887 protein-coding genes, 6 tRNA genes, 4 pseudogenes, 2 riboswitches and 1 other annotated feature (2 of these 900 running past the window's edge) are annotated in these 907938 nt (G+C 65.1%); of the genes and pseudogenes, 452 read left to right on the forward strand and 445 right to left on the reverse strand.

From position 1 onward, the window contains the following. The 4 genes from radA to BUB39_RS00815 all read left to right on the forward strand — a co-directional run. On the forward strand, positions 1-948 hold the 3' portion of the coding sequence (radA, locus tag BUB39_RS00800) for a DNA repair protein RadA (RefSeq protein ID WP_073051079.1). It extends 507 nt beyond the left edge of the window; the window shows 948 of its 1455 coding nt (coding positions 508-1455); its start codon lies beyond the left edge, outside the window; the stop codon is at positions 946-948. Positions 949-1004: 56 nt separating this feature from the next. Continuing rightward, entirely contained in the window at positions 1005-1736 is a 732-nt protein-coding gene (locus tag BUB39_RS00805; protein WP_073051081.1) for a CvpA family protein, read from the forward strand. Positions 1737-1775: 39 nt separating this feature from the next. Beyond that, positions 1776-3242: an amidophosphoribosyltransferase gene (gene purF / locus BUB39_RS00810; protein WP_084527070.1), complete on the forward strand. Its 1467-nt coding sequence runs from the start codon at positions 1776-1778 to the stop codon at positions 3240-3242. A gap of 223 nt (positions 3243-3465) precedes the next feature. Then, positions 3466-4203: an SDR family NAD(P)-dependent oxidoreductase gene (locus tag BUB39_RS00815; protein ID WP_073052648.1), complete on the forward strand. Its 738-nt coding sequence runs from the start codon at positions 3466-3468 to the stop codon at positions 4201-4203. 78 nt (positions 4204-4281) lie between these two features. Here BUB39_RS00815 and BUB39_RS00820 read toward each other — a convergent pair whose 3' ends face one another. After that, on the reverse strand, positions 4282-5847 hold the full coding sequence (locus BUB39_RS00820) for an arylsulfatase (RefSeq protein ID WP_073051086.1): 1566 nt from the start codon (positions 5845-5847) through the stop codon (positions 4282-4284). A gap of 157 nt (positions 5848-6004) precedes the next feature. On the opposite strand from BUB39_RS00820, the gene BUB39_RS00825 reads away from it, so the two are divergent. Further along, positions 6005-6703 (forward strand): Crp/Fnr family transcriptional regulator, encoded by a 699-nt coding sequence (locus BUB39_RS00825; protein ID WP_073051088.1) that lies wholly within the window; start codon positions 6005-6007, stop codon positions 6701-6703. Between the two features lie 12 nt (positions 6704-6715). Here BUB39_RS00825 and der read toward each other — a convergent pair whose 3' ends face one another. From der to panB, 3 genes are all read right to left on the reverse strand, one after another. Beyond that, complete coding sequence (gene der, locus BUB39_RS00830) at positions 6716-8119, reverse strand: ribosome biogenesis GTPase Der (RefSeq protein WP_073052649.1); 1404 nt, start codon at positions 8117-8119, stop codon at positions 6716-6718. Between the two features lie 122 nt (positions 8120-8241). Then, positions 8242-8919 carry a tetratricopeptide repeat protein gene (locus tag BUB39_RS00835; RefSeq protein ID WP_073051090.1) on the reverse strand — a complete coding sequence of 226 codons (678 nt, stop codon included), beginning with the start codon at positions 8917-8919 and terminating at the stop codon, positions 8242-8244. Between the two features lie 96 nt (positions 8920-9015). After that, complete coding sequence (gene panB, locus BUB39_RS00840; protein WP_073051092.1) at positions 9016-9834, reverse strand: 3-methyl-2-oxobutanoate hydroxymethyltransferase; 819 nt, start codon at positions 9832-9834, stop codon at positions 9016-9018. Between the two features lie 216 nt (positions 9835-10050). Between panB and BUB39_RS00845 the strand changes: the two genes are divergently transcribed. Then, complete coding sequence (locus BUB39_RS00845; protein WP_139251295.1) at positions 10051-10494, forward strand: L,D-transpeptidase; 444 nt, start codon at positions 10051-10053, stop codon at positions 10492-10494. A gap of 140 nt (positions 10495-10634) precedes the next feature. Continuing rightward, positions 10635-11105 (forward strand): L,D-transpeptidase, encoded by a 471-nt coding sequence (locus BUB39_RS00850; RefSeq protein WP_073052651.1) that lies wholly within the window; start codon positions 10635-10637, stop codon positions 11103-11105. 5 nt (positions 11106-11110) lie between these two features. Here the strand turns inward: BUB39_RS00850 and BUB39_RS00855 are convergent, their stop codons facing one another. Both BUB39_RS00855 and BUB39_RS00860 read right to left on the reverse strand, forming a co-directional pair. Further along, a complete protein-coding gene (locus BUB39_RS00855) occupies positions 11111-12220 on the reverse strand; it encodes a DUF5666 domain-containing protein (RefSeq protein ID WP_084526817.1) in 1110 nt (369 codons plus the stop codon). Then, positions 12217-13080, reverse strand: coding sequence for a DUF6502 family protein (locus BUB39_RS00860; protein ID WP_073051094.1), 864 nt, complete (start codon positions 13078-13080; stop codon positions 12217-12219). Before BUB39_RS00860 ends, BUB39_RS00855 begins: the two co-directional genes overlap by 4 nt. A gap of 247 nt (positions 13081-13327) precedes the next feature. Between BUB39_RS00860 and BUB39_RS00865 the strand changes: the two genes are divergently transcribed. Continuing rightward, positions 13328-14845 carry a glycosyltransferase family 4 protein gene (locus BUB39_RS00865; RefSeq protein WP_073051106.1) on the forward strand — a complete coding sequence of 506 codons (1518 nt, stop codon included), beginning with the start codon at positions 13328-13330 and terminating at the stop codon, positions 14843-14845. A 15-nt stretch (positions 14846-14860) separates the two neighbouring features. Here BUB39_RS00865 and BUB39_RS00870 read toward each other — a convergent pair whose 3' ends face one another. The 19 genes from BUB39_RS00870 to BUB39_RS00960 form a co-directional block, all read right to left on the reverse strand. Continuing rightward, positions 14861-15118 (reverse strand): DUF1467 family protein, encoded by a 258-nt coding sequence (locus BUB39_RS00870; RefSeq protein ID WP_073051108.1) that lies wholly within the window; start codon positions 15116-15118, stop codon positions 14861-14863. A 4-nt stretch (positions 15119-15122) separates the two neighbouring features. Further along, complete coding sequence (gene mce / locus BUB39_RS00875) at positions 15123-15527, reverse strand: methylmalonyl-CoA epimerase (protein ID WP_073051110.1); 405 nt, start codon at positions 15525-15527, stop codon at positions 15123-15125. Between the two features lie 48 nt (positions 15528-15575). Then, a complete protein-coding gene (locus tag BUB39_RS00880) occupies positions 15576-17255 on the reverse strand; it encodes a ribonuclease J (protein ID WP_073051112.1) in 1680 nt (559 codons plus the stop codon). Beyond that, the gene (locus tag BUB39_RS00885; protein WP_073051114.1) at positions 17252-18088 is read right to left on the reverse strand and encodes a biotin--[acetyl-CoA-carboxylase] ligase; all 837 of its coding nucleotides are present in this window, start codon (positions 18086-18088) and stop codon (positions 17252-17254) included. The genes BUB39_RS00880 and BUB39_RS00885 overlap by 4 nt, the downstream gene beginning before the upstream one ends. Position 18089: 1 nt before the next feature. Then, positions 18090-19526, reverse strand: coding sequence for an NADH-quinone oxidoreductase subunit NuoN (nuoN, locus tag BUB39_RS00890; RefSeq protein WP_073052653.1), 1437 nt, complete (start codon positions 19524-19526; stop codon positions 18090-18092). A gap of 61 nt (positions 19527-19587) precedes the next feature. After that, positions 19588-21099, reverse strand: coding sequence for an NADH-quinone oxidoreductase subunit M (locus BUB39_RS00895; protein WP_073051116.1), 1512 nt, complete (start codon positions 21097-21099; stop codon positions 19588-19590). Between the two features lie 12 nt (positions 21100-21111). After that, the gene (gene nuoL / locus BUB39_RS00900; RefSeq protein ID WP_073051127.1) at positions 21112-23208 is read right to left on the reverse strand and encodes an NADH-quinone oxidoreductase subunit L; all 2097 of its coding nucleotides are present in this window, start codon (positions 23206-23208) and stop codon (positions 21112-21114) included. A gap of 7 nt (positions 23209-23215) precedes the next feature. Further along, complete coding sequence (gene nuoK, locus BUB39_RS00905; RefSeq protein ID WP_073051129.1) at positions 23216-23524, reverse strand: NADH-quinone oxidoreductase subunit NuoK; 309 nt, start codon at positions 23522-23524, stop codon at positions 23216-23218. Positions 23525-23544: 20 nt separating this feature from the next. Beyond that, positions 23545-24153 carry an NADH-quinone oxidoreductase subunit J gene (locus BUB39_RS00910; protein WP_073051132.1) on the reverse strand — a complete coding sequence of 203 codons (609 nt, stop codon included), beginning with the start codon at positions 24151-24153 and terminating at the stop codon, positions 23545-23547. A 6-nt stretch (positions 24154-24159) separates the two neighbouring features. Then, complete coding sequence (nuoI, locus tag BUB39_RS00915; protein WP_073051134.1) at positions 24160-24648, reverse strand: NADH-quinone oxidoreductase subunit NuoI; 489 nt, start codon at positions 24646-24648, stop codon at positions 24160-24162. Next, on the reverse strand, positions 24648-25694 hold the full coding sequence (gene nuoH / locus BUB39_RS00920; protein WP_073051137.1) for an NADH-quinone oxidoreductase subunit NuoH: 1047 nt from the start codon (positions 25692-25694) through the stop codon (positions 24648-24650). Before nuoH ends, nuoI begins: the two co-directional genes overlap by 1 nt. Positions 25695-25701: 7 nt before the next feature. Beyond that, the gene (gene nuoG, locus BUB39_RS00925; protein WP_073051139.1) at positions 25702-27795 is read right to left on the reverse strand and encodes an NADH-quinone oxidoreductase subunit NuoG; all 2094 of its coding nucleotides are present in this window, start codon (positions 27793-27795) and stop codon (positions 25702-25704) included. Continuing rightward, positions 27795-28130, reverse strand: coding sequence for a pentapeptide repeat-containing protein (locus BUB39_RS00930; RefSeq protein WP_073051142.1), 336 nt, complete (start codon positions 28128-28130; stop codon positions 27795-27797). Before BUB39_RS00930 ends, nuoG begins: the two co-directional genes overlap by 1 nt. Before the next feature lie 4 nt (positions 28131-28134). Continuing rightward, complete coding sequence (gene nuoF, locus BUB39_RS00935) at positions 28135-29442, reverse strand: NADH-quinone oxidoreductase subunit NuoF (RefSeq protein WP_073051144.1); 1308 nt, start codon at positions 29440-29442, stop codon at positions 28135-28137. Positions 29443-29451: 9 nt separating this feature from the next. Continuing rightward, a complete protein-coding gene (nuoE, locus tag BUB39_RS00940) occupies positions 29452-30369 on the reverse strand; it encodes an NADH-quinone oxidoreductase subunit NuoE (RefSeq protein ID WP_073051146.1) in 918 nt (305 codons plus the stop codon). Then, on the reverse strand, positions 30369-31559 hold the full coding sequence (locus BUB39_RS00945) for an NADH-quinone oxidoreductase subunit D (RefSeq protein ID WP_073051148.1): 1191 nt from the start codon (positions 31557-31559) through the stop codon (positions 30369-30371). The genes nuoE and BUB39_RS00945 overlap by 1 nt, the downstream gene beginning before the upstream one ends. Positions 31560-31567: 8 nt before the next feature. Further along, positions 31568-32197, reverse strand: a complete 630-nt coding sequence (locus tag BUB39_RS00950; protein ID WP_073051150.1) for an NADH-quinone oxidoreductase subunit C — start codon at positions 32195-32197, stop codon at positions 31568-31570. 8 nt (positions 32198-32205) lie between these two features. Then, positions 32206-32802 (reverse strand): NuoB/complex I 20 kDa subunit family protein, encoded by a 597-nt coding sequence (locus BUB39_RS00955; protein WP_073051152.1) that lies wholly within the window; start codon positions 32800-32802, stop codon positions 32206-32208. After that, on the reverse strand, positions 32793-33158 hold the full coding sequence (locus tag BUB39_RS00960) for an NADH-quinone oxidoreductase subunit A (RefSeq protein ID WP_073051154.1): 366 nt from the start codon (positions 33156-33158) through the stop codon (positions 32793-32795). The genes BUB39_RS00955 and BUB39_RS00960 overlap by 10 nt, the downstream gene beginning before the upstream one ends. A 422-nt stretch (positions 33159-33580) precedes the next feature. Between BUB39_RS00960 and BUB39_RS00965 the strand changes: the two genes are divergently transcribed. After that, positions 33581-34651: an FUSC family protein gene (locus BUB39_RS00965; protein WP_175561675.1), complete on the forward strand. Its 1071-nt coding sequence runs from the start codon at positions 33581-33583 to the stop codon at positions 34649-34651. 292 nt (positions 34652-34943) lie between these two features. On the opposite strand, the gene BUB39_RS00970 is transcribed toward BUB39_RS00965, so the two are convergent. After that, positions 34944-35020: transfer RNA gene (locus BUB39_RS00970), tRNA-Asp, on the reverse strand. Between the two features lie 273 nt (positions 35021-35293). Next, the gene (locus BUB39_RS00980) at positions 35294-35908 is read right to left on the reverse strand and encodes a TetR/AcrR family transcriptional regulator (RefSeq protein ID WP_073051160.1); all 615 of its coding nucleotides are present in this window, start codon (positions 35906-35908) and stop codon (positions 35294-35296) included. Between the two features lie 48 nt (positions 35909-35956). Here BUB39_RS00980 and BUB39_RS00985 point away from each other — a divergent pair, with 48 nt between their 5' ends. Next, positions 35957-36805, forward strand: a complete 849-nt coding sequence (locus tag BUB39_RS00985; protein WP_073051162.1) for an oxidoreductase — start codon at positions 35957-35959, stop codon at positions 36803-36805. Between the two features lie 65 nt (positions 36806-36870). Here the strand turns inward: BUB39_RS00985 and BUB39_RS00990 are convergent. From BUB39_RS00990 to lon, 3 genes are all read right to left on the reverse strand, one after another. Beyond that, positions 36871-36946: transfer RNA gene (locus BUB39_RS00990), tRNA-Val, on the reverse strand. Between the two features lie 162 nt (positions 36947-37108). After that, positions 37109-37381 (reverse strand): HU family DNA-binding protein, encoded by a 273-nt coding sequence (locus BUB39_RS00995; RefSeq protein ID WP_073051164.1) that lies wholly within the window; start codon positions 37379-37381, stop codon positions 37109-37111. Positions 37382-37574: 193 nt separating this feature from the next. Then, positions 37575-40007 (reverse strand): endopeptidase La, encoded by a 2433-nt coding sequence (lon, locus tag BUB39_RS01000; RefSeq protein WP_073051166.1) that lies wholly within the window; start codon positions 40005-40007, stop codon positions 37575-37577. A 339-nt stretch (positions 40008-40346) separates the two neighbouring features. On the opposite strand from lon, the gene BUB39_RS01005 reads away from it, so the two are divergent. Then, entirely contained in the window at positions 40347-41438 is a 1092-nt protein-coding gene (locus BUB39_RS01005; protein WP_073052654.1) for a linear amide C-N hydrolase, read from the forward strand. 240 nt (positions 41439-41678) lie between these two features. On the opposite strand, the gene clpX is transcribed toward BUB39_RS01005, so the two are convergent. From clpX to BUB39_RS01030, 5 genes are all read right to left on the reverse strand, one after another. Continuing rightward, complete coding sequence (clpX, locus tag BUB39_RS01010; protein WP_073051168.1) at positions 41679-42950, reverse strand: ATP-dependent Clp protease ATP-binding subunit ClpX; 1272 nt, start codon at positions 42948-42950, stop codon at positions 41679-41681. A 248-nt stretch (positions 42951-43198) separates the two neighbouring features. Next, positions 43199-43834: an ATP-dependent Clp protease proteolytic subunit gene (locus BUB39_RS01015; RefSeq protein WP_073051169.1), complete on the reverse strand. Its 636-nt coding sequence runs from the start codon at positions 43832-43834 to the stop codon at positions 43199-43201. A gap of 225 nt (positions 43835-44059) precedes the next feature. Beyond that, complete coding sequence (gene tig, locus BUB39_RS01020) at positions 44060-45415, reverse strand: trigger factor (protein WP_073051171.1); 1356 nt, start codon at positions 45413-45415, stop codon at positions 44060-44062. A 73-nt stretch (positions 45416-45488) separates the two neighbouring features. Then, positions 45489-45573: transfer RNA gene (locus tag BUB39_RS01025), tRNA-Leu, on the reverse strand. Positions 45574-45630: 57 nt separating this feature from the next. Beyond that, entirely contained in the window at positions 45631-47103 is a 1473-nt protein-coding gene (locus BUB39_RS01030) for a bifunctional ADP-dependent NAD(P)H-hydrate dehydratase/NAD(P)H-hydrate epimerase (protein ID WP_073051174.1), read from the reverse strand. A 278-nt stretch (positions 47104-47381) separates the two neighbouring features. On the opposite strand from BUB39_RS01030, the gene BUB39_RS01035 reads away from it, so the two are divergent. Further along, complete coding sequence (locus BUB39_RS01035; RefSeq protein ID WP_073051175.1) at positions 47382-47720, forward strand: P-II family nitrogen regulator; 339 nt, start codon at positions 47382-47384, stop codon at positions 47718-47720. A gap of 114 nt (positions 47721-47834) precedes the next feature. Continuing rightward, entirely contained in the window at positions 47835-49244 is a 1410-nt protein-coding gene (glnA, locus tag BUB39_RS01040) for a type I glutamate--ammonia ligase (RefSeq protein ID WP_073051177.1), read from the forward strand. Positions 49245-49407: 163 nt separating this feature from the next. Here glnA and BUB39_RS01045 read toward each other — a convergent pair whose 3' ends face one another. Beyond that, the gene (locus BUB39_RS01045; RefSeq protein ID WP_073051179.1) at positions 49408-51615 is read right to left on the reverse strand and encodes an ice-binding family protein; all 2208 of its coding nucleotides are present in this window, start codon (positions 51613-51615) and stop codon (positions 49408-49410) included. A gap of 128 nt (positions 51616-51743) precedes the next feature. Here BUB39_RS01045 and BUB39_RS01050 point away from each other — a divergent pair, with 128 nt between their 5' ends. Continuing rightward, on the forward strand, positions 51744-52496 hold the full coding sequence (locus tag BUB39_RS01050) for a Crp/Fnr family transcriptional regulator (protein ID WP_084526820.1): 753 nt from the start codon (positions 51744-51746) through the stop codon (positions 52494-52496). Here the strand turns inward: BUB39_RS01050 and BUB39_RS01055 are convergent. Next, the gene (locus BUB39_RS01055; RefSeq protein ID WP_244540113.1) at positions 52480-53070 is read right to left on the reverse strand and encodes a L,D-transpeptidase; all 591 of its coding nucleotides are present in this window, start codon (positions 53068-53070) and stop codon (positions 52480-52482) included. The genes BUB39_RS01050 and BUB39_RS01055 overlap by 17 nt on opposite strands. 113 nt (positions 53071-53183) lie before the next feature. Here BUB39_RS01055 and BUB39_RS01060 point away from each other — a divergent pair, with 113 nt between their 5' ends. Beyond that, positions 53184-54230 (forward strand): Gfo/Idh/MocA family protein, encoded by a 1047-nt coding sequence (locus BUB39_RS01060; protein WP_073051185.1) that lies wholly within the window; start codon positions 53184-53186, stop codon positions 54228-54230. 138 nt (positions 54231-54368) lie between these two features. On the opposite strand, the gene BUB39_RS25090 is transcribed toward BUB39_RS01060, so the two are convergent. Further along, positions 54369-54572: a DUF2735 domain-containing protein gene (locus BUB39_RS25090; RefSeq protein ID WP_244540114.1), complete on the reverse strand. Its 204-nt coding sequence runs from the start codon at positions 54570-54572 to the stop codon at positions 54369-54371. Between the two features lie 490 nt (positions 54573-55062). Here BUB39_RS25090 and BUB39_RS01070 point away from each other — a divergent pair, with 490 nt between their 5' ends. Then, positions 55063-56103 carry a glutamine synthetase beta-grasp domain-containing protein gene (locus BUB39_RS01070; RefSeq protein ID WP_073051189.1) on the forward strand — a complete coding sequence of 347 codons (1041 nt, stop codon included), beginning with the start codon at positions 55063-55065 and terminating at the stop codon, positions 56101-56103. Between the two features lie 68 nt (positions 56104-56171). Here BUB39_RS01070 and BUB39_RS01075 read toward each other — a convergent pair whose 3' ends face one another. The 3 genes from BUB39_RS01075 to BUB39_RS01085 all read right to left on the reverse strand — a co-directional run bounded on the left by BUB39_RS01075 (position 56172) and on the right by BUB39_RS01085 (position 58297). Continuing rightward, positions 56172-56573, reverse strand: coding sequence for a VOC family protein (locus BUB39_RS01075; RefSeq protein ID WP_073052655.1), 402 nt, complete (start codon positions 56571-56573; stop codon positions 56172-56174). A gap of 90 nt (positions 56574-56663) precedes the next feature. Beyond that, on the reverse strand, positions 56664-57929 hold the full coding sequence (locus BUB39_RS01080) for an RNA polymerase sigma factor (protein ID WP_073051190.1): 1266 nt from the start codon (positions 57927-57929) through the stop codon (positions 56664-56666). Beyond that, the gene (locus tag BUB39_RS01085; RefSeq protein ID WP_073051193.1) at positions 57926-58297 is read right to left on the reverse strand and encodes a YciI family protein; all 372 of its coding nucleotides are present in this window, start codon (positions 58295-58297) and stop codon (positions 57926-57928) included. The genes BUB39_RS01080 and BUB39_RS01085 overlap by 4 nt, the downstream gene beginning before the upstream one ends. Positions 58298-58472: 175 nt before the next feature. On the opposite strand from BUB39_RS01085, the gene BUB39_RS01090 reads away from it, so the two are divergent. After that, the gene (locus BUB39_RS01090) at positions 58473-58943 is read left to right on the forward strand and encodes an SRPBCC family protein (protein ID WP_139251298.1); all 471 of its coding nucleotides are present in this window, start codon (positions 58473-58475) and stop codon (positions 58941-58943) included. 39 nt (positions 58944-58982) lie between these two features. Here BUB39_RS01090 and BUB39_RS01095 read toward each other — a convergent pair whose 3' ends face one another. Continuing rightward, positions 58983-59387 carry a hypothetical protein gene (locus BUB39_RS01095; protein WP_073051194.1) on the reverse strand — a complete coding sequence of 135 codons (405 nt, stop codon included), beginning with the start codon at positions 59385-59387 and terminating at the stop codon, positions 58983-58985. Between the two features lie 234 nt (positions 59388-59621). Between BUB39_RS01095 and BUB39_RS01100 the strand changes: the two genes are divergently transcribed. Further along, positions 59622-59978, forward strand: coding sequence for an acyl-CoA thioesterase (locus BUB39_RS01100; RefSeq protein ID WP_084527076.1), 357 nt, complete (start codon positions 59622-59624; stop codon positions 59976-59978). 51 nt (positions 59979-60029) lie between these two features. Here BUB39_RS01100 and BUB39_RS01105 read toward each other — a convergent pair whose 3' ends face one another. Together BUB39_RS01105 and BUB39_RS01110 are read right to left on the reverse strand one after the other, a co-directional pair. Beyond that, a complete protein-coding gene (locus tag BUB39_RS01105) occupies positions 60030-60662 on the reverse strand; it encodes a hypothetical protein (RefSeq protein ID WP_139251299.1) in 633 nt (210 codons plus the stop codon). Between the two features lie 88 nt (positions 60663-60750). After that, positions 60751-61449 (reverse strand): DUF1045 domain-containing protein, encoded by a 699-nt coding sequence (locus BUB39_RS01110; protein ID WP_073051198.1) that lies wholly within the window; start codon positions 61447-61449, stop codon positions 60751-60753. A 209-nt stretch (positions 61450-61658) separates the two neighbouring features. Here BUB39_RS01110 and BUB39_RS01115 point away from each other — a divergent pair, with 209 nt between their 5' ends. After that, positions 61659-61964: a hypothetical protein gene (locus BUB39_RS01115; RefSeq protein WP_139251300.1), complete on the forward strand. Its 306-nt coding sequence runs from the start codon at positions 61659-61661 to the stop codon at positions 61962-61964. 203 nt (positions 61965-62167) lie between these two features. Then, on the forward strand, positions 62168-62527 hold the full coding sequence (locus BUB39_RS01120) for a hypothetical protein (protein ID WP_073051202.1): 360 nt from the start codon (positions 62168-62170) through the stop codon (positions 62525-62527). Positions 62528-62529: 2 nt separating this feature from the next. Here BUB39_RS01120 and recO read toward each other — a convergent pair whose 3' ends face one another. Further along, positions 62530-63306 (reverse strand): DNA repair protein RecO, encoded by a 777-nt coding sequence (recO, locus tag BUB39_RS01125; protein WP_073051204.1) that lies wholly within the window; start codon positions 63304-63306, stop codon positions 62530-62532. Between the two features lie 479 nt (positions 63307-63785). Continuing rightward, entirely contained in the window at positions 63786-65066 is a 1281-nt protein-coding gene (locus BUB39_RS01130; protein ID WP_073051206.1) for a porin, read from the reverse strand. A 400-nt stretch (positions 65067-65466) separates the two neighbouring features. On the opposite strand from BUB39_RS01130, the gene BUB39_RS01140 reads away from it, so the two are divergent. Next, positions 65467-66600: an Mrp/NBP35 family ATP-binding protein gene (locus tag BUB39_RS01140; RefSeq protein WP_073052658.1), complete on the forward strand. Its 1134-nt coding sequence runs from the start codon at positions 65467-65469 to the stop codon at positions 66598-66600. Between the two features lie 3 nt (positions 66601-66603). Here the strand turns inward: BUB39_RS01140 and BUB39_RS01145 are convergent, their stop codons facing one another. Then, a complete protein-coding gene (locus tag BUB39_RS01145) occupies positions 66604-67494 on the reverse strand; it encodes an NAD(P)H-binding protein (RefSeq protein ID WP_073052659.1) in 891 nt (296 codons plus the stop codon). Between the two features lie 164 nt (positions 67495-67658). On the opposite strand from BUB39_RS01145, the gene BUB39_RS01150 reads away from it, so the two are divergent. Beyond that, positions 67659-68108, forward strand: coding sequence for a winged helix-turn-helix transcriptional regulator (locus tag BUB39_RS01150; RefSeq protein ID WP_084526822.1), 450 nt, complete (start codon positions 67659-67661; stop codon positions 68106-68108). Between the two features lie 36 nt (positions 68109-68144). Here BUB39_RS01150 and BUB39_RS01155 read toward each other — a convergent pair whose 3' ends face one another. Both BUB39_RS01155 and BUB39_RS01160 read right to left on the reverse strand, forming a co-directional pair. Next, positions 68145-68534, reverse strand: a complete 390-nt coding sequence (locus BUB39_RS01155) for a hypothetical protein (RefSeq protein ID WP_073051210.1) — start codon at positions 68532-68534, stop codon at positions 68145-68147. A gap of 120 nt (positions 68535-68654) precedes the next feature. Beyond that, positions 68655-69245 (reverse strand): NUDIX domain-containing protein, encoded by a 591-nt coding sequence (locus BUB39_RS01160; protein ID WP_073052661.1) that lies wholly within the window; start codon positions 69243-69245, stop codon positions 68655-68657. Between the two features lie 214 nt (positions 69246-69459). Here BUB39_RS01160 and BUB39_RS01165 point away from each other — a divergent pair, with 214 nt between their 5' ends. Continuing rightward, positions 69460-69849, forward strand: a complete 390-nt coding sequence (locus BUB39_RS01165) for a YciI family protein (RefSeq protein ID WP_073051212.1) — start codon at positions 69460-69462, stop codon at positions 69847-69849. Positions 69850-69935: 86 nt separating this feature from the next. Here the strand turns inward: BUB39_RS01165 and BUB39_RS01170 are convergent, their stop codons facing one another. Next, positions 69936-70835 carry a LysR substrate-binding domain-containing protein gene (locus tag BUB39_RS01170; RefSeq protein WP_073051214.1) on the reverse strand — a complete coding sequence of 300 codons (900 nt, stop codon included), beginning with the start codon at positions 70833-70835 and terminating at the stop codon, positions 69936-69938. Between the two features lie 92 nt (positions 70836-70927). Between BUB39_RS01170 and BUB39_RS01175 the strand changes: the two genes are divergently transcribed. Next, on the forward strand, positions 70928-71110 hold the full coding sequence (locus BUB39_RS01175; RefSeq protein WP_073051216.1) for a hypothetical protein: 183 nt from the start codon (positions 70928-70930) through the stop codon (positions 71108-71110). A 28-nt stretch (positions 71111-71138) separates the two neighbouring features. Continuing rightward, positions 71139-71312: a hypothetical protein gene (locus tag BUB39_RS25360; RefSeq protein ID WP_175561677.1), complete on the forward strand. Its 174-nt coding sequence runs from the start codon at positions 71139-71141 to the stop codon at positions 71310-71312. A gap of 80 nt (positions 71313-71392) precedes the next feature. Here BUB39_RS25360 and BUB39_RS01180 read toward each other — a convergent pair whose 3' ends face one another. The 6 genes from BUB39_RS01180 to BUB39_RS01205 all read right to left on the reverse strand — a co-directional run bounded on the left by BUB39_RS01180 (position 71393) and on the right by BUB39_RS01205 (position 78619). Beyond that, positions 71393-73402 carry an aldo/keto reductase gene (locus BUB39_RS01180; protein WP_073051219.1) on the reverse strand — a complete coding sequence of 670 codons (2010 nt, stop codon included), beginning with the start codon at positions 73400-73402 and terminating at the stop codon, positions 71393-71395. Between the two features lie 40 nt (positions 73403-73442). Beyond that, entirely contained in the window at positions 73443-74522 is a 1080-nt protein-coding gene (locus tag BUB39_RS01185) for an ABC transporter ATP-binding protein (protein ID WP_073051220.1), read from the reverse strand. A gap of 10 nt (positions 74523-74532) precedes the next feature. Continuing rightward, entirely contained in the window at positions 74533-75345 is an 813-nt protein-coding gene (locus tag BUB39_RS01190) for a carbohydrate ABC transporter permease (protein WP_073051222.1), read from the reverse strand. After that, a complete protein-coding gene (locus tag BUB39_RS01195; RefSeq protein WP_073051224.1) occupies positions 75342-76232 on the reverse strand; it encodes a carbohydrate ABC transporter permease in 891 nt (296 codons plus the stop codon). The genes BUB39_RS01190 and BUB39_RS01195 overlap by 4 nt, the downstream gene beginning before the upstream one ends. Positions 76233-76347: 115 nt before the next feature. Continuing rightward, on the reverse strand, positions 76348-77649 hold the full coding sequence (locus BUB39_RS01200; protein WP_073051226.1) for an ABC transporter substrate-binding protein: 1302 nt from the start codon (positions 77647-77649) through the stop codon (positions 76348-76350). 391 nt (positions 77650-78040) lie between these two features. Further along, positions 78041-78619 (reverse strand): nitroreductase family protein, encoded by a 579-nt coding sequence (locus BUB39_RS01205; protein WP_073051228.1) that lies wholly within the window; start codon positions 78617-78619, stop codon positions 78041-78043. Positions 78620-78837: 218 nt separating this feature from the next. Between BUB39_RS01205 and BUB39_RS01210 the strand changes: the two genes are divergently transcribed. Next, entirely contained in the window at positions 78838-79482 is a 645-nt protein-coding gene (locus BUB39_RS01210) for an SGNH/GDSL hydrolase family protein (RefSeq protein ID WP_073051235.1), read from the forward strand. Between the two features lie 11 nt (positions 79483-79493). Here the strand turns inward: BUB39_RS01210 and BUB39_RS01215 are convergent, their stop codons facing one another. From BUB39_RS01215 to BUB39_RS01225, 3 genes are all read right to left on the reverse strand, one after another. Further along, complete coding sequence (locus BUB39_RS01215; protein ID WP_175561679.1) at positions 79494-81632, reverse strand: putative bifunctional diguanylate cyclase/phosphodiesterase; 2139 nt, start codon at positions 81630-81632, stop codon at positions 79494-79496. 130 nt (positions 81633-81762) lie between these two features. Then, positions 81763-82992: a winged helix-turn-helix domain-containing protein gene (locus BUB39_RS01220; protein WP_073051236.1), complete on the reverse strand. Its 1230-nt coding sequence runs from the start codon at positions 82990-82992 to the stop codon at positions 81763-81765. Positions 82993-83064: 72 nt separating this feature from the next. Next, a complete protein-coding gene (locus tag BUB39_RS01225) occupies positions 83065-85260 on the reverse strand; it encodes a bifunctional diguanylate cyclase/phosphodiesterase (RefSeq protein WP_073051237.1) in 2196 nt (731 codons plus the stop codon). A gap of 454 nt (positions 85261-85714) precedes the next feature. Between BUB39_RS01225 and BUB39_RS01230 the strand changes: the two genes are divergently transcribed. After that, a complete protein-coding gene (locus BUB39_RS01230) occupies positions 85715-86506 on the forward strand; it encodes a hypothetical protein (protein WP_139251301.1) in 792 nt (263 codons plus the stop codon). Between the two features lie 52 nt (positions 86507-86558). Next, complete coding sequence (locus BUB39_RS01235; RefSeq protein ID WP_175561681.1) at positions 86559-87722, forward strand: MFS transporter; 1164 nt, start codon at positions 86559-86561, stop codon at positions 87720-87722. A 12-nt stretch (positions 87723-87734) separates the two neighbouring features. Here BUB39_RS01235 and BUB39_RS01240 read toward each other — a convergent pair whose 3' ends face one another. Next, positions 87735-89687, reverse strand: coding sequence for a potassium transporter Kup (locus BUB39_RS01240; protein WP_073051240.1), 1953 nt, complete (start codon positions 89685-89687; stop codon positions 87735-87737). 279 nt (positions 89688-89966) lie between these two features. Here BUB39_RS01240 and BUB39_RS01245 point away from each other — a divergent pair, with 279 nt between their 5' ends. Then, positions 89967-90488: a pilus assembly protein TadG-related protein gene (locus tag BUB39_RS01245; RefSeq protein ID WP_073051241.1), complete on the forward strand. Its 522-nt coding sequence runs from the start codon at positions 89967-89969 to the stop codon at positions 90486-90488. A 94-nt stretch (positions 90489-90582) separates the two neighbouring features. On the opposite strand, the gene BUB39_RS01250 is transcribed toward BUB39_RS01245, so the two are convergent. The 3 genes from BUB39_RS01250 to BUB39_RS01260 form a co-directional block, all read right to left on the reverse strand. Then, positions 90583-91755: a Gfo/Idh/MocA family protein gene (locus BUB39_RS01250; protein ID WP_073051242.1), complete on the reverse strand. Its 1173-nt coding sequence runs from the start codon at positions 91753-91755 to the stop codon at positions 90583-90585. 114 nt (positions 91756-91869) lie between these two features. Beyond that, positions 91870-92925, reverse strand: coding sequence for a sugar phosphate isomerase/epimerase family protein (locus tag BUB39_RS01255; protein WP_073052663.1), 1056 nt, complete (start codon positions 92923-92925; stop codon positions 91870-91872). 60 nt (positions 92926-92985) lie between these two features. After that, on the reverse strand, positions 92986-94041 hold the full coding sequence (locus tag BUB39_RS01260; protein WP_073051243.1) for a LacI family DNA-binding transcriptional regulator: 1056 nt from the start codon (positions 94039-94041) through the stop codon (positions 92986-92988). Positions 94042-94281: 240 nt separating this feature from the next. Here BUB39_RS01260 and pepN point away from each other — a divergent pair, with 240 nt between their 5' ends. Both pepN and BUB39_RS01270 read left to right on the forward strand, forming a co-directional pair. Continuing rightward, complete coding sequence (pepN, locus tag BUB39_RS01265) at positions 94282-96915, forward strand: aminopeptidase N (RefSeq protein WP_073051244.1); 2634 nt, start codon at positions 94282-94284, stop codon at positions 96913-96915. 306 nt (positions 96916-97221) lie between these two features. Continuing rightward, positions 97222-99525: a sensor histidine kinase gene (locus tag BUB39_RS01270; RefSeq protein WP_244540115.1), complete on the forward strand. Its 2304-nt coding sequence runs from the start codon at positions 97222-97224 to the stop codon at positions 99523-99525. On the opposite strand, the gene BUB39_RS01275 is transcribed toward BUB39_RS01270, so the two are convergent. The 13 genes from BUB39_RS01275 to BUB39_RS25660 all read right to left on the reverse strand — a co-directional run bounded on the left by BUB39_RS01275 (position 99491) and on the right by BUB39_RS25660 (position 113853). Further along, a complete protein-coding gene (locus BUB39_RS01275; RefSeq protein ID WP_073051245.1) occupies positions 99491-102466 on the reverse strand; it encodes a bifunctional [glutamine synthetase] adenylyltransferase/[glutamine synthetase]-adenylyl-L-tyrosine phosphorylase in 2976 nt (991 codons plus the stop codon). The genes BUB39_RS01270 and BUB39_RS01275 overlap by 35 nt on opposite strands. Before the next feature lie 21 nt (positions 102467-102487). Next, positions 102488-103882, reverse strand: coding sequence for a sensor histidine kinase (locus BUB39_RS01280; RefSeq protein ID WP_073051246.1), 1395 nt, complete (start codon positions 103880-103882; stop codon positions 102488-102490). Further along, positions 103866-104546, reverse strand: coding sequence for a response regulator transcription factor (locus BUB39_RS01285; RefSeq protein ID WP_073051247.1), 681 nt, complete (start codon positions 104544-104546; stop codon positions 103866-103868). Before BUB39_RS01285 ends, BUB39_RS01280 begins: the two co-directional genes overlap by 17 nt. Before the next feature lie 178 nt (positions 104547-104724). After that, on the reverse strand, positions 104725-106257 hold the full coding sequence (locus tag BUB39_RS01290; RefSeq protein ID WP_073051248.1) for a Do family serine endopeptidase: 1533 nt from the start codon (positions 106255-106257) through the stop codon (positions 104725-104727). A gap of 137 nt (positions 106258-106394) precedes the next feature. Next, a complete protein-coding gene (locus tag BUB39_RS01295; protein ID WP_073051249.1) occupies positions 106395-106850 on the reverse strand; it encodes a cytochrome c-type biogenesis protein in 456 nt (151 codons plus the stop codon). Between the two features lie 5 nt (positions 106851-106855). After that, positions 106856-108835, reverse strand: coding sequence for a heme lyase CcmF/NrfE family subunit (locus BUB39_RS01300; protein ID WP_073051250.1), 1980 nt, complete (start codon positions 108833-108835; stop codon positions 106856-106858). Beyond that, complete coding sequence (gene ccmE, locus BUB39_RS01305; RefSeq protein WP_073051251.1) at positions 108832-109302, reverse strand: cytochrome c maturation protein CcmE; 471 nt, start codon at positions 109300-109302, stop codon at positions 108832-108834. Before ccmE ends, BUB39_RS01300 begins: the two co-directional genes overlap by 4 nt. 27 nt (positions 109303-109329) lie before the next feature. Then, positions 109330-110430 (reverse strand): c-type cytochrome biogenesis protein CcmI, encoded by a 1101-nt coding sequence (gene ccmI / locus BUB39_RS01310; protein ID WP_073052665.1) that lies wholly within the window; start codon positions 110428-110430, stop codon positions 109330-109332. A gap of 68 nt (positions 110431-110498) precedes the next feature. After that, positions 110499-110960, reverse strand: a complete 462-nt coding sequence (locus tag BUB39_RS01315; protein WP_073051252.1) for a glycine zipper 2TM domain-containing protein — start codon at positions 110958-110960, stop codon at positions 110499-110501. Positions 110961-111061: 101 nt separating this feature from the next. After that, a complete protein-coding gene (locus tag BUB39_RS01320; RefSeq protein WP_073051253.1) occupies positions 111062-112423 on the reverse strand; it encodes an ATP-binding protein in 1362 nt (453 codons plus the stop codon). Continuing rightward, positions 112420-113088, reverse strand: a complete 669-nt coding sequence (locus BUB39_RS01325) for a response regulator transcription factor (RefSeq protein WP_073051254.1) — start codon at positions 113086-113088, stop codon at positions 112420-112422. Before BUB39_RS01325 ends, BUB39_RS01320 begins: the two co-directional genes overlap by 4 nt. Before the next feature lie 16 nt (positions 113089-113104). Then, complete coding sequence (locus BUB39_RS01330) at positions 113105-113398, reverse strand: PepSY domain-containing protein (RefSeq protein ID WP_073051255.1); 294 nt, start codon at positions 113396-113398, stop codon at positions 113105-113107. A gap of 71 nt (positions 113399-113469) precedes the next feature. Continuing rightward, a complete protein-coding gene (locus BUB39_RS25660; RefSeq protein ID WP_084526827.1) occupies positions 113470-113853 on the reverse strand; it encodes a hypothetical protein in 384 nt (127 codons plus the stop codon). Between the two features lie 100 nt (positions 113854-113953). Here BUB39_RS25660 and BUB39_RS01340 point away from each other — a divergent pair, with 100 nt between their 5' ends. The 3 genes from BUB39_RS01340 (at position 113954) to BUB39_RS01350 (ending at position 115651) form a co-directional block, all read left to right on the forward strand. Further along, the gene (locus tag BUB39_RS01340) at positions 113954-114178 is read left to right on the forward strand and encodes a hypothetical protein (protein WP_073051256.1); all 225 of its coding nucleotides are present in this window, start codon (positions 113954-113956) and stop codon (positions 114176-114178) included. Between the two features lie 259 nt (positions 114179-114437). Continuing rightward, positions 114438-115208, forward strand: coding sequence for a DUF2092 domain-containing protein (locus BUB39_RS01345; protein WP_175561682.1), 771 nt, complete (start codon positions 114438-114440; stop codon positions 115206-115208). A 29-nt stretch (positions 115209-115237) separates the two neighbouring features. Beyond that, positions 115238-115651, forward strand: a complete 414-nt coding sequence (locus tag BUB39_RS01350; protein ID WP_073051258.1) for a hypothetical protein — start codon at positions 115238-115240, stop codon at positions 115649-115651. Positions 115652-115669: 18 nt separating this feature from the next. On the opposite strand, the gene BUB39_RS01355 is transcribed toward BUB39_RS01350, so the two are convergent. Genes BUB39_RS01355 through BUB39_RS01395 form a run of 9 tightly spaced genes read right to left on the reverse strand, consistent with a single transcriptional unit; the run spans position 115670 to position 123424 of the window. Next, a complete protein-coding gene (locus BUB39_RS01355) occupies positions 115670-116014 on the reverse strand; it encodes a DUF2793 domain-containing protein (RefSeq protein WP_073051259.1) in 345 nt (114 codons plus the stop codon). Next, complete coding sequence (locus BUB39_RS01360; RefSeq protein ID WP_073051260.1) at positions 116007-119882, reverse strand: baseplate multidomain protein megatron; 3876 nt, start codon at positions 119880-119882, stop codon at positions 116007-116009. Before BUB39_RS01360 ends, BUB39_RS01355 begins: the two co-directional genes overlap by 8 nt. Then, positions 119882-120322 (reverse strand): NlpC/P60 family protein, encoded by a 441-nt coding sequence (locus BUB39_RS01365; RefSeq protein ID WP_073051261.1) that lies wholly within the window; start codon positions 120320-120322, stop codon positions 119882-119884. Before BUB39_RS01365 ends, BUB39_RS01360 begins: the two co-directional genes overlap by 1 nt. A gap of 20 nt (positions 120323-120342) precedes the next feature. Beyond that, entirely contained in the window at positions 120343-121233 is an 891-nt protein-coding gene (locus tag BUB39_RS01370) for a DUF2163 domain-containing protein (RefSeq protein ID WP_073051262.1), read from the reverse strand. Beyond that, the gene (locus tag BUB39_RS01375) at positions 121230-121877 is read right to left on the reverse strand and encodes a DUF2460 domain-containing protein (protein ID WP_073051263.1); all 648 of its coding nucleotides are present in this window, start codon (positions 121875-121877) and stop codon (positions 121230-121232) included. The genes BUB39_RS01370 and BUB39_RS01375 overlap by 4 nt, the downstream gene beginning before the upstream one ends. Positions 121878-121886: 9 nt before the next feature. Further along, a complete protein-coding gene (locus tag BUB39_RS01380) occupies positions 121887-122456 on the reverse strand; it encodes a phage tail tape measure protein (RefSeq protein WP_073051264.1) in 570 nt (189 codons plus the stop codon). A 3-nt stretch (positions 122457-122459) separates the two neighbouring features. Continuing rightward, a complete protein-coding gene (locus BUB39_RS01385) occupies positions 122460-122666 on the reverse strand; it encodes a rcc01693 family protein (protein ID WP_280174636.1) in 207 nt (68 codons plus the stop codon). Further along, positions 122663-123007, reverse strand: coding sequence for a gene transfer agent family protein (locus BUB39_RS01390; RefSeq protein WP_175561684.1), 345 nt, complete (start codon positions 123005-123007; stop codon positions 122663-122665). Before BUB39_RS01390 ends, BUB39_RS01385 begins: the two co-directional genes overlap by 4 nt. A 3-nt stretch (positions 123008-123010) precedes the next feature. After that, positions 123011-123424, reverse strand: a complete 414-nt coding sequence (locus BUB39_RS01395) for a phage major tail protein, TP901-1 family (protein ID WP_073051265.1) — start codon at positions 123422-123424, stop codon at positions 123011-123013. Between the two features lie 83 nt (positions 123425-123507). Between BUB39_RS01395 and BUB39_RS01400 the strand changes: the two genes are divergently transcribed. Beyond that, positions 123508-124020 carry a GNAT family N-acetyltransferase gene (locus tag BUB39_RS01400; RefSeq protein ID WP_139251302.1) on the forward strand — a complete coding sequence of 171 codons (513 nt, stop codon included), beginning with the start codon at positions 123508-123510 and terminating at the stop codon, positions 124018-124020. 22 nt (positions 124021-124042) lie between these two features. On the opposite strand, the gene BUB39_RS01405 is transcribed toward BUB39_RS01400, so the two are convergent. The 11 genes from BUB39_RS01405 to BUB39_RS01455 all read right to left on the reverse strand — a co-directional run bounded on the left by BUB39_RS01405 (position 124043) and on the right by BUB39_RS01455 (position 134074). Next, entirely contained in the window at positions 124043-124447 is a 405-nt protein-coding gene (locus tag BUB39_RS01405; RefSeq protein ID WP_073051266.1) for a DUF3168 domain-containing protein, read from the reverse strand. Continuing rightward, positions 124444-124725, reverse strand: coding sequence for a hypothetical protein (locus BUB39_RS01410; RefSeq protein WP_073051267.1), 282 nt, complete (start codon positions 124723-124725; stop codon positions 124444-124446). The genes BUB39_RS01405 and BUB39_RS01410 overlap by 4 nt, the downstream gene beginning before the upstream one ends. After that, on the reverse strand, positions 124722-125054 hold the full coding sequence (locus BUB39_RS01415) for a phage head closure protein (RefSeq protein ID WP_073051268.1): 333 nt from the start codon (positions 125052-125054) through the stop codon (positions 124722-124724). The genes BUB39_RS01410 and BUB39_RS01415 overlap by 4 nt, the downstream gene beginning before the upstream one ends. After that, on the reverse strand, positions 125051-125620 hold the full coding sequence (locus BUB39_RS01420) for a head-tail connector protein (RefSeq protein ID WP_073051269.1): 570 nt from the start codon (positions 125618-125620) through the stop codon (positions 125051-125053). Before BUB39_RS01420 ends, BUB39_RS01415 begins: the two co-directional genes overlap by 4 nt. 456 nt (positions 125621-126076) lie before the next feature. Continuing rightward, positions 126077-127369: a phage major capsid protein gene (locus BUB39_RS01425; protein ID WP_244540116.1), complete on the reverse strand. Its 1293-nt coding sequence runs from the start codon at positions 127367-127369 to the stop codon at positions 126077-126079. Then, positions 127366-127938, reverse strand: a complete 573-nt coding sequence (locus tag BUB39_RS01430; RefSeq protein WP_073051270.1) for an HK97 family phage prohead protease — start codon at positions 127936-127938, stop codon at positions 127366-127368. The genes BUB39_RS01425 and BUB39_RS01430 overlap by 4 nt, the downstream gene beginning before the upstream one ends. A 192-nt stretch (positions 127939-128130) precedes the next feature. After that, complete coding sequence (locus BUB39_RS01435; protein WP_073051271.1) at positions 128131-128319, reverse strand: hypothetical protein; 189 nt, start codon at positions 128317-128319, stop codon at positions 128131-128133. Next, positions 128307-129524 carry a phage portal protein gene (locus BUB39_RS01440; protein WP_073051272.1) on the reverse strand — a complete coding sequence of 406 codons (1218 nt, stop codon included), beginning with the start codon at positions 129522-129524 and terminating at the stop codon, positions 128307-128309. Before BUB39_RS01440 ends, BUB39_RS01435 begins: the two co-directional genes overlap by 13 nt. A 27-nt stretch (positions 129525-129551) precedes the next feature. Then, positions 129552-130817 carry a DNA-packaging protein gene (locus tag BUB39_RS01445; RefSeq protein WP_073051273.1) on the reverse strand — a complete coding sequence of 422 codons (1266 nt, stop codon included), beginning with the start codon at positions 130815-130817 and terminating at the stop codon, positions 129552-129554. Continuing rightward, entirely contained in the window at positions 130774-131277 is a 504-nt protein-coding gene (locus BUB39_RS01450) for a hypothetical protein (RefSeq protein ID WP_139251303.1), read from the reverse strand. The genes BUB39_RS01445 and BUB39_RS01450 overlap by 44 nt, the downstream gene beginning before the upstream one ends. A 703-nt stretch (positions 131278-131980) precedes the next feature. Next, a complete protein-coding gene (locus BUB39_RS01455; RefSeq protein ID WP_139251304.1) occupies positions 131981-134074 on the reverse strand; it encodes an AAA family ATPase in 2094 nt (697 codons plus the stop codon). Positions 134075-134255: 181 nt separating this feature from the next. Here BUB39_RS01455 and BUB39_RS01460 point away from each other — a divergent pair, with 181 nt between their 5' ends. Then, the gene (locus BUB39_RS01460; RefSeq protein WP_073051276.1) at positions 134256-135215 is read left to right on the forward strand and encodes a cation diffusion facilitator family transporter; all 960 of its coding nucleotides are present in this window, start codon (positions 134256-134258) and stop codon (positions 135213-135215) included. A gap of 155 nt (positions 135216-135370) precedes the next feature. Here the strand turns inward: BUB39_RS01460 and BUB39_RS01465 are convergent, their stop codons facing one another. The 3 genes from BUB39_RS01465 to BUB39_RS01475 all read right to left on the reverse strand — a co-directional run bounded on the left by BUB39_RS01465 (position 135371) and on the right by BUB39_RS01475 (position 137640). After that, on the reverse strand, positions 135371-135955 hold the full coding sequence (locus BUB39_RS01465) for an NAD(P)H-dependent oxidoreductase (RefSeq protein WP_073052671.1): 585 nt from the start codon (positions 135953-135955) through the stop codon (positions 135371-135373). Positions 135956-136052: 97 nt separating this feature from the next. Beyond that, positions 136053-137033: an aldo/keto reductase gene (locus BUB39_RS01470; protein WP_073051277.1), complete on the reverse strand. Its 981-nt coding sequence runs from the start codon at positions 137031-137033 to the stop codon at positions 136053-136055. A 121-nt stretch (positions 137034-137154) separates the two neighbouring features. Beyond that, entirely contained in the window at positions 137155-137640 is a 486-nt protein-coding gene (locus tag BUB39_RS01475) for a YcgN family cysteine cluster protein (protein ID WP_073051278.1), read from the reverse strand. Positions 137641-137753: 113 nt separating this feature from the next. Here BUB39_RS01475 and BUB39_RS01480 point away from each other — a divergent pair, with 113 nt between their 5' ends. From BUB39_RS01480 to BUB39_RS01495, 4 genes are all read left to right on the forward strand, one after another. Then, positions 137754-140048, forward strand: a complete 2295-nt coding sequence (locus tag BUB39_RS01480) for a transglycosylase domain-containing protein (protein WP_244540117.1) — start codon at positions 137754-137756, stop codon at positions 140046-140048. A gap of 69 nt (positions 140049-140117) precedes the next feature. Beyond that, positions 140118-141248 carry a serine hydrolase domain-containing protein gene (locus BUB39_RS01485; protein WP_175561686.1) on the forward strand — a complete coding sequence of 377 codons (1131 nt, stop codon included), beginning with the start codon at positions 140118-140120 and terminating at the stop codon, positions 141246-141248. Between the two features lie 93 nt (positions 141249-141341). Then, positions 141342-141914 (forward strand): DUF1214 domain-containing protein, encoded by a 573-nt coding sequence (locus BUB39_RS01490; protein ID WP_073051280.1) that lies wholly within the window; start codon positions 141342-141344, stop codon positions 141912-141914. Positions 141915-141972: 58 nt separating this feature from the next. Beyond that, complete coding sequence (locus BUB39_RS01495; protein WP_139251305.1) at positions 141973-142557, forward strand: DUF1254 domain-containing protein; 585 nt, start codon at positions 141973-141975, stop codon at positions 142555-142557. Positions 142558-142638: 81 nt separating this feature from the next. On the opposite strand, the gene BUB39_RS25365 is transcribed toward BUB39_RS01495, so the two are convergent. Beyond that, positions 142639-142806, reverse strand: a complete 168-nt coding sequence (locus tag BUB39_RS25365; RefSeq protein WP_175561688.1) for a hypothetical protein — start codon at positions 142804-142806, stop codon at positions 142639-142641. Between the two features lie 189 nt (positions 142807-142995). On the opposite strand from BUB39_RS25365, the gene BUB39_RS01505 reads away from it, so the two are divergent. Next, a complete protein-coding gene (locus BUB39_RS01505; protein ID WP_175561689.1) occupies positions 142996-144378 on the forward strand; it encodes a DUF2336 domain-containing protein in 1383 nt (460 codons plus the stop codon). Here BUB39_RS01505 and BUB39_RS01510 read toward each other — a convergent pair whose 3' ends face one another. From BUB39_RS01510 to BUB39_RS01520, 3 genes are all read right to left on the reverse strand, one after another. Then, positions 144379-144717, reverse strand: coding sequence for a DUF1491 family protein (locus BUB39_RS01510; RefSeq protein WP_073051284.1), 339 nt, complete (start codon positions 144715-144717; stop codon positions 144379-144381). Between the two features lie 115 nt (positions 144718-144832). Next, complete coding sequence (locus BUB39_RS01515) at positions 144833-145702, reverse strand: peptidoglycan-binding domain-containing protein (RefSeq protein ID WP_139251306.1); 870 nt, start codon at positions 145700-145702, stop codon at positions 144833-144835. Then, on the reverse strand, positions 145695-147464 hold the full coding sequence (locus BUB39_RS01520) for a PAS domain-containing sensor histidine kinase (protein WP_084526829.1): 1770 nt from the start codon (positions 147462-147464) through the stop codon (positions 145695-145697). The genes BUB39_RS01515 and BUB39_RS01520 overlap by 8 nt, the downstream gene beginning before the upstream one ends. A 282-nt stretch (positions 147465-147746) precedes the next feature. Between BUB39_RS01520 and BUB39_RS01525 the strand changes: the two genes are divergently transcribed. Both BUB39_RS01525 and BUB39_RS01530 read left to right on the forward strand, forming a co-directional pair. After that, the gene (locus tag BUB39_RS01525) at positions 147747-148142 is read left to right on the forward strand and encodes a DUF5330 domain-containing protein (RefSeq protein WP_073051287.1); all 396 of its coding nucleotides are present in this window, start codon (positions 147747-147749) and stop codon (positions 148140-148142) included. Between the two features lie 120 nt (positions 148143-148262). Continuing rightward, a complete protein-coding gene (locus BUB39_RS01530; RefSeq protein ID WP_073052673.1) occupies positions 148263-148703 on the forward strand; it encodes a SufE family protein in 441 nt (146 codons plus the stop codon). Between the two features lie 4 nt (positions 148704-148707). Here BUB39_RS01530 and BUB39_RS01535 read toward each other — a convergent pair whose 3' ends face one another. The 13 genes from BUB39_RS01535 to BUB39_RS01590 form a co-directional block, all read right to left on the reverse strand. After that, complete coding sequence (locus tag BUB39_RS01535) at positions 148708-149484, reverse strand: DUF6456 domain-containing protein (RefSeq protein ID WP_073051288.1); 777 nt, start codon at positions 149482-149484, stop codon at positions 148708-148710. Then, on the reverse strand, positions 149481-149849 hold the full coding sequence (locus BUB39_RS01540) for a helix-turn-helix domain-containing protein (protein ID WP_084526831.1): 369 nt from the start codon (positions 149847-149849) through the stop codon (positions 149481-149483). The genes BUB39_RS01535 and BUB39_RS01540 overlap by 4 nt, the downstream gene beginning before the upstream one ends. 175 nt (positions 149850-150024) lie before the next feature. After that, complete coding sequence (locus BUB39_RS01545; protein ID WP_073052675.1) at positions 150025-150438, reverse strand: Ros/MucR family transcriptional regulator; 414 nt, start codon at positions 150436-150438, stop codon at positions 150025-150027. A gap of 272 nt (positions 150439-150710) precedes the next feature. Beyond that, positions 150711-152387 carry a proton-conducting transporter transmembrane domain-containing protein gene (locus tag BUB39_RS01550; RefSeq protein WP_073051289.1) on the reverse strand — a complete coding sequence of 559 codons (1677 nt, stop codon included), beginning with the start codon at positions 152385-152387 and terminating at the stop codon, positions 150711-150713. Then, complete coding sequence (locus BUB39_RS25100; RefSeq protein ID WP_139251307.1) at positions 152380-152610, reverse strand: hypothetical protein; 231 nt, start codon at positions 152608-152610, stop codon at positions 152380-152382. The genes BUB39_RS01550 and BUB39_RS25100 overlap by 8 nt, the downstream gene beginning before the upstream one ends. Before the next feature lie 37 nt (positions 152611-152647). After that, on the reverse strand, positions 152648-154108 hold the full coding sequence (locus BUB39_RS01555; RefSeq protein ID WP_073051290.1) for a proton-conducting transporter transmembrane domain-containing protein: 1461 nt from the start codon (positions 154106-154108) through the stop codon (positions 152648-152650). Beyond that, positions 154105-155601, reverse strand: coding sequence for a monovalent cation/H+ antiporter subunit D family protein (locus tag BUB39_RS01560; protein ID WP_073051291.1), 1497 nt, complete (start codon positions 155599-155601; stop codon positions 154105-154107). The genes BUB39_RS01555 and BUB39_RS01560 overlap by 4 nt, the downstream gene beginning before the upstream one ends. Then, the gene (locus BUB39_RS01565; RefSeq protein WP_084526832.1) at positions 155598-155999 is read right to left on the reverse strand and encodes a cation:proton antiporter subunit C; all 402 of its coding nucleotides are present in this window, start codon (positions 155997-155999) and stop codon (positions 155598-155600) included. Before BUB39_RS01565 ends, BUB39_RS01560 begins: the two co-directional genes overlap by 4 nt. Beyond that, positions 155996-156415, reverse strand: coding sequence for a Na(+)/H(+) antiporter subunit B (locus BUB39_RS01570; protein WP_073051292.1), 420 nt, complete (start codon positions 156413-156415; stop codon positions 155996-155998). Before BUB39_RS01570 ends, BUB39_RS01565 begins: the two co-directional genes overlap by 4 nt. A 2-nt stretch (positions 156416-156417) precedes the next feature. Further along, positions 156418-156975, reverse strand: coding sequence for a DUF4040 domain-containing protein (locus tag BUB39_RS01575; RefSeq protein WP_073051293.1), 558 nt, complete (start codon positions 156973-156975; stop codon positions 156418-156420). Further along, positions 156972-157391 carry a monovalent cation/H(+) antiporter subunit G gene (gene mnhG / locus BUB39_RS01580; RefSeq protein ID WP_073051294.1) on the reverse strand — a complete coding sequence of 140 codons (420 nt, stop codon included), beginning with the start codon at positions 157389-157391 and terminating at the stop codon, positions 156972-156974. Before mnhG ends, BUB39_RS01575 begins: the two co-directional genes overlap by 4 nt. Continuing rightward, on the reverse strand, positions 157388-157669 hold the full coding sequence (locus tag BUB39_RS01585) for an MrpF/PhaF family protein (RefSeq protein ID WP_244540118.1): 282 nt from the start codon (positions 157667-157669) through the stop codon (positions 157388-157390). The genes mnhG and BUB39_RS01585 overlap by 4 nt, the downstream gene beginning before the upstream one ends. After that, positions 157666-158154 carry a Na+/H+ antiporter subunit E gene (locus BUB39_RS01590; protein WP_073051295.1) on the reverse strand — a complete coding sequence of 163 codons (489 nt, stop codon included), beginning with the start codon at positions 158152-158154 and terminating at the stop codon, positions 157666-157668. Before BUB39_RS01590 ends, BUB39_RS01585 begins: the two co-directional genes overlap by 4 nt. Before the next feature lie 187 nt (positions 158155-158341). Between BUB39_RS01590 and BUB39_RS01595 the strand changes: the two genes are divergently transcribed. Both BUB39_RS01595 and BUB39_RS01600 read left to right on the forward strand, forming a co-directional pair. Continuing rightward, the gene (locus BUB39_RS01595; protein WP_073051296.1) at positions 158342-160414 is read left to right on the forward strand and encodes a S9 family peptidase; all 2073 of its coding nucleotides are present in this window, start codon (positions 158342-158344) and stop codon (positions 160412-160414) included. Between the two features lie 79 nt (positions 160415-160493). Beyond that, positions 160494-160853, forward strand: coding sequence for a hypothetical protein (locus BUB39_RS01600; protein ID WP_073051297.1), 360 nt, complete (start codon positions 160494-160496; stop codon positions 160851-160853). Between the two features lie 88 nt (positions 160854-160941). Here the strand turns inward: BUB39_RS01600 and BUB39_RS01605 are convergent, their stop codons facing one another. Both BUB39_RS01605 and BUB39_RS01610 read right to left on the reverse strand, forming a co-directional pair. Continuing rightward, the gene (locus BUB39_RS01605; RefSeq protein ID WP_073051298.1) at positions 160942-161379 is read right to left on the reverse strand and encodes a VOC family protein; all 438 of its coding nucleotides are present in this window, start codon (positions 161377-161379) and stop codon (positions 160942-160944) included. 116 nt (positions 161380-161495) lie between these two features. Further along, the gene (locus BUB39_RS01610) at positions 161496-162092 is read right to left on the reverse strand and encodes a superoxide dismutase (RefSeq protein WP_073051299.1); all 597 of its coding nucleotides are present in this window, start codon (positions 162090-162092) and stop codon (positions 161496-161498) included. A 296-nt stretch (positions 162093-162388) separates the two neighbouring features. Here BUB39_RS01610 and BUB39_RS01615 point away from each other — a divergent pair, with 296 nt between their 5' ends. From BUB39_RS01615 to BUB39_RS01630, 4 genes are all read left to right on the forward strand, one after another. Continuing rightward, positions 162389-162829, forward strand: coding sequence for a c-type cytochrome (locus BUB39_RS01615; protein WP_073051300.1), 441 nt, complete (start codon positions 162389-162391; stop codon positions 162827-162829). 6 nt (positions 162830-162835) lie between these two features. Next, positions 162836-163774 (forward strand): c-type cytochrome, encoded by a 939-nt coding sequence (locus BUB39_RS01620; protein ID WP_073051301.1) that lies wholly within the window; start codon positions 162836-162838, stop codon positions 163772-163774. Positions 163775-163890: 116 nt separating this feature from the next. Next, the gene (locus BUB39_RS01625; RefSeq protein WP_073052678.1) at positions 163891-164244 is read left to right on the forward strand and encodes a YciI family protein; all 354 of its coding nucleotides are present in this window, start codon (positions 163891-163893) and stop codon (positions 164242-164244) included. Between the two features lie 86 nt (positions 164245-164330). Then, on the forward strand, positions 164331-165521 hold the full coding sequence (locus BUB39_RS01630; protein WP_073051302.1) for an RNA polymerase sigma factor: 1191 nt from the start codon (positions 164331-164333) through the stop codon (positions 165519-165521). A gap of 3 nt (positions 165522-165524) precedes the next feature. Here BUB39_RS01630 and BUB39_RS01635 read toward each other — a convergent pair whose 3' ends face one another. The 4 genes from BUB39_RS01635 to BUB39_RS01650 form a co-directional block, all read right to left on the reverse strand. Beyond that, positions 165525-166103 (reverse strand): LOG family protein, encoded by a 579-nt coding sequence (locus BUB39_RS01635; protein WP_073051303.1) that lies wholly within the window; start codon positions 166101-166103, stop codon positions 165525-165527. Further along, on the reverse strand, positions 166100-167497 hold the full coding sequence (locus BUB39_RS01640) for a M20/M25/M40 family metallo-hydrolase (protein WP_073051304.1): 1398 nt from the start codon (positions 167495-167497) through the stop codon (positions 166100-166102). The genes BUB39_RS01635 and BUB39_RS01640 overlap by 4 nt, the downstream gene beginning before the upstream one ends. A 74-nt stretch (positions 167498-167571) precedes the next feature. Continuing rightward, complete coding sequence (locus tag BUB39_RS01645) at positions 167572-168300, reverse strand: DUF1194 domain-containing protein (protein ID WP_073051305.1); 729 nt, start codon at positions 168298-168300, stop codon at positions 167572-167574. A 104-nt stretch (positions 168301-168404) separates the two neighbouring features. After that, positions 168405-169997, reverse strand: a complete 1593-nt coding sequence (locus BUB39_RS01650; protein WP_073051306.1) for a helicase HerA-like domain-containing protein — start codon at positions 169995-169997, stop codon at positions 168405-168407. A gap of 160 nt (positions 169998-170157) precedes the next feature. On the opposite strand from BUB39_RS01650, the gene BUB39_RS01655 reads away from it, so the two are divergent. The 3 genes from BUB39_RS01655 (at position 170158) to scpA (ending at position 174205) form a co-directional block, all read left to right on the forward strand. Further along, on the forward strand, positions 170158-170565 hold the full coding sequence (locus BUB39_RS01655; RefSeq protein ID WP_073051307.1) for a DUF4332 domain-containing protein: 408 nt from the start codon (positions 170158-170160) through the stop codon (positions 170563-170565). Between the two features lie 104 nt (positions 170566-170669). After that, entirely contained in the window at positions 170670-172049 is a 1380-nt protein-coding gene (locus BUB39_RS01660) for a methylmalonyl-CoA mutase family protein (RefSeq protein ID WP_073051308.1), read from the forward strand. Then, positions 172046-174205, forward strand: a complete 2160-nt coding sequence (gene scpA / locus BUB39_RS01665) for a methylmalonyl-CoA mutase (RefSeq protein WP_073051309.1) — start codon at positions 172046-172048, stop codon at positions 174203-174205. The genes BUB39_RS01660 and scpA overlap by 4 nt, the downstream gene beginning before the upstream one ends. A gap of 83 nt (positions 174206-174288) precedes the next feature. Here the strand turns inward: scpA and BUB39_RS01670 are convergent, their stop codons facing one another. Then, positions 174289-174861, reverse strand: a complete 573-nt coding sequence (locus BUB39_RS01670) for a fasciclin domain-containing protein (protein ID WP_139251308.1) — start codon at positions 174859-174861, stop codon at positions 174289-174291. A 352-nt stretch (positions 174862-175213) separates the two neighbouring features. Here BUB39_RS01670 and BUB39_RS01675 point away from each other — a divergent pair, with 352 nt between their 5' ends. Beyond that, entirely contained in the window at positions 175214-176392 is a 1179-nt protein-coding gene (locus BUB39_RS01675) for an aminotransferase (protein ID WP_073051311.1), read from the forward strand. A 4-nt stretch (positions 176393-176396) separates the two neighbouring features. On the opposite strand, the gene BUB39_RS01680 is transcribed toward BUB39_RS01675, so the two are convergent. From BUB39_RS01680 to BUB39_RS01690, 3 genes are all read right to left on the reverse strand, one after another. After that, positions 176397-177905, reverse strand: coding sequence for a PAS domain-containing sensor histidine kinase (locus BUB39_RS01680; protein WP_210187012.1), 1509 nt, complete (start codon positions 177903-177905; stop codon positions 176397-176399). A 107-nt stretch (positions 177906-178012) separates the two neighbouring features. Beyond that, positions 178013-178729 carry an anti-sigma factor gene (locus tag BUB39_RS01685; protein ID WP_073051313.1) on the reverse strand — a complete coding sequence of 239 codons (717 nt, stop codon included), beginning with the start codon at positions 178727-178729 and terminating at the stop codon, positions 178013-178015. Next, positions 178719-179285: a sigma-70 family RNA polymerase sigma factor gene (locus BUB39_RS01690; protein ID WP_244540119.1), complete on the reverse strand. Its 567-nt coding sequence runs from the start codon at positions 179283-179285 to the stop codon at positions 178719-178721. Before BUB39_RS01690 ends, BUB39_RS01685 begins: the two co-directional genes overlap by 11 nt. A gap of 132 nt (positions 179286-179417) precedes the next feature. Between BUB39_RS01690 and BUB39_RS01695 the strand changes: the two genes are divergently transcribed. Beyond that, positions 179418-181229: an ABC-F family ATP-binding cassette domain-containing protein gene (locus tag BUB39_RS01695; protein ID WP_073051314.1), complete on the forward strand. Its 1812-nt coding sequence runs from the start codon at positions 179418-179420 to the stop codon at positions 181227-181229. A gap of 9 nt (positions 181230-181238) precedes the next feature. On the opposite strand, the gene BUB39_RS01700 is transcribed toward BUB39_RS01695, so the two are convergent. Further along, positions 181239-182285 carry a LacI family DNA-binding transcriptional regulator gene (locus tag BUB39_RS01700; RefSeq protein WP_073051315.1) on the reverse strand — a complete coding sequence of 349 codons (1047 nt, stop codon included), beginning with the start codon at positions 182283-182285 and terminating at the stop codon, positions 181239-181241. A gap of 200 nt (positions 182286-182485) precedes the next feature. Here BUB39_RS01700 and BUB39_RS01705 point away from each other — a divergent pair, with 200 nt between their 5' ends. The 6 genes from BUB39_RS01705 (at position 182486) to BUB39_RS01730 (ending at position 188656) form a co-directional block, all read left to right on the forward strand. Then, positions 182486-183727 (forward strand): ABC transporter substrate-binding protein, encoded by a 1242-nt coding sequence (locus BUB39_RS01705; protein ID WP_073051316.1) that lies wholly within the window; start codon positions 182486-182488, stop codon positions 183725-183727. A 100-nt stretch (positions 183728-183827) separates the two neighbouring features. Continuing rightward, positions 183828-184715: a carbohydrate ABC transporter permease gene (locus tag BUB39_RS01710; protein WP_073051317.1), complete on the forward strand. Its 888-nt coding sequence runs from the start codon at positions 183828-183830 to the stop codon at positions 184713-184715. Next, positions 184712-185605, forward strand: a complete 894-nt coding sequence (locus BUB39_RS01715; RefSeq protein ID WP_425292884.1) for a carbohydrate ABC transporter permease — start codon at positions 184712-184714, stop codon at positions 185603-185605. The genes BUB39_RS01710 and BUB39_RS01715 overlap by 4 nt, the downstream gene beginning before the upstream one ends. A 3-nt stretch (positions 185606-185608) precedes the next feature. After that, entirely contained in the window at positions 185609-186697 is a 1089-nt protein-coding gene (locus BUB39_RS01720; RefSeq protein ID WP_073051319.1) for an ABC transporter ATP-binding protein, read from the forward strand. Between the two features lie 61 nt (positions 186698-186758). Next, positions 186759-187514 carry a sugar phosphate isomerase/epimerase family protein gene (locus tag BUB39_RS01725; RefSeq protein ID WP_073051320.1) on the forward strand — a complete coding sequence of 252 codons (756 nt, stop codon included), beginning with the start codon at positions 186759-186761 and terminating at the stop codon, positions 187512-187514. An 8-nt stretch (positions 187515-187522) separates the two neighbouring features. After that, the gene (locus BUB39_RS01730) at positions 187523-188656 is read left to right on the forward strand and encodes a Gfo/Idh/MocA family protein (protein WP_073051321.1); all 1134 of its coding nucleotides are present in this window, start codon (positions 187523-187525) and stop codon (positions 188654-188656) included. A 96-nt stretch (positions 188657-188752) separates the two neighbouring features. Here the strand turns inward: BUB39_RS01730 and BUB39_RS01735 are convergent, their stop codons facing one another. From BUB39_RS01735 to BUB39_RS01760, 6 genes are all read right to left on the reverse strand, one after another. Further along, positions 188753-189208, reverse strand: coding sequence for a periplasmic heavy metal sensor (locus BUB39_RS01735; RefSeq protein WP_073051322.1), 456 nt, complete (start codon positions 189206-189208; stop codon positions 188753-188755). Then, positions 189208-189666: a hypothetical protein gene (locus BUB39_RS01740; protein ID WP_139251309.1), complete on the reverse strand. Its 459-nt coding sequence runs from the start codon at positions 189664-189666 to the stop codon at positions 189208-189210. The genes BUB39_RS01735 and BUB39_RS01740 overlap by 1 nt, the downstream gene beginning before the upstream one ends. Further along, positions 189663-190397: an RNA polymerase sigma factor gene (locus BUB39_RS01745; RefSeq protein ID WP_244540120.1), complete on the reverse strand. Its 735-nt coding sequence runs from the start codon at positions 190395-190397 to the stop codon at positions 189663-189665. The genes BUB39_RS01740 and BUB39_RS01745 overlap by 4 nt, the downstream gene beginning before the upstream one ends. Before the next feature lie 6 nt (positions 190398-190403). After that, entirely contained in the window at positions 190404-193652 is a 3249-nt protein-coding gene (locus BUB39_RS01750; RefSeq protein WP_073051324.1) for an efflux RND transporter permease subunit, read from the reverse strand. 3 nt (positions 193653-193655) lie between these two features. Continuing rightward, positions 193656-194834, reverse strand: a complete 1179-nt coding sequence (locus BUB39_RS01755) for an efflux RND transporter periplasmic adaptor subunit (RefSeq protein WP_073051325.1) — start codon at positions 194832-194834, stop codon at positions 193656-193658. A gap of 108 nt (positions 194835-194942) precedes the next feature. After that, positions 194943-195839, reverse strand: coding sequence for a helix-turn-helix domain-containing protein (locus BUB39_RS01760; protein ID WP_084526835.1), 897 nt, complete (start codon positions 195837-195839; stop codon positions 194943-194945). A 219-nt stretch (positions 195840-196058) separates the two neighbouring features. On the opposite strand from BUB39_RS01760, the gene BUB39_RS01765 reads away from it, so the two are divergent. The 3 genes from BUB39_RS01765 (at position 196059) to BUB39_RS01775 (ending at position 198372) form a co-directional block, all read left to right on the forward strand. Next, entirely contained in the window at positions 196059-197150 is a 1092-nt protein-coding gene (locus tag BUB39_RS01765) for an ABC transporter ATP-binding protein (protein ID WP_073051326.1), read from the forward strand. 181 nt (positions 197151-197331) lie between these two features. Then, the gene (gene rirA / locus BUB39_RS01770) at positions 197332-197817 is read left to right on the forward strand and encodes an iron-responsive transcriptional regulator RirA (RefSeq protein ID WP_073051327.1); all 486 of its coding nucleotides are present in this window, start codon (positions 197332-197334) and stop codon (positions 197815-197817) included. 48 nt (positions 197818-197865) lie between these two features. Then, positions 197866-198372 (forward strand): Crp/Fnr family transcriptional regulator, encoded by a 507-nt coding sequence (locus BUB39_RS01775; RefSeq protein ID WP_073051328.1) that lies wholly within the window; start codon positions 197866-197868, stop codon positions 198370-198372. Here BUB39_RS01775 and BUB39_RS01780 read toward each other — a convergent pair. The 6 genes from BUB39_RS01780 to BUB39_RS01805 all read right to left on the reverse strand — a co-directional run bounded on the left by BUB39_RS01780 (position 198362) and on the right by BUB39_RS01805 (position 203604). Further along, on the reverse strand, positions 198362-198751 hold the full coding sequence (locus BUB39_RS01780) for a DUF3307 domain-containing protein (RefSeq protein ID WP_073051329.1): 390 nt from the start codon (positions 198749-198751) through the stop codon (positions 198362-198364). The two genes, BUB39_RS01775 and BUB39_RS01780, sit on opposite strands and share 11 nt — an antisense overlap. 96 nt (positions 198752-198847) lie before the next feature. After that, a complete protein-coding gene (locus BUB39_RS01785) occupies positions 198848-199219 on the reverse strand; it encodes a VOC family protein (protein WP_084526836.1) in 372 nt (123 codons plus the stop codon). Positions 199220-199246: 27 nt separating this feature from the next. Then, positions 199247-200026, reverse strand: a complete 780-nt coding sequence (locus BUB39_RS01790) for an ATP-binding cassette domain-containing protein (protein ID WP_073051330.1) — start codon at positions 200024-200026, stop codon at positions 199247-199249. Continuing rightward, positions 200023-201141 carry an ABC transporter permease gene (locus BUB39_RS01795; RefSeq protein ID WP_073051331.1) on the reverse strand — a complete coding sequence of 373 codons (1119 nt, stop codon included), beginning with the start codon at positions 201139-201141 and terminating at the stop codon, positions 200023-200025. Before BUB39_RS01795 ends, BUB39_RS01790 begins: the two co-directional genes overlap by 4 nt. A 95-nt stretch (positions 201142-201236) precedes the next feature. Then, complete coding sequence (locus BUB39_RS01800) at positions 201237-202235, reverse strand: sugar ABC transporter substrate-binding protein (protein ID WP_073052683.1); 999 nt, start codon at positions 202233-202235, stop codon at positions 201237-201239. A 115-nt stretch (positions 202236-202350) separates the two neighbouring features. Beyond that, positions 202351-203604 (reverse strand): ROK family transcriptional regulator, encoded by a 1254-nt coding sequence (locus BUB39_RS01805; RefSeq protein WP_073051332.1) that lies wholly within the window; start codon positions 203602-203604, stop codon positions 202351-202353. Between the two features lie 633 nt (positions 203605-204237). On the opposite strand from BUB39_RS01805, the gene BUB39_RS01810 reads away from it, so the two are divergent. The 7 genes from BUB39_RS01810 (at position 204238) to tolA (ending at position 212238) form a co-directional block, all read left to right on the forward strand. Continuing rightward, complete coding sequence (locus BUB39_RS01810; protein ID WP_073051333.1) at positions 204238-204444, forward strand: hypothetical protein; 207 nt, start codon at positions 204238-204240, stop codon at positions 204442-204444. A 95-nt stretch (positions 204445-204539) separates the two neighbouring features. Continuing rightward, positions 204540-205916: an aspartate aminotransferase family protein gene (locus BUB39_RS01815; RefSeq protein WP_073051334.1), complete on the forward strand. Its 1377-nt coding sequence runs from the start codon at positions 204540-204542 to the stop codon at positions 205914-205916. Next, positions 205913-207274 (forward strand): glutamine synthetase family protein, encoded by a 1362-nt coding sequence (locus BUB39_RS01820; RefSeq protein ID WP_073051335.1) that lies wholly within the window; start codon positions 205913-205915, stop codon positions 207272-207274. The genes BUB39_RS01815 and BUB39_RS01820 overlap by 4 nt, the downstream gene beginning before the upstream one ends. 67 nt (positions 207275-207341) lie before the next feature. Further along, positions 207342-209648, forward strand: a complete 2307-nt coding sequence (locus BUB39_RS01825) for a putative bifunctional diguanylate cyclase/phosphodiesterase (protein ID WP_073051336.1) — start codon at positions 207342-207344, stop codon at positions 209646-209648. A 203-nt stretch (positions 209649-209851) separates the two neighbouring features. Next, positions 209852-210715: a tonB-system energizer ExbB gene (gene exbB / locus BUB39_RS01830; protein WP_073051337.1), complete on the forward strand. Its 864-nt coding sequence runs from the start codon at positions 209852-209854 to the stop codon at positions 210713-210715. Positions 210716-210718: 3 nt separating this feature from the next. Continuing rightward, positions 210719-211165 carry a TonB system transport protein ExbD gene (gene exbD, locus BUB39_RS01835; protein WP_073051338.1) on the forward strand — a complete coding sequence of 149 codons (447 nt, stop codon included), beginning with the start codon at positions 210719-210721 and terminating at the stop codon, positions 211163-211165. A gap of 26 nt (positions 211166-211191) precedes the next feature. Next, positions 211192-212238 carry a cell envelope integrity protein TolA gene (gene tolA, locus BUB39_RS01840; RefSeq protein ID WP_073051339.1) on the forward strand — a complete coding sequence of 349 codons (1047 nt, stop codon included), beginning with the start codon at positions 211192-211194 and terminating at the stop codon, positions 212236-212238. 3 nt (positions 212239-212241) lie between these two features. Here tolA and BUB39_RS01845 read toward each other — a convergent pair whose 3' ends face one another. From BUB39_RS01845 to BUB39_RS01905, 12 genes are all read right to left on the reverse strand, one after another. Then, entirely contained in the window at positions 212242-213228 is a 987-nt protein-coding gene (locus BUB39_RS01845) for an NAD-dependent epimerase/dehydratase family protein (protein WP_073051340.1), read from the reverse strand. A gap of 552 nt (positions 213229-213780) precedes the next feature. Continuing rightward, positions 213781-214689, reverse strand: coding sequence for a DUF2950 family protein (locus BUB39_RS01850; protein WP_073051341.1), 909 nt, complete (start codon positions 214687-214689; stop codon positions 213781-213783). 13 nt (positions 214690-214702) lie between these two features. Continuing rightward, the gene (locus BUB39_RS01855; RefSeq protein ID WP_084526838.1) at positions 214703-216166 is read right to left on the reverse strand and encodes a DUF3300 domain-containing protein; all 1464 of its coding nucleotides are present in this window, start codon (positions 216164-216166) and stop codon (positions 214703-214705) included. A gap of 303 nt (positions 216167-216469) precedes the next feature. Further along, a complete protein-coding gene (locus BUB39_RS01860; RefSeq protein WP_244540121.1) occupies positions 216470-217399 on the reverse strand; it encodes a tyrosine-type recombinase/integrase in 930 nt (309 codons plus the stop codon). A gap of 465 nt (positions 217400-217864) precedes the next feature. Beyond that, entirely contained in the window at positions 217865-218056 is a 192-nt protein-coding gene (locus tag BUB39_RS01870; RefSeq protein WP_073051345.1) for a hypothetical protein, read from the reverse strand. Then, positions 218053-218376 carry a hypothetical protein gene (locus BUB39_RS01875; RefSeq protein WP_073051346.1) on the reverse strand — a complete coding sequence of 108 codons (324 nt, stop codon included), beginning with the start codon at positions 218374-218376 and terminating at the stop codon, positions 218053-218055. Before BUB39_RS01875 ends, BUB39_RS01870 begins: the two co-directional genes overlap by 4 nt. Further along, positions 218369-218584 (reverse strand): hypothetical protein, encoded by a 216-nt coding sequence (locus tag BUB39_RS01880; protein WP_073051347.1) that lies wholly within the window; start codon positions 218582-218584, stop codon positions 218369-218371. The genes BUB39_RS01875 and BUB39_RS01880 overlap by 8 nt, the downstream gene beginning before the upstream one ends. Further along, the gene (locus tag BUB39_RS01885) at positions 218584-218943 is read right to left on the reverse strand and encodes a hypothetical protein (RefSeq protein WP_073051348.1); all 360 of its coding nucleotides are present in this window, start codon (positions 218941-218943) and stop codon (positions 218584-218586) included. The genes BUB39_RS01880 and BUB39_RS01885 overlap by 1 nt, the downstream gene beginning before the upstream one ends. Continuing rightward, complete coding sequence (locus BUB39_RS01890) at positions 218940-219119, reverse strand: hypothetical protein (RefSeq protein ID WP_073051349.1); 180 nt, start codon at positions 219117-219119, stop codon at positions 218940-218942. The genes BUB39_RS01885 and BUB39_RS01890 overlap by 4 nt, the downstream gene beginning before the upstream one ends. 237 nt (positions 219120-219356) lie before the next feature. Continuing rightward, a complete protein-coding gene (locus tag BUB39_RS01895; protein WP_073051350.1) occupies positions 219357-219554 on the reverse strand; it encodes a hypothetical protein in 198 nt (65 codons plus the stop codon). Positions 219555-219620: 66 nt separating this feature from the next. Further along, complete coding sequence (locus tag BUB39_RS01900; protein ID WP_073051351.1) at positions 219621-219890, reverse strand: hypothetical protein; 270 nt, start codon at positions 219888-219890, stop codon at positions 219621-219623. A gap of 82 nt (positions 219891-219972) precedes the next feature. Beyond that, complete coding sequence (locus BUB39_RS01905) at positions 219973-220239, reverse strand: hypothetical protein (protein WP_073051352.1); 267 nt, start codon at positions 220237-220239, stop codon at positions 219973-219975. A gap of 231 nt (positions 220240-220470) precedes the next feature. Between BUB39_RS01905 and BUB39_RS01910 the strand changes: the two genes are divergently transcribed. Next, on the forward strand, positions 220471-220845 hold the full coding sequence (locus BUB39_RS01910; protein ID WP_073052684.1) for a hypothetical protein: 375 nt from the start codon (positions 220471-220473) through the stop codon (positions 220843-220845). Between the two features lie 23 nt (positions 220846-220868). Here BUB39_RS01910 and BUB39_RS01915 read toward each other — a convergent pair whose 3' ends face one another. Then, positions 220869-221732 carry a helix-turn-helix domain-containing protein gene (locus tag BUB39_RS01915; protein WP_084526841.1) on the reverse strand — a complete coding sequence of 288 codons (864 nt, stop codon included), beginning with the start codon at positions 221730-221732 and terminating at the stop codon, positions 220869-220871. Here BUB39_RS01915 and BUB39_RS01920 point away from each other — a divergent pair. From BUB39_RS01920 to BUB39_RS02155, 50 genes are all read left to right on the forward strand, one after another. Beyond that, entirely contained in the window at positions 221731-221934 is a 204-nt protein-coding gene (locus BUB39_RS01920) for a helix-turn-helix domain-containing protein (protein WP_073051353.1), read from the forward strand. The two genes, BUB39_RS01915 and BUB39_RS01920, sit on opposite strands and share 2 nt — an antisense overlap. A gap of 312 nt (positions 221935-222246) precedes the next feature. Beyond that, entirely contained in the window at positions 222247-222735 is a 489-nt protein-coding gene (locus tag BUB39_RS01925; protein ID WP_073051354.1) for a hypothetical protein, read from the forward strand. After that, on the forward strand, positions 222732-222905 hold the full coding sequence (locus BUB39_RS25370; protein WP_175561700.1) for a hypothetical protein: 174 nt from the start codon (positions 222732-222734) through the stop codon (positions 222903-222905). Before BUB39_RS01925 ends, BUB39_RS25370 begins: the two co-directional genes overlap by 4 nt. Next, on the forward strand, positions 222902-223102 hold the full coding sequence (locus BUB39_RS01930; protein ID WP_073051355.1) for a hypothetical protein: 201 nt from the start codon (positions 222902-222904) through the stop codon (positions 223100-223102). The genes BUB39_RS25370 and BUB39_RS01930 overlap by 4 nt, the downstream gene beginning before the upstream one ends. Continuing rightward, positions 223102-223761, forward strand: a complete 660-nt coding sequence (locus tag BUB39_RS01935) for a hypothetical protein (RefSeq protein WP_073051356.1) — start codon at positions 223102-223104, stop codon at positions 223759-223761. Before BUB39_RS01930 ends, BUB39_RS01935 begins: the two co-directional genes overlap by 1 nt. After that, entirely contained in the window at positions 223758-224141 is a 384-nt protein-coding gene (locus BUB39_RS01940; RefSeq protein ID WP_073051357.1) for a VVA0879 family protein, read from the forward strand. The genes BUB39_RS01935 and BUB39_RS01940 overlap by 4 nt, the downstream gene beginning before the upstream one ends. Then, on the forward strand, positions 224138-225235 hold the full coding sequence (locus BUB39_RS01945; RefSeq protein WP_073051358.1) for a phage Gp37/Gp68 family protein: 1098 nt from the start codon (positions 224138-224140) through the stop codon (positions 225233-225235). The genes BUB39_RS01940 and BUB39_RS01945 overlap by 4 nt, the downstream gene beginning before the upstream one ends. After that, positions 225232-225474, forward strand: coding sequence for a hypothetical protein (locus BUB39_RS01950; protein ID WP_073051359.1), 243 nt, complete (start codon positions 225232-225234; stop codon positions 225472-225474). Before BUB39_RS01945 ends, BUB39_RS01950 begins: the two co-directional genes overlap by 4 nt. 1 nt (position 225475) lies before the next feature. Beyond that, positions 225476-226219: a hypothetical protein gene (locus BUB39_RS01955; protein WP_073051360.1), complete on the forward strand. Its 744-nt coding sequence runs from the start codon at positions 225476-225478 to the stop codon at positions 226217-226219. Continuing rightward, on the forward strand, positions 226216-227529 hold the full coding sequence (locus BUB39_RS25105) for an MT-A70 family methyltransferase (protein ID WP_073051361.1): 1314 nt from the start codon (positions 226216-226218) through the stop codon (positions 227527-227529). The genes BUB39_RS01955 and BUB39_RS25105 overlap by 4 nt, the downstream gene beginning before the upstream one ends. Then, a complete protein-coding gene (locus BUB39_RS01965) occupies positions 227529-228602 on the forward strand; it encodes a phosphoadenosine phosphosulfate reductase domain-containing protein (RefSeq protein WP_084526842.1) in 1074 nt (357 codons plus the stop codon). The genes BUB39_RS25105 and BUB39_RS01965 overlap by 1 nt, the downstream gene beginning before the upstream one ends. After that, the gene (locus BUB39_RS01970; protein ID WP_073051362.1) at positions 228599-228958 is read left to right on the forward strand and encodes a hypothetical protein; all 360 of its coding nucleotides are present in this window, start codon (positions 228599-228601) and stop codon (positions 228956-228958) included. Before BUB39_RS01965 ends, BUB39_RS01970 begins: the two co-directional genes overlap by 4 nt. Beyond that, complete coding sequence (locus BUB39_RS01975) at positions 228949-230712, forward strand: SNF2-related protein (protein WP_073051363.1); 1764 nt, start codon at positions 228949-228951, stop codon at positions 230710-230712. Before BUB39_RS01970 ends, BUB39_RS01975 begins: the two co-directional genes overlap by 10 nt. After that, positions 230709-231059 (forward strand): hypothetical protein, encoded by a 351-nt coding sequence (locus BUB39_RS01980; RefSeq protein ID WP_073051364.1) that lies wholly within the window; start codon positions 230709-230711, stop codon positions 231057-231059. Before BUB39_RS01975 ends, BUB39_RS01980 begins: the two co-directional genes overlap by 4 nt. Further along, the gene (locus tag BUB39_RS01985; RefSeq protein WP_073051365.1) at positions 231056-232231 is read left to right on the forward strand and encodes a helix-turn-helix domain-containing protein; all 1176 of its coding nucleotides are present in this window, start codon (positions 231056-231058) and stop codon (positions 232229-232231) included. The genes BUB39_RS01980 and BUB39_RS01985 overlap by 4 nt, the downstream gene beginning before the upstream one ends. 20 nt (positions 232232-232251) lie before the next feature. After that, entirely contained in the window at positions 232252-232920 is a 669-nt protein-coding gene (gene nusG, locus BUB39_RS01990; protein ID WP_073051366.1) for a transcription termination/antitermination protein NusG, read from the forward strand. Between the two features lie 191 nt (positions 232921-233111). Next, a complete protein-coding gene (locus BUB39_RS01995; protein WP_073051367.1) occupies positions 233112-233846 on the forward strand; it encodes a hypothetical protein in 735 nt (244 codons plus the stop codon). Between the two features lie 150 nt (positions 233847-233996). Further along, the gene (locus tag BUB39_RS02000; RefSeq protein ID WP_073051368.1) at positions 233997-234623 is read left to right on the forward strand and encodes a winged helix-turn-helix domain-containing protein; all 627 of its coding nucleotides are present in this window, start codon (positions 233997-233999) and stop codon (positions 234621-234623) included. After that, a complete protein-coding gene (locus BUB39_RS02005) occupies positions 234623-236617 on the forward strand; it encodes a phage terminase large subunit family protein (protein WP_073051369.1) in 1995 nt (664 codons plus the stop codon). The genes BUB39_RS02000 and BUB39_RS02005 overlap by 1 nt, the downstream gene beginning before the upstream one ends. Continuing rightward, the gene (locus tag BUB39_RS02010) at positions 236617-236832 is read left to right on the forward strand and encodes a DUF6148 family protein (protein WP_073051370.1); all 216 of its coding nucleotides are present in this window, start codon (positions 236617-236619) and stop codon (positions 236830-236832) included. The genes BUB39_RS02005 and BUB39_RS02010 overlap by 1 nt, the downstream gene beginning before the upstream one ends. Further along, positions 236829-238397 carry a phage portal protein gene (locus BUB39_RS02015; RefSeq protein WP_073051371.1) on the forward strand — a complete coding sequence of 523 codons (1569 nt, stop codon included), beginning with the start codon at positions 236829-236831 and terminating at the stop codon, positions 238395-238397. Before BUB39_RS02010 ends, BUB39_RS02015 begins: the two co-directional genes overlap by 4 nt. Before the next feature lie 3 nt (positions 238398-238400). Further along, positions 238401-239627: a head maturation protease, ClpP-related gene (locus tag BUB39_RS02020; protein WP_073051372.1), complete on the forward strand. Its 1227-nt coding sequence runs from the start codon at positions 238401-238403 to the stop codon at positions 239625-239627. A 61-nt stretch (positions 239628-239688) separates the two neighbouring features. Further along, a complete protein-coding gene (locus tag BUB39_RS02025; RefSeq protein WP_073051373.1) occupies positions 239689-240114 on the forward strand; it encodes a cytoplasmic protein in 426 nt (141 codons plus the stop codon). A gap of 75 nt (positions 240115-240189) precedes the next feature. Further along, positions 240190-241113: a Mu-like prophage major head subunit gpT family protein gene (locus BUB39_RS02030; RefSeq protein WP_073051374.1), complete on the forward strand. Its 924-nt coding sequence runs from the start codon at positions 240190-240192 to the stop codon at positions 241111-241113. A gap of 66 nt (positions 241114-241179) precedes the next feature. After that, complete coding sequence (locus BUB39_RS02035; RefSeq protein ID WP_073051375.1) at positions 241180-241497, forward strand: hypothetical protein; 318 nt, start codon at positions 241180-241182, stop codon at positions 241495-241497. Next, complete coding sequence (locus tag BUB39_RS02040; protein WP_073051376.1) at positions 241497-241814, forward strand: head-tail joining protein; 318 nt, start codon at positions 241497-241499, stop codon at positions 241812-241814. Before BUB39_RS02035 ends, BUB39_RS02040 begins: the two co-directional genes overlap by 1 nt. Next, a complete protein-coding gene (locus BUB39_RS02045) occupies positions 241811-242254 on the forward strand; it encodes a hypothetical protein (protein ID WP_139251312.1) in 444 nt (147 codons plus the stop codon). Before BUB39_RS02040 ends, BUB39_RS02045 begins: the two co-directional genes overlap by 4 nt. Positions 242255-242264: 10 nt before the next feature. Next, the gene (locus BUB39_RS02050) at positions 242265-242663 is read left to right on the forward strand and encodes a hypothetical protein (RefSeq protein WP_073051378.1); all 399 of its coding nucleotides are present in this window, start codon (positions 242265-242267) and stop codon (positions 242661-242663) included. A gap of 38 nt (positions 242664-242701) precedes the next feature. Next, the gene (locus BUB39_RS02055; protein WP_073051379.1) at positions 242702-243037 is read left to right on the forward strand and encodes a hypothetical protein; all 336 of its coding nucleotides are present in this window, start codon (positions 242702-242704) and stop codon (positions 243035-243037) included. Then, on the forward strand, positions 243037-243180 hold the full coding sequence (locus tag BUB39_RS25375) for a hypothetical protein (protein WP_175561702.1): 144 nt from the start codon (positions 243037-243039) through the stop codon (positions 243178-243180). The genes BUB39_RS02055 and BUB39_RS25375 overlap by 1 nt, the downstream gene beginning before the upstream one ends. Positions 243181-243183: 3 nt before the next feature. Continuing rightward, positions 243184-245250 (forward strand): hypothetical protein, encoded by a 2067-nt coding sequence (locus BUB39_RS02060; protein ID WP_073051380.1) that lies wholly within the window; start codon positions 243184-243186, stop codon positions 245248-245250. A 137-nt stretch (positions 245251-245387) separates the two neighbouring features. Continuing rightward, a complete protein-coding gene (locus BUB39_RS02065) occupies positions 245388-245945 on the forward strand; it encodes a hypothetical protein (protein WP_139251313.1) in 558 nt (185 codons plus the stop codon). A gap of 1 nt (position 245946) precedes the next feature. Next, positions 245947-246513 (forward strand): hypothetical protein, encoded by a 567-nt coding sequence (locus tag BUB39_RS02070; protein ID WP_073051382.1) that lies wholly within the window; start codon positions 245947-245949, stop codon positions 246511-246513. Next, a complete protein-coding gene (locus BUB39_RS02075) occupies positions 246498-246908 on the forward strand; it encodes a DUF6950 family protein (RefSeq protein ID WP_073051383.1) in 411 nt (136 codons plus the stop codon). The genes BUB39_RS02070 and BUB39_RS02075 overlap by 16 nt, the downstream gene beginning before the upstream one ends. Next, positions 246908-248947: a phage tail protein gene (locus BUB39_RS02080; protein ID WP_073052687.1), complete on the forward strand. Its 2040-nt coding sequence runs from the start codon at positions 246908-246910 to the stop codon at positions 248945-248947. The genes BUB39_RS02075 and BUB39_RS02080 overlap by 1 nt, the downstream gene beginning before the upstream one ends. A gap of 38 nt (positions 248948-248985) precedes the next feature. Then, on the forward strand, positions 248986-250410 hold the full coding sequence (locus BUB39_RS02085) for a hypothetical protein (protein ID WP_073051384.1): 1425 nt from the start codon (positions 248986-248988) through the stop codon (positions 250408-250410). 26 nt (positions 250411-250436) lie between these two features. Continuing rightward, the gene (locus BUB39_RS02090; RefSeq protein WP_139251314.1) at positions 250437-250670 is read left to right on the forward strand and encodes a hypothetical protein; all 234 of its coding nucleotides are present in this window, start codon (positions 250437-250439) and stop codon (positions 250668-250670) included. After that, the gene (locus tag BUB39_RS02095; protein WP_073051386.1) at positions 250667-251086 is read left to right on the forward strand and encodes a hypothetical protein; all 420 of its coding nucleotides are present in this window, start codon (positions 250667-250669) and stop codon (positions 251084-251086) included. The genes BUB39_RS02090 and BUB39_RS02095 overlap by 4 nt, the downstream gene beginning before the upstream one ends. Positions 251087-251091: 5 nt before the next feature. After that, on the forward strand, positions 251092-251571 hold the full coding sequence (locus BUB39_RS02100) for a hypothetical protein (protein WP_073051387.1): 480 nt from the start codon (positions 251092-251094) through the stop codon (positions 251569-251571). Position 251572: 1 nt separating this feature from the next. Further along, complete coding sequence (locus BUB39_RS02105; protein ID WP_073051388.1) at positions 251573-251932, forward strand: hypothetical protein; 360 nt, start codon at positions 251573-251575, stop codon at positions 251930-251932. Positions 251933-251934: 2 nt separating this feature from the next. Further along, positions 251935-253812 carry a fibronectin type III domain-containing protein gene (locus tag BUB39_RS02110; RefSeq protein ID WP_073051389.1) on the forward strand — a complete coding sequence of 626 codons (1878 nt, stop codon included), beginning with the start codon at positions 251935-251937 and terminating at the stop codon, positions 253810-253812. A 54-nt stretch (positions 253813-253866) separates the two neighbouring features. After that, the gene (locus BUB39_RS02115) at positions 253867-254094 is read left to right on the forward strand and encodes a DUF7940 domain-containing protein (RefSeq protein WP_073051390.1); all 228 of its coding nucleotides are present in this window, start codon (positions 253867-253869) and stop codon (positions 254092-254094) included. Then, positions 254081-254608 carry a lysozyme gene (locus BUB39_RS02120; protein ID WP_073051391.1) on the forward strand — a complete coding sequence of 176 codons (528 nt, stop codon included), beginning with the start codon at positions 254081-254083 and terminating at the stop codon, positions 254606-254608. The genes BUB39_RS02115 and BUB39_RS02120 overlap by 14 nt, the downstream gene beginning before the upstream one ends. Beyond that, positions 254608-254892 carry a ubiquitination-like system serine protease family protein gene (locus tag BUB39_RS25665; RefSeq protein ID WP_073051392.1) on the forward strand — a complete coding sequence of 95 codons (285 nt, stop codon included), beginning with the start codon at positions 254608-254610 and terminating at the stop codon, positions 254890-254892. Before BUB39_RS02120 ends, BUB39_RS25665 begins: the two co-directional genes overlap by 1 nt. Next, positions 254889-255230 (forward strand): hypothetical protein, encoded by a 342-nt coding sequence (locus BUB39_RS02130; RefSeq protein ID WP_073051393.1) that lies wholly within the window; start codon positions 254889-254891, stop codon positions 255228-255230. The genes BUB39_RS25665 and BUB39_RS02130 overlap by 4 nt, the downstream gene beginning before the upstream one ends. Next, complete coding sequence (locus BUB39_RS02135; protein ID WP_073051394.1) at positions 255193-255486, forward strand: hypothetical protein; 294 nt, start codon at positions 255193-255195, stop codon at positions 255484-255486. The genes BUB39_RS02130 and BUB39_RS02135 overlap by 38 nt, the downstream gene beginning before the upstream one ends. Further along, the gene (locus BUB39_RS02140) at positions 255483-255728 is read left to right on the forward strand and encodes a hypothetical protein (protein ID WP_073051395.1); all 246 of its coding nucleotides are present in this window, start codon (positions 255483-255485) and stop codon (positions 255726-255728) included. The genes BUB39_RS02135 and BUB39_RS02140 overlap by 4 nt, the downstream gene beginning before the upstream one ends. Then, positions 255725-255937, forward strand: a complete 213-nt coding sequence (locus BUB39_RS02145) for a hypothetical protein (protein ID WP_073051396.1) — start codon at positions 255725-255727, stop codon at positions 255935-255937. Before BUB39_RS02140 ends, BUB39_RS02145 begins: the two co-directional genes overlap by 4 nt. Continuing rightward, entirely contained in the window at positions 255924-256442 is a 519-nt protein-coding gene (locus tag BUB39_RS02150; protein WP_073051397.1) for a hypothetical protein, read from the forward strand. The genes BUB39_RS02145 and BUB39_RS02150 overlap by 14 nt, the downstream gene beginning before the upstream one ends. A gap of 55 nt (positions 256443-256497) precedes the next feature. Continuing rightward, positions 256498-256743: a DUF982 domain-containing protein gene (locus BUB39_RS02155; protein ID WP_073051398.1), complete on the forward strand. Its 246-nt coding sequence runs from the start codon at positions 256498-256500 to the stop codon at positions 256741-256743. Positions 256744-256746: 3 nt separating this feature from the next. On the opposite strand, the gene BUB39_RS02160 is transcribed toward BUB39_RS02155, so the two are convergent. The 5 genes from BUB39_RS02160 to BUB39_RS02185 form a co-directional block, all read right to left on the reverse strand. After that, on the reverse strand, positions 256747-257022 hold the full coding sequence (locus BUB39_RS02160; RefSeq protein WP_073051399.1) for a hypothetical protein: 276 nt from the start codon (positions 257020-257022) through the stop codon (positions 256747-256749). Beyond that, positions 257019-257294 (reverse strand): DUF2283 domain-containing protein, encoded by a 276-nt coding sequence (locus BUB39_RS02165; protein ID WP_073051400.1) that lies wholly within the window; start codon positions 257292-257294, stop codon positions 257019-257021. The genes BUB39_RS02160 and BUB39_RS02165 overlap by 4 nt, the downstream gene beginning before the upstream one ends. A gap of 334 nt (positions 257295-257628) precedes the next feature. Further along, a complete protein-coding gene (locus BUB39_RS02175) occupies positions 257629-257970 on the reverse strand; it encodes a hypothetical protein (RefSeq protein ID WP_073051402.1) in 342 nt (113 codons plus the stop codon). 227 nt (positions 257971-258197) lie between these two features. Next, a tRNA-Pro gene (locus BUB39_RS02180) sits at positions 258198-258274 on the reverse strand. A 241-nt stretch (positions 258275-258515) separates the two neighbouring features. Further along, a complete protein-coding gene (locus BUB39_RS02185; RefSeq protein ID WP_073051403.1) occupies positions 258516-258728 on the reverse strand; it encodes a DUF4287 domain-containing protein in 213 nt (70 codons plus the stop codon). Positions 258729-259000: 272 nt separating this feature from the next. Between BUB39_RS02185 and BUB39_RS02190 the strand changes: the two genes are divergently transcribed. Together BUB39_RS02190 and BUB39_RS25380 are read left to right on the forward strand one after the other, a co-directional pair. Beyond that, positions 259001-259075 (forward strand) — tRNA-Gln (locus tag BUB39_RS02190). A 242-nt stretch (positions 259076-259317) separates the two neighbouring features. Beyond that, a complete protein-coding gene (locus tag BUB39_RS25380) occupies positions 259318-259473 on the forward strand; it encodes a hypothetical protein (RefSeq protein WP_175561704.1) in 156 nt (51 codons plus the stop codon). A gap of 153 nt (positions 259474-259626) precedes the next feature. Here BUB39_RS25380 and BUB39_RS02200 read toward each other — a convergent pair whose 3' ends face one another. The 4 genes from BUB39_RS02200 to BUB39_RS02215 form a co-directional block, all read right to left on the reverse strand. Then, entirely contained in the window at positions 259627-260565 is a 939-nt protein-coding gene (locus BUB39_RS02200) for a sialate O-acetylesterase (RefSeq protein ID WP_073051405.1), read from the reverse strand. 505 nt (positions 260566-261070) lie between these two features. Next, positions 261071-261319 carry a BrnA antitoxin family protein gene (locus BUB39_RS02205; RefSeq protein ID WP_073051406.1) on the reverse strand — a complete coding sequence of 83 codons (249 nt, stop codon included), beginning with the start codon at positions 261317-261319 and terminating at the stop codon, positions 261071-261073. A gap of 149 nt (positions 261320-261468) precedes the next feature. Beyond that, the gene (locus BUB39_RS02210; protein WP_073051407.1) at positions 261469-262500 is read right to left on the reverse strand and encodes an aldo/keto reductase; all 1032 of its coding nucleotides are present in this window, start codon (positions 262498-262500) and stop codon (positions 261469-261471) included. Between the two features lie 93 nt (positions 262501-262593). Further along, on the reverse strand, positions 262594-263706 hold the full coding sequence (locus BUB39_RS02215; protein ID WP_073052688.1) for an iron-containing alcohol dehydrogenase: 1113 nt from the start codon (positions 263704-263706) through the stop codon (positions 262594-262596). Positions 263707-263878: 172 nt separating this feature from the next. Here BUB39_RS02215 and BUB39_RS02220 point away from each other — a divergent pair, with 172 nt between their 5' ends. From BUB39_RS02220 to BUB39_RS02235, 4 genes are all read left to right on the forward strand, one after another. Continuing rightward, entirely contained in the window at positions 263879-264592 is a 714-nt protein-coding gene (locus BUB39_RS02220; protein WP_073051408.1) for a GntR family transcriptional regulator, read from the forward strand. Between the two features lie 79 nt (positions 264593-264671). Next, on the forward strand, positions 264672-266234 hold the full coding sequence (locus BUB39_RS02225; RefSeq protein ID WP_073051409.1) for a GMC family oxidoreductase: 1563 nt from the start codon (positions 264672-264674) through the stop codon (positions 266232-266234). 44 nt (positions 266235-266278) lie between these two features. Then, positions 266279-267073, forward strand: coding sequence for an SDR family NAD(P)-dependent oxidoreductase (locus tag BUB39_RS02230; protein WP_073051410.1), 795 nt, complete (start codon positions 266279-266281; stop codon positions 267071-267073). A gap of 202 nt (positions 267074-267275) precedes the next feature. Beyond that, positions 267276-267488 (forward strand): hypothetical protein, encoded by a 213-nt coding sequence (locus BUB39_RS02235; protein WP_073051411.1) that lies wholly within the window; start codon positions 267276-267278, stop codon positions 267486-267488. A gap of 8 nt (positions 267489-267496) precedes the next feature. Here the strand turns inward: BUB39_RS02235 and BUB39_RS02240 are convergent, their stop codons facing one another. From BUB39_RS02240 to BUB39_RS02250, 4 genes are all read right to left on the reverse strand, one after another. Continuing rightward, positions 267497-267745 (reverse strand): DUF2934 domain-containing protein, encoded by a 249-nt coding sequence (locus tag BUB39_RS02240; protein WP_244540123.1) that lies wholly within the window; start codon positions 267743-267745, stop codon positions 267497-267499. Between the two features lie 62 nt (positions 267746-267807). Continuing rightward, positions 267808-268575 carry an invasion associated locus B family protein gene (locus BUB39_RS02245; protein ID WP_073051413.1) on the reverse strand — a complete coding sequence of 256 codons (768 nt, stop codon included), beginning with the start codon at positions 268573-268575 and terminating at the stop codon, positions 267808-267810. Positions 268576-268606: 31 nt separating this feature from the next. Beyond that, positions 268607-268735, reverse strand: coding sequence for a hypothetical protein (locus tag BUB39_RS25865; RefSeq protein ID WP_280174637.1), 129 nt, complete (start codon positions 268733-268735; stop codon positions 268607-268609). Between the two features lie 83 nt (positions 268736-268818). After that, the gene (locus BUB39_RS02250) at positions 268819-271110 is read right to left on the reverse strand and encodes a heavy metal translocating P-type ATPase (RefSeq protein ID WP_073051414.1); all 2292 of its coding nucleotides are present in this window, start codon (positions 271108-271110) and stop codon (positions 268819-268821) included. 80 nt (positions 271111-271190) lie between these two features. On the opposite strand from BUB39_RS02250, the gene BUB39_RS02255 reads away from it, so the two are divergent. Continuing rightward, entirely contained in the window at positions 271191-271613 is a 423-nt protein-coding gene (locus BUB39_RS02255) for a MerR family transcriptional regulator (RefSeq protein ID WP_073051415.1), read from the forward strand. Between the two features lie 59 nt (positions 271614-271672). On the opposite strand, the gene BUB39_RS02260 is transcribed toward BUB39_RS02255, so the two are convergent. After that, positions 271673-272596: an SMP-30/gluconolactonase/LRE family protein gene (locus BUB39_RS02260; protein ID WP_073051416.1), complete on the reverse strand. Its 924-nt coding sequence runs from the start codon at positions 272594-272596 to the stop codon at positions 271673-271675. Between the two features lie 193 nt (positions 272597-272789). On the opposite strand from BUB39_RS02260, the gene wrbA reads away from it, so the two are divergent. Together wrbA and BUB39_RS02270 are read left to right on the forward strand one after the other, a co-directional pair. Next, positions 272790-273389, forward strand: a complete 600-nt coding sequence (wrbA, locus tag BUB39_RS02265; RefSeq protein ID WP_073051417.1) for an NAD(P)H:quinone oxidoreductase type IV — start codon at positions 272790-272792, stop codon at positions 273387-273389. 147 nt (positions 273390-273536) lie between these two features. Continuing rightward, complete coding sequence (locus tag BUB39_RS02270; RefSeq protein ID WP_073051418.1) at positions 273537-274454, forward strand: MBL fold metallo-hydrolase; 918 nt, start codon at positions 273537-273539, stop codon at positions 274452-274454. Here BUB39_RS02270 and BUB39_RS02275 read toward each other — a convergent pair. Further along, positions 274441-275292, reverse strand: coding sequence for a DUF1499 domain-containing protein (locus tag BUB39_RS02275; RefSeq protein WP_073051419.1), 852 nt, complete (start codon positions 275290-275292; stop codon positions 274441-274443). The two genes, BUB39_RS02270 and BUB39_RS02275, sit on opposite strands and share 14 nt — an antisense overlap. 235 nt (positions 275293-275527) lie before the next feature. On the opposite strand from BUB39_RS02275, the gene BUB39_RS25385 reads away from it, so the two are divergent. Continuing rightward, entirely contained in the window at positions 275528-275731 is a 204-nt protein-coding gene (locus tag BUB39_RS25385) for a hypothetical protein (RefSeq protein WP_073051420.1), read from the forward strand. Between the two features lie 223 nt (positions 275732-275954). Here BUB39_RS25385 and BUB39_RS02285 read toward each other — a convergent pair whose 3' ends face one another. Both BUB39_RS02285 and BUB39_RS02290 read right to left on the reverse strand, forming a co-directional pair. Next, a complete protein-coding gene (locus BUB39_RS02285) occupies positions 275955-276581 on the reverse strand; it encodes a LysE/ArgO family amino acid transporter (RefSeq protein ID WP_073052689.1) in 627 nt (208 codons plus the stop codon). 35 nt (positions 276582-276616) lie between these two features. After that, positions 276617-277384 carry an SOS response-associated peptidase gene (locus tag BUB39_RS02290; protein WP_073052690.1) on the reverse strand — a complete coding sequence of 256 codons (768 nt, stop codon included), beginning with the start codon at positions 277382-277384 and terminating at the stop codon, positions 276617-276619. Between the two features lie 52 nt (positions 277385-277436). Between BUB39_RS02290 and BUB39_RS02295 the strand changes: the two genes are divergently transcribed. The 5 genes from BUB39_RS02295 to BUB39_RS02315 all read left to right on the forward strand — a co-directional run bounded on the left by BUB39_RS02295 (position 277437) and on the right by BUB39_RS02315 (position 280171). Then, positions 277437-277958 carry an NUDIX hydrolase gene (locus BUB39_RS02295; RefSeq protein WP_210187014.1) on the forward strand — a complete coding sequence of 174 codons (522 nt, stop codon included), beginning with the start codon at positions 277437-277439 and terminating at the stop codon, positions 277956-277958. 84 nt (positions 277959-278042) lie between these two features. Then, the gene (locus tag BUB39_RS02300; protein ID WP_073051421.1) at positions 278043-278465 is read left to right on the forward strand and encodes a TIGR02301 family protein; all 423 of its coding nucleotides are present in this window, start codon (positions 278043-278045) and stop codon (positions 278463-278465) included. 149 nt (positions 278466-278614) lie between these two features. After that, positions 278615-278863 (forward strand): hypothetical protein, encoded by a 249-nt coding sequence (locus BUB39_RS02305; protein WP_073051422.1) that lies wholly within the window; start codon positions 278615-278617, stop codon positions 278861-278863. Between the two features lie 145 nt (positions 278864-279008). Continuing rightward, on the forward strand, positions 279009-279704 hold the full coding sequence (locus BUB39_RS02310) for a hypothetical protein (RefSeq protein ID WP_073051423.1): 696 nt from the start codon (positions 279009-279011) through the stop codon (positions 279702-279704). Positions 279705-279763: 59 nt separating this feature from the next. Next, the gene (locus tag BUB39_RS02315) at positions 279764-280171 is read left to right on the forward strand and encodes a VOC family protein (RefSeq protein WP_073051424.1); all 408 of its coding nucleotides are present in this window, start codon (positions 279764-279766) and stop codon (positions 280169-280171) included. A gap of 13 nt (positions 280172-280184) precedes the next feature. Here BUB39_RS02315 and BUB39_RS02320 read toward each other — a convergent pair whose 3' ends face one another. Beyond that, positions 280185-281519 carry a dihydroorotase gene (locus BUB39_RS02320; RefSeq protein WP_073051425.1) on the reverse strand — a complete coding sequence of 445 codons (1335 nt, stop codon included), beginning with the start codon at positions 281517-281519 and terminating at the stop codon, positions 280185-280187. Positions 281520-281635: 116 nt separating this feature from the next. Between BUB39_RS02320 and ygfZ the strand changes: the two genes are divergently transcribed. The 6 genes from ygfZ (at position 281636) to BUB39_RS02350 (ending at position 288275) form a co-directional block, all read left to right on the forward strand. Continuing rightward, positions 281636-282520 carry a CAF17-like 4Fe-4S cluster assembly/insertion protein YgfZ gene (gene ygfZ, locus BUB39_RS02325; RefSeq protein ID WP_073052692.1) on the forward strand — a complete coding sequence of 295 codons (885 nt, stop codon included), beginning with the start codon at positions 281636-281638 and terminating at the stop codon, positions 282518-282520. Positions 282521-282534: 14 nt separating this feature from the next. Continuing rightward, complete coding sequence (locus BUB39_RS02330; RefSeq protein WP_073052693.1) at positions 282535-283140, forward strand: HD domain-containing protein; 606 nt, start codon at positions 282535-282537, stop codon at positions 283138-283140. An 83-nt stretch (positions 283141-283223) separates the two neighbouring features. Further along, positions 283224-283739, forward strand: a complete 516-nt coding sequence (locus BUB39_RS02335) for a tyrosine phosphatase family protein (RefSeq protein ID WP_073051426.1) — start codon at positions 283224-283226, stop codon at positions 283737-283739. Positions 283740-283752: 13 nt separating this feature from the next. After that, positions 283753-284112, forward strand: a complete 360-nt coding sequence (locus BUB39_RS02340; protein ID WP_280174638.1) for a YbaN family protein — start codon at positions 283753-283755, stop codon at positions 284110-284112. Positions 284113-284197: 85 nt separating this feature from the next. Continuing rightward, on the forward strand, positions 284198-286906 hold the full coding sequence (gene ppdK / locus BUB39_RS02345) for a pyruvate, phosphate dikinase (RefSeq protein ID WP_073051427.1): 2709 nt from the start codon (positions 284198-284200) through the stop codon (positions 286904-286906). A gap of 139 nt (positions 286907-287045) precedes the next feature. Further along, complete coding sequence (locus tag BUB39_RS02350; RefSeq protein ID WP_073051428.1) at positions 287046-288275, forward strand: cell wall hydrolase; 1230 nt, start codon at positions 287046-287048, stop codon at positions 288273-288275. Between the two features lie 56 nt (positions 288276-288331). Here the strand turns inward: BUB39_RS02350 and acuI are convergent, their stop codons facing one another. Next, positions 288332-289321 (reverse strand): acrylyl-CoA reductase (NADPH), encoded by a 990-nt coding sequence (gene acuI / locus BUB39_RS02355; RefSeq protein WP_073051429.1) that lies wholly within the window; start codon positions 289319-289321, stop codon positions 288332-288334. A 208-nt stretch (positions 289322-289529) separates the two neighbouring features. Between acuI and BUB39_RS02360 the strand changes: the two genes are divergently transcribed. Continuing rightward, entirely contained in the window at positions 289530-290450 is a 921-nt protein-coding gene (locus BUB39_RS02360; RefSeq protein ID WP_073052695.1) for a glycine--tRNA ligase subunit alpha, read from the forward strand. Between the two features lie 73 nt (positions 290451-290523). Continuing rightward, on the forward strand, positions 290524-292620 hold the full coding sequence (glyS, locus tag BUB39_RS02365) for a glycine--tRNA ligase subunit beta (protein ID WP_073051430.1): 2097 nt from the start codon (positions 290524-290526) through the stop codon (positions 292618-292620). A gap of 25 nt (positions 292621-292645) precedes the next feature. Here glyS and BUB39_RS02370 read toward each other — a convergent pair whose 3' ends face one another. The 4 genes from BUB39_RS02370 to BUB39_RS02385 all read right to left on the reverse strand — a co-directional run bounded on the left by BUB39_RS02370 (position 292646) and on the right by BUB39_RS02385 (position 294895). Then, positions 292646-292837, reverse strand: coding sequence for a hypothetical protein (locus BUB39_RS02370; protein ID WP_073051431.1), 192 nt, complete (start codon positions 292835-292837; stop codon positions 292646-292648). 112 nt (positions 292838-292949) lie between these two features. Further along, positions 292950-293828 carry a S49 family peptidase gene (locus BUB39_RS02375; RefSeq protein ID WP_073051432.1) on the reverse strand — a complete coding sequence of 293 codons (879 nt, stop codon included), beginning with the start codon at positions 293826-293828 and terminating at the stop codon, positions 292950-292952. A 33-nt stretch (positions 293829-293861) separates the two neighbouring features. After that, entirely contained in the window at positions 293862-294662 is an 801-nt protein-coding gene (locus BUB39_RS02380; protein WP_073051433.1) for a tRNA1(Val) (adenine(37)-N6)-methyltransferase, read from the reverse strand. Continuing rightward, entirely contained in the window at positions 294662-294895 is a 234-nt protein-coding gene (locus BUB39_RS02385) for a putative signal transducing protein (protein ID WP_073051434.1), read from the reverse strand. Before BUB39_RS02385 ends, BUB39_RS02380 begins: the two co-directional genes overlap by 1 nt. A gap of 190 nt (positions 294896-295085) precedes the next feature. Between BUB39_RS02385 and BUB39_RS02390 the strand changes: the two genes are divergently transcribed. The 4 genes from BUB39_RS02390 (at position 295086) to moaB (ending at position 299759) form a co-directional block, all read left to right on the forward strand. Further along, positions 295086-296105 (forward strand): polyprenyl synthetase family protein, encoded by a 1020-nt coding sequence (locus BUB39_RS02390; protein ID WP_073051435.1) that lies wholly within the window; start codon positions 295086-295088, stop codon positions 296103-296105. 96 nt (positions 296106-296201) lie between these two features. Continuing rightward, positions 296202-298157 (forward strand): tetratricopeptide repeat protein, encoded by a 1956-nt coding sequence (locus BUB39_RS02395; RefSeq protein WP_073051436.1) that lies wholly within the window; start codon positions 296202-296204, stop codon positions 298155-298157. Between the two features lie 83 nt (positions 298158-298240). Further along, positions 298241-299182: a 4-(cytidine 5'-diphospho)-2-C-methyl-D-erythritol kinase gene (locus BUB39_RS02400; protein ID WP_175561705.1), complete on the forward strand. Its 942-nt coding sequence runs from the start codon at positions 298241-298243 to the stop codon at positions 299180-299182. 22 nt (positions 299183-299204) lie between these two features. Continuing rightward, positions 299205-299759: a molybdenum cofactor biosynthesis protein B gene (gene moaB, locus BUB39_RS02405; protein ID WP_073052697.1), complete on the forward strand. Its 555-nt coding sequence runs from the start codon at positions 299205-299207 to the stop codon at positions 299757-299759. 11 nt (positions 299760-299770) lie between these two features. Here moaB and BUB39_RS02410 read toward each other — a convergent pair whose 3' ends face one another. Continuing rightward, the gene (locus BUB39_RS02410) at positions 299771-300454 is read right to left on the reverse strand and encodes a glycosyltransferase (RefSeq protein ID WP_073051437.1); all 684 of its coding nucleotides are present in this window, start codon (positions 300452-300454) and stop codon (positions 299771-299773) included. A gap of 110 nt (positions 300455-300564) precedes the next feature. Here BUB39_RS02410 and BUB39_RS02415 point away from each other — a divergent pair, with 110 nt between their 5' ends. After that, on the forward strand, positions 300565-301695 hold the full coding sequence (locus BUB39_RS02415; protein ID WP_073051438.1) for a PA0069 family radical SAM protein: 1131 nt from the start codon (positions 300565-300567) through the stop codon (positions 301693-301695). 84 nt (positions 301696-301779) lie between these two features. After that, positions 301780-302490: a ribonuclease HII gene (locus BUB39_RS02420; protein ID WP_073051439.1), complete on the forward strand. Its 711-nt coding sequence runs from the start codon at positions 301780-301782 to the stop codon at positions 302488-302490. Positions 302491-302613: 123 nt separating this feature from the next. On the opposite strand, the gene atpF is transcribed toward BUB39_RS02420, so the two are convergent. The 5 genes from atpF to BUB39_RS02445 form a co-directional block, all read right to left on the reverse strand. Further along, positions 302614-303099 carry a F0F1 ATP synthase subunit B gene (gene atpF / locus BUB39_RS02425; RefSeq protein WP_073051440.1) on the reverse strand — a complete coding sequence of 162 codons (486 nt, stop codon included), beginning with the start codon at positions 303097-303099 and terminating at the stop codon, positions 302614-302616. A 10-nt stretch (positions 303100-303109) separates the two neighbouring features. Next, a complete protein-coding gene (locus BUB39_RS02430) occupies positions 303110-303772 on the reverse strand; it encodes a F0F1 ATP synthase subunit B (RefSeq protein ID WP_073052698.1) in 663 nt (220 codons plus the stop codon). A gap of 94 nt (positions 303773-303866) precedes the next feature. Further along, positions 303867-304094 (reverse strand): F0F1 ATP synthase subunit C, encoded by a 228-nt coding sequence (locus BUB39_RS02435; protein ID WP_073051441.1) that lies wholly within the window; start codon positions 304092-304094, stop codon positions 303867-303869. Between the two features lie 56 nt (positions 304095-304150). Beyond that, positions 304151-304903: a F0F1 ATP synthase subunit A gene (locus BUB39_RS02440; RefSeq protein ID WP_073051442.1), complete on the reverse strand. Its 753-nt coding sequence runs from the start codon at positions 304901-304903 to the stop codon at positions 304151-304153. 108 nt (positions 304904-305011) lie between these two features. Further along, complete coding sequence (locus BUB39_RS02445; protein ID WP_073051443.1) at positions 305012-305398, reverse strand: AtpZ/AtpI family protein; 387 nt, start codon at positions 305396-305398, stop codon at positions 305012-305014. 234 nt (positions 305399-305632) lie between these two features. On the opposite strand from BUB39_RS02445, the gene BUB39_RS02450 reads away from it, so the two are divergent. The 3 genes from BUB39_RS02450 (at position 305633) to smc (ending at position 310406) form a co-directional block, all read left to right on the forward strand. Next, on the forward strand, positions 305633-306148 hold the full coding sequence (locus tag BUB39_RS02450; protein ID WP_073051444.1) for a DUF721 domain-containing protein: 516 nt from the start codon (positions 305633-305635) through the stop codon (positions 306146-306148). Between the two features lie 76 nt (positions 306149-306224). After that, entirely contained in the window at positions 306225-306890 is a 666-nt protein-coding gene (locus BUB39_RS02455; RefSeq protein WP_084526844.1) for a DsbA family protein, read from the forward strand. 54 nt (positions 306891-306944) lie between these two features. Beyond that, on the forward strand, positions 306945-310406 hold the full coding sequence (gene smc / locus BUB39_RS02460) for a chromosome segregation protein SMC (protein WP_073051445.1): 3462 nt from the start codon (positions 306945-306947) through the stop codon (positions 310404-310406). On the opposite strand, the gene BUB39_RS02465 is transcribed toward smc, so the two are convergent. Beyond that, the gene (locus BUB39_RS02465) at positions 310348-310947 is read right to left on the reverse strand and encodes a GNAT family N-acetyltransferase (RefSeq protein WP_073051446.1); all 600 of its coding nucleotides are present in this window, start codon (positions 310945-310947) and stop codon (positions 310348-310350) included. The genes smc and BUB39_RS02465 overlap by 59 nt on opposite strands. Before the next feature lie 233 nt (positions 310948-311180). Continuing rightward, positions 311181-312653 (reverse strand): pyruvate kinase, encoded by a 1473-nt coding sequence (locus BUB39_RS02470; RefSeq protein WP_073051447.1) that lies wholly within the window; start codon positions 312651-312653, stop codon positions 311181-311183. Positions 312654-312780: 127 nt separating this feature from the next. Between BUB39_RS02470 and mutY the strand changes: the two genes are divergently transcribed. The 4 genes from mutY to BUB39_RS02490 all read left to right on the forward strand — a co-directional run bounded on the left by mutY (position 312781) and on the right by BUB39_RS02490 (position 315982). Beyond that, positions 312781-313884: an A/G-specific adenine glycosylase gene (gene mutY, locus BUB39_RS02475; RefSeq protein ID WP_073051448.1), complete on the forward strand. Its 1104-nt coding sequence runs from the start codon at positions 312781-312783 to the stop codon at positions 313882-313884. A 67-nt stretch (positions 313885-313951) separates the two neighbouring features. Beyond that, a complete protein-coding gene (locus tag BUB39_RS02480; RefSeq protein WP_073051449.1) occupies positions 313952-314581 on the forward strand; it encodes an HAD family hydrolase in 630 nt (209 codons plus the stop codon). A 43-nt stretch (positions 314582-314624) separates the two neighbouring features. Then, positions 314625-315155 carry a DUF1993 family protein gene (locus tag BUB39_RS02485; RefSeq protein ID WP_073051450.1) on the forward strand — a complete coding sequence of 177 codons (531 nt, stop codon included), beginning with the start codon at positions 314625-314627 and terminating at the stop codon, positions 315153-315155. A gap of 17 nt (positions 315156-315172) precedes the next feature. Continuing rightward, positions 315173-315982 carry an endo alpha-1,4 polygalactosaminidase gene (locus BUB39_RS02490; protein WP_210187015.1) on the forward strand — a complete coding sequence of 270 codons (810 nt, stop codon included), beginning with the start codon at positions 315173-315175 and terminating at the stop codon, positions 315980-315982. 7 nt (positions 315983-315989) lie between these two features. Here the strand turns inward: BUB39_RS02490 and BUB39_RS02495 are convergent, their stop codons facing one another. Then, entirely contained in the window at positions 315990-317114 is a 1125-nt protein-coding gene (locus BUB39_RS02495; RefSeq protein WP_073051452.1) for a site-specific DNA-methyltransferase, read from the reverse strand. A 250-nt stretch (positions 317115-317364) separates the two neighbouring features. On the opposite strand from BUB39_RS02495, the gene BUB39_RS02500 reads away from it, so the two are divergent. The 3 genes from BUB39_RS02500 (at position 317365) to BUB39_RS02510 (ending at position 320013) form a co-directional block, all read left to right on the forward strand. Next, complete coding sequence (locus BUB39_RS02500) at positions 317365-318798, forward strand: vWA domain-containing protein (RefSeq protein WP_175561707.1); 1434 nt, start codon at positions 317365-317367, stop codon at positions 318796-318798. 86 nt (positions 318799-318884) lie between these two features. Further along, on the forward strand, positions 318885-319565 hold the full coding sequence (locus tag BUB39_RS02505; protein ID WP_139251317.1) for an HAD family hydrolase: 681 nt from the start codon (positions 318885-318887) through the stop codon (positions 319563-319565). Between the two features lie 19 nt (positions 319566-319584). After that, positions 319585-320013, forward strand: coding sequence for a DUF1284 domain-containing protein (locus BUB39_RS02510; protein ID WP_073051455.1), 429 nt, complete (start codon positions 319585-319587; stop codon positions 320011-320013). Positions 320014-320066: 53 nt separating this feature from the next. Here BUB39_RS02510 and gcvPB read toward each other — a convergent pair whose 3' ends face one another. From gcvPB to BUB39_RS02535, 5 genes are all read right to left on the reverse strand, one after another. After that, positions 320067-321638 (reverse strand): aminomethyl-transferring glycine dehydrogenase subunit GcvPB, encoded by a 1572-nt coding sequence (gene gcvPB / locus BUB39_RS02515; RefSeq protein ID WP_073051456.1) that lies wholly within the window; start codon positions 321636-321638, stop codon positions 320067-320069. Further along, positions 321635-322978: an aminomethyl-transferring glycine dehydrogenase subunit GcvPA gene (gene gcvPA, locus BUB39_RS02520; RefSeq protein WP_073051457.1), complete on the reverse strand. Its 1344-nt coding sequence runs from the start codon at positions 322976-322978 to the stop codon at positions 321635-321637. Before gcvPA ends, gcvPB begins: the two co-directional genes overlap by 4 nt. A gap of 74 nt (positions 322979-323052) precedes the next feature. Continuing rightward, positions 323053-323424 carry a glycine cleavage system protein GcvH gene (gene gcvH / locus BUB39_RS02525; protein ID WP_073051458.1) on the reverse strand — a complete coding sequence of 124 codons (372 nt, stop codon included), beginning with the start codon at positions 323422-323424 and terminating at the stop codon, positions 323053-323055. A 24-nt stretch (positions 323425-323448) separates the two neighbouring features. Then, on the reverse strand, positions 323449-324612 hold the full coding sequence (gcvT, locus tag BUB39_RS02530) for a glycine cleavage system aminomethyltransferase GcvT (RefSeq protein WP_073051459.1): 1164 nt from the start codon (positions 324610-324612) through the stop codon (positions 323449-323451). Between the two features lie 55 nt (positions 324613-324667). Continuing rightward, positions 324668-324781: riboswitch (glycine riboswitch) on the reverse strand. Positions 324782-325006: 225 nt separating this feature from the next. Next, positions 325007-325702, reverse strand: a complete 696-nt coding sequence (locus tag BUB39_RS02535) for a hypothetical protein (protein ID WP_073051460.1) — start codon at positions 325700-325702, stop codon at positions 325007-325009. A gap of 187 nt (positions 325703-325889) precedes the next feature. Between BUB39_RS02535 and thrC the strand changes: the two genes are divergently transcribed. The 7 genes from thrC (at position 325890) to rnhA (ending at position 334703) form a co-directional block, all read left to right on the forward strand. Beyond that, positions 325890-327302: a threonine synthase gene (gene thrC / locus BUB39_RS02540; protein WP_073052700.1), complete on the forward strand. Its 1413-nt coding sequence runs from the start codon at positions 325890-325892 to the stop codon at positions 327300-327302. A gap of 25 nt (positions 327303-327327) precedes the next feature. Continuing rightward, entirely contained in the window at positions 327328-328602 is a 1275-nt protein-coding gene (locus BUB39_RS02545) for a M16 family metallopeptidase (RefSeq protein WP_073051461.1), read from the forward strand. 14 nt (positions 328603-328616) lie between these two features. Continuing rightward, positions 328617-329204, forward strand: a complete 588-nt coding sequence (locus BUB39_RS02550) for a GNAT family N-acetyltransferase (RefSeq protein WP_073051462.1) — start codon at positions 328617-328619, stop codon at positions 329202-329204. Between the two features lie 102 nt (positions 329205-329306). Beyond that, positions 329307-332195, forward strand: coding sequence for an EAL domain-containing protein (locus BUB39_RS02555; protein ID WP_073051463.1), 2889 nt, complete (start codon positions 329307-329309; stop codon positions 332193-332195). Between the two features lie 105 nt (positions 332196-332300). After that, a complete protein-coding gene (gene ispH / locus BUB39_RS02560) occupies positions 332301-333266 on the forward strand; it encodes a 4-hydroxy-3-methylbut-2-enyl diphosphate reductase (RefSeq protein ID WP_073052701.1) in 966 nt (321 codons plus the stop codon). A 7-nt stretch (positions 333267-333273) separates the two neighbouring features. Continuing rightward, a complete protein-coding gene (locus tag BUB39_RS02565; protein ID WP_073051464.1) occupies positions 333274-334239 on the forward strand; it encodes a homoserine kinase in 966 nt (321 codons plus the stop codon). Next, complete coding sequence (gene rnhA / locus BUB39_RS02570) at positions 334236-334703, forward strand: ribonuclease HI (protein ID WP_073051465.1); 468 nt, start codon at positions 334236-334238, stop codon at positions 334701-334703. Before BUB39_RS02565 ends, rnhA begins: the two co-directional genes overlap by 4 nt. An 89-nt stretch (positions 334704-334792) precedes the next feature. Here rnhA and BUB39_RS02575 read toward each other — a convergent pair whose 3' ends face one another. Continuing rightward, positions 334793-335275: a peroxiredoxin gene (locus BUB39_RS02575; RefSeq protein WP_073051466.1), complete on the reverse strand. Its 483-nt coding sequence runs from the start codon at positions 335273-335275 to the stop codon at positions 334793-334795. A gap of 74 nt (positions 335276-335349) precedes the next feature. Next, a complete protein-coding gene (locus tag BUB39_RS02580) occupies positions 335350-336204 on the reverse strand; it encodes a protein-disulfide reductase DsbD domain-containing protein (protein ID WP_139251318.1) in 855 nt (284 codons plus the stop codon). A 180-nt stretch (positions 336205-336384) separates the two neighbouring features. Between BUB39_RS02580 and BUB39_RS02585 the strand changes: the two genes are divergently transcribed. Next, positions 336385-336981 (forward strand): YqgE/AlgH family protein, encoded by a 597-nt coding sequence (locus BUB39_RS02585; protein ID WP_084527092.1) that lies wholly within the window; start codon positions 336385-336387, stop codon positions 336979-336981. 6 nt (positions 336982-336987) lie between these two features. Here BUB39_RS02585 and BUB39_RS02590 read toward each other — a convergent pair whose 3' ends face one another. The 8 genes from BUB39_RS02590 to coxB form a co-directional block, all read right to left on the reverse strand. After that, on the reverse strand, positions 336988-337698 hold the full coding sequence (locus BUB39_RS02590) for an SURF1 family protein (protein ID WP_244540124.1): 711 nt from the start codon (positions 337696-337698) through the stop codon (positions 336988-336990). A gap of 123 nt (positions 337699-337821) precedes the next feature. After that, positions 337822-338229: a DUF983 domain-containing protein gene (locus BUB39_RS02595; RefSeq protein ID WP_073051470.1), complete on the reverse strand. Its 408-nt coding sequence runs from the start codon at positions 338227-338229 to the stop codon at positions 337822-337824. Positions 338230-338285: 56 nt separating this feature from the next. Next, entirely contained in the window at positions 338286-339125 is an 840-nt protein-coding gene (locus tag BUB39_RS02600) for a cytochrome c oxidase subunit 3 (protein WP_073051471.1), read from the reverse strand. Positions 339126-339143: 18 nt separating this feature from the next. Then, entirely contained in the window at positions 339144-339764 is a 621-nt protein-coding gene (locus BUB39_RS02605; protein ID WP_073051472.1) for a cytochrome c oxidase assembly protein, read from the reverse strand. Between the two features lie 3 nt (positions 339765-339767). Then, the gene (locus BUB39_RS02610) at positions 339768-339968 is read right to left on the reverse strand and encodes a hypothetical protein (protein WP_073051473.1); all 201 of its coding nucleotides are present in this window, start codon (positions 339966-339968) and stop codon (positions 339768-339770) included. Then, positions 339962-340888, reverse strand: a complete 927-nt coding sequence (locus BUB39_RS02615; RefSeq protein ID WP_073051474.1) for a heme o synthase — start codon at positions 340886-340888, stop codon at positions 339962-339964. The genes BUB39_RS02610 and BUB39_RS02615 overlap by 7 nt, the downstream gene beginning before the upstream one ends. Before the next feature lie 60 nt (positions 340889-340948). Continuing rightward, positions 340949-342568 (reverse strand): cytochrome c oxidase subunit I, encoded by a 1620-nt coding sequence (ctaD, locus tag BUB39_RS02620; RefSeq protein ID WP_073051475.1) that lies wholly within the window; start codon positions 342566-342568, stop codon positions 340949-340951. A gap of 84 nt (positions 342569-342652) precedes the next feature. Next, complete coding sequence (gene coxB, locus BUB39_RS02625; protein WP_244540125.1) at positions 342653-343600, reverse strand: cytochrome c oxidase subunit II; 948 nt, start codon at positions 343598-343600, stop codon at positions 342653-342655. 332 nt (positions 343601-343932) lie between these two features. On the opposite strand from coxB, the gene BUB39_RS02630 reads away from it, so the two are divergent. The 3 genes from BUB39_RS02630 to tldD all read left to right on the forward strand — a co-directional run bounded on the left by BUB39_RS02630 (position 343933) and on the right by tldD (position 346658). Further along, positions 343933-344442, forward strand: a complete 510-nt coding sequence (locus BUB39_RS02630; protein ID WP_073052703.1) for an invasion associated locus B family protein — start codon at positions 343933-343935, stop codon at positions 344440-344442. A 16-nt stretch (positions 344443-344458) separates the two neighbouring features. Beyond that, complete coding sequence (locus BUB39_RS02635) at positions 344459-345070, forward strand: pyridoxamine 5'-phosphate oxidase family protein (protein WP_073051476.1); 612 nt, start codon at positions 344459-344461, stop codon at positions 345068-345070. Between the two features lie 163 nt (positions 345071-345233). Further along, the gene (tldD, locus tag BUB39_RS02640) at positions 345234-346658 is read left to right on the forward strand and encodes a metalloprotease TldD (protein WP_073051477.1); all 1425 of its coding nucleotides are present in this window, start codon (positions 345234-345236) and stop codon (positions 346656-346658) included. A 12-nt stretch (positions 346659-346670) separates the two neighbouring features. Here tldD and BUB39_RS02645 read toward each other — a convergent pair whose 3' ends face one another. Continuing rightward, entirely contained in the window at positions 346671-347570 is a 900-nt protein-coding gene (locus BUB39_RS02645; protein WP_073051478.1) for a helix-turn-helix transcriptional regulator, read from the reverse strand. Between the two features lie 160 nt (positions 347571-347730). On the opposite strand from BUB39_RS02645, the gene BUB39_RS02650 reads away from it, so the two are divergent. After that, positions 347731-348312 (forward strand): DUF308 domain-containing protein, encoded by a 582-nt coding sequence (locus tag BUB39_RS02650; RefSeq protein WP_073051479.1) that lies wholly within the window; start codon positions 347731-347733, stop codon positions 348310-348312. A gap of 17 nt (positions 348313-348329) precedes the next feature. Here BUB39_RS02650 and pdxH read toward each other — a convergent pair whose 3' ends face one another. Next, a complete protein-coding gene (gene pdxH / locus BUB39_RS02655) occupies positions 348330-348932 on the reverse strand; it encodes a pyridoxamine 5'-phosphate oxidase (protein ID WP_073051480.1) in 603 nt (200 codons plus the stop codon). A gap of 129 nt (positions 348933-349061) precedes the next feature. On the opposite strand from pdxH, the gene BUB39_RS02660 reads away from it, so the two are divergent. Both BUB39_RS02660 and BUB39_RS02665 read left to right on the forward strand, forming a co-directional pair. Further along, the gene (locus BUB39_RS02660) at positions 349062-349517 is read left to right on the forward strand and encodes an RT0821/Lpp0805 family surface protein (protein WP_073051481.1); all 456 of its coding nucleotides are present in this window, start codon (positions 349062-349064) and stop codon (positions 349515-349517) included. A gap of 125 nt (positions 349518-349642) precedes the next feature. Beyond that, the gene (locus tag BUB39_RS02665; RefSeq protein ID WP_073051482.1) at positions 349643-350614 is read left to right on the forward strand and encodes a DnaJ C-terminal domain-containing protein; all 972 of its coding nucleotides are present in this window, start codon (positions 349643-349645) and stop codon (positions 350612-350614) included. A 3-nt stretch (positions 350615-350617) separates the two neighbouring features. Here the strand turns inward: BUB39_RS02665 and BUB39_RS02670 are convergent, their stop codons facing one another. Further along, positions 350618-351589 carry an L-threonylcarbamoyladenylate synthase gene (locus tag BUB39_RS02670; protein ID WP_073051483.1) on the reverse strand — a complete coding sequence of 324 codons (972 nt, stop codon included), beginning with the start codon at positions 351587-351589 and terminating at the stop codon, positions 350618-350620. A 220-nt stretch (positions 351590-351809) separates the two neighbouring features. Here BUB39_RS02670 and BUB39_RS02675 point away from each other — a divergent pair, with 220 nt between their 5' ends. Continuing rightward, complete coding sequence (locus BUB39_RS02675) at positions 351810-352739, forward strand: histone deacetylase family protein (protein WP_073051484.1); 930 nt, start codon at positions 351810-351812, stop codon at positions 352737-352739. Here the strand turns inward: BUB39_RS02675 and BUB39_RS02680 are convergent. Then, the gene (locus BUB39_RS02680; protein WP_073051485.1) at positions 352736-353371 is read right to left on the reverse strand and encodes a MarC family protein; all 636 of its coding nucleotides are present in this window, start codon (positions 353369-353371) and stop codon (positions 352736-352738) included. The two genes, BUB39_RS02675 and BUB39_RS02680, sit on opposite strands and share 4 nt — an antisense overlap. A 131-nt stretch (positions 353372-353502) precedes the next feature. On the opposite strand from BUB39_RS02680, the gene BUB39_RS02685 reads away from it, so the two are divergent. Continuing rightward, entirely contained in the window at positions 353503-353754 is a 252-nt protein-coding gene (locus BUB39_RS02685) for an exodeoxyribonuclease VII small subunit (RefSeq protein WP_073051486.1), read from the forward strand. A gap of 99 nt (positions 353755-353853) precedes the next feature. Continuing rightward, positions 353854-354777, forward strand: coding sequence for a pirin family protein (locus BUB39_RS02690; protein WP_073051487.1), 924 nt, complete (start codon positions 353854-353856; stop codon positions 354775-354777). 26 nt (positions 354778-354803) lie between these two features. On the opposite strand, the gene BUB39_RS02695 is transcribed toward BUB39_RS02690, so the two are convergent. After that, on the reverse strand, positions 354804-355094 hold the full coding sequence (locus BUB39_RS02695) for a Dabb family protein (RefSeq protein WP_073051488.1): 291 nt from the start codon (positions 355092-355094) through the stop codon (positions 354804-354806). A gap of 83 nt (positions 355095-355177) precedes the next feature. Further along, positions 355178-356398 (reverse strand): alpha/beta hydrolase family protein, encoded by a 1221-nt coding sequence (locus tag BUB39_RS02700; RefSeq protein WP_073052704.1) that lies wholly within the window; start codon positions 356396-356398, stop codon positions 355178-355180. A gap of 352 nt (positions 356399-356750) precedes the next feature. Here BUB39_RS02700 and dxs point away from each other — a divergent pair, with 352 nt between their 5' ends. Together dxs and BUB39_RS02710 are read left to right on the forward strand one after the other, a co-directional pair. Further along, complete coding sequence (gene dxs, locus BUB39_RS02705) at positions 356751-358673, forward strand: 1-deoxy-D-xylulose-5-phosphate synthase (protein WP_073051489.1); 1923 nt, start codon at positions 356751-356753, stop codon at positions 358671-358673. Between the two features lie 42 nt (positions 358674-358715). Beyond that, positions 358716-359357: an SCO family protein gene (locus BUB39_RS02710; protein ID WP_244540127.1), complete on the forward strand. Its 642-nt coding sequence runs from the start codon at positions 358716-358718 to the stop codon at positions 359355-359357. 28 nt (positions 359358-359385) lie between these two features. Here the strand turns inward: BUB39_RS02710 and BUB39_RS02715 are convergent, their stop codons facing one another. After that, positions 359386-360225, reverse strand: a complete 840-nt coding sequence (locus BUB39_RS02715) for an SDR family oxidoreductase (RefSeq protein ID WP_073051490.1) — start codon at positions 360223-360225, stop codon at positions 359386-359388. A gap of 95 nt (positions 360226-360320) precedes the next feature. Between BUB39_RS02715 and BUB39_RS02720 the strand changes: the two genes are divergently transcribed. Then, complete coding sequence (locus BUB39_RS02720; protein ID WP_073051491.1) at positions 360321-361238, forward strand: LysR family transcriptional regulator; 918 nt, start codon at positions 360321-360323, stop codon at positions 361236-361238. Here the strand turns inward: BUB39_RS02720 and BUB39_RS02725 are convergent. Together BUB39_RS02725 and BUB39_RS02730 are read right to left on the reverse strand one after the other, a co-directional pair. Continuing rightward, entirely contained in the window at positions 361235-361699 is a 465-nt protein-coding gene (locus BUB39_RS02725) for a YybH family protein (RefSeq protein ID WP_139251320.1), read from the reverse strand. The genes BUB39_RS02720 and BUB39_RS02725 overlap by 4 nt on opposite strands. 15 nt (positions 361700-361714) lie before the next feature. Further along, positions 361715-362617: a c-type cytochrome gene (locus BUB39_RS02730; protein WP_073051493.1), complete on the reverse strand. Its 903-nt coding sequence runs from the start codon at positions 362615-362617 to the stop codon at positions 361715-361717. Between the two features lie 70 nt (positions 362618-362687). Between BUB39_RS02730 and BUB39_RS25390 the strand changes: the two genes are divergently transcribed. From BUB39_RS25390 to BUB39_RS02745, 4 genes are read left to right on the forward strand one after another with little or no spacing between them, the layout of a single operon-like run. Next, on the forward strand, positions 362688-362831 hold the full coding sequence (locus tag BUB39_RS25390) for a hypothetical protein (protein WP_175561709.1): 144 nt from the start codon (positions 362688-362690) through the stop codon (positions 362829-362831). 35 nt (positions 362832-362866) lie between these two features. Beyond that, a complete protein-coding gene (locus BUB39_RS02735; RefSeq protein ID WP_084526846.1) occupies positions 362867-363568 on the forward strand; it encodes a YoaK family protein in 702 nt (233 codons plus the stop codon). A 52-nt stretch (positions 363569-363620) separates the two neighbouring features. Next, positions 363621-364385 carry a TlyA family RNA methyltransferase gene (locus BUB39_RS02740; protein ID WP_073051495.1) on the forward strand — a complete coding sequence of 255 codons (765 nt, stop codon included), beginning with the start codon at positions 363621-363623 and terminating at the stop codon, positions 364383-364385. Next, positions 364385-365614 carry a class I SAM-dependent RNA methyltransferase gene (locus tag BUB39_RS02745; protein ID WP_073051496.1) on the forward strand — a complete coding sequence of 410 codons (1230 nt, stop codon included), beginning with the start codon at positions 364385-364387 and terminating at the stop codon, positions 365612-365614. The genes BUB39_RS02740 and BUB39_RS02745 overlap by 1 nt, the downstream gene beginning before the upstream one ends. On the opposite strand, the gene BUB39_RS02750 is transcribed toward BUB39_RS02745, so the two are convergent. Both BUB39_RS02750 and aroC read right to left on the reverse strand, forming a co-directional pair. After that, on the reverse strand, positions 365615-366709 hold the full coding sequence (locus BUB39_RS02750; protein WP_073051497.1) for a DUF1176 domain-containing protein: 1095 nt from the start codon (positions 366707-366709) through the stop codon (positions 365615-365617). A gap of 71 nt (positions 366710-366780) precedes the next feature. Then, complete coding sequence (gene aroC / locus BUB39_RS02755; RefSeq protein ID WP_073051498.1) at positions 366781-367866, reverse strand: chorismate synthase; 1086 nt, start codon at positions 367864-367866, stop codon at positions 366781-366783. A gap of 433 nt (positions 367867-368299) precedes the next feature. On the opposite strand from aroC, the gene BUB39_RS02760 reads away from it, so the two are divergent. Further along, entirely contained in the window at positions 368300-368557 is a 258-nt protein-coding gene (locus BUB39_RS02760; protein WP_073051499.1) for a DUF1344 domain-containing protein, read from the forward strand. A gap of 360 nt (positions 368558-368917) precedes the next feature. Here BUB39_RS02760 and BUB39_RS02765 read toward each other — a convergent pair whose 3' ends face one another. The 3 genes from BUB39_RS02765 to fabI are packed head-to-tail and all read right to left on the reverse strand — an operon-like array spanning position 368918 to position 371106. Further along, the gene (locus BUB39_RS02765; RefSeq protein ID WP_073051500.1) at positions 368918-369637 is read right to left on the reverse strand and encodes a class I SAM-dependent DNA methyltransferase; all 720 of its coding nucleotides are present in this window, start codon (positions 369635-369637) and stop codon (positions 368918-368920) included. A 34-nt stretch (positions 369638-369671) separates the two neighbouring features. Beyond that, a complete protein-coding gene (locus tag BUB39_RS02770; RefSeq protein ID WP_084526847.1) occupies positions 369672-370250 on the reverse strand; it encodes a histidine phosphatase family protein in 579 nt (192 codons plus the stop codon). A 37-nt stretch (positions 370251-370287) separates the two neighbouring features. Continuing rightward, complete coding sequence (gene fabI, locus BUB39_RS02775; RefSeq protein WP_073051501.1) at positions 370288-371106, reverse strand: enoyl-ACP reductase FabI; 819 nt, start codon at positions 371104-371106, stop codon at positions 370288-370290. A gap of 173 nt (positions 371107-371279) precedes the next feature. Between fabI and BUB39_RS02780 the strand changes: the two genes are divergently transcribed. The 3 genes from BUB39_RS02780 to BUB39_RS02790 all read left to right on the forward strand — a co-directional run bounded on the left by BUB39_RS02780 (position 371280) and on the right by BUB39_RS02790 (position 374322). Beyond that, the gene (locus BUB39_RS02780) at positions 371280-372716 is read left to right on the forward strand and encodes an FAD-binding oxidoreductase (protein WP_073051502.1); all 1437 of its coding nucleotides are present in this window, start codon (positions 371280-371282) and stop codon (positions 372714-372716) included. 270 nt (positions 372717-372986) lie between these two features. Then, a complete protein-coding gene (locus BUB39_RS02785; protein ID WP_175561713.1) occupies positions 372987-373547 on the forward strand; it encodes a DUF2569 family protein in 561 nt (186 codons plus the stop codon). Positions 373548-373749: 202 nt separating this feature from the next. Then, the gene (locus BUB39_RS02790) at positions 373750-374322 is read left to right on the forward strand and encodes a DUF6101 family protein (RefSeq protein WP_073051504.1); all 573 of its coding nucleotides are present in this window, start codon (positions 373750-373752) and stop codon (positions 374320-374322) included. 6 nt (positions 374323-374328) lie between these two features. Here the strand turns inward: BUB39_RS02790 and ubiA are convergent, their stop codons facing one another. Both ubiA and BUB39_RS02800 read right to left on the reverse strand, forming a co-directional pair. After that, positions 374329-375276: a 4-hydroxybenzoate octaprenyltransferase gene (ubiA, locus tag BUB39_RS02795; protein WP_073051505.1), complete on the reverse strand. Its 948-nt coding sequence runs from the start codon at positions 375274-375276 to the stop codon at positions 374329-374331. A 34-nt stretch (positions 375277-375310) separates the two neighbouring features. Next, complete coding sequence (locus BUB39_RS02800; protein WP_073051506.1) at positions 375311-376150, reverse strand: GNAT family N-acetyltransferase; 840 nt, start codon at positions 376148-376150, stop codon at positions 375311-375313. 176 nt (positions 376151-376326) lie between these two features. Between BUB39_RS02800 and BUB39_RS02805 the strand changes: the two genes are divergently transcribed. Continuing rightward, positions 376327-377028, forward strand: coding sequence for a DUF899 family protein (locus tag BUB39_RS02805; RefSeq protein ID WP_073052707.1), 702 nt, complete (start codon positions 376327-376329; stop codon positions 377026-377028). 67 nt (positions 377029-377095) lie between these two features. On the opposite strand, the gene BUB39_RS02810 is transcribed toward BUB39_RS02805, so the two are convergent. Beyond that, positions 377096-377794, reverse strand: coding sequence for an ArsR/SmtB family transcription factor (locus tag BUB39_RS02810; RefSeq protein WP_073051507.1), 699 nt, complete (start codon positions 377792-377794; stop codon positions 377096-377098). A 119-nt stretch (positions 377795-377913) separates the two neighbouring features. Here BUB39_RS02810 and BUB39_RS02815 point away from each other — a divergent pair, with 119 nt between their 5' ends. Beyond that, positions 377914-379182, forward strand: a complete 1269-nt coding sequence (locus tag BUB39_RS02815; RefSeq protein WP_073051508.1) for an MFS transporter — start codon at positions 377914-377916, stop codon at positions 379180-379182. Positions 379183-379187: 5 nt separating this feature from the next. After that, positions 379188-379418 carry a DUF899 family protein gene (locus BUB39_RS25670; RefSeq protein WP_425292893.1) on the forward strand — a complete coding sequence of 77 codons (231 nt, stop codon included), beginning with the start codon at positions 379188-379190 and terminating at the stop codon, positions 379416-379418. 7 nt (positions 379419-379425) lie between these two features. Here the strand turns inward: BUB39_RS25670 and BUB39_RS02825 are convergent, their stop codons facing one another. After that, entirely contained in the window at positions 379426-379860 is a 435-nt protein-coding gene (locus BUB39_RS02825) for a GNAT family N-acetyltransferase (RefSeq protein ID WP_073051509.1), read from the reverse strand. Positions 379861-380138: 278 nt separating this feature from the next. Beyond that, positions 380139-381050, reverse strand: a complete 912-nt coding sequence (locus BUB39_RS02830; RefSeq protein ID WP_073051510.1) for a LysR family transcriptional regulator — start codon at positions 381048-381050, stop codon at positions 380139-380141. Positions 381051-381146: 96 nt separating this feature from the next. Here BUB39_RS02830 and BUB39_RS02835 point away from each other — a divergent pair, with 96 nt between their 5' ends. The 3 genes from BUB39_RS02835 to purD all read left to right on the forward strand — a co-directional run bounded on the left by BUB39_RS02835 (position 381147) and on the right by purD (position 383978). Then, complete coding sequence (locus tag BUB39_RS02835; RefSeq protein ID WP_073051511.1) at positions 381147-381476, forward strand: nuclear transport factor 2 family protein; 330 nt, start codon at positions 381147-381149, stop codon at positions 381474-381476. Then, complete coding sequence (locus BUB39_RS02840; RefSeq protein WP_073051512.1) at positions 381473-382261, forward strand: SDR family oxidoreductase; 789 nt, start codon at positions 381473-381475, stop codon at positions 382259-382261. Before BUB39_RS02835 ends, BUB39_RS02840 begins: the two co-directional genes overlap by 4 nt. A gap of 436 nt (positions 382262-382697) precedes the next feature. Next, positions 382698-383978, forward strand: coding sequence for a phosphoribosylamine--glycine ligase (gene purD / locus BUB39_RS02845; RefSeq protein ID WP_073051513.1), 1281 nt, complete (start codon positions 382698-382700; stop codon positions 383976-383978). A gap of 22 nt (positions 383979-384000) precedes the next feature. On the opposite strand, the gene BUB39_RS02850 is transcribed toward purD, so the two are convergent. Beyond that, on the reverse strand, positions 384001-384450 hold the full coding sequence (locus BUB39_RS02850) for a hypothetical protein (RefSeq protein WP_139251321.1): 450 nt from the start codon (positions 384448-384450) through the stop codon (positions 384001-384003). Between the two features lie 204 nt (positions 384451-384654). On the opposite strand from BUB39_RS02850, the gene mutL reads away from it, so the two are divergent. The 3 genes from mutL to BUB39_RS25395 all read left to right on the forward strand — a co-directional run bounded on the left by mutL (position 384655) and on the right by BUB39_RS25395 (position 387106). Next, on the forward strand, positions 384655-386460 hold the full coding sequence (gene mutL, locus BUB39_RS02855) for a DNA mismatch repair endonuclease MutL (protein WP_073051515.1): 1806 nt from the start codon (positions 384655-384657) through the stop codon (positions 386458-386460). A 46-nt stretch (positions 386461-386506) separates the two neighbouring features. Further along, the gene (locus BUB39_RS02860; protein WP_073051516.1) at positions 386507-386725 is read left to right on the forward strand and encodes a DUF2093 domain-containing protein; all 219 of its coding nucleotides are present in this window, start codon (positions 386507-386509) and stop codon (positions 386723-386725) included. Positions 386726-386929: 204 nt separating this feature from the next. After that, complete coding sequence (locus BUB39_RS25395) at positions 386930-387106, forward strand: hypothetical protein (RefSeq protein WP_175561715.1); 177 nt, start codon at positions 386930-386932, stop codon at positions 387104-387106. A gap of 39 nt (positions 387107-387145) precedes the next feature. On the opposite strand, the gene lpxK is transcribed toward BUB39_RS25395, so the two are convergent. The 6 genes from lpxK to BUB39_RS02890 all read right to left on the reverse strand — a co-directional run bounded on the left by lpxK (position 387146) and on the right by BUB39_RS02890 (position 392825). Next, on the reverse strand, positions 387146-388171 hold the full coding sequence (gene lpxK, locus BUB39_RS02865) for a tetraacyldisaccharide 4'-kinase (RefSeq protein WP_073051517.1): 1026 nt from the start codon (positions 388169-388171) through the stop codon (positions 387146-387148). Continuing rightward, positions 388168-389553, reverse strand: a complete 1386-nt coding sequence (locus tag BUB39_RS02870) for a 3-deoxy-D-manno-octulosonic acid transferase (protein WP_073051518.1) — start codon at positions 389551-389553, stop codon at positions 388168-388170. The genes lpxK and BUB39_RS02870 overlap by 4 nt, the downstream gene beginning before the upstream one ends. Further along, a complete protein-coding gene (locus tag BUB39_RS02875; protein ID WP_244540128.1) occupies positions 389546-390325 on the reverse strand; it encodes a lysophospholipid acyltransferase family protein in 780 nt (259 codons plus the stop codon). The genes BUB39_RS02870 and BUB39_RS02875 overlap by 8 nt, the downstream gene beginning before the upstream one ends. 64 nt (positions 390326-390389) lie before the next feature. Next, on the reverse strand, positions 390390-390626 hold the full coding sequence (locus tag BUB39_RS02880) for a DUF4170 domain-containing protein (RefSeq protein ID WP_073051519.1): 237 nt from the start codon (positions 390624-390626) through the stop codon (positions 390390-390392). Between the two features lie 50 nt (positions 390627-390676). Beyond that, positions 390677-391501 carry a 3'(2'),5'-bisphosphate nucleotidase CysQ gene (locus tag BUB39_RS02885; protein WP_073051520.1) on the reverse strand — a complete coding sequence of 275 codons (825 nt, stop codon included), beginning with the start codon at positions 391499-391501 and terminating at the stop codon, positions 390677-390679. Then, positions 391488-392825: a TldD/PmbA family protein gene (locus BUB39_RS02890; protein ID WP_073051521.1), complete on the reverse strand. Its 1338-nt coding sequence runs from the start codon at positions 392823-392825 to the stop codon at positions 391488-391490. Before BUB39_RS02890 ends, BUB39_RS02885 begins: the two co-directional genes overlap by 14 nt. Positions 392826-393015: 190 nt before the next feature. Here BUB39_RS02890 and BUB39_RS02895 point away from each other — a divergent pair, with 190 nt between their 5' ends. After that, positions 393016-394830: a monovalent cation:proton antiporter-2 (CPA2) family protein gene (locus BUB39_RS02895; RefSeq protein ID WP_073051522.1), complete on the forward strand. Its 1815-nt coding sequence runs from the start codon at positions 393016-393018 to the stop codon at positions 394828-394830. Between the two features lie 31 nt (positions 394831-394861). Here the strand turns inward: BUB39_RS02895 and BUB39_RS02900 are convergent, their stop codons facing one another. The 4 genes from BUB39_RS02900 to BUB39_RS02915 all read right to left on the reverse strand — a co-directional run bounded on the left by BUB39_RS02900 (position 394862) and on the right by BUB39_RS02915 (position 400001). Continuing rightward, positions 394862-396205 (reverse strand): M16 family metallopeptidase, encoded by a 1344-nt coding sequence (locus BUB39_RS02900; RefSeq protein WP_073051523.1) that lies wholly within the window; start codon positions 396203-396205, stop codon positions 394862-394864. 21 nt (positions 396206-396226) lie between these two features. Continuing rightward, complete coding sequence (locus BUB39_RS02905; RefSeq protein WP_342168767.1) at positions 396227-397624, reverse strand: M16 family metallopeptidase; 1398 nt, start codon at positions 397622-397624, stop codon at positions 396227-396229. Between the two features lie 90 nt (positions 397625-397714). Further along, positions 397715-398278 (reverse strand): 16S rRNA (guanine(966)-N(2))-methyltransferase RsmD, encoded by a 564-nt coding sequence (gene rsmD, locus BUB39_RS02910; protein WP_073051525.1) that lies wholly within the window; start codon positions 398276-398278, stop codon positions 397715-397717. Then, positions 398259-400001, reverse strand: a complete 1743-nt coding sequence (locus BUB39_RS02915) for a pseudouridine synthase (protein WP_244540129.1) — start codon at positions 399999-400001, stop codon at positions 398259-398261. The genes rsmD and BUB39_RS02915 overlap by 20 nt, the downstream gene beginning before the upstream one ends. Positions 400002-400056: 55 nt before the next feature. On the opposite strand from BUB39_RS02915, the gene BUB39_RS02920 reads away from it, so the two are divergent. Next, the gene (locus tag BUB39_RS02920; RefSeq protein ID WP_210187016.1) at positions 400057-400533 is read left to right on the forward strand and encodes a nucleoside deaminase; all 477 of its coding nucleotides are present in this window, start codon (positions 400057-400059) and stop codon (positions 400531-400533) included. Between the two features lie 30 nt (positions 400534-400563). Here BUB39_RS02920 and BUB39_RS02925 read toward each other — a convergent pair whose 3' ends face one another. After that, the gene (locus BUB39_RS02925) at positions 400564-400932 is read right to left on the reverse strand and encodes a DUF4406 domain-containing protein (protein WP_073051526.1); all 369 of its coding nucleotides are present in this window, start codon (positions 400930-400932) and stop codon (positions 400564-400566) included. A 98-nt stretch (positions 400933-401030) separates the two neighbouring features. Here BUB39_RS02925 and BUB39_RS02930 point away from each other — a divergent pair, with 98 nt between their 5' ends. After that, positions 401031-401813: a DeoR/GlpR family DNA-binding transcription regulator gene (locus tag BUB39_RS02930; RefSeq protein ID WP_244540130.1), complete on the forward strand. Its 783-nt coding sequence runs from the start codon at positions 401031-401033 to the stop codon at positions 401811-401813. A gap of 69 nt (positions 401814-401882) precedes the next feature. On the opposite strand, the gene groL is transcribed toward BUB39_RS02930, so the two are convergent. The 7 genes from groL to BUB39_RS02965 all read right to left on the reverse strand — a co-directional run bounded on the left by groL (position 401883) and on the right by BUB39_RS02965 (position 408556). Then, positions 401883-403523, reverse strand: coding sequence for a chaperonin GroEL (gene groL / locus BUB39_RS02935; RefSeq protein ID WP_073051527.1), 1641 nt, complete (start codon positions 403521-403523; stop codon positions 401883-401885). 59 nt (positions 403524-403582) lie between these two features. Beyond that, positions 403583-403897 carry a co-chaperone GroES gene (gene groES, locus BUB39_RS02940; RefSeq protein ID WP_073051528.1) on the reverse strand — a complete coding sequence of 105 codons (315 nt, stop codon included), beginning with the start codon at positions 403895-403897 and terminating at the stop codon, positions 403583-403585. Between the two features lie 168 nt (positions 403898-404065). Next, positions 404066-404713, reverse strand: coding sequence for a lysophospholipid acyltransferase family protein (locus BUB39_RS02945; RefSeq protein ID WP_073051529.1), 648 nt, complete (start codon positions 404711-404713; stop codon positions 404066-404068). Positions 404714-404721: 8 nt separating this feature from the next. Next, positions 404722-405708, reverse strand: a complete 987-nt coding sequence (locus BUB39_RS02950) for a phosphatidate cytidylyltransferase (RefSeq protein WP_244540131.1) — start codon at positions 405706-405708, stop codon at positions 404722-404724. Continuing rightward, positions 405705-406319, reverse strand: a complete 615-nt coding sequence (locus tag BUB39_RS02955; protein ID WP_073051530.1) for a CDP-alcohol phosphatidyltransferase family protein — start codon at positions 406317-406319, stop codon at positions 405705-405707. Before BUB39_RS02955 ends, BUB39_RS02950 begins: the two co-directional genes overlap by 4 nt. Positions 406320-406419: 100 nt before the next feature. Beyond that, the gene (locus tag BUB39_RS02960) at positions 406420-406968 is read right to left on the reverse strand and encodes a hypothetical protein (protein WP_073051531.1); all 549 of its coding nucleotides are present in this window, start codon (positions 406966-406968) and stop codon (positions 406420-406422) included. A gap of 160 nt (positions 406969-407128) precedes the next feature. Beyond that, on the reverse strand, positions 407129-408556 hold the full coding sequence (locus tag BUB39_RS02965) for a sigma-54-dependent transcriptional regulator (RefSeq protein ID WP_073051532.1): 1428 nt from the start codon (positions 408554-408556) through the stop codon (positions 407129-407131). A gap of 182 nt (positions 408557-408738) precedes the next feature. Here BUB39_RS02965 and BUB39_RS02970 point away from each other — a divergent pair, with 182 nt between their 5' ends. From BUB39_RS02970 to hisG, 8 genes are all read left to right on the forward strand, one after another. After that, positions 408739-409611, forward strand: a complete 873-nt coding sequence (locus BUB39_RS02970) for a TIGR01459 family HAD-type hydrolase (protein WP_073051533.1) — start codon at positions 408739-408741, stop codon at positions 409609-409611. Between the two features lie 121 nt (positions 409612-409732). Further along, complete coding sequence (locus tag BUB39_RS02975) at positions 409733-410743, forward strand: bifunctional riboflavin kinase/FAD synthetase (RefSeq protein WP_073051534.1); 1011 nt, start codon at positions 409733-409735, stop codon at positions 410741-410743. A gap of 102 nt (positions 410744-410845) precedes the next feature. Further along, on the forward strand, positions 410846-411478 hold the full coding sequence (locus BUB39_RS02980) for a hypothetical protein (RefSeq protein ID WP_073051535.1): 633 nt from the start codon (positions 410846-410848) through the stop codon (positions 411476-411478). A 405-nt stretch (positions 411479-411883) separates the two neighbouring features. Then, positions 411884-413641 (forward strand): ABC transporter ATP-binding protein/permease, encoded by a 1758-nt coding sequence (locus tag BUB39_RS02985; protein WP_084526849.1) that lies wholly within the window; start codon positions 411884-411886, stop codon positions 413639-413641. A gap of 145 nt (positions 413642-413786) precedes the next feature. Beyond that, positions 413787-414254 carry a DoxX family protein gene (locus BUB39_RS02990; protein ID WP_084527098.1) on the forward strand — a complete coding sequence of 156 codons (468 nt, stop codon included), beginning with the start codon at positions 413787-413789 and terminating at the stop codon, positions 414252-414254. Between the two features lie 142 nt (positions 414255-414396). Continuing rightward, positions 414397-415857: a histidine--tRNA ligase gene (gene hisS, locus BUB39_RS02995; RefSeq protein ID WP_073052715.1), complete on the forward strand. Its 1461-nt coding sequence runs from the start codon at positions 414397-414399 to the stop codon at positions 415855-415857. After that, entirely contained in the window at positions 415854-416966 is a 1113-nt protein-coding gene (locus BUB39_RS03000; RefSeq protein ID WP_073051536.1) for an ATP phosphoribosyltransferase regulatory subunit, read from the forward strand. The genes hisS and BUB39_RS03000 overlap by 4 nt, the downstream gene beginning before the upstream one ends. After that, positions 416963-417946 carry an ATP phosphoribosyltransferase gene (gene hisG, locus BUB39_RS03005; RefSeq protein ID WP_073051537.1) on the forward strand — a complete coding sequence of 328 codons (984 nt, stop codon included), beginning with the start codon at positions 416963-416965 and terminating at the stop codon, positions 417944-417946. Before BUB39_RS03000 ends, hisG begins: the two co-directional genes overlap by 4 nt. A gap of 16 nt (positions 417947-417962) precedes the next feature. Here hisG and BUB39_RS03010 read toward each other — a convergent pair whose 3' ends face one another. Next, positions 417963-418610: a DNA-3-methyladenine glycosylase I gene (locus BUB39_RS03010; RefSeq protein ID WP_073051538.1), complete on the reverse strand. Its 648-nt coding sequence runs from the start codon at positions 418608-418610 to the stop codon at positions 417963-417965. 243 nt (positions 418611-418853) lie between these two features. On the opposite strand from BUB39_RS03010, the gene BUB39_RS03015 reads away from it, so the two are divergent. Both BUB39_RS03015 and BUB39_RS03020 read left to right on the forward strand, forming a co-directional pair. Further along, complete coding sequence (locus tag BUB39_RS03015) at positions 418854-419567, forward strand: L,D-transpeptidase (protein WP_073051539.1); 714 nt, start codon at positions 418854-418856, stop codon at positions 419565-419567. A 97-nt stretch (positions 419568-419664) separates the two neighbouring features. Then, positions 419665-420282, forward strand: coding sequence for a L,D-transpeptidase (locus BUB39_RS03020; protein ID WP_244540132.1), 618 nt, complete (start codon positions 419665-419667; stop codon positions 420280-420282). A 45-nt stretch (positions 420283-420327) separates the two neighbouring features. On the opposite strand, the gene BUB39_RS03025 is transcribed toward BUB39_RS03020, so the two are convergent. Beyond that, a complete protein-coding gene (locus BUB39_RS03025) occupies positions 420328-420984 on the reverse strand; it encodes a TetR/AcrR family transcriptional regulator (RefSeq protein WP_175561717.1) in 657 nt (218 codons plus the stop codon). Positions 420985-421228: 244 nt separating this feature from the next. Between BUB39_RS03025 and BUB39_RS03030 the strand changes: the two genes are divergently transcribed. The 3 genes from BUB39_RS03030 (at position 421229) to BUB39_RS03040 (ending at position 425817) form a co-directional block, all read left to right on the forward strand. Continuing rightward, positions 421229-422461: an HlyD family secretion protein gene (locus BUB39_RS03030; RefSeq protein WP_073051541.1), complete on the forward strand. Its 1233-nt coding sequence runs from the start codon at positions 421229-421231 to the stop codon at positions 422459-422461. A 150-nt stretch (positions 422462-422611) separates the two neighbouring features. Continuing rightward, on the forward strand, positions 422612-424177 hold the full coding sequence (locus BUB39_RS03035; protein WP_073051542.1) for a DHA2 family efflux MFS transporter permease subunit: 1566 nt from the start codon (positions 422612-422614) through the stop codon (positions 424175-424177). Positions 424178-424332: 155 nt separating this feature from the next. Next, positions 424333-425817 carry an MDR family MFS transporter gene (locus tag BUB39_RS03040; RefSeq protein WP_073051543.1) on the forward strand — a complete coding sequence of 495 codons (1485 nt, stop codon included), beginning with the start codon at positions 424333-424335 and terminating at the stop codon, positions 425815-425817. Positions 425818-425838: 21 nt separating this feature from the next. Here BUB39_RS03040 and BUB39_RS03045 read toward each other — a convergent pair whose 3' ends face one another. Next, a complete protein-coding gene (locus tag BUB39_RS03045) occupies positions 425839-426867 on the reverse strand; it encodes a KpsF/GutQ family sugar-phosphate isomerase (RefSeq protein WP_073051544.1) in 1029 nt (342 codons plus the stop codon). Positions 426868-427051: 184 nt separating this feature from the next. Here BUB39_RS03045 and BUB39_RS03050 point away from each other — a divergent pair, with 184 nt between their 5' ends. The 5 genes from BUB39_RS03050 (at position 427052) to dmeF (ending at position 431874) form a co-directional block, all read left to right on the forward strand. Beyond that, complete coding sequence (locus tag BUB39_RS03050) at positions 427052-428521, forward strand: outer membrane beta-barrel protein (protein WP_073051545.1); 1470 nt, start codon at positions 427052-427054, stop codon at positions 428519-428521. A 63-nt stretch (positions 428522-428584) separates the two neighbouring features. Further along, complete coding sequence (locus BUB39_RS03055; RefSeq protein ID WP_073051546.1) at positions 428585-429088, forward strand: MarR family winged helix-turn-helix transcriptional regulator; 504 nt, start codon at positions 428585-428587, stop codon at positions 429086-429088. 122 nt (positions 429089-429210) lie between these two features. Continuing rightward, the gene (locus BUB39_RS03060; protein ID WP_084526850.1) at positions 429211-430422 is read left to right on the forward strand and encodes an MFS transporter; all 1212 of its coding nucleotides are present in this window, start codon (positions 429211-429213) and stop codon (positions 430420-430422) included. Positions 430423-430544: 122 nt separating this feature from the next. Further along, positions 430545-430820 carry a metal/formaldehyde-sensitive transcriptional repressor gene (locus BUB39_RS03065; protein WP_073051547.1) on the forward strand — a complete coding sequence of 92 codons (276 nt, stop codon included), beginning with the start codon at positions 430545-430547 and terminating at the stop codon, positions 430818-430820. Positions 430821-430845: 25 nt separating this feature from the next. After that, on the forward strand, positions 430846-431874 hold the full coding sequence (gene dmeF, locus BUB39_RS03070; RefSeq protein WP_073051548.1) for a CDF family Co(II)/Ni(II) efflux transporter DmeF: 1029 nt from the start codon (positions 430846-430848) through the stop codon (positions 431872-431874). A 4-nt stretch (positions 431875-431878) separates the two neighbouring features. On the opposite strand, the gene aceB is transcribed toward dmeF, so the two are convergent. The 3 genes from aceB to thiM all read right to left on the reverse strand — a co-directional run bounded on the left by aceB (position 431879) and on the right by thiM (position 435050). Beyond that, a complete protein-coding gene (aceB, locus tag BUB39_RS03075) occupies positions 431879-433471 on the reverse strand; it encodes a malate synthase A (protein ID WP_073051549.1) in 1593 nt (530 codons plus the stop codon). A 113-nt stretch (positions 433472-433584) separates the two neighbouring features. Beyond that, the gene (thiE, locus tag BUB39_RS03080; RefSeq protein WP_073051550.1) at positions 433585-434226 is read right to left on the reverse strand and encodes a thiamine phosphate synthase; all 642 of its coding nucleotides are present in this window, start codon (positions 434224-434226) and stop codon (positions 433585-433587) included. After that, complete coding sequence (gene thiM / locus BUB39_RS03085; RefSeq protein ID WP_244540133.1) at positions 434226-435050, reverse strand: hydroxyethylthiazole kinase; 825 nt, start codon at positions 435048-435050, stop codon at positions 434226-434228. Before thiM ends, thiE begins: the two co-directional genes overlap by 1 nt. A 73-nt stretch (positions 435051-435123) precedes the next feature. Then, positions 435124-435237, reverse strand: a riboswitch (TPP riboswitch). Positions 435238-435562: 325 nt separating this feature from the next. On the opposite strand from thiM, the gene BUB39_RS03090 reads away from it, so the two are divergent. The 5 genes from BUB39_RS03090 to budA all read left to right on the forward strand — a co-directional run bounded on the left by BUB39_RS03090 (position 435563) and on the right by budA (position 439073). Continuing rightward, positions 435563-436381: a transglutaminase-like domain-containing protein gene (locus BUB39_RS03090; protein ID WP_073051551.1), complete on the forward strand. Its 819-nt coding sequence runs from the start codon at positions 435563-435565 to the stop codon at positions 436379-436381. 169 nt (positions 436382-436550) lie between these two features. Then, positions 436551-436889 carry a DUF2946 family protein gene (locus BUB39_RS03095; protein ID WP_073051552.1) on the forward strand — a complete coding sequence of 113 codons (339 nt, stop codon included), beginning with the start codon at positions 436551-436553 and terminating at the stop codon, positions 436887-436889. A 79-nt stretch (positions 436890-436968) separates the two neighbouring features. Beyond that, a complete protein-coding gene (locus BUB39_RS03100) occupies positions 436969-437541 on the forward strand; it encodes a copper chaperone PCu(A)C (protein ID WP_073051553.1) in 573 nt (190 codons plus the stop codon). A 1-nt stretch (position 437542) separates the two neighbouring features. Continuing rightward, positions 437543-438142 (forward strand): SCO family protein, encoded by a 600-nt coding sequence (locus tag BUB39_RS03105; RefSeq protein WP_073051554.1) that lies wholly within the window; start codon positions 437543-437545, stop codon positions 438140-438142. A gap of 94 nt (positions 438143-438236) precedes the next feature. Then, the gene (gene budA, locus BUB39_RS03110; protein WP_210187017.1) at positions 438237-439073 is read left to right on the forward strand and encodes an acetolactate decarboxylase; all 837 of its coding nucleotides are present in this window, start codon (positions 438237-438239) and stop codon (positions 439071-439073) included. Here the strand turns inward: budA and BUB39_RS03115 are convergent, their stop codons facing one another. After that, positions 439074-439628 carry a DUF1697 domain-containing protein gene (locus BUB39_RS03115; RefSeq protein ID WP_073051556.1) on the reverse strand — a complete coding sequence of 185 codons (555 nt, stop codon included), beginning with the start codon at positions 439626-439628 and terminating at the stop codon, positions 439074-439076. Between the two features lie 113 nt (positions 439629-439741). Here BUB39_RS03115 and BUB39_RS03120 point away from each other — a divergent pair, with 113 nt between their 5' ends. Further along, positions 439742-441124 carry an ADP-ribosylglycohydrolase family protein gene (locus tag BUB39_RS03120; RefSeq protein WP_073051557.1) on the forward strand — a complete coding sequence of 461 codons (1383 nt, stop codon included), beginning with the start codon at positions 439742-439744 and terminating at the stop codon, positions 441122-441124. Positions 441125-441152: 28 nt separating this feature from the next. Here the strand turns inward: BUB39_RS03120 and BUB39_RS03125 are convergent, their stop codons facing one another. After that, entirely contained in the window at positions 441153-441635 is a 483-nt protein-coding gene (locus BUB39_RS03125) for a cupin domain-containing protein (RefSeq protein ID WP_073051558.1), read from the reverse strand. A 72-nt stretch (positions 441636-441707) separates the two neighbouring features. On the opposite strand from BUB39_RS03125, the gene BUB39_RS03130 reads away from it, so the two are divergent. The 3 genes from BUB39_RS03130 (at position 441708) to BUB39_RS03140 (ending at position 444138) form a co-directional block, all read left to right on the forward strand. Then, positions 441708-442331, forward strand: coding sequence for a TetR family transcriptional regulator (locus BUB39_RS03130; protein ID WP_073051559.1), 624 nt, complete (start codon positions 441708-441710; stop codon positions 442329-442331). An 84-nt stretch (positions 442332-442415) separates the two neighbouring features. Further along, complete coding sequence (locus BUB39_RS03135; protein WP_139251322.1) at positions 442416-443003, forward strand: hypothetical protein; 588 nt, start codon at positions 442416-442418, stop codon at positions 443001-443003. Positions 443004-443115: 112 nt separating this feature from the next. Further along, positions 443116-444138 (forward strand): LLM class flavin-dependent oxidoreductase, encoded by a 1023-nt coding sequence (locus tag BUB39_RS03140; RefSeq protein WP_073051561.1) that lies wholly within the window; start codon positions 443116-443118, stop codon positions 444136-444138. 82 nt (positions 444139-444220) lie between these two features. On the opposite strand, the gene glcF is transcribed toward BUB39_RS03140, so the two are convergent. Genes glcF through BUB39_RS03155 form a run of 3 tightly spaced genes read right to left on the reverse strand, consistent with a single transcriptional unit; the run spans position 444221 to position 448121 of the window. Then, positions 444221-445522, reverse strand: a complete 1302-nt coding sequence (gene glcF / locus BUB39_RS03145; protein ID WP_073051562.1) for a glycolate oxidase subunit GlcF — start codon at positions 445520-445522, stop codon at positions 444221-444223. 2 nt (positions 445523-445524) lie between these two features. Beyond that, complete coding sequence (locus tag BUB39_RS03150; RefSeq protein WP_073051563.1) at positions 445525-446691, reverse strand: FAD-binding protein; 1167 nt, start codon at positions 446689-446691, stop codon at positions 445525-445527. After that, a complete protein-coding gene (locus BUB39_RS03155; protein ID WP_073051564.1) occupies positions 446688-448121 on the reverse strand; it encodes an FAD-linked oxidase C-terminal domain-containing protein in 1434 nt (477 codons plus the stop codon). The genes BUB39_RS03150 and BUB39_RS03155 overlap by 4 nt, the downstream gene beginning before the upstream one ends. A gap of 132 nt (positions 448122-448253) precedes the next feature. Between BUB39_RS03155 and BUB39_RS03160 the strand changes: the two genes are divergently transcribed. Further along, positions 448254-449174: a LysR family transcriptional regulator gene (locus tag BUB39_RS03160; RefSeq protein ID WP_073052719.1), complete on the forward strand. Its 921-nt coding sequence runs from the start codon at positions 448254-448256 to the stop codon at positions 449172-449174. Between the two features lie 15 nt (positions 449175-449189). Here BUB39_RS03160 and BUB39_RS03165 read toward each other — a convergent pair whose 3' ends face one another. From BUB39_RS03165 to BUB39_RS03180, 4 genes are all read right to left on the reverse strand, one after another. Further along, positions 449190-449627, reverse strand: a complete 438-nt coding sequence (locus BUB39_RS03165) for a P-loop nucleotide/nucleoside kinase family protein (protein ID WP_210187018.1) — start codon at positions 449625-449627, stop codon at positions 449190-449192. Positions 449628-449702: 75 nt separating this feature from the next. Next, a complete protein-coding gene (locus BUB39_RS03170; RefSeq protein ID WP_244540135.1) occupies positions 449703-451007 on the reverse strand; it encodes a DUF3422 family protein in 1305 nt (434 codons plus the stop codon). 48 nt (positions 451008-451055) lie between these two features. Then, positions 451056-452561 carry an argininosuccinate lyase gene (locus tag BUB39_RS03175; protein WP_073051566.1) on the reverse strand — a complete coding sequence of 502 codons (1506 nt, stop codon included), beginning with the start codon at positions 452559-452561 and terminating at the stop codon, positions 451056-451058. Between the two features lie 64 nt (positions 452562-452625). Next, the gene (locus tag BUB39_RS03180) at positions 452626-453765 is read right to left on the reverse strand and encodes an alpha-hydroxy acid oxidase (protein WP_139251410.1); all 1140 of its coding nucleotides are present in this window, start codon (positions 453763-453765) and stop codon (positions 452626-452628) included. Between the two features lie 107 nt (positions 453766-453872). Here BUB39_RS03180 and BUB39_RS03185 point away from each other — a divergent pair, with 107 nt between their 5' ends. Continuing rightward, positions 453873-454718, forward strand: coding sequence for a FadR/GntR family transcriptional regulator (locus tag BUB39_RS03185; RefSeq protein WP_073052721.1), 846 nt, complete (start codon positions 453873-453875; stop codon positions 454716-454718). Here BUB39_RS03185 and BUB39_RS03190 read toward each other — a convergent pair. Continuing rightward, entirely contained in the window at positions 454715-455092 is a 378-nt protein-coding gene (locus BUB39_RS03190) for a hypothetical protein (protein WP_073051568.1), read from the reverse strand. The two genes, BUB39_RS03185 and BUB39_RS03190, sit on opposite strands and share 4 nt — an antisense overlap. Before the next feature lie 95 nt (positions 455093-455187). Beyond that, positions 455188-455934 carry an SDR family NAD(P)-dependent oxidoreductase gene (locus BUB39_RS03195; protein WP_073051569.1) on the reverse strand — a complete coding sequence of 249 codons (747 nt, stop codon included), beginning with the start codon at positions 455932-455934 and terminating at the stop codon, positions 455188-455190. 139 nt (positions 455935-456073) lie between these two features. Here BUB39_RS03195 and BUB39_RS03200 point away from each other — a divergent pair, with 139 nt between their 5' ends. The 3 genes from BUB39_RS03200 (at position 456074) to BUB39_RS03210 (ending at position 459113) form a co-directional block, all read left to right on the forward strand. Then, positions 456074-457444, forward strand: coding sequence for a glutamate--cysteine ligase (locus BUB39_RS03200; protein WP_073051570.1), 1371 nt, complete (start codon positions 456074-456076; stop codon positions 457442-457444). Positions 457445-457486: 42 nt separating this feature from the next. Further along, a complete protein-coding gene (locus tag BUB39_RS03205; RefSeq protein WP_073051571.1) occupies positions 457487-458314 on the forward strand; it encodes a universal stress protein in 828 nt (275 codons plus the stop codon). A 103-nt stretch (positions 458315-458417) separates the two neighbouring features. Then, positions 458418-459113, forward strand: a complete 696-nt coding sequence (locus BUB39_RS03210) for a DUF937 domain-containing protein (RefSeq protein ID WP_073051572.1) — start codon at positions 458418-458420, stop codon at positions 459111-459113. Positions 459114-459262: 149 nt separating this feature from the next. On the opposite strand, the gene BUB39_RS25400 is transcribed toward BUB39_RS03210, so the two are convergent. Next, positions 459263-459613: a DUF1127 domain-containing protein gene (locus BUB39_RS25400; protein WP_073051573.1), complete on the reverse strand. Its 351-nt coding sequence runs from the start codon at positions 459611-459613 to the stop codon at positions 459263-459265. 270 nt (positions 459614-459883) lie between these two features. On the opposite strand from BUB39_RS25400, the gene BUB39_RS03220 reads away from it, so the two are divergent. After that, positions 459884-460765: a LysR substrate-binding domain-containing protein gene (locus BUB39_RS03220; protein WP_084526854.1), complete on the forward strand. Its 882-nt coding sequence runs from the start codon at positions 459884-459886 to the stop codon at positions 460763-460765. Next, positions 460762-461403: a chloramphenicol phosphotransferase CPT family protein gene (locus BUB39_RS03225; RefSeq protein ID WP_073051574.1), complete on the forward strand. Its 642-nt coding sequence runs from the start codon at positions 460762-460764 to the stop codon at positions 461401-461403. Before BUB39_RS03220 ends, BUB39_RS03225 begins: the two co-directional genes overlap by 4 nt. A gap of 6 nt (positions 461404-461409) precedes the next feature. Here BUB39_RS03225 and BUB39_RS03230 read toward each other — a convergent pair whose 3' ends face one another. Both BUB39_RS03230 and BUB39_RS03235 read right to left on the reverse strand, forming a co-directional pair. Next, positions 461410-462339 carry a glutaminase gene (locus BUB39_RS03230; RefSeq protein ID WP_073051575.1) on the reverse strand — a complete coding sequence of 310 codons (930 nt, stop codon included), beginning with the start codon at positions 462337-462339 and terminating at the stop codon, positions 461410-461412. A 71-nt stretch (positions 462340-462410) separates the two neighbouring features. Next, on the reverse strand, positions 462411-465485 hold the full coding sequence (locus tag BUB39_RS03235) for an ATP-binding protein (RefSeq protein ID WP_073051576.1): 3075 nt from the start codon (positions 465483-465485) through the stop codon (positions 462411-462413). Between the two features lie 210 nt (positions 465486-465695). Here BUB39_RS03235 and BUB39_RS03240 point away from each other — a divergent pair, with 210 nt between their 5' ends. The 4 genes from BUB39_RS03240 (at position 465696) to BUB39_RS03255 (ending at position 469853) form a co-directional block, all read left to right on the forward strand. After that, on the forward strand, positions 465696-466076 hold the full coding sequence (locus tag BUB39_RS03240) for a phasin family protein (protein ID WP_073051577.1): 381 nt from the start codon (positions 465696-465698) through the stop codon (positions 466074-466076). Positions 466077-466346: 270 nt separating this feature from the next. Then, on the forward strand, positions 466347-466847 hold the full coding sequence (locus tag BUB39_RS03245) for a phasin (protein ID WP_073051578.1): 501 nt from the start codon (positions 466347-466349) through the stop codon (positions 466845-466847). A gap of 177 nt (positions 466848-467024) precedes the next feature. Beyond that, positions 467025-467101: transfer RNA gene (locus BUB39_RS03250), tRNA-His, on the forward strand. Between the two features lie 1717 nt (positions 467102-468818). After that, complete coding sequence (locus BUB39_RS03255) at positions 468819-469853, forward strand: hypothetical protein (RefSeq protein ID WP_139251324.1); 1035 nt, start codon at positions 468819-468821, stop codon at positions 469851-469853. Positions 469854-470009: 156 nt separating this feature from the next. On the opposite strand, the gene BUB39_RS03260 is transcribed toward BUB39_RS03255, so the two are convergent. Further along, on the reverse strand, positions 470010-471080 hold the full coding sequence (locus BUB39_RS03260; protein ID WP_210187019.1) for a class I SAM-dependent methyltransferase: 1071 nt from the start codon (positions 471078-471080) through the stop codon (positions 470010-470012). A gap of 192 nt (positions 471081-471272) precedes the next feature. After that, positions 471273-472445, reverse strand: a complete 1173-nt coding sequence (locus tag BUB39_RS03265) for a helix-turn-helix transcriptional regulator (RefSeq protein WP_073051581.1) — start codon at positions 472443-472445, stop codon at positions 471273-471275. A gap of 288 nt (positions 472446-472733) precedes the next feature. Here BUB39_RS03265 and BUB39_RS03270 point away from each other — a divergent pair, with 288 nt between their 5' ends. From BUB39_RS03270 to BUB39_RS03355, 17 genes are all read left to right on the forward strand, one after another. Continuing rightward, on the forward strand, positions 472734-473216 hold the full coding sequence (locus BUB39_RS03270) for a cupin domain-containing protein (RefSeq protein WP_073051582.1): 483 nt from the start codon (positions 472734-472736) through the stop codon (positions 473214-473216). A gap of 279 nt (positions 473217-473495) precedes the next feature. Further along, positions 473496-475082 (forward strand): benzoylformate decarboxylase, encoded by a 1587-nt coding sequence (gene mdlC / locus BUB39_RS03275; RefSeq protein ID WP_073052723.1) that lies wholly within the window; start codon positions 473496-473498, stop codon positions 475080-475082. 153 nt (positions 475083-475235) lie between these two features. Continuing rightward, positions 475236-475574, forward strand: a complete 339-nt coding sequence (locus tag BUB39_RS03280) for a GCG_CRPN prefix-to-repeats domain-containing protein (RefSeq protein ID WP_244540136.1) — start codon at positions 475236-475238, stop codon at positions 475572-475574. A gap of 42 nt (positions 475575-475616) precedes the next feature. Continuing rightward, complete coding sequence (locus BUB39_RS03285; protein WP_073051583.1) at positions 475617-476114, forward strand: Spy/CpxP family protein refolding chaperone; 498 nt, start codon at positions 475617-475619, stop codon at positions 476112-476114. Between the two features lie 138 nt (positions 476115-476252). Continuing rightward, complete coding sequence (locus BUB39_RS03290; RefSeq protein WP_073051584.1) at positions 476253-477725, forward strand: FAD-dependent monooxygenase; 1473 nt, start codon at positions 476253-476255, stop codon at positions 477723-477725. 64 nt (positions 477726-477789) lie between these two features. After that, entirely contained in the window at positions 477790-478134 is a 345-nt protein-coding gene (locus BUB39_RS03295) for a hypothetical protein (protein ID WP_073051585.1), read from the forward strand. Beyond that, a complete protein-coding gene (locus BUB39_RS03300; RefSeq protein ID WP_073051586.1) occupies positions 478121-478483 on the forward strand; it encodes a hypothetical protein in 363 nt (120 codons plus the stop codon). The genes BUB39_RS03295 and BUB39_RS03300 overlap by 14 nt, the downstream gene beginning before the upstream one ends. A 78-nt stretch (positions 478484-478561) precedes the next feature. After that, positions 478562-480514, forward strand: a complete 1953-nt coding sequence (locus BUB39_RS03305; protein WP_084526855.1) for a CocE/NonD family hydrolase — start codon at positions 478562-478564, stop codon at positions 480512-480514. A 178-nt stretch (positions 480515-480692) separates the two neighbouring features. Further along, a complete protein-coding gene (locus tag BUB39_RS03310) occupies positions 480693-481211 on the forward strand; it encodes a hypothetical protein (protein ID WP_139251325.1) in 519 nt (172 codons plus the stop codon). 454 nt (positions 481212-481665) lie between these two features. Then, a complete protein-coding gene (locus BUB39_RS03320) occupies positions 481666-482001 on the forward strand; it encodes a hypothetical protein (protein ID WP_073051589.1) in 336 nt (111 codons plus the stop codon). 262 nt (positions 482002-482263) lie between these two features. After that, positions 482264-483127, forward strand: a complete 864-nt coding sequence (locus tag BUB39_RS03325) for a MurR/RpiR family transcriptional regulator (protein ID WP_073051590.1) — start codon at positions 482264-482266, stop codon at positions 483125-483127. A 41-nt stretch (positions 483128-483168) separates the two neighbouring features. Continuing rightward, positions 483169-484317: an ABC transporter ATP-binding protein gene (locus BUB39_RS03330; protein WP_073051591.1), complete on the forward strand. Its 1149-nt coding sequence runs from the start codon at positions 483169-483171 to the stop codon at positions 484315-484317. A gap of 1 nt (position 484318) precedes the next feature. Beyond that, complete coding sequence (locus BUB39_RS03335) at positions 484319-485269, forward strand: carbohydrate ABC transporter permease (protein ID WP_073051592.1); 951 nt, start codon at positions 484319-484321, stop codon at positions 485267-485269. Beyond that, the gene (locus tag BUB39_RS03340; protein WP_073052725.1) at positions 485269-486102 is read left to right on the forward strand and encodes a carbohydrate ABC transporter permease; all 834 of its coding nucleotides are present in this window, start codon (positions 485269-485271) and stop codon (positions 486100-486102) included. Before BUB39_RS03335 ends, BUB39_RS03340 begins: the two co-directional genes overlap by 1 nt. A 36-nt stretch (positions 486103-486138) precedes the next feature. After that, the gene (locus BUB39_RS03345) at positions 486139-487395 is read left to right on the forward strand and encodes an ABC transporter substrate-binding protein (protein ID WP_073051593.1); all 1257 of its coding nucleotides are present in this window, start codon (positions 486139-486141) and stop codon (positions 487393-487395) included. Between the two features lie 62 nt (positions 487396-487457). Then, the gene (locus BUB39_RS03350; RefSeq protein ID WP_073051594.1) at positions 487458-488246 is read left to right on the forward strand and encodes a phosphodiesterase; all 789 of its coding nucleotides are present in this window, start codon (positions 487458-487460) and stop codon (positions 488244-488246) included. Then, positions 488231-488914, forward strand: coding sequence for an HAD family hydrolase (locus BUB39_RS03355; protein WP_073051595.1), 684 nt, complete (start codon positions 488231-488233; stop codon positions 488912-488914). Before BUB39_RS03350 ends, BUB39_RS03355 begins: the two co-directional genes overlap by 16 nt. Before the next feature lie 660 nt (positions 488915-489574). Here BUB39_RS03355 and nadA read toward each other — a convergent pair. Together nadA and BUB39_RS03370 are read right to left on the reverse strand one after the other, a co-directional pair. Further along, positions 489575-489813: pseudogene (nadA, locus tag BUB39_RS03365) on the reverse strand (quinolinate synthase NadA); the annotation flags it as partial. Between the two features lie 45 nt (positions 489814-489858). Next, positions 489859-490449: a TetR/AcrR family transcriptional regulator gene (locus tag BUB39_RS03370; RefSeq protein ID WP_073051598.1), complete on the reverse strand. Its 591-nt coding sequence runs from the start codon at positions 490447-490449 to the stop codon at positions 489859-489861. Positions 490450-490702: 253 nt separating this feature from the next. Here BUB39_RS03370 and BUB39_RS03375 point away from each other — a divergent pair, with 253 nt between their 5' ends. From BUB39_RS03375 to BUB39_RS03385, 3 genes are read left to right on the forward strand one after another with little or no spacing between them, the layout of a single operon-like run. After that, a complete protein-coding gene (locus BUB39_RS03375) occupies positions 490703-490945 on the forward strand; it encodes a hypothetical protein (protein WP_073051599.1) in 243 nt (80 codons plus the stop codon). Further along, a complete protein-coding gene (locus BUB39_RS03380; protein ID WP_073051600.1) occupies positions 490939-494103 on the forward strand; it encodes an efflux RND transporter permease subunit in 3165 nt (1054 codons plus the stop codon). Before BUB39_RS03375 ends, BUB39_RS03380 begins: the two co-directional genes overlap by 7 nt. Positions 494104-494120: 17 nt before the next feature. Further along, on the forward strand, positions 494121-495275 hold the full coding sequence (locus tag BUB39_RS03385; RefSeq protein ID WP_073051601.1) for an efflux RND transporter periplasmic adaptor subunit: 1155 nt from the start codon (positions 494121-494123) through the stop codon (positions 495273-495275). Positions 495276-495941: 666 nt separating this feature from the next. On the opposite strand, the gene BUB39_RS03390 is transcribed toward BUB39_RS03385, so the two are convergent. Together BUB39_RS03390 and BUB39_RS03395 are read right to left on the reverse strand one after the other, a co-directional pair. After that, the gene (locus BUB39_RS03390; protein WP_073051602.1) at positions 495942-497111 is read right to left on the reverse strand and encodes an MFS transporter; all 1170 of its coding nucleotides are present in this window, start codon (positions 497109-497111) and stop codon (positions 495942-495944) included. An 18-nt stretch (positions 497112-497129) separates the two neighbouring features. After that, positions 497130-498164 carry an aldo/keto reductase gene (locus tag BUB39_RS03395; RefSeq protein ID WP_073051603.1) on the reverse strand — a complete coding sequence of 345 codons (1035 nt, stop codon included), beginning with the start codon at positions 498162-498164 and terminating at the stop codon, positions 497130-497132. A gap of 106 nt (positions 498165-498270) precedes the next feature. Here BUB39_RS03395 and BUB39_RS03400 point away from each other — a divergent pair, with 106 nt between their 5' ends. Further along, positions 498271-499167, forward strand: a complete 897-nt coding sequence (locus tag BUB39_RS03400; protein WP_073051604.1) for a LysR family transcriptional regulator — start codon at positions 498271-498273, stop codon at positions 499165-499167. A 316-nt stretch (positions 499168-499483) separates the two neighbouring features. Here the strand turns inward: BUB39_RS03400 and BUB39_RS25675 are convergent. Further along, a pseudogene (locus BUB39_RS25675) lies at positions 499484-499751 on the reverse strand (NADP oxidoreductase coenzyme); the annotation flags it as partial. A 504-nt stretch (positions 499752-500255) separates the two neighbouring features. On the opposite strand from BUB39_RS25675, the gene BUB39_RS25615 reads away from it, so the two are divergent. From BUB39_RS25615 to BUB39_RS03415, 3 genes are read left to right on the forward strand one after another with little or no spacing between them, the layout of a single operon-like run. Then, positions 500256-500462, forward strand: a complete 207-nt coding sequence (locus tag BUB39_RS25615) for a hypothetical protein (RefSeq protein ID WP_139251326.1) — start codon at positions 500256-500258, stop codon at positions 500460-500462. Positions 500463-500519: 57 nt separating this feature from the next. Then, a complete protein-coding gene (locus tag BUB39_RS03410) occupies positions 500520-501563 on the forward strand; it encodes an isopenicillin N synthase family dioxygenase (RefSeq protein ID WP_073051606.1) in 1044 nt (347 codons plus the stop codon). A gap of 28 nt (positions 501564-501591) precedes the next feature. Next, positions 501592-502902, forward strand: coding sequence for an O-acetylhomoserine aminocarboxypropyltransferase/cysteine synthase family protein (locus BUB39_RS03415; RefSeq protein ID WP_073051607.1), 1311 nt, complete (start codon positions 501592-501594; stop codon positions 502900-502902). A 98-nt stretch (positions 502903-503000) separates the two neighbouring features. On the opposite strand, the gene BUB39_RS03420 is transcribed toward BUB39_RS03415, so the two are convergent. From BUB39_RS03420 to BUB39_RS03460, 9 genes are all read right to left on the reverse strand, one after another. Then, positions 503001-503300 carry a hypothetical protein gene (locus BUB39_RS03420; protein ID WP_073051608.1) on the reverse strand — a complete coding sequence of 100 codons (300 nt, stop codon included), beginning with the start codon at positions 503298-503300 and terminating at the stop codon, positions 503001-503003. Then, positions 503301-504086, reverse strand: coding sequence for an ABC transporter ATP-binding protein (locus tag BUB39_RS03425; RefSeq protein WP_210187020.1), 786 nt, complete (start codon positions 504084-504086; stop codon positions 503301-503303). It lies immediately after the preceding gene. Continuing rightward, the gene (locus BUB39_RS03430; protein WP_073051609.1) at positions 504086-505084 is read right to left on the reverse strand and encodes an ABC transporter permease; all 999 of its coding nucleotides are present in this window, start codon (positions 505082-505084) and stop codon (positions 504086-504088) included. Before BUB39_RS03430 ends, BUB39_RS03425 begins: the two co-directional genes overlap by 1 nt. A gap of 11 nt (positions 505085-505095) precedes the next feature. Then, positions 505096-506160, reverse strand: coding sequence for an ABC transporter substrate-binding protein (locus BUB39_RS03435; RefSeq protein ID WP_073051610.1), 1065 nt, complete (start codon positions 506158-506160; stop codon positions 505096-505098). 260 nt (positions 506161-506420) lie between these two features. Continuing rightward, positions 506421-508067 carry a dipeptide ABC transporter ATP-binding protein gene (locus tag BUB39_RS03440; protein ID WP_073051611.1) on the reverse strand — a complete coding sequence of 549 codons (1647 nt, stop codon included), beginning with the start codon at positions 508065-508067 and terminating at the stop codon, positions 506421-506423. Next, positions 508064-508939 (reverse strand): ABC transporter permease, encoded by an 876-nt coding sequence (locus BUB39_RS03445; RefSeq protein WP_210187021.1) that lies wholly within the window; start codon positions 508937-508939, stop codon positions 508064-508066. The genes BUB39_RS03440 and BUB39_RS03445 overlap by 4 nt, the downstream gene beginning before the upstream one ends. Beyond that, entirely contained in the window at positions 508936-509937 is a 1002-nt protein-coding gene (locus BUB39_RS03450) for an ABC transporter permease (RefSeq protein WP_210187022.1), read from the reverse strand. The genes BUB39_RS03445 and BUB39_RS03450 overlap by 4 nt, the downstream gene beginning before the upstream one ends. Then, positions 509934-511583, reverse strand: a complete 1650-nt coding sequence (locus BUB39_RS03455) for an ABC transporter substrate-binding protein (RefSeq protein ID WP_139251327.1) — start codon at positions 511581-511583, stop codon at positions 509934-509936. The genes BUB39_RS03450 and BUB39_RS03455 overlap by 4 nt, the downstream gene beginning before the upstream one ends. Before the next feature lie 51 nt (positions 511584-511634). Further along, positions 511635-513050, reverse strand: a complete 1416-nt coding sequence (locus tag BUB39_RS03460; RefSeq protein ID WP_073051612.1) for an LLM class flavin-dependent oxidoreductase — start codon at positions 513048-513050, stop codon at positions 511635-511637. Between the two features lie 269 nt (positions 513051-513319). Between BUB39_RS03460 and BUB39_RS03465 the strand changes: the two genes are divergently transcribed. From BUB39_RS03465 to BUB39_RS25115, 6 genes are all read left to right on the forward strand, one after another. Beyond that, positions 513320-514546: an acyl-CoA dehydrogenase family protein gene (locus BUB39_RS03465; RefSeq protein WP_073051613.1), complete on the forward strand. Its 1227-nt coding sequence runs from the start codon at positions 513320-513322 to the stop codon at positions 514544-514546. A 20-nt stretch (positions 514547-514566) separates the two neighbouring features. Beyond that, positions 514567-515979: an LLM class flavin-dependent oxidoreductase gene (locus BUB39_RS03470; protein WP_073051614.1), complete on the forward strand. Its 1413-nt coding sequence runs from the start codon at positions 514567-514569 to the stop codon at positions 515977-515979. Between the two features lie 58 nt (positions 515980-516037). Then, entirely contained in the window at positions 516038-517213 is a 1176-nt protein-coding gene (gene ssuD, locus BUB39_RS03475) for an FMNH2-dependent alkanesulfonate monooxygenase (protein ID WP_073051615.1), read from the forward strand. Then, the gene (locus tag BUB39_RS03480; RefSeq protein WP_073051616.1) at positions 517210-518610 is read left to right on the forward strand and encodes an FAD/NAD(P)-binding protein; all 1401 of its coding nucleotides are present in this window, start codon (positions 517210-517212) and stop codon (positions 518608-518610) included. Before ssuD ends, BUB39_RS03480 begins: the two co-directional genes overlap by 4 nt. A 209-nt stretch (positions 518611-518819) precedes the next feature. After that, positions 518820-519401 (forward strand): carbonic anhydrase, encoded by a 582-nt coding sequence (locus tag BUB39_RS03485; protein ID WP_073051617.1) that lies wholly within the window; start codon positions 518820-518822, stop codon positions 519399-519401. Positions 519402-519481: 80 nt separating this feature from the next. Next, positions 519482-519625 carry a hypothetical protein gene (locus tag BUB39_RS25115; protein ID WP_244540208.1) on the forward strand — a complete coding sequence of 48 codons (144 nt, stop codon included), beginning with the start codon at positions 519482-519484 and terminating at the stop codon, positions 519623-519625. A gap of 21 nt (positions 519626-519646) precedes the next feature. On the opposite strand, the gene BUB39_RS03490 is transcribed toward BUB39_RS25115, so the two are convergent. From BUB39_RS03490 to BUB39_RS03515, 6 genes are read right to left on the reverse strand one after another with little or no spacing between them, the layout of a single operon-like run. Next, entirely contained in the window at positions 519647-520156 is a 510-nt protein-coding gene (locus BUB39_RS03490; RefSeq protein ID WP_073051618.1) for a cupin domain-containing protein, read from the reverse strand. 23 nt (positions 520157-520179) lie between these two features. Further along, on the reverse strand, positions 520180-520833 hold the full coding sequence (locus BUB39_RS03495) for a glutathione S-transferase (RefSeq protein WP_342168769.1): 654 nt from the start codon (positions 520831-520833) through the stop codon (positions 520180-520182). After that, a complete protein-coding gene (locus BUB39_RS03500) occupies positions 520827-522305 on the reverse strand; it encodes an FAD/NAD(P)-binding protein (protein WP_073051619.1) in 1479 nt (492 codons plus the stop codon). Before BUB39_RS03500 ends, BUB39_RS03495 begins: the two co-directional genes overlap by 7 nt. Continuing rightward, positions 522295-522588 (reverse strand): Dabb family protein, encoded by a 294-nt coding sequence (locus tag BUB39_RS03505; RefSeq protein WP_073051620.1) that lies wholly within the window; start codon positions 522586-522588, stop codon positions 522295-522297. Before BUB39_RS03505 ends, BUB39_RS03500 begins: the two co-directional genes overlap by 11 nt. After that, the gene (locus BUB39_RS03510) at positions 522585-522944 is read right to left on the reverse strand and encodes a cupin domain-containing protein (RefSeq protein ID WP_073051621.1); all 360 of its coding nucleotides are present in this window, start codon (positions 522942-522944) and stop codon (positions 522585-522587) included. Before BUB39_RS03510 ends, BUB39_RS03505 begins: the two co-directional genes overlap by 4 nt. Continuing rightward, entirely contained in the window at positions 522922-524178 is a 1257-nt protein-coding gene (locus tag BUB39_RS03515) for a Tm-1-like ATP-binding domain-containing protein (RefSeq protein ID WP_073051622.1), read from the reverse strand. Before BUB39_RS03515 ends, BUB39_RS03510 begins: the two co-directional genes overlap by 23 nt. A 12-nt stretch (positions 524179-524190) precedes the next feature. Here BUB39_RS03515 and BUB39_RS03520 point away from each other — a divergent pair, with 12 nt between their 5' ends. The 10 genes and pseudogenes from BUB39_RS03520 to BUB39_RS03560 all read left to right on the forward strand — a co-directional run bounded on the left by BUB39_RS03520 (position 524191) and on the right by BUB39_RS03560 (position 532783). Beyond that, positions 524191-524709, forward strand: a complete 519-nt coding sequence (locus BUB39_RS03520; protein WP_342168819.1) for an ABC transporter permease subunit — start codon at positions 524191-524193, stop codon at positions 524707-524709. Beyond that, positions 524706-525128, forward strand: a pseudogene (locus BUB39_RS25950) (ABC transporter permease); the annotation flags it as partial. The gene BUB39_RS03520 and the pseudogene BUB39_RS25950, both read left to right, overlap by 4 nt. Positions 525129-525301: 173 nt before the next feature. After that, complete coding sequence (locus tag BUB39_RS25955; RefSeq protein WP_425292894.1) at positions 525302-525688, forward strand: ABC transporter permease; 387 nt, start codon at positions 525302-525304, stop codon at positions 525686-525688. A 268-nt stretch (positions 525689-525956) separates the two neighbouring features. After that, positions 525957-526802, forward strand: coding sequence for a class I SAM-dependent methyltransferase (locus tag BUB39_RS03530; RefSeq protein WP_244540137.1), 846 nt, complete (start codon positions 525957-525959; stop codon positions 526800-526802). A gap of 183 nt (positions 526803-526985) precedes the next feature. After that, the gene (locus tag BUB39_RS03535) at positions 526986-528485 is read left to right on the forward strand and encodes an ABC transporter substrate-binding protein (protein ID WP_175561723.1); all 1500 of its coding nucleotides are present in this window, start codon (positions 526986-526988) and stop codon (positions 528483-528485) included. A gap of 123 nt (positions 528486-528608) precedes the next feature. Continuing rightward, a complete protein-coding gene (locus BUB39_RS03540; protein WP_084527111.1) occupies positions 528609-529568 on the forward strand; it encodes an ABC transporter permease in 960 nt (319 codons plus the stop codon). Continuing rightward, positions 529565-530410 (forward strand): ABC transporter permease, encoded by an 846-nt coding sequence (locus BUB39_RS03545; protein WP_073051625.1) that lies wholly within the window; start codon positions 529565-529567, stop codon positions 530408-530410. The genes BUB39_RS03540 and BUB39_RS03545 overlap by 4 nt, the downstream gene beginning before the upstream one ends. Then, positions 530407-531210 (forward strand): ATP-binding cassette domain-containing protein, encoded by an 804-nt coding sequence (locus BUB39_RS03550; RefSeq protein WP_073051626.1) that lies wholly within the window; start codon positions 530407-530409, stop codon positions 531208-531210. The genes BUB39_RS03545 and BUB39_RS03550 overlap by 4 nt, the downstream gene beginning before the upstream one ends. After that, positions 531207-531980, forward strand: coding sequence for an ABC transporter ATP-binding protein (locus tag BUB39_RS03555; protein WP_073051627.1), 774 nt, complete (start codon positions 531207-531209; stop codon positions 531978-531980). The genes BUB39_RS03550 and BUB39_RS03555 overlap by 4 nt, the downstream gene beginning before the upstream one ends. Continuing rightward, positions 531977-532783: a DUF1684 domain-containing protein gene (locus tag BUB39_RS03560; RefSeq protein WP_073051628.1), complete on the forward strand. Its 807-nt coding sequence runs from the start codon at positions 531977-531979 to the stop codon at positions 532781-532783. The genes BUB39_RS03555 and BUB39_RS03560 overlap by 4 nt, the downstream gene beginning before the upstream one ends. 408 nt (positions 532784-533191) lie before the next feature. Here BUB39_RS03560 and BUB39_RS03565 read toward each other — a convergent pair whose 3' ends face one another. Next, entirely contained in the window at positions 533192-533635 is a 444-nt protein-coding gene (locus tag BUB39_RS03565; protein ID WP_073051629.1) for a M24 family metallopeptidase, read from the reverse strand. A 133-nt stretch (positions 533636-533768) separates the two neighbouring features. On the opposite strand from BUB39_RS03565, the gene BUB39_RS25620 reads away from it, so the two are divergent. Both BUB39_RS25620 and BUB39_RS03570 read left to right on the forward strand, forming a co-directional pair. Continuing rightward, positions 533769-533921: a hypothetical protein gene (locus BUB39_RS25620; protein ID WP_210187026.1), complete on the forward strand. Its 153-nt coding sequence runs from the start codon at positions 533769-533771 to the stop codon at positions 533919-533921. Between the two features lie 412 nt (positions 533922-534333). Continuing rightward, on the forward strand, positions 534334-535035 hold the full coding sequence (locus BUB39_RS03570) for a glutathione S-transferase (protein WP_073051630.1): 702 nt from the start codon (positions 534334-534336) through the stop codon (positions 535033-535035). 519 nt (positions 535036-535554) lie between these two features. Here BUB39_RS03570 and BUB39_RS03575 read toward each other — a convergent pair. The 4 genes from BUB39_RS03575 to BUB39_RS03590 form a co-directional block, all read right to left on the reverse strand. After that, a complete protein-coding gene (locus tag BUB39_RS03575) occupies positions 535555-536394 on the reverse strand; it encodes an N-acyl homoserine lactonase family protein (protein ID WP_073051631.1) in 840 nt (279 codons plus the stop codon). Between the two features lie 10 nt (positions 536395-536404). Continuing rightward, positions 536405-537400, reverse strand: coding sequence for an ABC transporter permease (locus BUB39_RS03580; RefSeq protein WP_073051632.1), 996 nt, complete (start codon positions 537398-537400; stop codon positions 536405-536407). Continuing rightward, positions 537397-538911 (reverse strand): sugar ABC transporter ATP-binding protein, encoded by a 1515-nt coding sequence (locus BUB39_RS03585; protein ID WP_244540138.1) that lies wholly within the window; start codon positions 538909-538911, stop codon positions 537397-537399. Before BUB39_RS03585 ends, BUB39_RS03580 begins: the two co-directional genes overlap by 4 nt. A 66-nt stretch (positions 538912-538977) precedes the next feature. Further along, on the reverse strand, positions 538978-539925 hold the full coding sequence (locus BUB39_RS03590) for a sugar ABC transporter substrate-binding protein (protein WP_084526858.1): 948 nt from the start codon (positions 539923-539925) through the stop codon (positions 538978-538980). Between the two features lie 176 nt (positions 539926-540101). On the opposite strand from BUB39_RS03590, the gene BUB39_RS03595 reads away from it, so the two are divergent. Continuing rightward, a complete protein-coding gene (locus BUB39_RS03595; RefSeq protein ID WP_073051635.1) occupies positions 540102-541115 on the forward strand; it encodes a LacI family DNA-binding transcriptional regulator in 1014 nt (337 codons plus the stop codon). Between the two features lie 222 nt (positions 541116-541337). On the opposite strand, the gene BUB39_RS03600 is transcribed toward BUB39_RS03595, so the two are convergent. Next, positions 541338-542249 carry a LysR family transcriptional regulator gene (locus BUB39_RS03600; RefSeq protein WP_073051636.1) on the reverse strand — a complete coding sequence of 304 codons (912 nt, stop codon included), beginning with the start codon at positions 542247-542249 and terminating at the stop codon, positions 541338-541340. A 286-nt stretch (positions 542250-542535) separates the two neighbouring features. On the opposite strand from BUB39_RS03600, the gene BUB39_RS03605 reads away from it, so the two are divergent. Both BUB39_RS03605 and BUB39_RS25915 read left to right on the forward strand, forming a co-directional pair. Continuing rightward, entirely contained in the window at positions 542536-543417 is an 882-nt protein-coding gene (locus BUB39_RS03605; RefSeq protein ID WP_073051637.1) for an NmrA family NAD(P)-binding protein, read from the forward strand. 300 nt (positions 543418-543717) lie between these two features. Beyond that, complete coding sequence (locus tag BUB39_RS25915) at positions 543718-543993, forward strand: hypothetical protein (RefSeq protein WP_342168770.1); 276 nt, start codon at positions 543718-543720, stop codon at positions 543991-543993. Between the two features lie 160 nt (positions 543994-544153). Here the strand turns inward: BUB39_RS25915 and BUB39_RS03615 are convergent, their stop codons facing one another. The 7 genes from BUB39_RS03615 to BUB39_RS03645 all read right to left on the reverse strand — a co-directional run bounded on the left by BUB39_RS03615 (position 544154) and on the right by BUB39_RS03645 (position 550819). Continuing rightward, positions 544154-544882 carry a FadR/GntR family transcriptional regulator gene (locus tag BUB39_RS03615; protein WP_084526859.1) on the reverse strand — a complete coding sequence of 243 codons (729 nt, stop codon included), beginning with the start codon at positions 544880-544882 and terminating at the stop codon, positions 544154-544156. A gap of 34 nt (positions 544883-544916) precedes the next feature. Continuing rightward, positions 544917-545915 carry a Gfo/Idh/MocA family protein gene (locus BUB39_RS03620; RefSeq protein ID WP_073051638.1) on the reverse strand — a complete coding sequence of 333 codons (999 nt, stop codon included), beginning with the start codon at positions 545913-545915 and terminating at the stop codon, positions 544917-544919. 20 nt (positions 545916-545935) lie between these two features. Continuing rightward, positions 545936-546766 carry a sugar phosphate isomerase/epimerase family protein gene (locus tag BUB39_RS03625; protein WP_073051639.1) on the reverse strand — a complete coding sequence of 277 codons (831 nt, stop codon included), beginning with the start codon at positions 546764-546766 and terminating at the stop codon, positions 545936-545938. 93 nt (positions 546767-546859) lie between these two features. Next, entirely contained in the window at positions 546860-547612 is a 753-nt protein-coding gene (locus BUB39_RS03630) for an SDR family NAD(P)-dependent oxidoreductase (RefSeq protein WP_139251329.1), read from the reverse strand. Positions 547613-547657: 45 nt separating this feature from the next. After that, a complete protein-coding gene (locus tag BUB39_RS03635; protein ID WP_073051641.1) occupies positions 547658-548539 on the reverse strand; it encodes a carbohydrate ABC transporter permease in 882 nt (293 codons plus the stop codon). Beyond that, a complete protein-coding gene (locus BUB39_RS03640; protein WP_084526861.1) occupies positions 548532-549467 on the reverse strand; it encodes a carbohydrate ABC transporter permease in 936 nt (311 codons plus the stop codon). The genes BUB39_RS03635 and BUB39_RS03640 overlap by 8 nt, the downstream gene beginning before the upstream one ends. Positions 549468-549517: 50 nt before the next feature. Next, complete coding sequence (locus BUB39_RS03645) at positions 549518-550819, reverse strand: extracellular solute-binding protein (RefSeq protein WP_073051642.1); 1302 nt, start codon at positions 550817-550819, stop codon at positions 549518-549520. A gap of 26 nt (positions 550820-550845) precedes the next feature. Here BUB39_RS03645 and BUB39_RS03650 point away from each other — a divergent pair, with 26 nt between their 5' ends. From BUB39_RS03650 to BUB39_RS03670, 5 genes are all read left to right on the forward strand, one after another. Then, entirely contained in the window at positions 550846-551439 is a 594-nt protein-coding gene (locus BUB39_RS03650; protein WP_084526862.1) for an HIT family protein, read from the forward strand. 698 nt (positions 551440-552137) lie between these two features. Beyond that, a complete protein-coding gene (locus BUB39_RS03655; protein ID WP_073051644.1) occupies positions 552138-552515 on the forward strand; it encodes a VOC family protein in 378 nt (125 codons plus the stop codon). Positions 552516-552576: 61 nt separating this feature from the next. Then, positions 552577-552783, forward strand: a complete 207-nt coding sequence (locus BUB39_RS03660) for a hypothetical protein (RefSeq protein WP_073051645.1) — start codon at positions 552577-552579, stop codon at positions 552781-552783. Between the two features lie 322 nt (positions 552784-553105). After that, positions 553106-554020 (forward strand): phosphotriesterase family protein, encoded by a 915-nt coding sequence (locus BUB39_RS03665; RefSeq protein ID WP_073051646.1) that lies wholly within the window; start codon positions 553106-553108, stop codon positions 554018-554020. Positions 554021-554125: 105 nt separating this feature from the next. Further along, positions 554126-554965: an SDR family NAD(P)-dependent oxidoreductase gene (locus tag BUB39_RS03670; protein WP_073051647.1), complete on the forward strand. Its 840-nt coding sequence runs from the start codon at positions 554126-554128 to the stop codon at positions 554963-554965. Positions 554966-555027: 62 nt separating this feature from the next. Here the strand turns inward: BUB39_RS03670 and BUB39_RS03675 are convergent, their stop codons facing one another. From BUB39_RS03675 to BUB39_RS03695, 5 genes are all read right to left on the reverse strand, one after another. Then, entirely contained in the window at positions 555028-555957 is a 930-nt protein-coding gene (locus BUB39_RS03675) for an aldo/keto reductase (RefSeq protein WP_073051648.1), read from the reverse strand. A gap of 82 nt (positions 555958-556039) precedes the next feature. Further along, positions 556040-556858, reverse strand: a complete 819-nt coding sequence (locus tag BUB39_RS03680; RefSeq protein WP_073051649.1) for an alpha/beta hydrolase — start codon at positions 556856-556858, stop codon at positions 556040-556042. 13 nt (positions 556859-556871) lie between these two features. Beyond that, complete coding sequence (locus BUB39_RS03685; protein WP_073051650.1) at positions 556872-558362, reverse strand: NAD-dependent succinate-semialdehyde dehydrogenase; 1491 nt, start codon at positions 558360-558362, stop codon at positions 556872-556874. Between the two features lie 20 nt (positions 558363-558382). Beyond that, complete coding sequence (locus tag BUB39_RS03690; protein WP_073051651.1) at positions 558383-559609, reverse strand: iron-containing alcohol dehydrogenase; 1227 nt, start codon at positions 559607-559609, stop codon at positions 558383-558385. Next, positions 559606-560637 (reverse strand): Ldh family oxidoreductase, encoded by a 1032-nt coding sequence (locus BUB39_RS03695; protein ID WP_073051652.1) that lies wholly within the window; start codon positions 560635-560637, stop codon positions 559606-559608. The genes BUB39_RS03690 and BUB39_RS03695 overlap by 4 nt, the downstream gene beginning before the upstream one ends. Positions 560638-560733: 96 nt before the next feature. Between BUB39_RS03695 and BUB39_RS03700 the strand changes: the two genes are divergently transcribed. From BUB39_RS03700 to BUB39_RS03720, 5 genes are all read left to right on the forward strand, one after another. Further along, positions 560734-561426: a GntR family transcriptional regulator gene (locus BUB39_RS03700; RefSeq protein ID WP_073051653.1), complete on the forward strand. Its 693-nt coding sequence runs from the start codon at positions 560734-560736 to the stop codon at positions 561424-561426. A 38-nt stretch (positions 561427-561464) separates the two neighbouring features. Continuing rightward, on the forward strand, positions 561465-563021 hold the full coding sequence (locus tag BUB39_RS03705) for a sugar ABC transporter ATP-binding protein (RefSeq protein ID WP_073051654.1): 1557 nt from the start codon (positions 561465-561467) through the stop codon (positions 563019-563021). After that, entirely contained in the window at positions 563018-564016 is a 999-nt protein-coding gene (locus BUB39_RS03710; protein WP_073051655.1) for an ABC transporter permease, read from the forward strand. Before BUB39_RS03705 ends, BUB39_RS03710 begins: the two co-directional genes overlap by 4 nt. A gap of 61 nt (positions 564017-564077) precedes the next feature. Next, the gene (locus BUB39_RS03715) at positions 564078-565028 is read left to right on the forward strand and encodes a substrate-binding domain-containing protein (RefSeq protein ID WP_073051656.1); all 951 of its coding nucleotides are present in this window, start codon (positions 564078-564080) and stop codon (positions 565026-565028) included. Between the two features lie 61 nt (positions 565029-565089). Beyond that, complete coding sequence (locus tag BUB39_RS03720; RefSeq protein ID WP_073051657.1) at positions 565090-565683, forward strand: DJ-1/PfpI family protein; 594 nt, start codon at positions 565090-565092, stop codon at positions 565681-565683. Between the two features lie 76 nt (positions 565684-565759). Here the strand turns inward: BUB39_RS03720 and BUB39_RS03725 are convergent, their stop codons facing one another. Beyond that, the gene (locus BUB39_RS03725) at positions 565760-566725 is read right to left on the reverse strand and encodes an acetylxylan esterase (protein WP_073051658.1); all 966 of its coding nucleotides are present in this window, start codon (positions 566723-566725) and stop codon (positions 565760-565762) included. A 110-nt stretch (positions 566726-566835) separates the two neighbouring features. Continuing rightward, positions 566836-568491 (reverse strand): electron transfer flavoprotein-ubiquinone oxidoreductase, encoded by a 1656-nt coding sequence (locus BUB39_RS03730; protein WP_073052735.1) that lies wholly within the window; start codon positions 568489-568491, stop codon positions 566836-566838. A gap of 226 nt (positions 568492-568717) precedes the next feature. Between BUB39_RS03730 and nanR the strand changes: the two genes are divergently transcribed. The 6 genes from nanR (at position 568718) to BUB39_RS03760 (ending at position 576035) form a co-directional block, all read left to right on the forward strand. Continuing rightward, complete coding sequence (nanR, locus tag BUB39_RS03735; RefSeq protein ID WP_073051659.1) at positions 568718-569449, forward strand: transcriptional regulator NanR; 732 nt, start codon at positions 568718-568720, stop codon at positions 569447-569449. A 138-nt stretch (positions 569450-569587) separates the two neighbouring features. Then, on the forward strand, positions 569588-571501 hold the full coding sequence (locus BUB39_RS03740) for a D-apionate lactonase family protein (protein ID WP_139251330.1): 1914 nt from the start codon (positions 569588-569590) through the stop codon (positions 571499-571501). Then, the gene (locus BUB39_RS03745; RefSeq protein ID WP_073051661.1) at positions 571498-572544 is read left to right on the forward strand and encodes a Gfo/Idh/MocA family protein; all 1047 of its coding nucleotides are present in this window, start codon (positions 571498-571500) and stop codon (positions 572542-572544) included. The genes BUB39_RS03740 and BUB39_RS03745 overlap by 4 nt, the downstream gene beginning before the upstream one ends. Then, complete coding sequence (locus tag BUB39_RS03750) at positions 572537-573805, forward strand: ribulose-bisphosphate carboxylase large subunit family protein (protein ID WP_073051662.1); 1269 nt, start codon at positions 572537-572539, stop codon at positions 573803-573805. The genes BUB39_RS03745 and BUB39_RS03750 overlap by 8 nt, the downstream gene beginning before the upstream one ends. Continuing rightward, positions 573802-575190: a four-carbon acid sugar kinase family protein gene (locus BUB39_RS03755; protein ID WP_073051663.1), complete on the forward strand. Its 1389-nt coding sequence runs from the start codon at positions 573802-573804 to the stop codon at positions 575188-575190. Before BUB39_RS03750 ends, BUB39_RS03755 begins: the two co-directional genes overlap by 4 nt. Continuing rightward, positions 575187-576035, forward strand: coding sequence for a phosphogluconate dehydrogenase C-terminal domain-containing protein (locus BUB39_RS03760; RefSeq protein ID WP_073051664.1), 849 nt, complete (start codon positions 575187-575189; stop codon positions 576033-576035). Before BUB39_RS03755 ends, BUB39_RS03760 begins: the two co-directional genes overlap by 4 nt. A gap of 76 nt (positions 576036-576111) precedes the next feature. Here the strand turns inward: BUB39_RS03760 and BUB39_RS03765 are convergent, their stop codons facing one another. The 5 genes from BUB39_RS03765 to BUB39_RS03785 all read right to left on the reverse strand — a co-directional run bounded on the left by BUB39_RS03765 (position 576112) and on the right by BUB39_RS03785 (position 581832). After that, complete coding sequence (locus BUB39_RS03765) at positions 576112-577014, reverse strand: nucleoside hydrolase (protein WP_073051665.1); 903 nt, start codon at positions 577012-577014, stop codon at positions 576112-576114. An 81-nt stretch (positions 577015-577095) separates the two neighbouring features. Further along, positions 577096-578679: a glycoside hydrolase family 140 protein gene (locus BUB39_RS03770; protein WP_073051666.1), complete on the reverse strand. Its 1584-nt coding sequence runs from the start codon at positions 578677-578679 to the stop codon at positions 577096-577098. Between the two features lie 35 nt (positions 578680-578714). Next, complete coding sequence (locus BUB39_RS03775) at positions 578715-579560, reverse strand: carbohydrate ABC transporter permease (RefSeq protein ID WP_084526863.1); 846 nt, start codon at positions 579558-579560, stop codon at positions 578715-578717. An 11-nt stretch (positions 579561-579571) separates the two neighbouring features. Next, positions 579572-580495, reverse strand: coding sequence for a carbohydrate ABC transporter permease (locus BUB39_RS03780; protein WP_084526864.1), 924 nt, complete (start codon positions 580493-580495; stop codon positions 579572-579574). A gap of 77 nt (positions 580496-580572) precedes the next feature. Further along, complete coding sequence (locus tag BUB39_RS03785; protein WP_084526865.1) at positions 580573-581832, reverse strand: ABC transporter substrate-binding protein; 1260 nt, start codon at positions 581830-581832, stop codon at positions 580573-580575. 310 nt (positions 581833-582142) lie between these two features. On the opposite strand from BUB39_RS03785, the pseudogene BUB39_RS03790 reads away from it, so the two are divergent. Then, a pseudogene (locus BUB39_RS03790) lies at positions 582143-583177 on the forward strand (linear amide C-N hydrolase). 38 nt (positions 583178-583215) lie between these two features. On the opposite strand, the gene BUB39_RS03795 reads toward BUB39_RS03790, so the two are convergent. Genes BUB39_RS03795 through BUB39_RS03815 form a run of 5 tightly spaced genes read right to left on the reverse strand, consistent with a single transcriptional unit; the run spans position 583216 to position 587854 of the window. Then, complete coding sequence (locus tag BUB39_RS03795; RefSeq protein ID WP_210187027.1) at positions 583216-584031, reverse strand: ABC transporter permease; 816 nt, start codon at positions 584029-584031, stop codon at positions 583216-583218. Next, the gene (locus BUB39_RS03800; RefSeq protein ID WP_073051669.1) at positions 584024-584809 is read right to left on the reverse strand and encodes an ABC transporter ATP-binding protein; all 786 of its coding nucleotides are present in this window, start codon (positions 584807-584809) and stop codon (positions 584024-584026) included. The genes BUB39_RS03795 and BUB39_RS03800 overlap by 8 nt, the downstream gene beginning before the upstream one ends. Before the next feature lie 13 nt (positions 584810-584822). Beyond that, complete coding sequence (locus tag BUB39_RS03805) at positions 584823-585539, reverse strand: M24 family metallopeptidase (protein WP_073051670.1); 717 nt, start codon at positions 585537-585539, stop codon at positions 584823-584825. 37 nt (positions 585540-585576) lie between these two features. Then, positions 585577-586572 carry an ABC transporter substrate-binding protein gene (locus BUB39_RS03810; protein WP_084526866.1) on the reverse strand — a complete coding sequence of 332 codons (996 nt, stop codon included), beginning with the start codon at positions 586570-586572 and terminating at the stop codon, positions 585577-585579. A gap of 22 nt (positions 586573-586594) precedes the next feature. Next, positions 586595-587854 (reverse strand): M20 family metallo-hydrolase, encoded by a 1260-nt coding sequence (locus tag BUB39_RS03815; RefSeq protein ID WP_073051671.1) that lies wholly within the window; start codon positions 587852-587854, stop codon positions 586595-586597. 224 nt (positions 587855-588078) lie between these two features. On the opposite strand from BUB39_RS03815, the gene BUB39_RS03820 reads away from it, so the two are divergent. The 10 genes from BUB39_RS03820 (at position 588079) to BUB39_RS03865 (ending at position 598166) form a co-directional block, all read left to right on the forward strand. Continuing rightward, the gene (locus tag BUB39_RS03820) at positions 588079-588681 is read left to right on the forward strand and encodes a cupin domain-containing protein (protein WP_073051672.1); all 603 of its coding nucleotides are present in this window, start codon (positions 588079-588081) and stop codon (positions 588679-588681) included. A 74-nt stretch (positions 588682-588755) separates the two neighbouring features. Beyond that, entirely contained in the window at positions 588756-589526 is a 771-nt protein-coding gene (locus BUB39_RS03825) for a glutamine amidotransferase (protein WP_073051673.1), read from the forward strand. A gap of 29 nt (positions 589527-589555) precedes the next feature. Beyond that, positions 589556-590437 (forward strand): nitrilase family protein, encoded by an 882-nt coding sequence (locus tag BUB39_RS03830; protein ID WP_073051674.1) that lies wholly within the window; start codon positions 589556-589558, stop codon positions 590435-590437. A gap of 122 nt (positions 590438-590559) precedes the next feature. Beyond that, positions 590560-591501 (forward strand): sugar-binding transcriptional regulator, encoded by a 942-nt coding sequence (locus BUB39_RS03835; RefSeq protein WP_073051675.1) that lies wholly within the window; start codon positions 590560-590562, stop codon positions 591499-591501. Between the two features lie 122 nt (positions 591502-591623). Further along, complete coding sequence (locus BUB39_RS03840) at positions 591624-592943, forward strand: ABC transporter substrate-binding protein (protein ID WP_073051676.1); 1320 nt, start codon at positions 591624-591626, stop codon at positions 592941-592943. Between the two features lie 165 nt (positions 592944-593108). Beyond that, a complete protein-coding gene (locus tag BUB39_RS03845) occupies positions 593109-593984 on the forward strand; it encodes a carbohydrate ABC transporter permease (RefSeq protein WP_073051677.1) in 876 nt (291 codons plus the stop codon). Positions 593985-593996: 12 nt separating this feature from the next. Continuing rightward, positions 593997-594827 (forward strand): carbohydrate ABC transporter permease, encoded by an 831-nt coding sequence (locus BUB39_RS03850; RefSeq protein WP_073051678.1) that lies wholly within the window; start codon positions 593997-593999, stop codon positions 594825-594827. Positions 594828-594846: 19 nt separating this feature from the next. Then, a complete protein-coding gene (locus tag BUB39_RS03855; RefSeq protein WP_073051679.1) occupies positions 594847-595851 on the forward strand; it encodes an ABC transporter ATP-binding protein in 1005 nt (334 codons plus the stop codon). Positions 595852-595964: 113 nt separating this feature from the next. Further along, a complete protein-coding gene (locus tag BUB39_RS03860; protein WP_073051680.1) occupies positions 595965-597437 on the forward strand; it encodes a mannitol dehydrogenase family protein in 1473 nt (490 codons plus the stop codon). Between the two features lie 15 nt (positions 597438-597452). Beyond that, entirely contained in the window at positions 597453-598166 is a 714-nt protein-coding gene (locus BUB39_RS03865; protein WP_073051681.1) for an HAD family hydrolase, read from the forward strand. On the opposite strand, the gene BUB39_RS03870 is transcribed toward BUB39_RS03865, so the two are convergent. The 4 genes from BUB39_RS03870 to BUB39_RS03885 all read right to left on the reverse strand — a co-directional run bounded on the left by BUB39_RS03870 (position 598139) and on the right by BUB39_RS03885 (position 602397). Then, positions 598139-598801, reverse strand: coding sequence for a class II aldolase/adducin family protein (locus tag BUB39_RS03870; protein WP_073051682.1), 663 nt, complete (start codon positions 598799-598801; stop codon positions 598139-598141). The genes BUB39_RS03865 and BUB39_RS03870 overlap by 28 nt on opposite strands. 180 nt (positions 598802-598981) lie before the next feature. Beyond that, complete coding sequence (locus BUB39_RS03875; RefSeq protein WP_425292885.1) at positions 598982-599761, reverse strand: SDR family NAD(P)-dependent oxidoreductase; 780 nt, start codon at positions 599759-599761, stop codon at positions 598982-598984. A 27-nt stretch (positions 599762-599788) separates the two neighbouring features. Further along, positions 599789-600598 carry an SAM-dependent methyltransferase gene (locus BUB39_RS03880; RefSeq protein WP_073051683.1) on the reverse strand — a complete coding sequence of 270 codons (810 nt, stop codon included), beginning with the start codon at positions 600596-600598 and terminating at the stop codon, positions 599789-599791. A gap of 41 nt (positions 600599-600639) precedes the next feature. Further along, positions 600640-602397: a uracil-xanthine permease family protein gene (locus BUB39_RS03885; RefSeq protein WP_084526867.1), complete on the reverse strand. Its 1758-nt coding sequence runs from the start codon at positions 602395-602397 to the stop codon at positions 600640-600642. A 191-nt stretch (positions 602398-602588) separates the two neighbouring features. Between BUB39_RS03885 and BUB39_RS03890 the strand changes: the two genes are divergently transcribed. Next, positions 602589-602927 (forward strand): STAS domain-containing protein, encoded by a 339-nt coding sequence (locus tag BUB39_RS03890; protein WP_073051685.1) that lies wholly within the window; start codon positions 602589-602591, stop codon positions 602925-602927. A gap of 3 nt (positions 602928-602930) precedes the next feature. Here BUB39_RS03890 and BUB39_RS03895 read toward each other — a convergent pair whose 3' ends face one another. The 4 genes from BUB39_RS03895 to BUB39_RS03910 are packed head-to-tail and all read right to left on the reverse strand — an operon-like array spanning position 602931 to position 608123. Next, the gene (locus tag BUB39_RS03895) at positions 602931-603443 is read right to left on the reverse strand and encodes a GFA family protein (protein WP_073051686.1); all 513 of its coding nucleotides are present in this window, start codon (positions 603441-603443) and stop codon (positions 602931-602933) included. A 20-nt stretch (positions 603444-603463) separates the two neighbouring features. Continuing rightward, positions 603464-605386, reverse strand: a complete 1923-nt coding sequence (locus BUB39_RS03900) for a PP2C family protein-serine/threonine phosphatase (RefSeq protein ID WP_073051687.1) — start codon at positions 605384-605386, stop codon at positions 603464-603466. Next, a complete protein-coding gene (locus BUB39_RS25680; protein WP_073051688.1) occupies positions 605383-606537 on the reverse strand; it encodes an ATP-binding protein in 1155 nt (384 codons plus the stop codon). The genes BUB39_RS03900 and BUB39_RS25680 overlap by 4 nt, the downstream gene beginning before the upstream one ends. After that, positions 606534-608123: an ABC transporter permease subunit gene (locus BUB39_RS03910; protein WP_073051689.1), complete on the reverse strand. Its 1590-nt coding sequence runs from the start codon at positions 608121-608123 to the stop codon at positions 606534-606536. Before BUB39_RS03910 ends, BUB39_RS25680 begins: the two co-directional genes overlap by 4 nt. A 102-nt stretch (positions 608124-608225) precedes the next feature. Here BUB39_RS03910 and BUB39_RS03915 point away from each other — a divergent pair, with 102 nt between their 5' ends. Continuing rightward, entirely contained in the window at positions 608226-609107 is an 882-nt protein-coding gene (locus tag BUB39_RS03915; RefSeq protein WP_073051690.1) for an amino acid ABC transporter substrate-binding protein, read from the forward strand. A gap of 3 nt (positions 609108-609110) precedes the next feature. After that, the gene (locus tag BUB39_RS03920) at positions 609111-609998 is read left to right on the forward strand and encodes a phosphotransferase family protein (RefSeq protein ID WP_073051691.1); all 888 of its coding nucleotides are present in this window, start codon (positions 609111-609113) and stop codon (positions 609996-609998) included. Between the two features lies 1 nt (position 609999). On the opposite strand, the gene BUB39_RS03925 is transcribed toward BUB39_RS03920, so the two are convergent. The 5 genes from BUB39_RS03925 to BUB39_RS03945 form a co-directional block, all read right to left on the reverse strand. Next, positions 610000-611136 (reverse strand): ABC transporter ATP-binding protein, encoded by a 1137-nt coding sequence (locus tag BUB39_RS03925; protein WP_073051692.1) that lies wholly within the window; start codon positions 611134-611136, stop codon positions 610000-610002. A 10-nt stretch (positions 611137-611146) separates the two neighbouring features. Continuing rightward, positions 611147-613783 (reverse strand): GH116 family glycosyl-hydrolase, encoded by a 2637-nt coding sequence (locus tag BUB39_RS03930; protein ID WP_084526868.1) that lies wholly within the window; start codon positions 613781-613783, stop codon positions 611147-611149. 48 nt (positions 613784-613831) lie between these two features. After that, entirely contained in the window at positions 613832-614671 is an 840-nt protein-coding gene (locus BUB39_RS03935) for a carbohydrate ABC transporter permease (RefSeq protein ID WP_073051693.1), read from the reverse strand. Positions 614672-614682: 11 nt separating this feature from the next. After that, positions 614683-615603 carry a carbohydrate ABC transporter permease gene (locus BUB39_RS03940; protein WP_073051694.1) on the reverse strand — a complete coding sequence of 307 codons (921 nt, stop codon included), beginning with the start codon at positions 615601-615603 and terminating at the stop codon, positions 614683-614685. Positions 615604-615744: 141 nt separating this feature from the next. Beyond that, positions 615745-617013, reverse strand: coding sequence for an ABC transporter substrate-binding protein (locus tag BUB39_RS03945; protein ID WP_244540139.1), 1269 nt, complete (start codon positions 617011-617013; stop codon positions 615745-615747). Between the two features lie 195 nt (positions 617014-617208). Here BUB39_RS03945 and BUB39_RS03950 point away from each other — a divergent pair, with 195 nt between their 5' ends. Continuing rightward, positions 617209-618258 (forward strand): LacI family DNA-binding transcriptional regulator, encoded by a 1050-nt coding sequence (locus tag BUB39_RS03950; RefSeq protein ID WP_073051696.1) that lies wholly within the window; start codon positions 617209-617211, stop codon positions 618256-618258. A 91-nt stretch (positions 618259-618349) separates the two neighbouring features. Here the strand turns inward: BUB39_RS03950 and BUB39_RS03955 are convergent, their stop codons facing one another. Further along, on the reverse strand, positions 618350-618790 hold the full coding sequence (locus BUB39_RS03955) for a DUF983 domain-containing protein (RefSeq protein WP_244540140.1): 441 nt from the start codon (positions 618788-618790) through the stop codon (positions 618350-618352). An 81-nt stretch (positions 618791-618871) separates the two neighbouring features. Next, a complete protein-coding gene (locus tag BUB39_RS03960; protein ID WP_073051697.1) occupies positions 618872-620239 on the reverse strand; it encodes an aminotransferase-like domain-containing protein in 1368 nt (455 codons plus the stop codon). A gap of 215 nt (positions 620240-620454) precedes the next feature. Between BUB39_RS03960 and BUB39_RS03965 the strand changes: the two genes are divergently transcribed. Both BUB39_RS03965 and BUB39_RS03970 read left to right on the forward strand, forming a co-directional pair. Next, positions 620455-621435 (forward strand): HlyD family secretion protein, encoded by a 981-nt coding sequence (locus BUB39_RS03965; RefSeq protein ID WP_073051698.1) that lies wholly within the window; start codon positions 620455-620457, stop codon positions 621433-621435. 3 nt (positions 621436-621438) lie between these two features. Beyond that, entirely contained in the window at positions 621439-622455 is a 1017-nt protein-coding gene (locus BUB39_RS03970; RefSeq protein ID WP_073051699.1) for an FUSC family protein, read from the forward strand. 4 nt (positions 622456-622459) lie between these two features. On the opposite strand, the gene BUB39_RS03975 is transcribed toward BUB39_RS03970, so the two are convergent. After that, positions 622460-624298 carry a putative bifunctional diguanylate cyclase/phosphodiesterase gene (locus BUB39_RS03975; protein ID WP_084526869.1) on the reverse strand — a complete coding sequence of 613 codons (1839 nt, stop codon included), beginning with the start codon at positions 624296-624298 and terminating at the stop codon, positions 622460-622462. 258 nt (positions 624299-624556) lie between these two features. On the opposite strand from BUB39_RS03975, the gene BUB39_RS03980 reads away from it, so the two are divergent. After that, positions 624557-624772, forward strand: a complete 216-nt coding sequence (locus BUB39_RS03980; protein WP_073051700.1) for a hypothetical protein — start codon at positions 624557-624559, stop codon at positions 624770-624772. Between the two features lie 3 nt (positions 624773-624775). On the opposite strand, the gene BUB39_RS03985 is transcribed toward BUB39_RS03980, so the two are convergent. Both BUB39_RS03985 and BUB39_RS03990 read right to left on the reverse strand, forming a co-directional pair. Beyond that, positions 624776-625750, reverse strand: coding sequence for an alpha/beta hydrolase (locus BUB39_RS03985; RefSeq protein ID WP_073051701.1), 975 nt, complete (start codon positions 625748-625750; stop codon positions 624776-624778). A 159-nt stretch (positions 625751-625909) separates the two neighbouring features. Then, positions 625910-626332: an OsmC family protein gene (locus tag BUB39_RS03990; protein ID WP_073051702.1), complete on the reverse strand. Its 423-nt coding sequence runs from the start codon at positions 626330-626332 to the stop codon at positions 625910-625912. A gap of 149 nt (positions 626333-626481) precedes the next feature. On the opposite strand from BUB39_RS03990, the gene BUB39_RS03995 reads away from it, so the two are divergent. Further along, complete coding sequence (locus BUB39_RS03995; protein ID WP_073051703.1) at positions 626482-628578, forward strand: acyltransferase family protein; 2097 nt, start codon at positions 626482-626484, stop codon at positions 628576-628578. 119 nt (positions 628579-628697) lie between these two features. Then, positions 628698-631586, forward strand: a complete 2889-nt coding sequence (locus BUB39_RS04000; RefSeq protein WP_073051704.1) for an autotransporter outer membrane beta-barrel domain-containing protein — start codon at positions 628698-628700, stop codon at positions 631584-631586. Positions 631587-631744: 158 nt separating this feature from the next. Here BUB39_RS04000 and BUB39_RS04005 read toward each other — a convergent pair whose 3' ends face one another. After that, positions 631745-632836, reverse strand: coding sequence for an Ldh family oxidoreductase (locus BUB39_RS04005; RefSeq protein ID WP_073051705.1), 1092 nt, complete (start codon positions 632834-632836; stop codon positions 631745-631747). A gap of 142 nt (positions 632837-632978) precedes the next feature. Here BUB39_RS04005 and BUB39_RS04010 point away from each other — a divergent pair, with 142 nt between their 5' ends. Together BUB39_RS04010 and BUB39_RS04015 are read left to right on the forward strand one after the other, a co-directional pair. After that, complete coding sequence (locus BUB39_RS04010) at positions 632979-635423, forward strand: transketolase (RefSeq protein WP_073052743.1); 2445 nt, start codon at positions 632979-632981, stop codon at positions 635421-635423. 1 nt (position 635424) lies between these two features. Then, positions 635425-635943 carry an L-2-amino-thiazoline-4-carboxylic acid hydrolase gene (locus tag BUB39_RS04015; RefSeq protein WP_073051706.1) on the forward strand — a complete coding sequence of 173 codons (519 nt, stop codon included), beginning with the start codon at positions 635425-635427 and terminating at the stop codon, positions 635941-635943. Positions 635944-635949: 6 nt separating this feature from the next. Here BUB39_RS04015 and BUB39_RS04020 read toward each other — a convergent pair whose 3' ends face one another. After that, complete coding sequence (locus BUB39_RS04020) at positions 635950-636756, reverse strand: phosphate/phosphite/phosphonate ABC transporter substrate-binding protein (RefSeq protein ID WP_073051707.1); 807 nt, start codon at positions 636754-636756, stop codon at positions 635950-635952. Continuing rightward, a complete protein-coding gene (locus tag BUB39_RS04025; RefSeq protein WP_073051708.1) occupies positions 636753-637709 on the reverse strand; it encodes a fatty acid desaturase in 957 nt (318 codons plus the stop codon). Before BUB39_RS04025 ends, BUB39_RS04020 begins: the two co-directional genes overlap by 4 nt. Positions 637710-638064: 355 nt before the next feature. Between BUB39_RS04025 and BUB39_RS04030 the strand changes: the two genes are divergently transcribed. From BUB39_RS04030 to BUB39_RS04050, 5 genes are read left to right on the forward strand one after another with little or no spacing between them, the layout of a single operon-like run. Continuing rightward, a complete protein-coding gene (locus BUB39_RS04030) occupies positions 638065-639672 on the forward strand; it encodes an ABC transporter substrate-binding protein (RefSeq protein ID WP_073051709.1) in 1608 nt (535 codons plus the stop codon). Then, positions 639669-640739: an ABC transporter permease gene (locus BUB39_RS04035; protein WP_425292886.1), complete on the forward strand. Its 1071-nt coding sequence runs from the start codon at positions 639669-639671 to the stop codon at positions 640737-640739. Before BUB39_RS04030 ends, BUB39_RS04035 begins: the two co-directional genes overlap by 4 nt. Further along, a complete protein-coding gene (locus tag BUB39_RS04040) occupies positions 640739-641656 on the forward strand; it encodes an ABC transporter permease (protein ID WP_073051710.1) in 918 nt (305 codons plus the stop codon). Before BUB39_RS04035 ends, BUB39_RS04040 begins: the two co-directional genes overlap by 1 nt. Further along, positions 641653-642486 carry an ABC transporter ATP-binding protein gene (locus BUB39_RS04045; protein ID WP_073051711.1) on the forward strand — a complete coding sequence of 278 codons (834 nt, stop codon included), beginning with the start codon at positions 641653-641655 and terminating at the stop codon, positions 642484-642486. Before BUB39_RS04040 ends, BUB39_RS04045 begins: the two co-directional genes overlap by 4 nt. Before the next feature lie 2 nt (positions 642487-642488). Further along, a complete protein-coding gene (locus BUB39_RS04050; protein WP_073051712.1) occupies positions 642489-643289 on the forward strand; it encodes an ABC transporter ATP-binding protein in 801 nt (266 codons plus the stop codon). On the opposite strand, the gene BUB39_RS04055 is transcribed toward BUB39_RS04050, so the two are convergent. From BUB39_RS04055 to BUB39_RS04080, 6 genes are read right to left on the reverse strand one after another with little or no spacing between them, the layout of a single operon-like run. Continuing rightward, positions 643264-644544: a transporter substrate-binding domain-containing protein gene (locus tag BUB39_RS04055; RefSeq protein WP_084526872.1), complete on the reverse strand. Its 1281-nt coding sequence runs from the start codon at positions 644542-644544 to the stop codon at positions 643264-643266. The genes BUB39_RS04050 and BUB39_RS04055 overlap by 26 nt on opposite strands. Positions 644545-644590: 46 nt before the next feature. Further along, on the reverse strand, positions 644591-645640 hold the full coding sequence (locus BUB39_RS04060) for a dipeptidase (protein ID WP_139251332.1): 1050 nt from the start codon (positions 645638-645640) through the stop codon (positions 644591-644593). Positions 645641-645651: 11 nt separating this feature from the next. Then, complete coding sequence (locus tag BUB39_RS04065; RefSeq protein WP_073051714.1) at positions 645652-646641, reverse strand: branched-chain amino acid ABC transporter permease; 990 nt, start codon at positions 646639-646641, stop codon at positions 645652-645654. Next, positions 646638-647546, reverse strand: coding sequence for a branched-chain amino acid ABC transporter permease (locus tag BUB39_RS04070; RefSeq protein WP_073051715.1), 909 nt, complete (start codon positions 647544-647546; stop codon positions 646638-646640). The genes BUB39_RS04065 and BUB39_RS04070 overlap by 4 nt, the downstream gene beginning before the upstream one ends. After that, positions 647543-648301, reverse strand: coding sequence for an ABC transporter ATP-binding protein (locus BUB39_RS04075; RefSeq protein ID WP_073051716.1), 759 nt, complete (start codon positions 648299-648301; stop codon positions 647543-647545). The genes BUB39_RS04070 and BUB39_RS04075 overlap by 4 nt, the downstream gene beginning before the upstream one ends. Next, positions 648298-649056: an ABC transporter ATP-binding protein gene (locus BUB39_RS04080; protein ID WP_073051717.1), complete on the reverse strand. Its 759-nt coding sequence runs from the start codon at positions 649054-649056 to the stop codon at positions 648298-648300. Before BUB39_RS04080 ends, BUB39_RS04075 begins: the two co-directional genes overlap by 4 nt. 138 nt (positions 649057-649194) lie before the next feature. On the opposite strand from BUB39_RS04080, the gene BUB39_RS04085 reads away from it, so the two are divergent. From BUB39_RS04085 to BUB39_RS04130, 11 genes are all read left to right on the forward strand, one after another. After that, positions 649195-649548 carry a TIGR04076 family protein gene (locus tag BUB39_RS04085; RefSeq protein WP_073051718.1) on the forward strand — a complete coding sequence of 118 codons (354 nt, stop codon included), beginning with the start codon at positions 649195-649197 and terminating at the stop codon, positions 649546-649548. An 11-nt stretch (positions 649549-649559) separates the two neighbouring features. Further along, positions 649560-650603, forward strand: a complete 1044-nt coding sequence (locus tag BUB39_RS04090; protein WP_073052746.1) for an aldo/keto reductase — start codon at positions 649560-649562, stop codon at positions 650601-650603. Then, complete coding sequence (locus BUB39_RS04095; RefSeq protein WP_073051719.1) at positions 650600-651019, forward strand: hypothetical protein; 420 nt, start codon at positions 650600-650602, stop codon at positions 651017-651019. The genes BUB39_RS04090 and BUB39_RS04095 overlap by 4 nt, the downstream gene beginning before the upstream one ends. A gap of 53 nt (positions 651020-651072) precedes the next feature. Beyond that, entirely contained in the window at positions 651073-652356 is a 1284-nt protein-coding gene (locus tag BUB39_RS04100) for an ABC transporter substrate-binding protein (RefSeq protein ID WP_139251333.1), read from the forward strand. A 70-nt stretch (positions 652357-652426) separates the two neighbouring features. Next, positions 652427-653905, forward strand: coding sequence for an aldo/keto reductase (locus BUB39_RS04105; RefSeq protein WP_342168771.1), 1479 nt, complete (start codon positions 652427-652429; stop codon positions 653903-653905). Between the two features lie 11 nt (positions 653906-653916). Continuing rightward, positions 653917-657195 (forward strand): cellobiose phosphorylase, encoded by a 3279-nt coding sequence (locus BUB39_RS04110; RefSeq protein WP_073051720.1) that lies wholly within the window; start codon positions 653917-653919, stop codon positions 657193-657195. Positions 657196-657317: 122 nt separating this feature from the next. Further along, on the forward strand, positions 657318-657488 hold the full coding sequence (locus BUB39_RS25405; protein ID WP_175561725.1) for a hypothetical protein: 171 nt from the start codon (positions 657318-657320) through the stop codon (positions 657486-657488). Positions 657489-657520: 32 nt separating this feature from the next. Next, on the forward strand, positions 657521-657832 hold the full coding sequence (locus tag BUB39_RS04115; RefSeq protein WP_073051721.1) for an MliC family protein: 312 nt from the start codon (positions 657521-657523) through the stop codon (positions 657830-657832). A 101-nt stretch (positions 657833-657933) separates the two neighbouring features. Then, positions 657934-658335 (forward strand): thioredoxin family protein, encoded by a 402-nt coding sequence (locus BUB39_RS04120; RefSeq protein WP_073051722.1) that lies wholly within the window; start codon positions 657934-657936, stop codon positions 658333-658335. Next, positions 658335-659051 (forward strand): cytochrome c biogenesis CcdA family protein, encoded by a 717-nt coding sequence (locus BUB39_RS04125; RefSeq protein ID WP_073051723.1) that lies wholly within the window; start codon positions 658335-658337, stop codon positions 659049-659051. Before BUB39_RS04120 ends, BUB39_RS04125 begins: the two co-directional genes overlap by 1 nt. 65 nt (positions 659052-659116) lie before the next feature. After that, positions 659117-659494, forward strand: coding sequence for a lysozyme inhibitor LprI family protein (locus BUB39_RS04130; RefSeq protein ID WP_073051724.1), 378 nt, complete (start codon positions 659117-659119; stop codon positions 659492-659494). A gap of 10 nt (positions 659495-659504) precedes the next feature. Here BUB39_RS04130 and BUB39_RS04135 read toward each other — a convergent pair whose 3' ends face one another. Further along, positions 659505-660839 (reverse strand): L,D-transpeptidase family protein, encoded by a 1335-nt coding sequence (locus BUB39_RS04135; protein WP_073051725.1) that lies wholly within the window; start codon positions 660837-660839, stop codon positions 659505-659507. A gap of 190 nt (positions 660840-661029) precedes the next feature. On the opposite strand from BUB39_RS04135, the gene guaD reads away from it, so the two are divergent. Then, a complete protein-coding gene (gene guaD / locus BUB39_RS04140; protein WP_244540141.1) occupies positions 661030-662415 on the forward strand; it encodes a guanine deaminase in 1386 nt (461 codons plus the stop codon). A 16-nt stretch (positions 662416-662431) separates the two neighbouring features. On the opposite strand, the gene BUB39_RS04145 is transcribed toward guaD, so the two are convergent. Together BUB39_RS04145 and BUB39_RS04150 are read right to left on the reverse strand one after the other, a co-directional pair. Continuing rightward, positions 662432-663727 (reverse strand): ATP-binding protein, encoded by a 1296-nt coding sequence (locus BUB39_RS04145; RefSeq protein WP_073051727.1) that lies wholly within the window; start codon positions 663725-663727, stop codon positions 662432-662434. Beyond that, positions 663724-664446, reverse strand: coding sequence for a response regulator (locus tag BUB39_RS04150; RefSeq protein WP_073051728.1), 723 nt, complete (start codon positions 664444-664446; stop codon positions 663724-663726). Before BUB39_RS04150 ends, BUB39_RS04145 begins: the two co-directional genes overlap by 4 nt. A 418-nt stretch (positions 664447-664864) precedes the next feature. Between BUB39_RS04150 and BUB39_RS04155 the strand changes: the two genes are divergently transcribed. Next, on the forward strand, positions 664865-665473 hold the full coding sequence (locus tag BUB39_RS04155) for a hypothetical protein (protein ID WP_073051729.1): 609 nt from the start codon (positions 664865-664867) through the stop codon (positions 665471-665473). Positions 665474-665596: 123 nt separating this feature from the next. Here BUB39_RS04155 and BUB39_RS04160 read toward each other — a convergent pair whose 3' ends face one another. After that, on the reverse strand, positions 665597-666100 hold the full coding sequence (locus tag BUB39_RS04160) for a DUF1993 domain-containing protein (protein ID WP_073051730.1): 504 nt from the start codon (positions 666098-666100) through the stop codon (positions 665597-665599). Between the two features lie 168 nt (positions 666101-666268). On the opposite strand from BUB39_RS04160, the gene BUB39_RS04165 reads away from it, so the two are divergent. Genes BUB39_RS04165 through gltS form a run of 3 tightly spaced genes read left to right on the forward strand, consistent with a single transcriptional unit; the run spans position 666269 to position 669412 of the window. After that, positions 666269-667171 carry a transglutaminase family protein gene (locus tag BUB39_RS04165; protein ID WP_073051731.1) on the forward strand — a complete coding sequence of 301 codons (903 nt, stop codon included), beginning with the start codon at positions 666269-666271 and terminating at the stop codon, positions 667169-667171. Continuing rightward, positions 667168-668163 carry a glutaminase A gene (glsA, locus tag BUB39_RS04170; RefSeq protein ID WP_073051732.1) on the forward strand — a complete coding sequence of 332 codons (996 nt, stop codon included), beginning with the start codon at positions 667168-667170 and terminating at the stop codon, positions 668161-668163. The genes BUB39_RS04165 and glsA overlap by 4 nt, the downstream gene beginning before the upstream one ends. Positions 668164-668206: 43 nt before the next feature. Further along, positions 668207-669412, forward strand: coding sequence for a sodium/glutamate symporter (gene gltS / locus BUB39_RS04175; RefSeq protein ID WP_073051733.1), 1206 nt, complete (start codon positions 668207-668209; stop codon positions 669410-669412). A gap of 27 nt (positions 669413-669439) precedes the next feature. Here the strand turns inward: gltS and BUB39_RS04180 are convergent, their stop codons facing one another. Next, entirely contained in the window at positions 669440-673744 is a 4305-nt protein-coding gene (locus BUB39_RS04180; protein ID WP_084526874.1) for a translocation/assembly module TamB domain-containing protein, read from the reverse strand. After that, the gene (locus BUB39_RS04185; protein WP_073051734.1) at positions 673744-675663 is read right to left on the reverse strand and encodes an autotransporter assembly complex protein TamA; all 1920 of its coding nucleotides are present in this window, start codon (positions 675661-675663) and stop codon (positions 673744-673746) included. The genes BUB39_RS04180 and BUB39_RS04185 overlap by 1 nt, the downstream gene beginning before the upstream one ends. Positions 675664-676069: 406 nt before the next feature. Next, positions 676070-676125 (forward strand) — a sequence feature (sul1 is cis-regulatory element that is thought to sense ions involved in sulfur or methionine metabolism; They are found in Alphaproteobacteria). A 62-nt stretch (positions 676126-676187) separates the two neighbouring features. On the opposite strand from BUB39_RS04185, the gene BUB39_RS04190 reads away from it, so the two are divergent. Continuing rightward, on the forward strand, positions 676188-677672 hold the full coding sequence (locus tag BUB39_RS04190) for a SulP family inorganic anion transporter (RefSeq protein WP_073051735.1): 1485 nt from the start codon (positions 676188-676190) through the stop codon (positions 677670-677672). Here BUB39_RS04190 and BUB39_RS04195 read toward each other — a convergent pair. Further along, a complete protein-coding gene (locus tag BUB39_RS04195) occupies positions 677666-678187 on the reverse strand; it encodes a DUF6790 family protein (RefSeq protein ID WP_073051736.1) in 522 nt (173 codons plus the stop codon). The two genes, BUB39_RS04190 and BUB39_RS04195, sit on opposite strands and share 7 nt — an antisense overlap. Before the next feature lie 56 nt (positions 678188-678243). Further along, positions 678244-679038 carry a CDP-diacylglycerol diphosphatase gene (locus tag BUB39_RS04200; protein ID WP_175561727.1) on the reverse strand — a complete coding sequence of 265 codons (795 nt, stop codon included), beginning with the start codon at positions 679036-679038 and terminating at the stop codon, positions 678244-678246. Between the two features lie 300 nt (positions 679039-679338). Between BUB39_RS04200 and sthA the strand changes: the two genes are divergently transcribed. Continuing rightward, complete coding sequence (gene sthA / locus BUB39_RS04205; protein WP_073051738.1) at positions 679339-680742, forward strand: Si-specific NAD(P)(+) transhydrogenase; 1404 nt, start codon at positions 679339-679341, stop codon at positions 680740-680742. A gap of 3 nt (positions 680743-680745) precedes the next feature. On the opposite strand, the gene BUB39_RS04210 is transcribed toward sthA, so the two are convergent. Together BUB39_RS04210 and adh are read right to left on the reverse strand one after the other, a co-directional pair. Then, positions 680746-681150, reverse strand: a complete 405-nt coding sequence (locus tag BUB39_RS04210) for a DUF779 domain-containing protein (RefSeq protein WP_073051739.1) — start codon at positions 681148-681150, stop codon at positions 680746-680748. 113 nt (positions 681151-681263) lie between these two features. Then, on the reverse strand, positions 681264-682784 hold the full coding sequence (gene adh, locus BUB39_RS04215) for an aldehyde dehydrogenase (protein WP_073051740.1): 1521 nt from the start codon (positions 682782-682784) through the stop codon (positions 681264-681266). Between the two features lie 245 nt (positions 682785-683029). Between adh and BUB39_RS04220 the strand changes: the two genes are divergently transcribed. After that, entirely contained in the window at positions 683030-684934 is a 1905-nt protein-coding gene (locus tag BUB39_RS04220) for a sigma-54-dependent Fis family transcriptional regulator (protein ID WP_073051741.1), read from the forward strand. 10 nt (positions 684935-684944) lie between these two features. On the opposite strand, the gene BUB39_RS04225 is transcribed toward BUB39_RS04220, so the two are convergent. Beyond that, positions 684945-685304, reverse strand: a complete 360-nt coding sequence (locus BUB39_RS04225; RefSeq protein WP_073051742.1) for a DUF805 domain-containing protein — start codon at positions 685302-685304, stop codon at positions 684945-684947. A 325-nt stretch (positions 685305-685629) separates the two neighbouring features. Between BUB39_RS04225 and BUB39_RS04230 the strand changes: the two genes are divergently transcribed. Next, the gene (locus tag BUB39_RS04230; RefSeq protein ID WP_073052750.1) at positions 685630-688173 is read left to right on the forward strand and encodes a DNA translocase FtsK; all 2544 of its coding nucleotides are present in this window, start codon (positions 685630-685632) and stop codon (positions 688171-688173) included. Positions 688174-688649: 476 nt separating this feature from the next. Next, entirely contained in the window at positions 688650-690353 is a 1704-nt protein-coding gene (locus BUB39_RS04235) for an MFS transporter (RefSeq protein WP_073051743.1), read from the forward strand. A 35-nt stretch (positions 690354-690388) separates the two neighbouring features. Here BUB39_RS04235 and BUB39_RS04240 read toward each other — a convergent pair whose 3' ends face one another. Beyond that, a complete protein-coding gene (locus tag BUB39_RS04240; protein ID WP_073052751.1) occupies positions 690389-691441 on the reverse strand; it encodes a LacI family DNA-binding transcriptional regulator in 1053 nt (350 codons plus the stop codon). 133 nt (positions 691442-691574) lie between these two features. Here BUB39_RS04240 and BUB39_RS04245 point away from each other — a divergent pair, with 133 nt between their 5' ends. The 5 genes from BUB39_RS04245 (at position 691575) to BUB39_RS04265 (ending at position 696709) form a co-directional block, all read left to right on the forward strand. Next, the gene (locus BUB39_RS04245; protein ID WP_073051744.1) at positions 691575-692672 is read left to right on the forward strand and encodes a fatty acid desaturase family protein; all 1098 of its coding nucleotides are present in this window, start codon (positions 691575-691577) and stop codon (positions 692670-692672) included. Positions 692673-692689: 17 nt separating this feature from the next. Next, positions 692690-693019: a MocE family 2Fe-2S type ferredoxin gene (locus tag BUB39_RS04250; protein ID WP_425292887.1), complete on the forward strand. Its 330-nt coding sequence runs from the start codon at positions 692690-692692 to the stop codon at positions 693017-693019. A gap of 7 nt (positions 693020-693026) precedes the next feature. After that, positions 693027-694259 carry an NAD(P)/FAD-dependent oxidoreductase gene (locus tag BUB39_RS04255; RefSeq protein WP_073051745.1) on the forward strand — a complete coding sequence of 411 codons (1233 nt, stop codon included), beginning with the start codon at positions 693027-693029 and terminating at the stop codon, positions 694257-694259. A gap of 72 nt (positions 694260-694331) precedes the next feature. Then, positions 694332-695555 (forward strand): acyl-CoA dehydrogenase, encoded by a 1224-nt coding sequence (locus tag BUB39_RS04260; RefSeq protein WP_073051746.1) that lies wholly within the window; start codon positions 694332-694334, stop codon positions 695553-695555. Between the two features lie 5 nt (positions 695556-695560). Next, positions 695561-696709 (forward strand): CaiB/BaiF CoA transferase family protein, encoded by a 1149-nt coding sequence (locus tag BUB39_RS04265; RefSeq protein ID WP_073051747.1) that lies wholly within the window; start codon positions 695561-695563, stop codon positions 696707-696709. Positions 696710-696717: 8 nt separating this feature from the next. Here BUB39_RS04265 and BUB39_RS04270 read toward each other — a convergent pair whose 3' ends face one another. The 6 genes from BUB39_RS04270 to BUB39_RS04295 form a co-directional block, all read right to left on the reverse strand. Then, positions 696718-698208 carry a xylulokinase gene (locus BUB39_RS04270; RefSeq protein WP_073051748.1) on the reverse strand — a complete coding sequence of 497 codons (1491 nt, stop codon included), beginning with the start codon at positions 698206-698208 and terminating at the stop codon, positions 696718-696720. A 61-nt stretch (positions 698209-698269) separates the two neighbouring features. Then, a complete protein-coding gene (locus BUB39_RS04275; RefSeq protein WP_073051749.1) occupies positions 698270-699097 on the reverse strand; it encodes a carbohydrate ABC transporter permease in 828 nt (275 codons plus the stop codon). Next, complete coding sequence (locus BUB39_RS04280; RefSeq protein ID WP_073051750.1) at positions 699094-699996, reverse strand: carbohydrate ABC transporter permease; 903 nt, start codon at positions 699994-699996, stop codon at positions 699094-699096. The genes BUB39_RS04275 and BUB39_RS04280 overlap by 4 nt, the downstream gene beginning before the upstream one ends. 78 nt (positions 699997-700074) lie before the next feature. After that, the gene (locus BUB39_RS04285; RefSeq protein ID WP_073051751.1) at positions 700075-701358 is read right to left on the reverse strand and encodes an ABC transporter substrate-binding protein; all 1284 of its coding nucleotides are present in this window, start codon (positions 701356-701358) and stop codon (positions 700075-700077) included. Between the two features lie 27 nt (positions 701359-701385). Continuing rightward, positions 701386-702111: a sugar isomerase domain-containing protein gene (locus BUB39_RS04290; RefSeq protein ID WP_073051752.1), complete on the reverse strand. Its 726-nt coding sequence runs from the start codon at positions 702109-702111 to the stop codon at positions 701386-701388. An 8-nt stretch (positions 702112-702119) separates the two neighbouring features. After that, positions 702120-702854, reverse strand: a complete 735-nt coding sequence (locus BUB39_RS04295) for a GntR family transcriptional regulator (protein WP_084526876.1) — start codon at positions 702852-702854, stop codon at positions 702120-702122. A gap of 185 nt (positions 702855-703039) precedes the next feature. Here BUB39_RS04295 and BUB39_RS04300 point away from each other — a divergent pair, with 185 nt between their 5' ends. Next, the gene (locus tag BUB39_RS04300; RefSeq protein ID WP_073052753.1) at positions 703040-703546 is read left to right on the forward strand and encodes a YciE/YciF ferroxidase family protein; all 507 of its coding nucleotides are present in this window, start codon (positions 703040-703042) and stop codon (positions 703544-703546) included. A gap of 28 nt (positions 703547-703574) precedes the next feature. Further along, positions 703575-703895, forward strand: a complete 321-nt coding sequence (locus tag BUB39_RS04305) for a plasmid stabilization protein (RefSeq protein ID WP_073051754.1) — start codon at positions 703575-703577, stop codon at positions 703893-703895. On the opposite strand, the gene BUB39_RS04310 is transcribed toward BUB39_RS04305, so the two are convergent. Next, entirely contained in the window at positions 703892-704818 is a 927-nt protein-coding gene (locus tag BUB39_RS04310; protein WP_175561731.1) for a hypothetical protein, read from the reverse strand. The genes BUB39_RS04305 and BUB39_RS04310 overlap by 4 nt on opposite strands. A 117-nt stretch (positions 704819-704935) precedes the next feature. On the opposite strand from BUB39_RS04310, the gene BUB39_RS04315 reads away from it, so the two are divergent. The 3 genes from BUB39_RS04315 (at position 704936) to BUB39_RS04325 (ending at position 706296) form a co-directional block, all read left to right on the forward strand. Further along, entirely contained in the window at positions 704936-705244 is a 309-nt protein-coding gene (locus tag BUB39_RS04315) for a hypothetical protein (protein WP_073051756.1), read from the forward strand. A gap of 37 nt (positions 705245-705281) precedes the next feature. After that, positions 705282-705539 (forward strand): hypothetical protein, encoded by a 258-nt coding sequence (locus tag BUB39_RS04320; RefSeq protein WP_139251335.1) that lies wholly within the window; start codon positions 705282-705284, stop codon positions 705537-705539. A gap of 223 nt (positions 705540-705762) precedes the next feature. Further along, entirely contained in the window at positions 705763-706296 is a 534-nt protein-coding gene (locus BUB39_RS04325; RefSeq protein WP_073051758.1) for a flavin reductase family protein, read from the forward strand. Positions 706297-706309: 13 nt separating this feature from the next. Here the strand turns inward: BUB39_RS04325 and BUB39_RS04330 are convergent, their stop codons facing one another. From BUB39_RS04330 to BUB39_RS04355, 6 genes are read right to left on the reverse strand one after another with little or no spacing between them, the layout of a single operon-like run. Then, positions 706310-707191, reverse strand: coding sequence for an aldose 1-epimerase family protein (locus tag BUB39_RS04330; protein WP_073052754.1), 882 nt, complete (start codon positions 707189-707191; stop codon positions 706310-706312). 44 nt (positions 707192-707235) lie between these two features. Next, positions 707236-707457, reverse strand: a complete 222-nt coding sequence (locus BUB39_RS04335) for a formate dehydrogenase subunit delta (RefSeq protein WP_073051759.1) — start codon at positions 707455-707457, stop codon at positions 707236-707238. Beyond that, the gene (fdhD, locus tag BUB39_RS04340) at positions 707447-708277 is read right to left on the reverse strand and encodes a formate dehydrogenase accessory sulfurtransferase FdhD (protein ID WP_084526877.1); all 831 of its coding nucleotides are present in this window, start codon (positions 708275-708277) and stop codon (positions 707447-707449) included. The genes BUB39_RS04335 and fdhD overlap by 11 nt, the downstream gene beginning before the upstream one ends. Positions 708278-708281: 4 nt before the next feature. Continuing rightward, positions 708282-711164 (reverse strand): formate dehydrogenase subunit alpha, encoded by a 2883-nt coding sequence (gene fdhF / locus BUB39_RS04345; RefSeq protein ID WP_073051760.1) that lies wholly within the window; start codon positions 711162-711164, stop codon positions 708282-708284. Then, positions 711155-712732 (reverse strand): NADH-ubiquinone oxidoreductase-F iron-sulfur binding region domain-containing protein, encoded by a 1578-nt coding sequence (locus tag BUB39_RS04350; protein ID WP_073051761.1) that lies wholly within the window; start codon positions 712730-712732, stop codon positions 711155-711157. Before BUB39_RS04350 ends, fdhF begins: the two co-directional genes overlap by 10 nt. After that, a complete protein-coding gene (locus tag BUB39_RS04355; protein WP_073051762.1) occupies positions 712729-713190 on the reverse strand; it encodes a formate dehydrogenase subunit gamma in 462 nt (153 codons plus the stop codon). Before BUB39_RS04355 ends, BUB39_RS04350 begins: the two co-directional genes overlap by 4 nt. A 158-nt stretch (positions 713191-713348) precedes the next feature. Between BUB39_RS04355 and uxaC the strand changes: the two genes are divergently transcribed. The 6 genes from uxaC to BUB39_RS04385 all read left to right on the forward strand — a co-directional run bounded on the left by uxaC (position 713349) and on the right by BUB39_RS04385 (position 719137). Next, positions 713349-714752, forward strand: coding sequence for a glucuronate isomerase (gene uxaC, locus BUB39_RS04360; protein ID WP_073052756.1), 1404 nt, complete (start codon positions 713349-713351; stop codon positions 714750-714752). Between the two features lie 14 nt (positions 714753-714766). Then, positions 714767-715594, forward strand: a complete 828-nt coding sequence (locus BUB39_RS04365; protein ID WP_073051763.1) for an acyl-CoA thioester hydrolase/BAAT C-terminal domain-containing protein — start codon at positions 714767-714769, stop codon at positions 715592-715594. A 79-nt stretch (positions 715595-715673) separates the two neighbouring features. Next, positions 715674-717035 (forward strand): hypothetical protein, encoded by a 1362-nt coding sequence (locus BUB39_RS04370; RefSeq protein WP_073051764.1) that lies wholly within the window; start codon positions 715674-715676, stop codon positions 717033-717035. Beyond that, on the forward strand, positions 716989-717642 hold the full coding sequence (locus tag BUB39_RS04375; protein WP_073051765.1) for a precorrin-8X methylmutase: 654 nt from the start codon (positions 716989-716991) through the stop codon (positions 717640-717642). Before BUB39_RS04370 ends, BUB39_RS04375 begins: the two co-directional genes overlap by 47 nt. Next, entirely contained in the window at positions 717639-718382 is a 744-nt protein-coding gene (locus tag BUB39_RS04380; protein ID WP_073051766.1) for a precorrin-2 C(20)-methyltransferase, read from the forward strand. Before BUB39_RS04375 ends, BUB39_RS04380 begins: the two co-directional genes overlap by 4 nt. Beyond that, the gene (locus BUB39_RS04385) at positions 718379-719137 is read left to right on the forward strand and encodes a precorrin-3B C(17)-methyltransferase (protein ID WP_073051767.1); all 759 of its coding nucleotides are present in this window, start codon (positions 718379-718381) and stop codon (positions 719135-719137) included. Before BUB39_RS04380 ends, BUB39_RS04385 begins: the two co-directional genes overlap by 4 nt. Here BUB39_RS04385 and BUB39_RS04390 read toward each other — a convergent pair. Beyond that, positions 719107-719871: a cobalt-precorrin-6A reductase gene (locus BUB39_RS04390; protein ID WP_073051768.1), complete on the reverse strand. Its 765-nt coding sequence runs from the start codon at positions 719869-719871 to the stop codon at positions 719107-719109. The genes BUB39_RS04385 and BUB39_RS04390 overlap by 31 nt on opposite strands. Before the next feature lie 23 nt (positions 719872-719894). Here BUB39_RS04390 and cbiE point away from each other — a divergent pair, with 23 nt between their 5' ends. Genes cbiE through cobM form a run of 3 tightly spaced genes read left to right on the forward strand, consistent with a single transcriptional unit; the run spans position 719895 to position 722274 of the window. Next, entirely contained in the window at positions 719895-721118 is a 1224-nt protein-coding gene (gene cbiE / locus BUB39_RS04395; protein ID WP_073051769.1) for a precorrin-6y C5,15-methyltransferase (decarboxylating) subunit CbiE, read from the forward strand. Beyond that, positions 721097-721513 (forward strand): cobalamin biosynthesis protein, encoded by a 417-nt coding sequence (locus tag BUB39_RS04400; protein WP_244540143.1) that lies wholly within the window; start codon positions 721097-721099, stop codon positions 721511-721513. Before cbiE ends, BUB39_RS04400 begins: the two co-directional genes overlap by 22 nt. Continuing rightward, complete coding sequence (gene cobM / locus BUB39_RS04405) at positions 721510-722274, forward strand: precorrin-4 C(11)-methyltransferase (RefSeq protein WP_073051770.1); 765 nt, start codon at positions 721510-721512, stop codon at positions 722272-722274. Before BUB39_RS04400 ends, cobM begins: the two co-directional genes overlap by 4 nt. 10 nt (positions 722275-722284) lie before the next feature. Here cobM and BUB39_RS04410 read toward each other — a convergent pair whose 3' ends face one another. After that, positions 722285-723397, reverse strand: a complete 1113-nt coding sequence (locus BUB39_RS04410) for a cobalt-precorrin-5B (C(1))-methyltransferase (protein ID WP_244540144.1) — start codon at positions 723395-723397, stop codon at positions 722285-722287. 92 nt (positions 723398-723489) lie between these two features. Between BUB39_RS04410 and BUB39_RS04415 the strand changes: the two genes are divergently transcribed. The 3 genes from BUB39_RS04415 to clpA all read left to right on the forward strand — a co-directional run bounded on the left by BUB39_RS04415 (position 723490) and on the right by clpA (position 727760). Continuing rightward, complete coding sequence (locus BUB39_RS04415; protein WP_073051771.1) at positions 723490-724806, forward strand: cobyrinic acid a,c-diamide synthase CobB; 1317 nt, start codon at positions 723490-723492, stop codon at positions 724804-724806. Between the two features lie 170 nt (positions 724807-724976). Then, positions 724977-725306, forward strand: a complete 330-nt coding sequence (gene clpS / locus BUB39_RS04420; protein WP_073051772.1) for an ATP-dependent Clp protease adapter ClpS — start codon at positions 724977-724979, stop codon at positions 725304-725306. A 9-nt stretch (positions 725307-725315) separates the two neighbouring features. Further along, positions 725316-727760: an ATP-dependent Clp protease ATP-binding subunit ClpA gene (clpA, locus tag BUB39_RS04425; protein WP_073051773.1), complete on the forward strand. Its 2445-nt coding sequence runs from the start codon at positions 725316-725318 to the stop codon at positions 727758-727760. 90 nt (positions 727761-727850) lie between these two features. Here clpA and BUB39_RS04430 read toward each other — a convergent pair whose 3' ends face one another. The 4 genes from BUB39_RS04430 to BUB39_RS04445 all read right to left on the reverse strand — a co-directional run bounded on the left by BUB39_RS04430 (position 727851) and on the right by BUB39_RS04445 (position 731440). Beyond that, complete coding sequence (locus tag BUB39_RS04430) at positions 727851-728885, reverse strand: AI-2E family transporter (protein ID WP_073051774.1); 1035 nt, start codon at positions 728883-728885, stop codon at positions 727851-727853. A 76-nt stretch (positions 728886-728961) separates the two neighbouring features. Beyond that, positions 728962-729906 carry a sigma-70 family RNA polymerase sigma factor gene (locus BUB39_RS04435; RefSeq protein WP_073051775.1) on the reverse strand — a complete coding sequence of 315 codons (945 nt, stop codon included), beginning with the start codon at positions 729904-729906 and terminating at the stop codon, positions 728962-728964. A 16-nt stretch (positions 729907-729922) separates the two neighbouring features. Further along, entirely contained in the window at positions 729923-730393 is a 471-nt protein-coding gene (locus BUB39_RS04440; RefSeq protein WP_073052759.1) for a carboxymuconolactone decarboxylase family protein, read from the reverse strand. 87 nt (positions 730394-730480) lie between these two features. Then, positions 730481-731440: a class I SAM-dependent methyltransferase gene (locus BUB39_RS04445; protein ID WP_244540145.1), complete on the reverse strand. Its 960-nt coding sequence runs from the start codon at positions 731438-731440 to the stop codon at positions 730481-730483. Between the two features lie 321 nt (positions 731441-731761). Here BUB39_RS04445 and gndA point away from each other — a divergent pair, with 321 nt between their 5' ends. After that, positions 731762-733195: an NADP-dependent phosphogluconate dehydrogenase gene (gene gndA, locus BUB39_RS04450; RefSeq protein WP_280174639.1), complete on the forward strand. Its 1434-nt coding sequence runs from the start codon at positions 731762-731764 to the stop codon at positions 733193-733195. Between the two features lie 47 nt (positions 733196-733242). Here the strand turns inward: gndA and BUB39_RS04455 are convergent, their stop codons facing one another. From BUB39_RS04455 to BUB39_RS04485, 7 genes are read right to left on the reverse strand one after another with little or no spacing between them, the layout of a single operon-like run. Then, positions 733243-733959: an MgtC/SapB family protein gene (locus BUB39_RS04455; RefSeq protein ID WP_073051778.1), complete on the reverse strand. Its 717-nt coding sequence runs from the start codon at positions 733957-733959 to the stop codon at positions 733243-733245. Positions 733960-734008: 49 nt separating this feature from the next. Continuing rightward, positions 734009-734434 carry a cupin domain-containing protein gene (locus BUB39_RS04460; protein ID WP_073051779.1) on the reverse strand — a complete coding sequence of 142 codons (426 nt, stop codon included), beginning with the start codon at positions 734432-734434 and terminating at the stop codon, positions 734009-734011. Between the two features lie 59 nt (positions 734435-734493). Continuing rightward, entirely contained in the window at positions 734494-735450 is a 957-nt protein-coding gene (locus tag BUB39_RS04465) for a nucleoside hydrolase (RefSeq protein WP_073051780.1), read from the reverse strand. 11 nt (positions 735451-735461) lie between these two features. Then, positions 735462-736382, reverse strand: coding sequence for an ABC transporter permease (locus tag BUB39_RS04470; RefSeq protein WP_073051781.1), 921 nt, complete (start codon positions 736380-736382; stop codon positions 735462-735464). Continuing rightward, positions 736382-737416, reverse strand: a complete 1035-nt coding sequence (locus tag BUB39_RS04475; protein WP_073051782.1) for an ABC transporter permease — start codon at positions 737414-737416, stop codon at positions 736382-736384. The genes BUB39_RS04470 and BUB39_RS04475 overlap by 1 nt, the downstream gene beginning before the upstream one ends. Before the next feature lie 27 nt (positions 737417-737443). Continuing rightward, complete coding sequence (locus tag BUB39_RS04480) at positions 737444-738985, reverse strand: ABC transporter ATP-binding protein (protein WP_073051783.1); 1542 nt, start codon at positions 738983-738985, stop codon at positions 737444-737446. A 40-nt stretch (positions 738986-739025) separates the two neighbouring features. Continuing rightward, complete coding sequence (locus BUB39_RS04485) at positions 739026-740051, reverse strand: BMP family ABC transporter substrate-binding protein (protein ID WP_073051784.1); 1026 nt, start codon at positions 740049-740051, stop codon at positions 739026-739028. 126 nt (positions 740052-740177) lie between these two features. Between BUB39_RS04485 and BUB39_RS04490 the strand changes: the two genes are divergently transcribed. After that, entirely contained in the window at positions 740178-741017 is an 840-nt protein-coding gene (locus BUB39_RS04490; protein ID WP_084526878.1) for an SDR family NAD(P)-dependent oxidoreductase, read from the forward strand. Here the strand turns inward: BUB39_RS04490 and BUB39_RS04495 are convergent. After that, a complete protein-coding gene (locus tag BUB39_RS04495) occupies positions 741011-741415 on the reverse strand; it encodes a response regulator (RefSeq protein ID WP_073051785.1) in 405 nt (134 codons plus the stop codon). The genes BUB39_RS04490 and BUB39_RS04495 overlap by 7 nt on opposite strands. Before the next feature lie 162 nt (positions 741416-741577). Here BUB39_RS04495 and BUB39_RS04500 point away from each other — a divergent pair, with 162 nt between their 5' ends. The 6 genes from BUB39_RS04500 (at position 741578) to BUB39_RS04525 (ending at position 751015) form a co-directional block, all read left to right on the forward strand. Beyond that, a complete protein-coding gene (locus tag BUB39_RS04500) occupies positions 741578-743146 on the forward strand; it encodes an aldehyde dehydrogenase (NADP(+)) (protein WP_073051786.1) in 1569 nt (522 codons plus the stop codon). A 267-nt stretch (positions 743147-743413) separates the two neighbouring features. After that, entirely contained in the window at positions 743414-744712 is a 1299-nt protein-coding gene (locus tag BUB39_RS04505; protein ID WP_073051787.1) for an extracellular solute-binding protein, read from the forward strand. Positions 744713-744809: 97 nt separating this feature from the next. Further along, a complete protein-coding gene (locus tag BUB39_RS04510) occupies positions 744810-745745 on the forward strand; it encodes a carbohydrate ABC transporter permease (protein WP_073052761.1) in 936 nt (311 codons plus the stop codon). Further along, positions 745742-746584, forward strand: a complete 843-nt coding sequence (locus tag BUB39_RS04515) for a carbohydrate ABC transporter permease (RefSeq protein WP_073051788.1) — start codon at positions 745742-745744, stop codon at positions 746582-746584. Before BUB39_RS04510 ends, BUB39_RS04515 begins: the two co-directional genes overlap by 4 nt. Before the next feature lie 40 nt (positions 746585-746624). Continuing rightward, on the forward strand, positions 746625-749642 hold the full coding sequence (locus BUB39_RS04520; protein WP_073051789.1) for an alpha-mannosidase: 3018 nt from the start codon (positions 746625-746627) through the stop codon (positions 749640-749642). Between the two features lie 149 nt (positions 749643-749791). Next, positions 749792-751015, forward strand: coding sequence for an ROK family transcriptional regulator (locus BUB39_RS04525; protein ID WP_244540147.1), 1224 nt, complete (start codon positions 749792-749794; stop codon positions 751013-751015). Between the two features lie 9 nt (positions 751016-751024). On the opposite strand, the gene BUB39_RS04530 is transcribed toward BUB39_RS04525, so the two are convergent. Together BUB39_RS04530 and BUB39_RS04535 are read right to left on the reverse strand one after the other, a co-directional pair. After that, positions 751025-752206 (reverse strand): ROK family protein, encoded by a 1182-nt coding sequence (locus tag BUB39_RS04530; RefSeq protein WP_073051791.1) that lies wholly within the window; start codon positions 752204-752206, stop codon positions 751025-751027. A gap of 206 nt (positions 752207-752412) precedes the next feature. Further along, positions 752413-752631: a CsbD family protein gene (locus BUB39_RS04535; protein WP_073051792.1), complete on the reverse strand. Its 219-nt coding sequence runs from the start codon at positions 752629-752631 to the stop codon at positions 752413-752415. A 160-nt stretch (positions 752632-752791) separates the two neighbouring features. On the opposite strand from BUB39_RS04535, the gene BUB39_RS04540 reads away from it, so the two are divergent. Both BUB39_RS04540 and BUB39_RS04545 read left to right on the forward strand, forming a co-directional pair. After that, on the forward strand, positions 752792-753907 hold the full coding sequence (locus tag BUB39_RS04540) for a hypothetical protein (RefSeq protein ID WP_073051793.1): 1116 nt from the start codon (positions 752792-752794) through the stop codon (positions 753905-753907). A gap of 104 nt (positions 753908-754011) precedes the next feature. Beyond that, positions 754012-754359, forward strand: a complete 348-nt coding sequence (locus tag BUB39_RS04545; protein WP_073051794.1) for a RidA family protein — start codon at positions 754012-754014, stop codon at positions 754357-754359. Positions 754360-754402: 43 nt separating this feature from the next. Here the strand turns inward: BUB39_RS04545 and BUB39_RS04550 are convergent, their stop codons facing one another. Beyond that, positions 754403-755101 carry a VIT1/CCC1 transporter family protein gene (locus BUB39_RS04550; protein ID WP_073051795.1) on the reverse strand — a complete coding sequence of 233 codons (699 nt, stop codon included), beginning with the start codon at positions 755099-755101 and terminating at the stop codon, positions 754403-754405. 207 nt (positions 755102-755308) lie between these two features. Between BUB39_RS04550 and BUB39_RS04555 the strand changes: the two genes are divergently transcribed. From BUB39_RS04555 to BUB39_RS04565, 3 genes are all read left to right on the forward strand, one after another. Further along, complete coding sequence (locus BUB39_RS04555) at positions 755309-756790, forward strand: NAD(P)-binding domain-containing protein (RefSeq protein WP_073051796.1); 1482 nt, start codon at positions 755309-755311, stop codon at positions 756788-756790. A 129-nt stretch (positions 756791-756919) separates the two neighbouring features. Further along, complete coding sequence (locus BUB39_RS04560; RefSeq protein ID WP_073051797.1) at positions 756920-757504, forward strand: amino acid synthesis family protein; 585 nt, start codon at positions 756920-756922, stop codon at positions 757502-757504. Further along, complete coding sequence (locus BUB39_RS04565) at positions 757501-758085, forward strand: amino acid synthesis family protein (RefSeq protein WP_073051798.1); 585 nt, start codon at positions 757501-757503, stop codon at positions 758083-758085. Before BUB39_RS04560 ends, BUB39_RS04565 begins: the two co-directional genes overlap by 4 nt. 9 nt (positions 758086-758094) lie before the next feature. Here the strand turns inward: BUB39_RS04565 and BUB39_RS04570 are convergent, their stop codons facing one another. The 10 genes from BUB39_RS04570 to BUB39_RS04615 form a co-directional block, all read right to left on the reverse strand. After that, positions 758095-759018, reverse strand: coding sequence for a ketopantoate reductase family protein (locus tag BUB39_RS04570; protein WP_073051799.1), 924 nt, complete (start codon positions 759016-759018; stop codon positions 758095-758097). A 74-nt stretch (positions 759019-759092) separates the two neighbouring features. Continuing rightward, positions 759093-760289, reverse strand: a complete 1197-nt coding sequence (locus BUB39_RS04575) for an amidohydrolase family protein (RefSeq protein ID WP_073051800.1) — start codon at positions 760287-760289, stop codon at positions 759093-759095. Between the two features lie 81 nt (positions 760290-760370). Further along, the gene (locus BUB39_RS04580) at positions 760371-760916 is read right to left on the reverse strand and encodes a MarR family winged helix-turn-helix transcriptional regulator (protein WP_073051801.1); all 546 of its coding nucleotides are present in this window, start codon (positions 760914-760916) and stop codon (positions 760371-760373) included. Positions 760917-760948: 32 nt separating this feature from the next. Then, positions 760949-761593, reverse strand: a complete 645-nt coding sequence (locus BUB39_RS04585) for a cysteine hydrolase family protein (RefSeq protein WP_073051802.1) — start codon at positions 761591-761593, stop codon at positions 760949-760951. A gap of 26 nt (positions 761594-761619) precedes the next feature. Continuing rightward, positions 761620-762567, reverse strand: a complete 948-nt coding sequence (locus BUB39_RS04590) for a nucleoside hydrolase (RefSeq protein ID WP_073052762.1) — start codon at positions 762565-762567, stop codon at positions 761620-761622. 16 nt (positions 762568-762583) lie between these two features. Then, a complete protein-coding gene (locus BUB39_RS04595; RefSeq protein WP_073051803.1) occupies positions 762584-763591 on the reverse strand; it encodes a nucleoside hydrolase in 1008 nt (335 codons plus the stop codon). Further along, positions 763591-764583, reverse strand: a complete 993-nt coding sequence (locus BUB39_RS04600) for an ABC transporter permease (RefSeq protein ID WP_073051804.1) — start codon at positions 764581-764583, stop codon at positions 763591-763593. Before BUB39_RS04600 ends, BUB39_RS04595 begins: the two co-directional genes overlap by 1 nt. Next, positions 764571-765569 carry an ABC transporter permease gene (locus tag BUB39_RS04605; RefSeq protein ID WP_073052763.1) on the reverse strand — a complete coding sequence of 333 codons (999 nt, stop codon included), beginning with the start codon at positions 765567-765569 and terminating at the stop codon, positions 764571-764573. The genes BUB39_RS04600 and BUB39_RS04605 overlap by 13 nt, the downstream gene beginning before the upstream one ends. A 41-nt stretch (positions 765570-765610) precedes the next feature. After that, positions 765611-767152, reverse strand: coding sequence for an ABC transporter ATP-binding protein (locus BUB39_RS04610; RefSeq protein ID WP_073051805.1), 1542 nt, complete (start codon positions 767150-767152; stop codon positions 765611-765613). 188 nt (positions 767153-767340) lie between these two features. Further along, a complete protein-coding gene (locus BUB39_RS04615) occupies positions 767341-768351 on the reverse strand; it encodes a BMP family lipoprotein (protein WP_073051806.1) in 1011 nt (336 codons plus the stop codon). Positions 768352-768852: 501 nt separating this feature from the next. Between BUB39_RS04615 and BUB39_RS04620 the strand changes: the two genes are divergently transcribed. The 8 genes from BUB39_RS04620 (at position 768853) to BUB39_RS04655 (ending at position 776863) form a co-directional block, all read left to right on the forward strand. Beyond that, a complete protein-coding gene (locus BUB39_RS04620; protein ID WP_073051807.1) occupies positions 768853-770199 on the forward strand; it encodes an ABC transporter substrate-binding protein in 1347 nt (448 codons plus the stop codon). A gap of 114 nt (positions 770200-770313) precedes the next feature. After that, a complete protein-coding gene (locus BUB39_RS04625; RefSeq protein ID WP_073051808.1) occupies positions 770314-771249 on the forward strand; it encodes a sugar phosphate isomerase/epimerase family protein in 936 nt (311 codons plus the stop codon). Continuing rightward, complete coding sequence (locus BUB39_RS04630; protein ID WP_084526881.1) at positions 771246-772208, forward strand: carbohydrate ABC transporter permease; 963 nt, start codon at positions 771246-771248, stop codon at positions 772206-772208. The genes BUB39_RS04625 and BUB39_RS04630 overlap by 4 nt, the downstream gene beginning before the upstream one ends. Next, on the forward strand, positions 772205-773113 hold the full coding sequence (locus tag BUB39_RS04635) for a carbohydrate ABC transporter permease (RefSeq protein WP_084526882.1): 909 nt from the start codon (positions 772205-772207) through the stop codon (positions 773111-773113). Before BUB39_RS04630 ends, BUB39_RS04635 begins: the two co-directional genes overlap by 4 nt. A 1-nt stretch (position 773114) precedes the next feature. Then, entirely contained in the window at positions 773115-774188 is a 1074-nt protein-coding gene (locus tag BUB39_RS04640) for a Gfo/Idh/MocA family oxidoreductase (protein WP_073051809.1), read from the forward strand. Between the two features lie 25 nt (positions 774189-774213). After that, the gene (locus BUB39_RS04645) at positions 774214-775185 is read left to right on the forward strand and encodes a nucleoside hydrolase (RefSeq protein WP_073051810.1); all 972 of its coding nucleotides are present in this window, start codon (positions 774214-774216) and stop codon (positions 775183-775185) included. Positions 775186-775196: 11 nt separating this feature from the next. Then, on the forward strand, positions 775197-776030 hold the full coding sequence (locus tag BUB39_RS04650) for an NAD-dependent epimerase/dehydratase family protein (protein WP_073051811.1): 834 nt from the start codon (positions 775197-775199) through the stop codon (positions 776028-776030). 11 nt (positions 776031-776041) lie between these two features. Beyond that, complete coding sequence (locus tag BUB39_RS04655) at positions 776042-776863, forward strand: SDR family NAD(P)-dependent oxidoreductase (protein ID WP_073051812.1); 822 nt, start codon at positions 776042-776044, stop codon at positions 776861-776863. Between the two features lie 9 nt (positions 776864-776872). Here the strand turns inward: BUB39_RS04655 and BUB39_RS04660 are convergent, their stop codons facing one another. Continuing rightward, a complete protein-coding gene (locus BUB39_RS04660; RefSeq protein WP_073052765.1) occupies positions 776873-777862 on the reverse strand; it encodes an aldo/keto reductase in 990 nt (329 codons plus the stop codon). 289 nt (positions 777863-778151) lie between these two features. Here BUB39_RS04660 and BUB39_RS04665 point away from each other — a divergent pair, with 289 nt between their 5' ends. From BUB39_RS04665 to BUB39_RS04685, 5 genes are all read left to right on the forward strand, one after another. After that, on the forward strand, positions 778152-779192 hold the full coding sequence (locus tag BUB39_RS04665) for a substrate-binding domain-containing protein (protein WP_073051813.1): 1041 nt from the start codon (positions 778152-778154) through the stop codon (positions 779190-779192). A gap of 138 nt (positions 779193-779330) precedes the next feature. Then, the gene (locus BUB39_RS04670; protein WP_073051814.1) at positions 779331-780584 is read left to right on the forward strand and encodes an LVIVD repeat-containing protein; all 1254 of its coding nucleotides are present in this window, start codon (positions 779331-779333) and stop codon (positions 780582-780584) included. A 142-nt stretch (positions 780585-780726) separates the two neighbouring features. Then, positions 780727-782265 carry a sugar ABC transporter ATP-binding protein gene (locus BUB39_RS04675; protein WP_073051815.1) on the forward strand — a complete coding sequence of 513 codons (1539 nt, stop codon included), beginning with the start codon at positions 780727-780729 and terminating at the stop codon, positions 782263-782265. A gap of 22 nt (positions 782266-782287) precedes the next feature. Further along, positions 782288-783295 (forward strand): ABC transporter permease, encoded by a 1008-nt coding sequence (locus BUB39_RS04680; RefSeq protein ID WP_244540148.1) that lies wholly within the window; start codon positions 782288-782290, stop codon positions 783293-783295. A gap of 75 nt (positions 783296-783370) precedes the next feature. Beyond that, entirely contained in the window at positions 783371-784555 is a 1185-nt protein-coding gene (locus BUB39_RS04685) for a low temperature requirement protein A (protein ID WP_073051817.1), read from the forward strand. A 16-nt stretch (positions 784556-784571) separates the two neighbouring features. Here BUB39_RS04685 and mtnK read toward each other — a convergent pair whose 3' ends face one another. The 3 genes from mtnK to BUB39_RS04700 all read right to left on the reverse strand — a co-directional run bounded on the left by mtnK (position 784572) and on the right by BUB39_RS04700 (position 787850). Then, entirely contained in the window at positions 784572-785834 is a 1263-nt protein-coding gene (gene mtnK / locus BUB39_RS04690; RefSeq protein ID WP_073051818.1) for an S-methyl-5-thioribose kinase, read from the reverse strand. Positions 785835-785915: 81 nt separating this feature from the next. Continuing rightward, positions 785916-786725, reverse strand: coding sequence for a hypothetical protein (locus tag BUB39_RS04695; RefSeq protein ID WP_244540149.1), 810 nt, complete (start codon positions 786723-786725; stop codon positions 785916-785918). 78 nt (positions 786726-786803) lie between these two features. Next, entirely contained in the window at positions 786804-787850 is a 1047-nt protein-coding gene (locus BUB39_RS04700) for a substrate-binding domain-containing protein (RefSeq protein ID WP_073051819.1), read from the reverse strand. 255 nt (positions 787851-788105) lie between these two features. Here BUB39_RS04700 and mtnB point away from each other — a divergent pair, with 255 nt between their 5' ends. The 4 genes from mtnB (at position 788106) to BUB39_RS04720 (ending at position 791734) form a co-directional block, all read left to right on the forward strand. Beyond that, the gene (mtnB, locus tag BUB39_RS04705) at positions 788106-788753 is read left to right on the forward strand and encodes a methylthioribulose 1-phosphate dehydratase (RefSeq protein WP_244540150.1); all 648 of its coding nucleotides are present in this window, start codon (positions 788106-788108) and stop codon (positions 788751-788753) included. Next, positions 788750-789307: a 1,2-dihydroxy-3-keto-5-methylthiopentene dioxygenase gene (locus tag BUB39_RS04710; protein WP_073051820.1), complete on the forward strand. Its 558-nt coding sequence runs from the start codon at positions 788750-788752 to the stop codon at positions 789305-789307. The genes mtnB and BUB39_RS04710 overlap by 4 nt, the downstream gene beginning before the upstream one ends. A 133-nt stretch (positions 789308-789440) precedes the next feature. Continuing rightward, positions 789441-790784 carry an amidohydrolase family protein gene (locus tag BUB39_RS04715; protein ID WP_073051821.1) on the forward strand — a complete coding sequence of 448 codons (1344 nt, stop codon included), beginning with the start codon at positions 789441-789443 and terminating at the stop codon, positions 790782-790784. Further along, a complete protein-coding gene (locus BUB39_RS04720; RefSeq protein ID WP_073051822.1) occupies positions 790781-791734 on the forward strand; it encodes a nucleoside hydrolase in 954 nt (317 codons plus the stop codon). The genes BUB39_RS04715 and BUB39_RS04720 overlap by 4 nt, the downstream gene beginning before the upstream one ends. Positions 791735-791817: 83 nt before the next feature. Here BUB39_RS04720 and BUB39_RS25960 read toward each other — a convergent pair whose 3' ends face one another. Together BUB39_RS25960 and BUB39_RS25965 are read right to left on the reverse strand one after the other, a co-directional pair. Then, on the reverse strand, positions 791818-792069 hold the full coding sequence (locus BUB39_RS25960; protein ID WP_139251337.1) for a HupE/UreJ family protein: 252 nt from the start codon (positions 792067-792069) through the stop codon (positions 791818-791820). Beyond that, on the reverse strand, positions 792017-792199 hold the full coding sequence (locus tag BUB39_RS25965) for a HupE/UreJ family protein (protein ID WP_139251338.1): 183 nt from the start codon (positions 792197-792199) through the stop codon (positions 792017-792019). The genes BUB39_RS25960 and BUB39_RS25965 overlap by 53 nt, the downstream gene beginning before the upstream one ends. A 483-nt stretch (positions 792200-792682) precedes the next feature. Here BUB39_RS25965 and BUB39_RS04730 point away from each other — a divergent pair, with 483 nt between their 5' ends. From BUB39_RS04730 to BUB39_RS04745, 4 genes are all read left to right on the forward strand, one after another. Further along, positions 792683-793741 (forward strand): BMP family lipoprotein, encoded by a 1059-nt coding sequence (locus BUB39_RS04730; protein WP_210187028.1) that lies wholly within the window; start codon positions 792683-792685, stop codon positions 793739-793741. 105 nt (positions 793742-793846) lie between these two features. Next, positions 793847-795397, forward strand: coding sequence for an ABC transporter ATP-binding protein (locus tag BUB39_RS04735; protein ID WP_073051823.1), 1551 nt, complete (start codon positions 793847-793849; stop codon positions 795395-795397). Continuing rightward, positions 795394-796467: an ABC transporter permease gene (locus BUB39_RS04740; protein ID WP_073051824.1), complete on the forward strand. Its 1074-nt coding sequence runs from the start codon at positions 795394-795396 to the stop codon at positions 796465-796467. The genes BUB39_RS04735 and BUB39_RS04740 overlap by 4 nt, the downstream gene beginning before the upstream one ends. Further along, positions 796464-797387: an ABC transporter permease gene (locus BUB39_RS04745; RefSeq protein ID WP_073051825.1), complete on the forward strand. Its 924-nt coding sequence runs from the start codon at positions 796464-796466 to the stop codon at positions 797385-797387. Before BUB39_RS04740 ends, BUB39_RS04745 begins: the two co-directional genes overlap by 4 nt. A 112-nt stretch (positions 797388-797499) precedes the next feature. On the opposite strand, the gene BUB39_RS04750 is transcribed toward BUB39_RS04745, so the two are convergent. The 4 genes from BUB39_RS04750 to BUB39_RS04765 form a co-directional block, all read right to left on the reverse strand. Next, on the reverse strand, positions 797500-798333 hold the full coding sequence (locus BUB39_RS04750; RefSeq protein WP_073051826.1) for a carbohydrate ABC transporter permease: 834 nt from the start codon (positions 798331-798333) through the stop codon (positions 797500-797502). Positions 798334-798343: 10 nt separating this feature from the next. Then, positions 798344-799246: a carbohydrate ABC transporter permease gene (locus BUB39_RS04755; protein ID WP_073051827.1), complete on the reverse strand. Its 903-nt coding sequence runs from the start codon at positions 799244-799246 to the stop codon at positions 798344-798346. A 134-nt stretch (positions 799247-799380) separates the two neighbouring features. Then, complete coding sequence (locus BUB39_RS04760; protein WP_084526885.1) at positions 799381-800646, reverse strand: ABC transporter substrate-binding protein; 1266 nt, start codon at positions 800644-800646, stop codon at positions 799381-799383. Positions 800647-800708: 62 nt separating this feature from the next. Continuing rightward, the gene (locus BUB39_RS04765) at positions 800709-801845 is read right to left on the reverse strand and encodes a mandelate racemase/muconate lactonizing enzyme family protein (protein WP_073052770.1); all 1137 of its coding nucleotides are present in this window, start codon (positions 801843-801845) and stop codon (positions 800709-800711) included. Positions 801846-801883: 38 nt separating this feature from the next. Here BUB39_RS04765 and BUB39_RS04770 point away from each other — a divergent pair, with 38 nt between their 5' ends. Together BUB39_RS04770 and BUB39_RS04775 are read left to right on the forward strand one after the other, a co-directional pair. Then, the gene (locus BUB39_RS04770; protein WP_175561733.1) at positions 801884-802624 is read left to right on the forward strand and encodes a GntR family transcriptional regulator; all 741 of its coding nucleotides are present in this window, start codon (positions 801884-801886) and stop codon (positions 802622-802624) included. Between the two features lie 20 nt (positions 802625-802644). After that, entirely contained in the window at positions 802645-802974 is a 330-nt protein-coding gene (locus BUB39_RS04775; protein WP_073051828.1) for an L-rhamnose mutarotase, read from the forward strand. 71 nt (positions 802975-803045) lie between these two features. Here the strand turns inward: BUB39_RS04775 and BUB39_RS04780 are convergent, their stop codons facing one another. From BUB39_RS04780 to BUB39_RS04810, 7 genes are all read right to left on the reverse strand, one after another. Further along, positions 803046-804152: an ABC transporter ATP-binding protein gene (locus BUB39_RS04780; RefSeq protein WP_073051829.1), complete on the reverse strand. Its 1107-nt coding sequence runs from the start codon at positions 804150-804152 to the stop codon at positions 803046-803048. Between the two features lie 2 nt (positions 804153-804154). Beyond that, entirely contained in the window at positions 804155-805270 is a 1116-nt protein-coding gene (locus BUB39_RS04785) for an ABC transporter ATP-binding protein (RefSeq protein WP_073051830.1), read from the reverse strand. A gap of 3 nt (positions 805271-805273) precedes the next feature. After that, positions 805274-805471 (reverse strand): hypothetical protein, encoded by a 198-nt coding sequence (locus BUB39_RS04790; RefSeq protein WP_073051831.1) that lies wholly within the window; start codon positions 805469-805471, stop codon positions 805274-805276. Between the two features lie 15 nt (positions 805472-805486). Continuing rightward, positions 805487-806443 carry a carbohydrate ABC transporter permease gene (locus tag BUB39_RS04795; RefSeq protein ID WP_073051832.1) on the reverse strand — a complete coding sequence of 319 codons (957 nt, stop codon included), beginning with the start codon at positions 806441-806443 and terminating at the stop codon, positions 805487-805489. A gap of 1 nt (position 806444) precedes the next feature. Then, the gene (locus BUB39_RS04800; RefSeq protein ID WP_073051833.1) at positions 806445-807329 is read right to left on the reverse strand and encodes a carbohydrate ABC transporter permease; all 885 of its coding nucleotides are present in this window, start codon (positions 807327-807329) and stop codon (positions 806445-806447) included. A 93-nt stretch (positions 807330-807422) separates the two neighbouring features. Continuing rightward, entirely contained in the window at positions 807423-808736 is a 1314-nt protein-coding gene (locus BUB39_RS04805; protein WP_073051834.1) for an extracellular solute-binding protein, read from the reverse strand. Positions 808737-808807: 71 nt separating this feature from the next. Further along, complete coding sequence (locus BUB39_RS04810) at positions 808808-809512, reverse strand: TetR/AcrR family transcriptional regulator (RefSeq protein WP_073051835.1); 705 nt, start codon at positions 809510-809512, stop codon at positions 808808-808810. Positions 809513-809704: 192 nt separating this feature from the next. On the opposite strand from BUB39_RS04810, the gene BUB39_RS04815 reads away from it, so the two are divergent. The 8 genes from BUB39_RS04815 to BUB39_RS04850 all read left to right on the forward strand — a co-directional run bounded on the left by BUB39_RS04815 (position 809705) and on the right by BUB39_RS04850 (position 816980). Further along, complete coding sequence (locus BUB39_RS04815) at positions 809705-810898, forward strand: Tm-1-like ATP-binding domain-containing protein (RefSeq protein WP_073052772.1); 1194 nt, start codon at positions 809705-809707, stop codon at positions 810896-810898. Between the two features lie 16 nt (positions 810899-810914). Beyond that, complete coding sequence (locus BUB39_RS04820; protein WP_073051836.1) at positions 810915-811745, forward strand: phosphoenolpyruvate hydrolase family protein; 831 nt, start codon at positions 810915-810917, stop codon at positions 811743-811745. A 32-nt stretch (positions 811746-811777) separates the two neighbouring features. Then, complete coding sequence (locus BUB39_RS04825; protein WP_073051837.1) at positions 811778-812182, forward strand: cupin domain-containing protein; 405 nt, start codon at positions 811778-811780, stop codon at positions 812180-812182. A gap of 191 nt (positions 812183-812373) precedes the next feature. Next, complete coding sequence (locus tag BUB39_RS04830) at positions 812374-813417, forward strand: sugar phosphate isomerase/epimerase family protein (protein ID WP_073052773.1); 1044 nt, start codon at positions 812374-812376, stop codon at positions 813415-813417. A gap of 32 nt (positions 813418-813449) precedes the next feature. Then, positions 813450-814601, forward strand: a complete 1152-nt coding sequence (locus BUB39_RS04835; RefSeq protein WP_073051838.1) for a Gfo/Idh/MocA family protein — start codon at positions 813450-813452, stop codon at positions 814599-814601. Continuing rightward, positions 814598-815443 carry a sugar phosphate isomerase/epimerase family protein gene (locus BUB39_RS04840; RefSeq protein WP_073051839.1) on the forward strand — a complete coding sequence of 282 codons (846 nt, stop codon included), beginning with the start codon at positions 814598-814600 and terminating at the stop codon, positions 815441-815443. Before BUB39_RS04835 ends, BUB39_RS04840 begins: the two co-directional genes overlap by 4 nt. A gap of 74 nt (positions 815444-815517) precedes the next feature. Continuing rightward, entirely contained in the window at positions 815518-816267 is a 750-nt protein-coding gene (locus tag BUB39_RS04845; protein WP_073051840.1) for an SDR family oxidoreductase, read from the forward strand. Between the two features lie 74 nt (positions 816268-816341). Beyond that, a complete protein-coding gene (locus BUB39_RS04850) occupies positions 816342-816980 on the forward strand; it encodes a GNAT family N-acetyltransferase (RefSeq protein ID WP_073051841.1) in 639 nt (212 codons plus the stop codon). Here BUB39_RS04850 and phnN read toward each other — a convergent pair. The 9 genes from phnN to phnG form a co-directional block, all read right to left on the reverse strand. Next, positions 816958-817536 (reverse strand): phosphonate metabolism protein/1,5-bisphosphokinase (PRPP-forming) PhnN, encoded by a 579-nt coding sequence (phnN, locus tag BUB39_RS04855; RefSeq protein ID WP_073051842.1) that lies wholly within the window; start codon positions 817534-817536, stop codon positions 816958-816960. The two genes, BUB39_RS04850 and phnN, sit on opposite strands and share 23 nt — an antisense overlap. A 7-nt stretch (positions 817537-817543) precedes the next feature. After that, positions 817544-818695 (reverse strand): alpha-D-ribose 1-methylphosphonate 5-triphosphate diphosphatase, encoded by a 1152-nt coding sequence (locus tag BUB39_RS04860; protein ID WP_073051843.1) that lies wholly within the window; start codon positions 818693-818695, stop codon positions 817544-817546. Between the two features lie 72 nt (positions 818696-818767). Continuing rightward, positions 818768-819490, reverse strand: a complete 723-nt coding sequence (phnL, locus tag BUB39_RS04865) for a phosphonate C-P lyase system protein PhnL (RefSeq protein WP_073051844.1) — start codon at positions 819488-819490, stop codon at positions 818768-818770. Continuing rightward, complete coding sequence (phnK, locus tag BUB39_RS04870) at positions 819487-820263, reverse strand: phosphonate C-P lyase system protein PhnK (RefSeq protein WP_073051845.1); 777 nt, start codon at positions 820261-820263, stop codon at positions 819487-819489. The genes phnL and phnK overlap by 4 nt, the downstream gene beginning before the upstream one ends. Then, on the reverse strand, positions 820260-820736 hold the full coding sequence (locus tag BUB39_RS04875) for a GNAT family N-acetyltransferase (protein ID WP_073051846.1): 477 nt from the start codon (positions 820734-820736) through the stop codon (positions 820260-820262). The genes phnK and BUB39_RS04875 overlap by 4 nt, the downstream gene beginning before the upstream one ends. Next, positions 820733-821629 (reverse strand): alpha-D-ribose 1-methylphosphonate 5-phosphate C-P-lyase PhnJ, encoded by an 897-nt coding sequence (locus BUB39_RS04880; RefSeq protein WP_073051847.1) that lies wholly within the window; start codon positions 821627-821629, stop codon positions 820733-820735. Before BUB39_RS04880 ends, BUB39_RS04875 begins: the two co-directional genes overlap by 4 nt. Then, positions 821626-822720 (reverse strand): carbon-phosphorus lyase complex subunit, encoded by a 1095-nt coding sequence (locus BUB39_RS04885; RefSeq protein WP_073051848.1) that lies wholly within the window; start codon positions 822718-822720, stop codon positions 821626-821628. Before BUB39_RS04885 ends, BUB39_RS04880 begins: the two co-directional genes overlap by 4 nt. A gap of 3 nt (positions 822721-822723) precedes the next feature. Further along, positions 822724-823320, reverse strand: coding sequence for a phosphonate C-P lyase system protein PhnH (phnH, locus tag BUB39_RS04890; protein WP_073051849.1), 597 nt, complete (start codon positions 823318-823320; stop codon positions 822724-822726). Positions 823321-823322: 2 nt separating this feature from the next. Continuing rightward, positions 823323-823787: a phosphonate C-P lyase system protein PhnG gene (phnG, locus tag BUB39_RS04895; protein WP_073052774.1), complete on the reverse strand. Its 465-nt coding sequence runs from the start codon at positions 823785-823787 to the stop codon at positions 823323-823325. Between the two features lie 101 nt (positions 823788-823888). Between phnG and phnF the strand changes: the two genes are divergently transcribed. Next, on the forward strand, positions 823889-824674 hold the full coding sequence (gene phnF, locus BUB39_RS04900) for a phosphonate metabolism transcriptional regulator PhnF (RefSeq protein ID WP_084526886.1): 786 nt from the start codon (positions 823889-823891) through the stop codon (positions 824672-824674). Here the strand turns inward: phnF and phnE (BUB39_RS04905) are convergent. From phnE (BUB39_RS04905) to phnC, 4 genes are all read right to left on the reverse strand, one after another. Next, positions 824671-825567 carry a phosphonate ABC transporter, permease protein PhnE gene (gene phnE, locus BUB39_RS04905; RefSeq protein ID WP_084526887.1) on the reverse strand — a complete coding sequence of 299 codons (897 nt, stop codon included), beginning with the start codon at positions 825565-825567 and terminating at the stop codon, positions 824671-824673. The genes phnF and phnE (BUB39_RS04905) overlap by 4 nt on opposite strands. Further along, a complete protein-coding gene (gene phnE, locus BUB39_RS04910) occupies positions 825564-826448 on the reverse strand; it encodes a phosphonate ABC transporter, permease protein PhnE (protein ID WP_073051850.1) in 885 nt (294 codons plus the stop codon). The genes phnE (BUB39_RS04905) and phnE (BUB39_RS04910) overlap by 4 nt, the downstream gene beginning before the upstream one ends. 79 nt (positions 826449-826527) lie before the next feature. Next, positions 826528-827460 (reverse strand): phosphonate ABC transporter substrate-binding protein, encoded by a 933-nt coding sequence (gene phnD, locus BUB39_RS04915; protein WP_073051851.1) that lies wholly within the window; start codon positions 827458-827460, stop codon positions 826528-826530. A 57-nt stretch (positions 827461-827517) separates the two neighbouring features. Then, a complete protein-coding gene (phnC, locus tag BUB39_RS04920) occupies positions 827518-828327 on the reverse strand; it encodes a phosphonate ABC transporter ATP-binding protein (protein ID WP_073051852.1) in 810 nt (269 codons plus the stop codon). Between the two features lie 183 nt (positions 828328-828510). Between phnC and BUB39_RS04925 the strand changes: the two genes are divergently transcribed. After that, complete coding sequence (locus tag BUB39_RS04925; RefSeq protein WP_073051853.1) at positions 828511-829122, forward strand: DapH/DapD/GlmU-related protein; 612 nt, start codon at positions 828511-828513, stop codon at positions 829120-829122. Between the two features lie 106 nt (positions 829123-829228). After that, entirely contained in the window at positions 829229-830371 is a 1143-nt protein-coding gene (locus BUB39_RS04930) for an acyltransferase family protein (protein ID WP_073051854.1), read from the forward strand. Here the strand turns inward: BUB39_RS04930 and BUB39_RS04935 are convergent. Beyond that, the gene (locus BUB39_RS04935) at positions 830301-831620 is read right to left on the reverse strand and encodes a hypothetical protein (protein WP_073051855.1); all 1320 of its coding nucleotides are present in this window, start codon (positions 831618-831620) and stop codon (positions 830301-830303) included. The two genes, BUB39_RS04930 and BUB39_RS04935, sit on opposite strands and share 71 nt — an antisense overlap. Before the next feature lie 10 nt (positions 831621-831630). Beyond that, positions 831631-833673, reverse strand: coding sequence for a GumC family protein (locus BUB39_RS04940; protein WP_073051856.1), 2043 nt, complete (start codon positions 833671-833673; stop codon positions 831631-831633). A gap of 348 nt (positions 833674-834021) precedes the next feature. On the opposite strand from BUB39_RS04940, the gene BUB39_RS04945 reads away from it, so the two are divergent. From BUB39_RS04945 to BUB39_RS05000, 12 genes are all read left to right on the forward strand, one after another. Beyond that, positions 834022-834807 (forward strand): WecB/TagA/CpsF family glycosyltransferase, encoded by a 786-nt coding sequence (locus BUB39_RS04945; protein WP_073051857.1) that lies wholly within the window; start codon positions 834022-834024, stop codon positions 834805-834807. A gap of 37 nt (positions 834808-834844) precedes the next feature. After that, complete coding sequence (locus tag BUB39_RS04950; RefSeq protein ID WP_073051858.1) at positions 834845-836071, forward strand: glycosyltransferase family 4 protein; 1227 nt, start codon at positions 834845-834847, stop codon at positions 836069-836071. Beyond that, a complete protein-coding gene (locus BUB39_RS04955; RefSeq protein ID WP_073051859.1) occupies positions 836068-837477 on the forward strand; it encodes a lipopolysaccharide biosynthesis protein in 1410 nt (469 codons plus the stop codon). The genes BUB39_RS04950 and BUB39_RS04955 overlap by 4 nt, the downstream gene beginning before the upstream one ends. Further along, entirely contained in the window at positions 837474-839315 is a 1842-nt protein-coding gene (locus BUB39_RS04960; RefSeq protein WP_084526890.1) for an alpha/beta fold hydrolase, read from the forward strand. The genes BUB39_RS04955 and BUB39_RS04960 overlap by 4 nt, the downstream gene beginning before the upstream one ends. Further along, positions 839312-840349, forward strand: a complete 1038-nt coding sequence (locus BUB39_RS04965) for a glycoside hydrolase family 5 protein (RefSeq protein WP_139251339.1) — start codon at positions 839312-839314, stop codon at positions 840347-840349. The genes BUB39_RS04960 and BUB39_RS04965 overlap by 4 nt, the downstream gene beginning before the upstream one ends. Positions 840350-840351: 2 nt before the next feature. Beyond that, a complete protein-coding gene (locus BUB39_RS04970) occupies positions 840352-841569 on the forward strand; it encodes a glycosyltransferase family 4 protein (protein WP_073051860.1) in 1218 nt (405 codons plus the stop codon). Positions 841570-841664: 95 nt separating this feature from the next. After that, the gene (locus tag BUB39_RS04975) at positions 841665-841910 is read left to right on the forward strand and encodes an acyl carrier protein (RefSeq protein ID WP_073051861.1); all 246 of its coding nucleotides are present in this window, start codon (positions 841665-841667) and stop codon (positions 841908-841910) included. Positions 841911-841915: 5 nt separating this feature from the next. Beyond that, positions 841916-843103 carry an acyl-CoA dehydrogenase family protein gene (locus BUB39_RS04980; protein WP_073051862.1) on the forward strand — a complete coding sequence of 396 codons (1188 nt, stop codon included), beginning with the start codon at positions 841916-841918 and terminating at the stop codon, positions 843101-843103. A 1-nt stretch (position 843104) separates the two neighbouring features. Further along, positions 843105-844046, forward strand: a complete 942-nt coding sequence (locus tag BUB39_RS04985) for an amino acid--[acyl-carrier-protein] ligase (protein ID WP_073051863.1) — start codon at positions 843105-843107, stop codon at positions 844044-844046. 4 nt (positions 844047-844050) lie between these two features. Beyond that, complete coding sequence (locus BUB39_RS04990; RefSeq protein ID WP_073051864.1) at positions 844051-845052, forward strand: DUF1839 family protein; 1002 nt, start codon at positions 844051-844053, stop codon at positions 845050-845052. 7 nt (positions 845053-845059) lie between these two features. Beyond that, on the forward strand, positions 845060-847513 hold the full coding sequence (locus BUB39_RS04995; protein ID WP_073052779.1) for a glycoside hydrolase family 2 protein: 2454 nt from the start codon (positions 845060-845062) through the stop codon (positions 847511-847513). A 128-nt stretch (positions 847514-847641) separates the two neighbouring features. Next, a complete protein-coding gene (locus BUB39_RS05000; protein WP_073052780.1) occupies positions 847642-848076 on the forward strand; it encodes a PACE efflux transporter in 435 nt (144 codons plus the stop codon). Between the two features lie 34 nt (positions 848077-848110). On the opposite strand, the gene glgX (BUB39_RS05005) is transcribed toward BUB39_RS05000, so the two are convergent. From glgX (BUB39_RS05005) to BUB39_RS05025, 5 genes are read right to left on the reverse strand one after another with little or no spacing between them, the layout of a single operon-like run. Then, positions 848111-850189: a glycogen debranching protein GlgX gene (gene glgX / locus BUB39_RS05005; protein ID WP_073051865.1), complete on the reverse strand. Its 2079-nt coding sequence runs from the start codon at positions 850187-850189 to the stop codon at positions 848111-848113. A 5-nt stretch (positions 850190-850194) separates the two neighbouring features. Further along, on the reverse strand, positions 850195-851649 hold the full coding sequence (glgA, locus tag BUB39_RS05010) for a glycogen synthase GlgA (RefSeq protein WP_073051866.1): 1455 nt from the start codon (positions 851647-851649) through the stop codon (positions 850195-850197). Further along, a complete protein-coding gene (gene glgC, locus BUB39_RS05015) occupies positions 851646-852908 on the reverse strand; it encodes a glucose-1-phosphate adenylyltransferase (protein WP_073051867.1) in 1263 nt (420 codons plus the stop codon). Before glgC ends, glgA (BUB39_RS05010) begins: the two co-directional genes overlap by 4 nt. A gap of 53 nt (positions 852909-852961) precedes the next feature. Further along, positions 852962-855157, reverse strand: a complete 2196-nt coding sequence (glgB, locus tag BUB39_RS05020) for a 1,4-alpha-glucan branching protein GlgB (RefSeq protein ID WP_073051868.1) — start codon at positions 855155-855157, stop codon at positions 852962-852964. A 21-nt stretch (positions 855158-855178) separates the two neighbouring features. Then, positions 855179-857656: a glycogen/starch/alpha-glucan phosphorylase gene (locus BUB39_RS05025; protein ID WP_073052781.1), complete on the reverse strand. Its 2478-nt coding sequence runs from the start codon at positions 857654-857656 to the stop codon at positions 855179-855181. A gap of 155 nt (positions 857657-857811) precedes the next feature. Between BUB39_RS05025 and glgA (BUB39_RS05030) the strand changes: the two genes are divergently transcribed. Next, positions 857812-859464: a glycogen synthase GlgA gene (glgA, locus tag BUB39_RS05030; protein WP_084526891.1), complete on the forward strand. Its 1653-nt coding sequence runs from the start codon at positions 857812-857814 to the stop codon at positions 859462-859464. Next, positions 859461-861539 (forward strand): glycogen debranching protein GlgX, encoded by a 2079-nt coding sequence (gene glgX / locus BUB39_RS05035; protein WP_073051870.1) that lies wholly within the window; start codon positions 859461-859463, stop codon positions 861537-861539. Before glgA (BUB39_RS05030) ends, glgX (BUB39_RS05035) begins: the two co-directional genes overlap by 4 nt. A 48-nt stretch (positions 861540-861587) precedes the next feature. Here glgX (BUB39_RS05035) and BUB39_RS05040 read toward each other — a convergent pair whose 3' ends face one another. Both BUB39_RS05040 and BUB39_RS05045 read right to left on the reverse strand, forming a co-directional pair. Beyond that, complete coding sequence (locus BUB39_RS05040; RefSeq protein WP_073051871.1) at positions 861588-863084, reverse strand: EAL domain-containing protein; 1497 nt, start codon at positions 863082-863084, stop codon at positions 861588-861590. A 385-nt stretch (positions 863085-863469) separates the two neighbouring features. Then, positions 863470-864249 (reverse strand): IclR family transcriptional regulator, encoded by a 780-nt coding sequence (locus BUB39_RS05045; RefSeq protein WP_073051872.1) that lies wholly within the window; start codon positions 864247-864249, stop codon positions 863470-863472. Between the two features lie 265 nt (positions 864250-864514). Between BUB39_RS05045 and BUB39_RS05050 the strand changes: the two genes are divergently transcribed. Further along, positions 864515-865249 carry an SDR family oxidoreductase gene (locus BUB39_RS05050; RefSeq protein WP_073051873.1) on the forward strand — a complete coding sequence of 245 codons (735 nt, stop codon included), beginning with the start codon at positions 864515-864517 and terminating at the stop codon, positions 865247-865249. 60 nt (positions 865250-865309) lie between these two features. Here BUB39_RS05050 and BUB39_RS05055 read toward each other — a convergent pair whose 3' ends face one another. Both BUB39_RS05055 and BUB39_RS05060 read right to left on the reverse strand, forming a co-directional pair. Next, the gene (locus BUB39_RS05055; protein ID WP_073051874.1) at positions 865310-866008 is read right to left on the reverse strand and encodes a DUF899 domain-containing protein; all 699 of its coding nucleotides are present in this window, start codon (positions 866006-866008) and stop codon (positions 865310-865312) included. 21 nt (positions 866009-866029) lie between these two features. Continuing rightward, on the reverse strand, positions 866030-866281 hold the full coding sequence (locus tag BUB39_RS05060; RefSeq protein ID WP_073051875.1) for a hypothetical protein: 252 nt from the start codon (positions 866279-866281) through the stop codon (positions 866030-866032). A 105-nt stretch (positions 866282-866386) separates the two neighbouring features. Here BUB39_RS05060 and BUB39_RS05065 point away from each other — a divergent pair, with 105 nt between their 5' ends. The 3 genes from BUB39_RS05065 to BUB39_RS05075 all read left to right on the forward strand — a co-directional run bounded on the left by BUB39_RS05065 (position 866387) and on the right by BUB39_RS05075 (position 868764). After that, positions 866387-867610, forward strand: a complete 1224-nt coding sequence (locus BUB39_RS05065) for a helix-turn-helix domain-containing protein (RefSeq protein WP_073051876.1) — start codon at positions 866387-866389, stop codon at positions 867608-867610. A gap of 55 nt (positions 867611-867665) precedes the next feature. Further along, complete coding sequence (locus BUB39_RS05070; RefSeq protein ID WP_073052782.1) at positions 867666-868304, forward strand: Vgb family protein; 639 nt, start codon at positions 867666-867668, stop codon at positions 868302-868304. 64 nt (positions 868305-868368) lie between these two features. Next, positions 868369-868764 (forward strand): PRC-barrel domain-containing protein, encoded by a 396-nt coding sequence (locus BUB39_RS05075; RefSeq protein WP_073051877.1) that lies wholly within the window; start codon positions 868369-868371, stop codon positions 868762-868764. A gap of 60 nt (positions 868765-868824) precedes the next feature. On the opposite strand, the gene BUB39_RS05080 is transcribed toward BUB39_RS05075, so the two are convergent. Further along, positions 868825-871278 carry a beta-mannosidase gene (locus BUB39_RS05080; protein ID WP_073052783.1) on the reverse strand — a complete coding sequence of 818 codons (2454 nt, stop codon included), beginning with the start codon at positions 871276-871278 and terminating at the stop codon, positions 868825-868827. 214 nt (positions 871279-871492) lie between these two features. Here BUB39_RS05080 and tal point away from each other — a divergent pair, with 214 nt between their 5' ends. The 4 genes from tal (at position 871493) to BUB39_RS05100 (ending at position 875816) form a co-directional block, all read left to right on the forward strand. Continuing rightward, positions 871493-872464, forward strand: coding sequence for a transaldolase (gene tal, locus BUB39_RS05085; RefSeq protein WP_073051878.1), 972 nt, complete (start codon positions 871493-871495; stop codon positions 872462-872464). A gap of 145 nt (positions 872465-872609) precedes the next feature. After that, positions 872610-873539, forward strand: coding sequence for a dihydrodipicolinate synthase family protein (locus BUB39_RS05090; RefSeq protein ID WP_073052784.1), 930 nt, complete (start codon positions 872610-872612; stop codon positions 873537-873539). A gap of 13 nt (positions 873540-873552) precedes the next feature. After that, the gene (locus BUB39_RS05095; RefSeq protein ID WP_073051879.1) at positions 873553-874797 is read left to right on the forward strand and encodes an NAD(P)/FAD-dependent oxidoreductase; all 1245 of its coding nucleotides are present in this window, start codon (positions 873553-873555) and stop codon (positions 874795-874797) included. A gap of 2 nt (positions 874798-874799) precedes the next feature. After that, complete coding sequence (locus tag BUB39_RS05100; RefSeq protein WP_073051880.1) at positions 874800-875816, forward strand: 4-hydroxyproline epimerase; 1017 nt, start codon at positions 874800-874802, stop codon at positions 875814-875816. A 118-nt stretch (positions 875817-875934) separates the two neighbouring features. Here the strand turns inward: BUB39_RS05100 and BUB39_RS25870 are convergent, their stop codons facing one another. Together BUB39_RS25870 and BUB39_RS05110 are read right to left on the reverse strand one after the other, a co-directional pair. After that, positions 875935-876276 (reverse strand): YXWGXW repeat-containing protein, encoded by a 342-nt coding sequence (locus BUB39_RS25870; RefSeq protein ID WP_073051881.1) that lies wholly within the window; start codon positions 876274-876276, stop codon positions 875935-875937. A gap of 65 nt (positions 876277-876341) precedes the next feature. Continuing rightward, entirely contained in the window at positions 876342-877253 is a 912-nt protein-coding gene (locus tag BUB39_RS05110; protein ID WP_073051882.1) for a hypothetical protein, read from the reverse strand. A gap of 151 nt (positions 877254-877404) precedes the next feature. Between BUB39_RS05110 and BUB39_RS05115 the strand changes: the two genes are divergently transcribed. After that, on the forward strand, positions 877405-879078 hold the full coding sequence (locus BUB39_RS05115; RefSeq protein WP_244540152.1) for a thiamine pyrophosphate-binding protein: 1674 nt from the start codon (positions 877405-877407) through the stop codon (positions 879076-879078). A gap of 17 nt (positions 879079-879095) precedes the next feature. On the opposite strand, the gene pcaF is transcribed toward BUB39_RS05115, so the two are convergent. Genes pcaF through BUB39_RS05130 form a run of 3 tightly spaced genes read right to left on the reverse strand, consistent with a single transcriptional unit; the run spans position 879096 to position 881702 of the window. Next, a complete protein-coding gene (pcaF, locus tag BUB39_RS05120; RefSeq protein ID WP_073051883.1) occupies positions 879096-880298 on the reverse strand; it encodes a 3-oxoadipyl-CoA thiolase in 1203 nt (400 codons plus the stop codon). A 1-nt stretch (position 880299) separates the two neighbouring features. Beyond that, positions 880300-880971 carry a CoA transferase subunit B gene (locus BUB39_RS05125; RefSeq protein WP_073051884.1) on the reverse strand — a complete coding sequence of 224 codons (672 nt, stop codon included), beginning with the start codon at positions 880969-880971 and terminating at the stop codon, positions 880300-880302. Beyond that, positions 880968-881702 carry a 3-oxoacid CoA-transferase subunit A gene (locus BUB39_RS05130; protein WP_073051885.1) on the reverse strand — a complete coding sequence of 245 codons (735 nt, stop codon included), beginning with the start codon at positions 881700-881702 and terminating at the stop codon, positions 880968-880970. Before BUB39_RS05130 ends, BUB39_RS05125 begins: the two co-directional genes overlap by 4 nt. Before the next feature lie 133 nt (positions 881703-881835). Between BUB39_RS05130 and BUB39_RS05135 the strand changes: the two genes are divergently transcribed. Beyond that, the gene (locus BUB39_RS05135) at positions 881836-882597 is read left to right on the forward strand and encodes an IclR family transcriptional regulator domain-containing protein (RefSeq protein WP_073051886.1); all 762 of its coding nucleotides are present in this window, start codon (positions 881836-881838) and stop codon (positions 882595-882597) included. Between the two features lie 25 nt (positions 882598-882622). Here BUB39_RS05135 and xseA read toward each other — a convergent pair whose 3' ends face one another. After that, positions 882623-884185, reverse strand: coding sequence for an exodeoxyribonuclease VII large subunit (gene xseA / locus BUB39_RS05140; protein WP_073052786.1), 1563 nt, complete (start codon positions 884183-884185; stop codon positions 882623-882625). Between the two features lie 74 nt (positions 884186-884259). On the opposite strand from xseA, the gene BUB39_RS05145 reads away from it, so the two are divergent. The 3 genes from BUB39_RS05145 (at position 884260) to BUB39_RS05155 (ending at position 888014) form a co-directional block, all read left to right on the forward strand. Further along, on the forward strand, positions 884260-885012 hold the full coding sequence (locus tag BUB39_RS05145; RefSeq protein ID WP_073051887.1) for a 16S rRNA (uracil(1498)-N(3))-methyltransferase: 753 nt from the start codon (positions 884260-884262) through the stop codon (positions 885010-885012). 252 nt (positions 885013-885264) lie between these two features. Then, positions 885265-886299 (forward strand): Fe(3+) ABC transporter substrate-binding protein, encoded by a 1035-nt coding sequence (locus BUB39_RS05150; RefSeq protein ID WP_073051888.1) that lies wholly within the window; start codon positions 885265-885267, stop codon positions 886297-886299. A gap of 23 nt (positions 886300-886322) precedes the next feature. Beyond that, on the forward strand, positions 886323-888014 hold the full coding sequence (locus tag BUB39_RS05155; RefSeq protein ID WP_139251340.1) for an ABC transporter permease: 1692 nt from the start codon (positions 886323-886325) through the stop codon (positions 888012-888014). 3 nt (positions 888015-888017) lie between these two features. On the opposite strand, the gene BUB39_RS05160 is transcribed toward BUB39_RS05155, so the two are convergent. Together BUB39_RS05160 and BUB39_RS05165 are read right to left on the reverse strand one after the other, a co-directional pair. Next, entirely contained in the window at positions 888018-889472 is a 1455-nt protein-coding gene (locus tag BUB39_RS05160; protein WP_073051889.1) for a pilus assembly protein, read from the reverse strand. 179 nt (positions 889473-889651) lie between these two features. Then, on the reverse strand, positions 889652-891628 hold the full coding sequence (locus BUB39_RS05165) for an acetoacetate--CoA ligase (protein ID WP_073052788.1): 1977 nt from the start codon (positions 891626-891628) through the stop codon (positions 889652-889654). 175 nt (positions 891629-891803) lie between these two features. Between BUB39_RS05165 and BUB39_RS05170 the strand changes: the two genes are divergently transcribed. From BUB39_RS05170 to BUB39_RS05190, 5 genes are all read left to right on the forward strand, one after another. Beyond that, a complete protein-coding gene (locus BUB39_RS05170; protein ID WP_073051890.1) occupies positions 891804-893567 on the forward strand; it encodes an AsmA family protein in 1764 nt (587 codons plus the stop codon). Between the two features lie 108 nt (positions 893568-893675). Next, positions 893676-894344, forward strand: coding sequence for an EF-hand domain-containing protein (locus tag BUB39_RS05175; RefSeq protein ID WP_073051891.1), 669 nt, complete (start codon positions 893676-893678; stop codon positions 894342-894344). 207 nt (positions 894345-894551) lie between these two features. Further along, positions 894552-895130: an RNA polymerase sigma factor gene (locus BUB39_RS05180; RefSeq protein ID WP_210187029.1), complete on the forward strand. Its 579-nt coding sequence runs from the start codon at positions 894552-894554 to the stop codon at positions 895128-895130. Further along, positions 895127-895534, forward strand: a complete 408-nt coding sequence (locus tag BUB39_RS05185) for a hypothetical protein (protein WP_073051892.1) — start codon at positions 895127-895129, stop codon at positions 895532-895534. Before BUB39_RS05180 ends, BUB39_RS05185 begins: the two co-directional genes overlap by 4 nt. Next, positions 895531-896037, forward strand: coding sequence for a periplasmic heavy metal sensor (locus tag BUB39_RS05190; RefSeq protein ID WP_073051893.1), 507 nt, complete (start codon positions 895531-895533; stop codon positions 896035-896037). The genes BUB39_RS05185 and BUB39_RS05190 overlap by 4 nt, the downstream gene beginning before the upstream one ends. Here BUB39_RS05190 and BUB39_RS05195 read toward each other — a convergent pair whose 3' ends face one another. The 6 genes from BUB39_RS05195 to BUB39_RS05220 form a co-directional block, all read right to left on the reverse strand. Continuing rightward, positions 896038-897405, reverse strand: coding sequence for an MATE family efflux transporter (locus BUB39_RS05195; RefSeq protein WP_073051894.1), 1368 nt, complete (start codon positions 897403-897405; stop codon positions 896038-896040). A gap of 15 nt (positions 897406-897420) precedes the next feature. After that, positions 897421-898053: a DUF2239 family protein gene (locus BUB39_RS05200; RefSeq protein WP_084526897.1), complete on the reverse strand. Its 633-nt coding sequence runs from the start codon at positions 898051-898053 to the stop codon at positions 897421-897423. An 80-nt stretch (positions 898054-898133) separates the two neighbouring features. Beyond that, the gene (locus BUB39_RS05205; protein WP_073051895.1) at positions 898134-898952 is read right to left on the reverse strand and encodes an ABC transporter permease; all 819 of its coding nucleotides are present in this window, start codon (positions 898950-898952) and stop codon (positions 898134-898136) included. Next, on the reverse strand, positions 898949-899866 hold the full coding sequence (locus BUB39_RS05210) for an ABC transporter permease (protein WP_244540153.1): 918 nt from the start codon (positions 899864-899866) through the stop codon (positions 898949-898951). The genes BUB39_RS05205 and BUB39_RS05210 overlap by 4 nt, the downstream gene beginning before the upstream one ends. 73 nt (positions 899867-899939) lie before the next feature. After that, positions 899940-901091: an ABC transporter ATP-binding protein gene (locus BUB39_RS05215; protein ID WP_073051896.1), complete on the reverse strand. Its 1152-nt coding sequence runs from the start codon at positions 901089-901091 to the stop codon at positions 899940-899942. A gap of 127 nt (positions 901092-901218) precedes the next feature. Further along, entirely contained in the window at positions 901219-902310 is a 1092-nt protein-coding gene (locus tag BUB39_RS05220) for a polyamine ABC transporter substrate-binding protein (RefSeq protein ID WP_425292888.1), read from the reverse strand. A 199-nt stretch (positions 902311-902509) separates the two neighbouring features. Between BUB39_RS05220 and BUB39_RS05225 the strand changes: the two genes are divergently transcribed. The 4 genes from BUB39_RS05225 (at position 902510) to BUB39_RS05240 (ending at position 907179) form a co-directional block, all read left to right on the forward strand. Then, complete coding sequence (locus tag BUB39_RS05225) at positions 902510-903910, forward strand: glutamine synthetase family protein (protein WP_073052792.1); 1401 nt, start codon at positions 902510-902512, stop codon at positions 903908-903910. Between the two features lie 97 nt (positions 903911-904007). Beyond that, positions 904008-905435: an aspartate aminotransferase family protein gene (locus BUB39_RS05230; protein ID WP_175561738.1), complete on the forward strand. Its 1428-nt coding sequence runs from the start codon at positions 904008-904010 to the stop codon at positions 905433-905435. Continuing rightward, entirely contained in the window at positions 905432-905905 is a 474-nt protein-coding gene (locus BUB39_RS05235) for a GNAT family N-acetyltransferase (protein ID WP_073051898.1), read from the forward strand. The genes BUB39_RS05230 and BUB39_RS05235 overlap by 4 nt, the downstream gene beginning before the upstream one ends. Then, entirely contained in the window at positions 905902-907179 is a 1278-nt protein-coding gene (locus tag BUB39_RS05240; protein ID WP_073051899.1) for an NAD(P)/FAD-dependent oxidoreductase, read from the forward strand. The genes BUB39_RS05235 and BUB39_RS05240 overlap by 4 nt, the downstream gene beginning before the upstream one ends. 9 nt (positions 907180-907188) lie before the next feature. Here BUB39_RS05240 and BUB39_RS05245 read toward each other — a convergent pair whose 3' ends face one another. Continuing rightward, a protein-coding gene (locus tag BUB39_RS05245) for an FAD-containing oxidoreductase (RefSeq protein WP_073051900.1) crosses the window boundary here: on the reverse strand, positions 907189-907938 show its 3' portion. Its footprint extends 630 nt past the window's final position; the window shows 750 of its 1380 coding nt (coding positions 631-1380); the start codon falls outside the window, past its right edge — the gene reads right to left on this strand; its stop codon occupies positions 907189-907191.

The following is a 907938-nucleotide window of genomic DNA, read 5'->3' on the forward strand; positions in this document are numbered from 1 at the left end:
GTCATTCTCGATTCCGTGCAGACGCTGTGGACGTCGACCGTCGAGTCCGCACCGGGCACGGTGACGCAGGTGCGCGCCTCGGCGCAGGCGATGATCCGCTACGCCAAGCAATCGGGCGCCACCATCATCCTGGTCGGTCATGTCACCAAGGACGGGCAGATCGCCGGTCCACGCGTCGTCGAGCACATGGTCGATGCCGTGCTCTATTTCGAAGGCGAAGGCGGCCATCACTTCCGCATCCTGCGTGCGGTGAAGAACCGTTTCGGCGCCACGGACGAGATCGGCGTGTTCGAGATGACCGGCGGCGGCCTCAGCCAAGTGCCGAACCCGTCTGAGCTTTTTCTAGGGGAACGCAACGCGGCCTCGCCCGGCGCGGCGGTCTTCGCCGGCATGGAGGGCACCCGTCCCGTTCTCGTCGAAATCCAGGCGCTCGTCGCGCCCTCGCCGCTCGGCACGCCCCGCCGCGCCGTCGTCGGCTGGGATGGCGGAAGGCTCGCCATGGTGCTGGCCGTGCTCGAATCCCATTGCGGGGTGAAGCTCGGGCCGCATGACGTCTATCTAGCGGTCGCCGGCGGCCTCAGGATCAATGAGCCGGCGGCGGATCTCGCGGTCGCGGCGGCGCTCGTCTCCTCGCTCTCCGGTATTGCTCTCCCCGCCGATTGCGTCTATTTCGGCGAGGTCAGCCTTTCCGGTGCCGTAAGGCCCGTCGTTCATGCCGCGCAGCGCCTGAAAGAGGCGCAGAAGCTGGGTTTCGCCAAAGCCGTGCTGCCAGTTCAGTCGATCGACAAGGAACAGGGCGAGACGCCGGGTCTTGTCGGGATAGACCAGCTTGCCGGCCTCGTTGCCTCGATCGCGGCCTCCGGCCCGCCCGTGGCGCGGGAACTGATGCGCGAAGCGGTCGACAGGCGGCCGACGGCGCGACGGACTGGGACGACAGGGTCGGACTAGCGAAACTTGGTCTTTGATGCCTCCGGCGTGGGGCGGTTCTGGGGGTCAGCGGGACGATGTCGGTCACCATCCTTGATGGCGTTGTCGTAGTCGTAGTGCTCATCTCGGCGCTGCTCGCCATGGTGCGCGGCTTCGTCCGCGAGGTGCTGTCCGTCGCCTCCTGGGTGCTGGCGGCCGTCGCGGCGTTCTATTTCTACAAGCCGCTGCTGCCTTATGTTGAGCCCTATATCGCCAACAAGAACATCGCCATCATCGCGACGGCAGCCGCGATCTTCTTCATCGCGCTCATCATCGTCAGCTATCTCGCGATGCGGATCTCCGATTTCGTCGTCGACAGCCGCGTCGGCCTGCTCGACCGGACGCTCGGCTTCGTGTTCGGCGCGGCGCGTGGCGTGCTGCTCGTCGTCATCGCCTTCGCCTTCCTCAACTGGATCCTTTCAGACCGGCAGCCGGATTGGGTGGCGAATGCGCAGACAGCCCCCATATTGAAGAGGTTGGGCGATCGCCTCGTGGCGGCGCTTCCCGAAGACATCGAAAAGACGATCCAGGAACGGCTGCACGGAACGACGCCTGAAGAGGCGACGCCGCCAGTCGACGCTCCGGCGGATTCGCCTGACGCTGCGACAACGCCGCCGGCCGCGATCCCGCAGGGGACCACGGACCAGCAGGCGCCTGCCTATGGCGGCAAGGAGCGGCAAGGGCTTGATTCGCTGATCGACAATGGCGACGCGCCGGCGGAAGAACCGGCCGCACCGAACGGGACCACCGGGGGACAGGCGAAACCGTGAGAGACGCGCGGCCGGACAGTCGGCGCGGATGAGGATATGATGGACGACTTCTCTTTGTTGCCCGCCCCGTCCGACGACGACGCGTTCCACGAGGAATGCGGCGTCTTCGGCGTTTTCGGCCATCCCGATGCCGCCGCGCTGACGGCGCTCGGCCTGCATGCCCTGCAGCATCGCGGCCAGGAAGCCGCTGGCATCGCAGCCCATGACGGCCGCCAATTCTCGATCGAGCGCCATGTCGGCCTCGTCGGCGACAATTTCACGCGCAAGGCGGTCATCGATCGCCTACCTGGCGTCCGCGCCATCGGCCATAACCGCTATTCGACCACCGGCGGCGCCGGGCTGCGGAACGTCCAGCCTATGTTCGCAGAGTTCGCCGGCGGCGGCTTCGCGGTCGCGCATAACGGCAATCTCACCAATGCGATGGCGCTGAAGCGCGAATTGCAGCGGCGCGGCTCGCTGTTTCAATCGACCTCCGACACCGAGACGATCATCCACCTGATCGCGACCAGCAATCATGGCCGCCTGCTCGACCGCTTCATCGACGCGATCAGGCGCATCGAGGGCGCCTATTCGCTGGTGGCTCTCTCCGAAAAGAAGATGCTCGGCTGCCGCGACCCGCTCGGCGTCAGGCCGCTGGTGCTCGGCAAGCTTGAGGATGCCTATATCCTCGCCTCCGAGACCTGCGCGCTCGACATCATCGGCGCCAGCTATGTCCGCGACATCAATGCTGGCGAAGTCGTCATCATTACCGACGAAGGCATCGAGAGCCTGTATCCGTTCGAGCGCCAGCCCTCTCGCTTCTGCATCTTCGAATATGTCTATTTCGCCCGGCCGGATTCGGCCGTAGATGGACGCGGCGTCTATGCAGTGCGCAAGCGGATCGGCCAGGAACTCGCCCGCGAGAGCGGCATCGATGCCGACATCGTCGTGCCGGTGCCGGATTCCGGCGTGCCAGCGGCCATCGGCTATGCAGAGGAAGCCGGCATCCCGTTCGATCTCGGCATCATCCGCAATCACTATGTCGGCCGGACGTTCATCGAGCCGACCGACGCCATCCGGCACATGGGCGTCAAGCTAAAGCACAATGCCAACCGCGCGATCCTCGCCGGCAAGCGTGTGATCCTCGTCGACGATTCGATCGTGCGCGGAACGACCTCGATGAAGATCGTCCAGATGGTGCGCGAAGCGGGTGCGAGCGAGGTGCATATGCGCATCGCCAGCCCGCCGACCACGGACAGTTGCTTCTATGGCGTCGACACGCCCGAGAAGTCCAAACTGATCGCCGCGCAGATGACGGTCGACGAGATCGCGCGCTACATCAAAGCCGACAGCCTCGCTTTCATCTCGATCGACGGGCTCTATCGCGCCGTCGGTGAGGCGAAGCGCAATGGCGAGGCGCCGCAGTTCTGCGATGCCTGTTTCACCGGCGAATATCCGACCCGCCTCGCCGATTACGAGGATCGCGGCAAGGTCCAGGCGCTGCCCCGCCTCGCCGAAGCAAGCTGAAGGTTCTCGCCGCGACCTTCTCCCGCCAGCGGGAGAAGGAGTTCCACCGAACGCCGGCGCGCCTTCACCATCAATCACTGCCATCGCGACCCCTGCGCCCCTCTGACGCCTGAGGGAGAGGGCTCGGGTTAGGGCCTCGCGCGCTATGTCCCGAGGCTGGGCAGGCTGCGCCGCAGCGTGCTAGTGGATGCCGCAGAAGAGCCCTTCCGAAGCGAGCATCGCCATGACCTCTCCCGATCTTTCCGGCCGCATCGTCGTTGTAACGGGCGCTTCGCGCGGCATTGGCTGGAACGCTGCGATCGCGCTCGGCGCGGCCGGCGCCCATGTAATCGCCATCGCCAAGACGGTGGGCGCACTGGAAGAGCTCGACGATGCGATCCAGGCCAAGGGTGGCAGCGCGACGCTGGTGCCGCTCGACCTCCGCGATCTCGACGCCATCGACCGGCTGGGGCTCTCGATCTATGAGCGCTGGGGCAAGCTCGACGGATTTTTCGGCAATGCGGCGCTGCTCGGCGTCATCACGCCGGTGACGCATCTCGACCAGAAGGACTGGAACGACGTCATGACGGTCAACGTCACGGCGAATTACCGGCTGATCCGCTCGCTCGATCCGCTGCTGCGCCTTTCCGATGCCGGCCGTGCGCTGTTCATGACCTCCAGCGTCGCGACGAATCTGCGACCATTCTGGGGGGCATATGCCACGTCCAAGGCCGCGCTCGAGGCGCTGGTGCGAACCTATGCCGCCGAGGTCGCGACGACGCCGATCCGCGTCAACCTGTTCGATCCCGGCCGGCTCAGGACGCAGATGCGCGCCAAGGCCGCGCCTGGCGAGGATCCGGCCACGATCCAGCACCCGAGCGTCGTCGCTCCGGACATCGTGCGCATGCTGGCGCCCGACTTCGCCGACCACGGCACGCGGTTCGAATTCCCGACGCGCAGCATCACGCGCCTCCTCGACTGATCGGATCCAGACAGCGAAACGGCGGCCCCGTTCCTGAGGCCGCCGTTCCGTCTTGATATGAGAAGCCTGTGCTGCCGGCTACTGGTTGCCCTGCGAGCCGGCTGATACCGCTTCCATAACGCGGTCCAGATTGAAGCTGCCGGGCTTCTGGCGCGGCGGGAAGTCGCGAAAGCTCTGCAGCCAGCTCGCGACATAGGCGCCTGCCGGCGCGATCGCGAACATGCGATCCATGTACCAACGCTGATAGCCCATCGCGTTCTCTTCCTCGGCCCGCTCGAACGGATCCATCCGAAGATTGGTGAGGAGCGGCGCGCGCAGCTCCGTGAACGGATTCTGCCAGACGCGCAGGCCCAAAGCGTCCTGCTCCAGGAAGGTCACTTTCCAGTTGTCATAGCGGAGCGCCGCGACGCTGCCGTCGTCGGTCCAGTAAATGAACTCATGCCGGGGCCAGGCCGCCTCGCCTTTCAGCGCCGGGCCGAGGTCGTAACCGTCGAGATGGACCTTGTAGTCGCGGCCGTCGATCGTCCGGCCCTTAAGGAGTTCCTCCTTGGCATCCGGATCTCCGGCCGCGCCGACCAGCGTCGTCAGCATGTCCTCATGCGCGGCAATGTCGTTGACGACCGTGCCTGGCTTGATGACGCCCGGCCAGCGGATCACCGAGGGCACGCGATAGCCGCCTTCCCAGTTGGTGTTCTTCTCGCCGCGGAACATCGTCGTGCCGCCATCCGGCCAAGTGAAGGTCTCGGCGCCGTTGTCGGTCGAGTACATGACGATCGTGTCGTCCTCGATGCCGAGCTTCTTCAACTCATCAAGCAGCTGACCGACCATCGCATCATGCTCGACCATGCCGTCTGCATAGATGCCGAGGCCGGTCTTGCCTTCCGAGGACGGCTTCAAATGCGTGAAAACATGCATCCTTGTCGAATTCCACCAGACGAAGAACGGCTTGCCGTCCTGGTGCGCCTTGTCCATGAAGTCGATCGCCGACTTCGTGACCTCTTCGTCGACAGTCTCCATGCGCTTGCGCGTCAGCGGCCCGGTGTCGATGATCTTCTGGCCGCCGTCCGGCAGCGCCCAGGAATGAATGACCCCGCGAGGCCCGAAGCGTTTCTTGAACTCCGGCGAGGCCGGATAGTCCGGGTTCTCAGGCTCTTCCTCGGCATTGAGATGGTAGAGATTGCCGAAGAACTCATCGAAGCCATGCACGGTCGGCAACATCTCGTCGCGGTCGCCGAGATGGTTCTTGCCAAACTGGCCTGTCGCGTAGCCCAGCGGCTTGAGCAGCGTCGCGATCGTCGGATCCGCGGCCTGCATGCCCTCGGGCGAGCCTGGCAGACCAACCTTTGTCAGCCCAGTGCGGATCGGCGACTGGCCGGTGATGAAGGCCGCACGGCCGGCCGTGCAGCTCTGCTGGCCATACCAATCGGTGAAAAGCGCGCCTTGATGCGCGATCGAATCGATATTGGGCGTGCGGTAACCCATCATTCCATTGTTGTAGGCGCTGATATTGAAGCCGCCGATGTCGTCGCCCCAGATCACCAGGATGTTGGGCTTCTTGTCGGCCGCACCGGCATCGGGCGCCACCAGCGCCGCAGCTGCGGCGAGGCAGGCAGCCAGCCAGCCGCCTCGAAACGATCGTCTCATGATGATCCCCCACAGTCATGTGGGGCAGACGCCTCCCACACGGCCGCACTCCCCGCATCGCGATCGTGCCAACGGGCCCCCGACGTCCGCCCTCGCCGTTGCCTAACATGGCCGTCGGTGGAAGATTGTCCGCCGGCGGACAATGGGGGGAAATTCCATGACGTCGATCGAGAGGGCGCGCGAGATCGCGATAAGCGATACTTGGCTGCGCGAGGCCCCGGAGAGCTTTCGCCGGGCCGTGATCGAACGCTGCATGCTGCAGCGCTTCGAGCCGTCCCAGGTCATCTATTCGCCCGGCGATGGCGACGGCGGCATCTATTGCCTGATTTCGGGCAGCGTCCGCGTCAGCGTGGCCTCAGCCGACGATGGTCCGTTCTTCGCCCATATCATGCAGCCGGGCATCTGGATCGGCGAAGGTCCACTGATTTCGCGCGCGCCGCGCGTGGTCGGCCTCTCGGCCGGGCGGCAGAGCGAGGTCCTGCTGCTGCCCCTGCCGGCAATCCAGTCTATCCTGGAGAGCCAGCCGATCGGCTGGAAGGCAGTCGCGCGCCTGACCTTCGACCATCTTCAGACCGCGATGACTGCGCTCAATGATCTGATGATCCGCGACGACCGCCGCCGCATGATCGCGACGCTGCTGCGTCTCGGCGGCTGCCGCTTGGCGCCCGGTCCAGACCCTGTGCCGACGCCGATCGACCTCAGCCACGAGGATCTCGCCGTGATGGCCAATCTCGCCCGCAGCACCGCGGCTACCATCCTGCACGGCCTTGCCCAGGCGGACCTTGTCGAGCTCGCCTATCGCCGCGTCATCCTGCGCGAGCCCGACCGGCTGCGCGCGCTGCTCGCGCATGACTGAACGAGAACCCGCTCAGCGGCGCTTATCCTTGTCGTCATAGGGATTCTCGCCCTTGCGCATGATGAGGCGCAGCGGCACGGCCGTCAGGTCGAAGGCCTCGCGGAGACCGTTGACCAGATAGCGCGTATACGCCTCGGGCAGCGCTTCGGGGCGCGAACAGAAGGCGACGAAGGTCGGCGGGCGCGCCTTGTGCTGCGTCATGTAGCGCAGCTTGATACGACGGCCGGAAACGGCTGGCGGCGGATGATGCTCGAGCACGCCGGCGAGCCATTTGTTGAGCGCGGCGGTCGGGACGCGGCGATTCCACGTCGCATAGACCTTCATCAGCTCGGTCATCAGCTTGTCGATGCCGGAGCCCGTTAGACCCGACAGCGGGACCAGCGGCACGCCGCGCACCTGCGGCAGCAGCCGCTCGGCCATCTCCCGCAGATCCGCCATCGCCTTCTGGCGGTCCTCGATCAGGTCCCATTTGTTGAGCGCGATGACCAGCGCCCTGCCCTCCCGGGCGACGAGATCGGCGATCTGCAGGTCCTGCTTCTCGAAAGGCATGGTCGCGTCGAGCATCAGCACGACGACTTCGGCGAAGCGAATCGAGCGCAGTGCGTCGCCGACAGAGAGCTTTTCGAGCTTCTGTTCGACGCGGGCCTTCTTGCGCATGCCGGCAGTGTCGAAGAGATTGATCCGACGATCACGCCAGACCCAGTCGACAGAAATCGAATCGCGCGTGATGCCGGCCTCGGGACCAGTCAGCAGCCGCTCCTCGCCGAGCATGGTGTTGATCAGCGTCGACTTGCCAGCATTCGGGCGGCCGACGATGGCAACCTTAATCGGCTTCGCCGGGTCGATCTCGGGGAATATCTCTTCGCCATCCGGGCCGATGAGAACCTCGTCCTCGCCCTCTTCCTCGTCCGTCTCTTCAGCGCGGATTTCGAAAGGCAGCAGCGCGTTGAACAGGTCCGCCATGCCCTGGCCGTGCTCGGCCGAGATCGCCACCGGCTCGCCAAAGCCGAGGCTGTAGGCCTCCATCACGCCCTCTTCGCCAACCTTGCCTTCGGCCTTGTTGGCGATCAGCACCACAGGCTTGCCGACGCGGCGCAGCAGATCGGCGAAATGCTCATCGACCGGGGTCACGCCGACGCGCGCATCGATCAGGAACAGCGAGACGTCTGCTTCGGCGATCGCCGCCTCGGTCTGGGCGCGCATGCGGCCTTCGAGGCTGGCCGGATCGGCCTCCTCAAGGCCGGCAGTGTCGATGATCGTGAAATAGAGATCACCGATCCTCGCCTCGCCAGGTCGGCGGTCGCGCGTCACGCCCGGCGTATCGTCGACAAGGGCGATCTTCGCGCCGACGAGGCGGTTGAAGAGCGTCGACTTGCCGACATTGGGGCGGCCGATGATGGCTGCGGTGAAGGACATGATGTCGTGCTTCCGGTTGGACCGGGCGTTCCCGATCATCATAGCCGGCCGCTGCGTCGCCGGCCATGCCGACGACGCCGACCCCGCCAGATGCGAAGCCGCGCCGGATCGTCGTGCGTCGATCAGGTCTTGGCGGGCGCCTTGGCGTCGCCGACCTTGGAGCGGATCAGCTCCAGCATCAGATTGGCACGCGCCTTGGTCGATTGCGGCGCCGTCGGATCATCGAAGATTTCCGTGAAATAGCCCCGCGCCGCCTCGACATCGCCAACCCGCCAGGCCGTGAGGCCGAGCAGTTCGCGCGCCGAATTGCGCCAGGGTCCACCGGTCGCGGCGAGATCGTCGAGGCGCGTCTTCATCGCCGCGAGATCAAGCGTATCGACCAGCAGCATGGCCGAACGGAGGCGCGCCATAGCCTTCAGCAGCGGCGGCGTCGAGCCGCTCGATGCGATCGCATCGAAGGCCTTCACGGCATCGTCGGTCTTGCCGGCGCCGGCCAGCTCGGCCGCGGCGCGGAACTGCGCCAGGACGGGATAGCCGCCGGTGCCGCTCTGCGAGAGATCCTGCAGTGCCTTGAGGGCCTCGTCCTTCTTGCCGTCCTCGGCAAGCTGCAGCGCGGCAACGAAGCGATCGCCGGTCGCGGCGGCCTGCTGCTCGCGCCAATAGATCCAGCCACGCCAGCCGGCCGTACCGACGACGATCAGGACCGCGACGACGAGGACATAGGGCCCGAAGCGGCGCCAGAGGCGTTTCGCCTGCTCCCTGCGTAGATCCTCTTCGACTTCATGAAAGATATCGGTCATCGTTCCCCGTCCGGTCGCCGGTCAGCGCGCGGCACCATATAGAAGCGCCTACCGGCTGGCAAATGGCCGGATTCCGCGATGAATCCGGCGGCTTTCTCAACGCTTCGGCTGATACACATTGTCTTCGCCGGGGAAGGAACGCGCGCGCACCTCCTCAGCATAGGCGGCCACCGATTCTTCGATCAGCGCCCCGAGCGCTCCATAGCGCTTGACGAATTTCGGCACGCGCGGCGACAGGCCGAGCATGTCCTCGAGCACGAGAATCTGGCCGTCGCAAGCCGAGGAAGCGCCGATACCGATCGTCGGGATCGGCACGCGCGCCGTGATCTCGCGCGCCAGAGGCTCGACGACGCCCTCGACGACCATCGAGAAGGCGCCGGCCGCCGCGATTGCGTCGGCATCGGCGAGGACAGCTGCAGCGCTTTCCTCGCTGCGGCCCTGCACCTTGAAGCCGCCCATCGTGTTGATCGACTGCGGCGTCAGCCCGACATGGCCCATGACCGGCACGCCTCGCTCCACGAGGAAGCGAACGGTCTCGGCCATGTGGCGGCCACCCTCCATCTTCACCGCGCCGCAGCCCGTTTCCTTCATGATGCGCGCCGCCGAGCGGAAGGCCGCCGCCGGACTCTCCTCATAGGAGCCGAAGGGCAGGTCGACGACGACAAGCGCCCGCTTCGAACCGCGCATCACCGCCTGGCCCTGCAGGATCATCATGTCGAGCGTCACCGGAACGGTGGTCTCAAGGCCATGCATGACCATGCCGAGCGAATCGCCGACGAGCATGAAATCGACGAAGCGATCGATGATCGATGCCGTATGAGCGTGATAGGCCGTGAGCGAGACGATCGGCTCGCCACCCTTGCGACCCCGAATATCGATCGCCGTCAGGCGGCGGGTAGTAACCTCGACGGACATTGGCGTTCTCCCGGTGCGGCAGCGCCGCGATCTGGTTGCGCCTTAAGTAGGGTCAAAGGCGGCCAAGCCGAAGCATTTTCTTGTCGATTCTGCCATGCCATGCGCGCGGGCGCCCGCCCGCCGCACGCAGCACACGCCGAGACTTCCTTACGAGTTGTTCAGCATTTCCATGCAACATTTGCGATCATTGCATATGTAGATAGAGCTTCTACTTCCATGCGCATGTCATTCTGGCGTTCAACTCTTCCCGCCATTGCCGCACTCGCCCTCGCCTCGACCATATTGCCTTCGACGGCGCGGTCCGAGGTGGTGGCGCAAGTCAGCCTCGCCTCACAGGCCATGGTGGTCTATGTCGACGGCATTCCGCGTTACGACTGGGCCGTCTCGACGGCACGCCCAGGCTACAGGACGCCGACGGGCTCGTTCCGGCCGACGCGCATGCATCGGATGTGGTATTCCAAGAAGTACGACAACGCGCCGATGCCGAGTTCGATCTTCTTCCTCGGCGGCTATGCCGTGCACGGCACATCGCATCTGAAGGCCCTCGGCCGGCCGGCCTCGCATGGCTGCATCCGGCTTCATCCCGACAATGCCCGCACCCTCTACAGCCTCGTGTCCGACCAGGGCATGGGCAATGTGCGCATTGTGATCACACGTTAGCAGAAATCGACGCGCAGCGGCGGGATTGGTGACGAATGTCACTGACTATGCCCGGACGCTTCGCCTAGAAGTTGTTCCAACAGGCCCCGCTCGGGCGCGGCCTCCTCATCTCAACCTCTCAGCCGGCACACAGCATCGCCATGACCGTCCGCTTCTCATTTGCAGCCTTCACCGCCTCTGCCGTCGTGCTCGCGGCCCTCGCCGCGCCGGCCTCGGCCAATGTGCTCTTTCCGGGCCCGGCGAGTGTCTATGCCAAGGTCTCGATCGCCGACCAGCGGATGGAGGTCGTGATCAAGCGCGGCGATGGCAAGAAGGAGACCTATAGCTGGAAGGTCTCTACCGGCCGCAAGGGCTTCGAGACGCCGCCCGGCCAGTTCCGGCCCGACTATATCGACGAGCTCCACCACTCGACGAAGTATGAAAACGCGCCGATGCCCTATTCGGTGTTCTTCAACGACGGCATCGCCGTGCATGGCACGACCGAGCTGAAGCGGCTTGGAAGCCCGGCTTCGCATGGCTGCGTCCGGCTCGACCCGCAAAATGCCCAGGTCTTCTTCCGCGCCGTTGCCGATATCGGCATGCAGCGCACAGCGATCATCGTCGAGAAATAGCCCAGCTACGGCCTGCCGAGCCCGCCAGGGCCGCCCGGACCGCCCGGACCACCGAAGCCGCCATTCCCCGGGCCACCGCCGAGGGCGCCCGGTGCAAGACCGAGCATGCCTCGACTGAAGCCCGAGCCGGATGGCGGCGCCTGGAATTGCTGCGGCGGCATCTGCGGCGTCGTCACCACCGGCCCCGGACGCAGCGTGAGGCCGGGACCGCCGTTCCCCGCGCCGGGGATGCCAAGGCCGCCTCCCCCAGCGTTCGAAAGGTTGATGTTGAGGATTGCCGGCTGGCCGGGATCGGCCGCGTCGACGCTTCCGTCCTCGTCACTGAGCACGATGCCGGAGCCGGTTCTCACCTCGCTGCCATTTCGCGAGACATAAGCTTCAATGGACAGCGTCTTGACGCCTGGCCCATCCGGCAGGCTGTCCAGCCCGATGCTTGTCACTATCAGCCCACGTCTCCTCCGATGCCCACGAACCACGATGCGGCGACCGTCATAGCGCGCATCGGGACCGAAGAGTTGCAGCGCACCGATATGCAGGGTCCAGCCACGAAATATGCCGGTTCCTACGACCTGGTCCTGGCGGTCCCCGGCAGGTTCGACCAGCCGCGCGACGATGGTGCCATCCGGGAGGCGCAGGCCGCTCACCGCCACCCGCTGTCCGAGCACGAAGCTGCTGCTTCCAGTCGTGCCGAGCGAAACACTTTGGCCGAGCACGATCATGCTCTCGCCCTCCAGCGCCTCAACCGGGCCGACGACCTCACTCAGGATATCGATATTGTTTGTGGCGAGCTTTCCGTCCTGCTGGTGCGCGACCGCCTTGACGACTTGTCCGATGCGCATATCCGATGGCCGGCGGCGGCGGCCGTCAATCGTCACGGTGACGTCAGCCGGATAGGTGATGCGGTCGCCATTCACAAAAATGCTGCCGAAGCGCTGGATCGAGCCGATAAAGCCGATGGTATGACCGGCATCGGGCATGCCCGAAATACCGGTCCCTCCGATTCCGCGGTCGGATGGCGGCTTTTCATCGGCAAGACCCGGAAGGGCGCGCATGCCGATGAGGCCGGCCAGTCCAAGCAAGAGGTTGCGCCGCGAGGGGGCGAACGATTTCTTCACGTCGTGCCCTCCCGGTCATTTCGGTCTGCGGTCTCATCGTTATCTCCGCCGACGCGCTCGGAATAGACATAGACGCCGAAATTCCAGCGCCATCCACCGTCCGAAATGCCTTCCGTCGCCGTATGCGCTTCACGATTGGCCGTCGTGAGCGCCTCCATGGCGATTTCGCGCGAACGCTTCTCGAGCATCTCAGCAATGGGTTGCGTCAGGCCGTCATAATGGACAGCACGTTCCAGAAAGCGGGGGCGGTCACCTTCGACATTGGCGACAGCCGCGGCGATGTGATCATGCAGGTTGCGACCAAGGTAATAGAGTTGCTGGTCACTGCCGCTCTTGGGAATGAAGGCCTGCTCGGCAAGGACGATGCGGTCATCGGCATCGCGGGTAACGAGGCCGCGATCGAGCCATTCATCGAGCACCACACGCGGCCGCACATCCCGCGTCACAGATTCGACAAGCCTGTCGAAGGTTGGCTCGAGATCGCTGCCGGTTCGTGGCAGAGGCCGCGGCCGACCAGCTCCGTCTGAGAAATCGCTGTCGGCAAGCCATCGGGCCAGGATGCGGCTGGTCCGCGAGATCGAGACCGGTACGACATTCACCGGCGCCCCGGCGCCGCGCAGGCGGCTGACTTCCTTGCGGTGAATGCCGGTCAGCAAGCTGACCCGGCTGTCCGTCTGACTCTTTGATGTCAGCGCGAAGTCATTCTCGGCAACATTCACGTAAAGCTCGCGCAGAAGGTCGACCAAAGCGGGGAACGTCAACCCGCTGCGGATGGCCAGGCGGACGAGCGGGCGCAACAAGCGCGCCAGCGGCGCTTGCAGCCGCCCAGCGTCCAAACCTGTCCCATCCTTTTCGGTCATCCGTTCATTCCTATCGAGCCGCGACGGAGAGGCAATATCTCTTTCGATGATTGCTCGCGGCATCGGCCACATCCCGCTCGCTGTCTACGGGCGACACGGCGGCGCACCACGGCTCTCTATAGACTGTGTGATAAATTCCCACAATCCTCCAGTACACTATTGACGTGGGAAATTTTCCCACGTATCGATCTGACGTCAGCTGACGAATGGGACTGGCGCCGAGCTAGACGAGAACACCTTCGGAGTGATGGCTTTGGACAAGCTCTATATCGATGCGACTGTACCCTTGCGTTGGGGGCCCCATCCTCCGGTGGGCATTCCGCGCGTCGAAACAGCGATCGTGCGACAGGCCATGCGCCGCAGCCGTGCCAATGAAGCCCGCTTCGGCAAGCAGGACGCGGTTCGCTTCTTCATGATCAATCGCAATGGCGAGGCTCGTTTCCTGGATCGCCGCGAACTCGCCTATCTTGGCGACCTGGTCGAAGGACGCGTTTCGGCCATCGCCTCAGGCGATGGAGAAACGCTTTCGAAGCGGGTCGAGATGGTCGTGAAGGCGATCCGATCCGGCGCGATGAATTCCGGCAAGGAATTCGACCGGGTATCGGCCTCCTATATCTCGGGACGCAACGACCGCCGCGGCCTGCGTTATCAGGCGGCGAAGACGTTCATTCGCGCCGCCAAGCTCATCGCCGGCCGCCCGCCGAAGCGTGATCCGGAACCCGATCCGCTCACCGATGCCCGCGCCGCCTGCTTCATTTCAACCGCGGGCCTCCACAGCCTGGCCGGCAGCGGACGGCACGATGACATAGCGGCGAGCCTCGCGACGGTTCTCCACGATCTGATCCCGCTCGATCATCCGGATCTGGTCGATCGCAGCCACGCGCGGAATTTCGAAAATGACGTCGCCTGGATGTTCGCGCATTGCGACCGCATCATTACCGTTTCGGCCCACACCGCCGAGACTGCGCGGCGATATGCGGCTGAACATGGAATGGATCAGCCCCCGTCCGTCGCCGTTTCCCGGCTCGGCTCCTTCCTCAAGGAGGGTCTTTCGCAGAAGCCACTCGAGCCCGTCGCGGCGCTCGCCGGCCAGCGCTTTGCCCTCTATTGCTCGACAATCGAGATCCGCAAGAACCACATCATGTTGCTGAAGACGTGGGCGCGGCTGATCCCACTCCTGGGCGAGAAGCTGCCGAAGCTCGTCTTCTGCGGTCGCTGGGGCTGGATGAACCAGGAGGTCGAAGCCTACCTCGCTGCGCACCCGGAATTGAAGAGCCATCTGGTGCTGCTTTCGGACATGAGCGACGCGGAGCTCGGCTGGCTTTATGCCCATGCCGATTTCGGGCTCTATCCCTCGCTCGCCGAAGGCTGGGGGCTCGGTGCCGTCGAATGCCTCGACTTCGGCCTGCCCGTCCTCATCTCCGACACGCCTTCGCTGGCTGAAGCGACACAGGGCCTGATGCCGATTATCGAGAGCGACGACGCCGCCGGCTGGGCCGCAGCGGTCACCCGCGCCGTCGAGGAGCCGGCATGGCTGCAAGAGCTCACGACCCGCATCATGATGGGATATCTGCCAATTTCGGAAACCCGCTTCAGCAGCCGCGTGCTGTCGCTGGTGGCCGATGAGGAAAGCGAGCGCGGCAGCGCCGATAGCTTCAAAGCCGAACCCACCGGCCTGAAGCCAACGCTGCCGCGTCTCGCGCCTTGGCGGGTGCCGTCGCAGAACCGCGACAGTGCAAGGCTCGGAAGGCTTGCCGGCATCTGACGCGCGTGAGCGCGCTCAGAACATCGTGCTGAGCCGCTCCGGCGTCCAGCCGAGAACAGTATAAGCGTAAGCGAGGCCGGCCAGCAGGATCGCGCTGATGATCGAGGTGATGATCGCCTTGCGGATCAGCATCGGCCTCCAGGGGGCGCTTGGCGTGGTGCCGAGCGTCACTTCGCCTTCCTCTTCCTGCGTGCGAATGCCGAAAGGCAGGATCGTGAAGATCACCAGCCACCAGATGATGAAGTAGATCGCGATCAGGCTGTAGATGCGCACCGGTTCAGGCCTCCTCGAGTTCGACAAGGGTGCCGACGAAATCCTTGGGATGCAGGAACAGCACCGGCTTGCCATGCGCCCCAATCCGCGGCCGGCCGTCCCCGAGAATGCGCGCGCCTGTCGCGGTCAGCCGCGCCGCCGCAGCCGCGATGTCGTTGACCTCGAAACAGAGGTGATGCACGCCGCCCTCCGGGACACGCTGCAGAAACGCCGCGATCGGCGATCCGTCTCCGAGCGGCGCAAGAAGCTCGATCTTGGTGTTCGGGAGTTCGACGAAGACGGTCGTGACTCCATGTTCCGGCAGGTCCTGCGGCGCGGAGACGCGTGCGCCGAGCGTGTCGCGATAGATCAACACCGCGGCTTCGAGATCGGGAACCGCGATCGCCACATGATTGAGCCGGCCGATCATGGCTCGCTCCCTGTCGCGGCCGCCGTTGCGGCGACCGTCAGCAGAGCCTCATACGGCCGCGACGAAGATCGTGCAAATGGGCTTTTTGCCCCAGATGTCGCGCACGGCCGCGCGCACCGCCCGGCGAAGTGCATCGCGCACCAGTTCGGTATCGCGCCGGCGGGCACGCGGAATGCTCTCGATGGTACCGAGCACCGCACTCATCACCGTGGCCTCGAACGGCTCTCCGGTCGGGCCGATGAGCGGCAATCCGACGAGCCCGACCTCCGGTTCGCTGGCGAGGCCGCCCTTGCCGTCGAGCACGACCGACACCGCCACATGGCCCGCAAAAGCGAGCTTCTTGCGATCCGGCACGCCGACGCCGTCGAGATCGGCGATGATGCTGCCATCCTTGTAGAGCCGGCCAACCGCGACATCGTCGATCGCGCCGGCAGGCCCGGGAGCGAGGCGGACCAGCACGCCATCCTCGATCTCGATGACGCGCGGCACGCCCTGGGCCTTGGCAAAGTGGGCGTGGGCGGCGAGGTGCATCGGTTCGCCGTGGACGGGTATGGCAATTGCCGGACGCGTCCAGCGATACATCTCGGCCAGCTCATCGCGGCGCGGATGACCGGAGACATGCACAAGGCGGTCGCGATCGGTCACGACGATGATGTCGTCGGAGGCGAGCTGGTTGATGATGCCGTTGATCGCCTTCTCGTTGCCGGGAATGGGGCGCGCGGAGAAGACGACGGTATCGCCCGGAGAGAGGCCGATGAATTTGTGATCGTCGGCGGCGATGCGCGCCAGCGCGGCGCGCGGTTCGCCCTGGCTGCCGGTCACGATCGCCACGACCTTCGAACGCGGCAGATAGCCATACGATTCTTCGTCGAGGAACGGCGGCAAACCCTCGAGATAGCCGAGTTCATGCGCCACCTGGCAGGCGCGATGCAGCGCCCGGCCGACAAGGACCACCTGACGTTCAGCGGCCAGCGCAGCGAGCGCGATCGACCGGATTCGGGCGATGTTCGAGGCGAAGGTCGTGAAGAAGACCCTTCCCTCCGCCTCGGCGACGAGCTTGGTCAGTTCGCGCGCGACTTCCGTCTCGCTCGGGCTACGCCCCTCGCGGAGGGCATTGGTCGAGTCGCAGACCAGCGCGAGGACACCCTCGTCGCCGATCGCGGAAAGACGCGCCGCATCTGTGACCGGTCCGATGACGGGTTCGGGATCGAGCTTCCAGTCGCCCGTATGGATCACCGTACCGAGCGGCGTGCGGATCGCCAGCGCCATCGGCTCGAGGATCGAATGTGCGACCGCGATGAATTCGACGTCGAACGGACCGATGTTCAGCCGCTCGCCGGGTCGCACGATGGTGACGGGGATCTCCGGCGCGCCGGGATGGCCCGCGCGCTTCGCCGCCAGCAGGCCCGCGGTGAACGGGCTTGCATAAACGGGGACGCGGAGGCGCGGCCACAGATCGAGCAGCGCGCCGAAATGATCCTCATGCGCATGCGTGATCACAATGCCGGCGAGATTCGTCCGTTCTTCCTCGAGATAGGCAATATCCGGAAAAATAAGGTCGACACCGGGCAGATCCGGACCCGCAAAGGCGACGCCGAAATCGACCGCCAGCCATTGCCGTTCATCCGACGGCCCGAGGCCGTAGACGGCGAGATTCATGCCGATCTCGCCGACGCCGCCGAGCGGCAGGAAGACGAATTCGTCGGACTTCGAGCGCGCGGCCTTCATGCGCGCACCGTGGCGACAGCGCCGAAATGAACCTCGCCTGCGGCAATCGTTCGCGAAAGCCCGCTTGCCGACCGCACCACGAGCCGCCCCTGTTCGTCGATCGTCTCGAAGGCGCCTGAGAAGACATCCTCACCGACCCGCACCGCCACCGGCTCGCCGAGACCAGCCGCCCGTTCGAGCCACAGCTTCCGGATGACAGGGAAGCCACGTCCGCCGTCCCAGATGCGGATGAGCCCGGCAAAGGCATTCGACAGGGCGATGAAGACCGCCGGCGCCTCGATCCGAAGCCCGAGCATCGCCAGCGACGTTGCTGGATAGGGCAAGCCCTCCGGCGCGGCGACGACATTGACTCCGATGCCGATCGCGACGGCGAGCCGGCCGCCGTCGAGGCTCTCGGCCTCAAGGCCAATACCTGCAAGTTTGCCGCCGTCCAGCAAAACGTCGTTCGGCCATTTCAGCCGCAGCCGGTCGGCCCGTCCGGGCGCGCCCACGCCATCGAAGGCGTCAAGCCCGATATGGACGGCAAGGTCGGGCGCTACGGCGCGCAGCGCCTCGTCGAGCGCAAGACCCGCTACGAAGCCGAGCGTAGCGGCGGTCGCTGGATCATGCGGCGTGACAATCAGCAGCGTCGCAGCGAGATTGCCAACGGGCGCGACCCAGGCGCGGCCACGGCGGCCACGCCCTGCCGTCTGATCAGTGGTCACGAACCAATGCGCGCCGGGATCTTCCGAACGCGCGGCGAGGATCGCCTCCTGATTGGTGGAGCCGATCCGGGGATAGGCGGTAAGCCGATAACCGGCCGACAGTGCCGTGGGTCCGAGTGCGAATTCCACGTCAGAAGAAGGTCTTGGCAGCGGCGGCTGCCGCCTGGCCGAGCGGACCGGCGAAGACGACGTAGAGGATGACGAAGGCGCCGGAAATCCCCAGAACCAGACGGAGGGCGCCCGACATCGGCTCGAACGCGCCCGCCGGCTCATCGAAATACATGATCTTGACGAGGCGGAGATAGTAGAAGGCGCCGACGACGCTGGAGAGCACGCCGACGATCGAGAGCATGTAGAGATGCGCCTCAATCGCCGCCAGGAACACATAGAACTTGGCGAAGAAGCCGGCGAGCGGCGGGATGCCGGCAAGCGAGAACATCAGCATCGCGAAGATGAATGCGATCACCGGATGCGTCCGCGAGAGGCCAGCGAGATCGCCGATCTCCTCAACCGCGCGGCCCTGGCGGCGCATGAAGAGGATGACGGCGAAGACGCCGAGCGTCATGGCGACATAGATCGACATGTAGACAATGACGCCCTGGACACCCGCCTGCGTCCCTGCAGCAAGGCCGACCAGCGCGAAGCCCATATGGCCGATCGAGGAATAGGCCATCAGGCGCTTGATGTCGCGCTGACCGATCGCCGCGAAGGCACCGAGCAGCATCGAGGCGAGCGCCACGAAGGTGATGACCTGCTGCCAGTCAGCTACGGCCGGACCGAATGCGCCGGCAAGGGCGCGCACGAACATCGCCATCGCCGCCGCCTTGGGCGCCGCGGCGAGAAAGGCGGTGACCGGGGTCGGCGCGCCTTCATAGACGTCGGGCGTCCACATGTGGAACGGGACCGCCGAAACCTTGAACGCGATGCCTGCGATGACAAAGACGATGCCGAACACCAGCCCAACCGAGGCCGGGCCACCCGAAAGGGCCGCGGCGATGCCAGCGAAATCCGTATGGCCGGTGAAGCCGTAAACCAGCGACGCGCCATAGAGCAGGATGCCGGAGGAGAGCGCACCGAGGACGAAATATTTGAGGCCCGCTTCCGACGACTTCTCGGAATCCCGGTTGATCGCGGTGACGACATAGAGCGCCAGCGACTGCAGCTCGAGACCGAGATAAAGCGAGATGAGGTCGCTCGCCGAGATCATCAGCATCATGCCGAGCGTCGCGATGACGATCAGCACCGGATATTCGAACCGGTCGAAGCTCTCGCGCCGGGCAAAGTCTGCCGACATCAAGACCGCGAAGCCGGAGCCAATCAGCGACAGCACCTTCATGAATCGCGCGAAGGGATCGAGCACGAACGCGCCCGAGAACGTGACTCCGTCCGGCGTCATGAAGATAAGCGCCAAACCTGCAATGACGATCACGACCACCGACAGGGAGGTCACGAGTGGCGTCGCGCGCTCTCCCTTGAAGACGCCGATCATCAGGAGCGCGAGCGCGCCGACCGCCAGGATGAGTTCCGGCAGCACGGGCGAGAGGACGGGCAGAGGCGCGAGTTCCATCATAGTGCGTCCTGGTTCGTCACTCGGTTCGTCATGGAGGCGGTCTGGTCTGTCATCAGAGTCACTTGGCCGCGACGGCGAGCTTGCCGGCAGCCGAAAGAGCCGCCTGATAGTTGGTGATGAGATTGTCGACCGAAGCCGACGTCACATGGAAGACGGGCGTCGGATAGACACCGAAGAAAAGGGTCAGCAGAACCAGCGGCACGAGGATCGTCAGTTCGCGACGCGAGAGGTCGAACATCGACATCAGCGCAGGCTTGTCTAGCGGCCCGAGCATCACGCGACGGTAGAGCCAGAGCCCGTAAGCCGCCGAGAAGATAACGCCGGTTGTTGCGAAGAAGGCGACCCAGGTGTTGGCGCGGAAGGCCCCCAGCATGGTGAGGAACTCGCCGACAAAGGCCGACGTGCCCGGCAGACCGATATTGGCCATCGTGAAGAACAGGAAGATGGCCGCATAGAACGGCATCCGGTTGACCAGTCCGCCATAGGCCGCGATCTCGCGGGTGTGCATCCGGTCGTAGACGACGCCGACGCAAAGGAACAGCGCGCTCGCCACAAGCCCGTGTGACAGCATCAGGAAGACAGCGCCTTCGACGCCCTGCTGATTGCCGGCGAAGATACCCATCGTCACGAAGCCCATATGGGCGACCGACGAATAGGCGATCAGCTTCTTCATATCCTCCTGCATCAGCGCCACCAGCGAGGTGTAGATGATGGCGACGACCGAGAGCGTGTAGATGAAGGGCGCAAAATCAGCCGAGGCGAGCGGGAACATCGGCAGCGAGAAGCGCAGGAAGCCGTAGCCGCCCATCTTCAGCAGCACACCCGCCAGGATCACCGAACCGGCGGTCGGGGCTTCCACATGCGCGTCTGGCAGCCAGGTGTGGACTGGCCACATCGGCATCTTGACCGCGAACGACGCGAAGAAGGCAAGCCATAGCCAAGTCTGCATCGAGGCCGGGAACTGGTGGTTGAGCAGCGTCGGGATATCCGTCGTGCCGGCCTGCCAGTACATCGCCATGATGGCTAGCAGCATGAGCACCGAGCCGAGCAACGTATAAAGGAAGAACTTGAACGCGGCATAGACGCGACGCGGTCCGCCCCAGATGCCGATGATCAGGAACATCGGAATCAGGCCGGCTTCGAAGAAGACGTAGAACAGGACAAGATCGGTCGCGCAGAAAACGCCGATCATCAGCGTCTCGAGCAGCAGGAACGCGATCATATATTCGCGGAAGCGCTTCTGGACCGAGAACTTCGACGCGATGATACAGGCGGGCATCAGGAAGGTCGTCAGGATGACGAACAGCATCGAAATGCCGTCCACACCCATCGAATAGCCGATGCGACCGCCGAGCCAGCCCGCCTGCTCGACAAACTGGAAGCCGGCATTGGCGTTGTCGAAATCCTTCCAGATCAGCAGCGAGATCAGGAAGTTGACGATGGTCGTCCAGAGGGCGATCCAATAGATGTTCCGCCGCGCGGCCGCGTCATCGCCGCGGATCGTCAGCAGCAACAGCGCGCCGACCGTCGGCAGGAAGGTTACGGTCGAAAGGATCGGCCAGTCGGTCATTAGGTCAAATCCTCAGCGCGCGAACATCATCCATGTGACCAGCGCCGAGACGCCGATCAGCATGGCAAAGGCATAGTGGTAGACGTACCCCGTCTCGAGGCGGACGACGCGCTTGGTGACGTCCACGACACGGGCGGAGATACCGTCCGGGCCGAACCCGTCGATCAGCCAGCCATCGCCCTTCTTCCAGAGGAAGCGGCCGAGCCATTTAACCGGGCGGACGAACAGGAAGTCGTAGAGCTCGTCGAAATACCACTTGTTGAGCAGGAAACGGTAGAGCAGCGGCTGCTCCTCGGCGAGGCGCTTCGGCACCTCGGGCGAGCGGATATAGAACCAGTAGGTGAGCAGGAAGCCGATCACCATCATGACCGTCGGCGCGAGCTTAACCAGCTCAGACATCTCATGCATGTTGTGCAGGACATGATTGTCCGGATTGGTGAACAGCGCGCTCTTCCAGAACTCGGCATAGGCCTCGCCGATGAAGCGGTTCTCGAAGATCATGCCGGCGAAGAGCGCACCGAGCGACAGCACGATCAGCGGGATCGTCATCGGCTTCGGCGATTCATGCACATGCGCCATGACCTCGGCCGAGGCGCGCGGCTTGCCATGGAAGGTCATGAAGATCAGGCGCCAAGAATAGAACGAGGTCAGCAGCGCCGCCGCCACCGTCATGAACCAGGCATAGCCGGCCAGCGGGTTCTCAGCCACATAGGCCGCCTCGATGATGGCGTCCTTCGAGAAATAGCCGGCCGTGAACGGGAAGCCGGTGATGGCCAGCGTGCCGGCGATCATCGCCCAATAGGTGATCGGGAGGTGCTTGCGAAGACCGCCCATCTTGCGCATGTCCTGCTCGCCGCTGACCGCATGGATCACCGAGCCGGCGCAGAGGAACAGCAACGCCTTGAAGAAGCCGTGCGTCAGGAGGTGGAAGATGCCGGTCGCGAATGCGCCCGTGCCGAGGCCAACGAACATGTAGCCGAGCTGCGAGCAGGTCGAATACGCGATCACGCGCTTGATGTCGTTCTGCACAAGGCCGATCGTCGCCGCGAAGAAGCAGGTCGTCGCGCCGAAGAACGTAACCATGGTCAGCGCCGTCTCGGACAGGCCGAATAGCGGCGACATCCGCGCCACCATGAACACACCAGCCGTCACCATCGTCGCCGCATGGATGAGGGCCGAGACCGGGGTCGGGCCCTCCATCGCGTCCGGCAGCCAGGTATGCAGCAGGAACTGCGCCGACTTGCCCATGGCGCCGACGAACAGCAGCAGGCAAACGGTGGTCAGCGCGTCGAAATCCCAGGACAGGAAGTGCATCTTCGTGCCGACGGCACCGCCGGCATTGGCGAAGATCGTCTGGAAGTCGACGGAGTTGAACAGAACGAACACGCCGAAAATGCCGACCGCGAAGCCGAAATCGCCGACGCGATTGACGACGAAGGCCTTGATGGCCGCGGCGTTCGCCGACGGGCGCTGGTACCAGAAGCCGATCAGCAGATAGGAGGCAAGGCCGACGCCTTCCCAGCCGAAGAACATCTGCACGAGGTTGTCTGACGTCACCAGCATCAGCATGGCGAAGGTGAACAGCGACAGATAGCCGAAGAAGCGCGGCCGGTGCTCATCATGGGCCATGTAGCCCCATGAGTAGAGGTGGACGAGCGAGGAAACGGTCGTCACCAGGATGAGCATCACCGACGTCAGCGTGTCGATGCGGAAGGACCAGTTGAAGGACAGCGTGCCCGAGGTCACCCAAGGCAGCACGTTGACGAAGACAGGCTCGCCGGTGGGGGCCGTGATCGTCAGGAAGGCGATCCACGACAGGATCGCGGAGACGAACAGGAAGCCCGTCGTGATGATCTCGGCCGGACGCGACCCTGGCGCCGCGGGTGCATGATCGTCATGCCCGTGCCCGTGATCGTCATGCGCATGGGCGCCGTGGCCGTGGTCATCATGCGCGTGGCTTACATGTGCATGGTCGCCATGATCATGATGGCCGGCGTCGCTGCCCTCGGCCGGCGCACCGACCATGGCGGCGCGGTAGCTGCCCGAAAGCGCGATCACGCCGGCGATGATGGCGCCGATGAGCGGGAGGAAGACGATCGCGGAATACATCGGAGCCTCAGCCCTTCATCAGATTGATGTCTTCGACCGCGATCGAACCACGATTGCGGAAGTAGACCACGAGGATGGCGAGGCCGATCGCCGCTTCAGCCGCCGCGACCGTCAGCACGAACAGCGCGAAGATCTGGCCGACGAGATCGCCGAGGAAGGAGGAGAAGGCCACGAAATTGATGTTCACGGCGAGCAGGATGAGCTCGATCGACATCAGGATGACGATGACGTTCTTCCGGTTGATGAAGATGCCGAATACGCCGATCGTGAACAGGATCGCCGCGACCGCCAGATAGTGAGGGAGACCGATCTCCATGATTGTGATCCGTTCCCTCTCTAGACGCCCTGGCCGGGCTTGACGGCGTGCATGTCGACCTTCTGCGACCGCGACACCTGGTCGGCGATCACCTGGCGCTTGACCTTCGGCTTGTGGCGCAGCGTCAGCACAATCGCGCCGATCATCGCGACGAGCAGCACGAAGCCCGCGACCTGGAAGAAGAAGATGTAATGCGTATACAGCAGACGCCCGATCGCCGCGGTGTTGGAAATCTCCGCGGGATTGGGGATCGGCGACGTCGCCGTCGCGATCGCCTCAGGCGCGAAGGTCCAGCCCGACAGGCCGATGAGCAACTCGGCGAGCAGCACGACGCCGACCAACGCGCCAACCGGCAGATACTGCAGGAAGCCTTGGCGCAGCTCGACGAAATCGACGTCCAGCATCATCACGACGAAGAGGAACAGCACCGCCACCGCGCCGACATAGACGACGACCAGCAGCATCGCGAGGAATTCGGCGCCGAGCAGGACGAACAGGCCCGCAGCGTTGAAGAAGGCCAGGATCAGGAACAGTACCGAATGCACGGGGTTCCGGGCCGAGATGACCATCAGGCCCGAAGCGAGGGTGATCGCCGAAAACAGATAGAAGAAGAGGGTGTGAATGATCATGACCGCTCACCGATACGGCGCGTCGATGCTGATGTTCTGGGCGATTTCCCGTTCCCAGCGGTCGCCATTCGCAAGCAGCTTCTCCTTGTCATAGTAAAGCTCCTCGCGCGTCTCGGTCGCGAACTCAAAGTTCGGACCTTCGACGATGGCGTCGACCGGGCAGGCTTCCTGGCAGAAGCCGCAATAGATGCACTTCACCATGTCGATGTCGTAACGGGTGGTGCGGCGCGTACCGTCATTGCGGCGCGGGCCGGCTTCGATCGTGATCGCCTGCGCCGGGCAGATGGCCTCGCACAGCTTGCACGCGATGCAGCGCTCTTCGCCGTTCGGATAGCGGCGCAGCGCATGTTCGCCGCGGAAGCGCGGGCTGATCGCGCCCTTCTCGTAGGGATAGTTCAGCGTCTTCTTCGGCGCGAAGAAATAGCGCATCGCAAGGAAGAACGCCGAGACGAACTCGGTCAGGAAGAGCGACTTCGCAGTCTGGTCGAGGCGCATTAGGGAGCCCATCCCATGATCTGGAGAACGGCGGCGACCACGACGACCATGCCCAGCGAGATCGGCAGGAACACCTTCCAGCCGAGACGCATCAGCTGGTCGTAGCGATAGCGCGGGACGAAGGCCTTGACCATCGCGAACATGAAGAAGCAGAGCAGCAGCTTCAGGGCGAACCAGACGATCCCCGGCACCCAGGTGAAGGGCGCGAAGTTGAACGGCGGCAGCCAGCCCCCGAGGAACAGGATCGTCGTCATCGCGCACATCAGGCAGATCGACGCGTATTCGCCGAGCATGAACATCATGTACGGCGTCGAGCCATATTCCGACATGAAGCCGGCGACGAGTTCCGACTCGGCCTCGACGAGATCGAAGGGCGGCCGGTTCGTCTCGGCCAGCGCCGAGATGAAGAAGATGATGAACAGCGGGAACAGCGGCACGAAGTGCCAGTCGAGGAAGCTCCCCGGAAGGCCGATCTTGGTGCCGAGGCCGGTCTGTTGCGACAGCACGACATCGGAGATGTTCAGCGAACCGACGCAGAGCAGCACGCCGACCAGCACGAAGCCGATCGAAACCTCGTAGGACACCATCTGCGCGGCGGCGCGCAGCGACGACAGGAACGGATATTTCGAGTTCGACGCCCAGCCGCCCATGATGATGCCATAGACGCCGAGCGAGGAGATCGCGAGCAGGTAGAGGATACCGACATTGATGTTGGCGATCACCCAACCTGCATTGAACGGGATCACCGCCCAGCCGGCGAGCGCCAGCGTCACGGTCACGAGCGGCGCCAGGAGGAAGATGCCCTTGTTGGCGCCGGACGGTATCACCGGCTCCTTGAACACGAACTTCAAGAGATCCGCGAAGGACTGCAGCAGGCCGAAGGGGCCGACCACATTCGGTCCGCGGCGCATCTGCACCGCCGCCCAGATCTTGCGATCGGCCAGCAGAATGAAAGCGATCGATACCAGCAGCAGCACCAGAACCAGAAGGCTCTGCGCGATAAGAATGACGCCCGGAATCAGGTAGCCGTCGACGAAACCGTTCATGCGCCCCTCACTCCGCTGCCGCCGCGACCAGGCCGGCCGCCAGCGCGGAACACTCCGCCATCACGGCGGATGCGCGAGCAATCGGATTGGTCAGGTAGAAATCGGCGATCGGGTTCCTGAACGCCGTGCTCGCGAGGCCGCCGGCCGAACTGGCCAGCGCCGCGACATCGCCGAGCCCTGCCGGCTCGACATGATCAATCATCTGAAGATGCGGATAGGCCGCATAGAGCGCACGGCGCAATTCGCCGAGCGAGTCATAGGGCAGGCGGTGACCGACGACATCCGACAAGGCCCGCAGGATCGCCCAATCCTCGCGCGCATCCCCTGGGGGGAACGAGGCACGGTTGGAAAGCTGGACCCGGCCCTCCGTGTTCACATAGGTGCCGGACTTCTCGGTATAGGCCGCTGCCGGCAGGATGACGTCGGCGCGGTGCGCGCCGTTGTCGCCATGGGTGCCGATATAGACGACGAAGGCGGCGCCGAGCGCTTCGGTATCGATTTCGTCGGCGCCGAGCAGGAAGAGAAGATCCAGCTCCCCCGCCCCGGCCGCCTTGACCATACCGGCCGCATCGAGACCGCCGGCAGCCGGCACGAAGCCGACATCAAGTCCCCCGACGCGTGAAGCCGCCATATGAAGAACCGCAAGGCCGTTCCAGCCCTCGTCACGGCCCTCGGCCGTGGCGATTGCCGCAGCGGTTGCGAGCACGCCAGCGCCGGCCGCGCCTGCCAGTGCGCCCTGCCCAACGATGACGATCGGCCGCTTGGCCTTGGCCAGCGCCTCGCCAAAAGCGAGGCGGCCAGCCGCGATTTCGCCGAGCGTGTCGCTGCCCGCGCCGAGATATTCATAGGGGTAGGTCAGATCGGCCTGTTCGCCGATGACGCCGATCCGGACGCCGCCGGCGCGCCAGCGCTTGCGGATGCGTGCATTCAGCACCGAAGCCTCGCGGCGGGGATTGGAACCGACGATGAGGATCAGGTCGGCCTGTTCAATGCCGGCGATGGTCGGGTTGAACACATAGCTCGCGCGGCCCTTCGATGGGTCGAGCGCTGCACCATCCTGGCGGATGTCGAAATTGCCGGAACCGAGCGAAACCAGCAGCTGCTTCAACGCGAAGAGATCCTCAACCGAGGCGAGATCGCCGCCGATGGCGCCGATGCGTGCACCGGTCGTCGCCTTGACCTTGCCGGCGATCGCCGCAAAGGCTTCGCCCCACGAGGCCGGGCGCAGCTTGCCGCCGACTCGCAGGTAAGGCCGGTCGAGGCGCTGCGTGCGCAGACCATCCCAGACGAAGCGCGACTTGTCGGAAATCCACTCCTCGTTCACGGCCTCGTTAAGACGCGGCAGGATGCGCATCACTTCGCGGCCGCGCACGTCGACGCGGATATTCGAGCCGACCGCGTCCATGACGTCGATCGCCTCGGTTTTGACCAGCTCCCACGGGCGGGCGTGGAAGGCATAGGGCTTCGAGGTCAGCGCGCCGACCGGGCAAAGGTCGATGACGTTCCCCTGCAACTCGGATGACAGCGCCTTTTCGAGATAGGTCGTGATCTCGGCATCCTCGCCGCGGCCGATCAGGCCCATCTCGGAAATGCCGGCAACCTCGGTCGTGAAACGGACGCAGCGCGTGCAATGGATGCAGCGATTCATCGACGTCTTCACGAGCGGACCGATATATTTATCTTCGACGGCGCGCTTGTTCTCGGCGAAGCGGTTCTTGTCCACGCCATAGGCCATGGCCTGGTCCTGCAGATCACACTCGCCGCCCTGATCGCAGATCGGGCAATCGAGCGGATGGTTGATCAGCAGGAACTCCATCACGCCTTCACGCGCCTTCTTCACCATCGGCGACTTGGTGAACATGACCGGCGGTTCGCCGTTCGGTCCCGGGCGGAGATCGCGGACGCTCATCGCGCAGGAAGCCTGCGGCTTCGGCGGGCCGCCCTTCACCTCGACGAGGCACATGCGGCAATTGCCGGCGATCGACAGACGCTCATGGAAGCAGAAGCGTGGCACTTCCGCGCCAGCGGCTTCCGCCGCCTGCAGCAGCGTGTAGTCCGGGGGGACGTCCACTTCGATGCCGTCAACGATGATCTTGGCCATTACTTCGCCTCTTGCGCCGCACGATAGGCGGCCTGCAATTCGGATAGGAGGACACCGTCGACCCTGGCGCCTTCGACAAGGCAGCCTTCGATCGAGACGCCCATCAGGTTGACCTTCGAGAGCCGAGCGCCCGACAGATTCACGTCGGTGATGCGCGCTCCCGAAATATTCGCGTCCTCGACGGAGAGGCCCGCCAGATTGACGTTCTTCGCCGTCCAGCCCGACATGTTCACATCGTCGAAGCAGGCGCCCGAAAGATTGACGTCAACAAAATTCGAACCCGCGAGGGTCGACCTGTTGACCTCCAATTTCTCAATGACGCCTTCCAGCTTCATCGCCCTACTCCGCCGCTTCCATCATCTCGCGCTCGATCGGCTTCGGATTGGCCGAATAGAGGTCGATCCGCTCCTCGATGAGCGGACGGAAATGACGGATGAGGCCCTGCACCGGCCAAGCCGCCGCATCGCCCAGCGCGCAGATCGTGTGACCCTCGATCTGGGTCGTGACCTGCAGCAGCATGTCGATCTCGCGCTTCTCGGCTTCGCCGCGCGCCATACGGTCCAGCACGCGCCACATCCAGCCCGTGCCTTCGCGGCACGGCGTGCACTGGCCGCAGCTCTCATGCTTGAAAAAGGCCGAGATGCGCGCGATGGCGCGGATCACGTCGGTCGACTTGTCCATGACGAGGACGCCGGCCGTGCCGAAGCTCGACTTCACCGCGCGGGTGCCGTCGAAATCCATAATCAGCTCTTCGCAATCCTTGGCCGGGATGATCGGGCAGGACGCGCCGCCGGGGATGATGGCCAGGAGATTGTCCCAGCCGCCACGGACGCCGCCGCCATGCTTCTCGATCAGCTCGCGGAACGGAATGCCCATCGCCTCTTCGACGATGCAGGGTGTGTTCACGTGGCCGGAGATGCCGAACAGCTTGGTGCCAACATTGTTCGGCCGGCCGATCGAGGAAAACCACGCCGCGCCGCGCCGAAGAATGGTCGGGGCGACCGCGATGCTCTCGACATTATTGACCGTCGTCGGGCAGCCATAAAGGCCGACATTCGCCGGGAACGGCGGCTTCAGGCGCGGCTGGCCCTTCTTGCCCTCGAGGCTCTCGAGCAGCGCGGTTTCCTCGCCGCAGATATAGGCGCCGGCGCCATGGGCGACATAGATATCCATGTCCCAGCCATGGACATTGTTCTTGCCGATGAGGCGGGCCTCATAGGCCTGGTCGATCGCCGCCTGCAGATGCTCGCGCTCGCGGATGAACTCGCCACGCACATAGATATAGGCGACATGCGCGCCCATCGCGAAGGACGCGATCAGGGCACCCTCTACGAGATGATGCGGATCATGGCGCAGGATCTCGCGATCCTTGCAGGTGCCCGGCTCCGACTCGTCCGCATTGATGACGAGATAATGCGGCCGGCCGTCGTTGACCTTGGGCATGAACGACCATTTGAGGCCGGTCGAGAAGCCGGCGCCGCCACGGCCGCGCAGGCCCGAGGCCTTCATCTGGTCGACGATCCAGTCGCGACCGGCTTCCAGGATGGTCTTTGTGCCATCCCAGGAGCCGCGCTTCAGCGCGCCCTGCAGGCCCCAGTCCTTGGCGCCGTAGATATTGGTGAAGATGCGGTCCTTGTCAGCCAGCATGGTCCGCCCTCAATCCTTCTTGCCCGACTGGGGAATTTCCGCCGTGCCCGCGTCCGGCCGCACCGACGGATCGGACGCCGGCTTCGACTGGTCGACCTGGTTCGGAACCTTATCCTTGTCCGCCTCGGCCTGTACCTTGACGGCCGGGGCAACCGGATCCTTGGCCGGAGCCGGATCGACCTTGGTCTCCACGGCAGGCTTGGCGGCCTCGGCAGCCTTCGCCTCTTCGGCAGCCTTGGCTTCTTCAGCAGCCTTGGCGCGCGCGGCGATCGCTTCTTTGGCGGCAGCAAGGCCCGCGCCCTGGCCAATCATCGAGCCATCATAGAGCTCGGCGCTGACCAGGACACGCTGACCGCCAAGCGGCGTCGACGTGAAGCGATCGACCTGCGGGCCGGGCTTCAGCGCACGGCCTGCCTCGATATCGTCGATGAGCGTATTGAAGCTCTCGGCGGTGAGGTCTTCATAGGTATCCGGGACAATCTGGACCATCGGCGCGTTAACGCAGGCGCCGAGGCACTCGACCTCTTCCCAAGAGAGATCACCATTCGCAGAGATGTGGAATGGCTCAGCGTGGATACGGCTGCGGCAGACCTTGAGCAACTCGCCGGCGCCCCGCAATGCGCAGGGCGTCGTTCCGCAGACCTGGATATGCGCCTTCCTGCCCACCGGGGCGAGCAGGAACATCGTATAGAACGTCGCGATCTCGAGCACGCGGATGAACGGCATGTCGAGCAGTTCGCCAACGAAGCGAATGGACGGCTCGGAAACCCAGCCCTCCTGCTCCTGAACGCGCCAGAGGATCGGGATCACCGCCGAAGCCTGACGGCCGGCAGGGAACTTCTGGGTCTGCTTCTCGGCCCAAGCGAGATTCTCGGGCGTGAACGCGAAGCTCGCGGGCTGTTCGGATGCGAGACGACGAACGGACATCAGCGGTCAACCTCTCCGAACACGATGTCGATCGAACCCAGCACCGCCGAAACGTCGGCCAGCATGTGACCGCGGCAGAGGAAGTCCATCGACTGGAGATGCGCGAAGCCCGGCGCGCGGATCTTGCAGCGATAAGGCTTGTTAGTGCCGTCCGAGACGAGATAGACGCCGAATTCGCCCTTCGGCGCTTCGACGGCGGCGTAAACCTCGCCGGCCGGGACGTGGTAGCCCTCGGTATAGAGCTTGAAGTGATGGATGAGCGCTTCCATCGAGCGCTTCATCTCGCCGCGCTTCGGCGGAACGATCTTGTTGTCGGTGTAGGACACCGGACCGCTGCGCTCGGTGCCAAGAAGGCGGGCGACGCACTGCTTCATAATGCGGATCGACTGGCGCATCTCTTCCATGCGGACGAGATAGCGGTCGTAGCAATCACCATGCGAGCCGGTCGGGATGTCGAAATCGAGCTCGGAATAACACTCATAGGGCTGCGAACGGCGCAGGTCCCATGGCGCACCGCAGCTGCGAACCATCACGCCGGAATAGGCCCAGCGCCAGGCTTCCTCAAGCGTCACGACGCCGATATCGACATTGCGCTGCTTGAAGATGCGGTTTCCGGTCACCAGACGGTCGAGATCGTCGAGACGCTTCAGATAGGGATCGCAGAAATCGCCGATGTCGCGGACGAGCGCCTCGGGCAGATCCTGGTGGACGCCGCCCGGACGGAAATAAGCCGCATGCATGCGCGAGCCGGACGCGCGCTCATAGAAGATCATGAGCTTCTCGCGTTCTTCGAAGCCCCAGAGCGGCGGCGTCAGCGCACCGCAGTCCATGGCCCAGGTCGTCACGTTCAGCACATGCGAAAGGAGGCGCCCCATCTCGCTATAGAGGACGCGGATAAGCTGGCCGCGCTTCGGCACCTCGATGCCGAGCAGTTTCTCGACCGCGAGCGCGTAGGCATGCTCCTGGTTCATCGGCGCGACATAGTCGAGCCGATCGAAATAGGGCACCGCCTGTAGATAGGTCTTGGCTTCGATCAGCTTCTCGGTGCCACGATGCAGCAGACCGATATGCGGATCGACGCGATCGACGATCTCGCCGTCGAGCTCCAGCACAAGACGCAGCACGCCGTGCGCCGAGGGGTGCTCGGGGCCGAAATTGATGTTGAAGGTGCGAACCTGGGCTTCAGACATTCAGGGCCTCAGCTCGGCTTCGTTGCAGGCGGGGCGCTTTCCTTGGCCTTCTCATCGCCGGGCATGACGTAGTCAGTGCCCTCCCACGGCGAGAGAAAGTCGAAATCGCGAAATTCCTGGGTGAGACGGACCGGCTCATAGACGACGCGCTTCTGCTCGTCGTCGTAGCGGACCTCGACATAGCCGGTCAGCGGGAAATCCTTGCGCAAGGGATGACCGTCAAACCCGTAGTCAGTCAGGATGCGGCGAAGGTCCGGATGACCGACGAAGAGGATGCCATAGAGATCATAGGCCTCGCGCTCGAACCAGCCGGCACCCGGAAGGATCGGCGTGATCGAAGGAACCGGCGTGACCTCGTCGGTCTCGACCTTCAGGCGAATGCGCAGGTTCCGCTTCGGGCTCGTCAGGTGATAGACGACATCGAAGCGGTTCTCGCGTTCGGGGTAATCGACGCCGCAGACGTCGACGATATTCACGAAGCCGCCCTTCGGGTCATCCATCAACCAGGCGACGACGTCGACGATTGCCTCGCGAGCGACAATGACCGTCAGCTCGCCATAGGCAATCGAATGGCCGAGGATCGCCTCGCCCTTGGTCGCCGCGATATAGTCGCCGAGCTCGTTGAGCGTTTCGTCCATCTCAGTCCTCAGCGCTCGATCGTGCCGGTGCGGCGGATTTTCTTCTGCAGCAGCAGGACGCCATAAAGCAGTGCCTCGGCAGTCGGTGGACAGCCGGGGACATAGATGTCGACCGGCACCACGCGGTCGCAGCCCCGCACGACGGCATAGGAATAGTGATAATAGCCGCCGCCATTGGCGCAGGAGCCCATCGAGATGACGTAGCGCGGCTCCGGCATCTGGTCGTAGACCTTGCGCAGCGCAGGGGCCATCTTGTTGGTCAGGGTGCCCGCGACGATCATGACGTCGGACTGGCGCGGCGAGGCGCGCGGCGCGAAGCCGAACCGCTCCACGTCATAGCGCGGCATCGAGACCTGCATCATTTCGACGGCGCAGCAGGCGAGCCCGAACTGCATCCACATCAACGAGCCGGTGCGGGCCCAGGTGATGAGGTCCGAGGCGGTAGCGACGAAGAAGCCCTTGTCGGCAAGTTCGCCATTCACTTCCATGAAGAAGCGATCGTCCTGGCCGATCGGTCGCCCTGCGGCGTCAACGAGGCCACGCGGACGCTCGGCGACGAGCGGCCCTTTCGCGGGAGCCGGTGCGGGGGTCGGGGTCAATCCCATTCGAGCGCTCCCTTCTTCCATTCGTAGACAAAGCCGATTGTGAGAACGCCGAGGAAGATCATCATCGACCAGAAACCGAACCAGCCGAGGCTGCCGAATGTGACGGCCCACGGGAACAGGAAGGCGACTTCCAGATCGAAAATGATGAACAGGATGGCGACGAGATAGAAGCGCACGTCGAACTTCATGCGCGCATCATCGAAGGCGTTGAAGCCGCATTCGAACGCCGAAAGCTTTTCCGGATCGGGATTGCGATAGGCGACGAGGAAGGGCGAAACCAGCAGCGCGAGGCCGATGACGAGCGCAATGCCGAAGAACACGACGATCGGAAGATATTCGCGCAACAAGACGTCCATGATCCGGCTCCGATGCTCCACCGGCCGGGCGGCCGGTGCTGCGGCGCAAAACGCCGCCAAGCGCTTCACTCTGTTATCATATCGGACGGCAACGAGGCCACCTGACCCGCACGCGCGCCGGTCGAAAACATTACGCGAGCCTTAGCGGAGGCGCTCCGACGTGGCAAGCCCCGTGCCATTGCCGCGGCAAGGTGTTGCCGCCTGCGCGCCGCAGCTTCTTGGCGGAATTGCGCCCATCCTGGAATTGGAACAACGAAAACAAATCTCCGCGCGGCGAAATGTCCCGTCGCCGCGGGCTCCAGCGGAGCCCGCCACTTCCGGCGACGACTCAACAAGTCGGGCTTCCCCGCCGCCCGGCGGCATGGTCTTTTCGGACAGTTCACCATTTCGGACGGTGGCGACCCATGACGAGGGAGGCGCGCTTGTCGGCCAGAGAAACGATCAGATCGGCCCTCGGCGGTGCCATGCGGCTCGGCTTCGATCGCGAGACGATGGAGCGCTCGATCCGCTTCACGCTGACCGTAATGGCTCCGATCGTCGTCACGCTCGTGACCGGGCCGGAGAACTGGCTCGTCTACGCGATGGTCTCGGCCATCGTCGCCTTCGCAGGCGATGCGGGCGGCCCTCCCCTCGCCCGGTTCGGCTGGATGGCCATCGGTCCGCTGGCCCTTTCAGCCGGGCTGGCGCTCGGTGCGCTGGCCGCCGGCCATCTTGGCTTCGTCTTCGCCCTCTCCATGGGCGCGGGCCTCGCCTATGGCCTCGTCGAGACAGCGCATCCCCACTTGCTGCTGGCGACGCGCTTCTTCGCGTTCGGCGTCGTGCTGGCCGGACTCGTGAGCGCGCCTGTGCCGGTTGATTATCTCGCGGTCCTCGTGATGCTGGTCATCTCCTGGCTGATCTCGCTCGCGGGCGACCTGCACGATGGGCAGTGGCACCCGCTCTCCGTCCCGCCTGCCGCCTCGATCGGGCTCAGCCTCAAGGGGCCAGCGGGACCACGCATCGCCTTTGCCATCGCCGTGATGCTGTCGATCGGCGCCGCGCTTCTCGCGGCGCAGTTGCTCGGCTCCCTGCGGCCCTCCTGGACATGCCTCACCGTGCTCCTTGTCATGCGCTCGGAGGTCGTCAGCAGCCTGAGACTTGCGGTCGAGCGGGTCATCGGGACGCTCGGCGGCGTCGTCGTGGCAGTGTTGATCGCCGATCTCGGCAATCACCGGCTGACATTGTTCGCGATGGCACTGGCAGCGTTCGTGCGCTGGCCGGCCCAGCAGTTCCACAATGCCCTCGGCGTATTCTGCTTGACGCTGTTCGTCCTGCTGATGGTCGAGATCGTCTCACCCGACCGGCAGACCACGGCGCTGCTCCTGCATGAGCGCCTCACAGATACAGTCATCGGCGCGATCGCCGCCGGCCTCGGCCTGCTGGCTTTCAACCGCCTGCAACGCTGGATCGGACCGATAGCTCAGAGATCGCGGCCGCCACGGCAGGAAGCCTGAGCCGCCTGTCGTAAAAAGGTAATTTTCTGGTCGCACTGGGCAATTTGTGCTTTGCACCTCGGACGGTGCGTAGCACAATAAGCGAGATGAGGCGGCACTCCCCCCGACGTGTCGGAGCCTCCTGCGTTTGACGCGAGACTCGCCTTAACCGGCCCTCATCGCCTTTTTCCCTGACGCCCCCGCCACGGTGAAATGCCAGGAACGGCCCGACAGGCAGCAATACCCTCGGAACGGCGACCATGAGGACGACCTGATCAGTCGTGCCGAATTCTTGATGTCATTCTGGAAAAAATGGCGGGAGTGACGGGGCTCGAACCCGCGACCTCCGGCGTGACAGGCCGGCGCTCTAACCAACTGAGCTACACCCCCGCTGGGGTCCCTCATCGAGGGCCGAAGCGGCGTCGCCGCGTCGTGTGGGCGTCTGGTACGGCACCCCTTGGGACAAGTCAAGCGTGGCGGTGGCCGCCTTGTGGATAAGCCGGCGGCGCTTCCGGAACGGTCGTGGCGGCTGGGCCGAGAACGGACTGATCGCGGGCCAGCCTGCGCTCAACCCTTCGTTCTCAACCTGGCGGGAGACGGGTCTGCTGGAGGTTTACGACTTACGAACGTGGTTGTTTGTGATCCGGCCGCTCCGAGCCCAGATCACCTGATAACTTGCCCTTCCGTGAAGCCAAGCAACAAGGTGCTGGCGAGCTCTCGCGCATTCTGTGCAAGCGCCTCATCGGGCAGTTCGCCCGCAGTCCAGAACGACAGCACCCCACGAAAAGCGAAGGCGAGTTGTCCCGGCAAGCAACGTAGCGCCTGATCCCGCCGCGCCGCGACGAGGCCGTCACCCGCGCCCAGCGCCAGCGTCCAGAGTGCCGTCGAGCGCGCCCAAACCTGTCCGGGCGAAGAACTGGCGGTGCCAAGCCAGCCCATGACCGCGCGGTTGACCTCCGGCTCCTCCAGCATCACGGCAGCTGCCGTATCGATAGCCAGCAGGACGCGCTCGGCGGCGTCCGTCAGCAGCGGCGCGGCGACAAAGCGACTCTGCATCGTATCGATCCGACGTGCGGAGAGCGTTTGCATGATCGTCGCCTTGCTTCCGAACTGGTTGAATGGCGTCGCAAAGCTGACGCCGGCCTCGGCAGCCAGGTCGCGCATCGAGAAATCGGCTTTGCCGTCGCGAAGCAGACGTTCTGCAGCGTCGATGACGCGCTGACGAAGCGGCTCGCCCCTGACGCCGGCGGCCGAGGTTGTGATCTTGCCATGTGTCATGCGGATATCTATATCATGATATATTAAATTCTCAACACGGAGCTATCCATGGCGATCGTCGCTTCGAAGGTTTTCCTTATCACAGGTGTCAGCTCGGGCTTGGGCCGCGCGTTTGCCGAAGGCGCGCTGCACGCGGGCCACCGGGTGATCGGCGCGGTCAGGCAGACCGTTGACGCCGAAGCCTTTGCCGCACGCGCTCCTGGCCGCGCTCACCCACTGTTGCTCGACGTGACTGATTTCGACGCCATACCGGCGGCTGTGACGGATGCCGAGCGGCAAGTCGGCGTCATCGACGTGCTGGTGAACAATGCCGGTTACGGTCATGAGGGCGTGCTGGAAGAATCCTCCATGGATGCACTCGAGCGTCAATTCGCGGCCAACGTCTTTGGTCCGGTCGCGATGATCAAGGCGGTGCTACCGGGGATGCGCGAACGGCGCCGCGGCCATATCGTTAACGTCACCTCCATGGGCGGCTTCATCACCATGCCGGGCATCACCTTCTACTGCGGCAGCAAGTTTGCTCTGGAAGGCATTTCGGAAGCGCTTGGCAAGGAACTCGCGGGCTTCGGGATACGGGTGACGGCGCTCGCGCCGGGCCAGTTCCGCACCGATTGGGCAGGCCGATCCATGGACCGCACGCCGCGCACTATTTCCGACTATGACTCAGTCATGGATCCGATCCGAGCCGCCCGGCAGGCCAAGAGCGGCAACCAGCCCGGCGACCCGGCAAAGGCCGCGCAGGCACTGCTGGCGCTTGTCGAAGCCGAGAATCCTCCAGCCCGCCTGTTCCTGGGCGATGACGCGCTGGCACTCGTCAAACAGAAGCTCGAGACAATGAAGATCGAACTCGATGCTTGGGATGCGCTTTCGCGTTCGACCAGCTTCGAGTCTGATTGACCGGCAGCCTGCTGGCTTATCAGCATGCACGGCAGCGGCGACGAACGCCGCGCGGATCGAAACGATGGTGGGCGGTGAGAGACTCGAACTCCCGACATCCTCGGTGTAAACGAGGCGCTCTACCAACTGAGCTAACCGCCCGCATCATGGAGGCCTGGAGCCTCGGGGCCGCTTGTGGCCCGTCGCATGGGTCTAGGCCAACAAGGGCTCCGCTTTCAAGCCGATCCCGCCGTCGTCCCATAATAAAACCAGAGGCGGCCCCGCGCCCATTGCGCAGGGCCGCCCCCGACAATAGCGCTCGACTTAGTTGACGGCGTCCTTGAGGCCCTTACCGGCCTTGAACTTCGGCGTCTTCGAGGCAGCGATGGCGATCGTCTCACCGGTGCGGGGATTGCGGCCCTCGCTCGCGGCGCGGGCCGCGACGCTGAAATTGCCGAAACCGATGATCTTGACTTCGTCACCGGACTTCAGGGCAGCGGTGATCGCGTCGAACGTTGCATCGACAGCCTCCGCGGCAGCGGCCTTCGAAGAGTTGGTACGCTCGGCAACGGCTGCGATGAGATCGTTCTTGTTCATGATGATCCTTTCCCTGGTCTCGAGGTCGGTCCGCCTGAGTCGGACCTGACCTTGGCGCGACATCTCACCGAATTGAGCGGCGCTGGCAAGGGAAAATGGCTGTTTTCCGCGGGTTTTGGGCATAATTCGGTGAATTTCGAGACGAAAACGCCCGCCGGAGGGCGGGCGTCGTCGTTTTTCAGGCTCAGTTTGCCTAATGAGCCGTCAAGGCTAAACTTGCATCATCCTCGGCCGCGACCGGCTTTTGTGCCGCTGCCTTGGCCTCGTCCCACACAATCGGGATCGGCTTCCTGGTCAGCGCGTGGGCGAGAACGTCGTCCATGCGCGCGACCGGAATGATCTCAAGCCCGTTCTTAACGTTGTCCGGGATCTCGGCGAGATCCTTCGCATTGTCCTCGGGGATCATGACCGTCTTGATCCCGGCACGCAGCGCCGCGAGCAGCTTTTCCTTCAGGCCGCCGATCGGCAGCACGCGTCCGCGCAGCGTGATCTCGCCGGTCATGGCGACATCCTTGCGGACCGGGATGCCGGTCATGGTCGAGACGATCGCCGTCACCATTGCGATACCAGCCGACGGCCCGTCCTTCGGGGTTGCCCCCTCGGGAACATGGACGTGGATGTCGCGACGGTCGAACAGCGGAGGCTCGATGCCGAAATCGACGGCACGGCTGCGGACATAGGACGCCGCCGCCGAGATCGATTCCTTCATCACGTCACGCAGGTTACCCGTGACGGTCATGCGGCCCTTGCCGGGCATCATGACACCCTCGATCGTCAGGATTTCGCCGCCGACTTCCGTCCAGGCGAGACCCGTGACGACGCCGACCTGGTCCTCGAGTTCCGCCTCGCCATAGCGATAGCGGGGGACGCCGAGATAGTCCTCGACGACCTGCTCATCGACCGCGATCGACTTCTTCTTCGACAGCAGCAGCTCCTTGACCGCCTTGCGGGCAAGCGTCGCGATCTCACGCTCGAGACTGCGGACGCCGGCCTCGCGCGAGTAGCGACGGATGACGAACCGCAGCGCCTCGTCCGAGACCGAGAACTCCTTCGCGTCGAGGCCATGATTTTTCATGACCTTCGGCAGCAGGTGCTTGTGCGCGATCTCGAGCTTCTCATCCTCGGTGTAGCCGGCGATCCGGATGATCTCCATGCGGTCCATCAGCGGGCCGGGGATGTTCAGCGTGTTCGCCGTCGTCACGAACATCACGTTCGACAGGTCGTAGTCGACCTCGAGGTAATGGTCGTTGAACGAGGAGTTCTGCTCCGGATCCAGCACCTCCAAGAGGGCCGACGAGGGATCGCCACGGAAGTCCTGGCCCATCTTGTCGATCTCGTCGAGCAGGAAGAGCGGGTTGGACTTCTTGGCCTTCTTCATCGACTGGATGACCTTGCCGGGCATCGAGCCGATATAGGTCCGCCGATGGCCGCGGATTTCGGCCTCGTCGCGCACGCCGCCAAGCGACATGCGGACATATTCACGGCCGGTCGCCTTGGCGATTGAACGGGCGAGCGAAGTCTTGCCGACGCCGGGCGGACCGACGAGGCACAGGATCGGCCCCTTCAGCGTGTTGGAACGGCTCTGGACGGCCAGATACTCGATGATACGGTCCTTGACCTTGTCGAGGCTGTAGTGGTCGGCATCAAGGACCTCCTGCGCATAGCGCAGGTCGTTCTTGACCTTCGACTTCTTGCCCCACGGAATCCCGAGCAGCCAATCCAGATAGTTGCGCACGACGGTGGCTTCGGCCGACATCGGCGACATCTGGCGCAGCTTCTTCAGCTCGCCCTGTGCCTTTTCGCGCGCCTCCTTCGAGAGCTTGGTCTTGGAGATCCGCTCCTCGAGTTCGGCCAGTTCGTCCTTGCCGTCCTCCTGGTCGCCGAGCTCCTTCTGGATCGCCTTCATCTGCTCGTTCAGGTAGTATTCGCGCTGCGTCTTCTCCATCTGCCGCTTGACGCGGGAGCGGATGCGCTTCTCCACCTGAAGGACAGAGATTTCGCTTTCCATCAGTCCGAGCACGCGCTCCAGCCGCTCGCCGACCGTGCGAAGGGCGAGGATTTGCTGCTTCTCCGGGATCTTGATGGCGAGATGCGAAGCGACGGTATCGGCAAGCTTCGAGTAGTCCTCGATCTGCGTGACCGCTCCGACGACCTCGGGCGAGACCTTCTTGTTCAGCTTCACATAGTTTTCGAATTCGGACACGACCGAGCGTGCCATCGCCTCGACCTCGACCTTGTCGCCTTCGGCGTCGGGCAGAGGATGGGCATAGGCCTCATAATAGGGCTCATGGTCAGTGTAGTTGCGGACTTCGGCGCGCGCGATGCCCTCGACCAGCACCTTGACGGTGCCGTCTGGCAGCTTCAGCAGCTGCAGCACGCTCGCCAGCGTTCCGATCGGATAGATGGCGTCAGGCGCAGGATCGTCGTCGCCGGGATTCTGCTGCGTCGCCAACAGGATCTGCTTGTCGGCCCGCATCACCTCCTCAAGCGCGCGGATCGACTTCTCGCGGCCGACGAACAGCGGCACGATCATATGCGGGAAGACGACGATGTCGCGCAGAGGCAGGACGGGGTAGAGTTCGTCGCCAGGAGGTAGGCCGATCGAACGCTTTGTCTCGGATGTCATGCTCGTTCCTTTCGCGACCGGCACGGCCCTTGATAGGCACCATGCGGCTCATGGACGGGTCTTAAGGGGTGGGGAAGCGATCCCGTTCGACTCGTCATCGCTGCGTCTTGCGACGCGGTTGTCCCATTAGGTGGCGTTGCAGCATGGGGGTGTCAAGCGCCGCTGTATCCCCCCTGCATCGATACCAAGGCAGGCCGGACTCCAGTCACCGGCGACCGGCCTGCCGCCCGAAATGGGTCGATGTCGATCGAAGTCGTCAAGCCTTTCAAAACGCGTTGCTGCGATGATTGCTGGCGCGCCCTGCCTCTCACCACTTGGGCGCGGAAATCGGGGAAGATCATGAAGTTCTGTGTTTCGAAGCTCGTTGGCAGCGTCGCAGCCATTGCGATAGCCACAGCGAGTATCCAGTCGGCCGCCGCCTGCACGCGCGCGCTCTATGTTGGCGATGACGGCCTTGTCATCACCGGGCGGTCGATGGACTGGGCGGAGGACATGCACACCAATCTCTGGGCGATGCCGCGCGGTATCGCGCGCGACGGGGCCGGCGGAGTTGGGACGCCGAAATGGGTATCGAAGTATGGCAGCGTCATCGCCACCGGCTACGATGTCGGCACGGCCGACGGAATGAATGAACAGGGCCTCGTCGCCAATCTGCTTTACCTCGCCGAATCGGAATACGGGCAGCCAGATGGCAAGCCGGTTCTCTCGATCAGCCTATGGGCTCAGTACGCCCTCGACAATTTCGCCACTGTTTCCGAGGCCGTCGAAGCCCTGTCGAAGGAGCCGTTCCGGATCGTGGCGCCCAAGCTTCCGAACGGCCAGGGCGCGCAGCTTCATCTCGCCATTTCCGACGCGACCGGCGACAGCGCCATCTTCGAATATATCGGCGGCAAGCTGGTGGTTCATCACGGCAAGCAGTTCAACGTGATGACCAATTCGCCGAGCTTCGACCAGCAATTGGCGCTGAATGCGTATTGGCAGGGCATTGGTGGGCTGACCTTCCTACCTGGCACAAATCGCGCTGCAGACCGTTTCGCCCGGGCCTCGTTCCTTGTCGAGGCGATCCCCAAAAAGGCCGATCCGGCCTATATCACGGCGGTGCCGGAGCAGAAATTCGCCTTTCAGGCGGCCGCTAGCGTGCTTGGCGTAATGCGCAGCGTCAGTGTGCCGCTCGGAATCACGACGCCCGGCCAGCCGAACATCTCGTCGACGCTTTGGCGCACGGTGTCGGATCAGACGGACAAGATCTACTATTTCGACAGCGCAACCAGCCCGAATGGCTTCTGGGTGCCGCTTGCCGATCTCGACCTGAAGGAAGGCGCGCCGGTAAAGAAACTCACCGTCGCGGGCGGCAAGGTTTACTCCGGCAACGCAGCCGACAAATTCGTCGCGACGCCCGCCTTCACGTTCCTGCCGTCGACAGGCATGTAGCCCCGGCCCGGGAGGCTGGATTCTGCAATTCAGCCTCCCCTTCAGTCTCCGACATCAGGATGCGGCTGCGACCAAGCATACCGTGTCGTGGCCGTCAGCGCGGCGGGAAGGCTCCGGCAAATCTTTCCACGCAGAATCCGATGCCTGCGACCCTTCCGGTCCTCGGGCGCCTTGGTTCAGCACGAAAAAGCCCGGCGGATCGCTCCGCCGGGCTTTTTCAATTCTGTCACAATGGAATCCTCAGCCCGCCGTCGCGGTCGCCGTCTCTTCCTGCCGCTCCGCATAGATATAGAGCGGACGCGCCTTGCCCTCGACGACCTCCGCCGAGATCACGACTTCCTGCACGCCATCGAGGCCCGGCAGGTCGAACATGGTCTCGAGCAGGATCTGCTCCATGATGGAACGCAGGCCACGCGCGCCGGTCTTGCGCTCAATGGCGCGCTTGGCGATCGCGGTCAGCGCATCGGGATGGAAGGTCAGGTCGACATTCTCCATCTCGAACAGGCGCTGGTACTGCTTGACGAGCGCATTCTTCGGCTCGGTCAGGATGGTGATCAGCGCCGCCTCATCGAGATCCTCGAGCGTCGCCAGTACCGGCAAGCGGCCGACGAATTCGGGAATCAGGCCGAACTTGAGCAGATCCTCGGGTTCGACATGACGGAACAGCTCACCCGTGCGGCGGTCTTCCGGTCCCGCGACACGAGCCCCGAAGCCTATCGAGGTCGAACGGCCGCGATCGGATATGATCCGCTCGAGCCCGGCAAAGGCGCCGCCGCAGATGAAGAGGATGTTCGTCGTGTCGACCTGCAGGAATTCCTGCTGGGGATGCTTGCGCCCGCCCTGCGGCGGCACGGAGGCGACGGTGCCTTCCATGATCTTCAGCAGCGCCTGTTGCACGCCCTCGCCCGAGACATCACGCGTGATGGACGGGTTGTCGGACTTGCGGCTGATCTTGTCGACCTCGTCGATATAGACGATGCCGCGCTGGGCCCGCTCGACATTGTAGTCGGCAGACTGCAGCAGCTTCAGGATGATGTTCTCGACGTCCTCGCCGACATAGCCGGCCTCGGTCAGCGTCGTCGCATCGGCCATCGTGAACGGCACGTCGAGGATGCGGGCCAGCGTCTGCGCGAGCAGGGTCTTGCCGCAACCGGTCGGGCCGATCAGCAGGATATTGGACTTCGCCAGCTCGACGTCGTTGTTCTTCGTCGCGTGGTTGAGGCGCTTGTAATGATTGTGCACAGCGACGGAGAGCACGCGCTTGGCGTGACGCTGGCCGATGACATAGTCATCGAGCACCGCACAGATCTCCTGCGGCGTCGGAACGCCGTCGCGTGACTTCACCAGCGAGGACTTCGATTCCTCGCGGATGATATCCATGCAGAGCTCGACGCATTCATCGCAGATGAAGACCGTCGGCCCCGCAATCAGCTTGCGCACCTCATGCTGGCTCTTGCCGCAAAACGAGCAGTAGAGCGTGTTCTTGGTGTCGCTGCCGCTGACTTTGCTCATCCGTCTACCTCGCTGTCGTCGGGCCCGGGGAAGCGGGACGACTCATCTCACATGTCAGTCGGTTCGATCCTTCCGACCTGGTGACCGGAATCCGGCCGTCTAAAGCCCCTAGCCGACGGACGCAATCGGCTGATTGCGATCCAACCATGCTAGTCGGGACTTGATCAAGACATACTTAACGTCGCGGCCGGCCAAATCGAGACCTTGCGATGGCCGGACCGCAACGAGAACCTGCCGGAACGGCCGGATCAGTCCTTCTTCACCTGGTCGAGCGCGTCGCGATTGCTCAGCACCTGGTCGATCAGGCCGAATTCCACAGCGGCGTCCGCGACGAGGAAATTGTCGCGCTCAAGCGCGTTCTCGATCGTCTGATAATCATTGCCGGTGTGATGAACATAGATCTCGTTCAGGCGCCGCTTGAGGCTCTCGACCTCGCGGGCATGAATAAGAATGTCCGTCACCTGGCCCTGATAACCGCCTGAAGGCTGGTGCACCATGATGCGGGCGTTCGGCAGCGCAAAGCGCAGGCCCTTTTCACCGGCGGTCAGGAGCAGCGAGCCCATCGATGCGGCCTGGCCAATGCACAGCGTCGAAACAGCCGGCTTGATGAACTGCATCGTGTCATAGATCGCGAGGCCCGATGTCACCACGCCGCCTGGCGAGTTGATATACATCGCGATTTCTTTCTTCGGGTTTTCGGCCTCGAGAAAGAGAAGCTGCGCGGTGATGAGGGTCGACATGTAATCCTCGACCGGGCCGGTGACGAAAATCACCCGCTCCTTGAGCAGCCGGGAATAGATGTCATAGGCACGCTCGCCACGGTTCGTCTGTTCGACGACCATCGGCACAAGCGTGTTCATATAGAGGTCGATGGGGTCTCTCATGATCTTCCTTCGGCGTCTCGAATTGCCACAGGTTCCGTCAGTTCGCCCCGGCCGACCTCACTCGGTTCGACCGAATCCCGGGGCGCTGGAGGACCATACATATGGTAGCCGGTACCGCTTCGGAAGAGGCGCCCTTGATGACGCCGCCGCGACAGTCCCGCGGCTGGATGAAAGGCGCCGCGACGATGAGGCCGCGGCGCCAAAAGTCGATCAGTCAGGACGCGTTCAGGCCTTCGCCTCGGCGTCCTCATCTTCCTTGAGGAGTTCCTCGCGGGAGACGGTGCGATCCGTGATGTCGGCAAGCGTCAGCACGTGGTCGACGACCTTCTCCTCGAAGATCGGCGCACGCAGGCTGGACAGGGCTTCAGGGTTCGACTTGTAGAAGTCGTAAACCTGCTTCTCCTGTCCGGGGAACTGCCGGATCCGGTCGACGAGGGCGCGCTGCACCTCTTCGTCGGTGACCTGGACATTCGCCTTCTCACCGATCTCGGAGAGGACCAGGCCCAGGCGGACGCGGCGCTCGGCGATCTTGCGATAGTCGGCCTTGGCGTCGTCTTCGGTCGTGCCCTCGTCCGCGAAGGTGCGGCCCGAGCGCTCGAGATCCTGCGTCACCTGGCCCCAGACGTTCTGGAACTCCTGCTCGACCATAGTCGGCGGCAGTTCGAACGCATGCAGCTCGTCGAGCTTGTCGAGCAGCTGGCGCTTGATCTTGGTGCGCGTGACAGAACCGAGCTGGCCCTGCATCTGCTCGCGCATCGTCTCGCGCAGCTTCTCAAGCGATTCGAGGCCGAACTTCTTGGCCCATTCATCGTCGAGCGTCGCCTCGACAGGCGCGGACACTTCCTTGACGACGACGTCGAAGGTCGCGGCCTTGCCGGCGAGATGGGCGGCGCCGTATTCCTCGGGGAAGCTGACATTGAGGACGCGTTCCTCGCCGACCTTCGCGCCGACGAGCTGTTCCTCGAAGCCGGGGATGAAGCGGCCCGAGCCGATCGTAACCTGGCCGTTTTCGTCGGCGCCGCCTTCGAAGGGCTCGCCGTCGATCTTGCCGACATAGGAGATCGTCACGCGGTCGCCATCGGCGGCCTCGCCGTCCTTCGGCTGGAAGTCGGCCGAATCGCGCGCCAGCTTGGCGACTTCCGCGTCAACCTCGGCGTCCGAAATCTCGGCAACGGGGCGGTCGATCTTGATACCCGCGAAGTCGCCCAGTTCGAAGCTCGGCAGCACTTCATACGTCATCGTGTAGGCAAGGTCCTTCTTGCCTTCCAAGACCTCGCCTGCCTCGGACTCGTCCTCGGGCAACACGAAATTTGGCTGCATGGCAGCGCGCTCGCCGCGCTCCTCGATGGTCTTGCGGGCCGTCTCGTTCAGAATGTTCTGGACGATCTCGGCCATCGCCGACTTGCCGTAGAGCCGGCGCAGATGCGCGGTCGGCACCTTGCCGGGGCGGAAGCCGTTCAGCTTGACCTGGCCCTTGAGCTCTTCGAGACGCGCCGAAAGGCGGCTGTCGAGTTCAGTCGCGGGGACCACGATCTTGATTTCACGTTTCAGGCCCTCTGCGAGGGTCTCGGTCACCTGCATGTTCAGCGCTTTCCGTGTCGTCGATTGTTGAATTGGCGTCTCGCCGCCGTTTTTTGTCATCTTCGCGGCGCTTTGGTGCGGGCGGAGGGACTTGAACCCCCACGGCGCAAGCCACTGGAACCTAAATCCAGCGTGTCTACCAATTCCACCACGCCCGCAGCTGCCGTTTCTGGTCCGGCCAAGGCGCCGCCTCTATAGCATCCGCAAGGGTCGGGTCAATCAAAAAGCCTCTGGAACACGCGCGGCAGCGCTTCGGGGAGATCCTCGGCGATCAGGCCGCGCCCCAGAACGACCGCCGCATCGCCATGAAGATAGGTTGCCGCGCTCGCTGCCTCGAAGGCCGGCATGCGCTGCGCCAGCAGCCCGCCGATCATGCCGGCCAGCACGTCGCCAGACCCGGCCGTGGCCAGGAAGGGCGGCGCGTTGTCGGCGATCGAGGCGCGCCCGTCCGGTGCCGCGACCACCGTGTCCGGACCCTTCAGCAGCACGACAGCGCCGGAGCGGCCGGCGGCGGCGCGCGCCCGGTCGAGCTTGCCGAGTTCCTGCGCGAGATCGGGGAAGAGGCGTGCAAACTCGCCATCATGCGGCGTCAGGGTCACCGGAGCCGCGCGCCGCGCAATCGCGGCAAACAGCCGCTCCGGCGCGTCGCGGAACGCGGAAATGCCGTCAGCGTCGAGCACAACGGCCGCAGCCGAGGCGAGCGCTGCCTCGACCAGGGCGCGCGTCTCGTCGCCGCCGCCAAGGCCCGGCCCGAGCACGACAACGTTGAGCCGCTCGTCAGCGAGGATGCTGGCGAGCCCCGCAGCCCCTTCCATCGGGCGCAGCATGATCGCCGTCAGATGAGCCGCATTCTCGGGCAGAGCGTCCAGGGGCGAGGCAAGCGTCGCAAGGCCGGCACCGATGCGCAAGCCTGACCGCGCTGCCATTCGCGCGGCGCCGGTGTGCCAGGCAGGCCCGGAGACGACTACGAGATGACCCTTGTCATATTTGTGCCCGTCGATGCGCGGCACCGGAAAATGCGGCAGCCAGAGACCCTTGCGATTCTGGAAGGCGCGCGGCGCGATCGCGGCCAGCACATCCGCGCTGATGCCGATATCGGCCACCGACAGACGGCCGCAGCGGAGCCGCCCGGGCAGCAGCATGTGGCCGGGCTTGGGCCGGAAGAAGGTCACCGTCTCGTCGGCCTCGACCGCCTCGCCCATGACCGCCCCGGTCGCGCCATTGATGCCACTTGGGAGATCGACGGCGATGATCGGCGCGGCGGCCGCATTCATGCGGCGGACCGCTTCGGCCGCATCGCCCGCCAGCGGACGATCGAGGCCGGCGCCGAACAGGGCATCGATGATGAGGTCGGCCTTCTCAAACTCGAGCGCAGCGAGCGAGGCGACTTCGCCCTTCCATCGCGCCGCGGCCAGCGCCGCATCGCCCTTCAGCGCAGCGACTGAGCCGATGAGGCCGAGGCTGACACGGTAGCCGCGCTCAACGAGGATCTGCGCTGCCACAAACCCGTCGCCGCCATTATTGCCCGGGCCGCAGGCGACGGCGATTCGCGTGCCGAGCGGACGGCGGGCAGCGACATCGGCCACTGCGCGGGCGGCCGCCATCATCAGCTTGAAGCCGGGCGTACCGGCGGCGATGGTCGCGGCATCGGCGGCGGCCATCTCGGTCGGCGTCAGCAATTCACTCATTGGAACTCCTCGAAGCCGCTCTGCGACGATGGCTTCTTGTAGCTCCGCCGCGCGGGTGCGACGATGGAAAAGCCATCTGTTGCACACAGTTTGTTCATTTGCCTATTGATGCACCGATGAAGCCGGGCTTCATTGCCTCTGTGCGCCGATGGTGAAGTCTGGAAGCCCGATTTTTCGGCGTTTCCTGAACGGCGCAGAGATGGCACGGAGCCTGCAAGCGTTGGGATATGGGCCGGTCATACGGCCGGGGCCAGGTCAGCATCGGAGATGCGGAGGCAATGAAAAAGATCGAAGCGATCATCAAGCCGTTCAAGCTCGATGAAGTGAAGGAAGCGCTGCAGGAAGTTGGTCTCCAGGGCATCACGGTGACGGAAGCCAAGGGCTTCGGGCGCCAGAAGGGCCATACGGAGCTCTATCGCGGCGCCGAATATGTCGTGGATTTCTTGCCGAAGGTGAAGGTCGAGATCGTCCTTGGCGACGACCTGGTCGAGCGCGCGGTCGACGCCATCCGCAAGGCAGCCCAGACCGGACGCATCGGCGACGGCAAAATCTTCGTCTCGAACATTGAGGAAGCCGTCCGCATCCGCACCGGGGAAAGTGGCCTGGACGCAATCTGACGTTCCCCACTGGCAAGCTCCGCCAGCCCTGATAATCTCTTGGACCGTATCCGCTGGGAGCCGGCAGTGCCTTTGGCCGTGCCGGCCCCTTGAGTCTGAGAGAGGACACACGTCATGACGACCGCCAAGGACATCCTGAAACTGATCAAGGATCAGGATGTGAAATATGTGGACTTCCGCTTCACTGACCCGCGCGGCAAGTGGCAGCACGTCACCTTCGACATCGACCTGATCGACGAGGAGATTTTCGCGGAAGGCACCGCCTTCGACGGTTCGTCCATCGCCGGCTGGAAGGCGATCAACGAATCCGACATGACCCTTGTGCCGGATCCCGACACCGCCTTCATCGATCCGTTCTTCGCCCAGACGACGCTCGTCATCGTCGGCGACATCATCGATCCGATCTCGGGCGAGAGCTACAACCGTGATCCGCGTTCGATCGCGAAGAAGGCCGAGGCCTATCTCAAGCAGACCGGTATTGGCGATACCGTCTATTTCGGCCCCGAGGCCGAGTTCTTCATCTTCTCCGACGTCAAGTACAAGGTCGATCCGTACAACACCGGTTTCAAGCTCGACGACCAGGAGCTGCCGATCAACACGGACACCGATTACGAGGGCGGCAATCTCGGCCACCACGTCAAGAAGAAGGGCGGCTATTTCCCGGTACCGCCGATCGACGCCTACCAGGACCTGCGCGGCGAGATGCTGGCTCAGATGAAGGCGATGGGCGTCTCGGTCGAGAAGCACCATCACGAGGTCGCCTCCGCACAGCATGAACTCGGCATCAAGTTCGCGCCGCTGACGCGGATCGCCGATCACCTGCAGATCTACAAATACGCTATCCACCAGGTCGCCCAGGCCTATGGCAAGACGGCGACCTTCATGCCGAAGCCGGTGTTCGGCGACAACGGCTCGGGCATGCATGTGCACCAGTCGATCTGGAAGGACGGCAAGCCGGTCTTCGCCGGCAACCAGTATGCCGATCTCTCGGAGACCTGCCTCTATTATATCGGCGGCATCCTGAAGCATGCGAAGGCCCTCAACGCCTTCACCAACCCGTCGACCAATTCCTACAAGCGTCTCGTTCCCGGCTATGAAGCCCCGGTGCTGCTCGCCTACTCGGCGCGCAATCGCTCCGCATCGGTGCGCATTCCCTACACGACATCGCCCAAGGCCAAGCGTCTTGAGGTTCGCTTCCCCGATCCGACCGCCAATCCGTATCTCGCCTTCTCGGCGCTGCTGATGGCCGGTCTCGATGGCATCAAGAACAAGATCCATCCCGGCGAGGCGATGGACAAGAACCTCTACGATCTGCCGCCGAAGGAACTGAAGAAGATCCCGACGGTCTGCGGATCGCTCCGCGAAGCCCTCGACAGCCTGCGCAAGGACAACGCGTTCCTGCTCGCTGGCGACGTCTTCACCCGCGACTTCATCGAGAGCTATATCGAGCTGAAGTGGGAAGAGCTGATGGCCTATGAGATGACGCCGCATCCGATCGAATTCGAGATGTATTTCTCGGTCTGATCGCAGAACGGATGGCGAAGTTTGCGGTCCGCCGCTCGACTTCGCCGCCCTTCCCCGCCGAGGCCGTATGGACGGACATCCGGCACGGCGACGCTGGAGCAGACAAGAAGAAGGGCAGGCAGCGCTTGCGCTCCCTGCCCTTCATTACGTGCGCTAGACGCGGCTACCAGGAATAGGTCAGGCGGCCGGTCCCGGCATAGGTCTGCGATGAATCGGCTAGTTGGCTGTCGAAATAGGCGCCGACCGAGAGGCCCTGCGCGAGATTGACCTCCGCGCCGGCCGAGGCCAGCAGAGCATTGGATGCGATATTGGCGCCGCTCACCGTGAAGCCCGATCCCGGCAGGGTCTGGAAGGTAGCGTCGACGAGGGTGTTGCCACCTTCGTTATGCGCCCATGCAAGGCGCATCCGCAGCGCCAGCGTCGAGCCCTCGTCGATGACGAAGCTGCGCCCGAGGCGGACGCCCAATTCCGTATGCGTGGTCATGGTCGTGTCCGAGCCGTAGTCGAGCGCGAAGGGCGAGGCGCCGCTATAGCTGGTCTCGCTATAGGCTGGGGTGAAGAAAGCCTGCAATTGCAGCGCTGCATAGGGGGTGATCCAGCCAGCGCCCGGAACACCCACCATAGCCGGAAGATCGAAGCGGTACCCGCCTTCGATCTGGCCGGCAACGTCGTAGGCCGAGAAGTCGGCGGTGAAGCGGTCGTAGCCGGCGCTATAGATGCTGCGATCGGTGGAAACGTCGTTCCAAGCGGTCGCCAGGGCGGCCGAGACATAGGCCTGGCCGATATCGGTGCGTCCATAGACGGCAGCCTGGTAGATGTCGGAACTGCCGCCGCCGAGATCGTCCGAAAGAGCGAAATCGGCCCTCCCCGCGCCGACGGCCAGGCCGATCCGCGTGTTCGGGGTGACGAGAGAATCAAAGCCGCCGGCAAAGCCGATCGTGCTGATCGACCGGTCATGCGACCCGTCATAGGCATCGCCATCGGTATAGCTCTGGTCGCCATAGCCGGCCAGCCAGGCGCTCATCGGCCGCGGATCGACATAGGCGGCGGCCGGCAGTTTCTCCACGGCCGAGATATCGGCCGCTGCCTGCTGGACCCGTGGATCCTCGGTGACATAGCCGAGCACCTTGACCGTCACGGGCTGATTGCTCTGAAGCGGACCCGGCTGATTGCTGCCGAAGGTGCCGTGCTGGTCGCTGAGGCGGCTGAATATCTCGGTCAGGAAGGCATTCATCGCCTGGTTGCCGGCCGGCGCGACGGCCGTGCTCGTCTCGCCGGCGATCTCGGCGAATGTTTCCTTCAACTGGTCGGCTGCCAGCAGATTGAGCACCAGCGGCGCCGTGTTGCCGGCTGCGACAAAGCTATCGAGCGCATCGGCGACTTTCACGACATTGGTTCCGACCGGCGGTGTCGTGGGATTGGCGGTGACCGTGGTGCCTCCGGTGGCAGGCGTCCCGCCACCCGCCGTTGTGCCGGTTGTCGGGGTGCCGCCCGTGGTCGTTGTCCCGCCCGTCGTCGGAGTACCGCCCGCCGTGGGCGTGCCACCCGTTGGTGTCGTTCCGCCAGTCGTAGGCGTGCCGCCCGTGGTGGGCGTGCCGCCAGTCGTCGGAGTACCGCCCGTCGTGGGCGTGCCGGTATCCGTCGGAGTCGTGACGACGGCGCCGAAGGTCGCCTTGCTCACCGTGCAAACCGAAATCCGGTTCGTATCGAGCGTGACGGCACCGTTGCGCGCCAGGACGGCGCCGCACAGCACGTTGGCGCTGGTGTTCAGCGTGATGCTGGTCAGCGCTAGGATCTGTCCGGCGAAGGACGTCGCGGTGCCGAGCGTCGCCGAACTTCCGACGACGAAATAGACATTGCTCGCCTGCGCGCCATTGATCAGCGCCACACTGGATCCACTGGCGGTGGTCAGCGTGCTGCCCACATTGATGATGAAGACGGCATTCGGATTGTTCTTGGCGTCTACCGTCACCGTGCCGGTCAGTTGCGCCGCGTTCTGAAACGAATAGACGCCCGGCGCGAGCACGAGGCCGGCAAGGTCCTTTCCGGTCAGGTCGGCGGTTGCCGGGCGATTGCCCAGATTGTTGTAGGCGGCCACGAGGTCGATCTTCGCCTGAACGGCCACGCCGTCATTGAGATGGATCGCCGAAGGCGCGACCACGACGCCGGGCGGGAAACCGGTCAGGGCCGTACCGGGGCTTAGTCCGATATTGCCGTTGATGACGCTCGTTCCGGTATTGGTGATCGTCGAGCCGGCAAGGATCGCGAAACTCGACAAATCTTCGGCATGAGCGACGGTCGACTCTACAAACGTCGCGCCGGCCAGCGCCAATACGGTCCGGGCCAGATTTCGCGCCTGAAGATTCTTCATCGATATTTCCCCCCGAGACCATTTATATTTGGAACCTACCGGGAGTCATAAAGTTGTTATGAGCAATAAAGCTCACAATTTGCTCGATACCCAACAAAATTTCGAATATCGCCTATAGGGATATATTTGTGACACAAAAAGAGCGCCCAGAGATCGCCAGCGCGCATTTCCTAGATTCTGCTGGGCTGGGAGGCGCTCTTTCAAACTATCCGCGAGGCGCGGTGATCTTTTCGCAAGATTCCCTTGCAGACTCGGTCTTTTACATCCGGGACGGAAAGATCAAGCTCACCGTCACGTCTTCGGGCGGGAAAGAGGCCGTCATCGCCTTGCTTGGGCGCGGGGAATTCTTTGGCCAGGCTTGCCTTGCTGGAGAAGTCCGGCGCATGGCGACGGCCATCGGCCTGACCGATTGCTCTTTGACCCGGATCGACAAGGAGTCAATCGCGACGCTCTTGAAAAACGATCCTGGCTTTTCGGGCTTCTTTCTTCAGCGGATGCTCAAGCGGTCGATCCGCGCCGATGAGGATCTGGTTGATCAACTGTTCAACTCGAGCGAAAAGCGCCTTGCACGGGCGCTGCTTCTCTTGGCTAATTACAGCAGCGACACGCCGATAGAGCTGTCGATACCCAAGATCAGCCAGGAGACTCTGGCAGAAATGATTGGCACAACCCGCTCGCGCGTCAGCTTTTTCATGAATAAATTTAGGCGATTGGGATATATTAACTATAAGGTGCAGATCGAGGTTCGCCCCTCGTTGCTGAATATCCTTGTCGATGAGCCGGCCGTTTCCGTACGAGGCGCGACTTCGGGGACTGAGGCGCTCCCTGCCCTATCTCCGCCGTCCCCAAAAGCCGGGCCGCCCCTCAGGGCACGACGATGACTGTCGTTCCAACATTCACGCGGCTGAAGACGTCGAGGATATCCTCGTTAAACATCCGGATGCAGCCATAGGACACGAATTTGCCGATCGATTCCGGCTTGTTCGTTCCGTGAATGGCATAGAGGCCCCCGGCGATCGTCATGGCCGCGGCACCCATTGGGTTCTGCGGTGATCCCGAGGGAATGATTTCCGGCAGTTGCGGGCTGTCTCGACGAACGTCGCTGGGCGGCTCCCAGTTCGGCTTCAGATATTTGCCGCTGATGGTCGAGGTGCCCTGCCACTGCCGCCCGGCTCGGCCGACGCCGACGGCATAGCGCACCGCAACCCCCCGCGAGACAACAAGATAGAGCCGGCGTTCTTCGGTGTGGACGATGATTGTCCCGGGGGCGGCACCCGCACTGTCAAACGTCATCACCTCGCCAGCCCATGCGTGCGAGCCGGCGGTGACGCTCAGCAACGCCGCAGCAAGATGAACGCGCCAGTCTGTCCTGCGGCGGGCCGCTTTTTGTCTTGAAATGGCTTTTCGAACTCTTCTCCTGGCACTGCTCGCCAGGATGTCGATCTCGGCTATCATCACTTGGAAGCTACGCGTTTCCTGGCCGACTGGATACAGCCGACATCAGATCGGCCTGGACCATCCATTCGCCTCGCGCGTCGTGCACGAATGCGACACCTGGGGGAGAGACCATGCCACGTCCAGAAAGATTGAAGATCGCCGTCGTCGGTGTTGGCAACTGGGGCCTCCAGCATGCCCGCGTCTTGGCCGCCCGCGACGATGTCGATTTCTGCGCGGTCGTGGGGCGCAACCACGAGCGGGTCGACCGACGGGCCGCAGCCTTCGGCGTGCGCGGCTATGCCAGCATCGGCGCGATGATCGCGGCGGAGCAGCCGGATCTCGTCTCAGTCTCGCTGCCAAACGAGCAGCATTTTGCGCCAACGCTGGAACTCATCGAGGCGGGCGTGCCGCTCTTTGTCGAAAAGCCGCTGGTGTTCGATAGCGGAGAGGCCGACCGGCTGATTGCGGCCGCGGCGGAACGCGGCCTGTTCTTCGCCATCAATTTCAACCATCGCTTTGCACGTCCTGTCGCGATGGCGCGCCGCGCCATCGTCGATGGGCGGCTCGGTGACATCGTGTTTGCCAGTTGGCGCTTCGGCGGAGAAGGCGGCACCAGCCATCCCTTCAACAATCTCATCGAAACGCAATGCCACGGCTTCGACATGCTGGAGTTCCTTGTCGGGCCCATCGCCTCGATCATGGCCGAGATGACCGACATGACAGAGGCGGGCGCCTTCCGAACCATGGCTTTGTCGCTGCGGTTCGCAAACGGCGCCGTCGGGAGCCTGATCGGTTCCTACGACACGTCCTACGCCTACCCCGAGACGCATAGGGTCGAGATCAGCGGCACTGGCGGCCGTTTGATGATCGAGGACACTGTACGGAGGTTCACGTTCAATGCTGCGGGCAGCGAAACAGCGGAGATATGGCAGGCGGGCTATTTCAACGACCGCGACCGCAGCTTCTATCTGACCTTCGATGCCCATATGGACGCCGTGATCGCCGCTCTGCAAGCCGGCGGGCCGCCACCCGTGCATGCCCGTGCCGGGCGACGGGCTCTGATGCTGGCCGAGGCGGCCATCCGTTCGTTCAGGACCGGAACACGGATCACCGTCGAGATCGACAGTCACGAGCCGGCCCCACCGCCATTGCCCAGACCGGCGCCAGCCAATCCCTGAGGGAGCGGCGCATTCTTTCTCTCGATCAGCCCAATCCTAAAACGGAAAAGGGCCAGTGCAACTCGTGCATCGGCCCTTTGAATAGCTTGTCCGCAGAAACGGATGGTCGCTCAGCCTCGCCTGCCTCCGATGCGAGCATCAGTGGTGGCCGGCCGTCTCGTCTTCGGCGATGGCCACATCGTGATACCAGCTGTCGCCATAGACCGTATTCGGCAGCGAGGCCATTTCGCGCTCAATATTGGTCAATTCGAGATGAGCCTCAAGACCACGAACGCGCGCGGTGCGTCCACCAGCCGGAAATTCATAGATCTTTGCGGTTTGTCTTTGAACACTTGCAGTCACGTCAATCACTCCATTGTTGCGCGGCCATCCGCTGGTCACTGCATGTAGTGATTCATAGCATGGATTGCACACGTCTTGCGCTATCAAGATCAAAAATATGCAGTGATTGACTATAATATGATCACCCCAGATCACTGGCGGCCCAATCGGCAGCGTTCCCGGACCCGTCGGTCCGCGCTCCGCATCACCCCGCCCGCCCCATGGGCGTTTTGACGCGCCTGCCTGCCTCACAATGCGCCATGCCGCTTTTTGGCGCTCAAGAACAGTGCGTTCTGCGGTCTCTCGCAGGGTCTATGCGCCGCCAGGCCTACGGTGAAGAATGCGCCATGCCTGACGATTCATCCGTCGCCAAGGTGGTCGCGACGCCGTGCCGCGTAGAATGGCATGCAAAATGCTTCATCATGGACGGCGCTAGCGATCCGATCAGGCGGCGGGGCTGGCAGCGAGAGGTTCTGGGGCGCTTTGCGTCATCACCTAACGAGAGACCTAAATGACAAAGTTTAAACTGGAGTACATTTGGCTCGACGGGTACACGCCCGTGCCGAGTCTGCGTGGCAAGACGCAGATCAAGGAGTTCGACGTATTCCCGACCCTTGAAGAGCTTCCGCTATGGGGCTTCGATGGCTCTTCGACCATGCAGGCCGAGGGTCGCAGCTCGGATTGCGTTCTGAAGCCGGTCGCTATCTACCCTGATCCCGCCCGCAAGAACGGCGCCCTCGTCATGTGCGAGGTCATGATGCCCGATGGTGTCACGCCGCACTCTTCAAACAAGCGCGCCACCATCCTCGACGATGCCGGCGCTTGGTTCGGTTTCGAGCAGGAATACTTCTTCTACAAGGACGGCCGTCCGCTCGGCTTCCCGGAGAGCGGCTATCCCGCCCCGCAGGGCCCGTATTACACCGGTGTCGGCTTCAAGAATGTCGGCAACGTCGCACGCGAGATCGTCGAGGAGCATCTCGAGCTTTGCCTCGCCGCCGGCATCAATCACGAGGGCATCAACGCCGAAGTGGCGAAGGGCCAGTGGGAATTCCAGATTTTCGGCAAGGGCTCCAAGAAGGCGGCCGACGAGGTCTGGATGGCGCGCTACCTGCTGCTGCGCCTCACCGAGAAGTACGGTGTCGACATCGAGTTCCACTGCAAGCCGCTTGGCGACACGGATTGGAACGGCTCGGGCATGCATGCCAACTTCTCGACCCAGTATATGCGTGAAACCGGCGGTAAGGCCTATTTCGAGCAGCTGATGGCGGCATTCGAAAAGAACCTGCACGACCATATCGCTGTATACGGCCCGGACAACGACAAGCGACTGACCGGCAAACATGAGACCGCGCCGTGGAACAAGTTCAGCTATGGCGTGGCTGATCGCGGCGCTTCGATCCGCGTCCCGCATTCGTTCGTCAAGAACGACTACAAGGGCTATCTCGAGGATCGCCGCCCGAATTCCCAGGGCGACCCCTACCAGATCGCTTCGCAGATCCTGAAGACGATCTCGGAAGTGGCGATCGAAGGCGCGGCATCCGCCGCCGCCTGATCGGGCATGAATGAATGACGCGGCGGTGCGGAGCGATCCGCGCCGCCGTTTTCTTTAGTTTTCGTTGCTCAGGTGCCGCCGATCGACCAGAGGACGCCAAAGGGGTCCTTGAGCTGGCCGTAGCGATCACCCCAGAACATTTTCTGCAGCGGGGTCACGATTTCGAGGCCCGCCGCCTCGGCGCGATTCCACCAGACATCCGGATCCGGGACCTGCAGATGCATGGTGAATGCCTGTGGCCTCACCGCCGGATAACCATGCTCAGGGTAAAAGTCACACAGCATCACCGATCCGCCATGGATGGTCAGATGAATGTGCATGGTGCGGCCTTGGTCATCGACCGGATGGCGGGCGATTTCCTCGGCGCCGAATGCCCGTGCGTAGAGCTCGGCCGCCTTCACCGCGCCATCGACGCTGAGATAGGGAACTACGCCGACGATCGTGTTGGATGAAGCCGTCGTCTCGGTCATCTTCGTCTCCTTCTTGTCGAGCCGCACCACCTTCGGGCGGGCTTCGCTGCAAGGACGGTTGATAAAAGCCGAAGCCGACAAGCGAACCAATCAGCCGCTGGACGCCGGCATGTTTATCGGCGTCGCATCCAGACGGTCGAGATGCATACGGATATGCGCCGCTTCCGCTGCCGTTCGCGCCAGCGCGATTGCCCGGTCATACGCATCGCGGGCTTCGTCAACGCGTCCAAGCTGGCTCAGCAATGCGCCCCGCAAGCCAAAATAATGAAAATAGCCGCCGAGCGGTTCCGCCAAAGGCGCGATCATCGTCAGCGCCGCCTCCGGCCCCGCGACCTTGGAAACTGCGACGGCCCGGTTCAGCGTCACCACCGGTGAGGGCTGGATATGTTCGAGCGTTGCATAGAGAAGGTCGATCTGCGGCCAGTCGGTGTCCTCCGGCCGCGCGGCTCTCGCATGCAGGGCCGCGATCGCCGCCTGGATGAGATACGGCCCGGGACGGCGATGGCGCATGGCCTTGTCGATGAGCGCGAGGCCCTCCGCGATCATCGCGCCGTTCCAGAGGCCGCGGTCCTGATCGTCGAGCAGGACCACCGCGCCATCAGCATCGAAGCGCGCCGCGAGGCGCGCATGCTGGAGCAGCATCATCGCCGTGAGGCCCATGATCTCAGGCTCGGCCGGAAAGAGGCGCAACAACAGGCGCGCCAGCCGGATCGCCTCGTCGCAGAGCCGGGCGCGAGCAAGGTCTCCGGATGCGGCGGAATACCCCTCGTTGAAGACGAGATAGATCATGGTGGCGACCGCCGCGAGACGCTCGGCCCGCTCGACGGGCCCCGGCGTCTCGAATGGCACGCCGGCCTTTGCCACGCGGCTCTTGGCGCGGGTGATGCGCTGCTCCATCGCGCTTTCGCTTACGAGAAAGGCGCGCGCGATCTGCGGAACCGTAAGGCCGGAGACGATGCGCAGCGCAAGCGCGATCTGCTGCGTTGTCGCGATGTCAGGGTGGCAACAGATGAAGAGCAGCCGCAGGATGTCGTCGCGATAATGGGCGTCATCGAGCCGATCGGCCAGCGAACTCTCCGCATCGCCAAGGTCTGAGAGCACCGATTCCTCTGGAAGCTCGGCCTCGCGACTGCGCCTGCGAACGACATCAATGGCGGCATTGCGGCCGACGAAAATCAGCCAGGCGCAAGGATCGCGCGGCGGCCCGTTCTGGGGCCAGAGATTGAGCGCCTTCAGACACGCTTCCTGGAACGCCTCCTCGGCGATGTCGAGATCGCGGAAATAGCGAAGCAGCGCGCTGATCGCCTTCGGCCGCGCCGCGGAAACCGCCGTCTCGATCCAGCCGATATCGGTCATGGTCGGAGTGCCCCGGGAAAGAAGGCGCCGACGGGCCGCACTTCATAGGCACCACCGGGGTTGGCGGCTGCGAGTTCGCGTGTCGTGTCCAGGACATCTTCAAGCGAGCCGCCCTCCACAAGATAGAAGCCGAGCAGTTGCTCCTTGGTCTCGGCATAGGGACCATCGAGCACCAATGGCGGATCCTGATCCTTGCGCAGCGTCGTCGCCGCTGTCGTCGGCAGAAGCCGAGCCACAGGCCCGAGCCTGCCCTCGCGGGCCAGCTTGTCCTGGACGACCGCAAGCTTCGCCATGACGGCCGCGTCTTCCTCCTTGGTCCAGGAACCGACGACGTCTTCGGAATGATAGCAAAGGATGGCGTAGAGCATGGGATTCCCTTCCACATCGCAGCTAGGACGATTGGCACCCTACGCCTGCCGACAGGCGATGCGAGAATGGGTGACGATTGCCGATGCGAGCCCAACTTATCTCTGCGATCAAGGGGATTGTCGGATCCTGGGGACCGCAAGCGTCCTTGTCACGGAGCCACGAGGAGAGACATTGATGAGCATCACCGAACCTGGCGATCGCGAGTTGATCATCACGCGCCTGATCGATGCGCCGCGCGCCAGCCTTTATCGCTGCTGGACAGAGCCTGAGCTGATCAAGAAGTGGTTTGCGCCCGCGCCGTGGACGACGCCCTCGGCCGAACTCGACCTTCGCATCGGTGGCACGAGCCGCATCGTGATGCGCAGTCCGGCTGGCGAGGATTTCGCCAATCCGGGCGTCTTCCTCGAGGTCGTGCCGAATGAGAAGCTCGTATTTACCGACGCCTTCACCGAGGCCTGGCTGCCATCGCAGAAGGCTTTCATGGTCGGAACGGTCACCTTTGCCGACGAGGACGGCAAGACGCGCTACACCGCCCGCGTCCAGCACTGGTCTGCGGAAGATCGGGCGGCACACGAGCAAATGGGATTCCATCAGGGATGGAACCAATGCACGGACCAATTGGCAGCGCTGGCCCGAACGCTCTGAACAGGCGGCCGGCCCATCGGGCCGGCCGCCCTGATCGTCTCAGGGACAGACGTCCCAGAACCCGGTCGTCTTCTGCGGGTTCGTATAATACCAGCAATAGCCCGGCTTCGGCGCTGCGCCCGCCACCGAGACGGCGGCGGCGCCCGCGATGAAGCCGATCGCCGCGCCGGCCGCGACGGCGCCACCTGGCGGCCAATAGCGGCGCGGGTTGACCACGACCACGCCCGGCGGCCGATAGACCGGATGGCGATAGACAGGCGCGGGCCGGTAAGCCGGCCGCCGGGTTGCACCGGCCGCGCAGCCATAACGTCCGCAGCCTGCTGCGGCGCAGCCGCGTGGTCCGCAGGCAGCGCGCGCCTCGGCCGGCGGCGCCGAAAGCATCGGCAGCGCCACCGTTGCCAGGACGCCGAACGTCAACACCAGAATTCTGAACAGCTTCTGCATCAAAAACTCCCCCGCAAAGCGATTCCTACCCTAGCACTGTTCCAAACGCCGGGGGAGCAAGCTGATCCGGGGTGCTCAAGCTCGCCGCGATCGCCTACACTTCGCTGCGACAACCAGCTGGAGTCCGCGTTGAGCCACGACCCGAAAGCGACCAAGGCCCTCCCCGCCCATGTCGAGTCTTCACTCGACGCCACGCCAGACCACACCACGATCCCGGTGATCCGCACGATCGCCATGCCGCGCGACACCAATCCGGCAGGCGATATCTTCGGCGGCTGGCTGATGTCGCAGATGGATCTTGGCGCCAGCACGATCGCGACACGGCGGGCGCGCGGCCGGACGGTTACCGCGGCGGTCGAAGGCATGTCGTTCCTGAGCCCCGTGCAGGTCGGCGACGAGGTGACGATCTATGGGCGCATCGTTTCGACGGGCCGCAGTTCGATGCGGGTTTTCGTCGAGGCCTGGCGTCGCAACCGCGAAAGCGACGACATCACCAAAGTGACGCACGCCACCTTCACATTCGTCGCGATCGACGCCGCCCGGAAGCCGCGTCCGTTGCCGGAGCCCGATGGCGAGGTCAAAGACAGATGAAGGGCCGGATCAGCGCCTCCGCGTCAGAGACGGCTCCGACGCACCGCTTTTTCAGGGAACCGTGGCCTGGCTCGCCGCGAAGCCGATGATGATGTCGTTGTTCAGAAGATAGTTAAGGCTCTGGAAGGTCGTTGCCCCGCCCTGAACCGCCGCGCTCTGGTTGAGATAGGCCACCATATTGTTGCGCGCAGCAACCGTTCCGAAGGTCGTTTCAAGGTCGGAAATGCTCCCGCCGAGGCCGGGTGCCTGCATCGTCAAGCCAGCAAGCGACGAGGGTGCGGCATCGCAGCCGGCCTTAGGCGCGGCATAGTTGGCGCCGACGAGCGTGACCTTGTGCTCTGAACCGCCGGCCTGGCCGTCGGAGACGAACCAGATCAACTGCTGCTGGTCGCCCGACCCCGCTGCATAGCAGAGCCAGTCAGCCGATACGCTGCCATCCGCCGCGTGCTGCAACGTGCCGCCAAAGGCATCCTGCAGATCCCCCAGGAGCGTTTCCCCGAGCACGATCGTCGCGGGACCCGCAGTGATCGTCGGGGCAGGCATGTTCGGAACTTCGTGCTGCGTGCCCTCGGCCGCATCGCCTGAGAGCAACGCAGATGGCAGGCCGGTCAATCGCGCGCCATCGGCAAGGGCCGGACCAGCAAGAAGCATGAGCAACAGCGTGGCGGTGGTCAAAGGTCTCATGATGGAAATCCCGAGGCCGCAATACGGCGGCGCAAGCCGAGCCTAAGCCAAGGCTGGGAAACAGCCAAGCTCAAGAAAAGGCTTAGCTTCAGATTGGCCGATCGCCGCCCAGCTGCGCAACATGACGGATGCCGAAGGGCGCGCCCCGCTCCGGCTCGACGAAGACCGCGAGGCGATCGATGACGAAGGGCTTGCCTTCAAACGCTGCAAAGTGGCTGCGCAACGCCGTATCGACAGCCTCCATGTCCTCTCGCGGAACGCGCCCGGTCAGCGACATATGGAATCGAAAGGCGTCGAAGACATAGGGATAGCCCCAGCGCAGCAGATTGGCTTCCTCGTCCAGCGTCAGGCCCGATTTGCGCCGCCGCTCGATATCCGCGTCCGAGAGCGGCGCGCGAAATGCGTCGAAATCGCTGACCACGCGGCCGGCCCAGGCGTCAAGCGCCGCAACCGGCTCATTCGGGACGAGCGCAAAGAAGCGACCGAGCCGGCGGACGACCAGTTCAGGGATCGTGATGCGAGCCGATTGAGCCGCGAAGCGATCGACGGCCGCAAGAAGTCCCGCTTCATCGGCGTCGGAGGCCAAGGAAAACGGCGCCTTCAGCGTTCCGTGGAAGCCATAGCGGGCCGGGTCGGCGAGATAGGCTTCCAGAGTGCCGGCCGCGAGCCCTTCGACCTCCGGCAGCGGACCTTCCAGTCCTCCGAATGCATCTCGTCCGAGCCACGCGACAGCAGCGAGGCAGAGAGGGTCATCGGCGGCGGGCGTGGCATAGAGAGCGTAGCGCAAGGAGGGCCTCGGACATCATCAGGGCTGTGGCGGCAAAGCCGACGAATCATCTCATTATCGCCGAAGTGCAGACATTCGCATGACGCGCAGTAGCTTTTCCTGTTCGGAACGAACCCCGAGGCCCGCGCCGCGTTATGGAAGCAGTCATGCTGATCGGGCATGATGGCTCGATGCACGCCTGTTGAAGGACGATACCAGGGATGTCCGCCATGATCCGCTCAGCTTCGATGCTCATCGCCGCCGCTTTTGTCTCGGCCCTTGCGCTCACGACGCTCTCATCTGGTCACGCCCACGCCTTCAGCTATTACGACGGCCACACAGCGCCCGTCCCAGACTGGGAGGTGTTCGGCTTCGACCTCACCAGCGTGCCCGGCGACGTCGCATCCCTGATGGCGTTCAAGGCTTCCCTCGATCCAAGACTGCAGCTCGCAATCAACAACCGCTGCAAGCAGGATATCGTCGCGATGCCCTGGCGCTACTCCCCGAAAGTGAGAATGTTCTGCTGGGGGCACTGAGCGCCCGCCGCCCCTTCATGTCCAGTGTCGCCTGGCGGATGGTGCCCGGCGCTTTCACCGGAACAAATCATCACCCTGATCGTTTAGATCTCGTGACGGATAGTTGACCGTCGATCTATCGAGGTTGCGGCGACGTCTTCGCCGAAATCAAAATTTGCAACACGTCGCTTTACTGCAACGTTGCATAATCAGGGAGATCGCCAATGATCGTTTCCAAGTATAGCAAGGCTCTCACGGCCGGTATTGTTTTCGCGACGCTGTCGATGACCCCGGCATTTGCGCAGGACGCGAACAATCCGGCCGTTCAGACGCCGCCCGCGGTTTCGAACCCGACGCCGGCCCAGTCCGACAACGGCCAGTCGACCGAGTCCTCGAGCGAGGCTGACAAGCCAGGCGGCCCGATCGCAGACACGGATGTCTTCGGCTTTGACATCAGCATGGGTACAGCGAATCTGACAGCCGAACAGATGACGGCAGCGAAGAATACGTGTCGCGACAACGTCACGATCGACCCGGTGCGCTATTCCTCGGCGGTCAAGAGCTTCTGTGACCAGCTGAAATAAGACTAACCGCCGTTAAGACCCGGCCGCGGCTCGCTTCCGGCGAGTTCGCGGCCGATCCATGTCAAGAGCTCGCGTCGAGCCGATGGTTCGGCTAAGGCACGCGGCTGGTAGATATGCCGATCGAGAAAGTGGCCAGTGAGGCGGAACGCCTCGTCAATCGCGCGCCGATCGTCATTCGCGCCGTGTTGGCCGAATAGCAGCCTGGGCAGCGGCAGCAACCGATCCTCATAGCCAGCAGCAGCCGGCCCACTCACCGCGCGGCCGGTTCGCGGCGAGACGAAGACGAGACCCTCCGTCGTGCCCGTCACGGCGCAGCGCGAGAGATCGAGCCCGAAGCCGCTTTCATTCAAGAACGCGAGTTCAAAGCGCGCGACGAAGCCGGCGATAGCCAAGGCGCTCGGACCGGGGCTCTCGGCGAAGCTGTCGAGCGCTGAATCCACCGCGCCATGCAGTTCCGGATGACTTTCCCGCTCCGCAAGCAGCCCCAGATGGCCGGCGAGAACCTGCAGCGCAAAAAGCGACAGCGGACGTTCGATCAGCTTGGCGGCACGCATGGTCAGCGGCTCGATTGTGAACAAGCCCAACTGCTCGTCCAGCCGGGCGCGCCAAGTAGCTTCGACGCGGTTGCCGGGCTGCAGCATCGGCGCCAGGCGGCGCGAGCGCGCACCGCGCACGACACCGAGATGGCGGCCGCGCTTTGCCGTCATCAATTCCAGCACCGCACTCGAATCACCGAGCCGCCGCATGCCGAGCACGATGGCCTGATCGGTCCATTGCATTCAGAAACCCGCCTCGACGCGCAATGACCGCGCCGTAACACCATCAACGGAGGGTCTCATCATAATCCTGACCTCGCGACTAGCCGGTCAAAAATGTCGCCGGACATCGATGTCGCTTAAATCCGGGTGGGGACCTGCGGCCGCCAAACTTCGGCGTGAGGACTGGTGACGCGCCTAGCTATCCGCCCGCCGTCTGATGTTGGCGTCACGTGACACCACGGCGTGTGATCCTGGCTCTAATCCCAAATAGGGCCGAAGTTTGATCCGGCAACATTTGCATCCGTTCTGACACCACCATGCGCAGATAAGCATGGCGCTGATGACCTCACAGCCAAGGTCGAGGGCCTCGTCGCTGCGCGCATCGGATTGGCCGGCTGCCAGATGAACTTGCTTCTCCCAAGATGGCTGCTCGGCAGAGCACAAACGAAAAGGCCCGGCGGAATGATCCGCCGGGCCTCTTTATCTCCGAGGAGAAGAGCTTACCAGGAGCGCTTCATCCAGAGGTTGACGGTCCAAGCGTCGCCGTCGTCATCGTTGTTGACGCCCGCAACGCGGCCGTCGGTGATGTCAACATGCGAGTACTGGCCATCGAGCATCAGATCGAGACCGGTGACCGGGGTCCAGCCCGTCGAGAACACACCGCGATACGCATCGACGGTGAAGTTGTCGAAGTAGCCATCGCCATCATACGAAGCATAACCGCCCGAAACAGCCGACCAGACGGTCGGGGTCCAGACATGCTTGTACGAAGCGAGTGCCGACCAGCTGGAACCAGGAGCCGCCGACGCGATGAACGAGCCATCGTAGGTCGAGGTCAGGTTAGCAACCGACGTACCGCCGGCGATGCCGGTGTACGAGTTGGCGTTGTCGCCATACGAACCCGTGACGAAGAACTTGTCGCCGGGCGAGAAGCTGTCGAGAGCGAACTCGACGCTGCCGCCGATGGCCCAGCCAGTCTTCGCATTGATGTCATACGGGTCGGCAATCGTGCCCGAGCCGCCATTGACGTCAACCGCGTTGTTGACATAGGCCGCAGCAATCTTCGTCGAGAAGATGCCCGAAGCGTAGGTCACAGCACCGACGATGTCGGGGATGTTGTTCTCGCCGCCCTGATAGTAGCTCGAACCGCTGAGCACCGGATCGCCGGTGTTGCCAGCAGCGCCACGGTCACGCTGGTCTTCGACCGAGATCGCAAGACCGAAGCCGTTGACGGCATAGGTCAGCTGGATGTGATCGGTGGTGGTGTCCGAACCGAACGCGCCGGTGTCGGTGTAGCCACGGCCGAAGTCGTACAGCGAGGTGAAGCGACCAGCCTTGACCGGACCAAGCGACAGCCAGGCGCTGTCGACATAGGCGGAGTTGGTGGCGGCGTTGACCGTCTGCGTCGCCGACTGCGTGAACGAGCCGGTGTTGCCGGACTGAGCACGGAAGTCGAGGAAGCCGGTGAGGTTACCGAATTCGGTGACCGACGAAGCCGTCAGCTGGACCGAGGCTTCCGTGTAGAAGTTCGACCACTGGCTGTTCGGGTAGATCGAGTTGTACGTGCCGAAATCGGTATCACCGAAAGCGGTACCGAACTTCACGTAGCCACCGACCTTGATGCAGGTGTCGGTGCCGGGAGAATAGAAGAAGCCAGCGCCAAAAGCGTCGCAGACCTTCACGTAGTCGACCGGCTCGGCGACCGTGAGATCCGCCGCCTGAGCGCCACCAGCCACGATCATCGCAGCGGCAGAGCCGAGGAGAAGGGTCTTGAAGTTCATATCCTGACCTCCAAAAGGTTAAACCAGGAGACTGTTTCTTTCTTCTCGTCGCCCCCGAGACAATCTTTCGATTATCCCAGTCAGTCGGCTCGCTCGAAGTCCGTCAAATCCCCGTTCAGCTGCATCTGCCCGAGTTGTCCCCCACCCCTGGGTGACAGGCAAAGCAACCGGAACCGCTTTCGATTCCGTAAAGTGATCATAGCGAAAGGCGTCAGGGGCGCTATGACGGAAATGCAACACTGCAAGGGATCGTCATGCTTTGACATGTAAGGTTTCGGTAACACCTGTTAACACGCTGGCAACAATCAGCTTTTGAACCGTGCGCCAGGGCGTCGCCTTGTGCGAAAGACGTCATCGACGCATGGTTGCCAGCGAAAACCAACGCAAGGATTCCAAGGACATGGCCTCTATCGACCGCGAAGCGATTCTGGCGCGACTCGCCGCCGTTCCCGGGCCCGACGGAAACGGCGACCTCGTTTCGCTTGGGCTCATCTCCGACATCGTCATCCATGGCGGCAAGGTCATGTTCTCGATCACCGTGGATGCCGCTCGCGCCGACGCGCTCGAGCCGCTCCGCGAGCAGGCCGCGGCAGCCGTGAAGGCGCTGCCGGGTGTCGAGAGCACGCTTGTTATCCTAACAGCCGAGCGCAAAGGCGGCGCGGGCGCCCCCCCTCCGCCCCGCCCTGCCCGGCCCGCCGCATCCGCCCCCCCGACTTCGGCCAGCGGCAAACCGGGCATTCCGGGCGTTGGAGCAATCATCGCCGTCGCCTCGGGCAAGGGCGGCGTCGGCAAATCCACCACAGCTGTCAACATCGCGCTCGGCCTTGCGGCCAACGGGCTGAAAGTCGGCCTGCTCGACGCCGATATCTATGGTCCGTCCGTCCCGCGGCTGCTGGGCCTCTCTGGCAAGCCAGAGACCCAGGACGGGCGCACTCTGAAGCCGATGGAGGCTTTCGGCATCAAGGCCATGTCGATGGGATTCCTCGTCGAGGAAGAGACGCCCATGATCTGGCGTGGCCCGATGGTGATGTCGGCGCTGACGCAGATGCTGCGCGAGGTGGCTTGGGCACCGCTCGACGTTCTGGTTGTGGACATGCCGCCGGGGACCGGTGATGCGCAACTCACCATGGCCCAGCAGGTGCCGCTCGCCGGCGCGGTCATCGTCTCGACGCCGCAGGACCTCGCCCTCATCGATGCGCGCAAGGGCCTCGCGATGTTCCGCAAGGTCGATGTGCCGGTGCTCGGCATCGTCGAGAACATGAGCTATTTCCTCTGCCCGCATTGCGGCGGACGCTCGGACATCTTCAGCCATGGCGGGGCGCGGCACGAGGCGGAGCGGCTTGGGGTGCCGTTCCTCGGCGAGGTGCCGCTCGACCTCGTCATCCGCGAGACGTCGGACGCCGGCAGGCCGATCGTGGCCAGCGCGCCAGATGGCCCGCATGCGGCTGTCTACCGGGACATTGCAACGCGGATCAGCATGGCGATCGCTGGCGGCGCCGGGGCAAAGCCGGCGCCGCGCATCATCATCGAATAGCGATTAGCCCTTCGGCGCGAGCGCCGCGCGGTTCTCGAGCAGGAAGTCGCGGACGCTCTGCGGCTCCTGTCCCGTCCAATCCTTCACGACGGTCGTGGTGATCGCGTGAAAGCCCTCCGCCGCCGCGACGTCGAAGGCCACCAGACCTTCGACGAGGCCGGCGGGCAGCCCTGCAGCCGTCAATCCCTGACGAAGCCCCTCGGCCGGGACCGCGACATGCTTCACCGGCCTGCCAGAAATCTCGCTGGCGAGTGCTGCGACCTCATCCTGCGTCAACGGTGCGGGCCCGGTGACATCGAGGGCGGATTTTCCGGTTGCCTTGGCCAGCGCTGCGGCCGCCGTGCGCGCGCAATCTTCCCGCGTGACGTAGGAGCGGCCTCCCGTTCCGGTTGCCGTATAGAGCGTGCCGGTCTCGATCGCGTGCGGCAGCGAATAGACGAGCAAGTCCGTATAGAGATGGTCGCGCAGGAATGTGAAGTCGACGCCGCTGGCGGCGATCGCCTGCTCGGTCCAGTAGTGATCGCCAATGAGGCTCGGCTCGGGCGTCGGATAAGGCGCTGGCGCCGACAGATAGACGATGTGATTCACCCCGGCGGCCACCGCCGCCTGTATCGCTGCGCGGTGCTGCGCCAAGCGCCTGCCATCCGTCCCGAGGGCATCGGTCGAAATCAGCAGCATCCGGTCGGCGCCCACAAAGGCGTTGGCCAGCGTCCCCGGCTCGTCAAAATCGGCGTGGCGGATTTCGGCGCCCTTGGCCGCGAGGTCGGCGAGCTTTGCCGGATCGCGCGTCGTGCCGATGACCTTGCCGGCCCCGGCAGCCAGCAGCGCCTCGATAACCTGGCGGCCGAGATGCCCGCTGGCACCCGTGACGAGAAGTGTGGAGTCGCTGGTCATGTCCATTCCTTTGTCGACAGCAGACGAACGCGGCACCGCATGGATTGGCGCGCTCGGTTCCATCTAGTAACTAAGCGCTTGACATGCATCCGTGAAAAACGCATCTGTCTGTCCCTTGGGCACACCGGCGGAACTGCGTCTGCGTGGCAGCAGAGGAATGGGTGATGATCGATACAGCGACGGCCCGCATCGAAACCGAGTGGGATGAGGCTCACTCCCACACCCCGGCGCTCGGCGAACTGATCGGCGGTTTTGGAAACGCCGCTCGATCGGCCGAGGAATGTCCGGTTCGCGATGTGCTCGACCGACTTGGCGATGCCTGGAGTTTTCTGGTGGTCCTGCGCCTCGCCGACGGTGCGCTGCGGTTCAATGAACTGAAGCGGCAGGTCGGGGGCGTTTCGCAGCGGATGCTGACGGTGACTCTGCGCAGCCTCGAGCGCGATGGCCTCGTCGGCCGCACCGTTTTTCCAACCACGCCGCCGCGCGTGGAATACCGACTGACGGCGCTCGGCAATTCGCTGGTCGAACCCATGACCGCCCTCACCCGCTGGGCGGTCACCAATCATGACAGCGTTCGCGCGGCGCGCGCCCGCTATGATACGCCGCAGCCCTGAGCACGCGGCGGAGGCGATCAGTTTACTAGGGCTGCATCACTTTCCGCACTTGATGTTGTAGGTGCCGGCGACCGCGACGCCCTTGGCGCCCATGCCGCTGCGCTTCAGGCGCATTGTGACGATCGACCCCTGAACGAGTTCGGCGGCGCCAGAATTCAGGACCACCTCACCCTTGGTGCCGACGGTGCTCTTGTACTCGATGATCAGCATCGCATCGGCCGGAACGCCGCCGACGCCCACGCGCCAGACGTGATTTTCCGGCGATTCGGCGATCACCGCCTGACCCTCGCTCATGCCCTGCGGCACGGATAGCGTCCATTTGGTCGGCCGGCAGGCCGGGTCCTTGGCAGCGGCCTCGGCAGTGCCCGCGCCGGCGAGACAGGCGATCGAGACGGCGGCGGCAAGAAGGGGCGCTAGTCTGGTCATGACGGGTGTCCGTTGCTGGCGAGCCGTCTCGAGGCGACGGCATCAAAATACGTGGGCGGAGAATACATCAATGGATACGGGCGCCAAGGTCTCGCCCGGACGTGCCGCGGAAGCTGTTTATCAGCGGGCGAGAAGGCCCTTCAGCGCCGCATAGTGAAGCAACATGATGGTCTTGGCATCGCAGATGCGGCCATCGAAACTCATGGCCATCGCCTCCTCGAAAGGAAGCTCCAGCACCTCGATATCCTCGCCTTCGGAGACATGGCCGCCGCCGGCGCCACGGCGATCGCCCGGGCGATAGCGGGCAACGAAGAGATGCAGTTTCTCGACGACGCTGCCTGGCGACATGAAGGCCGCGATCGCAAGTTCAGGCTCGTCGATGGCAACGCCCATCTCCTCCTCGGCCTCCTTCTTGATGCAGGTGACCGGATCGTCGGCATCGAGAAGGCCGGCACAAACTTCGATCAACGGTTCATGATGGCCGCGCTTCCAAGCGGGAAAGCGGAACTGGCGGATCAGGAGGACCGTGCCACGATCGGGGTCGTAAGCGAGAACGGCCGCGCCATCACCGCGATCATAGGTTTCGCGCGTCTGGCGCTGCCACGATCCGTCGGAGCGCTGATAATCGAAGACGTTCCGGTCGAGCTTGCCCCAGTTGCGGGAAAGTTCAACTGTCTCGACGAGACGGATGCGGTCGTTCCAGTCGGTCATGGGAATCCCCTTGTCGCGCTTTGGCATGCATAGCCGATCGGGCGCGCGAGGGAACCGGTCTTCAGGCGACTTTGCGCTGCGACACAGAGCGCAGGCAGAGGGCAGAGCGGCGCCTCTTGAAAAAGTTCGACGCAAATGTCGTCCCGGCTGCCCCGCCGTTCGTCATCACACTGAGCGCAACCGGCGCGACTGGCGATATCAAGGGAGAACGATGATGCGTGTGATGGTTCTGGTGAAGGCAACGACCGATTCGGAAGCCGGACTGCTGCCGACGACCGAATTGTTCGACGCAATGGGGCGGTTCAACGATGAGCTCGCCGCCGCGGGCATCCTGCTGGCCGCCGATGGCCTCAAGCCCTCCTCCAACGGCAAGCGCGTCGCCTTTGACGGCGCGAGCCGGATGGTCATCGACGGACCCTTCGCGGAAACGAAGGAGGTTGTGGCTGGCTTCTGGCTTTGGCAGGTCAAGGACATGGACGAGGCCGTGGCATGGGTGAAGCGCTGCCCGAACCCGATGCCCGGCCCGAGCGAGATTGAAATCCGGCCGCTTTTTGAAATGTCCGATTTCGCCGATGTGGTGACGCCTGATCGCGGCGCTGCGTGAGAAGAATCGCCGCAAGGGCGCGGACAGCGGGGGACACACGACGGGATCCGGACGGTCAGCACCACCGGATGCCGTGTGCCGCGTGATCAGAAGGCCGATGGCCGGCCTTGCGTCAGGGCGATCTCGCGTTTCAGCCAATCGCGGAAGAGGCGCACCTTGCGGCTGCGCGATGACGCCTCGGTGGTGACGAACCAATAGGCGAACCGGCTCTCGACCTCGGCGTCGAACGGCCGCACCAAGCGGCCGAGCGCCAGTGCATCGGCGACGACCATGTCCCATGCGAGCATCACGCCCTGCCCGGCCATGGCCGCCTCGAGCCCGAGGATGGGGTCGGAAAAGCGGGGGCCGGCAAGGTCCGGCATTGGCTGGCCGGCCGCAGCGAACCACTCCCGCCAGTCGACCATCGTGCCCTCGTCGTGGATGACCGGCACATGGGCGAGATCGGCCGGTGTCTTCAGCTTCGCCAACCATTCTGGCGTCGCCACGGGGAAGAATGGCTGAGGCAGCAGGCATTCCGATTGAAGATCGGGCCAATTGCCTCGGCCGAGGCGGATCGCGCAGTCGATATCGCTGTGATTGAGATCGACCAGTGCAACGGTCGCCGAGAAGCGGATCTCGATCTCCGGGTTTTCGCGCGAGAACCGGCCAAGCCGCTGCACCAGCCAGCGCGCCGCGAAGGCTGGCGCGGCGGACAGCGTCAGCGTGCCGCTGTGGCTCTGCTCAATGGCCGCGACGCCGTCTGCAAGCGCCTGGAAGCCGCGATGCAAATGTGGCAGCGCGACGTCGAGCGCCGGCGTTGGCCGCAATCCAGTGCGATCCCTCTCGAAAAGGACATATCCGAGCCGCTCTTCGGCCCTGCGGATATGTTGACTAACGGCTCCTGGCGTTACGCCGAGTTCGTCCGCCGCCGTCGACAGCGTGCCGCCGCGGCCGACAATTTCTATCGCCCGAAGAGCATTGAGCGGCACCTTGAAAGGGTTTGCCATAGAGATTTTCTACAGTGTGACGGAGATCATGTCGATGGGATCGCCGTAGGGCTATCTCCATATTCGGTGGTGTCAGCCACAGGAGACCAACCATGATCCTCTCCAGCCTCTATCGCACCATCACCGACTGGGCCTCTCGTCCCGTGCTTACGCATGACAACGAGAATGCCCTCTGGCGCATGAGCGCCCATGACCTGTCCGATCTGCCGATCGGGCCCGAACCCGAAGACGAAGGCGCCGCCTTTGAGGCGGACCGACGAGACCGCTGCGCCTGACGCAGCGGTACCCAAAGAGGAGAAAACCATGTCGCTTCATATCGCCGACCAGACCGCCCGCCGCGAGGATGCGGGGGAGCATCGGCTGCTGGACCACTACAAGTCGCTGGGGCCGCATCTGCGCGCAGCAGTTCTGCATGCCCGCCAGCCGGAACGGCGCGAACGTCCCGAGCCATGCGGCGGCGATTCAGACATGGACTGATGCGCCGGCGCCAAAGGCGCCGGGCACTCTTGTAAAGCCACGGCCGGACATGCCGGCCATGGCTTTGTCTTGACCGAGCCTCAGCCCTTATCGAGCCAGGCGACCTGCTCCGCCGTCAGGCGGATATCGAGCGCCGAGAGGCTGTCTTCAAGCTCGGCAAGCGTGCGCGGGCCGATCAGCGGGACGACCGGGAACGGCTGGGCGAGCACATAGGCGAGCGCGATATGGATCGGGTTGCGGCCGAGCTTGCCGGCCAGTTCGATTGCCCGGTCACGGCGCTCGAAGTTCTTCTCCGAGTACCAGCAGCGCACGATCTCCTCGTCGTCCATCTTGCCACGGCCGGCGCGCTCGGTGAAAAAGCCGCGACCCTGGCTCGACCAGGCGAAGTTCGGGATCTGATGGGCGTTCAGCCAAGATTTCCACGCGTCGTCCGAGGCATGGACGCAGCCGGCCCAGATCGGATCGACCATCTCGGCGAGCGAGAAGTTGTTGGAGAGCGCGCCGGGCTTGGTCTTGCCGTTCTTCTCGGCATAGGCGATCGCCGCGTCGAGACGCTCGCGCGTCCAGTTGGAGCCGCCGAAAGGCCCCCGAATGCGGCCGGCCTTGACCTCGGCATCCATCGCGTCGACGAACTCGCCAACCGGGACGTCCGGATTGTCGCGATGCATGAAATAGACGTCGACGTGATCGGTCTTGAGCCGATCGAGGGTCTGCGTCAGCTGCTTGGCGATGATATCGGGATAGACGAGCGGCGAGTGCGCACCCTTGCCGATCACGACGAAATCGTCCCGCGCAATGCCCCGTGAGCTCTGCCACTCGCCGAACAGCGCTTCGGTCTTGCCACCGCCATAGATATAGGCCGTGTCGAACAAGTTTCCGCCAGCCTCATAGAACGCGTCGAGCAGGATCGAGGCGCCCGAGAAGTTCGGGAAGAACTCGAAACCGAGCGCGACGAGCGAGGTGTCGCGGCTGACGCCCGGCAGGGAGCGCTTCGGAATACCGGCGCCCTTGCGCGCCAACACGCGGCCCGACGCCGTGCGCGGCCGGTTGGCCGGGCGCTCGATATCATATTCGAGACCGATATCAGCGCGCCACTTGTCGAGAACCGCGAGATTGCCGAGCGTGTCGGCCCAGGTCATGCCTGGCGGTGACAGTTCCAGCTTGCCGGCGCGGATGGCTGCGCCCGCCGCATCGACCTCGAAGGAATAGAGCCAGCCCTCTTCCGGCACGGTGACCGTTTCGACCGAGCCATCCGGGCGATAGATCGTGATCACGCCCGAGCCGCCCTCGCGGCCACCGGCAAACCAGAAGTCCTTGACCTCGATCCGGCCTGTGGTGCCGAGAATGCGCAGCACATTATCCTGCGCCAGCGACACCGAGCAGGAAACCTCCGCGAGGATCTCGTTCGGGAACTTCAGCAGCGCCGAGGCCCATTCGTCGACACCGGACTTGCCGAGATGGCCGACGCCAACCACTTTCTCGGGCTCCAGGAACGGCTTGCCCGCCGCTGCACCCGCGATGAGCCGCGCCATCGAAACCGGATAGCAACCGACATCGAGGATGCCGCCGCCGGCGAGTTCGTTGGCGTAGAGGCGGTGCGAGGCGTCGAAGCGCGGCATGGCGAAGCCGAAGCTCGACTTGATCGCGCGGACCTCGCCGATGGTGCCGGCCTTGACCAGATCGACCAGCTTGGCCGTCTGCGGATGGACGCGGTACATGAAGGCTTCGGCCGCGAAGGTGCCGGCCTTCTTGGCGGCGTGGAACACCGCCCCCGCCTCGAACGCCGTCAGCGCGAGCGGCTTTTCGACCAGCACATGCTTGCCGGCTTCTGCGGCCTTGATCGCCCATTCGGCGTGGCCGGGATGCGGTGTCGCGATATAGATCGCCTCGACCTCGGGATCTGCGAGCAGCGCATCATAGCCGTCGAGAATACGCGCGCCGGGGAAACCGTCGCTGAGGCCGGGACGCGCGGGGTCGCGCGTCGCAATCGCAACCAGCTTGCCGGTCTTCGAATGAGCGACGCCGCCCGCAAAGGTCTTGGCGATGCTGCCGGGGCCGAGAATGCCCCAGCGCACAGGTTCGGAAGTCACTTGGTGGTACTCCTCAGTCGATAGGATCAAAGGCTTGAAATCAGCGCAGCCGCTTGCCGGCGCTGTCGAAGAGCAAGGCAGCCTCAGGGGGGATGGAGACTGCTATGGCATCGGTGTCGCCCATATGGCGTTCTTCGCGCTGGATGATCAGCCGCTCGCCACCGCCATGGGCATAGACATAGGTGGTCGAGCCGAGATGCTCGGCGACATCGACGGCGAGAGCTATATCGGTGCCCTGCCCCGCCACACCGAAATGTTCAGGGCGGATGCCGATCGTCACCATCTCGCCCTTTTGCAGCAACTGGCCGCCGAGCGGTTTGGTGAGGCGGACGCCGCCATGATTGACCAGCGCGATCGTCGCGGCGCCAGCGCCTGTGTCGACGACCTCGCCGGACAGGAAGTTCATCTTCGGCGAGCCGATGAAGCCGGCGACGAACAGGTTGTCCGGGTCGTCGTAAAGCTGCAGCGGCGTGCCAACCTGCGAGACCTCGCCCTCGCGCAGCACGACGATCTTGTCGGCCAGCGTCATCGCTTCGACCTGGTCGTGCGTGACGTAGATAATCGTCGCCTGCAATTCGCGATGCAGGCGCGCCAGTTCGATGCGCATATGAACGCGGAGCTCGGCATCGAGGTTGGAAAGCGGCTCGTCGAACAGGAACACGTCGGGATGGCGCACGATGGCCCGGCCGATGGCGACGCGCTGCCGCTGGCCGCCCGAAAGCTGCGCCGGCAGGCGATCGAGCAGCGGCCCGAGTTCCAGGATGCGTGCGGCCTCGTTGACCTGGCGGGCGATCTCGTCCTTGGGCTTGCCGGCGAAACGGAGCGCAAAGCCCATATTGTCGCGCACGCTCATATGCGGATAGAGCGCATAGGACTGGAAGACCATCGCGATGCCGCGCTTCGACGGGTCGACATCGTTCATGCGTTTGCCGCCGATCTCGAGATCGCCAGCGGTGATCGATTCAAGGCCTGCGATCATGCGCAGCAAGGTCGACTTACCGCAGCCGGACGGCCCGACGAACACGACGAACTCGCGTGAATCGACAGTGAGATCGACTCCCTTGATGACGGGAAGCTGCCCATAGGACTTGCGGATGCCCTTGAGGCTGAGGCTGGTCATGATGCGTTCCTCATTTGACCGCTCCCAGCATCCCCTGCACGAATTGCCGCTGCAGAACGAAGAAGATGACGAGCGTCGGAGCCGTGGCGAGCACGGTGGCGAGCAGGATGACGCCGTAGTCCGGCGTATAGGCTGCGGTGAGTGTCGAGATCACGAGCGTGATCGTCTTGTTTTCCGGCGTCTGCAGCACGATCAGCGGCCAGAGGTAATTGTTCCAGGCGTTCATGAAAACGATGATCGTCGCCGCTGCATAGGTCGACCGCATGGTCGGCAGATAGACGAAGAGGAAGATCTGCCATTCCTTCAGACCGTCGACGCGGGCCGCATCGCGCAATTCGCGCGGGAACGCCTTCGTGGCCTGGCGGAAATAGAAGACGATGAAGATCGACGCGATCCCCGGCAGGACAACGGCCGTGAAGGTGTTGTTCAGCTGGGCGCGCGAGATCATGACGAACAGCGGCACCATCAGAGCGGCAAACGGGATCGACAGCAGCAGGAGCAGCAGCTGGAATATCCGCTCCCGGATGCGCGAGCGGAACATTTCGAAGCCGTAGCCGGCGAACGACGAGACGGCGAGCGTCAGAAATGTCGAGATGACGGCAATCAAAAACGAATTGCCGAAGACCCGCGGCAGGTCGACCTGGGTCATAAGATGCTGGAAATTGACCAGCAGATTCTCGCCCACCCCCAGCTTGCCGCGCACAATGTCGGGCGACTGGTTGGTCGAGCCGACCGCCATCCAGTAGAACGGAAAGACTGACAGGAACGCGGCGACCGAGAGAAACGCGTAGACGGCGCCGCGGCGCAGGAGCGCGACGCTCATGTCGCCCTCCTGCGATCACGGGCGATCATGAACTGGACGAAGCTCAGGACCGCGACGATCAGAACGATGACCCAGGAGACGGTGGCCGAATAGCCGAAGCTGGGCATCATGCGGAAGGTCAGATTGTAGATGTACATCGAGAGCGTCAGCGTGGCGTTGCCTGGGCCGCCCTGCGTGATGTTGTTGACCTCGTCGAAGAGCTGCAGCGTTCCGATGGTCGACAGGATCGTGGTGAAGAGGATCACCGGCTTCAGCATCGGGATTGTGATGCGCGTGAAGCGGGCCCATGCCGGGACGCCATCGATCCTCGCGACCTCGTAGATCGACTTGTCCACATTCTGCAATGCGGCCAGATAGAAGATCATGTTGTAGCCGGTCCAGCGCCAGGTGATGGCGGTGATGATGACGACCCGCGCCCAGAAGGGATCGGATAGCCACGGGATCGGCGTGCCAATCACATGCAGCGTCAAAAGGGCCTGGTTGATGATGCCGTCGGCGGAGAACATCGACTTGAACAGGCTCGAATAGGCGATGAGCGACGTGACGCAGGGCAGGAACAGCGCGGTCCTGAACAGTCCCCGGAACTTCAGCGTCGGATCGTTGAGGGCGACTGCGAAAAGCAGCGCCAGAACGATCATGATCGGCACCTGGATGAAGAAGAAGATGCAGGTGTTGGTCAGCGCCTTGATCAGCAGCGCGTCATTGGCGAGCCGCTGGATATTGGCCAGGCCGCCAAAGGAGAAATTGGCGCCGCGACCAACTTGGAAGCTCATCCAGAGCGACCAGATGATCGGGTAGATCATGAAGATGCCGAGCAGGACCAGCGCAGGCATGACGAATGCCCAGCCATTGATTTGCTCGCTACGGTCTAAACGCGTCTGCGCCATGCGCCCTTCCGATCATGAATGCCGCACCTCACGATGCGGCTTGGGCGCCGCACCAGGAAGAGACTGCTGGATCGGGGCGGGCCTGAGGCCCGCCCACATGGGAAAGGAGACGCGATTACTGCATCTGCTGGCGCAGCTGCGCGTCGATCGCCTTCAGCGCTTCGTCGATATTGCCGCCATTGGCAATGTTCGGGATCTGCGCGCGGACGGCCATGCGGGCCTCCGGCGTGAAGGTGCCGTAGTCGACGGTCGGCACCTTGGCCAGCCAGTCGGAGAAGTTCTGCCAGACCGGCTCGCCGTTGAAGAACGGATCGCTGGCCTTGTAGGCAGCGCCTTCACGAGCGGCGAGGAGCGAGCCCACGGCGCCCTGGTTGATCAGGATACCCTGATAGAAGTCGACATCGCCGCCCCAAACGGTCTTGAGGAAATCGACGGCCTCATCCTGATGCTTGGACGAGGCAAGCACATACCAGCTCGAGCCACCATTGCTGGAGAAGTGGGTCGCCCCTTCAACACCCTCAAGGATCGGCATCGGCGCCACGCGCCACTTGCCCGACTGCTCCGGGACCGACTTGATTGTGCCGGTGATCCACACGCCCTGCGGCACAGCGGCAACCTGGCCTGAAGTGAACGAGCCGGTGTAATCAGTCCAGCCCGAGACGGACTTGATGATGCCGGCCTTCGCCATGGTCTGGAAGGTCTCGAGCGCCGTCTTGAGCGCGGGATTGTCGAGAATGTTCGGCTCTTTGCCGTTCTTCAGATACCACTGGCCAGTCGACTGCATCATCAGGACGATGAGGTCGTCGCCGTTATAGTCCATGCTGATCAGCGGGTGGCCGGTCTTGGCGAGAACGTCCTTGCCGATCTCGATCAGCTTGGCCCAGGAGATGTTCTGCAGATCCTCGGGCTTGTAGCCAGCCTGTTCCAGATAGTCGGTGCGGTAGAAGAGGCCCGCGACACCGGAATCGAAAGGCAGCGAGTAGGACTTGCCGTCAAAGGTCGCCGCGGCGACCTTGTAGTCGGCGAACTTCTTCATGTCGATGGAATCGGACAGCGGCACGAAGGAGCCGGGGAACGACTGCAAGAAGCGCTGGATGTTGTCGTCCTGAATCAGGACGATGTCCGGCAGGCCATCGGTGACGCCCGCGAGGAACTGCGTCTGAAGCTTCTGGTTGATTTCATCCTGGGTGATGTTGGCAACGTTGAAGGTCGTATCGGGATGCGCCTTCGTGTAGCGCTCGCTCGCGTCCTTCATGGCCGGAATGTTGAAATTCGGGTCCCAGCACCAGACCGTCAGCTCTGACGCCGAGGCGGCGCCGACGAAGGCAGCGCTTGCAAGCATCGCTGCGCCGGCCAAAGCAGCCGCGAAGCGGCCACCCGCCCGCGCTCCAAATCCCAGTCGATTCATCTTTCTCATCAGGTCCTCCCGCTATGTCCGGATCCCACCCGATGCGTCGGTCGGAATGGCCATCGCCATCTCCTCCCGCACGACACGCCGAGCGCGTTCATCCGCCTCAATTCCGGGATCATTAGGAGTGTCGGGGCGCTTATTGTCAAGCCGCTGCGCCATCTTGTGGACCGCGTTTCTCAAGGACGCGTAATAAAGCAGGAATGATCAACATATTGTATAACATGGTGTATTTGCCACAATATCTTGACATGCTGCGCTGCACGCTGGTTGGCTTGGCCCGCCATCGACATTACTATTCCGGAATTGCAACAAATGATCCCGGAACGTTTGTACTGACCCGAGCGAACGCACCGGGCCAACGGGCTGGACCCTGCCAGCGATATCGCCGTCCCGAACGCTATAGCGGCCAGCGACCATGGAACGCGAAGTCTGCCACAGCCCGCCGCTGACGCGGCTCCATCTCTCGTGCCGCGCCCTCGCCGAGCAGCGCCGGATCCCCCGGATAGCCGATCGCGATGCCGGCCACTGGCTCGAAATCGCCCGTGATCCCGGCCGCCGCAATGACCTTGTCGCTGTCGAAGCCGCCGAAGGGATGCACGGCGAAGCCGTTCGCCGTGGCCTGCAGCAACAGATAGCCGAGCGCCATGCCCGTATCGTGCCGATTGTGCCAGAGGGCGCGGCCGCTGTCGGAGTGAAGCCGCGCAACCGAATAGGCGAGTACCGAGGCGCGTTTCACCCAGGCCTGGTTGCCGGGCACGGCGGCGTCAAGAAGCGCCCCGAAGGCCGGCTCGCCACGAAGCGCATAGACGAAGCGCCAGGGCTGCGAATTGCTCGATGATGGCGCCCATCGCGCCGCCTCGAAAAGGGGAGCAAGGTCGGCCTCGCTCATCGTCCGTTCAGGATCGAAGGCGCGAGGACTCCAGCGCTCAGCGATGACGTCAAGGATGGGCACGGCGGCATCGGCGGGCTTCCGCATCGGGGCATTCCTGTTCGAGGGACCGGCCGGCGCCGGCTTTCAGGAGCTTAAGACGGCCAGCGGTTCCTTGTCACCGCGACGGCGCTGTGCCGCGACGCTTTGGAAAGCAACTTCACGGCCTTTACGGAAGATAGCAGCGGGCGACTTGTCCGCTCTTCATCGCTCTGGCACGTTCGCCGCAGCCATCTGAGAACGGTAATATCCGGGGAGGAAAAACCATGAAGACGGTGCTCGCCTTTGGCGACTCCAACACCTTTGGCGAGGCGACGATTGCGCGGCCGAACAGCCGCTATTCCTTCGAGGAGCGTTGGCCCGGCGTTATGCAGGCCGCCCTTGGCGGCGCTTGGCGGGTCATCGAGGAAGGGCTGCCGGGGCGGACCACCGTCCATGACGACCCGATCGAGGGCGCGCATATGAATGGCAAGGCCTATCTGCTGCCCTGCCTCAGGAGCCATCGACCGCTCGATGTCGTCGCGATCATGCTCGGCAGCAACGACCTGAAGGCGCGTTTCGCCCTCCCCGCGGCGGATATCGCCGCCGGCGCCGCCGAACTCATCAAGGTCGCGAAGCTCGCGGAAGCCGGGCCGAATGGCAGCGTGCCCAAGATTCTTCTGATCGCTCCTCCGCCCATGCTCAACCATTGCGGCGAGGCGGTCCATATCGAGCGAATGTTTGTCGGCGGCTATGAAAAGTCGCTGCAGCTCGGCGCGCTTTACGCGGAGGTCGCCGCGACACACGGCGTCGCCTTCCTCGACGCCGGTACGGTGATCCGGTCAAGCGCCTTCGACGGGCTGCATTTCGATCCCGACGCGCATGACGCGCTCGGCAAGGCGGCGGCCTCGGTCGTATCAAGCCTCGGCTGAGGTTTTGTGGCTCAGCCCGTCCAGGGCAATGCGACGGCGGTCGGAACCGTGGAGAGCAGAAAGCTCCCGACGGCTTCCGCCGTCATCGGCCGGGCGAAGGCATAACCCTGAAGATAGTCGCAGCCAGCCTGCCGCAGCAGTACCGCTTCACCCTCCGTTTCGACACCCTCCGCTGTCACGCGGAGATCAAGCGCACGCGCCAGCGCGATCGTCGCCTCGCAGAGCTCGCGCGCCGCCTCGTCCGAGGTAATGCCCACCACGAGCGACCGGTCGAGCTTCAGCTTGTCGAAAGCGAACCGGCGCAGGTAGCCGATGGACGAATAGCCGGTTCCGAAATCGTCCAGCGCGATGGTGACACCACGCGCGCGCAAATTGGCGATGATTGCCTGGGCGCGCTCGGGATTGGCGACGAGATGGGTCTCCGTCATCTCGATCTCGAGGCGCTCGGTCGGAAAGCCGATCTCGCCGAGCATGTTGGCGAGCACGACGTCGAACTTCGGATTGCGGAACTGAACGGCCGAGACATTGACGGACAGCCTGACGCCCGGCCATTCCAGGGCGTCGCGGCAGGCGCGCCCGATCACGAAGGCGCCGATCTGATCTATGAGGCCGCTTTCTTCCGCAATCGGCACGAAAATGTCCGGCGGCACGAGACCTACCTCCGGGTGGAGCCAGCGCACCAGCGCCTCGACGCCGGTCGGGCGCATCGAGCCCGCCTCGAAGATCGGCTGATAGACGACCGCAAGCTGATCAGCCTTGATCGCCTCGCGCAGCTTGTCGGCGAGCGTCGTGCGCTCTGACCGGGCGGCGTCGATGGAGGGATCGTAGAAGGCGACGCGGTTGCGGCCGAATTCCTTGGCCAGATACATCGCGACATCCGAGCGGCGCAGCAGTTCCTCCGCCGACAGAGCTTCCTGCGCCATCACCGCGACGCCGATGCTGGTGCCGATCGAGATCATTCGGCCATTGATCGCCGCCGGATGGTCGAAGAAGCGTATGAGTTGCTCGCAGAGGATCTCGGCCCGCTGGACCGTCTCTGGTCGATCGAGTAACAGCGCGAATTCATCCCCGCCAACACGGGCAAGCGTCCCTGCCCCCTGGCAAATTGCCCCGAACCCCGACGCAACATATTTCAAAAGGAAGTCGCCCGACTCGTGGCCATAGGCGTCGTTGACCTCTTTGAAGCCGTCGAGATCCATGTAGATCAGCGCAACGGGCGTGCACTCAGGTCTGTAGTGCGACGTGGCTTTCTCAAGCGACCGGCCGAAGGCCGCGCGATTGGGCAGGCCCGTGAGTTCATCGTGATTGGCGGCAAACACGGCCTGCCGCTCTCGCTTGCTGAGCTCCACCAGATTGGCGTAGCCGATTGCCATCAGGAACAGCGTGGTCAGGCAAACAAGGCCCGCAGCCAGAAAGGCCGTCGGCAATACGCGATGAAACGCTTCATTGCCTTGCGCCGAGGGCGCCCAGGTCAGAAGCGCAATCTGCGTTCCGGAGGGATCATTGATCCGCACGCCGGGCTTGTCTGGACCGGACGACGCGGCAAATGCCAGCCCGTCCAGCACGAATTCCTCGCTCATCCGCTGCAGCGCAGCTCCATTGAGCGCGCGTCCGATCAACAGGAGCCGGGCCTGACCAAGCGGTTTTTCGACCGCATCGCTCGACGGCGTCACGGAACCTATAGCGACCGCATAAAGAGCGCCTTCCCGGTCACGCAGGAACCCGGTCTGGGAATCAAAGGACTTCGACTGTGCGCGAACTTTGGTCACGAGCAAGTCGAGCACGGCGCCGAATTCGTCCCTCGCAGAACGCATTGCGGCGCTGCCATTCTGATAGCCGAAGATCGACTGGTCGTCCTCGCCGAGGAGATAAACGGTGTCGAAGAGAATGGCCTGGCGTGTCGAATCGATCAGATTGCTCTGCACGAAGTCGGGGTCGACCTTGCCGTAGAGCTTGCGAACCGCATCGTCCCACACGGCATAGTCGCCGTTGGTTTCGCGCAGACGTGTCAGCAACGAACTCAGTGCTGCATTGACCGAGCGCTCGACGTTGCGCGATTCGCTGCGATCGACCTGCTCGGCCATATCGTTGAGAATAAGATGCCCGGCGAAAATGGCTGCCGCGATGATCAACAGCGCCGGAAGCGCCACTTGAACTGCGAACTTCGCCGTAGGGCGTCGGAAAATTCTCATCACGTCCAAGCCAGCCACGATCAAGCCATTAAAAAGCATCCGAGCTTTAAGGACAGATGAAATGTTCGGGCAAAACTACGCGCGCGTTTCAGAGCAGTGCGGACAGTGCGAGAGCCGTCTTGTCCTCGCCGGTGATCGCGATCTCGCCGAGTTCCAGCCAGCCCGCGAGGTGAACAAGCTCTGCGGCAAGCGTTGCGACAACAGGTTCGGGCCGCTTGACCTTCGGTTCGAGAAAAACGCCGGGTACGCGCAGGACGCCGGCGGCGCGATCGGCCTTCAGATCGACGCGGCCGACAAGCGCGCCGCGATAGAGCAGCGGCATCACGAAATAGCCGAACACGCGCTTCGGCCCCGGCGTGTAGAACTCGAGCCGGTAGTGAAAATCGAAAATGCGCTCTGTGCGCGGCCGATGCCAGACCAAAGGGTCGAACGGCGACAGCAGCGCCGATGCGCCGATCTTTCCGGGCGCCTGCGCATCCGCGGCGAAAAAAGCCGGCTGGCGCCAGCCTTCGACCGCGGCGGGCAACAAAACGCCGTCTTCGACAAGCGCCGCGATGGCTTGGCGCGTTTCGGCCACCGGGAGGCGAAAATAGTCGCGGAGATCGGCTTCGGTCGCGACGCCTAGCGCTGAGGCCGAGCGGGCGACGAGAAGACGGATCGCCTCGGCCTCGCGTGGCTCCTCTGCGGAAAGAATTTCGGCGGGAAGCACACGCTCCGGCAGGTCATAGACACGTTCAAAGCCGCGCCGGAAGGCGGTTGTGACCTCGCCGGTCCAGAACAGATATTCGAGCGCCGTCTTGCCTTTGTGCCAGCCCCACCATGGCCCGCTGCGCTCGCCGGGGTCATCAAGCTCGGACGCTGCCAGCGCGCCCCGCCGGACGATTTCCGCCCGAACTGCAGCGACATAGTCGGCATTCTCGCTGGCGAAGCGATGGACGCCGCCATAAATGCCGCTGCCTGCCGCCGCACGGCGCATCCGCCATTTCATCAGCGGATAGAGGTCGAGTGGCAGCAGCGAGGCCTCATGCGCCCAGAACTCGAAAAAAGCGCGGCGCTTGCCCTTCTCGAAGGCGCGGGCATCGAGCGCGGCACGCGGATAAGCGCCGATCCGACTGAAGACCGGCAGATAGTGGGAGCGCACCAGCACATTGACGGAATCGATCTGCAGCAGACCCATCCGCGCCACCGCCGCGTCGATCTGCGGCCAGCGCGAGGCTGCGGCCGTGCGGCGGCCGCCGAAACCCTGCGCTGACAGAAAGAGGTGACGCGCGTCGGCGGCCGAGAGGCTGACGCCGGCTGATCCAGGGAAAGCGGGCATGCCGGGGCCTCGTGCTGGTCGCCGCGAAGAGCGGCTAGCCGTCGATCGGGGCGCCCCGTTTCGCGGATGCGATCAGCTGGTGCGCTCCGCTGCATAACCCGAGTCGGAGGGGCCGGAAAACATCCGCCTTCCCTCACCGAGCCGCGCGAGCAACGCGGTGATGTCAGCAGCCGCCATCGGCTTTGCCAGATGGTAGCCTTGGACGAACTCACATTGCAGCAGCCTCAGCAGCTTGAGCTGCTCGGCTGTCTCGATCCCCTCCGCTACCACCGCGATGTCCATGGCGTCGCCGAGTGCGATCATCGACTGGATCAGCGCATTGGCCGTCGGATTGGTGCCGAGCTCGGAGATGAACGACTTGTCGATCTTGAGCCAGTCAAACGGGAACTGGCGAAGATAGCCGATCGACGAGAATCCAGTGCCAAAGTCATCGAGCGAAAGCCCAAAGCCCATGGATTTCAGCCGGGCCAGCTTACGCTTGGCGATGGTCGGATTTCGGACCAGCAACCCTTCGGTCAGTTCGAGCTTGAAGCGGTTTGGGACGACGCCGTTGCGACGGGCAATCGCTGCAAGGTCGTTGGCGAAGTTCGGGTCGCGAAGCTGCGCCGGTGAGACATTGACCGAGATCTTGAGCCCCGGCCAGTTGGCCATGTCCTCGCAGGCCTGCTGGAATACGAAGCGGCCGATATCGTGGATGAAGCCGGTTTCCTCGGCCACTGGGATGAAATCGGCCGGCGAAACCGGGCCGAATTCCTTGGAATTCCAGCGCACCAGCGCCTCCAGGGAGACGACTGCGAGATCGCTGGCACGGACGATCGGCTGATAGACGACGGAAAGCGACTTTTCGTCGATCGCCGTGCGCAGGGCAAAGCCGAGCCGCTTCTTGTGCAGCGCTCCGGTTTCGAGCCCGGAATGATAGGGAACAGCCTCGCGCTCGGCGGAGTTCTTGGCCTGGTACATCGCGAGATCGGCCCGGCGCAACAGTTCCGATGGCGTCATGTCATCGCTGTCGGCCACGGCATAGCCGACGGCAGCCGTCACCTGAAACTGGAATCCGCCAACCGTGAAGGACTGATCGAGCGCATGCACCATCGCCGATGCGACGCCGGCAACGGCCTGCGGCGCGGCGCGCCCGACAAGCGCAAGCGCGAACTCGTCGCCGCCGACACGCGCAAAACTTGCATCCGGCGGCATGATCATTGAGAGACGCTCGGCGAGCCGCCGCACCAGTTCATCGCCGCCCTGATGTCCAATCGAATCGTTCACAGCCTTGAAACCGTTGACGTCGAGATAGACGATCGCCGCCTCGCCGCGGCGGCAGGCCTCGGCAAATGCCGGACCCTCGCTCATCTCGCTGAACCCGAAGCGGTTGGTCAGGCCTGTCAGACTGTCGGTGCGAGCGGCGCTGACCGCCTGCTTCTCACTCTGCGCCTGCAGCAATGCGAGACGACGGGCGCGGAGTACCGTCCACATCGCAATGAGGCAGAAAACGAAAAGGCCGCCAGCGATCGGCGCGACGACATTCTTCAGGACCGCGAAGCCAGGCGTCGGCGGCGTCCATATAAATGCGCCGATTAGGTTGCCGTCAAAATCTCGGATGGGAGGGTAGTCGTTGTCGAGTTCATCCTGACTCGGCTTGAACTTGATCGTCAGGTCCTCGATCAGGAACTGCTTGCCAAGTTCGTGCAGCCGCTTCTCGTCGAGATAGATGCCCTGAACCAGGAAGGGCAGCGTGGCCGGGTCCACCTCCGTGGCACGCGAGACGGGTGCGATCCGGGCAACTGCGATGAGCAGGATGCTGTCGCCAACGCGGAAATAGGCGACCCGCGCGGCCTCGTTCTCGACCGGCATGCCGATTGCGAGCTTTGCAATCTTGGCGCGGATCTCGGGCGAAAAGATCTGGCGCGGCTCGCCATGATCGTTATCGATGGCCCAAGCGTACGGAATATCTCCCTCCGGTGAAATGATCACCAGAATGTCGGAGATCTGCGTGTCCTTGATGCCGGAACCGAAATTTGCATCGACCCAGGCCGTGTCGTGGGCCATGTAGGCGTTGTAGCCCGCCTCCCACCACGCATAGTCGTTGGCGAACGCCTTGACGTTGTCCTCCATGGCCACGATGCCACCGGTGACCATCGTGCCCGTGTTGAGCTGAGCCTGCTTGTTCTGCTCCTCGGCCATCCACGACACGGCTGCCGTGACCGTGACGATGGTGACGAAAATCGCCGCGACGAGATTCATCGTGATCCGGCCGGCAACGTGCGACATCGGCAACAGGCTCCGTTCTACGCCGCATAATCCGCCATGAAATTTGAAATAGGCTTAAGAACCGCGCGCCGTCGCGCCCATTTTCAGAGCCCCCTCCACCACTGCCAGCGTGGAGCTTCCTGAGGGCGGCTCCGTCGACGCAACACTGGAAAATTAGCACAAGAGCGCGAGGCGTTCTTGAACTCGATCGCGGGCTCAACTAAGGTTAATGAAGCGTTGATGTTCTTGCATAGGTTGTCGCCACGCAACTGATCAAGTCTTGTTGTTCTGCGTAAAGAGGCATGCAATGCGTCGGGGACAAGTGGATGAGGAGCCGGGTTCGGCTCCGTCCGGGATAGGCCGCTGCCCTATCTCGTCGACAGTGGGCGCTGTTTCAAAATCCGATTTCGAGCGATGGCGCGACAATGATGTCCGCTGCTCCGCGGGCAAGCGCGAATTCCAGCTCGGACGCTATATGGTCGAGCACGTTCGCAACGGCTATCAATTCCTGACGGCGCTGGAGTGCTTCCGGAGCGAAGTCGAGGCGCATCGGAAGACCGGGTTTCTGGCCATCGTCCCGAGTACCGAGACCGACTATGCCGATTCGCTGGGCGAGTTGCGCCGGCTCGGCGAAATCATGACCGATGCAGGGTTTGCCGACAGCCCCGGCGCCCTCATCAACGCGCAGACCATCGCCATTCCCTTCGAGATCGAATGTCCGGTCACGGGGCTGCCGGCTACCTACGAGTTTTTTCCGGTCGCCTTCTGCCGCCATGCGGCGACGATTGCCGATCCACTTTACGACCCTTCGCTGAGCGCCCCCTTCCTTGCGATCAACACGACTTCAGATGCGTTTGCGCTCGGCATGCTGGTCAAGGATCTGTCCAAGCGGCATTTCCACTGCGAGCCGCATCAGATCGAGAAGCGAGCCGATTTCGAGCGGCTTCTGCATCGCTGTGCGACCGCGTGGCAGAATATGTCCGAGAATACGATCTCCATGTACAACCGGATCTCGGCCATTCCGCAGCGCGCCGTCGCTCTCTCCGAAGATCACCGCTCCTGGACGGCTCCCCACAACGATCCGGTTTTCGCCGAGACGGCGAAGGAAACCCATAGCCACGAGATGCCGGTCGTCTACGCGGAGAGGCTCTGCCGAAAGTGGATAGCCGCCCGCTTCGAGGGTGCTGCGTTCGTGGCGGGGCGTGACGGGCAGTCCGGTGGTATGTACGTGCCCGTGCAGGATATCGTCTCGGAGCTCCATTTCTGAGCGGAACGCAGCCGTCCGGTTCCGGCCGCAACCTCCAGGGAGCTTGCCGATCGTGCGGTCATGGCGTGTCGCTGGCATATTGTGCCTGATTGGAACCGAGGCGCTGCTGTATGGCTATAGCTATCCCTTCTTCTCCCTGGCGCTGGAGAAGCGGGATTTGGCGAGTTGGCTGATCGGCCTCAACGCTTCGCTGGCCGGCGTCGGCATCCTCTTCGTCGGCCCGTTCCTGCCCGCGACGATCGAACGGCTCGGCATCGGCCGCCTGGTCGCCCTGCTCTTCGCGGTGCCCTTCCTGTCCTTCGGCGCCATCCTGCTTCTTCCGCATGTCGCCGTCTGGTTCGCGGCACGCTTCGTCATGGGCACATGCTTCTCGGCCCTTTGGACGACGACGGAAATCTGGCTGAACGGCGAACTCGATGATAGGCGGCGCGGCCGCATCATCGCCGCGTCAGGCACTCTCTACGCGATCTGCCAGTTCCTCGGGCCGCTGGCACTTGGTGCAACCGGCGTCACCGGATCATGGCCGCTCATCGCCGCCATGATCCCGCTCGCCGCCGGCGCCCTCCTCTCGGCCGTACTGTCGAATCGCGGTTCATCCGGGGTCGAAACCGAGCACGATGCCGCCCCGGAGGGCATCAGCCAGTGGCGCCTCGCTCTAAGTCTCGGCGGGCCGATCCTGCTCGTTGCCTTCATGTCCGGCATTGGCGAGACGGCCATGCAGAGCCTGCTGCCGCTCTATGGCCTGGCGCACGGACTGTCGGATGCGGCTGCCTCCCGCCTTGTGGCGACGTTCGCGCTTGGTGAGGCAGTGCTCGTCGTCGCGCTCGGCTGGCTCGCGGACAGGCATGGCAGGCGGATCGTCCTCGTCGGCGCGACGCTGATCGCGGCTGTCGCGACGGCGTTGCTCCCTTTCGTCATGGGCGAGGGAATCGCGCTGCAGCCGGTCCTGTTCATGGCCGGCGGCACCATCGCCGGCGTCTATACGCTCGGCATCGTGCTGATCGGACAGGATTTCCGCGGCCAGCGGCTGGCCATCGTCTCGACGGGGTTCGGCATGGCCTATTCGGCAGGATCCGTCATCGGCGCGACGCCTATCGGCTACCTCATCGACCTCTTCGGCGCGGAAGCACTGCCGGTGTCGGTCGCGGCCGGCTTTCTGGCGCTGATGGCCTTCCTGGCCAAGCCGTCGCGTCGGCCCAGCAACGAGGACGTCTGAGCGGATGCCCGCTCAGATCGTCATCTGCGTGCCGATCTCGACCACGCGGCCCGTGGGGATGTGGAAATATTCCGTCGCGTCGCTCGCATTGATCGCCAGCTTGATGAACAACTTGTCCTGCAGGCGCGAGAATATGCGGTCCTTGGCAGGCTTGATCGAGCGGCGCGACAGGAAGAAGGACGTCGACATAATGTCGTATTTCCAGCCCTGCTTGCGGCAGAGGCCAAGCGCCTTCGGCACGTTCGGCGTTTCCATATAGCCGAAGGTCATGAACACGCGGGTGAAGCTGTCATTGACCGGCTCGATGCGGATGCGGTCGGCATCGTCGATATGCGGCACATTCGACGAAATCACCGTCAGCAGCACATTCTTCTGATGCAGCACCCGGTAGTGCTTGAGGCTGTGCAGCAGCGAGGACGGCGCCGTCTCCGGATCGCTGGTCAGGAACACCGCCGTACCGGGTACCCGCACAACGCTGCTCTTTTCGAGGTTCTTAACCAGCTCGTTGAGCGGCACGTCGTTGCGGCGGCTCTTGTCGAACAGGATCTTCGTGCCGCGCACCCAGGAGCGCATGATCACCATGATCGAGAAGGCGAACAGCAGTGGCACCCAGCCGCCCTCGGTGATCTTGATCAGATTGGCGCCAAGGAAGACGAGATCGATGACCAGGAACGGCGCGATGAGCAGCGCCGAGACCCAGACCGGCCAGCGCCAGAAGCGCCAGACGACGATGAAGGCAAGGCACGCGGTGATGACCATCTCGCCGGTCACCGAGATGCCATAGGCGGTCGCGAGACGGCTCGACGATCCGAACAGCACCACCAGCAGCAGCACCGCGATCATCAAGAGCGTATTGACCTGCGGCATGTAGATCTGGCCGGCATGCTGCTCCGAGGTATGCTCGATATCCATGCGCGGCAGCAGCTTCAGCTGGATCGCCTGGCGCGTCATCGAGAAGGCGCCGGTGATCACGGCCTGCGCCGCGATCACCGTCGCCATGGTGGCGAGGATCACGACGGGCAGCACCGCCCATTCCGGGAACAGCAGGAAGAACGGGTTGGAAATCGCCTCGGGATGGGCAAGCACCAGCGCGCCCTGGCCAAGATAGTTGGCGGCAAGCGCCGGGAACACGAAGCCAAGCCAGGCGGCCTGGATCGGCTTGCGGCCGAAATGGCCGAGATCGGCATAAAGCGCCTCGGCACCGGTTACGGACAGGAACACGGCGCCGATAACGATCAGACCGGTATGGCCGTTGACCCAGATATAGCGGACCGCGTGATAGGGATTGAGCGCCGCGAAGATACCGGGATCATCGGCGATATGAATGAAGCCGCCGATGGTCATGACGATGAACCAGACGGCCGTGATCGGTCCGAAAAGCGAGGCGACGCGCGCGGTTCCGTAGCGCTGGACCAAGAACAGTGCAGTGATGATGGCAATCGTGATCGGCACGACGAAATCGTCGAGCGCTGGCGTCACCAGCTTGATGCCCTCTACGGCCGACAGGACGGAAATGGCGGGTGTAATCACAGCGTCGCCATAAAACAGCGCCGCGCCGGCGACGCCGAGCACGAAGACGATCGGCGCGGATTTGCCCATCGTGCGCGTGGCGAGCGCCATCAGCGAAAGCGTGCCGCCTTCGCCATTGTTGTCGGCGCGGAGCAGAATGACGACATATTTCAGCGTGACGATGATGGTCAGCGTCCAGAGGATCAGCGAGATGATGCTGACCACGTCTTCCCGGATGACCTCGCCATGAGCGCTGCGGGCCGCATGCAGGGCCTCACGGAACGCATAGATGACGCTCGTGCCGATGTCGCCATAGACGACGCCAACCGAGCCGAGGGCCAGCGTCCAGAAGCCAGCATGCACGGTTCCATGACCGGCATGCTCACCGGCCGGAACACCTGCGGCGGCTGGCGCGGCCTGCGTGGCCTCGCCTCCGCCTTGCACATTCAGAGACATTGACGGGTCATCTCTTTCACCGCGCACACCGGCGGCCGGGCGTGCTTATAACAGATGGCGTGCACCGCACAACGATAGCGAAACGCAGGATCGAGACAAGCACGCTGCTGGAACACATCAAACCGGCTGCAATCCGCAGAAACCGGGCTCCTGAGCCCGCGTTAACGAATGTTGACGCTTTTTCGCGCTTCTCCGCAAACAATGATTAATTCGCATCTGCTTCAAGTTTTAACGAACTGAAGCCCGGATCGATCGCGGCGCTTCCCGAGGATCGAGCCCGTGCCACCCGCCGAATGCCCCAGTCAGACCGACGACGCAGCGATCTCGCGCCGTTACATGGTGCATGACCGTCCGCTCGGCAACACCGCAGCCCTGTTCGGCTTCCTTGCCATCGCACTCGTCACGATCACCGGCGCCACGATCGATCTCTCCCGTGTTATCTTCGCGCGCGAGGATCTGAAGGAGAGGCTGGATGCGGCACTGATCGCCGGAGCCCGGGAAGCCGGCGGTAAAAGGCGCGTCATCGCAGAAAACGTCTTCGACGCCACGCCGACCGGATCGATCGCGCGGACAACGGGTCGGCAGTTCGATGTCGACATTTCGGGGGTGTCGGGCACGGTCTCAGCGGCCGTCCCCACCACACTTGCCAGCGTGCTCGGCATCCGTTCGATCCGTGTGACCGCGAATGGCCGGGCCGCTGTCCTGGCTCGGGCATGCGGGGACAGAGCCGCACGTGAAAAGAACGCTACCCGCTGCGCCGTGACCGTCACCAGCAGCACACACAGCCTGCCACTTCCCTGACCTTGGCGCGGCATAAGACAGAATGGGGCGCCCGAAGGCGCCCCATATATCGCTGATCGCGAAGCGTCCGGCTCGCGAACGTCTCGCTGTGCGCTCAGACCTTGGTCCAGACGTTGCCGGCCTGCGAAGACTTCACGGCCGCATCGATGAACTTCATGCCGATCAGACCGTCCTCAACGGACGGATAGATCACGTCGGCATCGACGGCCTTGCCTTCGCGGGCGGCACGAATAGCACGTGCAGCTTCAGCATAGATGGTCGCGAAACCCTCGAGGTATCCCTCGGGATGGCCCGACGGCACGCGGGTGACGCGCGCTGCCTCCGGCCATGCCCCGGCGCCGCCACGGGTGAGCAACTGCTTCGGCTGGCCGAACTTCGTGAACCAGAGATAGTTCGGATCAGCCTGCGTCCATTCGAGGCCGCCCTTGGTGCCATAGACGCGCAGCTTCAGCCCATTCTCATGGCCAACGGCCACCTGGCTCGCCCAGAGCATGCCGCGGGCACCCCCCTTCCAGCGCAGCAGGATCTCGACGTCGTCGTCGAGCAAGCGCCCCTCGACGAAGGTCGAAAGCTGTGCCAGCAGTTCGTCCAGTTCGAGGCCGGTGACGAAACAGGCGAGGTTATAGGCATGCGTGCCGATATCGCCGATGCAGCCGCCGGCGCCGGAACGCTTCGGATCGGTGCGCCATTCAGCCTGCTTCGATCCGGTGGCCTCGGCCTTCTCGGTCAGCCAATCCTGCGGATATTCAGCCTGGACGAGGCGGATGGTGCCGAGTTCGCCGGCCGCAACCATCGCCCGCGCCTGACGGATCATCGGATAGCCGGTGTAGTTATGCGTGACGGCGAAGACTTTGCCCGACTTCTTGGCAAGTGCGACCAGTTCCTCGGCCTCTGCGACCGTCGTCGTCAGCGGCTTGTCGCAGATGACGTGGATGCCCGCATCGAGAAAGGCCTTCGCGGCCGGGGCATGCATGTGATTGGGCGTCACGATCGCGACGGCCTCGATGCCGTCGGGGCGCGCCGCTTCCGCCTTCGCCATTTCGGCGAAGGAGCCATAGGCGCGATCGTCGGCGATGCCGAGATCCTTGGCCGAGGCCTTCGCGCGCGCCGGCTCCGAGGACAGCGCGCCGGCGACGAGCTCATACTGATCGTCGATACGCGATGCGATGCGATGCACCGCGCCGATGAAGGCGCCCTGTCCGCCGCCCACCATGCCGAGGCGAATGCGACCGCTCGCGGCTTCTTCCTTGCTGCCTTCAATGGCCATGTCGTGTTCCTTCACTGAAGCGTTGCCGGGGCACCTCATCGGGCCGCCGACGACGCAGGATAAGCGGACGTGAAGCGGCTTCGCGGATCATCCGACCCACGAAGCCGCGCGCGATCAGGCGATACCGAGAATACGGCGGTTGGCCGCCTCGTCAGTGCCGGCGCCAGCGAAATCGTCGAAAGCGTGCTCGGTGACGCGGATGATGTGGTGCTTGATGAACTCCGCGCCCTCGCGCGCGCCGTCCTCGGGATGCTTCAGAGCGCATTCCCATTCCAGAACCGCCCAGCTGCCATAGTCATAGGCTGTGAGCTTCGAGAAGATGGCGCCGAAATCGACCTGCCCATCGCCGAGCGACCGGAAGCGGCCAGCGCGGTTGACCCAGCTCTGGAAGCCGCCATAGACACCCTGCCGACCCGTCGGATTGAACTCGGCGTCCTTCACATGAAACGCCTTGATGCGCTCATGATAGATGTCGATGTAGTCGAGATAATCGAGCTGCTGCAGCACGAAGTGTGACGGATCATAGAGCAGGTTGGCGCGCGGATGATCCTTCACCTCGGCCAGGAACATCTCGAACGTGATGCCATCATGCAGATCCTCGCTCGGATGGATCTCATAGGCGACGTCAACACCGTTTTCGTCGAAGACGTCGAGGATCGGCGTCCAGCGGCGGCCGAGCTCGGCGAAAGCCTCCTCGACCAGGCCGGCGGGGCGCTGCGGGAACGGATAGAGGAACGGCCAGGCGAGCGCGCCCGAGAAGGTCGGGTGAGCGGTGAGGCCGAGATTCTTCGAGGCGCGCGCGCAGCGCTTCAGGTGGTCGACGGCCCACTCCTGGCGTGCCTTGGGATTGCCCCGCACCGCGGGAACAGCGAAGCCATCCATCAGTTCGTCGTAGACGGGATGGACGGCGACGAGCTGGCCGATGATGTGCGACGAGAGTTCGGTGATCGCGAGGCCATGCTTGGCGGCAGTCCCGGCGAGCTCGTCGCAGTAATCCTTCGAGTCCGAGGCCTTGTTGAGGTCGATGAGGCGGCTGTCCCAGGTCGGGATCTGGACACCCTTGTAACCGAGCGATGCGGCCCAACCGCAGATCGCGTCGAACGAATTGAATGGGGCGGCGTCGCCGGCGAACTGGGCGAGAAAAATCGCCGGACCCTTGATCGTCTTCATGAGCATCCTCCTTGCTGAACTATTGTCTCCGGGCACGGCATCAGCCGCGCCGATCCGGGATCAGGGCACATTGTCCCTGACAAATATGTCGATCCGAATCCGCTCCTGACCGGGCACGATCGGCACACCCTCGCGCGCCGCCAGCAGGATGCGCGCCGCGCTGCGGGCCATGTGGCCGGCGTCCTGGTTGATCAGGGCATCGATGGTTCCGCGGATCAACTGGCGGCGATTGGGCGGCGTCAACTCATGCGCGATGAACACAACCTCGCGCGCGCGGCCAGAACGATCGAGCGCGGCGACGATGCCGGCTGTTCCGGCACCGACATTATAGATACCGACGAGATCGGTGTGATCGGCGAGCAGCGCTTCGGCGACGCGCTCGACGCGGTCGTCATCGTCGCGGCCCTCGCGGATCGGCAGCACTTCGAGATCGGGATATTCGCGCTGGACGACCTGTTCGAAGCCGTATTGGCGCTCGATGTGATCACGCAGTGACAGCGAGCCGGCGATGAGGCCGACCTTGCCGCTGCGGTGGCCAAGGAACCGGCCGAGCAAAGTGGCGGCGGTCCGGCCGGCGGCATAGTTATCGATGCCGACGAAATGTGCACGGCGGGTGCCCGGCAAGTCAGAAACCAACGTCACGACGGTCACGCCGCGATCGGTCAGCATATTGACCGCTTCGGCAACAGCGGGGTGATCCAGCGCAACCATCGCGACGCCGTCGAGATCGGCGGGCAGGCGCTCGAGCGCCGTCGCCAGGGCTTCGCCGTCGAAGACATCGACATGGGTGAAGGTGATGCGGACCCGCTCATGCATATAACGTTCGGCGGTGTCACGGAATTCCTGCTCGAGCAGGCGCATGAAGTCGTTCGCTCCAGTCGGCAGGACGACCTCGAAGTGGTAGTCTCTTCCCCGGGCAAGGCGTGAGGCGAGACGGTCGGGCTTGTAGTTCAGCCGATCGATCGCCGATTGGACGCGCTCGACGGTCCGCGCATGCACGCCGGCGCGGCCGTTCAGCACGCGATCGACCGTCGCAAGGCTGACGCCAGCTTCCCGCGCGACATCCTGGAGCGTGGTCTTGGCCAAGCGCTGTCCTCCTGCCTGATGAGTTACCATCAGAAACTGAGGTAGGCAACTCAATCGGGGCGCAAAGCACAGGAGGCATTTTGCGGTGGGGAGCCCCGCGTTTCGGCCGCAATCTTCGGTTGATCGTTTGCGCGTGGGCGGAAGTTATGGAAGGCTCGACCCAAGGCATCGGCCTCGCATGGGGAAGTGGCTCAGGCGGCGCCGCCTGCGAGACACCTGCAAGAGATATGTGAACCGTCAACTCAAGGCGGCACCGTTCGGGAGGACAAAATGAAGGCAGCCGAAGCGCCGTTCAGACTGGACGACTATACGCCGCCGTCATTTCGTATCGACACGGTCAATCTCGATGTCCGGCTCGACAAGTCGGCGACGCGGGTCGCGGCGCGACTTGCTGTCCGCCCCGAACCCGGCGCGCCGAGCACTCTGGAGCTTATCGGCGATGAACTCCAATTTTCGGGCCTTAAGCTCGACGGCGTCGTGTTGCCCCCGAACCGCTTCACGGTCACGCCATCTCTGCTGACGGTCATCGACGTGCCGACCGGCCCGTTCACGCTGGAGATCGAAACCACCATCGATCCCTCCGCGAACACGAAACTCATGGGGCTCTACCGGAGCAGCGGCACCTATTGCACGCAATGCGAGGCGGAGGGATTTCGGCGCATCACTTACTTCCTGGACCGGCCCGACATCCTCGCGGTCTATACGACGCGCATCGAGGCCAGCAAGGACGAGGCGCCGATCCTGCTGGGCAATGGAAATCCCGCGGGCCAAGGCTTCATTCCCGGCACGAACAGGCATTATGCCATTTGGCACGACCCGTTCCCGAAGCCGTCCTATCTGTTTGCGCTGGTCGCGGGCGACCTCGGCTCGATCCACGACAACTTCACGACCCAATCCGGCCGTACCGTCGATCTCAGGATCTATTGCGAGCACGGCAAGGAAGCGCGATGTCTCTACGCCATGGATGCCCTCAAGCGCTCAATGCGCTGGGACGAGACGGCGTTCGGCCTCGAATATGACCTCAATGTCTTCAACATCGTCGCCGTTTCCGATTTCAACATGGGGGCGATGGAGAACAAGGGGCTCAATGTCTTCAACGACAAATATGTCCTCGCCGACCCCAACACCGCGACCGACATCGACTATGCCAATGTCGAAGGTGTCATCGCGCACGAATATTTCCACAACTGGACCGGCAACCGCATCACGTGCCGCGACTGGTTCCAGCTCTGCCTGAAGGAGGGCCTGACGGTCTTCCGCGATCAGGAATTCTCGTCCGACATGCGCTCGCGGCCGGTCAAGCGGATCGCCGATGTGCGCACGCTGCAAGCACGGCAGTTTCCCGAGGACGGCGGGCCCCTCGCCCACCCTGTCAGGCCCGAAATCTATCACGAGATCAGCAATTTCTATACGCCGACGGTGTATGAGAAGGGCGCGGAGGTCGTGCGGATGCTGAAGACGATCCTCGGCGAGGACGCGTTCCGGCAGGGTCTCGATCTCTATTTCACGCGCCATGACGGCGACGCCGCTACGATCGAGGACTTTCTCGCCTGTTTCCAGGACGCAGCTGGCGCCGATCTTCGCCAGTTCAAGCTGTGGTATTCGCAGGCCGGCACGCCGCAGGTGACCGCCAAGGGCCAATACGATGCCGCCAACCAGCGCTATCGCCTGACCTTGGCGCAAAGTCTCTCGCCGACGCCCGGGCAGCCGGTGAAGCGGCCGATGCACATTCCGATCCGCTTCGGGCTCATCGGCCCGAACGGCGGCGATATCGGCTATGCGTCCGCCAGCGGATCGCGCGTCGCCGGCGACGTCATCCACCTCACCGAAGCCAGCCAGACCGTGGTTTTTGACGGCGTCACATCACGGCCGGTGCCGTCGCTGCTGCGCGGCTTTTCCGCGCCGGCCCGGCTTGCCATCGACATCAGCGCCGAAGATCTGCTCTTTCAGGTTCGCGCCGACAGCGACCCCTTCAATCGCTGGCAGGCGGCGCAGACGCTCGCGATGCGCAACCTCGTCGCGGGATCAGCGGCCCGCGGCCCTAGAGCAGCGCCGGCAGATCCCGCCCTCGTCGATGCGCTCGGTGGCGTTCTCGACGACGATCGGCTGGAACCCGCTTTTCGCGCGCAGGTTCTGCAACTGCCGAGCGAAGCCGACGTCGCTCGGGAAATCGGCGAGAATGTCGATCCCGACGCGATCGCGACATCGCGTCGGCAGCTGCGTCAGGCGATCGTCGCCAGCCTCGGCCCGAAGCTCCTGGCGATTCATTCAGCGCTGGCGGCCGAAGGCGGGTTCACCCCGGACGCCGCAAACGCCGGCAGGCGCTCGCTCCGCAACACGATCCTCGACCTGATGGTCGCCTCAGGCAGCCGGGCGGCGATCGGCGCGGCAGTGTGGCAGTTCGAGACCGCGGACAACATGACCGATCGCCTCGGAGCGCTTGCCGCGCTCTGTCATGCGGCCTTACCGGAGCGCAAGGCGGCACTGGATATGTTCCACGACGCCTACCGGCACGATCCGCTGGTGCTCGACAAGTGGCTGACGCTGGAAGCGAGCGTTCCCTCGCCGGAGACGCTCGACCGCGTCAAGGCGCTGCTGGCACATCCCTCATTCGCCGTCTCCAACCCCAATCGAGTCCGCGCGCTGATCGGCAGTTTCTCGAGCGCCAACCAGACGCAATTCAACCGCCTCGACGGCGCCGGCTACGACTTCCTCGCCCATTTCGTCCTCGACCTCGATCAGCGCAATCCGCAAACCGCCGCCCGGCTGCTCGTCGCCTTCCGGTCGTGGCGCTCGCTTGAGCCGGGCCGTCGCTTCAAGGCGGAACAGGCGCTGCAGCGCATTGCGGCAACGTCCCGCCTCTCGCCGGACACACGCGACATCGTCACGCGCACGCTCGCCTGAGGACAACCGGCTCAGTCCCCACGGAATCGCCCGGTTCGTATGTCGGCATCGGTCCTGCGCAGGCCGAAGTCGAGGGTTTCCGCGTGGTTAACGAATATGATTAACGAAAGCCTAATTCAGCCTAGACAACCTGATTCGGGTCGATTCAAATGGACCTGATTCGGGGTGTGGGCGTCGCCCGATGACAGCATAAATCAGGGGGCTGGCATGGCGCGGGCAGAAACAGCCGGTGCGTCTCAGAGCGAACATTTGCCGATTTCCAAGACCATGTTCGCAAGGAAACAAGCTGTGCGCGGTCACGCTCGAATGCTCGCACAGCCCACCTACGAGAAGCTCCTGGCGGCCGAACCGATCCTGCGCCGTTGCATCCCCGTCATCATTATCATCTTCCTGCTGTTCGTTGCCTTCTCGCGCATCGTTCATCTTTACGACCTGCGTCTTGAACGCGAGGCCGAAGCGCGCGACATGCTGAGCCTTGTGGCGACCGTCGTCTCTGAACGGCTCGCCCGCCAGGAGCCGACATTGCCGGCCGAAGGCTATGCAATGGCGCTCCAGACGATGCTGGACGCGGCGCTGCCGCCGGCCGCCACCGAGACCGGCCGGCGCTTCTATGTAACCGATCCCACCGGCCGCATCCTGGCGACCGCGCCGCGCTCGGCGACCGAAGAAGGGCTCGACTTCGACAATGTCGTGCACGACGCCCAGCCGATGGTCATCTTCGGCGAGCGAGCCGGCGTTCTGCCGGTGGAGATCGAAGGCGACGGGCCCGGCCTCGGAACGTTGCGCCAACTCTCCGGCGGGCTCGGCTATGTCGCGGTGACGACGCCCCTCGCCGCCGTCTATCGCGGATGGCGCGACGACGTCTCCATCAATGTGACGGTCTTTGTCGGCACCAGCGCGATTTTGCTGGTCATTCTCTATGGCTACTTCGCCCAATCGGCACGCGCACAGCAGGCGGATCGCATCTATCACGAGACTTATGCGCGCTTCGATACAGCGCTCCGCCGAGGCCGATGCGGCCTCTGGGACTGGGATGTCGCCCGCGGACGCCTGTTCTGGTCGAAATCGATGTTCGAACTGGTGGGCATGACGCCACGCGATACGCTTCTCGGCTTCGGCGAGGTCAATGCGCTCGTCCATCCCGAGGACGGCGATCTCATGGACCTCGTCGAGGCGCTCTATGAGACGGGCGAGACAACCGTCGACCGCATGTTCCGCATGCGCAAGGCCGCCGGCGGTTTCGTTTGGCTGCGCATCCGCGTCGAGCTCGTCGATGCCGACGAGGCGGAGCCGCATCTAATCGGCATCGCCGTCGACGTCACCGAGCAGATGCGCCTCGCCGAGAGTTCGCGCACCGCCGATATCCGGCTGCGCGACGCGATCGAGACCATCTCGGAGGCTTTCGTGCTCTGGGATACCGAGAACCGGCTGGTGATGTGCAACTCCAAGTACCAGCAGTTGCATGGGATTCCCGATTCAGTGCTGCAGGTCGGCACACCCTATGCCGAGGTGGTCGCCGCCGGCCGGCAGCCGATCGTGCGGACGCAGATTCCGACCGACGAGCGCCACGAGGCGGGCGGCCGCTCCTTCGAAGCGCAGCTCAATGACGGGCGTTGGCTGCAGATCAACGAGCGGCGCACCAAGGATGGCGGCTTCGTCTCGGTCGGCACCGACATCACGACGATCAAGCGGCACGAGGAAAAGCTGATCGACGGCGAGCGGCGGCTGATGGCAACGATTGCCGATCTGCGGCAGTCGCGACAGAAAATGGAGCAGCAGGCGCGAGACATGGTGGAACTGGCCGAGAAATATTCCGAGGAGAAGGACCGCGCCAATGCGGCCAACCAGACCAAGTCGGAGTTCCTCGCCAATATCAGCCATGAACTGCGCACGCCGCTCAACGCCATCATCGGCTTCTCGGAAATCATGCGCTCCGGCCTGTTCGGGCCGCTCGGATCGCCGCGCTATCTCGAATATTGCGAGGACATCCACGCGAGCGGCAATTTCCTGCTGAATGTCATCAACGACGTGCTCGACATGGCCCGCATCGAGGCCGGCCGCATGGCACTCGACATGGAGCCGTTGTCGCTTGATGAGATCGTCGACGAGGCGTCGCGCGTCGTCGGTGCCGAGGCGGAACTGCGGCATGTCTCGGTCGAGGCGGATGTCGAGCCGCATCTGCAACTTGTCGCCGACAGGCGCGCCGTTAAGCAGATGGTACTCAACCTGCTCTCCAACGCCGTGAAGTTCACGCCAGAGGGCGGCCGCGTCAGCGTGCGCGCCCGGCGCATCGGCACCGCCGTGACGCTGTCGATCGAGGACACAGGCATCGGCATTCCGAAAGACGCGCTGAAGAAGCTCGGCCGGCCATTCGAGCAGGTGCAGAACCAGTTCACCAAGAGCCACAAGGGCTCTGGCCTCGGGCTCGCCATCACGCGCTCGCTGGCGGAACTGCATGGCGGCGCAATGCGCATCCGCAGCCACGAGGGCAAGGGCACGATCGTCTCAATCCGCCTTCCGACGGGCCAAAGCTTGGGTACGCCGACACCTACTGGCGCTTCGGCAGGCGCCGCGCTCAGGCTCGGGGCTTCGGCGGAACCTTCCCGATAATCCGCACGAAGGCGGCACGGACGTCTGCCTCGGTGGCGCGGAGATGCGCGTCGAGCGTAGCGAAATCGGGAAGCTCGGACGCGCGGGCCAGCAGCGTCAGCAATCCCTTCGGAACCTCGTCCGCGCTGAAGGCGCCGCCAACGCTGAGACGCAGGATCTGCGTCAGCCGCTGAAGGAGCCTGAGCGCGGGCAGAAGCACCTCCGCCTCAGCCGGCGGCAGTACACCAGCCCGAGACGCTGCTGCCAGCACCGTCTCGGTCTCGGTATCCAGGATCGCCGGATGCGCGGCGCCATGCGCCAGTTGCAGATATTGCGCGATGAACTCGATGTCGATCAGACCGCCGGGTGCCTGTTTCAGGTCCCATGGCCCTTCGGCCGGCTTCTCGGCTTCCAGCAAAGCGCGCATGTCGAGAACGTCGGCGGCGATCTTCTTCGCCACGCGCGGCCCGGCGAGAACGTCGGCGACTACAGCCGATGCCTCGGCCATCAGCGACGCGTCGCCGGCGATCGGCCTGGCCCGCGTCAGCGCCATATGCTCCCAGGTCCAGGCGGACTTCGCCTGATAATCGGTGAAGGCCTTGATATGCGTTGCGAGGGGGCCGGCATTGCCGGACGGGCGAAGGCGGAAATCGACCTCATAGAGCGCGCCCTCGGCCGTCGGCGCTGAAATCGCCGCGATCAGCCGCTGCGTGAGGCGGGCGAAATACTGGGTGCCCATTAACGGTTTCTCACCGGATGAAGCCGGTTCGCTCTCGTCGAAATCATAAAGCAGCATGAGATCGAGGTCGGATGCCGCCGTCATCTCGCGGCCGCCGAGCTTCCCCATCGCGACGAGCGCGATCCGGCCTTTCTTCATACGACCATGCACGCTCTCGAAAGCCGCACGTACGTGCTCCAGCAGGCGTGCGAGCAGCAATTCGGCAAGGTCGGCATAAGCAAAGCCGGCAGCACGCGCACCGACCGTACCGGCGATGACCCGGATGCCAATCAGGAAGGCCTGCTCCTTGCCGAAGATGCGGACGCGATCGAGTACCTCTTCCAGCGCGGTCGCGCCGACCAGCATGGCGTCGAGCCGGGTTTCGATGGTCGCTCGGTCTGGCAGCCGGCCGAAAAACGCCGGATCGAGCAGCGCGTCGAGCACATGCGGGCGCGCCGTCACGATGTCGGCGAGGCGCGGCGCCGTTCCCATCACGAGGGCGATGAGATTGAGCAGACCCGGATTGGAGCCGAGCAGCGCGAAAAGCTGTACGCCGGCCGGAAGACGCGCCAGCAGCCGGTCGAAGGCGTTGAAGGCCGCATCGGCGTTGTCGGATGTCGCGAGCGCTTCGAGAAGGGCCGGCGTGATCTCCGTCAGACGCTCCCGGGCGGCTGACGACCGCATCGCGGGATAGCGGCCGAAATGCCAGCCGCGCACGGTGCGGCTCACCTCGCGCGGATTGGCATAGCCGAGCTCGGCGAGGGTCGCCACCGTCTCGGGATCCTCATCGTCCCCCGTGAAGACCAGGCTACCGATGCTGGCGGAGAGCGGCGGTGCCGTTTCGAACAGGCGGATATAATGGTCGCGTACAGTCTCCATCGCCGCGCGCAACGCGGCCGAAAACGCTTTGACGGTGCGGAAGCCGGAGAGCCGCGCGACGGTGTCGAGCGCGTCATCGTCGTCGGGCAGCGTATGCGTCTGCTCGTCGGCGATCATCTGCAGCCGGTGCTCGACCTGCCGCAGCAGGCGGTAGCAGCGGGCGAGTTCCGTGGCGGCCTGCGGCTCTATCCAGCCCTTGGCGGCGAGCACATTCAGCATGTCGATGGTGCGGCGGCCGCGGAGGTCTGGGTCGCGGCCCCCCGCGATCAATTGCTGCGTCTGGACGAAGAACTCGATCTCGCGGATGCCGCCACGGCCAAGCTTGATGTTATGACCGGCAATCGCCACGCTTTCATGGCCGCGATGATCGTGGATTTGCCGCTTGATCGAGTGAATATCGGCGATGGCGGCGAAATCGAGATATTTGCGCCAGACAAACGGCGTCAGTTCACTCAGGAAAGCCGCGCCAGCAACGGCGTCGCCGCCGACCGGCCACGCCTTGATCATTGCGGCGCGTTCCCAGTTCTGGCCGCTCGATTCATAATATTGAAAGGCAGCCGGCGTGGAAATCGCGAGCGGCGTCGAGCCTGGATCGGGACGAAGGCGAAGGTCCGTGCGGAACACATAGCCATCGCCGGTCCGCTCCTGCAGCAGCTTGACCAACCGGCGCGTCAGGCGGACGAAGAACGTGCCCATCTCGTCGCGGTCGGCGACTCGCGCGCGGTCGGGGTCGAACAGCACAATCAGGTCGATGTCGCTGGAATAATTGAGTTCCGCCGCGCCGAGCTTGCCCATACCGATGATGATCCATCCGCTGTCGCGACAGGGAATATCCGGATCGGCCAGCGTGATGGCGCCCGAAGCAGCCGCGTCGGCCAGGAGGAAATTGGCGGCAGCACTCACGGCTGCGTCGGCGAAGTCCGTCAGCCGACGCGTCACGTCCTCGACCGACCAGACGCCGCCGAGATCCGCGAGCCCGACCAGCAGGGCGACTTCGGCACGCGCCTTTCGCAGGCCAGCGGCGACAACGGCCTCCTCGCCGCTCCGCCAGAGTTCGGACACCCGGGCGCGGATACTGTTGAAGTGCGCGGCTGGCGGCCCCGCGAGGATGTCGAGCCAGCGCCGGACGTCGCGGAACGCTGTGTCCTTGAGAAAGGGCGACGCCGCGAAGACCGAGGCCATGAAGGGCGCGAGATCGTCATGAATTTCGGTGAGTGCCGACCACGTTTCGCCGCAGTCGGCGTTCTTCACCGCCTCGGCGATGTCGCGGAGAGCCGCCTTGCGCACCGCGGCCTGCGGCGGCGCAACCAGCGGGCGGATCAGAGCTGCGAGTGACGCTGTTCGGGCGCGATCCGAATCATTCATGGCCGACGGACGCCTCCCGCGTCAGCTGGCGGCCGGAAAACGAAGCGTCACCACGAGCCCCGGACCAGCGTCACCGAGCGACAGACTACCATGATGGAGCTTCGCAACGGCATCGACGAGGCTGAGCCCGAGCCCGCTGCCGGGCTGGGAGCGGCTCTTCTCAAGCCGGACAAAGCGTTCCAGCACGCGCTCGCGCTCGGAGGCGGGAATGCCGGGCCCATTATCGGCAACGTGGACGACGATGTCACTTCCTTCGCGCCGCGCCGTCACCTGGACGCGCGCCGGGCTCGGCTTGGCGTCGCCGCTTTTCACATATTTGATCGCGTTGTCGACGAGATTGCCGAGCGCCTGGCTGATCAGTTCGCGACTGCCCAACATCGGCAGCGGCTCTTCCAGCGACAGCGCCAGATAGACCTCCGCTTCCTCGGCCACCGGCTCATAGAATTCGGCGACGTCGGCGACGATCGGCGCGAGATCGAGCGGCGCCATCGCGCCGTCCGGCGAGCCGGCCTCGATGCGGGCGATCATCAGAAGGGCATTAAACGTCCGAATGAGCTGATCTGAATCCTCGATCGTCGCCTCGAGCGCCGCCCGATATTCATCCGTCCGTTCCGGACCAGCGAGCGCCGCCTCGACGCGTGTGCGAAGGCGGGTCAAAGGCGTTTTCAGGTCGTGGGCGATGTTGTCGGACACATCCTTAAGGCCTGAAAGCAACGCCTCGATCCGGTCGAGCATCGCGTTGAGGCTCGCAGCCAGGCGGTCGAACTCGTCGCCGGTGCCGGTGACTTCAAGGCGTCCCGAGAGATCGCCGTCCATGATCCGCCGGCTCGTCGCCGAGACCTGGTCGATGCGCTTCAGGACGCGACGGCTGACGAAGAACCATGAGAGGAGCGCCAGCGCGATGAGCAAGCCGACGCCGATCATCATCGCCTTCGCGACGACGACGCGAATGCGCTCGATATCGCTGACATCGCGGCCAACGAGCATGCGGAGCCCGTTCGGCAGCGGCAGGACGCGAACCATCGCGAGGTGACGCGTGCTGTCGCCTTCGAGCCGCTTGTAGGGGATCGTGACGGGATCGATGCCGCTCCGCTGCAGCAGCGCCGGCGGCACTTCGGTCACGTTGCCGGCCACGACATTGCCGCTCGCATCGGCGATAACATACAGGCTGGCGCCGGGAACGCGGCTGCGCTGCTCGATCGCGGCGACGATTCCGGTGAGACCCTTGGAGAGCCCTTCGTCGGCCAGAACGCCGATCTCGGCCTCGATCGAATCCTGCACCTGCTGGGTCAGGATGCGATCGGTCTCGCGCGAGATCCAGCCGACAAAGACGACGGCGAACACGGTGAAGACGACAAAGTAAGTCGCCGCCAGTTTGAACGCCGTCGTGCGGACAACCTTAGCGATGGCTGTCACGGATCATGTATCCGGCGCCGCGCACGGTGTGCACGAGGGTTTCGCTGAAGCCTTTGTCCACCTTGGAGCGCAGGCGCGAGATATGTACGTCGATGACGTTGGTCTGCGGATCGAAGTGATAGTCCCAGACATTCTCGAGCAGCATGGTCCGAGTCACGACCTGACCGGCATGCTTCATCAGATATTCGAGCAGGCGGAATTCGCGCGGCTGCAACGGGATGGACGTCTGGGCGCGGCGCACGGTGTGGCTGAGGCGATCGAGCTCGAGATCACCGACACGCAGCAGCGTCTCGGCTTCGCCAGGTTTGCGGCGGCGGGCGAGTACCTCGACGCGGGCGAGCAGTTCGGAAAAGGCATAGGGCTTGGCGAGATAGTCGTCGCCGCCGGCGCGAAGTCCCGTCACGCGGTCATCGACCTGGCCGAGCGCGGAGAGGATGAGAACAGGCGTGTCATTTCCCTTGGCGCGCGCCTCGGAAACGAGCGTCAGCCCGTCCTTCTTCGGCAGCATGCGGTCGACCACCATCACGTCGTATCGGTTGGCCTCGGCCAGGAAGGCCCCCTCCTCGCCATCTGCGGCGTGGTCGGGCACATGGCCGGCCTCTTTCAGGGCCTTGACGAGATAAGCGGCGGTTTCTCGGTCGTCTTCGACAAGCAGGATGCGCATTTCGAAACGTTAGCCGATTCAGGAGAGGACGGCAGCCGCCGCGGGAAATGGTACGCAAAAGAAAACGGCAGGCGGGGGGCGCCGCCTGCCGATCTTGCGGTGGCTCGCAGTAAAAACACACCGCGAGCGAACCGCGAAGCGGGTGGCCTATCGACAGAGCGACCGGGCCGGCCTCAGGTCAGGCCTTGCCGAACGGCAGGGCCACGAAGCGGGTGTGGTCGCCCGACTTGATGCGGACGAGAACCGCCTTCATGCCCGCCTTCTTGGCATCGACGACCTCACGCTCGACGTCGCCCGGGCGGGAGACTTCGCTGCCACCGACAGCGAGGATCACGTCGCCGGGCTGAATGCCCTGCTCGGCCGCAGCGCCATCCGGATCGACTTCCGAGACGACCACGCCCTTGTCATCGGGCGAAGCAGTCAGCGCCAGGCCGAGATCGGCCACCGAGGCGGGCTTCGCCGGCTGGTCGGCGCTTGCCATCTTGTCCTCGCTGGGCAGCTTGCCGAGCTTGACCTCGATCGTCTGGGCCTTGCCGCTACGCACGATGCCGAGCTTGACCGTCGTACCCGGCGCATAGCCGGCGATGATCTGCGAGAGGTTGCGCGCATCCTCGACGGTCTTGCCGTCGACATTGACGATGGCGTCGCCCGACTTGATGCCGGCGAGAGTGGCAGGGCTACCTTCCTGCGGCTCCGCGACCAGCGCACCCTTGGCGTCTGCGAGGTTGAGGCTGTCGGCGATATCGCGGGTGATCGGCTGGATCTGCACGCCGAGCCAGCCGCGTACGACCTCGCCGTGATCCTTCAGGTCGCCGATGACGCGCTGCGCCGTGGCGGCCGGAATGTCGAAGGCGATGCCGACGCTGCCGCCCGAGGGCGAGTAGATGGCGGTGTTGATGCCGATGACCTGGCCGTTCATGTTGAAGGTCGGGCCGCCGGAATTGCCCTTGTTCACCGAGGCGTCGATCTGGATGAAGTCGTCATAGGTGCCGGCGCCGATGTCGCGGCCAAGGGCCGAGACGATACCAGCCGTCACCGTACCGCCGAGGCCGAACGGATTGCCGACCGCGACGACCCATTCGCCAACGCGGACGTCGCCGGGGGCGAATTCGACATAGGTGAACTTCTGCGAGTTGTCGTCGACCTTGAGCAGCGCGAGATCGGTCTTCGGATCGGTGCCGATCAGGCGGGCCGTGTATTCCTTGCCCTTCGAATCGGTGACCGTGAAGTCGCTCGAACCGTCAACGACGTGGTTGTTGGTGACGACATAGCCGTCTTCAGAGATGAAGAAGCCGGAGCCAAGGCCGACAGCCTTGTGCATCTGCGGGCGCTTGTTGCCGCCCATGCCGTTCTGCTGGTCCTGGAACTGCTTGAAGAAGCGCTCCATCGGCGAGCCGGGTGGGAACTGGCCCGGATTCGGCATGCTGAAGCCGTTGCTGCCGCCATTGCCGCTATCGTCATCCGACGCGTCGGCGACTTCCGACTTGACGCGCACGCTGACGACGGCCGGCTTCACCTTGTCGACGAGATCGGCGAAGTTCGGCAGCTGCGGGGCGGCCGACTGGACGCGGACGGCGTCGGCATAGGCCGGCGAACGGCTGCCGAGAACGGCCTCGCCAGCGAAACCGCCGACGACCAGCGCGGCTGCGGCGGTGCCGAGCACCAGGCGGGTGCGGAGGCGGCTGCCAACCTTCGGGTTCTGTTCGGACATCTGGATTTCTCTCCACGGTAGACGCATCGGGTGAGCTGTTGGTCCGGGGGGAACCGAAGCTCTCGAGGGAGAGAATGCCGTCCGGCACCTTACGGACGGCTGTCACACGCATGAATGTTTCGTAATGTAGCGCCGCTTCAATCGTCGCGAGCGAGCAGCGCCTCGACGCGGCGTTCTTCCTCAGCCGTCAAGGCCGCCGGCTCGGCGATCCGACGGCGGCGGAAGAGCCCGAAGGAGAGCACAACGCCGATGAGCAGGACGAGTGGGGCCGCGGCCCAGAGCAGCAGCGTATGCCAAGCGAAAGTCGGGCGCAGCAGTACATATTCGCCGTAGCGATCGACGAGGAACGCCTTCACTTCCGCGTCACTGTCGCCGGCTTTCAGCCGTTCGCGGATCAGAATGCGGAGATCCCGCGCGATCGTCGCATCGGAATCATCGATCGACTGGCTCTGGCAGATGAGACAGCGCAGTTCGGTAGACAGCGACCGGGCGCGTGCTTCGAGAGCCGGATCCGGCAACACCTCGTCCGGCTGGACCGCCAGCGCCGGCAGCAGCGACAGCATAAGCAGCAACGCGGCGAGAAGGCGTCGCATGGGCCCTACTCTGCCGCCACGGCGGCACCGGCTCTGGCCGGCTTCGGCGCACCGACGCGCAGGCGCCGGTCCGAAAGTGAAAGAGCCCCGCCGAGCGCCATCACGATCGCACCGAGCCAGATCAGCAGGATCATGACCTTAAAGTAGATGCGCACGACCGTGGTGCCGTCTGCCTTCACGTCGCCGAGCGAGATATAGAGCTGCGACAGGCCGAAGCTGTGGATCGCCGACTCGGTCGTGGGCATGTTCTGGACCTGGTAGAGCCGCTTCTCCGGTGCCAGCGTCGCAACGGTCGTGCCGCCCTCGCGAACCGTGAACCGCGCGGCCGTGCCGGAATAAGTGCCACCCGACACGGGCAGGAAGCCATCAAGCGTCACGATTCGGCTACCGATCGTCACGCTCTCGCCCGGCTTCATCGTGGTGATCGTTTCGGTGTTCCACGTCGTCGACGCGATGATGCCGAGCACAGTGAGCCCAAGGCCGCCATGCGCGAGCGTCATGCCGAACGCGGCGCGCGGCAATCCGCGGGCGCGGCGGAAACTCTCGCCAAGCGGCGCGCGGAAGAGCTTGATACGAAACGCGAACTCCGAGAGTGAGCCGACGAGCAGCCAGACAGCGAGCGCGATGCCGAAGAACGTGAGCGCCTTCGAAGGGCCGGCAAAGACAAGCCCGACGCCGATCGTCAGCAACACCGCAGCAAAGGCCGCGAACAGGCGCTGGCAGGCGGCGAGCAGATCGCCCCGCTTCCAGGCAAGGAACGGCCCGAACGGCACGGCGATCAGAAGCGGCACCATCAAGGGGCCGAAGGTCATGTCGAAGAAGGGCGCGCCGACCGAGATCTTCTCACCCGTCAGCGCTTCGAGCGCCAACGGGTAGAGCGTTCCGACGAGGACCGTAGCGCAGGCAGCAGTGAGCAGCAGGTTGTTGAGGACGAGCGATCCCTCACGGCTGATCGGCGCGAAGAGGCCCCCCTGTGCGAGCGTTCCGGCTCGCAGCGCGAACAGCGAGAAACTGCCTCCAATGAACAGGCAGAGAATGATCAGGATGAAGATGCCGCGCGTCGGATCGGTGGCGAAGGCATGCACCGAGGTCAGGACACCGGAGCGGACGAGGAACGTGCCGAGCAACGACAGCGAGAAGGTCAGGATGGCGAGGAGGATCGTCCAGACCTTGAGCGCGTCGCGTTTCTCCATCACGACCGCCGAATGCAGCAACGCCGTCGCCGCGAGCCATGGCATGAAGCTCGCATTCTCGACCGGATCCCAGAACCACCAGCCGCCCCAGCCGAGCTCGTAATAGGCCCAGTAAGAGCCCATGGCGATGCCGAGGGTCAGGAAAATCCAGGCAGTCAGCGTCCACGGCCGCACCCAGCGCGCCCAGGCGGCGTCGATACGGCCGTCGATCAATGCCGCGATGGCGAAGGCGAATGAGATCGAGCATCCGACATAGCCGAGATAGAGGAGCGGCGGATGGATCGCGAGGCCGATATCCTGCAGCACAGGATTGAGGTCATTGCCCTCGACCGGCGCCGGGACGAGCCGCAGGAACGGGTTCGAGGTCGTCAGGATGAACAGGAGGAAAGCCGTGCCGATCATCGACTGCACGGCCAGGACCAGTGCCTTGAGTCGCATCGGCAGATTGTTGCCGAAGGCGGCCACTAGCGCGCCGAACAGCGCGAGAATGAGCACCCAGAGCAGCATCGAGCCTTCGTGATTGCCCCAGACGCCACTGATCTTGAAGATCAACGGCTTCATCGAATGCGAGTTCTCGACGACATTGCGGACCGAGAAATCGGAAACGAGATAGGCATGCGTCAGTGCCGCGAAGCTGGCTGCGACGAAGGCAAACAGCGCGATTGAAACCGGCGAGGCAATCGCCATCAGCCGCCGGTCGCCCACAAGCGCGCCACAGAGCGGCAAAGCCGCGCCGGCGATCGAAAGCGCCAGTGCCAGGACGAGCGCGTAATGGCCGAGTTCGACGATCACCGCGTCACCGACTTTGGTTCGGGGCCGGTCGCTTCGGCTTCGGGCCGCCACTCGCCACTCTTCTTCAGCGCCTCAACAACTTCCTTCGGCATATAGGTCTCGTCATGCTTGGCAAGGATTGTATCGGCCTGGAAATTGCCCGCCGCATCGACCTTGCCTTCCGCGACAACCCCCTGCCCTTCGCGGAAGAGATCGGGCAGCATCCCGGTGTAGCGCACCGGAACAGCCGCCTTGCCATCAGTGACAGCGAAACTGATCTTCGGCCCGTCCTTGACGACGCTCCCCGTCTCGACAAGACCGCCCAGCCTCAGGCGGCGATCTGGCGCCGGCGGATTGGCGGCGATCTCGGATGGGGTTGCGAAAAAGGCAATGCCATCCGAGAGCGCAAACAGGATCAGCCCGACCGCGCTCGCGAGCACGATGCCGGCCAGTCCGATCAATGTGAGACGTCGCTGCTTCCGCGTCATTCCAGTCCCGGCCTCACACGCCCGACCTCAAGGTTTCGGCGCCCCGACGCCGTTATCCGCCGCGGCCTTCTCGACTTGGGCGAGAAGATCGGGCTTGCCGGCCAGCGCTGTCCGCGCCCGCGCCAGCGCGGCCGTCGCCTCGTCCGGCTTGCCGAGCACCATATAGGCCCGGAAGAGCCGCGCCCATCCATCCACATCTTCGGGAGCACCGTCGAGCCGCGCTGCGAGGCCCGAGACCATGCCTTCGATCATCGCCTGCTGCTCGCCGGCCGATTGGCCCGCCGCAGCCGCCATATCGGCTGCGTTTGGGCCTGGAGCCGGGTTCTCGACGCGCCGCAGTTCCGCCTGCGCAACCGGCAGCCAGGGCGCATCGGCCGGCGCGCCCGCGATCAGCGTCTTCCACGCCGCGATGGCCGCGTCCTTATCGCCGGTCTGCCCGACGGCAACGGCCTCATAGAAAGCCGCGCGGTCATTCTTCGAGTCGAGCCGCAGCGCGCGATCGAAAGCCGCCTTGGCATCAGAGGTCACGAGACCGCCGGCCTGGCTGGTCAGTGCCTCGCCAAGCAGGGCCTCGCGATCTGCCGTAGAGCCCAGGATACGGATGGCGTTGCCATAAGCCCGCACGGCATCGTCGAAGCGGCCAAGCTTCAGATAGACAGGGCCGAGCAGTTCCCAGCCGGCGCCGGCGCCGGGATCATCGCGCAGATGCTGCTCGACCTTGCCAATGAGCGTCGCGATATCCGCATCGGCGGACACCGTGCTGCGGCTTGCGAGCGGTTGATCCGGCGTCGCGGGCGAGCCAAGCGACAGATAGGTGCCGAGCGCGATGGCCGGCAGAAGAATGGCCGCAACGATGAAGCCGGCGATGACCGCCCGCCGCCCCCCGCCTTCGGCTGTCGAGCGCGTGGCGTCGGGCCGGAGCAGGCGGCGAGAGAGTTCGATGCGCGCCGCCTCGGCCTCGCGCTCGCCGATCAGCCCGCGCTCGCGCTCAAGCTCGAGTTCGTTCAACTGGTCGCGATAGATCGAGCGCGCGGATCCTTCGGCGTCGGCCGGGCGGCGGCCAAGCGGCACCAGCACGGCCAGCGAAGCGACGGCCGTCATCGCGGCCATGAGGATCCATTGCAGCATCGGTTCCATCCCGGCCCACTCAATAGCGGGCCGGGCAGCGATCCGCATCCCGCAATCTGTCGCGGGGCCTAGTTCACCGGGCGCCAGGTCCCGTCAGGCTGGCGGCAGGCCGTACCGCGGGCGGTCTGGGGCTGCCCGTCGATCCAGATCTGGTGCGTGTAGTCGCGGCACTCGTAAGAGTTCACGCGGTAGCGCGGCCCTGGAATGACTTCGCCGCGTGCCCCGCCCTGCTGCCAGTCGACAGGCGCCCCAGGACGTCCGGTCTCGAGCGCCTCGAATTGCGCGTCGGCTGCGCGCTGCTGCTGCTGCGCATCGAGGCTGACGCCGATCGCATTGCCGATGAAGGCGCCAACGAGGCCGCCGGCGATCGTCGCCGCGACCTTGCCACTGCCCGACCCGAACTGGTTGCCGACCAGGCCGCCAAGCGCGGCGCCACTGACGATCCCGACCTGCTGATTGGTCGGGCCGCCCTGACATGCTGCCAGTGCCAGGCTCGTGACTCCGATGACGACGAATGGTGCGATCCGCATGCTGCCTCTCATCCTTGCGACGCTTCGGCGTCGTTTCTACTGGGCGCCCTTCCTACATCAGCATGGCGGAAGTTTGGTTACCGGAAGATGATCTTCAGTCGTCAGGCGACCACTGCCGGCAGTCGAAGCTCGGCTCTGAGACCGCCGAGCGGCGCGCGGCTCATGCGGAAGTCGCCGCCATAAAGCGCAGCAAGATCAGTGACGATCGAAAGCCCCAGGCCCGAGCCGGGCTTGCTTTCGTCGAGCCGCCGCCCGCGCCGCGTCGCCTCGCTCATCTCCGCTTCGGTGAGGCCTTGCCCATCATCGTCGATGCGGATCACCAGCGCCTGATCGGCGTCGCCCTCCTCCAGCATGGCCGTCACCACCACGCGGCTCGCCGCCCATTTGCAGGCATTGTCGACGAGATTGCCGACCATCTCCTCGAGATCCTGCTGCTCGCCGCGAAAGCGCAACGTCTCCGCCACGTCGAGTTCGAGGTCGCGGTCGCCATGGATGCGGCTCATCGCCCGCACCAGCCGTTCCAGCGCCGGCTCCACCTCGGTGATCGCGCCAATGACCTTGGAGCGTGCGGCGATACGGGCGCGATCGAGATGGTGGTTGATCTGCGTGCGCATGATCTCGGCCTGTTCGCCGACCTTCGCGGCGAGCGGACCCTGCCCCGACCGCGCCTCGTTGGTGATGACGCTGAGCGGTGTTTTGAGCGCATGGGCAAGATTGCCGACATGGGTCCGCGCGCGCTCGATGATCTCCTGGTTCGAGGCGATCAGCGCGTTGAGCTCCTTGGCGAGCGGTTCGATCTCGGCGGGAAACGGGCCCTCAAAGCGCTGTTCGCGGCCGCTGCGCATTTCGGACAGTCCGTGCCGGACCCGGTCCAGCGGCTGCAGGCCCCAGCGGATCTGCACGCCGACAGCAACGATGAGGCCGATGCCGAACACCGCCAGCGTGAGCGCGACGCTGGTCTGGAAGTTGCGGATCTCGGCTTCGAGCTGGCTGGCATTGCCGGCGATGAGAACGTCGTAGCGATGATCGGCATCGAAGATGATGGTTCGGCTGAGGACGCGCAGCTCCTGATTGTCAGGACCGGTCAAGACGGCCGATTCGACGCCGTCGACCGTGCCGACATTGGTCGCCTTGGCGATGTCGAGCGTATCGGTCGCGAGCGAGCGCGAGGCGAGCACGACCGGGCCGCCCGACTTTCGGACCTGCCAGTACCAGCCGGAATAAATCAGCTCGAAGCGCTGTTCGCCGAGATTGCCGGGATCGCCGAGCTGACCAGGCGACTGCATTGCGAGATTGCCGACCAGCGTCTTCAGATAGACGCCGAGCCGTTCGTCGAAGCCGCGCTCCACCGTCTCGCGGTAGAGCGATGTCAGGATGAAGGCGGCGGCGATCAGCGCCACCGCGGCCCAGACCGAGGCGCCCGCGACGAGGCGGAAGGCGAGCGAATCGAAGCGCGGCTTCATGAGGCCTTCGGCGTGATGATCCGGTAGCCGAGGCCGCGAACCGTATCGATGAGATCGGGCGCCACCTTCTTGCGCAGCCGACCGACGAAAACCTCGATCGTGTTCGAGTCGCGATCGAAATCCTGATCGTAAAGATGCTCGATCAATTCGGTGCGCGAGACGACGCGGTCGCGGTGATGCATCAGATATTCGAGCACCTTGTATTCATGCGCGGTCAGCTTGACGGGGTTGCCGTCAACCGTGACGCGGCCGGCCTTGGTGTCGATGCGCACCGGACCGCATTCGATCTCGTTGGTGGCGTGGCCGGCGGCGCGGCGCACGAGCGCGCGGATGCGGGCCAGCACCTCCTCGATATGAAAGGGCTTCGCGACATAGTCGTCGGCACCGGCATCGATGCCCTGCACCTTGTCGCTCCAGCGGTCGCGGGCCGTGAGAATGAGAACAGGCATGTTGCGGCCCGCGCGGCGCCAGGCCTCGAGCACGCTGATGCCGTCCATGCGCGGCAGGCCGATATCGAGAACCACCGCGTCATAAGGCTCGGTCTCGCCGAGGAAATGGCCCTCCTCGCCGTCGCGGGCGCTGTCGACCGTGTAGCCGGCGGTCTTCAGGGCGTCGGCCAGCTGGCGATTGAGATCGGGATCGTCCTCGACGACGAGAATGCGCATGAATTCCGCTCCGCTGTCAGCGACCGGCGATCGCGCCGCTGCGGGCGTCGATCTGCAGCCGCTCAACCTTGCCGCCCGCCCCGAGCACATTGACGACATAGACCAGCCCGCCGCCGCCATGGCAGAGTTGGGCCGAGACGACATCGCCCGGCAGATTGCCACGCACCTGGCTGAGCGAGATGGCCTCGCCATTCTGCACCGCCTGCCGCGCCTCGCCAGGCGAGAGGCAGCCCTGCGCGAGAGCGGTACCCGTGCCCGAAAGGGCAAGGGCAGTCGCGAAAAGCACGGCACTGATGCGGAGCGTGACCATGGGGCCGTTGTATCAGGGGCGGATGAACACCGCCTGAATGGGTAGCGCGGAACCGCAGGCGGAACAACGCGTCAACGGCTTCCGAGCGGCACCTTTGCGACCCAGCGTCCGTGCAGCGCGATCAGGGCTCCGGCAATGCTGCCACCGGCCATCGCGATGTCGACCAGCGCCGAGCGCTCGTCCGCACCGAGTTCATGTCCCGCGAGAAGGGCGATCAGCGGCGCCAGCGCGGCGATGATCGCGCCCCAGGTGACCCGCGAGCGATACCAGGGCTCGACGTTGGCGACATGGTTCAGCGCCGGATCGCTCGCGATGGCATCGGCAACTGCGGCGCCGAGCGCCGGCAGATCGGCGCTAGGCACGATCGCGCCGCCACGCGCTGCGGCAGCCGCGATCGCCGGGGTCAGCGATCCCGCCAGGCGAGCGGCGATGTTCGAGGGCTCCATTTCCTGCATCGGATATCTCCTTGCGACATGGCGCGGCCGGCGAAATGCCATGCCTTTGCCAGAATTCGGTCCGAAAGCTTCAGCGCTGCGGGGGCAGCGGAGTTCTCGAATGCTGAAAGCGATCGTCGTTTCGGCCCTCGGCGGCATCCTGTCCGGTCACTTCGTGCGGAACGGCTGGGCGGCGTTGTTCCTCGTCGTCGCGCTTATCGGTGCGGAATCGACCTACGAAGCCATCCACCATCACTGGTCCGGCGAGCGCGATGTCGGTGTCTTCGGACTGCTCGATACGATCGGCTCCGGGGCAGTCCTCGTCGGCGAAGCCCTGTCGATCTGAATTTTTTCAGCTGTTGCCGGAACCACAGCGGCAGCGCGCGATTGTCTGAGCGGATCGCGCGAGCGGTCCACCAGCCGGTCCCACACCGGTGAGCCCGCCGATCCCCCGACGGCGGGCTCGTCTGTGTTGCGCGGAACCGCCCGTTTCTTGCGATGGCGCAAGCTTCATCATTCTGAAACCAATTATGACTCTGCTCGACCTGGGAATCCGCACGCATCGGGCGATGCAGGATTCGCCGTTCGCCGGAGGGGGCCGAATCATGCTCAAGCAGACGTCGTGGCGCGCCGCAGTCCTATGCGGTTTTCTCGGATTGGCGCCGTTCGCGGCGCCTGCACTCGCAGCCGACGAGGCGCCGAAGCCGATCATCGAGCAGGGCGCGCTCGACCAGCTCAAGAAGATGAGCGACACGCTGAAGGCAGCCAATGCCATCGAATTGTCGATCACCGATTTCCGCGAGGTCCCGTCCTCGCAGGGCCAGATGATCACGCTGACGACCAGCGCCGACATCACGGCCGAGCGGCCGAACAAATTCCGCGCCGAAGCCGTCGTGAACGGCGCCGAGACCAGCTTCGTCTATGACGGCAAGACCTTCACGGCGCTCGACAAGGCGAAGAACCTCTATGTGTCGGCCGAGATCGGCGCGGACAAGATGGACGCCTTCTTCCAGAAGCTCGCGGAAGCGCGCGGCATCGAGTTCTCTGTCGCCGATTTCCTGTCGAGCGATCCCTACGCCATTTTCTCGAAGGGGCTGACCAACGCTTATGACGTCGGCACCGCCACCATTGATGGCGTGGTTACCGAGCACCTCGTCTTCTCGGCGCCAGGGATTGAATGGCAGCTCTGGATCGATCCGACGACGAGCCTGCCGCGTCTCTTCACGGTCATCTACAATGACGTACCACGCGAGCCGCGCTTCCTCGTCAACTTCCGCTCGTGGAACCTGAAGGCAGCCCCGGCCGCCGACACCTTTACCTTCACCCCGCCCAAGGACGCCACGGCGATCAGCTTCCTGCCCGCCGGCACACCCTGATCCGAACCCGCGACGCTGAAGGAAACATCATGTCGAAGAACCTCGTTTCGAAAGCCGTTCTTTCCCTTCTCGCGGCCGGTGCCTTGGCCGCCTCCGCAATGCCCGCCTCCGCATGGGTGGCCGCGCATGGCGCCGGCGCCTGGCGCGGACCGGCCGGCGGCGTTCATGCCTATAGCGGCGGCTTCGTCGCCGGCGGCGGCCCGCGTTATGGCTATGCCCCCCGTTATGGCTATGGCTGGGGCGCGCCCGCCGGCGCAGTCGCAGGTGCCGCGGTTGCCGGCGCGGCTGTCGGCCTCGCCGTCGGCGCCACCGTGGCCTCGCTGCCGCACACCTGCACCACGATCGCCGGTCCGACGGTCATCTATGGCTGCGGCGGCGTCTACTACAGCCCCTATTACGGCCCCTCGGGCGTCGTCTACCAGGTCGTTCCCGCTCCGTACTGAGCGCAAGGCTGGGCGGCGCTACAGCGCCGTCCAGCCCGCGGCCTTGCGGATGAGCACATTGTCCGCCGCCTTGTCATAGGCGATCCAGCCGATCTCTGGCGCCACGAACAGCCAGGCACCATCGACAAACATCGCGAGAGCCCCGCCCTGGCCCGACCAGGCTCCGGTCGGCGAGGCCGCAAGCAGATAGCGCGCGCCTTCGGCAGGACTGCCGGGCGGCGTGACAGCGCCTGATCCTTCGACGGCAAGTTGCACGATGCCGTCGAGCAGCCGCAGCGCTTCGTTGTGCGTAACGTGCTTCTGCGCCTGCGCGGCCGCAATATAGGGCAGCGCAAGATGCGGCGTCGCAAGCGGGTCAGACATTGATCATGATCTCCGTGGCAAGGCCCGCACCGGCCGTGGGGCTCAACTGGCTGACGCGTGCGGTGAAGACCGCGTCCGGGACTGATAGAACGGCGGCGAGCTCGCCGGCCGTGAATAGGGTGCCGGGACTCGCCACCACACGGCTCGCCTTGAGCACCCCGGCCTCGATCAGGTCGACCCGATAGGCCTCGCTCTCCTCGCCGAGCGGCACCTCGACCTGGTCCCAGCGATCACCCCCCTGCCGGGTCTGGCGGATCCATGAGAGGGTGACGTCGCCGCCGGCATCACGCTTTCCGTTGAGATGCACAGGCGCCAGCGGCAGCAGTCCGCGCCCCGCGACCATGAAGGCGCGGTCGGTGAAATGATCGGCATCATAGGGGGTGCCGAGCGGCCCGGCGCGAAGGCGCTTCGAAAGCCCGATCTCGCCAGCCTCAAGCGCAAAGAGCGGCGTCGCGGCGTTGAGCCGGACGAAGCGCGCGCCGGCGGCGTGACCGCGAGCGGCGACGTCCGTCGTCCCGCCCTGACCGCGCAGCAGGCCCGAAAGTCGCCAAAGTCCGGCGCCGACGAGTTCCGCGTCGCGAAACTGGATCAGTTCGAAGCCGTCCGCCTCGCTGCCGATAGCGGCGAGATTGCCGCCATTCAGCACCGCCGCAAGCGGTAGGGCAGACAGCGCCCCGGCGGCGAGCGCGACATCGATCACGGTTGCCTCGTCGAAGCGCGCCACCGGTCCCGCCGGAACGGCAGCGTCGATCGTGCCGATCACTGCGCGCTGATCGACGCGCTGGCGGGCGAGATAGCCCGCATCGGCGCTGCCGATCGCGACCGACACCGGGCCGGACCAGGGATCGGCAAAGACAGCGAGCCGTGGTGCCGCCCCCGTCTCGGCCCCGGTGAGCGACGGCAGATCGAGCACCACGACATCCGGCGGGCCCGCCTCGGCGCGCCAGGTCGGCGGCGCGCTCGCGCCGCTGCCGACCGGCTGCGCCGAGGCGGTCGGATCGAGGGCGCGCGCCTCGATGTGTCGGGCAGCCCCAGCCTCGATCCGTGTCACCTGCAGGAGGCGCGTGATGCCCTCCTGCTCGAAGGAAACGATATCGGCGGCCTCCAGCGACAGCGCCAAGGGCGCCAACGCGAAGGACAGCGTCTCGCGTCCATCCCACATGTCCTGCAGCCGGGCATCGGCCAGCGCCGTCGCGACGCCGTCGTCCGTGACCATCGAGGCGCTCAGCGAGGATTGCCGTCGGCTGGCCGTCTCAATCCGCCGCGAGGCGACCGTCCGGCTGCGATAGTCCGAAAGCCCATCATAAAAGGCGACCGACAGCTCAGCCGGCAACTCGGTCTCCTGCGCCCGGCGGATGGTCACGAGGGGCGTGCTGTCGTCCTCGACGAGATCATCCGCGCCGATCGAAAGCCGCGGCAGTCCGCGCCGCACGAAGCGAACGCCGGCGCCGGATTCGGCTACGGAGAAGGCGAACATGTCGGCGAGCGGCTTCAGCGCGTCGCGCGCCGATCCGATGCTTTCGACGACATAACCATCGAGCATGCCGTCGAGATCGCCAACCTCACCCCCTTCTATGCCGTAGTCGTAGAGAATACGGCCGACGAGCCGGCTGATCGGCAGCGCGCCGAGGCGGCCGTTCAGCCAGTGGCCCGTTTCCCAGTTGCCGCCATCCGACCAGACTTCGTCCAGTAGCGGAAAGGCCGGATAAGGCCGCGCGTCCCAAGCCCAGACATGGCTCCAGCCGATATCGACCATCCGGCCGCCATAGACAGGCGAGATCGGATTGCGCGCCGTCACGAAACCGGTCGACGCGGGATCGCGAAAGGCGAGCAGCGCCGACAGCGCCCGCTCCTGCATCAGCGCATCGCGGCCGCCATGCGAGAAATGCGGCAGCCTGATACCGCCGACTTTCGGGTCTGGAAAGACATTCGGTTCGTTGGCGCCCTTGTCGACGGCGGGGCAGCCAAGCTCGGTGAACCAGATCGGCTTCATGCCGCCGACCCAGGCGGTCGGCGCGCTGGCCTCGACGCCGCCCGGCCGGTCGAAATGCCGGTTCGCCCACCAGTCGGCGATGGCCTTCGATCGATAGATCCAGGGCTTGCCATAGGCGCCGTCGGTGATCGGCGAACGGATCTGCGCGGCACGATCAGCCGTGCTGCCATAGTACCAGTCGAAGTTCTCGCCGCCTTCGATATTCGCCTGAAGATAGGCGATGTCGTGTCCGCTCTCCGCCACCGCGGCATCTTGATGCGTGCTGCCGTCGCGCCAGTCCGCGAGCGGCACATAGAGGTCGATGCCGACGGCATCGATATTGGCGTCGGCCCAGAGCGGATCGAGGTGAAAGTGCGCATCGCCGCTGCCGTCGCCCGGTTGATGGCCAAAATACTCGCTCCAGTCGGCGGCGTAGCTGATGCGCGTCGCGGGTCCAAGCACGGCCCGGACATCAGCCGCCAGCGCGCGCAGCGCCGCGACGAAAGGATAGGTTGAGGGCCCGGAGCGGAGCGTCGTCAGCCCAACGAGCTCCGAGCCGATCAGGAAGGCATCGACGCCGCCGGCCGCGACGCAGAGATGCGCCGCATGCAGGACCATGCGGCGATAGCTCCATTCGGCGGGTCCGGAATAGACGACACCGCCGCCGACGATCGAGAACTCCGCCGGCATGGCGCTGCCCATGAAGGCCGCGATCTCGGCCGTCATCGCGGTGGTCTTGTCGGGCGTGCCGGATCGGCCTGGCGCAATCGACGCCGTGATGCGGCCGCGCCAGGGATACGCCGACTGCTCGCCATAGCCATAAGGGTCGGTCAGGCCGCTCGAAGCGGGGACGTCCATCATCAGGAAGGGATAGAAGGTGACGCCGAGGCCGCGTGCCTTGATGTCGGCGATCGCCCTGACGACACTGCCGTCGGAGGGCGTGCCGCCAAAGGCCGGCCGCCCGTCGATCTGGCTGACGAGGCGAGCCGTCGCGCGATCAAGCCCCGCGACGCTCCAGACGGGCGACGTCGTGCCTGCCGCCGTCTCGACGCGCGGGGCGACCGTGCAGCGGTCGGCACGAAGATCATCGCCGAACCAGCTGACGGCGAGCGCCGCGCGTTCGAGGTGCGGGCAGATCGCCTGCAATTCGTCGAGCGAGGCGCGCCAGTCGGTCTTGGCGCCGTCGATATGGCGGTTCAGCGTTTCGCGGCTGCCCGCCGTGCCGGTGCGATAGACAGGCTCGGGGTCATAGGCGAATTCGGACGCGGCCGGGATGATCACGACCGCGCGGATCGCGTCCTCGACACCGCTGATCGGACGGAATACCTCGAACGCGAGTTGCGGCAGGCGGTTGCCATAGTCCGCGACGGGCAGCCGTTCGAACACCACCACGGCCGTGCCGCGATAGGCCGGCGTGCCGGACGCGCCCTGCTTCGCCTCGATCAGGCTGTCGGCGGGCTGCCCCTCGTAGCCAGCCAGGAGACGCCATGCGACGGTCGAGAGGTCGAGTTCCTCGCCATCGGCCCAGCAGCGGCCGATCCGCGCCACCGGCCCCTCGCAAAGGCCGATGGCGAAATTGGCGTAATAGGCGTAGTTCGTCACCGACGAGCCGCCGCCCTTGCCGCCCTCTTCGCTCGTGACTTCCTCGAAGCGCGTCGCCCAGATCACCTGGCCCGAAAGCCGGGCGCGGCCATAAAGACGCGGGATGGGCGCGCCCTCCTCCGAACGCTGCACGTCGAGATCCGAAAGCCGCGTGCCCTCGGTCGAGGAGCCGAACAGCGACTGGTCGATGACGCTTCCGGCGAGCGCGCCGACGGCCGCGCCGAGCGTCGCGCCGAGCGGACCGAATATCCCACCGATCGCCGCGCCGGCCGCCTGGAGGACGATGGTCGCCATCAGAAGGTCACTCCCGGAAAGGAAAAGGCGAAGGCGAGCCGCCGCGCCCACCAGGGCGTCAGCGAAGCCATCGCGACGGCGGCGCCGTCATGGGCGTGGATGAAGCGGCCGGGAACAGCGAGGATCGCGGCATGCTTCGCCGGCAGGCCCTCGCGCCAGCGAAAAAGCAGCAGATCACCGGGCAACGCCGCGACGGGATCGACGGACGTCATGTGGCGGGCGGCGGCGTCACGCAGGCTCTCGTTGCCGCGCGCCTCGGCCCAATCCGGCGTATAGGCCGGCATCGGCTCCGGCTCGTCGCCATAGACCTCGCGCCAGACGCCGCGCACGAGACCGAGGCAATCGGCACCGACGCCCTTCAGCGAAGCCTGATGGCGATAGGGCGTGCCGAGCCAGCCGAGCGCGGCATCGACCAGCGCGTCGCGTGTGATGACGGCCATGGGACCTGCTCCGATCCAGTTCAGGAGACGACCGGGCTGCCGTCATTGTGGCTGCCCGAGCGCGCATAGCCGAGGCTGAAATCATTGCCCGGCATATGCGGAAAGCCGCGGAAATTGAGCGTATTGGCGAACTTGTCGCGACAGGTGGCGAAGCGCTTGTCGCAGCCGGCGGTGAGCGCGATGGCATCTCCGGCCGCGATCGCGAATGGCGCCGCGGTCCATAGCTCGATCGTCATGACACCCTCGATCACCCTCTGCGTCTTCACGGCGCTCGAGAAGCCGGCATTGGCGCCGCTCGCGAAGACGGCGCGGCCACGCTCGAACCAGCCGCCCGCGAAGCCGTCGATGCCACTGACGGCGATGAGCCGCGCGTCACTCGCCGAAACCACGGTCGCGCTCGCCGCGAACGCTGCCGCGGTCAGGTCGACCCCGCACCTGATATCGCCGAGATCCGCGTCGCAGGCGGCGCGGAAGCTTCGCCCGCGCGGCTCGTCGAGCGCCGCGAGCGGCCCGCGGATCTCGGCCCGGAATGCGCCGTCCTCGCGCACGACCTCGCCGATATGGCCCGCGCTGACGAGGACCCGTTCGGCCGGCTCTTGCCAATTGACGGCGAACACTTCCACGCGGGCATGATCGAAGCGGCCCTTGGCGATATCCGTCTCGCTGACGCGGTCGGACGAGAGCGCGCCGGCAACCTCAAGCCCGCCGGTCGAGAAGCCCTCGGCGGCCGTCGCCTCGCTCGCCGAAAGCCCGCTCGCCGCCTCGAACAGCGTGCCCTCGAAGCTGAGGTCGCGGTCATGGTCGGTGAAGCCGAGCACGGTTCCATCGGCAAGCGTCACGCGCCAGCATTGGCAAAGCGTCGTCGCTTCGCCGGCGACATGCGCGGCCAGCCCCTCGGGGAGCGTCTTCACGGCCGGATCTCCACCAATGGGATCGACGGGATCTCGCCGGCCTCGAAGGCGGCAAGATTGATCGTGAGCGTGTCGGTGTCGAAACGCACGGGCACGTCGAAACGAAAACCCGCAGTCACCTGCGCACCAACTGGCGGAACATGGCCGGCAGCGAAGGTGACTTGTCCGGTCGCCGGATCAATCGCGACATGGGCCGGCTCGACGGCGACCGAGGCGACGGCCAGCATGACGCTGCCAGCGACCGGCTTGGCGATGACGCGGTCATAGGCCGCGAAGTCGCCGCCATAGCGCTTCACGAGCTGGAACGCGGCGGTCGCCCCGTCACCCGTGCCGATCGGCTGGTCAAAGGGCGTCGGCTCGGTTCCCGGCGCAGAAGACGCATCATCGGTGCGGTCGCGCCAGCGGAAACCGAACAGCCGCCCGCGCCGCTCCTCGAAAAAGGCGATCACCGCATGGATATCGGCGAGCGAGCGCACGCCATAGCCAGCGTCGTAGCGGCGGCGCGAATCCGCCCAGCGCTGGTTGCGCTTTTCGCGGCCGGAGCCGAGCGCCACGATCTCGGTCTTGCGCTCCGGCCCGCCGCTTGAGCGGAAGGCGATTCCTGTCGGAAAGCGGACATCGTGGAAACTCTCGATAAGCGGCATGGACGTCTCCTAGAGGCCGCGCCGGCCGCGGCCGACGGCGCGGGCCAGCGAGGCGGTCACCTGCGCCTCGGACTTGCGGAAGCTCGCCGCGTCCTGGGTCTGGATGGCGACATTGACGGTGACATTGCCGGAGCCGCCGCCCGCGCCGACCCCGAGCCGGCCATCGGCGCCGCGCTGCAGGGGCAGGATCGCCTCCGAGCCCGCCTCGCCGGCGAGGCCGAGGCCGCGCCCCAATGGGAAATAGCTCGGCTGCGAGACAACGCCGCCATCGGCAAACGGCACGACACCGCCCTTGGCGAAAGCGGTCGTTCCCGTCTGGCCGAGCAACCCGGACAAGAGGCTGCCGACCCCACTCTCGATCGGCTTCAGCGCCGAGCTTAGCGCCATCGACGAGAGCTTGAGCGCGAGCGACTTCAACACATCCTCGAAACTCTTCCCGCCCGTGACCGCGCCGGTGAAGGCCTTGGCGATGGCGCCGGAAAAGCTGTCGGCGCGCTTCGCGAGCTCATCAAGCGCGGTACGGAAGCCGGTGGTATCGGCGCTGACCTTGACGGAAAGCTCGTCGACGACGGTCGGCATGGTTCAACCTCCTGCTGTGATATCGGGATAGCGCCGCGCCAGCGCTTCGAACGTGGCGCGGTCGAGCGGCTGTGCGACGCCGCCCCCAAGGCCCTCGATCGCGGCAGCGAGTTCGCGCGGCGTCATCGCCCAGAAATCGCGGCTCGAAAGCCTGAGCACGCCGAAGCCGATCGCCATGGCATCGCGCCAGGGAAACGGCTTTGCGCTCACGCCGCCGCCTCGCCGCCGAAGGTGGCGGTCAGGAGATCGGCCGCGATCCGCGCGAAACCGGCGGCCCCGCCCTCCGCCTGCATGGCTGCGACCTCAGAGTTGTCGACGCTCTCGCCGGCGCCGCGGAGGCCCGCGCCGATGATGCGCACGAGATCGAGCGCCGCGAGCCGTCCTTCGGAAAAGCGGCCGGCGAGTGCCTGAAGATCCGACGCGCCGAAGGCGGCCTCGAGCTCGGCCAGCGCGCCGAGCGTCAGGCACAGCGTGTAGCGGCGGCCATCCAGCATGGCGTCAATCTCGCCGCGATGGCGGTTGGCGATCCGGCCTTCGCGAAGGTCCGCCATGGCTCAGGCCTCCGTGAAGGCGATGGCACCGGCGGACTCGAGCGCCAGCTCATAGGTGACCGCGCCATCATGCTCGCCGGCATATTCGAGTGCGGTGATCTGGAACGGGCCGGAGATGGTGCCGAAATCGGGGATGATCAGCTGGTAGCTGCGGATCGTGCCGTCGAAGAAGAGGCTGCGCATCGCCGCGTCGCTGGCGGCATCGCGGAAGATGCCGGAGCCGGAAAGGCTGGCACGGCGGACGCCCGCCCCGGCCAGCAATTCGCGCCAGCGCCCGGCCGAGTCGGTGTCGGTGATATCCACCGTCTCGGCGTTGAAGGCGACGCGCCGCGTCCTGAGCCCGGCGACGGTTTGGAAACCGCCCGTCCCGGTCGTGTCGATCTTCAGCAGCAGGTCCTTGCCCTTCTGCGCGGTCATGGGACGTCCTTTCGGCTATGCATGGGCGCCCTCGAACGGCCGCGATGCGCGCTAGGATCGGTGCGGCAGAGCGGAGGGGCGTGATGGACGGGTTGGTCGGATCACTGGATGTCACGCGGGCGCGCCTCGAAGACCTCACCTTCGTGATGGCGACCGAGCGGATCGAGGCCTATGCCGAGCTGGTCGGCCGTTCGAGCGAGGCGCAGCATCGCGCTTTCATGGTCGATGACCGCCACGCCTATTTCATCGGGCGACTGGAGGGCCGTCCGATTGGCTTCGTCATCATTCGCGACTGGCAATCTTGGGACGGCGTCGCGCTGGTCAAACGCATCGTCGTCACGGAGCCCGGCCACGGATGGGGCGGCGCGCTGCTCGCCCGCGCGGTGGATCGCGTCTTCGAGGACACGACCTGCCATCGCCTGGCGATCGGCCTATTCCCCGAGAACGATCGCGCCCGCCGCACCTATGAGCGCGTCGGCTTCCGCAACGAGGGAACAGCCCGCGGCGCCGTGTTCTTCAAGGGAGAGCATCGCGATGAACTGGTCATGGCGATGCTACGGCCGGATTGGGAGGCGATACGGCAGGAGAAGGGATGATCGGCTCTCCCGGGATGGCCGGCTACCCCTCCACCAACGCTGCCAACCGCACGACCCCGTGTTCGGTGATGCCGTCTGGATCGCGCCTTACTTCCGCGAAGGTCGCGCGCAGCGTTACGAGATGGTGGTCTGCGAGTGTGAGCGGTTCGTCATGCAGGAGGCGCATCAGGATGCCGGCGATCGCCCAGGCCTCCTTCTTGCCGGCCTGGCGCGACCAGACGTGCAGCGTCAGGCTGACGTCGCCGCCTGCCGTCGTTCCATCGCTCCAGTCGGATTGACCGGCGTCGCCGAGCGTCACGAAGGGAAATTCGGTCCCGCGCGGCGCGCCGTCATGGATGCGCGGTCCGCCGAGGGTCCCAAGAAGATCGGCATCGGCGCGGAGGCGCGCCACGATGGCTACCTGCAAGTCGAGTGCGGACGGATTCAAGTTGGCCTCCCTTTTTTCCGATAGACGCCCATCCGGCTGATCGCTGGCGCGATGACCGGATCGCTGGCGCTGTCGAGCGCGCCGAACTCGCGCGCGAAAAGGCCGGGACCGGTCAGCGTCACCATGGTGCCGCGGTCGTGCGGCGCGGTCGCCGCGCTGCTGCCCGGCGCGCTCGCGGCCAGAAGGTCCGCCGCGCGGCGGGCTTCGCCGCCGAGCGCCGCCGCGATCGGCTGGCGCGTGGCGGCCATGATGCGGCGGGCGATGTCCGCTCCGCTCATGATGCCTCCTCGCGGGCTTCGATCAAAAGAAAACGGCGGCGCTCGTCGGGATCGGTGACGGTGTCGATCGCCAGCAAGCGGCCGCGATGGCGGATGCGCATGCCGGCCACGACATCGTCGCGATGGCGGATGGTGACGCGGTGGGTGATCACGCTGCCGAGCCGGTCGGAACCGGTGTCGACGGCGGCCCGCACCGGTTCGATGGCAGCCCATACGGCAGCAAGCATCGACCAGGTCGTGACGCTGCCGCCGGCGTCATCGGCGGTCCGCGCCGGTTGCTCGATAATGATGCGGTGGGCGATCCAGCCCGGCTCGAACTCCGGCCTCACAGCGAACGCACCTTGAACGGCGCGATCAACGCTTCGAAGCCGGGCGGTGCGATCGCGCCGGCAAAGTCGTGCCCGACCATCCCGCGCGCTTCATACCAGTTGGCGACGAGCACCATGACCGCCTGGCGGAGCGGCGCCGGCACATCGATCGAGGAAACGCCATAGCCGGCGATGACGTCGATCTCGACGCCATTGTCATAGAGCGCCGGCTGCGGCCGCAGCTTCGCCACCAGGCGGGCCGGCTGCGAGGAAACATCGACGCGCCAGTTTTCGGGGCCCCATTGCCGCGCAACGCCGGCAACATCGTAGAACGTCACCTGGTTGACCGCGATCAGCGGCGACAGAGGGATCGGCAGCGAGCGGCTCTCGGGCCATTCGTCGAGATAGATCCGCCAGAGCTGGTGGATCAGGCAGCGCCGCGTGACGGCCTCGATGTGCACCCGCGCCGCGACGATTGCCGCCTGCAGCAGGCGATCGTCGTCGGATGTATCGAGCCTCAGATGCGCCTTCACGTCGGCGAGCGTCACGGGCTCCATCGAAGGCCCGGAAATGAGCGCGGTGGTCATGGAATGCCTCCTCGAAGATGCCTGCCAGGGAAAAAGGAAGCGGCGCCACGAGAGACGTGGCGCCGCCCTTGCGTCGGCTGCGGCGGGAGGCGCGCCATCAACCAACGCCAACCTCAAAACGCTGAGCACGGCAGACCGCCCTTCGCAGGCCGGCCTGCGCGATCCATCCTCCCGCAGGAAGGGTGGCCGGTTCCGTCAGGCCGTGCCGAAAAGGTGGTCTTCGAGAACCGAAGCGGAGCGCACTTTCGTACGTGAGCACCGGAAGCGCAGGAGACCGCCCTTTGCAGGCCGGCCGGGCGCAATCCATCCCGCCCCCAGGAAGGGTGGCCGGTTGCGTCAGGCCGTGCCGAAAAGGTGGTCTTCGAGAACCGGAGCGGAGCGCACTTTCGTACGTGAGCACCGGAAGCGCAGGAGACCGCCCTTTGCAGGCCGGCTTGGCGCAACCGGGTGCCCTTCCTAGGTCGTGCCGAACTTCAGGAGCTTGATCGCGTCGAAATCCTGGACGCCGCCGCCGACGCGCTTGGTCGTGTAGAAGAGGACGTAGGGCTTGGCCGAATAGGGATCGCGCAGCACGCGCACGCCGAGCCGATCGACGACCAGATAACCGCGCTTGAAGTCGCCAAAGGCGAGCGCCAGCGCATTGGCGCCGATATCCGGCATGTCCTCGGCCTCGCTGACCGGGAAGCCGAGCAGCGACGCGTCGCCGCCGGCGGCGGCGGCCGGCTGCCAGAGATAGTTGCCGTCGGCATCCTTCAGCTTGCGGATCGCTGCCTGCGTGCGGCGGTTGAGCACGAAGCGGGCATTGGCCCGGTAGCCCGCCTTCAGCGCATAGACGAGATCGATCAGCACATCGGAGGGATTGGAGGCCGGCAGGGCGCCGGAGACGCCAGTCAGGATGTAGCCGAGCTTGCCCCAGGCCCAGGCGGATTCCGCTGCCGTCGTATAGCTGAGGAAGCCCTTCGGCTTGTTGGTGCCATCGCCGGTGACGAAGGCGGTGCCTTCCTGCGTGGCAGAGGCCGCCTCGACTTCGGCACCGAGCCACTGGTCGATATTGACGGCGCTATCGTCGAGCAGCGCGGCCGTGGCGGCCGGCATGGCATAGAGCTCCATGGCCGGAAAATCGAGCGCGGCGATGGTCGGCGACGTGGTCTGGCTGCGGGCGTCGGTCTCGCCGGCCCAGCCGACCGCCGGCCCGGCGGTCATGAAGGGCTTGCGATAGATGCCGCCGGAAACCTGGCGCACATCCGCGATGGCGCGGATCGGCGAGATGGCCGTGAGGCGCTTGCCAATCTCGGCCTCGGTCTCCATTGGCACGAGATAGCCGCCATCGGGATTGGAGCCGGAGGACAGCGCCTTCTGCTCCAGCCGGCGCATGCCGTCCTCGTCGCCGCCGCGGACATAGGCGTCGAACGCCGCCTTGTGCTCGCTCGGCCGGCGCTCGCCGCGCTGTTCGCCGGAAAGCGGCGGCCGGCGGCTCTTCAGTGTCAGCTCATCCAGCGTGCGGTTGATGCGGTCGAGCTTCTCAGCGGTCAGCGGATCGGCGACGAGCTTCTGCTCGATCTCGCCGAGCCGCTCGTCATTCGTCTCCTTGAAGGCCTCGAAGGCATGCATGAAATCGTCGAAGGCAGCTCCGATCTCGCTGTGCTCGGCGGCCTTGTTCTCGGACGGCTTGGCGTCGGCGGCCTTCCGTTCCGGCGCCTGCTGGCCGGTTGCGCCGAAGGCGCGAAGATCCATGTTCGGCTGGGTCATTTCAGTTTCCTTTGGTTGAGGTCGCGCGCCGCCAGGCGCATGCGGGCCGCGAGGCGGGCAGCCGGCCGCGCCGCGCCGGATTTGACGGCCTGGATGCGGGCATCAGGCTGCATCGGGAAGGTGACGATCGAGATCTCCCAAAGGTCGATCTCGGTGAGGCGGCGCACGCCGCTCTGCCGATCGGCCCGGGCGCGCACCGTCTTGAAGCCGATCGAGAGCCCGTCGAGCGCGCCGGCCCGCATCAGGCTCGCGACGTCGCGGCCGCGCGCCACGTCCAGCATCAGCCGGCCGCGGACCAGCAGGCCGCGCTGGTCCTCGCGGATCTCGGTCCAGATGCCGATCGGCTCGCCCGGGTCGTGCTGGTACAGCATGCGGATGCCGGAGACCTGGCGTCGCGCGATGGAGCGCTGGAAGGCGCCGGGCATCACGACATCGCCGGAAAGGTCGGCCGAACCGAAAAGGCTCGCATAGCCCGAGAAGGCGCCCTCGGCATCGACGCCCGAGAGATCGACCGCCGCGGCCTTCTGTTCGAGCGCGGGAAACGCGGCGAAAAAGCCAGGTTGAGACATGCATTCTCCTTCGCCGGCCCTTGGGGGACCGCGTTGGCATGATTGGTTCTGGAAGGAGCCCGGCGCTCTATTTCCGCCGGATCAGCTTTTCGAGGACGCCGGCGAAATCGCGGAACACCGCCTGGTGATCCGGCCCGCCTGGCTTCAGAAGCTGCTTGAGGATCAGGGGCATCCCTGAATCTCCTGAATGGGTTAGTCGTCGTCGTTGAAGAAGTGATTCAGTCGCGCGATCTCGGCGACGAAATCGTTGAAGCGCCGGTTCGAGGCGGCAAGCTCGCGCAGCGTCCAGATGAGCAGGCCGCTCGAGCTGGTCGCCCAGAGGAACAGCGCGAGATGGGCGAGATCGCCACGCGTCGCGAAGGCGCGGGTCAGCTCGTCCACGACGCGCTCCCCGCCTTCGCCTCGCTTTCGCCGTCCGGTCCGTAGCCGACCGCTTCGCGCTTCTCGTCGCGGGTGAGGAAGCTCGCCGCCTCCAGCCGCCGCCAGAGCGACTCGCGTTCGGCCGCCAGCGCATCGACGGCATCGCCGTCATAGGTCAGCCTGACCGCGCCGCCATAGGCCGGGCCGAGCCACGTCGCCATCGCCGCCGCCGTGCGGCCGACGAGCGGCAGCACGGTCTGCCGCCAGAAAACGCGGTTGGCTTCGGCATAGTTCGAATAAGTATTGTCGCCGGGGATGCCGAGCAGCATCGGCGGAATGCCGAAGGCGAGCGCGATCTCGCGCGCCGCGCCGTTCTTCGCCTCCAGGAAATCCATGTCGCGCGGCGTCAGCGCCATCGACGTCCAGTCGAGCCCGCCTTCGAGCAGCAGCGGCCGCCCCGCCTTGACCGAGCCGGTATAGTTCGTCTCGAGCTCGGCCTTCAGCCGCTCGAACTGCTCGGCGGAGAGCGTCGCCCCGCCCTCGCCGCGATAGACGAGCGCGCCGGACGGGCGGGCGGAATTGTCGAGCAGCGCCTTGTTCCAGGCGCCGGCGGCGTTGTGGATGTCGAGCGCCATCGCCGCCGCCTCGATCGGCGCGAAGCCGTAATGATCATCGAGCGGATGATGCAGGCGGAGTTGCAGCACCGGCGCGATGCCGCCCGCGCCCGGATCATGGAAGCGCACCGTCGCGCCGCCGACCGTATAATCGAACGCTTCCGGCCAGCCGTCGGCGCCGGGCACGACCTTCACCCGGTCGGGCCTGAGCGCATGCAGCTCGGCCGGCTGGCCGCCCAGCATCACCAGCTCGGCATAGGCGTTGCCGGCAGTGAGCAGATTGGCATAGAGCGTCTCGAAGAAGGCCGTGCCGCTCTGGCGCCGGTTGGGATCGGCGAAGAGCGCCAAAAGCGGATGGTCCGGCTTCTCCGCCGCCGCCTGATAGGCGAGGAACGGCACCGACGCAGCGCTTTCGGCGATCATCGTCACGGCGCGATAGACGACGGCGTTCTTCATATAGCCTTCGCGGGCGAGGCTCGCGGCATCGCGCGGCGACCACACCGCCCGCCCCTGCGCCTGCATCGCGATCAGCGGCGCGGTGCGCGAGGCCTTCGCTTCCTCCGGGCGCGGCGCGGCGCGCGCGAAGAGCCGTGCCCTCAGCGTTTCGAACATGATGTCATCCTTGTTGGAGGCGTCAGCCTAGAACGCGCGCACGCGCGGCTCGGCCGGCGGCCGCAGCATCAGCTTGGTCAGCGCCCAGACCAGCGCATCGAGCCGATCTGGCGAGCGGCCGTTCGAGAGCCCGTCGGGCCCGAAATCGGCGAGTTCGTCCTCGAGCGCCGGAAAGGTTCCGGCATGGCGGATACGGCCCTGCGCATAAAGCGCGGCGACCGGCTCGGCGCGCAGATATTTGCCGCGCGTCGCACGCACCGTCGTCACCGGCACGGACGGATCGACCTCGGCGATGACGCTCGCCACCATGTCGCCGCCCTGGTTGACCTCGGCGACGAGCATGTCGGCCTCCAGCGCGTGATAGAGCGCCACCGCCGCGCCCGCCCAGCGCGCCGGCTTCACCTCGGCAAGGCTCGCATCCGCCAGCACATAGCCCGTGCCATCCGCCCCGAGCCCGCAGGCGATGATCCCGCAGGCATCCGCGCCCTTGCGGCTCGTCGCCGGCGGATCGACCGCGACGATGATCCGCGTAAGCTTCGGCGCCTCGCCGACCCGCAGAACCTCGATCGCATCGCGGCTCCACAGCGCATCGACGCGGTCGTCGATCAATTCGCCGTCGATCTCCTGCCGCCCGAGCCGCGTGCCCTGATAACGGCCGATGACCCGCTCCAGGAAGCCCGGCGCGAGATTGCCGAGATTGGCGCTGGTTCCGGCCCGCGTGATCACCGTCCGCTCCGCCTTGATCAGCCGCTTCAAAAGAGGCGTCGGGCGCGGCGTCGTCGTCACGAGCTGGCGCGGCAGCGCCCCGAGGCGCAGGCCGAATTGCAGCATGTCCCAGCTCGCCTCCTGATGACGCCATTTGCCGAGCTCGTCCGCCCAGGCCGCCTCGAATTGCGGCCCGCGCAGGCTTTCCGGATCTTCCGAGGAGAAGCAGAGCGCGCTCGCCCCGTTCGGCCATTCAAGCCGGCGCCGCGAAGGCTGCCAGCTCGGCCGCTCGTCCTTTGGATGCACCGCGAGCAAGCCCGAAACCCCTTCGATCATCACATCGCGCACATCGGCCAGCGTCTCGCCGACCAGCGCGATCCGCCCACAAGGCGCCGCCGCATAGCCCTTGCGTCCGAAGACCAGCCCGCGCACCCATTCAGCGCCCGCCCGCGTCTTGCCCGCGCCGCGCCCGCCGATCATCAGCCAGGTGAGCCAGTCGCCCGGCGGCGGCAACTGATCGTCGCGCGCCCAGAAATCCCAATCGCTATGAAGCGCCGCGAATTCGGCGTCGGTCAACCCCGCCGCCATCCGCGCCGTCAGCTCCAGAGGCGGCCAGCCCGCGTGGATCAAGCGCTGAAAGGCGCTGCGCAAGTCGCGCCCGGAGATCGTCGAGATCGACGCTGCCCTCATCCACCGGCCCCTCTCGTTCATCACGCAATTTGGCGAGCGTCTCGAAGGTGCGCGCCAACACGCTCAAGGTGCGCGCGTCCTTTTCCTCGATGCTGCCGCCACCGGCCAGAAACCGCTGTTCGAGATCGGCGACCTGCCGCTCAAAGGCGCGGAAGAGCCGGCCGAGCAGCTTGTCGTCCTCGGCTGCGAGCGGCACGGACGGCGCCTGATGCGGACGTACCCAGCCATCGCGCTTCGCCCGCCGCCAGAGCGCGACATGGCTCATGCCGTGCTGATGCGCGATGTCGACGATCGGATCGATCGTCCCCTCGAACCGCGCCCGCACCGACGCCCAAACCGCCTCGGAAATCTTCGGCACAGCACCCCCGCAACAAAAAAGGCGCCGAAACCGGCGCCTCCCAAAACTATTCCTCACCCACGGCCAGAGCCCGCATTGCCCAAGCGATCGCTCGCGCAGCCGCCTGAAGTTGCCGGGCCCGATCCGGCCGTCATTCTCTGTCGTTGCCCGGCCACAGCCATTGCGGGGGCACTGTCATTGCCGGGCCTGACCCGGCAATCCAGCCTTCCTTCCGCGCTGGATGGAGGCGAAACATCACCCCGACAAAGACCAGGAACCAGCCTCGCCAGACCCACCCGAGCGAGCCACGCCGGCGCGCCGGACGTCCGGCCTTCGCCGCGATGACGCCCCCAAACCGGACCCCACCGCCACGCCCCGAACGCAACTTTCCGACGATGCCTGAACCCTAACGAACCAGCGTCACGCTGTCAAGGATTTTATTCCTAGATCGGTTCGACACACCGGGCGGGCAACAGGCCCCTGCCGATCGAAGGCGACACCGCCAACAAGCGCAGCCCACCAAGCCCCCGCCGTCATGGCCGGGCTCGCCCCGGCCATCCACGCCAGAGCAAGTCATGGATGCCCGGGTCAAGCCCGGGCATGACGGGCCGGAGGATTGCTCAGAGGCACGCCTGAATCCGCGTAACACCTGCTTAGCCCGAGCAACCAATCTTTGGGAGCATTTGAGGCTGGAGACCGGTTGTGCAAAACGCACGCTCGGCCATCAGAACCGCGACCGAACTAATTGTTTGGCCAACCACCGATGCAGCTTCTCAAATATAGGCTCCACAAAGCGAATTTTAACAAAATCGGCAAAGGCCAATATACTTAAGATACCCAATATTGCGGTCAGTATCCATAACCATTTTGATGAACCGGCCTCGTTATTCTGCATAAATAAAGCCGCAATTGTTGTAGCGGCAAACAATATCAGAAGCACTATCTTAATAGCCACTACAATAGAAGATGCGCGGCGATGAGCAATTCGCTCCCTTTCCGCCGCAATTTGCGCCTCTATCTCCTCCCTCGCTTCTTTCACGGCGCTCCGGACTGCGGCCCGCTCGCGCTCGAGCGCTGCCTCAAGGTCCTTCACTCGGTTCTGCTCCACGCGTTCGAGGATGGATGCCTTTTCCAGCTCGGCCCGCTCGCGTTCTTCAACTAGTTTGGCATCCTGCTCGTCCCTAACTCGCTTCTGTTCCACCTCAGCGCGACTCAATATTTCGGCCATGTTCAATTGGCGCACAACAGCAGAGCTTCCGAAGCTTTCATCTTGCGCTATTCGTCGCGCCGCTTGGACTGTCAGAGAATTCTCTCCGCTGCTAGAATACTCTTCCAGAGAATTTGAGACGACTTTCTCAATTCCTTCCCGAAAATATTTGAACCACTCCGCATCGGGACGAATAGCCGCAAAGCAATTAGTCAGTAATTCGCGCCCAGCCTTCTCAGGTGGAATAGCTTGATCCTTCAAAAGCCAAGCGATCGTTGCGATCTGCCCAAGGGATATCATCGGTGGAAAATTATTGTGCCCAAGCATACGCTGTTGGATGAGAAATCGTCGGGATTCATATACAAGAAAGTTATTGGGCGTCACGAATACATACCCGCACCCTGCCAGATCGCGTGTTCTATTTCCCTTGCGTAATCGCATTATCGATGCGAGGTATCCAGCATCGTTGGCGCGGTTCTGAGCGCTGTAGGCGCGGCCAGATCTTTTCGCCTTTACATCTAAATGCACCGAAAACGCGGCCTCGTCGATTTGGAAGCGGACAGCATTTAGTGCGCCCGACTCCAAATCATCAGCTGGGAAAATGCCAAACCGCGCCAACTGCTCAGGAAAGCTGTTCTGCAACATTCGAAGACTAGTCGTCGTAACCTCGCCATCTGCAATAGCTGCCGCCGTCTCGCCTTCTAGTTCGCCCCCAACATCCTTAACGTGAACGATCGTATTTAGTATGTTCGCTACTTCAGCCTCATTTCCTGCAAAATAGCAAATCTTCATCCCAAGATCTTGCAAGTACCTTGTTAGCTCTTCCGTCGCTATACTAAGATTCTTCCCAGAACACCCCAACTGTCGCAACAAAACCGCAGTGTCATACATAACAGTTACAGGATTATCTAGTCGCAACGTTCCGATTTCTGTGACGGAAGATATAAAATCTTCAATCAGAACCCCCATAAAAATGTGTACGATCTTCTCGAAATGATTAGGCGAATCTGTGTGAAGTCGACGAATGAACGCGCCGACGATAGCCATTTCAGCCGATTTCGGATCGATCAATGCGCCCTTTATTTTTACAATGGTTGCCGGGCTCCTGTCGGTGCGGACTCGCAGAAAGGCAATCAGGGCCTCCCCCCAGCTACCCGACGGCGGCGTCTGTGAAGAGAAGCCAACCATCGCAGCATAGGCTGCTAGCTCGGCTGCAAGATCGTCAAACTCAGTCTCAATCTCCGATTTTGCGACGTCGAACCCGCTCTCATGCGCTAGGGCGAAGTGGGCTCTTAAGTGCTGACGGTACGCCACGAAGCCTTGCTGGGTTAGCGCCTTTATAAGTTGATCAATCGCGTACTGAGGAATATCGAAGCCGAAGAATTCCTTTAAGTAGTTTTGAATGCCCTCGGCGGTAACTTGCTTACCGGCAATTTTGTTGGTGTACGGCGCCACGAATGGAATAAGACAATCAAGAGCATCTCGTACAGGATTTGCGCTGATTTCTGTGCGCCTAAACGCCGCCCAGAGGAACGCGTATGCCTTAGCCTCTCTATTGGCGCCCTTCAACTCAAACAGATCGTCGATTGTGGTTTTGGCTTCGGCGTTCACGCGGCCCCCCAGCACACAGTTTGAGCGTTTCACTTATCAGATCGGTCTCAGACTAATCTCTACAACCGGAGATGACCTTGGCAATAGGCGTCGTTCAGCACGCGGCCTTGTCCCGTCGAACAGTCGCAGAGCGATGCAGCCCCACCCTTCCCCATTCCCCCGCGCCGTGCGATCACGGCGCATGTCGAGCCCTGAACCCTCCCCCGCCCTTTCCGTGAACCGTGAGCAAGCCGTCCTCCGCATTTCCGTCGTCGCGACGGTGGCGCTGGCGGTGTTTGGCGTCTTGATCGGGTTGATGACCGGGTCTTCGGCGATCATCTTCGACGGCGTCTATGCGCTGACCGATGCCGTGATGACGCTGGTGGCGCTTTCGGTCGCCAGCCTGATTGCCAGCTCGACGTCGGGGCTTTCGCCGCGCGGCAAGCTTGCCGAGCGTTTCACGATGGGGTTCTGGCATCTGGAGCCGATCGTTCTGCTCCTGAACGGCACGCTTTTGATGGGCGCGGCCACCTATGCGCTGATCAACGCGGTCATGACGCTTCTTGCCGGCGGCAATGACCTGCCCTTCGAGGCGGCGATGCTCTATGCGGCGATCGCGATGACGGCGGCTGCTGGCATGGCGTTCTACTGCCACCGCGCCAACCGCGCGATCGGCTCGGACTTCATCGCGCTCGACACCAAGTCGTGGCTGATGTCGTCGGCGCTGAGCGCCGCGCTCCTCGTCGCTTTCGTGTTCGGCTGGGGGGTCGAGAATACGCGGCTGGCCGGCCTCGCGCCCTTCGTCGATCCGGCGGCGCTGGCGCTCGTCTGCCTCGCGATCATCCCGATCCCCATCGGCACGGTGCGCCGGGCGCTCGCCGATATCTTGCTCGTCACGCCTCCCGGCCTCAAGCAGGAGGTCGACGCGGTGGCGGCGGCGGTCGTCGCGCGCGAGGGATTCCTCTCCTATCGCGCCTATGTCGCACGGGTCGGCCGCGGCAAGCAGATCGAGATCTATTTCATCGTGCCGGCAGGACGGCCGGCGCAGCCGCTCGAGGCCTGGGACCGGCTGCGCGACGAGATCGGCACGGCGATCGGCGGCGAGAGCCCGGATCGCTGGCTCACCATCGCCTTCACCACCGATCCCGAATGGGCCGATTGAGGCGCGCGGCCGGGCGCTGATCGTGCCGGGTCGCCGGCCGGAGCGGCGACCGGAGAAGCGCCCCCCGCGCCTCTCGTCGCCCCTCCGGCCGCGCCCTCCCGGGCCTTGCGGGCCGCGCGTTTCCGCGCAGCCGTTCGGTTCAGTCCCCGCGTCCGTCAATTGCCCCGCGAACCATGGGCACGCATCTCCTCCAGCCAGGCGGCGCGCTGCTCGGCGCTCGCGCCCTCGACATTGCCGCAAAGGCTTTCATGCACCGGCCTGATGCCGACGAAATCGAGGATGTTGCGCTCCATGCCCTTGACGCCATGGGCGCCGAAGAACCAGCGATAGACCAGCGCCGGCATGCCCATGGTCACGACGAGGCGGGCCGAGCGGCCGGCGAGCAGCTTCTTCGGGAAGCCGTTTTCCTGATAGGCGAAGGCCGTGCCGGGGCGGAACACCTGTTCGAGGAAGGCTTTGACCAGCGCCGGCATCGTGCCGAGCCAGAGCGGGAAGACCATGACGATATGTTCGCTGGCGCCGATCGCCGCGGCGGCCGGGGCAAGGCTCGGCGGCACCGCGCCATGCTCGAATTCGTCCTTGGTACGCATGAACGGGATGTCGAGCCTGGCGAGGCGGATCACCTCGACACTGTGGCCGGCGGCGCGGGCGCCCTCCGCATAGGCATCGGCGAGCGCGTTGCAGAAGCGCCCGCCGGCCGGGTCCGGATGTCCGTCGATGATGACGATGCGCTTGCTCAGCGGCCTGCTCCATGGTCGTTGGAGCAAGCCTAACGGCGCTGATGCGCCTCGCCTTGACGTCGATCAAAGCGCGCGGCGCATCGGCTTTTTGCGGCGCTCAGACGAAGCCGGCCACCGCATGCGGCACATAGGGCGCCTCGAGATGGGCGAGCTCGTAGTCGTCGAGCTTGACGGACAGCGCGCCGGCGGCGTCCTCGAGATGCTCGATCTTGGTCGCGCCGACGATCGGCGCCGTGACCGGCGATTTCTGCAGCACCCAGGCGAGCGCCACCTGCGCGCGGGCGATGCCCCGCTCGGACGCAACATGCGCGACGGCCTCGACCACCTTCTTGTCGGCATCGGCGGTCTTCTCATAGAGGCTCTTGCCGAATTCGTCCGTCTCGGCGCGCGCGGTCTGCGCGTCCCAGTCGCGGGTCAGGCGGCCGCGGGCGAGCGGGCTCCAGGGCAAGACGCCGATGCCCTCGGCGCGGCAGAGCGGCAGCATCTCGCGCTCCTCCTCGCGGTAGAGCAGGTTCACATAGTCCTGCATCGAGACGAAGCGCGCCCAGCCATGCTTGTCGGAGGTGGCGAGCATCTGCGCGAACTGCCAGGCATACATCGAGGACGCCCCGATATAGCGGGCCTTGCCAGCGCGGACGATGTCGTTCAGCGCCTCCAGCGTCTCCTCGATCGGCGTCGCCGGATCGAAGCGGTGGATCTGGTAGAGATCGATATAGTCCGTTCCGAGCCGCTTCAGGCTGGCATCGACCTCGGACAGGATGGCTTTGCGGGAAAGTCCGGCGCCATTCGGGCCCGGGCGCATTCGGCCGAACACCTTGGTGGCGATGACGACATCGTCGCGCTTCGCAAAGTCCTTCAGCGCGCGGCCGACATATTCCTCGCTCGTCCCCTCCGAATAGGCATTGGCCGTATCGAAGAAATTGATGCCGAGATCGAGCGCCTTGCGGATGAACGGCCGGCTCTCCTCCTCGCTCAGCGACCAGCTATGCGTCCCCTTGGCCGGGTCGCCATAGCTCATGCAACCGAGGCAGATCCGCGAGACTTCGAGGCCGGTCTGGCCGAGGCGCGTGTAATCCATGGCGCGTATCCTCCGATCAAGGGCGGGAAAGGCAATGCGAAAGGTAAGGCGAGCTTAGCGCAGTCGCCGCGCCGATCGTAGTCGACAATTTGTGATAGCCGGCGGCGGGAATTGCGCGCGGCTAGTCGGGGCGCTCCGCCGGCCACGTGACGAGGAAGTCCTCATAGTCCTCGATCGCGACATCGGCTTCGCTGATCGTGCGGCCGGTCACCGAGATGCCGGCTTCGTGGACGGTTTCTGCATCGCCGGAGATCAGCGGGTGCCACCAATAGAGGTCGCGCCCCTCGGCGACGAGCCGATAGCCGCAGGTGCCCGGCAGCCAGGAGAGCGTGCGCACCTTTTCGGGGTCGAGGGGGATGCAGTCGGGCACGCGGGTGGTGCGGTTCGGATAATCGGAGCAGCGGCAGCTTTCGTCGTCAAGCAGCTGGCAGGCGATCGCCGTCCAGACGATCTCGCCGGTGTCCCAATCCTCCAGCTTGTTCAGGCAGCAGCGCGCGCACCCGTCGCACAGCGACTCCCATTCGGCCGTGCTCATCTCCTCGAGCGTCAGGCGCTTCCAGAAGGGAAGTTCGGAATCGGAGGCGTTGCCGTTTTCTTGAACGGGCATGGGAGTTGCGTATCCTTAATCAATCGTCCAGAACCGGATGGTCCAGGCGGCACTCTGTCCGACAATGGAACAGATGATCGCCGGATGGTCCACAACGTGCCCCGGAACAGGCTTTGCCGAAGGTCATCGATCGTATCACGGCTTGGTTCGGACGGCGGCGCGGCGTTTTTGCGCCGGGCGACGATGCGGCCAGGCGTTCGGGAAATGATCTGGTCCGGACGCTGCGCGGCGCCGAGACATCAGATCCCGCCAAGCCGCCTAAACCGCGCGGGCTTCGGCTGATCGAAATCGACGCGCTGATCGATTCCGGCCTCTTCACGCTCTGGCACCAGCTGGTCGAAAGCGCGGAAGGCGCCTCCCGCTTCATGCGGCGCTTCCGTGTCAGCGGTTTTGCCCGCGTGCCGGTCGAGCTGTTCGGTGACGGGCTGACGCTTGCCTCTGGCGGCGGCATCGTCCTGTTGATGCTGGCTCTACCCGCCTTCGACGCGACGCGGGGCGACTGGATGGCGCAGCAGGATTACTCGGTCACCTTCCTTGATCGTTTCGGCGCCGAAATCGGCAAGCGCGGCGTCCGCCATTCGGAAGCCGTGCCGCTGGAGGAGATGCCGGACAGCCTGATCAAGGCGACGCTCGCCACCGAGGATCGCCGCTTCTACACGCATTTCGGCATCGACATCCTCGGCACAACGCGTGCGCTGTTCGAAAACCTGCGCTCCGACGCGGTCGTCCAGGGCGGATCGTCGATCACCCAGCAGCTCGCCAAGAACCTCTTCCTGTCCAACGAGCGGACAATCGACCGCAAGATCAAGGAAGCGTTCCTAGCGCTGTGGCTCGAGAGCAATCTCTCCAAGCACGACATCCTGCAGCTCTATCTCGACCGTGCCTATATGGGCGGCGGCAATTTCGGGGCGGCGGCGGCAGCTGAGTTTTATTTCGGCAAGAAGGTCACCGATCTCGACCTCGCGGAATCGGCGATGCTTGCTGGGCTCTACAAGGCGCCGACCCGCTACGCCCCGCATGTGAACCTGCCGGCCGCCCGCGCCAGGGCCAATGAAGTGCTGACCAATATGGTGCAGGCCGGATTTCTCACCGAAGGCCAGGTACTCGGGGCGCGCCGGAAGCCTGCCGACGTGGCGCGCGCAAGCGCAGTCGCCGAGCCCGACTATTTCCTCGACTGGGCCTTTGACGAGGTGAAGAAGCAGGTGCCGGATGGCGATCGCAGCCTGACGGTCCGCACGACGGTAGATCTCGGTCTCGAACAGGCAGCCGATGACGCCATCGAGAGTTCGCTGCGCGAATCCGGCGAGCGTTATCGGGTCACCCAGGCCGCGATGGTGATCGCCGAGCCGGACGGCGCCGTGCGCGCGATGGTGGGTGGACGCGACTATGGCGAGAGCCAGTTCAATCGCGCCACCGACGCATTGCGCCAGCCGGGGTCGTCGTTCAAGCCCTTCGTCTATACCGCGGCCATCCAACATGGCTACACGCCGCAGACGATCGTCCGCGACGCGCCGATCTCGATCGGCAACTGGTCGCCCAAGAACTATGGCGGTCGGTTCATGGGCAATATTCCGCTGACTACAGCGCTGATCCACTCGCTCAACACGGTTGCCGTCCGGCTTGCCGGTGTCGTCGGCCGCGAGACCATCATCGACCTCGCCCACCGCATGGGTATCACCACGAAGATCATCAATTCGAAGTCGCTTCCGCTCGGCGCCACCGAGGTCAATGTGCTCGACATGACCGGCGCCTACGCCGTTTTCGCCAATGGCGGTCTCCGCGCAAAGCCCTATGCCTTCACGGAGATCATCAATAGCCAGGGCGACGTGGTGTTCGACCGCAAGCGCGACATCCCGGCGCCGTCACGAGTTCTCGACGCCGATACCGTTGGCAAGATGAATTATATGCTCTCGCAGGTGCCGGAGCGTGGTACGGGCCGCGCCGCCAAGCTTCAGGGCATCAAGACCGCTGGCAAGACCGGCACCACCAACGCCTATCGCGACGCCTGGTTCATGGGCTTCACCGGCAACTATGTCGGTGGCGTCTGGTTCGGTAATGACGACTTCACCTCATCGAACAAGATGACGGGCGGCTCGCTGCCCGCGCAGACCTGGAACAAGGTGATGACCGTCGCTCATAACGGAATCACCTTGAAGCCGATCCCCTATCTCGACGTCCCGCCGCAGGATGGCGATCGCCCCGAGGCGGTGGCAGCATTGGACGCTGCCGGCCAGGCACCGCTCATGCTCTCCGGCGCGACGACGGCGCGGCTGATCGAAATCGACACCTTGCTGCGCGATGCACCGCCTGTACACGCCGACGAGGCGGCCGCCGTCACACCCCGGCGTGCGAGCGGGCTTGCCGAGCTCGAAAAGGCGAGCGGACGTCTGACTTCGGTGACGCGCTGAACGACCCCGCCTTGAGCCGGTCATGCGGCTCGGCTATCCCAGATCGTCCCTCTCGCCGGAGCCATCCCCGTGACCGCAACATCCTCGACCCTTGACCGCTCGGCGCTCGCCAGCCGGATCGACGCCGTGATCGATGCCGCCGTTGGCGCAGGGAGCATCGTCGGCACCGTGGTGATGGTCGCGCAGGATGGCGATATCGCTTATGCGCGCGCAGCCGGCCATGCCGATCGCGAAGCCGGTCTTGCTACGCGCGAGGATACGATCTTCCGCCTCGCCTCTGTCACCAAGCCGATGGTCGCCGCCACTGCGCTCGCCTTCGTCGATGACGGCGTCATCGGTGTCGATGATCCGGTCACGCGCTTCCTACCGGCGTTTCAGCCGAAGCTTGCCGATGGGAGCACGCCAGTCATCACGGTTCGTCACCTGCTGACGCATACCAGCGGCCTCATCTACGGCTATGATCCCGCCGCCGGGATTTGCGAGGGCATCGCCGGACCAAGCCTCTCGATGGCGGAGAATCTTGCCCGCATCGCGGGTCAGCCGCTCGCCTTTACGCCGGGATCTGCCTTCCGCTATTCGGTCGCGATCGATGTGCTCGGCGGCCTCCTGGAGAGTGCCGCCGGCGCGAGCCTCCCGGAGCTTGTCGCTGCCAAGGTGACGGGACCACTCGGCCTTACAGATACCGAGTTCCACCCCTCGACGATGGATCGCCTCGCCACTGCCTATGCTGACGGTGTCGACAGAGCCGTGCGGATGAACGATCCGCACACCGTCAGCAATGGCGAGATGAACTTCACCTTCTCGCCGTCGCGCGCCTTCGACCGCGAGACCTTTGCGTCCGGGGGCGCCGGCATGGTCGGGACTGCGCCGGACTTCCTGCGTTTCCTCGAAGCCGTGCGCCAGGGCGGCGCGCCGATCCTGTCGCCGGCAAGCGTCGATCTCCTGACCACGAACGCCATCGGCGATTTCGATACCAGCGTTGCCGGACGGGGTTTCAGCCTTGGCTGGTCGATCTTTCACCACCCCGAGGCAAGCGGAGCGCCCGTGTCGCCAGGCACATGGCAGTGGGGTGGTGTCTATGGCCACTCCTGGTTCGTCGATCCCATTCGTGCGCTGTCGGTCGTTTCGTTCAGCAATACGGCGCTCGCCGGTGTCGGCGGGCCCTATCCCGATGCGATCCGCGACGCCGTCTACGGCTAAGCAAGCCGCCGCATTCTTCCCGCCGACGACCTGGGATGGTTGGCGCCGCGCCGGACGAACAGCTATCGTGAATGGCCTCAACCGGGTCAAAGCGTGCGCCTGCTGATCAATCTTCTCGTTGCGATCGCCATCGCAGTCATCGTCGGCCTTGGTTCGGCCTGGCTGGTACTCGATCGCGAGCGGATTTTCGGCGCGATGACGCGTGGGGCCTGGACGGCCTGGCCGGAACTCGGCAGTCCCAATGCCGACCCCTACAGCCGCGCCGAGCTTGCCCGCAGCGGCGCACTGCCGCTTGGCGACGGCGAGGGTATCGCTTTCGTCGCCGACAGCGATGACAGCGGCGCGGCGCTTACGGACCGCTGCAACTATGTCGTCAGCGGTCAGACGCCGGCCGCGCGGCTGTGGACACTCACCGTAACCGACCGCGCCGGAAACCTCTTCGAGACCCCGGCCCATCGGCATGGCTTTCACGCGCGCGAAATCCTCCGCCGTGAGGACGGCAGCTTTGCGATCGCCCTTTCCGGCGAGCCTCAGCCGGGCAACTGGCTGCCTGTCACCGGGAGCGGCCCGCTGCGCCTGACGCTGCGCCTCTATGATACGCCGCTGACCTCCAGCGGCATTGGCGAGGCGACCCTGCCGGCGATCACGAGGAAGGCCTGCCGATGACGGCGCATCGCAAGGCGTTTGCGACCGCATGGTTCGCCACGAATGGGAAGCCGCGCCGATGAAGCGCCTGCTCCTCTATGGTCTTGGCGGCTTGCTGCTGGGTGGCATCATCCATATCGCGGCGATCCTGCTGGTGCCGGACTTTGCGACCCGCGATGCCTGGACTTCCCTCGGGCGGCTTGGTCCGGATGGCGTCTTCCATCTTCTGCCGGAGGGCGACGCCGGCACGACAGGGCTGACCGATCTCGATCCAGCCATGGCTCATGCCGCCTGCCGTTTCACGCTGCTGGAAGGCCCGATCCGCATTCGGGCAAAGATGCCGGATGAATTCTGGTCGCTCGCGGTCTTCGATCGGCGCGGCAGCAATGTCTACAGCCTCAATGACCGCACCGCCGAGCGCAGCGACATCGACCTTGTGATCGCGACGCCGCTGCAGATGGCCAAACTGCGCGAGAACCCGCTTCCGGCACTCGACCGCGCCATCATCATCGAACTGCCGCTCACACGCGGCTTCCTGCTGATCCGCGCCTTCGTGCCGAATCCGACGCTCGCCCCGGCCGCTGAAACCGCCCTTCGATCGGCGGATTGCGCGGCCAGCCTGACGGCGCCTGATAATGGCAGCGACCCTTCCGCGGCCCCCTAGAACGGCGCCGATGCTCGCGAGCGCCTCTCGCAATCCGTCCATTCTAGCCAGACGTCGAGCCCGATCACCCGGTGTCCGGAGTCAACCGCCTGCCTTGGCAGGAGCAGGCTGCGGCAGTGTCGGAGGGGGCGGACTCTCGCGCTCGATGCGGACGCCGGAAAAGATGACAATTTCGCCGCGCGGCGCGCCCTTTTGCAGCGGGCGAGCGCGGCGGCGCGTTGCCGTCGTGTAGGGCAGGATGCTTCCCATGCGGCCCCCTCGGAGATCCGGCGGTTCGATCTCGTCGAACGTCCTGGATGCTCTCGGCTTGATGAAAATCATTAAAACGCCCGCAAGGTTAACAGTCCGTCAACGACTTGCCGCGAGAGTGTTCATCGAGCGCTTCGCTCTCCTGGTACCCGCGTCATCATGCATCCCTCATTTCCTTCGGATGGTCTCATGGCTATGGCCGTGTCCAACCAGCAAAGCCGCGATGCCGCCCTTCTCAGGGCGACCACGGAGCTGTTCGTGCTCGAGGCAACCCACGACCCGGACGAGATCCGCCGGTTCGAGGAACTCGCAACTCATTTCCTGCCGCGCGTTTCAGCGGCCGATCGGGCATTCGTCGCCGAGCGGCTGTCGAAGAGCAAGGACGCGCCGTCGGCGATCCTGCGCCAGCTCGGCAAGGATCTCGTCGAGGTCGCGAGCCCGATCCTGAAGCGCTCCCCGGCGCTCGGCGAATTCGACTTTCTCACCATCATGGCCTCGACCGGCCATGCCCATCACCGGCTGATTGCGACCCGAACCGATCTCTCCCCGCTCGTCGTCGCCGCCTTGCGGCTGACCGAGGATGCCGAGGTCGTCGCGCGCGTCGCGCACTACCCGGAAGTGATGACCGAGAGCGAGGCGCTGGCCGCAGAGGCAGAGCAGGCGACCGAAGTCGCCGACGAGCGCGCGCCCCCGGTCGAACTGGCGGCCGCAGCCGAGCCTGCCGATCTGCCTCCGATCCCGGCTGAAGCTCTGGCGATCAGCGATACGCCGGACGAAGTGCCGGCCAGCCCCGAAGCGCGTGAGATCTTCGCCGCCGTGCGTGCTCTCGCCTTCACCTTCGAGGCGCAGGAGCGTGAACGCCTGCAGACTGCGGTGTCCGCGCCGGCCCCCGCCACGGCCGAGCCGGCTGCACCCGCAACGGCAGCCGCAGAACCCGCACCGGCAGCGCCTGAGCCGCAGGCTGAAACGCCTGCCCCGACTGCGCCGCGCGGCGCCGCCGCGTTTCTGGACCTCGACCGGTCAGAACGGCTCGCATTGCTGCAGGAGGTTGCCGGCCATCCTGCTTCCCCTCGCGCAGGCACGTCCGTCATTGATGCGGATCATGCCTTCCGGCTGGCGCTCGGTAAGGCGCGCCTTGCCTCGCTCGCCCGGAAGCGTCAGCGCGAGGCCCTGATCCGCACATTGGCACAGGGGCTTCGGCTGCCGGAGGTCGAAGTCGCCGCGCTGATGGACGACCCATCCGGCGAGGCTTTGGTGGTCCTCCTGCGCGGGATTGGTCTTTCGGAAGACGAGGCGCAGCATGTCCTGCTGTTCGCCAATCCCGTTGTCGCGGCAGGCATCGAGAATTTCGAACGGCTGGCGCGGCTTTTGGCAGAGACCAAGGAAAGCGTCGCGGCGGAGCTCATCGCCGGCTGGCGAAGCGGCGAAGCGCAGCAGAAACCCGGTCATGCACCTCTCTTCGCAGACGTCGAACTGCGGCGCAGCATCATCCCGGCTGCCATGCAGCCACGGCGCGAGGCCGCATCGCAGGAGCCTCCGGAGCGCAGCATCTTCGGTCTCAGGAGCCGCTAATCAGTCGACCAGCTCAAGCAGTGGGTCGCCTGATTTCTGCTCGAGTTCAACCACCCAGAGGTCAGGATCGAATCGGGTCTCCGATTCGATCCGCGACGAGAGCCTTTCGCGGTCGATCCCGCCCTCGATGAGACTGAACAGCCGGTCGGGTGGCCGGTCGGTCCCAAACGCGCTCTGCGGCGCTTGGCCATAGAGGTCGAACGTTCCGTCGAGGCGATCGACGACCACGAAGATCGCGCCCGCCTCCTGCGCGCCTCGCCGCGTCACTGCCGCGAAGCCGCCCTCAACAAAAGCACGCCGCACATAGGCCGCAACCCAAAGCGCCGATGTCACGCGCATCGTTCTTGTTCCTGACGTCGGGTCTGAAGATGAATGATAGGCCGCTATCGGTGCAACAGCATGGTTATCGTAGCGCAGAGCGTTCAACCGGCTGCTGGGAGGGACGTTCCCCGCGCTAGATCGACTTCATCGCGCCGATCATCACCAACTTCGCCATCAGCGCGTCGTCGGCCTCGCCCGTGAGAGCCAGTCCGTTGTCGAGCTGGAAGCGGCGGATCGCATCCTCGGTATCGCCGCCGCCCTTGCCGTCAACACGGATCGGACCATAGCCGATGTCGTTCAGCGCCGTCTGCACCTTGCGGATGCGCGCCGCGGACTGGGCGTGATCGATAGATCCCGTCGCGGTCGGATCGGAAGCGGCTGGATCCGTCGCGCCGCTGGCCGAGGTCGGAATGAGGGCCGGAGGCACGATCTCGTCGGGCGTCGCAGCGCTCGTGCGGGGTAGAGCCTTCTTCAATTGCACCAGCAGACGTGCGCTTGGCTGGCCCGTCGGCACGAGGCCGATGCGCATCTCGAAGGACGACAGAGCCGCGCGAGTCTGTGGTCCGATCTTGCCGTCGATCGGCCCGTCATAGAGTTTCAGCGCCGCCAGCGCGCGCTGCGTATCGGCGACCAGCGTCGCGGAATCTGGCGCCGCGGTCGGCAGCGGCGGAGCATTTGCGGCAGCCACTGCAGGTGTCTGGCTAGTGCTGAGACTGGCGCTCGGACTCGGGCTTGCGACCGTAGCGGCCCGGGTCTTTGGCGCTGGCGCGGCCGTCTCTTCGTCACCCGCGCGCGTGACAAAGAAGGGCGCGGGATGATGCGCGGTCTGGAAATAAGCGGCATTTGAGATGATCGTGCCGATCACCATCACGACCATGACGAAACCGCCCGAGCGCACCGGATTCTCGATGACGAGATCCGTCAGGCGGCCGAAAAGGCCGTCCGCTTCGGTGTAGACGTCGCGCCGCCGCACGGGGCGCGGTTTCGCTGCCCGTTCACGCAATGCGTCGCTCCCTCTCGAAAGCGACCGCGTCCCTATCAGCAACGCGCCGCTCGGCGGCCGGCTTTGCCCTTTCGGCCGGCAATGTTACCGAAATCGTGGTGCCGCGGCCGGGTGCGCTGTCGATGGCGAGGCTCCCGCCATGCAGATGAACGAGGCCTTTGACGACCGAAAGCCCGAGGCCCGTCCCCTCATAGCGGCGATTGATGTCCGCATCGGCCTGGACGAAGGGCGTGCCGAGGCGTGGCAGGTCTTCAGGTGCGATGCCGATCCCGGTGTCGATGACCTCAATGATAACTCCGCTCCCGGTCTGCCGGCTTGCGACCGTGATTGTGCCGCCAGCCTCCGTGAACTTCACCGCATTGGAGAGGAGATTGAGCAGGATCTGCTTGCAGGCGCGGCGGTCGGCAATGACGGCCGGTAGTCCCGGCTCGAGGCGCCGCACCAGCTTGAGTTGCCGGCTGGCGATCTGGTGCGACATCATCTCGATCGCGCTGTCGACAAGGCCAGCGACCGGCACGGGCTCGACGTGGATCTCGAAGCGACCCGCCTCGATCTTCGACATGTCGAGAATGGTGTTGACCACGTCCAGCAAATGCTCGCCGGAGGAGCGGATCAGGCGAGCATAGTCATGATGCCGTTCAAACTCGAAACGGCCGAACAGCTGCTGTTCGAGGATATCGGAGAAACCGATGATCGCGTTGAGCGGCGTGCGGAGTTCGTGGCTCATATTGGCCAGGAACTGGCTCTTGGCGCGGTTGGCCTGCTCGGCTGCGCTGCAGGCTTCGGCGAAGGCCGTTTCCTGCGCCTTGCGGCTGCTGACATCGCGCGTGACGGCGACCACCGTCCGTCCCGACGCGGGGTCGATGACGGGCCGGCAGCGCATTTCGGCCCAAAGATAGGGACCGGTGTCGCCGGCTCCCGAGCGCAGGCGGAATTCGGCGGTGATGGCCTCGCCAGTGCGGTCGGCCTCCGACAGCGCCCGCAGGAAGGCGGGCCGGTCGGCAATATGGACGCGGTGGAACAGGCCTTGGCCAACGAGGTCCGCCGGCGGACAGCCGACCAACGCGCGCGCCGCTGGCGAGGCGAAGCCGACATCGCCGTTGGCGGTGTGGCGGGTGATGAGATCAGTGGCGTTGTCGGCAAGCAACCGGTAGCGGGTATCGCCAAGACGCGCCGCAAGACGCGCCTCGTTATGGACGGTCTCGATCCTGATCGCGATCAGCACGGCATAAAGCACCGCGCTGCCGATGACGGCCGGCGCGAAGAGCGGCGACAGGGCGAACGGCACCGGCGACACCCCCGCCAAAGCGAGCGCCCAGAGAGCGCCAAGCGCCGCGGCGGCCAGGGCGGCTGCGCTGACGACCACGCGCCGCGAGCCGGACAACGCCGCTTCGGCCGGCACCACCGCGAGCCAGGCCAGCGCCGGCGACGCCAGCCCACCCGTGAAGGCGGCGATCCAGCCAACGAGGCCGGTCAGCGACAGGGCGGAGAGCAGATGCGCATCGGCATAGCGGCCCGTGCGCGAAAGGAAGGCGGCGATCGGTAGCGGCGTCACCAGCCACAGGAAGGCAACCGCGACGGCGGGCGACGGCAGGCCTGCGAAGGCCAGCCAGAGCGGCATCGCCATCAGCGCGGCGAGCCCTGCGGCGAGATGGGCGGCGATGAACGCGCGATGACGACCCGCGACAAGCGTATCGCCCGTCGCCGAGCCATGTACCAGCCCGTCCATGATCCGCCGCAAGGGCTCTAAGGAAACCGTCATACGCAAAACACTGTTGGCGGCGCAGTTCCGGCCTTCGGCCGCGCCCCGCAAGACGCCTCTTGCGGGATAAGGTCATGCTCTCAGTTCCGGCTTAAGGAACGCTGAAGGTAGGATCTGGCCGGGCTGGTCCGGCGAAGCGGAACCTGCCCGGCAGATCGATAAAATTTGAATCAACATTCCCTGAAAAGCTGAACGCAGCCTTCAATCACCCCGTGCATTGTCCTCCTCAGATCACGGATTACGTGACTGCCTCAGCTTGTATCTGCGTTCGGAGGGCACCTCATGTTCATCATTCGCGCCGCGTTCTGGCTGTCGATCGTGCTGCTGCTCATTCCGGGCGACCCGGCCACGGGCGGCAAGAGCGCAAGCGCAGGCGCCGTCGACGCCGTGCTGGCGGCGCGCGCGGTCGTCGCCGATCTCTCCAGCATCTGCAGCCGGCAGCCCGATGTGTGCGAGCATGGCGGGGCAGCCTTGCAAGCTGTCGGTGCACGCGCCTGGCAGGGCGCGGCGACTCTTGTTTCTCGTTTCGACGGCAGCGCATCGCCGGAGCCGGCCACTGCCGCGCCCGCCACGCTCGGTACATTGACGAGCGATGACGCATCCCCGGCCTGGCAGCCGCCGGTCAAGGCCACCGGTCATCCGCCGAAGCCTTTGGCAAAAGGCGCCGGTAACGCCTGAGGCGCCCATACTGGCGGCCACCCGACAAGCGCGGCCGGTCTTCTCGTCTCGCCATGGGCGCTGTTTTCTTCGTCCGGCATGGGCGCCGCTGCTGTTCCCCTCCTCGCGGCGAAGCGCTATATGCCGGCCATGAACACGCCCGCACCACCGACCATCGACCAGATCATCGAGGACTTCGGGTTTCTCGATGAATGGGAAGATCGCTACCGCTATCTGATCGAGCTCGGCCGCACACTGGCCCCCATGCCGCCCGAGGCACACAACGACATCAACAAGGTTCAAGGCTGCGCCAGCCAGGTCTGGCTGCAGAAGACGATCCGCGACGAGGGCGGCGCGCGGCGGATCGACTTCCTTGGCGACAGCGACGCCCTCATCGTCAGCGGACTCGTTGCGATCGTGATCGCGCTTTATTCGGGTCGGACGCCGGATGAGATCCTGGCCATCGATCCGGAAGCGGTTTTTGCAACGCTCGGCCTCAAGGACCACCTGTCCCAGCAGCGTTCCAACGGCCTTCGCTCCATGGTAGCGCGCATCCGCAACGAAGCCGCCGCGACCGCGTGACTCCTCAGCCGGGTCGCTGCCTATCGCTGCCGGAAGCGACTGTGTCATAGCCGTAGTGCCGCGCCAGCGCGTCGAGCGCGAGCCGCAGAACGAGCTTGGCCGAGCGCTTCGGCCATCCGCGCTCACCTTCGATCTGGTCAATACCCTTCAGGAAGCAGCAGAAATCCAGGACGACGCCCGAAAGCTCCGGGCCGACGGCTCGCAGGGCGCGTTCGACACGCATGCGCGCCGCGAGCCCAGCCTCCGTCACGTCGGCCATGCCGCCCATCTGGCCGCCGCCGCGGCCACGGCTCGCGCCGCTCGTGGGGCTCCAACTGGCTGTGATCCCTGGCATCATCTGGCCGCGCGTGAAATCCGCCCGCAGCCGTTCGCCGGCAGCGAAGGCCGCGTCGTCGATCAGGGGCTGCCCGTCACGGCCCTTGCGGGTCCGGAGCCAACCGAGCGGGCTCTCGCCGGCATCGACCGTCACGGCACGCCGGACCCCGTCGGTTTCGATAATGCGCCGCTCCCGCGTCTGATGCTGCCCTGTGAGATCATCGCCGCCAGTGAGCATGCGACGGACCATCGACCGGCCGGCCTCGGACAGGCGATACCGTCGGCCAGGTCCCGCGACGAGCGCGCCGCGCGCCAGCAGCCGGCGCAGCGCTTCTGCATCGACGCTTCCCCGCCTCGCTCCATCGGTGCCGATGAACCACGCCTCATCTGCGGCGTCGAGCTCGACATGTATGGCCGATCCGGCCAGGCGGCGGGCGAGCCGGCGCTCGCTCGCATCCGCTTTCACAGCCGCACCCCATCGGAAGCCAACCGGGTCAGGACCAGTTGATCGAGCCGATCCACCAGCGCATCGGTGGCAGCGTCGTCGCGCGATTCTTCGATGCGGCGGCAGGCATGGGCGGCTGTCGTGCGGTCGCGCTCAAACAGTCGTCCCGTCTCAGCGAAGGAAAGACCGAGCCGCGTGCGCGCAAGATAGATGGCCAGATGCCTGGCAAAAGCCACTCGGGCCGGGCCGCGGTCACCGCCCAGGATGCGCTCGGGGCGGACCGAAAGTTCGGTTCCTATCGTCTCGGCCAGGAGACGACGCGTCGCCTCATCACCCGCTCCGGGACGCCGCCGGCCCACTGTCTCGCTGCCACTTTCAGAATGCATAGTTACGCGATCTCCGCACCAACCCTAGATTGCTGAATTAGGAATTACTTCCTAATAGTAGGCTAATCCAGTTTGGCGGAGCGGGGATAGATTTCTTTGGCCGCAGCCGATTGCCCCCAAAAAGCAGAAGCCCGGCCTGAGGCCGGGCTTCAACATACGACGATCCGGGCTGGGATCAGCGGCGCTTGCGCTGCTGGCCGAGACCCATCTTCTTGGCGAGTTCCGAACGGGCAGCCGCGTAGCTCGGAGCGACCATGGGGTAGTCTGCCGGCAGACCCCACTTCTCACGATACTCTTCCGGAGAAAGATCGTAATGCGTGCGAAGGTGCCGCTTGAGCGACTTGAACTTCTTGCCGTCTTCAAGACAGACGATATAGTCTGGGAAAACCGACTTTTTCGGGTTGACGGCCGGCTTGAGCGGCTCCGGCTCCGGCTCAGCAACGCCGCCATGGGTGCGGCTCAGCGCCTGGAAAACCTCCGAAATAAGCCCCGGCAGGTCATGCGCCGAGACTGAATTGTTGCTGACATAAGCCGACACGATGTCAGCCGTCAGATCAATCAAGTCGCTGCCGACGATCTTCTCGCTCATCATTCCACCAAACCTCTATCGATAACCCATGAAATTAACCGGGGCGCTCCGGTACGACTTGCCGACCCCTGTGGCATATCTCGCTCGCCATGGAACCAACACACCGGGACGGGACGTGGCCCGAACGTATATTTCGTGCGTTCTATATAAGTTGAAGTAGGAGAATACAAGTGCACACAGGCTGGAAAAATTTGACATCACACATCTTTCGAAACGCGTCGACTGGTCTCGTCTGGACCTTGTCGTTTCGAACAGAATCAATGAACCGCGCTTCACATTGCCGCGATCAACAGGCAAATCCCGAGAAGCGCTGTCGCGACGAGAGCAATATCGCCCGTCCGCCAATTGCCCGCGTGCATCGTACGCTGCACCCAAGCCTCTGAAATCGCCTGTATTTTCCGAGTATCAACACGCGACTTCAAAGAAAGCGCTGCAAGGACTTGCCGAGAGAGCGCCGACCCAGCCTTAACCAGTAATTGCGGGAGGCATCGCCACAACCAGTCTGTATCGACCGTAGTGCCAGCATGTGGAACAAGTAGTCTCAGAAACAAAACGAAACAAATCGAGGCTCCAACGAGGAGTTGCAACTGAAAAAGAATATGATCCGAGGTCAGGACTGCAACGCTTTCGATGCCCGGCACGAATCGCATGAGCAGCCCCGGAGCGGCTCCTATGGCCAGGAGGATCAGTCCAGCGCCTCCCATGGCAAGCTTCATCGCAGGCGTGGCCTGGAGCGTAGCGGGCCGTGGCGTCGATGGCCGCAGCATCGCGAACCACGGCAGCCGCAACCCTGCATAGAGCATGGAACCGGCGGAGATGGCTGTGAGGGCGAACCAGGCGACCGCGTCATGGTCATCGGCCAGCGCCTGCATGATCGCCGACTTGCTGACGAACCCGGCGGTGAGCGGCATTGCGGAGAGCGACAGGCCGCCGACGATCATGGCGCATGTTGCAAACGGCATCGACCGGGCAAGGCCGCCAAGCGCCGTCAGCCGCGCCGTTCCGGTGGCCCGCAGCACCGTGCCGGCCGCCATCATCAACAGCCCCTTATAGAGAATATGCACAAAGGCATGCGCGCCCGCCGCTGCAAGCGCCAGTGGCGTTCCGATCCCGATGGCGACGACCATGAAACCGACCTGGCCGACGATCGAATAGGACAGCATGCGGCGGATGTCATTTTCCAACAGCGCGTAGATCATCCCATAGACGGCCATGATCAGGCCGACCGGAATGAGCGCGGCTTCACCGGGGAAGAGGCGGATAAGGACGGCGATGGCCGCCTTCGTCGTAAAGGCCGAGAGGAATACCGCCCCTGACCATGAGGCCCTCGGATAGGCGTCGGCAACCCAGGCCGATACCGGCGGTGCGCCTGCATTGACGAGGATACCGGCCAGCATGAGCAGAGAGCCGATTGAATCGGCCGCAAAAGGCCGAATCGCCGTGCCGCCGCTGCCGATCGATGCTGCAATGCCGGCAAAGAAGAGAACGCCGCCGAAAGCATGCATCAACGCATAGCGAAGACCCGCTCTGCTGGCGCCATTCGAGAAGATGACGAGCGCCGAGCCGATCGCCATCACTTCCCAGAACAGGAACAAGGTGACGAGGTCGCCTGCGAAGATCACGCCCTGCGCGGCGCCCGCATAGAGAAGAGCCGCCGCGCGCTCGGCGCTGCTGCGCTGTGGCAGCGCGAAGATCGCGCCGCCAATGGCGGCAAGAGCGAAGGCGGTCCCAAAGAGGCGCGCGGTGCTGTCGGATACGACCGGCGTCAGCGTGAGGCCCAGCCAGTTGAAGTCGGGCCCAGCCGTCTGCGGCAAGCTCCAGACGAGGATCAGCGCCAGCGCCGGTGTTGCGACGAAGACGATGTCCTGCACCCGGCCGCGCAGAACAGCGACGAGCAGGCTGCCGACAATCAGCGGCAGCCAGGGTGCAAGCAGCAGCGTCTCAGCCATCCCGCCCCTCCTCTTCAGCTGCGGTCTCGCGGCGGCGGGCGATCTGGCCCCAACCAAACGCGAGCGCGATCGCGGCAGCCGATGCCACGAGGCCGAATATGGCGGCGAAGCCCGGCGTGCCGTCTATCCCGAAGGCCGGATGATGCATGACGAACATGTCGGCGACGATCAATGCGGCCAGGAGGCCGGCCAATCCCGCGAGGACGAGACGCGCTATCGGCATCCGACCATCTCCTTCAACTGGATCCGCTTGCTGGCGCTCATCGGCTGACCAGCGCGCTTGCAAGGCGGTAGGGGACCTCGGGAAAGAGGAACAGCAGCACCGTTCCCGCGGCCGTGGCCGTCAGGGCCACGACCATGGCGACCGGCGCCTCGGCCACAGGGCCGCCGGCTGGCTTCAGGAACGCGCGCGCCGCAATCGGCAGCAGGTACGCTGCGTTCAGCACCGTCGAGACGACGATGACCGCGACCGCGAACCATTCGTGAAGACTGCCCGCCCCGGCCAGCATGAACCACTTGCCGAGAAAACCGGCAGTCGGCGGCAGGCCGATCATCGAGAGTGCGCCAATGGTGAAGGCTGCCATGGTCCACGGCATGCGGCGGCCGATGCCGTCCATCTGGCTGACCTTGGTCACGTGCTCGGCGGTGTAGACCGAGCCAGCGGCGAAGAAGAGCGTGATCTTCGACACGGCATGGGCCGCAATGTGGATCGCTGCCCCCATGGCCGCGAGCGGGCTCGCGAGCGCCGCCGCCATGACGATGTAGGAGAGCTGGCCGATGGTCGAATAAGCAAGCCGACGCTTCAGATCATCCGCCGTCATCGCGACCAGAGAGGCGGCGATGATGGTGAACCCCGCGACATAGACCAGCCATTGCGACGCGCCCGTCGCCTGCAGCGTATCGAGGCCGAAGATGTAGACAGTGACCTTCAAGATGGTGAACACGCCGGCCTTCACAACCGCGACAGCATGCAAGAGTGCCGAGACCGGGGTCGGCGCGACCATCGCCGCCGGCAGCCAACGATGCAGTGGCATCACCGCCGCCTTTGCGGCGCCGAAGACAAAAAGCCCCAGCAGCACAGCCATCGCCAGCGGACCGATCTTGCCGCCAAGAATGCCGCCGAGTTGAAAATCCGTCGTTCCCGCAACGAAAGCCGTCCAGACGATCGCCGGCAGCAGCAGGATCATCGAAGCGCCGATCAACGTCAGCAGGTAGACGCGGCCGGCACGCATCGCCTCCGGGGTCTGTTTATGCGTGACGAGCGGATAGGTGGAAAGCGACAGCAACTCGTAGAAGAGGAACAACGTCACCAGATTGCCGGCGAGCGCCACACCCATCGTTGCGGCGATGGCGACGGCGAAGGCCGCAAAGAACATCGTCTGGCGCGGCTCCTGATTGCCGCGCATATATCCGATTGAATAGACGGAGTTCGCGATCCACAGCGTCGACGCGACCAGCGCAAACAGCATGCCGAGCGGCTCGACACGCAGAACCAGATCGAGCCCGGGCGCGATGGTGACCAGCGGCAGCACAGGCCGCGCGCCTGCCAGAACGTCAGGCAGCAGCGCGCCAATCGTCACGAAGAGTAGCAGCGCGCCCACGAGGCTTGCCGCGTCACGAAGATTGGGAAGCCGGCCCAGCAGCATCACTAGGACGGCAACGACCGTCGGAATGACCAGCGCCAAGCCCAGCAGCGATGATCCGCTCGCGATCGCCGTCATGGATGCCCCCCAAGGAGCACCGTCGCCGCCGCGCCGGCCAACCGGGCGGGCATCTCCGCGTCGATACCGAAGAAGATCGTGAGCCCGGCCAGCAGCAGCGTCGGGAGGAGCATGCTGAGCGGCGCCTCGCTCGCCGCGAGCGCAGCCTTGCCCGGCTCGCGGAACCAGACGACTTCCAGCAAGCGGCCGACATAAAGAACCGCGATGACGGAACTGGCGACGATCATGAAGGCCAGCCAGCCTTTGCCATCATCAAAGGCGCCGAGCACGAGATACCATTTCGACACAAACCCGCTGGTGCCGGGAACGCCGATCAGGCCGAGGCCGGCGATGGTCAGTGCCACGGCCGTCGCCGGCATGGTCCGGCCAATACCCGCGAGATCGTCGAGCCGCGAGGAGCCACAGCGAAGCAGCACCGCGCCGATCGCCATGAAGGCGGCGCCCTTCATCAGCGCGTGATTGACGATATGCAGGAACGCACCGGTCAGCCCGGCCGGATTGGCGAGCGCCAGACCGAGCGTGATGTAGCCGATCTGCGCGACCGAGGAGAAGGCGAGCAGGCGCTTGACATCACGCTGGAACACCGCAGCCAGCGAGGCCACGAACATCGCGGCAAGCGAGAGCAAGATCAGCACGCCGGTGACCGAGACCGGCCCGATCTCGACATGAATGCCGAACACGCCGAACAGGAAGCGCGCCATCAGATAAACGGCGACCTTTGTGGCGGTCGAGGCGAGCAGGACCGTCGCAGCCGAAGGCGCGTAGCCATAGGCATTGGGCAGCCAGGCATGCAGCGGGAAGAGCGCCAGCTTCAGCGCGATTCCGACCAGGATGAAGGCTTCGGCAGCGATCAGCGCGCGCGGCGAGACGACGTCGGGCAGCCGCTCGACGATGAGCGCCAGATTGAGCGTCCCAGTCGCCAGATAAAGGAGGCCGACGCCGATGACATAGAAGGTCGCGCCGATCGTTCCAACGATCAGATATTGATAGGCGGCGACCAGCGCCCGTCGGTCGCGGCCGAGCGCGATCAAGGTATAGGTCGAGAGCGACGAGATCTCGAGGAACACGAAGGCGTTGAAGGCGTCGCCGGTGATCGCCATGCCGAGCAGGCCGGCCATCGCGACCAGCATCATGGCGTAGAACCACGGCACACGCCCGCCATCGATCTCGGCAGCGACACTCTGCCGAGCGTAAAGCAGCGTCACGAGGGACACGGCCGTGACGACAAGCAAGATGAGGACATTCACCGCATCGACGCGGTATTCGATGCCGAGTTCAGGCGCGAAGCCACCAAGGCGGTAGGAGACGACGCCGAGTTGCTCCACAACGAAGACCAGGCGGAACGCGGCTGCGGCGCTGATCAAAGCTGCCAAAACGGCGATCGGCCATGAGGCGATCTCGACGCGAACCAGTGCCACCAGCACCGCCCCCAGGAGCGGCGCGAGCACGACGATGACCGGCAGATGCTGGTCGATTGCGGCGAGAAAGCTCATCCGCGCGGCCCAGCCTTGCGAGCGGCCGCACCCGCTGGCCCGCGATCCTTTGCCAGCACCTCGTCTTCCTCGATCGTCCCATAGGCTTCCTTGATGCGGATCGCGAGGGCGAGGCCGAGCGCCAGCGTGCCGATGCCGACGACGATCGCGGTGAGGATCAGCACGTGCGGCAGCGGATTGGCATAGACGTCGAAGCGGGGGTCGATGATCGGCGCCGTGCCGCCGAAGATCTTCCCCGGCAGCAGATAGAGCAGGTAGACCGAGGACTGGAACAGCGACAGGCCGACCAGCTTCTTGATCAAGTTGTTGCGGGCAATGACGATGTAGAGCCCCGCGACCATCACGAGGACGATCGTGAAGCGCGTCGCCTCGGAGGCGAGCATCGCAACGAGACTCATGACGCCCTCCGACTCGCGAAGGCGTAGTAGATCGCGATCATGCTGGAGAAGACGGTGAGAAACACGCCAGCTTCGACGAGGAAGACACCCCATTCCTGGCCGTGCACCGGATCATGCGCGAGCGGGTTATAATCGAGGAAATTACCGCCGAGCGCCATCGAGACGAGACCGACAGCGGCATAGATCAGCACGCCGGCCGGGATCAGCCGTTCGACCAGCGCCATCGACACGAGCCTTTGCGCTGCGGCGAGCCCGTTGATCAGCGCATAGAGGATCACGCCAGCCGCCGCGATGACGCCGGCCTGAAAGCCGCCGCCCGGGCCGTAGTCGCCGTGGAATTGCACATAGAGCGCAAAGAGCATCAGCGGCGCCATGATGAACTTGGCGGCGACGCGCAGGACGATATCGCGACGCATGGCTATGACCTCTCGCCGCCGCTGCGGCGGCGCAGCAGAACCAGGACACCGATCGCCGCCGTGAACACCACGGCCGTCTCGCCCAGCGTATCGAAGCCGCGATAGCTGGCGAGAACCGCCGTGACGACATTCGGAATTCCTATGTCGGCGAGGGTGCGGCCGAGATAGTCAGCGCCGGCGCTATGGATCGGCTGGGCCGACGAGCCGAATTGCGGCAGGTCGCTCATGCCCCAGACCAGAACGGCCGCCGTGACCGCGGCGACGAACAGTGGCGCGATACGGCGCGCCGTCCCCGTAGCCTCCTTGACATCGGTCAGGTAAAGCGCGCCGAGGAACAGTACCGTCGAGATGCCGGCACCGACCGAGGCCTCAGTCATTGCGACGTCCACGGCATCGAGCACGACGAACAGCGTTGCCATGGCGAAGCTGTAGGCGCCGAGCAACACGACCACGGCGAAGAGCCCGCGGATGCGCACGATCGACACAGCGAGGACCATGATCAGCAGCATCAGCGCCAGCGAAAGAAACGCCTCGACGAAGACGGGATCGACGCCGCTCATCGCCGCTTCCCCTTGCGCGAAACGGGCTTCTGCGGCCGTTTCGCGGTGGCCGCTTCGATAGTTCTGGCCGTTTCGGCCGCTTTCAAGGGCCCTTTCCTTGCCGCGTGGCGTTGCGCCCCGAGCGGCTTGACGCCGGCCGCCAGCGCTGCCGCCGCCAGAGCATGTGTCGTTGCCGGTCCCATGAACAGCAGGAAGAGGATGAGAAAGACGAGCTTGACCGCTGCGACGGTGAAGCCGGCATGCACGGCAAGGCCGGACAGGATCAGCGCCATGCCAGTCGTATCGGAAAGCGATGCCGCATGCAGGCGTGTGAAGAGATCCGGCATGCGGATGAAGCCGATCGCGCCGGTCAGGAAGAAGCCCGCGCCCACGAGGATCAGGATGCCGCTGACGATCGTGGCAACGATATCGGTCATCGTGCGTCCTCCGCCTGCTCGTCAGGCTCGGAGCCGGCGCGGAAGAATTTCAGCACGGCAAACACGCCGACATAGTTGAGCAGCGCGTAGGTCAGCGTGAGATCGAGGAAATCCGGTCGGTCGGTTAGAAAGCCGTAGAGGGCCACGATCAGGATCGCGCCATTGCCGATGGAATTGGCGGCCAGCAGGCGATCGAATGTCGTCGGCCCCGCGACAGTCCGGAACGTCATCAGCGCAACGGCGACCAGAACGGCGAGGAGCGCCGCGAAGAGGATCACGTTCGCCCTCCCTTCTCGAACGCCACGACGCGCCGGTCCATCTCGCCGGACCGCACGCCCTCGGCGCCGGCCTTTGTCAGCGCATGGATCGTGAAACGGTCATGCTCGCGATCGACGGCGACAGTGACCGTGCCCGGCGTCAGCGTGATCGAATTGGCATAGGTGACGGCGCCGACCGCGGTCTTCGGGCCAACGGAAATCTCGAACAGTTGCGGCTCGATCGGACGGCGCGGGTCGAGGATCGTCCGCGCCACATCGATCGACGACTTCACCATCTCGATGGCGAGCCACGGCCAGTAACCGAGGCCGCCGAGGATGCGCTCAACCGGATGGCCTTCTTCATCCGCGAAGCCCGTCAGCCGACCGATGACGGCAATCCCGCCCGAAATCACGATACCCGCCCCGACGAGCCACAGCGTGTAGTGGCCCGAAAGCAGCAGCCAGAAGGCAAACAGCCAGATTGCGAGGCTGACAGTACGGATCATCGGGCTCTCGTCGTCGGAGGCGCTGCCGGCGCGTTGCGATTCGTGTCCGCGCACACAAAAGCATGCATGCGCGATCAACCCAAGCGTAACCGGACGAACCCCTGCCGCTTGGCGCCGGCCGGGCGGGTCTCTATCTAGGCTGCAACGCCGTCCCGGCCCCACTCTGCCCTTCGGAGATTTCCTGCTCGTGAACCCGCCCATCGCCGCCAAGCATCCCGTTGCCCTCGAGGCTCATGGCATCACGCGCCAGGACGACTATGCCTGGCTGCGCGCCGATAACTGGCAGGAGGTGATGCGCGATCCGTCGACATTGGCGCCGGAAATCCGTGCTCATCTTGAGGCCGAGAATGCCTATACGAAGGCGGAGATGGCCGATACCGAAGCGCTGCAGGCGGCGCTGTTCAAGGAAATGCGCGCCCGGATCAAGGAAGACGATTCCTCGGTTCCCGCGCCGGATGGTCCCTATGCCTATGCGTCGCGCTATCTTGAAGGCGCCGAGCAGCCGCGTATCGTGCGCACCGCGCGTGAAGGCGGTCCCGAAACAGTCCTGCTCGATGTCGACGCGATGGCCAAGGGCCATGCCTATTACGAGATCGGCGGCGCCGACCACAGCCCTGACCATGCGCTGATCGCCTGGGCCTATGACGACAAGGGTTCGGAAGCCTATACGCTGCGGGTGCGCGAGGCCGAGACCGGCATCGACCTTCCCGACGCGATCGAGACGACGACGGGCGGCGCTGTCTGGGCCGCCGACAGCCGGACGCTGTTCTATACGGTGCTCGATGACAACCACCGCCCCTGCCGCATCTATCGTCACAAGGTCGGCAGTCCCATCGATGAGGACGTCCTGGTTTTCGAGGAGACCAATCCCGGCTTCTTCCTCGGCATCGGGCAGACGCAATCCGGCCGCTACCTCCTCGTCGATTCGCACGACCATGAGACGTCGGAAGTACATCTCATCGATGCCGAAGCCCCCGAGGCGCCGCCGCGCCTTGTGGCACCGCGCCGTCCTGCCGAGGAATATGATGTCGACCACAATGGCGACACGCTTTACATCCTTACGAATGCGGACGGCGCAGAGGACTTCAAGATCGTCACGGCGCCGGTCGCTAATCCGGGCCGCGAGAACTGGACCGATCTCGTCCCCCATCAGCCGGGCCGGCTGATCCTCGGCCTCACCGTCTATAAGGACTTCATGGTGCGCCTTGAGCGCGAGGGCGGCCTGCCGCGCATCGTTATCCGGCAGCTTGCGAGCGGCGAGGAGCATGCGATCGCCTTCGACGAGGAGGCCTATTCGCTCGGCCTCGGCGACGGCTACGAATTCGACACCACCATGCTGCGCTTCACCTATTCGTCGATGACGACGCCCTCCCGCGTCTATGACTACGACATGGCGACTCGCGAGCGGGTTCTGCGCAAGGAGCAGGAGGTTCCCTCCGGCCATGACGCCAGCCTCTATGTCACGCGCCGCGTCTTCGTACCGGCCGGCGACGGCGAGACCGTTCCGATCTCGCTGCTCTACCGCAAGGACACGCCGCTCGATGGCAGCGCCCCGCTGCTGCTCTACGGCTATGGTTCCTACGGCATCACCATTCCCGCATCGTTCAGCATCACGCGCCTGTCGCTTGTCGACCGCGGTGTGATCTATGCGATCGCCCATATTCGCGGCGGCAAGGACAAGGGCTTCCGCTGGTACGCCGACGGGCGCCGCGAGAAGAAGCAGAACTCGTTCCGCGACTTCATCGCAGCCGGCGAATATCTGGCTGCCGAGGGCTTCACCGCGCGCGGCAAGATCGTCGGCTGGGGCGGCTCAGCCGGCGGCATGCTGATGGGCGCCGTTGCCAACATGGCGCCCGATCTCTTCGGCGGCATCGTCGCCGAGGTGCCGTTCGTCGACGTGCTCAACACGATGCTCGACGCCACGCTGCCGCTGACCCCGCCGGAATGGCCGGAATGGGGCAATCCGATCGAAAGCGTGGCCGACTACCAGTCGATCGCAGCCTATTCGCCCTATGACAATGTTGGGGCCAAGGCGTATCCGCCGATCCTCGCGATCGGTGGCTTGACCGACCCGCGCGTCACCTATTGGGAGCCGGCAAAATGGGTCGCGAAACTGAGGGCGACCAAGACCAATGACGCGCCGCTGCTGCTGAAGACCAATATGGACGCCGGGCATGGCGGCGCTTCGGGTCGCTTCGACAGCCTAAAAGAAACGGCATTCGCGACTGCTTTCGTGCTGAAGGTCGCCGACCGCGCTTGACGTCCTTCGCTGCGGCGACACTTTGCAATGGCGATCCTGTCGATCGACAGGATCGCTGAGCGCCTGGGGAGGGCCGCCGATGTCAAAGAATGCGATCAGTACGACCGCCGCAACCGCCATGTTCGCTCTCGCCGTCGCATCCTGTACGGCGACGACGCCGGGCGGCGGGCAGCGGTTCTATGGAATCCAGGGGTTCGGCGACAATGTCTCGGCCGGTGACTGCCGGGCGCTGGCCGCCCAGGTGGGGCCGCAGAATGTCTGGTTCTCGCGCTTCTCGGGCTCCAAGCCCAATCCCTGGGATACCGGCCTCTGGCCAGCCTGGGGCAATGGCTGCTTCAAGACGCAGGCCGAGTGCAAGCGTTGGCTCTACAATGTCCAGTCGGAATGGCCGCAGCTGATGGATTTCACCTTCTGCCAGCGCGGATTGCAGAAGGCGTGAGGACCATCGCTCGCTCGCCTTGTTGAGTGACAGCTCGATCCGGCGGGTGTTGAGTGCGTTGCCGAAACTGGGCGCGGTCCTTGATGGCTCAGCCGAGTTCTTCGGCGAGCCCGATGAGAAGTCCATCCGGGCCCCGAATGTAGCAAAGCCGATAGACGTCCCCATACTGGACCACTTCGCCGACAAGCTGCGCACCGCGTGTGCGCAGCCTTGCAAGGGTGTCATCGAGATCGTCTACTGCGAACATGACGCGCAGATAGCCGAACGCATTGACCGGAGCGTTTCGGTGATCTTCGACAACGGGCGGCGAAAGGAATTTGGAGATCTCCAGGCGGCTGTGGCCATCCGGCGTCCGCATCATCGCGATCTCGACGTGCTGATCGCTCAAGCCGGTGACACGTCCGGCCCATTCTCCTTCGATCGTGGCCCGCCCTTCCAGATCAAGACCCAGTTCACGAAAGAAATCGATCGCCGCCTCGAGGTCGTCGACAACAATTCCAACGTTGTCCATTCGTTTGATCGCCATGCGATCAATCTACGGAATGTCGCGCGGGCCGTAAACTCTCCACCCGCCGCCGCAGTTTGGCACAAACAAAAGCCCCGGCACTTGGCCGGGGCTCTTCATCAGTTGCGAGGGGGCGATCAAGCCTTCTCGTAGAGCTCCAGGACGTAGTCCCAATTGATCAGGCTGTCGACGAACGCCTCGAGATATTTCGGGCGGGCGTTGCGATAGTCGATGTAATAGGAGTGCTCCCAGACATCGACGCCGAGGATCGGCGTTGCGCCATGAACGAGCGGGTTCTCGCCGTTCGGGGTCTTCGAGATTTCGAGCTTGCCGTTCTTGACCGAAAGCCAAGCCCAGCCCGAACCGAACTGCGTCGTGCCGGCTGCGATGAAATCGGTACGGAACTTGTCGTAGCCGCCGAGGTCGCTGTCGACTGCTGCCTGCAGCTTGCCCGGGAGGCTCTTGCCGCCGCCGTCCTTCTTCAGCCACTTCCAGAAATGGATGTGATTGTAGTGCTGGCCGGCATTGTTGAAGAGGCCGGCATTCTTGCCGTAGCTCTCCTTGACGATCTCCTCGAGGCTCTTGTCCTCAAGACCCGAACCCTTCAGCAGGTTGTTGCCGTTGGTGACATAAGCCTGATGGTGCTTGTCGTGGTGGTATTCGAGCGTCTCCTTGGACATGAAGGGCGCGAGCGCCTCGTAGTCATAGGGGAGCGGGGGAAGTTCGAAAGCCATCGGAACAACTCCTGTCGACGATAGGTATGGAAATCGGGCTACCGCGTCGAAAACGGCCTGCCGCGATGAACGTTCCGGCTGCACCATAGGCACCCGGCCGGCCAGCGGCAACCGCGGAGATCGGGTTTTCTCCCGCTCTGAAACGGTGTTCCGCAATCTCGCGCCGAACGCGCAATCCCCTGCCCCGTCGGCCGATCACGGCATCATCATATTTGCGTTATGGCCGACCTCCACCTTGCTCCTGCACGTTGCTTGACGTCACAGTCTGGAGCGGTTCCGAACAGAGGGGTATCAGGATGCGGAAACTTATAGCGGCGATCGGGTTCTCGGTCGTGGTTGCGTCGGCCGGTTTCGCGATGGCGGCGTCTGATCTTGGCCAGCAGCGCGAAGCCGACATGAAAGCGATCGGCGGCGCGATCAAGACCTCAGCGGGTTTCGCGACCGGCAAGGTACCGTTCGATGCCGCCGCCGCGAAAGCCGCGATGGAGACCGTCGCCGCCAAGGCAACCGACTTCCCGACCCTGTTCCCCGCCGGCTCGGAAAATGCCGACAAGGGCGCCTCGCCGAAGATCTGGGAAAACAAGGCCGATTTCGAAGCGCATGCGGCCAAGCTCGCAACTGACGCCAAGGCGGCCGCCGCGGCTGCCGACCAGGGCGTCGATGCCTTCAAGACGGCATTCGCCGCTGTCGGCGCCAACTGCAAGAGCTGCCACCAGATCTATCGCTTGTCCGACTAAGCGCCCATGCTCCGCCGCCTTGCCGTTGCTGTCGTTGCCCTCGCCGCCCTTGGCGGCGCGGGTTTCTGGTTGCTGACAGAACCGAAGCCGCTCTCGGCGGCGGAGATTCCCGACCATCCCGGAAACGCGGCCAAGGGCGAGCTCCTGTTCTGGGCAGGTGGCTGCGCCTCCTGCCACGCCGCTCCCGGCGCCAAGGGCGACGACAAGCTAGTTCTGGGCGGCGGCGAGCCGATCGTCTCGCCATTCGGCACGTTCCATCCGCCGAACATCTCGCCCGACAAGACGCATGGCATCGGAAGCTGGTCGACGCTCGACTTCGTCAACGCGATGAAGCGCGGGCTCGGACCCGGCGGCGAACAGCTCTATCCGGCATTCCCCTACACCTCCTATCAGCGCATGCCGGTCGCCGATCTCGTCGATCTCAAGGCCTATCTCGACACGCTGCCGCCGGTCGCGACCGACAGTCCGCCGCACGAGCTGCCATTCCCCTTCTCGATCCGTCGCGGTCTCGGCCTCTGGAAGCTCCTCTATCTTGACGGCGAGACATTCGAGCCCGATCCGACCAAGAGCGACGAGATCAATCGCGGCGCCTATCTCGTCGAGGGGCCGGGGCACTGCAACGAGTGCCACACGCCGCGCAACGCGCTCGGCGGCCTCGATTTCACGCATCATCTCGCTGGCGCGCCGAATCCCTCGGGCCAGGGGTTCATTCCCAACATCACCGGCGGCAAGGGCGGCATCGGCGACTGGTCGGCGGAGGATATCGCCAACTTCTTTGAAACAGGCATGACGCCCGAGTTCGATTCGGTCGGCGGCACGATGGTCGACGTTCAGGAGAACATCGCCCACCTGCCCGCTTCCGATCGCGCAGCCATCGCCGCCTATCTCAAGGACTTGCCGCCGCTCGACCGATCAGATGGCGGAGCGGCTGCCACGGCCGATTGACGACTGCGATTTTTTCCGCGCTACCGATGTCGAAATGAGAGACGCTCATCCGACATGGTCGTGAAGAGGGAATGCTCCCGCTTCCGGCCAGGGCGCCGAACCGATCGGAGACCGTCATGCAATACGCGATCATGTTCTACGAGACCGAGAAGAATTTCGAGACCCGCGACCATCGCGAGGACGATTCCGAATATTGGGGCGCCTGGCGCGCCTATATCGACGAGATCGTGGCCAGCGGCGTCGTCCGCGGCGGGGCCGGCCTGCACGCGCCGCAAGCGGCCACGACGGTGCGCCTCAAGGACGGGCAGCGCCATGTCCAGGACGGACCCTTCGCTGCGGCCAAGGAACAGCTCGGCGGCTTCTTCCTGATCGAAGTTCCCGATCTCGACGCTGCCCTCAGCTGGGCGGCCAAGGCGCCCTGTGCTCCCACCGGCGTCGAGGTGCGGCCGACGCTGCCGTCGCAGATGTGAGACGCCATCGCGCCGGGTTACCCCCGGCGCGACCGGCCGCCTTTCGGGAGGGTCCCGCTTTGCAACCTGTCGAGCAAGCCGTTCGCATGAGTTTCGGGCGGCTGGTCGCGATCCTTGCAAGCCGCGGCCGCGACATCGCTGCTGCAGAGGACGCGCTTGCGGATGCCGTTCTCGCAGCACTTGAACGCTGGCCGGAGAGTGGCGTTCCGGCCGCCCCAGAAGCATGGCTGGTTGCCGTAGCGCGGCGCCGGCTGACCGATCGCTTCCGGAAGACAGCGGCCGATGCGGCACTGGAGCAGTCGCTCGCCATCCTCTCTGATCTTGCTGCCGCCGATGGGCCCGAGTCACCGCATTTTCCGGACGAGCGGCTGCAGCTGATGTTCGTGTGTGCCCATCCCGCGATCGATCCCGGCATAAGGGCGCCGCTGATGCTGCAGACGGTGCTCGGGCTCGACGCGGCGCGGATCGCCGGCGCCTTCCTCGTTTCGGCGCCTACGATGGGACAGCGGCTGGTGCGGGCCAAGGCCAAGATCCGCGATGCCGGCATTCCCTTCATCGTGCCGGAGCCGCCCGATCTTCCGGAGCGGCTGGCAAGCGTCCTGGAGGCGATCTATGCCGCTTATGGCAGCGGCTGGGACGAGTTCGAAGGGATCGACGCCGGCGGTGGCCTCGCCGGGGAGGCGATCTGGCTCGGCCGCGTGCTCGCTTCCCTGATGCCAGCCGATGCTGAAGCGCACGGCCTGCTTGCGCTGATGCTTTACTGCGAGGCAAGGCGGCGTGCCCGGCGCGATGCAAAGGGCCACTATGTTCCGCTCTCCGACCAGGATACGACGCTTTGGTCGCAGCCAATGCTGCGGGAGGCCGAGGCCCGCTTGAGGCAGGCGGCGGCGCTGGGCGCACCTGGGCGCTTCCAGATCGAAGCGGCCATTCAGTCGGCGCATGCGGGCGCCCGGCTCGTCGGCGCGCCGGATGCTCATGTCATCGCGCGGCTTCATGAGCGTTTGTGGCAGCTCGCGCCGCGGGTCGGCGTCGCCGTGGCGCGCGCCGTCGCCGTCGCGGATGCCGAGGGCCCGGAAGCTGGCCTCTCCCTGCTGGATGAGATCGACCCCGGCCGCGTCGCGGCCTACCAGCCCTTTCATGCCGCACGGGCGGCGCTTCTGCGCCGCGCAGGACGCGGCGACGAAGCGCTCGCCGCCTATGCAACTGCCATCGCACTCGCGACAGACCCGGCAGTGGGCGCCTATCTCGAGCAGCAGCGCCGGTTGATCCTCAGCTGAGGCTCAGCGCTGTCCGGATTTGATCCATTTGGTGATCGTCGGCGGCTGGTAGCTCCGATAGCGCTGGATCAGCCGCTCCGGATCATCCTCGACGATCAGCATGTCGCGATGCTCCTGCCGCATGAAGCCTTCCTCCGCCTGATGATCGAGGAAGGCGAGCAGCTTGCCATAGAAGCCGGCGATATCGAGTACGCCGACCGGCTTGCCGTGATAGCCGAGCTGCGCCCAGGTCCAGATCTCGAACAGCTCCTCCAGCGTGCCGATGCCGCCCGGCAGCGCGACGAAACCCTCCGCCATGTCGGCCATCTTGGCCTTGCGCTCATGCATCGAGCCGACGATGTGCAGCTCGGTCAGGCCGTGATGCGCGACTTCCTTGTCCACCAGCGCCTGCGGAATGATGCCGATCACCGTGCCGCCGGCGGCAAGGACGGCATCGGCCACGGCACCCATCAGCCCGACCTTGGAGCCGCCATAGACAAGCGCCGCGTCATGCGCGGCGATGGTCGTGCCGAGGGCGACCGCCGCGTTGCGATATTCCGGCCGGAACCCCTCGTTGGAGCCGCAGAAGACGCAGAGCCTCATTTGACCGAACCTTCCGAAAGAGCCGCGAGGATCCGCGCCCAGGAGCGGATGCCGCCGTGATAGCTCGACAGATTATACTTCTCATTCGGCGAATGGATGCGGTCGTCATCGAGACCGAAGCCGACCATCAGCGCGTCGAGCCCGAGCACCTTCTTGAAATCGCCGGCGACCGGGATCGAGCCGCCCGCGCCGATCGTGACGCAGGGCTTGCCCCATTCGGCGGTGAGCGCATCGCGTGTCTTGACGAGAGCCGGGCTGTCGGAGGGCAGCCGTACGCCCGGCGAACCGCCATGGCCGATGAACTCGACAGTGCAGTCGGCGGGCAGCTTCGCGCGGACATAGGCGCGGAAACTCTCGCGGATCGCTTCGGGATCCTGCTGGTCGACGAGACGGAACGATACCTTGGCGTTCGCCTTGGACGGGATGACCGTCTTGAAGCCCTTCCCGGAATAACCGCCCCAGATGCCGTTCACCTCGCAGGTCGGCCGGGCCCAGATCTTTTCGATCACGCTGCGCCCCGCCTCGCCGGCGGGGATCGAAAGCCCGACCTCGCCGAGAAAAGCCGCTTCGTCGAAGCCGAGGCTCTCCCATTGCGCCTTGATGGCCTCGGGCAGTTCGCCGACGCCGTCATAGAACCCAGGCAACGTCACGCGGCCAGTCTCGTCGCGCAGGCCGTCGAGAACATTGACCAGGACGTGGATCGGATTGCGCGCCGCACCGCCATACATGCCGGAATGCAGATCGCGTGAGGCGGCGGTGATGGTGATCTCCTCGCCGACCATGCCGCGCAGCATCGTCGTCACGGCCGGCGTCTTCGCGTCCCACATGCCGGTGTCGCAGATGAAGGCGAAGTCCGCTGCAAGCTCCTGCTTATTGGCCTCCATGAACGGCGCCAGATTATGCCCGCCGGACTCTTCCTCGCCTTCGAGCAGCACCGTCACGGGGATCGGCAGCGATCCGGTCACAGCCTTCCAGGCGCGGCAGGCCTCGATGAACGTCATCAGCTGGCCCTTGTCGTCGGCGGTGCCGCGGCCAACGATCTGCTTCGAACCGTCCGCCGCCGTGACCAGCTTCGGCTGAAAGGGAGGGCTCGACCAGAGATCGACCGGATCGACCGGCTGGACGTCATAGTGGCCGTAGAACAGAACATGCGGACCCGCCCCGCCGGGCGCGCGACCGACGACCATTGGATGGCCCGGCGTCCGCCTGACGCCGGCCTCGAACCCGATCGCATCGAGCGCGTCGGCCAGCCATTCGGCCGCCTGCAGGCAGGCGCCGGCATAGTCGGGATCGGTCGAAATGCTCTCGATCTCAACGAGGCGAAAAAGCCGCTCGATGCTCTTGTCGAGATCGGCGTCGATATGAGCGAGGACGTCGTCGAGACAGTCTGTCACGGCAGGGCTCCAGGACGGGGGGCGCGGATATCATCCGACATACGCCGACCCCTTCGCGAAGGAAAGACGCTGGATCAGCGCAGCGCGAAGTCGCGCGGCGCTGCTTCCCCTCGCATTCCGGCGATCTCCTGCACCAGTTTCTGTCGAACGGCCGCCGCGAAGCTCGTCGTCTCATCCGCCACTTTGACGAAAGCGCCAGGGCCGCCGATGACGTCGCGCGCATAATGATCAGAAAGGCTCATTCCGCCCCTGCCACGCACGCCGCCGCCGGGGCGGCTGATGACCAGCCCATTGATCGTGATGCCCTCGGCCAGAGCCGCGGCGCGCGTCACGGCGAGCGGCGGCCCACCGATCTGCGGTCCATCGCCGGAGATGTCGATGACCTTGGCCAGACCCTCATGGCTGTTTTCGCGGATGCGATCGGCCGAATAGGCGATGGCGGCGGAAATCGAATTGTACCCGAAGGCCGCGCGCGGACTTGCGACGAGCTTTTCGGCAAAGACGGCAGCAGTGGCGACGTCGCGCACGACATGCCAATCGACGATGGTGTGCTGCGAGGCAGCACCGCCCCACTCGACATAGGTGACGGCGATCGCTCCGATCAGCCCGCCCCGGATCGCTGAGAGCACCTCGGGGCTGGTGATCGCGCTTGCATAACCCTGACGTTGAAGCGCCAGTTCATCGGCGTCGATTGAGCCCGATCCATCCGCAGCCAGCACCAGCTCGACATCGACCTGCTCGGCCCGCGCTGGCAGCGCCGTGACCAAAAAGACCCCTGCGAGCACAAACAGCCACCGGCGCATTACCCCGCCTCCGTCGCCACGCAACGACGGCAGTATGCGCCAAAGCAACCGCTGTGCGTCAGACCGAATCCGGCCGCCCGCGTTTCACGATATCGTCAGCGCGATCAGCGCCGCAGGATGCCGCCGAGGACGCCGCGCACGATGGCGCGGCCGACCGAGGATCCCATGGACCCGCCGATGCTCTTGCCGATATCCGCCGCCACTTGTCCCGCGACTCGGTTCGTCACCGTGCGCGTCACTTCGCGCGCAACGCGCTGGGTCGCCGTCAGCCGCTCGCCGCGCCGCGTATTGGTGCCGAGCAGCGAGCCGAGAATGCCGCCGAGATCGACCCCGCCGGCCGGCGCCGGCGCGGGGGCCGGATCAGTTCCTGAAGGCACGGGCGCAGGGCCTGCGGTCGTCGTCGTCAGCTCGCCGGCCTGTCGGCCCAGCACCTCATAGGCCGACTCCCGATCGATCGTCTTGTCATAGGCGATGCCGATCGGGCTCGCGGCGATGATCTGCCGCCGCTCTTCATCTGTGATCGAGCCGAGTTGCGAGGATGGCGGCCGGATCATCGTGCGCTCGACCATGCTGGGCACGCCCTTCGGCTCGAGCGTCGAGACGAGAGCCTCGCCGACGCCAAGCTGCGTGATCGCCTCCATGGTGCTGAAAGCGGGATTCGGCCGGAACGTCTCGGCCGCGACCTTCACCGCCTTCTGGTCACGCGGCGTATAGGCGCGGAGCGCGTGCTGCACCCGGTTGCCGAGCTGGCCGAGCACCGTGTCCGGCACGTCGAGCGGGTTCTGGCTAACGAAGTAGACGCCGACGCCCTTCGAACGAATGAGCCGCACCACCTGCTCGATGCGCGACAGCAAAGCCTTCGGCGCATCATCAAAGAGGAGATGCGCCTCGTCGAAGAAGAACACGAGCCGCGGCTTCTCGGGGTCGCCGACCTCGGGCAACACTTCGAACAGCTCTGACATCAGCCAGAGCAGGAAGGTCGCATAGAGCTGCGGCGCGGCCATCAGCTTGTCGGCCGCGAGCACGTTGACGATGCCGCGCCCGTCGATCGTCGTCCGCATGATATCGGCGATGGCCAGCGCCGGTTCGCCGAAGAAGGCGTCGCCGCCCTGGTTTTCGAGGATCAGAAGCTGGCGCTGGATGGCGCCGACCGAGGTCTTGGCGACATTGCCGTAACGCGAGGCGGCTGCCGAATTGTCGGACAGGTAGCCGAGCATCGCCCGAAGGTCCTTCAGGTCCAGTAGGAGCAGCCCGTTCTCGTCGGCCATGCGGAAGGCGATGTTGAGGACACCCTCCTGCGTGTCGTTGAGTCCCATCAGCCGCGACAGGAGCAAGGGGCCCATTTCGCTCACCGTCGTGCGGATCGGATGGCCCTGCTGGCCGAACAGGTCCCAGAAGACGGTCGGACAGGCTGCGAAGCGATATTCGTCCTTGAAGCCGATATCCTCAGCTCGCTTCAGCATCGAATCCTTCGCGACGCCGGCCTTGGCTATGCCGGAGAGATCGCCCTTGATATCCGCGCAGAAGACCGGAACGCCAGCGTCCGAAAAGCCCTGCGCCAGAACCTGCAGCGTCACGGTCTTGCCGGTGCCGGTCGCGCCTGTGACCAGACCGTGGCGGTTGGCGAGCGGCAACAGCAGATATTCCGGCTTTTCGCTCGCGCCCATGAAGATCTTGTCAGGTTCGAGAAGGGGCATCGAGGCGTCTCCGGGCGCTTGGCATTGTCCTGCGAACGCGCAAGGTCGCGATTTGACGAGGCGAAATCAAGCGAGCCCATCATATTGCCTTCCGCGCCGCATGGCGCGAACATCCGCAATGGCCGCGTTTTGTCGGCCGACTGCTTCAGGGGAGGCATGCGTGAGCTATCCGATCATCGACATCGAGGGCATCGGCAAGACGTTCGCCGAGAAGCTTGGCGCGGCCGGCATCAAGACGACCGGCCAGCTGCTCGACGCGGGCAAGGACCCGAAGGGCCGCAAGGCGCTCGCCGCGACGACCGGCATCGACGAGACGAAGATCCTCGGCTGGGCCAACAAGGCCGATCTGATGCGTCTCAAGGGTGTCGCGGAGGAGTTCTCGGACCTGCTCGAAGCCGCCGGCGTCGACACGGTCAAGGAACTGAAGACGCGTCGCCCGGACAATCTGGCCGCCAAGCTTGCCGAGGTGAATGCCGCGCGGAAGCTCGTTCGACAGTTGCCTTCAGAGAGCCAGGTCGCGGATTGGATCGAGCAGGCCAAGACACTTCCGGCCGTCATGACCTATTGAGGTTTTGCCGCGCCATCGCATTGATGGCGGCGAGCCCATAGACTGGACGTCGCGGCGGCATCGCGCCGCTGGACGGCGTTCGGCACCAAGCTTGGGAGCGGGTCATGCAGGACAATTCGGCCGGCGCATGGCCGGCGCCTAATGAGGGTGACTGGCGTCGCCTCGTCGAGGCGTCCCTCTCCGGCAAGCCGATTTCGGGCTTAGCGGCGGAGATCGAACCGGGCATCTCGATCGACGCGCTGATGGCGGCATCGGCAGCGCCGCCGCTCTCGTCGCGTGGCGGCAAGGCCTGGACGAGGCTGCAGCGGCTCGGACGCGCGGCGAGTGCCGAGACCATCGCAGCCGCTCTCGCAACAGGCGCCGACGGGTTCGACATCATCGTCGCAGGCTCGGCAGCAGACTATGGCGACGGGCTGACGCCGGCGGAGCTCGAGGCACTTCTCGCCGATGCACCCCTCGATCGCTGCCGCTGGCGCTTGTCGACGGGGTCCGATGGGGAAGCCTGCGCAACGATTGTCGACGCTGCGGCCACGGCGGGTCGACTCGATCCGCAATTGCTGTCGATCTCCTTCGGACTGGACCCGCTCGGCGCCATCGCCAACGGACAGGCCGATAGCGAGGATCTGCAGACGTTGCCAACGCTCGTCGCCCGTCTCGCCGAACGCGGCTATGCTGGCCCATTCGCCAGCGCCGATGCCCGCCTCGTCCATAGTGCCGGCGGCACCCCGGCCATGGAACTCGGCTATGCCCTTGCCGCGCAGCTGGCTTTGTTGCGCGAACTGATCGACGGCGGGCTTCCCGACGACATTGCAGTCGGCGCTGTCGATGTCGCGCTTTCTGCCGACGAGGAGCAGTTCGTTACCATCGCCAAGTTCCGCGCCATGCGGCTGCTGCACGCTCGCCTGTTGGCGGCCGGCGGCCTGCCGCGCCGGCGCCTCTCGCTGCATGCCGAAACCAGCTGGCGCATGCTGGCGGCCGAAGACATGCATTCCAACCTGATCCGCACGACGATCGCTGCGCTCGCCGCTGGCCTTGGCGGCGCCGACTCGTTGTCGGTGCTGCCGTTCACCTCGGCGATCGATTCGCATGATCCAGAGGCCGGGCGGCTTGCCCTGACGACACAGGCCATCCTGATCGAGGAAGCGCGGCTTGCCCGCGTCGCCGATCCGGGCGCAGGCTCCGGCACCATCGAGACGCTGACGCTGGCGCTTGCCGAGGACGGCTGGCGACGGTTCCAGGAGATCGAACGCGACGGCGGCCTCGCCGATGCCGCTGCCGGCAAGCGTCTGCGGGCCGAGATCGCGGAGGCCGCTGAGCGGCGACAGGCAGCGCTCGCATCCGGCACCGGTGCAATTGTCGGCGTCACGCATTTCCGCGCCGACGTCGCGGCACGGCAGGAGCCCCGCAGCGTCGGCTCATCCTTCGAAACCACAGGTCTTCGCCCCAGACGCACGTCAGCGCCCTTCGAAAGCGCCGCTTCATGAGCCTGCTGCCCGACTTCACCCGCATTTCATTCGCCGTCGAGCCGCTCGAAGATGTGGACGAGCGCGCGCCGTCGGCCATGACGGCCGAGGGCATCGCCATCCGCGGCAGCTATGGCCCCGCCGAGCGCGCCGCTGCGGGCTTCGCCGAGACATATCCCGGCTGTCCGCCATTCCTGCGCGGTCCCTACCCGACGATGTATGTCCAGCAGCCCTGGACGATCCGCCAATATGCGGGTTTCTCGACCGCGGAGGCTTCGAACGCCTTCTATCGGCGCAATCTTGCCGGGGGGCAGATGGGCCTTTCGGTCGCCTTCGATCTCGCCACGCATCGCGGCTATGACAGCGATCATCCGCGCGTTGCCGGCGATGTAGGCATGGCTGGCGTCGCGATCGATTCGATCCTCGACATGCGCCAGCTCTTCGACGGCATTCCGCTCGACAAGATGAGCGTGTCGATGACGATGAACGGCGCCGTGCTGCCGATCCTTGCGCTCTATATCGTCGCGGCCGAGGAACAGGGCGTGCGGGCGGATCAGCTTGCGGGCACGATCCAGAACGACATCCTCAAAGAGTTCATGGTCCGCAACACCTATATCTATCCGCCCGAACCCTCGATGCGGATCATCTCGGATATCTTTGCCTTCACGTCGCGCGAGATGCCGAAATTCAACTCGATCTCGGTGTCGGGCTACCACATGCAGGAAGCCGGCGCGACGGCCGATCTGGAGCTCGCCTACACGCTCGCCGATGGTCTCGATTATATCGCTGCAGGCGTTGCGGCGGGTCTCGACGTCGACCGTTTCGCGCCGCGCATTTCTTTTTTCTGGGCCATCGGCACGGACTTCTTCATGGAAGTCGCCAAGCTGCGTGCCGCGCGCATGCTGTGGTCGCGCCTCGTCGCCGAGCGCTTCAACCCGAAAAGCGCCAAGTCGCTTGCTCTCAGAGCGCACTGCCAGACGTCCGGCTGGTCGCTCACGGCGCAGGATGTCGCCAACAACATCGTCCGCACGGCGATTGAGGCCATGGCGGCGGTCGAGGGCGGCACGCAGTCGCTTCACACCAATGCCTTCGACGAGGCGCTCGCGTTGCCGACGGACGCGTCGGCCCGCATCGCACGAAACACACAGCTGATCCTGCAGCACGAAAGCGGAATCACGCGGTTCATCGACCCCTGGGGCGGATCGCATTTTGTCGAGACGCTGACGGCCGATCTCACTAAGCGCGCGCTGGAGCACATCGCCGAAGTTGACGCGCTCGGCGGCATGGCCAAGGCGATCGCCGCCGGCATACCAAAGCGGCGAATCGAGGAGGCGGCGGCACGGACTCAGGCGCGCATCGATGCCGGTGACCAGACGGTCGTCGGTATCAACGCCTATCGGCGCGACAACGAGGCGGCCGTCGAGGTGCTGAAGATCGACAATTCCGCAGTCCGGGCGGCGCAGATCGAAAAACTTGAGCGGCTGAAGCGCGAGCGCGATAACGAGGCGACGCTTCGTACGCTCGCAGCGCTCACCGAGGCCGCACGCGGGGGTGGCAATCTTCTCGCCGTCTCGATCGAAGCTGCACGGGCCGGCGCTACCGTGGGGGAAATCAGCGCCGCGCTCGAAACCGTTTTCGGCCGCCACGAGGCGACACCGAGCGTCATCAAGGGCGTCTATGCCGGCGAGAGCTCGGCCGGGGATGCCATCGCCCATGTCCGCGCTCTGACAGAGGCGTTCGCGGAAAACGAAGGGAGCAAGCCGCGCATCCTCGTAGCCAAGGTCGGCCAGGACGGCCATGACCGCGGCCAGAAGGTGGTCGCGTCCGCCTTCGCCGATCTAGGCTTCGACGTCGAAATCGGACCGCTGTTCCAGACGCCAGAGGAAGCCGCGGACGAGGCCATCGCCGGCGACGTCCATATCGTCGGCATCTCATCTCTCGCCGCCGGACATCTCACGCTGGTCCCCGCCCTGAAGCGGGCTCTCGATGCGGCCGGGCGTGGCGATATCATGATCGTCGTGGGAGGCGTCATCCCGAGCCAGGATTTCGAGACGCTGCGCGCGGCGGGAGCGGAGGCGATCTTCCCGCCGGGAACAGTCATCACCGAGGCGGCCGCGGATCTGCTGGAACGCCTCAATGCACGGCTCGGCTATGCGCAGGCGCCACCCGCCGCCTGAATGGCGAACGCCGCCCCGGCGCATTGCGTCGGGACGGCTCCACCTCGGGCTGGCGCGGGTGATCAGCCCTTGGCAGTCGTCGATCAGCCCGGCAGAAGCACGGTGTTGATGACGTGGATCACGCCATTGGACTGCATGACATTCGGGATGGTGATCTTGGCCTTGTCGCCCTTGGCGTCGACGACGGTGATGGTCTTGCCCTTCACCATGAAGGTCAGCGTTTCGCCATTCACGGTCTTGTATTCAGCCTTGCCATTCATCTTCTTCGCGGCCGCCATGATATCAGCGGCGGTGACCCGGCCCGGAATGACATGGTAGGTCAGGATGCTGGTCAGCATCTTCTTGTTGGCAGGCATCACGAGCGTATCGACGGTGCCGGCCGGAAGTTTGGCGAAGGCTTCGTTGGTCGGCGCGAACACCGTGAACGGGCCCGGGCCGGACAGCGTGTCGACAAGGCCGGCTGCCTTGACCGCCGCGACCAGCGTCGTGTGATCCTTCGAATTGACGGCGTTCTCGATGATGTTCTTCGAGGGATACATCGGGGCGCCCCCGACCATCACAGTCTTTGCCGAGGCAGGCGCCTCGAAGGCAACGGTGCCGGTCAATGCGACGACGGCAATGGCGGCCGCGCGAGCCAGGGTGGTCATGCGAGACATGCTTTATCCTCCGGTTGAATTTTCATCGGCTCGACGAGCCGCTATGTAGATCAGGAAGCAACGATACGCGGCGAATGCCAAATTCGACAGACAATATCTACCCGCTCAGGGAAACGATGCTCCCTGTTCTCAAACCAGTTCTCGAAGAGGATTTTTCGCCCGCTCAGTGAGCCGTGTCGTTGCTTACAATGACTGATACGAGCCTCCGAACGGACTGGTTTCAATCTGGAGCGAAAAAACGTTCACGAGCGCGTGATCAACGTCCATTCCAAACACGGGGCGACGCTGAGCATCGCTTTGCTTGCGCACCCCTTGGGGCGGACATAATGTCCGCCGCCGAGCGGAGAATTTCATGAAGCCGACGAACCCTGTCTATACCGGCCTGCCGACGACGATCTTCGAGGTCATGTCGCGGCTCGCCATCGAGCACAAGGCCATCAATCTCGGACAGGGCTTCCCGGATGTCGACGGGCCCGAGGATGTGCGCCGCTTCGCGGCCGAAGCCTTGCTGGCAGGCCCCAACCAATATCCGCCGATGATGGGCGTTCCGGAACTGCGCGAGGCCGTCGCGGCATCGAACGCACGCTTCTATGGGCTCGATGTCGACTGGAAGAGCGAGGTTCTGGTCACATCAGGGGCGACCGAAGCGCTATCGGACATCATCACGGCGCTGATCGAGCCGGGCGACGAGGTGGTTCTGATTGAACCGCTTTACGACTGCTACCTTCCGCTCGTGCGCCGCGCCGGGGGCATCCCGCGCCTCGTGCGCATCACCCCGCCGGAATGGAAGCTCGATACCGCCGCGCTGGAAGCGGCATTTTCGGAGCGCACCAAGGCGATCCTGATCAACAATCCGATGAACCCCGCCGCCAAGGCCTTTTCGCGCGAGGAACTCGCCGTGATCGCCGAGCTCTGCGTGCGACATGACGCCTATGCGATCTGCGACGAGGTCTATGAACACATCCTGTTCGACGGCCGCCCGCATATTCCCCTGATGACGCTGCCCGGCATGCGGGAGCGCGCGATCCGCATCGGCTCGGCCGGCAAGACGTTTTCGCTGACGGGCTGGAAGGTCGGCTATGTTACCGCCGCACCCGCCCTGCTCGATCCGATCGCCAAGGCGCATCAGTTCACGACCTTCACGACGCCGCCCAATCTCCAGAAGGCCGTGGCGTTCGGGCTCGGCAAGACCGACGGCTATTATGGCGAGCTTTCAGGCGCGCTTGCCGCCAAGCGGGATCGCCTTTCGGCGGGACTGACGCGGCTCGGCTTTGACGTCGTCCCCTGCGGCGGGACCTATTTCGTCACGGCGGACGTGTCGTCGCTGGGGCTCGTCGGTGGGGATGTCGAAATCTGCCGGCAGATGACGCTTGAGGGCGGCGTCACTGCGGTTCCCGTGTCGGCCTTCTATGCGGGTGAAGCGCCGTCGAATTTCGTGCGCTTCTGCTTCTCCAAGCGCGACGAGGTTCTTGATGCGGCACTCGATCGGCTCGGGGCATGGCTTGGCAACCGCAGTCGGGCCGTAGCCTGAACCGTCAGCGCGAGAGACGCTCGCGCGACATGACGAGTCGCGCATCGAGACCCGTTTCTGCCCACTTGAAATCGATCGAGCCAGCGAGCTGGCCGACGATGCTCATGCTGGCGAGCCGGCTGCCGAAACCCTGATGACGCGGCGGTCCTGTCACCGACGGCCCGCCGCTCTCGACCCAATCGAGCTCGAGCTTGTTGTCGTCGAAGCGGGCCGTCACATCGAGACGGCCCTTCGCCGTCGAGAGGGCGCCATATTTGGCCGCGTTCGTCGCCAGCTCGTGCAGAACCAGGGCAAGGCTCGTCGCAGCGGCCACCCCGATTTCAACCGGTGGGGCGGTGAGCGTGAACTGCTCCGGGAAATACAGATGCGGCGTCAGGATCGCGGTAAAGAGATCGGCGAGCGTCGTCTGTTCGGTATGGCCAACCTCTGCAGTGATCGCCGGGCGGATCAATTCATGCGCCGCGGCAAGCGCAACGAGACGGCCGCGCAGCACTTCCGCCATTTCGTTGACATCGGCGGCTGACCGCGCCGTCATCGTGACCATGCCGGCAATCACTGCGAAGGTGTTCTTGATGCGGTGATGCAGCTCGCGGATCAGCAGGCGCCGCGCTTCCTCGGCATTCTTGCGATTGGTGATCTCGACAGCAGCGCCAGAGAGGCGCGCCGGCTGGCCATCAGCATCGGCGAATCCAGTGCCGCGGACCATTACCCAGCGAACCCGCCCGTCGCGGCCGATCAGCCGGTGCTCGATCGAAAGGTCGCCACCACTGGCGGCGACGCGCTGTGTCTCCTCCTCGACATAGGCGCGATCGTCGGGATGGACATGTGCATCGAACTCGGCCCTGGGGGCGCCCATCGAAGCGCGCGCCGGATCCACGCTGTAGAATTCGGCGAAGCGCGCATCGGTGAACATCAGGTTCGTGTCGAAATGCCAATCCCAGATGCCGATGACCCCTGCCGAGTTCAGCGCTTGCCGGAATCGCTCCTGCTCGCTCCGCAATTCGTCCTGGGCGACGTGCAGCGACGTCACCTCCGATACGACTGCAAACACAGCAAGGACATCGCCGTTGTCGTCGCGGAGAGGGCTATAGCTTAAGTCGAACCACGTCTGTTCTGGAAAGCCGTTGCGCGTCAGCGTCAGCGGCGTGTCGCGATAGGCGAGGCTTTCGCCAGCAAAGCCCACCTCAAGGACATTGCGATTGAAGTCGGCAGCCTCGGGCCAAGTCGTCAGCACACTGGTACCAAGAGCCGCCGGATGACGCTTGCCGCAGGTCTCCGCGTAGGCCTCGTTGTAGATGAGAGTCCCCTGTCGGCCGCATAGCAACGCCATGCCCGGCTTGGCGGCCAGAACCATCGAGACGGCCGATTTCAAGGATGCGGACCAGCCCTCGATCGGGCCAAGCTCGGTCCGGCTCCAGTCATGCGCTGCAATCAGGGTGCCCATCCCGCCGGAGTGTCGAAGAAACGTCGGCAGGCTGTGCGATCCCGAATGCGGCGCGACCTCTTCAAGCATCGTCATTCCCAACCACTGATGTCAGCGCCAACATCCAATGCAACGCCAACCCCGACATTGGGTTGCCTTCCAAGATCAATGCCACGGGAATTGACCATGAGATGGTTTCATTCGGCGGGCAGCAATGTGCCGATATAGACCACGGGACCGGTGGCTTGGCCCGTGGGAGAACCGCCCTTCGGCTCGACGGAAATGGCGAGGCGCTCACCGGGTTTCAGCGAGACGTCGAGAGGTTTCAATTCGCGCTCGCTGTCGGCGACGCCAAGAGAGACCGTCGGCCCGCTCTCAGGCACCTTCCAAAGTTCGAAGCTCTTGTCAGGCGGCGGTGCCGTGCCGACGCGGCGAAGTCGGATGGTGCCGGCCCCGGTATCGACCGACGCAACGAAAGCCGGAGCGCCACCCTCCCCGCCCAGAACCGCGACATAGCTCGTCGCTGGTGCTAGTGGCGCCGGTGCCAGTGCTTCGCGAGCAACGACGACGGCGAGCAACGCCGCGGCAATGCCGACCATGCCCGTCGCGACGCGCCAGCGCTTAAGCGACCGTTCGAGGTGAATCACCTGCCCGACCCCGGCATCGCCGCCGATCCGGCCGGCGATTGCGCCCCAGACGCGATCGGCGGGGACGAGTTCTCCGGCGGCAGCATCGAGCGGGGCAAGCCGTTCGGCCCATTCGGCAACCGCCGCCGCCATGTCGGGCTCGCGCAGCATGCGCGTCTCGACGGCACGGCGCTCGGCCCGACTGAGCGTGCCGACGACATATTCGGCCGCCAGCGCGTCGACGTCGTCGTCAAACGGCCCAGACCCTGTTTCGTCGTCAACGGCCACCGAGGCACTCCTTCAGCGCGATCAGGCTGCGGCGCAGCAGCGTCTTCACCGTCGCCACCGGCTTGTCGAAGCGGCGCGACAACTCCTCACGGCTCCAGCCCTGGCAATAAGCGAGCACCACCATGCTGCGACGATCCTCGCCAAGGGCTTCGAGGCATCGCTGCAGCTGCCGGCCCGCGAGACTGTCCGTGATCGTGGACGGACCGGCCAGCCGCTCCGCCAGTTCTTCGTCGATCACCACAGCCGCCGCCGACACCCGCTCCGCCCCGCGGCGAACCGCATCGATGGCTGCATGGCGCGCGATCGTCGTCATCCATGTCACCGGCGAGGCAAGGGCCGGATCAAAGCGATCGGCATGATTCCAGATCCTGAGAAACGCTTCCTGCAACGCTTCTTCCGCCGCGGCCTCGCTTCCAGCTATACGGCGGATGACCGCGAAGAGTTTCCGCGATGTCTGGTCATAGAGGCGACGAAACGCGGCTTCGTCACCATGGGCGACTGCCGACATCAAGGTGTCGAGTTCGCCTGCCGGCGTCTCACGCACAGCTTCGATCAAATCGCCTCTCCCCTGGCCGACACTGTCGCCCGAAGTTTTTTAGTGCGCTTCCACCCCGAGGACCATGGGGCGGCGAGCGAATTCCCGCTACGGCGCTTGCCTCGGACATGCCTGCACCCTTACATCGCGCCCATGGCTCCTCCCCTTCTTCTGCTCCAGGACATCCGCCTCACCTTCGGCGGCCGCCCGCTGATCGAGAATGCGTCGCTTTCGGTATCGCCCGGCGAACGTCTGTGCTTCGTCGGCCGCAATGGCTCCGGCAAGTCGACGCTGCTCAAGATCGCCGCCGGCACGATCGAAGCCGATGCCGGTACACGCTTCGTCCAGCCCGGCGCGACGCTGCGATATCTGCAGCAAGAACCTGACCTTTCGGGCTTCGCGACGACCCGCGCCTATGTCGAGGCAGGGCTCGGACCGGGCGACGACGCCTATCGCGCCACGATGCTGCTGGAAGCGCTCGGTCTGACCGGTGAGGAACAGCCGGCAAGCCTTTCGGGCGGCGAGGCGAGGCGCGCGGCGCTCGCCCGCGCCATCGCGCCGGAGCCGGATATCCTGCTGCTCGACGAGCCGACCAACCATCTCGACCTTCCGGCCATCGAATGGCTGGAAGAGACGTTGCGTGGCATGCGCTCGGCGCTCGTCCTCATCAGCCATGACCGCCGCTTCCTCGAAAGGCTGTCCAAGGCGACGCTATGGCTCGACCGCGGTAATACGCGGCGCCTCGAGCAGGGCTTCGCCGCCTTTGAGGAATGGCGCGATGCCGTTCTGCACGAGGAGGAGAAGGAGCGCGAGCGGCTCGATCGCAAGATCTCGCAGGAGCTCGACTGGGTTCGTTATGGCGTCACAGCGCGGCGCAAGCGCAATATGGGCCGCCTTCGCAAGCTCGAAGGATTGCGCACCGAACGGCGCGAACAGCGCGGCGCGGTCGGCCAGGTCAAGCTGGTCGCAACGGAGGGCGAGCTTTCCGGCAAGTCGGTGATCGAGGCGCGCGGCATTTCGAAGTCGTTCGGCGAGCGGGCGATCGTGCGCGACTTCTCGATGCGCATCCAGCGCGGCGACCGGATCGGCCTCGTCGGCGCGAACGGTGCGGGGAAGACGACGCTGCTCAACCTGCTCACCGGAGCGCTTTCGCCCGATACCGGTTCCGTGAAGCTCGGTACCAACCTTGAAATGGTGACGCTCGACCAGAAGCGCGACAGTCTCGATCCAGCGATGACGCTCGCCGAGGCCCTGACCGACCGGCGCGGCGACACTGTCATCGTCAATGGCGAGGCGCGCCACGTCATCGGTTATATGCGCGATTTCTTGTTCCAGCCCGAACAGGCGCGCGCGCCGATCACGGCGCTTTCCGGCGGCGAGCGCGGCCGCCTGATGCTGGCACGTGCCCTCGCCCGCCCGTCGAACCTGCTAGTGCTCGACGAGCCCACCAATGATCTCGACCTCGAGACGCTGGATCTGCTCGAAGAACTCCTCGACGACTATCCCGGCACGATCCTGCTCGTCAGCCACGACCGCGACTTCCTCGACCGCGTCGCGACCTCGGTGATCGTTGCCGAGGGCGACGGCCGCTGGACCGACTATGCCGGCGGCTATTCCGACATGCTGGCACAGCGCGGGGCGGCGGCGCCGCAGCGCGCCGTCAACAAGGCGGAGCCGAAGCCAGCCAAAAAGCCGTCCGAGGCCCGCGGGGCGACCACGACGAGCCGTGCCAAGCTTTCCTTCAAGCAGAAGCACGCGCTGGAAACGCTCCCCGCCCGGATCGAGCAGCTATCAACCGAAATCGCCAAGCTCGAAGCGACGCTCGCGAAGCCCGGCCTTTATTCCAACGATCGCAAGACATTCGACACCGCCTCCGCCAGGCTTTCAGCCGCGAGCGCCGAGCGCGCGGCGGCGGAAGAGGAATGGCTGACGCTGGAAATGTTGAAGGAAGAACTGGGCGGCTAGAGCTGCTGCCTAGAGCCTTCTGACACTCTCGCGGATGATCAGTTCGCAGGGTAGGCGCAGATGCGTCCGTGGCAGTGTCTCGCCCTTTGCCATCATCCGACGCAACAGATCGTGGGCGGCAAGACGGCCAAGCTCGGTTCGCGGCTGCCGCATCGTCGTCAGCGCCGGATCATAGTGCTCGGCATACTCCGTGTCGTCGAAGCCGGCGACAGATACATCGCCGGGCACGGAGACGCCGTGGTTCTTGAGGCCGCGCATGAACCCGAGCGCGATTTCGTCGGCGGCGGCAAAGACGGCCGTCGGGCGCGCGCCCGCCGCAAGATAGTCGGAAACCGCCCGGTCGCCCGATACGAAATCGAAATTGCCCGCGCCGCGCCAGACGAGGCTTTCATCAAGCGCAAGGCCGGCCCCGGCATGGGCATCTCGGAAGCCGGCAAGGCGCTCATGCGATTCGAGGCTGCCTTCGGGGCCGACGATATGCGCGATGCGGCTGTGGCCTTCCGCGATCAGATGTCGAACCAGCGTCGCCGACGCCAGGCGATTGTCGACATCAAACACCGAGAACTGATCGGTGCCGGGAATGTCGGAAAACATTAGTGAGATCGGCACCGATTCTGGGATAGCCACAAATTCCTCGTCGCGCGGAACATTGCCGGTAATGACGAGGACGCCGTCGACCTGTCCACCGCGAATCAACCGTGCGTAATGGGTCTCGCGGCTGCGGCTTTGCCGGGCATAGCCGACGAGCACTCCATAGCCCTTGCTCGAAAAAACCTCCTCGAGCGCGTCCAGGACCGGGGTGAAGAACGAGTTGCCGAGGCCCGGCAGCAGCACCAAAACCATGCGCGTCGCCTTGGCGCGCAGCGACCGCGCTGCAGCATTCGGCGTGTAGCCCGTCTCGCGGATCGCTGAAAACACAGCTTCGCGCGTCGCCTCTGCAACGCGGTCGGGCAGAGCAAGGGCACGACTCACGGTTGCCGTCGACACGCCGGCGAGCCTTGCAACGTCTTGAATCGTCACGGTTCGCGCGATCGACGCGATCTCGTCATCAGACATGGCCCCACCCGTCTCCTACCCCGTCGGCCGACTTTCTTTTGCGGTGCAAAATAAGTTGGCGTTGACAGCCGACCCAGGAAGCATACAGTAGATGTAATCGATTACAAGAATTCGGACGACCAGTATCTCGGGGAGAGAGGCGGCCGTCAGTCGTAATCGGCGTAGTGCAATTTCTGCGCCTGAACCTGGGAGGGATTCTGATGAAGCATATGACCAAGGCTATGTTTGGCGCTGCCGCTATGGTTGCGTTGATGGTCGGCTCGGCCGGTGCGGCTGAGAAGGCCGAAGTGATTCACTGGTGGACGTCGGGTGGCGAAGCCGCCGCGGTACAGCAGTTCGCAGCAGCCTTCAATGCGGCGGGCGGCGAATGGGTCGACGCGGCGGTGGCTGGCGGCGGCGGTGACGCGGCCCGTACGGCCGGCATCAACCGCATCGTCGGCGGCAACCCGCCGACCGCGATGCAGTTCAACACCGGCAAGCAGTTCGACGAACTCGTCACGCAGGGGCTCCTGTCGCCGCTCGACGATGTCGCCGACGCCGAAGGCTGGAAGCAGCACATCAATCCGCTGGTGCTCGCCGCCGTGACGCGTGACGGCAAGATCTACGCCGCGCCCGTGAACATCCACTCCAATATCTGGCTGTGGTATTCGCCCGCTGCGCTCGAGAAGGCCGGCGCCAAGGCTCCGACCAACTGGGACGAGTTCTTCGCAGCCGGCGACAAGCTCAAGGCCGCGGGCATTGTCCCGGTCGCCCAGTCGGGCGATGCCTGGACGCAGGTGCTGACCTTCAACAACGTGCTGATCGGCGCGGGCGGCAAGGACCTTTACTACAAGATCTACAAGGATCTCGACGTCGACGCCGTCAAGTCGCCCGAGTTCAAGAAGGTCGCCGATATCTTCGCGAAGCTGCGCGACTATACCGATAGCGGCATGCAGGGTCGCCAGTGGAACCAGGCGACCGCCATGATCGTCACCGGCCAGGCCGGCTTCAACTTCATGGGCGACTGGGCCAAGGGCGAAGTGATTGCCGCCGGCAAGACGCCGGGCACCGATGTCGGCTGCATCCCGGGCCTCGGCAATCAGGAATTCTGGATCGGCGGCGACGTCTTCGTGTTCCCGGTCAACAAGGATCCGGAAGCCACCAAGGCGCAGAAGCTGCTCGAGAAGGTCCTGCTTTCGCCGGAAGCTCAGGTCGCCTTCAACAACAAGAAGGGCTCGATCCCGGTTCGTGACGATGTCGACCTCTCCAAGGTCGATGCCTGCGCCGCCCAGGGCATTGCGCTCGCCAAGGCCGGCAATGTCGTCGAATCGACCGACATCCTGATCTCGCCGGACGTCTCGGGTTCGTTCACCGACGCGATCGCGAGCTTCTTCTCCGACAAGTCGAAGACCTCCGACGACTTCGTCGCCTCGATCGCTTCGATCGTCGAAGGCGCCAAGTAAAACGGCAACGGGGCGAGCGCACGACGCTCGCCCCAGCCCCTTCAGCGCGTGTTAGGCTGGCCCTGCCAGTCTATCGCCAGCGCTTGGCCGGAGGACCAGCATGAAACCGCGCTTTTTCCGCTCGATCGCGGCCCAGATCGCCCTGCTACCCGCCTGGCTGATCGTGATCTTCGCCTATCTCGGAACGATCGCCTGGACGATCCGGATCTCCTTCACCAGCACCAAGGTCTTTCCGACCTACGACTTCGTCGGCTGGAAACAGTATGAGCGGCTGTTTGCGACCGATCGCTGGATCATTTCCGGACAGAACCTGTTCATCTTTGGCGCCTGCTTCATCATCGGCTGCCTGATCTTCGGGTTTCTGCTCGCGGTCTTCATCGATCAGAAGATCCGCGCCGAAAGCGTCTTCCGGACCATCTTTCTCTATCCCTATGCCATGTCATTCATCGTCACCGGCCTTGTCTGGCAGTGGACACTGAACCCGACGCTCGGCGTGCAGCAGACGGTGCGCAACTGGGGCTGGCAGGACTTCACCTTCGACTGGCTGGTGCGCGGCGACCGCGCGATCTACGTGATCGCGATCGCGGGCATCTGGCAGGCTTCGGGCCTCGTGATGGCCATCCTTCTGGCGGGCCTGCGCGGCGTTGACCAGGAACTCTGGAAGGCCGCCAAAGTGGACGGCATCCCAACCTGGCGCGTCTATCTCCACATCATCGTGCCGATGCTCTCGCCGATGTTCGTGACGGCGACCGTGCTGCTCGCGACGGCGGTGGTGAAGGTCTACGACCTCGTGATTGCGCTCACAGGCGGCGGACCCGGCATTTCGACCGAAGTCCCGGCCAAGTTCGTCATCGACTATCTGTTCAACCGCCAGAATGTCGGCCTCGCGACCGCAGCCTCGACCGTGATGTTCGTCACCGTCCTCGTGGTGCTGGCGCCCTGGCTCTATTCGCAATATTTCCGCGGCCAGCGCGGGCGAGGTGCATGATGTCGACCACGACCATGGAACCGCAGGGTCCGCGTCCCTCGCGTATCACCCCGGCGCGGATCGGCGTCTACGCCTTCCTCGTCGTCTCCGCGGCGTTCTTCCTGCTGCCGCTCTATGTCATGGTGATCACCTCGATCAAGCCGATGGCGGAGATCCGCCTCGGCAATCTGTTTTCGTTCCCCCTGGCGCCGACCATCGAGCCGTGGATCAAGGCCTGGACCTATGCCTGCACCGGCGTGAATTGCGAGGGCATCAAGGTCGGCTTCCTGAATTCGTTCCGCATCCTCGTGCCGAGCGTCATCGTCTCGATCGCCCTTGGTGCGACGATCGGCTACGCCCTCTCCTTCTGGCGGCCAAAGGGCGCGAACTTCCTGTTCGCCGTGCTGCTGCTCGGCGCCTTCATTCCCTATCAGGTGTTCCTCTATCCGCTCGTCCGGATGCTCTCGACGGTCGGTCTCTATAATTCGCTGCCCGGCATCGTCGTGGTGCACACGATCTTCGGCCTGCCGCTGATGACGCTGTTGTTCCGCAATTTCTACGCGGGCATCCCGATCGATCTCTTCAAGGCGGCGCGCGTCGACGGCGGCGGGTTCTGGGCGATCTTCTTCCGCCTGATGCTGCCGCTCTCGACGCCGATCATCATCGTGGCGGTGATCCTGCAGGTGACCGGGATCTGGAACGACTTCCTGTTCGGCCTGATCTTCGCCGGGCGCGAGAATTTCCCGATGACCGTCGAGCTCAACAATGTCGTCAACACGACGACGGGCGAGCGCGAATACAATGTGAACATGGCGGCGACCATCCTGACCGCGCTGGTCCCGCTCGTCGTCTATTTCGTGTCGGGTCGCTGGTTCGTTCGCGGCATCGCCGCCGGCGCCGTGAAGGGGTAATCCATGGCCACCGTTTCCATCCGCGATCTCGAGATCGATTTCGGCACGCTGCGGGTCCTGCAGACGCTCAACCTCGACATCGCCGAAGGCGAGTTCATCGTCCTGCTCGGGCCATCGGGCTGCGGCAAGTCCACGCTTCTGAACGCCGTCGCCGGCCTCCTCGACGTCACCGCAGGTCAGATCTGGATCGGCGGCAAGAACGTCACCTGGGAGGAGCCGAAGGACCGCGGCATCGGCATGGTGTTCCAGTCCTACGCGCTCTATCCGCGCATGACGGTGAAGGGCAATCTCTCCTTCGGCCTCAAAATGGCGAAGACGCCGAGCGAGGAGATCGAGAAACGCGTCGCCAAGGCCGCCAAGATCCTGCAGATCGAGCCGCTGCTTAATCGCCGCCCCTCCGAACTTTCGGGTGGCCAGCGCCAGCGCGTTGCCATCGGCCGTGCGCTGGTGCGCGATGTCGAGGTGTTCCTGTTCGACGAGCCGCTCTCCAATCTCGACGCGAAGCTGCGCACCGAACTGCGCGTCGAGATCAAGCGGCTGCATCACGAGCTCGGCTCGACGATGATCTATGTGACGCATGACCAGATCGAAGCGCTGACCCTCGCCGACCGCATCGCCGTGATGAATGGCGGCGTGATCCAGCAATTGGCGAGCCCGAAGGAAATCTATCGGCGGCCGGTCAACCGCTTCGTCGCAGGCTTCGTCGGATCGCCGGGCATGAATTTCGTCGATGGCACGCTCTCGCTTGGCGCGGGCGCGCCAGGCTTCGTGCTCTCGGACGGAACCCGGCTCGACATCAGCGGCTACGAATTTTCAGGCAATGCCAAGGACGAGCAGCCCGCGACGATCGGCATCCGTCCCGAGCAGGTCGATCTCAAGGAAAAGGGCGAGGACGCGACCATCCTGCCGATCAGCCTCAATCTCGTCGAGCCGATGGGCGCCGACAGCCTTGTCTGGGGCCATGTTTCGGGAACACAGTTCGCGGTGCGCATCGATGGCGACGATCACGTCACGACACCCGTCACCGTCGACGCCTTCTTCTCGCCTTCGCAGGCATCGATCTTCGATAAAACCAGCGGCGCACGCCTCTGATTCCCCGGGCTCCGGAGCCTCGCTCCCCCGCCCCTCCACCGCTAGCTTCACGAGAGCCTTCATGCCGAAGCACAAGATTTCGTTCCAGCTCTATTCAGCCCGCAATTTTCCGCCGCTCGAGACGGTGCTCGAGGGTCTTGCGAAGATCGGCTATGACGCGGTCGAGCCCTATTATCCGCTCTATGGCGAGGATCCGGCGGGCTATCGCGCCAAGGTGGACGCGGTCGGCCTGGTGACGCCGACTTTCCATGCGCCGATGGACGGCGTGACCGGCGAGACGGCGCGCTTCATCGACATCGCCAAGACCATCGGTGCCCATACGATCGTCATCCCCTATCTCGGCGCCGAAGAGCGGCCTGTTGATGTCGATGGCTGGAAGAAGCTCGGCGAGAAGCTTGCCGCGACCGCAGTGACGGTGAAGGCTGCCGGCCTCGGCCTCGGCTATCACAACCATGATTTCGAGTATGCGACGCTGTCCGACGGCTCGCGCCCGATCGACCATCTGATCGGCAATGGCGTCGCTTCAGAGCTCGACCTCGGCTGGGTCGTTCGCGCCGGCAAGGACGCGGCACCGGAGATCGACAAGCTCGCCTCCGAGGTCATTGCCTTCCACATCAAGGATATCGCGCCGGCCGGCACGACCGCCGAGGATGGCTGGGCCGATGTCGGCCAGGGCGTCGTCGATTGGGCCGCGCTGTGGCCGCATATCCAGAAGGCGCCGAAGGCCGGCGTGCTCGTTGCCGAGCATGACAACCCGGCCGATTGGAAGCGCTTTGCCGAGCGCTCCTTCGCCGCCATCAAGTCCTTCGCCGTCTGAGAGCTGTCATGACCACCATTCACAAGATCGGCCTGATCGGCGCCGGCAACATCTCCGAGGCCTATCTGAAGCTCGCGCCGCTGTTTCCGGGCACCAAGATCGTCGCCGTCGCTGACATCGCGCCGGCGGCCGCCAAGGCCCGCGCCGATGCCTTCGGCGTCCGCGCCCTGACGGTCGACGAACTGCTGCAGGATTCTGAGATCGATACGGTCATCAACCTGACCATCCCCTCGGCGCATTACGAGATCAGCCACGCCATTCTCTCGGCCGGAAAGCACGCCTATTCCGAAAAGCCGTTCGCGCTTTCGGTCGAGGACGGCAAGAAGCTGGTGGCGGAGGCTGACGCGCGCGGCCTGAAGCTCGGCAGCGCGCCAGACACCTTCCTCGGCGGCGGTGGCCAGACGGCCCGCAAGCTCATCGACGAGGGCAAGATCGGCCGTATCGTCTCCGGCACTATGCATGTGATGAGCCACGGCATGGAGCACTGGCACCCCAATCCGGGCTTCTTCTTCCAGCCCGGCGGCGGCCCGATCCTCGATCTTGGCCCCTACTACATCGCTGCGCTCGTCAACTTGATCGGGCCGGTGACGCATGTCACCGCCTTCGCCTCGAAGGGTTTCGAGGAGCGGCTGGTGACGGCCGAGGGCCCGCTCAAGGGCAAGACCGTGCCCGTTGGCACGCCGACGACGATCAATGCCGTCCTCGAGTTCAAGACCGGCGCGCAGGTCACGCTCGCGGCGAGCTGGGACGTCTGGAAGCATGGCCACGTCAACCCGATCGAGCTCTATGGCGCCGAAGGCACCATGCTGGTCCCCGATCCGAATTTCTTCGGCGGCACGATCCAGGTTTCAGAGCGCGGTGGCGATTTCGCCGCTATCGAGACGGCTGATGCGCCCTTCGGCAAGAGCAACTGGGGCGGCCACGCCAATTACCGCATGCTCGGCGTCGCCGACATGCTGGATGCGGCGGAATCCGGTCGCGAGCCGCGCTGCTCGGGCCGAGTCGCCCTTCACGCGCTCGACGTCATGGTTTCCGTGCTGGAAGCGGCGGCGTCACGCCAGGTGATCACGCTCTCGACGACGACCGAGCGACCGGCTCCGCTGACGGCCGCCGACGCCGAGCGTCTGCTCGCGCCGCGCTGAACAGGAACACGGTCTCCTCCCAACTGGGGCCGCTTTTGCGGCCCCTTTTCTTTCGAGGCTCCACCGCGCCGCCATCGTCCGTCTGCAGCGGCTAGCCTAATCTGCCGGCTGCTTGCCGAGCGCGGCGCGCTGATCAGGAGGCAGAGCGAGAACCGCGTCGAAGGTTCGCGATTGGATCTGCTCCTGCATGGCCCCGACCTCGATGCGGATCTCCCGCAGATGCTCGTCGATCGCGGCGCGGTCGGGCTCGGGGGCTGCCGCCAACACGGCGAGCTCGGTGCGCAGCGTCTTCAATCGCTGAAGACGGGCCACCACGTCCGGCTTCAGCGTGTCGAGCGAGGACTCGATCGCCGTTACCGAATCCGGCGAGAGCCGGTCCTTCAGCCAGCGCAGCTCCATCTTGACGGCGCGGGGACCGCTATCGGTATGGCGGAAGCCGAGTCGTTCCGTGACGAAGGCGCCGAGCACGAAGGCGTTGATCGCCAGCGAGCAGACCAGCGCCATCCACAGCCAGCTGATCCGCCGCCGCCGCGGCTTTAGGTCGATCGTCATCAGAAACCAAACTCGGAGGGGCCAAACAGCAGCGGGTCGAGCTGGACGACGCTCGCGACGCGCATGTCCTCACTTTGCGGGGCAAAGACCAGACTCGAGGCGCCACCAAGTGCGCCGGCCACAACGACAACGGCCGCGGCCGCGGCGAGGCGGCGATGCCAGCGCACGGGGCGCGGCGCCGCCTTGGCGAGAACGCCGGCACGGATGCGATCGAGCGAACCTGCGGCGATGCGCGCATCGAGGGCGGCGGCCGCGGTCTTCAGCCGGATGTCGAGCGCATGCGCCCCGTCCCGATAGGCCCGGAAGGAGCGATCCGCCAGCAGGGCTTCGCGCCCGTGCCGCGCCAGCGCGCCATCGGGCCAGCGCCCGAGATCAGCGCCCCAATGATCGACGGCGTCGCGCAGACCGATCGGACCATGGTGAAGGGGCTCGGTATCGTGCTCGCTGGTGTTGCTCATGATTCCGTCCATTCCTCCCGGTCTCCCGTCTCCTCCCCCGCTAGCAGGCCGCGCAGGCGGCGCCGGGCGCGGGCGAGCAGGGATTCGTAGGCATGTTGGCTCATGCCCATCACGGCCGAGGCTTCTGCCTGGCTCAGCTCCTGGAAATGCGCGAGGACGATCACGGCTCGCTGCCGATCCGGCATCCGATCGAGCGCCTCATGCACAAGCCTTACATCTTCAACGCGCACCAACTGCCTTTCCGGCGTCGGCGCATCATCTTCGAGAACATTTTCGAGCTCGTCGATATCGATATGCGGCCGCCGCCGGCGGAGCCGGTCGATCGAGAGGCGATAGGCGACGCGGTGCAGCCATGTCCCGATGCGGCCACGCGGCTCCCAGGCTTCGGCATTGCGCCAGAGCCGGATCAGCGCCTCCTGGACCACCTCCTCGGCCTCGGAGAGATCGCCCAGCACAGCGGCGACGAACCGGGTCAGCCGTGGCGCCTCGGCGGCGATGACGCGGCCGAATGCCTCGCCGTCGCCATCGGCAACCGCGCGCATCAAGGCCTCATCGCTCCGGACCGCGTCGGCCGCCGCTCTTTCGTCGATCTCGCTCAAGGATGAGCTTTCGTCTCTTGCCCCAGCCGCGCCGGCCGCCGATTCCGCCTTGCCGCCGATCATGAGACGATAACGCATCGGCGCCGCGCTGGCAGCCTTGCGTTCGTCATCGGTGGCGGGGACACGTGCCATGATGCCTCACTCAGCCGCGATCTGCAGCGGCGGCCGCGGTTCGGCCTCCGCCGCGTCCGTGTCCTCCTTGCGGCGGCGACGATCATCGGCCTCGGCGGCCGCAAGCTCGCGCATCAGACGCTCCTCCTCCGCGACGCGTGGCTTGCTGAAGCCGGCAAGGAGCAGGAACGCGACAGGCGTCAGGAACAAGGTCGCAAGTGCGGAGAAACCGAGCCCGCCGACCATGATCCAGCCGAGCGCCGCCCGTGCCTCGGACCCCGCGCCGCCGGTCAGGATCAGAGGCAGGCCGCCGAGCACGGTCGCAATCATGGTCATCAGCACCGGACGAAGGCGGATGAGGCAGGCGTCACGAATCGCGTCGCGAACCGAGAGCCCCTCGTCGCGCAGCTGGTTGGCGAATTCGACGATCAGGATGCCGTTCTTCGCCATCAGGCCGACAAGCATCACCAGCCCGATCTGGCTGTAGATGTTGAGCGAACCGCCCGAGAGCAGGATGGCATAGATGCCGGACGCGACGCCGAACGGCACGGTCGCGAAGAGGATCGCCGCCGCGACGAAGCTCTCGAACTGCGCCGCGAGCACCAGCAGAATGATGATCACCGCGAAGCCGAAGGTGGTGAGGACGCCGCTCGACGTTTCGTTGAGCGTCGCCGCCTCGCCCGTATAGACGATGCCGAGGCCGGCCGGTAGCTGCTTGGCCGCCTCGCCGAGAATACCCATCGCCGAGCCGAGATCGACTCCCGGCGAGAGCGTGGCCGTGATCGGCACGGCGCGGCGCTGCGACTGCCGCGCCAGCGTCGGTGAGGTCGATTCCTCGCTGACCGTGACGACAGAAGACAGCGGGATCATCGTGCCGCCAGCGGTGCGGACCTGCACATTCTCGAGATCGCTCGGCGTCACGATCAGCCCATCCGGCGCCAGGGCGCGGATGTTGATCTTGTCGTCGCCGATATAGAAATCGCCCATATCGGCGCTGGCGAGCAGCGTCGAGACAATCGTGCCGACATCGGCGACGGAGACACCGAGATCCGCGGCACGGTCGCGGTCGATCTTCACCTGAAGCTGAGGCTGGTTCAGATCGTAGTTGAGCTGGACATTCGAAAAGGCCTGATTGCCGGACAGCGTGTTGATGAGGTCCGTTGCGCCCTTCGAGATCGTGTCATAGTCGAGACCGGTCACGGCAAAGGTCAGGCCCTGGCCGCCGCCGCGGATGCCGAGGCTGTTCGGCTGGCGGATGTTGACCACGGCGCCCGGAATGTTGCGGACCTTGGCGGCCACCTCGGCGGCGATCGCCTGCTGGCTACGATGACGCTCGCTCCAGGGCGCCAGCGTTACAAACATGAAGCCGCTGTTCGGGCTGTTGAAATTGCCCGAAATCGAGAATGAGTTCGTCGCCTCGCCGGAATCGAGCAGCGGCTGCACCGCTGCCTGAACCAGTTGCATCTGACCCTGCGTGTAGTCGACCGTGGAGCCCTGCGGCGTCGAAAGCGAGACGATCACCGCGCCGCGGTCTTCCTGCGGCGTCAACTGCTGCGGCAGTTGCTCGAAGGCGATGAACGCGCCGCCGGCGAACAGCACACTGATCAGGATAACGACCAGCGGCGCCTGCAGCGAAGCGTCGAGCAGCCGTTCATAGAGTTTGTGGCCGCGCTTTCCGATGGCGCCGAGCGCCCTGTTGAAGAGGTTGCCCTTGCCTTCGCCGGTATGATCATCGGCGCTTAGCAGGCGCGAGCCCAGCATCGGCACCAGCGTCAGCGCCACGAAGGCGGAGAGGGCAACCGAGAAGGCGAGCACGAAGCCGAACTCGGAAAACAGCCGGCCCGCCGTCCCCTTGAAGAAGGAGATCGGGATGAACACCGCGGCAAGCGTCGCCGTCGTTGAGATAACCGCGAAGAACACCTGCTTGGCGCCGAGAACGGCAGCGGCGCGCGGCCCCATGCCTTCATGCCGGCGCCGGGCGATATTTTCGAGCACAACGATGGCGTCGTCGACGACGAGGCCGGTTGCGAGCACGAGCGCCAGCAGCGTCAGGATGTTGAGCGAGAAGCCCATCAGATACATCGCCGCGATGGTGCCGAGCAGCGAGATTGGCACAGTCACCGCCGGGATCAGTGTCGTGCGGAGCGAGCCGAGGAACAAATAGATGATGCCGATGACGATCGCGATCGACAGCACGAGGCTGCGCTCGACCTCCTCGAAGGAGCCCGCGATGAAATCGGCGTCGTCGGATGTGATGCGGATGCTGACATCGGCAGGCAGCGTCGCCTTCATCTCTTCGACCGCCTCGCGGATGCCCGAAGAAATGGTCAGCGTGTTGGAGCTCGCCTGGCGCACGATGCCGAGGCCGACGCCCGTGCGGCCATTGACCTGAAGCGAGGACGACTTCGCGGCCGGGCCGAAGACGACATCGGCGACGTCGCTGACGCGCGTGTCGCCCTTGATCCGGATCGCCTTGACGTCGTCGGCGCCTTTGACGCTCGCATCGGCGCGGACGAACATCGCCCGGTTGGTATCGGTGAGATTGCCGGCCGGCACGTCGAGCGCGACGGTCGCAAGCGCCGTCTTGAGATCGGCGACGGTCAGGCCGTAAGCCGCCAGCCGCATCGGGTCGACATAGATGCTGATCATCGGCGACCGGTCGCCATTGACCTGCACGGTCGCGACGCCGGACACGGACTTCAGGCGATCGACAACGACGTCGTTCACCAGCTGCGTCAACTGCTCGATATTCTGGGTCGGCGAGGTGACGGCAAGCCGCATGATCGCGTCGCCGTTGGTATCGGCCTTGGCAATCGTCGGCGGGTCGGCGTCGGTCGGCAGGTTGCGCTGAGCGTTGCCGACCGCGTCGCGGAGGTCGTTGGCCGCAACATTGATGTCCGTCGCGTCGGAGAACTGAACCGTGACGCGGCTGCGTCCGCTCGTCGATTGCGACTGGATGTCGGTCCAGCCGGACACGCCCGCAACGGCGTTCTCGATGACGCTGGTCACCTCCTTGTCCATCGTATCCGGCGTCGCGCCGTCATAGGTGGTGGTGATGGTGACGACCGGCTGGTCGATATTCGGCAGCTCGCGGATCTCTACGCCACCGATCGCGGCAAGACCGGCAACGATGATGAGGACATTCGCGACGATCGCGAGCACCGGCCGCCGCACCGACAGCGCCGAGATGCCGCTCGGCGTGGCGCCCGACTTCGGGAGGGGATCGTGTTCGCTCTCGTGGTGGTGGTGCGGGGGCTCGGCGCTCTTGTCGGTCATGCGTCAGCTCCCCTGGGCGACGGGCTTGGCACCATTCGCGCTCGCCGCTTCAGGCTTGCCAGCGCCGGCCTCGGCAATCTTGACGCCGGGCCGCAGCCTCTGAAGGCCCTCGACAACAACCCGGTCGCCCTCCTTGAGATCATCGGATGCAACCAAGACGCGGCCGCTCTGCCGCTCCAGGATCGTGATCGGAACGCGGGCCACGCCGTCGCCGGCGACCTTCCAGATATAAGAGCCGGTCCGGTCCCACTGGATCGACAGCGCGGAGACCGCAAGCTGCTTTTCGCCCGGGAAAGGCAGCTCGACCTTGATCGCCATGCCGGGCCGCACGCCGATCGCCTGCGCCGCAGCGGCATCGAGCGTTGCCTCGAGCTTCAGCGTGCGAGCGGTGGGATCGACGCGCGTGTCGATCGCCGTCAGCTTGCCGTTAATGACGGTTCCCGGCTTTGATTCGGACGAAGCCGTGATCGCCTGGCCAAGGGCGACGCGGCCCGCATAGCGCTCCGGAATGAGGAATGAGACCTTCATCACCGAGGGATCATCGAGCGTGGTGATGACGGTGGTCGGCGTCACGAGGTCGCCGACGGAGAGATTGCTGATACCGACGACGCCGTCGAAGGGGGCGTTGATGGTGCGGCGGTCGAGCGCGATCTGGGCGCTGAGCACGCCGATCTCGCCCTTGCGCTCCGCGGATTGCGCGTCCTGCAACGCCGAAAGCGTCAGGTTGTTGGTGTCGGCGAGCCTTTGCGAGCGGTCCAGCGTCTTTTTGGCGTCGCTGAGCGCGACCTGGGCCAGATCGAGGGCGACCTTCTGGTCGGCATCATCGAGCCGAACGAGCGCCTGCCCCTTCTTGACCTTGTCGGCGGCCTTGAACAGCACTTCGGTGACCTCGGCGGTCACCTGCGGATAGACGTTGATCGATTGAGTCACCAGCACGGTGCCGACCGCGCGCACATCGTCGGTGACGATGTCGCTGCCGACGGGCGCCGAGACGACCAGCGTTGGACCGGCCGCAAAACCGCCGCCACGCCGGCCGCCGCCCGCGCCGGGCGCTCCGGTTCCGGCTGCATCCTGTTGCGCTGCCCCGCCGAAAAGCGTGTCGCGATGCTGATAGGCATACCAGCCGCCACCCGCGATCACGAGAACGACGAGGCATAACAGCAGTTGCTTCCAAACGGCCATAGGGTGATCCGGCTCCGGGGTTCGACCAGCATGATACGAACCACAGCGCGGTGTCCGTCGCGCGACGGAAAAATAATTCGCGAGCCCTCCCCGTCCACCCCTGCCTGATCAGACGGCGGCGGCGGCGCGGGTTTCTCGGAAGCTGCGACGCATGTCGCGCGGCGTGCAGCCATAGCGCTCGCGGAAGGCCTCATAGAATCGGCTGAGCGAGCCGAAACCCGCCTCGAAAGCGATCGCCGCGATGTCGCCGTCGCTGGCCAGGAGGCGACCATGCGCCAGCATCAGCCGCTGTCGGGTGACATATTCGTTGATCGTCATGCCGAGCGTTCGGCGGAATAGCGTCATCGCATAGTTGGGATGCAGCCCGACGGAGGCAGCGATATCGGCAACGGCGATCGGCGCGGTGGCGTGCTCGGCGATGTAGCGCGCCATGCGATGGACCTTGTCGCGATGCGGCTCGGCGGCATCGGGGTCCGCCTCGCGGGCCCGGCGCTCTTCATCGTCCGAGGCAAGGTCGCGCCAGCCATCGATCTCGAACCGCCGCAGCCGCGCCGCGAGCTCGTCACGCACAACCGTCAGCATCGTCTCGCGACGCTCGACGAGGTCCCCATGCCAGGACTCGAAGAGCGCCTGCTCATAGGCATGCACTTTGTCAGCCACCAGAAGGCCGCCCTGCAGCAAGGCCGTCTTCAGCGCCTCGCAGCCCGGCATCGCAAGGCACATTTCGATCGGCAGGTCGCTGCAGATGAAGCGCGTGCCCGGCTCGACCTCGATGACCCGGTGCGGGATCGCCGCCCAGAACATGCCGAGATCGCTCCGTTTCAGCGTGACCGTCCGGCCGTTGAACAGATAGGTCATCTGCCCTTCGATGATCAGATTGATCTCGACATGGCTGTGCACATGCGCCGAGCGCATGAGGCGGACGCGGTTGATACTGCCGACATTGAACGAGTCACGCGCCGGCGTCGTATGGTCAGGATCGACCAGGAATTCCTGATGCTGCATGAAGGGGTGACGCCCGATTGGACCGGCGGATCATAGCGCAGGCCAGCGCAGGCGCCAGCCGCCTTACCTTATCAAACTCGCGGGATCGTATCAGCAAATGACGATTTCGTACTTTACTCCCGCCTTAGGATCGTGGACGTTAGCGCCCGGAGGAAACTAGCCTGTTACGGGCTTGGAATGCCTCGGCGTTTCGCGCCCTCACATTTGGGAGAAAGTTCAATGGCAAGTCTGACGCTTCGTCAGGTGCAGAAGTCGTTCGGCGAAGTTCCGATCATCCGGGGCGTCGACCTTGAGGTCAAGGATGGCGAGTTCTGCGTGTTCGTCGGTCCGTCGGGCTGCGGCAAGTCGACCCTTCTCCGTCTCATCGCGGGCCTCGAAGGCACCACGGACGGCTCGGTCCGAATTGGCGACCGTGACGTGACCCGCCTTGCTCCGGCAGAGCGCGGCGTCTCGATGGTGTTCCAGTCCTACGCGCTCTACCCGCACATGACCGTCGCCGAGAATATCGGCTTCGGCATGAAGATGGCGAAGATGCCGAAGCCTGAGATCCAGGCGCGCACCGCCAAGGCGGCCAAGATGCTGCACCTCACCGAGCTGCTCAATCGCCGCCCGGCCCAGCTCTCGGGTGGTCAGCGGCAGCGTGTCGCGATCGGCCGTGCCATCGTGCGCGAGCCGGACGTGTTCCTGTTCGACGAGCCCCTGTCGAACCTCGACGCCGCCCTCCGCGTGCAGATGCGCATCGAAATCTCGCGCCTGCATAACGATCTCAAGGCGACGATGATCTACGTCACGCACGACCAGGTCGAAGCGATGACGATGGCCGACAAGATCGTCGTGCTCAGCGCCGGCCGCATCGAACAGGTCGGCTCGCCGCTCGAGCTTTACCACCGTCCGAACAATCTCTTCGTCGCGACCTTCATCGGCAGCCCGAAGATGAACCTGTTCGACGTCAAGGTGTCCGAGGTTACCGGCGGTTCGGCGATCATCGCCCTGCCCGGCGGCTCGACCATCGCCATCCCGACCCGTGGCGCCTCGATTGCCCCCGGCCCGTACACGCTGGGCGTTCGTCCGGAGCATCTCACGATCGCCCCGACCGATACCGGCGTCCCCGGCAAGGTCGTGCTGTCGGAGCATCTCGGCGGCGAAACGATGATCTATGTCGACGTCGAAGGCACCGAATCGACGGTCGTCAAGGCCGATGGCCTCGCCGGCCAGCGCTCGGGCGACAATGTCCGCATCATCATCGACCCGAAGACGGTTCACCTCTTCGATAAGGACGGCCAGGCGGTCGTCAATGGCTCGTTGATCTGATCCGACCCGCAGACGGTCGCGGTTTCTAAGGCCCGGGAGCCCAGCTTCCGGGCCTTTGCTTTGCCGGTCCCGAGCCGGGGAGCGGTTGAATCCTTGCAAAGGAGACTTTAAGAAGGAACTTTAATGCCCGGAAAAATCGGTCCGAATGGGACCGCAAGCGGGTGTCAGCGAGGGATGTCGCATGCGTCTTACCCAGCAGACGAGCTATTCGATCCGCGTGCTGCTCTATTGCGCCGCCAATACAACCGACAACAGCCGTATTCGTGATATCGCCACGACCTACGGGATTTCGGAACTGCATCTGTTCAAGATCATGCATGTGCTGGTCGAGAGCGGCTTCGTCGAGACCATCCGCGGCCGCAATGGCGGTATCCGCCTGGCGCGGCCTGCGCATGAGATCACGATCGGAGCCGTCGTCCGTGCCACCGAGAGCAACTTCTTCCTGACCGACTGCTTCGATACGGCGAATCGCGACTGCCCGCTGGTCGATTCCTGCGGTGTGAACCGGATTCTGAGCGAAGCCCTCAGCGCCTTCTTCGGAGTGCTCGATCGCTACACGATTGCCGATGTCGCGCGTGATCGCGGCGCACTGCGCAGCCTGCTGGATCTCTCCACCGAATCGATGCCGAGCCTCGCGGACGCTTCCCTGCCGATGCATCTCGCCTGATCCTTTAGGGACCGCGGGCCTGCGCCCGCCTCTCTCCGAGAGTTCGCTATGGATATCCTGGACGTCCTCGGCCGGATCAGTCTTTTCGCCGACGTCCTGACGCCGCAGCAGCGGAGCGAACTGGCCGCGCGCTGCCGCCTCGTCACCTATACGCGCGGCATGATCGTCATGAATGAGGGCGATTTCGGCGGCTTCATGCTGGCGATCGTCACCGGCCGCCTCGGTGTCACCGTCGCCGAACGCAAGACGGCCCGCCCCGTAGCGACGCTCGGGCCTGGCGAGATCGTCGGCGAGATGTCGCTGCTTACCGGCGCGCGGCGGGCCGCCACCGTCACGGCGATCGACACCACCATTGCGGTCGAGATCACGAAGGTGGCGCTCGAGGCCATGTTCCTCCGCTCGCCCGACCTGCTCGACCGGATGGGCGCCCTCCTCGCCGAACGGCGGGCGAAGCTCGGCGGCCCGGATGCGCCGCGCGCCAGCGAAAGCCGGGCCCGCGAGATCGTCGAAGCGATGCGCCGGATGTTCGGGCGGCCGCCGCCGGTCAGTTCCTGACCAGGATCAGGACGAGCACGATACCGAGATAGGTAATCTGGTGGGCGAACTGGTCGAGGCCGAGGCCGCGCCAATACGCACTGTCGCGCACGGTCCAGCCGTGGCGGTCGCCGATCACGGCCTTCGCCCAGTCGATGTGGTAGTGCAGCACGCATTCGCCGACGATAACGGCCAGCGCGACCGGCAGGCTTGTTGGCAGCACGAGGAAGATCGGTAGCGTCGCCACCGCATGCAGCACGGCATGGCCGATGCCGGCGAGATGGCCGTAATGGCCCTTCATGGCGATCTGGCGCGGCGTCTGGATAAAAAAGTCGCAGAGGAGGTGCTTGACCTGCAGCAAGCCAAGCGCGGCGATCACGGCAAACGCTGTGTCGTCCAATCCGGGCCTCCCTCGCGGCCGGGCGAGGGGCGCCGGCGGACGGTCATTCTAGAATCACCCGGTGGAACGGACCTGTGACGTCCGTCACACCTGAGCTCAGTCGGTGAGGCGCAGATAATAGCCGTCGGGATCGACGAGGCGGAAGTCGGCGCAGTCCCAGGGCCGGCGCATCAGCGGGGCCGCGAGCGGCCAGCCGCTGGCGCGGACGCTTTCATGCAAGCGGACGATGTCGTCGACCTGCAGGACAATCTCGATGCCCTTGCCGAGCGGGATGCCGGGAGCGGCCTGGACAGGATGGTCGTCTGGCAGCCCTTCACGTCGGTTCAACGAGAGCACAGCAGCGCCGCGGTGGAGCTGGACATAGTCGCCCTCGCCTTCCGCCGCGACGGCGAAGCCGAGCACGTCGACATAGAAGGCAAGCGAACGGGGCACGTCATCGACGAAAAGCTCCAGGCGCAGATGCATCATCTCTCCAAGCGTGCCCCGATCTGGGATTCAGGCGGCCTCGGCCGCCGGCGGCGCCATGGCACCGGTCATGATGGCGACCGCATCCGACATCGAGTGCTTCTTCGGGTCGATGACGGCGATGCGCTTGCCGAGGCGATGGATGTGGATGCGGTCGGCGACCTCGAACACATGCGGCATGTTGTGGCTGATCAGCACGATCGGCAGTCCCCGCGCTTTCAGCCTGAGCATCAGTTCCAGCACCTTGCGCGATTCCTTGACGCCGAGCGCGGCTGTCGGCTCGTCCAGGATCACCACGCGGCTGCCAAAGGCGGCGGCACGGGCGACGGCAACGCCCTGCCTCTGGCCGCCCGACAACGTCTCGACCGGCTGGTTGATGTTCTGGATCGTCAGAAGGCCGAGTTCCGACAGCTTCTGACGCGCCTCCCGCTGCATGTAGCCGCGATCAAGCGTCCTGAAGATCTTGCCGATCCAGTCGTCGCGCCGCTTCTCGCGGCCGAGGAACAGGTTGTCGGCGATCGACAGGGCGGGCGAAACGGCAAGGTTCTGGTAGACGGTCTCGATGCCGCGATTGCGCGCGTCGATCGGGCTCTTGAAGGCGATCGGCTGGCCGTTCAGGCGGATCTCGCCAAAATCGGGAATGACCGCGCCGGTGAGCGCCTTGATAAGCGTCGACTTGCCGGCGCCATTATCGCCGATGACCGCGAGGATCTCGTTCGGCATCAGGTCGAAATCGGCGTTGTCGAGAGCGACGACGCGGCCATAGCGCTTGTTGAGGCCTCGGGCCTGCAGGATCGGTTCCGTGCTCATGCCGATAGCTTCCTGATCCACTGGTCGATGGTGACGGCGACGATGATCAGCACGCCGACCGCGAAATCCTGCCAAAGCAGTTCGAGACCGGAGAGCGCGAGACCGTTGCGGAAGACGCCGACGATCAGCGCCCCGATCAGCGTGCCGATGATCGAGCCGCGTCCGCCGAAGAGGCTGGTGCCGCCGATCACCACGGCGGTGATCGAATCGAGGTTGGCCGTCTGGCCGGCCTGTGGACTGACGCCGCCGATGCGGCCGATGAGAACCCATGCGGCGATGGCGCAGATGAAGCCGGCAAGCGTATAGACGCCGATCAGCGTCTTGGTCGTGCTGATGCCGGCAAGGCGGGCCGCATCGGGATCATCGCCCGTCGCATAGACATGGCGGCCGAACGCCGTGCGGTTGAGGATGTACCAGACGGCGAGCGCCACCAGCAGCATCACGATCGAGCCGTAGGTCAGGACCCATCCCTTGAGGAAGGTCCAGTCGAGCCCAAGCGTCTTGGAGAAGAAGTCATAGGGTTTGAACAGCGAGCCGGTCCACTGCAGGAACGGCGCCGCCTCCTGCATGTCCTGCGAGCGGATGGTTTCGCTCTTGGAATACCAGACATTGAGCGCGCCGAAGATGCTCCAGGTGCCGAGCGTCACGATGAAGGGCGGCAGACGCAGCAGCGTCACGATCACGCCGTTCACGAGGCCGCAGGCTATCCCGCAGATGAGCCCGAGCGGAAAGGCGATCTCGACGGGCACGCCATAGACGACGGCCGTCCGGCCCATGACGACGGAGCAGAGGATCATGATCGCGCCGACAGACAGGTCGATGCCGGCGGTCAGGATGATCAGCGTCTGCGCGATGCCGAGCACCGCGATGATCGTCACCTGCTGCAGGACCAGCGAGAAATTGAAGGGCGCGAAGAACTTGCCCGGCGCTGCGATCGAGAAGATCACGACGCCGACCAGCAGCACGATGAAGGGAATGCTGGTCGGATATTGATGCAGGAAACCCTGCATGCGGCGGACGAGGCCGACATCGGTCTCATCGAAGCTGGCGACCGACTGGTCGGCGCCGGCGAGTCCGCTCTCTGCAGAGCCCGAGCCCGAAGCGTTGTCACTCATGCGGCGAACTCCTCCCCTGTCGCCAGACTACGGGAGCCGCTGCTGCGGCTCCCGCTCTTCGTTCGGCCGGGCCGAAGCCCGGCGTCACGTCATGATCAGCCCCAGCAGAGCTTCAGGCCTTCCTCGACGGTGATCGAGGGAACGCCGTCCACGGGCTTCGCCGTCACCAGCTGGGCGCCGGTGTCGAAGAAGCCGACCGCCGGATCGATCTCCGGCAGCTTGCCGGTGTGGATCGCCTCGAGCGCCATCGCCGCCATCTTCAGCGGATATTGCTGGCTGGTGCCGCCGATGACGCCGGCCTGGACGTTCTTGACGCCCGGGCAGCCGCCGTCGACCGAGACGATCATGACGCTGCCGTCATCCTTGCCGACCGCCTTCAACGCCTCCCACGCGCCGGCCGCGGCCGGCTCGTTGATCGTGTAGACGACATTGACGTCCGGGCACTTCTGCAGCGCGTTCTCCATCGCCGTGCGGCCCTTTTCCTGGTCGCCCTGGCTGATCTCATGCGTGCAGATGCGCGCATCGTCCTCGTCGCCGTACTTGTTCGGGTCCTTCACGTCGATCCCGAAGCCCTGCATGAAGCCCTGGTCGCGCAGATAGTCGACGGTCGGCTGGTTGGTCGCGAGGTCGAGGAACACGATCTTCGCGTCCTTGGCCTTGTCGCCAAGCGTCTTGTTCGCCCATTCGCCGATGAGCTGGCCCGCCTTGCGGTTGTCGGTAGCGAAGGTTGCGTCGGCGGCGTTCATCGGATCGAGCGGCGTGTCGAGCACGATCACCTTGAGGCCGGCATCCCGAGCCTTCTGGATGGTCGGCACGATGGCCTTCGAATCCGACGGCACGATCGCGAAGCCCTTGGCGCCGGCAGCGATCAGGTTCTCGATCGCCGCCACCTGGCCGTCATTGTCGCCGTCATACTTGCCGGCGGCGGTCTGCAGCGTGATGCCGAGCTCCGCTGCCTTGGCCTGTGCGCCTTCGCGCATCTTGACGAAGAACGGGTTGGTCTCTGTCTTGGTGATGAGGCCGATGACCTCATCAGCCAGAACCGGCATGGCCGACAGCGTCAATATGCTGGCGGCAAGCGCGATTTTCTTCAGCATGTCTTCTCCTCCCTGGTCGGTTCTTGCTTGCGCGCGGAGCGACCAGTCCCCTCCACGCACGTCCGGCTCCTCCCGGATATCGAACGGCCGCCCTCCAGCGACCGCTTGCGACTCAAGCTTCGACGAGCAGGTCCCTCCCGCCTCTGTCGTCGTCCGCGCGCGTCAGGATCGAGGCACGCGGTGCAAAATTGAAGAACATCGGCAGGCTGGCGGCGCCGATGGCGCCGGCGTCGCGGCCGAATGAGCCACGCTGCAACTGCGGCGGTCGCCGCGCCTCCGGCTTGGCCGTTTCGAGCGCCGCGGCGAGGCGGCTCAGCACGGCGCCCACAAGCCCGGCATCGATATCCGCATCGACCACGACGAGCGGAACATCGAGCAGCGCGATCGCCGACCATACGGCCGGCGCCAGGGCGTCGACCATGTCATCGAGCCATTCGTCGACGGCCTGATGCGGCAGGCGGATCGCCGCCTCCAGCACAAGCGCAGTGTCGGAAGCTTCGCCATGGTAGGCGAGATGACGCGCCAGAGCATTGAGCGATGCCCGCGTGATGAGCAGGTCGCGCCCGTCGGCCGGGCTTGGCGCCGAGGCAAGGCGGCTCGGCGCCACCGGCATGACCGCGACATCGCCGGCATTGCCATGGCTGCCACGCAGGCAGTCGCCACCCGTCACGATGCCGCCGCCGATCGCGGGGCCAATGAACAGATAGAGGAAGTCGTCAGCCCGCCGGCCGACGCCATAGAACAACTCCGCGATGGTAGCAGCGCTGCCGTCATTTTCCGCGAAGACCGGCAGACCGGTCTCCTCCTCGAGGCAGGCTGGAAAATCGAACGTGTCCCACCGCTCGAAAGCGGATGGGGGCAGTCCGAGACGGCCAAGCCAGGCACCGAGGTTATAGGGGTGCGCCACCCCGATACCGGCAAACCGCGCCTGCGCGGCCGGATCCAGCGTCGCGTGCAGTTCGAACACGTCGCGCGCGACCAGTGCGAGCGCCTCTTCGGGTGCCGGCAGCACGGTGTCGTGGTCGCGGCGCGCCAGAATGCGGCCGCCAAAATCGATCAGCACCGTCTCGATCGAACGGCGGTCGAGACGAACACCAATGCCATAGGCACCGTCCGGATTGGGGCGGAGGATCGTCGCCGGCTGGCCACGGCCACCGCCATGGCGCTTGCCCACGGCTTCGATCAAGCCGAGATCGACCAGTTTCTCGATGATCCCGCCGATGGCGGTGTTGGTCAGGTCGGCGGCACGGGCAAGGTCGGCCTTCGAGGCTTCGCCGGCACGGCGCAGCCGCTGCAGGACGAGCCGCTCGTTATAGCGTCGGAGTTGCGCGGAATTGCTCCCGCGTCCGTTGCCGGGCCTCTCCACCAATTCCTCCCTGCGCCCGATCCGGGCAGCGGCGTTTTCGCCGCTTTATTAATTCATTCTGATGCAATTAATTGCGCACCGGTGACGGGAGTCAACGCAAATCGTTGCTGCGCCGCGGCAGGAAGTCGCGGCGGCGTTGCCTGCCGCGCCGCAAGCCGGGTTCGCCTCATCGCTGGGCACCACGCCGCGCGCCTGCGCAGGACGCTCGGCAGCCGTTCTCACACGCATCTCCGGGGCGCCGGGAAAACGATCTCCAGAACTGTCAAAAAACGGAAATCGATGGCTGGTAGTGAGGCGGCCATCGGCGCCAAATAGGCGTCGCATCCTGAACGATGCCGCGGGAATTTGACCGACAGCTTGCACCGCGAAACCAACGCTAAAGCGCCTTGGATATGACGTCCATGGCGGAGCACCCCTTCACGAGGAGGCATCCGTTGACCCTCATTCGCATGTTCACGAACCCCGAAATCAGTCCGGCGCGCCACTGTCCCGCCGGCTGGAACCAAGCCTGACGAGACGCATTGGTACGAGCCGGTCGAAGGGCATCCCCTCCGCCGACCCGACCTTCGAAAACAATAACTCAATCGCGGCCCGGTCCTTGCATGGAACGAGGTCGGCGAAAGGAGGCTATCGGTGTTCGACAACTACATCATCGAGATCGACGACAAAGCCGCGGGCATTCTGGTGAAATCCGGCCGCGCCTTCGCATTCCACGCCCTGGAGCGCACCTTCGCGGCGCTGGAGGGAATGATGTTCCCCGACGCGATCGCGGCTGAACGCGCCGCCCGCAAGGTCCGGCGCCGGCTGGCGCCCGCCTTTGCGCTGAGCGCCGCCGAATAGATCAAGCGGCCCCGCACGCGACGGGCGCGCGGGGCCTTCATTTTGGAAGAAGCTGTGCGCTATGCTGCCCGAAGGACGGGGGCCAAGAGCGTCAATTGTATTCCATCGATGATCTGCGCAGGAGGGCCCGAGCCCTTGTCGCGCAAGAAACGGCAGCCTTCCGGTCGAAGCATCCGGCTTCCAAATCCCTCTTTGAGCGCGCTGCGGTTCACTATCCTGGCGGCGTGCCGCAGCACTGGATGCTCGACTGGGCCACGCCCTTTCCGCTCAGCATCACCCGTGCCGAGGGTGCGACCGTTACGGATGCGGATGGCCTGACCTATGTCGATTTCTGTCTCGGAGATGGCGGCGCGCTCTTCGGGCATTCGCCGGCCCCGGTTGCGCAGGCAATCGCGGAACAGGCGAGCCTCGGCCTGACGGCCATGCTGCCCGGTGCCGACACCGCGGCGGTCGGCGAACTGCTGGCCGAGAGGTTCGGCCTCCCCTTCTGGCAGATGACGGCCACGGCGAGCGACGCGAACAGGGCGGTGATCCGCTGGGCCCGCGCCATCACCCGCCGGCCGAAGCTGCTCATCTTCGATGGCTGCTATCACGGCCAGGTCGACGAGACCTTCGCGAACATGACGGCAGATGGATGTTCTCCGAAGCCCAGCCTGATCGGACCGACACCTGGCGCGACAGCGGACACGCTCGTGATCGATTTCAACGATTGCACAGCGCTCGAAGCGGCGCTCGCAGGCGGCGACGTGGCGCTGATCCTGACCGAACCCGCGCTCACCAATACTGGCATGGTGCTGCCACAGCCGGGCTTCCTCGAAGCGGTGCAGGCGCTCGCCCGGCGTTCTGGCACGCTCGTCTGCCTCGACGAGACGCACACGATCGCGACGGGGCCGGGCGGCTATGCCGCTGGCAGCGATCTCGAACCCGACTTCCTCGTCGTCGGCAAGCCGATCGCCGGCGGATTGCCGGCTGCGGTCTATGGCTTCACGGCGGCAATCGAAGCAGCGATGCGGCGCATCCAGGCGGCGCGACCCTCGGGCTATAGTGGCATCGGAACCACACTGTCGGGCAATCTCCTGGCGATGGCCGCGATGCGCGCCTGCCTTTGCGAAGTCATGACCGCAACCAGTTATCGCCAGATGATCGGCCTCGCCGAGAGATTGGCGGACAGGCTGACCGAGGCTGTTAGCAGCCGCAGCCTGCCCTGGTCGGTTGTCAGGCTCGGTGCACGGGTTGAACTCGTGTTCAGCCCGCAGCCGCCGCGAACGGGCGCGGAAGCACGGGCAGCGCTTGATGAGGACCTCGAGCGGGCGCTGCACCTCTCTCTGCTCAATCGCGGCGTGATCCTGACGCCTTTTCACAACATGATGCTGGTCTCGCCGGCGACACGCGGCGAAGACGTCGAGCGCCTCGCCTTGCTGATGGCGGAGGCCTTCGACATCTTCACCGGAACAGATGAGGCCTTGGCATGAAGCGATCCGACCCGCGCGAGGCGGAGATGTTTCTCGCCGCGCATCCAGAGGTGGAGCAGTTCGAGGCGTTCATCACGGACCCGAGCGGGGTGCAGCGTGGCAAGATCCTGCGCCGCGAGGAACTCGTCGGCGCCTTCCGGCATGGCCGCCCCCTGCCCTGCTCGATCCTGTCGCTCGACATCACCGGCGCAGACGTCGAGGAAACCGGCCTTGTCTGGGACGAGGGCGATTCGGATCGCGACTGCATTCCCGTCGCCGGAACCCTGACCGCTGCGCCCTGGCTGGCCGTTCCGACGGCGCAGATGATCCTGACCTCATTCGAGAAGGACGGGCGCGCCAGCGACGCCGATCCACGCCATGCCGTGGCGCGCACCGCGTCTGCACTCGTCTCGGCGGGTTTTCGTCCCGTCGTCGCGATCGAACTCGAATTCTATCTGATCGATCGCGCTGCGATGCTCGAAGGGCGCCCGCGCCCTCCACTCGGCAAGAGCGGTTTCCGCCAAGAGCGTCTGCAGGCCTATCTCCTGCAGGATCTCGAGGACTTCTCGCCCTTCCTCGACGAGGTCTATGCCGGGGCAAAGGCGATGGGCCTGCCGGCACGCACCTTGATTTCGGAATATGCCCCCGGTCAGTTCGAGATCGTGCTCGGCCATCGGACCGACGCGCTTCGCGCCGCCGACGACGCCATCCTCTACAAGCGGCTCGTCAAGGGCGTCGCCGAGAAGCATGGCTATGTCGCGACCTTCATGGCCAAGCCCTATGCCGGCTTCTCCGGCAGCGGCATGCATGTGCATGCAAGCCTCGCTGACGCTGAGGGGAACAACCTTTTCGCTGGCGAGGGCGAGGCCAATCCGCTGCTGAAGCACGCGATCGGCGGTCTGCTGGCGACCATGGCCGAAAGCATGGCGATGTTCGCGCCCAACGCCAATTCGTATCGCCGCTTCAAGGCGAATTCCTATGCCCCGGTCGGGCCGGCCTGGGCGATCGACAACCGCTCCGTTCCGGTTCGCGTGACGGCCGGCCCGCCCGCCAGCCGCCATCTCGAACAGCGCGTCTGCGGCGCCGACGCCAATCCTTATGTCGCGCTCGCGACCGTTCTCGCCGGCATGCTTGAAGGCATCGAGGCCTCGATAGACCCGGGCGCGCCGATTGTCGGCAATGGCTATGAGCAGATCGCGCCGAGCCTGCCAACGACATGGCACGGCGCTCTCGCAGCGGCGCGCGCCTCGACTTTCCTGCCACGACGGCTTGGCGAACGCTTCGTCGACCTCTTCCTGACCATCAAGGAAGCCGAATGCCAGCGATTCTTTGCCGAGATTCCCGACCTCGATTTCCAGCTGTATTTGCGGTTGGCCTGAAAGCTTGACTTAAGTCAGTTCGCGTTATCATGGCAAAGGTCTCGGACGGCCAACGCACGAGGATGATGTGATCGGAGTTGTCAACGATATCGAAGGGAGTATCGAAGACGCGACGCATTTCTGCGATGTGCGCGACTTGCTCGCGGCCTGGAAAGCCGCGGAAGCCGATGCCGGCGGCGTGCCGGAACGATCTACTTTTCTTGCCGGGCCCGCCGCCAGGATCGTGGATCGGCTCATGGTACTTTCGGTCTTCGATGACACCCTGATCTATCAAAAGGTCGGCTCGACCATCATTTCGCTGTTCGGCCATGACCCGACCGGGCGGCGGCTATCGGATATCGACAATCCCGGGGTCCGCCCCTTCGTGCGGCGCTATATCGAGGCTGTTCAGGGCGACCAACCGCGTTTCTCGATCCAGGACCATATCGGGCTCAATTCGATCGGCACCAATGAACGCCTGCTCTTGCCGGTTCGAACCGGGGAGACGCGGGAGCTCGTCGTCTATGTCCGCAGCCGGGAGGACGCCAAGGACCTGATGCGATCGGTGTTCAACGCCAGCACCGACAGTATCAGCGTAATGGAGGCTCTCCGTGACCAAACCGGCCGGATTTGCGATTTCAAGCTGATCGCCGTCAACGCCGAAGGCGCGGCGCGCATGAAGAGCGAGCCGGACGCGATCATCGGTACGTTCCTGACCAACAACTTTCCGGCGTCCAGAAGCAACGGCATCCTTCAGCGGATGATCGCCGCCATCGAGAGCCAGCAACGCGACGTTTTCGAGACGCGCTACCCGCATCAAGGCAGCATCGTCGAACGGCAGTTGCGTATCGCACCCCATGGCGAGCGCCTGACGGTGACCAATATCGATCTTGGCCCGCAGCGCATGGCTGCGCGCGCGATCGTGCGTCAGCGCAACGAACTGCTCACGGCCAACCGGCTGCTCGCGCTGCAGGCTGAAAATCTCCGGGCGATCAACGAAACCATTGAGGCGTCATCACGCGAACTCCGTGCTGAAATCGAGCGTAACCGGGCGCTGGAAGCGGAACTGATCTACCGCGCGCGCTTCGACGGCCTCACCGATCTGCCAAACCGCAGCTATTTCGAGATCCGATTTCACGAGATCATCGAGGAATCGCGGCGCACCGGGCGGCGGGTGGCCCTCTGTATTCTCGACGTCGATCATTTCAAGGACATCAACGATCGTTTCGGGCACAGCACCGGCGATATCGTCCTGCGCGAGGTATCGGCCCGCCTGACGCGCACGATTCGCTCAACCGATATCGCAGGACGCCTGGGCGGCGACGAGTTCGCCGTCCTGCTGATCGACGCGGGCGACGCCTATGATGCCCAGAGCGCGGTCGCGAGGATCCTCACCGAGGTCATGGGACCGCTGACGGTGTTGCGCCAGGACGTGCCCGTCAGCGTCAGCGCGGGCATCGCCGTCTTTCCTGGTGACGCGCAAGGCGAAATGGAGCTGATGACGGCCGCAGACCTCGCGGTCTATCGCGCAAAGCGCACCGGACGCGCGCGGGCCGTGTTCTTCGACCCTGCGATGCGCGCAGAGGCCGACCGGCGGACGCGGCTGATGCAGTCGCTGGCGGGCGGGATCGCGGCCGGTGAGATCAAGCCCCATTATCAACCGCTTCTCGACCTTCGGACGGAACAGCTCGTCGGCTTCGAGGCGCTGGCGCGCTGGCATCATCCGACCGAAAGCATCCTGTCGCCCGCGCATTTCAGCGAGGCCTTCGACGAGCCCGATCTCGCCCGCGCTGTCAGCGCGACGATGATCGACCAGGTCACCGCCGACCTTGCAAGATGGCGCGGAACCGCCATTCCGTCCCATGTAAGCCTCAATGTGACGGCCTTCGATCTGAGAAGCGAATGCTTCGCGGCCGAGCTCCGCCAGAAGATGGCCCAGCGCGGGCTCTCGACCAAGCAGCTCGGCATCGAAGTGACGGAAACCACAGTGGTATCGCGTGACGGAGAGAAAATGGTGGCGACGCTCACTGCGCTGCGCCAGCTCGGATTCTCGGTCGCGCTCGACGATTTCGGAACCGGCTTCGCGTCGCTGACCCATCTCATCACGCTGCCTTGCGATACGCTGAAGATCGACCGGACCTTCGTGACCGATCTTGACAGCAGTTCGAAGACGGCAGCCGTCGTTCGGTCGATGGTGACGCTGGCGGGCGCGCTCGGTCTCGACATCGTCGCCGAAGGAGTGGAGACGCGCGCCGAGCTGGAGGCGATCCGGGCGCTGGATTGCCACCTCGTGCAGGGCTACCTCATCTCGAAGCCGCTTCCGGCCGAGGCCGTCCCCGCGTTTGTCGCAAGCTTCGCGCCTCGCGCTGCCCAACGCCGTGTCGCCGGCGCGTGATCTGACTTGGCCATTCCCTTAGCTTCAGCCGGCTCGCGACCGTCCACCTTGTTATTATTCCAAATCTAATCTTTGCTATCTTCTAATTAATTCTTGATTCCTTCGCCAACCTACTGCAGTCATCGGGCCGGTGATCCGATCTACATTGGATCGATTATAGATTAGTGCCCTGAAATCATTCTGAACTGCTGGGATTGGCTGCCATGATCAAGCGGGCGCCGCTCGACCTGACTTTTCATATCGCAGGCCTTTTCGTCGCTGCCATGATCGGCATCGCCGCAATGCCGGCCGCCGCGCAGACGGCAGGTCCAGCGAATGAACCGATCGTCGCCGGCCTGCTGCCGGAATCGCTGTCGCCATGGACGATGGTGCGCGATGCCGACATCGTGGTGCAGGCCGTCATGGGCGGTCTCGCCTTCGCGTCGCTGGTCACTTGGACGATCTGGCTCGCCAAGGCTCTGGAGCTCTTCGCCGCAAAGCGGAAGGCGCGGATCGCGACGCGGCGCCTCGCGGAGGCGGAGAGCCTGGATCAGGCAATCCGCGCCCTAGGCGGCGGCTGGACCCGCTCAGGCCCAGTCGCCGACCTCGCGCAGGCAGCGACGCTCGAACTGCGCCGCTCGGCGCATCTCTCGCCGGAAGGCATCAAGGAGCGGCTGTCCATCCAGTTGTCGCGAATCGAGGTCCGGGCCGGACGCTCGATGTCACGCGGAACCGGCGTCCTCGCGACGATCGGCTCGACAGCGCCCTTCGTCGGCCTGTTCGGCACCGTCTGGGGCATCATGAATGCCTTCATCGGCATCAGCCAGACGAAGACCACCAGCCTTGCCGTCGTCGCCCCCGGCATTGCAGAAGCGCTGTTCGCAACGGCGATCGGCCTCGTCGCAGCCATACCGGCGGTGATCATCTACAACGTCTTTGCCCGCTCGATCGCCGGCTATCGTGCGCTGCTTGCCGATGCCGCTGGCGAGGTGATGCAGCATGTCTCGCGCGATCTCGATCGCGGGCGGCTCGCTCTCGTGGGAGGCACCCCGCGCCCGCGCGGCGTCGACCTGGCCGCAGCGGAGTAGACCATGGCCGTCTCGCTCAAGGACACGGACTCCGACGATGTCGCGGAAGTCTCGGAGATCAATGTTACGCCGTTCATCGACGTCATTCTCGTGCTTCTCATCATCTTCATGGTCGCTGCCCCGCTGTCGACCGTCGATGTTGCCGTCGACCTGCCGTCTTCGAACGCCGCGCCGGCGGAGCGGCCCGACAAGCCACTTTTCCTCACCCTGAAGCCCGATCTTTCGCTGGCGCTCGGCAACGATGCCCTCTCACGCGATGCCTTACAGGGCGGACTCGATGCAGCGACCGGCGGCGATCGCACCAAGCGCGTGTTCCTGCGCGCCGACGGCACGGTCGCCTATCGAGAATTGATGGACGTCATGAACCTTCTGCGCGCGTCCGGCTATCTCAGCATCGCACTTGTCGGCCTCGAGGACACGGGCGCGGCTCCGGCCACGGCCGCCCCATGAGAATGCAGGGACGCTCACCCGCGCGCATGGCTGCGGCCTCCCTGCGCTGGCTGTTGGCTGGGACGCTGGTCGCGACCGCGCATGGCGCGGCTGTCTGGCTCGCGGTCGAATGGCAGCCGCATGAGGCGGCAGCGAGCGAGCCGCCCCCGGCGATGATGATCGAACTGGCGCCGCTGGCCGTGACGCCCGATATCGTGCCGATCCAATCGGTCGCGAGTGCTGACAGCACGCCTGACGAACAGCAGGACGCGCCGCCCGAGCCCGATGCAGAGCCACCGCAGCCCGAGCCGCCAAAGCCACCCGAGCCGGTCAAGCCGCCCGAACCCGTCCAGCCTCCGGCGCCGGTGAAGCCTGTTGTGCCCGAAAAGCCGATCGAGCCCCCGCCCCCGCCGGAGCCCGTGAAGCCACCGCCAGTGCCGACGCCGCCGCCGGAGCCCGCGCCAAAGGTGCCTGAGCCTGAGGCCCTGCCGCCGCCACCTGAAGAGACGCCACCGCCCGAGCCGGAAAAGGCGCCGGAACCGCCCAAAGTCGTGCCTAAGGTGGAGCCGCCAAAGGCCGAACCACCCAAGCCAGAGCCACCCAAGCCCGAGCCTGTGAAGCCCGAGCCGCCCAAAGCCGAAGCTCCGAAGGTTGAGCCACCGAAGGCGAAGCCGGTGCGCAAAGCGGAAACCGAAAAGCCGGCCGAACGCAAGGCTGCCGCGCGGCCGAAGAGCAGTGCTGCGCCGCGCAGCGCCGACGCGAAGGGGGCCAAGGCCGAGAAATCAGCGGCACCGGTCTCTGGCGCTGGGCAGGCCTCGGTGTCGCCTGCCTCGTGGAAGAGCCGGCTGCTCTCTCATCTCAACCGGCACAAGCGCTTTCCGCGCGGCGCCACCGCAGGCACGGCATCGGTGGCGTTCAGCATCGACCGGCAGGGCCGCGTGCTCTCGGCGCGGCTCGCCAATTCGTCGGGCGACGAACGGCTCGACGACGAGGCCGTGAGCCTCGTGCGCCGTTCCAGTCCTGTGCCGGTGCCGCCAGACGGCTTTGGCGGCGGCCGCATCGCGCTGACCGTGCCAGTCCGTTTCAGTCGCTGAGCATCAGGCGCCGAGCGCCGACTGCTCGGCGGCAATCCGATCGATCAGAGAGTCGGCGGCCGCCGTATCAGGCGCCGGCTTGGCGAGACGCAGTTTCAGGTGACGAAGCGATTCCGCGAGGATCGTGTCGAGATCCTCCGCGCAGGCAAAGTTACCGGCAACGCGCTTCACCTTGGAATTGTCGAACAGCGCCGCCCAGGTCTTGTCGCCCATCAACGGACCTTCCCACTCGGCATTGTAACGGACGAGCGTCTCGGTCGGCACATGCACGATCTTCGCCTCGACGCCGAGGCCCTTGGCGATCGCGCGATAGATCTGGTCCCAGCCATGGCCACGATCGGCGGTGATGTGGAAGTCCTCACCGAGCGCAGCGTCTTTGCCGAAGAGGCCGACAAACGGTTTCGCCAAGTCGACCGAGCGCGTCAGCGTCCAGGGCGACGTGCCGTCGCCGCAGACCAGGACCGGCTTACCGGCCAGCATGCGCCGCGCGGTCAGGTCGCCGTCATTCATCATGCTCGGCAGGCCGTTGCGCACGGTGTGGCTCGGCCGCACGATCGTGAAGGGCAGATCCTTGGCGGCCTTCAGCTTCGCCTCGGCGGCGATCTTCCGCTGGCTATAGGGCCAGTAGGGGTTCACCGTCGGCGTCTTTTCGGTGATGACGTAGTGCTGGGCCGGCTTCTCATAGACCGAGGCCGACGAGATGAAGATGTATTGCCCCGTCTTGCCTGAGAAGACACGGATGTCCTCGTCCATCTCCTCGGGCGTGAACAGCATGAACTGGCAGACGACGTCGAAACGCCGGTCGCCGAGCGCGCCATAGACGGCCGGGTCCTTCATGTCGCCGATAATCGTCTCGACGCCAGCCGGCAGGGTCTCGGCCGAACGGCCACGATTGAAAACAGTCACGCGGTGACCCGCTTCGACAGCCAGTTCTACGCAGGGCAGCGAAATCTGGCCGGTCCCACCGACAAAAAGCACGTTGAGCGACATGTTGGGTTTCCTCCGAATTACGACATAGCGTTACCGCCGCGGCTGAACCGATTCAAGCGGTCAGCGCGCGAAACTCGCGAGCTGCAAGGCGTCGGCCGACGTGATGACCAGCGATCATTATGATCCGCGCAGGGGCTCATGCTGACGTAAAGCATCATAACGACCGCCTTGCGCCTCGGTTGTTCAAGATCATATAAAGTATTATAGCGACGGTAATCTTCGACGATTTGGACGCGCGAGCGATATCAATGGCCCTGATTGCTGCAAATGACCTCGAAAGCATTAGGTCCCTAGGCCAATGTCGCCCTCAATCCGACTCCCGATTCTCGCCATGATCCTCGCAGCGAAGAGTGCAACTCCGATCGAAATTGATCAACGACTCGGCGGATTCGGCGACGGTGACGACGCCGCGTGAAACTACAGCTCTGCTCTAGCACCGGTAGCGCTCCTCCGGCGACGCATCCCGTTTTCCTCCCAAGGCGCTAGGTCCTTCGTTAGCCGCCCGGGAAATGGAGCGCCCTATGCGACGCATCGGAATCCGATACCGCTGTCTTAAGGCGAGACCACCTGCCAGGACGGACTCGGGTTGAAAGTCCGCAGGGCCAAGGCGACCTCCCTGGTCGTCGGCCCCAGATTGCGCTCATAGACCGTCCCCCGCTGATCGCAGAAGAACGTCATGATGCCGCTCTCGCCCCAATCGGCCGGCCAGGCCAGCATGGCGTAGCCGGCGAGCATCCGGCCGCCGACCAGATAATCATAGGCACCGCCCGGCGCCGCAGCGCCTTGCCGGGTCAAAATCTTGAACCGGTAGCCGTGATAGGAACGCGGCGCCGCGGGATCGTCGCTTGCGGCGACCGCAGCTGCCACAATGCGATCGCCGAGCGGACTGCGATCGCTGGGGCTCGACGGTTCCCAATAGAGCCCGTCATGCCGGCCCGGCGTGCTGACGAGCCTTCGCGCGAACTGCTGCACCGGCTGATCATCATGCAGCGCCTGGAAATACTCGTTCTGCGCGGCGACGAAATCGGCACAGGCGCCGATCGCGACGAGCTCATTCTCGCCGATCGTAAGGTCGCTGACATGCTGGCGGCCGGCCGCAATGTCGAAGGTCCAGCCGGCGCCTTCGGCCTTGAGCGGGATCGGGAAGCGCCAGCCGCCCTCACCGAACACCAACACCTTGCGACCGCCGTCGCCATCCACGGCCGACTGGCCGCGCCCCGCAAGATTGATGAAGTCCGCGAGATTGCGCGCATCGGCATCGGCGTCGCCCGACGACAGCAGGGCATTGGCCGCGCCGCCAAAGATGGCATCCAGCTTGCCGCTGCCGGGCGCCTTCGCCGCATCGACGAGCGCCGTCGCAGCTGCCTCGGGCGAGGTGAAGACAGTCTCCGCCAAGGCCGCGGGACTAACGGCGAGCACGCCGAGGATGACAGCCGTCCTGATGGTGACAAATATCCGCATGATCGTCCTCCCCCTAGCGGCGGCCGCCACGACCACCACCTCCGCCGCCTCTCGGCATCTGCGCGCGACCGCCGCCACCGCCGCCGCGCGACATTTGCGGACGTCCACCGCCCGGCCGCGCCACAGATTGGCGGCTGACTGCCCCCCGATTGGCCATGGCGCCCGATGCGCCGCCAAGGCTCGCGCCGCTGAAGGCGGTGTTGGCGGGACGCTGGGGTGCCGGACGGGCATTGGCCGGCCTGCTGGCTGCCTTGCCCGCCGACTTGTTGCCAGCCTTCGCGGCCGCCGCCTTCTTCGCGCCCCCGCTGCCTTTGCTCGCAGCAGCGCCTTTGGCTCCCGCCGCCTTGTTGCTCACGGCGCCCTTTGCGGCGCCCGAATTCTTGATCCCGTCCGATCTGGCGCCGCCCTTGGCGGCCGAAGCCCTGTTGCCAGCCACCGCCTTGGCCGAGCCGAGATCGCCGCCGCCCGGCCGTGCATTGGCGATGCCGTCGGGGCGGCCGCCGACGCCGGCCGCACGATTGACACCACCGGCGCCGGGCCGGTTGGCAAGGCCCGGCTTCGAGCCCTGTCCGGGGTGATATTTGCCGGCATCGGGGCGCCACGGCCGCGTGTTGCCGGCACCGATATTGATGTCGTTGCCGATATTGATGTTGCCGTTGTTAATGCCGCCGCCAACGCCAGGGCGATAGCCGGGATAGCCCGGCCAGCGCGGCGGATAGACATAGCCGCGCCCCCAATCCCAGGCATTGTCGATCGCCGCACCGACGGCGACGCCGACGCCGAAACCGATCAGGCCCGAGCCGACATTGGTCGTATCCTCATAATAGACCGTGGCCGGATCATAGGTTGGCACATAGATGACGCCAGGATCGGCCGGCTCAATCACGACATAGTCGGTGGTGGCATTGCTGCTGCCGGCCTGCTGCTGCACCGTCACGGTTTGCTGCGGAGACGATTTCAGCGACCCGGCCTTCTGCGCCTCGCGACGAAGGTCCTGGATCACCGCAGCGACATCGTCGGGCTGGTTGACGAAGGCGTCGCCGAGATCGCTCGTCGCGTCGAGGTCCGTGTTGAGCCGCTCGATGATATCTGGGAAGCGCATCAGCGCCTTCACGGCAGGGTCCCAGCCCTGCGCGTCGGCGCCCGAGAAGTCGCCTTTCTTGACGGCTGTCTCGTTCTTGTCCAGCCAGCGCGCGGCCATGACGATGTCGACCGGATAGGCCGTCGCCGGCAGCAACTGCGCCAGCAGGGCATCAGGATAGAGCGCGATCGGAGCGAGCAGCGTGCGGAGTTCCTCAGTCGTGAACACCGCGTCGGCTGGCAAAGGCGCCTCGGCCGTCTGCCCGGCGGTGGCGCTCGCAGCCTCGGCGGCCGTCTCCGCCGCTCGGAGCGGCGCAGCTAGCGTCATGCAAGCCACGGTCGCCATCAACAGGAGGCCAAGCCTCCGCTGGCCAATCGGCGTTTTTCCAACCCTCATGTCGCCCTCCCGCAAGCGCGATTGTGCGTCAGTCTATCACCGAGCCGGCAAAGAGAGCATTCGCCCTTCGAGGGGGAGCCGGCGAGGCGCGCGCCTCATATCAACCGGCGGCAGTTCCGGCGTGTCCGCATTGCGCCGGATCAAATCGCGACGACGAAGGCGGCGACCGCGAGAGCCGCCGGGCGTGCAGGACGCCGCGAGGCCTAGGGCCTGACGGACTGAAGTCTGATCATGCGGGAGATTTGGCGATGGTCGGAGTGGCAGGATTTGAACCTGCGACCCCGTCGTCCCGAACGACGGGCCTTATTTGAAAAGCGAGGAAACGCGCGGACTTTGATTGAGTGGATTGGGCTCGATTTCCTGTCCGTTCCCGTCGTTTCTGTCCGTATCTGTCGTTATGCGGCCGGCGCCCGGCCGCCGCGTGATCGCGTCGGCGGCCTGTCTCTGGTGGTCTGGATGATGGTGGCCATAGGTCCGGTCCAGCATCTCGCGCGTCATGCCGAGGAGGCCTGCTAGCTGATGGGGATCGGCGCCGTTCTGCATGCCCCATGTCGCGGCGGTGTGGCGAAACGTATGGGCAGATACGCCCTCGACGCCGGCATCCTTCACCACGCGGGCGAGCGCGCGCTTGATCGTCAGCAGAGCGGCGCCATTCCACTCGATCACAAAATCGTTCGAGATGCGCTTGTCCTGCCAACGCCGCATATGGGCGAGGAGCCGCGCGGGTATGCGGATCGGGGGTGCCCGCTTCTTCGTTTCGGCGCTGCCATTGGGCTTCCGGTAAAAGACGCCGCGGTCATAGTCGACGAAGCCATGGCCATCAGTCGGCGCGGTAGCCGCGCCGCAGATGACGCCGGCGCGTGAGCCGGTATAGAGCGCGACCAGGATGAAGCGCGCTATGTGCTGACGCGGGCGCCGCTTAGTCGGCTCGCCCTTCTGCACCTCCCGGAAGCGCCATGCTGCCCAGATAAGCCGGGCGGCCTCGTCGCGCGTCAGCCAGCGCTGGCGCGGCTGCGCCTTGGCCGGCAGCACGACGGAGACGATCTCCGAACAGTAGCCCTCCCTGCGATGGTGATTGATCGCCGCGCGCAGGTCCTCGAGTTCGCGGCGGGCCATCTGTGGCTTGCCGCGCTCGGCGGCATATTGCCGGCAACTGGCGCCCATGACCTCGGAGAGCTTGCGCTCGCCCCACCATGCATCAAGGGCGGCGATGCGCCGCGTGACGTCGGGCACATTTGTCAGGCCCGGAACGATGTCGCGCAGGTAGAGATTCAGGACGTCGGCGATGGGGACTTGAGAGGGGTGACGTTCGCCCCGCGGCGGCCGGTGCTGCTCGGCGAGATATGCGGCGAGTGCGGCTTTGACTTTTGGGTCCGAAGCGTCTCGAGCGTCAGATGCAGGGATGCGCGTGCTGTGCTTATGGGTACCGTCCCGGATGGTCCAGACGGCGGCCTGCAAGACGCTTCCATCGGGAGCGTATCGTGGGGGCTGCAGATAGGCTCGTGGACCCTTTGCGGGACGCGGCATGACTCCATCCAATTCCTGACAGCGGCCGGCGTCACGACATAACGCTTACCGATCTTCATCGCGACGAGATGTCCGATCGCGATCGCCGCGCGCAACGTGGACGGCTTCGCGAGGCCGCGCAAGATCACTTCGCAGGCCTCCTCCAGCGAAAGCGGGGCGTCATCGGCCAGGTCAGCCATGATCCCTCCTCCCCTGCAGCCCTGCCGCGTCCAGCGCGAGGCGCAGCTCGTCGGCCGTGCGGATCGTTTCGCGCGAGATCAGCCCGCCATTGCCGCCGCGGCCCATTTGGCCGCTGTCGTCGTTTGTGATGGCATCGAGCAATGCGCGGGCGGCGGAACGAAGTGGGTCGACAGACGCACTCATGACATCATCTCGCGGGCCGGGCCCAGCATCTCGCTGGCGCGCTGAAAGTCACCCAAGGTGATGATACTCTCTTGCTGTTCTTCCTCGCCCGCCTTCCAGACGGAGATGACATAGACCTTGAACTCCGGATTGTGTGCTTCGTCCGGAAATTCCATCGATATCCAACGCTTGACGGTCGCCGCAGCATCGGCGAACGGACGCAAGGCCAAGCCTAATTCCTGCGCACGTGCCTCGGCATCGCGAGCGCGCTGCAGATAGCTCGTGTTTGCCTCGAGCAATTCCTGGATGCGCACGTCCAGATGGCAGCTCTCGTCATGCATGGCCGGAGATCCGTTCCGCGTCGATGGCGGCCAGCGCTTCGCGGCCGGCCGGCGTGATGTGATGTTGCAGGCCGCGCGAGCAATAGCCGGCGCCGCGTAGCCCCTCGAGGCAGGCGCCGACCCATGCGCCCCATTCTCCAGGGCGGCGGCCGTCGAGCATTTCGAGGACTTCGATCTCGTGTGATGTGAGCTTGCGTGCGGCTGACATTAGGATGCCCTCCCCGCTGCGCGATCGAGGCGCTCGATCTCGGCGATGATCAGCGCGCCGGCGCGGACCAGGTCGCGGCGGCGGTCCTTCGGCTTCCACCATGACCAAGCCCACGGCCAGCCATGCCTTACGGCGAGGCGCGCAAGGTGATCCTGCTCCTCGTCTTCCAAGCGACCGGCTGATAGGGCATAGCAAGCGGCGGCGCGAGCCATCTCCCCGGTGTTGTGCAGATCGTCATGCTCCCGCGTCCGGCCCTCGCCATCGATCTGGCGCCAGCGTTCGGCCATGACATCGGCCATCGCCTGCGACGGCGTCTCAATGCAGGGGCGCGCGCGGGCTTCATTGCTGTCGGTGCTCATGCGGGCCTCCCGATGAGAGCGGTTGCGATCAAGACGAGCGAGGCGGCCGTTGTGGCGAGGCCGAGCCAATAGAGCGCTTGCGGGTGGCCTGGCCGCAGCGCCGGCCCCGCGGTCGCCAGCAAGGCGCCGCCTGCGATGCATAAGGTGATGAGGCCGTAGGAGAGCGCGGCCGTCATGCGGGCCGCCTGATGGCCCGCGCGATGTGTCGGGCGTAAACTGCGACGGCCTCCAATAGGCGGCCATCGGTGCCTTGCGAGATCGCCATGCCTTCTCGGCACGATCCCCAGCGTTGTTCGCTAGATCGACTAGGAGATTAGCCAAAACCTCTCGTTCCGCTTGCGGCCTGGCCCGAACGGCCTGCAGCGCGCCCAAGGCCAACACTGGATTCCGCACTTCGGCGAGAGATGCGCGCTTCACGACGCCCTCCCCGACATGCCGAGGCGGGCGTCGACCTCGCCGGCCGTGTAGCCGAGGCCGCGCAGGGCGGCGGCCATGGCGATGTCGTCGACGATGAGCGACGGGCGCTTGTCGATCAGCTGGCGCATGTCCGTCGTCATCACCGCTGGGATCATGCCGCGGCTGCGCGCCGCGTCGAGGGCTGGGGATTGCATGGCGGGGATCTCCGATCGTCCGGTGATCGCCGCTGCTGGCGCGGCGGCGACTGCGAGACGATCCGGCTAGAGGCGCGGCGGCGTGTTGGGATTGCGCGGCGGATCGGCCGGGCCGCCTGATGTCGCCGAATAGGACTTGGCCATCGGCGCCGGCGTATCCTCGACGACTTCGACGCGCTGCTCGTCGAACCAGGCCGTTTCGGCCTGCTTGCCGTCCTTATCGACGGTCGGCGTCACGCTGATATGTACGCAGCCATAGAGATATTCGGTGCGGGCGGTAGCGATGCCGGTAAAGCCTGTCACCAGGTCGCGGACCTTGTTGCCGAGTTTGATCATAGGAACTCCTGTCGGGACCGATCGTCCGGCGACGCCGCCACGCCCGGGGGAAGCGCGGCGGCGCTTGCGAGACGGTCGGGGTCTAGGCCGCCTCGCGCACGGCGCGCATGGCGACCTGGCGCGCTTCCATGCCGTGCGTATCGATCTCGGCCCGCGTGAAGCCGGCCATGCGGAGATCGGTCTCGGTGCAATCACCCTTTAGCGAACGCTGCTCGATCATCGTTCGCGCCATGAACTTCACGAGCCCTGCGGCGCCGCCCATGCGGGCATTGCTAATAGGGGTCAATTTCGGGAGGCGCGGCAGCGCTTTGATGCCGGCGAAGGGATCGGAATAATCAGCCTGTCGCATGACAGTCTCCATCGAGCCAAAGGGAAAAGGGCTCGACGCGATCCGTGGGCTCGTCGGGGCTGCTGCATTCAGATACCCACCGACCGCGTCGATGGGAATATCATGCCGTTTTGGACTTTAATGTCAATGCCGTTTTGGCATTATCTGCGATGCGGCCGCCCGCGTTCGACGGGCGGCTTTCAACCGCGCCTTCGAACTGGCATCATTAAACCTCTTCGCATGGGGGCTGGTATGCCGAGTTTTCGTTTGGTTGCGACGTGTTTGGTGGTGGCTGTTGCCGGATGCGCGCAACACCCCGACGGAATCAAGGCGACGCTCATGAGTGAGGAGCCTTACAAGGCTATGGATTGCGCTCAGCTGGCTGCGAAATCGATCGATCTCAACACGCGATTGAACAACGACATTGCCCAGCAGCGCCGGGCGGCAAACAATGACGCCCTGGGTGTATTCGTGATTGGGATGCCAGTCGCTTCGATGTCAGGCTCTGACGTCGGCTCTGAGATTGCGCTGCTCAAAGGCGAGGTGAATGCGCTTCACCGGGTTGGTATCGCGAAGAGCTGCCCGCCACCGTTCGCATCCCCCGAACCGGGGACGACGATGGATTGACTTCGAGCGGCAGCTTATTGCTATCAGCCGGCCGAGAATTTCCCGATATACCTACCTAGGATAAAGATTTCGTCGAGTGGCAGGATCCTAGCGGCGTGCTTGGGGTTGTCGGACGCCACGTTGACGAGCACCTCATCATCCGATGGCTTGGACACGACTTCCAGGCGTTTGAACATCACGCCGCCGAACTGATCAGCCAAGGCATAGATGCCGGGTGGAGACGGCACGCGGTGCCGGAGATCGAGAAAGCCCACTTCGCCGGCAAAGAGCGTCGGCTCCATTGAATCGCCCTGCATCGGGAAGGCGGCAGCGTGTTCCGGTTTGACGCCAAGTCGAGACAGCATCCAAGACGGAATCACCCAATAGTCGCGCACGACTTCGGCCGCGAAGCGTGCTCCGCGCGCCGACGTGGCTTCGGAGATCATGGCGATCCCGCCAGCGCCGAGACCGGCTGTAACATCGACTTCGGCGATGCCGTGTGATGGGATTCCCTGGCGGCCGGTCTCCGCGCCGATTGTAGGCGTGTCTTCAAAATCAGGATCGGGCGGGAACTCTTCGCCCAGTGCGACGCGGGCGGGTTCGGGCTTGGGCCTCGCCACGGTATCATCGTCGAACAAGAGTTGATGCGCCGCCACTTTCAGAGGCTTCGCAAGACGCTCGGCCCACACTTTGGTCAGTTCGCGCTTACCCGCCTCGAGCTTGGCAATCTGCGCCTGTGACGTGCCGACGGCATCGCCCAGTTCTGACTGCGTCAGCCCGGCCTGTTCTCGGAAGTGCTTCAAGAGGCTCATGCCAGAACGGTATTGCAGGCCAACTGGCATAGCTAAGGCCAATACGGCATTTTTCGCTTGCGCACCGAATGCCAATTCGGCATGTTCCGTCATCATGAAACTCTCAACCTACCTTGAAGACAATAAACTGACGCACTCGGCCTTCGCCGAACGTATCGGCGTGTCTCAAGGTGCGGTCACTCGCTACGCCAACGGCGCGCGGCTTCCACGCCCGGCCGTGATGGCCTGCATTCGTCAAGCGACTGCGGGCGCTGTGACGTATCGGGATTTTCTCGAAGAGCCCGAGGCCGCCGAATGAGCGCGCCCGCCCTCTCCTTTCCGGCCTCGGCCGGTCCGACAAGCGCGCCCTCCTCCCTGCGGCGCGTGGCTGCCCAGCCTGTTGGGCATTTCCTCGAACTGGCCGAGCCCGCGCCCCGTGCGGCGCTCGGCCTTTTTCAAGGTGTCTTTGGTCTCGGTGCGCATGTGCGGGGGCCGCCTTGATCTGACTGCATCGCAGTGACGGTTCGTCCGTCTCTGTTGCCACGCACACTGACAGTTCCCCCTCGTTCCCACGACGGGAAAAGCCACACGCTTTTCCCGGAACGGGAAAGCTTTGTCCGGAGCACACCGCATGGCCCGCCCGATTTCCGACGCCTGGTTCCACCGCGTGAAATCCGCCACCCGCGACCTCGTTCAGGCCTGCGGCGGCGTGGTGCGCACCGGCGAGATCGCGCATGCCTCGAAATCCGAGGTTTCGCGTTGGCAGACGGCGACGGATGAATCGATCATCCCGCTCGCCGCCGTGCTCGTGCTCGAGGCGGATTGCGATCTGCCGCTCGTCACGACCGTGATGGCGGATCTCGGCGGCCGGCGCCTGGCCGAGCCGGATCCCGATTCCGGCGCCGCCATGGTGCTCGGCCCCTATGCCGACGTCATGCAGGCGGCATCCGAGCTGCTGTCGTCAACATCGGCTGCCGTTCGCGACGGCAAGCTGACCGTGGCCGAAATCGAGATCATGGATCGTAACGCGGCGGCGCTCGAGCGGGCCGCTGCCTCCTTCCGGCTCGCCACCGCCGCCGCCAAGGGCGGGCCGGCGCTCAAGGTCGTGGGGTCGGCATGACCGCCCGCCGCAACCTCGACATCTTCACCTCACCGCTGGCCTTCAGCGTGTTCTGCGTCGTCATGGTCGGCATCTGGGCAGCGATGATGCTTGCCCCGGCGCTGCTGATCGCGCGGCTCAAGCAACCGGCGATCGTCACGCCGCCTGCTCATGCGGAGGTGGCGCGATGAGTGCGAAGCCCTGCATTCAGCAATTAGCCGATCGGCCTTGGACGGACGGCGAGACGGCGCAGCTACTCCGGCTGCGCGAAGACGGGCTGACGATCGAGCGCATCGCCTTGCGGCTCGGCCGCACGCTCGCATCCGCCGGCAACAAGCTCAACCGCATCAACCGGGCCGCTGCCCGCCGCAACCGGAGGGCCGCTTGATGACGTGGATTCAGACCCGCTCCGGCAAGGTGCTCGATCTCTATGAGCCCAAGCCTGAAATGATCGATATCGAGCGCGACGTTGCCCCGGCGCTGGCGCTGATCAACCGCTTCAACGGCCATGCCGGCTGGTACAAGCCAGGCGACGGCAGCGATCCAGTCAACGGCTATTCCGTCGCGCAGCATTCCATTCTCGGCGCGCGGGCGCTGCTCGCCGAATGGAACGAGCCGGGCGTCGCCCTCGCCTTCCTGCTGCACGATTCGCATGAGTTCGCCATGGGCGATTTCACGACGCCTGTCGTCGCGGCGCTCGATCGGCTCGCCTGGCCGCGCGATTCCGGCGCTGTGTCGAATGCGCTGCGCGCCATGAAAGGCCGGCTGGACGCGGCGATTTATGCCCGGCTCGGCCTCGCCTACCCGATCGATATCCGCCTTTCCGGCATCGTCCGCGACATGGATCTCCGGATGCTCCGCCGCGAGCGGGACGAGCTGATGAGCGCGCCGCCGCAGCGCTGGCACCGGACGGTCGAGAATGCCGATCCGATTCCCGCGCTCGGCTGGCGCGACTTCCTGCCGATGCATCCCGATAACGCCACGCGTATCTGGCTGGCTCATCTCGCCGAATGGCTGCCGTTGGCGAACCGGGCAGGTGCGCGATGAGCAACGAAATCAAGCGCATCACGGTCGACGAACTCCATGCGGCCTTCAAGGCTCAGGGCGTACCGTCGCGCGAGGACATCGCGGTCAAATGCCCGATCTGCGGCACTGTCCAATCGCTGCGGAGCCTCGTTGCCGCCGGCGCGGGCAAGACGCCCGATGAGGCCGAACGCTTCATCGGGTTTTCCTGCGTCGGGAGATGGACGAATGCCGGGCCGCATCGCAAGGGCAGTGCCTCCGGCAAGGGCTGTGACTGGACGCTCGGCGGGTTCTTCAAGCTGCACAATCTGATCGTCATCGATCATGCCGGCGCAGAGCATCCCTATTTCGACCTCGCGTCGCCGGATGAGGCTCAGACCTTGGCAGCGAGGGCCTCGGCATGACCGGTAAATCCCCGATCGAATGGTGTGAGCAGACGTGGAATCCGATTGTCGGCTGTTCCATCGTCTCGCCCGGCTGCACGAACTGCTATGCGATCCCGAGGGCGTACCGCATCCGGATGGCGTCTGAGGTCACGGACGGGGCATCGCACTATTGCGGGACCGTCAAGCTCCACGAGAGCGGCAAGGCGATATGGACGGGCAAGGTTGCGCTGGCGCCGGACAGCGCGTTGCTCGCGCCGCTGCGTCGGCGGAAGCCAACCACCTATTTCGTCAACTCCATGGGCGATCTCTTCCATGAGAGCATTCCCGATGAGTGGATCGACCGCGTCTTCGCTGTCATGGCGCTGTCGCCGCAGCACACGTTTCAGGTGCTGACCAAGAGGTCGGCGCGGATGCGTGCGTATTTGAGCGCTGCCCGGGCTGCCCCTGTCGGCCTTGAAGCTTTCGGTCTGACACTTGATGCGATGGCCACCAACCCGAAATCGCGGGTTGGCGAAGGCTGCATCCTGCAGGGGGATATCGTGCATCTGCGCGATTGGCCTCTCCGCAATGTCTGGCTCGGCATCTCGGCCGAGGACCAGCGGCGCGCCGATGAGCGCATGCCGGATCTGCTGGCGACGCCGGCGGCGGTGCGGTTCGTCTCGGCCGAGCCGCTGCTTGGGTCGATAAGCTTCCGCTGGGCGAAATGGGATGGTTGGCGCGATAGCGCAGGCGGAGCTCGTTCTGCAGTCAACGAGTATGACGGCCTTCGCATGCTCGACTGGATCATCGTCGGCGGCGAGAGCGGCCCCGGCGCGCGACCGATGCATCCGGATTGGGCCCGGTCGATCCGCGATCAATGCGCGGCGGCGGGCGTGGCTTTTTTCTTCAAACAATGGGGAGCCTGGGCGCCGGCCGAGTTCGGCACCGATCCCGACAACGCGCATGCCCTCTACCAGACGGAGAAGGTCGCGCCTTTCGATAGCTGGAAGGCTCGCGTCTACGATCCTGATGCGACCGAAGGCGTGAACTGGCGGCTGCTCGGCAAAGCCCGTTCCGGACGGCTCCTCGACGGCGTGCTGCATGATGCCATGCCCGCGAGGGCATCGGGATGAGCGCGCGCGATCTCGTTGACCTCGACGTCTATCTGCACGCGCGTGGCGATCGCGGCGTGCTGATCTCGCGCACCGGCGACAAGCGGCATGCCGGCTGGGTGGCGCTGTCGCATTGCGATCTCGCCATGCGCGGCGATGTCCATGCGGTGGCAACGCTGCCGCGCTGGGCCGCCATTCAAGCCGGACTGCTCACGCCACGCGATGGCGAGGAACAGCCCAACCTTTTCGGGAGCCCCTGACATGATCGACTTCACGGAAGTGATCCATGCCCTCAAGGCAGAGATGAGCGCCTCGGCGCTGCGCCGGCAGGATATCGGCGCCGAGATGACGCGGCTGCATCTCGAAAACGACACCTGCCTCTCGACCGAAAACGAGATCCGCGCGGCGCTCGGCGCGCTCACACGGCTGGCGGAAAAGCAGGGCGCCGCAACTGTTGCAGTGACGGCGCCGGAGGCTATGCCGTACGAGGCACCGCTGCAGGAGGCCGCCGCGCCGATGGCTGGTGATGAACCCCTGCCCGCTGCTCCGGAGTTCGTGCCAGCATCACCGGATGATGTCCCGTTCGCGCACATCGCGGAGCCGCTGAACCGCAACGGCGTGATCCCGCGCGAGCGCTCAGCTGAGGCGATCCCGGAAGCCAAGCAGACTGCGGCGAAGGCGGTCGCCACGCCTGAACCGGCACCCGCGCGGACTGCCGAGCCGGTAGCGGTTGCACATATCGACGTGAAGCCGGATGCGCCGGCCGAATCCGCCCCGATGGGCGAAGGCCGCAAGCTCGCCAACCGGATCTCAGCCGAGTTGTCCGACCTCATGCGTGAGTTCCCGGAAGGGCCGACCATTCGCGAGCTTTCGCAGTGGTATGAGGCGCCGGATATGCGGGTGCGCGATGCCTGCCGCATCCTGGGGACGGATCGCAAAGCAAGCCTGCAGAAGCGCAAGTCGACCGGCTTTCTGCATCTGCTGCCGCATGGGGCGCGGCCGTGACCGACTCCTCGCCGGCGCCCGCGTTTCATCCGCTCGCCAATCTCTTTCCGCTGATCGAGGGCGAGGCCTTTGCCGAGCTGGTCGCGGACATCGCGGCGCGCGGGCTGGAAGATCCGATCGTGCTGCACGAGGGCAAGATCCTCGACGGGCGCAACCGCTTCCGCGCCTGTCAGGCTGCGGGCGTCGCGCCGCGCTTCACGATATTCGGGCTCGCGGCCGAGCCGTCGTCGTTCATGATCCGCGCCGCGCTCGCTGGCCTGCCGCTTACCGATCACGAGATGCGGTTGACGCCGATCGACCTTGGCGAGCTTCCGGCCGACTTCACCGTCGCCGGCGTGCCTGGCGCCGATGCGCTTGGCTATGTGATTTCGAAGAACATGCATCGCCGGCATCTGGACGCCAGCCAGCGCGCGCTTGTCGCGGCGCGGCTCGCGACGATGCGACCGGGCCGCCCTTCGGAAAAGGCCGAAATTTCGGCCATTTCCCAGCGAGAGGCTGCCGAAGTCATGAAGGTGGACCGAGCCAGCGTCCAATCCGCTCGCGCGGTGCTCGATCATGGCGCCTCCGAACTGATCGAGGCCGTCGAACGTGGCGATATCGCCGTCTCGGCGGCGGCTGATCTCTCGGCCCTGCCGCTCGAGGAACAGCGGCGCGTGATCGAGACTGCCGACAAGCGAGCGCTCGGCGCCGTCGTCAAGGCCGTGCGGGCGGAAAAGCAGCTGGAGAAGCGCGAGCGGCGCGAGGCGCGCGAGACCGGCCTTGCGGCGCGGCAGCGGGCTCTGCCCGAAAAGCGCTATGGCGTCATCTATGCCGATCCGGAGTGGCGGTTTGAGCCCTATAGCCGCGAGAGCGGCATGGACCGGGCAGCGGACAATCACTATCCGACCAGCCCCGAGAACGACATCGTGCTGCGGAAGGTCGGCGACATCGCGGCCAAGGATTGCGTGCTGTTCCTTTGGGCGACGGCGCCGATGCTGCTCTCGGCGGTCCGCGTGCTGCAGAATTGGGGCTTCACCTACAAAACGCACTGGATCTGGGAAAAGGACCGGATCGGCACCGGCTATTGGAACCGCAACCAGCATGAGCTGCTGCTGCTCGGCACGCGCGGCGACGTGCCGGCGCCAGCGATGGGCGATCAATGGCCGTCGGTGATCAAGGCACCCGTCGGCGAGCATTCGGCCAAGCCCGAGGTCTTCGTCGAGATGATCGAGGCCTATTTCCCGAACCTGCCCAAGATCGAGCTTAACGCCCGCCGCGCGCAGCCGGGCTGGGATGCTTGGGGGCTCGAGGCGCCGGAGGCAGCTTCGTGATGCGCGAGATCCTCGACTATCACCCGGCACCTCTATTCCGTGCCGACAGCCGCACGCGGCGCGACCGAAACAGCCCGAAGCCCTACGAGCACGTTGTCTCAATTTCGGGCGGGAAGGACAGCACGGCCGTCTACCTGTTGGCGATCGAGCGCGGCATGCCATTCACGGCCGTGTTTGCGGATACGGGGAACGAGCATCCGGCGACATACGAGTTTGTCGAACGGCTCGCGGAACGCGCGGGCGGGCCCCCGATCGTGACGGTCAAGGCCGACTTCTCGAAAGCTATGGCCCGCAAGCGCGCTTTCATCCTGAGAAATTGGGAGCGCATGGGGGTGTCGCCTGAGCGCGTAGAACGCGCCGCCGCGCTCATGTTGCCGACTGGAAACCCGTTCCTTGACTTGTGCATGGTTAAGGGACGGTTTCCGAGCGCCAAGAGCCGTTTCTGCACCGACGAGACAAAACTCGTCCCAATGTGGATAGGCGTAGAACGGCCAATCCTCGCGGATGGCCGCACGTTGATCAGATGGCTTGGGGTCCGTGGCGAAGAAAGCCTTGCCCGTCGCGACCTGCCGGGCTGGCAGCGCATGGGCGACCCTGTGCCATATTCCTTGCCGAAGCCGCATCACGCCGAAGCCTCAGAGCAGGGTTGGCGAACCTACGTCTATCGCCCGATCCATCATTGGGTTCGCGAGGACGTCTTTGCAATGCACGCAAGACACGGCATCACGCCCAACCCGCTTTATGGATGGGGTGCAGAGCGCGTCGGCTGTTGGCCGTGCATCTTCGTGAAGAAGGAAGAGCTTCGTCTCATTGCCGGCATCGATCCATCGGCGATAGACCGCCTCGATGAGTGGGAAAGCATCGTCTCCGATGTTTCGAAGCGCGGCGTCAGCACATTCTTCGCCGCGGTGGATGACCCCCTCTTCACGCCGGGGGTCATCGTAACGACCGCTGGGTTTGGCATTCGATCCTTCGTCGAATGGTCGAAGACATCCCGCGGCGGCCGGCAGTACGACCTCATGGCGCGCTTTGAGGCGGGTGCCTCTTGCGTCGAGATCGGGGTCTGCGAATGACGCTCCGCCTCCTCCATCTGCGCGGCCTGATCGAAACCGCCCGGCTCGATCTCTCCACCGAAAAGGCGACGCAGGCCGATATCGAAGCGCTGTTCACGGCCCGGCTGCAGCCCGGTTCGATCATCCGCGAGGCGCGTCTTTCCGCGGCCGATATTCCCGACTTCCTCGTTGGCGATGTCGTCGTCGAGGTCAAGATCGGCGGCTCGGCAGCCGAGATCCTGCGGCAGCTCGATCGCTATGCACAGCATGACCGCGTCGGTTCCCTGTTGCTCGTCACCAATGTCCCGATGCGCCTGCCGCAGGCGATCCGCGGCAAGCCGGCGGCCGTGGCGCGGCTGGGGGTGTCATGGATCTGACGCTCACTTTCGAGGCGGCGCGCCCGCTCGGTCTCATTCGGCATGAGCCCGGTCGGTGGGTGATCGAGCGCTGTGAACCGCATGTCGCGATCCGCCTCAAGCAGATCTTCCCGCGCATCCCGAAACAGGCCGTCGCGCCCTTTGCGCTCCCCGATGATCCGCTCACCTGCGCCGACATCGAATGGTTCGCGAGCCGCTATGCGTTCGAGATCGCCGGGCCGGATCTCGGCGCGCTGCGCGAGGGCAAGGATCTCTTCCACCGCAACTCGGCCGAGCTTGACCGCATCCTGCTGCCCGACTGGCAGCCCTTGGCAGGCGGCGCCGGCCTTCGCGACGGGCAGAACGGGCGCGCCTATCAGCACCAGGCCGTCGAGGTTGTCATGCGGCGCGGCGCGCTATTGCTCGGCGATGTCGGCGGCCTCGGCAAGACTTATGTCGGCGGGCTGCTCGCCGTGCGCCCCGGCGTGTTGCCGGTCGCGATCGTCGTTGAGGCGCATCTGCAGGCGCAGTGGAAAGAAAAGCTCGAGGCGTTCACGACGCTGCGGGTTCACTGCATCAAAACCACCAATCCGCTCAAGGAAAAGCTGCCCGATGCGGATGTCTATATTTGGCGCTACAGCCAGTTGGCCGGCTGGGTGTCGGTGTTCGCCGAAGGGCTGTTCCGCACGGTCATCTTTGACGAGATCCAGAAGCTGCGCACCGGGACGTCATCGGCCATGGGCGCCAGCGCCAAGGTTCTGGCCGAGAAGGCCTCCTACCGCCTCGGCCTGACGGGCTCGCCGATCTACGGCTATGGCATCGAGATATTCGCCGTTCTTCAGTTCATCGATGCGAATGTGCTTGGCGATTACTATGATTTTCAGCGCGAATGGACGAAGGACGGCAAGCACCTGTCCGAACCCAAGGCGCTCGGCACCTTCCTCCGTGAGCAGCATGTCTATCTGCGCCGGACCAAGGAAGATGTCGGCCAGCAGATGCCGGCCGTCAATCGCGTCATCCAGACCGTCGAGCATCATCAGGCCGATCTCGACGCCGTCGAGGCCATCGTGCGCGCCCTGGCGACGCAGGTCACTTTCGGCAGCTTCACCGAACGCGGCGAAGCGGCGCGGGAGCTTGATTGGCGGCTGCGCCATGCAACGGGGCTGGCCAAGGCGCGCAGCGTCGCCGCCTATGCCCGGCTCCTGCTTGAAAATGATCAGCCGGTGCTGCTCTGCGGCTGGCATCGCGACGTCTATGACATCTGGCTCAAAGAGCTGCACGAGTTCCGCCCGTTCCTCTACACGGGCTCGGAATCGCCGGCGCAGAAGGAAGCCGCCAAGCGGGCGGCGCTCGGCGGCGATACCGATCTCCTGATCATTTCGCTGCGCTCAGGCGCCGGCCTCGATGGGCTGCAGCACCGCTTCAGCGACGTCGTCTTCGGCGAACTGGACTGGTCGCCGGGCGTGCATCAGCAGCTCGTGTGGCGGCTCGATCGCGAGGGGCAGACGCGGCCCGTCACGGCGCATTATCTCGTTTCCGATGACGGGTCCGATCCGGTCGTGATCTCGCGGCTCGGCATCAAGGGCAGCGAGGCGCGCGGCGTCAACGATCCGCATCTCGGCGTCGAGAGCGTGCCGAGCGACACCAGCAACATTAAGGCGCTCGCCCGCCGCTATCTGACCAAGGCGCAGCTTGCCGCCGGTGTGGCCGAGCCGATTGCACCCGCCTTGCGCCCCTCGCCTTCGCTGTTCGACGGCATGGAGGCGACACCATGACCGCCACGCTGATGATCGAGATCGACGATGCCGACCTTGCGGCGCTCGCGGCGGCGGCGGCCGAGGAACAGCAGCCGATCGGCGAACTGGCGCGGCTGATCGTGCGCGCCGCCATCGCCGTCTATCGCGTCGAGAATGAGGATCGGAAGCCGGCCGGGCCAATGAGCCGCGCGACGCGACAGCGGCATTGGCGGCGCTGGCGCGTCGATGAGGCTGCGGTCGATGCAGCCCTCGCCGCTCCTGCGTCGCCAACGCCGACGCCCGGAGATCCACCGCCCGGGCGCTCGGCGCTCGCTGCGAAAACCGGCGCCACCCGACTTCCCCAGACTGTGGATCCGAAGCAATGAGCGGCCCGCGCTATTCCATCATTCCTCGCGCCGCCGTGGTCGATTCCCGCCTCGAGGGTCGCGATCTGCAGGTGTTGGCGCTGCTCGGCAGCCATACCGACAATGATGGCTGGTGTTCGCGCTCGCAGGTCAAGATGGCGCGCGAGATCAGCTGCGGCCGGGCGACTGTGCAACGGTCGCTCGGCCGGCTGATCGAATGTGGCTATGTCGATCACCGGCCCTTGCTCCGCAAGGATGGCGGCGATCGGGCGCATGAATATCGCGTGCTGCTCGATGAGGTCCGCCCGGGCGAATTCATCAACGAAAATGATGAATTGGCCGAGGTCGGAACGAGAGTCGGCGAAGGGTCCGAAGGGGCCGTTTCGGCTGCACCCCCCTGCCCACCAGTGGGCACCCCCCTGCCCACCGGTGGGCAGGGCGTGCCCACGCATGAGCGGGCACCCATAAGAACGACCCTTCTAGAACGATCAGAGAGAGAAGCGCGCGAGCGCGAGGCTGGCGGACCAAGGGTCGCCAAGCTTGATGCCGGAGCGGCGCGGGCAGCGGCTGCGGATGCGGCACGGGCCGATACGGCATTCTCGGCCTGGTGGGCGGCTTGGGATGGCTCGCAGGATGACAATCTCGTCCGCTCGCATGCCGCATGGCTGCGGCTTTCGGATGAGGACAGGCGGACGGCCGTCGAATTCACGCCGGTGGCGCTTGCCCGCCGCAAGCTGACGCGCAGCAACTATCGGGCCTTCACCTATCTGGAAGAGCGCAAATGGCTGGACCTAAGGGCGTCTTCGACAGGACCGGTTTCGGCGAATGAGGCGCGCGTGCCGCTGCCGCCGCGCAGCCAGGCCGCTTTCGCCGTGTTCTGGCGGCGCTGGAAGGCCGGCGATCCGGTCAAGGTGATGTTTAGCGAGATGCTGCAGCGGCCTTATGGCGTGCTGCCTTCACAGATGCCCGGCGAGGCCGAGACCGCCGCCCTCGTCAAGATCGAGGTCGCCCGAGACGGCAGGGCAACCGAGGAAATGGCCGCATGGCGCGATGAGATGGCGAAGGTCGGCATCAGCTTCACGCCCGGCGATATCGGCATGCCCTTCGTCTGGGTGCCGAGCCGCTGGCCGCCTGGCTGGGGCGCGGCGGCGAGCGTGGCGGATGAGTATTTCGGTGACGAGGTGCGGCTGTGACGGCAACGGCGAGGCTGGCGATGGACGAGCGAAAGATCTGGCGTGTCGGCGATATCGTCGAGTTCCTGCCCAAGCCGGCGCCGACGCCGCAGCCAGTGTTCGAGGGCGGCTGGAACATCATCGTCGCGCATGAGCGGACGGAGCACTTCGTCATGCGTTCGGCGATGCTTGCCGGGCTTGAGGCGTGGTATCCGGAGCGCACCTATTGGAGCAACGTCACCAGACGTCATCCGGAACCGTGGAAGCTGAAAGCGCCGCTGTTTCCTGGCTATGTGTTCTCTAGGGCAGCCGCCGGGCAGTCCTTCTATGACCGCGTCAATGCCATGCGCGAGGTCGTCACGAGGCAGCGCGGTGATGAAGTCGTGATCGTCCCGACGAACATCCCGATCGCGGTCGGGCTCTTGAAGTCGCGCGAGCGGCTGCTCACGATTCGTGCTGGCGATATCGAACGGCTGCAGACTCAGGTAGCCGCCGGCGTTTTTGACGAGACGAAGGGCGCTGTGCGCGGCAATCCGAGAGGGTTACGCACAGGCGATGCGGTGCAGATCATCGATGGCCCGTTCGCATGGTTTGAGGCGATTGTTGCGGAAATCCAATCGGATAAGGGCCTCGCCTTGGTGGAAGTCAGCATCTTCGGCCGGATGAGCCGCACCGAAATGCCGCTTGACGCTCTGAAACGGATCGCATAGCCGTTGGTGCAGGACGAGATCGCGAAAGAGTGTTGAAGGGTTCGGCCGATAGGCCACCTGTTCCACACGCGGCCCCAGAAGACGGCAGAAGCTGTTCTTCGTGGTGGCGAAGCATGGCCCGGATGCAGAGATGCAGGCCGGGCTTTTGTGTGTCTAGGGGTATGGATGCCTGACGATGGGGCGACCGCCTCATGCAAATCTCCATCAAGGATAACCTTCAAGCCGCGAGGCGTTCCCTCCTCCTCGATCAGAAACAGTTCGGGCGGGAGATCCCGAGGGCGCTGAACTTCACGGCTGCCGAGACCCGCAAGGTGCTGCGCTCTGAGATGGAGCGCGTGTTCGATCGGCCAACGCCGTTTACGCTCAACGGCATGTTCGTCCAGTCGGCAACCGAAGCCGACCTGAGCGCGGCGGTATTCTTCAAGGACTTCGCACCCAAGGGCACGCCTGCCGGCAAGTATCTCCGCGCTCAGATCGAGGGTGGCAGTCGTCGGCAGAAGCGGTCGGAGCGGGCATTCGCCGCGGCCGGGCTGTCGGGGAACCGGGGCTTCTGGGTGCCTGGGTCAAGCCTCAAGCTCAATGCCTATGGCAATGTGCCCGGCTCGGTCATGGTGCAGATCCTTGCCGCGGTGCGCGCGTTCGGCGAGGTCGGATATGTCGCCAACAAGACGGCGAACTCTGCGAAGCGCAACAAAAGCTACCGTGCTCGCGACTACTTCGTCATCCCGCCTGGTCATCGGCTGAAGCCTGGGGTGTGGGTGCGAGTGGGGCGGGACATCTGGCCCGTTCTGTTGTTCGTCGAGGCTGTCAGCTATCGCAAGCGGTTCGACTTCTTCGGCAAGGGTGAGACGTTCGCCCGCTCGAGGTTCGAGATCGAGATCGAGAATGCGGTGCGCCGCACCTTCCGGCACCAGTCGGGTCGCTGACCTGCGCTTCCGGGAGGTCGATCGACCCCTGCCCCCTATCCCCATGGGTCCCTCTGGCACCTGACCCCCGCGCGGGTAATTCGAGCGCCGAGGTAGAACTAGTGAGGCTGGTAAAACCTGTGTTGACGATGGTTGACGTGGTTGACGGTCATGCAAACGGTTGACGATGCAAGCGGACTGCACGTCAGTGTGTCCGAGCTGGCCCGGATGAAGGGCCTTTCCAAGCAGGCAATTTCGAAACGGCTTGGACGCCTCGTCGAGGATGGGCTGATCAGAACGCATGTGCGCGGCCGTGAAAAAGTCGTGTCGCTTGCCGAGTGGGATACCGTCACGCGGGATGTAACGGATCCCGCGAAGGTGGCGGGCGCCCGCACCCGGTCCGGCCGCAACCTGTCGGCCGAGCCAATAGCCGATGGCGCGACATCGCCAGAGGATGCAGCGCGGTCGCCGTCCTACAATCGCGAACTGACCCGCAAGGCTGGCTATGATGCCGACCTCAAAGAGATCGAGCTGCGCAAACAGCGCGGCGAACTGCGGACGGTTCAGGACATCCAAGCGGCGGCGACGAAAGTCGGAGAGACACTGGTCCGCCTGATCGAGCAACTCCCGACGCACGCCGACGATATCGCGACGGCGCATGGTCGCGGCGGCGCCTCTGCGGTGCGTGATCTTCTGAAGGCGAAGGCGCGCGGCATGCGCGAGGCCGTCGTGCAGGCGCTGGAAGCCCTGGCTGCCGGCGCCGAAGAAAGCGACGCCACACAGGACGACATAAACTGATGGCGCTCGGCTTTCCGCCTGTCCTCGGACTGATCGTCTCGGCGGTGGTGCAGGTCGTCGCACCGCCGGCGCCGCTGGTGCCCTCGGTCTGGATGACCGATCACCTTTTTGTCCCGGATGGGCCACGCGCCGGCGGTCGCTGGGACAAGGACCTGACGCCCTATGTCGCTGAGATCGTCGATACGCTCGGCCCCGAGTCGCCGCACACAATGGCCGTCTGTCGCAAGAGCGCGCAGACCGGCGTCTCGATCGCCGCAATCGGGCTCGCCGCCTCCTATATCGATCGGGCGCCGTGCCGTATTGGTTACGCTCTGCCGACGATCGACGCGGTGCAGGAGTTCAACCGAGAGAAGCTGACGCCGACGATCGACAATACGAAAGAGCTGAAGGCGCGCATTCGGCCGCAGACGGCGCGGTCCGGCCTCGGTTCGACCGTCACCACTAAGCCGTTCTCCGGCGGTTCACTGCGCCTCATCAACGCGAACGCGGCCGGCGAACTCAAGTCCAAGACGCTCAAGGTCGGCATCGGTGACGAAGTTGACGAGTGGGCCGACAATCTCGACGGCCAGGGCGATCCTTGGGAACTCTTCCTAAACCGCTTCATCTCGTTTCATGCGACCGGCGACTATCGCGTCCTGGCGCTCTCGACGCCGACGCTGCTTGGCTCGTCACGGATAGATGCCCTCTATCTGCGTGGCGATCAACGTCGCTGGCATATCGACTGCCCGCAATGCGGCGATGCGATCGTGCTGGAATTCCAGCATCTGAAGTTTGAACGGAAGCCGCCTTATCTGGCGCACTATGTAGCGCCCTGCTGCGGCCGTCCGATTGAACATCACGAGAAGGCCGCGCTTGTCCGCGAGGGTCGGTTCGTTCCGACCAATGCCGACGGTCTGTACCCGAGCTTCCATGTCGACGCTCTGATCTCGCAGCTGACGACATGGGATAAGATCGCCGAAGCATGGCTGCTGGCAGAGGGGATTGAGCAGAAGGAAAAGGCCTTCTTCAACAATGTGCTCGGCCTTCCATACGAGATCCGCGGTGACGCACCCGATCACGTCCGCTTGCTCGAGCGCCGCGACGACTATTCCGAGAACATCATTCCGCCGCTCGGACTGTTGTTCGTCGCGGCAGCCGACGTGCAGCATTCTGGTATCTGGGTCGAGGCGGTTGCCTTCGCGCCGGATCGTCGCAGCTGGTCGATCACGGCGCGCTTTCTTGAGGGCGACACGACCGATCCGCAGTCCGGGGCCTTCCTAAAGCTCGCCGCGTTCTATGACGAGCGCTTCAAGGATGCCTATGGAAACGACCGCCAGATCGACGCGTTGGCGATCGACGCCGGCGATGGCGGTCGCGCCAACCAAGTCTATGCCTTCACGCGCAGCCGGGCCCGGGCTTATGCGATCAAGGGTGTTCCCGGTTGGAATCGCCCGGCCATCGGTACGCCAACCGATGTCGCGATCACGCTGAAAGGCGTCAAGATCAAGGGACGCTCGCGTCTCTGGCCGGTTGGAACATGGTCGCTGAAGGCCGAGTTCTACGCCAACCTCCGCAAAGATGGTCGAAAAGCCGGACAGGAGATCGACCCGCCCGGCTACTGTCACTTCGGCGAACACAACGACCTCGGCTATTTCAAGCAAATCACGGCCGAATATCTCGCGGAACAGTCCGTCCGAGGCCGCACGACAGTCGCATGGAAGCGGACGGGGCCAAACCATCTGCTCGATGCGCGGGTCTACGCGATGGCGATGGCCGAGCATCTCGGCTTGACCCGGAAAACCAAGCAAGAGTGGCAGGCGCTAGCGCGGATCTACGCGCCGTCTGCCGATGATGGATCGCTTTTCGCAACCGCACCGCTCGTTGCAGAACGCGACGCCGCGCCGGCCGTCGCTCCAACGACTGTGGCGGCAGAGTTCGCGCGCTCGATTGAACAGAAACGCAGTGTCGTTCGGACAGCACCTGTTCGCCGCGTCCGCTCAAAGGGGATTTCCTGATGCCCGTCATCGACCTTGCAATGGCCCAAGCCCAGCTTGCTGCCTGGCTGGAGGCGTCGGCTGCAGTCGCCAGGAACCAGGAATACCGCATTGGCGACCGGACGTTGCGCCGTGTGGATGCCGCTGAGATCCGCAATCAGATCGACTATTGGGAAGGCAAGGTCCTGGCCGCATCGCCACGCCGTAGCCGCACGCGCTACGTGGTGACGCAGTGAGCCGACTGCCGACCGTCCATCCGACATTTGCTGACCGGCTCGTCAACTGGTTCAACCCGGTTGCGGGCGCTCAGCGTCTGCGGGCGCGCATGATGACTGCAGCGCTCGGCGGCTACACCGGCGGTCGCCGCGATCGCCGTTCGACGCGCAACTGGCGCGGCAAGGAAGAGAGCGCCAACGTCGCGGTTATTCCCGACCTGCCGGATCTGCGTTGGCGGTCCCGCGATCTCATTCGAAACATGCCGCTCGCGGGCGGTGCGATCGCCACGAATGTGACCAATGTCATTGGAGATGGCCTGGTCCCGCGGCCGCAAATCGATCGCGAACTTCTTGGACTCAGTGAGATCGAGGCCGACAGATGGCAGGCCCAAGCGCGTCGCGAGTTCATGCTCTTTGCCATGCGCTCGGATTTCACGCGTGTGCAGAACTTTTTCGAGCAGCAGCAGCTCGTCTTCCGGGCACAACTCGAATCTGGGGACGTGCTCGCGGTGCGGAGGTTTCGGCGCGATGCGGGCGACAGCTACGGACTAAAGGTGCAGATCGTCGAGGCTGATCGCCTCTGCAATCAGGATTACCAGGCCGACAGCGACACGCTGGTCGCCGGCGTCGTCATCAATGCCGACGGCGTGCATACCAGCTATCAGATCGCCGATCGTCATCCGCTCGATATCCGCAATCAGGGTGCGCGGTGGACGACCGTCCCGGCCCGCGACACATTTGGTGATCCACTCGTCATCCACATGTTTGAGCGGCTGCGCCCCGACCTTGCACGCGGGGTGCCGTACCTCGCGCCCGTCATCGAAGCGCTGAAGATGCTCAGCGATTATGCCGAGGCCGAGCTGAAATCAGCTCTGATCTCGGCCATGCTCACCGTCTTCATCACGCGGCCGGACGCTGGCAATGAAGACGCGCCGCCGGTCATCGGGGACGCGGCCGCCAATGCGGCTGCGAATGAGGTTGAGCTTGGCAGCGGCGCGATTGTCGACTTGGCACCGGGCGAGAAGCCGGAATTCGTCAACCCCGGCAGGCCTAATCCTGAGTTCGATCCGTTTGTCCTGTCGATCCTGCGTCAGGTTGGCGTCGCCCTCGACCTGCCCTTCGAGATCTTGATCAAGCATTTTACGTCGAGCTATTCGGCCTCGCGGGCAGCGCTCGAAATGGCGTGGCAGATGTTCAGGCGCCGCCGGACGCTCGTTGCCGATCGCTTCTGCGATCCCGTTTATGCGTGGCTGATCACCGAGGCTGTGGCGAGTGGCCGGCTGATCGCGCCGGGGTTCTTCGAGGATCCTGTTGTTCGCGCCGCATGGCTCGGATGCGAATGGGACGGCACGTCGCCAATCGCCCTTGATCCGAAGAAAGAGGCTGATGCCGACAAGGTCGACCTCGAGACGGGGGCCAAGACGCTTGAGGAGATCACCCAGCAGCGCACCGGCGGCAACTGGCGACGCAAGATCGAACAGCGCGGCCTCGAGGAAAAATTGAAACGCGAGGTGGGCATGCTGGCGGCGACCCCGTCTCAGCCGACGCCTGACCCGCTCGCCCCTGCCGATCCCCTGGAGGAATGACCGATGCCGCACCGACTGATCGTCAATGACGAACTCGTTCTCTATGGCTATGTCGGCATCGCCAGCTGGTTTGATGAGAGCGGCTTCACAGCCCGCGAGGTCATCGAGGCGCTCGCTGAAATCGAAGGCGACGTTGTCGTCCGGATCAATTCGCCGGGTGGCATAGCGACCGAGGGCAGCGCGATCTATGCGGCCCTGGTTGCTCATGACGGCACTGTCACGGTTCGCATCGAGGGCATCGCCGCTTCGGCTGCCTCCGTTATCGCGATGGCGGGCGAAGAGATCATCATGGCCAACGGGTCCCTGATGATGATCCACGATCCCGCCGGCGTCACGATTGGCACGGCAGCGGATCACCGCGCGACGGCGGTTGCTCTTGACGTGATGGCGGGCGCGATGGCCCGGATCTATGCGAAGCGCTCAGGCAAGAGCGTTGCTGAGGCGCGCGCCATCATGCAGGCCGAGACCTGGTTCGATGGATCCGAAGCTGTTGCGCAAGGCTTCGCCACAAGCGACGAGACTGGCGGCGCGATCGAGGCCGCCGTGCCCATTTTCGACTATCGCAGTTTCCAGCATGCCCCCGATCGGCTCGTCGCGCAGGCCGATCGCTGGCGATCCGAAGGTCGCAAGCTTGCGGCGTTCGGGCAGCCCACCGCCAGCGCGATCTCTACCAGCCCGGCCACGGTCGTTGCCTCGCCGGCGTCAGCTTCAACAGGAACGAAGGAGGCCACCGTGCCCGAAATGAAAGACATCACGCTTTCGATGGTCCGCGAACAGCGCGGCGACCTGGTCAAGGAGTTGCTTGCATCTGCCGACGTGACGGCGATGGCGACGGCAAGCGCGGCTGCTGAGCGCGACCGGATACTTGGAATCGAAAATCTCGGCGCGACCGGTCATGACGCGCTCGTCGCGGAGATGAAGGCCGACGGCAAGACTTCGCCGGCCGAGGCCGCGCTGCGCATCATGGGCGCCGAAAAGGCGACCCGTGGCACGCGTATGCAGGCCCTGGCGGATGCCGACAAGACGGTCCCGGTTGCGACGGCGCCGACGGCCAATCCGCAGCCCGCCGCGCCTGTCGCTCCTGTTCCGGTCGTGGCGGCTTCGCCCGACGGCTGGAAGGCCGAATTTGTGGCTTCGGCAGACCTGCAAGCGGAGTTCCGCAGCGTTGAAGCCTATGTCGCCTTCAAGTCGGCGACCGCAGACGGCCGCGCCCGCATCAAGGCGGCCTGACCTTCGCCCTCCCGCAACCGGCCGCGTCGAAGGCGGCCCTGACGTACTGGAGATCTAAGAAATGACCACGCTTGCCGCGGACGCTGTCCGCGATTATTCGCTCGGCGAGATCGAGGAGTATCCGGTCATCGCCGCCGACATCATCTATCAGGGTGCCGCTGTAGGCGAGAATGGTTCGGGTTATGCCCGTCCCCTAGTCGCCGGCGACCCCTTCCTTGGTTTTGCCGATCGTCAGGTCGATAATTCAGCCGGCGCCGCAGGCGCCAAGACGGTGCGCGTCAAGACAAAGGGCAGGCTCACCCTGGCGATCGCCGCGATCGCGATCACCGCCAATGATCATCCGGCTGTGTATGCGTCCGACGACGACACCTTTACGTTGACCGTCGGCACCAACACCCTCATCGGCTATGTGAGCCGCTGGGTCTCGACCGGTGTCGCCGTTGTCGAGTTCGATACCGCCCTCGTCAAGGCCGCGTTGCAGGCCTGATCTGTCGCCGAAGGCCCGGCGTTTCGGGCGCCCTCCGGCTCCGCTTCTCACCCCTGACAATCTGGAGAGTTACCCATGGCGCCCAACCGCCTGCTGACCAGCCGTGCCATCATCGGCGAATTCTACAACCGCCTCACCGTCGCCCCTGCCGGCTGGATCGGCCGCTATGCGATGAAGATCTCGTCCAACCAGGCCAGCGAAAGCTATGGCTGGCTCGGCATGGTTCCGACCATGCGCGAGTGGGTCGGTGGCCGCCAGGCAAAGGATCTTCGGGAGAACGGCTTCAACCTTGCCAACAAGGATCATGAAGCAACGCTTGAGATCAATGTATCGGATCTTCGGCGCGATGCGTCAGGCCAGATCCTCGTTCGCATCGGCGAGCTTGCCAATCGTGCGCAGTCCTATCCTGCGAAGCTGATGTCGGCCCTGATCATCAATGCAGAGTCGACGACCTGCTATGATGGCCAGTACTTTTTCGACACTGATCACAGTGAGGGCAACTCTGGTTCGCAGAGCAACGACATCTCGTACGATGTCGCGACGCCGACCAAGCCGACCGTGGAGGAGATGCGCGACGCCATTCTCGCCGGCATCCAGCAGGTCATCGGCCTGAAGGATGATCAGGGCGAGCCGATGAACGAGGGGGCGACCCAGTTCGAGGTCATGGTGCCGATCTCGCTCTGGGGTACCGCCGTTTCGGCGGTCTCGCTGCAGACCCTCGGTGGTGGCGCGACCAACATTCTGCCGAACCTCGCGAACCTGCAGATCGTCGTCGTGCCGAATGTGCGGCTGACCTGGACGGACCGCTTTGCGATCTTCCGGACCGATGGCGAGACGAAGCCCTTCATCCTGCAGGAGGAGCTGCCGATTTCGGTCGACGCCATTGCCGAGGGCTCCGAGCTGGAGTTCAAGGAGAAGAAGCACTGGTATGGCGTCCAGTGGGCCGGCAACGTCGGCTACGGGTACTGGCAGCACGCCTGCCTTGTGACGCTCACCTGATCGACGCTCTGACAGTCCGGCCGCTTTGCGCGGCCGGATCATCGGATCGTCGAAAGGAAACCCATCATGCAAAGTTATCGAATTGTTGGCGGGACCGCCCATATCGGTCTCGGCGAAGTCGTCGTGCTCACCCATGCGCAGTTCGCCTCGCGAGCGCACAATGTCGATGTCGTGCGCCGCTCCGGCAAACGGGTCGAAGTGCGCGCCCGCGTTCCGCTTGAATTCAAGGACGGCGAAATCATCGGCCTTCATGCCGAGCCGCCCAAGAATATCGTCCATCTCCTTGTCGCCGAGGAAAAGGGCGAGAAGGCGAAGGAACCGCCGCCGATTACGGGTGGTCCTCCGCAAGAACCTCCGGCTCCCCCTGAGCCGCCGGCCGCCTGATGGCTGTCGAGAGCGATGCCGATCGGGCCGTGTTCGTCAATCCAGACGAATTCGGCCGGGTCGCGCTCTATGCCAAGGCGGGCGCAGCGGAAGCTGTAGCCGTCCCGGTTCTGCACGATCTTCCGTCGACGCAGCTTTTCGACGGACCTGGGCTCGCATCTGACGAGCCGAGCCTGACCGTCCGGATCTTCGATCTTCCCGTCGGCTATGGCGTCGATGACGTCGTCACCGTCGATGGCGCGACCTACGCCGTGCGCAAGATCGACCGCGACGGGCGGGGCATGGCACGGCTGCAGCTTGAGGACATAGGGGAATGAACCACGCCCGTATGTTGATCCGCGATGCCGCAGCGGCGGCCCTCACGGGGCTTGATACGACCGGCACGCAAGTCAAGGCGAGTTGGCCCTACGCGACGGCGCCGGAACAACTGCCTGCGCTCCGTATCTTCATGCCCAGCGAAGATCTCGACGATCAACTTTCCAATCTGAACAGTCGGACCGGCCGTGTCGTCACGATGATTGTCATCGGCTATGCCGCCGGCGCCCTCGTCGCCGACACGCTGGACAGGATTGCGGCTGAAACCGAGGTGGCCCTTGCCGCCAGCGGCAATCTCGGCGGGCTCGTCAAGGCCATCGACTATCGCGGCACGACTGTCGATATCGACGGCGATGGCACCAAGCGCTCCGGCGAAATCCGGCTCACCTTCGGCGTCCGCTATCGCACGGCCGTCGCCGATCCCTCACAGACAACCAACTGAGGACATCGCCATGGGCGTCCATATCGGCAATGAAGGCCAGGTCAAGATCGGTGCCAATGTCATCGCTGAGGTCACCGGATTTCAGATCACCGAAAATGCGGCGGTGGCGGATACGTCCACGCTCAGCACGGCGTGGGATACGCATCTGGCCGGTTCGAAGAGTTGGTCGGCTCAGATCGATTGCTGGTGGGATGAGACCGATGCGGACGGACAGGGCGCGCTCGAGGTCGGCTCGACCGTCTCGCTGCTGAACCTCTACTGTGCCGGATCCTCCGTCGGCGACACGTATTTCACCGGCGATGGCACCGTGACGCAGATCACGCGGCAGGTCGCCCGCAACCAGACGCAGACCGCGTCTTTCCAGGTGCAGGGCAATGGCCAGCTGGCCAAGGCGACCGTGCTGGCCTGATCTCAAGCTTTCCTTCTCTTCATCCTCTGGAAATCACCATGAACATCATTGACCGTGTACAGCGGCACTATGACGACCTCGGACGCAAGTCGATCGACGTCCCCGAATGGGGAGAAGATAACACCCCGCTCAAGATCTACTGGACGCCGCTCACGGCGCTTCAGCATCGCAAGATCGTCACCGGTGAGGATGGCCGCACGGCCAAGCTTCTCGTCAGCGTGCTGATCATGAAGGCCGAGGACGGCGACGGGCGGCGTATCTTCAAGGAAGAGGATCGCGGCGTGCTCATGAGTAAGGTCGATCTGCACGTCATCACGCGCGTCGCCAACGCCATCCTCGCCGAACGCACGATCGAGGAACTCGAAAAAAACTGATGGACGATCCCGAGCGCGTCTTCCTCTTCGCGCTCGCGGATCACTTCGGCATGCCCGTCGCGGACCTCGAGACGCGGCTTCCGCATGAGGAACTGAGCGAGTGGGTCGCCTGGCAGCGGGTGATGAAGCGGATGCGGGGCTGAGGCATGGTCGAGAATATCCGGTTCGACATCACGGCGCGGGATGAAACCACTCGCGCCTTTCGTCAGATCGACGCCAATCTCAACCGGACGATGGCCGGCTTTCGCAAGTTCGAGGCTGGCATCATTGGCTTCCGCGGGCAGCTCGGCGGCGCCCTTGCCGTCACGGCCAGCGCGACAGGTCTGCTTTATCTAGAAAAGCGCTTCGTCGACATGGGCTCGAAAGTTGGCGATACCGCCGACAAGATCGGGATCACGTCCGACCAGCTGCAGGAACTGCGTTACGGGGCGCAGCTCGCGGGCGTCGAGACCGAGACGCTCGATGGCGCCCTGCTCATCTTCACCCGCAATCTCGGCAATGCCGAGCTGGGGCTCGGCAAGGCCCGCGGCGCGCTCAAGGAATTGGGTGTCGAGTTTGAGGAACTGAAGGGGCAGTCGCCCGCCGAGATCTTCGGAAAGGTGGCCGACGGGCTTGCCCGGATCGAAGATCCGATGAAGCGCAATGCTCTGGCAGCGCAGCTTTTCGGCCGTTCGGGTGCCGAGCTTGGACCGTTGCTCTCGGAAGGCGCCAAGGGCCTCGAGGCCTATGCGGATAATGCGCGCAGTCTCGGCCTTATCGTGCATGAGGATATCATCCGCGCCAATCAGGAGGCGGGCGACAGCTTCGACACGATCGGTACGGCGATCGATGCGGCCGGCATGAATATCTCAGCGGGCTTCTTGCCGGCGATCCGCGAGATCGAGGACATTATGACCTCGTCCGGCTTTCAAAGCGGGCTGCGTGATGCGGCGGCGGGCGTCTCCCAGTTCGTCCAATCTGCGATCGAGCACTATGACGAGCTTGTCGCCGTGGTCGGCGTCATGGGTCGTCTCTACCTGGCGTTTCAGGGGTTCAAGATTGGCAAGGCGGCCGGCCCGGTCGGTATGGTCGCCGGCGCCGCGGCGGGCTATTTCGCGCCCGAGATCGCCGGCGCTCTGTCGACAGCTGGTGACGGACGAGCCCCGCTCGATGCCAATTCCAACGGGAAGAAAGTCCTTTCGCTGGACGTCACCACGCCGGCTAATCAAGCGGAAATCGACCAGTATAACGCGGCGCGCGACACGCTCGCTCTTGGCCTTCGCCAGAATTCGGCGAAGCGGGGCGACTGGAGCGGCGAAGACTTTCTTACCGGTGGCGACGGCTTTACCGATGGTGGCTTCGGTGGCGGCGGTGGTGGGGCGGGTAAAGGCAAGAGCGGAGGGAAGACGAGCCGCGACCGCGCGGCCGATGCCGTGAAGCGTGTCACCGACAATTTGCAGGATCAGCTCAAGATGCTCGGGATGACCGGGCGCGAACAGGCGATCTACAATGATCTGACCCGGGCAGGCGTCACTGAGAATGACGCCGCCGGCCAGGCTATTGCGGCACTTTCCGGCGCGCTTTACGACCAGAGCGCAGCCCTCGAGGAGACGCAGCGAGCGATCGATGCGGCCCGCGGCATCAGCTTCGAATTCGCATCGGGTCTCATTTCGGATCTTCGCGATGGCGTCTCAGCAGCCGAGGCGCTCGGCAACGCATTTGATCGTCTTGCTGATCGCCTGATCGACATGGCGCTCGATGAGACCATCAATTCACTCTTTGCCAATCTGGGTGGCGCGGCGCGCGGTGGAGGTGGCGGCGGGGGCGGGTTGCTTGCTGGGCTTATCAAGCTATTTGGTTTCGCGGATGGCGGATGGACCGGAGGCGGCGGCCGCGGCCAAGTGGCCGGCGTGGTCCACGGACAGGAATTCGTCGTCAACGCCGCGGCGACGTCGCGCAACCGCGCCCTCCTGGAAGCGATCAACGAAGGGCGGCCCGGTTTTGCTGCCGGCGGCTATGGCGGCGGCGGCAGCTATGCGCCGGCCGGCGGCGCCAGCGGGCCGATCGTCTTTCACCAGACGATTAACCTCGAGGGCGCGACGGGCGACAAGCAAATCAGGGAACTCGTCACGCGCGCCTCAATGCAGGCGGTGGAGGCGTCGACCGCAATCGCCCGTAAACAGGCTGCCGCCTGGGTCTTTGAGGCGCAGTCGTCAGGGGACTACCGTTCGTGACGATAATTGTGTGGCCAGATGCCCTCGAGCCCACGCAGGTCAGCGTCAACTCCGTATCGATATCTCGTTCGGGCGGGAAGTCGATAGGCGGTCTTGAGCGGGCGATCCTGACGGATGTCGGCTATTGGTCGGTGACGATGACGCAGATCGTGCTGGCGTCGTTGGTGCAGCGGCAGCTTTGGAATGCCGTCCGCTCATCCTTGCGCGGACGTTCGGGTCTCATCGAGGTTCCCGTCTGGAGCCGGGAAAGTGCGCCTTATGCGGGAGGCGTGTGGACCCCTAGGCTTGTTCCCTATGACGATGGGGCGACATTCGACGACGGCGGTCTGCATGACAACGGCCCGGGTGTTGAGATCCGTATGCACGCCAGCGCGTCGATCGGCGCAACCGTCGTGACGCTGCGTCTTGTTTTAGGATCTGAGCAGCTGTCGGGTATCCGTTTTTCGTATGGCGGGGCGCTTTATGAGACCGGCCTGGCGCTTTCGGTCGAGGGGGATTTATGGGAGGTCCCGGTATTCCCCGCGATCCGGGCCGTGATCCCCAGCGACGCCGATCTCGAAATCGAGCGTCCGACCTGCATCATGCATCTTGCGACGGATCGGGAGATGGACGTCACGTTTTCGCGGTCGCAGGTCGACAAGCCGACGGTTAACTTCGTTGAGGCGGTCGAGTATTGGGCGGATATGGCGGGCTGAAATGACCATCAAGAGTATCCGCATTCTCGTCCGCTTCGATTTCCCGAGCGAGACCGTCCGCTTATGGGACGGATCCGGCCCTTATGTCGATCCAGATGGCGAGACATGGAGGGGCAGTCTGACCCTCACCGGCCTTGACCAGGTGGAGCTGGCGATCAACGGCGAGGCGGTGACCTTTGCGCCTGAACTGGCGGCCGATGATCCTGAGCTTATCGACCTTGCTTATGGGTCGATGGAAGAGGGCGACGTCATCGGGTCGACGATGCAGCTATTGATCCAGCCTTGTGACGAATATCATCAGCCGGTCGGCGCGCCGGAGGTTAGGCTTACCGCGACGATCGACAATGTGATCTTCAGGGAAGAGGCATCGGGCGACGCGCATCTGGCAAGCGTGGTCGCCGAATGCACCAACCGCTTTAATCTTCGCAATCTCGTTTCCGGCGCGGTGCTTTCCGATGTCGATCAACGAGCGCGCGCTGCGATCCTCAATCCGTCTGGAACCTCGGATCGCTTTTGCGAGCGCGTTCCCGCCTTGGCCGACCATACGATCGCATGGCCGAACCTCTGATGATCGCCGATCTCGACGCCTTTCTCGCGAGTTATGGCGATCGCCCTTGGGTCTGGGGAGAAGTCGATTGTTCTCTCGTGCTGGCTGATTGGGCGATCGCCAATGGCCATCCGGACTCCGCGGCGCAGCTGCGTGGCAGCTACGCGACGCATCAGGGTTGCCTTGCGGTTGTCGCGGCCGCTGGCGGCGTCGTGCCGCTCGTTGCTGCCTGTGCCGCCGTTCTCGGCCTCGATGCGCTGGCGGTACCCGAACGGGGCGCTATCGGGGTAGTGGGCGCCGCCAGCAATATGCATCGCCAATGGGGTGCCATCTTCGATGGTCGTGACTGGCAGGTGCGGCTTGAGCCGCGCTTCGTCGCGTTGAAGGCGCACCCTCTTGGGATATGGAGGATCTGATGCCGCCCGCTCTTGGCTTCGCGCTGTTTACGCTTGGCGCGCCGCTCGGCCTCGTCAATTTCGTGACGATCGGCTTTGGCGCCACGGTGCTAAATGCTCTTGGCGCGGCGGCCCTTGGCATCGGCGCGAGTCTGGTTTCGAGCTATCTAAACAAGAATTCGACGCCGAAGGCCGAGGACGGAAAGTACAATCTCAAGCAGAATGTACCGCCGCTCTGCCGCATTTATGGACGCGTCAAAAAGGGCGGCGATTATGTCCTCCTTGAGGAGGCCGGCGGCTTCGCCTATCACATCATCGTCCATGCCGGGCACAGGGTTGAGGCCTATGTCGAACATTGGCTGCATGATGATCTTGTGACGCACGATGGCGCCGGGATCGTCACGGATCCTGCGCACTATTATCCCTATGTCGGCATCAACGATCAGCTCGGCTATGATGTATCGACGGCCTATTCGCAGGTCGTGGCGGCTTTTCCCGATATCTGGACCGATGACCATCGCGGCGACGGCCTTGCGTCGATCGTCATGACCTGCGGCTCCCCTTCAAGCGAGGACCTGCAGACGGTCTACCCAAACAATATGCCGGTCCATACTGCTGTGATCGACGGGGCATTGATCTATGACCCGCGCGACGGGGTGACTCGCTTCTCCTCTAACCTCGCGCTCATCCGGGCCGATCATCTTCGACATCCGTCTGGCGGCGCCAAGCTGGGCATGGATGACCTCTATTGGCCGGATTGGCAGACCGCGGCGAATATCTGCGACGAGTGGGTCACCAACCGCGAAGGTGGCAGCGTGCGGCGCTATCACGGCGGTCTCTGGTATCGCTATTCAAATGACCAAGTCGAGGTCGGGCGCCTGATCGATCAGGCTGCCGAGCTGGTGATCTATGAGCGGCCGGATGGCAAGATCGGCGTTCATGCCGGGCACTATGTCGAGCCGGATATCAGGCTCACGGCCAACGATATCATCTCGCACCAGTTCGACGCCAACCGGCGGCGCGCGAGCAACGTGGTCGCAGTGCGAGGCCGCTATACGGATCCGTCGCAGGGGTTCAACACCGTCGATGCAGCGATCTATGGCATCCCCTACGCGACAGACGAGACGGAGCGCACACGAACATTCGACAACCAGGTTGTGCAGGATCACAATCATTCGGCACGTCTGCAGAAGATCACCTATATCCGCGCCAACGCGCCTCGGGTCTCCTTTACGGCGCACTATGAAGCGGCGCGCAACGTTCCCTACCGCCGCTTCGTCCGTGTCCATCTGCCACCGACGATGGTCGAGGCTGTGGTCGAGATCACGGGGCGACCCAAGCTATCGCTGGTCAATCTGACCTATAGTTTCGAAGGCATCGTGGTGCCGGCGTCGCTCTATGACTTCGATGCGGCGACGGAAGAGGGTGTGCCGGGGGGCTCGATCACGCCGGTTGCGCCGGGCGGAACCCCGGTGCCGACCGGTTTCGCGGTAACGATCGAGACCGCAGCTCTCAGTGGTGGGCAGCAGGCCGCCTATGCCTTGGCCACATGGGACCACGTGTCCGACATTCTGCGTTATGAGCTCACCTGGCAGCTGACCTCTGGCGGTGCAATTACCTCGGCCGTATCTGCCTCTGGCGAGGACGAAGTGCGCACGAGCTATCTTGCCGATGGTTCGGAATATGAATTTCGGCTTCGAGCCTGGTCGCCTGGCGGCGGAAAGTCTGATTGGACCTCCTATGTCATTCGAACTGCAACGGCCGATCCGACGGCGCCCCCCGTCCCCGCTGCGGTCTCTTCCGACGATGGTGCCGGTTCGGCTGTGCTGCACTGGACGACGCCTAACTCGACAAACTTCGCGTCGACACTGATTTATCGGAACGCGGTCAATGACTTCGCGACGGCGACCCTGGTGGACGCAATCTATTCAGGGCCGTCGCTCGTCCGCAGCTACGCCGACGCGCCGGCGGCGGGCACTTACTATTATTGGCTGACCTCGGCCAACTTCTCAGGCGTCGAGAGCGCCGCAGTCGCCACCGGCGCAACCATCGTTTCCTGATCTTTTCCTATCACCGATGAACCATTCGAGGCTCGTCCATGGCCGCGCTTTCCGACGCCTTCAATTCAGTATTCCGGCGCTACAATGTCGATGGCGTGCCGGGATCCGGGACGCGTAATCCGGCCAAGAGTGAGCAGCGCGCGCTTGGAGCCACGATCGAGGGTTACATTGCTGCCAGTCTTTCTGCGCTCAATGGGACGATCGACGCCCGGATCGATGGCGTCGACGCCCGGATCGACAGCGCATTCGATGCTCTCGACAGCCTCGTTTCCTATGGTGCCATTCCGAACAGCACCTCGTCCGAGGCCAAGGCGGCGAACAGCGCTGCACTTCTGGCGGCGGGCCTGACCACGACGGATCTCGGCTTCGGCGGCGTCGATATCCCCACGTCGCTTTATTACACGAATACGCCGGCCAATGAGCTTCCGCCCTTCGGTGGCCGGGGCTCGGTCATCGATGCCGCGGGCAATCGTCGCGGTCGATACTTCTCCTGGATCACGGATGAACCGACAGTGCGGGCTCCGGATGATGGCGAAAATATCAACACCGCCTTCAATGGCGACTTCTCCTATGTGCAGTTTCTGGTCGAACATAGGATCACCGGCGACGCGCTCGGGTCGGCCCCAGTTGTCACCAGCTTTGACGAAGGTCTGCGAGCCTGGACGCCGGAAGCGTACCCCTATTACACGAATCTCTATGTCGAGGCCGGCGACAAGCACGACATCTTCATCACGACGATCGGCTCGGCTGACCATATTGACGTCGTCAATAATTCTCTTGGCGATGTCGCGGCGCGCACGACGCGCGTCGTTGCCGCAAAGGTCAAGACGTCATTCACGGGAACCATCGATAACGGTTGGGCGCTCGGCGACCTCATCGAAGCCATCGGCACTGTCGCTGGGGCGCAGCTCGTTGGCCATGAAGTCAATGGCTATGATCAGGGCTTTGATATTGGCTATGTCGGCTACAATTCCTGGGGCATGCGCACGAACGCCACAGGGGCGAAATATGCGCACTGGATCGACTATGTAGCGAAGTCGGCCGGCGGCGATCTGGCCCACGACCTTGCCTATGCCCTCTACGGCCCGTTCCGGATCGGCACCAACTATGCCGGCGCCGACTTTGACGAAGCCGGCTACGAGGGCGCTGCCATCACGATGAAGGCGGGCCAGGGCATCTTCTGGAACACGTCAGATGGCGCTGTTCCGGATGATTACCGCTGGATCCCTGGCGTCCTCGGCTCGGTCTTCTCGGGCTATTCGGCCGCCGATAGCGCTCTGACGCACCTCAACGGCACCTCGGGCCTTCTCATCTATTCGGACGGCATCAAGTTCGCCGGCAAGCTTGGCTTCGGCGTCACCCCGATCGCGAAGCCCAACGTCGCCGGATCAGACGGCGGCATTGCTGGGCTTACAGCGCTTCGCACCGCTCTCGCCAATCTCGGCCTCATCACCAACAGCTGAGTTGAACCATGCAACCAAGCGAAATCATGAATCACCCGCTCGTCATCGCTTTGCGCAAGCAGCGCAATGACGCGACCGACCTCGTCGCCGTGCTGGCTGCGGAGAACGCATCGCTGCAAAGCGAGAACGCCCGGCTCGCGGCTGATACCGCGCCGGTGAAGACTTCGAAACGAGCCGTTGGTTCGGGGTCGGCCAAGGGCCGGCACCCCCCATCCGGTGCCACTGAGACCAAAAGCGCAAACCAAGGGGCAGTGTCATGACGGACCTTTCCATTACGCCGGCGAATGTCATCGCCGGATCTGATTCCGCATACTTCACCGGCCTCGCCGGGGAAGTGGTTGCTGCCGGAAAGGCCGTCTACCTCGACCCGACGACGAAACGGGTCATGCTCGGCGACAGCAATTCGGCCACGGCCGAGGCGCGCGAGGCGGACGGCATCGCGCTCAATGGCGCCGCTCCGGGTCAGCCGATCGTAGTTCACAAGTCTGGGGACCTGACCCTCGGCGCCGTACTTTCAATTGGCGTGGCCTACTACCTCTCAGATACGCCGGGCGGCATTTGCCCGGTCGCCGACGTCGGCGCCGGCGAATATGTTTGTCTGCTCGGTATCGCCAAATCCACTTCTGTCCTGGCCGTGAAAATCCAGTTTCCGGGCGTAACGCTCGGCGGCGGGTAATTGCCATGGTTGACCTTGCCGTCACGGCGGCGAGCGTCGTCGCCGGAGCCAATGCCGTCCGCTTCACCGGCCTTGCCGGTGAGGTCATCACGGCCGGCAAGGCGGTGTATCTCGATCCGGCGAGCCGCCGCGTTCTGCTCGCCGACAGCAATGCCGAGACGGTCGCTGCCCGCGCGACGCTCGGCATCGCCCTCAATGGTGCCGGATCTGGTCAGCCGATCTTCGTTCACAAGTCCGGCGAGCTCACGATCGGCGCGACGCTCGTCCCCGGCGCCGCCTATTTTCTCAGCGATACGCCGGGCGGCATCTGCCCGCGCGCTGATCTCGACGTCGACGAAACGATCTGTCTGATCGGCTTGGCCCGATCCGCTGCCATCCTTGACGTCGGCATCCAGATTCTCAGCGTCGCGGCCGGCGTCAGCGGCCATCTCAATTTCAGTGAACCCATCAACAGCGGCTACATCGCCCTTTTCGGAGATTTTTGACATGGCTGTCACCGAAATTACGGTCAAGGATGCGGCCGGCGATCCGCAGGTCATCGCGCTTCCGACGGTGCGACAGGTCTCGTCCGCACCTGGGACGCTTACCTATGGGCAGATCCTCATGACCGGATCGCCCGTGCAGCTTCCATCCCGAGCGCTGATCAACGGCCTCGTGATCAGGGCGCGCGAGACCAATTCCGGCAACGGTTTCGTCGGCGGCTCCAGCGTCACGACGACCGATGATGGCACAGGCAATGGCTTTCGCCTCTCGCCTGGGGATGCGTGGTCCGGCACGCCTTCGAATGCCAATCAGGTCTATGTCATCGGCGCCGCCGGCGACGTCTTTTACTTCACCGGGAGCTGAAGATGCCTTTCCCCCAGATCCCCGCCTCTGGCGCTGGCAAGCAAGCGCTCCGCAACACGCAAATCTTCCCTCTTGAGGGCGTCCCGTTCTACATTTTCGGGGATTCCTACGGCAACAACCCCTCGCAAAACGCCGATGTTGGGACGCTCTTTTTCGATCGCTTCGCCAATCGCCATCGCGTAGCCAGCAAGACCAATCTGGCCGTTGCCGGCACGCGCTCCGATCAGGTCGCCGCAGCGGTCCTGGCGGGGTGGACGCCGAACACGCGCGGCCTTGTGGGGCTGGCCGACTGCCTGCTGAACGACGTCTTCCAATACCCCGACACATCGAACGCACCGACCTCGGCGCTTGCGATGCGGACGATTCTCGCAACCCTCACTGCGCGTGCCAAGGTGACCGCGCAGTCAGCCGCCGTTGTCTACGGGCCCGGATGGGCTTCTTCCGTCGCCTCGGCCGCTGGTAGTTATTTCGATGTCGCCTGGACAGGCGACTCATGCTGGCTGTTGTTTACGACGACGACTGCCGCCGGCTCTGCCGAGGTCCGCAATGTCGGCGGCGCGCTGGCCGCGACGATCGCCACCGGTGGTTATGCGCAGGCATTCACCGGCGCGTTCCTCCTGTCCGGCTACGGGGCCGGCAATCACACTGTGCGGGTGTCGGTCGCTTCGGGGACGGTCACATTCGGCGGGCTGCTGATCCCGTCTGCAAACCCGCCAAGCGTGATCTGGTATAAGCCCGGCGGTCTCGGCCGGTCGGGCGCGGAAGATGCTCGCTTGGCCTCCTATCAGGCGGCGTGCGCCGCTGTGCTGACAGACTTCCCCACACTCGTCTCGGTCGGCGTCGACAATGGCTGGTCGAGCGCAATCATGGTCGGGACCGATACGATCCACCTCAATGACGCCGGCAACGCCTATGCTGCCCAGCGGATCACGGATGTGGTGCGGAGCGCGATCCCGACCCAGAGGCAAGGTCTCAACCGGCTCAGCGCGGCTTCGGAAGCCGCATATACTTCGCCGGCGCCATCTTATGCGTCTGGCTCTCCGTCTGCGCCATCGGCTCCCACGGGCGTCTCGGCGACGACGGCCCGCCAGGTTACACTGGCTTGGACCCTGCCAACCGACGGCGGCGCCACGCTGATTTCGCAGACGATTCAGTCGAGCCCGGCCGGGGCGGGCACGTGGACCGATGTCGCAACGATCGATGTAGCGACGACGAGCTATTCGGTCTCGACGGGCCTTACGCAGGGCAGCAGCTACGATTTCCGCATCCGCGCCACGAATTCGATCGGGGCCGGAACCTATTCTAGCACTGCCACCGCGACGGCCGGTGCCCCGGTTGTCGACTATGCGAGTGATACCTTTACCCGCTCGGATGGAGCCGTAGGGTCGACCGAAGTCGGCAGCTATGCTTGGACGCTCGCACAAGGTACTGGCGACTGGGTTATTGCGAGCAACCAGCTCAAGGCGAACAGCGTCCCAAGCTTGAACGCCAACGACCTCTACATCAGTGACGGCCAAGCGGACGGCACGTTGAAGATGAAGGTCGTCAACCCGACGCTCAACAACCACGGCATGGTCTTCCGGGCGACCGGCACCGGAAACGTCAACGGCTATATTCTTTGGGCGAGCAATGGGACGCTGACGCTCTCGAAGCGTACCGCTGCCAATTCTTACACTGCCCTTGCTACTGGCGGCGCCGTGGCGGTCAATGACCAGTGGGAACTCATCCTCAGCGGGTCATCAATCAAGGTGCGCGTCAACGGCCTTCAGGTGATTTCGATCACAGACGCCAGCTATTCCGGCACCCGCCATGGGTTCTGGGTCAATGCCGGCTTTACGGCCGTCTTTGACAACTTCGTGCACAACAACGCGACGACCTAGGTCTGCCGCGCTCGTCACGCTGACCTCCTAAGATTTCATCCCCCGGAGTTCCCCATGAAGCTCGTCAGTGACTGGCGCGCGGTGCTGAAGCACGCGTGGTCGATCCGTCTCATCCTGCTCGCGGCGCTGTTCTCGGGCCTCGAGGTCGCGCTGCCGATCATCGGTGACGAGATCCCGCCGCGCCTCTTCGCAATGCTGACGCTGATCGTCGTGGCGGGCGCCTTCGTCGCCCGCTTCGTCGCGCAGCCGAAGACGATGGGGGGCGACGATGCCGGTCAATAAGATCCAAAGCAGCCGGCGGGCGAGAACAGCGATCGCCGGAGCCGGCGCGGCCGGCGCCGTCGCTTTGGCGAGCGTCGTCCTGATCCAGCCCTGGGAGGGCCGCAGCCTCATCGCCTATCGGGATATCGTCGGCGTGCTGACGATCTGCGACGGCGACACGGCGAATGTCCGCCCTGGCATGAAGGTGACGGCCGCCGAATGCGATCAGCGCCTCGCCGTCCGCGTCCGCCGTGACTATTTCGAGCCGCTCAAGGGCTGCATCTTCGGTTTCGAGAAGCGGCCGATCAGCTGGCAGGCGAGCATGATCTCGCTTGCCTACAATGTCGGGACCGGCGCCGCCTGCAATTCGAAAGCGGCGCGGCTCGCACGGCTCGGCAAGCTGCGCGAGAGCTGCGAAGCGGCGACGGCTTTCAACAAGGCCGGCGGGAAGACGGTGTCCGGCCTCGTCAAGCGCCGCGAGATGGGCGATGCGACCCGGATCGGCGAGGCCGAGCTCTGCGTGAGCGGGCTGTGATGGGTGCGCTCTCGCCGATCCTTCGCAGCATCGATAGAGCCGGCAAGTTGGCGTTCTACTGCCCAGGCTGCCGGACCGAGCATGTCGTCCGCCTGAAAACGCACGGTGGCCCTCATGAATGGGATGGAAACGCTAAAGCGCCGACGCTCACGCCAAGCATCCTCTATCCCGGAGCCTGCCATTCCTTCGTGACGAACGGACGCATCCAGTTCCTCGGCGATTGCACGCATGAGCTCGCTGGGCAAACGGTCGACCTGCCGCCGTGGCCGGGAGCCGACCCATGAGCTTCCCCTCCGTCTTTGGCCTCAAGGGCATGGCGATCGCCATCGTCGTCGGCGCGGCGGTCGGCGGCTTCGCTTCCTACAAGGTGACGCGGGCCTTCGCCGATCGCGAGATCGCCGCCTACAAAACGGCCGCCGTCCAGTCCCGTCTCAATGCCGCAAAGGCCGATCTTCGCATCGACAAGGGCGCCCGCGACGACGCCGCGGCCGATGCCGATGTCATCGCCGAGACGGACCGTCGCAATCAGGAGATCCTGCATGCCCCGCCCGCGTCTTCTGGTTCTGATTGCGACGACACTGTTGGTGACGCTGGCGCTCGCTGGATGCGATCGATCCGATAGATATCTCGCGATCGAGCAACGCAGCCTGCCGGCGAAGCCCGACTATGTCCGCGAGGTCGTTGTCGCGGATCCGCTGCCGACGGCAAAGTGGAAAGACGTTGCCGGTGCCGAAAAGGCCGGCCGGGTCAAGGCCAACAAGATAATCGACTGCTTCGGCCGTTGGTATGATCGCCAGCGCGAGCAATACGCGCTGATCGGCGAGCGGGCGGCGACGGCCACCGTCGATGTCTGCAAGGCTGGGGCGGCGCCGAAATGACACCGGAGTGGATCGTCACCGCCCTGGTCGCGCCGGCCGCGGTCGCCATGGCCGCGGCGATCCGGCTGCTGTGGACCCGCCTCAATGAAGTTCAGGACAAACGCATCGCAGAGCAGCGCGAAGCGTTGACCATCATGAAAGCATCAACCGATGCGGCGGTAGCCGTCGCCGACGGCCAGGAGGCGGTTACGCGAGGCCTCGATGCCCTGCGCGCCGCGATCGAGCGGAAGGGCGCACGATGACCCTCTCCAGCATGCTGCATGCGATCCTCTCGCCGCTTGAGCGCGGGAATGAGGCCCTCGCGGTTCTCAACGAGGAACGCACCGTTGCGCGTGAAGCACACGACGCCGCCATGGCGCGGGTGCGGCGCAGCACATCCGATCTTCGGCAGATGGTCGAGGACACCGTTGAGCGTGTTGGAAACAGGAAAAGCCCCAATGGACGTCACTAAAGATCTGGCGCGCAGCCGCACGGTCTGGATCGCGGTGTCGCTGCTGATCGGCTATTGGCCGGTCGCCTGGCTGTTCTCGGGCCCCGGCTTCATCGAACTCCTCAACAGCATCCTGCTTGGTGTCTCGACGGCCGTGATGATCTCCTATGCGCCGGAGGCGATCCGGGCGGCGACCCACGCGCGGCCCGACAAAACCGATCAGCTCATCCTCGGCATCGTCGTCACCTGGCTGGCGACGATCCTGTTTCGTGGCTGGGGTATATGGTCCCGGGCGACCGGCTTTCCCGAGTGGATGCGCTACTCGCCGATGTTCGGCTTCATGATCTTCCTGTTCATCCTCGGCGGCGTGCTCCATATCACCGCGCCGAACACGATCGATGACCGGGTGCCGCGCCGGGCATGGATGCGGGTCGGCCTTGCGATCGGCGCTGGCGCCTTCATCGCCGGCATGATCGTCGGATCGCGTATCGCCATGCCGGCGCTGGCCCCCTTCCTGTCGCCATAGGCTGGAACTGATTCGCTGCCGCCGCCTTGAGTCCCCCGACTCGAGAGGAGCGACCATGGGCCATCCATTCCCGCGCGTATCAGTCTGGGAGACGGCGACCGCTAGCCGCGGGCTCACCGACGTCGAGGGCGCGGCTCACTGGCTGCTTGAGCGCTGGCCGGCCAAGGTTCGTCGCCCGCGAAGCTATCGGCCGGCACTAAAGGCCTGCCTCGCCGCGCTCGATGGTAGCGGCACTGTCGACCGGGCGCGATCCGCACTGGTTAAGGCAGCCGCCGACGCGGATATCCTCGACAGGGCGTGAAGGTCACGGCGGTCCGTGCGGCCCGGCCTCTACCTTCTCCCACATCTCGCGCCAGTCATTCATGGCAGCCTCTAGGGACGCGGCCATGCCATTCTGCACGCCGGGCGGCCGGCCGACGATCGCGGTGACGGACCAGGTGACGTGATAGCTTGGCAGCTTGTGCTCGATGATCGTCCCGACCGTGCGGCCGTCAAGGGTGACGCGATAGATCTGCGACGGATCGGGGGCGGTCGTCTTGACGCGGCGAAGGCGGAAGCGGGTGCCGGCCCCTGCCTTCACCGATCCAGAATGTGATCGAGGGTGATCTCAGTTTGTGGTTCTGGAATATCGAAGCTAGACGCAAGCTTGGCTGCAAGCTCCGCTGTTCGATCTCCCCAGAGCTCGTCAAAATCCATGATCGTGGCCCCGATCAGGTCACCGTCGCCAGCGTACCTCCAGAGAATGCCCCAAGCATCCTGGACGCCACGAGCTGCAGGAGCCGACTTGGTCGCGATATAGAGAACATCATTGGTGCGGTCGTACCGGACAATGAATGTGCTGATGTCGTTCATGACCTACTCCACAGGATATTGCCGCCCTGCTGTGTGGTCGCAAAAAAGGCCGTCTTCACTCTGCCAGACGTGCCTTGAACAATCTTCACCGGCACTCTCAATGGGTCCCCCGAGTGGTTCGTCGAACTCTCATCGACGAAAACCAGCGAGTTCCCGTAGCTCAACTCCACGAATGTGGGGCTGACAATGGCCTGTTCAATAGCATTCAAAATGCTAGGGAGGTAGACCTGCACTTCAGGGTGGCCCTCGTGAATATGAGCCAGTGTCGTGTCGTATAGGTGCACCTCATCGATCGAAGAGATGATCTCCGTTCTGATGATGAGAATCGGGGAGCTCATTGGCTGTCAGAGCTGCGCCTTGAAAATTCCGTCACAATCTCCCCGAATCTGGCCTCGTAATTAGCGATCGCGTTCGCGACAACAAGGCTAAAATCCTTCAGCGACTGCTGACTCATGTGAATAATTGCTGTGAACTCCGTCCTTTGAAAGGGCGGCATGCCGCCATCAGGCAGCAAGAGCGGCTGCGGCCGACCGAACAGCAAGACCGCATCGTTACCAGCCCAAGTGATCTGAATTGTGGATGCGTTCGTGGTAACGGCCGTGATAGGCGCGGCAATTTGATAGAGCCTAGCCACCTCCTCGTCCGAGAGATTTGTCTGGTCTACCACTTCCGCCATAGCGCATCCCCTGATTGAAAGCCGCGCTGGACCTTATCAAAAGTCGATTATTGTTCAAGCCATCCTCTGCCCAATCCAATGGCCACTCGTGCTGAGGCAATCTGGGGGATGCCCGATGGCGCGCCGGCGCGCTCAACTCGGGCGTTTCTGTCGCATAACTGTCGTTACGCCAATATCACGCCGGAAGCGTCGAAACGAAAAGAGCAGTGTTTTCAGGGATTTGGCGATGGTCGGAGTGGCAGGATTTGAACCTGCGACCCCGTCGTCCCGAACGACGTGCGCTACCAGGCTGCGCTACACTCCGTGACCATCGCGAGCGGGGTTATAGCGACGCCCTCGGTGCGCCGCAAGCGCCGAAATGCCCCTGTGGATGAATAGGAACGCGCAGGCGTGACAGCAGCTCGGGCGGGCACGCCGGCGAGGGAGTCCGGAACGAGGCTGTGCGCGCTAGATCGCCTCAAACATGCGCCGACCGCGCTCTGCGGCGTCGCTCGGGCGCAAATCCGAGCCGAGGGCGCCGAACATGCCGCTCGGAGAATACGGGCTCAGCCGCTCGCCGCCGCGAGCGTGTACGCCACCACCGCATTGGCGTGGCCATGGCCCATCCCGTGGTCGTTCTTCAGCATGGCAACCAATTCCATGTGCTTTGCCGGAAGGTGCCTGCGCACCAATTCTTGCCATTCGGCGATGGGTCGCCCGTATTTCTTCTCGATGGAAGGAAAGTAGGAAGCTGGTCCTTTGATCGGCTCATCCGTCATGAGGTTCGTTTCCCGATTACCATTCATGCCACTTTCGCCCCAGGACAGGCGAACTGCAAGGCGTGGGCAACACCGGGCGTCGTGGTCCGACCTGCCTGAGCTTACTTGCGACCGATCGCTCATTTCAGACGAGAACTACGTTTCCAGCTCGCAGCCCGGCACGCCCGCGCCTCAGGCCATCGCTGACGAGCGTTCCCGTCTTCGTCGACGTTGCAGCCCGTCCGCCTTCCGGCTATAGGACCAGCGTCGCGGCGCCAGGCCGCTCGACACGATGGGGCGTCGCCAAGCGGTAAGGCAGCGGTTTTTGGTACCGCCATTCGGAGGTTCGAATCCTCCCGCCCCAGCCAGCCCGCGGTCGAGCGGACCACTGCACCGACGCTCTAGAGGCGCTTCGCGACATTCATGTCTCGATGGACTGCCTATTCCGCGAGCCATGGTCGACGACGCGTGTAAATAATCAAAGCAAATTAACGGCCTCAACAATTCGACCACGAAGTTCTTGCGCATTGAACAACTTCGCACCTTGCTCATTGAATCTCCGCGCGGCGCTTTTGCGGCCGCTGGATTGGCCCTCGATCAGGAGATCATCATGCGCATGCTCGTTGTCTCGCTTGTTCTGGCTACAAGTTTGGCTGGCCTCGCCGCCTGCACGACGGCCAATCCCAATTCGCGGGTCTATCAGACCATGAACAACCAGCCGAATGCCTGCGGACCTGGGTTCAAGCGGAATATCGACGCCTGTTGAGCAGCAGGTGTCTTCTCTCCGCATGCAATGCAGCGGTGACCGCCAGGGATACTCCTGGCGGCGCGGTGGGATTATGTAGCTCATCGTCGCCACCGTCCAGTATTCAGCCCGCGATCGCGGCGGCGCGCCTAATCTTTGGAGGCGGCGGACGCATCACTGCATGCTCAACTGCCGTTGATCATTGAGCAGAAGCTCGGTCCATGCCTGGGCGGCCTTTTCGTTGCCCGATCCGCCGAAATGACAGTCGTCGTAGCGGTCGACTTCGTCCAGCAGAATATCCGTATCGATACCGGCCCTTATGCCGTTTCCAGCTTTGTGCAGCGCTTCCTGCGCGCGCACGATCGCGTTGTCAGGATCGTGGACCTTGAAGCCGCCATTGCTGGGCTCCAGACATTTTGTAGCGGTGGAGATATAGACGGGTGCGTCGACGCCTTGCTGGCGGAGCGTGTCGACCATCGACAGGAAACGGTCGCGATAGGCGTCCGAGCCCGTTCCTTTCACGTAGTCGGCCTCGCCTTGGACCCACAGGACATCGGTCACCTGATAGCCCGCCCTCCGAACCTGTCCCGCCGTGTCGATCAGCAGCGTGTTAAGATCTCCGCCCTTCGCCCACCGTTGGACGACCGAGCCGGTAACCGCCAAGGGCGCAAGGACGACGCTGTCGAACTTACCCGACGCAACCAGCAGATTTCCGAGCAAGGTCCAATATTCGCCGGCAGAGCCCGTCGATCCAAGGAGCGGCGAGGCGGCGACATAGCACTTTCCGCCAAAAAAGTTGACGACGCGGTCGCCATCGCCTGATCGGTACCGCTGTCCCGCATGGTTGGAAGCGTTGGATTGACCGAGGACAAGCAGAACAGCGGTTCGATCGGTCTGGCTGGGACAAGCGACCGCTGTCTTGGATTCATCAGCCACCAAGAGGCCGTTGTCTTCGAAGACGTAGCGACTTGCCTCGACGGACTTAGCGCCGAGCGCCCGCTGCTTGGCCGCGAAGAGCTGAGGCCAGGGGAACATATCGTGCCGGGCGCTCATGCCACCCACGAAAAATGCAAAAAGCAACGCGACAAAACCAAAATATAGTGTCTTAAGCATCGCGCCCTCTTCTGGTCACAGTCCGCCAACCACTCGGAAATGCACAAGCCAGGAAGGCGCGTCGAAATGCGCCGTTGGGAAACATCCAATCTGGCCGCCCGACCCGATGTGGATTTATAAGGGACCCAATCGAGTACAAGATCGTTTTACACTGAGACGCGTCGCATCTCTACTTCTTCAGATCTCAATCGCCTTACCAAATTAGAGGTACCCCCATTTGGGTGGGCACCAGGCTGAAGGTCAGGATGCTGCCGCAGGCGGAGCGCTGCATGTTCACGTTTGCCCCGCGGCCCAAGGGGGCCCGAGCCGATCGCTCCTGCAGCGGACTGTTCGATTTGTTTTCGCGACTCATTTTGCCCGAGCGCGTCTGGCTGGCACCCGGAAGCAGTGATGCGTTGCGTCCCCGCGGTCGCGGAGGGAGCCTTGCCGGATCGAACCAGCAGGCTCAGGCGTCTTGCACACTTCACCGCCAGGGAACGATCCTGGCGGCGCGGAAACGGCGAGGCTATTCCTCGCCTTCGACCTTCATGCCGCTCGCTATGGCGGCTGCGCGCAGCGCGTCGTTGACGCGGTCCTGCCAGCCGGGACCTTCGGCCTGAAAGTGCTCGATCACGTCACGGTCGATCCGGAGCGAGACGAGTTCCCGGACATTCGGCAGCGAGGGCGTCTTGATGTCCGGCGCGCGCTTCTTGGCAAACATCGCCTCGGCGGCCGCGAACGGATCCTTCGGGCGACGGGGTCTGTCGGTCGACATGGCATGTTCCTCGGATTCGTTGCCGCCGGAGCTTAGCGCGCGGGCGGCGGCAGCGATACAACCCGACAGAAGCGACCGGATGGCGCATTGGCCTGTCCTGCTGGATTCAAAAAGGCCCGGCTGGATGATCCGACCGGGCCGCTTTTGGTTCAGCCGAAAGACGGGATCAGCCCGTCCTTTTCCAGCGTCGCCCAGAGTTCCTCCGGTATCGGCTGCTCGAACCAGTCGACATTCGTGTTGATCTGCTTCGCCGTCTTGGCGCCAACGGCGACGACGGTCGTCGCCTTGTGGCGGAACGGATACTGGATCGCGGCGGCGGGCAGCGGGACATTGAAGCTCTGGCAGACGGCGGCGAGCTTCTCGGCTTTGGCGATCACGGCTGCAGGCGCATCCGCGTAGTTGAACTTTTTGCGGCCTGAGGTCGAGGCGAGGATGCCAGAATTGAACACGCCAGCAATGACGAGGTCTACGTCATGCTTGAGCGCCAGCGGCAGAAAAGTCTCCACCGAGCTGTCATCGAGAAGCGAGAAGCGGCCGGCCAGCATCGAGATATCGAGATCCGTCTCCTGCATGGCGTCGCGCGTCACCTGCCATTCATTGACCCCAAGGCCGAAGCCGGCGATCAGGCCTGCGGCCTTCAGCTCGGTGAGCGCGCGGAAACCGCCGCCCTTGGTCAGCGCGTTCCAATGATGCTCATGGAGATCACCGTGGGTGACGCGGCCGATGTCATGCACGAACAGGATGTCGAGCCGGCCGAGGCCAGTGCGCTGGCGGCTGTCGTCATAGGAACGCAGGATCGCATCGTAGCTGTAGTCGAACACCTCGCGGAACGGCAGGCCGTTGTTCCAGCCGGAGTCGAACTCGTTCTTCGGCGGCTCCGGCGGCAGCGTGCGGCCGGGGCGATCGAAGCTCATGAGCCGGCCGACCTTGGTGCTGATGCGGAAGGCGTCCGGGTCCTGCTCGCGCAGGAATTCGCCGACCAGATGCTCGCAGCGGCCGAGCCCATACATCGGCGCGGTATCATAATAGCGGATGCCCCGCTCCCAGGCCGCCGCGATGGTTTCGCGGGCATCGCTGACCGGCACCGGGGCATAGAGCCCGCCGAGTGGCGCCGTGCCGAGGCCGAGCAAGGTCAGATCGATACCGGCGCGCTTCAAGCGCTTCTTGTCGGACGCCTTCATGGCGTTTCCTCCCGTTTGATGTTTTGAGCCGAGGTCTCCCGCGTCCTCAATAGCATAGGTGCAAGCGGCGCGATCAAGCGGCCGCCCGCCCCTTCAGCGGGAGGCGTGCAGGATGTCGAGATATTCGGCGCGCGTTGCGATGCGCGGATTGGTGGCGTGGCAATGATCCTTCAACGCCTCGCCCGAGACATGCTCCATCATCGCCTCGGTGACGCCCATCGCGTCGAGACCGGAGGGCAGGCCGATCTCGACGGAAAGCGTCGCGAAGACTTCATCCGGCGGACCGCCGACGATCTCGGCAATGATGTCCCACTTGTCGCCAATCACCGGACGGTTGAAGCGCAGCACCGCGGGCGTCAGAACGGCATTGAGCGTGCCGTGATGGAGGTTCAGTTCGCGCACGGCGCCAAGCGGATGGGTGAGCGCATGCACCGCGCCAAGACCCTTCTGGAAGGCCATCGCACCTTCGAGCGCGCACATCATCATGTCCCAGCGCGCCTTGCGGTCCGTGCCGTCCCTGACGGCCGTGCGGATCGCCTTGAAGCCGCGCTTCAGCCCGTCGATGGCGATCGCATCGGCCGGCGGATTGACCGCCGGTGCCATGAAGGTCTCGAGGCAATGCGACAGCGCATCCATGCCCGTCGCGGCGGTTAGATAGGGCGGCAGGCCATAGGTCAGCTCCGGATCGCAAAGCGCGACGCTCGGCAGCATATGCGGGCTGATGATGCCGAGCTTTCGTCCTTCCGCGGTAATGATCACGGCGGCACGGCCAACTTCCGAGCCAGTCCCCGAGGTGGTCGGCACCGCGACCATCGGGACGATATTGCCGTGGATCTTCGCCGCGCCGCCTTCGACGGCGGTGTATTGCGACAGCGGGCCGGGATGGCCGGTCAACAGGCGCACGGCCTTCGCAAGATCGATCGACGAACCGCCGCCGAGCCCGACGATGCCATCGCAGCCGACCTCGGTGAACAGGGCGAACGCCTTCAGCACCGCCTCCTCCGTCGGGTTGGCCGGCGTCTCGGTGAAGATCGCGGGCGGCGCCTTGAAGAGGCCCGCGACTCGCTCGATCAGGCCGGTGGCGACGAGGCCGCGATCGGTCACGATCAAGGGCCGGGAAACCTTGAGCCCGTCAAGGATCGCGGGCAGCCGTGCCACAGCGCCTTCGTCGAACTCGATACGGGTCAGATAGGTGATGAGGGCCATCGCGGCGGGTTCCAGATGCTGGCGGACGTGAAGCGGCGGGCGCCGCATAGGCGGTCCGTCGTCGGATGGCGATCCTGACGAATACCGCTTGCGACGGCAACCGATATATGAGTTATTCGAGCCGGTCCAGAGTGTCGGCGTCATCATCGCCCGGGAATGTCGAGCGCAAGTAATGGAAATCGCGGTTTCCGCACCGTCAGCATTGCGTGCAACCAGCGATCGGCCGGCCCAAAAAGCCGACCAGATATATGAGAAGCTGCGCCATGCTATTGTGAGATTGGCGATGGTGCCGGGCGCGGCGATCTCGGAAAAGGAACTCTGCGCGCAATATGGTGTGTCGCGCACGCCGGTCCGCGAGGCGCTGAAGCGACTGGTCGACGAGGATCTCGTCGACATGTTTCCCCATTCTGGCACCTATGTCAGCAAGATCTCCTACGAGGTCGCCGAGGAAGGGTTCGTCATCCGCCGCGCACTCGAAATCGAGACCGTGCGCCGCGCCGTCGCCTTCGTGACCGATTCCGATATCGCCAGGCTCGACGGGCTGCTCAACGAAATGCGCGCGATTTTAAAGCGCGAGGCTCTCAAGGACTATATCGAGGTCGACGACGCCTTTCACGGTGCGATCGCTGCGATCAGCCGCTATCCGCGCATGTGGAAGTTCATCAACCTCGTCAAATCGCATCTCGACCGCATGCGTCAGCTGAGCGCGCCGGTGCCCGGGCATCTGGCGGAGGTAACCGAACAGCATGCCGCGATCGTGCGCGCTCTCGAAAGGCGCAATGCCGATCAGGCGGAACTCGCGATGAAGATCCATCTCGACGCATCCTTCGCGGTGATGAGCGCGATGTACGAGGACGGACTCTATTTCCGGCGCAAGAGCCCGTGACGGACTGCGCCATCGACACACCACCAAGGTTCCGGCGCTGACGCAGCGAAGACTGCGCGGCGCAGGGAGGAGAACGGCCATGACGACGCTCAAGGACAGTTACGACATCATCATCATCGGCGCCGGAGTCGGGGGCGGCGCGCTGGCGAACAGCCTCGCCGCACCTGGCCGCGACATCCTGATGATCGAGCGCGGCACGCGGCTGCCGCGCGAACCGGACAACTGGAGCGTCGATGCCGTCTTTCACAAGCGCAAATACGCGGCGAAGGAGCAATGGCGCGACAAGAACGGCGCCCTCTTCAGTCCCGGCACCTATTATTATGTCGGCGGTAACTCGAAGTTCTTCGGCGCGGCGACGGTGCGCTTCCGCAAGGAGGATTTCGCTGAGCTGCAGCACGAGGCAGGCGTCGCGCCGGCCTGGCCCGTTTCCTACGACGTGTTCGAACCCTATTACGCCCGCGCCGAGAAGCTCATGGGCACCCATGGCGAGGCCGGCCTCGATCCGATCGAACCGCCGCGCTCCGGCCCTATGCCCTATCCGGCGATCGGTCACGAGCCGGAAATCGCCGCCTTCGACACGAAGCTCCGCGCCCGCGGTCTCCGGCCGTTCCCGCTGCCGATCGCGATCGACTATCACAATGGCGGCGCCTGCGCGCGTTGCATGACCTGCGACGGCTTTGCCTGCAAGATCGGTGCGAAGGGCGATGCGGAGGTGCGGCTGATCAATCCGGCGCTCGCCAAGGGCGGCGTCACTCTGATCACCGAGACCTACGTCCGCCGATTGATCACCGACGCGTCCGGCAAGCGTGTCGTCGCCGTGGAGATCGAGCGCGATGGCGTGGTGAGCACGATTACGGGCGGGACTTTCATTTGCTCGGCCGGCGCGATTAATTCATCGGCCCTCCTGCTGCGCTCCGCGAATGACAAGCACCCAAAGGGGCTCGGCAACAACGCCTCCGACCAGCTCGGCCGCAACTACATGGCGCACAACAACACCGCCATGATGGCGGTGAACCCGCTCAGGAAGAACCGCGTCAAGTTTCAGAAGTCGATGGCGATCAACGACTTCTACCTCGCCAACAAGGAGCGGCCGTATCCGCTCGGCAACGTCCAGGGCCTCGGCAAGCTGCAGTCTGGCATGCTGACCGCCAACCTGCCCTGGGCGCCGGACTGGCTGATGGCGCTGTTCGCCGAGCGCAGTGTCGACTGGTGGCTGATGTCCGAGGATCTGCCGGACCCGAACAACCGCGTCACCGTCGATCCCGACGGGCATATCCGCCTCAGCTATACCGAGAACAACCTGAAGTCGCATGGAGAGCTGGTGAAGGTGTGGAGCCGGCATATGCGCGCGCTCGGCTATCCGATCATCATCACGCAGAAGATGGACATCAAGGTTTCGATGCATCAGTGCGGCACCGCGCGCTTCGGCACCGACCCGGCGACCTCGGTGCTCGATACCAACTGCAAGGTCTGGGATATCGACAATCTCTATGTCGTCGATGCCTCGTTCCTGCCGTCCTCGACTGGCTTCAACCCCTCGCTGACCATCGTGGCGCAGGCGCTGCGGACCGGGGAGCATCTGTTGAAGCAGATCGGCGAAAATTCTACGGTCGAGGCATCAGGCCGCCAGGACGCTGCCTGACAAACACACGACAATCTGCAGTTTATTCGGGAGGAAACTGAAACATGGCAGCCCCGCGCGATTATACGCGTCTGTTCGACCTCACCGGCCGCAAGGCCATCGTCACCGGCGGCTCGCGCGGCATCGGCCGTGCGCTGAGCGAAGCCTTGGCAGCGCAGGGCGCCGACATTGCCATCGTCGTACGGTCGTCGACCGAACTTGCCGAGGAACTTGCCGCCGAGCTGAACGCCAAGGGCGGCGACAGCTTCGTGATCCAGGCCGACGTATCCGTGGAAGCCGATGTCGAGCGCATGGCGCAGGAGGTTGCCGCGCGCTGGGGCCGTGTCGACATCCTCGTCAACAATGCCGGCATCATCATTCCCGGCAATGCCGAGGACTACAGCCTCGCAAACTGGCGCGAGACGATGAGCGTCAATCTCGACGGCCTCTTCCTGGTCAGCCGTGAGATCGGCAAGATGATGATCGCGCAGAAAAGCGGCTCGATCATCAATATCGGTTCGATGTCCGGCCGCATCGTCAACTGGCCATTCCGCCAGGCCGCCTACAATGTCTCGAAGGCTGGTGTGCATATGATGACCAAGGCTTTCGCCACTGAATGGGCGGAACACAATATCCGCGTCAACGCCCTCGCCCCCGGCTACATCATGACGGAACTCACGCAGGAAGTGCTTCGCGAGCATCCCGAAGTCGCGACCAATCACTGGGCCAAGGACGCGGTGATGAACCGGCTCGGCACGGTGGATGAGCTCGCCGGCTCAGTCGTCTACCTCGCCAGCGACGCCGCTTCGTTTACAACCGGCGAGGTCATCACGGTGGATGGCGGCCTGACGCTGCGCTGAGCGACGGCGAACGCGGTCAGAACCCGGCGAGCGAAGGCCGAATTAGCTGAAGGCGTCGACTGTCGTGCATAGTGGAGGCCGGACGGGGGTCCGGCCTCTCCCACGGAACTCTCCTCGCGCCGTGGACAACACCGACGCGGCTGGTTGACTCTGCCTGGAATGAGAACAAAATAGGAACATCTTCTCATTTGGAACGGACATCATGGGCGCATCCAGCACGGGCAGAACGGCCAATACGGTTGATCACGATCAGGCGGCGCTCGATGAACGGATCGACGACATCATCGCGATGCATGACGGCGATTGGCGTGCCGCACTCGAAACACTGCTGATCGTTGCGGACGCACGGGCCGAGACGATCAGCTTCGGCTATGTGCGGGGCCGAGCTCCGGGACTGCCGCTTTCAAGCGACTGACGCTGCCGTCAGCCCGAAGGTTGCGCGGTGCCTTCATCATCGTCGCCGGGCGACGGGAACATGCCAGACCCGATGGTAGCATCTTCATTGATGAGGTCGGGACGGGCATGCGGACCTGCGCTCGGCAGATCGCTGCCCTCGCGGCTCTCATGCTGCTCGGCATCTTGCCAGAATTCCTCGGCCCGCCCCGCTGGCGCGCCGGCCTGCTGCCAAAGAAAATAGGCCCGCTCGCGGATACGTTCGTCGCGTGATGCCATCATTGCCTCCTTGTGCGGTGTCGTACCGCGTCAAAGGATCAATGCCGGCCGCAGCGCAAAGTTCAGACGCCGAGCTTTTCCAACGCGGCGTCGAGGCCTTCCGGTGAAAAGTCGAAGGTGACGGTCTTGCCGTTCTTCAGCACGATCTCGGTCGAGACCCGCTTGGAATTCCTGAGCAGAGTGACGAAGTCGTCGGCAAGCCGCGCCCTCACCTGGCAGGAATGGGCGCCGCAGCCAGAATAGGGAACGGTCTTCGGCTGGCCGTCGCCCATGATGAGCACCATGCCGCGCGACACGAGCACGCCAGTCGGCACGGTCCAGATGCCGTAGAGGCCGCTATCGCTGTGCTGGATGGTCCAGGACGTTTCAACTGTCGGGTCGTCCGCCTGGGTGAGCGCCTGCGACGCGGTGCAGAAGCGGTCGCCCTCGCCGTCGCACGCCGCAGACCAACCTTCTCGGACCTGCATCGGCATCGACTGTGACACGGCGCGGGGAGGTGAGGGAATCTCGGCAGAGGACGCCAACGCGGCCTGCTGCGGCTGCACGACCGACCCGGTTTCCACCAGATCGAGATCGGTGGCGCGGTGCCTCAACGGAGCCGAAGGATCGACGAGGCGGATGTCGGAGGAACGGGGCTGAGCCGCAACCACCACCGGCGCAGCCCCCGCCTCTTCGCCGGAACCCAGCAGTTGTCGGGCGGCCTGGAGGGTGTCGTCGGACTGCCAAAGCACGACGGCCACCAGAAGGGCAACGACCGTCAGACCCTCGACGACTCGGTAAAAAGTCGATCGCGGGTCGGGCTGGTCCAGTTCTTCGAAAGAATCGCTCATGTCGCGGCTTCAATCCTGCCAAGCTGCGGGATCAAGCATCGGTAATCATGATTAATATTTGCTTGATGGCGCCGATGGCGGTTGCGAACGCGGCCGTCGGCAGCGCGAGCGAGTCGGCCGCATCATCACGCTGGAGCAGCCTTGAGCGCTTCGCCGGCATCAGCTTTCGCAAGGTCGCAGCAGCGCTCCGCGGCCGGCATCAGTAGGCCGCCGGCCATGAACCCTATGACGTCCGATACTCACTCAGGCGCCACGGCGTGGAGCCAGCAGGGTCAGCGCGTTGATGGTAACCAGAACGGTCGCTCCGGTGTCGGCCAGGATGGCCGGCCAGAGCCCGGTGATGCCGAGAATCGTCGTGACAAGGAACACGGCCTTCAGGCCGAGCGCGATGACGATGTTCTGATGGATCTTCGCCATGGTGCGCCGCGCCAGTCGAATCAGACGAGCGACATCGCCGATACGGCTGTTGAGGATCGCGGCATCAGCCGTGTCGAGCGCGACGTCGGTGCCCCCGCCCATGGCGATGCCGACATCGGCGGCCGCCAGCGCCGGCGCGTCGTTGATGCCATCGCCGATCTTGGCCACATGAAAGCCGGCAGCACGCAGCTCTGTCACGATCCGCTGCTTGTCCTCGGGGAGAAGCTCGGCGCGCACCTCGATGCCCATTTCTCCGCCGACGCGTGTGGCTGCCCGGACATTGTCGCCCGTCAGCATGATCGCGCCGATACCCATCCGCGCCAGTTCCTGAAGCCCGGCCTGCGCATCCGGCCTTGCGCCGTCACGGATCGCGACGAGGCCGAGCGGCTCGCCATCCGCCATCAGAACCGAGACGCTGTCACCAGCCGCGGCCATGGCCTCGGCCTTCACGCGCGTCGCATCATCCAACGAGACGCGATCCGCGCCCGCCGACAACCCGCCGAAGAAGAGGGCGCGTCCGCCGATCCGCCCTGCGACGCCTTTGCCAGGAACGGCCGTCGCATCCTCCGCTGAGGGCGGCGTGATGCCCGCTTCGGCCGCGCGAGCGAGGATCGCCTTGGCGAGGGGATGGCTCGAGCCGGCCTCGATCCCCGCTGCGAGTGTCAGCAGTTCGGTCTCATCGGTGGTCCCAAACGGAACAAGCGCGCTCACGACGGGGCGGCCGAGCGTCAGCGTGCCCGTCTTGTCGAAGGCGACGCGATTGATCGCTGCCAAGCGCTCGAGAACGGCACCACCCTTCATCAGCAGTCCCTGCCGCGCTCCAGCAGCCAGACCTGCCGCGATGGCCGCCGGCGTCGAGATCACCAGCGCACAAGGGCAGCCGATCAGCAGGATCGCGAGGCCCTTGTATATCCATTCATCCCAGGAGCCGCCGAGGAGAAGCGGCGGCAGCACGGCGACGAGCGCGCCGGCGACCAGGACTCCGGGCGTGTAGACCCGCGCGAAGCGATCGATGAAGCGCTCCATCGGCGCCTTCGATTCCTGCGCTTCCTCGACGAGGCGAACGATGCGGGCAATCGTATTATCCGTCGCCGCCGCCGTCACTTCGACGCGCAGCAAGCCGTCGGCATTGATCGTGCCAGCGAAGACCGCATCGCCTTCGGCCTTGCGCTTCGGAACGCTCTCGCCCGTAACCGTCGCCTCGTCGATGGCGCTCGTCCCGCTGAGAATGAGGCCGTCGGCAGCGATCCGGTCGCCCGGCCGCACGCGGATGATATTGCCAACCGCAAGCGCATTGGCGGGAACGGCCTTGGTTCCCTCCCCGACCTCGAGCAGTGCTGTCTCCGGCAAAAGATCTGAGAGCGCGCGGATGCTGGAGCGCGCGCGCCGGGCGGCGGCACCTTCCAGCATCTCGCCGATCAGGAACAGGAAGACGACCATGGCCGCTTCTTCGCTGGCGCCGATGGCGACCGCGCCGACCGCTGCGATGGTCATGAGCGTCTCGATCGAGAACGGGCTGCCGAAGCGTGCCGCCATGAAGGCGCGGCGGGCAATTGGTACAAGGCCGACCAGCATGGCGAGTGCGAACGGCCAGTGGCCGAGCGCCGGGAAAGCCAGCATGACGCCATAGGCGGCGACGATCGCCAGTCCAGCAGCGATGGTCAGCCGCGCCTTCCGCGTCTTCCACCAGGGGGCCCCTGCCGCTTCGTCCTCGTCGTCGTGGCCGTGCAGCCCCGCCGGCGCAGCAGCCGCGGGCGCGTCATGGTCGTGGTCGCCATGATCATGCCCCGCGTGGTCATGATCATGGGCACCATGATCGTGGCCGGAGTGATCGTGATCCGAATGGTCATGTGTCGGCGCCGGCGCTGTCGGAACGGCAGCGCTGCGTCCGGCTATGCGCGCAGCGCTGTAGCCGAGCAGTCCGACATCGCGCGTCACCGCGCTCTCGATCACCGTCTCGCTGCGGCGCGCGACCGTCATCGTGCCTGCGGCCACTGAAACCGAGACTTCGACGACGCCGTCGATCCGGCGCACCGCCTTGTCGATCTTGGCTGCGCAGGCGGCGCAATCCATGCCGCCGATGCGGTAGCGCTCCTCGGTCGTCAGTGGCGCGTTCATGACAATGCCTCTCGTCCCTTGCATCCGTATGAGGAGAGGCTAAATGCTCAAGCGACTAGAGGATCAAGTGGGAAAATCACATGCGTGCCGTCTCGATCGGTGCCGTCGCCAAGGCAACTGGCGTCAAGGTGCCAACCATCCGCTACTATGAAGACGTCGGCCTGCTGCCGGTCGCCGACCGGACCGACAGCAACCGGCGGACCTATGATGCCGCGACGATCAGCAGGCTGCGTTTCATCCGCCACGCGCGCGACCTCGGCTTCGCCGTCGAGGCGATCCGCCAGTTGCTCGATCTCTCGGACCAGCCCGACCGGTCCTGCCAGGAAGTCGATTCGATCGCGCGCCTTCACCTTGCGGATATCGACGAGAAGATTGCGCGGCTGACGGCGCTAAGGGCCGAGGTCAAGCGCATGGTCGATGACGGTGAACACGGCCGCGTCGCCGAATGCCGCGTCATCGAGGTGCTTGGCGACCATACGGCCTGCCTGCACGAGGCACACTGATTATGAAATCCGTTGTGCGCGCTGCCCGGCCGGGAGCGCGCACAACGGGATCGGATCGCTCAAACCTTCGGGCGCAATGCTCCTTGGGTGTTGAGATAGACCGAATAGAGGCTGGTCGTGCCGCAGATATAGAGGCGGTTACGCTTCCGTCCGCCGAAGGTGACGTTGGCCACCACCTCGGGGATGAGGATCTTGCCGATCAGCGTTCCGTCGGGCGCGAAGCAATGAACGCCATCGGCGGCCGAACTCCAGATATTGCCGTGGATGTCGATGCGGAAGCCGTCGAAGAGCCCGTTGTCGCAGGTCGCGAAGCGCCGTCCCGCGCTAACGCTGCGGCCATCCGGCGCCACGTGATAGACGCGGATATCCGGCGAGCAGTCCGGCTTGTGCGTGAGGCCGGTGTCGGCAACGTAGAGCAGCTTCTCATCCGGCGAGAAGGCGAGCCCGTTCGGTCTCACCATGTCGGTGACCACTGCCGCTACGGCACCGTTGATCGGGTCGATGCGATAGACGTTGCAGGCGCCGATTTCCGAGATGGCGTGATCGCCCTCGTATTCGCCGTCGATGCCGTAGGTTGGATCGGTGAACCAGATCGAACCATCGGACTTCACGACGACGTCGTTCGGTGAATTGAGCTTCTTGCCTTCGAATCGATCGGCAAGAATGCGGCGCGAGCCATCATGCTCGATTCGCGTCACGGCGCGGCCCCGATGCTCGCAGGCAATCAACCGGCCCTCGAGATCGACCGTATGGCCGTTCTGATTGTTGCAGGGAGCCGAGAAGACGGAGACCGAGCCATCGGTCTCATCAAAGCGCAGCAGCCGGTCATTGGGGATATCGGACCAGATCAGATATTTCCCGGCCGGAAAATAAGCCGGCCCCTCGGCCCAGCGGCTTCCGGTCCACAGCTTCTCGATATGCACGTTGCCCATGGCATAGCGGCGGAACCGCTCGTCCAGCACCTTGAATTCCTTGTCGAGCATGGTTCCTCCGGCTCGTTTAGCTCCCGCGCCGGAGCATAGTGCGTGCTATTGCGTTTGGAAGAGGCAACGTCGCCGCGAAGGCCTTGCGAGAGGTCAATCACCCATCGGCGACAGACTGTTCACTGCAAGGGCGCTTCCCCTCGCGCCCCTAACAGACGAAACAAGCCTTATCAAACCAAAGGGACTGCAATTCATGACCAAGGTTCTCGTGCTCTATTATTCCGCCTACGGCCATATCGAGAAGATGGCTGAAGCCGTAGCCGAGGGCGTTCGCTCGGCCGGCGCGGAAGTCGACATCAAGCGCGTCCCGGAGCTGGTTTCCGATGAGGTCGCCAAGGCCTCCTACTACAAGCTGGACCAGGCTGCACCGATTGCCACCCCGGCCGAACTCGAGAATTACGACGCGATCATCGTCGGCTCGGGCACGCGCTACGGCACCGTGACCTCGCAGATGCGCAATTTCTGGGACCAGACCGGCGGCCTCTGGGCGCAGGGCAAGCTGGTCGGCAAGGTCGGCTCTGTCTTCACCTCCTCCGCGACCCAGCATGGCGGCCAGGAATCGACCATTCTCGGCTTCATTCCGACGCTGCTGCACCATGGCATGATCGTCGTTGGCCTGCCCTATGCCTTCCAGGGCCAGATGGGTCTCGATGAGATCAAGGGCGGCTCGCCCTACGGCGCCTCGACCATCACCGGCGGTGACGGCGCGCGCCAGCCTTCGGCCATCGAACTCGAGGCCGCCCGCTACCAGGGCGCCCATGTGGCGAAGATCGCCGCCAAGCAGTCCGCCTGAACCCGGACTTCGTGATTTGCCGTGCCGCGTCGTCGGGCACGGCTCAAACGCCCCGGCTCAGTCCGGGGCGTTTTAGTTCGCGCGAACGGAATCGCCGGCGGCAGATTTCAGGTTGAAGTGGCGGCCGATGGTCTCTAACTGCCGCTCATGGCAGAGATCTGTTTCGACCGCGACTTCGATCCCCAGACCGGCACCGCCGTGGCGCTTGGGGACCACGTGCGCCGGGTGACGGCGCCGAACGCCAACCCGTTCACGTTCCGCGGCACGAACAGCTATATTGTCGGGCATGGCCATGTCGCGATCATTGATCCCGGCCCCGACGATGCCACGCATATCGATGCGCTGATTGCCGCGACGGCAGGCGAGACGATCGACACCATCCTCGTCACCCACACCCATCGCGACCATTCCGCCGGGGTTCAGCGCCTCAAGGCCGCTTGCGGGGCGCCTGTCCATGCTGGAGGCCCGCATCGCTTCGCGCGGCCGCCGCGTCCCGGCGAGGACGCAACGCTCGAAGCCGGCGCCGATCGCGCATTCGCGCCGGACCACCAGATTGCGGACGGCGAGCGCATTGCGGGCGACGGCTGGTCGCTCACGGCGATAGCGACCCCCGGCCACGCTGCCAATCACATGGTTTTCGCGCTCGACGGCAGCGACATGCTGTTTTCGGGCGATCACGTCATGGGATGGTCGACAACGGTGGTCGCGCCACCCGATGGCTCGATGGCCGACTATCTGCGCTCGCTCGATATTCTCGCCGCCCGCCCCGAGACGATCTACCTGCCAGGTCATGGCGCTCCAATTGCCGATGCGCCCGCGTTCGTGCGGGCGTTGAAAGCGCATCGAAAGTTGCGAGAGGCGGCCATCTTCGCCCGCATCGAGCGAGGCGACCATACGATTGCCGAGATCGTCGCTGTCATCTACCGCGAGACGCCGCCAGCGCTGCATGGGGCTGCGGCGCTCTCGGTGCTGGCGCATATCGAGGATCTCGTGGCCCGAGGCCGGGTGCGTGTCCTCGATGGAAGCGGGCTTACCGCCACTTATGCAGTGGTCAGCGTCGGCTGACAGGCGCCCGTTCCGGCAGCGGCGGCAGCGGCGTATCCTCGGCTCCATCCTGCAGCGGCGGACGGGCGTCATCCTCTCCTTCGGTTACGCCCTGAAGCGCCGCGTCCAATCCTCCAAAGAAGTCGCGAATGCGCCTCGCATCATCGCCAAGGTCGTGTGCCCCGATCCGCGAAGCCGAGCGCATGTCGACCAAGGCGCCGGAGCCATCGGCGATGATGCGGATCACCACATCGGCCGGCAACGCCAGCAGCGGCGTGCGCGCCGTCGCCTCGATCCATCCGACCTCATTGTCGCTATCCGGCGCCCGCGCGTCCGTCACCGTCCAGCCATGCGCCGCGACAAGGGCCGCGATCGCCTGATGGACCCGTTCCGGCGCCTGCGGATAATGGCGTGGCAGGATGTCGGGATAGGCCTCGATCTGGGCGGCACGTTCGGCCTCGTTCGGCAACGGCCGCATGACGACATTGTCCGGAGCCGCCGTGAAAAGCGGCGGATCGGCTAGATCGGTCGACAGATCGGCGATACGCGGTAGGCGGATGAGATCGACGACGATCGCGGCCGGCACGGCCAGCACGACCAGCGCCAACGCCGTCGCGCCCCAGGCCGTACCCGCGCCGCGATCACCATTTGTCCAGATCGTTCGGAAGGCGAAGATCGCGGCGACAAGCGCCATAGCTGCCAGCAGCCAGGCGAATCCTATGACGATAAAAAGCGGCGCCAGCGCAATCATGGACGCACGATGAAGCAGCCCCGCCAGGATCAGCAGGGGGATCGGCAGGGCGGCAAAACGCAGCGCCCAGGCAGCGGCTCCTGCGCTTCGGCGCTGCAGCCGGCGCATCACGCACGCCTCTTTGATGCAAAGTGGTAATAAAGTGTGAACGTGATCATGTGTCGAAATGGCAACAGGAAACGTCTTTCAAGTCCAAAGCCTTGCATGACGAATGTCCAACCGTCGTTAACGGATTTCTAAAACACGAATCTGCCATATTAGATGATCATATGCGTCATTCACGTTGGCCAGCCGGCGAAAGACCGAAACGGCAACGCGAATACGCCAAGGACTGAAGCAGATCATGACCAGCAAAGATCACTCTACATTTAAGACCAAAGCACAACGTGAGCAGGAACACGACCTGCGCTCGAAATATGGCGAGCTCGGCAACCCCGAGCTGGTCGCTGCGATCCGCCAGCAGCAGAAGTCCGGAAAGACGGCCGCGAAGACGGCTCAGAAATCCGAGCAGATGCAGATGGCCATCGCAGCGCGCGAGCAGGACTGACGCCTGACGGCAGCCCGCAAGGGCCACAGCATATCGGGGTAGCGCGTGGACGGCCATGCGCTTCCGGGTGGCGAGTTGTACGGTTGTGTCCCATGGCCTTTGGCCATGCGTTTATGCCGCTGCCGCGATAGGTGGCATTGCGGCGAAGCGATGGCTTTGAGCACGGCTCAGCCTCGGCCCGACTGATCTGAATATTTCCTCTTCCGGATCAAGTTCTGTTGGATCAAAGGAGCGGTCGCAACACCTGTACGAGCAGGGATAGGGCGATCGCGGCCATCACCAGCGCGATCACGGCATCGAGCACGCGCCAGGCTGCCGGACGGGCGAACAGCGGCGCGGCGAGCCGCGCGCCATAGCCGAGGCCGAAAAACCACGCAGCAGAGGCCAAAGCCGCGCCGCCGCCGAAGGCAAAGCGCGCCCAGCCTTGATGACGCGCGGAGAGCGACCCCAGCAGCACCACCGTGTCGAGATAGACATGCGGGTTGAGGAAGGTCAGCGCTGCCACTGTGAGGAGCGCTGGGCGGAGTTTCGCTTCTGCCGCGCCGCGCGCCGAAAGCCCACCCGGATGAAGCGCACGGCGAAGTGCCATCACGCCATACCACAGCAGGAACGCAGAGCCGGCCAGGGTCACGACCATCAACAGACGCGGTGACTGCTGCACGATGGTGCCGAGACCCGCGACACCGGCCGCGATCAGCGTCGCATCTGCAAGGAAGCAGAAGCTTGCGACAGCGAAGACGTGCCTCCGCGCGAGCCCCTGACGCAGCACAAACGCATTCTGCGCGCCGATCGCTACGATAAGGCTGGCGCCGAGAAGGAAGCCCTCAAGCGCCGGCGCGGCGAGCGGCATGGTCATTTATCATATCCCTGGAGAAAGTGGGTTCGTCAGAACAGCTTCATCTGCCGATCATCGTCAGGAGCGGCTGGTTCGCCGGCGCCCGCAGCAGCACGCGGCGTCCGCGTTTTCGGCGGCGCCTGCGGAGGACTCTCGGCGAGAGGCGCCTGAAGCCCGGCATCATCGTCGCGGGCACTGTTGACGCGTGTGTCGACAGCGACCGTTTCAAAAAATCCGGGCCGCGCCGGCACAAGCGCCGCGACCAGTTCCTCCTTGCCGGCGGGAACAAGGCCAAGCCAGCGATCGTAATCGGCCGGCTCGATCACGACCGGCATGCGGTCATGGATCGACGAAAGGTCTTCGTTGGCGGCGGTGGTGAGGATGGTGGCGCTGTCGAGAAGGTTGCCGTTCGCATCCGCATATTCGTCCCATAGCCCCGCAAAGGCGATGATGCGGCGCTCCGGCGAGCGGACAAGGAAGGGCTGCTTGCGGCCGCCTTCCCGCTTCCACTCATAGAAACCCGTCGCGGGGACGAGGCAGCGCCGATGCCGGAACGGACCGCGAAAGGCCGGCTTCTCCGGCGCCGTTTCCGAGCGGGCGTTGAAGAACAACGGCAGATCAGCAGGGTTCTTGGCCCAGGACGGCACCAGGCCCCAACGCACCAGCCCCAGCGCACGCGCGCCCTTCTCGGCGCGGATGACGTGGATCGGCTGCGTCGGGGCGATGTTGTAGCGCGGCGGAAACCACTCGATGCGGATCAGCGAGAATTCCTGTTCGAGATCTTCCGGCGTCACCGCCAGCGCATAACGTCCGCACATCGCCATCACCCGTCGCAACGCCCTGCTTCTAGCAGCGACACCGGAGCGCGTCATGCCCATCCTCTGCGATCGCGCCTTTCCAGCTTGGCCGATCCGGGCGAAGCTCCCGTCCTACCAGAGGACCGACGCGATGCCCCACCAAGCGCCTTTCCCCCCTGACGATGTCGCCGTGCCGCGGCGACCGGGCCTTGGCGTCAGCGTCGCGCTCTGGCGTGACGACCGCGTGCTGCTGGTCAAGCGCGGGCATCCACCTTTCGAAGGGCACTGGTCGTTGCCCGGCGGCCGCGTCGAATGGGGCGAGCGACTCGAGGACGCCGCGCGCCGCGAACTTCAGGAAGAGACAGGCCTATGCGCGGGACCGCTGCGGCTCGTCGAAGCGCTCGACATGATCACGGGCCATGGCGAAGCGATCGACAGCCATTTCGTCGTCGTGAGCTATGCCGGCAGCGCTCAGGGAACGGCGGTCGCGGCCAGCGATGCCGCAGAAGCGGCCTGGCTGACGATCGACGAGGCGACGAGGCTGCCGACGACACCAGACCTACTCAGGGTGCTCCGCAAGTCCCGGAGCATGTAAGGTCGGCGCCTTGCACCCGGTCAGCCCGCGGACCATGATCCGCTGCATCGATCGGCCGGGGAACCGGCCCCAACATCGGCAGCCATGCGTTTCTCGTCCTTCCTGACCGTTCGTCGCCTGCGTGTTGGCGCCGTTGCGCCGATGCTGGTGGTCGCGTTTCTGGCGGCTGGAAACGCCCGCGCCGCCGATCCGCCCTATGACGCGCCGCTTGTTCGCCTTGCCGAGATTCTCGGCGCGCTGCATTACCTGCGGCCGCTCTGCGGGGCGACGGAGCCGAGCCTCTGGCGCGATCAGATGGAGGCGCTGGTAATGGCGGAGGCGCCCTCCCCGGAGCGTAGGGCTCGCCTTACGGCGGCGTTCAACCAGGGCTATTCGGGTTTCGCGGCGCTCTATCGAAGCTGTACGCCGGCTGCGGTGGCGGCCATCGATCGCTATCTGGATGAGGGTGCCCGCCTGACGCGTGAGGTGACCACCCGCTATGGGGGTGATGTAGCGCCGCAACGTTAACCAAATTAACCGGATTTTTAGTGTTGGATTAACCCCTTCTTCAGGATAGCTGTCCCGCTTGAGTCTGTGCGTGCTAGGTTTTCTCCGTCGGCGATTCGGATCGCGCTGCAAACCGAATCGATCCCTGATCAACGGAAGGTAAACTGCTCATGGATGAAGAACGCGAACGCGTCGAGATCGCCGAGCAGAAGCGGGCCGCTCTCGCTTATCTGACCGAGGCCTGGGATGAGGCTGTCGCAGAGGGTATCGACACCGACATCATGGCGCATGCCGCGCTGTTCGCAGCCCTGTCGGACCTGATCGATACCTATGGCGAGGATGCCGTGGCCGATCTCACCGTCTCGCTGCCGGATCGCGTGCGCCGCGGCGAGTTCACGCTGCTGCGAACCATCCAGTAGTTTGGCGGCGGAACCCGGTTCTGCCGCAATCTCCTGATCCGATCCTTATCCGCGGCAGAAGCGCATCATGGGCGCTTGGCCGCGGCCTTGGCTTGGCCGGAACGACCAGCCCGGCTATGTAGGCCGGATCATCAGGGAGTGACCCATGCGCGTGCATCGTCTGGCGACGCCGATCGGAACCGCAATCCTCGCCGTTCTCATCGCGTCCAGTGCACCGGCCTGGGCAGCCGCGCCGATCGACGCGAAGCCGGTACAGACGCAGACGATTACCGCGCCGCCGGACCAGGGCGATGACGGCGATGCGGACGGCCCGCCAGCGGGACCGACGCCCGACCAGCCGGCAAGCGCTGCACCAGCGCCGGACGAGCCGGTCCCGGTCGTCGAATACGACTTCTCCAAGCTGCCGCCCGCCGTACAGAAGCTGCGCAGCGAGATCCTCGCCGCAGCAAAGACCGGCGATATCAGCAAGCTGAAGCCGATCATCGAATCGGGCCCGCATCCGCCCAATCTCGGTGCCGACGAGGGCGACAGCAAGGACCCGATCACCTATCTGAAGTCGCTGTCGGGCGATCCGGACGGGCGCGAAATCCTGGCGATCCTCAGCGAGGTGCTCGAGGCCGGCTATGTGCATGTCGATGTCGGCACGCCGAACGAGGTCTATCTCTGGCCCTATTTCGCGCGCTACCCGCTCGACAAGCTGACGCCCGAGCAGATGGTCGAGCTGTTCCGCCTTCTGACCGCGTCGGATTTCGACGAGATGAAGAACTACGGCGCCTATCTCTTCTACCGGGTCGGCATCACGCCGGACGGCAAATGGGCGGAGTTCCAGGCCGGCGATTGATCGAGATTGACGGCGGCAAATGTTCATGATTTGTTCTAGCCATATTGCGGGAGGACATCATGAAACTGCATCGCGGGCGATTGATCGACCACATCCAGATCGTGACGGCCGATGTCGATGCGAGCCGCCGCTTCTATGAGGCGGTGCTCGCGACGCTCGGGATCCCGGTGACGGCCCTCGACGGCTATTTCTATGCCGATGAACTGTTCGTCTCGGGCGGCACGCCGCTGACCGGACGCTGTCATCTCGCCTTCCAGGCGGCGGACGCCGACCAGGTCGCCGCGTTCCACGCCGCGGGGCTGGCGGCGGGCGGGAGCGACAATGGCGGCCCCGGCGAGCGACCTTATCATCCGGGCTACTACGCCGCGTTCCTGCTCGATCCTGACGGCAACAATATCGAGGCCGTCTATCACGGACCGCATCAGCGCTCGGCGCCGTCGGTCGAGCTGGAGATCGATGGGTATTGACGCCGCCGCTGGCTTAGCCGCGCGGCAGCGCCTCGTGGAAGAGCACCGGCGCACCGTTCGACGGCGTCACGAGTTCGCCATCCCACATCACCTCGCGGCCGCGCACCACCGTCCCCACCGGCCAGCCGATGACGCGCTTGCCGTCATAGGGCGTCCAGGCGGCACGGGAGGCGATCCAGCGATTGGTGATCGTGGCGCGGCGCTTCATGTCGACGATGGTGAAATCGGCATCATAGCCGACCGCGATGCGACCCTTGCGCGCGATGCCGAAAATCCGCGCCGGCCCGGCCGAGGTCAGGTCGACCAGCCGCTCCAGCGAGAGGCGGCCATTGTTGACGTGGTCGAGCATGATCGGCACCAGCGTCTGCACGCCGGTCATGCCAGAAGGACTGTCGGGATAGGGCTTCGCCTTCTCCTCCAGCGTATGCGGCGCGTGGTCGGAGCCAAGCACGTCGATGACGCCGTTTGCCAACCCCTGCCAGACGCCGGCCTGATGCGCGCGGTCGCGCACCGGCGGGTTCATCTGCAGCAGCGTGCCGAGCCTCGCATAGTCATCGGCCGAGAGCGTCAGGTGATGCGGCGTCGCCTCGGCCGTCGCGACATCCTTGTGATCGGCGAGGAAGGCGATTTCGTCGGCGGTCGAGATATGCAGCACATGGATGCGCGCACCAGCCCGGCGGGCGATCGAGACGAGACGCTCGGTCGCCATCAGCGCGGCCGTCGCATCGCGCCAGACGGGATGCGAAGACGGATCGCCTGGCACGCGGAGCGGCTTCCGCTCGTTGAGACGCGGCTCATCCTCGGCATGGAAGGCGGCGCGCCGGCGCGTCTGACCCAGGATCGCGGCAATGCCAGCATCGTCCTCGACGAGGAGATCGCCAGTCGAGGAGCCGATGAACACCTTGATGCCGGCGGCGCCCGGCAGCCGCTCGAGCTCCGGAATGTCGGCAACGTTCTCGCGCGTGCCGCCCACCCAGAAGGCGAAGTCGCAATGCATCCGGCCGGTACCGCGCCGCACCTTGTCGGCCAACGCCTCGGCGCTCGTGGTGGTCGGCTTGGTATTCGGCATCTCGAAGACGGCGGTGACGCCGCCCATCACCGCGGCGCGCGAGCCGGTCTCGAGGTCTTCCTTGTGTTCGGCGCCCGGTTCGCGAAAATGAACCTGGCTGTCGATCACCCCCGGCAATATATGAAGGCCGGTGCAGTCGACGACACGGGCGGCGCGGCGGGGATCGATATCGCCGATCGCGGCGACCCGGCCATTTCTCACAGCGATGTCGGGCGTGCCGATGCCGTCGTGATTGACCACGGTTCCGTTGCGAAACAGAAGCTCATAGGTAGTGTTCATGGCCGCCCTCCCCAGTGCTCGCCCGTCATCCGCTCCTGCCCCGGCGGAAACTCTTTTCCGGCTTAAGGAAGTGGCGGCGCCTGCACAAGTTCTGGAAATGCATGGGAACCATGTCGATGCGTGAGGGGTCGTTCGCCGTTCTCGCCGACCGAGCCGTTCTTCGCATCAGCGGGCCGGACGCCGAGAGCTTCCTGCAGAATATCATTACGACGGATATGGATCGCGCCGTCGCAACTGGCGCGGGATTCGGCGCGCTTCTCTCGCCACAGGGTAAGATCCTCGCCGATTTCCTGATCGCGGTGGCGGCGGACGGCTTCCTGTTCGATCTGCCGCGGACAGCGCTCGCCGATTTCACCAAGCGGATGACGCTCTATCGGCTGCGCGCCAAAGTCGAGATCACCAGCCTCGCCGAAAGTCACAGGGTCGTCGCCTATTGGGGCGGCGAGTCGGCACCCGGTGTCGCGGGCACGGTCATCGCCGATCCCCGTCTCGCCGCACTCGGCTTCCGCGCGATCCTGTCGGCGGACGCTCATCCAGAGGCGTCGGGTTATGTCGCGGCGACCGCCGAGGACTGGCATGCGCACCGGATCGCACTCGGCGTTCCCGAAGGCGGACGCGACTTCGCCTTAGGTGACGCCTTCCCGCACGATGCCGACATGGACGATCTCGGCGGGCTCGATTTCCGCAAGGGCTGCTATGTCGGCCAGGAGATCGTGTCGCGCATGCAGCATCGCGGCACGGCCCGCCGCCGCGCCGTGATGGTTTCGGGCGCCGCCCTGCCCGCGCCTGGCACGCCAGTCGAGGCTGACGGCAAAGCGCTCGGGGCGCTCGGCACCAGCGCTGATGGCAGGGGCATTGCCCTCCTGCGACTCGACAGGACCAAGCTCGCGCTCGATGCCGGGTCGCGCGTCACTGCCGGCGGCGTGCCGCTTGCTATCGCCTTGCCGGCATTCGCCCGCTTTACATGGCCGGCCGGCACCGATGACGAGGGGGCGGCGTGAGCCGGGATGCCGCGATGCCCCGCGTCTGGCAGCGCATGCTGTCGGGTCGCCGGCTGGACCTCGCCGACCCCTCGCCCTTCGACATTGAGATTTCCGACATCGCGCATGGCCTTGCCCGCGTCGCACGCTGGAACGGGCAGACACGCGGCGATCATGCCTTCTCTGTCGCGCAGCATTCGGTGCTGGTCGCCGAGGTAGCCACTGTTCTTTCGCCTGAGATGCCGCCCGCAGATCGGCTGGCCGCGCTGCTGCACGACGCGCCTGAATATGTGATCGGCGACATGATCTCGCCTTTCAAGGCCTTGGTGGGCGGGGAATACAAGGCCGTCGAAGGCCGATTGCTGGCGGCAATCCATCTCCGGTTCGGGCTGCCGGCCGAGCGGCCCGCGGCTCTGACGCGCGCCATCAAGGCGGCGGACAAGATCGCGGCCTTTCATGAAGCGACGAAACTTGCCGGGTTCGGCAGCGCCGAGGCGACATCCTTCTTTGGCCGGCCGCGCGGCGTTGATCCGGCGCGGCTTTCGCTGGAGCCATGGCCGACAGCGCTGGCGCAGCAGCGCTTCCTCGACACATTCGGTCAGTTGACGGCGGCGATGGGCGGGGCAGCGCTTTCGGCGTGACCCCGCTGCGTTGCCGCACTACATGATGGCGAAACACGACCGGCCGGTGTTTGCATCGGCCCCAGGATGACAGGAGCTCCACCATGCCGCGCGTTTACGTCTGTTCCTTGTCCCGCATCGGCTCGACGGTGGCTCAGACCGGCGCCAGCCATCTGGTGACGCTGATCAATGCCGACACGCTGGTCGAGCGGCCGGCCTCGATTCCCGAGGACCGTCATCTGTTTCTCGGCTTCAATGATATCCTCGAGCCGATGGACGGCATGACCCCGCCGGCCGCCGAACATGTCGAGCAGCTGCTCGATTTTCTTGAAGGCTGGAAGGCGGAAAAGCCGATCGTCGTCCACTGCTTCGCCGGCATCAGCCGATCGACCGCTGCGGCCTTCATCACCGTCTGTGCGCTGCGTCCCGAACGCGATGAGGCCGAGATCGCCGCGCTGATCCGCGCCGGCTCCGCATCCGCGACTCCCAATCTCCGCCTTGTACGCTTCGCCGACGAGTTGCTGGGCCGCCGCGGCCGGATGGTGCAGGCGATCGAGAGCATCGGCCGGGGCCATGATGCCTTTGAAGGGCATCCCTTCGCGCTCTCGCTCGACCGATAACGAGCCACGCGGCGTGAAGCGTCCGCTCTATGCCATCGCGGGGTGGCTGATGGTCGCGCTGGGCGTGATCGGCCTTGTGCTGCCGGTCATGCCGACCACCGTCTTCATGATCCTCGCCGCCTGGTTGTTTGCCCGTTCCTCGCCGCGGTTCGAGGCGTGGCTTCTCGCCCATCCCATCTTCGGGCCACCGATCGTCCAGTGGCGGCAAAACGGCGCGATCCCGCCGCTCGCCAAGGGCTTTGCAGCCATCAGCATGGTCGGCGGTTTCGGCGTGTTCTGGTTCGTCGTCCGGCCGGCTCCCTGGCTTGCCGGCGCTGTTGCTGTTGCCCTTCTCGCCTCGGCCGCCTTCGTCTTGAGCCGGCCGAGCCACTGACGCGGATTAATTTCGTATTGCGACGCAGCAAGCGCCTGATTTAGCTAGGCGTGGCGCGCCGGGGCGCCGACAGGAGCGCGTCGCCATGGCGAAATGGGTCTATGCATTCGGCGGCGGTTCCGCCGAGGGCGGCCTCGCCGACAAGGAGCGGCTCGGCGCCAAGGGCGCCGGCCTCGCCGAGATGAGCGCGCTCGGCCTGCCGGTTCCGCCCGGCTTCACGATCGTGACCGAGATCGGCAAGCACTATCTCGCCAATGGCCAGGCTTTCCCTGAAGGCCTCGCGGACGAGGTCGCCGCGGCGCTGGACGGGATCGGGCTGATTGCCGGCCGAGCCTTCGGCGATGCGAATGATCCGCTGCTGGTCTCGGTCCGGTCCGGCGCGGCGGCGTCGATGCCGGGCATGATGGATACCGTGCTCAATCTCGGGCTCAATGACGAGACCGTCGAAGGCCTCGCCCGCGCCTCGGGCAACCGCCGCTTCGCCTTCGACAGCTATCGCCGTTTCATCCAGATGTTCGGCCATATCGTGCTTGGGCTCGACCATGCCCTGTTCGAGGAACGGCTGGAGGATCTGAAGCTGGCGCGGGGCCTCGTCCTCGACGCCGAGCTTTCGGCCGGCGATTGGGAAGAGGTCTGCGATATCTTCAAAGGCATTGTTCTCGAAGAGACTGACACCGCCTTTCCGCAGGCGCCGGATGCCCAGCTATGGGGCGCGATCGGCGCTGTCATGGCCTCCTGGAACAATCCGCGCGCCATCGCCTATCGCCGCATCAACGGCATTGGAGCCGAAGCCGGAACCGCCGTCACCGTTCAGGCCATGGTCTTCGGCAATCTCGGCGAGACCTCGGCGACGGGCGTCGCCTTCACGCGCCATCCCTCAACGGGTGAAAAGATTCTCTGGGGCGAGTTCCTTCCGAACGCGCAGGGCGAGGATGTCGTTTCCGGCACGCGTACGCCGCAGGACCTGACCGAGCGTGCGCGCCGCGAGACCGGCTCGGAGACGCCCTCGCTCGAATCGCTGATGCCGGCGGCCTATGCCGATTTCGCCGCTGTCGCGGACCGCCTCGAGCGGCATCACCGCGACGTGCTCGATCTCGAATTCACCATCGAGCGCGGCCGGCTCTGGATGCTGCAGGTGCGTCCCGCCAAGCGGACGATCCGGGCCGCCTTACGTACAGCCGTCGAAATGGCCGGCGAAGGGCTGATCAGCCGCGCCGAGGCGGTGGCGCGGATCGAACCGCGCACGCTGGAGCAGTTGCTGCATCCGACCATCGATCCCGACGACAGCGGCGACATCTTCGCACGCGGGCTGCCGGCCTCGCCAGGAGCTGCCAGCGGCGCCGTGGTGTTCACGCCCGACGAGGCGGAGACGGCCCGGGCGCAGGGGCGCAAGGTGATCCTCGTCCGCGTCGAAACCAGCCCTGAGGACGTGCATGGCATGCATGCGGCGCGTGGCATCCTGACGACGCGTGGCGGCATGACCAGCCATGCCGCTGTCGTGGCGCGCGGCATGGGCAAGCCCTGCGTTTCCGGCGCCGGCACGATCCGCGTCGACTTCAAGGCCGGCACGATGACGGCCGGCGGAAGGACCATCCACCGGGGTGACATCATCACCATCGATGGCGGCACTGGCCTCGTGCTGGTCGGCGCCGTTCCGCTGCGTGAGCCCGAGCTCTCCGGCGATTTCGCGATGCTGATGCAATGGGCCGACACGTTCCGCACGCTGAAGATCCGCACCAATGTCGACACGCCCGCCGATGCGCGCGCCGCGCGGGGCTTCGGCGCCGAGGGCATCGGGCTCTGCCGTACCGAGCACATGTTCTTCGACCACCGCCGCATCGCGGTTGTGCGCGAAATGATCCTCGCCGAGACCACGGCCGCGCGCGCCGACGCGCTCGCCCGGCTGCTGCCCATGCAGCGGACTGACTTTGCGGCGCTGTTCGAGATCATGGCGGGACTGCCAGTAACGATCCGCCTACTCGACCCGCCGCTGCACGAATTCCTGCCGACCGGCGAGGCTGAGATCGCGGAGCTCGCAGCCGCAATGGGCATTCCGCCGGCTCGCATTCGCGCCCGCAGCGAAGCGCTGGCCGAGGCCAATCCGATGCTTGGTCATCGTGGCGTCCGCCTCGCGATCTCCTTTCCAGAGATCATCGAGATGCAGATCCGCGCCACGCTGGAGGCGGCGCTCGATGTCGAAGCGGCGAGCGGCCTGGCGGTTGATCTCGAGATCATGGTGCCGCTGGTCGCGAGCAAGGCCGAGCTCGATCTCATCTATGAGCGGATCCGCGCCGCTGAAGCGCAGGTCGTGCGCCAGCATGGCCGCGCGCCGCGCTATGAGCTCGGCACGATGATCGAGCTGCCGCGGGCGGCGCTCGCTGCCGGGGAGCTTGCGAGAACGGCGCGGTTCTTCTCGTTCGGCACCAACGACCTGACCCAGACGACCTTCGGCATCTCGCGCGACGACGCGGCGCCGTTCCTCAACGCCTATCTCGCGCTCGGCCTGATGCCGGCCGATCCCTTCGCGACGCTCGACCAGGAGGGTGTCGGGGAACTGATCCGCATCGCGACCGAGCGCGGCCGGGCGACGCGGCCCGACATCAAGCTCGGCGTCTGCGGCGAGCATGGCGGTGATCCGGCTTCGATCCAGTTCTTCGCCGGCCTCGGCTTCGACTATGTCTCCTGCTCGCCCTTCCGCGTACCGGTCGCCCGCCTCGCCGCGGCACAGGCTGCGATCTCCGCAGAAGGCTTCGCAGCCGCCGGGTCTCTCGTCGCTGAAGACGTGGACGCCTGACGAACGCTCCTTCTCCCGAAACGGCACACAAACGCCGGGCCGTTAACCGAGTTTCAAGGTTAATCCAGCAGATTTGAGGAACGTTGCCGGGAAGCCACACCGGCCTGTAGCGGACTGTACGCGTGGAGTTGCGTGCCCGATGGTCAGCCATGAGCCGTCTTCATCCTCGCTGGTGATTTACGAGCCGCCCGGTCCGCCGGCCGTCCTCCATGTCGCCCGCCGCCGCCGCCAGCGCCCCAATCGCGGTCGTATCGCCCTCTTCTCGGGCCTGCTCGCGACCGGACTGCTCGCCCTCTCCTCCACCACCGTGGCCTTCCAGGATGTCGCGAGCCTTTTCGGGCGCGAGGTTCCGCTGTCTCAGCGCTGGCTGGCGCGTCTGGTTCCAACACCGGCCGGCGCCAGCTATGTGCCGACGCTGGTCACGCCGGAAGCGCCTTCGGTCTTCGCAATGCGGACCGATGTCGACGTCGAGCCGAGGCTCGACCTCGTGCGCGCTGGTCCGGTCTCGGCACCGGAATTCATCCCGCCGCGCGTCAATCGCGACGACAAGCGCGATGCAGCGATGTCACGGCCGCGCCCAGTCGCACCGTCGCGCTTCTCGGCCGGGGTGTTGCAGCACGACGTGCTCGGCATGGTGTTCGGCGCGCCCGAGGCCCGCGAGGCGGTGGCGATGCTGATGCCGTCCGATGTCGCGAAGACGTCCGTCGCCGCCGCGATCCCGCCGAAGCCGGTCGCCGCGCCCGTCGCCGTGCTCGCCTCGATCGCCGGCGAGACGCGGGCGCCCCATGCCGGCAAGATGGCCGACGATCTCGCCGTCCAGGCCTATGCCAATCCCGACGACACCGCCGCCATCGAGGCACCGTTCAACGCGGTGCTGGCGAAGCCGATGGCGATCGGCAAGGATGGCAAGCCCGACCATTGGTGGGTGACCAACCCGATCCCGACAAATGCCCGCTCCAAGACCGAGCAGAAGTGCCTCGCCACTGCGATCTATTTCGAGGCTCGCGGCGAGCCGATCAAGGGCGAGCTGGCGGTGGCGCAGGTCGTCATCAATCGCCTGAAAAACCCGGCCTATCCGAAGACCGTCTGCGGCGTCGTCTACCAGAACAAGGACATGCGCGACGCCTGCCAGTTCTCCTTCGCCTGCGACGGCATCAAGGATCGCATCACCGACATGACGGCCTGGCGGCGGGCGCAGGAACTGGCGCGGCGCGTGGTCTATGATGACAATTGGTGGAATGCCGATGTCGGCTCGGCGACGCACTACCACGCCAATTACGTCAAGCCGCGCTGGGCACGCACGATGAAGAAGATGGAGCGCATCGGCCACCACATCTTCTACAAGACCTATGGCGGCGGCTGGATCTGAGCGGACGTCTGATCGATCCGGCCATCTACGTCGTGGCTTTCCCGCGCTGACGCTCCCTAGCCGATCTCCACCACCAGCCTTCCGCGTATCTTGCCGTCGACAATATCGCGCGCAGCGTCGATCACGTCGTCGAAGGGGATGCGGCGCATGGCGCGTGCCAGCTTCGCGCGATCGAGATCGCGGTCGAGGCGCTCCCAGGCAGCGATGCGAACTGGCTTCGGGGCATAGACAGAATCGATCCCGTAGAGTGTGACGCCGCGCAGGATGAAGGGCGCGACGCTTCCGGGCAGATCGAGACCGCCGGCCATGCCGCAGGCGGCGACCGCGCCGTCATAGCGGATCATCGACAGGATGTTCGCGAGCGTCGCGCCGCCGACCGCGTCGATGGCGCCGATCCAGCGCTCGCGGGCAAGCGGCTTGACTGGCCCGGCAAGAGACGAGCGGTCGATGACCTCAGCGGCACCAAGACTCTTCAAATAGTCGGCTTCTTCCAGACGTCCGGTCGAGGCGACGACATGGTGGCCAAGGCCGGCGAGCAGCGCGATCGCGACCGACCCGACGCCGCCTGCGGCACCGGTGACCAGCACCGGCCCGGCGCCAGGCTTGATGTCATGGCGTTCAAGCGCCAGCACGGCGAGCATGGCCGTATAACCGGCAGTGCCGATCGCCATCGCCTCGTCGGGCGAGAAGCCTGCAGGCAGGGGCAGCAACCAGTCGCTCTTCCAGCGTGCGCGTTCGGCAAAGGCGCCGAGATGCGCCTCGCCGACGCCCCAGCCGTTGAGCAGCACGCGATCACCGGGGGCGAACAGCGCGGCTTCCGAGCTTTCCACCACGCCGACGGCGTCGACGCCAGGCACCATCGGGAAGCGGCGCACGACCGGTGCGCGGCCTGTGATGGCGAGACCGTCCTTGTAGTTCACCGTCGAGCGCTCGACCCGCACGGTGACGTCGCCCTCCATGAGATCGACATCGTCCAGCATCTTGAAGCCGACGCTCTGCGCCTCTCCATCCGCCTTGTCGATCACGACGGCCCTGAACGCTGCCATGTCCTTGCTCCTCGCTGCTTCGACCCTTCAACCTGATATAGACCTCGGCACGGCCGATCAGAACCCTCAGGCCGGTCCCTCGGCGGTTGACCGCGCGCTTGCGACGCGATTAGGGTGCGCCGCCTTTTGAAGCGGCCATTGCCGCCCCTTTTTCCACGAAGGTCCGCCTGTGTCACACGAGCCGCTCACGCAAGAGCTTCCGCCGCATATGCGACCCGAGAAGTCGTTTCAGGGTCTTATCCTGGCGCTGCAGCGCTTCTGGGCCGACAAGGGCTGCGTGATCCTGCAGCCCTATGACATGGAAGTCGGCGCCGGCACATTCCATCCGGCAACGACGCTGCGCGCGCTCGGCCCGAAGCCCTGGCGCGCCGCCTATGTGCAGCCCTCGCGCCGGCCGAAGGATGGGCGTTATGGCGAGAATCCCAACCGCTTCCAGCATTACTATCAGTTCCAGGTCATCCTGAAGCCGAACCCGCCGAACCTTCAGGAGCTCTATCTCGAATCGCTGGCCGCGATCGGGATCGACACGCGGCTGCACGACATCCGCTTTGTCGAGGACGACTGGGAAAGCCCGACGCTCGGCGCCTCCGGGCTCGGCTGGGAGTGCTGGTGCGACGGGATGGAAGTCTCGCAGTTCACTTACTTTCAGTATGTCGCCGGCATCGAGTGCTTCCCGGTCTCGGGCGAACTGACCTATGGCCTTGAACGTCTCGCGATGTATCTGCAGGGCGTCGACAATGGCTATGAGCTCAACTTCAACGGCCGCGAGGGCGCCGAGAAGGTGACCTATGGCGATGTGTTCAAGCAGGCCGAGGAAGAATATTCGCGGCACAATTTCGAACACGCCGACACGGTCATGCTGAAGCGGCATTTCGAGGACGCCGAGCGCGAATGCCGGATGCTGCTCGAAGCCGGCACGCCCGACCCGAAGTCCAACGACCAGCGCCACAAGATGGTGCTGCCGGCCTATGACCAGTGCATCAAGGCGAGCCACCGCTTCAACCTGCTCGACGCGCGCGGCGTGATCTCGGTGCCCGAACGCCAGAGCTATATTCTGCGCGTGCGCGAGCTGGCCAAGGCCTGCGGCGCGGCATGGCTGGAGACCGAGGCCGGCGGCAAGGCGGCTTGAGCTGCCTCCATCTCCATCAAGACTTCCTTTTTCCGTCCCCTCCACCCGATCCGAGGGGCTAGAGTCCGAACCGATGCCCGAACTCCTGCTTGAGCTTTTCTCCGAGGAAATCCCCGCGCGCATGCAGCGGAAGGCGGCGGACGACCTCTTGAGGCTGGTGACAGATGCACTGGTTGCGGCCGGGCTGCATTACGAGGGCGCCAAGGCGTTTTCGACGCCGCGCCGCCTTGCGCTGACCGTGACCGGCATTCCCGCCCATTCAGCGCCGACGCGCGAGGAACGCAAGGGTCCAAAGGTCGGCGCGCCCGAGCAGGCGGTGCAGGGCTTCCTGCGCTCGGCCGGGCTCGCCTCGCTCGACGAGGCGAAGATCCAGTCCGATCCCAAGAAGGGCGATTTCTACGTCGCGGTGATCGAGAAGCACGGCCGGCACACGACCGATATCCTCGCCGAGGCGATCCCCGCGATTATCCGGTCGTTCCCCTGGCCGAAATCAATGCATTGGGGCTCCGGCCGCCTTCATTGGGTGCGGCCGCTGCAATCGATCCTCTGCACTTTCGGGCCCGAGACCGAGGACCCGGAGATCGTGCGCTTCGAGGTCGACGGCATCGCCTCATCCAACGAGACGCGCGGCCATCGCTTCCTGGCGCCCGATGTCTTCACCGTCCGCCGCTTCGAGGATTATGCCGAGAAGCTCGAAAAGGCGAAGGTCGTGCTCGATCCGGAGCGGCGCAAGGACATCATCCTGCATGATGCCCGCGACCGCGCGCTGGCGCTCGGCCTCGAACTGGTCGAGGACGAAGGCCTGCTGGACGAAGTCGCGGGCCTCGTCGAATGGCCTGTGGTCCTGACCGGCACTTTCGAGGAGAATTTCCTCGAGATCCCGCCGGAGGTGATCCGCGCCACGATCCGCGCCAACCAGAAGTGCTTCGTGCTGCGCAAGCCCGGCACGACCGATCTCGCCAACCGCTTCGTGCTGGTCTCCAATATCGAGGCGCGCGACGGCGGCGTGGCGATCGCCGCCGGCAATGGCCGCGTCATCCGCGCCCGGCTCTCGGACGCCAAGTTCTTCTACGACACCGACCGGAAGGAAACGCTCGAAAGCCGGCTGCCGAAATTCGAGCAGATCGTCTTCCATGAGAAGCTCGGCACACAGGCCGAGCGCATCGAGCGCATCGCTTCGCTTGCCGCGGCCATCGCGCCGCTGGTTGGCGCCGATGTGGCGGAGGCGCAGGAGGCCGCACGGCTCGCTAAGCTCGACCTCGTCACCGAGATGGTCGGCGAGTTCCCCGAGTTGCAGGGCCTGATGGGCCGCTATTACGCGGCGGCCGAGGGCAAGGCACCCGCCGTCGCCGCCGCGATCGAAGAACACTACAAGCCACAGGGCCCAGGCGACCGCGTGCCGACCATCCCGGTCTCGATTGCCGTCGCGCTCGCCGACAAGCTCGATACGCTGACGGGCTTCTGGACGATCGACGAGAAGCCGACGGGCAGCAAGGACCCCTTCGCGCTCCGCCGCGCCGCGCTCGGCGTGATCCGGATCGTGCTGGAGAACGGGCCGCGGCTGCGGCTCAAGGCGCTCAGCAGCCGTCATGCGACGATGCTCGGTCGCAACGACAGCGTTTCGAACGCCATCGCAGACGAGCTCATCGCGTTCTTCCACGATCGCCTGAAGGTTCAGCTCCGCGACAGCGGCGCGCGGCATGATCTTGTCGACGCGGTGCTCGCGGCGGGGAGTGAAGGCGCCGCGCAGGACGATCTTCTCGACATCGTGCGTCGCGTCGAGGCGCTCGGCGCGTTCCTTGCTACCGATGACGGCAAAAATCTGCTCGCCGGCACGCGCCGCGCCGCAAACATCCTGAAGGCCGAGGAAAAGGGCGGCGAGCGCTTTGACGGCGCGGTCGATTCGGCGCTGCTCGTCGAGCCAGAGGAACAGGCTCTCGCCGCGGCGATCAGCGACGCTCTCCCGGCTGCCGAGGCGGCTGTCGCCAACGAGAACTATGCCGGCGCGATGGCTGCGCTGGCCGGGCTCAGGGCGCCAGTCGACGCGTTTTTCGAGAAGGTGCTGGTCAATGCCGATGACGCGGCCGTGCGAGTGAATCGGCTACGGCTACTCGCGGCTATCCGTTCGGCGACGCGCGCCGTGGCGGACTTCTCGAAGATCGGCGGCTGAGGCCGCCGGTCTGGAAACGGCTTGATCAGTAGTCGCGATTCAAAGGCCGATAGATGCCCGTGACCGGATCCTGCACGAGCGTCGCCAGCGGCCGGTTGGCCATCGAGCGCTCAGCTTCGCGGATGCGAATGGCAACGGCAGCCTTCTGGCGGGCCAGGGCACGCACAGCGATGATGCCGAGGGCTCCAACAAGAGCAACAAAAACGACTTGCGGCATCTGACCTTTCCTCACATATGGCCGGGCGAAAGCCTGGCGCCCTCAAGCGCTATGCGGCCTCGCGAAAACGAAGCATGACTCTTTCCGCAGCGCACTGCAACGTCCGCCTCAATCAGAGGCCGTAACGGCTCCAGAGCGCACGCGATTCAACCGCCGAGATCGCGTGGTCGACAGCCTCGGCGAGGATTGCGCCGGAAGCAGGGCCGGCCGCGCCAATACCGCCGCGATCGCCGCCAAACCGGGCCATTAGGCCACGCTTCGGTTCGATGAGGGCAAGGCGCAGTGTGTCTCCGAAGCGCTCGCGCAGATGTGACCGGAGATCGCCGAGCCCGTCGACAAGACCGAGCTCGACGGCCCGCGCTCCAGACCAGAACGCGCCGGTGAACATCGTCGGGTCATCGGAGAGGCGCGCGCCACGGCGGCTGCGCACGAGCTCGATGAACATGTCATGCACATCGCGCTGCAGCGACTTCAGGTGCTGCACGTCGCTTTCGCGCTCCGGCTGGAACGGATCGAGCATCGACTTGTTCTCGCCCGCCGTGTGCACGCGCCGCTCGATGCCGAGCTTTTCGATGAGGCCGGTGAAGCCGAAGCCAGCCGAGACGACGCCGATCGAGCCAACGATTGAGGAGGCATCGACGATGATCCGGTCGCCGGCGAGCGCGATCAGATAGCCGCCCGAGGCCGCAACATCCTCGACCGCGACGACGACTTCCTTCTTGTGCTCCTCGGCCAGCGCGCGGATGCGCTTGAAGACGAGATGAGACTGGACCGGCGAGCCGCCGGGCGAATTGATCGATATCGCCACCACGGGCGCGTCCTTCATCGCGAAGGCCCGCTTCAGCTGCGGCGCGACGGCGGAGAGCGTGATGCCCTGCCGGAACGCCGAAACCTGGCCGATGACGCCCGAGAGCCGCACCACGGGAACGACGGTCTCCTCCTTGCGGAAGCGAGCCGGCAGCAGCCGCCGGGCGGAAGCGAGGAAGGACATCGACAATCAGAACCTCATTTGATCGGGATGCGCCTACGGGCGAAACGCCAGCGCACGCCATGACATATGGACATCGGCAAGCGAAGCGCCATCCCCCAGGATCGCGTGCGCGGCGTCTGAAAAGGCAGAACCGGCATCGGCGTGAAGGACCAGCCCCGGCAGCACGACCAGCGGCGCGCGGCTTCCCTTCGTTCCCCGGGCGAGGACGCGAAGCGCCGCCTCATCGCGACGCGGGTGGATGGGCAGGATCGCGACACCGCCGAAGCGATCAGCCGTACCGTCGAGAAGATCGGGCAGGCGCGCCGCCGGCAGGATGACTGCCAGCGTGCCGCGCGGCTTCACGAGTGCGCTCGCCGCTCGGAACCAGGCGTCGAGCCCGCCGCCTGCGAGGACATGGGCGCGGGCGCGCTCGGCCTTCGGCGAGGCGCGCACGCTGCCTTCGTCATGAAAGGGCGGGTTCATCAGCGCGTGATCGAACGTCTCCGGCGCAAGACCGGCCTCGTTGCGCGCGGCGGGATCGAGCAGGTCGACCGCGAGCGGCCTGAGGCGCGCGCCAAAAGCGGCGTTGACCGCAAGGCCCGCCGCCTCGCCTGCGTAAGCGACCAGATCGCTCTCCCGCTCCGCCAGCGTGACGCTGCACGCCGCGGCTCGGGCCGCGAGCACCATGCCGGCGACACCGGCGCCAGCGCCCAGATCAATCGCTTGACCGGCCGTCTCAGCACCGAACGCGCTGGCGAGCAGCACCGCGTCAAGTCCGGAGCGATGATGGCCTGCGGATGGCTGCAGCGCGGTCACACGCCCGCCGAGAAAGGCGTCGCGCGTCGCGGCCGACATCAGTCCCGGCCCTTCGGCCTCAGCTCATCGGCGATTCCCGCCTCGGTCAGGAGCCGCCGGGCCGCGTCGACATCCTCGCTCGCGACGAGAATGCGTCGCGGCAGCACGCCGAGCGATCCTTCGATGACGCTCATGTTCTGGTCGGCAAGGATGTGCTCTATGCCGGCTTCCTTGAGCAGGGCGTCGACAAAGGAAATGAGGACCATGTCATTGGTTCTGATGAGTTCGTCCATGGTTCCCCGGCGGCGCGAAAGGCGCGACGCAGCCTAGGCATTGGCGCCGCGAACAGCAACAGGCGGAGGGCCGATCCGCAAGCGCTTGCGAGCGCCGGCGCGGTTGCAACCACACTGAGCCATCCTGTCACTTGTTCCGGGGGCCATGCACCCCTATTGTCCCGTCAAAATGCAATCCGGGAGCGCGCCCGTGGGTTTGGTCATTCCGCTCGAGGACAGCAAGAGGAGAGCCTCGGCGAGTCTCGAACCTCTTCTTGACCTCGTTGCTGCCGACATGCAGCGAGTCAACGAGCTGATCCTTTCAAAGGCCGGCTCCAATGTTTCGATGATTCCCGAGGTCGCCAATCACCTGATTTCTTCGGGTGGCAAGCGGCTGCGGCCCATGCTGACGCTGGCGGCGGCCCGCATGTTCAACTATCGCGGCGAGGGCCATATCAAGCTCGCGGCAAGCGTCGAGTTCCTGCATACGGCGACGCTCCTCCATGACGATGTCGTGGACGAAAGCGAAATGCGTCGCGGCAAGCTCGCCGCTCGAATGCTCTGGGGCAACCAGGCCAGCGTCCTTGTCGGCGACTATCTGCTCGGCCAAGCGTTCCGGATGATGGTCGAGGTCGGCTCGATCGAGGCGCTCGATGTCTTGTCGACCGCCGCGGCCGTCATCGCCGAGGGCGAGGTGATGCAGCTTTCGGTCGCCAAGAACATGTCGACCACCGAGGACGAATATCTGGCGGTCATCCGCGCCAAGACCGCTGCGCTGTTCTCGGCCGCATCGGAAGTCGGCCCGATCATTGCCGGCGGCGACCGCGCCATGCGGGCGGCCTTCCGCTCCTATGGCACCAATCTCGGCCTCGCCTTCCAGCTCATCGACGATGCGCTCGACTATGGCGGCTCGCAGGCCGATCTCGGCAAGAAGGTCGGCGACGATTTCCGCGAGGGCAAGATCACGCTCCCCGTCGTCCTCGCTTATCGGCGGGGCTCGGACCAGGAGCGCGATTTCTGGCGCCGCGTTCTCGAAAAGGCGGAGATCGGTGACGGCGATCTCGAAAAGGCCATCGGCCTCATCCGTTCGCATCGCGCCATCGAGGATACGGTTGAGCGGGCTCGCCACTACGGTTCCGTTGCGCGCGATGCGCTGGCCCCCTTCCCCGACAGCCCGCATCGCAACGCCCTGATCGAGGTTGTCGACTTCTGCATCGAGCGGGCCCATTAGGTCCTGGCCCCCTCGCTTGCTGCACAGCCGCAAAACAGCCATGCTTGTGGCTGAACCTCGGCCGTATCGGTCACGTTTGAACTCACGGTGCTCCGCATGACGACCTCGCGTGCCCGCCGGCTTCGCCATGCGGCAGCCGGCTTTGCCCTTCTCGCTCTCGCCACGGGTCCGGCGCATGCGGAGAAGACGCTTTCGGACTATCTACCCGACGATCTCGAAACGACACTTTCCGGCAGTTATCTCGCCGCGCTCAGCGCTACCCGCGCTGCTGACGTCGATGCGGCCACGCTGTTCTTCGAGGATGCGCTCAGCCAGGATCCTGACAATCCGATGCTGCTCGACCGCACCTTCTCGATGCTGCTGGTCAATGGCCGCATCCAGGAATCGCTGCCGATCGCAGAGCGGCTGATTCTCTCGTCTGACAGCAACCGCATGGGGCAGATCGTCCTCGGCATCGAGGCGCTGAAGGCCAAGAATTATCGCGAGAGTTCGACCCGTCTCGCCAAGGGCGACCGCGGCCCCCTCGCCAATGTGACGGCAAGCCTGCTCGCCGCCTGGGCGGCACAGGGCCAGAACGAGACCGACGCGGCGCTCAAGATCGTTGATACGATGAATGGTCCGGAGTGGTACGGCACGTTCAAGAACTTCAACATGGCGCTCATCGCCGATGTTGCCGGCCGTCAGGACGAAGCGCTTGCCTCGATCGAGAAGGCCTACCAGACCGACAGCGCCTCGATGCGCGTCGTCGAGGCCTATGCGCGGCTGAAGGCGCGCGCCGGCAAGAAAGACGAGGCGCTGAAGGCGCTCGACACCTTCGCCAAGTCGAGCGCGGCGCAGCCGCTGATCCAGAAGCTGGCCGACGAGATCAAGGCCGGCAAGACGCCCGCGCCGCTTATCACCACGGTGCAGCAAGGCGCCGCCGAAGTGCTGTACGGCATCGGCGCGGCGCTCAGCACGGAGAAGGGCGGCGACGAGCTCGGCACGGTCTATCTGCAGCTTGGGCGCTATCTCGATCCGAAATCCGACCTGATCACCATGGCGCTCGGCGATCTTCTCCAGGGGGCGCAGCAGTTCGAGCGCTCGATCGCCGTCTTCCAGCAGGTGCCGAAGGCTTCGCCGCTGCGCCGCGCGGCGGACATGCAGATCGCCGTCGACCTCGACGCGCTCGGCCGTTCCGACGACGCCATCCGCCAGCTGAAGCGCCTCGTGGCCGCGAACCCGATGGATTTCGAGGCGCTGACGAGCCTCGGCACCATCTATCGCGGCGGCAAGCGCTTCCAAGAATCGGCCGATATGTATTCAAAGGCAATCGCGGCGATTGATCCGTCCGATCCGCGCAACTGGCTGCTCTATTATTATCGCGGCGTCGCCTATGAACAGGCCGGCGACTGGGACAAGGCCGAGGCGGATCTGCTGCAATCGCTCAAGCTGTCGCCCAACGAGCCGCAGGTACTGAATTATCTTGGCTATAGCTGGATCGACAAGTCGATCAACCTCGATCGCGGCATGGCGATGATCAAGAAGGCCGTCGATCTGAAGCCCGACGATGGCTACATCGTCGACAGCCTCGGCTGGGCCTATTATCGCACCGGCCACTATGACGAGGCGGTCAGCCAGCTCGAGCGGGCCATCGCGCTCAAATCCGACGATTCGACGATCAACGACCATCTCGGCGACGCCTATTGGAAGGTCGGTCGCAAGCTCGAGGCGACATTCCAGTGGGCGCACGCCCGCGACATGAACCCGGAGCCTGCCGCCAAGGAACGCATCCTGGCCAAGCTGGCGCATGGTCTCGACAAGGTCGAGGAAAGCAAAGTCGCGTCTGCGACCGGCAACACCGTGACCGACGCGACAATGGCCGCCGCGCCTGCACCGACCACCGTGCCGGGCTCGGTCACGGTTGGCGAGGGCGACAGCCTTTGGAAGATCGCGCTCCGCCTTTATGGCAATGGCGAACTCTACCAGAAGCTGATCGAGGCCAATCGCGGCAAGCTGCGCAATCCGAACCGGATCGTGCCAGGCACCGTGCTCGAAGTGCCGCCGGCGCCTTGATGCGCCACTTACGCGCGATGGCGAGGCCGCGTTTCGGCGCGGCCGCCTTCTGACCGGCCGCCGGATTGGAGGCCGTTGTCGCCGTGCACACTGTCGGGGTTCCAACCGTTTCCAATCCGCTCGGCACGGTGTTCGCGCCGGCCAAGATCAACCTCGCTCTGCACGTCGTCGGCCGTAGGGCCGACGGTTATCACCTGCTCGACACCCTCGTCGTGTTTGCATCGGTCGGCGACACCCTCACGGCGTTCCCGAGTTCTGACGGGCCTGCGCTCGTGCTAGAAGGGCCGTTTGCAGACGGGCTTTCAGCAGGCGGCGACAATCTGATCGCACGCGCCGACCGGGCCTTCCGCGCGCGTTGCCCTTCTCTTCCCGCATTCAGCCTGCGGCTTTCGAAGCAGCTCCCCGTTTCGTCCGGCATCGGTGGCGGATCGGCTGACGCCGCGGCAACGCTGAGGCTTCTTGGCGCTCTCGCCACCAATCCCGGCCACGTCGACCTTGAAGCGCTGGCGATGACGCTCGGCGCCGACGGACCGATGTGCCTCCGCTCGACGCCGCTTCGCGCGCGCGGCATCGGGGAGCAACTCCAGGCCTGGGACGTCGCGCCGAAGCTCGACCTCATCCTGGTCAATCCTGGAATCGCCGTCTCGACACCGGCCGTGTTCCGCCGCCTCGCCCAACGCGAGAACCCGCCTTTGCCGGAGCGCCTGCCCCCCATCGCCGACAGCTTGGCACTCGCGGCCTTCCTTGCCGCCTGGACCCGCAATGATCTTGCGGCGCCCGCCGAAGCCGAGGCCCCGGAGATCGGGGCCGCCGAGAGCGCGCTCGCGGCCGCGGACGGCTGCCTGCTCGCGCGGATGTCGGGCTCCGGCGCAACGGTTTTCGGGATTTTCACCGACGCGGAAGCCGCGCGGCGCGCGGCATCGGCGATCACGGCGGCGCGGCCGGATTGGTGGGTCAAGGCAGCGACCACGATTTCACCGGACGAGGCTTCGCCTCGCAGGCAGAATGAAAGTGTGGGAAGATAGCGCTTACATGCGGAGCGAAACCATGAGCCGGATCGACGAAACGCTGCCCTTCATTCCCGTTCGCTTCGCCGTGCTCGCTGTATCCGACACCCGTTCGCTCGATACCGACAAGTCAGGCCAGACGCTGGCTGATCGGATCGTGGCGGCCGGCCATGAGTTGGTCGAACGGGCGATCGTTCCCGACGATGTCGAGGAGATCCGCGCCATCGTCAGCTGCTGGATCGCCGAACCGACCATCGACGCGATCATTACGACGGGCGGTACCGGCTTCACCGGCCGAGACGTGACGCCGGAGGCGATCGAACCCTTGTTCGAGAAGCGGATGGAGGGCTTTTCGGCGGTCTTCCACCGCATCAGCTATGACAAGATCGGCACGTCGACGGTGCAGTCGCGCGCCACCGCGGGCCTCGCCAATGCGACGTTCATCTTCGTCATTCCGGGTTCGACCGGTGCCTGCAAGGATGCTTTCGACGGCATCATCGCGCCGCAATTCGACTATCGCCACCAGCCCTGCAACTTCGTCGAGATCATGCCGCGCCTCGACGAGCACCTGAAGCGCGGGAAGCTCCGCGCCTGAGACGGCGGCGCTCAGCCTGCCAGCCGGCCGATCAGCTGCGGCGGCACACGCAAGACGAACAGCGCGATGCAGGCCGAGTTGCGCAGCACGGCGGCGCCTTGACGCCCTGGCGCATCGCCACGCAGAACAGCGCGGGCGCGCAGGAAAGACAGCCTCTGCCGGCCGATGCGACGGGCGAGATCGACATCGACCATGCCCGGCAACGCGCGGTGGCCCCCGATCTCGCGATAGAGTCGCGCCGTCAACAGCAGTCCCTGATCGAGATAGGGCGCCGTGAACAGCCGCGCCCGCAGCGACGCCATCACCTCGGCAAGCCGGGCGCGAAAGCCGAAATCGGCGCGCGCATGGCGAAAGGCGGCGGCGCGACGCGTATCGCCGGCCATCTGCACACGGTCGATGAAATCATGCGCCTCGCGCTGCCAGGCCGGATCGAGCGCAACGTGTGGCGACAGGAACAGCAGCCAATCCGAACGGGCCGTTGCAGCTGCCGCAGCGAGATCTGGCCCGAGATCAGCACTGCCGCGCAGGAAGCGGCAGCCGGCTGCGTCGGCGACAAGGGCGGTTCCATCCGTCGAGCCGCCGTCGACGACGATCACCTCCCGCACCATGCCGTCAGCGGCGGCAGGCACCAGCGCGGCCAATGCATGGGCGAGCGCCGTCTCGTCGTCGCAAGTCGGGATGATCACGCTAATCATCCTGCAATCTTAACGGCAATTTTCACCAGTCGCGACGCGAATGCGCAGAACTCTGCGGCTTTCAGTTAATGTTCTTGCTTTGTTCTTATTGTGCGGCTATCTATCGATGCATGTCGCTCGCCCGCCCCCTCGATCCCGATCACGATCCACTGCTGGTTGGCCTTGAGCGGCCCGGCATCGACCCCGAGCGCCGACGCGGCCGCGGAGCCGAGAGCAATACGTCCGGCCGGTTCGAACGGCTGCAATCCATTCCTTTCGACGACGGCTGGGAATCGCTCGACGAGTTGCCGCCGTTCAAGACCGAGGTGCAGGCGGAAAAGGCGAAGGTGATCATCACCCGGAATGATTCGCCGGACATCGCCTTCGATCGCTCGATCAACCCCTATCGCGGCTGCGAGCATGGCTGTGTCTACTGCTTCGCCCGGCCGAGCCACGCCTATATGGGCCTTTCCGCCGGGCTCGACTTCGAATCGAAGCTGTTCTTCAAGCCCGAGGCGGCGGCTCTGCTGGAGAAGGAGCTTTCGGCCTCTTCCTACCGGCCGCGCACCATCGCGATCGGCACCAATACCGACCCCTATCAGCCGATCGAGCGCCAACACAGGATGATGCGCGACATCCTGGAAGTGCTGGAGCGCTTCAATCATCCGGTCGGAATCGTCACCAAATCGGCGCTCGTGCTGCGCGATATCGACATTCTCCAGCGCATGGCCGAGCGCGGCCTCGCGAAGGTAGCCCTGTCGGTGACGACGCTCGACCGCCGCCTTGCCCGCGCAATGGAGCCGCGCGCCGCGACGCCGACGCGGCGGCTGGAGGCGATCCGTGGCCTCGCCGAGGCCGGCATTCCCGTCGGCGTTCTGACGGCGCCGATCATCCCTGCGCTCAACGATTCCGAGATCGAGCGCATCCTCGACGCCGCCGCAGCCGCCGGCGCGACGGAGGCGGGTTATGTGCTGCTGCGCCTGCCACTCGAAGTCAGCGAGCTCTTCCGCGAATGGCTGTTGCGGCATTATCCCGATCGCTATCGCCACGTCCTGTCGGTTCTGCGCTCGATGCGCGGCGGCAAGGATTATGATTCGACCTTCGGCAAACGCCAGAAGGGCGACGGCCCCTATGCCTGGCAGATCGGCCGCCGCTTCGAGATTGCCACCAAGCGTCTCGGCCTCAACCGCCGCAACCTGAAGCTCCGCACCGACCTGTTCTCGCCTCCGGCAAAGGCCGAGTCGCAACTGAACTTGTTCTAGGTTTGGGAAGGGCTGCGCGGCGCCTCCTTACCCCGCGCCACGACGCCGCCTTGCCTCGGCCATGACATCCGGCGATTCTTCGGCATGGCCAGACGCCCCGCCGATTCGCTGCCGCTTTTCGAGCTGCCGCCCGCGCCGACCGATGCGATCGAGCGACGGTTGCGGCGGTCCGGCCTCCGGGCGATCGCGGGCGTGGACGAAGCCGGACGCGGGCCGCTGGCCGGCCCGGTCGTGGCGGCCGCGGTGATTCTCGATCCGAAGCGGGTGCCGCCTGGCCTCGACGATTCCAAGAAGCTCGACCGCGCGGCGCGCGAAGCGCTGTTCACGGTCATCATGGCAACGTCGATCGTTTCGGTAGCCGCGGGTTCGGTCACCCGCATCTGCACGACCGATATCCGCCAGGCGACGCTCTGGGCGATGCGCCAGGCGGTGGCGGGTCTCAGCCATGCTGCCGAGCACGCCATAATCGACGGCATCGACGTTCCCCCAGGGCTCGCCTGCCCGGGCGAGGCCTTCGTCAAGGGCGACGCCCGGTCGGTCTCGATCGCGGCGGCCTCAATCGTCGCCAAGGTCACCCGCGACCGGATGATGATCCGCGCGGCAACGCATTATCCTGTCTATGGCTTCGAGCGCCACATGGGTTACGGCACACCGGCGCATCTGACGGCGCTCGGGACGCATGGCGCCACGCCGCTGCACCGCTCGACCTTTGCGCCGATCCGCGCCCTGCTCGAAGGCTGCGCCCCGGCGGCGCTGATGGCGGAGAATGATCTGCTGGCCGAGGCGGTTGGCTGACATTTTCGCCCCGCCTGTACTGCACCCCGACCTAAGCGCCGGGGTTCGACCCAACGCCCGTCACACCAAAAGCAAACAGCCGGGCAATGCCCGGCCGTTTCGATCGCTCATCCGTCACTCGCCTCAGTTGAGACGGTTGCGGACATCATTGATGGCGGAGGTGACAAGCTCTGCCGCCGCATCGCCCTTGAGGCGGGCAGAGAGGATCTTCTCAGCAGCCGCAACGGCCAGATCGGCGGACAGCGAGCGAACTTCCTGCATCGCCTGATGCTCGGCCTGGGTGATCTTGTCTTCCGCCATCTTTGTGCGGCGGGTGACGTAGTCTTCCATCGCGGTCTTGGCTTCCTCGGCGAGCGCGGCGGCTTCACGGCCCGCCTGGTCGACGATTTCGCGCGCCTCGACTTCGGCGTCGCGTGCCTTCTTCTGATACTCGGCGAGCAACAGTGCCGCCTCGGCGCGGAGCCGCTTGGCCTCGTCCAGCTCCTTGGCGATGGCGCCGGCGCGGTTGTCGAGCGCCTTGGCGACCGTCTTGTGAACGCCAAGATAGCCGAGCAGGACCAGGAACAGGATCAGGCCGACGAGGGCAAAGAATGTCGCATCGAACTCCATGGCGTCGTCCTCAGCTGCCGCGAACGGTCGAAACCGCCGCAGAGACTTCCTCGGGGCTCGGCTGCTGGCCGATCAGCGCGTGAACGACGGCACCGGCTGCCTCCTCGGCGATCGCGCCGACATCGGCGAGCGCCTTTGTCTTGATGGCGCCAATCCGGCTTTCGGCGTCGGCGAGCTTGGCCGCAAGTTCGGCCTCGATCGCATGACGACGTGCGTCCGCCTCGGCCTTCGCCTTGTCGGTCGCGGCCTGCGCGATCTGATGCGACGAAGCGCGCGCATCCGCCAGCGCCTTCTCGTAAGCCGAGAGCGCGGTGTCGGACTGCAGGCGCAGACGCTGCGCCTCGGAGATGTCGCCGGCAATCTTGGCCGCGCGCCCCTCGACGATCTCCGCAATCTGCGGCACGACGAGGCGCTTCATCAGGAGATAGAGCGCACCGAAGCAGATCACGAACCAGAAGATCTGGGACGGGAACGTATGCGTGTCGAAGGGCGGGAACGGGCCTTTGTGCCCTTCCGGCGCGCCGACGGCGCTATGCGTTGCATCCGTCGGAGACGGTGCATGCGGAGCCGCTTCGGGCCCCGGCGGCGGCGGAGGCGCCGAATCCGGCTGCGGAGCGGCCGGCGCCGGAGGCGCGGCTTCCTGGGCCGATGCGGACGTGACGAGCCAAGTCATCTGGGACCCCGAATCGAGGAAGAACGTCATGCGGCGGCAGGACGCCGCCGCATGAGGAACCGGGAAGCAGCTGCCGAGAGCAGCCGCTCCGAAATCAGACGACGAACAGCAGCAGCAGGGCGACGAGCAGCGAGAAGATGCCCAGCGCTTCCGTCACGGCGAAGCCGAGGATGAGGCGGCCGAACTGACCGTCGGCAGCCGACGGATTGCGCAGCGCACCCGACAGGAAGCTGCCGAAGATGTTGCCGAGGCCGAGGGCCGCACCCGCCATGCCAAAGCAGGCGAGACCAGCACCGATGAACTTCGCGGCTTCCGCTTCCATTTCCATTCTCCTTTGAAGGTAATTCAGTCTGATGAAATCTGTCCGCCTGCCCCGGCTCAGTGGCCGGGATGCAGGGCGTCGTTCAGGTACATGCAGGTCAGGATCGTGAAGACATAGGCCTGCAGGAAAGCGACGAGGAATTCGAGCGCCGTCAGCGCCACCGTCATGATCAGCGGGACGATCGCGCCGCCGATGCCAGCAACGCCGAGCCCCGCCAGCGTCACCACGAAGCCCGCAAAGACCTTGAGCGTGATGTGGCCGGCCAGCATGTTGGCGAAGAGACGGACGGAGAGGCTGATCGGACGCGAGAGGAACGAGATGACCTCGATCGCGGAAACCAGCGGAATGACCGCGCCCGGCACGCCGCTCGGCACGAACAGGCCGAGAAAATGCGCCCCATGGCGGTAGAAGCCGTAGCCGACGACCACGAGCATCACGGTCATCGCCAGCGCGAAGGTGATGATGATCTGGCTCGTTGCCGTCAGGAAATACGGGAACATGCCGAACAGGTTGGCCGTCAGAATGAACATGAACAGCGAGAAGACGAACGGGAAGAACCGCATGCCCTCCGTGCCGGCCGACGACTTCAGCGTCGAGGCGACGAACTCATAGGCGAGTTCGGCAACCGACTGGACGCGGCCGGGAACCAGCGACTTCTTGGTGGTGGCGAGATAGAGGAAACCGGTCACGACCGCCACATTGGCGACCATGCTCAAAGCCGAATTGGTGAAATGGAACTCCATTCCGCCGAACTGGCCGAGCGGGAAATACTCGTGGATCTGAAACTGATGGATCGGATCGTTCGCCACCGAGCCCGCCTCTTCGCCTTAGTGCCCCGCCACGGCGAATGCCGCGGCGCTTTCGCCCGTCATGGCCGCGGTATTACCGCAGCGCATGTCGGTCGCGACATGCCAATCTCACTTGCCGGAGCGCGGCTTCACCCGCTCTTCCGGCTGCGCCACTTTCCCGACCGCCCGCAGCACGTTCAAAACGCCTGCTGCGAAGCCGAGCAGAAGCAACCCGATCAATCCCCACGGGGCCGTTCCCAGCCATCGGTCGATCAGCCAGCCAAGACCGGCACCGACCAGCACGCCCGACGCAAACTCGCTCGCCACGCGAAGTGCAAAGCCCATGCCCTGCATTCCGCCAGATTTGGCGACGTCGGCCTTCGCCTGCTGCTTCGCCTCGGCCTCCGCCTTATCCAGCTTGCTGCCGAGAGCGCGCAGCCGTTCGGCGAGCGCAGCTTCTTCACGAGCAGTGGCCCTGCCGCTTTTCCCGTCCCCCGCCGATCCGTTGTCGCTCATCGCGTCATCCTCGTCGGGTATCTGGAAAAGCCGTCAGACCGTTCTGCCTTCCCCCTTGAAACCGCGCGCACAATAGTGACGGGCATAAATCGTGTCAAGGCAGCGTGAACGCCACTTAAGTGTTTGATTCGGCTTATCTATTATACTGCCATCCACACCTTGTCCACCGCGCGCGGCCGAATCCGTCCGCCTTGGCCCTTCAAGCGAGGCTCGGCGCGTGCGACAAGAGCCGTCATGGCGAGCCCACCAAAGCAGAGGCGTCCGCGCGACGCGGCGGCGATCGGCGCCCTTGTCGGCGCCGTCATAGAGCCGGTCTGCGCCAAGCGCGGCTTCGCGACGGCCGACCTGATTCAGGCCTGGGCCGAAGTCGTCGGGCCGCGCTATGCCCGGGCGACCCAGCCGGACAAGCTGATCTGGCCAAGGCGCGAGGCCGCGGCTGCCGGCGCCAATGCCCGTCAGGGTGCGACGCTGGTGGTGCGCGTCGATGCTGGCATGGCAATCTATCTCCAGCATGAGACGGCTGTAATCCTCGAACGCGTCAACGGCTTCCTTGGCTTCGGCGCCGTCTCGGCGCTGCGGATTATCCAAGGCCCGGTCGACACCCCTCCGCAGCCGAAGCGACCAAAGACAATATCGCCTGCGGCGGAGCGCGAGGCCGCTGCCGCGGTCGCCGACATCGAAAGCGACGGGCTGCGACAGGCGTTGGAGCGCCTGGGACGGGCGGTTTACGGCGAGGTCGAGCGATCGTGAACATGCGCGACCAGCAAAACGCCGCATTTTCACTGGCATTGTTCACCTGAGGCGTGGCAATCGTGGCGGCGAACCGATGTCGCTACTTTCCTGGGAGACTGAGACCGTGGACTTCAATCGCAGACAGTTTTTCATCCGGCTCGGCGCTGGCACGCTGGCGGCCGGGGCTGTCGCCATGCTGCCCGCGGCGGCCTTCGCCGAAGACAAGGTCGATGTCGCCGAATTGCTGAAGCCCGGTCCGCTCGGCGATATGTCGCTTGGCGACGAGAAGGCGCCGCACACGGTGGTGGAATACGCGTCCCTCACCTGCACGCACTGCAAGCATTTCCACGATACGACGTGGAAGCCGTTCAAGGAAAAGTACATCGACACCGGCAAGGTGCGCTTCATCCTGCGCGACTTCCCGCTCGATCCGCTGGCTACGGCCGGGTTCATGCTGGCGCATGCCGCCCCGAACAACAATTTCTTCCCGATGGTCGACCTGCTCTTCGACCAGCAGGACAAGTGGGCCTTCGTCGATGATCCGGTCTCGGCGCTGCAGCAGCTTTCCAAGCAGGTCGGTTTTACACAGGATACTTTCGAGCTCGCCTTGAAAAACCAGGCGCTGCTCGATGCAGTGAATGCGGTGAAGGATCGCGGCGCGACAACCTTCGGGGTCAATGCGACGCCGACCTTCTTCGTGGACGGGGTGAAAAAGCCGGGTGCGCTCTCGCTCGAGGATTTTGACGCGCTTCTTTCCTAGCGCCGCCTGCGCCAGGGGAACGGCCGGCTGGCCGTTGCCCCGGGATGCGCGGCGATGAGATTCACGCGCCTGCGCCTCGTTGGCTTCAAATCTTTCGTCGATGCGTCCGATTTCGTCATCGAGCCAGGCCTGACGGGCGTTGTCGGCCCGAATGGCTGCGGCAAGTCCAACCTCGTCGAAGCCCTGCGCTGGGTTATGGGCGAAAGCTCATACAAGAATATGCGCGCGTCCGGCATGGACGACGTCATCTTCTCCGGCAGTGGCAATCGTCCGGCGCGCAACACCGCCGAAGTGATGCTGGCGATCGACAATTCCGCCCGCACGGCACCGGCCGCCTTCAACGACGCCGACATGCTGGAGGTGACCCGGCGTATCGAGCGCGAGGCGGGTTCGGTCTATCGCATCAATGGCCGCGAGGTGCGCGCCCGTGATGTGCAGCTCCTATTCGCCGATGCCTCGACCGGCGCCCGCTCGCCGGCCATGGTCGGACAGGGGCGCATCGGCGAGCTGATTTCGGCCAAGCCGCAGGCACGCCGCGCGATCCTCGAAGAGGCGGCCGGCATTTCCGGCCTCTATTCCCGCCGCAACGAGGCCGAGACGCGACTGAAAGCGGCCGAACAGAACCTCGAACGGCTCGACGACGTTCTCGGCGAAATCGAGGGACAGATCGAAGCGCTGCGGCGCCAGGCCCGCCAAGCCAATCGCTACCGCAATCTCTCCGGCGACATTCGCAAGGCCGAGGCGCTGGCGCTCTATCTCCGCCTCACCGCTGCGACCGCCCAAATGCGCGAGGGCGAGGCGCAGCTTGCCGCCGCGACGGCCAAGGTCGGCGAGCGCTCCGACGTTCAGACCGGCGCGGCGCGCGACCAGGCGGTCGCGGCGAGTGCCCTTCCCGCGGCACGCGAGAATGAGGCCAAGGCGGCCGCCGCGCTGCAGCGTCTCGGCATGGAGCGCAACGGCATCGAAGCCGAGGAACGGCGGATGCGCGAGCGGCTCGCCGATCTCGAACGCCGCCTCAAGGATCTGGCAGCCGATATCGCGCGCGAGGAAAAGCTGCAGCGCGAGAATGCCGGCATGATGGAAGCGCTCGACGCCGAGGAGGCGCGGCTGCGCGGCGAGGAAGAGCAGTCGGTGACCCTTGGCGTCGCTGCAGAGGCGCGGCGGAGCGCCGCCGAGACCGCGATGGGCGAGGCCGAGCGGAGGCTCGGCGAGGCGACCGCGGCACATGCCGCTCTTGCCGCGCGGCGAGCCGAACTCGAACGCGCCGTGAAGACAGCCGAGGAGCGACTGGCGCGGGCGAAAGCCGAGCAGGCCGGTGTCGCCCGCGACGAGGCGGCGCTCGCGGCCGAGATCGCCCGGCTGCCAGGCTTGGCAGCGGCCGAAGAGGCGGTGGCGGCCGCTGAAAGTGCCCGCAGCGCCGCCGATGCGCGCGTCACGACATCCGAGCGGCAACTCGCCGAGGCGCGGGAGCGTGAAGGCGCGGCGCGGACCCCGCTCACCGAGGCCGAGCGCACGCATTCGGGCATCGAGAGCGAAATGCGCGCGCTTGAGAAGATCCTCGCTGCTGGGATCCGCTCTGGCCGCCGGCCGCCGATCCTCGACGCGTTGCAGGTCGAGCGCGGCTTCGAGGCGGCACTTGCCGCTGCCTTCGGCGATGATCTCGATCTCTCCGACGATCCCGCCGCCGCGGCCCATTGGGCCGGTGCCGAGACGGCGGATGCGGATCCATTGCTTCCCACGGGCGCCCGTCCCCTCGCCGCCCATGTCGAGGCGCCTGCCCTTTTGCAGCGGGCCCTTGCGCAGACGGGAATCGTGAACCGCAGCGAGGGCGCAGCGCTGCAAGCCCGGCTGAAGACCGGCCAGCGGCTCGTCTCGCGCGAGGGCGATGTCTGGCGCTGGGACGGGTTCGTCGCGACCGCCGAAGCGCCGACGGCCGCGGCGATCCGGCTTGCCAACCGCAATCGTCTCGCCGAATTGCAGAGCGAGATCGGTGCAGCCCGGAAGAGCGTCATGGACGGGCGAGCCACCTTGGAGGCGGCCCTGGCGGCGACTCGGATGGCCGGCGATGTCGAGCGCATTTCACGCGAGGCCGCCCGCAATGCGCAAAAGTCGCTCGATGAAGCGCGCACACGTCTTGCCGCCGCCGAGCGCGAGCAGGGCCGGCTCGCTGCCCGCCGTGCCGCCGTTTCGGAAGCGCGCAGCCGCGTCGATGCGGCGCTTCGCGACGCGGAAGGCGCCCGGGAGGTGGCTGGCGCGGCGCTCGCGGCCGCTGATGATCCTTCTGCGGCGGCCGAGCGCTGCAACCAGCTTCGTGCCGTGCTCGCCGAGCGGCGCGCGGCTCATACCGAGGCACGCGCAGCGACCGAAAGCCTCATCCGCGAGGGCGAATTGCGGCGACGACGACTTGCGGCGATCGGCACGGAGCGCGGCAACTGGCAGGCGCGCGCGGCGAACGCAGCAACGCAGATGGAAAGTCTTGCCTCCCGGCGCGCTGCGCTCGAAATCGAGCGTACCAAGCTTCTCGAATCGCCGGCTGATTTCGAGGTCCGGCGGCGCGCTGTCGTGTTCGAGATCGGCAAGGCGGAAATCGTCCGGCGCGAGGCAGCCGAAAAGCTGGCCGCGGCGGAGCGCCAGCAGACGCTTGCCGATACCGCCGCGCGCGATGCGCTGACCGCGCTCTCGGAGGCGCGCGAGCAGCGCGGCCGCGCCGAGGAGCGGTTGAAGGCGAGCGAGGAGCGGCGCGGCGAGATCGAGGCGCGCATCGCCGAGACGCTCGATTGCGAGCCGCATGAAGTCGCCAAGATCGCCGAGCTCGACCCGGCCGCGCCGCTGCCTGAGCTCGACCAGGTCGACAAGCGTCTCGAACGGCTGCGGCAGGAGCGGGAGAAGCTTGGCGGCGTCAATCTGCGCGCCGAAGACGAGGTCAATGAAAACCTATCGCGGCGCGACAAGCTGACGACGGACCGCGACGACCTGATCGAGGCGATCCGCCGGCTGCGCCAGGGCATCGGCAGCCTCAATCGCGAGGGCCGCGAACGGCTTCTTGCCGCCTTTGCCGTCGTCAATGCAGAGTTCCAGCGACTGTTCACGCATCTCTTCGGCGGCGGTACGGCCGAACTGCAATTGACCGAATCCGACGATCCGCTGGAAGCGGGGCTCGAGATCATGGCGCGGCCGCCCGGCAAGAAGCCACAGACGATGACGCTGCTTTCGGGCGGCGAGCAGGCACTGACCGCGATGGCGCTGATCTTCGCCGTATTCCTCACAAATCCCGCGCCGATCTGCGTGCTCGACGAGGTCGATGCGCCGCTTGACGACCATAATGTCGAGCGCTTCTGCAACTTGCTCGACGAGATGGCGCGCACCACCGACACGCGCTTCGTCACCATCACGCATAACCCGATCACCATGGCGCGCATGAACCGTCTCTTCGGCGTCACCATGGCCGAGCGAGGTGTCAGCCAGCTCGTCTCGGTCGATCTCGAGACGGCCGAAAGGTTCTTGGAGGCGAGCTAGTCGTAGACTTCGAGTCCAGCGCGTAGCGATATTGCATTATGTCCGTGCCGCGCGGATGCGAAAAGCGCCGCACACTATCGAGGTTGTAGAAGCCCAACTTTCGCAGCACTCGTCCCGATGTTTCGTTGTCGAAAGCATGCCCGGCCTCAAGTCTCGCAAGACCAAGCGTCCCGAAAGCGAAGTGAACCACCGCACCCGCCGCCTCAGACGCGTAGCCGCGCCCCCAAGCCGAACCATCAATCCAGTAACCGAGCGTCCCTTTGTTCTCATCGACACCGTCGATGTCGACAAGACCGACCATTCGTCCGTCAATTACGATGGCGAAACGATAGGCCTCTCCCGCCGTCCATTCCCGCTCATGGTCGGCAAACCACCTCTCGGTCGCCGCGGGATCGGGCGGGAAGGACGCCATGCTCAACATGCGTGACACATTCCAATCCGACCTGATTTCCAGGGCTCGATGTGCATCCTGCCCGATGCTGGGCCGTAGAATGAGGCGATCGGTCGCAATAGGAAGGCGAGCAGGCGGTCGAACAGGCATCTCGCAAACCCTCGTGCCGCCTAGAGAGATACCCTCAGCGATTCAACCGCAATTCAAGTTCCTTTTCTGTGGCCTGTCGATGCTCACTACAACATCCGGAATTCAGTGTGGGAGGCGATCAAACCCGCTTCACAGCAAGTCACGCTTCGGCGCATTGGCTGCAAAGGCTGGATCGCCGGGTGGAGCCCGGCAATGACAGGGAAAACTTCCGGAGGTGTGCGGCGAGCTGACCCCTACCAGCTCGATAGCTTCCTGAGCGTTGGCGTCTTCTTGTATTGGTGGCCGCCCATGCGGGTGAGCAGCATTTCGAGCTCCGAGATCGCCTTCAAGAGATGCGGGCCCTTGTTGAGCATCACACATTCCGCGCGGGCTGCCATGGCAGCGTCGGTCATCTCGCCGCGCGACGGGAAGCCCTTCTTGATCAGATGCTCCAGCACCTGCGTCGCCCAGATCACGGGGATCTGCGCCGCCTCGCCGATCCAGAGAATCTCTTCCTGCATTTCGGCAAGCCGGTTGAAGCCGATTTCGACCGCGAGATCGCCGCGGGCGATCATGATGGCGGTCGGCTGCTTGCCACCCGCCCGCACGATCATCTCGGGCAGGTTCGCCAAGGCCCGGGTCGTCTCGATCTTCAGCACCAGCGAGAGCTTCTGCCAATCCGGCCGGATCGCCGCCAGCGCCTTGTGCAGATCGTCGATGTCGGATGCCGACTGGACGAAGGAGAATTCGATGCCATCGGCATTGCGGGCGACGAAGTCGAGGTCTTCAATGTCCTTGGCCGTCAGCGCAGGAATCGTGAAGTGGGTGTCCGGAAAATTGACGCCCTTCTCGGGTTTCAGCTTGTAGCCGTCCTCGTCGGGCGCGCCCGTCGCCTCGACGACGACGCCCCAGCTCTCGACCGCCATCACCGCGGTCGGCAGCTTCCCATCGTCGATGAAAATGCGTTCGTCCGGCTGGCAGGCCGCCAGCGCCTGCGGCAGCGTGCATTCGACAGCGAGAAGGTCCGCCGGTGTATCGATGAGACGTCCCGGCGCCGCGATCGCGAAGCGCTCGCCTTCCTTGACGCGCTTGCGTCCATCGAGATCACGAACCGCGCCGGTGCGGATCTTCGGACCCGCGAGATCCATCAGGATCTTCATCGGACGGCCGGAGGCCGCGCCGGCCATGCGGGCGTGACCAATCATGCGCGCCCATGCCTCACGATCGTCGTGGGCGCAATTGATGCGGATCGCTTCGACACCGAGGTCGGCCAGCCCCTGCATGAAGTCTGGCCCATCGGCCGCCTCGCTCGGGCACGTGACCAGAAGATGCACCGCCCGGCCTTCGGTCGGCGGACCCAGGATTTCGACGGTACGATCGGCAAGATGCTGCTCGCCCGCGAAAAAGTCAGCTTCGCTGGGGAAAGGGCGGCGCGGGACGCTTTCCGTGATCGCGTCGAGGGCGGCGAGGACGGCATCAAGCGTCGGCATGACGCGGCTTTCGAGCCGCCCGATCGACGAGAGCCCGTGTGCCATCAGCCGGCGCTGCAGCGGCCGGTTGTCACGGCGGCGAAGCGCAAGGTAGTCGGCGAGATTTCGGGCGCTCGGCCGGAATTCCGACCTTTCGATCGAGGCCGACCAGTCGGCGCAGATTGCAGCGCCCTCTTCCGCGACGGCATGCGCCAGCGCGTCGACATCACCGCGCAAGGCCATCAGATCACTGGTCATCACGTGTCTCCGCTCCGGTTGCTCCATCCAGATAGCGGTTGGCGACCATGGCGCGATGACACGGATCAATCGGAGTGCGCCGATCGACCACTGGCGCAGTCGGGCGCCCTCAGCGACACTCCCGGCCATGACGACGATAGATGCCCAAACCCTGCCCGCCCCCGCGCCCGCCGATCTTCTCGCCTGGTATGACCGCCATGCCCGCAGGCTGCCCTGGCGCATCGGCCCAGCCGAGCGCGGACGTGGCGTCACGCCTGATCCCTATCGTGTCTGGTTGTCCGAAATCATGCTGCAGCAGACCACCGTGACGGCGGTGAAGCCCTATTTCGAGGCGTTCCTAGACCGCTGGCCGGATGTCGCGGCGCTGGCCGCCGCGCCGTCCGAAGAGGTGATGAAGGCCTGGGCGGGGCTCGGCTATTATTCGCGGGCGCGCAACCTGAAAGCCGCCGCTGAAGCCGTCGCCGGAACGCTTGGCGGCAAGTTCCCCCAGACCGAATCGGGCCTGGCGGCGCTGCCCGGCATCGGCAGCTACACGGCGGCGGCCATCGCATCGATCGCTTTCGACCAGCCCGCCGCCGTAGTCGACGGCAATGTCGAGCGCGTATTGACCCGTGTCTTCGCAGTGGAAACCCCGCTACCGGGGGCAAAGTCCGAAATCCGACGGCTGCAAGAGCGCCTGACGCCGAAAGCGCGGCCCGGCGACTATGCGCAGGCGATGATGGATCTCGGCGCGACGATCTGCACGCCGAAGCGGCCGGCCTGCGTACTGTGCCCATGGGAGGCGTCCTGTGCCGCGCATGCCGCCGGGATCGAGGAGAGCTTCCCCCGCAAGGCGGCCAAGACGGCGCGGCCGGAGCGGGCCGGCGCCGCGTTCGTCGCGCGGCGGGAAGACGGGGCGATCCTGCTGAGGCGGCGGCCGGACAAAGGGCTGCTCGGCGCGATGACCGAGGTGCCCGGCACCGATTGGCTGCCGGTATTCTCTTCCGACAAGGCGTTGGCTGACGCACCTTTTCGCGCCGACTGGCAACGCACCGTCGCGCCTGTGGTGCATGTCTTCACGCATTTCCGCCTGACGCTCGACATCTATGCCGCCGCGCCGCCGCGCGGGTTCAACCTGCCGGAAGGACATTGGTGGTCGCCACCGGATGATCTTCCGGGCGAAGCGTTGCCGAGCGTCATGAAAAAGGCCATCGAAGCAGTCCATCCTGGAATCACCAGACGGCGCCGCTGATCGCGCCGCGACGTCCGCAGCATGTCCCCAAAAGGGACCCACACGAACGACAACCAGAGGCCAACGCATGCCCGACTCCACACCCGAGATCCGCCACATCGTCTTCGACATCGGCAACGTGCTCATCCAGTGGAACCCGGAGCTGCTCTATCGCCGCCTGATCCCCGACGACGGCGAGCGCGCTGCCTTTCTCGCCGAGGTCTGCACTCATGACTGGAATCTGGAGCAGGATCGCGGCCGGAGCTGGGCCGACGCGGAAGCCGAGGCGATCGCCCTCCATCCGCACGGTGCCGACCATATCCGCGCCTGGCGGAAGCACTGGCACGAGATGGTGCCGGGCCCGATCGAGGAATCGGCCGCCATTCTCGAAGCGCTCATCGCCGAGGGCTATGACGTGACGGCGCTCACCAATTTCGCCGAAGACACATTCATTGAGGCGCAGACACGCTTCCCTTATCTCGCAACGTTTCGCGGGATCACCGTCTCGGGCAAGATCCGCCTCGTGAAGCCGGATGTGGCGATCTATCACCACCATGCCGAGACGCTGGCCCTCGATCCGGCCGCGACGCTGTTCTTCGACGACATGCCGGCCAATATCGAAGCGGCCCGCGCCGCGGGCTGGAACGCCGAGCGCTTCATCGACCCGGCAACGATGCGCGCCGATCTCGCTCGCTACGGCATCTCGGTGCGCACCTGAGCCTTTGAAGGTTCAACTGGCCGCGAGGAACAGGGAGGCGTCGATGGCCGATTTCTACAGCATCTCGGTGCCGGTCCTGATCCGCTATCTGAGGCAGCTTGATGGGCTGCTCGTCCGCGTCGCTGACTTCGCGGCCGCACGCGGGGTCAGCGAGGCAGACTTGCTGGCCCTGTCGCTGAGCACCGACATGTTCGATCTCCGCCGGCAGGTTCTCATTGCGGCCGGCTTCTCGATCCGGGCGCTGCGGCCGATCGCGCCCGCGCTCGCGGCCGTTCCGAACGCCGAGGCCGCGACGATCGTTGAGCTCCATGCCCGCATTGCCGAACGGATCGACGCGCTATCGCGCCTGGAGCCGGGCGACATCAACGGCAAGGAAGCGGTGCGCGTGATCGAGACGGCGGGCGAGGCAGAATTCGAGACCGATGCGCTGACCTTTCTCACCCAGTATGCGCTGCCGAACTTCTTCTTTCACTTCATGACGGCCTTCGCGATCCTGCGCCAAGCCAGCGTCCTGATCGGCAAGGCGGATTTCGACGGCTTCCACGCTTATCCGCCCGGCTTCCGGTTCGTGTGAGCAAGGCGGCGCACACAGTGTCGACCATCGCGATCGCCGCCGCCTTCTTCGCCGCGCTATTTGCCAACGTCGCCGCCGCATTTCCGCAATTGGCGATGGCACGCGACAGGGGCTGGACACCGAAGCCCGGCGGCAGTTGGCAGTTGCAACTCCAGGGCACAGTCAACACCGGCTACGATGTCGACGTCTACGATATCGACCTGATCGATACGCCTCAGGCCACCATCGACGCACTGCATCGACGGGGCCGGTTCGTCGTCTGCTATTTCTCGGCCGGTTCGTCGGAGGATTTCAGGAGTGATGTCGGGGTCTTCCAGCCCTCCGACTTGGGAAAGAAACTGGATGGATGGGAAGGCGAGCGCTGGCTCGATATCCGCTCCGCCAATGTCCGGCGCTTCATGATCGAGAGGCGGCTGGATTTGGCCGCAGCCAAAGCCTGCGACGGCGTCGACCCTGACAATGTCGACGGCTTTGCCAATAACAGCGGCTTTCCGCTGACGTCAGAGGACCAGGCCAGTTATAATCGCTTCCTTGCCGCGGAAGCCCATAGGCGCAACCTGAAAATCGGGCTGAAGAATGATCTCGAACAGGTCGCGGCGCTCGTCGATGCGTTCGACTTCGCGGTCAACGAGCAGTGTCACGCCTTCAGGGAATGCGACAGACTCCGCCCTTTCGCAGCAGCGGGAAAGCCGATCTTCAACGTCGAATACCAGGGCGACGGGCTGAAATCCCGAACGATGCTCTGTGCAGCGGCGCGCGAGGGGTCGATGCACAGTCTCGTGCTGCCGCTCGCTCTCGACGACAGCTTCCGCTTTTCCTGCGACTGACGCCGCCTCAGCCTCCGGCGACCGCCATTTCGTCTCGCACGATCTGGCGGAGCGCGTCGATCGAGGTCAGGACGCCATTGCGGTGGACGTTCCAGAACGTCCAGCCATTGCAGGCGTCGAAGCCCTGCACCAGAGCGCCGACGCGGTGGATCGACCCGGTATGGCTGCCCGATTCCACCGAGCCATCGGCGCGGACGCGCGCCTGATGGCGGCCGGAGATGGCCGTCATGATCTCGTTCGGCTGGATCAGACCACGCTCGACCAGTGCGCCGAAGGGCACCCGCGGCTCGGCCTTCTTGCCGCGCAGCAGTTCGAGCGCCGCTGCCGGCGCCGTCTCCACGGCCGCGATGCGCGCGGTCGCGGCGTCGATATAGACCTGCTCACGCTCGACGCCGACATAGTGTCGGCCGAGGCGCTTGGCGACGGCGCCCGTCGTCCCTGAGCCGAAGAAGGGATCGAGCACGATGTCGCCGGGTTTGGTCGAGGCGAGCATCACGCGCGCCAAAAGCGCCTCGGGCTTCTGCGTCGGATGCAGCTTCTGGCCCGCGGCGTCCTTCAGGCGCTCGCCGCCAGTACAGATCGGCAGCAGCCAGTCCGAGCGCATCTGGACATCGTCGTTGAAGGCCTTCATCGCCTCGTAATTGAAGGTGTAGCGCGACTGCGGACCGCGCGAGGCCCAGATCATGGTCTCATGCGCATTGGTGAACCGCTTGCCGCGAAAGTTCGGCATTGGGTTGGTCTTGCGCCAAACAACGTCGTTCAGGATCCAGAAGCCGAGATCCTGCAGCATCGTGCCGACGCGGAAGATGTTGTGATAGGAGCCGATGACCCAGAGCGAGCCGTCTGGCTTCAGCACGCGGCGCACCGCGAGAAGCCAGGCGCGCGTGAAGGCATCATAGGCCTCGAAGCTCGCGAACTGGTCCCAATCGTCGTCGACAGCATCGACGAGTGACTGGTCGGGCCGTGTCAGGCCGCCGGCGAGCTGGAGATTATAGGGCGGATCGGCGAAGACCACATCGATCGAGTGAGCCGGCAACTGCTCGAGGGCCGCTACGCAATCGCCCTTGATGATCGTATCGGCAAAGGCCGGACGGACCGCCGGTGCGACCGTCTTCAGCTGTACTCCACGCATGCCCCACAACTCCCAACGCAACACCACGATTTCGGGCACCATGGTTAGCGAACAGGGTGAAGGTCCCGTTAGGAAGCGTGGTTAAGAGAAGGTTTCCGGCAATTTTGGCGACTGGACATCGTTTCGCCGGAGATGTCCCGCCACTCTCTAGCCCGATATCCGGCCGGAGGCCGCAACCCGCGCGAACGGGCGTTCACTCCGCATGAAAACGCTCTAAAGTCCCGAAACGACTGGCATGACCGAGGCCCCGATGACTGCCCGCCTTCCCATCCTGACCGCCCTGCTCCTGACACTCCTGGCGGCGCCGGCGCTGGCCGATAGTGCCATGCTGGTGATCGACTCTTCCGCCTCGATGGCTGGAAAGCTCGGCCGCGATCGGAAGGCCGATCTCGTTGCCGATGCAGTCGCGAGCGCCGTCACCGATTTTCCGACCGAGGCGAAGATCGGCATGCTCGCCTTCGGCAATGTCAGCAAGACGAGTTGTTCCGACGCTGCTGTCGTGGTGAAGCCTCAGCAGAACGGCAATGACGCCGTCGCGCAGGCAGCCGCCGCGCTGGCGCCGCGCGGCAAGGCGCCCCTTGCCGTGGCGCTCGAGCGGGCGGCCAACGCGCTGGATTACCGCAAAGAGCGCGCGACGATCGTCGTTTTCGTCGACAAGATCGAGGCTTGCGATGCCGATCCCTGCGTTCTCGCGGAATCACTCAAGCAGAAGGCGCGCGACCTGACGATCGAGGTGATCGGTCTCGGCCTTGATGATGCGGACAGCGCCCGCGTCGCTTGCATCGCGGAGAAGACGGGCGGCAAGTTCCTGAATGCCAAGGACGGGACCGACCTCGCCGGCGGACTGACGGCAGCGCTTGCCAGCGCCAAGGCTCCGCCCGCGACATTGCCCTCGGCTTCGCTCGATGCACCGGCCAAGGTCGTGCAGTCGGATGTATTCGAGGTCGGCTATGACGGACCCAAGGACAAGGACGACCGCATCCAGATCTCCTGGCCCGGCCTGCCGCCCGGCTCCGAGATTCGCAGCGTGCTCGCCTCGCCCGATGGCAGGAAGCGGCGCCTGACGGCGCCCACGGAAGCCGGGACTTACGAGCTGCGTTACTACCATCCCGAACTCAACGCCGTGCTGGCGACGCGCGTCCTCGACGTCGCGATGCGCCCGGTGACGGTTTCCGCTCCGGCACGCATCCCGGCTGGAACGCCGATGACGGTTGCGTGGACGGGTCCGGCCGCCGACTCCGATGAGATATGGATCACGCCGGCAAATGGCGAGACCAAGCTCGCCAGCGTCGCCGTCAGGCATAACTTCAAGCCGGTGTCGCTCGATGCGCCACTGGAGCCGGGGCTCTACGAGGTCCATTACCATTCCGCGGCCGACAACAGCACGGCGGCCAAGGTGCAGTTCACCGTCGACCCGCCCGCCGTGACATTGCAAGCGCCGTCATCGGCGCCGGTCGGGACGCGCATCGATGTGGCATGGACCGGGCCCGGAGCCCGATTCGACAACGTCGTCATTGCCCGCGCCGGCATGGCCTCCTCCGAGCATGTGACCATGTCGCGCATTCGTCCCGACATGGCCAGCGTACGGGTAACCGTGCCTGCCGAGCCCGGCAGCTACGAGCTTCGCTATGTCGCCGGTGACGGCAAGGCGGTGTTCGCGAGCGTGCCGTTCACGGCCGAATAAGGCGCAGTTCGGCGCCGATCGGGCGAAGACAGGCCGGCTGCGATCTGATAGGACGCAGCCGCAACTCATCACGGAACATCTCTCCCATGCTGGTCATTTTCGATTGCGACGGCGTGCTCGTCGATTCCGAGATCCTCGCCTCCCGCGTCGATAGCGAACGGCTGAAGGAAGTTGGCTACGATATTTCGGTCGACGAGATGTCGCATCGCTTCGCCGGCCTCACCTGGGACCGGATCGCCCGGATCATCGAGGCCGATCTCGGCCATCAGCTGCCGGATGGCTTCCACCAGAAGACCGACCAGGAACTCGACCGCCGGCTCGCCAAGGAGCTGGACATCATCCCTGGCGTGCATGAAATGCTCGACCGGCTCGATTACCAGCGCTGCATCTGCTCGAACTCCTCGCCGGAGCGGCTGAAGATTTCGCTGACGCGCACCAAGCTCTGGGACCGCTTCCGCCCCTATATCTTCTCGGCTGTCGCCGTTGCCGACAAGCGCCCCAAGCCGGCGCCCGACGTGTTCCTGCACGCCGCCAAGGAGTTCGACGTCGATCCAAAGACCTGCGTGGTGATCGAGGATTCGACGCATGGCATCCACGGCGCCAAGGCGGCCGGAATGCGCGTCGTCGGTTTCACCGGCGGGTCGCATTCCTGGCCGGGCCATGCCGACGCCCTGACGGCGGCCGGCGCTGAGACCGTCATCAACCGCATGTCGGACCTGCCGGCCATCGTTGCTGCCCTCGCCGAATGGTCCGGCCTCGAGGATTGAGCGAGGCGCGTCGACGCCGATGACCGTTCGCCTCCGCGCCCATCACCTGCTCTGCATGCTGACCTATGTCGGCAAGGGCTATTCTGAGGCGTTCTGCCGAAATTATGACGGCATCGCGGAACGGCTCGGCGCGGGCGAGGACATCCTCATGGTGGCCGGGCCCGACGACATCTGCGGCCCGGTCGTCGATGCGCCCGATACTCACTGCCACAATGAGAGCGTGATCGAACGCGACGCCGCCGCGGCGGCCGCCGTCTCAGCACTGATCGGCCAAAAGCTCGATACTGGCGCGCGCCTCGCCCTTGACGCCGACATGCTGGCCGCGATGCGGGATGCCTTTGCCGCCGGCACGACGCGCATCGGCTGCGGCGGCTGTCAATGGACGGACATCTGCGACAGCGTCTCGGCCGCGGGCTTCCTGGGCACACGACTTAGGATCGCCGGATAGAGGCTGGCCTCTCCCTCACGTCTTGAGGACGGAGAGAGACGCCGATTGCCTTGTTACTCCGCCGCCTCGGAGAGAGGCTGCGGCCGTTCCCATTTCAGCTTTGGCGCGCGGGCGGCTCGGGTCTCGTCGAGCCGGCGGCGCGGGGCAAAGCGCGGCGCCTCGCGGAAGCGCTCAACATCGCCGGCCTTCGCCCGCATCACCAGATGGCGCAACGTGGCGATGAAGAGGTCGAGCGAGGCTTTTGATTCCGATTCCGTCGGCTCGATCAGCATCGCGCCATGGACGACGAGCGGGAAGTACATCGTCATCGGATGATAGCCCTCGTCGATCATCGCCTTGGCGAAATCGAGCGTGGTGACGCCCGTCCCATCCAGGAAGTGATCGTCGAACAGCACCTCATGCATGCAGGTGCGGTCGCCGGATGGCTGGCTCATCACGTCGCGAAGACCGGCCCGGACATAGTTGGCATTGAGCACGGCATCTTCGGAGGCCTGCTGCAGGCCGTCGGCGCCATGCGAGAGCATGTAGCTGACCGCCCGCACGAACATGCCCATCTGGCCATGGAACGCGACCATGCGCCCGAAGGGCTGCTCACCGGACTTGAGGGCCGCCTCGTCCTCGACAAGGACCGGACCGTCCGCATCGATGCGCACGAAGGGCAGCGGCGCGAAGGCCGCGAGACGTTCGGAGAAGACCACCGGGCCCGCGCCCGGACCGCCGCCGCCATGCGGCGTCGAGAAGGTCTTGTGCAGGTTGATATGCATCGCGTCGACGCCGAGTTCGCCAACCTTCGCCTTGCCGACGATCGCGTTGAAATTGGCGCCGTCGCAATAGAAATAGGCGCCAGCCGCGTGGATCGCCGCCGCGATCTCGACCACGTCCCGCTCGAACAGCCCGCAAGTGTTCGGATTGGTCAGCATGATCGCAGCGACCTGCGGCGAGAGCAGCGCCTTGACCGCCGCCGGGTCGACGGTGCCATCCGGGCGGGCCGGCACCGTGACCACCTTGAAGCCGATCAGCGCGGCCGTGGCGGGATTGGTGCCATGCGCCGATTCCGGCACCAGCACGATATCGCGAGCTTCACCACGCGCCGCAATCGCGGCCTTGATGGCCATCATGCCGCAAAGCTCGCCATGGGCGCCGGCCTTCGGCGAGAGCGCCACGCTCGTCATGCCGGTCATTTCGATCAGCCAGCGGCCGAGCTCCGCCATGAGCTCGACGGCACCGGAGACAGTCGAGAGCGGCTGCAGCGGATGGATGTCGCCGAAGCCGCCAAGGCGCGCGACCTTCTCGTTGAGACGCGGATTGTGCTTCATCGTACAGGAGCCGAGCGGATAGAGGCCGCTGTCGATGGCGTAGTTCTTTTGGCTGAGGCGCACATAATGGCGCATCGCCTCGGGCTCCGAGAGGCCCGGCAGGTCGATGGCGCTTGTCCTGGCCAGCTTGCCGAGGCGCGGCGCAAAGGCCACGGGTTCGTCGAGATCGACGCCGGTCACATCATGACGGCCGACCTCGAACAGCAGTGCTTCCTCGATCTGGAGGCCGCGATTGCCGGTGAAGGTATCGGTCGAGGAAGTCCCGGCACTGCCGGCATCGGTGGGACGGCCCTGCGTGTTCATGGTCATGCCAGCACCTCCTTCAGCGCGGCAACGAAGGCAGCGCGGTCTTCGTCCGTGTTCATTTCGGTCGACGCGACCAGCAGCAGATTGGCGAGAGCGGCATTGCCGGGTTCGAGCCGGGAGACCGGCACCCCACCGAGAATGCCCTTCGCCGCCAGCGCTTCGACGACCGAAGCAGCATCGTCAGGCAAGCGCAGCGTGAACTCGTTGAAGAACGAGTCATTCAAGAGGGTTACGCCGGGAAGCTCGCCAAGAGATTCCGCGAGCTTGACGGCGTTCGCGTGATTGATGCGGGCGAGCCGCGTCAATCCCGCCTCGCCGAGCAACGTCATATGGATCGTGAAGGCGAGCGCGCAAAGGCCTGAATTCGTGCAGATATTCGATGTCGCCTTGTCGCGGCGGATATGCTGCTCGCGAGTCGAAAGCGTCAGCACGAAGCCGCGCCGGCCCTCGGCGTCCACGGTCTCGCCGCAAAGGCGTCCGGGCATCTGGCGCACATGCTTGGCGCGGGCCGCGAAAAGGCCGACATAGGGCCCGCCGAACGAAAGCGCGTTGCCGATCGACTGCCCTTCGCCGACGACGATATCGGCGCCCTGCGCACCGGGCGACTCGACGAGACCGAGCGACACCACTTCGGTGACGACGGCGATCAGCAGCGCTCCGACCTCATGCGCCCGGGCGGCGATCGGCGCGAGGTCGATCAGATGACCGTAGAAGGAGGGCGACTGCACCACGACGCAGGAGGTTTCGGCGTCGATGCGGGCGAGAATATCCTCGGCGGCGTCGGGATCGGCCGGCAGCGCTTCGACGAGGTCCGACGCCATCGCCGAAGTCGTCTCGACGACCGCGCGATAATGCGGATGCAGCCCGCCGGATAGCACGGCCTTCTTCCGCCGGGTGACGCGATGGGCCATCAGCACCGCCTCGGCGGTAGCCGTCGAGCCGTCATACATCGAGGCGTTGGCGACCTCCATGCCGGTCAGATGCGCGACCTGCGTCTGGAACTCGAACAGATATTGCAGCGTGCCCTGCGTGATCTCCGGCTGATACGGCGTGTAGGAGGTCAGGAACTCCGAGCGCTGGATGAGATGATCCACCGTCGCAGGCACGTGATGCTTGTAGGCGCCGGCGCCGACGAAGAACGGCACCGTGGAGGCTGGCACGTTCTTCGCCGCGAGGCGACCAAGCGTCCGCTCGACCGAGAGCTCGCCCGCCGCGTGCGGCAGATCGAGGCCATGGACGCGCAGATTGGCCGGGATATCGGAAAAGAGATCGTCGATCGAGCCGACGCCGATGGTGGCGAGCATTGCCGCCCGGTCGGCCTCGGAATGGGGCAGATAGCGCATGGAGATATCCTTCGCAGGCAAGTCGGCACGCCGCCGCCCCTCCCTTGCGGGAGAGGCTCAGCTTCCAGCCCGGTTCACAGCGTCTCGAGGAAGGCCTTGTAGGCGGTCTCGTCCATTAGGCCGGCGAGTTCGCCCTTGTCGGCGATGATGAGCTTCAGGAACCAGCCCTCGCTCTCGGGCGCCTCGTTGATCTTGGCCGGCTGATCGACGAGGCCGCCATTGATCCCTTCGACCACGCCGGAGATCGGCGCGAAAACTTCGCTCGCTGCCTTGACCGATTCGACGACAGCCGCCTCGTCGCCCTTGGCGAGTTGCTTGCCGACCTCGGGAAGCTCGACATAGACGACGTCGCCGAGCTGCGACTGGGCATAGTCCGAGATGCCGACCGTTGCGATATCGCCGTCGACGCGGACCCATTCATGGTCCTTGGTGAAGTAGGTGGCCATGGAGGCGTGTCCCCTTGAGAGATGTCAGGAAGCGGATTTGCGGAAATAGCGGTGCGGCACGAAGGGCAGCGGCACGACGCGCGCAGCCAGAGGCTTGCCGCGAACAATAAGCGTCAGCGACGTCCCCGGCGCGGCGCTGTCGGCGCTGACATAGCCCATGGCGATCGGTCCGCCGGCGGTCGGCCCAAAGCCGCCCGATGTGACGAGGCCAATCAGCGTCCCGGTGGCATCGTGGATCTCAGTGCCTTCGCGGGCCGGCGCCCTGCCCTCCGGCTGGATGCCGACACGAAGGCGCGGCGGACCGTCGGCTAGTTCGCTGAGGATGCGCCCCGCGCCAGGAAAGCCGCCATCAGCGCGGCGACGCTTGCCGATCGCGAAGCCGAGATCGGCTTCCGCGGGCGATGTCGCCTCGTCGATATCGTGACCGTAAAGGCATAGCCCGGCTTCGAGCCGGAGCGAATCGCGTGCGCCAAGGCCGATCGGCGCGACTTCGGGCTCGGCGAGCAGCCTGCTTGCCAGAGCTTCCGCTTTGTCCGCGTCGACGGAAATCTCGAAGCCATCCTCGCCGGTATAGCCGGAGCGGCTGATCGCGCAGTCGATGCCGTCGATCGCGGCGCTGATCGCGGTCATGAAGCCCATAGTGGCAGCGGCCGGACAAAGCCGCGCCATGACGGCTGCTGCGAGCGGACCCTGCAGCGCGAGCAGCGCCCGGTCCTCGGCCACGACAAGCTCGACATCTTCAGGAAGATTCGCGGCAAGATGGGCATAGTCGACCGTCTTGCGGCCCGCATTCACGACGAGGAACAACGTCCCGTCCGCGCCGGCATCGGCCGCCCGGGTCACCATCAGGTCATCGATGATGCCGCCTTCCGTCGTCGTGAACAGCGTGTAGCGAATGCGCCCGAGGCCAAGCCCCTGGAAGTCGCCGGGCGTCAGCGCTTCGAGCGCCTTCGCCGTCGTGGCGTGATCAGGGCCAACCAGGAAGCACTGGCCCATATGCGAAACGTCGAAAAGGCCCGCCTTCTCGCGCGTCCAGTTATGCTCAGTCAGAATTCCCGTCGGATATTGCACCGGCATGGAATAACCGGCGAACGGCACCATGCGCGCGCCGAGCTTCCTGTGAAGATCGGCAAGGGGCGTCTCGCTGAGGCTCGCTACGGTGGTGTCGGCTTCGGAGGCATGCGCCATCAGAGGCTCCTCGGACGGGGTTCCAATGCACGGCCTGTCCGAAAACCGGACCTGCCGCGCCCCCTCTGTCCGAGAACCTGAGAGATTTCCCATGCGCCCTTAAGGCACGCATGGTTGCTCCTTCGGTGAGCCTGCTCTTGCGAACAGACTGCTTTCCAGAGCGTCGCCGACCGTCCGGTCCTTGAGCCTGAGAGTTTCCGGGGCGGTTGCTCCTTCGGCGCCGTCAGGGCGATGGCCCCGGCGGTCTCTCCCGGCGGTCGTCAAAAGGCGCTGCAAGCAGCGCCCTTCAGCTGGATCGCGACGGAGACCCAACCTGCTGACGAGTGTAGAGGGCGCTGCGCCGCAGTCAAGCAAGGCTGCATGCGGCGCAATCGCTTCAGGGCCGCGCAATAGCTCAGCGACGAGCCGACTTCACCGGCGCATCGTCGAAGCCGACATAGATGCGGTAGTCCGAATTGCCGGGCGCGATCGGCAGCACGATCTGATCGTAGATTTTGGTGAAATCGGTCGAAAGGTTCGGCTCGGTCAGTGTGACCGGAATCTTGAATAGCTCGGATTTGAGAATCTTGTCGGTGCCCTGGACCACCGCGATGCGCAGCGGCACCGTGATGGTTCCGGCCTTGCCGGCTGGACCTGCCACCGTGCGACCGATGACGCCCACCTTGACGGCGACGCCACCCTCGGTGGCGCGGCATTCGCGCGCGGTCTTGACGATCGACGACTGGTAGGTGACCGGCGGGGGCGCTCCGGTGATCGGATCGGGCTTGGCGCCAGCGGACAGCGCCGTCATCTGCTCGGTGCCGGGCCGGATCGAAACGGGCGGGCAGAGCGCGACGGTCTTCTGGTAGTCGTTCGGATCGAGCACCACGGCGCCGGCCTTGCCCGCGCTCGGGCCGCCGAACAGCGCGTTGGCGAGGACATTGCCGCTACCCTGTGCCGGCGCGGGAGCGGTGCCATCGACGGTGGCATCACCCACGCCCGATCCGCCGCCGATGCTGCTGCAGGCAGCGAGCATAGCCGCCGAAAGAGCGATGGCGACGATGGAAGGCGATCTGGCAAGGAGCGAGTCGCGGACAGACGAAGACTGCATTTCCGATTATTCCTCGACGCTGAAGCGCGACCTCTATAACAGTCCGATCAATCTTTGGCGACTTGGTGGCAGAGCGACTTTGCGCAGCCAGGGCGCAGCGGTCCAAGCTTGCCGGTCACGGCACGCGGCGATAGGGTGCCGGTTCGGCCGCTTCGTCAGGGAGCGGTTTGTGGAGGTTTCGAGTTCCGTGAAATATGTGAGCACGCGCGGCACCGCGCCCCAGCTCGGCTTTTGCGATGTCCTGCTCGCCGGTCTGGCACGCGATGGCGGCCTTTATGTGCCTGAGACCTGGCCGTCTTTCAGCTCCGACGCGCTCGCGCGCCTTGCCGGACGGCCTTATGACGAGGTCGCTTTCACGGTGATCCGACCGTTTGTCGGCGGCGAGATCGAAGACGCGCTGCTGGCTCGGCTCTGCCGCGAGGCCTATGCCACATTCCGTCATCCGGCCGTCGCCCCCCTGGTGCAGACGGGGCCAAACGCCTTCATTCTCGAACTCTTCCACGGGCCGACGCTGGCCTTCAAGGACGTCGCCATGCAGTTGCTGGCGCGGTTGATGGACCATGTCCTCACCGTGCGCGGCCGCCGCGCGACGATCGTCGGCGCTACGTCGGGCGACACTGGCGGCGCGGCGATCGAGGCATTCCGCGGCCGTCAGGCGACCGACATCTTTATCCTGTTCCCGAAGGGCCGCGTTTCCCCGGTGCAGCAGCGCCAGATGACGACTGCTGCCGACGCGAATGTCCATGCCATCGCTGTCGAAGGGTCGTTCGATGATTGCCAGGCGATCGTCAAATCTCTGTTCAACGATCTGAAATTTCGCGATCGCGTGGCGCTTTCCGGCGTCAATTCGATCAACTGGGCGCGCATCGTCGCGCAGGTCGTCTATTACATCACTGCGGGCCTCGCGCTTGGCGCGCCGCATCGTGCCGTGTCGTTCACGGTGCCGACGGGCAATTTCGGCGACGTCTTCGCCGGGTATGTCGCGAAGCGCATCGGCCTGCCGATCGAGCGGCTCGTCATCGCAACGAATTCCAACGACATCCTTGCCCGTACGCTCGCAAGCGGACGCTACGAGATGACCGGAGTGGTGCCGACCACCTCGCCGTCGATGGACATCCAGATATCCTCGAATTTCGAACGGCTGCTGTTTGAAGCGGCCGGCCGCGATGCCGGCACCGTGCGGCAGCTGATGGGCGGCCTCACACAATCGGGCGCCTTCACTGTCCCGCCGGCAGCGCTTGCCGCGATCCGCGGCGAATTCGAGGCCGGCCGTGCCGATGAAGCGGCCACCGCCGCGACGATGCGCAGCCTGCTCGCGGAAACCGGATATCTCGCCGACCCCCATACGGCGGTCGCGCTCACGGTCGCTGGCCGAGTTGATCCATCTCCGACGCCCATGGTGACGCTCTCGACGGCCCATCCGGCGAAGTTTCCCGCCGCTGTCGAGGCGGCAACGGGCGTGAAGCCGGAACTGCCGGCCTGGCTCGGCGATTTCATGGACCGGGAGGAGCATTTCTCGGTCCTCCCCAACGATACAGAAGCCGTTGCCCGCTTCGTTGAAGCGCGCGCACGAGCGGTTGAGGAAAGGGCTGGAACATGACCCGATACAGCGCGGTTCGCCGCTGATGGGCGTCGAGGTGACCAAGCTTCCATCCGGGCTCACGGTTGCGAGCCATGCGATGGACCACCTCGAAAGCGCCGCGCTCGGCGTATGGGTCGGAGCCGGCTCGCGGCTCGAATCCTCGTCCGAGCATGGCATCTCGCATCTCCTGGAGCACATGGCGTTCAAGGGCACGGCGCGCCGCTCGGCGACCGACATTGCCGAAGAGATCGAGGCGGTCGGCGGCGAGGTGAATGCCGCGACATCCGTCGAGACGACGTCCTATTACGCTCGCATCTTGAAGCCGGACGCAGAGCTGGCCGTCGACATCCTTGCCGACATCCTCTGCAATTCGGCCTTTGATCCCCATGAGCTGGAGCGCGAGCAGCACGTCATCGTGCAGGAGATCGGCGCCTCGCTCGATACGCCAGAGGATCGGGTCTTCGATTTCTTCATCGAGGGGGCGTTTCCCGACCAGCCGCTCGGCCGCACCATTCTCGGCACCGAGGAGACCGTGCGCGGCACGCGTCCGCAACACCTCTCCTCCTATCTCGATCGCCACTATCACGGCCCGTCGATGGTCCTATCAGCAGCAGGCGCCGTCGATCATGCCAAGCTGGTGTCGCTCGCCGAGGACCGCTTCGCGGGCTTGCCCTCGACGCCGCTGCCGGACGCCCAGGCGGCGCATTATATCGGCGGCGACGTTCGCGAACGGCGCAAGCTGATGGAAGCGCAGATCCTGCTCGGCTTCGAGGGACTGCCCTACGCGTCCGAGGATTTCCACGCCGTGCAGATCCTCGCCTCGCTGCTCGGCGGCGGCATGTCCTCACGGCTCTTCCAGGAAGTGCGCGAAAAACGCGGCCTCTGCTACTCGATCTATTCGTTTCACTGGAGCTTCGCCGATACCGGCCTCTTCGGCATCCATGCCGCGACGGGCGCCGAAGATATCGAGGAGCTGATGCCGGTGCTGATCGGCGAGCTCGAGCGGGCGAGCCATGACATTTCCGAGCAGGAGCTTTCCCGCGCCCGGGCGCAGATGCGGGCGAGCCTCCTGATGAGCCTCGAAAGCCCGGCGGCGCGCGCGGGCCAGCTTGCGCGACAGATCCTGCTGTTCGGACGGCCGATCGCCGTCGACGAACTGGTCGCCCGGATCGACGGGGTGAGCGTTGCCAAGCTGCGGGATCTCGCCCAGATGATCTTTACCGGCAGCCCGCCGACGCTGGCTGCCATAGGCCCGATCGACAAGCTCGCCGATCGCAGCAGGATATCCCAGCGTCTGGGCTCGCCGGTCGCAGCTTAGGACAGACGCGGGCGATGGAATTCCTGCGCTCAGTCGTCCCGTTTCAGCCGGCGCCGGTCATCTCGACCGACACCGTGATCCTGCGCAGCCCTGGCATGGCCGACTACGCGGCGTGGAGTGAACTGCGCGGCGCCAGTCGCTCATTCCTGATGCCCTGGGAACCGGTCTGGCCGATCGACGACCTGACCAAGCCAGCCTTCCGGCGGCGGCTGCGTCGCTACCAACGCGAAATGCAGGAAGCGACCGGCTATCCGTTCCTGGTATTCCGCACCGGCGACCTCAACCTCGTCGGTGGCCTGACACTGTCGCACATCGTCCGTGGCGTGACGCAGTCCTGCTCGCTCGGTTACTGGATGGGCGAGCGCTATGCCGGCAAGGGCCTGATGACGGCCGCGGTCAAGGCTGTCATCCCCTTCGTCTTCGACACGCTGAAGCTGCATCGGCTCGAGGCTGCCTGCCTTCCGCACAATTCCGCTTCCATCCGCCTTCTCGAAAAAGCCGGATTCACCCGCGAGGGCTATGCACGGCGGTATCTCAACATTGACGGTCGCTGGCAGGATCACCTGCTTTTCGCGATCGTGAGCGATGATCCCCGCCCGTGACGGCAGGGGTGTCGCTTCGGCGGCTGCGCTGTGGCCAACCGAAAAACCCTTGGACTGACAAGGCCCGGGATAGTACTCCTCGACGGCCTGCAGGAGGTGTTATTGTCGCTTAACCGTATCGTCGCTGCGATCGGTCTGGTGCTGTTCGTGTTTGCCGGGACGGTTTCGCCGGCCCTGGCGCTCGACGCGCTGACGGTGCCGCTCGACGGCAAGACGCTCGATCTCACCAAGGCCATCGACTATGCCTCGCGCGATCCCTCGGACCGTGTCCAGGTGTCGACGGCGCCTGGTCCCGATGGCATCGTGCGCCGGATCGAGGTGCGTTCGAACGAGAACGGCGGCAGCTCCTACTGGGCCTATTTCGCGCTGTCCAACAATGGCGACGAGCAGATCGACCGCCTGCTGGTGGCGCCGCATTTCCGCCTCGTGAATTCCGGCCTCCTCATCCCCGATCTCGGCGCGTCGCGCATCGCGCAGGTAACGCCGAGCCAGGGCTTTCCCCCCGAGCGCCAGGCGAGCCAGGAAGCCGACATCTTCCGCATCACGCTCGACCCCGGCGCCGTCGTGACCTTCGTCGCGGAATTACGGACGCCGAACCTGCCGCAGCTCTATCTGTGGGATCCGGACGCCTACAAGGACAGCATCAATTCCTTCACGCTCTATCACGGCATCGTGCTGGGCATTTCGGGCCTGCTCGCGCTCTTCCTGACCATCGTCTTCGTGGTCAAGGGCACCGCGATGTTCCCCGCCACCGCGGCGCTCGCGTGGTCGGTGCTGATCTATCTCTGCATCGATTTCGGCTTCTGGAACAAGGTGATCCAGATCGCGCCCGGCGACGACAAGATGTGGCGCGCCGGCGCGGAGGTGCTGCTTTCGGCGGCGCTGCTGATCTTCACTTTTGCCTATCTCAACCTCAATCGATGGCATGTGCGCTACAGTCACGCGACGATCGCCTGGCTGGTCGGCCTGATGATCCTGCTCGGCGTGGCTGTCTTTGAGCCGGGGATAGCCTCCGGCGTCGCCCGCATGTCGCTCGGCGCCACGGTGGCGGTCGGCTTCATCGTGATCGTCTATCTGTCGCTGCATCGCTACGACCGCGCCATCATGCTGATCCCGACCTGGGTCTTGCTGATGGTGTGGGTGTTCGGCGCCTATCTGACCGTCACCGGCAGCCTCGCCAATGACGTGATCCAGCCGGCGTTGAATGGCGGCCTCGTGCTGATCGTCCTGCTGATAGGCTTCACGGTCATGCAGCACGCCTTTGCCGGCGGCACGATCGTGCAGGGCGCGATCGGCGAAACGGAGCGCCGCGCCTTGGCGCTGGTCGGAGCCGGCGACATCGTCTGGGACTGGGATGTTGCGCGCGACCGCATCCTGACCGGCACGGATGCCGAGGACCTGCTCGGCCTCAAGCACGGCACGCTGGAAGGTCCGGCGCGCGACTGGCTCGAAGTGCTGCATCCGGCCGATCGCGACCGCTTCAAGGCGACGCTCGACGCAGTCATCGAGCAACGCCGCGGCCGCATCGCGCAGGATTTCCGCCTGCGTTCGGAGGATGGCCATTATCGCTGGTTCCATCTCCGCGCCCGGCCGGTGATCGGCTCGGACGGCGAGGTCCTGCGCTGCGTCGGCACCATGAGCGACGTCACTGAAGAACGCACAGCCGAGGAACGGCTGCTGCATGATGCCGTGCACGACAATCTGACCGGCCTCGCAAACCGGGAACTGTTCCTCGATCGCCTCTCCAGCGCGCTTATCCGCGCTGAGGTCGAGGATGCGGCACAGCCGTCCGTCTTCCTGCTCGACATCGACCGCTTCAAACATGTGAACGACAATTTCGGCCTTTCGGTCGGCGATTCTATCCTTCTGACCGTCGCGCGACGGCTGTCGCGGCTGCTGAAGCCGCAGGACACGCTTGCCCGGCTCTCCGGCGACCAGTTCGGTTTCATGCTGCTCTCGGAATTCGAGCCGGAGCGGATAGCCGGGTTCGCTGACAGCGTTCGCCGCGCCCTTCGGACACCGATCTCGTTCGGCGACAAGGAGATCTTCCTGACGGCCTCGATCGGCATCGCCATGCATGATGCCGAGCAGCACGACGCGGTCTCGATGTTCAAGGATGCCGAGATCGCGATGTATTGCGCGAAGCGCCTCGGCGGCGACCGCATTGAGGCGTTCCGCCCGGCGCTGCGCCAGAACGGCACGGACACGCTGACGCTCGAGGCCGATCTTCGCCGCGCTATCGGGCGCGAGGAGATCAAGGTGCTCTACAGGCCGGTAGTGCGCCTTGAGGATCGGACCGTCGCGGGCTTCGAGGTGGAGGTCCGCTGGGACCATCCGAAGCATGGCCGCGTGCCGGCCAGCGAATTCCTGACGCTGGCCGAACGTAACGGGTTGATGGCGCCGCTCGGCCTCTTCGTCCTCGACAAGGCAGCGCGCCAGCTCTCAGACTGGCAGGAGCAGCTCGGCCCGCATGTGCCGCTGTTCGTCTCGATCAATGTCTCCAGCCGCCAGTTGCTGCGCCATGACCTCATCAACGACGTCAAATCGGTGCTGTCGCGCGCCGCGGTGCAGCGCGGCTCGCTGAAGCTCGAATTCGCCGAAAGCCTGGTGATGGAGAATCCGGAATACGCCGTGCAGGTGCTGGCCCGGGTACGCGAGCTCGGCGCCGGGTTGACGATCGACGATTTCGGCACCGGCCACTCCTCGCTCAGCTATCTGCAGCGCTTCCCCTTCGACACGCTGAAGATCGACCAGAGCTTCGTGCGCGGCCCGACTGCCAAGCAGAATCGCGTGATCCTGCGTGCCATCGTCGCCCTCGCGCATGATCTGCACATGGACGTTATGGCAGAGGGCGCCGAGAACGACGACGACGCGCTCGATCTCTACGATATCGGCTGCGAATTCGCCTCCGGCCAGCTGTTCGGTCCGGCGATGACGGCCGTCGAAGCGGGCGGCCTGCTCTTCCGCGAGGAAGAGGCGATGATCGCGTGAGGGCGGCTGCACGTGGCGACGGCGGCCTCCGGCGGCCGATCGTTGCCGCTTGACATGGCCCCCTTCGCTCCCTCTATTCCGCTCATGCCGCCGGAAGAACCGCTGATGTCCGAATTCGAGAAGCCGCCGCTCGATGTCCTGCTCTCCGCGCCGCGCGGCTTCTGCGCTGGCGTCGACAGGGCAATCCAAATCGTCGAGCTGGCTCTGAAGAAGTTTGGCGCGCCGGTCTATGTCCGGCACGAGATCGTGCACAATCGCTATGTCGTCGACAGCCTGCGCGACAAGGGCGCCGTCTTCGTCGAGGAACTTGACGAGATCCCTGATGATGGCCAGCCGGTCGTCTTCTCGGCGCATGGTGTCCCGAAATCCGTGCCCGAAGCGGCCCGGACGCGGCAGATGTTCTTTCTCGATGCGACCTGCCCGCTGGTGTCGAAAGTGCACAAGGAAGCGCAGATTCATTTTAAGCGCGACCGCGAGATCGTGCTGATCGGCCATGCCGGACACCCCGAGGTGATCGGCACAATGGGCCAACTGCCGCCGGGCACCGTCTCGCTCATCGAGACGGTAGCGGATGCCGCGGTGTTTCAGCCGCGCGATCCCACAGCGCTCGCCTATCTCACGCAGACGACGTTGTCGGTCGACGACACGGCCGCGATCGTCAGGGTGCTCATGGAGCGCTTTCCGGCGATCACGGCGCCGCACAAGGAAGATATCTGTTACGCGACGACCAATCGGCAGGATGCGGTCAAGCGCATCGCCGCGTCGGTCGACGCGATGATTGTCGTCGGAGCGCCGAACTCGTCGAATTCGCAACGGCTGCGCGAGGTCGCAGAACGCGAGGGCTGCCCGGTTTCGGTGCTGATCCAGCGTGCCAGCGATATCGATTGGCCCGCGCTTGGCGCCATCCGCCGTGTCGGCGTGACGGCTGGCGCCTCGGCGCCCGAGGTGCTGGTCGAAGAGGTCATCGACGCCTTTGCCGCGCGCTACGCCGTCAAGGTCGAGGTGGTGCAGACGGCGGAGGAGACGATCGCCTTCAATCTGCCGCGCGAACTCCGGCCGGCAGCGGCCTGATCCCAGAATGGCCGTTTACACAGAGATCGCGGACGACGAGATCGACCGCTTCGTTTCGGGCTACGACATCGGCGCCGTGCTCTCCTTCAAGGGCATTGCCGAGGGCGTGGAAAATTCCAACTATCTCGTCGTCACCGAGACTGGCCCGCATATCCTGACGCTCTATGAAAAGCGCGTTGATCCGCGCGACCTGCCCTTCTTCATCGGCCTGATGGAGCATCTCTCTGCGCGCGGCCTGACCTGCCCGCAGCCGGTGCGCAATCGTGCCGGCGAGGCGCTCGGCACCCTGGCCGGCAAGCCGGCGGCGATTGTCACATTCCTGAAGGGCATGTGGATCCGCCGGCCACGCGTCGAGCATTGCGCGGCGGTCGGGACAGCGCTCGCAGACCTGCATCTCGCGGGCGAAGGCTTTGCGCTAACCCGCCGCAACGCGCTTTCAGTCGAGGGATGGCGGCCGCTTTTCGAGCGCTCCGTGGAGCGAGGCGACAGCGTGTTGCTCGGCCTTGTCGACGCGATCCGAGAGGAGCTGGATTTCCTCGAGCGCGCCTGGCCGAGCGGTCTGCCGAAAGGCGTCATCCACGCCGATCTCTTTCCGGACAATGTGTTCTTTCTCAAGAACCAGCTCTCCGGGCTGATCGACTTCTATTTCGCCTGCAACGATTTCCTCGCCTATGACGCTGCCATCTGCCTGAATGCCTGGTGTTTTGAGGCTGACGGCGCCCTCAACGTCACGAAGGCGCGGGCCCTGCTCGGCGGCTATCAGAGGGTCCGTCCCTTCACAGACGAGGAACTCGCGGCGCTGCCGATCCTGGCGCGTGGCTCGGCCCTGCGTTTCCTGCTTACGCGGCTCTATGATTGGCTCAACGTGCCGCCCGGCGCGCTGGTCGCGCCCAAGGATCCGCTCGAATACTGGCGCAAGCTGCGCTTCCATCAATCCGTCGCGGATATCCGCGCCTATGGTATCGGTGAATGACTGACGAAGAACGTGTCCAGATCTGGACGGACGGCGCCTGTTCCGGCAATCCCGGCCCCGGCGGCTGGGGCGCCGTGCTGGTCTTTGGCGGCCAGACCAAGGAGCTGAGCGGCGGTGCGGCCGAGACCACCAACAACCGCATGGAACTGACCGCCGCCATCGAAGCGCTCTCAGCCTTGAAGCGGCCGTGCAAGATCGACCTTCACACGGATTCACAATATGTGAAGGGTGGCATCACCGGCTGGATCCACGGCTGGAAGAAGAATGGCTGGAAGACCGCCGACAAGAAGCCGGTGAAGAATGTCGATCTCTGGCAGCAGCTCGACGAGGCCCTGAAGCGGCACGACGTGGCGTGGCATTGGGTGCGCGGCCATGATGGCAATGTCGAGAACGAAAAGGCCGACCTGCTCGCCCGCCAGGGCATGGCGCCCTTCAAGCCAAGCCGCGGCCGCCCAGCCGCCTGAGCACCCCCAAAAGGCCCGACACCGAGATCGCTGCCAGCTCGGCCGAACACATGGCCAAGCTGGCGTTTGTCGATGGACGTTCGCCGGTCTCAGAGAAGCCCGAGAACCGCCGCAGCGCCCGAGACGGTAACGCCCGGCGCATCCTCGATGTTGAGGGCCGTGACGGTGCCGTCCTCGACCACCATCGCGTAACGACGTGAACGGACGCCGAGACCGGCCGGGCCGAGGTCGACTTCGAGTCCTGCCGCCTTCGTGAAAGCGCCGGCGCCATCGGCGAGATAAAGGATCTTGCCCTCGCCACCCGTTGCCTTGGCCCACGCGCTCATGACGAAGACGTCATTCACCGCGACCACCGCGATCTCATCGACGCCCTTCGCCTTGATCGCATCGCCCTGGTCGATATAGCCGGGCAGATGGTTGTTGTGGCATGTGGGCGTGAAGGCGCCCGGCACGGCGAACAGGACCACCTTCTTCCCGCCGAAGATCTCGGCCGTCGTTTTCTCGACAACGCCGTCCGGCGTCATGATGCGGAACTTGGCGTCAGGCAGGCGCTCGCCAACCGAGATGGTCATCGCAGTCTCCATGGATGGGGGAAGGTAGGAATTCGCAGCCCAGCATAGCGCCGGGAACACGCGGTGAGGCATGTCTAGGGTGTCGCAGTCGCCGCTCCGGTTGAGCCGAGCGTGAAGGCACGGGTCGTCGCGGCACTGCCGCTAGACAATGTCAGGCGGATGGAGGCACCGGCAAGCGGACCTGAAGCAGTCTTCCGATCGATGGCGAAGCGATAGGTCGCTGTCCCCTTCCCTGTCGATGCAAGCGTTGGCGTCGCGGGGTACCAGTCCGAAGGCGTCTCGACGAAGAGCAGGCTGTCATCGGGCGACGCCGCAGCAACCTCAACTTCGTATTCAGGTGACTTTTCATTGCCCCCCACCTGCCGCAGCGCCTCGATTTCGAAGACGCCCGTCTGGCCGGGACCAGGCAGCGCTGCCCTCGCCTCGGCAAGCGTCGCGATCGCCCGAGGTTCCGCGTCAGCAGGCGAGACGTCGAGATTGGCGGAAAGGCTCACCGGCAGGCAGATATCCTTGCAGACGCCGAGATCGGCGGCGAGTACGAGCCGCGCGGGCTCGTCGGGATCGCTGAGACTGAAACGAACCGGCAGCAGGACGCGGTCGTGATAGACGTTCGAGACCGAGAAGCCGTCATCGCTGCGCTCGGGCGCCGGATAGTCGATGGTTGCCCCGCCGGCATTTGTCGAGGCGGAGAAATCGAAGCGCGGCGGAATGCCAGCATCGCCCGGGGTCCGCCAATAGGTCTTCCAGCCGGGGTCGAGCTCTAGCTCGATCGCCGCCTCAAACGGAGCTCCGGGAGCCGGCCGCGCCGCGACCAGCCTCATTCGGGCGTGCTCGCCCTCTGCCCATTGGCCTGTGGCGGCGAACGCCGGCAGGGCAAAAAGGATCGCAGGCAGCAGCGGGAAGAGGCGGAACAGAAGGCGGGGGGTCAAGATTGTCCTGAAAGCGTTCGCCCGATCGAGCCTGAACAAGGATTGCTTCGCATCGAATTAACGGCGGCGCCGGCCCAGCACCAGCCGCCTCCGATCATTTGTTCGTGTGACGGCCGAGCAGCGTCCGTTTTCAATCCCGAGCCGAGGTGCTACAGTTTGTCGATGGGCGAGACGATGTCGATGCGAGCCGCTACCGAGCGCAGCTATCTGGACGGTCAGTTCCTCATCGCAATGCCGAGCATGCAGGATGACCGGTTCGCGCGCTCCGTCATCTATCTCTGCGCTCATTCCGATGAGGGTGCCATGGGCATCGTCGTCAACCAGGCGGTGCCGCAGATCGACTTCGCCGATCTTCTCATTCAACTCGACATCATCGCCGAAGGCCCCGAGATTCGCCTGCCGCGCGCGGCGAGCCGGATGATCGTCCAGCGCGGTGGCCCGGTGGAAACCGGTCGCGGCTTCGTGCTGCACAGCGCCGATTATTTCGTCGAGAATTCGACCTTGCCGATCGACGATAATATCTGCCTGACGGCGACGCTCGACGTTCTGAAGGCGATCGCTTCGGGCGCGGGCCCGGAAAATGCCATGCTGGCGCTTGGCTATGCCGGCTGGGGCGCCGGGCAGCTGGAACAGGAAATCCAGGCCAATGGCTGGCTTTCGCTGGAAGGCGACATGGATCTCATCTTCGACACAGATCTCGATGGAAAATATGGCCGCGCGCTGTCGCTGCTCGGCATCGAACCGGCGATGCTTTCAACGGATGCCGGCCACGCCTGATCGGCGTCAGTCGGCCTCGTCGTCCGGGCCGCGCTTCAGCACCCCGCGCGCATAGGCGATGAAGACGCCGACGAGCGCCAGAGCAAGCCCGAACCATGTGATCACATATTGCAGGTGGTTGTTCGGAAAGACGACCAGCGTCTCGCCGCCCTGCGGCAGGCCGCCCGGATTGGGCGTCGCATCGGCATCGATCGAATAGGGCGCGACCTCCGCGGCAGGCAGACCGGCAGCCCGCGCGTAGAGCGCCGGCTCTCGGGCGAACCACTGATTGTCGCGGCTCATGCCGTCGCCGAAGAGATGCAGAGGCCGTTCCGGGCGCCGCAGCAATCCGGTTACCGAGACAGTGCCGGTTGGCTGGCCTTCGGCGCGCGTCGCGGGATCGCGTCGCGGATCGGGGACGAAGCCTCGATTGACATAGACGATCCAGCCGGCATCGGTTTTCAGCGGGACGAAGACCTGCCAGCCGACACCACCAATCGGGCCCTTCGGCTCCGACAGCGTCATATAGAGCAGCGCTTCCTTGTCTGTCAGGAAGGTGCCGCTGACCGTTACTGGCGTGAAGTCCGCTTCAGCAAGATCAAGGGTCGGCCAGGCTTCAGGACCGGGCGCCGGAACAGGCGCTGCATGGATGCGGCTGTCGACCTGCGCGATCAGCGCTTCCTTCCAATGAAGGCGCTGCAGCTGCCAGAAGCCGAGGCCGCACAGCAGAACGAACATCACAATCGTGGCGAGGGCAGGCGCCACGAGTCGGCGGATCGGTGATTTCACGCGAGTGGGAGCATCACGACGCGTCATAGGCATCCTCGCGCGTCTCGCCGGCCGCGTGCCGTCATTGGCACGCTATTCGAGCCGGCCCTGCTCGGCCTTGGTGCGATATTGAATGGCGATCATCAGGCCCTTGAGCGGGCGAAGCATGCCAAGTGACAGCCCGAGGATCAGGGGCACCCAAAGCAGAATGTGCACCCAGAACGGCGGCTGAAAGGTGAATTCGACATAGAGCGCCAGGAAGGCGACGATGAAGCCGACGATCAGTATGACGAACACCGCCGGGCCGTCGCCCGAGTCGATGAAGGAATAATCGAGGCCGCAATTCTGGCAGGCCGGCTGCAGATCGAGAAAGCCCTTGAACAGCTTTCCCTGGCCGCAACGCGGGCAGAGGCCGCGCATCCCGCTCGCGGTCGGCGAGATCGGCGCATAGAGCGCGCGATCCGGAGCATGCTGCGGCTCAATCGCTTCCGGATCGCTCATGGCGTCATTGTCTCCGGGCCTGCGCCGCCTGCCTGGGCAGCGGCGCAGAGCCAAAATCAGGCGAGATGGATCGGCGCGCCCCAGCCACCCCAAACATAGATGGCGAAGAACAGGAACAGCCAGACCACGTCGACGAAGTGCCAGTACCAGGCCGCCGCCTCGAAGCCGAAATGCTCCTTCGGGGTAAACTGGCCGGCGAGCGCCCGGGCCAGACAGACGATCAGGAAGATCGTGCCGATAATGACATGGAAGCCGTGGAAGCCCGTCGCCATGAAGAAGGTGGCGCCGTAGATGTTGCCGCCGAACGAGAAGGCCGCGTGCGTGTATTCGATCGCCTGGACGCAGGAGAAGATGAAGCCGAGCACGACCGTGCAAATGAGGCCCCACTTCAGGCCTTCGCGGTCATTCTCGAGCAGGGCGTGATGGGCCCAGGTCACGGTCGTTCCCGAGGTCAGAAGCAGCAGCGTGTTGAGCAGCGGCAGGTGCCAAGGATCGAAGACCTCAATGCCCTTCGGCGGCCAGTGACCGCCCGTGAATTCGAAGCGGGCGAACTGCTGCGCCTCGTGGGCGAAGAGGCTGGCATCGAAGAAAGCCCAGAACCAGGCGACGAAGAACATCACCTCAGAGGCGATGAACAGGATCATGCCGTAGCGCAGATGCAACTGCACCACGCGTGTATGGAAGCCCTGCTGCCCTTCCTTGACGACGTCGGTCCACCACGCCGCCATGGTGTAGAGCACCATCAGAAGGCCGGGGACCATCCACAGCAGCGAGGCGCCGTGCATATAGGAGATGCCGCCGATCGCCATCGCCAGCGCGCCGATCGAACCGAGGAACGGCCAGGGGCTGGGATTGACGAGATGGTAGTCGTGGTGCTTGGCGTGGGCCTCAGCCATGATGGTGCTCCCCGGTCCTTATCGAAGCTTTGGATCCGCAGCGCCCGGCCCGAGCGACGCCAACGGCGCCGGCTTGGCCTCAACGCTCGGATAGAACGTGTAGGAAAGTGTGATCGTGTCGGTGTAGCGGGAGTCGACGTCGTCAGCCATCGCCGGATCGACGAAAAACGTCACCGGCATCTCGACGCGCTCGCCCGCCTTCAGCGTCTGCGAATTGAAGCAGAAGCAGGCGATCTTGTTGAAGAAGCGCCCGGACGAATCCGGCTGGACGTTGAAGCCGGCCTGCCCTGTCGACGTTTCGGCGGTGCGGTTCTCCGCGATGAAATTGACATGGCCGACCTCGCCAAGCCTGACGCGGACTTCGCGCTGCTCGGGGCGGAATGCCCAGCCGATGCCATTGGCGACATTGGCATCGAAGCGGACGGTGACCATGCGGTCGAGCACCTGGCCGGGCGCCGCCTCGGCGCGCTGGGTGGTGCCGCCATAGCCGGTCATCTGGCAGAACAGGCGATAGATCGGAACAGACGCGAAGGCCGCAGCGAGCATGGCCACGCCGAACACCGCGCTGACAGCCGCCGTCACGCCGAGCGAGCGCTTGCTGGCGCGGCGCGGTGCAGGGTGTGGCTCGGGGCTGGTCATGCGTCAGAGGCTCCGGTTCGCGACATTGCCGCCGAGCTTCACGATCGTGACCGCCCAGAACAGGATGACGAGCGCGCCGAGGGCCAGGCCGATCGCGATCGAGCGCGCGCGGCGGCGACGCAATTGCTCGGGCGTCAAGCGGATACCGTCATCGACAGAGGGCATGGCCTCAGAGCCGCGATTGCGCTCCAGATCCGCTACCATGACAGGCCTGCCAGCATGGCCAGCCGCTCGACGAGCAGCATCGCGAAGAGCATGAAGAGATAGAAAATGGAGAAGGCGAACAGCCGCTTCGCCGGCAGCATCGCGGCGTCGCTGTCGGCCATGCGGTAGACCCGAACAGCCATGCCGAGGAACACCGCGCCGAGCGCCGCCGCAGCGCAGCCATAAGCCAGCGAGGCGAAGCCGAGGATCGCCGGGAGCACGCCGATCGGCGCGAGCAGCACGGAATAAATCAGGATCTGGCGCCGCGTCTCAGCAAGGCCCGCCACCACCGGCAGCATGGGAATCCCTGCCCGCTTGTAGTCGTCCGACTTGAACAGCGCGAGCGCCCAGAAATGCGGCGGCGTCCACATGAAGATGATCAGGAACAGCACGACGCTTTCGACGCTGACCGATCCGGTGACGGAAGCCCAGGCGACCACGGGCGGGAAAGCGCCGGCCGCGCCGCCGATGACGATGTTCTGCGGCGTCCAGCGCTTCAGCCACATCGAATAGATGACGACATAGAAGAAGATCGTGAAGGCAAGCAGGCCACCCGCGACCGGATTGACCAGTACCGTCAGACAGCCGACCGAGAAGGCCGCCAGCGTCAGGCCAAAGGCGAGTGCCTCGCTCTCGGTGACGCGGCCGGCCGGGATCGGGCGCTTTTGCGTGCGCAGCATCAGCCGATCGATGTCGGCGTCATACCACATGTTGAGCGCGCCCGAGGCCCCGGCGCCGACTGCGATGCAGAGCAGCGCCGCGAAGCCGACGACGGGGTGGATCCCGCCGGGAGCCATGACCATGCCGACCAAAGCCGTGAAGACGACGAGCGACATCACGCGCGGCTTCAGCAGCGCGATGTAATCCGCCGGGCCGGCGAGGCTCGCGGTGTCGATCCGGTCGATCTGCACGTCAGACATCAGGCGGCAACCATTCAGGGTTGGAGCCGGGCGCGCCCGGCTCCGTCATTCAAAGTTCGGCTAGTGCTTCACTTCGCCGATACGGGGCAGCACTTCCCACTGATGGAAGGGCGGCGGCGAGGACAGCTGCCATTCCAGCGTGGTCGCGCCGGGGCCCCACGGATTGTTCGGAGCCGGCACCTTGCGGCGGAAGGCATCAAACACGCCATAGAGGAAGATCAGGACGGCGAAGGCCGAGATATAGGAACCGATCGACGAAACGAAGTTCCAGCCCCACAGCGCGTCCGGATAGTCGGCATAGCGGCGCGGCATGCCGTCCATGCCGAGGAAATGCTGCGGGAAGAAGACGAGGTTGACGCCGATGAACGTGACCCAGAAATGCAGCTTGCCGATGCGATCGTCGTACATGTAGCCGAACATCTTCGGGAACCAATAGTACCAGCCGGCGAAGATCGCGAACACGGCGCCGAGCGACAGCACGTAGTGGAAATGCGCCACCACGAAATAGGTGTCCTGGAAGACGCGGTCGAGGCCGGCATTGGCGAGCATGACGCCCGTGACGCCTCCGACCGTGAACAGGAAGATGAAGCCGACTGCCCAGAGCATCGGCGTCTTGAACTCGATCGAGCCACCCCACATCGTCGCGATCCACGAGAAGATCTTGATGCCGGTCGGCACCGCGATGACCATGGTGGCCGCCACGAAATAAGCCTGCGTCTCGAACGAGAGGCCGGTTGTGTACATGTGGTGCGCCCACACGACGAAGCCGACAACGCCGATGGCGACCATGGCATAGGCCATGCCGATATAACCGAAGATCGGCTTCTTCGAGAAGGTCGAGATGACGTGGCTGATGATGCCGAAGCCCGGCAGAATCAGGATGTACACCTCAGGATGACCGAAGAACCAGAAGAGGTGCTGGAACAGGATCGGATCACCGCCGCCTTCCGGCTTGAAGAAAGTGGTGCCGAAATTGCGGTCGGTCAGCAGCATGGTGATGGCGCCGGCAAGCACCGGCAAAGACAGCAGCAGCAGGAAGGCGGTGACCAGAACCGACCAGGCGAAGAGCGGCATCTTGTGCAGCGTCATGCCCGGGGCGCGCATGTTGAAGATCGTCGTGATGAAGTTGATCGCGCCGAGGATCGACGAGGCACCCGAGATATGAAGGGCGAGGATCGCGAAATCCATCGCCGGTCCGGGCTGGCCTTCAGGGCCGGAACTCGAGAAAGGCGGATAGATCGTCCAGCCGCCGCCAACGCCGTGCTGACCGGCCGCGCTCGGCATGAACAGCGAGATGATCAGCAGCAGGATCGAGGGCGGCAGCAGCCAGAACGAGATGTTGTTCATGCGCGGGAACGCCATGTCGGGGGCTCCGATCATGATCGGCACGAACCAGTTGCCAAAACCACCGATCATCGCTGGCATGACCATGAAGAAGATCATGATCAGGCCATGCGCGGTGGTGAAGGTGTTGAAGACATAGGGATTGCCGAAGATCTGCAGACCGGGGTTCTGCAGCTCCATGCGGATGCCGACCGACAGCGCGCCACCGAGGATGCCCGACATGATCGCGAAGATCAGGTACATCGTGCCGATGTCTTTGTGGTTGGTCGAATAGACCCAGCGCCGCCATCCGGTCGGATGGTGATCGTGCGACGCCTCTGCGGCATGAGAAGCCATGGCCTCACCCCTTCCCTTAATTCATCAGGCCCGCTGGCGCAGTGCGCCGGGGCCGAGCAACGAGATTGTGCGGCAGCGCCGATATCAGCGCGCCGCGACCTCAACGATCGAACCAGCCGCTGCCGGCTTGGCCGCATCCGCCGACGCCACCTTGGCGGCGTCAGCCTCGATGCTGGCGAAAAGCTGCTTGTAGGCGCCGGGCAAATCGGTCTTCGCCGCGGTGACCCAGGTCTGGAACTGCTCCGGCTTCACCACGCGGATCGCGATCGGCATGAAGGCATGGTTGATGCCGCAAAGCTCGGAGCACTGACCGTAATAGACGCCTTCACGCTCAGCGAGGAACCAGGTCTCGTTGAGGCGGCCCGGGACCGCGTCGATCTTGATGCCGAAGGACGGCAGCGCGAAGGAGTGGATGACGTCCTGGCCGATGACCTGCATGCGGACAACCGTGCCGACCGGGACGATCATTTCGTTGTCCACGGCGAGGAGGCGCGGCTGGGTCTTCGGATCCTTGATCTCGTTCTCGGGGATCATGTTCGAATCGAAGGCGACGCCGCCATTGTCCGGATATTCGTAGTTCCAGTACCACTGGATGCCGGTCGCCTTGACGGTCAGCACCTTGGCCGGATCGTAGTCCTTGATGATGCGGCCCGGGTCCTGCTGCGCGAACAGCAGCGAGAACGAGGGAATCGCGATCGCGATCAGAATAAGGATCGGCGCGACGGTCCAAACGACCTCGATCAGCGTATTGTGCGAGGTGCGCGAGGGAACCGGATTGGCCTTCGCGCTGAAGCGCACCATCACATAGATCAGCAGCGCGAGCACGATCAGCACAATCGCGACCATGGCGATGGTAATGCCGATGTTGAAGCTGTTGATCCGCTCCATGATCGGAGAAGCCGGCTCCTGCAGCCACATCGCCCAGGGCGTCGGCTGGGCGGCCTCGGCGGCGCCCGACATCGCGCCGAGGACTGCCGCGATCGACCCACCGAGCAACAAGCCCGATCCGAGACGCGTCTTGGCCTTCGTCACGTCGTCACTCCCTTTCATTCCTCAGCGGCATCCGGTGCGCCCGCGCGCCCGGCCTCCGTTGCGCCATTTTCCACAACAGTATAGGCCGAAGGCAGGATGCTTCCACGGTGCGATTTCGGATTTGCCGAATATCGCCCGAGACAAACCACATGGACCTTTGCCTCGCAACGGTGGATCGTGAGAAATGATGCGGCAAATCGCGCCCGGCATGACATCGATCAATGCGGCCAGGAACGAGATTGGCTGTGCGAGGATCATGGCCCGAAATGGCGGGAATCCAGGAGATCGAACCGGTGAACACGACTGAACTGCACGGGCGCGCACCGCGCCGGATGCTTCTGCTGGCGACCCTCGGCCTGGCCCTGGCGTTCGTTCTCGCACCCCTAGCCGGACCGTCCGGCACCGCACGGGCGCAGGGCGTTTCCAAGGGCATGCATGGCGACTGGGAAACGCGGTGCGACAAGCCGCCGGGGGCGCAGGAGGAAATCTGCTCGATGATGCAATTCGTCACGGCAGAGGACCGCGATAATGTCGGCCTCTCGGTGATCGTGCTGAAGACGGCGGACAAGAAGGCCAAGGTGATGCGCGTGCTGGCACCGCTTGGCGTGCTGCTGCCCTCCGGCCTCGGGCTCAAGATCGACCAGAACGAAATGGGCCGCGCCGGCTTCGTGCGCTGCCTGCCGGATGGCTGCCTGGCCGAGGTGATTCTCGACGACAACCTCATCGGCAAGCTACGCGCCGGCAAGACCGCGACCTTCGTGATCTTCCAAACGCCGGAAGAAGGCATCGGCATCCCGATCTCGCTGAACGGGTTCGGCCCGGGCTTCGACGCCCTGCCCTGACGAGAGGCTTAGCGCGATGGCTCCGATCAGATCACCCGAAGCCTTGCGGGCGCTTTATGGCGCCCCCTCGCCGCGCGCGCTCGCCAAGCAGCTCGACCATATCGACAGGCATTGCCGCGCCTTCATCGCACTATCGCCGTTCCTCGTCCTCTCGACGCAGGGGCCGGACGGGCTCGGCGATGCCACGCCGCGCGGTGATCATCCCGGCTTCGTGACGGTCGCCGACGAGAGGACGCTGATCATCCCCGACCGGCCGGGCAACAGGCGCGTCGATTCGCTCACCAACATCGTCGAACGACCGGGAATCGGGCTGCTGTTCCTGATCCCCGGTTTCCTCGAGACGCTGCGCGTCAATGGCGACGCGGTGATCGATGACGACCTCGTCCTGCGCGAGGCGCATCGCGTCGACGATTCGCTCCCGGCGACGGTTCTGGTCGTCACCGTGCGCGAGGCCTATCTCCAATGCGGCAAGGCGCTGATCCGCTCGGACCTCTGGGCCCCGGACAGCTGGCCCGAGCGGACGCTGCTGCCGACCATGGGCGAAATGCTGAAGGACCACACCCGCTCTTCCGCGCCGCCTGAAAGCGATGCCGAAATGCTCGAGCGCTACAAGGCGATCCTCTACTGACGCGCGGCCTTTCGCTGGGGCCATACCGGTTCCAGCCGAAGCGAGCTTTCAGGATCGAATATCTTGCCACGGACGGTTGTGGCGGGGCGTCCGGCGCAGCGGGGGTGCGAAACGCTGAGCGATCGCCTATCTGTCTCGACACAGTCCCTCCGGAGTCTTCACCATGGCCGATGAATCTTTGTCCATCCTCGCTCGCGCCGGGCTCGATCGCGCGGAGACGGAAGCCGTGGTTGCCGAGGCGCTTGCCGGCGCAGACGACGGCGAGCTCTATCTCGAATATGCCCAATCCGAAGGGCTCGTCTTCGACAATGGTCGGCTATCGGGCGCCAGCTATGACGTCCGTCAGGGCTTCGGCCTCCGCGCCGTCGCGGGCGAAGCCGTTGGCTATGCCCATGCCGGCGAGGTCTCGCTAGACGCGATCCGCAGGGCCGGTGAGGCAGTCGCTTCCGTAAAATCGGGGCATTCCGGCGTGCTGGCAGAGCCGCCGGCCGGCACCAACCGCCGTCTCTATACCGATGAGAACCCGATCGGCGCGCCGAGCTTTGCCGAGAAGGTGACTCTGCTGGAACAGATCGATGCCTATGCGCGGGCCAAGGATCCCCGCGTCCGCCAGGTGAGCGCCTCGCTCGCCGGCTCGTGGCAGGTGGTCGAGATTCTGCGCCCCGACGGCACTTACCGCCGTGACATCCGCCCGATGGTGCGGGTCAACGTTTCGATCGTCGCCGGCCAGGGCGACCGGCAGGAGCAGGGTTCGTTCGGCATGGGGGGGCGCGAGGGCTTCGGGCAGTTCGTCACCACCGAACGCTGGCAATATGCCGTCGATCAGGCGTTGCGGCAGGCGCTCGTCAATCTCGAGGCGATTCCCGCGCCCGCCGGCACCTTCGATGTCGTGCTCGGACCCGGCTGGCCAGGCGTCATGCTGCATGAGGCGGTCGGCCACGGGCTCGAAGGGGATTTCAACCGTCGCGGCGAGAGCGCGTTTGCCGGTCTGATGGGTCAGCAGGTGGCAGCCAAGGGCGTGACGGTGGTGGATGACGGCACGATCGTCGACCGCCGCGGCTCGCTCTCATTCGACGACGAAGGCACGCCGACCCAGACGACGACGCTGATCGAGGACGGCATCCTCGTCGGCTACATGCAGGATCGGCAGAATGCGCGCCTCATGGGCATGAAGGCGACCGGCAATGGCCGCCGCCAGTCCTATGCGCATGTGCCGATGCCGCGCATGACCAACACGATCATGCTCGGCGGCAGCCATCAGCCGGACGAGATTCTGAGCTCGGTGAAGAACGGGCTCTACATGGTGTCGTTCGGCGGCGGCCAGGTCGACATCACCTCGGGCAAGTTCGTGTTCGCCTCGACCGAAGCCTACATGATCGAGAACGGCCGCATCGGCGCGCCCGTGAAAGGCGCGATGCTGATCGGCAATGGACCGGACGCGATGCGCCGTGTCTCGATGGTTGGCAATGACATGGCGCTCGATCTCGGCATCGGCACCTGCGGCAAGAGCGGTCAGGGCGTGCCGGTCGGCGTCGGCCAGCCGACGCTCAGGATCGACCAGATCACGGTCGGCGGCACGGCGACGTAGGAGGAGCGTGGCCTATGGAGCCCGGGGCGCAGCACGCCGTGCATATTCTGCGCGCGGGGAATGCCCGAACAGATCCTTATAGGCGCGGCTGAATGCGGCCTCCGAGACATAGCCGATCCTCAGGCCGATCTCGCCGATGCGCGCGTCGCGCCTAGCCAGCATCTCGCGGGCGAGCCCCAACCGCCATTCGTTTTGATAGCGAAGCGGCGCGCGCCCGACGAGCGCCGCAAAGCGATCGCAGAAACTGGAGCGCGACATGCCGGCGATCTCCGCCAGCGCGGGAATGCTCCAACGCTGCATCGGCGCCTGATGGATAGCTTTCAGGGCGCGCGCAATCCGGGGATCGGCGAGCCCGCCGAGCCACCCCGTCGTATGGCCCTGATGCACCCAACTCCGCAATGCGCGGATGACGATAAGGTCGATCAGCCGGGATATCATCAAGGACGCCCCGGGCTGAACGTCGCTTGTCTCCAGCATCATGAAGTGGGCGATGCCCTCGATCCATCCGCCGGCCTCCGCCGGCCGGAGGCGGATGCATGGCGGCAATGCGAAGATCATTCCGCGAAGGCTGTCGGGGTCGAACCAGAAGCGGCAGACCACGACCTTCGCGCCGGGATCCAATGCCACGAGCCGGAAGCCGCCGCATCCCCTGGGAAATAGCAGAAGGTCGCCCGTGCCGATGGTCGCAAAGGCCAGGCCTTCGCCTTCCATCCGCAGTTCGCCGGCCGTGACGATGGCGACATGCGCCTCCGTCGGCGCAACATCGAGCTCCTCCCCCTCGGCCAATGTCTGCGAAACGACATGATCTCCCGTGAGCCGGATCTGCGACAGCACGTCGGAGAGCAAATCCCCCGAAACGGCCGGATCCGATCCTTCCGGACGAATGATCAAGTTTTCCAGCAGTTCCATCATGGCTGCTCTTGGTCGCCGACGGTACAAGGCTCACACGAAGATCGTGTATCGGCCTGACAATACTTCGCTTTCCTGGCCAGGCCAAACCGTTTCCAGGACCACCTTGCGCGCGGGGCATCTATTCCGATCTTCCTCCGCGCCCAGGCCAAAGGATCGACCAATGAGCCACCAGACCCTTCAGGAACCCAGTCCTCTCGCCGCATCGCGCTGGCTGAGGTCGTATTATTTTGCCCGCGCGGGCTTCTCCATCGCCTGGGTGGCGGCCGCCTTCACAATTGGCAGGAGCATGCCTCCGATCGAGGCAGCCCTTCTGATCGCGTATCCGGCGTGGGATGCCATCGCCAATGTCGTCGACGCGAAACGCAGCGGCGGGCTGAAAGCCAGTCCGAGCCAGGCCATCAATGCGACAGTCAGCCTGTTGACGAGCCTTGCCGTTGTCGTGGCGCTCGGACAGAGCCTCAACGCGGTCCTGGCCGTGTTCGGCGTCTGGGCCATTCTCGCCGGCCTGTTCCAGCTCATCACAGGGGTGCGGCGCTGGAAGACAGGCGCTCAATGGGCGATGATTCTGAGCGGTGCCCAGTCGGCGCTCGCGGGCGCTTTCTTCATCAAGCAGGCGACAGGCGCCGCCACACCCGGCATCGTCGACATCGCGCCCTATGCTGCCTTCGGCGCCTTCTACTTCCTCATCTCGGCAATATGGCTTGCCGTGAAGCTGGCGCGGCAATCAGCACGCCGCGAGTAACGCCCCAAGGGTCGGCGCTAGGGATAGAGCCGCTCGCGGCTCCATTCTGGCGCATCCGGTTCGGCGCGGCCGAAGACGATCCGGTCATGCAGGCGGAAGGCGCCGTCCTTCCAGAATTCAATCTGCGTCGGGCGGATGCGGAAGCCGGACCAGTGCGGCGGTCGCGGCACGTCGCCGAGCGGATAACGCGCCGCGACCAGCGCGACGGCCTTTTCCAAGGCGAAGCGTGATTCGAGCGGCCGTGACTGCTGCGACGCCCAGGCGCCGAGCCGACTGTGGCGGGGGCGGGTCTTGAAATAGTCATCCGCCTCTTCGGCTGGGACCGGCTCCGCCGGACCGCGCACCCGCACCTGCCGCCGCAGCGACTTCCAGTGGAAAAGCAGCGCCGCCTTCGGCTGGGCCAGGAGCTCACGCCCCTTGGCGCTCTCATAATTCGTGTAGAAGACGAAGCCGTGTTCGTCGAAATCCTTCAGCAGCACCATTCGGACATCCGGCAGTCCGTCTTCATCGACAGTGGCCAGCGCCATGGCGTTGGGGTCGTTCGGCTCGGACTTTTCCGCCTCGAGAAGCCATTCGGCAAAGAGGCCGAATGGGTTGGTCGCGTCTGTGAAGTCACTCATTCTTAACCCAATTTCCCCGATGCTGCGGCCAGCTCGAGGGGCGCGCATGCCGCAACTGTCAAAAGATATAGCGGGCCTCAGCCCCATTGCCAGCCATCCGCAGCGCTCCGCGCCGCGCGAGGGCCGTGTATGAGACGCATCGCAGCGCTCATTCTCTTCGCCGGTGGCCTCGCCGGCTGCGGCCTGACGCCATTCAGCCATGATGGCGTGGACACCGTTACCACAGGCTCCATCACACCAGCTGCCACGCCGCAGCCTGTCCAGGCTGAGCCGCCGGCGCCGACGGTCGTCGGCTCGCTTGCCCAATCGGACTGGGAATCCATCCGAACGCTCGCGGCCAATCGGCTCGCCGATGCTCCGAACGGCGACGCGCTCGACTGGACCAATCCCGACACCGGCAACGAGGGCACGATCGCAGCACTCGCCGACACGCGCAGCCGGACCGGCGGCCTCTCCTGCCGGCCCATCGCGCTCACGGTCAGCGACGTGCGCGGCGTCAGGCGCTATCATGGCCATGCGTGCCGGTCGGTCGACGGGTCGTGGCAGCTCTTCGACATGTCGGCGGACGACAAGGCCCTGCTCTGAACCGTCGTCGAAAGTCGTTGATCTGCAAGTCCCTCGACTGGAATCAATTCCTAGGTCTTCTTATATGACCTGACGATCCCGGGTCTGCGGACCGGGAGCGAATTCTGCCCGTCGAGGGGGTTTTCATGCGTGATCCATATCAGGTGCTCGGCGTCGAGAAGACGGCGAGCGAAGCCGAAATCAAGAAGGCGTTCCGACGCCTCGCCAAGTCATCGCACCCTGATCGCAACAAGGACGATCCGAAGGCGCAGGATCGGTTCGCCGAACTCAATTCCGCCTATGAGATCGTCGGCGACAAGGAAAAGCGCGAGAAGTTCGACCGCGGCGAGATCGGCGCCGACGGCAAACCGCGCTTCCAGGGCGGCGGCTTCGATGATTTTCAGGGCTTTTCGAGCCGGGGTCCGCGCCCCGGGCCTGGCGCACAGAGCTTCCGCTGGACGAATGAGGGTGGCGGCGCGACCGACGACGACATTCTGTCCGAGATTCTCTCAGGCTTCTCAAGCCGGGCAGGCTTCGGCGGGCGACGGGGCGCCGGCCCCCGGCCGCAGCAGACGCGCACGCCTGGCGAGGACGTCAATGCCGCCGTGGCGGTGACGCTGGAACAGATCGTTCTTGGCGAGAAGGTCCGCGCCGAACTTCCGACCGGCCGCACGCTGGAAGTCGCGATCCCGCCAGGCACGCGCTCCGGCAAGCAGATCCGCCTGCGCGGACAGGGCTGGGCAAGCCAGGATGGCGGCCCGGCTGGCGACGCCATGGTCACGGTCGAGTTCATCCCCCATCCGCTGTTCAAGGTTGAGGGGGACAATCTGCGCGTCGACCTTCCCGTAACGCTCGACGAAGCGGTTCTCGGCGCGAAGGTGCGCGTACCAACTCTTGGTGGTTCGGTGACCATGACCGTGCCGGCCAATTCGAATGGCGGCCGCGTCATGCGGCTGAAGGGCAAGGGGCTACCGACGACGACGGGCGGCCATGGCGACCTTCTGGTCGCGCTTCGCATCATGCTGCCTGAGACAGTGGATCCTGAGCTCGAAGCCTTGATGCAGCGCTGGCGGGACAGCAACCGCTATAGCGTGCGGGGGCCGGAATACGGGGCCTGACGCTCAGTCCTCCGGCCGCGGCGCGGCGGCGCGGGCGAGGCGGTCGCGGATCGCCTCTCCGAGCCCTTCATTGGGGATCGGCGAGACCGCGATCGCCGATGCCTTGCCGTCGAGCTGGCGGAGAGCTGCGAAAAGTCCGGCAGCTGCCTCGACGAGATCGCCGCGCGGGCTGAGATTGATGATCGCGACAGCCTCCTCCGCCCCGTGCGGCAGACGAAGGCCGAACGCAATCAGCGCCTCGCCCGGACGAACATCCGCAACATCGAGGCGCACGGGCGCGGACGGTGCGTAGTGGGAGGCGAGCTGTCCCGGCGCGACGGGAGCTTCGGGATCATCGAGCCCGGCAATGATGACGGGCCTTCCCGCCAGCGCTTCGATCGCCTCGCGAGCGAGGCCGCCCGCACGCAGGAGATGAACTGTCCCGTCCACGATGCAGAGGATCGTCGATTCGACACCGACCGCGCTTGGCCCGGCATCGAGGATGATCGGGACGACATCGCCGAGATCCGCCTCGACATGGGCCGCCGTGGTCGGACTGACATGACCGGAGCGATTTGCGCTCGGCGCGGCCAGCGGGCCTTCGAACGCGCGGAGCAGCGCCTGCGCCGCCGGATGGGCCGGAACGCGGACCGCGACGGTATCGAGGCCCGCTGTAGCAAGATCCGACAGGCCTGTATCGCTGCGCTTCGACAGAACCAGCGTCAGCGGTCCCGGCCAGAACGCTTCTGCGAGGCGCCGCGACAGCGGATCGAACATCGCCAATTTTTCGGCGGCGGCGAGATCCGCGACATGGGCGATGAGAGGGTTGAAGCGCGGGCGCCCCTTGGCGGCATAGATGCGCGCCACCGCCTCGCCGCTGCACGCGTCGGCGGCAAGGCCATAAACCGTCTCGGTCGGCATGGCGACGAGGCCGCCGGCGGCGAGCACCTCGACGGCATCGCGGATCGCCGCCGCGTCAAAGGCTGACCTGATCATCCCGCCGTCCCGTTGTTCCCATGCGCTTGCATCGCCGCTTCAAGAGACCAGCCGAGCAGCGCCGTCAAGGTCACACCGGCCCAGAGAATGCCGTACGGACGCAGAATCGGCTTCCGCAGGCGCGTCAGGGATCGTCCGGGGCTCGCTGCGCGTTGTTCGTCCTGCTATGAACGAAGCGCCCGGCACGCGGCTGCGCGCAACCCTTGCGAGGCGGATATCCATGGCGACGCTCCTGATCGGAAATCCGATCTTCGCCCGGCACATCGTTCCCTTCGGCCATCCTGAACGCCCCGAGCGCATCATCGCGGTCGAGGCCGCGCTCGCCGAGCCCGGCTTCGATGGGCTGCTCCGCGAACGTGCCGAGATGGCCGACGAGGCGATGGTTCTGCTCTGCCATCCCCGCGCTCATCTCGATGCCCTGCGCCACGCCAGCCCCAGCGAAGGCATGGGCCGGCTCGACGCGGACACGATCATGTCGCCCAAGACACTGGAAGCGGCGCTGACCGCCGTCGGTGGCGCGTGTCAGGCGGTCGACGCCGTGATGGAACGCCGCGTGGCGAACGCCTTTTGTGCCATGCGCCCGCCCGGCCATCACGCCGAGCCCGAACAGGCGATGGGCTTCTGCTTCTTCAATCAGGCCGCGATTGCGGCGCGCCATGCCCAGAGGGCGCATGGCGCTGAACGCGTCGCGATCATCGATTGGGACGTGCATCATGGCAACGGTACGCAGGCGATCTTTTGGGATGATCCATCCGTCCTGTATGCATCGACGCACCAGATGCCACTCTATCCCGGCACAGGCGCCGCCTCGGAAACCGGCGCCGGCAACATCGTCAATGCACCGCTGCCGCCAGGCGCGGATGGAGAAGCGTTCCGCGCGGCATTCGAAACGCGCCTCCTGCCGGCGCTCGACGCTTTCCGCCCCGACCTCATCATCATCTCAGCTGGCTTCGACGCTCATTGGCGCGATCCGCTCGGCGGCCTCGAACTGCGCGAGGAAGATTTCGCCTGGGCGACCGACGTCTTGATGCAACGGGCCGAACGGGACTGCAGCGGGCGTATCGTCAGCATCCTCGAAGGCGGCTATGACCTGAAAGGACTGGCCGGATCCGTCGCCGCCCATGTCACGCGGCTGATGGCCAGCGCCTAGCCGAGCCAGCCGGGAAAAAGCTTTCCGAGCGAGCCGACTATCATTTCCATCGCGATGGACGCCAGCACCAGCCCCATCAGCCGGCGGGTTAGCGACAGCGTCATGGGCGACATCCAGTGGCTGATGAATGGCGCGGCTAGTGTGGCGATGCCGAAGAATACGAGATAGAGGGCGAGCGTGATGGCATAGACGCCGATCGCGCCCGCTTCAGCCGAGGTCTGCGCGAAGACGATGACGGTTGCCATCGTCCCCGGTCCGAATGCGATCGGAATGCCGAGCGGATAGATGCCGATGCTGGAAGCCGAGGGGAACTTGGCTTGTTCCGAGGGCGTCCCCGCGTGGGAGGGATGATCCTCGCCATTCAACATCGACAGCGCGATGAGCAGCACGATGAGCCCGCCTGCCAGGCGGAAATGCGGGATATCGATGCCGAACACGTTGAGCAGCGCCCTGCCGATCAAAGCGCAGATCACGCTGCCGATGGTGACCGTCGCGATCATGGCGAGCGCCGTGCGCCGGCTGCTGGCGGCGTCTTGCCCGCCTGTCATGGCAAGAAAGACCGGTAGCGTGGTCAGTGGATTCATGATCGCAAACAGGGCCGCAAAGAACTTGAAGCCTACGGTCCAATCCATTGGTCACGGTCCTTCCGATTCCGCCATATGGCTCAGCATAGCCCGGCTGCATATGTGACGGCCACAGGCGCCGCGCTTGCGTCGCGGCGGTGGATGACGGAAAACATGACGATGTACCGGGAGAACGAACCATGACCGAGACGGCCACGCCGATCGCCGACCTCTCCTTCGAGAAGGCGCTCGCCGAGCTCGAATCGATCGTCGGCCATCTCGAACGCGGCGATGTTCCGCTCGAGGAGTCGATCCGAATCTATGAGCGCGGCGAGGTCCTGAAGAAGCATTGCGAGGCCCTGCTGGCGCAGGCCGAGGCCAAGGTCGAGAAGATCCGGACAGGCGCATCGGGCCAAGCGACCGGTACCGAGCCGCTCGACGTCGAAGCGTGACCCGCACTTCGTGAACGGTGCGTCGTCACGGACGGTCCTTTCAGTCGGGCAGCATCGTCGCCAATTCTGGAGAATGCAGCCAGCGGGAAAGGGGACGCCATGAGCGGAGCTTCGGACAAGGACCCTGTTTTCGGTGACGCGGCGTCAAGCGACGCTGTCGAACTGGTGGTGGTTCCCAGAACCGCCGATATTGGCGGCTTTCTCGTTCGCCGCGCGCTGCCGACAGCCAAGCGGCGCATGATCGGGCCGTTTATCTTCCTCGATCAGATGGGCCCTGGCGATTTTCCCTCCGGCGAGGGCCTTGATGTGCGGCCGCATCCTCATATCGGCCTTGCCACCGTGACCTATCTCTTCGACGGCGAGATCATCCATCGCGATTCGACCGGGGTCGAGGCCGCGGTTCGCCCCGGCGACGTCAACTGGATGACCGCCGGGCGCGGCATCGCGCATAGCGAGCGTTCGAGCGAAGCGTTCCGGCACAGTGCGAATGACCGCCGCCTCTCCGGCCTGCAGACCTGGGTGGCGCTGCCGAAGACGCATGAGGAGGTCGCCCCTCGCTTTCATCATCATGATGGCGCCAGCCTGCCCGAGATCGAGGCGGGCGGCGCCAAGGTCCGCCTGATCATCGGCGAAGCTTGGGGCGAGAACTCACCCGTCGAGACCTTCAGCGACACCATCTATGCCGAACTGGTGCTTCAGCCCGGCAGCAGCGTTCCGATCGATCCGGCCCATGTAGAGCGCGGCCTCTATCTGTTCGAAGGCGAGATCGAGATCGCAGGCGATGTCTTCGAGGCGGGGCGCCTGCTGGTGCTCCGACCCGGCGATCCGATCACCGTCCGCGCCCGGAGCGCCTCAAGGCTGCTGCTGGTCGGCGGCGCCCCAATGGATGGCCCGCGTCACATATGGTGGAACTTCGTCTCCTCGTCGAAGGAGCGGATCGACCAGGCAAAGGCAGAGTGGAAGGCCGGCCGCTTCGACAAGGTGTTCGGCGACGAAAGCGAGTTCATCCCGCTGCCGGAGTGAGGCGCCCCTCCCTTCGCCCTTCAGAATCAAAGCGGCGCGTAGTCGATCTCGAGGAATTCGGCGACTTCGGGGATCCAGCGGTCGCGCACGAAAGCGACGTGGTCCGGATGGGTGTTGTAGCCCTCATAGGCCGACGCATCGGCAAATTCCATCGAAAAGCCGAAATCGAAGCCGTTCTTCGGGCTCACTTGACGCAGCCGCTCGAAGGCTTCGACGCCGGGAATGCGCCCCAGCACGCGTGCGGCATCGAGAAAGGCCGCCTCCGGGGCGGAGCCCTTCGCGTGGTGAAGACGGAAGACGACGGTGTGGCGGATCACGGGGTAGCTCTCCAGATGACAAGGCAGACAGACTAGCCACGAATGGCCGCTTGCAGGATAGGCCGCCTAGCGGCGAAAGCGCGCTATTTGAGGCTATCGAACCAGATCTTCCATTGCGCGACGGCCGTCGCGAACGTGCCGCGATGATCGGTCTTGCCAGTCGAGATCGCCTCAACGGCCGTGTTGCCGCCGCCGATACCCTCTTGATAGTTCATAGCGAGCTTGGCGAGGCCCACCGAGACCACTTCATCGGACTCGCCGTAATAACTGCGCACCGGCGTCTTGATGATCCAGCGGAAGGCGTCCGACGCGGCCGCAATCCGGCCATAGGCGCTTTCGGCGAAGAAGGTCGGATCAAAATATTCCGGCCGTATGAGCTTCTTCAGATCGGTCGGCAGCGCGCTGATATCGCTTGATTCGCGCTCGTAGATCTTGCGAGCCGTTTCATAATAATCCTCGTTGACGAAAGAGCGCGCGAGACCCGGCATGCCGTAATAGTGCTCGAACGAGAAGCTGGACAGCACGTAAAGGATCGAGATCCAGGAGGCGTCATTCTCGCGTGGAAAATCGAGAAATCCGCTGAGGAAGGAATAAAGGTCGGCGGGGCCGGAAGCCGTCGAGGCGGCTGAAACCGCGACGCCGGATTTTTCCAGTTTCTCCAAGAAGGCCATGGTGACATAGCCGCCCTGTGACCAGCCGCCGAGGAAGAGCTTCGACGTCGAGAGACCCATGCTGCCCATGACGGCGCGCGCCGCCAGCAGCATATCGAAGGTCGCCTGCTGGTGGCTGCCCTTCACGCCATAGCCTTCAGGCTCCTTCGAGGCCCCCATCCCAAAATAGTCCGCGCCGATGAGCGCATAGCCTTGGCCGGCGAACTGGGCGAGCATCAGCTCCGTTTCGGAGGAATTCTCAGGATAGGAGGGAACGTCCTCTTTGCCGTAGACCGTGCCGTGCTGGTAGGAGACGAGCGGAAAGTCCTTGCCGCCGGTATCGGGAATGGCGAGGAGGCCCGTGGCGACGATCGGCTTGTTGCCGCGCTCCGGAACGACCGACGGGTAGGTCACGCGATAGAGCTGCACGCCATTGACGGCGGGCGAGTAAGTCACTGAAACGCCGAAGACCTTTGGGGCTTCGGTCGTCAGAATCTCGTTCAGCTTGGCGGCATCCCAATGGCCGATCGGCTCATAGCTCACGCCGGCCGCGACGGGCGTAGACTCATCGGCCCATGCTGCCTCGATGGTCGGGAAAGCGGACAGCGCGACCAGAGCCGCCAGGACGGCAGCGCCGCGGAAAAGGCAGAACATGAAGGCCCCCTGGCCCGCCAAGGCGAGCCCGATGTTGCGTCGCGCCCACACGTTCGCGCCAGGGAGCGCGTCAACCGCATGACACGAATGGTTCGGTATGAATTGCGAGACGGATGGCCGCGCTGCAGCCGGCGATGATCATCGATCCGCGCCAACGCCAAGGTCAAGCTGGAAACCAGATATCACGCGCGATTCCGCCATTCTCTGCAGGCGGTCCGAGGTCGTTACTCCCAGTCGGCACCGCTTTTCCAAGTGATCACAGGCACATTGCGAGTCCTGCACAATCGTCGCCGCGTTGCCTCGGACCTGCGGCTCGTGTAACCGTGTCGAACGCAAACAAACTCGACTTGAGATGACCGGCAAGCTCGATACGCCCCTCCTCGACAGCGTCGTCAATCCGCAAGACCTGCGGCAGCTTCCGGAAAGCGCGCTCACCCAGCTCGCCGAGGAACTTCGCGCTGAGACGATCAACGCCGTTTCCGTGACCGGGGGCCACCTCGGTGCGGGGCTCGGCGTGGTCGAGCTCACTGTTGCCTTGCACTATGTGTTCGACACGCCACGCGACCGCATCATCTGGGACGTCGGACATCAGGCCTATCCGCACAAGATCCTGACCGGGCGCCGCAAGCGCATCCGGACGCTGCGCCAGCCGGGCGGCCTTTCCGGCTTCACCCGCCGCGCCGAAAGCCCGTTCGACCCGTTCGGCGCCGCGCATTCATCGACATCGATTTCCGCCGGGCTCGGCATGGCGGTCGCCCGCGATCTTTCAGGCAGCGACAACGCCGTCGTCTGCGTGATCGGCGACGGCGCGATGTCGGCAGGCATGGCCTATGAGGCGATGAACAACGCCGGTGCACTCCGCTCGCGGCTCATCGTCGTCTTGAACGACAATGACATGTCGATAGCGCCGCCCGTCGGCGCGATGTCAGCCTATCTCGCGCGCCTCGTTTCCGGCCGGGCCTATCGCTCGATCCGCGAGGTGGCGAAGCAACTCGCGAGCCACCTGCCGCGTTTCTTCCACGATAAGGCGAAGCGCACCGAGGAATATGCGCGCGGTTTCTGGACCGGCGGCACGCTGTTCGAGGAGCTCGGCTTCTATTATGTCGGGCCGATCGACGGTCACAATCTCGATCACCTCCTGCCGGTGCTGCGCAACCTGCGCGATGCGCCGCAGGGACCGATCCTGCTGCATGTCGTGACCCAGAAGGGCAAGGGCTATGCGCCGGCTGAAGCGGCCGCCGACAAATATCATGGCGTCAACCGCTTCGATGTCATCACCGGCAAGCAGGCCAAAGCAACGCCGAATGCGCCGAGCTATACCCGCGTCTTCGCCGAAAGCCTGATCAAGGAAGCCGAGCGGGACGAAAAGGTCGTGGCGATCACCGCCGCAATGCCATCCGGCACTGGGCTCGATCTGTTCGGCCAGGCCTTTCCGGCCCGAACCTTTGATGTCGGCATCGCCGAACAGCATGCCGTCACCTTCGCTGCGGGCCTTGCCTCGGAGGGATTCAAGCCGTTCTGCGCCATCTATTCGACCTTCCTGCAGCGCGGCTACGACCAGATCGTGCATGACGTGGCGATCCAGAAGCTGCCCGTGCGCTTTGCGATCGACCGTGCTGGCTTTGTCGGCGCCGATGGGCCGACGCATGCCGGCTCGTTCGACACGGGGTTCCTGACCGCCTTGCCCGGCATGGTGGTGATGGCGCCGTCCGACGAAGCCGAACTCGTGCACATGATCGCGACCGCCGTCGCCATCGATGACGCCCCCTCCTCCTTCCGCTATCCGCGTGGCGAAGGCGTGGGCATCGAATTGCCGGCACGTGGCGAAGTGCTCGAGATCGGCCGCGGCCGGATCGTCAAGGAAGGGTCGAAAGTCGCCATTCTCTCGTTCGGCACCCGACTTGCCGACGCGATGAAGGCTGCCGAGGAGCTCGATGCCTATGGGCTGCCGACCACCGTTGCGGATGCCCGTTTCGCCAAGCCGCTCGATACGAGACTGGTACTCGACCTCGCCCGCAACCACGAAGTCGTCATTACGATCGAGGAAGGCGCGTCAGGCGGCTTCGGCACACAGGTGCTGTCGTTCCTCGCCGGAGCGGGTGCGTTCGATCGCGGACTCAGAATCCGCTCGCTGGTGATGCCGGACTTCTTCGTCGAGCAGGATAAGCCCGAAGCGATGGTCTCAAAGGCTGGGCTCGATTCGCGCGGCATCGTCGCGACGGTGTTCGAGGCGCTTGGACGGGATAGCGAAGCGGCTGTGATTCGCAGCGCGTGATCGCGCTGGCGGCGCTGCTCGGCATAACGTGATTTTGCGCCGGTGCGGCTGAGCCGCTATCTCTTCGGCATGAAAGCTCCCCGCAAAGCCGTATCCCGCCCGATCCATCTTTTCCGGATCGTCCTCTGGCTCATCGTCGCCGTGGCCGTGCTCGGCGTTGCCGCCTATGCCTGGCGCGCCGAGACCGGCGGCCGGTTGATGGCGAGCAGCATCGGCGGTCCGTTCAGCCTCATCGACCAGAAGGGTAACCCCGTCACCGAGGCGGATCTGAAGGGTCATCCCTCGCTGATGTTCTTCGGGTACACCTTCTGCCCTGATGTCTGCCCTACAACCCTGCTGCAAGCCTCGAACTGGCTGAAGGCGCTAGGTCCCGACGGGGACCGGCTGAAGGTCTATTTCGTCACCGTCGATCCCGAACGCGACACCGTGGAACAGCTCGGCAATTATCTACAGGCCTTCGATCCGCGCATCACCGGGTTGACGGGCCCGCGCGACAAGCTCGACCCGATGCTCAAGGCCTTCCGGGTCTATTCGAAGAAGGTCGGCGATGGCGACGACTACGCCATGGACCACACGGCCGCCGTCTATATGCTGAATGCCGATGGCGACCTGGTTGGCACCGTCGACTACCAGGAAGACGAGGCGACCGTGATGGCCAAGCTGAAGCAGCTGATGGCCGGCTGAACCGGCCACCGCAACACTCTGCCTGCGATCAGGCGGGCAGCTTCGGCGCCACACGCGCGCGCATGAACGCCATATAGGCATCCTCAGAGGTTTCGCGACGGGCGCGTACCAGCGGTTCGATGTCCTTGGTCGCGACATAGCGCAGCCGGTCGGTTCCATCTGTCGCGGCCGCGAAGATCACCTCCGCGACCTCTTCGCTTGTGGCACCAGCCCGCCCTTTACGCAGGCCCGCGAACACCGCCTCCGCACCGGCGATGAAGGCGTCATAATCCGCGATCCGCTCGACCTCGCCCGCCTCGGCGGCGCTGCGCTCGCCGAAGCGGGTGCTCGTGACGCCGCCTGGCTCGACCACCTTAACGGCGACACCAACAGAAGCGAGCTCATAGGAGAGCGACTCCGAGAAGCCTTCGAGCGCGAATTTCGAGGCGACATAAAGCGAGATCATCGGCAGCGCGAAGACACCGGCGCCCGAGCTGACATTGATGATGACACCCGAGCGATGGGCGCGAAAATGCGGAAGAATGGCGCGTGTAACGTCCATCAATCCGAACAGATTGACCGCGAATTGCTGCGCGATCTGCGCGCGGGGTGTCTGTTCGAAGATGCCGAAGAGGCCGAAGCCGGCATTGTTGACGAGAACGTCGATGCGGCCGAACCGTCCGATCCCCGCGGCGATGGCGGCGTCGATGCTGGACGGGTCCTCGACATCGAGGCCCGTGACAAGGACGCGGTCGCGAGTGGCGAGTGCGCCTCCTGCTTCCGGTTTGCGCATGGTCGCGACAACGTTCCAGCCGCGATCGGCAAAATGATGCGCAGTGGCTTCGCCGAAGCCGCTTGAGCAGCCAGTGATGAGGACGGTGTTGGGCATGGAAGGCTCCTTCGTCTGGAGCAACACATATGCGGCGCGACGATTGATGTGATAATCCGTTCAATCTCGCATGGCGCGATGCAGCGAATTGGACAATGACCGCCGACCTCAGTCTTGGTGATCTCAACGCGGTGGCGACCGTGGCGGCCACGCGAAACTTCCGCGCCGCCGCGGTCGAGCTCGGCATTCCGCCATCCTCTCTGAGCCACGCCATCGCCAGCATCGAGCGCCGCCTCGGCGTGCGTCTCTTCAATCGGACGACCCGCAGCGTCGCCCTGACCGAGGCGGGCTCCGACTTCCTTGAGCGCGTCAGGCCGGCGCTACACGACATTTCGGCGGCGGTCGAGATGGTCAATCGCTTCCGCGCCACACCGGCGGGGCTTCTGCGCCTCAACGGATCGGAAGGCTCCGTCGAACGGGTGCTGCCGCTCGTGCTCGATTTCCTGGATGCCTATCCAGACATGCGCGTCGACATCGCCAGCGACGGCCGACTGGTCGATATTGTCGCCACCGGCTTCGACGCCGGCCTTCGCCTTGCCGAGGCGGTGCCGCAGGACATGGTCGCCGTGCCCGTGGGTAACGACGAGGCGTTCTCCGTTGTCGGCACACCGGGCTACTTCGCCAGCCGGCCACCCCTGGCCGTTCCGGGCGATCTCTTCGCGCATGCGTGCATTCGCACGCGCATGGCGAGCGGGGCTATTCATCGCTGGGAATTCGAGCACCAGGGCGAAACGGTCGTCATCGACCCGCCGGGCCGACTGACGCTCGGCAGCCACGACCTCAGCCTTCGGGCGGCGCGGGATGGCGCGGGGCTCGCTTATGTGACGGAGCGCGCGGCGCGCGAAGACCTCGCATCCGGCCGGCTGCTGCGCGCGCTCGCGAGCTGGACACCCGCTTTTCCGGGCCTCTGCCTCTATTATCCTCGGCAGAGACTACCCTCAGCGGGGCTCGCGGCCTTTATCGCACATGTCCGCGCTGCGCGGGCGCGTCCGCTTGACCCGCGAAAGGCCTAGCGCGCCGCCCCCTCTTCCTCATAGGCCATGAAGCGGATGATCCGCCAATGGCCGTCGGCTTCCTTGCGGAAGATGTCCATGCCAGGTTCAACCACCTTGATTTCGCCCGGCGTGACGGTCAGCGTCCAATCGAGCCTGACCACGGCGAGGTCGCCTTCGACGATAACTTCCTTGATCTCTGGCACGTAGCGGAATGTACGCGCCGGATCATCAATGGCACGGGTGAGCAGGCGACAGCGGGTCGCGTAACCCGCCTCACCCTGCCCGCGATAGTCGGAGATCAGGTCCTTCGAGAAGAGATCGCAGACCTCGCTCTTGCGGCCGGCGTTGAAATCATCCGTCCAGTGCAGAAGGCGCGCGCGGATATCGGCGCCGGGATCAGCCAGAGCCTGGGAGGAGAAAGCGCCAAAGGTGCCCGCGACAAGAACCAAGGCCTGCAGAGCCTGTCTCCATCTCCGCATCCGCTGTGTTCCTCATCAGGGAAAGGCCTTCTGCTGGAAGGCGGTCCGTTCGACCTTGTTGTTGATCGGCGGGATGGTGCGCAAGTAGGCAACCACGGCATCGACATCATCGGCGGTCATGTTCTTGTAATAGTCATAGGCCATCGGCGGAGCCAGCCTGTGACCATCCTCACCGATCCCCTCGGTGATGGCACGCGCGATCTGCGCGTCGGTCCATGTCCCAATGCCGGTTTCCTTGTCAGGCGTGATGTTGGCGGTCCGCACCGACATGCTCGGCCCGAGCGTAATTTCGAAGCCGCCGGCTCCGAGATGGCCGGCAAAATCCGGCGCGCCCTGTGGGCCCGGCGTGGTGTGGCACTCGAAGCAATGGCCGAGCGCATTCACGATATAGCCGCCATAGGCAACCTTGTCGGATTTCGGCGGCGCCGGCAGTCCTTTTGCGGGCGGCATGGCCTGCTGGGGAATGTTGTATCTCGCCATCGGCACGGCGTTTTTGACCGGCTTGACGGTGCGCAGATAGGCAACGATCGCCTTCACATCGTCGTCCGACATGTTGTTGTAGGTTGGAACGGGCATCGGCGGGAATATGATACGGCCGTCCTTCTGCGCTCCTTCACGGATAGCATGGATGATTTCCTCGTCGGTCCAGCCGCCGATGCCGGTTTCCTTGTCCGGCGTGATGTTGGCCGAATAGGCGTTGAAAGCTGGCTCGTCGAAATGGAACCCGCCGGCGAGCGTCTTGTCCATGATCGGCCTGAAGTCTGGGCCGAGCGGCGTGTGGCAACTGCCGCAGGCGACCGGTCCATTGACCAGATAGGCGCCGCGCGCGACGAGTGGATCGTCCGCTGCGGCCGAGCCGCCGACGAAAGCTAAGGTCAATCCGGCAACAAATGATGACAGCAGCGTCGCGTGGCGCATGAAATCCCCCCGGTTCATAGCCTTCTGGAACAGTTCTTAACATTAAGCTTGGATGACCGGAAGCGGATGCATGACCGACGAGCAAAATGACGATAAGTCGCCGATGATGTCTTGTCGTCTATTTGCGCCGCAGCAAAACGGCACCACGACGCCGATCTGTCGCATCCCTCGTTCGATGACGATCCACGCCGCCGCCGCTATCCTCCGCCGATGATTGGGCGCGATATCGCGTCGTCTCGGAGACCCATCATGCGAATGCCTGCCATTCCGCTCGCCGTGCTACTCGGCTTCAATGGCGGTTTCGTCGATACGGCCGGCTTTCTCGGACTGCAGGGTCTGTTCACATCGCATGTCACCGGCAATTTCGTGACGCTCGGCGCGTCATTGGTGCTCGGCACGTCGGGCGTCCTCACCAAGATGCTGGCCATCCCCGTCTTCATCACCGCGGTCGCTCTGACGCGGTTTGCCGGCAATCGCCTCGCCGATCGCGGACGTGCGTCGATGCCTGCCCTGTTCTCGGCCCAGGCGGTGCTGCTCGGCGTTTTCTTCCTCTTGGCCGTGACGTTCGGCCCGTTCGCCAACGGCGATGCGCCCATGGCCATGCTGGCCGGACTGACGGGCGTCAGCGCGATGGCCATCCAGAACGCGGTGCAGCGGATGCATCTCGCCAGCGATCCGCCGTCGACGATCCTGACCGGCACCACGACGCAGTTTGCCATCGATCTGATGGATCTCATCACCGGGCGTCCCAGCATGGCTAGCGCAGATGCGCGGCGCCACTTCATGGCCTTCTTTCGGGCCATCATATGCTTCGGTTCCGGGTCCATGCTCGCCGCAGCCAGCTTCTACTTCGTCGGCCTCGCCTGCCTGATCGTCGCGGTCGCGGTTGCCAGCTTCGTGGCGATCCTCAAAGCTCGCGAGGTATCCGGCGAGACCGGCATGCTGATGTGACGGCGCGAATAAGCTTGCTTCGCCAGGGCATCCGCTTCATTTCTCCGCGACCATGAACAGCCCTTCCACCAATGACCGCGCGCTCCGCCTCGACCAGGCGCTGGTGGCACGCGGCCTCGCTCCGACCCGTGCGCGCGCCCGCGACGCTGTGTTGCGCGGTCATGTCCGTGTCGACGGCAAGCCGGTGGCAAAGCCGTCCTTCACGGTTGCGCCCGACGCCGCGCTGGCGCTCGATGATCCGGCCGCGCGCTATGTTTCCCGCGCGGCGCTGAAGCTCGTCGCTGGTCTGGACCATTTTGGCTATGACGCAGCCGGGCGCACGGCGCTCGATATCGGCGCCTCGACCGGCGGCTTCACCGAGGTTCTGCTCGAGCATGGCGCGGCCAAGGTTCATGCGATCGATGTCGGCCATGGGCAGCTCGACCCACGCATCGCGGCCGACCCGCGCGTCCAGTCGCGCGAGGGGCTCAATGCTCGCGACCTCGTTGCCGATGATCTCGGCGAGCCGATCGAGGCCGTCGTCTCCGACGTGTCGTTCATTTCACTTCGCCTCGCCTTGCCGCCAGCGCTCCACCTCGCCGAGCCCGGCGCGTGGGGCCTGTTCCTCGTCAAGCCGCAATTCGAAGTCGGCCGCGCAGGCATCGGCAAGGGCGGCATTGTCCGCGATCCCGCCGAGGGCAATGCGGCGGCCGAAGCGATCGCCGCATGGCTCGCGGACAGCATGGGCTGGACCGTGGACGGCCTGATCCCCTCGCCGATCGCCGGCGGCGACGGCAATCACGAGTTTCTACTCGGTGCACGGAAAGCAGAGACCTGATGGCCGAACGGCTCCAGATCACATCCCTCGGTCATGAGGGCGACGGCGTCGCCGAGCGAAACGGCGCGAAGATCTTCGTGCCGTTCACCCTGCCCGGCGAAACCGTCGAGGCGGAGGTCATGGGCGAGCGCGCCCGGCTCATCTCGGTCATCGAAGCTGTACCGGACCGCGTCACGCCGTCCTGCCGGCATTTCGGTAGTTGTGGAGGATGCAGCGTCCAGCATATCGCACCGGCAGCCTATGCGGCTTGGAAGCGCGACCTCGTGGAAACGGCGTTCGCGCAGCGCGGCATCGACGTCGATGTCGAGCCGCTGGTGCCGCTGGCCCCGCATACGCGTCGGCGCGCCGTCTTCACCATCGAGCGTGACGGCGACCGCGCGTTGCTCGGCTTCAACCGCCGCGACAGCCATGACCTTCTCGATATCGAGGAATGTCCGCTGACCGTCCCCGCGATCGAAAGCCGCCTCGCGCGCCTTCGTACCCTTGCGATCACGGTTCTCGCACGTGCCAAGCGCGGCAAGATGATCGTCACAGCCACCGACACGGGCCTCGATGTCGCGATCGAAGGCGGCATCACCCCGCGTCGGACGGATTTCGAATCGCTCGGCCGCAATGTCGCTGAGGGTTGGTTGGCGCGTCTCACCATCGATGGCGTGGAGATCGCAACCAGCCGCCAACCTGAGCTTCGCCACGGCGACACGGTGCTTTATCCAGCCGCCGGCGGCTTCCTGCAGGCCGCGGCGCCCTCCGAGCAGGCGCTCGCCGACCTCGTGGATGCCTCGATCGGCAAGGTCGGGCCGGCGGTCGATCTCTTCTCAGGCATCGGCACGTTCACGCTTCGCCTCGCCCGCCGCTTCCCGGTGTTGGCCGTCGAAAACGACGCCGGTCTCCTCAAGGCGCTCGACCGCTCGATGCGCTTTTCCAAGGGCATCAAGACGGTGACGACGCGGCGACGCGATCTGATGCTCAATCCGATGGCGCCGCCGGAACTGAAGCCGTTCAAGGCAGTGGTTTTCGATCCGCCGCGCGCCGGCGCCAAGGCGCAATGCGAGATGCTGGCGAAATCCGCGGTGCCGCGGATCGTCGCCGTCTCCTGCAATCCGGCGACGCTCGCCCGCGACGCCCGCATCCTGATCGATGGCGGCTATCGACTCACCCGCGTCACGCCCGTCGACCAATTTCTCTGGTCGGCCCATGTCGAGGTGGTCGCCGCCTTCGAGAAGGGGTGATCAGCCCTTCTGCGCGCGGTAGAGCACCGGCCAGTCATCCGGCATCACGCCGCGGCAATTGTCCATGGCCTGATAGGTCAGTGCGACGAAGCCTTTGCCGTCGAAAGCCCATTCGGTGAAGTCGCCGCAATCGCCGAGGCCGCGTCCCTTGAAGGCGGAATTCAGCGTCTTGCTGGTATCATCGACATAGGCGTTCCAGAGCCAGGTCGGATCATCCGGCTTCACGCCCGGAACCTGCGAACTCCACTTCTGGCCCGGCTTGCCGTCCACGAAGAGGCGGAAGTCATAGGCAAAGTTATAGGCACCGGTCGAGGCGCAGGCGCCCCAGAGCGAGGCCCCGCCGGGCAGCGAGAAGGCGACATAGGGGGATGTGCCTTCCATGCAGTCCGAGGACGGCTTGGCGGCCGACTTCGGTGCCTTGGGCAACGGATCGGCCATTTCTGCGACAGGCAGCGACGTGACGACCGGCAGCGCGGGCACCGGCGGAATCGTGTCAGCGCCGGCATCGCCCTTCTTGACCAGTGCCGTCACGGTGCCGATCCGCTTCTGCGTATCGTCCATCTGCAGAAGCGCCGCGGCGGAACCGGCGAGGGAGACCACCTGGCTACTGAGCTTCTTGTTGCCGTCATAGAGGTTGATCGTAATCTTCTTGGCTGACCGAAGGGCGGCAAGAAGATCCGGCACCGCGCTGGCGGGCAGCGTCAGCCGATAGAGATCGCCATTGGCTTCGAGCGGCAGAGCGCCGGTCGGCAGCCCACCTTCCTTGTGGGCGTCCAGCGACAGGCGGACGGTCGGCACTTTCGGCTTGGCCGTCGCATCATCAGGGGGATAGACAACAAACGACACTGCCGGAACCGCATCTGCAGCACCATCGCGCGCGATGCGAAGATAGCCGGAGAGCGAGCTGTCGTCCGAGGTCATGCCGATCGCTACGCAGGCGCGGGCATTGTCGCAGCCAACGACCCAATCCTTGTAGTCCTTGAGCGCGCCCGCCGTCGCCTGCGCAGCCAAGGCCTGCCCGCAGAGCGGCGACAGCGCCGAGGCCCCGAGCGCGGCGGCAGCCCACAATATCGGGCGGGAAAGGCGGGTCGGCATGTCTGTCTCTCCTGACGTTCTTTGCTGGACCGGAAGCACCCCCGGGCGCGCGCATTAAACGCAGAAGAGACTTAACCGTTTTGACCCCGATGGCGCAAAAAGTGGTCCGCGACGGCGCAGGCGACCATCGCCTCGCCGATCGGCACCGCGCGGATGCCGACGCAAGGATCGTGACGGCCCTTCGTCATCACATCGACCTCGTCGCCGGCCGCAGTGATCGAGCGGCGCGTCGTCAGGATCGATGAGGTCGGCTTCACCGCAAAACGAGCAATGATGGGCTGACCGGTCGAAATGCCACCAAGGATGCCGCCGGCGTGATTGGAAAGGAACAGCGGCTCGCCGTCATTGCCGATCCGCATCTCGTCGGCATTCTCCTCGCCGGTCAGCGCAGCAGCGGCGAAACCTTCGCCGATCTCGACGCCCTTGACGGCATTGATCGACATCAGCAGCGCAGCGATATCCTGGTCGAGCTTGGCATAGATGGGCGCGCCAAGGCCGGCCGGCACTCCTTCTGCCACGATTTCGATCACCGCTCCCACGGATGAACCGGCCTTGCGGATGCCGTCGAGATACTCTTCCCAAAGCGTCGCCGTGACCGGATCGGGGCAAAAGAAAGGATTGTTGTCGACCTCGTTCCAGTTCCACCGGCTGCGGTCGATCGCATGCGGACCGATCTGGACCAGTGCGCCCCGAATGCTGACGCCCGGCACGACCTTCCGCGCGATCGCACCGGCCGCAACACGCGCTGCGGTCTCACGCGCCGAGGATCGTCCGCCGCCGCGATAATCGCGGATGCCATACTTGGTGTCATAGGTGAAGTCGGCATGGCCGGGTCGGTAGCGATCCTTGATATCGCCATAGTCCTTGGAGCGCTGGTCGACATTCTGGATTTCGAGCGCGATCGGCGTGCCGGTGGTCAGCAGCGTGCCATCGTCCTGAAGCAATACACCGGAGAGGATGCGGACCTCGTCCGGCTCGCGGCGCTGCGTCGTGAAGCGCGACTGCCCGGGCCGGCGCTTGTCGAGCCAGCCCTGAATTTCGGCCTCGGAGACAGCGATTCGCGGAGGGCATCCGTCGATGATCGCCCCGAGCGCCGGACCATGGCTTTCGCCCCAGGTGGTCACGCGAAAGAGATGGCCGAATGTGTTGTGCGACATGGATCGATCCCGGGCTTCAGGACGGGTTCTAGAAAGCCAGCGCGATGCCGTCAAACACTGATACGGCGTGTGGGCGGGATGACCGTGCCCACGCTTACAAATGAGAGCCGATTAAATCTCATATCTTTGATTATAAGCGTTGCTACGATCAGCCTTATCTATGATCACGCATTTGTGAAACAGGGGCGTTCCTTGCAATCGAACCGGTCGGTTTGATCCGTTTCGGAGCATGAAATGCCTCTTTTCGGCCCTCGACCGCTCATGACGTCAGACACCCAATGAATTCAAGGGCGCGGTGGAGTCACATCCTTGTGACTTTCATCTTGGGCGTGACAGGCCCATTTCAACCGCGTCGGCAACGGGCGCGGCGGATCGGTAGGGAACTGCTCCACACCCGCGTGAGCCGCACAAACGGGACTACGGAGTGAATACTATGCGTGGACTTATGATAGCTGCCGCTACGATCGGCCTCCTTGTTTCGGCAGGCTCTGCTATGGCTGCCCAGGAGACCCGGGGCACCATCAGCCAAGTCAATCCCGCAACAGGCACATTGACGCTGCGGAACGGCGAGACCTACACGTTCTCGAACCCGACCGTGCTGATCGGATTTATTCCGGGCGAGAATGTCGGCGTCACCTATTCCGGCAACAATCAGGGCATTGGCGCGTTCGATCCCGACCGCGCTCGCTGACTGACCGATACTGGTCTCCTGGAAACAGTGGACCCCTGACCTCCCCCGAGACGGCCTCCCCCACCCCAGGGAGGCCGTCTTGCCCTCAGGACTACCCGCAAAAAGCAGACGGGGATGCGGTCCGATCGAGCAAGTGGCTTTGCAGCGGCGGGAGACTGCGCCATTTGCTTCCGGTCCGGTCCCCAGGCAGTGATTGCATAGGCCGGATGTTCCGGCATGGCGGCCGTTATCCTGCCAGCTTGACGACGATACTGACCGACCGGTCCGGAGTCATCGAGCCGCGCTGAACGATTTTCGAACGCGTCCGTTCGGCCGACCCTGTCGTTCACGTGTCAATGATTGTTGCCCGCAGGGCTCCGCTCAGGCTGGCTTGTGACAGAGATAGGCCTGGAAATGCAGGCGGGTGAGCGTCACGATTCCGTCGATCTCGAACATCTCGTCGAAGAAGAAATAGGGCAGGCTCGCCGAGACCTTGAGGCCTCGTGCAGCCAACAATTCCTGGATCGCCGCGTCGGGATGCAGGATCATCCGCTGTCCGGACCCAGTGGCGATCCCTTCGCGCGCCTCCGGATTCGGCGGCGAAAGGATCCGGGCGACGTCGAAATAAAACGCGCCGCCGGGCCGCAGGATGCGGTTCGCCTCATCCAGGACGACACCGAGATCGGGGATGAAGTGCAGCACACCATTGCAGACGATGTGATCCGCAGAGGCTGATTCAATCGGATATGGCGCTTGGTTGAGATCGTGGAGATGAAGCGCCTCGCAGATACCCTTGGCACCGCAGGCCGCGAGTAATCCAGCCGAGGCGTCGAGCCCGATGATCGTGCAGCCGGCCTTGCGGAACAGCGCGGCACCAAGTCCCGTGCCGACACCGAAATCAACGATGTGCTGGCTGGGGGCAAGATGAGGATAGACAAGGCCGAACGAGACCTGAGGCCCGAGCCAGCCTTGATTGGCCTGCGCATCATAATCGGTGAACGCATCGTAGAAGGCGATCACCTTGGCCGAAGCCGCATCGGTTGGCGGCGGCGGCGGCGACGCTGGCCGCTCGCGTCGAAACAAATCTGTCAGGCGGCCCATATCATCTCCCAGCCCGGCTCGCAGCGAAGCCTCGTCACACCCAGATCACATGTTCGCCGTCCCAGATCATGACACGGTCCTGACGGATATTCAGCACCGGTGCGGTTTCCGGGTCGAGACCCTGCAGGAGGCCCAGAAGGACCCGGCAGACCCCCCCATGCGACACCGCGACGGTGTCGCTCTCGACCGTGTCGAGCCAGGCACCAATCCGCACCGAAAGATCGCTGTAGCTTTCGCCGAAGGGCGGGGTGAAGCTCCATTTGTCCGCTTCGCGAGCGGCGACGAGATCAGGCCATTGGGCGTGCAACTCGGACGACGTGTAGCCTTCCCAATGGCCGAAGGTGATCTCCTTCAGGATCGGATCGACATGATAGGCGGAGGGATCGAGGCCCATAGCGCCGCGCACGATCTCCATCGTCTCACGCGTGCGGGCCAGCGGGCTCGCCACGAAGTCGAAATCGATGGCCTCCGGCATTCGTGTCTTCAGCGTCTCGCCGTTACGGCGGGCCTGGCTGCGACCGTGCTGATTGAGCGGGATATCCTTCTGGCCCTGGAAGCGCCCTTCGGCGTTCCAGTCGGTCTCACCGTGCCGGATAAAGACGATGCGCGGCACGTTGGGCCCCAGAATGACTGACGATGGAAGGAGCCTATCAGTCCTTGATGACGGAAATATCCGGTGCGTCGACCGCCTTCATGCCGACGACATGATAGCCGGAATCGACGTGATGCACCTCGCCGGTCACGGCGCGGGACAGGTCGGACAGGAAATAGACGCTTGAATCTCCGACTTCCTCGATCGTAACCGTCCGGCGCAGCGGCGCATTGTACTCGTTCCACTTGAGGATGTAGCGGAAGTCGCCGATGCCGGAAGCCGCCAGCGTCTTGACCGGGCCGGCCGAGATCGCGTTGACGCGGATGTTCTTCGGCCCGAGATCGACGGCGAGGTATTTGACGCTGGCCTCAAGCGCCGCCTTGGCGACACCCATGACATTGTAGTTCGGCATCACCTTCTCGGCGCCGTAGTAAGTCAGCGTCAGGACAGAGCCGCCATTGGTCATCAGCTTCTCGGCGCGCTGCGTCACGGCGGTCAGCGAATAGACCGAGATGAGCATCGTCTTCGAGAAATTGGCTTCGCTCGTATCGAGATAGCGGCCGGTGAGCTCGTCCTTGTCCGAGAAGCCGATCGCATGGACGATGAAATCGAGGGAGCCCCAGACGCGCTCGACCTCGGCGAAGACCGCATCGATCGAGGCAGCATCGGTGACGTCGCAATGGCCGACGACAAGGCCGCCCACTTCGGCCGCCAGCGGTTCCACACGCTTCTTCAGTGCATCGCCCTGATAGGTGAAAGCAAGTTCAGCGCCCTGCTCGTGACAGGACTTGGCAATGCCCCAGGCCATCGAACGGTTGTTCGCAAGCCCCATCAGGAGCCCGCGCTTGCCCTTCATGATTCCGCCGGCCTGTTGCATGCATTGTCTCTCTATTGGCGTGTGGACGCGCGCCTCCTATCGCACAGGCAATTTTTGGCTTCAAGCGACGCCAGCCCGGATCGGATCACACTTCCTGAACGTCATTCGTCATCTCGCGACGGAAGCAGAAAGGCCCATGACGGCGGCGATGCTTGCGGCTAGTCTCCGCGGCCATGTCCAGCACCTCCGCCCTGACTCGCCCAACACCTGAGCTCATCGAACGCTTTGCCGCGATTGTCGGCCCCCGGCATGCCCTCACCGACGCCGAGGCGACGCTGCCTTACCGCACCGAATGGCGCGACCGATTCCCCGGCGCAACACCGCTCGTGCTGCGGCCGGAGTCGACCGCGGAGGTCGCCGCCATCCTCGCGCTCGCCAATGAGGCACGCTGCGCCATCGTTCCGCAGAGTGGCAATACAGGTCTCGTCGGCGGGCAGGTGCCCGACCAGAGCGACACCGAGATCGTCCTCTCGCTCGATCGGATGACGCGGATCCGGGACGTCGACGCCGAGGGCTACACGATGACGGCGGAGGCCGGCGCGATTCTCGCCGACGTCCAGGCCGCAGCTGAAGAGGCCGGCCGACTGTTTCCGCTGTCGCTCGGTGCCGAAGGTTCATGCCGCATCGGCGGCAACATCTCTTCCAACGCCGGCGGTACAGCCGTGCTTGCCTATGGCAACACGCGCGATCTCGTGCTCGGCTTGGAGGTCGTGCTGGCCGATGGGCGCATCTGGGAAGGGCTGACAGGCCTCCGCAAGGACAATACCGGCTACGATCTCAAGCAACTCTTCATCGGGGGTGAAGGCACGCTCGGCGTGGTGACCGCGGCGGTGCTGAAGCTCTATCCGCGACCGCGCGGCCAGGCGGTGGCATTCGCGGCCGTCGAAAGTCCCGCTGCCGCCCTGTCGCTGTTCACGGAGGCGCGCGCGCGGGCGGGACATGATCTCACCGGCTTCGAGCTGATGCCGCGCATCGGGCTCCAGATGGTGCTCGACCATCTGCCCGGCACGCGCGACCCGCTCGCCGAGACCTCCCCCTGGTATGTCCTGATCGAAATCGCCTCGGGCCATTCGGACGAGGCAGCAGCGGCAACGCTCGAGGATGTGCTCGGCACGGCGTTCGAGGCCGGGACGGTCATCGACGCCGCAATCGCGCAGTCGATAGCCGACCGCAAGGCCTTTTGGCATCTGAGGCACGGCATGTCGGAAGCGCAGAAACCAGAAGGCGGCTCGATCAAGCACGACGTCTCGGTGCCGGTGGCGCGCGTGCCAGAATTCCTGGACGAGGCGATCGCGGCCGTCGCAGCCATGGTACCCGGCTGCCGGCCGGTGCCGTTCGGCCATCTCGGCGACGGCAACATCCACTTCAACGTCTCGCAGCCTTTAGGCGCGGACAAGGCGGCGTTTCTGGCCCGCTGGGAGGAGATGAACGGGCTCGTGCACGGCATCGTCGCCAGCTATCGCGGGTCGATTTCGGCCGAGCATGGCATCGGCCGCCTGAAGCGCGACCTGCTGCCGGGCGTCAAGGGGCCGGTGGCCATGGACATGATGCGCGCCATCAAGGCCGCCTTCGATCCAAACGGCATCCTCAATCCCGGCAAGATGCTCTGATTCCCGCGGAGACTGCGACGTCGCGCGCGTCGCGGTTGGCGTCGGAAACGCCTACCCTTCGGCGTCTTCCCCTGTTCATGGACAGACCATGGCGCCCCCGAGGTCTCGAAAGCCTGGAACGCTTCGCCTCACCGGCGGGCTTGTCCACACATGACGAAGGCGCCGCGCAAACCCGCCGGCAGCCGAGCCGCAACGGGCACGACCGATGGGTCGGTGCAGCACGAGCTCCCCTTTGATACCGATCCACCGCCCGGACCTCAGCGCTCTGAGATGACGCCCCCCAAAAAGACGCGCAAGGCGGGGCCACGCACCGGCGTCCAGCCGCGCAAGGCGCCCAAGAAAGCAGACGCGGCTCCCAAGGTGCGTCAGCGCACTGCGTCACGATCAAAGGCTGCAGCCAAGGAGCCGACAGGTTTCGGCGCCTGGCTCTGGCTGCTCGTCATCGGGCAGCTTCTCGTGACCGCGCGCATGATCGACACGCTGATGAAGATGGCCAATGTCGTTGGGACCGAGGTCTGGAAGGAACATCCCATCCTCGTTTCCGCTGACCTTGCGCTCTATGGGGCCGCCTTCCTGCTGCAACTGGCGGTGCTCGCGGCCATGGCGCTGCGGAAAGCTCAGTTCGTGCCGCTCTTCATCACGGCCGTCGTCGTCTATTTCCTGATCGGGCGCCTCGAGTCGGTGCTCGCCATTGCCTTTCTCGGCATGGATCCGGGCCGCCTCCTCACCCGCGCCGTACTGGTGCCGATGGCGGCAGAACTTGGCGTCGGGCTGCTCTGGAGCGCTTATGTCCTGCGCTCGCGGCGGGTGAAGAACACCTTCGTGCGCTGACGCGGATGGACGGCGTGGAAACTTCCCGTCAACCCTATGCGGTCATCCCCTGCTAACCCTCTCTGAAACCAAGGGATATTAACCACGTTCCTTAAGGTGGAAACGGCTCTGCCCATGCCATTCTCCTCTCCACGGACGCGGCGGTCGCCCTTCGCCAGACCACCGCTTCACACCTTGTTAACCGTTGAGAATGAGGCACAGAATGGGACGCACCGCCGCCAACACGAACGCCACCCAGCGCGATCTCCGGCTCGATCCGTTCTCTCTCCCGGTGCGCTATTCCGCTATCCTGTCGCACCCGAACGGTGTCGCCGCCATCGTGCTCGGCCGTGACCACGTCACCGTCAAGCGGCCGCTCGGCGGCATCGATGCGACGCTCTCCTGCCCGATTCGCGCCTTCCGCGGCGTCGCCGTGCGCATGACGGTTGATGCCGTATCTGACCGGTTGCGGACGGAAATCGAACTGATGCATCCGGATAGCGCCATGTCGCTGCCGCTTGCCTCGGTCGAAGATCTCGGCGACGGCGAGGATGTCGCGGCCGACTGGCAGGCCTGGGGCAAGGCGCTCGGCCTGCCGCTCCTGATCATCGAGACGGACGGCACGGTGCGCGAGGCGATGCCCCGTCTCGGCGGCCTCGACATCCAGGCGCCGCGCGCTCGCCGCATGGTCGCTTCGATGAAGCGTCGCCGCCCCCGTTTTCTGAAGCGCCGCAAGATCGGATCGAAGGGCGAGACCGCCCGCGTCGAGGTCAACGAGATCATCGCCCGCGACTGAGCGGCGTCAGGTTCCGGCAGCTCCAAGCAATCCGTCGAGCAGCAGCCCGGCGAGGAAGATGAGGCCGAACGGCCAGTTGGACTTGAAGAGGCGCAGCTGCAGCGCGCCATCGTCCAGATCGATCCGCGCCACCTGCCAGCCCAGCTGCGCCGCGCCGGCCGCGAGGCCGATATAGGCGAGCGGCCCGGCCTGCGCGAACAGCAGCGCCGCCGCGAAGAGCGCCACCGCCCCGGCATAGAAGAAGCCGACATAGAGCGGCGCGCGATCCCCGAACAGCCGCGCTGTCGAGCGCACGCCGACGATCGCGTCGTCCTCCTTGTCCTGCAGTGCGTAGATCGTGTCATAGCCGATCGTCCAGGCGACGCCGCCGGCATAGAGCAGCACCGGCGCGACCGAAAGGCTGCCGAACCACGCCGCCCAGCCCATCAGCGCACCCCAGGAAAAGGCGAGACCAAGCACGGATTGCGGCCAGTCGGTGATGCGCTTCATGAACGGGTAGGCCGCCACGACGCCGAGCGAACAAAAGCCGAGCAGGATCGTGAACGGATTGAACGCCAAGAGAACCAGCAGGCCGACAAAGGCCTGCAGCAGCAGGAAGATCTTCGCCTTGATGACGCTGACCTGCCCACTCGGGATAGGCCGCGAGCGCGTCCGCGCGACGCCGGCGTCGAGATCGCGATCGACGATGTCGTTATAGGTGCAGCCGGCGCCACGCATCGCGACGGCCCCGATGAAGAACAGCAGGCAATGCCACAAATTCGGCAGCGGCGCATTGGCCGCGCCGCTTGCCAGCACCGCCGACCACCAGCAGGGCAGCAGCAGCAATTGCCAGCCGATCGGCCTGTCCCAGCGGGCAAGGCGCGCATAGGGTTTCAGCCAGGGCGGCGCGAAGCGATCGACCACATTGCCGCGCGCGGCATCGGCGACCTGGCTGGCGTGAGGGCTGTTCGTCATCCCGAGCTTTCTCGTCGCGTGCTTTTCCACCGCCTTATGCCACCGCGCCGACGAAACCGGGATGCAAATTCGTCGGCGACCCGCGGCTCAGCGTCCGATGATGGGTCAGCGTCAGGAAACGCTGCAGGCCAAGCCCTTCGGCAAGCGCGATCGACGCCACATTGCCGTCGGCGACATGATAGCGCGGAAGCCGCGACCGCTCCGCCAGAACTGCGAGCGCCGTCGCGACCACCCGCCGCGCGAGACCCTCGCGGCGGCGGTCGCGGCGCGTGACCACGCCACCGATCTCGAAGACCGGCCCGTGATTGCGAAACACGCAGCAGACGGCGCCGGGGCGTTCGGGTGCACCCGGATCATCGAGCACGCAGAAGAAGGCGTCGTCGGAGGCAAGCTGCGGTTCCAGCGTGGCGCGCTCATGCCCCTGCTCGCTGATCAGGGCGAAATCGCCATCCCCAGGGCGCGATGTGATCCGCACGGCCGGATCGCGCTGGAAAACGCCGTTCGCGGTGTAGGAGAAGTAGCGCGCGGTCTGTTCGAAACCGGCGCGTGCCGCCAGCACGGCGCGCTCTGCATCGCTCTGCAATTTGAAGACGGCGCCGCCCGCAAGCGGCACGTGCTCCATCAGGACGGCAGAGAGTTCGGCCGCATCGCTCGCCAGGAACGCGACTAGCGCGCAGTCGCCATAGGTCGCGCGGTCCCAGGCGCTGGCTTCCGTTTCGAGCAGGACAAGCGTTGCCCGGCGGTCGCCCTCGGCGACCATCATCGCCCGCGTGTTGCGAGGGTAGAGAAAAAGATGTTTCAGTAAGGCCACGTTGCGAAGCGGTGCCTCGGCAAGGTGCCTGACGATCGCCTCGCGATCTTCGATGATGATCATTGGCAATGCCCCCCGGCTTCATCGGCCCGGATCATGCGCGGTCGCACCGACGGGCGCAATTCCCGGGCGGCGCCTGTCGGAACTGGACACGCCTGTTCGTCCTTGAGGAACGGGCACTTGATCGTGCGCCGCCGGACAGCCGATTCCGGGACAGCCAATTCATGGAGGAGGACAGCATGACGGAGACCCTCTTGCCCGCCGCGGAGCTTGCCGCGCGCAATCCGGTTCGTATCCTGAACGAGAGCGCCGAATATCGCGCCGCGCGCCAGAAGCTGCTGATCGAGGAATATGAGCTGCGCCGGTTGACCGAGCGCGTGGCGGAGATGCGGCGCGCATTGCCGCCCGGCGCGCCGGTGACCGGCGACTATCGCTTCATCGCCGAGGACGGCCGCGAGGTGAGTTTCGCCGCGCTGTTCGGCGATCATCGGACCCTCGCGATCTACAACTACATGTTCGGCCCGCAGCGCGCCCGCCCCTGCCCGATGTGCACCAACCTGCTCGGCGCGCTCGAAGGTAACGCCAATGACGTGATGCAGCAGATGGCGCTCGCCGTCGTCGCGCGCTCGCCGATCGAGAAGCTGAACGCCTGGAAGAAGGAGCGCGGCTGGAAGGCGCTGCAGCTCTACAGCGACGCGAATGGCAACTGGTCGCGCGATTATCACGCCGTCGGCGATGACGGCGGCGACATTCCGGGCCTGCATGTCTTCACGCGCCGCGACGGCACGATCCGCCATTTCTGGAGCGGCGAGATGACCGAAGGCGACCCCGGCCAGGACCCGCGCGGCGCGCCGGAACTCGCCCCGCTCTGGCACATGCTTGACATGCGCCCCGAAGGCCGCGCGCCGGACTGGTATCCGGATCTCGACTACCCGAAATAGGCGGCGCTCAGGCCGCGCCGCCCAGCCGCTTCATACGGGAAAAAGCGGCTCTTGCAGCTCATGTCATCTATCTTGCACAGGTGATCCCGAACGTCGCCTTGAGGGCGGTGTGGCCTTTCGGTGTGACCTCCAGGGCGCGGTTCGCCGCCCGACGCCGCACCCAACCTTGCTCCATCGCATGCGTGCAAATCGCAGCACCGAGCACGCCGGCAATATGTGGGCGCCGCTCGCTCCAATCCAGGCAAGGCCGGCAGAATGGGCGAGAGGATTGTTTGCCGATATCGGGCTTCAGGATGCCCATGTCATGCATCCATGTGCGGCCCGTATCGGTCAACCGGGCGCCGTCGCCGTCGATCTCCACGGCTCCGCGCGCTTGCAGGGCGTCCGCTATGTCAACGCCGAGTTGCCCTGCCAGATGATCGTAGCAGGTCCTTGCGGCACGCATCGCGAGATCCCGTGGACCTGTTCGGACAAGTGGGCGCACCTCGATCCCACCCGCGATCTGCATGATGCCCTCGATCATATGCGCGACAGCTGGACTGGCGAGTCGGTGATACCGGTGACGACCCTGTTTCTCGACCACGATCAGGCCGACGAGGATCAACCGCGCCAGATGGCTGCTGGCGGTTTGCGGCGTGATCGCGGCGACTTCTGCCAGTTCGCTCGCCGTCAATGCGCGGCCATCCATAAGGGCCGCGAGCATGGCTGCCCGTGCGGGCTCGCCTACCGCCGCCGCGACTTCCGCCATTCCGTTCGCTGTCACCATCTGCCAGCCTTTCGTTGATTTCCAGCGTAGCGCGCCGCAGGCAGCATTGCTTCGGCCTCGGTCGAAGCATCGGCCACGGATTTGTTGCGATCAACGGGTCGCAACATCCGGAATCATTCATGACACCATCATCGTTCTTCACGCCGCGACGGTTCTTCGGCTGGCGCGTGGTCGCGGCGACCTTTGTCCTCGCCGTCTTTGGCTGGGGCGTCGGCTTCTACGGTCCGCCCGTCTTTCTCTATGAGGTCGTTGCCCGCACGGGCTGGCCGGTTCAGATCGTGTCGGCGGCTGTCACCGCGCATTTCCTGATCGGCGCCATCGTCGTCGCCAATTTGCCCGGGCTTTATCGCTGGGTCGGTGTGGCGCAGGCGACTGTCATGGGTGCACTTCTACTGGCGCTCGGGACGCTCGGTTGGGCGTTGGCGCAGCAGCCTTGGCAGCTTTTCCTCGCCGCCTTCGCGAGTGGTGCAGGTTGGGTTGCCATGGGAGCCGCAGCCGTGAACGCCCTGATCGCACCGTGGTTCGTCCAAAGGCGACCGGCGGCACTGAGCATGGCTTATAACGGCGCCAGCCTTGGCGGCGTCATCTTCTCGCCCCTGTGGATCACGCTCATCGCGACCATAGGCTTTCAATTTGCAACGCTGGCGATCGGCGGCGTGATGGTGCTGGTTGTCGCCATTCTCTCCGTCTTTGTGTTCTCGAAAACGCCCGAAGGTCTAGGACAGGTCGCCGATGGCGGGGCTGCCTATCCGATGACAGGAAGAGCCACGCCGATCCTACCTGCTCGGGGGTCGCTTTGGCGTGATCGCAAATTCCTGACGCTTGCGGGCGGCATGATGCTTGGCCTCTTCGCGCAAATCGGCCTGTTGGCGCACCTGTTTTCGCTGCTGGTGCCGGTCTTGGGCGAGCGAATGACGGGCTTTGCCATGGGTGCGGCGACACTGGCAGCCATCCTGGGTCGGTCGGCAGTTGGCTGGCTCATGCCCCTGTCGGCTGACCGGCGTATCGTCGCCTGCCTGAGCTATGGCGTGCAGATGATTGGCTCTCTCATGCTCATTATCGCTGCTCTGGCGGGTAGTACGGTGGCTCTGACGCTGGGAATAACCCTGTTCGGGCTCGGAATTGGCAATGCAACCTCTCTGCCACCGCTTATCGCCCAGAAGGAGTTCGATCCCAAGGATGCGTCTAGGGTCGTTCCGCTTATCGTCGCCATCGGACAGGGCGGCTACGCCTTTGCGCCGGCCATTTTCGGCTTTCTCAGGCCGGATATCCACCATGTGGGAACGGCCATTGGAGACAGCGGGCTTGCAATCTTCTCGGCCGCAGCCGCCGTGCAGTTCGCAGCGATCTGTTGCTTCCTCGCAGGTCGTGGCGAGACAAGCGCATAGGGTACCTGGTTCACCAGCAGCGCTACCGAAAGAACCCGCTAGAGTATCGGGATCGCACTGGCTTCTCGCGCCGCGACGGCTCGATCCGCCATTTCTGGAGCGGCGAGATGACCGAGGGCGACCCCGGCCAGGACCCGCGCGGCGCGCCGGAACTCGCCCCGCTCTGGCACATGCTCGACATGCGCCCCGAAGGCCGCGCGCCGGACTGGTATCCGGATCTCGACTACCCGAAATAGGCGGCGCTCAGGCCGCGCCGCCCAGCCGCTTCATGAAGAAAAAGCGGCTCCGACCCTTCGGATGATCGGGCAGCACGCCAAACTGTTGATAGCCGAGGCGCCGATAGAAATCCGGCGCCTGGAAGGCGAAGGTGTCGAGCCAGACGCCGACGCAGCCGCTGGCGCGTGCCTTCGCCTCGGCGGTCTGCATCAGCTGTGTGCCAAGACCCGCGCCGCGGAATTCGGCGGGAACGACGAGCAGTTCGACGAACAGCCAGTCATAAATGATCCGGCCCCAGAGGCCGCCGATCGTCGCGCCGGTCTCCGGATGCCGCACCAGCACGGCGACCTCCTGATAGCCCGAAGGCCCGCCTGCGGCGTCATTATAGGCGAGCAAAGCCGCGAGAATGGCTTCGTGATCCGCCTCCTGCGGCTCTTCTGCGAGGACAACAAGCGGCTGCATGCGATCTCCTGGTGTCGGGGCGATACGATGGGGCTGAAGCGAGAGCGGCCGCAGACAATATCAGCGCGAAACGCGACCTCGCCTGATTTCGACGTCTGCACCCTTGTTCCGAAGAGTCTCGGGGCATTGCGGAGGTTGACGAAGCAACCGAAAGAGTCGCTCCGCAATGAGCACACTGGGCCCGGCCGAGAAGGGGTGGGAAGCTGTCGGTCAGGTTAAGAGAAGGCTTCGGCAATGGCAGACTCGGCCTCGGACTACGCTGCCGCTCGCACCGCAGGCTAGCCTTGTGTGAGCCGTCCGGCGGCGAAGTCGCGCGCGAGTGCGATAAAGACCTGGAAGGCCGCCGAGGAATTGCGCCGATTATAATAATAGAGGCAGAGCGGCACGAGCGGCGGCGTCCAGTCTTCGAGGATGCGCACAAGCCGTCCTGCAGCGATGTCCTCGCGGACATCGGTTTCCATGAAATAGCCGATGCCCACGCCGTTCGTAACGGCGATCCGCGCCAGGGAAGCCTCGTCAAGCGTGATCGGCCCATCGACGTCGATTTGCAATTCTTCGCCGTCCTTTTCGAACCGCCATCGGAGCAATGCGCCATTTGGAAGCCGCCCGCGAACGCAAGGGTAAGAGAGCAGATCCTGCGGCACCTGGGGGATCGCCCTGTTTTCGAAAAAGGCGGGCGATGCGGCAACCACCATGCGGCGCATCTGACCCAGCGGTATGGCGATCGCGTCGCTGGGCACCAGATCTGCGCTGCGCAGCCCCAGATCGAAACCCGCTGCCACGACGTCAATAAGCCGTCCCTCGGTGACAATGTCGATATGAACGTGCGGATAGCGCTTCAGACAGGTCAGGATCAGCGGTGACATGATTTCGCGCGCTGCCGTCGCAAAGGCATTGATGCGCAAGGTCCCAGACGGCGTCTCCTGCTGGGATCGCGCTGTATTCATCGCTTTTTGGATGCCCTCGAGCGCTGGCTGGATCTGCGCGACGAAGATACGCCCCGCATAGGTGAGCGAGACGCTGCGCGTGGTGCGATTGAACAATCGCACGTCAAGCTCCCGCTCAAGCTTTCCCACCGCATTGCTGATGGCCGTGGTCGACATGCCGAGTTCGAGGGCCGCTGCGCGAAACGACCCGCACCGCACGATGGCGAGAACCGCCTCAAGTTCGATCAGCGAATGGCGAGCCATTGTCCCGTTTTCCGTTACACCTCATGCCGTTTTGTCTCGATTATCAGGCGAAACGTCCATCGCTAAATTAGCGTCATCACCGCCAAGGAGATGACCATGTCACTGAACTTACCCCAACCTATCGCCGACTATATCGAGGCAAACGCTCGTCTCGACATCGACGGCATGTTGAAGCCCTTCCTGCACGATGCAGTCTTCATCGACAACGGAAAGCACTTCGAGGGGCAGGCGGCGATCCGCCATCTGTTCGAGAAAGAAGTGATCCCAGTAAAGGCAATTTTCACGCCCGACAAAGTTCGGGACGAAGACGGCGATGTCGTGGTCGAAGGTCCCGCTCATGGAGACTTCCCGGGCAGCCCGATCCGCTTCACCTATCGCTTCACTCTGGCGAACGACGCCATTAAGACCCTGGAGACCACGGTATGAGCATCCCAGCAGATTCCAAAGAGTTCGCTGGCAAGCGCGTGCTCGTCAGCGGCGGCACCAAGGGTCTCGGCCGCGCCACGGTCGAGCGCTTTCTCGCGGGCGGAGCTCGTGTCGTCACGGCCGCCCGTACGATCAAGCATGCTATCGAGGGCGTTGAATATGTCCAGGCCGACCTGACCACTGCGGAGGGCAGCGAAGCGGTAACTAAGGCGGCGCTAGAGCGGCTGGGCGGCATCGACATCCTTGCCCATGTGATCGGTGGCTCGGCTTCCCCGGCAGGTGGTTTCGCCGCGCTGACGGATGACCACTGGCTCGCCGAACTGAACCTTAACCTGCTGGCGACAGTCCGGCTCGATCGCCTGTTGATCCCGCAGATGCTCGAGCGGGGCAAGGGCACTGTGGTGCATATCACCTCAATTCAGTCCGTACTGCCGCTGCCCGAATCCACGACAGGCTATGCCGCTGCCAAGGCTGCGTTGAGGACCTACAGCAAGTCGATCTCGAAGGAACTCGGTCCCAAGGGCGTGCGGGTCAACGCCGTCTCGCCCGGCTGGATCATGACGGAGGCCACGGGAGACTTTCTCGAGATGCTTCGGGCAGCCAATGGCGGCACGATCGAAGACGCGCGTCAGTCCGTGCTCGATGCCCTGGGCGGGATCTCGATCGGGCGGGGAGCCGAGCCCGAAGAGGTGGCCGACCTTATCGCGTACCTTGCTTCCGACCGTGCTGCCGCGATCCACGGCGCTGAGTTCGTCATCGATGGCGGTACGATCAGGACGGTATGAATGCGGCTCCCGGCTTGGGGCGAATGCGGAAGCCGGGAGCTATCCTGCCGATGCCGATACATAAATCCTTCGGGTCGCCGATATGAACATTCGACAACGGTAATTGACGATTTGAACAGCGGCGCTGCCCATGCCTAACTCTTCGTTCTGGAGCGTTGCAGTCAAGCATGGCCCCGCCCAACCAGCGGTCACAACGGCGGCTTTCAGGTCAGCATCGGCAGCTGACTTATGACCGCAATGGGGTCGGAAGCAGACGGAAGGCATGTGCCGTAAGCGGATTCCCTTCGTGCACCGCGCTCGCAAGTCTGGCTCTGCATGATGCCGTCCGCTCCAGTCTCTCGCCAACCGCCTCGCCCCCGCCCTCGACAATCCCCGTGCCGCTTGCTAAGCGCGGCTCTCGCCATTTTGCCGCCGAAACCCTCGCGGGGACCGATCCATGAACGATACGCGCCTCAATGTTCTTCTGATCGGCTCGGGCGGGCGCGAGCATGCGCTGGCCTGGAAGCTGGCGCAGTCGCCGCGGCTGAAGCGGCTCTTTGCGGCGCCCGGCAATCCGGGGATCGCCGAATATGCCCTGCTCTGCGCGCTCGACGCCGACAACCACGCGGGAATCGTCGATTTCTGCCGGCGGGAGGCTATCGATCTCGTGGTGGTCGGGCCCGAGGCGCCGCTCGTCGCAGGGCTTGCCGATGCGCTCTCTGACGCCGGCATCGCCGTGTTCGGACCGAGCAAGGCGGCGGCGGCGCTGGAGGGCTCCAAGGGCTTCACCAAGGATCTCTGCACGGAGGCGAGGATTCCCACCGCCGCGTATCAGCGCTTCACCGAGGCCGCGCCGGCGCGGGATTATGTCCGCGCGATGGGCGCGCCGATCGTCGTCAAGGCGGACGGCATCGCAGCCGGCAAGGGCGTCGTGGTCGCGGAAACCCTGGACGAGGCGATCGCGGCGATCGACGCCTGTTTCGACGGCGCCTTTGGCGATGCCGGCGCCGAGGTCGTGATCGAGGAATGCCTTGTCGGCGAGGAAGCGAGCTTTTTCGCCATCGCCGACGGCAAGACCGCGATCGCCTTCGGCGCGGCGCAGGACCACAAGCGCGCCTTCGACGGCGACACCGGCCCGAACACAGGCGGCATGGGCGCCTATTCGCCCGCCCCCGTCATGACCGAGGCGATGATCGAGCGCGTGATGGCCGAGATCATCCGGCCGACGGTCGCTACCATGGCGGCGCGCGGCACGCCGTTCCAGGGCGTGCTCTTCGCCGGGCTGATGATCACGGCCAAAGGGCCCGAACTCATCGAATACAATGTCCGTTTCGGCGATCCTGAATGCCAGGTGCTGATGATGCGGATGACGAGCGACCTGCTCGATCTCCTGCTCGCGGCCGCTGAGGGCCGCCTCGAGGGCGAGATGCCCTGCTTCCGCGACGCGGCGGCGCTCACGGTCGTGATGGCCGCCAAAGGCTATCCCGGCAGCTACAAGAAGGGCACGCCGATCGGCAGCCTCGCGGCGGCGCAGGCCGTGCCGGGCGCCGAAGTGTTCCAGGCTGGCACGGCGATCACGCCGGCGGGCCTCGTCTCGGCCGGCGGCCGCGTGCTCAATGTCTCCGCCTGCGGCGCGACGCTGCGCGAAGCGCGGGACTGCGCCTATGAGGCTGTGGCGGCGATCGACTGGCCCGAGGGCTTTTGCCGCTCGGATATCGGTTGGCGGGCGCTAGGCTGATAGCCACGCGGACACCGCGTCCTCAGAAGACCAGGGAAGGGATGGAGCAGAGGTCGGGCAACGTCGGAAGTCTGGCCAACATCGCAGCGCCACCACGCATGGCATAGGCGACGGCGAAAATGCCGGGGATAATCGGCAGCAGGCCGAGGCAGGCGACGAGCAGAGTAGACGGCGGCCTGCGGTATTCTTCCCGCTGCAAAAAGTATCCGGTCTTCAGGAGGTGGGCGATCAGAGCGCAGACTGCGCCGAGCAAGGCCGAGATCGACATCCAGAAGAGTATCCCGCCCAGCATCAGATCGAGCGGCGGAACCAATTCGGAGCCCTTCTTTGGCAACGATGTAAACATCGCTGCCAGGATCGCCAGCGCGAAGGCAATATGACCAACCAGGAAATGGATCAAAGGCCGGAAAGGGTCGATCTTTAATCGCTCGGTGCCTAGAGGCTGCGATTCTGCAGATGTCCGCTCCGTCATTGACATTCCCCCGATATCGATGACCTGCTCGATGCTGGGACGCTACAATCATCGATGGACTAGTCAAGACCATCAACTGACTGATGACGAACGACCGGGGAGTCAGCGGAACCCTCTGCCGGGGCGTGCCGAAGCCGGGCATCCGCTTGGGCGCCGTGACATCGCCCGCTTTCCCCGGCGGCGCGAATCCGGCAGAGTCTTTTGATGCCTATCCGCCGCCTCACCGACGACATGATCAACCGCATCGCGGCCGGCGAAGTGGTCGAGCGGCCGGCGAGCGTCGTCAAGGAATTGGTCGAGAACGCCATCGATGCCGGGGCGAGCCGGATCGAGATCGTGACCGCTGGCGGCGGCGTCGCGCTGATCCGCATCACCGATGATGGCTCGGGCATGGACGCTGCCGATCTCGCGATCGCTGTCGAGCGCCATGCGACCTCGAAGCTTGCCGACGACCTGCTCGACATCCGCACGCTCGGCTTCCGCGGCGAGGCGCTCGCCTCGATCGGCGCGGTGGCCCGGCTTTCGATCGCCAGCCGCCACGCCAGCGAGCCGCATGGCTGGGAAGTCGCCGTTTCCGGCGGCGTGGTCGAACCGCTGCGCCCGGCGGCGATCGCCAAGGGCACGCGGGTCGAGGTGCGCGATCTCTTCTTCGCAACGCCGGCCCGGCTCAAATTCATGAAGGGCGAACGGGCCGAGGCGAGCGCGATCACCGACGTGGTGAAGCGCCTTGCCATGGCGCATCCGGAAATCCGCTTCAATTTGACGGGCAGCGACCGCACCGCGCTCGACCTGCCCTCGACCGGCGGCGGCGGCTTTGCCGAGCGGCTGGCGCAGGTGCTCGGCCGCGATTTCGCCGACAACGCCATGGTGATCGATGCGGCGCGCGAAGGCGTCAATCTATCAGGCCATGCCGGGTTGCCGACCTTCCACCGCGCCAACGGGCTGCAGCAATATCTCTTCGTCAATGGCCGCCCGGTGCGCGACAAGGTGCTGATCGGCGCGCTGCGGGCCGGCTATGCCGATGTCATGGCGCGCGATCGCCATCCGGTCGCAGCGCTCACGCTCACGCTCGATCCGCATGAGGTCGACGTCAATGTCCATCCGGCCAAGGCCGATGTGCGCTTCCGCGATCCGGGCCTCGTCCGCGGGTTGATCGTCGGCGCGCTCAGGCAAGCGATCCATCAATCGGGCCATCGCGCCACCTCGACCGGCGGCGGCGCGACCATCGCCGCCTTCCGCTCCGGCTCGGCGCCGCCTTTCTCCCCTTCCGCGAGCTATGCGGCGCGTCCTGCCTATGCGGCAGCGCGCAGCGCCACCGCCTTCGCCTATGAAACACCGAGCTTTGCCGAGCCTCAGGCGGGCTTCGACGCGGTCAACCGGCCCTCCGCCGACGCGCGGGCGCATGGAAGCCCCACGGAGGAACGGATCGCGCGGCCGCTCGGCGCGGCGCGGGCGCAGGTGCACAGCACCTATGTCATCGCGCAAACCGAGGACGGCATCGTCATCGTCGACCAGCATGCGGCGCATGAGCGGCTCGTCTATGAGCGGCTGAAGCAGGCACTCGCACGCTCGGGCGCCGCAAGACAGATCCTGCTCATCCCCGATGTCGTCGACCTTCCGGCCGAGGATGTCGCCCGGCTCGTCGCGCGGGCTGACGAACTGGCGGAACTCGGCCTCGTGATCGAGAGCTTCGGCCCGGGGGCGGTGGCCGTGCGCGAGACGCCAGCGCTGCTCGGCAGCGTCGACAGCGCCGCGCTTCTCGCCGATCTTGCCGATGATTTCGCGGAATGGGACGGTTCGACCCGCCTTGCCGAGAAGCTAGACCATGTCGCGGCGACCATGGCCTGCCACGGCTCGGTGCGCGCCGGCCGCCAGCTCCGACCCGAGGAGATGGATGCGCTGCTGCGCGAAATGGAAGCGACGCCCGGCTCCGGCCAGTGCAATCACGGCCGTCCGACCTATGTCGAGCTGAAGCTTTCCGATATCGAGCGGCTGTTCGGCCGCCGATGATGCCAGGACATTGCGAAGCCTGCCATTTCGCAGCATAAGGACTGCCATGAACCGCATGGAAAATACTGGCCGAGGCGGCGAAGCCCGCATCCGCTATCTCGACGGCGACTACCAGATCCTGTCGCCCGGCGCCTTCGTGCGCTGCGCCGTCACCGGCGTCGCGATCCCGCTCGACGAGCTCCGCTACTGGAGCGTCGCGCAGCAGGAAGCCTATGCCGACGCAGCGGCCTCGCTCGCCCGCCACAAGGCGCTCGGGCTGGTCTGACGCGTTCCGGGGCAAAGTGAGCCTCGGATTGTGCGGCCGCCGCAGGCTGATCACCCTTTGCCGAGATTTGTCCAGTGATCTGCGTCACCTCGGCGGATCGCGCCGATCTGTTCGCCTCTTTTCGTCCATGCTAGCGTCCGAACACAACCGGTAGGGGAGCTGGTGGTGGGAGATGCAATTGCTTCGCTGGCGCTGAGGGCATGCTTGAATGCCCGGGCTCTCTGGATCGATATCGATCCGGACCGGGAGACTCCGGTTCACGTTGATCACGCGGATTTGCTGGAAGAAGGCGGCAGTTTCGCGCGCGGCCTTGCCTATGGCCTGCTGTTGACGGCTGTGCTGGCAGCGCTCGTCATCGGATTGTGGATGTATGTGTTCTAGGGGGCGGCCTTGTCCGGGCCGCGCTTCTTCGCAATAGCGTCAGCGCAGCCTTTGGGCGCCAAATGCATGCAACGCCTTGGCGATCCCCCGCGCGACCGCTGCGTCATCGGCGAAATGCATTCGGACGCCGAACACTTCGGCCTTTTCGACCAGCGCCAGCCGCGCGCCCGAGCTGCCGCGCAAGCGGACATGGTCCTTGGCAGTGGTGACGAGACGGAGGCCTTCGGCCGCCGCACGGGCCAGCAGCCGCGCGGCATCGGCTTCGGTGTAGGGCCTGTGATCGGGGAACGACTCGCGGACGGCAACCACCGCGCCCGCCGCTTCCAGCGAGGCGAAGAATTTCTCGGGCCGGCCGATACCGGCGAAGGCCAGGAATCGACCGCCGCGAAAATCGTCGGGACGATCCGGCTCCAACGCGCCGCGCAGAATGACCCGCGCCGCCCGCGATGCGAGGCGCACCACCTGGTCGCCCCCCTCGCCCGCTCCGACGATGAGCACGGCGTCAGTGCGGACAAGCTGGGTCTTGAGTGGCGCCCGCAACGGACCCGCCGGCATCACCTTGCCATTGCCGATGCCCGCGACGCCATCGACCACCACAAGGCCGAAGTCCTTGGCGAGCGACGGATTCTGGAACCCGTCATCCATGATGATGCAGTCGACACCCGCTGCCTCCAGCAGCGGCACGCCTTTCGGACGATCGGGCGCGACCACGACCGGCCCTCGTTCGGCGAGAAGCAGCGCCTCGTCCCCGACCAGCGCCGCATCATCGCGCAAGAGATCGACGAGATGGGCCGTGGTGATGCGGCCGCCATAGCCGCGCGTCAGGAAACCGGGCCGAAAGCCGAGGGTCTTGACGATGTCGGCGACCGCCAGCGCCGTCGGCGTCTTGCCTGCACCACCGACGACGAAGTTGCCGATACAGATGACGGGCAGGGGCGCGCGAAGGACCGGCGGCTGGCGCATCCTTGCGCCCGAGACAGCCGACCAGACCGCCGAGATCGGCGCAAGCGCCAGCGAAGCCATGCCGCCGTGCCGTCGCCACCAGAAGCGCGGCGCCGTGATCACGGCTTGCGGCCGGCAGACTTGCCAGCCTTCCCCGCCACGGTCTTGCCGGCGCGGGAGCGGCGCATGCGCACCATGTCACGCTGGCCGAGGCTCGCCGCGACGACGAGCGGCGCGAGATAGGGTCGAAGCGCGGCGAGCGTCGCTTCGAGCGCCCCGGAAAAGGGCGCGAGCGCCGCCGCTCCGCGCTCTGCCAGCGACTGGATCGCGCCAGGTTCGGCGTAGAGTTCATTGAGCGCAGCGGCAAGGCTTGCGGCATCCGTGACCGGCGCCCTGCCCGTGCCGCGATCGAGCGCCTGGAAGATTTCGGCGGCATTTTCGACCTGGGGGCCATGCAGGATCGCCGTATCGAGCAGCGCTGCTTCGATCGGATTATGGCCGCCGACCGGAACCAGCGTACCACCGATAAAAGCGACTTGCCCGGCACGGTAGAAGAGGCCGAGTTCGCCGAGCGTATCGGCAATGTAAAGGTCCGTCGCAGCGGCCACAGGTTCCCCGCGGCTGCGCAGCGCTACTTGGAAGCCTGCCTCGACAAGGCCCGCCGCCAGCGCAGGGCCGCGCACCGGATGGCGCGGCACGATCACGGTGAGGAAATCCGGCCGGTTCGCCCGCATCGTGCGATGCGCCGTCGCGACCACTGTCTCCTCGCCCTCATGCGTCGACGCCGCGACGAAGATGGCGCGGCCTGCCGTGTCGCGTTGGAAATCGTCCAACGCGGATTGTTCGACGCCGGGCGCGGGCACATCGAATTTCAAATTGCCGACCGAGCGCGCCTGTTTAAGGCCGAGTGCGCGCAGCCTTTCGGCGTCGCCCTCGCTTTGCGCGAGCGCCAACTCGATCCCCTCGAACAGCGGGGCCATCGCGCCGCCAAGCCGCTGCCAACGCCGGAATGAGCGCGGTGTCATGCGCGCATTGATGCGGATCTCCGGGATGCGGCGCGCCGCAAGGCGGGCCATCGTCGTCGGCCAGAGTTCGGATTCGAAGAACAGCGCGAGGTCGGGCTTCCAGGCGTCGAGAAATCGATCGATGAAGGGCTGGATGTCGAGCGGCGCATATTGATGGATCGCGCCACGCGGAAGGCGCTGTGCCGCGACGCGGGCGCTCGTGACCGTCACGCTGGTGAGCAGCACGGTCAGTCCCTCGGCGGCGATCCGCGCGATCAGCGGCATGACAGCGTTCGTCTCGCCGACGCTCGCCACATGGATCCAGACGACCGGTCCCGCCGGGCGATTGATGGACGGGCGGCCATAGCGCTCGTCGCGCCGCGCCCGTTCTTCCTTGCCCTTTCGCGTCCGCCAGGCGAGAAGCAGCGGCACCAGAGGCAGCGCGGCATAGCCTGCCAGGCGATAGAGCCCGCGCGCGCCGCCGCCGACGAGGTCAGTCATCTTTGCCACCGACCCGCTCATAGGCGATGGCGGTGATCCGGTTGAGCTCGTCCTCAAGCTGCTGCCGCTTTTCCTCGCGCACCGCCTCATCGGCATCGCCAGGAACGGCGATCGGCGTCCCGAAAATGCAGGCGCCGCGACTGAACGGCAGGTTGATCGTGGTGCGGTCCCAGTTCTCCAGGACGAGACGGCGCGAGGTGGCCAGCGCAATCGGCAGGATCGGCCGGCCCGAGACCCGCGAGAGCGCGATGATCCCCGGTCCGGCACGGCGCGATTCGGCGTGGCTAAGATCGGCCGTCATGGCGACCGTGACGCCTTCGGCCAGCGCCTTCTTCATTTCCAGGAAGCCGCGCAGGCCGCCCTTTTCGAGAGTGCGCGAGGGCGTGCGCGCCGCCGAGGCGCGGATCGTTCCGTAGCCGAATTTCTCGGCGATGACCGCGTTGATCTCGCCGTCGCGGTGGCGCGAGACCATGACCTTCAGGTTGAAGCCCTTGCTCGGCACGAAGGGCGCCATCAGGTGCTGGCCGTGCCACATCGTCATGATGCCGGGCAGAAAGGCGCCATAGACTTCAAGCGGGTTTTTCGGCTCGAAGGTGATCCGGCTGGTGGCTCGGACGAGCTTCAGATAAGCGACGGCTGCTAGGCCCGCGAAGCGCACGGCGCGATCGGACGCGCCGAGCTTCTTCAAGACGTGCTTCGGCGTGCGCGGCCCTTTAGGGACCGGCTGGGTCGCCGGCGCGTCGGCCGGCCCTGTGGGAGCCTGGTCATTCACGATCGCATTCATCCTCGATCACCACCCGCCCGTGGTCATACGACACGGGCTCAGCAGGGACCGATCAGGCGCCCGTCGCATCGGGATCGAGCAGGCGATGCAGATGCACGATGAAATAGCGCGTCTGCGCGCTGTCGACAGTGCCCTGCGCGGCCTGCTTCCAGGCGTCATAGGCGGTCTTGTAGTCGGGATAGATGCCGACGATGTCCAGCTTTGAGAGATCGGCGAAATCGGTCGCGTCGACGGAGCTGAGCTCGCCGCCGAACACCAGATGGAGGAGCTGCTTCTTGGTCTCCGGCATCTTTGCCGATCTCCTTTCCGACAATCACATCGAAGGGTGGGGCCACCCGATCAGGAACGCCGCAGCAGCGCGGCCGCGGACTCGGCTCCGGCGATAGGTCCGGCAGCCGCAGCCGCCAGCCTCGGCGACGCCGCGATGAGCGCCGGATGACGCGGATCGGCGCGGTTATAGCGGATCGGTTCGCCTTCCGCATCGCACAGCGTTCCGCCTGCTTCGTGCACCAAAAGGTCAGCTGCCGCAAGGTCCCAGTCGCGCGCGTCGGGCGCGGCCGTCGCGATGTCCACGCGTCCGGCCGCGACGAGCGCGAGGCGATAGGCAAGCGAGGGCGTGACGCGCCGATCGGTCATCGAAAATCCTGCGCCGGAAAGCGCCCGCATATGCCGGAGAGGTCCGGCAAAGTGCAGGGCCGCGCCTTCTGCAGGACGAGAAGCGGCGATCACCGTGCCGTTCAGCCTGACGCCGCCGCCAAGCGTCGCCTCATAGAGCTCCTGCCGCGCCGGCGCGAAGAGGACGCCGACGCGCGGCCTGCCCTCCTCGACGATCCCGACCGAAACGCACCAGTCGACATTGCCTTCCATGAAGCCGCGCGTTCCATCGATCGGATCGACGACGAAGACGCGGCTGCGGCCGAGTCGCTCGGGCGTGTCGATGCTTTCCTCGGAAAGCCAGCCATAGCCGGGACGGGCCGATGTCAGCGCGGCATGCAGCGAGCGGTCGGAAGCAATATCGGCCTCGGTGACTGGCGAGTCTCCGCCCTTCGTCCAGGCGCGTGGATTGTTGCCGAAGAAGCCGAGCGCGATGTGGCCCGCCTCGACGGCCGCCGCCGAGATGAGCACGAGGTCATCAGCCAGGGAGGCGACGTCAGCTTCCGGCAATCATCATCCCCTCGATCGCGACGGTCGGCGCGTTGGCCGCATAGCGATATTCGAGGTCGTCCGCCACGACAAGCCGGCGGAACATATCCTTGAGATTGCCGGCGATGGTGATCTCGGACACCGGCTCGGCCAGCTTGCCGCCGCTGATGCGGAAGCCGCCGGCGCCACGGCTGTAATCGCCGGTGACCCCATTGGCGCCGTGACCGATGAGCTCCGTCACATAGACGCCCTCGCCGATATCGGCGAGAAGCTGGTCACGGCTGACGGAACCCGGCAGCAGCGTCAGATTGGTCGTGTGCGGACCGCCGCCGCCGCCCGAACCTCGGCCATTCGTATCGAGACCCAGTTCCCGCGCCGTGGCGCTGTCGAGCAGCCAGGTCTGCAGGACGCCATCCGCGACGAGATCGAGCGCTTCGGAAGCGACGCCCTCGCCGTCGAAGGGCCGCGAGCCGAGGCCGCGCACGCGGCGCGGATCATCGGTGATGCGGATGCCCGGCGCGAAGACCGCCGTGCCGAGCGCCGTCTGCAGGAAACTGGTCTTGCGCACGATGGCGGCGCCGTTGATGGCTCCGGCGAGATGGCCGATCAGGCTGACCGCGACGCGGGGATCATAGACGACATGGCCCCGCCCGGTCGGCAGACGGGTCGGACCCAGCCGGCGCACGGCCCGCTCCGCGGCTTCGCGGCCGATCGCCTCGGGCGCGCGGAGGTCGCTCGCATAGACCTTGGAGTCGCCGTCATAATCGCGCTCCATGCCCGTCCCTTCGCCGGCAATCGCCGTCATCGAGATGCTGCTGCGCGAGCCGAGATAGGCGCCGGAAAAGCCATGCGACGTCGCGATCACCGCGCCGGTCAGGCCCCAGCCGGCGGACGCGCCGCCCGATTTCGAGATGCCGCCAACAGCGAGTGCCGCTGCCTCGGCCGCCCGGGCACGCTCGGTGAGCGCTTCGGGATCGGGGATCGAGGGATCGATCAGATCAAGATCAGGCCAGGATTTCGCCAGCCGGTCCTGAGGCGCAAGACCCGCGAACTTGTCTTCCGGCGCGACCCGCGCCATTGCCAACGCGCGCTCGGCGAGTTCGTCCGGCGGGGCGATGCCATTGGTCGAGACGCTGGCGTGGCGCTTGCCGATGAACACGCGCAGGGCGACGTCGTCGCTTTCCGAGCGCGTGGTCTCATCGACCCTGCCGTTGCGGATATCGATCGAAAGACCGACACGGCGGACGGCAAAAGCATCGGCGGCGTCGGCCCCGGCGCGGCGGGCGGCTTCAACCAGCGCGGCGGCGCGATCGACGAGGCGGGACTGGTCCGGAAGGGCTGTCATCACGTGGTCTCCGTGTTCCCCTTCTAGTAGGCATCGCTGCGTTCTCGAACAACCCCATGCGGCAAGGCAGCGCGCGAGACCCTGGCCGAGGGGAGTGGGCCTTGGGAGAGGCGGGCCGGCGACCGGCATTCGCCTTGCATCGCGAACCGCCTCGCCCCATCGTATGACCTCACGCGACGGAGACCTTTTGATGGCTGCCGAAGTCCAGGGCGCCGACCTCGCCCAGATCGTTGTCCTGCTCGGCGCGGGAGTCGTTGCCGTCCCGATCTTCAAGCGGATCGGCCTCGGCTCGGTCATCGGCTATCTGGCCGCCGGCGTCGCCATCGGTCCGTTCGGGCTCGGCCTGTTCACCGATCCGCAGGCGATCCTGCATGTCGCCGAGCTCGGCGTCGTGATGTTCCTGTTCGTGATCGGCCTTGAAATGCGGCCATCGCGGCTCTGGGGATTGAGGCGCGAGATCTTCGGTCTAGGCCTCGCGCAGGTCGTCGCCTGCGGCACGTTGCTGACGCTGATCGGCATCGCCGTCGGATTGCCGCCCGCCGCCGCCTTCGTCGCCGGCATGGGCTTCGTGCTGACCTCGACGGCGACCGTGATGCAGCTTCTCGAGGAGCGCGGCGATACCGCATCGCCATCGGGGCAGCGCATCGTCTCGATCCTGCTGCTCGAGGATCTCGCGATCGTGCCGCTGCTGGCGATCGTCGTCCTGATCGGCCCCGCGACGAGCAGCGACGCGCATCAGCCTTTCTGGCTCTCGGCGCTGATCGCGCTCGGCTGCGTCGCCGCGCTGGTCGCCGCCGGCCGCTGGCTGCTCAATCCGATGTTCCGCATCCTCGCCGGTGCCAATGCGCGCGAGGTGATGACCGGCGCGGCGCTGCTCGTCGTGCTCGGCTCTGCGCTCGCCATGCAGTTCGGCGGCCTCTCGATGGCGATGGGCGCGTTCCTTGCTGGCGTGATGCTCTCGGAATCAAGCTTCCGCCATCAGCTGGAGGCCGATATCGAGCCGTTCCGCGGCATCCTGCTCGGGCTGTTCTTCCTTGGCGTCGGCATGTCGCTCGATCTCGGCGTGCTCGTCTCGGACTGGCACCACATCCTCGCCGCCGTCGTCGGCTACATGGTCGTCAAGGCGATCGGCATCTTCGGCATCGCCCGCCTCTTCCGCGCCAACCGCAAGGAGGCGCTGTCGCGCGCCGCCCTGATGGCGCAAGGCGGCGAGTTCGCCTTCGTGCTCTATGCCGCCGCGACGAGCGCCGGGATTATTGACGGGCGCACCAATGCGATCCTGACCGCGACCGTCATCATCTCGATGGCCCTGACGCCGCTCACCGTCATGGCGCTGAAACTGCTGCCAGAGCCGAAGCCCAATGTCGACGATCTCGACGTCGCGGACGGGCTCGAGGCGCGCGTGCTGATGATCGGCTTCGGCCGCTTCGGCCAGATCACGGCCCAATTCCTTCTGTCTGAAGGGATCGACGTGACCGCGATCGATTCCGACGCCGACATGGTGCGCAGCGCGGCGCGGTTCGGCTTCAAGGTCTATTACGGCGACGGGACGCGGTTGGACGTGCTGCGTGCGGCGGGCATCGAGCATGCCGATCTCGTGGTCGTCTGCACCGACAAGCGCGAGGCGACCGACCTGATCGTCGAGCTGATCCGCTCGGAATTCCCGCTTTCGAAGCTCTATGTCCGGTCCTACGACCGCCAGCACACCCTGAAGCTGCGCCAGCAGGGCGTCGATTTCGAGATCCGCGAGACCTACGAATCCGCCTTCACCTTCGGCATGAAATCGCTGGAAGGGCTCGGCTATGACGAAAGCCATATCGCCGATGTCGCCGAGACGATCCGCGAACGCGAGGCGGCGCGCCTCGCCATCCAGATGAGCGGCGGCAAGATCTCCTACACGGACATCCAGGGCAAGCTGAAGCCCGAGCCGCTGGTCGAACCCAAGCGGCGGGCCAAGGCGCTCAACGAAGCTGCGGAGAAGGCGACCGCCGAGGCAGCGGAGTAGCTCCGCCCCCCGGCTTAGGTTGCGGGACTGCTCAGAGCTGCGGCGGGACCTGCGTCTCGGCTGTCGCCGTCTTGGTCTTGGCCGGGCCGACGGTCGCCACCATCGTGGTGCCATCGACGAACAGGCGACGTGCCGCGCGGCGGGCGTCTTCGATCGTGATGGCTTCGATCAGGCTGTTGCGCTTCTCGACATAATCGATGCCGAGATTGTCGACCATGATGCCGAGGACCTGCCGGGCGATCTTGCTCGATGAATCGAACCGCAACGCATAGGACCCAATCATATAGCTCTTGGCCTTGGCAAGTTCGGCCTCGGTTGGGCCTTCGGCGGCGAAACGGGCGACCTCGCTCTTGATCAGGGCGATCGTCTCTGGCGCGCGGTCAGCCCGCGTTGCCGTGCCGCCGGCAAAGGCGTCGGCATGGGCGAGCGTCACCAGCGAGGTCGAGACCGTGTAGGCGAGACCGCGCTTCTCACGGACCTCGGTATAGAGGCGCGATGAGAAGGAGCCCCCGCCCAGGATGTGGTTGACCACATAGCCAGCCATGAAATCGGGATCGTCGCGCTTGATGCCCGGCCCGCCGAAGCGGATCAGCGTCTGCGGATTGGGCTGGTCGATGGCGATAATGCCGGCCTGCGGCACGATGTCGGCGACGGGCGTCAGCTTGGCGCGATCCGGCAGTGGCCCGAAGACACGCGCCAGCATCGTGCCGGCCTCCTTGGCGCTGATCGCGCCGACGATCGCGACTTTCAGATTGTCACGCGCGAAGACATGGCTGCGATAGGTTTCGAGATCGTCGCGCGAGATCGCGGCAACGCTCTCGGCCGTGCCATCGAGCGGCCGGCCATAGGGATGGTTCGGAAATGCCTTGGCACAGACGGCAAGCGTCGCGGCCGTCTGCGGATCGTTGGCGTCGCTCTTGATGCTCGCCGCGATCTGCGCCCGGATGCGCTCGACCGGTTCCTTGTCGAGGCGCGGGGTCTGGAGCGCGGCCGCGAGCAGTCCGAACGCCTCGTCGCGGTTTTCCGAAAGGGTCTTCAGATCGCCGTAGAACCCGTCGCGGCCAGCGTCAAAGCTCATATTGATCGAGCGGTCGTCGAGCGCCTTCTGGAACTCGGCGCTCGTCATCGCGCCGGCGCCCTCGTCGAGCAGGCTCGACAGCATGTTGGCGACACCCGGCTTGTCAGCCGGATCCTGCGCCGCGCCGCCGGCGAACACGAAGTCCATCGCGATCATCGGGACCGTGTAGTCCTCGACGAGCCACGCCTCGACGCCGGGGGGACCGTCGATCTTCTGGATCGACATGGCCTGACTTGCTGGAACAACCACCAGAAGGCCGATGACGGCCATGCCGAGGCGGACGAGAAGCTGGGCCATAAAGGTCGATCTCCGTTCGTATCAGCTGCGGCCTTCGGCCGGTGCGGGGGTCAGGGTACCGGTTACAGACCGGCGGGCATCGAGATAGGTCTTGGCGGCGGCCGAGATGTCCTCGACCGTGACATCGCCGATGCGCGCCGGCCAACCCTGGACGGCGTCGAGCGGCTGGCCGGTCGCGAGCGCCATGCCGATGATGCGGGCGAGCATCGCCTGACTGTCCTGGGCATAGATTGCCTGCGCGCGGGTCCGCTGCTTGGCGGTGGCGAGTTCCTCGGGCGTGACGCCGTGATCGCGGATATCGGCGATCACGCCGTCGACGGCGGTTTCGAGCTTGCTGAGCTGCACGTCGCCGCGCGGGCTGGCGAAGACGCCGAAACGGCCATAGTCGAGCGACTCGCCGCTGTAATAGGAGCCGGCCGATGTCGCGAGCCCCTGCTCGACCACCAGCGCACGATAGAGGCGGCTGGTGGTGCCGCGGCCGAGAATATCGGCGAGCACGTCCAGCGCCTCGGCCTCGCCGGGCTTGGCCGACGAATAGGACGGCACCAGATAGTTGCGCTGCCAGGATGGCTCGGTAACGCGCGGATCGGAGAGGTTCACCGTCCGCGCGGCCAGCGGCGGCGGCTCCTTCGGCCGATCGCGCTCGCCAGGTTCAGCACGGCGCGGCACCCTGCCGAAGGTCACGTCCGCGAGACGGCGCACCTCTTCCGGCGTGACGTCGCCAGCGACGACCAGGATCGCATTGTTCGGCGTATAATAATGACGGTACTGCGCCAGCGCGTCGGCGGCAGTCAGGCCCTGCATCTCGTGCATCCAGCCGATCGTGGGGATGCCGTAGTGATGGTTCTGATAGAGGGCGGCATTCATCGCCTCGCCCAGCTGCGCGCCAGGATCATTGTCGATCCGCATCCGCCGCTCTTCGAGGATGACGTCGCGCTCCGACAGAACGACCTTGTCGGGAAGCTCGAGCCCCTCCATGCGATCGGCCTCGAAGGCCATGACGGTCCCGAGCCGTTCCTTGCCGATGGTCTGGAAATAGGCGGTAGCGTCGGCCGTGGTGAAGGCATTCTCCTGGCCGCCGCCCTCTGAAACCTTGGAGGAAAACTCACCGGCCGGATGCGCCTTGGTGCCCTTGAACATCAGATGTTCAAGGAAATGGGCGATGCCGGATTTGCCAGGCGGATCGTCGGCGGCACCGATCTTGTACCAGACCATATGGGTGACGATCGGCGCACGATGATCGGGCACCACCACCACCTGCATGCCGTTATCGAGCGTGAATGTCGTCGCATCAGGCGCGATGCGGACCGGCTCACCGGCAAGCGCCACGGTCGTCGCGAAACCCGCAAGCGAGAAGGTGACGAAGAGGGCGACGAACACTCGCAGCACCGCCGAAAAGCGGCGTCGATCCGGGCTCAATCTACGCTGGTCCATCAATCCTCGACACGCGTCACCACTGCCCCCGGACACGAAGCCTAGGATAGTCTTAACGGCGAGGCGAGAAAAATATCAGCGCTGATGCGCGAATTGGAAAAACAGCAGTTGCGTGTCGCCCGCCTCGCGGCGCTCGACCAATTCCAGACCATCGACCGTGCCGATGACCACGTCGGCTGCCTCCTCCAGCACGATGAGCGCGCCGGGCGCCAGCCAATCGCCCGAGACCGCCGCCGCGAGCGCCGGCTCACCAAGGCCGCGATCATAAGGCGGATCGGCGAAGACGAGATTGAAGGGCGCCACCGTCCCGGCCGGGCCGAGCTTGGTGGCATCGCGCCGGAACAGCCGCGTGCGCCCCGTGAGGCCAAGCATCTCGATATTCTGGCGGATCAGCCCGCGCGCCTCGACGCCCTCGTCGACAAAGAGCGCATAGGCGGCGCCGCGCGACATCGCCTCGAGGCCGAGCGCGCCGGTGCCGGCAAACAGATCGAGCACGCGCGCGCCGGCGACCTTGTCGTCATAGCCATGCGCCAGGACATTGAAGAGGCTCTCGCGCAGGCGATCGGATGTCGGACGGATCGCCTGGCTCTTGGGTGCAGCCAGCGTACGGCCGCGCCATTCACCGCCGACGATTCGCACCGCCGCCTCCCGTCGAGCCGCCGCCACCTTCCGGGCCCCGCGTCTTGGGACGCCCGGGGCCGCGGGTCCCGGGCCGCTTGTCGCCTGAAGATCCAGCGCCCGGCGCAGCGCCCTTGAAACCCGGCCGCTTGCCGCGCGGCGCGTCGTCACGCGAAGGGCGTTCGCTGCGCGCCGGCTTGTCGCCACCGCGCGACGGCTTATCGTTGCGCCATGGCTTGTCGGCATAAGCGGGCTTGTCGCCATAAGAGGCGCGTTCGGCGCCAGCCGGCTTCTCGCGGCGCGGTGCCCGCTCGCTATAGGTCGGCTTTTCGCCGGCGGCGGCACGGGCGGGACGTGACGTCTGCGGCCGCTCGCTGCGCTTGGGCGCTGATCCCGTCCGCGCGGGGCGGCCGTCGACGGGCTTGCCAGCGGTCAGGCGACCCTCGCCGTGGCGCTGGGAACGCGGCCGATCCTCGCCAGAACGCGGACCGGAACGGCCGCCGGCCGGTTTTCCGGCTGGCTTGGCCTCTTCCACTTCGGGGACCGGATGCTCGAAGCGCGCCCGGCCACGCGTGCCGCGCTCGGCACGGACCGAGCCACGCGGCGGGGGCGGCGCAACGCTCTCGCTTTCGATGCGGCCGGGCCCGCGCCGGGGCCGATCGCCGCGCAGCTCGACAGCAGCCGCGGACGTCGAACGCTCGGGGCGCGCACGGCTGCCGCGCGCTGGTCGCGCCGTCTCCTCCAGCGTCGTCTCACGCATGCGCGACGCGGCGGGCTTCGGCCGCTTCAGGCGATGATCACCTTCCGGCTCGACCCGTTCGCGCCGCGGTGGGCGCTCGCGTCCACCCGGCCGCTCCTCATCGCGATCCGAGGTTTCAGCCTCCTGCTGGCGTGCGGACGAGCGCGACGGTCGGCCAGTCTCGCGTAGCGGTGCATCGAAATCGGCGCCCGACTCTTCGGCGAGCTTCTGGCCTAGCTGGTCGCGGAGCACGCGGCCCTTGATCTCGACCACCTCGCCCTCGGGCAGATCGCCAAGCTGGAACGGACCGTAGGAGATGCGGATCAGGCGGTTGACGTCGAGACCGAGATTGGCGAGCACATTCTTGACCTCGCGGTTCTTGCCCTCGCGCAGCGCCAGCGCGACCCAGGCATTGCTGCCCTGGATGCGCTCCAGCTGCGCATCGATGGCGCCGTAGAGCATGCCGTCGATCGTGACGCCGTCCTTGAGCTTGTCGAGATCGGGCTGCAGCACCTCGCCCCAGGCGCGAGCGCGATAGCGGCGCAACCAGCCGGTCGAGGGCAGTTCCAGCACACGCGCGAGGCCGCCGTCATTGGTCAGCAGCAGCAGTCCTTCGGTATTGATGTCGAGCCGGCCGACCGCGACGACGCGCGGCATGTGTTCCGGCAGCGCATCGAACACCGTCGGGCGGCCCTCGGGGTCACGCGCCGTCGTCACCAAGCCGCGCGGCTTGTGATAAAGCCAAAGGCGCGTGCGCTCACGCGCCGGCAACGGCACGCCGTCGACCGTCACCTTGTCCCTGCGACCGACATTCACGGCCGGCGTCGTCAGGACCGTTCCGTTGATCGCGACACGGCCCTCTTCGATCCAGCGTTCGGCGTCGCGGCGCGAGCAAAGCCCGGCGCGCGCAAGCACCTTGGCGATGCGATCGCCTTCCATCTCGGTGGCCGCGCTGCTCTGGCGATGGGCGGCGGCGTCGTCTATGCGTTTCTTCGGCGGCTTCATGGGTGATCACCTCGGCCGCTTCCTTAACAGAGCGCCGCCAGCGAGGCGAGACGGCATGAGCGATGAGACGGACCGGCCGGCCGGCGAAAGGACCAGCGCGCCCATGGCGGCGGCTCTCGCCGAGGCACGGCTGGCAGCCGCTCGCGGCGAAGTACCGATCGGCGCGGTGATCGTGCTCGACGGGGCGGTCATCGCCCGCGCCGGCAACCGCACGCTGGAGCTGAAGGACCCGACGGCCCATGCGGAAATGCTCGTCATCCGTGAAGCCGCCGCAAGGCTCGGCTCCGAACGCCTCATCGGCGCCGACCTCCATGTAACGCTGGAACCCTGCCCGATGTGCGCGGCTGCGATTTCCTTCGCGCGAATCCGCCGGCTCTATTATGCGGCGGCCGACCCGAAAGGGGGCGCGGTCGAAAGCGGCGTCCGCCTTTACAGCCAGCCGACCTGCCATCACGCGCCGGATGTCTATGACGGGATCGCCGCTGCCGAGGCGTCAACGCTGCTGCGCGACTTCTTCCAGCAGCGCCGATAGAAGTCGCGCCGCTGCACGAAACTGCACGAATTAGATCGACGATACGCCGCAGCCGGGCACATCCTCGATGCGGTGATAGACGCTGAGGCCACGCTCGCGCGCGATCTTCACGTCGAGATCGGCGCCCTTGGAGTCGCCGGGAAGGCGCAGAACGGCATCGCAGCGCGGCAGCAGGCGGTGCGCGACGGGATAAGCGATCTCCTCATAGATCGCGTCGCCGACGGCCTTCGAGCCGGCCACCGCCATCAGCGGCAAAGCCAGCCACTCACCGATCAAGGGAATATGTCCGGCGCGAAACAGCGGCAGGGCAGCCTCTTCGAGCTGGCGGAGATTGGCGGCCATGCGGGCAGGATCGTCCGCCGTCCCCGAACGATAGGGGCCGGCGACGAGAATGATCATGGGTTCAGTGGCGAGCGTGGATCGTGTCGACATAGGCGAAGGCTTTCTCTACACAGGATTGCACGAATGTCCGCGTTTATACGCGAACACGATATTTCGTGCAATATCGTGCAGAGGTCAATGCCATGCTGACCAGCGAACGCAAGCGCCATATTCTCGAGATCCTGAAGCGTGAAGGCCGCGTTGTCGCCAAGGCCGTCAGCCTGGAGCTCGGGCTTTCCGAGGATACGATCCGGCGCGACCTCCGCGAACTCGCCGCCGAAGGCCTGTTGCAGCGCGTGCATGGTGGCGCACTCCCGGCAAGCCCCGGCGTTGCCGATTTCGCCACGCGGCAGGCGATCGGGCTGGACGGGAAGCGGGCGATCGGACGGGCGGCGGCGGCGATGATCGAGGACGGCCAAGTCGTCATTCTCGATGGCGGCACCACGGCGCTTGAAGTGGCGCGGCATCTCCGTCCGGGACTTCGCGCGACGATCATCACCCACGCGCCGAGCACGGCCCTGGCGCTGATGCCGCATCAGGGCGTCGAAGTCATCATCATCGGTGGCCGGCTTTTTCGCCATTCAATCGTCGCGGTCGGGGCCATCGCGGCCGAGCAGATCGCGCGGATTCGGGCGGATATTTATTTCCTCGGCGTCACCGGCATTCACGCCGAGGCCGGGTTGACGACCGGCGACATCGAAGAGGCCGCGATCAAGCGGCAGCTGATGGGCCAGGCCGCCGAGACGATCGCACTGGCATCATCGGAGAAGATCGGCGCCGTCTCGCCTTTCCTCGTCGCTCCCATCACGGCGCTCGCCGGCATGATCGTCGAGAGCGGGCAGGATCGGGCGACGCTGGCGTCGTTCGCGCGCGCCGGCATCGCCGTGACGGAAGCCTGATGCGCTGCGCAAACAAAAAGGGCGCGGCTCACGCCGCGCCCTTCCTGAACTGTTGAGGGGTAGGACTTCTTAGAAGTCCATGCCGCCCATGCCGCCGCCGCCCGGCATCTGGGGAGCGCCGGAATCGCGCTTCGGCAGATCGGCGATGAGCGCCTCGGTGGTGACGATCAGCGAAGCGACCGAAGCCGCGTCCTGGAGAGCCGTACGGACGACCTTGGTCGGATCGATGATGCCGGCGAGGACCAGATCGACGAACTCTTCGTTCTGCGCGTCGAAGCCGAACGTGTCCGACTTGTTCTCGAGAACCTTGGAGACGACGATCGAACCCTCGACGCCGGAATTTTCGGCGATCTGGCGGATCGGAGCCTCAAGCGCGCGGAGCACGATCTTGATGCCGGCTTCAATGTCCGAATTGTCGGACTTCAGCTTCTCGACGGCCTTCTTGGCGCGCAGGAGAGCGGAACCGCCGCCGGGGACGATGCCCTCTTCGACAGCCGCGCGGGTCGCATTGAGCGCGTCGTCGACGCGGTCCTTGCGCTCCTTGACTTCGACTTCCGTCGAGCCGCCGACGCGGATCACCGCGACGCCGCCAGCGAGCTTGGCGAGACGCTCCTGCAGCTTCTCACGGTCGTAGTCCGAGGAGGTCTCCTCGATCTGCGCCTTGATCTGTGCAACGCGACCTTCGATTTCCTTCTTCTTGCCATTGCCGTCGACGATGGTCGTGTTCTCCTTGGAGATCGTGACCTTCTTCGCGCGGCCGAGCATGGCAAGCGTGACGTTCTCGAGCTTGATGCCGAGGTCTTCCGAGATCACCTGGCCAGCGGTGAGGATCGCGATGTCCTCAAGCATGGCCTTGCGGCGATCGCCGAAGCCCGGAGCCTTGACGGCTGCGACCTTGAGGCCGCCACGGAGCTTGTTGACGACGAGCGTGGCCAGAGCCTCGCCTTCGACGTCTTCCGAGATGATCAGGAGCGGCTTGCCCGACTGAACGACAGCCTCGAGCACCGGCAGGATCGACTGCAGGTTCGAGAGCTTCTTCTCGTGCAGGAGGATGTACGGATCATCGAGTTCCGTGACCATCTTCTCAGCATTGGTGATAAAGTAGGGCGAGAGGTAGCCGCGGTCGAACTGCATGCCCTCGACGACTTCGAGCTCGGTCTCGGCGGTCTTGGCTTCCTCGACGGTGATGACACCCTCGTTGCCGACCTTCTGCATCGCCGAAGCGATCATCTGGCCGATTTCCTTCTCGCCATTGGCGGAGATGGTGCCGACCTGAGCGACTTCTTCCGAAGTCTTGATCTTCTTCGAGCGCTTCTCGAGATCCTTGACGGCCTCGGTCACGGCGAGATCGATGCCGCGCTTCAGGTCCATCGGATTCATGCCGGCCGCAACGGCCTTGGCGCCTTCCTTGACGATCGACTGGGCGAGAACCGTCGCCGTGGTCGTGCCGTCACCGGCCTTGTCGTTGGTCTTCGAGGCGACTTCGCGCAGCAGCTGCGCGCCGAGGTTCTCGAACTTGTCCTCGAGCTCGATCTCCTTGGCGACGGAAACGCCGTCCTTGGTGATGCGGGGCGCGCCGAACGACTTCTCGATCACGACATTGCGGCCCTTCGGACCCAGCGTGACCTTGACGGCGTTGGCGAGGATGTCGACGCCGCGCAGCAGCTTTTCGCGCGCATCGGCGGAGAACTTTACTTCTTTAGCAGCCATGTGGCCTGCTCCCTTGTTATGCTAACTGGACAATAAAAAACCGCGTGAAGGGATGTCCCTTACGCGGCCTTCTTGCCGGCAGCCTTGGTCTCGATCACGCCAAGAATGTCAGACTCCTTCATGATCAGGAGATCTTCGCCGTCGATCTTGACTTCCGTGCCCGACCACTTGCCGAACAGGATGCGATCGCCAGCCTTGACGTCGAGAGCGACCAGCTTGCCGGCCTCGTCACGGGCACCCGGGCCGACGGCGACGACTTCGCCTTCCTGCGGCTTTTCCTTGGCGGTGTCCGGGATAATGATGCCGCCCTTGGTCTTCTCTTCGCCTTCAAGGCGACGGACGACGACGCGGTCATGCAGAGGACGGAAACCCATCGTAATCTTCTCCTCGCGTGAAACTTCCGCTGAACGCGGAACTTCAGATGAACTGGGCTGTTAGCACTCCCGATAGGCGAGTGCCAACGTGCGCAGTCGATCTAGGTCGCGGGGACAGAGATGTCAAGGCGCGCGCCTCGAGGGACCGCGCATTTTTGTTCGCCGCACTCACACCCATTCAGGGTTTGGCGTCTCGGCGGCGAGCTCGTCGACGGTCTTTTCGAGCCGCTGCATGAAGCCTTCGCCTGCGCCCTGCATCGGCGCGCCGATGACGATGTCGCAGAAGAATGGGACAGGAAGATGATCGCCCTTCGGCAGCACGCGGCCGAAGCCGCGCAGGAACACCGGCAACACCGGAACATCCGGCCGTCGGCGGGCTATATAGCCGATGCCGCGCTTGAAAGCCTGGCGGAGTTCAGGTTCGCCGCGTGACCCTTCGGGAAAGATAATCAGGATCTCGCCGCGGTCGAGCGCTTCGAGCGCGCCCGCCAGCGGATCCTTGCCGCCCTTCGTGGCGCCGCGCTCGACAGGGATGATCCCAAGCAGGTCAAGCGCGAACCATTTCAGGAAGCGGTTCTGCAGGAAATAGTCGGCCGCTGCCACGGCATGCACGCGGCGCAGCTGCCGCAGCGGGAAGAGCGCCATCAGGGCCAGCGTATCGAGATGGCTGTTATGGTTGGCCGCAATGATGAGCGGTCCCTTCTTCGGCAGCCGCTCGCGATGGCGCACGGCAAGGCCGATCGCGACGAGCAGGAACGGCCTGACGACAAGCGCGAAGAACAGCAGGCGGAGCAGCGAACGGAGATGGAGGCGCATGCTCTCGCTCAGAAATAGAAGTAGCGGATGGTGTGGAAGAACAGCGGCGCCGTGAAGACGAGGCTGTCGATGCGGTCGAGAATGCCGCCATGGCCGGGCAGCATGGTGCCTGTGTCCTTGATGCCGAGGTCGCGCTTCATCGCCGACATGACGATGTCGCCGAAGAAGCCGGCGACGGCCAGCAGCGCTCCGATCGCGGCGCCGGCCGGCATCGTGATCGGCGTCAGCTGCGGCGCGAGTACAGCTGAAAGCAGGACGGTCGCGACGAGACCGCCGACGAAGCCTTCGACGGTCTTATTGGGCGAAACCTTCGGCGTGATCTTATGGCGGCCAAACCTGCGCCCGCACATGAATTGCGCGACATCGTTGAACTCGGTCGCGATGATGAGAAAGACGAGCAGGCCGGCGCCGGTCCCCTCCGGCGAGCCCGGCGGCGGCACCGCGAGCAGATAGGCAGCATGGCTGAGCGCAAATACCGCGATCATCAGCCCCCAATGCAACGTTCCCGCTGCCTTCAGGAAACCGCTGGTCTCGCCGCGCAGCACGAGGGCACCCGGCAGGATCAGGAACATGTAGACGGGTACGAAGATCACGAACATGCCGTACCAAGCCGTGCCAACCCAATAATACTGGATGGGCACAGCCAGATAGGCGATGAGCAGCACGACGCGATCGGCGCGGCGCGTCGGAATGATGGTCAGATACTCCTTGAGCGCCAGATAGCTCACAAAGGCGAAGAGGACAACCATCGCGGTTCGCCCGATCAGGAGAGCGGCGACGAGGATCGTCACCATCACCCACCAGGAACGGATCCGCGCCTTCAGCTCGCGCCGCTTCGCGGCTGCCGCATCGTCAGCCGGACGCCGCAGACGCACGAACACCGACGCGAAAACGAGACCGGCCAGAATGATGGCAATCGTGGCGGCGAGCGCGGGCGGAAGGCCGCGCCCGGCCAGGACGTCGACGACCATCTGGCCGACATTTGCGCCGCTCATGGGGTTTCTCCGAGGCTGGCCCGCGCGCGGCGGACGGACGTCCATATCGCGAGAAGCGCCAGCAGGGTCATGACCACATCCAGCCAGACGCCGCCGCGGACGCCTAAGGCGATAATGAACGTGACGAAGCCGATGGCGGCGGCGCGATCCGACTTGCCCATCGGACCGTCATAGCGCCGCTGCCCGCCGATCGTCAGACCGAGCACGCCGGTGAACTCAGTCAGCACGGCTGCGAAGACGAAGACGATGATCGGCGCAGCGGTTGCTCCAAAGGGCGCCAGAGCCGGCACCAGGGCGAGATAGAGCGCGCCGTCGGAGACCACGTCGCCGATCTCGTTCAGCAGCGCGCCAAGCCGAGACTTCTGCCCATGCTCGCGCGCCAGCATGCCGTCGATGGCATTCAGCGCCATGCGCAGGAAGAGAACCAGCGGCATCAGCAAGAGGCTGGCGCGGCTGCCGGCCAGCAGCGCGAGGGCCGCGCCGGCCGCGAGGCTGAGCAGCGCCGCGGCGATCGTGACCTGATTGGCAATGATTCCCAGCCGTGCGAGTTGGCGCACCAGAGGACGCAGCAGCGCCTGGAAACGCGGCTTCAGATCATAGACGCTTGCCATGAAAGCTCCCGATGGTTCCCGGGACAGCCGGCGGACGCACGTCTCCACCATGGCTGCCGGTGGGGCGCAGTGAGCGGCGTCACAGGCAGCTCTGTCGTTGTCAGGAAATCGTCAGCGGAAGCTCGATCGGCGCCGACTTGCCGGTGGCCTCGTCGGTGACCGTCAGGATCAGCTTGTAAGGTCCCGGCTTCAGCGCGGGCAGGTCGAAGGTCACCGTGATATGGAAATCGCGGCTCTTGCTGCGGCTGGTTTTTTCCAGAACGGCCGGGGACGCCGACTTGGCGAGGATGAGCCCCTTATCGCTGCGGATCTCGATCGAGGTCCGGAACGTGACAGTCTCGCCCTCCGTGACCTCCTTCCAGCCGAAGCCGACCGGCTCGACATAAATCTTCAGTTCCGAACTCGGCGCAAAGGCGGCGTTCGCCCGGGGCTGGAATTCACCAAAGCCGGTCACGCTGTCGACGAACAGCGCCTTGCGGAACGAAAGCGGCGCGGCCTTCCAGAACGCCTCCACCGATGCGTCGAGCGCGTCGATCGCCTCGGCCATCTTGCCCTCGCCGAGCAGCGTTTCCGCCTCGCTCGCCTTGCTGGCGACCTCACCGGCCGTCGCAACCACTCCCGACAGGGCGAGCGCAAACGCGCTTGCCACCGCAATCCCGGAAAGCCGGGACGCCCTTGACCTCATGACCCCACCCCTCGCAAGGCGCAAAAACGCGCCCGAAATCAGTCCCTTCCGGCGGAACATGCAGCTCCGGCGAGCGCGGTGCAAGCCTTTCGGTGGCTGAGCATCGGCGGCAGAAGATGCTGCTTCAGGCCGTCCGCTTTTCCTGCCAGGCCTGGCGCTTGCGGTAGATCGTCGAGGGGCTGATCTCAAGCGCCGCGGCGGCACGCGCGATATTGCCCGCAAAGGCGCCGACAGCGCTCTCGATGATCGAACGCTCCTGTTCCCAGAAGGGCATGATCGGTTCGACGCTTTGGCGCTCCGGACCCGGGACCTCCGCCATCCGTACCGGCTGAGCGGCGCTGCGGATGGTTGCCGGCAGCATCGCGGCCGTAACCTCGCCGCCGTGATTCAGCACCACTGTGCGGCGGATGGCGTTCTGCAGCTCGCGGACATTGCCCGGCCAGGGATGGCAGATCAGGCGCTCGGCGGCGTCTGCCGCAAAGCCGCGGAACGAGCGCCCTTCCTCGGCTGCATAGCGCGCAAGGAAGGCGCTGGCGAGCAGGAGGATGTCCTGCCCGCGCTCGCGGAGCGGGGGCATATGGATCGGCAGGACATGCAGCCGGTAGAACAGATCCTCGCGGAATCGCCCGGCCGCGATCTCGGCAAAGGGATCGCGGTTGGTAGCACTGACGATCCGCACATCGACGCGGCGGACGGCGGCGTCGCCAACCCGCTGCACCGTGCCGCTTTGGATGAAGCGCAGCAGCTTGGCCTGCAGGCCGAGATCCATTTCGCCGATCTCGTCGAGAAACAGCGTGCCGCCGTCGGCGAGCTCGGCCGCGCCGGCCCGCGTCTCGGTGGCGCCGGTAAAGGCGCCGCGCACATGGCCGAAGATCTCGCTTTCCATGAGATCTTTCGGGATGGCGCCGCAATTGATGGCGATGAAGGGCTTGGCGCCGCGCCCGGAGCGGGCATGCAGCGCCTCGGCGCAGACTTCCTTGCCGGTGCCGCTCTCCCCCGTGATGAAGACCGGCGCACGCGACGGCGCGATGCGCTCGATCTGTTCGAACACGGTGAGCATGGCCGGGGAGCGGCCGACGAAATTCTCAAAGCCCTGGCGCTGCGGCAAGCCAGCGGCCGCAGGTTGCACCTTCGCAGGCGTCCCGGGCTCGGGCGAAGCAGTGGTGTCCCAGGCTTTGATGGCTGCCTCGAGACGCTCGATGAGCGCGGCGGCGCCGAACGGCTTCTGGAGATAGTCGACAGCGCCGGCGCGCATCGCGGCAACAGCCGTGTTCAGCGAGCCGCGCGCGCTGGTCGCGATGACACGCGACGATCCTTCGGAAAAGACAGTCAGGGCCTCGGCGCCGCCCACGGTTTCGAGATCGGCGAGCACGACGGCGCGCTTGTCGCGGGCGAGGATGCCGATCGCCTCGGCCCGCGTCGCGAATGCCACAGGCGCCGCGATCGCGCCGGACAGCATGCTTGCGTGGCCGGCCGCAATCCGGCGCTGCACCGGATCGGCATCGACGATCACAATCTGGACGGGCCCTTGCGAGCCGCCGACAAACCCCATTTCAGGAAGACCCCTCTTCCGACGCGGCATTCCCGCTGTCGAGATCGAGACTGGCAGGACAGGGTAAACAAAGAGTTCCACAAACACGTTGCGTTGCAGCATTATTGCTGCATTGCATTATCACGCTGGAAGCCTGCGCGTTGCGCTTGACCCTCGAACTGCAAACCAATAGGCGCTTGCGCATGGCCAATTATTCCGCACCCGGCCCCATATCGGGTCTCGCTGCACTGGCGCCGCGTTATGACGCGGTGCTTTGCGATGTCTGGGGCGTCCTGCACAACGGCGTGGCGTCCTTCCCGCCGGCCCGCGCCGCCCTCGCGGCCTTCCGCGCCGCAGGCGGAACGGTCGTTCTCATTACCAATGCGCCGAGGACGAGCCCCTTCATCGTCGAGCAGATCGCTGAGCTCGGCGTTCCCGCGGCGTCCTATGACGCGATCGTCACCTCGGGCGACGTGACACGCGAACTCCTCGCAGCAAAGGCCCCGGCCCGGCTGCGCCATATCGGCCCGGAACAGCATTTGTCGCTCTATGAGGGCCTCGACCTGCCGCTTGCGAGCGTCGATGAGGCCGAGATTGTCTCCTGCACCGGCCTTCGCGACGATATTCATGAGACGCCCGAAGACTATGAGGCGGAACTCGCCGCGCTCGCGGCGCGCGGGCTGCCGATGATCTGCGCCAATCCAGACATCGTCGTCGAACGCGGTCATCAGTTGGTCTATTGCGCCGGCGCCTTGGCAGCACGCTATGACGCGCTCGGCGGATCGACGTCCGTTGCCGGCAAGCCGCACCCACCGATTTACGACGCCGCACTTGAGCGCGTCGCCGCGATTCGCAGCGGCCCGATCGCCCTCGACCGCGTCCTCGCGATCGGCGACGGCGCGCCGACCGACCTCGCCGGGGCTTACCGACACGGGATCGACGTGCTGTTCGTCACCGGCGGCATCCATTCCGGCCATTTCGGCCCGGCGGACGCACCCGACACGGCTGCGGTGCACCGGTTTCTCGAGGACGAAGGCCTCGGAGCCACGGCCTTCCTACCGAGCCTTGTCTGGTAGTGGCTGCCCTGATGATACGCCCCCGCCGCCTTGACGGATGCGTGCCGAGCGGCCAGTTTCCGCTGCGCACGGCTCTGTTGAGAGCGCCGGCCCTTTTACTCACGATTTCCACAACGGACCGATGCTGACGGCGGCTCCCCTCATTCCGCTTGACGATGTCCCTGCCCTTCTGCGCGGCTCGGCGCTCGCCATCGGCAATTTCGACGGCATGCATCGCGGACATCACGCGCTGTTCACCGCCAGTCGGACCGAAGCGGATGCGCGCGGCACGGCGGCGCTGATGCTGACCTTCGAGCCGCATCCGCGCACGGTGCTGCGGCCCGGCGAACAGCTGTTCCGCCTGACGCCGCTTGAGGCCAAGGCAAGGCTGGCCGGCGCCTTCGGGCTCGACGGCGTGGTGGTCGCCCGATTCGACGCCGAATTCGCGAAGGTCAGCGCCGAGGAATTCGTCGCCGAAGTGCTGGTGAAACGGCTTGGCATCAGCACGGTCGTTGTCGGGCACGACTTCCAGTTCGGGCATGACCGGCAGGGCTCGCCAGGCTTCCTCATGAGTGCGGGCGAGCGATATGGATTCTCGACCTCCGTCGTCGGAGCCGTGACCGATGACTTCGGCGCGCCCTTCTCGGCGAGCCGCATCCGCCAGTTTCTCGAACAGGGCGATATCGCGCTCGCGAATAGCGAGCTTGGCTATCGCTGGTTCGTCGTCGGTTCCGTCCAGCATGGCGACAAGCGCGGGCGCGAACTCGGCTATCCGACCGCCAATATCCGCCTGCCCGCCGATTGCGGCCTGGCGCTGGGCGTCTATGCGGTGACGCTGACGCGCGCGGACGGCACGGTGCTTCCGGGCGTCGCAAGCTATGGCCGCCGGCCGACCTTCGACAATGGCGCCGTGATCCTCGAAGTGCATGTCTTCGATTTCGCCGACGATCTCTATGGCGAGGACGTCGCGGTCACGTTCCATGCGTTCCTGCGCGGCGAGGAACGCTTCGCATCGATCGAGGCGCTCATCGCGCAGATGGACCTTGATTCGCTGGCCTCGCGGGCCATTCTTGCCGCCGCCGGACCAGGCTCGGCCATCGATCTGCGCCTTGCCGGCAGCAGCGATGTTGCCGAGGGAGAAACGATCGCTTAGAAACGGCCGCACACGCGTGCCGGAATTTCGCCGGTTTCATCGTCTTAAACTGCGGCGATCATGCTGCGTCCACCGCCGGGCGCCGAGGAGTAACCCGTCGACATGCTCGCATTCAGCATACCGCGTCTTGCCGCCCTGCCGGCTATCAGCATCCTTGCCGGCCTCGTCGCCGCCTGTTCAGGCACGACCTATGGCACCGGCGTTTCGCCCGAGCAGCAGACGGTGACCGACCTGATGGGCATCGCAAGCCTTGGCGGCAACAAGACGCCGCCGATCGACTATCGCCCGCGCGGCAATGTCGTGGCTCCGCCCAATGCGAGCGCGCTGCCCGTGCCTGGCTCGGGCGCAACCAGCGTTGCCGTGGCTTCGGTCGAATCGGATCCGAACTGGCCCAAGGATCCCGACGTCGATGCGCAGCAGCGCAAGGCCGCGAAGCAGGCCTCGTTCGGCCAGCCGTCGCCCAACTTCGTCCTGCCAGCCGGTCAGACCTCGATCGGCAACGCCCAGGCGAGCGCCAATGCCTATGACGCGCAGCGTCGCGCCGAGGGCAAGAAGGCCTGGGACGAAATGCACAAGAGCAAGCGCGGCTCCGTCGACGCCAACGGCAATCCGGTCCGCAAATATCTGACCGAGCCGCCGACGGCCTATCGCGAGCCCGATCCGAACTCGCCGATGTCGGATCCGCCGAAGGCGAAGATGAAGAAATTCGACATCACCAAGCTCTGGCCGTTCTAGGCCGGAGCGACATTCGGCCGACGCAAGGCCAGTGGTCACTTGCTCGCTCTTCTGTCATCGCCGGGCTTGACCCGGCAATCCAGCGTTCCCTCCCCGTATTGCGCGGGCATGGCCGGGTCGCTCATTCAATAGAGCCGGTCGTCCACCCGTCCCCTCCCTGCGGCGGTACATCAGGCCACCGAAGGGCTGGATTGCCGGGTCAAACCCGGCAATGACGGCAGATGGAACGGGGCGACTGCTCCGCGCCGTCACGTCCCCCTGCCCAGCGATCGACAATTAGTCGCAGAGGCAGCAAGCGGTCATCGTCGCGCGGACGCACCTGTCATCTTCCGGTAATGTTCCGGCAAGCACGCCGACAGGCGGCATTCAGCATAGTCCGCCGGCCTGTCCTGATCGGAGACGAGAATGAATCTGTCCGGCATTCGCAATGACTTGAAGACAGTCGCGCGGCTCGCCATCCCGTATTTCCGCTCGGACAAGAAACGGTTCGCGATCGGGATGCTCGTGGTCGTGATCGGCCTGCAGTTGTTTGGCGTCTGGCTTAATGTCCAGTACAACACCTGGAATAACGACTTCTACAACGCGGTGCAGAAGAAGGACTGGGCCGAATTCGTCCACCAGATGTTCTTCGTCTTCTCGTGGATCGCGGCGCTCAGCATCCTTTCCGGCACGTACAAGACCTATCTGAGGCAGTGGCTGCAGATCCGGTGGCGCGAGTGGATGGTCGCGCAGTATATCGGCCGCTGGATGGCCGAAGCCAGGCACTATCGCCTGCGCCTTTCCGGCAACCCGTCCGACAACCCGGACCAGCGCATTGCCGAGGACACTCAGCAGTTCGTGGATCTCACGCTGCAGATCGGCGTCGCCATTCTGGGGCAGATCGTCCAGCTCGTCTCCTTCATCTTCATCCTGTGGCGTCTTTCGGGAGATCAGCCGCTGCTCCTGTTCGGGCAGAGCTATCACATTCCCGGCTATCTGGTCTGGGCAGCGCTGATCTACTCGATCATCGGCACCTTCCTTGCTCACTGGATCGGCCGGGCGCTGGTCAAGATCAACTTCATGCAGCAGCGCTACGAGGCGGATTTCCGGTTCGCGCTGGTGCGCGACCGCGAGAACGGCGAGGAAATCGCGCTTCTCCGTGGCGAACCGGCCGAGCGCGCGCAGCTCGGCGGGCGCTTCCAGAACGTCGTCGGCAATTTCTTCCAAATGATGCTCCGCCAGAAATGGCTGAACTTCTATCAAAGCGGCTTTGGCCAGCTCGCCATCATCTTCCCGTTCTTCGTCGTGGGGCCGGTTTATTTCACGACCGACATGGAACTAGGTCGCCTGATGCAGATCGCACAGGCCTTCGGCATCGTTCAGGCTGCGCTGTCCTTCTTCGTCGACAACTACGACACGATGGCTGTCTGGAAGGCGGTCGTCGATCGTCTCGACGGCTTCGATCGGTCGCTCGTCACCGTGGAGGCAGAGGCCGAACAAGGCCCGAAGCTTGCCCGCGACAACAGTGCCACCAGCCTCGCGATCGAGAATCTCGTGGTGCGCCTGCCAGATGGCCGCCCGGTCGTCGAAGTGCCCGAATTGCTGCTTCAGCCGCGCGAGAGCGTGCTGGTTACCGGCCCCTCGGGCTCGGGCAAGACAAGCCTCTTCCGCGCACTTGGCGGCATCTGGCCGTTCGGCGGCGGCGGCGTGCACATCCCCGCTGATGCCGACCTGCTCATCCTGCCGCAGAACGCCTATATGCCGCTCGGAACGCTCCGCGCCGCGCTCGCTTATCCGCGCGAGCCCGAGGCGATCTCCGATGCGGAGGTTGCCGACGTGCTCGGCGCTGTCGGCCTCGGCAAGCTTGCGGCCGAGATCGACGAGCCGGCCAACTGGGGCAACCGGCTTTCGGGCGGCGAGCAGCAGCGAATCGCGATCGCCCGCGCGCTTCTGGCCAAGCCTGACTGGCTGCTGCTCGACGAGGCGACCAGCGCTCTCGACGAGGCCGGCGAGGCCGACATCTACAGGCTCATCGCCCATCGCCTGCCGGACGCAACCGTCGTCTCGATCGGACACCGCTCCAGCCTCGTGCCGCTGCATCAGCGCTTCCTGCGCCTCGCCGGGGCAGAGGACGGCATGCACCGACTGGTCGAGGACGCCGCGCCGGCCGCGCTCCCCGCCTGATCCTGCTGGACGCCTTGCGGTCTCCCTCACAAGGGATCACGAGGTCGTCCACTAAAGTTGAACAGTGTGTAGTTGTGCGGGCAGTTTTCAGAGACAATGAAAATGCTGTAGACAGCGGTCATATTCACCCTGCGGAGTGCATCCCTTGACCGATCTTTCCAGCCAGAAGCTCATTGTGCCCGCCCTTGGCGGCCTCTATTCCCGTGCCACCCCGGTGTTCGAGGCGCTGCTGCGCGTCGCCGTCGGCCTCTGGATGGTGCCGCATGGCGCCCAGAAGCTGTTCGGCCTCTTCGGCGGCGGCGGCATCAGCGGCACCGCGGGCTTCTTCAGCCAGATCGGCCTCGAGCCGGCTGTGCCGCTCGTCATTCTCGCCGGCCTCGGCGAATTCGTCGGCGGCCTGCTGCTCGCCATCGGCCTGTTCACCCGCCCGGCAGCTGTCGCGACGACCATCGTTCTCGCGGTTGCGGTCATGAGCGTCCATATCGGCAATGGCTTCTTCGCCCAGGCCGGCGGCTTCGAATATCCGGCGCTCTGGTTCTTCGCCTCGCTCTATTTCGTGTTCCGCGGCGCCAACCAGTATTCGGTCGACGCCAAGCTCGGCCGCGCCTTCTGAGCCTTCGCGCTTCAGCACTTCGTCAAGGCCGTCCCTCGGGGCGGCCTTTTCGTTTGGGGCGGCCAAGGTTGCCCCGAGGGGGTCGATGGGGTACGAAACGCACCGCTCCGGAACCGGGGCGCGCGACACGGGAATGAACGACATGGCCGATATCAAGAAGACGAACGCCCTCAAGGCGCGGCTCCCGCGCGGGCTCGTCGATCGCCATGCCGGCACGATCAAGGCGACGGAGGCCATGGTCGCCAAGATCAAGGAAGTCTACGAGTTGTACGGCTTCGAGCCGGTGGAAACACCGCTGATCGAATATACCGACGCGCTCGGAAAATTCCTGCCCGACCAGGACCGGCCAAACGAGGGCGTGTTCTCGTTCCAGGACGATGACGAGCAGTGGCTGTCGCTGCGCTATGACCTGACCGCGCCGCTCGCCCGCATCGTCGCCGAGAATTTCGACGCGCTGCCGAAGCCCTATCGCAGCTATCGCGCGGGCTGGGTGTTCCGCAACGAGAAGCCCGGCCCTGGCCGCTTCCGTCAGTTCATGCAGTTCGACGCCGACACGATCGGCGCCGCCTCGCCGGCCGCCGACGCCGAGATGTGCATGATGATGGCCGATACGCTGGAGGCACTCGGCCTCGAGCGCGGCCAGTACGTCATCCGCGTCAACAACCGCAAGGTGCTCGATGGCGTCATGGAGGCGATCGGTCTCGCTGGTGACGAGAATGCCGGCCGCCGGCTGACGGTTCTGCGAGCCATCGACAAGCTCGACAAGTTCGGGCCAGAAGGCGTGCGGCTACTGCTCGGCGCCGGCCGTAAGGATGAGAGCGGCGATTTCACGAAGGGCGCGGGGCTGGACGAGGCTGCCATCGACAAGGTGGTCTCGCGACTGACCGCCGAGGCTGGCGCTTCAGCCGACGCGACGGGAATTGAAGCGGAAGGGCTGCGCGAACTTTCAGAAATCCAGTCACTCATCAGCGCAGCGGGCTATGGCCCCGACCGCATCAAGATCGATCCCTCCGTCGTCCGCGGCCTCGAATACTACACCGGTCCCGTCTTCGAGGCTGAGTTGCTGTTTGAGACCGTCAACGACAAGGGCGAGCCGGCGCGGTTTGGCTCGATCGGCGGCGGCGGGCGCTATGACGGGCTGGTCGGGCGGTTTCGCTCGGAAAGCGTGCCGGGCACCGGCTTCTCGATCGGCGTCTCCCGCCTGATGGCGGCGCTGACGGCGCTTGGCAAGATTTCCACCATGCCCGAGCCCGGCCCCGTTGTCGTGACGGTGTTCGACCGCGACCGCATGGGCGACTACCAGCGCATGGTGAAGCAGATCCGCGACGCCGGCATCCGCGCCGAGCTTTATCTCGGCGGCTCCGGCCCGAAGGCGCAGCTCAAATATGCTGACAAGCGCAACAGCCCCTGCGTGATCATCCAGGGCGGCGATGAGCTGGCCAAGGGCGTCGTGCAGATCAAGGATCTCGCGCTCGGCAAGCAGATGTCGACTGAGATCACCGACAATGCCGCCTGGCGCGAGGGCCGCCCGGCGCAGCAGGAGGTGGCCGAGGCCGACATGGTCGAAGCCGTCCGCCGCATCGTCGAAGGAGGGACCGCATGACCGTCGACAGCGCGCCGCTGCGCATCCTGCTGTCCGAGGCCGGCTATCGCTTCATCGATCCGCCGATCCTCTCGGACGCCACCGTCTTCCTTGAAGTCGCGGGCGAGGACCTCCGCCGCCGGCTCTACATGACCTCGGGTGTCGATGGGCGCGAACTCTGCCTGCGCCCGGAATTCACGATTCCCGTCTGCCTGCACCACCTCGCGACCGGCGATGCGCATCGCATGGCCGACTATGCCTATATCGGGCCGGTGTTCCGTCACCGGGTCGGCGCCAGCGGCGAATTCCATCAGGCCGGCATCGAATCGCTCGGCCGGACGGATCGTGTCACGGCCGATGCCGACGTTCTCGCGCTCGCCATCGACGCGGTAGGGCTCTACGGCATCGAGGCGCCCGAGGTCAGGATCGGCGACTCCTTGCTGTTTTCGGCCGTGATTGATGCGCTCGGCATCGCGCAGGTCTGGAAGCGTCGCCTCGCACGCGCCTTCGGCGACGATGCGCGGCTGGATGCTGCGATCGAGCGGCTTTCGGGCGGCAAGTCGGCGGAAGCGCCGGCGCATGCCGGCTTCCTCTCGGCCCTCGACGGCACCGACCATGAGGCGGCCCATCGGATCGTCGAAGACCTCCTGTCGATCGCCGGCATTCGTTCGGTCGGTGGGCGTACGGCCGGCGAGATCGCCGATCGTTTCCTCGAACAGTCGTCTCTCGCCGCCGGCGCCGGGCTCGACGATCGCGCCCGTTCGGTGATTGGCCGCTTCCTCGGCGTTTCCGGAACGCCGGAGGCGGCGCTTGCTGACCTGCGGAGCCTCGCCACGGACGAGAATATCGAGATGGCCGGCGTGCTCGACAGTTTCGAGAAGCGTTCGGAGGGCCTCGCGCGCCGCGGCATCGACATCGGGCGGCTGCATTTTGCGGCGGGCTTTGGCCGCCGGCTCGATTATTATTCGGGCTTCGTCTTCGAAATCCACGATCCCGCCAGCATCGGCGACCAGCCCGTCGTGGGCGGCGGCCGCTATGACCGCTTGCTGCCGGCGCTCGGCGCCAAGGCGAGCGTGCCGGCCGTCGGGTTCGCCCTCTGGCTCGACCGTGTGAAGGAGCAGGCCCGATGACCGCCCCGCTCGTCCTCGCCGTTCCCTCCAAGGGCCGGCTGCAGGAAAACGCCAACGCTTTCTTCACCCGCGCCGGCCTTCCCGTGCAGCAGGCTGGCAGCGAACGCTCCTATCGCGGCCGCATCGCCGGCCTCGGCGATGTCGAGGTCGCCTATCTCTCGGCATCCGAGATCACGCGCGAGCTGGCCGCCGGAACCGTGCATCTTGGCATCACCGGCCGCGACCTCGTCGAAGAGGAAGTACCGGATTTCGCGGAGCGGCTCGATCTCGTCCTGCCGCTCGGTTTCGGCCATGCCGATGTCGTCGTCGCCGTGCCCGAGGGCTGGATCGACGTTCGGAGCATGGCCGATCTCGATGACGTCGCCGCGGATTTCCGCCCCCGCCATGGCCGTTGGCTCACCGTCGCCACCAAATATGTCAACCTGACCCGGCGCTTCTTCCATCAGCACGGCATCGCCGACTATCGCATCGTCGAAAGCCTCGGCGCGACCGAGGGCGCGCCGGCATCCGGCGCCGCCGACCTGATCGTGGACATCACGACGACCGGTTCGACGCTTTCGGCCAACGCGCTCAAGGTCATCGGTGACGGCGTCATCCTGCGCTCGGAAGCGCATCTCGTCGCCTCGATCGCCGCCAACTGGAGCGGCGGTGCCCGCGGCGCGCTGCGCACCATCCTCGACCGGATCGAGGCCGAAGCCGCCGGCCGGTCGCTGCGCGAGATCCGCGCCGACGTCATCGACGGCGAGGGTGCCGCGATGGTCGCGCTCGACCGTTTCGGCGCCACCGCACCGTTCGGCACCGCGCTCGGGCCTTTGACGCTGCATTGCCCGGCGTCCAAGGTCTACCAGTGCGCCGAATGGCTCCGCACCGGCGCCGGCGCGCGCAGCGTCACGGTCACGCGGCTCGAGATGGTGTTCTCCGCCACCAGCCCGCTCGCGGCACGCCTGCTCGGCCGCCTCGACGGCCAGATGCCGGCCTAAGGCCGGGCTCAGTCCCTCACCGGCCCCTGCGGACCGGGGGGACCAGCTCGGCGCGCAGCTTCAGGGCTTCGCTCCGGCAGGGGCAGCCTTCGAGGTGGTCGTTGACGAGCCCCATTGCCTGCATGAAGGCATAGACGGTTGTCGGGCCGACGAAGCTCCAGCCGCGCTTCTTGAGGTCTTTCGACATGCGGATCGAGGCAGGCGAGGTCGAGGCGGCGGTGAGGGCCGCGCGATCGAACCGCGTCGGACGCTCGGCAGCCGCCGGCTCGAAGCTCCACACATAGGCGGCAAGCGAGCCCTCTGTCCCAATGAGATCGAGCGCGCGGCGGGCATTGTTAATGGTCGAGGCGATCTTGCCGCGATGACGGACGATGCCGGCATCGCCCAGCAGCCGCTCGATATCGGCGTCGCCGAATTCGGCCACCGCAGCGGGCTCGAAATTCGCGAAAGCGCGGCGGAAATTCTCGCGCTTGCGCAGGATCGTCAGCCATGAGAGGCCCGACTGGAAGCCTTCGAGGCAGAGCTTCTCGAACAGCCGGCGATCCTCCGTCACCGGCCGCCCCCATTCCGCGTCGTGATAGGCCTCATAGTCGACGAGCCCGCTGCTCCACCAGCAGCGCGCCCGCCCGTCTGTTCCCGCGACAAGCCCGTCCGCAAGCTCCATCTCGACCCCCGTTCGATGTTTGTTCTTGTCTAGCGCGACTCCCGCCAAGGCTGCAAGCGGCGGCGCGTTAACCCGAAATTCACCATGGTGCGAGCTGGAACGGCGCGTTCATCCTTCTTTTCCAGCCTGTGCCTCAGTCTTGCCTCGAAGCCGGAGCGCCGCGTGCGACCGGCCCGAGACCTGGGCATTGGTGTGCCCGCCTGTCGCAACCCCGTCGCCAGACGCCTTGTGTCGAGTACGTCCATGCGAAGCCTTTTCCTGTCCGCAGCCGTTGCGGCCGTCGTCGCCCTCCCCGCCTCGGCCCAGGCCAACGACCGCTATGTGCCGCGTCCGCCCGTGATGCTCAGCCCTGATCTGTCGGAGCCCTGGCTGCTGCAATATGCGCCGGGCAAGAAGCGCCCGGTCATATCCCAGCGCACGGTGCGCCAGCCGGTGGCGCCGGTCATGGTCTCCAGCATCACGCCGGTGCCGATCCCGCAGCAGCGCGCGGCAAAGCCCGCCAGCCGGCAGTTTGACCCGGCCTTCCTGCCCACGGTCATCGCCTATAACGGCCCCGAAAGGCCGGGCACGATCATCATCGACACCAATGCCCGCTATCTCTATCTCGTCGAGGCTGGCGGCCAGGCGCGCCGCTACGGCGTCGGCGTCGGCAAGCCCGGCTTCGAATGGGCCGGCGAGCATCGGATCACGCGCAAGGCCGAGTGGCCCGGCTGGACGCCGCCGCCGGAAATGCGCAAGCGCCGCCCGGGCCTGCCGGTTCACATGGAGGGCGGCCCCAACAATCCGCTCGGCGCCCGCGCGATGTATCTCGGATCAACGCTTTATCGCATCCACGGCTCGAATGAGCCCTGGTCGATTGGCAAGGCCGTCTCGTCGGGCTGCATCCGCATGCGCAACGAGGACGTGACCGATCTCTATGCGCGGGTGGGCGTCGGAACGCGCGTCATCGTCATGTGATCCGCGTCGCTTGCCGCGGCCGGCAGGGTTTTTTATCGTCCAGATCGCAGCCGTGTCCTCGACAGGCTGCGCTGAAGACCAAGAAACGGAGGGTTGGATGGCTGGCTGGCATATGATTCGGATGGCCGCCCTTGCGGCAGCGATCACGCTGACGGCGGGGGATGCGCATGCCGAGGGCTTCTTCCGCAAGCTCTTTTCAGGCGGCTTCGACCTCCAGCCCGTCGAGGCGGTGCCAGGCGCGGCGGTGCCGATGAAATACAAACGCCAGCGCGTGCGCTACGTCACCGACGCAGCGCCGGGCACGATCATTATCGATTCGGATGCCAAGTTCCTCTACCTCGTCGAAGGCGACAACCGGGCCATGCGCTATGGCGTCGGTGTCGGGCGCGAGGGCTTCGGCTGGCAGGGTCAGGTGAAGGTCGGCCGCAAGGCGGAATGGCCCACCTGGACGCCGCCGCCGGAAATGCGCCAACGCGAGAAGCAGAGGGGCCGCATCCTGCCCGTCTCGATGAAGGGTGGACCGCAAAACCCGCTCGGCGCCCGCGCGATGTATCTTTATGACGGCGGCCGCGACACGATGTTCCGCATCCATGGCACCAGCGAGCCCTGGACCATCGGGCACAACGTGTCGTCGGGCTGCATCCGCATGGTCAACAACGACGTTTCCGACCTCTATGAGCGGACGCCGATCGGCACAAAAGTCATCGTGCGCTGACGCACATTGAGCGTTGCGGCCGGCCAGAGGCCGGCGCGCAGACGCTCAGGCCGTCGCTGGCTTGCCGTATACCTTCATGAAGAAGGAAACGGCACGCGCCACGCGCTGCCGGATCTCGTCGGGGTCCGGTGTCGAGATGATCCCGAACAGAAGCTTCCGCAGCACGCCGGTCTGGGCGAGTTCCATGAACTGCGAAGCAGCAAGCTCGCAATCCTCGATCTCCAGCACGCCCGCTTTGACCTGGACTGCCAGATAGGCCGCGATCTGCTCGGCGCACAGCGCCGGGCCGCGGCCGTAGAACTCCGCGCCGATCTCAGGCATTCGGTTGACGATCGAGAAGACCGTCCGCATCGCCCGAACGTAATAAGGACGGGTCAGGATCTCGACCAGACGCGTGCCGCAATCGGTCAACACGGCCGCGACGTCATGGTTATCAAGGTCGAGCTGGATGACGCTGAACAGTTCTTCGCGCTTCTCGGTTGAGATCAGCTCGACGAACAGGTGCTCCTTGTCCTCGAAATAAACATAGAGCGTCCCCTTGGACACGCCGGCAACGCGGGCGATGTCGTTCATGCTCGCCGCGTCGAAGCCCTTCTCGAGAAAGACGGCCCGCGCGCCGTCGAGAATCTGCCTGCGCTTGCGCGGATCATGGCCGGCGGCCCCCTGGTCGGCGACCATCAGCTCGGCTTCGGCACTGATCACGTCCATTTCCTCTCTACCGCGCTCGCGGCCTTTCACAAAAGTAGAGCGGATGCGGCCCTGACAGTTGGGAAGGCTAGCAAAAACATTCTCCCCTACCAACCCAGATGACGCCCATACGAGCCGTCATCGTAGAAAAAATGACCGAACCGTTCAGTTCGATCTTGATCTAAGCGTCCTGCTCCGCTAAATCAAGCACCAACTGACCGAACCGTTCGGTCAATCGAGTTCTTCCAAGGAGCGGGCCATGGCAAAAATCGCCCTCGTCGAGGACGCCGGAGATACCGGATCGAGCGATCTGGCACCGGCGCAACGCAAGACCGCCGAGGCGCCGGCTTCACCGACGCCTGCGGCACCGCCCGTTCATGAGCCTGCTCCGACGCCCGCCGCGCAGCAGCCGCTTGCGCCAGCCGAGAAGCCGCCTGCCAAGGGTGGTCGGCGCCGCGTGATTCTGGGCGCGGTCGCGCTGATCGCCATCCTCGCCGGCAGCTATTACGGCCATGAATGGTGGACCACCGGACGCTTCATGATTTCGACCGATGATGCCTATGTCGGCGCGGACTCCTCCGTCGTGGCGCCGCGCATCGCGGGTTATGTCGCCAACGTGACGGCAGTCGACAATGCCTCGGTCAAGGTGGGCGATCCGCTCGTCTATCTCGATGATTCCGACCAGAAGGTCGCGATCACCGCCGCGGAGAATCAGATCGCTTCGCAGCAGGCTTCGCTCGATCGCATCGACAAGCAGATCGCCGCCGCAAAGACGGCCGTGGACCAGGCCAAGGCATCGATCACCTCGGCTGAAGCGGACCGCGAGCTTTCGATTGCCGACTTCAATCGCGCGACGCAGCTGAATGCCAGCCAGTTCGCCAGCAAGCAGTCGGTCGATCAGGCGAAGGCCACCAACGACAAGGCAGCAGCCGCGGTCGAATCGGCGAAGGCCGGTCTCGCATCGGCGGAGGCCAATGTCGCGGTGCTGGTCGCGCAGCGCGTGGAGGCTGAACGCCAGCTCGACCAGTATCGCACCACGCTCGACCAGCGGAAGCTCGACCTCGACCGGACGATCGTTCGTGCGCCCTTCGACGGCGTTGTCGGCAATCGTGCGGTCCAGCCGGGCGAGTACGTCGCCGCGGGCCAGCGCCTGCTGGCACTTGTTCCGCTGACCGAGGTCTATATCGACGCAAACTTCAAGGAAACTCAGCTCGCCGGCATCCGGCCGGGCGCGGTTGCCCATGTCACGGTCGATGCAGCCGATGGCGAAGGCTTCGAAGGCAAGGTGGTGAGCGTCGCCCCGGCATCAGGTTCCGTGTTCAGCCTGCTGCCGCCCGACAATGCGACGGGCAATTTCACCAAGATCACGCAGCGCGTGCCGGTCCGCATTGCCGTGCCCGCCTCAGTGATCGCTGGCGGAGCGCTGCGCCCCGGCCTTTCGGTCACCGTCGAAATCGACAAGCGCACCGGACAGGGCGCCGTCGCCAATTGACGCAAGAATCCTCCCCCGGGAGGTAAAGAGAGGGGAAACATCCGCGGTCCCTACCCCGGCGGCTGTTTCCCCTCGACTTTGATTTGATCGTTCACAAGAACGCCGGAAAGGCCGCTCGCCGACCGCCGACGCGAATTCCGGAGCACGGCCATGGCCGGACCAGCCGCATTCGAACAGCCCGTGATGACGCCCCGGCGAATCCTCGGATTTGTCGCCATGTGCGTCGGCATGTTCATGGCGATCCTCGATATCCAGATCGTCTCGTCGTCGCTCGCCGAGATCCAGGCCGGCCTCTCGGCCTCTTCGTCCGAAGTGTCGTGGGTCCAGACCGCCTATCTAATCGCCGAGATCGTGATGATCCCGCTGTCGGGCTTCCTCGGGCGTGCGCTCTCGACGCGCTACCTGTTCGCCGTGGCCGCCGGCGGATTTGCCATCACCTCGATTGGCTGCTCGACCGCCAACTCGATCACCGAGATGATCATCTGGCGTGGCCTGCAGGGCTTCATCGGTGGCGGCATGATCCCGTCGGTGTTCGCGGCAGCCTTCACGATCTTCCCGAAGAACCGGCAGGCGATGGTCTCAGCGATCGTCGGGCTGATCGCGACGCTCGCGCCGACAATTGGCCCGACGATCGGCGGCTATCTCACCAACCTCTTTTCCTGGCACTGGCTGTTCCTCGTCAACGTCCTGCCCGGCATTGCGGTCACCATCGGCGTGCTCACCTGCGTCGACTGGGACAAGCCTAACCTCAAGCTGCTGAACCATTTCGACTTTTTTGGCCTCGCGACGCTCGCGGCGTTTCTCGGCAGCCTTGAATATGTGCTCGAGGAAGGTTCGACCAATGACTGGTTCCAGGATGAGACGATCTCCATTCTCGCCGTCGTCGCGGTCGTCGCCGGCATTGCCTTCTTCTGGCGCGTGCTGACGGCGAAGGAGCCGATCGTCGACGTCCGGGCCTTCAACAACCGCAATTTCGCGACCGGCTCGCTGTTCTCATTCATGCTCGGCGTCGGCCTCTATGGCCTCGTCTATCTCTACCCGGTCTATCTCGCCCGGGTACGCGGCTATGATTCGCTACAGATCGGCGAGACGATGTTCGTCACCGGCATCTTCATGATGATCACGGCGCCGATCGCCGGCAATCTGGCGCAGCGGCTCGACCCGCGCGTGATGATGGCGGCGGGATTGTCACTGTTCGCGATCTCCTGCCTCGAACTGGTGCCAATCACCAAGGACTGGGCCTTCACCGAACTCTTCATCCCCCAGGCGCTGCGCGGCGTCGCGCTGATGACCTCGATGATCCCGGTTTCAATGCTGGCGCTTGGAACACTGCCGCCGGAGCGGATCAAGAATGCGTCGGGCCTTTTCAACCTCACGCGAAATCTCGGCGGCGCAGTTGGCCTCGCCGTGATCACGACACTGCTCAACGATCGTTGGGACCTGCACATTGCCCGCCTGCATGAAGCGGTGACCTGGAGCAGCACTGCGGCGACCGAACGGTTTACCGCTTTGTCCCGCGGCTTCTCCGCGCTCGGCTCCAATGCCGAACTTGCTGCGCTGCAGACGATTGCGCAATCGGCCAAGCGCGAGGCTCTCGTGATGGCGTTTTCCGACGTGTTCCTCGTCCTAGCGGTGATCTTCGCCGCGATCGTTCTCCTCGTCCCGCTCGCCCAGAAGCCGGGCGCGAGGGCCGCGGCGGCGGGCGGAGGCCACTGACGAACGCCAATGCGGAGCGGCGAGGGAACGACAAAGTTCCGCCGCTCCGCATTGAGAAGGCGCCCATGCCGCGCTATTATCTGGTGACCTTACGGACCGTCCCCAGCTGCGTGCCTCATTAAGGCGCGGCGGCCTCAATCAAGTTTGGCCATTTCATGGATGCTTCTGTCTCGACCCGGGCCGAACCCGCGCCGCTCGATCACGCCACCGTCCGAACGATCATCATCGGGATCATGCTGGCGATGTTTCTCGCCGCGCTCGACCAGACGATCGTCGCCACGGCGCTGCCAACGATCGGACGGGAGCTCGGCGATCTTCAGAACATCTCGTGGGTGGTGACAGCCTATCTGCTGTCTTCAACCGCGGCGACTCCTCTCTACGGCAAGATCAGCGACATCCATGGACGGCGGACCACGCTGCTCGCCGCCATCGTGATCTTCATGATCGGCTCGATCGCCTGCGCCCTCGCGCCGACCATGTTCGCGCTCATCGTCGCCCGGTTTGTCCAGGGCCTTGGCGGCGGCGGCCTGATTTCTCTTGCCCAGACCATCACGGCCGACGCGGTATCGCCCAGGGAACGCTCTCGTTACATGGGCTATTTCGGCGTCGTCTTCGCCCTGTCGAGCGTGGCGGGACCGGTGCTGGGCGGCGTCATATCCCAGTCGGTCGGCTGGGCGGCGATCTTCTGGATCAATGTCCCGCTCGGCGCGCTGGCCTTCTTCATGACCTATAACGCGCTGAAGAAGCTGCCGCGGCACGAGCGCGCCCACAAGCTCGACTATGCCGGCGCCTGCCTCCTGGTGATTGCAGCCGTCCTGCTTTTGCTGGCACTGAGCTGGGGCGGCGTCGTCTATCCCTGGGCTTCGCGCGAGATCATCGGCCTCCTTGCCGGCTCGATCGTGGCTTGGGTGCTGTTCGCCTATCGGCTGATGAAGGCGCCCGAGCCTTTCCTGCCGCTCGGCGTGCTCGGAGACCGCGTCGTCGCCAGCGCCACGCTCGCCGGCTTCTTCGGCATCGGTACCATGGTCGGCCTCTCGATCTATCTGCCACTGTTCTTCCAGGCGGTGCTGCACATGAACGCCGCCGAATCGGGCTTTGCGCTGATCCCGCTTTCCGTCGGCACCGTCGCCGGCGCGCAGACATCCGGCCTGATCATGGCCCGGGTCCGCCACTACAAGCGGGCGCCGATGATCGGGCTCTCCATCAGCATTCTCGCGATGATCGCCATGACGATCACGGCAGGCCAGTTGCCGATGTTCGGCATGGAAATCCTGCTCGTCATCATCGGCGCGGGGCTTGGAACGCTGTTCCCGGTCACCGTCGTCGCGGTGCAGAACGCCGTCGCGCCGCATCACATGGGCACGGCGACCGGCACGGTGAATTTTATGCGCGCCCTCGGCAGCGCCATCCTCGTCGCGACCTTCGGCGCCATCTTCCTGGCCGGCGTCGGCGCGACCGGCGGCGTCTCCGTCGAAACCCTCATCGCCAGCACCGGGTCGGGCGTTTCGCTCGCCGACGCATTCCGCGGCATTTTCGCGGCTGCGACGGCCTGCATCATCATCGCCTTCCTGCTGCTGCTCATGATGGAAGAGCGGCCGCTGCGTGGTGGGGAGCGTCCGACGACGGTGGTGCTCGACTGAAGACGGTGGCTAGCCGGAGCCCTACGCGACGCCGATCCGCAGCAGATCGTGCATATGCAGGATGCCGAGCGGAAGGCCGTCCTCGACCACAAAGAAGGCCGTGATCCGGGTCGTGTTGAGCAGGTCGATTGCGGTGCCGACCAACATGTCGGGCGGGATCGTCTTCGGCGCACGCGTCATAACCGCCTCGACAGTACGTGTCAGGAGGTCCGGCCCGATATGACGGCGGAGGTCGCCATCGGTGACGATGCCGACCAGGCGGCCTGCCTCATCGACGATGCCGATACAGCCGAAGCGCTTCGCCGACATCTCGCCGATGGCATCGCCCATCAGCGTGCCGAGCGGCGCGAGTGGCATCGCTTCGCCGGCATGCATCACCGCGGTCACGAAATGCAGGCTGGCACCGAGCTTGCCGCCGGGATGGAACAGGCGGAAATCCTGCGCCGTGAAGCCATGCGCCTCGAGCAGCGCAATGGCGAGCGCGTCGCCGAGCGCAAGCTGCATCACGGCAGACGTCGTCGGCGCGAGACCATGCGGACAGGCCTCCTCGGCGCGCGGAAGCAGAAGGACATGGCTCGCCTGGCGCGCCAACGAGCTTTCGGGATTGGCAGTGATCGCGACGAGCGGGTTCCGAAAGCGGCCGGCATATTCGACGATCGGTCGTAGCTCGGCCGTCTCGCCCGACCAGGACAGCGCCAGGATGACGTCGTCTTCCGCCGCCACCATGCCGAGGTCGCCATGGCTGGCCTCGGCGGCGTGAACGAAGAAGGCGGGCGTACCGGTTGAGGCGAGCGTTGCCGCGATCTTGACGCCGACATGGCCGCTCTTGCCGACGCCAGTCACGACGACGCGGCCCCTCGCGGCTCGGATCAGATCGACCACCGCCGCGAAGTCGGCAGCCAGATCGCCTTCCAGCGCGCGCGCAAGCTCCGAAAGGCCGGCCTGCTCGCTCGCGACCGTCCGGAGCGCCGAGGCGACCGCATCGACGGCCTGCTTTCCGCCGGATGCCTGATCACTCGCCAGCCTGGAGACCTGCCGCTCGGAACCCATCGCGTTCTCCGCACTCAACCCGTTCATCGAAGCGATCGTTTAGCACGCGGCGCGGCGAAAATCGCCCGCCGGTCGCAGCGGCCGGCGACAACCTTCTCTTAACCAAGCCCGTTTACATTTCGGAAACCATAAGGCCGGGCCATGCATGGCCTGAAGCCGTGCGGGCAAGGACACGACAAGGCCGATGCACGTCATCCACCGGACACTTCTGTCGGCGACGCTGATCGTGGCGCTTGCACCGATGCCGGTGGCGCGCGCGCAGAATGTCGCGAGCGGCAGCGGCCCGGGCATTGCCTTCGATACGAGCGACGACTTCTCGTCACTACGCGGCACGGATTCCGGCCAGCCGGTCGAGATCTCGAACCAGCAGGGCATCGACGCTACCGACGACAGCCTGACGACGACGGCCCCCGACCTTGCCGAAGATGGCAAAGTGACGCGCGTGCAGGGCGTTCAGCCCATCACGGGCAACGAGGAGGAAGGCGCGACCAAGCGGAGCAAGACGGCCGATGCGCGGGATGAAACCGCCTATGATCCGACGGGCATCCGCCTCGGCAGCTTCATCCTGCTGCCGGCAGTGGAACTGAGGGGCGGCTATACCTCGAACGCCGCACAGTCGTCGACGGGCCGCCCATCCGGGACGATCACCGTCGCACCGGACATCCTCCTGAAGTCCGACTGGACCTCGAACGAATTCCAGTTTCGCCTGAAGGGCGACTACGAATATTTCACCGACACCAGCGTCAAGCCGGATTCGAACCTCTATGTCGAGGCCAACGGCCGGATCGACCTGCCGAGCGACTGGGCGCTGCGGCTGAAGGCCGACTACATCTACGATACCCAGTCGAGCAGCCAGTTCGGCTATCCCGAGGGGGTCCAAAACCCGCCGGGGATCAACACCTATGATGCCGGCGCGACGCTCGACGGCAGCGTCGGGCGCACCGTCCTGCAGCTGCGCGGGACGGCGACTTATACCGCCTACGATCCGCTGCAGGTCGACAACACGTCCGTGACGCAGGCCTATCTCGACAACACGCTGATCAACACCGCGGCGCGCATCGGCTACCAGTGGACGCCGACCATTGCGCCCTTCGTCGAGGCGGAGCTTTCCAACCGCTTCTTCGAAAATCCGACTGATCCATCAGGCTACAGCCGCAACAGCCGGGGCATCACGCTGCGCGGCGGCATCGCCTATTCGGCCGCTCCGATCCTCAAGGGCGAAATCGCACTCGGCTGGCGGCACGAGACCTATGACGATTCGCAGTTCGCGCCGTTCGACCTGCCGACCATCGACGCCTCGCTGATCTGGTCGCCCTCGCCGCTGACCCAGGTCGCCTTCGTCGCGGCGACCTATGTCGACCCTGCGACCAATATCGATGCATCCAGCACCATCGTCTACGATCTCGGCCTCTCAGTGGAGCGCTATGTGCGGCGCAATTTCACGCTCGCGGCCGACATCGGCTGGCAGCACCAGCACTATATCGACGCCGACGTGAACGAGATCACCTACGAAGCCGGCCTCCAGGGGACATGGAAGTTGAACCGCGAGGCCTGGATCGTCGGCCGCCTCGAGCAGCAGTATTTCGCCAGCGCCGTCGAGGGCGGCAGCTATCCAACCACTACGGCGACGATCGGGCTTCGCTTGCAGCGCTGACTGGCGCATGAATGCTTTGCCGTGTCATCTAGCGGACATGATCTTCGGCGAAGGTAAGCCATCATGGCATTCAACCATCGTAAGACCGTCACCTTCCGTCTCGCGCAGACCGCCCGCGCCGCGCGCGGCCGTTCGGGCAGCCATCTCGTGCGCATCGGCCTGCACCCTGGCCAGGAGAGCGTCCTCAAGGCGCTCGCCGAACAGGACGGGCTGTCGATGAGCCAGCTCGCGCAGACACTTTCCGTGCAGCCGCCGACCGTCACCAAGATGGTGAGCCGGCTCGCGGCGCAAGGCTATGTCGAGCGGCGGGCCTCGACGGGCGATGGCCGCCAGGCCCATGTCTTCCTCACCAGCCAGGGCCACGACACGATCGCCGATGTCGATCGCGGCTGGAAGCGGCTGGAAAAGGAAGCGTTGGCCGGCATCGACGAGAAGGACGTGAAGCGGCTGCGCAAGCTGCTGCGTCAAATCGAGAAGAACCTCTCCATCACCGCGGAAGAGCCTGACGAGCCGGTCGAGGACGAGATCGAAGACGCCGCGATCGAACGGACGGTCGAGACCGTCTGATCGTTCCGCCGCGCCGAATGGCCGCGTGCGGTCTCAGGCGCGCCATCCTATAAGGGGCACCCGATTATCGGACAAACGACGCCGCCATCGGCGATTGCTGTCGTCCCGCGCCCTGGAATGCCGTGTCCCGTCCGCGCAACATCCCGGCTCGCAGCTTCGTCGCGCTCGCCATCATGGTCGCGCTGCTAAACAGCACGGCCGCCTCGCCGCTTTACGGCGTCTATCGGGCCCACTGGTCGCTCGATACCTTCACCATCAGTGCCATCTTCGCTGTCTATGCCGGCGGTACGCTTCTGTCGCTGCTCTTGCTCGGCCGCCTGTCCGACCGGTTGCGAGACCGGCGCATCGCCATTGCCGGCGCGCTGCTGATTGTCATCGCCGGTGCCCTGGTCTTCGGCACCGCCACGGATCTCCACGCCCTGTTCGTCGGCCGCTTTCTTGCCGGCTTTGGAACCGGCGCGGTGACCGGCGCGGCAAATGCGGCGCTGATCGAGCTTGATCCCCGGCTCGACGCCCGCCGCTCGGCCGTGCTGGCGACGTCGGTGTTCACGATCGGCTGCGCGGTCGGCCCTGCCATATCGTCGCTTTGCCTGGCGCTCGACCTCGATCCGCTGCGCCTGCCCTTCCTGGTCATCGCTGCCCTCGCCCTGGTCGCTCTCGCCGGTCTTGCCATCGTTCCGTGGCGCCCGGTTCGTTTCACGGCGCCAACCGGGCCGATCGACGTCACCAGCCCCGCCGCCAGCACGCCACGCCTGGCAGCCTTCTCGATCGCCGCCGCCGCCGTCTTTATCGCCTGGGCGGTCGGATCGAGTTTCGCCTCGCTCGGTCCGAGCTTTGTCCACGAGTTGCTGCACATGCCGTCGATGGCGGCCGCCGGACTGATCGTCACTATCTTCCAGCTCGTCGGCGGCCTCAGCCAGATCGCCGCGGGGCGGCTTTCCTCCGATCGCGCCCTCATTGCTGGCACGGTGATCGTCGCTGCCGCGACACTGGCATGCCTCATCGCGATCGAGGCGGCGAGCGCAGTCGGCTTCGTCGCGGGTACCGTGCTGATCGGCATCGGTTATGGCGCCGCCTTTGTCGGAGCTGCAGGCGTCGTCAACCGCATCGCGCCGCCGGACCGTCGCGCGGCGTTCGTCTCGGCCTTCTATGTGATCGCCTACCTCGCCAACTGCCTGCCGGTTCTGCTGCTCGGTTGGCTCGGCGATCTCTTTGGCCTCGCCGGGGCCTTTCTCGCACTGACTATCTTCGCCGCCCTCGCCACGGTGATCGTGGTTCCGGCCGCGATCGTCGTCCTGAAGCCCGCGCGCCAGATCCGCCGACCCGTAACCTGACCCTGCGGACTGCCTAAGCCTGACGGCGCACGACCCCAACGCGACGCCAAAGCTGTGGCGCCCAATGGTGACTGAAACTCGGGCCTATCCGCGCTATCCAATATAGGGTACACCCCTATCCTATGTCGCATCTTTCATCGAACAAGGATCCGTTGCTCGCCCGCATTCGGCGGATCGCCGGGCAGATTGCAGCCGTCGAACGCGCCGTTGCCGGCGATGCTGGCTGCGCGGCGGTGCTGCATCAGGTGGCAGGGGTGCGCGGGGCGGTCGATGGGCTGATGGACGAGCTCATCGCCGACCATATCCGCGAGCATGTTGCGAAGCCTGGTCTCGACGACGCGGCGCGCACGGCCGGCGCCGACGAACTGATCACTGTGATCCGCCGCCACGCCCGTTAGGCGCGCCGGCCGGGAGAAGAACGTCATGACTTTCGACCGCGAATTCGACGATCTGACGCATGACCACGTCTTCCTGGGCAGCCGGCATGATGAAAATGCCCGACGCACCCTCTGGGTGGTCGCGATCACGGCAGCCATGATGATTGCCGAGATTATTGCCGGCTACGAGTTCAATTCGATGGCGTTGCTCGCCGACGGCTTCCACATGGCGACGCATGCCGGCGCCCTCGGCGTCGCGGCCCTCGCCTATGCCTTTGCCCGCCGGCACGCCCGCGACCCGCGCTTCACCTTCGGCACCGGCAAGGTGGGCGACCTCGCCGGCTTTGCTTCAGCGCTCGTCCTCGCTCTCGTTGCCCTCGGCATCGGCGTTGAATCGGTGTTGCGGCTGCTGCAACCGGGTCCCGTCGCGTTTGGCGAGGCAACAGTCATTGCGGTGGTCGGTCTCGGCGTCAATCTCGTCAGCGCGCTGCTGCTTTCCGGCCACCATGACCATGGGCATTCACATGATCACGGTCACCGCCCTGCCGCCCACGCGCATCACGGTCACGATCATGGCCACGGCCATGCGGAACATGATCATCATGGCCGTGGGCATGCTCATCACCCTGCGCAAGCTCATGAGGAGCGCGACAACAATCTGCGCTCGGCTTTCGTGCATGTGATGGCCGATGCGCTGACCTCGGTGCTTGCGATCGCCGCGCTGCTCGCAGGCCGCTACCTGGGACTGGTCTGGCTCGATCCGGTCATGGGGATCGTTGGCGCCGTGGTGATTGCGATCTGGTCCTGGTCGCTGATCCGCGAGACGGCGTCGGTGCTGCTCGATCGCAGCGACCCGGCGATGGAGACGACGCTGCGCGACCGCCTGCTGACGCAGCCTCAACTCGGACGGCCGGCGTTCCGCCTCACCGACCTGCATGTCTGGCGCGTTGGTCCCGGCGCACATGCCGCGATCGTCAGTGTCGCGGGCGACGTGGAGGCGGCGGATATCCGTCGCCGCCTCTTGGGGATGCACGGCCTCGCGCATCTCACGGTGGAGACACGCCCGGCCGGATAGCGGATCAGTCGATCAGACCATAGGCCGGAACGGTGAGGAACGCCTCGAAGGTTGGGGCGGTCGAGAGCTTCGAGAATAGATCGATCGCCTCGGGGAAACGGCCAGCCGCGTAATTATCGGGTCCGACCTCGCCCTTCACGACTTCCATCTCATCGGCGAGGCAGCGGCGGAACAGCTCTTCCGTCGCCTTGACGCCTCCCTCCAGCGTCGCCTCGAAATGCAGCTGCTGCCAGATCTGAGCCCGGCTGATCTCGGCCGTCGCAGCATCTTCCATCAGGTTGTAGATCGGGACCGCGCCGCGCCCGCGCAGCCACGCCTCGATATACTGGACACCGACGCGGATGTTGTGGCGGAGGCCCTCCTCCGTCCGCGTGCCCTCGTGGATCTCCAGCATGTCCTTCTGGCCGTAGGAGACTTCCTCGCGCAGCCGCGTCAGCTGGTTCGGTGTCGGCATCATGCGATCGAACACCTCCATCGCGACCGGGACGAGATCGGGATGGGCGACCCAAGTACCGTCATGGCCGGCGCCGGCCTCGCGCTCCTTGTCGGCGCGAACCTTGGCGAAGGCGGCCTCATTGGCCGCCGGATTGTTCTTGATCGGGATCTGCGCGGCCATGCCGCCCATGGCAAAGGCGCCGCGGCGATGGCAGGTCTTGATCAAGAGTTCCGAATACGCCTTGAGGAAGGCCTTGCCCATGACGACCTGGCCGCGATCCGGCATCAGGAAGGCGGCGTTGTTCCGCAGCGTCTTGATGAAAGAGAAGATGTAGTCCCAGCGGCCGCAATTGAGCCCGACGATGTGATCCTTCAGCTCGTAGAGTATTTCGTCCATCTCGAACGCAGCGGGAAGCGTCTCGATCAGCACCGTCGCCTTGATGGTACCGTGGGCAAGCCCGATCCATTCCTCGGCCGCGCTGAAGACCTCGTCCCAGAGGCGCGCCTCCAGATGGCTCTCGAGCTTCGGCAGGTAGAAATAGGGGCCGGAACCCTGCGCGAGCGCCGCCTTGGCATTGTGGAAGACATAGAGGCCGAAATCGACCAGCGAGCCCGAAGCCGGTTCGCCGTCAAAGGTGATGTGACGTTCGGGCAGGTGCCAGCCGCGCGGCCGGATGATGAGGACGGCCGGACGAGGGCCGACCTTGTAGGCCTTGCCTGTCTTCGAGTCGGTGAAGTCGATCTGGCCGGCCCAGCGGTCCTTGAGATTGAGCTGGCCCTCGACCATGTTCGACCAGACCGGCGAGGACGCGTCCTCGAAATCGGCCATGAAGACCTTCGCGCCGGAATTCAGCGCGTTGACGATCATTTTGCGATCGACAGGGCCGGTGATCTCGACGCGGCGATCGGTGAGATCGGCCGGGATCGGCGCGACGCGCCAGTCGCCGTCACGGACATGCGCCGTCTCGGGCAGGAAGTCCGGCAGTCCGCCGTTGTCAAAGAAGGTCTGCCGCTCGCCGCGGAATTCCAGAAGGGCACGGCGCTTGCCATCGAAACGGCCATGCAGCTCGGCAACGAAGGCCAGCGCCTCCGGGGTCAGGATCTCGTCGTAGCGCTCGGCGGATGCGCCTGTGACGACAAGGCGATTGGCGTGGACGGACATGGCAGTCTCCTCAGACGGACGATCTCTGGCGACACCATCTCATCTCGGCGTCTTCAACGAAACAAGCACAATGATACGAGCACTGTTTCCACAGCAGCAAAGATCGCGCCTGCTCAGGTCGCGCGAAAGCGCGCGATCCTCGTGCTGAAATCCGCAGCTGCCGCGGCGGGATCGTCCGCAGCGATGATGGCCGAGACAATGGCGAGCCCGGCGGCGCCGGCTGCGAGAGCCGGTACGACATGCTCGGCCTTCACCCCGCCGATCGCGACGACAGGCACGGGCGAGGCGGCGGCAAGCGCCGCAAGCCCGTCAAAGCCGATCGGCGGCGCGGCGTTGGTCTTCGTCGCAGTCGCATAAATCGGCCCGACGCCAATATAATCGACGACAGAGAGGTCCGGCGCGGTTAGCTCCGATGCATAGGACACGGAGAGCCCTAGGATCTTGTCGGGCCCGATCATCCTGCGCACCATCGCGGCGGGAATGTCGCTCTGCCCGACATGGACGCCATCGGCGCCCACAGCGAGAGCGACGTCCACGCGATCATTGATGATCAGGGGAATGCCACGCGGACGCAGGATTTGGAGCAGCGCCGCCGCGATTTCGACCTGCGCGCGGCCCTTGCCCTTGGGATCGCGCAGCTGGACCAGCGTCACGCCACCTTCGATGGCCCGGCCTACCGCCTCCACGACGCCGCGCGGCCCGGCCAGTTGCTCGTCGGTCACGAGATAGAGCGAAAGATCAAAGGGGATCGTCATCACGCCGCCTCGACGCGGATGCTGGCATTGGCGGCCAGCGTTGCGCCATCGATGGCATAGAGGGCATCGCACAGCGCAGCCGGAAGGTGGCCGGGCCCCTTCAGGTCTGTCGCGGCGACCGCGCCGGCCGCGGCATAGACCGCCAGGGCTGAAACGGCAGCTTCGAATGGCGCACGCACGGCAGCGAAAGCCGCGACGGTCGCCGACAGGGCGCAGCCAAGGGCTGTCGACAGCGGCATCAGCGCGTCGCCGCCCTCGATAGCGACAACGATCGTTCCGTCGGTGACGAAATCGGTGGCGCCGGTAATGGCCACGACGGCGCCAGTCTCGCGTGCCAGGGCCTTGGCCGCCTCGACGGCATCCTCGGACCGCGCAGTCGAATCAGCGCCCTTGCCACCTGCACCGGACGCGCCGGCGAGGCTCATGATCTCGCTGCCATTGCCGCGGATGATCGCCGGCGAGAGCCTGGCGAATTCAGCCGCCACGGCGGTCCGGTAGGGCGTCGCGCCGCAGCCGACGGGATCGAGTACCCAGGGCTTGCCGTCTTCGTTCATCTGCAGGATGGCGCGGCGCATGCCGTCGACCCAGCTCTCCGATAGCGTGCCGATATTGATCACGAGCGAGGACGAGATCGCGGCGAAGTCTGCCGACTCGTCCGGAGCGTGAACCATGGCGGGCGAGGCGCCGACTGCGAGCAGCACATTGGCCGAGATCGTCATCGCGACGAAATTGGTGATGTTCTGGACGAGCGGCCGCGTGGCGCGCATGTCGGCAAGCGCCGCGGCGGCCGCCTCGATCGAGAAATTATCGGTGGTCACAGTCACTTCTTCGTCCTTGGCTTCTGGCGCAGGACGGAACGACGGCTTGGGCGCGTTACTCTTGCCGGAATGGTGGCCCGGCCGCGCTTGGCTCAATCCCTCCGCCGGCATGATCCGGATCAGGTTCGCGGGTTAGCCCGAAGGCCTCTCAGCCAGAATCCGCGCACGGATCGAGGCACCCCGATGAGACGAGGGCAACCTAGCATGGACGACGCACGGCGCAAGGCCGCGTGTCGTCCCCCGAAACGCCTCAAATTTGATCGGTCGGCGAGGCGCTTGCGCGCGGCGGCGCCATGGACGCCGGCCACGCACCGGCTTATGACCGGTATCGGCATGCTTTTCCGGCGAAAGGCCACGGCGGCGACGCGAGGCACCGAACTTGCAAGGTTTCGATGCCGACCGGAACCCGGCGCCTTCAGGGCGGTTGAGGGACCAAAGGTCCGTTCTGCATGGCCGCGACGACCAAAGGGTCTGATCGGTCACCATGGCGGCGCAACATCGCGGACAAAGGAATACACATGCGCCTCAGGCTCGGCACGGAACTTAACTACGAGTTTCAGGTGGCGACACCGATGATCGTCATGCTGAACGTTCATCCCTCGCTTGCTCCCAATCTTGAATATCCCGATACGCTGTTCACCAGCCCCGTGGTGAACGTCACCGCTTATGCTGATGTCTTCGGCAATCAGTGCTGCCGCCTCGTCGCGCCGCCCGGACCGTTCATGCTCGGCACGCAGACGATCATCTGGGACGACGGGCTGCCGGACCCTGTCGATTTCGGCGCGGTCCAACATCCCATTGAAGAGCTGCCGGACGATGTCCTGATGTTCCTTCTGCCCAGCCGCTACTGCGAATCCGACCAGCTGGCCGACGAGGCATGGCGGCTTTTTGGCAATACGCCGGCCGGATGGGAGCGCGTTCAGACGATTTGCAATTTCGTGAACAGCCATCTGACCTTCAATTATCAGCTGGCGAGCCCCTTCCGCACCGCGGCCGGCGCCTATCGCGACGGCGTTGGCGTCTGCCGCGATTTTGCCCATCTGGCGGTCACCTTCTGCCGTGCCCTCAACATCCCAACACGTTATTGCACCGGATATATCTCGGACGCCGGCGAGCCGCCGCCCTATGCGACGATGGACCTTGCCGCCTGGATGGAGGTCTATCTCGGCGGACGCTGGCATGTCTTCGATCCGCGCAACAACAAGCCGCGCATCGGCCGCATCCTCATCGCGCGGGGCCGCGACGCGGGCGACGTTCCGCTGACCCACACATTCGGGCCGAATGTGCTGACGAAGTTCACGGTGGTGACCGAGGAGATTTCACCGGTCGCGGCCTGACGGGGCGAGATTTTACCGATCTCGACTAGAGCGTCGGTGGGTGCAAATGTCGCCCCGCCGGCCATTTGCCTCCCTCCGGCGGAGTGCTATCGCTAGCGTCCGGACGGAACGGGCCAAAGCGGCAATGACGCGGACACGGCATAGAGGGCGATTTGCGGGCGACGCGGCTATGCTCGTCGCGCTGTTTCTCGTCGTGCAGGCGTTGTTTAGCGGCGTTGCGGCGGGCGCCCGCGCCGACGTCTCGCTGAGCGGCGACGTCATCTGCTCATCCTCCGGCGGCTGGTCTGTTGCTGGCCCGGCGGGCCAGCCTTCCGACCGTACGCATCTCGTCGATTGCTGCACGCTCGGCTGCCCGATGCTCGGGGGCGCCGTTCCCGGCCCGGTCGCCTTCAGTCCACCAGTCCACATCCATGTCCTGGCGACGCTCGGCGCGCCCGCTTCCGACCACGCGGTTCTCGTTCGGGCCGAGCTGGCGCCTCTCCGCTCGCGCGCACCGCCGCAAGCCTGAACGCATCGGGCCGTCACACGGCCTCCCCGCCGCCGGCCCGCGCCGCGCGGCCGTTCAGTCTTTCCGAGAGAGAACCCTCATGCTTTCCCGCCTCAATTCCGTACGCGTCGCCGTTCGCCGCCTGTTGACCAGCCCTGAAGAACGGATCGGCATCGCCGTGTTCGCCATGGCGCTGCTCTTCGTCGGCGTCGATGCAGCCGCTGCCCATGAATACAAGATCGGTGCGATCGAGATCGGCCATCCCTGGTCGCGCGCAACCCCGCCGGGCGCCAAGGTCGGCGGCGGCTATCTGACGCTGACCAATGACGGTGACATGCCCGACAAGCTCGTCAGCGCCACAGTCGAGATCGCCGGCCGCGCCGAAATCCACCAGATGAGCGTCGAGGACGGCGTGATGAAGATGCGCCAGGTCGAGGGCGGTCTCGATATCCCGGCGCACGGAACCGTGAAGCTCGATCCAAGCGGGCTGCATCTCATGTTCCTTGACCTGAAGGGGCCGCTCGTCCGGGGCACCAAGGTGCATGGCTCGCTCACCTTCGAGAAGGCTGGCACGGTGGATGTCGACTTCATCGTCGATGCGATCGGCGCTAGCCCGAAGCCGATGAAGCATGACGGCGGCGACTCAATGCCCGGCATGAAGATGGACCACTGAGATGCCCAGCCGCATGCGGCTCGCTGTCATGGCTCTGGCGGCAGTTATCGCCCTCGCCGCTTCTGGCGTGATCGGCTATCACCTGACGCATCAAGGAGCGCCCTCGGCGCCCCGCATTGCAATCGGTGGGCCGATCGACCTGACGGCGGAGGATGGCCGTCGCTTCACCAATGCCGATCTCGGCGGCAAGCCGTTTGCCGTCTTCTTCGGCTTCACGCGCTGTCCCAATGTCTGCCCGACAACGCTGTCGGACCTGACGCTCGATCTCGAGCAGCTCGGCCCGCTCGCCGACAAGCTCAAGGTGCTGTTCGTCAGCGTCGATCCGGAGCGTGACACACCGGAGACCCTCAAGGAGTATCTCTCGGCCTTTGACCCCCGCATCACCGGGCTTTCCGGGACACCGGCGGAAATCGCCAGCCTCGCCAAGGACTACCGCGTCTTCTACGAGAAGGTGCCGACCGAGGGCGGCGACTACACGATGAACCATACGGCGACCGTCTATCTGATGGACGGCAAAGGCGGGTTCACTGGCACCATCTCGCTGGAAGAAGAGCAGCCCGTACGCGTCGCGAAGCTGAAGCAGTTGGCCGAAAACGGCTAGGCAAGCGGGTGCGCCGGCAGGTCCGGCGCACCTTGCAAGACGGGGCTGCGCACTGCACTCTCCGGCGGCCGCCACAAACCACCCCATGGACGTCATGAACATCAAGCTTCCGACCTCGCTGCGCGCGTCTGTTCATGCGGAGATGGCACGCTCCGGGCGCAGCCTCGACGCGATCGTCCGCGATGCGCTCGCCAGCTATTTCGAGACGTCGCTGCACACGGTGTTCCAGGTTTCGACCTCAGGGGCGCTGGTCGCCGGAGTTTATGATCGCGAGGCGAGCGTCGAGACAATCCTCGACCACGGCGATTTCGGGCTCGGCACGTTCACCGGGCTCGACGGCGAGATGATCATCCTGGAAGGGCACGCCTATCATGCCGACGTTTCGGGCACCGTCACTGAAGCTCCTGATGACGCGGGCGTTCCGTTCGCGATCGTCACCCGCTTCACGCCGGAGCAGGAAACCCTGATCACGAGCATCGCCAGCTTCGCCGAACTCGAAGCGCTCTGCGACCCATTCCGTGCCTCGGGCAACATCTTCTACGCCCTGCGCCTCGACGGCCGCTTCGCCGCGGTGAAGGCAAGAGCCGTCAGCCCGCCGCCGCCCGGCACCAAGCTCGTGGACGCGGTGAAGACGCAGCATGAATTCACGTTGACAGATGTTGACGGAACGCTGGTCGGCATCTGGTCGCCGGAATTTTCAGGTCCGTTCAGCGTCGCTGGCTATCATTTCCATTTCATCTCGCGCGATCGCCGTCAGGGCGGGCACGTGCTCGACGTCCACGCCGATCATCTGAGGCTTCAAGTCGAGCCTTTGTCCAACTTCCATCTCGCGCTGCCGGAGACCGAAGCCTACCTGAAGGCGCATATCAGCGGCGATACGGCAGCCGCGCTCGCCTTCGCCGAGCATGACCATCAGGCGCCCGGCGCCTGATCAGCCGCTCATCCGCGCGTCCAGCAGCGCGACGATCCTGGCGACGGTGTTCCAATTGCGTACTGTGCCGATGCCACCCCGTCGCGCCGTTAACTGGCCGAGCATCCGTCCCTCGCTCGGTCGCTGACCGGCGAAATAAATCCAGAGATCGCCATCGACAAGACGGAGCTGTTCGCCGCCAGTTGCGTAGGGTGCGAGGCGCTGCAGTTCGCTCGCGGTCAATTTTTCGCGCATCACGCGGACATGCACGAGGCTTCCATCGGCGCCAGCCGCTGTGCGAAATGGATTGCCGACCGCGAGCCGGTGCCAGTCGTCGGCGCGGCGCAGGATGAAATCGATCCTTTTGCCGAACCGATCCGCAAAGGCACCCTCCAATTGCCGCTCCAGCGTGGCGAGCGGGGTCTCGGCACTATCGAAAACCAGATTGCCGGTCGCCACCACGGTTTGCGGATTGTCGAGGCCGAGTTCGGCGGCCATCGCGCGTAGATCGGCCATCACAACGCGCCGACCTTCGCCGAGGACGATCGAATAGAGCAGCGCAACATAGCTCGCCATCAGTGGAAACTCCTTGAGACCATCCGGCTTTGCAGTCGACAGGCCGGCGAAATTCCTTAACCTCTGCCGGTCCGCAACCGCGTCAGCCGAACATTCATCAGCAGGAACCACCGATGAAAGCCTGGGAATATGCCCGCGACCTCCTCCGCAATGCCGAGCCTGTGCTGCTTGCCGAGGAAGAGCAGACCTGGGATGCGTCGGCGGCGATTCGCGAACAGGATTTCTGGCTGAAGCTGTTCTGGCAATCGAATGTACCGGGCTCAGGCGCGCCGGAAAGCCTCGCCGTCGCGGCTGTACAGTCCCTGGAGAACAAGGGCTGGCGCGTACCGCCGCATGAGGACCTGCTCAAGTCGGGGCTCGAAGCCTGCGAACGCGGCGATTTTGAACGACTGCACGCCATCCATGCCCGCCTGAAGGCGGTGCTGCGTGCGGCGGCGCCGGACCCAGACCATCGCTCGCAGAAAACGCGCCGCATCGCGCGCTTCGACGAATTTGCCGCCGGCGCTGCCTTCCCGGATGATGTTGCGGTCGATGTTGCCGCGGACGCCTTCCGCGATCGGATCGCAGGGGCCTGGTGGGGCCAGATCATCGGCGCGGCCGTCGGCACGGCGCTCGAAGGCTATACGGCCGAAAAGCTGAAGGCGGCCTTTGGCCGGATCGACCGTTATATGCGGCCGCCGAACACCTATAATGACGACATCACCTTCGAGCTCGCCTTCCTCTATGCCTTTGAAGACAACGGCTATGCCGTTACCAGCGCCGACGTCGCCGATCGATGGGTCGGCCTCATTCCGGTTGCATGGTCGGCCGAGGCCGTGGCGCTCGACAACCTGAAGCGCGGCCTTTATCCGCCGCTTTCAGCCGAGGATGGCAATCCCTTCGATGAGTGGATCGGCGCACAGATGCGAGGCGCGATCTGCGGCATGGTGGCTCCTGGCCGCGCGCGCGAGGCGGCGCGGCTCGCCTGGCTCGACGCCGAGGTCTCACATACCGGCAACGGCATTCTCGGCGAAGTCTTTAACGCCGTACTCGTCGCGCGCGCCTTCGTGACGACCGATTTCCGCGCGCTGACCGAAGAGACCGTCGCACTGATGCCCGCCGACACCGAATATGGAGCGGTGGTGCGCTTCGCGCTCGACGCGGCCAAGACGTCGCCCGATTGGGAGGCGGCCTGGGCTCTCTGCGACGCGGAATATGTCGAGTATAACTGGATCCACGCTTATCCGAACGCCGCCGCGCAGGTCGTCGCGCTCTGGTTCGGCAATGGCGATTTCGACCGGACGCTCGAGATCATCGGCGGCTGCGGCCATGACGTCGACTGCAACGCCGCCCAGATCCTGTCCGCTGTCGGCGCCGCCAAAGGCATGGCCGCGATCCACACCCGCTGGACCAGCCCGATCGGCGACGACCTCGTCACCTATATGCGCCGCCCCGCCAAGACGACGACGAGCGCGCTGATCGACATGACGGTGGCAGCGATCCGCAAGGCCCGCTGAGACCTCGCGGATCGCTGCGCATGTTGGGTCATGCCGGCGGCAGCATCTCGATGCCATAGCGCCCGGCCGCCGCGACGAGGCGCGGAATGTCGGGCGCCGTCATCGGCGGGAACACCGAGCCGTCGGCCACCGGGTCGCCCGCCTCGCGGAAGAAGTTCTCATGCAGGCCGCCCGGCAGGTTGATGATGAGCATGCGCGCGGGCACGTCACCGGGATTACGAAAACCGTGCGGAACGCCCCGCGGGACATAGTGGAAGGCACCCGGGCCGCTTCGCGCCGTGGTTCCCGCGAGCATGAATTCGAACTCGCCCTCGAGCACGTAGAAGGCTTCAGCATCGTCGCGCTGGAGATGCGGCGGCGTGCCTTGGCCAGGCGCGGTCAAGGCTTCAACGAGCGAGAAGGCGCCCTCGGTATCGGCAGCAAGCGCACGGAAGGTGACCAGAGTACCAAGCAGGTGGACTGTCGCGGGGGCGGCCCGCGACTGGACTGGAGTGGCGGAAAGAGAGGTCATGATTTGTGATTGCTCCTTGTTTGTGATACATTTTTATCGTTACGCGACATTTGTCTCATAAAGAGTTTTCAGGTGCCCAGTCAAGAGAGTTTCGAGCGGGTTGCGCAAAAACAGCGGACGCGAAACGCGCTGCTCGCAGCAGCGCGTGAGTTGTTAGCCGAGGGGACGCATCCAACAGTGGCCGAGGCGGCGGACCGCGCGCAGATTTCGCGGGCGACCGCCTATCGCTATTTTTCGGCCCCGGAGCCGATGGCGCATGAAGCGGTGCTCGACGCGATTGCGCGCGAATTCGCAGAAGTAAGCTTCGCGCAGGCGCCTGCTGGCGCGGGTCCGGAGGAAAGGGCCGAGATCATCGCCGGCTCGATCATTGCGATGGTCATGACGCATGAGGCGCTCTTTCGCACCTTCCTCAGCGTTTCGGTCGGTGGCGGGAAACGTCCCCCCTCCCGCCGGGGCGGCCGTCGCCTCGGCTGGATCCGGGAAGCGCTCGCTCCCGTTGCCGCGGACTTTCCGCCCGACGTCCTTGACCGCATGGTCCACGGCATCGCTCTCCTGACTGGGATCGAGACGCTGGTGGTCCTTCATGACGTCTGCGGCCTGCCGCACGAAGCCGTCATTGCGGAGACGCAGGCACTGGCGCGGATCATCGTGCGCGGCGCTCTCGCTGAAGCGCAGCTTACGTCAAACGAGGCTTGACGGGACGATAAGGAAGCTGACGATCTGTCGCTGGGTTGCACCTGCGATGGCCGCAGGTGCATGGGCATATGAAGGAGACAAATGATGTCAGCGCATCGTCAGACAGGTCGGAGGCTTGGGCTCGCTGCGAGTATTTCCCTTGCAGTCGCAAGCTTTGCCTTGGCTGCCGCGACGCCAGCGCTGGCGGCGCCGAAATGCACGTCGAACGCATCCTTCCTGATCGTCGAAGTTCCCCATGGCGAGGATGTCGGCAACACGTATCTCGTGCGCGACAACACGGCCTCGCCGAAGCCTGTCTGCAGCACCAAGAAGCTCAAGACAGACCTCGTCATAGGCTCTCGCGACGATGCCTTCTATCTGCTCAAGCTGGTCGGCAACTACTTCCTGATCGACGCAGGGACCGGCCCAGACCGGGACCTGCTGATCTATGACCTTGCCAGCAAGAAAGAGGTCTTCTCGGGCGGCTATTCGGACGATGATATCAAGATCGATTCCGCGAAGGCCGTCTTCTGGACCGGAAGCGCCGAGAAGCCAACGAAGAAGAATTGCAAGGATCTCGCCTCGATCCAGAAGAACGGCCTGACACCCGTGATCGAGCAGCTTGTCACCTTCGATTTTACGAGCGGCACGCTGACGAAATCGAACAGTCTGCGCTGTAGCGCCGAGCAGTGAACAGAGCGTCCATCGAAACGCGCCGGGCGCAACGGCCGGCGCGGCTTGCCCGGCGCGTCCGTAACCGCCATCTGTGTTCCACATCAAAACACGGGCAACGGACGTTCATTTCATGAAGAAGATCGGCTTTCTTTCGTTCGGGCACTGGTCGCCGTCGCCTCAGTCAGGCGCGCGATCAGCCTCCGACACGCTGCTGCAATCGATAGACCTCGCCGTCGCCGCCGAGGAGCTTGGCGCGGACGGCGCTTATTTCCGCGTGCATCATTTTGCGCGCCAGCTCGCCTCGCCCTTCCCGCTGCTCGCCGCTGTCGGCGCCAAGACGAGCCGCATCGAGATCGGCACGGCCGTCATCGACATGCGCTATGAGAATCCGCTTTACATGGCGGAGGATGCCGGTGCCGCCGACGTCATCTCCGGCGGCCGCTTGCAGCTCGGCATCAGCCGCGGCTCGCCCGAGCAAGTGATCGATGGCTGGCGCCATTTCGGCTATGCCCCGGCCGAAGGCCAGACCGACGCCGATATGGGCCGCCGCCATGCCGAGGTGTTCCTCGACGTGCTGCGCGGCGAAGGCTTCGCCAAACCGAATCCGCGGCCGATGTTCCCCAACCCGCCGGGCCTGCTGCGGCTTGAGCCGTTCTCGGAAGGTTTGCGCGAGCGGATCTGGTGGGGCGCCGGTTCGAATGCGACGGCGCGCTGGGCGGCGCAGAAGGGCATGAACCTGCAGAGCTCGACGCTGAAGGACGACGAGACCGGCGAGCCGTTCCATATCCAGCAGGCCAAGCAGATCGAGGCCTATCGCGAGGCTTGGAAGGAAGCCGGCCATGAACGCGCGCCGCGCGTTTCGGTGAGCCGCAGCATCTTCGCAATCATGGACGACCGTGACCGCGCCTATTTCGGGCGCAGCGGCAAAGATCAGGACCAGATCGGCTTCATCGACGAGAACACGCGCGCGATCTTCGGCCGCAGCTATGCCGCCGAGCCGGATGCGTTGATCGCCGAGCTGAAGCAGGACGAGGCCGTGGCGGCGGCGGATACGCTCCTGCTCACGGTCCCGAACCAACTCGGCGTCGACTACAACGCCCATGTGATCGAGGCCATCCTGAAGCACGTGGCGCCGGCGCTCGGCTGGCGCTGATACGCCAACGAAGGCGCGGCATCCTCCAAAGTGCCGCGCCGGCGCTTCCGATGCGCCAGCCGTTTGTGCCTTATCGGAAGTCCTAGCTGATGCCTTCCGGCTTCGGCCCGCCATAGGCCCAGTCAAGCAACTCGATCGTGTGCACGACTGGCGTCGCCGTTCCCGAGGCGAGCTGCGTCATGCAGCCGATATTGCCGGCGGCGATGATGTCGGGCTTCACCTTGGCGATATTGGCGAGCTTGCGCGCCTTGAGTTGGCCTGAAATCTCCGGCTGCAACATGTTGTAGGTGCCGGCCGAGCCGCAGCAGATATGCCCCTCGGGTACGTCGCGCACCGTGAAGCCCGCGCGCTGCAACAGCGTCTTCGGCGTCACCTTGATCTGCTGGCCGTGCTGCAGCGAGCAAGCCGAGTGATAGGCGACCGTCAATGGCTCCGGCAACGCGGCGCGCTCAAGCTTGAGGCTTTCCAGATATTCCGTGATGTCGCGGGCGATGGCCGACACCCGCGCCGCCTTTTCGGCATAGTCCGGATCCTCGCGGAACATGAAGCCGTAATCCTTGATCGTCGTGCCGCAGCCAGACGCGGTGACGATGATCGCATCAAGCCCCGCGCCGTCCATCTCGGCGATCCAGCCGTCGATCGTCGCCTTGGCGGTCGCATGGGCGTCGTGCGAACGGCCCATATGATGCGCCAGCGATCCGCAGCAGTTGTCGCCCTTGGCGATCACCACCTCGACGCCGACGCGCGTCAGAAGGCGGATCGCCGCCTCGTTGATCGCGGGGTCCAGCACCGGCTGGACGCAGCCGGCGAGCAGCGCGACACGCCCGCGGCGCTTACCCTCTGCCTCGAAGGTGCCCGGCACCTCAGAAGGGCTGCGTCCCGAAGGAAATCTCGGCGCGAGCGCCAGCATGGCGCCGATGCGGGCAAGGCCCGGCATGCGGCCGATGCTGCGCGCGAAGGGACGCGCCGCCGCCGCACCGACCAGCGCCAGGCGGAATCGGCTGCGATAAGGCAGGACATGCGCGATCAGGCTGCGCATGACCCGATCGGCGAACGGGCGGCGATAGGTCTCCTCGATATGCGCGCGGGCGTGATCGACGAGATGCATGTAATGCACGCCCGAGGGGCAGGTCGTCATGCAGGAGAGGCAGGAAAGACAGCGATCGACATGCTTGACCACCTCGTCATTGGCCGGCTTGCCGCCTTCGAGCATGTCCTTGATCAGGTAGATGCGGCCGCGCGGGCTGTCGAGCTCGTCGCCGAGCAGCAGATAGGTCGGACAGGTCGCCGTGCAGAAGCCGCAATGGACGCAGGTCCTGAGGATCTTCTCGGATTCGCGCGTATCGGGATCGGCGAGCTGGGCCAGAGTGAAAGAGGTTTGCATTGCTAACCCATGCGGCCCGGATTGAGGATGCCGGCCGGATCGAAACTCTCGCGGATCCGGTGCGTGATGGCCGTGACGGCCGGCGACTCGGGCTGAAACGGTGAGATTGCGGCGCGGAGGCCATGCGGCGCACGGATCATGGTCGCGTGTCCCCCGAGCGCTGCCATGAGATTGCGCACGCTCGCCCCGCCACCATCCGCCGGTCCCGCGATTGCGGTCCAGACAAGCCCGCCCGACCAGTCGAAGAAGCAGCGCGCGCCGAGTTCCGCGCGAAGGCGCGCCGCGACGGCTGGTCCGTCTGTCGGCTTCACCGAAATGCGCCAGACAACCTCATCCTCGCGGGCTTCAAGCGGGCTGACATCGCGGATGGCGCGCCAGAGATCGGCGGAATCCTCATCCCGCACCGCTTCGGCATCGCCAAAGGCGGCCAGCAGGTCGCGCAGCCTTGCCGTGCGGTATTCGCAGGAATTGGCGAAGCCTTCGAAGCGCAGCAGCGTCTTCGACGGCGCGCCGGGAAGATGCGCCGCGCCGGTGATCTCGAAGGGCGTTCCGAGCGCCGTGGTCATCGCCTCGACGGCGCGGACATCGTCGAGCCCCTCGAAGACCAGCGTCGTCTCGGTCTCGGCCTTCGGCAGCAGCTTGTAGGTCACTTCGGTGAGAACGCCGAGCGTGCCCCATGAGCCGGCGAGCAGCTTCACGAAATCATAGCCGGTGACATTCTTCATCACGCGGCCGCCGGATTTGATCGTCTCGCCGCGCCCGGTGGTGGCGCGGACGCCGATGAGATGATCGCGTGCCGCTCCGGCCTGGATACGCCTGGGACCACTCGCATTCGATGCCGTCACGCCGCCGATCGTCGGCTCGCCCTTCGTGCCGAGCAGTCCGCGATAGTCGATCGGCTCGAAGGCGAGGCGCTGCCGGTTCTGGTCAAGCAGGGCCTCGATCTCGACGAGCGGCGTGCCGGCACGTGCCGACAGCACCAGTTCGCTCGGCTCATAAAGCGTGACACCGGTCATCGCGCGGGTGGAGAGCATGCGCGCCGCCTGGACCGGCCGGCCGATATCGCGGCTGCCGCCGCCATGAATAGCAATAGGTGAACCTGTCGCGGCAGCATCTGCGAGGATCGCCTCGATCTCGGCCTCGCTATCGGGGAGGAGAATGGAGGTCAAACCGGACGTCCTTCCAGGGGGAAGACCTTGTGCGGATTGAGCAGCCATTGCGGGTCAAGCGCGGTCTTGATGCGCATCTGCTGATCGAGGTCGATCGTGTTGAACTGGTGCACCATCAACTCGCGCTTCTCGACGCCGACGCCGTGCTCGCCGGTCAGGCAGCCGCCGACCTCGACGCAGAGCTTCAGGATGTCGGCGCCGGCTGCTTCCGCCTTTTCGAGTTCCCCTGGCTTATTGGCGTTGAAGAGCACGAGCGGATGCAGATTGCCGTCGCCGGCATGGAAGATATTCGCGACTTCGAGCCCGTAGCCGCTGCAGATATCGGCAATGCCGGTGAGCACCCGCGGCAACTGACCGGTCGGGATGGTGCCGTCCATGCACATATAGTCCGCGATGCGGCCCATCGCGCCGAAGGCAGATTTCCTGCCCTTCCAGATCGCGGCGCTTTCGGCTTCCGACTGCGACACCTTCATCGTCGAGGGATTGTAGTCGGCGGCGATGGCAGTGATGCGGGAGATGAGATCGGCGATCTCCTCTTCCGAGCCCTCGACTTCGATGATCAGCAGCGCTTCGACATCGAGCGGATAGCCGGCATGGGCGAAGGCCTCGCAGACGCGGATCGCCGGACGATCCATATATTCGATCGCCACTGGGATGATGCCCGAACCGATGATCGCCGCGACGCAGGCGCCGCAATCCTCAGCCGATTGGAAGCCCATCAGCATGGGCCGCGCGCCCTCTGCCAGCGGGAGGATGCGCAGCGTGGCCTCGGTCACGACACCGATCTGCCCTTCCGAGCCCACGATGAGGCCGAGCAGGTCGAGACCCGGCGCATCGAGCGCCGCGCCGCCGATCTCGACGATCGTGCCGTCGATCATCACCATCTTCACGCCGAGAACGTTATTGGTGGTGACGCCGTATTTGAGGCAGTGCGCGCCGCCGGAATTCATGCCGATATTGCCAGCGATGGTGCAGGCGAGCTGGCTCGACGGGTCCGGCGCGTAGAAGAAGCCAAGATGCTGCACGGCGCCGGAAACGCCGAGATTGGTGACGCCCGCCTCGACGCGGATGGTCCGGTTGGCGATGTCGACGTCCAGAATCTTGTTCATCTTGGAGACGCCGAGCACCACCGCATCGGCCGCCGGCAGCGCGCCACCGGCCAGCGACGTCCCTGCCCCGCGCGCGACCACCTTCACGCCCTCGGCATTCAGGAAGGCCAGGATCGCCGAGACCTGTTCGGTCGTTTCCGGCAGCACGACGGCAAGCGGCATCTGCCGATAGGCGGTAAGCGCGTCGGTTTCATAGGCGCGGCGTTCGTCCTCCGACGTGATCAGCGCCTCGGGCGGCAGAAGAGTCGCGAGGCCGGCAATGATCGCATCACGACGGGCCAGCACCCGCTCGTCCGGCTTCGGCATCAGGATAGCTGACATCGGTCCCTCCCGCCTGTCGGCAACGGCACAAGCACTCTAGGACGGAGCCACCATCACCTAAAGCCACGTCGTCAACAATCATCGTTTCCCTGGGGTTGAAAATCGCCGGCTTTTATTGCCACGATGCCGCGCATGAGCGCGTTCACGGACATGGAAATCTTCGCCCGAGTCATTACCGCCGGCAGTCTCTCGGCGGCGGGGCGCGAGCTCGGCCTATCGCCGGCTGTCGTCTCCAAGCGGTTGAAGCGGCTCGAAGAGCGACTGGGCACGCGGCTCTTGCAGCGCACGACGCGGCAGATCGCGCTCACCGAGGCGGGGCGCGGCTTCCATGACCGCGTCGTGCAGATCCTCGCTTCGATCGAAGAGGCCGAGGCCTATGTCAGCCGCCGCTCGGACGTCGCGCGCGGCACGCTCAAGATTTCGGCGCCGACCTCATTCGGCCGCCTGCATGTCGCGCCGCATCTCGGCCGCTTCCTGGAAGCCAATCCAGGCCTCACGGTCAATCTCGCGCTCTCGGACGATTTCGTCGACCTCGTAAAGGATGGCGTCGATGTCGCGATCCGTATCGCCGAGCTGACCGATTCGAGCCTCGTCGCCCGCCGCCTTGCGCCCAATCACCGGCTGCTCTGTGCGACGCCGGGTTATCTCGCCGCGCACGGCACGCCGCAGAGTCTAGCGGACCTTTCCCGCCATGCATTGCTCGCCACCGCGGGGCAGGATCCCTGGCGCCTCGAAGGAAGCGAAGGACCCGTTACCGTGCATATCGACGGGCGGCTCAGGACCAATTCCAACGAGGTGGTGCGTGCGGCGGTGCTGGGCGGCTTCGGCATAGCGCTCCGCTCGACCTGGGATGTCGGTCCGGAATTGAGGGCCGGCCAGCTGGTGCATGTCCTGCCCGCCTACCGGGCGTCGCGCCGCGTCGCCGTCCATGCGGTCTATCCGAGCCGGCGCTATCTCGCGGCGAAGGTCCGGCTGTTCATCGACTATCTGGCCGGCCTCTATGGCGAGCATCCCGCCTGGGATGACGGGCTCGAGTCGATGATCGGCGGCTGAACGGACATCGTTTGACTAGCCCGCCAGTTCGTTCCCGTCCGGCCGCTCAAACAGACGTGACCATGCCTCCAGATGCCCGGGATCGACCTGCGCGGCTTTCGGCAGGTCACGGTTTCTGATGGCGAGGCGCCGTGTCAGCTCGTGGAGCGGTACATCGAGAAAGTGGAGACGTGTTTCGGCTCCCAGCTGCAGCGCGGTGGATCGATACGCCGACCGTTCCTCTCTCGTCCAGAACCCGTTTTCCAGAATGACACTGCTGCCGCCGGCAAGTATCCGCTGCGCCAAAGTCCATTGCAGGTCTTCGACGCGCGTCCGGGCCTCTTCGTCATCGATTGCAAAACCAAGCGCCAGAATCCAGTCGTCGGGCGACAGGCGAACGCCGGCGCCGTCCTCTTCAAGCTGGCGGGCCAGGGTGGTCTTGCCCGATCCTGGCAGACCGCAGATGAGATGCAAGGTTGTCATGCGTCAGTGATAGTGCGCCAGCCGGCCTGGCTCGTCATCTGGTCGGCATGACAACACGCTTCGCTTCTAGGCCTCTCCCCCGTCCGCGTGATGACGGCGGATGCGGCGGACGAGGAACCAGACGGCGAGCGCGACGGGCACGACGGCCAGCGCCTCGATCGTGGTCGGCTCGATATGAAGGCCGAGCACCGGCGCGCCTTCCGCCAGATGGCCGACAAGGCCGACGACATAGTAGCTAACAGCCGCCACCGAGAGGCCTTCGACCGTCTGCTGCAGGCGAAGCTGCAAACGGGCGCGGTGGTTCATCGAATGAAGTAACGCGCGATTTTGCTGCGAAAGCTCGACATCGACGCGGGCGCGCAGCAGCGCGGCGGCGCGGGCGAGCTTGCGGGAGAGATCCTGCTGGCGCTGCTCCAGCGTCAGGCAGGTGCGCATGGCCGGCGCCATCCGGCGCGCGAGAAACGCGGTGAAGCTCGAATAGCCCTCGATCGGCTGCTCATCCATGGCGTTGAGGCGCAGGCTGACGATCTCGGCATAGGCGCGGCTGGCTCCGAAGCGGAACGCCGATTCCGCCGCGCCTGCTTCGAGATCGCCGGCCAGCGCCGTCAGGTCATCGAGCAGGAGGCGATTGGTGTCGAAGCCGCCCCCGCTGCGGAAGCGGCGCGTATCGTCGACAAGCTGCGTCTCGATGCGGCGTATCTCGGGCTGCAGGCGCTGCGCTTCGGGAAGACCCAGCATGGCCATGACGCGATAGGTCTCGGTCTCCAACAGCCGCTGGACCAGCGGCCCCGCTTCCTGCGGGCCGAGCCCGCGATCGACGACCAGAAGGCGCGTGAATCCGTCGCCGTCCTCACGAAAGTCGGTCGCGATCAGAGCGCGGCCGCCGGCAGCTTGCGAAGCGGCGAGCGATCCGGGGTCGAAGCCGGCGAAAAGCTCGGCCGGCGGGCGAAGATCGGCAACGAGGTCGAGCCGCGCCGCGACCATCAACGGCCCCGGCGGCTCGAACGCAGCGCCGAACGGCGTCTCCGCGGGCAATGCGCCGGTCCCGCCCCGCACGTCCCAGCTATAGGTCGTAAACTCCGCATGACTTTCCCAGCGAAGCGAGCCGCCGGCGAGCGCTACGACATGATGACGCGCCTCAGGCCCCGGCTGCGCCTCTCCAATTCTGAGGCAGAGGGCCGCGAGATTGCGGCGCGCCGCGTCCGACTGGGCCGTATCTGTCATGAAGGCGTAGTGGAGAACGAGGCGCGGTGCCTCGATCATGTGGAACGGCCGCGCATGCACTTCGTGCAGCGCGGCATTCCGCAATGGATGATCGGCAAACCGTCTTGGGCCTTCGCGCATCAGCATCCCCCCGGATTGCGCCACCATAGCCTCGCATCCATCCGAAGGCGGCCGCGACACGCTGGCGCGCCCACGTCAGACGCGCGCGATCTCCTCGACCCGGCGCCTGAGCATATCCGATGCGTCGGTCCGGCGCTGCGCAGCCTCGCGCGCCCGCCGATCGAACTCCCCCAGCGCCAATCGATACCCGGCGAGCGCTGCGTCAAGCGCCGCTGGCGCGGGACCGCCGAAGCGGTCGCGAACGGCTATAAACGCTTCCGGCGACACCATGTCCGCGAAGGCCATCTGGTCGGCGGCCGGGCGTCGGCCGACATGACGCTCGAACGCCGCGACAAAAGTGGGATAGCCATCTTGTCGCAAGGTTCCGGATGCCGCGACGACGGCCCGCGCAACGTCGGCTGCAATCTCATGCGCAAGCCGAAACGGCAGCCCTTCCTCGCGCACGAGGCGATCGGCGAGTTCGGTGATCGTGGCGCAGGAACGATCGAGATTGACGGCGACCCTTTCGGAATCGATGCGCGCCGCTTCAATGGTGGCCGTCAGAAGCGCGAGGACGCGCAGGCCGACATCAAAAGCCTGATAGCCCATCTCGTGGGTCTCGGCCTCGCTGTCGGTCATGTCGGTGAAGGGCGTGTTGTGAAGGAGATCGACCACAGCGCGGGCGCGCCCGACGGTCTGGCCGGACAGATGCCGCAAGTGCTCGAACGGCACCGGATTGCGCTTCTGCGGCATGATCGAGGAAATCTGCACGAAGGCATTCGGCAGATAGAGTTGGCCGACCTCGAAGCTCGACCAGAACAGGAAATCCTGAACCGGCCGGCCAAGATGCAGGAACAGCAGGGCCAGCGCGTCATAGGTGGCGGTCAGATAGTCCACGGCGGCGATGCAGGAATAGGAATTCTGCAGCGGCGCAGCGAAGCCCAGCAGTTCCGCGACGCGGTGGCGATCGGTCTGGAACCCGGTTGTGGTGATCGCAGCCGCGCCGAGCGGGCAGAGATCGACGATCGAACGGGCCGCCTCGATCCTCTGGATGTCGCGGATCAGCACCTCGATCATCGCCGCGATATAGTGGCCATAGGTCGTCGGCTGGGCCGGCTGGCCATGGGTATAGGCGACGATCAGCGTATCCCGGTCCCGCGTCGCGGCCTCAATCAGTGCGCCGAGCAATCCGCGCAAGGCCGCCAATAATCCGTCGATGCGGGGAAGCAGGCCGAGCTTCAGGAAGGTATGATCGATATCGTTGCGCGAACGCGCCGTATGCAGACGGCCGCCGATATCGGCGCCGACGCGTCGTTTCAGCTCCTTCTCCATGTGGAAGAAGTAGTCCTCCACATCGCCACCATAGACGAGCGTGGCAGGGTCGATCTCCCGTTCCATCGCACCGAGTGCGCGCGCGAGTGCCCCGCCCTGCGCCGGGTCCAGGATGCCCGTCTCGACCAGCATCACCAGATGAGCGAAATCGATGCGGCGCAACGCCTCGGCATGGTGGTGTCGTGCGCCGTCGAAGAGCGGCTTCAGTACCGTCTCTCGAAAGACCGGATCAGGAAACTGTGACCTGTCGCCGGATTGAAGCGTGCCCATGACCGATCGTTCCGTCCCAAGGCCTAACCTTTCGGACGAGCCTAGGGACGAACCGGGCAGCCGCCTAGCCCCGATCGATCACTGTGCCGTCGATCTCGGCGATGGTGCGACGCCCGGTGAGCGCCATCGAGACGTCCAGCTCGCGGCCGATGATGTCGATCGCCTTGGCGACGCCAGCCTCGCCACCCGCACCGAGGCCATAAAGGAAGGCGCGGCCGATCATGCAGCTCTTCGCGCCGAGCGCGAGGGCCCGCAGCACGTCCTGACCTGAGCGGACTCCGCTGTCGAACATCACCTCGGTCTCGCTGCCCACCGCCTCGACGATGCGCGGCAATGTCGAGATGGCCGAGGGTGCGCCGTCGAGCTGGCGGCCGCCATGATTGGACACCACGATGCCATCCGCGCCGGTGGCGGCAGCGGCGCGCGCGTCATCGACGTCGAGCACGCCCTTGATGATCAGCTTGCCGGGCCAGATCGACCGGATCCAGGCCACGTCATTCCAGTTCAGCGCCGGATCGAACTGGCCGGCGATCCACTGGCCGAGCGACTTGACGCCCGTCATGCCCTTCACGAAGCCCTCGAGATTGCCGAAGGTCTTGCGCTTGCCGCGCAGGACCTTGAGCGCCCAGTCCGGCTTGGTGGCGATATCGATGACATTGGCCAGCGTGACGCGCGGCGGCACGGTCATGCCGTTCTTGATGTCTCGATGGCGCTGGCCCTGCACCTGCAGGTCGACCGTCAGCACGAGCGCGCTGCACTTGGCGGCGATCGCACGATCGACCAGCGACTTGGCGAAGCCGCGATCCTTCATGACATAGAGCTGGAACCAGAACGGCTTCGTGGTTCCGGCAGCGACATCCTCGATCGAGCAGATCGACATGGTGGAGAGGCAGAAAGGAATGCCAACTCGCTCGGCCGCGCGCGCGGCGAGGATCTCGCCATCGGCATGCTGCATGCCGGTCAAGCCAGTCGGCGCGAGCGCAAAGGGGAACGTCGCCTTCTCGCCGAGGATCGTCGTCTCAGTCGAGCGATTGGAGACGTCGACCATCACGCGCTGGCGCAGCCTCAAAGCCTTCAGGTCGGCGCGGTTGGCGTTCAGCGTCTCCTCGGCATAGGAGCCGTGGTCGCAATATTCGAAGAAGGCCTTGGGAACACGCCGCTTCGCCATCAGCCGGAGATCGTCGATCGAGGTTGCGGTCGCGATTGACATGGATGCCATCCACCTGTCGAGAAACCGCCGCTTCAGCCAGCGCGGCGGACAACTGGATCATTTAATTGACCACTCTGTCCGATGCTCATAATCTGATCTTCATGCCGTTTCAACCCATCAAATCCCGTCCGACCGCCGATGAGGTCAGCCGGCAGATCGAGCTGCTCATCCTGGAAGGCGTGCTGCATCCGGGCGACCGCCTGCCGGGCGAGCGTGATCTCGCGGCGCGGCTAGATGTCTCGCGTCCGGTACTGCGCGAGGCGCTGAAGGGGCTCGAGGCTCGCGGGCTCATCGAGAGCCGGCACGGCGGCGGCACCTATGTCGCGTCGATCGAGGGAACGTTGTTCGCGAGTCCCGTGATCGACCTCATCGCGGGCTCCCGCAAGGCCGGCGCGGACTACCTCGAATTTCGCCGTGAGGTCGAGGCGACGGCGGCGGCGATGGCAGCGGCGCGCGCGACCGAATCAGATCGTACGATCCTTGCTCGCATCTTCTCCGCTATGGAGGCGGCGCATGGCGAAGCCGATTTCAGGCGCGAAGCCGCGCTCGACGTCGAGTTTCACCAGGCCATCGGTGAAGCGTCGCACAATATCGTCATGATTCACGTGCTGCGCGCCTGCTACCGCCTGCTCTCTGACGGGGTTTTCTACAGCCGCGGCCGCCTTTATGGCCATGCCGGCTCGCGCGATGCATTGCTCGCACAGCATCGAAGCTTGCTCGACGCGATCCTTTCGGGCGACAGCAAAGCCGCCCGCGACGCTGCAGAAGCGCATATCGCCTATGTCGAGGCGGCCCTGCGGGCAGATGCGGAAGCAGGCGCGCGGGCCGAAATCGGTTCGCTACGCCTGCTGCAATTCGAGGAACGAGCCGGAGCAACCCGCCCAGCCCGTCCGAAAGATCAGACGCCCGGCGACGAAGCCGGACCGTCTGATCATACTACGGACTAACCGCGACGCGCGCGCTCGACGTCCATGATATCGCCCGAGCGGGCGCTGATGGTAACGCGCATCGGACGGCCGCGGCGATCCGCGCCTTCCACCACCCAGACGCGGCCACGCCGATCGACTCCGAAGGTTTCAACGACGCCAGCCGAGCGGGCGATGCTGCGGGCTTCGCGCGGTCCGATGCCCTCATTGTTGTCGCTATAGCCGGGACCACGATCCCAACGGCCGGGTGGTGGCGGCGGCGGCGCCACTTCATAGGACGGCGGCGCGACGCGCACGCCGCCCCCATCGATGATGACGCTTTGGGCGCCGGCAGCGCTCGCCGCGAAAAGGCCGGCGGCAAATATGGCGGGTCCGATCAGGCTGCGGATTCTCATGGATTTCGTCCTTGTCCTGCTGACGGCACGAAGACCGCCGATCACAGACAAGAACGCCGCTGCACGCGTTTTCGTTCCAGCGCCTGCTCTTTCCGTCAGACCATCCGCATGCTCATTCCGCCGTCGACAACCAGCGTTTCCCCGGTGATGAAGGGGTTGGTCAGAAGCTCGACCGCCGCACTTGCCACATCTTCGGATGTTCCGAAGCGGTGCAGCGGAATGCGATTGTCGAGATTGTTCCGTCGCGCCTCTGGCGTCATCGCCGCGTGAAAGCGCGTCTCGATGATGCCAGGGCAGATGGTGTTGACGCGGATGTTCTCGTGGCCATGGTCGCGGGCAAGTGCGCGGCCCATCTGCGGCAGTGCGCCTTTCACGGTCTGGTAGGCGACGGTGCCGGGGCAGCCGCGCAATCCAGCCACCGATGACACGAGCAGCATCGCGCCGCCCCGCGCGGCAAGCGCTGCATGAGCGGCGCGGAACAGATGGAATGGTGCGTGGACATGGACGCGGAACGCCTCGTCCCACGCATCGAGACTGATCGAAAGCGCCGTACCCGGCACGGCACCACCGGCCGCTGGCACCAGATAATCGATGCGGCCGAATTTCGCGAGTGCGGCTGCGACAAGGCGTTCCGCCGTGGCCGGATCGCCGGCGTCGCCTGATTCGAAAACGACCGTCGTCACTGTGCCGAGTTCGGCCAGCAGCGCGTCCACCTCGGCGTCGCGGTGCCGGCCGAACAGCACCAGATCGACGCCCCGCGCCGCCAGCGCCCGCGCGATGGCCGCGCCAATGCCGCGCGTTCCGCCTGTGATGACCGCCACCTGCCGCTCGTCAGTTGCCATGGTTTTCTCCTCCTCTGGCCCGCGGCTATCGCTGCATGATTTAGGGTGACGCGTCCATGCGACGCTGCGGTAACAGCCTTCCTTGCCGAGCGCCGAGTGCGTCGCTAATGTGCCGATCCTTTTCCAAGCCGGAGACATCATGGCCCGCGACGTGTCCGATTCCACGATCGTCGAATCTCGCGACGATCTCATCGGGGCGATCGCGTCTGGCGGCAAGCCGGAAAGCCAATGGCGCATCGGCACCGAACACGAGAAATTCGGCTTCTACACGGATGACCTCACGCCGGTTCCCTATGAAGGACCCCGCGGCATAGAGCGTATCCTCCGCCTGATGGAAGGCATGCTTGGCTGGCAGCCGATCGAGGATCGTGGCCTCATCATCGGCTTGGTCGATCCCGTCGGTGGCGGCGCCATTTCGCTGGAACCGGGCGGGCAGTTCGAGCTTTCCGGCGCGCCGCTCGAAACTGTGCATCAGACATGCCGGGAACTGCATGCCCATCTCGCGCAGGTTCGCGAATGCGCCGAACCGCTCGGCATCGGCTTCATCGGCCTCGGCGCATCGCCGATCTGGTCGCTGGCCGAAACGCCGGTCATGCCGAAGTCGCGCTACGAGATCATGGCCCGCTACATGCCGAAGGTCGGCACGCGCGGGCTCGACATGATGTTCCGGACATCGACCGTGCAGGTCAATCTCGACTTCGCCGACGAGGCAGACATGGTCAAGAAGATGCGTGTCTCGCTGGCCTTGCAGCCCGTTGCGACAGCGCTCTTCGCCAATTCGCCGTTCATCGACAATGCCGCCAACGGGCTGTTATCGAACCGCGCGGAGATCTGGCGCGACACCGACAACCAGCGTTCAGGCCTCATCCCATTCGTCTTCGATGCGGGCTTCGGCTTCGAGTCCTATGTCGAATGGGCGCTTGATGTACCGATGTATTTCGTCAAGCGCGGCGACTTCTATCACGATGTCGCCGGCCAGTCGTTCCGCGACCTGCTTGACGGCCGCCTGCCCGGACTTCCCGGCGAGCGCGCCACGCTTTCCGACTGGAACAACCATCTGACGACACTGTTCCCCGATGTGCGGCTGAAGAAATATATCGAGATGCGCGGCGCCGATGCGGGCCCGTGGCGGACGCTGACGGCGCTGCCGGCGCTCTGGGTTGGCCTCCTCTATGACCAGATCGCTCTCGACGCCGCTTATGACCTCATCGCCGATTGGACCGCTGAAGAGCGTCAGGCTCTGCGCGACACGGTTCCCCGCCTCGGCCTCAAGACGCCGATGCGCTCGCGGACGGTGCGCGAGATCGCCGGCGAGATGGTCGAGATCGCCCGTGCCGGGCTCGCGCGTCGCGCGCGGCTGAACGGTGAAGGCGTCGACGAAAGCGTCTATCTCGCGCCACTGCAGGAAACGGTCGCCAGCGGCATGACGCCTGCGGAGCGCCTGCTTGCCGCCTATCGCGGCGATTGGCATGGCGATATTGGCGAAGTATTCAGACGGCATGCCTATTGACGTCTGCGGGCCGGGGGCCGGCTTCGATCAGGGAGAGCCAGGATGGATATCAAGGACATCACCGTTGTCGTCGACCAGAGCGGCAGCCGGCCGGCTCTTCCCGTCGCGATCGACCTCACCAAGCGGCTCGGCGGGCATCTGACCGGGCTCAGCCTCGTTTATGATCCCGTTGTTCCCGGCTATGCGGTTGCCCCGGTTCCGGTCGATTTCATGGTCAGCGCGCGCAACGAAGCCGTTCGGGGCGCCAAGGAGGCTGACGCGGCCTTCCTCGCAGCCGTTGAGGCGAGCGGCGTCACAGCGGAGACGCGTTCCGTCGAGGTCATCTCGGCAGGCGGGCTCGACGAGGTCGTGCACGAACTCCGGCTCGCCGATCTCGTCGTCGTCGCCGAGGATGATCGTGACCGGCCGGAGCCTGTGCGCGAGGCGCTCATCGAAGCGATTCTCTTCCATGCCGGCGCGCCGCTGCTGATCATTCCGCGCGCCACGCCGCCGGCGAGCCTCGATCTCGGCCGGGTCATCATCGCCTGGGACGGCACGATTACCGCTGCCCGCGCCGTGCGCTCCGCGATTCCGTTCCTGTCCGCCGCGAACGCAGTCGACATCGTCATCGTTGACGACGGCAAGGACCTGCCGACGGGCCAGCGCGTGACCGGCTATCTGGCGCGGCACGGCATTGCCGCGACGACGCACACGATTCCCAACCCGCACAAGGATGTCGCCGCTGCGCTCCGCCAGCAGGCGACTGAGACCGCTGCGGGCCTCATCGTGATGGGCGCCTATGGCCATAGCCGCCTGCTCGAATGGATCCTCGGCGGCGCGACGCGCGGCATGCTGCACAAGCAGTCGATCCCGATTCTCATGGCGCATTAAGACGTCGGATTGGCAGAGAGCGGCGGCTGTCACGGCCGCCACGCCGCGGATTTGACGAAACGCCAACGCGGTCCGATCATGGCGGCTCCAAGGGGAGCAGGCGATGAAGACCTTCTACGATCTGATGCGGGAAGCTCAGCAGAGCTCTTTCGGCCCGATGATGCAGAAGGAGTTCGGCCTCTCCGCTGAACAGCAGGCGCGAGCGGTCGAAGCGATGATGCCGGCCTTCTGGCTGGGCATGCGCAAGAACGCGGCCGATCCGTTCGGCGTCGCCGCCTTCTGGCAAGCGCTCGGCAGCGGTCCCTACCAGTCCTATTTCGACAATCCGTTCGCCGCGATGTCGCCAAAGGCGATGGATGACGGCAACGGGATGCTCGAGAAGCTGTTCGGCTCGCCCGAGATCGCCCGGGCCGTCTCGCTGCAGGTCGAAGCAGCCACCGGTATCACGCAGGACGTGGTGCGGCGCATGATGCCGGTCGTCGCCAACATGATGATGGGCGGCTTGCAGCGGCAGACGGAAAAGATCGAAAACCCCTTCCTGCGCTTCATGCAGGACATGACTCAGCCGCCGAAGCCCAAGGTGGAGAAGCAGCCCGACCTGCCCTTCGTGGTGCTGATGAACAGTTTCCTTGGCAAGACCTCCGAGCCCGAGAAGGAGCCGGAACCCACGCCGGACGCCCCTGCCAGCAATGAAGAGGTGATCGATCGGCTGTTCGATGCCAATCGTCTGATGACCGACACCTATTGGAAGTCGATGGAGCATATTTTCGAGCAGTTCTCGCCGCAGAAGAAAGACTGATCGAAAAGAAAAAGGCCCGCCGATGGACGGCGGGCCAAGTGCGGAACCACCCCGGGGATCGAGAGGGTTCCGGCTGCAGAGGACAGGACGCCGGAGACCGGCGCCCGATGGGGTGGATGGGTGGCTCGCCGCAACCGGGCCGCTGGAAGCTAGACCTTAGCCCGGTAGCGCGCCGACCCGACATGCAGTTCGGCGCCATGGGCAAGGCGTTCGCGCATCTGTGCATTGCGGGCAAAGCGCCGCTCAAGCGAGAGCATCGAAAGCTGAACCGAGGCGTCTTCATCGACCCGCGTCGCCATCGCGCAATAGACATCGCCCTGCGTCAGCCCGATATCGCTCAGCATATGATCGTCCCAGCTCAGCAGACGGGCTACTTGGCGACGATTTTTCCAGACACGAATCCGCAGCGTGGCAGCTGCGTAGGCGTTCGCGAGGAGCCCCGCGAAACCTTGGCGCGCCGTCGGCCGGCTCTCGGTGCTGAAAGTTTCAAATGTCGTCATGGTATGCCTCCATCGGCTGACGCTTCGAGGTCCTTCCGCTCTTCGGAAGGGGCTGCTCGGCATGCGCCCTGGGAACAATCGAACATTGGCGCATTCGCATTGATCATTCCAACGAATGTTTCTAATATCAGCCATCGGAATTGATGATGCCGCGCAGCGCCGTTGTTGTCTTGATGCACCGCTCGGCAGCAGCCAGCCACCCGTTTCCTGCCGATTGGCAGAATTTGCCCGGCAATCGCCCACCTGGTGGGCAAATGTGAGGTATCGCACATGGCCGCCATGCTCGATCTCGACCAGCTCCGCACCTTCGTCGCCATCTGCGACGCAGGCAGCTTCACGCGCGCTGCGGAAACCGTGCACAAAACCCAGTCCGCGGTCTCTATGCAGATGCGACGGCTGGAGGAGCGGATCGGCAAGCCGATCTTCGGCCGCGACGGCCGTAGCGCCAAGCTGACGGAGGAAGGCGAGCGGCTGCTCGGCTATGCCCGCCGCCTGATCCGGCTTTCCGATGAGACGGTCGCCGCTTTCGACGACGAGGAACTCTCCGGCCGCGTACGGCTCGGCACGCCGGATGACTACGCCGATCGGTTCTTGCCCGAGATTCTCGCTCGCTTTTCGCGCTCGAATCCGCGCGTCGAAGTCACCGTGGTCTGCGAGCCGACACTGCAATTGGTCGAATGCCTGCGGGCCGGGTCTCTCGATCTCGCGATTGTCACCAGCTTCAAGGATACGTCGACGGCCGAGGTGGTGCGCCAGGAACCGCTGCTCTGGGTCGTTTCCAACCAGCACCGCCTCGAGGAAGAGGATGTGTTGCCGCTGGCGCTTGGGCGCGACACCTGCTGTTGGCGGAAGGGGGCGATTGAGGCTCTGGCGGCGACCGGGCGCAAGAATCGGCTGCTCTACGCCTCGAACAATTCAACCGCCCTCGCCGCCGCTGTCCTCGCCGGTCTCGCGATTTCGGTCCTTCCCGAGTCGGCCTTGCGTCCGGGTATGCGCGTTCTCGGCGAAGCCGAAGGCCTGCCGCGGCTTGCGCCTTGCGAAATCGGCCTGATGCGGGCGCCTGGCCGTCCCTCAACGGCGCTTGTCGAGGCGCTGGCGGAACACATCGTGTCCTCGCTCGACAACCTTTCCATGCGGATCGCCGCCGAGTGAGCGCGGTGCCGCCGGGTCGCATCGCCGTGCTCAACGGCGCGCCGCGTTCAGGGAAATCCTCGATCGTCGGCGCGCTGCAGGCCCGCGACGACGCCATCTGGATCAATCTCGGCGTCGACACGCATATGGCGGGCATGCTGCCGCCACGCCTCCTGCCCGGTATCGGCCTCCGGCCCGGCGGCGAACGGCCGGATCTCGAGCCACTGCTGCCCCGCCTCTATGCCGCGCTCTATGAATCGATAGCGGCGCATAGCCGGCTCGGCTTTGACGTGGTCGCCGATCTCGGCCATCACGATGCCCATTCGCGCCCGCTGGGCATCCTGGCGGACTGTGCCAAACAGCTTCAGGGCCTGCCGGCGCTGCTTGTCGGCATTCATTGCCCTATTGACGTGATCATGGCTCGCCGGGAGATAGCAGTCCCCGGTCGCGAAGCGCTGTATGCGCGCGGCAGTGAGGCCGTGCCGGTGCCCGAGCCGGTGAGGCGCTGGCAGGATGCGGTCCATGCACACGCGATCTACGATCTCGAACTCGATACCGCCCGGCTGACACCCGAAGAGTCCGCAGCCGCCATTCTATCCGCCTTCGATCGCGGCCTGCCGCACCCCACGGCTTTCGAAAAGCTGGCGGCAGGCACCTAGTCGCGGTCAGGGCCCGAAGATCGACCAGTCCATCGCCTTCGCGAGGCGCTCCAGCGCGCGCGAGCCGAGCAGCGAATTGCCGACCTTGTTGAGACCCGGCGACCAGACGGCGATCGAGGCTTTGCCAGGAACGATCGCAAGGATACCGCCGCCGACGCCGCTCTTGCCGGGGATACCGACCCGAAAGGCGAATTCGCCCGAACCGTCATAATGGCCGCAGGTCAGCATCACCGCGTTGATGCGCCGGGCGCGCTCGGCCGACACCACCTTGTTGCCTGTCAGCGGGTGCCGCCCCTGCCCGGCCAGGAAGCTGCCGGCGACCGCAAGCTGGCGGCAACTCATGGCGATAGCGCATTGATGGAAATAGACACCGGTCGTCATTTCGACGGGATGACGAATATTGTCATAGGCCTTCATGTAGTTGGCGAGCGCCCGGTTGCGGAAGCCGGTCTCCTCTTCCGAGCGGGCGACGTCGACATCGATGATGATGCTGTCATCGCCGGCCAGCGACCGCATGAAGCTGAGGATCAGCCCGATCGCCTCGCGCGGCTTATAGCCGGCGAGAATGACGTCGGTGACGACCAGCGCGCCGGCATTGATCAGGGGATTGCGCGGAATGCCATGCTCATATTCGAGCTGGACGATCGAATTGAACGGGTTGCCCGAGGGTTCGCGGCCAACGCGGTTCCAGAGGATGTCACCGACCTGGCCGAGGGCGAGCGTCAAGGTGAAGACCTTGGAGATGCTCTGTATCGAGAAAGCGACATTGGCGTCGCCGGCCGAATGCACGACGCCGTCAGGCGTCAGCACCGCGATCCCGAACTGGCCGGGATCGACCTTGGCAAGCTCCGGAATATAGCTCGCGACCGCACCACGCTCGCTCGCGGTCTTCAGGTCTGTGGCGATCTCGTCGAGGACGGATTGTAAGTCTGGCATGAATTCCTGAGGCATTTCCGGGCGAGCGGCGCGCCCGCACTCCCGAAAATGCGACAATCGGGGCGGCGCGTCTATCCGGCCAGCACGCGCGTCGCCGGAAAGGTGATGCGGATCAACGTGCCTTGCCCGACCGAGGAGTCGATCGCAAAGGCGGCACGATTGGCCTCCACCAGCGCCTTGGTCAGCGGCAGCCCCAGCCCGGTGCCGTCGCTGCGCCGCTCGCGCGAGGACGAGAGCTGGCGGAACGGCTTCAGCGCCGTCTCGATGTCTTTCTCTGACATGCCGATGCCGGTGTCGCGGATGCGCAGCGTCACCTCGCCATGCGGCTCCATCGCGGTCGAGACGATCACCTGCCCGCCGGCAAGCGTGAACTTCACGGCGTTCGACACGAGGTTCAGCACGATCTGCCGGATAGAGCGCGGATCGGCGACGATGTTGGGCACCTGCCCCGACAGCGACGTGCGAATGATGATCCGTTCGCGGTTGGCCTGGGGCTGCATCAGCGCGACGCATTCCATCACGATCTCGTTGAGTGCCACCGCCTCGAAAGTCAGATCGAGCTTGCCCGCCTCGATCTTTGAAAGATCGAGCAGGTCATTCAGCAGGCTCATCAGATGCGCGCCGGAGACATGGATATCGCGCAGATATTCCTTGTAGCGCTCGGTACCGATTGGGCCGAAGCGCTCCTCCATCATCACTTCGGAGAAGCCGATGATGGCGTTGAGCGGCGTGCGGATCTCGTGACTGACCTTGGCGAGGAAGTCCGACTTCTGCATCGAGGCGCTCTCGGCGGCGCGCCTGGCATTGATCAGCTCGCCCTCCGCATTCTTCCACTGCGTGATGTCGCGCAGGACAGCACAGAACTTGCCCGTCTCGGGTAGGCGGCCCATCGTCATGAACAGAGGAATAAGCCCGCCCTGCGGCACCCGGCCGATGACCTCGCGCCCGTCATTGAGGACACTAGCCACCCCGTTCCGCGCCAGACCGTCGAGATAATCGAGTGCCGACTGGCGGCTCTCCTCAGCGAGCAGGTCCGGCAGGCGCAGGCCCGTCACAGACGCCGATTCGACGCCGAAAAGCGCCTCGGCGCTACGGTTGATCCGCTCGATCCGCGCGTCCTCGTCGACTACGATGATGCCATCGGTCGCCGTATCGAGGATCGCCTCGAGCTCGACGATCCGCTGGCGGGCGCCGAGCAGTTCGGCCTCGGCCCGCCGCATCAGAGGCACGAATGCCGACTCGGGCGACAGGACCTGCGCGGGTTCCGGCTGCGGCACGGTGGCTACTGTGGCTGCCGGTGCCTCTTCGGAAGGCGAGACGGCACCGGCGGCTTCCTCGGCCGGCTCGGCAAAGGGTGCATCTGGTGCTTCGGCCGGGAGCGGAACCACCTCCGCCGACGATAGCTGCGCCTCTGTCTCGGTCGTAGCGGATGCGGCGTCTCCTTCGGCCCTACCCTCGTCATCCGATTGCGGCAAATCAGTCGATGGAACGGCCTGGGCCGGCACTTCAGCCAAAGGCCCAGAAACCGCCTCAGCCTCCATCGCGACGGGTTCGGGCGCGGCGCGCTCGACATCGCCCGCGGATGGCTGTTCCAGCTGCGAATGTTCGACCGCGGTGTCGCGCCCGACTGGCGGCGCTGCAGCGATGTCCGCACTCTCCGCAGCAGCCGAAAGATCCGACACGGCGGTGGCAGACGTCTCCGCTGCCGGACGGCTAGCCGGCGCTCCACCGAGCGCCGCGGCAATGCGGCGGAATGCATCCTGCTCCGGAGGCGAGAGCCGCTCCTGCTCGGAAGCGGGACGCGCCAGACGGATCACATTGGACGGCGCGGCGATCGGCCGGACGGGCACGCTTGGCAGAGGCAGCCGCGAAGCCGGCGCCGTCGCGGGCTCGCGCCGCTCCATCGGGCGAATGACGCCGAAGCCGCGATAGCCTTCAAAGACGCGATCACGCGAAAAGGCAGGCAGCGCGGCAAAGTCGACGGCGATCATCCGGGCAGTGCCCTCGACCGGCCAGTCGAGGGACACGCCGCTCCACGTGTCGCGCCGCGCAATCAGGCTCGCCACAGCCCCTGTCGGATCGAGTGCGAGCCGGCGTGCCACCTCGCTCCAGCTTTCGCCCACGGCAATGGCAGCTGCAGGTCCGACGATCTCGGCGAAGTTCGGCGAGACGAATGTGAAGCGGCCGGCTTCGTCCATCTGGAACACGAAGCGCACGGGGCCAGCCGGCTCCACGAAGGCAAAGCCATCGGAGGAAGGCGGCCCCTCCGGTAGTTCATCCTCGACCTCCCGAGGATGATCGGATGCAGCCTCCTGGTTGCTGCTCTCGTCAACCGGCCCCGGCCCGGCGACGATCTGCTCTGCTGAGATTGGTGCCTCGGAATCCTGGCCCGCGGGCACCGCAGCTTCGGGAATGGCGGCTTCCGCCGGTGACGTATTATCGACTATGGCGGGCGGCACCGGTTCGGGCCCCTCCCATTCGATACGCTCGCCCGGACCGACAACGAGAAGATGCACCAAGCCGTCGCCGGTTTCGACAGCCGCAAGCCCTGCCGGCCGGCGAATATCGCCGATGCGAATGGCCCGCTTCAACGGCCTTCCGAGTGAACGGGCTGCCCCGGCAATGAGATCCGGGATTGCGGCTTCGCCAACGAAGACGTCGAAATCACCGCTATCGGCGATCGTCGCGCCATTCGCATCAAGCACGGCGACGAGACAATCGTCAGCGGCAAGCAGATCGACCAGGCGGCGCGCGGCATCCTGACGGCCAGCCGCGCTGCGCGGCTCTGGCAGACGAACGAGAACGGCCGGCTCGCCACGCGGCAGCGTCACGCGAACACATTCTGCCGCAACGCTTGCAAAGCCGCCGCTGCCGGCAAAGCGGATACGCTCGAGCCGGCTGGCGCCGGGGGCTAGGCTGCGTGCGGCGCGGGCGATCTGCTCGGTCGCTGGCAGCGCCTCGGAAAACTGGCGCTCGAGCAGGGTTTCCATCCGCCGTTCGCCGAAAAAGACGGCGCCGGCGGCATTGGCAAAGAGAATGCGGCGCCCGTCCGCCGAGAACAAAAGCGCCGGCCGCGACGCAAGCAGCGCCGATCCGACCGCCGGCAGCGCCGTCAGATCCAGAAAGGCATAGTCGCGTCCGTTCATGGTCCGCCACGCTCCCCGCAAAAGGCGCAGCGCCGCGTTGGCACCCACCTTTGCTTAACAATACTCTAATAAAGCCGCGCCGCGCCAAGGTCCACGCAATGGGCGCTTCGCCCACCGCAGTCTTGCAGCGCGTGGTTAATCGGCGATCCACATTTCCAGCCCGGCCGGATCAAGCTATGCTCCTCTCCCCAACCGGGCAGGAGGACCATCATGGCCGACGAGACCGTTTTCGAAATACCCGAGCCGATGCGTGCATTCGCCGACAAGAGCGTCGATCAAGCTCGCAAGGCATTCGACGACTTCATGTCCGCGACCGTCAAGGCCGTCGACAAGGCCGAAACTTCGACCAAGTCGTTGCAAGAGGGTGCGCGCGACGTCAATCGCCAGGCGATCGGGTTCCTGGAAGAGAACGTCGCAGCTTCATTCGAGTTCGCCCAGAAGCTCGTGCGTGCGCGCACGGTGGAAGAGCTGCAGTCGATCCATCGCGATTTCCTGCAGCGCCAGGTGGCCGCAGCGCAGAACCAGACCAAAACGGTCGGCGAGGCGCTGACAAAGGCCGCTACTGAAGCGGCGCAGAAGATCAAGCCCTGAGAACTGGCGCGGCGCCGTTCAGCCGCGCCTCATTTTTACGCATCGCACCGCAGCATACTCAGCGACCTAACGATGCTTGGATTAATTCGGACGCCAAGCAAATTGGCGCTTTCTCCAGCGGATTTTTACTTTTTGATCGGTGTGCGTCGCAAAATGATGTTGCAACGCACAAAGGCGGTGGCTATATAGGATGCATCTCGATCGGATGCCTATCACCACAGTGTGCGGCTGCCGCGCTCTCGAGATCCATGAATTCTCAAGGAGAGCCCCATGACCGATACCCCCGCCACCAAGCCCGTCAAGGCCGCCGCCGCCAAGGCAGCCAAAGCTTTTGAAGCCCCGTTCGAGGCGTTCAGCTTCAATCTTCCGAGCGCCGAGATGCCGGCGGCCTTCCGCGATTTCGCCGAGAAGTCGCTGACGGGTGGCAAGGAAGCCTATGCCAAGATGAAGGCAGCCGCCGAAGAGGCAACCGAAGCTTTCGAGGACACGATCGAGACCGCGCGTTCCGGCGCTGTGGAGCTCAGCCACAAGTCTCTCGATGCGGCTAAGCAGAACACGGACGCGACCTTCGCGTTCTACAAGGAACTGATCAGCGTCAAGACCTTCGCCGAGGCGCTCGAGCTTCAGATGGCGTTTGCTCGCAAGCAGACCGAGGCCCTGACCGCCCAGGTCAAGGACCTTCAGGACTTCTCGCAGAAGTTCGTCACCGAAGCGAGCCGCCCGGTCAAGGCGAGTGTCGAGAAGGCCTTCAAGGGCGCGACGCTCAACTGAGCCTGTCGCGACCAATAAGGATCGGGCGCCGCCGGCTCCAGCCGCGGCGCCCTTTTTCTTGATACGCCCTGCGACAACGCAACGCCGGACATCGCACTACGAAAGCGGTTGACGACGGCGCGGATGGGGCTTGAAACGCGGCGGCATTGCTTCTAGGTTCCGCTCGCTTTGGGATAGGCAGCTGTAGCTCAGTTGGTTAGAGCGTCGGATTGTGGCTCCGGAGGTCGGTGGTTCGAGACCACCCAGCTGTACCAAAGATACGCCAACACAATCAGTTGGTTGTGAAACGCGGCGCCTTCGGGGCGCCGTTTTCATGTTGAGACCGGGTTGCGACTGGTTTTCCACGGTTCTAGCGATTTCCACTGAGGCGCCACTTAGTTTGAGCACACGATGGTTTTTCCGGGACCAGACGGCATTATCCGGGATTTGGTGATTTTCCGTTGTTCTACCTGGACTTAATCGCCAACTGGCGCCACTGTCGCCTCGGGTCAAAAACGCGACGCGCCATTTGATGCTCTCCGCGATAGGCCCGCTTCATGCCAAGTGAATTGAGCAATCCTCCACAAAAGTGCGGGCCGACACGACCAACGTCGCGACGCGATACGTCGCAACGCTCATTTCCGTCGCAGCGTGAGAAGCCCTATATTTCAGAAGGGCTTATGAGCTAATCGGCCCTAGTCCGCAGCCGCCGCGCTGCGACGCGTACAAGCGCCGTCTGCGTGGGTACATCTGAGACCGATCGGGACAGAAAGTGCGACAGAAAACGTCGCGCTTCCATTTTATGTCGCACTTAAGATTAGCCATATATGTCAGACAGTTATGGAGCACTCGCGCCGCGAAGCCGAGCCCTAATGCGACAGTGCTGAAACCATTACGCGAACTTGTATGCGGAGAAACGCATCCCATATCGCGAAGGCGGAAAGCGCAGACAGAAATTCCGCGCTTAGGTAACCGTCTGCGCATTCCGAATGCGTTAGGTAAGCCAAGCGGTTAGCAGTTGTTTCCGGTATTGGTTCGATCCGCTAAGCGCGGAACGAGATGGCGCCTCGATTGGGTGGTTGAACTGGTGTCACGGTGGACCGGCGGAGGCGTTTGCAGCCGGAGGCGATGGCCCCCATCGATAGGGACTGCGGCCGCCCGCCATACTGCGTTGCGGCTTGCAGATCGGTCCCCCGACGATGAGCAGCAGGTTATGAGTATGCCGAGCATTCTGCGGGCAGAGGCAAGGATATCCGCACATCATTGGCCGCATCGTCGACCACCGCTTCATGCCGCCCTCCGGCAGGAAATGCTCAACCGCAGTGCCACAGTTGGCAGCACAGTGCCCCGAGCGCGGCAAACAGCCGTGATCGTTCTAACTCGACAGTCGCGGACGCGGCCCGTGATCGATTGGTGGATGGCGGTGGCTCGACTGGCGGTAACGATCGTCAGCTCGTTAAGCGCGCTTTGCGCTGACGTCCCTGCCGAGGCGAAGCATTGGCGCTGAAAGGCGTGCGGCTACTTTGGCGCCGGGAGCGGACTGGCCGGTTCTGGCTGGCGCTGTTCAGATAGCCGCCGTTCTGCAGCCGACCCCATTCCCAGTCGCTGCGCTGCCACGGATGATTGTTCGAAATCTGCCGTTGCTGGCCGACTCACCTCTGGGCGGGACCGGGGCCGAGAGCCGCCAGCCTGCTATTGTCGGTGTGCAGCTGATAGCTACCAATCTGAGGTCTACCCATTCCGGCTGGCCAGCACACGACAAGCTCGTTGATGCTGGAGTAATCCTCTGTCCGAGGCGTAAAATGAGATGAGCGATTTGATTGGGACCGCTCCATGCGTCTAGAGTTCGGGTGACAACGGGGGACCCATAGACTGGCTTTCTGCGATCTCAATCGTCGTCAGGTGGCGATGCTCGGCGCGGCTTTGACCGCGACGTGGCGCGTCCCGGTGGAAGCTCAGACGAGACGGCCGATGCTCTATCCCCGAGAAGAATTGACCGAGGCGGCCGGCTATCCGGCTCTGGTGCGGTTCGATCCCGGGCGGGCCGAACTCCCTCTCGTCGTGTTCATCACCGGAGGCGGAGTGCTCGGTCGGGTTGCCTACGGACCGCCTGGGGGAAGGACCGATGATTTCCTTTGCCATTGGCTGCATGAAGAAGGGTTCCCGTCGCTGGTCCTGTCCTACCCCATCGACAACAGCGGCGTGTTTGACGCCGCATTCCCGCTGTTCTCGATGACCAACTGGGCGGAGCAGAGCGCCGAGATCATCGCCCGTTACGTGGACCGGAACGGTCTGCCGGCAAACGTCGTCGTACTTGGCTGGAGCATGGCAGGGCGGATCGCGGAGCCGCTTCATGCAGCGCTGCAACGAAAGGGAAAGGGCATCGAACTCTTCGTCGCGATGGCGGGTGCATCGGCACTCCCCAATACTCTGCCCGGGCTCGACCATCTGACGCCAGCGCCGAGCGGCCTTGCCGCGATCAAGGGCGCCTACGTCGACTGGCTGCTCCACTGCCTCGCGGATCAGAACGCGGCAGCCGGCCATTCGGTGCTTGATGCCGCGAGGTTCACGGGCGAGATGACCGGCGATTTTCCGGTAGGGCTTGCGGCATCGGCGATGCGCTACAGAAACGGAGACTTCGTCCGCGACTCCGCCGGCGACGCGCTGGAGATCGGGACGGCGCAATATCGCGCCTTTCCGCCGCTCGCCTTGATGACGCACGCCTCTGCGATCGACGCCCGGCACGCTCTCACCGACCGCTCGACATGGGGCGTCTACATCACCCAGCAGCTATGCGAGACCCTCATCTTCTCCCGGCCAGACAAGCTCGCCGCCCTCCCCTCCGCGAAGTGGGTGAAGCTGGACGAGCATATCAGCCACGCCGCGCAGCGGCTGAGCGCCACGCTGCCGGGCAACCACATGTTCTTCCTCGGAGAGAAGGGCGCGCGGAAGACCGTGCAGGCGCTGAAGCTCCTCAGGCAAACCGCAACGGACGTTGCAGGTGAGATTTCGCGCCTGATGGCGTAGGAAATGTCGTTCCGCCAGGCTCGAACTGGCAACGAACGTCAAAGACGGCGCCTGGCACGTTCAGAATGGCAGTCAAGATCAGGCTTCCGGCACCAGCGCGAGCGGATGGTCCTCAATCGTTCCCCGCCAGCCGGCTCGGTGGTATCTCGACCCATTCTATACGGCCTGAGGCCCTGGATCCGCTTGTATGGCTGCCGCGACGACGATTATCGCCAGCGGGATGAGATTTGGCTTCGGCCCGGCAGCGAGGCGCGCGGCCATCCCGGCCTCCATCCGATCCATGAAATCGCGAACGCGTTCAGCGCTCGTGCCCTCCGAAAGGTCACGCGCAAGCGTTGGAAGGACCGATGCCCTGGAGAACGCGGCCCAGCGCGCGCCGAAGGCTGTCGCATTGCCGTCGGCAAGGAAATCGCGCCAGATCGCGTCGTCGCCCTCGAATATCTCGATATCCTCCAGTTCGAGGCCGGAAAGCTCACCGGACGTGAATGGTGCCGCGAACTCCGCACGCGTCCGACCGACTGTCGGGATTGCCATCCTCGCCGCCTCCTCCTGCCGGACCACGCCCTCGGTCACCAGTTCCTGCAGCGCGTCATACATGGCCGTCAAAACCGACCCGTAGCCGAAGTCGCCATCATCGGTCTGGGCCATGGTGATGATGACGAGACGGCCACCTGGCCGTAGTTCGCGGCGGCGATGCTTCAGGAAGACCAGCCAATCATCGGCGGCCTGGGCTGCGAACGCGGCGCGCGTGGCGTCGTCCTTGCTGTAGGCAACCTGCACATGGTCCGGAATTGCGACCGGCGTCCGGCTCAGCCATTGCACGGACCAGGCGCACCATCCGAGTGTCACGCTGTCGTCGGGAAGGATCTGCTCGTAGAAGGAGCGTCCGATCGCGCTGGCAAAGGCGCCTTGGTCCAGCTTCAGATAGCTTCCCGGATCATCGTTCAACAGTTCGAACAGTGCGCTGAAGTCATTCTCGGCAAGATCGGTATGGACGACCGATATTGCCCGGCCGCTGCCGAGGCGCTGCCGCAGAGTCTGCACCGCGATCGCCATCGGAATCAGCGAATTGCGCCCCTGCGAAGCGCCGTAATCGGCGACGACGATCGGACCTGCCCCCTCGGACAGCGGGACGTCGAGGGCAGCCTGCTCGAGGCGCGGCAATGCTGGCGAAGCCCCTGCGGCCTGCACCGCCGATCTCGAATTGTAGCCACCGCGTCCTTCCATGGGCGCGGGTCTGGCCAATTGCGGTTCGTCTTGCATTCAGTCTCTTCCGTTGTTCAGGGGCTGCTCATGCTTCGGACGTTGAGACGACAGACGGTGCGGCGCCGGGGGCCGCAGCACGCGGGGCAACTCTATACCCCGAACACCAAAGCAACCGACGCGGTCGACGGACGATGCGAGCCGGCTCAGGCTGCGCTAAGGCGACGGCGGAGCTAGCAAGGCGACGGTCGCCATGGTCCGCTCGAAGTCTCTGAGGTTTTCCGCCTCCGACTTCCCGAGGATCGCGCGGATCTGGGTGCGGACCGTCATGAGGGAGACGCCGCGTCCGCGCGCCACATCTTCGGCGCTGGCGCCGCCCGAAAGCGCGACCGCGACTTCCGCCTCGGCGCGGCTGAAGTCGAACATCTCGCACAGCATGTCCGCTTGCGGCGATACCTTGCGATCAATCGGCCGCAGAATGAGCAGCGCGAGAGGTTCACGGCTGCCGCCGCCTTCCATCGTGTAGACATCGTCGGCGAGCCGCTGCGGCGCCGGCGTGACCATCATCGCGAGCGCCGAACCGTCGCGCGCGACAAGACGCATCGACCCTCCCGCTCCTCCTGATGTCGCGGAGGACACGAGCCGGCGGAGGCGGGCCGCGTCGTCGCGCGACAGGGCAGCGAGATAGACGCCGCTGCCGGCGAAGGCCCCCGACCGCCGGAACACAAGGCCTGCGTCAGGTCCCGCCAGATACCTGCGGGCCATATCGTTGACGAAGCGGATTCTCAGGGACGCATCGACGACACCCACGCCCACCGTGAGCGCGTTCACGGCCGCTTGGGTCAGCGAAGCGGCGTGCTCGTCGCGCGCAAGGCGCAGCCGGAGCTCGAGAGCACGCTGTACATGCGGCATCAGGGCCCGCAGCAAGCGGATATGCGTCTCGTCAAACGCGCCGGCATCGTCGCCGCGGAACACCAGCACAGGCGTCGCCTCGGCAATGCCAGCCATGCCGCCGATCACATGACGGCGTTCATGGTGGCGAGCGAAATCGACGTAGAACTCGCTGCGGAGGAAGTCGCTCTCGACGACCAGTTCGGCGCCGAGCTTGGCATTCCCCATGTGGTAGCTGCGCGCCTGCGCGAAATCGCGGCGGGCCTTCGCGGCATAGGGGTCGGCTTTGTGGAAATGCGCCGCATAAGCCATCTCGCTGCCATCGGCCGGCATCAGGAGATTACCCGGCCCGCCAGGCCCGCCAGCGTTCAGCAGGACCCGCCGCGCCTCCAGAATCCGGCAAATACGCTCGCCGACGTCATGCCAGCTGCCGTCGCCGGACCCAGCCTGATAGATGGCGCCGACGCAATCGGCGAGATCGCGCTCAATGTCGGCCATTGCCAGCTCCCGTCCCCGGAAACGAGAGTGCCAGAGCCGTTTCTGAGGTTCAATGGATGGACAAGCGACTTTTGCATGTGACGTTTCCAAGAGTTGCCGTCACAGGCCAGTCGATATCGTATTCCTTTCACCAGTTCTGTTGATGCGTCCGGCGAGCCGACCAGTATTTTGCGCCGGGTCGGCTCCGGTCGACGCTGGCATGCCCGCCCATACTGAGGAAGAGCGGGCGCTGCGACGCAGCCCATCAGGATGCTGGACGCCTGCAACCGCACATCATGAGGTCTCGCAATGACGATCAATTTCCTGCATTCGAGGGGCACGGAGCTGCCCATCAAGATCCCCGCCATCGGGCTCGATCTGTTCGTGAGAATGCCGCCGGCCGCCAGCGGCAACGCGTTCTGCTTCATCGAGACGATCAATGCGCCGGGCTTCGGTCCACCGCGCCACCGGCATCCCGAAGCGGAGATCTTCCGCGTCATCGAGGGCCGCTATCTCTACGAGGCCGATGGACGCCGCTTCTACGCCGAGGCGGGGGATGTCGTCTGCATCCCCGGCGGCATGGAACACGGTTTCGTCAATGTCACCGACGCTCCGGCCCGGCAATATATCCTGATGACGCCGGCCCTCGATGCCGCCACCTTTTTCACCGAGCTCGGCGGCGTCATGCACAACGGTCTTCCCGACACTGAAGCGCTCAATGCATTCGGCATCAAGTGGCAGGTCGAGTTCCTCGGGCCGCCGGTGAAGCGGGACGAACTGCCGACCGAATGACGTCGGCAATGTCGCGCGCCGGCCGCAACTCTTGCGCGATCTCGGCTTGACGTTTCGCCGGAAGCGGCAAGACTTGCGGGCGAGACGAGGGGCGGCGCCCTGGGCGGCATGCCGGCCTCTTGCGACTGGTCCAAGCGACGCGTGCCCTCGCGCTCGCCGCTGGCGAAATGCCTCCACCGCCCCGGGAAATTGGGCCGCACGCAGTGAGCGGCGAGCATGGGGCGTCACCCAATCGACATCAGGCCGATCGGCGACCGGCGGCCATTCCCGAGGCTCATCATGGCAACCATTCGCGAGCTCACATACGACCTTCTCCGCCGCAACGGCATCACGACGATCTTCGGCAATCCTGGTTCGAACGAGTTGCCTTTCCTGCAGGACTTCCCATCCGACTTCCGCTACGTCCTCGCCCTGCATGAGGGCGTCGCTATCGGCATCGCCGACGGCTACGCTCAGGCCACCGGCCGCACGGCTCTGGTCAACCTCCATTCCGCAGCCGGCACCGGCAATGCAATGGGCGGCCTCGCCAATGCCTGGAACTCGCATTCGCCGCTGGTGGTGACAGCCGGCCAGCAAACTCGCGCCATGATCGGCATCGAGCCGCTGCTGACAAATCTCGACGCGACCATGCTGCCGAAACCGCTGGTGAAATGGTCCTACGAGCCGGCACGCGCCGAAGACGTGCCCCTCGCCATGAGCCGCGCGCTGCATTTGTCCAGCCTGCCCGCCGCGGGACCGGTTTATCTCTCGATCCCATATGACGACTGGGCCAAGACTGCCGAACCGGACTCGCTGCGGCTACTGGGGCGCACCGTCTCCGCCGCTGGCGCCCTCGACGCCGGTGCTGCGACTGCGCTCGCCGCTCGCCTCGATCGCAGCACCAATCCCGTCATCATCCTCGGACCCGACGTGGACGCGGCGCGCGCCAACGCGCATGCCGTGACGCTCGCTGAGCGGCTCGCGGCGCCGGTCTGGGTCGCGCCATCTGCGCCACGCTGTCCCTTCCCGACCACCCATCCGAACTTCCGCGGCCTGCTGCCCGCCAGCATGGCCGGCATCTCCAGGCTGCTTGCCGGGCATGATCTGGTGCTGGTGGCCGGCGCGCCGGTGTTTCGGTACCACGAGTACGAGTCGGGTCCGCTGCTGCCGGACGGCGCCGAATTGATTCAGATCACCTGCGATCCCGACGAGGCCTGCCGCGCGCCGATGGGCGATGCGATCGTCGGCGACGTCGGCCTCATCCTCGCGGCACTCGCCGCCACGGTCTGCAAAGCGGCCCGGCCGGCGCCGCAGCCGCGGACCACGCCTTCGCCCGTCGCGCCTGGGACAGCGCCCCTCGCTGCCGAGCGCGTCCTCGAGCTCATCGCCGCGATTGCCCCGCGCGACGCCATCTATGTGAACGAGTCGACATCGACCATCGAAGCCATGTGGGAGCGCATGCGCTGGGAGAATCCGGGCAGCTACTATTTCGGCGCGGCGGGAGGTCTCGGCTTCGCCATGCCGGCCGCGATCGGCGTCCAGCTCGCCGAACCAGACCGGCAGGTGATCGCGCTGATCGGCGATGGCTCGGCCAATTACAGCGTCACCGCCTTGTGGACAGCGGCGCAGCACGATGTGCCGGTCGTTTTCGTCATCATGCGCAACGGCACCTATGGTGCACTCAGATGGTTCGCTGGCGTACTGAAGGCGCACGGCGTGCCGGCTCTCGACGTGCCGGATATCGATTTCGTGGCCATCGCGACGGGCTACGGCCTGGAGGCCGTGCGGGTCGAGACGGACGACGCCTTTGCTGCCGCCCTCGCCCGCGCGATCGAGGGCCGCAGGCCGTGCCTGATCGAAGTCGCGACCGCCTGGACGACACCCTGACCGGCGCAGAGCGGCGAAGATCGAGCGCCGACCGATGATCACCAGTTCTGATGATGTCCGGCTCGGCCAGAACAGGCATGAAAGCGCGGTGTACGCCAGACACTCGGTCGAATGACCTGAGGAACCAGACACTAACCTTTGAGGTGACTACAAATGCGAACCATCCTGAAAGGTCTTGTTGCCATTGGCCTGACGGCACTGGCGGCGACGGATGCCTCGGCGGCGTCAATCACCGTTCCTGTCCAGGCTCCGAATTTCAACATCGTCCTCGTCGCGCAGGGCTGCGGTCCATATGGCTGGCGCGGTCCCTGGGGTCATTGCCGTGACACCCCGTTCACCGGGCGGATGCCGGGCGGCGGCTGGGCCTACAATCTGCCGCCGGCCTACGGCTATTTCGGCAATGGCTGCCCGCCCGGCTTCTGGCACGGGCCGTGGGGTCACTGCCGCGACACGCCGTATCATGGCCGGCTTCCCGGTGGCGGCTGGCAATAGGCCCCCCCTCCGAAACCGATCCGCACACAACAGAGCAACATCATGAAAACAACATTCCTGACCGCGATCGCGCTGGGTGCTTTCCTCGCCTCGGCACATCCCGTCCTGGCCGAGGACGCAACGCCGCCGGCCAATCCTCCCGCCGTCGAAATCTACACGGAGGCCGATGCACAGGCCGTCCTCGACGCCCGCATCATTGCCCTCAAGACCGTAATCGGTCTCTCCGTCGATCAGGAGAAGCTGTGGGCGCCTGTGGAGACAGCCATTCGGCAGATCGCTGCAAGTTCGGCCGCGCGGCGGGCCAAGCGCGCAGACGCCCCTGAGCCGGCGAGCTTTGTCGACATTCTGGAGCGGACCGCCGACGCGGAGGCGACGCGTGCCGCCGAGCTCAAGACCGTCGCCGAGGCACTGAAGCCGCTGGTCGCCACGCTGACGCCGGAGCAGCAGCGCCGGATTCCGGCCTTCCTCGGCCTGCGCGAGGCGAACAACGGAATTCCGCAACCGACGGCGGAACTGTGGCTGTTCGAGGAGGAACAATAGGCGGCATGGCGAAGCACGAGGACCTGCTGCGGCGGGTCCTCGGGAAGCGAACCAAGCCAGCGTTGCGCCGCGGTCGACGCAGATCATGCCGGCCGAACTGAATCTTCGCCGGTGGAACAGAAGTTGAGGGGAGCCAAAATGACAGATTGCGTTCTGGTAGCCGGCGCCGGGCCGGTCGGGCTGACGATGGCGCTTGAACTTTCGCGCTACGGCGTTTCGGTCCGCGTGATCGACAAGATTTCCGGACCTTCGGACACGTCGCGGGCCGTCGCGATCTGGCCGCGCACGCTGGAACTGCTCGATCGCTCCGGCGTGGCAGCAGACCTCGTCAAAGCGAGCAATCACGTGGTGTCGGCCAAGATCTTCTCCGGCAACACCCTGGTCGGACAGATCAAGCTCGACGGAATCCCGTCATCGTTCCCCTTCGCGCTCATGGCGCCGCAATACGAGACGGAAGGCGTGCTGCGCCGCCACCTGAAGGCGCAGGGCGTCGAGCCCCAATTCTCCACGGAGCTCGCGGACATCGCGCAGGATGCGGACGGCGTTAGCGCGACGTTGCGCGCCGCGGACGGGACGGAGACCACGGAACGCTTCGACTGGCTCGTCGCCTGCGACGGCTCCCACAGCGTGGTACGCCATCGCCTCGGCCTCGAGTTCGAGGGCGACACGCTCGGCCTCGACTGGACCCAGGGCGATTTTCACCTGACCGGCATGCCGATTCCCGCCTCGGAACTCGCCATCTTCTGGCATCCGGAAGGTGCGCTGATGTTCTTCCCGATGGCGCCGGATCGCTATCGCATCATCACCAGCCTCGGCCCCTCGTCGGACGTCGAACCCGTTCCGCTCGACCTCGCCGCCTTCCAGAAAGTCATCGACCGCCGCGGGCCCGGCGGCATCACGCTGACGGACACGGTGTGGACCAGCGCCTTCCGTATCAATGAACGGCAGGTCGACGCTTACCGCTCCGGCCGGATCTTCCTCGCCGGCGACGCCGCCCACGTGCACAGCCCGGCCGGCGGCCAGGGCATGAATACCGGCATGCAGGACGCGATCAACCTCGCCTGGAAGCTGGCTCTCGTCAGCCGGGGCATCTCCACGGCGCCGGTGCTGCTCGACAGCTACGACGCCGAGCGCCGGCCCGTCGGAGCCGAAGTGATCCGTGAATCCGGTCGGCTCACCAAGGCCGCGACGCTGGAGAGCCACGCCCTGCAGGACGTCCGCAATTTCGTCGCGCATCTCGTCCTTGGCCTGCCCGCCGCCCAGCATGCCATCGCCGGGATGATCACCGAGGTCGCGATCGGCTATCCGCAAAGCCCGCTGAACGGACCGTCGGACGACGGCGCCGCTGCCGGCACCCGCGTGCCGCCAGCGGTCGGCGAGACGCCCTATGGCGGGGCCGATTCACCGCGCTTCAGCCTGCATGGCACCGGCGAGGGCGCCGCGTCGCTGGTGTCGCAGTTCCCGGCCCTGCTGGAGCCGCAGCTTCGCTCCCCGCAGGCGGCGGGCGGCCTCGCCCTCGTCCGGCCCGACGGCTATCTGGCGATGTCCGTGCCGGAGCGAGACTGGCCGGAGATCGCCGCTTATCTGGCGCGGTTTTCCGCACCGGCCTGAGCAGGGCGTCCAGCGCACCGCGAAGGCGCGTCGCCATAACGTCGATTCCCTTTGAGGAGGCATCATGACCGGAGATTTCGAGAGAAAGCTGACGAGGCGCGTCTGGGCGGACGACGCCTTCGCGGATCGACTGGAAGAGCGGCCCGACGAGGCCCTGCAGTCGATCGGCCTGTCGGTGCCGGCCGGGGTCAAGGTGAAGGTCGTCGTTCAGAAGCGCGACAGGATCTACTTCACGATACCGCCGGTCCGGAGCCCGGGCTCGCCGCCGCCGACGGCGCCCCTCAACCAGTTCGACCTCTGGTCGAGCAAGGGTCTGTTCATCTGGCTGGTGCCGGTTGCAGCCAAGTTCAAGCTGCTCGCCCTGCGCAACGCCGCGCGCCAGACGGGGGATGGTCATGCGCAGCCCTGATTTCGTCGAGGCTACTTACGAGCGCATCGCGACCGATCCGGCCTATCGTGCCAGGCTGCTGGCCGATCCGGTCGCCACCGTCTCAGCGGAATTCGGCTACACGCCAGGGCCGGACCTGAAGATCGAGATCATCGAGCAGGCGGACGACACCATCATCATCATCGTACCGCCGAAGCCCGAGGCGGGCGAGGATCTAGAGAGGGCGTTGGAGCGCGTGACGGAGCAGTCTCTCGACCTGCTGTTCTCGTCCGGCATCGGCGGCTTCTTCATCCCGGACGACGCCCAGAAATGGCTGCTCCGCGCGATGCGACTGGCATCCCAGGAGAAGGCCGACCCGGCGGGATCGTAGACTTAGCTCGGACCGTGGTCTGCGCAGTGCCGGCCCGGCGTATCGCGGTCGACGAGGTGCTACGCAAGGGAGTCTCGGATGATGCCGATTACTAAGAAGCAAGAGTTCTGGGACAATCTGATTCCGCTGAAGGGCGGGCTCTTCGGCGAGCAGCTCGCCGGCTGGAGACCGGGCCCGGCCGCGCGATTGGGGCTCGGCTGCCGCATCCTGGCGGACCAGCGGATCGACGTCGCGCCTAACGTCGCGCTCGCTGCCGATGTCTACCTTCCGAAGGTTCCGGGGCGCTATCCCGCCGTTATCGCCTTCGCCGCCTATTCCAAGGAGCTGCAGGCCGCCGGTGCGCCGACGGGCTCCAACGAGGCCGGCAGCCCCCCGGTGTTCACCGATCGCGGCTATGCCCATATCATCGTGGCCCGCCGCGGCATGGGCCGCTCGACCGGTGCCGACGCCGTCTATCTGAACGACACGGACGTCGCCGACCACGCCGTGGTCATTCAATGGGCCGCGGCGCAGCCCTGGTGTGACGGGCAGGTCGCGCTCTTCGGCACGTCCTACTATGGCATGACCCAGCCGCAGGTAGCGCGGCTTCGCCAAGCGGCCTTGAAGGGCTTTTTCGCCATCGAGATGTGCACGGACTTCTTTCGCCACATCGCCATGTTCGGCGGCTCACCCCAGCCCGATTTTTTTGCGACATGGATGGGCGCCAATTTCACGCCGTTCCAGTTCAAGCTGCATGTGCCGCCGCTGCTGCGCGCGATGGCTAGCCACATCACCAACTCGCCGCTCAAACGGCTGTGGTGGCCACAACTGAAGAAGCGCATGACGCGGGTCATGCGAGGATTCCGGAACGAAACGCCGACAAGGGCTTCGCTCGGATTGTTCGCCGCCCTCATGCTCGACGGCAAGACCCGCGCCAGCAGCGTCCTGCCGGCCGGCCCTTCCGGCGCGCTGGGCGACATCGCGGTCCCGTTCGTGGTCGTTCAAAACCCCGGCTATCTCAATCTGCACCAGTTCGGCGCCTATGACCTGTTCGAGAACGCCGGCACGCCAGCTGCCAGCAAATGGCTGATCATCGGATCTCCCGCCTATGAACTGCCCGCCTATCACTGGCAACTCGAGGCGCTCGCCTTCTTCGACCATCTCCTCTACGGCGCCGACAATGGCTATGCGAGCCAGGCGCGGGTGCGCTACTGGCGCCAGGGCGCCAGGACCTACGGCTCTGCAGAAGACTGGCCGCCTCCGCAGAGTGCGCCGCTACGGCTCTATCTCGCATCGAATGGCGCCGACAGGACCACGCACTGTCTGACGCCAGAGCCGCCGACCGACGGTCTGAAGAACCGCTGGGCGGCCGTCCCTCCGGGCGCTACGCTTGCAGCCGGCTTCGACGAGGTCACCAATCAATCCCTCGTCTTCGAACTGTCGATCGAGGACGAGATGGAACTGGCCGGCCCTGTGACGGTGAGTCTCGCCTTCAGCTCGAACGAAATCGATTCCCACGTCGTGGCCCGCACGGGCGTCGTTGCGGCTGACGGAAGTTACACGATCCTGTCGATGGGCATGATCCGGCCGGCGTGCCGACGGATCGACGAGACCCGCTCCACAGCCACTGAGATCGCCATCGACGTTGACACACCGGAGCCGCTCGTGCGGGACGTTCCGGTGATGCTCCGCTTCAGCCTGACGCCGCAGCCGGTCCTGCTGCGGCCCGGCGAGCGCTTTCGCCTCGACATCGGAAGTCGCACGGATCTCCTGCGCAGCGATGTGAGCCACGGCTACGCGCAATTCGACATGCAGGTTCCGCCCTATTTCGCGCGCAACGCCGTCCACTACGGCGAGGACAGCTTCATCGAAATGAGGCACGTAGCGAGTATCCGATCTCTGCGATGGGGCTCTGCAGAAAATTGGCAGCCCGAACCCGCGAGACGCCGGTCGCCTCGGCCAGCCGGCAGATCGCGCCCAATCGCACGAATGCCCGCCTTGCCAGATCCGATGCGCCGCGTCGCTAGCCCGCAAGGACCCGTCGGGCCGTAAACCGTCTGGGTCATGCGCAGGCCGCACCGGCGCCGAACGGCCACCTGCAGCCATCGACCGCCATAAGGTGAACCGGGACCCCGCGCGGCCCGCCACCCGCCGAGGCCAAGGCGCGCAAAATCTCCACCCTTTGATGTTAGTCTATGTCAGTCCCTCGATGCTTGAGGAGCGCGCGAATTTGGGTGGCGTACCGATATCTGTAATTTTGTGCGTGGTCGGCGCGGGGATCGGCTTCCTCGTCACGCGGCTCAACGACTGGATCGTCGAAAGCCGCGAATTCCGACGGGCCAGCCGGCATCTTCGGACCGAGGCGGCCAATGTCATACGTCACTATACTATTACTCAGGAAAAGCTCGCCGGGCATGAGACTGAGGTCGCTTGGCGCAACGTCGTGAATCTCGAGATCGGCCGATTCTATGGCAGTGGTTTGGGCACATTCGACATGAGCGCGCTCCGCCTCTTCGACGAACCGGTCGCCGAAGAGGCAATGTATCTGATGCTCACGATCCGCAATAACAATGCCTATATAGACCAAGCTAAGCTGCACCTCGCTTCTGGTGACAAGGAGCAATTTAACGACGTTTGCCAGGAACTGACCGAACGCTGCCAGCTGACCATCGAGCGGGCCCGGCGGACGGAAGATATGCTTCGCAGCGGCTCCTATCGACTTCGATCGCCGATCAAGGGGACTGTATAGGGCGCCGCACCCAACCGACGATACAGCGACGCCGAAAGGCGTCTCGCACTCGTTGTCCGCAGTATCGGAACGCGTCGTTACGAGCCAGTCCGCTGAATGATGCGCGCCGCCGCAAATGCGCTGAGCGACCTGGGATTTCGATGTTGGGGCTCGAATTTCCCTTCGTTCTGCGCAGAAATTCCTTCCGTGGCTATTAAGGGAATTCGGGACGAAGTCCGTTGAATTTCAGTGCGTTATGCCGCCTTCCAGTGCCACATGAACGCCCGGACAGTGCGAACTCCCTCTGGTTTCCCTATATTGATGGAATTCGCGCGCCCCTCACGGCCGGCTTCGACGAGGTCGCCAATCAATGCCTCGCCTTCGAAATGCCGATCGAGAACGAAATGGAGTTCACCGGGCCCGTGGTAGCGCGCATCGGCCTCGTCGCGGCGGACGGAAGCTACAAGATGCTTCGATGGGCATGATCCGGCCGGCGTGCCGCAGGATCGACGAGACCCGCTCCACAGCCACTGAGATCGCCATCGACGTCGACACACCGGAGCCGCTCGTGCGGGACGTTCCGGTGATGCTCCGCTTCAGCCTGACGCCGCAGCCGGTCCTGCTGCGGCCCGGCGAGCGCTTTCGCCTCGACATCGGAAGTCGCACGGATCTCCTGCGCAGCGATGTGAGCCACGGCTACGCGCAATTCGACATGCAGGTTCCGCCATATTTCGCGCGCAACGCCGTCCACTATGGCAAGGACAACTTTGTCGAGATGAGGCGCGCGGCCAGTGGCCGACCACTGCAATAGCCAAAAGTGGCGGTCGAGTTCGCGGCAGACACGCGGGTGATAGTGGCAAGTGCACGCGCTTTGTACGCTTCGGCGACATTCGTGCAGATCGCGGCGAATGGCAGGTCTTGGGGAACGGGTTCGGGCCCTTCGCCGTCCGAAATGAGGGCGCGAAGCGGACCACGCTGCAGCTCAGCTGGGAATGTCCCGAATACAGTCCTCCCAGGCCACCCGGCTATCCTGTATCAGAAGGAGCTGTTCCCTTGCGACGCCTGGAGCCTTGATGAGTTCGAACCGAAGCAGCGACGCGACTGCGGCCGAACGCGACGCTGATCGCAGCATTCTCAATCGCCTTCAGGACGAGATCGAGCACTTGCCGAGCGCGCTCGCGCGCATCGCCAAATATATCGTGGAGAACCCGGAAAAGGTCCTCCGGCAGTCCGTTTCGCAGCTCGGTGAATATTCGGGCAGCGGCGAGGCCAGCATCCTGCGGCTCTGCCGACAAATCGGCTTTACGGGCTTTCGGGATTTCAAGCTCGCCCTCGCCGCCGAGGTCGGACGAACCGGCGTTCGACACAATATGTTCGTCCGCAGCGAGGCCTCGATCGAGACGCTCGAACAGGCGCTCGTTCAAAATCTCGCCATGGCCCGCAGCCACTGCGACCCGGAGACGCTGGATGCCGTGGCGTCGGTCCTGGCAACCAGCCGGCGGATCGACCTTTTTGGCGCGGGCATGTCCGGGATCGTGGCGGAGATGTTCGGCTTCCGGTTCTTGCGCGCCGGGCTTACCGCCCTCGTATTCCGCAACACGAACATGGCGCATGAAGTCGCCAACGGGCTCGGCCCCGGCTGTGTCGCGATCGGCATCTCGATCTCCGGGCTCACGATGGATACCGTCAAGTTTCTGAAAGGGGCCCATGATGCGGGCGCCACGACCGTCGCGGTCACCAACCGCAGTCGAAGCCCCCTCGGCGACATCGCCGATTTTCGCCTGCAAGCCGCTGGACTGGACGACTATCCGATCGGTGATACGCTGACGGCGACTGTCGGCAAGATCTTCGTCCTCGAATGCCTGATGCTGAGCCTTGCGCGGCATATGCCGGCCACACCTTTTATGGAGCAAAACTCCATAACGTCATCTTCATGAAATAAAACACCACTAACGTTCCGCCATCGCAGGAGAGCGAGATGGCGGGCGCAGAGCTTCATATCGATCGGATTGCCAAGCGCTTCGGCGCGGGACAGGTGCTGCGCGACGTCTCGCTTGAGATTGCGGCGGGCGAGTTCGTGACGCTGCTCGGACCGTCCGGCTGCGGCAAATCCACATTGCTGCGCATCATCGCCGGGCTTGAACGAGCGGACCGAGGCAGCGTTCGCGCCGGCGGACGTCAGCTCGATCCGCTCGCCCCCAAGGATCGAGGCCTCGCCTTCGTCTTTCAGAGCTATGCGCTCTATCCTCACCTCTCGGTCTTCGACAATATCGCCGCGCCCCTTGTGATGCGCGAATTGAGCAGTCTCGAGCGGCTGCCCTTCGTCGGCCGGCGCCTGGCCGGCTCCGCCGCGCGGCATCGATCGATCGACGATCGCGTTCGCCGCACGGCGAAGATCCTGCAACTGGAAGCGCTGCTCGATCGTCGTCCCGCGGCCCTCTCCGGCGGTCAGCGCCAGCGGGTGGCACTCGGAAGAGCCCTCGTGCGCGAACCGCAGATCTTCTTGATGGACGAGCCGCTCGCCAATCTCGACGCGGGATTGCGCATCCATACGCGTGGCGAGATTGCACGCCTGCATCGGGAAGTCGGCGCCACGACGCTGTTCGTGACGCACGACCAGAGCGAGGCGACCGCGCTGTCCGATCGGGTCGCCGTGATGTTCGGCGGTGAAGTTCGGCAGTTCGCCTCGCCGGTCGAACTCTACCGCAATCCCGTCGATCTCGATGTGGCGCGTTTTCTGACCCAGCCCTTCCTCAACACATTGCCGGTGGACGCACCGGTGCAAGGAGCCGTCCGGATCGGCGAGTGCCGGGTACCGGTCCGCGACGCCGTCGGCGTTTCCGAGCCCGGCGTCCTGGCGTTCCGGTCCGAACATGCGTCGCTGGTACTGTCCGGGACGGGCGGTCATATGCCGGTCACCGTGAAGCGGATCGAGCATTCGGGGGCCGAGGCACATGTCTTCGTCAGCGCCCCGGACGGGATCGACCTGGTGGTCCGCGCGCCGGCGGAGCTTGCCGTGCGGCTTCGTCCCGGCCTCGCGGTGCATCTTGCCATCGACACGGACAGAGCCTGGTTCTTCCCACGAAACGGTCGTCGCTCGGCTGTGGCCCGCGACGAGGCGGCCTGACATGGCCGCGCTCGCTGGTCCCGCCTTGTCCAGGCCCGAGGCGCCGATGCCGTCCTGGACGGTCCATGCGGCCCAGCGACGCGCTGCCATGGCGCTGACTGCGCCGGCGACGCTGCTCCTCGTGGCGCTTCTGCTCGGCCCGGCCATGCTGGTGCTCGTGCTCTCTTTCACGAATGCCTCGCTCGGGCTCGGGGGGATGACATTTGTCGGCCTCGGCAACTACGCACGCATGCTGACCGACCCCGGCTTTGCGACGAGCCTTCGCAACACAGCCCTCTATGTCGCGATCGTCGTTCCCGCCTCGATCGGGCTCGGTCTTGCGGCGGCGATCCTGATCGAGCGCGTCTCCGTCTTCGGATCCTTCTATCGCGCCGCTTATTTCCTGCCGGTCGCGGCGACACTGGTGGCGCTCTCGACAGCTTGGGAAGCGATCCTGCATCCAAGCTTCGGCCTCGCAAACATGGCTCTCGGGCTCGTGGGAATCGGGCCGATCCGCTTCCTCTCCGATCCCGCGACGGCGCTCTACACCCTCGCGGGCATCGGGATATGGCAGCTCGTCGGCTTCAACATGATCCTCTTTCTCGCCGGCCTCTCGTCGATCCCCGAGGAACTCTATGAGGCAGCGGCCATCGACGGCGCCGATCGCGGGTTGAAGCGCTTCCTGCTGGTCACCTGGCCAATGCTGGCGCCCGTGACGCTGTTCGCGACGGTGATGACGATCATTCGCGGCTTCTCGGTCTTCGAGACAGTTGTCGTCCTGACCGAGGGCGGGCCGATGCGCTCGACCACGGTCATTCTCTACACCTTCTACGAAGAGGGCTTCCGCTACTTCCGCGCCGGCTATGCCTCGGCGATCGCCGTATCGTTCTTTCTCTTCGTGACGACGCTCTCGCTGCTGCAGATGCGTCTTGCCGAGCCGCGCAGGACACGAAACGGCGGAGCCGCATCATGATGGTGCGTCCACAGTCACGGGCCGCGGCCGTCGCCACCCATGGCGTGCTGATGCTCGGTGCCGCCATCATGTTGCTGCCGTTCCTATGGATGGTCCTCGCCTCGCTGACACCGCAGAGCGAGATCTTCAGCGGCGCGCTGCTGCCTCATCCGAGCCTTGCGGGCGCCGTCGAGAATTACGGCACGGCAATGACGCGGATCCCGCTGCTGCGCTTCATGGTCAATGGCGTCGTCGTCTGCCTCGCGATCGTCCTGCTGCAGATCGCCATCGCAATCCCCTGCGGCTATGCGCTGGCCAAGCTGTCGTTTCCCGGCCGGGCCTGGCTGATGGCGGCCGTGTTGCTCGGCCTTCTGGTGCCGGTGCAGATCCCGACCATTCCCGTCTATATCGCGCTGGCCAAGGCAGGACTGCTCGACAGCTATGGTGCGCTGGTCCTGCCCTGGATCATCTCGGTCTTCGCGATCTTCCTGTTCCGACAGTTCTTCGTGACCTTTCCGGACGAGATCCTCGATGCCGCCCGGCTCGATGGCTTCAGCGAGTTCTCGATCGCCTGGCGGATCATCCTGCCGACGGCCTGGCCGGCGATCGCCGCCTTTTCGATCTTCTCCGTCGTCGCCCACTGGAACGACCTTTACTGGCCGCTGGTGGTCGTGACCGATCCCGACCTGATGACGCCTGCGCTTGGCATCGCCTATTTCCGCCAGCTCGGCGAGGGCGCCGGCCAGGTCGGAGCGCTCATGGCCGGCGGCGTGGTCGTCACCGCGCCGATGGTCGTCCTCTTCCTCGCCATGCAGAAGCACTTTGTCCGCGGACTGGTCATCGGCCGGCACTGACCCGACCCTTCAACCGCCCCACCCCAGGAGAGTCTCATGAGAGTTTTCGCTTCGACCCTTGCTGCCGGCCTGATGGCCGCTGGCATGGCCTCGGCTGCGCATGCCGATACGGTGCTCGACGTCTATTACGCCTGGCCGGAAATGGAAGTGATCCACACGCCGATCGCCGCGGCCTTCATGGCGGCGAACCCGGACGTGAAGATCAGCTACCGCGCGGCCGCGCCGGACTACAGCGAAGCGGCACAGACGCTGATCCGCCAGAGCATGGGCGGCCAGTTGCCCGACATCCATTATGTCGGCTTCAACATGTTGAAGCCGCTCGTCACCCGAGGCCTGATCAAGCCGATCGACGACCTCGTCGCCGACGACGATTTGACGGCGAAGGGGTATTCGGAGCAGGTGCTCTCCCTCGCGAAAATCGATGGCAAGCAGTATGGCCTGCCCTTCGCGATGTCGACGCCGGTCGTGTATCTGAATGCCGATCTCGTCGCCAAGGCCAGCGGCAATCCCGACAAGATCCCGACCGACTGGGATGGCTTCGTGGCTCTCGCCGGCAAGATCGCCGCGCTCGGCGACGGCACCGCCGGCATGTATTACGAACTCGGCTCCGACGACTGGACGACGCAGAATCTCGTTCGCAATTTCGGCGGCCAGATGATGAACGACGACGAGACGGCGATCACCTTCGACGGCGAGGCCGGACAGAAGGCGGTCGCCCTCTTCAAGCGCTTCCACACAGAAGGCGGCCAGCCGGCGATCGACCAGCGCTCCGCTCGGCAGATGTTCACGGCCGGCAAGCTCGGCTTCTATTTCGCCTCGGCCGGCGGCGTGCGGGGCTTCGAAAAGCAGATCGGCGATCGCTTCCATCTTCGCACCGCCCTGCAGCCGCTCGGCAGCGCCAACGCCACGATGCCGACCGGCGGCATGGTCGCCGTCATCCTGACGGACGACCCGGCCAAGCGCGCCGCCGCCTGGCGCTTCGTCAAATTCGCGACCGGCCCTGAAGGCCAGACCATCGTCGTGCCGAATACCGGCTACATGCCGACCAATACCATCGCGCTCAGCAAGGACTATCTCAGCGCCTTCTACGAGCAGCATCCGAACTGGTACACCAGCGTGCTGCAGACGCCGCGTGCGCGTCCGTGGTTCGCCTGGCCGGGCGAAAATGGCGTCCAGATCGCGCAGATCATCCATGACGAGATGACCGGCATCGCCAATGGCTCCACGGCGCCCGACGCCGCGCTCGCCGACATGACGAGCGAGGTCAAGGCACTTCTGCCGGCCACCAATTAAAACATCGAACGACGCGGCGCCGGAGGCACGACCTTCGGCGCCCTTCATCAGGAACACCCGTCATGAAACTCGTTCACGTCACCGACCTCCACACCGTCCCGCCCGGCGACAGGCTCTACGGGCTCGATCCCGCCGAACGTCTCGACACGGTGATCGCGGCGATCAACCGCGATCATGGCGACGCCGAAATCTGCGTCTTCACCGGCGATCTCGCCGACAAGGGCGATGCCGCGTCCTATGCGCAACTGCGCGACTGTCTGCAGGCGCTGGCCGTTCCCTACCGTCTCCTGCTCGGCAATCACGACAACCGCGCGGCATTCCTCGAGGTCTTCACTGATCATTCCCGCGACGCGCATGGCTTCGTCCAGTCGTTTCACGACTGCGCCGCCGGCCGCCTGATTTTCCTCGATACGCTGGTCGAGGGGCATGGCTATGGCGCACTCGATCAAGGTCGGCTGGACTGGCTTGCCGCATGCCTCGAAGATGCAAGTACAACGCCGGCCTACATCTTCACTCATCACCCACTATCGCCGATCGGCCTGCCGCATTTCGAACCCTATGGCCTCAACGACAGCGCCGCGATCATGGATAGGGTGCTCGCAGCCGGCACGGTCCGTCACGTCTTCTTCGGCCATGTCCATGTCGATGCGAATGGAAGCTGGCGCGGCGTGCCGTTCAGCTGCAACCGCGGCGTCGCGCATCAGATCGAACCGAATCTCAGCCGTTCGGAAGCCATCTTCATCGCAGGGGCGCCGACCTTCAGCGTTGCCCTGATCGACGAACATGATGTGCTCATCAACCGCTTCGATGCGAGCGAGCCCGTGGTGATCGGCCAATGGCCCCCGAAGTGAGCGCCGCGCTGCAACCTTATGATCTCGTCATCTTCGATTGCGACGGCGTCTTGATCGACAGTGAATTCCTCGCCTGCCGCATCGATGCGGAGGAACTGACGCGGCTCGGCTATCCCATCACGATGGAAGAGGTCGTTCTGCGCTTTACCGGCCTCTCGGCGGGATCGATGCGGATCGCGGTGGAGGCCGATTGGGGACAGAAGCTGCCGGATGATTTCGACGATGTCCTGCAGGCCAGGATCAAGGATGGCTATCGACGCGAGCTTCAAGCCATCGACGGCATCGACGCCCTGCTGGCCGGTCTGGCGCAGCCGTTCTGCGTCGCATCCAGCAGCCAGCCTGAAAAGCTGAGGCTCGGGCTGGAACTGACCGGCCTCTGGCCACGATTCCACCCGAACATCTTCAGCGCATCCATGGTGAAGAACGGCAAGCCTGCGCCGGATCTCTTCCTCCACGCCGCATCGGCCATGGGCCATGCGCCGCATCGCTGCGTCGTGGTCGAGGACAGCCTGGCCGGCGTCGCAGCCGGGATCGCCGCGGGAATGCAGGTCATCGGCTTCACAGGCGGGCGTCATTGCAGTCCGGGCCATGGCGATCGCCTTCGCGACGCTGGAGCCACCTTCCTGGCGCAATCGGCGAGCGAGATCGGGTCGATTCTGGCGGTGTGACGTCTTCCGATGCCTGCCAAAGAGATGACGTCGGATTGCCGCCGGACAACGCAAGGAGCATACGCGCAGGGACGCGGCTGCGCCGCGGCATTGCTAACCGCCCGTCCCGATCGGCATGACTTTAGGACAATGACCGAGCCGGCTGTCGAGATTACCCGGACATACTAGCGCATAGTGAAGGAGGACCTGTTGAAGTCCCCGTCCAATGCCTGAGAGCCAAAGGGAACGTCCGGTTACGGGTATTGCGGAGATGGAGACGAACGTCCGCAAAGAGGGCGCATAGCGGAAGTCGCTGAAAAGGAAGTCGAGGGGCCGATATTGATCAGAAGCGGACGCTGCGGCCACTACCCCGTGAATATCTTTACGGCGATGAACATCGTAGACGCCGATAGCACAGCCCTCATAGCCAACAACGTCCTGACACGTAGCTCACCGCGGTCGAAGATTTCGGTGACCTCGTCAGACATTTGTGGACCCGCACTGGACCTTTGACCGCGGCCGATGCGGACGCACCGCTTCAGTGTATGGATCGCCGCTCCCAAGCACGGCTTCATCCAATCCATAATGGCAAGGAACTCGGCGACGGCAGAGGCCGTCATCGATCCGATTTGGATCGGCAGATGCCGGTTGACTGCATTATCCGAGAGGGCAATGTCTGAAGCGGTGATTGCTCGACGTGCGGCAAATGTCAGGCTCCGCCTTCATGGCAGCGGATGTGTTGACGTAGGTGACGAACGGCACGCCAGGATGGTTCTGGCACAGCAGGCGAACATCGGCCGCTCCGGGAAAAGCAGCGTGTTGCCAGGATTGAGCAGTTACGCTGTTTCGGCCATAAAATGCACGTGAGCGAGAACCATGACGTCCGCCTCGACGTTCATCCCGATGCCCGAGAGCACCAATCGCGGCACAATGCCGGTCGGTAGGCGGCATCCGGCCATACTGGACTATGCGCGCGCCGTATTCCGGAATGAGGCGATGACGCCTTCCGCCATTCGCACAAACTGAGCGCTAGGTCCTTCGGCGCCGACGCTCTGGCGGCTGACGCGCGCGCCCTCAAGCAGCAGCGACAAGGTATCGGCGAGGAGTTCGGCCTGTTCTATGCCCGCATCGCGGCATAGGCCGACGAGACGATCGCGCTGCGCCGTCTTGAGTTCCTTGATCACCTGTCGCGCCGGGTGATCGTCTTCCGTCAATTCGACGGCGGCGTTGGCCATGTCGCAGCCGCGCCCGTCGACTTTCAGGCCATCCGCCACGGTTCGAACCCAGGCCTGCAACTGCCCAAGCTTGTCGTTCGGGTGCTCCGCTTCGAACTGGTTCCAGATCGCATTGGCGTCGCAAGCGACCGTGCGCAGGCATTCGATGATCAAGTCGTCCTTCGAATCGAAGTGACGATAGAGCGTCATCTTGTTGGTGCCGGCCGCTTCCGTGATGGCGTCGATTCCGACGCCTCGGATGCCATGCTTGTGAAACAGATCCCGCGCCGTCCCGAGAATGCGATCCCGCGGACGAACCTTCTCTGCAGCGCCATCTCCCATCGAAGCCTCCTTGTCTCCCAAAAACCGTACATCCACCCCTTGACTAGGGTGTGACCGGTCTGTAACTTCTGCCCTGTTACTTACCTGTAACACCTCTATCGCCCTGCGTCAATCGACGGGGCTTTTCTGCGCTGTCTCCTGCCGAGGTTGGACGGGAGAAAGCGCAAGGCTGGCGCAGCTTCGAGGGCGCGCCGGCAAAGAACACGAACAGCGATCTCTGGCGTTGCCGTGGATCCAAACGGGAGTGGTTGCCATGTCGCAGCACGATGATTTCACCATCGACGAAGCGCTGAACGACTCGATGGTCCAGATGCTCATGAAGGCGGATCGGGTCGATCCGCTGGCATTGGAAGCTTCGCTGCGTTCCCTCGCTAAGGCACATTCGCGGCGTCGGAATCCTGTGCCCGCGCGGCTGCAGGACGATCGGGGGTCCCTGCGAGCGCCCGCGCTGCCGAACCGCAAGCAAGCGGGCGCGAGTGCATACACGCCATGGTAAGCTTCTTTATCCATCGCCCGATCTTCGCGTCGTCGATCGCCATTCTCATGGTCCTGGCCGGGACCATCTGCTATTTCCTGCTACCAGTCTCGCAGTTTCCCGACATTACGCCGCCGCAGGTCGTGGTCAGCGCCAACTATCCCGGCGCCAGCGCGCAGGTCGTGGCCGATACGGTCACGACGCCGCTGGAGCAGCAGATCAACGGCGTTGCCGGCATGACCTATATGTCGTCGTCCAGCTCCAATGACGGCTCGGCGACGATCACCATCACATTCGAAGTCGGCTATCCCCTGAGCATCGCCGCGGTCGATGTCCAGAACCGGGTTTCGCAGGCCGCGTCCTCGTTGCCCGCGATCGTCAACCAGGGCGGCGTGACGATCAAGAAACAGAATCCGAACTTCGTCCTGATCGTCAATCTGACGTCGCCGGACGGTTCGGTCGATCCGGTCGCGCTCAGCAATCTCGCCTATCTGCAGGTCGTGGATCCATTGAAGCGCCTGCCGGGCGTCGGTGACGTCCAGATCTTCGGCGAGCGTCGCTATTCGATGCGCATCTGGCTCGATCCCGACAAGCTGGCCAATCTCGGCATCACCGCCGTCGATGTTCAAAATGCCGTCGCCGAGCAGAACGTACAGGTCGCCGCCGGCAAGATCGGGCAGTCGCCCGCGCCCGCTGGCACCGCATTCGAGATGCAGGTCAACGCCATCGGCAGGCTGAGCACGCCTGAACAATTCGGCGACATCGTCGTACGCGCCAATGCCGCCAACGGTTCGATGGTACGGCTGCGCGATGTCGCCCGAATCGAGCTCGGAGCACTGCAATATTCGTCCTCGGCCTTCTTCGGCAAGGACCCGACCGTGGTGCTCGCTGTCTACCAGATGCCGGGCTCGAACGCGCTCGATCTGCAGCAGCGTGTCAAGGACAAGATGCAGGAACTGTCGAAGCGCTTCCCGAAGGGCGTCGACTACGCAATGCACTATGACACGACGCGGTTCGTGTCGGCCTCGATGCACGACGTGCTCGTCACGCTGGGCGAGGCGCTGGTTCTCGTCGTGGCCGTGGTGTTCCTGTTCCTGCAGAGCTGGCGGACGACGCTCATCCCGACCATCGCGATCCCCGTATCGCTGGTGGCGACGCTCATCGTCATGGAGATGTTCGGTTTCTCCCTGAACATGCTGAGCTTGCTTGGCATGGTGCTGGCGATTGGCCTCGTCGTCGACGATGCGATCGTCGTGGTCGAAAACGTCGAGCGCCAGCTAGAGGCCGGACTCCCGCCGCTTGCGGCGACTCGCGCGGCCATGGCCGAAGTCACGGGTCCGATTATCGCCACGACGGCGGTCTTGATGGCGGTGTTTGTGCCGGTGGCCTTCATTCCCGGCGTGGCCGGCAGGCTCTATAACCAGTTCGCGCTCACCGTTGCGATCTCCGTCGGCATATCCGCGTTCAATTCCCTGACGCTCAGCCCGGCGCTTGCAGCTGCGTTCCTCCGTCACCGGCCGCCGACACATTTCCCGCCATTCCGCTGGTTCAACGCCGGCTTCGACAGGTTGTCGCACGCCTATGCCCGTGGTGTACGGGTTCTCATCCGCCTGCGCTGGATCATGCTCGCCCTGTTCGCAGCGGGGCTGGCGGCCACCTACCTGCTTTCGACGCGCATTCCATCGACCTTCCTTCCCGTCGAGGATCAAGGCTATTTCTTCGTCGTGATCCAGCTTCCCGACGGCGCCGCCCTCGAACGCACCGATGCGGTTGCGAAGAAGGCACGCGACATCCTGCAGGACACGCCGGGCGTCGATATTGTCGGCTCAATCAGCGGCCTCAACTTCCTGACCAACGCCGCCCAATCCAATTCGGCGGTGGAGTTCGCGATCCTTAAGCCGTGGGATGAGCGCGGCCCGGATCAGAGTGCCTCCAAGATCGTCGCCGATGTCCGCATGAAGCTCCTGCAGATCCCTGAGGCGTTTGCCCTGAGTTTCGATCCGCCTTCGATCCCGGGCATTGGCACGACCGGCGGCTTCGAATTCGAGGTCGAGGATCTTTCGGGTCGCGGCAGCGCGGCGCTGAACGAGGCAACGCAGGCTGTGCTCGCCGAGGCGCGCAAACAGCCGGAGCTGAACCCGCAGCAATTGTTCTCGTCCTTCTCGACATCGACGCCACAATTCGACTACGACCTCGACCGCAACAAGGCGAAGCTGCTGGGCCTCAACCTGCCGGACGTGTTCAACACGCTGCAGATCTATCTCGGCTCGCTCTACGTCAATGACTTCAACCTGTTCGGCCGCACCTTCCGTGTCACGATCCAGGCCGACAAGGATGCGCGCGCCGGAGCGGCCGATATATCGCGGCTCTACGTCCGCAATGCCTCGGGCGGCATGGTGCCGCTGAGCACGCTTGGCCGTCTCGTGCCGATTGTTGGCCCGGAAACCGTGCCGCACTACAATAACAACGCCTCCGCCCTGATCAATGGCGGCCCGGCACCTGGCTTCTCCTCCGGCCAGGCCGTAGCGGCCATGGAGCGGGCCGCCAATATCGCGCTGCCGAAGGATTTCGGCTTCGAATGGACGGGCATCACCTATCAGGAACTCAAGGCGGGCTCGATCGCGACGGTTGTGTTCGGCCTGGCCATCGTCTTCGTCTTCCTGATCCTGGCCGCCCAGTACGAAAGCTGGGCCATGCCCTTCATGGTCCTGCTGGCCGTTCCACTGGCGCTCTTCGGCGCGCTCGCCGCGATCTGGCTGCGCGGCATGCAGATCGACGTCTACTCGCAGATCGGTTTCGTCATGCTGATCGGCCTTGCCGCGAAGAACGCCATCCTGATCGTCGAGTTCGCCAGGCGGCGTCGCGAGGACGGCCTCGGGATCATCGAGGCGGCAATGGAGGCGTCGCGGCTGCGGCTGCGTCCAATCCTGATGACGGCATTCGCCTTCATCCTCGGCGTGCTGCCGCTGATGTTTGCCGCCGGCGCCGGCGCAGCGAGCCGCCAATCCATCGGGACCACCGTGTTCGGCGGCATGGTGGCGGCGACTTTGCTGACCCTCGTGTTCGTCCCCGTCTTCTATGCGGTGATCGAGCAACTTCGCGAGCGCCGCGGCCGCCCTAAGCCCGGCACGCCAAACGCTGAGCCCGTCTTCGAGCCGATCGCCGAAGCGGCGGAATAGAACTGGAAAGATCAATCATGCGCATCTGGAAAATCACGCTCGGCGCGGTTGTCACGCTCGGTATCGTCTCTGCGGCCGGTGTCCACCTTCTCGATATCCATGGCGATTGGCTGGGCGGCGGCACCGCGGGAGCGGCGACACCCGATCCGGCGGCGTTCGCCATGCCGGTGCCAGTCATGTCGGTGGTCAAGAAGACGATCCCGATCTATCTCGATTATGCCGCGCGGACGGAATCGATCCGCAGCATCACGCTGCAGGCGCGGGTGCCCGGATATCTGCAAGAGCAGAACGCCGTCGACGGTGCCGATGTCCATCAGGGCGACCTGCTCTACAGGATATCGCCCGACGATTTCCGCGCGGCGCTCGATCAGGCCAAGGCCCAGGCCCAACGCGACGCCGCGACGCTCGATTATGCGCGTTCCAACCTCGGCCGCGGCACCGAGCTCGCCAAGAGCGGCTATCTCGCCAAGGATGTCTTCGACCAGCGCACCAGCGCGGTGCGCGCCGATGAAGCGGCGCTCGCCATGTCGGAGGCGGCGGTTCGAACTGCGGAACTCAACCTCGGCTATGCCGAGATCCGCGCTCCGTTCAGCGGGCGCATCGGGCACAATCAGGCACCCGTCGGAACGCTTGTCAGCGTTGCCGGCACGGTGCTCAACACGCTGGTACAGCTCGATCCGATCTATGTCACCTTCCATCCGAGCGAGAGCGATCTCGCGCAGATCGAAACGGCCCGTGCTGAGGGGGCGGTCGATGTCGAGGTCCTGCTTCCCGGCGATCCGGAGCCGGTCCAGAAGGGCGAACTGACCTTCATCGACAACATCGTCGATGCGACGACCGGCACCATCACGGCGCGGGCGACGATCGGCAACGGCAAATTCTCCTTACTGCCGGGACAATATGTGCGGGTGCGCCTGCATGTCCGCCAGCAGCCCGATGCGCTGATGGTGCCCCAGGCGGCGCTCGGTTCGAGCCAGCTCGGCAAATATGTCTATGTCGTGGGCAAGGGCAATACGGTCGACCAGCGCCTGGTATCGCTCGGCCCGACGAACGGCGACCTGGTTGCCGTGCTGAGCGGTGTGTCGGAAGGCGATCAGGTGATCACCGGCAATCTGCAGAAGATCGGCCCCGGAGCGCCGGTTGCGCCAGTGACCGGGACGCCGGCCACCTGAGTGGGTCCACGTCCCCGGTTTTTGGAGATGTCGGTGACGCCGGGACCTATTTGCTGTTTCGTGTGACGTCGAGTTTGCCGTAGCTCAATCGACGTCACGACGCCGGAGGCGAGGTCGCCGAGCCAGCCGAGCAGGCAGGAATGGGTTACGGCGCGTTCCGGAGGTACGCTTTCCATGGTCAGTCATTCGAGCCGCGAACCCTGGCTCGATCATTGCGAATGGCATGCTTGAGCACTACGACGTATTCCCAGACCGTCTCGATCGAGCGGCTGTCTGAACGGCCAGTGGATCTTTCATCAGCAGCATGCCGGGACTGCTTGCTTCTTTCAGGTCGTCGACGAAAGCACGCACGACCGGAGAGAGTTCGCGCCCCCTGGACCGAGCATGGTGACCTCAATGGCTGGAGGCGACGGCCCCGCCCGAATAATCTGTAGTCTACGATCGCTATCATCCGTCCTGGCCGCCGGCAAATGACGGGTTTCGGGAACTATCCAAAGGCAATCTCAGCGACCGAAATGGGCAGCGCAAAGTCGACGTTTATGCATCTCGGCGCCAACGTCCGCCATCGGGCGACGGCAAGGCTTGCGTGAACGTCCGCTTTGAGGGCGCAAAGCGGCCGTTCGCAACGGAGTCTTGGGAAGGCCGCTGTGGGTCGCTATCAGCCGTTCAGGTCAGGCCGCATGCCGCAACCCGCGACTGGTGCCGGGCCGTGAGCAGGACGAGTACGAGGCCAGACGCAGCCGCCGCGGCACCGGCGAGTGCAACTGCTGGATAGCCCAACCCGCCGCCGATCACCGCACCACCCAGCGCCGCGCCGATGGCGTTGCCCAGGTTGAAGGCGCCGATATTGACCGAGGAGGCGAGGTTCGGCGCGTCGGAAGCGGCCGACATCACCTGCATTTGCAACGGCGGCACCAAGGCGAAGCTCGCGACGCCCCAAAGGAAGATCAGCACCGCGCTCGGCGCGGCAAAAGGCATGGCCACAGCAAACGCGACCAACAATGCCATTAGCGACGCCAGTGTCACGATCAAGGTGCGGTCCACCGAGCGGTCGGCGAACCGGCCGCCGAGCCAGTTGCCGACGGTGAGCCCGAGGCCATAGGTCACCAGCATGGCGGTGACGAAGCCGATCGAGGCCCGAGTCTCCTGCTGCAGGATCGGTGCGATATAGGTAAAGACCGTGAACATGGCGGTTGAACTGAGCGCGGTCAAAGCGAGCGCCAGCAGAACCGGCGGGCGGCCGAGCACCTTCAATTCCGAGAGCATGTCGCCACCGATCTCGGCTGCAATGTCCGGCAGCGTCAGCCGCAGCGCGGCCATGGCGACCACGCCGAGCGCCGCAATGCCGAAGAATGCGGCGCGCCAGCCGATCAGGTCTCCGCCCCAGGTCGCGAGCGGAACGCCGACGACATTGGCGATGGTGAGCCCCATGAACATGGCCGCGACGGCGGCGGCGCGCCGGTTCTCTGGCACCAGCCTTGCGGCGACGACGGAGCCGACACCGAAGAAGGCGCCATGGTTCAGCGCCGTAATCAGCCGCGCCACGAGCAGCATCTCGTAGCTGGTCGACAGAGCCGCCAGCAGATTGCCGATGGTGAAGATCGCCATCAGGCCGATGAGCAGGCTGCGCCGCGGGATCCGGCCGGTGGTGATCGTCATCAGCGGTGCCCCCAGCAGGACGCCGACCGCATAGGCACTGATCAGTAGACCGGCGGTCGGGATCGACACGCCGAGATCGCCGGCGATCACCGGCAGCAGGCCCATTGGGGCGAATTCGGTGACGCCGATGCCGAAGGCTCCGACGGCGAGCGCGAGAAGGGGCGGATTGAACTTCATGGCATTGTGGCTTTGCGTTCAGACCAAAGGGGGATTGAGGCGGGCGAACCCGGCCTGTTGGCGATAGGGTGTGTGCGGATAGGGCGGCAGCACGTCGCTCGCGGCATCGAGCGTCGCCATCTGCGACTGCGTCAGCGACCAGCCGACCGCGCCGAGATTCTGGCGCAACTGTTCCTCGTTGCGGGCGCCGACGATGACAGACGAAACCGTCGGCCGCTGCAGCAGCCAGTTGATCGCGATCTGTGGCACGGTCTTCCCTGTCTCCGCGGCGACGGCGTCCAGCGCATCAACGACGCGGTAGAGAAGTTCGTCCTCGACCGGCGGTGCGAAGATCGCGGTCTCGTGCAGGCGGCTGCCCTCGGGGATCGGCGCGCCGCGGCGAATCCGTCCGGTCAACCGGCCCCAGCCGAGCGGGCTCCAGACCAGCGCGCCGACATTCTGGTCCTGGCCGACGGCCATCAGGTCGGTCTCGTAGGCGCGGCCGATCAACGAATAATAGACCTGATGGGCGACATAGCGCGGACGGCCATCACGGTCGGCGACGGCGAGCGACTTCATCAACTGCCAGCCGGGATAGTTGGAGACGCCCGTGTAGCGGACCTTGCCGGCTGCGACGAGCGTATCCAGCGTGGCGAGCAGTTCCTCGACCGGCGTCGACGCGTCGAAGGCGTGCAATTGCAGCAGATCGATATAGTCGGTGCCGAGCCGGCGCAACGCCGCCTCGACCTGCCGGATCAAGCGGCCGCGCGACACGCCCCAGTCGGCCGGTCCGTCGCCAGTCGGGAGGCCAGTCTTGGTGGAGATCAGCACAGCGTCACGACGGCCCTTGATCGCCTCGCCAAGCACCTGTTCCGAAGCGCCATCGGAGTAGACATCGGCGGTATCGAACAAATTCACCCCGGCCTCGAGGCAGATATCGACCAGCCGGCGTGCTTCTTGCGCATCGCTCTGGCCCCAGGCGCTGAACAGTGGGCCCGAGCCGCCGAACGTCCCGGCGCCGAAACTGAGCACGGGAACCCGAAGCCCAGACGATCCCAGCTGACGATATTCCAAGGTAACCTCCAAGATTGGGCAATGATGCTTCCACGCAAAGATGGACGGTACCCACGCAAGGGAGTAGGCGTGGCTCACGCCAAGGATTTTTGAATGGGGTGCAAAGATGGCTCCGGAAGGCGCAGATCGTGCAAGGGAATTGGAGGTGTTCTCGGCCATTGCGCGTCTCGGCAGCTTTTCGGCAGCCGGCCGCGCGCTGGACCTAACGCCATCGGCGGTCAGCCGGACGATCGACCGCATCGAGGCGCGCCTTGGCGTGCGGCTCCTGATTCGCACGACCCGCGCGCTCACCCTGACGATGGAAGGGCAGAGCTATCTCGGCGCTGCCCGGCGCATCCTGGCCGATCTCGACGAGGCCGAGCGGTCGATCGCCGATCAGGGCGCACCCCGCGGGCGGCTCAGGGTCAGCGCCGGCTTCTCGCATGGCCGGCTCAGCATCGTGCCGCTGCTCGGCGATTTCGCCCGCCTCTATCCGCATATCCTCGTCGATATCAGTTTGACAGACACGGTGGTGGACATAGCGGCGGGACAGGCGGATGTGGGCATCAGGTTCGGGCCGCTGGCGGATAGTGCCTTGACCGCGCGGCGGATCGGCGAGACCGGCCGTTCCATCGTTGCCTCGCCGGATTATCTGGCGCGGCACGGCACGCCGCGCGTGCCGGAAGACCTGCTCGGCCACAACTGCCTGAATTTCAACTTCCGCCGCGCCGAACCGGTATGGCCGTTCCGTCGTAACGGGCGCGATTATGCCCTGACAGTGCGCGGCAATATCGAGGCCAATAATGGCGAGACGCTGGGCCAACTCGCGATGGACGGCGTCGGAATCACCCGCGTCGGCCATTTCGGCGTCGCCGACGCCATCGCGGCCGGGCGGCTGGTGTCGGTGCTCGACGCCTTCAACCCGGGCGACGTCGAGCCGATCCACGCCGTCTTCGTCGGCGGCACCAACATGCCGGCCCGCGTCCGCGTCTTCGTCGACTATCTGGCCGAGCACCTGCGTTGAGGCGTCCATCGGATCGTCTATTGCACAGCATCGAACCTGGATTGCGAAACCTAGAGCGTTGGCATCAGCTGCCAGAGTGGGACCAGTGACCGGTTCTGACGCGTAGCGGCCTTCAGCACCCATGCCGACGATGTCCCCTTTCAGGCAGTGGCAGGGTGAATCGCCATGTCCGGCTTGGGGGCGCGAAGCGGACGTTGGAAACTGCGTGCCAGCAAGGCCCCTCTCAGATCAACTATCGACGTTTCGTGGGCCACCCGCTGACCTGATGCCGTCGGGACTAACCGCCTGCTGCAACAGCAGGTGCTCCTCGATCCGGTCACTGATCTTTCGCGAACAGATCTTGGAAAATCACTGGACCCCAAGCTTGGCCATAGGCGTGCACCAGCGCGCCGCCTTCATTGAGCTCTCCCAAGACGACGGGCGCAAGTCCGAGCTGTTTGGCCAAGGCCAATCGCGTCATCGTTGTCGCTTGACGGGAAGACGAACCGGTGTCCGCCCCCGACAACTGGATCCCCTGCGGGAGCCGCCGCGATCAGGTGATCGACACCCTTCACAAGCCTGCCGCCCTTAATCGCCTTCGCGACTAAGGGCGGCAATACGGGGTGGCCCAGATCCCTCCGGCGGCACACCATAGACATTGGTCACATTTACGATGGCCTGTACTTGCCTGGAAATCCGGCTAACCCGCCGTTTCTGCCATTAGGTGCTGGCGACTTGATCCCAGCCCGGCGCACATCCCGACATCTTGGTCGCGATCATGCCGACACGAAGCGTTCGGCTACCCGGGGCCGACCTGCCGCCTAGATATCTGAGTACGCCCAAGGGATCGAAGAGTCGGACGTTGCGTTCCCAAGGAGCCGGTAGGAAATACAATTTCTGCGCTTCCAGAAGACAAAATACCCGCTGCGAGGTCCAATACTCGCCGTTCATCGCGCGATTGCGTGACGAAGGGCATCGCTGGTTCCGGCGCCGGCACTGCCGGCGAAATGTTAGCGCCGGTTTAGCGCCTTCGAGAGATGGCAAAGGGATTTCTTCTCTATCGCCATCATCGGCCTAGGCTTGAGCGGCCGCCGCAGATGGAACGAACCGTGCCGTTGCCGCCTCTGGATAGCCGACTGGACGAGAGCGCCTCCGGAAGGCGCAGCGCCGTCACGGCCGAGGATCAATCCGATGCTTGGACCGACCGGACCCGCGCCACCGAATGGGCACCGCGCCTGCAGCATGGGGTCTCGGCGGTGTTCGGCACCGGCCTGCGCCTCGTGCCCGAGCGACAGGGCCGACGCCCGCAAATCTGACAACGAGAGAGAGACCGATGGCTGCCGGATGCCATCGGCGCACACAAGGAGAAGACCATGCCCGACGCCCGCAGCCTTCCCATTCTGGATTTCTCCCGCTTTCGCGCGGGGGGAGCGACGCGTGCTGCCTTCCTCGCCGATCTGCGCGACGCCGCGCGCGAGGTCGGCTTCTTCTATCTCTCCGGCCACGGCATCGCGACGTCCGAGGCTGACCACCTGAAGGCCCTCGGCCGTCAGTTCTTCGCCCTGCCCGAGGCGGACAAAGTGGCGATCGAGATGGTCCACTCGCCGCATTTCCGCGGGTATACCCGCGCCGGCTTCGAGCACACCCGCGGCCAGCCGGACTGGCGCGAGCAGATTGATTTCTCCAGCGAGCGCGCGCTCCTGCCGCGCGAGGCCGGCCAGCCCGACTGGACACGGCTGCAGGGGCCGAACCAGTGGCCCTCCGCTCTCCCCGCGCTGAAGCCGGCCGTTCTCGATTGGCAGAGCCATCTGACCGCGCTCGCCATCGATCTCCTGAAGGCCTTCGCCCTCGCGCTCGCGCAGGACGAGGACGTCTTCAAGCCGATCTACGAGAGCGCGCCGATCGAGCACATTAAGATCATCCGCTATCCCGGCCGCGACAGCACCGGCAGCGACCAGGGCGTCGGCGCGCACAAGGACGGCGGCTTCCTGACGATCCTCCTGCAGGATGTCCAGGGCGGCCTGCAGGTCCAGGCCGACGATGGCAGCTGGATCGATGCGCCGCCGATCCCCGGCACCTTCATCATCAATATCGGCGAGGTGCTGGAGATGGCCTCGAACGGCTATCTGCGCGCCACCGTCCACCGCGTCGTCACGCCGCCCGCCGGCAAGGATCGGCTGTCGATCGCCTATTTCTTCGGCGCGCAGCTCGACGCCGTCATCCCGCTTCTGCAGCTCACGCCCGCCTTCGCGGCCGAGGCGCTCGGACCCGCGGCCGATCCGGACAATCCGCTCTTCCGCGAGATCGGCCGCAACTATCTGAAGGGCCGCCTGCGGTCACATCCGGACGTCGCCCGCCGCCACTATGCAGACCTTCTCGAAGGCGTCCCGCAGCCGGCCACCGCCGGCGCCTATTGACCACCACACAGAAGCGACGAGACGAGCGATGACACCCCATCCGACGTCCTTCGACACCAAGCGGATCGAAACGCTTGCCCTGCATGGCGGAACGTACCGTTCCGACCCGACCACCGGGGCGGTTGCGGTACCGATCTACCAGACAACCTCGTTCCAACTCCCCGACACCGCGACGGCCGACAAGCTGTTCTCGCTCGACGAGCTCGGCTACGTCTATTCCCGCGTTGCCAACCCGACCCAGGATGCGCTCGAGCAGCGCATCGCCGCGGTCGAGGGCGGCGTCGCCGCGCTGGCGCTGGCCTCCGGCCAAGCCGCAACCGCCTATTCCGTTCTCAACCTGACCCAGCCCGGCGACAACATCGTCTCGGCTGCCGGCCTCTATGGCGGCACCTTCGCGCTCTTCGCCGCGACGCTGAAGAATTTCGGCGTCGAGGTGCGCTTCGTCGATGCCGACGATCCCGAGAATTTCCGCCGCGCCACCGACGACCGCACCCGCGCCTACTACGCGGAATCGCTGCCGAACCCAAAGCTCGAAGTGTTTCTGATCGGCGAAGTGGCGGCGATCGGCCGTTCGCTCGGCGTGCCGCTCATCGTCGACAACACTGCGGCGCCGGTGTGGATCCGCCCGCTCGAGCATGGCGCGGCTGTCGTCGTCTATTCGGCGACGAAATATATCGGCGGCCATGGCACGACGATCGGCGGCCTGATCATCGACGGCGGCAATTTCCCCTTCGCCGACTATCCCCAGCGCTTCCCGACCATCCACGAGCCGGATCCGAGCTATCACGGCGCCAACTGGCTGCAGAAGGCGGAGCCGCTCGGGCCGTTCCCCTATCTGCTGCGCGCCCGCGCCGTGCTGCTGCGCGACATCGGCGCGGCGATCACGCCGCTGGCGGCCTTCCAACTGATCCAGGGGCTCGAGACACTGCCGCTGCGGCTGCGCCAGCATGCCGACAACGCCATCAAGGTGGCGAATTTCCTGAAGACGCATCCGAAGGTCGAGCGGGTGATCTTCCCGGGCCTGCAGACCGGTGAAGCGCGGCGGCGCGCCGATACCTATCTCAAGGGTGGCTTTGGCGCTCTGGTCGGCTTCGAGATCGCCGCCGGCCGCGACGCCGGCAGGCGCTTCATCGACAACCTGCAGCTGCTCTACCATGTCGCCAACATCGGCGATGCACGCTCGCTGGCAATCCATCCGTCGACGACGACGCACTCGCAGCTCTCGCCCGACGACCAGCTGCGCACTGGCGTGACGCCCGGCTATGTCCGCCTCTCGATCGGCATCGAGCACCCCGACGACATCATCGCCGACATCGCACAGGCGCTCGACAAGGCCTAAGACGACAAAGGGACGACCCGGTGAATTCGGGTCGTCCCTTTGGTGAACGAACGACCCGCAACCGAGTGCCCCCCAGGCGTCGGCGCGGGTCTTTTCGTTCAGTCCCGCTTGAGGCGGAGGAGTGCCCCGACTGCGAGGAGGCCGGCCGCGGCCCAGAGCAGCTCCGGCGAATAGCGGCGGATGCCGAGGAAATGGCTGCCCTTGCACAGCGCCTGGGCCAGCGAGCAGGTGTCGGTGACATTGGCGAGGCAAGGCAGCGCCGCCGGGACGCTCATGTAATCCCCGCCGATGACCTGGCTGTAGATGATCGTCCACCAGGCGAGGGCAACCAGCAGCGCGAGCAGGCCGAAGGACAAGGCGAGCGTGCCGGTTCGATCGGATGTGAGATGCGGTCGCATTCAGACCTCCGCGCCGAAGCCGAGCTTTTCGAGAATGAACCGGCGCTGCGCGATGAGTTCGGGATCGTCACGGCGGCGCGGATGCCGCTTGTCGACGGCGACCTCCGCCTCGATCCGGGCCGGGCGATCGCTGAGCACGATGACGCGATCGGCGAGCAGCAGGGCCTCCTCGACGTCATGCGTCACCATCAGCGCGGTGAAGCCAACCTTGCGCCAGAGGGCCAGAAGCTCGGTCTGCATGGTGAGGCGCGTCAAGGAATCGAGCCGGCCGAATGGCTCGTCGAGCAGCAGCAGCTCGGGATCGTTGACGAGCGCCCGGGCCAGTGCGACGCGCTGCGCCATGCCGCCCGAGAGCTGATGCGGATGCGCGTCGGCAAAGCCGCCGAGCTGGACCAGTGCCAGCGCGGCATCGACCCGCCCCTTCTCCGCCGGCAGCAGGCCGCGCGCCTCCAGCCCGAAGGCGACGTTCTTCCAGACGCTGCGCCAGGGAAAGAGCGTCGGATCCTGGAAGACAAGGATCCGACGCGGGTCTGGACCCTGGATCGGCTGCCCGTCTTCGAGCACCTCGCCGCGCGTCGGCCGCTCGAGCCCGGCGGCAAGCCGCAACAGCGTCGACTTTCCGCAGCCGGAGGGACCGAGCAGGGCGACGAAGGAACCGGGCGCGATCGAGAGATCGATGCCATCCAGCACCGGCAGCAGCCGATCCTTCAGCGCGAAGCTCAAGGAGACGTCGCTGAAGTCGAGCGCCATCGCGCGGGTCGGTGCGGCGGCGAGCGGCAGGGCCATCAGATGATCCCCTTCTGCCAATCGAGCACATGGTCGCGGACGAGGAACAGCAGCTTGACGAGGCCGGCGCAGAGCAGCGCCATGATGATCAGCGCCGCATAGACGTTCACATAGGCCGAATAGGCGGTCTGGAACTGCAGATACCAGCCGAGGCCGTATTTCGCGCCGAGCATTTCGGCGACGACCAGGACAGCGAAGGAGGCGTAGAGCCCCATGAACAGGCCGACAAAGACATTCGGCAGAGCGGCGGGGATCGCGACCTTCAGCACCAGGAAGCGCTCGGTGGCGCCGAGCGTGCGCGCGACGTCGTAGAAGGCCCGGCTCACCTGCTCGACGCCGGCGGCCGTCAGGATGATGACGGGAATGCCGGAGGCGAGCGCCACCAGGAAAAGGCTGGCGTGGAAGGTCGTCGGGAAGAAGAAGAAGGTGCAGGGTATCCAGGCGCTGGCCGGCACCGGGCCGATCAGCTTCAGGATCGGCATGCCCCAATAGGCGAAGCGCTTCGACCAGCCGAGACCGACGCCGATGACGAAGCCGACCGCGACGCCGGCGGCAAAGCCGATGCTCCAGAGCCGCAGCGTATAGAGCACGCAGATGCCGAGCCGCTGCCAATCGGTGACATAGACATGCAGCAGGCCCTGCGGCGGCGAAAAGAAGGGCTTCGGCAGCCAGCCGAGCTTCGCGGTCGAGAGCTCCCAGAGCGCGAGCCAGACGCCGAGCGCGATGAACCAGGGACCTGCATGGCGCAGCCGCTCGCCCGGACCGCCGCGACGCCACGTCGCCGCCGTCAGCAGCGCCAACAAAGCGGCGCCACTGAGCAGAAGGCCGCCGAAGAGGTCGCGGCTTCCCCAGGGAATGACGTCGGGCAGGCCGATCGTGATCGCGGCCGCCGCCAGCCAGGCGAGCGATGCGATCCAGCCGTCGCGCCAGACCCCGTGCCTTCCGGCAACCGCGACGGAACCGGCCTCAGCCAGGCCGGAGCCGGCAATCTCCGCCATACTTTCTGTCCTCAGGCGAGGATATTGGCGGTGATCCGTCCGGCAAGCTCCTTCGGATCGGTCGTCTGGTCGATGACGCTGATCAGCTGGAGCTCCTCGATGCCAAGCTGAACCTGCGCCTGCAGCTCCGCCCCGACCGGATGATCGTGCCAGACCAGGGAGGCGAGATCCTCATGCAGGTCCTCATAGGCGAAGTTCGGCTTCAGATTGTCGAGATACCAGCGGGCGACCTCGTCCGGATGGGCGCCGGTATATTCGTGGATCTCGATATTCGCCTCGGCGAGGCGGCGGATGGCATCCTTGTTGGCCTCGAGGAACGGACCGTTGACGCCGAGCACGCAGCAGAGATGCCCCTCGAACAGACCCGTCTGGGTATCCGCGACCTGGAACAGATCGAACTGCTTGCGCAGGCCCCAGGCCCAGGGATCGAGATGAACCAGTGCATCGGCCTGGCCGCGCTTGACCGTCTCACCGAGCAGGTCGAACGGCGCCACGGTCCAGTTGACGTCGCGCTCGGGATCGAGGCCCGACTTGGCCAGCGCGATCTGGAAGGAATGCTTCGGCGGGCTGGCCGGATCATAGGCGACGATCGTCTTGCCCTTGAGGCCGGCGAGCGTCGTGATTCCCGACTCCCTCGAGGCGAGGAGACGCGTGCAGCCGCCATGCGAGCCGACGAAGAGCTTGACGTCGAGGCCCTGCTCCAGCGGCTTCAGCCAGTCGAGAAGCAGCCCGGCGCCGGCATCGGCCTTGTTGGTCGCGAGCGCCTGGATCAGCGTCTGGCCACTGGCGCCCTGATAGAAGAGTTCGACGTCGAGATCGTGCTTGGCATAGAAGCCCTTGGCGAGGCCGAAGGCGAGCGGCGAATGGCAGGCGGCGACCTCGGTCCAGGCGAGGCGCAGCTTGGTCGGGTTGCCGGCGATGGCGCGCGTCACGCCCCGTCCCCCGGCGAAGCCGAGTGCCGTCGCCGCGCCGGCGGCACCGGCGAGCCTCAAAGCCGATCGCCGCGAAAGGCCGGACTTAGCAACCGCAGCTTCGTTCAACGTGCCGGAGGCGATGGGCGACCTGCGCAATGCCATGATGCGATCCTCGGTTCGACGTGTTGAGGCGATGAGTCTAGCGCGCTTCCAGGGGTCCGAACAGATAGACGACTAAAACTATAGACTAACTAGTCTATATGAAACGAAAAGCTTTCGCGGCAAGATGCTTCGCGGCGCATCGGCGTTCTTGATCACACACATGCACTGATCAAGAAGCCGCCGGACCTCAACGCGGCGATGCCGTCCGCAATCCTCGGGCATCGCGGCATGGCCGGCGCTCATGCGCGCGCCGGGCGGCCTTAGCCAGGGAGGCTCGCCCCGACGGCGTCCAGACCTGCGACATGCGCCGGAATGGCCGCGACCAGCTTCTGCGTGAACAGATGCTGCGGGTTGCCGAGGACCTCTTCGGTCGGACCACGCTCGACAACCCTGCCGCCAAACATGACCAGCACCTCGTCGCTCACCTGACGGATGACGCCGAGATCGTGCGAGATGAAGAGATAGGCGACGCCCGTCTCGCGCTGCAACTCGTCGAGCAGTTCCAGCACCTGCGCCTGCACCGACACATCGAGCGCCGAGACCGGCTCGTCGCAGACGATGACCTTAGGGCTCGCCGCGAGGCTGCGGGCAATCGCGATGCGCTGGCGCTGGCCGCCGGACAATTGCAAGGGCCGTCGCCCAGCGGTTTCGACCGGCAGACGGACGCGCTCCAGCAATTCGCCGATGCGTGTGGCATGCTCCGCAGCGGGGACGCCGCCCGCATCGAGCGCGTCACCGAGGATTTCGGCCACCGTCCAGCGCGGATCGAACGAACTCAGCGGATCCTGGTAGACGACGCCGAGATGCGGCCTCTGTCGCCGTCGGTCGCGCTCGCGCACCCTCGCCTCGCCTGAGCCTGCCCAGGGCGCGCCATCGAACCGGACCGCGCCGTGGTCAGGATCGAGCAGCCCGAGCGCGATCCGCGCGGTGGTCGATTTGCCAGAGCCGCTCTCGCCGACAATGCCGATCGTCCGGCCCGCCTTCAGCGCGAAGCCGACATCGTCGACCGCGACCCGATCGACACCGTCCGGACCGACATAGGACTTCACCAGGCCGTCCGCTTCGAGGACCGTCTCGGTCGTAGCCGGCGCCGCGCGGGGCTTCCGCGGCCGCGCGCCGGGAACGGAGTTGATCAGGAGCCGCGTATAGGCGTGGCGCGGCCGGCTCAGCACCTCGGCTGTCGGCCCCTGCTCCATCGCCTCGCCATGATTGAGCACGACGACCTCGTCGGCGATGCGCGAAACGACCGCGAGATCGTGGCTGATGATGAGAAGCCCGGTACCGCGCTGCTTGATGGTCTCGAGCAGCGCAAGGATCTGCGCCTGCACCGTTGTATCCAGCGCCGTCGTCGGCTCATCCGCAATCAGGATCGGCGGATCGAGCGCGAGCGCCGTGGCAATGAGCGCGCGCTGGCGCAAGCCCCCGGAGAGCTGATCCGGCCGCTGGCGCGCCCGCAGCTCGGGTTCCGGGATGCCGACGCTGTCGAGCAGTTCGAGTACGCGCCGCTTGCGGCTGGCTGCCGTACCCCAGCCATGGGCCGCGAGCGCCTCGGCAATCTCGTCGCCGACGACGCGCAGCGGATCGAGCGAGACCAGCGCATCCTGCAGCACGAAGCCGATGTCCTTGCCGCGCAGCCGCCGCCAAGCGCGCTCATCAAGGGCCGAGAGGTCAATGTTGCCATAGCGCAGCGCACGCGCCGTTACGTCGGCGCCGTCTCCGGCCAGCCCGACCAGTGAGCGGGCGGTGACACTCTTGCCGGAGCCGGATTCGCCGACAAGCGCGACGGCCTTGCCCGGCGCGACGGTGAACGACACATCGCTGACCACGCGCCGCCTGTGCACGCCACGCCCAAGCGTGACCGCGAGGCCTTCGACCACCAGCGCCGGCCTGACTGTCGCTTCGGTCATGGCAGCCGGCCTTCGAGGCGGCGCTGCAGATAGCGGCCGACCATGGTGGTCGACAGCGTCGTCAGCACGATGAAGAGGCCAGGGAAGAAGGTCACCCACCAGGCGCGCTGCACGAAGTCGCGGCCCATCGACAGCATTGTGCCCCATTCGGCGGCCGGCGGCTTGGCGCCGAGGCCGAGAAAGGACAGCGCCGACGACCAGACGATCGCCTGGCCAATGCCCATCGTCACCGTGACGATCAGCGGCCGCATGGCGTTCGGCAGGATATGGCGGCGGATGATCCGGGCTGGCGAATGGCCGAGCGCGCGCGCCGCCTCGACATAGCCGGCATGGCGCGCGCTGACGACCTGTCCGAGCACCATCCGCGCATAACCGGGGACATTGCCGATGCCGGTCGCGATGATCAGCGGCCCGATGCCGTTGCCGAGATGCGAGGCGAAGAGCAGCGCCAGGATGAGCGTGGGGAACGAGAACAGGACGTCGAGCGTCCATCCGACGGCGCGCTGCGTGATGCGGCCGCCGAGGCCGCCGATAAGGCCGAGCGCAATGGCAAGGGTCATCGACACCGCGACCGCGCCGACGCCTAGCAGCAGCGATTGGCGGGCGCCATAGATGACGCGGGTGAAGATATCGCGGCCGGACTGGTCGGTGCCGAAGAGATGCGCCGGACCCGGCGGCTGGAACGCCTCGCGCGGCGCGATCGCAAGCGGATTGGCGGCCGTGAACAGCCTTGGCTCGATCGCTGCGAGGATGAGGAGAACGAGGAACAGGCACGGGATCACGGCGCTCGCGGGCGGCAGCCGGCCGATACGGATGTGCGAGGCGATGGCGCGGCCGGGCAGGGCGTCGGACAAAGTCATGGGCGATGTCATAGGTGCTGCGCCTTCAGACGGGGATCAACGAGGACGAAGATGAGATCGGCGGCGGCGCTCGCCAGGATGTAGACGAGCGTCACCAACAGCGTGACGCCGATCGTCAGCGGCATGTCCTGCCGCGTCACCGCCTGATAGAGCACGCGGCCGAGCCCCTGCCGCGAGAAGATGACTTCGACCAGCACCGCATTGCCGATCAGCGAGCCGACCGCCCAGGCCGACAGGCTGATCCCGGGAAGCACGGCGTGGCGCAGCGCATGGCGCCAGCGCACCGCCCCGTCGGAGAGGCCGCGAGTCCTTGCCGACAGGATGAACGGCTGGTCGAGCGCGAGTTCGAGCGACTCGCGCGTCACCTGCGCCAGGAAGCCGGCAAGCGGCAGTGCGAGCGCGAGGGTCGGCAGGACGAGGCTAAGCGCGCCTTGATTGCCCTGTGGCGGGAACCAGCGGAGGCCGAAGGCGAAGATCGCAAGCAACACCAGCGCCAGCCAGAATTGCGGCAGCGCGGCGCTGATCGTCTCAAGCGCCGAGCCAAGCCCTTGCAGCAGCGGATGGCGGCGCGTCGTCGCCATCACGGAGGCGAGCGCCAGTAGCCAGGCAACGACGATGGAGGAAGCCATCAGCTGCAGAGTCGGGCCCACCTGGGCCGCGATCACGTCGACGACCGGCTGGCGCTGCGAGAACGACATGCCGAGATTGCCGCTGGCAAGGCGGCTCATATAGAGGCCGTACTGGACGTGCAGGGGCTGGTCGAGCCCGAACTCGGCGATCGTGGCGGCGATCGTGGCTGGGCTCGGATTGGCGGTCGGGCCGCCGAGAACGGCCCGGACAGGATCGCCCGGCGTCAGATGCAGGGCGAAGAAGGTGACGGTCGCGGAGGCGAAGAGGACCAGCACTGCCGCCAGCACGCGAGAGAGGACACGGCGGCCTGCCGATCCGATCCGGCGGCGGGAGAGGAGGCCCGCCGCAGTGCCTGCCGCCGAGACCGTCACCGAGCTCACTTCTGGACCCAGGCGTCGTAGAGGGTCGTCACCGAGAGCGACGGCTCGAGCCGCACGCCCTTCGCGGTCTTGTAGACGCCGAGGCGGGTCGACTGCGGGAAGGTCAGCACCTGCAGGAAGTTGGAGGCGACGATCTTCTGGGCGTCGTAGTAGAGCTTGCGCCGTGCCTCCGGGTCCTGCGTCTCTAGCGCCTTGTTCACCAGGGCATCGAATTCGGCATTCTTGAAGCCGGATGCGTTCTGGTGATAGCCGCCCGAACCGGCCGCGCCCAAGAACTCCGAACTGAGCACGATGCGCAGGACATCGGCGGTGTTGGTGTTCCAGTATTCGGGAATGACGTCGTAGTTCCACGTCGCCTGGCGGTCGAGCCATTCGCTGAAGCCGAGCGGCTCGAGCTGGACGTCGAAGCCGGTGCCGATCGCCGTCGCCTGGATCTGCTCCCACAGCGAGCGCTCGGCCGGCCCCTGGAAGTCGCCGATCGGGACATGGATCGTCAGCGGCTTGCCGTCCTTCTGGCGGATGCCGTTGGCGTCCTTTTCCGTCCAGCCGGCTTCATCGAGCAGCGCGTTGGCGCGCTCCGGATCATAGTCGTAGAGGCTCTTGAAATCGGGCGTCGCGAAGGGCGTCGCGGCGCTGAGCGGGCCGGGGGCGCGCTTGTAGCGACCGAAGAAGACGCTATCGAGCGCGCTGGAGATGTCGGCCGAACGCACGAAGGCCTCGCGGACGCGGATATCGTCGAACGGCGCGCGGGTGGTATTGATCGCGCCGTTGGTCGGGTTGCCCGGCCGATCGGCGATGATCAGCTTGAGGTCCGGGTTCTGCTCGGCCTCTGCCTCCGATTCCGGCGGCACCGCCTCGATGACGTCGACATCGCCGCTCGCGAGCGAGGCAAAGCGCACGGACGGCTCAGGAATGAACTTCCAGATAACCTGATCGAGATAGGCCGGCCCCTGATGCGCAGCCGTCGGCGGGGCCGAGTTGTAGTCCGGATTGCGCTCGAGCACGATCTGGCTCTGGCGGTCCCACTTGATGATCTTGAACGGGCCGGTGCCAACCGGGGTCTCGCAGTTCTCGTTGCGCGGACGGGCAAGCGCGCCCGGCGCCTCGATGCCGAGGAAGCCCTGCGCCAGCACTTCGAGGAAGGCCGCATAGGGCTTCGACAGCGTGACGACGGCGGTGAACTCGTCCGGCGTCTCGGTCTTCACATATTGCTGGATGTAGCCGCCGGCGGTGGACGATTGCGTCGCCGGGTTCTTGATGTGGTCGAGATTGGCCTTCAGCGCCGCGGCGTTGAACTTCTCGCCATTGGTGAATTTCACGTCGTCGCGGAGCTTGAACGTATAGGTCTTGCCGTCGTCCGAGACGGTCCAGCTCTTGGCGAGCCAAGGCCCAATGTTGCCGTCCTTGTCCTGCGAGACGAGGGAATCCGTATATTGCTGGGCGATGAACACCTGCGGCATGTCGCCGTCGACATGCGGATCGAGGCAGGTCGGCTCGCGGTCGGTCGCGTAGATCAGCGTGCCGCCCTTGACCGGCTCGTCGGCGCCGAAGGCCGGCAGGATCGCGGCGCCGAGCGCTGCGAGGCCAACGGAGGCGAGCAAACTCGTGGTGCGCGCCGGTTGGCGCCACCTGTTCAGGGTCATCATGGATCAGATCCTCTTGGGAACGTGAATGTCTGAAGGCGTGAGGCAGCTGGACTATCCGGCGGCGGCAAGCGGTTGTTCGCGGGCGAGCGCTTCGGCGCGCTTCACCGCCTCGATGTCGCGGTAGCGGGCGCCCGGATGGTTCTCGGGCAGATAGGGACCATCGCCGAACAGCTTCTCGCGCAGCGTGCCGGGCGCGTAGGCGGACGGGTAGGCGCCGCGCCGCTGCAGCTCGGGCACGAGATAGCCGACGATGTCCTCGAAGGTACCGGGCTCGATCGCGTAGCAGAGGTTGAAGCCGTCGACATCGGTCTCGGCGACCCAGTCCTGGAGGATGTCGGCCACTGTCTCGGCCGAACCGACGAAGACCGGCCCGGCCCCGCCGATGCCACCCCAGCGGGCGAGTTCCTCGATCGTCCAGGGCTTGTCGCGATCCTCGAGCCGATCCATCAGCGATGTGAGGCCGGGATTACCGACGCGGCGGACGAGATCCGTCGGCGCGAACGCTCCGAAATTGATGCCGCTCCAGCCCGACATGAAGACGAGGGAGCCTTCGAAGGAGGTGTACTCCTGCAGCTTTGCGAACTTCGCGGCCGCCTTGGCATCGGTCTCGTCGACGATGACCGTGACGAGCGTGTAGACGTTGAGCTTGCGCGGATCTCGCCCGGCCGCCGCCGCCCGCGCGCGGATATCGGCGACATAGCTTTTCAGGAACGGCTTCGACAGCGCGCCGACGAAGACGCATTCCGCGTTGCGGCCGGCGAAGCTCCGGCCGGCCTCGGACTGGCCCGCCTGGAACAGCAGCGGCGTCCGCTGCGGCGAGGGCTCGCTGAGATGATAGCCCGGAACGTCGAAATGCCGGCCCTTGTGGCCGATCGCGTGCACCTTGGAGGGATCGGCGAAGATGCGGCGTGCCTTGTCGCGCAGCACGGCGCCGTCCTCCCAGCTGCCCTCGAACAGCTTGTAGAGCACCTCGAGATACTCTTCCGCGACGTCGTAACGATCGTCGTGCTGCTTGAGCCCGGTCTCGCCGACATTGCGCGCGCCGCTCTCGAGATAGGACGTAACAATGTTCCAGGCCACGCGGCCCTTGGTCAGGTGGTCGGCGGTCGAGAGGCGGCGGGCAAAGGTGTAGGGGTGTTCGAACGACGTCGAGGCCGTGATCCCGACGCCGATATGCTGGGTATCGATGGTGATCGGCACCGCAAGCTGGAGCGGGTCGTTAACGGGAATCTGCGCGGCCTGTAGCAGGGCGTGATCGATATTGCCGTTGTAGACATCGTAATATCCGACGACATCGGCAATGAAGATGCCATCAAATATGCCGCCTTCAAGCAACTTCGCCAGCTTCACCCAGTGATCGACATCCTTGTATCGCCAGGATTGATCGTCAGGATGGGCCCAAAGGCCCGGAGACTGATGCCCGACGCAGTTCATCTCGAATGCGTTGAAGCGAATATGCCGCGTCACTTCCTGATTTCCATCGATGTCCGGTTGGCTTGATCCCTAGACGGTAGGCCACGCCGAGCCTTGGCGACAGGAACGGACCATGCCTTGATAGCGAGCCCCGAGGAAAATTCGGCCAATGTCGGGCCGCAGGAAGACGCGAAACCACTCAGGGCACGAAATTTCACGACTGAGCCTATCGACAATATCGTCTTCCTGTATCGAACCCCGCCCGTCCGCTATCCCTGTTGCTAAGCCCAACGCGAGGGGCGGCAGCAGGTGGAACGAACGACATGACACAGATCGAGAATGGCTGGGGCGCCGGACCCTCGCTTGATTACGAGGTGCTGGCCGCACCGTTCCGCCCGGTCTTCGCGCGGATCGCCGAGGAGGCCGTCGCCCGCGAGGTGGATCGGCGGCTGCCATTCACGGAAATCGGATGGCTAAAGGAGGCCGGCTTCGGCGCGGTGCGCCTGCCGAGGGAGAGCGGCGGCAGCGGGGCGTCGCTCCCCGAGCTCTTTGCGCTGCTCATCGAATTGTCCGCGGCCGATTCAAACCTCACCCAGGCGCTTCGCGCCCATTTCGGCTTCACCGAGGATGTCGTCTCAAGCCGCGACGACGAGCATCGGCGGACCTGGTCGGCGCGGATCGCCGCCGGCGACATCGTCGGCAACGCCTGGTCGGAAATCGGCGATGCAAAGCAGCAGACCTTCTCGACCCGGGTCGAGAAGAATGGCCATGGCTGGACATTGAACGGCGCCAAGTTTTACACGACCGGGTCTCTGTTCGCCGAATGGATCGATGTCGGCGCCAGCGCCGAGGACGACGTCTCGGTCGGCGTCATCGTCGCCAGCAATAGCCCCGGTGTCGCCGTCGTCGACGACTGGGACGGCTTTGGCCAGATCGGAACGGCGAGCGGCACCGCGACCTTCACCGACGTCGTGGTCGAGGCGGAGCAGATCGTCGCCGACAACGACCGCTTCCGCTATGGCCAGGCGTTCTTCCAGCTCGTGCATCTAGCGACGCTGGCCGGCGTCGGCCGAGCGGCGGCCTCCGACCTCGCCGCCCGCGTCGCGGCCCGGACCCGCCACTACACCAATGGCGCCGGTCCGCGGTCGAGCCAGGATCCGCAGGTGCTGCAGATCGTCGGACGCGTCCGCGCCGCCGCCTATGCCTCCGGCGCCATCGTGCTCAAGGCCGCCGAGGCTCTGCAGCGCGCCTTCGATGCGCGCCTTGCGGGCGACGAGGAGGCCGAGCGCCTTGCGACCAACATCGCCGACATCGAGGCCGCCCAGGCCCAGACCGTCGTGACAGACCTGATCCTCGAGGCGACCACGCTCGTCTTCGACGCCCTCGGCGCCTCGGCGACGCGCAAGGATGCCGCGCTCGACCGCTTCTGGCGCAACGCCCGGACGCTCTCCTCGCATAATCCGCGCATCTATAAGCATCGCATTATCGGCGACTTTGCCGTGAACGGCACGCCCCATCCCGACCAGTGGCGCATCGGCCGCGTCGCCTGACGCCACGAGGAAGAGAGTCCATGACCCGCCAGATCCGCTTCAACGCCTTCGACATGAACTGTGTCGGCCACCAATCGCCCGGCCTGTGGGCGCATCCGCGCGACCGGTCGTGGAAATACAAGGATCTCGACTACTGGCAGGATCTCGGACGCACGCTCGAGCGCGGGATCTTCGATGGCATCTTCATCGCCGACGTAATCGGCTACTACGACGTCTACAAAGGCAATCTCGATCACGCGATTGCGCAGGCGGCGCAGATCCCGGTCAACGATCCGCTGCAGCTCGTCGCCCCGATCGCGCTCGCGACCGAGCATCTCGGCATCGGCATCACCGTATCGACCTCGTTCGAGCATCCCTACACCTTCGCCCGCCGTCTCTCGACCGCCGATCACCATTCGAAGGGCCGCGTCGGCTGGAACATCGTGACGTCCTATCTGGAAAGCGGCGCCCGCAATATCGGTCAGGGCGGACTGAAGCAGCATGACGACCGCTACGAGATCGCGACCGAATATCTCGAAGTCCTCTACAAGCTCCTGGAAGGAAGCTGGGAGGACGGCGCGGTGCTCCGGGACAAGGAGCGGCGCATCTTCACCGATCCCGCCAAGGTGCATGAGATTGGCCACAAGGGCCGCTTCTTCGACGTTTCCGGCTATCACCTCTGCGAACCCTCGCCGCAGCGGACGCCATTGCTCTACCAGGCCGGGACGTCCGGCCCAGGCCGCCGCTTCGCGGCGCAGAACGCCGAATGCGTGTTCATCGCCGCGCCGACCAAGACCATCCTCAAGAAGCATGTGCACGATATCCGCGAGCGCGCGGCGGCACTCGGGCGAGATCCGCGCAAGATGTTCTTCTACAATTTGCAGACCGTGATCGTCGCGGAAACGGACGCGGCGGCGCAGGCAAAGTTCGAGGAATATCAGCGCTATGTCAGCTATGACGGTTCGCTGGTGTTCATGTCGGGCTGGACCGGCATCGATCTCGGCCAGTATCTGCCGACCGACCTCGTGCAGAAGATCGAGACCAATGCCGGCCGCGCGGCGATCGACGCCATCACCGACGGCGATCCCGGCCGCCGCTGGACCGTCGACGAGATTGCGCGCTGGGGCGGGATCGGCGGCCTCGGGCCGGTCATCGTGGGATCGCCGACGACAGTTGCCGATATCCTGCAGGAATGGGTGGAGGAGACCGATGTCGACGGCTTCAACCTCGCTTATGCGGTGACGCCCGAAAGCTTCGAGGACGTCGTAAACCTGCTCGTGCCCGAACTTCAACGCCGCGGCGCCTATCCGACCGCCTATCAACCCGGAACCTTGCGTGAGAAGCTGTTCGGCGCGGGGCCACGCCTCGAAGCACCGCATCCGGCCGCGCGCTATCGCGATATCGAGGCCGTCAAGCGCGACGAGGCCGCCCTGCGGCAGGGCAGCGCCGCCTGAACCGACGACGGGCCGCCCGAGGCCCATGCCATTCCTTCCTCACGGACCTCACCGAACCATGACCGCCGCACCCATCCCCGACAAGATCAACGTCCTCTGGTTTCTGCCGACCCATGGCGACAGCCGCTATCTCGGCACGTCCGAGGGCGGCCGCGCCGTCGACCTGCCCTATCTCAAGCAGGTGGCGCAGGCCGCAGACTCGATCGGCTATTATGGCGCGCTGCTGCCGACCGGGCGCAGCTGCGAAGACAGCTGGGTGGTCGCCTCGGCACTCGCCCCGCTCACCGAGCGGCTGCGCTTCCTCGTCGCCGTCCGGCCGGGCCTGCAGTCGCCGACGCTCGCCGCCCGCATGACCGCGACGCTCGACCGGATATCGAACGGGCGGCTGCTGATCAATGTCGTGACGGGCGGCGATCCGATCGAGAACAAGGGTGACGGCATCTTCCAGAGCCACACCGAGCGCTACCAGGTCACGAGCGAGTTCCTCGACATCTACAAGGCGGTTCTCGCGGGCGAGACAGTCGATATCGAGAGCGACCACTTCCACATCGAGGGCGGCAAGCTCCTGTTCGCGCCGGCGCAGGCGCCGCATCCCCCGCTCTATTTCGGCGGCTCGTCGGAGATCGGCATCGATATCGCGGCGCGCACCGTCGACAAGTATCTCACCTGGGGCGAGCCGCCTGCCGCCGTCGCCGAGAAGCTCGCCGTCGTCCGCGCCAAGGCCGAGGAGAAGGGCCGCACGCTCAGCTATGGCATTCGCCTGCATGTCATCGTGCGCGAGACGACCGCCAAAGCGTGGGAAGCGGCCGATGAGTTGATCAGCCGGCTCGACGACGCGACCATCGCCAACGCGCAGCAGGTGTTTGCGCGGATGGATTCCGTCGGGCAGAGCCGGATGTCGCAACTGCATGGCGGCCAGCGCGACAAGCTCGAGATCAGCCCCAATCTCTGGGCCGGCGTCGGCCTTGTGCGCGGCGGTGCCGGCACGGCGCTCGTCGGCGATGCCGAGACGGTTGCGGCGCGCATCGACGAATATCGCCGGCTCGGCATCGACACCTTCATCCTGTCCGGCTATCCGCATCTCGAGGAGGCCTATCGCTTCGGCGAACTGGTGCTCCCGCGACTGCCCCTTGCGCATGCCGGCCCACGTGCGAATGTCTCGGTCAACATGGGACCGTTCGGAGAAACCATCGCGGGCGATCACAGGCCGGCTTCGCGCGCTGCCGCATCATGACCAGCGTGCCGCCGCCAACGATCGTCCTCATCGGCGGCGGCTTCACCGGCGCGGCGATCGCTTGGCATTTCGATCGGCTGGGTGATGGTGCCGCGCGGCTCGTCATCATCGAGCCACGCGAGCGGCTCGGCGGCGGCGTCGCCTACAGCGCGGACGATCCGGCCTTCCGGATCAATGTGCCCGCCTCGAAGATGAGCATCGACCCGGACGACGGCGAAGATTTCACGCGCTGGCTGGCCGCGACCGATGCGCTCGCCGGCGATCCCGATGCCGTGATGCCCGACGGGCGGCGCTTCCCGCAGCGCTCCGTGTTCGGCGCCTATGTCGCCGCGCGGATTGCGCCGCTCCTCGCCGATGGCCGTCTCGAGCATGTCCGGGCGAGCGCGACATCGGTCACGCGGACGGCGGCGGGCTTTGTCGTCGACTGCGATGACGGCCGCGCTGTTGTCGCCGATCTCGTCGTGCTCGCGGTCACCCATCCCGCGCCGGAACCGCCGGCCGTGCTCCGTCGCAGCCTTGCCGGCCATCCCCGCTTCATTGCCGATACAACCCTGCCCGGCGCGCTCGACGCGATCAGGCCTGACGACCGCGTGCTCGTCGTCGGCACCGGCCTGACCGGCGCCGACATCATCGCCTCGCTCGACCGCCGCGGCCATCGCGGGCCCGTCACCGCCATCGCCCGGCGCGGGCTGCGATCGAAGGGCCATCCGCCCTTGCCAGTCGAGCCCCGCGGCGACTTTGCGCAGGCTCCGGAGAGGACCGCGCGCGGACTGCTCCGTGCCATCAGGACGGAAGTCGCGGCGGCGACGGCAGCCGGACTGAGCTGGCACGGCGTCCTCGATACGGTGCGGACGCAGGGGCGAGCGATTTGGGGAGCCCTGCCGCCGGTGGAGCGCCGACGCCTCGTCCGGCATCTCCGACCCTATTGGGACGTGCATCGCTTCCGCATCGCGCCGCAAGTCGAAACGGCCCTCGACCGGCGCATCGCCGATGGTCGGCTCGATCTCTTCGCCGCATCGATCCAGGCCGCCGAGATCCGTGGCGATACGATCGCCGTCACGCTCCGCCGCCGCGGCGGCGCGATCGTCAAGCTGGACGTCGATGCCGTCCTGGTCGCGACCGGACCAGCGCATGGGGGCATAATCCGATCGCTGCCGGTCGCAGCGAGCCTTGCAGGCCAGGGCCTGGTCCAGGCCGACCCGTCCGGCCTCGGGATTCTGACGGACGCTAGCGGCCATGCGGTCGATCAGGCGGGGAGACCGGTCGCCGACCTCCTCGTCGGCGGCCCGCTGGCGCGTGGCACCTTCGGCGAGTTGATGGGATTGCCAGAAGTCTCCCTCTATGCCCGATTCATCGCGCAGGCGCTCGTCACGTGGAGATTGTCCACCGCCTCGTGAACCGACCAACTCAACTTCCGCGATTGAAGCAGAGCGATCGATGATCTATACGCTCAACGCACATTCTTGCGTTTAAGTTGTTCGTTCATTTCCCGAAGAGACCAGTTTTATATTTTATCAGCGGTCATAAAATTGAAATGAACTGATCGTGCCTGCCCGCAGACACTCCGTCATCTTGGTCGCCTCGAACCAGGCCGGAGAAAATACCCATGTCGATCTACGATGAAGTCCTCGCCGCGAACGGCGCCTATGTCGAAGGCTTCGGCGACAAGGGCAGCCTTGCCCTGCCGCCGGCGCGCGGCTTCGCGATCCTGACCTGCATGGATGCCCGCCTCGATCCGGCGAAATACGCCGGGCTCAGCGAGGGCGATGCGCATGTCATCCGCAATGCCGGCGGCCGGGCGACCGACGACGCGATCCGCTCGCTCGTCATCTCGCACAAGCTGCTCGGCACGCGCACGTGGTTCGTGATCCACCATACCAATTGCGGCATGGAGCTGTTCTCCGACGGGGTCATCGCCGACCTGCTCGAGGATGATCTCGAAACCGCGCGCTTCGACGGCAAGACCTGGACGAACCCGCACCACCATGGCGGCCACAGCGCCGGCCAGTTCATCAAGTGGCACACGATCAGCGGCCAGGAGCTCAGCGTCCTCCACGACGTCAAGCATATCCGCGAGCATCCGCTGGTGCCGGGCTATATCCCGATCTTCGGCTTCATCTACGACGTTCGCACCGGCCGCCTCAACGAGGTCGAGGAAGCGAGCGAGGCTGGCCGCCCGACGGCCTAGCACCTTCTCAACACAGACCGAGGGGCTCGCGGCGCTACAGGCGCCGCACTGCGCTGGCCGTCACCCAATTGGAGACCATGATGCGCCGTTCCCTTCGTCACCTGCACCGACACTGGCGCAACGCGCGCACCCACACGCTGCACGATGCCAACCGCTGGAAGTACCTGCATATCGGCAACTTCACGGCGAACGGAACCTATCCGCCGAACCACGGCCTGATCTGAGCTGCGGGGTGCGCCCGGGCGCTAGGGATGCTTGTGGATCGGGTCGACCCAGTAGACTTCCTCCGGCTTCTCGACGGGGTCGACGGTGTCGATGTTGACGACAACGGCTTCGTTGTCGGACCGGACGAGCACGCATTCGAGCGGATTGCCCGGATCGGCATTGATCTCCTGGTGCGGCACATAGGGCGGCACGAAGATGAAGTCACCGGGCTCGGCCTCGGCGACAAATTCGAGCCGGTCGCCCCAGCGCATGCGGGCGCGGCCGCGTACCACGAAGATGACGCTCTCGAGAGCGCCATGATGATGCACGCCGGTCTTGGCATTCGGCTGGATGGTCACAGTGCCGGCCCAGAGCTTCTGGGCGCCGACGCGCGCATGGTTGATCGCCGCCTGCCGGTACATGCCGGGCGTCTGCGCCGTATTGTCGTCGAGGCGGTCGCCCTTGATCACGCGCACGCCATCATGCTTCCAGCGGGGTTCATGCGGGTGGTCATGGTCGTGCGGGTCGTGGCCGTGATCGTGATCGCTCATTGGACGGTTTCCAGGTTCTGGGGTCAGCGGGCGCTGGCAAGTGCCGGAGCGGGGGCTGCCGAGACTGCAAAGGGACGCGTTTCCGCGAGGGCTGGCAAGGCGTCGGCGATGGCGAACCACTCGGCCGTCGCGGCATGTCCATTCCGCCAGTCGAGCGTCGGAAAGCGGAAGTCGAGAAAGCCCAGCGCAGCGGCATAGGTGATGGTGCCGATGGTCAGCGCGCCGCCGAGGGACCCGGCCTCGGCCTCGATGGCATCGAGCGCCGAGGCGATCTTCTGCTGCTGGCCGTCGACCCAGCCTGCCGAGCGCGCAGCATCCGGACGGATCAGCGCCTCGTAGCGGATGAGCAGCGCCGCATCGAGCAATCCGTCGCCGAGCGCCTGCTGGCGGAGCACGGTGAAGCGCGCGGCGCCACCGGCAGGCAGCAGCGTCTGGCCGGGCACGAGGCTCGCGAGATACTCGACGATGACGCGGCTGTCATAGAGCGCGCTGCCGTCCTCGGTGACGAGCGTCGGCACCTTGCCGAGCGGATTGGCCGGCAGGATCGCGGCGTCGCGATCAACCGGATGCGGCGTGCTGGCGATCAGCTCCAGCCGGTTTGCGAGGCCGAGCACGCGGGCCGAGGCGGTGACCTTGCGCGCAAAGGGTGACGTCGTCGAATGATAGAGTGTCAGCATGTCGGCTCCGCGATGCGCGAGGGAACGGCCGTGGCGTGACGGCCGGGAATGACGAGAAGATCGCCGCGCGCCGGTAGCGGGGCATCAGGCTCGAAGGCGCGGACGAGCGCGAGCGCCACCTCGGCCGCCTGCGCCGACAATTCGCGGATCCCGGCCAGCTCGCCGAACTGGCCGCGCGCCAGCAGACCGAGGGCAAAGATCGGCAAAGGCGCCGACGCCGACCCGATCGGTCGGCTGTCGGGGCCGACATGAAGACCGAGCTGCAGCGGGTCCGCCGCGATCTGGCCTTGCGCGGCGAGGTCGGCGAGGAACGGATTGCCGTCGATGAGCGCGTGCATCGAAGGCCCGGTCGCATTGACGACGTGACCGAACCGGCGCGTCTCTACGCCTGTCCTGCCACGGGGCCGGATAGCGACGCCAATGCCGTCGGCGGCGGCGCTGGCCACCTGGATGGTACCTGCTTCGATCGAGAGCCGTCCTTCGGCGCGGGCGGCGCGGACGGCATCGTCGACCGGCGGCGCGACCTGGTAGCGGTGCACGTCCCAGAAGGCGCGGAGATGCCGGACGACACGGCGGCGCTCGTCCTCGGGAAGACGGCGCCAGATCGCCCGTCCCTGCAGCCGTACCGCCTCGATGACGTCCTCCCAGCGGACACCGGCAGGGCCTCCCGCGCCGAGCACGGCGCGGACGGACTGCAGCAGCTCGAGCGCCGTATCGCCCGGCAGCGCCGCAAAGTTTCCTTGGGGCTGGTAGGGTCCAGGCTGCTTGCGCCGCTGCGTCAGGCCATGGCGCGACAGAGCGACAATGGCTCCGCGATGGCCGCGCCGTCCCAGCACCGCGACGACATCGGCCGTGGTGAGCCCGGTTCCGACGATGAGGACGCCGGCGTCTTCGACGATCCCGCTGAGCGCGCCGGGCTGCCATGGATCGACGATCAGGCGGGAGTCGCCGGCGAGGGGAGCGAGCGGCCCTGGCAGCGTCGGGCGCGGATTGCCGGTCGCGATGACGAGCGCATCAGCGGGGATCGAGGCGCCTTGGTCGGTCACCACACTTCCCTGCCGTAACGCGACCGCGTTCGCGCGCACATGATCGATGCTGACGGCCGGATTGACTGCCCGCGCAGCGGTGAGCAGCCCTCCGACATAGTCGCCGAAGAGCGTTCGTCGCGCATAGAAATCGCCGTTCGGCTGCAGACCGGCCGCATCCGCCGCAACCGCACCCTGAGCGTGGGCGTAGCGATCGAAATCGCCTGGTTCGTCCTGGAACACGGCCATGCGCGCGGCGGGGATGTTGATCCGGTGCACCGGCTCGTCGCCGGCATAGGCGATGCCGCGGCCGAGATCGGCCGCGGGCTCGATCAGCGTGACGCCGAGCGGGCGCGCGGCGAGCCGCGTCAGATGCAGCGCCAGCGCCGCGCCGCAGAAACCGCCACCGACGATGACGACCTGCGGCCCGCCGCTGTCAGACGGCATGGTCATGCTCGGCGAAATGGGCGATATGCGGCCCGCCGAAAGCCACCGCCGCGACATGGGCCGGATGGTCGAGATAGCGGTCAACGGCGGCGAGATCGTCGAAACTCGCGATCAGCACGAAGCGGTAGGATCCGGGCCGTTTGCCCTCGTCCTCGATGATCGCCCAGTCCAGGATCTCCGGTATCGCCTTCGGCAGGGCGTTCAACAGGCCGATCGCCTCGGCGATCACCGACTCTGGCGTCTCGGGCTTGTAGGTGAACAGCACGACATGCCGGATGGTCATGCCGGCACCTCGACCGTCTTCAGATAGTCGGCGAAGGGCAGGTCCGTGCCGCGATGCAGATGGCCCCAGCGGCCATGCTCCGGCATGACCCCGTAATAATAGATCGCGACCATCGGCTCGGTGACGACAAGCGAATGCTCGTGACCGGCTTCGGTCAGGAGTAGGTCGCCCGGGCCGAGGCGATACTCGATCCCCTCGCTCACTGCGTCGCCGGCGCCTTCGACGATGATCCAGTATTCGTGGCAGTCGTGGAAATGCAGTTCGACCTCGGCGCCGACCTTGTGGCGCGCGATCCCGTAATGCTGGGTCTCGCTCCAGGCGGGAAAGCGCTGATCATCCGGCGTGACTTTGGGCATGGGCCTCTCCTTGTGCGGCGATGAGGGTGAGCAGCCGCGCGACGCTGCGAGCGGCAAAGACGGGCTCGTTGATGTGGGCGTCAATCGGCTCGATCAGGACATGGACGCCGAGATGGGCGCGGAGAGCGCCAAACAGCGCCGCGTCTGCCTCCGGATCGAAGAAGCGTCCGCCGTCCGCGTCCATGGCCGAGACGCCCTTCAGCGGCAGCAGGACCGCGACGGGTCCCTTGGCGGCGTTGAGCTTCTCGGCGATGCGGCGGCCGATCTCGGCATTCTCCGCCGCCGTCGTCCGCATCAGCACGACATTGTCGTTGTAGCGATGGATCAGACGGTCGCCGAAACGGTCCGGAAAGGCGCCGGGGCCAAAGAAATTGACCATATCGAGTGCGCCCGGCGCGACGACCTGCGGCAGTCCCGCCCTCCCCGCCGCCTCGAGCCGCGTCGGACCGGCCGAGAGCGTGCCGCCGACGACCTCGTCGGCCCATTCGGTCGTCGTCAGATCGAGCACGGCAGCGAAATGGCCCTCGGCGATGAGGGCCTCCATCGTGCGGCCGCCGATGCCGGTGGCGTGGAACGGCACGAGTTCGTAGCCGGCCTCGGCGAGGAGGACGCGGCATTGCTCCACCGCCGGCGTGGTCACGCCAAACATCGATGCCGCGACCAGCCGGCGGCGATTGAGGCCTGCGGGCTGGCGCCGCGCCGCGACCATGCCTGCGAGCGCGCCGGCGGCATTGGCGAGGATCGGCGCGGAGAGCGCATTGACGCCGGAGAAATCCGTGACCGAATTCAGCATGGCGATGTCGCTGCCGCCGACATAGGGCAGCACATTGCTCGCGGCGACGGTCGAGACCATCACCTTGGGCACGCCGAGCGGCAGCGCCCGCATCATGGCGGTGCCGACCGACGTGCCGCCCGATCCGCCGATCGAAAGCACGCCGGCGAGCTGTCCCGTGCGGTGGAGGTCAGCGGCGATTGCCGCGCTCCCCGCCATCATCGCGTCGATCGCGGCGGCGCGGTCGCGCGATGCGCGCAGCGCCGCGAGGTCCGCGCCGCCGCGTTCGGCCACAAGGACGGCCGGGTAATCGGCGGCCTCGGGAGCATCGGAGAGGATGCCGAAATCGAGGATGCGGACGCGAAGGCCGCTCGCCTCGAGGCGCGCCTTGAGAAACGCCGCTTCTTCGCCCTTGGTATCGAGCGCCGCGGCGATCAGAGCGAAGGGTTCGGCCGCGCTCATGGCGCGGCCCGCCTGGTCGAAAGCGCCGCGAAGGCGGCGGTGTTGGCGCGCAGCGGTTCCTCGATCGGCATCCCGGCCTCGATGGTTCTGGCCCTTATCGCGATCGCAGCGCCTGGCTTTCTGGTGCATCGGACGCGGTTCGGCAGCCACCTCCAGGCGATCGGCGCGAGCCGGGCGCTAGCGGTGCTGAGCGGGCTCGCCATCAACAGAACGATCGTCCTCTCCTATCTCGTCGCCGCCGCCGCCACGGTTGCCGCTGTGACGCTGCTGGCGCGTGGCTCGGGCAACTCGCCGGGCTCGGAGGAGCCGCTGCTGCTCGAGATGGTGCTGGCGACCTTGATCGGCGCCGCCTTCTCGCGCCGCAGGACCGTGACCGTCTGGGGCGCGCTGCTCGGCGTCGTCCTCGTCACCGCCTTGTCGACCGGCTTCGCGCTGCTGCAGGTGAACATCTTCTGGGTGAGTGGCATCAAGGGCGGGCTGATCCTCATGGTGCTCATTGCCGCCGCCCTCGACGAACGGCTCCACCGATGAAGACGCCTGCCCTCAAGGCTGCGGTAGAGCTTGCGCTGCGCCACGGCCTCCTCGTCATTCTGGCTGCGCTGGTGATCGTCTTCTCGCTGAAGGCGCCGGCCTTTCACAGCCCGTCGAACCTCCTCGCGATCGCCGAGAACAGCGCAGTCCTCCTGATCGTCGCGCTGGCGATGACGCTGATCATCGCGTCCGGCGGCATCGATCTCTCCATCGGCGTCGCGATCGATTTCGGCGCGGCCTTCGCCCTCGTGGCGCTCGAGGACTATGGCGCTCCCTGGTATGTCGCGGTTTTCGCCGCCGTCCTCGGCGCAGCGCTGGTCGGCGCTTTCAATGCGCTGCTGATCGTCGGACTCGGAATCCGTCCGTTTCTTTCAACGCTGAGCACATTCTTGATCGGCAGCTCGATCCAGCGCATCTACACCGATGGCGGCGGCCCGATCGCATTCCGCCGCATGGATCCCGCCTTCCGCAACCTTTCGACAGGCGATATCGCCGGCGTGCCGATGGAGATCGTCATCGCCGGCCCGGTGCTGGTCGCCTATTACCTGCTGCTGAGCGGACCAATTTCGGACACCGCGTCCACACTGTCGGCCTGCAGCCGCGCGCCGCCCAGGTCGCGGGGATCAGGGTCGGCCGCATCGTGGCGCTCGTCTTTATCATCGCCGCCGCGACCTCGGCCCTCGGCGGGGTCCTGCTGGCGGCGACGCTCAGGCAGTTCACGCCGCTTGCCGGGCAGTCCTATCTGCTCGATGCCATCGGCGCGACCTTCATCGGCGCCGCCATCCATCGCGAGTTCCGGCCGAATGTCCCGGGGACCCTCATCGGCGTCCTGTTCCTCTGCATCGTCGCCAACGGCCTCAATCTGCTCGGGCTAGACTTCGATCTGAAATACGCCCTTTCGGGCCTCATCCTCGTCGGCGCCATGGCCATCGCCGGCTTTCGCAGGCGAGAGGCGGCGATCGGAAGCCTGTCGCGCTGAGACGCGGCGGGCGTCCCGGAGAACCGCCTTCTGCCACGGGTCTGTCGAGGAGACTGAGACAGCCTGATGGACAGCGTCGCTGATGACTTCAGTCTCGCGAGAACTCCTACTCTAAATGTCGGCACCCGTTAGAAACGAACGGCCTTTGTCCATCGCCACGGCTTCCGCACCTATCGCCGTTCCACTGTTCCGAAGCCTTCTTTTCCCTACGCATCGCGCAATGCGACTGCGGCAGCTTGACGGAAGCTCCGATTGGGGTGTCCATCGCATGGACACTCAGATCCTGGAGACGATGATGAGCATCACACGGAGGTTGCTGCCGGCGCTCGCGTTTGCCCTGCTGATCCCGGTTTCAGCGGTGCCGGCCAAGGCTGCCGATCCGGCGCTGCAGGCGCTGATCGACGGCCCGCAACGCTCGGAGAAGAACAGCGCCCGCGATAAATATCGCCATCCGCTCGAGGTGCTGACCTTTTTCGGGCTCACGCCCGACCAGACCGTGGTCGAGATCCTGCCCGGCGCCGGCGGCTACTGGACGGAGATCCTCGCCCCCTATCTGAAGGCGAACGGGCACTATATCGCGGCCAACAACGAGAAGGCCTCGACGTCGCCGGACGACCAGAAGGACAACGCCGCCCTTGCGGCCAAGCTCGCGGCGAGCCCGCAGAACTACGACAAGGTGGAGGTCACCGAATTCGGTGCCGACCGCGTCGCGATCGCGCCACCCGGCAGCGCCGACCTGGTCGTCACCTTCCGCAACGTCCACAACTGGATGGCCGACGGCGAGACGGCGGGCGCCTTCGCTGCCTTCTACAAGGCGCTGAAGCCGGGCGGCGTGCTCGGCATCGAGGAGCACAGGGGCGATCCGTCCAAGCCGCAGGACCCGCTGGCGAAATCGGGCTATGTCCGCGAGGACGTCATCATCGGCTTTGCCGAAGCGGCTGGCTTCCGCTTTGCCGGCAGTTCGGAGATCAACGCCAATCCGAAGGACACCAAGGACTATCCCGATGGCGTCTGGACGCTGCCGCCGGCGCTGCTCCTCAAGGACGTCGATCGCGCCCACTATCTTGCGATCGGCGAGAGCGACCGCGCCATCCTCAAATTCGTGAAGCCCTGACCGACTGCCGCGACCAAGCCGCCACCGCTGCGAAACGCTTTGGCCGCTTTTCCTCGCTCGTAGTATTTTGTTTTACGCTAACGCCCAATATCAGCCATCGATTGCGCGTGCGGGCGCTGCGAGGCGGTACGACTTGGTATATTTTTGTCCGAACGGTGCAGTTTCGCGACCCAAGGAGTCATGATGCGGACGACAAAGGCCTTCCTACGCCAAGGGCTTCTCGCCTCGGCCATGCTGCTCTCGGCCTCCGGCTTCGGAGCAATGGCGGCGGATTTCGACCCGTCGGCGACGATCCGCATCGGATCGCTGTACGAGCCGCAGAACCTCGACAACACGGCCGGCGCCGGCCAGGGCATCAACGAAGCCTTCAACGGCAATGTCTACGAGGCCCTCTTCCAGCTGACGGATGCCGGCACGGTCGAGCCGCGCCTCGTCGAGAGCTTCACCACCAGTGACGATGGACTGACCTATACCTTCAAGCTGAAGGGCGGCGTCAAATTCCATTCCGGCGATCCGCTGACCTCGGCCGACGTCAAGGAGTCGATCGAGCGGGTGACGGCCGAGGCCTCGAAGAGCTCCCGCAAGAAGAGCCTCGCCTCGATCGCCAGGATCGAGACGCCGGACGACCAGACCGTCGTGATCACGCTGTCGAGCCGCTCGATCTCGCTGCCCTACAATCTCTCCTATGTCTGGATCGTCAACGACGCGGCGGGCGACATCACCGGCAAGGAAGACGGCACCGGCCCCTACAAGCTCTCGGAATGGCGGCGCGGCTCGGCGCTGGCGCTCGACAAGTTCGACGGCTACTGGGGCACGCCGCCCACCAATGCCGAGGTCGTCTTCAGCTATTTCACCGACGCCACCGCGCTCAACAATGCGCTGCTGACCAACGCCGTCGACGTGATCACCTCGGTGCAAAGCCCCGACTCGCTGGCGCAGTTCAAGGACAATCCGGCCTTCAAGGTGACCGACGGTGCGTCGACCACCAAGGAAATCCTAGCCTATAACGATCGCGTCGCCCCCTTCGACAATGTGAAGGTGCGCAAGGCGCTTGCCCGCGCCGTCGACAAGGCCAAGCTGCTCAACTCGATCTGGGGCGATTACGGCACGCTGATCGGCTCGTTCGTGCCCCCGACCGACCCCTGGTACGAGGACCTCACCAAGGTCGATCCCTACGACGTCGAGAGCGCCAAGGCGCTGCTGGCCGAGGCCGGATTCAAGGACGGCTTCAGCTTCACGCTCGACACGCCCGATTATGACCCGCATCCGATCGTTGCGCAGTTCCTGCAGGCCGAATTTGCCAAGGTCGGCGTCAAGATGAACATCAACATCATCACCGCCAATGAATGGTACACGAAGGTCTACAAGCAGCACGACTTCCAGGCGACGCTCCAGGAACACGTCAACCACCGTGACATCGTCTTCTACGGAAATCCGGACTTCTATTGGGGCTACAACAACCCCGAGGTGGTGAAGCTGATCGCTGATTCTGAAACGGTCGGCTCGGCCGACGAACAGACGGCGAAGCTCAAGGAAGCGAACCGCCTCATCGCCGAGGACGCAGCGAGCAACTGGCTGTACCTCTATCCGCAGATCGTGGTTTCGGCGGCCGATGTCTCCGGCTATCCGGTCAACGGCCTGAATTCCCAGTTCTACGCCTACGACATCAAGAAGACGCCCTAACCTCCGCTGCTGCCGCCGCCACTGTCGCCTCCTTCGCGGAGGCGATCGTGGCGGCGCGAGGCTTCGCATACGGCTCGACTGGTGATAGCCCGGGTGCGGGGCAAAGCGGCGAAAGGATTGAACGTGGCCAGTTACATCGCGCGGCGATCTCTGATTCTTGTGCTGTCGCTGTTCGTCGCGGCCATCGTCCTGTTCGCCCTCCTCCGCCTTTTGCCCGGCGATCCGGCCAATGCGCTGCTCGGTGTCGGCGCGACCCCTGAGCAGATCGCCGCTGCGCGCGCGCAGATCGGTTCGGACCAGCCGCTGACGGTGCAGTTCGCACGTTTCGTTACCAGCCTCGCCCGCTTCGATTTCGGGACATCCTTCGTCAGCAAAGCGCCGGTGCTCGGCGAGATCGCCAACCGCATGAGCGTGACGGCGCCGCTGACGCTCGCCGGGTTCTTCGTGGCTGTCATCATCGCCGTACCGCTTGGCATCGTCGCAGCAGCGCGCGCCGACCGTTGGTATGGGGCGGCCATCTCGGTCTTCAGCCAGTTCGGCATCGCGATCCCCGTGTTCTGGCTCGGCATCCTGCTCGTCGCGCTGTTCGCGATACGCTGGCGTATCTTCCCTTCAGGCGGCTTTCCGCTGAAGGGCTGGGAGCGACCAGGGGAAGCCGCCGTTGCGCTCGCGTTGCCGGTGCTGACCGTCGCGCTGGTGATCGCAGCATCGCTCGTTCGCTATGTCAGGGCGTCGACGCTCGACGTTCTCTCATCCGACTATCTGCGCACCGCCCGTGCGCTTGGCGCCCGCTTTCCCGAAGCACTCGTGCGGCATGGCATCCGCAACGGCGCGGTCCCTGTCGTATCTGTCCTTGGCATCGAACTGGCAACGACCCTGCTCGGCGCCGTCGTCGTGGAAAGGGTGTTCGCGCTGCCTGGCCTCGGCTCGATGCTTCTGCTGGCCATCCAGCAGCGTGACTATCCAAACGTCCAGGGCGTCCTGTTCGTCTCGACGCTGATCGTGCTTCTGATCGGATTTGCCGCGGACATCCTGCAGAGGTTCATCGATCCGCGGCTGCGCACAACAGGGGCCGACCGATGACGGCCGTTGTCGCCTCTGCTCCCCGGCGCGGCGCCTCCTGGACGTGGCGGATCGGCCTCGCTCTGGTTGGCCTCCATGTCGTCGTCGGCCTGCTGACACTGGTCTGGACGCCCTATGACCCAGGCGCGATGACCGGTGGACGGCTGAGCCCTCCGTCGCTCGCCCACTGGGCCGGCACCGATCGCCTCGGGCGGGACGTGCTGACGGAGGTCATGATCGGATCGCGTATCGCGCTTCAGGTCGGTATCGGCGCGGTCTCGATCGGAGCTGCCATCGGCATCACGATCGGGATCATCGCCGCTTTCGCCACCAGATGGCGCGACGACGCGCTCGCGGCGACACTCGACATCCTGATCGCCTTCCCGACGCTGCTCATCGCGATGCTGGTGGTTGCTGCCAGCGAGCAGGCCTCGCTCGGGACAGCCATCCTCGCGCTCGGCATCGCGCTCTCGGCGGTGGTCGCCCGGTTGACGCGCATCCTCGCCAAGCGCGTCATCCAGACCGACTATGTCACGGCCGCCCGCGTTTCCGGCTCGTCCTGGCTCGCGATCGTGCGCGAGCATGTGCTGCCCAATATCTGGCCGACGCTCTCGGTCAATCTGGCGCTGCAATTCGGCCTCGCCGTGATCGCGGAGGCGTCGCTGTCCTATCTCGGCCTCGGCGCGCCGCCGCCCAACGCCTCCTGGGGCCGGCTGCTGCAGGAAGCGCAGGGCACCGTCTACAGCGCCCCTTTCGGCGCCATTGTCCCCGGCCTTGCCCTCGTCTCGCTGACGATCGGCGTCAATCTCTTCGCCGACGGCCTACGCGATCTCGCCGATCCCTTGCGGAGGGGACGCGGATGAGCCTGCTCAAAGTCCGCGATCTCTCCGTCGCCGCGCGCGGCCGAAACCTCGTCGATTCTGTGTCGTTCACGCTCGATGCCGGCGAAAGGCTGGGCATCATTGGCGAGTCAGGCTCGGGGAAGTCGCTGACAGCCACTGCGATCATCGGCCTGCTGCCGCCTGGGCTCAGCGCGACCGGATCGGTGCTGCTCGATGGCCACGAGGTTATCGGTGCGCGCGAGGGTGAACTGACCGCGCTGCGCGGCGCCGTCGCCGCGACCGTCTTCCAGGATCCGCTGACGGCGCTCGATCCGCTGATGCGCGTCGGCCGCCAGATCGGCGAAGTCTGGGAGCGAACAGAGCGGCGCGCGGGCCGGCCCCATGGGAAGGGCGACACCCGCGCGGCCGTGTTCAGCCTGATGGACGAAGTCAGCCTGCCTGAGCCCGAGCGGATCGCGGGCGCCTTTCCGCACGAGATTTCCGGCGGGCAGCGCCAGCGCGTCGCCATCGCCATGGCGCTCGCCTGCCGCCCCAAGCTGCTGATCGCCGATGAGCCGACCACCGCGCTCGACGTGACGACGCAGAAGGAGACGCTGGCGCTGCTGGCGCGGCTCGTCGCCGACCATGGCATGACGCTGCTCTTCATCAGCCACGACCTCCCGGTCGTGGCTGGGATTGTCGACCGCGTGGTGGTCATGCGGACCGGCGTGGTGGTCGAGGAAGGTCCGGTGCGGCAGGTCTTCGCGACACCAACTCATGCCTATACGCGCGAGCTTCTTGTCGCCGCAGAGCGCTTCGATCGCGCGCTGGGGGCGGCATGAGCGACATCCTCCGCCTCGACCATGTGAGCTACGCCTATCCGGGCGGGCGGCCCGTGCTCCGCGACGTCTCGCTCGCAGTCACGGCCGGGCGCTCGATCGGACTTGTCGGCCAGTCCGGATCGGGCAAGAGCACGATCCTGAAGCTGCTGCTCGGCCTCATGCGACCGCAAACCGGCGACGTGCTGTTCGACGGTGCGCGGCTCGATCTTTCCGACCGTCAGATGATGCGGACCTACCGAAAAAGCGTCCAGGCCGTGTTCCAGGACCCCTATGCCTCGCTCGATCCGCGTCAGAAGGTGCAGGCGATCGTCTCGGAGCCCCTTCGGGCGCTTGGCATCGGTGGCGACCGTCGGGCCATGGTCGTCGCCGCGCTCCGATCGGTCGGATTGGATGGCGATATCCTCGACCGCTACCCGGCCGCATTTTCCGGTGGTCAGCGGCAGCGGATCGCCATCGCCCGGGCCATCGTCGCCGGACCGCGCGTCGTCCTCGCCGACGAAGCGGTGAGCGCGCTCGATCTCACGACCAAGGTGCGGGTCGTCGATCTCTTCCGCGATCTCGCGCGTAAGACGACGCTTCTCTTCGTCTCGCATGATCTCGGCGTCGTGGCCTCACTCTGCGACGAGATCGTGATCCTCGAAGGCGGGCGGATCGTCGAGACCGGTCCGACGCGCGCCGTTCTGGCAGCGCCCGCCCATGCCTATACGCAGCAATTGCTCGCCAGCGTGCCGCGCCTTCCCGATTTCCTTGCCGGAGCATCCTCGCCATGACCACGGACACCCACACTCTCGCCGACCTCGACGGCTGGAAGGCGAAGCGCCTCGCCGCGCTGAAGGCAGCGGATGGCTGGCTGAACCTCGTCTCGCGCGACTGGCTCCAGGCGGGCGTCTTCAGCGTCGGCAGCGGAGCCACCAATGACATCGTGCTGCCGGTCGGGCCAGAGCGGCTCGGCGTCCTGACGCAGCATGCGGATGGCGAGGTCGACTTCGTGCCGGCGGCGGGCGGGGCGGCGGTGCATCTCTCCCCGAACAAGAAGCTGCCGCCGAAACTGCTCGTCGACGGACTGCTGCTCGAATTGACAACGATCAACGGCGAGAACGCGCTGCGCGTCCGCGATACGCAGTCGCCTGCGCCGGCTGCCTTTCCCGGCATCGCAACCTTTCCAGTGAGACCGGATCTCCGCGTCGTCGCCGACTGGATCGCCTTCGATGCCCCGCGCGGGCTCACGGTCGACACGAGCAGGCAGATCGCGACCGCTGTCGAGGCGACGCACCAGGCGGTTTTCACGATTGCCGGGCAGCGCTTCTCGCTGACCGCGACGCATGGGACGCCGGAAGCGCCGCAATTCGTCTTCCGCGATCAGACGGCTGGGGACGCGACCTACCCGGCCGGGCGCTTCGTCTACGGCGAGCAGGTCACGGCGACGTCGATCGTGATTGACTTCAACAAGGCGATCAATCCGCCCTGCGCCTTCACCGATTTCGCCGTCTGCCCGCTGCCGCCGCCGGAGAACATCCTGCCGATCCGCATCGAAGCCGGCGAGAAGCGGCTGCCGGACGGCTGGTCGCACTGATCGCCGCGCGGCGACGCCGAGCACCTCGCATACGGCCTTCACCGCGACCGTCCCTCGGCCAGCACCGCAAGCGCGGGCGACATCGCGCCGGTCGAGGCGGCGGCGCGCGACTGCTTCGTCGATTTCGACGACTACAGGCTGCAGGATGCCAAGGTCTGCGACTACACGGTGACAGAGGACGAAGGCTTCGTCGTCGAACCGACCGGACCTGCCGGCTTGCTGCTCAGTGCCTGCTCCGGCCATGGCTTCAAGCTCGCGCCGCTGATCGCGACCCGTCTCGCCGATGCGCTGGTGGGTCGGATCGGCGCCAGACGGCGTTCGCCGCGGGCCTGTCCGACATTCCCGCCCTTCGGCGAGAAGCGCCGCGATCGCCCGGGCTCTGACCGGCGGCGGCGGCTCGGTGTCGGGTCAGTCGATGCGAACGAGTTCGCGCGGCAGCCGTGTCACGACCTCGATGCCTGTCTCGGTGACGACCAGTTGGTCCTCGATGGTCAAGGAGCCGATGCCCTTGCCGTAGAAGGGCGTCTCGAAGGCGAGTACCATGCCCGGCTCGACGACGGCGTCGCTGTCGGCGGCGATGAAGGGCCATTCCTCGGAGCCGACGCTGGCGCCAACCCCATGGCCGTAATGGCCGCGCTGATAGCTGGTGAGGCCAGCGCCATGGATGACCGCCGCCGTGGCCGCATAGATGTCGGAGAGCGCCGCGCCCGGCCGGATCGTTGCAAGACCGGCGGAGAAGCCCTCGGCGAGGATGGCATGGATATCCGCGGCGAGCGGATCGGGCTGCGCGAAGGAATAGCTGCGAGCCGACTCCTTCGCATGGGACTGCGCCGTGTACCAAAGATATGCCAACACAATCAGTTGGTTGTGAAACGCGGCGCCCTCGGGGCACCGTTTTCATGTTGCGACCGGGTTGCGACTGGTTTTCCACGGTTCTAGCGATTTCCACTGAGGCGCGGCCGCTCCACCCGACACGAATAGCAACATGTCCAAGGGGCATGTTGCTATTCGTGTCGGGTGGGGCGATGGCGCGAGCTTGGCGATGCATTCCCCGGAACGCACAACGGTCGATGGCGCCGACGAGAAGCCGGCCGCCCCGCTCGTCAAGCGCGTGCTCGCGGCGCCAGTCCATTGCTGAACCGCGGGCGGACAACGATCGTCTTTTGGTTGGGTTTCCGCGCGATGCCGGGGCGCTTCGAACGCGCATCGAGGAAGACCATCGCCTCCTCCGGGCCGCACATACGGGGCATGCAGGCGGAGCCGAAGTCGTTGTTACCCTCGAACTCCCCCGACCCCACGCCAGAGATGTCGCTTGAAATGCCGTTCGATCGCCGCCGAGAAGTTCGTCGAACCGGAACGCGGCCCGCTTTGCGCGCCATTGTGGCCGTTTAGGCCCGCCGAGCGGAATTCCTAAAAGCTGTCATTCTCCGCAGCCAAGACTGAGGTCCCGACGTTGACGCGCAATGCGGCTGTTACAATCTGCATACAGCCTCGCGACCGATCAGTCGCTGGCACGTTTCCTACTCAACCAACCGAGATGGAGATGAACCTTGGCTGACTACGAACTTTTATACTGGTCCGCGCCCTTTCGCGGCCAGTTTGTGCGCGCTGTGCTTGCCTTTGCGGGCAAGAGCTGGACTGAGGGTGGCGATGCGAAAATTTCGCGGCTTATGGCTGGCCCCGTGGAAGCCATGCCCGTGCCCTTCATGGGGCCGCCGGTTCTGATCGACCACAAGGCCGACGTGGCCATCGCGGAAATGCCCGCCATCATCCTTTATCTGGGCGAAACGCTAAACCTTATGCCGGACACGCCCGAACTGCGCGCCATGACGATGAAGATCGTCAATGATGCGAACGACGTCATCGACGAAATCACGCTGAATGGCGGCGACCACATGTGGAGCGAAAAACGCTGGGAGGCGTATATGCCCAGGCTCGCAAAATGGATGCGCATTTGGGAAGACACTGGCCGACGTTACGGCTTGGACAAGGGCGTCGGCCACATCCTGGGAGGCAAGGCGCCTGGCCTTGCCGATGTTATCACCGCTACGCTCTGGAGCACGATGGCCGAGCGCTTTAGCAAAATCCACGATCTATTCGGGAGCACAGCGCCGATGACGGCGGCTCTCTGCCTGCGCGTTTCTGCGCTGCCGCCCCTCGCTCAACTGTCGGAAAAGGCCCGTCAGGACTATGGAGACGCCTATGCTGGCGGGCAGATTGGCGCCTCCATGGCCAAGATACTGAACGACTAGCACTATAGCTAAATGAGGTCAGGTGGCGTCCAAGATGGAAGACCGATTTGCGCCATTTCGGACCCTCGGCTCCTGACCAGAAAGCAGAGCTTCGGCTTTGCGCGCTCGTTCGCGAAGCTTGGACCGCTGCTGCATTCTCTTAAAAGCTGCCGTTGCCAATCACCCGAATGCGCAGGTCTGAACTCACAATCCCTTTCATCTTCACCTGCAGCAGAATCAGCAGGACAAGTGGAGCAGACCCTGGCCGTTCGGGGCCCCCTCGCCGACTCCGCGTTCAACGAAATTGAACTAGACCCAAGTCTACCGCGCAAAGCCCATAGCCGTGCCGACTACCTATCGAGCGTGAGAGGTGACGTCCGGTATCGCCGATGACGGTCCTGTCATTCGCAAGGCATCGGCGCTTCCACGGAATTCCAACGCAAGGACGCCGCTCCACAGACGACGCTGTCTGTATCCACTAGCGCGAGCGGCGGCCTCCAATACCCCTTTCAGATCGGGATATGCCCTTAGCGAGGTTGGTCACGCAGCCTTCACGATCCGGAAGCCATCGATCTCCTCGACAATCGGTAGCCCGGCCCAGCGTTCTGTATCGTGCAGGATGATGAGGCGGCTTAGATCGCCGGCGATTTCGGTATTGATCCTGTCGATCGTCTTGAGCTGGTCCCAGGTGCTGCCGACGGCGTTGGCGAGCGGGACATAGACGCCGTCGTGGTTATGACCGCAGATGTTGGCGGTCGTATAGATGCAGTCGCCGGCCACGACCAAGCGGCCCCGCGCCGTCTCCAGGATGATGAACTGCTGGCCGATCGTATGGCCCGGGCCGGTACGCACATGCAGGCCGGGGAGAAGATTGTCGCGGTCGCCATCCACGAGGTCGAGACGGTGCTCGATCGAGGCGTCAAAGGCCCGGCGCATATCGTCCGGATTGATGATCGCGGTCAAGGAGCCGAAACGCGGCGGCAGCGCCAGCAGTTCGACCCAACTCAGGATCTCCTGCTTCTGCACATGGATCATGGCATTCGGGAATTTGCCGATGGAGCCCATATGGTCGAAATGCGCGTGGCTGAGGACGATGTCGGTGACGGCGCCCGGCTCGACACCCAGCGTCTTGAGCTGGCTGAGCGGCGAGATCCAGTCGGGGATACCGAACTTCTTGCTGAACGCGGCGCCGCTGCCTTCGCGCATGAAGCCCGTATCGATCAGGACGACCCGATCGTCCCGTCGCGCGAGCACGAAGGAGAAGGGCAGATCGACGACGCCGGCATCGTGCGCGCCGAGGATCAGGCCGGCGACCAGCTGGTCCTTCGAGCGAGCGAATTCGAGGACATGGACTTCCCAGAGCGCTTGCACATCGGTCATCGTCTTCTCCTCAGCTCTCGGAAATCATGCGGCCAAGGCTGGCGAGACCGACCGCGACGATCAGGATCGCGCCCTGGAATATGTATTGTGAAAAAGTCGGCGCGCCGAAGATATTCAGGCCGTTGAAGCCGAACGCGATGATCAGCACGCCGACAAATGAGCCGAGCACGTGGAACTCGCCGTCGCGCATCGTCGCAGAGCCGAGGAAGACGGCGGCGAAGGCAGTGAGCAGATAGCTGTCGGCCGCGCTGGTCGTGCCGCTGCCGAGGCGCGAGGCGAGCAGGATGCCAGTCAGCGCCGCGCACATGCCGGAGACAACGAAGCCGAGGATCTTGATCCGGTCGACATTGATACCGGCGAGACGGGCCGCTGCCGGATTGCCACCTACAGCCTGGATTTCTTGGCCGAGCGCGGTGCGCTCGACCAGAATCCACAGACCGCCCAGAACGACGGCCATGATGACGATGTTGTTCGGGATGCCGAAAAGCCAGCGGCCGAGCGAAAGCTGCAGGAATGCCTCCGGCACGCCGGCGACGATCGGGACGCCGGCCGAATAGGCAAAGGCGAGCCCGGTCAAGATCGTGCCGACGCCCAGCGTCGCGATCACCGAATTGACCTTCGCCTTGGTCACGATGACGCCGTTGACGAGGCCGATCAGCGCGCCGAGCGCAATCACGATCACGATGGCCAGCGGGATCGGCAGCTTGTTGGCGACGATCAGGCCGGTGACAAGCACGCCGTGAAGGCTCGCCGCGAAGCCGATCGACAGATCGAGTTCACCGACGATGACTGCAAGCGTGAGTCCGCCTGCAATGATCATGGCGAGCGACGCCTGATTGAGCACGTTGGTGAAATTGCTCAGCGTCGGAAACGCCCGCGGCGACAGGAAGGCAAAGACGGCAATCATCAGCAGCAGGCCGATAATGGTAGCGTACCGGGCAAAGAAGCCGAGCGCCGCCCTCGATGCCGGCGAAAGTCGCCGGCCGCCGCTCATCACCATGCTCATATCGTAATCTCCTGGATCGGCCGGCCGCCGACAAAATAGCTCGCTTCGACAATGGCGTTGCGGGTGATGGCATCGCCTTCGAGCGTGCTGACGATGCGCCCCTCGACCATGACCAGGACGCGGTCGCAAAGATCGGGAAGTTCATCGGGCTCGGACGAAATGACGATGACCGCCATGCCTCTGGCCGCAAGCTCCCGCACCAGGCGGTGGATCTCGCCCCTGGCGCCGATGTCCACTCCGCGCGTGGGTTCGTCGAGAATAAGAACCTTCGGTGCCCTCAGCAGCCAGCGTCCGATCACCACCTTCTGCTGGTTGCCGCCTGAGAGGCGTCCTACCGGCGTGTCAATGCTCGGTGTCTTGACCGCCAAATCGCGGACGATCTGGAGCGAAAGCGCCTCGCGCTTGCGGCGATGGATCAGTGGCCAAGCCGGGCTGCGAACGATATTGGCCAAGTTGGCGATTTGCAGATTGAACGCGACGCTCTTTGTGATCAGCAGGCCTTCGGCGCGGCGCTCCTCCGGCACAAGGCCGAGCCCCGCCTTGACGGCCTGGGTCGGGTTGCGCGGCGAGAAGGAGGCTCCATCCAACGTCACGACGCCGGAATCAGCCCGGTCCGCGCCATAGATCAGCCGCGCCAGTTCCGTCCGTCCCGCGCCGACGAGCCCACCAATTCCCAGCACTTCGCCCCGGCGCAGTTCGAAGCTCACGCCATTTACCTTTGGCGCACGGGTGAGGGCCTTGACGGTTAGGGCGATTTCTTGTCGGACGACCGTACGGCGCTCTGCCGCTGCCAATGGCTCGACCTTACCGCCGACAATCGCTTCAATCAGGGCTGGACGGGTGATCGCGGTGCTTTCCAGGCAGCCGACGGATCGACCATCGCGAAAGATACTGACGCGACTGCAAAGACGCATGATTTCGTCGAGCCGGTGCGAAACATAGAGCACCGCGACACCGGAGGCCGACAGGTCTTCGACGATGGCGAACAGTTTTTCGGCTTCGGCTGCCGAAAGCGAGGCCGTGGGCTCGTCCATCACGATCAGGCGGGCGTTTCGGACAAGAGCCCGGCAGATGTTGATCAGCCAGTTTTCGGCTGTCGAGAGGCCCTTCACGCTCGCAAAGAGCGGCGCCTTGATGCCAACGCGCTGGGCAATAGGGGCGACGTCGCGCGCCGCCGCCCGCCAGTCGACCATCCCGAACCGCGTCTTCTTCGGAACCCCGAGCAGGATGTTCTGCAACACGTTCATGCCGGGAATGAAGGCAAGCTCCTGGTGGATGAAGCTCATGCCAAGATCCGTGGCGTGGTGCGGTGTCGGCAGCGATACCGGCACGCCATCGACAACGATCTGGCCTGCGTCCGGTTGGACGAGGCCAGCCAGAACCTTGATCAAGGTCGATTTGCCGGCACCATTCGCGCCCACGAGGCCATGCACCTCCCCCGGCGCAATCGACAGCGATACACCTGTCAGCGCCTGCACGCCGCCGTAAGCCTTCGCGATATTCTCGGCCACGATGAAAGGCTTCATCGTGGCCGAAACGAATGTGTCAGATGACAGCATAGACCGGCGGCCCGACGATCAGTTGCCGGTGGCTTCGGGATGCTCGGCGATAAACGCCGCGACATTGTCTGCCGAAATCAGAACAGCGGGAACTTCGACCGCCTTGGGCTGCCAGTCCGCCTTGGCCTTGATGATCTCGGGAAGCAGCTTGACCATGTCATAGCCTTCCTTGCGGCTATCTTCCCAGGCCGTCGCGGTCATATGACCGTTCTTGATGTTCTCGATCGCCTGCGCATTGCCATTGACGCCGTAAACCTTGACGTCGGTCCGGCCCTGCTGGCGCAGCGAGCTGATTGCGCCGATGGCCGGATCGTCCCAGCAGCCCCAGATGGCGAGATTGCCATCGCCGGCTGGATTAGAGGCGAGCCAGGCGTTGGCATATTGCGCGCCATCCTCAAAATAGCCGGGGATGCGGACTTCGTTCTTGGTCACCTTGATGCCGGGGTGCTTGGCAAGGACTTCGTCCAGCAGTGCCTCACGATTGCGGCAGACTTCGCCCGTGCGGTAGGTCAGGGCGAGCAGGCTCGCATTCTCGCCGAGATCGGCGACCATCTTTTCAATGACCGGCAGTGCGATTGGCGCGCCGGAACCGTTGGTCGCGGAAACCGCACCGCCAATTCCACCGCCCCAGGTGACGACCGGGATGCCTGCAGTCTTCGCGGCTTCGAGGCCGGCGCCAATCGAGGAATACGGGAACACCATATCGACGACGGCGACAGCGCCGCGCTGGGCGAAATTCTGGATGGCCGCATTGGCCTGATCCGCGTTGCCGGCCGCGTCGATGACCGACACTTCCCAACCGAGTTCCTCGCCGGCGGCCTTCGCACCGGTGATGTAGCGAACATTGTTCGCTTCGGTTGCGGCGATCGAAACGATGCCGAGCAGCGGCTTTTCTTGCGCCGCCGCGACGCCTGTCGACAGGACAAGGCTCGCCAGCAGCGAAATTCCGAATGTCATTCTGGTCATTGGATTCCTCCCCAAAAAACCGCCTCAGCACGCCTCGACATGCAGCGAACGCGTGCTAACCGTTTTGCTATGTGCAATCAAACTACCCTCGCTGGCAAGAGGAAGTTACGGACTAATGGCCTAGACAAGCCAGTCTCGTCAGCTAAAATGTAGCGAAACGATTAGCTCGGTGTCGAATGACGACCATCAAGGATGTGGCGAAGGCCGCGGCAGTTTCCACGGCGACGGTGTCAGCTGTGATCAACGATTCCGCCTATGTCAGCCCTCCGCTCAGGGCTCGCGTGCAGGCGGCGATCCATGATCTGAAATACGAGCCATCCCAGATGGCGCGGAACCTCAAGAAGGGGCGCAGCGAGCTGATTGCGCTGATCGTGGCCGACCTCGCCAATCCGTTCTTCGCGCGCATGGTTTGGGCGGCCGAGGCGGCCGTGGCGGCCTGGGGCTATTCGCTGGTCGTGTTCAACAGCGACGAGAAGCCCGAGAACGAGAGGAAGGCACTCGCTCGCATTCGGGCTCTCTCTTGCGATGGCGCGTTAGTCGTTCCTGTGGGCCTGCCGACCCATTACGCCCAGCGCGACGCGGAAGGGCGCGGCTTTCCGACGGTGCTGTTCGGGCGCGTCGTGGACGATCGACATTCGGATACCGTCACCATCGACAACGTTGCCGCGGCGAGCCAAGTGACAAACTATCTGCTCGATCTCGGCCACACGCGGATCGGCTCGATTACCGGACCGCTCCATCTGACCACGGGTCGAGGTCGTCTGGACGGCATGCTGCAGGCGATGGCGCAGCGCGGCGTGGCGCCCGAGCCCGGCCATGTCCGCTCGGGCGAGTTCCGGGAGGACGTCGCCTATTCCGTGGCCCGCGAAATGCTCGATCGTCCAGACCGGCCAACGGCATTATACGTCGCCAACGGCGTGATGGCGCTCGGCGTGATGCGGGCACTGGCCGATCTATCGATCCATTGTCCCAACGACATCTCGATCGCCTCGACCGACACAATCTCCGGCATCGGTGGCCTGCGGCCGCGGCTGACACGCACTGAACACCCAATCATCGAGATGACCAACGAAGCACTTCGTCTCCTGGTTGATCGTATCCAGCGCGGCAAGGATAAGCCGCCGCGAAATGTCGTCTTCCAACCTGCCCTGGTTCTCGGCGAGAGCTGCGCGCCCCTGAGACAAAGTTGACCGATTGCGCAGACAATCGCGATCGGCAAGGGTCGACAAGCCAGCCTGCGTCATCCCCGTCCGGTATGCGCTCGATGTGCTGTCAGGAATTGCGTGTTTGGCGGAGCATGATGGGAGCGAAGAAGAACTCCCATGGCCCGACGAAGAGCATCTGGAATGTCAGGCGGCGCCACCTTCAGACTTTCGACGCGCGCCGGAAAACCGACATTGGCACCGCCCGGTTCAAGCGGCCCCTGTGTCCGTCGCGATCTCCCGCACAAAGTCCAAAAAGGCCCGAACCTTTGCCGGCGGCAGGTGACGCGAGGGATGATAGGCGTAGAGCGGATACAGCTCCTCGGACCACTCTGGCAGGACATGGACGAGTTCGCCCCCTGACAGAAGGGGCGCAAGACCCACGGCGAGGCTCTGGAAGATCCCCTGGCCTGCCACGCAGGCGGCCACCGCGACCGAAGGATCGTCCAACACAAGGCGGCTCGAGACCTTGACCTCGATCAGCGCGCCGTTGCGGTAAAACTTCCAGGGGAACGGCAGGCCGGTCTGCGGGTCGCGGAACAGCAGCGCCTCCTGATGGACGAGGTCGTGCGGCGAGCGTGGTTCCCCATGCCGCTCCAGATAGGCGGGTGCGGCCACCGTTACCACGCGCGTGTCCAGCAGCTTGCTGGCCATGAGGGATGAATTGTCCGGCGGCCCGAAACGCACCGCGACGTCGACGCCGGACATCATCTCCTCACGGTAGTTGCTGGTGGAGACATCCACTGACAACAACGGATGGCGCTGCAGGAACTGCTGCAGCCTTGAAGCAAGCACCATTCGCGCGAACCACGGGTCCACCGACACGCGCAGCCGCCCACGCACTACCGTCGCCGCCCCGGCGGCCTCGGATGCGGCCTCTTCGAGGCCCGCGAGGAGCGGCATCACTTGCGCATGGAAGCGGCGCCCCTCTTCGGTGAGGCTGACCTCGCGCGGATTGCGGTCGAACAACCGCACGCCGACCCGCGCTTCCAGCCGCGCGATGGCTCGGCTCACCCCCGAAGGCGTCAGGCCCAGCATCTCGGCGGCACGCGCAAAATTGCCCGCGTCGGTGACGGCGGCCATGACGCCAACTCCGGTCAGCAATCGCGTGTCGAACACCATGCTTTGCGCCCAGATCCAACCGAGAGTGAATCTCAGTCAACATATCACTGATATTAATGCGCGTGAATCACCCCGACATGCGGCCTACAACATCTCCATCACGGAGCGGGCGGCAAAATTGCGCCGACCCAATCGAAATTTCTTCGATCCGGAAAGGAGTTGGGCACGAACGTCCAGGCCCTGCCCTTCCATGACGAGCGCCTGGTCACGCTCTAAGGCGCGTTCGAGCGCGAACTCTGTGCCGACCTCGCCTGACCCCGCTCCCTACATCCATAGGAGACCCACCATGTATGCCATCACCGGAATCACCGGCAAGGTCGGCGGCGCGCTGGCGCGCAACCTGCTTGCCGAGAAACTACCCGTGCGGGCCGTGCTGCGCGACGAGGCCAAGGCGGCCGAGTGGCGCGCCAGTGGCTGCCAGATCGCCATCGCCGAGATGGATGATGCGGCAGGCCTCGCCGCCGCCTTCAAGGATGCGGAGGGGGTCTTCATTCTGCCGCCATCCGAGTTCGACCCGGAGCCGGGTTTTCCGGAAGCCCGCCGCGTCATCGACGCCGTGACGGAAGCGCTCAGCGAGGTGCGTGGGGCAAGGATCGTCTGCCTGTCGACCATCGGTGCCGACGCGCCGCACGAGAACCTGCTGACCCAGCGCACGCTGATGGAGGAAGCGTTGGGCGGGCTCGGCCTCGCGGTCACCTTCCTGCGGCCCGGCTGGTTCATGGAGAATGCTCAATGGGACATTCCTGCCGCGCGCGATGAAGGCGTGCTGCGTAGCTTCCTGCAGCCGGCCGACAAGCCGTTTCCGATGATCGCGACAGAGGATGTAGGCCGCACGGCCGCCCGTCTGCTGCGCGAGGACTGGAGCGGAACGCGGGTCGTCGAGTTGGAAGGACCCACCCGCGTCTCCCCGAACGACATGGCCCGCGCCTTCGCCGCCGCGCTGGGGCATCCGGTCTCGGTCGAGATCGTGCCGCGCGAGACTTGGGAAGGCATCTTTCGCGTGCAGGGCAGCCGCAATCCGACGCCGCGCGTCCGCATGATTGACGGCTTTAACGAAGGCTGGATCGACTTTGCCGATCAGGGCCGCGCGGCGCGGAAGGGGACGATCACCATTGAGAGCGTCATCGCCGAACTGGTGAAAGTCAGTCGCGGAAAGACTTCCGTATGAGCACTGCTCTGCTGGCTCCAGGAGAAGATCATGGAATCCATCACCTCTCGGGGCATCGCCATCCCCCGCCTCGGATTGGCGTTCGGTATGCCGGGTGCCGACGCGCCCAACCCGTGTTCGAACGCGCACTCGCCCTCGGCTACCGGCACATCGACACGGCGGCGATGTACGAGAATGAAGCAGCCGGGGGACCAGCGTCTGCAATTTCAAACTGCCGATGCTTCGTCGTGGCGTGGAGGAGATTGGCGCGCCAATCGGGAGCGTGCAGGTGGAATATCACCCATTCCTTCCGCAGGCCGGATGCTGGCCTACCTCCGGCAGCAGGGCATTCCACTGACCACGTATGCACAACTGGCGCAGGGGCGGGCAGCGCATGACACGACGCTAGCCTCGCTCGGCGCCGAGCATGGCTGCGGCGCCGCCCAGATGGTCGTCGCCCGGCTGCTCGATCAGCCGGGCGACGCGGCAATACCCAAAGCCGCGCCTCCCGAGAACCAGAAGGGCAATCTCGATGCGCTTGCCGTCCGCCTCGACGACGAGGACCGGGCCGCCATCGCCGCGCTCCCGAAGGACTAGCGCTTCGTGCGCCCGCCGTTCGCGCTGGATTGAGACACGGCGGCCTAGGCAAAGCCCAGTCGGCTGTGCGCAAAGGCGGAGCAGATGAGAAGCTGGCATGACGGGCAATCATCGGGCCCGAACAAACGGCAGTCGTCAATCGGCCCTGGAAATCACCGCTTCACTCCTTACCGAGCACCGCCCGAACGTCCTGATCGGCCTGCTCAAGGAGGATCTGCACCACCTGCGCGGCCCGCTCGGGATCCCGCGCCCTAATAGCCTCGAAGACGTCGCGATGCTCCTGCAGGCAGTGCTGGTGATGGAAGTTCGAACTCGAGAGCTTGAAACTCATCTGAAAATACTGCCGGAACAGGTTTGCCAGCGGCGCCATGAACAGGTTGTTCGACGCGATATAGAGCGCGGTGTGAAAGGCGACGTCACCTTCGATCCATTTCGAAAAGTCGGTCTTCGCCTGCGACATGACTTCCAGCGCGGCCTCGAGCGCATAAAGTTGCTCGAGCGTGGCGCGTCGGGCCGCCTCGGCGGCGGCAGCCGGCTCAACGGCGCTCCGAAAAGCGAACAGATGCTGCAGGATCGTTTCGGCGTCGTCACTCTCCTGGATCCAGGCGAAAATGTCGGGATCGAGGAAGTTCCAGTCTGCCGTCGGCAGGACCCACGTGCCGATGCCGGAACCGGTGCGGAGCAGACCCTTGGAGGCTAAGAGCTTCACAGCCTCGCGCACCACGGTCCGACTGACACCGAAGCGAGTGCAGAGTTCTGGTTCGGCGGGGATGAGATCACCGACGGCGAGGCGGCCGCCAACGATCTCTGATCCAAGGGCGGTTGCGACGGTCAGATGCAACCTGGAGCGCGGAGCGCGCGAAGATTGGTCGAGGGCCGTGGCGTCCATTTGTCTTTAAACTCCGCATTCCGCTTCTGCGCGTTCAGACGCCGGCATCGAGAGCCTGCGAAAGAATCGTCTGGCACACGCGCATGGTCTTTACCGTGTCCCTGAAAGGCGACGAACAGCGGTCTTCTCCCGTTTTCAGGGAATCGATGAACTCTCGGTTTTTTGCTGCAAACCCGCCAAACACGAAATTATCCCGGCTGCCCGCCGCGTCCTGGGTGGTCAGCGTCTCGCCCTTGTAGTTGTTGTCGAGGTAGATCCTGCCCTCCGCCTCGACCTCGACATCTGCATAGCCGCCTTGCACATGCATCTGCGTCCGGAAGACACGCCGGCCAGAAGCCCAGTTGCAGACGACATAGCATGTCGCGCCCGTATCGAAATGCAGTGTCGCACCGAACCAGTTGATATCCGGAACGCCAATGCGCCGGCACTCGCTCTCGACCTTCACCACTTCGCCACCACAGATCCAGCGCGCGGTGTCGATGGCATGGGTGCCGTCGTCCATCATGCGGTCACGGGCAATCAACATCGGCGTCACGTCGCATTTAAAGAACTCGACGACCCCATGGATGATCGGCCCCTTTTCGAGCAGTCGTGCCTTGATCGTCTGCAAGATCGGCGCCGTTCGGCGCTGGTGGCTGACCTGGGTGATCAGGCCCTTGGTTTCCGCGAGATGAGCGAGGGCTTCGGCCTGGTGCGTCGTGAGGCCCATCGGCTTCTCGATATAGAGGTTGAACCCGTTGGTGAGGCACCAGTGCCAGATCGGGTACATGATTTCCGGCTGTCCGATGACATAGACGCCATCCGGGCGGAGATCGTTGAGGATGCTCTGGTAGTCGGTGTCGAGCGCCGTAAGAAAGCGCGCCGAAGCCGGAATGCCGAAGCGGTCGCAGGTCGTGTTAAGACGCTCCTGCCGCGTCTCGATGACGCCGACGATCTCGACATCGTCGAATGAGGCCAGCGAGGGATAGTGGACATTGTTGGCCATGTTGCCGGCGCCGATGATGGCGACGCGCACCTTGCGGTCGGTGATCATGCTCTTGCTCTCCCTTGCCATCACCGCGCCCAGGCCGCGTCGACCAGGCCGCGCAGATAGGCGACATCGGTCGACAGGAACGGCAGCACGTCGTCGCCCATGCGCTGCGGTTCGCCCTTCGGGTCGGTATATTCGCCCGGCAGCACGAAAGTGCCGGTGAAGCCGCGCCGATGCAGGTCCTGCACCAGCCCGGACCACGAATAGCCGCCGTGACGGCCGGTGGTCCAATGGGTTCGGAACACCGCTTCGGCCTCTTCAGGCCCGTTGATGCGCTCGCGATAGGCGTTCTTGAAATTGACGAGGTTCGGCATCCGCTCCCAGAGCAGATCGACCGACAATTCGGTCGGCTCACCGGCGACCGCACAATGCGCCATGTCGAGGATGGCGCAGACATGCTTCGGGTCGAACGGCTCCATGAGGTGATAGAGGCCGATGGCGCTGCCGATGCAGTTGCCCGAATGGTTCTGCACGCCGATGCGGACGCCCGTCTCGTCAAGCAGCGGAATCAGCGCTTCATACGTCGCCCGGCTCTGCCGGATCGTGTCGGCGAAGCGGGCCTTGCCGAGATCGACGCCGACCATCGTGCGCACGAGGTCGATGCCGTTGTCGCCGCAGGCCCGGATGATCGCCTCGTCCAGCGGCGCCGCGACGCTGCAGATCGACAGGCCACGGCTCGCGAGCACGCGCACCACCTCGGGAAGGGAGGTTGCCACGGTCTCCGGCGTCACCTGATAGCCGGGCCGGATCGGCAGCTCGATCGCCTCGACGCCGAGCGCCGCCATGCGGTCGGCGACGGCCTCGATGGCATCGTTCCACGGCTTGGTGAACACCGCCAGCTTGATGTCAGTCATCTCACTCTCCAGAAATCGCGGCCAGCGGCCACTTGTCGGTTCGGCCCTTCGGGCCCGGACCCCGCAGCGAATGCGGGGGCAAATAAGCCGGTGTCAGACCATGCGCATCGACATGCCGCCGTCGATCGCCACGGTCTCGCCGGTGATGAAGTCATTTTCCGCGAGCTGGACGATCAGGGCGGCGACGTCCTCCGGCTTGCCCTCGCGGTGGAGCGGGATCCGGTTGGCCAGATTGTTCTCGCGCGCCTTCTCGGTCATCGCGCTCTGGAACGGCGTTCGGATGATGCCTGGGGCCACGCAGTTGACGCGGATGTTCTCGTCGGCATGGTCGCGGGCAAGCGCTCGCGCCATCTGAATCAGCGAAGCCTTCACAACCTGATAGGCAACCGTGCCGGGACAGCCGCGCAGCGCCGCTGCCGACGAGAGGAAGGTCACCGATCCCCCGGTTTTTGCAAGATGGGGATGGGCGGCACGGAAGAGGTGAAAGGCGGAATGGACATGAACCTGGAACGCGTCGAGCCACGCCTCAGGCGTGATCTGCAACGCTGTCCCCGGCGCCGGACCGCCCGCCGAATGCACGACAATAGCCAGTCGTCCGAATGCGGCGACGGTTGCCTCGATCAGCGCAGGCGAGGTTGACGGCAGCGCAACATCCCCTGCAACGAAGATGCAGCGCGCGCCTTTCGCTGCGCCGAGGCGATCGAGCTCATCGAGCAGTTCGGGCCGCTCCCGGCGTGCGCTGATCGCGACATTGACGCCCTTGGCAAGCAGAGCGCGTGCTGTTGCAAGGCCAATTCCGGACGTGCCGCCCGTCACCACAGCCGTGGAACCCATGAGGTCAGGCAAATTGAGCTCTCCATTCGATCTCGAGCGAGCCGGCAAGCGCCGACATCACTTCTCGGCAAAGGCGGTCAGGCCCGAAACGATGTAGCGTTGGGCAAACAGGTATCCGATGACCACGGGCGTTACCGTGATCAGCGTGGCGGCGAACAGCGACGTGTAGGACGTCGCCTGTTCCGGTCCGAAGAAGGTGAAGAGGCCAACGCTCGCGACGGCGACATTCTTATTGCTGGCGATGACGAGCGGCACCAGGAACTCCGACCAGGCGGAGACGAAGACCAGGAAGCCGGCAACCGACAGCCCGGGCAGGCTGAGTGGCATGATCACTCTCCAGAAGGTCTGCCATTTCGAGCAGCCATCGATCGCCGCCGCTTCATCGAGTGCGCGCGGCACGGTGTCGAAGAACCCCTTGAGGACCCAGATCGTGATCGGGATATGCGTCGCGGTATAGATCAGGACCAGACCCGTTAGCGTATTCAACAGGCCGAGGCTGCTCATGATCATGTAGTAAGGCACGATGTTTACGGTGCTCGGGATCAACTGCAGCCCGAGCAGGCCGATCATCAGTGCTTCCTTGCCCTGGAAGTCCCATCTGGACAGCGCATATCCAGCAAGGCCGCCAAGAAACAGCGTCAGCAGCACCGTGAAGAACGCGACGAGGATCGTATTCCAGATGTAACGTCCGAATTCGAGCCGAGTGAAGATGTCGACGAAGTTCTGCAACGTCGGCGATCTCGGCCAGATCGTGGGCGGATAGGTGAACAATTCGTTCGGGTTCTTGAAGCCGCCGAACAGCGCCCAGGACAGCGGCAGGATGATCGCGGCCGCCAGCACGGGATAGAAGATATAGGCGATCGGGCTCGGCTCCAGCGGGCGTCTCTGCCGGCCGCGCCGGGACGGTCGGCGGTTTGTCGCGACGGAAATGTCAGCCACGTTCAGCCCTCCTGCGCGGCTTCAGAACCGAAAGGTAGAGGACGATCAGGACGAGGTTCGCGACCAGCATCACGGTGCCGATGGTCGCGCCATAGCTGATGTCAAGCTGCAGGAATGACTGTTTGTAGAGCGAGATCGCGATGAGTTCCGTCGCATTTCCCGGCCCGCCGCCAGTGAGCGCCAAGGGAATGTCGAGGCTGTTCAGCGCGCCACCCGTGCCCATGATCAGGCAGATGAGGATGATCGGCCGCAGCATCGGCAGCGTGATGTAGCGGAAGCGCTGCCAGCGCGTGGCGCCGTCGATCGCGGCCGCCTCATAGACATCGCGCGGCAACGTCTGCAGACCGCCGAGAAGCACGATCACGGCGAAGGGAATGCCGCGCCATGTGCAGACGCCGATCAATATCGCCATCGCCAACGCAGGATCGGCAAACCAGGACATCTGGCCGATGCCGACGAGCGACAGCAGATAGTTGGCGATCCCGAGCCGGCTGCCGCCGAAGATCTGCGCGAAGACGAGACCGACCACGACCGACGGCAGCACCCAAGGCAGTATGGTGATCGAGCGCATCAGGCGATGGCCGATCAGCCGTTGGTCGAGCAGGATAGCCACGGCGAGGCCGATGACGACTTGCAGGATGACGGAGGTCGCGACGAAGGTCAGCGTGTTGCGCGCGACCAAGCCGAGATCGTTCCACGTGAAGAAGCGGACATAGTTGTCCAGCCCGACGAAGGAAGATCCGACATAGCCGAGGTTGAGATTGGTGAGGCTGATATAGACGCCGTAGAGGGCCGGGAACAACGTCAGCGCGAGGACGAAGGCGACGCCCGGCAGAATGAAGAAGAAATAGCCGTTGATCTGGAAGCGGCTGGCGCGCCGGCGCGAGACGCGCGTCTGCAGCACGGCGGCCTGGTCGAGGTCAGTCATGATGATACCTCCGGGGCGGAGACACGGCGGCCTCCGCCCGCTCAACGGGCCTAGCGCCCCTTCTGACGCTCATATTCGGGCATCACGGCATCCCGAGCCGCCGCCACGGCGTCGACTGGCTTGACTTGGCCGCTGATCACTCCGGCGAGTTGTGCTGAGATTGCGGAGGAGATTGTGTTGTAGATCGGCACGGCGGGCCTGGTCTGCATCTCGCCGTCATACATCCGCTTGTAGCTCTGCATCATCGGATTGGTCGCGAAGAAGGTGTTGTCCTTCCAGATCGAGTTGCGCACCGGCAGCGCGCCAAGCACCTCATTCACCTCGCCCATGTTCTTCGGCGATGTCATGAACTGGATGAACTTCCAGCCCGCCGCCGCCCTCTCCGGATCCTTGGCCGTGAGCGCATAGGCGAAGCCGCCGAGAATGGTCACCGGCTTCTCGCCTTCGGGCATCGGATAAGGCGCGACGGCGAGATCGTTTGCGAGATCGGGCATCTCGCTCCACATCTGCTTGACGCCAGAGGAGCTGAAGCCAATGGCTAAGGTTTCGCCGCCATAGAAGAAGGGCTTCAGGCCGTTCTCATCCATGGTGGTGACGCTGGCCGGCATCACACCGGCGGCGGCCATGTCGCGATACATCTGATAGACGTCGGCGAGATACTTCCCGTTGTCGCCCTCGAAAAAGACGGGCGCGCCCTTCTCGTCGACGAGCTTGCCGCCGAGTCCCCAGAAGATGCTGAGCATATGCATCGTCGAGGGCTCTTCATTGGCCTTCGCAGGCACCATCTCGGCGCTGATGCCCTTGTCCTTCAGCGTTTTGCCGGCGGCCATGAACGCGTCGAACGTCGCCGGAAATTCGGTCAGTCCGGCACTGGCGAGCATGCTCGGCCGGTAGACGAGCCCGCGCATGCCGGTCTGGAACATGATGCCGAAGGGCTTGCCGTCGATGGTCTCGGCCTCGATCACCGCCGGGTGAAAGTCGGCTCGATCGGATTCGGGCCAGACCGCATCGAGCGGCTGCAGCACGTTCGATTGCACCAGACGTGCGATCCACTGGCCGTCGACGATCGTGACGTCGGGCAGCCCGTTCGAAGCAGCGACAGTCAGCAGCTTCTGGAGACCGGCCGGACCGGGATCCAGCACTTCATAATTGAGCGTGATGTCGGGGTTCTGCTTCTGGAACTCCGCGTAGAGCTTCTTGAAGACATCGGCGCCCGGAATGAAGCCAGACGACGGCGAATAGGCGGCCGGCACGAAGACGTTCAGTTCGAGGGCAGCGGCCTGGCCGACTATCCAGAGCGGGCTGGCGGCGAAAGCCGCGGCGACAGCAATTGTTCCAATCCTTGAAAGCATGGGGTCCTCCTCCTCTCGGGCGCGGCATGACCGGCTGTTATGCCGATCCGACGTCTCTCTGCCCTGCCGCTGAAACTGACCCGACGGCGACCGTCCGTCAAGAACATATTATGTTTGACGTTAAAGATATTACGTATGATGTTGGGCGCAGGATTCGAACTTTGGAGGAGAGCGAAGTGGCGGATTTGGCTTGCGCGCATTGCCGGGGAATCAACGAGGACAGGCTTTGGGCCGGAGACCTCTACCGGGTGGTTCTCGTGCATGAGACCGGCTTCGAAGGCTGGGGGCGGGTGATCTGGAACGCGCATGTCGCCGAGATCACCGATCTCCCGTCGCCGCAGCAGAGCATGGCATTGCAGGCCGTTCTCGCGCTGGAACGGGCCCTGCGCGCTGAACTCACCCCCGACAAGATCAACATCGCGTCATTGGCGACGGGCATGCCGCATCTTCATGTGCACGTCATCCCGCGTTTCCGCGATGACCCGACATTCCCCGAACCGGTCTGGCTACCAGCGCAACGCAGCAGTGCCCGGACGCTTCCGGCTGGCTTCGCTGAGCGGATGAGGAGGCGCCTCACCGAAGAGCTTGGCCCCTCGGATCATGACCGGCCTGCGGTTTGAGTTTGGAGCCACGGCCGCCGACGAGGCGTCGCTCTCACTCGATCAAAAGGTGCGGCTGAGCTTTGGTTCGACAATCGAGTCTGGTCCGGCCGAGTTGGATTTCGGGAGCTGTCGCCAATGACTTGATCCCGTCGTTGCGACCGGGTTGCGGCTGAGCCCCAATGGCTTTCCCTGAAGCGCGGCGGCTCTGCCCTCGGATCGTTCGAAGTGATATTCGTCAACGAAAGCGGCAGCAGTGGAGCGATGCTGAGAAAGGAGCGTTAGCAAAAGGCCGCCTGTATCGGCGATCTCCGGAGGAGCCTCACTCATGATCTGGCGCAGATGGATATTCGGGACTGCTGCCTTAGCGCTCTTGTCGGGATGCAATACCTGGCAAAATTATCAAGCGTCTGTCGATCAAGACTGCCGTCAGCAGGCCAAATACAAATCCAGTCGCTACTATGATTGCCTCAAGAAGGTTGCGGTGGCCGATCGAGAACGGCTGCGCCATCAGGATGAGGCTTGGTACGACAGCCTCGAGGACGCCAGTCGTTTCCCATCTGTCGTCATAGCCGTGCCAAGGCACCCGTCGCGATAGCCGAGCCAATGTGCGCCCTCGTTGAAGCTCGTGTCGAGGGGCCGCCGCGAATTCCTCGTCGCCTAGCTGCCGCCTTTGGGCGAATATGCTCTTCTGGCGGCGCGTTTGACTGGAATCGACAATGGCCAAGCTGAAAGAGATCGTCATCGACGCAGATCATCCGGCCTCTCTCGCACGCTTCTGGGAGAGGCTCGTTGCCGGATACGCAATTCGTGCCTATGACGCCGCTGAAATCGAGCGGCTGCGGGTCAGGGGTCTCACGCCGGAATCCGACCCTGTGGTCATGCTGGACGGGCCAGGGCCGACCCTTTGCTTTCAGCAGATGAAGGGCCCACGACCCGCCCGGAACCGGGTGCATCTGGATCTCCATTCACCCGCGCGAACACAGGAAGTTGCCCGGCTCCTCGGCCTTGGAGCGAGACTTGTCAGGACCGAGAAAGATTACACGGTGCTTCGTGACCCCGAAGGAAATCAGTTCTGCATCACCGATCGAGAATAGACATGGCGATCGGGTTTATCCCGATGACCGCCGCGACGGTAGCATCCGGTGGAGAGGTGGAATGACGGACACAACAGAAAACCAGCAACGAGCCTATCCCTATCACCCGGAAGAAATGCGGGCGACCTGGGATCTAGAGGTTGGAAAGAGCATCACTCTTCAGGGTAACGCGCGCTGGACCCCTGCGGGCGTTGTGACGGCAGGTATCGCGGCTTCAGCGGTGCTGCTGTCCCTTGCATCATTGGTTCGCGCTGCGCATCGGCCCTGATTCAAAGGGCAGTTCGAGTTCCTGCAGAAGAACCGCGACCTTCATTCTTGTCCGTCAAGAGTGCATCGAAGGTCAGCAGCAGGCCGACGTCGAAATCTGCCAGCAGGCGGCTCATCCAGACCTCCGCCTCGTGGTCAATCGCAGCGGTTGTCGCGGCCAAGGCTACCTGCGCAATGACGCTGCCCGGTTGTCGAAACGTTGATCAGCCGCTCTCAGATGGTATCGTCTTCGAACCGACGATGTCAGGTCCCTCGCGGCGGCCTGACATCATGGCGAATGGCGAGGACGCCCGCCGGCACGCTCATGATCTTTGGGAGGACCATTGAAACAGCTCTTTACGACGCTTGGGCCGCGGCTCAAGTCCGATCTCGGCATGATCCTTCCGCATGAGCATGTCTTTGTCGACCTCAGGACGCCCGATCAGCCGGGTTACGCCCAGGCCGATCCAGCCGACGTGGTCCGGCTGATGGCGCCGCAAATCGAGCGCATCAAGGCGCTCGGCGTCACAGCGTTGGTCGAATGCTCGACGGGCGGAGTCGGACGGCGGGCCGATCTCGATCTTGCGGTCTCCCGCGCGACTGACTTTCCGATCGTCGTTCCAACCGGCAACTATCGCGAACCCTGGATTCCGGATTGGGTTCGCGACGCCAGCGAAGCGGCGCTGGAGGCATGGATGCTCGGCGAATTGAACGAGCAGATCGAGGCGACGGGTTTTCGTGCCGGTTGGATCAAGCTCAGCGCCGGCGATGACGGCATCACGGCGCTGGAGGCGAAGATCCTGCGCGCTGCGGCCCGCGCCGGCGCCAAAACCGGTGCCGTGATCGGCAGCCATACGATCAAAGGCCGCGTCGTCATGGACCAGCTCGACATCATCGAGGCGGAAGGATACCGCGCCGATCGCTTCATCTCGATCCACACACAGGAGGAGCCCGATTTCGGACTCAACCGCGCGGTCGCTGAACGTGGCGCCTGGATCGAATATGATCATGTCGGGCGCGCCCCGGATGGCGACGTCGCCGACCTCGTGATGCGCGCGCTTGAAGCCGGACTCGGTGAGCAGCTTTTGCTCAGCCATGATCGCGGCTGGTTCGATCCCGCGCTCCCGGGCGGCGGCGTTCCGCAACCCTATACGCCCTTGTCGGAGATGCTGTTGCCGGAACTCCGTCGGCGCGGCGTCGACGAAGCGACGATCACGCAGCTCACCCATATCAACCCATTCGAGGCGTTCGCGCGCTGACGGCATTCATCCCGTGAACCGGGCCAAGCTTCGGGCGCCTGCGCGGCAATGATCCTTCATGCCGGCGCGTCCGGCTGATCTGATTTCCAATCCGAGGAGAACATCATGACCAATCTGCAAGGCACCGTCGCCGTCGTGACAGGCGGCGGCCGGGGCATCGGGCGCGAGATCGCGCTCCATCAGTCGCGTGGCGGGGCGAAGGTGGCGGTTCTCGCGCGTACGACTCGCGAGATCGAGGAGACCGCCGGCCTGATCGGACAGGAAGGCGGCACGGCGATCGCCGTCGCAGTCGACCTCGTCGACACCGCAGCCGTCGAAAAGGCGCTGCAGAACGTCGTCGACGCACTCGGCGAGATCGACACGCTGGTCAACAACCACGGCTCCTTCCGCGCCTTCGGACCGATCTGGGAATGCGATCCGCAAATCTGGTGGGGCGATGTCGAGATCAATCTGCGCGGCACGTTCAACACATCGCGCGTCGCGGCACCCGCCATGCTGGCGCGCGGGCGCGGGCGGATCGTCAATCTCGTCGGCGGCGGCACCGGCACGAGCTTTCCGAATGGTTCCGGTTATGCCGCCAGCAAGGCGGCGATCATGCGCTTCACCGAGTGCCTCGACGACACGACAAAGGCCGGCGGCGTCCGCGCTTTCGCCGTCGATCCGGGCCTCGTGCGCACCGCGATGACGGAGTTGCAGCTGAATTCGGACGCGGGCAAAGCCCATCTGCCGAATATCCAGCAGCTGTTCGACGATGGCATCAACGTTCCGCCGAGCCGGGCGGCTGCCCTCATCGCCGACATCGCGGCGGGGCGGTTCGATGCACTGGCGGGGCGCATGCTGCGCGGCGTCGACGATCGCGATTCGCTTGAGCGCGACATGGAGGCCATCGCGGCCCAGGACGGCCGGGCGCTCCGCATCAGCAGTCTCGATCTCCAAAGCCTCTAGCGGGCGATGCCTTTGCCGGCAGGGCGAGACCCTGCCGGCAAAGGCTCTTGCCTATCGCCGTGTTACGGCAGCACATATCCAGCGGCGCGGAACAGGCGATACCAATCCTCGCGGCTCAGTTCGATATCGGCACCGCGCGCCGATTCCGTGACCCGCTCGGCATTCGATGTTCCGAGTACGATCTGGATGCCGGCCGGATGGCGCGCGATCCAGGCAACGGCGATTGCGGCCGGTGTGACGTCATACCGGGTGGCCAGCTCGTCGAGGATGTCGTTGAGCTCGGCATAGTTCTCGCGGTCGCCGAGGAAAACGCCATTGAAGAACTGCTTCTGGAACGGCGACCATGCCTGCAGCGTGATGCCGTTGATCCGGGCATAGTTGATCATCTCGTTGTCGCGATCGATCGACTGGTCGAGGCCGGCCATGTTGCTCGCGACGCCGGAGGCGATGGTCGGCGCGTGGGTGATGCTGAGCTGGATCTGGTTAACGATGAGCGGCTGCGTCACCGCCGTCTTCAGCAGATCGACCTGACCGGGCGTGTGGTTCGAAACGCCGAAATGACGAACCTTGCCGGCGGCGTGGAGCGTGTCGAAAGCTGCTGCGACCTCTTCCGGCTCGACCAGCGCATCGGGACGGTGCAACAGCAGGATATCCAGATAGTCGGTGCGCAGCGCAGCGAGCGAGCCGTCGACCGTGCGCAGGATGTGCTCCTTCGAGAAATCGAAGAAGCCCTTGCGGATCCCGACCTTGCTCTGCAGGACAATGCTGGCGCGCTCCTCGCTCGAGAGCGTCACGGCGTTGCCGAAGCGGGTCTCGCAGCCATGCAGTTCCGGCCCGTAGACATCGGCGTGATCGAAAATATCGATGCCGGAATCACGTGCCGCCGCGTAGAGCGCGCGAATGGCGGCATCATCCAGCGCAGCAATACGCATGAGGCCAAGGATGACCCGTGAGGCCGAACGGCCGGTGCGTCCGAGCGCGACATTCTTCATGGGCGAGGTCCTTTTGAATCGATTTGATCGATCCTTGATGGCCGCTCTTGCTACCTGACGCAAGACACAATCGGCTGCCCGATCAGCGGCTCTCGATCAAGGCCGCGAGGTGCCGCGCGGCTGCCGATCCGGCGATTCCGAGGTCTCGCACGCTGCTCATATGATTGCTGCCGACGAGATCGGCGCGCGAGACTGCGACCCGCTGACCGCGCAACTGGCTGGCGAAGCGATCCGCCTGCTGATGGAAGGGCGCGGTCTCCTCGGCGCCGACGAGGATAGAGACCGCAGTCGACCGATCATGCGTGTGGGTCGCGGGCGAGAAGGCCGCGACCTCCGCGTCAGTGATGCCGATTTCCTCGCGGAGAAAGGATGATTGCAGCGGCTTCAACTCGTAGAGCCCGCCGAGGAGCAGCGCGCCGCGAATGGCGGACGGCGTTTCCATTTCGTTGAACAGGAAAGTCGAAAGATGCGCTCCGGCCGAGTGACCGCTGACTGTCACGCGATCCGGATTGCCGCCATGCTCCGCGATGTGATCGATCACCCAGCGCTTGGCGCGTCGGACCTGATCGACGATCGCCGCCATCCGGACGGCCGGCATCAGCGCATAGTCTACGACGACCGCAATGCCGCCGGCCCTTGTCACCGTCTCAGCGACATAGGAATAGTCGCGCTTCGAGAACATGCGCCAGTAGCCGCCGTGGATGAAGACATGCACGGGGATATTGGCGCGCGCTCCGGCCGGAAAGAAGAGGTCGAGCGTTTCCGCCGGACCCGCGCCATAGGCGATGTCCGCCTCCATGCGAAGACCTGTGCGGGCAGCTTCACTGCGCGCCTTCATATCCGCGACGATGGCGTCGAAATCCCCTACATGATCGCGGATACGAAAGGGATCGGACGCCATCGCTCCGCCACCGTCAGAAGTTTGCCGCAATGTATTTCGCCTCCATGAACTCGGCGATGCCGTGGTGCTGGCCGCCTTCCCGTCCAAGCCCGCTCTGCTTGACCCCGCCGAACGGGGCGGCCGGATCCGAGACGAGGCCACGATTGAGCGCGATCATGCCGGCTTCGATGCGTGAGGCGACGCGCATGCCCCGCGCGAGATCACGTGTGAAGATATAGGCGGCGAGGCCGTATTCGGTGTCGTTCGCCCGTGCGATCACCTCGCTCTCGGTCTCGAAGCGCGACAGCGGCGCAACCGGCCCGAAAATCTCCTCATGCGCCATTTCCGCTTCCGCTGGCACATCCGCCAAAACAGTCGGCGGATAGAAGAAGCCCTGCCCGGCCGGTGCCGCGCCGCCACAGATAAGCCGGGCGCCGCGCGCCGTCGCGTCCTTGACGAGGCGGTCGATCTTGTCCACGGCCTTCCTTGTGATCATCGGTCCGCATTCGGTCGCTTCCTCGACCCCGGTGCCGACCCGCAACGCCGCCATCCGGCGGCTGAGCCCCTCGACGAACGCGTCATAGATGCCCGACTGGACATAGATCCGGTTGGCCGCCGTGCAGGCCTCGCCGGCATTGCGCATCTTGGCGACCATCGCGCCATCGAGGGCCACGTCGAGATCGGCATCATCGAAAACGAGGAAAGGCGCGTTGCCGCCGAGTTCCATCGAGCACGAGATGACATGCTTCGAAGCCTCGGCGAGCAAAGCACGGCCGACACCGGTTGAGCCTGTGAACGACAGCTTGCGAACCCGCGAATCCGCGAGGATGGCGGCCGTCAGCGGTCCCGGGCTCGTGGTGGTCAGCACGTTGACGACACCGGGCGGCACACCAGCCTCGGCGTAGAGCGCCGCCAGCGCATAGGCGGTCAGCGGCGTTTCGCTCGCCGGCTTCAGGATCACCGTGCAGCCGGCCGCAAGCGCCGGGGCAATCTTGCGGGTTGCCATCGCCGCCGGAAAGTTCCACGGCGTGATCAGGAAGCAGATCCCGATTGGCTGATAGTCGACGATGATGCGGTTGGTGCCGGCCGGGGCCATGCCGAACTCGCCGGTGATGCGGACCGCTTCCTCGGCGTTCCAGCGGAAGAATTCGGCCGCGTAGGCGACCTCGCCGCGCGCATCGCGCAGCGCCTTGCCATTTTCAAGCGAGATCAGCTGGGCCAGCATTTCGGAGCGCTCGACCATGAGCTCGAAGCAGCGCCGGAGGATCTCCGAGCGCTTGCGCGGGGCCGTGTTGCGCCAGCCTTCGGCTGCCTTGCCAGCCGCTTCGACGGCCGCGGCGGCATCCTCGATCGTCGCATCGGGAACCAAAGCGAGCACAGCTTCGGTGGAGGGGTCCGTTACCTTGATCATGCGGCCGCTCGCCGAAGGGCGCCAGGCGCCGTCGATATAGAGCCCACGCGAAGCGGCCCGAAGATCGGGCGCGTTGCGATTCTGGGAAGGACTGGTCTGCTGAATGGCGGTCATGGAGATCGTTCCTGAAGAGACTATTGCGCGGCGGCGGCGAGGTCGCCGTCATAGGCGGCCTGGATGAGGGACCGCATTTCGGCGAGGTCCAGGCTCCGGGGGTTGTTCTTGATCAGGCGGCCGATGCCGAGCGCCTGTTCGGCCGTCCAGTCGAGCTTGTCGGCCGCGAGGCCGAGGCCGGCGAGCGTTGGCGTGATCCCGATCGCCGCGAACAGCCGGCTCACCTCGGCGATCGCCGCATCGGCGAGAACGGCGTCGTCCTGACCTTCGTCCCCGAGATGGAGGGCGCGCGCGATCGCGGCCATTTCCGGCATGGCGGCGGCGCGATTATAGGTCATCACATAAGGCAGCATGGTCGCGACCCCGAGGCCGTGCGGGGTGTGCGTCAGGGCACCGGCCGGATATTGCACGGCATGGGCCGCCGCCGTTCCTGCTGTGCCGAAGGCACAGCCGGCGGCCAGCGCCCCCATCATGACATCAGCGCGGGCGGCCGCGTCGCTGCCATCGGCGACAGCGCGCTCGAGGCTGCGGCCCAAAAGCTCGATCGCCATCAGCGCGAAATGATCGGTGAGCGCGCTTTTCCCGATGAAGACGTGCTGCTGCGCCAATTCGTGATTAGCCGGGCGGCGCGCCGCGGTGAATGCCTCGATCGCATGGGTCAGCGCGTCGGCGCCGGCGATCGCCGTCAGACCACGGGGGCAGGTCATGGTCAGGTCAGGATCGCAGATCGCGACAGTGGCGATCAGGTAAGGACTGGAAATGCCGACCTTAAGCGTACGGTCGGGATCGGAGATCACTGCGACGGGTGTCACCTCGGAGCCGGTTCCGGCTGTTGTCGGCACGGCGATGATCGGCAGCACCGGCGCCGGGACTTTGAACTCCCCGTAATAGTCCTGGAGCGCGCCGCCATGCGACAGCAGCAAGGCCGCGCATTTCGCCATGTCGAGGCAACTGCCGCCGCCGATACCGATCACCATGTCGGGGTGGAATGCCCTCGCTTCCTCAGCGCAGATCGCGACCGTGTCGCGCGGCACATCGGGTAGAACGCGGTCATGCACCAGAACCGCGATGCCGGCAGCCTCGAATGCGGACAGCATTTCGCCGAACATGTCGGTGGCCGCCAGCCGGCTGTCGGTGCAGATCAGGGCTCGCTTCCCCAGCCTGGCCGCGACCGCGGGGAGCGCATGACGCTGGCCCGTACCGAACAGGATTTCGCGCGGAAGCCTCAAGGCGGCGAAAAGGCTCAAAGTGATTGTCCTTCGAAAACGGATGATGAGGAAGACAGGGCGTTGAGTTCGTCCCAGAGGCTCGGCTCGATATCGAACCCGGTTGTCCGCGCCGCGGCACGCCGGCTGTCCGCGCCATCGCCGGGGACGGCGACCGGGCGCCCGGGTGTCGCCGGCGGCGATGCGCGAACGCTGTCGAGATAGTCGGAGAGCCGCTGCGCCAGTTCGGGCGCGGCTTTCGCGTTCATGACGAAGAAGACATCGCCTTTGTTGCAGAGCGCCTCGGCATCAAGCGTTCCGCGGATATCCGGGGCAAGGTCCGAGCCGGCGAGCGCGGCGATCAGAAGTTCGATCGCGATACCGAGGCCGTAGCCCTTGGCGTCTCCGAATGGCGCGATCGAGCCAAGCTTTGCGCGGACCGCATCCGTCGTCGGTTCTCCCTCGGCGTCGCGTGCCCAGCCTTCCGGCATCGGCCGCCCGATCGCCGCATAATGGTGAATCTTGCCCATTGATACCGCGCTGGTCGCAAGGTCCAGCACCAGCGGGCGGTCTGCGGTCGGGACCGCGATGGCGATCGGATTGGTGCCGAGCATCGCATGCGTCCCGCCAAAGGGATGCACGAGCGCTTCGCTCGACGACATCACGAGGCCGATATGGCCCTGCTCCGCAATGTGCTCGACATAGTGAGCGAGCATGCCGAGATGATTGTTGTTGCGGATGGCCGCGACGGCGATGCCTGAGGTAGCGACCCGCTCCAAAATACGCTCGATCGCGGCCATCGCCACAACCGGGCCGAGCCCATTCTGCCCGTCGACCTCCCAGACGGCGCTGGCCCGCCAACACCCCTCGCCCTCGGTTCTCGGGTCGACGAGGCCGCGCTCTATGCGGGCTAGGATGCGCGGCAACCGCTGAAGGCCGTGCGACGGGTGGCCCTTCAGCTCCGCCTCAACCAGCAGCTCGGCCTGACATTCTGCATGTCGTGCCAGAGCGTTACGCTGAACGAGGAGCCGGGTGGCCAGAGCCATCGCCGTCTGTTCGGTGATCTTCACATGCCGCCTCTATATCAAATCCTATAGGATATAGTATTGCAGTGGCCGGAACATCCTGCTAGGTCTCTCTCCTGTCAAGGGCAAAGACGGCACAAAATGAATTCATCTCGGCTGACGGACACAACCACAGGCGGCACCCAGATCCCGCGCGCCAACAGCCTGGCTGGCGACGTCTATGAGGCGATCTTCAACCAGCTGATGTCGCTGAAGATCGCGCCCGGCGCCCGCATCACGGTCGACAGCCTGGTGAAGGAATTCAACGTCTCTCAGACGCCGATCCGCGAAGCGCTCGGCCGGCTGGAGGGCGAAGGCCTCGTCCTCAAGACGCATCTCGTCGGCTACCGCGCAGCCCCGCAGATCACCCGCCGCCGATTCGACGAGCTTTACGAGTTGCGCCTGCTGCTGGAGCCGGCTGCCGCCGCCAAGACCGCGAAGGCGATGGATGCTGAAAAGCTCGAGATCCTGCGCGAGGCCGCCGGCGTGATGGCGGGGCGCGAGGGCAAGGACGAGCGCGTCCACTATTCGACCTTTGCCCGGCAGGACGGCATCTTCCACGACCGGATCATGGAATTCGCCGGAAACCAGCTCATCCGCGAGATGCTAAGCTTCCAGCACACGCACTTTCACATCTTCCGCCTGATGTTCCATTGGCGCGTCACGGAAGAAGCACTGCACGAGCACCAGGCGCTGCTCGATGCGTTCGCGCTCGGCGACTCCGATGCCGCGGCACATGCGATGCGCCTCCATATCGAACATTCGCGTGACCGGCTGCTGCCGGCATTCGAGTGATACCGCCACCCTCGATCGCAACCGGACACGACCGCTCCATGGAACGCCCGTTGCCTTTTCACGCCGAAATCCCGGCCAGGCCGCCCGTGCTGCGGGCGGAAGGGCTGTCCAAGCAGTATGGTCCGGTCACGGTCCTTTCCGATGTCACGCTCGATGTCCGTGCCGGCGAGATTCACGCCATCATTGGCGAGAACGGCGCCGGCAAGTCGACCCTGATGCGCCTCATCTCTGGCTATGCGCATCCGAGCGACGGGAAGCTGTTCGTCGACGGGTCGTCGATGCGATTCTCGACGCCGCATCAGGCGCAGGATGCCGGCATCGTGCTCGTGCATCAGGAAATCCTGCTCGCCGAAGGCTTGACGGTCGCGGAGAACCTTTTCCTCGGGCGCGAGCTAACTCGGGGCGGCCTTGTCGACGACCGAACCATGCGGCGGATCGCTGCCGACAAGCTAGCGGAACTCGGCTGCCATGTTTCGCCCAACGCGCTGGTGCGCGATGTCGCCCTCGCCGATCGCCAACTGATCCAGATCGCCCGGGCCCTGCTCGACGCGCACAAACTGGTGATCTTCGATGAGCCGACCGCCGTCCTGACGGGCGATGAAGTGGAGCGGCTGCTCGAGATCATCCTCCGCCTCAAGGCGCAGGATATCGGCGTCCTCTATATCAGCCACCGTCTCGACGAGGTGCAACGGCTGGCAGACAGGCTGACGGTGCTGCGCGACGGCAAGATGGTCGGGACCTTTCCCGGACGGACCCTCAGCCAGATGGACATGGCGGAGTTGATGGTCGGGCGCGAGCTCTCGGCGCTCTATCCGCCTCGCGGTGACATGGCCAGAGGCGCACCGATGCTGAGCGTCCGCAATGCCACGGTGCCGGGCTATGCCGAGGATATCTCGTTCACGGTGCACAAAGGCGAAGTGCTGGGCTTTGCCGGAATGATCGGCGCCGGCCGCACCGAACTCTTCGAAGGCATTGTCGGGCTAAGGCCCGCCCAGGCGGGCGTCGAGCTCAACGGCACGCCGATCCATATCCGCTCCCAGCGCGAGGCCATCGATGCCGGCATCGGCTACCTCACCGAGGATCGCAAGGCCAAGGGCCTGCTGCTGAATGAGCGTCTGGCGCCGAATCTGACCCTCTCGGCGCTTCAGCGCTTCCATCCCGCGCTCGCGATGAACAAGCGCCGCGAGACCGGCGCGCTCGATAGCGCGATCCAGAGCTACGACATCCGCGTCAAAAACCTGAAGGTCAACGCTGGTCAGCTTTCCGGCGGCAATCAGCAGAAACTGCTGCTCGCCAAGATACTCCTGACCGATCCGTCGGTCGTGATCATCGACGAACCCACGCGCGGCATCGATATCGCCAACAAGGCGCAGATCTACGCCTTCATCCGCCAGCTCGTCGGCGCGGGCAAAGCCTGCATCGTCATCTCGTCGGAGATGCAGGAACTTATCGGCATCTGCGACCGCATCCTGGTCATGCGCCAGGGCCGCATCAATGGCGAGGTCGCCGGCGAAGCCATGACCGAAAGCAATATCGCGCTGCTCGCCACCGCTGAAGCGGACGTCAGCCGCGCGGCCCTGGGAGGACATTCATGAGTGCCGTCATCCAATCCGCCCCGCCCCGACGGGAGAGGGACTTCGCCATCGGCTGGGCCGATGCCGGGCCATTTCTTGCGCTCGCCGCCCTGCTCGTCATCGGCTTCCTGATCAACCCGGACTTCCTGTCGTCCACCAATCTCAGCAACGTCATCACGCGCAGCGCCTTCATCGCGATCATCGCGGTCGGCGCGACCTTCGTCATCTCCTCGGGCGGGCTGGACCTTTCGGTGGGCTCGATGGCGGCGTTCATCACCGGCGTAATGATCATGTTCATGAACGGGATGGTCCCCCATCTTGGAACATGGTCCGTGCCGGCCGGCATGGCGATCGCGCTTCTCGCCGGCATCGCATGCGGCCTCGTCAACGGTCTCATCGTCACCGTCGGCAAGATCGAGCCGTTCATCGCGACCCTCGGCACGATGGGCATCTTCCGCGCGCTCATCACTTATCTGTCCGATGGCGGCACGATCCCGATCGACCGCTCGCTGCGCGAAGCCTATCGGCCCGTCTATTTCGGCACCGTCGCCGGCATCCCGATCCCGATCCTGATCTCGCTGGCCGTCGCGGCCATCGGATCCTTCATCCTCTACAAGACCAAGTATGGCCGCAAATGCGCGGCGGTCGGCGCCAATGCCGATGTCGCCCGCTATTCCGGCATCTCAATCATCAAGACGCGCACGATCGCCTATCTGATCCAGGGCGCCTGCGTCGCAATCGCCGCCATCTGCTATGTGCCGCGCCTTGGTGCCGCCACGCCGACGACTGGCCTGCTCTGGGAGCTGCAGGTGATCACGGCCGTGGTCATTGGCGGAACCGCGCTGCGCGGCGGCAAGGGCCATATCTGGGGCACCGTCGCAGGCGCCGTCATCCTGGAGCTGATCGCCAATCTGATGGTGCTTTCGGACTTCGTCTCCGAATACCTCGTCGCTGCCGTGCAGGGCGTCATCATCATCATCGCGATGCTCATCCAGCGCTTCTCGAACTCGAAATAGTCCCGCGTCCGGACCACGCGGGTCTCGTTCTCCAGAGGTCCAATTCATTGGGAGGAAACTAATGACCAGAACGAAATGGGTCGCCGCTGCGGCGCTTGGAGCGCTGCTCATGGCCGGGCAGGCCGTTGCCGCCGACAAGAAGGTGGTCGCCGTCTCGATCCCGGCAGCCGACCACGGCTGGACGGCGGGCGTCGTCTATCATGCCCAGGCGGCCGCCAAGGAAATCAACGCCGCTTTCCCGGATGTCGAGGTGATCGTCAAGACCTCGCCCTCGGCAACGGCACAGGTGAGCGCACTCGAGGATCTCTCGGCCGGCCGCAAGCTGGACGCTCTGGTGATCCTGCCGCATACCTCGGAAGAGCTGACCATGCCGGTCAAGGCGGTCAAGGATGGCGGCGCCTTCATCACGGTCGTCGATCGCGGCCTCAATGATCCGGCCATCCAGGACCTCTATGTCGCCGGCGACAATATCGCCGTTGGTAAGAACACGGCGAAGTTCCTGGTCGACAAGCTCGGCGGCAAGGGCAACCTCGTCGTCCTGCGTGGCATCCCGACCGTCATCGACGACGAGCGCATCAAGGGCTTCCAGGACGGCATCGCCGGCACGGATCTCAAGATCCTCGACATCCAGTACGCCAACTGGAACAGCGACGAAGCCTTCAAGCTGATGCAGGATTATCTCGCTAAGTATCCTCAGATCGACGCCGTCTGGGCGAATGACGACGACATGCTTCTCGGCGTGCTTGAAGCCATCAAGGAATCCGGCCGCACCGACATCAAGTTCGCGCTCGGCGGCAATGGCATGAAGGAAATCGTCAAGAAGGTGATCGACGGCGATGCCGTTACGCCGGTCGAGACGCCCTACCCGCCGTCGATGATCAAGACCGCGATCTATATGACGGTCGCCAATCTCGTCGGACAGGCGCCGGTGCGCGGAAACGTCAAGCTCGACGCTCCGCTGATTACGCAGGCCAACGCGGCCGAGTTCTACTTCCCGGACTCGCCGTTCTAGAACCATCAGCGCGGGCGGATCGGATCCGCCCGCCACTTTCGTACACGCGGAGGAGACAGCCATGCCCGGCAAGAAAATTCTGATGCTCACCGGTGAATTCACCGAGGAATACGAGATCTTCGTCTACCAGCAGGCGATGGAAGCCGTCGGACACACCGTGCATGTCGTGTGTCCCGACAAGAACGCCGGCGACCGTATCAAGACGTCGCTACACGATTTTGAGGGCGACCAGACCTATACCGAGAAGCTCGGCCACTATGCCGACATCAACAAGACCTTCTCGGAAGCCGAGCGCCAGCTCGACCAGTATCACGCTGTGTATTGCGCTGGCGGCCGCGGTCCGGAATATATCCGCACCGACAAGCGCGTGCAGGCGATCGTGCGCCATTTCCACGAGACGCAGAAGCCGATCTTCACGATCTGTCACGGTGTGCAGATCTTGATCGCAGTCGACGGCGTCGTGCGCGGCAAGAAGGTTGCGGCACTAGGCGCCTGCGAGCCGGAAGTCACGCTGGCCGGTGGCACCTATATCGACCTTTCGCCAACCGACGCCTATGTCGACGGCACCATGGTCTCCGCCAAGGGCTGGACCGCGCTCGCGGCCTTCATCCGCGAATGCCTGAAGGTGCTCGGCACCGAAATTCGCCACAGCTAACGCCTGACGCGCGCATGGTCAGAGGCCCCGCGCACGGATGTGCCGGGGCCTTTGGCATTTCATGCAAGCTGCAGCGTCAGAGCCGTTCGGCCAGCCATTCGAGTTGCGCCCGCTCCTGGAAGGCGCCGCCGCCTTCATGGTCGTTGAATCCATATTCGCGCAGCGTCTTGTCGGTCGACGCCAGCGCATTGAAGGCGGCGAAGATGGTCGATGGCGGACAGACTGTGTCCATCAGCGCGACCGAGACGAGCGCCGACGCCTTGATCCGCGCCGCAAAGCAGACGCCGTCGAAATAATTGAGCGTCGCGAACACCTGCTCGATGCGGTCGCGATGGACGGCGAGGAAACGGGAGATTTCCGGAAAGGGGTCTCGCGGCGTGATACTGACAGCGCGCGGAAAATCGCAGAGGAACGGCACGTCGGGCATCAACGCCTTGACGGTAGGATCAAGCGCTGCTGCCGCGATGGCGATGCCGCCGCCCTGGCTGCCGCCGGTCACCGCGATACGGCCGCCATCGATCGCCTCATGGCTTCGTGCCGCCTCGATGGCCCTCACGGCATCTGAGAAGACGCGGCGATAATAGTAAGTCTCGGGGCTCAGGATGCCACGCGTCATGGAGCCAGGATGCGCCGAATCGGAACCGACCGGATCGGCCGTATCGCCCTTCGACCAGGTGCTGCCCTGCCCGCGCGTGTCCATGACGAGCGTCGCGTAGCCGGCTGCCGGCCAGAGAAGGTGATCCTGCGGAAAGCCGCGACCGCCACCATAGCCGATGAACTTGACGACGGCGGGCAGCGGGGCGGAGCGCTGCCGCGGCAGGATCAGCCACGCTTTAACCGGATGGCCGCCAAAGCCGGCAAAGGTGACATCGAAGACCTCGACCAGCTTCAACCCGGATTCGAACGGCTCGAAGGCCGCTGCGAGCGGAAAAGCGCGCGTCTCGTCAAGCGTCCGTTGCCAGAAGGCATCGAAATCCTGCGGCGGCAGGACATCGCTGTGATAGGCGCGCAGGTCCTTGAGGCTGAAATCATAGATCGGCATGGTCGACTCTCTGTGGTCTTTGGCGGCCCAGCATCACGGCGACCCTCAGCGCTGACAAGGCGAATTCGCGCCTTATCCGCACGCGCCGGCCGCCGAGAATGCCAGCAGGCCTACATGTTCGGATAGTTCGGGCCGCCGCCACCTTCTGGAACGGTCCAGGTGATGTTGCGGTTCGGATCCTTGATATCGCAGGTCTTGCAGTGGACGCAGTTCTGCGCGTTGATCTGGTAGCGCGGACCGGACGGCTCCTCGAGCCACTCATAGACGCCGGCGGGACAGTAGCGCTGCGACAGGCCTGCATACACATCGTGCTCGGATGTCTTCTGCAACGCGAGGTCGGCGACCTTCAGATGCACAGGCTGGTCTTCCTCGTGATTGGTGTTCGACAGGAACACCGATGACGGCATGTCGAAGCTGACGACGCCGTCCGGCTTTGGATAGTCGATCGGCCGGACGCTTGCGGCGGGCTTGGTGGTCGCGAAATCGGCTTTGCCATGCCTCATCGTGCCGAAGACCGAGAAGCCGAACGTGTTGGCCCACATGTCGATACCGCCGGCGAGGATGCCGCCGATCGTGCCGAGCTTCGACCAGAGCGGCTTGACGTTGCGCACCTTGCGAAGGTCCGCGCCGATCTCCGAGCCGCGCCACGCCGCCTCGTAGTCATTGAGTTCGTCATGCGAGCGGCCAGCCGACAACGCGGCGCCGGCGTGATCGGCGGCCAGCATGCCCGAGAGCATCGCGTTGTGGCTGCCCTTGATGCGCGGCAGATTAACGAAGCCGGCCGAGCAGCCGATCAGCGCGCCGCCTGGAAACACCAGCTTCGGGACCGATTGGAAGCCGCCTTCCGTGATTGCACGCGCGCCATAGGAAATGCGCTTGCCACCCGCAAAGAGCGGCGCGATCGAGGGATGGGTCTTGAAGCGCTGGAACTCGCGAAACGGCGACAGATACGGATTCTGGTAGTTGAGATGGACGACGAGGCCGACCACGACCTGGTTATCCTCGAGATGATAGAGAAACGACCCGCCGCCGGTGCTGTTACCGAGCGGCCAGCCGAACGAGTGCTGGATCAGGCCCGGCCGGTGCAGGCTTGGATCGATCTGCCAGAGTTCCTTGATCCCGAGCCCGAATTTCTGCGGCTCGCGATCGTCCGAAAGGCCGAAATGCTGGATCAATTGTTTGGCGAGCGAGCCCCGCGCGCCTTCGCCGATCAGCGTGTAGCGCCCACGCAGTTCCATGCCGCGCTGAAAGTTCGGCCCCGGCTCGCCGTCGCGGCCGACGCCCATGTCGCCTGTCGCAATGCCCGCCACCGCGCCGGCCTCGTCAAATAGCAGCTCGGCTGCCGCGAAGCCGGGATAGATCTCGACGCCGAGTGCTTCCGCCTTGCCGGCCAGCCAGCGGCAGACATTGCCGAGCGAGACGACGAAATTGCCGTGGTTCGACATCAGCGGCGGCATGACGAAATTCGGCAGCCGAACGGATCCGGCCGGCCCGAGAAACAGGAACCGGTCCTGGGTGACCGGCGTCTTGATCGGTGTATCCTCGCTGCGCCATTCGGGTAGAAGGCGGTCCAGCGCAATCGGATCGATGACAGCGCCCGAGAGAATATGCGCGCCGACCTCGGATCCCTTTTCGACGACGACGACAGAGATGTCTGGATCGATCTGCTTCAGGCGGATGGCTGCGGCGAGGCCGGCAGGACCGGCGCCGACGATCACCACATCGAATTCCATCATCTCGCGCGCGGGCAGTTCGTCCGCCGTCATGACATGCTCCTCGGCCAACAGTCGCATCGGACCGGTAAGAGGGCGCCGCGGCGACGGGCACGCGCCTGTCGTTCACGCAACGATCGATCGTGCGCAATACACCATGACGGCCGGGGATCGCCAGTCCGTTGGCCGCCAAAGACCCTGGCTTTCATGGCTGTGACGCCGTCAATTCGCCGCTCGCGCAGAGCTTGCCAAGCCGCGTCGGTCGGCAGATGATACTGGTATGACGACTGAACATGATCCGATCAAGCGGCGCAAGCTTTCCGACGAGGTGCAGGAGCGACTGCTCGCGATCATCGAGAACGACCGTCTCGGGCCCGGCGACCCCCTGCCATCCGAACGCGATCTGATGACGGCGTTCGGCGTCGGCAGACCGGCGATCCGCGAGGCGATGCAGAGCCTGCAGCGCATGGGTCTGGTCGAAATCCGCCATGGCGAACGGGCCCGCATCGCCGAGCCGTCCTTCGGGCGCATGGTGGAGCAGATGTCGGATTCCATGCGGCACATCCTGTCGCATTCGCCCGCCAGCCTCGCCCATCTGAAGGAGGCACGCGCGACGTTCGAGATGGAAATGGCGCGGATCGCCGCGCAGCGCGCGAGCCCAGCGGATGTGGCGCGTCTTCGTCGCACCATCGACAGCCAGGAAGCACAACGGAGCAATCCGGCAAACTTCCTGCAGTTCGACGCTCGCTTTCATCGCGAGATTGCAGCCATCAGTGGCAATCCGATCTTTACGTCCTTGAGCGAAGGGTTGCTGCGTTGGCTGCAGAGCTTCCATGTCGGTTTGATGCGGGTTCAGGGCCTTGAAAAACTGACGCTCGCCGAGCACCGGCAGATCGTCGACGAGATCGAGGCCGGCAATGTCGCCGGCGCGGCCAAGGCAATGAGTGACCACCTCTATCGCGCCAACGACCTCTATCATCAGGACAATCTCTCCCGAAACGACGCCGGCTGAGCCAAGCCGACCGTTTTCATCGGCGCCCAACCTTCTCTCTCGAACCCTCATGGCGTGAACGAGCCGCAAGGCGCTTGTGGCATGTCATCTTCTGGTATAATGACTGTTCCATCATAAGATCGAACCGCGGGGAGGATGATGGGCGACGTTCGATCCCAAATCTTCGCCTGCGGCACCGCCGAGCCCGCCGGCATTGTCCGCCGTTTGCAAAGCGGCCCGCTCAGTCTGGATATCGAGGGCGGTGCCGTGCGGGCGGTGCGCTGGCAGGGCGTCGAGGTCGTGCGCGGCGTCATTTGTCTCGTCCGCGACGCACATTGGGGCACCTACCCGGCCGAAGCTGCGAGCGAAGACACCACCATCGAGGACGAAGCTTTTCACTATGAGCGCCGATTCAGCGTCGCCGACGGTGCCGCCGATTGCCGTTTCATCGTAGCGGCGGACCAGCCCGGCACGCTCGACATCCTCGCCGAAATCACAGCCCGGCGCCGCCTCGCGACCAATCGCGCAGGCCTGACGCTGCTGCATCCCATCGCCGCCGTTGCTGGCGCGCCTGTCACCCTGCATCACATTGACGGAAGCCGAGAGGACACGCGCTTTCCCGAGCGGATCCAACCCGCGCAGCCGGCCTTCGACATCGTCGGCATCGAGCATGTCGTCGATGGCGTGGCAGTCGTCATCGATTTCGTTGGCGACGTCTTCGAGATGGAGGATCAGCGCAATTGGACCGACGCTTCGTTCAAGACCTACTGCCGGCCGCTTGACCTTCCCACGCCTTATCAGCTCGAGGTTGGATCGACGCTGCAGCAGCGAATTACGATCCGATGCAGCGGAGAGCTCCAGCCTGGCCGTCCAGCAAACGCCGCCGCGGACGGGCTGACGCTTGGATTGCCGGGCGGCGTACTGCCCGAAGTCGTCCTCGCGCTCGACGCAAACGAGCCGATCGCGCCGGGAACCGCCGATCTCATCGCGACGGCCCGTGTCCGATCGATCGCGCTCCGCCTTGCTGACGACATCGACGCCGGACGTCTAGCGGCGCTCCGCCCCCATATCGGCCATCGCGACCTGACGATTGAAGCCGTGGTCGCAGAGGGGGAAGACCCATCAAGTGCTCTGGCAGGATTGCGCCAGCGGCTCGATAGCGCCGGGATTGTCGCGCACCGCGTCCTGGCCTTACCGGCGCCCTACCTTGCCTCACACCAGCCGTCCGGACCGTGGCCACCGGGAGCGACGCCTCACGATGCCGCTATGGCTGCCAGGGCCGCATTCCCGGACGCGCAGATCGGTGGTGGCATGCTGACGAGCTTCACCGAGTTCAACCGCTGCCCACCAGATCCGTCGTTGTCGGATTTCGTCAGCCACGGCACGACGGCGATCGTCCATGCTGCCGACGATCGTTCAGTTATGGAGACGCTCGAGGCGCTGCCGGCGATATTCCAGAGCGCCGCGGCGCTCGCGCCCGGCAGGCCCTATCGTCTCGGCCTCATTTCAATCGGCATGCGGTCCAATGCCTATGGTCCTGAACGGGAGCCCGATCCCGAGGGACGCCGCCTCGCGATGGCGAAGGTCGATCCGCGCCAGCGCGGTCTGTTTGCCGCGAGCTTCGCGGTCGGCGCCATGTCGGCGACCGAAGGAAGTGTCGTCGAGGCCATGGCGCTCGCGTCGGCGACCGGTCCCTTCGGCATGATCCGCAGCGCCGCGTCTTGGCCGCAGCCCTATTTCGACGATCATGCCGAGGCAATCGTCTATCCGCTCTTCCATGTCATGCGCGCTCTCGCCGGACTTGCCGGACTGCCGCGGTGCCAGGTCGGCGGATTGCCCGCCGGGATAGCGGCCGTCGCGACAAATACGATGATCGTCCTCGCCAATCTGACCGCGGAGGTGCGTGAACTCGTGCTGCCATGGCGGGCCAACATCCGCCTTCTCGATACGAGCAGTTTCATGGCGGCGGCGGCCGATCCGCTGTGGCTTGACCGGCCGGGCGACACGGCTGATCAAATCACGCTGGGCGCCTATTCGGTCGCCTTTCTCACTTTCACTGGAGATCACCCATGACCATCCGCCGCGGCGCCCTGATCGGATGCGGTTTCTTCGCGCGCAATCACATGAATGGTTGGGCCGAAATCGAGGGCGCCGAGATCGTCGCCGTCTGCGACCGGGACTTTGCCAAGGCCGAGCGAATGCAGGCGGATTTCGGCGTCGCTCATGCCTATGCCGACGCCGAAGAGATGCTGCGCGACGAGAAACTCGACTTCGTTGACGTCGTGACCACCTCGCCCTTCCATCGCCCGCTCGTCGAGCTCGCCGCCCGTCACGGCGTGGCGGCGATCTGCCAGAAGCCCTTCGCCGACAGCCAGGCGGATGCCGAGGCGATGGTCAGTGCCTGCGAGAAGGCAGGCGTACCGCTGGCCGTGCACGAGAATTTCCGCTGGCAGCAGCCATTCATCGAGATCGCCGACCGCATCGCCAAGGGCCGGATCGGCCGGCCGACTTTTGCCCGTATCTCGTTCCGGCACGGCTTCGACTATTACAAGAACCAGCCCTATCTCGCCGAGGTCGAGCGGCTCAGCCTGATGGATATCGGGCTCCATCTCTACGACCTCGCTCGCCACCTCCTCGGTGAGGTCGAGACACTCTCCTGCGTGACGCAGCGCGTTAACCCGATCGTGCGGGGCGAGGACGCCTTTACCTCACTGCTCAGCCATGCCGGCGGCGCCGTCTCGGTGGTCGAATGTTCGGCGTTTGCTAAATATGAGCCGGACCCCTTCCCTCAGACCACGGCCGTGGTCGAGGGCACCGAGGGCACGCTGGAGCTGACGCGCGGCTATCGGCTGTTCGAGCATCATCCCGGCTCGGTCACCGAAACCAACGTCGACGTTGCCGTCCCCAACTGGGGAGAGAAGCCGTGGCAGGTGGTGCAGCAAAGCGTTGTCGCCTTCGAACGCCATTTCATCGACGTCCTGAACGGCAAGACCGAAGCGCAGCCCTCGGGCGCGCACAATCTCGGCACGATGGCGCTGGCGCTCGCGTCCTACGAGTCGGCAGCGACGGGCAGCACCATCCGCATGAAGGACTGGCGGGAGGGCGGCCGTGGCTGAGCCCCTCGTCTCGCCTGAGCGTATCGAGGCCGACTATCTCGTCGAGACCGCCTTTGATCCGCGCGCCGCGATCGAGGCAATGGCGGGCGAGCAGTCGTCCGGCACCTTCGTGCCGGTGCCCGGCGAGACGCCGGAACTGAAAGCGCGGTCGGCAGCCCGCATCGAGGCGCTCGAAATCCTCGGTGAAGTGGACACGCCGAGCCTTCCCGGCGCCGGGCAGCCGCCCGGCAGCCGCATCCAGCGCGCCCGGGCAACGCTGTCCTGGCCGCTCGCCAACATGGGGCCCTCGCTGCCCAACCTGATGGCGACGGTCGGCGGCAATCTCTTCGAGCTCAAGCAGTTCTCGGGCTTGCGCATTCTCGACATGCGCCTGCCGACGGCGTTCGCGGACGCGTATCCGGGCCCGAAATTTGGCATTGCGGGTACGCGGCGCCTGGCTGGCGTCGAGGGCCGGCCGCTGATCGGCACGATCGTCAAGCCGAGCGTCGGCTTCGGACCGGAGGAGACCGCCGACCTCGTGCGCCTGCTCGCCGGAGCGGGGATCGATTTCATCAAGGACGACGAGTTGCAGGCCGACGGGCCGCATTGCCCCTTCGACGAGCGCGTGCGCGCCGTGATGCGGGTCGTCAACCAGGCCGCCGACAAGACCGGCAAGAAGGTGATGTTCGCCTTCAACCTGACCGGAGAGATCGACGAGATGCGCCGCCGGCACGACCTTGTGCTTGCCGAGGGCGGCACCTGCGTGATGGCCAGCCTCAATTCGGTGGGGCTCGCCGGCATGATCGCGCTCGGTCGCCATAGCGCACTGCCGATTCATGCCCATCGCAATGGCTGGGGTTATCTTTCCCGCGCCCCGATGCTCGGCTGGTCCTACGTCGCCTGGCAGAAATTCTGGCGTCTTGCCGGCGCCGACCACATGCATGTGAACGGCCTCGCCAACAAGTTCTCCGAGCCGGATGACAGCGTCATCGCTTCGGCGCGCGCTTGCCTGACGCCGATGTTCGCAGAGAAGCCCTGCATCGTCATGCCGGTGTTCTCGTCGGGCCAGACGGTCAAGCAGCCGCCGGCGACCTTCGCCGCGCTCGGCTCTATAGACCTCATCTATGCGGCAGGCGGCGGCATCATGGCCCATCCGGACGGCCCGGCAGCCGGCGTCGCCAGCCTCCGCCAGTCCTGGGACGCGGCCATTGCCGGCGTGCCGCTCGACCAGCAGGCGCAGACGCATCCCGAACTCGCCCGTGCGCTCGGAGCTGGCGCATGACGGCCGCGCGGCTCCCCGAAGGCGTGCTCGTCGCCTGGTATGGCGATGACTTCACGGGTTCGGCCGCTACGATGGAGGTGCTGGCCTTCGCGGGTGTGCCCTCGGTGCTGTTTCTGAGGATTCCTACTGTCGAGGACCGGGCGCGCTTTTCTGGAATGCGCGGCATCGGCATTGCGGGCATCGCCCGTTCGAAGCCGCCGGAGTGGATGGAGGAGCACCTGCCGCCCGCCTTTGAGGCGCTTGCCGCGATCGACGCGCCGGTCAGTCACTACAAGATCTGCTCGACGCTCGATTCGGCGCCGCATGTCGGCTCGATCGGCCGGGCGATCGACATCGCAGCGCCGATCCTTGGTGGCAGCTGGCATCCGCTCGTCGTGGCCGCGCCGCCGATCGGGCGCTATCAGGCATTCGGGGATCTCTATGCACTCTATGACGGTGCGGTGTACCGGCTCGACCGTCATCCGACCATGAGCCGCCATCCCGTGACGCCGATGCGAGAGTCCGATGTCAGGCGTCATCTCCAGGCGCAGACCTCGCGACGGTTCGGCCTGGTCGACCGGCTTGGCCTCCATGGCGATGCCAACGCGGCGCTCGCGCAAGCGAGAGCAGAGGGCGAAATCATTGCGATCGACGTGATGGACGAAAGCGACCTGGCCAGAGCGGGGAAACTGATCTGGGAAGCGCGCGAGGCGCGGCAGTTAGCAATCGGTTCGCAGGGTATCGAATACGCGCTCGTCGAGTATTGGCGACAGACCGGCGCGCTCGGTGCGCCACCGCCGGTTGCCAGTGCCGGCCGCGCGAGCCGGATGGCCGTGGTCTCCGGCTCCTGTGCGCCGCAGACCGCGGCGCAGATCGCCCATGCGACCGCCAACGGCTTCGAAGCCATCGCCGTCAATGCGGCATTGGCAGTCGACGAGACCGGATGGCGGGCCGAGATCGGACGCGCCGTCGACGCCGCGCTCGCCGCGATCGGGCGTGGCCGCGATCCGCTGATCGCGACCGCCAAGGGCCCGGACGATCCCTCGATCGCGGCGGTCGATGAGGCCGTCAGCACGAGCGGCGTTCCGGCGGAGATCGTGAACGAGCGGATCGGTCGCGGTCTTGGATCGGCGCTCGGCCGCATCCTCGACGAGGCCCGCATCAGCCGGGCAGTGATTGCCGGCGGCGACACCTCGGGCCATGGCGCCCTCGCCCTCGGCATCCGGGCGTTGACGGCGCTCGCCCCAACCATTCCGGGCGCAGCGCTCTGCCGCGCCCATTTCGAGGACCCCGCGCGGCCGCCGCTCGAGATCGCGCTGAAGGGCGGCCAGATGGGCTCACCCGATTATTTCACCTGGATCAAGGAGGGCGGCGGACCCGCCCCGATGAGGAGCAAGGCAGCATGACCAAGATCGCACTTCTCGGTGCCGGCGGCAAAATGGGCGTCCGCCTCGCCACCAATCTCAAGGGTTCGCGCTTCACCGTCGATCATGTCGAGGTTTCCGCCGAGGGCCGCCAGCGCCTCAAGGATGCGATCGGCGCCGATTGCGTCAGCGAGGACGCTGCGCTGGCGGAAGCCGAGGTCATCGTCCTGGCCGTGCCCGACCGGCTGATCGGCAAGATCGCCCATTCTATCATCGCACGCGTCAAGCCGGGATCGGCGTTGATCGTGCTCGACGCGGCGGCACCCTATGCCGGCGAAATGCCCGAGCGGGCCGACGTCTCGTATTTCGTGACCCATCCCTGCCATCCCTCGGTCTTCCCTCAGAATGTCAAGGATGGCGAGCGCGACCATTTCGGGGGTGTCAGCGATCCGCAGGCGATCGTCTGCGCCCTGATCCAGGGACCCGAAGCGCACTACGCCCTCTGCGAGGAGGTTGCGCGGACGATCTATGCGCCGGTCAACCGCGCGCACCGCTGCACTCTCGAAAACATCGCCGTCATGGAGCCGGCTATGTCGGAAACAGTCGGCGCCACGCTCTGCCTCGCGCTGCGCGAGGCGACGGACGAAGCCGTGCGGCGCGGCGTGCCGGAAGCGGCGGCCATGGACTTCATGCTCGGCCATATCCAGATCGAACTCGCCATCGCCTTCAACATCTTCAAGGAAGGCAAGTTCTCCGACGGAGCGCTGCACGCGATCCGCGAGGCGCGGCCGCTGATCTTCAAGGAGAACTGGCTGCAGGCGGTGTTCAGCCCTGAGGCCGTGATGGCTTCGGTGAAGGACATCTGCAATCCGCGCGAGGCGGCCTGAAAACAGAAACGCCGGAGCTGGTTGCAGCTCCGGCGCTTACCGCGATCGGGGCGTCGCCCCCAATGATTGCCGATCCTTATGTAAAGACAGCCGTCTCCTGCTCACCGCGATGGAAGCGGGCGATCTTGGCGAACATGTCCTCAAGGATGAAGCGCACGTCGATCGTGTCGTAGACCTTCACCGGCCGGTTGCGGCCGGTATGGACGTAGTTCATCAGCGGGCTGAACTCCGGCGCAGCCTCATGCCGCCATGTTCCGCCGCTCGGATTCATGATGACCGAGAGCGACGGTGTATCGCCAAGCGAACGATATTCGATGGGTCCCTGGTGGAAGCGCGTGTTGAAATCGACCAGCTGGTCGACGAGATAGGCGCCTAGCTTGCCCTGCGGGTAGACCTTCTCATAGAGTTCGGCGTAGGAGACGGAGATCATCTGGTAGATGGTCATCGGGATCTGCCAGAGCTCGACCTTTGACTTGAACACGACATTCGCGGCGTGAATGTCGTTGGACAAGTTGAACTCCGATCCGCCGACCGGCCAGCGGCCGCCGCCTATCCAGACCACGCGGACATTGCGCTCGGCGATACGGGGCTCCATCAGCAGCGCCGCCGCCATATCGGTGAGCGGACCGAGAAAGGCGATGTGAAGCGGACGGGCATCGTCCTTCATCGCTTCGCGAATGATGAGCTCGGCGCCCGGTGAGGGACGCGCGGTCGTCTCGTCGGGCAGCGCCTCGGCAGCGCCATTGGCGACGGTGACCTTGCCTGCAAGGCCCATGAGATCGAGCAGCAGATCGACCTCCTCGCGGCTTTCCTCCATAGAACGTGTCGTGCGGCGCGTGCCGAAATGGGCCGGGATGATGCCGTGCAATTCGAAGGACGGCGACAGCAATGCCTGCACGACGCAATATTGGTCGTCGGCCTCGTTCTTGGCATCCGTGTTGACGATGATCCGGGTCAGCTTGTCGGGCGGCAGAGGCATAAGGGTTCCTTCCGGTTTGGCGTTCAAGCAAGGGCGCGCCAAGCGCGTCCTCAAAATCTCGGCTGCATCGCGACGTTCGGCTCAGTGGCGCGCGACCAGCACGGCATCGAGCGGATGGCCGTCCTCATCGGCGCCTGCAGGCGCTGTGATCTCGGCCCCGTTCTGGTCGATGATCGGCGTCGTCGCCCCCGTGCGCGGATCGAACCAGGAGCGTTCGGTGGCGCCGTTCAGATCGAGGCTCGCCGCGCCGCCTGCCGGGAAATAGACGATGATCAATGAGCGATCGGCGTTCGCCAGGGCCAGCGGGCGGGTACCCTGCTGATAGTCGCCGCTGACGATGTCATTTGCCGGCAAAAGATCAGCGAAGGGAACATCGTTGCGGAAGAAGCGCTGGACGACGTCAAGGTCTGCGACACCGGGCTGGTCCGTGCCGAGCTCCATCCAGGGCGCCCAGGAATTCTCGAAGCCGGCGATGATGCCGAGGCCGGACATGACACCGCGCCAGGCGCTGCGCCGCGTATGGCTGCGATCGCAGAATTCGTGGCTCGGCAGCTTCAGATAGAAGTCCGGGTTTCGCTCATAGCCCCATTCGGCGAAGATCGCGCTGCCGCGCCAGCCTTTGAAGCTCTTTGCGATCTGCTCCTCGATCCCCGTCGCGAGCCAGCCATTGTCGCGATCGCGGGCGCCCCATTCCTGGAACATGATGGCGTCGACGGCTTCGGGATCGGCATGAAAGCGCTCGGCGAAGGGTGGCATCACCGGACCGTTGTGCATCGAGAGCACGTGGCCGTGGGGCGCCGTCCGCTTGATCCATCGCGCGATCCACAGCGCCCAGCGGTCGGCGGCCGGCTTATGATGCCAGTCGCCATTCGGGTAGTATTCGTACTCGTTGAGCGGTGTCCAGAAATGCACCGCCGCATAGGCATCGTAGCGCGCGATCAGATAGCGCATCCACAGCTCTTCCCATTCGGGCGTGAACCACGCGCGGTGGTTGAACGGAAACTCGAAGCCCCAGCCCTCCATGATCATCTCGATGCCGAGGCCCATGCCATCCATGAGGGCGACCGTCTCGTCGACGGAGCGGAAGTAATCGAGATTGAAGATGTCGAACCGCGGCGACGTTTCGCTGCCGCCCCACGGCCAGAGCCGCTTGGTATGCCAGTCGCTGTAGCCCTCCGGCGGATGGAAACGGCTGATTGGCAGGCGGCAGCGGAACAGGTTGAAACCGCACTTCTCGCGTCGCTTCAGGAAGCCCTCGACGTCGCCGCCGCAATAGGCCATGCCGAACAAGTCATAGACGGTGTCGCCGAGGAAGAAGACCGGCTCGCCGTTCTCATAATGAAAGCCCCAGGCTTTACCTGGCGTTGCCTTCAGGAAACCGCGCGTCTCGCGCTCGCTGACCTCGAAGCGCCCCTCGCCGGAAAGCTCCGGATCGTGCGGAATCGAGGCGACGCGATAGGTCCAACGGCCGGCCTCGCCCGGGTTGAAGCGAAGCTTCCAGACGCCGTCGCCATCGTGGAAGCCCGGCATGACGAATTCCTGGCCCGAAGGGCTGGTGAAGACGCCATCGATGCGGACATCGGCGAAAGGTGCCTTGTAGGCGCGCGTGCTCGTGAACTGCCATTCGCCGACGCTGCGGCGTGGTAGAACGCTGGGTTCCTTCATGGGATCGGCTCCGGACGATGGATATCGAACGCTCGTCAGCCCTTGACCGCGCCGGCAGTGAGCCCGGCGACGAAATAGCGCTGCAGGAAGATGAAGATCGCGATGACCGGCACGATCGAGATCAGGATCCCGGCCATCAGCAAGGTGTACTGCGATGAATATTCGCCCTGGAACTGCAGCAGGCCGACCGGCACGGTGCGGGATTCCTTTGCGCTGATGAGCACGAGGGCGATGAGAAACTCGTTCCACGTCGCCAGCACGTCGATGATGCAGAGCGTCGCGAGCGCTGGAACGGAGAGGGGCAGCATGACGCGCAGGAACGCCGTCCATTCGGAGGCCCCATCAAGCCGCGCCGCCTCGAGAAGCTCCGAGGGGATGAGACGGAAGAAGCCGCGCAGAACGAAGATCTGGAACGGCAATCCGAAGGCCACATAAGGCGGCACCAGCGCGAACAGGCTGTTGGCGATGCCGAGTTGCTTCATCATCACGAGCAGCGGCTGCAGTGTCACCTGAACCGGCACGGCGAGACCGGCCAGGAAGAAGATGAAGATCGCGCCGGAGAAGCGAAACCGGAGCTTGGCCAGCGGATAGGCGGCGAGCGCGGCGATGAAGATGCCGAGCGGCACCTTCATCGCGATCAGAAGCAGGCTGTTGCGGAAATAGATCGAAAAGTCGCCTGTGCTCCAGGCTTCTGCGAAATTTCCCCAGGCGATCTTCTTAGGCAGCGAGAACACGCCGCGCGCGAGCAGATCACCCTGACCGCGGATCGCCGACAACACCACAGTCGCAAACGGGGTCAGCCAGATCAGGGAGAGCGCCAGCAGTCCGAGGAAGATCACGGTCTGCTCGAGGCGGCGCTGGCGGCGGACATCTGACATCATGGCGCGTGCCCTCAGCCGCGCGACATGCGGCGGATATAGGGGATGGCGATCACAAGCACGATCGCGGCGATGACCCATGCCAGCGCCGATCCATAGCCGGCGTGGTAATACTGGAAGGTCTGGAAATACATCCAGGTGCCGAGCACCTGCGTCGAGCGGCCTGGACCGCCATAGGTCATGGTGTAGACGAGGTCAAACACCTTGAAGCCGTTGATGACGGCGAGCGACAGCACGATGACATGCGTCTCGGCGAGGCCCGGCATCGTCACGTGGCGGAAGCGCTGAAAGGCATTGGCGCCGTCGATGGTCGCCGCTTCGTAATATTCCTTCGAGATCGCCTGCAGGCCGGCCAGATAGAAGATCATCGGAAAGCCGACATGCGACCAGATGAAGGTCACGAAGGTCGCCGGCAGGGCCATCGTATAGTCGGACAGCCAGCCATTCGCCCAGCTGCGCAGGCCAACGGCCTTCAGCGTGACGTTCACGACGCCGAAATGCGGATTGTACATCCACGCCCAGATCAGGCCGACGGCGACGAGCGGCAGCACGGCCGGACTGTAGAAGATGGTGCGGAACAGGGTCGAGGCCGGAGCGCGGCGATTGAGCGCCAAAGCCAGCAGGAGCCCGAACAGCGTCGGCAGCACCAGCGCACCGAGCGTCCACAGGATGTTGTTCCACAATGCGAGACGCGCGACGTCGTCGACAGCAAAGATGTTGATGTAATTCTCGAGCCCGACAAACGTCATCGACGGCGACAGCCCATCCCAGTCGAAGAACGAGACATAAAGCGACTGGAGCATCGGGTAGACGAGGAAGGCCGCGTACCAGAGCGTCGCTGGCGCGAGGAACAGATAGGGGATGGCGGCTCCGGGAATTCGCCAGCGCCTGCGGCGGACAATGACGGGCCGGCGCGCGCCAAGAGTGATCTCGGACATCGGTTCTCTCGTCTTGCGGGATGGCGGACGGACGGCGCCCAAAGCGCCGCCCGCCACACCTCATCAGTCCCGGGAGGTCAGGACTTCTGCTTTGCTTTCCAGGCCTCGGCCTTGGCCTGCATCTGCGCCGCCGCATCGGCCGGCGCGATCTTGCCGGCGACGACACCGTCCTGGACCTCGAAGAAGCCGTCGATCAGCTCCTTGGTGAAGGCTTGGTCGGTCGGCGGATAGGTCGCCGAGTCGGAGGTCAGCAGCTTCTTCCATTCGCAGTCGCGCGGGGCCACCGTACAGTCGGACTCGACGCCGATGGTTGCCGAAGCCGTGAAGGCCTCGGGATATTGCTTCTGCGTGTCGGGGATCGTCATCCAGTTGATAAAGGCCGCTGCCTGGTCCTTGTGCTTGGAGGATGTCGGGATCATCCACTGCTCGGGGAACGCAGAGTAGCGCACCGGCGTATGATCCGTCGGCGGCAGGAAGAACTTGAAGTTCTCCATCGGCTGTTCGTCGCTCTTCAGCACGCCCTCGAACCAGCCGCCCTCGAACACCATCGCCGCATCGCCAGAGTAGACCGCCATACGCGCGTCATTCGGGGCGACATTCAGGAAGTCGGGCACCAGCCAGCCGTCTTTGACCCACTGCGCCATGCGATCATAGGCCGCCACGACACAGGGCTGGTTCCAGCTCGACTGGAGCGTGTTGAGCTTGTCATGCTCTTCGGGGCCGCAGGTCGTCTCGGTGAAGTAGTCCAGTAGACGCATGGTCTGCCAGCCGAACTTGCCGCCGAACGAGGCGCAATAGATGCCGTCCTTCTTGAAGGTCGCGCAGATATTGGCGAGATCGGCATAGGTCTTCGGCTCCGAGAGACCGTATTTTTCGAACAGATCGACCCGGTACCACAGCCCCATGCCGCGGGCATGGAACGGCACGCCGTATTTATGGCCGTCGCGCGTGATGCGATCGATGGTCCAGGGCGCCACGACCTTGTCCCAACCGTATTTCTCATAATAGGCGTCGAGCGGCTCGACCTGCCCGGCCTTGATGAACGGACCCGCGATCTCGCCGCCCCACATGAAGAAGACGTCTGGCGGATCACCGCTGGCCATCGACGTGCGCAGCACATCGGGATAGACGGCGGCGCCCGAACCGGCCACCGTCTCCATCTTGACCTCTATATCAGGATTGGCAGCGTTGTAAGCCGCCAGCACCGGCTCCCAGAGCTTGACCGTCGGCGCGTCGAAAACGGTCATCAGTCGGAGCGTATCCTTCGCCTCGGCGCCGGCCGAGAAGGCAACCAACCCGGCCAGGGCCGTCGCCGCAAAGATCCTCAATCCTCGCATGAATTCTCCTCCTCCACTGTGTTGTCGCAGGGTGGCCAATGAACTCGGCTCTCGAAGCACCGGACCTCTCGGTCACGTCGCGCGGCTCCTCTCCGCACGACCGGGTGTTATTCGACCAGATATTGAGATACTCATTATACCATCAATGCGTTGGTCGCAAGCCGGCGACTGGGTCGCGGTGACGCCAAGACCGCCAGGGAGTAGACTTCGCCCTGCCCGGACAGCGCCTCTGGTTTGACCCGACCCGAGGGCATTGCCCGGCGGACAGGGCGGCTCGTCCGCGCTGCAATCGGGGGTTCTGATGACGACGATGAAGCATCTCGGCATACTCGCCGTGACGGCGCTGGCGCTTGTCAGCGTGAAGGCCGACGCGTGTACGCGCGTTCTCTACGAGACGGGCAACAAGGGCTATATCGTGGCCCGTTCCATGGATTGGATGGAGAACCCGGGCACGGACCTCTGGTCATTCCCGCAGGGCATGAAGCGCGACGGAGGCCTCGGCGCAGGATCAATCACCTGGACTGCCAAGCATGGATCGGTCATCGCGTCGTTCTACAATATCGCGACGGTCGAAGGCATGAACGATGCCGGCCTCGTCGCCAACACGCTTTATCTCGTCGAGACCGACTACGGCGATGCGAAGGCATCGGGCAAGCCGCTGATGTCGGTCGGCGCCTGGACCCAGTACGTCCTCGACACATACGCTACCGTCGACGAGGCCGTTACGGCGCTTTCGAAGGAACCGTTCGCCATCGTGGCGCCCACCCTTCCCGATGGCTCGGCAGCAGGCGGGCATCTGTCGATCGCGGACGCTTCGGGTGACAGCGCAATCTTCGAATATATCGGCGGCAAGCTCGTCATCCATCACGACCGCAAATACACCGTGATGACCAACTCGCCGACCTTCGATCAGCAACTGGCGCTCAATACCTACTGGACGGGCATCGGCGGGACGAACTTCCTGCCGGGCACCATCAACTCTCCCGATCGCTTCGTCCGGGCGAGCTGGGCGCTCAACGCAGCGCCGAAGCAGACCGAAGAATAGATGGAGGTTGCGGAGACCTTCTCGATGATCCGCGCGGTTTCGGTGCCGCTCGGCCTTACCGTGCCCGGCAAGCCGAATATCGCCGCGACGATCTGGCGGTCGGTCTCTGACCTCGGCGCTCGGCGCTACTACTTCGAATCCTCGTACAGCCCAATGATCTTCTGGGTCGACCTTGCCAAGCTGAAGCTCAGCCCCGGCTCGAAGCCGCAGAAGCTTGATCTCAGCAGCAAGCCGATCCTCTCCGGCGAGTCATCGGCGAAGTTTGTCGATACCGAACCGTTCAAGTTCCTCTCGAACTAACGGGATCGATCGACGGGACGGCGGCGCACAGCCGCCGTTCACCCTCCGGTCTCATCCTTCCAATAGCTCGACGACCAGCGGCGTGCCTTGGAACCCGAGCGCCAGGGCGTCAGCCAGTATTCGGCGGCGATGACCAGCAGGAAGCTGACAAGACCGAGCAGCGCCAGGAAGACGATCGCGGCGAAGGTGCCAGCGGTGTTCAGGCGGGAATTGGCCTGCAGCAGATAGGCGCCGATGCCGCCGCTGGTCGAGGCCGTCCATTCCGCGATCACCGCGCCGGTCACCGAGAACGTCGCCGATAGCTTCAGCGCCGAGAACAGTGGTGTATAGGTCGCCGGCAGCTTCACATGGCGAAAGATGCTGAAGCGGGACGCTCCCATCGAGCGGACAAGATTGATGATGTCCTTGTCGACGGATGCGAGGCCGTCGAGCACATTGACCACCACCGGGAAAAACACGACCAGCGCGACGATGACGAGCTTCGGGGCGAGGCCGAAGCCGAGCCAGATCGTCAGCGCCGCAGAAATGGCGACGATCGGGATCGCCTGGCTGGTGATGAGGATCGGATAGAGGATACCGCGCACGGGTCGCGACGCGTCCATCAGCACGGCGAAGACGAAACCGGCGATCGCCCCCGCCAGGAAGCCGAGCAGGAACTCCATGAAGGTCTGGCCAAAGCCTTTGACCAGCGCCGGCCAATCGTCGGCGATGTGGTTGGCGACATCCATCGGCGAGGGCATGACATAACGCGGGATCTCGAACACATCGACCGCAAGCGCCCAGCCAGCAATGACGAGGATGAGCGCGACAAGCGGATAGACGAGCCTCAGCAGCAGCGCGTGGCGGTCAGACATGCGCGGGCTCCAGAGCAGGGCTGTTCTCATAGATCAGATCGATGATCCGCTGTTTGATCGTGCTGAAGAGCGGACTGGTCAGCGCGGAGACGGGGCGCGGCCGCGGGATCGGGACTTCGATGATTTCGCGGATGCGACCGGGGCGCGGCGACATGACGACGACGCGGTCGGAGAGAAACACCGCCTCGTCGATGTCATGCGTGACGAAGACGATGGTTCGCTGCTCACGCTCCCAGACGCTCAGTAGCCATTGCTGCATGGCAAACCGGGTCTGCGAGTCGAGTGCGCCGAAGGGCTCGTCGAGCAGCAGGACATCGCGATGCATGGCAAGCGTGCGCATCAGTGCCGCGCGCTGGCGCATGCCGCCCGAAAGCGCAGAGGGATAGTGATTGATGAAATCGCCAAGACCGTAGCGCCGGGCAAGCGCGACACCCTCTGCTCGTTCCTTGGGTCCAGCTTTCCCCTTCAGCAGAGCGCCGAGCACGATGTTGTCGAGCACGGTGCGCCAGGGCAGCAGCAGGTCCTTCTGCAGCATATAGCCGACTTCGCCGGCCCTCCCCGTGACGTCGCGGCCGTCGATGAGCACGCGCCCGCCGCTCGGCTGAAGCACACCGGCGATGATGTTGAACATCGTGCTCTTGCCGCAGCCGGATGGACCAACGACGGAAACGAATTCGCCCGCGCGGACAGCGAGATCGGTCGGCGAAAGGGCCAGCGTTTCGCCGAAGCGCTGCGTGACGGCGTGAAGGGCGAGCTTGGGGGAAGCGGCTGCGGTCATCTGATGCGGCAGCTCAGATGATCGTGCAGGCGTCGCGGCCGAACCAGACGAGGTCCTCGACCTTGACGGCAATATCATCGCGCGACGCGAAGGGCTCGATCGCCCAGGCGCCCCACATTGCCGCGTCGTTACTGGCATCGATGAAGTTATGCAGATAGGCGGCACCAGCCGTCAGCGAATGGCCGATATTGCCGAGAAGATCGAGCAGCACGAAGCCATCGGCGACCAGCAGTTCATGGCAGAAGCCGAACAGCTCCTTGGCCGGCATGCCGGGCCGGCAGAAATCGAGAGTCCTGGCGTGGATGCGTTCGAGATCGGCGAGCGCCGTCTTCGCCTCAGGATAGTCGCCGAGGACGCGGCAGCGCGTGCAATCGCCCCACGAGCCATCCGGCGTGATCGGATGCACGTCCAGCATCAGCACGTCGCGCTCCGCCGCCTTCATCGCGCCGGGACCGTTGGTCGGGAAGCACACCTTGGCGTTCTCCCCGAGACCGACGACGGTGATCGTCCAGACATGCTCGATCCCGTTGCGGGCCAGGAAGTCGCTGACGACGAGGTCGATGTCCTGTTCGCTCATCCCCGGTTCCAGAGCGGCGAGCCCGACGGCGCAGGCCTGCCTTGCGAGGGCCTGCGCCCGGACCAGGCCGGGCGGAGGCGTGTCGGAAACGTCCGGGCCCGGCTTGTAGGTCCAGGCGGGTGTTATGCGCTTGACGGCGACGGGTCCGGACATCGTCTGACTCCCTTGTTTCTTGTTCTTGCTGCGGCGGCTACTTGGCGAGATAGGCGTTCGTGAAGTAGGTCGTGGGCGCGGCCACTTCCTTGACGACGCCGAACTTGGTCAGCGCAGCAAGAAGCGCGGTCCAGTCGGCTTCGTTGTTGACCATGAGATCATCGCCCATCGCACCGAACAGCGGGATTGTATCAGTCCACTGTTGCGTGATGTACTTCTCGTCGAACGCCTTGGCGTAGAGTTCATGGAACGCCGCGACGCCTTCCGCCGGATGCTCCGCCGCATAGCGGATGCTCTTCTCGGTGGCACGCAGGAACGCCTTGGCCTGGTCGGGATGGGCCTTCAGCCAGTCGTCATTCCCGGCGAGCATGAAGATTGGCGTGTTTGGCACACCATGCTCGGTCGCGGGCAGGAACGAGGCTTTCTGGTTGCCGGCCGTCATCATCTCCGTGCCTTCGGCATTGGTGATGCCGGTGATCGCGTCGACGCGGTTCTGCAGCAGCAGCGGCACCGTATCGTCGGCGGCAGCGACCATCTCGACATCGTCGAGCGTCAGTTTGGCGTCGGCGAGCATCATGCCGAGCTGGGCCTTGGTCCAGGCGTCGTTGTAAATGCCGATCCGCTTACCTTTGAGGTCGGCAACGGTCAGCGGCTTGCCCTCCGAACTGATGATGCCCCAGTTGTTGCCGCGCCCGTAGCGGGCGATCGCGGTCACCGGCGCCTGCTCGCCGCGGGCGAAGATCACGTCCATGACGGTAGTGAAGGCGACCTGGGCCCGCCCCGTCCCGAGGAACTTCATCGTGTCGGCGACCGTCGGCGGCACGACGATCTCGAGTTCCAGCCCTTCCTCGGCATAGAAGCCTTTTTTGGAGCCGAGGATCCACGGGATCCAGAAGCCATCGGGCGTCGGCCATTCCTGGACAAAGGTCAGCTTCGTCAGTTCAGCCGCGTTTGCTTGCAACGGAGCGCCCATCAACGCCGCGGCAACAGCAAGGCCACCCAGGAGTGCACGTCTCGTCAGCTTCATGCTCATGTTCCGATCCTCGTCCTCTGGTTCAGTTCGACGCCCCCGGACCTCTCCGGGCCAGTCGGTGCGCCGCATCGATCGTTGCGCCTAGCAGCACGGCGGCGCCCGCCACGACATGCTCCGGCTCGACGAATTCCCGCTCATTGTGGCTGATGCCGCCGCGGCACGGCACGAAGATCATCGCGCTCGGCGCGATCGCAGATATCGACAGCGCGTCATGAAACGCGCCCGAGACGATGCGCTGCGATGGCAGTTGTAGCCGTTCCGCCGCGGTTTCGACCGCGGCCACGAGATCGGCGTTGAAAACCGCTGGCGACGCCGCCAGGAGAAGTTCGATGTCGAGGCTGCAACCATGACTGATGGCGGCTTCCGAGAGTACGGCGCGGATCTGTGCATCGATCGCGGCGAGCCGCTCGGGCTGGGGATGACGCAGATCGAGCGTGCATGAGGCTTGCCGCGCCACGACATTGATCGAATCCGGCTTGGAGACGAGGCGTCCAGCGGTGAACCGCGCGGCCGGATCGCCAGGCATGATGGCGTCCTGCAACCGCCCCAGCGCGGAAACGAGCGCTGCAGCAGCATCGCGGCGCGAGTCGCGTGGCGTGGTGCCGGCATGACTGCTCTCGCCGGTCATCGTGACGGCAAGCCAAGTCGTGCCCTGAATACCCTCGACGATTCCGATGGGCAGGCCCGCCTTCTCCAGGATCGGGCCTTGCTCGATATGGAGTTCGAGGTAGCCGGCGATCGGAAAACCGAGCGGACGTTCAACCGCGCCGGCAAGTGCGGCGCGCGTCTCGGCGATGGCGACCCGGAGCTCCGCGCCGTTGGAATCGCGCTCCGCTCCTGCCGGCATCACGCCAGCCGCGAAGGCGCGTGATCCCATGGCGCCCGGCGCGAACCGGCTGCCCTCCTCATTCGACCAGACGACCAGCTCCACCGGTGTTTCAGTGCGAACGCTCCGATCCTCCAGGGCCTCGAGGACCTCAAAGGCGGCAAGCGTTCCGAGCGCGCCGTCGAAACGACCGCCTGTGGGCTGGCTGTCGAGATGGCTGCCAATCAGCAGCGGCGCGCCGATTTCGGCGCCGCGGCGAATGAAGAGGTTGGCGATACTGTCCTGCGCGACCGAAAAGCCGCGGGCCCGCGCAAGGTCTGCAATAAGGCTTCGCGCCTGGCGGTCGGCGGGCGAAAAGGCCGGCCGGTCGACACCGCCATTGGCAAGGCCGCCGATCGCCGCGAAAGAATCGAGACGCGACAGAAGCCGGGCGCCATCGACAGCAGCGCTCACCATGCGTGGCCTGCTTCGTCGATGACATGAAAGCGGATTGAAACGGGCGACATTGCCCTGGTCCCCTGCTACTCTCGCACCCTGCCTATTGATGGCACAGGCTCCAACCTTCCCGGCATCATTCAAGAGACTTGAACGCATGTCAATGCGGTTGCTAAAGCGCCGCTGCTGATGGAAGATGGGCTCCCGACCCGAGGTGCGGACCGGCGGAATTGATCGGAAGGACGATGGCGAAGCAGGCGAAGGTCGCGGACGAGATGGTCCTCACGGCGGAGATGCGGCTCGGCATGCGCCTCAAGCTCGCGCGGCAGATCCGCGGCATGACGCTGAAGGCCGTGGCCGAAGCGGCCGGCTGTTCCGAGAGCCTCCTCTCGAAGATCGAGAACGGCAAGGCATCGCCGTCATTGCCGATGCTGCATCGGCTGGTGCAGGTGCTCGAGACTAATATCGGTTGGATGTTCGAAGAGGTGGACGGCGAGGAAGGGATCATCTTCCGGGCCGGCGCCCGGCCGCTGATCGCCCTCGATTCCCTTCGCCAAGGGGACGGTATCACGCTGGAACGTGTCATTCCCTATTCGCCGGGACATCTCCTCCAGTGCAACATCCATCATGTCGATGAAGGCGGCGCGAGCGCCGGGCCGATCCGCCATGTCGGCGAGGAAGTCGGCTATGTCATCTGTGGGGAAGTGGAGCTCAGCGTCGGCGAACGCAGCTTTCACCTGAAGCCCGGCGACAGCTTTGTTTTCGAATCGGAGCTGCCGCATCATTATCGCAATGTCGGCACCGAACGGGCGAGCATCTTCTGGGTCAACACGCCGCCGACATTCTAGTCTGTTCAAGTCACTTGACAATCGCGGCGCAATTCCTGACGTCTTGCGCTCAAATCAAATAAGGGAAATGGGTCATGACGGGGTTGAAGGTTCTTCTGGCGGGCGAATCCTGGGTTTCGTCGGCGACCCATTTCAAGGGCTTCGACCAGTTCAACTCGGTGACGTATCACACCGGCGCCGATCCGCTGCTGGCGCTGCTTCGCGGCCGTGGCTTCGAGGTCACGTTTATGCCCTCGCATGAAGCGCAGCGCGACTTCCCGCAGACGGTCGAGGCGATCGATGCCTATGACGTCGTGATCCTCTCGGATATCGGCGCCAACACGCTGCTGCTGCATCCCGACACCTGGCTCAACTCGAAGCGGACGCCGAACCGCCTGATCGCGCTGCGCGACTGGGTCGCGAAGGGCGGCGCGCTGCTGATGCTCGGTGGCTATTATAGCTTCCAGGGCATCAACGGCGCCGCGCGCTATCGTGGCACAGCCGTCGAAACGACGCTGCCGGTCACCTGTCTCCCCTACGACGACCGCGTCGAAGTTCCCGAGGGCTTCACGCCGGTCGTAACCGGCGACGCCGCTCACCCGATCCTCGCCGGCCTGGAAGGCGAATGGCCCCCGCTGCTCGGCTTTAACGAGGTGATGGTGAAGCCCGACGCCGAGGTGCTCGCCACTGTCTCGACCGAATATGGCTCGCTGCCGCTGCTGGCGACGCGCCGTCATGGCGAAGGCCGGACGGTCGTCTGGACATCCGATGTCGGCCCGCATTGGCTGCCGCCGGAATTCGTCGCCTGGGAAGGTTACGGGCGCCTGTTCGAGCAGATGATCACCTGGGCCGTCGCCCGGACCTGACAGCCCCGCCCGCATAAGGAGCCCGGACGATGCCCGCCACTCGCGTCAAGGAAGCGCCGCTGACGGTCGCATCGATCCAGATGGAGCCGCTGATCGGAGCGACGGAGCGCAATGTTGCGCGCTCGGTCGCCCTGATCGAGGAAGCCGCCGCAAAGGGCGCGCAACTCATCGTCCTGCCTGAGCTCTGCAACACGGGGTATGTGTTCGAAAGCCGGACCGAGGCTCACAGTTTGGCAGAGGCCATCCCCGACGGGCCCTCGACCCTCGCCTGGCTCGACGTCGCCCGTCGTCTCGGCCTCGTCATCGTCGCCGGCATCACCGAGCGCGACGGCGCCCTGCTCTACAACTCGGCCGTCATCGTTGGGCCGGACGGACTGATCGGGCGCTATCGCAAAGTGCATCTTTGGGGCGACGAGGCGCTCTATTTCGCCCCGGGCAATCTCGGCTTCCCGGTCTTCGACACGCCCTTCGGCCGGATCGGTTGTCACATCTGCTATGATTGCTGGTTCCCGGAAACCTTCCGTCTAGCGGCGCTCCAGGGCGCGGAGATCGTGTGCGTGCCGACGAACTGGGTGCCGATCCCGGGTCAGGATCCGAAGCGCGAGGCGATGGCCAATATCATCGTCATGGGCGCTGCGCATTCCAACTCGGTCTTCGTCATCTGTGCCGACCGCGTCGGGACCGAGCGCGGCCAGCCCTTCATCGGACAGAGCCTCATCGTTGGCCAAACGGGATGGCCGGTCGCTGGCCCCGCCAGCCAGGACGGCGAGGAAATCCTCATCGCGAGGATCAATGTGGCCGATGCCCGGCGGAAGCGTAACTGGAACGACTTCAATCAGGTCATGCGCGACCGCCGTCGCGACGTCTATGACGAGATGCTCGGCAGCGGACTGAAGCCGGGCTGGTACTGACCGCCTTTCGATCGCCCATGGACTTTCGCCTGCCCGCACCGTTAGCCTGCCGCGGCTTTCGGCAAGAGTGGTAACTGAAGGCTTGGCATGCGCCGTGACGGCGGAGCGGGGATCGATCGACCATGGTTTCGTCTGAGAGGCTCGAAGATGCGTCGCGGGCCGCGTGGCTTTACTACGTCGCCGAGAACACGCAGGACGAGATCGCCCGCAAGCTCGGCGTGTCGCGACAGGCCGCACAGCGACTGGTCTCGCTCGCCGTCGCCGAAGGCCTCGTCAAGGTGCGCATCGATCACCCGATCGCCGCCTGCCTCGAACTTGCGCGACGCCTGACCGACCGCTTCCAGTTGCGGCATTGCGAGATCGTGCCGGCCGACCCCGCTGCGCCCGGGGCGCTTGGCGGCATCGCCCGCGCGACGGCGGCTGAAATGGAACGCTGGCTGTCGCGCACCGAACCGCTCGTGATGGCGATTGGCACGGGACGTTCGCTGCAGGCCTCGGTCGAGCAGCTCCTGCATATCGACTGCCCGCAGCATCGCGTGGTCTCGCTCACCGGCAGCATCCTGCCGGACGGCAGCACCTCGCATCACAGCGTGATCTATTCGCTGGCCGGGCGGATCACAGGCGCCACCTTCCCGCTCCCCTTCCCGGTCGTCGCCTCATCGCGCGAGGAAAGGGAAACGCTGCACGCTCAGTCGATGATCAAGCCGACGCTGGCGCTGGCGGAACGCGCCGAGGTCACGTTTATCGGCATCGGCGACATGGCGAGCGACTCAGCCATGGTTCTCGATGGCTTCCTCAGCGGCAGCGAGCAGGTGCTGCTGGAACGCTCCGGCGCGGTGGGCGAGATCATAGGCTGGGCGTTCGACGCCGAAGGCCAAATCCTAGACATCGGCACCAATGACCGGATCGCGTCAGCTCCCGTGCCGGACCGCGAGCTCGGGCTGGTGATCGGCATTGCAGCCGGCGCCCGCAAGCGCCATGCGATCTGCGCGGCGCTGAAGGGCCGCCTCGTGAACGGCCTGGTCACCGATGAAGTCATGGCCGCCATGCTGCTCACCGACTGACACCCCCTACACTTCCGCCGTTTCCCATTGTGCAGCGCATGATCGAATTTCGTTGACCACCCACGCCCCTTTGTGAGTATTTTCCCGTCTATCGGGCAAATGCCCGATACAGGGAGGATGCAATGAAACTCAATCGACACCTTGCGAGCATTGCCTCGCTGGTTGCGATCGCAGCGGCTGGACCGGCACTCGCCGAGACCACGCTGACGATTGCGACCGTCAACAATGGCGACATGGTCCGCATGCAGAGCATGACGGACGACTTCACTAAGGCCAATCCGGACATCAAGCTCGAGTGGGTGACGCTCGAGGAGAACGTCCTGCGCCAGAAGGTGACGACCGACATCGCGACGAAGGGCGGCCAGTACGACGTCCTCACCATCGGTACCTACGAGGTTCCGATCTGGGCGAAGAAGGGCTGGCTGGTGCCGCTCGACAATCTCGGGGCCGACTACAATGTCGACGACCTGCTTCCTGCGATCCGCAACGGCCTTTCGGCCGACGGCAAGCTCTACGCCTCGCCCTTCTATGGCGAGTCCAGCTATGTGATGTATCGCAAGGACCTGTTCGAGAAGGCCGGGCTGACGATGCCCGACAAGCCGACTTGGGACTTCATCAAGCAGGCCGCCGACAAGATCACTGATCGCGCCAACGGCATCAACGGCATCTGCCTGCGCGGCAAGGCCGGCTGGGGCGAGAACATGGCGTTCCTGACCGCCATGTCGAACTCGTTCGGCGCGCGGTGGTTTGACGAGAAATGGCAGCCGCAGTTCGACCAGCCGGAATGGAAGAGCACGCTGCAGTTCTATGTCGACCTCATGAAGGCCGACGGCCCCGCCGGCTCCTCCTCGAACGGCTTCAATGAAAACCTGACCCTGTTCCAGCAGGGCAAGTGCGGCATGTGGATCGACGCCACGGTCGCCGGCTCGTTCGTGACCGATCCCAAGGCCTCGACCGTCGCCGACAAGGTCGGCTTTGCACTGGCACCTGACAACGGCCTCGGCAAGCGTGGCAATTGGCTGTGGGCGTGGTCGCTCGCAGTTCCCGCCGGTTCGGCCAAGATCGACGCAGCCGAGAAGTTCATCTCCTGGGCGACCTCGGCGCACTACACCGATCTCGTCGCCGCCAAGGACGGATGGGCCAATGTTCCGCCCGGCACGCGCACCTCGCTCTACAAGAACGCGGACTATCTGAAGGCGGCGCCGTTCGCCCAGATGACGATCGACTCGATCAATACAGCCGATCCGACCAAGCCGACTGTAAAGCCAGTGCCCTATACCGGCGTCCAGTTCGTCGCCATCCCTGAATTCCAGGGTCTCGGCGACACGGTTGGCAAGCTGTTCTCCGCAGCGCTTGCCGGTCAGTCCAGTGTCGATGATGCGCTGAAGTCGGCGCAGGACGTCGCCACGCGGACGATGACCAAGGGCGGCTACATCAAGTAGTCCATCGCACGACCGCAACTGCCCGGAGCTTCGGCTCCGGGCATTTAGAAGACGGGTGCCCAGAAGCGAAGCGCTCGCCCGCCGATCTCCGCAACAGGCGGAGGGCGCGGGGACCACGGGCGAAGGCGCCGTGCCCGATCATGGCCGGCCGGGGGAGGCAAGGAAATGGCTGCGACCGTAAACACCCGCAAGCTGGCGCGGGCCATGCTCACGCCAGCGGTTGTCATCCTGTTCATCTGGATGATCGTACCGCTGCTGCTGACCATCTGGTATTCGTTCCAAAACTATAATCTGCTCAGCCCCGAGAACACCGGTTTCGCCGGGTTCATGAACTACAAATACTTCCTGACCGACCCTGCTTTCTTCCAGGCCTTCTGGAATACCCTCACCATCACGCTGTCCGTCCTGGTGATCACCGTCGTAGGCGGCATCCTCCTCGGCCTGCTGCTCGACCAGTTCATCTACGGACAGGGCATCGTCCGAATTCTCGTGATCTCGCCGTTCTTCATCATGCCGACCGTCGCGGCGCTCGTTTGGAAGAACATGCTGATGGATCCGAACTACGGCATCTTCGCCTGGATCGCGACCAGACTCGGATTCGCGCCGGTCGCCTGGCTCGAAAACTATCCGCTGTTCTCGATCATCCTGATCGTTGCCTGGCAGTGGCTGCCTTTTGCGACACTCATCCTGCTGACGGCGATGCAATCGCTCGACGAGGAACAGAAGGAGGCGGCCGGCATGGACGGCGCGAACTTCGCCAGCCTGTTCGTCTACATCACGCTACCGCATCTCGCCCGCGCCATCACGGTGGTCATCCTCATCGAGACGATCTTCCTGCTGTCCGTATTCGCCGAGATCCTAGTGACCACCGGCGGCGGTCCCGGCTACGCCTCCACCAACATCGCCTACCTGATCTATCACCAGGCACTGCTCGACTATGACGTCGGCGGGGCCTCCGCGGGCGGCGTCGTGGCGGTCATCCTCGCCAATATCGTCGCAATCTTCCTCGTCCGCCTGGTCGGCAAGAACCTCGAAGCGTGAGGAGAGACACATATGGCCCGCGCTATCAGCCCGCAGAAGAAATGGACCTTCACGATCCTCGCCTGGGTCGTGGCCCTCATCCTGTTCTTCCCGATCCTCTGGACCATCCTGACCGCCTTCAAGACCGAAGGTGACGCCATCCTCTTCCCGCCGGCCTTCCTGCCGCCGCACTGGACGCTGGAGAACTTCGTCACGGTCCAGACACGGTCGGACTACTTCAAGCACTTTTTCAATTCGATGGTGATCTCGATCGGTTCGTCGCTGATCGGCCTTGTCATCGCGGTGCCCGCAGCATGGTCGATGGCGTTCGCGCCGGCCAAGCGAACCAAGGACATCCTGATGTGGATGCTATCCACCAAGATGATGCCCGCCGTCGGCGTCCTGGTGCCGATCTATCTCATCTTCAAGAACCTTGGGCTTCTCGATACGCTGACCGGCCTCACCGGCATCATGACTCTGATCAACCTGCCGATCATGGTCTGGATGCTCTACACCTATTTCCGAGAGATCCCGGTCGACATCCTCGAGGCCTCGCGCATGGATGGCGCCGTGCTCTGGAAGGAGATCGTTTATGTGCTCCTGCCGATGGCGATCCCCGGCATCGCATCGACCATGCTGCTCAACATCATCCTTGCCTGGAACGAGGCGTTCTGGACGCTGAACCTGTCGGCTGCCAATGCGGCGCCGCTCACGGCGTTTATCGCCTCGTATTCGAGCCCAGAGGGACTGTTCTGGGCCAAGCTGTCCGCAGCCTCGACACTCGCCATCGCACCCATCCTGGTCATCGGCTGGTTCAGTCAGAAGCAGCTGGTGCGCGGTATGACGTTCGGCGCCGTAAAGTAGACGTGGGGAAGAAAAAAACATGGGCAAGATCGTCCTCGAAAACGTTCAGAAGCACTTCGGCACCGTGAAGGTGATCTCGAACGTCAGCCTCACCGTCGAAGACGGATCATTCGTGGTCTTTGTCGGACCCTCGGGTTGCGGCAAGTCGACATTGCTGCGCCTCATCGCCGGACTTGAGGATGCGACCGGCGGCCGGATCCTCATCGACGGCGCCGACGTCACAGATCTGCCGCCCACGAAGCGCGGCCTGTCGATGGTCTTCCAGTCCTACGCGCTCTATCCGCATATGAGTGTGCGCGGCAATATTGGCTTCGGCCTCAAGATGGCTGGAATGCCGAAGGACGAAATCCGGAAGAAAGTCGATGCCGCCGCGGCGACGCTGAACCTGACGCCCTATCTCGACCGGAAGCCGCGCATGCTCTCAGGCGGCCAGCGCCAGCGCGTCGCCATTGGGCGGGCCATCGTGCGCGAGCCGAAGGGCTTCCTGTTCGACGAGCCGCTCAGCAATCTCGACGCTGCCCTTCGCGTCAATATGCGCATCGAGATCGCGCGACTTCAGCGGAGCCTCGGCACGACGGCGATCTACGTGACACATGACCAGGTCGAAGCCATGACCATGGCCGACAAGATCGTCGTGCTGAATGCCGGCTCGGTCGAGCAAGTTGGGTCGCCGCTCGAACTCTATGACCGGCCAGCCAATCTTTTCGTTGCGGGCTTCATCGGCTCACCCAAGATGAACCTGATCGGTGGCGCGACGGCCGAGCCCTATCAGGCCGCGACCATCGGCATCCGGCCCGAGCATCTCATCGTCTCGCGCGATGGCGGCGGCTGGGCCGGAACCATCAGCGTCGCCGAGCATCTTGGCAGCGACACTTTCCTCTATGTGGAAGTCCCCGGGGTGGGCCTCGTCACGGCGCGCACGCCGGGCGAGGTATCGTTCCACGCCGGCGAGCGCGTGATGCTGCAGCCCGATCCAGCGCGGCTCCATCGTTTCGACAAGCAAGGCCAGGCGATCCGAGGCTGAGCGCCGGCGGCCGAGCGGCCGCGGTTGAATGTCGGCGCCGGGCCATAGATGATCCGGGCCGCCGACGGCAGAGAATCGATCGGCAACGCGTCGACTAGCGAGAAGACACCGAAATGGCGATCAAACTGACGACCCAGACCCTGCCCGAGATCGCCGCCAAGGCGCGCGTGCCGCAATATGACCGTTCGGCCCTCCGACCTGGCATCCTGCATTTCGGCATCGGCAATTTTCATCGCGCGCACCAAGCCGCCTATCTCGACGATCTGTTCTCCACCGGGCGTGATTTCGACTTTGCGATCATCGGGACCGGCGTCACCGAGCATGACGGCCGCATCGCGCAAGTGCTGTCGGATCAGGATCTCTTGACCACCCTCGTCGAACAGGAGGCCGGCCGCTCGGCCGCTCGCGTCACGGGCTCGATGATCGGCACCATCGGACCGACGGACCGTGACCGGATCCTCGAGACGCTCGCGGACCCGGCAATTCGCATCGTTTCGCTCACGGTCACCGAGGGCGGCTATTTCATCAATGCCGCCACCGCCGCCTTCGACCCGCAGCATCCTCAGATCGTTGCGGATGCTGCCGATCCCGACCATGCGAAGACCGTATTTGGACTGGTTATTGCCGGATTGAAGCGCCGCCGCGCGGCCGGGATCATCCCCTTCACGGTCATGTCCTGCGACAATCTTCCCCATAATGGCGCTGTGACCCGCAACGCCGTCGTCGGTCTTGCTGCTCTGTCCGATCCAGCCTTCGCAACCTGGATCAGGGACAATGTCGCCTTCCCGAACGGCATGGTCGACCGCATCACGCCGGCGACCGGAGAGCGTGAAAAGCAGTTGCTCGCCGATGAATTCGGCATCGAGGATGCATGGCCGGTATTCTGCGAGGATTTCCGGCAATGGGTGCTGGAGGATAATTTTCCAGCTGGCCGGCCGCGTCTCGAAGACGTGGGCGTGCAGTTCGTGCCCGATGTGACGCCCTTCGAGATGATGAAGATCCGTATCCTCAATGGCGGCCATGCGGTGATCGCTTATGCGGGCGGATTGCTCGACATCCATTTCGTGCATGAAGCGATGGAGCATCCGCTGGTCGCGGGCTTCCTTGAGAAAATCGAGACCGACGAGATCATTCCGGTCGTCCCGCCCGTGCCGGATACGGATACCAGCGCCTATTTCGCGCTCGTCCAGCGCCGCTTCGCCAATCCGAAGATCGGCGATACCATCCGGCGCCTCTGCCTCGACGGTTCCAACCGGCAGCCGAAATTCATCATTCCGACGATCGCAGATCGGCTCGCCAAGGGTCTTTCGATCACCGGACTGGCGCTCGAATCGGCGCTCTGGTGCCGCTACTGCTACGGCACGACCGACAGCGGCGCGGCGATCGCCCCGAACGATCCCAACTGGGACCGCCTTAAGGAGACGGCTGCCCTGGCCAAGGATGACCCTCTCGCGTGGCTGGCTATGGAGGACATCTACGGGGCGGTGGGACAAAATGCAGTCTTCCGCGCGGCGTTCTCGGAGGCCCTCACGGCTCTCTGGCGCGACGGAGCGGCTGCGACGCTGACGCGCTATCTCGGTGCCTGACGGCAGGGTGATCGCGTGGACAATTCCGGACTGGTGATTCTCGACTGCGACGGCGTCGTCGTCGACAGCGAGCCCGTCGCGATCGCCGCTCTTGCCGAGTTCCTGCAGGGCATCGGCCTTCCGGTCGCGGCCGATTATGTCTACCGCAACTTCCTCGGGCGAAGCTGGGCGACCGTGACCGCGCTGCTCGCCCGTGACTTCTCCATCCGGCTCTCAAGCGAAGAAGTCGAAGCCTATAAGGAGTTGCTCTTCGATCGCATCCGCACACGGGTAGAGCCCATGCCCGGCGTGGTCGATGCCATCGCAGGGTTGCGTCATCCCGTGTGCATCGCGTCGTCAAGCACGCCGGAACGGCTGGAGGTTTCGCTGGGAAAAGCGGGGCTCCGTGATCGTTTCATGCCGCATGTCTATAGCGCATCGCTGGTCAAGCGCGGCAAGCCGGCACCGGATCTCTTCCTGTATGCGGCTGCGGCGATGGGGTTCGAACCGGCCGATTGCCTTGTCATCGAGGACAGCCCCGCAGGCATCGAAGCCGGCAAGGCGGCCGGCATGATCGTCGCTGCCTTTCTCGGTGGCTCGCATATCGCGCCCGGCAAGCTGCGTCCGGTCGCTCTCGCTCTCGAACCGCATATCGTCTTCGAGCACATGGACGAGTTGCCGGCCGTTTTGGCCCGGTTCGACGCGCTCCGCGCCGCCGCTCGTCAGACCGGCCGCGCCACCCCGCCATAATTGGCTGCAAGGCCCTTCGCGAAGGTCTCATGCATTTCGTCCTCGGTCAGCAATACCGGACCGCCGATCAGCAGCGCGTTGAAATATTGCCGGGCGATCGTCTCCAGTTCGACGGCGCGCCACATCGCATTTGAAAGGTCATAGCCTGTCGCGATCGCCCCGTGATTGGCGAGAAGCACCGCCGAACGGCCCTCCATCGCCTTCAAAACATTCAGCGAAAGCTGCTCGGTGCCATAGGTGGCGTAGTCTGCGCAGCGGACATCGTCGCCGCCAAACACGGCGATCATGTAATGGCAGGCGGGAATCGCACGGCGCGTCATCGCGAGGCTCGTGCAGTAGGTCGGATGGGCATGCACGATGGCGCCGACTTCGGGCCGCGCGCGCATGATGTCGAGATGGAAGCGCCATTCGGTCGATGGCGGCTTCGGTCCCTCCCAGGCGCCATAATCCGCGCCGAGCGACATCGAGACGATCTCCTCGGGCAGCATGCAATCATAGGGAATCGAGGTTGGCGTGATCAGCATGCGATCCTCGGAGCGGACCGAGATGTTGCCGGAAACACCCTGGTTGAGACCGTTGCCATTCATCTTGAGGCAATGGGCGATGATGTCCCGGCGGCGGTCGAGTTCGGTCATCGAGAGTCCTGCGCAAGCGGTTGGAGAGCGGCGGCCACCGCTCTTTGCAGGCAGCCACCGCCGGGTCAACGGGAATGAACGTGGACAACGCTGGGCGCGGCGTTTCCGTCGCATCGACAGGATCATCCGCCGAGTGTCCGGCGGCGCAGGGTCAGTGGCCGTCGTCGATGGGGGACGGCTTCAGCGCGCGGTCCAGCCGCCATCGACGAGGATGGTCTGGCCCGTGATCATAGCGGCGGCATCCGAGGCCAGGAAGGCGACGACGCCCGACACCTCATGCGGCTCGCCGATCCGATGCAGCGCCGCGATCCTGTCGATGACATCGGCACGAAACGCCTCGTCGGCGAGCATGTCGGCGGTGCCGTCCGTTCGGATGAAGGTCGGGGCGATGCAATTGACCCTCACACCATAGATGCCCCACTCGATCGCAAAGCACTTCGTCATATGCGCCACGGCAGCCTTTGAAAGGCAGTAGACACCCTCGCCCGGCAGTGCCACGGCGCCGGCCTGCGAACCGATATTGATGATGGCGCCGCCACGCCGCTCGATCATGTGGCGCCCGACATATTGCGACAGGAAGAAGGTCGAGCGAACATTGACGTCGAGCACGGCGTCGAAATCCTCCTCGCTGACACTTTCGATCGGCGCCATCGGGATGCCGCCGCCGGCATTGTTGACGAGGATGTCGATACGCCCGAACGCTGCAATCGCCTCGTCCACGGCAAGTCGCATCTGGCCGAGATCACGGACGTCGAGCTGCAAGGGCATCGCGCGGCTGCCGAGATTGGCGATCTCCGCGACGAGGCCGTGATCCTCGGCGGCATTGCGCAGACCAAGCGCCACATTCGCGCCGGCCGCGGCGAGCGCAAGCGCTGACGCACGGCCGAGCCCTCTTCCCGCGCCCGTCACCAGCGCGACACGGCCGCTCAAATCAAAACTGGGCAATTGGGCCATGTTCATTCCCTCCGCTCCAAACGGGCGTGGCACTCAGCGCCGCGCGACAGCCACGACGAGATAGCCATAGCCCCAGTCGACCGGCAGCATGCCCGAGAGACGATCATCGATCCAGCCGACGAACGGATGATGCGTCACGGCATATTCCGGCAACAGGCTCTCGCTAGTCATGTGCTCGATGGCAAATCCGGCTTCGGCCAGTTCCGCGACGATCTCATCGCGGCGATAGAGATGATAGAAGAGCGCGATCTTGTCCTTGCCGGCATCCCGGACATAGCGGATGTCGCCAGCTTCGAGACCCGCTCGGGCACTGGCATCCGCCTGAGCTTCCCTGAAGCGTCGCTTCGCATTCGGGAGGCCCAGGATAAGCCTGCCATCCGGCGCAAGATTACGACGCAGTTCCTTCAGGAGGGCGAGGCGGTTGGCACGGCCCGCGACATGGCCGAGCACGCCAAAGCCGAGTAGTGCCACGTCGAACCGGCCCGTCTCGTCGACCAGACGTCGATAGTCGATCCCGCTCGCATCGACGACGGAGATGTGGCTGGCCAGCCCCGCTGTCGCCACGGCCGCCGTCAGGTGCTCGCGGGCGACCGGACTGATATCAACGGCCACGATCTCTGCATTTCGTTCGCGCGCCAGCGCCAGGCAGTATCGCCCCTCACCGGCGCCATAGTCGAGCAGCCGCCCGCCGACTGGCAGCGCCCGGCGCAGAAATCGCATCGTGCGGGGATTCGGGCGCGGATAGCGGCTTTGATACAGGCCGGACGAGAAATAGGCGTCGTAGCTCTCCGCCATGTCGGGGAGCGGCGGCGCCCCGTCAGGCGGGAAAGCGGTCACGAGCATGGCCTTTCGCTGTCCGGCCGAAATTCGGGGTTGGACATCAGTCAGTGTTCGAAATGAAGCCTGAGGATCGACGTTCCCGGCTCGGGTCCCGGTCGGCTCGACAGGCGATCGGCGAGCCGGCGCAGCAGCGTCCCGGAGATGCTCGACATCGCCGCGTCGATCGCCGAATCGTCGTCGCCGTCGAGCAGACTTTCAAGATCAGCCACTGCGACGTCGCCAACCGGCATCGGCGCGCCGGTGTGGACGAGTTCGATATCGAGGTTGAGTTCGTCGAAACTGCCGCCGACCCCCGTGACGCGGCGGTCGCCGCCGGCATGGTCGATCGCCTCTGCCGCCTCGACGGCCGCCAGCGCCGCGCGCCGCACCACGTCACGTCGCGCAGCCCAGGCGCCGCCTGCCTCTTCGATGAAGTCGGTAATCTGGATCGGCACCGGGGGACCGTCGGCGGCGAGCTTGACGCTGATCTGACGGCGGATGCCGAGCCGGAAGATGAGATTGAGGAGGATCGCGATGACGCCGGTCACGATAAAGCCGGAGCCGACGAGATGGCGCAGCGCCGGGTGCGCCCGCTCCGCAAGACCCGGCATCAGCAACACGGTAACACCGCCGAGTAGCGACAGGCCGACGACGAAGATGCCGCGCGTATCGAGCTCGCGCGAGGCGATCAGATCAATACCGGCCGCCATCAGGAACGCTGCGGCATAGAGTTCGATGGCGCCGATCACCGGCGTCGGGATCAGCGTCAGCGCCAGCGTCACCTGCGGCAGGAACGCGACGGCCAGAAGCAGCACCGCCGTTGCTAGACCGACGACACGGCTGGTCACGGCACTGGCGTGCGCAAGGCCGATATTGGCCGACGATGTCGCTGTCGGCATGGCACCGATCAGCCCGCCGACGAGGTCGGTGATACCCGCGGCCAGGACGCCGCGGCTCGCCTGCTTCATGTCCGGACGCCGCCAGTCCGCGTCGTCCATCTTGTCGAGCAGGATCAGGCTGCCGACCGTGTCGATCTGGGTCAAAATGGCGATGAAGGCAAGGCCGATGAGGACGCTGACCGGTATGTCGAACACCGGCGAGACCGGCATCGGCACCGAGACTGGCGGCGTGGAAAGCAGCATGGCGCCACCATCGAGCCGGCCCATGACGAAGGCCGCCAGGATGCCTCCGACAATGCCGATCAAGAGCGCCAGGAGCTTCAGCCGCCGGTTGCCCCATACCGAAAGGCCGACGATCAGCGACAGCGTGATCGACGACATGATCAGGCTGGGAATATCGATTTCGAAGTCGTGGCCGAGGCTCCACGAGTGCTCGACCGCCTCGGCGACCAGCGACATGCCGCCAATGAGGACCACGAGGCCTGCGACGATCGGAGGAAACAGCCCACGAAGGCGCGGCAGAAGCGGCGCGATCGCCAGCGTCGCCAGCGCTGAGACGATGGTCATCGTCACCATGCCGCCCGGGCCCGTCTGGGCGATCACCGGCGCCGCAAGCGGGACCATGAACACCGACGGCATATGGATCATCAGCGATCCCGAGCCGAAACGCCCGCCCCAGGACTGCAGCGCGGTGCCGATGGCCATTGCGATGATGGTGACGGCGAGAAGGTCGCGGGTCTGGTCGACCGTGAGGGCCGCCGTCCGCGCCAGTGCCAGCGTATAGGCAAGCAGCGCCAGCGCCATCACCGCATGCTGGAAGCCGAGCATGACCGATGTGGCGAGCGGGGGGCGCTCGTCGGCAGAGAAAGAGAGCTCATGCGGGCGCCGACGCGGCCGCGACGGCGGCAATTTCAATGCAATCATCGTTCGGCTTGTCCGCCTCTTGTGCGGCGGTCATTGCCGCGACAATCCGATCGATGCATGCTGATCCTCGCCTTGGCCCCGGCCCGCGTCAACATTGCCCGGTCGCCGGATGCCTGCAAAGTCCTTTTTGCCCCTGGCGCCGTCCCACCCGTGGATTGCGCAGATCCGGGCCCAAGAAAATTGGAGTTGTGATGAACGTTACGTTCGAGAGCGTCGGCGCCGCCTCGGTCATCGACCTGCTCGGCCGCCTCGACAGCGCCAATGCGGCTGCGGTCGAAGCCGAGCTTCTTTCGCGCCTTTCGGAAGGCAGCGGTGGGGTCGTGATCGATTTCGCGCGGCTCGACTATATTTCAAGCGCCGGCCTCAGGATCGTCCTCGTCATCGCGAAGCGCATGAAGCAGGCCAGCCGCAAGCTCGTGCTCACCGGCTTCCAGCCCAACATCAAGGACGTCTTCGAAATCAGCGGCTTCCTCAATATCCTCGAGGTCGCGCCGAATCGCGCCGAAGCCGTGAAGCGGACCGAGGGCTGAACGTCAGGTTTCATCCCGGCCGGTGGGTGGCCAATCCGTCGTGTCATGGTCGGGGTGCTGCTGGTTGCTCGACTTGATCCGCGGGAGATAGCCCATGGGATCGTGCGAATAGGTCGGCCGATCGCCCGGCAGCGCGACGAGCCCGGCGAACCAGTCGACGCGGCTTTCGATGCCATACTGGACGACCGGCGGGACGCGAGAGGGTTCGTCGAAGGACCCGGCCATTACGCCGATATCCGGGAATTCCGGATAGTCGAAGATCATCGGCGTGCCGCACGCGCTGCAGAAGCCGCGACGGGCGAGCGCCGAGCTTCGGAACCAGGAGATCGCGCCGCGCGTCACGCGAAAGTCCGACTTCTGTACCGGGCAGATCACCGCGAACGGACCGCCGACCGCCTTCTGGCACATGCGGCAATGGCAGACATGTACATTGCTCGGCGGTGTGTCGCAGGCGAAGCGCACCGCGCCGCACTGGCACCCTCCGGTGAGGCGGCCCTTGCCAAGCTGATCGGCCATGTCGGATCTCCTTGGCTTGACTACGAGACGATCGCGTCGCCGGGCGGCCCGAGATAGCGCACGACGAGACAGGTAATGTCATCGGATTGCGGGGCGCCAGCGACGAAGGCTGCGACGGCGCCTGTAACGGCCGACAGCACCGCATCGACGGGCCGCACGGCCGAATCACGCAGCGTGGCCTCGATGCGCGCTTCGCCGAATTCGCGCCCTGCGCCGTCCATCGCCTCCGAGATACCGTCGGTGTAGAGAAAAAGCGTATCGCCTACGGCAAGATGAGCGATCTTGTCGCCATAGGGCATGGCGGGCATCACGCCGAGCGCCATGCCGCCGGTACCCGGCAGCTCGGCGACGCTGCCATCGCCGCGACGGATGATCAGCGGCGGATTGTGGCCGCCATTGGCGTAGGCAAGTTCGCCCGTCTCGATGTCGAGGATGGCGTAGAAGGCCGTGACGAACATTTCCATCGGGTTGCGGGCGCAGAGCACTTCATTGGCGCGCACGAGGCAATCGCCCGGCGTGCCGCCATCGAGGGCGCTCGCCTGCAGAACCGTGCGCGAGATCGCCATGAAGAAGGCCGCCGGCACCCCCTTGCCGGAAACGTCAGCGATGACGAGACCAAGACGGCGCTCGTCGAGCGGAAAGAAGTCATAGAAGTCGCCGCCCATCTCGCGGGCGGGCACCATCGAAGCCTTGCCGGCATAGGCCGGATTGACCGGCAGTGATTCGGGCAGCATCGCCGCCTGGAGCGATTTGGCAGCCTGTAGTTCTGCCTCGACGCGGCGCGCCGACTCCTCGAGCAGCGCATTCTTCTGCTCCAGTTCCAGCGTCCGCGCCCTCACCTCCGCTTCCAGATCCTCCTCGCGCCGTTGCACCTTCACGGCCATGTCCTGAAAGACGCGGGCCAGCGTGCCGATCTCGTCGCGTCGACCGGTCAGAGGGTCAAGACTTTCGGGGTGGAAACTGCGCCCCTCGATCTCGCGCGCTGCCGTCGTCATCGCGAGCACCGGGCGGGCGATGCGCCGCGCCGACACCGACGCGATGGTGGCGCCGGCTGCAAAGACGAGCGCGGCCGAACCGACGCCGTAGACGAGAAGGTTGGAAAGCAGCTGATTGAGCTGCTGGTTCGACATCTGGATCATCACCGCGCCGATGACGATGCCCGCCTGATCGCGGATCGGTGCCGATACCCAGAGATGGCGCTCCCTGATCTCGGAAGTCGCCTCGCCGGTCGAGATGGTCTCGGTGGGCAAGCCGACCAAATCCTTCGGGGTCTTCTCGGCGCCAACCTGTGCCAGCGACTTCTGCTGGTCGTCGAGCACTTCGATCGAAATGATATCGTTGCGGTTTAGCATCGCCTCCATGAGGACCGGGACTGAATTCGCAGCCCTCACCGCATCGAGCGCGCGGACGGACTGACCGACGATCAGGGCCCGCCCTGGTCCGGCCCGAACGCCGACATAGCGGACGCCGTCGACGGCGGGGCCGAAGTCGACGCTGTATCGGCGCCCCGAGACGAGACCGCGCAGCGCATCGCGCGACAGCGTTTCTGGAAGGGTCTGGCCGTTGATCACCGAGCCATAATCGCCGACGGAACTGGCGAGAATGCGCAGATCGCTGTCGATCAGCCAGATTGAATCGAGATTGCCGCGCGCCACGATCTCGGCGAAGCGGTCGCTGACACCAGGCGTCGCGACCTGCTCGACATGGTTTGCCGTCAGCGCCAGCGTCGTCAAGACATCGGTGACGACCTCCTGTGCCTCCTCCAGCGACACCTCGGAAAGACGCGCGCTCTCGGCGATGATACGCGCGACGACCTGCGCCTGGCCTTCGGCCTGCGCGATCAGCGCATTGCGGCCGAGCATGCCGAACACGAGTGAAACGACCAGGATGGCGAAGGCGATACAGCTCGCGACGAGAATGATGAGACGACGGGTCAGCGTCACGGCACGATTCCGCCGCCGGCTGCGCCGCTGCGCATCATGACGAGCCGCAGCAGGTTGCGATCGCCCTGGCGGCGGTAGTAAGCGCGGTCGATCATATTGCTGATAAGATGAACGCCGAGGCCCCCGATGGGGCGGGTCTCGAGCGGGGCATCGAGATCGGGTTCCGGCGCGTCACGGAACGGATCGAAGGCGTCGCCGCCATAGCCAAGCTCGACCGTTACGTCGTCGGGTCGCCGATAGATCACGACCGCAAGGCGTCCGCCTTCGGCCCCGCCATATTTGACGACATTGGTCACCAGTTCCTCGACGGCAAGCGACAGGCGGAACACGGCGGCCGAATCGAGCACGCCTTCGCCCGCCTCCTCGACCCCCGACTGGATCGTCGCGATCGAATCGTTCGAGACTGGCAGGTCGAAGGTGAGATCAAGCACGGATTGGCCGCTCACGAATACGTCTCCCTCAGGCAGGGCCTGCAAGCTCTCCTCGGCAAGCGCGCTCCGCTCGCCAATGTCGACCCGCGCTCCGGTTGCGGTGCCGGCTCTTTGTCCGAGCCGCAGCTTGGCATAGGCCATGAGCCGGGCCAACGGCCAGCACAGCACCAGAAACCACAGCATCGTATAAAGATAGATCCAGAGGATCGCGCGGGGATCGCCAACAGCGGCGATAACGGTGTTGGCGCGCTGAACGATCTCCGGCACGCCGATCACCGAGGCGGTGGACGAGGCCATGACGATGATCAGTAGATAGGTCGTCCAGGCGGGAATGAAGTACAGCGCCTCGACCTTCTCGCCGCGTTCCAGATGGCGAAGCGCCGCGAGCGCATTGTCGGAGACGAAGCCCGTCACCGCCACGGCAAGGGCGAGCGAAGCCTTGAGCCAATCCGGTAGCGGCAGCGAAAAGGCGCCAAGCGGAATTTCCGGGGGCACGACATAGGCGAGGTAGTAGATCAGCACGAAGGTCGGCGGCACGCGCGCTGCTGCGGTCAAAAAGCCGGCAACCCGCGAGCCGCGCTGGCGCCCGCGCGCCAGCAGAAAGCCGAGTGGCGTCCCGATCGCCATGGTCAAGAGGGATATGCCGATATTGATCAGGAAGCCGACGCCGAGATAGGGCGTCCAGGCCAGCAGCATCGGCAGGATGTCGCGGGCGCTCATTTTGCAAGCACCCGCCGCTCGAACAACGTGAAGAAATGCGCAACGGCGAGCACGATGACCACATAGACGACGAGCAGAATGTTCATCATCACCGGACCGTTGCCATAATCAGCGGCGATCGCCGTGCTGGCATGGACTAATTCCGGCACAGCGATGGCGCTTGCCATGGCGGTCGCTTTCACGACATTGATCGAACTGCCCATGATCGCGGGATGCGCCAAGCGCAGCGCCCGCTTCAGCCTGTGTTGCGGCGCGGTGCCAATGGTCGCTGCTGCCTCCGCGAGCGCCGCGGCATTGGCGGCCCCGGCATAGAAGGACAGCACGGCGACGGCGCACCAGAAGGCCGAGAGCGTCAGCCCGTGGACCGCGACAAGCCCGCCGATGCCGAAAAAGACCAGATAGAGCTGCAGCAGCGGCGGCGTCATGCGCATCAGCGTCAGCAGCAGATGAATGAGCGGCGTCAGCAGCGGAACGCGCCGGCGCAGCACAAACGCACCGCCAAGGCCGATGCCGATGCTGCCGACAAGCACCGCGACCGCCAGTGCGAGGGTTACCTGCAACCCCTCGATCAGGCCGGCGCGGTGATAGCGATCATAGAACGGCGTCACGTCGATGCCGAAACGATCGCGCAGCATCAGCGTGAAGCCGGCAAGGCCGACCACTTCCTGGGCCTCGATCAGATCGAGCTCGCGGCAAGCCAGCGTCCAGCTGCCGTCCTCCTGGCGTCGGCAGGTGAACCGCCCGTCGGGATCGCGCGCTGTCCAGAGTTTGCCTGCATCGCGGAGATAGACAGACGGCGGCAGCTTCCACTTGGCCTCGAGAGCCGCAAGGCTTCCATCCCGCAGCCATGACGCAATCGTCTCGTCCATCTCGGTTGCGAGGCGGCCGTCGCTCGCGACGGCTACCGCCCAAGGTGATACGAAATCGGGAGGCAACAGTCGAAAGCCCGGCCAATCTCCGCTGGCAATCTGCCGTTGCAGCGCCGCCTCGTCATAGAGCCAGCCATCGCAAGCGCCATCACGGAGCGCGAGTTCGGCATCGCGAATGCTGCCAAAGGCTTCGATGCGAGCATTCAGCCGCGTCGCGATCAGGCGATTCCACAGCGCGCCCTGCACGGCGCAGAGGTCGCGATTGCGAAGATCGGTCCAGGTCCGGATAGGGCTCTGCTCGGGCAGCAGCACGCTGGCGCCGCCGCCATAATAGCCTGGCTCGATCATGCGCACGAGGCGGCGGCGATCGACGGTATCGCCGAGGGTCGCGACGACCGCATCGATTTCGCCGGCGACGAGCTTTTGAAGACGGTTGGCGCTGGTCACCGGAACGAGAACGAGCTTGACGCCAAGCGATTCTGCCAGCCCCTCGGCAACGTCGACGTCATAGCCGACGGTCTCACCAGCGGCGTTGCGAAAGCCGAACGGCTCGTAGTCCGTCTTGACGCCGACGATGAGGCTGCCGCGCGCCTTGATCTCGTCGAGCCGGTCGGCATGCGCCGCCAGGGTGAAGCCGGCGAGCAGCATCACGGCAAGGAAGAGCCTGAAAAGGAACACCGGCGGCTTCGCTTCCCGCACGACAGCACGCTCCGCCATTGACCTTCCGCCCTTCCCCACGCACCGTCTGATTGTCGGCAGCGACGATAAACGCTATCCCGTCACCAAAGCCTTCTCCAGAGCGACAGGGAGCATTGCGGCGTGTCATCGAAGCAATCGACGATCGCGTGGGCCCTTGCGCTGATGATGAGCCTTGGCGGCCTCGCCCCGGCAAGCGGCGGAACGCTCGATCGCATCGCAGAAACCGGCGTCATCCGGGCCGGAACCCGAACCGATGCCATTCCATTCGCCTTCGACGATGGCGGCGGCAAGCCGGTCGGCTTCTCTGTCGACCTTATCGAAGAAATCCGCGCCGCAGCAGAGAAGACGCTCGGCAAGCCGATCAAGGTCGATCTTCAGGTGGTGACGCCGGCCAACCGCGTTCAACTGGTCGCCGACGGCAAGCTCGATCTCGTCTGCGAGATCACGACGCCGACCTGGGCGCGCGAAAAGCAGGTCGACTTCTCGATCCCGATCTTCCGCGACGGCACCCGCATCCTGACCTTTCGCGACACGCTGCGCACGGTCCCCAACCCGAAGGACATGCTGGTCGGCGTCGCGGAGGGAACGACGACGGCAACGATCCTCGAGGACGCGCTGCCGGGCGTCCGCATCAAGAATTTCCCGTCGATGGACGCCGCTTTCATCGCGCTCGGCAAGGGCGAGGTCCAGGGCGTCGCCAATATCGGCGTCGTGCTGCTTGGTCTATCCCGCAAGTTTGAGCCCAACCGCAGCGTCGTCCTGCTGCCGCGCTCGGCGCCCTATGGCAACGAGACGATGTCGTGCATCCTTCCGCAGGACGACAGCGCCTGGCGTGACTTCGTCAATCACACCATCATCAATCTCGAAGATGGCCTCTCCGACTATCGCGGCCGCTATATGGATATCCATGACAAGTGGTTCGGCCGCGACGGCGTGATGGTCTATCCGCTCGATCGTTCGACGCGCGATTATCTGCTGCAGTCCGACATCTGGGCGCGCTGAGGCATGATCAGCCCGGATGTGGGCGCAGCGGAGCTGATGGACACCGTCGCCGCGGCATTCCCCGACCTAGGCGGCAGGCCGTTCCACATCCTCGGCGCCGGCTGGGACAGCGTGGCGCTCGAGGTCGATGGACGGCTGGTCTTCAAGTTTCCGCGCCACGAGGCGGCGCGCGCTGCGCTGATCCGGGAAGCATCGCTGCTGGCTGAGATCCGGCCCCGCGTCACATTGGCGGTGCCGGATATCGAACTCGTGCAGAGCCCCCGATTATTCTCGCGGCACCAGAAAATCCCGGGCGAGCATCTGTTTTCCGAACATTATCTCCGGATGAACAGGGCGCGACGAGCGGACCTCGCCAGGACGCTGGCGCAGTTTCTCGCCGAAACGCACGCGCTCGATCCGGCTCTGATGGAGACCGCGGGCGGGCGGCCCATCAAGCCCTGGCTGGAGCCGGAGGCGATACTAGCCGGGCTGGAGACCCTGCCTCCAGACTCCCCGCGAGATTGGGCTCTCAGAACCTTCGAGGCCTGGCAGGCATTGCCGCCGGACCCGTATGGCTTGATCTACGGCCATTTTGATGGCCATGGCTGGAACATGGCGTTCGACCATGCGCGAGTGAGGCTGAACGGCATCTACGATTTCGCCGATTCCGGCTTCGGTCCTCTCCATCAGGATTTCATCTATTCGAGCTGGATTTCATTCCATCTCACCGACCGCATCGTCGATGCCTATGAAGATCTGACGGGACGCTCGCTGGATCGTCGACGGATCACGCTTACGGCCATCGTCCTGCGCATCACCGAATTCGTCGAACTTTCTCGGGCTCATGGTACGCCGGAACTCGGCAGGATCGTCGAACTCGCCAATCTTGCTGCGGAGTTTCCGACCCTCTGAACTAAGCCGCCGACGCCCGGCTGCCGACCGCGCCATAGTCCTCGCGCCATGAGCGCAGCGGCGCGAGCGCCGTGCCGTCCGTATCAAAGACATGGACATAGCCCGGTGCCGCGTCATAGCCGACGAAGGCGCCCTCGGCGATGTCGTGGATGCCGCGAAGCGAAGCGATCACCCGTTCACCGGATGGCAAAGCCGAGAACAGGATTGTCTCGGCGCCGAGAAGTTCACGGGCCGTCAGCCGGCATTTGAGCGGACCGTCGGCGGCATGGATCAGATGCTCCGGCCGCACCCCTACCGTGACAGTCTTGCCGACCAAATCTCCGCTGCCGGACACCGCTGCACGCAGCGTCGCGCGTCCCTCGTCGACGCTGAGGCGCAGGCCGTGCTCGGTGACGGACTCAACCTGCGCCACGAGAAAGTTCATCTGCGGCGCGCCGAGGAAGCCGGCGACGAAGCGATTTCGTGGCCGGGCATAGAGTTCGATCGGCGCTCCCGTCTGCTCGACGATCCCATCGCGCAGCACGACGATCCGGTCGGCCATGGTCATCGCCTCGACCTGATCATGCGTGACATAGACCATGGTCGATTTCAGACGCCGGTGCAGGGCGACGATCTCGCTGCGCATCTTGACCCGCAATTCGGCATCGAGATTGGAGAGCGGCTCGTCGAACAGGAACGCCTGCGGTTCCTTGACGATGGCCCGGCCGATGGCGACGCGCTGGCTCTGGCCGCCCGAAAGCTGCGAGGGGCGGCGCTGCAGCAGATGACCGATCTGCAGGATCTCGGCCGCCTCGTTGATGCGGCGTTCGATCTCCGCCTTCGGCGTCTTCTGGTTGACGAGCCCGAAGCGGAGATTCTCATAGACGCTCATATGCGGATAGAGCGCATAGGACTGGAACACCATGGCCATGCCGCGCGCCGATGGCAGGAGATGATCGCACCGCCGGCCGGCGAGATGCACCTCGCCCGACGTGACCTCCTCAAGCCCAGCAATCATGCGCAGCAGCGTCGACTTTCCGCAGCCGGACGGGCCGACGAAGACCGTGAAGGACTCATCCTCGACCGCGAGATCGATGCCGTGGATCACTTCGACGGATTGATAGCTCTTGCGGACCGATTTGAGTTCGAGCCTTGCCATGTCCGTCCCCTCACCCGGCCGCCTGGATGACGATCGCCTCGCCTGCCTTGAGGCTGGCCGGCCTCGGCAGGACGACCACGTCGCCCTCGCGACGAGCGGCCTCGCCATCCACGGCCACGGAGCCTGCGAGGAAAGGCAGCAAGAGCCGGCCGACGGAAAGTTCGCCGCCCAGCAGCTTGAGCGTCGCCCTGCCGCCTTCGACAACGAGTTCGCCCCAGCCCTTGCCGGCCGACCAGAAATGCGTCCCGCGCGGATCGCCCTTGGGCGCAAAGCCGATCGTGCCGCGGCGCTGGTCGAAAGTCAGCCCGGTCCAGGCATTGACCAGCGCATAGCTCGACAGCGAGCGCGCATAATAGCTGCCGCATTCGATCTCGTTCCACGGGCTCCGATTGGAGCCGTCATGGCGGGCGCGGGCGGCGCGGACGATGGTCAGCCCTTCGTCGACGAGCCCGCGCAGGATCATGTGCGAGGCCGCCATATATTCGAGCCCGGTCCAGACCTCCTCTGCATAGGGCGCAGGAACCGCGGGCTCATGCGTCCCGTCGGGATAGGAGCAGAGTAGCGTGCCACCCTCATTTTCATAGGCATAGACGCGGCAGGGATTGAAATGATCGACGAGGGAGGCCCGGTAGTTCTCGGTGAAGATCGACTTCAGCGCCGTGGCAACCTTCTCCGGCGCCAGGATGTCGCCGATGCCGGCGATGTCGGCATGCCACTGGCCGAGGATCTGGTCGGTCAGGCAGCCTTCGCCGATCTGGTACTTGATCTCGGAATATTCGTCCGACCAGTAGGCATCCATGAAGCTGTCGGCCAGGACGCCGGCGGCGCGACCGGTGTCAAAGCGCTGGATAAAGGCCTTGTCGGAGAGGTCGAGCCCTTGGGCAAACCAGCGGCCGTTGAAGAGATGTGCGTCGATATAGGCGCCGCCCTTGGCTGCCATTTCGGCGAGCTCAGCCGCAAACTCCGCCTCGCCCATCGCAGTCGCCATCTCGGATGCCGCTTTCAGCGCCGCGATATAGATCGACGACAGCCATGAATTCGGTCCGAACAGTTCCATGTCGAGCGTGTGATGCTGGCGGCCCCAGAGAATGCCGGTCTTCTCAGGATCCCAGAGGTCGGGATTTTCCGGCGACCAGGCATAGTCGAGGGCGCGGCGGATGTTCGGCCACAGGCCCGCGAGCCAGGCATCGTCGCCCGATTGCCGCCATTCGCGGAACGTCTTGATGATCGCGCCGAAATGACCGTCGGCGCAGGGGCCGATGATGTCGAAGCCGGAGCCGAGCGGCAGGCGCTGGCGGAATGTGAGGCCGCCATTCGGCAGCTGGTTATGGTGCCACTCGGTGTCGCGCAGGCTGCGTTCGAGGACCGGGAACAGCGAGGCCAGGGCCTGCTGGTAGTTCCAGACATGGGTGCAGGATCCCTCGCATGAACCCTCGCGTTCATGCTGTCCCTCCCAGCCCCAGAGCTCGCCGCCCTCGAGGCGGATGACCGTTGCGGTGCGCAGCAGCCCCATCGTGCCGGTCGCCGCGTCGATGATCTCGGAGGGCAGCGCCGCGCCGAAGATCGAATCCCGGAAGGCGAGCGTCGCGCCGGAAAGGCTGTCCCAGCGCGCGAAGGCGTCGCGGGCGCTCGCCAGCGAGTCCGCCCACTGCGTCGCGTAATAGTTCTTCCAGGTCGGCTTCGACCCTTCGGTTGCCTGGCTGTCCGGCTTGTCGCGGCGATACCAGTAGATGCTGCCGAGCGGATAGTTCCAGGCGATGGCAAAGCGGATGGTACGCTTTTCGCCCGGCGCGACGGTGATCCGCGCCGCCAGTGTGCCATGCTCGGGCTGCGCGAACATGTTCTTCACCTGGCGCGGCTTGTCATAGTGCCGCTCCGGCATCCGCCCGGCGCGCGCAAACTCGCGCCAATAGAGGCTGAGGCTATCGAACCACTGGCCGCGGAAATGATAGTCGACATGCTCGACGTCGTCCGCGTCGGTCATGATGGCGAGATCGCCGCGCTGGTCTGCGGCGCGATGCTCGTCGGCCGAAGTGAGATGCAGCGCCGACGTGCCGCCCTCCTTGACGAAATGATGGATACCGCTGTCGCAGCCGAAATTGCCGAGCGTTCCAGCGATCGTGTAGTCGATTGGCGCGGCGGTGGTGTTCTCGACCTCGAAGGCGAACATTGCGACGGGAAGCGAGGAATCCCGGTCGTTGTGCGGGATGAAGGGCGATAGCGCCTGCATACGCACATCGCCGGGAAAGCGTTCGTCATGGAAGGCGAATTCCGCCACAGGGAAGCGGCCGACAAAGGTCACGTCGGCGAAATGCGGCACGCCGGCCGTGGAATCACGATTGGCGCCGAAGCCGAAGCCGTCGAATTTGCGAACCGAAGGCGATCCCGTCGGCGTCCCCTCATAGGGTCCGTTCAGCACCAACGCCTTCAGGAGCTTGCCGTCCTGCTCCGCCTTGATGGCGAAATGGCTGTAGCCGTTGAACTGGTGCAGCTCGGGCCGGTTGCGGATCGACCAGTCGACCATACGGCCGGCGCCGGTCATCGAGAAGCCTCCGGCCCCAATGCCGCCGAGCGGGAAGACAGCGTAGCGGCGGCGCGCATCGCGATAGACGAAGCGTTGGTCGATCGATTGAAGATCGTTCAGCATTCCCTGAGTTCCCATTCATGAAAATATCGCGCGGGTGAACGGTCCGCGTCAGTTCTTGATGCCGCTCATCGTGACGCCCTCGATCACCAGCTTCTGGGCGAGGAGGAAGATGAGGATCACCGGCAGCACGGCCATGCTCATGGCGGCCATGACCATCGAGAGGTTGCCCTGCCCCATGAATCCGCGAAGCATGTCCATGGCGACCGGCAGTGTCATGGATTCCTGCGGCTCGAGCAGGACGCGGGCCTGGAAATAGTAGTTCCAGGTCTGCGTGAAGGTGATGATGCCGAGCGCCGAAAGGGCGGGGCGCAGCTGCGGCAGTGAGATGCGGAAGAAGATCTTGAAATAGCCGGCGCCATCCATGAGCGCCGCTTCTTCAAGCGCCTTCGGCTGCGAGCGCATGAACTGCCGCACGAGGAACACGCCGAAGCTCGAGGTCAGATACATCAGCGCGAGGCCGATCGGCCGGTTGAGCAGGCCCGTCTCGGCATAGCCGAGATAGATCGGAATGATCGTCACCTGAGCCGGGAACATCAGCCCGACCAGCATGATGAAGAACAGGCTGTCGCGCCCTGGAAAATCAAGTCGCGCAAAGGCGAAGGCGGCGAGCGTGCAGGTGATCAGCTGCCCGACGGTGACGAGAACCGCAATCTGGATCGAGTTCCAGTAGATCTGCAGGAACGGAATCTCGGAGGCGAGCACGGCGCGATAATTGGTGAAGTCGAAGGTCGGCGGCAGGAAGCTCGGCGGCATCTTGTAGGCGTCCGCGACCGGGCGGAACGACATCGAGAACAGCCACATGAACGGCAGCAGCATGAAGACGCCGAGCACGGCCATCACGGCAATGATGGCGCGGTCGGTCCATTTCTGGCGCGAGCGGGTCTGCATCGGCGGCCCCCCTAGTAGCTGACCCATCGCCGCGACGCGATGAGCTGCAGCGAGGTCAGGATGAGGATGACGAAGGTGAGGATGACCGAGACCGAGGCGGCATAGCCGATCTCGAACGAACCGAAGGCTTCCTCGACGATGTAGATCGACATCGATCGCGTCGAGTCGCCGGGGCCGCCCGAGGTCAGGATGACTATGGATTCATAGACCTGCATCGCGCCGATCGAGGCGTAGACGATGTTGAAGAAGATCACCGGCGAGATCCACGGCAAAATGATCCGCGAGAACCGCCGCCAGTACGAGGCGCCGTCCATGATCGCCGCATCCATGATCGTCTTCGGCACGCCCTGAAGAGCGGCGATGAAGATGATCATGAAGAAGCCAGTGTTCTTCCAGACATCCATGATGATGATCGACATCATCGCTGTCGAGGATGAGGTCAGCCAGCGGACAGGCGTGATGCCGAGGCGGATCAGGTAATAATTGATGATGCCGAGATCATCGCCATAGAAATAACCCCAGACGATCGACACGAAGGCAGCCGCGATGATCACCGGCAGGAAGAAGGCAAGGCGGAAAAAGTAGAGCAGGAAGGCAGGCATGGCGCGGTTGAGCGCCAGGGCGAGCGCCAGACCGACGCCGACATTGAAGGTCACGGCGAAGAAGGCGAAGCGCAGCGTGTTCCAGAAGATCTCGAGCGACCGGCCGTCGGTGAAGAAACGCTTGAAATTGTCGAGCCCGACAAAACTCGCCCCGTCGATCGCGTCGTAATAGGTGAAGGCCAGCAGGAAAGTGACGATGACCGGCGCCAGAACGAATGTGAGGTAAAGCGCGAAGGACGGCAGGATGAACAGGTACCCAGCGCGCGCCTGGGCTCGCTTCAGTTCCGACGGCCGATTTCCGGATGCGGATATCGACGGCGTCGCCGTCATGATGGGGGTCGCTGGTATCGTCATGGCATCACGCGCATCGATGAAGGTTGATCGTCCCGACGGCAGGCAGGTCGTCGCGCTCCCTCTCCCGGCTTTCGGGAGAGGGACTTTTAGGAGGGCAGCCTGAGGGATGCTGCGGACCTAGCCGCCCTTGGCGGCGAGACGCTTGAAGGAGGCTTCAAGCTCCTCATTGGTCTTCTTCACGCCCTCGGCAATCGAGATTTCGTCCGCCATCATGGCTTGGTAGTTGCGGATGAAGATCTTCTCGACTTCCTGGAAATTTGCCGGCGAGGGAACAGGCAGCGTGTTCGGCAAGGACTGGTAATAAAGCGCCGCGCTCGGCGGGAAGGCCAGGAAAGCCTCGGTGTCCGCCGCCGACTTGCGTCCCGGGACGCCGCCGCCGCCCTCGCCTTCTTCCTTCTGCGTCTCGAAGCTGGTGAGTTCCGTGACGAGTGCCTTAGCGAGTTCGGGGTTCTTCGACGTGCGTGAGACCGCATAGCCGCCGAAGCCGATCACGGTGATGCCGGTTTCCTTCTGCGGCGGGAAAGTCACGTCCATGTCGAGCTTGGCGCGCTTGGCGTTTTCGACGATCCAATGCCCGCGCGAGATCATCGCGACCTGCCCGGCGTTGAACTGGTTGTCCATCGTATCCTTGCCGGGGATCGGCGAGACCTTGTCGACATGGATGAGGTCATGCAGGAACTGAAGCGATTCCGCGACCTTCGGATCCAGCATGTTGGAGCCTGACCAGTCCTTCGTCAGGATCGACGTGCCGTTGGAGAAGAACCAGGGCTGGATGAAGAAGAACTGGTTGGGTACCTCATAGCCAAACTGGGTGGCATTGCCGGCCGTATCTCGCTTGGTCAGCTTCTTCGCGGTCTCGCGAAACTGGTCCCAGGTCCATTCCGGCTTCGGATAATCAACTCCCGCTTCCTTGAATAAGGCGCGGTTGTAGTTGATCATGATGTTGTTCCAGCCGATGGGGATGAAATAGGTCTTCCCCTGGTAGGACGATTGTTCAAAAAGGCTGGGTGCGAAGTCGGAATAGCCTGGATTCTTCGCGATATAGTCGTCGAGCGGAATGAACAGCTTCTTGGATTCGAATGTCCGGAAGGTTTCAATGGCCGTGCCATAGACGTCGGCGGCGTTGCGCGCGTTGAACTGGCTGAGCACGCGCGTCACGTAATCGCCCCAGCCGGTCGAGATCGGATCCATCGTCAGCTCGACGGTGACGTTAGGATAGCTCTTGTTGAAGCGGGCGATGGCGTTCTTGATCGCCGCAGTCTGGGCTTCACCGCCGAACGACATGAGTTTCAGCGTCGCCTTTTCGTCGGACTGGGCATTGGCAGCGGATATCGCGGCCAGGCCGATCGCTGCCGACAGCGCGAGTTTCGCAAGTTTCTTCAGCACGTTCCTCTCCTCCCCTTCGCCGCCGGCGTCTTGGCCGGCTCCGATGGACTGATCCCATCGTGGTCGAAACGTTTCGTGAAAAAGTGATCGAATAAGGCGGGGTCACGACCTCCTCGTCGAACCCGCTACGACATGGCTCTTGCACGAAACGTTTCGAGTCTTACACTGCGATGCGCGGAAGGCAAGTGAGGAATCGTGGCTACCATCAAGGACGTCGCCGTCAAGGCGGGAGTCGCCATCTCGACGGTCTCGGCGGTGATCAACCGCTCGGCACCGGTCAGCGAGGACGTTATCGCGCGCGTCGAGGCGGCGATCTCAGCGATCGGCTATCTCCCGCACGGCGCCGCCAAGGCGCTTCGCAGTGGCAATTCGCGGCTGATCGGCGTCATTCTGCCTGACATTACGAACCCGTTCTTCTCGATGGTGGCGAGGGTCATCGAAACAGTCTGTATGAAGGCCGGCTACATGACCTTCGTCTACAACACGGACGAGGACCCCCAGCATGAGATGCATATTCTGCGGATGATGCGCATGCAGCGCGTCGCCGGGATGATCCTGATCTCGACCCGCTCTGACGCCGAGCACGGCCGGCGGCTGATGGCCGAGATCAATGTTCCGACGGTGCTTTTCAGCTCCGCCGTTCCGGTGACGCCCTACGACGCGATCACGCTCGACGAGCGAAAGGCGAGCCGGCTCGCGATCGACTATCTCGCCGGGCTCGGCCACCGCAGGATCGGCGTCGTCAGCGGGCGACCGCTCGTCTCGACGCATGAGGAAAGACTCGAATCCTGCCTGGAGGCGCTTGCGGCGCATGGCATCCCGCCGCAGCCGGACCTGATCGTCGCTGCCAATTTCGACCAACAACAGGCCTTCGAGGCGACGCGGGCGCTCCTCGCGCTGCCGGATCCGCCGACCGCGATCTTCGCCTTCAGCAATCTCATGCTCATCGGCGTGATGCGTGCGCTGGTCACCTCCGGACGGAGTTGCCCGCGCGACATCTCATTGGTCGGGGTCGGCGATTTCGACTGGCCCGAAATCATGAACCCGCAGGTGACCGTGGTCTCTATGCCGGCCGCCCAGATGGCGGAATTCACCATCGCGACGCTGTTGGCCGAGATCGCCGGAAAGCGCCCGCCGACGGGAAAGCGGACCCTCTTCCCGCCCGAACTCATCGTCCGCGCCTCCTGCGCATCCGCGGAGCTGATGCCCTCGCAAAAGCGACGGCAACCGGCGCGCGCCGAATGACAGCTGGCGCGACGATGCGACAGCAGAGATCCTGAGACAGGGAACGATCATCGCCGGGACTCGCACCGCAATAAGGCTGGAGCGAGCGCGATCAGTTCAGCGGGTCGTCGTCCTCATGCGGCGTGGCGATCCGGCCTTCTTCGGCTTTGTAGTAATATTGGCTGTTGATCAGCCAACCCTTCAGCGGCCGGAGCGGCGGAATGCAGGTTGCCAGCGTGAAGGGCAAAGTCGTGAACAGGTGGACCCAATACGGCGCGGAGAACGCGGTCTCGATCCAGAGCCCGAGTATGACGCTCGGAATACAGCCGAAGCAGATCACGAAAAAGGCAGGTCCATCGGCCGGGTCGGCAAAGGAGTAGTCCAGGCCACAGACCTCGCAAGCCGGCTTCAGCGTCAGAAAGCCGTTGAACAATCGCCCTTCGCCACAGCGCGGGCAGCGGCAGCGGATGCCGGTCTTGAACGGGTTTAGGGGCGGCCACTGCGCGCCAGACGGCCGCGGCATCCCTTTCGCATCGTCTGGGCCGTCACTCATGGGGCATTTCCTTTCACGACGTTGTTCGGTGCAAATGTATGCATACAATTCAAGATTTGTAAGCATGACACTGCGCCGCAGTCAGATCACCACCATTTCTTCCCCGGGAGTCCGCGAAAGAAGCGTTGCGAGTTCGTCGATTGTTGCCTCGAAGCTCTCGCGATCGGTGGCAGCGCCGAAGCCGAGCCGCACCGCTTCCGGAGCGGATTCGAGGGCGAAAGAGTCGCTTGCGACGAGGCCGAGCCCGGGCGGTTGGAAGCGGCCGAGGAAAGCGGCGCGGGTCCAGCCGACGGGAAGCGTCAGCCAGGCATGAAAAGCCGCCGGATCGGATTGCAGCAGGCCTGACGGCAGTCGCGCCGCCGCGATCGCCTGCAGCGCGGCCGTCTCGGACCTGATGGCACCGAGCAGCGCGGCGGCGGTGCCGTCGGTGATCCAGCGGGTGGCGAGCGCTGTGGTGAGCGGAGATGCCATGGTAGCGAGGGCACGGATCGAACCCGCCAGGCGCTCGGCGACGGCTTCGTCGGGCAAGGCGAGATAGGCGATGCGCAGCGCAGGCGACAGGCACTTGGCGAGACCCGCGACGTGGTAGGTCCGCTCCGGCGCCAGGGCCGCGAAGCTGGCAGGGGGATGCAGCGGCAGCGCGCCATAGGCGTCGTCTTCGATGATCGCGAAATCGTGCCGACGCGCCACGGCGGCGATGGCCTTGCGGCGCTCCGACGAGAGCGTGATCGTCGTCGGATTATTGAGGGTGGGATTGAGGTAGAGTGCGCGCGGGGCATGTCGCGCGGCCCAGTCTTCGAGCGCATCCGGCCTCATGCCGCCCGCGTCAGCCGGCACGCCAGCGAGCGTGATGCCGAGCCGGCCGGCCAGCGCGCGGAACCCCGGATAGGTCAGGCGGTCGGTCAGAATGACGTCACCGCGCGTGGCAAGATGCATCGTCACGACGGCCAGCGCACCCTGCGCGCCCGGTGCCACAAGGACGCGGCCAGGATCGGCGCCCGGAACGCGCGGGGCGAGGAAGGTCGCACCCGCGGCCCGGTCCTCGGCGGTCCCGCCCGGGGCCTGGTAGCGCATCAGGAGATCGAGCCCCTGCGTCTCGTTAAGAGCCGCCATGCCCTGCCAGAGACGGGCGGCGAGACGCGGATCGGAAGGGCGTGGCGGCAGGTTCATCGCGAGATCGATCCGGCCGGATGGCGGACGCTTGAACGGCCGCCGCACGAAGGTACCGCGCCCGACCCGGGCCTCGACCAGACCCTGGCGCTGCGCCTCTGCATAGGCTCGTGTCACCGTGGTGAAGTCGATCGAGAGCGCCTCGGCAAGCGCGCGCTGCGGCGGCAGGCGCTCTCCAGCGGCGAGGCGCCCCGCGGCGATATCGGCGGCGAGCGCCTCGACGATGGCCCGGAAAAGCGGCCCGGACGAACGATCGACAGTGGGTTTCCAACCGGACATGACCGGATTTTGCCTATTCGTTACCAAGATTACGCTCGATCACGACTGAGGCCTGACAAGCGGCAACGGCCGAGCCCCGCGCGATGATCCATACATTTTAACATTGTATGGATCAAGCGGCGGAAGCTCGAAAACGAGGAGGCGACGATGGACAGAGGGCCTGCGGCGGGCGAACATGGCCGCGAATTCCAAGCAAGTCAGGAAACTCAACGACGATGCTGCGCCGGTTGCTCGACCACCCTGTCCGGCTGATCGTCGGGATCGCGCTTGCGCTCTTTCTCGCCTACGAGGTCAGCGTCCAGTTCTTTGCCTATACCGGCGATGCCTATATCACGACGGATGTCGTCGTGCTCTCGGCCGAGGTCGCGGGCCCGATCGACGCCATCCATGTCGAGAACAACCAGGCGGTGGCGGCGGGCGACGGGCTGTTCTCGATCGAAGCGACGCCCTATCAGCTCGCGGTGACGGAGGCGGAAGCCGTGCTGGCGCAGGCCAAGGCGGGTCAGTCGCTCGCGGGCGATCAGGTCGGAGCCGCCAAAGCAGACGTCGCCTCGGCGCAGGCCGTGCTCGACAACGCCAATGCGACGCTGACGCGGGTGCGCAGCCTGTCCGGGCAGGGATTTTCGACCGATGCGAGCCTCGACGAGGCGATCCGCGACGCGGCAACGGCCAATGCAAATCTCCTGGTGGCCCAGTCGGGGCTCGGCGTCGCCAACCAGCGCGTGACGGTCGCGGCAGCCGACGAGAGCGCGGCCGAGGCGGCGCTTGCCACGGCACGCTATCGTCTTTCCAAAACCAATGTCGCCGCGCCCACCCCCGGACGCATCGCGCCCTTCACGCGCCGCCGGGGCGATTCGCTGTCGCCGGGGACCGAGGTCATGGCGATCGTCACGGCCGAAAGGCCGCGGATCGTCGCCAATGTCGCCGAGCGGCATCTCTCCCATCTCGCGCTCGGACAACCCGCCTTCGTCACCATCGGCTCAAGGCCCTGGCACGTCCTCAGCGGCCATGTCAGCGGGATCGCGGCCGGCATCGCGCGGTCGCAGGAAGCGCAGCGGATCATTCCCTATGTCGACCCGACTACCGACTGGGTCCGCCTGCCACGGCGCTTTCCGGTGGAGATCACCCTCGACGACCTGCCGCCCGATACGGCGCTGCCACTTGGCGCCGATGCACGCGTCCTGATCCGGTTCTAGGCCATGACGGCGACAGCGGCGGCACAGGGCGACCCGTCCGACACGCTGACGCGCAAGGCCATCGCGACGACGGTCGGTGCGGTCGGTGCGGTCTATATCGCCCTGCTCGCCGGCTTCGATAATCCCTACTGGGCCGGCCTCAGCGCCATGGTGATCGCCAACAGCGATCGGGACGAGCTGTTCACCAAGGGTCTGCTTCGCATCGCCGGTACCTTTATCGGCGTGTTCGTGGGCTATGTCGGGGCGCAGCTGCTGGAAGGATTTGCGATCGGTCAGGCTGCCGCGGCCGTCGTTGCGGCGGGTATCGCGATCTATGGCCGTCAACGCAGCGCCTTCGGCTATGCCTGGTTCTATGGTGGCGCCACGTTCCTGCTGGTCATTGTGGCCAGCATCAGCGATCCCGGCGGGCTCTACGATTTCGCGCAGAACCGCTGCTACGAGATCGTGACGGGCGTCACCGCCGCGACACTTGCGAGCTGGGCGCTTGGACCGGGCGCAGGCGGGACGACGCGGATCGTGGCCCACCCGCCTTCGGTGACGCCGGCGGATGCACGCCGGCTCGCCTATGCGGCGGCCCTCGGCACGCTGGCCATCCTCATCGCCTGGACCTCCTTCTCGCTGCCATCCCTGACGCAGGTCATCGTTTCCAGTCTCATCGTGATCGACGCCAATCCCGTCTCGACACGTCACCGTGGGCTGCAACGGATCATCGGTTGCTTCATCGGCGGCGCGGCCGGCCTGATGGTCATCGGCATCGACGCGACCAGCTTCATCTGGTGGATCGCGGCGCTGTCGCTTGGCATCTATCTGGCGGCCCGCATCCATCTCGGCGGCACCGCAAATGCCTATATCGGCACCCAGACTGCCATCGCCTTCCTGGTCACAATGGTCGACAGCGGGCCGCCGACATCGATCTTGCCGCCGGTGGAGCGGCTGGTCGGGATCATTCTCGGCGTAGCCTTGATGAGCCTCGTCACATGGGCGGTTGCTGGACGCCCGCGCGCTGCAGCACAGGCCTAAGTTCTCAGACGACCGCGTCAGCGTAACGGCCCGAAAGACGCCGCGTCGTGACAGCGACGTCGGCGGGCTTCGCAAAGAGATAGCCCTGACCAAGCGTGCAACCGAAGGACAGCAACCTGTCGGCCTGCAGCTGCGTCTCGACGCCCTCCGCTACGACGCGCTTGCCAAGCTTGAGGGCGATATCGACGAGCGATTCAACGATCACAGCGCTGCAGGGATCAGTCACCAGACGATCGATGAAGGAACGGTCGATCTTGATGATGTCGCTCGGAAAGGTCAGCAGATGGGTCAGCGACGCGAAGCCGGTGCCAAAATCGTCCAACGCGACCCGGGCGCCGCGTTTTCGCAGATCCTCGACCAGATCGGCAACATTGTGCCTTGGATCATCCATGAAGATGATTTCGGTGATCTCGACGACGATCCGGCTCAGCGGCACGCCAGCTTTTGCCATTGCCGCTTCCAACCGGACGCCAAGGCTTTCCCCGATGAAATCGGCCGGCGCGACGTTGATACCGACATGGCCGCAGTCAATTCCCGCCGCCGTCCAGCCAGCGATATCCTTCGCGACCTCGGCGATCAGGTGATCAGTGAGATGATAGGCGAGCCGTGGATCCGAGAACACCTCCTGAAACTCGGCCGCGGCGACGATACTCCCGTCGCGCCGCCGCATGCGCAGCAACGCCTCGAGACCGACGATCCGCCCGCTATCGAGACGCACGACAGGCTGGTAATGCGGAATGATGCGTTGTTCAGCGAGTGCCGTCTCGACGTCAAAGAACGCGGCTCGCCGCTGCAAAGCGGCTGTCCTCAGATGCGGCTCGAAGTCGACATACCCGGAATGAAGGTTCGAACGCGACGCGGCGCGGGCGAGCTCGGCGTTCTGGCGCAGCACTTCAGGTGTCGAGCCGTCGGAGCCGGACAGAGCTCCGCCAAGACTTACACCGCGATCAACGGCCACGGACAGCCAATCGCGTGGCCGATGCAGGACCGAAAGAACACGGAGGCCGAATTCGCGAAGCTCCTCACGATCGGCGCAGGGTGAAATGAGAACCGCAAAGAGACCGCCGCCAAGGCAGAAGATAGATGCGTCGGGCCCTAGCTCCTGCAGCCGGTGAGCGATTTCGCGAAGCAGATTGTCCGACGACAATTCCTCGATGCCGATGTCGATCAGGTCGAGTCGCTCAACGCCGACGAGCAGCAGGCCGAACTGCTCCTTGCCTTCGTTGCAGAGCTTGCCAATGGCCGCATCGAACGAGCGTCGATTAGGCAGACCGGTCAAAGGGTCGTAGCTGGCCAGCTGGCGGACGACCTCCTCGGCATCGCTACGCTCTATCGCAATCGCGCTGAGATGGATGCACGCCTTTACCAGGCTTCGCTCGAGCGGCGTAGGACCGCGCGCCTCTCGATAATAGAGGGCGAATGTCGCGAGCACACTGCCATCAGTCGCTATGACCGGGCTTGACCAGCACGCCCTCAGCCCCAGCGGCAGCGCAAGATCGCGATAGTCGGCCCAAAGCGGATCCGTTTCGATGTCGCGGACTTCGACGGGACCGGCGGTCCAGGCCGCGGTGCCGCAAGAGCCGACATTGGGACCAATGGCCAGACCATTGAGCGCGTCCGAATAGGAACATGGCAGGCTCGGGGCCGCGACTGGCTGAAATCGCCCCTCTTTGATGCGGATGAGCGTGCAGATGGTGCCGGGCGCCAATGCCTCCACGTTCAGGCAGATGAGCATCGCAACATCAGGAAATGAAATCCCCAGCGCGATCGCTTCAAGAACATCGTGCTGCAACCTCTGAAGCACCGATCCGGCCGGCTCGCCCATGGCGACCTCGATCTTCAAGCCGTGACCCTCGTTCGCTTCACGAGAGGCCCAGTCCGTTGCAAGGCGCGGGATTATAACCCATTCTCCGACAATACATTCAAATTGGACGCCTTCCAAAGCCGATACTCAAGGCCCAGCTATCATTGCCTCCAATGAATAACAGGCGCTTTCGACAGGCTCGCCATTTGGTGCGGAATTCTTCAAATCTGCCGCCCCTTGACCTCCGCATACCTGGCGCACACAACACAATCGCGACGCGACCCCAAGGAGGACAGAATGAAGAGCGAGACGGAACGGGCGTTTTTCGGACCCCTCTGGCGGCGCGTGGCCATGGTGGTACTCATCGCCGCATGGTTCGGCTACGAGGCCCTGTTCATCCGCGATCCGCTCTGGATGGTCATTGTCGGCGGCATGCTGGCCTACGCGACTTGGACCTATCTCATCCGCTGGAACAGCATGGAGCTGCCAGCCGCGCCGAAGGGCGACCAATAGCGATCAGAGGCCGAGACGACGCGCCAGCCACGGAGCAGCGAGGTTGAACACCGCTGCTTCCTCGGGGAGACCGATGTCCAGGCTGACGAAGCCGTGGTTGACCCCGGAAACATGGACGAGCAGCACCGGCACGCCCGCCTCGCTCATGCGCAGGGCGACCGACCTGCCCTCGTCATAAAGCACGTCGTGCTCTGCCAGGACGACGAGCGCCGGCGGCAATCCAGCAAAGCTTTCAGCACGGACGGGCGAGGCCAAGGCTTCGCCGCGCCGCGACCGGTCGGGCACATAGCAGTCGACGAACCAGTCGATATCGCGGGTTGAGAGGCCGGCGATGCCCGAACCAAAGGCGCGGTAGCTGTTGCCCACGCCAATATCGATGAGATCGGCCATCGGATAGAACGGCACCATGCCGGCGATCGCCGGGCCATCCTCGTCGCGCGCGCGTAGCGCCGTCGCCAGGACAAGCATGCCCCCGGCACTGTCGCCGGCCAGCGCGATCCGGGCCGGATCGCCGCCGATCGTCTCCCCGGAATTCGCGGCGAAGAGCAGGCCGGCATAGGCATCGTCGACAGGAGCAGGATAGGGGTACTCGGGCGCCAGACGATAATCGACCGACAGCACCAGCCAGTCGGCCCGGGCGGCAAAGCGCCGGCAGACGATGTCGTGCGAATCGAGATTGCCGAGGACAAATCCGCCGCCGTGAAAATAAACGAGGATCGGCAAGGGCCGCTCTGCCCCGGGCCTGCGATAGAGTCGCACGGGAATGGGCCCGGCCGGGCCCGGGATGGTCCGATCCTCGGTCAAGATGCCGTCGCCGGTACGCAGCGGCAGGCGCGCCTCGATGAAGAGCCGTCGCGCCTCGTCGAGAGGCCGCTCAAAGACCTGCGGCTGGCTCGCACGCGCGGCTGCCAGCGCCGCGAGAGTGGGATCCAGCGGGCGGGCGGGCTTGCCCTCGGGAATGATGATCTCTTCGAGCAAGGTTCTGTTCCTGAAGGATTGCCGTCGCGGGAGCTGGTCGAGAATCGCCGGCGGACAAAGTCCGCTGGCGAAGATGCCGCCTGATTTATCGGCGATTTCGCTTGGATGTCCACGTCGGATGCTGCGTGTGCGACGGTCCTTCAGCGACTGTGAGGCTGGCTATTCGGCCAGAACGATCTCGGGCGCGCCCCGCAGCGTATTGCTGACCGTGCAGATATCGCCCTCCGCCGCCGCGATGATGGCTTCGCGCGTGGCATCATCGAGATCGCCCTCGATCTCGAATCGCACGATGAAGCGGTCGATCCGGCTCGGCCCCGCCTCGGCCTTGTCGCCCGAGACATGGACACGGACATGGTCGAGCCTGTCGAGCACGCCGAGCTGGCTCGCCGCGATGCGGGCGCTCAAGGCGAGGCAGGCCGCGAGCGCGGAATGAAGCAGATCGAGCGGGCTGAAGCCGGCCTCGGTCGCATGGGTGGTGACGGCTAGCGTTCCGCCCGTATCGGTCGTCAGCGCCACCCGGCCGGCCTTTGCCAGCGAGGCCTCGGCGCCCGCCTGCCGCGTCTTCACTCTTCCCTGCGCCATCATTGATCCTCGAAGTATAAGCTGGCCGATGAAGTCTAGCAGACGATGCGATGCTGCGGCGTATAGTGTCGCGCCGGACAAGCGTCCTTGCCGTGATCTTGCCGATGCCGCATAAGGCGGCGTCTTTTTCGCGAGCATGGGATTGCCGCATGCGCCTCGGCGCCGATGCCATAGCGGGGAAACCCGGCCTCGACGGAGCACAGGCCCGCGGCGCGGACGGCTACAAGCCGCATGTCGACGGCCTCCGTGCCATCGCTATCGTCGCCGCCGTCGCCTATCACGCCGAGGTCCCTGGCTTCGCCGGCGGTTTTGTCGGTGTCGACATCTTCTTTGTCATCTCCGGCTATCTGATCATCAACCAGATCCTCGGCCAACTGGCGGCCGGCCGGTTTGGGATCTTCGACTTCTATGCCCGCCGGGCGCTTCGCATCCTGCCGAGCTATGGCGCGATGCTGCTGTTCACGCTCATTGGCGCCACGCTGGTGATGCGCTCGCCGGGCGAGCTCGGCAACTATGCCGTTTCGGCGCTGCTGGCACCGCTGTTCCTGACGAATGTCTATTTCCTGTTCCGAAGCGGCTATTTCGACACCGGCTCGGCGCTGAAGCCGCTGCTGCACACATGGTCGCTTGCCGTCGAGGAGCAGTTCTACCTGATCGTGCCGCTGCTGCTGATTGGGGTGGCGCTGCTCGCCCGGCGGCGGCAGTGGCCGATGGCGAGACTGCTCGCCATAGCTGCGACCGTGATCGGCCTCGCCAGCCTGATCGGCTGCATCCTGGCCACGCCGCACGACGCCAATCCCTGGGCGGCCGAGCGCAATCCGGCCTTCTTCCTCACCTGGTGGCGCGCCTGGGAGTTCGTCGCCGGCGGCATCCTCGCCGCGCTGGCCGCGCCCTTCGTGGCGGGGCGGCGGACCATGTTGCCCGGCACGCTTGCCGGGATCGCGGGGCTCGCGCTGCTCGCTCTCAGCATCACCTTCACCGGCCTCGAATGGATGGGAGTCCGCCACGCCGAGCTCGGCCGGGTCATGGGATTTCCGGGCGCGGCCGCGCTGATGCCGGTTGCCGGCGCGATGCTGGTCATCTGGAGCGGCCTCGTCGCGCCGCGCGGGCCGGTCGCGCTGCTCTTGTCGCTGGCGCCCGTCGTCTATCTCGGCCAGATCTCCTACGCGCTCTACCTCTGGCACTGGCCGCTGCTGGTCTTCGGCCGCTTCCTGCCGCTGCAGGTGTCGCCCACCACCGTCGATGCGATCGCGCTGGCGATCGCCGTGCTGCTGTCCATCGCGACACGCTATGCGATCGAGCTGCCGATCCTCGCCTGGCGCCGGCGTGTGAAGCTCGGCAGCGACCGCCGCCTGCCGGTCCGCATCTTCCTCGCCAGCGTCGCCGGCTGCATCGCCGTCACCGTCGTCTCGGGCGGCGTCGTGGGGCTCGCCTATCGCAATGCCGGCGACAATCCAATGGTCGCCGCCATCGCGGCCTCAGAAGTCCATCCCAACAACCCGTGTGCCTCCGAGGATATCGACGTCCAGACGAGCTGCCTCGACGGCATCGGCGCAGCTGGCCTGCTCATCGGCGATTCCCATGCCTTCGCCATGATGCCGCGCATCGAATATGAGGCGGAACAGCAGGGCCTTGCGATCCTGCAGCTCGCCATGCCCGGCTGCGACCCGATCGACGTCATGCTCGACCGCGCCGCTGCGGCGGCCAACAGCTTTTGCCGGCCGCTCGTCGAGAAGTTCGATCGCTTCATGCCGCGTATCGGGGGCGCGAAATTCGCGATCTTCGACGGCTATTGGAACGCCCGCTTCCGCCAGACCGGCGATGACCATGCGGTCAGCGCGGACCGGCTGCGCACCGGCTTCGCGGCGCTGATGAAGACATTTGCCGGGAACAGCGACAGGCGGATCCTGGTCGTGGCGCCGCTGCCGTCGTTCTGGCGCACCGACCCGTTCAACTGCCTTGATCTTTCCAGGGCGCTCGGGCTTTCGGCCGATCGCTGCGGCGTGCCGCGCGCCATCGAGGAAGACTGGCGGCGCGAGACGATCGCGATCATGCAGGAGATCGTCGCGACCTATCCGAATGCGCGCATGATCGACCCGATCGATCTCTTCTGCGACGAGCGCATCTGCATGCCGATCAAGGATGGCACCCTCGCCTTCTTCGATTCGAACCATCTCAACGCTTATGGCACCAAGGTGCTCTTCGACGCGTTCCGCGCCGATTATCTCTGGGCGTTCAAGGGCTAACGACCTGGTTGCCGCGATGCGGTCAAAAATTAATTCCGTCCGCGGCATCGCATCTGGGTCATCCTAAATATAACCTTGCGCTCTCGCGGACGAATCGCGCGCGGCACAAGGTGACACCCATGAGAAACAAGCCCGTCTTGTCCAGCCTTCCGCGCGCGCGCGCCTTGAAGATCCTTGCGGTCGGCCTCGGAGCTGGTGCCTCGGTATCTTCGGCGCAGGCGATAACGCCGTTCGACTTCAGCTATGAGACGTTGAATTACGGCTCGAGCGGGACGTTTCTCACAGGCATTCGCGGCGACAATATCGTCGGCAACTACACGATCCCCGGGTCGACCGAAACCGGCGGCCTCTACTACAATCTCGCCACTGGGACCTGGGCGGCGATGCCGGAGGCAACCGCCAATGGCGCGAATTTTCCGGGCGCGATCGGATCCTCGCCCTATGGGCCGAGCTTCGGCACGCCGGACGGCATCCTGCGCGTGGTCGGCAGCTACCAGACCGAGACCTCTGCGCCGTACGATCTCAGCTATCTCTATGACGGCGCCGCCCCGGCAGGGCAGAGCCTGATCACCCTCGCCTATCCGGACGGATCGGGCGCGCAGACGCTCTATACGATCGCGCACAGCAATTTCGGCAACCAGGCGGTCGGCGATTACGACACGGATCTCGCGACCGGCAATGCCTTCATCTACGATATCGACACCGGGACCTACACCACGAACAACATCCCCGGTGCGATCAGCACGACCGCCTACGGCATCTATGGCGACAAGATCGCCGGCGGCTATGCGATGGCCGAAATCGGCGGCGGCGCCGGCCCGGAACATGGCTACATCTTCGACCAGACGACCGGCACCTATACGACCTATGACCATCCCGGCGCGGTCGCGACGCATTTCGAAGGCATCACCAGTGCCGGGCGATCGGGCGAATACAACCTCGTCACGAACTGGATCACTGCCGATGGCATCGCCCACCCGGCGATCATGCATCTTGCGGCCGACGGCAGCGTCACCTGGTACGACATCGACATTCCCGGCGTCGTCGTGTCGTCCAATTCCGCCTATGGCGACAATGTCGTCGGCGTGTACATCGCCGACGGCCAGGTCAACGGCTATGTCGCGACCATTCCCGGCATGTATAATCCGATCCGCAACGAGGGCACGCTGACCTCCAGCGCCGACAACGAAGCCGCGCTGTCGGGCCGCAAGGGCGATGACATCGTCAACAGCGGCACCGTCGCCGTCAGCGGCAATGGCGGCATCGGCCTGCGCGGCGAGACCTATGGCGTCTTGAAGAACACAGGCACGGTGACGGCCTCCGGCATCGCCGGCGCTGCCGTCGAGATGCACGGGCTCTATGGCACGCTGCTGAATTCGGGGACCTTGCAGACGGCCTTTGTTGCCGACGCGCTGCGGACCGGGCCCGACGCCTATGGCACCGTGATCGTGAACACCGGGATCATCGACGGACGCCTCGCCGCGACCGCTGGCCTCAACAAGCGGTTCGAGAACAGCGGCTGGCTCGGCATTTCCGGCACCGGACTGCCGGTCACCGACCTCTTCAGCGGAACCTTCGTGCAGACCGCAGCCGGCACGCTCGCTTTGCGGATGACCGACAGCGGCAACGATGCGCTCGACGTCGTGGGAACGGTGCGGCTTGCCGGCACGCTGGCGGCGACCTTCCAGACCTCCGACTTCCTGAAATCCTACGCGCTTGTCGGCGCCACGGACGGCGTGACCGGCGCATTCGACACGTTCACGACATCAGGCCTGCCTGCTCTCTTCGCCGCATGGCTCGACTATGCGCCGACCACCGTCACGATGGACGTCGCCGCGGCCCTCGGGAGCCTGCCAGGCACCACGGCGAATGAGCGCGCGGCCGGCCGGGCCATTGATTCCATGATCAACGATACCGGCGACAACACGCTGGCGCAGTTGCCTGATGCCCTGGAGCCGCTTTACGCGCTCTCGGCGAGCCAGCTTCCGGCAGCGCTTGGCGCGCTCTCCGGCGAGGCCTATGCCAGCGAGCAGTCGGTGCTGGCCGGCGACAGCCTCTATGTGCGTCAGGCCGTGCTCGGCCGTCTCCGCCAGGGCAGCTATGCCGAGGCGCTCGGCGCAGTGGCGGCCCTCTCCGATGGCAATGCGACGGTTGCCAGCGCTCCCTCCTCTTCGCCCAGCGGCGCGACCCTGTGGGGTCAGGCCTATGGCGGCTGGTCCAATCTCGACGGCAACGGCGACACATCCGATGTCAGCGAAAACATCGGCGGCATCATTTCGGGCGTCGACATGCGCGTCGATCGCTGGCGGGTCGGCGCGGCGGTTGGCTATTCGCAATCGAATGCCGACGTCTCCGCGCTCGGCAGTTCGTTCAATGTCGACAGCTTGCAGGTCGCGCTCTATGCCGGAACCGAGACCGGTCCCTGGAACTGGCGCTTCGGTGCCAGCTATGCCTTCAACCAGATCGACGCGGATCGCACCATCGCCTATTCCGGCTCGCTGCAGCAGGCAAACGCCCAGTATAATGGCGGCACCGCGCAGGCCTTCGGCGAAGTCGGCTACGGCTTCGCGGTCAGCAAGCTGGCGCTGGAGCCGTTCGCCGGCCTGGCCTTCGTCAATGTCAACACGCAGGATTTCGCGGAGAGTGGGGCGACGGCCGGATTGTCGGGTTCTTCCGAAAGCCTCGGCATCGGCTATTCGACGCTCGGCATCCGCGCGGCGACCAATTTCGCGCTTTCCGGCGGCATGGTGTTGCAGCCGCGCGCGGCGCTGGCCTGGCAATATGCGTTCGGCGACACCGCCACCGCCGCCAATCTGGCCTTCCTCAGCGCGCCGGGGGCGGCCTTCTCCGTGAGTGGCGTGCCGATCGCCGAGAACACAGCGCTGGTGGAGCTTGGCGCCGACCTCCTGGTCAACCCACATGCGCGGGTGGGCCTCTCCTATACCGGCCAGTTCGCCGACAATGTCAGCGACAACGCCCTTCAGGCCAATGTCGCCTGGAGCTTCTGACCCAAGGCCGCTCCCCGCCAGACATTGCCTTGGAAAGTTCTCCTGTCATTGCCGGGCTTGACCTCGCAATGACAGGCGGAGACGAATGACGAGCCACGATAACTAACGTCTGTCGCCGCATCACCAAGCTCTGACGTCGCCGGCAAGATCGATCCGCTTCAGTTGAGCGGCTGCAGCCTCTCAATTCCGACCTCGTCGGCAAGCGCGTCGAAGGCGAGCTTGAGCCCCGGTGCGAGGGGGATGCCGTCGCGGCTGCGCTCGGCCTCGACCTTCCATTCGCGGTCGCCTGGCGCCATGACGCTCTTGCCCGGCCGGGCCGGGGCGGCCCTGATGCTCGCGAGATAGGCGGCCATGCCGGCGTCATAGACCGCGCGCGGCACGAAGCGTTGCGGGTCGATGACGATAAAGAAATGGCCGAGGCGGCGCGGCGTGGACTGATCGGGTCCGACCATCCCAAGCAGGTCCGCGCAATGCGGCATGCCCGTCATGACGGCGGAGAGAATCTCCATGAGGCTGGCGAGCCCCGCGCCCTTGTGGCCGAAGCCGAGGCCGCCGAGCGGCAGCAGCGCAGCCGAGCGCAGCGGCTCTGTCGTCGGCTGTCCGGCCGCATCGACCGCAACCTCGGGCGGCAGCGTCATCCCCTTCACAGCCATGTCCTGGACCTTATTCCAAGGGACCATGCTGGTGGCCATATCGAGAAGATAGGGCCGGCTTCCCGAAACCGGCGCCGCGAAGGCGAGCGGGTTCGTGCCGTGGAATGGCGCGACACCATCATGCGGCAGCACGAAACTGTCTGAATTGCAGAACGCGAAGCCGGCCATGCCGGCTTCGGCGGCACGCAGCGCATAGCAGCCGGCGGCGCCGAAATGCGAGGAATTGATCACGGAAGCGGCCGCGATGCCGGCCGACCGGGCGAGTTTCACCGCCTCGTCGACCGCGAAGAAGCTGGCGTAATGGCCGAAGCCGTTGTTGCCGTCGACGATCACCGTGCCGGGCCCCGTGACCTCGGCAGAGAGCTTTGGCGCCGGATTGATGCGGCCGGTGCGGACGACCTTGGCATAGTGAAGGACCAGCCGGGCGCCATGGCTGTCGACGCCACGCAGCGAGGCCTCGGTCAGCGCGTCGGCGACAGATCGCGACGCATCCTCGGCGGTCCCCGCCGCCCGCAACACCTCGAGGACGAAGGCATGCACGGCGGCGCCGCTCGCCCGGAATTCGGCCGTTTCCGCCGCAGCCCTGTCGACTGTCATCGCGCTTGTTCCCTTCACGCTCATCGAGGCGGCAAGGGCCTTATCACGCCGGCGCGACCGTCGTCATCCTTCGTCGACGCGCGCCGCCTTCGGCGCTAGTCTCTCATGCCGGCTGTGCCTGGCCGGACGAGGGAGGATGCCGATGCCGGATGCGACTTCGACGGATGCGATACCATCCGCCGCGATCCTGGCCGAGCTGGAGCGCAAGGTGCTCTGGCTGGCGGCCTGGATGATCCACAACGCCAACCACCTGCGCGACAATGACGAGGGCATCAAGGTCGGCGGCCACCAGGCATCGTCCGCCTCGCTCGCGACGATCATGACGGCGCTCTATTTCGACGCGCTGCAGCCGGAGGACCGCGTCGCGGTCAAGCCTCATGCCAGTCCGATCTTCCACGCGATCCAGTATCTCTCCGGCCGGCAGAGCCTCGAAAAACTGCAGAACTTCCGCGCCTTTCGCGGCGCGCAGAGCTATCCCTCGCGCACAAAGGACACCGACGACGTCGACTTCTCGACCGGATCGGTCGGCCTCGGCGCTGCACAGACATTGTTCTCGGCGCTGGTGCAGGACTATGTCCGCGCCAAGGGCTGGACGTCTGGCGGCAAACCCGGCCGCATGGTGGCGCTGGTCGGCGACGCCGAGATGGACGAGGGCAACATCTTCGAGGCCCTGCTCGAGGGCTGGAAACATGGCCTCCGCAATTGCTGGTGGGTCGTCGACTACAACCGGCAAAGCCTCGATGCGGTGGTCCGCGAGGGCCTCTGGCAGCGCTTCGAGGCGATCTTCGCCAATTTCGGCTGGGACGTCGTCATCCTCAAATATGGCGTGCTGCTGCAAGCGGCCTTTGCCGAGCCGGGCGGCGAGGCGCTGCGCCACTGGATCGACACCTGCCCGAACCAGCTTTATTCCGCGCTCTGCTTCCAGGGCGGCGCTGCGTGGCGGAAGCGCCTCACCGACGAGATCGGCGATCAGGGCGCTGTCACGGCGCTGATCGAGCGACGCGACGATGCGGAACTCGCCCGTCTCATGACCAATCTCGGCGGCCATGACCTGCCGACCCTGACCGAGGCTTTTGCCAAGGCGCGGACACATGAGCGGCCGACCTGCTTCATCGCCTATACGATCAAGGGCTTCGGCCTGCCGCTCGCCGGCCACAAGGACAATCACGCCGGCCTGATGACGCCGACGCAGATCGAGACGTTGCGCGAAAGCCTCCATGTGCGGCCTGGGCATGAATGGGACCGCTTCGAGGGGCTCAGGGCGCCGGAGGCCGAACTGGAGCGCTTCCTCGCCGACGCGCCGTTCGCTCAACGTGGCAAGAAGGCGCTGGCGCCGGTCGTCACGGTGCCCGCAACGCTGCCCGTCCCGCCGGCAGCCGGCAAGCTGCTTTCGACGCAGGCCGGGTTCGGCCAGATCCTGAATGAGGTAGCGCGCGGCGATGATGATTTCGCGCGGCGGATCGTGACGACGGCCCCCGATGTCACGGTCTCGACCAATCTCGGCCCCTGGGTCAACCGGCGCGGGCTGTTCGCCCGCGAAAGCATGGCCGACCTCTTCAAAGCCGAGCGCATTCCCTCGACCTTTAACTGGGACTTCTCGCCGGACGGCCAGCATCTCGAACTCGGCATCGCCGAGATGAACCTCTTTCTGATGTTGTCAGCGCTCGGCCTGAGCCACGCTATCAATGGCGAACGGCTGCTGCCGATCGGCACGCTCTATGACCCGTTCATCTATCGCGGCGCCGACGCTCTCAACTATGCCTGCTACCAGGATGCGCGCTTCATCCTCGTCGCGACGCCTTCAGGCGTGACGCTGGCGCCAGAGGGCGGCGCGCATCAATCGATCGGCACGCCGCTGATCGGCATGGCGCAGGATGGACTCGCCGCCTTCGAGCCGGCCTTCGTCGACGAGCTGGCGGCGATCCTTGCCTTCGGCTTCGACTATATCCAGCGCTCCAAGGACGACAGCGCGGGCGACGAGCGCACTGTGCTGCCCGACGAGCAGAGCTGGCTGCGCGATGAGACGGGCGGCTCGCTCTATCTCCGCCTTTCGACACGGCCGCTCGAGCAGCCGCAACGCGCGATGACGCCCGCGCTGTCGCGCGCCATCGTCGACGGCGCCTACTGGCTGCGCGAGCCAGGGCCCAATCCCGAACTCGTCATCGCCTATCAGGGCGCGGTGGCGCCGGAAGCCATCGCGGCGACCGGCCTGCTCGCCGAGGATCGGCGCGATATCGGCCTTCTCGCCGTAACCTCGGCCGACCGGCTCAATGCCGGCTGGACGGCGGCGGGGCGGGCGCGCGAGCGCGGCCTCGTCCATGCCCGCTCGCATGTCGAACGGCTGTTCGAGAAGCTCCCCGCCCATTGCGGCCTCGTCACGGTCATCGACGGGCATCCGGCGACGCTTGGCTGGCTCGGCGCGGTCGCAGGCCACCGCACGCGCTCGCTCGGCGTCGAGCATTTCGGCCAGACCGGCACGATCGCAGATCTCTATCGCCATCACGGCATCGACGCCGCGGCGATCGCCCGGGCGGCGTCCGCGCTGGCGCCGTTCCATCCGGTCCGCCACCTGAAGCCGGCGTCCTGACATGGCTGAGGATGAAGACCCCGCCGCCACGGTCGAGACCGCAGTCAACGGTCTCGGCATCCTCGCGCGGCGCAAGATCGAGGCGGAGATCATCAAGCCGATCTATGAGGAGATGGTCGGCCGCTTCGGCAAGGAAGCAGCGCGCGCGGCGCTGAAGGCCGCGATCACCAGGGCGGCGATCGAGAGCGGCCGGCGCCTCGCGGCGGCGGAAAAGGGCCCGACCGACCTTTCGACCTTCGCCGCACTACAGCCGAAATGGCGGCAGGACGACGCGCTCCGCTTCGAGGTGCTCGCCGAGACGAAGGACCGCTTCGACTATGACGTGACGCGCTGCCGCTATGCCGAGATGTATCACGCGATGGGGCTTGGCGAGATTGGCGACATCCTCTCCTGCCAGCGCGACGGAACGTTCTGCGAGGGCTATGACCCGCGCATCACCATGACGCGCACGACGACCATCATGTCGGGCGCGAAACGCTGCGACTTCCGCTACCGCATCAAACCGGACGCGAAAGTCTGACGCCCATCAGGCGAGCTCAGGATAGCCGCTCTCGATGGCAAAGCGCCGGCTGGCGGCGATCGGGTCATAGGCCTCGCGGCCGAGCGGCTCGAAGCCTGTAATCAGCAGCGCTGCGCACTCTTTCGCAAGGCGGGGATCGATGACTGTTTTCGCCAGCGCGCCGCGGAGGGAGCGAACCTCATCCGGCGTACTCCGCCCGGCTGTGATCAGCGGCAGGCCCGGCGCCGGGGCGGTGCGGCCGATGATCCTCAGGCCCGACACGGCGGCAGGATCATGACGGGCGATGAGCGCGAAGCTGATGCTATCGATCGCCGCGAGATCGGCCTTTCCGGCACGCACATGATCGACGGAACGGCGATGCGCGCCGGTCTCAACCGCGCACCTGAAGAAACTTCCATTCACGGCGAGCGGTGCAACGAGCGCGCGCAGCGCATTGTAGCCGGACTGGGAATCGGCAGCGTTGTAGGCAACGGTGCGACCGCGGAGGTCAGCGAGCGTATTGGCCGAATCGTCGTCGCGCACGATGAGAACGCTCGCATAATCCGTTCCCGAAGCACCCGGTGCATCGAAGCGAAAGGCGCCGACAACGGTCACAGCGCTGTCGAGCCCTTCGACGAGGGGATAGCCGCAGGTCTGGCTCAGCAGCAGATCCGGATCGCGCCAATGCGCGGCGAGATCATCCGGCCAGGCGGGCGCATCGGGCACGTCATCGAAGCCCTCCGCGCGCAAAGCCGCGGCAAGGCCTCGCCAGAAAGCCGCGACCGCGACGGGATCGATCCCATACATCGGCAGCGAAGCCGGCCGCAGCGTCATGGCGGCGACCCGTCGCCCAATGGTGCCCGGCCCAGCGGATGGGCCGGCGCGTCATGCGGCTTCAGCAGATAGCGCCGCGCGACATCGAGATAACTGCGATAGACGAGACCGCCATTGGCGCCGACGAGCTGCGCGCGATGCGCACGGTACCAGGCGGGAATCCGATACCAGGGCAGCGTCGGCTTCGCATGGTGCGCGGCATGCAGATTGTTGAACAGGAAAAGCGGTCCGAGCAGATAGGAGCGCTCGACGATCGCGGTGCGCTGGATCACGGCATGCTCCGCCTTGTGCTCGGCGAATGACCGGATCAACAGGATCGCAGTGCCCGGATAGACGATGCCGAAGATGTAGAAGAGCATATCCATCCGCGCCACGAAGACCAGCCAAAGCACGAGCGGCACCAGATGCATGAGATGTCTGGCCCAGATACGCCGGCTCGGACCGTTACCGGCGCGGATCGCCTTGGCTTCGACAGCCAGGAAGCGCGCGACGTTCCAGAACGGGCCGATCAGCATGCGCCCCAGCAAGGTTCCCTGCGCCCGGACCAGAAAGCGGCCAACGGCCGAAAGCCTGCGCCAGTCCTCATCCGTCCAATAATAGGATTCCGGATCGTCGAGCGGATCAGTCAACCGATCGTCGCGATGATGCACGAGATGGGCGATGCGATAGCTGTCGAAGGGCAGCCAGAGCGACAGCGGCGGCAGGGCCAGCGCCCGGTTGAGCCGCCGCAAGCGGGTCGGATGGCCGTGGATCAATTCGTGCTGCAGCGAGGAGTGAAGCGCGATCAACACCGCTCCGGCGACGACGACCAACGCTGTTGGCAAGCTCCGGTGGCAGGCGGTGAGCGCAGCGAAGGCCAGATAGACACCGACGACGAGGGTCAGGGTCGGCCATTCGACGGCGGCGCGCAGGCGGGCGCGCGGCACCACGGCACCGGACGTAATGTCGGTCATGTCATCAGACTTTGATTAGGAAAGGGAAACGACGCGCGCGTTGAGCGAAGACAAAATTCGGCTCGACTTCACCTCATCTGATATTCTTCGCCTTTGCCGCGCTGCTGCGGCACGCTTGACTACAGTGACGTTAGCAAGGCGGCTGCGCAGGCGTAACAGCGCGAGTTTCTTTTCTTTCGTGCCAAAGAGAACGCCGTTCCGTCTCCTGGACGCACCGCGAAAAATGCGGTTGGGGCGATGCGGCGCACTGCCCTCCGGAAGCATCCGGCGTTGGCCGACTCATGCATCTTGCGCATAGACGGCGGGGCGGCACGGAGGCACACTTGTCTTTGCTGCCTTCGAATGGGGATCGATCATGAGATTCAGAGCACTTCGCGCCGGGCTCACGGCCACGCTGCTTGCGGTCGGCCTCATCGGACCCGTCGCAGGTCCGGCGCTCGCGGCGACGCCGAAGGATACGCTGGTCCAGGCCTGGCAGATCGACGACATCATTTCGCTCGATCCGGCCGAGCTGTTCGAATTCTCGACCACCGAGATCGCCGGAAACACCTATGAGCGGCTGATCGGCTACGACCTCGACGACGTCTCCAAGATGTTCGGCGTGGTCGCCGAGAGCTGGACCGTGTCGGACGACGGCAAGACGATCAGCTTCAAGATCCGCGAAGGGCGAAAATTCGCCTCGGGCAATCCGATCACGGCCGCAGATGTCGAATTCTCGCTGCAGCGCGCAGTGCTGCTCGACAAGTCGCCGGCCTTCATCATCACGCAGTTCGGCATCACCAAGGACAATGTGAAGGACGCCATCAAGGCGACCGGCGACTACACGCTCGACTTCACGATGGACCGCCCCTATGCGCCGAGCTTCGCGCTCTACGCGCTGACATCGTCGGTCGCCTCGGTGGTCGACAAGAAGCTGGTGCTGGACCATGAAGCCGACGCGGATCTCGGCAATGGCTGGCTGAAGACCCATTATGCCGGGTCAGGACCGTTCACGATCCGCGATTGGCGCGCCAACGAAGTGGTGGTGCTGGAGCGAAACCCGAACTTCTCAGGCACGCCGACGCCGCTCTCCCGCGTCATCTACCGCCATATCCCGGAGACCGCGACGCAGCGCATCCTGCTCGAAAAAGGCGATGTCGACATCGCGCGCAATCTCGGGCCCGAACAGATCACGGCGCTTTCCGGCAATCCGGACATCAAGATCCAGCGGGCGCCGAAGGGGACGCTCTATTATCTCGGCCTCAACCAGAAGAACCCGAACCTCGCCAAGCCCGAGGTGCGCGAAGCGCTCAAATATCTCGTCGACTACGCCGCGATCACCGACACGATCATGAAGGATCAGGCGACGGTGCATCAGGCCTTCCTGCCGAAGGGTTTCCTCGGCGCCGTGAACGACACGCCCTTTTCGCTCGATGTCGACAAGGCGAAGGCACTGCTCGCCAAGGCCGGGCTGCCGGACGGCTTCGCCGTCACGATGGATGTGCGCTCGACACAGCCGATCACCGGCGTCGCCGAGGCGATCCAGTCGAGCTTCGCCAAGGCCGGTGTCAAGGTCGAGATCATCCCGGGCGACGGCAAGCAGACGCTGACCAAGTACCGCGCCCGTGCGCATGACATCTATATCGGCGATTGGGGCTCCGACTATCAGGATCCGCACTCCAACGCGCAGACCTTCGCTTCCAACCCCGACAACAAGGACGACGCCTCGTCGAAGACGCTGGCCTGGCGCAATGCCTGGCCGACGCCTGTCCTCGGGCCCGAGGTCGAGGCGGCGATCCTCGAGCGCGATCCGGCCAAGCGCGCCGCGATCTATGAAAAGCTGCAGCGCGACGTGATGGCCGACGGGCCCTTCGTCATCATGTTCCAGAAGACGGAGAGCGCGGCGCTCAGGTCGAACGTCAAGGGCTTCATCATGGGGCCCTCCTTCGACAACAACCTCGCCACGAGCACGAGCAAGGATTGAGCCTCGATCCGGGCCTGACTGTCGAAGCACTGCCGGAGCGACGCGGGCGCGCCGCTCTCGGCTTTGCCGGCGGCGTGGCCGGCTTCCTCCTGACGCTGGCGATCACGCTCTTCGGGCTCGTCGTCGTCACCTTCGTCATCGGCCGCGTCGTGCCGATCGATCCTGTACTGGCCGTGGTCGGAGACCGGGCATCGGCCGCAACCTATCAGCGCGTCCGGGCCGAGATGGGGCTGGACCTGCCGTTGATCGAGCAGTTTCGCGTCTATCTGGTCAAGGCTGTGACGGGCGACTTCGGGCGTTCGGTGCTGACCACCAATCCGGTGATCGAGGATATCCGGACCTATTTCCCGGCGACCATCGAACTCGCGACCCTCGGTACGCTGATCGGCACGCTGATTGGAGTGCCGCTTGGCGTCTTCGCGGCCGTCCGCTCCGGCAGCGTGCTCGACCAGATCGTCCGCATCGTCGGGCTCGTCGGCTATTCGGTCCCGATTTTCTGGCTCGGGCTGATGGCGCTGCTGCTGTTCTATGCCAAGCTCGATTGGGTTGCCGGCCCCGGCCGGCTCGACATCGCCTATGACTATCTGGTGACGCCGGTCACCGGCTTGCTGCTTGTCGACAGCCTGATGCAGGGCCAGTTGGACGTGTTCTGGAACGCGATCAGCCACATCGTCCTGCCGGCGGCGCTTCTAGGCTATTTTTCGCTCGCCTATATCAGCCGCATGACGCGCGCTTTGCTCCTCAACGAGCTGGCGCAGGAATATGTCGTCACCGCCAGGATCAAGGGCCTCTCGGAGGCACGCGTGATCTGGCGTCATGCGCTCCGCAACGCCGCGGTGCCGCTTCTGACCGTGGTGGTGCTCTCCTATGCGACGCTGCTCGAAGGCTCCGTGCTGACCGAGACGGTATTCTCGTGGCCCGGCATCGGCTCCTACATCACCTCGTCGCTGCAGAATGCCGACATGAACGCCGTGCTCGGCGGCACGCTGGTGGTCGGCGCCGCCTTCGTGACGCTGAACCTCGTGTCGGACCTGCTCTACCGCCTGCTCGATCCGAGGACGCGCTGATGGCGGCGGGCCCCTCCCCGCTCACCGCCTGGCTGACGACCGCAGAGCCACAGTCGCGGACGCAGGCCCGGGTCGGCCATGCCTATCAGAGCTTCCGCCGTCTCGCGCGCAACCCGACCGCCATGGCCGGCCTGGTGATCGTCGGACTGCTGGTCTTCGTCGCGGCGTTCGCGCCGCTGCTCGCCACCCATTCGCCGATCGCGAGCGGCGATTTGAGGACCGAGCGATTGCTGCCGCCTGGGCCTGTTTTCTGGCTGGGGACCGATGATCAGGCGCGTGACATCTATTCGCGCCTTCTCTATGGCTCGCGCCTGACGCTCGCCGTCGTCATCCTCGTCTCGATCATCGCGACGCCGATCGGTCTCGCGATCGGCACGGTATCAGGCTATTTCGGTGGCTGGCTCGACCGCGTTCTGATGCGCATCACCGACATCTTCCTGGCCTTCCCGCGGCTTGTCCTCGCGCTCGCCTTCGTGGCGGCGCTCGGTCCCGGCATCGAGAATGCAATCATCGCCATCGCCATCACGGCGTGGCCGCCTTATGCCCGCCTTGCCCGCGCTGAGACGCTGACGATCCGCAACAGCGACTTCATCCATGCCGTGCGCCTGCAGGGTGGTTCGTCGCTCCGCATCCTGCTGAAGCACATCGTGCCACTTTGTCTTTCCTCGGTGACCGTCCGAGTCACTCTCGACATGGCCGGCATCATCCTGACCGCCGCCGGGCTCGGCTTTCTCGGGCTCGGGGCGCAGCCGCCGACGCCGGAATGGGGCACCATGATCGCGCAGGGGCGGCGTTTCCTGATGGACCAGTGGTGGGTTGCCGCCGTGCCTGGCATCGCCATCTTCGTCGTCAGCCTTGGCTTCAACCTGCTGGGCGACGGCCTCCGCGATGCGCTCGACCCGAAGGCGTCGCGATGACCCCGCTGCTCGAGGTCGAGGATCTCCATGTCCGCTTCCCTCTCACTGAGGGCACCATCGAAGCGGTGCGGGGTATTTCCTTCACGCTCGGTCGCGAACGGCTCGGCATCGTCGGGGAGAGTGGCTCCGGCAAGTCGCAGACCGGCCGCGCGATTCTGGGGCTGACAGCGAGACCCGGCGAGGTCACGGCCAAGCGCCTCGCCTTTGACGGCATTGATCTCATGGCCGCACCGGAACGATTGCGACGCAGCCTGCGTGGCAGCCGCATGACCATGGTGATGCAGGATCCGCGCTATTCGCTCAATCCGGTGATGACCGTCGGGCAGCAGATCATCGAATCCTACCGCGCGCACAAGCGCGTCTCGGGCCGCGACGCCAGGCGGGCGGCGCTCGCCATGCTGGACGAAGTCCGCATCACCGCGCCAGACCGCGTCATGGCGCTCTATCCGCATGAGCTTTCCGGCGGCATGGGCCAAAGGGTGATGATCGCGATGATGCTGATCACCGGCCCGGAACTGCTCATTGCCGACGAGCCGACCTCGGCGCTCGACGTCACAGTGCGCGGCGAGGTGCTCCGCATCCTCGACCAACTCGTCGCCGAGCGCGGCATGGGCCTCATCCTGATCAGCCATGATCTCGAAATGGTGGCCTCGTTCTGCGACCGCGTGCTGGTGATGTATGCCGGCAAGATCGTGGAGGAGCTCGCCTCAGGGGCGCTGGATCAGGCGCGTCATCCCTATACGCGCGGGTTGATCGGCTGCCTGCCGAAGCTGGCCGGCGACAGCCACCCGCTCCCGGTTCTCACCCGCGATCCAGCCTGGGCGCGCTGACCATGGCGACGCCGCTGATTGAGGCCAGAAATCTCTCCGTGCGGTTTGGCGTCGGCCGGCTCACGGTCGCGGCGCTCGACGATGTTTCGTTTACGCTGGCGCCCGGTGAATCCCTCGGCCTCGTCGGCGAGAGCGGGTCAGGCAAATCGACGGTGCTGCGTGCCTTGACTGGCCTCGCGCCGCTCTCGGGCGGCAGCTTGAAGCTCGGCGGCGTGGCGGTTCCGACACCAAGGCGGATGAATTTCTTCACCGCCGTGCAGATGGTGTTCCAGGACCCCTATGCCTCGCTGCATCCGCGCCACACGGTCGACCAGATCCTTGCCGAACCGCTCGCGATCCATCGCATTCCCCACGCCGAGACGCGCATCGTGGCGGCGCTCAGGGAAGTCGGGCTCGGGCCGTCCTACCGCTTTCGCTATCCGCATCAGCTCTCCGGCGGGCAGCGCCAGCGCATCGCGATCGCGCGTGCCCTGATCCTCCGTCCGAAGGTCGTGCTGCTGGACGAACCCACCTCAGCGCTCGATGCCTCCGTACAAGCCGAGATCCTCAATCTGCTGGAGGATCTCCGCCGCGCCTTTGGCCTCGCCTATATCCTGGTCAGCCACGACCTTGCCGTGGTGGCGCATCTCTGCGAGCGGCTGATCGTACTGCGCCAGGGCCGCATGATCGAGGAGACGACGGCCGGGGCGCTCCGCGACGGCTCGGTCAAGACCGACTACACGCGGGCGATGCTCGCGGCCAGCGGGGGGTTCACGCGCGTGGGTCCGACCGCTCCCCCTACTGCTCCTCTCCGAAATACTTGACGCGCAATTTGTCGATCTCGTCATGCTCCTCGGAGGACAGCAATTCGATGGTCACCGGGCGGCGCAAGATGCTGTTCTGCGGCGTACCAAAGGCATATTTGCTGGGCTCGAAGCGCGGGCCGACCAGCCGCACATCGGCGCGCGGATGGCTATGGATATAATATTGCAGCACCGGGCCATCCTCGATGATGGCGTCGATATCCTCGGCCTCCAGCGCCGCGACCGCCTCCTCAAGCGTAAGGAAAGTCACATTGCGCATGCCCTGCTCGCGGACGAAATCGTTGGAGACGGTGTCCTTGAGCACGCCGATCGTGCGGCCTTCGAGGTCGTCGATGTTGTGGATATTGTTGGCGGCCGAGAGCGTCGCCATGACGGTCGTCACCGACGAGGTGACATAGGCGATGACGGCGACGCCAGCCATCAGCCAGATGCCCTGCCATATACGGCCGATCCAGCCGAACAGGTTCTTGCGCGCCGCCGGCTTGCCGGTCGTCGCGATCTGCATCACCGTATAGAAGCTGTCCGCGAAGCCATCCCGCCAGCGCTTTGGAAAGGCGCTGTCGAAATGGCGATCGAACAATGTCATCAGCGCTGTCGCCAGCAGGAGGACCAGTCCGATCCGTGCATAGGTGGTGAGAAAACCGGCATCGCGCAGTTCACCGATCACGTCCAAGACGCTGGCATGGCTTCGCTCATTGATCATGATCCGAAGCCCGGCATCGAACCATGGCTGGGTGAAGTCGATCCGCCGCGCCCGGCTCTCGTTGACGGTGATATTGGAAACCGCAATGTCGATCTGGCCATCATGGGCGGCCTTGATGACGGCGCCGACGGTCGGGAATTCCTGATAGGTGAATGTCCGCTTCAAATCCGCGGCAAGGCTCTCCCACAGGTCGATCGCCATGCCGGTGTATTTGCCGCCGCGCTTCATCACGAAGGGCGCGCTCAGATGAACGCCGACCCGGATCGGCCGCTGCGGACCCGCGACGGCTTCCTCGCCGTCGCCCACCCCGGCCTGCGCCTCATCGGCGGGGACGGCCGGCTCGGGAACGGCCTCTTGGACGGGTTCTGTCGCCGGCGGTGCCACCAACGGGGGCGTGACAGGCTGCGGATCGGCGGTCAGCGGCTTTGCCGCTGCCGCCGGGGGCTTCGCGGGAGCCGGCTCCTGAGCCTCGCTTGATCCGGACGCGACCGCGCAGGCGAGGACGAAGCCCAGGAGTGCGGCAACGCATGCCAGTCGCCGGACGAAATTCATTTCCCTGCTCATCCTCTCAAAATCGGGCCACCACCGCGACATCGCATCAGCCGATGGTTCGTTCCAGCAGGCTCAGCCAGTTTTCGCTGCCGAGCTTAGCGAGCAGCGCCTCGTCATAGCCGTGAGCCCGCATGGCTCCGACGAGGCTGGGCAGGCCGGCGGCGGTGCCGATCTCGGCAGGGATCAGCGCCCCGTCGAAATCCGAGCCGAAGCCGACTCGGTCCTCGCCGACCCGTTCGATGAGATAGTCGAGATGGCGCAGCATCGTGTCGAGACCAGTGTCGGTGCGCATGCGTCCGTCCGGCCGCAGGAAGCAGGTCGCGAAATTGAGGCCGACCATGCCGTCGCTGTCGCGGATGGCGGCGAGCTGGCGGTCGGTCAGGTTGCGGGCCGAAGGCGTGATGGCGTGGGCATTCGAATGGGTCGCGACCAGCGGCGCCTTGGAGAGGCGTGCGACGTCCCAGAAGCCGGCCTCGTTCAGATGCGACAGATCGATGAGGATCCGCAGCGCATTGCAGGCCGCGACGAGGCGTTCGCCTGCCTCAGTGAGGCCGGGGCCGGTGTCGGGCGAGCCGGGGAAACGGAACGGAACGCCGTGCCCGAACACCGTCGGACGGCTCCAGACCGGGCCGATCGAGCGGAGGCCGGCGGCGTGGAGCACATAGAGCATCTCAAGTTCCGGATCGATCGCTTCGGCGCCCTCTATATGCAGCACGGTCGCCAGCGCGCCGCGCGCGATTGCCGCTCGGATCTCGGAGGTATCACGGCAGATCGCGACCTCGCCGGCCGATTCCCGCTCGATACGCAAGAGCAGCGCGATCATCGCGAGCGTCGCCTCCCGGGCCTCGTTCATCGGCAGCATGCCGGGCAGCGGCACGTCATAGGACGCGCCCATCATCTGGTCGGCATAGGCAAACCCGCGGGCAGGCGGGGAGAAGACCGCGAAGAGACCGCCGACCATGCCGCCGGCCCGCGCGCGCGGCAGATCGAGCTGGCCATCCTCGGTGCCATCGAGGAACGCGCGGGCCGCGCCCTCGCGCCGCACGAGCCGCAGCAGCACGTCATTATGGCCGTCGAAGATCGGCAGAAGCGTCATGTCTCTCTCTTTCAATCGCGGACGGGCTCGTGCGGGGACGTGCTTTCGCCGGCGAGGGCCTCGACATCGCGCGAGACGGTCGCCCGCTCGCCGACAAGGCCGCGCGGACGAACCAGCAGGATAGCAGCCAGCGCCACGCCGATCGCAACGATCTGCAAGGCGGCAGCGCGCGCCTGGAAGGCCGGCGCGACGAATGTTCCGACCGCGAGGCTCGACAGACTCCACAATGCCCAGACGATCACGGCGCCGATGAGTGCGCCGCGATTATTGCCGGAGCCGCCGACGATCAGCATCGCCCAGACCTGGAAGGTCAGGATCGACAGATAGTTGTCCGGCGCGATGAAACCAATGAAATGCGCCTGCATGGCCCCGGCAAGGCCCATGATGGCGCCGCCGAGCGCGAAGGCCTGCAGGCGGTGGAAATTGACGTTCTTGCCGAGCGATGCCGCAGCGGCCTCGTCCTCGCGGATGGCGCGCAGCACGCGCCCCCAGGGGCTGCGGGTCAGCGTTTCGAGGATCAGGAAGAGGCCGAGCACCACGAAGCCGGTCAGCGCCAGATTGGCGGCGTTGAAGGCGATCGGCGTCTCGGCAAGGCTCGAAAACGGCCGCGGGATGAAGGCGATGCCAAACGGGCCGCCGGTCAGCGCCGTCGCGTTCAACGCGATGACCTGGATCGTGACCGCGATCCCGAACGTCGTCATCGCGAGGTAGTCGGCACGAAGACGCAGCGTCGCGAGCCCAACCAGCGCGGCCGCTGCGCCGGCGACCAGCATCGCGGCGAGCCATCCGGCAAGGATCGGCCAGCCGAAGCCGCCGATCCGGTCGGCGGCATCGGGCGTCGTCAGGATGGCGGAGACATAGGCACCGATCGCCGCGAAGCCGGCGACGCCGACATTGAACAGGCCCGTCTGGCCCCATTGCACATTGAGGCCAAGGCAGAGCACGCCGAAGATGAGCGCGTTGACGAGAAAGAAGGCGCCATAGCCGAGAAGATCGATCATCCCTCGCGAACTCCGAAGAGGCCACGCGGGCGCACCAGCAGCATCGCGATGAGCAGCACGAAGGCAACGGCGGAGCGATATTCCGAGCCGATCAGCTGCACGGCGCCCGCCTCGGCGACGCCGACGATGAGGCCGCCGATGATGGCGCCCCAGACGCTGCCGATGCCGCCGAGAATCGCGGCGGCAAAGAGCGGCAGCAGCAGGTCGAATCCCATCTGCGGCCTGATCTGCACCGTGAGGCCCAGCATGATGCCCGAGACACAGGCGAGCGCCCCGCCGATCAGCCAGGTGGCGCGGATGACGGCGGCGACGTCGATGCCGACGACGCGGGCGAGCGCCGGATTCTCGCTCACCGCCCGCATCGAACGGCCGATATGGGTGCGCGTCAGCAGAAGATGCATCGCGATGACGACGACGAGGGCGAGGCCCATCATCGCCGCCTGATCCGGCGTCACGCGGATGCCAAGGCCGACCGGGATGGCGATCTGGATGGCGCGGCTGAAATAGGCCGGCTCGGAGGTGAACAGGAACTCCAGCATCGCCCGCAGCGCCAGCGACGCGCCGAAGCTCGCGATGACCATGACGATGCCATGGCCCGTCCGCCGCAACGGCTTGAACAGGGCCGCGTCGAGGAGGAGTGCCAGCAGCCCGGTCAGCGCCATGGCGAGGAGCCCGCCAACGATGAGCGGCCAGCCGAACGAAAACGGCATGAAACGCGCCGCCGGGCCAATCCAGCCGGTCAGCGCACCGACGGTGCCGAGCGCCAGATAGGCCCCCCAAGAGATGAAGTCGCCATGCGTGAAGTTCGAGAAGCGCAGGATCGAGTAGGTCAGCGTCAGCCCGACGGCGCCGAGCCCGATCAGCGCGCCGGCAAAGAGACCATCGGCGAGGAATTGCAGGCTCATGGCGCGCTCCTCCCCACTACGCTGGCATCGGCGCCGCCAAGGCCGAGATAATGCTCGGCGATATCGGGATCGGCCGCGAGCGCCGCCGCGGAACCTTCATGGCGGTTGCGGCCATCGGCCAGGATATAGGCGCGGTCGGCGATCGCGAGCGCAGCGCGGGCGTTCTGCTCGACCATCAGGATCGTGACGCCACTGGCGCGGATTTCCACCAGCTTGGCGAAGACGTCGCGGACCAATTTCGGCGAAAGCCCGGCCGAGGGCTCGTCGAGCATCAGCACGTGCGGCTCGATCATCAGCGCGCGGGCGACGGCCAGCATCTGGCGCTGCCCACCGGAAAGGCGTCCGGCGGCGAGCCCGCGCTGGCGGGCAAGGTCCGGGAAAAGCTCCAACATCGCGGCGAGGCGCGCGGCGCGGACGGACGCTGGCGCGACATGGCCCGCGAGGACGAGATTTTCCTCGACGCTCATGGTGGTGAACACATTCTCGGTCTGCGGCACGAAGGCGAGGCCGAGGCGCACCATCCTGTGCGCGGCCGTCTGCGTGATCTCGGCACCGGCGAGCGTCACGGTGCCGCGCGCGATCGGGACGAGACCGGCGATCGCTTTCATCAGGGTCGACTTTCCGGCCCCGTTCGGACCGAGCAGCACGACGATCTCGCCGCGGCCGACGGTGACGCTGGCGCCCTTGACGATCGGCAGGCCCGGCTCATAGCCGGCCTCGATCCCGTGCGCGACGAGGGCAGGAACCCCTGTCATGCCACAGCCCCGCCGAGATAGGCGTCGACGACGCGGGGATCGCGCGCCATGACCTCAGGCGCGCCACGGCCGAGCACGCGCCCCTCGGCCATCACGATCACCTCGCCGCAGAGGCGCGCGACGAGATCCATATTGTGCTCGATGATCAGGAAGGTGATGCCGGTGCGGTTGATAGCTTCGATCCGCGCCATGATGATTTCCAGCAGCGCCGGATTGACGCCGGCCGCCGGCTCGTCGAGCAGGATCAGCCTCGGCTCGGCCATCAGCACGCGGGCGAGTTCCAGCAGCTTGCGCTGCCCGCCGGACAGCGCCTTGGCCGGCAGCCGCTCGACCTTGGCGAGATCGACGAAGGCGACGATCTCGCGGGCCCGCGCGATGTTGGCCTGTTCCTGCCGACGCACCGAAGCGCGCGCGAAGAGGTTCGCGAGCATGCGCTCGCCGGGCTGCGCCCGCGCGGCGACGAGCACGTTTTCCAGCACCGACATCTCGCCAAAGGGCTTCGGAATCTGAAAGGTGCGGGCGAGACCCGCGGCGACGCGCCGGTGCGCCGGCTCATGTTCGATCGCCCGGCCGCCGAGGCGGATCGCGCCGGCGGTCGGCTGCAAGGTGCCGGCGATCAGGTTGAAAGTCGTGGTTTTGCCGGCGCCGTTCGGCCCGATGAGCCCGACGATCGCTCCGGCGGGAACGGCGAAGCTTACATCGTCGACCGCGCGGAAGCCGTCGAAGGACTTGGAAACCGATTGCACTTCGAGCATGCGTGCGCCAGACCAGAGGCGGGAGCGTGGCGGGCCGGTCCGGCCCCTCGCGTTCCCTTCTACATGGCCCGGCCCAACTCTCAAGGGCCCAATCGCCAGGCTGCCTTGCCAGCCGGCGATCAGACGATGCGGGGAGCGATGAGCGGGGCGGCCGACGATCACTTCGAACTTTACGACCTCCGCGTCGAAGTCGTGGCGCCGCCGGGCGCCCGGCTCTATTGCGGCGCCGCGGTCGGAGACTTTTTCGAGCTGCACGGCGAGATGCTGCATCTGCCCCCGGGGCAAGGCCTCTCTATCTATTCGCTTGCCTCGGTGCTGCCCCTGCTCGCCGCCAAGCAGCGGCCGACGCATCCCAATGACTGGATGACGAGCGACGCCGAAATCGCTTGCCCGGACCCCAATTGCCCCTCGCGCCTTCGCATCACGCGCCTTGGCCTTCGCCGCTTCTCGCATGCGGCGACCACGGCCGTGCCACTGCCGAAGGCCGAATGAAAGACCCGACGATGGATCAGTTCGACCTCGCTCCCGACTATTCGATCTCCCGCGTCATCCGTGGCGGCTGGCAGCTTGCCGGCGGTCATGGCGCGATCGACCGCACGATGGCGGTCGACGACATGACCGCGTTTGCCGAAGCGGGCATCATCACCTTCGACTGTGCCGACATCTATACCGGCGTCGAGGCGATGATCGGGGACTTCCGGATGGCGTATGCCGCCTCGCATGGCAGGGCAGCGCTCGATCGCATCCATGTCCACACGAAATGCGTGCCGGATCTCGCGATCCTCGATCGGATCCGCAAATCCGACATGACCGCGATCATCGACCAGTCGCTGAAGCGACTCAAAATGGAACGGCTCGACCTCGTCCAGTTCCATTGGTGGGATTACGAGGTGCCGCGTTATATCGAGGCGGCCGTCTGGCTCGATGAACTCCGCCGCGAGGGCAAGATCCGTTTCGTCAGCGGCACCAATTTCGACATCCCGCGCGTCAGGGAAATGCTGGCGGCGGGCGTGCCGCTCCGCACGCTGCAGGTCCAGTACTCCGTGCTCGATCACCGGCCGGAAAACGGGCTCGTCGCGTTTGCCGCCGCCCATGGCATCAATCTCCTCTGCTATGGCACCGTCGCGGGCGGCTTTCTCGGCGAGCGCTGGCTCGGCGTGCCAGAACCGTCGGAACCGCTCGAGAACCGATCGCTCACCAAATACAAGCTCATCATCGACGATTTCGGCGGCTGGGCGCTGTTCCAGGAGTTGCTGGCGGCGCTCGCGCGGGTCGCGGCCCGGCATGACGTCGATATCGCAACGGTGGCGAGCCGGCATGTGCTCGACCGTCCGGGGGTCGCTGCGGTGATCGTCGGCGCGCGCAACCGCGCCCATCTTCCCCGCAATCTCGCCATCGGCGCTCTTCGCCTGACGGATGCCGACCGCGCCGAGATCGACGCCGTGCTGGCCCGGCGGCAAGGACCTGAGGGCGATGTCTATACGCTGGAGCGCGACCGCACCGGCCGCCATGGCTCGATCATGAAATACAATCTGAACGCCCAATGACCGATCAGCATCCCCTCGTCGCCGCCGCGATCCGCGAGATCGAGGCCTCGCATGACTTTTTTGTCCGCTGGTTTCTCGGGAACGCAAGCGAGGACGAATTCGTCCTCTGGCAACGTACAACCGCGCCGGAGTTTCGTCTGACGACCCCCGGCGGCACGATGCTCGCTTTGCCGGAGATCACGACATGGATCGCCGGTGCGCGTGGCTCGCAGACATCGCGGTTCGAGATCGGCATAGAGGATGTCGAGACGGTCCATGTCAGCGCCGATGCTGTCTTGCTCATCTATGTCGAGCGACAGTATCGTGACGGACGCACGACGCGGCGGCAGTCGATGGCGCTGTTCCTCAGGGACGACAGCGCGCCGCGGGGGGTCGTGTGGCGCCATCTGCAGGAAACCTGGCTGCAGACGGACTGATTTCGGAAGCCGGGGGGCAAAGCCCGCGACATAAGCGGCAGGGAGAGTTTTCAATGACATCGATCCGCATGCTGCGCGCCGCCCTGCTGGGCAGCGTCGTCGCGCTGGCCGCCACGGGCGCCGCGCGCGCCGCCGATTGCGACGTCACCGTCGGCCTCGTCATGGAACTGACGGGTCCGGCCGGCGAATATGGACAAGCGGGCGCCAAGTCGGTCGAGATGGCGCTTCGCGATCTCAATGATGCCGGCGGCGTGGCGGGGTGCAAGATCGTCACCGACACGCGCGATTCACAGAGCCAGGGCACGGTCGCGGTCGACGTCGCGACGCAGCTCGTTCAGGTCAAGAAGGTGCCGGTGATCATCGGCGGCATCATCTCGTCGGTCTCGATCCCGATCCTCACCTCGGTGACCGCGCCGGCCAAGATCCCGCAGGTCTCGCCGGCCTCGTCCTCGCCGACGCTTACCAAGCTCGGCCGCGACGGCAAGACCAACGGCGTCTTTTTCCGCACCATCACCTCGGATGCGCTGCAGGGCATCGCAGCGGCGAAGTTCGCGGTCGACCAGGGCATCAAGAAGATCGCGATCATCAACGTCAACAACGACTTCGGCGTCAACATGGTCAACGAGTTCGCGACCGCCTACAAGGCGCTCGGCGGCGAGATCACCTCGACGACGCCCTATAACGAGAAGCAGTCGAGCTACCAGTCCGAAGTGACGGCGGCGCTCGCTTCCTCTCCCGAGGCGCTCTATCTCGTCTCGACACCGGTCGATGGCGCGACGATCGCGCGCGCCTGGATCTCGCAGGGTGGACCGCAGAAGTTCCTCTTGAATGATGGCATGAACAGCGCCGAATTCATCAAGAATGTCGGCCCCGAATATCTGAACGACGCCTATGGCACCTCGTCGGGTACGGACGCGACGGCCTCGACCGACTATTTCAACAAGGAATACAAGGCCTTCTCGGGCCTCGACCCGGCCAGCCCTGCCGCCGACCGCTCCTATGACGCGGGCGCGATCGTCGGCCTCGCCATCGCCGAGGCGAGCAAGGACACCGGCAAGGCGGACAGCGCCGGCATCCTCACCTCGATCCGCAAGGTTCTCGATCCGAAGGGTACGGTCATCCATGCCGGCAAGGACGAGTTCGCCAAGGCGCTCGCCCTCATCAAGGATGGCAAGCCGATCAAGTATGAGGGCGTGATCGGCCCGGTGACCTTCGACGAGGTTGGCGACATCACCGGTCCGTTCCGCCTGTGGCGGATCCAGAATGGCGAGGTCACCACGGTCGGCACCATGTCGACCGCCGATATCGACAAGGTCAAGGCGAGCCTCGCTAAGTAAGGCGGCCATCGACCAACCCCTTCGGGGCGCCGCAGGCCGCGGCGCCCCGCCTGATTCAAGGAGCCGCCCTTTGTCCGGACTGTCCACCGTTCCAGCCCGCCTGACGCTTCCGGCCGGCTTTTCGCTGCCGCGCATCGCGACCGGGCTGTGGCAGATCGCGGATATGGAGCGTGACGGGCGAACGATCGATATCGACGCCGCGGCCGAGGCGATGCTCTCCTATGCCCGCGCAGGCTTCGATGCCTTCGACATGGCCGACCATTATGGCAGCGCGGAGCTCATCACCGGCCGCTTCCTGAAGCTTGCTAAGGACGACGGCCTGAAGCCGTTCGTCTCGACGAAATGGTGTCCGACGCCCGGGCCGATGACGCGCGAGGTCGTGCGCGCCGGCGTGCAGCGCAGCCTCGACCGGCTTGGCGTCGACAGCGTCGACCTGATGCAGTTCCACTGGTGGAGCTTCGAGCATCCGGCCTATCTCGATGCGCTGGCCGAAATGGAGGTGATGCGTAGCGAAGGCATCATCCGCCATCTCGGGCTGACCAATTTCAACACCGATCACCTGGCGCTGGTCGTTCGCAACGGCATCACGATCGCCACCAATCAGGTGTCGTTCTCGCTGCTCGATCGCCGCGCGGCGGACGAGATGAGCGCATTCTGCCTTTCGAACGACATCCGCCTGCTCGCCTATGGCACCATGGGCGGCGGCTGGCTCTCGGAGCGCTGGCTCGGCGCGGCGGAGCCGGAGGGTCCGGCCGATTGGTCGAAGATGAAATATCGCCGCTTCGTCGACGTGATCGGCGGCTGGGACGTGTTGCAGGGCATTCTCGGCGCGGCGTCAGCCATCGCGCGGAAGCACGGCGTTTCCGTCTCGAATGTCGCCACGCGCTGGGTGCTCGATCATCCGGCCGTGGCAGCCGTCATCATCGGCGCGCGGCTCGGCGAGCGCGAACACCGCGCCGACAATTTGAAGGCCTTCGACTTCCATCTCGACGCGGAGGACCATGCGCGGCTCGACGCCGCCTTCGCCGCCTCGACGCCGCTGCCCGGCGATTGCGGCGATGAATATCGGAAGCCACCGTTCCTCACGGCTTCGGGTGATCTCAGCCACCACCTCGCGAGCCAGCCGCAGATCTACAAGGCCGAACCGATCCCGGGAAAGCCGGGACGCCTCAGGGTCGATTCCGGCAGCATCTGGGAACCGATCGCCGGCTATTCGCGCGCCGTCCGGATCGGGGAGCGCATCCTCGTCAGCGGCACGACGGCGACGCATACCGATGGTTCGGTGGTCTGTCCCGGCGACATTGCGGGGCAGACGACCTATATCCTCGACAAGATCGCGGCCTCGATCACGGCTCTTGGCGGCTCGCTCGACGACGTGATCCGCACGCGCGTTTATCTGAAGAGCGCGAAGGACTGGGAGCCGGCCTCGCGCGTGCATGGCCGGTTCTTTGGTGCGATCCGTCCGGCAAACACACTGCTGGAAGTTGGCGCGCTTGTCGGGCCCTATGACATCGAGATCGAAGCCGAGGCCGTGGTCGACGCGGCCTGAGGGAGAGCGACATGGACGACGGCATCACGCGTTTCGCAACGCCGCGCGACGACGGGCTCGGCCTCGTCCGGATCGAGAATGGAGCCGGCCTCGCTATTGAGGCGCTGCCAAACGGCACGCTGTTCGCGATTACGCATCGCGAGCCACGCGGCACGATCATGATCAACCAGGTGCTCGGGGCACCGACCGGCGGCGGGATCGGGCGCATCCTGCTGCGTATGGGCGGAGGCTCGCCCGGCATCGCGACGATCGCCGGCAGCGGATCGGACGCCGATTTCGGCCATACGGACAACGCCCTGGTCTATGAAGGCCGTTCGGGCGGGCTTCGCCACCGCGCGGTGCTCGCGCTCGACGCCCAGGAAGCGATCTGGTTCTGGCGCGTCACCGTGACCAATGAGGGCAGCGAGGCCGTCGCCTTCGACCTCATCAATGCGCAGGATGTCGGCCTTGGCGGACGCGGCTTCCTGATGGGCAGCGAGGCGTATGCCTCGCAATATCTCGATCATCACGTCGAGACCCATGCGGATTTCGGCCCGGTCGTGATGTCGCGGCAGAATCTCGACCAGGGCGGGCGTCACCCCTGGCTGGTGCAGGGCTGCCTCGATGGCGCCAGCGGCTATGCGACCGATGCGATGCAGCTGTTCGGGCCGGCCTTTCGCCTCTCAGGTGCGCTGGCCCTCCCCTTTGGTATCAGCCTGCCGTCGACGGTGCTGCAGCATGAGGTCGCCTGCCCGGCAATCCAGACGGCCGCGCGGACGTTGGCGCCCGGCGAGACGACGACACTCACTTTCTTCGCCCGCTTCCTCGCCGATCATCCCGCGGCGTCAGGGGCCGATGATCTCGCTTTGATCGCGGATATCGGCGCGCGCGCCGCCTCGCTCATCGAGGCGCCTGCCGAGACCCGGCCGACCGTGCACAGCCTGCTCGAAACGGCGCCGCTGGCCCGCGCGGCCGCGCTCAGCGGGGCCGCGATCGCCGCCCGCTATCCGGCGCGGCTCCGCGAGGAGAAGCAGGACAGCACGCTGCTCTCCTTCTTCGTCCAGGACGGCGCGCAGAACCGGCACGTGGTCACCGCCGCCAAGGAAGCGCTGATCGCCCGGCGGCATGGCTCGATCCTCCGCTCAGGCGACAGCCTGATGCTCGACGAGAAGACGCTGTCGGCGACCGCATGGATGCAGGGGATCTTCGCGGCACAGCTCACCATCGGCAACACCTCGTTCCACAAGCTGTTCTCGGTGTCGCGCGATCCCTATGGCCTCACCCGCGCCAGCGGCCTTCGCATCCTCGTCGATCGCGGCGAAGGCTGGGAACTGCTCGGCGTGCCGTCGCTATTCGAGATGGGTCTCTCCGATTGCCGCTGGATCTATGTATTGGGCGCGCGGGTTGTGACGGTCCACGCCGTGGCGGCAGGCGATGAGGCGACGCTGCAATGGCGCGTCGACGTCGAGGGCGAGCCGTGCCGCTTCCTTGTCATCGGCCATCTCGTGCTCGGCGAGCGCGAGTTTGAACAGTCCGGGACCGTGACAATCGATCCGGCAGCCAAGCGGGCAAGCTTTGCTCCGGGCGCCGATTCGCTTTGGGGCCGCGCCTTTCCGAAAGCGCGGATGGACCTCGTGACGGCGACGCCGGAGGCGGTGGCAGCCATCGACGGAGATGCGCTCGCGTTTCCGGATGGCGCTGAGCGCGGCGGGCCCGTGGTCACGCTGCTCTCCCATGAGACGCATGCGCTAGTCTTTGCCCTCACCGGCTCGATGACGGACACGAAAGAGGCCGATCGTCTCGCCGATCGCTATGCCCGCGGCCGGTCGCAGGACGAGGCGCTCGTGCCGGCGCGGCGGTTCTGGAGCCTTGCGACGCGCGACATCACGCTGTCAGGCGATCATCCCGACATCGAGGCGGCCAGCCTGATCCTGCCATGGCTCGCCCATGACGCGATCGTTCACCTGACTGTGCCCCACGGGCTCGAGCAGTATAGCGGGGCGGCCTGGGGCACGCGCGACGTCTGTCAGGGGCCGATCGAATTCCTCCTCGCGATGCGCCACGACACGGCGGTGCACCGTATCCTGCGGGCGCTCTTCGCCGAGCAGAATCGCAAGAGCGCCGACTGGCCGCAGTGGTTCATGCTGCCGCCCTACTCCGACATCCGCGCTGGCGACGCCCATGGCGACGTGATCATCTGGCCGCTCAAGGCGCTCTGCGACTATGTCGAGGCGAGCGGCGATGTCGGCGTCCTCGCCGAGAAGGTCGGCTGGCGCGGCGGCGCGGCCGGCGAGATTGCGAGCATCGCCGATCATGTCGCCGCGCTGATCGCCGAGGCGGAGCGCCGCTTCATCCCGGGCACGCATCTCATCCGCTATGGCGAAGGCGACTGGAACGATTCTCTCCAGCCGCATGATCCGCATCTGCGCGACTGGATGGTGTCGAGTTGGACCGCGGGCCTGCTGCACGAGCAGATCGCCCGCTATGCCGCGATCCTAGCCCGCGCGGACGCCAACACGCATCGCCGTGCCCATGACGAGGCCCGGCGGCTGGAACGGCTTGCCGAGAACATCCGCGACGATTTCGATCGTCACCTCGTCTCCGGCGGCATCACGGCCGGCTATGCGCTATTCGACACGGAGGGACATCGCACGGAACTGCTGCTGCACCCCTCCGACACGCGCACCGGCCTTTCCTATTCGTTGATCGCGATGACGCAATCGATGCTGGGCGGCCTCGCCGGCGAAGACGAGACGGTTTCACAACTCGCCGCGATCGACGCCTCGCTCAGCTTTCCGGACGGCCTGCGGCTGATGGACAAGCCGGTAACCTATGCCGGCGGGCCTGAGACGCTTTTCCGGCGGGCCGAATCGGCGTCGTTTTTCGGCCGCGAGATCGGGCTCATGTATGTGCACGCCCATCTTCGCCAGTCGGAAGTGCTGGCAAGGCTGGGCGCGGCCGACGCCCTCTGGCACGCGATCGCGCTCGCAAATCCGATCCGCGTCACCGAGGTTCTCAATCAGGCAACGTTGCGCCAGCGTAACACCTATTTCTCGTCTTCAGACGCCGGCTTTGCCGATCGCTACAAGGCATCTGCCGACTGGGCGAGCCTCAAAGGCGGGACGGTGGCGGTCGATGGCGGCTGGCGCACCTATTCGAGTGGACCTGGCATCTTCACCCGCCTTCTGGTCGAACTGGCACTCGGCCTTGGCCGCAACAGCGAACTCGGCAAGGTCATTCCGCGTAAATTCGGCCCGGTCGAGCTTTCATGGACAGAGGGCAGTGCAACACGCCGACCTGCGGTGCAGTAACGCTCGCACTTAACCTTCGCGCTTAACAATACCGGGCAATTTCCGGCCTGCGGCATTATGCGAACGTGGACATTCACCGGTCATCCTGGCTAGCTTAACAAAACGTTAAGGGGGGATGAACCTTGCTCGCCATCGTCGTCTATATGTGTGTCGCTGCCGCCTTGGGACTTGGCAGTCAGATCATCCGGCCGAGCGCTGCGCTTGGCAGCAACCACCATCGCAAGCTTTACTGGACCGGGGCCATGGCCGCGATCGCCCTTGTCGGGCTCTTTGCGGGTGCTTTGGTGATCTGACATAGTGCCGCCACGCGATCGCGAGGATAGACATGACGAAGACACTCTGCCGGACCACATCAGGCCTTCTGGCCGGCGCTCTGCTTATCGCCGCTGGGCCAGCCTTTGCCGACGCGACAGCGCACTACACCTGCAAGAACGGCCTGACCTTCGTGGCGGCCTTCACCACGACGCCCGGATCCGTCGCCCTCGCTTTTGCGGATGGCCGCAAGGTGACGCTGCCGCAGGCCGTCTCGGCGGACGGCGGACGCTACGTCAAGGGCAAGACCGAATTCTGGATCAAGGGCCAGGGCGGCACACTGACCCGCGCTGGCAAGACGACCAACTGCCAGGCGAGCAACTGACGCCAATCGCTTCGCTTGCGGCGCTCAACTTGCCGTGATGGCGACACGGGCGGCGTGCGCGGCCCGTATATCGGATGTCCTTCCCATGTGGAGATGCTCCGATGTTGAACCGCCGCCGTCTGCTCGGCCTCTCGCTGGCTGTCGCCACGACCCTCTCATTCGGCGCGGTCGTCCCCGCCGAGGCCTTCACGCTGCAGCCTTATGATGCTGCCGCCGTCGACGCGGCGATCAAATCCGGCAGGCCGGTGGTCGTTCACGTCTATGCGGGCTGGTGCCTGCAATGCCATGCGCAGGCTTCGATCCTCAAGCGATTGTCCGCGGCCGGTCGATACGAAGATATCGCCTTCTTCAGGGTCGACTACGACAAGCAGAAGGATGTCGTGAAAGCGCTCGACGTGCCGCGCTCGACCTTGATCGCTTTCCGCGGCGGAAAGGAAGTCGACCGGATGTCGTGGGGCACGTCGGAAGCCTCGGTGGTCGCCGTGCTCGACGCCGCCGGCTGATGCTCACCGCCATCCTGTTTCCCTTCATCGCTGGGCTTCTCACGATCCTCAACCCTTGCGTCCTGCCTCTGGCGCCGATCATCGTCGCCGGGGCGCGGGCGCGTGATCCGCTGGCGCCGCTGGCGCTGGCAGCCGGCCTCGCCGTCACATTCGGGCTCTTCGGCGGCCTGCTTGCCTCGCTCGGGGCGGAACTTGGCGATACCGGGTCCGGACGGATCGTGCTTGGTGCGGTGATGCTCGTCTTTGGCATCATCATGCTGGTGCCGGCTCTCGCCCATCGCGCCGAAATGGCCATGGCGCCGCTCGGCGCCTGGGCCGATCGGCAGACGGGGCGCATGCCGGCCGGGGGTCTCGCCGCACAGGCTGGCATCGGCGCCATTCTCGCGATCGCCTGGGCGCCCTGTGTTGGCCCGACGCTTGGCGCCGCACTGACGCTCGCAGCGACGGGCGGATCGCTGGCCGCTGCGATGGGCACAATGGTGGTGTTTGCACTCGGCGCTGCCACGTCACTGCTCGTCGCGGGCTACGGCCTCGGCAAGCTTGCGCGGCGCGGACGGACGGCCGCTGGACAATCGGCTGCCATCGGCCGTGCCTTGCTTGGCCTCGCCTTTGCGCTTGTCGGCCTTGGCATGGTCACGGGGCTCGACAAAGTCGTCGAAGGAGCCCTGGCGGAGGCGATGCCGGAATGGCTCGTCGGCTTCGCCACCCGGTTTTAAGCCAGCCCTCGCCCTCTCCGACCTCCTCGCCTATCCTCGACAAGGGGGAATCGTCGAAAGGGGCAATGATGGGGACGGAACGAACGCGTGGCATCGTGCTCGGGATGCTGGGATTGGCAGTCATCGCAGTGGCAGCGGCCCTGCCGTACAAGGCGGAGGCGGCGAGCTTCAATTGCGCCAAAGCCGCCCAGCCTGACGAGGTCGCGATCTGCGCCCATCGCGACTTGAACGACGACGATGTCGAGATGGCGACCCGCTACCAGATGCTGCTCAAGCTGGTGGCGATGGGCACGGCCGGCGATATGCGCGACGATCAGAAGGCCTGGCTTTCCTGGCGCCGATCCTGCGGCAGCGATGTCGCTTGCCTCGGCAACGCCTATCAGGACCGCATCGGGGCGCTCAAAGCTGCCTTTGACCGGATTGCCGCGCGCGGCCCGTTCTGACGCGGACGGGCTACTGCGCCAAGGGCGGCGGCATCGGCTCCTCGGCCGGAGCGACGGCGGCCGGAGCGGCCGGCGCGACCGAAGCGGTGCGGGTCGGATCGACGAACTCGACATCGACGCCCGGCCGCACGAGATGCGCCAATTCATTGGCGTCCCAATTGGTCAGGCGCAGGCAGCCATGGCTGTTGGTCTTGTCGATCCGGCTCGGCTCGGGCGTGCCGTGGATGCCGTAGGTCGGCTTGTCGAGGCCGATCCACACGGCGCCGACAGGATTGTTCGGCCCGGGCGCGAGCTTCAGCGCCTTGTCGTTCTTGCCCTGCTGGAAATTGACCTTGGGGCGGTACCAGTAGACCGGATCGATCGCGATCGCCTTGACCGCGTGGACGCCGCTCGGCGACGGCATGTCCGTGCTGCCGATGGTGGCCGGATAGGCCACGACGAGGTTCCACTGCTGGTCGTAGCCAAGCAGCTGCCGCGCCGCGGAATCGGCGACGAGATGATAGACCTTGGTCTTGGCGGGCGGCCCGACATCGGCGACCGTGATCGTCTCGCCCTCGGTGAACCCGGCGCCGGGATTGAGGCGGCGCAGGAAGCCTTCATCCATATGAAAGCGCTCGGCAAGCGCCTCGCCGGCGTTGCGATAGCCAAGGCTCGGCAACTGCGCCATCTCGCCATAGTCCTTGGGAATCGTCGGCACGAAAGGTCCGGCCACATCGGCAGCGGTGATCACATAGGGCACCAGCACCGGCGACGTGCCGAACGAGGCGAGGATCGCGTCGATCTGCGCGCCCATGCGCCCGGTCGAAGGCATCCCGTTCATGTTCTCGAGCGCGGAGATCGCCTTGGCGAGATTGCCGCCGGTCATACCGTCGATGACGCCAGGCGAAACATTGGCGCGGTCGAGCAGGATCTGCAGCCGCGCCACGGCCGGCAGCGCCTGCTTGCCGGTGCGCTTCAGCGTTTCCGGCAAGACGGGGTTGTTGGCGTCGGCGATGAATGTAGCCGGCACGAGCGCCGGAACGACCTCCGCGGGCGGATTGGCGGCAATCGGCGGATTCGTAGATGGCGGGTTGGCAGGCTGCGGCGCCTCGGGCACCGGCTGATAGGCCTGGTTCGGCCCATAAGGCTGGTAAGGCTGCTGCAGCTGGTAGGTCTGACCGCTCGGCTGGCCTTCATAAGTTTGAGGCGCCGCCTCGATCTGGGGATAGGCGCCGCGATAGCCATAGGCCGGCTCGGCATAGTCGCGATAGCGATAGCCGTAGTACGGATTATAGTCTTGCGCGACCGCGGCGCCCGACGATAGCGCCAGCAGGGCCGGCAGCAGCAAGATCGACGACGCTTTCATCACGCTCAACTCCACGCCTACGCAACGCAGGGATCGGCCATTCGGCCCAAACCGCGATGGACCCTAGGTCATCGTGGTTAAGGATGAGTTGATCCGAGGAAGATGGCGCCCATGCGGCGCTTCGTCCACCCGGCTGTTCGCGCCGCCGATCGCCTGTACCATTCCGGCGCGGCCAGAGGGCCGAGAACGCATGGCAGGAGGTGAGTTGATGGATGTGCGCGGCAAGGTGATCAGCGGACGGTTCCTGCACGCGCCTGGGCAGGACGGCATCGAAATCCTCGCCGACGCCGTGGTCGAGGTCGACGCCATCGGCACGATCACCCGCGTGACGCCCACTGCCGATAAACACCATGCCGCGCGCCGCGCCGCGGCTCGGCAGGCCGGAACGCTCATCGAGTTGCCGGCGCGGACCGCGATCTTGCCTGGCTTCGTCGACCTGCATATCCACGCGCCGCAATATCCCCAGCTCGGCAAGGCGCTCGATGTCCCGCTCGAAGTCTGGCTGCACCGCTACACCTTCCCTCTCGAAGCGCGCTATGCCGATCTCGCCTTCGCGCGCAAGAGCTACGAGGCGCTGGTCGGCGACCTTCTCGCCGGCGGCACGACGACGGCACTCTACTTCGCGACCGTGCATCAGGAGGCGAGCCGGCTCCTCGCCGAGATCTGCCTCGCCAAGGGACAGCGCGCCCTGGTCGGCAAGGTGGCGATGGATGATCCTGAGGCGTGCCCGCCCTATTATCGCGACGAGAGCGCCCGGGCGGCGATCGACGGCACGCGGGCGCTGATCGACCATCTCGGCGCTCTGCCCGGCAATGGCGGCCTCGTCAAAGCCGTCGCGACGCCGCGCTTCATTCCTTCCTGCACCGACGCTCTCCTGGAGGGTCTCGGCGCCCTCACCGCGGAATGCGGTTGCCATGTCCAGACCCACTGCTCGGAAAGCGACTGGGAACATGGCCATGTGCTTTCCCGCTACGGACGCACCGACGCCGAGATGCTCGATCACTTCGGGCTGCTGACCCGGCGCACGGTGCTGGCCCATTCCAATTTCCTGACCCCTGCAGACATGGATCGCCTCGCGGCGCGCGGCTCGGCCGTGGCGCATTGCCCGCTTTCCAACGCCTATTTCGCCAATGCGGTCTTCCCGATCCGCGCGGCGCTTGCAAAGCAGGTTCGCGTCGGTCTCGGGACCGATATCTCCGGCGGGCCGAGCGCCTCGATGCTGGAAGTGCAGCGCATGGCGGTCGCCGCCTCGCGCATGCTGGAGGGCGGTGTCGATCCCGACCTCCCTGCCGACCGGCGCGGCCGGGCGGGGATGCGTATCGACGTGCCGCTCGCCTTTCATCTGGCGACAGCGGGCGGCGCCGATGCGCTCGACCTGCCGGTCGGCACCTTTGCGCCCGGCAAGCATTTCGACGCCATCCTCGTCGACCCCGACGCCCCGGGCTCGACGATGCGGCTGTTCGAGGAGGTCGATGAAGAGTCCGATCTCCTGGAGAAGATCGTCTATACCGCCTCGCGGCCTAATCTCACCTGCGTCTGGGTCGGCGGACGCGCGGTCTCGGGCCACAGCGGCTGAACCCGCAGCGCGGGTCTCAGGCCGCGGGCTGGTCCGGAGCTAGCGGCAGGCGGATTTCCTGCACAAGGCCGCCTTGGGCGCCGTTACTCACCGTGATGGTTCCGCCGTTGCGCTCGATGATTTCCTTGGCGATCGCGAGCCCAAGGCCGGCACCGGGCATCGCCTGACGCCGCGAAGGATCGACGCGGAAGAACGGCTCAAAGACATGGGCAATCAGATCTTCCGGAATGCCGGGGCCCTTGTCGCGCACGAAGATGACGACAAAACCGCCGTCGGTCGAGGCCGTGATGCGGCCACCCCCGCCATGCGTGGCGGCATTGATGAAGAGATTGCGCAGCGCTCGCGTCAAAGCCAGCCGAGCCACGGCGACCTCGGCCTCGGTCGTCTCGCCCAGGTCGAGCCGCATGCCCTGGATCGTGAGCTCGCCGGTGATCTCGCGCAGCAGTCCGCCCATCTCGACCCGCTCGCTCTCGCCCGACGACGCTTCTTCGCGAACGAGGCGGATCGCGCTATCGGCGATGCGATCGAGTTCCTCGAGGTCACGCAGCCAGAGCGTGCGCTCGTCATCGTCGCCGACGAACTCCGCCCTGAGGCGCATGCGGGTCATCGGCGTACGAAGATCATGGCCTGCCGCCGCGACAAGACGCATGCGGCTTTCCATGGCCGATTTCAGCCGCGCCGAGAGACGGTTGAGCGCCTTCGCGGTCGCCTTCATCTCGCCGGTACCGAGCTCGGGCAGCACCGGCAAGGTTCCGTCCGGTCCGACCGAGGCGATCGCGCCCTCGATCATCTGCAGCGGCCGCGTCAGCCGGTTCGAGATCACCACCGCGATGCCAGCGGCGCCGAGAACGATGGCTGACATCCAGCCAAGCAGGATGAACCATGCGGCGCGGGGCGGCGGCGGGCGCGCCGAAAGCGGCATCGCGATCCACCAGCCCTGGCTGGCGATCGGCACCGAAACGGTCATCGGCTGGTCGGGAACAGACTCGCTGACGAGTACCGGCCGCGGTTGGCCGATATGCGCCAGCTCGGCGCGCAGGACCTCGGTCAGCCTCTCATCGACCGGCCCCGTCGCGGGCCCGGGGAGAAGGCGCATGCCGTGCAGGCTGGGATTGACCGTTCCGGGCTCGAAATCATCGGGCAGTTGTTCGGCCAGGCGGGAGATAAGGTCGATCTGCAGGGCCGCGTCCTGGACCATTCGCTCGGGGCCCGGCCGCCCAATCACGGCGACAGCGGCGGACGTCGCCATGCCGACGACGGCGACGATCGCGCAGACGATCAGGGCCGCAATCCTGAGGCGTAGCGTGTTCAACGCGGGGTCTCGATCGTCTCGACCTTGGTCGAGAGCTGATAGCCGCCATTGCGCACCGTCTTGAAGATCTGGAAATTGCCGCCATCGCCGAGCTTGCGCCGCAGGCGGCTCATCAACACGTCGATCGAGCGGTCGAGCGGATCGGCCTCCCGGCCCTGCGTCAGATCAAGCAGCTGGTCGCGCGAAAGCACGCGGCCTGGACGATCAAGGAAGACGCGCAGCAGATCGAACTCGGCCCCTGTCAGAACGACATCGGCCCCGTCGGGGTCGATCACGGACCGGCTGGTCGGCGAGGCGACGAAGCCCGCGAAGCGATAGCTCTCGACGGTCGGCGGCTCGGCGATATCGGCGACCCGGCGCAGCACGGCACGGATACGGGCCAGCAGCTCGCGCGGGTTGAACGGCTTGCCGACATAGTCGTCGGCGCCGATCTCCAGCCCAATGATCCGGTCGACATCCTCTTTCAGCGCCGTCAGGAGGATCACCGGTATATGCGGCTTTCGATCGCGCAACTGGCGACAGATATCGAGACCCGAACCATCGGGCAGCATCACGTCGAGGACGATGAGATCGATCTGCTGGGTTTCCAGCTTCTCCTCGAGTTCGCGGCGATCGGCCGCCAGCGTGACGCGAAGTCCCTGCTGGTCGAGATACCGGCCCAGCAGCTTTCGAATTTCGAGGTCGTCATCGACGACGAGAATGTGAGGCGTGATCTGCATGTATGGAACGGCACTCAAACGGAGGGGTTGCGTATGCGAGGCATACAGCCTCGGAAGCGATCTAGGCCGACGGTTTGGTAAACAAACCTCTCGGAAGGCCGCACAGCAATGTTGCGTAACAAGAATTCCCGGACAGGCAAGGTTCTGCCATGCGAAGACGACGTCACGAAATGGCGATCGTCTAGCGTGCCCTCGCTGTCGAACAGCCATGGAGGATTGTATGAAACGCCTATCACTAGCGATCGGAACGCTGCTTATCCTTAGCACGCCAGCATTGGCGGTAGCGGATAATCAGGCAGGCCCGGCCCCGAAGGATGGCATGGCGACTATGGCGCCGACACCGCCGCCGGGTGGAGAAAAAGGCCGGTGGCATCCGATGCCGCCGCCAGGCCCGCGACCCGGAGCCCAGGATTGGGCGATGCGCCTCGCAGAGCGTCTGGCCGGTGCCGAGACGCTGGTCGGCATCAAGAGCGACCAGATCGATGCCTGGCGCGACTATACCAGCGCCCTCATCGATCTGTTCACGCCGCCGACACCGCCTGCACACCCCACAGCCGGACCGGGTGGTGCGGGCGCGGATAACGCCTTTGCTCGCCAGGAGCAGATCGCGCAGCGGATGAAGGCGCGGGCGGCCAAGGCCGATGCGCTGCTGCAGGCGATCACGGCGCTGCGCGCCAAGCTCACCCCCCAGCAGATTGATCGGCTCTCAACGATCGAATTGTTTCCGCGCCCGCCGATGCGCGGGCCCGGACCGGAAGGCCGCGGCCCGATGGATGGCGGAATGGGAAGGGGTCCGATGGGCCCAGGTGCCTGGACATTCGGCCCCGGACCGCACAGGCCGGGCGCCGGAGAACCCGCCGATCATGGGCCCATGATGGGCCCCGCAGGCGATGTCGGACCCGATCAGGCAGGCCCTGACGCCATGGACGACGGCCCCGGACCGATGAACGAGGAAGCCCCGATGCCGGCCGAACCTGATGCGGCCGGCCCAGGACCTGATGCGCCGCCCCCGGCGCCTCAGCAGTGAAATTCCTGACGGCACGTCAACGAGCTCCCGCCCCACGGGCCGGTTGACAGTCAGGAAGTTGGCGGCCCCCTCCTGCCCGGGAGGGGGCCGTTGCCGTTTTAGGATCGAGCGGCGGCCGCGCGATCAGAAGCCCAGATAGTCGCGCTTTCCGATTGACACGCCTTTGTGGCGCAGGATGTCGTAGGCGGTCGTCACGTGGAAGAAGAAATTGGGCAGCGCATGCTGGAAGATGTAGTCGCGGCCGACGAAGTGCTTTTCGCCGCCGCGGCTGCGCAGCACGACCGCTCGATCTTCGGCGCCCTCAAGCGCGGCCCGGTCGATGGTGCGAAGAAAATTCAGTGTCTTGGTAATCCGCGCCTGCAGCTCGGTGAAATTCGTCTCCTCGTCCGCGAAGCTCGGTGCCGTAATCCCGGCAAGGCGGGCAACGCAAGCCTTTGCGGTGTCGCTGGCGCGCTGCACCTGGGAACGGAGCGGATCCATGTCGGCGGCGAGGCGAGCCTCGACCAGATTGGCCGCGTCGAAGCCGCCGGCCTCCGCATGGGCGACGCCCTTGTCCAGGATGGCGGAGAGGTTGGCGAAGCCGCGCTCGAAAACGGGAATGGTGACGTCATAGGCTGAAAAGGTCATGGCTGCTCTCATTGTCGCGGGATCGCCCGCGGCGCACAAAGGATCCGGTCGGGGAATGACAATTCCGACTTGGCGGGATATGGGATCACGATCGGTACTTCGCATCGGGCGCGGAGAGCCGGCCTGCTTCCTGCCTCCTGGGCGGCAGTTCGGCAGGCGGGGGCCAGCATGGCACGGATCAAGATCGTCCACACCACGCGATACGAGTATCGCAATCCGGTCGGGCTGCTGCGGCACCGCTTGATGGTGCGTCCGGACGACAGCCACGACCTGCGTCTGCATCGGGCCAGTCTCGACATCGACCCGGCGCCATCATCGATCCACTGGTCGCACGATCCGTTCAACAATTCGATCTGCCTCCTCGAATGGCCGGGCTCACTGCTGAGCCGCCATCTCGAGATCGTCTCGACCCTCGACCTGACGCATCACCCGGAGGGGCCGCCCCTGCCCCGTTACAGCCTCGATCCCGCTGCGACGACCTTCCCCTTCGCCTATGACGCGGAGGAAATGCCGGATCTCGCGCCGCTGATCGAACCGGCGGACGGCGATCCCGCCGGTACAGTCGCAGCCTGGGCACAGCGCTTCATCCTCGAGGGCGAGGGGCGCACGCTCGGCATGCTCGAAGCGATGACCCATGCCATCAAAGCCGACTTCCGCTATGGCGCGAGGCATGAGGAAGGGACACAGACAGCCGCCGAAACGCTGGCGCTAGGCTCAGGCACCTGCCGCGACTTCGCCGTTCTGATGATCGAGGCGGTCAGGTCCTTTGGCCTCGCTGCGCGTTTCGTCACCGGCTATCTCTATGACGATCTTTCGGGCGAGACACGCGGCGGCGGCTCGACCCACGCCTGGTGCAGCGTCTATCTGCCGGGTGCGGGGTGGATCGAATACGATCCGACCAACGGGCTTCTCGCCGGTTCAAACCTGATCCGGGTCGGCGTCACGCGCATCGCTGGGCAAGCAAGCCCGATCACCGGGTCGTTCGTCGGTGGCAATGGCGATTTTGCAGGGCTTGCCGTCGATGTCGCGGTGACGGCCCAGGCTATTCATGGCGGCGAGGCTGCGTCTTGAACAGCCCCGCCGATCCCGTCACCCCCGTCTCCACCGGGCGCCTTCCCTCGCCGTCCGCCGTCGAGGATGCCATCAGCGCGGCCCATCTCGCGTTCCGCGACGATCGCGACGGGCAGAACATCCAGATTTATCCCGCGCTTGCTGCCGTCCCGCCCGATCTTTTCGGGGTCGCCATCGTCGGGGTAAGCGGCCGCGTCTATGCGGCGGGCGATGCCGACCATGCCTTCGCCATCATGAGCGTTTCGAAGCCGTTCGTGTTCGCTCTGCTGTCCGATGCCGTGGGCAGCGCCGTCGCGCGCGCCGAAATCGGCGTCAACGCGACCGGACTCGCCTTCAATGCATTGTCGGCGATCGAAAACGGGCCGGAAGGTCGGACCAATCCGATGGTCAATGCCGGCGCGATCGCCACCACGAGCCATGTGCCCGGTGCCGATCTTGACGCCAAATGGCGCTTCATCCGGGAAGGCATGGAGCGCTTCGCCGGGCGGGCGCTAACGATCGACGACGCGGTCTATCGCTCTGCCAGCCTCACCAATATGCGCAACAAGGCGATCGGCCATCTGCTGTCGACCTTTGGCCGGCTCGGCACCGATCCGGTGACGGCGGTCGAGCTTTACACGCGGCAGTGCTCGCTGCAGGTCACGGCGCGGGATCTCGCTGCGATGGGCGCGACGCTTGCCGATGGCGGCGTGCATCCCCTGACCGGGGCGACCGTCGTCAGCAGCAGCGGCAGCCGTGACGCGCTGGCCGTCATGGCGACGTCGGGGCTTTACGAGACCTCGGGCGACTGGCTGTTCGATGTCGGCCTGCCCGGCAAGAGCGGCATTGGCGGCGGGATCGTCACCGTGGCGCCCGGCAAGGGCGGCCTCGGCACGTTCGGCCCCCGGCTCGACGGCGCCGGCAACAGCGTCAAGGGCCAGCTCGCAGCCCGCTTCCTGGCCGATCGGCTGGGCCTCAATCTGTTCGCCTCGACGCCGTTCGCGGGCGGATGATCCATCGACCGCGCCCTATGGCGCCCAGCTGAGCGAAGCGTTGATGACTGCGATCCAAGTTCCCGGCCTGCTCACCTTCACCATCGCCATCGTGGTGTTCTTTGTCGGCTCGACGCTTAACCGCCTGATCGCGCCGCTGCAGCGCTGGAACATTCCCGAGGCGGTGACGGGTGGGATGATCGCCGCTCTGGCGACGCTCGTGGCCTATAAGGTCTTCGGCGTCGAGCTTAGCTTCACGCTGGCGGCGCGCGACATGCTGCTGCTCTATTTCTTCACCGGCATCGGCCTCAACGCCAAGTTCGCCGACCTCATTGCCGGTGGGCGGCCGCTCGTCGTGCTGCTGGTGCTGACGCTGATCTATCTCGTCATTCAGAACGCCATCGCCGCCGGCAGCGTCGCGGCGCTGGGACTGCCGCATGGCCTCGCGCCCTTTGTCGGCTCGGCCTCGCTCATCGGCGGCCACGGCACCACGATCGCCTGGGCACCGGTCATTTCCGAGCGGTTCGGCGTCAATAACCTGATGGAAGTCGGGATTGCGACGGCAACGCTCGGCCTCGTGATCGCCAGCCTCGTCGGCGGCCCGATCGCGGGCTTCCTGATCAAGCGCCATGGCCTGTCCGGGCCGCTTGGCGAGACAGCTCCGGTCGTTGGACTGCCCGCCGAGCCCGCCGACCAGCGCGACGAGATCAGCCATGTCAGCCTGCTGCGCTCGATCCTCGTGATCAATGTCGTGATCCTCGTCGCCTACGGCCTCGAAGATGCGGTCGAGGCGACGGGGATCAAGCTGCCGATGTTCGTCGTCTGCCTGCTGGTGGCGATCGTCGCCACCAATCTCGTGCCGCGTCTGGCGCCCCGGCTCGCCTGGCCGTCGCGCACCAGGGGGCTGGCGCTGATCTCGGACCTCGCGCTCAACGTGTTCCTCGCGATGTCGCTGATGAGCATGCAGCTCTGGACCCTCGGCGAGCTAGGACCGGCGCTGGTTGTAATTCTGACGCTGCAGACCGTCGCTGCGGTCGCCTACATCATCTTTGTCGTCTTCCCAGCGATGGGGCGCGACTATCTGGCGGCCGTGATCTCTGCGGGGTTCACAGGCATCAGCCTCGGCGCGACGCCGACGGCCATCGCCAACATGACCGCCGTGACCAAGGTGCACGGCGCGGCGGCGCGCGCCTTCATCATCCTGCCGCTCGTCTCGGCCTTTTTCATCGACATCGCCAACGCCTTCGCGATCGGCTTCATGGCACGATGAGGATCGTCGACGGCGCGCTTTCGGACTTCAATAGTCCCACTGCGCGCCGATGCCGAGCTCACCGGAGCCATCGCCGCCGGCCGCGCCCTGCAGGCGGATATTGCGCGTCACATCGACATCGACGGTCACCTTGCCGGAATTGGCATTCGGACCCTGCCGCGCGCCGACATAGACGCGGTCGTTGAGGCGCTTGCCGATGCCGACCTGACCCGTGGCGTCGACATCGAAGCTGTCGACGCCGAGAGAGCGGCGCACCTTGTCGAGCACGCCGGGACCGCCGCCCGAGAACTGCGCCACGGCCTGCGCCACCTGCAGCGCCTGGCTGGCGTTCAAGGTCGAGATCGAGCGGCCGAACAGGATGCGCGACAGAACCTCGTCCTGAGCAAGCGCGGGGCTCGAGGTGAAGCTGACCGTCGGCGCGGAAGCTCGGCCGGTGACGATGATCGAGGCCGTGACATCGCTCGTCGTGGTGGAGGCCGTGAAGTCGAGTGCCGGATCGGTGCTGCCCTCGAACGTCACCTTGCCATCGGTGAAATCGAGGCGACGGCCGAGGAGATCGAACCGGCCACGGCGAAGCTCGAAGCCGCCGAGCGTGACCATGTTGGCTGTCGTGCCGCGCAAGGTCAGATTGCCGCCGAATTCCGCGTCGATGCCCATGCCGCGCACGAACACGGCGTTCCGAGCGGCGATGGTGAGATCGAGATCGGCGACGAAGGCCGGCGGAGCCTCCGCGCGGCGCGCCGTGCGCGCCGCGGTTGCCGCCGCGCGGGTCTGGGCCTGGGCGCGGAGACCCTTCTGCGATGGCCGCTTCTCGCCGCCGGTGTTGACATGGCGGACCTGGAGCGGATCGAGCCCACCGCCACTCAACTGGTCCGCGATGTTGATGTCGAGGCGGATGACGTCGATATTGCCGGCGATGCGCGGCCGGGTCGCGACCGGCCCTTCGATCGCGATCTTTCCGCTCGCCACCAGGTTCATCAGATCGCTGGCAAGAATGTTGGCGCGGTTGAGTTCGATCCGAACATTGGCCGGGAAGCCACGCGCCGCGTCGAGCCCGATGCTGCCACTGCCGGACAACGTGCCGCCGCGGGGGGTCGCGGCAGTCAGTTGGCTGACGACGATCTGGCTGTTGGAACCGGTCAGCACGGCCTGGATATTGGAAAGTGACACGCCGTTGACGCTGTCGACGAAGGTGGCGCCGGCGACGCGGATCGTGCCTGAGGCGGCAGGCGCCGCGCTGGTGCCGCGCAGCGTCATGTCGACGTTCGCCCGGCCGCGCACGGTCGAGCCCTGGTCGGCGAGAAACGTGTTGGCAATGCCGAGATCGATGGTGCCGGCAACACGGAGGTCGAGTGCACCGGCTGCGATTGGCACCGAGCCGCGCACCGTCAAACCCGAGACCGAAGGCGCGTCGATGGTCGCGTCGACGTTGACGCGGCCGCCGGCGAGGGTGCCGCGTGCGCCGATCTGGAACGGACCGATGCCCTTCGTCGCGAGGTCGGCGGTCGAGAGGCCGGCAACGCGAATGTCATAATTGCCAGCCGGAGCCGTGGCCGAACCGGTGATGCGAGCGCTGCCCGAGAGCGTGCCACGCGGATCGAGATTGGGCACGAAGAGCCCGGCGATGGAGAGCGGAAGATTGCGGATATCGGCGGTGAGGTCGAGCGTCTGGCCGACGCGGCCGGCAATGGTCGCGCCGCCGCCGCCCGTCGCAAGCTGCAGCCGGTCGATCGCAACACCGCCATCGGCGAGCGTGATCGTCGCGGGCGCGGACAGCGTGACGGTCGTCGGCCCGCGCGCCATGCGCAGCTGATCAAGGCGGATGCGCGTCGCGGCGCCGGCCGGCGTGATATTGGCTCGCGCCGCGAGGGTTGCGCCGAGCACCGCCGTGTCGAGTGTCAGGTCGGTCGACTGACCGCGGCTCGCAGCCGTCAACGTCGCGCGATCGATCCGCTGCGCGCCCGCGACAAAGCCGGCGAGCGTCACCCGGCCATCGAGAACCGGCGTCCCTGCCGGGTCGACGGCGCGGAGGTCGATATCGGCGCTTTCGAGACGATTACCGGCGACGCTGATATTCTGCGCACGTCCATTGATGGCGACAAGCTGCTGCCCGTTGACGGCATCGAGCACTACCGTCCCGTCGAGCCGGCCGCTGATCTGCGTCAGGATCAACGGTGCAAGATCGCTCAAATCCGTGGCAGCGACGGTGAACCGGCCCGTCACGATATTGTTCGCGCCAACGGCGGCCGAGCCGGTGGCGCGGACGCTGCCTACCGACAGATCGAGATCGTCGATGCGGCGGCTGTCCGTCTCCGTCGCGAAACGCGCGCCGCCCTTGGCGGGGCGATCGGCGATGCGGCCGTCGAGCGCGAAGCTGCCGTTCGGCTTGCCGGTCAGGTCGGCAAGATCAAGCGTGACGGCGAGATCGCGGATCGGCTTGCCCATCGCCTCGGCGGAGGCGATGTCGACACGGCCCTTGAGACCGAGCGCGGCAAGGCCGCCGGTGAAGTTCAGCTCGGCCTTGGCGCCGCCCTTGACGCGTGGATCGAGGCGGCCGAGATCGGCAAGCGTGAGCTTCGCGTTCAGATCGGCCGTGTCGGTCGCGATGCCGCCATTGACCGCCAGATCGATACCGTTCGCCGCGAGCGTCAGATCGCGGACCGCGATCGTGCCATCGGCCGCTCGGGCAAGCGCGCCCTTGAACCGGCTGGTTCCCGCGAGGAAGCCGTCGAGCGCGTCGATCCCGGCATGCACGTCCTTGGCCGTGCCGTCGATGTTGAGCGAGACGGCCGAGAAGTCCTTGCCGGTGTCGACGGCGCCTTCAAGCGACACCGTGCCTGACAACGGGCGGTCGGTGAGGGATGCGAAAGCCGCCAGATCGAGCCGCGGCAGCTTGAAGTTGCCCTTCACGAAGGTCGGGCCGGCCGTACCGACAAAGGCCAGTTCGAGCGGCGAGAGCTTCAACGTCGCCGCGGTCAGCGTCTGCACATTGGCCGATATCGAGGCGGAGGCCGAAAAAGTCGCGCTGGTGCCGAGCGCCGCGGCGACCTTGGGCAGGTCGGATGTCAGACCCGCGACTTTGCCATCGACGACGACGGCGAGCGCGCTGTCGGCCGGCGTGCCCTTGAGGGTCATATTCAGCGTTTGAGCGCCATAGCCGCGGCCGGACAAATCCTCTGCGGCCAGCGTCGCATCGACGGCAGGCAGGCCGAAAGGTCCGACCAGATGCGCGTTGAGGCGCCAGCCCTTCCACGACATGCCCGGTGCAAGCGAAGCGAAATGGGAGGCATCGCCGCCGACGAGGTCAAAAGTGAGGTCGGCGGTCTCGCGAGAGGGATCGATCGAGCCAAGAAGCGCAAGCCCGAAACCTGCGGCGGTAAGATTGAGCCCCTCTAGCGTCGTATTGAAATCATCCGCGACGACAGCCGACCCGATCAGCGACGTGTGGCCGCTGAAGAGCGGCCGGACATTGGCCGGCAGCAATCCATCGATCGTTCCGCCAAGATCGAGCATGACGCGGCGGGCATCCGCGATCCTGCGAACGGCGGCAGTGCCGGCGAGCTGGCCCGACGGGCCGGCATCAAGCGCCAGCGTGCCGTTCCAGTCGTCGAGCGGCGCGCTGCCCTTCACGGTCAGCGACAGCGGCGGCAGCCCTTCGATACGCCCCACACGGGCCACGAGGCCCCCGGCCGGCTCGGAGGCTGTGACGTCAAGCGCCAGCACGTTCTTTCCGCCGCTGGGCGCATAGCCGATGCTCCCGCGCAGCGTCCCCGGCGCATCGGTCCGTTCCACCGCGAAATCGAGATCGAGCCCCTCCGCGGGATCGACGAGGCGCGCTGATGCATCGAGGCTGAGCTGCGCCGCCATGCCGGCAACAGGCTCGCCGAGCACGATTTCCCCGACATGGAGCTTGCCGAGAACGACGCGCAATGCCGGAATCGTCGAGCCGGACGTCGTGGTCAAGGGTTCCGTGGGCGGAAGGACCGGCAACCGATCGAGCGCGACGCGATCAGCGCTCAACCGCTCGACATTGATGGTCCCGCTTAGCAAAGCCAACGGATGCCAGATCAATTCGAGGCCGCCGAGGGTGACGAACTGGCCGCGCGTGTCCGATACCGCGATCTGCCCGACGCGCATATCCGTCGGCACAAAGCCGGTCAGATCGGAGATCTCGACCGTCAAGCCATCGCGGCTCGCAAGCCGGCTCGCGAGATCGGCCAGCATCCGCTTGCCGGGCGTGGTCTGGATCAGCGCGAAAGCCGCGACCAGGGCGATGATGAGGCCGATCAGGACGATGCCCAGCCAGCCGATGAGGATGCGTGCGATCCTCATCAGAAAGCCTGTCCGAGGCTGAGATACACGCCATAGCCGGCCTGGTCTTCGCCCTTGTTGGCGACGGGCACGGCAACATCGAGGCGTACCGGCCCGACGGCCGTGTAATAGCGCAGGCCGAGACCGACGCCGACGCCGAGATCGCTGAAATCAGGCGAGCTTTCGGCCGAAGCGGCACCGACATCGACGAAGGGCACCACGCCGATCGTATCGGTGATCTTGATGCGCGCCTCCGCAGAGGCCGCGACATAGGACAGGCCGCCGATGATGTCGCCGCGTTCGTTGCGCGGGCTCTGCGACTGATAGTCGAAGCCGCGCAGCGTGCCGCCGCCGCCGACATAGAAGCGCCGCTGCGGCGGCACATAGAGCAGCTCTGTTCCGAATATCGATCCGGCGGCGATGCGCCCGGCCAGGATGTAGCGCTTGTCCTCGTCGAGCGCGTGATACGCCGCGATCTGTCCCTTGACCATTGCCGGGCCGGCGCCGGCATCACCGAGATAGGCGAAGGGCTCCACCGTCGCGGTGGCACGGATGCCGCTCGAGGGATCGAGCTGGTTGTCGGTATTGTCGTAGGTGACCGAGAGCGGCACGCCGACGATGTTGTAATCGTTGGTGCCGTAGCTGTCCTGGACCATCGATGTCTCCAGGTCGATACCGCCTTCGACCTGCAACTGATCGGAGATCGTGCGGCGGATGGTGCCCTGGAACGTCACGGCCTCGCGGATATAGGCATCGGTCACCTCGCGCAGCACCGCCGCCTGCATCACGAGATCGTCGGCGGTGGTCAGGATGCCGGGCTTGGTGAACGTCGCCGAAAAGCGATAGCCAAGCGGGTTGGCGTCGGGCACCGAGGTCGGAGCGTCGCCATACCAGGAGACCTGGCCGTCGAGCCGCAACGACTCGGCGCCGCCGAACAGGTTGCGGTGGCCCCAGAAGGCATTGATCGAGGCGCCGTCGGAGGTCGAATATTTGGCGCCGAAGCCGACGAAGCGCGGCTTGCGCTCGGTGATCTCGATATCGACAGGAACGCGGCCGGCCGCGTCCGGCTTGTCGCCCTCGACGATGCGGACGCCCGAGATCGCGTCATATTTCAGCAGCGAGCGGCGCGTATCGGCGAGCCGTTTCTGGGAGAACATCTCGCCGGGAATGATACGGACCCGGTCTTCGACAAAGCTCTTCTTCAGGCGGTCGGTGCCCGCGACCGTGACAGCGCCGAACGTGGTCGGCCTGCCAGTCGCCACGAAGAAGCTGACATCGACGATCCGGCGCGCGTGATCGGCGACGACATCCTTGTCGACGATCTTGGCGAAGGCATAGCCGCGGTCGCGATAGAACGACGTGATCCGGCTTTCGGCAGCAAGGATCGCGGTCGACTGCGCCGTCCGGCCGGGAATGATGCCGAGCTCGCGCAGCGTCGGCACATCGGCGATCGGCTTTTCCTTGTCGGCGTCCAGCAGTTGCACGGTGCCGAAGGTGAAGATCGGGCCTGGCGTCACCGTGACTGTGACAGGAACTGGCCCCGCCGCACGCGCCGCCTCGATCGCTGCCAGCGCGCCGTCGCTTTCGACGGGCACGCCGGCGACCGTGATCGCGATCTGGCCGGCATAATAGCCTTCGGAATAAAGCGCCGCCGTCAGGAGATCGAAGTCTGAGCGCGCCCGCCGCAGCAGGCCGGCCGAGCCGGAGGGCGGCGACCGCCGAAGGCTCTGGAGTCCCGAGGCGCCAGTGATCGAACGGCGGAGCGAGCGGCTCGCATCGACGACGTCGATTGTCACCTTATAGGGCGTCGCATCGACGACCGGCTCGCTCTTCGTCTGGCCGAACAGGCCGCGCACGCGGTCCATGAAGCTCGGCGAATCGTCGGCGGCGAGCGCTGCGCCCGACCCGACCGCGACGAGAACAAGGGTCAGCGCCACCATCCGGCCATGCGCGGATCGGCGTTGTCTTCCCTTGTTTTTGGGCGCCTGATCCTTCAACGCAACGCCTACCTATCCGAGCTCAACACCATGGCCGGGCCGCATCGCGGCAGATCCCTGCTATGCGTGATTGCGGTTAATACCGGGTATAGTAAAAGCAATCGATCCTCTGCGATCACCGCTCCGGAAGCCCCGGGCAGAAGTCCGCCTCCCCCGAAAGACTAACCCGAACAGTCGCGCGAGGCGACATCGTTTGGCCGAGCATCGGCATTTCCGCGCTTTGCTGTCGCCAGTCCGATGCCGTTATGACAAATCGGCCACGGCCAGAGATTGATGTTCCGTAGGCTCCCGCCCCACCATCATTCGACATTGCATCGCGGCTTCGCCGTCCTCTAAAAGCGGGTATTCGCTCGGACCCGGTGAAAGCCCGGGTGGCTCTTCCGGCCGCCAATCCGCCGGACAACGCACAAGACGAACGAAAAGCTCAGCCGCTTCTGCCGGCGGGTCGTTTGCTGCGGAAATCATCCATGCCCTCTTTCAATACCGTTCGACGCGGTTGGTTCGCCAATCCGCGCACCGATATCCTTTCCGGCATCGTCGTGGCCCTTGCGCTGATCCCCGAAGCGATCGGCTTCTCGGTCATCGCAGGCGTCGATCCCAAGATCGGGCTCTATGCATCGGTGGTCATCGCCATCGTCATCGCCTTCACCGGCGGACGGCCGGCGATGATCTCCGCCGCGACCGCCGCGACCGCCGTGCTCATGGGTCCGCTGGTCCGGGAGCACGGCCTGCACTACCTCTTCGCCGCGACGATCCTGATGGGTCTTTTCCAGATCGCGGCCGGCTATCTGAAGCTCGGCCGCCTGATGCGCTTCGTTTCGCAATCCGTGATGACCGGCTTCGTCAACGCGCTGGCGATCCTTATCTTCATGGCGCAGCTTCCCGAACTCATCAATGTGCCGCTCGCGACCTATGGGCTGATCGGGCTGGGCCTCGCCATCATCTACCTCTTCCCGCTCGTCACGCGCGCCGTGCCCGCGCCGCTTGTCGCCATCGCTGTGGTGACCGCTCTCTCGGCCGTGCTGCATCTCGACGTGCGCACGGTTGCAGATCTCGGCGAGCTGCCCTCGTCGCTGCCGAGCTTCGGCCTGCCGCAGGTCCCGCTGACGCTCGAGACGCTGCGGATCCTGATGCCGATCGCCTTGACGCTTGCGGCTGTCGGCCTGCTGGAATCATTGCTGACGGCGCAGATCGTCGACGACATGACGGACACGCCGAGCGACAAGAACCGCGAATGCCGCGGCCAGGGCCTCGCCAACATCGCCTCGGCGCTGTTCGGCGGCATGGGTGGCTGCGCGATGATCGGCCAATCGGTGATCAACGTCTCCTCAGGTGCGCGCGGCCGGCTCTCGACGCTCGTGGCAGGCATCTTCCTGCTCGTGCTGCTGGTGGCGTTGCAGGACCTTCTCGCGATCGTGCCGGTCGCGGCGCTGACCGCCGTGATGATCATGGTATCGATCAACACCTTCTCGTGGCGATCGCTGATCCGGCTCCGCACCAACCCGCTGCCGTCCTCGGTCGTGATGCTCGCAACCGTCGCAACCGTGGTCGCGACGCATGACCTTGCCAAGGGCGTGCTTGTCGGCGTGCTGCTCTCCGGCGTCTTCTTCGCCGGCAAGGTGTCGAAGCTCAGCCGCGTATCATCGGGCCTCTCGGAAGATGGGACGACGCGGATCTACATTGTCGAAGGCCAGGTGTTTTTCGCCTCGGCCGGGACGCTCGTCGACGCGATCGACTATCTGGAGGATGTCGAGCGCATCGTGCTCGACCTGCGCGGCGCCCATTTCTGGGACATCTCAGCCGTGGGCGCGCTTGACCGCGTGGTGCTGAAGGCAAGGCGCCACGGCAAGGAAGTCGACATCATCGGCCTCAACAGCGCCAGCGCCAGCATGGTCGAACGCTTCGCCGTTCATGACAAAGACGGCGCCGAGACGGCCGGCGTCGCTCACTGAGACATGGGGTGGCGACGTGCCGCCACCAAAAGGCCGAAGCCGATCAATGGCAGCAGGATATCGGTCCAGAAAACAGCGCCTGCATTGCCGGGCGCGAAATTGCCGGCCGTGATCATCTGATAGACATGGCCGGCCGCGGCGCCGAGCAGGAAGATCGCCGGGCCGAGGATCGCCGCAAGGCGCAGTTCATAGCCACGAAACGCCGCGAGGAACCCGACCGCGGCAAAGCCGAGGCTGGCGAAGGCGAGCTCGAGCTGAAACGGGCTGTCAGCCCAGCCTATAAAGGCTGCGGCGAACCTGCCGAACACGCTGTGCATGATGAAATTGTAGAGAAAACTGACGCCGATCGAGAAGAACACGAACCAGCGGAGAAGTTGTTCGACGATAAGAGCCTTGTCGACCGGACGCGGCGCCCTGGCGATCGCCACAAGCGAGACGAGGAGTCCCAGGACAAGGAGCGTCAGCGTGAAGTTCGACAGCAGAAGCTGAACGACCCACCCGATTGCCTCAGACATCGCGCCCCCAACGCCGCTCCCGCAGCCACGCCGATTGCGGGATCATTCTCCTTCGATCATCGGCCGGCGGCTGCAAGGTGGCAAGTGTGATCGAGAAGATCCTCCCCGACCGCCTTTTCGAGACCACGCGCGCGCGTATTGGCCGCCAGAAGCATGAAGCCCGGCTTGCCATCGGTGAGCGTCGTGCCGGCGATGACAAGCGTCATGTCGGCCATCGAGCGGCGCGCTACCGGCAATCCGTCATAGACAAGCCTGAACGGGTTTATCGTCTGGAACGATGCGGCGCTGACCTGACGGGCCCAGTAGCGCCCGCCGGCAAGCAAGACAGGGAAACGCGTCCATCTCTCGCCGATCTTCGGTCCGAAACGCGTCAGCGCCCCCATCACCGAGGGCTGCAGGCAGTCGACATGGATGTGCAGCCGATCCTGGCTGCGGTTCGGACGAGAATTGACGGCCATGCCGAGGCCGGTACGGCCGGGGTCGCGCGGCAGCGCCGCGACCACGAAGCGGCGGGCGGCCCAGGCCTCCTGGAACAGCGGCGGCGCGTCGGCAGGAAGAAGTGCCCGGCTTTCGATGCCGACGATCGGCACCGTCGGGACAAGCAGGACCTCGCTGCGGCCAAGCGGCGGCCGGATCACGGCATAGCCGCGTCCCTTGCCGCCCGACAGATCGACCGACAGGCAGGGAAAGGGAACGTGCAGCGTGCGCTGCGCAACGACGCAGCCATCGACCGAAAGTGCGAGCGCATTGCGGCTATGCGCCTGGATCGGCTCGATCGCCAACAAGGCAGCCATCACGACGCCCGCACAGACAACGGCGGCGAGGGTCGCCATGCGGACGAGAGGCCTCATATCGGGCGTACTCCTGCGGCTGGCGAAGGGGCGAAAAAACGGCGGCTGATCGTCTGCAAGGACACGGGAGCTGGTCATGACACTGCACTGACGCATGGTTCATCGGGCTGTCAACATAGCGGCCGATGATCGCGTCCTCGGCATCCACCTCTCACTGGCACGGCGATTGCTCCGAATTATGGCGGGACCGGCGCCAGCGCCGCCGGTTTCGAGCAAGGTTGCTGCGCTACGTTCGCGATAAGCATGTCCCTCCTTGGCCGGCCAGATGGCGGCTCCCCCAACTCGATTGACCGGAACCTCATGAACGCCAGCAACGATTTCGACATGATCGTCATCGGCAGCGGCCCGTCCGGCCGGCGCGCCGCCGTCCAGGCCGCCAAGATCGGCAAGAGCGTGCTGGTGGTGGAGAAAGGCCGGCGAGTCGGCGGCGTTTCCGTCCATACCGGGACGATCCCGTCGAAGACGCTGCGCGAGACGGTTCTCAACCTCTCAGGCTGGCGCGAGCGCGGCTTCTATGGCCGCTCCTACCGCGTCAAACAGAATATCAGCGCCGGTGACCTAATGGCGCGGCTGCACAAGACGCTCGACCATGAAGTCGAGGTGCTGGAGCATCAGTTCAGTCGCAATGGCGTCTCGACCGCCATCGGCTCCGGGCGTTTCCTGTCGCCGCATGAGATCGAAGTGACGGGTGAGACCGGCGAAAGCCGCATCTACAACGCCGGACATGTGCTCATCGCCTGCGGCACGCGGCCGTTCCGGCCGGATTACGTACCGTTCAACGGCATCAACGTGTTCGACAGCGACGAGATCATCGAACTGCCGAAGCTGCCGCGCAGTCTCGCGGTGATCGGGGCTGGGGTCATTGGCGTCGAGTATGCGACGATCTTCAGTGCGCTGGACGTGTCCGTGACGCTGATCGAGCCGCGTAACACCTTTCTCGACTTCATCGACAAGGAACTGATCGACGAGTTCATGCATGAACTGCGCGACCGCAATGTCGCCCTGAGGCTCGGCGCGGCCGTCGAGACCATCAAGGTCAACGATGCCGGCAAGGTGGTCACGGCGCTTGCCGACGGTCGGATGGTGACCACTGATATGCTGCTTTTCGCGGCCGGACGGGTCGGTGCCACTGACACGCTCAATCTCGAAGCGGTCGGCATCAAGACGGACCATCGCGGCCGGATCGTCGTCGAGGCGAACACGATGCAGACATCGGTGCCTCATATCTATGCAGCGGGCGACGTGATCGGCTTCCCAAGCCTCGCCTCGACCTCGATGGAGCAGGGTCGCGTCGCCGCCTGCCACGCCTTCGGGCTGCAGCCGCCGCCGCCGCCGGAATTCTTTCCCTATGGCATCTATTCGGTGCCGGAAATCTCCACCGTCGGCATGACCGAGGAAGAGGTGCGCAAGCGGGAGATCCCCTATGAATGCGGAATCGCACGCTTCCGCGAGACGTCGCGCGGCCACATCATGGGCCTCAATAACGGCATGATGAAAATGATCTTCTCGACCAAGTCACGCCGTCTTCTCGGCGTCCACATCGTCGGAGAGGGCGCGACCGAGCTGATCCATATCGGCCAGGCGGTGCTGAACCTCAAAGGCACGATCGACTATTTCATCGAGAACACGTTCAATTACCCAACCCTTGCTGAGGCCTACAAGATCGCCGGTCTCGACGCCTGGAACCGCATGGCGCGACCGTAAGGTTCATGCCATCTCGCCAGCGGTGTGTATCGGAGCGAGGTCGTCGAGTTCGCTATCTTCGAAGAGGCGGGAACGCGTGAGGAAGCGGACTTCGCGGCCATTTTCGAGCGAGAACATCCCGCCGCGCCCCGGCACGACGTCGATAATCAGCTGCGTATGCTGCCAATAGCCGAACTGCGAGGCCGTCATGAAGAACGGCACGCCGTCGATCTCGCCGAGCCGGATGTCCGCATCGCCGACGATGTAGTCTCCCTTCTGGAAGCACATCGGCGAGGAGCCGTCGCAGCACCCTCCGGACTGGTGGAACAGGATGTCGCCGTAGTCCCGCCGCAGCGTGCGGAGGAGGGAAATGGCGGCGGGCGTTGCGGTGACGCGGGGAATGGGATCGATCGCAAGATGATCGGCCATTGTAACCCTCCTGTTAACAGTCCGGATCGCAGGATCGGCTCCGCTGGACATTCAGCCCGGCGAGTTCGTCGCGGCGTCCGGATGGACGCCGCATCGAAATGGCGAGGCCCGGTCTAGAAGAAGCCGAGCTTCTTCGGGCTGTAGCTCACCAGCAGATTCTTGGTCTGCTGGTAGTGGTCGAGCATCGCCTTGTGGTTCTCGCGGCCGATGCCGGACTGCTTGTAGCCGCCGAAGGCCGCATGGGCCGGATAGGCGTGATAGCAGTTGGTCCAGACCCGGCCGGCTTCGATGCCGCGGCCGAAGCGGTAGGCGCGGTTGCCGTCGCGCGTCCACACGCCGGCGCCGAGGCCGTAGAGCGTGTCATTGGCGATGGCGAGCGCTTCTTCCTCCGTCTTGAAGGTCGTCACCGACACCACGGGCCCGAAGATCTCCTCCTGGAAGATCCGCATCTTGTTGTGGCCCTTGAAGACGGTCGGCTGCACATAGTAGCCGCCGGCCAGTTCGCCCTCGAGTTCGGCGCGTGCGCCCCCGATGACGAGTTCAGCGCCTTCCTGCTTGCCGATGTCGATATAGGACAGGATCTTCTCGAGTTGCTCGCTGGACGCCTGCGCGCCCAGCATTGTCGTGCTGTCGAGCGGGCTGGCCTGCTTGATGGCGCGGATGCGGGGCAGCGCCCGCTCCATGAAGCGATCGTAGATATCTTCCTGGATCAGCGCGCGGCTCGGGCAGGTGCAGACCTCACCCTGGTTGAAGGCGAAGAGCACGAAGCCCTCGATCGCCTTGTCGAAGAAGTCGTCATCCGCTTCCGCGACGTCGGAGAAGAAGATGTTCGGCGATTTGCCGCCAAGTTCCAGCGTGACGGGAATGAGGTTCTGGCTGGCATACTGCATGATCAGCCGGCCGGTCGTCGTCTCGCCGGTGAAGGCGATCTTGGCGATGCGGTTCGACGAGGCGAGCGGCTTGCCGGCTTCGAGACCGAAGCCGTTGACGATGTTGAGCACGCCCGCCGGCAATAGGTCGGAGATCAGCTCGGCGAGGACGAGAATCGAGGCGGGCGTCTGTTCGGCCGGCTTCAGCACGACGCAATTGCCCGCCGCCAGCGCCGGCGCGAGCTTCCATACCGCCATCAGGATCGGGAAATTCCAAGGGATGATCTGGCCGACGACGCCGAGCGGCTCATGGAAATGATAGGCGACGGTGTCATGGTCGAGTTCGGACAGCGAGCCTTCCTGCGCGCGGATCGCACCGGCGAAATAGCGGAAGTGATCGACGGCGAGCGGGATATCGGCATTGGTCGTCTCGCGGATCGGCTTGCCGTTGTCCCAGGTCTCGGCGAGCGCCAGAAGATCAAGGTTCTGTTCGAGGCGATCGGCGATCTGGTTGAGGATCAGGGCGCGGGCGGCGACGCTGGTGCGGCCCCAGGCGACCTTGGCCGCGTGGGCCGCGTTGAGAGCAAGTTCGACATCTTCCTTCTGCGAGCGCGGGATCTCGGTGATCTTGCGGCCGTTGATCGGTGAGGTGTTGTCGAAATAGCGACCGCCGACAGGCGGGACCCATTGGCCGCCGATGAAATTCTCGTAGCGCGGCTTGAAGGGAGCGGCCGTCTTGGCGCCAAGGAATTCGGGCTTGTTCATGGTTTCCTCCCATGGTGAACACGCCCTTCCGTTCTGCACCGGCCATGCCGACGGCGCCGAGCGGCCCGGCAATTCCATGCTGCATAGCGGTAAGTACCTGACAGAAATAACGTCGGCTATCGATCGCTTCGCCGACGCTCGCTTGGATGTGGACGCCACCGGAATTTGGGTGCAACAGTTTTCGAAGGGGACTGAGGCAGCACGCGACATGTGTTGCAGGATGCCACAGTCGGGAGGACGAGATCATGGCGCAATCCGTGGCAGGGGATACTGTCGAGGCAGCGCGTCGACGCTTCTTTCTGGAGGGCGGATCTCCGGAAGGACTGGTCGCGGCCCCGATCCTGCGGTCGTGGCAGCGCTGTTCCTCCAACGGGCTCGATGTCGGCGACCGGCCTCAGCTCGAGCCGATGAGCAGCACGGCACTCCGTGAAGAGCAGGAGCGGCACGATCTTTTGCGGCGGATCACGCGGCCCGAGATGATGGCGCTGCGGCAGGAGGCAAAGCTCACCGACAGCGTGGTAATTCTTACCGACGGCCAGGGCCTTGTGCTGGAGATGGCCGGAAATCCGGAATTCGCCGGCCGCGCGTCGCGCGTGGCGCTGCGTCCTGGAGTCGCCTGGAACGAGGCCGCGATCGGCACCAACGCCATCGGCACCGCGCTGGTCGAGCGCCGGCCGATCGGCGTGCATGGCGGCGAACACTTCTTCGAGCCGCACCGGATCCTGACCTGCGCCGCTGCCCCGATCTTCGATCCCCGTGGTGAGCTGGCGGGCGTCCTCGACATGTCCAGCCATGCCTCGATCCGGCATGTGCACGCGCTCGGCCTCGTGCGGATTGCCGTCGAGCAAATCGAGCATCGGCTGTTTGAGCGCGATTTTGCCGGCTGCAGCGTGCTGCGCTTTCATGAAGAGGCTGAACTGGTCGGGACGGCGCGCGAGGCCGTGCTCGTTTTTGAAGGCGACCGTCTCGTCGGCGCCAACCGGCGCGGCCTCGGCCTGCTTAAGCTGGACTGGTCGGCGCTCGACAGCGTCCGCCTGCCGGAGCTGTTTGAGGGCGTCGACGTCTCTGACGAGATCAAGGCGCTGCGGAGCCGCACCGGCAGTATCCTGCATGGCCGACTAGCCCCGCCGTCGCAGGTGGCCTCACGCCCTGCTGCAACACCGGCGCGCGGACGATCGGAGGCGCGCGAACCGGTATTCGACGCTGCAACGAGCGCTGCCCTTGAGCGCGCGGTGCGCCTCGTCGAAGCCGACGTACCGGTTCTCGTGCATGGCGAGACTGGCGCCGGCAAAGAGGTATTTGCCCGCCGCGTCCATGCCGGCAGCCGCCGCGGCAGCGGACCATTCATCGCGGTCAATTGCGCCGCCCTCCCCGACAGCCTGATCGAAGCGGAGCTGTTCGGCTATGAGGAGGGTGCCTTCACCGGCGCGCGGCGCCAGGGGCAAAGCGGCCTGCTGCGGCAGGCCGATGGCGGCATCCTGTTCCTCGACGAGATCGGCGACATGCCGCTTGCGGCACAGGGCCGGCTGCTGCGCGTGTTGCAGGAGCGTCAGGTGGTTCCCCTTGGTGGCGGAACACCGGTTGCCGTCGATTTCGCCCTGCTCTGCGCGACGCATCGACCGCTGGCGGCGCTGGTCGAGAGCGGCGGCTTCCGGTCCGATCTCTATTTCCGCATCGCCCAATATGTCGTCGAACTGCCGGCGCTCCGGGAAATCGCCGACCGCGAGGCGCTGGTCCGCCGTGTCTGGTCCGGGCTTGGCGGAGATGAAGCAGGCGTACGGCTCACCGACGAGACGCTTGCGGCGCTTGCGGCTTACGACTGGCCGGGCAATTTCCGCCAGCTCTCGGGTATGCTGAAGGCGCTTATCGCGCTCGCCGAGCCGGGAAAGCCGCTGCCGCTCGCTGCCCTGCCGGCCGAGATCCTCCACCACCGGCCGCTGGTTGGCGCGCAGGTGTCGCAACGCAGCGAGGCACAGGTGCCTGCGGATGGCAGCCTCTCGGCATTGACGCGCGAGGCGATGGCGCGTGCTGTCGAGGACTGTGGCGGCAATCTCTCGCGCGCCGCGCGGAAACTCGGGATCGACCGTTCGACGCTCTATCGACGGCTGATCTGGAAAAGCGGCGGGCCGGAGACCCGCCACTCCCCTTGATGGGTGGCCTTCAACCGAAGCGGTTTGTACCCGGGGTGCCTGGCTTCAAATACCAATAGAGCAGCACCAGAGCGCCGATCAGCGGAATGAGCGTCAGGAAGATCCACCAGCCGCTGCGATCGGTATCGTGCAGGCGCCGCACCGTGACGGCGAGATTCGGCAAGATGGTCGCCAGCGACCAGAGACCCGAGAGCGGACCAGCCGACTGCATCGAATCATAGTCCCAGCCAAACGCGTTATCGAGCGCGTAGGCGATGATGCTGACGATGACGGTGAACAGCACCCACCACCAGAATTCCGAGCGTGGCGCGCGGCCCGAGAAGGTCACATATTTCGAAAAGACGGTCTTGACCGCCGTCGTCATGTTCATGGATCAGCTCCCATTTTGGGCGCAGCCCCGTCCTGCGCTTCCAGCCCTCAACCGGTCTGACGCAGCCTGCGACAATCCGGACAACCTCGATTCTCGCACCGAAGTCTGAACAGTTCGTCAGCCCTGGCTGTGCCTCATCGCGCCCTGCGGCCGGACTGCAACAGCGCGATGATTTCTCCACAGGCCGGAAGCGCAGAATCGCGCGATTCCGCGCTTTTTGCCAGCAAGCCCGACGCGCTCAAAACCCTTCGTTAACGCTGTGGTCCTTATGCCTGAGGCGTCAACAACGGACTCCAGAGCCTCCGAGCGCAAGGTCTTCGGCATCATGCGATCTCCACCGCGTCCCCCTCATTCTCCGGACAGTTCGGCTACCGGGAGCAGTGCGCTCTCCGGCCGCGCCAACGAGAACGGCGCAGCCGAAGACAAGGGCCGCCCCGAGCGCGGCACGCTTCATCTGCGCCGCCCGATCGATGCACGTCCGGATGCAGGCAAGCCGAATGCCGGCAAGCCTGATCCCTTCCAGTTGCGCGCCGAGGACCTCGCCTCGCTCGACACCGTGCCGAGCTGGCTTCGGCCGTTCACGACGACGCCGACGAGCCGCTTCACGCGGACCCCTGACTATCTGATGCGGCCGCGCGACGAGGAAGCGGCTCCGCTGCCGATGCCGCCTCGCCCGCAGCCGAAGGCACCGACGACGCGTCTTCATCCTCCGGCGCGCGGACCGGCCGCCCCAAGCCGGCCGGTACCGCCTACGCCGCCCGTGATCGAGGATCATCCGGCTGCCGTGCCGGCAGTTTCCCCGCCACAAGCCTCGGACGAGCCGGAGGCACCTGTCGAAACGCTGGAGCCCGTGATGGACGGCATCGAGACGCCCGCCTCCATCCGCCGCATCGCGCGGTTGATCCGCACCGACATCACCGTTCCGCCGGCGCGCATCGCCGAGCAGGATGACGAGCCGCTGCCGCCGGAAAGCCATGCCGAGCGCGGCGCCGAAGCGCGCGCGATCGAAATCAGCCCGCCTGAGAGCATCGCGCCGACCATCCTGCCAATCGAGCCGCCGCTCCGCGCCACGGTCCGCGTCTCCTTCGTGTGGCCCGTCGATGAGGGCATGCATGACGAGCCCGAAACGAAAGCCGATGACACCGAAACCATCGAACTGCCGCCCCTGAAGCCGCAGCCGGTTGTCGCCGGGCCGGCAAAGCCTGCCATCGTGCGGGAGACCGTAGCGGCGCCCGTCGCCGTTGCGCCCGTCATCGAGGCACCGAAGGTTGCAGCTCCACTGGTCGCCGAGGCTGCCCCTCCGGCGGTGACGACGGTCGCTCGCCCGCACCCCGTTGCCGCGAGCGGAGACTACGAGTTCCCATCGCTGGAGCTACTCGCCAAGCCGCCGCTGGTCGAGCCGGATTCCGAGCTTTCGGAAGAGGCACTGGTCCGCAATTCGACGACACTGCAGCAGACGCTGCGTGACTTCGGCGTGCGCGGCGAGATCATCGACGCCAATCCCGGTCCTGTCGTCACGCTCTATGAACTGGAGCCGGCGCCTGGCACGAAGTCGTCGCGCGTCATCGCGCTCTCGGCTGACATCGCCCGCTCGATGAGCGCTGTCTCAGCGCGCGTCGCGGTGGTCGAGGGACGCAATGTCATCGGCATCGAGCTGCCCAACCATCGCCGCGAGACGGTGTGGCTGCGCGAACTGCTGGAGAGCCATGAATTCACGGAGGCGCGCGCCAAGCTCGGCATCTGCCTCGGCAAGACGATCGGCGGCGAATCGGTGATCGTCGATCTCGCCAAAATGCCGCATCTGCTCGTCGCAGGCACCACCGGCTCGGGCAAGTCGGTCGCCATCAACACGATGATCCTGTCGCTGCTCTACCAGTATCGCCCCGAGGCGTGCCGGTTGATCATGATCGACCCGAAAATGCTCGAGCTCTCCGTCTATGACGGCATTCCGCATCTCCTGACACCCGTCGTTACGGACCCCAAGAAGGCCGTCGTCGCGCTCAAATGGGCCGTGCGCGAGATGGAGGAGCGCTATCGAAAGATGTCGCGCCTTGGCGTGCGGAACATCGACGGCTTCAATGCTCGCGTTGCAGAAGCGCGGGAGAAGGGCGAGGTGATCACGCGCCAGGTGGCGACCGGCTTCGACAAGGACACCGGCGACATCACCCATGAAGAAGAGGTGATGGATCTCTCGGCGCTGCCTTATATCGTCGTCATCGTCGATGAGATGGCCGACCTGATGATGGTCGCCGGCAAGGACATCGAAGGCGCAATCCAGCGTCTCGCGCAGATGGCCCGCGCCGCCGGCATCCATATCGTCATGGCGACGCAGCGTCCCTCGGTCGACGTCATCACCGGCACGATCAAGGCCAACTTCCCGACCCGCATCTCCTTCCAGGTGACGTCGAAGATCGACAGCCGCACCATTCTCGGCGAAATGGGCGCCGAGACGCTGCTCGGCCAGGGCGACATGCTCTACATGGCCGGCGGCGGGCGTATCCAGCGCGTGCACGGCCCGTTCGTCTCGGATCACGAGGTGGAGAAGGTCGTCGCACATCTGAAGATGCAGGCGCGTCCGGAATATCTCGACGCCGTCACCTCGGACGAGGAAGACGAGGCCGAGGCGGCCGTGCCGGCAGAGGACGCTGCCGTGTTCGACAAGGGCTCATTCGGCGACGACAGCTCGGACGCCTATGATCAGGCGGTGGCGATCGTGCTGCGCGACAAGAAGGCCTCGACCTCCTACATCCAGCGCCGCCTGCAGATCGGCTATAACCGCGCCGCCTCGATCATGGAGCGCATGGAGAAGGAAGGCATCGTTGGTCCGGCCAACCATGCCGGCAAGCGCGAGATTCTTCGCGAGCGCTGACAGTCCGACGCCTCGCACGGCGCCCTGATCCGGCCCTCTCCCGTCTAGGGGAGAGGGCCTTTTCTTTGAATGGAGCTGCCAGCGCGCCTCCGATGGGTCCACGCGTCGTGCCACCCAGCTATGGCGGGCCATAGCCGGCTTCCGTGAGGTCGTCGCCGGCCTCTCGCCGACGGGCGGAACGGAGAGGCAAGACCAAAGCCAAGGACAAGCTGCTTGACCGACTGTTGTAAAATGCAACAGTCCCTGGGGCTTCGAGACTTTCGGACCGGCACGGCCGATGCGCCTTCGCCTTCGTAAGGTCTATATTGACCAGAACGGACCGTGCTCCACCCCTTCGACACGATTGACAAAAGTTCAACATCCTCATCTGCTGCTCCAAGGGGATTCTTTACTGGAGCAAACGGCGCGGCCCGCTTGAACGAGGCCGAGTAGATTCCCTGAGGGAACATCGACAAGCAGCCGACCAGGGAGGGGACATGTCAACGCGGTCAGTTCCGAGCACGGGCGAGGATCCCGTGCGGCCAATGACGCGGGAAGAGAAGAAAGTCATCTTCGCGTCATCGCTCGGCACCGTTTTCGAATGGTACGATTTCTATCTGTACGGCGCGCTGGCGACGATCATCGGCGCGCAGTTCTTCAGCCAGTTTCCGAAGGCAACGGCCGACATCTTCGCATTGCTCGCCTTCGCCGCAGGTTTTCTCGTCCGGCCGTTCGGCGCGCTGGTCTTCGGCCGTCTCGGTGATCTCGTTGGCCGCAAATACACGTTCCTTGTCACGATCCTGATCATGGGCCTCTCCACCTTCGTGGTCGGCCTGCTGCCCGGCTACAACCAGATCGGCGTTGCAGCACCGATCATCCTGATCGCCGCACGCCTGCTGCAGGGACTGGCGCTAGGCGGCGAATATGGCGGCGCGGCCACGTATGTCGCCGAGCATGCCCCGCATGGGCGGCGCGGCTTCTATACATCCTGGATCCAGACGACAGCGACGCTTGGCCTGTTCCTGTCGCTGATCGTCATCCTATTCTCGCGCACCATCATCGGTGAAGCAGCCTTTGCTGCATGGGGTTGGCGTATTCCCTTCCTCGTTTCGGTGGTTTTGCTCGGCATTTCCCTGTGGATCCGCCTGCAACTCAATGAATCGCCCGCCTTCCTGAAGATGAAGGAGGAAGGGACGCATTCGAAGGCGCCACTCAAGGAAGCCTTCGGTACTTGGTCGAATGCCAAGATCGCGCTCTTGGCGCTTTTCGGCCTCACCATGGGCCAGGGCGTCGTCTGGTACACCGGCCAGTTCTACGCGCTGTTCTTCATGCAATCGATCCTGAAGGTCGATGGCTACACGGCCAACCTGCTGATCGCCTGGTCGTTGGTTCTCGGCACCGGCTTCTTCGTGTTCTTCGGCTGGCTCTCGGACAAGATCGGCCGCAAGCCGATCATCATGGCCGGCTGCCTGATCGCGGCGGTCTGCTACTTCCCGCTGTTCCAGGCCCTCACGACGGCGGCCAATCCCGCGCTGGAAAAGGCGCTGGACACGGTCAAGGTCGAGGTCGTCGCCGATCCGGCAAATTGCGGCAAGCTCTTCAACCCGGTCGGCACGCGGGTCTTCACCGCACCCTGCGATACGGCGCGCGACTTCCTGGCGAAGAACTCGATCCGCTATTCGACGACGGAGGCTGCGGCGGGCAGCCCGGTCCAGATCACGATCAACGGCCAGGCATTCCCGGCCTTTGACCCGGCCGGGGCGGCCGATCCCAAGGCCGCGCGGGCCGATTGGGACAAGGCCACGCTCGCGGCGCTCCAGGCCGCCGGCTATCCCAAGGCGGCCGATCCCGGCATCGTCAAGATGACGAACCCGTTCGACCTCAACGGCCAGGTCCTCGCCGTCATCGGCCTCCTGTTCATCCTCGTCCTCTTCGTGACGATGGTGTACGGCCCGATCGCGGCAGCATTGGTCGAGCTGTTCCCGACCCGCATTCGCTATACGTCGATGTCACTGCCCTATCACATCGGCAATGGCTGGTTCGGCGGCCTGTTGCCGGCGACGGCCTTTGCCATGGTGGCGCAGACGGGCGACATCTATTTCGGCCTCTGGTATCCGATCATCTTTGCCGGCATCTGCTTCGTAATCGGCATGCTGTTCCTGTCGGAAACCAAGGATCGCGATATCTACGCCGACGATTGATCGCATTTCGGGGCGGCCTCGCGGCCGCCCCGGTCTCAGACATTCTCAGAGACCGTCAGCCCGAACGGCAGGAGATGCGTGCTGCCGGCCTCGGCCGGCCCGTCCGAGACCAGCGTCGCCAGCATCGCGACCGCCCGCTCGGCGAGGGCTTCGATCGGCGTGTCGATTACCGCGTCGAGCACGCCGTCAAGCAAGGCGGCGCGTGTCTCCGGGATCAATTCATTGCAGACGGCAACGATATGACGGGCGGCGCGAGCCTCGCGCAGCGCCGCAACCATCCCGGCCATGCCGCCGCCCGGAAGATAGAGACCAGCGAGATCCGGATTGCGCTTCACGAGTTCCAGCGTGCCCTCATAGGCGAGACCCGGATCCTCAAGATTGGAAAACGACTCCAGAAGGCGAAAACGCGGCGCATGCTCGCGGAAATAGGAGCGGAAGCTGATCTCGGAAAGTTCGTGGCCGAGAAAGCGGTGGCTGCCGACCAGCACGCCGACGACGCCTGGCTCGCGCGCCAGGCGGCTGATCATCCAGGCTGCCGTTCGGCCGGCCTTGCGGTGGTCGATGCCGAAATGGCCAGCGACCGGTCCTGAGAGTTCCGAGAGCAGCGTGACGACCGGAATGCCGCGCGCCGCGAGATCATCGACAGCGGCGTTCACCGCCGGATGGTCGGCGGCAACGATCGCCAGCCCATCGACACGGGCCCCGAGAGACAGGAGTTGCCTGGCGACCGTCGCTGCCGAGATATCGTCGACGAATTCGACCACCGGCCGCCCGCGCAATCGGCCGAGCCCACGCGTCGCGCCGGTCAATGCAGCCGACAGATTGCGATAGAAGGCATCGCCGCGTCGCTGCAGCAGGAAGCCGAAGTTCTTCTCGACAGGCGCCTCGTCCAGCCGGCGGCGCAGCAGGCCGGCACCGTGATAGCCAATCGCCTCGGCCGCGGCGAGGACGCGCGCCGCGGTCTCGTGCCTGACCCGCGCGCGCTTGTTGAGCACGCGGTCGACGGTGGCGACGCCGACCCCGGCAGCGCGGGCGACATCGTCGATCGTCGGGCGGCGGCCGGGCTGCTCCGTGATGGAATCTATCATGATCGCTCCCGACACTCTTGAGCTTCCTTGATAGAATCCATCATAGCCACATTGCCGCGGCCATGCAGCATCGCTAGATTCCTTCCAAACAAGAAGGCCGCAAGGCTAAGGCCGGCATTGGCAGGAGGAGCCCATGACAGCTCAGGACTTTTCAGCCGACTATCAGAAGCGCGACTATTCGCTGGTCGGCTTCGAGACGCAGCGCGCGATCGAGCGCGGCCTCGCCACGGCGCAGTGGTATCAGTGCCCTATCGGCCGCAAGGAGCTGAAGGAGCTGATGCGGCGCTCGGACGGCCCGGCGCTGCGCGACGCCGCGATCTGGTTCGGGGCTCTGGCGCTGTCCGGGCTCGGCGGCTGGTATTTCTGGGGCACATGGGCCTGTGTCCCGTTCTTCCTGGTCTATGGCGTGCTCTACGGCTCGGCCTCGGATTCGCGGTGGCATGAATGTGGCCACCGCACCGCGTTCAAGACGACATGGATGAACGACGTCGTCTATGCGATCGCCTGCTTCATGATCCTGCGCGAGCCCACCGTCTGGCGCTGGAGCCATACGCGTCACCATACGGACACGATCATCGTCGGCCGCGATCCCGAGATCGCCGTGCCGAGGCCGCCGGATATCCTCGGCCTTGTGCTCAACATCTTCGCGCTGAAATCAGCCTGGAGCCTCGCCAAGAAGCTGGCCCTGCATGTTCAGGGCAAGCTCGATCCCGAGGAAGCGACCTTCATCCCCGAAATGGAGAGGCCGAAGGTGTTCCGCGAGGCGCGGATCATGACGGCGATTTTCCTCGGCGTCGCGCTCTGGTGCGTCGCGATCGGCTCGATCCTGCCGGCGATGTTCATCGGCCTGCCGAGCATCTATGGCGGGTTCATGACGATCTTTTTCGGCCTGACGCAGCATGCGGGGCTCGATGAGGACGTGCTCGACCACCGGCTGAACAGCCGCACGATCTATATGAACCCGGTGTTCCGCTTCCTCTATCTCAACATGAACTATCATGTTGAGCACCACATGTTCCCCATGGTGCCCTATCACGCGCTGCCGCGGTTGCATGCCGCCATCAAGGACGATTGCCCAACGCCCTATGCGAGTTGCTGGGACGCCTACAAGGAGATCATCCCGGCGCTGCTGCGCCAGCGGCGCGAGCCGGGCTGGTATGTGAAACGGCAGTTGCCGAGCCATGTCGCGCCACTCGATGTCGGCGCAGCCGGCACTGTGGCCGCCGAATAAGAGCCCTGGGAGGAACGATGCCGACCGCCATTGCCACGCGCTGGATCGAGGCCTGCGCCGCCGACGAAATCGACGAGGAAGACGTCATCCGCTTCGACGAAGGCGACCGTACCTTCGCGATCTACCGCTCGCCGGATGACACCTATTTCGCGACGGACGGGCTTTGCACACACGAGAAGGTCCATCTCGCGGACGGGCTGGTGATGGACAACATCATCGAATGCCCGAAGCATAACGGCCGCTTTGACTATACGACCGGCAAGGCCAAAGGCGCGCCGGTCTGCGTCGACCTCAAGACCTATCCGGTCCGGGTCGAGGGGGGAAAAGTGCTGATCGGGCTCGATTGAACGCGCCATGACCGAACACATGGTGGTGATCGGTGCCGGCGAAGCCGGCGCGCGCGCGGCGATGGCGCTGCGCGAAAACGGCTTCGCCGGCACGATCACCCTCATCGGCGACGAGCATCACCTGCCCTATGAGCGGCCGCCGCTTTCGAAAGCCGTGCTGACCGGTGCCGAGGAGCCTGCGCCGCCACATATTCTCGACGAGGCACGGCTTGCCGCGCGTGGCGTCAGCCTGCTGCATGGCACGGCCGCAATCGCCATCGACCGCGCAGGGCATCGCGTTGCGCTCGCAGGCAGCGATGCCGTCCCCTATGACAGGCTGCTGATCGCCACGGGCGCCCGCGCGCGCCGCCTCGCCGTCCCCGGCACCGGCCCGGAGACGGTGCACTATCTCCGCAGCTTTCCCGAGGCGCTGGCATTGCGTCGCCGCCTCGTGCCCGGCCACCGGCTGATCGTCATCGGCGGCGGCTTCATCGGGCTCGAACTGGCAGCGGCCGCGCGCGCCCGAGGGGCCGACGCGACCGTCATCGAGATGGCGCCGCGCCTGCTTGGCCGCGCGGTGCCGCAGGAGTTTGCCGCGCTGCTCGCCGCCCGGCATGAGGCCGAAGGCGTGCGCCTCGTGCTCGGTGCGACGATTGACCGGATCGAGACGACCGCTGAAGCCCATAGCGTGGTGCTGGGCAGCGGCGAGATTATTACGGGCGACACGATCGTCGCCGGGATCGGCGCCTTGCCGGAAACCGCGCTTGCCGAGGCGGCGGGGCTTGCGATCGACAATGGCATCGCGGTCGACGCGTCACTCGCCACTGATGATCCCGACATCTTTGCCGCGGGCGACTGCTGCTCGTTTCCGCACCCGCTCTATGACGGTCGTCGTATCCGGCTGGAAGCCTGGCGCAACGCCCAGGATCAGGGCAATGCGGTCGCCAAGGCGATGCTCGGGGGGCGCGAGCCCTATGAGGCCGTGCCGTGGTTCTGGTCGGATCAGTATGACCTGACGCTGCAGATCGCCGGCCTCTCCTATCTGGCAACGGCGACCGTGACGCGCGATCTCGGCGATGGCGCCCGGCTCGACTTTCATCTCGCTGACGATGGCCGCCTCGTTTCCGCCAGCGCGCTTGGCCCAAACGGCAGGATCGCTCGCGATGTGCGGCTCGCCGAAATGCTGATCGCCCGCCGCGCCCGGCCGCCGGCAGCGGATCTCGCCGACCCGGCCACGAAGCTAAAGTCGTTGATGGTCTAACAATCTCCACGCTATGGTCTTGGCGCGATCGACTGATACAAGTGTCGCCAGACCATAGACGCGAGCCGTGCCATGAACGACGCCCCCGCCCCTCTCCGCGCCAAGGATCGCCCGGATCTCTCGCGCTTCGATTGGGCCGATCCGTTCCGTTTCGAGAGCCAGCTCACCGATGAAGAGCGCATGATCCGCGACGCGGCCGCTGCGTTCGCTGCCGATCGGCTCGCGCCGCGCATCGAGGAAGCCTATCTCGACGAGGTCACGGATCCCGACATCTTCCGCGAGATGGGCGAACTCGGCCTTCTCGGCGTTACGGTACCGGAAGCCTATGGCGGCGCCGGCGCGAGCTATGTCGCCTATGGCCTCGTTGCGCGCGAAGTCGAGCGGATCGATTCCGGCTATCGCTCGATGATGAGCGTGCAGTCTTCGCTCGTGATGTATCCGATCTACGCTTATGGCAGCGAGGCGCAGCGCCTGAACTATCTGCCGAGGCTGGCGCGGGGCGAGTTGATCGGCTGCTTCGGCCTGACCGAACCTGATGCCGGCTCGGACCCCGGCGGCATGATCACACGCGCTACGAAGACGGAGGGCGGCTATCGCCTGAACGGCGCCAAGACCTGGATCTCGAACAGCCCGATTGCCGATGTCTTCATCGTCTGGGCGAAGTCCGAGGCGCATGGCGGCGCGATCAGGGGCTTCATCCTTGAAAAGGGCATGAAGGGCCTTTCGGCACCCAAGATCGGCGGCAAGCTGTCGCTGCGTGCCTCGATCACCGGCGAGATCGTCATGGACGATGTCGAGATCGGTGAGGATGCCCTGCTGCCGGGCGTTTCCGGCCTCAAGGGACCGTTCGGCTGCCTCAATCGCGCGCGCTATGGCATCTCCTGGGGTGTGCTCGGCGCCGCCGAGGATTGCTGGCTCCGTGCCCGCAATTACGGCCTCGAGCGCAAGCAGTTCGGCCGGCCGCTCGCACAGACCCAGCTCTTCCAGAAAAAGCTCGCCGACATGCAGACGGAAATTGCGCTCGGCCTGCAGGCTTCGCTCCGCGTCGGCCGCCTGCTGGATGAAGGCGAGGCGGCGCCGGAAATGATCTCGCTGATCAAGCGCAACAACTGCGGCAAGGCGTTGGCGATCGCTCGCGACGCGCGCGACATGCATGGCGGCAACGGCATCCAGATCGAATATCACGTCATGCGCCACGCTCAGAACCTCGAGACGGTCAACACCTATGAGGGAACGCATGACGTGCATGCGCTGATCCTCGGCCGAGCCCAGACCGGGCTGCAGGCGTTCTTCTGAACGCCATGGCGCATCCGCTTTCCGGGCTCCGGGTGATCGAACTCGCCCGCATTCTGGCCGGCCCATGGATTGGCCAGACGCTGGCCGATCTCGGCGCCGATGTGATCAAGGTCGAGAGCCCTGAGGGCGACGACACGCGCCGCTGGGGCCCGCCTTTCATCAGCCATGGCGGCGAGACCACGGCCGCCTATTTTCACGCCTGCAACCGGGGCAAACGCTCGGTGGTGGCAGATTTCTCGACACCGGAAGGCGCGGCGCTGGTGAAGCGGCTGGTTGCATCGGCCGATGTCGTGATCGAGAATTTCAAGCTCGGCGGGCTCGCCAAATATGGCCTCGACTATCAAAGCCTTGCAACACTGAATCCGCGTCTCGTTTATTGCTCGATTACCGGGTTCGGCCAGACAGGTCCCTATGCAGCCCGCGCGGGCTACGATTTCCTGATCCAGGGCATGGGCGGCATCATGGACCTGACAGGCGACCCGGCCGGCGAGCCGCAGAAGATCGGCGTCGCCTTTGCCGATATCTTCACCGGGCTCTATGGCGTCATCGCTATCCAGGCGGCGCTCGCGGCGCGCGAGACGACCGGGCTCGGCCAGCAGATCGACCTCTCGCTGCTCGACAGCATGACCGGCGTGCTCGCCAATCAGGCGATGAATTTTCTCGCCACAGGCATCAGTCCGACCCGGCTCGGCAACGCGCATCCGAATATCGCGCCGTATCAGACCTTCGCGGTCTCAGATGGGCATTTCATTCTGGCGGTTGGCAATGACGGCCAGTTCGCGCGTTTCGCGGCGGTCGTCGGCGCTCCGGAATGGGCAAGCGACGATCGCTTCGTCTCCAACGCCGCGCGCGTTGCCAACCGCGCGGCGCTGACGGCGCTGATTGCCGAGAAGACGGCGACATGGACACGCGACGGGCTGCTTACCGCGCTGGAGTCGGCCGGCGTTCCCGCCGGGCCGATCAACACCGTCGCCGATGTCTTCGCCGATCCGCAGGTCATCGCGCGCGGCATGCAAATCGCGCCTGATGGCGTGCCGGGCGTGCGTACACCGATCGCGATGTCGGCGTCGGAACTGGCGCTGGACCGTCGCGCGCCGAGGCTCGGCGAGCATACGGCCGAGGTGCTGGCAGAGATCGACGCCCGCGCGGAATAGCGCAAGCGCTACGCTTCAGGCAGCAGGTCGAGCCGCCTTGCGGCGCGGGCGCGACGAAAACGCTGGCGCAGCGCATGGCCGCTCTCCCGATCGCGCGGAGCAATCAGCGCACCACGCGGGGCGACGAGTGCGCGCGCAACGGCGAAATCGCCATCGAACCAGCCAATACCGACGCCGGCGATCAGGCCCGCGCCGAGCGCCGAGGCATCGGCGGCCGCCGAATTCACCACCGGCAATCCCGTGACATCGGCAAGGAGCTGCGTCCAGAATGGAATGCGCGAGCCGCCGCCTGTGAAAACGATGCGCTTGCGGGCACCGACCGAAGCCAGAAGATCGATCGAATCCGCGACATCGGCCGTGACGCCCTCGACAATGGCGCGCAGCATGTGACCGCGACCATGTTTCATCGAAAGGCCGAGAAAGGCGCCGCGCGCCTCGGTGTCGAAGGCCGGGCTGCCGGCGCCCGACAGATAGGGCAGGAAGACGAGACCTTCGCTGCCCTCGGGCACGGCGCTGGCTTCCGCCGTCACCGGCCCGAACCATGACGGGTCGGGTTCGGCGAGACCCGTCGCAAGGCTCGCCAGCCAGTTAAGCGCGCCACCGCCACCGAAATGCGAACCGATGGCATAGAGCACGCCTGGATCGAGCGAGACATTGATGTTCATGGCGCCAAGCAGGGCCGGCTCGACGCGCTGCAGTCCCGCGATGACCGTGGCGCTGGTGCCGATGGTCAACGCCACATCGTCGGCAAGGTCGATGCCGGCGGCGAGCAGGGTCGCGGCCATATCCGCGGCGCCGGTAATGACCGGTACGCCTTGGGGCAGACCGAGTGAGGCGGCAGCCTCGGCCGTCAGCTCGCCGGCAAGCGACTGCGAGGGTTGCAGTGGCGCCAGCTTGGATGGATCGATCCCAGCCGCCGTAGGCAGTGCCTGCGACCACGCCCAGTCGACGGGATCGAACAGCATGGCATTGCCCGAATCGGTCGGGTCGCTGGCAATGAGACCCGTCAGGAAGAAGCGGACAAAATCCTTGGGCATCAACACGGCGCGCGTCGCTGCCCAGATATCAGGATGATGCGCGCGCCACCAAAGGAGCTTCGGCAGGATGAGATGGGTGGCCGGCAGGTTGCCCGAGCTTGCGGCCAGAGCGGCGACGACATCGGCGTCTATGGCTTCCGACTCGGCCGCGGAACGGCGGTCGGTGATGGTGTGACAGGGGCCGAGCGGCCGCCCGGCGTCGTCGACGAGCACCGGCGCGCTCATGTGGCCGGAGAGCGAGATCGCCTCGATGCTTCCGCCGAAGCCCCCCAGCGCCGCGCGAGTCGCGCCGATCGCTGCCTTGACCCAGTCGTCCGGGTCCTGCTCCGACCACCCGTCCCGCGGCTGCCGCGTCGGATAGGCGGCGCGGCCCGAGGCGAGCACGCGCGCGTCGCGATCGACGATCACCGCCTTCACCGAGGAGGTGCCGATATCGATGCCGACAACTGCGCGCTTGCTCATCCGGCCTGCTCCGTCTGGCGATGGGTGATAGTCGAGTGCGCGCGCAGCCGGGACAAGAGCGCTATTTGACCGCGCCCTCGGTCAGCCCCGCCACGAACCAGCGGCCGACAAAGGCGAAGAAAACGACGACCGGCAGCACCGACAGCGAAGCGCCAGCGAGCAGGAGCCCCCAGTCGATCTGATATTGACCGATGATGCCCGATAGCCCGACAGGCAGCGTGCGTTTCGCATCCGAAATGATCAGCACCGAAGCGAAGAGATATTCTGTCCAGCTGGCGACGAAGGCGAAGATGGCGATCGCAGCGATGCCCGGACGGAGCAGCGGGATCAGCACGTGCACGACCGTCTTCCAGCGGCCCGCCCCGTCGATCGCCGCCGCTTCCTCGAGCTCGCGCGGCAGCGAGGCGAAGAAGGTGCGCATCATCCAGATCGAGAAGGGCAGCGCGAAGGTCACATTGACCAGCACCAGGGCAAGATCCGTGTCGATGAGGCCGACCTTGGCGAACATCAGATAGATTGGGATCAGGATCACGATCGACGGGAACGCGTAGGCGACCATGATCAGCCGATAAAGCATGTCGCGGCCGCGGAATTCGAGCCGGAAGAACGCATAGCCCGCCATCAGCGCAAGAATGACCGTGACGAAGGCTGACGAGGCCGCGACGAGAACCGAATTCAGGAAATAGGTCGGGAAGGCCGATGTCTGCAGCAGCTTCTGATAGTGCTGCAGCGTGAAGCTGTGCGGAAACCAGGTCGGCACGCGGTTGATGATCTCGCGCGGCAGCTTGAACGACGAGGTGCCGACCAGCCACATCGGCGCCAGCACGAGGAATACGAGCGCGAGCACCGCCAACGCGAGGACCAGCCAGCCGAGAGGACCGCGCTTCATCGTCCCGTCTCCTTCGGCGCGAGGCGGTCGAGCAGGACGAGGGCAAGGCCGATCATCAGCACGCTGGCGACGACCGACATCGCGGCCGCGTCGCCCATCCGATAGGCCTTGAAGGCGGTCTCGTAGATGAGGACCGGCAGCGTCTCGGTTCCCCCGGCCGGGCCGCCAGCGGTCAACAGCCAGATGATGTCGAAGACATTGAAGGAGAGCAGCGTGCCCATGACGGTGAGCACCAGCAAAGTCGGCTGCAGCAGCGGCCAGGTGATGGCGCGAAAACGGGCGACCGCGCCGGCGCCATCGACGGCGGCCGCTTCATAGATGTCGCCCGGAATGCGCTGCAGGCCCGCGAGCAGCATGATCGCGACGAAAGGGAACCAACGCCAGGAATTGATCAGGATGAGGCTCGTCATCGCAGCGGGACCGCTGGCGAAGAAGCCCATGGGGCGATCGATGATGCCGAGCTGGATCAGCAGCGGATTAACCATGCCGCCCGAGGGCGACAGCAGCCAGCGCCAGATGATGACCACGACAACCGTCGGGATGATCCAGGTCAGGATGATCCAGACGCGGGCGACGCGGACGCCCGGGAATTTCTCGTTGAGGACCAGGGCCGCGGTGAGCGCCAGAATGGTCTGGACGACAGCATTGCCGACGACCCAGACGACCGAGATGCCGAGCGCGTGCCAGAATGTTCCGTCTGTGAGAACGCGGGCGTAGTTGTCGAGGCCGGCGAAGGGGCCGTCTGAGCCGATCACGCGGATGTCGCGCAGGCTGATATTGATCGCCGAGATCATCGGCACTATCAGCGTCGCGGCGAGCAGCCCGAGCGGCAAAGCGAGCAGCAGGAAGGCGACGCGCCCGTCACTGCCGCGGCCGGATGAAGTCGGCTTCGAAGCCATCGGTTGATCGGATCCTCGTGCTCGGGCAGCGATCGGCTGCAAAGGTGGCGGCGGGCCTCGCGACCCGCCGCCGTCCGCTTACTTCGTGGCTTCGATCATCTGCGCCTGGCCAGCCTTGACGGCGGCGGCCGGGTCCTCGCCATTGATCACGACCTTCTGCAGCGTCTCAGCCAGGATGTTCTGGGCCGAGATCGGACCGATGGCCGGGAAGACATGGCCGCCCGTGAAGCCGAACAGCATGCCGGCATGCGAATTCGCGATCATCTGCTCGACCTGCGGCTTGTACTTGACGACCAGCGGATCGCTCCAGAACGTCGCCGACTTCGCACCATCGGTGGTGACCGGCAGGAACAGGCCGGGCTCCATGTTCAGGAACTTGCCGTAGTTCTCCGGCTCCAGCAGGAAGGCGATGAACTTCTTGGCCGCGTCACGCTTCGCCGCATCCTTGGCGAGGATGATTGCCGCATTCGAATAGGCGATGGTGGACGAGCTCTTCTCGCCGTCGGCATGGGGCACCGCCGCGACGCCGAGATCGGCCGCATCGCCGCCGCCCTGCTGGTCATAGGTCGAGATGACCGAGAACTGCAGGATCGAAGCGCAGGTCTCCGACGCAAAGCAGGCTTCCGCCTCGCCCCAGGTCCAGTTCGCCGCGTCGGGCGAGGAGAACTTGTAGAGATCCTTGTAGAACGCGTAGGACTCGACGGTCTTGGGATTATCAAAGCGCAGCGTGCCGTCGGCATTGAAGAGTTCGGACGCGCCGTTGTTGACCATGACGGCATAGGTCGTCTGGTCGGTGTAGAGCTGCTTGTTGGCCGGCAGACCGACGCCAACGACGCCGTCCTTGGACAGCTTCTCGGCCGCGGCCTTCCACTCGCTCCACGTCGTCGGCACCGCAATGCCGGCATCGGCGAACATCTTCTTATGATACCAGAAATTGAGGCTCATATTGTAGAGCGGAACGGCCCAGACGCCGCCGTCATAGCTGTAGGGCTCGACGGTGGCGGGAATGAAATGGTGCTGGCCGTCGAGTTCCTTGACGAAGTCAGCCACGCTGTCGAGCTGACCGGCCTTGCGGATCACCGTGGTGAAATCCGGAATGGCGAATAGGATGTCCGGCGCATTGCCCGCCGCCATGGCCGCGGGGACCTTGGCATAAACCTCGCCCCAGCTCTGCGGCTCCTGGCTGACCTTGATATCCGGGTTGGCCGCGTTGAAAGCGTCGATCAGTTCTTGCACGCGCTGGACGCGGTGCGGTGGCTGCTCCATGTGCCAGATCTTGACGTCGGTCACCGCCAGGGCCGGCAGGGCGCCGAAAACGGTCAGCGCGAACGCGCCGGCCAGTGCTTGTCCCTTGAATCGCATGGTTTTTTTCCCTCTGTGCCGCCCTCTTCAGAGGTGCGGATTATGCGCCTTGTAGATCTCCGTCAGCTTCACGTTGTTTTCCGCCGCGCCCGGCATATTGGCGCTGAGATAGACCGGGGCGGGGTGGCCTTTGCGTTCGAGGTCGGCTGCGACCTCGACGAGGAGAGCATTGAGCAAAGCGGCGCCGAGCACGGTCGAGACCGGACCGGCGGTGACGCCTTCGCGAATGGTGGCCACAGCATCGCCGGGCGGCGCTCCGGTATCGAGCACGAAGTCGCCGAGATCGGCGAGCCGTTCGCGACCCTTGGCGGCTGCGGTCGAATAGGCGACCGACGTCACGGCGATGACCTTGGCGCCCCGCGCGCGGCCGAAACGTGCGGCTTCGACAGGCGCTGCGTTGACCCCCGACGTCGAAAACACAATGAGCACATCGGCCGGACCGATCGGGTAGCGGCTCAGGACGATATCGGCGAGGCCGGTCAGCCGCTCCAGCTGAGTACTGGCCAGGGCGCCCTCATGCAGCATCACGGCGGAGGAGAGCACTGGCACGACGCAGGCGAGACCACCGGCGCGGAAATGCCCCTCCTCGGCCATCATATGCGAGTGACCAGTGCCGAAAATGTAGATCAGGCCGCCCTTGGCGACCGCTTCAGCAGCAACCTCCGCGGCCGCGGCGAGGGTCGCGGCTTCGCGACGCGAGGCGATCTGGAGCAGCGAGACGGCTTTTGCGAGATAGTCGGAAGCGGCGTTCATGAAAATCCTCAGGCGTCGGTGCTGCCGGGTGCGAGACGAACGCGCATCGTGAAGCGGTCGCCGCGATAGACGGACTGGACGAATTCGATCGGCCTCCCTTCGGCCGTAAGGCTGAGCCGGGTCAGGCGGAGCACGGGAGCGCCGGCCTCAACCTGAAGGATTGCCGCGTCCGATTCCGTCGCGGCGCTCGCCTCGAAACTCTGTTCGGCCTCGACGGGCAGGATGCCGTAGCGCCGCCGCAAGGTGGCGTAGAGCGAGTCGGCTGCGAAATCGGCGGCGTTCATCAGGCCGGGCGCCAGGTTCTCGGGAATATGAGCCGCCTCAAGGGCGACAGGGACGGCATCGGCCTGGCGGAGGCGGAGGAGGCAAAACACCTCGTCCCCTTCACTGATGGATAGCCGCGCCGCGACCTCCGCGCTCGCGGCGACCGTGCGCGCAGCCAAGACGATGCTGGACGGACGCCGTCCGGACCGGCGCATGTCCTCGGAAAAGCTGGTGAGCGTCTGCAGGCGCTGATCGATGCGGCTGGCCGAGACGAAATAGCCCTTGGCCTCGATGCTGGAGATCAGCCCCTGATCGACAAGCGCCTTCAGCGCCCCGCGCGCCGTCATGCGGCTGACGCCGAATTCGGCGCTGAGCTCACGCTCCGACGGCATGCGCCCGCCGATTTCGAGCGCCCCAGATCGGATGGCGCCGACAAGCTTGTCGGCTATGCGGCGGTATTGAGGAACAGACGACGACACGAGGAATTCCTGGACTGGTATAGACCGCTTGCCTTGGTATAGACCAGTCTCATTCTGGTCTGCAAGTCCTCACGGCGTGCCGGGCCGTCTTTTGCCGATCGCGCGGAACGGACGTCCGGCTTTCCCGTTGGAGGGGCGTGGATCATTCGGGGGCCGATACGCTCAAACATGAGACGGAGGCCGAAATGGGCTTGTTTTCCAAGGACATCAAGACGCTGAACGATCTGTTCGTGCACCAGCTTCAGGACATCTACTACGCCGAGAACCAGATCCTGAAGGCGCTGCCGAAGATGATCGATAAGGCGACCTCGACCGAATTGAAGGCGGGGTTCGAAGCGCACCTCACCGAGACCGAAGGCCATGTACAGCGGCTGGAGCAGGTGTTCCGCCAGCATGGCGCCGAGATCAAGGGCGTCGACTGCCCAGCGATCGACGGCATCATCAAGGAAGCTAATGAGGTCGCCGGCGAAGTCGATGACAAGGAAGTGCTGGACGCGGCTCTCATCGCTTCGGCGCAAGCTGTCGAGCACTATGAAATGACGAAGTACGGCACGCTCGTCGCGTGGGCGCGTCAGCTCGGCCGAGAGGACTGTGCCGCTCTCCTTCGCCAGAATCTCGACGAGGAAAAGGCGGCCGACAAGAAGCTGACGGCCATCGCCGAGAGCAAGGTCAACCTGCGCGCGGCCAGCTGACCGCGGCAGTTTCTCAAGCAGGTTCGTTATGCCTCGTGGTGATAAGTCGAAATATACCGACAAGCAGGAGCGCAAGGCCGATCATATAGCCGAGGGCTATGAGGAGCGTGGCTTATCGGAAAAGGAGGCCGAACGCCGGGCTTGGGCGACCGTCAACAAGGATGACGGTGGCGGCAAGAACCCGGGCGGGTCCGGCCGCGGCAAAGCAACGAGCCATCCAGCCTCGCATGCTGGTGGCGATAAGGGCGGAGCAGCTTCTGCTTCAAGGTCCGCCGCCGACCGGTCTGCCTCCGCCAAGAAGGCAGCAGCGACGCGCAAGCGAAACGCCGAGCACCGGGCCGGTCACTAGGGATGGAGGGCGTCGCCGGGCAAGGCGACGCCCACTACGCTAGACCGTCGCGTCCTGGCGACAACCGCGATGGTTGCGGCTTGCTCGAACAATGCCAGCAGCGAGCCGAAAAAGAGCGACATTTCAGTCCGCAGAACCTCTGTCGGTACGCCGCCAGCCGACCCATTCTCATTCAGTAGAAGACCCGCATCTTCCGCCTCGCGGAGGACGGCGCGCGCATGCGCGCGCGACACCCCGAACCGTCGGGCAAGGCTTGCGATCGGCGGAGCCTCGCCACCTTGCCGCGTCGTCCCGACGACGACGAGCAGCATGACCAAGCCTGCATCCCGTTCGGCAAGAGCGGCAAGACGTGGCGAACTCTGAAGCGGCCGGAAACCGGCGCGGAAGGCTCGCCCCATTGTCACAGCGATGGAAGCGCGAAAGGCGTGGTCATCGAGCGACGCCAGTGCTTCGCCACCGACAGGCCGCAGCACAGACAACGCCTGCAGCACTGATTGCCAACGATCGAGCACCGTCGCCCAAAGCTTTTCGGTCGGCACGAGCGGCCGTTGGCGCCGATCGTCCGAAATCGGCCCGTCCTCCAGATAGCCCTGCCAACGCAGCAGCGCGATCATGGCTTTCGCTCGCCCGGCGCTTGCATAACCACCGATGCCGGCAAATTCGATCAGCCGCGCTGCGGTCAGCCGAAGACCGGATGTATCAGGCTCGGCATCGAGATACAGCGCACCGACCGCGAAGAGAATGCGGCCACGATCATTCATCAGGCGATTGAGCAGCGGCTTGCCATCGAAATGCCGTATGATGCCATCCGCCGCGATCGCCATAGCAAGGTCGAACGCGGGATGCGCTCGCAGCGCCACGACGGCCGCCGGTGACGGCTCGGCGAAGTTCGGCAACGCGGCTACAGGCGTCTCTGCTCTCATGATGCTGCTCATTCGCCGGCTCTCTCGGTCGGCAGTCTCGAATTGCAGCCAAAAAGTGACATTGGGAAGCTCCGGCGCTCCAGCAACAAGTCTCGTAGGTCAATCTTGGAGGAAGTCATGAACCGATTCGTTCGACGCTGCGCATTCGCATTCCTAACAGTGATCGTTGCCATGGCGCCTGCAGTGGTGCCGCAGCAAGCGTCAGCCGTGGTCTATTGCAAGTCAGTCGGCGTGCCGAAAGGCTGCGTTGCAGCGCCTTCGGCGGCTGCCGTGCGCTGCACGCGGCCCGGCTATCCCGCCGGCTGCTTTGCTGGCGCCGGCGCGCCCGGCGTCGGTGTGACGCGCGGTGTCGGTGTCGGAGCACCTGGCGTCGGCGTGCAGCCGATGAACCGTGGCGGCCCGGTCAATCGGGTCGGCGTTCGCTGAAATCTCGGAAGAGGGTAAACCAATGATGAAGACTTTCATGGCGGCCGGGCTGTTCATCGCTTTTGGCACCGGAACTGCATTAGCCGACCAGGCGTCGGCCGATGCCTGCGCGGGCTCGCTGAATACCGAGGCGAAGGCGATCTATGCCGCCGCCATCGGCAGCGTCGGCAGCACTGATCTCAAATCCTTGCTGACCGAAAAGACCAAGGGCCTCGTGATGGCTGGCACAGTATCGCGCAGCACCGCGAAGGAATCGGCCATGGCAGCCGCGAACTGCCTCGAAATGGCGCAATAGTTGCTGAAACGCGCCGGTCGCAGCGGCGGTGTTTCCCGCCGCCGCCCCTTTCCGGAAAAGCGATCCTGATGCGAGGGTCGCCGCGCAAGCGGCGGCCTAGCTCCGTTCGTCCCCATATGCTGGAATGGCTTAATCAGTTTCCGATAGCCATTTCACGACTAACGCCGCGTTGCGCAGGGCCCTCGCATCAAAGGGCACGCGGCGCGGTCCGGGGAGAATTGCGATGTCCCTCGCCGAAGCCATTGACGGTCCCGATCGCCTCGACGGCGAGCGGTTCAAGCACGCCATGCGCCATCTTGCGGGCGCTGTCAGCGTCATCACGGCGGGGACTGGCCCAGAGCGAACCGGCTTCACGGCGACGTCGGTGTCATCGCTCTCGGCTGACAGCCCATCGATCATCGTCTCGCTTAACCGGGCGTCCTCGTCCTGGCCGGTGCTGCGGCGGGCGGGGCGTTTCGCTGTCAACATCCTCGCCGAAGACCAGCAGCCGATCGCCGAGGCATTTGCCGGGCGCGGCGGGCTCAAGGGCGCCGACCGCTATCGCGACGCCCAGTGGTTTAGCTTCGCAAGCGGCAGCCTTGGCCTTTCAGGCGCGCTTGTCTCGATCGACTGCGTATTGGAAGAAGCGATCGAACGTCACTCCCATGCCATCCTGATCGGTGCGGTGCACGAGGTCGTGCTGACCGCCGAAGCGCAGCCGCTGCTCTATTGGCACGGCGCCTATCGCCGGATTTCCAACCTGACGGGCGAGGATTGACGCCCTAAGGCGTTCAGGGCGCCGGGGCGGCGATGCGGATAGCGATGTGACGCGTGATGCTGCCCGATGGCGGCACCACGACCATGCCCGGCATGTCGGCCATCTCGCCGTCAAAACCGGCCGGTGCGGCGTGACCCTGCCAAGGCTCGAGGCAAAGGAAGGGCGCGCCCGGCTTGGTCCAGATGCCGAGATAGGGAAGATCGGGGAAATCGACACGGATGCCATCGGAGCCCGGCGCGCCAAACCAGAGCGACCGGCTCGTGAGATTATCGAAGATGATCGCATCCTCGAGGAAAAGTGACGCGTCCAGCGGCAGGATCTTGCCTTCCACAGGCGTCGGATAGCCGGCGGCATCAACGCCGCCGCCGGTCAGGCGGCGGATATCGGCGCGCTCCTCGCGCTCGAACATGACGACATGCCCGGTCTGCGGCGCGCTGGCGCCGGGCAGCGGCCACTGGAAGCCCGGATGGAAGCCGATCGACGCCGGCATCGGGGCGGCCCCCTGATTGCGGGCGGTCACGGTCTGGTAAAGCGTCGTCCCGGCGATTTCGAACCGGATATCCAATTCGAAATCGAAGGGATAATGGCGCCGCGTCTCGACATCGGCGATCAGGCGAAAGCCGGCCCTCTCGGGGCCCGATGACAGAACCTCAAAATCACGATCGCGCGCAAAGCCGTGCTGACCGATCGGAAAATCGCTACCGCCAATGCGGATCTGGTCATTGGCCGCGCGACCGACGATCGGAAACAGGATCGGCGCGTGACGCCCCCAGAACGTCGGATCCGCTTGCCAGAGCCATTCGCGTCGCTCGGCATCGGTCAATGACTGCAGTTCCGCGCCCTTGCGCGCCACGACGACTGTGATCGCGCCGTTCGAGAGTTTGACCGTATCCATATTCCTGACCCCATCCTGCACCGCATCGACCGCGTCGCAATGCATCACGCCGGTTCGTCAACCGCAAGACGGGCAACGGCCGCAGCTGCGATCGGCGACAATCCAGCACCCCCGCTTTTGGCATGGTCAAGGATGGCGCGGCGCATGCGCGGATCCCAGAACTGCCGCAGGTGGGTCGCGACGGCGTCCGGGGCCGCGGCGTCGCCTTGCGCGGCAAAGAACAGTGCAATCTGGTTGGCCATCCGGACCAGCTTGTCAGGCGACATGGCGGATGGCTCCGTCAGCGAAAAGTCGGCGGGGATGAGTAAAGACTTCGAAGCCGTCGGCCCGGGCCACGGCAACCAGCGTGATCCCGGCGGCATCGGCGGTGCGAATGGCGAGGTCGGACGGTGCCGAGACGGCGACGATGAGCGGCGCGCCGATCACGGCAGTCTTCTGAACCATCTCGACAGAGACGCGGCTCGTGAGAAGGACCGCGCCCTGATCGGCCTCGCCACGCCAGCGCGACAGCGCGCCGGCCAGCTTGTCGAGCGCATTGTGACGGCCGATATCCTCGCGGACCGGCCCCACGCCGCAGCCCGGCCGCCAGAAGGCGGCCGCATGCATCGCATGGGTCGCCTCGTTGAGGGTCTGCATCGGACCAAGCGCCGCCATCGCAGCCAGAATGTCCGCCGGCGAGAAGGTTGCCTCCGCCTCGACCTGCGGCAGGATACGCGTCGCTGCTTCGAGGCTCTCGATCCCGCAGAGGCCGCAACCAACCGGCCCCGCCATCGAACGTCGGCGCGCCGCCAGCCGCGCCTCGCGGGGAATAGCGAGCCGAAGCCGCATCTCGATGCCGAGATCACTGTCGATCCGCTCGATCGCCTCGATCTCGTCGGCCGTATCGACAATACCCTCCGTCAACGAAAAGCCGATCGCGAGGTCATCGAGATCGTTCGGGCTCGCCATCAGCACCGCATGGGTCGAGCCGCCATAGGTGATCGCGACCGCGATCTCCGCGGGCACGGTGCGCCCCGCCGGCAGCGCGACGCCGCGGCGAAAGGCCAACGTCTCGACTGTCTCGCAGGCGAGATCGATCCCAGCCATGCCCTTACTCCGCAGCGTCGAGCCGGCCGAGGATACGGCGGCTCTCATGCGTATGCTCCAGATAGTCCTCCTGCCACGCGCTTGGCCCGTTCGACGGCGAGACCTGCACGGCCGTGACCTTGTATTCCGGGCAGTTGGTGGCCCAGTCGGAATAGTCGGTCGTGATGACATTCGCCTGGGTGAGCGGATGATGGAAGGTGGTGTAGACCACGCCCGGTGCGACACGGTCGGTGATCGTCGCGCGCAAGGTCGTCTCGCCGGCACGACTTGCGACCCGGACGAAATCGCCGTCCTTGAGGCCCCGATTTTCCGCGTCATGGGGATGGATTTCGAGCAGGTCCTCGGCATGCCAGACGACATTCGCGGTGCGCCGCGTCTGCGCGCCGACATTGTACTGGGAGAGGATTCGCCCGGTGGTGAGCAGCAGCGGGAAGCGTGCGCCGGTGCGCTCATCCGTAGGCACATATTCGGTGATCATGAACTGACCGAGGCCGCGCGAGAACCCGCCGATATGCATCACCGGCGTGCCCTCCGGCGCCTTCTCGTTGCAAGGCCACTGCACCGATCCGAGCCGTTCGAGCACCTCGTAGGAGACGCCTGCAAAGCTCGGCGTCGTCAGCGCGATCTCGTCCATGATCTCGGAAGGATGGGCGTAGTGCCAGCCGAGGCCCATGGCATTGGCGAGGTTCTGCGTGACCTCCCAGTCGGCATAGCCATGCGCATCGCCTCCGCCATTTTTGGGGCTCATCACCTTGCGCACGCGGTTGATGCGCCGCTCGGCATTGGTGAAGGTGCCGTCCTTCTCGAGGAAGGTGGAGCCCGGAAGGAAGACATGGGCGTAGTTCGCGGTCTCGTTCAGGAAGAGATCGTGCACGACGACGCATTCCATCGCCGAAAGACCTGACGTGACGTGATGCGTGTCTGGATCGGACTGCACGATATCCTCGCCCTGCACATAAAGGCCGAGAAACGAGCCATCGAGCGCGGCGTCGAACATGTTCGGGATGCGAAGGCCCGGCTCGTTGTCGAGCGGCCGGCCCCAGAGCTTTTCGAAGATTGCCCGCGTCGCGTCGTCCGAAATATGCCGATAGCCCGGCAGTTCATGCGGGAACGAGCCCATGTCGCAGGAACCCTGGACATTGTTCTGCCCGCGCAAAGGATTCACGCCGACGCCGGGCCGGCCAAGATTGCCGGTCGCCATCGCCAGATTGGCGATCGCCATCACCGTGGTTGAGCCCTGGCTGTGCTCGGTGACGCCGAGGCCGTAATAGATCGCGCCATTGCCGCCGGTCGCATAGAGACGCGCGGCGGCGCGGATTTCCGCTGCCGGCACGCCGCAAACCCGCTCGACCGCCTCGGGGCTGTTACGTTCTTCGGCGATGAAGCTTGCCCAATGCTCAAAGGCATCGCGGTCGCAGCGCTCCGTGACGAAGCGCTCGTCGACGAGGCCTTCGGTCACGATGACATGAGCCATCGCGTCAAGCACGGCGACATTGGTGCCGGGCTTCAGCGCCAGATGATGCGACGCCGCGACATGAGGCGACCGGACGAGGTCGATGCGACGCGGATCGATGACGATGAGCTTCGCGCCCTCGCGCAGTCGCTTCTTCAGCCGCGAGGCGAAGACCGGATGACCGTCCGTCGGGTTGGCGCCGATGACGAGCACGACATCGGAATGCTCGACGCTGTCGAAATCCTGCGTGCCGGCCGACGTGCCGAACGCCGTCTTGAGGCCATAGCCGGTCGGCGAATGGCAGACGCGGGCGCAGGTATCGACATTGTTATTGCCGAAGCCCGCGCGGACCAGCTTCTGGACGAGATAGGTTTCCTCATTCGTGCAGCGCGACGAGGTGATGCCGCCGATCGAATCCTTGCCATGCGCCGCCTGGATCGCGCGGAACTTGGTCGCGACGGTCGAGAGCGCCTCGTCCCAGGAAACCTCGCGCCAGGGGTCGGTGATCTTCTCGCGCACCATGGGCTGCAGGATGCGATCCCGATGATTGGCATAGCCCCAGGCGAAGCGGCCCTTGACGCAGGAATGGCCGTGATTGGCCTTGCCATCCTTCCACGGCTCCATGCGCACGAGGTCCTCGCCGCGCATTTCGGCCTTGAACGAGCAGCCGACGCCGCAATAGGCGCAGGTCGTGACGACCGAATGCTCTGGCGTGCCCTTCTCGACGACACTCTTCTCGATCAAAGTCGCGGTCGGGCAGGCTGAAACGCAGGCGCCGCAGGAGACGCATTCGGAGCCCAGGAAGCTCTCATGCTGGCCAGGCGAAACACGGCTGTCGAAACCCCGGCCCTCGATCGTCAGCGCGAACGTGCCCTGCACCTCCTCGCAGGCCCGCACGCAGCGCGAGCAGACGATGCATTTCGCCGGGTCATAGTCGAAATAGGGGTTCGACTGGTCCTTGGCCTGGAACAGCGGATTGCCGCTCTTGGCGACGTGATTGGCGCCAGGTTCGTAGCGCACATCCCGCAGACCGACCGCGCCGGCCTGGTCCTGCAATTCGCAATCGCCGTTCGCTGCGCAGGTGAGGCAATCGAGCGGATGATCGGAGATGTAGAGCTCCATCACGCCGCGGCGGAGCTTCCGTAGCCGGTCCGTCTCGGTGCGCACGACCATGCCTTCCGCGACCAGCGTGGTGCAGGAGGCGGGCGTGCCGCGCATGCCTTCGACCTCGATGAGGCAGAGGCGGCAGGAACCGAACGCCTCGACGCGGTCGGTGGCACAGAGTTTGGGGATCGACGTACCCATCTCGGCGGCGGCGCGCATCACCGAGGTGCCAAACGGCGCCGTCACCTTCTGGCCATCGATCGTCAGGCTGACCATCGTCGCCGATGTCGAAGCCGGCGTGCCGAAGTCGATCTCGTGGATCATGCCCATGTCGCGATTTCCTTTTCGGCAGTAGCCGCCGGCGCGAGGCCGAAGTCGCCCGGATAATGGCGCAGCGCGCTCATCACGGGATAGGGCGTGAAGCCGCCGAGGGCGCAAAGCGAACCGAACTTCATGATATCGCAGAGATCCTCGAGCAGGGCAGCGTTTTTCACAACCTCGCGGCCGGCGATCATGGCATCGAGCAGTTCCACGCCGCGCGTCGAGCCGATGCGGCAGGGCGTACACTTGCCACAACTCTCATGGGCGCAGAATTCCATGGCGAAACGCGCCATGCCGGCCATTTCGACCGTGTCGTCGAAGACAACGACACCGCCATGGCCGATGAGACCATCGCGCGCGGCGAAAGACTCGTAATCGAACGGGGTATCGAACAGGGCCGGCGGGAAATAGGCGCCGAGCGGTCCGCCAACTTGGACGGCGCGGATCGGGCGGCCGGTCAGCGTGCCACCGCCGACGGTTTTTACGAGTTCGCCGAGAGTCACGCCAAACGCCGCCTCGAACAGCCCACTATAGCGGATATTGCCGGCGAGCTGGATCGGCATCGTGCCACGCGACCGCCCGAAGCCGACCGCCGCATAAGCCTCGGGACCTTCCGAAAGGACGAAAGGCACGGACGCGAGCGTCACGAGATTATTGACAGCCGTCGGCGCGCCGAACAGGCCCTTGTGAGCGGGAAGCGGCGGCTTCGCGCGCACCTCGCCGCGCTCGCCCTCGATCGATTCGAGCAGCGCGGTCTCCTCGCCGCAGACATAGGCGCCGGCGCCGACGCGCACTTCGATGTCGAAGGCACGGCCCGTTCCGGCGCAGTCAGGCCCAAGCCAGCCGGCCGCTCCCGCGGTCGCGATCGCCGCCTTCATCCGCGCGATCGCATGCGGATATTCCGAGCGGATGTAGAGATAGCCGCGCGTCGCGCCGACGGCGAGGCCGGCGATGGCCATGCCCTCGATGACGGAGAAAGGATCGCCTTCCATCAGCATGCGGTCGGCAAAAGTCCCGCTGTCGCCCTCGTCGGCATTGGCGACCACGAACTTCCGCGCGCCAGCCGCCTCCAGTACGGTCTTCCACTTGATGCCGGTCGGGAATCCAGCGCCACCACGCCCACGAAGGCCGGAGGCGGCTACCATCGCGACGATCTCGGCTGGCGGGAGAGCCGCGGCGCGCATCAGGCCGACGCCGCCGCCATGAGCGCGGTAGTCGGCGAGCGAGGCCGGATCGATGATGCCGCAGCGGGCAAAGGTGAAACGCGTCTGCGCCTTCAGGAACGGAATCTCGTCAGTGCGGCCAAGGAACAGTCTCTCGCCACGCCCTTCGAAGAGGCCCGCCGCGATGAGGGACGGAACGTCCTCCACCGAGACCGGCCCAAATGCGACGCGGCCGGTCGGCAATTCGACCTCGACCAGAGGCTCCAGCCAGTAGAGGCCGCGCGAGCCGTTACGGACGATATCGACGGAAACGCCGGCCGTAGCCGCTGCTTTGGCGATCGCCGCTGCAACGTCATCGGCACCGACGGCCAGCGCCCCGGCATCACCGGGCACAAAGATGCGGAGCGCACTCATGGCTGCAGCCCGGCAGCAAGATGCGCGGCCTTCGTGCCGTCGAGCCTGCCCGACAGCTTGCCGTCGACCATGGCGTTTGGCGCCGTGGCGCAGAGGCCGAGGCAATAGACCGGCTCCAGGGTCACAGCGCCATCCGGCGAGGTTTCGCCGAGGCGAATGCCGAGCGCCTGTTCGAAGCCTTGCGCCACCTGGTCCGAGCCCATCGACTTGCACGCTTCGGCGCGGCAGACGCGGACGAGATGGCGGCCGGCCGGCTTGTCGCGAAAATCGTGATAGAAGGTCACGATGCCGTGGATTTCGGCGCGCGATCGATTGAGCGCCGCCGCGATCATGGGCACGGATTCGGCCGGTACATAGCCTAACGCTTCCTGCACGGCATGCAAAATCGGCAGCGCGGCGCCCTCGACCCCGCGGAAACGCTCGACGATCGCCGCGACGCGGCCGGCTTGATCCTGCATCCTCCCACCAATCCTTTTTGTTCTTTCAATTCGCTCCAGAGTTGCCTCTTCCGGCCTCCGGATCAAGCGCCTGAGAACGTGATGATGCGCCGAAGCCTTTGCTGTCGCCCTCCGGCGCCATCCGTGATGATATGGCGCCCTTTTCGAGGGATGCGTCGATGTTGATCCATGAAGACCGCCTCTTTCCCGCCGATCCCGAGACGCGCACAGTCGCACGGCGGCTGTATGGCGAAGTCCGCGACCTGCCGATCGTCTCGCCGCACGGCCATACCGATCCGGCTTGGTATGCGCTGAACGAGCCGTTCCCGGACCCCGCGCGGCTGTTCGTCGTGCCGGACCACTATGTCTTCCGCATGCTCTACAGTCAGGGCGTCAGCCTCGAATCGCTCGGCGTCCCGACCGTGGACGGCAGCCCGGTCGAGACCGATCCGCGCGCGATCTGGCGCCGTTTCGCCGAGAATTATCACCTCTTCCGCGGCACGCCGACGCGCATGTGGCTCGACCATGCCTTCGCGACGCTGTTCGACATCGAGGAGCGCCTCTCGGCCGCGACGGCCGACGCAACCTATGACCGGATCGCCGAGCGGCTAGTCGAGCCGGCCTATCGCCCTCGCGCGCTGTTCGAGCGGTTCGATATCGAAGTGATCGCCACGACCGAGAGCCCGCTCGACGATCTCCGCCATCACCAGGCGATCGCCGCATCCGGATGGGGCGGCCGCGTCGTGACCGCCTATCGGCCCGATCCGGTCGTCGACCCTGATTTCCACGGCTTCCGCGACAATCTCGAGGCCTTCGGCGCGCTCACCGGCTGCGATGTCTCGACCTTCGCCGGCTATCTCGATGCCCACCGTGCCCGACGGGCTTTCTTCAAGGCTCATGGCGCGACCTCGACCGACCACGGCCACCCCACCGCCGCGACGGCGGACCTCTCCCCCGTCGAGGCCGAAGCGCTCTATCACCGTGTCCATGCCGGTGCGGTCAGCGCTACTGATGCCGAGCTTTTCCGTGCGCAGATGCTGACCGAGATGGCGGCGATGAGCCTCGACGACGGCTTGGTGATGCAGATCCATCCCGGCTCGTTCCGCAACCACAATCCGCAGCTTTTTGCCCGCTTCGGTCGCGACAAGGGCGCCGACATCCCGACGCGAACCGACTATGTCCATGCGCTGAAGCCGCTCCTCGACCGCTTCGGCAATGAGCCGTCGCTCAGCGTGATCCTGTTCACGCTCGACGAGACCGCCTATTCGCGCGAACTCGCACCGCTGGCGGGCCACTATCCCGCGCTGCGACTCGGTCCGGCCTGGTGGTTCTACGATTCGCCCGAGGGCATGCGGCGCTATCGCGAGCTCGTCACCGAGACCGCCGGCTTCTACAACACCGTCGGTTTCAACGACGACACGCGCGCCTTCCCCTCTATACCTGCCCGGCACGACGTCGCCCGCCGCGTCGACTGCGCCTATCTCGCCGAGCTCGTGGTGACGCATCGCCTCGACGAAGACGAGGCGGCTGAGCTCGCGCATGATCTCGCCTATGGCCTCGCCAAGAAGGCCTATCGGCTTTAGCGGAGAAAGCGACATTGAGACGGGTCGAAACGCCTTCGGTGACTGGTTGGCTTACCGGAGAGACCCGTGGCCGGACCGGCGTCGTTGTCCTCGGCGGGTCGAGCGGTCGCGTCGATGTGAGCCGGGCGGAACTTTTCGCCGCACAGGGAACGGCAGCGCTTGCGCTACAGTGGTTCGGCGGTCCCGGCCAAGCCCAGGGGATTTGCGAGATCCCGATCGAGACCTTCATCGCTGCCACTGATCATCTGGCCGCGCTGGATTGCCGCAGAATCGTCTATGTCGGCACGTCGAAAGGCGCGGAGGCGGCATTGCTGGCCGCTGTCCACGACCCGCGGATTGACGCGGTGATCGCAATCAGTCCGAGTTCGGTGGTCTGGGGCAATATCGGACCGGGCCTCGACGGCATCAGTTGGCCGGAGCGATCGTCATGGACGCTTGGCGGGTCAGCTCTTCCATTCGTCCCTGCAGACCCGACATTCAAGCCGCCGCTGCGAGAGAACCTCAAGGCCTACCGCACTCTGTTCGAGCACTCTCTCAGTCGGTTCGAGAGCCTTGTCGAGACGGCTACAATCAGGATCGAGGACGCCCGTGCGGACACGCTCCTTGTCGCTGGAGGCGACGATGCGCTCTGGCCGTCTGACCGTTTCGCCGAAATGCTGGTTGCCCGCGCCCATGCGGCGGGGCGGACGATCGACTATCTTACAGACCCTGACGCTGGCCACCGTGTGCTTCTCCCCGGCGAAACAACGAAGCGCTCCAGCCTTCACGCCCATGGCGGCAGCGACGTCGCCGATGCCCGCCTTGGTGCCATGGCGTGGGACCATGCAGTGGCGATATTGTGATCCGTTCGAAATTGACGACGGCGCCCGATGCGCTGCTTGCCCGACTGACCAGACTGATCCAAGGCCATGATCGCGTGACATGACGGACTTCCGCCGCAACGCCTGTCCGAGTCTCGCCGTGCCGATGCGGACCGGCGATGGCTTTCTGGCGCGGTTGCCGCCACTCGCCGAGGCGTTGACGCCGCATCAGCTAGCTTCCATCGCGGCTGCGGCGCGGCGGCGTGGCAATGGCCTCGTCGAGATTTCTAAGCGCGGCAATGTGCAGATCCGCGGCCTCGCTTCGCCCGATACGGCTGGGCTTTCCGACGATCTCGCCGCGGCGGGATTGAATCTCTCTGAAGGACTGCCGGTCAGCAGCGATCCGCTCGCATGGCTGGCACCGGCGGGGATCGATCCCGCTCCGATCATCGCGAAGCTTCATGCGGGCCTCGCGGAACGTGACCTTGTCGCGCGGCTCGCGCCCAAGGTGGCGCTGCTTCTCGACATGGGCACGCCGACCGCCCCGGCCAGTGTCGCGGCCGATCTGCGACTTGCCTACCGGGCGGACGGCGTCCATCTAGGCCTCGGTGGCACGCATCAGAGCGCGCTCTGGATCGGGTTCGTGGCTCCGGACGAGGCCGTCGCGGCGGCGCTCGACGTGCTTGCCGCTCTCGCGGCGCATGGCCCGGACGCCCGCCTCGCCGGATCAGGCCAACTCTGGGATCTGCAACCCGTCTTGGCGTCGCTGCCAACGCTTCGGCCCGCTACCGCACCAGTTATGCACCCGTCGCAAGCGTCGGTCGGCCCGATCGCCGGGCTGGCGCTGCCCGCCGCCGGAATTGCCTTCCCCTTTGGGCAGGCCGAGGCGGAGGCGCTCGAGCAACTCGCCGCGACGGCGCTTGCCGCAGGGATCGTCGCTTTTGCGCCCGCGCCCGAACGCGCGCTGCTGTTCGCCGGACCGCACACGGCCGTGGCCGCCACGGTCCGCCACGCTGCGGCGCTCGGCTTCATCACCGACCCCGCTGATCCGCGCCGTTTTCTTTCGGCCTGTATCGGCAGCGCCGGCTGTGCGACCGGCCGGTTTCCAGCGCGCGCACTCGCAACCGCCGCCGCTACTTCGCTGGAGCGCCTCCTCGACGGTTCGCTCGAGATCCATTTTTCGGGCTGCGGCAAGGGTTGCGCACATCCCGATCCGGCCGCCTTCACCCTTTCCGGTATCGACAAGGGCGCCGCACTTGTGCTTGACGGACGGGCGCGCGACGAAGCGATCGGATTCGCTTCGCCGGAAAAGCTGGTCGAGCGGCTCGAACGCCTTGCGGCCGCGAAGGCGGAGGGCGAGACGGCCCGCGCAGCGATCATGCGGATCGGACGGGCTGGCGTCGCCAGCACGATGACCGGAGAGGGTTCGGCGGGGCATGGCGGAGAGCCGGGAACATCTGACGGCAGGCGATTATCTGCGTGACGGCAACGCTATCTATGAGCGTTCCTTCGCGATCATTCGCGCCGAAGCAGACCTGTCGCGCTTCTCAGAGGCCGAAGCGCATGTCGTCGTGCGCATGATTCATGCCTCCGGCCTCGTGCCGCTCGGCAATGTCGTCCATTTCGGGCATGGCTTCGCCGACACCGCACGCGCAGCGCTCGTGGCGGGTGCGCCGATCTTCTGCGATTCCGAGATGGTGGAGCGCGGTGTGACGCGGGCTCGGCTGCCGGCCGGCAACGACGTCATCTGCACGCTTCGCGACCCGCGCACCGCCGATGAGGCCGCGCGTCTCGGCACGACGCGCTCGGCTGCGGCGATCAATTTCTGGGGCGAGCGGCTCGCCGGCAGCCTGGTCGTGATCGGCAATGCGCCGACCGCGCTTTTCCATCTGCTCGATGCCGTCGCGGCTGGCGCCCCGCGTCCCGCAGCCATCATAGGCGCGTCCGTCGGCTTCGTCGGGGCGGCCGAATCCAAGGATGCGCTGGCGCAGAGCCCGCTCGCCCTCCCCTATGTGATCGTCGAAGGCCGTCTCGGCGGCAGCGCGATTGCTGCGGCAGCCGTCAATGCGCTGGCGAGCGACCGGCTATGACCAGCGAGCCAAAATCTGTGCTCGGCCGGCTCTACGGCGTCGGCGTCGGCCCGGGCGATCCCGAACTGCTGACGCTGAAGGCGGCGCGTATCATCGACGCGGCCGACGTCGTCGCCTATTTCGCCAAGGAAGGGCGTCCGTCGAATGCGCGCGCCGTTGTCGCCGCAAAGCTCGGTCGCCAGCGGGAGCTTACCCTCGCCTATCCGGTCACGACCGAGATCCACCGCCATGACGCAGCCTACCGCGGAGCGATCGGCGCCTTCTATGAGGAAGCGGCGGCGCAGGTTGCGGCGGCCCTCGATGCAGGGTTCGATGTCGCCGTGCTTTCAGAGGGCGATCCGCTGTTCTACGGCTCCTACATGCATCTGCATTGCCGTCTCTCGTCGCGCTATGAAACCGAGGTCGTTCCGGGGGTCACAGGCATGTCGGGCGGCTGGTCGGGCGCCGGCCTGCCGATCGCGCAGGGCGACGACGTCCTGATGGTCCTGCCCGGGACGCTCGATGAGGAAGACCTTGCGGCGCGTTTCGCCAGCGCCGACGCTGCTGTCGTCATGAAGCTTGGCCGCAACCTCGGCAAGGTGCGACGCGCGCTTCAGGCTGCCGGCAAGCTCGACGGCGCCTTCTATGTCGAGCGGGCGACGACGGCGGGCGCTCGCACCATCCGCCTCGCTGACAAGCCCGACGACACTGCACCCTATTTCTCGATCGTCCTTGTTCCGGGCTGGGGGACGAAGCCGTGACCGGCCGTCTCGCGGTGATCGGGCTCGGCCCGGGCGAGCCGCGCCACCGGACGGCTGAGGCCGAGGCTGAACTCGCCGGTGCTGAGGCGATCTACGGCTACGGGCCCTATGTCGACCGCGTGGCGGATCGGCCGGGCCAGATGAAGATCGCCTCCGACAACCGCGTCGAACTCGACAGAGCCGGTGCCGCCCTGGCGCACGCCGCGCGCGGCGGCCGGGTCGCAATGGTCTCGGGCGGCGATCCCGGTGTCTTCGCCATGGCATCGGCCGTCTGCGAAGCGATCGAACGCGGCCCGGCAGAATGGCGCAGTGTCGATCTCGCGATCGTCCCCGGCGTCACAGCCATGCTGGCCTTGGCCGCCGCCTGCGGCGCGCCGCTCGGCCATGATTTCTGCGCCCTCTCGCTTTCCGACAATCTGAAGCCATGGAGCCTCGTCGAGACGCGCCTCACCGCCGCGGCCTCGGCCGGCTTCGTCATCGCGCTCTACAATCCGATCTCGCGGGCTCGCCCCTGGCAGCTCGGCGCAGCGTTCGAGCGCCTGCGCGGGGTGCTTCCGTCCAGCGTGCCCGTCATCTTCGGTCGCGCGGTCGGCCGACCGGACGAGCAGGTCACGATCACGACGCTCGGCGACGCCGATCCCCAAAAGGCCGACATGTCGACACTCGTCATCGTCGGCTCGGCCGAGACGCGCATCATCGAGCGGCCCGGTCTACCGCCGCTCGTCTATGCGCCACGCTCGGCCGGAGGCGCATGATGGCGGAGAAAGTCGAGCAGGGCGTCGATCGTCTCGACCTCCGGCAAGCCGCTTGCCGGCGGACGCGCGACCATCATCACCGGCAGGCCCAGCGCCCGAGCCGCGTCGAGCTTGGCCCGCGTGGCCTCTCCGCCGCTGTTCTTGGTCACAAGCGTCTCAATCTGCAGGCGCCGCAGCAACGCGACCTCGTCGTCGACGGCGAACGGGCCGCGCTCCAGCAGGAATTCGGCGTCGGGCAGCGCGAGCGGCGGTTCGATCGGCTCGATGCTGCGAAACCAGTAATGATGCTGCGGCGCGACGGCGAAGGCATGTGCTTCCTGCCTTCCGATCGTGACCAACACGCGTCGCGGTCTCTCGCCGAGTCCGGCAACGAGGTCTTCGAGCGAGGAGAACAGGCGCCAGTCATCGCCGGGGCCGGCCTGCCAGGGCGGGCGGATCAGCCTGACAGCGGGAATGCCCGTTTCATTTGCCGCAAGCGCGGCATTGGCGGCGATCCGTGCGGCGAAGGGATGCGTCGCGACGATGAGCGCGTCGATCTTCTCGGTCCTCAGATAGCCGACGAGACCGGCCGCGCCGCCGAAACCGCCGATGCGGACCGGCACGGCCTGTGGCAGGGGCGTCGCCGTGCGGCCAGCAAGCGACAGGATAGCCGCATAGCCAGGCAGCAGCGCGATGCGCGCGGCGAGCGTCCGTGCTTCCGTCGTTCCGCCGAGAATGAGCAGTCTCGTTGCCATCGCCAGTCCGGGAGGTCCCTCGCGTGAGCGCCGACCCTGCCCTCTCGGGACCGTGGCTGTCCATCGTTGGCATCGGCGAGGACGGGGCCAACGGACTTTCGCCGCAGGCGGAACGGGCCATTTCTGCCGCGCGCTTCGTCTTCGGCGGCACGCGGCATCTGGCACTCGCCCACGACCTCATCAGAGGTGAGGCGATCGCATGGCCGACGCCTTTTTCAATCACGCCTTTGCTGGAGCGGCGCGGTTTACCCTGCGCCGTGCTCGCGTCCGGTGATCCGTTCCTTTATGGGGTCGGAAACCTCATCGCCAAGGCGCTCTTGCCGAGCGAATATCTGTCGATGCCGGCACCCTCGGCCTTCAGTCTCGCCGCGAATCGACTCGGCTGGCCCTTGGCGGATGCCACGACGCTCTCGCTGCATGGCCGGCCGCTCGCGCTGATCCGGCCGCATCTTTCTCCCGGCCGCCGTCTTCTGGTGCTGACCTCCGACGAGACAGCGCCCGCCTCCATTTCAGCACTGCTTTCAGCCGGCGGCTTTGGCCCGTCGCGGGTCACGTTGATGGAAGCGCTTGGCGGCCCGCTTGAACGGATCCGCACCGCCCACGCCGAGGCGTTTGACCTTAAGGAAATCAATCCGCTCAACCTGCTGGCAATCGAAGTCGTCGCGGCAGCAGATGCGCGGATCGTCTCGCGCGTCGCGGGGCTCGACGACGCGCTTTATGAAAGCGACGGCCAGATCACCAAGCGCGAGATCCGCGCCCTGACCCTCTCGGCTCTTTCGCCGCGACCGGGACAACGACTCTGGGACATCGGTGCCGGCTCCGGTTCGGTCGGCATCGAATGGATGCTGGCGGGAGCTTCGCTCAGCGCCATCGCCATCGAGCCGCGCGCCGATCGGGCAGCGCGAATCCGCCGCAATGCCGAGGCATTTGGCGTGCCGGGTCTCGCGGTTGTCGAAGGCAGCGCGCCGGAAGCGCTTGCTGGATTGCCGGTGCCCGACGCGATCTTCATCGGCGGGGGGGCATCCCGGCCCGGCGTCCTCGATGTGGTGATGACCACCTTGCCCTCCAGCGGCCGACTGGTCGTGAACGCCGTGACCTTGGAGACGGAGCGGCTTGTCCTCGCCGCTCATGCCGAGCAGGGCGGATCGCTCATCCGCATCGCCATCGACCGCGCTTTGCCGCTTGCCGGCATGACGGCATGGGAGCCTGCCCGGCCGATCACGCAATGGACCTGGGTGAGGCCATGATCGTCGCAGGGATCGGCTGCCGGAAGGGCGCGCCGCAGCAGGACATCCTCGCTGCGATCGCGCAGGCGCTGCAGGCCGCGATGCTCTCGCCCGACCGGCTCGATCTCATCGCCACGGCGGCCGAAAAGGGCGGCGAAGAGGGCATCGCGGCCGCGGCCGCCGCCTTTGGCTGTCCGCTCGTGCTGGTTCCGCCTGGCGAACTGAAGATCGCCGGCGAAAAGGCGGTTACCCGCTCAGAGCGTGTCGTGGCTCTCTTTGCGGTTCCCTCGGTTGCCGAAGCCGCCGCGCTTGCCGCGGCAGGCGACGGCGCGCAGCTGGTTGCGCCCCGCCGTGTCGCCGGCATGGCGACCTGCGCGATCGCTGTCAGCGGTGACGAGCCGGGAGAAAACCCATGACGGTCCATTTCATCGGCGCCGGCCCGGGCGCGGCGGACCTCATCACGCTGCGCGGCCGCGACCTGATCGCGCGCTCGCCGGTCTGCCTCTATGCCGGCTCGATCGTGCCAGCGGCGCTGCTCGATTTCTGTCCGCCGGGGGCGCGCAAGGTCAACACCGCGCCGCTCGATCTCGATGCGATCGAGGCGGAATATATCGCGGCGCACAAGGCCGGGCTCGACGTGGCACGGCTGCATTCCGGCGATCTCTCGATCTATTCAGCCGTCGCCGAGCAGATCCGCCGGCTGGAGAAGCACGACATCCCCTATACGCTGACGCCCGGTGTCCCGGCTTTCGCTGCCGCCGCTGCCGCGCTTGGCCGCGAGCTGACCGTGCCTGGCATCGCGCAGAGCGTCGTGCTCACCCGCGTCTCCGGGCGCGCCTCTGCCATGCCCGAGCGCGAGACGCTGGCCGCGTTCGCCGCGACGGGCACGACGCTCGTGCTGCATCTCGCCGCGCAAGCCCTGCCGCGTGTCGTGAGTGAATTGCTGCCCTTCTACGGGGCCGATGGCGCGGTCGCGGTCGTCTTCCGCGCCAGTTGGCCGGACGAGACGATCATTCGTGCCACCCTCGGCACCATCGAGGCGGCCCTCGACGGCACCGGCATCGACCGCACAGCAACGATCCTTGTCGGGCCGGCGCTGGCGGCGGAAGGCTTCGCCGACAGCGCGCTCTACAGCCCCGACTATGTTCGCCGCTATCGCGGCGGCGGCGAGGCCTGAGTTCAGCGCGTCATCCGGCGCGGCCGACCAATTGTCCCTGGCGGTCGAACACGACGACATCGAGCGCGATCGGCGACCCCGCGACGGCCTTCGCTGCAGTCGACAGGGCCGCTCCGGCGATCGCCTTGCCAAGATCGATGCCCTCGGCCGTCGCCAGCGCGAAGGCCTCGGCGGCGACATTGGCCGTTCGGATGCGCTCGGCGAGCACGGGGCTGCCGCCGGCCGCGACCGCGAGCCGCGCGAGATGATCGAGATCGACGCTGCCGCGCTTCGAATGCAGATCGAGCAGGCCCTGCCCGAGCTTCGCCATCTTGCCGATGCCGCCGGCGATGGTGACGCGGTCGACCGGATGGGCCTTCAGATATTTGAGCATGCCGCCGACGAAATCGCCCATTTCGAGCAAGGCCGGGTCAGGCAATCCGTAGAGCGCCTTGACGGCGGCCTCGGAGGTCGAGCCGGTCGAGCCGGCGACATGGGTCAGGCCGGACGCGCGGGCGACATCGATGCCGCGATGGATCGAATGGATCCAGGCTGAGCAGGAATAGGGAATGACGATGCCCGTGGTGCCAAGCACCGAGAGGCCGCCAAGAATGCCGAGCCGACCGTTCAGCGTCCGTTCGGCGAGCTTTTCACCGCCGGGAATGGCGATCTCTATCTCGAGGTCGAGCACGCCGCCGCTGACCTCGGCCAGCGCCGCCGCGATCATGGCGCGCGGCACCGGATTGATCGCGGGCTCGCCCGGAAGCAGCGCTAGACCCGGCCGCGTCACCGTGCCGACGCCCGCGCCCGCCTTGAAGCGAAGCCCGCTGCCGGCGGGCAAGGGACGTATCGTGGCGATGACCAGCGCGCCATGCGTGACATCCGGATCATCACCAGCGTCCTTGACGATGCCGGCGCTGGCGGCGCCATCCCGCAGCTGCGTTTCGGCCAGCGTGAAACCGGCCCGGCCACCACGCGGCAGCGGGATCTCGACGGGATCGGGGAATTCGCCGGTCAGGAGGGCGGCAAAGGCCGCCTTGGCCGCAGCCGCGGCGCAGCAGCCCGTCGTCCAGCCGCGTCTCAGCGGCCCGGCGGGGATGCCGTCCTGATCCGGCGTAGCAGCGGGATGTTGATTATCCGACACAACGCCATCTATACCGCCCGTATCAGCGTCCGTCACCGAAAGTCGGCCATGCTTCCGCTCGTTGTCAGCACCTGGCGCCGCCTCGAGGTCCGATGACGACGCGCGGGCTCATTCTTTCGGCGATCCGATCCGGCGAGGGCAAGACCATCGTCACTGCGGCGCTGATCGCGGCGCTCCGGCGGCGTGGTCTGGTCGTTGGCGGCGCGAAGAACGGTCCGGACTATATCGATCCGAGCTTTCATGCAGCTGCCAGCGGTCGGCCAAGCTTCAATCTCGACAGCTGGGCCATGCCACCAGCGCTTCTGGACGGGCTGGCGGCCCGCGCGGGCGACGGCGCCGACCTCCTGATGATCGAGGGCGCGCTCGGCCTTTTCGACGGCGTCGGCGGCCCAGCGGGTGCGCGCGGCGCCACGGCGGACCTCGCCGCGCGATTTCGCCTCCCCGTGGTGCTGATCCTCGATGTCTCCGGCCAGTCCCAGACCGTGGCCGCGATCCTGCGCGGACTGATGCTGCATGATCCGGACGTTGAGGTGGCCGGCGTGATCCTGAACCGCGTCAGCAGCGAGCGCCATCGGGCCCTCATTGCGGAGGCGGTCGCGCCGCTCGGCCTGCCGATCCTCGGAAGCCTGCCCCGCGACGCCGCGTTTGCCCTGCCCGAGCGTCATCTCGGCCTGGTGCAGGCAGGCGAGCAGGGCGATCTCGACGCCCGCATCGCCGCCGCCGCCGACTGCCTCGCCGGTCATGTCGATCTCGATGCGCTGGTCGCGCTCGCGCGGCCGCCACATATCACGATTGAAGACGCGGCATTGCCCGCGCTGCCACCGCCCGGCATGCGGATCGCGCTGGCTCGGGACGACGCCTTCTCGTTCGTTTATCCACATCTTGTCGACGGATGGCGAGCAGCAGGCGCGATGATCGTTCCGTTTTCGCCGCTTGCCGATGAGGCCCCCGACCCGTCGTGCGACGCTTGCTGGTTGCCCGGCGGCTATCCCGAACTCCATGCCGGACGCCTTGCCGCTGCCGCGACCTTCCTGTCAGGGCTCCGCCGGTTCGGAGCGACGCGGCGGGTGCATGGCGAATGCGGCGGCCATATGGTGCTCGGCCGGGCGCTGGTCGATGCCGAGGGGACAAGCCACGCGATGGCGGGGATGCTCGATCATGTGACGAGCTTCGCGTCGCGGCGGCTGCATCTTGGCTATCGGAAGGCAACGCTCGCCGCCGATTGCGCGCTTGGCCCTGCCGGCGCGCGGATCGCCGGGCACGAGTATCATTATTCGACCGTGGTGGAAGCCGGTCAGGATGCGCCTTTTGCGACCATCGAGGATGCGCGCAGCGTCTCGCTTGGCGCGGCCGGGGGCCGGCGCGGCCAGGTTTCGGGCAGCTGGTTCCACGCGATCGCATCGCTTTGAAGGGACCCGCCGGGCTCCTCTTTTAACCGCGGCGGCCGATCCCATATAGGCCCTATCACCCCCCTGCCAGGCCGTTTCGGCACGGCAGCGCCAGATCGTCAAACTAAGCGATTGCGCTGCAGCGAGATTCTCGGCAGGATTCCCTTCATGCGACGTGCGATCGGTTTCAGATGAGCAAGGACATTCGTCGGCCCGAGGATGGCGACCCGTCCATCGGCATCGCTACCAAGACACGGCCGAAGACCAAGCGGCCGAGCCTTTACCGTGTGCTCCTGCTCAATGACGACTACACGCCGATGGAGTTCGTCGTGCATGTACTCGAGCGGTTCTTCAATAAGTCCAGGGAAGAAGCGACGCAGATCATGCTGCACGTTCATCAGCATGGCATGGGGGAGTGTGGAGTTTTCACCTACGAAGTGGCCGAGACCAAGGTCACCCAGGTGATGGATTTCGCGCGCAAACACCAGCATCCGCTGCAATGCGTGATGGAAAGGAAGTGAGGTCCTAACGTGCCGTCATTCTCCCGCAGCCTCGAAAAGGCACTTCATCAGGCTCTCGCTTTCGCAAACGAGCGCCACCAGGAATATGCGACGCTTGAACATCTTCTGCTGGCGCTGATCGAAGATCAGGACGCAGCGGCGGTGATGCGCGCCTGCAATGTCGATCTCGACATGCTGAAGCGCAGTCTCGTCGATTACATCGACACCGAGCTGGCCAATCTCGCGCATGGCCCGGAAGAGGATTCAAAGCCCACCGCCGGCTTCCAGCGCGTCATCCAGCGCGCCGTGATCCATGTCCAGTCGTCCGGTCGCGAGGAAGTGACCGGCGCCAATGTGCTCGTCGCGATCTTCGCCGAGCGCGAGAGCCATGCCGCCTATTTCCTGCAGGAGCAGGACATGACTCGTTATGACGCCGTCAACTACATCTCGCATGGCATCGCCAAGCGGGCAGGCATGAGCGAGAGCCGGCCGGTGCGCGGCGTCGACGACGACGCGGCGACGGTTGAAAGCCGGGACGAGAATTCCAAGAAGAAGGCCGACGCGCTCGACGCCTATTGCGTCAACCTCAATGACAAGGCGCGCAAGGGCAAGATCGACCCGCTCATCGGCCGGGATAGCGAGATCGCGCGCACGATCCAGATCCTCTGCCGCCGGCAGAAGAACAACCCGCTCTTCGTCGGCGACCCCGGCGTTGGCAAGACCGCGATTGCCGAGGGGCTCGCCAAGCGCATCGTCGAAGGCGATGTGCCGGACGTGCTCGCCGGCTCGACGATCTTCTCGCTGGACATGGGCACGCTTCTGGCCGGCACGCGCTATCGCGGCGATTTCGAGGAACGGCTGAAGCAGGTCGTCAAGGAGATCGAGGAATATCCAGGCTCGATCCTGTTCATCGACGAGATCCATACGGTGATCGGCGCAGGCGCCACCTCCGGCGGCGCGATGGATGCGTCCAACCTGCTGAAGCCGGCTCTGGCCGGCGGTTCGATCCGCTGCATCGGCTCGACCACCTACAAGGAATATCGGCAGTTCTTCGAGAAGGATCGGGCGCTCGTCCGCCGCTTCCAGAAGATCGACGTCAACGAGCCGACGGTTCCGGATGCGATCGAGATCCTCAAGGGCCTCAAGCCCTATTTCGAGGACTTTCACCGCGTGCGGTTCACCAACGACGCCATCAAGGCGGCGGTGGAGCTTTCGGCGCGCTACATCCATGACCGCAAGCTGCCGGACAAGGCGATCGACGTGATCGACGAGACCGGCGCCTCGCAGATGCTGGTCGTCGAGGGCAAGCGCAAGAAGACGATTGGCGTCAAGGAGATCGAAGACACGATCGCCACCATGGCGCGCATCCCCTCGAAGACGATCTCCAAGAACGACTCCGAGGTGCTGAAGTCGCTCGAGACGACGTTGAAGCGGGTTGTCTACGGCCAGGATCGGGCGATCGAGCAGGTCACGTCGGCGATCAAGCTGGCGCGTGCCGGTCTGCGCGAACCCGAGAAGCCGATCGGCTCCTATCTATTTGCGGGCCCGACCGGCGTCGGCAAGACCGAAGTCGCCAAGCAGCTTGCGGCCAGCCTCGGCGTCGAGCTGATCCGCTTCGACATGTCGGAATATATGGAGCGTCACACGGTCTCGCGGCTGATCGGCGCCCCGCCCGGCTATGTCGGCTTCGACCAGGGCGGGCTTTTGACCGACGGCGTCGACCAGCATCCGCATTGCGTCCTGCTGCTCGACGAGATCGAGAAGGCGCATCCGGACCTGTTCAACATCCTGTTGCAGGTGATGGATCACGGCAAGCTGACTGACCACAACGGCAAGCAGGTCGACTTCCGCAATGTCGTGCTGATCATGACGACCAATGCGGGCGCCGCCGATCTTGCGAAGCCGGCGATTGGCTTCAAGAACTCGATGCGCGATGCCGACGATCAGGAGGCAATCAACCGCCTGTTCGCGCCGGAATTCCGCAACCGTCTTGATGCGATCGTCCAGTTCGGCAATCTCCCGATCGAGGTTGTCCGCAGTGTCGTGCAGAAGTTCGTCATGCAGCTGGAGGCGCAGCTCGCCGATCGCGGCGTCACCTTCGATCTCTCCTCAGAGGCGATCGATTGGCTGGCCGAGAAGGGTTACGACCGCCAGATGGGTGCACGGCCGCTCGGCCGCGTGATCCAGCAGAACATCAAGCAGCCGCTCGCCGACGAAGTTCTGTTCGGCAGGCTGCGCAAGGGTGGCACGGTCAAGGTTTCGGTCGAGACCAAGGAGAATGGCGAGACCGGACTGAAGCTCGAGCCGATCGAGGACGCGCCGGTGACGCCAAAGCCAGAGCCGGAAGAGGCGAAGGCGAAGGCAGCCCGTCCGAAGCGGAAGTCCGCCACGGCCAAGAAGCCGGCCGCTACGTCCGACAAGAGCCCGCCCAAGCGCGGCGGACTCGTACCCAAGGTGCCGCTGAAGGCGGACTAAGGTTCTAATGGACTTGAATGCAGAAGGGCGCCGCACTCGCGGCGCCCTTTTTGTTGTAGCTGCCGCCGGAGCGATGGCGACGGGCCGGGACTAGATCGCGCCGGCGTTCTTCAGTTCCTGTTTGGCGAAGGCATAGAAGACCGGCGCGGCTATGAGACCGGCAACGCCGAACGCGGCCTCCATCACGATCATCGCCACCAGCAGTTCCCAGGCGCGGGCGTGGATGCGGGAGCCGATGATCGCGGCGTTCAGGAAATATTCGAGCTTGTGGATGCCGATCAGGAAAGCCAGCGCGCCGGCCGCCGCATAGGGCGAGACGCTGAGCGCGACGAGCACGATCGCCGTGTTCGAGATGAGATTGCCGATGACGGGCAGCAGGCCAACGACAAAGGTCACCACGATCAGGGTCTTGGTGAGCGGAAGGGGCACGCCGAACAGCGGCATCACCACGGCCAGGAAGATGCCGGTCAGAACCGTGTTCACCGCGGAGATCCGCACCTGAGAGAACACGACCTGTCGGAATGCTGTGGCGAGATTGCGACAACGGCGCCTGCCGGCATCGGCAAGCGGAGCGCGGCGGCCGTCGGTGCCCCCAAGCACCTGCTCGCCCATCTCATGCGAGAAGGCGACCAGTGCGCCGATCGCGATGCCAACGATGATATGAACCGTCAGCCGGCCGACATCCTGGCCGATGGACGCGACCTGGCGGCCGTTGCCGCGCAGCCATTCGACTCCTAGCGCCTTCAACGCGTTGATATCTGCCGGCAGGAAGTCGGCGACGCCCTGCGGCAGGCTCGGCCGGATATGCTCCAGCGCGACAGCCATTTGCGACATCAGTTCCTGTATCGGCTGCCCCCCGGCGGCAATGAACGATCCGAGCCAGAGCGAGATCACCAGCAAAGCGCCGGCGACCGCGGAGGTCATAACGGCGATCGAAATCGTCTTTGCGACGGCCGTATTGACGCCGAGGCGACGAAAGGATGGCACGGTCAGATCGACGAGTTCGTAGACGAGGAGGCCCGACAAAAGGACCGAGAGGATGTGAAGCTCGAGCACCAGCCAGAGGGCGAGCCCGGCCAGGACCAGCGATGCCCATTCCCAGCGCGACAATTTATCCGAATCCACGTCCGTCCCCGATGCCCACTTTGTAGCCGGGAACCTGACATGCCTTGAGGTGCAATGTCGCGGAGTTTCGATCTGATCAGGATCCCGGTGCACGAATTGGTCGAACGTCGCCTCCCGACTCAGCCGCTCCATCCGTCAGGAAGGCTTCCGCATCGGCCAGCTTGTCCGGATTTCTTATAACGTAGACAGCGAGGATCTTGCCGCCCTCGACCTCTAGCGCCGTCGTCTGGATCGTGCCTTTGGCGTCGATCGATACATAGCCGGGCAAGCCATTGATCCACAGGGGTCGCGACCAGCGCATGCGCGACCGGTCTTCCGGATCCGATTTCTGGAACAGCCCCGCGAAGAAGCGGCTTATCTTGTCGGCGCTGAACAGGATGTTGAGGCTTGCTGGGCGCTTGCCGCCGCCATCGCTGTGCAAAGTTGCGGCCTCTGCGAGCATATCGCGCAAAACCGTGGCGTTGCCGCTTCGTGTCGCCTCAAAAAACGCGGTGGCGAGGCGTGCGGCCTCGTCGGCATCGACAGCGAAGCGCTGCCTCGTCTGGCCGACATGGCCACGAGCCCGCGCGACAAGCTGACGACAGGCCGCCTCGTTTCGATCGATCGCCTCAGCGATTTCACCGATCTCCATATCGAAGAGGTCGTGCAGGATAAAGACGGCGCGCTCGAGCGGCGACAGGCGTTCGAGCGCCAGCATCAATGCGACCGGCGCATCGATCCGGTCATCCACCGCTGGCGGCGGCGAGGCGAAACGCTCAAGGACCGGCTCCGGCAGCCAGGGGCCGACATAGTCCTCGCGCCGTGCCCGCGCCGATTTCATCCAGTCGAGGCAGAGGCGCGTCACGATCTTGGCGAGCCAGGCACGCGGGCTCGCCAGATCAGCGGGGATGGAGCCGTGCCAACGCAGGAATGCGTCCTGGACGATATCCTGCGCATCGGCCAGCGAGCCGAGCATGCTGTAGGCAAGCCGGGTCAGGAAAGCCCTGTGCCGCTCGAACTCGATCGCCGATGCGTTGGACATTCAACCCCGCGGCGCTTTACGCCACCTTCAGCGCGGCGCCCTTTCTATCGCTGGGATGAACCGTGCGGAAGCCCACGGCCAAGCGATTCCAGCTGTTGATGACGTTGATCAGCACCGTCAGGTCGACCTGTTCCTTCGGCGTGAACGCGGCCTGAAGGGCCTGATAGTCCTCGTCCGGCGCGTGGCTCTGCGCGATTAGCGTCAGCGATTCCGTCCAGGCAAGAGCCGCCCGCTCGCGCGGGGTATAGAGCAGGGATTCGCGCCAGGCACTGAGCAGGTAGATACGCGCTTCCGTTTCGCCGGCCTTACGCGCGTCGGCTGTATGCATATGCAGGCAATTGGCGCAGCCATTGATCTGCGAAGCGCGGATCTTCACCAGTTCGGCCAGGCTGTGCTCGATCGAACAATTCGCCACATAGTTGCTGATAGCCAACATGGCCTGTACCGCCTCGGGATTGGCGGTATGAAAAATCACTCTCTCGCTCATGATCATCTCCATTGGATAGACGAACACGAGACGAGGCAGCGGCGCCATCTGTGACATCGCCGCAGCTTTTTTCCGCTGAGAGCGCCCCTACTGGAAGGTCAGCAGGCTGTGCGGCGCCGGCGGCATCGCCTCGATCGTTACGCCGTTAAAGCCTGCGGCACGCGCCATGTCGTCATATTCCCGCGCGGTGAAGGCCTCTCCTTTCGGCGTCGTCGCCAGCATCAGGAACGAGAAGGCTGCCGGCCAGGGCGGCGACAATCCATCCTCGGAAACGACATTCTCGATCGCCAGCACCTGCCCGCCCGGCGCCAGGCTGGCGCGCACCTTGCGCAGCAATCCGGCGCATGTCTCCGGATCGAAATGGTGCAGGAAATGCGGCACGAGGACGAGATCGTAGCCTTGCCCCCAATCGACGTCGAAGGCGCTCCCTGGCACCGGATGATAGCGCGCGCCGATACCGGCTTCCTGCGCATTGCGCCCGGCGAGCTGCAACACGGCGCGCCAATCGACTGCATAGACTTCGCTTCCGGGCACGGCCTTGCCGACGGCGATGCCCCAGCGTCCATGGCCGGCGGCGATATCGAGAACCTTGCGTGGCGGACGGGGCCACGCGGCGACACGCTCGCCCACCTCGTCTGCCGTCGCCGCCATCAGCGGCGTCATTGCCGAGGCGAACTTGATCCAGATGGGATTATCGGGCGCGATATTGGCGAGGCCCACTGCACCGCCATTGCGGACATAGGCTGCCGGGTCATCGAGCAGCAGACCGAGAATCTCGGGCGACGCCAGAAACGCGACGACGCCGCCGAAATAGGCCGGAGATTCAGGATCGAGAAAAACAGCGCTCGAAGGCGTCAAGCCGTAGCGCCCGTCCCTCTTCTGCAGGAGGCCGAGAAAGGCCAGATAGTCGCAGAGAATTTCGACCCCTCGCTCCGAGGAAGAAGTCGCACTGGCGATGGCGGAAGCATCGTCAGCGCCGGCGGCGATGGCTTTGAAGACACCGACTTCGACAGCGGCCCTCGCCGCCGCGGTTTTCTGGAATCCCATCAACGTATCGATGAATAGATTGGGCGAAGGACCTTCGCCTGATATAGCCGAGGTCTCGGACACAGCTGCGTTGTTCGACATGCTCTATCTCCCCGATACTTTTGCTCCATGCAGATATCTGACGACCACACGAGCATCCGCCGACCGGATGTTCGCCGCAAGTTCGCCTTTCGATCGACGCGCCGGCCTTGCTTCAGGCGCGGGCCAACGAACCGGGCGGCGGCCAAGAACGCAGCAATGCCGGATAGAACTCGCCAAGTGGTCGGTGTAAGGTCCGGCCACTGAATTCGGAATCGCGATCGCGACAGGGTGGATAGCGTGGTGGAACTGGCTGATATTGGCGTGCTTGGACTCGCCGTGATGGGTGCAAACCTTGCCCGCAATGCAGCGCGCAAGGGCTTTGGCGTTGCGGTCTACAACCGGCATGGCGGGCGCACGGACGACCTGATCAATGAATTCGGCTCCGAGGGCCGCTTCACGCCCTCGAAGACGATCGCGGACTTCGTTGCCTCGATCGCCCGTCCGCGTCCGATCATCATCATGGTGAAGGCCGGCAAGCCGGTCGACGACGTGATCGAGGAACTCATCCCTCACCTCGACGAGGGCGACATCATCATCGACGGCGGCAATTCGCTGTTCACCGACACCAACCGCCGCTTCCACTACCTGACCGAAAAGAAGCTGCGCTTCATCGGCATGGGCGTTTCCGGTGGCGAGGAAGGCGCGCTCGAGGGCCCGAGCATGATGCCGGGCGGCACGCGCGAGGCCTATGCCCGCATCGAGCCGATCGTCACCAAGATGGCCGCGCAGGTCGATGGCGAGCCCTGCTGCACGTATATCGGCACCGAAGGCTCCGGCCATTTCGTGAAGATGGTGCATAACGGCATCGAATATGCCGACATGCAGCTGATCACCGAGGCATATGACCTGTTCAAGACGGTCTACGGCCTCGAAGCGCCTGCCATCGCGGACATTTTCGCCGACTGGAACGAGGGCGAGCTCAACTCGTATCTCATCGAGATCACCGCGGCCGTGCTGCGCAAGGTCGATGATACCGGCAAGCCGCTGGTCGATTCGATCGTCGACGAGGCCGAGCAGAAGGGCACCGGACGCTGGACGGCGCAGTCGGCGCTCGATCTCGGCATTCCGCTCACCTCGATCACCGAGGCGGTGTTTGCGCGCGCTCTCTCCGCCCGCCGTACCGAGCGCGCCGCCGTCGAAGCGCGCTTCCCGCATGGCGACGTTGCGAAGCGTGCACCGTCAGCCGCCGAGATCGATGCCATCAAGGATGCGCTCTACGCCTCCAAGATCGTCGCCTATGCACAGGGCTTCGAGCAGCTTCAGGTCGCCGCGCAGCAATATGGCTGGGAGCTGAAGCTCGGCGAGATCTCGACGATCTGGCGCGGCGGCTGCATCATCCGTGCCCGCTTCCTCAACCGTATCCGCGAGGCCTATGCCTCCGGCACCGGCGGCGGAAACCTGCTGCTGCAGGACTATTTCGCCGATGCGGTCATCAAGGCCGAGGCGAGCTGGCGCAAGGTCGTCGGCCTGGCGGTCGCCGAGGGCATTCCCGTGCCCGCCTTCGCCTCGTCGCTCGCCTATTATGACGGCCTGCGCCGTGCGCGCGGTCCGGCCAACCTTTTGCAGGGTCTCCGCGACTATTTCGGCGCCCACACCTATGGCCGCCTCGACAAGCCCGGCAAGTTCCACACCCGCTGGAGCCAGGACGGCAGCGAAGTGAAGACTTCGGACTAGCCATAACGTCTTCGTGCATCGCCGCGGCCCTGCCGCGGCGATGCACTTCAATCGGTCGTGCTGCCCTCCCAGCTCGCATGGCGCACGTCCGGCAGCAGTGACAGACCCCGTGTCACGGCATCGAGCTCCTTCTTTGCGACCGACGTGCTGACGAGCGTCGCGACGAGCTCGACGACGTCATTGTCGCGATCGACCACATCAACATCGCCGACCGGATATTTCGCCGCCTCGAGCCGCTGAACCAGGGTGTCGCGGAGGTCGGCCATGGCGTCGGCCTGGACGAGAAGGCGCACCTCATAGGTCGCCTCGGCGACGCTATCGGCCAGTGGCGCGCGATTAATGAGCGCCGCGACCGGATGCAGCAGCGTGTTGCCGGCAAGGACAAACACCGTCAGCAGCGCTGCTTCCGCCAGCATGTCTGTTCCCGTGCAGGCACCGATCGCGGCCGAGCACCAGAGGGTCGCCGCCGTGTTGAGGCCCCGGACATTCATGCCCTCCTTCATGATGACGCCGGCACCGAGAAAACCGATGCCGGAGACCACATAGGAAATCACGCGCACTGCCTCGGTGGATCCGGCGATGCGCTGGGCGAGATCGACGAAGGCGGCGGCGCCGACGGCGACGAGCACATTGGTCCGCAGTCCCGCCGTCCGCTGCCTGTATTGGCGCTCGGCGCCGATCAGCGCGCCCAGGACAAAGGCCGCCGTGAAGCTCACCAGCGTGTCGAGGAACTGCAGATGGTCATATGTTTCGATGAACTTCACGTAGTCGTCTCCGAGACCCGGGCCGCAACCAAGCCGGGCTGTGTCACGATCATATGACGGTCCGTGCCACGCCCGTCGGTGGCCAAGCGCCGTCGACCGGATAGACGGCCTCGGGACCCGGCCAGGGCGGCAGCGTGAAACCGATGGCTGTCAGCGGCTCGTCCTCGTCGGCACGGAACTGGAAGCCGGTCCCCGCGGGTATGGTGATCGAGAGACCGGGCACAAGGTCGACGATTTCGGCGCGCCCGCCCGCCGCACGCCACATGTGCCCGCGCCCGGAGATGAAATACCATGCTTCGTCCAGGCCGCGATGCGCGACGGCGACCGAGACGGCGCCGGCCGGCAGCGTAAAATGCGCCATGCTGCCGCCCGGCAGGGCGACCAGCGGCCGAACTTCAGACCCATCCGGCGCGATGTGATCCGCGGTCGGCGAGAGGGCGATCGTGTCGAAGAGCGGTGTCTGCTCAGAAGGCATGGGCGCGGCTCGCATCTGGAAAAGCACGCCTTTCCCAAGCAAGCCGCATGCCCGCTGGCTCAGGCGACGTTCTTCATCAGGGCCACGAAATCCGCCTCGAAGCGCGCTCGGTCGATCGCCATGCAGACATTGGCATTGTGCAGCTCGTTGGCCGTACGGCGCCGATCCGCGACGGTCTGGCCGCGCGTCAGTTCGCCATGCAGTTCGATGTCGACATACATCCGCTCCATCGTCGCGAGGCTTGGATCTTCGGCAATCGCCACGGCGAGCGGATCATGCAGCCCGCAGCCTTTGATGCCCGGATACATCGTCTTGTAGGAATTCACATAGAACTCGGTGATCTTCATCAGCGTCTGCGACGCCGGATCGCCGGCCGCCACGATGTCGGCCATCATGTCGGTCGAGAGCAGCGTCGTCATGGTGACGTCCATGCCGACCAACGTCACATTGGCGCCGGCCTGTAGCACGATATGCGCCGCCTCGGGGTCGTTGGCGAAATTGGCGTCGACCATCGGTGCGACGGGGCCGTGGATGCCCGGATGGAAAATCGTCGAGCCCATGATGACGATGCCCTTGGCGAGCTTCGCGATCTCGGGCGCCTTGGTAAGCGCGAGCGCCACATTGGTGATCGGGCCAACCGGGACCAGCGTGATTTCGCCGGGATTCTCCTTGACGAGGCGGATCATCAGGTCGATCGCGTGCTCGTCGACCGCCTTGATCTTCGGCGTGGGCAGTTCGACATCGCCGAGGCCGTTGGAACCATGCACATGGTCGGCCATGCGCTTGTAGGGGCGGATCAGCGATCGTCCGACGCCGGGCGCCACCGGGATTTCCGGCCGGCCGAGCAACTCGAGAATCTTCAGCGTGTTCTCGGTCGCGATCGACGTATCGGTATTGCCGAAGGTCGTGGTCAGCGCTTCGAGCTTAATGCCAGGGCGGCGCAGGGCATAGAAGATCGCCATGGCGTCGTCGATGCCTGTGTCGACGTCAAGAATGATGCGGCAGGGATCGGTCATGGCTGTCTTTCTCAAGGCGAGGCGGTGATGGTTGGGTCCTGGCGGCGGCGCCGCTTGGTATGGGTCAGCACCAATGCTACCAGCGTCACCACATAGGGTACGACGTCGGTGACCTGGTTGGGCAGGCCCTGCCCCTGCAGGCGCACCGAGAAGGCGTCGGCGAATCCGAACAGGACGCAGGCCAGCGCCGCATAAAGCGGATGATTGCGGCCGAGCATCACGGCGACGACGGCGATCCAGCCGCGCCCGGCGCTCATGTCCTCCGAAAAGATGCTGACCGTACCGAGCGAGAGTTGCGCCCCAGCAAGGCCGACGATGGCGCCGGCGACGAGCACGGTCACGATCCGGTAGCGCGTGACGTCGACGCCCATGGTCTCGGCCGCCTCGGCGTCCTCGCCGACGCCGCGAAGGCGCAGGCCGAGCGGCGTGCGGAACATCACGACCGTGACGACCGCGACGAGGATCCAGGCGACCCATGTGAGCGCGGTCTGGCGCGAGAAGATCCAGCCAATCACCGGCCAGCCATTGATGGCGGCAATGCGGATCTTCTCCAGCCCGACAATGGCCGGGTCGCTGAACGTGCCGCTGACACCGAACATCTGGCGCAGCAGATAAGCCGTGAGCCCCGAGGCCAACAGGTTCATGCCGACGCAGATGACGACCGCATCGCCGCGAAACACTGTGACGCCATAAGCGAGAATGAGCGAGAAGGCGACCGTCGCCAGCGTGGCTGCCGCGATGCCGCCGAGCGCACTCCCCGTCGCATAGGAGCCGACGACGGCGGCGAAGGCACCGACCAGCATCTGGCCCTCGAGCGCCATGTTGAAGACGCCGACGCGGCCGCAGAGCGTTCCGGCGAGGGCGGCCAGCAGGATCGGCGTGATCGCCTGCACGGCCGAATTGACGAGAAAGGGCGTGATGAAATCAAGCATCAGCGCGTCTCCCGCCGCCGGCCGACGCCATGGCGGATGGCGAGGAAGAGAATGATGATCGACTGCAGCACCATGGTCAGCACGCGCGGGATCGACGTCTCGCGCTGCATGGCAAAGCCGCCGGTCTGCAGCGCCGCGAAAAAGGCGCCGGCGAGGATCGCGCCAAGCGGTTCGCCGCCGGCGAGGAGCGCCGCCATCAGGCCTGACCAAGTGTAGCCCGGCGAGAGCAGCGCGCCGTCCTGGAAGCGGAACTGCGAGCCGAGCACGATCAGCGCGCCGACGAGCCCGGCAATGGCGCCGCTCGCGAACATGACGCCGGTCATCTGGCGGGCTAGGGGCACGCCGCCATAGCCGGCGAAACGGGCATTGAGCCCGCGCATGCGCAGCTCATAGCCGCCGACCGTGAAGCGGTCATAGAGCACCACCAGCACGGCGACGACCAGCATGACCAGCAGGCCGGCATTGAGCGGACCGGAGAGGACCGGCAGCCGCGCCGCCTCGGGGATCATGGGAGTCTGCGCGAGACCCGTCGTGGTGTCGCGGAGCGGAAACCCGACGACATAGGAGCAAATGCCGATCGCCGGGTAGGAGAGCAGCAGGCTCGAGATCAGCATGGGGATGCCATGCCGCGTCTCGCCCCAGGCAGCAATGGTCGCATAGAGACCGCTCGCCACCATCGCAGCGAGAATGGCGACGACGATCAGCAACGGTCCGGGACCGGGGAGGTAGAGGGGTACGAGCGCCGCGACGAGCCCGCCGATCACCATCTGGCCGTCGCCGCCAAGATTGATCATCCCGCCGCGCAGCGGGATCGCGGCGACCAGCGTCATGCCGACCAGTGGAACGGCCCAGTTAAGCGTGTTCGGCAGGCTGTCCCAGGCCAGCGACCCAGTAACGATGGCGGCATAGGCCTCGACGGGGTTGCCGCCCGAGACCAGCACAAGCAGGCCGCCGAGAACGACGCCGACCAGGATCGCCAACGGCACGGGCGGTATGCGCAGCAGGCGCCGCATGGGGCGGGCAACGTCACTCATCGAACTTCCCGCCGGCCAGGTCTGCCATCATGCCGCCTCCTGGACGCGGCCGGCCATCAGCAGGCCGAGCGCCTCCTCGGTCGCCGTCGCAGCGTCGACTTCCGCGAGGATGCGGCCCTCATACATCACCAGGATACGGTCGGCGAGCGCGAGGATCTCGGAAAGCTCAGCCGAGACGAGCAGCACAGCGGCGCCGCGATCTCGCTCGGCGACAAGCTCCGAATGGATGAACTCGATCGCACCGACATCGACGCCGCGTGTCGGCTGCTCAGCGATCAGCAGCGGCGCCCGATGAGTCAGCTCGCGTGCGACGACGACCTTCTGAAGATTGCCGCCTGAAAGCGTGCCGACCGCCAGCTTCTCGGAGCCGATCTTGATGCCGAAGCGCGCGATCATCGCACGTGCCTCTGCGGCGAGCGCACGGCCATCGAGCAGGCCGCCCCGGGCGAGCGGCGGGTGGCGATGAAAACCCATGGCGAGATTGTCTGCCGCGCTCGCCGCGCGTGCCGTGCCGGTCACGGCACGATCCTCGGGGATATAAGCGAGACCGGCGACACGATGCGCGTCGACCCCGGCCGCCGTGACGTCCTGGCCGGCGATCGAGACACGGCCACGAAAAGGTTGCCTCAGTCCGGCCAGCGCCTCGATCAGTTCGGTCTGGCCATTGCCGGCGACCCCGGCGATGCCGACGATCTCTCCGCCCCGGACGGTCAGCGAAGCGCGATCGACCAACGGCCGGCCGTCGTCGGAGAGAACCGTCAAATCATCGGCGACCAGCACCGGCGCGCCGGGCGAGGCTGGTGCCTTCTCGACCTTGAGGTTGACGGCACGTCCGGTCATAGCGCGGATGATCTCGCGCGGCGAGGTTTCGGCGGTGACCATGCGCTCGACCACGCGGCCATCGCGCAGCACCGTCACACGGTCCGTGATCGTCATCACCTCGTGCAGCTTGTGCGTGACGAAGAGGATCGTGCGGCCGTCGGCGGCGAGATGGCGGATGACATCGAACAGCCCGTCGCGCTCTTGAGGGGTCAGAACAGCGGTCGGCTCGTCGAGAATGAGAATCTGCGCATCGCGATAGAGGGCCTTCAGGATTTCAACGCGCTGGCGCACGCCGACCGACAGGCTGCCGACGACGACCGTGGGATCAACCGCGAGCCGATAGCGCGCAGCGATCTCGCCGACGCGCTCGATCGCCGCGCGGCGATCGATGAGCCCATGCCGGCTTGGCTCCATGCCATAGACGACATTTTCCCAGACCGTCAGCGAATTGAACAGCTTGAAGGCCTGGTGAACCATGCCCATGCCCTCGGCGATCGCATCGAGGGCAGAGCGGTATTCGACCCTGCGGCCGCGCATCAGGATCTCGCCAGCGTCGGGCTGCTGCAATCCATAGAGGATCGACATCAGCGTCGACTTGCCGGCGCCGTTCTCGCCCATGACGGCATGGACCTCGCCGCGCGCGACGACGAGGTCGACCCGATCATTGGCGACGAGAGGGCCGTAGCGCTTGACGATGCCGCGCGCTTCGAGCTCGGCCACCGGCGTAACAACCGGCCCGGCCGTCACGACGGCACCCTCTGCATGATGCTGCCTCTTGCTTCGCGCGTTACTTGGCGAGCTGCATCGGATCGGCGACCTTCAGCGTCCCTGCAACGATCTCGTCCCGCAGCGCCTTCACCTTGGCGAGAGCCTCGGGATATTCGGCAATGAGGCAGCCGGACGCCGCGACACCGGCCTCAAGGCCCGTCAGCGTCATGCCGCCCTCGGCGAGGCCGAGCGCCGCGACTTGCGGCTGGTCGCCCTTGGCAATGCCGGCGACGCCCTTCTCGATGACGACGTCAGTGCGCTTCTCGACATTGTCCATCACGGCGCCGGGCGCCTGCTTGCACTGGTTGACGTCGACGCCGAAGGCCGCGGCGCCATCGAGATCGCCAAGGCCCTTGAAGATGCCGCCATTCGAGCCGGCGCCAGCCGCCATCACCCGATCGACATCATCGGAAACCAGAACGGCTGCGCGCTGCTGGCCGCGTGCCGGATCGGAGAAGGGATTGTTGCCGCCGATCCACAGCGTTTCAGCCGTCTGGACGTCCGGCTTGACGTGCTTGGCACCGGCGAGGAACGGATCGGTGTAGCGATGCAGAAACGGAATATCGAGCGCGCCGATCGCACCAACCTTGCCGGTCTTGGTGGTGAGACCCGCTTCAGCGCCGGCGAGGAAGGTCGCCTCATATTCGCGGAACACCGAGCAGTAGATATTCGGAGCGAGCGTCTGCGGGCAGCTGTCGACCAGGAGGAACTTCGTCTCGGGGTTGGCCTTGGCCACCTCCGGCAGCACGTCGTTGAACTCGAACCCAACCGCGACGACGACGCCTGCCTCCTTGGCAGCCGCCTCGAGATTCTGGCGGATCGTGGTCGGGTCCGTGCTCTCATAGGCCTTGGCTGTGCCGCCGAGGGCCGCCGCTGCCTTCTCGGTGCCGGTCTTGGCGAGCTTCAGGAAGTCGTTGACCCCGATCGGATTGGGCGAGACGAAGACGACGAGCTTCGGGTCGGCAGCAGCAGCCGGCTGCGCCACCAGCGCCGAGACGGCCAGGACCATCGCCGCACCGCTCATCATCAGGCCTTGAAACTTCATCACGCGCTCCTCATGCCAATCGAAGATTGGAACTTAGCCAGTAGCGAACGAGCCGACAACCGCGATTGACCGCAGCGACGCCATGCCTATCCTCCGGACAGCGTCCTGTCCCCAGATGGATTCCCGATGTCCAAATACATGATCACCGCGCCGAGTGCGCCGCTCCCGGTCCGCACGCCCCGCATCCTGCCCGTCCATGAGGGCAAGAGCTTCGTCGTAACCGGCGGCTCGGGCGGCATCGGCAAGGCGATCGCCGGCCTCCTGCTGGCCCAAGGCGCACATGTCGTCGTCGCCGATCTCAAACCCGCGAGCGCCGAGGCAACGGCGGAGGAACTCGGCGGCGCCGGCAAGGGCTGCTTCGCCGTCGCGATGGATGTCGGCTCGCAATCCTCAGTCGCGGCCGGGATCGACGCGGCTGCGGCAGCCCTCGGAACCATCGACGGCCTGGTGAACTGCGCCGCGATCGTGCTGCATTCCGATCCGCTTGAGATCAGCTGGGATGACTGGCGTCGACAGTTCGAGATCAATCTTTTTGGCGCCTACGAGGCATCTCGGCTGGTGGCGAAGCGGATGATCGACGCCGGCACGCGCGGCGCAATCGTTTCAATCGCTTCGGAAGCTGGAAAGAAGGGGCATAAGGAATCGCTGGCCTACAGCGCCAGCAAGGCAGCACTGATCTCCATGACGCGCATGCTGTCGGAGACGCTGGCCCCGCACGATATCAACGTGAACTGCGTTTGCCCCGGGGGCGTCGCGACGCCGATGCTGCGCGAAGTATCGGAAGCCTATTCGGGCTTCACGGGCGAAGGCGCACCGGCCATCTTCGACAAGATGCTGAGCCAGCAACTCATCCGCCACCTGCAGCCCATCGAGGTGGCGCGGGTAACGTCGTTCCTTCTCACGGACGATGCCATGCTGATCCGCGGTCAGGCGGTCAATGCCGACGCGGGCGAAACGCCTTACTGACCCTCGCCCGCCGCTTCGAGCGGCTGCTTGATCAGCGCAGTCATCGCGGCGACCAGATCCTTGACCTCGAACGGCTTGCCGATCGCCTGCATGGTGGCCGGGTCGAAGCCCGGCCAGAGCCTGATCCCCGCGACATCACCGGTCGAAAACAGGATGCCGAGGCTCGGGCGCAGTGCGAGCGCCCGTTCGGCCAGCGCGCGGCCATCCATGCCGGGCAGCTCGACATCGGTGATCATGAGAGCGATCGGCAGATCGCCTGCTAGTACGGGCAGCGCCGCCGAGGCATCCTCGGCCTCGATTGTCGTGAAGCCAAGATCGCCGAGTTGATCGCTCATGACCATGCGCAGGATCGGTTCATCCTCGACCACGAGTATGATTCCGGTGCTGCTGCTGATCATCGAGGCCCTCCTTTCCGACGTTTTGCGCGCCATTGGATGTAGCAACGGAAAATCGCGCCGAATGGTTCCGCCCACGCTTATACGGTGCGACCACGTCGCCGGTTGCGGCCGCGATGCATCGGATCGATCTAGAAGGAGTTCAAAAGCGCGAGGGCTTCCGGGATGGCAATGATCACTGGCGAGGTTCTGATCGGCGGCGGAGCGTCTTCTGGCGGGGCGCCGGGCATCCGTGCCACCAATCCGAAGACCGGCGCATTGCTTGAACCGATCTTCACTTTCGCCGATGAAGCCGATGTCGACCGCGCCGCGCGGCTTGCCTGGGACGCTTTCGACTCCTTTCGCGATAGCGATCTCGAAATCCGTGCCCGCTTCCTGGAGGGCGTCGCCGCTGCGATCGAGGGTCTCGGCGAGACTCTGATCGACCGCGCCGAGGCCGAAACCGGGCTCTCGCGGCGTCGTCTCACGATCGAGCGCAACCGCACGACCAACCAGCTGAGACTTTTTGCCGAAGTGGTCAGGGCCGGCGAATGGCTCGATCTTCGCATCGACCCGCCGCTGCCGGACCGCGCACCCTTCCCCAGGCCCGATCTCCGACTCCGCCAGATCGGCGTCGGGCCGGTCGCGGTGTTCGGCGCCAGCAATTTTCCGCTGGCCTTCTCGGTCGCAGGCGGCGACACGGCGGCGGCCTTCGCGGCCGGATGCCCGGTGATCGTCAAGGGCCATCCGGCCCATCCGGGCACGGGGGAACTGGTCGGGCATGCGATCCAGGCGGCGGTGGCCGATGCCGGGCTGCCGGCCGGCGTCTTCGCGCTGCTGAACGGCGCCGTCGACACCGGGACCGCGCTGGTGCGCCACCCGATGATCAAGTCGGTCGGCTTCACCGGCTCGCGCGGCGCGGGCCTCGCACTCATGGCGATTGCCGCGGCACGGCCCGAACCAATCCCCGTCCATGCCGAGATGAGCAGCATCAATCCCGTCTTCATCCTGCCCGTGGCCCTTCGCGAGCGTACCGAGCAGATCGCGCGTAGCTTCGTCGACTCGATGGCACTCGACGGCGGCCAGTACTGCACCAATCCGGGCCTCGTCTACGCCGTCGCCGGACCCGATCTCGAAGCGTTTCTCAGCCATGTCGAGGCCGCGCTGGCGCTGAAGCATGCCGAGGCGATGCTGACACCTGGGATCCACCAGGCCTTCGACCGAGGCGTCGGCGCGCTCGCCTCGCATCCCGACGTGCAGATCCTCGCCCGCGGCTTGGATGGTGACGACGCCAATGCGACGGCCCCGGCCATTTTCCTCACCGATGCGGCGCGTTTCGAGGCTGATGAGGCCCTCGGCCACGAAGTCTTCGGCGCGTCATCGCTGATCGTGCGCTGCGAGACGATCGACGCGATGCTGGAAGCCGCCGAACGGATGGAAGGCCAGTTGACCGCGACGCTGCAGCTCGATGCCGGCGACATCGCCGAAGCGAGGCGCCTGCTGCCGGTGCTGGAGCGGCGCGTCGGCCGCATCCTCGCCAATGGCTGGCCGACCGGTGTCGAGGTGAGCCACGCGATGGTTCACGGCGGCCCCTACCCTGCCACCGCCGATAGCCGCTTCACCTCGGTCGGCACGCTGTCGATCCGTCGTTTCCTGCGGCCTGTCTCCTACCAAAACCTGCCGCAGGAGCTGCTTCCGGCGGTGCTTCGCGACGATGCGCTGCCACGGCTCGTCGACGGCGTTCGGCAGGGCTGACCGCCGCATTTCTGCCCGCGGTCCTCGCGGCCTTGCGTCCAGGCTTCACTAACTGGCGTCCTCGCGTTTGCGGGGGCGACGTGAGGATGCGCGCAATCGGCCAGCCGCACCACATCCGGCCGGCATCCACAGGCATGCCGCAGGCACTCGATTCCTCGTTGCCGAAACGAAAGCAAAGTGATTTACTCCCCTTCAAGCGCCGCAGACAGGCGTGTCGGACCGGCGGCAGCCGGCTCCAGGTGGAAACATTCTTGAGGAGTTCGAGATATGAGAAGAAAGTTCCGCGTCGCCCTTTTGGCGACGGTGGCGACGCTTGTCGCCGGCGCCGCCTCAGCCCAGGACCTGATCGCCAAGGATCGCGTCGGGCCGGCAGATGCGCCGAAAACCCTCTCCTTCCGCCTGACTGGCGACGGCCCCGGCAATACCCTCCCGGATATCGCGGAGGGCTATCAGAAGCTCTTCGTCGACTTCATCCAGAAGCATCCCGGCTGGCAGATCAAGCTTGAGCGCATGTCCGACAATATCGGGCAGGAGCAGGCGCGCATGCTGGAGCAGACGAAGTCGGGCACCGGCCCGGACTGCGCCGCTGTCGATAGCTTCGTGCTCGCGCTGTTCATGAATGCTGGCGTGCTGAAGCCGCTCAACGAATATTTCACGCAGGCCGAGATCGACGACCTGTTCCCGTTCGTTCGTGAAGGCATTACGGGCAAGGACGGCAAGATCTACGCCTGGTGGTGGGATACCGACCTGCGCGTGCTCTACCGCAACAAGGATATCGTTGCGGACGCACCGCAGACCTGGGACGAGCTGAAGGCCGCCGCCATCGCCTCCAAGGACAAGGGCATGGAAGGCGTCCTCGTCAATGGCGGTCGCTGGGAAGGCACGACGTTCGACTGGCTGGCGAATTTCTGGGCGCAGGGTGGCAAGCTCGTCGACGACAGCGGCAAGCCGATCTTCGCCGAGGGCGAGAACCGCGAGAAGTTCCTGAAGGCCGTCAACTACTTCAAGGACCTCGTCGACTCGGGTGCCGCGCCGAAGCGCATCGCGACGATCGTCAACTATGACGAGTTCAACGCCGCCGCGGCGGCCGGTTCGACCGCTCTCTTCATCGGCGGCAACTGGCAGCTGGCCCAGCTCAAGAGCACGCTGGAGCCGGAAGAGTTCGCCAAGTGGACGTTCTCGGCGATCCCCGGCCCGACCAAGGATCAGCGCTCGACGGGCACCGGCGGTTGGACCATCGGCGCCTTCTCGTCCGATCCGGAAAAGGTCGCCATGTGCGCCGGCATCGCCAAGGAAATCTATTCGGGCGCCGGCAACGCGCTGCAGCAGCAGTTGCCGACCTCGAAGGCGCTGTTCGACAAGTATGACGTCTTCAAGTCCGACGCCAACAAGGCCTTCGCCGCCGCGCTCGTTGACGGCCAGGCACGTCCGGGCGTTCCGATCTATCCGGAGATCTCCAACCAGATCCAGGTGATGATGGGTGACGTGCTGACCGGTGCCAAGACGCCAGAAGCCGCCCTCGACGCCGCCAATGCAGCGGTGCAGGCCGCTTATGCGCGGCTCTAGGCGCTGACGACCATCTGATCTGACGCGAAGTCCCGGCCGGCATGCCTGTCCGGGACTTCGTATCTGCGGTTTCGCGGGAGGAATGACCGTCATGACGATGACCGGAGCGGCCGTGGCGGGCGGTCGAGGCGAAATCGCCCGGACGAGCCTCAGGAGGCGCATCGAGAGCCATCCGTTCTCGTGGCTGCTGCCGGTGGCGCTCCTGCTGGGCGTCTTCTATCTCTACCCGATCATCGACGTGTTCCGGCTCGCTTTCACCAATGCGAGCCTGCGGGGCGGCGAAGAGCACTACACCGTCGATTCGATCAGGGCACTGATCGCCAATCCGATCCTGCTGGACATTCTGTGGACGACCTTCGTCTTCACCGCCGGCAGCGTCATCGGCCAACAATTGTTCGGCCTCGGCATCGCCGTCCTTGTGATGCGCGGCGAGCGTCGGCGCCTCTACGGCATGACCGCGCTGCGCACGCTGGTGCTGGTCGCGTGGGTCATTCCCGGCATCGCAAACGGCCTGATCTGGCAGATGCTGTTCAGCGAAGCGCCCTTTGGCGCGATCAACAGCGTGTTGCGCATGATGCATGTCCAGCCAGTCGCCTGGCTGTCTGACCCCAACATCGCCATGGTCTCATCGATCATCTCGAATGTCTGGCGCGGCACGGCTTTCTCGATGATCGTGTTCTATGCGGCCCTGAAGGCGATCGACACGACGCTCTATGAGGCGGCGAGCGTCGACGGCGCCAATGGCTGGCAGCGCTTCCGCTTCATCACGCTGCCGCAGATGCGGCCGGCGATCCTGGTCAATTCGATCCTGATCACCATCGCGACCCTCAATACCTTCGACGCCATCATCTCGCTCACCGGCGGCGGCCCCGGCCGCGCCACCGAGGTGCTGTCGCTTTATACCTTCAACACCGTATTCCGGAATCTCGACCTGGCCGGTGGCAGCGTGCTCTCGGTGCTGATGCTGGTCATCAGCCTTGTGCTCGCGGTCGGCTATGCCTCGATGATGCCGCGCCGGGAGGCCAACGAATGACATCCGACGCGCGCGAACGGCTCTGGGACGCCGCGACCTATGTGATCGCGGTCGTCATCGCCGCCTTTTTCCTGGTGCCCCTGCTGTGGCTGCTGTCGCTGTCGCTCCGGACACGGCAGGAGGTCTATCTCGGCGCCGCCCGCTTCATCCCCAAGCACCCGACGCTGGCGAATTTCGAGCAGATTCTCTCAGATCCAGCCTTCATTACCTATCTCTGGAACGGGCTGAAGCTCTCGGCGCTTGGCGGCATCGGCTGCCTTCTGGTAGCGGCGCCGGCCGCCTATGCCTTCTCGCGCTTCCATTTTCAAAGCCGTTCCAGCCTTATGATGAGCATCCTGGCGTTCCAGATGGTATCGCCGCTGGTCATCCTGGTGCCTCTCTATCGCTACATGTCGTCGCTCGGCCTCCTGGACGGCCATTTCGGTGTGACGATGGTCTATATCGCCGTCAGCCTGCCGATGGCCGTCTGGCTGCTGAAGAGCTCCATCGACGGCATTCCGAAATCGCTCGAAGAGGCGGCCGAGATCGACGGCTGTTCCCGCTTCGGCATTTTCTGGCGCATAACGCTGCCGCTGGTAGCCCCCGGCCTTGCCTCGGCCTTCATCCTGATCATGATCCTGAACTGGTCCCAGTTCCTGGTGCCGTTCCTCCTGCTGTCCACCGACTCGAAGCTGCCGATTTCCGTCGCGATCTTCACCTTCGCCGGAACGTCGAATGCCTCGTCCACCCAGGTGCTCGCTGCGGCCTGTCTCGTTGCGGTCGTTCCCGCCATCGTCGCCTTCCTGCTGCTGCAGCGGATGATCGTCGGTGCGTTGACGGCTGGCGCGGTGAAGGGCTGAGCGCCCCCCGAATTTTTATGCCCCCTGAGGAGTAGTCCCCATGTCTCTCACCCTCCAGCAGCGGCTGGATCGCATCAATGTGCGCGTCGAGGAGCTCGAGTTCTGGCGCGAGCGCGAGACCGTGCCGGTCGATGGCTGGCAGTTCGACGGCGCGCCGATCGCGCTCGGCGGGTTCTGGCCACGCAATGATGGCGTGCGCAAGCTGGCCGCACAGGCTGTCGTGCCCGATCACTGGCCGCTCGACGAAACGCTGCTGATGCTGAATGTCGGCGGCGAGAGCCTGATTGCCCTAACACCGGCCGGCGGCGAGACCGAGCGCTTCGGCCTCGATCCCTTCCATGAGGAATTTCCGGTTCCGGCTCATCGCTTCGCGATCGACATCGACGCCGTGGCACGCCGGCCCTTCGGCGAGCCGGTGCGCGAGCCGCGGCTGACCCGCGCGCATCTCGCCTGGATCGACAAGCCGGTGCATGAGCTTCGTCTCCTGCTGCAGCAGGTGGCAGAGGCGGTGCAGTATCTCGGCGAGCACGAGGTCGTGCCGCATCTCATCAAGGCGGCCGAGGAAACCTTCGCTGCGCTCGACTGGCCGTCGGCAACGGCCGACTATGTTTCCCGCACGGCGCCGCAGCGCGGCCAGCAGCGGATCTGGCAACTGCCCGAGCTGAAGCAGAATCCCGACGCGCTGCGTCAGGACCAGCGCGCCAGCGTGACGGCTGCGCTCGAGGCGCTGCGCGGCAAGCTGCGCGCTTTGAAGGCGGTCTATCCGCAGCAGGGCAAGCTCGCCATCACCGGCCACGCCCATATCGATCTCGCCTGGCTCTGGCCCTATGCCGAGACCCGCCGCAAGGCGCGCCGCACCTTCCATACGGCGCTGCAGCTGATGAAGCAGTTCCCCGACTTCGTCTTCAACCAGTCGACCGCCGCCTATTATGCGCAGGTCGAGGAAGACGATCCGGAACTCTTCGCGAAGATCCAGGCCGCCGCAAAGGCCGGGCAGTGGGAAACCGTCGGCGCGATGTGGGTCGAGCCGGACACGAACATGCCGACCGGCGAAAGCTTCGTGCGCCAACTCCTCTACGGCCAGCGCTATTTCGAGCAGAAGTTCGGCGTCCGCCATCGCGTCTGCTGGCTGCCGGACTGCTTCGGCTTCTCCGGCGCGCTGCCGCAGCTCCTGCGCCAGGCCGGCGTCGATTCGTTCTTCACCATCAAGGTCAACTGGTCGGAAACCAACCGCTTCCCGTATGACCTGTTCTGGTGGGAAGGCCTCGACGGCAGCCGCGTCCTCGCACACACGTTCGACAACCCAGTCAACGGCTATAACGGCTCGACCGAGCCGAAGGCGATCATCGGCACGTGGAAGAATTTCCGCGGCAAGGTCATCCATGACGAGAGCCTGCTGGCGGTCGGCCATGGCGATGGCGGCGGCGGCGTGATGCCGGAAATGCTGGAGCGGCAGAAGCAGCTCGCGGACTTCCCGGCGGTGCCGTCCATGCGACCGGCGCGTGTCGAAGAGTTCTTCGGCCGCATCCATGACAACCTGCCCGCCAACGTTCCGACGTGGATCGGCGAGATCTATCTCGAGCTGCATCGCGCGACGCTGACGACACAGAGTGGTACCAAGAAGAAGCACCGCGAGGCGGAGCGCGCGCTGATTACCGCTGAAACGGTCTCTTCGCTCGCGATGCTGCTCGGCGCCGAAAAGCCGGAAAGCCTCGAGGCCCAGTGGCGTCCGGTGCTCAAGAACGAGTTCCACGACATCCTCCCGGGCTCGGGCGTCCGCGAAGTCTATGTCGACGCCGAGAACGAGCTCGCCGCCGCCCGCGATGTAGGACTGGCGCGCCAGCAGGAGGCGCTCGGTGCCCTCGTCGCGAAGCTGCCGAAGGGCGAGGCACAGGACGTCACCGTGCTGGTAAACCCGACGCTCTCCGACCGCCCCGTGCGTTTCGAGGGGCCGGATGGTCCGGTTGCGACCGCGTCAAACGTGCCGGCGCTTGGCATCACGGTCATCGGCAAGGCCGGCCTCGCTGCCGCGCCGGGTCTGATCGTTACGGCCGACCGGCTGGAGAACAGCCATATCCGCGTCACGATCGGCAAGGACGGCTCGATCACCAGCCTCTTCGACAAGCAGGCCGGCCGCGAGGCCCTTGCCGGCCGTGGCAACCAGCTCGTCGCCTATCCGATGGACAAGCCCCGCAACTGGGATGCCTGGGATCTCGAGGACGACTACACCGCCAACGGCCAGGAACTGACCGAAGTCGAGTCCGTGGAGATCGTCGAAAAGGGACCGCACCGCGCCGCGATCAAGATCGTCAAGCGCTTCCGCGATTCGACGGTGACCCAGACCTATTCACTTTGGGCCAATGCGCCGCGCCTCGACATCAAGACGCATCTCGACTGGCATGACCGCCGCGTTCTTCTGCGAACCCTGACCCCGGTCGCGGTTCGCTCCGATTACGCGACGTTCGAATGCGCCTTCGGCGTCGTCCGCCGCTCCACCCATGAGAACACCTCGTGGGATGCGGCGAAGTTCGAGGTTCCCGGCCATCGCTTTGCCGATCTCGCGGAGCCGGGCTTCGGCGTCGCGATGCTCAACGACGGCAAGTATGGCCATAGCGTGCGGGGCAATGTGCTTGGGCTCAGCCTTCTGCGGTCGCCGATCTATCCCGATCCGATGGCCGACGAAGGCGAGCAGAGCTTAACCTATGCGCTGATGCCGCATGCGGGCGACCTTTTCGCGGCCGGCGTACTGCGCGAGGCGGAAGACCTCAACCAGCCGCTGCTCTCAAGCGCCGCCCACGGCCTGCAGCCCGGCGAAGTCACGCCGGTCAAGGTTGCCGGCCATCCGGTCGCCATCGCTGGACTGAAGCCGGCCGAGGACACGGCCGACGTCGTGCTGCGCGTCTATGAGCCGGCCGGCGGGCGCGGCAAGCTGGATGTTTCGGTGTCCGGCGGTTGGAAGGTTGGCGGGGACGTCAATCTCCTTGAGGAGACCGTGCAGCGGAACGAGGACTTCGGCATCCGTCCGTTCGAGGTCCGCAGCCTCCGCCTGACGCGATAAGGCATCGCGCCGCCGCGCCTTCACCCCGGACCTCCCGCGGGGCGAAGGCGACGGCGCGGTTCGGCCGGCCCCCGCTCTTCCAAACAGGGCGGGGGCCGGGTCGCCTCCTTCTTGCTTCGGCCGGGCGGATGCGCCAAGCAGAGCAGACCATGAATGACCTCGCCGGCTCCAATTCCGAGCTCGCCGCCAGCCACAATCGCGGCGTGATCCTGCGCGCCATCCAGCGCTACCAGCCGATCTCGCGCACCGAGCTCGCGCGCCGGTCCGGCCTCACCAAGCAGACTGTCACGCGCATCGCCGAGCGGCTCATCGGCGAGCGGCTGGTGCTCGAAGCGCGGCGCCGCCACGGCCAGCCCGGTCAACCGGCGATCGAGCTCGAGATCAATCCGGATGGTTGCCACGCCATCGGCGCCTATGTCGCGCGCGACCACGTCACCGTCGTCGCCATCGACGCCTCGGGCGCCGTGCGTGGGCGCATTCATCACGAGATCGGATACGCGCTTCCGGAAATGGCCGTGTCGCTGATCGAGGAGGCGATCTCGACCTTCAAGCGCCGGCGCACCATCGACGAGCGGCAGCTCGCCGGCGTCGGCCTGGCGCTGCCGGACTGGCTCGGCGAAATCCCGTTTCCCGGCATGCCCGAGCGCTATGCCGCCTGGACCGGCTATGATCTGCGCGGCCGTTTCGCGCGCTTCACCGACCTGCCGCTCTATATCGAGAACGATGCCATCGCGGCCGCGATTGGCGAACTCAACTACGGCCTCGGCGTCGAGAGCCGCAGCTTTTTCTACATCTTCATCGGCGCAGGCCTCGGCGGCGCGGTCGTGCTCGACGGTATGTGTCATCACGGCGTGACCGGGCTTTCGGGCGAGATCGGCTGGCTGCCAACGCTGGTGGAGAACCAGCCGGAAGGCAGCCGCGTCCAGCCGCTTGGACAGTTGGTCTCGCTCTATGTCCTCTACGAATTCCTGGGCCGACATGGCATTGCCGTCGAGCGTCCCTCCGATCTGCTCGGGCTCGACACACGCGGACGGGCGCTTGTCTCGGACTGGCTGCGCGAGGCGGCGCGCTATATTGCCGAGGCCGCCGTGCATATCGGGCTGCTGATCGATCCGGACGCCGTGGTCATCGGCGGGCGTTTGCCGGTGCGGCTCATCGACGAGATGCTGCTTTACGTGAACGAACATCTCGGCCGCGATCCGCGCCCCGCGCCGGCCATCCACCGCGCCGCCGGTTCGGAAGACGCGACGGCGCTCGGCGCCGCGACGATGCCGCTTGCCGAGGTGCTGAGGCTCGAATCCTACGATGCCGCGCAATTGCGCCGGCAGCCGCTGACCGGGCTGCCCCCGCAGGCGAGCCCTTTCATCGGCTGAGCCATCGGGTCAGCCGGTTGCGAAGCCGTTCACTTCCGGCGGCTCGCGTGGGTCCGGCAGCAGCGTTTCAAGGAAGGGCAGCATCGCAGCGCCGATCAGCACGCAATCCGGCCCAAGCGTGGCCGGCACGATCTCAGGCAGCCATTGCGGCTGCTGCGGACCGGCCATGCGTTCGCTGCGAACGGCGGCAAAGCGACGTGTGAACAGGCTGATGAGATCGCGCGGCAGCCGGCCGCCCACGAAAATCCCGCTCGGCGCGAGGAACCCGGAGACCGCGATCACCGCATCGACGAAATGCAGCGCCGCACGGTCGACCCAGCGCTCGACGAGCGCGCGACCCTCGTTGTCGAGCTGCGACAGGAAATCGTCGGACCCGCCGCCCGCATCCCAGTGGCGGTCGATGAGCGGCTGCAATTCTGCCGTCGAGGCCGCCTCGTCGAGCAGGATGCCGTCCTCGCCCGTCCGCATCTGGCCGATGCGCCCGGCGCGATCCGTGACGCCGTGAAAGAGATGGCCGCGGATCATCAGGCCGGCGCGAACCTCGCGACCGAACAATACATGGACGAAGCTGCCATCGCCGGGTGCGGCGCCGAGCAGCCGCTCGCCAAGTGCTGCCGCGACCGAGCTACGCTCGACGGTCACCAGAGAGCCCGGCAGCGCGGCTGTGATTGCCGCCGGATCAAACGGGGTTGCAACGCCGATGCCGAGCAGCCTGCCCCGAAGGGCCGGATCGAAGGCGTCGAGCATATCCGACAAGGCAGCGCGCATCACCGGCCCGACATCGGCGATGGCGGCTGAAGCGGCGCGGCGACGATCGCGGTGAACGATGCGTCCCTTGAGATCGACGATCGCAACCTGAACCGAATCGCCATAGGGATCGACGCCAAGCGCGAAGGCGCCGTTCGGTTCGATGGCGAAGCGGGCGGCGCGGCCGCCATCGACGGGGCGAATCACATGCGCCTCGACAAGGCGGCGGATGATGTTGGTGATTCCGGGCGCGGTGAGGCCGGTGACTTCGGCGAGATCCTGCCTCGTGAGCGCGACGGCCCTGCGCAGCGCTTCCAGCGTGACACGTGCATTGTGATCGGCGGCATGGACGAGATTTCGGCCTGCCGAGCCGCGCACCGGCACGGCGCGTTCGCGCATCGGGGCGTCTGCAATGCGCGGATGATAGTCCCTGCCGAAGGGCATCGTCTCTCCTGCCACCTCTCGTTTAACTCTCTGCAGGCGGCCTACCAGTAGTCTGTGATCGGCGTACCGCAGACCAAGGAATATGTCACATTATCTGTCCCGAATCCGCCCGCCTTCGTTCCCGCGGGAGAAGTCGGATCGACGGGCGCGGCGCAAACGAAAAGGGCCGCGCAATGCGCGGCCCTTCCGATCAGAAATAAGTTGGCTCAGAGATTGCGATGAGCGGCGTCGCGAAGCTTGTCGGCCGAATCCTTGACCTTGGCCTTGGCTTCGCCGACGGCCTGCTGCGTCTCGCCCTTGACTTCCTGAGCAATGCCCTCGGCCTGGAGCTTCTCATTGCCGACTGCCTTGCCGACGCCCTGCTTGACGTTGCCGGCGGCCTCGTTGGCGAGACCCTTGATCTTGTCGGTGGTGCTGCTGGTCATGTCATTCTCCCGGGGGGTTATTGAACACGAGGAAAGAACGCCGCCGATCGGAAAGCGTTCCCAAGGCGCTCGATTTTGCCGTGCGAGCCTCTGCCCGCCATGCTAACGGCTGAGGGGAAAGCCACGGGCCCGCAGAGGCCCACACTGCCGGGAGGACCACATGGAAAACGCCGATCTACACACAATCACCGCCGAGGGGGCCGAGGCCGTTCTCGATCTGCGCGGTGGCCATGTCCGGCGCTTCGCGGTCTCCGGTGGCGGGCGGATGATCGAGCCGACGCATACGGCGCCATGGGCTGATGACGCGGCGATCCAGGCCGACGAAAGCATCCTGCCCAATCTCCGCTATCTCTCGGGCGATTTCTTCTGCGCGCCGTTCAGCACGGCCGATCTCGATGGCAGCCTGCCGCATGGCTGGCCGGCCAATGCCCGCTGGACCGTACTCGAAACCGTGCCCCATCCTGACGGCGGCACGATCGCGCGCTACGAGCTGTCACGGCCGGTGATGGGCGCGCGGCTCATCAAGGAATTCGCACTGCGCGACGGCCATCCCTTTCTCTACCAGCGCCACATCTTCTATGGCGGAGAAGGCGCGCTGCCCGTTGCCAGTCATGGCATGACCCGCTTCACGGCAGGCGGCAGGCTCGCCTTTTCGCCCAAGCGCTATGCCCTGACGCCGGATGCGGCGATGGAGCCCGATCCGGCGCTCGGCCGCTCCGCGCTCGCTTATCCCGCGCGCTTCAACGACCTGACGCGCGTGCCGATGACCGATGGGTCGGTCGCCGATGTCACGACCTATCCGTTTGCCGAGCGAAACGAAGATTTCATCATGCTCGTCGAGGCCGAGGGCTCGAAAATCGGCTGGGCCGCCGCGACCCGCCCCGACAAGCGCGACATCTATCTGAGCCTCAAGAACCCTGCCGACCTGCCGGTGACGCTACTCTGGTTCTCCAATGGCGGCCGCGACTACAAGCCGTGGAATTCGCGCCATATCGGCGTCCAGGGCATCGAGGAAGGGCGCACCTATGGCGGCGCCGGCCACAAGGCGTCGATCGCGCCGAACCCGCTGACGGAAGACGGTGTACCGACAGCGCTGGTGCTCGACCCCGAAGGCGAGGTCGAGGTCCGCAACGTCATTGGCGGCCTGCCACTGCCTGATGGCTGGACGCGCGCCGCGGGCGTCGAGGTCGGCACGGACACAGTAACGGTTACGGACGAGAGCGGCGCGACACTCACGGTGCCGTTCGACGCGGCGTTCCTCACCCGCAGCCGCTAACAACCCCAGTTCCCGCAGCAATCGCGCCGGCTGGCCTTGACCGGGGCCGCCGGCTTGCCGATAGCAGCGCTTCCCAATTCACCGCACACGCACAGGAGAGTTTCATGACGACCATCACCCGGATCGAGAGCGGCCCGCGCATGAGCCAGGCCGTGGTTTATGGCGATCTGGTCTATCTTGCCGGTCAGGTTGGCGAGGGCGACGACGTCGCCGCACAGACCCAGTACGCCCTTGCCGAAGTCGATCGCCTGCTCGCGCTGGCCGGATCCAGCAAGGCCCGCATTCTCTCGGCGACGATCTGGCTCGCCGACATGGCGGATTTCGCGGCGATGAACTCCGTTTGGGACGTCTGGGTCGATAAGGCCAATCCGCCGGCGCGCGCCACCGGCGAGGCGAAGCTCGCCGCGCCGAAATACAAGGTTGAGATCATCATCGTCGCCGCCAAGGGCTGACCATTAAAGGGCAGACGACGCCCACATGAACCGGCGCGGCGGCTTAGACCGCCGTGCCGACCAGCGCGCCGATGCCGGCCGTGATCGCCATGGCAAGCGCGCCCCAGAACGTGACGCGCAGCGCGCCCTTGCTGAGCGAGGCCCCGCCCGTCCGCGCGCCGAGCGCTCCGAGAACCGCCAGAACGAACAGCGTGGTGATCGAGACGATCGGCACGATCAGCGACTGCGGTGCCAGAAGGGCCGCGATCAGCGGCATGGCCGCGCCGACAGAGAATGTCGCCGCCGAGGTGAACGCCGCCTGGACAGGGCGCGCTTCTGTCGTCTCATTCATGCCGAGTTCGTCGCGGGCATGCGCCGCAAGTGCATCGCGTTTCGTCAGCTGGACCGCAACCTTCTGTGCCAGTTCCGGGTCGAGGCCGCGCTCGACATAGATCGCGGCAAGTTCGGCCAGTTCCGCATCTGGATTGACGTTGAGCTCGTGCTGTTCGCGCGCAAGATCCGCGCGCTCCGTGTCGGACTGCGACGACACCGAGACATACTCCCCGGCCGCCATCGACATGGCCCCGGCGACGAGGCCGGCGACACCGGCCAGCAGCACGTCGCTCCGCCCCGTGGCGGCCGCCGCCACGCCGACGATGAGGCTCGCCGTCGAGACGATGCCGTCATTGGCGCCGAGCACGGCAGCGCGCAGCCAGCCGATCCGGTGAACGAGATGCGATTCCGCGTGAGCCGATGGCGCCATGGTCCAGCTTTCTTTGGAATTATTCCAAACTGATAGCGCATTGCAGGTGGATTGTCGCTTGTTCTTTAAATTGGCGACGGATTGCCGCGGGACACCTCTTGCCGATCTGCCTTTAAAACGGACATGATCAAGCATTGTGCGACCTTGCTGTGTCGCGCACGCCAACGGCCATTTTGCCGCCTTGGGAACAACTCTCCGGAGCCGGGCTTGCCTCTCGATTATTCCGCACTTTCATCGGGCGAATCCGCCCTCGCTGACCTGACCGAGGCGGCCCGCGCCGACATCGCCGCACTGGCCTATCCCGACAAGGCTTGGGTGAAGCCGGTTTCCGGTCCCGACGGCGATGCGGCGGCCGATGTGCTCATTGTCGGCGGTGGGCAGTCCGGGTTGACGATCGCGGCGGCGCTCCGCCGTGAGGGCATCGCCAATGTCGTCGTGCTCGACCAGGCTCCGGCCGGAGCCGAGGGCCCGTGGGTGACCTTTGCCCGCATGCCGGAGCTGAGGACCCCGAAGATTACGGTCGGGATGGATTTCGGCATCCCCAATCTCGGCGTACGGCGCTGGTTCGAGACGCGCTATGGCAGAGACGCCTGGACGTCGCTGATCCGTCTGCCACGCACCGACTGGATGGATTATCTCAACTGGTACCGCGCCGTCTGGGCGATCGATGTCGAGAATAGCACCGTCGTGACCGACATTGCTGATGCCGGTGGCCTCGTTAGGGTCACAGCGCGCCAGAACGGTGCCGAGAGCATCCGCTATGCAAAGCTCGTCGTGCTCGCCACCGGCTCCGATGGCGCCGGCGCTTGGCGCGTGCCCGATTTCATCACGGCCGCCCTGCCGCCGGATCGTTATGACCACTCAAACCAGCCGATCGATTTCACGCGCTTGAAGGGGAAGGCGATCGGCATTCTCGGCCACGGCGCCTCGGCCTTCGACACCGCGGTCGCCGCGCTCGAAGCCGGCGTCGCCTCGGTGGATCTGTGCTTCCGACGTGCCCGCCTGCCACGCGTCAATCCGCACCGCTATATCGAAAATGCGGGCATCATGACCCATCATCCCCTCCTCGATGACACGGTGCGGTGGCGGATCGCGCGGCATTTCCGCTTGAATGACCAGCCGCCCGCCTGGGCAAGCTTCGAGCGCGCGATCGCCATGCCAGGATTCCGCATGCATGCCGGCTCGCCCTGGCTCGACATGGCGCTGGAAGACGGGCGCATCCGCGTCACCACGCCCGCCACGGTGCTCCATTTCGATCACGTCATTCCCGCGACCGGACAGGTCATCGACCTCGCCGCGCGGCCGGAACTCAACTCACTGCATGACCTCGTCGCGCGATGGCAGGACCGCTTCGTGCCACCGCCGGAAGAGGCCGATGCGGGGCTCGGCCAGTTGCCTTATCTCGGCGACGGCTACGAGATGCTGCCGCGAGATCCCGGCGGACCGGACTGGGTGACGCGCGTCCATGCCTTCAACGCGCTGTCGACAGTCAGCCAGGGACCGCACTCGACCTCGATTTCGGGCCATCGCCATGCTCTGCCCCGTCTGGTGCGCGGCCTGACGCGCCGGCTGCTGCTGGACCAACAGCATGAACTGATCGCGGGGCTTGAGGCCTATGCCGACCAGGATCTGCCGCTGCCGGACGACTTTGAGGCGGCGCTGGCGCTGAATGGCGGCCGGCCCGCCTGACGACATTCGCAAAAAGATCGAGATGCAGCCGCCGCTTTCTTGACAGCGTGAGCCGTGCGAAAGATTGTTGATGGTCTAACAATCTCGGTTGCAGACGCGTGTTCTGCTCCCGCATGCGAGGAAGGCTCGATGCCCGAAATCAAGGTTCGCAAATTCGTGACGGTGGTCGAGGAAATCCTGCACGAAGGAGGTCCACCCGCCGCCGTCCCGCCGCGCCGGGCCGTTGTCGCGGCCGTGATCGAGAACCCTTACGCCGGGGCCTATGTCGAGGACATTGTCGGGCTGATGGATGACCTGAAGCCGCTTGGCCTGGAGATGGCAACGCGCCTCGTCAAGGCGCTGGGCGGTGACGCCGCCGTTGTCGAAGGCTATGGCAAGGGCGCGATCATCGGCGAGGCGGGCGAGCTGGAGCATGGCGCGCTGTGGCACAATCCCGGCGGCTATGCGATGCGCGAGCTGCTCGGCGGCGCCAAGGCGATCGTCCCCTCGGCCAAGAAGGTCGGCGGACTCGGCACCAAGATCGACATCCCGATCACCCATATCAACGCCTCCTATGTGCGCAGCCATTTCGACGCCATCGAGATCGGCATCGGTGACGCCCCCCGGCAGAACGAGATGGTGCTGATCCTCGCGATGACCACGGGTCCGCGCGTGCATGCGCGCGTCGGCGGCCTCGCGGCAGCGGACATCAAGGCCGGGGATGGCCTCCGGTGAGCCCGCGCATCCGCAAGATCGTCACCATCCTCGAGGAAACGCTGATCGAGGAAGGCCGCGCGGTCGCAAAGCCGACGCGCCGCGCCGCGGCACTCGCTGTCATCGAGAACCCGTTCGCCGGTTCCTATGTCGAGGATCTCGGGGAATTGTTCGACGCCGGCGAGGAACTCGGCGCCCTGCTCGGCGCGCGCGCCGCGGCGGCGCTCGGCATCGACCCGACTGAAGTCGAGAGCTTTGGCAAGGCGACGGCGATTGGCGCCGATGGCGGACTGGAGCATGGTGCAGCATTGATGCATCCAAAGCTCGGCGCACCGCTGCGCGCCCTGCTTGGCAAGGGGGCGGCGCTGATCCCCTCCTCAAAGAAGCGCGTCGGCCCTGGCGCGACCTTCGACATTCCGCTCGGCCACAAGGATGCGGCGCGTGTGCGCAGCCATTTCGACGGTATGGAAGTGCGGATCGCCGATGCGCCGCGCGCCGACGAGATCGTCGTCGCGGTTGCACTGACCGATTCCGGCCGGCCCCACCCGCGCGTGGGCGGGCTGAAGAAGGAAGACGTCAAGGGCGAGGACGGGCTGCGCTGAGAGCGCTGCCTACCGCGCAGCCTCGGGGGCGTCCTCCGGCCTTGCGGCGGCGCGCTCGCGCAACCTGACGAGCAGTAGCAGCGCGCGATTGACCGGCGTCGCGACGCCGAGCGCAGCTCCCTTGGTGACGATATAACCGTTCAGATGGTCGATCTCGGTCGGCCGGCCACGGGCGAGATCCAGCGCGGTCGACGACATCTGACCTTTCATCGTCGCGGCGATGGCACGCACCTGTGGCCAGAGGTCGTCTGGCAACGAGACGCCTACCGCCGCGGCCACCGCGCCGCATTCGTCGACGACGTCGCGCATCATATCGGTGACGCCCGGCTCGCCAATGAAACTGCCATAGGGAAGTCCGGCGATCGCCGAGATCGCGTTATAGGCGCAGTTGATCACGAGCTTGGTCCAGAGCGCGGTCGCAACGTCGCGTGAGACGGTCACGGGCAGGCCGGCCTCCGTGAAGGCGGCGGCGTACACGTCATTACCGGGTCCGGGCTCGACGATCAGTTCGCCGCGCCCGTGATGGCGCACATGGCCGGGACCCGCCATCCCGGCCGCCACATAGACGACGCTGGCGCTGACGGGCCGGCCAAGCGTTCTCGCCAGCCGTTCGGCATTGTCGACGCCGTTCTGCAGGCTCCAGATCGCCGTCTCGCTGCGCAGATGCGGGCGCAGGGTCTCGCCGGCAGGCTCTGTATCGGTCGATTTCACGCAGAAGAGGACGAGATCCGCCTCAGTGACCGCGGCGGGATCCTCCGTGGCGGCGAGATGCACGCGATGCCGGCCGTCGGCGCGCTCGATCAGCAGTCCGTCACGCCGGATCGCCTCGACATGCAGCGGTCGCGCGATCAGTGTCACCGCGTGCCCGGCTAGAGCCATCATCCCACCGAAATAGCAGCCGACCGCTCCGGCGCCCATGACGACGATGCGCATGTTTCCTCCCTCGAACACTCTTCGCGAGATCGATCATAGCGCAGGCCGGAGGACTGGCGACCGCCGAAGGATTGCTACGAGACCACCTTCGCCATGCTGGCGGCCGGCGGGGTGTTGCGCGAGCGTTGGGTGCGCACGACGCCGTCGATCACCGTCATCGAGATGCCGGGAATATCTCCGAGTCTGACGGCTTCCAGCAGCGTCGCACCGGCCGAGTGCTGCGGCTTGTCCATCAGCACGAAATCGGCGGCGCGACCCACCTCGATCAACCCGCAATCAAGGTCACGCATTCGCGCCGTGTTGCCGGTCGCGAAGCAGAAGGCAATCTCCGGCGCGACATTGCCGAGCGAAGACAGCATCGACACCATTCGCATGATGCCAAGCGGTTGAACGCCTGAGCCCGCCGGTGCGTCGGTGCCAAGGATGATGCGGTCAAGCTGGCCAAGCTCGCGCGCCGTGTTCAGCGCGAGCAGCGCCGCGCGCATATTGCCGTTATGGACCAATTCGAGGCCGCGGCCGCATCCCTCGCAGAGGCAGACGATATCGCCGTCCGGCAGCGCGGTCGGACCGCCATTCACATGGCCGATGACGTCGGTGTCGGCGGCGAGCACGACGTCCTTGTCGATGAGGCCCGATCCCGGGATCGACGGACCGCCAGTGTGGATCGTCGAGATGATGCCGTATTTCCGCGCCCAGCCGACCATCTGGCGCGCCGTCTCGCCATCCTTGACCGAGCCAAGGCCGACTTCGCCGAGCATCGTGACGCCGGCCGCGGCAAGCTCGCGGAAATCCTCCTCGATCATGCCCTTCTCGATCACCGGCGCGCCGGCGTGAACCTTTACGCCCGAGGGGCTGAAAGCCGAGAAGGTGCGCTGCGCCGCGATCGCCAGCGCCTTGAGGCCGACAATGTCGGTCGGGCGGCCGGGCGTGTGCACTTCGCCGGCCGAAATCAGCGTGGTGACGCCGCCATGCAGGCCGGAATCGATCCAGCCGATCTGGTTCTGACGCGGCGTCCAGTCGCCAGCGACCGGATGGACATGACTGTCGATGAGGCCGGGCGTCAGCGTCGAGCCATGCGCGTCGATCCGCGTCGTCGCGCCTTCGAGATCGAGATCGGCCCTGCGCCCGAAGGCTGTGATCCGGCCGTTCTCGGCGATGATCGTATCGGCATCGAGGATCGGGCGCCCGAGATCGCCGGAAAGGACGAGGCCGATATTCTCGATGACGAGCTTGGTCGGACCCTCGCTCTCAGTCGGGGCATCGTGGCTCATGGGGGTCCTTTCGGTCGGTCACGCGATGGTGTCAAAACGGCAGGCAAGAGCACTCGCCTCGCCAGGTCCTCGTTGCGGCTTTCAGGCGTCCGGCTGGTCGTCGGCGTCAGCGATGCGCGACAGCATTTCCATGAACAGCGCGCGCTCGCTCGGCTTCAGCGGCGCCAGCACGCGGCGGCCGACCTCGACGCTTTTCGCGAGCAAGGGCAGCGTATATTCGACGCCCTTCTCGGAGAGACGGATCATCGAGAGGCGCTGGTCATCGGGCGAGGCATAGCGCTCGACGAAGCCGTGTTTGGAAAGCTTGCGGATGACGATGCTGATCGTGGACGGATCCATCGCCGTCAGCCGGCCAAGCTGGTTCTGCGAGACCTCGCCATGCTTCATGATCGTGGCCAATGCCGCCATCTGGGTCGGCGTCAGGTCATGCTCGCCCAGGACCTCCTGGAACCGCATCGTAGCGCGCTGGTGGGCGCGGCGGATGATATGGGCCGGATGGACCGCAAGCTCATAGCCGGTCGAGTCGAAGAGATCGCGGTGCGTCGCCTTCGCTGCGGCCGATCGGGTCTGCATCGGCTCGCCGTCAAGGCTCAGCATTCCCCCGTCTGCTTCATCATCCGATGCCATCCAGCCGGTCTCCTTCTAGTCTGGACGCGGCCTCAGGCCGCGATCTGCTGATTGTCGATCACCTGGCCCGACGTCAGGGCGGCGACCACGGAGGCCGCGTCGCTCACAACCCCGAAATGGGTGGCGATGTCGTAGAGGGTCGATTCCTGCTCGCGCGGGCCGGTCGCAGCGCAGCAATCACGCGGGACGACGACCTCATAGCCGTTGAAGAAGGCGTCGTGAACCGTCGATCGCACGCAGATATTGGTGACGACGCCGAATACGACCAGCTGGTCGACCAGCATGTCCTTCAGCACGAGATCGAGGTCGGTCTGGAAGAAGCTCGAATAGCGATGCTTGATGACGTGGATCTCGTCCTCGCGCGCGCCGAGATCTTCGATGATCTCCGTCGCCCAGGTGCCCTCGACGCCATGCGGCGTGCGCTTCAGATATTCGCGGTCGCGGCGCATGTTGCGGCGATGGCTGTCATGCACCCAGATCACCGGCGCGCCGACCTTGCGCGCCGCCTCGATGACCTGAAGCTGCGGGCCGACCAGCACCTCATAGCCCGGCAGCACCATCCGGCCGCCCGGCTTGCAGAATTCGTTGATCATGTCGACCACGATCACGGCGGTGCACGCCGGATCGAGCCGCGCCTGCTCGGGATTGTTATGGGCCGAGAACACATCGACGGACATCAGGGGTTCTCCTCTGTGGTTTGGCTTCAGTCCCGAAGCAGGCTGTAAAGCAATTCAAAGAAACGGTCGGAATCGACTTCCGTGCAGATATCGGCGTTGTCGGGCAGACCGCGCTCCTTCCAGAAGTCGGCGACCGTCGCCCCGAACGCATAGGTCCCTGCAAGATCGACGCCGATATGCGCCGGCCGCGTGCGCACCAGGGTCGGATCGATGATCAGCGCCAGCGCCAGCGGGTCATGCAGCGCGCCGCCGACGCCCATCGAGTTGCGATGCAGCTTTTCGTAGAACAGCAGCCAGTCGTTGACGACGCGGCCGAGCTCGGTGTCGATCTTGCGGAATTCCGCATATTGCGGCTCCTCGACCAGCACCTGCATGGTGACGTCGAGGCCGACCATGGTCAGCTTGATGCCGCTGTCGAGCACGATCTTCAGCGCCTCGGGATCGCAGAAGGCGTTGAACTCGGTCGGCGTGATGATCTCGCTCTTGCGATAGAAGACGCCGCCCATCCAGGTGACGTCTTTGATCTTCGGCAGCAGCTCGGGATATTTCAGCACGAAGAGGCCGATATTGCAGAGCGGCCCGGTCGCGACGATGCGCAGCGGCTCGTCCTGCTCGCGCAGCGTCTTGGCGATGAAGTCGACCGCATGCATCGGCTCGAGCGTCTTGGTCGCCATCGGCAGATAGGGCGAGCCCTCGAGGCCGCTCGGGCCATCGGCGGTGCCGAGGACCAGAGGGCGTGCGAGAGGCCGATAGCAGCCGGCCGCGACGGGAACATCGCCGGCGCCGATGAACTCCAGGATGCGCAGCGTATTGGAGACGCATTTGTCGAGCTCGGCATTACCGCAGGTGACGGTGACACCGAGAAGATCGATGGCCTTCGAGCGATGCGCCATCACCAGCGCGATGGCATCGTCATGGCCTGGATCGCAGTCGAGGATGATCGGCGTGGGGCGCGCAGGGGCAGTGGCTGTCATGGTCATCATCCGTCCCTCAGGCCGCCTTGTAGAGTGCGATGGTCTGCTTGAAGAGCTGCATGAAGCGGCGCCCGTCGATATCGGTGCAGATGCGGGTGGTCTTCGGTCCGCCGCCGGGCAGCAGTTGCCGCCCGCGATAGGCGACGGTCTGGCCGCGTGCCAGTCGTCCGTCGAGGACAATGTCGCAATAGAGCGGTTCGGTCATGGTGCAGAGGCTCGGATCGAAGGCGAGCGCCACCGTGATGATGTCGTCCATCGGGAAGCCGACGAGATCGAAGAACTCGCGCCAGATGTCGATATAGATCGGGAAGGTGTCGCGGATCATGGCCAGCACCGGATGATTGCCGGCACTCTCGAGATCGGCAAGGTCGTCGCGCGTCATCATCGACGCGGCGGCCCGGTTGTCCTCGCAAACATCGAGCGGCACCAGGATCGTGTCGACACCCTGGTTGAGCACCACCCGCGCCGCCTCAGCATCGGCCCAGATATTGTATTCCGACAGCGGCGTGATGTTGCCGGGCGTGACGAAGTTGCCGCCGAGCAGCACCAGCCGCTTCACGTTGTCCTTGAGCCGCTCTTCCTGCAGGAATGCCATTGCGAGATTGGTCATCGGGCCCGTGGCGACCAGCGTGATCTCTCCGGGCGAAGCCATCACCGTATCGATGATGAAATCGGCGGCGTGCTTGCCGATCGGCGATGTCGCTGGCTTCGGCGCGGGCGGGTTGAACTTCTTCAGGCGGTCGCCGAAGCGCGCGGTCAGCCGCTTCTCGAAATGAACCGGCGCTTCCATGTCGGCCTTGGCATTGCCGACGATCGGCCGCCAGGCGCCCTTGGCGACAGGAATGTCGCTCCGTCCGGCTAGGGCGAGCGTGTTGAGCACGACATTGGTCACCTGCTCGATCGGGCCCGCGGCCCCGGTGCAGGTCGTCACGCCCTCGAGCTTCAGCTGCGGCGAGACGGCGGCGAACAGCACGGCGAGAATGTCGTCGCCCGCCGAATCGACGTCGAGAATGATGCGTTCCATTAGGGTTCCCTCGCCAGTGCAGGCGGTTCAACGGCGGATTGTGGCTTGACCTGGAGCGCGCGGCCCATAGAGGCGAGCGTCTCCTGGATGATGCGCGGACGAGCGCGATAGGAAAGCGCAAAAAGTGCGACCAGCGCCACCAGATAAGGCACCGCCAGCACCAGATAGGACGACACGCCGAAGGTCTGCAGGCGCAGCGACAGCGCATCGGAGAAGCCGAACAGCAGGCAGCCGGCGAGAATGCGCTTCGGATCGCCTGCGGAGAAGATCAGGATCGCCACCGCCATGAAGCCGCGACCCGACGACATATTCTCGGTGAACATCGTCGTGTAGCCGAGCGAGAGATGCGCTCCGGCAAGCCCCGCCAGCACGCCGCAGAGCAGCGAGGCGGTGTAGCGGATCTTTGCGATTGAAATGCCGAGCGCCTCGGCCGCCTCCGGCTTCTCGCCGACAACGCGGATATAGAGACCGAGCTTGGTGCGGTTGTAGAAGAGAATGAACAGCGGCACGGCGAAGAAGGCGACGTAAACCAGCGGCGTGTAGCCGGAGATCAGCTGGCCGAACCAGCCCATCTCCTTGGCGAAGGGAATCCGCACGACCGGCAGGCCGACAAGACCATGACCGAAGATCGAGCCGCGCGTGCCGAAGATCGCCTTCAGCAGAGAGACCGTCATGCCGCCGGCAAGGATGTTGAGCGCAAGGCCGACCACGACCTCGTTGGCGCGGAAGGTGACGACGAGCAGCGCGAAGATGAAGGCGAGCGCCAGCGCCGCCGCGACGCCGCAAAGGAGGCCGATCCACGGAGAACCCGAGAAGATCGTCCCGATCACCGCGAAGAAGGCACCGAGCAGCATCTGGCCCTCAAGGCCGATATTGAAGATGCCGGCCCGCGTGGTGAATGAGCCGCCTAGCGCGACGAGGAGAATCGGCGCGGTGGTCCTGAGCGTCGCGACGATGAGCGCGACATTGAACAGCCGCTCTAGAATTTCCATCGACGCTCCCCCGCGGAACTGTCGGCCGCACGGCGGCGGACGAGAATCTGGGCAGACACGGCGAGGATGATCAGCGCCTGGATGACGGTGATGATCTCGCGCGACGCCGTGGTGTCGACTTCGAGCAGCAGCGAGCCGCTTCTGAGCGCACCGAAGAAAAGCGCCGTGATGATGGTGCCAAGCGGATTGCCATTGGCGAGCAGCGCCGCGATGACGCCGTCGAAGCCGAAGCCCGGCGCGAAACCTTCCATGAAGCGGTGATGCACGCCGAGTGACTCGATGCCGCCGGCAAGGCCGCCGACCGCCCCCGAGACAAGCAGCAGGAAGAAGGTCTGCTTCTTGATGTCGATGCCGCCATATTCGGCGAATTTGGGATTGGCCCCCATCTCGGTCACGGCGTAGCCGCGCGCCGTCCGGGTGAAGAACAGATGCGCCCCGACCGCCAGCAACAGCCCGATGACGAGGCCCCAATTGGCGCGCGAAAAGGAGAAGAGCTGCGGCAGGTAGGCGCTCTCCAGGATCGGCGGCGTGTCGGGCGCGCCGCCGGCCCGCTTGAAGATATTGATGGTGAGATAGGAGGTGATCAGCACCGCGACATAATTGGCGAGGATCGTCGAGACGACCTCGTTGGTCTGGTACCGCGCTCGGAAGAAAGCGGGGACGGCGACCCAGGCGAGGCCCGCGAAGGCGGCGAAGCCGAGACCGGCGAGAACATGCAGCACGGGCGGCATCTCGAAGGAGAAGCCGACCCAGGTGGCTGCGAAGCCACCCATGAAGAGCTGGCCTTCGATGCCGATATTGAACAGCCCGCCGCGCAGCGAGATGCAGGCCGCGACGCCGCAGATGAGGATCGGCGTCGTCTGCAGCAGCGTGCCAGCGATGCGCTCGGGATTGCCGAAGGCGCCGTCCATCAGCGTCAGGAAGACCTTGAGCGGGCTCTCGCTGACAGCGAGGATCACCATGGCGCCGAGCGCCAGGGCGATCATGATGGCGAGCGCCTGCCCGCTCAGGGCGGAAATGCGGTCGTTCACGAAGTCATCTCCCGCTCGACATGATGTCCGTGTTCGTCGACACCGGCCATGAGGAAGCCGAGGCGCTCCTCCGACACCGCGCCGCCATCGAGATCGCCCATGATGCGGCCGGCGAACATCACCAGGATGCGGTCGGCAAGCGCGATGAGCTCGTCGAGCTGCACCGAGATGAGCAGGATCGCCTTGCCGGCGTCGCGCTGGCGCATGATCTCGGAATGGATCGCCTCGGTGGCACCGATATCGACACCGCGCGTTGGCTGATCGACGAGGAGGAAGCGGGCATCGCCCGAAAATTCGCGGGCCAACACCACTTTCTGGATGTTGCCGCCGGAGAGGCTCTTGACCGGGGCGGCGGCGCTGCGCGTGCGGATATCGAAGCGCTCGATCAGGGCTTTCGACTGCTGCGCAAGATAGCCGCGGTCGATAATGCCACCGCGCGACCAGGGCGCCTTGTCCTGTCGCCCCATCAGCAGATTGAGCGAGACACTGGCATTGCGATCGACCCCGCGCACCAGGCGGTCGCCGGGGACATGTGCGACGCCGGCGCCACGGATGGCACGGGCGGAAAGCCCGGTGAGCGATGTGTCTCCGAGGGTCACGCTGCCATGGGTCGCCGGGCGAAGGCCGGAAAGAACCTCGGCAAGCTCGGTCTGGCCGTTGCCGGCGACACCCGCGATGCCGACGATCTCGCCGGCGTGGACGTCAAAGGAAACGCCGCGCAATGCATGCAGGCCGCGATCATCCCGAGCCCAGAGATCCTCGACGGCGAGGACACGCTCTCCGGCGACCGGCGCACGGGGCCGACGATCGAAGGACACAAGCCGTCCGACCATCATCTGCACAAGGTCCGACTTGGTGAGCTCGGCGGTCGGCCGCGTCGCGACCTCCTTGCCATGGCGCAACACCGTGACCGTGTCCGAGACCTCCATCACCTCTTCAAGATGATGCGAGATAAAGAGCACCGTCATGCCCTTGGCGACGAAGCCGCGCAGCGTCTCAAAGAGATCACGGCTTTCCTGCGGCGTGAGAACCGCGGTCGGCTCGTCGAGAATGATCGTGCGGGCGCCGCGCGCCAGAACCTTCAGGATCTCGATGCGCTGCTCGATGCCCACCGACAGCAGGCCAACCCGCTCCGTCGGATCGACCTTTAAACCGAACTGGCGCGACAGCTCGGCCGTGCGCTCGATCTGAGCAGCATGATCGATCAGCCCGCCCTTCAGGATCTCCATGCCAAGAAAGACATTGTCGGCGACGGTCAGCGAGGGCACGAGCTTGAAATGCTGGTGCACCATGCCGATACCGCTGGCGATGGCCGCGGCTGGATTGGGCAGGACGACCGGTTGCCCGTCGATCAGGATCTCGCCCTCATCCGGCTGCAGCAGGCCGAACAAAACGTTCATCAGCGTCGTCTTGCCGGCGCCGTTCTCGCCGATGATGGCGTGAATGCTGCCGCGCTCGACGGCAAGGTTGACGCCTTCATTGGCGACAAAACTGCCGAAACGCTTGGTGATCGATCTGAGTTCTATGGCGCGGGGCATTTGGGCGATGGCCGAATGGGGGACGGTCGAGGATCGAGAATAGAAAGGTCCAGTCCGTGCCTGGAAGAGCGCGCGATCGCAGCGGATGACCCGCCATCCCAGCCTCTGCCGGGATGACGCTTCGATCTTCCTTGCGCCGCTTGCGCGGTGCGTGTCCACATCAACAAGCGCGACGCGGACTCTCGCCCTTACTTGACCGTCGGCACCATGATCTTGCCGTCGACGACCTCAGCCTTCAGCGCTTCGACCTTCGCCTTGACCTCGGCCGGGATCTTGTCCTCGACCTTGGGGCAGAGCAGAAGTTCGACGCCGCCGGACTTCAGATCATAGGTGTGGGTCGAGCCCGGTTCGATCGTCTTGCCGTCGACCACGTCCTTGACGAGGTTGTAGACCGCGACGTCGCCGCGCTTCAGCATCGAGGCCATCACATGGCCCGGTGCGACATCGCACTGGTCGACGTCGACGCCGATCGAAAATTTGTCGGCGGCGGCGGAGGCCTGCAGCACGCCTTCGCCGGTCGGGCCGGCGACGTTGTAGACGATGTCCGAGCCCTGGCCGTAGAGCGCCATGGTCAGCTCGCTGCCCTTGGCGGGATCATCGAACGTGCCCGCGAAGACGCTGTCGACGCGAATGTCGGGCGCCGCCGCCTTGGCGCCAGCCTCATAGCCACCGAGGAAGTCGCGGATGACGGGGATGTCGCGGCCGCCGACGAAGCCTACCGCCTTGCCGTCGCCGAGGCCCTCGATCGCGCTACCCTTCTCCGCCATCAGCGCCGCGAGCGCGCCGGCCAGGAACGAGCCCTGGTTCTGCGCGAAGTTCGCATAGACGATCTGCTTCGAATCGAGCACGCCGTCGATGAAGACGAATTTGGTGTTCGGATAGGCGGCCGCAGCCTTCTGCAACGCGTCGACCAGCTCCCAGCCCATCACGAAGACGAGATCGTATTCGCCGCTCTTGCCGACATTGTTGAACTGCTCTTCATAGTCGAGGGCGCGGTTTCCTGTGTCGATCAGCTTGACCTTTACGCCAAGATCCTTCTCGGCCTTCTTCAGGCCGTTGACGATCGACACGCCGAAACCTTGCGCGAAATAGCCGGAAATGGCGGCGATCGACACCTCCTTCGCGGAGGCTGCCGTGGCGGCGAACGCGAGCGCCGATGCGCCGCAGACCGCGATAAGACGACGAGACCAACTGGACATGACGACCCAAACCCCTGGAGTTGGAGAACACGCCATTCGCCTTGCGAGGCGCGCCACCGCAGATGTCATCGGCCGGCTGATTTCCCTGCACCGGGCCCGATATCGTTGATGGTCTAACAATCCTGAATGAGATTTGGCGCTTGTCAATCGAGATTGATGCCCAAGCTTGCAGCAAGGTCGCCCACTGTGCATGCACCGGGCAGGCGACCACGCCGAAAGGCTGAACGCAATTCAACAATTCGGCTGCTTTCTCCCGTGTTTCGCGGCCTCATGTGTCGACTCCGCGACCACCTATTGTGCTCAAATGCGGGTCAGCCTCGGCCACGGGCGCATGTTTGAATAAATTCTAGCCAGAGACACGAAGCGATTGCGCACTTTATCGGCGTGCGCAGCCAATTGACAAAACTCAAATCCGGCGCACAGGATTGTTAGACCATCAACGAATTGGTCTCGGGCGCAGGCCTCGCGGTCAGCCCCGAATTGGCTGGAACGGAGAGTCAAATGCCAATCAAGCAGGGAATGGTTCGTCGCTCACCGCGGAGCTCGATCGCCGGCATCATGTCCGCCGCGATCCTTGGCCTCGGCCTCGCGGGCACGCCGGCTTTCGCCGACGGGATCACGCTGAAGGTCTTTGGCGGCTCATCGCTGGACAAGCTGGCGCCGCGGCAGGCGCCGGATGAACAGGCCAAGATCCAGCAGGAGGTCATCGAGGGCTTCCTGAAGGCCAATCCCGATGTCAGCGCCATCGAATGGGACGCGCAGGGCCCGCAGGGCGACGCGATCCAGCGCCTGATGACCGCCCGCATGGCGGACCAGGAGATGGACCTCATCGCCTGCCCGGCCTTCTACACCAACGGCGCCTATGTCCGCCGCAAGCTGGTGATGCCGATCACCGACAAGATCAAGCCGTTCCAGGACCGGATCGATGCCGCCGCGCTCGGCGCCTTCACGATCAATGGCGAGGTCTACGGCGTTCCGATCTCGACGCTGTCGACCTCGACGATCTTCTACAATGTCGACCTGTTCAAGAAGCTCGGCATTCCCGTTCCGCCGACCTATGACGACCTCAAGGCCGCGGTGCCGAAGTTCAAGGAAGCCGGCATCATTCCGCTGCTGCATCAGGGCTCGAACACGGTCATGTGGCCGATGTGGTATTTCGAGACGCTGTCGCAGGCGACCGGCGATGCCGTCGCCAAAACGCAGAAGAACCTCGAAGGCACCGCCAAGTTCTCCGACGCGCCCGACGTCGAGGCCTTCACGCTGATCAAGCAGTGGGTCGATGACGGCATCCTGTCGAAGGATTCGCTGGCGGTCGACATGGACGGCATGCGCGCCGCCTTCGCGTCCGGCAAGAGCGCGATGTACTATGGCGGCACCTGGGAAGTTCCCTCGCTTCAGTCGAGCGTCAAGGACTTCAAGTGGGGCGTCTTCGCGTTCCCGAAGATGGACGGCACGCCCGGCGCGCCCGGCCATGGCGGCGGTGCCGATAACGGCATCTGCGTCTCCTCCTCGATCAAGCCCGAAAAGCTCGATGCCGCCATCCGCTTCGTCAGTTACCTGACGCAGCCGGAAGTCGCCTCGCTCTATCTCGCCCCCGAGCAGCCGATCGCAGCCTCGATCAAGGGCGTGCCGCAGATCGAGGACGCCTACGCCGTCGAACTGCGCAAGGACGCGTTCCCGTCGACGATCAAGTTCCTCGACTGGATCTGGCCGTCGGAAGTCTCGACCGCGACGGCCTCGGCTATTGCCGGCGTCGTCGGCGGCACGACGACCCCGGAAGCCGCGGCACAGTCGATCCAGGCCGTGTTCGACGACCTGAAGGCACAGGGCCAGTGGCCGCCGAAGTAAGGCTCCGCTGACGATGGCTGCTCCGGCCGCGCCGGGGCAGCCCTTTCGCCTGAACATGAGGCAGCGCCCGAGAACGTGCCGCCTCTCCCCTTATCTTGCAGCACTGAGAGCGCCATGACCGCATCCCGGGCCGAACGCCAGAAATTCTCGATCGGTTATCACCTGAACAGCTGGGACCTCGCCGGCCTGCCGCTGACGCCCGCGATCGAGTTCCTCGCAAGCCAAGGCTTCGGCTGGTTCGAGATTCTCGCCTTCACGAGCCTCTCCGACCAATATGCCCGCAAATACATGCAGCTCGGCAACCAGGCGCCGATGGGCGTGACGACCGACACCGACATCCTGCGCCGCTATGCGCTGCTGTCGGAAGCGCAGAGCGCCTACGGCATCAATCTCTCCTCGCTCTATGTGAACGCGATCTTCACCAACCCAGTCGCGTGGGAGTATGAGCGCGACGTCCTGGTGGCGCTGGCACGTCTCCTCAAGGGCTTCGGCGCGCCGGTGCTGGTGCTGGGCGGCGGGCCTTCTGAGGGCATTGCCGGCCCGCATACGGCCGAGGATTACAAGGCGTTCTGCCGCTCGCTCGAGGATATCGGCCGGCGCACGCATGATCTCGGCATCGAGACGGTCTATCACCCCCATCTCGACACCTTCATCGAGCGGCGCGACCAACTCGACCGCATGATGGACGAGCTCGACACGCGCCATGCCGGCCTCTGCATCGACCCGGCGCATCTCGCGCATACCAATTCCGATCCAGTCGGCACGCTGAAGACCTACATCTCGGCGGTTCGCTACATGCATCTGAAGGACACGCGCGTCGATCCGGCCCTGAAGGGCTATGACCGCTACGCCGCGTTCTGCGAGCTCGGCGCCGGCGTTGTCGATCTGCCCGGCCTCGTCGACGTGCTGCTCGACGCCGACTATGCGGGCCTTGCCATCATCGAGCTCGACGCCTCGCAGAAGACGGCCGAGCAGTCGACGCTCGAGAGCATCGCCTATGTCCGCGATACGCTCGGCCTCGTCCTCACGCCGCAGAAGTCCGCGGCATGAGCGCGGCGCCGGCTCCGTCCCCGGATGCCGGTGCAGGCCGGGGCGCCCTCCTCCCGAGGCGCCCCGGCCGAACCAGCCATGCGCCGTCAGGCGATGGGCTTGCCGCCGCGGCGATGATCCTGCCCGCGGCGATCCTGTTCGGCCTCTTCTATGTCTGGCCCTTCGCCAGCGGCTTCTGGCTTTCGCTGCACAGCTGGGACGGCTTCTCGCCCCCTGTCTTCATCGGGATGGCCAATTATGTTCGTCTGGCCAGCGACCGGATCTTCCTCGGCGCGCTCGAAAACAACATCATCTTCGTCATCGCCATCCTGATCCTGAAGAATGTGCTCGGCCTCGGCCTTGCCCTGCTGCTCAACCGGGCGATGGTCGGACGATCCTTCTTCCGCGCGGCGGCCTTCGTACCCGTGACGATGTCCTTCGTAGCGGTCGGACTGCTGTGGTCCTGGATCTACAATCCGGTCTTCGGGCTGCTCAATGCGGGGCTCGACCTGTTCGGCCTCGGCTTCCTGAAACATTCTTGGCTCGGCGATGCCAATACCGCGCTCTATGCCATCATTGCGGTCGATGTCTGGAAATGGCTCGGCTTCCACGGCGTCATCTATCTCGCGGGACTGCAGACCATCCCCGCCGAGCTCTATGAGTCAGCCACGATGGACGGCGCCGGACGCTTCCGCCGCTTCTGGCATGTGACTCTGCCGCTGATCATGCCGATCGTCTTCATCAACTCGATCCTCGGCCTCTCCGGCGCCTTCGTGCGCAATTTCGACATCGTCTATGTGCTGACCAAAGGCGGCCCGAACCACGCCACCGAGGTCGCCCTCACCTATATGATGACCAAGGCCTTCCAGGACGGCGCGATGAGCTATGCGGCTGCCATGGGCTATGTGCTGTTCATGATCGTCGGCCTCGCCTGTGTCGGCCTGCTCGCGTTGATGCGGCGCCAGAGGCTTGCGCTATGAGCAATGTCCTTGCCCCCTCGCAGACCCCTGCACGGCGCAGCTTGGAAGCGCGCTTCGGCGACACGCTCGCGGCGCTCGGCTGGCGCGGCCTCGCCGAGCTCGGCCTCGTCTATCTCGCGCTATTCGTCGTGCTGGTGCAGACGATCTATCCGCTGTTCTGGGTGCTGTCAGGCTCGCTGAAGACCAAGCAGGAAGTGATCACCAATGTCTGGGGCCCGCCATCGGGCCTTGCCGTCTCGAATTATGCCGAAGCCTGGCGCATGGCCGGCATGGGCGCCCGCATCCTCAACAGCGTCGGCATCACGATGGCGGCGCTGGTCATCCTGGTCCTTGCCGCGACGCCCTGCGCCTATGCCATCGCGCGGCTCAAATTCCGCGGCCGAATCGCCGTGACGGCGGCGATCGTCGCCGCGATGCTGGTGCCGCCGCAGGTGATGGCGATCCCGCTGTTCCTGGTCGCGCGCGATCTCGGCCTCATCAACAATCGCTTGGGCATCGCGATCATCTACGCTGCCACGTCATTGCCGCTGTCGGTGTTCATCCTCCGCAGCTTCTTCATGACGCTGCCAGCCGATCTCGAAGATGCCGCCCGGGTCGATGGCGCCTCGCGCCTGGCAATCCTCGTGCACATCATGCTGCCGCTGATCCGGCCGGGCGTTGCGCTCGTCCTGATCTTCGGCTTCATCGAGATCTGGAACGACTTCTTCCTGGCCTTCCTGCTGCTGCGAAAGCCTGAGCTTCAGACGATCCCGCTCGGCCTCGTCAGCTTCTTCCAGCAATATGACTCGCTCTGGAATCTCTATTTCGCCGCGCTGATGATCACGACGCTGCCCGTGATCGTCGTCTTTCTCCTGATGCAGAGGCAGTTCATCGCCGGGCTCACGGCCGGGGCGGTAAAGGGCTAACATGAACGACACGGTCATCGGCGTCGGTGTCATCGGCTGCGGCGAGATCGCCCAGCTGATGCACCTTCCCTTCATCCACGAGCTGCCCTCTTTTCGGATCGCGGCGCTCTGCGACATCTCGGTCGGCGTGATCGAGAAGCTCGGCGCGCAATATGGCGTCGAGGCTCTCTACAGCGACTACACGGCGCTCATCGCCGATCCCGCCGTCGATGCGGTCGTCGTCTGCACCTATGACCATGGCGACATCGTCGCGGCAGCGCTCGCGGCCGGCAAGCATGTCTTCGTCGAGAAGCCGCTCGCCTTCACGCCCGAGGAGGCGCGGCCGATGGTCGAGAAGGCCGAGGCGAGCGGCCTCGTCGCCATGATCGGCTACATGAAGCTCTACGATCCCGGCTACGAGATCGGGCTCGAGAAGATCGCCACGATCGGCACGCCGCGCTCGATCCACATCCATGACTTCGCCGGCCGCTTCGACACCTATGGCGCGCTCTATACGCAGGTGAAGGCGACCGACATCCCGGCCGACGTGATGGCGACCAGCCGCGCCGCGGCCGCCGGGCGCATCGAGGCGAGTCTCGGCCCGGATCATGCCGGCTATGTCGGGCTCTATCTGCTGCTGCTGATGCTCGGCAGCCACGACCTTGCGGTGCTGCGCGGCGCCTTCGGCAGCGAGGCGCGCGTGCGCTATGCCCAGCCCGTCGGCGAGGACCAGTTGCTCGCCGTGCTCGAATTCGGCGAAGGCGTCCCCTGCTATCTCGATATCGGCGTCGCCCATTACGAATGGTGGGACGAGTTCCTGCACGTGCATGGCGACACCGACGAGGTGCGCATCCAGTTCCAGAATCCCTATTGGCGCCAGGCTTCGGCCGTCGTCACGGTGCGCGAGGCGGCGCCGAGCGGCGCGTCCGAGCGGCGGCTGCCGGGCGTGCCCGACACCGCCTTCCGCCGCGAATGGAAGCATTTCGCCGACTGCATCCTGAACGGCGCCAAGCCGCGCACGCCGCTTTCCGGCGGCCTTGATGATCTCAACCTCGCGGTCGCGATCATCAAGGCGATGCCACCGAAACCCGTCTGATCGTTCTTTCCACAAGAGGCACGCGATGAGCGCCAACCCGCAAGCTGCAAAACGTCACAAGCTGATCCTCGACGTCGATACCGGCACGGACGACGCCGTCGCGATCATGCTGGCAGCGCTACATCCGACGCTGGAGCTCGTCGCCTGCACGACCGTCAACGGCAATCGGACAATCGAGCAGACGACCGACAATACGCTGCGCGTGCTCGATCACATCGGCCGCGGCGATATTCCCGTGCATGCGGGCCTCAGCCGGCCGATCGCCCGGCTCGACTTCCCGATCCCGCGCGCCGAGCGCGATCCCGGCGTGCATTTCGTCGAGATGCCGCTGGCGCCGGCGCGCTCGCGCGCCAAAGCGACCGATGCCGTCGAGTTCCTCATCGAGACCTATCGCGCCGCGACCGAGCCGATCACGCTCGTGCCCGTCGGCCCGCTCTCCAACATCGCCTCGGCGCTCGCGCTGTTCCCGAAGCTCGTCGACTTCGTGCCGGAGGTGGTGATCATGGGCGGCGGCCACGCCGTTTCCAATGTCACGCCTTCGGCCGAATTCAACATCTGGGCCGATCCCGAAGCGGCGGCATTGGTCTTCGCCGCCGGCTTCCGCAATCTGACGCTGGTGCCGCTCGACGCGACGCACAAGGCGGTGATCAGCCTCGACCAGTGCCGCGTCTTGCGCGAGAGCGGCAAGCCAGCGGCGATCGCTGCGGCGACTTTCGTCGAGAAGCGTATCGAAGGCTATCGCTCCTACCAGACGCTCGACGACCAGGACGCGGCGCCGATCCATGACGCGCTCTGTGTCCACCATCTCGTCGAGCGCAATGTCATCGAAACCTTCGACTACCATGTCGCCGTCGAGACGACCGGCGCCCTGACCGTCGGGCGAACCGTGATCGATACCAATTTCCGCAGCCGCCAGCCTGCCAACGCCAAGGTTGCGATGAACGCCGATACCGAACGCTTCGGCCGCTTCGTCGTCGACACGCTCACCCGCTTCTGAAGGAGCCGCGCATGCTCATCGCCCTCACCGGCTCGTCGGGACTTCTTGGCCGCGCCATCGCCGATGGGCTGATGGCAGCCGGTCATCAGGTTCGCGGCATCGACGCCGTACCGCCCACGACGAAGCTCACCAGCCATCTGACTGTATCGCTGGAGGATTTCGGCGCGACGGTTCAGGCGCTGGCCGGCGCCGACGTCGTGGTCCATGCCGCGGCCATTCCGCGCCCGACCGGCCGCGTCGCGAGCGACGTCTTCTCGACCAATATGGCACTCGCCTTCAACGTGGTGGAAGCCTCGGTCATGCTCGGCATCCGTCGTTTCGTCTATGCTTCGTCCTTTTCTGTGCTAGGCTTCCCTTTCTTCGAGAAGCCCGTCGATCTCGCCTATCTGCCCATCGACGAGGCCCATCCGCTGGCGCCGCAGGACGCCTATGCGCTGTCGAAGACACTGGGCGAGGACATCGTCGACGCGGCAGTGAGACGCGGCCGGCTCGATGCAGTCAGCCTGCGCATGCCGTGGATCCAGAGTGCGGCGACTTTCATGAAGGATGTCGGACCGCGACGGGCGAGCGCCGAGTCGGGCCGTGATCTCTGGTCCTATATCGATGCGCGCGACGCGGCTGCGGCCTTCCGCGCGGCCGTCGAGGCCAAGACCGCCGGGCATCTGCGGCTCTATGTCAGCGCGGCCGACACTTACAGCGAGACGCCGACCGCGGAGCTGATCCGCACCGCTTTTCCGAACGTAACCATCAAACGTCCGCTCGAAGGCCATGCCACGGTTATCGATACCGCGGCAGCCCGAGCCGCGCTCGGCTTCGAGGCGCGGCATTCGTGGCGCGACTATTGAGGGAGAAAGCCATGCCAAGCGGACGTTTCGACGGAAAAGTGGCGCTGGTCACGGGCGGAGCCGGGACGATCGGCCTCGCAGCCTGCCGCCGCTTCGCGTCGGAGGGCGCCTCGATCGCTCTCATCGATCGCGATCCGGCGCGGATCGCGAGCGCCGCCGAAGTGCTTCGGACTGCCGGCGTCAATCTCTTCACCGTCGCTGCCGATGTCGGCGACGAAGCAGCCGTGGCAACGGCCGTCGACAGCATCGTCGAGACGCTGGGGCGGATCGACATCGTCTTCAACAATGCCGGCATCCCCGGCAAGGTGGCACCGGTCTACGAGCTCTCTTCAGAAGATTGGGACGACATTGTCCGGATCAACCTCCGTGGCGTTTTCCTGATCCAGCGTTATGCGCTCCGCGCCATGATCGCGGGCCGGATCGCTGGCTCGGTCGTAAACATGGCCTCGTCCATGTCGGGTTGGGATGTGCTTGCCGGCGGGGCCGGCTATGCCTCGACCAAGCACGCCATTCTCGGCCTCACCAAGGTCGCCGCCTTCGACGTCGCGCGCTACGGCATCCGCGTCAACGCCGTCTGCCCGGGCGTCATCGAGACGAGGCTCGGCGTTCCAGCCGGGGACGAGGACGAATATCGGCGCGGCATCGAGCGCTTCGCCAACCGCATTCCGCTGAGGCGGATCGGTCAGCCCGAGGATGTCGCGGCGGTCGTCGCCTTCCTCGCCTCCGACGACGCCCGCCATGTGACGGGCGTCGGCTGGCTCATCGATGGAGGCCAGACCATGCAGAGCTGGGCCAACGCGCCGGACGCGGAGGCCTATCCGCTGCAGCGCTGACGCGTCTCATCAGGGCCTGAGCGCCAGAGCGTCCAACTCGGCCCAGGCAGCGTTGGGGATCGTCTCGCCGAACTGATCGAGATTGCGCTTCATGCTGGACGGCTTCGCCGTCCCCACCAGCACCGTCGCGACGACGTCGCTCATCATCGGGAAGGCCATGGCCGCGCCGGCGAGCGAGATGCCATATTTGCCGGCGATCGCCTCCATGCCGTTGACGCGGCGGACGATATCCTCGGACGGCGCCTCGTAATCGAAATGCGCGCTGGGCTTGGCGCCGGTTGCCAGAATGCCGGAATTGAAGACGCCGCCGATGACCAGCGACGTTCCCGCCTCGCGGCAACGCGCCAGCAGCTCCTTTTCCGCCGAACGATCGAGCAGTGTGTAGCGGCCGGCGAGCAGTATGCAGTCGATCGGCGTGCGCGCCATCGTTTCGAGGCACACCTCGACCTCGTTGACGCCGAGGCCGATCGCATGGACCGCGCCGCTCGACTTCAGTTCGTCCAGCGCCTTCATGCCGCCATCCATGAGGTCGCGGAAATGGCGGGCATTCTCCTCGGCACCATGCGTCAGCACGCCGATATCATGCACGAACAGGATCTCGACACGGTTGAGGCCAAGCCGGGCAAGGCTGAACTCGACCGAGCGCATCACGCCGTCATAGGAATAGTCATAGTCGGCGCGGAAGGGCAGCGGATCGGCGAAGCCATAGTCCGGCACTTCGGATTCCGGAACGGCCGTCAGCAGGCGTCCGACCTTGGTCGAGACAACGTAGCTGTCCCGTGGCTTGTCGCGCAGGAAGTCGCCAAGCCGCCGTTCCGCCAGACCATGGCCGTAGCGCGGCGCGGTGTCGAAATAGCGAACGCCGCCGTCCCAGGCTGTCTGCAGCGTCGCCTCGGCATCGTCGCGCGTGACCGCCTGATAGAGATTGCCGATGCCCCCACAGCCGAAGGACAGCGTCGTGACCTCGAGAGCCGTACGGCCCAGCCTGCGCTTCTCCACGTCGTTCTCCTCCTGCGATGGCATGCGTTCATTTACCGATGAACAGATCATTCGTGAAGGGCGACATGACGGCTCAGCCCACGCCAACCGCTGCGGAGCCGGCGAATTCGCAAGCACGTGCTCCCGTCCAGCGAATCCCGGCGCCGTGGGAGAGTTTCGAACCTGCCCAGCGCCCGCTTTTGGAATTTTCTTCCTTAACCTTGCGGCGACGGGTCGCTAGCTTGGCAGCCCACTCTCCTGGCGCCGCCACCGCCCGGCCGCATGATCGATATCTCTCAAGGGGGTCATAATGAAGAAGAGCATCCGCGCGCTGGCGCTCGCGGCCGGATTCGCCGGTCTCGCCGGCAGTGCCTCGGCGGCAGGCCTTGCCGGCGCGCCGGCACCGTTCGACCAGGGCGGCGTCAAGATCGCGGTGGTGAGCTTCCTCGGCTCGGGCGATTGGCTGCAGGCTTTCGAGGCGGGCGTGAAGCGCCAGTCCGATGCGCTCGGCATCGAGGCCAACATCTCGCAGGCCCGCAACGACATCAACGCCCAGCGCGAACTGATCCAGCAGGCGATCAATCTTGGCGTCAAGGGCATCATCATTAACAACGGCCAACCCGAAGCCTTGAAGGACGTCGCGCAGGCCGCGCTCGACGCCGGCATTCCGGTCGTCGCCTATGACACCAATCTCGACAATCCCAAGATCCCGCAGGTGGAGCAGTCCGACGCCGATATGGCGCGGCTGGTGCTCGACCAGGCGGTGAAGGACCAGGGCGAGTCATTTGACGGCGGCGTGGTTTATGTCGCCGGTTTTGCGCCGCTCGATCGTCGATATGCGGTCTGGAAAGAGTTCGGCAAGAAATATCCGGGCATCAAGGAAGTCGCAGCCTGGGGCGTCGTGAACGACACCGTCGCCGCCTCGGTGGCCGACCAGACCAAGGCCGTGCTCCGCGCCAATCCGACGATCTCGGTGGTGTTCACCCCATGGGACGAGTTCGCGCGCGGCGTGAAGCTCGCGATCGACGAACTCGGCGTCGCCGACAAGGTCAAGATCTACGGCGTCGACATCTCGACCTCCGATATCCAGGCGATCATCGAGCCGTCGAGCCCCTGGGTCGCGACCGCCGCGACCAACCCGTCCGTCGTCGGCGAGGCCTCGGTGCGAGCACTTGCGCAGCTCATCGCCGGCCAGGATCCTGGCCACTCGATCCTGATCCAGCCGACGCTCGTCACGCAGAAGGATCTCCTCGACAACAACATCAAGACGATCGAGGAATTGCAGGCGAAATTCCCGGCCTTCAAGGACAGCGACGCCGCCAAGGCAAGCTGGATCCCAGAGCCGAAATAGGGCGATCTTCGTTTCCGCAGGTTGTCATCCCCAGGCCCACGCCCGGGGATTTATTCTTGGCAGCAAACGAAGCGTCTGGATTGCCGGGTTAAGCCCGGCAACGACAGTTTGGAAAAGTCCGTGTCTGAGAAATCGACGATGGCAGACCTCCCGCCCCCCGATTATGCCCGCAATATCCGCCTGATCGGACATTCCGACCAGGGCGGACGGCCGGACGCGCTGCAAGTCATGGTGCATCGCGGCTTCGCCTATGTGGCGCATCCGTGGTCGCGGGGCTTCTCGATCGTCGATGTGCGCGACCCGAAAAATCCTGGCGCGACGGTCTATGTGCCATCGCCACCGAACACCTGGACCATCCATCTCCAGACGCATGAAGACCTGCTTCTGGTCATCCATGCACGCGATCTCTTCGCCGATTCCGCCTTCGCGGTTGACGAGAAGGTCTATTACACACGCTCGGTCGGCGAGACGGTCGGAACCGCCTCCGGCGGAACCAAGGCCCGCAACTGGTCGGCGGGCATGGCGATCTACGACATCTCGAAGCCGACGGAACCGCGGCAGATCGGCTTCTTCCCGATCGAGGGCGTCGGCGTTCATCGTATCTGGTATGTCGGCGGCCGCTACGCCTATGTCTCGGCGCTGATCGATGGCTATAGCGACTATATCTTCGTGATCGTCGATCTCGCCGACCCAACGAAGCCCGTCGAAACGGGACGCTGGTGGATCCCCGGCATGCACACGGCCGGAGGCGAGACGCCGTCATGGGAAGGCCGGCGCTATGCGCTGCATCACGCGCTGGTCGCCGGCGACACCGCCTATGCTTGCTGGCGCGACGGCGGGCTGACGATCCTCGATATCGCCGACAAATCAGCACCGAAACTCATCGCGTATCGCAACTGGTCGCCGCCCTTTGGCGGCGGCACGCACTCGCCGCTACCGCTGCCCGCCCGCAACCTGCTCGTCGTTGCCGACGAGGCCGTGCTCGATCATGAAGAGGATGGCCGCAAACACACGTTCCTCTTTGACATCCGCGAACCGTCGAACCCGGTTTCGATCGCGACGCTGCCAACGCCGGCTGAGGCGGACTACACGGCGAAGGGCGGACATTTTGGCCCGCACAACCTGCATGAGAACCGCCCGGGCAGCTTCCAGTCCGACACGCTGATCTTCGCCACCTGGCAAAATGCCGGCATCCGCGTCTTCGATATCGCCGATCCTTATCAGCCGAAGGAGACGGGCGCGCTGGTCCCCGCTGCGCCTCAGCGCATGGTCGATGCGCGCCAGAATAGGCCGCGCGTGATCCAGTCCGCAGACCTCTTCGTGGATGCAAACGGCATCATCTACGCCACCGACTACAATGCAGGGCTTTCCATCATGGAGTATGGTGGATGACTGCCACGCCGCTTTCTTGGACGAGCCCCTTGTCGGGATGCTCCGGAAGGGGCTACTAGCGCCGATCCGCGCAAACCGGCCGAGCCACTCGTCAAAAGCCATTCGCCAACGAAAAACCTCGACCAACCGAACCCTGACCGCATTGTCCACTCTCTCGCCCTCCTCCGCCGCTCCCTTCGCTGTCGCCGTCTCCGGCGTCGAGAAGGCGTTTGGGCCGACGCGCGCGCTTGCGGGCGCCGACCTCGCGGTGCGGCCGGGCGAGGTCGTGGCTTTGATGGGCGCCAACGGTGCCGGCAAGTCGACGCTCGTCAAGATCATCTCCGGCTCGCTGGCGCCAGATGCCGGCACGATCACGCTCGGCGGGCGCACCGTTTCCTTCGCCAGCCCGCGCGAGGCCAAGGCTGCCGGTGTCGCCACCGTTCACCAGGCGACAGACCAGGCCGGCGCCGGCGGCCTGACCGTCGCGGAAAACCTGCTGCTCGATGAATTCTGCGGCCGTGGTCCGCTCTTCGTGTCTGGCCGGTCAATCCGCAAGCGCGCGGCGGCCATCGCGGCGGCGCTCGATCTCGACCTGCCACTCGATCGCGACTTCATCGATCTCCGTCCGGCCGAGCGTCAGTTGATCGCCATCGCGCGCGCCGTTGCCGCCAAGGCATCCGTCCTGATCCTCGACGAGCCGACATCGAGCCTCTCCACTGCCGAGGCCGAACGGCTCTTCACGATCATCCGCCGGCTCGCGGCGAGCGGAATGGCGATCCTCTATATCTCGCACCGGCTCGGCGACCTCGCCGCCATCGCCGATCGCGCGGTGGTGCTGCGGGGCGGCGTCATCGTTGGCGAGTTCGCGCAGCCAATCGATTTTCCCGCGGCCGTCACCGCGATGATCGGTCGCCGGCTCGAAGCCGCGGCGCATTCCGGCGAAGCTTCGACCGCTCCGTCTATCCTTTCCATCCGCAATGCCCGCCTGGTGCCAGGCGCGCGGCCGTTCGATCTCGACCTCCGCTCCGGCGAGGTCGTCGCCATCACCGGCACGCTCGGTTCCGGCAAGAGCCGGCTGCTGCGCGTGCTGTTCGGCCTGACACAGCTCGATCAGGGAACTGTGACGCTCGACGGCGCACCTTGGCTTTCATCGGGCCCCGCCGCCTCGATCGCCGGCGGCGTGTTCATGGTCGCCGAGGACCGCTGGGCAAGCTCGCTGCTGCCTCCGGAAACCCCGGGCGCCTCGATCGCGGGGACGATCGCGCTGCCGCATCTGCCGCGATGGTTCCCCTCCGGGATTCTCGATACGATGCGCGAACGCGCTGTGGGGAATGACGCCATCCGCCGCCTCGGCATCAAGGCGAAGAATGCCGACGACACGCTCGACCAGCTTTCCGGCGGCAATCAGCAGAAGGTGGTCCTCGCGCGCTGGCAGGCGGCGCCATGCCGGCTGCTGCTGCTCGACGAACCCTTCCAGGGCGTCGATGTCGGTGCACGCGCCGACCTGATCACCGCCATCCGCAACAGCCAGAGCGCATCGGCCACGCTGATCGCGACCAGCGACACCGAGGAAGCGCTCGAAGTCGCCGACCGTATCCTCGTGATGCGCGACCACTCCCTCTTTGCGGCCGACGACGGCCACGGCTCGCTGACAGCAGCGATCGGCAGCGTCGAGACGGCCGAGACCCGCACCCAACCATGATGACCGAAGCACGATGACCGACATGTCCGTCCAGACAGGCGCCCCGCGCCGCACCGCCTTCGAGCTGGCGCGGCGCTACGCGCTGTTCGTGCTGCTGGCGATCATGCTGGTCGGCTTCTGGTGGGCGCAGCCTGCCTTCATCAATTCAGCCAATCTGTTCTCGATCCTGCAGGCGGTCTCGGTCGTCGCGATCCTAGGCGTCGGCGTCTCGATCACCATGTCGGCTGGCGGCTTCGATCTGTCCGTCGGTTCGGTCGCCGCCTCCTCGGTGATGGCAGCGAGCTATGCCATGGTGGTGCTGCAGTTCGGCGCCGGCGAGACCTTTGCGCTCGTGCTCTTGATGGGCGCGCTGATCGGCCTCGCGAATGGTTTGCTGATCGTCAAGGTGGGCGTGCCGGACCTTCTGGCGACGCTTTCGACCATGTTCCTGCTGGCCGGGCTGCAACTTATTCCAACCGGTGGACGCTCGATCACCGCCGGCATGATGCTGCCCGACGGCTCGACGGCGAAGGGCGCCTATGATCCGGCCTTCCTGATCCTTGGCCGCTCGCGCCTTTTCGACATCGTGCCGCTGCCGGTCGTCGTCATGGCGATTGTCGCCGTGCTCGCCTGGTTCCTGATGGAGCGCACACGCTTCGGCCGCGTGTTCTACGCGATCGGCGGCAACGAGACGGCTGCGCATCTCGCGGGCGCGCCGACCAAGGCCTATCGGCTCTGGGCCTATGTGATCTCCGGCACGCTCGCCTCGCTCGGCGGATTGATCATCGCCTCGCGCGTCGGCCGCGGCGACGTTTCGGCAGGCGCCTCGCTGCTGCTCGATGCCGTCGCCGCCTCGCTGATCGGCTTCGCCGTCCTCGACAAGCGCCGGCCGCACGTGCTCGGCACCGTGCTCGGCGCGATCTTCGTCGGGGTGCTGCTGAACGGCCTGACCATGCTCAACGCACCCTACTACACGCAGGATTTCGTCAAAGGCGTCGTGCTGGTCGGCGCGCTTGCACTGACCTTCGGGCTCGGGAAAAAGAAGCGCTAGCTTTTCTTCAGGTTGCTTCCCCGCCATGATCGAGTTCCGCAACCGCGCGGTCTCTTTCATGGATGCGAGGCCATCTTGAACAGCTCAAACAGTCGCGCCATCCTCCGCCGGCGCGACGGCCACCACGCGCGCGTCACTTTCGAGGAACTCTTCTTCGACCTCGTCTATGTCTTTGCCGTCACGCAGCTTTCGCACGAGTTGCTGCATCACCTGACATTTGCCGGCGCTATCGAAACTCTGGTGCTGTGGTTCGCGGTCTGGCTAGGCTGGCAATATACATGCTGGGTCACCAACTGGTTTGATCCTGAAAGCCCTGCCATCCGGGGGCTGCTCTTCACAATCATGCTGCTCGGATTGCTGATGACTTCCGCGATCCCCGGCGCTTTCGAGGAACGCGGCCTCATCTTCGCCGCCGCTTATGTAGCGATCCAGGTTGGACGAACGATCTATGTTCTGGCGCTGCTCGGCCAGGACCATCCGCTGGCGCCAAATTTCCGACGCATGCTTGGCTGGCTCTGCATTTCCGCCCTCTTCTGGATCGCGGGCGGGCTGGCCCATGGTGAATGGCGCGTGGCGTTGTGGGCGATCGCGGTGCTTTGCGAATATCTTTCGCCCATGCTCGGCTTCGCCCTGCCGGGGCTTGGCCGCTCGACGACGCGGGACTGGACCATCGAAGGCGGACACCTGGCCGAGCGCTGCCAGCTCTTTGTGATCGTTGCCCTGGGAGAGACCATCCTCGCTACCGGCGCGACCATGACCGACGCCGCAACTTGGGATCCGCAGATCGTCGCCGGCCTTCTCGCGACCTTCCTCGGCACGCTGGCAATGTGGTGGCTCTATTTCGGCACGTCCAGCAAGGACGCCAGCGACGTCATCACCCGCTCGGACGATCCAGGCCGCATCGGCGCCTATTTTCACTATGTCCATGCGGTGCTCGTCGCCGGCGTCATCGTCACCGCGGTCGGCAATGACCTAGTGCTCGCCCACCCGCTGGGGCATCTGGATATAGCGCAGGTGATCACGCTCATCGCTGGTCCGGCCATCTATCTCGTTGCCAGCGCGCTCTATCGCAGGATCGTCTACGCCGTCCTGCCCGCCTCGCATGTCGCCGGCCTCATAGCGCTGGCCGTGCTGGTGCCCGTGGCCCACGCAACCAATGTCCTGGTCATGGGGTGGCTGACGACGATCGTCCTGTTGGCCGTCTGCCTCTATGAGACCCGCCAGCTACGCGCCAGCCGCAGACCGACGGCCGCCGGATAGGCACGGAGATTCCGCCTTATAGTGCCTTCACCGCCGCCACAATATCGTCGGGCGTGCGGAAGCTGTGTGGTTCGAGCAGGAACGTCCGGGCAAGCCGCGCGGACTTGGCTTCCAACGGCGCACGACGGGCCGGATCGGCGATCAGCTCGAAATCCGCATTGTGCGCGAAGCCGAGAATGCGCCGGATCGTCTTGACGCCGGCATAGCCGATCGCGTCGGCAAAGAGCCGGTCGACAAAGGCCTTCCGTGCGCCAGCCAGCACCGCGGCATCGCCCGGATTGGAGAACATGGCCGGCGGATAGGCATCGCCGCGCGCCTTTTCGTCCCAGAGGGCCAGGAAGCGGCTCGAGAAGGTGTCCCAGAACACCGGCACCTGGCTGAGAACCCAATCCGCCTCGGCCTTCCGATCATCGCCCGGGGTCGCATGCCCTGCCTGCGCGATTGCGTTCATGACGAGATTGGCGATGAAGGCGCCGATATCGAAACCGATCGGCCCGACAAAGGCGAATTCGGGATCCATGACGCGGGTGTCGGTCTCGGTGACCATCACCGAGCCGGTATGGAGGTCGCCATGGATCAGCGCCTGCGCCTCGGTCAGGAAGCGGCGGCCCCATTCGGCGACCGTCACCTTCAGCGCACTGTCGGCGCGGAATTCCGCCGCGAGGCCGTCGAGCGCCGGACTGGTCCAGCGGTTGCGCGGCGAGTTGGCGAGCGGATCGGTGAAGACCACTTCAGCCGTAATGCGGATGAGCGACGTGTTGCGCGCGAAGGTCGACATCAACTCGGCCTTCTCCTCCAGCGTCGCGCCGAAATCGGAGGTCGCGAAGGTGGAGCGGGCGGCGAATTCGGCCACGGCGGCGGCGGCGCCCGGATAGCGGCGGCCCTCGATCAGCCCTCGGCGGAGAATGATATGCGGCGACAGCCGCTCCATCACGATCGCGTAGAGCTCGGGCTGGTAATAGAAGAAGCGCGGCGTCAGCCCTTCCGAATAGGGCGCCACGGCGCGGTAGTAGGATTGCTCGAAAAAGGCGCGGTCGAGCGGCAGCGGCCAGCTCTCGCCGGCGGCGCGCACATATGGCAGCGATTGCTTGACACAGAGCGAGCCTTCCGGACCGTCGATCAGGAAGACGAGGTTGAGATTGCCATCGCCGACCTCGATGATCGACCAGTCGGGGGGACGGCCGCCAAGGCGATCACGAAGGTCCGGCAGGCCGGCGAGGAAATCGCGCAGCGAAGCGTCATCGAGCGCGCGATAACCGGCGGGCGTGGCGAGCGTCATGGATGCATCTCTTCTTCAACGCAAACATCGCCCCTCTGTGACGAGGGGCGATGCAAACGGGTTAGGCAAAAGCGGATCGGCTTACTTGAAGGTAGCCTCGACCAGCTTGGCGTAGTCGGCTTCGACAGCGTCGAGCGCCTTGACGACGTCGGACTCTGCGCCACCGAGCTTGGCGATATAGGCCTCGCCCATCGGCTGCTTGTCCCATTCGTTGCCGATGAAACGGGCCGTCGCGGTGCCTGAACCGGAGATGGTCGGCTTTGGCGGGCCGAATTCGCTGGCCGCCTTGGTCAGGCCGGCAAGGAACGCCGCATTGTCAAGGCCGCTATACGGCTTGCCGTCGTCGCCGACGACATTGAGGAAGATCTGGTCATCCCCGAAAGCCGTGTAGCCGCCACCAAGACCCTTGTCGACCGAGGCCGCCTTCTCGAAGAAGGCCTGCGCGACCTTGTCATCGAGCGCCTTGTCCGGAAAGGTCACCACGACATAGCCGGTCGTGGCGTTCTCATCGTCGAGGCCTGAGACCAGGACGCTATATTGACGGAACACATAGCCGAGGCCAGCCGCGAAGCGATCGGCCTCGTCGCTGGAAATCTCGGCTTCGGTCTGCAGCGACGCATTGGTCTTCAGCAGATAGCCGCCAGGCGTCACCTCAGTATCGAGATCGTTGGAATCGATCCCGACCGCGTCAGCGATTTTCGGGACGATCTCTTCCAGAGCCTTGGCTGCGAAGGCGGCGCGGTCGGAATAACCGGCCGCCTCGAGCTTCGGAAGGTCGAAGCCGGCGGACGGCGTCGCCTCATAGGAAATGAGATAGCTGTCCGGCTCTTGAGCGAGCGCACCGCCCGCGGTGAACAGGGCGAAGGCGGCCGCGAGGGCCGCCTTGCTCAAAGAGGATCGAAGCCGAAACTGGGATCGAAGACTCTGAATCACGCGGGCCCCCTTGGCTCTGGCGAGTTTGGTTCTGGCTTACTTGACGGCCGGAATCCACGGCGCAGTCGCTGCGTCGCTCTTTCCGAAGGCCGGCAGCTTAGCGTCCAAATCCTCAACCGTCTTGATGGCGTTGTCACGCAGGTCCTTCTGCGTGATCAGCACCGGCTTGACGATGATGTTGTGGCCCGGATCCTCGCCGGCGATCAGCTTGGCCACGGCGCGCACCGATACCTGGCCGACGACGGCAGGGTTGGTGGCGGCGGTCGCGACCCAGGGGCTGCCCTCGGCGGCGATCTCGGTGATGTCGGCGGTCGAAACGTCGGCCGAGTAGATCTTGACCTTGTCGGAGATTCCGGCCTCGTCGGTGGCAAGCTTCACGCCGCGGGCGAACTCGTCATAGGGCGCGAAGACGACGGTGATATCGGGATTGGCCTGGAACGCGGCCTTGGTCTGGTCGGCGGTCGAGGTGGCGGTTGTGTCGTTTACCGCGCCCCAGCGGGCCTTTTCCACGATGCCGGGATTGGCCTTCTTGACCTCGTCCCAGATCTCGTTGCGGCGGTCGAGCGGCGCGAAGCCCGCGACATAGACATAGCCGGCATTGAAGGCCTTGCCGTTGTCGGCGAGCGCCTGCTCGAGCGCGGCCTTGGCGAGCTCATGGTCGCTCTGCTCGACCTGCGGAATTTTCGGGTTGTCGAGATTGACGTCGAATGCGACGACCTTGATGCCCGCGTCGAGCGCCTTCTGGGCGACATCCTTCAGCGCTTCCGGCTGGCCGTGATCGATGATGATGCCCTGGACGCCGAGATTGATCGCCTGCTCGACCTGCTCGCGCTGGGCGGCGGCATCCTGGCGGCCGGAGAAGATCTGCAGATCGATGCCGAGCGCCTTGGCCTGCGCCTGTGCGCCGGCCTGATAGGCCTGGAAGAAGTCACCGCCCGAGATGAAGGTGACGAGCGCGACCTTAACACCGCCCTTGTCGAAAGGCGCCGGTGCGCCGGCAAGGCCTTCACCGAAGGCCGGGGCGGCAAAAAGGCTGCCCGCGAGGAGCGTGGCGCCGGCCAGCCCCGAAAGAAGACGCTTCATGGATGTTTCTCCCGTTGATCTTGTCTTTGAGCCGGTCCCACGTCAGTCCCGCGCCAGCGGAACGAACAGCCTCAAGACAGGTGAAATCGCAATCATTTTTTGATACAGCGGCCACACAGGGTGGTGGAACGAAGGATTTTCTCTTTCGCGACGCTGGATTGGGAAATTCCGCCTCCCATAGCAGCCCTGCCGCGGCTTATCTGAAGCGGGTGCCGGCCTGATGCCGACGCGCGCGCCTTGATGGAGTGTGTCCTGTTGTCTGCCGTTCCGCTGACCGCTGAGCAGAATCGCGAAACCGCAGCCGTCGCCGAGGTCATCGCCGCCGGCCGGGCTGCCGCGCTCCGCCACTGGGTGCCGGCGACCTCGGGCAATTTCTCGGTGCGGATCAACGCCGACCGCGTCGCGATAACGCGCTCAGGCGTCGACAAGGGCGCTCTCACCAGCGCCGACATCCTGATCCAGCCGCTGGACGCGCCGCTGCTGCCGCGCTCGTCGGCGGAGGCGCCGCTGCATCTCGCGCTCTATCGCCGCGATCCGTCGATCGGCGCCATCTTCCATGTTCACGCGCCGGGCTCCACGGTGCTCTCGCGTGTTGCCGGTCCCGGCGGACTGCGGCTGACGGGCTGGGAGTTGCAGAAAGCGCTTCCCGGCATCACCTCTCACGAGCAGGCGATCGAGGTGCCGGTCTTTGCCAACGACCAGGATACCGACCGCCTCGCCGGCCTCGTCGAAGCGCGCCTTGCGGCGCCAACCGCGGACGGTGCGCTGCTCGCCCCCGGCTATCTACTGGCCGGACACGGACTTTATGCCTGGGGCACCTCTCCGAAAGAGGCCGCCCGTCATCTTGAAGCGCTCGAAACGCTGTTCGAATTCGAGCTTTCCTATCGGAGGTTCACGCCATGACGACGCTCAACATCTATGAAGACAGCAAGCCCGACGTGGCTGTCGTCTCCACCAGCGATCCGGCCGAAATCGGCGAGCGACTGAGCGCCGTCGGCGTTCAGTTCGAGCGCTGGAAGGCCGAAGTCGAGCTGCCGGAAAACGCCACGCAGGAGCAGGTCATCGCCGCCTACAAGGCTGAGGTCGACCGCCTCTCCGCTGCTGCCGGCTACCAGACCGTCGACGTGATCCGCATCACGCCCGACAATCCGAACAAGGACGCGCTGCGCGCCAAGTTCCTCGACGAGCACATCCATGACGAGGACGAGGTTCGCTTTTTTGTCGAGGGATCGGGCGCGTTCTACCTGCATCTCGACGACAAGGTCTACCAGGTCGTCTGCACCCGCGACGACCTGCTCTCGGTCCCGGCGGGCACGCTGCATTGGTTCGACATGGGCCCGGAGCCGCGCTTCACCTGCATCCGCCTGTTCGTGACGCCCGATGGCTGGGTCGCCAAGTTCACCGGCGACAAGATCTCTGCCAGCATCCCCCGTTTCGGCGAGCAGGCCGCGGCATAGGGCTTCTTCCAGGAGGTAACGAACTCCTTGGCGCGATCCGAACATCTCCCGTGAGGCTGCCGCCAATCGCGGCTTGCCTCACGGCAAAACCATGCGACTCTGGCGGCCCTTTGCAATGAACCGGGCCGCCCGCATGACACGAGAACTGCTCCACAGCGCCACCATCATGACCGTCGATCCGGCCGACCGGATCGTCGAGGGTGGTTGGCTGGCAATCGAAGACGGCCGCATCGCGGCGCTCGGCTCGGCTTCGAACCAGCCGGCCATCGGTGGATTTGACCGTGTCACGGATCTGTCCGGCCATCTCCTGATGCCCGGCCTCGTCAATGCCCACACGCACAGCGTCATGGTGCTCTTCCGTGGCCATGCCGAGGGACACAGCCTCCTCACCATGGATGGCTGGTACAACACGATCCGCGAGCCTGAACTCGCAATGGTCGCCGAAGACGTCGCGCCCGCCGTTGCGCTGTCCTGCGCCGAGATGGCGCTTTCCGGCACCACCACGTTCTGCGACCAGTATTTCTTCGCCGAGGAGATCGCCGGCGCCGCCGGCAAGGCTGGCCTTCGCGCTGTGGTCGCCTATGGCATCGTCCAGCTCGGCGACGAGGTCCGCGGCGCCGAGGAGCTCGCGCGGGCGACAGCCTTCGTCGAGGGCCAGCGCTCGGCCGATGGTCGGATCGTGCCTTGGTTCGGTCCGCATGCCCCCTATGTCGACAACACCGAGGCGCTGCTTGCCGAGGAGGTCGTCGTCGCCAATCGCCTCGGCTGCGGCGTGCATCTGCACATGGCCTGCGGCCCCGAGGACAACGAAGAGACACTGGCGCGCTATGGCACGACGGCGTCGGTGGCGCTGGAAAAAGCCGGCTTCTTCAACGGCCGCATCCATGCCGCGCATTGCCTCGATCTTTCCGACGAGGACATCGCGGTTTTCGCCCGGGCGGAAGCCGCCTCGATCGCGCATTGCGCCTCGGCGGGCCTGCGCTCCGGCCGCGAGGCGATCTGCCCCGTGGTGCCGCTGCGCAAGGCCGGCGTCACCGTTGCGCTGGGCACCGACAATGTCGCGGCCAACAATGCCTATGACATGGTCGCTGAGATGCGCGTCGCCGGCCTCGTCGCCTCGCATCGCGAACGGCAGGCGCAGCCCATATCCTCACGCGAACTGGTGCGCATGGCTACGATCGACGGCGCCAAGGCGCTCGGCCTCGATCATGAGATCGGCAGTCTCGAGGTTGGCAAGGCGGCCGATCTCGTCGCCATCGACATTTCCGGCCCGGGCTATTCGCCCGTCCCGGATGTCGCGACGCTCCTCGTCTATTCGGGTTCCGGTCGCGACACGCGCCATGTCTGGGTCGCTGGCGAACGGATCGTCGATGATCGCAAGCTGACACGCCGCGCCTTCGCCGACATCCGCACCGACTATGCGACGGCCTATGAGATCTTCTGGCGCCGCGTCGCGGCCCGCCGGGAGGCTGCATGATGGCGCGGCCTCTGCTCATCGACACCGATGGCGGCACCGACGATGCGCTGGCGATTGCGCTGCTCGTCGCACTCGGACGCGCGCCGGATTATGTCACCACCGTCTTCGGCAATGTCGGCCTCGACCAGGCCACCGACAACATCCTGGCGACGCTCGCCATTCTCGGCTGCACCGCACCAGTCCATGCCGGTGCGGACCGCCCGCTGATCGGGGCGGCCATCGACGCCTCCGACGTTCACGGCACGGACGGCCTCGGTGGCGCGCCACGGCCAGCGAAGACGGCCAGTATCGTCTCGCGCAATGGCGTCGATTTCCTGCGCGCGATGCTGCGCCAGGCGGCACGGGCGGAAACGCCTATCGACATTCTCGCGCTCGGCCCGCTGACAAATCTCGCGCTTGCCTTCAGGGCTGAGCCGGCGATCGCAGCCGGCGTTGGCGAACTCGTGATCATGGGCGGCACGTGCTTCGGCCGCGGCAATGTTACCGGGGCGGCGGAGTTCAACATTCTTGCCGACCCGGAGGCCGCCAGCATCGTGCTCTCGCTGCCTCTGCCAACCGTGGTGGTACCGTGGGAACCCTGTGTTGAAGCTGCGCTTTCCGGGAGCGACCTCGACGCACTCTTCGCGCGCACCGGCAGCGGGCCGCGGCAATCCTTCCTGAAGGCGCTGGCTGACCAGCTTCGCCGCGTCTCGATCGCTTATGGCGAGGGTGATCGCCTCTCGCCGGCCGACCCACTGGCGGCGGGCGTGCTGATCGAGCGCGGCATCGCCACGCGCACCCTCCGCGCGGGGGTGGGGGTCGAGTGCGGCGGCGCTTATGCCCGCGGCGCAACGATCCTCGACCTTCCCGGCAAATGGAATCTGCCGCTGATCGAGACCGTCGAGCATGTCGACGCTGCGGCCTTCAAGGCGCTGTTCGAGCAGGCTATCGTGGCGCTCGCCGACGACTGACGAGGCCGTGGCCAGACGGCCGGTCGACTAGCACACGTCAAAAAGGCGTCCCAGCCGCGGCCGGAACGCCTATTTTAGTGGCACTAAATTTTTGGGGGAGGTCTGACAGAAGACTGAGCCCAGCGACGGCCGCGAGACCGCCCGTGACCCGGCCAGGCGCAATGCCCATCGCTGCCAGCCTTGCTGATGAGGGAGCGGAAGCCGATGTCCACCGCATGCAGGCCGGCGGTCGCGATCAGAAAACCAGCAGCATCGGCAAGACCGGCGGCGTTTTCAGGCATTTCAGCGCCATGAGCGAAGCCGTGGAAGACGGCAAACGGTCCGACGACTCCCATCGCGACTGCGACCGGAAAAACTTGACGCTAAAGGCAACCGCAGGCCGAGACAGATGACGGATGGCGTGATGCCGATCTCTACGGCTGGAAGCGCGAAGCCAGCCATGCCGAGGATCCCGCCTAGCACCATCAGGAGAACGGACTTTGCCGGAACCAGAAGATGCGCTTCCCGCCAAGCTGGAAAGCGAACACAAACGCCAGTTCGGCGGCACCATCATTGTTAGGGTAAGCGAAGACGTCTGATGACAAAGCCTGTCATTGACCCGAACCCTCGCGATGCTGGCGCAACCTTGGGGCCGACCGAGCGATTGTAGGCATAACGGGTAGATGCTGAAAAAACAGAACGCAAGAAATGCCCTGCATGCACCTCGCGCAGGTTCGCATGCAGGAACTGCCGGCTTCATATCCAGGACCTGCACGATCGACGCACAACGAATGTCCGTGGGCGGTGCAGATTTTGAGCTTGCACAGAAAATGCGCCGACCTAGGATCAGTTGGCCCATCGGGCGCGGACCAGCGCGGACAGAGCTGCTGCGGAACGAATCGGGGTCGTTTTTTTCAGTAACGTGACGTCGTTCAATCGTCACAGCCAGTCGGCAGGGAGACCAGTTCGATGACGAAGATGATTAAGGCGCTGACGCAGAGCGCGGCAGTGTTGACGGTGGCGGCGAGTTTCGGTGCCGTGACCGTCCCCGCCAATGCCCAGACGACCTATACCAAGGAAAACCCGCTCAAGGTGGCGCTCGTCCTGAACGGCACCCTTGGCGACAAGGCGTTCTTCGACTCGGCGCAGGACGGTATGAACCGCGCCATGAAGGATCTTCCGGTCACCGTGAAGACGATCGAGGCCGGTTACAATCGCGCGAACTGGGAGCCGGCTCTCGCCGATGCAGCCGACAGTGATTACGACGTGATCATCGCAGGCTCGTTCGACATGGCCGATCCGATGGCGCAGGTCGCTCCGGACCATCCCGATAAGAAGTTCATCTATTTCGACAATGTGATGGACTATTCGAAGGGCTTCGAGAACGTGCTCTCGGTCCAGTACCGGACATCGACGGCTGCCTATCTCGCAGGCTACGCCGCCGCGAGCACCTCCAAGACCGGCACGCTCGGCCAGATCCTCGGCACCGAAGGTTCCGTGATCCTGGAATTCGTCGTCGGCTTCGAACAGGGCGCCAAGGCTGCCAAGCCTGACATCAAGCTGCTGCGCGCGACGGTCAACTCGGCCAACCCGTTCAGCGACCCGGCCAAAGGCAAGGAACTGGCCCTCGCCCAGATCCAGCAGGGCGCGGACGTGATCTTCCCGATCGCCGGCGGTACGGGCATTGGTGCGCTGCAGGCAGCGCGTGACTCCAAGGTCATGGCCATCGGCGTCGACGCCGACCAGGCGACGATCTTCTCGGCAACCGACCCGGCCCAGGCCGACGTCATCATCACCTCGGTCGAGAAGCGCGTTGGCGACTCCCTCTACCTGATCCTGAAGCAGACCGTCGACGGCACCGCGAAGTATGGCACCGCCTCGACCCTCGGCCTGCAGGAAGGTTCGACGGGCATCTCGAAGAACAAGTGGTATGACGGCTTTGTTCCGGCCGACGTCCGCGCCAAGATCGATCAGGCCGAGCAGGACATCATCGCCGGCAAGATCAAGGTCGACACGACCATGCAGTAAGGCCAGTTCGCCGCCCCGCCTACAACCGCTGGCGGGGCGGCGAATTCATGTTTGCCGGGCGTTCGCACCACGCCTGCGTCTAAACCAACAAGCATTCTGGCCAACATGACCCCTTTTCTCGAAGCGATTGGCATCGACAAGATCTATCCGGGCGGCGTTCATGCCAATAAAGGCATCGACCTCTCGGTGGCGCACAGTACCGTCCACGCCGTCGTCGGCGAGAATGGCGCCGGCAAGTCGACGCTGATGAAGATCCTGTTCGGCGTCGAACAGCCGAACGCCGGCGAAATCCGCCTTGAGGGGCAGCCAATCGTCCTGCACTCGCCGCGCGCGGCCATCGCCGCCGGCATCGGCATGGTGTTCCAGCATTTCTCCCTCGTGCCGTCCTTCACGGTGGCCGAGAATGTCGTCCTCGGCGTCGAGCCGCGCGCCGGCCTGAAGCTTGATCGCAAGAAAGCCTCCGAAACGGTGCGCGAACTTGCTGAACGCTTCCGCCTGCCCGTCGATGTCGACGTCCCCGTCGAGCAGTTGCCCGTCGGGCAACAGCAGCGCGTCGAAATCCTGAAGGCGCTCTACCGCGATGCCCGCCTGCTGATCTTGGACGAGCCGACCGCGGTTCTGGCGCCGCAGGAGGTCGTCGAGCTGTTCGCGGCGGTCCGATCGCTCACCTCGCAAGGTCGCACGATCCTCTTCATCGCCCACAAGCTGCCGGAAGTGCTGGAGATCTCAGATACGATCTCGGTCATGCGCGCTGGCAAGATGGTCGGGACGGTTGCCGCCAAGGAAGCGACCGAGAAGAGCCTCGCCCGCATGATGGTCGGCCGCGATGTCGCGCTGAAGATCAACCGCGCCGCGCCGGGCATTCCGCACACCCATCTTTGCCGCATCTCGGACCTGACGGTTAAGAACGACCACGGCCTCAATGCCGTTTCCGACGTCAACCTTGTCCTCAGGACCGGCGAAATCGTTGGCATCGCAGGCGTCGAGGGCAATGGGCAAAGCGAGCTTTTCGACGCCATTGGCGGCCTCCGGCCGATTTCCGGCGGCTCGGTGGAACTTGGCACGACCGACATCACCCATGTCAGCGTGCTTGAGCGTCGCGCGGCCGGCATGGCGAACATCCCCGAGGACCGCATCGCGACCGGCAGTGCCGGTGGCGCCACGGTCGCGGAAAACATCGTCGCGACCGAACTCACCGACAAGCGCTTCGTGCGCCACGGCCTGCTCGACCTGAAAAGCATCCGCGATCATGCGGCCAAGCTGATCGAGAAGTTCAGTGTCCGCGTCCAGGGTCCGGAATCGGCAATCGGGACGCTGTCAGGCGGCAACATGCAGAAGGTTGTCGTCGCGCGCGAACTGTCGTCGGAACCGAGCCTCCTGCTGGTGTCGCATCCGACGCGCGGCGTCGATCTCGGCGCCACCGAGTTCATCTGGCAGAACATCGCCAAGGCGCGCGACGCGGGCGCGGCGGTGTTGCTGACGTCGGCCGACCTGTCCGAAATTCTTGCGCTGGCCGACCGCATGATCGTTCTTTATCGCGGCCGCATCGTCGCCGCCTTTGTCAATACGGAAGAGGTCACGCCGGAAGTGCTTGGTAGCTACATGCTTGGTTTCGCCGAACAATCGGCCGAAGAACGCAACGCGGCGCTCGCATGACCCAGGGCCGCCTCTTCCTCTCCGAAACGGGCCGCATCGTGATGGCGGCGATCTTCGCGCTCGCCGTCACGCTGATCATCATCTTCTTCGCCTCGAAGACGCCCTGGGCGACCTTCGAGACGTTCGTGACCTCGCCGCTTTCCAGCAAGCGGACGATCGGCATCTGGATCGACGATTCCGTCAAGCTGGCTCTGGCCGGGCTTGCCTTCAGCCTGGTTTTCCAGGCCCGCCAGTTCGCGCTCGGCGTGCAGGGCCAGGTCTATATCGGCGGGCTTTTCGCGACACTCGTCGCGTTCTCGCCGATTGGCACAACATGGCTGGCGCTGCCGGCGGGTATTCTCGCCGCCATGATCGGCGGCGCCTTCATCGGCTTCATTCCGGGATATGCGAAGTCCAAGCTCGGCGCCAACGAGATCGTCTCGTCGCTGATGCTCAACTACATCGCCTATGACATCTGCAACTATATCCTGCGCGTCTATCTCGCCTCACTCGAGAGCGGCCTGACGACATCGGCGCCCTTCCCGGCCCAGTCGATCTATCCCGCCTTCATCCCCCGCACACGCGTCGATCTCGGCATCGTCATCGCGCTGGCGACGACTGTGGTGGTCTGGTTCCTGCTCTATCGCACCGCCTGGGGCCTCAAGCTGCGCCTCACCGGTCATAATGCCCGCTTCGCAGCCTATTCTGGCATTCGGTCGAGCTTTATCATGGTGAGCGCCATGACGGCGGCCGGCGCGATCGGCGGATTGCTCGGCGCGGTTTTCGTGCAGGGCACGGCCTATGGCAAGCTCTCGATCGGCTTCGAGGCTGGCATGGCCTTCGAAGGCATCCTGATCACGATCGTTGCCCGCAACCGGCCTCTGGCCATTCCCTTCGTTGCGCTCGGCTATGGCTATCTGCGCCAGGGTGCCGCGCTGATGAACTACCGCGCCGACGTGCCGGCCGAGGTCATCGGCATCGTGCAGGGCATCGTCATCCTGCTGGTCGCCTCCTCCTTCACGGTTCCCGGCAAGGCGATGCTCGCCCGCTTGATGGGTAACCGCACTGCTGCATCGCGGGCCACATCATGAATGAGATCATCGCCACGATCCTGTCCGCGACCTTCGTCGCGGCGGTCATCCGCACCACGACGCCGATTCTCTTCGCGTCGCTGGGCGGCCTCCTTTCCGATCTGGTCGGATCGCTGAACGTCGCGCTCGAAGGCATCATGCTGATTGGTGCGCTGACGGCCGTCATCGTCTCCGCCCATGCGCCCTGGTATATCGGCGTCCTCGCGGGCCTCGCGGCAGGCGGTTTCCTTGGCGGCGTGATGGCCTTGTTCCATCTGCGCTTCAAGGCCGACATCATCCTGGTCGGCTTTGCGATCAACATCATCGCAGCGGGCGGCACAGTGACCGTGCTGACCTATGCGACGGGTGGCGACAAGGGCACCTCGATCAATATCCCGTCCAAGGCCGTCCCGGCTCTGGACCTGTCGTTCCTCGGCAATATCCCTGCCATCGGGCCATTCCTGCGTGAAGTGCTTTCCGGCCACTCCTATTTGACCTGGCTTGCGGCCTTCATGGTCTATGCGATCTGGTATTTCCTTTATCGCACGCCGGAAGGCCTTCGTTTCCGCGCCGTCGGCGAATATCCGCCGGCAGCCGAAGCCGCCGGAATCTCGCCCAACCGGCTGCGCACCTATGGCCTGATCGCCTCCGGCTGCCTTGCCGGCCTCGGCGGCGCGCAGCTCGCGATGTTCTCCTTCGTGGGCTTCACGCGTGACATGACGGCCGGACGTGGCTTCATCGCGCTCGGCGCTGTGCTGCTTGGCCGGCGCCATCCGATCGGCACGATGATCGCCGCCGTCTTGTTCGGCTTCTTCGAGGCACTGTCGATTGCGCTGCCAGGCATCCTCAAATGGATGCCGGGCGAGCTGATCCACACGATCCCGTTCGTGGTGACGGTTCTGGCGCTCATGCTGTCGTCCCGGCGACGCGTCACGGCCTGAACGAAAACAATACGCCGACCGGCAGTCCGAACTTCGAAATGAAAAAGGGATGGCCCCGCCTGGCGCCATCCCTTTTTCTTTCAGCGTCCTGATCCGGCCGTGAGGCCTTGCTTCAGCCCTTGACGGCGCCGACCGCGATACCGCTGACGATCTGGCGCTGGAAGACGATATAGATCAGCACGATCGGGGCGGCGGCGAGCACGATTCCGGCGGCGAGCAGCGGCACATTGGTGGTGTATTCGCCCCTGAGCGCCGCGATGCCGACCATCAGAGTGCGCTTGTCCTGCAGGACGAGCAGCGAGATCAACACATCGTTCCAGCAATAGAGCGTGTTGAGGATGCCGAGCGTCAGCAGCGCCGGCTTCCCCATCGGCAGCATGATGTGCCACCAGATCTGGACCAACCCTGCACCGTCGATCTGCGCCGCCTCGAACAATTCGCGTGGCAACCGGGCGTAGAAGGCCGTCATCAGATAGACGCTGAACGGCAGGAAGAACGCGGTGTAGGCGATGACGAGCCCAGCGCGCGAATTGATGAGATCGAGCGCGATCATCGTCCGGTAGAACGGCACGAGCACGACCTGGACCGGGATCATCAACGACACCAGAATGATGGCAAAGACGATCTTCGAGCCGCGAAAGCGCAGGATGGCCAGCGCATAACCGGCGAACGAGGAGATCAGCAGCAGCGCGAGAACGGCGCCGATCGTCACCACGACGGAATTGGTGAAGTATTCGGAGAGCCGCGATTGGTTCCAGGCCTGTCCGAAGTTGGCGAATGTCGCGTCGGTCGCGAGACCGAAGCGATCGAGGACGAAGCCCTTGCGTGTCTTCAGCGCCGCGTTGATCGTGAAGAAGACCGGATAGACGGCGGAAAGCGCCAGCAGCGCCATCGGCAGCGCGATGACGGCGAGAAGGCGCTTCTGCCGGGTTTCGACGGCGGCCATGGCGGCTCCCCTAGAGGCTGGCGTTGCGGGACATGATGCGGATCTGGATGAAGGCGAGCCCGGCCATCATCGCGAACAGCACCATCGAGATCGCACTGGCATAGCCTGGACGGTTCATGCGGCCCTGCTCGAGCCAGATCAGGAATTCCGGCAGCGTCGTCGACGTCCCCGGCCCGCCGGCCGTCAGGACGTAGATCAGCCCGAACATCGACGTCAGCATGCCGATGGTCGTGACGACAGCCGCGAACTCGATGATCGGGCGGATGGACGGAATCACGATGTACCACCAGGTCGCCATCAGCTTGGCGCCGTCGAGCTTGGCAGCTTCCAACATGTCGGAGGGCACCGTCGAAAGCCCGGCCAGGAAGATCAGCAAGCTCATGCCGAAGGTCGCCCAGAGCTGCACCGCAATGAGGCTGAACAGCGCCGTCGACGAGTTGCCGAGCCAATCGACCGGCGACAGGCCGATCCCCTTGAGCATCGCATTGAACGAGCCGTCGTAACGCAGCAGCATGTTGAAGATGGCGCCGACAATGACGCTCGAAAGCACGGCGGGGAAGAAGTAGACGGCACGGAACAGCTTGCCGCCCGGCACGCCTTGATGGATCAGGATGGCCAGCACCAGCGGCAGGCCGATCCAGATCGGCAGTGTCGCCAGAAGGATCAGCATGTTGACGATGCTGTCCATGAACACCGGATCATGCGTGAGGCTGGCGTAGTTGGCGAGACCGATGAAGCGCGGCGCCACCATGCCATTGTAATCGGTGAACGACGTCCCGAAGCCCCAGATCAGCGGCACGATGCGAAAGATGATGACGAGCGCCAGCGCCGGTACGACGAACAGCCAGCCGAGCCGCTCGGGATTGTCGCCAAGGAAACGGCGGCGGGCTGCTGATGGCTGGCGCTCGGTCATTACTCTCTCCGTCATGCCCGGGGTCGATCCGGGCATCCACGTCTTGGGATCAACGGCAAAACGGCGGCAGGGGCAGAAGGCGTGGATGGCCGGGCGAGGCCCGGCCATGACGGCGCTGGAAACGGGCGAAACGCCTACTTCTTCTTGGCTTGCGCCTGGACCTCGTCCATGCGGGCGAGCGCCTTGTCGACGGTGGTCTCGCCGGTGAAGAGCAACTGGCTCTGGCGGTGCCACTCCTCCGTCTCGGCGGTCGACATGTTGTTGTGCGCGAGCGGCACGCCATCCGCGAGCCAGGCGAGAATCTGCTTGGCAGAAGGGCTTTCGACCTTCGAGGTGTCCACCTTGGTGTCAGCGGGAATTGCGCCGGCGGACTCGAAGAAGACCTGCATATGCGGCGTATCGGCGAAGCTCTTGGCGAGCGCGATCGCGAGATCCTTGTTCGGCGAGAAGTTAGTGACGCCGTAGCCGATGCCGCCGGCGAGCGGCAGCTTCAGCGAGCCATCGCCGCCCGCGACCGGCGGCATGACATAGACGCCAACCTTGTCGGCGCCGAGGAAATCGTCGAACTCCATCCAGTGCGCGACGTCGGAGATGAGACCGATCGTGTTGGCGTTTTCGCCGCGCTCGAAGCTCTCATATTCGTCCATGAACTTCGCGGTCGAATTGGCGCCTTCGGCATACCAGCCAGCGCCCTTGGTCGCGACCCACGCGTCGACGATCGCCTTCACTTCCGGGCTTGACCATTTGAGGTCACCCTTGGTCCAGGCTTCCTGCTGTGCCGCCGTCCAGCCATTGGCCGCCACCGCCGACAGGAAGAAGTCGGCACCAAAGCCTTCCTTGTTACCGAGCGCGAAGCAGGTCGTGCCGGCCTTTTTCAACGCGGCGCAGACCGCTTCGAGATCAGCCCAGTTCTTGGGCGTCTTGTTGGGATCGAGACCGGCTTTCTGCCAGAGATCCTTGTTGTAGTAGACCGCAAAGCCCTGGATCGAGATCGGCACGGCATAGGCGTCGCCATCGGCTCCAGTGAATTCCGGCCAGCCGGCGATGCGGCCCTTGATGTCGGCGATATTGTCGTCGAGCTTCACCAGCGCGCCGGTGCGCTCTTTTGTCTGGGATCCGCCATGCAGGAGCACGACATCGGGGCCTTGGCCTGCCGAGATCGCGGTGCCGAGCAGCGTGTAATATTGGTCATGCGGCTGCATGACGTATTTGACCGTGACGCCCGGATGGGCGGCTTCGAAGTCCTTCTTCACCGCGTCGAAATAGGGCTGCGTCGTCGGGTCCCCCGACTTCCAATCCCAGACGGTGAGCGTCGTATCGGCACTGGCGACGCCAACCGAGACGGCAAAAGCTGCGGCGAGCATCGTTCCGGCGCAAAGCGCCCGTCGTGTCAAAGTCATTCGCATCTCCTCCCTTGCGAACTCTATTCCCGGCGGACCGCCCTCCCGGCGGTCCGTATCGCTCAATGTGCGAGGCGCGGATTAAACGGCGCCGGCGGCAGGTCGGCCGCTGCACGCACATCCGGTATCGCGTGGTCGCGGCGTGCGGTCTCGCTCAGCACGAGGCCATGGCCGGGACGCTCCGGCCGATAGGCGTAGCCGTCGCGAATCTCGATCGGCTGCTCGATCAGATGATCAAAATTCTGGAACGAGTATTCGAGCCATTCGACCTCGGGCAGCGCGATCGCCATATTGATGCCGATCTCGAGCACCGAATTTCCGAGGCTGACCGGGATGCCATATTCGGCGGCAAGCCAGCCGATGCGCATCACTTCCGAGACATGGCCGTGCACGTTGATCATGTCGGTGCCGCGCGCTTCCATCAGCGCCCGCTTGCCGGAGGCGTCGAAATACTCGCCCGAATTGACCAGCGTGAAAGGGCAGCCCGCGCGGATCATCTTCAGGCCCTCGAAATCGAAGCGAAGGCAGGGATCCTCAATCCAGAGGATGTCAAAACCGGCCTTGTTGATGATGTTGAGCCGGCGCACGGCATCCTGTGGCGACCAGCCTTCATTGGCGTCGATCATGATCGCCTCAGGCTTACCGACCGTCTTCACCAGCAGGTCGAGCCGGTGCAAGTCGCGTTCGATGTCCGGATGGCCGACCTTGATCTTGAAGGCCGTGTAGCCGATCGAAGCGGCGTGTTCGAACAGCGCGCAGTAATCATCGTCCGAGAGATGATAATCGAGCCCGCTGGCATAGGCCTTCACGCGCTCCTTCGTGCCGCCGAGCAGTTTCCAGAGCGGCAGGCCTAGCTGCTTCGCCGTGAGGTCCCACAGCGCCTGGTCGACGCCCTCGCCAAAGGCGAGCGAGGCGCCTCGTATGTTGCCGCCGCGTGGCCGGCGCACCTTATGCACCAGCGCGGCCGGCTCCTGCCCCTCGAGATTTGGCCAGACCTCGCCGCGGAACAACCGCTCGATCTCGTCGAGGGAGGGCAGAGGGTTGAACAGCGAGAAGACGAAGCCAAGGCCGGTGAGCCCCGTGTCGGAGATCAATTCCAGCGCCGCCACGTGGGCATGCTCGATGCGAACCTGGCTGTCGCCGATCACACGATCGCGTGCAAACTGGAAACGGGTCAGTCGAAAATCGACGATGCGCATGATATGAGTCGCCTGATCCATCAATCACGGGATTTGATATGCCACAGAGGCCATCTGATAGATCAGATGCAATCGTTGCGCAAGCCGAGGCTGAACCGCTCACATCGCCTGAGCGGCCGGAGCGTGAAGGCACGACGCTCTCGCTGAGCGAGCTCGCCTATGAGCGCATTCTGGAGATGCTGTTCGCGCGCCGCCTGCCGGCCGGCGCCTTCGTCTCGCAAAACGATTTGGTGGGAATCGTCGGGGTGCCCGTTGCGCCGCTGCGCGATGCGCTGCGCGTGCTCCAGACAGAGGGCTTGCTGACGATTCACCCGCGCTCTGGCATCCGTTTCCTGAAGCCGGATTTCGAGTTCGCGCGGCACACCTATCAGTTCCGCTCGGTGCTGGAGCGGCCGGCCGTGCGCGTCTTCGCTGAGATGGCGACGCCGGAACGGATCATGGCGATCCGCGTCCGACACGAGGCCTGCATCGCGCTGCTGGCCGAGACGGGATTTACAGCTGACGTTGCGCGCGAGGCCGTGGCGCTGGATGCGCTGCTGCATTTCGAGATCATCGGCGCGCTCGGCAACCCGCTGATCGAATCGACCTACCGCCGCGTTCACAACTATCTGCAGCTGATCCGGCTCGACCGCACGCTGTCCGGCCCGATCGTGCTGCGAACGCTCAAGGAGCATCTCGACCTGCTCGACGCCTGCCTCGCGCGCGACCCGGATCGCGCTGAGGCCTCGCTGCAACTGCATTTCACGCAGGCGCTGCAGCGGACCATGGGCATTTTTTGAAGAGCGGGAGACAGAACGTCATGCAGCGGATGGGCATGGTCATCGCCATCAAGGCAGAAGCAATCGAGGAGTACAAGCGCCTGCACGCGGCGGGATCGGCCGAGGTCAATGCGCTGCTGTCTGCAGCCAGCGTGCGCAATTACACGATCTATCTGCGCGAGCCGGAAAATCTCCTGTTCGGCACCTGGGAATATCATGGCGCCGATTGGTCGGCCGACGCAGCGCGGCTCGGGCAGGAGCCGGCCGTCCAGGCCTGGTTGGCGCAGACCGATCCCTGCCAGCAGCCGCTCGCCTCGGCGAAGTCAGGCGAGTGGTGGGCGGCGATGGACGAGGTCTTTCACCTCGATTGAGCCTTTTCGGCCGAACTCGGCAAGGCTCGGATGCCCAGGCTGCGCCCGGGCATGGCGGCTGAAGGACACGCCTATTCAGCCGCCTCCAGTGCGCGTCCTTCCAGCGAGAGATTGAGTCCGGTCGCCGCATCGAAAGCATGCAGGCGGCTCTGATCGAAGCTTAGCCGCATCGGCTCGTCGATCGCGGTCGCGATCGTCGCCGGCATCGTCGCCTTGAAAAGGCAGTCGCCGGTCTTCAAGGTGACGATCTTCTCGACGCCATGATTTTCGACGCCCCAGACACGTGCCTCGATGGATCCGGCCGGGTCGAGATGGACATTCTCCGCGCGAATGCCGAGCGTGATGGGCCCGCTGCTGCGGCCAAGCCGGGCGCGCAGCGCCGGACCAACCGCAAATTCGATCGCCCCCGAAGGAACCCGCATCCGGTCGCCAAGGAGATCGGCGGGAAGGAGGTTCATCGCCGGCGACCCGACGAAGCCGGCGACATAGGTGTCGCGTGGATGATGATAGATCTCGTAGGGCGTGCCGACCTGGGCGAGCCGCCCGTCATTGAGAACGCCCACCTTATCGCCCATCGACATCGCCTCGATCTGGTCGTGCGTGACGAACAGGAAGGTGGCGCCGAGCTTCATCTGCAGGTCCTTGAGCTCGGATCGCAGCGTTTCGCGCAGCTTAGCGTCGAGATTGCTGAGCGGTTCGTCCATGAGGAAGATACGCGGCGAGCGCACGATGGCCCGGCCTATCGAGACGCGCTGCATCTCGCCGCCCGACAACCGATCGACCTTGCGCTCGAGAAGATGCTCGATGCGCAGCGTCTTGGCGGCGCGAGCAACGCGCTGGTCGATATCGGGTTGCGCCATGCGGCGGATGTTCGATTTCAGCGGGAATTCGAGGTTTTGCCGCACGGTATAGCGCGGATAAAGCGAATATTGCTGGAGGACCAGCGCGACGTCACGCTCGGCCGCGCCCCAATCGCCGACATCGACGCCGCCGATCTCGATCGAGCCGGCGGTCGGCTTCTCTAGCCCGGCGATGAGCCGCAGCGTCGTCGTCTTGCCGGCGCCGGTCGGCCCCAGCAAGACGAAGAACTGGCCGTCCTCGATTTCGAGATCGAGATTTTCCAGCGCCGTATGGGCGCCGAAGCGCTTGGTGATGCCGTTCAAGCGGACATGCGCCATCTCTACGCTCCCAGTCTCACGCCCAGCGACTGCCCGGACCTCGTGTCGAAGAAATGCGTCTGGTTTTCGTCGAGACGCGCGAAGACGGTGTCGCCGGGCTTGCCGACGAAACCGGAGACCGTGCGGGCGCGAAGCACGCCCGAGCCGACCTTGAGGTCGACGATGTCATAGGCTCCGAGGGGCTCGATGACATGCGCTTCGAGCGGCACGAGCCCCTCGCCGGGCTGATGCGCGACGATCACGCCCTCTGGACGAATGCCGAGCGAAAGCCCGCCATCGCCGCGCCCGCTTGCTTCGATCGCGCGCGGCAACGTCACTGGAACGCCGAAAGCCTCGCTGGCATTGCCGAGCCGCACCTTAGCTTGCCCGCCCTCGGTCTCGAGCTTCGCGTCGGAAATGTTCATCACCGGGCTGCCGATGAACTGCGCCACGAAGAGATTGGCCGGGTTCTGGTAGACCTCGATCGGCGTTCCGACCTGCTGCAGCACGCCCTCGCTCATCACGACGATCCGGTCGGCGAGCGACATCGCCTCAACCTGATCATGCGTGACATAGACCGAGGTGGCCTTGTTCTCGATATGGAGCCGCTTCAGCTCGGTGCGCATGTCCTCGCGGAGCTTTGCATCGAGCGCGCCGATCGGCTCGTCCATCAGGATAGCCTTCGGACGCCGGACCAAAGCGCGGCCAATAGCGACGCGCTGCATGTCGCCGCCCGAGAGCGCCGAAGGCCGCTTGCCGAGGAAATGGCCGATATCGAGCGCGCGGGCGACGGCATTGACCTCGCGCTCGACATCGGCGCGGGCGCCGCCCGCGGCGCGCAGTGGAAAGGCGATGTTCTCGAACACCGTCAGATGCGGATAGAGAGCATAGAGCTGGAACACGAAGGCGATGTCGCGTTCCGAGGCTTCGAGATCCTGCACCGGCTTGCCGTCGATGCGGATCTCGCCCGAGGTGATGTCCTCGAGACCGGCGATCGCGCGCAGCGTCGTCGTCTTGCCGCAGCCGGACGGGCCGAGCAGCACAACGAATTCGCGGTCGGCGATCGTGAGGTTCAGGTCACGGATGACCTGAACCGTGCCGAAGAACTTCTGGACGTTGGAAAGGACGATCTCGGCCATAGGTCAGGCGTCCTTGCCGTCTGGAAGGGGCTTCGGCACATGCGCGGCGATGTTGAAGCCGACAAGTCCGACGAGGATGATGGCGACGCTCCAGGAATGGAGGCCATGGTGCCAGGGCTGGCAGAGGGCGATGATCCCGCCGACCATCAAGGCCATGGAACCCGGCTCGATCCAGCGAGCGCTCAATTCACGGAAGTTCATGGGTTCTGCCTCCCTCTACTTGCGGATGGCGCCAAAGGTCACGCCGCGCAGCAGATGGCCGCGAAGAGCGAAGGTGAAGATCGCCACCGGCAGCAGGAACAGGAAGGTGCCGGCGGCAATGACCGTCCAGTCCGGCAGGCCCGAGCCAAGCTGCGAGGGAATGAAGGGCGGCGCCGTCTGGGCGCGCCGGTTGGTCATGATCAGCGCGAAGGCATATTCGTTCCAGGCGGTGATGAAGCAGAACACCGCGGTGGCGGCGATGCCGGTCGCCGCTTCGGGCAGCACGATCTTGAAGAAGGCCTGCATGCGCGTATAGCCGTCGACCAGCGCCGCCTCCTCATATTCCTTCGGAATCTCGTCCATGAACCCTTTCATGAGCCAGACCGAGAAAGAGAGGTTGAAGGCGATATAGAGGATGATCAGGCCGATATGCGTGTCGGTGAGCCCGACGGCCCGGTACATCAGGAACATTGGGATGGCGACGACGATCGGCGGCAACATGCGCGTCGACAGGATGAAGAAGAGCAGATCCGCCTCCCCCTTGACCCTGAAGCGCGAGAAGCCATAGGCCGTGAAGGTCCCCATGCCGACCGCGAGCACTGTCGAGGTGATCGCGATGATGAGACTGTTCATGAAGCGGCTGGGATAGCCCGACAGTTGCACATTATCGCCAGTGCGCAGCACGCGCTCGCCATTGTCCATGATGCGCTGCTCCCACCAGGGAGCGGCGGCATAGGTGGCCGGATCGACCGCCTTGTTCATCTGCACCCGCTTCACGAAGAGCTTGATGAACGACGTGATTTCCGGCTGGAACAGCACGGTCGGCGGGACGGTCGTTGCCAGCGCGCGCGGCTTGAATGCCGTCGAGGCGATCCAGTAGATCGGCGCAAGGAAGATCAGAGTCGCGATGATCACGCCGACAACGGCGAGGCGATTGACCGCAGCGCGGCCGGAAGACTTGACGGCCGCCATCCTAGCGCTCCTTCACCTTGTTGAGATACTTCACATAGATGTTGGTGATCGCCAGAACCATGATCAGGACAATATAGGCGAGCGCGCAGGACTTGCCGGTATCCCATTGCTGGAACGCCTGCTTGTAAAGCCGGATCGCGATGACTTCCGTGGTTGGCTGCGTCGACATGATGTAGGCGATGTCGAACGTCTTGAAGGCTTCCATAGTGCGGAAGATCAGGGCGATGAGCAGGATCGGTGCGACCAGTGGCAAGGTGATGCGCCGGAACGTGTACCAGGTCCCGGCACGGTCGATGGCAGCAGCCTCATAGAGATATTTCGGCACGGCCGAGAGACCCGCGAGCGACAGCAGCATGACGAAGGGCGCCCACATCCAGATATCGGTGATGGCGATCGCGAAGAGCGCGGCATCGGGATTGGAAAGCCAGGCGAAATCGCCGAGGCCGAGGGCATAGTTGATGATGCCCCAGGACGGGTCGTAGAGCAGCTTCCAGAAGAGCCCGACCACGGCCGCCGACATCATCATCGGCAGGAGCAGCAGCGTGGTCACGAGACCTTTCATCGGAAAGGTCCGATTGAGCAGCAATGCGAGGCCGAAGCCGACGATCATCTGGCCGCTCACCGAGATGATGACGTATTTCGCCGTGATGACGAAATTCGCCCAGATGTTCTCGTCGCCGAGCAGCTCGCGATAGTTCCTGAGGCCGACGAAGTTCGCCGGAGCATTCGCGGAAGCGCTGAAATCCGTGAAGGAATAGCCGAGCGAATAGATCAGCGGAAAGATGTTGAAGACGATCAGGAACAGGACCGTCGGAATGATGAAGAGATTTCGAATTCCAAGATCGCTGAGGCCGCGCCGCTGGGCGGGCCGCGCCAAGGAATCCATTTTGGTCGCCACACTGGTCACGCACCGCCTCCCGGGGGTCGAGCAAATGAATATCCGGGGGCTTTCACGCCCCCGGACGGGACCGATGACCGGTCAGTTGCTGTAGCGGTTGTATTTGTTGAACGTCGCGGTCCAGTCCTTGGCCGTCTTGTCCAGTGCTTCCTGCGCCGTACCCTTGTTGCCGACGACATAGGGGTAGATGTTCTGGTTGAACTGATCGAGGATCTCCGCATATTCCGGAGTCGCCCAGAAGTCCTTCACCATGAACATCGTGTCGTAGAACGCCTTGTTATAGGGCGTGGCATTCTGGAACTCGGGAGACTTCAGCACGGCCTGGCTTGCCGTGTAGCCGCCGAGTTCAGCCCAACGCTTCTGCGTCGAATCCTTGATGAACCACTCGAGGAACTTCTTCGAGGCCTCCTGCTTCTTCGAATAGGAGACGATCGAGATGCCCTGTCCGCCGAGCGCGGCGAAGCGCTTGCCATCCGGGCCCGCCGGGTTGGCAAAGAAGCCGGTGACGTCGGCGTTGGGATTGGTCGACTTGTTCACGAGCGGTGGAAAGAAAGCGAAGAAGTTCATGCTCATCGCCGACAGGCCTTCGGTGATAGCCTGATTGTCCTCGATGAAGAACGTCTTGCCCCAACCCGGAGGCGTGAACTTGTACAGTTCCTTGTACATCTCGAGGCCGGCCACCGCTTCCTTGGAATTGATGATGCCGTCGACCTTGTAGGTGGCATAGTCGCCGAGTTCGCCGCCATAGGAGAAGATCGCGCTCTCGACGCCCATTGCCATGGCGTCGTAGGAATTATCGGTATAGATCGCCACCCCGTATTTCTTCTCATCAGGGCGATAGAAGAACTCAGCAATATCGCGCAACTGGGCGTAGGTCTCGGGAATCGCGAGATCGTAGCCATATTTGGCCTTGAACGCTTCCTTCTCCTTCGGGTCTTCGAACCAGTCCTTCCTGTAGGCCCAGCCGACGGCGTCGCCCTCGAGCGGGATCGCCCAGTATTTGCCGCTGCCGCCGGGATATTCGGCATAGTACTTGACGGTGGCCGGCGCCATGACGTCGTTCAGCTTGTTCGCGTTGAAGAAATCCGTCAGGTCGACATAGTGACCCTGCGTCGCGCCCGCGCCGAGCCACTGGCTGTCGCCGACGACCATGTCATAGGCATCGCCGTGCGCGTTGAACTCGGCAAATGTCTTGGTCTGGAAATCGGACCAGGGCGTGGTTTCGACGGTGATCGTGTCGCCCGATTCAGCGGCGTATTCGTTGACGAGTTCCTGCAGGTAGTTCGCCGGATCCCACTCCGCCCAGAAGATCGTGAGATCCTCCGCATGAGCGCTCGCCGCGCCGGCCAGCGTGAATGCCGCCCCGGCCAGCAACAGCTTGAGGTTCTTCCTCATCTGACTTTCTCCTCCCTCTCCCACTGCCATTATTCTTCAGGGGTCGGCAGCTTGCCTGGCCGTATGAGCGGCTAGGCCCCCTTCTTGTGCGTCTTCCTTTCTCCCTTGCCCGGGTCCAGGACTTCGGTGTCGGCGCGGGTCTCTCCCTCCCGCGCCTCCAGAAGTGCCTGCCGGATCAGGGCGGATGCCGCCCAACTTGCCACAGCCTCGGCTCCCTTCGCATCGAGGCCCCAGATATCCTTTAGGATGACGATCGCCTCGATGCCAAAGACCAGCGACAGCGCCTGCGTCACCCGCTCGGCAGCCTCGTGGCCGATCTCGGCATCGAGCGGCGCGACCGCCGCCTTGAGCAACCCGCGCCGGTTTCCGCGCACTACGCGCGCTTCGGCGCCAAGCGTTCCGGCGCGTCGGCGCTGCCACTGGTCGAGCGCCAGCAACAGGGCCGCGCGATGCGTCGCCTCATAGGCTTCCATCCGCCTGAAGGCGAAGCTGAACAGCGCCGCGACATTCGTCGCCGCATCGCCGTCCGCTGGCTTCCAGTCCAGCACCGGCCCCAGCGCATCGTCGACAGCCGCCTGGATCATCGCCGCCTGGCTCGGGAAATAGCGATAGGCCGTGGCGCGTGAAACCTGCGCCGCCTCCGCGACGTCCGAAACCGATGGGCTGCCGCCGTCTTGCATCAGACGGAGCGCCGTATCCAGCATCAGCCGCTTCATGCGACCGCGCGGCCCCTTCTCGACCGGCCGTTCCTGCTGCTCTTGACCTGAGACTGACATGCCAATACGATACGCTCGTCTCAGAGACTTTGCAACCAGCCAATTCGCCCTTCTGATGTCTGGGAGGCCACCCGAAGGCGCGAAAGACCAACAAATCAGCCACTTCTAACGGCCGGCAGCCGCCGCTTCGGCCAACCCTTCCGCTTGGCCATGCGGCTCCTCTGCCGGAACGGCCAGTTGTTCGAGGACGCCATGAAGCGCATCTATATCGTCGGCACGGCGGACACGAAGCGCGAGGAACTCGACTTCCTGAAAAGCGTCATCGACGCCGCGGGCATGGTGTCGATGCTCGTCGATGTCGGCACGCGGCCTTCGACGATCGACGCCGACATTCCCGCAGCCGCGGTGGCTGCACATCATCCGGACGGACCAGGGGCCGTGCTCGGCCTTACCGATCGCGGGACTGCTGTTGCCGCCATGGCCGACGCGTTCACCCGCTTCATCACCAGCCGGACCGATATCGGCGGCGTCATCGGCATCGGTGGCGGCGGAGGAACGTCGATCATCACAGCCGGCATGCGGGACCTAGACGTCGGCCTGCCGAAGCTCATGGTCTCGACGCTCGCCTCGGGCGATGTCGGTCCCTATGTCGGCGTATCCGACATCGTCATGGTCCCATCGGTGACCGACCTCGCGGGGCTGAACCAGATCAGCCGCCTCGTCCTCCAGAATGCCGCACATGCGATCATGGGCATGGTGCGCTATCCGGTGATCCAGACCAGCGGCAAGCCGCCAATCGGGCTGACGATGTTCGGAGTCACGACCCCTTGCGTCACGCGCGTGGCGGAGCTCTTGCGCGACGCGCATGACTGCCTCGTGTTCCACGCCACGGGAACTGGCGGGCGGGCGATGGAGAAGCTCGTCGACAGCGCCATGCTGGTCGGCGTCATCGACGTCACGACGACCGAGATCGCCGATCATCTCTTCGGCGGCGTGCTGTCAGCCGGCGGCGACCGGCTCGGTGCCATCGCACGCAGCGGCATCCCCTATGTCGGTTCCGTGGGTGCGCTCGACATGGTCAATTTCTGGGCAATCGACACCGTGCCGGAACAGTATCGGGGCCGCCTGCTCTACAAGCACAATCCCAACATCACGCTGATGCGCACGACGCTGGAAGAAAACCGGGCTCTTGGCATCTTCATCGGCGAGAAGCTCAATGCCTGCGCAGGGCCCGTCCGTTTCCTGATTCCCGAGCGCGGGGTCTCGGCGCTCGATATCGCAGGCGGCGCGTTCCACGATCCCGATGCCGATGCGGCCCTGTTCGACGCCCTGGAGGCGACAGTGGTGCAGACCACCCGGAGGCAGCTCGTTCGGCTGCCGCTGCATATCAACGACCCGGACTTCGCCGATGCGCTCGTCCGGCATTTCCACGACATCGCAGATTGATACGAAAGGAAGGCGGATGCCCTTCATTCCCCGCCAGCAGATCCTCGACAAGTTCAACGACATGGTTCAGCGCCGCGTGCCGATCATCGGCGGCGGTGCGGGAACCGGTCTTTCGGCGAAATGCGAGGAAGCGGGCGGCATCGACCTCATCATCATCTACAATTCCGGCCGCTACCGGATGGCGGGCCGCGGCTCCGCGGCGGGGCTGCTCGCCTATGGCAACGCCAATGAGATCGTGAAGGACATGGCGCACGAAGTGCTGCCGGTCGTGAGGCACACCCCGGTGCTTGCTGGCGTCAACGGCACAGACCCGTTCGTGCTGATGCCGCAGTTCCTCGCCGAGCTGAAGGCGATGGGCTTTTCCGGCGTGCAGAACTTCCCGACGATCGGCCTGTTCGACGGCGTGATGCGCGCGAGCTTCGAAGAGACCGGAATGGGCTTCTCGCTCGAGGTCGACATGATCCGCGAGGCGAACCGGCTCGACATGCTGACGACGCCTTATGTCTTCAACGGCGACGAGGCGCGTGCCATGGCGGAAGCGGGCGCCGACATCATCGTCGCACACATGGGCGTCACGACCGGCGGCGCGATCGGCGCGACTTCAGCCAAATCGCTAGAAGATTGCGTGCGGGAGATCGATGCGATCGCCGAAGCGGCGATGGCGGTACGGTCCAATGTGATCATTCTCTGCCATGGTGGCCCGATCGCCATGCCGGAGGATGCCGCTTTCGTGCTTCAGCGGACCGCGCATTGCCACGGCTTCTATGGCGCATCGAGCATGGAACGGCTGCCGGTCGAAGTGGCGCTGACCGCCCAGACGCGCCGTTTCAAGGAACTGGCCTTCTGAGCCGGAGCAACAAGCAGGAGGAGGAGTGCGCCATGGCCGAAGGTCAATTCATCATCGCCGCGGAGACACCGCAGGAGCATCTCGACTGGGGGCGGCTGCGCTGGATGAGCCATCCGCCAGCCACCGGCGCCGACCAACTCACGGTGATCGACGTCACGCTCTCGCCCGGCAAGGGCCACGACTTCCATAAACATCCCGACCAGGAAGAGGTGATCTATGTCACCAGCGGCAGGGTCGAGCAGTGGGTGGCACAGGAAAAGCGCCTGCTCGGTCCTGGTGACGCTGCCTTCATCCCGCCGGGCGTCGTGCATGCCTCATTCAATGCCGGCAGCGAGGACGCGCATGTCGTCGCGATCCTCGGCCCCTGCATTGGCGTCAATGGCTATGTCTCGGTCGAGGTGGCCGGCGAGGCGCCGTGGAAGGATCTGCGGACGTAGGGTGTCACCGAAGATGCACCACCTGTCATTGCCGGGCTTGACCCGGCAATCCAGACTGGCGTTCGATCGAAGCGGCCAGAGGAAGCCGGTCCAATGGAGACAGGATTGCCGGGTCAGGCCCGGCAACTACAGACAAAATGGCGGTTGCCGCGAGGAGAGCCGCAAATAACAAGACGATCTGGGAGGATCCGATGCCGAACACCTATCCGAAACTGCACAATGCCGCCTGGCCGGGCGTGGTCGGCAAGGGCGGCGACAGCGAGCCGATCATCCCGCTCGACACGCTGCTGCGCCTCACCGCCAATGCCGAAGTCAACGGGGTCAAGTTCGACGGCATCGATCTCTTCATCACCGCGCCGCATTTCGATATCGACAGCGACAAGGACGCGGTGAAGCGGATGAGCGACCACATCGCGTCCTACGGGCTGAAGGTCGGTTCCTTCGTCGCGCCGATCTGGGACGGTGCTGGCGGCGGCTCGGCCATGGGCTCAGCCGAGGATCGCAAGCGCTTTGTCGAGCAGGTCCGCAAGGCCTGCGCCATTGGCCAGCAGATGCGCCAGCTTGGCATTCGCCCAACCGGCGGCATCCGCATCGATTCCTCGGTGGGCGTCGAGGCCTGGGACACGGACCCCGTAGGCAACACCAAGCTCATCGCGCAGACCTTCTCGGAGGCAGCCGATGTCGCCGAGGACTATGACGAGTTCCTCGTCGCCGAGGGCGAGATCTGCTGGGGCGGCATGCATTCGTGGCGTGAAATGGTCCGGCTGCTCGAGACCGTGAACCGGCCGGGTGTTGTCGGTTTCCAGGCCGATATGGCGCATTCGATGCTCTATACGCTCGGATACAATGCGGAAAATGACCGGATACTGCCGAAGGATTTCGATTGGTCGGATACCGCGACGCTCGATGCCGCCTATCGTAAGGTCGCGGATGCGCTCCGCCCCTGGACGATGGATTTCCACGTCGCGCAGAATGACGGCACGGTGTTCGGGTCGGGCGATCACGAGAAGACCGGCCGCCACTGCCAGGTCAACGACCCCAACGGCCGTCTCGATATCACCAAGCATGCCGGCTACTGGCTGCGCGACCGTGAGGGCAATCTCACGAAGCGCATGCGCCATATCAGCTGGGATGGCTGCATGTTCCCGAATGCCGTCATGGAGAGCCAGGACACCTGGAACGCCGTGCTCGGCGCCATGATCAAGGTGCGCGAAGCGCATGGCTGGCAGGAATAGGCCTTGAAGGCCGACGGGAAGGATTGCTCGAAATGACCAAGACGCTGAATGTCGGCATGGTGGGTTATGGCTTCATGGCCCGCGCCCATTCCAATGCCTGGAGCAAGGTTTCGCACTTCTTCGATACGGGCTACCGGCCGGTGCTTAAGGCGGTCGCGGCGCGCAATACGCAGAAGGCAACGGCCTTTGCGGAGCAATGGGGCTATGAGGCCGTCGAGAGCGACTGGCGGCGGCTGATCGAGCGGGCGGATATCGACGCGATCGACATCTGCACGCCCAATGACAGCCATGCCGAGATCGCCATCGCCGCCGCCAAGGCCGGCAAGATGGTGCTCTGCGAAAAGCCGCTCGCCCGCACCGAGGCTGAGGGCAAGCCGATGGTCGAGGCAGTCGAGGCCGCCGGCGTGCCCAATATGGTCTGGTATAATTACCGCCGCGTCCCGGCCGTCATGCTCGTGAAGCGGATGATCGACCAAGGCCTGCTCGGCCACATCTATCACTATCGAGCAAAGTTCCTGCAGGACTGGACCATCTCGCCAGACGTGCCGCAGGGCGGCGCGGCCACCTGGCGGCTCGACGTCGAGAGCGCCGGCTCAGGCGTGACGGGAGACCTGCTCGCGCACTGCCTCGACACCGCGATCTGGCTGAATGGCGGCATCGATAGCCTGACCGCGATGACCGAGACCTTCGTCAAGCAGCGCAAGGACGCAACGACCGGCGCGATGCGCGATGTCGGCATCGACGACGCGGCCGCTGTCATGACGCGCTTTGCCAACGGCTCACTGGGCACGTTTGAATCGACCCGCTATGCGCGCGGCCACAAGGCGGCCTATACGCTCGAGATCAATGGCGAGAACGGCTCGCTCGCCTGGGATCTGCATGATCTCAACCGCGTCGCCTGGTTCGATCACCGCACGCCGGGGGCGCTGCGCGGCTGGACGTCGATCCTCGTCACCGACGGGGAACATCCCTATCTCGGCAAATGGTGGGTGCCCGGCCTCATCATCGGCTACGAGCACTCCTTCGTGCATCAGGTGGCCGACTTCCTGGAGGGGCTCTCAAACGGCAAGCCGGCGGCGCCGACTTTCCGTGACGCGCTGGAGACCACGCGGATCTGCGACGCCATCATTGCCTCCGGCCGCAGCGGCCAATGGGTCGATCTCGCGGACGGGGCGACAGCATGAAGTTCGGCTTCAACCTGCTGCTCTGGACGGCGCATTTCGAGGAGCAGCATCTGCCGATCCTCGACGCGTTGAAGGCGGCCGGCTATGACGGCGTCGAGGTGCCGATCTTCGGCGGCGAGGAAGCCCATTTCGCCTGGGTCAGGTCCCGCCTTGCGGATGCCGGACTGGCCTCGACCGGCGTCGCCTTCTTTCCGCCCGGCACGGACGCGACGTCCGCCGATCCGGCCGAGCGTGCGGCAGCGCTCGATCACATGAAATGGCTCGCAGACTGCACGGCGGCTCTCGGAGCCGACCTCGTCTGCGGCCCGATCCACCAGACGCTCGGCCGCTTTTCAGGCGCCGGGCCAACGACCGACGAATTTGCGCGTTGCGTCGAGGTACACAAGGCCGCCGCCGCCTATGCAGCGAAGGACAATGTCAGTTTTTCGGTCGAGCCGCTCAACCGCTTCGAATGCTATTTCCTCAACACAGCCGCTGCCGCCAAGACGCTGGTCGATGCAGTGGGCGCCCCGAACTACGGCTATCTCTACGACACGTTCCATTTCAACATCGAGGAGAAGAACCAGGCGCGTGCGATCCACGCAACCGCCGGGCGCTTCAACCATGTCCACATCTCGGAAAACGATCGCGGGACGCCGGGAACGGGGCCGATCGACTTCGCCTCGGTGTTCAAGGCGCTGAAGGCGAGCGGCTATGACGGTTGGATGACCGTCGAGTCCTTTGGCTCGGCCCTGCCGGACATCGCCGCCGCGACGCGCGTCTGGCGGCCCTTGTTCGACCAGCCCGAGGATGTCTATCAAGGCGCGATAAAGTTGATGAAGGACGGCTGGGCAGCCGCGTAGGCCGAGACAAGCGGCTTGTCCTGTGCTTCGCTGGCTGCCCGGCGAACGGGCCGGATGTCAGGGAGGACAAGCGCATGGGCGATCACGTCAGGACGGCACTCGTTACCGGAGCCTCGCGGGGGCTTGGCGCTGCCATCGCCAAGGGGCTCGGTGCCGCGGGCTGGACCGTCGCCGTCAATTACGCCCATGACGATGCCGGCGCGGCGGGTGTCGTCGACGCGATCGAGGCGGCCGGGGGAAGAGCCGGCGCGTTCAAATTCGACGTCACGGATCGCGCCAGTGTTCGTCATGGCGTTGCCGAGATCGAGGCTGCGCTCGGCCCGATCGGCCTGATCGTCAACAACGCCACCGGCCCGCAGCCAATGAAGCCCATCGAGGAGCAGAGCTGGGACGATCATCTCGACCAGCTGCGCTTCTTCGTGAAGGCGCCGCTCTTGATCCTGCAGGCAGTGCTGGCGGACTGGAAGGCGCGCCGCGGCGGCATCGTCATCAATATCGGCAGCGAAGTCGTCGATATCGGCAATGCTGATTTCGGCCACTACGTTGCCGCGAAAGCTGCAATGGTCGGGCTGACACGCTCCTGGGCCACCGAGCTCGGCGGCGACGGCATCCGCGTCAATCTCGTCGCACCGGGCTTCATTCCAGTCGAGCGCCACGCCGAGGCCAGTCCGGACTCCTTCGAGCCCTACCGCCGCCAGGTGCCGCTCGGCCATCAGGGCATCCCGGAGGATATCGCGGCGATGGTGGTGTTCCTCGCCTCGCCCGGCGGCGGCTTCATCACCGGCCAGACCTTCGCGGTGAACGGCGGGCGAACGCTCGCGTGATGCTTCGGGGTTGACCCCCACCGCCGGCTGCGCGCAGAACGGACGCGATCATCCCAACCGAGGAGCCACCCGGCATGAGCGCGTTCGGCCGCGACGATTTCCAACTGCGCAAGGCGGACCTCGCCGATCTGCCGGCGGTCTACCGCATCTGCATGCTGACCGGCGATCTCGGCAAGGACGCGACGCCGCAGAACGATGATCCCGACATTCTCGGCCATCTCTATGTCGGCAACTACATAGTGATGGAGCCGGACCTCGCCTTCCTCATCGACGGGCCGAATGGCGTCGCCGGCTATGTCGTGGGCGCGCGCGACAGCGCGGTGTTCTATGACCGTATGGAGAAGGAATGGCTGCCGCCGCTGCGCCGGCGCATTGCCGATCCGGGTCCCGACAAGGCCCTATGGCGACTAAGCGATTCCAAGCGGCGGCAGGTGCATGACTTCATGCCCTACTACCCGCTGGCGCTGGCCGAAGCCTATCCCTCGCATGGCCATATCGACCTGCTGCCGGAAGCGCAGGGACATGGCTGGGGCCGCCGCCTGCTCGAGACTCTGATGGAGACGCTGGCGGCGGGCGGCTCGCCGGGCATTCACCTCGGCGTCGCGCGCGACAATCTCCCGGCGCTCGCCTTCTATCGAAAAGTGGGGCTGATCGCGCTGCAAACACCTGACCTCGATCCCGGCGGGGTGATCATGGCGAAGCGGTTTCGCTGACGTTCTCGGTCGCCAGCGCCGACAGGAACGCGACCAGCCGGCCGCCCGTTTCGGCGACCGGACGGTCGTTCATGATGATGAGGTCGGGGCGAAGTTCGAAGCGCTTCGCCGCTTCGCGCGCGAGCCGCTCCTCGATCGCGGCACGGCTTTCGCGTCCCCGCCCTTCGAGGCGGGCCGCCAGCACCTCGGGCGGCGCGGTGATCTCGACGACCACCACGCGGTCGAAGCGGCTGCGTGCCAACGGCAGGACCGCGCGCGAGAGATTGCAGACGACATGCGTGCCGCCCGCAAGGGTTTCGGCGATCGAGGCCGGCAGCGCATAGCCGAGGCCATGCGCACGCCAGGACAGCGCGAAGCGGCCAGACGCATGGCCGGCCTCGAAGCTGGCCGTGTCGATCGTGTCGTGGTCCTCGAAGGCATTGGCGGGGCGTGTCACCATACGGCGCGCGAACAGAAAGCGCTCCCCACCCGCGAGCGCCGACCGCGCATGGGCGATCAGCGTGTCCTTGCCCGCGCCGCTCGGTCCGACGACGGCGATGAAAGCTCCGCTTGCCATCGCGCCCTCACGAAACCCGCTGGCCCTCGCGCCAGACCTGGCGCACGATCGGGGTCGTCTCGACGAGGTGGACACGCACGAGATCGGCGCGGAGCCCCGGCGCGATCGCGCCGCGATCGGTCAGGCCCGTCGCCTTGGCCGGCGTGACCGTGACCGTCCGGACGGCGGCGGCGAGGTCGATATTGGGCGCGCGGCGCGGCAGCTCGAACGCCGACATCAGGAGGCTCGCCGGCACATAGTCCGACGACAGGACGTCGAGGAGGCCGGCGCGAGCCAGTTCCTCGGCGGCGATATTGCCCGAATGCGAACCGCCGCGAACGATATTGGGACCGCCCATCATGACGACGATGCCGGCGGCGTTCAGCGCCTCGGCAGCCTCTATCGTGGTCGGGAATTCCGCGACGGCGACACCTTCGCCCGCCGCCTCGGCCGCATGACCAGCGGTGGCATCGTCATGGCTCGCCAGCACGGCGTTGTTGGCCGCCGCGATCTCGATCAGCCGCGCGCGATTCACCTTGGCGTAGAGATCATGCAGTTCGAGGCGCTGGCGCACGAAGTGATCGGCCTGCGTGGGCGAGACCTCCTTGTTGCGGAGATAGAAGCGGCGCCAGGTTTCGAGATCGCGGAACTGGCGCTGGCCGGGCGTGTGATCCATCAGCGAGATCAGATGCACCGGATAGCGCGCCGCGAAGGTTTCCAGATGTTCGACGACATCGGGCGTCGCGATTTCGCAGCGGATATGGGTGCGATGATCGACGCGGAGATGTCCGGTCGCCCGCGCCTGCTCGATGCCGCCGGCGAGCGCCATCAGGTCGGCTCCGATCGGCTTGGCGTCGATATCGGTGCCGGCGCGCAGCGAATCGAACACCGTCGTGATGCCGGCGCTCGCGATCTGGGCGTCATAGGCCATCACGGAGGCGAGCGCATGCCAGCGCACATGCGGGCGCGGCGAGAAGTGGCTCTCGAGATGGTCAGTGTGCAGTTCAATGAGCCCGGGTACGAGATGATCGCCCTGAACGTCGAAGCCGCGCTCCGGGGCGGCTCCCTCGCCGATCTCTGCGATGCGCCCGTCCGAGATGGCGATCCAGCCATTCTCGATCACCCGATCGGGCAGAACGATGCTCGCATTTTCAAGGACATAGCTGCGCGGCTCGTTCATGGATGCTCTTCCCGTGGTTCAAGGTCCCGAAGCGGCGCCTTAGGAGCGCCGCAACACTGCAATCAAGGCCCGTCAAGCCGCCTTTTCGGTGGCGAAGGCCGTCATGTCGACGATCTTGTCGGCAACCGCATCGCGGACGTCCTCGTCGTGGAAAATGCCCACGATCGCGGCGCCGGCCTTCTTCTTCTCTTCGATCAGCCGGACGACGACCGCCCGGTTGGCCGCATCGAGCGATGCCGTCGGCTCGTCGAGAAGCAATAGCGGGCGATCGGCCGCGAGGCCACGGGCAATATTCACCCGCTGCTGCTCGCCACCGGAAAACGTGCCGGGCGGCAGGCTCCACAGCCGCTCGGGAACGTTCAGGAGCGTCAGCAACCGTTCGGCTCGCGCCCAGGCCTCGGCCTGCGCCATGCCGCCCTCGGACGCCGCCGCGGCGACGATATCGAGCGCCGAGACGCGCGGGATGACGCGCAGGAACTGGCTGACATAGCCCATGACTTCAGCCCGAAGCGCCAGGATACGGCGCGGCTCGGCGCGGGCGACATCGACGCTCTCGGCGCCGTCCTGGACGAGGATGGTGCCGGTGTCGCAGCGATAATTGCCGTAGATCATCTTGAGGATCGACGACTTTCCGGCGCCGGATGGTCCGCCCAGCACGACGCATTCGCCCGGTCGCGCCTCGAAGGCGACATTGTCGACCACGCGGATGCGCATGCCCTCGCGCAGATGCAGCGTAAAGGTCTTGGAGACGCCGGAAAGGCTGACGAGCGGCGGAGAGGCGGCTGAGGCGGTCATGCTGCGAGCACCGAGGAGACGAGGAGCTGGGTATAGGCCTCGCGCGGATCGTCGAGCACCTGATCGGTGAGGCCCTGTTCGATGACATGGCCATGCCGCATCACCATGATCCGGTGCGACAGCAGCCGCGCGACCGCGAGATCATGCGTCACGATGATGACGGCAAGCCCCATCTCGGCGACGAGCCCGCGCACGAGATCGAGCAACCGGGCCTGTACCGAAACATCGAGGCCCGAGGTCGGCTCGTCCATGAAGACGAGGCGCGGATGCGTGACGAGATTGCGCGCGATCTGCAGCCGCTGGCGCATGCCGCCCGAAAAGTCGCGCGGCAGGTCGTCGATGCGGTCGGTGTCGATCTCGACGCGGCCAAGCCAATCGAGCGCGGTGCCGCGAATGCGGCCATAGTGGCGCTCGCCGACCGCCATCAGCCGCTCGCCGACATTGCCGCCGGCCGAGACGCTCATGCGGAGACCCTCGCGGGCATCCTGACGCACGAAACCCCAATCGGTGCGCAGCAGGAAGCGACGCTCCGCCTCGGTCAATGCGAAGAGATCACGCGTGACGCCATCGCGCATGCGGTAGCGGATGTTTCCGGAGGTCGGGGCCAGTTCGGTCGACAGCAGCTTCAGAAGCGTCGACTTGCCCGAGCCGGATTCGCCGACGACCGCCAGCACCTCGCCTTCATGGATGTCGAAGCTCACCGCCTCGCAGCCGATGCGCGGGCCGTAGAGCTTGCCGAGATCGCGGGCGGACAAAAGCGGCAGTTCGCTCATGCGACATCTCCTTCGACGAGGACCGGGAGCGGCTCCAGCTTGAAGCTGAAGCCATATTTCTCGAAGCCGAGGCTCTCATAGAAGCGGTGCGCCTTGTCCGAGCGGAGGTTCGAAGAGAGCGCAACCTTGTACGCCCCTTTCCCCTCCGCCAGCCGGAACGCTTCGCGCATCATCCAGCCGCCGATGCCACCGCCCTGCGCGCCTTCCGCGACGACGACATTTTCGACCAGCGCCGACGGCATGCCCCAATGGGCGAGGTTGTCGATCACCATCAGGGCGAAGGTTCCGACGACGTTGCCATCCCGCTCCACGAGATAGACGGCGAAATCGGGATAGAGCGCCATGCGGGCGAAGATCGCCTGTGCCGCCTCGAGCGAGACGGTGCGGCCATTGTTGAAGCTCGGCTGCCCGTAAAGCCCGAGCAGCGCGGGAAGATCGGCCTCGACGGCCTTGCGTAAACTGAGCCCGGTCATGATTGACCTGCCGGCTGGGCGGCGTTCGCCATCTCGCCGCGATGACCGGCGTCGCGGCGGCTCGCGCAAAAATCGCTGTCGGAACAGACAAACATCCGCCCGCCGCGATCATCGAGCACGACCTCGTCGAGATAGACGCCGGTCGCGGCACAGAGCGCGCAGGGCTTCTCAAAGCGCTGCACCTCGAAGGGATGGTCCTCGAAATCGAGGCTCACGACATCCGTATAGGGCGGCACGGCGTAGATGCGCTTCTCGCGTCCAGCCCCGAAGAGCTGCAAGGCCGGCGAGCGATGCATCTTCGGATTGTCGAATTTCGGCGTCGGCGAGGGGTTCATCACATAGCGGCCGGCAACCTCGACCGGATAGTCATAGGTCGTCGCGATATGGCCGTGCCGCGCGATATCCTCGTAGAGCTTCACATGCATCAGGCCGTAATCGGCGAGCGCGTGCAGCTTGCGCGTTTCGGTTTCGCGCGGCTCGAGAAAGCGCAGCGGCTCGGGGATCGGCACCTGGTAGACGAGGATCTGGCCATCAGTGAGCGGCGTCTCGGGAATGCGGTGGCGGGTCTGGATGACGGTCGCCTCGGTCGTCCGCGTGGTGGTCTCGACGCCGGCTGTCTTGGCGAAGAACTTGCGGATCGACACGGCATTGGTTGTGTCGTCCGAGCCCTGGTCGATGACTTTCAGAACATCGTTGGGCCCGAGAACGGCCGCCGTCACCTGCACGCCGCCCGTGCCCCAGCCATAGGGCATCGGCATTTCGCGGCTGGCAAACGGCACCTGATAGCCGGGAATGGCGACCGCCTTCAGGATCGCGCGGCGGATCATCCGCTTGGTCTGCTCGTCGAGATAGGCGAAATTGTAGCCGGTCTCGGCCGGCGCCTGCGCGTTCATTCTGCCGCCTCCTTCAGGGGCTCGCGGGCGGCCTCGTGCTCGGCGCGCATGCGGCGCACCAGTCCGAGTTCGGCCTGGAAATCGACATAGTGCGGTAGCTTCAGATGCTCGACGAAGCCCGTCGCCTGGACATTGTCGCAGTGGGAGAGGACGAATTCCTCATCCTGCGCCGGGGCAACGACATCCTCGCCGAACTCGCGCGTCCTGAGGGCCCGGTCGACCAGCGACATCGACATCGCCTTCCGTTCGCTCTGGCCGAAGACGAGGCCATACCCGCGCGTGAATTGCGGCGGCTGCTCGGCATTGCCGTGAAACTGGTTGACCATCTGGCATTCTGTGAGCGCGACGGGGCCGAGCGGCACGGCGAAGCCGAGTTCCTCGGGCACGAATTCGGCCATGACCTCGCCGAAGCGGATTTCGCCGACAAAGGGATGCGTGCGGCCATAGCCGCGCTGCGTTGAATAGCCGAGCGCCAGCAGGAAGCCCTCGTCGCCGCGCGCCAAAGCCTGCAGGCGGAGATCGCGATCGGCCGGGAAATCGAGCGGCGCGCGCGTGAGATCGCCGACCGGCGCGTCGTCCACGGCCCGCTCGGCCTCGATCAGCTGCTCGCCGTCGAGGAGATCGGTGACGCGGGGCACCGCGCCGCGCTCGGGCTCAGCCTCGGCAGGCTCCGGCGGCGCGACCCCTGCTGCGAGCATGAAATCGATCAGGCGATGCGTATAGTCGAAGGTCGGCCCCAGCACCTGCCCGCCCGGCAGGTCCTTGTAGGTTGCCGAGATGCGGCGCTCGATCGCCATCTTCGCCGTCTCGAGCGGATCGGAATGGCCGAAGCGCGGCAGTGTCGTCCGGAAGGCGCGGACGAGGAAGATCGCTTCGATGAGGTCGCCCCGCGCCTGCTTGATCGCCAGCGCCGCCAGCGCCGGGTCGTAGAGGGAGCCCTCGGCCATGACGCGGTCGACGGCAAGCGAAAGCTGGTGCTCGATCTGGTCGGGCGCGATCTCGGTAATCTCTTCCGGGCCTCGCCGCTCATGGGCGAGGAGCGCGTGGGCGTTGTCGATGGCTGCCTCGCCACCTTTGACCGCGACATACATGGTTCAGGCCTCCCGGATGCGGGTGGTGCGCGGCAGCGCTGCAATAGCGCCGCTGGTCGCGAAGACGAGATCGACGCCGCGCGGGAACAGGGTACGATTGGCGGCGAGCTGTTCGGTCAACGCCGCCGGCCATGGCGCGATACCGAGCCGTCGCTCGCTCTCGATGCCCGGGCCCGAGAGGACGAGATCGCCGCCTGCGGAAAGCGCATCAACGGCAATCAGAAGGGTCGTCGAACGATCGGGATAGGCGTCATCGCCGGCCGCGAAGGCCGCGAGCGGCGGCATCGCTCCGATGTCTGTGACCAAGGCAAAATCGGCCTCGCCAGGATCAACCGTAATGCGGGTGCCCGCATGGAAGGCAAGCCATGCCGAGACAGCAGGGTCCGCGGCGAGCCCAGGATCGAGCCACACCGCCGTTTCATGATCGGCGAGCGTCAGCGCGATCGCCGCGAGTTCGGCCGGCAAGCCGCCGGGCGGCGTCAGCCGCGGCCTGAAAGCATGAATGCTGCCGGGACGCGCGAGCGCATCCATCAGCGTCCGAAAATGCGACTGCGCGTCGAGGACGGGATCGGCAAAGCCGGTGCTGGCTGCATCGAGCATGATCAATCCTCCCCGCGCACCATGGTGAAGAAGTCGACACGCGTCGCGGCCACGCGGCGCGCCTTGGTTTCGGCCGCCGCGGCGAGACGATCCCGGACGGATGAGACGGCGGCTTCGACGCGGGGGCGCTCTTCGCCCTGCCAGAGGCCATCCAGGGTGGCGGCGAGGCGCGCTTTTCGTCCGTCACGACCAAGATGATAGGCAAAGCCCGTGCGACCATCGGCGAGACGGATGGCGGCGCGCGTCACGGTTGCCTCGCCGAGATTGAAGGCGCGTCCATCGCCGCCGGCGCGGCCGCGCAGCATCACCAGACCGCTTTCAGCCGGGCGAATATCGGTAGCCGCAGGGATATCGCCGAGACGGGCCAGAGCGGCGTCCAGCTCGGCGGACGAGGCTGCGGACAGTGCCGCCATCAGCGACTGGCGCGCCGCGATCTCGGGCGGAGCATTCGTTGCTGCCGACCTCATCTGGTCGCGATCGCGGGTCGTCGCATGATTGGCCTGGGGATCGTCGGTCATGGCAATTCCGCGCCTTCCGTTTCGATTTGTCTAATGGTATAGACAACCACATGATCAAGTCCAGTGACGATTTCATGACGGTGGCGGACGGCGTTGACGACGCCGATGATGGGCGCGAAATCGCGCGCGGCGGGGGTATCTCGGCCTGGCGGCAGATTGCCGACGACATCGAGGCCGACATTTCGGCCGGCCGTTTTCCCGCCGGCGCGCAGCTTCCGACCGAGGCTCAGCTGGCGACCCGCTTTGCCGTCAACCGCCATACCGTGCGCCGAGGACTCTCCGAACTCGCGGTCCGCGGCCTCGTTCGCGCCACCCAGGGGCGCGGAACCTTCGTCGAGGCACGGCCCATCCGCTACCCCATCGGGCCGCGCACCCGCTTCTCCGAAATCGTCTCGCGCGCCGGGCGCGAGGCAGGCGGTCGCCTGCTGGGTTCGGCCGTCGTTGCCGCCGATGCCCGCACCGCCGCCGCGCTTGGTGTCGCTGAAGGCGCACCGGTCATCCGCCTCGACACGCTGCGCTCCGCCGACGGCACCCCGATCTCGCTTGGCAGCGGCTTCTTTCCGTTGCCGCGTTTCGAGCGCTTCGGCGACGCCTATCTGGCTTATGGATCCATCACCGGCGCGCTCGCCTCGCGCGGGGTGGACGATTATCGCCGGTTGGAGACCCGCATTTCGGCCCGGCCTGCCAGCGCGGAGGAAGCGGCGAGCCTCGATCTCGCACCGGGACGCCTGCTGCTCGCCGTCGACAGCATCAATGTCGACGGTGACGGCACGCCGATCCAGTTCACCCGTGCCCTCTTTGCCGCCGACCGGACGGAAATCGTCGTCGAGAGCTAGACGATCTTCTTGTTGCCGATGATGGCGAGGCGAAGCCGCGTCGAGATGAAGTCGATGATGGCGACGGTGACCAGGATCATAAGGATCAGGAACGCGACCTGCTTCAGTTCCAGGACGCGGATCAGCTCGGTCAGATAGATGCCGACGCCACCGGCCCCGACGATGCCGATGATCGTCGCCGAGCGGGTATTCGTTTCGAAGTAATAGAGCACCTGGCTCGCGATGACCGGCAGCACGCCGGGCACGAGGCCGAAGCGGACCTGATGCACGCGGCTGCCACCCGAGGCGGCGATACCTTCGGACGCCTTGCCGTCGGTCGCCTCGATCGCTTCGGAGAACAGCTTGCCGAAGGAGCCAAAATCCGAACAGGCCATGGCGAGCACACCGGCGAACGGACCAAGGCCGACGACGTTGATCCACATTAGCGCCCAGATCAGCGTATCGACGGAACGGATGACGTCGAAGGCGCGCCGCGTGCCGAAATGCACGAAGATGTTCGGAATGACGTTGCGCGCCGCGAGGAATGCGACCGGAAAGGCGAGGAGCGCGGCGGTCAGCGTGCCGAGAAAGGCGATGCCCAGCGTTTCGCCGAGCGCCCCGAGGAAGACGAAGAAGCGGCCCTCCGGCGCAGGCGGCATCATCAGCACGGCGAAGCGGCCGAGCCGCGACAAGCCGTTCAGGATGCGGATCAACGAGAAATCGAGCGCGACCATGGCGCCGAACGCGACGGCAATGATGGCGAGCGGTACGAGGATGACCATCGCCCGGTTGCGCGGCGAAAGGCGGAAGGCTTCGGGATGACGCGCCTTCAGCCCGGCAAGATCGGCGCGCGCCGCGGCGGACAGTCGCCCTCTGCCCGATGGTCCGGCCGACGTGGAGAACGACTCGCTCATCGTGCGCCCTCGAAGCCGATAAGCCGGTGACGGACCTGCTCGGTCACAAGATCGATGACGATGACCGTTGCGATGATCATCAAGAGGATCGCGCTGACGTCCGAATAATAGAAATTGCGGATCGCGACGAGAAACTCCTGCCCGATGCCGCCAGCACCGACAAAGCCCATGACGCCGGCACCGCGCACATTGATCTCGAAGCGCAGCAGCGCGTAGGAGGCGAAGCCCGGGGCCACCTGCGGCAGGACCCCGTAGCGGACGGTCTGGATCCAGGACGCACCGGTAGCCTGCAGCCCTTCGACCGGCTTCATGTCGATATTCTCGACGACCTCGGCGAAGAGCTTGCCGAGCGCGCCCGTCGTGTGGATCGCCAGCGCGAACACGCCGGCCATCGGACCGAGGCCGAAGGCGATGACGAAGATCAGCGCGAAGACGATGTCGGGGACCGTGCGGCAGAATTCGAGCAGCCGGCGCGCACCGACGCGCGACCAGCGGCTGCGAGCGAGATTGGCCGAGGCGACGAAACAGAGCGCGAAGGCCGCGACGGCGCCCATCAACGTGCCGAGATAGGCGATCAGGATCGTCTGGCCGAGCAGGCCGAGCCAGGCGGGGAAATTCCAGTACCAGGCTCTCATATCGGCGAGAAGGTTGCCGGATGAGAAATCAGGGATCGTACGCACGATGAACGAGCCGAAATTGCCGATATTGGTGACGAGCGTGACCGGGCGCACATGGGCCAGATAGCCGCTCACCAGCGCGAGCAGGATGATGGTCACCAGCACGGCGGCGCCGCGCCAGCGCCGGACCGAGACGGCGGCGGCATAGGCACTGGCCAGCGCACGCGCCTGTGGCTCGGGCAGAACGGGGATCGCAGTCGCCAAGGATCAGGTCCAGAGGTTCGAAGGGGATTGCAGACAGACGAAGGGCGGCCGACGGCCGCCCTTCGCTGATCGATGGATGTTACGAGCTCTTCTTGCGCTGCGCGTCGTTGAACTTCACCATGTCGACGACAGGCTGATAGTCCTTGGCCGAGATCGGGGCGAACTCGATGTCCTTGCCGTCGGAGAGGCCGGCGAAGGCCTTCGGGTCGTTCTTGGGCATGGTCAGGAAGGCCTCGGTGATCTGCTTCTTCAGATCAGCCGGCAGCGAGGCGAGCACCGAATAGGGTCCTTCCGGCAGGAAGTCCGACTTGAAGACGATGCGGAAGTCGTCCTTCGTCATCGGCTTGCCATCGGCGTCCTTGAGCACGCCCTTGGTGATCATGCGCGTCAGGTTGCTGTCGTCTTCCGAGTTCCACGAATTCGCGGCGGCGTCGACCGTGCCCTGCGCAAGCGCCAGGACGGCGTTGTCATGGCTGCCGGCGAAGATCGCCTGCGAGAAGAACGTATCGACGTCCTTACCGTCGCGATGCAGGAAGAAGCGCGGCGCATTGTTGCCCGAGGTGGAGTTCGGATCGACGAGGGCGAGCTTCTTGCCCTTGAGGTCGTCGATCGACTTATAGGGGCTGTTCGCCAGCGTGTAGATAACCGAGTAGTAGCCGGTCAGACCGTTCGAATGGCGCGACACGGCAACCGGCTCGGTCGCCACGCCCGTCAGCACAGCGCGGGCATAGGAGGCCGGGCCATAGAAGGCGATCTGCGCATTGCCGGCGCGCTGGGCCTCGATGACGGCCGCATAGTCGGTCGCGACCGCGAGCTTGACCGGAACGCCGAGCTGCTTGCCGAGATAGTCGGCCAGCGGCTGATAGCGGTCGGTGGTGGTCGAGGCGTTCTCGGCCGGGATCACGGCGAGCGTCAGCTCGGGATACTGGGCCTTCCAGTCCTCGGCATGAGCAGCGCCGGCAAGCGCAAGGCTCGCGAAGGCGGCGCCGATCAGGGTGCGGCGATTGAACATTGGTCTCTCCAAAGTGATGGCGCCAGTCCGGCGCCGGTTGTCATGCCGGGTCGGGCATCAGACGGCGACGGCGTAAGGGCCGACGGCGGCCGAACGGGGTTCACGAGCGGGCGCGGCCTCCAGCGCTTCTCCGGCCTCGAGGCCATAGAGATCGCGGGCGACATCCTCGGTCAGCATTTCGGGCGCCCCATCGAAGACGACGCTTCCGGCCGACATGCCGATCAGCCGGTCGCAATAGGTGCGGGCCAGATCGAGCGAGTGCAAATTGCAGATGACGGTGATGCCGTAGTGGCGATTGATGCGCAGCAGCGCGTCCATGACCACCTTCGTGTTGCGGGGGTCGAGCGAGGCGATCGGCTCGTCAGCAAGGATCGCGTCCGGCTCCTGCACCAGGGCGCGCGCAATGGCGACCCGCTGCTGCTGGCCGCCCGACAGGCTGTCGGCGCGCTGGGCGGCAAGGCCGGCAATGTCGAACTGTTCAAGGGCCGACAGAGCAATGGCGCGGTCCTCCTCGCTCCACAGGCGGAGGAGCGAACGCGCGGTCGGCACCTTGTTGAGCCTGCCCATCAGCACATTGGTGAGCACATCCAAACGCCCGACCAGATTGAACTGCTGGAAGATCATCGCGCAGCGGGCACGCCAATCGCGGAGCGCCCGGCCGTCCAAGCGCGTCACGTCGACATCGTCAAAGCGGATCGAACCCGAGGTCGGGTCAACAAGACGATTGATCATCCGCAGCAATGTCGACTTGCCGGCACCGGAACGGCCGATCACGCCGACGAAGCTGCCGCCGGCAATGGAAAGGCTCACGCCCGAGACGGCGGCCTTGTTGTTGAAGCGCCGCGAGACGTCATCCAATACGAGCATCAGGCATTCTCCTCGTTCCCGGGAGAGTGCTGAAACCATGCGAAACTGGTGTGACAGCGCAGATGCCGTGTGGACGACAGTGCAAGGCGTTGCGATTCTTCAGCCAATACGATCAGCCGGCTCAGTCATCGTGGTGTCACGCGCTGCGGCGACCTTCGCACATCAGTCCCCCGGACCACGCCCATGCGCCTCAGCGAACATCCAACGATCCATGCGACCGCGACCATCCGCGCCTGCCGCCTCGGCAGATATACCGAGGTCGGCGCTGCCTGCGACCTCGCAGAGAGCGAGCTTGGCGACTATTCCTACATCTCGCCAGGTGGCGAGGTGATCTACAGCACGATCGGCAAGTTCTGCTCCATCGCCGCCGCGGTGCGGATCAATCCCGGCAATCATCCGCATTGGCGCGCCTCGCAGTCGCATTTCACCTATCGCTCGTCCTATTATTTCGACGGCGAAGCTGACGAGACGGAATTCTTCGACTGGCGGCGCGCGCAGCCAGTGACGATCGGTCATGACGTGTGGATCGGCCATGGCGTCACGATCCTCGCGGGGGTCAACATCGGCACGGGCGCGATCATCGGCGCGGGTGCGGTGGTTGCGAAGGATGTCGGACCCTACGAAATAGCCGTCGGCGTGGGCGCCCGGACAATCAAGCGCCGCTTCCCGGAAATGATCGCCGAGCGCCTGTTCCGGCTTTCCTGGTGGGACTGGGACCATGAGCGGCTCCGGGCGGCGCTCCCCGACTTCCGCGCCCTCCCGATCGAAGCCTTTCTCGATCGCCACGGCGGCTGAACGACTTTTTTTCGCAAATACCCCTCAATTTGCAGTAATCGGTGCAAGGTTTCGAAAAGGATTGCGACCGCAGAACGGGGTCGTTCCTCGCACCGGCGGTCCGTCCATGAAGAGCATCGGCAGCGTTCTCGACGCCAACCGGGGCATTGGCCCCGGGTTCAATCTGCTGCGCCTGATCCTCGCGCTGACCGTCGTCTTCATCCATTGCAGCCTGATCGACAATGGCGCCGCCGCGGATCAATTCTGGCCCTATGGCGCGCGCTGGGCGCTGAACAATCTTCCCGTTCCGATGTTCTTCGTCGTCAGCGGCTTTCTGGTCGCGGCCAGCGTCGAGCGACTGAGCATCGACCAGTTCCTCGTCAACCGGCTGCTGCGCATCCTGCCGGCGCTGATCCTCGTCGTCGCGCTTGCCGCGCTGGTGCTCGGGCCATTGCTGACCGAGGACTCGCTCGCGACCTATTTCAGCCAACGCGGCTTCTACAGCTATTTCCTCAATGCCGCCGGACTGCATCACGACGCCCTGCCCGGCGTCTTCGAGACCAACCCCGTCGACGAGATCAACGGATCGCTCTGGACGATCCCGCATGAGGTGAGCTGCTACATCCTTTTGGCGGTCATCGCCGGCTTCGGCCTGCTGCGGCGTCGCTGGCTGGTGCTCGCCGCCACGATCGGCCTCTATGGCCTCGCCATCGGCTTCTGGCTGATCGATCGCTACGGCCTGCATTTTCCGATGGGCGACAAGCTGACCTATATCTTCGTCTGGCGCGGTGCGGCGAAGCTGGTGCCCTTGTTCCTGACCGGCACGCTCTTCCATCTCTTCCGCGCCGAGATTCCGATGAGCCGTGTCCTCGGGCTTACGGCCGGCGCGGCGCTCGTCGCCATCGCGGTGATCGGCAATCCGAGCTGGCAGGACAATCCGATCGTCTGGGCGGTCACTGCGCCGCTCTTTGCCTATGTCGCCGTCTATCTCGGCCTGTCCGCGTGGTTCGCGCTGCCGATCCTCGCCGGCCTCGATTATTCCTACGGCATCTACCTGTTCGGCTTCCCGGTGCAGCAGACGCTGATCCATTTCCTGCCGGGGATGAGCAACTATTGGGTCTTCTTCGTCATCAGCGCGGTGCCCACGGTCATTCTCGCAGCGCTGTCCTGGCATTTCGTCGAGAAGCCGGCGCTTGGCCTCAAGCGGACGATCGGGCCGATGGTTCATGCGCTGGTGAGGCGGAGACGGCGCTCGCCCGCCCGCGCGTGAAGCGGTTCAGCACCTGCATCTGCGGCATGAGGGGCGGCACGAAGCCGTCATTGGTTCCGACCATGAACCAGAGCAGCGCGGCGGTCTTGATCGAATAGGGCGAGTCGCTGATCAACAGCAGCAGGCAGATATAAGTCGCCACCAGCATCTTGAACCGCCAGGCATCAGGATTGTCCTCGCGGCCGAAGATGAACAGCGTCCAGAAGCCGATGACACCGAAGATGCCGATCTCACTGATCGTATAGGCATAGCCGGAGTCGGACAGGAACGGCTTGTCGGGCGAAATGCCGAAGGCGCCGCGAATATCCAGCGACGTCAAAAGACGGGCGGTCCAGAGCAGGCGCCCTCCCAGATCGTTGCGCCAGTCGACCTCGGCACTGGTGAAGCCGTAGATCGCCAGCGCCAGCATCACGGCCATCGGCAGGAAATACCAGGCGATCCGCGGCAGGCGGAACGGCACCAGCGAGAGCGCGGTCGCGGCGATGCAGACATAGAGTCCGAAGCGCGCATCGGAGAGGATGATCGGCATGGCACCGAGCACGAACAGCGTCTTCCGCCAGCGCATGTCCTTCCGGTAGAGCGCCCACATATAGAGGATCGCCCCGAAATTGCCGGCCGAGACGGGCTCCAGGAAGACCGAGGAGACGCGGTGCGGTCCCAGGAAAGGCAGGATGTTGCGCGCGTCCGGGCGCAGGCCGCTGGCGAAAAGGCCGGACTCACCCGTGACGTCGGAGGCCGCGACGGTTCCGCGCGCGACGTAGTAGGCGATGATGTTGAAATACTTGATATAAATGTCGAGAAAGAAATATTCGAACAGGCCGAAGAACAGCACGATCGCGCCTGAGATCAGCGCTGCCAGATCGGCGATCCGGCGATCAGGATAGCGACGGCCAAGCGTGTAGAAGGTGATCGGGATCAGGAAGTCGCGGATCGCCTTCAGGTCGAGCATCGGCCGGAGCGCCATGATCAGCGCCATGTAGCTCATGAAGATGCCGAGGATCAGCCACAGCGTCACCTTGCGGTTGACCCCGAGCGCGAAGGCCGCGCTGATCAGCACCATCTCGGCGCCCATCACCATCGTGTCGGTCACCCGGAACACCACGGTGTTGACGAAACAGAGCAGGAGATTGAACACCAGCGCGCCGACGAGGATCAGCACGATCGCCGGCTGGTGGATCCGATCTCGGATGGCATCGGGGTCGAACGCGCCGAAGGCGGTATCGACGCGGCCGGTGGCGAAGGAGCGCATGGCCGCGCCGTCAGCGATCGATGACGCCGACCACGCCGATCGCGGCCGAAGCGAGCGGGCCGAGCGAGGCGATGAGGTCGCGGATGTCCTCGCTGGAGCTGCGGCCGGTCGTCGCCACCACGATGACGGCGTCGACATATCCGTAGCTCGCCGCGAGCGTCCGCGTGTCGCGCGATGGGCCGCCGTCAATGAGGATGAATTCGCGGCCTTCGAGCCCGAAGGGATCGCTGCTCTCGGCGTCCGACCTGCCCGCGCGGTGGCGTGCGCCATGTGTGCCGAGGAGGCGCTCGCTGACTTCCTTGTGCGCCGCTCGGGTAGCGGCTGGTGCCGAGCGCTCGATCCGCAGCATCGACGAAATATCGTTCGCCGAGCAAAGCAGCGTCTCCTCTCCGAGATCGGCAAGCGCCCCGGCGAGGCCCCGCGCGACGCGCGGACCATTCAGGACCGAGCCCGCCTCGATGAGCAGGATCGTTGCCGGCAACGCATCGGCGAGATGGATCGCGAGCGCCTGCGCGGCCGGCAGGAGCGCCTCGCGATCGGCGGCGTCGGGATCGTCCGCCTCGACATGCGCAACGCCGTCGCGCTTTAGCCAGCGGCGACGACGCGATGGCAGCACCCCGACCAGCTCCGTGCCGAGGCTGCCGCTGATGGCGCGGAGCCTTGCAATCGGATCGGTAGCAAGGAAGTCCACGGCGAAGGCAAGCGCAATGCCGGCGGCGAGCCCGAACAAGGTTCCGGCCGCCAGGACAATCGCCTTTGGCGGGGCAGACGCCTTGACCGGCGGGACGGCGACCGAAATCACGCGCGAATTGTTGGTCTGGATCTGCTGCTGGAGATCCAGCTCCTTGGTGCGGTTCAGCACCGCATTGTACACTTGCTGGATCGCGTCAGCGTCGCCTTGCAGCTCGCGCGCCCGGATTTCCGCGGTGTTGCTTGTGGCCTGCGTCGCAGTGATCGCCTGCTCCTGCGCCTTCAGCGAGGCGAGATTGGCCTTGGCGCGGCTATAATCGATCTCGATGGCCTGCTTGATGCGGACGATCTCGGCATCGATCAGCCTCGCCACCGCATCGCGTTCGGATTCGGCTTGCTGCAGCGCCGGGTGATTGGGGCCGAGGGACCGGGCGAGTTCCGCCAGTTGCTGAACGACGCGGCCATATTGCGTCCTGAGCGCCGTAATGGTGGGCGAGCTGATCACCTCGGGAATTCCGCCGGCCTCGACCACTGAGAGATCAAGTCCACGCACCTGATCGCGGCGCGCCTCGAGTTGCGCCACCTGAGCCGTAGCAGCAGTGATGCGGGTGGTGAGGTCCTGCAGACGCTGGTTGACGACGAGACCGGCCGTACCGGTCGTGACGAGGCCATTCTCAGCGCGGAATTGCTCCAGGCGGTGCTGCGCGTCTTCAAACTGCGCGCGCAGCGAGGTCGCCTGGCCGACAAGGGATTCATTCGCCTGCCGCGCGGCGGCAAGGCGCGCTTCGCGGCTTTGCGCCAGATAGACGGTCGAGATTGTGTTGGCGATGAGCGCGGCGCGATCCGCGTCGTCATGCGTCACGGTGATCTGGAATACGAGCGAGGGATCGGCGCGGTGAACGACGACGTTGCCGCGCAGCATGTCGAGCACATGGACGAAGCGCGGGCTTACGGCGCCGCTGCCATCGGCCGGCCAGTTGACCATGGAGCCGGCATAGAAGGGATCGTGCTCGAGATCAAGCTTGCGGATCACCTCGGCCAGAACATTGGTGGAGGCGATGATCAGCGGCTGGCTGTCGACATTCGCGAAATCGATCGATGCCGAACTGTCGGTCGGCAGGATATCGCGCCCGACAACCTGCAGACCCTGCGGATCGACGAGAATCTCAACCGTCGAGCGGTAAACGGGATGCTGATGGTGAATATAGAGCGCGGCAAGCACCAGGAAGAGCAGACCGCAGCCGATGACGAGCGCGAAGCGGCGGCGGATCACCGCGACCAGTTCCATGACATCGATCGACGATAGCGGCCGGCGAGCGGGAAGCACTGCCTCCATGAGCCGTCCATCCGCCCGCGCGAGCATTCCCGTTCCTCATTCAGGCGTGGCGGCCGGCTCACGGCGGTGGCACGCGAGACCATGCCGAAGACGCCGCATTGCGGCGGATGGCCACCTTGTCGATGCGATGCCGCGATATTGACCCAAACAGGGTTAAGAAATTGAAACTGCGGCCTTAGGGTTAACGCCCGTAAACTAATTGTGGCGCTGATCGTTAAATTGGGCTTAACACTAAAAGCAAGTACCGGATTTTCCACGGTGTTTTCGATTTTGTCGCTGCCATCCTTCGGGTATCCACCGACAGGCAAAATGTAAAACTCGAATCAAATGTCATATGACGGTCCAGATCGGCGGTGGGTTCCCCGTTTTCTTCGCGTGGGCGGGGTACACATTCCCTATGCCTCGCGGGAGAAAGTCCTCCAGACCATCGATCGATCGTTTCATGACCGCAGCCAGATCCGCGTCGCCTTCTGCAATGCGCATACAATGGTCTCCGCGCTGCGCTCGCAGGGTTATATCGACACGCTCTCGCATTTCCTGGTGCTGAATGACGGTGTCGGGCTCGACCTGGCATCGTCGCTGTTCATGGGACATGGCTTCGAGGACAATCTGAACGGCACCGATCTTGTCCCCGAGATCCTCGAAAAGGCCAGCGCGCCGGTTTCGATCTACATGCTCGGCGCCAAGCAGCATGTCGTCGAAGAAGCCGGCCGCCAGCTTGCCGCCCGCTTTCCCCGCCACCGCATCGTCGGCATGCATCACGGCTATCTGAAGCGCGAGGACGAGGCCGGCGTGGTGGCCAAGATCAATGCCTCGGGAGCCGACCTCCTGCTCGTCGCCATGGGCAATCCTCGCCAGGAACAGTTCATCGACCGTAACGCTGCGGACCTGTCGCCTCGCGTCCTGATCGGCGTCGGCGCGCTGTTTGATTTCATCAGCGGCACGGTGCCCCGTGCGCCGCAATGGATGCGCATGCTGCGCCTCGAATGGCTGTTCCGCCTGATGATCGAGCCACGCCGCCTCGGCTGGCGCTATACCGGCGGGCTCGCAATCTTCCTTGTCGAGATCATGCGGCTGCGCGTTGCCCGCATGTGGGCGAAGCCGGAAGATCTTGAGCGCGAGGAACAGAACCTGCCCAAACGCCTCCGGCCGGAAAACTGAGACGGGCCATGTCCGAAGCGTCGACCGGGAAGAGCATATGCGGATCTTGATGGCGGCGGCGGCTTTCCCGCCCTTCATGGATGGCGGTGGTCCCGTCTCGGCCATGCTGGTCGCCAAGCTGCTGCTCGGCGCCGGCCATGAGCTTCTCGTCGTCAATGTCGCCGACGAAGCGAAGGAGGAGGTCTATGACGGCGTTCCCGTGCGGCGCCTTGAGACACTCAATCTCTATTGGAACTACCGCGTGCCGCGTCCGGCCTGGAAAAAAGCGGCCTGGCATGCGCTGGAGAATTTCAATCCGCGCGCCTTCCTCGCGATGCGGCGCGAGATCGCCCGCTTCAAGCCGGATCTGGTGCTGACCGACAGCATCGAGAACGTGAATGTCGCGACCTGGGGCGCCGCGCGCGCCGCGGGCATCCCCATCTGCCATATCCTGCGCTCCACCTTCCTGCTCTGCTGGAAGGGCTCGATGATGCGCGGCGGCGAAAACTGCGCCGGGGCCTGCGGCTCGTGCAAGGCGACGTCGATCGGCAAGAAGGCGATGAGCCGCCTCGTCGATGGCGTTGTCGGCGAAACCGATTTCATCATCGCACGCCATGTCGACGCCGGCTATTTCTCGAACGCCGAAACGCGCCGCATCCCGGGCGTCGTTCCCCGCCTCGCGGCCGATGCACCGCGTCCCGCTCCGGAGGGCCGGCCGCTTCGCGTCGGGTTCATCGGCGTCCATACCCCGATGAAGGGTCCGCATGTCCTGGCCGACGCGGCACGGAGTCTCGCCGGATCCGGCAAGGCCGAATTCCTGATCGCCGGCAGCGGGCAGGACGCCTATGCGGACGGGCTCATGGACCGCTTCCCGAAGGCCGAGACGCGCTTTCTCGGCTGGAGCGACCCCGACGCGTTCTTCCCGCAGATCGATGTGCTCGTCGTGCCATCGCTGTTCCAAGAGCCGTTCGGCCGGGTCATCGTCGAAGCCTTCGCGCATGCCGTCCCGGTGATCGGCGCCCGCTCAGGCGGTATCGCCGAGACGATCGAGGACGGCTTCAACGGCTATGCGGTTCCGCCTGGCGATGTCGCTGCGCTCGCCACCAGGATCGGCGAACTCGCCGATGCGCCGGAGAAGGTTGCGGCCCTTTCGGCCGGGGCTCTTTCTTCGGCGCGGCGTTATCTGCCGCCGATCCTCTCTGCGGCCTATACGGATTTCTTCGACCGCTTGGTCCGTCGCGCCGATGTCGCTCCCGATCTTGCGGCGGGGAATGCACGCCGATGATCCTCGAGCGTCTCCGCAACAGGCCGGGCGCAGGGCGCTTTGCTTCCGCCTTTTCCTCGCGGCTCGGCAGCGCGGTCCTGTCCTTCCTCGTGCTGCTCGTGGCGAGCCACGCGCTGTCGACGCAGGAATATGGTCTCTATGTCTTCCTGTTCTCGATCGGCAGCGCACTCGGGCTGATCTTCGTGCTCGGCCAGCAGATCCTGGTCGTCAAGCACTATCGATCCGGCATCGGCCTCGATCACCAGGGCAACAAGGCGCTGCTGCGCGTCAATGCGCTGTGGCTGATCCTCGGAGTCGGGACGCTGATCGCTGCGTCGATCGTTGGTTTCGTGATCCGCGGGCGGCTGCCGGCGCCGTATGATCAGATCTATGTCGCCCTGATCTTTGCGGCCGTCTATGCGGTCAGCGAATATCTGCAGAACTATTTCCGCATCCATGGCCGCATCAACCTGTCGCTGACGCCGCGCGAGATCGCCTGGCGCATCGCCTCGGCCGTCGTCCTCGCCAGTCTCGCGGCGGGCGGCGTGCTTTATGGCGGAGCCGAGGCGTTCTGGGCGGTGACGGTGTTGCTCGCGGTCGCGACGGCCTATCAGATGCGCCATTTCATCCGCGACGAGGGCGTGACTTTCCTGGGCAAGACCGGCCGCACCGACCGTGTGACGCGCCGACAGTGGCGGAAGGAAAGCTACTACTTCATCGCCAACAACATCCTGAACTCGGCATCGGCCTATCTCGAGACGATCGTGATCGGCGCGGCGCTCGGGCTCGACCAGGCGGCGTTCTATTTCGTCGCGCTGCGCATCGCGATGTTCCTGACGCTGCCGGTGGCGGCCATCGATACTGTCGGCATTCCGATGATCGCCGCGCGCTTCCAGGCGGAGGATGTGGCGGGCGCGCAGCGTCTGGTCGGCCGGCTCTCGTTTGCCTCGTTCGCAATCTCGCTCGCCGGTGCGCTCGGTCTCGCGATTGTCGGCAATTTCGTCCTGGTTCTGTTCAATGCCGAGTTCGCGCAGCATCACGACGTTCTAATCGCCCTCTGCCTCTCAGCCGTCTCCATCGCCTTTTTCGGGCCAGGCTCGTGGCTGCTGATGATCGGGGGCGGCGAGCGCTATTTCCTGATCGGCCGGTCGATCCTGTTCGTCTTCTATCTCGGTCTGCTCTTCGGCCTTGCCAAGCTCGACGGGCTCATGGGCATCGCCATTGCCGGACTGCTGATGAACGTCGCTTCCAACCTGATCGCCACGATCTGGGTCATGCGGCGCTGGCGCATCGACAATATGGCGACCGCCTTCCTGAAGCCGTTCCTCCTCTTCGACGGACGGCGGGAGCGACGCCGTGTCCAGAAGAGTGTCCCCGTCGAGCGCCGCGTTGCGCTTGCGGAGGGAAACGGGGAGGCATCCGCATGAATATCCATCGCAGTGCCGAACCGGACATGCGGACACCAGCCGCGTTCATGCGGGGCGACGTCTCGCGCCATCTCTCGGAGGGATCTTCCGGCGAGCTACATGAAATGAATGAGGCGACCGATCCGGCCGCGTTCGGCATGCCGGTGACGCTAGGAACGTTCGGCGGGTTCTACCATCCGGGCCGCAGCGGTCTTGCTGTCCTGATGTTGAGCCCGATCGGCTTCGAGGAGATGTGTATCCGCTCGACATGGCGCAGCCTCGCCGCGCTGATCGCCGCGGAGGGGCTGCCGTGCCTGCGCTTCGACTATCCCGGAACCGGCGACGCGCTCGATCCGGTCGAGGCGCCAGACGGCATCGAGGACTGGAAAGATGCCATACGCCAAGCCGCCCGCTGGCTGAAGGATGTCGCGGGCGCTGAGGAGATCGCCCTGCTCGGCCAAGGTCTCGGCGCGTCGCTGGCGCTGCTGATGGCGCAGGAACTCCCCGGAACGCGCGCTGTCGTCTCGATGGCCGCCGTCGACAATGGCCGCCACTATCTGCGCGAGCTCGCCGCTTGGTCTCGGATCGTCACGGACTCGATCGGCATCGGCCGCGATCCGGACGACGCGAATGGCCTTGCCGTCGCGGGCCTCGACCTGCCCGCGGGCCGCGCCGCCGCGATCAAAGCGATCCGCCTCGACGCGCTGGAAACGCGGCCTGCCGAGGACATACTGGTGGTCGGCCGCACGATATCGGATCGCGACGGACCGCTGGCCGATCACCTCGAAGCGCTCGGCGCCCATGTCACGCGACAGCCTTTCGAAGGCTATGAGACGCTGCTCACCGACCCGACGCAGGCCCGGCCGCCGATGGCGACGCTCGCCGGCATCGCATCCTGGATCTCACATCTCGCAACGGCCCGGCCAGGCGACGCCCGTCTGCCACCACCCGTGGAGCCGCTTCGCGGAGGCGGGTTTGAGGAAATGCCGACTCGCTTCGGCCCCGACGGCCGTCTTTTCGGAATCCTGTGCCGACCGACAGGCGCGCGCAACGCCCCGACGCTCGTCTTCACCAATGCCGGGCATGATTATCACATTGGCTGGGCACGCGTGACCGTCGAGCTGTCGCGCGCCCTCGCCCGGGAAGGCTTCGCAAGCTTTCGCTTCGATCTCGATGGTATCGGCGACAGTCCGGACCATCCGGGCGCGCCGGAGGAAGTGCTCTATTCCGAGCTGCATATCGCCGACGCGATCGCGGCAGTCGACCATGTGGCGGCACATTCAGCCGGGCCGATTATCCTGGTCGGCCGCTGCAGCGGCGGTTATGCGGCGCTTCAGGCGGCGGTGCAGCGGTCGGCTGTCCGCAAGCTCGTCATCATCAACACGCAGCGCTTCGTCTGGGATGCCGACGAGGACGTCGCCACCGCCGTCCGCTACGGCCATCGCAGCGTCAGCAATTTCGGTGCAACGCTGATGAAGCGCGACACGATGAGACGACTGCTCCGCGGCGAGCTGAATGTCGGACCGGCCGGCCGCTATATCGTCCGGACGGTGGCGACGCGGGCAAGCCGCGCGCTGGCGCCTTTTCTCGGCGGGCTCTCGAAGCACGCGCGCATGCACCGCGCCGTGCATCGGCAGTTTCGGGCGCTCGAACAGCGTGGCACCGATGTTTCGATGCTATTTTCGACCGATGATGCGGGGCTCAACGAGTTCAATGTCTATTTCGGCGCGCGCGGCCAGCGCCTTAGCGCCTATCAGCGCGTCAGCATGCGGCTGATCGCCGACGCCGACCATAACTTCACCCATCAAGGCGCCCGCGCCCGTCTGCTGACGGCGCTGCGCGAGGTGCTCGCATCATGAGACTGAGACTTGGCCGCGGCATAGCGGGCCTGCTCGCGCTCGCCGCAATGACGACGACGGCGGTCGCGGAGCCATGCCTGCGCGGCGTCAATCTGGCGGGTGCGGAATTCGGGAAGCTGCCGGGCAGGCTACACACCGATTATACCTATCCGACCAAGGCGACGATCGACTATGTCGCCGGCACCGGGGCGACGGTGATCCGCCTGCCCTTCCGCTGGGAGCGACTGCAGCCAAAGCTCGGCAAGCCGTTCGATCCCGGCGAGCTCGCCGCGCTCGACGAGGCGGTCGCAACCGCGTCCAGGGCCGGTCTCGCCGTCATTCTCGATCCGCATAACTACGCCTATTACGACGAGCAGCGGATCGGCTCCGATGCCGTGCCGGCGCAAGACTTCGCCGCGTTCTGGTCGCGGCTCGCCGGCCATTACAAGAACGAACCGAAGCTCGTCTTCTCGCTGATGAACGAGCCCTACGACATCCACGCCAATGACTGGCTGGTGGACGTGAACCTCGCGATCGCGGCGATCCGCAAGACCGGCGCCGGCAACCTCATCCTTGTGCCCGGCACCGCCTATACCGGCGCGCATAGCTGGACCAAGGATCTTCCGGTCGGCAACAACAGCAAGGTGATGGGCGGCGTCGCCGACGCGCTCGACCACTATGCCTATGATTTCCATCAGTATCTCGATGCCGACTTCTCCGGCCGCAACGCAGAATGCACCGGTGGCGCCGAGGCGCTGGCAGGGATCGATCGCGTCACGGCCTGGCTGAAGGCCAATGGCAAGCGCGGCTTCCTCGGCGAGTTCGCGGCGTCCGACGACCCCGCCTGTATTGCGGCCATGACGAAACTCGTCACGACGATCAACAATGCGAAGGCCGAATGGATCGGTTGGACCTACTGGGCCGCCGGTGAATGGTGGCCGCCTGACTATATCTTCAATGCCCAGCCGACAGACGAGGGCGACCGGGCGCAGGTGGTCGCACTGAAGCCATTGATGAAGGCCGAAGACGCAAGCTGCGGGGCGGGAAACCAGTGAGGATGTCCGCAACGCCCGCTGCACGGCCGCTACGCGTGCTTCATGTGGTGCGCCAGTTCCACCCGAACCGCGGCGGGCTCGAGGACTTCGTCGCCAATCTTGGGCGCGCCCAGGCGGCTGCCGGGCTCGACGTTTCAGTTCTGACGCTCGACCGGCTGTTCACGCGACCGGATGAGCCGCTGCCGGCAGTGGATCATCTCGGGTCGGTCGCCATCCGACGCATTCCTTACCGTGGATCGAACCGCTATCCGATCGCGCCGGGATTTCTCCATGCCGTCGGCGCGGCAGATCTCGTTCATGTGCACGCCATCGACTTCTTCTTCGACGCCCTGGCGGCGACCAAGCCGCTCCATCGCAAGCCCCTCGTCGCTACGACGCATGGCGGGTTCTTCCATTCCGGCGCCTATTCGGGATTGAAGCAACTCTGGTTCAACGGCCCGACCCGCCTCTCGACGCTTGCCTATCGCCGCATCGTCGCCTGCAGCCCTCAGGACGCCGCGCGCTTCGCCCCGGTTGCCGGCAAGCGGCTGACCCTCATCGAGAACGGCGTCGATATCGATAAATTCCGCGGCGGCGCTAGCCCGCGCAAGGTCAAGCGTCTCGTGACGATCGGGCGCCTCGCCGTCAACAAGCGGCCGGAGCGCCTGCTTGCCGCCATGGCCGAACTGGCGCGCCGCGACGCTGAATGGCAGCTTTCCGTGGTCGGCGCAGCGTCGGACTGGTCGGCCGACCGGTTCATGGCAGAGGTGACACGGCTGGGGCTTCAGAACAATGTCACACTGCATCTCGGCCTGCCGGATGCAGAGGTCAGAAGCATCATCGGCAGCGCCTCGCTCTTCGTTTCGGCTTCGGAGTTCGAAGGCTTCGGCATTGCCCTTGTCGAGGCGGCGAGCGCCGGCCTCGGCCTCGTCGTTCACGCCAACACGGCCTTCAGCGATCTTGCCGCCCGCCATTCCGGCATCGGCCTGACCGATTTCACCGATCCCGTCCGCGCTGCCGCCGATATTGCCCGCGCCTTTGACCAGATGGCCCAGCGCCCCACGGTCCCCGGCTGGGTCGACGACTATGCATGGACAAGCGTTGCGGCCCGCTATGCTGATGTCTATCGAATGGCGCTGGGGCAGCCGCTTGCGGATGCGCCTGAATTTCTTGATGAGGGTTCAGCATCGGTTAAACATCTCGAACAGCCGTTGCCGATCCTGAAGATTCAGCCGAAATAGGGCCGGATTTATCCGATTGGATTCATAATTCGTTCGGACACGCACACCTAAGAATTCGCATCAAATTTGACGTTTTTTCGTTGGGAGAGGGGAACATGCGGGATCGTATTCGTAAGCTTATCGCCGAGCGCAAAGTCGTCGCCGTCGATGTCGATACCCTGTCGGATACATCCGATCTCTACGAGGCTGGACTCAGCTCCTTCGCTTCGATCCAGTTCATGCTGGCGCTCGAAGATGAGTTCGACATCGAGTTTCCCGAGCGGATGCTGACGCGCAAGACCTTCGCCTCGATCGAGGCGATCGACCGGTCGATCGCCGAGCTTATCGGCGAGCAGGTGTAAGCGTCATGGCGGTGCCCTCCCCCACCATCGAAATCCTCCGTCCCCCGGCGGAACGCATGCGCAGCGTGGCGGAGATCGCCGCGCGGCATTCAGGCGATGTGGACCGCGAGGGCCGCTTTCCGCAGGAGGCCGTCGACGCCCTGAAGGCCGAGCGGCTGATGAGCGTCATGGTACCAAAGCGCTTCGGCGGCGAGGGTCTCAGCCTGCTCGAGACGGCCGAGCTCTGCACCATCCTTGGTCAGGCCTGCGGCTCGACCGCGATGATCTATGCGATGCACCAGATCAAGGCATCGAGCCTTGTCTCGCATGGTGGCAGCAGCCCCTGGCATGCCGGATTCATGCGCGATCTCGTCGACGAGCAATATCTCCTCGCCTCGGCCACGACCGAAGGCGGTATTGGCGGAGACCTGCGCAATTCGATCTGCGCGGTTCATGTCGCCGACGGCCGCTTCACCTTGGAGAAAGACGCGACCGTCATCTCCTACGGCCTCTACGCCGATGCGATCCTCGTCACCTGCCGGCGCGCGCCCGATGCGCAGAGCTCCGACCAGTCGATGGTGGTCGTGAAGCGCGGCGACTATACGCTCGACAAGACGACAGGCTGGGACACGCTCGGCATGCGCGGAACCTGCTCGGAGGGCTTCCGCCTCGTCTCGGCCGGCGACGCCGCCCAGATCTTCCCGCAGCCCTTCTCCGAGATCGCGGCGCAGTCGATGCTCTCGGCATCGCACATCCTCTGGGGCGCCGTCTGGTTCGGCATTGCCGCCGATGCCGTGGCCAGGGCGCAGGCCTATGTGCGCGCCGCGGCCCGCAAGCAGCCGGGCAGCCTACCGCCGGGCGCACTCCGCCTCGCAGAGGTCGTCGCGATGCTGCAGGACATGAAGGCGAGCGTGGTCGCGGGCGTCGTCCGCTATGAGGCGGCGATGAACCGTCCGGACGCGCTGTCCTCCATGGGTTTCGCCGCCGAAATGAACAATCTGAAGATCACGACCTCGCAGCGCGCGGCCCAGATCGTCACTCATGCGATGCTGATCACCGGCCTTTCCGGCTACAAGAACGACACGCCCTTTAGCGTCGGACGCCATCTGCGCGACGTGACCTCCGCCGCGATCATGATTTCGAACGATCGCATCCTGTCGAACACGTCGAACCTGCTTCTCGTGAGCCGCTTCGATACCAGCCTGGTGAACTGACATGGACGCTCTCTCGCAGACCGCACCCGCCCCAGGACAGGGTGGCGCGAAGGAATTCCTCGACCAGCTCTTCAGCGCCGGTGTCCTGACAGAAACGGGCGTCGATGGCCTCTATGGCCGGTCGGGCGATTTCGAGGAGGTGATCGAGCGCTTCGAGACGCTCGTCACGCGCTATGCCGGCGCGGACAAGGCCGAGCGCATCCATTTCCCGCCGGGCATGCCGCGCCCGATGCTGGAAAAGTCAGGCTATCTCAAGAGCTTTCCGCAACTCGCCGGATGCGTCCATTCCTTCATGGGTGGCGAGGCCGATCATGCGCGTCTGCTGCAGATGCTGGCGAATGGCGAGGACTGGACCGATCTTCAGCAGGCGACCGATGTCGTACTGACGCCCGCAGCCTGCTACCCGCTCTATCCGACCGTCGCCAAGCGCGGACCGATGCCGGACGGCGGCGTGCTGTTCGATCTCAAGTCCTATTGCTTCCGCCATGAGCCATCGCAGGACCCGGCGCGCATGCAGCTGTTTCGCATGCGGGAATATGTCCGCATCGGCTCGCCGGAGGAGGTCCGCGCTTTCCGCGAAAGCTGGCTGGAGCGCGGCCCGGAGCTGATCCGCTCGCTCGGCCTTCCCTGCGAAATCGACCTTGCCAACGACCCGTTCTTCGGCCGCGCCGGCAAGATGCTCGCCAACAACCAGCGCGACCAGGGCCTAAAGTTCGAGCTGCTGATCCCGGTTGCCAACGAGAAGCCGACGGCCTGCCTCTCGTTCAATTATCACCAGGATCATTTCGGCACGCTCTGGGGCATCCAGCAGGCCGATGGAACGCCCGCCCATTCCGCCTGTGTCGGTTTCGGGCTCGAGCGCGTGGCGCTCGCGCTCTTCCGCCATCACGGCATGAAGGTCGCCGACTGGCCGCAATCGGTCCGCGCCGTGCTCTGGGGCTGAACCGATGGCCGACCTCAAGGCGCTCGATCCCGCCTCCCACCGACCGCACGCGCTGCATGACGGCGCGCGCCATTGGCCGGAGACCAATTGCTATGTCGACCTGTTCATCGAACTGGTCGGCGCGCTCGGGTTCGAGGTCGAGGCGATGTTCGGCTTCACGGTGACGCAGGATTTCGAGGGCGACCAGTTCTCTTTCTTCAAGGTGCCGGTCGACGATCTTGAGGTACTCTACGGATTGCGCGTGCAGGAGCTCGCGATCTTCGACCGTCTCGAAGGCCATGTCGTCGAGCAGCTCGGCCGCGGCCGCGTCATCCTCGTCGAGGTCGACGGCTATTTCCTGCCCGACACCGGCGGCGTCTCCTATCGCGTCCAGCACACCAAGACGACGGTTGGAATCACGCATCTCGACGTCGCCGCACGCCGCATGCGCTATTTCCACAATGGCAGCTTCTTCGCGCTCGAAGGTGCGGACTATGACGGCATCTTCGGACCCGGGGGCTCGGCGAAGAACGCCGATGCGCTGTTCCCCTATGTTGAATTCGTCAAGCTGCCGGCCGAAGATGCTCCGCGCATCGATACGCTGGCGGTCGCCAAGCGCCTGCTGACGCGCCATCTCGCCCGCCGCCCGGCTGCCAATCCGATCCGAGCCTACGGCGATGCGCTGGCCGCGCATCTCGCCGATCTCGGCACGCGGGCGCCGGACTATTTCCATGTCTACGCCTTCAACACGCTCCGCCAGCTCGGTGCCAATTTCGAGCTGCTGGCGAGCCATCTCGCCTGGCTGACCGGTCACGGCGAAGCCGGCCTCGCGCGCGCCGAAGCGGCCGCGCTGGATATCGCCGCCAGCGCCAAGGTGATGCAGTTCAAGCTTGCCCGCGCCATGGCGCGCAGCCGCTATGACGGGCTGGATGGCCTCATCGAGCCTATGGCGGCCGCCTATGACATCGCGATCGGCGAGTTGGTCGCCCGCTATGCCGAGCCATCTGCCGCCCGTCAGGCCGCCTGAGCCATTCATGCAGCCGCTTTCCGACAGCGCGGTTCGCATTCTCAATCTCGACGCCGGCTGGGACTTTCTGCTGACCGAGGCCGGCGCGTTTGCCACCCCGCCCGGCAATGCCGACTGGCTGCCGGCGATCGTGCCCGGAACGGCGGCGCAGGCGCTCGCGGCGCTCGGACGCTGGTCGCTGGAAAGGCCGGAGCCGCTTGCAGGTCACGACGTCTGGTATCGTGTGACGCTGCCTGGCAGCGGGCCGGCGCGGCTCGACTTTGAAGGCCTCGCCACCATCGCCGATATCTTTCTCGACGGCGAAAAGATCCTCGCCAGCGACAGCATGTTCCAGCCGGTATCGGTTGTGATCGACCGCCGGCCAGGCGCCGTGCTGGCGATCTGCTTCCGAAGCCTCTCCGCTGAACTCGAGCGTCGCAAGAGCAAGCGGGCGCGCTGGCGGCCGACGATGATTGACGATCAGCGTCTACGCCTCGTTCGCACAACCCTGCTCGGCCATATGCCGGGCTGGTGTCCGCCGGTCGACGCGATCGGCCCCTATCGCCCGGTCGGCCTTGTCGAGACGACAGCGCCCGCGATCGACAATCTCGATGTCCAGGTTTCGCTGGTCGGCAACACCGGGCGCGTCGCCGTCAGCTTTGCCTATGACGGCCCTGACGAGCCGATCAGGCTGACCGTCGGCGGCAGCGATGCTCGATTGAAGCGCGCCGGCACCCATGTCAGCGGTGTGATCGAACTTTCCGATGTCCATCTCTGGTGGCCGGCCAGCCATGGCGGTCAGCCGCTTTACCCGGTCGCGATCCGGATCGGCGACCGCCAAATCGATCTTGGGCGCGCCGGTTTCCGCAGCATCACGGTCGATCGCGGAGCGGATGGCCGTGGTTTCGCGCTGGTGGTGAATGGCGTGCGGATCTTCTGCCGCGGCGCCGTCTGGACGCCGGCCGATCTCATCTCGCTGGCCAGCGATCGGGTCAGCCTCGAACCGCTGATCAGGCTGGCAGCCGAAGCCGGGATCAACATGCTGCGGGTCGGCGGGACGATGCTCTATGAGGCGCGCGCGTTCCACGATCTCTGCGACGAATATGGCATCCTCGTCTGGCAGGACTTCATGTTCGCGAATTGCGACTATCCCGCTGATGATGCGTTTGCCGCGACAGTCGGCGCGGAGGCGGAAACTCTGCTCCGGCGACTGGCGCTGTCGCCCTCGCTGGCCGTTCTCTGCGGCGGCAGCGAAGTCGCGCAGCAGGCGGCCATGATGGGCCTGCCGCCGTCAGCCTGGACAAGCCGGATTTTCGAGGACGTCCTGCCCGAAGCCGTCGCAAGGCTGCGGCCAGATGTGCCGTTTGTCGCATCCTCGCCCTTTGGCGGGGATCTGCCTTTCGTCGCCGACAGCGGCGTCACCCATTATTATGGCGTTGGCGCCTATCGCCGGCCGCTCGAAGATGCCCGGCGCGCCGATGTGCGCTTCGCCTCGGAATGCCTCGCCTTCGCCAATATGCCGGACGAGGCGACGTTGCGCGAATTGTTGCCCGTCGCGCCCGTGCATCATCCCCGCTGGAAAGCGGCCGTGCCGCGCGATCTCGGCGCGAGCTGGGATTTCGAGGATGTGCGCGACCACTACACGGGGCTTCTCTATAGCGTCGATGTCGCACGCCTCCGAACCGAAGACCCGGCGCGCTATCTGGAGCTCGCCCGCGCCACGACGGCCGATGTGGCGGAGGCGACCATTGGCGAATGGCGGCGACCAAGTTCGCCGACCGCCGGGGTGCTGGTGTGGTTCTGGCGCGATCTCCTGCCCGGTGCTGGCTGGGGCATCGTCGATGCGCTTGGGAGACCGAAATCGCTCTATCACGCCCTGAAGCGCGCCTTTCGCCCGCTTGCGCTCATTCTCACCGACGAGGGCATCAACGGGCTGCACCTGCATATCGTCAACGACAGCGCAGTGCCGATCGAAGCGGAGCTGTCGCTCGCCTGTCTCCGCGATGGCCGCCTGCCGGTGGCGCGCGGCGCGAAGGCCGTCACCGTGCCAGCGCGCGGAGGACTAACTGTGACGGCGACCGAACTGCTGGGCGCCTTCTTCGACACGACCTACGCCTATCGCTTCGGGCCTGCCGGCCACGATGTCAGCCTCGCACGCCTTGCGGCTCCGGATGGCACAGTACTCGCGGAGGCCACGCATTGGCTGCCGGGCCGGCGCAGCGAACGTCACGGCCTCGGCCTTGCTGCAATCGCGGAGCGCGATGACGACAGCTGGTTCCTGACGCTCTCGGCAGAGCGGATGGCCGCCCATGTCACCATCGCCGATCCGCGTTACCGCACTGAGGACAGCGGCTTCGACCTTCCATCCGGGACCTTACGCAGGGTTCGCCTGCTGCCCTTCAACGCTGGCGAGACGGCGCCGCCGGAAGGTGAGATCCGGGCGATCAATGGCACCGATATCGGACGCTATGCGGGCGGCTGATGGCTGCCCTGCGACGCCGGGACTTGCCTCCAGCCCGCCGCGAACTTATATCAGCGGCGTTGAGAGGACGGCCTCCCCCATCGGGGACACTTGTCGGGACGACCCGACGCTGCCGATGGGGAATGACCATGCGCACGACGCGCGACCGTATCCGTCACACAATCAGCTTTGAAATCATTGGGCTTCTAATCGCGACGCCGCTGGCGGCGCTGGCCTTCGGCCTGCCGCTCGCCGATGTCGGCGTGGTCGGACTCGGCACCAGTCTTGCCGCCGCGCTCTGGAACTATGTCTACAATCTCGGCTTCGACCATGCGCTCGTTCGTCTCAAGGGCGACACCAGCCGCGGCGTTCCACTGCGCGTCCTGCATGCCGTGCTGTTCGAGGGCGGGCTGATGATCATGCTGATGCCGATCATCGCCTGGTATCTCGGGATCAGCCTCTTCGAGGCGCTGGCGATGGATGTCTCCTTCGCGCTCTTTTACATGGGCTACGCGTTCGTCTTCAATCTCGCCTATGACCGCCTCTTCCCGATCGAGGGTGGGCGCGCCTCCATCGCAGCCTGAGGCATTCGCAGCGGAAAACGGATATCGCGAGGGACTATCCCGCGATATCCGCGAACAGCATCGTCGCGCGACCGCGCACGGTGATCGTTCCGGAAACGAGCGTCGGATCGCGACGGTCGATCTCCGGCGTCAGGCCTTCGCAGCTATCGACGAGAAGCCGCCAGCCGGCTCCGGTGCTCGGCGGCAGCGTAAGCAGCGTGTCGCCCTCGCCACCGGCGAGCACCAGACAGAGACGCTCCACATCGCCCGCTTCGTCATGGCCGGAAAAGACGGCGACGAGCACATATGCGCCACCATCGTTCCAGCGGTCGCCTTCCAGCGGGCGGCCATCGGCGCCATGCCAGACGACATCCGCGGTCGTGAGCCCATCGCGCGGCTGGCCGGTAAGCGGCCGCGGATCAGAGAGAAGCGGATGGGCAGCGCGGAGCGCGACAACGGCCCGCGCAAAGGCTAGGAGTTCGGTATCCGCCCGCGTCCAGTCCATCCAGGCGATTTCGTTGTCCTGCGCATAAGCATTGTTGTTGCCATGCTGGCTGCGGCCCGTTTCATCGCCCATCGCGATCATCGGCGTGCCGCGCGAGAACAGCAGCGCGGCGAACAGTGCCCGCATATCGGCGACACGGCGGCGCGCGATAGCCGGATCGTCCGTCTCGCCCTCGACACCATTATTCCAGGAGTGGTTGCCGTCATTACCGTCACGGTTCTGCTCGCCATTCGCGGCATTGGCCTTCCGCTCATAGGCGACGAGATCGGCCAGCGTGAAGCCGTCATGCGCGGTGACGAAGTTGATGCTGCGCGACAGGGGGCGATGGCGACCGGCGAAGATATCGGCCGAGCCGGCGACCCGCGTCGCAAGTTCGCCGATCAGCCCACCCTCGCCCTTGAAGAAGCGGCGCATCGTATCGCGATAGCGGTCGTTCCACTCGCCCCATGACGGCGGGAACATGCCGACCTGATAGCCGCCATAGCCGATGTCCCACGGCTCGGCGATGAGGATCAACTGCGACAGTAGTGGATCCTGGTCGATGGCGACAAGGATCGGCGCGGCGGGATCGAACCCGGTGTCGCGGCGGGCGAGGGTTGTCGCGAGATCGAAGCGAAAGCCGTCGACGCCTGCCGCCTCGACCCAGTAGCGCATGCAGTCCATGACCAGGCGCAGCCCGGCTGGCCGCTCCAGCGCCAGGATGTTGCCGCAGCCGGCATCGTTGGCATAGAAGCGCCGATCCTCGGGGATCAGCCGGTAATAGCCGGCATTGTCCAGCCCGCGCATCGAGACAGTGGGGCCAAGATGGTCGCTCTCGCCGGAATGATTGTAGACGACGTCGAGGATGACTGCGATGCCGGCCGCATGCAGCGCGGCTATGGCGGTACGCACTTCGTCCATGCCGCCGGGTGCGAGACGCGGATCGGGAACGAACCAGGCGATGGGATTGTAGCCCCAGTAATTCGAGAGCCCGAGCGGCGGCAGATGGCGCTCGTCGAGCCAGGCGGCGATCGGCAGCAGTTCGACCGTCGTGACGCCGAGTTCCTTCAGATGGCGGATCGAGACGGGATGACCGAGCCCGGCGAAGGTGCCGCGCAGCGGCTCGGGGATATCCTTGTTGAGCTTCGAGAAACCGCGCACATGCAGTTCGTAGATCACCTGCCGTTCGAAAGCCGGCGCCGGGTGAAGCCGGGCGGCAGTCGCGGGTGGCGGGGAGACAATCGCCTTCGGCACGACGGCGGCGCTGTCGGCAGTGTCGTCCGCGGCACCGAGACGACGGGCGTCATAGAGCAGCGGTTCTTCTCGAAAGGCGCGGTCGAGCGCCCTGGCATAGGGATCGACGAGGAGCTTGACCGGATTGAAGCGATGCCCCTCCTCCGGATGCCACGGACCATGAGCGCGGAATCCATAGCGGGCGCCGACCACCACGCCCTCGACATGGCCGTGATGGATGTCGCCGGTGCGTGCCGGCAGACGGACGCGGCGAAGCTCACTATCACCGTCAGCCGAGAACAGGCAAAACTCGATCGCCTCGGCCGCCGCGGAATGGACAGCGACGTTGACGCCCTTTCCGCTCAGCGTGACGCCGAGCGGGCCGGCGCTGCCGTCCGTCACCCGATCGCGATGCATGCCTGTCAGCCTGCCTCGGCCCGAAGACTGCGGAAGAGCCGTGCATAAGCGGCGGCGGGACGACGCCAGGACACGTCGGTCTTCATCGCATTGGCCTGCATCTTCTTCCAATAGGGCCGATCGCGCCAAAGATCGGCGGTGCGCAGGATCGCGGCTTCGAGATGATCGGCCGTAACAGGCCCGAACTGCACGCCGGTGCCGATGCCGGCCGCGCGCGCGACCTCATTGGCATCGATCACGGTGTCGGCAAGGCCGCCGACGCGCGCCACCAGCGGAAGCGCGCCGTAGCGGAGCGCGCAGAGCTGGGTCAGTCCGCAGGGCTCGAACCGCGAGGGCACCAGGATGACATCGCTGCCCGCCTGGATGAGATGGGCGAACGGCTCATCATAGCCGTTGAACATGCCGACGCGGCCCGGATTCATCCGCGCCGCATCGACGAAGCCTTCAGCGATCCACGGTTCGCCGGAGCCAAGAATGGCCAGTTGCGCGCCTGTGCCAAGCAAGGTGCCGAGCCGCTCGAGCAGCAGATCGAGGCCCTTTTGCCAGGTCAGGCGGCTGATGACGCCGAAGACGAGCGCGTTGGGATCGACCTCCAGCCCCAGCCGGGTCTGCAGCGCGGCCTTGTTGGCGGCGCGGCTGGAGCGATTTTCGGCGCTGAAGGGCGACGCGATCATCGGGTCGGTCGCCGGGTTCCAGACGGAATCGTCGATGCCGTTGAGGATTCCCGAGACAACCCCGGCCCGGGTCCGCAGCAGGCCATCGAGGCCCATGCCGCCATCCGGCGTGCGGATCTCGACCGCATAGGTGGGCGACACGGTCGTGATGCGATCGGCGAGTTGCAGCCCGGCCTTCAGGAAGCCGATCCCGCCGAAATATTCGACGCCTTCCAGCGAAAAAGCGTGCGGCGGCAGGCCAAGCACCTGCATCAGCTCACGGCTGTAGTGACCCTGGAACGCCATATTGTGCACCGTCATCACCGACGGCGCGTGCGGGCGGCCGGAATAGCGCATATAGGCCGGCGCGAGACCGGTTTGCCAGTCATGCGCATGCACGATGTCGGGGCGCAGATCCGGCAACAGGCCGAGGCCGAGATCGGCGGCAACACGCGCAAGCGCTGCAAAGCGGATGGCATTGTCATGCCAGTCGCGGCCGTCCGAGCCGACATAGGGATTGCCCGGGCGCTCATAGAGATAGGGCGCTTCGAGCACCAGGAGGTCGAGGCCGCCTGCCTTGCCCTTCAGGAGGCGCGCATCGCCACCGAACAGGCCATGGAAGATATGCACCATCTCCGCGCCCTCGAGCGCGGCCAGCACGGCCGGATAGCCCGGCACCAGCGTGGTGACGTGGATGGCTTCCGGCGCCAGCGCGCCGGGAAGCGCGCCGACGACGTCGGCGAGCCCTCCGGTCTTCACCAGCGGATAGACTTCCGAGGCGACGGACAGAACGTTCAGCGTGCTCATCCCTTCAGCGCATCGATCATCGGCTGCGTGATGAGGCAGATGCCGTTCTCGGTGCGGCGGAAGCGGCGGGCATCGAAGTCTGGATCCTCGCCGACCACCAGTCCTTCGGGAATCTGGACTCGCGAATCGACCACGACATTGCGCAGCCGCGCCGAGCGGCCGATCTCGGCATAGGGCAGAACCACGCTGCTCTCGACATGCGAATAGGAATTGCAGCGAACGCCTGTGAACAGAAGCGCCCGGTTGAGCGAGGCGCCCGAAACGATGCAGCCGCCGGAGACCAATGAGGACAGCGCATAACCGCGCCGGTTCTCCTCGTTGTGAACGAATTTCGCCGGTGGCGTCACCTCGCCATAGGTCCAGATCGGCCAGTCGCGATCATAAAGATCGAGATCGGGCACGACGCTGGTCAGGTCGATATTGGCCTCCCAATAGGCGTCGACCGTACCGACATCGCGCCAATAGGAGATCGATTCCGCCCGCGAACGGACGCAGGACGTCTCGAAGTGATGCGCGACCGCTTTACCGTGCTTCACGATATGCGGGATGATGTCCTTGCCGAAGTCGTGGCTGGAATTCGGATCTTCCGCATCGCGGCGGAGCTCGTCCATCAGGAACTTGGTGTTGAAGACATAGATGCCCATCGAGGCCAGCGCCTTGTCAGGCTCGCCGGGCATCGCCGGCGGATCCTTCGGCTTCTCGATGAACGAGATGACGCGATCCTCGGTATCGACATGCATGACGCCGAAGCCGGTCGCTTCCATGCGTGGCACTTCAAGGCAGCCGATCGTGACGTCGGCCTTGGCCTCGACATGCTGCTTCAGCATGTCCTCGTAATCCATCTTGTAGATATGGTCGCCGGCGAGCACGACGAAATACTCGCTGTCATAGTCCTTGAGGATGTCGAGGTTCTGATAGACGGCGTCCGCCGTGCCGAGATACCAGAGCTCCTCCGAGACACGCTGGCTCGCCGGGAAGATATCGAAGATCTCGTTGCGCTCCGGGCGGAAGAAGTTCCAGCCGCGCTGCAGATGGCGGATCAGGCTGTGTGCCTTGTACTGCGTCGCGACGCCGATCCTTCTGATGCCGGAATTGAGCGCATTGGACAGCGCGAAATCGATGATGCGCGACTTGCCCCCGAAATAGACGGCCGGCTTGGCGCGCCGGTCCGTGAGTTCCATAAGCCGGCTGCCGCGGCCGCCGGCCAGTACGAAGGCCATGGTCTGGCGCGCAAGGGGTGCACTGCCCGGCTTCTGCATCGTCTCTTCTCCCCGCTGAACTGTTCAGTCTTCTTGCCCGCCCGAAGGCTGGCTCAGTTGCCGTCGAACTCGAAATAGACCGCCGAGAGGGGCGGCAGGATGATGTCAGCCGAAGCCGGCAGCCCATGCGAAGGCAGGGCGGCCGCATGGACCGCGCCGAGATTGCCGATGCCCGAACCGCCGAAATGCGACGCGTCCGTATTGAGGATCTCCCGCCACCGTCCAGCCTCAGGCAGGCCGATCCGGTAGCCGTAGCGGACGACCGGCGTGAAGTTGCAGGCGACGGCAACCGGCGGATCGCCGGGTGCGCCGAAGCGAATGAAGACGAAGACGGACTGGTCCTTGTCGTCGGCGACCACCCAGCGGAAACCCTCGCCCTCGCAATCCCGTGCATGAAGAGCGGGATGTTCGCGATAGACGCGATTGAGATCGCGGACCAGATCGCGGACGCCGGCATGGAGCGGCGCGCCGAGCAGGTGCCAATCGAGCTCGTTTTCGAAGTTCCATTCGCGGCGCTGCGCGAATTCCTGCCCCATGAACAAGAGCTTCTTGCCGGGGTGGCCCCACATGAAGCCGTAGAATGCCCGCAGATTGGCGAATTTCTGCCAGTCATCGCCCGACATGCGCGTCAGCATCGAGCCCTTGCCATGCACGACCTCGTCATGGCTGAGCGGCAGCACGAAATTCTCGGAGAAGGCGTAGAGCAGGCCGAAGGTCAGCTTGTCATGATGGAAGCGGCGATGGACCGGATCGAGCGCCATGTAATCCAGCGTGTCGTGCATCCAGCCCATGTTCCACTTGAAGCCAAAGCCGAGGCCGCCGGCGTGGACGGGCTGTGAAACGCCCGGCCACGAGGTCGATTCCTCCGCGATGGTCATGGTGCCGGGATGCTGGCCGTAGACGAGCTGGTTGACGCTCTCGAGGAAAGCGACCGCGTCATTGTTCTGGTTCGAACCGTCCGGATTGGGCAGCCACTCGCCCTCTTTGCGCGAATAATCAAGATAGAGCATCGAGGCGACTGCATCGACGCGCAGACCGTCGACATGGAAGCGATCGAGCCAGTAGAGCGCGCTGGCGGCGAGGAAATTGGAAACTTCGCGGCGGCCGAAATCATAGATCGCCGTGTTCCAGTCGGGATGGAAGCCACGGCGGGGATCGGCATATTCATAAAGCGGCCGGCCGTCGAAATGCGCGAGGCCATGCTGGTCGGTTGGGAAATGCGCAGGCACCCAGTCGAGGATGATGCCAAGGCCCGCCTGGTGCGCCCGGTTCACAAGGCGCGCGAAGCCGGCTGGATCGCCATGTCGTGCGGTCGGCGAAAACAGTCCGATCGGCTGATAGCCCCAGGAGGCATCGAGCGGATGCTCGGTGATTGGCAGCAGCTCGACATGCGTGAAACCCATGTCGACGGCATAGGGGATGAGACGGTCGGCAATCTCGTCCCATGTCATGAAGCGCCAGCCATCGGCCTTCTGCCAGGAGGCGAGATGCACCTCATAGATCGACATCGGCTTGCGGCGCTGCTCGTCGCTGCCGCGTGCCGCGAGGAACTCCGCGTCATCCCATTCAAAGGCGTCGGTCTTGGCGACCACCGAAGCGGTCGAGGGGCGCAGTTCGCTGCCGAAACCGACAGGATCGGCTTTCAACGGCAGGACGACGCCGTCCGGCCCGACGATCTCATATTTGTAGATGACGCCTTCGCCGAGCTCGGGCGCGAAGATTTCCCAGATGCCGCTATCGACGCGCTTGCGCATCTGATGACGGCGGCCGTCCCAATCGTTGAAGTCGCCGACGACCGAGACCCGCTGTGCCTCAGGGGCCCAGACGGCAAAATGCACGCCGGGAATGCCGCCATGCGTCATCACATGGGCGCCGAGCTTCTCGTAAAGCTCGCGATGCGTGCCCTCGACGAGAAGGTAGTCGTCGAGTGGTCCGAGCACCGGACCGAAGGCATAGGGATCGACCAGCGTCCAGTCGCCGCCGCTGTTCGCGGCACGGAGCCGGTAAAGAAATCGCTGGCTGCGTGCGGGGATCACCCCCTCGAAGAAATCGGTTCCTGGCCGACGCTCCAACGGAGCGATCGGCTGGCCGTCGAGATCAAGAACCTCGACGGCTTCCGCATGCGGCACGAAGGCGCGAATGACCATTCCGGCCCGCGTTTCGTGCAGCCCGAGCAGGGAGAACGGATCCCCGTTGCGCGCCGCGATCAGATTTCCGACATCAGTTTCACTAGCACGCCAACCGGCCATTGCGTCTCCCCGACGCGAACCTCATCCGGCAGGGCGTACGGGCACGTTCCAGATATCCTTGGCATATTCCGCAATCGTGCGGTCCGAGGAGAACCAGGCCACCCGAGCCGTGTTCGTGAGGCTCGCTTTCCACCATGCTGCTCTGTCTAGCCACAACGCGTCAACGTCTCGTTGCGCTGCATAGTAAGAATCGAAATCTGCGGTGACGAGGAAATAGTCGTGATGGCGCAGCGCTGTGGTCAGCGCTGCGAAGCGGCCCGGCTCGCCAGGGGAGAAGATTCCGGTCTCGATCGCCTCAAGAACCGCGGCGAGTTCGCGGGAGGCGGCGATCGCCGCGCCCGCATCGATGCCCTGACGCCGCCGCTCGGCAACCTCCTCGGTCGTGAGGCCGAAAATGAAGATGTTGTCGTCGCCGACATGTTCCTTGATCTCGACATTCGCGCCGTCGAGCGTGCCGATGGTGAGCGCGCCATTGAGGGCCAGCTTCATGTTGCCGGTGCCGGAGGCTTCCATGCCGGCGGTGGATATCTGCTCGGAAAGGTCAGCAGCCGGGATGATCATCTCGGCGAGGCTGACATTGTAGTTGGGCAGGAACACAACCTTGAGCAGGTCGCGCACGGTCGGATCGCTGTTGACCACCTGCGCCACGTCGTTGGCCAGCTTGATGATCAGTTTGGCCTGATGGTAGCTGGCCGCCGCCTTGCCGGCGAAGATCTTGACGCGCGGCACCCACTCCTTGTGCGGCTGGGCACGCATCGCCTGATAGAGGGCGATCGTCTCCAGGATGTTGAGCAGCTGGCGCTTGTATTCATGGATGCGCTTGATCTGCACGTCGAACAGCGCGTTCGGATTGACGCGGATGTCGAGCCGGTCGCGGATCAGCCGGGCCAGCGCGATCTTGTTGGCGCGGCGGACGCTGCCAAACGCATCGTGCAGGCCGGTATCGCCGGCATGCGGCACGAGCTTGGCGAGACCGGTCGGGTCGTCGAGGATGCCGTCGCCGCAATTGTCGACGAGGATGCGCGTCAGGCCGGGATTGGCGCCCTGCAGCCACCGGCGGAAGGTGATGCCGTTGGTCTTGTTGTTGATCCGACCCGGATAGACGCGGTCGAGGTCGCGGAAGATCGTCTTCTGGACGAGATCCGAATGCAGCGCCGAGACGCCGTTGATGGAGTGTGAGCCGATGAAGGCAAGATGCCCCATGCGGACCTTGCGCCCATTGGCCTCGTCGATCAACGACACCGACGACAGGAACGCGTCATCCGCGCCCTCGACATGCTTCGCCTTCTCGAGATGGATGGCGTTGATCAGGTAGATGATCTGCATCTGGCGCGGCAGCAGACGCTCCAGAAGCGGCACCGGCCAGGTCTCCAGCGCCTCGGGCAGCAGCGTGTGATTGGTGTAGCCGAGCGTGCGGCAGGTGATGTCCCACGCCTCGTCCCACGGGATGTCGCGCACATCGACGAGGATGCGCATCAATTCGGCGACGCTGATCGCCGGATGCGTGTCGTTGAGCTGGATCGCGACCTTGTCGGCGAGCGAGCGAATGTCGCCATAGGTGCGCATATGGCGATAGATCAGGTCCTGCAACGAGGCGGAAACGAAGAAATATTCCTGCCGAAGGCGCAGCTCGTGACCGGCCGGCGTCTCGTCGCTCGGATAGAGGATCTTCGAGATCGCTTCCGCGCGAACCTGCTCGACCAGCGCGCCGATATGATCGCCTGAATTGAAGGCATCGAGCCGCAGCGGATCGACGGCGCGCGCCGACCAGAGCCGCAGCGTGTTGACATGACGGCCACGCCAGCCGGCGATCGGCGTGTCATAGGCGACCGCCTCGATCGTTTCGGAGGGATGCCAGACATAGCGCGGATAGCCGCTTGGCTGCATGATCGCCTCGACCGTGCCACCGAACTGGATGTCGTAGATCACCTCCGGCCGCTCGAACTGCCAGGGATTGCCGAAAGAGAGCCAGTTTTCCGGATACTCCTGCTGCCAGCCGCCTTTCACCACCTGCCGGAACAGGCCGTGATCATAGCGAATGCCGTAGCCATAGGCGGGGATGGAGAGCGAGGCCATCGAATCGAGGAAGCAGGCCGCAAGGCGCCCGAGGCCGCCATTGCCGAGCGCGGCGTCCGGCTCGACCGTCTTCAGCTTCTCGAGATCGACGCCGAGATCGCCCAGCGCCGCGCGATAGACATCGGTGAGGCCGAGATTATTCATCGTATCGAACAGCAGCCGGCCGATGAGAAATTCGAGCGAAAGGTAGTACACGCGCTTGGCGCCGGTCGCATAGGTCGCCTTGGAGGAGGCGATCCACGGATCGACCATGCGATCGCGCACTGCGAGCGCCGTCGCGAGGAACCAGTCGCGATCGCTCGCCGTCACCGCGTTCTTGCCGACCGCATAGGTCAGCTTCGCAGTGATCGCAGCGCGCGCCGCAGCGACCTCATCCCCAGCTCCGCCAGCAGGCGCGACCGGGGCCGGGCTCTCTGAACTCATGACGGCGTCCACCATGATGTCTCCCATCCCACATCGTCAGGCGCATTTGCGGCTCACCCGCCTGCTCCCCCGATGCCGTTTAGATCCTGTGTCAAACCCATGCAACAAAAGTGCCGATCGTCGCGGCATTAACGTCGCATGGCGCGAAATTGGGCATGGCCTCCCGCAACCAAACGGGGCGCCCCATCGTTAAACGAGCGGCTGCGGGACCAGGTCCTTGCCTTCGAGCGTGCTCCGGAGGCCCTGCAAATGCAGCGAAATTCGCTTCTATCGCAGGGCAAAGGGCCGTTCGAGCCATGAAAATACTGTTCGTCACCAGCGAATTCGGCGATTTCGCCAAGGCCGGCGGGCTTGCCGACGTTTCCGCTGCGCTGCCGCGCGCGCTGAAGCGCCGTGGCGTCGATGTCCGCATTTTGATGCCGGCCTACCAGAATGTGCTCGACAAGATCACCCAGTTGAAGGTCGTGGCGTCCCTGCCCGGTCACGCCGCGATCGAGCCCTGCCTCATCGGCGAGACGGAAACGGCCGACGGCATAACCGTCTATCTCATCCTTGCTCCGTCGCTCTTCCAGCGCCCGGGAACGCCCTACACGACGCCCGAGGGTTATGACTGGGGCGACAATGATGTCCGATTCGCCCGTCTCGGACTGGCGGCTGCCGAAGTCGGCAAGGGGATTGCGAGCATCGGATGGACGCCTGACCTCGTCCACTGTCACGACTGGCCATCGGCGCTTGCGCCGGCTTATCTCGCATGGTCGGGTGCGAACGTGCCGTCGGTGTTCACCATCCACAATCTGGCTCATCAGGGTCTCTTTGGCGCAGATCGGCTCGACGCACTCGGAATTCCGCATGATGCGTTCCGCACGGACGGTGTCGAATTCCACGGCTACATCTCATTCATGAAGGCTGGCCTTGTCTACGCCAATCATGTGACGACGGTGAGTAACACCTATGCAGCCGAAATCACCACGGATCATCTCGGTTCGGGACTGCATGGCGTGACGCGCGGGCTTGCGGCCGAGGGTCGCCTTTCCGGCATCGTCAATGGGTTGGAGCCGGAGTGGGATCCTGCGACCGACCGGCACCTGCCACGGATGTTCGATGCCGCCAGCCTGGAAGGAAAGTCGATCAACACCGATTTCATCCGCACCTCGCTTTGCCTCAATCCCTCTGACGGACCGCTTTTCGGCGTCGTGTCGCGGCTGGTGCATCAGAAGGGCCTCGACCTCATCGCGGACATTGCGGGCAATATCGTCGAGCGCGGCGGCCAGATCGCGATCCTCGGCACAGGGGATCCCGGCGTCGAACGGATGCTGCTCGACGTCTCTCGCCGCTACCGCGGGTCGATCGGCCTCGTCGCTGGCTTCAGCGACACCATGGCGCACCGTCTCGTCGCGGCCAGCGACTTCTTCCTGATGCCCTCGCGCTTCGAGCCATGCGGTCTGACGCAGATGCAGGCGCAGCGCTATGGCGCGCTGCCCGTTGCCCATGCAACCGGGGGACTTGCGGACACGATCGAGAACGACGAGACGGGCTTCCTCTTCACCGACTTCTCGGTCGGCGGATTCCTCGAGGCGACCAGCCGGGCGTTCGATACCTATCATGCGCCCGAGCGCCTGGCGGCCATGCGTCGCCGTGCCATGGCCAAGAGCTTTGGCTGGGACGAGCCTGCCAAAGCGTATGAAGCCCTGTTTTCCCGCGTCGCCGGCGTTCCGGCCAGCAAGCCTCCCGATCGCGGCTTTTCGGGAGTAACTCGCCTGCCACAATTGATCAGCGCTGACATGGACCGGAAAGCCGCCGCCCGATGAATAAACTCACGACTGGATCGCCTTTTACCCTTGGCGCCACGCCAGACGACAAGGGCACGAATTTTGCGCTCTTCTCCGATCATGCCGAGGGCGTGACGCTGTGCCTGTTCTCCAAGGACGGTAAGAAGGAGACGGACCGCATCGACCTGTGGGAATGCACCAACGGCGTCTGGCATGGTCACGTCGAAGGGGTGAAGGAAGGCCAGCTTTACGGCTACCGCGTGCGGGGTCCTTTCGATCCGGCCAATGGCCATCGCTTCAACGATGCCAAGCTGCTGCTTGATCCCTATGCCCGCGAACTGGTCGGCGATCTCGTCTGGGATGACGCTCTTTACGGCTATCCGGTCGGCGGTGGCGACGACGCGGATCTCAACAAGGACGAACGCGACAGCGCGGCTTTCATGCCGAAGGCGCGGGTAATCTCGCCTAAGATCCTCACCAAGTCGAAGCGGCCGATGATCCCCTGGCCGCAGACCGTCATCTATGAGAGCCATGTTCGCGGCTGGACGATGCGTCATCCCATGCTGCCGGATGACATCCGCGGCACCTTTGCCTCGATCGGCCATCCCAAGGCGATCGAGCATCTGCACAAGATCGGTGTCTCGACCATCGAGTTGATGCCTGTTCACGCCTTTGTGCAGGATCGACACCTGCAGGAGCGCGGCCTGCGCAATTTCTGGGGCTACAACACGATCGGCTTCTTCGCCCCGGAGATGAACTATGTCGATGGCGGCGGCCTGGCGGAAATCGCCGAGGCGGTGGATCGGTTGCATGCGGCGGGCATCGAGGTGATCCTCGACGTCGTCTACAATCATACCGCCGAGGGCAATCACCTCGGTCCGACGCTCTCCTTCAAGGGCATCGACAACTTCTCCTATTACCGGCTGATGCCGGACGATAAGCGCTACTATGACGACCTGACGGGCACCGGCAACGCGATCGACACCAATCATCCGCGCGTCCTGCAGATGGTGCTCGACAGCCTTCGCCTCTGGGCAACGGTTTATGGCGTCGATGGCTTCCGCTTCGATCTCGCGCTGACGCTTGGCCGCGAACCGACCGGCTTCAATCCGCGTCACGCGTTCTTCAATGCCATCCTCCAGGACCCGGTACTCGGCCGCCTGAAGCTGATCGCCGAGCCCTGGGACGTCGGCCCCGGCGGTTATCAGCTCGGCAACTTCCCGGCCGGCTTCTCCGAATGGAATGGCGACTACCGGGACGTGGTGCGCGAATTCTGGATGGGCGCCGAAGGCCTGCTACCGAGCTTTGCGACGCGCTTCGCCGCCTCCAGCGACCTTTTCAACGAAGGCCGTCGGCGGCCTTGGTCGAGCGTCAATTTCGTCACTGCCCATGACGGCTTCACGCTTGAGGATCTCGTCTCCTACAACGACAAGCACAATGAGGCGAATGGCGAGGACAACCGCGACGGCCACAGCGACAACCGCAGCTGGAACTGCGGCGTCGAGGGGCCGACAGACGATCCCGAGATCATCGAGCTGCGCAAGCGGCAGAAGCGCAATCTGATCGCGACTCTGATGCTATCGCAGGGTGTGCCGATGATGCTGGCCGGCGATGAGATGGGCAACTCGCAGGGTGGCAACAACAACGCCTATGCGCAGGACAACGAGATCGGCTGGGTGGACTGGGGCAATACTGACACCGAGCTCGCCGACTTTACCGCCAAGGTCATCGCGCTCCGAAGGAGCCGAAGCGCCTTCTCGCGGGCCGAATTCCTGACCGGCGCTCGCACGGCTCTTGGCCAGCGCGACGTTGCCTGGTTCAGCACCAGCGGCGCCCGCATGTCGGACGAGGAGTGGAACGACCCCTTCGTCAAATGCATCACGGTCCGGCTGGCGCCAATGCGCGCCGACGAGCCAGTCATGATCGTGATGATGAATGCCTCGCATGTCGATGTCGACTTCACCGTTCCCGGCAAGGAAGGTGGAGGCTGGACCGTCGTTCTCGACACCGCGGGCGAGCTTGAAGGCGAGAAGACCGACGCCGGCAAGACGCTGAAAGTGGTGGCGCGATCGATGCTGGTGCTCGAAGGCGTGGCGGATAAGCCGGCCGATTGATCCTGGCGCGACAGGTGATCGTCGCCGTTTGGCGGCGGTCGCCTCTCCTCACACGGATGGAGACGTCGGCAGATCGCCGATGGGCACGGGACGGCCGAACAGCCAGCCCTGCCCCATAGCGCCCGGCGCGATGGCGCCGAGCGCCGTCGCTTGCTCTTCGGTCTCGATGCCCTCGAACACCACCGAAAGATTGAGCGTCGACATCATGTGCAGAATTTCGTCGAGAACCAGCGAACCCACGAGGCTGGTCCCGACCGAATTGCTGAACAGCTTGTCGAGCTTGATGGTGTCGATCGGCAGCGTCGCGAGATAGGCAAGACTCGAATATCCTGCCCCGAAATCGTCAAGGAAGATGCGGAAGCCGGCGGCACGCAGACGGCCTACCGCATCGCCGATCAGCTTGACGTCGCCGGTTTCCCGCTCGGTGATCTCCAGAACAATACGCGATCGTTCGACACCATAGGCGTCGCAATAGAGCTTCAACACCGTCAGGAGTTCCTCGGAGAGCAGCGACTGGACCGCAATGTTGATGCTGACATAAAGGTCCGGGCGCTCGGACAGCAGTCCCGACATGTCGCAGAGGGCCCGGTCGATGACGAACTCCGTCAAAGCCGGCAGCAGCCCAGTCCGTTCCGCCAGCGGGATGAAAACATCCGGACTGACATGATCGCCATTGGGCAACGGCCAGCGGGCGAGGGTCTCGAAGCCGACGACAACGCGATCGTCGAGGCGCACCAGCGGCTGATAGTGGACCGTGATCTGGTTCCGGTCGATTGCGCGCTTCAGGCGACGGTAGAGCGTCCGTCGCGAGGTGAGCCACGTACCGATGAAACCTTGGGCGATCCTGCCGAGAAGCGCGCCGCCGCAGAGGAGCGCGAGCTTTTCCCCAAGCGAAAGCCTTGAAAAGCCCATCTGTGCAGGCTCGCTGACCACGACGCAGAGATCGAATCCATCTCTGCACTGGTGAATGTTCTGTTCGAACCATCGATCCACGACCGGGGTATAGGCGGCACCCGTCAACTGATCCGAATGCTTGGAACTCGCATAGGCCGTTGCTAGCCGGGGCGGCACCACTGCGGCAACTGCGTCGCCGAGGGATCTGAACAGATCGTCGGCGGCAGTTGGACGAGTAAAGATGACAACATCATTGGCTTCGGCCGCCGATACGACGAGCCTCCAGTCGCCGCGCAAGGGAACACGCAGCCACACTTTGGTGCCCCTCGATGTGATCCTGTCGGCAGGACCAAGAATCCCGCCGTTTGGCACGATGCCATCGCTGTCGCAGAGAATGCGGTTGTCCTTTGTGCGGCCGATTTCGACGATAAACGCCGACCGCTCGACGAGCAGGCGCAGCGCCTTCAAATCTTCCGGCGAGCACGGCTCCGTCTTCAAGCGCGGCACCGTGCGCAAACTGGAACGGACCTCGGTCGCGACCGCAACCGAGCGACGCAGAATGAGTTCGGCCTGGAACGCAAGTTCGCTGTGCCGCCGCTGCCAATGGATAACTTCGAAGGTAGCTATGACGGCGATGACGCCGATAGACATCGCAAGGACGGTCCAGCAAGCTCTTCGCAACGCGGGATTCAAGTGATCGCCATCCCCAGTCTCGGCCTTCCATGTTCCGGCGCTGTCGCCCGGCTTCGCTCAAGGCATGGATGCGAGCATCGGCTCCAATCGGAGCCGCGAGCCTTCCAATGCTGCTGTCGAATCGAAGAACCCACTACAACCTCAGGCAGACTAGGCGATCGAGGTTGGATGTCAGCGCGCTCAAATTGCGCAAGATCAAATCACATCCGATCATCATGAACACATGACAAACACGGACGTACAAACACCTTCCGTTTACGTCAGGCCCTGCCGATACTCCGTTGGCCACGAAGATCGGGCCCGCATCGTTGCGGCGGACGAGGGAGGGCGCGGCGGGCGCTCGTTATTCGTCGATACCCTTGCCGAGCACGATGGATAGCTCTCGCGTCGCCTCGAGCAGCGTGGCGAGCGCCGCCTCCCGGTCCGGCACATCCTCCCGGTCGACGCGCGGCAGGAACGGACAGGTGAGCGCGGCGATGGCGGTGTCCCCGGGACCGAGGATGGGTGCCGAGAGATTGAAGACCGCTTCAGATTGAAAGCTCGGCATCGTCTCGAACCCCTGGGCGCGAATAGCGGCCAGACGGGAATCGAGCCCTGCCGGACGGCTCTTGTCCTCTGCGAGGTCTTCCCGCTCCGCCTCCATCAGCGCGCGTTCCTGGGGCGTCGCAAACGCCAGCAGGACGTGGCCGGAACCAGTATTGTAGAGGCTGACGCGCGCGCCGACACGGATCGAATAGCTCCAATAAGACGGCGCATCCATCTGCGCCACGACGATCACACGGCCGCGGTCATAGACCGTCAGATGGCAGGCCTGCTCGGCCCGCTTGGAGAATGTCCGCATGACCGGAAGCGCCTGGCTCACCAGCCGCCGCACCGGCGCATGCTGATGGGCAAGCGCGAAGAGCCGCAGCGTCAGTTCATAGCGATCGCCAAGGATGCGGGCGACATAGCCCCGCCGGACCAGGCGGTCGAGCATGCGATAGATTTCGTTGGGCGAGCGGCCGAGCGCCTTGGCGATCTCGGCCTGGGTCATGCTCTCGTCGGTGGCCGCCAGCAGCTCCAGAATATCGAGCCCCTTGTCCAGCGCAGGCGCACGATAGCGATCATGGGCGTCATCGAGCATGAACCGTCAATCCCGGCATGGGTCGAGCCTGAGCCAATGCTCGCCGCCGGCCACATGACAGGCTAAACATTGACTTGCATCGGTTGCTTTCGCTTATATACGAATACACCATTCACGGGTGGATATTTTGATCGTCATGTCGGATCGTGGGCCTGCCGGAACGACGAGCGGCAGTGAGCGGGGCCTCATCGCTTTCCGCCGCGTCGCAATCAGTCGGCAACCGGCGGCGGGCGGTCCTTACCCCTACATCTGAGAGGAAACATCGATGAGCGACAAGCTCGCAGGCAAGGTCGTGCTGGTGACGGCAGCGGCACAGGGCATCGGCCGCGCCATCGCCGAAAGTGCGGCCGATGCCGGCGCTACCGTGTGGGCGACTGACATCAACGAAGCGAAAGTTGCCGAGCTCTCGCACCGGACGAATGTCACCACCCGCGTTCTCAACGTCCTGAAAAGCGTCGATGTCGATGCGCTGGTTGCCGAGATCGGTACCGTCGATGTCCTCTTCAACGCCGCGGGCATCGTTCATGCCGGCACGATCGAACAGGCGACGGAAGCCGATCTCGATCTCGCCTACGACCTCAATGTCAAGTCGATGTGGCGCACGATCAAGGCCGTGCTGCCGGGCATGCTGGCTCAGAACGAGGGATCGATCGTCAACATCTGCTCGGTCGCCGGCTCGATCAAGGGCGTGCCCAATCGCTTCGCCTATGGCGTCACCAAGGCCGCGACGGTCGGGCTCACCAAGTCGGTCGCTGCCGATTACGTGGCGCGCGGCATCCGCTGCAACGGAATCTGCCCGGGGACGGTCGAGAGCCCGTCGCTGCAGGATCGGCTGCGCGCGCAGGGCGACTACGAGGCGGCCCGCGCCGCCTTCATCGCGCGGCAGCCGATCGGCCGCATTGGCACGCCGCAGGAGATCGCGGACCTTGCCATCTATCTCGCCACGGCGACCTATACGACCGGCCAGATGCACATCATCGACGGCGGCTGGGTCAACTAAGGACGTCTCGATACCCGTCATGGCCGCATCTAGTGCGGCCATGATATGGGCACTTCCCCGTCAGTACTGATCGCGTCGCCTGACCCAGGCCTGCGGGAAGTCCAGGCCCTCCTCGTTCCGGCCCTTCGGGACAAGGTCGAGATAGTGATAGGCGCCGTTGACCATCTCCACGCCGCGACCGTAGCAGGAATAGGTGTGATAGATCGCGCCTTGCTCGTCCCTGGCGAACACGCTGATGCCGACGATGTCCGAGGCGCCGACCTTGCGGACGGCATAGTTATAGTAGCCGCGGCCTGCGGCGAGTTCCTCCGGCGTCATCGCGGCCTGATAGTCGAGGTTGAAGTCGCTGCCATCGGCCTGCACCCAGGGGAAGGTCCAGCCGAAGCGGTTCTTGTAAGCCTCGATCCGCTCCAGCGGCGCCCGCGAGACGGCCGTGAAGGCGACGTCCCGATGCGCGAGATGAACAGGAATATGATCGAAATTGTCGGCCCAGAACGAGCAGGACTTGCAGCCCTCCTGCCAGTCAGGGCCGAACATGAAGTGATAGACGATGAGCTGCGAATGGCCGTCGAAAAGGTCCGCGAGCGTCATCGAGCCGGATGGGCCGATGAAGCGATAGTCCTTCTCGACTGGCTCCCATGGCATCGCCATGCGGCGCCGGGTCAGCGCCTCGCGCTGATGGGTGAACGCCTTCTCGGCGTCGAGCAACTCAAGCCGCGCCTTCAGCCAGTCGTCATGCGACACGACATCGTTCAACATATCTCTTCTCCTTGAGTGATTTCAGGGCCGGCCGATGCGCCGGAGCCAGGGGCCGGCGTGGACGAGGCTCATCAGGGCGTACATGAGCGCCATGCCACCCGGCAGCGCGCTGCCCGGCATGCCGCCGCAAAGCACCGCGCCGCCATTGTCGACGAGGCTTGCAACCGCCATCGCGGCGAACAGCGGTGTCGCGGCAAGCGCTATCCCGTCCGCGATCCGGCCGCTCCACGAAGCGGTGCCGGACAGGGATGTCTTGAAAGCATCGCTGGTCATTTGCCGCCATCCATCTCATGCTGCCGGTACGGCCCCTGTGGACCGCGAGCCGATCCTCGCCGCAATCGGAGCGAGGGCGGGAGTGACAATCCTGGCGCGATCGAAATGGACTCGCTGATCACCGCCGCTGCGCTGGCGCTGGCCCGCGGCGATCCGCTTGCCGCTCTGAAGCGCGTCGCGCTCCGCGACGATGCGCCGGCACTGGCGCTCCGTGGTATCGCGATGGCGCAGCTTGGCGACTTTCCGCGAGCGCGGACCCTGCTACAGCGCGCTCGCCGCGCCTTCGGAGCACGCGAGGTCGTCGCCCGCGCCCGTTGCACGGTCGCCGAAGCCGAAATCGCGCTCGTTTGCCGCGATCTCACCTGGCCGATCAAGCCGCTCGACGATGCCCGCGCGGTATTGGAGGCGCGCGGCGATCACGCAAATGCCGCCTATGCGCGCGTGCTGGCGGCACGGCGCATGATCCTGACCGGGCGGCTCGGCGAGGCCACCAGGCTGCTCGAAGACCGCGATAAAGGCAGCGCTCTGCCCCCAGCTGCCGAAGCCGCCGAGGCGCTGGCGCGCGCGGGCCTCGCCATCCGCCGCATCGATATCAGGGGCGCGCGGGTCGCTTTGAATGCTGCCGATGCCGCGGCGCGGCAGGCGGGCATTCCGGCGCTGATGGCCGAAGTCGATGCCGTGGGCGCTCTGCTCGGTGCGCCGGTGGCGCGGCTTGTCAAAGGGACCGGCGGCCCCCTGGTTTCGCTTCCCGAGGTGGAGGCGTTGCTCGAGGCGCCGGCCTTGATCGTCGATGCCTGTCGCCATGCTGCAAGATCGGGCTCATCTCATGTCCGCCTCGATACGCGGCCGGTGCTGTTCGCACTGCTGTTTGGCCTCGCCAAGGCATGGCCCGGCGATATTGGCCGCGCCACACTGATCCGCGACGCGTTCCGGGGCCGCGAAGCCGACGAGTCGCATCGCGCGCGGCTAAGGGTCGAGATCGGGCGGCTGCGCGAGTTGCTGGCGCCGCTCGCGGACATCACGGCGACGGTGACGGGCTACCGGCTGATTCCAGCAGCGGACAAGCCGGTCGTGGTTCTGGCGCCGCCCTTCGACGCGCCGCATGCATCGGTGCTGGCGCTGCTTTCCGACGGCGAGGCCTGGTCGAGTACCTCGCTTTCCATCGCGCTCGGGTCCAGCACGCGCACCGTGCAGCGCGCGCTCGACGCCTTGGTCAAAGCCGGCAAGATCCAGAGCGTCGGGCGCGGCCCGGCGCGCCGCTGGATGGCGCCGCCGGTTCCCGGTTTCCCGACAAGCTTGTTACTCTCTGGGCCAACGCCCGGTCACTAATGTGGCGACCGAGATGCTGCCACGGGGCGGCACCAACGGCGAAGGAGCGATCATCATGAAGCGGGCCAAGGCGGAGATCCTGCGCGAATACGGGCCGTTCGACGGCGCACCCAGCATCGGCGGCGTCACTTATGATGGTGAGCGCGTGTGGCTGGCAGCCGGCGAGCGGATCGCGGCACTCGATCCCGAAAGCGGAACGCTCGTGGGTAGCATCAACATCGCGGCCCATGCCGGCACAGCCTTCGACGGTCGGCACCTCTTCCAGATCGCCGGCGACGTCATCCAGAAGATCGATCCGGTCAGCGGCGAACTGCTCGCGACGATCCCGGCTCCCGGTCAGGGCCGCGACAGCGGCCTCGCCTATGCTGAGGGCGCTCTGTTCGTTGGCCAATTCCGCGACCGCTGCATCCACGAGATCGATCCGGAGACAGGCGAGATACGCCGGACCATCCGCTCGGACCGCTTCGTGACCGGCGTCAGCTTCGTCGACAGCGAATTCTGGCATGCGACATGGGAAAACGACGAAAGTGAGCTGCGCCGCATCGATCCACAGGACGGCACGGTGCTTCAAGCGCTGGAGATGCCGGCCGGCCTCGGCATATCCGGCCTTGAATCGGATGGAGCGGACCGCTTCTTCTGCGGCGGCGGCGACAGCGGCAAGGTTCGGGTGATCAGACGCCCGAAACACGATTGAATATCGGAACGATCGACCGCCCTTCACGTTGACTCGCCATCTGAAGCATCGATGGAGAATTAAGATGACCTTGGTCAACGACACCGGCTTCACCACCAGTACCCATTCGATCAACCCCCTGATTTCCGCAGAGAAGGTTGATGGAACGGCCGTGTATAATGGCGCCGGCGAACGCCTTGGCGACGTGCATGACGTGATGATCGACAAGCAGTCGGGCCGCGTTGCTTATGCCATCTTGTCTTTTGGCGGCTTTCTCGGCATCGGCGAAAAGTATCACCCGCTGCCGTGGAACGCGCTGAAATATGACACCGAGCTTGGCGGCTATGTCGTCAACCTCACGCGCGACCAGCTTGAAGGCGGCCCGGTGTTCGACGACACCGACGAGCCGACCTGGGGCGATCGCGACTACGAGAAGCGCGTTCACGACTATTACGGCATTTCGCCCTACTGGACGATCTGACGCTTCCGACGATTGATGCAGAGAGCCGCGGCGCAAGCCGCGGCTTTTTGCTGTTCGGAGCTATCGATAGGTCGCGCCGAGATGATGGACTGCGATATCGGCGGCAGACGGCATCGCTACGCCGGTTTCAGGCTTGAAGGTGATCGTGCGCGGTTCGCCGGGGAGCACCAGGAAGCTGGTGTCGTCGAAATGTCCCGGGAAGGCTGGCGCCTCGGCGCGCACATAAAAGGCCGGCGCGTCGGATTCCAGCTTGAACCGTCCCTCCTCGACCTGACTCAACGACACCTTGGCCGCCGGCATATCGAAGCGCTTCGGAACATTGGGAAACATCATGATCTGCAATGCGGGGTCGGCGACGCCGTCAACGAGCGCGTCGATGAAGTAGAACCGATCGTCGGCCGCCGGCGCTTCCATCGCGAAGACGTCCACCGCGCGATCCGGTGGAAGACGGGCCTCGGCCATCCGCTCGGCCAGCAGCGCACCGCCGAGATCCAACGTGCGGATGCGCACGTTGAGCCGGACCTCGGCATGCCGATCATTGATGGCTCTCAGCGTCAGCGCTCCGGCCTCGATGCGAGCAGCGAGCGCCACTGGGGCGAAGAAGCGCTTGGCGTGGTAGTGCAGCGTCTTCCAGGCCAGCGTGTGATCGATCGACGACCATGACACCGCCGGCCAGACATCGTTGAGTTGCCAGTAGAGTGCGCCCATCGAGTGCGGCTTCAGGCTGCGCCAGTAGCGCACCGCCGTCTCGATCGCCAAAGCCTGCTGCAGCTGCGACAGGAAGACGAACTGCTCGAAGCCCGAGGGCACGCGGAAGTAGCGCGCCATGGTGTCGATGATGCGCGAATTGCCGGCGCCGTCGCGCTGATGAAACTCCATCACCGGTGCCGTGGCGTTCCAGTCATTCGGCTTGGCGAAGGAGCGAATTCCGGTCATCGACGGGAAGGACTGGAAGCCGAACTCGGAGCAGAAGCGCGGCTTCACGGTGTAGTAGTGCTCGAAATTCTTGTTCGAGTGCCAGACATCCCAGAAATGCATGTCGCCCGAGCCATCGTCATGCCAGGCGTCGCCGTAGTCGAGATCGCCATTGCAGGGCGAGGACGGCCAGAAACGGCGATCGGGATCGGTTTCGACGACAGCGCGGTCGATGATGCGGTTGAGGCGATCGTAATTGACCAGATAGCGGTCGCGATTGTTCCGTGAGAGTTCGTACCAGGTCAGCGATCCGACAACTTCATTGTCGCCGCACCAGAGCGCGATCGACGGCCGGCTCGACAGCCGCTTGATCTGGTAGCGCAACTCACCGTCGACCTGCTCGAGAAACTCCGGTGTCGAGGGATATTGCGAGCAGGAGAACATCATGTCCTGCCAGACCAGGAGGCCGAGTTCGTCGCAGAGATCATAGAAAGCGTCGAACTCGTAGAAGCCGCCGCCCCAGACGCGGATCATGTTCATATTGGCCTCGACCGCGGCCGACAGCAGCGCGCGGATCCGGCCCGGCGTGATGCGCGACGGCAGAGCGTCGGCCGGAATCCAGTTCGCGCCCTTGGCAAAGATATCGACGCCATTGACGCGGAAGATCATCGAGGCACCCGCCTCGTCCTTCGCGGTCACCACTTCCAGCGTGCGGAAGCCGACCTTGCGGGCGACGCTGTCGTCCGGGATCGAGACGACCGCTTCATAGAGCGGCTGCGCGCCGTGACCGGCCGGCCACCAGAGGGAAGGCTTGCCGACATCGAGCTCCAGGAAGACGCGCGTCGTGCCGGCCGCAACCGCAATCTCGGACGTTGCCGCCTTGCCACCAAGCGTAAATTCGACCGGGACGCTCGTAGGCGCCGGCGCCACGAGTTCGATCTCCGCGATGGCTTTGACCGAGCCGTCGACGGCATGACGCTGCCGGATCTGGACGCTTTCGATGCGCGCTGCTTCATAGAGATGCAGGACGGGATCGGCATAGATGCCCGTCACCATCAGGCACGGTCCCCAGTCCCAGCCGCCGTGGCACTGGGCCTTGCGGATCATGTTGAGGTCCGGGACCTTGTTGTTGGAGACGCTCCACGGGATCGGGAAGGGTTGTCGGGCAGCCCGCGCCGTCGCCTCGGCGCCGGCCGGAGAGAAGCGAATGCGCAGCTTATTTGAGCCTTCGACGAGCGCTTTGGTGACGTCGATGCGGTGGCGGATGAAGCTTGATTCGAGGCGCGCGACGACGTCGCCGTTCAGCATCACCTCGGCAAAGGTGTCGACGAATTCGAGTTCGAGCACTGCCCAGCGCCCGGCTGCGGCACCGCGCGGGATGTCGAACGTTCGGCTGATTTCCCAGGCCGCTTCGCCGACCCACTGCACGAGCGCTTCGTTGCGGCCGACCATCGGATCGGGAATACGGCCGAGCGCAAGGAGGGCCGAATGCACGTCGCCGGGAATGGCGCAGTCGCCGAGGACCGTTCCCTCGGCATCGGCCAGTGTCCAGGCGCCGGCGAGCGGGAGATGCGTATCGGCAGGCAGGGAGGCGTTCATCTTCAGCGAAATCCTGGTGGCTGGCAGCGCGATCGGCGAGATGCGAACACGCTCCTGAATAGGCGCCAAACATGCCTCGGCAAAGCCCAGCCTGTCATGAAATGGTTTTGTGATCCGGCATATTTTTGGCTTCCATTTGGCCGGCAAGGTGCTCATATGCCGGAGAGATAGTTCCTGCGGCCATGACGCCGCTCTCAGGTTTGGAGGACCGGCGATGCCATCAAAACTCGACCAGTTGAAGTCCATGACGGTGGTGGTTGCCGATACGGGCGACCTTGAGGCGATCAAGACTTTTCATCCTGTCGACTGCACCACCAACCCCTCGCTCGTGCTGAAGGCATTCGAGCTCCCGCTGTACAAGGACGTGATCGACAGCGCGGTCTCCTGGGGCAACAAGCAGGGCGGCTCCAAGGAAGCGATTGCCGCCGCCGTGGCCGACCGCCTTTCGGTCGCGTTCGGCGCCGAGGTCTCGAAGCTGGTGCCCGGCCGCGTCTCGACCGAGGTCAATGCCGACCTCTCCTTCGATACTGAAGCCTCGCTGAAACGCGCCCGCGCGATCATCAAGGACTATGCCGATATCGGCATTCCCCGCGAGCGCATCCTGATCAAGCTGGCCTCGACCTGGGAAGGCATCCGCGCCGCGGAAATCCTCCAGAAGGAAGGCATCGACTGCAATCTGACGCTGCTGTTCTCGCTCGCCCAGGCCGCCGCCTGCGCTGACGCCGGCGTCTTCCTCATCTCGCCCTTCGTCGGCCGCATCCTCGATTGGTACGTCAAGTCGACTGGCAAGACCTTCGAGCCCGAGGAAGATCCGGGCGTCGTCTCGGTTCGCCAGATCTACGCCTATTACAAGGCGCATGGCATCAAAACCGTCGTCATGGGCGCTTCGTTCCGCTCGACCGGCGAGATCGAGGCCCTGGCGGGCTGCGACCGCCTGACGATCGCGCCGGCCCTCCTCGAGAAGCTCGCCGCCGACGAGGGCACGTTGGTGCGCAAGCTCGATCCGGCTAATGCCGGCGAGGCGCCTGCCAAGCTCTCCTACGATGAGAAGGGCTTCCGCTGGGCCCTCAACGAGGACCCGATGGCCACCGAGAAGCTCTCGGAAGGCATCCGCCAGTTCGCCAAGGACCTGCGCACTCTGCGCGGCCTCGTCGCCAAGAAGCTCGAGGCCGGCGTCCCGGCCTGACGCTTCGCGCATTGCTTTAGCAATCAGCCCGCCATGGTCAGCCATGGCGGGCTTTTCTTTATGTGGCGCCTTGCCAGAACGCGACTTCCGAGATAAATACAAATTGTCGACAAGGCAGCGCTCGAAGAGCATGAAGGAGATGACGATGGATCCGAAGGCGACCTGGAAGGGCGTTTTCCCTGCTGTGACCACCCAGTTCCGCCCGGATTTCTCGGTCGATCTCGAAGCGACCGCAAAGGTCATCGAGGCGCTGATCACCGATGGCGTTTCCGGCCTCATCATCTGCGGCACGGTCGGTGAGAATTGCTCGCTGACGCGTTCTGAAAAGGTGTCGCTGGTCGAAACCGCGGTCGCGACGGCCCGTGGTCGCGTTCCCGTCATCTCTGGCCTTGCCGAATATACGAGCGCCTTTGGCGCGGATTACGCCCGCGAGGCGACCAAGGCTGGCGTCAACGGCCTGATGGTCATGCCGGCGATGGTCTATCCGGCCAAGCCGCGCGAGACGATCGATCACCTGACCACGATCGCCCGGGCGACCGATACGCCGATCATGGTCTACAACAATCCGCCGAGCTACCGCACCGACGTCACCCCGGCGATGCTGGTCGGCCTTGCTGATGTCGACACCATCGTCGCCTTCAAAGATTCGTCAGGCGATACCCGCCGTATCGTCGATGTGCGCAACATGACCGGCGACCGCTTCATCCCGTTCTGCGGCCTCGACGACGTCGTGCTGGAGACGGTGGCGCTCGGCGCTGTCGGCTGGGTCTCGGGCATGTCGAACGTGTTCCCGCGCGAAGGCGAGACGCTGTTCCGCCTGGTGCGTGACGGACGCTTCGCCGAGGCGATGCCGATCTATGACTGGTTCATGCCGATCCTTCATCTCGACGCCCGCCCGGACCTCGTGCAGGCGATCAAGTATTGCGAGAAGATCCTCGGCCGCGGCACCGACCTGACCCGGCCGCCGCGCCTTGCGCTCGACGCGGCCGAAAAGGCCGAGCTTGAAGCGGTGATGCAAAAGGCGATCGCCAACCGCCCGGCCCTGCCGGAAACCGGCCTCCCGGTCGCCGCCTGATCGGCAGCGGGGCATGCGCATCGCCGTCATCGGTGGAGGCATCGTCGGCGCGGCGATCGCGCATGCGCTGCTCGACGAAGGCCATGCGGTCGACCTGCTCGACCGCGACGGCATCGCTGCGGGTGCGTCAGCCGGCAATGCCGGCTGGATTGCTCATATCGACATCATGCCGCTCGCCTCGCCGAAGGCGTGGCGGCAGATGCCCGGCTGGATGCTCGATCCGCTTGGGCCGCTCTCGATCCGTCCGACCTATCTGCCGAAGCTCGCGCCGTTTCTCGCGCGCTTCATTGCGGCCAGCCTCCCGGGCCGCATCGAGACGTCGATCGCGGCCATCTCGGCGCTCAATGCCCGCGCTCTTCCCGCCTGGGAGAAGCGGCTCGCCGCTCTCGGCTTCGGCGGATATCTCCGCCGCCGGGGCCTGCTTTCAGTCTGGTCGAGTGCTGCAAAGGCGGCGGCCGCTGAACCTTTGATCGCCCGCCAGAAGGCGATGGGCATCCCTGTCGAATGGCTCGATGCCGGCGCTCTGCATGAGCTCGAGCCGGCGCTCGGTCCCCGCGCAGCGCGTGGCGCGCTCTATGAGAGCGGCTGCCATGTGTCGGACCCGAAGGACCTTACCCTCGATCTCGCAGCAGCCGCGGCAGATCGCGGCGCTCAGTTCAAGAAGCTCGAAGCCGCCGCCATTCGCCCCGATGGCAAAGATATCGCAATCGTCACCAGCTTCGACAGCATCGCGCTCTATGATCGCGTCGTGGTCGCGACAGGTGCCTGGTCGAAACCCCTCGCCGCCTCGATCGGCGACCGCGTGCCGCTCGATACCGAACGCGGCTACAACGTGACGCTCCCTGCCGGTCGGCTCGGGCTGTCGCGCCCGGTCATGTACGAGGGCGAGGGCTTCGTCACGACGCCGCTCGACAGCGGCGACCGCATCGGCGGTAGCGTCGAATTCGCAGGCCTCGACGCCGCACCGAACTTTGCGCGTGTCGATGCCATTCTCGGCCGCGCCCGCCGCTTCCTGCCCGAGGCCGATCTTTCAGGCGGCACACGCTGGATGGGCTTCCGCCCCTCGATCCCGGATTCGCTCCCGGTCATCGGACCGTCGAAGCGCGATCCGCGCATCGTGCACGCCTTCGGCCATGGCCATTACGGCTTGACGCAGGCGGCCGTCACGGCGGAAATCGTCGCCGACATGATCGCCGGCCGCACGCCTGCGATCGACCCCGCCCCCTATTCCGTGACCCGCTTCCAGGCAAGGTTCTGACCATGGCGCGCCATTCGTTCTTCTGCATCGACGGCCACACCTGCGGCAATCCCGTCCGCGTCGTCACCGGTGGCTCGATCCCGGTGCTGAAGGGCGACACGATGTTCGAGAAGCGGCAGCATTTCCTGGCCGAGTTCGACTGGATCCGCAAAAGCCTCTGCTTCGAGCCGCGCGGCCACGACATGATGTCGGGCTCGATCCTCTATCCGCCCTCCTCCGACGCCTATGACACGGCGATCCTGTTCATCGAGACTTCCGGCTGCCTTCCGATGTGCGGCCATGGCACCATCGGCACCGTGACCTTCATCATCGAGCACGGGTTGGTGACGCCGAAGACGCCGGGGCTGCTGCGGCTGGAAACGCCTGCTGGCCTCGTCGAGGCGCGCTACGTGCAGAGCGGGCCTTATGTCGAGAGCGTCACCCTCACCAATGTGCCGTCCTTCCTGCTCGGCCGCGACTACGAGGTCGAGGTCGACGGTATCGGCACGCTCAAAGTCGATATCGCCTATGGCGGCAATTTCTATGCGATCGTCGAGCCGCAAACGAACTACGCGGATCTCTCCGATCTCGAACCGTCCGATATCGTGCGCCTGTCGCCGAAGCTCCGCGCCGCCTTCAATGCGCGCCACAGAATAGTCCATCCGGAAAATCCGGCGCTCGACCGGCTGACGCATGTGCTGTGGACCGGCAAGCCGAAGAACCAGGGCTCCAGCGCGCGCAACGCCGTCTTCTATGGTGACAAGGCAATCGACCGCTCGCCCTGCGGCACCGGCACCTCGGCGCGGCTGGCGCAGCTTTTCGCCACCGGCCGGCTCAAGGAAGGCGAAGCCTTCGTGCATGAGAGCATCATCGGTTCGACCTTTACCGGCCGCGTGGCGCGCCAGACCAAGGTCGGCGGCAAGCCCGCGATCGTCCCGACCATCGAAGGCTGGGCGCGCGTCACCGGCTACAACACGATCTTCGTCGACGACCGCGACCCGTTCTGGGCCGGATTCCAGGTGGTCGACGGCGCCGCCTGACCACGAAAAAGGGCGGCGCCGAAGCGCCGCCCCTGGTCACCGATGCACGCTCAGCGCCAGTCGTCAGAAGACGGCTGGGCGACGATCAGGCATCACGCCAAACCGTGGCGCGACCACATCACCACGAGCCAGGGCGCCGTGCCCAATGGCCTGAAATCCAGACATAACGCCCACGGCGCCAGGTCCAGTGGCCAGGCATCCAGACATAGCCCCGCCTTGGAGGCGGCCGACGCTCCGCACGAGGCGGCGGCGGGGGCGGCCTACGGACATGGCCGGGCGGCGGGGGCGGCGGCGGCCTTTGTCCTCCGGGCGGCGGAAGCGGCTGTGCATCAGCTCTATCGGGCAGCGCGAGGCTTGCCGCTGGCGCGACGATCGCCGCAGCGAACAGGCCGCGGATCAGGGAGCGTCGTGATAGCTTCAAGGGGGTTCCTCCTTCGAATGGCGGCTTACGCCGCCTCATGCCCGCAGCCGTTATACGAAGCGCCAACGCGTTTCCGTCGCCATCGATCCGAAGGCGGCCTGTTTTTAGAACGCGTAACCGTGCCGGGTGAGGAACAGCTTCAGTCGATCGGGGAATTTAAGGAGCTTGCGGTCGCGCTTGGGACAGGCGTCGAGATCGTCGCTGGAGATGCAGGTTTCCTCCCCTGCATCGGCGGAAAAGTCCCAATGATCGAGCAGGGCCTTGTAGGCGGTAGCGCCCGAACCGGCGCGCACGCTCTGCGCCACCCAGCCCGCGAGAAAGCCGGGTGAAGACCAGCGCGTCTCGGGCTCTGCATTCGATTCGAGTTCAGCCAGCCAGTCGCGGTGGTGCTTCCCGAAGCGCGTCTCAGCGCTGACATCGACCACCTTGCCGTCGCGCACGGCGCGGATCACCAGCGGCGCCGCGCTGCAGGCATAGCAATCGAACGCGTAGAGAAAGGCGTTGTCCGTCGTGACGATCTCCGCAACGCCGTCATTGTCGATATCCTCGAGATAGTCGCCATCGCCATCGAAGGAGCCGATCTCGATCGTGGTCCAACCCTTCGGTCCGTTTTCGGCGACCACGACGCGTGAACAGCAATGGGCACCGCCCGAATAGCTGGAGAAATAGACTTCCTTGCCGACCCGGTAGGGGTCGATCTCGGCGATCGAGGCTGTAGCCGCTGGCACGTCCATGCCGGAGGCGAGACCGGCGACATCCAGAACCATCCGGTTGCCGATCGTCAGTTGCAGAACAGGCACGTCGAGGGTCTTGTCGATCTTTGGCCGGCGTTCGTAGAAGAGGCGGGCGGTGATGCCGCTGTCGGTGACGCTCGCCTCCCGCGCACCTTCGGCGAATTCGGTCGTCGGAAAGGGCGGCGGTGCGCTCTCGCCGGCCGGCTCAGCGGCCTCCGCCGGGGCGACAGCAAGCAGCAGGACGGCCAGCGCCATGGTGCTGCTTAGGATGCGGATGGCCATGGACGGTGTCCTTCCAAGCAAAGATCCCGCCGCCGGAATCGCCACATCGGAGTCTAGGTGGCCGGGGTCGCGCCGAACAGGGGTCGCGCTTGCCGCCTCAGCCCCGCAGCCGATAAGAAGGGTGGCAACGCAACCGCTGGAGTACCGTCCCGTGACATCGCCCCTCCTGCCGCAGAGCGGTGGCCAGCTTATCGTCCAGGCGCTCGCAGCCAATGGGGTCGACCGGGTCTTCACGGTGCCCGGCGAGAGCTTTCTCGCGGTGCTCGACGCGCTGCGGGATTCAGCGATCGACGTCGTCAACGCCCGCCATGAAGGCGGCGCGGCGATCATGGCAGAGGCGGACGGCAAGCTGACGGGACGGCCGGGCGTCGCGATCGTGACGCGCGGACCGGGCGCCACCAACGCCGCAGCCGGGCTTCACATCGCACGGCAGGATTCGACGCCGATGATCCTGCTTGTCGGGCAGATCGCGCGCGGCCATCGCGAGCGGGAGGCGTTCCAGGAGATCGACTACCGCCGCATGTTCGGCGAGGTGGCAAAATGGGTCGCCGAGATCGACGAAGCCGCACGCATTCCGGAGTTCCTGTCGCGGGCCTTCCACACCGCGACGTCGGGCCGGCCGGGGCCGGTCGTGCTGGCCCTGCCGGAGGACATGCTGCGCGAGACCGCATCCGTGCTGCCGCCACAGCCCTTCGAGCCGATCGAGACCTATCCCGGCCTGACGCAGACCGCACAGCTGCAGAAACTGCTCTGGGCTGCGAAGCGGCCGTTTGTCATCGCGGGCGGCGCGCGCTGGAGCGGCAAGGCGGTCGCCTCGCTCCGCCGCTTCGCCGAGCGCTTCGAGCTGCCGGTCGCGGTCTCGTTTCGCCGCCAGGGCCTCTTCGACCACGATCATCCGAACTATGCCGGCGATGTCGGCCTCGGCATCAATCCGGCTCTTGCGAAGCGGATCAAGGACGCCGACCTTTTGCTGCTGCTCGGCGGGCGGATGAGCGAGACGCCGTCGGGCGGCTACACGCTGATCGAGGCTCCCGAGCCACGGCAGATGCTGGTGCATGTGCATGCGAGCGCCGAAGAGCTTGGCCGCGTCTATCGCCCGACGCTCGCCATCAACGCGACCCCCAACGGTTTCGCCTCGCAGCTCGAGGTCGTGCATCCGCCTGTCTCCATCCCGTGGGGCGGGGAGACGCGGGCGGCCAATGAGAGCTATCGCGCCTGGTCGGAGCCAACGCCGCGCGATGTCGACGGTGTGGAACTCGGCGCCATGATCCGCCAGCTCCGCGACACGCTGCCGGATGACGCGGTGCTCACAAACGGCGCCGGCAACTATGCCGGCTGGCTGCATCGCTATTACCGCTTTCGCCAGCCGGGCACGCAGCTTGCGCCGACCTCAGGCTCGATGGGCTATGGCTTGCCTGCCGCGATAGCCGCAAAGCTCCGTCATCCGGAGCGGATCGTGGTGGCGCTGGCCGGCGACGGCTGCTTCCAGATGACAGGACAGGAATTCGCGACGGCCGCGCAGGAAGGCGCCGCCGTGATCGTCATCGTCGTCGACAACGGCATGTATGGGACGATCCGCGCGCATCAGGAGCGAGCCTATCCCGGCCGCATCGCCGCGACGGCGCTCGTTAATCCCGATTTCGCGGCGCTCGCCCGTGCCTATGGCGGCCACGGCGAAACGGTGGAGCGGACCGAGGACTTCGCGGCGGCCTTCGAGCGGGCCGCCCGCTCCGGCAAGCCCTCCATCCTGCATGTGAAGGCCGACCCCGAAGCGATCTCGCCAACGACGACGATCAGCGCCATCCGCGAGAAGGCCCGAAGCTGAGGCTTCAGCAGAAGCGATCACGCCCGCTCCAGCACGATCGCAATGCCCTGGCCGACGCCGATGCACATCGTGGAGAGCGACCGGCGGCCGCCTGACAGCGCGAGTTCGAGGGCGGCCGTGCCGGTGATCCGCGCGCCGGACATGCCCAGCGGATGACCGAGCGCGATGGCGCCGCCGTTGCGATTTACGCGCGGATCGTCATCGGCAATGCCGAGTTCGCGCAGCGTCGCAAGGCCTTGCGACGCAAAGGCCTCGTTGAGCTCGATCACGTCGAAATCGCCCGCGCCGAGCCCCAGCCGCGCCATCAGCTTTTTCGAGGCCGGCGCCGGCCCGATGCCCATGATGCGTGGCGGCACGCCGGCTGCCGCGCCGCCGAGCACGCGGGCGATCGGCGTCAGACCGTGTTTCTTCGCCGCCTCAGCCGAAGCTAGGATCAGTGCCGCGGCACCGTCATTCACACCCGAGGCATTGCCTGCCGTCACGGTGCCGCCCTTGCGAAACGGCGTCGGCAGCTTGGCCAGTGCCTCGATCGTCGTCGCGCGCGGATGCTCGTCCTTGTCGACGACGACCGGATCGCCTTTTCGCTGCGGAATGCTGACCGCCGTGATCTCGCGGGCGAGGCGGCCATTCGCCTGAGCTTCGGCTGCCTTTGCCTGGCTCCGCACTGCGAAGGCATCCTGATCCTCGCGGGAGACGGCGAAGTCCTCGGCGACGTTCTCGCCCGTCTCCGGCATCGAATCGACACCGTATTGCGCCTTCATCATCGGATTGACAAAACGCCAGCCGATGGTCGTGTCGTAGATCTCGGCGTTACGCGAGAAGGCCTGCTCGGCCTTGGGGATGACGAAAGGCGCGCGCGACATGCTCTCGACGCCGCCGGCGATCATCAATTCGGCCTCGCCCGCCTTGATGGCGCGGGCCGAATTGATGACGGCATCCATGCCCGAGCCGCAGAGACGGTTGATCGTCGTGCCGGAGACACCGACCGGCAGGCCTGCCAGCAGCGACGACATGCGCGCGACATTGCGATTGTCCTCGCCGGCCTGGTTGGCGCAGCCGAAAATGACGTCGTCGACGGCTTCCCAGTCGACGCCGGGATTGCGCGCCATCAGCGCCCGGAGCGGCACCGCGCCGAGATCGTCGGCCCGAACGGCGGCCAGTGCGCCGCCGAAGCGACCGATCGGCGTGCGGATATAGTCGCAGATGAAGACGTCGGTCATCTCAGAGCTCCGGAACGATCAGGTCGGTGACGGCGCCAGCGACCAGCAACTCCGCGCCGGTCGCCGCCTGCAATTCGTCGAGCGAAAGGTCGGGGAGCTTTTCGCGCAGGACGAAGCGCCCACTCTCGATGTCGATCACGGCGAGTGAGGTATAAACGCGGGTGACGCAGCCGACGCCCGTCAGCGGCAGCGTGCAGCGCTTCAGGAGCTTCGGCTTGCCGTCCTTGGTCACATGATCGGTGATGACCGCGACGCGCTTGGCGCCATGCACGAGATCCATCGCCCCGCCCACGGCCGGAACGCCCTTCGGACCCGTCGACCAGTTGGCGAGATCGCCGTTCTCCGCAACCTCATAGGCGCCGAGGATGGCCACATCGAGATGACCGCCGCGCACCATGGCGAAGCTGTCGGCGTGATGAAAGAACGAGGCGCCAGGCTTCAGCGTCACGGGACGCTTGCCGGCATTGATCAGATCCCAGTCCTCCTCGCCCTGCGGCGGAGCTTCGCCGAAGTTCAGGATACCGTTCTCGGTGTGGAAGATCGCCTCGCGGCCGGGCGGCTGGTACTGCGCGACCTTTTCGGGAAAGCCGATGCCGAGATTGACATAGGCGCCGTCGGCGATGTCCTGCGCGGCGCGCCAGGCAATCTGGTTGTTGGTGAGCTTCGCGGTCATGAGACAGCTCCGGGATACACGGCATTGGCGCGGTTCAGGTCTTCTTCCTGCTGCGGCTTCGGCACCTCGACGACCTTCTGGACGAAGATCCCGGGTGTCACGACGCTCTCCGGATCGATATCGCCAGCCGGCACGATGCGGCGCGCCTGAACCACTGTCTCGGCAGCGGCCATGCACATCAGCGGGTTGAAGTTTCGTGCTGCCGCCCGGTAGGTCAGATTGCCCTGCGGATCGGCCGTCTCCGCCTTCACCAGCGCCACATCCGCCTTCAGCCAGCGCTCCTGCACATAAGGGCGGCCGTCGAATTCGGCGACCGGCTTTCCTAGAGCGAGATCCGTTCCATAGGAGGTCGGCGTGTAGAAGGCCGGAATGCCCGCGCCGCCGGCGCGGATGCGCTCGGCCAGCGTCCCTTGCGGCACCAGTTCGAGATCGATCTTCCCGGCCTGGTAGAGCTCGGTGAACACGACCGGATCGGCGGAGCGCGGGAAGGAGCAGATGAGCTTCTTCACCATGCCAGCCTCGATGAGCGCTGCGAGGCCGACATGGCCGTTGCCGGCATTGTTGTTGATGACCGTCAGGTCGTGGGGATGACCCGTGGCGCGGAAGCGGTCGATGAGCGCGTGAATCAGCTCGATCGGTGCGCCTGCGCCGCCGAAGCCGCCGATCATCACCGTCATGCCGTCCCGGATCCCCGCCACTGCGGTGGCGAGGTCGCCGACTGTCTTGTCCATGCGCTGCCCTCTCAAGCCCGGCTCAACCGCGCCGCGCCTTGGGAGGGATAGGCCGCGGCCACGCTTCCGTCCATTGAGATTGTGCGATATGCTTCATTTGTTCGTATATCGCTCAAATTGAGGAGTCCGTCGCATGCTTACGCCCACGCGCGATCTGATGGGCGGGCTCGCCAAAGGCCTCGCTGTGATCGAGGCGTTCAATCCCGATCATCCGCGTCAATCGATCGCCGAGGTCTCGGCGGCGACGGGGCTCGACCGGGCGGCCGCGCGGCGCTGCCTGCTGACGCTCGCCCATCTCGGCTATGCCGACTATGACGGCAAGTTCTTCACGCTGACGCCGCGCGTGCTGAGGCTCGGAACGGCCTGTCTCGCAACCATGCCGCTGCCGAACCTGGTGCAGCCATTGCTGGATGAAGTCTCGGATGCCATCGGCGAGAGTGCGTCGGTCTCGATCCTCGACGGTGACGAGATCGTCTATGTGGCGCGGTCAGCGCAGAAGAAGGTGATGTCGATCACGCTGATGCCGGGCTCGCGGCTCCCGGCCTATTGCACCTCTATGGGCCGCGTCCTGCTTGCCGCCCTGCCCGAAGAGCAGGCGCGCGCCCGGCTTGGCGAAGCGCCGCTGCCCCAGCGCACGGCGCATACGCTCACCGAGCCCGGTGCGGTGATGGCAGAACTCGCGCGGGTTCGGACGGCGGGCTACGCGGTTATCGATCAGGAGGTCGAGATCGGGCTACGCTCCATTGCCGTTCCGCTCATGACGGCCCGGCGCGTCACGGTTGCGGCCGTCAATCTTGGCCTCCCCGTGCGCGGCGAGCCGATCGAGGCGCTCGCCGAGCGCTACCTTCCCGCGCTTCAGGACGTCCAGGCCCGGATGCGCGACATCCTGCGTTGAGCCGCGCCGGCTGTGATCGCGCCGGCTAGAACAGGCTTTCCTGCGAGGGTGTCTTCGGCTTGGCGCGCACTTTCGGCTTCGGAGGCGCGGGCGTGCCGGCGGCGAGCGCGCCGATCTTGCCGTCGTGGAACTCGATGGAAAGCGGATCGCCGGGGGCGACGCTCGATGCTGAGCGGACCGGCTGGCCGACACCATCGGTGACGAGGGCAAAGCCGCGCGCGAGGACGCTGCGATAGGACAAGGTTTCGGCCAGCCGCCAGGCGCGATCGAGCCGATCGCGGCGGCGCTCGACGATCCGGATGAAGGCCCTGCCAACACGCCCGTCGATTTCGCCGAGACGGTCGCGGCCGCGATGCACCCGCTCGCCGATCGGTTCGATGCGCAGCCGCTGCGTCGTTCGGGCGAACAGCGCGCGCTTCCGTTCGGCGTGAACGTCGAGCGCCCTGCCCTGCCGTTCCGACAGGCCTGCGAGGCGATCGAGAGCGCGTTCGATGCGGCGGGCGAGCACGACGGGCGTCAGGAGCGACGCCGAGCGACCGAGCCGGCCGCGATGCGCAAGCGTATTGGCGCCGAGGCCGCGGCCGAGCCGCGCGGCAAGCTCGTCGAACGAACGGCGCGGAATGGCGAGCAGATCGTCGAGCCTTGGCAATCCGCGTGTCGCGGCGCGCAGTTCCCGCCGCCGCGCCTCGATATGGCGATAGGCGGCACCCTCCAGACGCTGGCCGAGCCCGCCGACAGCCGCGAGCAGCTCGGCGCGCACAGGCACCGCCATTTCGGCGGCGCCGGTTGGCGTCGGCGCGCGGAGGTCCGCGGCGAAATCAATCAGCGTCGTATCGGTTTCGTGGCCGACGGCGGAGATCAGCGGGATATCGGAAGCGGCCGCGGCACGAACGACGATCTCCTCGTTGAAGCCCCAGAGGTCTTCCAGGCTGCCGCCGCCCCGCGCGACGATGAGAAGATCGGGACGCGGCACCGGTCCGCCGGGCGTCAGCGCGTTGAAGCCTGATATCGCCGCCGCGACCTCAGCGGCCGAGGTTTCGCCCTGTACGCGCACCGGCCAGACCAGGACGTGGACCGGGAAACGGTCGGCGAGGCGATGCAGGATGTCGCGGATGACAGCTCCGGTCGGCGAGGTTACGACGCCAATGACGCGCGGCAGATAAGGCAGGGGGCGCTTCCGGGCCTGGTCGAATAGACCCTCCGCTGCGAGCTTCTTGCGCCGCTCCTCAAGCAGCGCCATCAGCGCACCGACGCCCGCCGGCTCCAGCGTCTCGATGACGATCTGATATTTGGACGAGCCCGGGAACGTCGTCAGCTTGCCGACCGCGATCACCTCCATGCCCTCTTCGGGGCGGAAGCGGAGGCGCGCCATGCTGGTGCGCCAAATCACGGCTTCCAGCTTGGCCTTGTCGTCCTTCAGCGCGAAATAGGCATGGCCGGAGGAGTGCGGCCCGCGATAGCCGGAAATCTCGCCGCGCACGCGCACATGGCCGAACGTGTCCTCAACCGTGCGCTTCAGAGCGGCGGAGATCTCCGAGACGGAATATTCGGCGACATTCGAAGGCGGCTGGCTCACATCGTCCTCCAGACCTTCCGATTGCCCCAGCCTGCCCGCCCGGGTCAAGGGTTGCGGACGATCCTGCGGCCGACTATCCCTCAGCCATGTCCCGTTATGACTTCGCCAGCCAGAGGCTGTTCCTCGACGCACCGCTTGATGCCGGCACGACCGTGCCGCTCGATCGCGACCAGGCCAACTATCTGGTCAATGTGCTGCGCATGACGCCGGGCGCCGCCGTTCTGGTCTTCAATGGCCGCGATGGTGAGTGGCGCGCCGTGCTCGAAGGCGACCGCAAGCGGGCGGCGCTGCTTGTCGAGACGCAAATGCGGGAGCAGGCCGCGCCCTCAAACCTCGACTATCTGTTCGCGCCGCTAAAGCAGGCGCGGCTCGACTATATGGTCCAGAAAGCGGTCGAGATGGGCGCCGGACGGCTGCGGCCGGTGATCACGCGCCGCACGCAGGTGACGCGGCTGAATGAGGACCGCCTCAGGGCAAACGCCATCGAGGCGGCCGAGCAGTGCGGGATTCTCACGATTCCCGCGATCGAGGCACCGCGGCCAATGGCAGATCTCCTGACCGGCTGGGAGGCGACGGATGCCGGGCGGCGAATCATCTTCTGCGACGAGGACGAGACCGGCGCCGATCCGGTCAGCGTGCTCCGCGCTTTGCCACCCACTCCGCTTGCCGTGTTGATCGGCCCGGAAGGCGGCTTCTCGCCCGAAGAGCGGACGCTTTTGAAGGCGCTGCCCTTCGTCACGGCGATCGCGCTCGGGCCGCGCATCCTCCGCGCCGACACGGCGGCCGTTGCCGCCCTGGCGCTGGTGCAGGCGGTGGCGGGCGACTGGCGCGAAGCTTGAGCGCCACAATTCACGGCATCGTGATCCCGAGGTGATCAGGCTGCCTTTCCAATAGTTCCGACGGTGCGCCAAGCGCTAAGCCGCTGATCTGGAATCAATCCAGCTTGGAATTCCTCTAAGATATTGATTTCGTTCAATATTGCCTTTGACAGCCTGTGGCGCAGATGGGAAGCACCGCCTGCCTTCCCGTGTGGTGCTGCTGGCGCCGCCCGAATTGGCACCATCCGCCCTTTCACGACGGAGCTGTTCCCGATGTTTCCCCGCTCTTCCTTTCTTCGCACGGCCGCGCTCGCAGCGTTGACCACCTTCGGCGCCCTGCCGGCCTTTGCCGATGGGGAGGTCAATGTCTACACGACCCGCGAACCCGGGCTGATCCAACCGCTGCTCGACAGCTTCACGGCTGAATCCGGGATCAAGGCGAATGTCGTCTTCATCAAGGAGGGCCTAGCCCAGCGCGTCGAGAGCGAGGGCGCCAATTCTCCGGCCGACCTGCTCAGCGTCGTGGACTATGGCAATCTCATCGAACTCGTCGATCGCAAGCTGACGCAGCCCGTGACCTCGACGGCGCTCGACGAGGGCATCCCGGCCAATCTTCGCGATCCCGCCGGAAACTGGTTCGGCCTCTCGATGCGCGCCCGCGTCATCTATGCCTCGAAGGACCGCGTCACCGACGAGACGCTCACTTATGAGGACCTCGCCGACCCGCGCTTCAAGGGCAAGATCTGCATCCGCTCGGGCCAGCATCCCTACAACACCTCGCTGATCGCGGCGATGATCGCCAAGGACGGCAAGGACGAGACCAAGGTCTGGCTCGACGGCGTACGCGCCAATCTCGCCCGCACGCCCGGCGGCGGCGATCGCGACGTCGCCCGCGACATCCTCGCCGGCATCTGCGACATCGGCGTCGGCAATTCCTACTATGTCGGCCTGATGCGGAGCGGCAAGGGCGGCGACGAGCAGAAGGCCTGGGGCGAGGCGATCCGCGTGATCCTGCCGACCTTCAAGGACAAGGCCGGCACGCATGTGAACATCTCCGGCGCGGCCGTCGCCAAGAACGCGCCGAACCGCGACAACGCCGTGAAGCTTCTCGAATATCTCGCTTCGGAGAAGGCGCAGGAAATCTACGCCAAGGCCAATTTCGAATATCCGGTTCGGCCCGGCGTCGCCGCCGATCCGATCATCGCCGATCTCGGCACGCTGACCGTCGATCCGACGCCGCTGGTCGAGATCGCCAAGGACCGCGGCGAGGCGAGCGAACTGGTCGACGCCACCGGCTTCGACGGCTGATCGCTGACGGGCAGCGCTCGGCATTGTCGGCCGTCTCACCGGCCATATCGGATGCACGGCCGGCGCCCTCGCGGCGCCGGCTTCTTGCCGTCGACAGGGGACGCATCGCGTTCTGTCTCGCGGTGGCGGCGCTTGCGCTGCTGCCGGTCGGCGGCCTTGCCTGGTTCGCGGTCGGCGGCGACGGCGCGCTCTGGCCGTCCCTTCTCCGCAATGTATTGCCGCGTGCGAGTTGGACGACACTCATCCTGCTGGCCGGTGTTGGAACGATCGCGCTCGTCACCGGCATCGGCACCGCCTTCCTCGTCGCGCGGTGCCGCTTTCCCGGGCGACACCTGTTCGAATGGGCGTTGCTGCTCCCCTTGGCCATGCCGACCTATGTCATGGCCTATGCCTGGCTCGACGTCGTCCATCCCGTCGGCCCGTTGCAGACGGCGCTGCGCGGCCTCCTCGGCATCAGCGATCCGCGCGCGCTCCGCCTGCCCGATCTTCGCTCGGCCGGCGGGGCGATCTTCGTCATCGGTTTCGTGCTCTACCCTTATGTCTATCTGCCGGTCCGCGCGCTATTGATGATGCGCGCGGCGGCCCTGTCTGATGCCGCCCGCATGCTCGGCGCCGGCCCGCTCCGCGCATTTTTCGGCGTGACACTGCCGACGATCTGGCCAGCAGCGGCGGTCGGCCTCAGCCTCGTGCTGCTGGAAACACTCAACGATATCGGCGCTTCGGAATTTCTTGGCATCCGCACGCTGACCGTCACAGTCTACACGACCTGGGCGGTGCGCGGATCGATCGAGGGCGCCGCGCAGATCGCGCTGGCCATGCTCGCCATCGTGCTGCTGCTGATGCTGGCCGAGCGACATGCGCGTCGCCGCCTTTCGACGGCCGCCGCTGCCCGCGGCGCCCGGCCGCCTGCCGACATGACGCTCCGCACCAGGGGCAGCGCGTTTGCTATCGCCGCCTGCGCCATCCCTGTGCTGATCGGCTTCGGCGTGCCGGCCGCCTATCTCGGCGTCGCTGCCGCGACGCGCCTTGCCGCGCGCGGCTGGCCGGCCGGGCTGATCTCAACCGCGGGCAACAGCCTGGCCATGGCGGGTCTTGCCGCGCTCCTCACGATCACGCTCGGCCTCGCCCTCACCGTCGCGGCGCGCGGCGCGCGTGGCCACTTGGTGCGGCCACTGATGCGGATCGGCACGATCGGCTACGCTATTCCCGGCACCGTGCTCGCCGTCGGCCTGCTGGTGCCTTTGGCCGGCCTCGATAACATCATCGCGAATGGCGTGCGTGCGCTGACCGGCCAATCGATCGGGCTGGTGCTGATCGGCTCCGGCGCAGCGTTGCTGCTCGCCTATTGCCTCCGCTTTCTCGCAATCGCGATCGGCGGCATCGAGGCCGGCTTCCAGCGCATCAGCCCCTCGCTCGACGGCGCGGCGTCCAGCCTCGGCGCGACGCCGGCGCGCGTCTCGCGCGAGATCCATGCGCCGTTGCTGGCCGCCCCGATTGCAACGGCCGCGATCCTTGTCTTCGTCGACGCGATGAAGGAACTGCCGGCGACGCTATTGCTCAGGCCGCTCAATTTCGAGACGCTGGCGACCAGCGTCTATGGCGAAGCAGCACGCGGCACGCATGAGGACGGCGCCATCGCCGCCCTGATGATCGTGCTTGTCGGCCTCGTCCCGGTCATCCGCCTGTCGCGCATCGGCCGCAACGGGCGGGATTGACCCTCAGCGCGTCAGGCGCAGATTGTTCATGTCCTCGGCGATCGTCGCAAAAGCGGCGAGCAGTGCGGTCGAGTCGGCTGCGTCGAAATAATTGTCGGCGCTGGTAGCGCAGGCTTTCAGCATAGCCTTGGCATCCGTCGCGCCGTTGACCGTGTTCGGCAGATCATAGGAAACCGTGTAGACCTCGATGTTCTTGGCCTTGATGTTGGCGCAGAGTTCCGCCGTGTAGGTATTCCCCTGCGTCGAATTGGGAGAGCCGTCGGCGTTCGTTGACGCAACGTGCTTTCCGGTCGAATCCACCTTTGCCGTGTTCAGCCCGTCTGTCATCAGGACCACAGCCTTGGTCGGATTGAGGTTACGGCCAGTCGTATCATAAGCAGCCGCGTCGGTGATCGGCGTCGCCGCGGAGATGACGTTGAAGCCCCAAGCCAAGCCGGCCGGCATGAAGGTCTGGTCGATGTTTGTAGTGGTCATGGCGTCGATCGCAGCATTAACCGTCGAAACAGTGCTGGTCAGCGGTGTGAACTGCGTAGGGCAACGTTTATCGTCGCCACTGTTCTTGCTGAAGAGGAAACCCGGGTAGACGCGGGCGGCGTTGTCGTCCTTGACGTTGTCGGGATATTTGGGTGAGCCGACGCAGCCATTCCAGACATAGGTTGTCGGCGAGGGGCAGCTGGTCGTTGGCGGATCAAGCGGCACGGTCTTGCAATTCGTATTGGTCGTTGTCGAACATGTCGCCGTATACGGCACGCCGTCCTTGTATTTTGTGCATGAATACTTCGTCGTCGTGCTATCGCAAACTTGCTTGGTGGTTGTGGTCGTGCAGGCTCCGGCTGGCTTTACATAATCGTCCGCGACGCTTACCCATGGTTGCTTCCGATTGGAGAGGCCAACATTGACATTGGCGCCATAGGGCACAACAGCGATCTTCACGTCTGCCTTCGGATCGGCAGTCACCTTCGTGACAAGGTTCTTTGCCGCGGTCTTTAAGGCGATGATGTTCGAGCCGCTCATCGAATCCGTCGTATCCAGCACCAGCGCGACCTCCAGCTTATTAACGCTGCGGATCGCTTCGCTGAGCACCGAGACCGGCATGGTCTCGAAGCCGATCAGCTTGGTCAGCGTCGTCGGGACGGTGGCCGATGCCGTGGCTGTGATCTTGCCATTGTCCTGCGTCAAGCTGTCGAGCTTCCAGGAGTCGATCGTGCCATTCTCCTTGAGCTGCGCGTCGACCCATGCGGTCACCATCGTCTTGGCGGCGGCGTCGGTCATCGTCGGCTTGGAGCCGACCGCCAGCACGGCGGCATCGAGGACATCGGCCAGCCGGGCATGCGCCATGGTGGTCCGGCCATAGTCGATCGCAACGCCCGTCGCGCCCAGGATGGGGATGGCCGCGAGACCAAAGATCACCGCGACATTGCCGCGCCGGTCGCGGCGGAAAAGATCAAGAACGGACATCACGCAGCCCCGATGGCACCTTGTCATGGCGCCATAAGCGTCCGGGCTGCGTAAACGAGACCTTAACGAGACGGCTACAGTTTAAAACGGAATTAACGCGTGCTTGTCGCGATCGTAGCCGTGCTGCGATGCCGATTCACGCTTCGTCAACCACGATGGATTCCGGGCCGATTGCCGCTTCAGATGGCCAGTTGCGGCAGATCGCGGTAGAGCGCCAGCGCCTCGGGATTGGCGAGTGCTTCCTGGTTCTTGACCGGGCGGCCATGCACGACCTCGCGCACCGCGAGTTCGACGATCTTGCCGGACTTCGTGCGCGGGATATCGGCAACCGCGACGATGCGCGCCGGCACGTGCCGCGGCGTGCATCCCGTGCGGATGCGCAGGCGGATGGTCTTCTCAAGCGCCTCGTCGAGTTGAATGCCCGGCCGCAGGCGCACGAAGAGCACGACGCGGACATCGTCGTCCCAGTCCTGTCCGATGGCGAGCGCCTCCAGAACCTCCGGGATCTGCTCGACCTGGTTGTAGATCTCGGCCGTGCCGATGCGCACACCGCCCGGATTGAGCGTCGCATCCGAGCGGCCGTGGATGATCAGTCCGCCATGTCGGGTCCATTCGGCGAAATCGCCGTGGCACCAGACATTGTCGAAACGCTCGAAATACGCCGCGTGATAGCGCGCGCCGTCGGGATCATTCCAGAAACCGACAGGCATCGAGGGAAACGGCTTCAGGCAGACCAGCTCGCCCTTGCCGCTGTCCAAATGCTGGCCGTCCTCGCTCCAGACATCCATGGCAAGGCCGAGGCCGGGTCCCTGAATCTCGCCCTTCCAGACGGGCTTGTCGGGAATGCCGAGCACGAAGCAGGAAACGATGTCCGTGCCGCCCGAGATCGAGGCGAGGTGCACGTCGTGCTTGATACCGTCATAGACGAACGAAAAGCTCTCGGGCGAGAGCGGCGAGCCGGTCGAGGTGATGACCCGCAGCGCGGACAGATCATGCGTCTCGATCGGCTTCAATCCAGCCTTGTGAACGCTGTCGATGAACTTCGCCGACGTGCCGAACATCGCCATGCCCTCGGCGCTGGCATAGTCGAAGAGGATATTGCCATCCGGATGGAAGGGCGAGCCATCGTAAAGCAGCAGCGTCGCGCCCGTAGCGAGGCCGGAGGCGAGCCAATTCCACATCATCCAGCCGCAGGTGGTGAAGTAGAACAGCCGGTCGTCCGCGCCGATGCCGCAATGGAGGTGGATCTCCTTCAGATGCTGCAGCAGCGTGCCGCCGGCCCCATGCACGATGCATTTCGGGATACCGGTCGTGCCGGAGGAAAACATGATGTACAGCGGATGGTTGAAGGGCAGCGCCACCGTCTCGACAGGCCGCGGCGCGAACAGGGCGATGGCTGCCTCGAGCGTCGCCCCGTGCGGAAGCGTCGCCGCAGTCGCGTCGGCCGTGCCGATATAAGGGACGATGATCACCTGGCGAACGGTCGGCAATGCCGGCACGATCTCGGCCAGCTTCGGACCGATATCGATGACCTTGCCACCGTAGTAATAGCCGTCGCAGGCGATGAAGATCACCGGCTCGATCTGGCCGAAACGGTCGAGCACGCCGCGCGGACCGAAATCCGGCGAGCAGGAGGACCAGACGGCGCCGATCGCCGCTGCGGCGAGCATGCCGGCAATGGTTTCGGGCAGGTTGGGCATCATCGCGGCGATGCGATCGCCCGGCTGAACGCCCGCGGCGCGGAAGGCCTGTTCGAGGCGCGAGACGAGCGATGAAAGCGCGTCCCAGCTCATCCGACGCTTGACTCGGTCCTCCCCCCAGAAGACCAGGGCGTCGCTTTCGCCGCGGCGCTTCAGAAGATTCTCCGCGAAGTTCAGTGTCGCGTCTGGAAAGAACCGCGCCCCGGGCATCCGATCGCCATCGACGAGACGGCGCGCGCCCTTCTCGCCGACGACACCGCAGAAATCCCAGACGAGATCCCAAAAGGCAGCGCGATCCTCCACGGACCAACGATGCAGCGCGTCGTAGTCTGCGAGTTCGCGGCCAGCACGCACCGCAGCGGCGGCACGAAAGCGCGTCATGGGATGGCCGGCGATGCGTTCTTCAGACGGAACCCAGAGGGGACCCTCGTTGCCTTCCGCAGTGACCGCCGTCATCGGATTGCGCTTCTCCGTGCCACGAAACGGCCGGGCAACACCGACCTCGTCCCATGGATAGCGGTGACGCCGGACCGAGTCACGCGGAAAGCTTGGGCCGTGATCGCCACAAAATGCCTTGCGGCGCGGCCGAATTGTGCCTATCCGAAAGGCACTTCGCAGCGGCGCTTGGAACATGGGACGCGCAACCGCCATTCTCGTCAAACGCGTCGCCCCGATCGCAGCCCTGCTCGTCATGCTCGGGCTGGCTTTTGTCCTGTTCGCGCCCAAATTGGTGTCGATCGAGGTCGTTCGCCGTTCGATGTCGCGCGAGATCGCGGGCTGGAGCGGTCGCTCCATGACCTTCGATGGCACGCCCAAAGTCGCCTTCACCCCCTATCTCACCGTCACTTTCCCCAAGGTTCACATCGGCTCAGCCCGCGATGACACGACCCTGGTCGAGATGGACCAGTTGCGGGCGCAGGTGCCGATCCTGCCGTTGATCTTCCGCGGCCGCATCGAGCCTTCATCCTTCTCGTTCCTGCGACCCCGCTTTCGCATCGCCGTCGATGCCGCGGGCGTTCCGAACTGGGACCTGCCGAGTGGCCTCGATGCCACTGCGCCGCTTCGTCAGCTCATCGTCACGGATGGCAGCATCGATTACGCGGATGGCGCCGGCCGCGCGGAAAGAATCGATAAAATCGACGCGGTTCTCGATCTTCCCGATCCGCGGAGTCTCGCCAGCGTCCAGGGCCGGGCGAATTGGCGGGGCAAGAATGTCAATTTCTATGCCTCGCTCAACTCGATCCGAGCTGTATTCGACGGCGAGGCCGCTAATGTGCGGCTGGCGCTGGAATCCGATCTGCTGCGCGCTTCGTTCGATGGCTCGCTTCGCCGTCTCGACGGCCTCGCCGCCAATGGCCAGATCTCCGTTTCGACCTCATCGCTCACCGGCCTCGCCGAGCTTTTCGCGATCCCTACGGGGAGACTGCCGCGGTTTGGCGCCGCTTCGATCACGTCGACGGTCGATTTCGTCCGCGGCACCCTGACGCTCGGCGATGCGGCGCTGACGATCGACGGGAATCAGGGTGTCGGTGCCCTGTCGCTGGCGCTTGCCGCCGCGCGGCCTTCGATCCAGGCGACGCTCGCCTTCGATCTCCTCGACATCACCAGCTATGTCGGCGCAGCGCGCGCCATTCTTGCAGCCTCGCGCATCGCACCGGATGCGCCGCTCGGATGGCCGAGACTCGACAACTTCAACGCAGATCTGCGCCTCTCCGCCGATCAGCTCCGTGTTGGCAGCGAAACAGCCGGGCGGGTCGCCGCCTCACTGGCGGTTCGCGACGGCCGGCTCGATGTCGCCATCGGTGATCTTCAGCTCTATGGCGGGCGCCTGACGGCCAGCCTCTCCGCGGAGACGCTGGATCCGGCGCCCTCGGCCAGCCTGCAGGCCAAGATCGACCAACTGCCGCTCAAGACGGCGCTTTCCGACCTTGTCGGCATCGATGCGATCGGCGGCACAGCAGGCGGCACGCTCAGTCTGCAGGGGCGCGGTGCCAGCTGGAATGAGTTGGTCGCCTCGCTGACGGGACGCGGCAGCGTGCAGATCGCTGGTGGCACGATCAACGGCATCAGCCTTGATGTCCTTTCGGGCAGCACGGCGCCGCCCGCCAGCCTCGAGGGCCGGCTCTTCAATGGCACGACGCGCTTTTCGAGCGCCAAGGGCGATCTCTCGATCGCCGCGGGCGTCGTGTCGGCGCCGAACATCGCCGTCACCGGCACCGACTATCGCGTCGACATGGCAGCTGAGGCCCAGATCGGCACTCCGGCCATCAGCGCCCATGGCGAAGCGACGATCGGCGGTCAGCGTGCGCCAGCCCTTCGGCTGCCATTCAATGTCGGCGGGACCTGGCTGCATCCGGTCGTGACACCTGTTCTGACGCCGACGACAGCGCCTTAGGCGCCGCCCGAAAAAATTCTCACGACGTGCGTAGGGCACCCCCTCACCATTCGTGACGAGGGGGAAGGTCGCGTTGTAGGCGGCCTCGCCACCCAGGAGTTCCACCCCATGAAGACGATTTTCCTCGCCGCCGTGTTTGCCGCAGCGCCTATCCTCGCACTGCCTGCGATGGCCGCCAGCGACGCAGCGCCAGCCGCGACGACCACGCCGGCGCCGGCTCCAGCGGCGAGCCCGCGCGCGACGATGATGTTCTGGTTCCTCGATCGCAATAACGACGGTGTCATCGACGCGGCGGAGATCACCGCCTATCGCACCGCGCGCTTCAATGCGCTCGACACCAATGGCGACGGCAAGCTGACCAAGGCCGAAGCGATCGCCGGCCTCGAAGGGCCGCGCGGGCCGCACCATCCGGGCAAGGGCCATGGTGACAAGGGACCGAATGGCGATAAGGGAGCGCGCGCCGACAAGGGCCCGGATGGCGACAACGCACGTAAGGCGCGCTTTGCCGAGCGGCAGGAGAAGCGGCAGGAGCGCATGCTGGAGCGCATGGGCTTCACGGGCGACGTGACCGAGATCACCCTCACAACCTTCCTCGCCCAGCCCATGCCGATGTTCACGCGCGCGGACACCGACAAGAACGGCAGCATCACCAAGGCCGAGTTCCTGGCCGCCGCCGGCAAGATGGGCCGCCACGGTCATGGCGACGCTCCGGCCCCGATGCCCGGCGACGCGCCCGCAGGTGCACCCGGCGACGAACCCGGCCCGGCCCCGAATTGATCGTCTGATACCGATCGCCGGCATCGAACAGCGAGACGGCGCGTTATGAACCGGGAGGCCGCCTTTCGTTGCGAGACGCGGCTTCCGCCCGCCATTCCCTCCGGCGGCGCCCTTCGAGGCGTCGCCGGCTTGGCGCAGCGGCAAACTGGACTAGCATGGGCGACCGTCCGCATCGACGGCGTGGAGCGAAGACCGAACTTGGGCAGCGTGTCCGACGCCGATGATGCCGACGCCGAGCTGACGCTGCGCCTGAAGGCGGGCGATGAGCGGGCGCTGCAAGCGCTCATGTTGCGCCATGGGGGTCGCCTTCGCCTGATCGCGCGGCGCATCCTCGCGCGTGCCGATGAGGCGGAGGACATCGTTCAGGACGTGTTTCTCGCCGTCTGGCGGCGGGCCGATCGGCTGGATACGGAACGGGGACCGATCGGCGCCTATCTGACGCGCGCGGTGGTGAACCGTTCGATCGACCGCGCGAGGCGCGCGCGCTTCCTGCAGTTCATCGGCCTCGATACCGCGCCAGAAGGCGTCGACGACATGCCGGGGCCGGAGGTGACCGCCTTGGCACGCTCGGAGGTCTCGGCCGTCATGAGGGATCTGCAGACCCTTCCGCCGCGGCAGCGGGCGGCTATTCTGCTCGCATCGAGCGATGAGCATTCGACGGTTGCCATCGCCGATTTGATGAATCTCTCCGTCGGGGCGACGGAACAGCTGCTGGTCAGGGCGAGGCGGACGCTTCGCCTGAGGGCCATGGCCCGGCAGAGCAATGAAAGGGCGGGCGAACCATGACGACAGACGGCGGCGGCCTGACGCGGCAGCAACTGGCTGACCTGCTCGACCGGCACGGTGCCCGGCCTGCATCCTGGCCGGCCGGAATGCGCGACGCCGCGGAACGGCTCATCGCCGCGGATCCTGCTGCCCGTGCGACGTTCGTGGCGGCAACTTCGGTCGACAGCGCCGTGCACGCGATGATGCAGGGCGAGGCAGCGCCGCCGGTTCGGCGGGTTCATGCCGCGTATGCCCAGCCGGTGCCGTCCTGGCGGCGGCTGGCTGGCTTCGGCATGGCCGCCCTCGCGGCGTCGCTTGCGATCGGCTTCGTGGTCGGCACGACCCTTCCGAGCACGGACGACGATGATGGCACCGACTACACCACCATCGCGGTCAACGATGTCGACCTTGGAGGCGTGCTGTGACCCTGACCGGCCGCACCGCCATAGCCGTGCTCGCGGCTCTTGTGATTTCGCTTGTCGTCAATTTTGGCCTTGCCGGCTTTCTCGTCGCCCGCAGCGTTCCGCAGCGCGACCCGCCAGCCCTGGCGGAAAGGCTGTCGGCGCTGGGGCCACGTGTCCTGCCGCCGGAACTGAGGACCCAGGCCGCGGCGGCGCTGAAGCCGGACACGCCGGCTTTGCGCGCCGCGTTCCGCGCTGTCCGCGACGCGCGACAGGCGGTTTTCGCAGCGATGCGCGCCGACCCCTATGATCGGAACGCGGTTGCTGCCGCGCTGGCGACGCTGCGCGACAGGCTGGATACAGTGAACGCCATCGGCCAGACGGCCATTCTCGACGTGCTGGATCAGGCGCCAGCCGACCTTCGTGCCGGGATCGGCGCCCAGGACCAGGGTCGCGGCCGCCATCGGCCGCCCGACCAGCGGAAGCCGGGTGGCGGTTCGCCCGGTGATCCGGCACCCGGCGGCTGATCAGATCAGCCGCTTGATCGGCTTCTTGCGCCAGACGAACCAGTAATAGGCCGACTGCATCAGCAGCATCGCCGTGAACGCCACGGGATAGGCGATCCAGACGCCGTCGATGCCCATCCGCTTGGACAGGATATAGGCGACCGGGACCTCGACACCGACAATGGCGAGGATCGAGATGGCCGTCGGTACCAGCACGGTGCCGCTCGCCCGCATCACGCCGGCCACAACGGCTGCCAGGCCGAAGACGATGTAGCTCCACAGCGTGATGTGCAGCAGCCGCTGCGCCAGTTCAACGACATCAGGATCGGTGATGAAGAAGCCGATGATGGTTCGCGAGAACAGATAGGCGAGCAGCACCAGCGTCCCGGAGATCACCAGCGTCATCGCGATGCCGGTACGGGTGATCTGGCCAAGGCGGTCGGCGCGGCCGGCACCGATCGCCTGTGCGCCGAAGATCGAGGCCGTGATGGCGATCGAGATCGCCGGGAACTGCACATAGCTCACCACCTGGTTGACGGTGCCATAGGCGGCCGTCGCATCCGAGCCGAACCCGTTCACCAGCGACAGCACCGCCACCTCGGCCAGCGAGACGAGAATAAGCTGGACGCCCGAGGGCAGTCCGATCCGCAGCACCGAGACGAGGATCGTCCGGTCGATCCAGAGCGCCCGGAAGAGCACCGCATCCGGCGCGAGCGGATGGCGCCGCCGCCGCATGAACCAGGCGAGCCAGATGAGCGCGATGATGAAGGACAGGATCGAGGCATAGGCGCCGCTTGCGATGCCGAGCGCCGGCAACCCAAGAGCACCCTTGATGAGCAGCGGCGTCACGATGAGGCCAACCAGCGTCGAGATCGCCAGCGCATAGAGTGGCGTCACTGTATCGCCGACGCCGCGCATCATGGCCGTGGACAGCAGGAACACGAAGAGGCCCGGCATCGCGATCAGCATGATGCGGGCGTAATGCGTCGAATCGGGCAGGATATCCGCCGGCGTGCCCACCAAGGCGAGCAGACGCTCGGTGGACGAACCGCCAAAAGCGGCGACAATCAGGCCGAACAGGATCGCCACAGCGAGCGTCGTTCCGGCGACGCGCTTCACCTCGTCGAACTTTTGTGCGCCGAAGGCCTGGCCGATAAGGACCGAAGCGCCGCTGCCGATGCCGATGATGAAGGAAATGAACAGGAACAGGATCGGGAAGAAGGCCGAGACCGCGGCGAGCGCCCTCACGCCAATCATCTGGCCGAGATAGACGTTATTGACCGTTCCCGACAGCGCCTGCAGCACGTTGGACAGCATCATCGGGATGAGAAAGACCAGGAATGTCCGCCAAAGCGGACCTTCAGGCAGAAGCGTGGGCTGTCTTGCCATGATTTCTTCCGCCCCTTAGATCGACGCGAAAGCCGGGATGGCCAAACGGCGGCTGTGGTCGCGGATATCCGCCGGCCAAGCCTCGGTCTCGGCATCGAACCGCGCCTGATCCCCAGCAAAAAGCGCGCGGGTCGCTTCCTCATAGCCGGGCCGGTCGCCAGCCATAGCCGTCATGAAGCGGTTTGCGGCCTCCCGTGCCACGCGTATCTTCGCCTCGCCATCGGTGTCGCGACGTGCCGCCTCGACAAGACGCCGCAGCGCCACCGAAGCGCCGCCCGGCTGTGCGTTTAGCCAGTCCCAGTGACGCGGCAGCAGCGTTATCTCGCGCGCAACAACGCCGAGCTTCGGTCGCCCTGGCCCGCGCGGAGTCGCCTCGGCCGGCGGAGCGGCGAGGCGCCGCCGAACGTCCTCGACCGAGCCGCGGAAATCCACCTCGATCGGCCGGCTGGTCTCGTTGTCGAAGATTGCAATGGTATCCGCCTCGCCACGATCGAGCACGGCCTTCGCCGCCACGACGACGTCTGCGAGCAGGCCGGAAGCGATGCGCTTCAATCCGCCGAATGCGGTGCAGTCGATGTTGGCATCCGGCCCGGTGGGGCTAAGTGAGGAAGCTGCAGGATCCGCAGAATTGCTGGGCTCAGATGTCATGGCCGTGTCCTATGGATGGAACTCACGGCTTTTTATCCGGGTTAAACGTCGCCGTCAATATTATCCGGATTAAAATAGTCTCAGCCCTGAAGCGCCAGCCGTTCCGCCTTCTGCCTCTCGACCTCGCGCCGCTTGGTAATGAGCGAAGCGACGATCACGCCAGTCGCTACCACCAGGATCAGGATGGTCGAGATCGCATTCACTTCGGGCGTGACGCCGAACTTCACCTGGCTGAAGATCTTCATCGGCAGGGTCGTTGCGCCGGGTCCGGTGGTGAAGCTGGCAATCACGAGGTCGTCCAGCGAGAGCGTGAAAGCGAGCATCCATCCGGCGACGACGCCCGGCATGATCAGCGGCAGCGTGATGACGAAGAATGTCTTTGTTGGCGTCGCGCCGAGATCGAGCGCCGCTTCCTCGAGGCTGCGATCGAAGGTCACCAGCCGCGACTGCACCACCACGGCGACGAAGCACATCGTCAGCGTCACATGAGCCAGGATGAGGGTCCAGAAGCCGCGGTCGAGATCGAGCGAGACGAAGAGCAGCAGCAGCGACAGGCCGGTGATCACGTCCGGCATCACGAGCGGCGCATAGATCATGCCGGAAAACACAGTACGCCCAAGGAAGCGGCCGAACCGGACCAGCGCAAGCGCACCGAGCGTCCCAAGCACGGTCGCAATCGTCGCCGAAAGGAAGGCGACCCGCAGCGTCACCCAGGCCGCATCCAGCATCGCCTTGTCGTTCAGCAGCGCGCCATACCAGCGGAACGAGAAGCCTGTCCAGACGGTGACCAGCTTGGATTCATTGAAGGAATAGACGACCAGCAGGAGGATCGGCAGATAGAGGAATGCAAAACCGAGCGCGACCGAAGTGGCGTTGAACCAGGTAAGCCCGCGTCTCATCGCGCTTTCTCCGCCTGCTTCTGCTGCTGATTCTGGAAGATCACGATCGGCACGACGAGGATCAGCAACAGGACCACGGCCACTGCGGAGGCGAGTGGCCAGTTCCGGTTGTTGAAGAATTCATACCAGAGCGTCTTGCCGATCATCAGAGTGCCTGAGCCGCCCAGAAGATCGGGGATCACGAACTCACCGGTGATCGGGATGAAGACGAGAAAGCAACCCGCGACGACGCCGGGCAGCGACAGCGGGAAGGTGATCTTCCAGAACGCTTTCATCGGCGGGCAGCCAAGATCCTCCGCCGCTTCCAGAAGCGTCTCATCCAGCTTCTCCAGCGTCGCGTAGAGCGGCAGGATCATGAAGGGCAGGTAGGAATAGACGATGCCGATATAGACGGCCCAATTGGTGGTGAGGATGCGCAGCGGCTGGTCGATCAGTCCGAAATGCATCAAGAGCTGATTGAGCAGTCCTTCGTCGGAGAGGATGCCCATCCACGCATAGACGCGGATCAGGAACGAGGTCCAGAACGGCAGGATCACCAGCATGACCAGCGTCGTCCGCCACTGGCGCGGCGCCCGGGCCATGCCATAGGCGATCGGATAGGCGACGAGGAGGATCAGGACGGTCGAACAGAGCGCGATCTGAACGCTCGAGACATAAGACAGCCAGTATTTCGAATCCGCGACCAACATCAGGTAGTTGGCCGCGGTGAACTGCTGAAGCTTGTCGAAAAGGCCCGCGAGGCCGTCGACCATTGTCAGAACAGGCTTGTAGGGCGGCATCGCCCGCGCCCGGGTCGAGAACGAGATCTTCAGGACATTGAAGAACGGGATCAGGAAGAAGATCAGCATCCAGGCCAGCGGGATCGCAATGACCAGCCAGCGTAGCCGGCTGCCCCTCGTATCCGCGGACGTCATGTTCGCCGCCATCTGATCCCCCGCCCGCTTTGTCGAAATCATGCGCCGGCCGACCCATCGGGCCGATCCGCCGCTACTTGGTCAGCACGATGCCGCCATCGACCGACCACGTCATCCAGACCTTGTCTTCCCAACTGATCGGCCGCTCGACGAGGCGCGTCGTGTTGGTGATCGTCGCCTTCATCGTGGCGCCGCTCGCCAGCCGCACGTGATAAATCGAGACATCACCGAGATAGCCGATATCCCAGACCTCACCGGGAACCGCATTGACGCTCGGGTCCGCCGGGGCATCGCGCGAAATGCGCACCTTTTCGGGCCTGATCGCGAACCAGGCCTGGTCGCCCGGCTTGGCGTCGACCTGCTGCCGCGTCTCGACAGTCGCGCCGGCGGCCACGCATTCGAGCCGGGCGCCGCCCGACGGCGACGCGGAGACGCGGCCTTCAAGAACATTGATCTCGCCGATGAAGTCGGCGACGTAGCGCGAATTCGGCTGTTCGTAGATTTCAGCCGGCGTCGCAACCTGAACGATCTTTCCGTGGTTCATGACAGCGATCCGGTCGGCGACGGTCATCGCCTCTTCCTGATCGTGCGTCACGATCAGGAATGTCATCCCGAGACGCTGCTGCAGATCGATCAGTTCAAACTGCGTTTCCTCGCGCAGCTTTTTGTCGAGCGCGCCGAGCGGTTCGTCGAGCAGCAGCACCTTCGGCTTCTTGGCGAGCGAGCGAGCCAGCGCCACGCGCTGACGCTGACCGCCTGACAACTGGTGCGGCTTGCGCTTGGCGAAGGTCTCGAGCTTGACGAGATGCAGCATCTCCTCGACGCGCTTCGCGATATCGGCCTTCGGCATCCCATCCTGCTTGAGGCCGAAAGCGATGTTGTCCCAGACCGTCATATGCGGGAACAGAGCATAGGACTGGAACATCATGTTGGTGGGCCGCTTATAGGGCGGAATGCCCGCAAGGTTCTGCCCGTCCAGTAGCACCTCGCCGCTGGTCGGCGCGTCGAAGCCGGCCAGCATGCGCATCAAGGTCGTCTTGCCGCAGCCGCTCGGCCCGAGGAGAGCAAAGAACTCGCGCTCGTAGATCTTGAGCGACAGATTATCCACCGCGGTGAAATCGCCGAAGGACCGCGTCACATTGCGGAACTCGATGAAGGCCTTGGCCGACGGGTCGTTCCAGGGAGCAAATGACCGCCGGATCGGCCCGATCGCCATGCCTGCCATTCCGCTGCCCCCTGCATCGCCCGTTCAATATGAAACGCTACGAAAAGCGCCTGTCACCTTCAAGGGTGCCAGGCGCCAAGATTTGACAAAGGCGGCCGTCTCTCTGGGACGCCGCCATTGCAGCCGACTACTTGCCAGCCAGGACTTGCTGCCAGAGTGCGGTCATCGCATCCTGGATTTCGTCACTGTTCGGCGTGGTCGTATAGAGATGTGCCATCGTATCCGCCGGCGGATAGATGGTCGGATCCTTCAGGATCGCCGGGTCGACATATTTCTGCGACTCGAGATTACCATTCGGATATTTGACGAAATTCGTCGCCTTGGCGATCACTTCGGGCGTCTGGATGTAGTTGATGAAGGCCAGCGCGGCCTCCGGATTGGGCGCATCCTTCGGGATGACCATCGAATCCATCCAGAGCAGCGCACCTTCCTTCGGGATCGAATAGACGATCTCGACACCAGACTTCGCGGTATCTCGGGCCTGCAGGATGTCGCCCGAGAATCCGAAGGCAACGCAGGCTTCGCCCGTCGCGAGCGGATTGATCAGCGATGAATCGAATTTCCGAACATAGGGCCGGATCTTCAGCAGGAGGTCCGCTGCCTTCTGCAGATCCTCCTTGTTCTTCGAATCCGGCGGCAGGCCGAGATAGTTGAGCGCGGCCGGCATGACGTCTTCCGGCGAGTTCAGCATGTAGATGCCGCAATCGGCAAACTTCGCTGCGACCTCCGGTTTGAAGATCATGTCCATGGAATTGACCGGCGCATCCGGCATGCGCGCATCGATCTTGGCCTTGTCGTAGCCGAGCCCGGTCGTTCCCCACATGTAGTTGACGGCATATTCGTTGCCGGGATCATAAGTCGCGAGGCGCTTGTAGATGTCCGGCCAAGCGTATTTGAGATTGGGAATCTTCGACTTGTCGAGTTTCTGGAACGCGCCGGCCTCGATCAGGACCTGCATGTTGCGGTCCGTCGGCACGACGACGTCGTAACCCGAGCGGCCGGTGAACATCTTGGCTTCCAGCGTCTCCATCGAATCATAGACGTCGTAGATCACCTTGATCCCGGTCGCCTTGGTGAAATCGGCAAGGATGGAATCGTCGATGTAATTCGACCAGTTGTAGACGTGAACTTCCTTGTCGGCAGCGGCCGCAGAAGCTACGCCGCCAGCAACAAACGCCGCCGCCAGCACCGCGCGCCCTGAGAACTTCTTCATCGACACTTCCCTCTATCTGGTGCGGGGCCTACGCCCCTGTACACCGTTTGTGCATGCCTATTTTCGCGACGTTATGAGGGTTTCCAGCCCAGCTCAACTCTCTTTTGAGGGAGCGGCACAACTCTCTCGTCGCAGGCATCGGAGTTGACTTCGGCCGGGCGGTCGCCACACTGAATGCCTTATGGCGCGACGCCCGGGGGATATCGTGACGAAAAGGAAGAGGCCCGCGAAAACGCGTGAAGACGCGAAACGCGGCGCCGCCTCGCTAGACGAGGCCCGCGACTGGCTAAAGGCCAGGGGGATCGAGGATATCGAATGCGTGGTGCCGGATCAGGCCGGAGTCGCCAGGGGCAAGATGATGCCCGTTTCGAAGTTCCTCGCCGGCCCGACCATGTCGATGCCCGGCTCCATACTCACCCAGACGATCACCGGCGATTACCCGCCCGACGACGAGGACTACATCAGCGACGCCGCCGACCAGGATATCCTGTTCGAGCCGGATTTTTCGACGCTCGCTGTCGTGCCCTGGGAAAGCGATCCGACGGCGCAGGTGATCCATGACGGCTATCATCGCGATGGCCGGCCAGTGGAAACCGCACCGCGCCAGGTGCTGCGGCGCATGGTCGATCTCTATCATCGCCAGGGCTGGAATCCGGTCGTCGCACCGGAGATCGAGTTCTATCTCGTCAAGCCGAACACCGATCCGGACTATCAGCTCGAGCCGCCGACCGGACGGTCCGGGCGGCCCGAGGCGGCGCGGCAATCCTATTCGATCGCCGCGATCAACGAGTTCGATGACCTCTTCGACGACATCTACGATTTCTCGGCCGCCCAGGGCCTGGAGATCGATACGCTGATCCATGAAGAAGGCGCCGCGCAGATGGAGATCAATCTCCTGCACGGCGATCCGCTGGCGCTGGCCGATCAGGTATTCCTGTTCAAGCGCACGCTGCGCGAGGCGGCGCTCAGGCACGACATGTATGCGACCTTCATGGCAAAGCCGATGTCGCGCGAGCCGGGCTCGGCCATGCATATCCACCAATCGGTCGTGGACCTGGAAACCGGACGCAACATCTTCTCCGACGAGGACGGCGACCCGACGTCGCAGTTCTTCGCCTTTATCGGCGGCTCGCAGAAATATCTGCCCGCGGTGATGTGCATGCTGGCGCCCTATGTGAACTCTTATCGGCGCCTCGTCCGCTCGTCGTCAGCCCCGGTGAACACGCAGTGGGGCTATGACAACCGGACCGTCGGGCTGCGCGTGCCGAACTCGACGCCGGCCGGACGGCGGCTCGAAAACCGCCTGCCCTCGTCGGATGCCAACCCATATCTCGCCATCGCGGCTTCGCTCGCCTGCGGCTATCTCGGTCTCGTCGAGGGGCTGAAGCCGGGCGAGCCGGTGTCGGGGTCCGCCAATTCCGACGAGATCGACCTGCCGCGTTCGATCCTCGAGGCGGTATCGCTGTTCGAGGAATGCGAGGAACTCGTCGAGATCTTCGGCAAGCGCTTCGTGTCGACCTATCGCGCGATCAAGCAGGCCGAATACGAGACTTTCATGCAGGTGATCAGCCCCTGGGAGCGGGAGTATCTGCTGCTGAATGTGTGAGTTCGCTTCGGCCCTTTCCCGTCCTGGCCGGGCTTGACCCGGCCATTGTGACACGTCGAGGTCGAAGAAAGACTGGCGCGCCGGATGAAGCCCGGCGATGACAGCGGATAGCGGATTTCCAGCAAGCGTGGCCTCTGAATTGACCAAGCTCTCCAACCTGACGGCCGACTATCGCGCCCGCGACGCGGCGCATCACATGCATCCGTTCTCAGACATGAAAGCGCTGAATGCCGAGGGCAGCCGCGTCATCGTGCGCGGCGAAGGCGCATGGATCTGGGATTCGGACGGCAACCGCATCCTCGACGGCATGGCCGGGCTGTGGTGCGTCAATATCGGCCATGGCCGCAAGGAGATCGCCGAGGCGATCCAGCGCCAGATGGCCGAGCTCTCCTACTACAACGCCTTCTTCAAGACGACGCATCCACCGGCGATCGCGCTGGCCGAGACCCTGGCGCGGTTGACGCCGCCGCAATTCAATCACGTCTTCTTCGTCAATTCGGGCTCGGAGGCGAACGACACGGTCATCCGCATGGTCCGCCACTATTGGGCGACGCGCGGCAAGCCGGAGAAGTCAGTCCTCATCGCCCGCCACAATGCCTATCATGGCTCCACCATGGGCGGCGGCAGCCTCGGCGGCATGAAGCCGATCCATGAGCAGGGCGGCCTGCCGATACCGGGCATTCACCATATCGCGCAGCCCTACTGGTTCGGCGAAGGCGGCGATACGACGCCGGAGGAATTCGGCATCATTGCCGCGCGGGCGCTGGAAACGGCGATCGAAGAGATCGGCGAGGACAAGATCGGCGCCTTCGTCGCCGAGCCGATCCAGGGGGCCGGCGGGGTGATCATCCCGCCCTCGACCTATTGGCCCGAGATCGCGCGCATCCTGAAGGACCGCGACATCCTGCTGGTCGCCGATGAGGTCATCACCGGGTTTGGCCGCACCGGCAACTGGTTCGGCTCCGAGACTTTCGGCATCGAGGCGGACCTGATGCCGATCGCCAAGGGACTTTCGTCCGGCTATCTGCCGATCGGCGGCGTCATGGTCTCCGACAAGGTCGCCGATGTGATCATCGGCGAGGGTGGCGATTTCAATCACGGCTTCACTTATTCCGCCCATCCACTCGCCGCGGCGGCGGCGCTCGAAAATCTCCGCATCATCGAGAACGAAAAGCTCGTCGAGCGCGTGCGGGACGATATCGGCCCTTATCTGCAGAAGAAGTGGCTGGCGCTGGGCGATCATCCGCTTGTCGGCGAGGCCCGGATGACCGGCCTCATGGGCGCTCTCGAACTGGTGCCGAACAAGCCGTCGCGGGCGCTTGCCTTCCCGGATACCGGCAAGGTCGGCACGATCGCGCGCGATTTCTCGTTCCGCAATGGCCTCGTGATGCGCGCCGTGCGCGATTCGCTCATCCTGTCGCCGCCGCTGACGCTCACACATGAAGAGGCCGATCACCTCATTGCCGTGGCGTCCAAGACCCTCGACGATACCCATGCCGAAGTGAAGCGGCTCGGTCTCGCATGACGACCACTGTCCGCATCGCGACGCCCGATGAGGTGCCGATCCTCAATGCCATCAGGACCAGCGTCCGCGAGAATCACATGACGCTGGAGCAGATGGCCGATTACGGCATCACGCCGGAGGTCATCGCCAACCTGCTGCGGACGACCGGTCGCGCCTTCATCGCCAATGTCGATGGCGTCGATGCCGGGATCTCGATCGCCGACAGCGCGGAAGGCAATATCTTCGCGATGTTCGTTCTGCCGGACTATGAGGGTCTCGGCCTTGGACGGCTGCTCCTCGCTCATGCGGAGGCGTTTCTCCACGCGACCGGCGTCGCTTCGGCCTGGCTGGAAGCCGGCGCCGGCCCCGGCATCCGCGCGCATGGCTTCTATGCCCATCTCGGCTGGCAGTCTGACGGGTTGATGCCGGACGGGCAGCTTCGCTTCGTCAAGTCGCGCGCAGCACTGACACAGATCGTCGCTGGCGGATGACGGCACCGCACACCCCGTCCTGGTATGCTGAGACGGCGGATCCGACTCTGGCCTTTCCGCCGCTCGATGGCGACCGCAAGGCGCATGTCGCCATCGTCGGGGGCGGCTATACGGGGCTCTCTGCCGCACTCCATCTCGCCGAGGCCGGGATCGAGACGGTGCTTATCGAGGCGAACCGCATCGGCTCCGGCGCCTCGGGCCGCAATGGCGGCCAGCTTCATACCGGCCAACGCCGCGATCAGGACTGGCTGGAGCGCCATCTCGGACGACCGGCGGCGCATGAACTCTTCAATCTCGCCGAAGAGGCGAAGGCGCTCGTTCATCACCTCATCGACAAGCATCGCATCGATGCCGAATGGCGGCCGGGGCTTGTCGAGGCGGTGCACAAGCGCCGTCTCGTGTCCGAAGAGCGCGACTATGTCGACAAGCTGAACGACGACTACGGCTATCCGCATGCGAAATGGATCGAGCCGGACCGCCTCGCGCCGATGATCGGCACCGACGCCTATTTCGGCGGCCGCTATGACAGCACCGCGGGCCATCTGCATCCGCTGAAATTCGCGCAAGGGCTGGCGCGCGCTGCCGTCGCGGCCGGCGCCAACCTGCATGAGGACACGCAGGCCATCCGTCTCGACGATGGAATGAAGCCACTGCTCGTGACGTCGCGCGGCTCTGTACGCGCCGACATCGTGGTCCTTGCCGGCAACGGACTGCTCGACGGCATCGACCAGGAAACCGAGACGCGGTCGATGCCGATCAAGAATTTCATCCTGACCACCGCGCCGATAGGCGCGGGCATGCCGGGCGGGCTTATTCCCGGCGGCGAAGCCGTCTCGGATTCGCGCTTCGTTGTCTATTACTGGCGGCCGACGATCGACGGCCGGATCCTGTTCGGCGGCGGCGAAACCTATTCACGACGCGACCCTGCCGACATTTTCGCCTTCGTGCGGCGTCATCTGCTGCGCATCTATCCGCAGCTCGGTGATGTCAGGATCGATCACGCCTGGGGCGGTACGCTCGCCGTAACGGTCAACCGCCTGCCGTTTCTGCGCCGGCTGAGGCCCGGCGTCTATACAGCATCCGGCTATTCAGGCCAGGGCGTTGCGCTTGCGCCCTATGGCGGCAAGATCATCGCCGACGCGATCCTTGGCAATCCGGGCCGGCTCGACAGTTTCGCCGCCCTGCCCTGCCCGCGCTTTCCAGGCGGCAAGCTGCTGCGCTGGCCGGCGCTCGTTGCCGGCATGAGCTGGTACGCGCTGCGCGACCGGATCTGAGGCGGGTGCCTATACCAGCGGCTTCAATTCCTGGACGACCGTCGGCAGCAGTTCAGAGACATTCGGGTGGATCGGGACAGACCTGGCCAGCACCGTATAGGGCGCCTTGGCATAGATCAGATCGAGGATGCCATGCACCACCTCGTCCCCGGTCACGCCCAGAATGGACGCGCCCAGGAACAGCTTGGTCTCGGCATCGACAAGGATCTTGATGAAGCCGGCGCTGACGCCCTTTTCAGTCGCGCGTGCGACGCGGCTCATCGGCCGCGTGCCGATCAGCGCCGGACGGCCGCTCTTGCGGACCGCCGCTTCGGTCATGCCGACACGGCCGAGCGGCGGATCGACATAAAGCGCATAGGCCTCGACCCGGTCTGAAACGCGCCGCGGATCATCGTCGAGCAGATTGGCGGCGATGATTTCAAAGTCGTTGTAGGACGTGTGGGTGAAAGCGCCGCGTCCGTTGCAATCGCCCATCGCCCAGATGCCGGGCACCGAGGTCTCAAGGGCATCGTCGACCTTGATGAAGCCCCGCGCGTCCATCTCGACCCCCGCCTTGTCGAGGCCGAGATCATCCGTGTTCGGGCGGCGGCCGACGGCCAGCAGGACATGCGAGGCTTTGAGCTCGCGATCGCCGGACGTGCAGTCGACGCCGACGATGATATCCGCGCCGTCGGGGCGCAGATGGATGCATTCGGCATCAAGCCGCATGCCGATCCCCTCGGCCTCGAGAATGTCCTTCACAGCAGCCGAGACATCCTC

The organism is Kaistia soli DSM 19436 (genome assembly GCF_900129325.1).
Lineage (GTDB): Bacteria > Pseudomonadota > Alphaproteobacteria > Rhizobiales > Kaistiaceae > Kaistia > Kaistia soli.

Coding starts and splice junctions, on each gene's coding strand:
- BUB39_RS00805 (WP_073051081.1), top strand. CDS start 1,005: ATGTCGGTCACCATCCTTGATGGCGTTGTCGTAGTCGTAGTGCTCATC.
- purF (WP_084527070.1), top strand. CDS start 1,776: ATGGACGACTTCTCTTTGTTGCCCGCCCCGTCCGACGACGACGCGTTC.
- BUB39_RS00815 (WP_073052648.1), top strand. CDS start 3,466: ATGACCTCTCCCGATCTTTCCGGCCGCATCGTCGTTGTAACGGGCGCT.
- BUB39_RS00820 (WP_073051086.1), bottom strand. CDS start 5,847: ATGAGACGATCGTTTCGAGGCGGCTGGCTGGCTGCCTGCCTCGCCGCA.
- BUB39_RS00825 (WP_073051088.1), top strand. CDS start 6,005: ATGACGTCGATCGAGAGGGCGCGCGAGATCGCGATAAGCGATACTTGG.
- der (WP_073052649.1), bottom strand. CDS start 8,119: ATGTCCTTCACCGCAGCCATCATCGGCCGCCCCAATGTCGGCAAGTCG.
- BUB39_RS00835 (WP_073051090.1), bottom strand. CDS start 8,919: ATGACCGATATCTTTCATGAAGTCGAAGAGGATCTACGCAGGGAGCAG.
- panB (WP_073051092.1), bottom strand. CDS start 9,834: ATGTCCGTCGAGGTTACTACCCGCCGCCTGACGGCGATCGATATTCGG.
- BUB39_RS00845 (WP_139251295.1), top strand. CDS start 10,051: ATGCGCATGTCATTCTGGCGTTCAACTCTTCCCGCCATTGCCGCACTC.
- BUB39_RS00850 (WP_073052651.1), top strand. CDS start 10,635: ATGACCGTCCGCTTCTCATTTGCAGCCTTCACCGCCTCTGCCGTCGTG.
- BUB39_RS00860 (WP_073051094.1), bottom strand. CDS start 13,080: ATGACCGAAAAGGATGGGACAGGTTTGGACGCTGGGCGGCTGCAAGCG.
- BUB39_RS00865 (WP_073051106.1), top strand. CDS start 13,328: ATGGCTTTGGACAAGCTCTATATCGATGCGACTGTACCCTTGCGTTGG.
- mce (WP_073051110.1), bottom strand. CDS start 15,527: ATGATCGGCCGGCTCAATCATGTGGCGATCGCGGTTCCCGATCTCGAA.
- BUB39_RS00880 (WP_073051112.1), bottom strand. CDS start 17,255: ATGAAGGCCGCGCGCTCGAAGTCCGACGAATTCGTCTTCCTGCCGCTC.
- nuoN (WP_073052653.1), bottom strand. CDS start 19,526: ATGGAACTCGCGCCTCTGCCCGTCCTCTCGCCCGTGCTGCCGGAACTC.
- BUB39_RS00895 (WP_073051116.1), bottom strand. CDS start 21,099: ATGACCGACTGGCCGATCCTTTCGACCGTAACCTTCCTGCCGACGGTC.
- nuoL (WP_073051127.1), bottom strand. CDS start 23,208: ATGTATTCCGCGATCGTCTTCCTCCCGCTCATCGGCGCCATCATCGCC.
- nuoK (WP_073051129.1), bottom strand. CDS start 23,524: ATGGAGATCGGTCTCCCTCACTATCTGGCGGTCGCGGCGATCCTGTTC.
- BUB39_RS00910 (WP_073051132.1), bottom strand. CDS start 24,153: ATGATCATTCACACCCTCTTCTTCTATCTGTTTTCGGCGATCACCCTC.
- nuoI (WP_073051134.1), bottom strand. CDS start 24,648: ATGCGCCTCGACCAGACTGCGAAGTCGCTCTTCCTGACCGAGTTCGTC.
- nuoH (WP_073051137.1), bottom strand. CDS start 25,694: ATGAACGGTTTCGTCGACGGCTACCTGATTCCGGGCGTCATTCTTATC.
- nuoG (WP_073051139.1), bottom strand. CDS start 27,795: ATGGCCAAGATCATCGTTGACGGCATCGAAGTGGACGTCCCCCCGGAC.
- BUB39_RS00930 (WP_073051142.1), bottom strand. CDS start 28,130: ATGAAGCTGGAAGGCGTCATTGAGAAATTGGAGGTCAACAGGTCGACC.
- nuoF (WP_073051144.1), bottom strand. CDS start 29,442: ATGCTGGCTGACAAGGACCGCATCTTCACCAATATCTACGGCGCCAAG.
- nuoE (WP_073051146.1), bottom strand. CDS start 30,369: ATGTCCGTTCGTCGTCTCGCATCCGAACAGCCCGCGAGCTTCGCGTTC.
- BUB39_RS00945 (WP_073051148.1), bottom strand. CDS start 31,559: ATGTCTGAAGCCCAGGTTCGCACCTTCAACATCAATTTCGGCCCCGAG.
- BUB39_RS00950 (WP_073051150.1), bottom strand. CDS start 32,197: ATGGACGAAACGCTCAACGAGCTCGGCGACTATATCGCGGCGACCAAG.
- BUB39_RS00955 (WP_073051152.1), bottom strand. CDS start 32,802: ATGGGATTGACCCCGACCCCCGCACCGGCTCCCGCGAAAGGGCCGCTC.
- BUB39_RS00960 (WP_073051154.1), bottom strand. CDS start 33,158: ATGGACGTCTTGTTGCGCGAATATCTTCCGATCGTCGTGTTCTTCGGC.
- BUB39_RS00980 (WP_073051160.1), bottom strand. CDS start 35,908: ATGACACATGGCAAGATCACAACCTCGGCCGCCGGCGTCAGGGGCGAG.
- BUB39_RS00985 (WP_073051162.1), top strand. CDS start 35,957: ATGGCGATCGTCGCTTCGAAGGTTTTCCTTATCACAGGTGTCAGCTCG.
- BUB39_RS00995 (WP_073051164.1), bottom strand. CDS start 37,381: ATGAACAAGAACGATCTCATCGCAGCCGTTGCCGAGCGTACCAACTCT.
- lon (WP_073051166.1), bottom strand. CDS start 40,007: ATGACATCCGAGACAAAGCGTTCGATCGGCCTACCTCCTGGCGACGAA.
- BUB39_RS01005 (WP_073052654.1), top strand. CDS start 40,347: ATGAAGTTCTGTGTTTCGAAGCTCGTTGGCAGCGTCGCAGCCATTGCG.
- clpX (WP_073051168.1), bottom strand. CDS start 42,950: ATGAGCAAAGTCAGCGGCAGCGACACCAAGAACACGCTCTACTGCTCG.
- BUB39_RS01015 (WP_073051169.1), bottom strand. CDS start 43,834: ATGAGAGACCCCATCGACCTCTATATGAACACGCTTGTGCCGATGGTC.
- tig (WP_073051171.1), bottom strand. CDS start 45,415: ATGCAGGTGACCGAGACCCTCGCAGAGGGCCTGAAACGTGAAATCAAG.
- BUB39_RS01030 (WP_073051174.1), bottom strand. CDS start 47,103: ATGAGTGAATTGCTGACGCCGACCGAGATGGCCGCCGCCGATGCCGCG.
- BUB39_RS01035 (WP_073051175.1), top strand. CDS start 47,382: ATGAAAAAGATCGAAGCGATCATCAAGCCGTTCAAGCTCGATGAAGTG.
- glnA (WP_073051177.1), top strand. CDS start 47,835: ATGACGACCGCCAAGGACATCCTGAAACTGATCAAGGATCAGGATGTG.
- BUB39_RS01045 (WP_073051179.1), bottom strand. CDS start 51,615: ATGAAGAATCTTCAGGCGCGAAATCTGGCCCGGACCGTATTGGCGCTG.
- BUB39_RS01055 (WP_244540113.1), bottom strand. CDS start 53,070: ATGATAGCCGAGATCGACATCCTGGCGAGCAGTGCCAGGAGAAGAGTT.
- BUB39_RS01060 (WP_073051185.1), top strand. CDS start 53,184: ATGCCACGTCCAGAAAGATTGAAGATCGCCGTCGTCGGTGTTGGCAAC.
- BUB39_RS01070 (WP_073051189.1), top strand. CDS start 55,063: ATGACAAAGTTTAAACTGGAGTACATTTGGCTCGACGGGTACACGCCC.
- BUB39_RS01075 (WP_073052655.1), bottom strand. CDS start 56,573: ATGACCGAGACGACGGCTTCATCCAACACGATCGTCGGCGTAGTTCCC.
- BUB39_RS01080 (WP_073051190.1), bottom strand. CDS start 57,929: ATGACCGATATCGGCTGGATCGAGACGGCGGTTTCCGCGGCGCGGCCG.
- BUB39_RS01085 (WP_073051193.1), bottom strand. CDS start 58,297: ATGCTCTACGCCATCCTTTGCTATCATTCCGAAGACGTCGTCGGTTCC.
- BUB39_RS01090 (WP_139251298.1), top strand. CDS start 58,473: ATGAGCATCACCGAACCTGGCGATCGCGAGTTGATCATCACGCGCCTG.
- BUB39_RS01095 (WP_073051194.1), bottom strand. CDS start 59,387: ATGCAGAAGCTGTTCAGAATTCTGGTGTTGACGTTCGGCGTCCTGGCA.
- BUB39_RS01100 (WP_084527076.1), top strand. CDS start 59,622: ATGCCGCGCGACACCAATCCGGCAGGCGATATCTTCGGCGGCTGGCTG.
- BUB39_RS01105 (WP_139251299.1), bottom strand. CDS start 60,662: ATGAGACCTTTGACCACCGCCACGCTGTTGCTCATGCTTCTTGCTGGT.
- BUB39_RS01115 (WP_139251300.1), top strand. CDS start 61,659: ATGATCCGCTCAGCTTCGATGCTCATCGCCGCCGCTTTTGTCTCGGCC.
- BUB39_RS01120 (WP_073051202.1), top strand. CDS start 62,168: ATGATCGTTTCCAAGTATAGCAAGGCTCTCACGGCCGGTATTGTTTTC.
- recO (WP_073051204.1), bottom strand. CDS start 63,306: ATGCAATGGACCGATCAGGCCATCGTGCTCGGCATGCGGCGGCTCGGT.
- BUB39_RS01130 (WP_073051206.1), bottom strand. CDS start 65,066: ATGAACTTCAAGACCCTTCTCCTCGGCTCTGCCGCTGCGATGATCGTG.
- BUB39_RS01140 (WP_073052658.1), top strand. CDS start 65,467: ATGGCCTCTATCGACCGCGAAGCGATTCTGGCGCGACTCGCCGCCGTT.
- BUB39_RS01145 (WP_073052659.1), bottom strand. CDS start 67,494: ATGACCAGCGACTCCACACTTCTCGTCACGGGTGCCAGCGGGCATCTC.
- BUB39_RS01150 (WP_084526822.1), top strand. CDS start 67,659: ATGATCGATACAGCGACGGCCCGCATCGAAACCGAGTGGGATGAGGCT.
- BUB39_RS01155 (WP_073051210.1), bottom strand. CDS start 68,534: ATGACCAGACTAGCGCCCCTTCTTGCCGCCGCCGTCTCGATCGCCTGT.
- BUB39_RS01160 (WP_073052661.1), bottom strand. CDS start 69,245: ATGACCGACTGGAACGACCGCATCCGTCTCGTCGAGACAGTTGAACTT.
- BUB39_RS01165 (WP_073051212.1), top strand. CDS start 69,460: ATGCGTGTGATGGTTCTGGTGAAGGCAACGACCGATTCGGAAGCCGGA.
- BUB39_RS01170 (WP_073051214.1), bottom strand. CDS start 70,835: ATGGCAAACCCTTTCAAGGTGCCGCTCAATGCTCTTCGGGCGATAGAA.
- BUB39_RS01175 (WP_073051216.1), top strand. CDS start 70,928: ATGATCCTCTCCAGCCTCTATCGCACCATCACCGACTGGGCCTCTCGT.
- BUB39_RS25360 (WP_175561677.1), top strand. CDS start 71,139: ATGTCGCTTCATATCGCCGACCAGACCGCCCGCCGCGAGGATGCGGGG.
- BUB39_RS01185 (WP_073051220.1), bottom strand. CDS start 74,522: ATGACCAGCCTCAGCCTCAAGGGCATCCGCAAGTCCTATGGGCAGCTT.
- BUB39_RS01190 (WP_073051222.1), bottom strand. CDS start 75,345: ATGAGCGTCGCGCTCCTGCGCCGCGGCGCCGTCTACGCGTTTCTCTCG.
- BUB39_RS01195 (WP_073051224.1), bottom strand. CDS start 76,232: ATGGCGCAGACGCGTTTAGACCGTAGCGAGCAAATCAATGGCTGGGCA.
- BUB39_RS01200 (WP_073051226.1), bottom strand. CDS start 77,649: ATGAGAAAGATGAATCGACTGGGATTTGGAGCGCGGGCGGGTGGCCGC.
- BUB39_RS01205 (WP_073051228.1), bottom strand. CDS start 78,619: ATGCGGAAGCCCGCCGATGCCGCCGTGCCCATCCTTGACGTCATCGCT.
- BUB39_RS01210 (WP_073051235.1), top strand. CDS start 78,838: ATGAAGACGGTGCTCGCCTTTGGCGACTCCAACACCTTTGGCGAGGCG.
- BUB39_RS01220 (WP_073051236.1), bottom strand. CDS start 82,992: ATGCCCGCTTTCCCTGGATCAGCCGGCGTCAGCCTCTCGGCCGCCGAC.
- BUB39_RS01225 (WP_073051237.1), bottom strand. CDS start 85,260: ATGTCGCACGTTGCCGGCCGGATCACGATGAATCTCGTCGCGGCGATT.
- BUB39_RS01230 (WP_139251301.1), top strand. CDS start 85,715: ATGGTCGAGCACGTTCGCAACGGCTATCAATTCCTGACGGCGCTGGAG.
- BUB39_RS01240 (WP_073051240.1), bottom strand. CDS start 89,687: ATGTCTCTGAATGTGCAAGGCGGAGGCGAGGCCACGCAGGCCGCGCCA.
- BUB39_RS01250 (WP_073051242.1), bottom strand. CDS start 91,755: ATGGCCATTGAAGGCAGCAAGGAAGAAGCCGCGAGCGGTCGCATTCGC.
- BUB39_RS01255 (WP_073052663.1), bottom strand. CDS start 92,925: ATGAAGACGATCAAGGGTCCGGCGATTTTTCTCGCCCAGTTCGCCGGC.
- BUB39_RS01260 (WP_073051243.1), bottom strand. CDS start 94,041: ATGGTAACTCATCAGGCAGGAGGACAGCGCTTGGCCAAGACCACGCTC.
- pepN (WP_073051244.1), top strand. CDS start 94,282: ATGAAGGCAGCCGAAGCGCCGTTCAGACTGGACGACTATACGCCGCCG.
- BUB39_RS01270 (WP_244540115.1), top strand. CDS start 97,222: ATGCTCGCACAGCCCACCTACGAGAAGCTCCTGGCGGCCGAACCGATC.
- BUB39_RS01275 (WP_073051245.1), bottom strand. CDS start 102,466: ATGAATGATTCGGATCGCGCCCGAACAGCGTCACTCGCAGCTCTGATC.
- BUB39_RS01285 (WP_073051247.1), bottom strand. CDS start 104,546: ATGCGCATCCTGCTTGTCGAAGACGACCGAGAAACCGCCGCTTATCTC.
- BUB39_RS01290 (WP_073051248.1), bottom strand. CDS start 106,257: ATGTCCGAACAGAACCCGAAGGTTGGCAGCCGCCTCCGCACCCGCCTG.
- BUB39_RS01295 (WP_073051249.1), bottom strand. CDS start 106,850: ATGCGACGCCTTCTCGCCGCGTTGCTGCTTATGCTGTCGCTGCTGCCG.
- ccmE (WP_073051251.1), bottom strand. CDS start 109,302: ATGACGCGGAAGCAGCGACGTCTCACATTGATCGGACTGGCCGGCATC.
- ccmI (WP_073052665.1), bottom strand. CDS start 110,430: ATGCTGCAATGGATCCTCATGGCCGCGATGACGGCCGTCGCTTCGCTG.
- BUB39_RS01315 (WP_073051252.1), bottom strand. CDS start 110,960: ATGCGGATCGCACCATTCGTCGTCATCGGAGTCACGAGCCTGGCACTG.
- BUB39_RS01320 (WP_073051253.1), bottom strand. CDS start 112,423: ATGAAGCCGCGCTTCGATTCGCTCGCCTTCCGCCTCGTCGCGGGCGCC.
- BUB39_RS01325 (WP_073051254.1), bottom strand. CDS start 113,088: ATGCGCATTCTCGTCGTCGAGGACGATCCCGATCTCAATCGCCAGCTG.
- BUB39_RS01330 (WP_073051255.1), bottom strand. CDS start 113,398: ATGGTCACGCTCCGCATCAGTGCCGTGCTTTTCGCGACTGCCCTTGCC.
- BUB39_RS25660 (WP_084526827.1), bottom strand. CDS start 113,853: ATGCAGGAAATGGAGCCCTCGAACATCGCCGCTCGCCTGGCGGGATCG.
- BUB39_RS01340 (WP_073051256.1), top strand. CDS start 113,954: ATGCTGAAAGCGATCGTCGTTTCGGCCCTCGGCGGCATCCTGTCCGGT.
- BUB39_RS01345 (WP_175561682.1), top strand. CDS start 114,438: ATGCTCAAGCAGACGTCGTGGCGCGCCGCAGTCCTATGCGGTTTTCTC.
- BUB39_RS01350 (WP_073051258.1), top strand. CDS start 115,238: ATGTCGAAGAACCTCGTTTCGAAAGCCGTTCTTTCCCTTCTCGCGGCC.
- BUB39_RS01355 (WP_073051259.1), bottom strand. CDS start 116,014: ATGTCTGACCCGCTTGCGACGCCGCATCTTGCGCTGCCCTATATTGCG.
- BUB39_RS01360 (WP_073051260.1), bottom strand. CDS start 119,882: ATGGCGACCATCGTCCTCCAGGCGGCCGGCGCGGCGATCGGTGGGATA.
- BUB39_RS01365 (WP_073051261.1), bottom strand. CDS start 120,322: ATGGCCGTCATCACACGCGACGCGCTGGTCGATGCCGCGCTCGGCTGG.
- BUB39_RS01375 (WP_073051263.1), bottom strand. CDS start 121,877: ATGCCGCTTATCGAGAGTTTCCACGATGTCCGCTTTCCGACAGGAATC.
- BUB39_RS01380 (WP_073051264.1), bottom strand. CDS start 122,456: ATGCCGACCGTCGTCGACGAGCTTTCCGTCAAGGTCAGCGCCGATACC.
- BUB39_RS01390 (WP_175561684.1), bottom strand. CDS start 123,007: ATGGCGGACCTTCGCGAAGGCCGGATCGCCAACCGCCATCGCGGCGAG.
- BUB39_RS01395 (WP_073051265.1), bottom strand. CDS start 123,424: ATGACCGCGCAGAAGGGCAAGGACCTGCTGCTGAAGATCGACACGACC.
- BUB39_RS01400 (WP_139251302.1), top strand. CDS start 123,508: ATGGACGGGTTGGTCGGATCACTGGATGTCACGCGGGCGCGCCTCGAA.
- BUB39_RS01410 (WP_073051267.1), bottom strand. CDS start 124,725: ATGAGCGGAGCGGACATCGCCCGCCGCATCATGGCCGCCACGCGCCAG.
- BUB39_RS01420 (WP_073051269.1), bottom strand. CDS start 125,620: ATGACCACCGCGCTCATTTCCGGGCCTTCGATGGAGCCCGTGACGCTC.
- BUB39_RS01425 (WP_244540116.1), bottom strand. CDS start 127,369: ATGACCCAGCCGAACATGGATCTTCGCGCCTTCGGCGCAACCGGCCAG.
- BUB39_RS01430 (WP_073051270.1), bottom strand. CDS start 127,938: ATGTCTCAACCTGGCTTTTTCGCCGCGTTTCCCGCGCTCGAACAGAAG.
- BUB39_RS01440 (WP_073051272.1), bottom strand. CDS start 129,524: ATGTTCGAAACGCTGAGGGCACGGCTCTTCGCGCGCGCCGCGCCGCGC.
- BUB39_RS01445 (WP_073051273.1), bottom strand. CDS start 130,817: ATGGCGGCGGGGTTGACCGACGCCGAATTCGCGGCGCTTCATAGCGAT.
- BUB39_RS01460 (WP_073051276.1), top strand. CDS start 134,256: ATGTCGAGCCCTGAACCCTCCCCCGCCCTTTCCGTGAACCGTGAGCAA.
- BUB39_RS01470 (WP_073051277.1), bottom strand. CDS start 137,033: ATGGATTACACGCGCCTCGGCCAGACCGGCCTCGAAGTCTCGCGGATC.
- BUB39_RS01475 (WP_073051278.1), bottom strand. CDS start 137,640: ATGCCCGTTCAAGAAAACGGCAACGCCTCCGATTCCGAACTTCCCTTC.
- BUB39_RS01495 (WP_139251305.1), top strand. CDS start 141,973: ATGAAGCGCCTGCTCCTCTATGGTCTTGGCGGCTTGCTGCTGGGTGGC.
- BUB39_RS25365 (WP_175561688.1), bottom strand. CDS start 142,806: ATGGGAAGCATCCTGCCCTACACGACGGCAACGCGCCGCCGCGCTCGC.
- BUB39_RS01505 (WP_175561689.1), top strand. CDS start 142,996: ATGGCTATGGCCGTGTCCAACCAGCAAAGCCGCGATGCCGCCCTTCTC.
- BUB39_RS01510 (WP_073051284.1), bottom strand. CDS start 144,717: ATGCGCGTGACATCGGCGCTTTGGGTTGCGGCCTATGTGCGGCGTGCT.
- BUB39_RS01520 (WP_084526829.1), bottom strand. CDS start 147,464: ATGACGGTTTCCTTAGAGCCCTTGCGGCGGATCATGGACGGGCTGGTA.
- BUB39_RS01525 (WP_073051287.1), top strand. CDS start 147,747: ATGTTCATCATTCGCGCCGCGTTCTGGCTGTCGATCGTGCTGCTGCTC.
- BUB39_RS01530 (WP_073052673.1), top strand. CDS start 148,263: ATGCCGGCCATGAACACGCCCGCACCACCGACCATCGACCAGATCATC.
- BUB39_RS01540 (WP_084526831.1), bottom strand. CDS start 149,849: ATGCATTCTGAAAGTGGCAGCGAGACAGTGGGCCGGCGGCGTCCCGGA.
- BUB39_RS01545 (WP_073052675.1), bottom strand. CDS start 150,438: ATGAGCGAGAAGATCGTCGGCAGCGACTTGATTGATCTGACGGCTGAC.
- BUB39_RS01550 (WP_073051289.1), bottom strand. CDS start 152,387: ATGGCTGAGACGCTGCTGCTTGCACCCTGGCTGCCGCTGATTGTCGGC.
- BUB39_RS25100 (WP_139251307.1), bottom strand. CDS start 152,610: ATGCCGATAGCGCGTCTCGTCCTCGCGGGATTGGCCGGCCTCCTGGCC.
- BUB39_RS01555 (WP_073051290.1), bottom strand. CDS start 154,108: ATGACGGCGATCGCGAGCGGATCATCGCTGCTGGGCTTGGCGCTGGTC.
- BUB39_RS01560 (WP_073051291.1), bottom strand. CDS start 155,601: ATGAGCTTTCTCGCCGCAATCGACCAGCATCTGCCGGTCATCGTCGTG.
- BUB39_RS01565 (WP_084526832.1), bottom strand. CDS start 155,999: ATGAGTCTCGTTGCGATGCTCGCCTCCGAGGCGACGCGCTTCACGATC.
- BUB39_RS01570 (WP_073051292.1), bottom strand. CDS start 156,415: ATGCGTCGCGATATCGTCCTGCGCGTCGCCGCCAAGTTCATCATGGCG.
- BUB39_RS01575 (WP_073051293.1), bottom strand. CDS start 156,975: ATGAGCGGCGTCGATCCCGTCTTCGTCGAGGCGTTTCTTTCGCTGGCG.
- mnhG (WP_073051294.1), bottom strand. CDS start 157,391: ATGACCGATATCGTTGCCACGATCGTCAGCGGCATCCTGATCCTCGTG.
- BUB39_RS01590 (WP_073051295.1), bottom strand. CDS start 158,154: ATGATCCGTACTGTCAGCCTCGCAATCTGGCTGTTTGCCTTCTGGCTG.
- BUB39_RS01600 (WP_073051297.1), top strand. CDS start 160,494: ATGTCAAAGAATGCGATCAGTACGACCGCCGCAACCGCCATGTTCGCT.
- BUB39_RS01605 (WP_073051298.1), bottom strand. CDS start 161,379: ATGGCGATCAAACGAATGGACAACGTTGGAATTGTTGTCGACGACCTC.
- BUB39_RS01610 (WP_073051299.1), bottom strand. CDS start 162,092: ATGGCTTTCGAACTTCCCCCGCTCCCCTATGACTACGAGGCGCTCGCG.
- BUB39_RS01615 (WP_073051300.1), top strand. CDS start 162,389: ATGCGGAAACTTATAGCGGCGATCGGGTTCTCGGTCGTGGTTGCGTCG.
- BUB39_RS01620 (WP_073051301.1), top strand. CDS start 162,836: ATGCTCCGCCGCCTTGCCGTTGCTGTCGTTGCCCTCGCCGCCCTTGGC.
- BUB39_RS01625 (WP_073052678.1), top strand. CDS start 163,891: ATGCAATACGCGATCATGTTCTACGAGACCGAGAAGAATTTCGAGACC.
- BUB39_RS01630 (WP_073051302.1), top strand. CDS start 164,331: ATGAGTTTCGGGCGGCTGGTCGCGATCCTTGCAAGCCGCGGCCGCGAC.
- BUB39_RS01635 (WP_073051303.1), bottom strand. CDS start 166,103: ATGAGGCTCTGCGTCTTCTGCGGCTCCAACGAGGGGTTCCGGCCGGAA.
- BUB39_RS01645 (WP_073051305.1), bottom strand. CDS start 168,300: ATGCGCCGGTGGCTGTTTGTGCTCGCAGGGGTCTTTTTGGTCACGGCG.
- BUB39_RS01650 (WP_073051306.1), bottom strand. CDS start 169,997: ATGCCCCTTCTCGAACCTGACAAGATCTTCATGGGCGCGAGCGAAAAG.
- BUB39_RS01660 (WP_073051308.1), top strand. CDS start 170,670: ATGCAGGACAATTCGGCCGGCGCATGGCCGGCGCCTAATGAGGGTGAC.
- scpA (WP_073051309.1), top strand. CDS start 172,046: ATGAGCCTGCTGCCCGACTTCACCCGCATTTCATTCGCCGTCGAGCCG.
- BUB39_RS01670 (WP_139251308.1), bottom strand. CDS start 174,861: ATGTCTCGCATGACCACCCTGGCTCGCGCGGCCGCCATTGCCGTCGTC.
- BUB39_RS01675 (WP_073051311.1), top strand. CDS start 175,214: ATGAAGCCGACGAACCCTGTCTATACCGGCCTGCCGACGACGATCTTC.
- BUB39_RS01680 (WP_210187012.1), bottom strand. CDS start 177,905: ATGCTTGAAGAGGTCGCGCCGCATTCGGGATCGCACAGCCTGCCGACG.
- BUB39_RS01695 (WP_073051314.1), top strand. CDS start 179,418: ATGGCTCCTCCCCTTCTTCTGCTCCAGGACATCCGCCTCACCTTCGGC.
- BUB39_RS01700 (WP_073051315.1), bottom strand. CDS start 182,285: ATGTCTGATGACGAGATCGCGTCGATCGCGCGAACCGTGACGATTCAA.
- BUB39_RS01705 (WP_073051316.1), top strand. CDS start 182,486: ATGAAGCATATGACCAAGGCTATGTTTGGCGCTGCCGCTATGGTTGCG.
- BUB39_RS01710 (WP_073051317.1), top strand. CDS start 183,828: ATGAAACCGCGCTTTTTCCGCTCGATCGCGGCCCAGATCGCCCTGCTA.
- BUB39_RS01715 (WP_425292884.1), top strand. CDS start 184,712: ATGATGTCGACCACGACCATGGAACCGCAGGGTCCGCGTCCCTCGCGT.
- BUB39_RS01720 (WP_073051319.1), top strand. CDS start 185,609: ATGGCCACCGTTTCCATCCGCGATCTCGAGATCGATTTCGGCACGCTG.
- BUB39_RS01725 (WP_073051320.1), top strand. CDS start 186,759: ATGCCGAAGCACAAGATTTCGTTCCAGCTCTATTCAGCCCGCAATTTT.
- BUB39_RS01730 (WP_073051321.1), top strand. CDS start 187,523: ATGACCACCATTCACAAGATCGGCCTGATCGGCGCCGGCAACATCTCC.
- BUB39_RS01735 (WP_073051322.1), bottom strand. CDS start 189,208: ATGACGATCGACCTAAAGCCGCGGCGGCGGCGGATCAGCTGGCTGTGG.
- BUB39_RS01740 (WP_139251309.1), bottom strand. CDS start 189,666: ATGAGCAACACCAGCGAGCACGATACCGAGCCCCTTCACCATGGTCCG.
- BUB39_RS01745 (WP_244540120.1), bottom strand. CDS start 190,397: ATGGCACGTGTCCCCGCCACCGATGACGAACGCAAGGCTGCCAGCGCG.
- BUB39_RS01750 (WP_073051324.1), bottom strand. CDS start 193,652: ATGACCGACAAGAGCGCCGAGCCCCCGCACCACCACCACGAGAGCGAA.
- BUB39_RS01755 (WP_073051325.1), bottom strand. CDS start 194,834: ATGGCCGTTTGGAAGCAACTGCTGTTATGCCTCGTCGTTCTCGTGATC.
- BUB39_RS01760 (WP_084526835.1), bottom strand. CDS start 195,839: ATGCAGCATCAGGAATTCCTGGTCGATCCTGACCATACGACGCCGGCG.
- BUB39_RS01765 (WP_073051326.1), top strand. CDS start 196,059: ATGGCAAGTCTGACGCTTCGTCAGGTGCAGAAGTCGTTCGGCGAAGTT.
- rirA (WP_073051327.1), top strand. CDS start 197,332: ATGCGTCTTACCCAGCAGACGAGCTATTCGATCCGCGTGCTGCTCTAT.
- BUB39_RS01775 (WP_073051328.1), top strand. CDS start 197,866: ATGGATATCCTGGACGTCCTCGGCCGGATCAGTCTTTTCGCCGACGTC.
- BUB39_RS01785 (WP_084526836.1), bottom strand. CDS start 199,219: ATGATGCATCTGCGCCTGGAGCTTTTCGTCGATGACGTGCCCCGTTCG.
- BUB39_RS01790 (WP_073051330.1), bottom strand. CDS start 200,026: ATGAGCACGGAACCGATCCTGCAGGCCCGAGGCCTCAACAAGCGCTAT.
- BUB39_RS01795 (WP_073051331.1), bottom strand. CDS start 201,141: ATGAGTGACAACGCTTCGGGCTCGGGCTCTGCAGAGAGCGGACTCGCC.
- BUB39_RS01820 (WP_073051335.1), top strand. CDS start 205,913: ATGAAGCGATCCGACCCGCGCGAGGCGGAGATGTTTCTCGCCGCGCAT.
- exbB (WP_073051337.1), top strand. CDS start 209,852: ATGATCAAGCGGGCGCCGCTCGACCTGACTTTTCATATCGCAGGCCTT.
- exbD (WP_073051338.1), top strand. CDS start 210,719: ATGGCCGTCTCGCTCAAGGACACGGACTCCGACGATGTCGCGGAAGTC.
- tolA (WP_073051339.1), top strand. CDS start 211,192: ATGGCTGCGGCCTCCCTGCGCTGGCTGTTGGCTGGGACGCTGGTCGCG.
- BUB39_RS01845 (WP_073051340.1), bottom strand. CDS start 213,228: ATGTCGCTCAACGTGCTTTTTGTCGGTGGGACCGGCCAGATTTCGCTG.
- BUB39_RS01850 (WP_073051341.1), bottom strand. CDS start 214,689: ATGCGGATATTTGTCACCATCAGGACGGCTGTCATCCTCGGCGTGCTC.
- BUB39_RS01855 (WP_084526838.1), bottom strand. CDS start 216,166: ATGAGGGTTGGAAAAACGCCGATTGGCCAGCGGAGGCTTGGCCTCCTG.
- BUB39_RS01870 (WP_073051345.1), bottom strand. CDS start 218,056: ATGAGTGCGTCTGTCGACCCACTTCGTTCCGCCGCCCGCGCATTGCTC.
- BUB39_RS01875 (WP_073051346.1), bottom strand. CDS start 218,376: ATGCATGACGAGAGCTGCCATCTGGACGTGCGCATCCAGGAATTGCTC.
- BUB39_RS01880 (WP_073051347.1), bottom strand. CDS start 218,584: ATGTCAGCCGCACGCAAGCTCACATCACACGAGATCGAAGTCCTCGAA.
- BUB39_RS01885 (WP_073051348.1), bottom strand. CDS start 218,943: ATGAGCACCGACAGCAATGAAGCCCGCGCGCGCCCCTGCATTGAGACG.
- BUB39_RS01890 (WP_073051349.1), bottom strand. CDS start 219,119: ATGACGGCCGCGCTCTCCTACGGCCTCATCACCTTATGCATCGCAGGC.
- BUB39_RS01895 (WP_073051350.1), bottom strand. CDS start 219,554: ATGCAATCCCCAGCCCTCGACGCGGCGCGCAGCCGCGGCATGATCCCA.
- BUB39_RS01900 (WP_073051351.1), bottom strand. CDS start 219,890: ATGATCAAACTCGGCAACAAGGTCCGCGACCTGGTGACAGGCTTTACC.
- BUB39_RS01905 (WP_073051352.1), bottom strand. CDS start 220,239: ATGCGACAGGCTGATTATTCCGATCCCTTCGCCGGCATCAAAGCGCTG.
- BUB39_RS01910 (WP_073052684.1), top strand. CDS start 220,471: ATGCCGAGTTTTCGTTTGGTTGCGACGTGTTTGGTGGTGGCTGTTGCC.
- BUB39_RS01920 (WP_073051353.1), top strand. CDS start 221,731: ATGAAACTCTCAACCTACCTTGAAGACAATAAACTGACGCACTCGGCC.
- BUB39_RS01915 (WP_084526841.1), bottom strand. CDS start 221,732: ATGATGACGGAACATGCCGAATTGGCATTCGGTGCGCAAGCGAAAAAT.
- BUB39_RS01925 (WP_073051354.1), top strand. CDS start 222,247: ATGGCCCGCCCGATTTCCGACGCCTGGTTCCACCGCGTGAAATCCGCC.
- BUB39_RS25370 (WP_175561700.1), top strand. CDS start 222,732: ATGACCGCCCGCCGCAACCTCGACATCTTCACCTCACCGCTGGCCTTC.
- BUB39_RS01930 (WP_073051355.1), top strand. CDS start 222,902: ATGAGTGCGAAGCCCTGCATTCAGCAATTAGCCGATCGGCCTTGGACG.
- BUB39_RS01935 (WP_073051356.1), top strand. CDS start 223,102: ATGACGTGGATTCAGACCCGCTCCGGCAAGGTGCTCGATCTCTATGAG.
- BUB39_RS01940 (WP_073051357.1), top strand. CDS start 223,758: ATGAGCAACGAAATCAAGCGCATCACGGTCGACGAACTCCATGCGGCC.
- BUB39_RS01945 (WP_073051358.1), top strand. CDS start 224,138: ATGACCGGTAAATCCCCGATCGAATGGTGTGAGCAGACGTGGAATCCG.
- BUB39_RS01950 (WP_073051359.1), top strand. CDS start 225,232: ATGAGCGCGCGCGATCTCGTTGACCTCGACGTCTATCTGCACGCGCGT.
- BUB39_RS01955 (WP_073051360.1), top strand. CDS start 225,476: ATGATCGACTTCACGGAAGTGATCCATGCCCTCAAGGCAGAGATGAGC.
- BUB39_RS01965 (WP_084526842.1), top strand. CDS start 227,529: ATGCGCGAGATCCTCGACTATCACCCGGCACCTCTATTCCGTGCCGAC.
- BUB39_RS01970 (WP_073051362.1), top strand. CDS start 228,599: ATGACGCTCCGCCTCCTCCATCTGCGCGGCCTGATCGAAACCGCCCGG.
- BUB39_RS01975 (WP_073051363.1), top strand. CDS start 228,949: ATGGATCTGACGCTCACTTTCGAGGCGGCGCGCCCGCTCGGTCTCATT.
- BUB39_RS01980 (WP_073051364.1), top strand. CDS start 230,709: ATGACCGCCACGCTGATGATCGAGATCGACGATGCCGACCTTGCGGCG.
- BUB39_RS01985 (WP_073051365.1), top strand. CDS start 231,056: ATGAGCGGCCCGCGCTATTCCATCATTCCTCGCGCCGCCGTGGTCGAT.
- nusG (WP_073051366.1), top strand. CDS start 232,252: ATGGACGAGCGAAAGATCTGGCGTGTCGGCGATATCGTCGAGTTCCTG.
- BUB39_RS01995 (WP_073051367.1), top strand. CDS start 233,112: ATGCAAATCTCCATCAAGGATAACCTTCAAGCCGCGAGGCGTTCCCTC.
- BUB39_RS02000 (WP_073051368.1), top strand. CDS start 233,997: ATGCAAACGGTTGACGATGCAAGCGGACTGCACGTCAGTGTGTCCGAG.
- BUB39_RS02005 (WP_073051369.1), top strand. CDS start 234,623: ATGGCGCTCGGCTTTCCGCCTGTCCTCGGACTGATCGTCTCGGCGGTG.
- BUB39_RS02010 (WP_073051370.1), top strand. CDS start 236,617: ATGCCCGTCATCGACCTTGCAATGGCCCAAGCCCAGCTTGCTGCCTGG.
- BUB39_RS02020 (WP_073051372.1), top strand. CDS start 238,401: ATGCCGCACCGACTGATCGTCAATGACGAACTCGTTCTCTATGGCTAT.
- BUB39_RS02025 (WP_073051373.1), top strand. CDS start 239,689: ATGACCACGCTTGCCGCGGACGCTGTCCGCGATTATTCGCTCGGCGAG.
- BUB39_RS02030 (WP_073051374.1), top strand. CDS start 240,190: ATGGCGCCCAACCGCCTGCTGACCAGCCGTGCCATCATCGGCGAATTC.
- BUB39_RS02035 (WP_073051375.1), top strand. CDS start 241,180: ATGCAAAGTTATCGAATTGTTGGCGGGACCGCCCATATCGGTCTCGGC.
- BUB39_RS02040 (WP_073051376.1), top strand. CDS start 241,497: ATGGCTGTCGAGAGCGATGCCGATCGGGCCGTGTTCGTCAATCCAGAC.
- BUB39_RS02045 (WP_139251312.1), top strand. CDS start 241,811: ATGAACCACGCCCGTATGTTGATCCGCGATGCCGCAGCGGCGGCCCTC.
- BUB39_RS02050 (WP_073051378.1), top strand. CDS start 242,265: ATGGGCGTCCATATCGGCAATGAAGGCCAGGTCAAGATCGGTGCCAAT.
- BUB39_RS02055 (WP_073051379.1), top strand. CDS start 242,702: ATGAACATCATTGACCGTGTACAGCGGCACTATGACGACCTCGGACGC.
- BUB39_RS25375 (WP_175561702.1), top strand. CDS start 243,037: ATGGACGATCCCGAGCGCGTCTTCCTCTTCGCGCTCGCGGATCACTTC.
- BUB39_RS02060 (WP_073051380.1), top strand. CDS start 243,184: ATGGTCGAGAATATCCGGTTCGACATCACGGCGCGGGATGAAACCACT.
- BUB39_RS02065 (WP_139251313.1), top strand. CDS start 245,388: ATGACGCAGATCGTGCTGGCGTCGTTGGTGCAGCGGCAGCTTTGGAAT.
- BUB39_RS02070 (WP_073051382.1), top strand. CDS start 245,947: ATGACCATCAAGAGTATCCGCATTCTCGTCCGCTTCGATTTCCCGAGC.
- BUB39_RS02075 (WP_073051383.1), top strand. CDS start 246,498: ATGGCCGAACCTCTGATGATCGCCGATCTCGACGCCTTTCTCGCGAGT.
- BUB39_RS02080 (WP_073052687.1), top strand. CDS start 246,908: ATGCCGCCCGCTCTTGGCTTCGCGCTGTTTACGCTTGGCGCGCCGCTC.
- BUB39_RS02085 (WP_073051384.1), top strand. CDS start 248,986: ATGGCCGCGCTTTCCGACGCCTTCAATTCAGTATTCCGGCGCTACAAT.
- BUB39_RS02090 (WP_139251314.1), top strand. CDS start 250,437: ATGAATCACCCGCTCGTCATCGCTTTGCGCAAGCAGCGCAATGACGCG.
- BUB39_RS02095 (WP_073051386.1), top strand. CDS start 250,667: ATGACGGACCTTTCCATTACGCCGGCGAATGTCATCGCCGGATCTGAT.
- BUB39_RS02100 (WP_073051387.1), top strand. CDS start 251,092: ATGGTTGACCTTGCCGTCACGGCGGCGAGCGTCGTCGCCGGAGCCAAT.
- BUB39_RS02105 (WP_073051388.1), top strand. CDS start 251,573: ATGGCTGTCACCGAAATTACGGTCAAGGATGCGGCCGGCGATCCGCAG.
- BUB39_RS02110 (WP_073051389.1), top strand. CDS start 251,935: ATGCCTTTCCCCCAGATCCCCGCCTCTGGCGCTGGCAAGCAAGCGCTC.
- BUB39_RS02115 (WP_073051390.1), top strand. CDS start 253,867: ATGAAGCTCGTCAGTGACTGGCGCGCGGTGCTGAAGCACGCGTGGTCG.
- BUB39_RS02120 (WP_073051391.1), top strand. CDS start 254,081: ATGCCGGTCAATAAGATCCAAAGCAGCCGGCGGGCGAGAACAGCGATC.
- BUB39_RS25665 (WP_073051392.1), top strand. CDS start 254,608: ATGGGTGCGCTCTCGCCGATCCTTCGCAGCATCGATAGAGCCGGCAAG.
- BUB39_RS02130 (WP_073051393.1), top strand. CDS start 254,889: ATGAGCTTCCCCTCCGTCTTTGGCCTCAAGGGCATGGCGATCGCCATC.
- BUB39_RS02140 (WP_073051395.1), top strand. CDS start 255,483: ATGACACCGGAGTGGATCGTCACCGCCCTGGTCGCGCCGGCCGCGGTC.
- BUB39_RS02145 (WP_073051396.1), top strand. CDS start 255,725: ATGACCCTCTCCAGCATGCTGCATGCGATCCTCTCGCCGCTTGAGCGC.
- BUB39_RS02150 (WP_073051397.1), top strand. CDS start 255,924: ATGGACGTCACTAAAGATCTGGCGCGCAGCCGCACGGTCTGGATCGCG.
- BUB39_RS02155 (WP_073051398.1), top strand. CDS start 256,498: ATGGGCCATCCATTCCCGCGCGTATCAGTCTGGGAGACGGCGACCGCT.
- BUB39_RS02165 (WP_073051400.1), bottom strand. CDS start 257,294: ATGAACGACATCAGCACATTCATTGTCCGGTACGACCGCACCAATGAT.
- BUB39_RS02175 (WP_073051402.1), bottom strand. CDS start 257,970: ATGGCGGAAGTGGTAGACCAGACAAATCTCTCGGACGAGGAGGTGGCT.
- BUB39_RS02185 (WP_073051403.1), bottom strand. CDS start 258,728: ATGACGGATGAGCCGATCAAAGGACCAGCTTCCTACTTTCCTTCCATC.
- BUB39_RS25380 (WP_175561704.1), top strand. CDS start 259,318: ATGCGCATGCTCGTTGTCTCGCTTGTTCTGGCTACAAGTTTGGCTGGC.
- BUB39_RS02200 (WP_073051405.1), bottom strand. CDS start 260,565: ATGCTTAAGACACTATATTTTGGTTTTGTCGCGTTGCTTTTTGCATTT.
- BUB39_RS02205 (WP_073051406.1), bottom strand. CDS start 261,319: ATGTCGACCGACAGACCCCGTCGCCCGAAGGATCCGTTCGCGGCCGCC.
- BUB39_RS02210 (WP_073051407.1), bottom strand. CDS start 262,500: ATGAAGGCGTCCGACAAGAAGCGCTTGAAGCGCGCCGGTATCGATCTG.
- BUB39_RS02215 (WP_073052688.1), bottom strand. CDS start 263,706: ATGGCCCTCATCACCTATCTGACCCGTATCGAGTTCGACGAAGGCGCT.
- BUB39_RS02220 (WP_073051408.1), top strand. CDS start 263,879: ATGGAAATCGCGGTTTCCGCACCGTCAGCATTGCGTGCAACCAGCGAT.
- BUB39_RS02225 (WP_073051409.1), top strand. CDS start 264,672: ATGACGACGCTCAAGGACAGTTACGACATCATCATCATCGGCGCCGGA.
- BUB39_RS02230 (WP_073051410.1), top strand. CDS start 266,279: ATGGCAGCCCCGCGCGATTATACGCGTCTGTTCGACCTCACCGGCCGC.
- BUB39_RS02235 (WP_073051411.1), top strand. CDS start 267,276: ATGGGCGCATCCAGCACGGGCAGAACGGCCAATACGGTTGATCACGAT.
- BUB39_RS02240 (WP_244540123.1), bottom strand. CDS start 267,745: ATGGCATCACGCGACGAACGTATCCGCGAGCGGGCCTATTTTCTTTGG.
- BUB39_RS02245 (WP_073051413.1), bottom strand. CDS start 268,575: ATGAGCGATTCTTTCGAAGAACTGGACCAGCCCGACCCGCGATCGACT.
- BUB39_RS25865 (WP_280174637.1), bottom strand. CDS start 268,735: ATGCCGGCGAAGCGCTCAAGGCTGCTCCAGCGTGATGATGCGGCCGAC.
- BUB39_RS02250 (WP_073051414.1), bottom strand. CDS start 271,110: ATGAACGCGCCACTGACGACCGAGGAGCGCTACCGCATCGGCGGCATG.
- BUB39_RS02255 (WP_073051415.1), top strand. CDS start 271,191: ATGCGTGCCGTCTCGATCGGTGCCGTCGCCAAGGCAACTGGCGTCAAG.
- BUB39_RS02260 (WP_073051416.1), bottom strand. CDS start 272,596: ATGCTCGACAAGGAATTCAAGGTGCTGGACGAGCGGTTCCGCCGCTAT.
- wrbA (WP_073051417.1), top strand. CDS start 272,790: ATGACCAAGGTTCTCGTGCTCTATTATTCCGCCTACGGCCATATCGAG.
- BUB39_RS02270 (WP_073051418.1), top strand. CDS start 273,537: ATGGCAGAGATCTGTTTCGACCGCGACTTCGATCCCCAGACCGGCACC.
- BUB39_RS02275 (WP_073051419.1), bottom strand. CDS start 275,292: ATGCGCCGGCTGCAGCGCCGAAGCGCAGGAGCCGCTGCCTGGGCGCTG.
- BUB39_RS25385 (WP_073051420.1), top strand. CDS start 275,528: ATGACCAGCAAAGATCACTCTACATTTAAGACCAAAGCACAACGTGAG.
- BUB39_RS02285 (WP_073052689.1), bottom strand. CDS start 276,581: ATGCCGCTCGCCGCGCCGGCGCTTGAGGGCTTCCTTCTCGGCGCCAGC.
- BUB39_RS02290 (WP_073052690.1), bottom strand. CDS start 277,384: ATGTGCGGACGTTATGCGCTGGCGGTGACGCCGGAAGATCTCGAACAG.
- BUB39_RS02295 (WP_210187014.1), top strand. CDS start 277,437: ATGCCCATCCTCTGCGATCGCGCCTTTCCAGCTTGGCCGATCCGGGCG.
- BUB39_RS02300 (WP_073051421.1), top strand. CDS start 278,043: ATGCGTTTCTCGTCCTTCCTGACCGTTCGTCGCCTGCGTGTTGGCGCC.
- BUB39_RS02305 (WP_073051422.1), top strand. CDS start 278,615: ATGGATGAAGAACGCGAACGCGTCGAGATCGCCGAGCAGAAGCGGGCC.
- BUB39_RS02310 (WP_073051423.1), top strand. CDS start 279,009: ATGCGCGTGCATCGTCTGGCGACGCCGATCGGAACCGCAATCCTCGCC.
- BUB39_RS02315 (WP_073051424.1), top strand. CDS start 279,764: ATGAAACTGCATCGCGGGCGATTGATCGACCACATCCAGATCGTGACG.
- BUB39_RS02320 (WP_073051425.1), bottom strand. CDS start 281,519: ATGAACACTACCTATGAGCTTCTGTTTCGCAACGGAACCGTGGTCAAT.
- ygfZ (WP_073052692.1), top strand. CDS start 281,636: ATGCGTGAGGGGTCGTTCGCCGTTCTCGCCGACCGAGCCGTTCTTCGC.
- BUB39_RS02330 (WP_073052693.1), top strand. CDS start 282,535: ATGCCCCGCGTCTGGCAGCGCATGCTGTCGGGTCGCCGGCTGGACCTC.
- BUB39_RS02335 (WP_073051426.1), top strand. CDS start 283,224: ATGCCGCGCGTTTACGTCTGTTCCTTGTCCCGCATCGGCTCGACGGTG.
- ppdK (WP_073051427.1), top strand. CDS start 284,198: ATGGCGAAATGGGTCTATGCATTCGGCGGCGGTTCCGCCGAGGGCGGC.
- BUB39_RS02350 (WP_073051428.1), top strand. CDS start 287,046: ATGGTCAGCCATGAGCCGTCTTCATCCTCGCTGGTGATTTACGAGCCG.
- acuI (WP_073051429.1), bottom strand. CDS start 289,321: ATGGCAGCGTTCAGGGCCGTCGTGATCGACAAGGCGGATGGAGAGGCG.
- BUB39_RS02360 (WP_073052695.1), top strand. CDS start 289,530: ATGCGACCCGAGAAGTCGTTTCAGGGTCTTATCCTGGCGCTGCAGCGC.
- glyS (WP_073051430.1), top strand. CDS start 290,524: ATGCCCGAACTCCTGCTTGAGCTTTTCTCCGAGGAAATCCCCGCGCGC.
- BUB39_RS02370 (WP_073051431.1), bottom strand. CDS start 292,837: ATGCCGCAAGTCGTTTTTGTTGCTCTTGTTGGAGCCCTCGGCATCATC.
- BUB39_RS02375 (WP_073051432.1), bottom strand. CDS start 293,828: ATGTCCTTCCTCGCTTCCGCCCGGCGGCTGCTGCCGGCTCGCTTCCGC.
- BUB39_RS02380 (WP_073051433.1), bottom strand. CDS start 294,662: ATGTCGGCCGCGACGCGCGACGCCTTTCTCGGCGGGCGTGTGACCGCG.
- BUB39_RS02385 (WP_073051434.1), bottom strand. CDS start 294,895: ATGGACGAACTCATCAGAACCAATGACATGGTCCTCATTTCCTTTGTC.
- BUB39_RS02395 (WP_073051436.1), top strand. CDS start 296,202: ATGACGACCTCGCGTGCCCGCCGGCTTCGCCATGCGGCAGCCGGCTTT.
- moaB (WP_073052697.1), top strand. CDS start 299,205: ATGAGCCGGATCGACGAAACGCTGCCCTTCATTCCCGTTCGCTTCGCC.
- BUB39_RS02410 (WP_073051437.1), bottom strand. CDS start 300,454: ATGATTAGCGTGATCATCCCGACTTGCGACGACGAGACGGCGCTCGCC.
- BUB39_RS02415 (WP_073051438.1), top strand. CDS start 300,565: ATGTCGCTCGCCCGCCCCCTCGATCCCGATCACGATCCACTGCTGGTT.
- BUB39_RS02420 (WP_073051439.1), top strand. CDS start 301,780: ATGGCCAGACGCCCCGCCGATTCGCTGCCGCTTTTCGAGCTGCCGCCC.
- atpF (WP_073051440.1), bottom strand. CDS start 303,099: ATGGAGTTCGATGCGACATTCTTTGCCCTCGTCGGCCTGATCCTGTTC.
- BUB39_RS02430 (WP_073052698.1), bottom strand. CDS start 303,772: ATGACTTGGCTCGTCACGTCCGCATCGGCCCAGGAAGCCGCGCCTCCG.
- BUB39_RS02435 (WP_073051441.1), bottom strand. CDS start 304,094: ATGGAAGCGGAAGCCGCGAAGTTCATCGGTGCTGGTCTCGCCTGCTTT.
- BUB39_RS02445 (WP_073051443.1), bottom strand. CDS start 305,398: ATGAGCGACAACGGATCGGCGGGGGACGGGAAAAGCGGCAGGGCCACT.
- BUB39_RS02450 (WP_073051444.1), top strand. CDS start 305,633: ATGGCGAGCCCACCAAAGCAGAGGCGTCCGCGCGACGCGGCGGCGATC.
- BUB39_RS02455 (WP_084526844.1), top strand. CDS start 306,225: ATGTCGCTACTTTCCTGGGAGACTGAGACCGTGGACTTCAATCGCAGA.
- smc (WP_073051445.1), top strand. CDS start 306,945: ATGAGATTCACGCGCCTGCGCCTCGTTGGCTTCAAATCTTTCGTCGAT.
- BUB39_RS02465 (WP_073051446.1), bottom strand. CDS start 310,947: ATGCCTGTTCGACCGCCTGCTCGCCTTCCTATTGCGACCGATCGCCTC.
- BUB39_RS02470 (WP_073051447.1), bottom strand. CDS start 312,653: ATGACCAGTGATCTGATGGCCTTGCGCGGTGATGTCGACGCGCTGGCG.
- mutY (WP_073051448.1), top strand. CDS start 312,781: ATGACGACGATAGATGCCCAAACCCTGCCCGCCCCCGCGCCCGCCGAT.
- BUB39_RS02480 (WP_073051449.1), top strand. CDS start 313,952: ATGCCCGACTCCACACCCGAGATCCGCCACATCGTCTTCGACATCGGC.
- BUB39_RS02485 (WP_073051450.1), top strand. CDS start 314,625: ATGGCCGATTTCTACAGCATCTCGGTGCCGGTCCTGATCCGCTATCTG.
- BUB39_RS02495 (WP_073051452.1), bottom strand. CDS start 317,114: ATGCGTGGAGTACAGCTGAAGACGGTCGCACCGGCGGTCCGTCCGGCC.
- BUB39_RS02500 (WP_175561707.1), top strand. CDS start 317,365: ATGACTGCCCGCCTTCCCATCCTGACCGCCCTGCTCCTGACACTCCTG.
- BUB39_RS02505 (WP_139251317.1), top strand. CDS start 318,885: ATGCTGGTCATTTTCGATTGCGACGGCGTGCTCGTCGATTCCGAGATC.
- BUB39_RS02510 (WP_073051455.1), top strand. CDS start 319,585: ATGACCGTTCGCCTCCGCGCCCATCACCTGCTCTGCATGCTGACCTAT.
- gcvPB (WP_073051456.1), bottom strand. CDS start 321,638: ATGACCATGAACACGCAGGGCCGTCCCACCGATGCCGGCAGTGCCGGG.
- gcvPA (WP_073051457.1), bottom strand. CDS start 322,978: ATGCGCTATCTGCCCCATTCCGAGGCCGACCGGGCGGCAATGCTCGCC.
- gcvH (WP_073051458.1), bottom strand. CDS start 323,424: ATGGCCACCTACTTCACCAAGGACCATGAATGGGTCCGCGTCGACGGC.
- gcvT (WP_073051459.1), bottom strand. CDS start 324,612: ATGGCGCATGCCTCCGAAGCCGACACCACCGTAGCGAGCCTCAGCGAG.
- BUB39_RS02535 (WP_073051460.1), bottom strand. CDS start 325,702: ATGCAGTCTTCGTCTGTCCGCGACTCGCTCCTTGCCAGATCGCCTTCC.
- BUB39_RS02545 (WP_073051461.1), top strand. CDS start 327,328: ATGGGCGTCGAGGTGACCAAGCTTCCATCCGGGCTCACGGTTGCGAGC.
- BUB39_RS02550 (WP_073051462.1), top strand. CDS start 328,617: ATGGAATTCCTGCGCTCAGTCGTCCCGTTTCAGCCGGCGCCGGTCATC.
- ispH (WP_073052701.1), top strand. CDS start 332,301: ATGTCCGAATTCGAGAAGCCGCCGCTCGATGTCCTGCTCTCCGCGCCG.
- BUB39_RS02565 (WP_073051464.1), top strand. CDS start 333,274: ATGGCCGTTTACACAGAGATCGCGGACGACGAGATCGACCGCTTCGTT.
- rnhA (WP_073051465.1), top strand. CDS start 334,236: ATGACTGACGAAGAACGTGTCCAGATCTGGACGGACGGCGCCTGTTCC.
- BUB39_RS02575 (WP_073051466.1), bottom strand. CDS start 335,275: ATGACCATCTCGGTTGGCGAGCGCCTGCCTGACGCCAAGTTCCGCATC.
- BUB39_RS02585 (WP_084527092.1), top strand. CDS start 336,385: ATGCGAGCCGCTACCGAGCGCAGCTATCTGGACGGTCAGTTCCTCATC.
- BUB39_RS02590 (WP_244540124.1), bottom strand. CDS start 337,698: ATGTTCGTTCTGCTGTGCGGCCTCGGCTTCTGGCAGCTGCAGCGCCTT.
- BUB39_RS02595 (WP_073051470.1), bottom strand. CDS start 338,229: ATGAGCGATCCGGAAGCGATTGAGCCGCAGCATGCTCCGGATCGCGCG.
- BUB39_RS02600 (WP_073051471.1), bottom strand. CDS start 339,125: ATGGCTGAGGCCCACGCCAAGCACCACGACTACCATCTCGTCAATCCC.
- BUB39_RS02605 (WP_073051472.1), bottom strand. CDS start 339,764: ATGACCAGCCCCGAGCCACACCCTGCACCGCGCCGCGCCAGCAAGCGC.
- BUB39_RS02610 (WP_073051473.1), bottom strand. CDS start 339,968: ATGGTAGCGGATCTGGAGCGCAATCGCGGCTCTGAGGCCATGCCCTCT.
- BUB39_RS02615 (WP_073051474.1), bottom strand. CDS start 340,888: ATGTCTGACGTGCAGATCGACCGGATCGACACCGCGAGCCTCGCCGGC.
- ctaD (WP_073051475.1), bottom strand. CDS start 342,568: ATGGCTTCTCATGCCGCAGAGGCGTCGCACGATCACCATCCGACCGGA.
- BUB39_RS02630 (WP_073052703.1), top strand. CDS start 343,933: ATGCTTCTGCTGGCGACCCTCGGCCTGGCCCTGGCGTTCGTTCTCGCA.
- BUB39_RS02635 (WP_073051476.1), top strand. CDS start 344,459: ATGGCTCCGATCAGATCACCCGAAGCCTTGCGGGCGCTTTATGGCGCC.
- tldD (WP_073051477.1), top strand. CDS start 345,234: ATGGCCGATGAATCTTTGTCCATCCTCGCTCGCGCCGGGCTCGATCGC.
- BUB39_RS02645 (WP_073051478.1), bottom strand. CDS start 347,570: ATGATGGAACTGCTGGAAAACTTGATCATTCGTCCGGAAGGATCGGAT.
- BUB39_RS02650 (WP_073051479.1), top strand. CDS start 347,731: ATGAGCCACCAGACCCTTCAGGAACCCAGTCCTCTCGCCGCATCGCGC.
- pdxH (WP_073051480.1), bottom strand. CDS start 348,932: ATGAGTGACTTCACAGACGCGACCAACCCATTCGGCCTCTTTGCCGAA.
- BUB39_RS02660 (WP_073051481.1), top strand. CDS start 349,062: ATGAGACGCATCGCAGCGCTCATTCTCTTCGCCGGTGGCCTCGCCGGC.
- BUB39_RS02665 (WP_073051482.1), top strand. CDS start 349,643: ATGCGTGATCCATATCAGGTGCTCGGCGTCGAGAAGACGGCGAGCGAA.
- BUB39_RS02670 (WP_073051483.1), bottom strand. CDS start 351,589: ATGATCAGGTCAGCCTTTGACGCGGCGGCGATCCGCGATGCCGTCGAG.
- BUB39_RS02675 (WP_073051484.1), top strand. CDS start 351,810: ATGGCGACGCTCCTGATCGGAAATCCGATCTTCGCCCGGCACATCGTT.
- BUB39_RS02680 (WP_073051485.1), bottom strand. CDS start 353,371: ATGGATTGGACCGTAGGCTTCAAGTTCTTTGCGGCCCTGTTTGCGATC.
- BUB39_RS02685 (WP_073051486.1), top strand. CDS start 353,503: ATGACCGAGACGGCCACGCCGATCGCCGACCTCTCCTTCGAGAAGGCG.
- BUB39_RS02690 (WP_073051487.1), top strand. CDS start 353,854: ATGAGCGGAGCTTCGGACAAGGACCCTGTTTTCGGTGACGCGGCGTCA.
- BUB39_RS02700 (WP_073052704.1), bottom strand. CDS start 356,398: ATGTTCTGCCTTTTCCGCGGCGCTGCCGTCCTGGCGGCTCTGGTCGCG.
- dxs (WP_073051489.1), top strand. CDS start 356,751: ATGACCGGCAAGCTCGATACGCCCCTCCTCGACAGCGTCGTCAATCCG.
- BUB39_RS02715 (WP_073051490.1), bottom strand. CDS start 360,225: ATGCCCAACACCGTCCTCATCACTGGCTGCTCAAGCGGCTTCGGCGAA.
- BUB39_RS02720 (WP_073051491.1), top strand. CDS start 360,321: ATGACCGCCGACCTCAGTCTTGGTGATCTCAACGCGGTGGCGACCGTG.
- BUB39_RS02725 (WP_139251320.1), bottom strand. CDS start 361,699: ATGCGGAGATGGAGACAGGCTCTGCAGGCCTTGGTTCTTGTCGCGGGC.
- BUB39_RS02730 (WP_073051493.1), bottom strand. CDS start 362,617: ATGCGCCACGCGACGCTGCTGTCATCATTTGTTGCCGGATTGACCTTA.
- BUB39_RS25390 (WP_175561709.1), top strand. CDS start 362,688: ATGACCGACGAGCAAAATGACGATAAGTCGCCGATGATGTCTTGTCGT.
- BUB39_RS02735 (WP_084526846.1), top strand. CDS start 362,867: ATGCGAATGCCTGCCATTCCGCTCGCCGTGCTACTCGGCTTCAATGGC.
- BUB39_RS02740 (WP_073051495.1), top strand. CDS start 363,621: ATGAACAGCCCTTCCACCAATGACCGCGCGCTCCGCCTCGACCAGGCG.
- BUB39_RS02745 (WP_073051496.1), top strand. CDS start 364,385: ATGGCCGAACGGCTCCAGATCACATCCCTCGGTCATGAGGGCGACGGC.
- BUB39_RS02750 (WP_073051497.1), bottom strand. CDS start 366,709: ATGCCGACCCGCCTTTCCCGCCCGATATTGTGGGCTGCCGCCGCGCTC.
- aroC (WP_073051498.1), bottom strand. CDS start 367,866: ATGTCGCACAACACATTCGGCCATCTCTTTCGCGTGACCACCTGGGGC.
- BUB39_RS02760 (WP_073051499.1), top strand. CDS start 368,300: ATGCGTGGACTTATGATAGCTGCCGCTACGATCGGCCTCCTTGTTTCG.
- BUB39_RS02765 (WP_073051500.1), bottom strand. CDS start 369,637: ATGGGCCGCCTGACAGATTTGTTTCGACGCGAGCGGCCAGCGTCGCCG.
- fabI (WP_073051501.1), bottom strand. CDS start 371,106: ATGCAACAGGCCGGCGGAATCATGAAGGGCAAGCGCGGGCTCCTGATG.
- BUB39_RS02780 (WP_073051502.1), top strand. CDS start 371,280: ATGTCCAGCACCTCCGCCCTGACTCGCCCAACACCTGAGCTCATCGAA.
- BUB39_RS02785 (WP_175561713.1), top strand. CDS start 372,987: ATGACGCCCCCCAAAAAGACGCGCAAGGCGGGGCCACGCACCGGCGTC.
- BUB39_RS02790 (WP_073051504.1), top strand. CDS start 373,750: ATGGGACGCACCGCCGCCAACACGAACGCCACCCAGCGCGATCTCCGG.
- ubiA (WP_073051505.1), bottom strand. CDS start 375,276: ATGACGAACAGCCCTCACGCCAGCCAGGTCGCCGATGCCGCGCGCGGC.
- BUB39_RS02800 (WP_073051506.1), bottom strand. CDS start 376,150: ATGATCATCATCGAAGATCGCGAGGCGATCGTCAGGCACCTTGCCGAG.
- BUB39_RS02805 (WP_073052707.1), top strand. CDS start 376,327: ATGACGGAGACCCTCTTGCCCGCCGCGGAGCTTGCCGCGCGCAATCCG.
- BUB39_RS02810 (WP_073051507.1), bottom strand. CDS start 377,794: ATGGTGACAGCGAACGGAATGGCGGAAGTCGCGGCGGCGGTAGGCGAG.
- BUB39_RS02815 (WP_073051508.1), top strand. CDS start 377,914: ATGACACCATCATCGTTCTTCACGCCGCGACGGTTCTTCGGCTGGCGC.
- BUB39_RS02825 (WP_073051509.1), bottom strand. CDS start 379,860: ATGCAGCCGCTTGTTGTCCTCGCAGAAGAGCCGCAGGAGGCGGATCAC.
- BUB39_RS02830 (WP_073051510.1), bottom strand. CDS start 381,050: ATGGCTCGCCATTCGCTGATCGAACTTGAGGCGGTTCTCGCCATCGTG.
- BUB39_RS02835 (WP_073051511.1), top strand. CDS start 381,147: ATGTCACTGAACTTACCCCAACCTATCGCCGACTATATCGAGGCAAAC.
- BUB39_RS02840 (WP_073051512.1), top strand. CDS start 381,473: ATGAGCATCCCAGCAGATTCCAAAGAGTTCGCTGGCAAGCGCGTGCTC.
- purD (WP_073051513.1), top strand. CDS start 382,698: ATGAACGATACGCGCCTCAATGTTCTTCTGATCGGCTCGGGCGGGCGC.
- BUB39_RS02850 (WP_139251321.1), bottom strand. CDS start 384,450: ATGACGGAGCGGACATCTGCAGAATCGCAGCCTCTAGGCACCGAGCGA.
- mutL (WP_073051515.1), top strand. CDS start 384,655: ATGCCTATCCGCCGCCTCACCGACGACATGATCAACCGCATCGCGGCC.
- BUB39_RS02860 (WP_073051516.1), top strand. CDS start 386,507: ATGAACCGCATGGAAAATACTGGCCGAGGCGGCGAAGCCCGCATCCGC.
- BUB39_RS02870 (WP_073051518.1), bottom strand. CDS start 389,553: ATGACTGACCTCGTCGGCGGCGGCGCGCGCGGGCTCTATCGCCTGGCA.
- BUB39_RS02880 (WP_073051519.1), bottom strand. CDS start 390,626: ATGCCGGAGACCAAGAAGCAGCTCCTCCATCTGGTGTTCGGCGGCGAG.
- BUB39_RS02890 (WP_073051521.1), bottom strand. CDS start 392,825: ATGACAGCCCTTCCGGACCAGTCCCGCCTCGTCGATCGCGCCGCCGCG.
- BUB39_RS02895 (WP_073051522.1), top strand. CDS start 393,016: ATGGCTGCCGAAGTCCAGGGCGCCGACCTCGCCCAGATCGTTGTCCTG.
- BUB39_RS02900 (WP_073051523.1), bottom strand. CDS start 396,205: ATGGCCCAGCTTCTCGTCCGCCTCGGCATGGCCGTCATCGGCCTTCTG.
- BUB39_RS02915 (WP_244540129.1), bottom strand. CDS start 400,001: ATGAAGCCGCCGAAGAAACGCATAGACGACGCCGCCGCCCATCGCCAG.
- BUB39_RS02920 (WP_210187016.1), top strand. CDS start 400,057: ATGAGCGATGAGACGGACCGGCCGGCCGGCGAAAGGACCAGCGCGCCC.
- BUB39_RS02925 (WP_073051526.1), bottom strand. CDS start 400,932: ATGATCATTCTCGTCGCCGGCCCCTATCGTTCGGGGACGGCGGACGAT.
- groL (WP_073051527.1), bottom strand. CDS start 403,523: ATGGCTGCTAAAGAAGTAAAGTTCTCCGCCGATGCGCGCGAAAAGCTG.
- groES (WP_073051528.1), bottom strand. CDS start 403,897: ATGGGTTTCCGTCCTCTGCATGACCGCGTCGTCGTCCGTCGCCTTGAA.
- BUB39_RS02945 (WP_073051529.1), bottom strand. CDS start 404,713: ATGCGCCTCCATCTCCGTTCGCTGCTCCGCCTGCTGTTCTTCGCGCTT.
- BUB39_RS02950 (WP_244540131.1), bottom strand. CDS start 405,708: ATGAGCGGCGCAAATGTCGGCCAGATGGTCGTCGACGTCCTGGCCGGG.
- BUB39_RS02955 (WP_073051530.1), bottom strand. CDS start 406,319: ATGGCAAGCGTCTATGATCTGAAGCCGCGTTTCCAGGCGCTGCTGCGT.
- BUB39_RS02965 (WP_073051532.1), bottom strand. CDS start 408,556: ATGGGGTTTGTCGGCGGCTCGCAAGGGCCCGTCCAGATTGTGATCGTC.
- BUB39_RS02970 (WP_073051533.1), top strand. CDS start 408,739: ATGGCCAATTATTCCGCACCCGGCCCCATATCGGGTCTCGCTGCACTG.
- BUB39_RS02975 (WP_073051534.1), top strand. CDS start 409,733: ATGCTGACGGCGGCTCCCCTCATTCCGCTTGACGATGTCCCTGCCCTT.
- BUB39_RS02980 (WP_073051535.1), top strand. CDS start 410,846: ATGCTCGCATTCAGCATACCGCGTCTTGCCGCCCTGCCGGCTATCAGC.
- BUB39_RS02985 (WP_084526849.1), top strand. CDS start 411,884: ATGAATCTGTCCGGCATTCGCAATGACTTGAAGACAGTCGCGCGGCTC.
- hisS (WP_073052715.1), top strand. CDS start 414,397: ATGGCCGATATCAAGAAGACGAACGCCCTCAAGGCGCGGCTCCCGCGC.
- BUB39_RS03000 (WP_073051536.1), top strand. CDS start 415,854: ATGACCGTCGACAGCGCGCCGCTGCGCATCCTGCTGTCCGAGGCCGGC.
- hisG (WP_073051537.1), top strand. CDS start 416,963: ATGACCGCCCCGCTCGTCCTCGCCGTTCCCTCCAAGGGCCGGCTGCAG.
- BUB39_RS03010 (WP_073051538.1), bottom strand. CDS start 418,610: ATGGAGCTTGCGGACGGGCTTGTCGCGGGAACAGACGGGCGGGCGCGC.
- BUB39_RS03015 (WP_073051539.1), top strand. CDS start 418,854: ATGCGAAGCCTTTTCCTGTCCGCAGCCGTTGCGGCCGTCGTCGCCCTC.
- BUB39_RS03020 (WP_244540132.1), top strand. CDS start 419,665: ATGGCTGGCTGGCATATGATTCGGATGGCCGCCCTTGCGGCAGCGATC.
- BUB39_RS03030 (WP_073051541.1), top strand. CDS start 421,229: ATGGCAAAAATCGCCCTCGTCGAGGACGCCGGAGATACCGGATCGAGC.
- BUB39_RS03035 (WP_073051542.1), top strand. CDS start 422,612: ATGGCCGGACCAGCCGCATTCGAACAGCCCGTGATGACGCCCCGGCGA.
- BUB39_RS03040 (WP_073051543.1), top strand. CDS start 424,333: ATGGATGCTTCTGTCTCGACCCGGGCCGAACCCGCGCCGCTCGATCAC.
- BUB39_RS03045 (WP_073051544.1), bottom strand. CDS start 426,867: ATGGGTTCCGAGCGGCAGGTCTCCAGGCTGGCGAGTGATCAGGCATCC.
- BUB39_RS03050 (WP_073051545.1), top strand. CDS start 427,052: ATGCACGTCATCCACCGGACACTTCTGTCGGCGACGCTGATCGTGGCG.
- BUB39_RS03055 (WP_073051546.1), top strand. CDS start 428,585: ATGGCATTCAACCATCGTAAGACCGTCACCTTCCGTCTCGCGCAGACC.
- BUB39_RS03065 (WP_073051547.1), top strand. CDS start 430,545: ATGTCGCATCTTTCATCGAACAAGGATCCGTTGCTCGCCCGCATTCGG.
- dmeF (WP_073051548.1), top strand. CDS start 430,846: ATGACTTTCGACCGCGAATTCGACGATCTGACGCATGACCACGTCTTC.
- aceB (WP_073051549.1), bottom strand. CDS start 433,471: ATGTCCGTCCACGCCAATCGCCTTGTCGTCACAGGCGCATCCGCCGAG.
- thiE (WP_073051550.1), bottom strand. CDS start 434,226: ATGACGATCCCCTTTGATCTTTCGCTCTATCTCGTGACCGACGAGCAA.
- BUB39_RS03090 (WP_073051551.1), top strand. CDS start 435,563: ATGCGCCTCAGGCTCGGCACGGAACTTAACTACGAGTTTCAGGTGGCG.
- BUB39_RS03095 (WP_073051552.1), top strand. CDS start 436,551: ATGCTCGTCGCGCTGTTTCTCGTCGTGCAGGCGTTGTTTAGCGGCGTT.
- BUB39_RS03100 (WP_073051553.1), top strand. CDS start 436,969: ATGCTTTCCCGCCTCAATTCCGTACGCGTCGCCGTTCGCCGCCTGTTG.
- BUB39_RS03105 (WP_073051554.1), top strand. CDS start 437,543: ATGCCCAGCCGCATGCGGCTCGCTGTCATGGCTCTGGCGGCAGTTATC.
- budA (WP_210187017.1), top strand. CDS start 438,237: ATGAACATCAAGCTTCCGACCTCGCTGCGCGCGTCTGTTCATGCGGAG.
- BUB39_RS03115 (WP_073051556.1), bottom strand. CDS start 439,628: ATGGCGAGCTATGTTGCGCTGCTCTATTCGATCGTCCTCGGCGAAGGT.
- BUB39_RS03120 (WP_073051557.1), top strand. CDS start 439,742: ATGAAAGCCTGGGAATATGCCCGCGACCTCCTCCGCAATGCCGAGCCT.
- BUB39_RS03125 (WP_073051558.1), bottom strand. CDS start 441,635: ATGACCTCTCTTTCCGCCACTCCAGTCCAGTCGCGGGCCGCCCCCGCG.
- BUB39_RS03135 (WP_139251322.1), top strand. CDS start 442,416: ATGTCAGCGCATCGTCAGACAGGTCGGAGGCTTGGGCTCGCTGCGAGT.
- BUB39_RS03140 (WP_073051561.1), top strand. CDS start 443,116: ATGAAGAAGATCGGCTTTCTTTCGTTCGGGCACTGGTCGCCGTCGCCT.
- glcF (WP_073051562.1), bottom strand. CDS start 445,522: ATGCAAACCTCTTTCACTCTGGCCCAGCTCGCCGATCCCGATACGCGC.
- BUB39_RS03155 (WP_073051564.1), bottom strand. CDS start 448,121: ATGTCAGCTATCCTGATGCCGAAGCCGGACGAGCGGGTGCTGGCCCGT.
- BUB39_RS03160 (WP_073052719.1), top strand. CDS start 448,254: ATGAGCGCGTTCACGGACATGGAAATCTTCGCCCGAGTCATTACCGCC.
- BUB39_RS03170 (WP_244540135.1), bottom strand. CDS start 451,007: ATGGTGGCGCAATCCGGGGGGATGCTGATGCGCGAAGGCCCAAGACGG.
- BUB39_RS03175 (WP_073051566.1), bottom strand. CDS start 452,561: ATGGGCACGCTTCAATCCGGCGACAGGTCACAGTTTCCTGATCCGGTC.
- BUB39_RS03185 (WP_073052721.1), top strand. CDS start 453,873: ATGCCGTTTCAACCCATCAAATCCCGTCCGACCGCCGATGAGGTCAGC.
- BUB39_RS03190 (WP_073051568.1), bottom strand. CDS start 455,092: ATGAGAATCCGCAGCCTGATCGGACCCGCCATATTTGCCGCCGGCCTT.
- BUB39_RS03195 (WP_073051569.1), bottom strand. CDS start 455,934: ATGGCAACTGACGAGCGGCAGGTGGCGGTCATCACAGGCGGAACGCGC.
- BUB39_RS03200 (WP_073051570.1), top strand. CDS start 456,074: ATGGCCCGCGACGTGTCCGATTCCACGATCGTCGAATCTCGCGACGAT.
- BUB39_RS03205 (WP_073051571.1), top strand. CDS start 457,487: ATGGATATCAAGGACATCACCGTTGTCGTCGACCAGAGCGGCAGCCGG.
- BUB39_RS03210 (WP_073051572.1), top strand. CDS start 458,418: ATGAAGACCTTCTACGATCTGATGCGGGAAGCTCAGCAGAGCTCTTTC.
- BUB39_RS25400 (WP_073051573.1), bottom strand. CDS start 459,613: ATGACGACATTTGAAACTTTCAGCACCGAGAGCCGGCCGACGGCGCGC.
- BUB39_RS03220 (WP_084526854.1), top strand. CDS start 459,884: ATGGCCGCCATGCTCGATCTCGACCAGCTCCGCACCTTCGTCGCCATC.
- BUB39_RS03230 (WP_073051575.1), bottom strand. CDS start 462,339: ATGCCAGACTTACAATCCGTCCTCGACGAGATCGCCACAGACCTGAAG.
- BUB39_RS03235 (WP_073051576.1), bottom strand. CDS start 465,485: ATGAACGGACGCGACTATGCCTTTCTGGATCTGACGGCGCTGCCGGCG.
- BUB39_RS03240 (WP_073051577.1), top strand. CDS start 465,696: ATGGCCGACGAGACCGTTTTCGAAATACCCGAGCCGATGCGTGCATTC.
- BUB39_RS03245 (WP_073051578.1), top strand. CDS start 466,347: ATGACCGATACCCCCGCCACCAAGCCCGTCAAGGCCGCCGCCGCCAAG.
- BUB39_RS03260 (WP_210187019.1), bottom strand. CDS start 471,080: ATGGAAGGACGCGGTGGCTACAATTCGAGATCGGCGGTGCAGGCCGCA.
- BUB39_RS03265 (WP_073051581.1), bottom strand. CDS start 472,445: ATGGCCGACATTGAGCGCGATCTCGCCGATTGCGTCGGCGCCATCTAT.
- BUB39_RS03270 (WP_073051582.1), top strand. CDS start 472,734: ATGACGATCAATTTCCTGCATTCGAGGGGCACGGAGCTGCCCATCAAG.
- mdlC (WP_073052723.1), top strand. CDS start 473,496: ATGGCAACCATTCGCGAGCTCACATACGACCTTCTCCGCCGCAACGGC.
- BUB39_RS03280 (WP_244540136.1), top strand. CDS start 475,236: ATGCGAACCATCCTGAAAGGTCTTGTTGCCATTGGCCTGACGGCACTG.
- BUB39_RS03285 (WP_073051583.1), top strand. CDS start 475,617: ATGAAAACAACATTCCTGACCGCGATCGCGCTGGGTGCTTTCCTCGCC.
- BUB39_RS03290 (WP_073051584.1), top strand. CDS start 476,253: ATGACAGATTGCGTTCTGGTAGCCGGCGCCGGGCCGGTCGGGCTGACG.
- BUB39_RS03295 (WP_073051585.1), top strand. CDS start 477,790: ATGACCGGAGATTTCGAGAGAAAGCTGACGAGGCGCGTCTGGGCGGAC.
- BUB39_RS03300 (WP_073051586.1), top strand. CDS start 478,121: ATGCGCAGCCCTGATTTCGTCGAGGCTACTTACGAGCGCATCGCGACC.
- BUB39_RS03305 (WP_084526855.1), top strand. CDS start 478,562: ATGATGCCGATTACTAAGAAGCAAGAGTTCTGGGACAATCTGATTCCG.
- BUB39_RS03320 (WP_073051589.1), top strand. CDS start 481,666: ATGGGCATGATCCGGCCGGCGTGCCGCAGGATCGACGAGACCCGCTCC.
- BUB39_RS03325 (WP_073051590.1), top strand. CDS start 482,264: ATGAGTTCGAACCGAAGCAGCGACGCGACTGCGGCCGAACGCGACGCT.
- BUB39_RS03330 (WP_073051591.1), top strand. CDS start 483,169: ATGGCGGGCGCAGAGCTTCATATCGATCGGATTGCCAAGCGCTTCGGC.
- BUB39_RS03335 (WP_073051592.1), top strand. CDS start 484,319: ATGGCCGCGCTCGCTGGTCCCGCCTTGTCCAGGCCCGAGGCGCCGATG.
- BUB39_RS03340 (WP_073052725.1), top strand. CDS start 485,269: ATGGTGCGTCCACAGTCACGGGCCGCGGCCGTCGCCACCCATGGCGTG.
- BUB39_RS03345 (WP_073051593.1), top strand. CDS start 486,139: ATGAGAGTTTTCGCTTCGACCCTTGCTGCCGGCCTGATGGCCGCTGGC.
- BUB39_RS03350 (WP_073051594.1), top strand. CDS start 487,458: ATGAAACTCGTTCACGTCACCGACCTCCACACCGTCCCGCCCGGCGAC.
- BUB39_RS03355 (WP_073051595.1), top strand. CDS start 488,231: ATGGCCCCCGAAGTGAGCGCCGCGCTGCAACCTTATGATCTCGTCATC.
- BUB39_RS03370 (WP_073051598.1), bottom strand. CDS start 490,449: ATGGGAGATGGCGCTGCAGAGAAGGTTCGTCCGCGGGATCGCATTCTC.
- BUB39_RS03375 (WP_073051599.1), top strand. CDS start 490,703: ATGTCGCAGCACGATGATTTCACCATCGACGAAGCGCTGAACGACTCG.
- BUB39_RS03380 (WP_073051600.1), top strand. CDS start 490,939: ATGGTAAGCTTCTTTATCCATCGCCCGATCTTCGCGTCGTCGATCGCC.
- BUB39_RS03385 (WP_073051601.1), top strand. CDS start 494,121: ATGCGCATCTGGAAAATCACGCTCGGCGCGGTTGTCACGCTCGGTATC.
- BUB39_RS03390 (WP_073051602.1), bottom strand. CDS start 497,111: ATGAAGTTCAATCCGCCCCTTCTCGCGCTCGCCGTCGGAGCCTTCGGC.
- BUB39_RS03400 (WP_073051604.1), top strand. CDS start 498,271: ATGGCTCCGGAAGGCGCAGATCGTGCAAGGGAATTGGAGGTGTTCTCG.
- BUB39_RS03410 (WP_073051606.1), top strand. CDS start 500,520: ATGCCCGACGCCCGCAGCCTTCCCATTCTGGATTTCTCCCGCTTTCGC.
- BUB39_RS03415 (WP_073051607.1), top strand. CDS start 501,592: ATGACACCCCATCCGACGTCCTTCGACACCAAGCGGATCGAAACGCTT.
- BUB39_RS03420 (WP_073051608.1), bottom strand. CDS start 503,300: ATGCGACCGCATCTCACATCCGATCGAACCGGCACGCTCGCCTTGTCC.
- BUB39_RS03425 (WP_210187020.1), bottom strand. CDS start 504,086: ATGGCCCTGCCGCTCGCCGCCGCACCGACCCGCGCGATGGCGCTCGAC.
- BUB39_RS03430 (WP_073051609.1), bottom strand. CDS start 505,084: ATGGCGGAGATTGCCGGCTCCGGCCTGGCTGAGGCCGGTTCCGTCGCG.
- BUB39_RS03435 (WP_073051610.1), bottom strand. CDS start 506,160: ATGGCATTGCGCAGGTCGCCCATCGCCTCCGGCACGTTGAACGAAGCT.
- BUB39_RS03440 (WP_073051611.1), bottom strand. CDS start 508,067: ATGACCGAAGCGACAGTCAGGCCGGCGCTGGTGGTCGAAGGCCTCGCG.
- BUB39_RS03445 (WP_210187021.1), bottom strand. CDS start 508,939: ATGACATCGCCCATGACTTTGTCCGACGCCCTGCCCGGCCGCGCCATC.
- BUB39_RS03455 (WP_139251327.1), bottom strand. CDS start 511,583: ATGATGACCCTGAACAGGTGGCGCCAACCGGCGCGCACCACGAGTTTG.
- BUB39_RS03465 (WP_073051613.1), top strand. CDS start 513,320: ATGACACAGATCGAGAATGGCTGGGGCGCCGGACCCTCGCTTGATTAC.
- BUB39_RS03470 (WP_073051614.1), top strand. CDS start 514,567: ATGACCCGCCAGATCCGCTTCAACGCCTTCGACATGAACTGTGTCGGC.
- ssuD (WP_073051615.1), top strand. CDS start 516,038: ATGACCGCCGCACCCATCCCCGACAAGATCAACGTCCTCTGGTTTCTG.
- BUB39_RS03480 (WP_073051616.1), top strand. CDS start 517,210: ATGACCAGCGTGCCGCCGCCAACGATCGTCCTCATCGGCGGCGGCTTC.
- BUB39_RS03485 (WP_073051617.1), top strand. CDS start 518,820: ATGTCGATCTACGATGAAGTCCTCGCCGCGAACGGCGCCTATGTCGAA.
- BUB39_RS25115 (WP_244540208.1), top strand. CDS start 519,482: ATGCGCCGTTCCCTTCGTCACCTGCACCGACACTGGCGCAACGCGCGC.
- BUB39_RS03490 (WP_073051618.1), bottom strand. CDS start 520,156: ATGAGCGATCACGATCACGGCCACGACCCGCACGACCATGACCACCCG.
- BUB39_RS03495 (WP_342168769.1), bottom strand. CDS start 520,833: ATGCTGACACTCTATCATTCGACGACGTCACCCTTTGCGCGCAAGGTC.
- BUB39_RS03500 (WP_073051619.1), bottom strand. CDS start 522,305: ATGCCGTCTGACAGCGGCGGGCCGCAGGTCGTCATCGTCGGTGGCGGT.
- BUB39_RS03505 (WP_073051620.1), bottom strand. CDS start 522,588: ATGACCATCCGGCATGTCGTGCTGTTCACCTACAAGCCCGAGACGCCA.
- BUB39_RS03510 (WP_073051621.1), bottom strand. CDS start 522,944: ATGCCCAAAGTCACGCCGGATGATCAGCGCTTTCCCGCCTGGAGCGAG.
- BUB39_RS03515 (WP_073051622.1), bottom strand. CDS start 524,178: ATGAGCGCGGCCGAACCCTTCGCTCTGATCGCCGCGGCGCTCGATACC.
- BUB39_RS03530 (WP_244540137.1), top strand. CDS start 525,957: ATGGACACTCAGATCCTGGAGACGATGATGAGCATCACACGGAGGTTG.
- BUB39_RS03535 (WP_175561723.1), top strand. CDS start 526,986: ATGCGGACGACAAAGGCCTTCCTACGCCAAGGGCTTCTCGCCTCGGCC.
- BUB39_RS03545 (WP_073051625.1), top strand. CDS start 529,565: ATGACGGCCGTTGTCGCCTCTGCTCCCCGGCGCGGCGCCTCCTGGACG.
- BUB39_RS03550 (WP_073051626.1), top strand. CDS start 530,407: ATGAGCCTGCTCAAAGTCCGCGATCTCTCCGTCGCCGCGCGCGGCCGA.
- BUB39_RS03555 (WP_073051627.1), top strand. CDS start 531,207: ATGAGCGACATCCTCCGCCTCGACCATGTGAGCTACGCCTATCCGGGC.
- BUB39_RS03560 (WP_073051628.1), top strand. CDS start 531,977: ATGACCACGGACACCCACACTCTCGCCGACCTCGACGGCTGGAAGGCG.
- BUB39_RS25620 (WP_210187026.1), top strand. CDS start 533,769: ATGTCCAAGGGGCATGTTGCTATTCGTGTCGGGTGGGGCGATGGCGCG.
- BUB39_RS03575 (WP_073051631.1), bottom strand. CDS start 536,394: ATGACCGATGTGCAAGCGCTCTGGGAAGTCCATGTCCTCGAATTCGCT.
- BUB39_RS03580 (WP_073051632.1), bottom strand. CDS start 537,400: ATGAGCATGGTGATGAGCGGCGGCCGGCGACTTTCGCCGGCATCGAGG.
- BUB39_RS03590 (WP_084526858.1), bottom strand. CDS start 539,925: ATGACCAGAATGACATTCGGAATTTCGCTGCTGGCGAGCCTTGTCCTG.
- BUB39_RS03595 (WP_073051635.1), top strand. CDS start 540,102: ATGACGACCATCAAGGATGTGGCGAAGGCCGCGGCAGTTTCCACGGCG.
- BUB39_RS03600 (WP_073051636.1), bottom strand. CDS start 542,249: ATGGTGTTCGACACGCGATTGCTGACCGGAGTTGGCGTCATGGCCGCC.
- BUB39_RS03605 (WP_073051637.1), top strand. CDS start 542,536: ATGTATGCCATCACCGGAATCACCGGCAAGGTCGGCGGCGCGCTGGCG.
- BUB39_RS25915 (WP_342168770.1), top strand. CDS start 543,718: ATGCTGGCCTACCTCCGGCAGCAGGGCATTCCACTGACCACGTATGCA.
- BUB39_RS03615 (WP_084526859.1), bottom strand. CDS start 544,882: ATGGACGCCACGGCCCTCGACCAATCTTCGCGCGCTCCGCGCTCCAGG.
- BUB39_RS03620 (WP_073051638.1), bottom strand. CDS start 545,915: ATGATCACCGACCGCAAGGTGCGCGTCGCCATCATCGGCGCCGGCAAC.
- BUB39_RS03625 (WP_073051639.1), bottom strand. CDS start 546,766: ATGACTGACATCAAGCTGGCGGTGTTCACCAAGCCGTGGAACGATGCC.
- BUB39_RS03640 (WP_084526861.1), bottom strand. CDS start 549,467: ATGACTGACCTCGACCAGGCCGCCGTGCTGCAGACGCGCGTCTCGCGC.
- BUB39_RS03645 (WP_073051642.1), bottom strand. CDS start 550,819: ATGCTTTCAAGGATTGGAACAATTGCTGTCGCCGCGGCTTTCGCCGCC.
- BUB39_RS03650 (WP_084526862.1), top strand. CDS start 550,846: ATGACCGGCTGTTATGCCGATCCGACGTCTCTCTGCCCTGCCGCTGAA.
- BUB39_RS03655 (WP_073051644.1), top strand. CDS start 552,138: ATGGCCAAGCTGAAAGAGATCGTCATCGACGCAGATCATCCGGCCTCT.
- BUB39_RS03660 (WP_073051645.1), top strand. CDS start 552,577: ATGACGGACACAACAGAAAACCAGCAACGAGCCTATCCCTATCACCCG.
- BUB39_RS03670 (WP_073051647.1), top strand. CDS start 554,126: ATGACCAATCTGCAAGGCACCGTCGCCGTCGTGACAGGCGGCGGCCGG.
- BUB39_RS03675 (WP_073051648.1), bottom strand. CDS start 555,957: ATGAAGAATGTCGCGCTCGGACGCACCGGCCGTTCGGCCTCACGGGTC.
- BUB39_RS03680 (WP_073051649.1), bottom strand. CDS start 556,858: ATGGCGTCCGATCCCTTTCGTATCCGCGATCATGTAGGGGATTTCGAC.
- BUB39_RS03685 (WP_073051650.1), bottom strand. CDS start 558,362: ATGACCGCCATTCAGCAGACCAGTCCTTCCCAGAATCGCAACGCGCCC.
- BUB39_RS03700 (WP_073051653.1), top strand. CDS start 560,734: ATGAATTCATCTCGGCTGACGGACACAACCACAGGCGGCACCCAGATC.
- BUB39_RS03705 (WP_073051654.1), top strand. CDS start 561,465: ATGGAACGCCCGTTGCCTTTTCACGCCGAAATCCCGGCCAGGCCGCCC.
- BUB39_RS03710 (WP_073051655.1), top strand. CDS start 563,018: ATGAGTGCCGTCATCCAATCCGCCCCGCCCCGACGGGAGAGGGACTTC.
- BUB39_RS03715 (WP_073051656.1), top strand. CDS start 564,078: ATGACCAGAACGAAATGGGTCGCCGCTGCGGCGCTTGGAGCGCTGCTC.
- BUB39_RS03720 (WP_073051657.1), top strand. CDS start 565,090: ATGCCCGGCAAGAAAATTCTGATGCTCACCGGTGAATTCACCGAGGAA.
- BUB39_RS03725 (WP_073051658.1), bottom strand. CDS start 566,725: ATGCCGATCTATGATTTCAGCCTCAAGGACCTGCGCGCCTATCACAGC.
- BUB39_RS03730 (WP_073052735.1), bottom strand. CDS start 568,491: ATGACGGCGGACGAACTGCCCGCGCGCGAGATGATGGAATTCGATGTG.
- nanR (WP_073051659.1), top strand. CDS start 568,718: ATGACGACTGAACATGATCCGATCAAGCGGCGCAAGCTTTCCGACGAG.
- BUB39_RS03740 (WP_139251330.1), top strand. CDS start 569,588: ATGGGCGACGTTCGATCCCAAATCTTCGCCTGCGGCACCGCCGAGCCC.
- BUB39_RS03745 (WP_073051661.1), top strand. CDS start 571,498: ATGACCATCCGCCGCGGCGCCCTGATCGGATGCGGTTTCTTCGCGCGC.
- BUB39_RS03755 (WP_073051663.1), top strand. CDS start 573,802: ATGACGGCCGCGCGGCTCCCCGAAGGCGTGCTCGTCGCCTGGTATGGC.
- BUB39_RS03760 (WP_073051664.1), top strand. CDS start 575,187: ATGACCAAGATCGCACTTCTCGGTGCCGGCGGCAAAATGGGCGTCCGC.
- BUB39_RS03765 (WP_073051665.1), bottom strand. CDS start 577,014: ATGCCTCTGCCGCCCGACAAGCTGACCCGGATCATCGTCAACACGGAT.
- BUB39_RS03770 (WP_073051666.1), bottom strand. CDS start 578,679: ATGAAGGAACCCAGCGTTCTACCACGCCGCAGCGTCGGCGAATGGCAG.
- BUB39_RS03775 (WP_084526863.1), bottom strand. CDS start 579,560: ATGATGTCAGATGTCCGCCGCCAGCGCCGCCTCGAGCAGACCGTGATC.
- BUB39_RS03780 (WP_084526864.1), bottom strand. CDS start 580,495: ATGTCCGAGATCACTCTTGGCGCGCGCCGGCCCGTCATTGTCCGCCGC.
- BUB39_RS03785 (WP_084526865.1), bottom strand. CDS start 581,832: ATGCGAGGATTGAGGATCTTTGCGGCGACGGCCCTGGCCGGGTTGGTT.
- BUB39_RS03795 (WP_210187027.1), bottom strand. CDS start 584,031: ATGTCTGACCGCCACGCGCTGCTGCTGAGGCTCGTCTATCCGCTTGTC.
- BUB39_RS03800 (WP_073051669.1), bottom strand. CDS start 584,809: ATGACCGCAGCCGCTTCCCCCAAGCTCGCCCTTCACGCCGTCACGCAG.
- BUB39_RS03805 (WP_073051670.1), bottom strand. CDS start 585,539: ATGTCCGGACCCGTCGCCGTCAAGCGCATAACACCCGCCTGGACCTAC.
- BUB39_RS03810 (WP_084526866.1), bottom strand. CDS start 586,572: ATGAGCATGAAGCTGACGAGACGTGCACTCCTGGGTGGCCTTGCTGTT.
- BUB39_RS03815 (WP_073051671.1), bottom strand. CDS start 587,854: ATGGTGAGCGCTGCTGTCGATGGCGCCCGGCTTCTGTCGCGTCTCGAT.
- BUB39_RS03820 (WP_073051672.1), top strand. CDS start 588,079: ATGGCGAAGCAGGCGAAGGTCGCGGACGAGATGGTCCTCACGGCGGAG.
- BUB39_RS03825 (WP_073051673.1), top strand. CDS start 588,756: ATGACGGGGTTGAAGGTTCTTCTGGCGGGCGAATCCTGGGTTTCGTCG.
- BUB39_RS03830 (WP_073051674.1), top strand. CDS start 589,556: ATGCCCGCCACTCGCGTCAAGGAAGCGCCGCTGACGGTCGCATCGATC.
- BUB39_RS03835 (WP_073051675.1), top strand. CDS start 590,560: ATGGTTTCGTCTGAGAGGCTCGAAGATGCGTCGCGGGCCGCGTGGCTT.
- BUB39_RS03840 (WP_073051676.1), top strand. CDS start 591,624: ATGAAACTCAATCGACACCTTGCGAGCATTGCCTCGCTGGTTGCGATC.
- BUB39_RS03845 (WP_073051677.1), top strand. CDS start 593,109: ATGGCTGCGACCGTAAACACCCGCAAGCTGGCGCGGGCCATGCTCACG.
- BUB39_RS03850 (WP_073051678.1), top strand. CDS start 593,997: ATGGCCCGCGCTATCAGCCCGCAGAAGAAATGGACCTTCACGATCCTC.
- BUB39_RS03855 (WP_073051679.1), top strand. CDS start 594,847: ATGGGCAAGATCGTCCTCGAAAACGTTCAGAAGCACTTCGGCACCGTG.
- BUB39_RS03860 (WP_073051680.1), top strand. CDS start 595,965: ATGGCGATCAAACTGACGACCCAGACCCTGCCCGAGATCGCCGCCAAG.
- BUB39_RS03870 (WP_073051682.1), bottom strand. CDS start 598,801: ATGACCGAACTCGACCGCCGCCGGGACATCATCGCCCATTGCCTCAAG.
- BUB39_RS03875 (WP_425292885.1), bottom strand. CDS start 599,761: ATGAACATGGCCCAATTGCCCAGTTTTGATTTGAGCGGCCGTGTCGCG.
- BUB39_RS03880 (WP_073051683.1), bottom strand. CDS start 600,598: ATGCTCGTGACCGCTTTCCCGCCTGACGGGGCGCCGCCGCTCCCCGAC.
- BUB39_RS03885 (WP_084526867.1), bottom strand. CDS start 602,397: ATGATTGCATTGAAATTGCCGCCGTCGCGGCCGCGTCGGCGCCCGCAT.
- BUB39_RS03890 (WP_073051685.1), top strand. CDS start 602,589: ATGAACGTTACGTTCGAGAGCGTCGGCGCCGCCTCGGTCATCGACCTG.
- BUB39_RS03895 (WP_073051686.1), bottom strand. CDS start 603,443: ATGGCCGATCAGCTTGGCAAGGGCCGCCTCACCGGAGGGTGCCAGTGC.
- BUB39_RS25680 (WP_073051688.1), bottom strand. CDS start 606,537: ATGAGCGCCCGCGACATCCTGCCGATGCTGCTGGCCTGGACGCCCTAT.
- BUB39_RS03910 (WP_073051689.1), bottom strand. CDS start 608,123: ATGGCGGAGCGTGCTGTCGTGCGGGAAGCGAAGCCGCCGGTGTTCCTT.
- BUB39_RS03920 (WP_073051691.1), top strand. CDS start 609,111: ATGATCAGCCCGGATGTGGGCGCAGCGGAGCTGATGGACACCGTCGCC.
- BUB39_RS03925 (WP_073051692.1), bottom strand. CDS start 611,136: ATGGCAAGGCTCGAACTCAAATCGGTCCGCAAGAGCTATCAATCCGTC.
- BUB39_RS03930 (WP_084526868.1), bottom strand. CDS start 613,783: ATGCTGAACGATCTTCAATCGATCGACCAACGCTTCGTCTATCGCGAT.
- BUB39_RS03935 (WP_073051693.1), bottom strand. CDS start 614,671: ATGCAGACCCGCTCGCGCCAGAAATGGACCGACCGCGCCATCATTGCC.
- BUB39_RS03940 (WP_073051694.1), bottom strand. CDS start 615,603: ATGACGGCGACGCCGTCGATATCCGCATCCGGAAATCGGCCGTCGGAA.
- BUB39_RS03955 (WP_244540140.1), bottom strand. CDS start 618,790: ATGAGTGACGGCCCAGACGATGCGAAAGGGATGCCGCGGCCGTCTGGC.
- BUB39_RS03960 (WP_073051697.1), bottom strand. CDS start 620,239: ATGTCCGGTTGGAAACCCACTGTCGATCGTTCGTCCGGGCCGCTTTTC.
- BUB39_RS03965 (WP_073051698.1), top strand. CDS start 620,455: ATGCTGCGCCGGTTGCTCGACCACCCTGTCCGGCTGATCGTCGGGATC.
- BUB39_RS03970 (WP_073051699.1), top strand. CDS start 621,439: ATGACGGCGACAGCGGCGGCACAGGGCGACCCGTCCGACACGCTGACG.
- BUB39_RS03980 (WP_073051700.1), top strand. CDS start 624,557: ATGAAGAGCGAGACGGAACGGGCGTTTTTCGGACCCCTCTGGCGGCGC.
- BUB39_RS03990 (WP_073051702.1), bottom strand. CDS start 626,332: ATGGCGCAGGGAAGAGTGAAGACGCGGCAGGCGGGCGCCGAGGCCTCG.
- BUB39_RS03995 (WP_073051703.1), top strand. CDS start 626,482: ATGCGCCTCGGCGCCGATGCCATAGCGGGGAAACCCGGCCTCGACGGA.
- BUB39_RS04000 (WP_073051704.1), top strand. CDS start 628,698: ATGAGAAACAAGCCCGTCTTGTCCAGCCTTCCGCGCGCGCGCGCCTTG.
- BUB39_RS04005 (WP_073051705.1), bottom strand. CDS start 632,836: ATGACAGTCGACAGGGCTGCGGCGGAAACGGCCGAATTCCGGGCGAGC.
- BUB39_RS04010 (WP_073052743.1), top strand. CDS start 632,979: ATGCCGGATGCGACTTCGACGGATGCGATACCATCCGCCGCGATCCTG.
- BUB39_RS04015 (WP_073051706.1), top strand. CDS start 635,425: ATGGCTGAGGATGAAGACCCCGCCGCCACGGTCGAGACCGCAGTCAAC.
- BUB39_RS04020 (WP_073051707.1), bottom strand. CDS start 636,756: ATGACGCTGCGGCCGGCTTCGCTGCCGATGTATGGGATCGATCCCGTC.
- BUB39_RS04025 (WP_073051708.1), bottom strand. CDS start 637,709: ATGACCGACATTACGTCCGGTGCCGTGGTGCCGCGCGCCCGCCTGCGC.
- BUB39_RS04030 (WP_073051709.1), top strand. CDS start 638,065: ATGAGATTCAGAGCACTTCGCGCCGGGCTCACGGCCACGCTGCTTGCG.
- BUB39_RS04040 (WP_073051710.1), top strand. CDS start 640,739: ATGGCGGCGGGCCCCTCCCCGCTCACCGCCTGGCTGACGACCGCAGAG.
- BUB39_RS04045 (WP_073051711.1), top strand. CDS start 641,653: ATGACCCCGCTGCTCGAGGTCGAGGATCTCCATGTCCGCTTCCCTCTC.
- BUB39_RS04050 (WP_073051712.1), top strand. CDS start 642,489: ATGGCGACGCCGCTGATTGAGGCCAGAAATCTCTCCGTGCGGTTTGGC.
- BUB39_RS04055 (WP_084526872.1), bottom strand. CDS start 644,544: ATGAATTTCGTCCGGCGACTGGCATGCGTTGCCGCACTCCTGGGCTTC.
- BUB39_RS04060 (WP_139251332.1), bottom strand. CDS start 645,640: ATGACGCTTCTGCCGATCTTCGACGGCCATAATGACGTGCTGCTGCGG.
- BUB39_RS04065 (WP_073051714.1), bottom strand. CDS start 646,641: ATGATCGATCTTCTCGGCTATGGCGCCTTCTTTCTCGTCAACGCGCTC.
- BUB39_RS04070 (WP_073051715.1), bottom strand. CDS start 647,546: ATGAGCCTGCAATTCCTCGCCGATGGTCTCTTTGCCGGCGCGCTGATC.
- BUB39_RS04075 (WP_073051716.1), bottom strand. CDS start 648,301: ATGACAGGGGTTCCTGCCCTCGTCGCGCACGGGATCGAGGCCGGCTAT.
- BUB39_RS04080 (WP_073051717.1), bottom strand. CDS start 649,056: ATGCTCGAAGTGCAATCGGTTTCCAAGTCCTTCGACGGCTTCCGCGCG.
- BUB39_RS04085 (WP_073051718.1), top strand. CDS start 649,195: ATGAGCGGGGCGGCCGACGATCACTTCGAACTTTACGACCTCCGCGTC.
- BUB39_RS04090 (WP_073052746.1), top strand. CDS start 649,560: ATGGATCAGTTCGACCTCGCTCCCGACTATTCGATCTCCCGCGTCATC.
- BUB39_RS04095 (WP_073051719.1), top strand. CDS start 650,600: ATGACCGATCAGCATCCCCTCGTCGCCGCCGCGATCCGCGAGATCGAG.
- BUB39_RS04100 (WP_139251333.1), top strand. CDS start 651,073: ATGACATCGATCCGCATGCTGCGCGCCGCCCTGCTGGGCAGCGTCGTC.
- BUB39_RS04110 (WP_073051720.1), top strand. CDS start 653,917: ATGGACGACGGCATCACGCGTTTCGCAACGCCGCGCGACGACGGGCTC.
- BUB39_RS04115 (WP_073051721.1), top strand. CDS start 657,521: ATGACGAAGACACTCTGCCGGACCACATCAGGCCTTCTGGCCGGCGCT.
- BUB39_RS04120 (WP_073051722.1), top strand. CDS start 657,934: ATGTTGAACCGCCGCCGTCTGCTCGGCCTCTCGCTGGCTGTCGCCACG.
- BUB39_RS04125 (WP_073051723.1), top strand. CDS start 658,335: ATGCTCACCGCCATCCTGTTTCCCTTCATCGCTGGGCTTCTCACGATC.
- BUB39_RS04130 (WP_073051724.1), top strand. CDS start 659,117: ATGATGGGGACGGAACGAACGCGTGGCATCGTGCTCGGGATGCTGGGA.
- BUB39_RS04135 (WP_073051725.1), bottom strand. CDS start 660,839: ATGAAAGCGTCGTCGATCTTGCTGCTGCCGGCCCTGCTGGCGCTATCG.
- guaD (WP_244540141.1), top strand. CDS start 661,030: ATGGCAGGAGGTGAGTTGATGGATGTGCGCGGCAAGGTGATCAGCGGA.
- BUB39_RS04150 (WP_073051728.1), bottom strand. CDS start 664,446: ATGCAGATCACGCCTCACATTCTCGTCGTCGATGACGACCTCGAAATT.
- BUB39_RS04155 (WP_073051729.1), top strand. CDS start 664,865: ATGCGCCTCGCAGAGCGTCTGGCCGGTGCCGAGACGCTGGTCGGCATC.
- BUB39_RS04160 (WP_073051730.1), bottom strand. CDS start 666,100: ATGACCTTTTCAGCCTATGACGTCACCATTCCCGTTTTCGAGCGCGGC.
- BUB39_RS04165 (WP_073051731.1), top strand. CDS start 666,269: ATGGCACGGATCAAGATCGTCCACACCACGCGATACGAGTATCGCAAT.
- gltS (WP_073051733.1), top strand. CDS start 668,207: ATGACTGCGATCCAAGTTCCCGGCCTGCTCACCTTCACCATCGCCATC.
- BUB39_RS04180 (WP_084526874.1), bottom strand. CDS start 673,744: ATGAGGATCGCACGCATCCTCATCGGCTGGCTGGGCATCGTCCTGATC.
- BUB39_RS04185 (WP_073051734.1), bottom strand. CDS start 675,663: ATGGTGGCGCTGACCCTTGTTCTCGTCGCGGTCGGGTCGGGCGCAGCG.
- BUB39_RS04190 (WP_073051735.1), top strand. CDS start 676,188: ATGCCCTCTTTCAATACCGTTCGACGCGGTTGGTTCGCCAATCCGCGC.
- BUB39_RS04195 (WP_073051736.1), bottom strand. CDS start 678,187: ATGTCTGAGGCAATCGGGTGGGTCGTTCAGCTTCTGCTGTCGAACTTC.
- BUB39_RS04200 (WP_175561727.1), bottom strand. CDS start 679,038: ATGAGGCCTCTCGTCCGCATGGCGACCCTCGCCGCCGTTGTCTGTGCG.
- sthA (WP_073051738.1), top strand. CDS start 679,339: ATGAACGCCAGCAACGATTTCGACATGATCGTCATCGGCAGCGGCCCG.
- BUB39_RS04210 (WP_073051739.1), bottom strand. CDS start 681,150: ATGGCCGATCATCTTGCGATCGATCCCATTCCCCGCGTCACCGCAACG.
- adh (WP_073051740.1), bottom strand. CDS start 682,784: ATGAACAAGCCCGAATTCCTTGGCGCCAAGACGGCCGCTCCCTTCAAG.
- BUB39_RS04220 (WP_073051741.1), top strand. CDS start 683,030: ATGGCGCAATCCGTGGCAGGGGATACTGTCGAGGCAGCGCGTCGACGC.
- BUB39_RS04225 (WP_073051742.1), bottom strand. CDS start 685,304: ATGAACATGACGACGGCGGTCAAGACCGTCTTTTCGAAATATGTGACC.
- BUB39_RS04230 (WP_073052750.1), top strand. CDS start 685,630: ATGCGATCTCCACCGCGTCCCCCTCATTCTCCGGACAGTTCGGCTACC.
- BUB39_RS04235 (WP_073051743.1), top strand. CDS start 688,650: ATGTCAACGCGGTCAGTTCCGAGCACGGGCGAGGATCCCGTGCGGCCA.
- BUB39_RS04240 (WP_073052751.1), bottom strand. CDS start 691,441: ATGATAGATTCCATCACGGAGCAGCCCGGCCGCCGCCCGACGATCGAC.
- BUB39_RS04245 (WP_073051744.1), top strand. CDS start 691,575: ATGACAGCTCAGGACTTTTCAGCCGACTATCAGAAGCGCGACTATTCG.
- BUB39_RS04250 (WP_425292887.1), top strand. CDS start 692,690: ATGCCGACCGCCATTGCCACGCGCTGGATCGAGGCCTGCGCCGCCGAC.
- BUB39_RS04255 (WP_073051745.1), top strand. CDS start 693,027: ATGACCGAACACATGGTGGTGATCGGTGCCGGCGAAGCCGGCGCGCGC.
- BUB39_RS04260 (WP_073051746.1), top strand. CDS start 694,332: ATGAACGACGCCCCCGCCCCTCTCCGCGCCAAGGATCGCCCGGATCTC.
- BUB39_RS04265 (WP_073051747.1), top strand. CDS start 695,561: ATGGCGCATCCGCTTTCCGGGCTCCGGGTGATCGAACTCGCCCGCATT.
- BUB39_RS04270 (WP_073051748.1), bottom strand. CDS start 698,208: ATGAGCAAGCGCGCAGTTGTCGGCATCGATATCGGCACCTCCTCGGTG.
- BUB39_RS04275 (WP_073051749.1), bottom strand. CDS start 699,097: ATGAAGCGCGGTCCTCTCGGCTGGCTGGTCCTCGCGTTGGCGGTGCTC.
- BUB39_RS04280 (WP_073051750.1), bottom strand. CDS start 699,996: ATGGCTTCGAAGCCGACTTCATCCGGCCGCGGCAGTGACGGGCGCGTC.
- BUB39_RS04285 (WP_073051751.1), bottom strand. CDS start 701,358: ATGCGATTCAAGGGACAAGCACTGGCCGGCGCGTTCGCGCTGACCGTT.
- BUB39_RS04290 (WP_073051752.1), bottom strand. CDS start 702,111: ATGAACGCCGCTTCCGACTATCTCGCAAAAGCCGTCTCGCTGCTCCAG.
- BUB39_RS04300 (WP_073052753.1), top strand. CDS start 703,040: ATGGGCTTGTTTTCCAAGGACATCAAGACGCTGAACGATCTGTTCGTG.
- BUB39_RS04305 (WP_073051754.1), top strand. CDS start 703,575: ATGCCTCGTGGTGATAAGTCGAAATATACCGACAAGCAGGAGCGCAAG.
- BUB39_RS04310 (WP_175561731.1), bottom strand. CDS start 704,818: ATGAGAGCAGAGACGCCTGTAGCCGCGTTGCCGAACTTCGCCGAGCCG.
- BUB39_RS04315 (WP_073051756.1), top strand. CDS start 704,936: ATGAACCGATTCGTTCGACGCTGCGCATTCGCATTCCTAACAGTGATC.
- BUB39_RS04320 (WP_139251335.1), top strand. CDS start 705,282: ATGGCGGCCGGGCTGTTCATCGCTTTTGGCACCGGAACTGCATTAGCC.
- BUB39_RS04325 (WP_073051758.1), top strand. CDS start 705,763: ATGTCCCTCGCCGAAGCCATTGACGGTCCCGATCGCCTCGACGGCGAG.
- BUB39_RS04330 (WP_073052754.1), bottom strand. CDS start 707,191: ATGGATACGGTCAAACTCTCGAACGGCGCGATCACAGTCGTCGTGGCG.
- BUB39_RS04335 (WP_073051759.1), bottom strand. CDS start 707,457: ATGTCGCCTGACAAGCTGGTCCGGATGGCCAACCAGATTGCACTGTTC.
- fdhD (WP_084526877.1), bottom strand. CDS start 708,277: ATGGCTGGGATCGATCTCGCCTGCGAGACAGTCGAGACGTTGGCCTTT.
- fdhF (WP_073051760.1), bottom strand. CDS start 711,164: ATGGGCATGATCCACGAGATCGACTTCGGCACGCCGGCTTCGACATCG.
- BUB39_RS04350 (WP_073051761.1), bottom strand. CDS start 712,732: ATGAGTGCGCTCCGCATCTTTGTGCCCGGTGATGCCGGGGCGCTGGCC.
- BUB39_RS04355 (WP_073051762.1), bottom strand. CDS start 713,190: ATGCAGGATCAAGCCGGCCGCGTCGCGGCGATCGTCGAGCGTTTCCGC.
- uxaC (WP_073052756.1), top strand. CDS start 713,349: ATGTTGATCCATGAAGACCGCCTCTTTCCCGCCGATCCCGAGACGCGC.
- BUB39_RS04370 (WP_073051764.1), top strand. CDS start 715,674: ATGACGGACTTCCGCCGCAACGCCTGTCCGAGTCTCGCCGTGCCGATG.
- BUB39_RS04375 (WP_073051765.1), top strand. CDS start 716,989: ATGGCGGAGAGCCGGGAACATCTGACGGCAGGCGATTATCTGCGTGAC.
- BUB39_RS04380 (WP_073051766.1), top strand. CDS start 717,639: ATGACCAGCGAGCCAAAATCTGTGCTCGGCCGGCTCTACGGCGTCGGC.
- BUB39_RS04390 (WP_073051768.1), bottom strand. CDS start 719,871: ATGGCAACGAGACTGCTCATTCTCGGCGGAACGACGGAAGCACGGACG.
- BUB39_RS04400 (WP_244540143.1), top strand. CDS start 721,097: ATGGACCTGGGTGAGGCCATGATCGTCGCAGGGATCGGCTGCCGGAAG.
- cobM (WP_073051770.1), top strand. CDS start 721,510: ATGACGGTCCATTTCATCGGCGCCGGCCCGGGCGCGGCGGACCTCATC.
- BUB39_RS04415 (WP_073051771.1), top strand. CDS start 723,490: ATGACGACGCGCGGGCTCATTCTTTCGGCGATCCGATCCGGCGAGGGC.
- clpS (WP_073051772.1), top strand. CDS start 724,977: ATGAGCAAGGACATTCGTCGGCCCGAGGATGGCGACCCGTCCATCGGC.
- BUB39_RS04435 (WP_073051775.1), bottom strand. CDS start 729,906: ATGTCCAACGCATCGGCGATCGAGTTCGAGCGGCACAGGGCTTTCCTG.
- BUB39_RS04440 (WP_073052759.1), bottom strand. CDS start 730,393: ATGAGCGAGAGAGTGATTTTTCATACCGCCAATCCCGAGGCGGTACAG.
- BUB39_RS04445 (WP_244540145.1), bottom strand. CDS start 731,440: ATGGGATTCCAGAAAACCGCGGCGGCGAGGGCCGCTGTCGAAGTCGGT.
- BUB39_RS04460 (WP_073051779.1), bottom strand. CDS start 734,434: ATGCCTTCTGAGCAGACACCGCTCTTCGACACGATCGCCCTCTCGCCG.
- BUB39_RS04465 (WP_073051780.1), bottom strand. CDS start 735,450: ATGACCGATCCCTGCCGCATCATTCTTGACGTCGACACAGGCATCGAC.
- BUB39_RS04470 (WP_073051781.1), bottom strand. CDS start 736,382: ATGCTTGATTTCATCACGCCCTTTCTCGTCAATTCGGCCGTGCAGGCG.
- BUB39_RS04475 (WP_073051782.1), bottom strand. CDS start 737,416: ATGAGTGACGTTGCCCGCCCCATGCGGCGCCTGCTGCGCATACCGCCC.
- BUB39_RS04485 (WP_073051784.1), bottom strand. CDS start 740,051: ATGAAGTTTCAAGGCCTGATGATGAGCGGTGCGGCGATGGTCCTGGCC.
- BUB39_RS04490 (WP_084526878.1), top strand. CDS start 740,178: ATGTCCAAATACATGATCACCGCGCCGAGTGCGCCGCTCCCGGTCCGC.
- BUB39_RS04495 (WP_073051785.1), bottom strand. CDS start 741,415: ATGATCAGCAGCAGCACCGGAATCATACTCGTGGTCGAGGATGAACCG.
- BUB39_RS04500 (WP_073051786.1), top strand. CDS start 741,578: ATGGCAATGATCACTGGCGAGGTTCTGATCGGCGGCGGAGCGTCTTCT.
- BUB39_RS04505 (WP_073051787.1), top strand. CDS start 743,414: ATGAGAAGAAAGTTCCGCGTCGCCCTTTTGGCGACGGTGGCGACGCTT.
- BUB39_RS04510 (WP_073052761.1), top strand. CDS start 744,810: ATGACCGGAGCGGCCGTGGCGGGCGGTCGAGGCGAAATCGCCCGGACG.
- BUB39_RS04515 (WP_073051788.1), top strand. CDS start 745,742: ATGACATCCGACGCGCGCGAACGGCTCTGGGACGCCGCGACCTATGTG.
- BUB39_RS04520 (WP_073051789.1), top strand. CDS start 746,625: ATGTCTCTCACCCTCCAGCAGCGGCTGGATCGCATCAATGTGCGCGTC.
- BUB39_RS04525 (WP_244540147.1), top strand. CDS start 749,792: ATGAATGACCTCGCCGGCTCCAATTCCGAGCTCGCCGCCAGCCACAAT.
- BUB39_RS04530 (WP_073051791.1), bottom strand. CDS start 752,206: ATGCCCTTCGGCAGGGACTATCATCCGCGCATTGCAGACGCCCCGATG.
- BUB39_RS04535 (WP_073051792.1), bottom strand. CDS start 752,631: ATGACCAGCAGCACCACCGACAAGATCAAGGGTCTCGCCAACGAGGCC.
- BUB39_RS04540 (WP_073051793.1), top strand. CDS start 752,792: ATGGAAAACGCCGATCTACACACAATCACCGCCGAGGGGGCCGAGGCC.
- BUB39_RS04545 (WP_073051794.1), top strand. CDS start 754,012: ATGACGACCATCACCCGGATCGAGAGCGGCCCGCGCATGAGCCAGGCC.
- BUB39_RS04550 (WP_073051795.1), bottom strand. CDS start 755,101: ATGGCGCCATCGGCTCACGCGGAATCGCATCTCGTTCACCGGATCGGC.
- BUB39_RS04560 (WP_073051797.1), top strand. CDS start 756,920: ATGCCCGAAATCAAGGTTCGCAAATTCGTGACGGTGGTCGAGGAAATC.
- BUB39_RS04570 (WP_073051799.1), bottom strand. CDS start 759,018: ATGCGCATCGTCGTCATGGGCGCCGGAGCGGTCGGCTGCTATTTCGGT.
- BUB39_RS04575 (WP_073051800.1), bottom strand. CDS start 760,289: ATGAGCCACGATGCCCCGACTGAGAGCGAGGGTCCGACCAAGCTCGTC.
- BUB39_RS04580 (WP_073051801.1), bottom strand. CDS start 760,916: ATGGCATCGGATGATGAAGCAGACGGGGGAATGCTGAGCCTTGACGGC.
- BUB39_RS04585 (WP_073051802.1), bottom strand. CDS start 761,593: ATGTCCGTCGATGTGTTCTCGGCCCATAACAATCCCGAGCAGGCGCGG.
- BUB39_RS04590 (WP_073052762.1), bottom strand. CDS start 762,567: ATGACAGCCACTGCCCCTGCGCGCCCCACGCCGATCATCCTCGACTGC.
- BUB39_RS04595 (WP_073051803.1), bottom strand. CDS start 763,591: ATGGAACGCATCATTCTCGACGTCGATTCGGCGGGCGACGACATTCTC.
- BUB39_RS04600 (WP_073051804.1), bottom strand. CDS start 764,583: ATGGAAATTCTAGAGCGGCTGTTCAATGTCGCGCTCATCGTCGCGACG.
- BUB39_RS04605 (WP_073052763.1), bottom strand. CDS start 765,569: ATGATCGCCCTGGCGCTCGGCGCCATGGTGATCCTCGCTGTCAGCGAG.
- BUB39_RS04610 (WP_073051805.1), bottom strand. CDS start 767,152: ATGCCCCGCGCCATAGAACTCAGATCGATCACCAAGCGTTTCGGCAGT.
- BUB39_RS04615 (WP_073051806.1), bottom strand. CDS start 768,351: ATGTCCAGTTGGTCTCGTCGTCTTATCGCGGTCTGCGGCGCATCGGCG.
- BUB39_RS04620 (WP_073051807.1), top strand. CDS start 768,853: ATGCCAATCAAGCAGGGAATGGTTCGTCGCTCACCGCGGAGCTCGATC.
- BUB39_RS04625 (WP_073051808.1), top strand. CDS start 770,314: ATGACCGCATCCCGGGCCGAACGCCAGAAATTCTCGATCGGTTATCAC.
- BUB39_RS04630 (WP_084526881.1), top strand. CDS start 771,246: ATGAGCGCGGCGCCGGCTCCGTCCCCGGATGCCGGTGCAGGCCGGGGC.
- BUB39_RS04635 (WP_084526882.1), top strand. CDS start 772,205: ATGAGCAATGTCCTTGCCCCCTCGCAGACCCCTGCACGGCGCAGCTTG.
- BUB39_RS04640 (WP_073051809.1), top strand. CDS start 773,115: ATGAACGACACGGTCATCGGCGTCGGTGTCATCGGCTGCGGCGAGATC.
- BUB39_RS04645 (WP_073051810.1), top strand. CDS start 774,214: ATGAGCGCCAACCCGCAAGCTGCAAAACGTCACAAGCTGATCCTCGAC.
- BUB39_RS04650 (WP_073051811.1), top strand. CDS start 775,197: ATGCTCATCGCCCTCACCGGCTCGTCGGGACTTCTTGGCCGCGCCATC.
- BUB39_RS04655 (WP_073051812.1), top strand. CDS start 776,042: ATGCCAAGCGGACGTTTCGACGGAAAAGTGGCGCTGGTCACGGGCGGA.
- BUB39_RS04665 (WP_073051813.1), top strand. CDS start 778,152: ATGAAGAAGAGCATCCGCGCGCTGGCGCTCGCGGCCGGATTCGCCGGT.
- BUB39_RS04670 (WP_073051814.1), top strand. CDS start 779,331: ATGGCAGACCTCCCGCCCCCCGATTATGCCCGCAATATCCGCCTGATC.
- BUB39_RS04680 (WP_244540148.1), top strand. CDS start 782,288: ATGTCCGTCCAGACAGGCGCCCCGCGCCGCACCGCCTTCGAGCTGGCG.
- mtnK (WP_073051818.1), bottom strand. CDS start 785,834: ATGACGCTCGCCACGCCCGCCGGTTATCGCGCGCTCGATGACGCTTCG.
- BUB39_RS04700 (WP_073051819.1), bottom strand. CDS start 787,850: ATGAAGCGTCTTCTTTCGGGGCTGGCCGGCGCCACGCTCCTCGCGGGC.
- BUB39_RS04710 (WP_073051820.1), top strand. CDS start 788,750: ATGACGACGCTCAACATCTATGAAGACAGCAAGCCCGACGTGGCTGTC.
- BUB39_RS04715 (WP_073051821.1), top strand. CDS start 789,441: ATGACACGAGAACTGCTCCACAGCGCCACCATCATGACCGTCGATCCG.
- BUB39_RS04720 (WP_073051822.1), top strand. CDS start 790,781: ATGATGGCGCGGCCTCTGCTCATCGACACCGATGGCGGCACCGACGAT.
- BUB39_RS25960 (WP_139251337.1), bottom strand. CDS start 792,069: ATGGGAGTCGTCGGACCGTTTGCCGTCTTCCACGGCTTCGCTCATGGC.
- BUB39_RS25965 (WP_139251338.1), bottom strand. CDS start 792,199: ATGGTGCTAGGCGGGATCCTCGGCATGGCTGGCTTCGCGCTTCCAGCC.
- BUB39_RS04730 (WP_210187028.1), top strand. CDS start 792,683: ATGACGAAGATGATTAAGGCGCTGACGCAGAGCGCGGCAGTGTTGACG.
- BUB39_RS04735 (WP_073051823.1), top strand. CDS start 793,847: ATGACCCCTTTTCTCGAAGCGATTGGCATCGACAAGATCTATCCGGGC.
- BUB39_RS04740 (WP_073051824.1), top strand. CDS start 795,394: ATGACCCAGGGCCGCCTCTTCCTCTCCGAAACGGGCCGCATCGTGATG.
- BUB39_RS04745 (WP_073051825.1), top strand. CDS start 796,464: ATGAATGAGATCATCGCCACGATCCTGTCCGCGACCTTCGTCGCGGCG.
- BUB39_RS04750 (WP_073051826.1), bottom strand. CDS start 798,333: ATGGCCGCCGTCGAAACCCGGCAGAAGCGCCTTCTCGCCGTCATCGCG.
- BUB39_RS04755 (WP_073051827.1), bottom strand. CDS start 799,246: ATGACCGAGCGCCAGCCATCAGCAGCCCGCCGCCGTTTCCTTGGCGAC.
- BUB39_RS04760 (WP_084526885.1), bottom strand. CDS start 800,646: ATGACTTTGACACGACGGGCGCTTTGCGCCGGAACGATGCTCGCCGCA.
- BUB39_RS04765 (WP_073052770.1), bottom strand. CDS start 801,845: ATGCGCATCGTCGATTTTCGACTGACCCGTTTCCAGTTTGCACGCGAT.
- BUB39_RS04770 (WP_175561733.1), top strand. CDS start 801,884: ATGCCACAGAGGCCATCTGATAGATCAGATGCAATCGTTGCGCAAGCC.
- BUB39_RS04775 (WP_073051828.1), top strand. CDS start 802,645: ATGCAGCGGATGGGCATGGTCATCGCCATCAAGGCAGAAGCAATCGAG.
- BUB39_RS04780 (WP_073051829.1), bottom strand. CDS start 804,152: ATGGCGCATGTCCGCTTGAACGGCATCACCAAGCGCTTCGGCGCCCAT.
- BUB39_RS04785 (WP_073051830.1), bottom strand. CDS start 805,270: ATGGCCGAGATCGTCCTTTCCAACGTCCAGAAGTTCTTCGGCACGGTT.
- BUB39_RS04790 (WP_073051831.1), bottom strand. CDS start 805,471: ATGAACTTCCGTGAATTGAGCGCTCGCTGGATCGAGCCGGGTTCCATG.
- BUB39_RS04795 (WP_073051832.1), bottom strand. CDS start 806,443: ATGGCGGCCGTCAAGTCTTCCGGCCGCGCTGCGGTCAATCGCCTCGCC.
- BUB39_RS04800 (WP_073051833.1), bottom strand. CDS start 807,329: ATGGATTCCTTGGCGCGGCCCGCCCAGCGGCGCGGCCTCAGCGATCTT.
- BUB39_RS04805 (WP_073051834.1), bottom strand. CDS start 808,736: ATGAGGAAGAACCTCAAGCTGTTGCTGGCCGGGGCGGCATTCACGCTG.
- BUB39_RS04810 (WP_073051835.1), bottom strand. CDS start 809,512: ATGTCAGTCTCAGGTCAAGAGCAGCAGGAACGGCCGGTCGAGAAGGGG.
- BUB39_RS04815 (WP_073052772.1), top strand. CDS start 809,705: ATGAAGCGCATCTATATCGTCGGCACGGCGGACACGAAGCGCGAGGAA.
- BUB39_RS04820 (WP_073051836.1), top strand. CDS start 810,915: ATGCCCTTCATTCCCCGCCAGCAGATCCTCGACAAGTTCAACGACATG.
- BUB39_RS04825 (WP_073051837.1), top strand. CDS start 811,778: ATGGCCGAAGGTCAATTCATCATCGCCGCGGAGACACCGCAGGAGCAT.
- BUB39_RS04830 (WP_073052773.1), top strand. CDS start 812,374: ATGCCGAACACCTATCCGAAACTGCACAATGCCGCCTGGCCGGGCGTG.
- BUB39_RS04835 (WP_073051838.1), top strand. CDS start 813,450: ATGACCAAGACGCTGAATGTCGGCATGGTGGGTTATGGCTTCATGGCC.
- BUB39_RS04840 (WP_073051839.1), top strand. CDS start 814,598: ATGAAGTTCGGCTTCAACCTGCTGCTCTGGACGGCGCATTTCGAGGAG.
- BUB39_RS04845 (WP_073051840.1), top strand. CDS start 815,518: ATGGGCGATCACGTCAGGACGGCACTCGTTACCGGAGCCTCGCGGGGG.
- BUB39_RS04850 (WP_073051841.1), top strand. CDS start 816,342: ATGAGCGCGTTCGGCCGCGACGATTTCCAACTGCGCAAGGCGGACCTC.
- phnN (WP_073051842.1), bottom strand. CDS start 817,536: ATGGCAAGCGGAGCTTTCATCGCCGTCGTCGGACCGAGCGGCGCGGGC.
- BUB39_RS04860 (WP_073051843.1), bottom strand. CDS start 818,695: ATGAACGAGCCGCGCAGCTATGTCCTTGAAAATGCGAGCATCGTTCTG.
- phnL (WP_073051844.1), bottom strand. CDS start 819,490: ATGACCGCCTCAGCCGCCTCTCCGCCGCTCGTCAGCCTTTCCGGCGTC.
- phnK (WP_073051845.1), bottom strand. CDS start 820,263: ATGAGCGAACTGCCGCTTTTGTCCGCCCGCGATCTCGGCAAGCTCTAC.
- BUB39_RS04875 (WP_073051846.1), bottom strand. CDS start 820,736: ATGACCGGGCTCAGTTTACGCAAGGCCGTCGAGGCCGATCTTCCCGCG.
- BUB39_RS04880 (WP_073051847.1), bottom strand. CDS start 821,629: ATGAACGCGCAGGCGCCGGCCGAGACCGGCTACAATTTCGCCTATCTC.
- BUB39_RS04885 (WP_073051848.1), bottom strand. CDS start 822,720: ATGTATGTCGCGGTCAAAGGTGGCGAGGCAGCCATCGACAACGCCCAC.
- phnH (WP_073051849.1), bottom strand. CDS start 823,320: ATGCTCGATGCAGCCAGCACCGGCTTTGCCGATCCCGTCCTCGACGCG.
- phnG (WP_073052774.1), bottom strand. CDS start 823,787: ATGAGGTCGGCAGCAACGAATGCTCCGCCCGAGATCGCGGCGCGCCAG.
- phnF (WP_084526886.1), top strand. CDS start 823,889: ATGATCAAGTCCAGTGACGATTTCATGACGGTGGCGGACGGCGTTGAC.
- phnE (WP_084526887.1), bottom strand. CDS start 825,567: ATGAGCGAGTCGTTCTCCACGTCGGCCGGACCATCGGGCAGAGGGCGA.
- phnD (WP_073051851.1), bottom strand. CDS start 827,460: ATGTTCAATCGCCGCACCCTGATCGGCGCCGCCTTCGCGAGCCTTGCG.
- phnC (WP_073051852.1), bottom strand. CDS start 828,327: ATGCTCGTATTGGATGACGTCTCGCGGCGCTTCAACAACAAGGCCGCC.
- BUB39_RS04925 (WP_073051853.1), top strand. CDS start 828,511: ATGCGCCTCAGCGAACATCCAACGATCCATGCGACCGCGACCATCCGC.
- BUB39_RS04930 (WP_073051854.1), top strand. CDS start 829,229: ATGAAGAGCATCGGCAGCGTTCTCGACGCCAACCGGGGCATTGGCCCC.
- BUB39_RS04935 (WP_073051855.1), bottom strand. CDS start 831,620: ATGCGCTCCTTCGCCACCGGCCGCGTCGATACCGCCTTCGGCGCGTTC.
- BUB39_RS04940 (WP_073051856.1), bottom strand. CDS start 833,673: ATGCTCGCGCGGGCGGATGGACGGCTCATGGAGGCAGTGCTTCCCGCT.
- BUB39_RS04950 (WP_073051858.1), top strand. CDS start 834,845: ATGCGGATCTTGATGGCGGCGGCGGCTTTCCCGCCCTTCATGGATGGC.
- BUB39_RS04955 (WP_073051859.1), top strand. CDS start 836,068: ATGATCCTCGAGCGTCTCCGCAACAGGCCGGGCGCAGGGCGCTTTGCT.
- BUB39_RS04960 (WP_084526890.1), top strand. CDS start 837,474: ATGAATATCCATCGCAGTGCCGAACCGGACATGCGGACACCAGCCGCG.
- BUB39_RS04965 (WP_139251339.1), top strand. CDS start 839,312: ATGAGACTGAGACTTGGCCGCGGCATAGCGGGCCTGCTCGCGCTCGCC.
- BUB39_RS04970 (WP_073051860.1), top strand. CDS start 840,352: ATGTCCGCAACGCCCGCTGCACGGCCGCTACGCGTGCTTCATGTGGTG.
- BUB39_RS04975 (WP_073051861.1), top strand. CDS start 841,665: ATGCGGGATCGTATTCGTAAGCTTATCGCCGAGCGCAAAGTCGTCGCC.
- BUB39_RS04980 (WP_073051862.1), top strand. CDS start 841,916: ATGGCGGTGCCCTCCCCCACCATCGAAATCCTCCGTCCCCCGGCGGAA.
- BUB39_RS04985 (WP_073051863.1), top strand. CDS start 843,105: ATGGACGCTCTCTCGCAGACCGCACCCGCCCCAGGACAGGGTGGCGCG.
- BUB39_RS04990 (WP_073051864.1), top strand. CDS start 844,051: ATGGCCGACCTCAAGGCGCTCGATCCCGCCTCCCACCGACCGCACGCG.
- BUB39_RS04995 (WP_073052779.1), top strand. CDS start 845,060: ATGCAGCCGCTTTCCGACAGCGCGGTTCGCATTCTCAATCTCGACGCC.
- BUB39_RS05000 (WP_073052780.1), top strand. CDS start 847,642: ATGCGCACGACGCGCGACCGTATCCGTCACACAATCAGCTTTGAAATC.
- glgX (WP_073051865.1), bottom strand. CDS start 850,189: ATGCATCGCGATCGGGTGACGGACGGCAGCGCCGGCCCGCTCGGCGTC.
- glgA (WP_073051866.1), bottom strand. CDS start 851,649: ATGAGCACGCTGAACGTTCTGTCCGTCGCCTCGGAAGTCTATCCGCTG.
- glgC (WP_073051867.1), bottom strand. CDS start 852,908: ATGCAGAAGCCGGGCAGTGCACCCCTTGCGCGCCAGACCATGGCCTTC.
- glgB (WP_073051868.1), bottom strand. CDS start 855,157: ATGGCCGGTTGGCGTGCTAGTGAAACTGATGTCGGAAATCTGATCGCG.
- BUB39_RS05025 (WP_073052781.1), bottom strand. CDS start 857,656: ATGAGTTCAGAGAGCCCGGCCCCGGTCGCGCCTGCTGGCGGAGCTGGG.
- glgA (WP_084526891.1), top strand. CDS start 857,812: ATGGCCTCCCGCAACCAAACGGGGCGCCCCATCGTTAAACGAGCGGCT.
- glgX (WP_073051870.1), top strand. CDS start 859,461: ATGAATAAACTCACGACTGGATCGCCTTTTACCCTTGGCGCCACGCCA.
- BUB39_RS05040 (WP_073051871.1), bottom strand. CDS start 863,084: ATGTCTATCGGCGTCATCGCCGTCATAGCTACCTTCGAAGTTATCCAT.
- BUB39_RS05045 (WP_073051872.1), bottom strand. CDS start 864,249: ATGCTCGATGACGCCCATGATCGCTATCGTGCGCCTGCGCTGGACAAG.
- BUB39_RS05050 (WP_073051873.1), top strand. CDS start 864,515: ATGAGCGACAAGCTCGCAGGCAAGGTCGTGCTGGTGACGGCAGCGGCA.
- BUB39_RS05055 (WP_073051874.1), bottom strand. CDS start 866,008: ATGTTGAACGATGTCGTGTCGCATGACGACTGGCTGAAGGCGCGGCTT.
- BUB39_RS05060 (WP_073051875.1), bottom strand. CDS start 866,281: ATGACCAGCGATGCTTTCAAGACATCCCTGTCCGGCACCGCTTCGTGG.
- BUB39_RS05065 (WP_073051876.1), top strand. CDS start 866,387: ATGGACTCGCTGATCACCGCCGCTGCGCTGGCGCTGGCCCGCGGCGAT.
- BUB39_RS05070 (WP_073052782.1), top strand. CDS start 867,666: ATGAAGCGGGCCAAGGCGGAGATCCTGCGCGAATACGGGCCGTTCGAC.
- BUB39_RS05075 (WP_073051877.1), top strand. CDS start 868,369: ATGACCTTGGTCAACGACACCGGCTTCACCACCAGTACCCATTCGATC.
- BUB39_RS05080 (WP_073052783.1), bottom strand. CDS start 871,278: ATGAACGCCTCCCTGCCTGCCGATACGCATCTCCCGCTCGCCGGCGCC.
- tal (WP_073051878.1), top strand. CDS start 871,493: ATGCCATCAAAACTCGACCAGTTGAAGTCCATGACGGTGGTGGTTGCC.
- BUB39_RS05090 (WP_073052784.1), top strand. CDS start 872,610: ATGGATCCGAAGGCGACCTGGAAGGGCGTTTTCCCTGCTGTGACCACC.
- BUB39_RS05095 (WP_073051879.1), top strand. CDS start 873,553: ATGCGCATCGCCGTCATCGGTGGAGGCATCGTCGGCGCGGCGATCGCG.
- BUB39_RS05100 (WP_073051880.1), top strand. CDS start 874,800: ATGGCGCGCCATTCGTTCTTCTGCATCGACGGCCACACCTGCGGCAAT.
- BUB39_RS25870 (WP_073051881.1), bottom strand. CDS start 876,276: ATGAGGCGGCGTAAGCCGCCATTCGAAGGAGGAACCCCCTTGAAGCTA.
- BUB39_RS05110 (WP_073051882.1), bottom strand. CDS start 877,253: ATGGCCATCCGCATCCTAAGCAGCACCATGGCGCTGGCCGTCCTGCTG.
- pcaF (WP_073051883.1), bottom strand. CDS start 880,298: ATGACCGACGTCTTCATCTGCGACTATATCCGCACGCCGATCGGTCGC.
- BUB39_RS05125 (WP_073051884.1), bottom strand. CDS start 880,971: ATGACCGCGAAGCTCACCAACAACCAGATTGCCTGGCGCGCCGCGCAG.
- BUB39_RS05130 (WP_073051885.1), bottom strand. CDS start 881,702: ATGGACAAGACAGTCGGCGACCTCGCCACCGCAGTGGCGGGGATCCGG.
- BUB39_RS05135 (WP_073051886.1), top strand. CDS start 881,836: ATGCTTACGCCCACGCGCGATCTGATGGGCGGGCTCGCCAAAGGCCTC.
- BUB39_RS05145 (WP_073051887.1), top strand. CDS start 884,260: ATGTCCCGTTATGACTTCGCCAGCCAGAGGCTGTTCCTCGACGCACCG.
- BUB39_RS05150 (WP_073051888.1), top strand. CDS start 885,265: ATGTTTCCCCGCTCTTCCTTTCTTCGCACGGCCGCGCTCGCAGCGTTG.
- BUB39_RS05160 (WP_073051889.1), bottom strand. CDS start 889,472: ATGTCCGTTCTTGATCTTTTCCGCCGCGACCGGCGCGGCAATGTCGCG.
- BUB39_RS05165 (WP_073052788.1), bottom strand. CDS start 891,628: ATGACGGCGGTCACTGCGGAAGGCAACGAGGGTCCCCTCTGGGTTCCG.
- BUB39_RS05170 (WP_073051890.1), top strand. CDS start 891,804: ATGGGACGCGCAACCGCCATTCTCGTCAAACGCGTCGCCCCGATCGCA.
- BUB39_RS05175 (WP_073051891.1), top strand. CDS start 893,676: ATGAAGACGATTTTCCTCGCCGCCGTGTTTGCCGCAGCGCCTATCCTC.
- BUB39_RS05185 (WP_073051892.1), top strand. CDS start 895,127: ATGACGACAGACGGCGGCGGCCTGACGCGGCAGCAACTGGCTGACCTG.
- BUB39_RS05195 (WP_073051894.1), bottom strand. CDS start 897,405: ATGGCAAGACAGCCCACGCTTCTGCCTGAAGGTCCGCTTTGGCGGACA.
- BUB39_RS05200 (WP_084526897.1), bottom strand. CDS start 898,053: ATGACATCTGAGCCCAGCAATTCTGCGGATCCTGCAGCTTCCTCACTT.
- BUB39_RS05205 (WP_073051895.1), bottom strand. CDS start 898,952: ATGAGACGCGGGCTTACCTGGTTCAACGCCACTTCGGTCGCGCTCGGT.
- BUB39_RS05210 (WP_244540153.1), bottom strand. CDS start 899,866: ATGACGTCCGCGGATACGAGGGGCAGCCGGCTACGCTGGCTGGTCATT.
- BUB39_RS05215 (WP_073051896.1), bottom strand. CDS start 901,091: ATGGCAGGCATGGCGATCGGGCCGATCCGGCGGTCATTTGCTCCCTGG.
- BUB39_RS05230 (WP_175561738.1), top strand. CDS start 904,008: ATGACAGCGGATAGCGGATTTCCAGCAAGCGTGGCCTCTGAATTGACC.
- BUB39_RS05235 (WP_073051898.1), top strand. CDS start 905,432: ATGACGACCACTGTCCGCATCGCGACGCCCGATGAGGTGCCGATCCTC.
- BUB39_RS05240 (WP_073051899.1), top strand. CDS start 905,902: ATGACGGCACCGCACACCCCGTCCTGGTATGCTGAGACGGCGGATCCG.